761 protein-coding genes, 18 tRNA genes, 3 rRNA genes, 1 other RNA gene, 6 pseudogenes and 1 riboswitch (2 of these 790 cut by a window edge) are annotated in these 922746 nt (G+C 48.6%); of the genes and pseudogenes, 278 read left to right on the forward strand and 511 right to left on the reverse strand.

The features are described 5' to 3' along the window. A protein-coding gene (locus MEALZ_RS13465; protein ID WP_014149203.1) for a porin crosses the window boundary here: on the reverse strand, positions 1-15 show its 5' portion. It extends 1536 nt beyond the left edge of the window; 15 of the gene's 1551 nt are visible here — the first part of the coding sequence; its start codon is at positions 13-15; its stop codon lies beyond the left edge, outside the window. A 334-nt stretch (positions 16-349) separates the two neighbouring features. On the opposite strand from MEALZ_RS13465, the gene mgtE reads away from it, so the two are divergent. Next, a complete protein-coding gene (gene mgtE / locus MEALZ_RS13470; protein WP_014149204.1) occupies positions 350-1699 on the forward strand; it encodes a magnesium transporter in 1350 nt (449 codons plus the stop codon). Positions 1700-1903: 204 nt separating this feature from the next. On the opposite strand, the gene MEALZ_RS13475 is transcribed toward mgtE, so the two are convergent. The 6 genes from MEALZ_RS13475 to MEALZ_RS13505 all read right to left on the reverse strand — a co-directional run bounded on the left by MEALZ_RS13475 (position 1904) and on the right by MEALZ_RS13505 (position 8275). Beyond that, positions 1904-3145 (reverse strand): TIGR03862 family flavoprotein, encoded by a 1242-nt coding sequence (locus MEALZ_RS13475; protein WP_084685613.1) that lies wholly within the window; start codon positions 3143-3145, stop codon positions 1904-1906. A 714-nt stretch (positions 3146-3859) separates the two neighbouring features. Continuing rightward, positions 3860-4183, reverse strand: a complete 324-nt coding sequence (locus tag MEALZ_RS13480; RefSeq protein WP_014149206.1) for a HesB/IscA family protein — start codon at positions 4181-4183, stop codon at positions 3860-3862. Between the two features lie 253 nt (positions 4184-4436). Continuing rightward, on the reverse strand, positions 4437-5543 hold the full coding sequence (locus MEALZ_RS13485) for a cysteine desulfurase family protein (RefSeq protein WP_014149207.1): 1107 nt from the start codon (positions 5541-5543) through the stop codon (positions 4437-4439). A gap of 11 nt (positions 5544-5554) precedes the next feature. After that, the gene (gene iscR / locus MEALZ_RS13490; RefSeq protein WP_014149208.1) at positions 5555-6034 is read right to left on the reverse strand and encodes a Fe-S cluster assembly transcriptional regulator IscR; all 480 of its coding nucleotides are present in this window, start codon (positions 6032-6034) and stop codon (positions 5555-5557) included. Positions 6035-6788: 754 nt separating this feature from the next. Further along, positions 6789-7544 carry a serine O-acetyltransferase gene (cysE, locus tag MEALZ_RS13500; protein ID WP_014149209.1) on the reverse strand — a complete coding sequence of 252 codons (756 nt, stop codon included), beginning with the start codon at positions 7542-7544 and terminating at the stop codon, positions 6789-6791. Positions 7545-7546: 2 nt separating this feature from the next. Then, on the reverse strand, positions 7547-8275 hold the full coding sequence (locus MEALZ_RS13505; protein ID WP_014149210.1) for an RNA methyltransferase: 729 nt from the start codon (positions 8273-8275) through the stop codon (positions 7547-7549). 92 nt (positions 8276-8367) lie between these two features. Here MEALZ_RS13505 and suhB point away from each other — a divergent pair, with 92 nt between their 5' ends. The 5 genes from suhB to MEALZ_RS13530 all read left to right on the forward strand — a co-directional run bounded on the left by suhB (position 8368) and on the right by MEALZ_RS13530 (position 15934). Then, on the forward strand, positions 8368-9177 hold the full coding sequence (suhB, locus tag MEALZ_RS13510; protein ID WP_014149211.1) for an inositol-1-monophosphatase: 810 nt from the start codon (positions 8368-8370) through the stop codon (positions 9175-9177). 1440 nt (positions 9178-10617) lie between these two features. Next, positions 10618-11916, forward strand: a complete 1299-nt coding sequence (locus tag MEALZ_RS13515; RefSeq protein WP_046061100.1) for a transposase — start codon at positions 10618-10620, stop codon at positions 11914-11916. A 348-nt stretch (positions 11917-12264) separates the two neighbouring features. After that, the gene (locus MEALZ_RS13520; protein WP_014149212.1) at positions 12265-13665 is read left to right on the forward strand and encodes an NfeD family protein; all 1401 of its coding nucleotides are present in this window, start codon (positions 12265-12267) and stop codon (positions 13663-13665) included. After that, positions 13658-14422: a slipin family protein gene (locus tag MEALZ_RS13525; RefSeq protein WP_014149213.1), complete on the forward strand. Its 765-nt coding sequence runs from the start codon at positions 13658-13660 to the stop codon at positions 14420-14422. The genes MEALZ_RS13520 and MEALZ_RS13525 overlap by 8 nt, the downstream gene beginning before the upstream one ends. 732 nt (positions 14423-15154) lie before the next feature. Then, the gene (locus tag MEALZ_RS13530; RefSeq protein ID WP_014149214.1) at positions 15155-15934 is read left to right on the forward strand and encodes a motility protein A; all 780 of its coding nucleotides are present in this window, start codon (positions 15155-15157) and stop codon (positions 15932-15934) included. A gap of 225 nt (positions 15935-16159) precedes the next feature. Here the strand turns inward: MEALZ_RS13530 and MEALZ_RS13535 are convergent, their stop codons facing one another. Continuing rightward, entirely contained in the window at positions 16160-16756 is a 597-nt protein-coding gene (locus MEALZ_RS13535; RefSeq protein WP_014149215.1) for a CDP-alcohol phosphatidyltransferase family protein, read from the reverse strand. Further along, positions 16753-17511 carry an endonuclease/exonuclease/phosphatase family protein gene (locus MEALZ_RS13540; protein WP_014149216.1) on the reverse strand — a complete coding sequence of 253 codons (759 nt, stop codon included), beginning with the start codon at positions 17509-17511 and terminating at the stop codon, positions 16753-16755. The genes MEALZ_RS13535 and MEALZ_RS13540 overlap by 4 nt, the downstream gene beginning before the upstream one ends. Positions 17512-17916: 405 nt before the next feature. Between MEALZ_RS13540 and MEALZ_RS13550 the strand changes: the two genes are divergently transcribed. Beyond that, positions 17917-18354 carry an NUDIX domain-containing protein gene (locus MEALZ_RS13550; RefSeq protein ID WP_014149217.1) on the forward strand — a complete coding sequence of 146 codons (438 nt, stop codon included), beginning with the start codon at positions 17917-17919 and terminating at the stop codon, positions 18352-18354. Between the two features lie 48 nt (positions 18355-18402). Here MEALZ_RS13550 and efpL read toward each other — a convergent pair whose 3' ends face one another. Together efpL and recQ are read right to left on the reverse strand one after the other, a co-directional pair. Next, the gene (gene efpL, locus MEALZ_RS13555; protein ID WP_014149218.1) at positions 18403-18969 is read right to left on the reverse strand and encodes an elongation factor P-like protein EfpL; all 567 of its coding nucleotides are present in this window, start codon (positions 18967-18969) and stop codon (positions 18403-18405) included. A 329-nt stretch (positions 18970-19298) separates the two neighbouring features. Beyond that, the gene (gene recQ / locus MEALZ_RS13560; RefSeq protein WP_014149219.1) at positions 19299-21434 is read right to left on the reverse strand and encodes a DNA helicase RecQ; all 2136 of its coding nucleotides are present in this window, start codon (positions 21432-21434) and stop codon (positions 19299-19301) included. 664 nt (positions 21435-22098) lie between these two features. On the opposite strand from recQ, the gene gshA reads away from it, so the two are divergent. Both gshA and MEALZ_RS13575 read left to right on the forward strand, forming a co-directional pair. Then, positions 22099-23685: a glutamate--cysteine ligase gene (gene gshA / locus MEALZ_RS13570; RefSeq protein WP_084685468.1), complete on the forward strand. Its 1587-nt coding sequence runs from the start codon at positions 22099-22101 to the stop codon at positions 23683-23685. Positions 23686-23711: 26 nt separating this feature from the next. Further along, positions 23712-24440, forward strand: coding sequence for a phosphoadenylyl-sulfate reductase (locus tag MEALZ_RS13575; protein ID WP_014149221.1), 729 nt, complete (start codon positions 23712-23714; stop codon positions 24438-24440). 339 nt (positions 24441-24779) lie between these two features. On the opposite strand, the gene MEALZ_RS13580 is transcribed toward MEALZ_RS13575, so the two are convergent. Further along, positions 24780-25556: a hypothetical protein gene (locus MEALZ_RS13580; RefSeq protein WP_014149222.1), complete on the reverse strand. Its 777-nt coding sequence runs from the start codon at positions 25554-25556 to the stop codon at positions 24780-24782. Continuing rightward, positions 25556-26425: an Hsp33 family molecular chaperone HslO gene (gene hslO / locus MEALZ_RS13585; protein WP_014149223.1), complete on the reverse strand. Its 870-nt coding sequence runs from the start codon at positions 26423-26425 to the stop codon at positions 25556-25558. The genes MEALZ_RS13580 and hslO overlap by 1 nt, the downstream gene beginning before the upstream one ends. Before the next feature lie 316 nt (positions 26426-26741). Between hslO and msrA the strand changes: the two genes are divergently transcribed. From msrA to MEALZ_RS22775, 5 genes and pseudogenes are all read left to right on the forward strand, one after another. Continuing rightward, entirely contained in the window at positions 26742-27374 is a 633-nt protein-coding gene (msrA, locus tag MEALZ_RS13590) for a peptide-methionine (S)-S-oxide reductase MsrA (protein WP_014149224.1), read from the forward strand. Between the two features lie 353 nt (positions 27375-27727). Next, complete coding sequence (locus MEALZ_RS13595; protein WP_014149225.1) at positions 27728-29146, forward strand: ATP-binding protein; 1419 nt, start codon at positions 27728-27730, stop codon at positions 29144-29146. Beyond that, positions 29124-29672 carry a response regulator transcription factor gene (locus tag MEALZ_RS13600; RefSeq protein ID WP_014149226.1) on the forward strand — a complete coding sequence of 183 codons (549 nt, stop codon included), beginning with the start codon at positions 29124-29126 and terminating at the stop codon, positions 29670-29672. The genes MEALZ_RS13595 and MEALZ_RS13600 overlap by 23 nt, the downstream gene beginning before the upstream one ends. Before the next feature lie 149 nt (positions 29673-29821). Then, a complete protein-coding gene (locus MEALZ_RS22770; RefSeq protein WP_162472967.1) occupies positions 29822-30052 on the forward strand; it encodes a hypothetical protein in 231 nt (76 codons plus the stop codon). Between the two features lie 30 nt (positions 30053-30082). Continuing rightward, positions 30083-30241 (forward strand): annotated as a pseudogene (locus MEALZ_RS22775) (DUF4351 domain-containing protein); the annotation flags it as partial. 27 nt (positions 30242-30268) lie between these two features. On the opposite strand, the gene MEALZ_RS13605 reads toward MEALZ_RS22775, so the two are convergent. Further along, the gene (locus tag MEALZ_RS13605; RefSeq protein ID WP_014149228.1) at positions 30269-30988 is read right to left on the reverse strand and encodes a PEP-CTERM/exosortase system-associated acyltransferase; all 720 of its coding nucleotides are present in this window, start codon (positions 30986-30988) and stop codon (positions 30269-30271) included. Between the two features lie 1184 nt (positions 30989-32172). Between MEALZ_RS13605 and MEALZ_RS13610 the strand changes: the two genes are divergently transcribed. Next, a complete protein-coding gene (locus MEALZ_RS13610; RefSeq protein WP_014149229.1) occupies positions 32173-32907 on the forward strand; it encodes a PEP-CTERM/exosortase system-associated acyltransferase in 735 nt (244 codons plus the stop codon). 391 nt (positions 32908-33298) lie between these two features. Here MEALZ_RS13610 and MEALZ_RS13615 read toward each other — a convergent pair whose 3' ends face one another. The 13 genes from MEALZ_RS13615 to MEALZ_RS13675 all read right to left on the reverse strand — a co-directional run bounded on the left by MEALZ_RS13615 (position 33299) and on the right by MEALZ_RS13675 (position 47932). Next, positions 33299-34234, reverse strand: a complete 936-nt coding sequence (locus MEALZ_RS13615) for a hypothetical protein (RefSeq protein ID WP_014149230.1) — start codon at positions 34232-34234, stop codon at positions 33299-33301. 74 nt (positions 34235-34308) lie between these two features. After that, entirely contained in the window at positions 34309-36339 is a 2031-nt protein-coding gene (locus MEALZ_RS13620; RefSeq protein WP_223842308.1) for an efflux RND transporter permease subunit, read from the reverse strand. Positions 36340-36778: 439 nt separating this feature from the next. After that, a complete protein-coding gene (locus MEALZ_RS13625; protein ID WP_014149233.1) occupies positions 36779-37639 on the reverse strand; it encodes a ThiF family adenylyltransferase in 861 nt (286 codons plus the stop codon). 1147 nt (positions 37640-38786) lie between these two features. Beyond that, positions 38787-39626: a PEP-CTERM sorting domain-containing protein gene (locus MEALZ_RS13635; RefSeq protein WP_014149236.1), complete on the reverse strand. Its 840-nt coding sequence runs from the start codon at positions 39624-39626 to the stop codon at positions 38787-38789. 833 nt (positions 39627-40459) lie between these two features. Further along, positions 40460-41758, reverse strand: a complete 1299-nt coding sequence (locus tag MEALZ_RS13640; protein WP_046061100.1) for a transposase — start codon at positions 41756-41758, stop codon at positions 40460-40462. 380 nt (positions 41759-42138) lie between these two features. After that, positions 42139-43833 carry a tetratricopeptide repeat protein gene (locus MEALZ_RS13645; RefSeq protein WP_014149237.1) on the reverse strand — a complete coding sequence of 565 codons (1695 nt, stop codon included), beginning with the start codon at positions 43831-43833 and terminating at the stop codon, positions 42139-42141. A gap of 892 nt (positions 43834-44725) precedes the next feature. Then, on the reverse strand, positions 44726-44962 hold the full coding sequence (locus tag MEALZ_RS24005) for a ParE family toxin-like protein (protein ID WP_084685470.1): 237 nt from the start codon (positions 44960-44962) through the stop codon (positions 44726-44728). A gap of 570 nt (positions 44963-45532) precedes the next feature. Further along, positions 45533-45787, reverse strand: a complete 255-nt coding sequence (locus MEALZ_RS13650) for a type II toxin-antitoxin system RelE family toxin (RefSeq protein WP_014149239.1) — start codon at positions 45785-45787, stop codon at positions 45533-45535. Beyond that, positions 45784-45984 carry a hypothetical protein gene (locus MEALZ_RS13655; RefSeq protein WP_014149240.1) on the reverse strand — a complete coding sequence of 67 codons (201 nt, stop codon included), beginning with the start codon at positions 45982-45984 and terminating at the stop codon, positions 45784-45786. Before MEALZ_RS13655 ends, MEALZ_RS13650 begins: the two co-directional genes overlap by 4 nt. A gap of 178 nt (positions 45985-46162) precedes the next feature. Continuing rightward, positions 46163-46327: a PD-(D/E)XK nuclease family transposase gene (locus tag MEALZ_RS22100; protein WP_014149241.1), complete on the reverse strand. Its 165-nt coding sequence runs from the start codon at positions 46325-46327 to the stop codon at positions 46163-46165. Between the two features lie 621 nt (positions 46328-46948). Beyond that, the gene (locus MEALZ_RS13665) at positions 46949-47173 is read right to left on the reverse strand and encodes an addiction module protein (RefSeq protein ID WP_014149242.1); all 225 of its coding nucleotides are present in this window, start codon (positions 47171-47173) and stop codon (positions 46949-46951) included. Positions 47174-47300: 127 nt separating this feature from the next. Further along, positions 47301-47687 (reverse strand): type II toxin-antitoxin system VapC family toxin, encoded by a 387-nt coding sequence (locus tag MEALZ_RS13670; protein WP_014149243.1) that lies wholly within the window; start codon positions 47685-47687, stop codon positions 47301-47303. Next, a complete protein-coding gene (locus tag MEALZ_RS13675) occupies positions 47684-47932 on the reverse strand; it encodes a type II toxin-antitoxin system Phd/YefM family antitoxin (protein WP_014149244.1) in 249 nt (82 codons plus the stop codon). The genes MEALZ_RS13670 and MEALZ_RS13675 overlap by 4 nt, the downstream gene beginning before the upstream one ends. Positions 47933-48376: 444 nt before the next feature. On the opposite strand from MEALZ_RS13675, the gene MEALZ_RS22780 reads away from it, so the two are divergent. Then, complete coding sequence (locus MEALZ_RS22780; protein ID WP_014149246.1) at positions 48377-48517, forward strand: type II toxin-antitoxin system RelE/ParE family toxin; 141 nt, start codon at positions 48377-48379, stop codon at positions 48515-48517. Here MEALZ_RS22780 and MEALZ_RS13680 read toward each other — a convergent pair. The 3 genes from MEALZ_RS13680 to MEALZ_RS13695 form a co-directional block, all read right to left on the reverse strand. Continuing rightward, on the reverse strand, positions 48514-48864 hold the full coding sequence (locus tag MEALZ_RS13680; RefSeq protein WP_014149247.1) for a HepT-like ribonuclease domain-containing protein: 351 nt from the start codon (positions 48862-48864) through the stop codon (positions 48514-48516). The two genes, MEALZ_RS22780 and MEALZ_RS13680, sit on opposite strands and share 4 nt — an antisense overlap. Then, the gene (locus MEALZ_RS13685) at positions 48854-49165 is read right to left on the reverse strand and encodes a nucleotidyltransferase family protein (protein WP_014149248.1); all 312 of its coding nucleotides are present in this window, start codon (positions 49163-49165) and stop codon (positions 48854-48856) included. The genes MEALZ_RS13680 and MEALZ_RS13685 overlap by 11 nt, the downstream gene beginning before the upstream one ends. 203 nt (positions 49166-49368) lie before the next feature. After that, positions 49369-50325, reverse strand: a complete 957-nt coding sequence (locus MEALZ_RS13695; protein ID WP_014149249.1) for an Rpn family recombination-promoting nuclease/putative transposase — start codon at positions 50323-50325, stop codon at positions 49369-49371. A 556-nt stretch (positions 50326-50881) separates the two neighbouring features. Next, positions 50882-50967, forward strand: a riboswitch (cyclic di-GMP riboswitch). An 84-nt stretch (positions 50968-51051) separates the two neighbouring features. Between MEALZ_RS13695 and MEALZ_RS13700 the strand changes: the two genes are divergently transcribed. Further along, positions 51052-52887 (forward strand): S8 family serine peptidase, encoded by a 1836-nt coding sequence (locus MEALZ_RS13700; protein WP_014149250.1) that lies wholly within the window; start codon positions 51052-51054, stop codon positions 52885-52887. A 748-nt stretch (positions 52888-53635) separates the two neighbouring features. Here the strand turns inward: MEALZ_RS13700 and MEALZ_RS13705 are convergent. Further along, the gene (locus MEALZ_RS13705; RefSeq protein ID WP_014149252.1) at positions 53636-54355 is read right to left on the reverse strand and encodes a PEP-CTERM sorting domain-containing protein; all 720 of its coding nucleotides are present in this window, start codon (positions 54353-54355) and stop codon (positions 53636-53638) included. A 637-nt stretch (positions 54356-54992) separates the two neighbouring features. On the opposite strand from MEALZ_RS13705, the gene MEALZ_RS13710 reads away from it, so the two are divergent. The 6 genes and pseudogenes from MEALZ_RS13710 to MEALZ_RS13730 all read left to right on the forward strand — a co-directional run bounded on the left by MEALZ_RS13710 (position 54993) and on the right by MEALZ_RS13730 (position 62276). Further along, positions 54993-56687 (forward strand): tetratricopeptide repeat protein, encoded by a 1695-nt coding sequence (locus MEALZ_RS13710; protein ID WP_014149253.1) that lies wholly within the window; start codon positions 54993-54995, stop codon positions 56685-56687. 699 nt (positions 56688-57386) lie between these two features. Then, positions 57387-57515: pseudogene (locus tag MEALZ_RS23955) on the forward strand (type II toxin-antitoxin system HicA family toxin); the annotation flags it as partial. An 8-nt stretch (positions 57516-57523) separates the two neighbouring features. Continuing rightward, the gene (locus MEALZ_RS13715; protein ID WP_014149254.1) at positions 57524-57736 is read left to right on the forward strand and encodes a type II toxin-antitoxin system HicB family antitoxin; all 213 of its coding nucleotides are present in this window, start codon (positions 57524-57526) and stop codon (positions 57734-57736) included. 799 nt (positions 57737-58535) lie between these two features. Further along, positions 58536-58820: a type II toxin-antitoxin system RelB/DinJ family antitoxin gene (locus tag MEALZ_RS13720; protein WP_014149255.1), complete on the forward strand. Its 285-nt coding sequence runs from the start codon at positions 58536-58538 to the stop codon at positions 58818-58820. 391 nt (positions 58821-59211) lie between these two features. Further along, entirely contained in the window at positions 59212-59991 is a 780-nt protein-coding gene (locus MEALZ_RS13725; protein WP_084685615.1) for an outer membrane lipoprotein-sorting protein, read from the forward strand. Positions 59992-60524: 533 nt separating this feature from the next. After that, positions 60525-62276 (forward strand): AMIN domain-containing protein, encoded by a 1752-nt coding sequence (locus MEALZ_RS13730; protein ID WP_014149257.1) that lies wholly within the window; start codon positions 60525-60527, stop codon positions 62274-62276. A 350-nt stretch (positions 62277-62626) separates the two neighbouring features. Here the strand turns inward: MEALZ_RS13730 and wecB are convergent, their stop codons facing one another. Both wecB and MEALZ_RS13740 read right to left on the reverse strand, forming a co-directional pair. Beyond that, positions 62627-63772, reverse strand: a complete 1146-nt coding sequence (gene wecB, locus MEALZ_RS13735) for a non-hydrolyzing UDP-N-acetylglucosamine 2-epimerase (protein ID WP_014149258.1) — start codon at positions 63770-63772, stop codon at positions 62627-62629. 54 nt (positions 63773-63826) lie between these two features. Then, on the reverse strand, positions 63827-67303 hold the full coding sequence (locus MEALZ_RS13740) for an SbcC/MukB-like Walker B domain-containing protein (RefSeq protein ID WP_014149259.1): 3477 nt from the start codon (positions 67301-67303) through the stop codon (positions 63827-63829). 357 nt (positions 67304-67660) lie between these two features. Here MEALZ_RS13740 and MEALZ_RS13745 point away from each other — a divergent pair, with 357 nt between their 5' ends. The 4 genes from MEALZ_RS13745 (at position 67661) to ppk1 (ending at position 77296) form a co-directional block, all read left to right on the forward strand. Beyond that, entirely contained in the window at positions 67661-69799 is a 2139-nt protein-coding gene (locus MEALZ_RS13745) for an AMP-binding protein (protein WP_014149260.1), read from the forward strand. A gap of 1767 nt (positions 69800-71566) precedes the next feature. After that, on the forward strand, positions 71567-72259 hold the full coding sequence (gene corA / locus MEALZ_RS13750) for a copper(I)-binding protein CorA (protein ID WP_014149261.1): 693 nt from the start codon (positions 71567-71569) through the stop codon (positions 72257-72259). Between the two features lie 411 nt (positions 72260-72670). Continuing rightward, a complete protein-coding gene (locus MEALZ_RS13755; RefSeq protein ID WP_014149262.1) occupies positions 72671-74806 on the forward strand; it encodes a cytochrome-c peroxidase in 2136 nt (711 codons plus the stop codon). A gap of 315 nt (positions 74807-75121) precedes the next feature. Next, positions 75122-77296 carry a polyphosphate kinase 1 gene (ppk1, locus tag MEALZ_RS13760; RefSeq protein ID WP_014149263.1) on the forward strand — a complete coding sequence of 725 codons (2175 nt, stop codon included), beginning with the start codon at positions 75122-75124 and terminating at the stop codon, positions 77294-77296. Positions 77297-77563: 267 nt separating this feature from the next. On the opposite strand, the gene hsdR is transcribed toward ppk1, so the two are convergent. The 8 genes from hsdR to MEALZ_RS13800 all read right to left on the reverse strand — a co-directional run bounded on the left by hsdR (position 77564) and on the right by MEALZ_RS13800 (position 86928). After that, positions 77564-79957, reverse strand: coding sequence for an EcoAI/FtnUII family type I restriction enzme subunit R (hsdR, locus tag MEALZ_RS13765; RefSeq protein WP_014149264.1), 2394 nt, complete (start codon positions 79955-79957; stop codon positions 77564-77566). 535 nt (positions 79958-80492) lie between these two features. Then, positions 80493-80702 (reverse strand): addiction module protein, encoded by a 210-nt coding sequence (locus tag MEALZ_RS22115; protein ID WP_014149265.1) that lies wholly within the window; start codon positions 80700-80702, stop codon positions 80493-80495. 296 nt (positions 80703-80998) lie between these two features. Beyond that, the gene (locus tag MEALZ_RS13775; protein WP_223842309.1) at positions 80999-81220 is read right to left on the reverse strand and encodes a type II toxin-antitoxin system HicB family antitoxin; all 222 of its coding nucleotides are present in this window, start codon (positions 81218-81220) and stop codon (positions 80999-81001) included. Positions 81221-81493: 273 nt separating this feature from the next. Further along, the gene (locus tag MEALZ_RS13780; protein ID WP_014149267.1) at positions 81494-82720 is read right to left on the reverse strand and encodes a restriction endonuclease subunit S; all 1227 of its coding nucleotides are present in this window, start codon (positions 82718-82720) and stop codon (positions 81494-81496) included. Continuing rightward, complete coding sequence (locus tag MEALZ_RS13785) at positions 82717-84219, reverse strand: class I SAM-dependent DNA methyltransferase (protein WP_014149268.1); 1503 nt, start codon at positions 84217-84219, stop codon at positions 82717-82719. The genes MEALZ_RS13780 and MEALZ_RS13785 overlap by 4 nt, the downstream gene beginning before the upstream one ends. Positions 84220-84562: 343 nt before the next feature. Further along, complete coding sequence (locus MEALZ_RS13790) at positions 84563-85096, reverse strand: GNAT family N-acetyltransferase (RefSeq protein ID WP_014149269.1); 534 nt, start codon at positions 85094-85096, stop codon at positions 84563-84565. Beyond that, a complete protein-coding gene (locus MEALZ_RS13795) occupies positions 85093-85362 on the reverse strand; it encodes a type II toxin-antitoxin system TacA family antitoxin (protein WP_014149270.1) in 270 nt (89 codons plus the stop codon). The genes MEALZ_RS13790 and MEALZ_RS13795 overlap by 4 nt, the downstream gene beginning before the upstream one ends. Positions 85363-86259: 897 nt before the next feature. Beyond that, positions 86260-86928, reverse strand: coding sequence for a hypothetical protein (locus MEALZ_RS13800; RefSeq protein WP_014149271.1), 669 nt, complete (start codon positions 86926-86928; stop codon positions 86260-86262). Between the two features lie 269 nt (positions 86929-87197). On the opposite strand from MEALZ_RS13800, the gene MEALZ_RS13805 reads away from it, so the two are divergent. Beyond that, positions 87198-87377, forward strand: coding sequence for a helix-turn-helix transcriptional regulator (locus MEALZ_RS13805; protein ID WP_014149272.1), 180 nt, complete (start codon positions 87198-87200; stop codon positions 87375-87377). A 234-nt stretch (positions 87378-87611) separates the two neighbouring features. Here the strand turns inward: MEALZ_RS13805 and MEALZ_RS13810 are convergent. The 8 genes from MEALZ_RS13810 to recA form a co-directional block, all read right to left on the reverse strand. Then, positions 87612-87687: transfer RNA gene (locus MEALZ_RS13810), tRNA-Asn, on the reverse strand. Positions 87688-87705: 18 nt separating this feature from the next. After that, positions 87706-87782, reverse strand: a tRNA-Arg gene (locus MEALZ_RS13815). Between the two features lie 80 nt (positions 87783-87862). After that, a tRNA-Ser gene (locus tag MEALZ_RS13820) sits at positions 87863-87954 on the reverse strand. A gap of 14 nt (positions 87955-87968) precedes the next feature. Beyond that, positions 87969-88166, reverse strand: coding sequence for a carbon storage regulator CsrA (csrA, locus tag MEALZ_RS13825; protein WP_014149273.1), 198 nt, complete (start codon positions 88164-88166; stop codon positions 87969-87971). A gap of 92 nt (positions 88167-88258) precedes the next feature. Continuing rightward, entirely contained in the window at positions 88259-89488 is a 1230-nt protein-coding gene (locus MEALZ_RS13830; protein WP_014149274.1) for an aspartate kinase, read from the reverse strand. A gap of 3 nt (positions 89489-89491) precedes the next feature. After that, the gene (gene alaS, locus MEALZ_RS13835; protein WP_014149275.1) at positions 89492-92119 is read right to left on the reverse strand and encodes an alanine--tRNA ligase; all 2628 of its coding nucleotides are present in this window, start codon (positions 92117-92119) and stop codon (positions 89492-89494) included. Between the two features lie 83 nt (positions 92120-92202). Further along, on the reverse strand, positions 92203-92706 hold the full coding sequence (locus MEALZ_RS13840; RefSeq protein ID WP_014149276.1) for a regulatory protein RecX: 504 nt from the start codon (positions 92704-92706) through the stop codon (positions 92203-92205). An 89-nt stretch (positions 92707-92795) separates the two neighbouring features. Next, the gene (gene recA, locus MEALZ_RS13845; RefSeq protein ID WP_014149277.1) at positions 92796-93836 is read right to left on the reverse strand and encodes a recombinase RecA; all 1041 of its coding nucleotides are present in this window, start codon (positions 93834-93836) and stop codon (positions 92796-92798) included. Positions 93837-94070: 234 nt separating this feature from the next. Here recA and MEALZ_RS13850 point away from each other — a divergent pair, with 234 nt between their 5' ends. Beyond that, the gene (locus MEALZ_RS13850; RefSeq protein ID WP_046061175.1) at positions 94071-94256 is read left to right on the forward strand and encodes a hypothetical protein; all 186 of its coding nucleotides are present in this window, start codon (positions 94071-94073) and stop codon (positions 94254-94256) included. 447 nt (positions 94257-94703) lie between these two features. On the opposite strand, the gene MEALZ_RS13855 is transcribed toward MEALZ_RS13850, so the two are convergent. The 4 genes from MEALZ_RS13855 to MEALZ_RS13870 all read right to left on the reverse strand — a co-directional run bounded on the left by MEALZ_RS13855 (position 94704) and on the right by MEALZ_RS13870 (position 98787). Further along, the gene (locus tag MEALZ_RS13855; protein ID WP_014149278.1) at positions 94704-94967 is read right to left on the reverse strand and encodes a hypothetical protein; all 264 of its coding nucleotides are present in this window, start codon (positions 94965-94967) and stop codon (positions 94704-94706) included. Positions 94968-95184: 217 nt separating this feature from the next. Then, positions 95185-96336: a lipid-A-disaccharide synthase gene (lpxB, locus tag MEALZ_RS13860; RefSeq protein WP_014149279.1), complete on the reverse strand. Its 1152-nt coding sequence runs from the start codon at positions 96334-96336 to the stop codon at positions 95185-95187. A gap of 22 nt (positions 96337-96358) precedes the next feature. Further along, entirely contained in the window at positions 96359-97456 is a 1098-nt protein-coding gene (locus MEALZ_RS13865; protein ID WP_014149280.1) for a DegT/DnrJ/EryC1/StrS family aminotransferase, read from the reverse strand. A gap of 395 nt (positions 97457-97851) precedes the next feature. Next, complete coding sequence (locus tag MEALZ_RS13870; RefSeq protein ID WP_014149281.1) at positions 97852-98787, reverse strand: Gfo/Idh/MocA family protein; 936 nt, start codon at positions 98785-98787, stop codon at positions 97852-97854. Between the two features lie 487 nt (positions 98788-99274). Here MEALZ_RS13870 and MEALZ_RS13875 point away from each other — a divergent pair, with 487 nt between their 5' ends. Together MEALZ_RS13875 and MEALZ_RS13880 are read left to right on the forward strand one after the other, a co-directional pair. After that, on the forward strand, positions 99275-101665 hold the full coding sequence (locus MEALZ_RS13875; RefSeq protein WP_014149282.1) for a phosphoketolase family protein: 2391 nt from the start codon (positions 99275-99277) through the stop codon (positions 101663-101665). Between the two features lie 459 nt (positions 101666-102124). Then, positions 102125-103330 carry an acetate/propionate family kinase gene (locus tag MEALZ_RS13880; protein WP_014149283.1) on the forward strand — a complete coding sequence of 402 codons (1206 nt, stop codon included), beginning with the start codon at positions 102125-102127 and terminating at the stop codon, positions 103328-103330. Positions 103331-103661: 331 nt separating this feature from the next. Here the strand turns inward: MEALZ_RS13880 and MEALZ_RS13885 are convergent, their stop codons facing one another. Genes MEALZ_RS13885 through MEALZ_RS13895 form a run of 3 tightly spaced genes read right to left on the reverse strand, consistent with a single transcriptional unit; the run spans position 103662 to position 106142 of the window. Further along, positions 103662-104510 (reverse strand): sugar nucleotide-binding protein, encoded by an 849-nt coding sequence (locus MEALZ_RS13885; protein ID WP_014149285.1) that lies wholly within the window; start codon positions 104508-104510, stop codon positions 103662-103664. A gap of 4 nt (positions 104511-104514) precedes the next feature. Next, complete coding sequence (locus tag MEALZ_RS13890) at positions 104515-105426, reverse strand: sulfite exporter TauE/SafE family protein (protein WP_014149286.1); 912 nt, start codon at positions 105424-105426, stop codon at positions 104515-104517. Positions 105427-105428: 2 nt separating this feature from the next. Next, positions 105429-106142 (reverse strand): MBL fold metallo-hydrolase, encoded by a 714-nt coding sequence (locus MEALZ_RS13895; RefSeq protein ID WP_014149287.1) that lies wholly within the window; start codon positions 106140-106142, stop codon positions 105429-105431. Between the two features lie 964 nt (positions 106143-107106). Here MEALZ_RS13895 and MEALZ_RS13900 point away from each other — a divergent pair. The 3 genes from MEALZ_RS13900 to MEALZ_RS13910 all read left to right on the forward strand — a co-directional run bounded on the left by MEALZ_RS13900 (position 107107) and on the right by MEALZ_RS13910 (position 110941). Continuing rightward, entirely contained in the window at positions 107107-108864 is a 1758-nt protein-coding gene (locus tag MEALZ_RS13900) for a sugar phosphorylase (RefSeq protein WP_014149288.1), read from the forward strand. Positions 108865-109050: 186 nt separating this feature from the next. After that, positions 109051-110052, forward strand: a complete 1002-nt coding sequence (locus MEALZ_RS13905; RefSeq protein ID WP_014149289.1) for a class 1 fructose-bisphosphatase — start codon at positions 109051-109053, stop codon at positions 110050-110052. A 424-nt stretch (positions 110053-110476) separates the two neighbouring features. Next, positions 110477-110941, forward strand: a complete 465-nt coding sequence (locus MEALZ_RS13910) for a peroxiredoxin (RefSeq protein WP_014149290.1) — start codon at positions 110477-110479, stop codon at positions 110939-110941. A gap of 828 nt (positions 110942-111769) precedes the next feature. Here the strand turns inward: MEALZ_RS13910 and MEALZ_RS13915 are convergent. Continuing rightward, positions 111770-112939: an aminotransferase class I/II-fold pyridoxal phosphate-dependent enzyme gene (locus tag MEALZ_RS13915; protein ID WP_014149291.1), complete on the reverse strand. Its 1170-nt coding sequence runs from the start codon at positions 112937-112939 to the stop codon at positions 111770-111772. A 112-nt stretch (positions 112940-113051) separates the two neighbouring features. Between MEALZ_RS13915 and dksA the strand changes: the two genes are divergently transcribed. The 21 genes from dksA to MEALZ_RS14025 all read left to right on the forward strand — a co-directional run bounded on the left by dksA (position 113052) and on the right by MEALZ_RS14025 (position 136098). Beyond that, positions 113052-113486 (forward strand): RNA polymerase-binding protein DksA, encoded by a 435-nt coding sequence (gene dksA, locus MEALZ_RS13920; protein WP_014149292.1) that lies wholly within the window; start codon positions 113052-113054, stop codon positions 113484-113486. Positions 113487-113515: 29 nt separating this feature from the next. Next, positions 113516-114409: a tRNA glutamyl-Q(34) synthetase GluQRS gene (gene gluQRS / locus MEALZ_RS13925; protein ID WP_068794389.1), complete on the forward strand. Its 894-nt coding sequence runs from the start codon at positions 113516-113518 to the stop codon at positions 114407-114409. 439 nt (positions 114410-114848) lie between these two features. Further along, the gene (acs, locus tag MEALZ_RS13930; RefSeq protein ID WP_014149294.1) at positions 114849-116786 is read left to right on the forward strand and encodes an acetate--CoA ligase; all 1938 of its coding nucleotides are present in this window, start codon (positions 114849-114851) and stop codon (positions 116784-116786) included. 225 nt (positions 116787-117011) lie between these two features. Further along, positions 117012-117920 carry a sulfate adenylyltransferase subunit CysD gene (gene cysD, locus MEALZ_RS13935; protein ID WP_014149295.1) on the forward strand — a complete coding sequence of 303 codons (909 nt, stop codon included), beginning with the start codon at positions 117012-117014 and terminating at the stop codon, positions 117918-117920. Between the two features lie 68 nt (positions 117921-117988). After that, positions 117989-118330 carry a four helix bundle protein gene (locus MEALZ_RS13940; RefSeq protein WP_046061177.1) on the forward strand — a complete coding sequence of 114 codons (342 nt, stop codon included), beginning with the start codon at positions 117989-117991 and terminating at the stop codon, positions 118328-118330. 79 nt (positions 118331-118409) lie between these two features. Continuing rightward, entirely contained in the window at positions 118410-120044 is a 1635-nt protein-coding gene (gene cysN, locus MEALZ_RS13945) for a sulfate adenylyltransferase subunit CysN (protein WP_014149296.1), read from the forward strand. A 244-nt stretch (positions 120045-120288) separates the two neighbouring features. Beyond that, entirely contained in the window at positions 120289-121302 is a 1014-nt protein-coding gene (locus MEALZ_RS13955; RefSeq protein WP_014149298.1) for a GGDEF domain-containing protein, read from the forward strand. A 629-nt stretch (positions 121303-121931) separates the two neighbouring features. After that, positions 121932-122294 (forward strand): response regulator, encoded by a 363-nt coding sequence (locus MEALZ_RS13960; protein ID WP_014149299.1) that lies wholly within the window; start codon positions 121932-121934, stop codon positions 122292-122294. Between the two features lie 164 nt (positions 122295-122458). Then, entirely contained in the window at positions 122459-124501 is a 2043-nt protein-coding gene (locus MEALZ_RS13965) for a chemotaxis protein CheA (protein ID WP_014149300.1), read from the forward strand. Positions 124502-124517: 16 nt separating this feature from the next. Next, positions 124518-125027, forward strand: coding sequence for a chemotaxis protein CheW (locus MEALZ_RS13970; RefSeq protein WP_046061595.1), 510 nt, complete (start codon positions 124518-124520; stop codon positions 125025-125027). Positions 125028-125081: 54 nt separating this feature from the next. Next, positions 125082-127433, forward strand: coding sequence for a methyl-accepting chemotaxis protein (locus tag MEALZ_RS13975; protein ID WP_223842310.1), 2352 nt, complete (start codon positions 125082-125084; stop codon positions 127431-127433). A gap of 133 nt (positions 127434-127566) precedes the next feature. Next, positions 127567-128064: a chemotaxis protein CheW gene (locus tag MEALZ_RS13980; RefSeq protein WP_014149303.1), complete on the forward strand. Its 498-nt coding sequence runs from the start codon at positions 127567-127569 to the stop codon at positions 128062-128064. Then, positions 128061-128444 (forward strand): STAS domain-containing protein, encoded by a 384-nt coding sequence (locus MEALZ_RS13985; protein WP_014149304.1) that lies wholly within the window; start codon positions 128061-128063, stop codon positions 128442-128444. Before MEALZ_RS13980 ends, MEALZ_RS13985 begins: the two co-directional genes overlap by 4 nt. A 2-nt stretch (positions 128445-128446) precedes the next feature. Next, positions 128447-129310 carry a CheR family methyltransferase gene (locus MEALZ_RS13990; RefSeq protein ID WP_014149305.1) on the forward strand — a complete coding sequence of 288 codons (864 nt, stop codon included), beginning with the start codon at positions 128447-128449 and terminating at the stop codon, positions 129308-129310. Beyond that, positions 129307-129945: a chemoreceptor glutamine deamidase CheD gene (gene cheD, locus MEALZ_RS13995; RefSeq protein ID WP_014149306.1), complete on the forward strand. Its 639-nt coding sequence runs from the start codon at positions 129307-129309 to the stop codon at positions 129943-129945. Before MEALZ_RS13990 ends, cheD begins: the two co-directional genes overlap by 4 nt. A 10-nt stretch (positions 129946-129955) precedes the next feature. After that, complete coding sequence (locus MEALZ_RS14000; protein WP_014149307.1) at positions 129956-130996, forward strand: protein-glutamate methylesterase/protein-glutamine glutaminase; 1041 nt, start codon at positions 129956-129958, stop codon at positions 130994-130996. A 532-nt stretch (positions 130997-131528) separates the two neighbouring features. Beyond that, entirely contained in the window at positions 131529-132212 is a 684-nt protein-coding gene (locus MEALZ_RS23960) for a methyl-accepting chemotaxis protein (protein ID WP_408607056.1), read from the forward strand. A gap of 48 nt (positions 132213-132260) precedes the next feature. Further along, positions 132261-132569, forward strand: a complete 309-nt coding sequence (locus MEALZ_RS14010; protein WP_014149309.1) for an STAS domain-containing protein — start codon at positions 132261-132263, stop codon at positions 132567-132569. A 1095-nt stretch (positions 132570-133664) separates the two neighbouring features. Then, positions 133665-134627, forward strand: coding sequence for an ATP-binding response regulator (locus MEALZ_RS14015; protein WP_014149310.1), 963 nt, complete (start codon positions 133665-133667; stop codon positions 134625-134627). Between the two features lie 96 nt (positions 134628-134723). After that, entirely contained in the window at positions 134724-135344 is a 621-nt protein-coding gene (locus MEALZ_RS14020; protein WP_014149311.1) for a hypothetical protein, read from the forward strand. A 25-nt stretch (positions 135345-135369) separates the two neighbouring features. Continuing rightward, positions 135370-136098, forward strand: a complete 729-nt coding sequence (locus MEALZ_RS14025; RefSeq protein WP_014149312.1) for an oxygen-binding di-iron domain-containing protein — start codon at positions 135370-135372, stop codon at positions 136096-136098. A gap of 657 nt (positions 136099-136755) precedes the next feature. Here the strand turns inward: MEALZ_RS14025 and MEALZ_RS14035 are convergent. Further along, a complete protein-coding gene (locus MEALZ_RS14035; RefSeq protein WP_046061179.1) occupies positions 136756-136977 on the reverse strand; it encodes a hypothetical protein in 222 nt (73 codons plus the stop codon). A 289-nt stretch (positions 136978-137266) separates the two neighbouring features. On the opposite strand from MEALZ_RS14035, the gene MEALZ_RS21050 reads away from it, so the two are divergent. The 7 genes from MEALZ_RS21050 to MEALZ_RS14075 all read left to right on the forward strand — a co-directional run bounded on the left by MEALZ_RS21050 (position 137267) and on the right by MEALZ_RS14075 (position 155000). Further along, positions 137267-141523 carry a PAS domain S-box protein gene (locus MEALZ_RS21050; protein WP_014149314.1) on the forward strand — a complete coding sequence of 1419 codons (4257 nt, stop codon included), beginning with the start codon at positions 137267-137269 and terminating at the stop codon, positions 141521-141523. Further along, a complete protein-coding gene (locus tag MEALZ_RS20790; protein WP_014149315.1) occupies positions 141520-145326 on the forward strand; it encodes a PAS domain S-box protein in 3807 nt (1268 codons plus the stop codon). Before MEALZ_RS21050 ends, MEALZ_RS20790 begins: the two co-directional genes overlap by 4 nt. Then, a complete protein-coding gene (locus tag MEALZ_RS14055) occupies positions 145316-146383 on the forward strand; it encodes an HD-GYP domain-containing protein (protein ID WP_014149316.1) in 1068 nt (355 codons plus the stop codon). The genes MEALZ_RS20790 and MEALZ_RS14055 overlap by 11 nt, the downstream gene beginning before the upstream one ends. Continuing rightward, on the forward strand, positions 146380-149319 hold the full coding sequence (locus MEALZ_RS14060) for a PAS domain S-box protein (RefSeq protein ID WP_014149317.1): 2940 nt from the start codon (positions 146380-146382) through the stop codon (positions 149317-149319). Before MEALZ_RS14055 ends, MEALZ_RS14060 begins: the two co-directional genes overlap by 4 nt. Further along, positions 149316-152867 (forward strand): PAS domain S-box protein, encoded by a 3552-nt coding sequence (locus MEALZ_RS21055; RefSeq protein WP_014149318.1) that lies wholly within the window; start codon positions 149316-149318, stop codon positions 152865-152867. The genes MEALZ_RS14060 and MEALZ_RS21055 overlap by 4 nt, the downstream gene beginning before the upstream one ends. An 86-nt stretch (positions 152868-152953) precedes the next feature. Beyond that, positions 152954-153361, forward strand: coding sequence for a response regulator (locus MEALZ_RS14070; RefSeq protein ID WP_014149319.1), 408 nt, complete (start codon positions 152954-152956; stop codon positions 153359-153361). Beyond that, positions 153339-155000, forward strand: a complete 1662-nt coding sequence (locus MEALZ_RS14075) for a diguanylate cyclase (protein WP_014149320.1) — start codon at positions 153339-153341, stop codon at positions 154998-155000. Before MEALZ_RS14070 ends, MEALZ_RS14075 begins: the two co-directional genes overlap by 23 nt. A gap of 35 nt (positions 155001-155035) precedes the next feature. On the opposite strand, the gene MEALZ_RS14080 is transcribed toward MEALZ_RS14075, so the two are convergent. Further along, complete coding sequence (locus MEALZ_RS14080; protein WP_014149321.1) at positions 155036-155626, reverse strand: TetR/AcrR family transcriptional regulator; 591 nt, start codon at positions 155624-155626, stop codon at positions 155036-155038. A gap of 218 nt (positions 155627-155844) precedes the next feature. Next, entirely contained in the window at positions 155845-156780 is a 936-nt protein-coding gene (locus MEALZ_RS14085) for a LysR family transcriptional regulator (RefSeq protein WP_014149322.1), read from the reverse strand. A 308-nt stretch (positions 156781-157088) separates the two neighbouring features. Here MEALZ_RS14085 and MEALZ_RS14090 point away from each other — a divergent pair, with 308 nt between their 5' ends. Together MEALZ_RS14090 and MEALZ_RS14095 are read left to right on the forward strand one after the other, a co-directional pair. Further along, entirely contained in the window at positions 157089-157688 is a 600-nt protein-coding gene (locus tag MEALZ_RS14090; RefSeq protein WP_014149323.1) for an NUDIX hydrolase, read from the forward strand. 310 nt (positions 157689-157998) lie between these two features. After that, positions 157999-158763: a Nif3-like dinuclear metal center hexameric protein gene (locus tag MEALZ_RS14095; RefSeq protein ID WP_014149324.1), complete on the forward strand. Its 765-nt coding sequence runs from the start codon at positions 157999-158001 to the stop codon at positions 158761-158763. A gap of 8 nt (positions 158764-158771) precedes the next feature. Here the strand turns inward: MEALZ_RS14095 and MEALZ_RS14100 are convergent. Then, positions 158772-158848 (reverse strand) — tRNA-Asp (locus tag MEALZ_RS14100). 504 nt (positions 158849-159352) lie between these two features. On the opposite strand from MEALZ_RS14100, the gene MEALZ_RS14105 reads away from it, so the two are divergent. Beyond that, positions 159353-160003 carry a class I SAM-dependent methyltransferase gene (locus MEALZ_RS14105; RefSeq protein ID WP_014149325.1) on the forward strand — a complete coding sequence of 217 codons (651 nt, stop codon included), beginning with the start codon at positions 159353-159355 and terminating at the stop codon, positions 160001-160003. Positions 160004-160246: 243 nt separating this feature from the next. On the opposite strand, the gene MEALZ_RS14110 is transcribed toward MEALZ_RS14105, so the two are convergent. From MEALZ_RS14110 to MEALZ_RS14120, 4 genes are all read right to left on the reverse strand, one after another. Next, positions 160247-162019 (reverse strand): SLC13 family permease, encoded by a 1773-nt coding sequence (locus MEALZ_RS14110; protein ID WP_014149326.1) that lies wholly within the window; start codon positions 162017-162019, stop codon positions 160247-160249. A 114-nt stretch (positions 162020-162133) separates the two neighbouring features. Then, positions 162134-162496 carry a hypothetical protein gene (locus MEALZ_RS14115; RefSeq protein WP_014149327.1) on the reverse strand — a complete coding sequence of 121 codons (363 nt, stop codon included), beginning with the start codon at positions 162494-162496 and terminating at the stop codon, positions 162134-162136. An 81-nt stretch (positions 162497-162577) separates the two neighbouring features. Beyond that, a complete protein-coding gene (locus tag MEALZ_RS22995) occupies positions 162578-162751 on the reverse strand; it encodes a hypothetical protein (RefSeq protein WP_014149328.1) in 174 nt (57 codons plus the stop codon). A 714-nt stretch (positions 162752-163465) separates the two neighbouring features. Continuing rightward, the gene (locus MEALZ_RS14120) at positions 163466-164026 is read right to left on the reverse strand and encodes a MarR family winged helix-turn-helix transcriptional regulator (protein WP_014149329.1); all 561 of its coding nucleotides are present in this window, start codon (positions 164024-164026) and stop codon (positions 163466-163468) included. Between the two features lie 198 nt (positions 164027-164224). On the opposite strand from MEALZ_RS14120, the gene MEALZ_RS14125 reads away from it, so the two are divergent. Next, on the forward strand, positions 164225-164488 hold the full coding sequence (locus MEALZ_RS14125; protein ID WP_014149330.1) for a DUF2024 family protein: 264 nt from the start codon (positions 164225-164227) through the stop codon (positions 164486-164488). An 830-nt stretch (positions 164489-165318) separates the two neighbouring features. Here MEALZ_RS14125 and MEALZ_RS14130 read toward each other — a convergent pair. From MEALZ_RS14130 to ggt, 3 genes are read right to left on the reverse strand one after another with little or no spacing between them, the layout of a single operon-like run. After that, complete coding sequence (locus MEALZ_RS14130; RefSeq protein ID WP_014149331.1) at positions 165319-165783, reverse strand: DUF192 domain-containing protein; 465 nt, start codon at positions 165781-165783, stop codon at positions 165319-165321. Beyond that, positions 165780-166478, reverse strand: a complete 699-nt coding sequence (locus MEALZ_RS14135) for a 4'-phosphopantetheinyl transferase family protein (protein ID WP_014149332.1) — start codon at positions 166476-166478, stop codon at positions 165780-165782. Before MEALZ_RS14135 ends, MEALZ_RS14130 begins: the two co-directional genes overlap by 4 nt. Then, entirely contained in the window at positions 166471-168156 is a 1686-nt protein-coding gene (ggt, locus tag MEALZ_RS14140) for a gamma-glutamyltransferase (protein WP_014149333.1), read from the reverse strand. The genes MEALZ_RS14135 and ggt overlap by 8 nt, the downstream gene beginning before the upstream one ends. 624 nt (positions 168157-168780) lie before the next feature. On the opposite strand from ggt, the gene MEALZ_RS14145 reads away from it, so the two are divergent. From MEALZ_RS14145 to MEALZ_RS14155, 3 genes are all read left to right on the forward strand, one after another. Next, positions 168781-169677 (forward strand): NAD(P)-dependent oxidoreductase, encoded by an 897-nt coding sequence (locus MEALZ_RS14145; RefSeq protein ID WP_223842311.1) that lies wholly within the window; start codon positions 168781-168783, stop codon positions 169675-169677. Between the two features lie 686 nt (positions 169678-170363). Next, a complete protein-coding gene (locus MEALZ_RS14150) occupies positions 170364-171152 on the forward strand; it encodes a hydroxypyruvate isomerase family protein (protein ID WP_014149335.1) in 789 nt (262 codons plus the stop codon). A 125-nt stretch (positions 171153-171277) separates the two neighbouring features. Then, entirely contained in the window at positions 171278-171694 is a 417-nt protein-coding gene (locus MEALZ_RS14155; protein ID WP_014149336.1) for a hypothetical protein, read from the forward strand. A 225-nt stretch (positions 171695-171919) separates the two neighbouring features. Here MEALZ_RS14155 and MEALZ_RS14160 read toward each other — a convergent pair whose 3' ends face one another. From MEALZ_RS14160 to MEALZ_RS14170, 3 genes are read right to left on the reverse strand one after another with little or no spacing between them, the layout of a single operon-like run. Next, positions 171920-173389: a sensor histidine kinase gene (locus MEALZ_RS14160; protein ID WP_014149337.1), complete on the reverse strand. Its 1470-nt coding sequence runs from the start codon at positions 173387-173389 to the stop codon at positions 171920-171922. After that, entirely contained in the window at positions 173382-175838 is a 2457-nt protein-coding gene (locus tag MEALZ_RS21060) for an ATP-binding protein (protein WP_014149338.1), read from the reverse strand. The genes MEALZ_RS14160 and MEALZ_RS21060 overlap by 8 nt, the downstream gene beginning before the upstream one ends. Positions 175839-175856: 18 nt before the next feature. Beyond that, a complete protein-coding gene (locus tag MEALZ_RS14170) occupies positions 175857-178025 on the reverse strand; it encodes a CHASE domain-containing sensor histidine kinase (protein WP_046061180.1) in 2169 nt (722 codons plus the stop codon). 163 nt (positions 178026-178188) lie between these two features. Between MEALZ_RS14170 and MEALZ_RS14175 the strand changes: the two genes are divergently transcribed. Both MEALZ_RS14175 and MEALZ_RS14180 read left to right on the forward strand, forming a co-directional pair. Beyond that, positions 178189-178701: a DUF4124 domain-containing protein gene (locus MEALZ_RS14175; RefSeq protein ID WP_014149340.1), complete on the forward strand. Its 513-nt coding sequence runs from the start codon at positions 178189-178191 to the stop codon at positions 178699-178701. A gap of 88 nt (positions 178702-178789) precedes the next feature. After that, positions 178790-179230: a DUF2782 domain-containing protein gene (locus MEALZ_RS14180; protein ID WP_223842312.1), complete on the forward strand. Its 441-nt coding sequence runs from the start codon at positions 178790-178792 to the stop codon at positions 179228-179230. Between the two features lie 280 nt (positions 179231-179510). On the opposite strand, the gene MEALZ_RS14185 is transcribed toward MEALZ_RS14180, so the two are convergent. The 20 genes from MEALZ_RS14185 to gspE all read right to left on the reverse strand — a co-directional run bounded on the left by MEALZ_RS14185 (position 179511) and on the right by gspE (position 198509). Continuing rightward, positions 179511-180143 carry a HEAT repeat domain-containing protein gene (locus MEALZ_RS14185; RefSeq protein ID WP_014149342.1) on the reverse strand — a complete coding sequence of 211 codons (633 nt, stop codon included), beginning with the start codon at positions 180141-180143 and terminating at the stop codon, positions 179511-179513. A gap of 411 nt (positions 180144-180554) precedes the next feature. After that, positions 180555-181067, reverse strand: coding sequence for a phosphatidylglycerophosphatase A family protein (locus MEALZ_RS14190; RefSeq protein ID WP_014149343.1), 513 nt, complete (start codon positions 181065-181067; stop codon positions 180555-180557). Continuing rightward, positions 181048-181989 (reverse strand): thiamine-phosphate kinase, encoded by a 942-nt coding sequence (gene thiL, locus MEALZ_RS14195; protein ID WP_014149344.1) that lies wholly within the window; start codon positions 181987-181989, stop codon positions 181048-181050. The genes MEALZ_RS14190 and thiL overlap by 20 nt, the downstream gene beginning before the upstream one ends. Then, the gene (gene nusB, locus MEALZ_RS14200; RefSeq protein ID WP_014149345.1) at positions 181976-182428 is read right to left on the reverse strand and encodes a transcription antitermination factor NusB; all 453 of its coding nucleotides are present in this window, start codon (positions 182426-182428) and stop codon (positions 181976-181978) included. The genes thiL and nusB overlap by 14 nt, the downstream gene beginning before the upstream one ends. Further along, complete coding sequence (gene ribH / locus MEALZ_RS14205; RefSeq protein ID WP_014149346.1) at positions 182428-182904, reverse strand: 6,7-dimethyl-8-ribityllumazine synthase; 477 nt, start codon at positions 182902-182904, stop codon at positions 182428-182430. Before ribH ends, nusB begins: the two co-directional genes overlap by 1 nt. Positions 182905-183413: 509 nt before the next feature. Beyond that, a complete protein-coding gene (gene ribBA, locus MEALZ_RS14210) occupies positions 183414-184529 on the reverse strand; it encodes a bifunctional 3,4-dihydroxy-2-butanone-4-phosphate synthase/GTP cyclohydrolase II (protein ID WP_014149347.1) in 1116 nt (371 codons plus the stop codon). After that, positions 184530-185186, reverse strand: a complete 657-nt coding sequence (locus tag MEALZ_RS14215) for a riboflavin synthase (protein WP_014149348.1) — start codon at positions 185184-185186, stop codon at positions 184530-184532. It lies immediately after the preceding gene. 215 nt (positions 185187-185401) lie between these two features. Then, positions 185402-186493, reverse strand: a complete 1092-nt coding sequence (ribD, locus tag MEALZ_RS14220) for a bifunctional diaminohydroxyphosphoribosylaminopyrimidine deaminase/5-amino-6-(5-phosphoribosylamino)uracil reductase RibD (protein ID WP_014149349.1) — start codon at positions 186491-186493, stop codon at positions 185402-185404. A gap of 1 nt (position 186494) precedes the next feature. After that, positions 186495-186947 (reverse strand): transcriptional regulator NrdR, encoded by a 453-nt coding sequence (nrdR, locus tag MEALZ_RS14225; RefSeq protein ID WP_014149350.1) that lies wholly within the window; start codon positions 186945-186947, stop codon positions 186495-186497. A gap of 348 nt (positions 186948-187295) precedes the next feature. Next, the gene (gene gspD, locus MEALZ_RS14230) at positions 187296-189485 is read right to left on the reverse strand and encodes a type II secretion system secretin GspD (RefSeq protein WP_014149351.1); all 2190 of its coding nucleotides are present in this window, start codon (positions 189483-189485) and stop codon (positions 187296-187298) included. Positions 189486-189532: 47 nt separating this feature from the next. Then, a complete protein-coding gene (locus MEALZ_RS14235) occupies positions 189533-190120 on the reverse strand; it encodes a hypothetical protein (RefSeq protein ID WP_014149352.1) in 588 nt (195 codons plus the stop codon). Continuing rightward, positions 190117-190701 carry a type II secretion system protein GspM gene (gspM, locus tag MEALZ_RS14240; protein ID WP_014149353.1) on the reverse strand — a complete coding sequence of 195 codons (585 nt, stop codon included), beginning with the start codon at positions 190699-190701 and terminating at the stop codon, positions 190117-190119. The genes MEALZ_RS14235 and gspM overlap by 4 nt, the downstream gene beginning before the upstream one ends. Next, complete coding sequence (locus MEALZ_RS14245; protein WP_014149354.1) at positions 190685-191797, reverse strand: PilN domain-containing protein; 1113 nt, start codon at positions 191795-191797, stop codon at positions 190685-190687. Before MEALZ_RS14245 ends, gspM begins: the two co-directional genes overlap by 17 nt. A gap of 346 nt (positions 191798-192143) precedes the next feature. Further along, positions 192144-193100 carry a type II secretion system minor pseudopilin gene (locus MEALZ_RS21065; protein WP_014149355.1) on the reverse strand — a complete coding sequence of 319 codons (957 nt, stop codon included), beginning with the start codon at positions 193098-193100 and terminating at the stop codon, positions 192144-192146. Then, positions 193100-193780, reverse strand: a complete 681-nt coding sequence (locus MEALZ_RS14255; protein WP_014149356.1) for a prepilin-type N-terminal cleavage/methylation domain-containing protein — start codon at positions 193778-193780, stop codon at positions 193100-193102. Before MEALZ_RS14255 ends, MEALZ_RS21065 begins: the two co-directional genes overlap by 1 nt. Before the next feature lie 6 nt (positions 193781-193786). Then, positions 193787-194203: a prepilin-type N-terminal cleavage/methylation domain-containing protein gene (locus MEALZ_RS14260; protein ID WP_014149357.1), complete on the reverse strand. Its 417-nt coding sequence runs from the start codon at positions 194201-194203 to the stop codon at positions 193787-193789. Between the two features lie 248 nt (positions 194204-194451). Next, the gene (locus tag MEALZ_RS14265; RefSeq protein ID WP_046061182.1) at positions 194452-194907 is read right to left on the reverse strand and encodes a GspH/FimT family pseudopilin; all 456 of its coding nucleotides are present in this window, start codon (positions 194905-194907) and stop codon (positions 194452-194454) included. Between the two features lie 223 nt (positions 194908-195130). Next, positions 195131-195571, reverse strand: coding sequence for a type II secretion system major pseudopilin GspG (gene gspG / locus MEALZ_RS14275; RefSeq protein WP_014149360.1), 441 nt, complete (start codon positions 195569-195571; stop codon positions 195131-195133). An 8-nt stretch (positions 195572-195579) separates the two neighbouring features. Further along, positions 195580-196797, reverse strand: coding sequence for a type II secretion system F family protein (locus MEALZ_RS14280; protein ID WP_014149361.1), 1218 nt, complete (start codon positions 196795-196797; stop codon positions 195580-195582). Next, positions 196797-198509, reverse strand: a complete 1713-nt coding sequence (gspE, locus tag MEALZ_RS14285; protein WP_014149362.1) for a type II secretion system ATPase GspE — start codon at positions 198507-198509, stop codon at positions 196797-196799. Before gspE ends, MEALZ_RS14280 begins: the two co-directional genes overlap by 1 nt. Positions 198510-198870: 361 nt before the next feature. Here gspE and MEALZ_RS14290 point away from each other — a divergent pair, with 361 nt between their 5' ends. Then, positions 198871-200016, forward strand: a complete 1146-nt coding sequence (locus MEALZ_RS14290; protein ID WP_014149363.1) for a glycosyltransferase family 4 protein — start codon at positions 198871-198873, stop codon at positions 200014-200016. 71 nt (positions 200017-200087) lie between these two features. On the opposite strand, the gene MEALZ_RS14295 is transcribed toward MEALZ_RS14290, so the two are convergent. Further along, complete coding sequence (locus MEALZ_RS14295; protein WP_014149364.1) at positions 200088-201065, reverse strand: mitochondrial fission ELM1 family protein; 978 nt, start codon at positions 201063-201065, stop codon at positions 200088-200090. A gap of 520 nt (positions 201066-201585) precedes the next feature. On the opposite strand from MEALZ_RS14295, the gene MEALZ_RS14300 reads away from it, so the two are divergent. Next, positions 201586-202668 carry a glycosyltransferase family 10 domain-containing protein gene (locus MEALZ_RS14300; RefSeq protein WP_014149365.1) on the forward strand — a complete coding sequence of 361 codons (1083 nt, stop codon included), beginning with the start codon at positions 201586-201588 and terminating at the stop codon, positions 202666-202668. 578 nt (positions 202669-203246) lie between these two features. Here the strand turns inward: MEALZ_RS14300 and MEALZ_RS14305 are convergent. Together MEALZ_RS14305 and MEALZ_RS14310 are read right to left on the reverse strand one after the other, a co-directional pair. Beyond that, positions 203247-203993, reverse strand: coding sequence for a hypothetical protein (locus MEALZ_RS14305; protein ID WP_014149366.1), 747 nt, complete (start codon positions 203991-203993; stop codon positions 203247-203249). A 396-nt stretch (positions 203994-204389) separates the two neighbouring features. After that, positions 204390-204998, reverse strand: coding sequence for a hypothetical protein (locus MEALZ_RS14310; protein ID WP_162472969.1), 609 nt, complete (start codon positions 204996-204998; stop codon positions 204390-204392). 193 nt (positions 204999-205191) lie between these two features. Between MEALZ_RS14310 and MEALZ_RS14315 the strand changes: the two genes are divergently transcribed. After that, complete coding sequence (locus MEALZ_RS14315) at positions 205192-206328, forward strand: GNAT family N-acetyltransferase (RefSeq protein WP_014149368.1); 1137 nt, start codon at positions 205192-205194, stop codon at positions 206326-206328. 690 nt (positions 206329-207018) lie between these two features. Here MEALZ_RS14315 and MEALZ_RS14320 read toward each other — a convergent pair. The 4 genes from MEALZ_RS14320 to MEALZ_RS14335 form a co-directional block, all read right to left on the reverse strand. Further along, the gene (locus tag MEALZ_RS14320) at positions 207019-209052 is read right to left on the reverse strand and encodes a methyl-accepting chemotaxis protein (RefSeq protein WP_014149369.1); all 2034 of its coding nucleotides are present in this window, start codon (positions 209050-209052) and stop codon (positions 207019-207021) included. 24 nt (positions 209053-209076) lie between these two features. After that, a complete protein-coding gene (locus MEALZ_RS14325; protein ID WP_014149370.1) occupies positions 209077-209643 on the reverse strand; it encodes a chemotaxis protein CheW in 567 nt (188 codons plus the stop codon). Between the two features lie 377 nt (positions 209644-210020). Continuing rightward, on the reverse strand, positions 210021-212228 hold the full coding sequence (locus MEALZ_RS14330; protein WP_014149371.1) for a chemotaxis protein CheA: 2208 nt from the start codon (positions 212226-212228) through the stop codon (positions 210021-210023). Further along, positions 212225-212554 carry an STAS domain-containing protein gene (locus MEALZ_RS14335; protein ID WP_014149372.1) on the reverse strand — a complete coding sequence of 110 codons (330 nt, stop codon included), beginning with the start codon at positions 212552-212554 and terminating at the stop codon, positions 212225-212227. The genes MEALZ_RS14330 and MEALZ_RS14335 overlap by 4 nt, the downstream gene beginning before the upstream one ends. Positions 212555-213320: 766 nt before the next feature. Here MEALZ_RS14335 and MEALZ_RS14340 point away from each other — a divergent pair. Further along, the gene (locus MEALZ_RS14340; RefSeq protein WP_014149373.1) at positions 213321-214910 is read left to right on the forward strand and encodes a bifunctional aminoglycoside phosphotransferase/ATP-binding protein; all 1590 of its coding nucleotides are present in this window, start codon (positions 213321-213323) and stop codon (positions 214908-214910) included. 78 nt (positions 214911-214988) lie between these two features. Here the strand turns inward: MEALZ_RS14340 and MEALZ_RS14345 are convergent, their stop codons facing one another. The 18 genes from MEALZ_RS14345 to rpsB all read right to left on the reverse strand — a co-directional run bounded on the left by MEALZ_RS14345 (position 214989) and on the right by rpsB (position 235672). Continuing rightward, positions 214989-215405, reverse strand: a complete 417-nt coding sequence (locus MEALZ_RS14345) for a hypothetical protein (RefSeq protein WP_014149374.1) — start codon at positions 215403-215405, stop codon at positions 214989-214991. A 94-nt stretch (positions 215406-215499) separates the two neighbouring features. Further along, positions 215500-216381 carry an SPFH domain-containing protein gene (locus MEALZ_RS14350; RefSeq protein ID WP_014149375.1) on the reverse strand — a complete coding sequence of 294 codons (882 nt, stop codon included), beginning with the start codon at positions 216379-216381 and terminating at the stop codon, positions 215500-215502. A gap of 597 nt (positions 216382-216978) precedes the next feature. After that, positions 216979-217755 carry a PP2C family protein-serine/threonine phosphatase gene (locus MEALZ_RS14360; protein ID WP_014149377.1) on the reverse strand — a complete coding sequence of 259 codons (777 nt, stop codon included), beginning with the start codon at positions 217753-217755 and terminating at the stop codon, positions 216979-216981. Positions 217756-217763: 8 nt separating this feature from the next. Beyond that, a complete protein-coding gene (locus MEALZ_RS14365) occupies positions 217764-218471 on the reverse strand; it encodes a M48 family metallopeptidase (protein ID WP_162472970.1) in 708 nt (235 codons plus the stop codon). A gap of 36 nt (positions 218472-218507) precedes the next feature. After that, complete coding sequence (locus MEALZ_RS14370; RefSeq protein ID WP_014149379.1) at positions 218508-219125, reverse strand: hypothetical protein; 618 nt, start codon at positions 219123-219125, stop codon at positions 218508-218510. 27 nt (positions 219126-219152) lie between these two features. Continuing rightward, positions 219153-220313, reverse strand: coding sequence for a vWA domain-containing protein (locus MEALZ_RS14375; RefSeq protein ID WP_014149380.1), 1161 nt, complete (start codon positions 220311-220313; stop codon positions 219153-219155). A gap of 360 nt (positions 220314-220673) precedes the next feature. Beyond that, positions 220674-222263, reverse strand: a complete 1590-nt coding sequence (locus MEALZ_RS21070; RefSeq protein ID WP_014149381.1) for a serine/threonine protein kinase — start codon at positions 222261-222263, stop codon at positions 220674-220676. Positions 222264-222284: 21 nt separating this feature from the next. Next, the gene (locus tag MEALZ_RS14385; RefSeq protein WP_014149382.1) at positions 222285-224606 is read right to left on the reverse strand and encodes an ATP-binding cassette domain-containing protein; all 2322 of its coding nucleotides are present in this window, start codon (positions 224604-224606) and stop codon (positions 222285-222287) included. A 645-nt stretch (positions 224607-225251) separates the two neighbouring features. After that, complete coding sequence (locus tag MEALZ_RS14390; protein WP_014149383.1) at positions 225252-226880, reverse strand: multicopper oxidase family protein; 1629 nt, start codon at positions 226878-226880, stop codon at positions 225252-225254. Between the two features lie 397 nt (positions 226881-227277). Further along, a complete protein-coding gene (locus tag MEALZ_RS14395; RefSeq protein WP_014149384.1) occupies positions 227278-227997 on the reverse strand; it encodes a DsbC family protein in 720 nt (239 codons plus the stop codon). Positions 227998-228249: 252 nt separating this feature from the next. Then, positions 228250-229602 (reverse strand): RIP metalloprotease RseP, encoded by a 1353-nt coding sequence (gene rseP / locus MEALZ_RS14400; protein WP_014149385.1) that lies wholly within the window; start codon positions 229600-229602, stop codon positions 228250-228252. A gap of 8 nt (positions 229603-229610) precedes the next feature. Next, on the reverse strand, positions 229611-230795 hold the full coding sequence (ispC, locus tag MEALZ_RS14405; protein WP_014149386.1) for a 1-deoxy-D-xylulose-5-phosphate reductoisomerase: 1185 nt from the start codon (positions 230793-230795) through the stop codon (positions 229611-229613). Continuing rightward, positions 230795-231664, reverse strand: a complete 870-nt coding sequence (locus MEALZ_RS14410) for a phosphatidate cytidylyltransferase (RefSeq protein WP_014149387.1) — start codon at positions 231662-231664, stop codon at positions 230795-230797. The genes ispC and MEALZ_RS14410 overlap by 1 nt, the downstream gene beginning before the upstream one ends. A 26-nt stretch (positions 231665-231690) precedes the next feature. Next, positions 231691-232455: an isoprenyl transferase gene (locus MEALZ_RS14415; RefSeq protein WP_014149388.1), complete on the reverse strand. Its 765-nt coding sequence runs from the start codon at positions 232453-232455 to the stop codon at positions 231691-231693. Between the two features lie 12 nt (positions 232456-232467). Continuing rightward, positions 232468-233025: a ribosome recycling factor gene (frr, locus tag MEALZ_RS14420; protein WP_014149389.1), complete on the reverse strand. Its 558-nt coding sequence runs from the start codon at positions 233023-233025 to the stop codon at positions 232468-232470. Further along, entirely contained in the window at positions 233022-233750 is a 729-nt protein-coding gene (gene pyrH / locus MEALZ_RS14425; protein ID WP_014149390.1) for a UMP kinase, read from the reverse strand. Before pyrH ends, frr begins: the two co-directional genes overlap by 4 nt. Before the next feature lie 169 nt (positions 233751-233919). Next, a complete protein-coding gene (tsf, locus tag MEALZ_RS14430) occupies positions 233920-234804 on the reverse strand; it encodes a translation elongation factor Ts (RefSeq protein WP_014149391.1) in 885 nt (294 codons plus the stop codon). Between the two features lie 115 nt (positions 234805-234919). Beyond that, on the reverse strand, positions 234920-235672 hold the full coding sequence (rpsB, locus tag MEALZ_RS14435; protein ID WP_014149392.1) for a 30S ribosomal protein S2: 753 nt from the start codon (positions 235670-235672) through the stop codon (positions 234920-234922). A gap of 328 nt (positions 235673-236000) precedes the next feature. On the opposite strand from rpsB, the gene map reads away from it, so the two are divergent. Next, complete coding sequence (gene map, locus MEALZ_RS14440; protein ID WP_014149393.1) at positions 236001-236765, forward strand: type I methionyl aminopeptidase; 765 nt, start codon at positions 236001-236003, stop codon at positions 236763-236765. Then, positions 236762-239398, forward strand: a complete 2637-nt coding sequence (gene glnD / locus MEALZ_RS14445) for a [protein-PII] uridylyltransferase (RefSeq protein WP_014149394.1) — start codon at positions 236762-236764, stop codon at positions 239396-239398. The genes map and glnD overlap by 4 nt, the downstream gene beginning before the upstream one ends. Before the next feature lie 309 nt (positions 239399-239707). On the opposite strand, the gene MEALZ_RS14450 is transcribed toward glnD, so the two are convergent. Then, a complete protein-coding gene (locus MEALZ_RS14450; protein ID WP_014149395.1) occupies positions 239708-240106 on the reverse strand; it encodes a pilus biosynthesis protein PilZ in 399 nt (132 codons plus the stop codon). A gap of 519 nt (positions 240107-240625) precedes the next feature. Between MEALZ_RS14450 and MEALZ_RS14455 the strand changes: the two genes are divergently transcribed. Beyond that, positions 240626-242368 carry a multicopper oxidase domain-containing protein gene (locus tag MEALZ_RS14455; protein ID WP_014149396.1) on the forward strand — a complete coding sequence of 581 codons (1743 nt, stop codon included), beginning with the start codon at positions 240626-240628 and terminating at the stop codon, positions 242366-242368. A gap of 83 nt (positions 242369-242451) precedes the next feature. Here MEALZ_RS14455 and MEALZ_RS14460 read toward each other — a convergent pair whose 3' ends face one another. Next, positions 242452-243669 (reverse strand): FAD-dependent monooxygenase, encoded by a 1218-nt coding sequence (locus MEALZ_RS14460; RefSeq protein WP_014149397.1) that lies wholly within the window; start codon positions 243667-243669, stop codon positions 242452-242454. 423 nt (positions 243670-244092) lie between these two features. On the opposite strand from MEALZ_RS14460, the gene MEALZ_RS14465 reads away from it, so the two are divergent. The 4 genes from MEALZ_RS14465 to MEALZ_RS14480 all read left to right on the forward strand — a co-directional run bounded on the left by MEALZ_RS14465 (position 244093) and on the right by MEALZ_RS14480 (position 255355). Beyond that, positions 244093-249576: a glutamate synthase-related protein gene (locus MEALZ_RS14465; RefSeq protein WP_014149398.1), complete on the forward strand. Its 5484-nt coding sequence runs from the start codon at positions 244093-244095 to the stop codon at positions 249574-249576. Between the two features lie 89 nt (positions 249577-249665). After that, positions 249666-251408, forward strand: a complete 1743-nt coding sequence (locus MEALZ_RS14470) for a sulfite reductase subunit alpha (RefSeq protein WP_046061611.1) — start codon at positions 249666-249668, stop codon at positions 251406-251408. Between the two features lie 472 nt (positions 251409-251880). Then, positions 251881-254691 carry an RNA polymerase-associated protein RapA gene (gene rapA, locus MEALZ_RS14475; protein ID WP_014149400.1) on the forward strand — a complete coding sequence of 937 codons (2811 nt, stop codon included), beginning with the start codon at positions 251881-251883 and terminating at the stop codon, positions 254689-254691. Between the two features lie 109 nt (positions 254692-254800). Continuing rightward, positions 254801-255355, forward strand: coding sequence for a hypothetical protein (locus tag MEALZ_RS14480; RefSeq protein WP_014149401.1), 555 nt, complete (start codon positions 254801-254803; stop codon positions 255353-255355). Between the two features lie 112 nt (positions 255356-255467). Here the strand turns inward: MEALZ_RS14480 and MEALZ_RS23800 are convergent, their stop codons facing one another. The 3 genes from MEALZ_RS23800 to efp are packed head-to-tail and all read right to left on the reverse strand — an operon-like array spanning position 255468 to position 257148. Further along, the gene (locus MEALZ_RS23800) at positions 255468-255596 is read right to left on the reverse strand and encodes a hypothetical protein (RefSeq protein ID WP_269844346.1); all 129 of its coding nucleotides are present in this window, start codon (positions 255594-255596) and stop codon (positions 255468-255470) included. Continuing rightward, positions 255596-256579, reverse strand: coding sequence for an EF-P lysine aminoacylase EpmA (epmA, locus tag MEALZ_RS14485; RefSeq protein WP_014149402.1), 984 nt, complete (start codon positions 256577-256579; stop codon positions 255596-255598). The genes MEALZ_RS23800 and epmA overlap by 1 nt, the downstream gene beginning before the upstream one ends. Next, positions 256579-257148, reverse strand: coding sequence for an elongation factor P (efp, locus tag MEALZ_RS14490; protein WP_014149403.1), 570 nt, complete (start codon positions 257146-257148; stop codon positions 256579-256581). Before efp ends, epmA begins: the two co-directional genes overlap by 1 nt. 102 nt (positions 257149-257250) lie before the next feature. On the opposite strand from efp, the gene epmB reads away from it, so the two are divergent. Then, positions 257251-258273: an EF-P beta-lysylation protein EpmB gene (gene epmB / locus MEALZ_RS14495; protein ID WP_014149404.1), complete on the forward strand. Its 1023-nt coding sequence runs from the start codon at positions 257251-257253 to the stop codon at positions 258271-258273. 522 nt (positions 258274-258795) lie between these two features. Then, entirely contained in the window at positions 258796-260313 is a 1518-nt protein-coding gene (locus MEALZ_RS14500) for a hypothetical protein (protein WP_014149405.1), read from the forward strand. On the opposite strand, the gene MEALZ_RS14505 is transcribed toward MEALZ_RS14500, so the two are convergent. Beyond that, positions 260285-261211 (reverse strand): 5'-nucleotidase, encoded by a 927-nt coding sequence (locus tag MEALZ_RS14505; RefSeq protein WP_014149406.1) that lies wholly within the window; start codon positions 261209-261211, stop codon positions 260285-260287. The two genes, MEALZ_RS14500 and MEALZ_RS14505, sit on opposite strands and share 29 nt — an antisense overlap. A gap of 194 nt (positions 261212-261405) precedes the next feature. Then, on the reverse strand, positions 261406-261747 hold the full coding sequence (bamE, locus tag MEALZ_RS14510) for an outer membrane protein assembly factor BamE domain-containing protein (RefSeq protein WP_014149407.1): 342 nt from the start codon (positions 261745-261747) through the stop codon (positions 261406-261408). Between the two features lie 857 nt (positions 261748-262604). Here bamE and MEALZ_RS14515 point away from each other — a divergent pair. Then, positions 262605-263150 carry a Slp family lipoprotein gene (locus MEALZ_RS14515; protein ID WP_014149408.1) on the forward strand — a complete coding sequence of 182 codons (546 nt, stop codon included), beginning with the start codon at positions 262605-262607 and terminating at the stop codon, positions 263148-263150. 426 nt (positions 263151-263576) lie between these two features. Here the strand turns inward: MEALZ_RS14515 and MEALZ_RS14520 are convergent, their stop codons facing one another. Beyond that, positions 263577-264914, reverse strand: coding sequence for an MFS transporter (locus tag MEALZ_RS14520; RefSeq protein ID WP_014149409.1), 1338 nt, complete (start codon positions 264912-264914; stop codon positions 263577-263579). 619 nt (positions 264915-265533) lie between these two features. On the opposite strand from MEALZ_RS14520, the gene MEALZ_RS14530 reads away from it, so the two are divergent. Then, positions 265534-266199 carry a peroxiredoxin family protein gene (locus tag MEALZ_RS14530; protein ID WP_014149411.1) on the forward strand — a complete coding sequence of 222 codons (666 nt, stop codon included), beginning with the start codon at positions 265534-265536 and terminating at the stop codon, positions 266197-266199. A 167-nt stretch (positions 266200-266366) separates the two neighbouring features. Here MEALZ_RS14530 and MEALZ_RS14535 read toward each other — a convergent pair whose 3' ends face one another. From MEALZ_RS14535 to MEALZ_RS14560, 6 genes are all read right to left on the reverse strand, one after another. Then, positions 266367-268772, reverse strand: coding sequence for a tetratricopeptide repeat protein (locus MEALZ_RS14535; protein ID WP_014149412.1), 2406 nt, complete (start codon positions 268770-268772; stop codon positions 266367-266369). A gap of 482 nt (positions 268773-269254) precedes the next feature. Beyond that, complete coding sequence (locus MEALZ_RS14540; RefSeq protein WP_048481343.1) at positions 269255-269992, reverse strand: hypothetical protein; 738 nt, start codon at positions 269990-269992, stop codon at positions 269255-269257. Positions 269993-270089: 97 nt separating this feature from the next. Then, entirely contained in the window at positions 270090-271841 is a 1752-nt protein-coding gene (locus tag MEALZ_RS14545; protein WP_014149414.1) for a putative porin, read from the reverse strand. Between the two features lie 21 nt (positions 271842-271862). Further along, positions 271863-272513, reverse strand: coding sequence for an energy transducer TonB family protein (locus MEALZ_RS14550; protein ID WP_014149415.1), 651 nt, complete (start codon positions 272511-272513; stop codon positions 271863-271865). A 7-nt stretch (positions 272514-272520) separates the two neighbouring features. Continuing rightward, the gene (locus tag MEALZ_RS14555; RefSeq protein WP_014149416.1) at positions 272521-272925 is read right to left on the reverse strand and encodes an ExbD/TolR family protein; all 405 of its coding nucleotides are present in this window, start codon (positions 272923-272925) and stop codon (positions 272521-272523) included. 76 nt (positions 272926-273001) lie between these two features. Then, the gene (locus MEALZ_RS14560; RefSeq protein ID WP_014149417.1) at positions 273002-274810 is read right to left on the reverse strand and encodes a DUF2341 domain-containing protein; all 1809 of its coding nucleotides are present in this window, start codon (positions 274808-274810) and stop codon (positions 273002-273004) included. A 479-nt stretch (positions 274811-275289) separates the two neighbouring features. On the opposite strand from MEALZ_RS14560, the gene MEALZ_RS14565 reads away from it, so the two are divergent. From MEALZ_RS14565 to MEALZ_RS14590, 5 genes are all read left to right on the forward strand, one after another. Beyond that, on the forward strand, positions 275290-276795 hold the full coding sequence (locus MEALZ_RS14565) for a hypothetical protein (protein WP_014149418.1): 1506 nt from the start codon (positions 275290-275292) through the stop codon (positions 276793-276795). 124 nt (positions 276796-276919) lie between these two features. After that, positions 276920-278509 carry a ShlB/FhaC/HecB family hemolysin secretion/activation protein gene (locus MEALZ_RS14570; RefSeq protein WP_014149419.1) on the forward strand — a complete coding sequence of 530 codons (1590 nt, stop codon included), beginning with the start codon at positions 276920-276922 and terminating at the stop codon, positions 278507-278509. A gap of 11 nt (positions 278510-278520) precedes the next feature. Then, positions 278521-288834 carry a filamentous haemagglutinin family protein gene (locus MEALZ_RS14575; RefSeq protein ID WP_014149420.1) on the forward strand — a complete coding sequence of 3438 codons (10314 nt, stop codon included), beginning with the start codon at positions 278521-278523 and terminating at the stop codon, positions 288832-288834. 278 nt (positions 288835-289112) lie between these two features. Next, entirely contained in the window at positions 289113-290753 is a 1641-nt protein-coding gene (locus tag MEALZ_RS14580; RefSeq protein WP_014149421.1) for a PKD domain-containing protein, read from the forward strand. A 1736-nt stretch (positions 290754-292489) separates the two neighbouring features. Continuing rightward, positions 292490-292969: a hypothetical protein gene (locus MEALZ_RS14590; protein ID WP_014149423.1), complete on the forward strand. Its 480-nt coding sequence runs from the start codon at positions 292490-292492 to the stop codon at positions 292967-292969. A 609-nt stretch (positions 292970-293578) separates the two neighbouring features. On the opposite strand, the gene phoR is transcribed toward MEALZ_RS14590, so the two are convergent. Both phoR and phoB read right to left on the reverse strand, forming a co-directional pair. Continuing rightward, entirely contained in the window at positions 293579-294877 is a 1299-nt protein-coding gene (phoR, locus tag MEALZ_RS14595) for a phosphate regulon sensor histidine kinase PhoR (protein WP_014149424.1), read from the reverse strand. A 6-nt stretch (positions 294878-294883) separates the two neighbouring features. Beyond that, complete coding sequence (phoB, locus tag MEALZ_RS14600; RefSeq protein ID WP_014149425.1) at positions 294884-295576, reverse strand: phosphate regulon transcriptional regulator PhoB; 693 nt, start codon at positions 295574-295576, stop codon at positions 294884-294886. A 598-nt stretch (positions 295577-296174) separates the two neighbouring features. Here phoB and MEALZ_RS14605 point away from each other — a divergent pair. Together MEALZ_RS14605 and MEALZ_RS14610 are read left to right on the forward strand one after the other, a co-directional pair. After that, positions 296175-296564, forward strand: coding sequence for a DUF4168 domain-containing protein (locus MEALZ_RS14605; RefSeq protein ID WP_014149426.1), 390 nt, complete (start codon positions 296175-296177; stop codon positions 296562-296564). A 579-nt stretch (positions 296565-297143) separates the two neighbouring features. Further along, complete coding sequence (locus tag MEALZ_RS14610) at positions 297144-298217, forward strand: amidohydrolase family protein (RefSeq protein WP_014149427.1); 1074 nt, start codon at positions 297144-297146, stop codon at positions 298215-298217. Between the two features lie 226 nt (positions 298218-298443). Here the strand turns inward: MEALZ_RS14610 and clpB are convergent, their stop codons facing one another. The 4 genes from clpB to MEALZ_RS14635 form a co-directional block, all read right to left on the reverse strand. After that, the gene (gene clpB, locus MEALZ_RS14615; protein ID WP_014149428.1) at positions 298444-301023 is read right to left on the reverse strand and encodes an ATP-dependent chaperone ClpB; all 2580 of its coding nucleotides are present in this window, start codon (positions 301021-301023) and stop codon (positions 298444-298446) included. Positions 301024-301596: 573 nt separating this feature from the next. Continuing rightward, positions 301597-303186 carry an autotransporter domain-containing protein gene (locus tag MEALZ_RS14625; RefSeq protein ID WP_014149429.1) on the reverse strand — a complete coding sequence of 530 codons (1590 nt, stop codon included), beginning with the start codon at positions 303184-303186 and terminating at the stop codon, positions 301597-301599. A gap of 61 nt (positions 303187-303247) precedes the next feature. Further along, entirely contained in the window at positions 303248-307669 is a 4422-nt protein-coding gene (locus MEALZ_RS14630) for an alpha-2-macroglobulin family protein (protein ID WP_014149430.1), read from the reverse strand. A 109-nt stretch (positions 307670-307778) separates the two neighbouring features. Next, complete coding sequence (locus tag MEALZ_RS14635; protein WP_162531688.1) at positions 307779-308000, reverse strand: hypothetical protein; 222 nt, start codon at positions 307998-308000, stop codon at positions 307779-307781. Between the two features lie 95 nt (positions 308001-308095). On the opposite strand from MEALZ_RS14635, the gene MEALZ_RS23240 reads away from it, so the two are divergent. The 8 genes from MEALZ_RS23240 (at position 308096) to MEALZ_RS14670 (ending at position 314380) form a co-directional block, all read left to right on the forward strand. Continuing rightward, positions 308096-308311 carry a hypothetical protein gene (locus MEALZ_RS23240; RefSeq protein WP_162472971.1) on the forward strand — a complete coding sequence of 72 codons (216 nt, stop codon included), beginning with the start codon at positions 308096-308098 and terminating at the stop codon, positions 308309-308311. Between the two features lie 295 nt (positions 308312-308606). Then, the gene (locus MEALZ_RS14640) at positions 308607-309764 is read left to right on the forward strand and encodes an ISAs1 family transposase (RefSeq protein WP_269844369.1); all 1158 of its coding nucleotides are present in this window, start codon (positions 308607-308609) and stop codon (positions 309762-309764) included. A 146-nt stretch (positions 309765-309910) separates the two neighbouring features. Further along, positions 309911-311413: an IS1182 family transposase gene (locus MEALZ_RS14645; protein WP_014147681.1), complete on the forward strand. Its 1503-nt coding sequence runs from the start codon at positions 309911-309913 to the stop codon at positions 311411-311413. 324 nt (positions 311414-311737) lie between these two features. After that, positions 311738-312472: a DUF1538 domain-containing protein gene (locus MEALZ_RS14650; RefSeq protein WP_014149432.1), complete on the forward strand. Its 735-nt coding sequence runs from the start codon at positions 311738-311740 to the stop codon at positions 312470-312472. Continuing rightward, positions 312469-313260, forward strand: a complete 792-nt coding sequence (locus tag MEALZ_RS14655; protein ID WP_014149433.1) for a DUF1538 domain-containing protein — start codon at positions 312469-312471, stop codon at positions 313258-313260. Before MEALZ_RS14650 ends, MEALZ_RS14655 begins: the two co-directional genes overlap by 4 nt. A 12-nt stretch (positions 313261-313272) precedes the next feature. Continuing rightward, positions 313273-313623: a P-II family nitrogen regulator gene (locus MEALZ_RS14660; RefSeq protein ID WP_014149434.1), complete on the forward strand. Its 351-nt coding sequence runs from the start codon at positions 313273-313275 to the stop codon at positions 313621-313623. Beyond that, a complete protein-coding gene (locus MEALZ_RS14665; RefSeq protein ID WP_014149435.1) occupies positions 313620-314027 on the forward strand; it encodes a CBS domain-containing protein in 408 nt (135 codons plus the stop codon). Before MEALZ_RS14660 ends, MEALZ_RS14665 begins: the two co-directional genes overlap by 4 nt. A 149-nt stretch (positions 314028-314176) precedes the next feature. Beyond that, positions 314177-314380 carry a cold-shock protein gene (locus tag MEALZ_RS14670; protein WP_014149436.1) on the forward strand — a complete coding sequence of 68 codons (204 nt, stop codon included), beginning with the start codon at positions 314177-314179 and terminating at the stop codon, positions 314378-314380. 1359 nt (positions 314381-315739) lie between these two features. On the opposite strand, the gene MEALZ_RS14675 is transcribed toward MEALZ_RS14670, so the two are convergent. From MEALZ_RS14675 to MEALZ_RS14690, 4 genes are all read right to left on the reverse strand, one after another. Further along, positions 315740-317659: a Kelch repeat-containing protein gene (locus MEALZ_RS14675; RefSeq protein WP_014149437.1), complete on the reverse strand. Its 1920-nt coding sequence runs from the start codon at positions 317657-317659 to the stop codon at positions 315740-315742. A gap of 363 nt (positions 317660-318022) precedes the next feature. Beyond that, positions 318023-320242: a TonB-dependent receptor gene (locus tag MEALZ_RS14680; RefSeq protein WP_014149438.1), complete on the reverse strand. Its 2220-nt coding sequence runs from the start codon at positions 320240-320242 to the stop codon at positions 318023-318025. 3 nt (positions 320243-320245) lie between these two features. Next, complete coding sequence (locus MEALZ_RS14685) at positions 320246-322804, reverse strand: fused MFS/spermidine synthase (protein WP_014149439.1); 2559 nt, start codon at positions 322802-322804, stop codon at positions 320246-320248. Positions 322805-323406: 602 nt separating this feature from the next. Next, complete coding sequence (locus MEALZ_RS14690) at positions 323407-324720, reverse strand: hypothetical protein (protein WP_014149440.1); 1314 nt, start codon at positions 324718-324720, stop codon at positions 323407-323409. A 590-nt stretch (positions 324721-325310) separates the two neighbouring features. On the opposite strand from MEALZ_RS14690, the gene MEALZ_RS14700 reads away from it, so the two are divergent. Together MEALZ_RS14700 and MEALZ_RS14705 are read left to right on the forward strand one after the other, a co-directional pair. Further along, positions 325311-325520, forward strand: coding sequence for a cold-shock protein (locus MEALZ_RS14700; RefSeq protein ID WP_014149441.1), 210 nt, complete (start codon positions 325311-325313; stop codon positions 325518-325520). 369 nt (positions 325521-325889) lie between these two features. Beyond that, entirely contained in the window at positions 325890-326429 is a 540-nt protein-coding gene (locus MEALZ_RS14705) for a DUF2796 domain-containing protein (protein ID WP_014149442.1), read from the forward strand. Positions 326430-326437: 8 nt separating this feature from the next. Here the strand turns inward: MEALZ_RS14705 and MEALZ_RS14710 are convergent, their stop codons facing one another. After that, positions 326438-327019 (reverse strand): DUF3299 domain-containing protein, encoded by a 582-nt coding sequence (locus MEALZ_RS14710; protein ID WP_014149443.1) that lies wholly within the window; start codon positions 327017-327019, stop codon positions 326438-326440. 65 nt (positions 327020-327084) lie between these two features. On the opposite strand from MEALZ_RS14710, the gene MEALZ_RS14715 reads away from it, so the two are divergent. Together MEALZ_RS14715 and MEALZ_RS14720 are read left to right on the forward strand one after the other, a co-directional pair. Further along, entirely contained in the window at positions 327085-327774 is a 690-nt protein-coding gene (locus tag MEALZ_RS14715) for an ABC transporter ATP-binding protein (RefSeq protein ID WP_014149444.1), read from the forward strand. Next, the gene (locus MEALZ_RS14720; RefSeq protein ID WP_014149445.1) at positions 327771-329027 is read left to right on the forward strand and encodes an ABC transporter permease; all 1257 of its coding nucleotides are present in this window, start codon (positions 327771-327773) and stop codon (positions 329025-329027) included. The genes MEALZ_RS14715 and MEALZ_RS14720 overlap by 4 nt, the downstream gene beginning before the upstream one ends. 260 nt (positions 329028-329287) lie before the next feature. Here MEALZ_RS14720 and MEALZ_RS14725 read toward each other — a convergent pair whose 3' ends face one another. The 11 genes from MEALZ_RS14725 to MEALZ_RS14775 all read right to left on the reverse strand — a co-directional run bounded on the left by MEALZ_RS14725 (position 329288) and on the right by MEALZ_RS14775 (position 343279). Beyond that, positions 329288-329638 (reverse strand): hypothetical protein, encoded by a 351-nt coding sequence (locus MEALZ_RS14725; protein WP_162531689.1) that lies wholly within the window; start codon positions 329636-329638, stop codon positions 329288-329290. Then, positions 329604-330869, reverse strand: coding sequence for a tetratricopeptide repeat protein (locus MEALZ_RS14730; RefSeq protein ID WP_014149446.1), 1266 nt, complete (start codon positions 330867-330869; stop codon positions 329604-329606). Before MEALZ_RS14730 ends, MEALZ_RS14725 begins: the two co-directional genes overlap by 35 nt. Further along, positions 330869-331582, reverse strand: a complete 714-nt coding sequence (locus tag MEALZ_RS14735; RefSeq protein WP_014149447.1) for an energy transducer TonB — start codon at positions 331580-331582, stop codon at positions 330869-330871. Before MEALZ_RS14735 ends, MEALZ_RS14730 begins: the two co-directional genes overlap by 1 nt. Next, positions 331579-331986, reverse strand: coding sequence for an ExbD/TolR family protein (locus tag MEALZ_RS14740; RefSeq protein WP_014149448.1), 408 nt, complete (start codon positions 331984-331986; stop codon positions 331579-331581). Before MEALZ_RS14740 ends, MEALZ_RS14735 begins: the two co-directional genes overlap by 4 nt. A gap of 13 nt (positions 331987-331999) precedes the next feature. Beyond that, positions 332000-332500, reverse strand: coding sequence for a MotA/TolQ/ExbB proton channel family protein (locus MEALZ_RS14745; protein ID WP_014149449.1), 501 nt, complete (start codon positions 332498-332500; stop codon positions 332000-332002). 5 nt (positions 332501-332505) lie between these two features. Further along, on the reverse strand, positions 332506-333849 hold the full coding sequence (locus MEALZ_RS14750) for a MotA/TolQ/ExbB proton channel family protein (RefSeq protein WP_014149450.1): 1344 nt from the start codon (positions 333847-333849) through the stop codon (positions 332506-332508). Then, positions 333846-334628 carry a DUF3450 domain-containing protein gene (locus tag MEALZ_RS14755; protein WP_223842313.1) on the reverse strand — a complete coding sequence of 261 codons (783 nt, stop codon included), beginning with the start codon at positions 334626-334628 and terminating at the stop codon, positions 333846-333848. Before MEALZ_RS14755 ends, MEALZ_RS14750 begins: the two co-directional genes overlap by 4 nt. A 510-nt stretch (positions 334629-335138) precedes the next feature. Beyond that, positions 335139-336404, reverse strand: a complete 1266-nt coding sequence (locus MEALZ_RS14760; RefSeq protein WP_014149452.1) for a sulfite exporter TauE/SafE family protein — start codon at positions 336402-336404, stop codon at positions 335139-335141. A gap of 1217 nt (positions 336405-337621) precedes the next feature. After that, positions 337622-338929 carry a citrate synthase gene (locus tag MEALZ_RS14765; protein WP_014149453.1) on the reverse strand — a complete coding sequence of 436 codons (1308 nt, stop codon included), beginning with the start codon at positions 338927-338929 and terminating at the stop codon, positions 337622-337624. A 203-nt stretch (positions 338930-339132) separates the two neighbouring features. Further along, positions 339133-341703, reverse strand: coding sequence for a bifunctional aconitate hydratase 2/2-methylisocitrate dehydratase (gene acnB / locus MEALZ_RS14770; RefSeq protein WP_014149454.1), 2571 nt, complete (start codon positions 341701-341703; stop codon positions 339133-339135). A gap of 565 nt (positions 341704-342268) precedes the next feature. Then, entirely contained in the window at positions 342269-343279 is a 1011-nt protein-coding gene (locus tag MEALZ_RS14775; RefSeq protein WP_014149455.1) for an isocitrate/isopropylmalate dehydrogenase family protein, read from the reverse strand. 165 nt (positions 343280-343444) lie between these two features. Here MEALZ_RS14775 and MEALZ_RS14780 point away from each other — a divergent pair, with 165 nt between their 5' ends. Continuing rightward, entirely contained in the window at positions 343445-344035 is a 591-nt protein-coding gene (locus MEALZ_RS14780; RefSeq protein ID WP_014149456.1) for a Uma2 family endonuclease, read from the forward strand. 8 nt (positions 344036-344043) lie between these two features. On the opposite strand, the gene gloB is transcribed toward MEALZ_RS14780, so the two are convergent. Beyond that, positions 344044-344808: a hydroxyacylglutathione hydrolase gene (gene gloB / locus MEALZ_RS14785; RefSeq protein ID WP_014149457.1), complete on the reverse strand. Its 765-nt coding sequence runs from the start codon at positions 344806-344808 to the stop codon at positions 344044-344046. 119 nt (positions 344809-344927) lie between these two features. After that, positions 344928-345911 (reverse strand): hydrolase, encoded by a 984-nt coding sequence (locus MEALZ_RS14790; RefSeq protein WP_014149458.1) that lies wholly within the window; start codon positions 345909-345911, stop codon positions 344928-344930. Positions 345912-346358: 447 nt separating this feature from the next. Here MEALZ_RS14790 and MEALZ_RS14795 point away from each other — a divergent pair, with 447 nt between their 5' ends. Further along, positions 346359-346763, forward strand: a complete 405-nt coding sequence (locus tag MEALZ_RS14795; protein ID WP_014149459.1) for a hypothetical protein — start codon at positions 346359-346361, stop codon at positions 346761-346763. A 250-nt stretch (positions 346764-347013) separates the two neighbouring features. Next, complete coding sequence (locus tag MEALZ_RS14800; protein WP_014149460.1) at positions 347014-348750, forward strand: DEAD/DEAH box helicase; 1737 nt, start codon at positions 347014-347016, stop codon at positions 348748-348750. 228 nt (positions 348751-348978) lie between these two features. Here the strand turns inward: MEALZ_RS14800 and dnaQ are convergent, their stop codons facing one another. Together dnaQ and MEALZ_RS14810 are read right to left on the reverse strand one after the other, a co-directional pair. After that, entirely contained in the window at positions 348979-349698 is a 720-nt protein-coding gene (gene dnaQ / locus MEALZ_RS14805; protein WP_014149461.1) for a DNA polymerase III subunit epsilon, read from the reverse strand. After that, the gene (locus MEALZ_RS14810) at positions 349698-350381 is read right to left on the reverse strand and encodes an alpha/beta hydrolase (protein ID WP_014149462.1); all 684 of its coding nucleotides are present in this window, start codon (positions 350379-350381) and stop codon (positions 349698-349700) included. The genes dnaQ and MEALZ_RS14810 overlap by 1 nt, the downstream gene beginning before the upstream one ends. 189 nt (positions 350382-350570) lie before the next feature. On the opposite strand from MEALZ_RS14810, the gene MEALZ_RS14815 reads away from it, so the two are divergent. After that, positions 350571-351800 carry an ISL3 family transposase gene (locus tag MEALZ_RS14815; RefSeq protein ID WP_014147191.1) on the forward strand — a complete coding sequence of 410 codons (1230 nt, stop codon included), beginning with the start codon at positions 350571-350573 and terminating at the stop codon, positions 351798-351800. A gap of 33 nt (positions 351801-351833) precedes the next feature. On the opposite strand, the gene MEALZ_RS21075 is transcribed toward MEALZ_RS14815, so the two are convergent. Genes MEALZ_RS21075 through MEALZ_RS14830 form a run of 3 tightly spaced genes read right to left on the reverse strand, consistent with a single transcriptional unit; the run spans position 351834 to position 356336 of the window. After that, the gene (locus tag MEALZ_RS21075) at positions 351834-355187 is read right to left on the reverse strand and encodes an EAL domain-containing protein (RefSeq protein ID WP_014149463.1); all 3354 of its coding nucleotides are present in this window, start codon (positions 355185-355187) and stop codon (positions 351834-351836) included. Further along, a complete protein-coding gene (gene rnhA / locus MEALZ_RS14825) occupies positions 355184-355627 on the reverse strand; it encodes a ribonuclease HI (protein WP_014149464.1) in 444 nt (147 codons plus the stop codon). Before rnhA ends, MEALZ_RS21075 begins: the two co-directional genes overlap by 4 nt. Continuing rightward, positions 355620-356336: a class I SAM-dependent methyltransferase gene (locus tag MEALZ_RS14830; protein WP_014149465.1), complete on the reverse strand. Its 717-nt coding sequence runs from the start codon at positions 356334-356336 to the stop codon at positions 355620-355622. The genes rnhA and MEALZ_RS14830 overlap by 8 nt, the downstream gene beginning before the upstream one ends. Before the next feature lie 89 nt (positions 356337-356425). On the opposite strand from MEALZ_RS14830, the gene MEALZ_RS14835 reads away from it, so the two are divergent. Continuing rightward, entirely contained in the window at positions 356426-358042 is a 1617-nt protein-coding gene (locus MEALZ_RS14835; protein ID WP_014149466.1) for a LysM peptidoglycan-binding domain-containing protein, read from the forward strand. Positions 358043-358096: 54 nt separating this feature from the next. Here the strand turns inward: MEALZ_RS14835 and MEALZ_RS14840 are convergent, their stop codons facing one another. Genes MEALZ_RS14840 through MEALZ_RS14855 form a run of 4 tightly spaced genes read right to left on the reverse strand, consistent with a single transcriptional unit; the run spans position 358097 to position 364474 of the window. Continuing rightward, positions 358097-359710 carry an ABC transporter ATP-binding protein gene (locus MEALZ_RS14840; protein WP_014149467.1) on the reverse strand — a complete coding sequence of 538 codons (1614 nt, stop codon included), beginning with the start codon at positions 359708-359710 and terminating at the stop codon, positions 358097-358099. Next, a complete protein-coding gene (locus tag MEALZ_RS14845; RefSeq protein ID WP_014149468.1) occupies positions 359707-361038 on the reverse strand; it encodes an ABC transporter permease in 1332 nt (443 codons plus the stop codon). The genes MEALZ_RS14840 and MEALZ_RS14845 overlap by 4 nt, the downstream gene beginning before the upstream one ends. After that, the gene (locus MEALZ_RS14850; RefSeq protein WP_014149469.1) at positions 361038-362018 is read right to left on the reverse strand and encodes an ABC transporter permease; all 981 of its coding nucleotides are present in this window, start codon (positions 362016-362018) and stop codon (positions 361038-361040) included. The genes MEALZ_RS14845 and MEALZ_RS14850 overlap by 1 nt, the downstream gene beginning before the upstream one ends. Positions 362019-362053: 35 nt before the next feature. Then, a complete protein-coding gene (locus MEALZ_RS14855; protein ID WP_223842314.1) occupies positions 362054-364474 on the reverse strand; it encodes an ABC transporter substrate-binding protein in 2421 nt (806 codons plus the stop codon). A gap of 92 nt (positions 364475-364566) precedes the next feature. Between MEALZ_RS14855 and MEALZ_RS14860 the strand changes: the two genes are divergently transcribed. Beyond that, positions 364567-365349: an enoyl-ACP reductase FabI gene (locus MEALZ_RS14860; protein ID WP_014149471.1), complete on the forward strand. Its 783-nt coding sequence runs from the start codon at positions 364567-364569 to the stop codon at positions 365347-365349. A 415-nt stretch (positions 365350-365764) separates the two neighbouring features. Here MEALZ_RS14860 and MEALZ_RS14865 read toward each other — a convergent pair whose 3' ends face one another. The 9 genes from MEALZ_RS14865 to MEALZ_RS14905 all read right to left on the reverse strand — a co-directional run bounded on the left by MEALZ_RS14865 (position 365765) and on the right by MEALZ_RS14905 (position 375292). Then, on the reverse strand, positions 365765-367627 hold the full coding sequence (locus MEALZ_RS14865; RefSeq protein WP_014149472.1) for a SurA N-terminal domain-containing protein: 1863 nt from the start codon (positions 367625-367627) through the stop codon (positions 365765-365767). A gap of 789 nt (positions 367628-368416) precedes the next feature. Continuing rightward, a tRNA-Asp gene (locus MEALZ_RS14870) sits at positions 368417-368493 on the reverse strand. A gap of 8 nt (positions 368494-368501) precedes the next feature. Continuing rightward, positions 368502-368577, reverse strand: a tRNA-Val gene (locus tag MEALZ_RS14875). 13 nt (positions 368578-368590) lie between these two features. Continuing rightward, positions 368591-368863, reverse strand: coding sequence for an HU family DNA-binding protein (locus tag MEALZ_RS14880; protein ID WP_014149474.1), 273 nt, complete (start codon positions 368861-368863; stop codon positions 368591-368593). Between the two features lie 182 nt (positions 368864-369045). Then, complete coding sequence (lon, locus tag MEALZ_RS14885; RefSeq protein WP_014149475.1) at positions 369046-371463, reverse strand: endopeptidase La; 2418 nt, start codon at positions 371461-371463, stop codon at positions 369046-369048. Positions 371464-371776: 313 nt separating this feature from the next. After that, positions 371777-373048: an ATP-dependent Clp protease ATP-binding subunit ClpX gene (gene clpX, locus MEALZ_RS14890; protein WP_014149476.1), complete on the reverse strand. Its 1272-nt coding sequence runs from the start codon at positions 373046-373048 to the stop codon at positions 371777-371779. Positions 373049-373131: 83 nt separating this feature from the next. Then, complete coding sequence (gene clpP / locus MEALZ_RS14895) at positions 373132-373779, reverse strand: ATP-dependent Clp endopeptidase proteolytic subunit ClpP (RefSeq protein WP_014149477.1); 648 nt, start codon at positions 373777-373779, stop codon at positions 373132-373134. Positions 373780-373797: 18 nt separating this feature from the next. Beyond that, complete coding sequence (tig, locus tag MEALZ_RS14900) at positions 373798-375093, reverse strand: trigger factor (RefSeq protein WP_014149478.1); 1296 nt, start codon at positions 375091-375093, stop codon at positions 373798-373800. Positions 375094-375207: 114 nt separating this feature from the next. Further along, positions 375208-375292: transfer RNA gene (locus MEALZ_RS14905), tRNA-Leu, on the reverse strand. 274 nt (positions 375293-375566) lie between these two features. Between MEALZ_RS14905 and MEALZ_RS14910 the strand changes: the two genes are divergently transcribed. Continuing rightward, a complete protein-coding gene (locus tag MEALZ_RS14910) occupies positions 375567-377267 on the forward strand; it encodes a tetratricopeptide repeat protein (RefSeq protein WP_014149479.1) in 1701 nt (566 codons plus the stop codon). A gap of 535 nt (positions 377268-377802) precedes the next feature. On the opposite strand, the gene norR is transcribed toward MEALZ_RS14910, so the two are convergent. Beyond that, positions 377803-379326 carry a nitric oxide reductase transcriptional regulator NorR gene (norR, locus tag MEALZ_RS14915; RefSeq protein ID WP_014149481.1) on the reverse strand — a complete coding sequence of 508 codons (1524 nt, stop codon included), beginning with the start codon at positions 379324-379326 and terminating at the stop codon, positions 377803-377805. Between the two features lie 364 nt (positions 379327-379690). Between norR and MEALZ_RS14920 the strand changes: the two genes are divergently transcribed. From MEALZ_RS14920 to MEALZ_RS14940, 4 genes are all read left to right on the forward strand, one after another. Next, positions 379691-380689 (forward strand): hypothetical protein, encoded by a 999-nt coding sequence (locus MEALZ_RS14920; protein WP_014149482.1) that lies wholly within the window; start codon positions 379691-379693, stop codon positions 380687-380689. Positions 380690-380973: 284 nt separating this feature from the next. Beyond that, positions 380974-382554, forward strand: coding sequence for a DHA2 family efflux MFS transporter permease subunit (locus tag MEALZ_RS14930; protein WP_014149483.1), 1581 nt, complete (start codon positions 380974-380976; stop codon positions 382552-382554). Continuing rightward, on the forward strand, positions 382551-384005 hold the full coding sequence (locus tag MEALZ_RS14935; RefSeq protein WP_014149484.1) for an efflux transporter outer membrane subunit: 1455 nt from the start codon (positions 382551-382553) through the stop codon (positions 384003-384005). The genes MEALZ_RS14930 and MEALZ_RS14935 overlap by 4 nt, the downstream gene beginning before the upstream one ends. Continuing rightward, complete coding sequence (locus MEALZ_RS14940) at positions 384002-385192, forward strand: efflux RND transporter periplasmic adaptor subunit (protein WP_014149485.1); 1191 nt, start codon at positions 384002-384004, stop codon at positions 385190-385192. Before MEALZ_RS14935 ends, MEALZ_RS14940 begins: the two co-directional genes overlap by 4 nt. 1354 nt (positions 385193-386546) lie before the next feature. Here MEALZ_RS14940 and MEALZ_RS14945 read toward each other — a convergent pair. From MEALZ_RS14945 to hemC, 18 genes are all read right to left on the reverse strand, one after another. Next, on the reverse strand, positions 386547-387845 hold the full coding sequence (locus MEALZ_RS14945) for an adenylosuccinate synthase (RefSeq protein WP_014149486.1): 1299 nt from the start codon (positions 387843-387845) through the stop codon (positions 386547-386549). 13 nt (positions 387846-387858) lie between these two features. Next, positions 387859-389049: an ATP phosphoribosyltransferase regulatory subunit gene (locus MEALZ_RS14950; RefSeq protein WP_014149487.1), complete on the reverse strand. Its 1191-nt coding sequence runs from the start codon at positions 389047-389049 to the stop codon at positions 387859-387861. A gap of 99 nt (positions 389050-389148) precedes the next feature. Beyond that, entirely contained in the window at positions 389149-390006 is an 858-nt protein-coding gene (gene hflC, locus MEALZ_RS14955) for a protease modulator HflC (protein WP_014149488.1), read from the reverse strand. Next, positions 390006-391190: an FtsH protease activity modulator HflK gene (gene hflK, locus MEALZ_RS14960; protein ID WP_014149489.1), complete on the reverse strand. Its 1185-nt coding sequence runs from the start codon at positions 391188-391190 to the stop codon at positions 390006-390008. Before hflK ends, hflC begins: the two co-directional genes overlap by 1 nt. Positions 391191-391496: 306 nt before the next feature. Next, on the reverse strand, positions 391497-392759 hold the full coding sequence (gene hflX / locus MEALZ_RS14965; protein WP_014149490.1) for a ribosome rescue GTPase HflX: 1263 nt from the start codon (positions 392757-392759) through the stop codon (positions 391497-391499). A 19-nt stretch (positions 392760-392778) separates the two neighbouring features. Then, positions 392779-393018: an RNA chaperone Hfq gene (gene hfq, locus MEALZ_RS14970; RefSeq protein ID WP_014149491.1), complete on the reverse strand. Its 240-nt coding sequence runs from the start codon at positions 393016-393018 to the stop codon at positions 392779-392781. A 356-nt stretch (positions 393019-393374) separates the two neighbouring features. After that, complete coding sequence (locus MEALZ_RS14975; RefSeq protein ID WP_162472974.1) at positions 393375-393926, reverse strand: hypothetical protein; 552 nt, start codon at positions 393924-393926, stop codon at positions 393375-393377. Positions 393927-393982: 56 nt separating this feature from the next. Next, positions 393983-394765, reverse strand: coding sequence for an alpha/beta fold hydrolase (locus MEALZ_RS14980; protein ID WP_014149493.1), 783 nt, complete (start codon positions 394763-394765; stop codon positions 393983-393985). A gap of 2 nt (positions 394766-394767) precedes the next feature. Beyond that, complete coding sequence (locus MEALZ_RS14985; protein ID WP_014149494.1) at positions 394768-395490, reverse strand: hypothetical protein; 723 nt, start codon at positions 395488-395490, stop codon at positions 394768-394770. 245 nt (positions 395491-395735) lie between these two features. Then, positions 395736-396917 carry a BaiN/RdsA family NAD(P)/FAD-dependent oxidoreductase gene (locus MEALZ_RS14990; protein ID WP_014149495.1) on the reverse strand — a complete coding sequence of 394 codons (1182 nt, stop codon included), beginning with the start codon at positions 396915-396917 and terminating at the stop codon, positions 395736-395738. Positions 396918-397058: 141 nt separating this feature from the next. Continuing rightward, positions 397059-397379, reverse strand: a complete 321-nt coding sequence (locus MEALZ_RS14995) for a hypothetical protein (protein ID WP_014149496.1) — start codon at positions 397377-397379, stop codon at positions 397059-397061. Positions 397380-397414: 35 nt separating this feature from the next. After that, entirely contained in the window at positions 397415-397648 is a 234-nt protein-coding gene (locus MEALZ_RS15000) for a TIGR02647 family protein (protein WP_014149497.1), read from the reverse strand. 28 nt (positions 397649-397676) lie between these two features. Next, positions 397677-397832: an alpha/beta hydrolase gene (locus MEALZ_RS22790; protein WP_162472975.1), complete on the reverse strand. Its 156-nt coding sequence runs from the start codon at positions 397830-397832 to the stop codon at positions 397677-397679. 423 nt (positions 397833-398255) lie between these two features. Further along, on the reverse strand, positions 398256-399536 hold the full coding sequence (gene waaA, locus MEALZ_RS15005; RefSeq protein ID WP_046061622.1) for a lipid IV(A) 3-deoxy-D-manno-octulosonic acid transferase: 1281 nt from the start codon (positions 399534-399536) through the stop codon (positions 398256-398258). A gap of 499 nt (positions 399537-400035) precedes the next feature. Beyond that, positions 400036-401268, reverse strand: a complete 1233-nt coding sequence (locus MEALZ_RS15015; RefSeq protein WP_014149499.1) for a heme biosynthesis HemY N-terminal domain-containing protein — start codon at positions 401266-401268, stop codon at positions 400036-400038. A 19-nt stretch (positions 401269-401287) separates the two neighbouring features. Next, complete coding sequence (locus tag MEALZ_RS15020; protein ID WP_223842315.1) at positions 401288-402460, reverse strand: uroporphyrinogen-III C-methyltransferase; 1173 nt, start codon at positions 402458-402460, stop codon at positions 401288-401290. A gap of 1 nt (position 402461) precedes the next feature. Continuing rightward, positions 402462-403232 carry a uroporphyrinogen-III synthase gene (locus tag MEALZ_RS15025; protein ID WP_014149501.1) on the reverse strand — a complete coding sequence of 257 codons (771 nt, stop codon included), beginning with the start codon at positions 403230-403232 and terminating at the stop codon, positions 402462-402464. 4 nt (positions 403233-403236) lie between these two features. Beyond that, positions 403237-404160 (reverse strand): hydroxymethylbilane synthase, encoded by a 924-nt coding sequence (gene hemC / locus MEALZ_RS15030; protein WP_014149502.1) that lies wholly within the window; start codon positions 404158-404160, stop codon positions 403237-403239. A 259-nt stretch (positions 404161-404419) separates the two neighbouring features. Here hemC and argH point away from each other — a divergent pair, with 259 nt between their 5' ends. The 3 genes from argH (at position 404420) to MEALZ_RS15045 (ending at position 409864) form a co-directional block, all read left to right on the forward strand. Beyond that, entirely contained in the window at positions 404420-405817 is a 1398-nt protein-coding gene (argH, locus tag MEALZ_RS15035; RefSeq protein WP_046061623.1) for an argininosuccinate lyase, read from the forward strand. 536 nt (positions 405818-406353) lie between these two features. Further along, positions 406354-409179, forward strand: coding sequence for a class I adenylate cyclase (locus MEALZ_RS15040; RefSeq protein WP_014149504.1), 2826 nt, complete (start codon positions 406354-406356; stop codon positions 409177-409179). A gap of 319 nt (positions 409180-409498) precedes the next feature. Further along, positions 409499-409864, forward strand: coding sequence for a PilZ domain-containing protein (locus tag MEALZ_RS15045; RefSeq protein WP_014149505.1), 366 nt, complete (start codon positions 409499-409501; stop codon positions 409862-409864). A 326-nt stretch (positions 409865-410190) separates the two neighbouring features. Here the strand turns inward: MEALZ_RS15045 and MEALZ_RS15050 are convergent, their stop codons facing one another. Beyond that, the gene (locus MEALZ_RS15050; protein WP_046061196.1) at positions 410191-411276 is read right to left on the reverse strand and encodes a TRAP transporter substrate-binding protein; all 1086 of its coding nucleotides are present in this window, start codon (positions 411274-411276) and stop codon (positions 410191-410193) included. A gap of 271 nt (positions 411277-411547) precedes the next feature. On the opposite strand from MEALZ_RS15050, the gene gap reads away from it, so the two are divergent. Both gap and pyk read left to right on the forward strand, forming a co-directional pair. Beyond that, on the forward strand, positions 411548-412558 hold the full coding sequence (gap, locus tag MEALZ_RS15055; protein WP_014149507.1) for a type I glyceraldehyde-3-phosphate dehydrogenase: 1011 nt from the start codon (positions 411548-411550) through the stop codon (positions 412556-412558). Between the two features lie 9 nt (positions 412559-412567). Next, positions 412568-414013, forward strand: coding sequence for a pyruvate kinase (gene pyk / locus MEALZ_RS15060; protein ID WP_014149508.1), 1446 nt, complete (start codon positions 412568-412570; stop codon positions 414011-414013). 159 nt (positions 414014-414172) lie between these two features. On the opposite strand, the gene MEALZ_RS15065 is transcribed toward pyk, so the two are convergent. From MEALZ_RS15065 to parE, 7 genes are all read right to left on the reverse strand, one after another. Next, the gene (locus MEALZ_RS15065) at positions 414173-415009 is read right to left on the reverse strand and encodes a sterol desaturase family protein (RefSeq protein WP_014149509.1); all 837 of its coding nucleotides are present in this window, start codon (positions 415007-415009) and stop codon (positions 414173-414175) included. Positions 415010-415113: 104 nt separating this feature from the next. After that, a complete protein-coding gene (locus MEALZ_RS15070; protein ID WP_014149510.1) occupies positions 415114-415560 on the reverse strand; it encodes a PAS sensor domain-containing protein in 447 nt (148 codons plus the stop codon). Between the two features lie 72 nt (positions 415561-415632). Then, positions 415633-416121 carry an SRPBCC family protein gene (locus MEALZ_RS15075; protein WP_014149511.1) on the reverse strand — a complete coding sequence of 163 codons (489 nt, stop codon included), beginning with the start codon at positions 416119-416121 and terminating at the stop codon, positions 415633-415635. Continuing rightward, positions 416108-416233 (reverse strand): hypothetical protein, encoded by a 126-nt coding sequence (locus MEALZ_RS23805; RefSeq protein WP_269844347.1) that lies wholly within the window; start codon positions 416231-416233, stop codon positions 416108-416110. Before MEALZ_RS23805 ends, MEALZ_RS15075 begins: the two co-directional genes overlap by 14 nt. 61 nt (positions 416234-416294) lie before the next feature. Further along, positions 416295-416789: a PAS domain-containing protein gene (locus MEALZ_RS15080; protein ID WP_014149513.1), complete on the reverse strand. Its 495-nt coding sequence runs from the start codon at positions 416787-416789 to the stop codon at positions 416295-416297. A 517-nt stretch (positions 416790-417306) separates the two neighbouring features. Next, positions 417307-417771, reverse strand: coding sequence for an SRPBCC family protein (locus tag MEALZ_RS15085; RefSeq protein ID WP_014149514.1), 465 nt, complete (start codon positions 417769-417771; stop codon positions 417307-417309). Positions 417772-418012: 241 nt separating this feature from the next. After that, the gene (parE, locus tag MEALZ_RS15090; protein ID WP_014149515.1) at positions 418013-419902 is read right to left on the reverse strand and encodes a DNA topoisomerase IV subunit B; all 1890 of its coding nucleotides are present in this window, start codon (positions 419900-419902) and stop codon (positions 418013-418015) included. A gap of 84 nt (positions 419903-419986) precedes the next feature. On the opposite strand from parE, the gene MEALZ_RS15095 reads away from it, so the two are divergent. The 4 genes from MEALZ_RS15095 (at position 419987) to MEALZ_RS15110 (ending at position 424091) form a co-directional block, all read left to right on the forward strand. Further along, a complete protein-coding gene (locus MEALZ_RS15095; protein ID WP_014149516.1) occupies positions 419987-420220 on the forward strand; it encodes an exodeoxyribonuclease VII small subunit in 234 nt (77 codons plus the stop codon). Further along, entirely contained in the window at positions 420213-421109 is an 897-nt protein-coding gene (gene ispA / locus MEALZ_RS15100; RefSeq protein WP_014149517.1) for a (2E,6E)-farnesyl diphosphate synthase, read from the forward strand. The genes MEALZ_RS15095 and ispA overlap by 8 nt, the downstream gene beginning before the upstream one ends. Positions 421110-421193: 84 nt before the next feature. Beyond that, complete coding sequence (gene dxs / locus MEALZ_RS15105) at positions 421194-423056, forward strand: 1-deoxy-D-xylulose-5-phosphate synthase (RefSeq protein ID WP_014149518.1); 1863 nt, start codon at positions 421194-421196, stop codon at positions 423054-423056. Positions 423057-423575: 519 nt separating this feature from the next. Further along, entirely contained in the window at positions 423576-424091 is a 516-nt protein-coding gene (locus MEALZ_RS15110) for an adenine phosphoribosyltransferase (protein ID WP_014149519.1), read from the forward strand. A gap of 63 nt (positions 424092-424154) precedes the next feature. Here MEALZ_RS15110 and MEALZ_RS15115 read toward each other — a convergent pair whose 3' ends face one another. The 3 genes from MEALZ_RS15115 to hpnH all read right to left on the reverse strand — a co-directional run bounded on the left by MEALZ_RS15115 (position 424155) and on the right by hpnH (position 427396). Beyond that, positions 424155-425036 carry an MlaA family lipoprotein gene (locus MEALZ_RS15115; protein ID WP_014149520.1) on the reverse strand — a complete coding sequence of 294 codons (882 nt, stop codon included), beginning with the start codon at positions 425034-425036 and terminating at the stop codon, positions 424155-424157. 6 nt (positions 425037-425042) lie between these two features. Beyond that, positions 425043-425657 (reverse strand): ABC transporter substrate-binding protein, encoded by a 615-nt coding sequence (locus MEALZ_RS15120; protein WP_046061625.1) that lies wholly within the window; start codon positions 425655-425657, stop codon positions 425043-425045. A 626-nt stretch (positions 425658-426283) separates the two neighbouring features. Continuing rightward, positions 426284-427396, reverse strand: a complete 1113-nt coding sequence (gene hpnH / locus MEALZ_RS15125) for an adenosyl-hopene transferase HpnH (protein ID WP_046061626.1) — start codon at positions 427394-427396, stop codon at positions 426284-426286. Between the two features lie 472 nt (positions 427397-427868). On the opposite strand from hpnH, the gene MEALZ_RS15130 reads away from it, so the two are divergent. From MEALZ_RS15130 to MEALZ_RS15150, 5 genes are read left to right on the forward strand one after another with little or no spacing between them, the layout of a single operon-like run. Beyond that, on the forward strand, positions 427869-428969 hold the full coding sequence (locus MEALZ_RS15130; RefSeq protein ID WP_014149523.1) for a phytoene/squalene synthase family protein: 1101 nt from the start codon (positions 427869-427871) through the stop codon (positions 428967-428969). 10 nt (positions 428970-428979) lie between these two features. Then, positions 428980-430938, forward strand: a complete 1959-nt coding sequence (shc, locus tag MEALZ_RS15135; RefSeq protein ID WP_014149524.1) for a squalene--hopene cyclase — start codon at positions 428980-428982, stop codon at positions 430936-430938. Continuing rightward, entirely contained in the window at positions 430935-431639 is a 705-nt protein-coding gene (locus tag MEALZ_RS15140; RefSeq protein ID WP_014149525.1) for a phosphorylase family protein, read from the forward strand. Before shc ends, MEALZ_RS15140 begins: the two co-directional genes overlap by 4 nt. A 19-nt stretch (positions 431640-431658) precedes the next feature. Beyond that, entirely contained in the window at positions 431659-434274 is a 2616-nt protein-coding gene (locus MEALZ_RS15145; RefSeq protein WP_014149526.1) for an MMPL family transporter, read from the forward strand. Between the two features lie 16 nt (positions 434275-434290). Then, positions 434291-435682 (forward strand): aspartate aminotransferase family protein, encoded by a 1392-nt coding sequence (locus MEALZ_RS15150; protein WP_014149527.1) that lies wholly within the window; start codon positions 434291-434293, stop codon positions 435680-435682. Between the two features lie 365 nt (positions 435683-436047). Here MEALZ_RS15150 and MEALZ_RS22795 read toward each other — a convergent pair whose 3' ends face one another. The 4 genes from MEALZ_RS22795 to MEALZ_RS15165 all read right to left on the reverse strand — a co-directional run bounded on the left by MEALZ_RS22795 (position 436048) and on the right by MEALZ_RS15165 (position 438912). Next, complete coding sequence (locus MEALZ_RS22795) at positions 436048-436203, reverse strand: mRNA interferase PemK (protein WP_014149528.1); 156 nt, start codon at positions 436201-436203, stop codon at positions 436048-436050. Between the two features lie 619 nt (positions 436204-436822). Then, positions 436823-437551 (reverse strand): FkbM family methyltransferase, encoded by a 729-nt coding sequence (locus MEALZ_RS15155; protein ID WP_014149529.1) that lies wholly within the window; start codon positions 437549-437551, stop codon positions 436823-436825. A 160-nt stretch (positions 437552-437711) separates the two neighbouring features. Beyond that, entirely contained in the window at positions 437712-438140 is a 429-nt protein-coding gene (locus MEALZ_RS15160; protein ID WP_162472976.1) for a hypothetical protein, read from the reverse strand. A gap of 376 nt (positions 438141-438516) precedes the next feature. After that, positions 438517-438912, reverse strand: coding sequence for a group II truncated hemoglobin (locus MEALZ_RS15165; RefSeq protein WP_014149531.1), 396 nt, complete (start codon positions 438910-438912; stop codon positions 438517-438519). Between the two features lie 583 nt (positions 438913-439495). Between MEALZ_RS15165 and MEALZ_RS15170 the strand changes: the two genes are divergently transcribed. The 6 genes from MEALZ_RS15170 (at position 439496) to MEALZ_RS15195 (ending at position 444376) form a co-directional block, all read left to right on the forward strand. Next, positions 439496-440164 (forward strand): Bax inhibitor-1/YccA family protein, encoded by a 669-nt coding sequence (locus tag MEALZ_RS15170; protein WP_014149532.1) that lies wholly within the window; start codon positions 439496-439498, stop codon positions 440162-440164. Beyond that, positions 440157-440750 carry a hypothetical protein gene (locus MEALZ_RS15175; RefSeq protein ID WP_014149533.1) on the forward strand — a complete coding sequence of 198 codons (594 nt, stop codon included), beginning with the start codon at positions 440157-440159 and terminating at the stop codon, positions 440748-440750. The genes MEALZ_RS15170 and MEALZ_RS15175 overlap by 8 nt, the downstream gene beginning before the upstream one ends. 405 nt (positions 440751-441155) lie before the next feature. Then, positions 441156-441737 carry an aminoacyl-tRNA hydrolase gene (gene pth / locus MEALZ_RS15180; RefSeq protein ID WP_014149534.1) on the forward strand — a complete coding sequence of 194 codons (582 nt, stop codon included), beginning with the start codon at positions 441156-441158 and terminating at the stop codon, positions 441735-441737. Between the two features lie 301 nt (positions 441738-442038). Then, entirely contained in the window at positions 442039-443295 is a 1257-nt protein-coding gene (locus MEALZ_RS15185; RefSeq protein WP_046061198.1) for an HlyC/CorC family transporter, read from the forward strand. A gap of 71 nt (positions 443296-443366) precedes the next feature. Then, positions 443367-444002 (forward strand): FHA domain-containing protein, encoded by a 636-nt coding sequence (locus MEALZ_RS15190; RefSeq protein ID WP_014149536.1) that lies wholly within the window; start codon positions 443367-443369, stop codon positions 444000-444002. Continuing rightward, positions 443999-444376, forward strand: coding sequence for a PilZ domain-containing protein (locus tag MEALZ_RS15195; protein ID WP_014149537.1), 378 nt, complete (start codon positions 443999-444001; stop codon positions 444374-444376). Before MEALZ_RS15190 ends, MEALZ_RS15195 begins: the two co-directional genes overlap by 4 nt. 40 nt (positions 444377-444416) lie before the next feature. On the opposite strand, the gene radA is transcribed toward MEALZ_RS15195, so the two are convergent. From radA to rluC, 6 genes are all read right to left on the reverse strand, one after another. Further along, the gene (radA, locus tag MEALZ_RS15200) at positions 444417-445799 is read right to left on the reverse strand and encodes a DNA repair protein RadA (RefSeq protein WP_014149538.1); all 1383 of its coding nucleotides are present in this window, start codon (positions 445797-445799) and stop codon (positions 444417-444419) included. A 39-nt stretch (positions 445800-445838) separates the two neighbouring features. Continuing rightward, on the reverse strand, positions 445839-446510 hold the full coding sequence (locus MEALZ_RS15205) for a response regulator transcription factor (RefSeq protein WP_014149539.1): 672 nt from the start codon (positions 446508-446510) through the stop codon (positions 445839-445841). 198 nt (positions 446511-446708) lie between these two features. After that, complete coding sequence (locus tag MEALZ_RS15210) at positions 446709-446975, reverse strand: PepSY domain-containing protein (protein WP_014149540.1); 267 nt, start codon at positions 446973-446975, stop codon at positions 446709-446711. Between the two features lie 109 nt (positions 446976-447084). Then, on the reverse strand, positions 447085-448068 hold the full coding sequence (gene sppA / locus MEALZ_RS15215; protein WP_014149541.1) for a signal peptide peptidase SppA: 984 nt from the start codon (positions 448066-448068) through the stop codon (positions 447085-447087). Positions 448069-448077: 9 nt separating this feature from the next. After that, positions 448078-448731, reverse strand: a complete 654-nt coding sequence (locus tag MEALZ_RS15220; protein ID WP_014149542.1) for an HAD-IA family hydrolase — start codon at positions 448729-448731, stop codon at positions 448078-448080. 171 nt (positions 448732-448902) lie between these two features. Beyond that, positions 448903-449859, reverse strand: coding sequence for a 23S rRNA pseudouridine(955/2504/2580) synthase RluC (gene rluC / locus MEALZ_RS15225; RefSeq protein WP_014149543.1), 957 nt, complete (start codon positions 449857-449859; stop codon positions 448903-448905). 504 nt (positions 449860-450363) lie between these two features. Here rluC and MEALZ_RS15230 point away from each other — a divergent pair. Further along, positions 450364-452559, forward strand: a complete 2196-nt coding sequence (locus tag MEALZ_RS15230) for an Rne/Rng family ribonuclease (protein WP_014149544.1) — start codon at positions 450364-450366, stop codon at positions 452557-452559. Positions 452560-453117: 558 nt separating this feature from the next. Here MEALZ_RS15230 and MEALZ_RS15235 read toward each other — a convergent pair. The 15 genes from MEALZ_RS15235 to MEALZ_RS23810 all read right to left on the reverse strand — a co-directional run bounded on the left by MEALZ_RS15235 (position 453118) and on the right by MEALZ_RS23810 (position 471460). After that, positions 453118-454359, reverse strand: a complete 1242-nt coding sequence (locus MEALZ_RS15235) for a hypothetical protein (protein ID WP_014146701.1) — start codon at positions 454357-454359, stop codon at positions 453118-453120. Positions 454360-454442: 83 nt separating this feature from the next. Beyond that, positions 454443-454634, reverse strand: a complete 192-nt coding sequence (locus tag MEALZ_RS15240; protein WP_223842316.1) for a hypothetical protein — start codon at positions 454632-454634, stop codon at positions 454443-454445. A gap of 521 nt (positions 454635-455155) precedes the next feature. Beyond that, the gene (gene dnaE, locus MEALZ_RS15245; protein ID WP_014149545.1) at positions 455156-458650 is read right to left on the reverse strand and encodes a DNA polymerase III subunit alpha; all 3495 of its coding nucleotides are present in this window, start codon (positions 458648-458650) and stop codon (positions 455156-455158) included. A 403-nt stretch (positions 458651-459053) separates the two neighbouring features. Continuing rightward, on the reverse strand, positions 459054-459617 hold the full coding sequence (gene rnhB, locus MEALZ_RS15250) for a ribonuclease HII (RefSeq protein ID WP_014149547.1): 564 nt from the start codon (positions 459615-459617) through the stop codon (positions 459054-459056). Between the two features lie 2 nt (positions 459618-459619). After that, positions 459620-460390 carry an acyl-ACP--UDP-N-acetylglucosamine O-acyltransferase gene (lpxA, locus tag MEALZ_RS15255; RefSeq protein WP_046061628.1) on the reverse strand — a complete coding sequence of 257 codons (771 nt, stop codon included), beginning with the start codon at positions 460388-460390 and terminating at the stop codon, positions 459620-459622. A 2-nt stretch (positions 460391-460392) separates the two neighbouring features. Further along, positions 460393-460836, reverse strand: a complete 444-nt coding sequence (gene fabZ / locus MEALZ_RS15260; RefSeq protein ID WP_014149549.1) for a 3-hydroxyacyl-ACP dehydratase FabZ — start codon at positions 460834-460836, stop codon at positions 460393-460395. Between the two features lie 73 nt (positions 460837-460909). Next, the gene (locus tag MEALZ_RS15265; protein ID WP_014149550.1) at positions 460910-461410 is read right to left on the reverse strand and encodes an OmpH family outer membrane protein; all 501 of its coding nucleotides are present in this window, start codon (positions 461408-461410) and stop codon (positions 460910-460912) included. A 257-nt stretch (positions 461411-461667) separates the two neighbouring features. Further along, positions 461668-463950 (reverse strand): outer membrane protein assembly factor BamA, encoded by a 2283-nt coding sequence (gene bamA / locus MEALZ_RS15270; protein ID WP_014149551.1) that lies wholly within the window; start codon positions 463948-463950, stop codon positions 461668-461670. 534 nt (positions 463951-464484) lie between these two features. After that, positions 464485-465615: a cell division protein ZapE gene (gene zapE / locus MEALZ_RS15275; protein ID WP_014149552.1), complete on the reverse strand. Its 1131-nt coding sequence runs from the start codon at positions 465613-465615 to the stop codon at positions 464485-464487. A gap of 224 nt (positions 465616-465839) precedes the next feature. Then, positions 465840-466214 (reverse strand): YajD family HNH nuclease, encoded by a 375-nt coding sequence (locus MEALZ_RS15280; RefSeq protein WP_014149553.1) that lies wholly within the window; start codon positions 466212-466214, stop codon positions 465840-465842. Between the two features lie 30 nt (positions 466215-466244). Further along, the gene (locus MEALZ_RS15285) at positions 466245-467120 is read right to left on the reverse strand and encodes a ribose-phosphate diphosphokinase (RefSeq protein WP_014149554.1); all 876 of its coding nucleotides are present in this window, start codon (positions 467118-467120) and stop codon (positions 466245-466247) included. Positions 467121-467124: 4 nt separating this feature from the next. Then, the gene (locus MEALZ_RS15290; RefSeq protein ID WP_014149555.1) at positions 467125-468660 is read right to left on the reverse strand and encodes a thymidine phosphorylase family protein; all 1536 of its coding nucleotides are present in this window, start codon (positions 468658-468660) and stop codon (positions 467125-467127) included. Positions 468661-468893: 233 nt separating this feature from the next. Next, positions 468894-469547, reverse strand: coding sequence for a TVP38/TMEM64 family protein (locus MEALZ_RS15295; protein WP_162472977.1), 654 nt, complete (start codon positions 469545-469547; stop codon positions 468894-468896). A gap of 313 nt (positions 469548-469860) precedes the next feature. Beyond that, a complete protein-coding gene (locus tag MEALZ_RS15300; protein WP_014149557.1) occupies positions 469861-470229 on the reverse strand; it encodes a response regulator in 369 nt (122 codons plus the stop codon). 19 nt (positions 470230-470248) lie between these two features. Next, the gene (locus MEALZ_RS23810) at positions 470249-471460 is read right to left on the reverse strand and encodes a methyl-accepting chemotaxis protein (RefSeq protein WP_014149558.1); all 1212 of its coding nucleotides are present in this window, start codon (positions 471458-471460) and stop codon (positions 470249-470251) included. A 607-nt stretch (positions 471461-472067) separates the two neighbouring features. On the opposite strand from MEALZ_RS23810, the gene MEALZ_RS15310 reads away from it, so the two are divergent. The 3 genes from MEALZ_RS15310 (at position 472068) to MEALZ_RS15320 (ending at position 474806) form a co-directional block, all read left to right on the forward strand. After that, positions 472068-472829, forward strand: a complete 762-nt coding sequence (locus MEALZ_RS15310; RefSeq protein ID WP_231692876.1) for a CheR family methyltransferase — start codon at positions 472068-472070, stop codon at positions 472827-472829. After that, a complete protein-coding gene (locus MEALZ_RS15315) occupies positions 472826-473422 on the forward strand; it encodes a chemotaxis protein CheD (RefSeq protein WP_014149561.1) in 597 nt (198 codons plus the stop codon). Before MEALZ_RS15310 ends, MEALZ_RS15315 begins: the two co-directional genes overlap by 4 nt. Before the next feature lie 277 nt (positions 473423-473699). Beyond that, positions 473700-474806: a protein-glutamate methylesterase/protein-glutamine glutaminase gene (locus MEALZ_RS15320; RefSeq protein ID WP_014149562.1), complete on the forward strand. Its 1107-nt coding sequence runs from the start codon at positions 473700-473702 to the stop codon at positions 474804-474806. A gap of 342 nt (positions 474807-475148) precedes the next feature. On the opposite strand, the gene rsmD is transcribed toward MEALZ_RS15320, so the two are convergent. The 3 genes from rsmD to MEALZ_RS15335 are packed head-to-tail and all read right to left on the reverse strand — an operon-like array spanning position 475149 to position 478370. Beyond that, entirely contained in the window at positions 475149-475706 is a 558-nt protein-coding gene (gene rsmD, locus MEALZ_RS15325; protein ID WP_046061630.1) for a 16S rRNA (guanine(966)-N(2))-methyltransferase RsmD, read from the reverse strand. A 4-nt stretch (positions 475707-475710) separates the two neighbouring features. Beyond that, entirely contained in the window at positions 475711-477009 is a 1299-nt protein-coding gene (locus MEALZ_RS15330; protein ID WP_014149565.1) for a M16 family metallopeptidase, read from the reverse strand. Further along, positions 477009-478370 (reverse strand): M16 family metallopeptidase, encoded by a 1362-nt coding sequence (locus MEALZ_RS15335; RefSeq protein ID WP_014149566.1) that lies wholly within the window; start codon positions 478368-478370, stop codon positions 477009-477011. Before MEALZ_RS15335 ends, MEALZ_RS15330 begins: the two co-directional genes overlap by 1 nt. Before the next feature lie 110 nt (positions 478371-478480). Between MEALZ_RS15335 and cyoE the strand changes: the two genes are divergently transcribed. Together cyoE and MEALZ_RS15345 are read left to right on the forward strand one after the other, a co-directional pair. Further along, the gene (gene cyoE, locus MEALZ_RS15340; protein WP_408607057.1) at positions 478481-479371 is read left to right on the forward strand and encodes a heme o synthase; all 891 of its coding nucleotides are present in this window, start codon (positions 478481-478483) and stop codon (positions 479369-479371) included. Positions 479372-479377: 6 nt separating this feature from the next. Continuing rightward, a complete protein-coding gene (locus MEALZ_RS15345; RefSeq protein ID WP_014149568.1) occupies positions 479378-480367 on the forward strand; it encodes a glycosyl transferase family protein in 990 nt (329 codons plus the stop codon). A 70-nt stretch (positions 480368-480437) separates the two neighbouring features. On the opposite strand, the gene MEALZ_RS15350 is transcribed toward MEALZ_RS15345, so the two are convergent. Then, positions 480438-481073: a PilZ domain-containing protein gene (locus tag MEALZ_RS15350; RefSeq protein ID WP_014149569.1), complete on the reverse strand. Its 636-nt coding sequence runs from the start codon at positions 481071-481073 to the stop codon at positions 480438-480440. A 339-nt stretch (positions 481074-481412) separates the two neighbouring features. Here MEALZ_RS15350 and MEALZ_RS15355 point away from each other — a divergent pair, with 339 nt between their 5' ends. Both MEALZ_RS15355 and MEALZ_RS15360 read left to right on the forward strand, forming a co-directional pair. Continuing rightward, positions 481413-482033 (forward strand): transglycosylase SLT domain-containing protein, encoded by a 621-nt coding sequence (locus tag MEALZ_RS15355; RefSeq protein WP_014149571.1) that lies wholly within the window; start codon positions 481413-481415, stop codon positions 482031-482033. Between the two features lie 278 nt (positions 482034-482311). Beyond that, the gene (locus tag MEALZ_RS15360) at positions 482312-482731 is read left to right on the forward strand and encodes an FKBP-type peptidyl-prolyl cis-trans isomerase (protein ID WP_332881506.1); all 420 of its coding nucleotides are present in this window, start codon (positions 482312-482314) and stop codon (positions 482729-482731) included. Positions 482732-483162: 431 nt separating this feature from the next. Here the strand turns inward: MEALZ_RS15360 and MEALZ_RS15365 are convergent, their stop codons facing one another. The 23 genes from MEALZ_RS15365 to MEALZ_RS15475 all read right to left on the reverse strand — a co-directional run bounded on the left by MEALZ_RS15365 (position 483163) and on the right by MEALZ_RS15475 (position 505383). Continuing rightward, a complete protein-coding gene (locus tag MEALZ_RS15365) occupies positions 483163-483540 on the reverse strand; it encodes a DUF2802 domain-containing protein (protein ID WP_014149573.1) in 378 nt (125 codons plus the stop codon). Continuing rightward, positions 483540-483713 carry a hypothetical protein gene (locus MEALZ_RS22800; protein ID WP_014149574.1) on the reverse strand — a complete coding sequence of 58 codons (174 nt, stop codon included), beginning with the start codon at positions 483711-483713 and terminating at the stop codon, positions 483540-483542. The genes MEALZ_RS15365 and MEALZ_RS22800 overlap by 1 nt, the downstream gene beginning before the upstream one ends. Before the next feature lie 57 nt (positions 483714-483770). Then, positions 483771-484247: a chemotaxis protein CheW gene (locus MEALZ_RS15370; RefSeq protein ID WP_014149575.1), complete on the reverse strand. Its 477-nt coding sequence runs from the start codon at positions 484245-484247 to the stop codon at positions 483771-483773. Between the two features lie 175 nt (positions 484248-484422). Continuing rightward, positions 484423-485142, reverse strand: coding sequence for a chemotaxis protein CheW (locus MEALZ_RS15375; RefSeq protein WP_014149576.1), 720 nt, complete (start codon positions 485140-485142; stop codon positions 484423-484425). Then, positions 485142-485945 carry a ParA family protein gene (locus tag MEALZ_RS15380; RefSeq protein ID WP_014149577.1) on the reverse strand — a complete coding sequence of 268 codons (804 nt, stop codon included), beginning with the start codon at positions 485943-485945 and terminating at the stop codon, positions 485142-485144. The genes MEALZ_RS15375 and MEALZ_RS15380 overlap by 1 nt, the downstream gene beginning before the upstream one ends. A gap of 109 nt (positions 485946-486054) precedes the next feature. Continuing rightward, a complete protein-coding gene (gene motD / locus MEALZ_RS15385) occupies positions 486055-486948 on the reverse strand; it encodes a flagellar motor protein MotD (RefSeq protein ID WP_014149578.1) in 894 nt (297 codons plus the stop codon). 166 nt (positions 486949-487114) lie between these two features. Then, positions 487115-487882 (reverse strand): flagellar motor protein, encoded by a 768-nt coding sequence (locus MEALZ_RS15390; RefSeq protein WP_014149579.1) that lies wholly within the window; start codon positions 487880-487882, stop codon positions 487115-487117. Beyond that, positions 487882-488985 carry a protein-glutamate methylesterase/protein-glutamine glutaminase gene (locus tag MEALZ_RS15395; protein WP_014149580.1) on the reverse strand — a complete coding sequence of 368 codons (1104 nt, stop codon included), beginning with the start codon at positions 488983-488985 and terminating at the stop codon, positions 487882-487884. Before MEALZ_RS15395 ends, MEALZ_RS15390 begins: the two co-directional genes overlap by 1 nt. Positions 488986-489292: 307 nt before the next feature. Further along, the gene (locus tag MEALZ_RS15400) at positions 489293-491578 is read right to left on the reverse strand and encodes a chemotaxis protein CheA (RefSeq protein ID WP_014149581.1); all 2286 of its coding nucleotides are present in this window, start codon (positions 491576-491578) and stop codon (positions 489293-489295) included. 10 nt (positions 491579-491588) lie between these two features. Then, complete coding sequence (locus tag MEALZ_RS15405; protein WP_014149582.1) at positions 491589-492314, reverse strand: protein phosphatase CheZ; 726 nt, start codon at positions 492312-492314, stop codon at positions 491589-491591. Positions 492315-492328: 14 nt separating this feature from the next. Next, on the reverse strand, positions 492329-492703 hold the full coding sequence (gene cheY / locus MEALZ_RS15410) for a chemotaxis response regulator CheY (protein WP_014149583.1): 375 nt from the start codon (positions 492701-492703) through the stop codon (positions 492329-492331). Positions 492704-493274: 571 nt separating this feature from the next. Beyond that, the gene (locus tag MEALZ_RS15420) at positions 493275-494018 is read right to left on the reverse strand and encodes an RNA polymerase sigma factor FliA (RefSeq protein ID WP_014149584.1); all 744 of its coding nucleotides are present in this window, start codon (positions 494016-494018) and stop codon (positions 493275-493277) included. Next, positions 494015-494848, reverse strand: a complete 834-nt coding sequence (locus MEALZ_RS15425; RefSeq protein WP_046061632.1) for a MinD/ParA family protein — start codon at positions 494846-494848, stop codon at positions 494015-494017. Before MEALZ_RS15425 ends, MEALZ_RS15420 begins: the two co-directional genes overlap by 4 nt. Positions 494849-494879: 31 nt before the next feature. After that, the gene (gene flhF / locus MEALZ_RS15430; RefSeq protein WP_014149586.1) at positions 494880-496334 is read right to left on the reverse strand and encodes a flagellar biosynthesis protein FlhF; all 1455 of its coding nucleotides are present in this window, start codon (positions 496332-496334) and stop codon (positions 494880-494882) included. 16 nt (positions 496335-496350) lie between these two features. Next, positions 496351-498444: a flagellar biosynthesis protein FlhA gene (gene flhA, locus MEALZ_RS15435; RefSeq protein WP_014149587.1), complete on the reverse strand. Its 2094-nt coding sequence runs from the start codon at positions 498442-498444 to the stop codon at positions 496351-496353. Positions 498445-499109: 665 nt separating this feature from the next. Continuing rightward, positions 499110-500240, reverse strand: coding sequence for a flagellar biosynthesis protein FlhB (flhB, locus tag MEALZ_RS15440; protein WP_014149588.1), 1131 nt, complete (start codon positions 500238-500240; stop codon positions 499110-499112). A gap of 9 nt (positions 500241-500249) precedes the next feature. Continuing rightward, a complete protein-coding gene (gene fliR / locus MEALZ_RS15445; RefSeq protein WP_014149589.1) occupies positions 500250-501023 on the reverse strand; it encodes a flagellar biosynthetic protein FliR in 774 nt (257 codons plus the stop codon). A 4-nt stretch (positions 501024-501027) separates the two neighbouring features. Next, positions 501028-501297 carry a flagellar biosynthesis protein FliQ gene (gene fliQ / locus MEALZ_RS15450; protein ID WP_014149590.1) on the reverse strand — a complete coding sequence of 90 codons (270 nt, stop codon included), beginning with the start codon at positions 501295-501297 and terminating at the stop codon, positions 501028-501030. A gap of 16 nt (positions 501298-501313) precedes the next feature. After that, a complete protein-coding gene (gene fliP, locus MEALZ_RS15455; protein ID WP_162473020.1) occupies positions 501314-502009 on the reverse strand; it encodes a flagellar type III secretion system pore protein FliP in 696 nt (231 codons plus the stop codon). A 43-nt stretch (positions 502010-502052) separates the two neighbouring features. Beyond that, on the reverse strand, positions 502053-502490 hold the full coding sequence (gene fliO, locus MEALZ_RS15460; RefSeq protein ID WP_014149592.1) for a flagellar biosynthetic protein FliO: 438 nt from the start codon (positions 502488-502490) through the stop codon (positions 502053-502055). Beyond that, positions 502490-502927, reverse strand: coding sequence for a flagellar motor switch protein FliN (gene fliN, locus MEALZ_RS15465; protein WP_014149593.1), 438 nt, complete (start codon positions 502925-502927; stop codon positions 502490-502492). The genes fliO and fliN overlap by 1 nt, the downstream gene beginning before the upstream one ends. A gap of 972 nt (positions 502928-503899) precedes the next feature. After that, the gene (fliM, locus tag MEALZ_RS15470; RefSeq protein ID WP_014149594.1) at positions 503900-504880 is read right to left on the reverse strand and encodes a flagellar motor switch protein FliM; all 981 of its coding nucleotides are present in this window, start codon (positions 504878-504880) and stop codon (positions 503900-503902) included. Positions 504881-504882: 2 nt separating this feature from the next. Next, positions 504883-505383: a flagellar basal body-associated FliL family protein gene (locus tag MEALZ_RS15475; protein WP_014149595.1), complete on the reverse strand. Its 501-nt coding sequence runs from the start codon at positions 505381-505383 to the stop codon at positions 504883-504885. An 820-nt stretch (positions 505384-506203) separates the two neighbouring features. Between MEALZ_RS15475 and MEALZ_RS15480 the strand changes: the two genes are divergently transcribed. Beyond that, the gene (locus tag MEALZ_RS15480) at positions 506204-507325 is read left to right on the forward strand and encodes a GGDEF domain-containing protein (protein WP_014149596.1); all 1122 of its coding nucleotides are present in this window, start codon (positions 506204-506206) and stop codon (positions 507323-507325) included. 275 nt (positions 507326-507600) lie between these two features. On the opposite strand, the gene MEALZ_RS15485 is transcribed toward MEALZ_RS15480, so the two are convergent. From MEALZ_RS15485 to lpxD, 27 genes are all read right to left on the reverse strand, one after another. Beyond that, positions 507601-509358, reverse strand: coding sequence for a TadG family pilus assembly protein (locus MEALZ_RS15485; RefSeq protein WP_162472978.1), 1758 nt, complete (start codon positions 509356-509358; stop codon positions 507601-507603). Between the two features lie 216 nt (positions 509359-509574). Beyond that, positions 509575-509856, reverse strand: a complete 282-nt coding sequence (locus MEALZ_RS15490; RefSeq protein ID WP_223842317.1) for a DUF3613 domain-containing protein — start codon at positions 509854-509856, stop codon at positions 509575-509577. Between the two features lie 727 nt (positions 509857-510583). Then, positions 510584-511309 carry a tetratricopeptide repeat protein gene (locus MEALZ_RS15495; RefSeq protein WP_014149599.1) on the reverse strand — a complete coding sequence of 242 codons (726 nt, stop codon included), beginning with the start codon at positions 511307-511309 and terminating at the stop codon, positions 510584-510586. Next, positions 511296-512228 carry a type II secretion system F family protein gene (locus tag MEALZ_RS15500; RefSeq protein WP_014149600.1) on the reverse strand — a complete coding sequence of 311 codons (933 nt, stop codon included), beginning with the start codon at positions 512226-512228 and terminating at the stop codon, positions 511296-511298. Before MEALZ_RS15500 ends, MEALZ_RS15495 begins: the two co-directional genes overlap by 14 nt. 12 nt (positions 512229-512240) lie before the next feature. Beyond that, complete coding sequence (locus MEALZ_RS15505; RefSeq protein WP_014149601.1) at positions 512241-513143, reverse strand: type II secretion system F family protein; 903 nt, start codon at positions 513141-513143, stop codon at positions 512241-512243. Further along, complete coding sequence (locus MEALZ_RS15510) at positions 513136-514422, reverse strand: CpaF family protein (RefSeq protein ID WP_014149602.1); 1287 nt, start codon at positions 514420-514422, stop codon at positions 513136-513138. Before MEALZ_RS15510 ends, MEALZ_RS15505 begins: the two co-directional genes overlap by 8 nt. Before the next feature lie 11 nt (positions 514423-514433). After that, the gene (locus MEALZ_RS15515; RefSeq protein ID WP_014149603.1) at positions 514434-515654 is read right to left on the reverse strand and encodes an AAA family ATPase; all 1221 of its coding nucleotides are present in this window, start codon (positions 515652-515654) and stop codon (positions 514434-514436) included. A 3-nt stretch (positions 515655-515657) separates the two neighbouring features. Then, the gene (locus tag MEALZ_RS15520; RefSeq protein WP_014149604.1) at positions 515658-517007 is read right to left on the reverse strand and encodes a type II and III secretion system protein family protein; all 1350 of its coding nucleotides are present in this window, start codon (positions 517005-517007) and stop codon (positions 515658-515660) included. Between the two features lie 95 nt (positions 517008-517102). Next, positions 517103-518107: a Flp pilus assembly protein CpaB gene (cpaB, locus tag MEALZ_RS15525; RefSeq protein WP_014149605.1), complete on the reverse strand. Its 1005-nt coding sequence runs from the start codon at positions 518105-518107 to the stop codon at positions 517103-517105. Between the two features lie 836 nt (positions 518108-518943). Next, positions 518944-519450, reverse strand: a complete 507-nt coding sequence (locus MEALZ_RS15530; protein ID WP_014149607.1) for a TadE/TadG family type IV pilus assembly protein — start codon at positions 519448-519450, stop codon at positions 518944-518946. A gap of 25 nt (positions 519451-519475) precedes the next feature. Further along, positions 519476-520003 (reverse strand): A24 family peptidase, encoded by a 528-nt coding sequence (locus MEALZ_RS15535; RefSeq protein WP_014149608.1) that lies wholly within the window; start codon positions 520001-520003, stop codon positions 519476-519478. Between the two features lie 67 nt (positions 520004-520070). Further along, positions 520071-520256, reverse strand: coding sequence for a Flp family type IVb pilin (locus tag MEALZ_RS15540; protein WP_014149609.1), 186 nt, complete (start codon positions 520254-520256; stop codon positions 520071-520073). 461 nt (positions 520257-520717) lie between these two features. After that, the gene (locus tag MEALZ_RS15545; RefSeq protein ID WP_014149610.1) at positions 520718-522085 is read right to left on the reverse strand and encodes an alanine/glycine:cation symporter family protein; all 1368 of its coding nucleotides are present in this window, start codon (positions 522083-522085) and stop codon (positions 520718-520720) included. Positions 522086-522312: 227 nt separating this feature from the next. Next, positions 522313-522795, reverse strand: coding sequence for a hypothetical protein (locus tag MEALZ_RS15550; RefSeq protein WP_014149611.1), 483 nt, complete (start codon positions 522793-522795; stop codon positions 522313-522315). A gap of 400 nt (positions 522796-523195) precedes the next feature. Beyond that, complete coding sequence (locus MEALZ_RS15555; RefSeq protein ID WP_026130375.1) at positions 523196-523402, reverse strand: cold-shock protein; 207 nt, start codon at positions 523400-523402, stop codon at positions 523196-523198. Between the two features lie 570 nt (positions 523403-523972). Continuing rightward, a complete protein-coding gene (locus MEALZ_RS15565; protein ID WP_014149614.1) occupies positions 523973-525358 on the reverse strand; it encodes a type VI secretion system contractile sheath domain-containing protein in 1386 nt (461 codons plus the stop codon). 329 nt (positions 525359-525687) lie between these two features. Beyond that, positions 525688-526641 (reverse strand): alpha-L-glutamate ligase-like protein, encoded by a 954-nt coding sequence (locus MEALZ_RS15570; RefSeq protein WP_014149615.1) that lies wholly within the window; start codon positions 526639-526641, stop codon positions 525688-525690. A 4-nt stretch (positions 526642-526645) separates the two neighbouring features. Beyond that, positions 526646-528166, reverse strand: a complete 1521-nt coding sequence (locus MEALZ_RS15575) for an inactive transglutaminase family protein (protein ID WP_014149616.1) — start codon at positions 528164-528166, stop codon at positions 526646-526648. 270 nt (positions 528167-528436) lie between these two features. After that, positions 528437-529003, reverse strand: coding sequence for an ATP-dependent zinc protease family protein (locus MEALZ_RS15580; RefSeq protein ID WP_084685505.1), 567 nt, complete (start codon positions 529001-529003; stop codon positions 528437-528439). Positions 529004-530074: 1071 nt separating this feature from the next. Further along, positions 530075-530914 carry a 23S rRNA pseudouridine(2605) synthase RluB gene (gene rluB, locus MEALZ_RS15585; protein ID WP_014149618.1) on the reverse strand — a complete coding sequence of 280 codons (840 nt, stop codon included), beginning with the start codon at positions 530912-530914 and terminating at the stop codon, positions 530075-530077. Between the two features lie 19 nt (positions 530915-530933). Next, complete coding sequence (gene scpB, locus MEALZ_RS15590; protein WP_014149619.1) at positions 530934-531593, reverse strand: SMC-Scp complex subunit ScpB; 660 nt, start codon at positions 531591-531593, stop codon at positions 530934-530936. Positions 531594-532059: 466 nt separating this feature from the next. Beyond that, complete coding sequence (locus MEALZ_RS15595; RefSeq protein WP_014149620.1) at positions 532060-532875, reverse strand: segregation and condensation protein A; 816 nt, start codon at positions 532873-532875, stop codon at positions 532060-532062. Positions 532876-532914: 39 nt separating this feature from the next. After that, complete coding sequence (locus MEALZ_RS15600) at positions 532915-533571, reverse strand: site-2 protease family protein (protein WP_014149621.1); 657 nt, start codon at positions 533569-533571, stop codon at positions 532915-532917. A 15-nt stretch (positions 533572-533586) separates the two neighbouring features. Then, complete coding sequence (locus MEALZ_RS15605; RefSeq protein ID WP_046061636.1) at positions 533587-534207, reverse strand: L-threonylcarbamoyladenylate synthase; 621 nt, start codon at positions 534205-534207, stop codon at positions 533587-533589. 39 nt (positions 534208-534246) lie between these two features. Then, positions 534247-534930: a tRNA (adenosine(37)-N6)-threonylcarbamoyltransferase complex dimerization subunit type 1 TsaB gene (gene tsaB / locus MEALZ_RS15610; RefSeq protein ID WP_014149623.1), complete on the reverse strand. Its 684-nt coding sequence runs from the start codon at positions 534928-534930 to the stop codon at positions 534247-534249. Further along, complete coding sequence (locus MEALZ_RS15615) at positions 534927-536846, reverse strand: ATP-dependent DNA helicase (protein WP_014149624.1); 1920 nt, start codon at positions 536844-536846, stop codon at positions 534927-534929. Before MEALZ_RS15615 ends, tsaB begins: the two co-directional genes overlap by 4 nt. 9 nt (positions 536847-536855) lie before the next feature. Continuing rightward, positions 536856-537890, reverse strand: a complete 1035-nt coding sequence (lpxD, locus tag MEALZ_RS15620) for a UDP-3-O-(3-hydroxymyristoyl)glucosamine N-acyltransferase (RefSeq protein WP_014149625.1) — start codon at positions 537888-537890, stop codon at positions 536856-536858. Between the two features lie 355 nt (positions 537891-538245). Between lpxD and fusA (MEALZ_RS15625) the strand changes: the two genes are divergently transcribed. From fusA (MEALZ_RS15625) to MEALZ_RS15650, 6 genes are all read left to right on the forward strand, one after another. Next, positions 538246-540330 carry an elongation factor G gene (fusA, locus tag MEALZ_RS15625; RefSeq protein ID WP_014149626.1) on the forward strand — a complete coding sequence of 695 codons (2085 nt, stop codon included), beginning with the start codon at positions 538246-538248 and terminating at the stop codon, positions 540328-540330. A 733-nt stretch (positions 540331-541063) separates the two neighbouring features. After that, on the forward strand, positions 541064-542395 hold the full coding sequence (locus tag MEALZ_RS15630; RefSeq protein ID WP_014149627.1) for a flavohemoglobin expression-modulating QEGLA motif protein: 1332 nt from the start codon (positions 541064-541066) through the stop codon (positions 542393-542395). 664 nt (positions 542396-543059) lie between these two features. Next, the gene (locus tag MEALZ_RS15635) at positions 543060-543677 is read left to right on the forward strand and encodes an MlaC/ttg2D family ABC transporter substrate-binding protein (RefSeq protein WP_014149628.1); all 618 of its coding nucleotides are present in this window, start codon (positions 543060-543062) and stop codon (positions 543675-543677) included. A gap of 95 nt (positions 543678-543772) precedes the next feature. After that, positions 543773-544297, forward strand: coding sequence for a glycine cleavage system protein R (locus MEALZ_RS15640; RefSeq protein ID WP_014149629.1), 525 nt, complete (start codon positions 543773-543775; stop codon positions 544295-544297). A gap of 9 nt (positions 544298-544306) precedes the next feature. Further along, positions 544307-544780, forward strand: coding sequence for a peroxiredoxin (locus MEALZ_RS15645; RefSeq protein ID WP_014149630.1), 474 nt, complete (start codon positions 544307-544309; stop codon positions 544778-544780). 99 nt (positions 544781-544879) lie between these two features. Then, a complete protein-coding gene (locus MEALZ_RS15650) occupies positions 544880-546292 on the forward strand; it encodes a PhoH family protein (protein WP_014149631.1) in 1413 nt (470 codons plus the stop codon). A 591-nt stretch (positions 546293-546883) separates the two neighbouring features. Here the strand turns inward: MEALZ_RS15650 and MEALZ_RS15655 are convergent. Together MEALZ_RS15655 and glgX are read right to left on the reverse strand one after the other, a co-directional pair. Beyond that, a complete protein-coding gene (locus tag MEALZ_RS15655; RefSeq protein WP_014149633.1) occupies positions 546884-547984 on the reverse strand; it encodes an AI-2E family transporter in 1101 nt (366 codons plus the stop codon). A gap of 228 nt (positions 547985-548212) precedes the next feature. Beyond that, positions 548213-550324, reverse strand: coding sequence for a glycogen debranching protein GlgX (gene glgX, locus MEALZ_RS15660; protein WP_014149634.1), 2112 nt, complete (start codon positions 550322-550324; stop codon positions 548213-548215). Between the two features lie 594 nt (positions 550325-550918). Here glgX and MEALZ_RS15670 point away from each other — a divergent pair. Continuing rightward, positions 550919-552373 (forward strand): beta-barrel assembly-enhancing protease, encoded by a 1455-nt coding sequence (locus MEALZ_RS15670; protein WP_014149636.1) that lies wholly within the window; start codon positions 550919-550921, stop codon positions 552371-552373. Positions 552374-553149: 776 nt separating this feature from the next. Here MEALZ_RS15670 and MEALZ_RS15675 read toward each other — a convergent pair. From MEALZ_RS15675 to MEALZ_RS15700, 6 genes are all read right to left on the reverse strand, one after another. Beyond that, positions 553150-554304: a PQQ-dependent sugar dehydrogenase gene (locus tag MEALZ_RS15675; RefSeq protein WP_014149637.1), complete on the reverse strand. Its 1155-nt coding sequence runs from the start codon at positions 554302-554304 to the stop codon at positions 553150-553152. Positions 554305-554343: 39 nt separating this feature from the next. Next, entirely contained in the window at positions 554344-554823 is a 480-nt protein-coding gene (locus MEALZ_RS15680) for an ATP-dependent zinc protease family protein (protein ID WP_223842318.1), read from the reverse strand. Positions 554824-555551: 728 nt separating this feature from the next. Next, the gene (locus MEALZ_RS15685) at positions 555552-556310 is read right to left on the reverse strand and encodes an HAD family hydrolase (protein WP_014149639.1); all 759 of its coding nucleotides are present in this window, start codon (positions 556308-556310) and stop codon (positions 555552-555554) included. Between the two features lie 579 nt (positions 556311-556889). After that, positions 556890-557780, reverse strand: coding sequence for a succinate--CoA ligase subunit alpha (sucD, locus tag MEALZ_RS15690; RefSeq protein ID WP_014149640.1), 891 nt, complete (start codon positions 557778-557780; stop codon positions 556890-556892). 10 nt (positions 557781-557790) lie between these two features. Then, complete coding sequence (locus MEALZ_RS15695) at positions 557791-558972, reverse strand: malate--CoA ligase subunit beta (RefSeq protein WP_014149641.1); 1182 nt, start codon at positions 558970-558972, stop codon at positions 557791-557793. Positions 558973-559279: 307 nt separating this feature from the next. Beyond that, positions 559280-560230: an HpcH/HpaI aldolase/citrate lyase family protein gene (locus tag MEALZ_RS15700; protein WP_014149642.1), complete on the reverse strand. Its 951-nt coding sequence runs from the start codon at positions 560228-560230 to the stop codon at positions 559280-559282. Positions 560231-560735: 505 nt separating this feature from the next. Here MEALZ_RS15700 and MEALZ_RS15710 point away from each other — a divergent pair. Both MEALZ_RS15710 and MEALZ_RS15715 read left to right on the forward strand, forming a co-directional pair. Next, on the forward strand, positions 560736-561899 hold the full coding sequence (locus MEALZ_RS15710) for an aminotransferase class V-fold PLP-dependent enzyme (protein WP_014149643.1): 1164 nt from the start codon (positions 560736-560738) through the stop codon (positions 561897-561899). Between the two features lie 231 nt (positions 561900-562130). Then, entirely contained in the window at positions 562131-563102 is a 972-nt protein-coding gene (locus MEALZ_RS15715) for a 2-hydroxyacid dehydrogenase (protein WP_014149644.1), read from the forward strand. 298 nt (positions 563103-563400) lie between these two features. Here MEALZ_RS15715 and MEALZ_RS15720 read toward each other — a convergent pair whose 3' ends face one another. Then, positions 563401-564384: a malate dehydrogenase gene (locus MEALZ_RS15720; RefSeq protein ID WP_014149645.1), complete on the reverse strand. Its 984-nt coding sequence runs from the start codon at positions 564382-564384 to the stop codon at positions 563401-563403. Between the two features lie 542 nt (positions 564385-564926). Between MEALZ_RS15720 and MEALZ_RS15725 the strand changes: the two genes are divergently transcribed. The 4 genes from MEALZ_RS15725 (at position 564927) to MEALZ_RS15740 (ending at position 570260) form a co-directional block, all read left to right on the forward strand. Then, a complete protein-coding gene (locus MEALZ_RS15725; RefSeq protein WP_014149646.1) occupies positions 564927-565784 on the forward strand; it encodes an NADP-dependent methylenetetrahydromethanopterin/methylenetetrahydrofolate dehydrogenase in 858 nt (285 codons plus the stop codon). Positions 565785-565808: 24 nt separating this feature from the next. Next, positions 565809-567176, forward strand: coding sequence for a glycerate kinase type-2 family protein (locus tag MEALZ_RS15730; protein WP_014149647.1), 1368 nt, complete (start codon positions 565809-565811; stop codon positions 567174-567176). Between the two features lie 125 nt (positions 567177-567301). Further along, the gene (gene glyA / locus MEALZ_RS15735) at positions 567302-568555 is read left to right on the forward strand and encodes a serine hydroxymethyltransferase (protein ID WP_014149648.1); all 1254 of its coding nucleotides are present in this window, start codon (positions 567302-567304) and stop codon (positions 568553-568555) included. A 31-nt stretch (positions 568556-568586) separates the two neighbouring features. Next, the gene (locus MEALZ_RS15740) at positions 568587-570260 is read left to right on the forward strand and encodes a formate--tetrahydrofolate ligase (protein ID WP_014149649.1); all 1674 of its coding nucleotides are present in this window, start codon (positions 568587-568589) and stop codon (positions 570258-570260) included. A gap of 501 nt (positions 570261-570761) precedes the next feature. On the opposite strand, the gene MEALZ_RS15745 is transcribed toward MEALZ_RS15740, so the two are convergent. The 4 genes from MEALZ_RS15745 to MEALZ_RS15760 are packed head-to-tail and all read right to left on the reverse strand — an operon-like array spanning position 570762 to position 573872. Then, the gene (locus MEALZ_RS15745; protein ID WP_014149651.1) at positions 570762-571352 is read right to left on the reverse strand and encodes a Uma2 family endonuclease; all 591 of its coding nucleotides are present in this window, start codon (positions 571350-571352) and stop codon (positions 570762-570764) included. A 9-nt stretch (positions 571353-571361) separates the two neighbouring features. Next, positions 571362-572735: a phosphomannomutase CpsG gene (gene cpsG / locus MEALZ_RS15750; RefSeq protein WP_014149652.1), complete on the reverse strand. Its 1374-nt coding sequence runs from the start codon at positions 572733-572735 to the stop codon at positions 571362-571364. Between the two features lie 49 nt (positions 572736-572784). Then, entirely contained in the window at positions 572785-573285 is a 501-nt protein-coding gene (locus MEALZ_RS15755; protein ID WP_014149653.1) for a hypothetical protein, read from the reverse strand. After that, positions 573282-573872, reverse strand: a complete 591-nt coding sequence (locus MEALZ_RS15760; protein WP_014149654.1) for a hypothetical protein — start codon at positions 573870-573872, stop codon at positions 573282-573284. Before MEALZ_RS15760 ends, MEALZ_RS15755 begins: the two co-directional genes overlap by 4 nt. Positions 573873-573983: 111 nt before the next feature. On the opposite strand from MEALZ_RS15760, the gene MEALZ_RS15765 reads away from it, so the two are divergent. After that, on the forward strand, positions 573984-575039 hold the full coding sequence (locus MEALZ_RS15765; protein WP_014149655.1) for a hypothetical protein: 1056 nt from the start codon (positions 573984-573986) through the stop codon (positions 575037-575039). A gap of 326 nt (positions 575040-575365) precedes the next feature. On the opposite strand, the gene tpx is transcribed toward MEALZ_RS15765, so the two are convergent. The 10 genes from tpx to MEALZ_RS15815 form a co-directional block, all read right to left on the reverse strand. Continuing rightward, positions 575366-575872 carry a thiol peroxidase gene (tpx, locus tag MEALZ_RS15770; RefSeq protein WP_014149656.1) on the reverse strand — a complete coding sequence of 169 codons (507 nt, stop codon included), beginning with the start codon at positions 575870-575872 and terminating at the stop codon, positions 575366-575368. Between the two features lie 269 nt (positions 575873-576141). Next, positions 576142-577209 carry a uroporphyrinogen decarboxylase gene (gene hemE, locus MEALZ_RS15775; protein ID WP_014149657.1) on the reverse strand — a complete coding sequence of 356 codons (1068 nt, stop codon included), beginning with the start codon at positions 577207-577209 and terminating at the stop codon, positions 576142-576144. 807 nt (positions 577210-578016) lie between these two features. Continuing rightward, a complete protein-coding gene (locus MEALZ_RS15780; protein ID WP_014149658.1) occupies positions 578017-579489 on the reverse strand; it encodes an SPOR domain-containing protein in 1473 nt (490 codons plus the stop codon). Continuing rightward, the gene (gene aroB, locus MEALZ_RS15785; RefSeq protein WP_046061205.1) at positions 579473-580558 is read right to left on the reverse strand and encodes a 3-dehydroquinate synthase; all 1086 of its coding nucleotides are present in this window, start codon (positions 580556-580558) and stop codon (positions 579473-579475) included. The genes MEALZ_RS15780 and aroB overlap by 17 nt, the downstream gene beginning before the upstream one ends. A 477-nt stretch (positions 580559-581035) precedes the next feature. Next, positions 581036-581554 carry a shikimate kinase AroK gene (gene aroK / locus MEALZ_RS15790; protein ID WP_046061206.1) on the reverse strand — a complete coding sequence of 173 codons (519 nt, stop codon included), beginning with the start codon at positions 581552-581554 and terminating at the stop codon, positions 581036-581038. Between the two features lie 74 nt (positions 581555-581628). Next, positions 581629-583989 carry a type IV pilus secretin family protein gene (gene pilQ, locus MEALZ_RS15795; RefSeq protein WP_223842319.1) on the reverse strand — a complete coding sequence of 787 codons (2361 nt, stop codon included), beginning with the start codon at positions 583987-583989 and terminating at the stop codon, positions 581629-581631. 40 nt (positions 583990-584029) lie between these two features. Continuing rightward, entirely contained in the window at positions 584030-584626 is a 597-nt protein-coding gene (locus MEALZ_RS15800; protein WP_014149660.1) for a pilus assembly protein PilP, read from the reverse strand. Further along, positions 584623-585258, reverse strand: coding sequence for a type IV pilus inner membrane component PilO (locus MEALZ_RS15805; RefSeq protein ID WP_014149661.1), 636 nt, complete (start codon positions 585256-585258; stop codon positions 584623-584625). Before MEALZ_RS15805 ends, MEALZ_RS15800 begins: the two co-directional genes overlap by 4 nt. Next, positions 585258-585821 carry a PilN domain-containing protein gene (locus tag MEALZ_RS15810; RefSeq protein WP_014149662.1) on the reverse strand — a complete coding sequence of 188 codons (564 nt, stop codon included), beginning with the start codon at positions 585819-585821 and terminating at the stop codon, positions 585258-585260. Before MEALZ_RS15810 ends, MEALZ_RS15805 begins: the two co-directional genes overlap by 1 nt. Further along, the gene (locus tag MEALZ_RS15815; protein WP_014149663.1) at positions 585821-586882 is read right to left on the reverse strand and encodes a pilus assembly protein PilM; all 1062 of its coding nucleotides are present in this window, start codon (positions 586880-586882) and stop codon (positions 585821-585823) included. Before MEALZ_RS15815 ends, MEALZ_RS15810 begins: the two co-directional genes overlap by 1 nt. 999 nt (positions 586883-587881) lie before the next feature. Between MEALZ_RS15815 and MEALZ_RS15820 the strand changes: the two genes are divergently transcribed. Beyond that, positions 587882-590248 carry a penicillin-binding protein 1A gene (locus MEALZ_RS15820; RefSeq protein ID WP_014149664.1) on the forward strand — a complete coding sequence of 789 codons (2367 nt, stop codon included), beginning with the start codon at positions 587882-587884 and terminating at the stop codon, positions 590246-590248. Between the two features lie 522 nt (positions 590249-590770). Here the strand turns inward: MEALZ_RS15820 and MEALZ_RS15825 are convergent. The 9 genes from MEALZ_RS15825 to ectA form a co-directional block, all read right to left on the reverse strand. Then, on the reverse strand, positions 590771-592267 hold the full coding sequence (locus MEALZ_RS15825) for a hypothetical protein (protein WP_014149665.1): 1497 nt from the start codon (positions 592265-592267) through the stop codon (positions 590771-590773). A gap of 539 nt (positions 592268-592806) precedes the next feature. Then, positions 592807-594072, reverse strand: coding sequence for a hypothetical protein (locus MEALZ_RS15830; RefSeq protein WP_014149666.1), 1266 nt, complete (start codon positions 594070-594072; stop codon positions 592807-592809). A 371-nt stretch (positions 594073-594443) separates the two neighbouring features. Next, positions 594444-595868 carry a sodium/proline symporter gene (locus MEALZ_RS15835; protein WP_014149667.1) on the reverse strand — a complete coding sequence of 475 codons (1425 nt, stop codon included), beginning with the start codon at positions 595866-595868 and terminating at the stop codon, positions 594444-594446. Between the two features lie 320 nt (positions 595869-596188). After that, positions 596189-597073, reverse strand: a complete 885-nt coding sequence (locus MEALZ_RS15840; RefSeq protein ID WP_046061207.1) for a TPR end-of-group domain-containing protein — start codon at positions 597071-597073, stop codon at positions 596189-596191. Beyond that, on the reverse strand, positions 597066-598025 hold the full coding sequence (gene thpD / locus MEALZ_RS15845; RefSeq protein ID WP_014149669.1) for an ectoine hydroxylase: 960 nt from the start codon (positions 598023-598025) through the stop codon (positions 597066-597068). Before thpD ends, MEALZ_RS15840 begins: the two co-directional genes overlap by 8 nt. Positions 598026-598385: 360 nt before the next feature. Further along, a complete protein-coding gene (locus MEALZ_RS15850; RefSeq protein ID WP_014149670.1) occupies positions 598386-599828 on the reverse strand; it encodes an aspartate kinase in 1443 nt (480 codons plus the stop codon). A gap of 59 nt (positions 599829-599887) precedes the next feature. After that, a complete protein-coding gene (locus tag MEALZ_RS15855; RefSeq protein ID WP_014149671.1) occupies positions 599888-600292 on the reverse strand; it encodes an ectoine synthase in 405 nt (134 codons plus the stop codon). Positions 600293-600342: 50 nt separating this feature from the next. Further along, positions 600343-601674, reverse strand: a complete 1332-nt coding sequence (gene ectB / locus MEALZ_RS15860) for a diaminobutyrate--2-oxoglutarate transaminase (protein WP_014149672.1) — start codon at positions 601672-601674, stop codon at positions 600343-600345. Between the two features lie 42 nt (positions 601675-601716). Next, on the reverse strand, positions 601717-602235 hold the full coding sequence (gene ectA / locus MEALZ_RS15865; RefSeq protein ID WP_014149673.1) for a diaminobutyrate acetyltransferase: 519 nt from the start codon (positions 602233-602235) through the stop codon (positions 601717-601719). 327 nt (positions 602236-602562) lie between these two features. Between ectA and MEALZ_RS15870 the strand changes: the two genes are divergently transcribed. After that, a complete protein-coding gene (locus MEALZ_RS15870) occupies positions 602563-603105 on the forward strand; it encodes a MarR family winged helix-turn-helix transcriptional regulator (protein ID WP_223842320.1) in 543 nt (180 codons plus the stop codon). 878 nt (positions 603106-603983) lie between these two features. Here MEALZ_RS15870 and MEALZ_RS15875 read toward each other — a convergent pair. Both MEALZ_RS15875 and MEALZ_RS15880 read right to left on the reverse strand, forming a co-directional pair. Next, positions 603984-604871: a lysylphosphatidylglycerol synthase transmembrane domain-containing protein gene (locus MEALZ_RS15875; protein WP_014149675.1), complete on the reverse strand. Its 888-nt coding sequence runs from the start codon at positions 604869-604871 to the stop codon at positions 603984-603986. Between the two features lie 371 nt (positions 604872-605242). Beyond that, the gene (locus MEALZ_RS15880; RefSeq protein WP_014149676.1) at positions 605243-606271 is read right to left on the reverse strand and encodes a glycosyltransferase family 4 protein; all 1029 of its coding nucleotides are present in this window, start codon (positions 606269-606271) and stop codon (positions 605243-605245) included. A 27-nt stretch (positions 606272-606298) separates the two neighbouring features. Here MEALZ_RS15880 and MEALZ_RS15885 point away from each other — a divergent pair, with 27 nt between their 5' ends. Beyond that, positions 606299-606991: a CDP-alcohol phosphatidyltransferase family protein gene (locus MEALZ_RS15885; protein ID WP_014149677.1), complete on the forward strand. Its 693-nt coding sequence runs from the start codon at positions 606299-606301 to the stop codon at positions 606989-606991. After that, on the forward strand, positions 606981-607763 hold the full coding sequence (locus tag MEALZ_RS20810; protein ID WP_014149678.1) for a class I SAM-dependent methyltransferase: 783 nt from the start codon (positions 606981-606983) through the stop codon (positions 607761-607763). Before MEALZ_RS15885 ends, MEALZ_RS20810 begins: the two co-directional genes overlap by 11 nt. A 298-nt stretch (positions 607764-608061) precedes the next feature. On the opposite strand, the gene MEALZ_RS15895 is transcribed toward MEALZ_RS20810, so the two are convergent. After that, positions 608062-609660 (reverse strand): SulP family inorganic anion transporter, encoded by a 1599-nt coding sequence (locus tag MEALZ_RS15895; RefSeq protein ID WP_046061208.1) that lies wholly within the window; start codon positions 609658-609660, stop codon positions 608062-608064. A gap of 149 nt (positions 609661-609809) precedes the next feature. On the opposite strand from MEALZ_RS15895, the gene MEALZ_RS15900 reads away from it, so the two are divergent. The 3 genes from MEALZ_RS15900 to MEALZ_RS15910 all read left to right on the forward strand — a co-directional run bounded on the left by MEALZ_RS15900 (position 609810) and on the right by MEALZ_RS15910 (position 613402). Then, positions 609810-610745: a LysR family transcriptional regulator gene (locus tag MEALZ_RS15900; RefSeq protein ID WP_014149680.1), complete on the forward strand. Its 936-nt coding sequence runs from the start codon at positions 609810-609812 to the stop codon at positions 610743-610745. 748 nt (positions 610746-611493) lie between these two features. Beyond that, positions 611494-612297: a class I SAM-dependent methyltransferase gene (locus MEALZ_RS15905; protein WP_014149681.1), complete on the forward strand. Its 804-nt coding sequence runs from the start codon at positions 611494-611496 to the stop codon at positions 612295-612297. A 34-nt stretch (positions 612298-612331) separates the two neighbouring features. Next, positions 612332-613402: a TolB family protein gene (locus MEALZ_RS15910; protein WP_046061209.1), complete on the forward strand. Its 1071-nt coding sequence runs from the start codon at positions 612332-612334 to the stop codon at positions 613400-613402. Positions 613403-613697: 295 nt separating this feature from the next. Here the strand turns inward: MEALZ_RS15910 and MEALZ_RS15915 are convergent, their stop codons facing one another. The 4 genes and pseudogenes from MEALZ_RS15915 to MEALZ_RS15925 form a co-directional block, all read right to left on the reverse strand. Further along, on the reverse strand, positions 613698-614036 hold the full coding sequence (locus MEALZ_RS15915; protein ID WP_014149683.1) for a hypothetical protein: 339 nt from the start codon (positions 614034-614036) through the stop codon (positions 613698-613700). Between the two features lie 309 nt (positions 614037-614345). Continuing rightward, the gene (locus MEALZ_RS15920) at positions 614346-614663 is read right to left on the reverse strand and encodes a BrnA antitoxin family protein (protein ID WP_014149684.1); all 318 of its coding nucleotides are present in this window, start codon (positions 614661-614663) and stop codon (positions 614346-614348) included. 15 nt (positions 614664-614678) lie between these two features. After that, positions 614679-614783, reverse strand: a pseudogene (locus tag MEALZ_RS23965) (BrnT family toxin); the annotation flags it as partial. Between the two features lie 57 nt (positions 614784-614840). Continuing rightward, the gene (locus MEALZ_RS15925) at positions 614841-615395 is read right to left on the reverse strand and encodes a Uma2 family endonuclease (RefSeq protein WP_014149685.1); all 555 of its coding nucleotides are present in this window, start codon (positions 615393-615395) and stop codon (positions 614841-614843) included. A 367-nt stretch (positions 615396-615762) separates the two neighbouring features. Here MEALZ_RS15925 and MEALZ_RS15930 point away from each other — a divergent pair, with 367 nt between their 5' ends. Continuing rightward, positions 615763-615999 carry a FitA-like ribbon-helix-helix domain-containing protein gene (locus MEALZ_RS15930; RefSeq protein ID WP_014149686.1) on the forward strand — a complete coding sequence of 79 codons (237 nt, stop codon included), beginning with the start codon at positions 615763-615765 and terminating at the stop codon, positions 615997-615999. Further along, positions 615965-616405 (forward strand): type II toxin-antitoxin system VapC family toxin, encoded by a 441-nt coding sequence (locus tag MEALZ_RS15935; protein ID WP_223842321.1) that lies wholly within the window; start codon positions 615965-615967, stop codon positions 616403-616405. Before MEALZ_RS15930 ends, MEALZ_RS15935 begins: the two co-directional genes overlap by 35 nt. A 651-nt stretch (positions 616406-617056) precedes the next feature. Here MEALZ_RS15935 and MEALZ_RS15940 read toward each other — a convergent pair. The 9 genes from MEALZ_RS15940 to MEALZ_RS22815 form a co-directional block, all read right to left on the reverse strand. Continuing rightward, positions 617057-617341 carry a DUF2442 domain-containing protein gene (locus tag MEALZ_RS15940; RefSeq protein WP_017840667.1) on the reverse strand — a complete coding sequence of 95 codons (285 nt, stop codon included), beginning with the start codon at positions 617339-617341 and terminating at the stop codon, positions 617057-617059. A gap of 192 nt (positions 617342-617533) precedes the next feature. Then, on the reverse strand, positions 617534-618382 hold the full coding sequence (locus MEALZ_RS15945; RefSeq protein ID WP_014149689.1) for an ABC transporter permease: 849 nt from the start codon (positions 618380-618382) through the stop codon (positions 617534-617536). Between the two features lie 99 nt (positions 618383-618481). Further along, positions 618482-619204: a hypothetical protein gene (locus MEALZ_RS15950; RefSeq protein ID WP_046061210.1), complete on the reverse strand. Its 723-nt coding sequence runs from the start codon at positions 619202-619204 to the stop codon at positions 618482-618484. Positions 619205-619710: 506 nt separating this feature from the next. Beyond that, positions 619711-620331 carry a hypothetical protein gene (locus tag MEALZ_RS15955; protein ID WP_014149691.1) on the reverse strand — a complete coding sequence of 207 codons (621 nt, stop codon included), beginning with the start codon at positions 620329-620331 and terminating at the stop codon, positions 619711-619713. Between the two features lie 15 nt (positions 620332-620346). Next, the gene (locus MEALZ_RS23070) at positions 620347-621051 is read right to left on the reverse strand and encodes a class I SAM-dependent methyltransferase (RefSeq protein ID WP_174888151.1); all 705 of its coding nucleotides are present in this window, start codon (positions 621049-621051) and stop codon (positions 620347-620349) included. A 9-nt stretch (positions 621052-621060) separates the two neighbouring features. Further along, positions 621061-621684: a glycosyltransferase gene (locus MEALZ_RS15965; RefSeq protein WP_014149693.1), complete on the reverse strand. Its 624-nt coding sequence runs from the start codon at positions 621682-621684 to the stop codon at positions 621061-621063. A gap of 134 nt (positions 621685-621818) precedes the next feature. Next, complete coding sequence (locus MEALZ_RS15970; protein ID WP_014149694.1) at positions 621819-622376, reverse strand: Uma2 family endonuclease; 558 nt, start codon at positions 622374-622376, stop codon at positions 621819-621821. Positions 622377-622798: 422 nt separating this feature from the next. Then, positions 622799-622978 carry a hypothetical protein gene (locus MEALZ_RS23515; protein ID WP_014149695.1) on the reverse strand — a complete coding sequence of 60 codons (180 nt, stop codon included), beginning with the start codon at positions 622976-622978 and terminating at the stop codon, positions 622799-622801. Next, positions 622962-623129, reverse strand: coding sequence for a BrnT family toxin (locus MEALZ_RS22815; protein ID WP_014149696.1), 168 nt, complete (start codon positions 623127-623129; stop codon positions 622962-622964). The genes MEALZ_RS23515 and MEALZ_RS22815 overlap by 17 nt, the downstream gene beginning before the upstream one ends. Positions 623130-623257: 128 nt before the next feature. Here MEALZ_RS22815 and MEALZ_RS15985 point away from each other — a divergent pair, with 128 nt between their 5' ends. Beyond that, positions 623258-623608 carry an addiction module antidote protein gene (locus MEALZ_RS15985; RefSeq protein ID WP_223842322.1) on the forward strand — a complete coding sequence of 117 codons (351 nt, stop codon included), beginning with the start codon at positions 623258-623260 and terminating at the stop codon, positions 623606-623608. A gap of 379 nt (positions 623609-623987) precedes the next feature. On the opposite strand, the gene MEALZ_RS15990 is transcribed toward MEALZ_RS15985, so the two are convergent. From MEALZ_RS15990 to MEALZ_RS16000, 3 genes and pseudogenes are all read right to left on the reverse strand, one after another. Then, on the reverse strand, positions 623988-624233 hold the full coding sequence (locus MEALZ_RS15990; protein ID WP_014149698.1) for a helix-turn-helix domain-containing protein: 246 nt from the start codon (positions 624231-624233) through the stop codon (positions 623988-623990). Next, positions 624226-624558: pseudogene (locus MEALZ_RS15995) on the reverse strand (type II toxin-antitoxin system RelE/ParE family toxin); the annotation flags it as partial. The pseudogene MEALZ_RS15995 and the gene MEALZ_RS15990, both read right to left, overlap by 8 nt. A 484-nt stretch (positions 624559-625042) precedes the next feature. Then, positions 625043-625945, reverse strand: coding sequence for a DUF4351 domain-containing protein (locus tag MEALZ_RS16000; protein ID WP_014149701.1), 903 nt, complete (start codon positions 625943-625945; stop codon positions 625043-625045). A 76-nt stretch (positions 625946-626021) separates the two neighbouring features. Between MEALZ_RS16000 and MEALZ_RS22820 the strand changes: the two genes are divergently transcribed. Further along, positions 626022-626192 (forward strand): hypothetical protein, encoded by a 171-nt coding sequence (locus MEALZ_RS22820; RefSeq protein WP_162472980.1) that lies wholly within the window; start codon positions 626022-626024, stop codon positions 626190-626192. A gap of 185 nt (positions 626193-626377) precedes the next feature. Here the strand turns inward: MEALZ_RS22820 and MEALZ_RS16005 are convergent, their stop codons facing one another. Next, the gene (locus tag MEALZ_RS16005; RefSeq protein WP_014149702.1) at positions 626378-626809 is read right to left on the reverse strand and encodes a pilin; all 432 of its coding nucleotides are present in this window, start codon (positions 626807-626809) and stop codon (positions 626378-626380) included. A 477-nt stretch (positions 626810-627286) separates the two neighbouring features. Between MEALZ_RS16005 and MEALZ_RS16010 the strand changes: the two genes are divergently transcribed. From MEALZ_RS16010 to MEALZ_RS16030, 5 genes and pseudogenes are all read left to right on the forward strand, one after another. Next, positions 627287-628411, forward strand: a complete 1125-nt coding sequence (locus MEALZ_RS16010; protein ID WP_014149703.1) for an ISAs1 family transposase — start codon at positions 627287-627289, stop codon at positions 628409-628411. 202 nt (positions 628412-628613) lie between these two features. Beyond that, positions 628614-628784: a hypothetical protein gene (locus MEALZ_RS23525; RefSeq protein ID WP_014149704.1), complete on the forward strand. Its 171-nt coding sequence runs from the start codon at positions 628614-628616 to the stop codon at positions 628782-628784. 189 nt (positions 628785-628973) lie between these two features. Beyond that, positions 628974-629105, forward strand: a pseudogene (locus MEALZ_RS23815) (Rpn family recombination-promoting nuclease/putative transposase); the annotation flags it as partial. After that, on the forward strand, positions 629079-629747 hold the full coding sequence (locus MEALZ_RS23970) for a DUF4351 domain-containing protein (protein ID WP_408607058.1): 669 nt from the start codon (positions 629079-629081) through the stop codon (positions 629745-629747). The pseudogene MEALZ_RS23815 and the gene MEALZ_RS23970, both read left to right, overlap by 27 nt. A gap of 361 nt (positions 629748-630108) precedes the next feature. Next, positions 630109-631613 (forward strand): IS3 family transposase gene (locus tag MEALZ_RS16030; RefSeq protein ID WP_408607029.1). Its coding sequence is split into 2 segments (ribosomal slippage): positions 630109-630547 and positions 630547-631613, totalling 1506 coding nucleotides; the frame shifts between segments, so codons are not numbered across the junction. Positions 631614-633207: 1594 nt separating this feature from the next. Here MEALZ_RS16030 and MEALZ_RS23975 read toward each other — a convergent pair. From MEALZ_RS23975 to nhaD, 4 genes are all read right to left on the reverse strand, one after another. Next, positions 633208-633372, reverse strand: coding sequence for a DUF1902 domain-containing protein (locus tag MEALZ_RS23975; RefSeq protein ID WP_014149707.1), 165 nt, complete (start codon positions 633370-633372; stop codon positions 633208-633210). Positions 633373-633747: 375 nt separating this feature from the next. Then, on the reverse strand, positions 633748-633948 hold the full coding sequence (gene rpmE / locus MEALZ_RS22255; RefSeq protein ID WP_084685514.1) for a 50S ribosomal protein L31: 201 nt from the start codon (positions 633946-633948) through the stop codon (positions 633748-633750). Positions 633949-634323: 375 nt separating this feature from the next. Then, the gene (locus MEALZ_RS16035; RefSeq protein ID WP_014149708.1) at positions 634324-635691 is read right to left on the reverse strand and encodes an AmpG family muropeptide MFS transporter; all 1368 of its coding nucleotides are present in this window, start codon (positions 635689-635691) and stop codon (positions 634324-634326) included. Positions 635692-635746: 55 nt separating this feature from the next. Further along, positions 635747-637084, reverse strand: a complete 1338-nt coding sequence (nhaD, locus tag MEALZ_RS16040) for a sodium:proton antiporter NhaD (protein ID WP_223842388.1) — start codon at positions 637082-637084, stop codon at positions 635747-635749. A gap of 465 nt (positions 637085-637549) precedes the next feature. Between nhaD and MEALZ_RS16045 the strand changes: the two genes are divergently transcribed. Both MEALZ_RS16045 and MEALZ_RS16050 read left to right on the forward strand, forming a co-directional pair. Continuing rightward, positions 637550-639202: a nitrite/sulfite reductase gene (locus MEALZ_RS16045; RefSeq protein ID WP_014149710.1), complete on the forward strand. Its 1653-nt coding sequence runs from the start codon at positions 637550-637552 to the stop codon at positions 639200-639202. Continuing rightward, on the forward strand, positions 639189-639644 hold the full coding sequence (locus MEALZ_RS16050; protein WP_014149711.1) for a DUF934 domain-containing protein: 456 nt from the start codon (positions 639189-639191) through the stop codon (positions 639642-639644). Before MEALZ_RS16045 ends, MEALZ_RS16050 begins: the two co-directional genes overlap by 14 nt. A gap of 709 nt (positions 639645-640353) precedes the next feature. Here the strand turns inward: MEALZ_RS16050 and sucD (MEALZ_RS16055) are convergent. Then, complete coding sequence (sucD, locus tag MEALZ_RS16055; protein WP_014149712.1) at positions 640354-641223, reverse strand: succinate--CoA ligase subunit alpha; 870 nt, start codon at positions 641221-641223, stop codon at positions 640354-640356. Next, positions 641220-642386 (reverse strand): ADP-forming succinate--CoA ligase subunit beta, encoded by a 1167-nt coding sequence (gene sucC / locus MEALZ_RS16060; RefSeq protein ID WP_014149713.1) that lies wholly within the window; start codon positions 642384-642386, stop codon positions 641220-641222. The genes sucD (MEALZ_RS16055) and sucC overlap by 4 nt, the downstream gene beginning before the upstream one ends. A gap of 619 nt (positions 642387-643005) precedes the next feature. On the opposite strand from sucC, the gene MEALZ_RS16065 reads away from it, so the two are divergent. Both MEALZ_RS16065 and MEALZ_RS16070 read left to right on the forward strand, forming a co-directional pair. After that, on the forward strand, positions 643006-644637 hold the full coding sequence (locus MEALZ_RS16065) for a sensor histidine kinase (RefSeq protein ID WP_014149714.1): 1632 nt from the start codon (positions 643006-643008) through the stop codon (positions 644635-644637). Next, a complete protein-coding gene (locus MEALZ_RS16070; RefSeq protein ID WP_014149715.1) occupies positions 644634-645971 on the forward strand; it encodes a sigma-54-dependent transcriptional regulator in 1338 nt (445 codons plus the stop codon). The genes MEALZ_RS16065 and MEALZ_RS16070 overlap by 4 nt, the downstream gene beginning before the upstream one ends. Before the next feature lie 250 nt (positions 645972-646221). On the opposite strand, the gene MEALZ_RS16075 is transcribed toward MEALZ_RS16070, so the two are convergent. The 5 genes from MEALZ_RS16075 to MEALZ_RS16095 all read right to left on the reverse strand — a co-directional run bounded on the left by MEALZ_RS16075 (position 646222) and on the right by MEALZ_RS16095 (position 651827). Further along, positions 646222-646671: a hypothetical protein gene (locus tag MEALZ_RS16075; protein WP_014149716.1), complete on the reverse strand. Its 450-nt coding sequence runs from the start codon at positions 646669-646671 to the stop codon at positions 646222-646224. A 327-nt stretch (positions 646672-646998) separates the two neighbouring features. Then, on the reverse strand, positions 646999-648219 hold the full coding sequence (locus MEALZ_RS16080; RefSeq protein WP_014149717.1) for a UbiH/UbiF/VisC/COQ6 family ubiquinone biosynthesis hydroxylase: 1221 nt from the start codon (positions 648217-648219) through the stop codon (positions 646999-647001). Between the two features lie 5 nt (positions 648220-648224). Next, positions 648225-649436 (reverse strand): 2-octaprenyl-6-methoxyphenyl hydroxylase, encoded by a 1212-nt coding sequence (gene ubiH, locus MEALZ_RS16085; RefSeq protein ID WP_014149718.1) that lies wholly within the window; start codon positions 649434-649436, stop codon positions 648225-648227. Next, a complete protein-coding gene (gene pepP / locus MEALZ_RS16090) occupies positions 649436-650746 on the reverse strand; it encodes a Xaa-Pro aminopeptidase (protein WP_014149719.1) in 1311 nt (436 codons plus the stop codon). The genes ubiH and pepP overlap by 1 nt, the downstream gene beginning before the upstream one ends. 550 nt (positions 650747-651296) lie before the next feature. Beyond that, a complete protein-coding gene (locus tag MEALZ_RS16095) occupies positions 651297-651827 on the reverse strand; it encodes a UPF0149 family protein (protein ID WP_014149720.1) in 531 nt (176 codons plus the stop codon). Between the two features lie 510 nt (positions 651828-652337). Here MEALZ_RS16095 and MEALZ_RS16100 point away from each other — a divergent pair. The 4 genes from MEALZ_RS16100 to MEALZ_RS16110 all read left to right on the forward strand — a co-directional run bounded on the left by MEALZ_RS16100 (position 652338) and on the right by MEALZ_RS16110 (position 653547). Continuing rightward, positions 652338-652565: a TIGR02449 family protein gene (locus tag MEALZ_RS16100; RefSeq protein ID WP_014149721.1), complete on the forward strand. Its 228-nt coding sequence runs from the start codon at positions 652338-652340 to the stop codon at positions 652563-652565. After that, complete coding sequence (locus tag MEALZ_RS16105) at positions 652562-652870, forward strand: cell division protein ZapA (RefSeq protein ID WP_014149722.1); 309 nt, start codon at positions 652562-652564, stop codon at positions 652868-652870. Before MEALZ_RS16100 ends, MEALZ_RS16105 begins: the two co-directional genes overlap by 4 nt. 12 nt (positions 652871-652882) lie before the next feature. Continuing rightward, positions 652883-653063: non-coding RNA, 6S RNA (gene ssrS, locus MEALZ_RS21225), on the forward strand. Positions 653064-653088: 25 nt separating this feature from the next. After that, positions 653089-653547, forward strand: coding sequence for an EVE domain-containing protein (locus tag MEALZ_RS16110; RefSeq protein WP_046061213.1), 459 nt, complete (start codon positions 653089-653091; stop codon positions 653545-653547). A 679-nt stretch (positions 653548-654226) separates the two neighbouring features. On the opposite strand, the gene MEALZ_RS16115 is transcribed toward MEALZ_RS16110, so the two are convergent. Further along, the gene (locus tag MEALZ_RS16115) at positions 654227-655456 is read right to left on the reverse strand and encodes a pyrophosphate--fructose-6-phosphate 1-phosphotransferase (RefSeq protein WP_014149724.1); all 1230 of its coding nucleotides are present in this window, start codon (positions 655454-655456) and stop codon (positions 654227-654229) included. Between the two features lie 719 nt (positions 655457-656175). Here MEALZ_RS16115 and MEALZ_RS16120 point away from each other — a divergent pair. Both MEALZ_RS16120 and MEALZ_RS16125 read left to right on the forward strand, forming a co-directional pair. Next, on the forward strand, positions 656176-656979 hold the full coding sequence (locus MEALZ_RS16120) for a spermine/spermidine synthase domain-containing protein (RefSeq protein WP_014149725.1): 804 nt from the start codon (positions 656176-656178) through the stop codon (positions 656977-656979). Continuing rightward, the gene (locus tag MEALZ_RS16125) at positions 656976-659111 is read left to right on the forward strand and encodes a YgiQ family radical SAM protein (protein ID WP_014149726.1); all 2136 of its coding nucleotides are present in this window, start codon (positions 656976-656978) and stop codon (positions 659109-659111) included. The genes MEALZ_RS16120 and MEALZ_RS16125 overlap by 4 nt, the downstream gene beginning before the upstream one ends. 507 nt (positions 659112-659618) lie before the next feature. Here MEALZ_RS16125 and MEALZ_RS16135 read toward each other — a convergent pair. After that, positions 659619-660524: an Rpn family recombination-promoting nuclease/putative transposase gene (locus MEALZ_RS16135; RefSeq protein ID WP_014149727.1), complete on the reverse strand. Its 906-nt coding sequence runs from the start codon at positions 660522-660524 to the stop codon at positions 659619-659621. Between the two features lie 1098 nt (positions 660525-661622). On the opposite strand from MEALZ_RS16135, the gene MEALZ_RS16140 reads away from it, so the two are divergent. The 3 genes and pseudogenes from MEALZ_RS16140 (at position 661623) to MEALZ_RS22825 (ending at position 662343) form a co-directional block, all read left to right on the forward strand. Next, entirely contained in the window at positions 661623-661826 is a 204-nt protein-coding gene (locus MEALZ_RS16140) for a type II toxin-antitoxin system HicB family antitoxin (RefSeq protein ID WP_014149728.1), read from the forward strand. A 56-nt stretch (positions 661827-661882) separates the two neighbouring features. Beyond that, positions 661883-662029 (forward strand): annotated as a pseudogene (locus MEALZ_RS23980) (type II toxin-antitoxin system HicA family toxin); the annotation flags it as partial. Between the two features lie 158 nt (positions 662030-662187). Continuing rightward, positions 662188-662343, forward strand: coding sequence for a hypothetical protein (locus MEALZ_RS22825; protein ID WP_162472982.1), 156 nt, complete (start codon positions 662188-662190; stop codon positions 662341-662343). On the opposite strand, the gene MEALZ_RS16155 is transcribed toward MEALZ_RS22825, so the two are convergent. The 10 genes from MEALZ_RS16155 to MEALZ_RS16195 form a co-directional block, all read right to left on the reverse strand. Continuing rightward, positions 662340-663746, reverse strand: coding sequence for a DcaP family trimeric outer membrane transporter (locus MEALZ_RS16155; RefSeq protein ID WP_014149729.1), 1407 nt, complete (start codon positions 663744-663746; stop codon positions 662340-662342). The genes MEALZ_RS22825 and MEALZ_RS16155 overlap by 4 nt on opposite strands. A gap of 17 nt (positions 663747-663763) precedes the next feature. Beyond that, a complete protein-coding gene (locus tag MEALZ_RS16160) occupies positions 663764-664252 on the reverse strand; it encodes a hypothetical protein (protein WP_014149730.1) in 489 nt (162 codons plus the stop codon). A gap of 93 nt (positions 664253-664345) precedes the next feature. After that, positions 664346-664891, reverse strand: a complete 546-nt coding sequence (rimI, locus tag MEALZ_RS16165; RefSeq protein WP_014149731.1) for a ribosomal protein S18-alanine N-acetyltransferase — start codon at positions 664889-664891, stop codon at positions 664346-664348. A 2-nt stretch (positions 664892-664893) separates the two neighbouring features. Continuing rightward, positions 664894-665682, reverse strand: a complete 789-nt coding sequence (locus MEALZ_RS16170) for a uracil-DNA glycosylase (protein ID WP_014149732.1) — start codon at positions 665680-665682, stop codon at positions 664894-664896. Positions 665683-665756: 74 nt separating this feature from the next. Then, a complete protein-coding gene (locus MEALZ_RS16175) occupies positions 665757-667301 on the reverse strand; it encodes a 2-isopropylmalate synthase (protein ID WP_014149733.1) in 1545 nt (514 codons plus the stop codon). Positions 667302-667354: 53 nt separating this feature from the next. Next, positions 667355-667651: a hypothetical protein gene (locus MEALZ_RS22830; protein ID WP_162472983.1), complete on the reverse strand. Its 297-nt coding sequence runs from the start codon at positions 667649-667651 to the stop codon at positions 667355-667357. Positions 667652-667726: 75 nt separating this feature from the next. After that, positions 667727-668467, reverse strand: a complete 741-nt coding sequence (gene pssA / locus MEALZ_RS16180; protein WP_014149734.1) for a CDP-diacylglycerol--serine O-phosphatidyltransferase — start codon at positions 668465-668467, stop codon at positions 667727-667729. Positions 668468-669664: 1197 nt separating this feature from the next. After that, a complete protein-coding gene (ilvC, locus tag MEALZ_RS16185) occupies positions 669665-670681 on the reverse strand; it encodes a ketol-acid reductoisomerase (RefSeq protein ID WP_014149735.1) in 1017 nt (338 codons plus the stop codon). A gap of 43 nt (positions 670682-670724) precedes the next feature. Then, positions 670725-671216, reverse strand: coding sequence for an acetolactate synthase small subunit (gene ilvN / locus MEALZ_RS16190; protein ID WP_014149736.1), 492 nt, complete (start codon positions 671214-671216; stop codon positions 670725-670727). Then, complete coding sequence (locus MEALZ_RS16195) at positions 671216-672952, reverse strand: acetolactate synthase 3 large subunit (protein ID WP_046061644.1); 1737 nt, start codon at positions 672950-672952, stop codon at positions 671216-671218. Before MEALZ_RS16195 ends, ilvN begins: the two co-directional genes overlap by 1 nt. Before the next feature lie 582 nt (positions 672953-673534). Between MEALZ_RS16195 and MEALZ_RS16200 the strand changes: the two genes are divergently transcribed. Continuing rightward, positions 673535-674389, forward strand: a complete 855-nt coding sequence (locus tag MEALZ_RS16200) for an isocitrate lyase/PEP mutase family protein (RefSeq protein WP_014149738.1) — start codon at positions 673535-673537, stop codon at positions 674387-674389. Here the strand turns inward: MEALZ_RS16200 and MEALZ_RS16205 are convergent. The 3 genes from MEALZ_RS16205 to MEALZ_RS16215 form a co-directional block, all read right to left on the reverse strand. Next, a complete protein-coding gene (locus MEALZ_RS16205) occupies positions 674386-675183 on the reverse strand; it encodes a DUF2797 domain-containing protein (protein ID WP_046061645.1) in 798 nt (265 codons plus the stop codon). The genes MEALZ_RS16200 and MEALZ_RS16205 overlap by 4 nt on opposite strands. Before the next feature lie 369 nt (positions 675184-675552). Continuing rightward, the gene (locus MEALZ_RS16210; RefSeq protein WP_014149740.1) at positions 675553-676032 is read right to left on the reverse strand and encodes a molybdenum cofactor biosynthesis protein MoaE; all 480 of its coding nucleotides are present in this window, start codon (positions 676030-676032) and stop codon (positions 675553-675555) included. A 6-nt stretch (positions 676033-676038) separates the two neighbouring features. Continuing rightward, positions 676039-676272, reverse strand: a complete 234-nt coding sequence (locus MEALZ_RS16215; protein ID WP_046061646.1) for a MoaD/ThiS family protein — start codon at positions 676270-676272, stop codon at positions 676039-676041. Positions 676273-676344: 72 nt separating this feature from the next. Here MEALZ_RS16215 and moaC point away from each other — a divergent pair, with 72 nt between their 5' ends. Beyond that, the gene (gene moaC / locus MEALZ_RS16220) at positions 676345-676821 is read left to right on the forward strand and encodes a cyclic pyranopterin monophosphate synthase MoaC (RefSeq protein WP_014149742.1); all 477 of its coding nucleotides are present in this window, start codon (positions 676345-676347) and stop codon (positions 676819-676821) included. Between the two features lie 39 nt (positions 676822-676860). Beyond that, positions 676861-677556, forward strand: a complete 696-nt coding sequence (locus MEALZ_RS16225; protein ID WP_014149743.1) for an ABC transporter permease — start codon at positions 676861-676863, stop codon at positions 677554-677556. A gap of 109 nt (positions 677557-677665) precedes the next feature. Here MEALZ_RS16225 and sodB read toward each other — a convergent pair whose 3' ends face one another. Beyond that, the gene (sodB, locus tag MEALZ_RS16230; protein WP_014149744.1) at positions 677666-678247 is read right to left on the reverse strand and encodes a superoxide dismutase [Fe]; all 582 of its coding nucleotides are present in this window, start codon (positions 678245-678247) and stop codon (positions 677666-677668) included. A gap of 640 nt (positions 678248-678887) precedes the next feature. Between sodB and MEALZ_RS16235 the strand changes: the two genes are divergently transcribed. From MEALZ_RS16235 to fdxA, 3 genes are all read left to right on the forward strand, one after another. Further along, complete coding sequence (locus tag MEALZ_RS16235; RefSeq protein ID WP_014149745.1) at positions 678888-679358, forward strand: CYTH domain-containing protein; 471 nt, start codon at positions 678888-678890, stop codon at positions 679356-679358. Positions 679359-679418: 60 nt separating this feature from the next. Continuing rightward, positions 679419-680084, forward strand: a complete 666-nt coding sequence (locus MEALZ_RS16240; RefSeq protein ID WP_014149746.1) for a tetratricopeptide repeat protein — start codon at positions 679419-679421, stop codon at positions 680082-680084. A gap of 525 nt (positions 680085-680609) precedes the next feature. Beyond that, positions 680610-680933, forward strand: coding sequence for a ferredoxin FdxA (gene fdxA / locus MEALZ_RS16245; protein WP_046061216.1), 324 nt, complete (start codon positions 680610-680612; stop codon positions 680931-680933). A 645-nt stretch (positions 680934-681578) separates the two neighbouring features. Here fdxA and rplQ read toward each other — a convergent pair. The 51 genes from rplQ to MEALZ_RS16490 all read right to left on the reverse strand — a co-directional run bounded on the left by rplQ (position 681579) and on the right by MEALZ_RS16490 (position 717797). Beyond that, positions 681579-681959, reverse strand: a complete 381-nt coding sequence (gene rplQ / locus MEALZ_RS16250) for a 50S ribosomal protein L17 (protein WP_014149748.1) — start codon at positions 681957-681959, stop codon at positions 681579-681581. Between the two features lie 26 nt (positions 681960-681985). Beyond that, entirely contained in the window at positions 681986-682996 is a 1011-nt protein-coding gene (locus MEALZ_RS16255; protein WP_014149749.1) for a DNA-directed RNA polymerase subunit alpha, read from the reverse strand. Between the two features lie 24 nt (positions 682997-683020). Then, positions 683021-683641, reverse strand: a complete 621-nt coding sequence (gene rpsD / locus MEALZ_RS16260) for a 30S ribosomal protein S4 (protein ID WP_014149750.1) — start codon at positions 683639-683641, stop codon at positions 683021-683023. Positions 683642-683659: 18 nt separating this feature from the next. Next, on the reverse strand, positions 683660-684046 hold the full coding sequence (gene rpsK, locus MEALZ_RS16265) for a 30S ribosomal protein S11 (protein ID WP_014149751.1): 387 nt from the start codon (positions 684044-684046) through the stop codon (positions 683660-683662). A gap of 25 nt (positions 684047-684071) precedes the next feature. Next, positions 684072-684428, reverse strand: a complete 357-nt coding sequence (rpsM, locus tag MEALZ_RS16270) for a 30S ribosomal protein S13 (RefSeq protein ID WP_014149752.1) — start codon at positions 684426-684428, stop codon at positions 684072-684074. Between the two features lie 78 nt (positions 684429-684506). After that, positions 684507-684620 carry a 50S ribosomal protein L36 gene (rpmJ, locus tag MEALZ_RS22275; protein WP_083877706.1) on the reverse strand — a complete coding sequence of 38 codons (114 nt, stop codon included), beginning with the start codon at positions 684618-684620 and terminating at the stop codon, positions 684507-684509. 30 nt (positions 684621-684650) lie between these two features. After that, entirely contained in the window at positions 684651-685952 is a 1302-nt protein-coding gene (secY, locus tag MEALZ_RS16275; protein WP_014149753.1) for a preprotein translocase subunit SecY, read from the reverse strand. Positions 685953-685973: 21 nt separating this feature from the next. Then, the gene (rplO, locus tag MEALZ_RS16280; RefSeq protein WP_014149754.1) at positions 685974-686408 is read right to left on the reverse strand and encodes a 50S ribosomal protein L15; all 435 of its coding nucleotides are present in this window, start codon (positions 686406-686408) and stop codon (positions 685974-685976) included. Next, a complete protein-coding gene (gene rpmD / locus MEALZ_RS22280; RefSeq protein ID WP_014149755.1) occupies positions 686408-686593 on the reverse strand; it encodes a 50S ribosomal protein L30 in 186 nt (61 codons plus the stop codon). The genes rplO and rpmD overlap by 1 nt, the downstream gene beginning before the upstream one ends. A 5-nt stretch (positions 686594-686598) precedes the next feature. After that, the gene (rpsE, locus tag MEALZ_RS16285) at positions 686599-687105 is read right to left on the reverse strand and encodes a 30S ribosomal protein S5 (protein WP_014149756.1); all 507 of its coding nucleotides are present in this window, start codon (positions 687103-687105) and stop codon (positions 686599-686601) included. 10 nt (positions 687106-687115) lie between these two features. Beyond that, the gene (rplR, locus tag MEALZ_RS16290) at positions 687116-687469 is read right to left on the reverse strand and encodes a 50S ribosomal protein L18 (protein ID WP_014149757.1); all 354 of its coding nucleotides are present in this window, start codon (positions 687467-687469) and stop codon (positions 687116-687118) included. Between the two features lie 9 nt (positions 687470-687478). Next, positions 687479-688012: a 50S ribosomal protein L6 gene (gene rplF / locus MEALZ_RS16295; protein WP_014149758.1), complete on the reverse strand. Its 534-nt coding sequence runs from the start codon at positions 688010-688012 to the stop codon at positions 687479-687481. A 15-nt stretch (positions 688013-688027) separates the two neighbouring features. Next, the gene (rpsH, locus tag MEALZ_RS16300) at positions 688028-688423 is read right to left on the reverse strand and encodes a 30S ribosomal protein S8 (protein WP_014149759.1); all 396 of its coding nucleotides are present in this window, start codon (positions 688421-688423) and stop codon (positions 688028-688030) included. A 20-nt stretch (positions 688424-688443) separates the two neighbouring features. Continuing rightward, positions 688444-688749 (reverse strand): 30S ribosomal protein S14, encoded by a 306-nt coding sequence (gene rpsN / locus MEALZ_RS16305; protein WP_014149760.1) that lies wholly within the window; start codon positions 688747-688749, stop codon positions 688444-688446. Between the two features lie 14 nt (positions 688750-688763). Beyond that, positions 688764-689303: a 50S ribosomal protein L5 gene (gene rplE / locus MEALZ_RS16310; RefSeq protein WP_014149761.1), complete on the reverse strand. Its 540-nt coding sequence runs from the start codon at positions 689301-689303 to the stop codon at positions 688764-688766. A gap of 17 nt (positions 689304-689320) precedes the next feature. Continuing rightward, the gene (gene rplX / locus MEALZ_RS16315) at positions 689321-689638 is read right to left on the reverse strand and encodes a 50S ribosomal protein L24 (RefSeq protein WP_014149762.1); all 318 of its coding nucleotides are present in this window, start codon (positions 689636-689638) and stop codon (positions 689321-689323) included. Positions 689639-689652: 14 nt separating this feature from the next. Then, positions 689653-690021 carry a 50S ribosomal protein L14 gene (gene rplN / locus MEALZ_RS16320; protein WP_014149763.1) on the reverse strand — a complete coding sequence of 123 codons (369 nt, stop codon included), beginning with the start codon at positions 690019-690021 and terminating at the stop codon, positions 689653-689655. A gap of 39 nt (positions 690022-690060) precedes the next feature. Beyond that, positions 690061-690324: a 30S ribosomal protein S17 gene (gene rpsQ, locus MEALZ_RS16325; RefSeq protein WP_014149764.1), complete on the reverse strand. Its 264-nt coding sequence runs from the start codon at positions 690322-690324 to the stop codon at positions 690061-690063. Between the two features lie 3 nt (positions 690325-690327). Beyond that, positions 690328-690519, reverse strand: a complete 192-nt coding sequence (rpmC, locus tag MEALZ_RS16330) for a 50S ribosomal protein L29 (protein ID WP_014149765.1) — start codon at positions 690517-690519, stop codon at positions 690328-690330. Then, positions 690519-690932, reverse strand: a complete 414-nt coding sequence (gene rplP / locus MEALZ_RS16335; protein ID WP_014149766.1) for a 50S ribosomal protein L16 — start codon at positions 690930-690932, stop codon at positions 690519-690521. The genes rpmC and rplP overlap by 1 nt, the downstream gene beginning before the upstream one ends. A gap of 16 nt (positions 690933-690948) precedes the next feature. Next, the gene (rpsC, locus tag MEALZ_RS16340; protein WP_014149767.1) at positions 690949-691620 is read right to left on the reverse strand and encodes a 30S ribosomal protein S3; all 672 of its coding nucleotides are present in this window, start codon (positions 691618-691620) and stop codon (positions 690949-690951) included. Between the two features lie 8 nt (positions 691621-691628). Then, positions 691629-691964, reverse strand: coding sequence for a 50S ribosomal protein L22 (gene rplV / locus MEALZ_RS16345; protein ID WP_014149768.1), 336 nt, complete (start codon positions 691962-691964; stop codon positions 691629-691631). 8 nt (positions 691965-691972) lie between these two features. Then, on the reverse strand, positions 691973-692245 hold the full coding sequence (gene rpsS / locus MEALZ_RS16350) for a 30S ribosomal protein S19 (protein ID WP_014149769.1): 273 nt from the start codon (positions 692243-692245) through the stop codon (positions 691973-691975). Between the two features lie 12 nt (positions 692246-692257). Beyond that, positions 692258-693085, reverse strand: coding sequence for a 50S ribosomal protein L2 (gene rplB / locus MEALZ_RS16355; protein WP_014149770.1), 828 nt, complete (start codon positions 693083-693085; stop codon positions 692258-692260). 41 nt (positions 693086-693126) lie between these two features. Next, a complete protein-coding gene (gene rplW / locus MEALZ_RS16360) occupies positions 693127-693429 on the reverse strand; it encodes a 50S ribosomal protein L23 (RefSeq protein WP_014149771.1) in 303 nt (100 codons plus the stop codon). Then, the gene (gene rplD / locus MEALZ_RS16365; RefSeq protein WP_014149772.1) at positions 693426-694046 is read right to left on the reverse strand and encodes a 50S ribosomal protein L4; all 621 of its coding nucleotides are present in this window, start codon (positions 694044-694046) and stop codon (positions 693426-693428) included. Before rplD ends, rplW begins: the two co-directional genes overlap by 4 nt. Continuing rightward, the gene (gene rplC, locus MEALZ_RS16370; RefSeq protein WP_014149773.1) at positions 694043-694702 is read right to left on the reverse strand and encodes a 50S ribosomal protein L3; all 660 of its coding nucleotides are present in this window, start codon (positions 694700-694702) and stop codon (positions 694043-694045) included. The genes rplD and rplC overlap by 4 nt, the downstream gene beginning before the upstream one ends. Positions 694703-694720: 18 nt before the next feature. Further along, a complete protein-coding gene (gene rpsJ, locus MEALZ_RS16375) occupies positions 694721-695032 on the reverse strand; it encodes a 30S ribosomal protein S10 (protein ID WP_014149774.1) in 312 nt (103 codons plus the stop codon). A 5-nt stretch (positions 695033-695037) separates the two neighbouring features. After that, positions 695038-696228 carry an elongation factor Tu gene (gene tuf / locus MEALZ_RS16380; protein ID WP_014149775.1) on the reverse strand — a complete coding sequence of 397 codons (1191 nt, stop codon included), beginning with the start codon at positions 696226-696228 and terminating at the stop codon, positions 695038-695040. Between the two features lie 28 nt (positions 696229-696256). Then, entirely contained in the window at positions 696257-698353 is a 2097-nt protein-coding gene (fusA, locus tag MEALZ_RS16385; RefSeq protein WP_046061217.1) for an elongation factor G, read from the reverse strand. A 24-nt stretch (positions 698354-698377) separates the two neighbouring features. After that, entirely contained in the window at positions 698378-698848 is a 471-nt protein-coding gene (gene rpsG / locus MEALZ_RS16390; RefSeq protein WP_014149777.1) for a 30S ribosomal protein S7, read from the reverse strand. An 18-nt stretch (positions 698849-698866) separates the two neighbouring features. Beyond that, positions 698867-699241 (reverse strand): 30S ribosomal protein S12, encoded by a 375-nt coding sequence (rpsL, locus tag MEALZ_RS16395; RefSeq protein ID WP_014149778.1) that lies wholly within the window; start codon positions 699239-699241, stop codon positions 698867-698869. Positions 699242-699405: 164 nt separating this feature from the next. Next, positions 699406-703608, reverse strand: coding sequence for a DNA-directed RNA polymerase subunit beta' (gene rpoC / locus MEALZ_RS16400; protein ID WP_046061218.1), 4203 nt, complete (start codon positions 703606-703608; stop codon positions 699406-699408). An 84-nt stretch (positions 703609-703692) separates the two neighbouring features. After that, the gene (rpoB, locus tag MEALZ_RS16405; RefSeq protein WP_014149780.1) at positions 703693-707769 is read right to left on the reverse strand and encodes a DNA-directed RNA polymerase subunit beta; all 4077 of its coding nucleotides are present in this window, start codon (positions 707767-707769) and stop codon (positions 703693-703695) included. Positions 707770-707896: 127 nt separating this feature from the next. Beyond that, positions 707897-708265, reverse strand: a complete 369-nt coding sequence (rplL, locus tag MEALZ_RS16410) for a 50S ribosomal protein L7/L12 (RefSeq protein WP_014149781.1) — start codon at positions 708263-708265, stop codon at positions 707897-707899. Between the two features lie 43 nt (positions 708266-708308). After that, positions 708309-708803 carry a 50S ribosomal protein L10 gene (gene rplJ / locus MEALZ_RS16415; RefSeq protein WP_014149782.1) on the reverse strand — a complete coding sequence of 165 codons (495 nt, stop codon included), beginning with the start codon at positions 708801-708803 and terminating at the stop codon, positions 708309-708311. Positions 708804-708991: 188 nt separating this feature from the next. Next, positions 708992-709687 (reverse strand): 50S ribosomal protein L1, encoded by a 696-nt coding sequence (gene rplA, locus MEALZ_RS16420; RefSeq protein ID WP_014149783.1) that lies wholly within the window; start codon positions 709685-709687, stop codon positions 708992-708994. Then, complete coding sequence (gene rplK / locus MEALZ_RS16425; protein WP_014149784.1) at positions 709687-710118, reverse strand: 50S ribosomal protein L11; 432 nt, start codon at positions 710116-710118, stop codon at positions 709687-709689. Before rplK ends, rplA begins: the two co-directional genes overlap by 1 nt. Before the next feature lie 100 nt (positions 710119-710218). Beyond that, positions 710219-710752: a transcription termination/antitermination protein NusG gene (gene nusG, locus MEALZ_RS16430; RefSeq protein WP_014149785.1), complete on the reverse strand. Its 534-nt coding sequence runs from the start codon at positions 710750-710752 to the stop codon at positions 710219-710221. A gap of 3 nt (positions 710753-710755) precedes the next feature. Continuing rightward, on the reverse strand, positions 710756-711133 hold the full coding sequence (gene secE, locus MEALZ_RS16435; RefSeq protein ID WP_014149786.1) for a preprotein translocase subunit SecE: 378 nt from the start codon (positions 711131-711133) through the stop codon (positions 710756-710758). 38 nt (positions 711134-711171) lie between these two features. Next, positions 711172-711247 (reverse strand) — tRNA-Trp (locus tag MEALZ_RS16440). Between the two features lie 38 nt (positions 711248-711285). Further along, entirely contained in the window at positions 711286-712476 is a 1191-nt protein-coding gene (gene tuf, locus MEALZ_RS16445) for an elongation factor Tu (RefSeq protein WP_014149775.1), read from the reverse strand. 38 nt (positions 712477-712514) lie between these two features. Beyond that, positions 712515-712590 (reverse strand) — tRNA-Thr (locus MEALZ_RS16450). Positions 712591-712607: 17 nt separating this feature from the next. Beyond that, a tRNA-Gly gene (locus MEALZ_RS16455) sits at positions 712608-712681 on the reverse strand. Positions 712682-712701: 20 nt separating this feature from the next. After that, positions 712702-712786, reverse strand: a tRNA-Tyr gene (locus MEALZ_RS16460). A gap of 168 nt (positions 712787-712954) precedes the next feature. Continuing rightward, complete coding sequence (locus MEALZ_RS16465) at positions 712955-713575, reverse strand: 50S ribosomal protein L25/general stress protein Ctc (RefSeq protein ID WP_014149787.1); 621 nt, start codon at positions 713573-713575, stop codon at positions 712955-712957. Positions 713576-713617: 42 nt separating this feature from the next. Continuing rightward, positions 713618-714571, reverse strand: coding sequence for a ribose-phosphate diphosphokinase (locus tag MEALZ_RS16470; RefSeq protein WP_014149788.1), 954 nt, complete (start codon positions 714569-714571; stop codon positions 713618-713620). A gap of 40 nt (positions 714572-714611) precedes the next feature. Further along, positions 714612-714686, reverse strand: a tRNA-Gln gene (locus MEALZ_RS16475). 24 nt (positions 714687-714710) lie between these two features. After that, positions 714711-715559 (reverse strand): 4-(cytidine 5'-diphospho)-2-C-methyl-D-erythritol kinase, encoded by an 849-nt coding sequence (gene ispE, locus MEALZ_RS16480; RefSeq protein ID WP_014149789.1) that lies wholly within the window; start codon positions 715557-715559, stop codon positions 714711-714713. Next, positions 715552-716139: a lipoprotein insertase outer membrane protein LolB gene (gene lolB, locus MEALZ_RS16485; RefSeq protein WP_014149790.1), complete on the reverse strand. Its 588-nt coding sequence runs from the start codon at positions 716137-716139 to the stop codon at positions 715552-715554. Before lolB ends, ispE begins: the two co-directional genes overlap by 8 nt. Continuing rightward, positions 716136-717797, reverse strand: coding sequence for a tetratricopeptide repeat protein (locus MEALZ_RS16490; RefSeq protein WP_014149791.1), 1662 nt, complete (start codon positions 717795-717797; stop codon positions 716136-716138). The genes lolB and MEALZ_RS16490 overlap by 4 nt, the downstream gene beginning before the upstream one ends. Before the next feature lie 630 nt (positions 717798-718427). Here MEALZ_RS16490 and hemA point away from each other — a divergent pair. The 4 genes from hemA to MEALZ_RS16510 are packed head-to-tail and all read left to right on the forward strand — an operon-like array spanning position 718428 to position 722089. Further along, on the forward strand, positions 718428-719702 hold the full coding sequence (hemA, locus tag MEALZ_RS16495; RefSeq protein WP_014149792.1) for a glutamyl-tRNA reductase: 1275 nt from the start codon (positions 718428-718430) through the stop codon (positions 719700-719702). Further along, complete coding sequence (gene prfA, locus MEALZ_RS16500) at positions 719699-720784, forward strand: peptide chain release factor 1 (RefSeq protein WP_014149793.1); 1086 nt, start codon at positions 719699-719701, stop codon at positions 720782-720784. Before hemA ends, prfA begins: the two co-directional genes overlap by 4 nt. A 4-nt stretch (positions 720785-720788) precedes the next feature. After that, a complete protein-coding gene (prmC, locus tag MEALZ_RS16505; RefSeq protein WP_014149794.1) occupies positions 720789-721634 on the forward strand; it encodes a peptide chain release factor N(5)-glutamine methyltransferase in 846 nt (281 codons plus the stop codon). 41 nt (positions 721635-721675) lie between these two features. Next, positions 721676-722089, forward strand: coding sequence for a M67 family metallopeptidase (locus MEALZ_RS16510; RefSeq protein WP_014149795.1), 414 nt, complete (start codon positions 721676-721678; stop codon positions 722087-722089). A gap of 30 nt (positions 722090-722119) precedes the next feature. Here the strand turns inward: MEALZ_RS16510 and MEALZ_RS16515 are convergent, their stop codons facing one another. From MEALZ_RS16515 to MEALZ_RS16545, 7 genes are all read right to left on the reverse strand, one after another. After that, positions 722120-722671, reverse strand: a complete 552-nt coding sequence (locus tag MEALZ_RS16515) for a Uma2 family endonuclease (protein ID WP_014149796.1) — start codon at positions 722669-722671, stop codon at positions 722120-722122. Between the two features lie 175 nt (positions 722672-722846). Then, the gene (locus MEALZ_RS22835) at positions 722847-723017 is read right to left on the reverse strand and encodes a Uma2 family endonuclease (RefSeq protein ID WP_223842324.1); all 171 of its coding nucleotides are present in this window, start codon (positions 723015-723017) and stop codon (positions 722847-722849) included. A gap of 53 nt (positions 723018-723070) precedes the next feature. Next, positions 723071-724510, reverse strand: a complete 1440-nt coding sequence (gene gatB, locus MEALZ_RS16525) for an Asp-tRNA(Asn)/Glu-tRNA(Gln) amidotransferase subunit GatB (protein ID WP_014149798.1) — start codon at positions 724508-724510, stop codon at positions 723071-723073. 18 nt (positions 724511-724528) lie between these two features. Then, positions 724529-725134 (reverse strand): Uma2 family endonuclease, encoded by a 606-nt coding sequence (locus MEALZ_RS16530; protein ID WP_014149799.1) that lies wholly within the window; start codon positions 725132-725134, stop codon positions 724529-724531. Between the two features lie 10 nt (positions 725135-725144). Further along, positions 725145-726596 (reverse strand): Asp-tRNA(Asn)/Glu-tRNA(Gln) amidotransferase subunit GatA, encoded by a 1452-nt coding sequence (gene gatA / locus MEALZ_RS16535; RefSeq protein ID WP_014149800.1) that lies wholly within the window; start codon positions 726594-726596, stop codon positions 725145-725147. A gap of 16 nt (positions 726597-726612) precedes the next feature. Then, on the reverse strand, positions 726613-726900 hold the full coding sequence (gene gatC, locus MEALZ_RS16540) for an Asp-tRNA(Asn)/Glu-tRNA(Gln) amidotransferase subunit GatC (protein WP_014149801.1): 288 nt from the start codon (positions 726898-726900) through the stop codon (positions 726613-726615). 47 nt (positions 726901-726947) lie between these two features. Further along, positions 726948-727187: a hypothetical protein gene (locus MEALZ_RS16545; RefSeq protein ID WP_046061219.1), complete on the reverse strand. Its 240-nt coding sequence runs from the start codon at positions 727185-727187 to the stop codon at positions 726948-726950. A 573-nt stretch (positions 727188-727760) separates the two neighbouring features. Here MEALZ_RS16545 and MEALZ_RS16550 point away from each other — a divergent pair. From MEALZ_RS16550 to MEALZ_RS16610, 13 genes are all read left to right on the forward strand, one after another. Then, on the forward strand, positions 727761-728804 hold the full coding sequence (locus MEALZ_RS16550; RefSeq protein WP_014149802.1) for a rod shape-determining protein: 1044 nt from the start codon (positions 727761-727763) through the stop codon (positions 728802-728804). A gap of 398 nt (positions 728805-729202) precedes the next feature. Next, positions 729203-730090: a rod shape-determining protein MreC gene (mreC, locus tag MEALZ_RS16555; protein ID WP_046061220.1), complete on the forward strand. Its 888-nt coding sequence runs from the start codon at positions 729203-729205 to the stop codon at positions 730088-730090. Further along, a complete protein-coding gene (gene mreD / locus MEALZ_RS16560; protein ID WP_026130175.1) occupies positions 730077-730565 on the forward strand; it encodes a rod shape-determining protein MreD in 489 nt (162 codons plus the stop codon). The genes mreC and mreD overlap by 14 nt, the downstream gene beginning before the upstream one ends. Before the next feature lie 12 nt (positions 730566-730577). Then, positions 730578-732437: a penicillin-binding protein 2 gene (gene mrdA / locus MEALZ_RS16565; RefSeq protein WP_014149805.1), complete on the forward strand. Its 1860-nt coding sequence runs from the start codon at positions 730578-730580 to the stop codon at positions 732435-732437. Further along, on the forward strand, positions 732415-733545 hold the full coding sequence (gene rodA, locus MEALZ_RS16570) for a rod shape-determining protein RodA (protein WP_014149806.1): 1131 nt from the start codon (positions 732415-732417) through the stop codon (positions 733543-733545). Before mrdA ends, rodA begins: the two co-directional genes overlap by 23 nt. 2 nt (positions 733546-733547) lie before the next feature. Beyond that, positions 733548-734876: a lytic murein transglycosylase B gene (gene mltB, locus MEALZ_RS16575; protein ID WP_014149807.1), complete on the forward strand. Its 1329-nt coding sequence runs from the start codon at positions 733548-733550 to the stop codon at positions 734874-734876. A 53-nt stretch (positions 734877-734929) separates the two neighbouring features. Further along, on the forward strand, positions 734930-736084 hold the full coding sequence (locus MEALZ_RS16580) for a D-alanyl-D-alanine carboxypeptidase family protein (protein ID WP_014149808.1): 1155 nt from the start codon (positions 734930-734932) through the stop codon (positions 736082-736084). Positions 736085-736088: 4 nt separating this feature from the next. Continuing rightward, positions 736089-736934: a D-amino acid aminotransferase gene (locus MEALZ_RS16585; protein WP_014149809.1), complete on the forward strand. Its 846-nt coding sequence runs from the start codon at positions 736089-736091 to the stop codon at positions 736932-736934. Then, positions 736931-737197 carry a YbeD family protein gene (locus MEALZ_RS16590; protein WP_014149810.1) on the forward strand — a complete coding sequence of 89 codons (267 nt, stop codon included), beginning with the start codon at positions 736931-736933 and terminating at the stop codon, positions 737195-737197. The genes MEALZ_RS16585 and MEALZ_RS16590 overlap by 4 nt, the downstream gene beginning before the upstream one ends. 125 nt (positions 737198-737322) lie before the next feature. Continuing rightward, positions 737323-737931: a lipoyl(octanoyl) transferase LipB gene (lipB, locus tag MEALZ_RS16595; RefSeq protein WP_014149811.1), complete on the forward strand. Its 609-nt coding sequence runs from the start codon at positions 737323-737325 to the stop codon at positions 737929-737931. After that, complete coding sequence (lipA, locus tag MEALZ_RS16600; RefSeq protein WP_014149812.1) at positions 737928-738893, forward strand: lipoyl synthase; 966 nt, start codon at positions 737928-737930, stop codon at positions 738891-738893. Before lipB ends, lipA begins: the two co-directional genes overlap by 4 nt. Before the next feature lie 143 nt (positions 738894-739036). Next, positions 739037-741313 carry a Tex family protein gene (locus MEALZ_RS16605; protein WP_014149813.1) on the forward strand — a complete coding sequence of 759 codons (2277 nt, stop codon included), beginning with the start codon at positions 739037-739039 and terminating at the stop codon, positions 741311-741313. Positions 741314-741370: 57 nt separating this feature from the next. Further along, positions 741371-741928, forward strand: coding sequence for an exosortase system-associated protein, TIGR04073 family (locus tag MEALZ_RS16610; protein ID WP_014149814.1), 558 nt, complete (start codon positions 741371-741373; stop codon positions 741926-741928). Between the two features lie 979 nt (positions 741929-742907). Here MEALZ_RS16610 and soxB read toward each other — a convergent pair. Next, positions 742908-744584: a thiosulfohydrolase SoxB gene (soxB, locus tag MEALZ_RS16615; protein WP_014149815.1), complete on the reverse strand. Its 1677-nt coding sequence runs from the start codon at positions 744582-744584 to the stop codon at positions 742908-742910. Between the two features lie 432 nt (positions 744585-745016). On the opposite strand from soxB, the gene lnt reads away from it, so the two are divergent. Continuing rightward, the gene (gene lnt / locus MEALZ_RS16620) at positions 745017-746558 is read left to right on the forward strand and encodes an apolipoprotein N-acyltransferase (protein ID WP_046061648.1); all 1542 of its coding nucleotides are present in this window, start codon (positions 745017-745019) and stop codon (positions 746556-746558) included. Between the two features lie 232 nt (positions 746559-746790). Then, complete coding sequence (locus tag MEALZ_RS16625; RefSeq protein WP_014149817.1) at positions 746791-748062, forward strand: HD-GYP domain-containing protein; 1272 nt, start codon at positions 746791-746793, stop codon at positions 748060-748062. Between the two features lie 929 nt (positions 748063-748991). Here the strand turns inward: MEALZ_RS16625 and MEALZ_RS16630 are convergent. Both MEALZ_RS16630 and MEALZ_RS16635 read right to left on the reverse strand, forming a co-directional pair. Continuing rightward, on the reverse strand, positions 748992-749771 hold the full coding sequence (locus MEALZ_RS16630; protein ID WP_014149818.1) for a ParA family protein: 780 nt from the start codon (positions 749769-749771) through the stop codon (positions 748992-748994). A 60-nt stretch (positions 749772-749831) separates the two neighbouring features. Then, positions 749832-750317 carry a zinc ribbon-containing protein gene (locus MEALZ_RS16635; protein WP_014149819.1) on the reverse strand — a complete coding sequence of 162 codons (486 nt, stop codon included), beginning with the start codon at positions 750315-750317 and terminating at the stop codon, positions 749832-749834. 82 nt (positions 750318-750399) lie between these two features. Between MEALZ_RS16635 and leuS the strand changes: the two genes are divergently transcribed. The 3 genes from leuS to holA are packed head-to-tail and all read left to right on the forward strand — an operon-like array spanning position 750400 to position 754384. Then, positions 750400-752850, forward strand: coding sequence for a leucine--tRNA ligase (leuS, locus tag MEALZ_RS16640; RefSeq protein ID WP_014149820.1), 2451 nt, complete (start codon positions 750400-750402; stop codon positions 752848-752850). 13 nt (positions 752851-752863) lie between these two features. Continuing rightward, positions 752864-753355, forward strand: a complete 492-nt coding sequence (locus tag MEALZ_RS16645) for an LPS-assembly lipoprotein LptE (protein WP_014149821.1) — start codon at positions 752864-752866, stop codon at positions 753353-753355. Positions 753356-753358: 3 nt separating this feature from the next. Continuing rightward, the gene (holA, locus tag MEALZ_RS16650; RefSeq protein WP_014149822.1) at positions 753359-754384 is read left to right on the forward strand and encodes a DNA polymerase III subunit delta; all 1026 of its coding nucleotides are present in this window, start codon (positions 753359-753361) and stop codon (positions 754382-754384) included. Here the strand turns inward: holA and MEALZ_RS16655 are convergent. Both MEALZ_RS16655 and MEALZ_RS16660 read right to left on the reverse strand, forming a co-directional pair. After that, positions 754365-755036: a sensor histidine kinase gene (locus tag MEALZ_RS16655; protein ID WP_014149823.1), complete on the reverse strand. Its 672-nt coding sequence runs from the start codon at positions 755034-755036 to the stop codon at positions 754365-754367. The genes holA and MEALZ_RS16655 overlap by 20 nt on opposite strands. Further along, on the reverse strand, positions 755036-756682 hold the full coding sequence (locus MEALZ_RS16660; protein WP_014149824.1) for a tetratricopeptide repeat-containing response regulator: 1647 nt from the start codon (positions 756680-756682) through the stop codon (positions 755036-755038). The genes MEALZ_RS16655 and MEALZ_RS16660 overlap by 1 nt, the downstream gene beginning before the upstream one ends. A 95-nt stretch (positions 756683-756777) precedes the next feature. Between MEALZ_RS16660 and htpG the strand changes: the two genes are divergently transcribed. Next, on the forward strand, positions 756778-758697 hold the full coding sequence (gene htpG, locus MEALZ_RS16665; RefSeq protein WP_014149825.1) for a molecular chaperone HtpG: 1920 nt from the start codon (positions 756778-756780) through the stop codon (positions 758695-758697). 313 nt (positions 758698-759010) lie between these two features. Here htpG and MEALZ_RS22285 read toward each other — a convergent pair whose 3' ends face one another. The 3 genes from MEALZ_RS22285 to speE all read right to left on the reverse strand — a co-directional run bounded on the left by MEALZ_RS22285 (position 759011) and on the right by speE (position 760587). Next, entirely contained in the window at positions 759011-759328 is a 318-nt protein-coding gene (locus tag MEALZ_RS22285) for a CcdB family protein (protein WP_084685518.1), read from the reverse strand. Further along, positions 759328-759573, reverse strand: a complete 246-nt coding sequence (locus MEALZ_RS16675) for a type II toxin-antitoxin system CcdA family antitoxin (protein ID WP_014149826.1) — start codon at positions 759571-759573, stop codon at positions 759328-759330. The genes MEALZ_RS22285 and MEALZ_RS16675 overlap by 1 nt, the downstream gene beginning before the upstream one ends. A gap of 165 nt (positions 759574-759738) precedes the next feature. Continuing rightward, entirely contained in the window at positions 759739-760587 is an 849-nt protein-coding gene (gene speE / locus MEALZ_RS16680) for a polyamine aminopropyltransferase (RefSeq protein WP_014149827.1), read from the reverse strand. Positions 760588-760986: 399 nt separating this feature from the next. On the opposite strand from speE, the gene speA reads away from it, so the two are divergent. From speA to MEALZ_RS16710, 6 genes are all read left to right on the forward strand, one after another. Continuing rightward, entirely contained in the window at positions 760987-762822 is a 1836-nt protein-coding gene (gene speA / locus MEALZ_RS16685; protein WP_014149828.1) for a biosynthetic arginine decarboxylase, read from the forward strand. Positions 762823-762836: 14 nt separating this feature from the next. Continuing rightward, positions 762837-763703, forward strand: coding sequence for an NAD(P)-dependent oxidoreductase (locus MEALZ_RS16690; RefSeq protein WP_162473022.1), 867 nt, complete (start codon positions 762837-762839; stop codon positions 763701-763703). A 231-nt stretch (positions 763704-763934) separates the two neighbouring features. Then, positions 763935-764231: a DUF6763 family protein gene (locus MEALZ_RS16695; protein ID WP_014149830.1), complete on the forward strand. Its 297-nt coding sequence runs from the start codon at positions 763935-763937 to the stop codon at positions 764229-764231. A gap of 14 nt (positions 764232-764245) precedes the next feature. Then, positions 764246-765094, forward strand: coding sequence for a hypothetical protein (locus tag MEALZ_RS16700; protein ID WP_014149831.1), 849 nt, complete (start codon positions 764246-764248; stop codon positions 765092-765094). Between the two features lie 15 nt (positions 765095-765109). Next, entirely contained in the window at positions 765110-766174 is a 1065-nt protein-coding gene (gene metA, locus MEALZ_RS16705; RefSeq protein WP_014149832.1) for a homoserine O-succinyltransferase MetA, read from the forward strand. After that, a complete protein-coding gene (locus tag MEALZ_RS16710) occupies positions 766171-766644 on the forward strand; it encodes a nucleoside deaminase (RefSeq protein WP_014149833.1) in 474 nt (157 codons plus the stop codon). Before metA ends, MEALZ_RS16710 begins: the two co-directional genes overlap by 4 nt. A gap of 20 nt (positions 766645-766664) precedes the next feature. On the opposite strand, the gene MEALZ_RS16715 is transcribed toward MEALZ_RS16710, so the two are convergent. Then, positions 766665-767189: a hypothetical protein gene (locus MEALZ_RS16715; protein ID WP_014149834.1), complete on the reverse strand. Its 525-nt coding sequence runs from the start codon at positions 767187-767189 to the stop codon at positions 766665-766667. A 110-nt stretch (positions 767190-767299) separates the two neighbouring features. Beyond that, positions 767300-768376, reverse strand: a complete 1077-nt coding sequence (locus MEALZ_RS16720) for a DUF2066 domain-containing protein (protein ID WP_014149835.1) — start codon at positions 768374-768376, stop codon at positions 767300-767302. Between the two features lie 74 nt (positions 768377-768450). On the opposite strand from MEALZ_RS16720, the gene purM reads away from it, so the two are divergent. Then, positions 768451-769494 (forward strand): phosphoribosylformylglycinamidine cyclo-ligase, encoded by a 1044-nt coding sequence (purM, locus tag MEALZ_RS16725; protein WP_014149836.1) that lies wholly within the window; start codon positions 768451-768453, stop codon positions 769492-769494. A 481-nt stretch (positions 769495-769975) separates the two neighbouring features. Here the strand turns inward: purM and MEALZ_RS16730 are convergent, their stop codons facing one another. The 8 genes from MEALZ_RS16730 to MEALZ_RS16765 form a co-directional block, all read right to left on the reverse strand. After that, the gene (locus MEALZ_RS16730; RefSeq protein ID WP_014149837.1) at positions 769976-770764 is read right to left on the reverse strand and encodes a metal-dependent hydrolase; all 789 of its coding nucleotides are present in this window, start codon (positions 770762-770764) and stop codon (positions 769976-769978) included. A gap of 97 nt (positions 770765-770861) precedes the next feature. Beyond that, entirely contained in the window at positions 770862-771101 is a 240-nt protein-coding gene (locus tag MEALZ_RS16735; RefSeq protein ID WP_014149838.1) for an acyl-CoA dehydrogenase family protein, read from the reverse strand. A 1329-nt stretch (positions 771102-772430) separates the two neighbouring features. Next, positions 772431-772982 (reverse strand): hypothetical protein, encoded by a 552-nt coding sequence (locus MEALZ_RS16740; RefSeq protein WP_014149839.1) that lies wholly within the window; start codon positions 772980-772982, stop codon positions 772431-772433. A gap of 505 nt (positions 772983-773487) precedes the next feature. Then, a complete protein-coding gene (locus MEALZ_RS16745; protein WP_014149841.1) occupies positions 773488-773829 on the reverse strand; it encodes a zinc ribbon domain-containing protein YjdM in 342 nt (113 codons plus the stop codon). A 283-nt stretch (positions 773830-774112) separates the two neighbouring features. Continuing rightward, complete coding sequence (gene topA / locus MEALZ_RS16750) at positions 774113-776428, reverse strand: type I DNA topoisomerase (protein WP_014149842.1); 2316 nt, start codon at positions 776426-776428, stop codon at positions 774113-774115. An 18-nt stretch (positions 776429-776446) separates the two neighbouring features. After that, a complete protein-coding gene (locus MEALZ_RS16755) occupies positions 776447-776914 on the reverse strand; it encodes a DUF494 domain-containing protein (RefSeq protein ID WP_014149843.1) in 468 nt (155 codons plus the stop codon). A gap of 137 nt (positions 776915-777051) precedes the next feature. After that, a complete protein-coding gene (gene dprA / locus MEALZ_RS16760; protein WP_014149844.1) occupies positions 777052-778104 on the reverse strand; it encodes a DNA-processing protein DprA in 1053 nt (350 codons plus the stop codon). Positions 778105-778148: 44 nt separating this feature from the next. Continuing rightward, positions 778149-779204, reverse strand: a complete 1056-nt coding sequence (locus MEALZ_RS16765) for a LysM peptidoglycan-binding domain-containing protein (protein WP_014149845.1) — start codon at positions 779202-779204, stop codon at positions 778149-778151. A gap of 115 nt (positions 779205-779319) precedes the next feature. On the opposite strand from MEALZ_RS16765, the gene def reads away from it, so the two are divergent. The 8 genes from def to rpsI all read left to right on the forward strand — a co-directional run bounded on the left by def (position 779320) and on the right by rpsI (position 787085). Beyond that, positions 779320-779832: a peptide deformylase gene (gene def / locus MEALZ_RS16770; protein WP_040575895.1), complete on the forward strand. Its 513-nt coding sequence runs from the start codon at positions 779320-779322 to the stop codon at positions 779830-779832. Beyond that, positions 779829-780752 (forward strand): methionyl-tRNA formyltransferase, encoded by a 924-nt coding sequence (gene fmt / locus MEALZ_RS16775; RefSeq protein WP_014149847.1) that lies wholly within the window; start codon positions 779829-779831, stop codon positions 780750-780752. The genes def and fmt overlap by 4 nt, the downstream gene beginning before the upstream one ends. A gap of 6 nt (positions 780753-780758) precedes the next feature. Next, positions 780759-782048, forward strand: a complete 1290-nt coding sequence (gene rsmB, locus MEALZ_RS16780; protein WP_014149848.1) for a 16S rRNA (cytosine(967)-C(5))-methyltransferase RsmB — start codon at positions 780759-780761, stop codon at positions 782046-782048. Further along, entirely contained in the window at positions 782026-782616 is a 591-nt protein-coding gene (locus tag MEALZ_RS16785; RefSeq protein WP_014149849.1) for a DUF4390 domain-containing protein, read from the forward strand. The genes rsmB and MEALZ_RS16785 overlap by 23 nt, the downstream gene beginning before the upstream one ends. Continuing rightward, positions 782598-784742 (forward strand): sensor histidine kinase, encoded by a 2145-nt coding sequence (locus MEALZ_RS16790; protein ID WP_046061224.1) that lies wholly within the window; start codon positions 782598-782600, stop codon positions 784740-784742. Before MEALZ_RS16785 ends, MEALZ_RS16790 begins: the two co-directional genes overlap by 19 nt. Positions 784743-784761: 19 nt before the next feature. Then, positions 784762-786123 carry a sigma-54-dependent transcriptional regulator gene (locus tag MEALZ_RS16795; protein WP_014149851.1) on the forward strand — a complete coding sequence of 454 codons (1362 nt, stop codon included), beginning with the start codon at positions 784762-784764 and terminating at the stop codon, positions 786121-786123. Between the two features lie 129 nt (positions 786124-786252). Next, entirely contained in the window at positions 786253-786681 is a 429-nt protein-coding gene (gene rplM / locus MEALZ_RS16800; RefSeq protein WP_014149852.1) for a 50S ribosomal protein L13, read from the forward strand. Positions 786682-786692: 11 nt separating this feature from the next. Then, the gene (gene rpsI, locus MEALZ_RS16805) at positions 786693-787085 is read left to right on the forward strand and encodes a 30S ribosomal protein S9 (protein WP_014149853.1); all 393 of its coding nucleotides are present in this window, start codon (positions 786693-786695) and stop codon (positions 787083-787085) included. Here the strand turns inward: rpsI and MEALZ_RS16810 are convergent. Together MEALZ_RS16810 and ilvA are read right to left on the reverse strand one after the other, a co-directional pair. Then, positions 787082-787318, reverse strand: a complete 237-nt coding sequence (locus tag MEALZ_RS16810) for a hypothetical protein (protein ID WP_162472984.1) — start codon at positions 787316-787318, stop codon at positions 787082-787084. The genes rpsI and MEALZ_RS16810 overlap by 4 nt on opposite strands. A gap of 291 nt (positions 787319-787609) precedes the next feature. Further along, a complete protein-coding gene (gene ilvA / locus MEALZ_RS16815; protein ID WP_014149854.1) occupies positions 787610-789142 on the reverse strand; it encodes a threonine ammonia-lyase, biosynthetic in 1533 nt (510 codons plus the stop codon). 83 nt (positions 789143-789225) lie between these two features. On the opposite strand from ilvA, the gene rpiA reads away from it, so the two are divergent. After that, positions 789226-789879, forward strand: a complete 654-nt coding sequence (gene rpiA, locus MEALZ_RS16820; protein WP_014149855.1) for a ribose-5-phosphate isomerase RpiA — start codon at positions 789226-789228, stop codon at positions 789877-789879. Between the two features lie 219 nt (positions 789880-790098). Continuing rightward, entirely contained in the window at positions 790099-790524 is a 426-nt protein-coding gene (locus MEALZ_RS20820; protein WP_014149856.1) for a hypothetical protein, read from the forward strand. 97 nt (positions 790525-790621) lie between these two features. On the opposite strand, the gene MEALZ_RS16830 is transcribed toward MEALZ_RS20820, so the two are convergent. The 11 genes from MEALZ_RS16830 to MEALZ_RS16880 all read right to left on the reverse strand — a co-directional run bounded on the left by MEALZ_RS16830 (position 790622) and on the right by MEALZ_RS16880 (position 801525). After that, entirely contained in the window at positions 790622-791551 is a 930-nt protein-coding gene (locus tag MEALZ_RS16830) for a vWA domain-containing protein (RefSeq protein WP_014149857.1), read from the reverse strand. A gap of 152 nt (positions 791552-791703) precedes the next feature. Continuing rightward, complete coding sequence (locus tag MEALZ_RS16835; RefSeq protein WP_014149858.1) at positions 791704-792264, reverse strand: MxaK protein; 561 nt, start codon at positions 792262-792264, stop codon at positions 791704-791706. Then, entirely contained in the window at positions 792261-793244 is a 984-nt protein-coding gene (locus MEALZ_RS16840) for a vWA domain-containing protein (RefSeq protein WP_014149859.1), read from the reverse strand. Before MEALZ_RS16840 ends, MEALZ_RS16835 begins: the two co-directional genes overlap by 4 nt. After that, the gene (locus MEALZ_RS16845; protein ID WP_014149860.1) at positions 793241-794164 is read right to left on the reverse strand and encodes a hypothetical protein; all 924 of its coding nucleotides are present in this window, start codon (positions 794162-794164) and stop codon (positions 793241-793243) included. Before MEALZ_RS16845 ends, MEALZ_RS16840 begins: the two co-directional genes overlap by 4 nt. Positions 794165-794569: 405 nt before the next feature. Beyond that, positions 794570-795424: a DUF58 domain-containing protein gene (locus tag MEALZ_RS16850; protein WP_014149861.1), complete on the reverse strand. Its 855-nt coding sequence runs from the start codon at positions 795422-795424 to the stop codon at positions 794570-794572. Between the two features lies 1 nt (position 795425). Next, positions 795426-796052, reverse strand: a complete 627-nt coding sequence (locus MEALZ_RS16855) for a hypothetical protein (RefSeq protein ID WP_014149862.1) — start codon at positions 796050-796052, stop codon at positions 795426-795428. Positions 796053-796620: 568 nt separating this feature from the next. Then, positions 796621-797637 carry an AAA family ATPase gene (locus MEALZ_RS16860; RefSeq protein WP_014149863.1) on the reverse strand — a complete coding sequence of 339 codons (1017 nt, stop codon included), beginning with the start codon at positions 797635-797637 and terminating at the stop codon, positions 796621-796623. Between the two features lie 360 nt (positions 797638-797997). Beyond that, the gene (locus MEALZ_RS16865) at positions 797998-798282 is read right to left on the reverse strand and encodes a methanol dehydrogenase [cytochrome c] subunit (protein WP_014149864.1); all 285 of its coding nucleotides are present in this window, start codon (positions 798280-798282) and stop codon (positions 797998-798000) included. An 18-nt stretch (positions 798283-798300) separates the two neighbouring features. After that, complete coding sequence (gene moxG, locus MEALZ_RS16870; protein WP_014149865.1) at positions 798301-798774, reverse strand: cytochrome c(L), periplasmic; 474 nt, start codon at positions 798772-798774, stop codon at positions 798301-798303. 16 nt (positions 798775-798790) lie between these two features. After that, a complete protein-coding gene (gene moxJ, locus MEALZ_RS16875) occupies positions 798791-799636 on the reverse strand; it encodes a methanol oxidation system protein MoxJ (protein WP_014149866.1) in 846 nt (281 codons plus the stop codon). Positions 799637-799716: 80 nt separating this feature from the next. After that, positions 799717-801525 (reverse strand): methanol/ethanol family PQQ-dependent dehydrogenase, encoded by a 1809-nt coding sequence (locus MEALZ_RS16880; RefSeq protein ID WP_014149867.1) that lies wholly within the window; start codon positions 801523-801525, stop codon positions 799717-799719. Positions 801526-801832: 307 nt separating this feature from the next. Between MEALZ_RS16880 and MEALZ_RS16885 the strand changes: the two genes are divergently transcribed. Next, a complete protein-coding gene (locus tag MEALZ_RS16885) occupies positions 801833-802489 on the forward strand; it encodes a response regulator (protein WP_014149868.1) in 657 nt (218 codons plus the stop codon). A gap of 246 nt (positions 802490-802735) precedes the next feature. Here MEALZ_RS16885 and MEALZ_RS23985 read toward each other — a convergent pair whose 3' ends face one another. After that, positions 802736-802837 carry a hypothetical protein gene (locus MEALZ_RS23985; RefSeq protein WP_219732438.1) on the reverse strand — a complete coding sequence of 34 codons (102 nt, stop codon included), beginning with the start codon at positions 802835-802837 and terminating at the stop codon, positions 802736-802738. Positions 802838-803207: 370 nt separating this feature from the next. Here MEALZ_RS23985 and MEALZ_RS16890 point away from each other — a divergent pair, with 370 nt between their 5' ends. The 3 genes from MEALZ_RS16890 to MEALZ_RS16900 are packed head-to-tail and all read left to right on the forward strand — an operon-like array spanning position 803208 to position 805205. After that, positions 803208-803627 carry a carbonic anhydrase family protein gene (locus tag MEALZ_RS16890; RefSeq protein WP_014149869.1) on the forward strand — a complete coding sequence of 140 codons (420 nt, stop codon included), beginning with the start codon at positions 803208-803210 and terminating at the stop codon, positions 803625-803627. Positions 803628-803651: 24 nt separating this feature from the next. Beyond that, on the forward strand, positions 803652-804776 hold the full coding sequence (locus MEALZ_RS16895) for an ISAs1 family transposase (RefSeq protein ID WP_014149870.1): 1125 nt from the start codon (positions 803652-803654) through the stop codon (positions 804774-804776). A 24-nt stretch (positions 804777-804800) separates the two neighbouring features. Further along, complete coding sequence (locus MEALZ_RS16900) at positions 804801-805205, forward strand: carbonic anhydrase family protein (RefSeq protein WP_223842325.1); 405 nt, start codon at positions 804801-804803, stop codon at positions 805203-805205. Between the two features lie 253 nt (positions 805206-805458). On the opposite strand, the gene MEALZ_RS16905 is transcribed toward MEALZ_RS16900, so the two are convergent. Next, entirely contained in the window at positions 805459-805989 is a 531-nt protein-coding gene (locus tag MEALZ_RS16905) for an SRPBCC family protein (protein WP_014149872.1), read from the reverse strand. 743 nt (positions 805990-806732) lie between these two features. On the opposite strand from MEALZ_RS16905, the gene MEALZ_RS16910 reads away from it, so the two are divergent. The 4 genes from MEALZ_RS16910 to corA (MEALZ_RS16920) all read left to right on the forward strand — a co-directional run bounded on the left by MEALZ_RS16910 (position 806733) and on the right by corA (MEALZ_RS16920) (position 809927). Next, the gene (locus MEALZ_RS16910; protein WP_014149873.1) at positions 806733-806999 is read left to right on the forward strand and encodes a hypothetical protein; all 267 of its coding nucleotides are present in this window, start codon (positions 806733-806735) and stop codon (positions 806997-806999) included. Between the two features lie 75 nt (positions 807000-807074). Beyond that, a complete protein-coding gene (locus MEALZ_RS23825) occupies positions 807075-807200 on the forward strand; it encodes a hypothetical protein (RefSeq protein WP_269844348.1) in 126 nt (41 codons plus the stop codon). 61 nt (positions 807201-807261) lie between these two features. Next, on the forward strand, positions 807262-808665 hold the full coding sequence (locus MEALZ_RS16915; protein ID WP_014149874.1) for an MBL fold metallo-hydrolase RNA specificity domain-containing protein: 1404 nt from the start codon (positions 807262-807264) through the stop codon (positions 808663-808665). A gap of 191 nt (positions 808666-808856) precedes the next feature. Beyond that, positions 808857-809927 carry a magnesium/cobalt transporter CorA gene (gene corA / locus MEALZ_RS16920; RefSeq protein ID WP_014149875.1) on the forward strand — a complete coding sequence of 357 codons (1071 nt, stop codon included), beginning with the start codon at positions 808857-808859 and terminating at the stop codon, positions 809925-809927. Positions 809928-810301: 374 nt separating this feature from the next. On the opposite strand, the gene MEALZ_RS16925 is transcribed toward corA (MEALZ_RS16920), so the two are convergent. From MEALZ_RS16925 to hemB, 11 genes are all read right to left on the reverse strand, one after another. Then, on the reverse strand, positions 810302-811138 hold the full coding sequence (locus tag MEALZ_RS16925; protein ID WP_014149876.1) for an FkbM family methyltransferase: 837 nt from the start codon (positions 811136-811138) through the stop codon (positions 810302-810304). Positions 811139-811775: 637 nt separating this feature from the next. Further along, a complete protein-coding gene (locus MEALZ_RS16930) occupies positions 811776-812828 on the reverse strand; it encodes a succinylglutamate desuccinylase/aspartoacylase family protein (RefSeq protein WP_014149877.1) in 1053 nt (350 codons plus the stop codon). 1 nt (position 812829) lies between these two features. Beyond that, entirely contained in the window at positions 812830-813735 is a 906-nt protein-coding gene (gene rimK / locus MEALZ_RS16935) for a 30S ribosomal protein S6--L-glutamate ligase (RefSeq protein ID WP_014149878.1), read from the reverse strand. A gap of 372 nt (positions 813736-814107) precedes the next feature. Continuing rightward, the gene (locus tag MEALZ_RS16940) at positions 814108-814311 is read right to left on the reverse strand and encodes a hypothetical protein (protein WP_162472985.1); all 204 of its coding nucleotides are present in this window, start codon (positions 814309-814311) and stop codon (positions 814108-814110) included. Between the two features lie 179 nt (positions 814312-814490). Beyond that, positions 814491-815801 carry a 30S ribosomal protein S12 methylthiotransferase RimO gene (gene rimO / locus MEALZ_RS16945; RefSeq protein ID WP_014149880.1) on the reverse strand — a complete coding sequence of 437 codons (1311 nt, stop codon included), beginning with the start codon at positions 815799-815801 and terminating at the stop codon, positions 814491-814493. Positions 815802-816258: 457 nt separating this feature from the next. Beyond that, on the reverse strand, positions 816259-817227 hold the full coding sequence (gene accA, locus MEALZ_RS16950) for an acetyl-CoA carboxylase carboxyl transferase subunit alpha (protein ID WP_014149881.1): 969 nt from the start codon (positions 817225-817227) through the stop codon (positions 816259-816261). A 394-nt stretch (positions 817228-817621) separates the two neighbouring features. Continuing rightward, positions 817622-818920: a replication-associated recombination protein A gene (locus MEALZ_RS16955; RefSeq protein ID WP_046061658.1), complete on the reverse strand. Its 1299-nt coding sequence runs from the start codon at positions 818918-818920 to the stop codon at positions 817622-817624. A 41-nt stretch (positions 818921-818961) separates the two neighbouring features. Further along, positions 818962-819591, reverse strand: coding sequence for an outer membrane lipoprotein chaperone LolA (gene lolA / locus MEALZ_RS16960; protein ID WP_014149883.1), 630 nt, complete (start codon positions 819589-819591; stop codon positions 818962-818964). Positions 819592-820086: 495 nt separating this feature from the next. Then, positions 820087-820914, reverse strand: a complete 828-nt coding sequence (gene aroE, locus MEALZ_RS16965) for a shikimate dehydrogenase (protein WP_014149884.1) — start codon at positions 820912-820914, stop codon at positions 820087-820089. After that, positions 820914-821444: a hypothetical protein gene (locus MEALZ_RS16970; RefSeq protein WP_014149885.1), complete on the reverse strand. Its 531-nt coding sequence runs from the start codon at positions 821442-821444 to the stop codon at positions 820914-820916. The genes aroE and MEALZ_RS16970 overlap by 1 nt, the downstream gene beginning before the upstream one ends. 142 nt (positions 821445-821586) lie before the next feature. After that, entirely contained in the window at positions 821587-822606 is a 1020-nt protein-coding gene (gene hemB, locus MEALZ_RS16975) for a porphobilinogen synthase (RefSeq protein WP_014149886.1), read from the reverse strand. A 190-nt stretch (positions 822607-822796) separates the two neighbouring features. Here hemB and MEALZ_RS16980 point away from each other — a divergent pair, with 190 nt between their 5' ends. The 3 genes from MEALZ_RS16980 (at position 822797) to cmoB (ending at position 825245) form a co-directional block, all read left to right on the forward strand. Then, positions 822797-823450, forward strand: coding sequence for an MlaC/ttg2D family ABC transporter substrate-binding protein (locus MEALZ_RS16980; protein WP_014149887.1), 654 nt, complete (start codon positions 822797-822799; stop codon positions 823448-823450). 95 nt (positions 823451-823545) lie between these two features. Then, on the forward strand, positions 823546-824277 hold the full coding sequence (cmoA, locus tag MEALZ_RS16985) for a carboxy-S-adenosyl-L-methionine synthase CmoA (RefSeq protein WP_014149888.1): 732 nt from the start codon (positions 823546-823548) through the stop codon (positions 824275-824277). Then, positions 824274-825245, forward strand: a complete 972-nt coding sequence (gene cmoB / locus MEALZ_RS16990; protein ID WP_014149889.1) for a tRNA 5-methoxyuridine(34)/uridine 5-oxyacetic acid(34) synthase CmoB — start codon at positions 824274-824276, stop codon at positions 825243-825245. The genes cmoA and cmoB overlap by 4 nt, the downstream gene beginning before the upstream one ends. A gap of 424 nt (positions 825246-825669) precedes the next feature. Here cmoB and MEALZ_RS16995 read toward each other — a convergent pair whose 3' ends face one another. The 13 genes from MEALZ_RS16995 to rlmH form a co-directional block, all read right to left on the reverse strand. Further along, positions 825670-826269, reverse strand: a complete 600-nt coding sequence (locus tag MEALZ_RS16995; protein ID WP_014149890.1) for a TetR/AcrR family transcriptional regulator — start codon at positions 826267-826269, stop codon at positions 825670-825672. Between the two features lie 621 nt (positions 826270-826890). Next, positions 826891-827454: a CDP-diacylglycerol--glycerol-3-phosphate 3-phosphatidyltransferase gene (gene pgsA, locus MEALZ_RS17000; protein ID WP_014149891.1), complete on the reverse strand. Its 564-nt coding sequence runs from the start codon at positions 827452-827454 to the stop codon at positions 826891-826893. After that, positions 827444-829273 carry an excinuclease ABC subunit UvrC gene (gene uvrC / locus MEALZ_RS17005; protein ID WP_223842326.1) on the reverse strand — a complete coding sequence of 610 codons (1830 nt, stop codon included), beginning with the start codon at positions 829271-829273 and terminating at the stop codon, positions 827444-827446. The genes pgsA and uvrC overlap by 11 nt, the downstream gene beginning before the upstream one ends. An 8-nt stretch (positions 829274-829281) precedes the next feature. Further along, on the reverse strand, positions 829282-829611 hold the full coding sequence (locus MEALZ_RS23645; RefSeq protein WP_014149893.1) for a uracil-DNA glycosylase family protein: 330 nt from the start codon (positions 829609-829611) through the stop codon (positions 829282-829284). Then, positions 829580-829924: a uracil-DNA glycosylase family protein gene (locus tag MEALZ_RS23650; protein WP_014149894.1), complete on the reverse strand. Its 345-nt coding sequence runs from the start codon at positions 829922-829924 to the stop codon at positions 829580-829582. Before MEALZ_RS23650 ends, MEALZ_RS23645 begins: the two co-directional genes overlap by 32 nt. 147 nt (positions 829925-830071) lie before the next feature. Next, positions 830072-831403: a metalloprotease PmbA gene (gene pmbA / locus MEALZ_RS17015; RefSeq protein ID WP_014149895.1), complete on the reverse strand. Its 1332-nt coding sequence runs from the start codon at positions 831401-831403 to the stop codon at positions 830072-830074. Positions 831404-831691: 288 nt separating this feature from the next. After that, entirely contained in the window at positions 831692-833131 is a 1440-nt protein-coding gene (gene tldD, locus MEALZ_RS17020; protein ID WP_046061660.1) for a metalloprotease TldD, read from the reverse strand. Between the two features lie 8 nt (positions 833132-833139). Further along, on the reverse strand, positions 833140-833775 hold the full coding sequence (bamC, locus tag MEALZ_RS17025; RefSeq protein WP_014149897.1) for an outer membrane protein assembly factor BamC: 636 nt from the start codon (positions 833773-833775) through the stop codon (positions 833140-833142). Positions 833776-834179: 404 nt separating this feature from the next. Then, positions 834180-834989 (reverse strand): carbon-nitrogen hydrolase family protein, encoded by an 810-nt coding sequence (locus MEALZ_RS17030; RefSeq protein WP_014149898.1) that lies wholly within the window; start codon positions 834987-834989, stop codon positions 834180-834182. A 234-nt stretch (positions 834990-835223) separates the two neighbouring features. Beyond that, entirely contained in the window at positions 835224-839042 is a 3819-nt protein-coding gene (locus tag MEALZ_RS17035; RefSeq protein WP_014149899.1) for a YhdP family protein, read from the reverse strand. A gap of 477 nt (positions 839043-839519) precedes the next feature. Beyond that, positions 839520-840974 (reverse strand): ribonuclease G, encoded by a 1455-nt coding sequence (gene rng / locus MEALZ_RS17040; RefSeq protein WP_014149900.1) that lies wholly within the window; start codon positions 840972-840974, stop codon positions 839520-839522. Further along, on the reverse strand, positions 840971-841546 hold the full coding sequence (locus MEALZ_RS17045; protein ID WP_014149901.1) for a Maf family protein: 576 nt from the start codon (positions 841544-841546) through the stop codon (positions 840971-840973). The genes rng and MEALZ_RS17045 overlap by 4 nt, the downstream gene beginning before the upstream one ends. After that, positions 841543-842013, reverse strand: coding sequence for a 23S rRNA (pseudouridine(1915)-N(3))-methyltransferase RlmH (gene rlmH, locus MEALZ_RS17050; RefSeq protein WP_026130333.1), 471 nt, complete (start codon positions 842011-842013; stop codon positions 841543-841545). The genes MEALZ_RS17045 and rlmH overlap by 4 nt, the downstream gene beginning before the upstream one ends. 108 nt (positions 842014-842121) lie before the next feature. On the opposite strand from rlmH, the gene MEALZ_RS22845 reads away from it, so the two are divergent. The 7 genes from MEALZ_RS22845 (at position 842122) to MEALZ_RS17080 (ending at position 848514) form a co-directional block, all read left to right on the forward strand. Then, a complete protein-coding gene (locus MEALZ_RS22845; protein WP_162472986.1) occupies positions 842122-842373 on the forward strand; it encodes a hypothetical protein in 252 nt (83 codons plus the stop codon). Between the two features lie 102 nt (positions 842374-842475). After that, positions 842476-843243 (forward strand): hypothetical protein, encoded by a 768-nt coding sequence (locus MEALZ_RS17055; RefSeq protein WP_014149903.1) that lies wholly within the window; start codon positions 842476-842478, stop codon positions 843241-843243. A 278-nt stretch (positions 843244-843521) separates the two neighbouring features. Beyond that, positions 843522-844538 (forward strand): AAA family ATPase, encoded by a 1017-nt coding sequence (locus MEALZ_RS17060; protein ID WP_046061661.1) that lies wholly within the window; start codon positions 843522-843524, stop codon positions 844536-844538. Positions 844539-844655: 117 nt separating this feature from the next. Beyond that, positions 844656-845489 (forward strand): DUF58 domain-containing protein, encoded by an 834-nt coding sequence (locus MEALZ_RS17065; protein ID WP_014149905.1) that lies wholly within the window; start codon positions 844656-844658, stop codon positions 845487-845489. Between the two features lie 12 nt (positions 845490-845501). Then, positions 845502-846581, forward strand: coding sequence for a hypothetical protein (locus MEALZ_RS17070; RefSeq protein WP_206742858.1), 1080 nt, complete (start codon positions 845502-845504; stop codon positions 846579-846581). Beyond that, positions 846572-847585: a vWA domain-containing protein gene (locus MEALZ_RS17075; protein WP_014149907.1), complete on the forward strand. Its 1014-nt coding sequence runs from the start codon at positions 846572-846574 to the stop codon at positions 847583-847585. The genes MEALZ_RS17070 and MEALZ_RS17075 overlap by 10 nt, the downstream gene beginning before the upstream one ends. Positions 847586-847644: 59 nt before the next feature. Then, positions 847645-848514: an ion transporter gene (locus MEALZ_RS17080; protein WP_014149908.1), complete on the forward strand. Its 870-nt coding sequence runs from the start codon at positions 847645-847647 to the stop codon at positions 848512-848514. Between the two features lie 320 nt (positions 848515-848834). Here the strand turns inward: MEALZ_RS17080 and MEALZ_RS17085 are convergent. The 5 genes from MEALZ_RS17085 to cysS all read right to left on the reverse strand — a co-directional run bounded on the left by MEALZ_RS17085 (position 848835) and on the right by cysS (position 851802). Next, a tRNA-His gene (locus MEALZ_RS17085) sits at positions 848835-848910 on the reverse strand. Between the two features lie 25 nt (positions 848911-848935). Continuing rightward, positions 848936-849012, reverse strand: a tRNA-Arg gene (locus MEALZ_RS17090). A 4-nt stretch (positions 849013-849016) separates the two neighbouring features. Further along, positions 849017-849093: transfer RNA gene (locus MEALZ_RS17095), tRNA-Pro, on the reverse strand. A 641-nt stretch (positions 849094-849734) separates the two neighbouring features. Then, positions 849735-850364 (reverse strand): methenyltetrahydrofolate cyclohydrolase, encoded by a 630-nt coding sequence (fchA, locus tag MEALZ_RS17100; protein WP_014149909.1) that lies wholly within the window; start codon positions 850362-850364, stop codon positions 849735-849737. Between the two features lie 49 nt (positions 850365-850413). Continuing rightward, positions 850414-851802 (reverse strand): cysteine--tRNA ligase, encoded by a 1389-nt coding sequence (gene cysS, locus MEALZ_RS17105; protein WP_014149910.1) that lies wholly within the window; start codon positions 851800-851802, stop codon positions 850414-850416. Between the two features lie 182 nt (positions 851803-851984). Between cysS and MEALZ_RS17110 the strand changes: the two genes are divergently transcribed. Both MEALZ_RS17110 and lpxH read left to right on the forward strand, forming a co-directional pair. Continuing rightward, complete coding sequence (locus MEALZ_RS17110; protein ID WP_014149911.1) at positions 851985-852497, forward strand: peptidylprolyl isomerase; 513 nt, start codon at positions 851985-851987, stop codon at positions 852495-852497. Positions 852498-853219: 722 nt separating this feature from the next. After that, complete coding sequence (lpxH, locus tag MEALZ_RS17115) at positions 853220-853945, forward strand: UDP-2,3-diacylglucosamine diphosphatase (protein WP_014149912.1); 726 nt, start codon at positions 853220-853222, stop codon at positions 853943-853945. A 421-nt stretch (positions 853946-854366) separates the two neighbouring features. Here lpxH and MEALZ_RS17120 read toward each other — a convergent pair whose 3' ends face one another. After that, complete coding sequence (locus MEALZ_RS17120) at positions 854367-856805, reverse strand: cation:proton antiporter (RefSeq protein WP_014149913.1); 2439 nt, start codon at positions 856803-856805, stop codon at positions 854367-854369. Between the two features lie 263 nt (positions 856806-857068). Here MEALZ_RS17120 and MEALZ_RS17125 point away from each other — a divergent pair, with 263 nt between their 5' ends. Further along, a complete protein-coding gene (locus tag MEALZ_RS17125) occupies positions 857069-858922 on the forward strand; it encodes a methanol/ethanol family PQQ-dependent dehydrogenase (protein ID WP_014149914.1) in 1854 nt (617 codons plus the stop codon). 174 nt (positions 858923-859096) lie between these two features. Continuing rightward, positions 859097-859948 carry a quinoprotein dehydrogenase-associated putative ABC transporter substrate-binding protein gene (locus MEALZ_RS17130; RefSeq protein WP_014149915.1) on the forward strand — a complete coding sequence of 284 codons (852 nt, stop codon included), beginning with the start codon at positions 859097-859099 and terminating at the stop codon, positions 859946-859948. Positions 859949-860522: 574 nt separating this feature from the next. Here MEALZ_RS17130 and glgB (MEALZ_RS17135) read toward each other — a convergent pair. The 8 genes from glgB (MEALZ_RS17135) to glgC all read right to left on the reverse strand — a co-directional run bounded on the left by glgB (MEALZ_RS17135) (position 860523) and on the right by glgC (position 874250). Then, on the reverse strand, positions 860523-862748 hold the full coding sequence (gene glgB / locus MEALZ_RS17135; protein WP_014149916.1) for a 1,4-alpha-glucan branching protein GlgB: 2226 nt from the start codon (positions 862746-862748) through the stop codon (positions 860523-860525). 335 nt (positions 862749-863083) lie between these two features. Beyond that, positions 863084-864352, reverse strand: coding sequence for an alpha-amylase family glycosyl hydrolase (locus MEALZ_RS17140; protein ID WP_014149917.1), 1269 nt, complete (start codon positions 864350-864352; stop codon positions 863084-863086). A gap of 12 nt (positions 864353-864364) precedes the next feature. Further along, complete coding sequence (gene glgA / locus MEALZ_RS17145; protein ID WP_014149918.1) at positions 864365-866899, reverse strand: glycogen synthase GlgA; 2535 nt, start codon at positions 866897-866899, stop codon at positions 864365-864367. Between the two features lie 202 nt (positions 866900-867101). Then, on the reverse strand, positions 867102-868721 hold the full coding sequence (locus MEALZ_RS17150; RefSeq protein ID WP_014149919.1) for a glycoside hydrolase family 57 protein: 1620 nt from the start codon (positions 868719-868721) through the stop codon (positions 867102-867104). A 213-nt stretch (positions 868722-868934) separates the two neighbouring features. Further along, positions 868935-869615 carry a DUF4912 domain-containing protein gene (locus MEALZ_RS17155; protein WP_014149920.1) on the reverse strand — a complete coding sequence of 227 codons (681 nt, stop codon included), beginning with the start codon at positions 869613-869615 and terminating at the stop codon, positions 868935-868937. Between the two features lie 188 nt (positions 869616-869803). Next, positions 869804-871279, reverse strand: a complete 1476-nt coding sequence (gene malQ / locus MEALZ_RS17160; RefSeq protein WP_014149921.1) for a 4-alpha-glucanotransferase — start codon at positions 871277-871279, stop codon at positions 869804-869806. 15 nt (positions 871280-871294) lie between these two features. After that, positions 871295-872986 (reverse strand): glycoside hydrolase family 57 protein, encoded by a 1692-nt coding sequence (locus MEALZ_RS17165; protein ID WP_014149922.1) that lies wholly within the window; start codon positions 872984-872986, stop codon positions 871295-871297. Next, positions 872976-874250: a glucose-1-phosphate adenylyltransferase gene (gene glgC, locus MEALZ_RS17170; protein WP_014149923.1), complete on the reverse strand. Its 1275-nt coding sequence runs from the start codon at positions 874248-874250 to the stop codon at positions 872976-872978. Before glgC ends, MEALZ_RS17165 begins: the two co-directional genes overlap by 11 nt. A 92-nt stretch (positions 874251-874342) precedes the next feature. On the opposite strand from glgC, the gene glgB (MEALZ_RS17175) reads away from it, so the two are divergent. Both glgB (MEALZ_RS17175) and glgA (MEALZ_RS17180) read left to right on the forward strand, forming a co-directional pair. Beyond that, complete coding sequence (glgB, locus tag MEALZ_RS17175; RefSeq protein ID WP_046061227.1) at positions 874343-876547, forward strand: 1,4-alpha-glucan branching protein GlgB; 2205 nt, start codon at positions 874343-874345, stop codon at positions 876545-876547. Positions 876548-876868: 321 nt separating this feature from the next. Further along, positions 876869-878299, forward strand: coding sequence for a glycogen synthase GlgA (glgA, locus tag MEALZ_RS17180; RefSeq protein ID WP_014149925.1), 1431 nt, complete (start codon positions 876869-876871; stop codon positions 878297-878299). Between the two features lie 556 nt (positions 878300-878855). Here glgA (MEALZ_RS17180) and MEALZ_RS17185 read toward each other — a convergent pair. The 3 genes from MEALZ_RS17185 to MEALZ_RS17195 form a co-directional block, all read right to left on the reverse strand. Continuing rightward, complete coding sequence (locus tag MEALZ_RS17185) at positions 878856-879347, reverse strand: DbpA RNA binding domain-containing protein (protein ID WP_162472987.1); 492 nt, start codon at positions 879345-879347, stop codon at positions 878856-878858. A 145-nt stretch (positions 879348-879492) separates the two neighbouring features. After that, the gene (locus MEALZ_RS17190) at positions 879493-880782 is read right to left on the reverse strand and encodes a peptidylprolyl isomerase (protein ID WP_014149927.1); all 1290 of its coding nucleotides are present in this window, start codon (positions 880780-880782) and stop codon (positions 879493-879495) included. 18 nt (positions 880783-880800) lie between these two features. Continuing rightward, a complete protein-coding gene (locus MEALZ_RS17195; protein WP_014149928.1) occupies positions 880801-883503 on the reverse strand; it encodes an LPS-assembly protein LptD in 2703 nt (900 codons plus the stop codon). Positions 883504-883616: 113 nt separating this feature from the next. Between MEALZ_RS17195 and MEALZ_RS17200 the strand changes: the two genes are divergently transcribed. The 3 genes from MEALZ_RS17200 to MEALZ_RS17210 are packed head-to-tail and all read left to right on the forward strand — an operon-like array spanning position 883617 to position 885491. Next, on the forward strand, positions 883617-884612 hold the full coding sequence (locus MEALZ_RS17200) for an aminoglycoside phosphotransferase family protein (RefSeq protein WP_014149929.1): 996 nt from the start codon (positions 883617-883619) through the stop codon (positions 884610-884612). Next, positions 884609-885289 (forward strand): N-acetylmuramate alpha-1-phosphate uridylyltransferase MurU, encoded by a 681-nt coding sequence (gene murU, locus MEALZ_RS17205; RefSeq protein ID WP_014149930.1) that lies wholly within the window; start codon positions 884609-884611, stop codon positions 885287-885289. The genes MEALZ_RS17200 and murU overlap by 4 nt, the downstream gene beginning before the upstream one ends. Next, entirely contained in the window at positions 885282-885491 is a 210-nt protein-coding gene (locus MEALZ_RS17210) for a dodecin (RefSeq protein WP_014149931.1), read from the forward strand. Before murU ends, MEALZ_RS17210 begins: the two co-directional genes overlap by 8 nt. Positions 885492-885685: 194 nt before the next feature. Here the strand turns inward: MEALZ_RS17210 and MEALZ_RS17215 are convergent, their stop codons facing one another. Next, the gene (locus MEALZ_RS17215; RefSeq protein ID WP_014149932.1) at positions 885686-886732 is read right to left on the reverse strand and encodes a hypothetical protein; all 1047 of its coding nucleotides are present in this window, start codon (positions 886730-886732) and stop codon (positions 885686-885688) included. Positions 886733-886814: 82 nt separating this feature from the next. Between MEALZ_RS17215 and MEALZ_RS17220 the strand changes: the two genes are divergently transcribed. After that, positions 886815-887234: an HIT domain-containing protein gene (locus MEALZ_RS17220; protein WP_014149933.1), complete on the forward strand. Its 420-nt coding sequence runs from the start codon at positions 886815-886817 to the stop codon at positions 887232-887234. A 7-nt stretch (positions 887235-887241) separates the two neighbouring features. Here the strand turns inward: MEALZ_RS17220 and MEALZ_RS17225 are convergent, their stop codons facing one another. Continuing rightward, complete coding sequence (locus MEALZ_RS17225; RefSeq protein WP_014149934.1) at positions 887242-887634, reverse strand: flagellar basal body-associated FliL family protein; 393 nt, start codon at positions 887632-887634, stop codon at positions 887242-887244. Positions 887635-887713: 79 nt separating this feature from the next. Between MEALZ_RS17225 and nagZ the strand changes: the two genes are divergently transcribed. The 3 genes from nagZ to MEALZ_RS17240 are packed head-to-tail and all read left to right on the forward strand — an operon-like array spanning position 887714 to position 890028. Next, positions 887714-888733, forward strand: a complete 1020-nt coding sequence (gene nagZ, locus MEALZ_RS17230) for a beta-N-acetylhexosaminidase (RefSeq protein ID WP_014149935.1) — start codon at positions 887714-887716, stop codon at positions 888731-888733. Beyond that, positions 888726-889277: a hypoxanthine-guanine phosphoribosyltransferase gene (locus MEALZ_RS17235; protein ID WP_174888160.1), complete on the forward strand. Its 552-nt coding sequence runs from the start codon at positions 888726-888728 to the stop codon at positions 889275-889277. The genes nagZ and MEALZ_RS17235 overlap by 8 nt, the downstream gene beginning before the upstream one ends. Positions 889278-889287: 10 nt before the next feature. Next, positions 889288-890028, forward strand: coding sequence for an S-methyl-5'-thioinosine phosphorylase (locus tag MEALZ_RS17240; RefSeq protein WP_046061663.1), 741 nt, complete (start codon positions 889288-889290; stop codon positions 890026-890028). Positions 890029-890414: 386 nt separating this feature from the next. Here the strand turns inward: MEALZ_RS17240 and MEALZ_RS17245 are convergent, their stop codons facing one another. Beyond that, positions 890415-890615 (reverse strand): YgaP family membrane protein, encoded by a 201-nt coding sequence (locus MEALZ_RS17245; protein WP_014149938.1) that lies wholly within the window; start codon positions 890613-890615, stop codon positions 890415-890417. Between the two features lie 14 nt (positions 890616-890629). Further along, positions 890630-891904 carry an NAD(P)/FAD-dependent oxidoreductase gene (locus tag MEALZ_RS17250; protein WP_014149939.1) on the reverse strand — a complete coding sequence of 425 codons (1275 nt, stop codon included), beginning with the start codon at positions 891902-891904 and terminating at the stop codon, positions 890630-890632. 630 nt (positions 891905-892534) lie between these two features. Here MEALZ_RS17250 and MEALZ_RS17255 point away from each other — a divergent pair. Further along, entirely contained in the window at positions 892535-893689 is a 1155-nt protein-coding gene (locus tag MEALZ_RS17255; RefSeq protein WP_162531690.1) for a response regulator, read from the forward strand. Between the two features lie 296 nt (positions 893690-893985). Then, on the forward strand, positions 893986-894369 hold the full coding sequence (locus MEALZ_RS17260) for a VOC family protein (protein WP_046061228.1): 384 nt from the start codon (positions 893986-893988) through the stop codon (positions 894367-894369). Between the two features lie 456 nt (positions 894370-894825). Here the strand turns inward: MEALZ_RS17260 and MEALZ_RS17270 are convergent, their stop codons facing one another. The 6 genes from MEALZ_RS17270 to adk form a co-directional block, all read right to left on the reverse strand. Then, entirely contained in the window at positions 894826-897372 is a 2547-nt protein-coding gene (locus MEALZ_RS17270; protein ID WP_014149942.1) for a FimV/HubP family polar landmark protein, read from the reverse strand. Positions 897373-897442: 70 nt separating this feature from the next. Further along, on the reverse strand, positions 897443-898465 hold the full coding sequence (locus tag MEALZ_RS17275; RefSeq protein WP_014149943.1) for an aspartate-semialdehyde dehydrogenase: 1023 nt from the start codon (positions 898463-898465) through the stop codon (positions 897443-897445). Positions 898466-898595: 130 nt separating this feature from the next. Beyond that, positions 898596-899051, reverse strand: coding sequence for a low affinity iron permease family protein (locus MEALZ_RS17280; protein ID WP_014149944.1), 456 nt, complete (start codon positions 899049-899051; stop codon positions 898596-898598). Between the two features lie 595 nt (positions 899052-899646). Beyond that, positions 899647-900282, reverse strand: coding sequence for a 3-isopropylmalate dehydratase small subunit (leuD, locus tag MEALZ_RS17285; RefSeq protein WP_014149945.1), 636 nt, complete (start codon positions 900280-900282; stop codon positions 899647-899649). Next, entirely contained in the window at positions 900279-901703 is a 1425-nt protein-coding gene (leuC, locus tag MEALZ_RS17290) for a 3-isopropylmalate dehydratase large subunit (RefSeq protein ID WP_014149946.1), read from the reverse strand. Before leuC ends, leuD begins: the two co-directional genes overlap by 4 nt. Before the next feature lie 73 nt (positions 901704-901776). Then, positions 901777-902415 (reverse strand): adenylate kinase, encoded by a 639-nt coding sequence (adk, locus tag MEALZ_RS17295; RefSeq protein ID WP_014149947.1) that lies wholly within the window; start codon positions 902413-902415, stop codon positions 901777-901779. A 192-nt stretch (positions 902416-902607) separates the two neighbouring features. On the opposite strand from adk, the gene MEALZ_RS17300 reads away from it, so the two are divergent. The 4 genes from MEALZ_RS17300 (at position 902608) to hemF (ending at position 906079) form a co-directional block, all read left to right on the forward strand. Then, positions 902608-903078 (forward strand): CBS domain-containing protein, encoded by a 471-nt coding sequence (locus MEALZ_RS17300; RefSeq protein ID WP_014149948.1) that lies wholly within the window; start codon positions 902608-902610, stop codon positions 903076-903078. 38 nt (positions 903079-903116) lie between these two features. Further along, the gene (locus MEALZ_RS17305; RefSeq protein ID WP_014149949.1) at positions 903117-903677 is read left to right on the forward strand and encodes a DUF1415 domain-containing protein; all 561 of its coding nucleotides are present in this window, start codon (positions 903117-903119) and stop codon (positions 903675-903677) included. A 2-nt stretch (positions 903678-903679) separates the two neighbouring features. After that, positions 903680-904837, forward strand: coding sequence for a hypothetical protein (locus MEALZ_RS17310; protein ID WP_014149950.1), 1158 nt, complete (start codon positions 903680-903682; stop codon positions 904835-904837). Positions 904838-905158: 321 nt separating this feature from the next. Continuing rightward, complete coding sequence (gene hemF / locus MEALZ_RS17315; protein WP_014149951.1) at positions 905159-906079, forward strand: oxygen-dependent coproporphyrinogen oxidase; 921 nt, start codon at positions 905159-905161, stop codon at positions 906077-906079. 167 nt (positions 906080-906246) lie between these two features. Here hemF and MEALZ_RS17320 read toward each other — a convergent pair whose 3' ends face one another. Together MEALZ_RS17320 and MEALZ_RS17325 are read right to left on the reverse strand one after the other, a co-directional pair. After that, positions 906247-907179 (reverse strand): TraB/GumN family protein, encoded by a 933-nt coding sequence (locus tag MEALZ_RS17320; RefSeq protein WP_046061664.1) that lies wholly within the window; start codon positions 907177-907179, stop codon positions 906247-906249. An 81-nt stretch (positions 907180-907260) separates the two neighbouring features. After that, a complete protein-coding gene (locus MEALZ_RS17325; RefSeq protein WP_014149953.1) occupies positions 907261-907743 on the reverse strand; it encodes an FKBP-type peptidyl-prolyl cis-trans isomerase in 483 nt (160 codons plus the stop codon). Positions 907744-907843: 100 nt separating this feature from the next. Between MEALZ_RS17325 and greB the strand changes: the two genes are divergently transcribed. Continuing rightward, entirely contained in the window at positions 907844-908341 is a 498-nt protein-coding gene (greB, locus tag MEALZ_RS17330) for a transcription elongation factor GreB (RefSeq protein WP_014149954.1), read from the forward strand. A gap of 9 nt (positions 908342-908350) precedes the next feature. Here the strand turns inward: greB and wecC are convergent, their stop codons facing one another. The 7 genes from wecC to MEALZ_RS17365 all read right to left on the reverse strand — a co-directional run bounded on the left by wecC (position 908351) and on the right by MEALZ_RS17365 (position 916457). Next, positions 908351-909559, reverse strand: a complete 1209-nt coding sequence (gene wecC, locus MEALZ_RS17335) for a UDP-N-acetyl-D-mannosamine dehydrogenase (protein WP_014149955.1) — start codon at positions 909557-909559, stop codon at positions 908351-908353. 768 nt (positions 909560-910327) lie between these two features. Further along, positions 910328-910443, reverse strand: a 5S ribosomal RNA gene (gene rrf / locus MEALZ_RS17340). A gap of 291 nt (positions 910444-910734) precedes the next feature. After that, positions 910735-913913 (reverse strand): 23S ribosomal RNA (locus tag MEALZ_RS17345). Positions 913914-914274: 361 nt separating this feature from the next. Further along, a tRNA-Ala gene (locus tag MEALZ_RS17350) sits at positions 914275-914350 on the reverse strand. Positions 914351-914421: 71 nt separating this feature from the next. Further along, positions 914422-914498: transfer RNA gene (locus tag MEALZ_RS17355), tRNA-Ile, on the reverse strand. 67 nt (positions 914499-914565) lie between these two features. Beyond that, positions 914566-916100 (reverse strand): 16S ribosomal RNA (locus tag MEALZ_RS17360). Together the 16S, 23S and 5S rRNA genes with 3 tRNA genes alongside form the textbook arrangement of a ribosomal RNA operon. 281 nt (positions 916101-916381) lie before the next feature. Then, a tRNA-Phe gene (locus MEALZ_RS17365) sits at positions 916382-916457 on the reverse strand. A 740-nt stretch (positions 916458-917197) separates the two neighbouring features. Between MEALZ_RS17365 and hslV the strand changes: the two genes are divergently transcribed. The 6 genes from hslV to ubiB form a co-directional block, all read left to right on the forward strand. After that, entirely contained in the window at positions 917198-917755 is a 558-nt protein-coding gene (hslV, locus tag MEALZ_RS17370) for an ATP-dependent protease subunit HslV (protein ID WP_046061232.1), read from the forward strand. Further along, a complete protein-coding gene (gene hslU, locus MEALZ_RS17375; RefSeq protein ID WP_014149957.1) occupies positions 917752-919077 on the forward strand; it encodes an ATP-dependent protease ATPase subunit HslU in 1326 nt (441 codons plus the stop codon). The genes hslV and hslU overlap by 4 nt, the downstream gene beginning before the upstream one ends. A 4-nt stretch (positions 919078-919081) precedes the next feature. Then, positions 919082-919459, forward strand: coding sequence for a gamma-butyrobetaine hydroxylase-like domain-containing protein (locus MEALZ_RS17380; protein WP_014149958.1), 378 nt, complete (start codon positions 919082-919084; stop codon positions 919457-919459). A gap of 441 nt (positions 919460-919900) precedes the next feature. Beyond that, positions 919901-920650, forward strand: a complete 750-nt coding sequence (gene ubiE / locus MEALZ_RS17385) for a bifunctional demethylmenaquinone methyltransferase/2-methoxy-6-polyprenyl-1,4-benzoquinol methylase UbiE (protein WP_014149959.1) — start codon at positions 919901-919903, stop codon at positions 920648-920650. 32 nt (positions 920651-920682) lie between these two features. Continuing rightward, positions 920683-921291 (forward strand): ubiquinone biosynthesis accessory factor UbiJ, encoded by a 609-nt coding sequence (locus MEALZ_RS17390; protein WP_046061665.1) that lies wholly within the window; start codon positions 920683-920685, stop codon positions 921289-921291. Between the two features lie 60 nt (positions 921292-921351). After that, a protein-coding gene (ubiB, locus tag MEALZ_RS17395) for a ubiquinone biosynthesis regulatory protein kinase UbiB (protein WP_014149961.1) crosses the window boundary here: on the forward strand, positions 921352-922746 show its 5' portion. The gene runs 156 nt beyond the window's last position; only the first 1395 of its 1551 coding nucleotides appear in the window; its start codon is at positions 921352-921354; the stop codon falls past the right edge of the window.

Here is a 922746-nt window from a genome sequence, read left to right on the forward strand (position 1 = left end):
ATTTGTAAATTTCATAATAATAATAAAGATGTCATCCGGTGATAATGTTTAACCGGCCGCCATAATATGACTGAGATATGACAATTTAATGACAAACGGAAATCTAGGGATTTTTTACCACCGACAAATCGATGCATAATCCGCTGCGAATCTGTCCCGCCGACCGATTGACAAGCGCGCCAAGCGTTAAGTAAACTGCTCGCGCTTGCAATAGGATTTATGACGCCGAACCTGTCTTTCTTTAAGGACCGGACCGATATGTTTTCCCAACCAAGCATCCGGCAGCAAACCAATCATGCTCGCAGGTTTTCGCATACGCCAATAAGCCATTCAAAAGGAACTGTCGATCATGACCCATCCGATCATCGAATCATTTCTGCGTCACTCGATCGAACGTAAGGATTACCAAGTTGTTCGGCAATTTTTGGAGGAGTTTCAACCGGCCGATCTGTGCGATCTGATTCAGCAAGAATCCTTGCCGACCGCGCTGGATATTCTGAAATTTTTATCTTACGAACGGCGCGCCAGGGTGTTCGGTTATCTACCCAATACGCTGCAGGAACAACTCGCCGCGGAAATGAGCGACGACGACGTATCGTTGCTGTTGAAACACATGGACGCCGACGAAGGTGCGGATTTATTAAATCTATTGCCCGAAGAACGCCATGACGGCGTGTTACGTTCGATCGCCAGAAAAGAACGCGAAGACTTGCGCCGTTTGGCTAGCCATTCCGAAGGCACCGCCGGCGCAATCATGACCAGCGACTATGCCGCGATCCCTGCCCATGTCAAAGTTAGCGAAGCGTTAAATATCGTCCGCACGACCGCCCCGGGCGCTGAAACGATTTATCAAATTTTCGTTACCGACGGCCAGCACCAGCTTTTAGGCACGGTATCGCTACGCGAACTGATTTTGGCACCGCAAACGGCCAAAATCCAAGACATCATGATGACCGATATCGTCACGGTTTCGGTCGATGCCGCGCAAGAAGACGCGGCAAAAATCATTAGCCGCTACGATTTACTGGCCTTGCCGGTTATCGATAGCGAAAGCCGTTTAGTCGGCATTATTACTTATGACGACGCGATGGATGTCGCCGAAGCCGAAGCGACCGAAGACATGCATAAAAGCGCGACAATCGGTAATCTGGAAGGCAATTTTCGAGACGCTCGGCTACTCACGCTTTATCGCAAACGCATCGTTTGGCTCATTTTACTGGTATTCGGCAATCTATTCTCCGGAGCAGGAATTGCTTTTTTCGAAGACATGATCGCAGCTTACGTCGTGCTGGTATTTTTCCTGCCGGTTCTGGTAGGCAGCGGAGGTAATGCCGGCTCTCAAGCGGCGACCTTAGTTATTCGCGGCTTGGCGACCGGTGACGTCGACCTTAAAGATTGGGGCCGATTATTGGGAAGGGAGTTGGTTATCGCGTCCGGTTTGGGCTTGACGATGGCAATGGCTATTTCTATGGTCGGTCATTTCCGTGGGGGCGATGAAATTGCGCTGGTCGTCGGGTTAAGCATGGTGTCAATCGTGATCGTAGGCAGTCTAGTCGGTATGTGTCTACCATTTATACTGAATCGCTTAGGCTGGGACCCTGCCACAGCCAGCGCCCCGCTAGTCACAACGATTGCCGATTCGGCCGGCGTATTAATCTACTTCTCGATCGCAACGGCGATACTGGGGATGCCGGTTTAGGGTGAGCGGTGAGCGGTGAGCGGTGAGCGGTGAGCGGTGAGCGGTGAGCGGTGAGCGGTGAGCGGTGAGCGGTGAGCGGGAAAATGATGCAACATTTAATCCATTTGTCAAGCCCTAATTTCCCCTTTCCCCTTTCCCCTTTCCCCTTTCCCCTTTCCCCTTTCCCCTTTCCCCTTTCCCCTTTCCCCTTTCCTCTTTCCCTGCTTACCGCTTACCGCTATCCAGCTTCCCCAACCATTCCAAAACACCGTGTCCAGCCGCAAAACCGCTCGCAAAACAAGCCGTCAATAAATAACCGCCGGTCGGCGCTTCCCAATCGAGCATTTCACCGGAGCAAAATACGCCTGGCATGTCTTTCAGCATCAAACAGTCATCAAGCGCTTCGAACATCACGCCGCCTGCGCTACTGATCGCTTCATCGAGCGGCCGGGTTGCCGTTAATCGAATCGGTAAAGCTTTGATTTTTGAAGCCAATCGATGCATATCGCGATAATCGTCCGCATCGGCTAACTCACGGAGCAATGCGGCTTTAACGCCTTTTATGCCGGCGGATTTTCTTAAGAAATTGGCCAGCGAATTTTTGCCTCGCGGCCGGGATAATTTCTTAATCAAGGCTTGTAAATCGGTTTCGGGTAGTAAGTCCAACAGCATCAGCGCCTGACCGGTTGCATCGATTTGCTCGCGCAATTGCGACGAAAAAGCATATATCAAACTGCCTTCGACGCCATATTGCGTAATAGTAAACTCTCCACTTAGAGGATTCGAGGTACCGCCTGCAGTAACGCTTATCGCTACAGATTTGACCGCTTGCCCGGCAAAAGCCTCGCGAAATCGATCGCTCCAGGCCGTTTCAAAACCGCAATTCGACGGTCTAAGAGGCGCTACAGGAATATTACGATTAACCAGACAATCAACCCAAACACCATCCGAACCCAGTTTCGACCAACTACCACCACCCAATGCCAAAACCGTGGCATCGGCACGAATCGATTTTTCGCCTTGTGGCGTTAGAAATATCAACTCGCCGGTTTCGGACCAACCTTGCCAACGATGACGCATGTGAAAAGTAACGCCCGTTTCGCGCAGACGATGCAACCAGGCACGCAGTAAGGGCGCTGCTTTCATGTCGGTTGGAAACACGCGCCCGGAGCTGCCTATAAAAGTTTCGACACCGAGATCGCGCAACCATTTTCTAAGTTGATCGGGACCGAACGCATCGAGCATCGGTTTGATGGCTCCGCTTCGCTTACCGTAGCGCGATAAAAAAATATCGTAGGCTTCGGAATGCGTAATATTCATACCGCCCTTGCCGGCCATCAAAAACTTACGACCTACCGACGGCATCGCATCGTAAACATCGACTCGAACACCGCTTTGACTTAACGCTTCAGCAGCCATAAGCCCGGCTGGACCGCCGCCTATGATTGCAACGAATGGCTGTATCAATCGACGGGAATTATGTCGAGTATACAAATGAGAATGATTGAGCACGAAAGGTTCCGAATGAAGACTTTTGCTGCAAAAGAGTTGAAGCAAAATGAGGAGATTAGCCAAGGCTGCCAAAAAAAGCGATTTTAGCTAAGAATTTGGTCGTAAATAATTTTCCTATTAGGAGGGTTCGGTTGCTCGATTGACAGGTGTCGGCGGCAGGGCAGATTTTTGCTCCTGCAAAATCTGCATTCATGCCATCCATGGCAATCAGATTCCGCCGTCAAGCCTACACGGACGTATTCACGGCGTCCTGTCAAGCGAGCTACCGAACCCTCAACAAAGCTCATAGCTCCAGGACGTTATTTATCACGAAATACTAAAGATCTATGTTCCTACTTTTTATACCCATCGCAGATCAAAATTCGGCACCAGGGTGTCCGTCAAAGGACGCAGTGAATACATCCCTGTAGGCTCTATGCCGGCTCCATGCCGGCAAAGCCTTTGCCGCACACCCCGGCGCCTCCTCAGGCACTGCCGAAATTTGAAGTGCGAAAGGTATAATCTCAAAATATCCGGGAAATTGCTGGTTATCATGGATTATAAATCGCTAGGTGCAGCGTATGCATCGTGCACCTAGGTCGGGAGTTGTGTCGAGTTCGGTAGCTTGGAAAGATGCGCGATGCACACCCTACGGTACTTGCTTTGAATTTTCTATTTTTGGACAGGGATTCACACCGAAAAACTCTCGCCGCAACCGCACATGCCGGTAACATTCGGATTATTGAATTTGAATGCTTCGTTGATGCCCTCGCGGCGATAATCCAACTCGATTCCATCAATCACAGCGAGGTCGTCTTGTGTCGTAATGACCTTGACTCCGTATTGCTCGAACACACGATCGCCTTCATGAACTTCATCGGCATAATCGATCGTATAAGCGAAACCGGAACAACCGGATTTTTTGACGCCTAATTTCAAACCCACGCCGCTGCCGCGTTTGTCCAATTGTTTTTTAATTTGTTTTGCCGCGCTCTCGGTTAAAGAAATCGCCATTCAACACCTCTTAACGTTACTGTGAAAGTTCGTAGATTTAGACCCATTATCTAATTTTTCGATATACAAAACTCAGTTCTGGTAATGCCGGTTCCAGAGAGGGTGCGGTTGCTCGATCGACAGGCGTCGGCGGCAGGGAGCCGCCGTCGAGCCTACATGGACGTATTCACGGCGTCCTGTCGGGCGAGTGACCGCACCCTCCGCCACCAGAGATCTTTCATTTGCCGGGGCGATGACCGGGCCTTCATGAATATTAGGTTCGATTCAAAATAGTTTTTAAACATTTCACAAAATCGGTAATATCCGCTTCGGTATTGGCTTTACCCAAACTGACGCGCAAAGCGCTTTTAGCTAAATCCCGGGTAACACCCATCGCCATCAAGACCGGACTCGGCATGCCTCCACCACTGGCACAAGCCGAACCGCTCGATACCGCAAAGCCTTTTTTATCGAGTTGCATCAACAACATCTCACCATCGACGCCATCAATCCCGAATTGCACGGTATTGGGCAATCGTTCTACAGCTTGACTAAAAATAGTTGCGTTCAACTCCGCCAATCTCTGCTCTAACAACTGCCTTAAATCGAGCATTTGATTTCGCCATTGCGGCATTTCAGAAAGGGCCAATTCTGCCGCCTTACCGAAGCCGACGATTGCCGCGACATTTTCGGTACCTGCTCGAAAACCTTGTTCTTGACCGCCGCCGAGTTGCAAAGGTTCCGGTTCTGTGCCTTTTTCGATGATTAACGCGCCACTGCCTTTGGGGCCGTAAATTTTGTGACCGGATATCGACATCAACTGAACATTGAGCGAATCGAACGCCAACGGCATTTTTCCGGCCGCCTGCACCGCATCGGTATGCACTATCGTTCCCTGTTCGCGCAACACGCCGGCCCACTCGGCGATAGACTGTATCACGCCGGTTTCATTATTAGCCAGTATCAAAGAAGCGAAATTAGGCCGGTTCGCACAGCATCGATCGAAAGATTCGCGTTCGAAGATACCGTTTTTATCAACTGCCAGAACATCAACCGAGCAACTACGATTTTGAAAGCGTTCGATAGGCTCGGTAATCGAAGGATGTTCAATACTGGAAATCAATAGCCGCGAATGACTCATGATCGAATTCAATGCCAAATTATTCGACTCAGTGCCTCCGCTGGTAAAAAGCACCTGGCTGGGAGAAACTCCAACGAGGGCAGCGACTTGCTCCCTAGCCGTTTCAATCGCACTACGCGATAATCGACCGATCCGATACAGGGCCGACGGATTACCGTAAAAGGATTTCAAAAACGGCAGCATAGCCTCTAAAACGCGCTCATCGAGCGGCGTCGTTGCATTATGATCAAGATAGACCATGCGTTCGAAACTTAGGCGCCGACTCTTTGTTGCCGATGAATTTCGACCATTTTTGTATCTTGTTCTTGCCGCTTGGCAACTTCCTGAACATGATGTCTCGTCAATAAATCACCGAGGCTGATGCCTTTTAAGTATCCCCGAATCTGATCGCTAAGCCCCATCCATAAATCATGAGTCAAACACGCTTTGTTGTTTTGGCAATTGCCTTCGCCGGCACATTTAGTGGTATCCAGCGGTTCATCGACGGCCTCGATGATTTCGGCAATATTGATCTCGTTCGCCGCACGGCTCAAACGATATCCCCCGCCAGGTCCGCGCACACCGGTAACCATGCCGGCTCTTCGTAAACGAGCGAACAGCTGTTCTAAATAAGATAACGAGATAGTCTGGCGAGTCGCAATATCGGTTAAAGTGACCGGGTCTTGCTGACTGTGATAAGCCAGATCAAGCATGGCTGTTACTGCATAGCGGCCTTTTGTGGTTAATCGCACAACCTAATCCTCAAATAGCAAATCAATGCGCATTACTATACTTAACCAAGCAAATTAGTCAACTTTGAAAGAAACTCATTTGAGTTATACCGATCGTAAATCAAAATTCGGCACCGGGGCACCCGTCATATGTCAGATACCGGCAAAGCCTTTGTCGGACACTCGCCCCCTACGCCTCCTTGGACACTACCGAAATTTGAAGCGCAAAAAGTATAAATGAAACTCATTTGCCTCAGTCATACTTACGCACGTCAATTGACAGCATTAACGCCCCCAAGAGCGAGAAAAACAGCAGATTTCCTCTTTCCTCTTTCCTCTTTCACCTTCGCTGAAAATCTTGGAAACGGAGCGTTAGCGAAGTGAAGATTTTTAGTCCCCGATAGCCGTAGCGCCGGGTGTTTTGCCGGAGTCTGCGCGAATAGCGCAGGCGGAGGCAAAATACAAGGCATCGCGACACGGCGTAAAGCCATTTGTGGGAGTGCTACGGAGCCGCATCGAGTATACGATGATGTGGCGTAGTCGCACGGACGCAGGGCGAATCGGGGCCGCCGAAGGCAATAATCGCCAAGTCATTTTTCGCTGCTGAAATCGGACGGACCCCATTTCAGCTTTCGCGAAAAATCTTGGCGCGCTTGTCATCTTTCATCTTTCATCTTTCATCTTTCATCTTTCATCTTTCATCTTTCATCTTTCATCTTTCATCTTTCATCTTTCACCTTGCCCCTTGCCCCTTGCCCCTTGCCCCTTAAACTTTTCAAATCTCATCCAACTTATCGCCCTTATAATCCTCTTCCGGCATCGACTGATCCGGACAGGCGATACCGGCATCTTTTAGCGCTTTTTTCATTATTTCAAGCCGCCCGTCCACGGCTTGCATATGATCCAACATATGATTAATTGCCTTAGCGACAGGATCCGTCATGTCGTCGCTCGTGCCGTAAGCGTCGAAACCCATTTTCGCGGCGATTTTTTTTCGCTCGGAATCCGATTTTTTGGTCTTAGGATCGATCACATGCCCCGGTATCCCAACCACAGTCGCCCCCGCCGGAACCGATTTCAACACGACTGAATTCGAACCGATGCGCGCACCCTCGCCGATTTCAATCGGCCCCAGTACTTTCGCACCGGCCCCCACTACAACACCGTTATGTAAGGTCGGATGACGTTTACCTTTGTTCCATGAGGTCCCGCCCAGAGTAACCCCATGGTAAAGCGTACAGTCGTCGCCGATCACGGCAGTTTCGCCGATTACGACCCCCATGCCGTGATCGATAAAAAACCGTCTGCCGATCGTCGCCCCCGGATGAATTTCGATCCCAGTCAACCAACGGCCGATATGCGATATAAAGCGCCCAAACCATCGAAAACCGGCTTGCCAACAGAAATGCGCGATTCTATGTATCAACAATGCATGAAAACCGGGATAAGCAGTAATCACTTCAAACACCGTTTGTGCGGCCGGATCCCGTTCGAACACGCAATCGATATTCTCTTTGATTTCTCGCCACATAATTAGCCCTTCTTTTTATTGCCTTGCGACATTCGTAAAATTCCGCGCAATAGGTCCACCTCTTTACTCTCTAGACGAGCCCGGTTATAGATTCTACGCAAACGGCGCATCACCGACTTCGATTTATCGGGATGCATGAAGCCGGTATCGGTCAACGCTTCGATCATGTGCTCGTAAAACGCTTCCATCTGAGCGGCTGTCGCCAACAAGCCTTTGCCTTTATCACCGGCAGTGACTTCATAATCCTGGCCTGAAGCTACGAATAATTCATAACTAACCACCTGTACGGCGGCGGCAAGATTTAATGAACTGAAATCTTTGTTGCACGGGATTCGCAATAAATAACGACACAGGTCCAATTCATGATTTTTCAACCCGGAGTGTTCTCTACCGAATACGATCGCAGCGTTATGCTCGACCGCTTCGGTTTTCAAGAGATCCGCGCATTCTCTAGGCGTCAACTCCGGCCAACTAATCGTTCGGCAACGCGCACTGGTTCCTACCACAATGGAACAATCGGCGACAGCTTCTTGCAAGCTGTCGCAAACCAAAGCGGAACTCAAAATATCGTCCGCCCCGGAAGCTCTGGCAGTGGCATCCGCGCAGGGAAATTGCTTCGGAGTAACCAAAACCAAATTTTTAAGGTTCATGTTCTTCATGGCCCGGGCAACCGCTCCAATATTGCCGGGATGAGAGGTTTCGACCAATACGATTTTAATATTCGACAACAATGCGTAGCCCCGCCATTTGAAAAAACGGAAAATTTTAACAAAAGATTTGATATGCTATTGATATTTTCTAATTCAGCTTCGTATCAAATATCATGCATCCCATGCTCAATATTGCCGTGCGCGCCGCCAGAAACGCCGGTGAGATAATTTCCCGCTCGGCCGACAATGTCGGAAAACTTCAAATCAACCGGAAAGGCATCAACGATTTCGCGACCGAAGTCGACCGCATGGCCGAACAGGAAATCATAAAAATTATTAAAACCGCCTTTCCCGATCATGCGATTTTGGCTGAAGAAAGCGGCGAACACAAAGGCAACGATTTCGTTTGGATTATCGACCCGCTGGACGGTACAACCAATTTCCTACACGGTTTTCCTGTCTATGCCGTATCGATAGCACTGCAAGTCAAAGGCAAACTGGAGCTCGGCGTCGTTTACGATCCGTTACGCGATGAATTGTTTACCGCCGAACGCGGCGGCGGCGCGATGATGAATAACCGCCGCATTCGCGTGACCAATCAAACCGGACTCAAAGGCGCACTGATCGGAACCGGTTTTCCGTTTAAAAGTCAGCAACATCTCGATGCCTATCTTGGCATGTTCCGGACCATACATGCCGATTCCGCAGGCATACGCCGGGCCGGAGCGGCAGCACTCGACTTAGCCTATGTCGCAATCGGACGACTCGACGGTTTTTGGGAAATCGGATTACATCCTTGGGACATGGCGGCCGGCATCCTGCTGATTAAGGAAGCAGGCGGCGTCGCCACCGATTTTGCCTTTCAAGATAATTACATGGAAACCGGCAACATTATCGCTGGTAATCCCAAAATGCACCAGGTCATGTATAAAGCCATCGAACCTCATGTCACCGAAGCATTGACCCGGTTAAAAGCGAAATAAAATCCGCCATCGGTGGAGCGAGTATTTACTTCTCCTAATTTAAAAATAAAGAGAGGAGTTAGCTGAAAACCAACTTGGCTTTCTTAATGGAACCTGATTAGCAAGATGCTTCAGCTTGCCGAAGCCAAGTGTCCGAGCAGGGGCCAGTCGTAGTCGTAAAAACTAAAATATGCTGTTACCCAAGCTCTAGCTTGGGTAACCTATTCAGGAAGCTCTAGCTTCCCGACAATCAAGAAAAATTGAACGAGCGAGTCCGGGTTGATTAAGAGTGAGCGGAGGTTGTGTCGGTCTCAGGAAACCGGAGCTTCCGAGGTGTTTCTCCCAAGCTAGAACTCTCGTCGTTATACATAAGTCGTAAATACCCCATCTTAGCTAATGCGACTTCGATACCATTTATTGTTACCTAACGTACCCGACTTCGAAATCGCGATCAGGGGATCGCTCCCACAGAGCATCCGGCCCCCTGATAGGGGTAGGGAAGATTTCTCTCCCCTCCCTCCGAACCGTGCATGCGGTTCTCCCGCACACGGCTCTCCAGTCGGTGGTTTCCTCATCGGGACAAGCTGGTGAGCAATGGTGTTATTAATTGGTGAACCCCATTACTCCGCGTTACCACGTCAGCCCGCAAACTCGGTTTGATTCGTTACCTTCGGCTCCCTTCAACGGCTGAGCCTCTTTAAGCCTTTTACCTGAGGTTGGCTTAATGGCCGTGACACCGAACGCTACCTCGTTTCCACCTTCCTACCCTTCTTTCCTATGGCCGGTTTTGCTAGCCGGCTTTTACCATCTTTTCCCCTCTCGGTTTAGGCTCGTGTTTGTTTTCTCTGTTTCCGCCTGGTTTCCCAGCGGTGCCACACTGTCCTCGCCTTGCCTTGAGCTTCCTCGACTTACGGTAATATAAGGGTTCTGACTCCTGCCACGGTCACCTCCGTAACAGGTCTCCCCAGTTTCTTCACAATACCTTCTGAACATTCCACTCCCAACCACAAGGTAGGCCCATTTATCGTTTTATCTGCCACAACAACGTAAATGATGGTTTTCAGGCTTCGTCGACTCCCAGGGGACTCGCCGCCTTACCCCGCCGAATCGGATTCGCTTTACTGCGGACTGCTCTTTTGCCTCCAGTTGCTCTCCACCCCACCTCGCGGTGACGCAGTTACTTTCAGCTACGACGTTATGGCTTACGCCGACAGGGACTTACACCCTGCTGATTTTGTGCCCTCCTGGGCGCACTGGGAGCGACGCCTTCGTCGCGACTATCGAAGCCACTGACGCTTAATATCCGCAATTTTATCAAACAACACAGCCGCGTAGGGTACGCTGTGCGTACCATGGTAACCCATAAGCGCCAACTTAAGACGCAAGGCATTGATTCACAGTTGAAAAATCAAGATGTGGCCACAACATAGAGTATTTTTACCGACGAAAGTGAAAATCCCTATGAAGCAGCCACAGCTAACAGATACCCTTTTTGATGACTTTTTGCAAGAGCTTCCAGCAGATTTCCAGGAGCAGGCCTATGAATTACAGGCGTTTGCACGGGCACGGAAAATCCGATCACCGTTGCAATTATTACAGTTAGTCCTGTTGTATTGCGGACTGGACTTGTCGTTGCGCAGCTGTGCCGGCGAAGTTGCCAAGCTTCAAGGCTATTTGAGCGACACGGCGGTGACCAAGCGACTGGCGGCCTGCGTGGCGTGGATCAAGTCGTTACTGAAGCGTGTGTTCGGATTGGATAAACAGATTAACAATGGCTCCTTGAATTTCATTGTGATTGACGGTTCGACCGTGCAAGAACCCGGCGCGAAAGAAACAACGTATCGCTTGCATGTGGCGATCGACTTGATGAGCTTGACACTCCGCGAGGTCAACGTCACGACCGATAAAGTCGGCGAGAGCTTGGATCACTATCAGTTGACTGCAGGTGATGTCGCGTTGCTTGATCGAGGCTACAACCAACCGAAGTCTTTAGTCCCGGTCATTGATCGCGGCGGCCACGTCGTGCTGCGCTACAATCCACACAGCATGACCCTTTACGAACGGTGCAACGAACCGAAAGGTGTTAAAATCGATTGGGAACAGCGCATACGCGATTTGAATGGTCAGCCGGGTGCGATACCCGTTTATCTGTGCCATCAAGACAAACGTATTGAAGGCGTGGTGCATGCGATGCCGTTACCGCCGGAACAGGCGGCGCAAGCACGCCGCAAAGCGAAACAACGCGCGCGTGATAAAGGTCGCACGGCGAGCCAAAAGACCTTGATGCTGAGCGGCTGGGTGTTGATTTTTACTTCGCTCCCCGAAGCGCTGCTCGACACGAAATCAATCGCTGAGCTCTACCGGGTTCGCTGGCAAGTGGAGCTGGTCATAAAGCGGCTAAAGAGCTTGCTTGATATCGACCGGCTACGCGCCCGAAAAGACAGCAAGCTGGCGGATTTATATTTGCATGGCAAGTTACTGTTTGCTGCAGTGACTCAAAAAATAGCGCAGCGCCGATTCGGCCGGGCGGCCACCACAATGGACGGTGATCGTTCGATTACCCATTGGCGTTTATGGCGCACGATCGCCAATGAGATCAAGGCAGGACTTACGGCTTGTTTTCCAATAAATAAGCGATTTATCGATGACTGCACAAAAAGCCTCTGTGAGCGTCCGCGCAAGAGAAAGCTTCAGGGTTTGCCGGGGCGTGTTTTGGAGCTCATTATTGAAGGTCGGGGAGGTGGCGTTAGTCTTACTTAATCAAATACTTAGATTCTTAAGTTGGCGCTTATGCCATGGTAACCCCGCGATAGGCATGTGCCAACCGAACCGCCAGGGCACGGCTTTGGTACGCGTAGCGTACCCTACAATTTATGTATAACGATGAGCGGAGGACCGTGGGAACCAGAAAAATTCGGAGCGGGAATCACCGTCAAGGGACGCCCCTGCTCCTATAACCTCATCCTAACATCCGCCACCTGTTAGAGCGACAAACTCGACACCTTTCCTGGCAAACGCCAGCCGAACAAATAACAACTATTGCCGATAAGCCATTCATGGCGTAGACTCGAGATAGCCGCTTCTGCTTGGATAATCAGGTAGCCATTCATGAAAAGACACATCGACCGCCGCACAGTTCTGCCGCTACTTTTTGTCATGGCTATGTTTATCAATTCCGTCTCGGCTGAAAATAATCAAGCTGCCATTCCCGCAACACCGATTGTTCAATTAACCATTCAAGATGCTATTGGTCCTGCGACTTCGGACTATATCGAGCGCAGCATGGACAAGGCTTCCGAATCCGGAGCTAAAGCGATCTTGATCACACTCGACACGCCGGGCGGCCTTGACACATCCATGCGGCAAATCATTAAAAAAATCATCGCCTCGCCGATCCCAGTGATCACTTATGTCACACCGGGCGGGGCACGAGCCGCCAGCGCCGGAACTTATATTCTTTACGCAAGCCATATCGCCGCAATGACGCCGGGGACCAATCTAGGTGCTGCTACACCGGTACAATTAATCGGCCCAACTGAAGCGCCCGGTGAACAACCCGACAAAGATCAATCCGCCGACCAGACCTCTTCTAGCAAATCGCCTAAAAACGCGATGGCGCAAAAAGCCATTAACGATGCAGTTGCTTATATCAGAAGCCTGGCCGAAATGCGCGGCAGAAACGCCGATTGGGGAGAACTAGCCGTTCGAGAAGCGGCAAGCCTTTCAGCCGAAAAAGCCCTAGAACTCAATGTGATCGATATCCTGGCCACCGATCGATACGATTTGTTAAAACAACTCGATCAACGAAAAATCAACGTACTCGGGCGCGATATCGCTCTATCGACAGACAATGCGGCGATTCAAGCCTTAGAACCAGACTGGCGCAGCGAGTTATTGGCCGTAATTACTAATCCGAATATCGCCTATATCTTACTGATTGCCGGAATTTACGGCCTGATATTCGAATTTTCCAACCCCGGAGCCATCGTCCCGGGCACCATCGGCGGCATTAGCTTGTTACTGGCCCTTTTCGCGTTTCAAGTCTTACCGATTAACTATGCCGGTTTCGCACTGATTTTATTAGGCATTTCATTAATGATTGCCGAAGCTTTCGTACCCAGTATCGGTATACTCGGTTTCGGCGGTTTGACCGCGTTCGTGATCGGCTCTGTCATTCTAATGGATACCGATGCCCCCGGATTCGGCATCGACACTGCATTAATAGGCGCTTTCGCGCTTACCAGCGCAGCATTCTTGATTTTCGCCTTAGGCATGTTGTTAAAATCCAGGCAAAAGCCCATCGTAACCGGCCGGGAAGAATTGCTTGGCGAAACCGGCATCGTGCTTGCCGACTTTACCGATACGGGGCCTGTGCGGGTCCACAGTGAAATATGGCAAGCCCGCAGCCGCGAATCACTCAAAAAAAACCAGCGGATTCGCGTAATCGGCCGGGACGGCCTTATACTCGAGGTTAATTCCACGCCCAACCAGGAGCACAAAGATGTTTGAATATTTCGGTTTAATTTTCGGCAGTTTCGCGTTGCTGTTATTGATCAGCGCATTTAGAATTTTACGTGAATACGAACGCGGCGTTATTTTCACGCTTGGCCGTTTTTACAAAGTCAAAGGCCCCGGCTTCATAATCGTGATCCCGCTCATTCAACAAATGGTCAGGGTCGACCTGCGTACCATCGTTATGGACGTGCCGTCGCAAGATGTCATTTCGCGCGACAATGTCTCGGTCAAGGTCAATGCCGTGGTCTATTTCCGAGTTATCGATCCCGACAAGGCGATCATTCAGGTCGAAAATTTTTACGAAGCCACCAGCCAATTGGCGCAAACGACGCTTCGCTCGGTATTGGGCCAACATGAACTGGACGAAATGCTGGCCGAGCGCGACAAATTGAATATCGACATCCAAACGATTCTCGACCAGCAAACCGATGCTTGGGGCATCAAGGTCGCGAATGTCGAAATCAAGCATGTCGATCTCGACGAAAGCATGGTAAGAGCTATCGCCAAGCAAGCCGAAGCGGAACGCACCCGCCGAGCGAAAATCATTCATGCGGAAGGCGAAATGCAAGCCTCGGAAAAATTATTGCAGGCCGCTACGATACTCGCGCAACAGCCACAAGCCATACAACTTCGCTATCTGCAGACGTTGACCGAAATCGCCGGAGAAAAATCGTCGACGATCGTATTTCCGCTGCCGATCGACATCGTCAGTAATATCATTAAAGGCCAAGCCACCGATGCGAGTTCGTAATCCGATGCGAAGGTTGCTGAAGCAAATCAATCGACGACAGCGAGCATTTCCAATCATCCTAAAATATGTTGAGCATTCTAAATCCCGCCCACCCTTCGACAAGGCTCAGGGCGAACGGGATTTAGAATGCTCAGCCAAAGGGTGGCGCTTGGAATCCGCTCATGCTTCGACTTCGCTCAGCACGAACGGTCTACAACACATGCCAACTGCTCTTTTTAGGTTTATAGTTTATAAAGTAACATTTTGCTATGTTACGTAAGCGGTTTACTCTTTGATCCCGTCTTTTCCGTGTTAAGCATTTTCAATCTTTGTCCGAAATCCAATTATCAAAACGAACTCTGTGCTATTTTTACAGGTATCGAATGTCCGACATTCAGAATCGCATTATTTCCTCGAAACGTTCAAAACCATGAATACCATCCTGCATGTATACCTATCGCACTTCAAATTTCGGCATTAGCGTATGGAGGCGTCGGGGTGTTCGGCAAAGGCTTTGGCAGCATGGATGCTGTCATAGAGCCTACATGGACGTATTCACGGCGTCCTTTGACGGGCACCCCAGACGCCGAAATTTGACTAGCAAAGGGTATAAACGCGCATTTGAACTCTGAACGGGCACATCTGCTTTTTACGAAGGATTTTGTGACAAATAATTTTCTGGAACCATGAAGTTTGCAGATATTTGCATCATGCCATGCAATCTTAGCCATAAAACTAATAAATAGAGACCCTGTGAAACAACCTGTCTACATGGATTTTGCAACCATCTTCGGCCCATTTGTCGCCTTATGCGCGATTGCCGTCGCTGTATTGCTGGACCACGGAAACCCTTTTTCCTTAATCAACGGACCGTCGATCATTTTAGTCGCCGGCGGTACGCTGGGTGCGACAATGATGGCTTACCCGCTAAAAACCTTCGCTATGTTGCCCAAATATATTTGGCAAAGCTTCAGAATGGAAAAGCCCAATCCGCATGCGCAAATTAATTTATTCGTTAAATTAGCCGACCGAGCTCGCCGAGGGGGCTTGCTGGCATTGGAAGAGGATATGCTAAAGATCAAGGACCCGTTTATCCGGAATGCGTTGATGTTGGTTGTCGACGGCATCGCACCGGATGAAGTCCGACGCGTCATGGAAAACGATAATGAAATGACTTCACAGCGCCATCAAACAGGTATTGCAATGATGTCGACAATGGCCGGCGTGGCCCCGGCCATGGGCATGATAGGAACCGTCGTCGGTCTAATCGGCGTTATGGGCAATTTATCCGATCCTTCGCAATTAGGCCCTTCGATCGCGGTAGCTTTTTTAACGACGCTCTACGGTTCTTTATTAGGCAATTTAGTATTCAGCCCAATGGGCAATAAACTCAAACAAAAAGATAAAGAAGAAATGTTTATCCGTGAAATGATTATTGAAGGAATCTTAGCGGTACAGGAAAGCGAGAACCCCCGCATCGTCCGGCAAAAGCTCGAGTCTTTCCTGCACCCGGCCCTAAGAACCCATCGATAAATTCAAGACTAGCGCCAAAAACAACTTGGAACAGCACCCCCAAACGTTCATCTCGAGCTGCCTTTCACCTTTCACCTTTCACCTTTCACCTTTCACCTTTCACGTTTCACCTTTCAGCTTTCACCTTTCACCTTTCACCTTTGACCTTTCACCTTTCACCTTTCACCTTTCACCTTTCACCTTTCACCTTTCACCTTTCACCTTTCACCTTTCACCTTTCACCTTTCACCTTTCACCTTTCACCTTCCGAACCACATGCCAAAGCGAGCGAACATCAGAGCGAGGACTTTTCAACAAAACGGTGATGGCGATCTCTTCGAATGCCGCAACTATACAAATAACCGCCGCAACGCGAAACGGCCACACAGGCCCACCTAGAAACATCAAATATAAACCTCCCCCCATTGAAGCGGCGGCTAATTTAACGCCCCAGGTGTGATAACTGGTAAACCGGCCGAATTTCAAGAGCCCTGCCGCCGACGGCAACAAGCAACTGGCGACAATCAAGACGACATAAAACCATTCGCGCGCAACGATTTCGGGCCACAACCACCAACAACTCAACGCGATCGTCAAATAGGTAATCACATCGGCCCAGCTGTCGAGTACCGCGCCGAATTCTGAAACCTGTCCGGTTAAACGAGCCGTCCAACCATCCAAAAGATCGGTCAAGAAAGCGACCGCCAATAAAATCATGAAGGCCACTGCATATCCGTTCCAGGCCATCCACAATAAAAAAGGCGCGGCAACAAAACGAAAGCCGGTCAATAGATTCGGCAAAGTCCATTTAGAAGTCTCATTAGGATCGAGTGGTTGCATCATATTTCGAATGTAGCTGCCAGCGGCGAATGATCGGATAATACATGCCAAGGCGCATGAGCCAAACGCTCGCAAAACACCGGCATTAAACCTCGAAAGTAGATTCTATCCATCGGCAAGATAGGCAACCAAGCCGGAAAAGTTCGGGCATAACGGCCATGCGTGGTTCTGAACACCTCCCTCAGTTCCAAGTGCTCGTAAAAATAACGCTCGGCCTGCCCCAACCAATCGTTGAAATCCCCTGCCACGATCAACGGTGCATCATGCGGAACATGCTCATCGATCCTTTCGCAAAGTTTGGCGACTTGCAGGCGACGCTCCTTACCGGTTAGCCCGAAATGAATGCAAACGATATGCAACGGTTGAACATCCGCTTTCAATCGAACTACGCCATGCAACAAACTTCGGCTAGCCCACGGAAACGGAGACACATTGATATTTTCGTGGCTCTCAAAAGGATATTTGCTCAAAATGGCATTGCCATGATGACCGGCACTGTAGATCGCATTTTTGCCGTAAGCGTAATAAGGCCAAACACCTTCGGCGATGAATTCGAAATGCGTACGATCGGGCCACTCAGGAATGTTCTTTTCGCGGTGCACATGCTCGCCCTGCATTTCCTGCAAAAACAATATATCGGCATCGGCGGCAATTAAAGCCTCGCGAATTTGATGCAAAACGAAGCGCCGATTACCGACATTAAAGCCTTTGTGAATGTTATATGTCAAAACCCGCAAGTGATTGTCTTTTAAGCTCATAAGGATTCAATAAGGGCGATTACGGATATGCAGGCGATATAAAAAAGGAGTAGTACACTGGCAGCAATTCCCAGTTTGAGCAGTTTCGCCGATTTTAGGGTGTGGGGTATGCCTGTCGAGGAACGCCGTAAACCCATCCATGGGGGCTTGGCGGCAGCTAAGCGCCAAGGATGGTGTGAATGCAGATTTTGCATTACGCCAAGGATGGCGTGTAGTAGGGCAATGCAGGAGCAATTGCCGAGGAGCAAAAATCTGCCCCTGCTGCCGACATCCTCGCCAAGCATACCCCACACCCTTTTTGATCTCCAAATTGGGAATTGCTGAGTACACTGGCCTTAGACTCGATTATTGAGAAAAATTCAGGTAGCGTAGATCGCGAGCTTTAGACTTTTGTGAGAACCCATTATGCCGAAACCGATTACCCCTCTATTGGCCGCCGATGCCTTAATCCAATTAATTGACCGTCCGGGGCGCCCTTTCGTTCTGATCGAACGCGCCAATCCGCCGTTCGGCTGGGCCATCCCGGGCGGCTTTGTCGATATCGGCGAAACCGTTGAACATGCCGCCATCCGTGAAGCCCGCGAGGAAACCGGTCTTGATGTTCGTCTGACCGCTCTGCTTGGCATTTATTCGAACCCGCAACGCGACCCTCGCAATCATACCGTCACTGCGGTCTATATCGCCGAGGCATCAGGCACGCCGAAAGCCGATGACGACGCGAAAAACCTCGATATCTTCACCTTCGACACGCTACCGGCAGAATTGGCTTTCGATCATGCGCAAGTGTTAGCCGACTATAAACGCTATCTCGAAACCGGCAATCCTGCCCCGCTTCGCATCTGACTCCGCCTCGTTTGCCCATGCACGCAAAACGCCCACCTAGCGGACCCATCAAGCCCTGGACATAAATTTTCCGGTAACGGTATTGATCTTGACTATTTCGCCGGTCTTGAGATATTCCGGAACCTGCACTTCCAAACCGGTCGTCAATCGCGCCGGCTTGGTTCTGCCGGTTGCCGTAGCGCCTTTGATTTCCGGTGCAGTCTCGACGATCTCCAACGCCACAGAGCTTGGTAGCTCGATACCCAGCACGGTATCGTCGAACAACAACGCAACGATATCCTCGAGACCTTCGGTCAAATAGCCTTTCTGTTCTTCCAAATCGTCCGCGCCGACCGAGTATTGACTATAGTCCTCCATATTCATGAATACGTAGTTTTCGCCATCCATATAAGAAAACTGAACTTTCACGCGAACGCAATCCGCATCCTTGAAAAAATCGTCTCCTTTCAGGGTTTCATCGAGTTTTTGACCGGTTTTGAGATTATTGAACCGGACTTTATACAAAGTCGTCGCGCCACGCGAGGACGGACTTCTGACCTCGATTTGCTTAATGATATGCGGTACACCGTTAATCTCGACAACCATTCCACGCTTAAAATCACTGGCCTTTGCCACGCATTGCTCCTAACAATTATTAATAATAAGAGTAACTATTCAGCATAAGTCATATATGAGAAGGTGTCAGGCATTGATTTATAAGGCTGTCTGCAACAGGACGTTGCAGTCAGAGCTTACAGGGATGTATTCACCCAGCACCTAAATACCATAATCCATTTGCTATGATAAACAATTTTGGATTATTTAGGTGCTGGGTTCACGCGTCCTTAGAAATCAATGCCTGACACCAACCTACCGCATGCGCTGAATAGTTACTAATAAGAGAGCATATTAAACTGGCAATCGATCGATTTGACAATCTTCTGAAGCTCACTATTCGCCACAAATCACTCATCGTCCAATTGCATTGCCGCTCGAACGCAACGCAACACGCCATAACTATATTGCCCATTAAATGCTTCGAAAATCGGCTTCAAAGCATTTCTTTGCTCATCCGGCATGCCTAATATGGCATCCTGAATCGCATGGATTTCAGCTTCGGACAAAGCGACCGCCTCGGCCAATTCGACTATGCCTTGCTCCAGGGCCTGAGCCAAATGATTATAAATCGTATCCATGGTCAAGCCGCGTTGATTGGCAATTTTTTCAGCGTCATAGCCCAGCCGGAACAGATCGACGGTCTCCAAGACCGAATCCGACAAAGAAACCAAGGCTTCCGAAACTGCTCCGAACTCTTGAATCACGGCTAGAAAATCGTCGCCGTACAGCTCCAATTTACGTTCGCCAACCCCCGAAATTGAACGAAATTGCTGATGATTCATCGGCCTGCTTTCAACCATCTCCATTAAAGTGGCATCATGAAAAATCTGATACGGCGGAATGTCTTGCTCATCGGCAAGTTCGCGGCGTTTGGTGCGTAGCGCGTTCCAGAGCAAGGTATCCTGCTCTTTTTGAAATTGCCGAACCGCGCCTTTCGAACGCTTGCCGGATTCGGTTGACAGATCTCGGCGTAGCATCAATTGCTGCTCGCCGCGCAGTACCGTGCGACAAGATTCATCCAGGCGCAACGAGCCATAGCCTTCAATATCGACCGTCACCAAACCTTTGGCGACCAATTGCCGAAACACCGAACGCCATTGTTTTTCGTCGATGTCCTTACCGATGCCGAAGGTCGATTGCCGGTCGTGGCCGAAATGCTTGAGCCGCTCGGTCTCCTTGCCGCGCAATACATCGATCAAATAATTGACACCGAAACGCTGGCCGGTACGATAAATGCAAGATAAGGCTTGCTGAGCGGCAACCGTGCCGTCCCAAGTCTTGACCGGTTCCAAACAGGTATCGCAATTACCGCAATCGTCAGCCAATCGATCGCCGAAATAGCTCAACAATGCTCTACGGCGGCAGCCGACTTCTTCGCAAAGCGCCAACATGGCATCGAGTTTATGATATTCGAGGCGTTTATGGCTTTCGTCGGCATTGGAATTGGCCAACATTTGCTGCAGCGTGATCACATCTTGCAGACCGTACGCCATCCATGCATCGGCCGGCAGACCGTCGCGCCCGGCGCGTCCGGTTTCCTGATAATAAGCTTCGATACTTTTCGGTAAATCAAGATGCGCGACAAAACGCACATTGGGTTTATCGATGCCCATGCCGAAGGCGATCGTCGCCACGATAACCAGGCCCTCTTCCATCAAGAACCGGTGCTGATGTTGTTGCCTCGCCGCGTTATCCATCCCGGCATGATAAGGCAACGCTCGGATGCCTTTACTCTGCAGCCATTCGGCCGTCGATTCGACTTTCTTGCGCGACAAGCAATAAACGATGCCGGCATCGCCAAAATGTTCGCTTTGGATAAACTGCAGCAATTGCTGCCGGGCATTTTGTTTTTGTACGATACGATAACGAATATTCGGTCGATCGAAACTGCTGACAAACAGCTTCGCTTGGTCGAGTGCAAGCCGGCTGATGATTTCCTGACGGGTTCGTTCGTCGGCGGTCGCGGTCAACGCAATACGCGGAATACTCGGATATCGCTCATGCAACATCGACAATTGCAGATAGTCGGCGCGGAAATCGTGTCCCCATTGCGACACGCAATGCGCCTCATCGATCGCGAACAGCGCGATATTCAGATTATCCAATAACGACAGCGTGCGCGCCGAATTCAAGCGCTCCGGCGCAATATAAAGCAAATCCAATTGATCGTCGCGCAGCCTGTTTTCGATAGAACGCGCCTCTTCGCCGGTCAGAGTCGAATTCAAAAAGGCCGCATTGACACCCAATTGATGCAATGCGCTGACTTGATCTTGCATCAACGCGATCAGCGGCGAAATCACAATACCGACGCCCGGCCGCAATAATGACGGAATCTGATAACACAACGACTTACCGCCGCCGGTCGGCATCAATACCAATGCATCGCGTCCGGCCAACAACTCATCGATCACGTCCTGTTGCTGACCCCTGAAACGGTCGTAGCCGAAAACCGTATTCAGCACATCGAGCGGCTTACCCGGCATGCAACACCCCCTGTCCACAGCAATTCCCAGTTTGCGCAGTTTCGCCAATCTTACTGTGAAAGTTCGCAGATTTGGACTCTTTATCTGATTTTTCGATAGATAACACAATGCCGGTTCCGGAGAGGGGGCGGTTGCTCGACTGACAGGCGTCGGCGGCAGGGAAAGCCGCCGTCGAGCCTACATGGACGTATTTACGGCGTCCTGTCGGGCGAGTGACCGCCCCCTCCCCACGCCTCGAACGTTCATTTGCCGGGACAATGACGAGGTCTTCATGATAGTTAGGGTGTGGGGTATGCCTGTCGAGGAACGCCGTAAACCCAGCACCTAAATTACCCAAAATAGTTAACCATAGCCAATGAACTATGGAATTTAGGTGCTGGGTAAACCCATCCATGGGGGCTTGACGGCAGCTAAGCGCCAAGGATGGCGTGAATGCAGATTTTGCATTACGCCACGGATGGCGTGTATTAGGGTAATGCAGGAGCAATTGCCGAGGAGCAAAAATCTGTCCCGCTGCCGACATCCTCGCCAAGCACACCCAACACCCTTTTTGGTCCACAAATTGGGAGTAACTACCCTGTCCACGATAATATTTATTCAATTCTGTTAAACCTTTATAATGGTCCGATTTTCTTCGGACTCACGGGCGATAAACGCCCCTACTATGACTCAATTGCACCATCGTTTACCGGCGCGTTTTAATTTATTAGTCGACAACGGCTTTGAAAATTTATTAAAAAACGGCCTCAAAGGCATTGAAAAAGAAAGCCTCAGAATCGCCAAGAACGGCGTCATCGCGCACACGCCTCATCCGTCATTTTTAGGATCGGCTCTCACGCATCCGTATATTACGACGGACTATTCCGAAGCCTTGCTCGAGTTCATCACGCCGCCGTTTAAGGATATCAAAGAAACGCTGAATTATTTAAACACGATTCATCAATTCGTTTACGATCATCTCGACGGCGAAATCCTGTTGGCCGCGAGCATGCCGTGCGGCATCGACGGCGACGAAAGCGTACCGATCGCCGAATACGGCAGCTCCAATATCGGCCGCATGAAACACATTTACCGCCGAGGACTTTGGTACCGCTACGGCCGGACCATGCAGGCCATTGCCGGTATTCATTTTAACTATTCGGTGCCGGAAGTTTTGTGGAGCAAACTACGCGACTTGGAAAAATCATCGTCGAGCCTCGATCAATATATCGCGGACGGCTATTTCGGCATGATCAGAAACCTGCACCGCCAGGGCTGGCTGGTCTTGTATCTGTTCGGCGCGTCGCCAGCGATATGTAAAAAGTTTTTCAAAAGCCGCCCGCACATGATGGCACAATTCGACGAGTTCGACCGCCATACCTTATACCACCCTTACGCCACTTCGCTCAGAATGAGCGACATCGGCTATAAGAGCAAAAATCAGGCTTCGCTGCAAATCGACTACAACTCGTTGACCGGTTATGTCGACAGCCTAAGCCAAGCCATCAACACGCCCTACCCGGACTATGAAAAAATAGGCGTCAAGGTCGACGGCGAATACCGGCAGTTAAACAGCAACATTTTACAAATCGAAAACGAATTTTACAGTACCGTCAGACCCAAGCAAATCGCTAACTCCTGCGAAAAGCCGACTCTAGCGCTCAAACGCCGTGGGGTTCGCTATATCGAATTACGATCGTTGGATCTGGACTTGTTTAGCCCCCTTGGCATACAAGATGAAACCGCGCATTTCATCGAAGCCTTCATGCTGACTTGTCTACTGCAAGACAGCCCGCCCAACGATTCGCGACAGTTCATTCTCAATAATGCCAATCAGCTTGCAGTTGCCCATCTCGGCCGTCAACCCGGCCTCGTACTCGATAAACTCGACCAAAGAATTTCGCTTAAAGATTGGGCCGAAGAAATCCTCGCCGACATGGAACCGGTTTGCACGCTTTTGGACGATGACAATTCCGAAAAACCTTATAGCGCTGCCTTAGCAGCCCAAAGAAAAGCCATCGAAAACCCGGACTTGACGCCGTCCGCAAGAATTTTACGCGGCATGGGCGAAACACAAATGCCGTTTGCAACCTACGCACTGAAAACCTCGGTCGAACATGCCAAAAACTTTCGCAGCCAAAAGCTGGATGAGCAAAATACCCGTGCCTTCCAGGAAATGGCAAAAGAGTCTATCGCCAAACAGCTCGAAAAGGAACAAAGCGACGACTTATCTTTCGACGAGTTTTTAGCACATTATTTTTCACAACACTAACCGGAATTTAACCCAAAAAATCTATCATGACCTCATTCGATATTGCCGCCCTGCAGGCCGAACTGCAGGGACAAAAACCCCGAAAAATTCTTAAGGCCGCGCTGGAACAATTCGATAATATCGCGATTTCGTTCAGCGGCGCCGAAGATGTGGTTTTGATCGACATGGCCGTCAAAATACGCCCCGACATTCAAGTCTTCAGCCTGGATACCGGGCGCCTGCATCCCGAGACTTATCGCTTCATTGAAAAAGTGCGCGAACATTACGGTATTCCAATCGAATTGTTGACGCCGGATCATGCCATCTTGGACGAGATGGTTAAGACCAAGGGCTTGTTCAGCTTTTATCGCGACGGTCATCAAGAATGCTGCGGCATCCGCAAAGTAGACTCACTAAAACGCAAACTCGCGGGTCTCGATGCTTGGATCACCGGCCAGCGCAAGGATCAAAGCGTCGGTACGCGCCAAGACCTGCCCGAAATACAAATCGACACGGCTTTTTCAACACCCGAACATCAATTGATCAAATTCAATCCGTTGGCTAACTGGAGCTCTGCGCAGGTTTGGGATCATATCGAAGCCTATCAAGTCCCCTACAACGAACTGCACGAAAAAGGCTTCATCAGCATCGGCTGCGAACCCTGCACAAGACCGGTACTGCCGAATCAACACGAACGCGCCGGACGCTGGTGGTGGGAAGATGCCACGAAGAAAGAATGCGGCTTGCACGCCGCGAACTTGGACCGGCAAGAATAACACTGGGTTCAGCGCGTCCCTTGAATACGCCCGTGTAGACTTGGCGGCGGCGACTGATTGCCATCGATGGCATGAATGCAGATTTTTGCAGGAGCAAAAATCTGCCCTGCCGCCGACACCAGCCAAGCGAGTAACCGGCCCCTCCTAAAATAGGAAAGTTATTTGCGTCCAAACCTTTATACTCATCGCAGATCAAAATTCGGCGCCGGGGTGCCCGTCAAAGGACACCGTGAATACGTCCATGTAGGCTCTATGCCAGCCCCATGCTGGCAAAGCCTTTGTCGAGCCCCCCGGTGCCTCCTTAGTCACCTGCCGAATTTTGAAGTACGAAAGGTATAATTACAATGACGCTTGAGTTTCTTCTAAATACTTCCGGTATTTGATTGAAAGCTTAACCCCGGCAAAACGGCCGGCCATTCTGATTAATTCGTCCGTTTTTTTATCGAAAGTCAATTTCACGACGCTCAAGGCACGATCTTCATAACCTTTTTTTATGCCCATCGTCTCGAGTAAAAAATGATAAAGATAGATTTCTTGTTCATCGCTCTCGTCGATGATTTCCAGTGGTTCGCCAAGCTCTGCAATGACCGATTCTTTTTTCGGTAACGATGCGGCAATTTTTTCGATATGGTCGGCACTCGCCCGCATTTGTTTATCGCCTTCATTTATTTCGGCACCGGCCAGCGATCTCAAGGAAACTTCTAAAAATTCCGCCGGAGCAATACGCAAAAACAACTCTGAAAACGTCCACGCAATCAGACGATTCTCCTTGTTGAAGTCGAGATTGAAAAAGAATTTGACTTCAGGAAGTATCGGTTTTTGATTCCTGTCGACTTTATGAAACCAATAACTCCAACGCCTTCCCTCTCCTAACGGATCAGAATAACTCGGCCGCAAACCCGATAGCGAGACGAAGTCGTCGCTATACATGATTGGATTTTTGAATTGCAAGGTAAAATCATCGGTATTCGCCACCGCAAAATTCCGATCGAATTGATCCAATTGACGGTAAGTTTGAAACGCCCGCCACCAGTACATACATCCGGTTAAAGTAAAGCACAAAATCAGCACAAGTATCCGGCTGAACCATAATTTGAACGTTTTATTACTCATCATCAATGCCTCGTATCTGTTGCGTTAGTCACTGCGATGTCGGCAAACAAACCTTCGACATCTATACGGTCGAATGAATAATTTTGTCCACAGAATTCGCAATTGACTTCTATATCGCCTCGAGTCTGCAAAATATCCTCGAGTTCTTCCCTTCCCAGGGAACGCAATGTGTTTTCGATTTTGTTTCGTGAACAAGCGCAACGAAACTCGACCGATTCGGAGTCGAGTACTCTGACTTTTTCCTGGTTAAACAATCGATATAAGAGCGGCTCGCAATCCAGTTCCAATAATTCGCGATCAGTCACCGTTTGAGCCAACATTTCGATACGCGCCCAGTCTTCCTTGTCACCCTTCCGACTCGGCAATTCCTGCAACAATAAACCTGCTGCTTGATGTTGATCCGCAACCAACCAAACTCGAGTATTTAATTGTTCGGATTGACTGAAATAAGTCTCCAACGCTTCACCGAGATTTCGTCCCGCTAATGGAACCACCCCTTGATAGGGCGAACTATTTTCACTCTCGATCGTTAATATTAATTGTCCTTGTCCATACATTTGCTCGAACGAAGCGCTATCGACATCCTCGTTACAGCGAACCAAACCGCGAATATTTCTTTCATCCGAGGATTGAGCCACCAACGTTCTGATAACACCGGTTCCTTGAGCCTGCAAAATCATCGAGCCTTTAAATTTTACAATGGCGGACAACATAGTTACGGCGGCCAACGCTTGACCCAACTGCTCCATAATAAACGGCGAAGCCTGCTGGTGTGCTATCGATTGACGCCAGCTTTCATTTAGCTTAACCCACTCGCCTCTAACACCCAGGTCTTCGAATATAAAACGACGTAATTGATCTTGTTCTTTCATGTTTTAATCATTTCATTAAATAAAGGTTATTATAAGGCATAGTTTTACTTAGGCTATGTATGCGGTAATAGTGTAACTATTCAGTCCCCCGGCAATTATCGTTCCCATGCTCTGCATGGGAATGCCTGAGTACCGCTCCAGCGGTACGAGACGCTAGAGCGTCTCGGGCGGCATTCCCACGCTGGAGCATTGGGGAACGATAAGGGGTGTGAATAATTACTTCGAGATTGGTGTAGTATTCACTTCAACTATTAACGCGAACATAGCTTTTATACTTAATCTCATTTAAACAGCCACTGAACCACCGGTATTCGTAATGATCTTTAGCCATAAAAAAACCGTCATGGCCCCCCCGTCACAAGCCCTACCCGGCCGAGAAACTCCCATTAACGTGACTCCGAATCATTTTGTCACCGGGCACACGATCGTTCCGCCTTTTCCCGATCACTTAGCTCTTGCACTATTCGGCATGGGCTGCTTTTGGGGAGCCGAACGAAAATTCTGGCAATGTCATGGAGTTTACAGTACTGCGGTCGGCTATAGCGGCGGCTATACCCCTAACCCAAGCTACGAGGAAGTCTGCACCGGCCACACCGGTCACAGCGAAGTCGTTCGAGTGGTCTTCGATCCAAAACTCATAACTTATGAGCACCTATTGAAACTATTTTGGGAATCTCATAATCCGACTCAAGGCATGCGTCAAGGTAACGATATCGGAACACAATATCGCTCGGGTATTTATTTTTACTCAACGGAACAGGAAGAAGCCGCATGCCGGTCGCAAAAATACTATCAACAGCGATTATCAAACAACGGCCACGACCCGATTAGTACCGAAATATTACCGGCCGACATTTTTTATTATGCCGAGGACTATCATCAACAATACCTGGCCAAAAACCCGGGCGGTTATTGCGGATTGGGCGGCTTAGGGGTTAGCTACGATTAGCATGGAATAGCAGCCAACGAGCTACAATCGCTTTTCGGCAGGCAAAAAAAAGCGGTTTAAAAAAACCGCTCAAGAAGATATTTAGGAAGGATATATAACGCAACTTTCAGCTTTGAGATTTAAAGTAAAACCTCAAAAGTTAGATATATACTAGCAATATGAAATGCAAATAAAAATGTGACATATTGTCGCAGCCTAATATGCTATCGATTAATAGCCGCTAATACCTATCGTTCCCACCGCTCCAGCGTGGGAATGCAGCTCTAGCGTCTCGTACCGCTGGAGCGGTTGGAACAAGGGAATTCCTTCTCAATTTACCCCCAGAAAATTAACTTAACCAATTAAAGTATTTCATGTTTTCAGACTTACTGCCTAAAACCGAGTTATCGACAAAACAAAACCTGAAATGGCTCTTCATCTTGAGAAACCTGATGATAGCCAGTCAATCGGTACTCATCCTAATATCCGTGCACGGACTAAACATCGTTCTACCGCAAGAACAGCTTTGGCTGGTCGTGCTTTCGATTGCATCGGTCAATCTCTATACTTGGATGCGTTTAAAAACCGACGACCCGGTAACCGAACTAGAAATTTTTTCTCATTTGGTCATCGACGTCTTGAGTATTGCAGCACTCCTCTATATGACGGGCGGCGCCTCCAACCCGATTATCTGGGTGTTTTTGTTGCCGTTGATCATTACTGCGATCATGCTGCCTCCGTCTTATGCATGGTATATGGTGATTTTGACCACATCGACTTATACGGTTTTAATCACCTACAACATACCCTTGCCGGCCATAGAACCTCATATACCTACCACAACACCCGAATTGATGATGATCGAAAAAATGACTGCCGACTCGCCGCATTCGGACATGGATCATTTCGAAATGCTGCGCCAAATGCACGAAATAGGCGATAAGCATTATTTCAATCTGCATATCTTCGGCATGTGGTTCGGTTTTGTATTCAGCGCAGGCTTAGTCGCTTTTTTTGTTGTGGAACTGGCGAAAACACTTAGAGCTCAGGAACGATCGCTCGCCGAAGCGCGTGAAAATGCCTTACGGGATGAACGGGTTGTCTCGCTTGGCACACTAGCGGCAAGTGCCGCTCACGACATCAGCACACCGCTGGCAACTATTGCGATCGTCGCCCATGAATTGGAAAACGAATACCCCGATCACCGGTATCCCGATCTACATGAAAAAGCCCAAATCATGGCTCAACAAATCAACCGTTGCAAACAAGCATTATCGGTCATGTCGGCCAGCGCGGGTGAAATGCGGGCAGAATCCGGTAAAATTATGCCGTTGATCGAGTATATCGATGAAGTAATCAGCCAATGGCGCACGCACAGACCCGAAACCAAACTCAATTTGTTTATCAATCCTGTAGTACCGACGAATGCCGGCATCATTGCCGAACGTACATTGACTCATTCGTTGATCAACATTTTGAATAATGCCGCCGAAGCGACTCAAGACGACCTCGGCATCGAATTTCATGCCTCCTGGGACTTGGAACAAGCCCACATAAAGATTCGCGACTTCGGCCCCGGCGTGCGTTCGGAAATTTTGGAACTGATCGGTAAACAACCGGTCATTAGCAATAAGTCCGGCCTAGGCGTGGGGCTTTTTTTAACGTGTAGCACCATTCGCCGACTAGGCGGTAAAATAGAATTCACTAATTTAGAATCCGGCGGGGCTTGTGTGGAAATTACCCTGCCTTTACTCGCTTTGGAGGAAGCAAATGACATCACAGGAACCGGATAAACCGCGATTACTTTTAGTCGACGACGACGAAACCTTTTGCAAGGTGTTACAAAGCGCAATGGAAAAACGCTCATACGAGGTCCTGGTCGCCAACAACGTCGAAAACGGTATCAAACTCGCCGAACAATTCGAGCCTGAATACGCGGTAATCGACTTACGCATCGGTCATCAGTCCGGTCTGGAATTAGTTAAGAAGCTAATGTCGCTCGACGATAACACGCGGATCGTGATGCTAACCGGTTTCGCCAGTATCGCCACGGCGGTCGAGGCTATCAAACTTGGGGCGATCCATTATTTGACGAAACCGGCCAATGCCGATGAAATTGTCGCCGCACTGAATAAAAACGAAGGCGACGCCACGGTCAGCATCAATGAAAACCCGCTATCGATCAAACGCTTGGAATGGGAGCATCTACAAAAAGTGCTGATGCAACATGACGGCAACATATCGGCTGCGGCGCGCGCATTAAACATGCACCGCAGAACTTTACAACGTAAACTCGATAAGCGGCCCGTTAGAGAATAATAGCGCCGCCTTAACTCTAAGCCGCCTCTTTCGTTATCATATAAACCATAAAGTCTTTGCAATCGGTTGGAATAATTTTGAACCCCAGCCGTTTGTTGGACAAGCCCGGCCAGTTGACTCAAAGTAGAAGTGTAACTGGCTAATAACGTTTGGACTGTAACTATTCAGTGCTGCAATTATCGTTCCCACGCTGCGTGGGAACGCCTGAGTACCGCTTCAGCGGTACGACACGCTACCAACCGTTTCGACGCTCCTTTGCTATTTGGCTAAGCCGATTATTGCGCGTAAAATTCAAAGAAAAATCCATACCCGAATATCAAGAACTTACCGAGGAAAATGTCATGTTAGCAGAACGCTTGACCGATTGGACATTACAATGAAAAAAAGAAGGGGAGAAAAGGGGCGAGAACAAAGAGGCCGTTTGCTTGTTGAGTAAACAGATCCGCTTGAAATACGGCGAACTCCCTAGCTGGGCAGCGAATAAAATCGAGCACGCCGACACCGAACAACTCGAAAACTGGGCTGAACGAATCTTAACGGCCGAAAGTTTAGAAGCGTTGTTGGAGTAACTGCGTTTATCGAAAACTATACCCGGCTCAAGCACATTGTTTGAGAACAACCTTATCCTTTGCCGAGTAGCATTTGTAGTGCAATTGAAACCCTTGATTCCATATTGGATTCTGCAATATCTCAGCCATATGAATTCTATAAGGGAAACGCTCACCATTTAATTCACATGAATCGCCGATTTGATCCATTCTAAAATTTTCTTTAGTGATCAAGCGATATAACATCTTTGTCGTCAAAAAATACCAGTTGTGAATTCGATTTTCAGCGCAATACAAAGATGCGGCACGGAACATGCCCCATATAATACTCCGGTTCAAATGACGTTCATTACACAAGTAATCAACGTCATCATGCACGCTATGTTTTTCAGTCAATCCTGTCGGCGGACCGCCATCATTGGAACGCCGCCTTACTTCTTTAATTACGCACAGTCGGGATACCTCCACCGATCTATGTAAATCCGATTTGATAACTCCATTGCTAAGTCTACAATGCTTTTCCAGCGGTAAGTAACCTAGCTCCGGTAGAATCAATCGCATAGCACCGACAAAGTGACCGGTTAATTTATTCTTCACTATAAAATGAACGGCATGCTTATCCCAATCATCCATTTCCAATTGGCCGCCATTTGATATTTTTTCAAACCCCATCTCTTCACAATAAACTTGATAACGGATATTGTAATGGATCTGCTTCGACTCATCGTTATCGGCAAGATAAACGTCAAAATAATCATCAAACATCATAAAATACACCTTACTGCGATACCGGGCTTTAAAAAATAAATCTTTGAAACCATCTTGAAACTGGTGTGAAGGAATAAATCTTACACCTAAACGCAAGAAACAATGGATTTTCTAGAATAAAACTATATTGAACTATCAATAACTTTCAAAATCTATAATCAGTGACAAAAGAGTAAACTGTCCCGAATAAGACACTCTAGAATCATTAAAATGAAGCATTAACCATGGATATGGTCGGCCTGATCGTAGCCTTGGCCGTTTCCCAAACTCCTGCTGAAAACCCTGTAAGCTATTACTTACCGATTTCGAGAAGCTGGAAATACTGGTACTGCGTCCCCAAGCATAGAGCTCACTGCCATTAAGTTAAGCCATAACAGAATTAAGTAATGCTTGTATCCAGGATCTACTTTGCCTCAAAAGCTTGCCATCCATGGCACTGGATTCCGCCAGTCCATGGCGGAATGACGGGCTTCCCTTAACTTAACCTGATTAGCAAGTTTCTTCAGCTAAAACCCAAAAACCAGCATATCCCTAGCAGGACGGGGTTTGCAACCCCGTCCTAAACGTTTTGACTTTGGCCGAAGTCAGCCGAAATGTTTAGGGCAAACCGAAACGTTGGGGACGGGTTAAATAACCCGTCCCACAGAAGTGGCTACGACTGGCCACTGCTCGGACAATTGGCTTCAGCAAGCTGAAGCATCTTGCTAATCAGGTAACTTAATGGCAGTGAAGCATAGAGCTTGGGAACGAGCTAAATCTTCGCTTTGCTATCATCGCCCTGTTTCCAAGATTTTCAACGAAAACTTAAACCTCTAATCCACACATAGCCTAATTTAGGATATACAATAACCGCCTCCGATTAAGCTCCGCTTAAAAACAAAATAATTGCTAAACTTTTTACACTACGCAAGTAAAAGTTAGACTTTAGCGATATTTGTATATAATCAAGCAAGATCAAACAATAAAGCCGATACAAACCGATCAATCGGCGCTACAAGCAAACAGTTAGAAACCGCCCTAACATTGAAAACAAAACAAAAATACCGTTAACTCCTCCTGCAAACCAACTTAAGCTTACGCACCTTTCAAAATAGCCGATAATAATGATATTTCCCTGACTTAAGGAAATACAATGACTATTCAGGAAATTTTATTTAATACCCCTCTCTAAGCGGAGACTGTAAATGGATAATAACGCAAAACAATCCTTAGTAGATAACTTCGAGCGCTACTTTTCAGTCGAGCTGGCGGAGACTCAAGAACAAAAAAACTTGGCATACGGAATTCGTTACCGGGTTTACTGCCAAGAATTTCATTACGAAAAACCGAACTTCGAAGAACTCGAATATGACGAATTCGACGAACGCTCGAAACACTGCCTAATCATTCATCAAGATAGCGGGTTGCCTGCCGGTTGCGTACGCCTGGTACCGACTTTCAACAGCCGCAAAAAAGACCCATTACCCTTTGAAAAACATTGCCTGAATAGCCTAGACGAAAACTTTATTGAACAATTAGCCCTCGACCGGCAACATGTCTGTGAAATATCAAGACTCGCTGTCGATGCCATATTCAGACGTCGTCCGGGCGAGCATTCAACCCGATTCGGCGAGCCAAGCTCGCTAGATTTTTCTCGGCAAGAACAAAGAACTTTTTCCTTGATTGCCGTAGCCTGCTTTTTAGCGGCCACCGTACTCACCGAAACGACCGAACGAACTAGCGTATTCGCAATGATGGAACCGTTCCTACCTCGCTTGATGAACAGATCCGGCATCATGTTTCAGCGAGCCGGTCAAGATATCGACTACCATGGAACAAGAGCCCCTTACTTTATCACCACTCAATCGGCTTTAACGCACATGCACCCCGACTTGAAAGAATTGTATCAATGGATCAAAACAAGCATCATTCCCGCCTAAAAATCACTACCATTAAGTTAACAGAAACTCGTCATTCCGCCATGGATTGGTGAAATCCAGTGCCATGAATGGCAGGCTTTTGGGAGCACAGTAGAGGCCTTAAGCCAGTATCACTTATTTCTTTAACCTAGAAAGAGCAGTTGGCATGTGTTGTAGACCGTTCGTGCTGAGCCAAGTCGAAGCACGAAGGGTCTACAACACTTTCACCTGCCTGGTGAAGCCTCAAACTACCGTTCACCCTTCGACAGGGCTCTCCTGAGCGTAGCCGAAGGGCTCAGGGCGAACGGTAGTTTGAGGCTCTCAACTGCTCTTTTTTAGGTTTAACGGTTTAACTTAATGACAGCGCGCCTAACACTGCCACGCCATAATAAATCCTGAACATTAAAAAGGTTCACACACCGATACTTTTCAAGATACTATCCAACGATGTCAGTCCGATCAAACCTCTAAATAAGATAAGCCCGCCCTCGACCAAACCATAACATTCGTAAGCCTGAACAGACTCCGCATCAGCGGATTGAGCTGATTTATCGATGTCATCAACTCGCCTAACCAAAATATTGAGCACATCATTACTCGAAATAGCCGACAATACCTTACGGTCGATACTGATTTTATGCGTGGTATAAACCATCGGCGAGTTCTCAAAATCCAATGATTCCATTTTTGCCTTCTCCAACAGCGCGCATGAAATCAAACTACATGGAAAAATTTCAGGGAAAATCGCCGTATCCGTTAGATCATCAAAATAAAGACGTTGATCCGCCAAAGAGCCGCACAGAAAATTTTTCGCATTACTGACATTCATAAACTTACGCTTCAGAAAAAAACCGCTCGGCGTCAAAAAACTGCGGTCCTGATAACGATTTAAGTCATCGAATTGAACAGATTCCGGGTTATTTAAAAACAGCGGCGCGGGCGATTCTTTTTTATAGCCCACCAAAGCCAATTGACCGTCGGCTTTCACGCTGACGCGATGACTGAGAATGACGTCACCATTCGGATTGAATTGAGGCTTCTTGATATCAATATCAACCGCCTGCCCGGGCTTAACCGCATTAACGAAGGAAAATTGATAGTTACTAAAACGTAAATTGTATTCGTCAATCAATTCATTTTCGTTAGTACCTTGCCGGTAGCGCACAAACTCGTGCTCGATCATCGACTCCAATTGAAACCCCAAAGCGATCGGCCCTTTAAACGGATTATTCCGAATCCGCCGCCAATATTCCGCATCATGGAATAAATTAAAATCGTCGGTAGCATTACGAACGACATCGATGTGGATCTGTTGAAAGACCTTGGGGTTAGCGGCTGTATGTAACATTGAAAATAGTTTTCCCTTATCTGTCTGTAAATCAGCGTAAGACGAACAATTCGTAACCGAAAGCAACGATCAATTTACTTCCTATCCAGACACATTAAAATGGGCGGGAGGAATAACAAATCCATGAACAAAGCAATTCCTATTGTAATTGCCGTTAATAAACCCATATCCGAATTCACTGTAAAATGTGAAAAACTCAAGACAGCGAACCCACTAATTAAAACCACCGAAGTGACCCACATAGCACTGCCTACCGTTGAAAAAGCATAACGCACCGCCTCATCACAGGAGGCCTCTCGCTCAACCCTAGCATGACGATATTTACTGATGAAATGCACAGTATCATCAACGACAATTCCCAACGTCATTCCCGTCACAATCGACAAACCGAGCCCAACATTCCCATCTATCAAAGCCCAAACGCCAAATGCAACACCGGCAGGCGCTAAGTTTGGCACTAAGCTCAACAAACCTAATTTAAACGACCGAAATGCGCCAACCAAAATGAAGGAAATCAACACCAATGCCAACACTGTCCCTCCCATCATGCTGACAATATTCCGCTTGCCAATATGAGAAAACATTAAAACCGGGCTAGCGACTTCGGCATCTATATCAGGCATATTAGTTTTTAACCAATTATGCAAACGCGATTCCACAACTAACATTTCATTTGAGCTCAGGCTTTTCAATGTTGCAATCATCCGAGTTCCGGATTTATCAATGTTAACTTGGTCATTTAAATCTAAACCGTACGGCAAGGACATTTCATACATCAACAAATATTGTGCCGCCAAATCCCGTGCAGCCGGCAGTTTATATTCGTCCTGACTACCGTCGTGCATATTCTGATTCAAACGCTTAAAGGTATCTGTAATACTATTTACATGCAACACTTCGGGCTGTTGCTGCAACCATTGACTCAATTGTTCAACTTTTTCCAAAACAAGGGGTTCATTCAAGCCACCTTCTTCACTGACCGATAAAGCAATCTCGATAGTATAAAACCCGCCCATTTCCTGATCGAGAAAATCGGTAGCGCGCCTAAATTCGACTGTTTCATCGAAATACTTGACGAACTCGTCATTCAACTCATTCAGCGTCACCATTGACGTCAATATCAGCACCAACCCGCCGTTGACTACCAAAAGAAACTTGCGCCGCCGAATAACCCACAGAGCCAATTTGTCCATCCAATTTTGTTTTGATGCATCACAGAGCTTTACCCGCACAGGCAAAATCATCATTATTGCTGGCAAGATAGTCATTGTTAACAAAAAGGCAACAAGTACCCCGCAAGCCACAATATTACCCAAATCCCTAAAAGGCGGCGCATCACTAAAATTCATGCTTAAAAACCCGATCGCAGTTGTGACGCTCGTTAACAACATGGGCTTAAAATTGATTTTCAAACTATCTAACAGTGCTTGTTTTTTAGCCTGCCCTTGCCTCATATTCTGAAGCATCGCCACTAAGAGATGAACACAATCAGCCACAGCCATTGTCATGATGATGGTAGGCGCCGTTACCGATACCGGTGTAATCGGCCAACGCAACCATCCGAAAAAACCCATAACCGCCAATAGGGAAAAAATGATAAGCAAAATCGAACCGAAGGTTGCGCTAAAGGAGCGCAAGGAAAGTAGCAATACCAATATAATCATGCCGTACATAATCGGCGTCATCTTTTGACTATCAGCCAATGTCGACTCGACAAACGCATTATTCATCATTACCATGCCGGTCAAATGAATCTCAAGCTTCGGGTACAAAGACTTAATTTCCTCGGCCATGACACGTGCCGCCGCCGCCACCTCGGTAACTTCCATCGGGTCTAATTCGGGTAACTGAACAGTCACATTCACACCCGCGACATGCCCCTGTCGAGACACCAAACGGTTTACTAATAAGGGTTCATTGAGCGCGATTTTTTTAATTTCGCCTAAGTCGCTACTACTGATATCACTGGGATCCAGCACTAAATCAGCAACGACCAACTCGCCATCCGAGATGCTCGTGTGTTGAAAATTTGTAATCGAATCGACTCGACTCGAAAATGGCAGTTGCCATGCTTTTTCGATTAATAGCGCAATTGCCGACAACACCTCCGGAGTAAAAACATCATTACCGGACGGCGCGATTACAAACAACACATTATCGCTTTTGTTATAAGTCGACTGAATTTTATCGAACGCCAGCAATTGAGGATTGTCTTCGCCGAATAAAGACCGGTAATCGTTATCGAACGTCAAGCGGGGCATCCCTAGCGCCGAAATAAGCACGATAACAAAACAAAATACTACCGTTATCCAAGGACGCTCGACTATAAACAACATCGACCGCGATACGCTTGTGTCATTGCGCATGCTCAAATTCTCCTAAACATTTCAAAAAACGAACCGATTTCTACTAAAGGCCTATACCCGCCGGGAAACAGACTTCAGAGCCTTGGACAGCTTAACGCAAATAGTAATCTTCATTTGGGCATGGCGTAATATTTCAACGATACACAATAGATTAGTCGAAACTGAAAACGCCAATACATCATTCTACCCCAAGCAATTGTTTCAGCCGCCAAAACATCAAGCGCTGCAACGGGTTTCGATTGCCGCCGGGTCGCCAAGTTTTTTTCAACTGATTACGATAGGCATCGAAATGCAAACCCCAAGGCGCGCAAATAACATCGCCTCGATTTAGTAGAATTTTCAATACATTCGTACAAGCCACGCCGGCAGCCAACTCAATACCCATCGGCGTCGACGGCACTTTTTTCTTCAAAAAATTCACTGAAGTCCGCTCTACCAGGTATTTCCTTTGCATCACAGTCGGCGATACGCCGATTACAAAACGCATGATTTTCTCTTCAAACGAATAACCATCCAGTGCAAAATATTGCTCGAAACTCATTTTCCCCGGCATGAAAACCAGCATCGCCGTCCCCATACCCATCGGCGCGGCGGTAATCGTCGGAATCCCCAACTCATAACAACGCGCGAATACGGCACGCCGGATTTCCAACGCAAAGATATCCAAACTATCGACGTAAATATCGACATCCCTTAAAAAGTCATCCAGATTTTCAAGCGTAATGCCTTGCTTGAAATTGACGATTTCGGTCTCCGGGTTGATATCTCGAATCGTCCGTTCCATGACTTCCGATTTCGGTTGACCCAAAGTACTCATGGACGCGCCGTATTGGCGGTTAAAATTGGCAAGCTCGAAGGTATCCAAGTCGGAGATGTGGAAACGGCCTACCCCCATCCTTGCCAATACAATCAAATGACTCCCTCCGACACCGCCTAAACCGCCGACAGCAACTTTTTTATTTTTTAGCAGCTTGAATTCTTCTCGCGTCACCCAACCGATATTGCGGGAAAAAGCTTCGTCATAATTGAATTCGACCATAATTATCCCCTATTTCCCCTCATCTTGCGGCGGTGTCAAAAAATTTAACACTGCCCGATTAAAATATTCCGCCTGCTCTAATTGCGGAAGATGGCCGGACTTATCAAGCATATGCCATTCCGCTACCGGCAGCATTGCCTTAAATTGTAGACCTATTTCAACAGGACTACTCTTGTCGTGCTACCCCCACATCAACAGGGTCGGAATTGAAAATGACACAAGCTAATCTCTTGCTCCAATGTATTGGGAAAATCACTACGCATGACAGACAAAATCTGACGCGTCGTTCCTGCTATCCGATGGCTCCAAAACAAACGCTCAAACACGGCATCAGTCAAAACATACCTATCGTATATAAAAATAATCGATCAACATTTTTTTCGAACAAAAAACCCCGGGGAATTCAACATACATTCCCCAACACCCGGCCATTTCATAAACCGGGCGGTAAATGTTTGCTTTACCGGCAAACCGGCGCTCGCAACCAAAACCAACTTATCAATACGATCTTGATGATCTTGTGCAAACTTGATGCCCCACCCCCAAGCGAATGTCCGATTAGATGAGCGCGTTGTAATCCAAGATAATCCATAAATGCAAGCAATTGCTCAGAATAAAGACGATAGTCAGGTTTTTTTACATTACGCGACCTTGCCAAAACCCCCATAAATCAATGACATAGACCTTAAATTTAGAGGATAAGACTCCTAAGTTTTGAAGCCAAAGCAAGCTATCGAAGGGAAATCCGTGAATCAGGATTAAGGGTGGACCTTGTCCTAATACGATAAAAGAGGTCAAACACCCCTGTAATGAAACTACTTTGGCCCCGTAGCGCTCTTGTTGACGCAGGCCCACTGCAATTCCACAATTTAACGGAATGCATATCGTTATTAACCAAAAAACTTCAAAGTTTAAAGTAAAGAGACAAGATATTTTGCACAAGATCATATGTTAAATCTTGAACACCAATTGTTTAGACGAGTTCGAAAATTACAAACATACACATTCCTCCTATTTATTTGGTCCACATAAACGTAAAAAACCGCCAACAGAACTCTGTTGACGGCTTTACCCGGGATATTTCTCTAATTAGCAAAATAAATAATCGAACCTATCCGATCTTTACCTCTGCCAAGTTCAAAGCAAATTAGGCTAGCCTACGTTTTCTAGCCCCAGCAAAACCTAATAGACCAAAACCTAATAGAGCCAAAGTAGCGGGCTCAGGTACAGTATCAAAATAAAGTTGAGCACCGTGAGTACCTGCTATCTTAGCGGTACCAGCATCTAAGAAATCAATTGTAGGTACGCCTAAGTTCTGATCAAGTTGGAACGGAATGTCAAAATCTTCACCAGCCAACCAAATATCATAAAAAGAAGTTCCATCCGCAAAATTAAACAAATCTTTATAAACCAAGTCATCGACATCGCTAAAATCAACAGTACCGGTAATACTCAGGTTATTGGCTGTATCGTATACGCTTTTCTTAACGATTAAGTCCATAAAATTGGTCCAATCAATGCCATCCGTAGAGTATAGAAGATTGATCGTACCTTCGGTATAAGTCACTTCCGGTTGAGCTGGGTTGGTAAGGTCCGAAATTGTGCCTTTCATGTTATCGGTATAAAAAGACATAAACCAATTGGTTCCAAGTCCATTATTTGAATTTTCTGGTTGCCCAGGAATAAATGCAGTAAATTGGTTTAAACCAGAAGTTTGCGGGTTTATATTACCACCACCGGCTAAAATTCCGGCATAGGTCGTAATAGTATCCCCTACTGTCAACTGATTTGCGTTTTGTAAATCAACCAAGGTTTGTGATTGGTAAGATATTGCCCCATGCTCTTTTATACCAGTGCATTCAGGACATACTTCGGTGCCAATTCCTCCGTAATCGGCGCCATTATTAATATAAAAATCAGTGAAAGCTGCTGCACTTCCTGATGCTGCTATTAGAGAAGCTGCGGCCAGTGTTTTTAATGTACTCATGATGATCTCCTTCGCGCTAAAATTTAAGCAATTAGATTTAACTCATATTTGATAAAGCACTTTACGTGCCAAATTATCCCAGCAAGTCAGTTTTGCCCATGCATTTGAAACCTGAAAAGCCAACGTAATAAACAAATAATTTTTAAATAACAATGGCTTATCAACGCACCCCTTAATCAATCTACACGCTCAGCAATTGCAGACAATACATTTCACTTACTCTGCTTTGGATCCTTTGCACAACACCACAAAACAACATTGTAAAAATAGCTGACACTCAAAGCCTAAATCACATAGAACTTAGAACGCAAAACCGGCACCCCTCTAAGCTACCAAAACAATCAACGAAAATAGTAAATCCGAGTTACCGATTCATTGCCATCAAAGGAACCATAACGCATTCACTACTGGATTAGGCACTCATCCCTATCTCACTGCTAATTGTTGCTTATCATCGTAAAAAGACCTTGTGAAATTAGCTTACTAAATGATGCGAGTCCGTATAAACAATAAGGAAACACTCTATCCGAATGAAGCCCACGATGGGAACAAGGCATGTACCCCGCCCCTCCATCCTCGCACAATGAAAGCAACAACGCTGCGCTTGTTGCTGGCGCTCCTTTCGGCTTAAAGGCCACGATCTAAAACCAGCAAGGAAGTTTGATTATCCTAGCGAGTCAGTTTTGTTCATGCACTTGAAACCTGAAAGCCGGCACAACACCACAAGACAACATTGTAAAAATAGCTGACACACAACAAGCCTGAGTCATAAAGAATTTAGAACGCAAAACCGCCCCCCCCATAAGCGCCAACTTAAGAATCTAAGTATTTGATTAAGTAAGACTAACGCCACCTCCCCGACCTTCAATAATGAGCTCCAAAACACGCCCCGGCAAACCCTGAAGCTTTCTCTTGCGCGGACGCTCACAGAGGCTTTTTGTGCAGTCATCGATAAATCGCTTATTTATTGGAAAACAAGCCGTAAGTCCTGCCTTGATCTCATTGGCGATCGTGCGCCATAAACGCCAATGGGTAATCGAACGATCACCGTCCATTGTGGTGGCCGCCCGGCCGAATCGGCGCTGCGCTATTTTTTGAGTCACTGCAGCAAACAGTAACTTGCCATGCAAATATAAATCCGCCAGCTTGCTGTCTTTTCGGGCGCGTAGCCGGTCGATATCAAGCAAGCTCTTTAGCCGCTTTATGACCAGCTCCACTTGCCAGCGAACCCGGTAGAGCTCAGCGATTGATTTCGTGTCGAGCAGCGCTTCGGGGAGCGAAGTAAAAATCAACACCCAGCCGCTCAGCATCAAGGTCTTTTGGCTCGCCGTGCGACCTTTATCACGCGCGCGTTGTTTCGCTTTGCGGCGTGCTTGCGCCGCCTGTTCCGGCGGTAACGGCATCGCATGCACCACGCCTTCAATACGTTTGTCTTGATGGCACAGATAAACGGGTATCGCACCCGGCTGACCATTCAAATCGCGTATGCGCTGTTCCCAATCGATTTTAACACCTTTCGGTTCGTTGCACCGTTCGTAAAGGGTCATGCTGTGTGGATTGTAGCGCAGCACGACGTGGCCGCCGCGATCAATGACCGGGACTAAAGACTTCGGTTGGTTGTAGCCTCGATCAAGCAACGCGACATCACCTGCAGTCAACTGATAGTGATCCAAGCTCTCGCCGACTTTATCGGTCGTGACGTTGACCTCGCGGAGTGTCAAGCTCATCAAGTCGATCGCCACATGCAAGCGATACGTTGTTTCTTTCGCGCCGGGTTCTTGCACGGTCGAACCGTCAATCACAATGAAATTCAAGGAGCCATTGTTAATCTGTTTATCCAATCCGAACACACGCTTCAGTAACGACTTGATCCACGCCACGCAGGCCGCCAGTCGCTTGGTCACCGCCGTGTCGCTCAAATAGCCTTGAAGCTTGGCAACTTCGCCGGCACAGCTGCGCAACGACAAGTCCAGTCCGCAATACAACAGGACTAACTGTAATAATTGCAACGGTGATCGGATTTTCCGTGCCCGTGCAAACGCCTGTAATTCATAGGCCTGCTCCTGGAAATCTGCTGGAAGCTCTTGCAAAAAGTCATCAAAAAGGGTATCTGTTAGCTGTGGCTGCTTCATAGGGATTTTCACTTTCGTCGGTAAAAATACTCTATGTTGTGGCCACATCTTGATTTTTCAACTGTGAATCAAGGTCTTGCGTCTTAAGTTGGCGCTTATGGGGTGCGTCTAAAATCCAAGTTAATAAGAATTATTCTTATTAACTTGGATAATATAAGATCCATTCCTGCAATTTCCTTCCTTCTGCCGGCTATTGGAATGGATTTTCAAAAAAACTAGCAGGGGATTTTTGGGAAAAGTGGCTTTTTCGTTCAAGCACTAGATAGTGCTTAATTTTAGTGTAAATTCATCTCAACATCGCACTTGTTGTCGAAATTAATTTACGCTCATTCCTAACACATTATTGAAACAATGCTAGCGGCTTCGTCCACCAATCGATCCTATTTTAACTGACGCAACAACTCAATAGCCTTGTTTTTTGATCCGACCTCACTGCTCTCCTGAGCAATTAATTCTAAAAGCTCAGTAGCACGCTTTTTGTTACCTTGGGCGGCATAAGCTTCAGCCAAATGATATTTGATATTAAGATCACCGGGTTTTAACGTTAAAGCTTTTTCCAAGTGATCAACTGCTTTTTGCACCTGTCCCTGTTTAAATAAAATCACCCCAAGCGTATCAACTACGGCGGCAGAATTGGGTGCTAAAGCAAAAGCGCGATCTGCTAATTCAAGTGCCTGAGGATTATTTTGTTGGTGATAAATCCAAGCAAGATTATTTAGCGCTAATGAATTCTGAGGCTGTATGCCTAAAATGGCATCGTAATGCTTTGCCGCTTCCACCAACTTATCCTGTTGCTGCAACAGAACTGCAAGTCGAAAATGCCCCGCAATATTTTTATCATCTGCTTTCAACTCCGTTCTTAACAACCCTATTGCCTCGTCTTGCTTACCCTGAAAAGTCAATATATCAACCATCAAACCCAACAACTTAGGGCTCGCCTGAATCCTATAAGCGTCCTTGTAAGCCTCATAAGCTTGATCTAGCTTATTTTGGGCTTGATAAACATCGCCCTCGATTGCTTTACCTAGTCTAGTTTGTGGCGCGAGAGCAGCTACTTGTTGTGCGACATTCATGGCCTCATCAAAATGCTTGACCCTGATGAATAGATTGGCTTTTTGAACCAAAATTTGTAAATTGTCAGGGGCAATAGAAGATACTTTCTCCAATAGCACCAAGACCTCTTCGACTTTATCTGGCTGATTAACCAAAATATTCGCCAACATCATTCGGTGCAAAATGTCTTGATCATTTCGCGCTATTAAAAGACGAAGTGTTTGCCCTGCCTCTTCTGCCTGGTTATTCAATAGTTGCGCACCCACTAATAAAGACAGGGCTACGGAATGATTAGGATATCGGCCGTTTATTTCCTGAACCAACGCTAAGACCTTACGCGGCTGCCTTTGATATTTATATAATTGCGCCAGGCTGGATATTATCGTAGCCTCATCAGCAATCTGACCCTTAACGCTCTCTAAGCCATTTACTAGAATTCTTTCCACTTCAGTCAAATTGTTTTCTCTATTCGCCATTTCCGCCATCATTAGATATGGGGCGACAGTTTTCTTATCGACTGCAATGGCTTGCTGTACTAGATCCTTAGCATTTTTCGACTTTCCTTCATTGAGATATATCGAAGCAATACCCAGCATTGCGGCTTGGTTTTTACTATCTATTTCCAGCGCCTTGTTTAAACTAGTCAAAGCAGATGACCTATCTTTCTCGCTTAAATCTATTTTGGCTTTAAGAATGTAAGCCAAGGCTAAATCTGGCCTCCTCTTGATAACTTGTTGAACTCTATCCCTAGCTTCTTGAAATTGCCTTTTATTTATTTGTTGTAATATAGTTATAAACTCGTCCTTTAGTGCTTCTTCCTTTATGTTTTCGAACGCCGGCAGATCAGATATCAAAGCATCCGAACCAGCCTCGGTGCTTAATTTTTCATCAAATGACAAAAATGGGACTTTATCCAACTCATTCACGCCATAGATTGCAGCAATACTTTGCGAACCAACCAATAATAATGGAAAAATAACAAATTGCTTTGTTTTAACGAAGACTTGTTTTTTTTTGTTCATAAAATTATTACCTTAATGTAACTAAAATGTAAAATAGGGATCAGTCATCAGCATTTTCCAAAGCGCTGAAATAATCTACCAGGAGACCTGAGCCGGTTCCAATAATTTTCCGGCAACTCAAATACCACATATTGAGAGGCGATGTGGGCAAGAGACATGATCGAACAAAATGATCGATCACGTTACTGCAGACTATGAATTGCCTTTCGATGGTGGAAATAGGATCAAGAAAATGGCACCAAGTCTTGCAATCACGCAAAATATCGCCGTAAAGTTTTTGAATCGTAGATATTGAGTTTTCTTCAAGTCCGAAAGTATTCATTAGCTAACCCCAGTTGATGTAATTATTTGTGACCGGTCCTGCATTAAATTAGAGCAACTCCATTATTTTCCGCAGTGAAAATTTCCTGTCACCGCAACAATTAAAAATTCAGCATTAAGGAGAACTGGCATTTTTTCCCGCCTCAACCAACACGGCAATCACGCCGACCGATAGACTGGTAGCTTCCGCAATGATCTCATGGTCGAGACCTTGCTTTAATTAAGTTGCGGGCGATGGCTTGGACCGCTTCGTCCCTTCCTTTTCCATGCCTTATTCTCGAGTGCGACCTCAGTTTGAAGAAGACTGGCAAAAAAGCAAAATAAAACTCCAAATTGAAGCATTTAGATCGTATTTCAGTCTGTTGTTATACATTTTGACTAGCTTATGTCATTTCCTGATGACGATTTAATTTTTAAGTGTTTGATTTTTAGATACGCCAGAATTGAGGTCGCACCCTTCTTCTCGTCCTTTTTCCTCCTCGCGGTGACGCAGTTACTTTCCATATTCTCTTAAATTGGCGCCCATGATTATTCAGCCCCTTTATTGTCTTTGCCCCCCTTTTTCTTCATATTAGGCAATAAATTTGTCATAGTCGGCATGAGAACCGATCCAAATCCATTGGATTCCATCTGGGGCATCAATTCCGATGACACGGTAATTCTGACCCACTCGCGCAGACCATAATTCTTCAATACGTTTCAATCGAATAGATGGATGACGAGGGTTTTCCTTAAGCAATTCGTAATTTTTATCAGCAAGTTCTCGAATCTCGACAAGCGCGCCAAGATTTTTCGCGAAAGCTGAAATGGGGTCCGTCCGATTTCAGCAGCGAAAAATGACTTGGCGATTATTGCCTTCGGCGGCCCCGATTCGCCCTGCGTCCGTGCCACTACGCCACATCATCGTATACTCGATGCGGCTCCGTAGCACTCCCACAAAAGCGGAAAAGGGGTCAGGTTCACTTAATAATTTATCCCTTGCCAAGGACCCGCTCTAAACGTTTCGAGTATAGCCAAAGTATACCGGATCATTTAAGGCATACCGAAACTTTGGGGACGGTGTTGGACAACCCGTTCCGCCGAGGTCTTGTGACACAGGCAACGCTAACAAAGGCGCCGCCCGTTTTTCAATCCGGTTCTTTTTCATCGTTCCTACGCTCTGCGTTGGAATACATCCTGGGACGCTCTGCGTCCCCAGAAGTCGATAATCCAGACAAGAGCTACGCAACACTCTCTATGATTTCTCAATCCAATTGCCCGTCGCAGTCGACGTAGAGCGTCTAAAGCGGCATTCCCACGCAGAGCACTCGTCTTTATACATTAAGAGAAAAAGGGGTCAGGTTAGATTATTAATTTACCCTCCCCCTTTTTCTTCATATTAGGCAATAAATTTGTCATAGTCGGCATGAGAACCGATCCAAATCCATTGGATTCCATCTGGGGCATCAATTCCGATGACACGGTAATTCTGACCCACTCGCGCAGACCATAATTCTTCGATACGTTTCAATCGAATAGATGGATGACGAGGGTTTTCCTTAAGCAATTCGTAATTTTTATCAGCAAGTTCTCGAATCTCGATAGGAAGTTTCCAGTACAATTCCCAGAAATCCGATGAGGTATAGTGCTTCAAAGTTCAAGAGCCTTACCTTGGGCAAATTCTTCTCGTGCTTTCGCAATAAGTCTGTTAAATTTCCCTGCCTGAAAGTCAGATTTGATTTGAGCGTCCCAACGATCATTTTCAAGTTGAAGGAACCAATCGCGAAATTGAGTAAATTCTTCTTTGGGTAAGTTGTAAACACGGGATTCAAGTTCTTCAACTTCGCTCATATCGATAACTCCTTAAATTAAGGGACTATGTCTTTCTAAATGATATTTATCTTATCATTCTAAAAAGGGGGCAGGTTCATTTAATAATTTACCCCTTGCCAAGGACCCGCTCTAAACGCTTCGAGTATAGCCAAAGTATGCCGGATCATTTAGAGCATACCGAAACGTTCGGGTCGGGTTAAATAACACGTCCCGTCGAGTAGGGGTTTTTCAGCTCGACTTCGGCTACCCGGTCCTCTTCGGAGACGATGGCATTGATCAACGAGATCAGCAGGTCTTTGTTTTCTTCGCTGCCGAACAGTTTTTTGAAGGCTAAATCGACTCGGGGGTTTATTCTGCACATGGTTTTTCGCTCTAAGTAAAAAACGTTAAATTAATAATTTACTCCTGTTTTCCTTTTTTCTTGAAAGTTTAGGCTGCGCGTCCCTTTGACCGACTATTTAGCTTTGCAACAGAACCGAAAGCCAAATTACAAGCACTTGTTTAAACATATATGCCATATAGAGCAAAAACCACAGACTCGCGCGTAATTTAAAGCCTGCCGAGCCAGTACAGAGGGCGACGGCGATGATGTGCAACCGCAAGAATTTGAATGCCGCTCTCAACTTCCCTAAAAATGACATTGTAAGGAAAACCCTGAACCCTTGCCTTGCAAATAGACAGGGGAAATTCAATGCGATAGCGTGGGCATTGCACAGACACTTGCAATTTCCGTTTTAACCGCCTCATGAATACGCATTCCAAGCTCCGCACACAGAGACTTGTAGAACGCTACATCTTCAGCATATTCTGTTGCCGCTTCTGGGTCACTGCCATTGAGTTAAGCCGTTCGTGGTGAGCCTGTCGAACCATAGACGGCTTAACTTATCGACCCAGGATTTTTCCATTCACCCTTCGACAGGCTCAGGGCGAACGGAAAAATCCTTAACTTAATGGCAGTGCGCTTCTAGGTGGAAAGCATATATCATTGCAAAATGGCTTGAATTCTTCGCTCCACTTCTTCGGCAGAAACAAGCTGGACAATTCCATTATCAATTTCTGACGCTCGACGTTCCGCTTCCACGAGCCACAGTTTTTCTATTTCTTGTTTTGACAAAACATCCAAACTCGAAAGCAGCTTTTCAGCGAGCCGCGCCCTATCTTCAATTGGTAGACTCAAAACTTCTTGTTCAATAGATTGGATATTCATAATTAAAAAACCAAAAATTGTTTGTTTATTGGAAAAAAGCAGCAATTCCCAGTTTGGAAAAAAGGGTCAGGTTGAATTAATAATTTTATCCTGCCCCCCCTTTTTCTGCCTTTTTCTCTAATCAAGTTTAAATCTTGATAATTGTGTCGCTATAGAGCGCTACCAAGGGATCGTGGGTCATTAAACGCATCGGCTCTACGAGCGCCTGAGCCACAAGTATGCGGTCGAACGGGTCTTGGTGATGTAAAGGCAGTTCTTCGACCGCTATCGTATGTTCCGCCTCGACAGCAAGGAAGCGATATCCGGATTCCTGAAAATAGCGCATCGCGTCTCGGCCAGAAACCGGCATGTCGCCTCGCCCTAGCGAGTGCTTGATTGCAATTTCCCATACATTCGCCGCGCTGACCCAAACGGTTGCTTTGGGCGATACAATCAAATCACGCGCCTTTTGTGACAGTTTTGAGTTATCCGTGATAGCCCATAGTGCAACGTGAGTATCCAGCAGCAGATTCAATTCTGCACCTCGCCCATGAACAACCGAGCCACTTCGTCGTTATATGTATCAATGCTGTCCGGCACCACGAACAAGCCTTTTGCTACTCCAATCCGCTTCTCGGATGGCGCAGCATCTATCGGAACAAGCTTAGCAGCTGGGCGGCCATTCCTGGCAATCACGATTTCTCGCTCTTGCCCTTGCTCAATGGCTTCTACTAAGCGGGACAGAGAAGACTTGGCTTGTAACATATTTACAGTTTGCATTACATTCCCCTTAAATAACCTAGTCTAGTCTAGTCTAGCTAATCACTCAAATCAATCAAGAATTCAACTAGGTAATTTTGCCGTTTACTTACTCTTTTCATGGGTTCGAAAAAACGAGTGTTTTATCGAACCCGGTAAATGTCAACGCAGTTGTCGCATAAATTAAAAATTAATGAACGGTAGTATCGGTTTTTTTCACCGCATTATCGTTCGGTTTATCAGGATTTAAACAGACTTCCGCCTGCCAATCTCAGTTTCGGGCACCACGGCTCCAGCGCTCCGGTTTTTTAGCCTTGGCGGCCTCGTAAACGGCGTGGCGTTGATTCAAGATATCCCGGTCTTCACCCGTATGACGTTGCTCTAGGAAAAGGTAGGAAAAGGGGTCAGGTTTAATTAATAATTTATCCCTTGCAAAGGACCCGTTCTAAACGTTTCGTGTATGCCATGATCAACGATAAACGCACCGATGAATTCTCGGACTGGCTCGACAATCTGAAAGACCGCATAACCAAGCAACGATTGAAAACAATCAGTCGGGCGATTTCGTTGAAATCACTAGAGTTGGGGCATTTTGATTCATGTTAAGGCGCGCCCGCTTCATCTAATAAGCGGGCGATGGCGTCATAAAGATTGGGCAGCGAGGTTTCAATGGTATGCCAGACCGTCATATCATTGACCGAGGCATAACCGTGTATCAACAGATTGCGGAAGGCGACGATTTGCGGTACATCCGGAATCTGCTCTGCCCATTGCGGTTCGATTTTGCAGAGTTGATTGAGCGCTTCGCCGATGATTTCGAATTGACGCTCGACTGCAGAACGCAGGAGGCGATCACCGGAGTAGTCTGTATACGTTTTACCGGCCACAAATTCCAGAATGGCTTCGGCTGCGGAGTGGGCGTCCCACAAAAAGGCGCGGGCATCACGCTGCATAAACCAACTCTCGGCTTTGTTCGATTTTGGCGCGCACGTAAGGGTTGCGGAGAGCAGCGGTTTCGGCCAGATCCACCTCACGGCCAATCAGTTGTTCCAGTTCCCGACGTAAGCCAAAAAAGGCATGCAAGGAGGGCGCTTGTCCTTCGCTGGCAAATTCCACCAAAAAATCGGCATCGCTCAAGGCTGGATCGAAATCGCTACCGCGCGCGGCAGAACCGAACACCTCCAGTTTGCGAACGTGGTAACGCCGGCACAGTTCGGCGATGGCGGGCTGATATTGCTGGATAGCGGGATGCATGCAGTATCTCCTGTGTCTGGTTAGATGCGTCCGATGATTCTACCGCAGCAATGCTTCGGCCAAAAAGCTTTTTCAAAAAAAAGGCAAAAAAGGGGTCAGGTTTATTTAATAATTTATCCCTTGCCAAGGACCCGCTCTAAACGCTTCGAGTATAACCAAAGTATACCGGATCATTTAGAGCATACCGAAACGTTCGGGTCGGGTTAAATAACCCGTCCCGCCGAGGTCATTTTTTTGACTTGAAAATCGGGAAATCTCGACAGACTAAGCCAGCCCCCTTTTGCATTTAATGAAGCTATCGCATCAACCGTTAATCGCGTCACTCGGGCGATGGTCTCGTAGTCAAGCCCTTGTCTCAGTAAATTTTGGGCGGTGGCTTGGGCAACCTCGCTCCGTGCTTTTTCTATTCCTTGCTTTGTTAGCTCTCGTCCTTTTTGCCTTCCTTTTTCTTCCGCTGAAGCGATTTTACTCCGCATGTCGGCTAGGGCCTCCATGCACATCTGATAGATTATACGATCGTCTTCGTCGAACATTCGGTCGACTGCCGTGATCGCCTTGACGATGGCCGGGTCGCCGCGCAGTTGTTCCGGCACATCGTGTTTGTCCAGTTGATGCGCTTTCGTCAAAAAGGTGCTCCAGCGGTCCAGCGCGGTCGTGATTTCCCGGTACGGTTTGATAAATTTGCGCAGTTCGATATAGTGCAGCTCAAACACGTCATGCAGTTTGTCGTCTTTGCCGGTGGCGGTATTGATGATTTTGTAGCGATTATGGAACTCCGGGGTATCCGGAATGAAATTGAAGTCCAGGATATTGATGCTGATCGTTTTTTTCAGCTCACGAAACATCATGCCTTCGCTGAGCTGTTCGGTCACTAGCTTCGCCCAGTAGTAGATCGCGCGCTTGTCGAAGTTGTAGTCTTCGCTGATTTGCATTTCCACATTAAACCAACGCCCTCTCTCGTTTTTCGCCTTGATGTCCAGAATCGAAATTTTTCCAGACTGGTAATCCGCTAGGTTGTAGGGGTTTTTCAGCTCGACTTCGGCCACCCTATCCTCTTCGGAGACGATCGCATTGATCAGCGAGATCAATAAGTCTTTGTTTTCTTCGCTACCGAATAGTTTTTTGAAGGCGAAATCGACTCGGGGGTTTATTCTGCACATGGGGCTACTCTTTAAACAAAACACTGCAAATGAATGTCTTCAAGTTTTGATTCTATCATGAGCAATCATGGATGGTAGCATATGCTAACCCGTAAAAGGGGTCAGGTTAATAATTTAACCTGACCCCTTTTCTGACCCCCCATATGCCCATGCCTAAATCTAAATTGCGATAGAGAGACCTATCGAATTTAGGCCAAGCGCCTACCTAAATTAAGCCCAAAATAAGCTTACTTATGTAATCTATTGCTGACAAAAACTTGCCTAAAAATAAATTCCTTTTTTAGGCGATTTAATCATATGCACTGTCGGCCATTGCGCCTAATTAAAGAGGAACGAATGGCTAAAACTCAAAAGGTTTTTTGTGGGGGAGTCGAAATGGGCAAGGCGAAAAGTGCTTACTAATTCACTGAATCGATATCAACAATAACAAGATGATTTCTCAAAATAAATTTTTGCCAAGCAAGTCACATCAATTATTTCTGAAATTTATACACTGTAACTCAACCGGAACGAAAAAAGCTTTCAAAGGGCTTTTAGACGCTCCAGTCAATCGAAAATCATAAAAGGGCAAAACCACCGAAAGGTGGTGACGCAAAGTTTCCAGTCTAACGGAGTTATTCCTATGACAGTGGGATTGCTAAATTGGCATAGCTTAAAGCCTACGCCAATTTATATTCAGCTTCAAGGAACTCCTTCGGACCTTTATATAAATTAAGGAGTGGGGTCATGAACTCTAACAGCCGAAGAAGTCAAAAAAATCAAAACACATTCAAACCAACTCAACTTTCCAAAGCCTTAGCGGCGGTATTGATTGCCGGCGTATTCGGCGGCGCAAGCGGAACGGCTTATGCAGCACCCGATAAGCCCTGGAAAGAAGGCCAAATTTTGGTCAAACCGAAAGCCGGATTATCGGACATCGAGTTTGACAAAATTCTGAAACGCAATAAAGGCCAAAAAAAAGGGATAATCGGTAACATCGGAGTGCATGTTATCTCTGTACCGCCACAAGCCGAGCAAGCCGTTATTCGGGCATTATCCAAAAATCCTCATGTCGAATTCGCAGAGCTCGATATGGCGGTCGAACTCAGCTTGACGACGCCCAACGATCCGCGTTACGGCAACCAATGGCATTTGCCCAAAATTCAAGCGCCAACCTCTTGGAGTGCAACAAAAGCCGATAACACCGTGATTGCTATTCTGGATACCGGTGTCGATAGCGCGCACTCTGACTTATCCAGCAAAATGCTGCCCGGTTGGAATGCGGTCGACGGCAGCACCAACAGTTCTGATGTACATGGACACGGCACGGCGGTAGCCGGAACGGCAGCTGCCACCACCGATAACGCTAACGGCGTTGCCGGCGTCGCTTGGAATGCGCAAATATTGCCGGTGCGCATTACCAACAGTAGTGATGGCTGGGCTTATTGGAGCGATATCGCTCGCGGTTTGAACTGGGCGGCCGATCAAGGTGCCGATGTCGCAAATATCAGTTACGGCGTTTCCAACAGCTCTACGGTCACCAATGCCGCGCAATACATGCGCAGCAAAAATGGCTTGGTCGTTGTGGCGGCCGGTAACGACGGCATCGATCCTGGATTTAAAAATAATATTTATATGATCAGCGTTTCGGCGACAACTAGCTCCGATGACAAGGCTTCTTGGTCGAATTATGGCGAGTTCATTGATGTCGCGGCGCCGGGCACGTCGATTCAAACCACAACGCGGGGCGGCGGTTATGGTAATTGGAACGGAACATCGTTTTCATCCCCGGTAACTGCCGGTGTGGTTGCCCTAATTCAAGGCGCGAATCCAACACTAACGCCCGATGAAGTCGAGCAAATTTTGAAATCCTCGGCCGACAAAATCGCCGGCAATATCCACCCATACTATGGTCATGGCCGGGTGAATGCCGCTACCGCAGTTGAAATGGCACTAAACATGGTGAATGTCACTGTCGATAACGAAGCGCCTTCAGTCAATATTTTCTCGCCAACAGGAGGAAGTACCGTCAGCGGCTTGATTGCAGTCGAGGTCAGTGCCACCGATAATGTCGGTGTAAGCGAAGTGTCGCTGTATGCTAATGGTCTTTATGTCGGAACCGATACGACTGCACCTTACCAGTTTAGCTGGGATTCCAAGGAAATCGCAGATGGTTCGGTAACCTTGAGCGCTACCGCAATCGATGCGGCGGGTAATGAAGGGGTTTCAAGTGATGTTAATGTAACGGTCAAAAATACGATTGAAGAAGTTGAAGAAGTCGCTGATGAACCTGTCGAAGAAGTGATTGAAGATATGGCGGCTCCAACCGTAGCAATCAGTAATCCAGCCGACGGTAGCCGAGTATCACGAGTAGTTAAAATAAATGTTTCGGCGGAAGACGACGTTGCGGTGGCCAATATCCAGCTGTTTATTAACGGCAGTCTGGCGAGTTCGGCAGACGGCAATCAATTGTCTCATAATTGGAATACCAACAGAGAAAGCCGAGGCACTTATATAATTGAAGCGGTTGCTACCGATACTTCGAATAAGACCGCTAAACATACGATTACAGTTTCTAAATAAACAAAACTAAAATCTGTAACCCAAAAAACGCCGGCGTCAGTCGGCGTTTTTTTTGCAGGATTTTTATTTTATATGTAGTAATAGCTGGCAACATCAAACTCTTTCGGAATTGGCTAGTATTCATGTTTTAACTATTAACGTGAACAGAGCCGTTTTTGCGAGGTTTTTTATAAGCTGAATCCAAGTAAATATTCAATCCTTCGGCAATTATCGCTCCCATGCTCTGCGTCACTGCCATTAAGTTAAGGATTTTTCCGTTCGCCCTGAGCCTGTCGAAGGGTGAATGGAAAAATCCTGGGTCGATAAGTTAAGCCGTCCATGGTTCGACAGGCTCACCACGAACGGCTTAACTTAATGGCAGTAATGCTCTGCGTGGGAATGCCTGAGCACCGCTCCAGCGGTACGAGACGCTAGAGCGTCTCGGAATTCATTCCCACGCTGGAGCATGGGAACGATAAGGGGTGTGAATCATTACGAATCCAATAGTCATTACCTTTAGCCTGTAAAAAGCATTTCACAATGAAGATCATAAAGAATGAGACGTCAACTTAATAACTTCTTATTCGTTTGTATAGAACTTTCGTTCATCCAAGAGGTTAGCGGGAATGTTTAGGCAATCTCTTGAATGTTTCAGGTGCTTCATGACTAGGCTGTCGAATTTAGAATCAATAGTGTGGATGGACGAGTCAAAAAGTAACAAAAACGCCGGCAATTGCCGGCGTTTTTGTTCGAAGGTGTTTCTAAGTTATTAGGCTTTGGTCGTTTTGCGAAATTTTGTGGCACCAAAGCCCAGCAGTCCGATGCCCATTAATAAGATCAGATGGGGTTCTGGGACTTGGCCGCCTCCTGGGCCTCCGCCGCCATTTTCAGGTTCCGTATGACTTGCATTTGCATACCAAATGCTCATATTAGATAACGCTGGGGTAATACCTTGATTATTTGCATTATAGGCAATCTTAAATGTGCCTGTTCCACTTAAAGGATTGGCCGTAAACTTTTCATCTTCAAATAAATAAGAGGCAGATTGATTGCTCGCTTTGAAGTTTGCAACAATATCCATTGTTAAGTCGAATCCAGGTTGTTCGCCTGGAACTAAGGACCAAGAAAGAAGCCAATCGCCGGGTGTTGATTGTCCATTTTCTCCTATATCTGCTGTTAATGTGAATTTAATCCCATTTACAGTCGATGATGTGTTTGTGTCATTGGCTAGCTCTAGCCACCCAGTAGTATCCCAAACATTTGTCCCGGTTACGTTGCCGCCTTGTCCTGCCGCAATCACCCCATAACAATCATCTGCATCTTGACCTCTGAAGGTCACATCTGTGACTGATAAGCCACCTGGATGATTGTTAGGCGCTGTATAATCAGAGCATAACGTGGCAGCCTGACTGCCGCTGGCAAATAATGCAGCCGCTAAAGCAAATGCCGCTATCGCCGGTTTGTTAATTTTAGTTTCTATTGTTTTCATGATACCCACCACTATAGAAAAATTTTATTATTGTAATCCTTCGTTAGCTAAATTTATGCCAAGTTAAAAATAATTAATTTATTCATGAGGTTGTTCGTTTTTTATTAACCAAGACGCTTATTTTTCGGGAAGAGTGTAAATTTTTCTGACAATGTCTGACGAATGGGTTTAAAGCGTAAAATTTGGAGGATGGCTTAATCTGAACGGTATCTTATTGATTCAAAGAGATTGTCGTGTATTTGGCGAAAACGTGAACTGCCTCACAATCTAGAATATTTCTATCTAAGAATAGTGAGAAATTTCTGATTTGACGCAATCGTGGTTGATTGGATGATCTGTATGTTTATATTAATAAAATTAATCATATAAATAACAATGACATAGGTGCATTTGAGCTTTGGGCAAAGGATCGTGAAAAACGTATTTCGAAACAATGTAAAATTTACTGACACTGATTCAGGATTTTTTCCTCTTCTCAAGGCGGCGCGATAGTAAACGAAAAATTAGTTGAGAGCGACTTTCTTTTACAATGCGAAGCTAAGAAACCCTTAATGCTGTACATTTTTTGTAATCGCCGTTATTTTGTCAAAGTGTTGTATTAACCCCTCGCGGACTTGAATAAATTAAGGTACAAACCATGAAGTACAAAGTATTAGCATTCCCCAAAGAAGCGGTCTTCGCCATTGTTGTTGGTCTGATGAGCGGTCTCAGCCAAGCGGCAAAATATGATCCGCAAAGTCACGATCTTTGGGCTCCGATAGAGGATGAGCTGAAAATCGATTCCACTTATGACAATGACGTCATGTCGTTTTTCGAATCGACGCCTGAAACAGATCAGCAGACTCTCGAGCAAAATCATCAGCTTGTCTTGGAATTGATCAAACAAAAAAAACTCGATGAGGCGCAGACCAAGCTCAACGATCTACTCAAGCAATTCCCTAATGAAGCCGAGTATCATAATTTACAAGCCCTGATAAAAACCCTTCAAAAAGATAAAAAAGCCGCAGTCACTAGCTTTCAAGAGGCTCTTAACTTAAATCCCCACAATCTAAACGCACTGCAAGGTCGGGCTTTGTTAGCGCTTGAAAATAATGAGTCAAAAGCGGCTCAAGAGCATATCGACGCAGCTCTGGCTGCTCATCCGAAAGCGGCCGTTCCGTATATCTTGAAGGCGAACCTTGCCTATCGGAAGAATAATCTCGTCGAAGTTGAAAATATTTTATCGACCGCGTTGAAACAGGTACAGGGCAATAAAGAGCAGGTGCTTTTGGTCGTCAATAATCTGATCAAGCTCTACGAGCTCAAGCAAGAGCCGTTAAAGGTGCTTGAATTATTGCAAGGGATAGTCAATCGTTATCCGAACGAAAAATCTGTCCTCTCGATGCTGGCGAGGGCGCAAATACTCAATAAAGATTTCGAAAGCGCCGCCCAAACTTTAAAGACAATAATTACGCAAGATCAAAAAGACGTTTTTCATCGGATATTACTGGCGAGGCTTTTGATGGCGCGACCGGATGCTTCAGCGGGCGTGTCAAGATTGGTTGAAGAAGCGAGCGCTGTTAGTCCCGATGATCAGCAGGTCATAACATTAAAAACCGTTTATTTGATCAATGAGCAAAAATTAGATCTGGCGATGGAACAAGCCGCTCGTATCGAAAAAAAGTATCCAGAGTCGGCGGTTGGGTTTATCTTAAAAGCCGATATTTATCTGGCCCAAAAACAACTCGATAAGGCGTTGGAATATAATCGACGTGCTTATGAAATTAAGCCTAATGCGAGATTGTTGAACCAAATTGGTGGGTTACTCTCCGCACAAGGCAAGATCGATGAAGCCATTCAAGTGTTTAGCAGTGAAATTGATAAAAATCCCAAAAATTTGGACGCACACCTGCAAATCGCCAATCTTTATCTTAGTCAAAAAAACTTTGGCAAAGCTGAGAGCCACTATCAAACCATTCTCAACGAAAAGCCAGAGAATGTCGTGATTTTGAATAATCTGGCAATGATTTATTACGGCCAGAATGATCCGAAGGCTTTGGAACTGGCAGAAAAGGCCTATAAGTTGTCGCCTAAAACTGCGGCTATTGCCGATACTTACGGTATTGTATTGTTGCAAAATGGACAAGCGAAAGACGCCTTGGCTAAATTGCAAAAAGCTGCCGATCTAGCACCGAATTCTTTGGATATCCAATTCCATCTGGCCAAGGCGCAACAAGCCAATGGTAACAAACTGGCCGCGATCGAAATTTTGCAAAACATTGCGGATGCCTCCTCATCATTCGAAAACAAGCAAGCCGCTAGCGATTTGTTGAAAGAGCTGAGCGGTCGATAAAACCGTGGGCTACCTTAACCGGGTGGGTTTTGAAGCGCGTCTGTAAGGTTTCTGCCCTTACCTTTATAACGGATGAATGTTTTTTAAACCGGTCTGAATTGCGTTTTGATTACCCCCCAAACGTCCGTTGAGAAATCAGCAGAATGACAGCAAGTGATTTGTTGTAAAAAAAGCTGACACTTTTGTCGGCGAATGCTTACAGTCTTTTCGTTGAAGGGATTTTATAAATTCGGTCGTAATGTTTCGTTGTTATGTGCTTGAAACAATAAAATCTAATATAAATCATTTACTCAAATTATACTCATCGTAGATGAAAATTCGGCTTCGGGGTGCCCGTTAAAGAACGCCGTAAATACGTCCATGTAGGCTCTATGCCAGCTCCATGCTGGCAAAGCCTTTATCGAGCACCCCGAGACCTCCTCCGGCACTGCCGAAATTTGAAGTGCGAAAGGTATATTACCGAATTCATACCCGACTTTTAACCCATTCCATTAAATACCAGCAATTCCCAATTTGAGGATAAAACAGGGTGCGGGGTGTGCTTGGCGAGGATGTCGGCGGCAGGGAGTCGCCCCCTTTTTTGCGACCCCTTTTTTATTGTAGTTGAGAATCAAGTAGATGACATGCTAAGCTCGCGACATGAAAGTTAAAGATCTTATCGCTCTGCTTGAAGTGGATGGTTAGCAGCAGGTACGGCAAAAAGGAAGCCATCGCCAGTTTCACCACCCCGTCAAGACCGGTACGGTCACAGTTGCTGGAAAACCCAGCGTAGATGTACCGCCTGGTACACTAATTAGTGTCTTGAAACAAGCAGGACTTAAGCAATAGAGGTTTACATGCGCTATATGGTTGTTATTGAAGAAGGTCCAACGAGCTTCGGCGCCTATGTTCCTGATCTTCCAGGCTGCATAGCTGTCGGCGAATCGCCGGAAGAAGTCTTGCAACTTATTCAAGAAGCTATCGAGTTTCATGTTGAGGGGCTGAAAGAAGAAGGTCAGCATATACCGGTGCCACACTCTTCAAGTTCGTTTGTTGAGGTTCAAGCCTAGAGTAATGGGCATGGAATAAATCAGGGAATTGTAGGTGCGAATTCATCGCACTGCTGTGCGGATAAATCCGCATCTATACCCATATATGGACTCCTCGTTTATTGCAAGCCAAGTTTTCAAAAATTGATGTCAAAACAGAGATCAAGATTGCTACCATATATCCGGTCTCTCAACAGAGGCTTTACTCCTGATGAATCTATCCGCGCGCTTATTCCTCAACCATCGTAACGGTTTCTTAAGAACCTATGGGTATAACGGGTTGTAAAAGGCTATGTTCGCGTTAGAAGTTGAAACGGTTCTCTTTCCTACTAAATAAACCATTTAGCAAATAGTCAATGATTGCTTTCCAAAACACTGAGCGTGGAAGAGGGTACGATTACTCGCCTGACAGGACGCCGTAAATACGTCCATGTAGGCTTGACGGCGGCTTTCCCTGCCGCCGACACCTGTCAATCGAGCAACCGTACCCTCCTTTCAACCATTGGCGTAATATTGAAAATAAGAAAGTTATTCAGAGCTGTATTCTGGGGTTTCATGTTGGCTTTAAGTTCAAAAGTATCAACTATTAACGCGAACATAGCCTTGTAAAAGCACCGGTCTGACCTGTTGTTGTCATCACTGATTGTCTAATTGCCTCCACAATCTTGCAGAAAAGGGGTCCAGAAAAGGGGTCAGGTTTAATTATTAATTTAACTCCCTTTTTTCCTTTGCCATGCGTTGCGAATCGACTTGATGTAGTTATGTATTTTTCATACTATGCATTACAATGTCGCACAATGTAAAACAATGAGTATTCGGTATGCAAAACGAAATGTTAAGTGCGCGCATTGATCACGAAACAAAAGCGGCCTTCACTAACATTTGTGACGAAGTCGGGTTGAGTCCATCTCAAGCTATTAAATTGTTTGCCCGTGCAGTTATCAATTACGGTGGAATTCCGTTTGAGTTAAAGGTTCGTCAGCCCAATAGCGAGACTGTTGCCGCAATGCAAGAGTTTGTTGACGGCCGCGGTCATAAAGTCGAATCGATCGATGCATTGTTTGCCGACTTGACGGAAGACAAAGTGAAAAATGTACAATCTTGAGTATTCGACACAATTCAAAAAAGATTTCAAGAAGATCACAATAATGTCTATTCCTGACATCATTACAGTTGGAAATATCATTTCTAGACTTCAACGGGGTGAAACTCTTGATTCCAGACACGTATACCCATCGCATATCAAAATTCGGCAGTATCTTAGGAGGCGCCGGAGTGCTCGACTACTAAGGCTTTGCCAGCATGAATCTGGCATAGAGCCTACATGGATGTATTTACCCAGCACCTAAAGTCCATAGCCCATTGGCTATGGTTAATTGTCTTGGATAATTTAGGTGCTGGGTTCATGGCGTCCTTTAACGGGCACCCCGAGGCCGAATTTTCATCTACGATGAGTATAACCTGGATTTATGCAAAAACTCACCTTGGCATTAAAAATGAAAAACATACTTTTACTACTTGGTCTTTTCTTCATTACATCGCCGTGCCTAGCGCAAAGCGATCAAGAAAAAGGCTTGCAAATCATCGAAGAAATGGTCAAACGCGATAAAGGTTGGCAAGACAGCCAAGCCGAAATGAAAATGATCCTAAGAACCCGAAGCGGGAGGGAAGCCGTCCGCTTACTCAGAATCAACACGTTAGAAGTCACCGGCGACGGAGACAAAAGCCTAACTATTTTCGATAGTCCGGGCGATGTGCGAGGAACGGCATTTTTAAGTTATACCCATGCACTCGAACCGGACGACCAATGGCTATATTTACCGGCATTGAGAAGAGTTAGACGTATTTCGTCGAACAACAAATCGGGCCCCTTTCTCGGCAGCGAATTTGCATTCGAGGATTTGACATCGTTTGAAGTTCCAAAATATAAGTACCGCTACCTTCGCGAAGAAGCAGTAGACGGCATTGATTGCTTCGTTGTCGAACTTGACCCTCAATATGAACATTCCGGATATACCCGGCAGATATCATGGATAGACAAGGAACGCTATATTCCAATAAAAGTCGAATATTACGACAGAAGAAACGCGTTATTGAAGACGCTCGAGAACAAAGATTATCGTCAATACCTAGACCAATACTGGCGAGCACACGATATGTTGATGACCAATCATCAAAACGGCAAAAGCACCAGCCTATTGATCGAGAACATCGAATTTCGTACGGGACTCACAGAGCGCGATTTCGATCAAAATACTTTAAGGCGCGCGCGCTAGTTTTCAATTATACTTCGTCGAGCATATTTGGAAATTGTATAAAATTAGCGAATTAGCGGCATTATTTAAATTATTGTCGTAATTCCCAGTGCTCCCAAGCTCTGCGTCACTACCATTAAGTTAACGTAAACCGTTACTGACCTCGTTCCCACGGAGGACCGCTCATCGTTATACATAAGTCAAAAATTACCCTTTTGCAAATCTTAACCAATGAGACCTCGATACCATTTTTTGTCGCCCAACGTTCCCGACTTCGAAATCGCGATCTGGGGATCGCTCCCACAGAGTACCCTACCCCCTTGTGGGAGCGACGCCTTCGTCGCGATTTCGAAGCCACTGATGTTCAATATCCGCAGATTTATCAAACAGCACCGCTTCCAAGTATACGGCGACCTCTGTTTAGCAAGTTTACCGGTACTTGTGTATAACAACGAGCGGAGGACCGTGGGAGCCAGAAACAATAAAGGGTGGGCTAAACAATTACGATACAAGCGAACGCAAGAAGCTTATTAGGCAACAACACTTAAAATCTTATGCGCAACACCCGACTTAAATATATTAGCTTGGCAACTTGCTTGGCATTTTCGGAAGCTGATGCACAACAATTAGTGTTGGATTCGATCGACTACCAATCAACATCCCGTCAAGCCGTGATAGATCTTAGCATCGCTCCCACGGAGCCTCCTGAAAAGCCCGAATTCAAGGCCTTTCTAATCGACAATCCGCCTCGTCTCGTACTCGATGTAAAAAACCTGAAACCTTCGGCACCGCTTAGCCAGCCATCTGCCGATCATCCCTATTTCCAACGCTTACGCAGCGCGCCTCGAAATAAAAACGATTTCCGGCTTGTCTTCGACTTAAAAAATCAAACCGACATACACGGATACACAATCGATATTGAATCAACCGCTCACGGATCGAGCCTGATTACCCTAACAGACGAATCGACTTTAACCCGGGAACAAAACCCGAATACCTTCGAGCCATCGAATTATGCGCACTCAAACAGCGAACTCCACAAATACGATTTAACCGCCCCCCAACAATCGACAAACGACTCGTATCCTGGGAATTTCAAAGAAAACCGCATCGGCGCATCGAGCGATGAATCCTTTTTTAACGACTTAATATCCGATTGGGAAATTTCCGGCTATGCCGAAGTGGAAAGCCTGGGCTTTTTTCAAACCCCGCAAGACAACCAACAACATAGCCACTATATTTCCGGCGCGATAAACCCAGAACTCTACCGAAGTTGGGATAACGGATCGCAAAGCTTTACCTTCTCGCCCTTTTATCGCTACTCTCAACACGACAGCCGCCGCACCCATTTCGATATCCGCGAATTAACGTGGCTAAAAGCCGCCTACGATTGGGAACTGCGGGTCGGCTTCCGTCAAGTATTTTGGGGCGTCACCGAAGGCTTTCATTTGATCGACATCATCAATCAAGCCGATTTTGTCGAAAACATCGACGGCGAACAAAAACTCGGCCAGCCGATGATTAACTTAGCCTTGATACAAGACTGGGGCACCATCGATTTGTTTTTACTGACCGGCTTTCGCGAAAGAACCTTTGCAGGACACGAAGGCCGCTTAAGAACGCACCCCGTAACCTCAGTCGGAGACGCCCAATTTGAAAGAGAAGGCGTCGAGAAACACTTGGCTTACGCCGGGAGATATTCTCATTCTTTCGGCGACTGGGATGTCGGACTCGCTCATTTTTACGGCACCGCCCGCCAACCGACGATGCTGCCTCGCTTCAATCAGTTAGGCGAAATTGAACGAATCATCCCGCTTTATGAAAACATCAATCAAACCAGCATCGATGTACAAACGATCAAAGGCAGCTGGCTATGGAAACTTGAAGCGTTAATGCGTTCGGGACAAGGAGACCGATTTTATGCAGCGACCGGCGGCGTCGAATATACATTCTTCGACCTCTTCGAATCGGGCGTCGACCTAGGCTTGATAGCTGAATACATGTACGACAGCCGTGGCTACAATAATTTTCAGGCATTAACACAACAAGCCCTATTTCAAGACGACTTCTTAGCCGCAGTTCGTCTGGGCTTTAACGATATTCAAAACACCCAGCTGCTTGCCGGCGTCATTTTCGATCGCACCCAAAACTCTAAAATATACAATATCGAAGCCAGTCGACGCATCGGCAACGATTGGACTGTAGACCTTCAAGTCCGTCTATTTCGCGGCATACCGGTCACCGATCCGTTAATCATGTTCAGCGCCGACGACCATGTACGCTTTCAGCTCAAATACCATTTTTAGGCTCATTGAAATAGATACTCCGCTGACATTTCAAAAAAGGGGTCAGGTTTATTTAATAATTGAAAAAAGTAACCTGACCCCTTTTAGGAGAATCACTGCCATTAAGTTAAGGGAAGCCCATGATTCCACCATAGACTGGCGGAATCCAGCAAGAAAAAAGAAAAAAAAGTAATCTGCCCCCTTTAGAATCGTATCGCGAAGCTAGAGCTTCACTTATCTGCTTCCCAAGCCGGAGCTTGGGAAGCAGCAGAACGATGAGAGCTGGAGCTTGGATAACAGCATATTTTAGTTTTTGCGGCTACGACCAAACCTCGCTCGGACACTTAGCTTCGGCAAGCTGAAGCATCTTGCTAATCAGGAGAGGCTTTAAGCAATGTTTGAATGATTTTTTCGCAAGCATGGCCGTCGCCGTAAGGGTTGTGCGCTTTGGACATACGCGCGTAGACATCGCTGTCCAGTAGTACCTTTTCGACGCCGCTGACAATTTTTTCTTTATCGGTTCCAACCAACAAAACGGTACCGGCATCGACCGCTTCGGGTCTTTCGGTCACTTCGCGCATCACCAATACCGGTTTACCTAGTGACGGACCTTCTTCTTGAATTCCGCCGGAATCGGTCAGAATCAAGTCGCTTCGGTTCATAATCCAGACGAACGGTTCGTAGTCAAGCGGAGCGATCAGGTACACATTATCGAGTCGGTCGAGAATTTCGTAGACCGGTTTTTGCACGTTCGGATTTAGATGAACGGGATAGATCAAGTCCCAATCCGGATGTTTTTGTGCCAGTTCTTTGATCGCATTGCAAAGGTCGATGAAGCCTTGACCGAAATTTTCGCGTCGGTGTCCGGTAATCAGAATGAGTTTTCGGCTGGAATCGCAAATGGTCTTAAACAATGTTTCGCCGAATTTTTCCTGCCATACGCTATCCGGTTCGCCGATGACTTTGTCCCGGACGATCAATAATGCGTCGATAACGGTATTGCCGGTCACGACGATGTTTTGCTCCGTAACGCCTTCAGCGAGTAGGTTGTTTTTCGAGGATTGCGTCGGCGCGAAGTGATAATCGGTTATGCGTCCGACCAAAGTCCGATTCGCTTCTTCGGGAAACGGCGCCCTAAGGTTGCCGGTTCTCAGCCCCGCTTCGACGTGGCCCAGTTTGATGTTTTGGTAGAACGCGGCAAGTCCCGCGGCGAAACAGGTGGTGGTGTCGCCGTGTACCAGCACGATGTCCGGCTGCGCTTCGCGTAATACGTCGCGTAAGCCTAACAGCACTTTCGAGGTGATGTCGAAAAGGTCTTGATTCGGCGCCATCAGGTCCAAATCGTAATCGGGTTTAATGTCAAACAAGTTGAGCACTTGGTCGAGCATCTGCCGATGCTGGGCGGTTACGCATACGAGGGATTCAAGACCTTCGGCTTGTTGTAGAGCCAATACGACGGGCGCCATTTTAATCGCTTCCGGCCGGGTACCGAAAACGGTCAGGATCTTTTTGGTCATAAAATGTTTATGTGATGGGTTAGCGGTAATTGATTGAGAACACGCATTTTTGTTTTAAAAGGCGACTTCTTGATCGGGTACGCTTTTCAAAATACTCATGCCATTCGGTTTTTTGACCATTTGCAATTGGGCTTTGATGCGCTTTTGCACCGCTTCGACATGCGAGATCACGCCGACCTTTTTACCGTGCTTCTGCAAGCTTTCCAGGGTCGAGATCACGACATACAGGGTTTCGGCATCCAAGGTACCGAAGCCTTCGTCGAGAAATAGCGAGTCGACCGAACGCCCGTTACCGGCCAGTTCGGAAAGTCCCAGCGCCAAGGCTAAGCTCACGACAAAACTTTCGCCGCCGGACAAAGATTTCGGCAGTCGTCGAATGTTGTTTTGATACGTATCTTCGATCTCGAGCGCCAAGCCATGCTCGCTCGGCATTTGCCGTAAATAATAGCGGCCGCTGATTTTTTCAAGTACTTGATTGGCCTGGGCCAATAATTTATCGGCCATTTTAATTTGTACGCGCCGACGGAATACGGCGCCGTTTTCTTCGTCGATGCGTTTGACTTCCAGCAAGCATTCGTCGACTATTTCTTGCTGTGCAGTCAGTTTAGTCGACAATACGTCGAATTGTTGCCGCATCGCCAGATTTTTGCCAAGCATCGCTTCCAAGCGGGCGGCTTCTTGTCGGCTAATGTCGATTTTTTCGTCGATACCTCGTATGCGAAGGACGATATCTTCGACGGTCTGGGTGGTCAATGCCAACGCTTGTTCGGCCGCTATTTCGGCCTGGGTATTTTCAAGCCGGGTTGCAAGATCAGCCAATTCGCTTTGCAATACCGACATGCGCTGCTCAAGTTCCGTTCCACGCGCTATCAAATGCAGCAATTCGATGACTTCATCAACTCGCCAGGACTCGTATTTTGTGCCGACGAGCCTTTCCCGGAAAACTTCGCGCATTCGCGCCGCTTCTGCGGTCTGTTGGCCGATCAGTTTTTCCTTGTCTGCAATTAGTTTTTGTTTTTCGATCAATGCCAGATGCAAGCCGGCGGTTTCTTCTTGCTGCAGTTGCGTGCCGGCGGCGGCAATTTTTTCGGATAGTTGCGCAATTTTTCGATTGCTGACATCGATCTTTTCGGTAATCGCGGCGATTTCATCGGTCAGCCCCTTGCGGCGCAATTGATAGGTTTGATATTCCTGACGGCGTTGATTCAAGCGATCGTAAAAGGCATCTTCCTTTCCTTTGCCGGGCATTTTTTCGCCGACCAAGTCCAACTGATGCAACACCTTCGCGGTTAATTCCTGCTCGTCCTTGCGGCATTTTTCGAGGGTTTGTTCCAGTTCTTTCAGTTCTTGAGGACGGCTTTGCCACTCTTGATCGAGTTGCTTAGTATTTTCCTGCAAACGGCCGATCATCGCTTCGTGCCGAGCCATTAATTCTTTGATTTTGTCGATACGCCTGGCCTGCACGCGGTATTGTTGCGCCAGCTTGGTGATGTTTTTCAATTCGATCGTTTCAGTCTTCAAAAAGCGCTTGATCGCCCGCGAATTGTTGATTTCCATATCGTCGTTGACCGCATTCAGCCGATTACACAAGGTCAACCATTGCGAGCGGAGTAACTCGATGCGTTGACGTTTGGCCTTGCTGCCTTCAAGCCGTTTCTCGGTCAATTTGGCTTCTTGTTCGATACGCTCGGACGCCGCGACCAAGGCTTGGATTTTTGCGCGCTGGTCGGCCAGTGCGCGTTTGGAGTCGCCGATCTTCGGCGGCCGAATGACATACGGGTGATTCAGCGCGCCGCATAACGGACAAGGCTTGCCGTCTTCAAGATGGACTCGCTCGTCCGCCAATCTGGCAAGTATCGTCTCGTTCGCTACCGCTTTTTCGAGCGTTAGTCTGATATTGTCTTCGCGCATGATGTCGTCTTTGTACTGCGCCAATTCAGCTTGTAAGTCGTCCAGCGTTTTTTCTTCCTTCGCCTTGCCGAAGCCGAAGAAACTAAAACGTCCGCCGGTTAGGCGCGCATGTTCGCGGCTTAGGTTGTAGAGAGACTGAAAGTCGGCCAAACGCTCTTTTTGATCTTTTAAAAGCTCGTCGATTTCAGCCGCATCCCTACCCAGCGCCACACCTTCGAGTTTTTGCTCATTGATTTGCAGCTTAAGCTTAAGACGTCCGATGGTTTTTTGGGATTTCTGAATTCTAGCCTGATGACCGCTAAGCGAGGCGCCGGTCGCTTGTACCGATTTGGCGGAACGCTTATGTTGTTCGGTCAAAGACGCCAGTTCGGCTCGTAATTTTTTTAATTTTGCCGTTTCGGGAAAGTTTTCGAGCAAATTTTCATCGCGCGCGTTGAGTTCCAGCCATTCATCGACCGTAGCCAGAACACTCTGCTTTTGTTCGCGTTGGATTTCCAGTCCTCGCGTGACATCGGTTTCCAGATGCTTTTCTTGCGTGTGCTGCGAAATCCTGGCTTTTTGTGTTTCTATGGCCCGCTGCTGGTCTTCAATCGATTTAGTCGGCGCGGCACCAAGCGATTCGGGCGCTACGCCCGATAGCGCCAGTTTATCCTGCAGTCGCTTGAGTTCGCTCCGGTAAGCATTTAAGGTTTGCTTGCCTTGTTCGATTTCTTTTTCAAGCGTCTCGAGTTCGTCCGCGGCCTCTTTAAAAGCCAGGGCTTCCGGATTTTCGGCAATTCGGGTTAATTGTTGCTGAGTTTGTTCGGCTTGGGTCTGCGCTTTTTCTTGCTGCTGAGTTAACGCGATAATCCGTTTTTCCAGCGTTTCGATATTTTGCAACCAAACTTGCTGCTGCTTGAGTTCGTCGCGCTGTCCGCGAAACTCGCTTATTTGATCTTTGAAATCTGCCAAGTCGTGTTCGAAGGCTTCTTGTTTGGCCGGCTCGAGCATAGCCAATGCATCGATGTCTTGTTTAAGCGAAGCCAGTAACGCTTGTTCTTCATCGGCTTTGGTGATTACGGCGTTTTTGTAATCGGCGTAGATGTCGCTGCTGATGATTTTTTCGAGTATATCGAGGCGTTCGTTATCCAACGCATTCAAAAACGCTGCAAAGTCGCCTTGCGCGAGCATGATAGAGCGGGTGAAATTGCGGAAATTCATGCCGGTGATTTCGGCGATTTTTTGACATACCGCATTGGGCGTTTCGGCCAGCAATTGTTCGCGGTCGTCTTCGATTTTTATCAATAGCATTTGCGGCGATTGCAAACGGCCGTTCGGATCTTGCCGTTCGCGCTGTACTTTCCAAGTTGCGCGGTACAGGTTGTCGCCGACCGCAAAATCGACTTCGGAAAAGCTTTCCGCCGTGCGTTTGGTCATGACATGCACAGCCGGCCGATCGAAACGAAAAGTCTCCCCGTAGAGACCTAAGGTGATCGCATCGAGAATACTGGATTTACCCGACCCGTTCGGCCCTGTGATCGCGAATAAACCGGAATCGCTGAATGGCGCCTCCCTGAAATCGACCTGATTATCGCCTTCCAACGAATTGATATTTCTGAATTTTATTTTGAGTATTTTCATTGACGAAAGACTGGGACCGGCAAATGATTTTTCATCGGGCCATTATAGCGCCGTCGGTTTGATTTTTCTCATGTTTGAATCGATCGCGAGATTTAGGATACGGTAAAAAATAACTCCCCCTAATGATTCTCTCGTTCTGTGCTCGCCTTTGTTCATAAATTGTAGGGTACGCTCGCTGTGTGTACCGTGGGAATCCGTACCTTGGCTGTCGAAACTAGATCGGTATGCATTCCCACGCTGGAGCGGTGGGAACGAGGAAAAATAATTAGCCCTCGACATAATCCCGAATATTTTGATGGGACAATATGCTATTTTTATAGTCTATTAAAAAAATAACAATGCTTGAGGAAGCGCATCATGTTGAAACCATTTTTGCATCGGCTACTGACTTTTATCTTCAAGGTCGAACTTAAAGGCCTCGATAACTATCATAAAGCCGGCCCCCGCGTAATGATCATTTCCAATCACACCTCGTTTCTCGACCCATTATTGCTCGGTGTTTTTTTACCGGACGATATTACCTTCGCGATCAATACGCAAATATCCGAGCGCTGGTGGCTAAAACCGTTCTTGAAGTTGTCGAGAGTCTTTCCGATGGACCCGACCCATCCGATGTCGCTAAAAGAGCTAATCAATCATTTAAAGAGTCCAACTAAAACTGTGATTTTCCCCGAAGGCCGCATCACCGTTACCGGCTCGGTCATGAAGATATACGACGGCCCGGGCATGGTCGCCGACAAATCGCAGGCCACTGTTTTACCGGTGCGCATCAAGGGTGCCGAATACACGCATTTTTCTAAGTTGCGTAATATCGTAAGACTGCGCCTTTTCCCGAAAATTACGATACAAATTCTTCCGCCTACCACAATAAAAGCGCCTGACGACTTGCGAGGCCGCCGTCGCCGTCAATATTGCGGCCGGATTCTCGCCGACATCATGACCGACATGATGTTCGCGACAAGCCATTATCAGCAAAGTATTTTTGCCGCCTTGCTCGAAGCGCGCAGTATTCACGGCGGCAAACACACGGTTGCCGAGGATCTCGAACGCAAGCCGTTATCCTACGACCGATTGATCACGGCGACGTTGTGTCTGGGTCGCGTCTTGAAAAAAATCACCGTAACCGGAGAAAATGTCGGAGTCATGCTGCCGAATTCGACTAAAACGTTATGTACGATTTTAAGTCTTCAGCTTTACGGCCGCACGCCTGCTATGCTGAATTTCTCGACCGGTTCGGCCGGCATGCTTTCGGCCTGCTCCACAGCAAAAATTAAAACCGTGCTGACTTCGCGCCGCTTTATCGAGCTGGCAAAATTACAAGATGACGCCGATCGATTAAGCCAACAGGTCGATCTACTTTATCTCGAAGACTTAGCTCAGCAAATCACTCCGCTAAGTAAACTAGCGGGCTTGATCAAATGCAAAACTGCCAATATTTGGTATAGACACACTGAGTTCAGTTACGACAATCCTGCGGTAATTTTATTTACCTCCGGTTCGGAAGGCACACCGAAAGGTGTCGTGTTGTCGCATGCCAACATTCTAGCCAACCACAAGCAATTGGAGGCGAGGATCAATTTTAACGCGCAAGATGTCGTACTTAATTTTCTGCCGATGTTCCATTCGTTCGGCTTTACCGTCGGCACGATGCTGCCGATATTGAACGGCATGACTACGTTCTTTTATCCGTCGCCTTTGCATTATGCAATCGTTCCTGAGATGGCTTACGAACTCAATGCGACGATCATGTTCGGCACCAATACGTTTTTAGCCGCTTATGCGAAAAAAGCCCATGCCTACGATTTTTACAATATGCGCTATGTCGTGGCCGGCGCCGAAAAATTGCAGGATGGCACACGGCAAATTTGGTCGGAAAAGTTCGGCATTCGTATTCTCGAAGGTTACGGCGCCACCGAAACCGCTCCGGTCACTTCGGTCAATACGCCGATGGAATTTAAGGCCGGCACGGTAGGACGTTTCATGCCGAAAATGGAATACAAGCTAGAGCCGATACCGGGTATCGAGCAAGGTGGGCAATTGCATGTTAAAGGCCCTAATATCATGCAAGGTTATTTGCTGGCGAAAAACCCGGGACAACTGATGCCGCCTAAGTCGGTTTACGGCGAAGGCTGGTACGATACCGGCGATATCGTCGATGTCGACGATGAGGGTTTCATTACGATCAAAGGCCGCAGTAAACGCTTCGCCAAAATAGCCGGAGAAATGGTTTCGTTGACTGTCGTCGAACAGTTAGCCACCAAGGCTTGGCCGGATGCGCTTCATGCTGCAGTCACTCTACCCGACGAGAAAAAAGGCGAGCAGATTATTTTGCTGACCACGCAAAAATCGGCATCGGCACGCGATTTGGAAGCGGTCGCCGAAGGCGTCTCTAAAATTGTTCTACCGAAAAAGATAATGATTGTCGATAAGGTGCCGGTTTTGGCGAGCGGTAAGATCGATTATCCTGCGGCTACGGAGTTGGCTAAGAGCGGTTAGCGGTTAGCGGTTAGCGGTTAGCGGTTAGCGGTTAGCGGTTAGCGGTTAGCGGTTAGCGGTTAGCGGTTAGCGGTTAGCGGTTAGCGGTTAGCGGTTAGCGGTTAGCGGTTAGCGGTTAGCGGTTAGCGGTTAGCGGTTAGCGGTTAGCGGTTAGCGGAATTGTGAGGCATTTTATACGTTTGTCAAGTCTTAATTTCTGCTTTCTGCTTTCTGCTTTCTGCTTTCTGTTGCGGGGAGGGTTATTGAGCCCGTCCCGCAGAAGTGGCTACGACTGGCCACTGCTCGGACAGTTGGCTTCAGCAAGCTGAAGCATCTTGCTAATCAGGTTTCGCCTTACTTCGGCCATGGTTGAAACGTTTCGCACGGGTTGTAAACCCATACGCATCAAGCTAAGGATGTCGCTAAAATTAACTTACTGAATTGCCAAAGTTTCATTTAGGCCGCTTCCCCGAATATGCTGTTACCCAAGCCCCAGCTCTCATCGTTATACATAAGTCAAAAATTACCCTTTTGCAATCTTAACCAATGAGACCTCGATACCATTTATTGTCACTTCATATTAGCGGATCACCTAACGCTAGCCGAACCGCGTAGGGTACGCTGTGCGTACCATGGTAACCCCGCGATATTCATGTGCCAACCGAACCGCCAGGACACGGCTTTGGTACGCGCAGCGTACCCTACAATTTATGTATAACGATGAGAGCCCCAGCTTGGGTAACCTGTTCAGGAAGCTCTAGCTTCCCGACAATCAAGGAAGATTGAACAAGCAAGTCAGGTTTGATTGAGAATGTGCCGAGGTTGCGTCGGTCTCAGGAAGCTGGAGCTTCCGGGGTGTCTTTCCCAAGCTGGAGCTAGGGAAAGAGCGTGATGTGGGTTGGCCGTTTTTAGCTTTATGCGCACGGGTTGTAAACCCCGCCCTCTCAAAGAGATGAATACTTACTTCTAAGATGGCATTCGTCACGAACCTCTAGCGTCATGTGAAAAGGCTTTGAGCCTTATAATAAGGAACAAGGCATGTTCGGCGACTTATTTAAACTACGTTATTTAACTCATTGGTGAGGCATATGCCCTACCAATGAGTCATATCCCCCACTTTAATTTATCTAAGAAATCGGCTTCGAATAACAGGAACGCAAAACGGCGAATATTGATTTCCTCTAACAACTTAATTTAAGGAGATTTTTTAAATTATTACGCCTGGAAATGTTCCGCTATTAGATAATGGCATTTTTATTGCTTGCTTCATATTGTCTTAGCGCATTGGCACAGACTGTAATGAGTACAGTACGGTCGAGTTAACTTATTAAATAGCCGAGGTAAAGCAAACAAATTGAGGTTAATTGCCCAGCCTCCTATACCAAAGAGCCGGTTGATCGCTGAACCCGCTCTTTAATTTACAAAATAGGACCTGATTAGCAAGTATCTTCAGCTAAAGCCCAAAAACCAGCATATCCCTAGCAGGACGGGGTTTGCAACCCCGTCCTAAACGCTTTGACTTTGGCCGAAGTTAGCCGAAATGTTTAGGGCAAACCGAAACGTTGGGGACGGGTTAAATAACCCGTCCCGCAGAAGTGGCTACGACTGGTCACTGCTCGGACAATTGGCTTCAGCAAGCTGAAGCATCTTGCTAATCAAGAAATAGGAAGACAGATAAAATTGCAAACATTTAAATTCTATCAATCGGTTGCGCTGACCATTTTTGTTAATCGAAAATATGCCAATGCAAAAAAAACGCATGGCGATTATTAAAGCAATGGAGAAATAATGAAAAAAACAAATAAAGTAAAAGCCTTAACCTTTGCCGTGGCCACGATGGGAGCTCTAACCAGCTTACCTTCCCATGCCGCAACAACGCTTAATGGTGGTTTTAATTTTGAATTTACGCCAACTAATTCCTCTCACGTCATGAATATTAGGGCAGACTCTTGGTATAACTTGACCATGGGTTATCTAGGTTGGACTCATCATTCAAACTGGGGCTACATGAGACTAAGGAGAGGTCAACCTGTCACGATTACAGTCGATGCCACAGATATTGATGGCTTTCACCCTGGCGTGACGGTTTGGTATAGACGGCAAGGTAGAAGATTTGCTCCTATTGAATATGTCAATGCGCATTCTTATAGCCAGTCTCAGGATGTAATGGTTCAGAATGCCACTCTTGACGACGACCCGGTTAACCCGGTTAATCTTGGCCGAATTCATATGGAGTTTATTACCAATGCGTTCGATCGCGACGGCATGGGCGATATATTGGGTGAAACATACGACCAGTCGGCCATAAACAAGGTTTTAGATGGCGTACCCGGCAAGGTCAGCTTGACTTTCACACCGCCTAAAAACGGTTTTTATCAGTTCGTAGTCGGCGGTATCAATCCCGATGAAGATATCGACACATCCAAAGCCGTATCACAGCGCTATCCCGTAAGCGTTGAAGTCAGCTTTCCCGGTCGATAATATACATCCATCTTAACTGCCAGCTTGCACCGAATCTATTGCTTCTTTAGTTTCGTCTCTTAGGAACGAGCATGAAATAACTTCGACAAATACTGAAAGGGAGTTCGGTGGCTCGATTGACAGGCGTCGGCGGCAGGGCAGATTTTTGCTCCTCGGCAACTGCTCCTGCGTTGCCCTAATACACGCCATCCCTGGCGTAATGCAAAATCTGCATTCATGCCATCCATGGCAATCAGATTCCGCCGTCGAGGCTACATGGATGTATTCACGGCGACCTGCCAAGCGAGTCGCCGAACCACCACAATGCCTAAAACTTGTAGAAGTAAATTTGTGCATATTCCTTAGCTGCGAGGTTCACATCGTTAAGGGGAGGCAGATATCTGCCTCCCCCCCGCTTTTTTTTGGAAAATCATGTTTATTAGCGTTAAAAAAACCTTTGTCCGCAAATTCGTATTGTCGCTATGCCTGTTGACCGTTCTGTTGGGACATCCGAAATGGGCACTGGCGCATGGATTCGCCGAAGACCATTCTTTTGGTTTAGTGACATTGCCCGAAACCCCGGGCTTGATAGGCAGACGATCCTCAATTATCGTTGACCAAGAGGCAGCTATTCAGCTGGGCAAAGCCTTGTTCTGGGATGTCAATGTCGGTAGCGACGGCATTGCTTGTGCCAGTTGCCATTTTCATGCGGGCGCCGACCGGCGCACGCGTAATCAGATGAATAGCGGTCAGCGTCATACCGCGAATACTGAAAGCGCGAAACGTTTCGAGATTGGCGGACCGGATTATGAGCTTAAAGCCAGCGACTTTCCGTTTTTTCGTTTAAGCGATCCCGCCGACAAAAACTCGGAGATACTTTTTGCGACGGACGATGTGGCCGGTTCCTCCGGCGCTTTTACACGTTCATTTGAAAGTGTTCAAGAAACGGTTGACGGCATCGACCAATGCACTCCTCAAAACAGCGATATTTTCCACGCAAACGGTTTAAGCACTCGTCAAGTGACCAATCGCAATACGCCGACGGTCATCAATGCGGCCTTCAATTTTCGAAACTTCTGGGACGGGCGCGCCAACAATATTTTTAACGGCGTCTCGGGCTTTGGACATCGAGACCCCAACGCCAAGGTTTGGATAGCCAGAAACGACAAAAGAGCCCGACAAGTCAAGTTGTACCTAGAGCATGCTTCTCTCGCATCCCAGGCCGTCGAGCCGCCATTGGATATGATAGAAATGTCCTGCCAAGGACGGACCTTTTCCGAAATAGGCAAAAAATTAATTCGACGCCGTCCGCTCGAAACACAGCTTGTTCATGCCGAAGACAGTGTATTGGGTGTGGTGCGTCATGAATCCGGAAAGGGCTTGAATACCACTTATGGCGAATTGATCGAAAAAGCCTTCCATAGAAAATTCTGGCGGGCCAATGCGGATTTCGGCGTTTCGAATTCGGGCGAGCCTTATTCTCAGATCGAGGCCAATTTCGCCTTCTTTTTCGGCCTGGCGATTCAACTTTACGAAAATACGCTAATCTCCGATCAAGCACCTTTCGATCAGCCATTGGACGATGAAGGCTATCCTTACGGGTTTACCGCTCAACAAAAGCAGGGGCAAGATGTCTTTTTCGATGCGCATTGCCATAACTGCCATTCCGGGCCGACATTCTCGGCGGCGATCAACCCTCAAGCCTATTATCGTTCAGGCAGAAAACCGCGCTATCTCCGCGTAGTCGACAGGACTGTTTTAGGTGAGCAGACCAGTGGCGTGGGCATCGACAAAACATTAGTCGACATTGGGTTTTTCAACACCAGTGTGACACCGAATGACTACGATGTGGGGCTAGGCGGCAAGGATCCGTTCGGTAATCCGCTGTCCTTTTCGGAACAATATTTGGCGGTCTTGGCAAACGCCTCCAAGTCAATGGTCGACCCCATCAGGGTTGTTGCCTGTGATTTTGTTGAACCATTCGTCAGTGAATTGGAATTCGGCGACAGAGAAACGGTTCGCGATCGCCGTTTTGGACGCGGAGCGGTATGTCGCGGTAAAGCGCTAAGACAACTATCAAGAGTGCCGTCCCCTGCTGTCGTTGAGGCGGAAATGCGTAAACCCGGCAACGGCCGTGTCTCAACCTTGACTAAAGGCGCCTTCAAGGTGCCCACTCTAAGAAACGTCGAATTGACCGGGCCATACATGCATAATGGCGGCATGAAGTCGCTTGAGGAAGTCGTGGAGTTTTATAATCGTGGCGGAAATATACAAAATCGGCGTCATGCGGCCACCTTAGTATTCGACCAAGGTTTTACCGAAGAAGACAAAGCAAGCTTGGTCGCTTTTATGAAAACCTTGACCGATGAGCGGGTGCGCTGGGAAAAAGCGCCTTTCGATCACCCCGAACTTTGGGTCCCGCACGGACATGAGGAAGGAGTCGGCAGCCAGATCGATCCGGGTAGTTTGGCAGAAGACAAGTTTATTTATGTTCCGCCCGTAGGTCGGAATGGTCGCACGAGCGATCAGGGCCCTTTAAAGCCTTTTGATAGTTTTTTACAACCTTGAAGCGACTCGCTCCGGATTCGTAGTATTCCGTTAAAAATATACCTTTCGCACTTCAAATTTCGGTAGTGCCCGAGAAGGCACCGGGGTGTCCGACAAAGGCTTTGTCAACATGGAGCAGGCATAGAGCCTACATGGACATATTAACGGCGTCCTTTGACGGGCACCCCGGTGCCGAATTTTGATCTACGGTGGGTATAAACAAACGCACCAAGATTATTTGCGAAAGCTTAAAGACTCCAGAAGCCTACTCTCTTGATCGGTTATAATTTGTAATCCACTTTTCGATGACATATTGACCAAGGGCGCCTGGAAGCAATGAATACACAAAGCAGCACTATCGAACCGAATGCCCCTTCTATTCGTGTAGACTTCGACGCAACTTCTCCCGAATGGTACCTGAACCGCGAATTGACTTGGCTCGAGTTCAATAAACGCGTCTTGCACGAAGCCGAGGACGAGCGAACGCCGCTACTGGAAAGAGTCAAATTTATCGCGATCGTCAGCTCCAATCTGGACGAATTTTTCATGAAGCGCATCGGCGGACTCAAACAACAACTCGGCGCCGGCATCACCGAATTAAGCGTGGACGGTCGCAGCCCCCAACAACAAATCACCGAATGCTACGCGGTCGTACGCGAAATCGAAGCGAAAAAACAGCAACTGTTCGTCGAATTAATGCAGCATCTCGAGTCGCAAGACATCCGTATCCTTCCTTTCACCGAATTAACGCGCACTCAACAAAAACAAATGCGCGATTACTATATCCAGAATATTTTCCCGCTAGTGACGCCTCAGGCGATCGATCCGGCGCATCCGTTTCCGTTCATTTCGAACCTGGCTTTGAACCTGCTAGCCGGGGTCTATTGCACAGACCCCGAACTCGTCACGCTCGTCAGGATCAAAGTCCCGGTCGGCCCCAGACTGCCGCGTTTCATTCAGGTCGGCGACGAGTTTGTTTATGTTGCGCTGGGCGATTTAATCGCGAACAATTTAGATTTACTGTTTCCGGGCATGAATATTGCTTTTGCGGATTTATTCCGCGTGACGCGCAACGCCATCACCGAAAAGGACGAGGACCAGGCCGACGACTTACTACAAATGATCGAATCGGAATTGCGCGAACGCAAATTCGCCTCGGTCGTTAGACTCGAAGTCGCCTCAACGATGGGCAAGTTGCAACGCGGCATGCTGGCCGCCGAACTTAATCTGAACGAGCATGATGTATTCGTTGTCGACCAGCGCTTGGCGATGTCCGATTTATTTCAAATCGCCGCGATCGACCGGCCGGACTTGCTCGACGCCCCGCATCACCCCTGCGATCACCCTAAATTAGCCGGCGCGCCGAATATTTTCCATGCCATTCGCGAACAAGAGACGATACTGCTGCAACACCCCTATGAGTCTTTCGTGACGACGGTCGAACGCTTCGTCAAGGAAGCTAGCCGCGACCCGAATGTTCGGGCCATTAAAATGACGCTATACCGCACTTCGGCCGGCACCAAAATCGTCCAATATTTGATTGACGCCGCATTAAACGGCAAACAGGTTACCGTATCGGTGGAGTTGAAAGCGCGTTTCGATGAATCGGCCAATATCCAATGGGCACAACGCATGGAGCGCTCAGGGATTCATGTCACTTATGGCGTGGTCGGACTCAAAACGCACAGTAAAGTGGTTTATGTCGTTCGCCAGGACTATAACGGTCTACGCCGATACGCGCATATCGGCACAGGAAATTATCACGCCGGAACCGCCAGGCTCTATACCGACCTCGGCATTTTGACCTGCGACCAAGACATCGGCAAAGACCTTACCGAATTATTCAATTATATGACGACGGGCCTGGTTCCGAAGCGCCAATACAATTGTCTACTCACCTCGCCGAAATACCTAAAACCCGCTTTAATCGAAAAAATCGAACGCGAAATCGCCAAACATTCGCCAAAAACACCCGGTTTGATTCAATTCAAGATGAATGCCTTAGAAGATGTCGATATCACGGCCGCGCTTTATCGGGCCGCTCAAGCCGGCGTCAAAATCGATTTGATCGTCCGCGATACCTGCCGACTGCGACCCGGCATTCCGGGAATCTCCGATTCGGTACGCGTCATCAGCATTGTCGGCCGTTTTCTTGAGCATTCGCGGATTTTTTATTTCCAAAACGGCGGCGACGAAGAATATTTCATCGGCTCGGCCGACTGCATGAAACGCAACCTGGAAAGCCGCGTAGAAGTCGTCACACCGATCAGAAAACCCGAATTACAAGCCGAGCTACGAGAAGTATTGAACGTACAATTAAATAATCAAAGAAGCGTTTGGGAGATGCAGTCCGACGGCAGCTATGTTCAGCGCCAACCGAAAAATGAACAGGACGCCGTTGGAGCCCAAGAAACGCTGATTAACTTAGCCCAGACACGCCTTAAACAAGCCGGCTCTGAAAAAAAACTCAAGAAATCGAAAAAAAGCCGATCCGGATCGCGCCCTGGATAAGTAACGATAATCCAATACCTTTAATCCTAAAAAGAGCAGTTGACATGTGTTGTAGACCGTTCGTGCTGAGCCAATTCGAAGCATGAAGGGTCTACAACACTTTCACCGTCTTGGTGGAGCCTCAACTGCTCTTTTTAGGTTAATCTTACGGGCAACAACCATAATTTGCCCTACAGCATTGGAAATCCATAGCCGACGTTAACGCCAAGCACACCGGCGGTAATGGAACACCTTGTTAGCTCCAACCTGACCGAGCAAACATCGCCTTCAGTATAAATCCTGCTGAAACCCCACAAACACCTCCCGAATGCGCTTTACCTCGCCCAGTTCGTTAACGGCATCGTGGAGGCTGTGGTATTTCAGCTCGATCAACTGCGGCAGTTTTTCCAGATCCAATTCACCGACACCGCGTTCAACATAGTGGCCGAGCACAAACTGTAGAAACTCCCGTTGCGGATAATCCGGGTAATGGTTAAAGATAGTCGCGCGATGCGATTCGACACGCTCGGCGCGGCTGAGCGGCGGCTGATTAAACGCAATATAGGCGAGCACATCATAGAGATCGCTTTTCTCGGCATGGATCATGTTGCCGATTTCCCGCAACTGCTCCATGCCGTAGCCACGTTCTTGCAGCCCTTCAAGCAGTTTCTTGCGGGTTTGTGGCTGGCCCCAAAGTCTGCGCAGTTCATCTTCGTTTTTGAATAATTCCGGCAGTTGGCCAAACAGGCGCTCGACAAATTGCGCGGCTGACAGGGGTTTTCCATCCGGCCCCCAGAAGCTGGTGGAACTCATGTATTGAATCAATCGTTCTTTGCCATCGGCCAGCTTGATCTTCACTTTAACCGTCTTCTTACAAATACAAGGAAATTCACCGCAATAAGGACAAAATTCCGGCTCCGGCCGATTGCACTCACACGGGGTCCGTCCGCATATTTTGCAGGGCTCGGGGGGTGTTACCGCGCAGGTACAGGGAATATTGCCGCAGCGTTTGCAGACTTCCGGTTCCAACGGCTCGCCGTCCCATTCCGGGTCATTGAAGTGCTCATAAGCCTTTACAAAATCATAAAGGGTGAAATAGTCCTTGCCGTCAAACAGGCGCGTGCCGCGACCGATAATCTGCTTGAACTCGATCATCGAGTTTATCGGGCGCAACAGTACAATATTGCGGATATTGCGCGCATCCACCCCGGTAGAGAGCTTCTGCGATGTCGTCAGAATGGTGGGAACGGTTTTTTCATTATCCTGAAACAGGCGCAGAAAACGCTCGCCCTCGGCGCCGTCATTGGCGGTTACCCGCACGCAGTAATTCGGATCGCTACTGGTTTTATACTGGTTAATCAAATCCCGCACGGCCAGGGCATGTTCCTGGGTGGCGCAGAACACCAGCGTCTTCTGGTTCGGGTCAATCATGTCCATAAACAGTTTCACCCGGTAGGCTTCGCGCTCTTTAATCTCGATTACCCGATTAAAGTCATCTTCGGTATAGCGCCGGCCTTCTTCTATTTCGCCTTCAATGAGGGTGTCATCCGGTGTGTACACATAATCATCCAGCGTGGTGGCAATCTGCTGGACCCGAAACGGGGTAAGGAAACCGTCGTTAATGCCCTGTTTCAATGAATAGACATACACCGGCTCGCCAAAATAGGCATAGGTATCGGCATTGTGTTTGCGTTTGGGCGTGGCGGTTAAACCCAACTGCACGGCGGGCGAGAAATACTCCAGAATGCCGCGCCAGTTGCTCTCGTCATTGGCACCGCCACGGTGACATTCATCGATAATAATCAAATCAAAGAAGTCCGGCGGATACTCGCCAAAACTGGGCAGCGAATTGCCTTGGCTATCCTGGCCCGACATAAAGGTCTGGAAAATGGTAAAAAAGAGGCTACCGTTTTTCGGCACCTGGCCTTTCTTGCGGATGGTTTCCGGATCAATGCGGACCAGCGCATCTTCCGGAAAGGCGGAAAAGCTGTTGTAGGCCTGATCGGCCAGAATATTGCGATCCGCCAGAAACAGAATACGCGGCCGTCGATTGGGTTCTCTGCTTAAATTCCAGCGGCTGTGAAACAGTTTCCAGGCCAGTTGAAAGGCAATCGCGGTTTTACCGGTGCCGGTAGCCAGCGTCAGTAATATGCGTTGCTCGCCTTCGGCGATGGCTTCCAGGGCGTTATTGATCGCATTGTGCTGGTAATAACGCGGCTGCCAGAAACCGCCCTTGTCTTCAAACGGCACTTCGCCGAAACGCTCACGCCAGGGGTTCGGTTTGGCGAAGGTTAGCGCCCATAACTCATCAGGCGTGGGGTAGCGATCGACATAGCCTTCCTTGCCTGTGTGCATGTCAATCTGATAAATGCCGACGCCATTAGTGGAATAGGTAAAACGGGTTTGCAGGCGCTCAGCATAGCGCTTAGCCTGTGCCACGCCTTCGGTATCTGGCAGGCTTTGCTTTTTCGCCTCGATAACGCCCAGCTTCTGGCCTTTATAAAACAGCACATAATCGGTAATATCCTGCTTGCCGCGTTTGCCCGCACCCTGCAAGCGCCCCAAGGTAATCACCTCACGCCGCACCCGACTGCCGTCCACCACGCCCCAGCCGGCGGCTTTTAACGCGGGGTCGATCAGTTCGGAGCGCGTCTCTGCTTCATTTAGGCCAACTTCGATCATGAGGTGTTTTCCTATCCTTTTCTTGTTTGCCCACAGCAACTCACTGCCATTAAATTAAGCCCTTGCCCCGTCATTCCGCCAGGGATTGGCGGAATCCAGTGCCACGGAGGGCAGGATTTTGAAGCCTCTTCAACACATAGGAGAAAATCGTAGCCAAGCCCCTCTCTCTTCTCTTCATACTCCCTTTGGATTGAATAACCGTCTAAGAATAAAAGGTATAGGATGTGTCTATCGAGGACCGCCGTGAACCCATCCCTGGGGGCTTGACGGCAGCAATCCCTGCTGCCGACATCCTCGCTAGCCACACCCCATACCTTCTTCATAAAGTTGGACTCTTTATCTAATTTTTCGATATGCAAAACTCCGTTCTGGCAATGCCGGTTCCGGAGAGGGTGCGGTTGCTCGATCGACAGGCGTCGGCGGCAGGGACAGCCGCCGTCGAGCCTACATGGACGTATTCACGGCGTCCTGTCGGGCGAGTGACCGCACCCTCCCAACTAGAGAACTTTCATTTGCCGGGGCGATGGCCAGACCTTCATGAACGTGACTTTGAAAGTATTCGCGCTTTAACACTTGACCACGGAGAACCTGTATCTTGGTCGATTTCGAACGATTTCAATCGCCGGTCTAGCTCCTGCTTCTGGGACTCAGTGAGTTCAATTTTCGCATCTTCCGCGATTACGCTGTCCCACAAAGCTTCGGCTAGAATAATTCGCTCAGATATTGTAAGTGACTGTATTTCCAAAGTATTTACCTCAGACAGAAAATATATTGCATGATTTTATCACAAGTCAGCGCTGAGACTGCTAGGCAATAAGAACATAACGTTGGGGTTAACCGGCACCGGACTCACCCCGCTTTGGCGTATCCGGCACGAGGGTGATCGGGATCGGGACTTTTAATCAAACCGGCATCAAGTGCTTTTTTGATGACAAGCGAAGTTTTAGAAGCATTTACTAGCAGTGTCATTTGCGGCAGTTGTTGCAACAGCTGAGGAACGCAGCAATGAGCCGGCCAGGTGCAGCGACTTGATCGGCATTTCTATGTAATCTCATAAATAACGGAACGATATTTTGGAGGAGGAATTTGCTTTCCGTTTGCTTTTGCAGCGGCTAACCAATTCTCTTTGGCTACCAACACTTCTGCCAAGGCTTGAGCCGGTGTTTCAGCAAAAGCTGAGCACGCCTTAAGATCCGGAATATCAGCGATATATCCCTCGTCATCTTCGCTATAAAAGATATTGATATGATAGTCTTTCATCATTCCTCTCCCATTTGGAGGTTATGTGCTTTAATCAATTGCAGCATCTGTTTAATTTGGTAAGGTTTTGCTTTCCCTTTGACATTTTGAAGATTCAGTTGTCTCGTTCCCAAGTTCTACTTGGGAATGCTTATCTTTAAGCTCTGCTTATCGTTCGTCAAGCAGAGCTTGACGGTAGACACTCCCAAACTAGAGTTTGGGAGCGAGCAGTCCCCACAGATTCGCAAATTTCTCTAGGAATTACAATCTGATACTTCGGAGAAACAATTACAACAGTCATGTCACCGCCTCATCTATGAGTTTGTCAGGTTTTGAGGTTAATTCGCCGGAGAAGGCTTTTTGTAGTAGGGACTGTTTGAGTTCAGATAATGATGCGAGTTTTTGTTGGTAGATCACTTGAAGCCGCTGTATCGATGTGAATAGCTCATACAAATTTGCAACGACCTTACTTTGTTCATTTAAACTCGGAAACGGGAATAATTCATTCTCAAAAGTAGCAAGATTAATATTATCCTGTGCGCTACCTTTACCCTTTGCTTTTATTCTTGCCTTTACGGACTGAAGGAGATATTCCACATAATTATTCGATGTCTGTTTACTATCGACCACCATTCCGATAATACTGTCCGGAAAACATGCATCAAAATCCAGTATTCCAGTCTCTGCAATATTAGCAGCTATCGTTATACAGATTGTGCCTTTAGGCCAAAGTTTACTCTGAGCCAACCCAGCTTCGTTATAAGTTTGTGTGCTATTTTTGATCAAATGCTTGCAGTTTCGGACATCTCCCGTCTGAATAAACCTATAGGGCCCACCATACAACTTTGGGTCATTTCTTGGTCGATGCTTTGACTTTCCTCGTCCAAAATCGACACACACTTGTTTCAGAGTTTTATCGACCCACCCCTCACCCCGCTGGGTAAAAACAGAATTCAAATAACTTTCAAACAACTCACGGGCATTGGCGAGGTTTTTTTCGGTGTTGGCTATCGCGGTGTCGATGCCGGCAAAGGCTTCATCGAGAATCGCGACGATGCGTTTCTGTTCTTCTACCGGCGGCAAAGGTATTTGGAAATCCTTTATCTGCTTTGTACTCAAGTTTGGCTGTGCAGAACCAGCTGAAATTTTTAAACTCTCTTCTGATTTTGTGAGTAGAAAATAAAACAGATACTGCTTATCCAGCTTTTTAGTTGGCCTAAACAAACCCACTCGTTGATTAAGTAGGTAGCGAGCACCTGTTTTAAGGAAACCAATTTTTCCTGTTGTCCCACCAGACATTGCAATCAACAAGTCACCTTGGTTCACATAGTATTTTGAGAGATTTTCAGAATAATCATTTTCATCAACATAAACAGGACGATTATCTGATACCTCCTCACCTTGAATGCTTGATATCCTTAGAACGGGAGTTCCACCCTCCTTAAATGATTTACTTTTAAAAGCGAATCCGTTTTGAAGATCACAAACGTCCCCCAAGTTAACCGTAGGCCACCCCATATTCATAACATCCCCCGAATCCCTTCCAGTATCTCCACGCTCTCCGCATCCAGCGTTTCGATCTCGTTGATGATCACTTCCGGATCGCGCAGCGGATCTTCTTCCACTTTATTGGGATTCTTCACCGACAGGTCAAAGCTGGCCGGGTCGATGTCCTTAATACTCACGCTCCAGGACTCATCCGAATCGGCAAAAGTTTTTTGCAGTTGCACAAACTCTTTCAGGTCGTTGTCGTTGAGCGGATTGGTCTTGCCCAGGCTGCGGCCGGGGTCGAGGTGGTAATACCAGATATTGCGGGTCGGTGCGCCTTTCTCGAAAAACAGCACCACGGTTTTTACGCCCGCGCCGAGAAAGGTTCCACCGGGACAGTCGAGAATGCTGTGCAGGTTGCAGTTTTCCAGCAATTCCTGACGCAGCGCTTTGGAGGCGTTGTCGGAATTGGAGAGAAAGGTGTTTTTAATCACCACCGCCGCACGGCCACCGGCTTTGAGGTTCTTGATGAAGTGCTGCAGAAACAGAAAGGCGGTTTCGCCGGTTTTGATGGGGAAGTTCTGCTGTACTTCTTTGCGCTCTTTGCCGCCAAAGGGCGGATTGGCCAGAATCACGTCAAACCGGTCTTTTTCCTGAATATCGCTGATATTCTCGGCCAGGGTGTTGGTGTGAATAATATTCGGCGCTTCGATGCCATGCAGAATCATGTTCATAATGGCAATCACATAGGCCAGGCTTTTCTTTTCCTTGCCGTAGAAGGTAGTGGTTTGCAGCGTGTTGAGCTGGCCGGTGCTGAGATTGGCACCCTTGCCGCCTTCATTACTCTTACCGCTGCCCTCAGCCTCAAATCCGCCATAACGCAGGTAGTCGTAGGCTTCGCAGAGAAAGCCCGCCGAACCGCAGGCGCCATCGTAAATGCGTTCGCCGATTTTGGGGTTAATCACCTGAATCATGGCGCGAATCAGTGGCCGTGGCGTGTAATACTCGCCGCCATTGCGCCCGGCATTGCCCATGTTCTTGATCTTGGCTTCGTAGATATGCGACAGCTCGTGTTTTTCTTTCTGTGAGCGAAAGCGGAGCGCGTCGATATATTCCAGCGCATCGCGCAGCGAGTAGCCGCTGGTGAAGCGGTTTTTGATCTCGGCGAAGATTTCACCGATCTTGTATTCGATGGTAGCCGGGCCGCTGGCGCGTTGCTTGAAGCCTTGCAGATAAGGAAACAGATCGCGATTGACGAAATCGATCAGGTCATCACCGGTCAGGGCGTTATTGTGGTCGAAATTGCCTTTGCCGTCCTTGGGTGCCGCCCAGCTGGACCAGCGGTGCGGCGCATCGATAATGAATTCGTAGCTTTTGCCCTGTAGCTCGGCCTGCATGGCCTTGTCCTGCTCCAGATCGTCCAGGTATTTGAGAAACAGCATCCACGAGGTCTGTTCGGTGTAATCCAGCTCAGTGGTACAACCGGCCTCTTTCCAGAGTACATCGTCGATATTTTTGAAGGTTTGTTCGAACATTCGGATCCCTGTTGTTATTTTGGTTTGTCTTGCCGGGTTGTGAGGCTGTAGAGCTAACGCCGCATTAAGGGGCAGACAACGCATACCACCTTCTGCGGGACGGGTTATTTAACCCGTCCCCAACGTTTCGGTTTGCCCTAAACATTTCGGCTTACTTCGGCCAAAGTCGAAACGTTTAGGACGGGGCTGCAAACCCCGTCCTGCTAGGAGTACATCGTGGATATTTTTGAAGGTTTGTTCGAACATTGGGTCCCTGTTTTTATTTTGGTTTGTCTTGCCGGGTTGTGAGGCTGTAGTGCCATGCGTTGGCTATCCCTCTTAAATTCTTTGTTTTGTTCGTAACCTATTGGCTGAAAAGCTGTTCTACCGTTTTCATCGGTAAGAACATACGGATGCGTCCATTGTGTCCACACAAAACCTCGAAGCCGAACTTCGCATAAAAGGCTTGTGCTGAATCGGTCAAGCAGTCGACAACAATTGCATAGGCTCTCATGTAATGGTTCACATCCCACAAGTATTTCAACGCGCGAATAAGGCAAACTTTACCAAGTCCCGCACCATGAAACTCTTTATGCACCGCTAATTGTGCAAGCAAGAAAACAGGTACCGGATATTTAGGAAGTTTTTTAGCAAGTTGTGCCGGCAGCGTCTCACGACTAATTGAACTTGGAGCAACGCTATAAAATGCGCAAATGGCAAACTGTTGGTTTAATAATGGGTGGGCACTTGGCAAAACCATTGTGCGGCTGATCCCCGCTTCCATATGCCTTGCTGCTTGAGTTTTGATAAACGTGTTTAGCTCTTGCACGCCACAATCAAACGAGTTGCGATCATGTTTTGATTTACTGAGTTCTAGGAACTCTTTGCCCCAACTCACTCAATGCCGCTCTCTTCTGCAAATTTAGCAGCATCTAGTAGAGCTCGGTTGGGCGCTTTTGCTTTATCACACGCTGCAATAAATTCATCAAACACACTGTCTCTGACTGTAATACTTTCATGTTTTTCTATAACATGAGTTGCGTCTTCGTTTATTAGCCTAACAACGTACTCTGTTAGGCTTTTTAACCCAAGCAAAGCTGAAGCTTTTTCCGCTTTAGCCTTGATTTCTTCGTCAAGTCGAATATCTAAACGAGCTGTAGCCATAATACCTCCCATGTACGGAACAATTCCGTAATTATTGGCAATTGTAGACCCTATTTCAGACACATTCAATCTGTACGGACATCTGACGGAATACGATAAAACATAACGTCACACTCACCGGCTTGTCCGGTCAAGCTTTCTCAATTCTTTGGGAAAGTATCGAGTTGAACTTGCAAGAGCGATCGGTTGCAACCAAAATTTTGCTAAGGAATATGCACAAAATAACTTATACAAATAGTAGGCTTTGTGGCGGTTTGGTGACTCGCTTGACAGGACGCCGTGAATAAGTCCATGTAGGCTTGACGGCGGAATCTGATTGCCATGAATGGCATGAATGCAGATTTTGCATTACGCCAGGGATGGCGTGTATTAGGGCAACGCAGGAGCAGTTGCCGAGGAGCAAAAATCTGCAAACGCCATGGATGGCGTGAATGCAGATTTTGCAGGAGCAAAAATCTGCCCTGCCGCCGACACCTGTCAATCGAGCCCCCCCCCTTCCGACAGTTGTCTAAGTTATTTCATACTCGTTCCTAACATGCTTTCCCGCTGAATGTGTATGTGTGCTGGCACCGTTGTCATTACTATAGAAACAGAAGGGGATCATTTAGATTTACCCAATGCCTGAAGTGCTATGTTTTTTTGAAAGATTTTTGTGGCTTTCTCAGGACTGCCAAGTCAACCGACTCGATACCGATGCTTCAATGAGAGCGATGCAATTGATTGAGCAATCGTCATGCTTTGCGGCATGCTTTTGAAGGGATATTTCCGCCCGATGCCGATCGGGAGAACATCTGAAATTCGGTCAATAAAAAAGGGCCTACACGTTAACGTAAGCCCTTGCTTTTTTATTTACCCCGGACGAGATATACGACCGATTGAGCGTCTATCTTTGACTGTTTAAATCGGCCTATGACCAAAATTGGTGGTTTTATCTAATTGGAAAGTCGCAGAAAAGATCGCTTTTGCCATCTTGGCGCCGTTTGCCGGTTTGCTCAGAAAATGACTCAACTCATTATCATCGATCCGGTCAATTATCCGTTTGACCTGCTCCACCTGGAGGATTTCTTTGCTGAGAAAAACGGTTCCTCCTGTTTGAATCGAAAAACCATCGAAATCAACCAAATAGCCCGCCAGAACCACTCCTAAACTAGTTGCTTTCGCCATGTTGTAATCGATAATCTGAAAAGTCGCTTTGCTGAATATATTCTCCGCTTTGATGGTATCTTTGCGATTCGTTTCATCCAGTCGGTAAATCGCATAAGGCGCTTGGCTCATGCGGCGCAGCAATTCCAATTCATATTCGTCGGCTTCTTTGCTGAATAGACGCAAGAACTTCTCCGCCATGTTGAAGTCGTTCGGACGATAGCCGTAAATCGCATAATCGGTAAACAAGTCCATTTCGTTTTCTTTTTTGACCATCAATGTCTTTTGATGCCAAATCCCTAAATGCTTGCCGCAGGTTTTAATATCGTCCTTCGTGAGCTTTCTGAAAATCTTGCTGTGCAAGTCCATCATACGATGACGAATCTCGGGATAATCGGCTGGAGTAAAGGTAAAATCGGCCATGAGCTATATTGAATGATGATGCGAAGTTTGTTCTTAACAGGTCGTGCAGATTTTTCCGACCCGATACCGCCCCCCACCGGGAGACTGTAGGAATTTTGGTCAAAAAAAAGGGCCTAAATGCTTTTCTACCTCATACAACAAAAACCCTTAGTTTGCTGACTAGGGTTTTATGTAGCATTCATCAAATAAATAACAAAAGATACTTGCCAACATCGCTTGACGATTTGTGATATCCACACTGACATTGTTATTTAAGAGGAGAAAACGTCATGAACGAGCCGCCTTTAGTTTATTTTCGACCCAAAACTGCTGCTGAATATTTGGGCATTAGTATCGCAACCTTTTGGCGACTAGTCGCCGCAGGCAAAATTCCCACTGCGAAGATAAGTCCGAGAGCAACCGTCTGTAAAAAAGAAGATCTTGACGCTTTAGTTAATTTTGAACTTTAACAGTTCTAAAACGAAAAAATAAATCCTCAATCAATCACATCTCAACGTGATCAGTTTGAGAGAAAAGGACTTGCCTGCGAATTTCTGAGTTTCGTTATGATGCCACTTAAATTCATCCCGGCTTGATTTTGCCTAACTTACAATTATTCTGCACAAAGCGACATTTAACGCGACATTATTGAATGTTTTTGGCAAAAAAAAGGCTTAGTATTTCTACTAAGCCTTTGATTTATATGGCTCCCCCGGACGGGCTCGAACCGCCGACCTAGTGATTAACAGTCACCCGCTCTACCGACTGAGCTACAGGGGATTAATTCGGTATTGTCAATGGCGCGCCCGGAGAGATTCGAACTCCCGACCGCTCGGTTCGTAGCCGAGTACTCTATCCAGCTGAGCTACGGGCGCCTTATTGAGCCGCTTATTATCTTTTCTTTTTCTTATCTTGTCAATATTTTATTTTTAAAAATAATCGATTTTATAATCGATGGCGGAGAGTGAGGGATTCGAACCCTCGATGGGAGATAAAGCCCATACTCCCTTAGCAGGGGAGCGCCTTCAGCCTCTCGGCCAACTCTCCAAAACTGCGTTAGGCTATTCGGAATCGCTTTTGTCTGAAGATTCCGATTGTTCCTTTTTAATTCTTTCGTAAATCTCTTCTCGATGAACCGAGACTTCTTTTGGCGCATTTACACCGATGCGAACCTGATTTCCTTTGACTCCAAGAACAGTGACGGTTACCTCGTCACCAATCATCAAAGTCTCCCCTACCCGACGAGTCAAGATAAGCATGGCTTCTCCCTATATTGTATGTAATTTCTACTGCTATGCATGCAGTAACCAACCAAGAGCGATATTCTACCAGGTTTTATTGATAAATAAAACTAACTTTCTATCGGCTCTCTATCCAGCTCGAAGGCCGAGTGCAAGGCTCTGACCGCCAATTCCAGATATTTTTCATCAACGACGACCGAAATCTTAATTTCCGAGGTCGAGATCATTCTAATATTAATCCCTTCGTCTGCCAAGGCTTTAAACATCGTACTAGCGATTCCCGCATGCGAACGCATACCGACGCCGACGATCGATATTTTGACGATTTTGACATCCCCTGTAACGGCCTTGGCTCCTAATTCGGCGCAAATCGAATCAAGCAGCTCTTTGGCTTTTTCGTAATCATTGCGATGCACCGTGAAGGTAAAGTCGGTCGTCTCGTCGCCGGCGATATTCTGAATGATCATGTCGACTTCGATATTGGCATCGGCGATCGGTCCCAAAATTTTATAGGCGACACCAGGCAAATCGGGCACACCGGTAATCGTTAGCTTGGCTTCGTCCCGATTAAACGCAATTCCTGAAATTAAAGCTTGTTCCATTTGATCGTCCTCATAGGTAATTAACGTACCTTTGCCCTCTGTAAATGATGATAAAACTCTCAGCGGCACATTATATTTGCCGGCAAATTCGACCGATCGGATTTGCAGGACCTTCGAGCCCAGGCTTGCCATTTCAAGCATTTCCTCGAAAGTAATTTTTTCCAATCGCCTAGCATTCGGCTCGACCCGCGGATCGGTCGTATAGACACCGTCGACGTCGGTAAATATACAACACTCGTCGGCTTTCAAGGCCGCCGCCAATGCAACTGCCGTCGTATCCGAACCGCCACGCCCTAAGGTTGTAATATTCCCCTTATCATCGACACCTTGGAAGCCGGCAACGACAACCACGCGTCCCGCTGTCAGATCCTCGCGCATTCTTTTATCGTCGATATTGATAATTCTGGCCTTGGTATGACTGCTATCGGTTAGTATTTTGACTTGACCGCCGGTATAGGAGCAGGCCGGACAACCCAGCTCATGCAAGGCCATGCTCAATAAAGACGTCGTCACCTGCTCGCCGGTCGACAATAAGACATCCATCTCTCGGGAGTTCGGGTATTTCTGGATTTCATTCGCCAAAGCAATCAATCGATTCGTTTCGCCGCTCATTGCGGAGACGACGATAACCAATTGATCCCCTTGGTCATGAGCTTGTTTTACTTTTTCCGCCACCGCTTTGATTCGCTCAACAGAACCAACCGATGTTCCACCGAATTTATATACGAATAATCCCATTATTCAATAACCTTTAAAATAAGCGCCGAGTTGTTCCCGAACCCATTGCGCAACTGAGTTGAGCGCATCCGGCAATGCCGCCGGGTTATTACCTCCCGCTTGAGCCATATCGGGTCGGCCGCCGCCTTTACCACCGACTTGCGTGGCTACCACATTGACCAAATCACCGGCTTTGATTTTAGAAACCAAGTCTTTCGATACTCCCGCTATCATACTGACTTTATCGCCTTTGACGGTCGCAAGTACAACTGCGCAACTACCAAGCTTATTGCGCAATTGGTCAAGCATGTCGCGGAGCGCTTTCGGATCGCTATCATCGATTTTAGCCGCCAAGACTTTAACACCCTCGATCTCGACCGCTTGACTGCTCAATTCGCCGCCAGCCGAACTCGCCATTTTCACTTTCAACCGTTCCAACTCTTTTTCTAGTTGCTTGTTTTTTTCCAGCAATTGCTCGACCTTATCGGCCGCCTTTTCCGGCGCGCTTTTCAAGCATCCCGCAATGATCGCCAAGGCTTTATCGCGGCTATCGATCCAATCCAATGCGGCACTGCCGGTAACGGCTTCGATCCTTCTGACGCCCGCTGCGACACCGGTTTCGCCGATGATCTTGAACAAGCCGATATCGCCAGCCCGATCGACATGCGTGCCGCCGCACAGTTCGGTGGAAAAGCCGCCGATTCTAAGCACTCTGACTTCGTCGCCGTATTTTTCGCCAAACAAAGCCATTGCCCCGGCTTGCATCGCCTCTTCTTTGGCCATGACTTCTGCCAATACCGGCTCGTTTAAACGAATCTGTTCGTTGACCAAGCGCTCGATCACGGCGATTTGCTCGGGCGTCACCGGCTCGAAATGAGAAAAGTCGAAACGCAGGCGTTCGGCATTCACTAAGGATCCTTTCTGCGTGACATGATCGCCTAAGACTTCACGCAAGGCCGCATGCAATAGATGTGTCGCAGAATGGTTCAACTCGGTCGCTTTTCTTTTGATCTTATCGACTCTCGCGGTACAGCTTTCTCCGACCGACAAACTCCCCGACAACAGCTTGCCGCGATGCAAAAACAAGTCGCCGCCTTGCTTTTGCGTGTTGACGACTTCGAATACGCCTTGATCGGTCGAAATGCGGCCGCAGTCGCCGACTTGTCCGCCGGACTCGCCATAAAACGGCGTTTTTTCCAGGACGACAATGCCTTCATCGCCTTCGTTTAAGCTTTCTACCGCTTCGCCTTCCATAAACAAGCCGATAATCTTGGTGCTGTCTTCAAGATATTGATAGCCGGTGAATTCGGTTTGACCGTCCAGTTTTAATGTCTGGTTGTAATCGGCACCGAAACTGCTTGCCGCCCGCGCCCGATTGCGCTGTTCGGCCATTTCGGTCTCGAAGCCGGCGTGATCAATCGTCAACTGATGTTCGCGCGCAAAGTCGGCGGTCAAATCGACTGGGAATCCGTAGGTATCGTATAACTGAAACACGATATTTCCGGGTATCGTCGAACCTTCCAGCTTGGCTACGCAAGCCTCCAGAATCTTCATCCCTTGCTCGAGTGTTTCGGCAAAGCGCTCTTCTTCTTTTTTTAGTACACGCTCGACTTGTTCTTGAGCATTTTTCAATTCGGGGTAAGCCTCGCCCATTTGCTCGACAAGCGGCGCTACCAATTGATAAAAGAAAACTTCACGGATACCTAAGCGGTAACCGTGGCGAATAGCCCTTCGGATAATCCGTCGTAGCACATAGCCCCGCCCTTCGTTAGACGGCAAGACACCATCCACGATCAAAAATGCGCAGGAACGTATATGGTCGGCGATTACGCGCAACGAACTCTTGTTCAGGTCCTTGATGCCGGCCAGTTTTGCGGCCGCTTTCAGCAAGCCTTGAAATAAATCGATTTCGTAATTGCTATGCACGCCCTGCATGACTGCGGCGATTCGCTCCAAGCCCATGCCGGTATCGACCGACGGCTTCGGCAATGCATGCAGATTGCCTTCGCTATCGCGATCGTATTGCATGAACACCAGATTCCAGATTTCGATGAAGCGATCGCCATCCTCGTCCGGCGATCCCGGCGGCCCGCCAGGAATCGATTCGCCGTGGTCATAGAAAATTTCGCTGCATGGGCCGCACGGACCGATATCGCCCATCGCCCAAAAGTTGTCTTTGGAGCCGATACGGGAAAAACGCTTCGGATCGGCTCCGACGTCTTCCAGCCAGATTTTTTCGGCTTCGGAATCTTCATCGAAAACCGTAACCCATAATTTTTCAGCCGGAATGCCTAATTCTTTGGTCAAAAAATCCCAAGCCAAGTGTATTGCATCCTGTTTGAAATAATCGCCGAAACTGAAGTTGCCGAGCATTTCAAAAAATGTATGATGCCTCGCCGTATAACCGACATTTTCCAAGTCGTTATGCTTGCCGCCGGCACGAACGCAACGCTGACTAGTCGCGGCACGCGTGTAGTCGCGATGCTCTCGGCCGAGGAACACATCTTTGAATTGCACCATACCGGCATTGGTAAACAACAATGTCGGGTCGTTACCCGGAACCAGCGAACTGGAGGGTTGGATGGAATGTCCGCGTTGGCGAAAAAAATCCAGGAATGCGGAACGCAATTCCGAACTGCTCATGTTTTTCATCATCTTCGAATACTAAATGTTCTTGGAATTACTTAACCCAGCTTTAACAAATGTAGTGACCAGGACTATAGAGTTGAATATTATCATTTATTTTTCAATGCCTTACCATCCATAAATGTTAAAGCTTGGTTAATTTTAATGTTCAAGTGTTCGGGCAAAACGGCGATCATGCCACCGGAAAACCCTCGTTGCAATAAAAACCGGCTTCGTTTACTCCATTCAGACAACGTTATCGCATCTTCTTGCCGATATTTTTTTCGATACACCTCTAGCAAAACATTTAACCAACTACCCGCTGTTTCCGTAACGATTTCTTGCAAATCAAAGTTTTCTATTCCTAATTGTCGAAGCTCGTAATCTATACGATTCGGACCGAAACCCTTTTCGATTCGTTGACGCGCGTAACATTCGGCGAAACGGCTATCGCTCAGCCAATCTTGCTCGACCAAATTGTCCAGCACGCGGCCTATCCTATCTTTATCGAATCCTCTCGATAATAATTTGTTTTTCAATTCCAGTCGACTGTGTTCACGACGCGCCAACAATCGTAAACACACATCTTTAATCGATTTAAGATCGGCGTCCATGCTACTCCCTTTATACTGAAAAAATGGCTGACTTTATGAAGGTATAGGGTATGACTGCCGACAAGCCCCCTTCAGTAATTCGCCCAATTTTATTTTTCCGGAAGAACCTCTTCATCGGCTTTTTCAGCCGACACACGCAACGCGGCAAAAGCTTCGGCTCTGATTTTCGCTTCGATATCCGCCGCTTTTTCGGGATGCTCTTTCAAAAACTGTTTAACATTGTCCTTGCCTTGCCCGATTTTTTCATCGTTATAGCTGTACCATGAGCCGGCTTTTTGTATAAAACCGTAAGACACGCCTAAGTCTACTAATTCGCCATAAAAGGACACGCCTTCACCATAAAGAATCTCGAATTCAGCCTGCTTGAAAGGCGGCGCGACCTTGTTTTTGACGACCTTGACGCGGGTTTCGTTGCCGATCACTTCGTCGCCTTTTTTAACCGAGCCGATGCGTCGAATATCCAAACGCACCGAAGCATAAAATTTTAAGGCATTGCCGCCGGTCGTCGTTTCCGGACTGCCGAACATGACGCCGATTTTCATGCGAATCTGATTTATGAATATCACCAAGGTATTCGAACGCTTGATATTAGCGGTCAATTTTCTGAGCGCCTGAGACATCAAGCGGGCTTGCAAGCCCATGTGCGAATCGCCCATATCGCCTTCGATTTCGGCTTTCGGGGTGAGCGCTGCAACCGAATCGACGACGACGATATCGACTGCTCCCGAACGAACCAGCATATCGGTAATTTCTAGCGCCTGCTCGCCGGTGTCGGGTTGAGAAACCAATAAATCGTCGACGTTGACGCCGATTTTTTCGGCATAACCGGGATCGAGTGCATGCTCGGCATCGACGAACGCGGCGGTCCCGCCCAGTTTTTGCATTTGCGCGATAACCGATAAAGTCAATGTGGTTTTACCTGACGACTCCGGGCCGTAAATTTCAATCACCCTTCCACGCGGTAGCCCCCCGCATCCTAAAGCAATATCCAAGGATAAAGAACCGGTCGAGACAACCTGGATATCTCGAGAAGCGGCCACATCGCCCATCCGCATCACCGAGCCTTTGCCGAATTGTTTTTCGATCTGCATCAAGGCAGCGCCAAGTGCTTTTTTCTTGTTCTCATCCATTTATATTGCCCTCATTTAAACTGGTTTCTATTTCGAAAACACTCTGCTGCAAAATGTCTTCTGTTAGGCGTTCGCTGTTTCTTTCTAAAAGTACAATTCATACTAAGGCTTTCGTGACAAATAACTTCCTGGAATCATGAGCTTTCTAGCGGGTTCGGTAACTCGCTTGACAGGACGCCGTAAATACATCCGTGTAGGCTTGACGGCGGAATCTGATTGCCATGGATGGCATGAATGCAGATTTTGCAGGAGCAAAAATCTGCCCTGCCGCCGACACCTGTCAATCGAGTTACCGAACCTGCCTACCCTGAACCAAAAAATAGGGAAGTTATTTATGACCAAATCCTAAATTTAAAAAAACCACCTATCCGATCTTTGCCATTGGAAGAATCGGCATTGCTAGTCATCGCCTTTCGATAAAGCGGTAACAGCCATCGCTAAAAAGGGCTTATTATGACATAGCGTATTTTATTTGGCACAGCTAATGTGTCTCGTTCAATTTAAACGACTTACTAACTATTTACTTGGTTATGCCAATGCTGTTTTGTTCGATGCTTACACGAAATGTGAGCGGTAGACTGCGTCTGGAATTGGCAGTCGACACATACAACAATGTAAGTTTGGGTATCGAAAAAAAACCATGTTAGCTAATTGCTTTGCTGTGTTCGCGCTTATAAACTGAAATATTTTTGAAATTGTTGGTGTTCATAGGCTATTAAGCGCCTGATGTAGGCAGTCGAGAGCAACGCGCGAAACGACGCCTTATAACTAACGCCTTTTATAGGCCGTTTCTCACCCAACCCACTCGACACTACCTCGCATCAATGACTTCGCCCCAACCCATTACAGCCTCCGCCCAAAAATAAATCAATCAGAATTAATATCCGATTTATCTTTTGACTTTTCAATCAATTGATCCATTTCTTCTCTAGGCAAATAATCCAAATCCCAATGACTGGTATAGTTTTCCTTTAAGCGCCTTCTTCCCGGATGCAATGCCTTCGACTCAGCGCGACAAGTTACCGCGGCGGTTTGTGACGACTCTTCGGATAATTCGTTATCTTTGTCATCGCCATAATGGTTTAATCGCGCAAAAACCGTTTGTTTGATGCTGTCGAACAGATGACTCATATCCTCTACTCCTAGCTTTTTACCGAATTTATGCCCGCAGATCAAAATAGGCTCCCCGAGGCCGAATTTTCATCTACGATGGGTATAACACAGTAGTCATGGAAACTAAAATTTCGCTTATAGTTTATCGCGCAATGCATTATAAGCAAACCCTAGTAATTTACTAGGAAATACAAACCCTAACCTCTGCCCGGTAGCTAAAACCGAACCGTCTTTCTTATTTTTCGGTCAACATTTCTAAAGCCAGGATCGCCATGTTTTTCGACCCTTCTCCACTTCCCAGCGTATTTTTAATGGCAATCAAATCGGACTTTACCGCATCGTAATAAGCTCGATCGCTCAATAGTTTGACGATTTCATCGGCCATATTTTTCGCGTTAGCTTGGTGCTGTATCAATTCTTTGGCCACCGCCTTACCCGCAACGATATTGGGCAAGCCGATAAAAGGAGTTTTCACTAACAACCTTCCGAGCCAGTAGGTCAATTCGGATAGTTTGTAAACGATAACCATCGGCACCTGTAGTAGCGCAATTTCCAGCGTAGCGGTTCCTGAACTCGTCATGATCGCCGTACAACATTGAACCGCATCGTAGGTTTCGTTTTTAATAACCTTGATTGCCAACTCGGAACGATCGAGATATGACCGAAGCAGCTCGTCGCTGACACTTTGGGCTTGCGGCAAAATGAATTGCGCACCGGGCACAAGGGAAAGCACAATCGACGCGGCGTCCAGCATCACCGGCAGCAATCGTTCAATTTCTTGTTTTCTGCTGCCGGGCATCAACCCAATGACGGGACGCTCGCCGTCTAGCCCGAAACGATCCAGGTCTTCATGTTTCGTGTACCGAGGGTGCACTTTGTCGATCGACGGATGCCCAACATAACTTACCGGTACGTTCTCCGCTTCATAATAGGCTGTTTCAAAAGGAAAAATCACCGCCATCTTATCGATCACTTGACCGTATTGCTTAACTCGCCCAGGACGCCAAGCCCAAACTTGAGGACTTACATAAAACAACACCTTGACGCCGATGCTTTTTGCAAATTTGGCCAATTTAAAATTGAATTCCTTATAATCGACGCAAACCAGCAAATCGGGCCGCTCGTCAACCAATAAACGTTGCATTTGCTTTAAGGCTTGCCGGATTTCCCGATAATGCTTAAGCACTTCGACGACGCCGATTACCCCGATATTCGACGAATCGCAACGGATATCGATGCCGGCTTCGCGCATCGCCGCCCCGCCCATACCAAGCCCTTCAATGTCGGGATGCAGGCTCTTCAATTCGAGAAACATGTGCGCGGCATGACGGTCGCCGGAGGATTCGCCGGCGCTGAATATGACCTTAAAAGGCCGGGTAGTTGTCAAAAGCAGGTCCCTCAGCGATTGATCAAGCCGTCAGCACGGAACGAATCACGCCGACGATGATTTCGATGTTTTCATCCGACAAATTCGGACAAATCGGCAGCGCCATGCAGTTCGCGGCAACCGATTCGGTCACCGGCAAAGATACATCGGCATAGGCTTCCTTGAAGACATTTTGCCGGTGCAAGGGCACCGGATAATAAATCGCGCAACCGATTTGCTTGTCTTGCAAGGCTTTCAGCACGTCATCGCGCCGATCGCATAGCAATGTGTATTGATGATAGACATGCTCGCCCAAGCCGTCTTCATAAGGCACGGTCAACGGCAAATCAGCCATCAATTTCGAATACAAGTGCGCGGCGCGGCGGCGGCCTTGATTATATTGTTCGATGCGTTTCAATTTGACACGCAGAACCACGGCCTGCATGTCGTCGAGCCGGCTGTTATAGCCGATCACATCATGATAATAGCGCACATCGGAGCCGTGATTGCGCAGCATTTTGACTTTCGCGGCAGTCTCGTCCGAATTCGTCGTGACCAGACCTCCGTCGCCGAATGCGCCGAGATTTTTACTCGGAAAAAAGCTAAACCCGGCCGCATTACCGATACTGCCGGTTTGTTTGTCGTCAATTCGAGCGCCGAACGATTGCGCGCAATCTTCAATCAATTTCAGATGATGTTTGGCGCAAATTTCTTTGATTCTTGCCATATCGGCCGGCTGTCCAAACAAATGTACCGGCATCACGGCCTTGGTTTTCGGCGTGATCGCCCGCTCGATCGCTTCCGGGTCGATATTGAAGGTGCGCGGATCGATATCGACGAAGACCGGTTTTGCACCGACATAGCAGATCGCCTCGGCCGTGGCAATGAATGTGAAAGCCGTCGTAATGACTTCATCGCCGGCGCCGATGCCTTCGGCAGCTAACGCCAAATGCAGCGCATCGGTTCCTGAAGCCACACCGATGGCATGCTTAACCCCTAAATAATCGGCCGCTTCCTTCTCGAAGCCTTGAACATTCGGCCCCAATATGAAGGAACAATTTTCAATCGTTTGCTCAAGCCCTTGCTCGATTTCATCTTTGATTTCGGCATATTGGGCCTTCAAATTTACCATAGGGATCATGTCGATTAACGCCTCTTTGTAGAACTATAAATTTTTTTTAACTTGAATCGCTCAGGCCGAATAGACCGGACAAAAATCTGCTCGCCCATCTTGCGTAACTATTCAGCCCCCCGGAAATTATCGTTCCCACGCTCTGCGTGGGAACGCCTGAGTACCGCTCCAGCGGTACGAGACGCTAGAGCATCTCGGTCTTCATTCCCACACCGGAGTGTCACTGCCATTAAGTTAAGGATTTTTCCGTTCGCCCTGAGCCTGTCGAAGGGTGAATGGAAAAATCCTGGGTCGATAAGTTAAGCCGTCCATGGTTCGACAGGCTCATCACGAACGGCTTAACTTAATGGCAGTGGCGCTCTGCGTGGGAACGATAGGGGGTATGAATAATTACCATCTTGCTGTTATTTATTCAACGCCTTGGAAATTGCCAATGCTGTCGCCAATGCGCGTCTACCGGCCTCGCCAGACACCAGCGGGTTGCTTCCTGAATGGATACAATTGACGAAATGTTTGATTTCTTCAAGCAGCGCATCGCCGTTTTCGAACACCGACTCTTCGGTCAATATCTCAGGAATTCCGGGGAACATTTCTTTCGGCCCCGTTTTGTGCTTGGTCAGCACCCGATTTTGGAAATCGACCGAGATATAAGAACTCGGCCTGAACATACGCATTTTGCGTTCCATTTTCATACTGATACGGCTGGCCGTGACATTCGCGACGCAACCGCTCTTGAATACCAAACGGGCATTGGCGATATCGATATCGGAAGTCAGCACCGCCGTACCGCTAGCATCGATACGCTCGACTTCGGAATCGACCAAAGCCAAAATGATATCGATGTCGTGAATCATTAAATCCAGCACGACGCTAACATCGTTGGCGCGCGGATTGAATGGAGACAAGCGGTGCGATTCGATAAATAGCGGTTTTTCTTCCGCTTGCCCAAGACCTAGCACAGCCGGGTTAAAGCGCTCCAGATGACCGACTTGCAGAATGACTTTGTTGCGCTCGGCAATGGCGATTAAGTCATCGGCTTCATCGACCGTCACGGTAATCGGCTTTTCGACCAAAACATGCGCGCCGGATTCGAGAAAATCTTTGGCAACCCGATGATGCAAGGTCGTCGGCACAACGATACTGACCGCATCGACCTGACCCAACAAAGACTGATATTCGGTCAAGGCCCTTGCACCATGTTTTTCAGCGACATTGCGCGCGGCCGTTTCGTTAATATCGACGACTGCCGTCAATTCGCAATCGGGCAGTGATGCATATTTCTCGGCATGAAACTTACCGAGATAACCGGTTCCAATAACCGCACATTTTAATTTTTTCATAGTGCCAACTAAAATTCTCGTCAGACAGCAACGCTATCGCATACTTCGCGTTCCTGTGAATTATGTAAATGATGCATTGTAGACTATTACGTTTAATCCATGAAACGGACTTTTGCAAAGCATCAAGCAAGATGCTCCAGACACAAGATTCATAGCGAACATTCGGCACCGGGGTGTCCGCCAAAGGACGCCGTGAACCCAGCACCTAAATTATCCAAGACAATTAACCATGGCCAATGGGCTATGGAATTTAGGTGCTGGGTAAATACGTCCATGTAGGCTCTATGCCAGCTCCATGCTGACAAAGCCTTTGCCGGACACCCCGGCGCCTCCTCGGGCACTTCCGAAATTTGAAGTGCGAAAGGTATACATCAAAACGGTCACATTGCAGTCACATCTGCGTTATATTGTAGCCATGAACCAGAAAATTGAGTCTAATCTCTGTTTCATGAAATTTTCGGACAACCCTAAATTAAAGGAGACCCCTATGAGCACTGATGAATCATTATCTATTTCCGGTCCTCTCGATGCCGAAGAATTAAGAAAAATCGATGCTTGGTGGCGCGCCTGCAATTATTTGTCGGTCGGCATGATTTATCTCCGAGCTAATCCTCTCCTGAAAGAACCCTTGTCGACCGAACATGTCAAACATCGTTTATTAGGCCACTGGGGAGCCAGTCCCGCTTTGTCGTTTGCCTGGGCGCATCTCAATCGTTTGATTAAACGTGACGAGCTCGATGTGATTTTTATCGCCGGTCCCGGTCATGGAGCCCCCGGCGTTTTAGGGCCGAGTTACTTGGAAGGCACCTATTCCGAAGTCTATCCCGATAAAAGCGAAGACACGGAAGGCATGCGTAAATTCTTCAAACAATTTTCATTCCCGGGCCAGATCGGCTCGCATGTCACGCCGGAAACGCCCGGTTCGATCCATGAAGGCGGCGAATTGGGCTACAGTCTCGCACATGCCTACGGCGCAGCATTCGACAATCCGGACTTGATTGTCGCGTGCGTGGTCGGCGACGGCGAAGCGGAAACGGGACCATTGGCGACTGCTTGGCATTCGAATAAATTCTTGAATCCGATACGCGACGGCGCGGTCTTGCCCATTCTCAATCTGAATGGCTACAAAATCGCCAATCCGACAATTCTTGCCCGCATCAGTCACGAAGAACTGGAGGCCATGTTTATCGGTTATGGTTACCGGCCCTATTTCGTCGAAGGCAGCGATCCGGCCGAAATGCATCAAAAAATGGCTTCCGTTGTTGATGAAGCCATCGCCGAAATCAAAACCATTCAAAAGTCCGCCCGAGAAAGCGGAATCGCAGAGCGCCCGCGCTGGCCGATGATCGTGTTACGGTCTCCGAAAGGCTGGACCGGACCGAAAACAATCAACGGCCATCAATCCGAAGGCTCGTGGCGATCTCATCAAGTGCCCTTTGCCGACGCTGGCACCAGTTCGTCCGGCTTGCGCTTACTGGAGGAATGGCTGCAAAGCTATCGACCGGAAGAGCTATTCGACGACAACGGCCGCCTAGCGGAAGAACTCAGAGAACTTTCTCCACAAGGCCAGCGCCGAATGAGCGCCAATCTTCACGCCAACGGCGGCTTATTGCGCAAGGCGCTCAAATTACCCGATTTTCGAGACTATGCGGTCGAAGTCAACCGGCTCGGCCAAGCCGAACATGAAAACACCAAGCCGCTGGGCGAATTTTTACGGGACGTTCTAAAGAACAACATGACAAATTTCCGGATTTTCGGTCCGGACGAAACCGCATCGAACCGCTTGCAAGCGGTCTATGGAGCGTCCAAAAAGACCTGGATGGCGGATTTTTTACCCGAAGACGAAGACGGCGGCGAATTGAGCCGGGACGGGCGCGTCATGGAAATGCTCTCCGAACATACCCTGGTCGGCTGGCTCGAAGGCTACTTGCTGACCGGCCGGCACGGCTTTTTTCATACCTACGAAGCCTTCGCCCACGTCGTCGATTCGATGTTCAACCAACATGCAAAATGGCTCGACACTAGTAAAAACCATGTGCCATGGCGAGCGAAAGTATCTTCGCAAAATATCTTGTTGTCCTCGACCGTCTGGCGTCAGGATCATAACGGCTTCTCGCACCAAGACCCCGGCTTTATCGATCTGGTCACGAACAAAAGCCCATCGGTGACCCGCGTCTATTTGCCGCCCGATGCGAACACCCTGCTTTCGGTTGCCGATCATTGCCTGCGTTCGACCGACTATATCAACGTCATAGTCGCGGACAAGCAAAAACATCTTCAGTTTTTGACGATCGAAGAAGCGATTGTGCATTGCACCAAGGGTGTCGGACTTTGGGAACGCGCCAGTAACGACCAAGGTCAAGACCCGGACGTAGTCATGGCTTGCTGCGGCGATGTCGCAACCTTGGAAGCGCTGGCCGCAACGGCCATTCTGCGTGAGCATCTACCGGATTTGAAAGTCCGTTTTGTCAATGTGGTCGATTTATTCAAACTGCAACCGAACACCGAACATCCTCACGGTTTAAGTCATCGCGAATTCGATAGCCTATTCACGGTCGACAAACCGGTCATTTTCAATTTCCACGGCTATCCCTGGTTGATTCACAAATTGGCCTATCGCTTCAAGAATCATGAAAATCTGCATGTGCGGGGCTATAAAGAACGCGGCAATATCAATACACCCATGGAGCTTGCGATTCTGAACGAAGTCGATCGCTTCAATCTAGTCATCGATGTCATCGACCGGGTTCCGAAATTGCAAATCAGGGCGGCCCATCTCAAGGAGCTCATGAAAAACGAAATCATCGAGAATCTTCGTTATGCGCATCAACACGGCACCGATAAACCCGAAATCACCGGTTGGCAATGGCCGTTTTAACAGTAATCCTGAAAAGAGCAGTTGGCCTATGTTGTAGACCGTTCGTGCTGAGCCAAGTCGAAGCATGAAGGGTCCACAATACTTTCACCGGACTGGTGAAGCCTCAAACTACCGTTCACCCTTCGACAAGGCTCTCCTGAGCGTAGCCGAAGGGGCTCTCAACAGCTCTTTTTAGGGTAATGACAAACCTGATTAGCAAGATGCTTCAGCTTGCTGAAGCCAATTGTCCGAGCAGTGGCCAGTCGTAGCCACTTCTGCGGGACGGGTTATTTAACCCGTCCCCAACGTTTCGGTTTGCCCTAAACATTTCGGCTAACTTCGGCCAAAGTCAAAACGTTTAGGACGGGGTTGCAAACCCCGTCCTGCTAGGGATATGCTGGTTTTTGGGCTTTAGCTGAAGAAACTTGCTAATCAGGTTTTTATTTGTAAAACAGCGTTTACCAAAATCATTTTAAGGATATGACAATACCAAACGGCAACATTCTCGTGATCAACAGCGGCAGTTCCTCAATCAAGTATCGATTGATTGCTCTGCCGCAAGAGCAGGTACTGGCAGACGGCTTGCTGGAACGCATCGGAGAACAGGAAAGCAGGATCATTCATAGAGCCGACGATTCGGGTCGTTTAAATGAAATCAAGCAGTCGGTCATCGCTGCCGATCATCACCAAGCCTTCAAGGCAGTCTTCGAGATTTTGGGCGAAAATTGCTCGGTCGATGCAATAGGCCACCGCGTCGTGCATGGCGGCGATCGGTTCTCCGGCCCTGCCTTGGTCGATGACGATACGATAGCGTCGATGCGCGCACTCTGCCGAATAGCGCCGCTGCATAATCCGGTTAACTTGCTTGGCATCGAGAGTTGCTTGGCTCATTTCCCGGGCGTACCACAGGTGGCGGTATTCGATACGGCATTTCACCAAACGATGCCGCCCCACGCCTATCGTTATGCGATTCCGGAAACTTGGTATAGCGATTACGGCATACGCCGATTCGGTTTTCACGGCACCTCTCATCATTATGTGGCGAGACGGGCCGCCGAATTTATCGGTAAACCTTTCGATCGCAGCCATCTGATTACTTTGCATTTGGGCAATGGCGCGAGCGCAACAGCGATTGCAAACGGCCGCTCCGTCGATACGTCGATGGGGTTTACGCCGCTGGAAGGTTTGGTAATGGGCACGCGTAGCGGCGATTTGGACCCGGCAATACCGCTATTTGTCGAACAAACCGAAAATACCGACACGGACGCAATCGACCGGGCATTGAACCGCGAATCCGGATTAAAAGGCTTATGTGGTACCAACGACTTAAGAACCGTGCTCGAACAAACAAATGCAGGCGATGAACGAGCCCGCTTGGCTCTCGATCTGTATTGCTATCGAATCAAGAAATATATCGGCGCTTACTACGCGGTACTCGGCGAAGTCGACGCTCTGGTTTTTACCGGCGGCGTCGGCGAAAACGCGGCCGAAGTGCGCCGTTTAGCCTGCGAAGGCCTGTCGCGTCTCGGCATCGCCATTGATGAAGCGGCCAATAGCGACGTGACCGGAGCTATCGCCGAAATCGGGCTTGCCGAAAGTCGAACCCGTATTCTAGTCATTAAAACTGACGAAGAATTGCAAATTGCCCGGGAAGCCATGGCTGTGCTTGATAAAGATCACGCATGAAAATATTTAGACTGAACGGTTTACCGGGCACCCAACACCATGGAAAAATTCTTCAACACGTTAGGTCCCATAAAAGCGGCCATGCATTATTATATTCCGCCGCTGGATCGCATCGATTGACCTAAAATTCAACACATAGCTTACGTAGGATGGGTAGAGGCGGAAGCCGAAACCCATCGTTTCAACCCCACCACCGAATCTCTCGCCGAACGGATTTTATAAATCCAGCCGCAATAGTTTCCTGCCGTTTGCGGGGTCTCCATGATGGGTTTCCGCTTCGCTCCTACCCATCCTACTGCCTCTTTCATCCTTCCCCTTTCTTCTTTCCTCTTTAACCTAAATTAAACATCTCCCCATAACCCTCCCGATAAGTCGGGTATTTAAACCGAAACCCCAAGGTCTTCAAGCGACTATTCCGACATCGTTTGTTTTGATCCGGAACATTATCGGCAGGTTTTGCGATCGGCGGTTGGCTGTTCATTTGTTGAGCGAGCCATAAAATCACGTCCCACATCGGCGCGGGATTGTCGTCGCTGGCCAAATAAAAATTGTCCAGATGCCCTCCTTCGATATGCTTTTTCATTAAAAAAGCCAACACAGCCGCGCAATCGTCTTGGTGAATTCGGTTCGTGTAATAAGGCGGGTCGACTTGAATGGCGGCTTGCCGCGACGCCATTTGTAAAAGGCGTTCTCTGCCCGGCCCGTAAATACCGGAAAACCGAACGACGACCGCGCCAGGATCATGCTCCAACAGCGTTTGCTCGGCCTTACGGATGATTTGCCCAGTTACGGTATTCGGTTGGGCATCCGAAGATTCATCCACCCATTCACCCGCTGTTTGCCCGTAAACGCCGGTGGATGAAACAAAAAACCATTGCGGCATGCGGCCGTCGGCTTTAAATCGTTGTATCAGATTGTTCAATGCCGTATCGAAAACGGCACGATAGGCTTCGGCATCGCGTCCGCCGGGCGTTGGTAAGTAGAGCACTTGGTCAAAATCGCAATCGATCCGTTCGAGATCCTTAGGCCGTGTCAGGTCGGCTTTGATAAAACGCGTTCCGCCATCATTCCTCATAGGCGGATTTCTTTTAAGGCCGAAAACCTGATAAAGATTGCTATCAAGAATCGAGGCAAGCCTAGCGCCGATGTCGCCGTAACCGGCAATCAGTAATTTTGTCATCGCTTTAAGTAGATTTGTTACTTCGAAATGAATGTAAAAAAAGCCAAAGCCGGTAGAAAAGCATAATTGCTATCATTGCCAAGCCGCCGAATAAAAAATCCTGATGTTTTTGAGCTAACTGGCGGATTTGCTCAATCATGGCCATATCCGTTTCACGATAGAGGATAAAACTGCCCAACCCCAAAACGAACAAGCCGAAGGCCGGTTTTAGATATCGGCTGTCGATTTTGCTTGAGGCAAAACTTCCGATTAGGCTACCTAGTATTGCAAAACCTGCGACCAAAGCTGTTAATTCTATATCGATATGCATGTGATCGGCATGACCTGCCAACGCGGCGCCGGCTTGCAGCACGATGATGAACAAAGAAGTACCGATAGCGGCGTGCATCGGCAGACCTGCCAAAAAATTCAGCGCCGGAACCAGCAAAAAGCCGCCGCCGACACCGACCAAGCCCGTCACGAATCCAACCAAAAAACCGTCGAATAAAATCGCCATGACCGGCAAATGAATCGTACAAAGATTTTTCGAAGTATCGGTCTCCTCTACGGCGACTTCAGATGCCCCCCGTTTTCCCCTTAACATTGAAAACGAAGCCGTAATCATCACGACAGCAAACAGCACCAATAAAATCGGACCGGGAATAAAAGCGGAACTGCGCCCGCCCAAAAAAGCGCCGGCCATACCGGCCGCACCGAACGTGAAACCGGTTTTCCAGCACACGAAGCCATGCCTCGCATGATTGATTACTGCAATGATGCTGGTCAAACCGACCACGACCAAAGAAGTGACGATCGCATCTTTAGCCGATAAATCGACTACATAAACCAGCACCGGTACGGTCAGAATCGAACCGCCGCCGCCCAACAAACCGAGCAGAATACCGATCAGTGTCGCCAGCGCGATCAACAAATACATGATTAGCCCTGCCGAATCAAAGTATCCCGGCCCGGTTGACCGCAGGCTTGATTGGCCGGCAGCGCTTCATCGATATACTTAGGGTACGGTAAATCCAGATTATGCATGATAGTGATGAATTCGGCCTTGCTTTTACCTGCGCCGAGCCGGGCGTTCGAATCGATTTCCTGACGTATCGTCGAAACGGTTTTACCGTTGTAATCATGAGCGGGAAATACCAGCGTGTCGGGCGGTAGCGAAAACAGTTTTTTAGTAATACTGTCGTACAGGGTCCCGGCGTCGCCTTCCTGAAAATCCGTGCGCCCGCAGCCGTTGATAAGCAAGGCATCGCCGGTAAAGACCCGGTCGCCGATCACATAACTGACGCAACCGGAAGTATGGCCGGGCGTATGTAGGACCTTGATTTCGATGTCGCCGACCTGCAGTTCCACACCGTCGGTAACGAGCAAATCGGCGCATATTGCTCCGGCATCGCGATGCACGATGCTTTTGCTGCCCAGCCTGTCTCTCAACAAGCCGGCCGCGGTAATGTGGTCGGCATGAACGTGTGTTTCCAGAGTATTGATCAGCGTCAAATCCAAATCGTCTAATAATTCCATGTACATATCGGCTTCGCTTTCGACCGAATCGATAATAATAGCTTTTCGGGTACGTTCACAAGCCAGCAGATAGCTGTAGGTAAAGGTATCGGGTTCAAAAAGTTGTCTAAAAATCATGGCGAGTCTCCGAAGCAATGAGTCATTCTATAATTAAATGCTAATATTGATTGTACGGAATGCGCTCTTGAAAGTGAAGCATTGTCAACCCTAGAAAAAGCATTTCACCATGAAGACCATTAAGAATAAGAAGTTAATTCGATAACTTGCTATGCCTTTGCAAAACATTTTTGCACTCCTTAAAGGTTACTCGAAGTCTATAGATAACCTATTGAAATATACCCATCGTAGATCAAAATTCGGCACCGGGGTGCCCGTCAAAGGACGCCGTGAATACGTCCATGTAGGCTCTATGCCAGCATCCATGCTGGCAAAGCCTTTGCCGAGCACCCCGGCGCCTCCTTAAGCATCGCCGAAATTTGAAGTGCGAAAGGTATACATCGCCGCCGACGCCTGTCAATCGAGCCACCGCCCCCCCCTCCCAACAGTTGTCGAAGTTATTTCATGCTCGTCCCTAAACAATAAATGCGTGGATACCATCAATGTTCAATAAAATGAGCCGGCGCTAAATCGATGAAACGTGAATATTACCGAGCGCAGAAAACCTATTGACATCGATACGACCGGAATTTTATTTATCATATCCCTAAAATAGAGCACGATAACTATTAACGCACAATTTTAGTGCGAATAAGTAACCATTTTATTTGTTCGGTCGCAGGCATGAATACTGCTTAGTAGATTATACCCATCGTGGATCAAAATTCGGCACCGGGGAGCCCGTCAAAGGACGCCGTGAATACCTCCATGTAGGCTCTATGCCAGCATCCATGCTGGCAAAGCCTTTGCCGAGCACCCCGGCACCTCCTTAAGCTTTGCCAAAATTTGAAGTACGAAAGGTATATAAGCAACAATGATTTTTAAACTTGCTTAAAATCGGAACCGCATATTCGATTTGGAGGGACGGGTTAAACAACCCGTCCCTCAGAGACGGAAAAGATAGTTAACTGAAACAGGTGAAAGCGTGGCAAAATCTCAATCCATTATTCAAGAATTCCCTTTTTGGTTCACGCAACGCGCGGAATCACGACTAATATTTCTTTACGGCGAAGAGCGTACGAAAGACTTAATGAACCGCTTACTCGACCGTATGCAGCATTTTTCGGTCCCGAAGGCACAACCTCTTCCCGAATATTGGAACGAGCAGGATGTCATTCTGATCACCTACGGCGATAACATCCGGCAAACCGACGCCAAACCCTTAGCGACGCTCTACGAATTTTCATTACTTCATCTAAAAGATTGCATCAATAGCATTCATGTTTTGCCTTATTTTCCGTTCAGCTCCGACGACGGCTTTGCAGTGATCGACTACAAAACGGTCGATCCGCAATTAGGCGACTGGCGCGACATCGAGCGTATTGCGCAAGACTTTAGCTTAATGACCGACTTGGTGATCAATCATGTTTCCCGCGAAAATCTTTGGTTTATCGATTATCTGAGTCATAAAAAACCGGCCTGCGATTATTTTATCGAATTGCCGGAAAATACCGATGTAAGTTCGGTCGTACGCCCGCGCAGCACGCCGGTACTAGTACCCGCGCATACCCACCAAGGCGTACGCTATGTTTGGGCGACATTCGGCGAAGACCAAATTGACGTCAACTTCGCTAATCCCGACGTGCTGTTCGAGTTTATCGACATTTTACTGCTGTATATCGAAAAAGGTTCTCGATTTATTCGACTGGATGCGGTCGCATTTCTGTGGAAAAAATTGGACACCCGCTGTATCAACTTGCGCGAAACGCACGAAGTCGTCAAATTATTACGCGACATTGTCGACCTTATTGCGCCCGACACGGTTCTTATCACCGAAACCAATGTACCGAACGGCGAAAACCTAAGCTATTTCGGCAACAGCGACGAAGCACACATGGTTTATCAATTCACGCTACCGCCGCTATTATTGCATGCTCTGTACCAGGGTAACTCGGATTACTTGACCCGTTGGGCCAAGGATATGCCACGTCCGCAAAAAAATTGCACCTATTTGAATTTTATTGCATCTCACGATGGCATTGGCCTGCGTCCGGCGGAAGGCATATTGCCTGAGCAGGAAGTCAAGGTTTTGGTCGATGCGATGCACGAATACGGCGGTTATGTCAGCACGCGCACCGGTTTGGACGGGCGTCCCGCACCTTACGAAATCAATATCGCGTTGTTCGACGCCCTTAAAGGTACGTCTTTGGGCCTCGATCAATGGCAGATCCAACGATTTATATGCGCGCATACCATCATGATATCGTTGCAGGGGATTCCGGCCATTTACATCAATAGCCTGATCGCAACCGCTAATGATTATCATGGCGTCGAGCAATCGGGCAAAACGCGATCGATCAACCGACATAAATGGGAATATAGCGAATTGATGGACTTGTTAAATAACCCTCATAGCCCAAATGCGATTATATTTCATGAATTCAAACGGTTACTCAGCATTCGAAGAAGGCAAGCCGCCTTTCATCCGGACTCGGCTCAGGAAACGCTAAGCGCCAGCCCAGCCTTGTTTTCATTTTGGCGCACTAGCCCGGATCATCGCCAACGCATCCTGGTCGTAAGCAATATTACGCCGCAACGACAAACCATGACATTGCCTAATCATCCCCGCCCCGAAGGGTCGGGATTGTGGCGAGATTTGATCGAGCGCACCGCCATCAACAAAAACACTGCCGAGTTGATTTTGTATCCTTACCAAACCGCCTGGCTCGAAGCCTTGGATTAGCAGTTGTTTCTGCAATTTCCAATTTGGGTATCCAAAAGAATGTGGGCTATGCTTGGCGAGGATGTCGGCAGTGGGACGGATACATGGCGTCCCTTGAAAGGCACCCCATTGCCGAATTTTAATTTACGAAAGATATCACGAAATCCTTACGGGCTTTAACCCTACTCAAATAGAGACCAAAAGAATATGACCAAAAATGTTACCCTAACCCGGTTCATCATCGAGCAACAACGCGAATTTCCTGGCGTTTCAGGAACGTTTACATTATTACTGAACGACATCGTCAAAGCTTGCAAACAGATATCTCACATGGTTAATCGAGGAGACTTAATCGGCGTTCTGGGCAGCGCGGATTCGGAAAACATTCAGGGCGAGGTACAGAAAAAACTGGACATCATCACCAACGATATCATGGTGGATTCGCTAATCTGGACGGGGCACCTATCAGGCATGGCTTCAGAGGAAGTCGACGACATCATCCGAATTCCCGATCATTATCCGCGCGGTAAATACCTAGCGCTATTCGATCCGCTGGACGGATCTTCCAACATCGACGTCAATTTGACCGTCGGAACCATTTTTTCCATTTTGCGCTATAACGGAACCGATGAACCGCAACTCAAAGACTTTTTACAAAAAGGCGGCGAACAAGTCTGCGCTGGCTTTGTGCTGTACGGCCCGTCGACGATGATGATCTTGACGACCGGTCATGGCGTCAACGGTTTTACGCTTGATCAGGACATCGGCGAGTTCATTCTGACGCATCCCAATATGACCATTCCAAGCGAAACCTCCGAATTCGCTATCAATATGTCGAACCAACAGTTTTGGGAAGCGCCGGTCAAGCGTTATATCGACGAATGCGTGGCAGGCGAAAATGGCCCGCGCGGCAAAAGCTTCAACATGCGCTGGGTAGCATCCTTGGTGGCCGAAGTTTTCCGGATTTTAACCCGAGGAGGCGTATTTTTATATCCCTATGATTTGCGCGATCCTGCTAAGCCAGGTAGATTGCGCTTGATGTATGAAGCCAATCCGGTCGCCTTTATCGTCGAACAAGCCGGCGGCGCCTGTTCAACAGGCCGGGAGCGCATGCTCGACGTTCAACCGAAGGGCCTGCATCAACGCGTTCCGTTAATTCTGGGTTCGAAAAGCGAAGTTGACCGGATTATCGAGTATCATCAGTCGTAGGATGCCACTGCGCATCCTAGTTGGGCGCTTAATCCGCGCGAAACGTATTGCTTACAGTACGCGAAGTATACCCATCGTAGATCGAAATTCGGCGCCGGGGTGTCCGTCAAAGGACGCCGTGAACCCAGCACCTAAATTATTTAAGATAGCTAACCATAGCCAATGGACTATGGAATTTAGGTGCTGGGTGAATACGTCCATATAGGCTCTATGCCAGCTCCATGCTGGCAAAGCCTTTGCGAGCGCCATGGATGGCGTGAATGTCGATTTTGCATTACGCCACGGATGGCGTGTATTAGGGCAATGCAGGAGCAATTGCCGAGGAGCAAAAATCGACCGAGCACCCCGGCGCCTCCTCGGGCACTGCCGAAATTTGAAGTGCGAAAGGTATATATTCCACCAAACATAAATTCAGGGGTAACTCATGTTAGAAGCACAGCAAAAAGCACCGGATTTCCAATCGGTTAATCAGTACGATCAGCCCGTCAGCCTGTCCGATTATCTCGGCAAAAAGAACGTGGTCCTTTATTTTTACCCTAAGGACGATACACCCGGCTGCACGATAGAAGCCAATGAATTTACTCAAAAGGCATCGGAATTCGCCGAATACGATACGGTCGTCATCGGCGTCAGCAAGGATAACTGCGAAAGCCATCGAGCATTTATCGACAAATTCGGTCTCAAGGTCGATTTACTGGCCGACACCAACGGAGAACTCTGCGAAAGTTACGGCGTCTGGCGCGAAAGAGAAAAAAACGGCGTCAAGAGCATGGCGATTTTCAGATCGACATTCATTATCGATAAGCAAGGCAATTTGGCCGATGTCGAATACGGAGTCAACCCCGAAGGCCATGCACAAACGGTGCTGGAGAAAGTTAAGAATCTTTGACCCAGGAAAAAGCACTTCTGCGAGACGGGTTAATTAACTCGTCTCCAACGTTTCGACTTGCTTCGGCTAGGGTGAAACGTTTCGGACGGGGTTATAAACCTATACGCATCAAGCTACTCCCTTTATACTCAAAAAATGGTTACCTTTATGAAGGTATGGGGTGTGGCTAGCGAGGATGTCGGCAGCAGGGCAGATTTTTGCTCCATGCAAAATCCGCATTCACGCCATCCCTGGCGTTCGATCGCTGCCGTCAAGCCCCATGGATGGGTTTACGGCGGTCCTTGATAGACACATCCCATACCTTTTATTCTTCGACGGTTTTTCGATCAAAAGGGAGTAAGGATTTCGTGAAAAATAACTTCCTGGAGCTATGAGTTTTGTAGCGGGTTCGGTAACTCGCTTGACAGGACGCCGTGAATACGTCCGTGTAGGCTTGACGGCGGCTTTCCCTGCCGCCGACACCTGTCAATCGAGCAACCGAACCTGCTTACCGTGCATTAAAAATAGGGAAGTACTTATGACCGAATCCTAAACATCGCTCTCCGCCGCAGCTAAATCGCTATTGGCAGGAAGGTCATGAGCGCCATTGTGACAAATCGCAGGGTTGGTTGATGTCGGCGTTACCGCAACCGTACCTGCGCTCAAACAAAGCGATGGGTTTCCGCTTCGCTGCTACCCATCCTACGGCTAAAGGATTTCGCCAGTCCATGGCGGGGGGACACGTTTTTTCCTTGAGTTGGCGCCCCCTCTTTCCTCTTTCCTCTTTCCTCTTTCCTCTTTCCCCTTGAACCTTAAACCTTAAACCTTAAACCTTAAACCTTAAACCTTTCACCTTTCCCCAATAAAACGTGCCAAACGCGCCATCGCTTCGCCCATTCTTTCAATCGACGTAGTATAAGCAAAGCGTATGAAACGCTCGGCTTGGTTAACACCAAAATCCTTGCCTGGCGTCACCGCAACGCCTTCGGATTCGAGTAAATCCAACGCGAAACGGTAACTGTCGTCGGTAAAACGCGAACAATCGGCATATATATAAAATGCGCCGTCCGGCTTGGCCGGGAGTTTAAATCCCAAATCGTGTAACCGTCCGTAGAGAAAATCTCTTCTTTTTTGAAACTCTAATCGGCGCTTTTCCAATTTTTCCAAAGTCGCGGTTTCAAATGCCGCCAATGCCGCATATTGCGAATGACTGGCCGTCGCGATAAAAATATTTTGCGCAAGCTTTTCGACTACCTCTGCATAAACTTCAGGCACGATCAACCAGCCGACCCGCCAACCGGTCATGCCGAAATATTTCGAAAAACTGTTAATCACAAAAACATCCGGACTGTACTGTAATGCGCTAACGGCATCGTTTCCGTCGTAAACCAGACCGTGATAAATTTCATCGGAATAAAACACGCCGTTACGCTCATCGACCGTCTCGATCGCTTGCCGCAAAATATCCGGAGCAATCACGGTACCGGTCGGATTCGACGGCGAGGCAATAACCGCGCCTTTGCAGTCGCTCGACCAATGTTTTTCGATCAACGCCGAATTCAATTGAAAATCGCTGCACGCATCGACCGGAATCGTTTGCGCTCGCCCCCCCAAAAACTTCACGAAATTACTATTGCACGGATAACAAGGATCGGACATCAGCACTTTTTCGCCGGCATTGAGACTCGCGCCCAAGGCCAGCAAAAAGGCGCCCGACGCCCCCGGCGTAATAAAAATTCGCCCGTCATCGACAGTCACGCCGTAGCGATCGCGATAAAATTTTGCAATCCTTGTCCGAAGCTCTGAAAGTCCGGCCGCAGGCGTGTATTTGACATTCCCCGCCTCAAGATAAGCAATCGATGCATCGGTGATGGTTCGCGGCGCCAAAAAATCAGGCTCGCCAATCTCCATATGAATGACATCCCTGCCCTGCCGTTCTAATTCCTTGGCACGATCTAAAATTGCCATGACATAAAAAGCGCTAATTGTTTCAGTTCGATCCGCCGGTTGTTTATTCATTTTTTCTTGGTTTATTACAAACCGACAAATAATATCAATAATTCTTGCTATGCGCTTCCCGTTCTGATAAAAATGCGCAGTTTTTTAATTGAATCTTCCCGGGAGTTAACGGATGAGCGATAGTAATAAAACTGATTCCTCACCTTTCAGTTTTAAACCTTATCAAGAAAAAGAGGGCGAAGAGTATATGAACGAAGCCCAGCTTCGTCATTTCGAAAGCATTCTGCGAAAATGGAAAGCCAATCTAATGGAGGAAGTGGATCGGACTGTGCATCATATGCAAGACGATGCCGCAAATTTCCCCGACCCTAATGATAGAGCCACGCAAGAGTCCGAGTTTAGCCTGGAATTGAGGACCCGCGACCGCGAACGCAAGCTGATTAGAAAAATCGATCAGGCGTTAAAGGATATTGAATCGGGCGATTACGGTTATTGCGAGTCTTGCGGCATTGAAATCGGCATCCGCCGACTGGAGGCCCGTCCTACCGCAACGATGTGCATCGATTGTAAAACACTCGACGAAATTCGGGAAAAGCAAATGGGATAACCCCGGCTTTCCCCGTTCTCACCCGCTATATCGGCCGGTTCGCACCTTCGCCTTCCGGCCCGCTTCATCTTGGCTCTCTTTATGCAGCCTTGGCAAGCTTTCTCGACGCTCGAAATCAAGAAGGACAATGGCTGGTTAGAATCGACGACATCGATACGCCGCGCAATGTCGCAGGTGCCGCCGACTCGATTCTCAAGACACTGGAAACATTCGGTCTAACCTGGAACGGCGATGTTTATTACCAAAGCCGCCATCTTGAACACTACCGCTACTACCTCGATCTATTAAAAGACCAAGAATTGCTTTATCCGTGCCTGTGCAGCCGTAAATCGCTCGCAGAGATAAAACATTCCGCAATTTATCCCGGATTGTGCCGACACCGAACTTTTCCGGAAAAGTCGCCTCATGCCGTTCGCATTAGGGTGGAGACTATCCATTCGACATTCAACGATCGCTTGCAGGGCACGCAGTCCGAAGATCTTGCCACCCAACACGGCGACTTTATCTTAAGAAGAAAAGATGCGATCTTTTCCTATCAATTCACGGTCGTCATCGACGATCATCTACAAGGCGTTACCGATATCGTTCGCGGTGTCGACCTACTGGACCCCACGATCAAACAGATCTATCTGCAACAAAAACTGGGCTTTACGCAACCGAGCTATATGCATGTTCCGTTAATTACCGACTCGCACGGCATCAAACTCAGCAAGCAATCGTTCGCTCGGCCTGTTGCTACCGACCATCCGTCGCGTGTTATATTTAGTTTGCTGGAATTACTGAAGCAAGCGCCGCCGCAAGAACTGGCCGATGCGTCTTTATCCGAAATATTGGACTGGGCCATCAGCCATTGGCAACCCGGGCATTTATCAACAATGACCGCTATTTGCCCCGCTGCCGACCTTGATGCCTCTTGTATTTAAAACGACTACCCTGTTTTATCTTTATGTATACTTCGCACGGTCACATTTGCGGCTTTCTAACGCGCTCTTTTGTCCGATAGCGGCGTTACCTACATGGATGTAGGTAAGGGGCGTGAGCAGGAGCGGAAGCTTGCGAAAACAGTTACATAGCTTGCTATGCGCCTGTTTTCGCGCCTTGCTACCGAACAAAATAGCATTGCCATAAAAGCCGAAAACATGACCGCGCGAAGTATATCAGGTGACGCTGAAAGAAGTGTGTGCGGCATGGATGCCGCGCTCAAGCCTACACGGACGTATTCACCCAGCACCTAAATTCCATAGCCCATTGGCCATAGTTAACTATCCTGGATAATTTAGGTACTGGGTTCACGGCGTCTTCCGGAAGCGTTACCTGATACGGGGCGGTAAATCGGTAAACAAAAAAACATAAGGACTCATCATGACTGAAGTGAAAACCTATCCTGTCGATCCCGAACTGTCAGCCCGAGCTCACATTACACCGGAACGCTATAAAACACTTTATCGACAATCGATCGATGAACCGGAATCCTTTTGGGCCGAACAAGCCGAACAATTTCTCGACTGGTTCAAGCCTTGGGATAAAGTCATGGATTACGACTATTCGAAAGGCTACATCCGCTGGTTCGAAGGCGGCGAACTCAATGTCAGCTACAATTGCTTGGACCGGCATTTAGCCACACGAGGCGACCAAACTGCGATTATCTGGGAAAGCGACGATCCCGCTCAAGACAAAAAAGTCAGTTACCGTGAATTGCACCGAGAAGTTTGCAAATTCGCCAATGTTCTAAAAAGCCAAGGCGTCAAAAAAGGCGACCGAGTCTGTATTTACCTGCCGATGATCGTCGAAGCGGCCGTCGCCACCCTGGCCTGTGCCCGAATCGGCGCAGTCCACTCCATCGTGTTCGGCGGTTTTTCGGCCGACTCTTTACGCGACCGCATACAAGACGCCGACTGCCACACTGTTATCTGCGCCGATGAAGGGCTTCGCGGCGGCAAAAAGATACCGCTCAAAACCAGTGTCGACCAGGCGATTTCACACTGCCCGAATGTCAAAACTGTCATCGTCATCAAAAACACCGGAAATGATATTCCGTGGACGCCGAAACGCGATATTTGGTATCACGAAGCGATGAAAACCGCATCGGACAACTGCCCGCCCGAGACCCTATCCGCCGAAGACCCGTTATTCATTCTTTACACATCGGGTTCTACCGGTAAACCGAAGGGCCTGCTGCACACCACGGGCGGATATTTATTATTCGCCGCGATGACGCATAAATATGTATTCGATTATCACGACGGCGATATTTATTGGTGCACCGCCGATATCGGCTGGGTCACCGGCCATTCTTACATCATTTACGGACCGCTCTGCAACGGCGCAACGACTTTGATGTTCGAAGGTATTCCGACCTACCCCGAGCCCGACCGATTTTGGCGCATCGTCGATAAACACCAAGTCAATATTTTTTATACCGCGCCAACTGCAATTCGCGCCTTGATGGCGCAAGGCAACGACTTTGTCAATCGCACCGACCGCAGCAGTTTAAGAATCCTCGGCACGGTCGGCGAACCGATCAACCCCGAAGCGTGGGAATGGTATTATCACATCGTCGGCAACGAACGCTGCCCTATCATGGATACTTGGTGGCAAACCGAAACCGGGGGCATTTTGATCACGCCGCTGCCCGGCGCCATAGCATTGAAACCGGGCTCGGCGACACTGCCGTTCTTCGGCGTTAAACCGGAAATTCTCGACAATGCCGGTAATGTACTCGAAGGCGAAGCTGAGGGGGTTCTAGTATTGAGCCGCCCGTGGCCGGGTCAGGCCAGAAGTATTTACGGCGATCACAACCGTTTTATCGACACCTATTTTAAAAATTTTCCGGGCTATTATTTTGCCGGCGACGGCGCTCGCCGCGACAGGGACGGTTATTACTGGATCACCGGCCGCGTCGATGATGTAATCAATGTTTCGGGCCATCGCATGGGGACCGCAGAAGTCGAAAGTGCGCTGGTCTTGCATGAAGACGTCGCCGAAGCCGCCGTGGTGGGCTACCCGCATCCTATCAAGGGCCAGGGCATTTATGCTTATGTCACGCTCAATTCCGGCGTTCACGCAAGCGAAGCTCTCAAGCAGGAATTGGTCGATCTGGTTAGAAAAGAAATCGGAGCCATCGCCCACCCCGATATCATTCAATGGGCACCGGGCCTTCCGAAAACGCGCTCAGGAAAAATCATGCGGCGTATTTTAAGAAAAGTCGCCTCGAACGAAATCGACAGCCTAGGCGATACCTCCACGCTGGCAGACCCATCGGTTGTAGATGAAATCATCGATCATAGAGCCAATAAATAACGACGACTTTTCGATCGAAAAACTGTAAATGAATAAAAGGTGAGTCAATTTTTTAGCATAAGGAAACACTGCCATTAAATGGTATTAAGAAGCAGAAACAACCCATCGGCATTTTTCTAAATTCACAGCCGCTATGGCAAATTGCCCGCTTTCAACTTAAAATGTAAACTATTTTCGCATTGGCTCTTCACGGTTAAACCGTGAAATATAAATAACGGATCATTGATGACTGACTATAAACTCACCCACCTCAAGCAGCTCGAAGCCGAAAGTATTCACATTATCCGTGAAGTGGCGGCCGAATTCGAACGCCCCGTCATGCTGTATTCGATCGGCAAGGATTCGGCCGTCATGCTGCAATTGGCTTTGAAAGCCTTTTATCCCGGCAAGCCTCCGTTTCCATTGATGCATATCGACACTACCTGGAAATTCCGGGAAATGATCGAGTTTCGCGACAAATTAGCGAAAGATTTAGGCCTGGAATTACTGGTTCACATCAATCAGGATGGCGTCGAACAAGGCATCGGACCTTTCACACACGGCAGCAAGAAGCACACCGAAGTGATGAAAACCGATTCGCTCAAACAAGCACTCAATAAATATAAGTTTGACGCGGCATTCGGCGGCGCTCGTCGCGACGAAGAAAAATCCCGTGCCAAGGAACGCGTCTATTCGTTCCGCGACAAGAACCATAGTTGGGATCCCAAAAATCAAAGACCCGAGCTTTGGAACATTTATAACGGCAGAATCGACAAAGGCGAAAGCATCCGCGTCTTTCCGTTGTCGAACTGGACCGAACTCGATATCTGGCAATACATTCATCTTGAAAACATCCCGATCGTACCGCTCTATTTCGCCAAGGAACGCCCTGTCGTCAACAAAGACGGCATGCTGATCATGGTCGATGACAACCGTATGCCGATAGGGCCTGAAGATAAAGTCGAAATGAAAAGGGTCCGATTTAGAACCTTAGGCTGCTATCCCTTGACCGGCGCAGTCGAATCGACCGCGACGACGCTACCCGAAATCATTCAGGAAATGCTGTTGACCACCAGTTCCGAACGTCAAGGACGGCTGATAGACTTCGACCAAGCCGGCTCGATGGAACAAAAAAAGCGCGAAGGGTATTTCTGAGAGGCAAGGAGAAAGACGAAAGATGAAAGGGAAAGAATCCTCAACCTTATCTCTTGCCCTTAAAACCCATGAGCTTTGAAGATTTAGTTGTATGGAAACGCGCGTGTAGGTTGTGTGTTAATGTTTATCGGCACCTCAAAGAATGCACAGACCTCGGTTTTAAAGACCAAATAACCCGTAGCGCGTTATCCATACCCTGCAACATAGCCGAAGGTTATGAACGAAACACCAACAAAGATGCTATAAAGTTCTTTTATTATGCAAAAGGCTCAGCAGGCGAATTGCGCACCCAAATTTATATTGGCATGGAAATCGGCTGTATCCACAAACAAACTGGATCAAGTTGGCTAGAAGAAGCCCAAGAAATATCGATGATGATATCCGGCCTAATCAAAGCCCGCTCAGCTTAACTCACGCATCCCAAACCTTATTCCTTGAACCTTATTCCTTGAACCTTATTCCTTGAACCTTGAACCTTGAACCTAACCCATGTCCCACCAATCAGAACTCATCAGCACCGATATCAACGCCTATTTGGCTCAACATGAACGCAAGGAGTTATTGCGTTTTTTAACCTGCGGCAATGTCGATGACGGCAAAAGCACGCTTATCGGCCGCTTGTTGCACGACTCAAAAATGATCTACGAAGATCAACTGGCCGCAGTAAAAGCGGACAGCGTCAAATCAGGCACCACCGGCGCCGGACAGATCGATTTAGCTTTGTTGGTCGACGGCTTGCAGGCCGAACGCGAACAAGGCATCACAATCGATGTCGCTTACCGTTATTTTTCCACCTCGACACGCAAATTCATTATCGCCGACACGCCGGGGCACGAGCAATACACGCGCAACATGGCGACCGGCGCATCGACCTGCGATTTGGCGATTATTTTGATCGATGCCCGCTATGGCGTGCAAACGCAAACCAAACGTCACAGTTTCATCGTTTCGTTACTCGGCATCAAACGGATTATCGTCGCTGTCAACAAAATGGATCTGATCGAATTCAGCGAAGAGAAATTCAATCAAATCAAAGAAGATTATCTGAATTTCGTCAAAGCCTTGGATCTGCAAGATATACGCTTCATTCCAATTTCGGCGCTGAACGGAGACAATGTCGTCAACCCCAGCGAAAGCATGCCGTGGTATACCGGCAAGCCGATGATGGAAACACTGAACACGATCGAAATCGCCTCCGATCGCAATTTCAGCGACGCGCGTTTCCCGGTGCAATACGTCAATCGACCCAATTTAGATTTCCGCGGTTTCTGCGGCACTGTTGCATCCGGAGTTTTCCACAAAGGCGATCGTATTACTGCGCTTCCCTCAGGAAAATCCAGCAAAATTAAATCCATCGTGACTTACGACGGCGAACTGGAACAAGTCTTCCCGCCGATGGCCGTTACCTTGACGCTCGAGGATGAAATCGACATCAGCCGTGGCGACATGATCATCAGCAAACAAACGGCATCGCCAACCATCGCCGACAAATTTAAAGCGATGATCGTCTGGATGACCGAAAAAGCTCTGACACCGGGCCGACAATACATTATCAAACTCGCGACGCGAACCGCTTCGGGATCGATATCGATGATTCATCACCGAGTCGATGTCAACACGCTGGAACATCACGATGCAAGCGAGCTCAATCTCAATGAAATCGGCCTATGCACGGTCAACCTAAACGCACCGGTCGTCTTCGACCCATACAAACGCAGCAAAGGCACCGGCTCGTTCATCGTCATCGACCGGCTAAGCAATGTCACGGTCGGCGCAGGAATGATCACCGATAATGCCGATGAATTCAATCTGCAACCGGTTTCACCGGAAGACCGCGCGGCACGATTCGGCCAAAAAGCCACCGTCATTTTACTAAAAGGCCATAAGGCACATGAAACGGCTTATTTGTTGGAAAGAAAGCTATTCGACAACGGTCATGCCGCAACGGTCGTCGAAACGCTGTTCAACGAACCGGACGAATTCGCTCAACTCATTAATAATGCCGGCTTGATTGCTCTATGCGTCGGTTTGAATTACGAAGCTGCCGACATTGAATTCGATAGCGAAACCGACTCGATCGATGATATTTATGCCGCATTAAAATCCGAAAAAGTTATATTTTAATGTCATATAACTTTCGCACTTCAAATTTCGGCAGTGCCTTAGGAGGCGCCGGGGTGCTCGGCAAAGGCTTTGCCAGCATGGAGCTGGCTAGAGCCTACATGGACGTATTTACCCAGCACCTAAATTCCATAGCCCATTGGCCATGGTTAATTGTCTTGGATAATTTAGGTGCTGGGTTCACGGCGTCCTTTGACGGGCACCCCGGCGCCGAATTTTGATCTCCGATGAGTATAATAAGCGCTTGATGACTATCAACCTATCCGTAGAACAAGTCTTTGCCTGGGCTGCTTCACTAACCGAGCAGCCCGATTATCAGACGCTAACACACCGATTTCTGGACATTCTGCTTGAAATACCCGGTGTGAAAAAAGCTGCGGCTTATGAGATTTACAACCGGAGCCGAAAGAAAACCGGCGAAGCCGTGACACCTTGCGAACAATTGGTGAGACGCTTCCCATTGGATTTTACTCGTGACGAAAGCAACGATCATAACGACTTAATCAACATCCTCGACAACGAATCACGCGTCATTCCGAAAATATCCGATGCCAACGGGCGTTTTCGCCAAGCCTACCTCTCGATCAAAGAGACGAAAGGCCCCGATCGCGCAATTGCCTTAGACGGCCTTTTCGACCGACAAACGATAGAACTATTCCGTCAACTCCTTTCGATATTTAGAAACCAAGTTATATTGCACGACAGCAAGGAACGCGACGTATTGACCAAGTTGCCTAACCGCCAATCGTTCGATACTCGTCTCTTACAAGTTTGCGAGCATTATTTGAAACACCCGGTCACCGACACAAGCCATCAAAAAAGCTCCTGGATTGCTTTGCTCGACATCGATCACTTCAAGCGAGTCAACGATGATTTCGGCCATCTATACGGCGACGAAGTCCTCTTGATTTTCAGCCAACTAATGGAAAAATGCTTTCGCTATAACGATTTTTTATTTCGCTTCGGCGGCGAAGAATTCGTCGTCATTCTCAACCTCACCGATATGGAAGGTGCCGAACATACGTTTAACCGATTTCGCGAAACGGTCGCCAACCATAACTTTCCGACAGTAGGACGCATTACGGTCAGCATCGGCATTACGCATATCGACAGCATGTGTATGCCGACAACGCTACTCGATCGCGCCGACAAAGCACTGTATTACGCTAAGGAAAACGGAAGAAATAGAGCCGTGATCTACGAAAACACCGACACGCTCATCAAAAACGCAGACACAAACGACGATATTGAGCTATTTTAAAACTCAACGCCTTATCGATCTCATTGCAGCAATTCCCAATTTGGAGATCAAAAAGGGTGTGGGGTATGCTTGGCGAGGATGTCGGCAGCAGGGCAGATTTTTGCTCCTCGGCAATTGCTGAGTTACATGGATGTAATGAATGCAGAAAATGCAGGAGCATTTTTCTGCCCTGCATTGCCCTACTACACGCCATCCTTGGCGTTCGAGCTGCCGCCAAGCCCCCATGGATGGGTTTACGGCGTTCCTCGACAGGCATACCCCACACCCTAAAATCGGCGAAACTGCTCAAACTGGGAATTGCTAATCTCATTGCAAAAAAGAGACAGGAATCGCATTTTTTGATAATAACCCAAGAAAAACGATGATATGGCAATCGCTTCCCAAACAAAAAGCGCTAAAATGCCGAAAAACTTTATCCAATAGGAATGGGTAATAGGTATAAAACCCGAGCGCCGCCTTACCCGCCTCACGCCAAACAAGGCCTTGTAGACATCATAATGAAATAAACGACCTCGTTTTAGTTATTATTAGTCAATTGCTTGAGTTATATTATTACTTCATTAAAGACTAGGGATCACTATTTTTCCTTAGCCCAATCAGATCCGACTACTACACTTTAGGAGAACATCATGGCGAGTATTCTTGCAGTCGACGATTCCGCATCGATGAGACAAATGGTCTCGTTTACATTAAAAGGGGCCGGCTACGACGTTGTCGAAGCCGTCGATGGCGTGGATGCGTTAAATAAGGCAAAAAGCAAAAAATTCGACTGCGTCGTGACCGATGTCAACATGCCGAATAAAGACGGCATCACCTTGATCAAAGACTTGAGAGCCTTGCCCGATTACAAATTCGTGCCTATGCTTATGTTAACGACAGAATCGGGCACCGACAAAAAACAACAAGGCAAGGAAGCAGGAGCAACCGGCTGGATCGTCAAACCATTCAATCCGGATCAATTACTGAAAACGATCCAAAAAGTGCTTGGTTAAGCGGCCTCGATTCGACCATTAATCGTAAATACACCGTCGGCCGTTGTTAACGAGACGCAATTCGTAACAAATAGAAATCAGCTATTGATGTTTTCTTTTGTTACCGTCGCATCCGTTTCAATCAACATCATTTGTAACAACAACCTTCAGATACGGACCACTTAATGTCTATTGATATGGCGCAATTCCACCAGATTTTCTTCGAAGAAAGCTTCGAAGGACTCGATATCATGGAATCCGGCCTATTGAATCTGGACATGGGCGATGTCGATGCCGAAACCATCAATACGATTTTTAGAGCCGCGCATTCCATCAAGGGCGGAAGCGGAACATTCGGTTTTTCCGCAGTAGCCGACTTCACGCATGCCATGGAAACACTGCTCGATGAAATGCGCGACGGCCGCCGAAAAGTTACTCAACCGGCTATCAATGTGTTGTTAGGGTCGGTCGATTGCCTCCGTGAAATGCTAACCGCGATTCAAGACGAAAAAACCTTAGATCAAGAAAAAGTTACGGAGCATAAAAAAGCGCTCGACACCGAATTAAACGGTGGCGACAATACCGCATTGCCCTCTGTACAACCAAAGCAACCTATCGTACTCAACAACGATAATGCAGGATGGCGTATCGCCTTTAGCCCTCATGCCGATTTGCTTAAGACCGGCAACGACCCGGTCAGAATGTTTCGTGAATTGGCCGAACTGGGGGAAATCGATATTACCGTAGACCTACAGGGCGTGCCCGGACTTTACGAACTCGACCCCGAGGAATGCCATCTTTCCTGGCAAATAAACGTGCATGGCAATATCCCGCGCTCGGAAATCGACGATATTTTCGATTGGGTCGAGGAACATTGCGACCTTGCCGTGCAAGACATCAAACAAACGACACAGGCTTCCTCGCCGGTATTCGACGAACCCCCTCAAACCGCTGCAATTGAAACAACGCCTCCTTCTTCGGCAACCAATCCCCCCATTGTCAGCGAGTCTGGTCAAAGCGAAAAAATAAACGCCGATAAAACCCCAAGCGCCGGCAAAAGCTCCGCCTCGATCCGTGTCGATACCGCCAAAATCGATACACTGATTAACATGGTCGGCGAATTGGTCATTACCCAATCGATGCTGAGCTTAATCGGCGAACATTTCGACCTAAATAAACTGGATCAACTCAAAAACGGTCTCGCACAACTCGAACGGCATACGCGCGAACTGCAAGAAAGCGTCATGAATATCAGAATGCTGCCCATCAGTTTCGTGTTCAGCCGCTTTCCTCGACTGGTTCATGATTTGAGCTCGAAACTGGGCAAAAAAATTGAACTACAACTGATCGGCGAACATACCGAAGTCGATAAAACAGTCGTCGAACTCATTAGCGACCCCCTGGTACACTTAGTTCGAAACAGCCTCGACCACGGCATCGAAACACCTGATGAACGCATTGCGGCAGGAAAACAAGAAACCGGAACCGTCACACTCGAAGCTTATCACCGGGGGGGTAACATCGTCATCGAAGTCAGTGACGACGGACGAGGATTGGACAAAGACAAATTGCGGGCCAAAGCGCTGGAAAAGGGATTGATTCAGGACGATGCTGTGTTGAGTGACAAACAGACCTTCGAGCTCATCTTCATGCCCGGGTTTTCGACCGCCGAACAACTAACCGACGTTTCAGGGCGCGGCGTAGGCATGGACGTGGTTAGACGAAATATTCAATCGCTCGGCGGCAATATCGATATCGTTTCACAGTTGGGCAAAGGCTCGACCATGGCGATCTATTTACCGTTGACGCTGGCGATCCTGGACGGTCAATCGGTCGCGGTCGGCGATGAAACCTATATCATACCGCTCGGTTCCATTATCGAATCGATCAATGTCACAGAGCGCATGATCAATCGCGTGGCCGGAAAAGGCGAAACTTTCCGGCTACGCCAGGAATATTTGCCTATTGTCCGCATGCATGAAATTTTTTCGGTTCCGAATGCGAAAGCGACCAAATTAACTGAAGGCTTACTGGTGGTCGTCGAAGGCCAAGGCATCCGCTGCGGCCTGTTCGTCGACGACCTTTTAACGCAACAACAAGTCGTCGTTAAGTCGCTCGAAGCCAATTACCGACATGTCGAAGGCATATCGGGCGCAACCATTCTTGGCGACGGCTCGGTTGCCTTGATCCTGGATATTCCAGGACTCGTCCGTTTATCGAACCATTGACCGAATGAACAACAAAATGGCAAACACAGACGATCAGTCCCAACAACAGCCGGACAGCAAAAAGCCGTCCGATATGGCGCAATATTTGAGTTTTACACTCGGCGACGAGGAATATGGCGTCGATATTTTGCGGGTACAAGAAATCCGCAGTTGGGAACCGGTATCCAGAATTCCGAATGTCCCCGCTTATGAAAAAGGCGTCGTCAATCTGCGCGGCGCAATCGTGCCGATCATCGATTTACGCGAACGTTTCAACCTTGGCCACTCCCACTACACGCCGTTGACCGTCGTCGTCGTCCTGCAAGCCTTCATCGGCAGTAAACCTCGGGTGATGGGCGTGGTCGTCGATTCGGTTTCGAACGTAATCGACATTGAAAAAACCAGAATTCAAAGCGCGCCCGATTTCGGCGCCAAAGTCAGCACCGAATTCATCAACGGCCTCGCATCGTTCAACGAACGCATGGTGATGCTGCTGGATGTCAACAAATTACTTAAATTAGAAGGCGTGGATAACGATGAAAATTAACCGCCTTCGATTGAATGCCACAGTTTACGGGGAAACCTTACAATGAAAATGAATATGCCTGTTACCGATCGTGAAATCATGATGAAGCAGGGCACGATCCTGGTCACCAAAACCGACTTGAAAGGCCGCATCATCTATGCGAACGACGCCTTCGTCGAAATCAGCGGCTTCCCCCGTGACGAACTCGTCGGCTCGAACCATAACATTGTTCGTCATCCCGACATGCCCCCCGCTGCATTCAAGGATTTATGGGAAACGATCAAAGCCGGACGCCCGTGGATCGGCTTCATCAAAAACCGCACCAAAACCGGCGATTATTATTGGGTCGAAGCCAACGTCACGCCGTATTTCGAAAATAAACGGGTTGCCGGCTATCTGTCGGTTCGCCAAGCACCTTCTCGCGATCAAATCGATCATGCCGAAGAGCTTTATCAAAAAATCGCCGCAGATCGAGCCAGCATCAGACCGACCGGAATTGCGGCTAAACTGACTGCGGTCAAACAAGGCGCATTGTCTAAAAAAGCCGGCCTCGCCTTTTTGCTGCTGTTATTGCCGTCACTTCATGCCGGCTATCAAGCCATGATAGACAGCAACATGATCGCCCTTGCCGGCTATTCGCTATCGGCATTATTGGGCTTGATATTAGGCATTCATGCCTTCCGCTTGATGCTCGGCTCAATCGAGCAGTCGATCGTATTTTGCCATAATGCCGCGAGCGGTTTCTTCCGTAATAAGGTCGACATCGACCGCTTGGATCAAATCGGCGACCTCAATCGAGCACTCCAATCGATGCAAGTCAAACTGAATGCCGATTTATCCGCGACACTCGAAGCCGGAGCCGTCACCGAGAGACTCAAGCAAGCACTGGATCAAGTGACAGGTAATGTCATGATGGCCGATGCGGACTGCAACATCATCTATATGAATCATGCCGCGAAACGTGTATTCAAACGTAATGAAAACGACTTCCGACGCGATTTGCCCGACTTCAATGCCGATACATTGATCGGCTCGAATATCGATAGCTTTCATAAAAACCCGGCCCACCAACGCGGCTTGCTGGCAAAGTTGACGCAAACCTACAAAGCCGAATTGTTGATTGGCGGCCGCACGATGGTAGTCATTGCAACACCGGTATTCGCCGGCGAAACACGGCTCGGCACGGTCGTCGAATGGATCGACCGCAGCGACGAAGTCAGCATTCAGCATGAAATCGCCGAAATCGTGCAACAGGTCAAGTCAGGCGAACTTAGCGGCCGTGTGAATATGGACGGCAAGGAAGGCTTCTTCGAAACCTTGAGCGAGGGTATCAATGAATTAACCGACGTCATCGAACGCGCCTTCAGCGATGTCGCACGCGTCATGCAAAGCATGTCGACCGGCGATTTGACGCAACGCATCACGAACGATTATGAAGGCGTCTATGCTCAATGTAAAAACGATATCAACGAAACGCTTGATAAGCTCAGCGAAATATTCGAACAAATCAGAAGCTCGGCCGACTTTATCAGCAACACGTCTCAACAAATCGCGAGCGGCAACAACAACCTCTCGCAACGGGTAGAAACCCAGGCGGCCAGTCTCGAAGAAACCGCATCGAGCATGGAACAACTGACCGGCACCGTCAAAAACAATGCCGACAATGCGCAACAAGCCAATCTGGTTTCCAGTAATGCCCGGCAACTCGCGGAAAAAGGCGGGACCGTAGTCGCTTCAGCCGTCTCGGCAATGGCTGAAATCAACGACAGCAGCAATAAAATCGCCGAAATCATCGGCGTCATCGATGAAATCGCTTTTCAAACCAACCTGCTTGCCTTGAACGCTTCGGTCGAGGCTGCCAGGGCCGGCGAACAAGGACGCGGCTTTTCGGTCGTTGCCACCGAAGTGCGGAATCTGGCGCAAAGAAGTGCCGTCGCGGCAAAAGAAAGTAAAGAGTTGATTCAAAATAGCGTACAAAAAGTAAGAACCGGCACCGACTTTGTCAATGAAACCGGCTCCGCATTGCAAGAGATCGTGCAAGGCGTCAAAAAAGTCGGCGATATCGTTTCGGAAATCGCCGCCGCCAGCATGGAGCAATCTCAAGGCATCCTGCAAGTCAATCAAGCGGTTTCCGAAATGGACGAGATCACACAACAAAATGCCGCACTAGCCGAACAGGCATCTGCCGCTAGCATGTCGATGACCGATCAAGCCACTCAGATGGCGAATTTATTGAGTTTTTTCAAGCTGGAGCAAAACATGGACAGATCTAAACAGACTTTCGAAACAATAACGGATAAACCGAAACCGGCAGCTGGAAAAACAACGGCATCAGCGCCGTCGAAACAACATTCAACACAAGCAAAACCAACGGCGCCCACATTCAATACACCGATACAAGACGACGATGAATGGGAAGAATTTTAAACCTTAAACAGACCCTATGACGGATCGATTCGAGTTTCGCGACGCGTATTGAATAGCGCTTTACCTAATCATTCCGACACACTCGGCGCGTGATGCATAAAACAGGAAGGTTTTCACAAAGGATCAACAAGTTATGACGAACAACCAAACCATCGCGAAAAACACCCCCGCCTCCGAACAGTTTTTGACTTTTGAACTGGCCGGCGAAATGTATGGCGTTGAAATACTAAAAGTCCAAGAAATCAGGGGCTGGGAGCCGATACGCAAAATCCCTAAAACGCCTGGTTATATCAAAGGCGCGCTGAATCTTCGCGGCGCCATCGTCCCGATTCTCGACTTGCGCGAACGCTTCGATATCGCCACCGTGGACTATTCGCCGACGACCGTCGTCATCGTTATCAATGTCGCAACAGCCTCAGGACAAATGGTCATGGGGGTCGTCGCCGATGCTGTGTCCGACGTATTGGATATTCGTCATGACGACATCAAAAAAGCGCCCGACCTAGGCACTAACATCGATACTCGTTACATGCGCGGGATGTATGTCGCCAAGCAAGGCATGATCATGCTGCTCGACGCCGATAAACTCCTGAATCCGGACGAACTCGATCAAATCGGTCATTTATTATGAGCGACATGTTTAAAAACGCCCCCCACATGGAAAATCCAGCCATGAACCATGACACAACCACGACCGATGCGGGGGATCTAACAATGGCCGAAGGTCCGATAATGCTGGACGCCGTGTTAAATATCCGTCACATCAACGAATTACACGAGTCTCTACTCAAGGCCTTCGAATCCCGTGACACACTGGAAGTCGATGCATCGGCAGTTACAACTGTCGATACTGCAACTTTGCAATTACTCACCGTGTTAAAACAGGAGGCCGTCAAATCGGGAAAACACGTCGCTTTCGACTTTCCATCGGAAAAATTCATCGATAGTGCTCGCTTACTTGGCTTGGCCGAACTGCTCGAAATCGACCACCCCGCATCCGGTTTATTCTAAAAATGAGCGAGACACCCCGACAAGCCCCGTCCTCACTACAGCAATTTCGAGAATTCGAATACACTCGGGCGGACTTCGATCGTTTAAGGGCTTTGTCGAACAAGCATTCCGGTATTTTAGTTCCGGACGACAAGTTCGACATGTTTTATTCACGCCTTACCAAGCGCATCAGAGCACTGAGACTAAACAGTTTCAAGGAATATTGCCGACTACTGGAGGATGAATCGACGCAGGAATTCACGAACTTCATCAACTCAATCACGACCAATCTGACCGCATTTTTCAGAGAAAAACATCATTTCGACTATTTACAAAAAACCGTAATCCCGGAATTGATCGAAAAAAATCAAACCTCCCGGCAAATTAGAGCCTGGTCGGCAGGTTGTTCGACCGGCGAGGAAGCGTATTCGATAGCCATGACGCTGCTGGAAAATTTGCCTACCGGCTGGACCGCCAAGATACTGGCAACAGACATCGACACCCAAGTATTGGATTTCGCCGCCAACGGCGTATATGAATTGAGCCGCGTCAACAGTATACCCGAGGAACGTCTAAAACGTTGGTTCAAAAAAGGCACCGGCTCGCAAATTAACAAAGTCAAAGTCAAACCGGAGCTGCGTCAAATGATTACCTTCAAGCAACTGAATCTGATGCAAGATTGGCCTATTAAAACCCCTTTCGACTTTATTTTTTGCCGTAACGTTTTTATTTATTTCGACCGGGAAACCAAAAAAACATTGGCCGCGAAATACTCTAACTTATTAACTATCGGCTCCTGTTTGTTTATCGGTCATTCGGAATCATTGCAACAAGTTACCGATCGATTCGAATTAATCGGTAACACAATTTATCGTAAGATCGGATGACGATGTCCAGCGAGATCAAACCGCCTGCCCTGCCCGGTTTCGCATCAATCAATCGTTATTGGGACCGTGAAAACAACATCATCGCGGCAAAACTGCTTCCCGGCGAATATTACGTAACCAACGAGAACGAAATGATTACAACCGTGCTCGGCTCCTGCATCGCTGCTTGTATTCGGGATAGCGTCCTCGGTATCGGCGGAATGAATCATTTCATGCTGCCGGAAACCTCGACCGAACAAGCGAAAAACGCCGGTTATTCGCTACTCGGTAGCGCAACACGTTATGGCAACTACGCGATGGAGCATCTGATCAACACGATATTAGCCTCCGGCGGCAAACGTAAAAACCTCGAAGTCAAAGTTTTCGGCGGCGGGAAAATCATCCCGAGCTTGAGTGATGTCGGATTGCGCAACATCGGATTCGTGCTCGATTATATCGATACCGAAGCATTAAACTTACTGGCCCAGGATCTCGGCGATATCTATCCGCGCAAAGTCAACTTTTATCCGAAAACAGGGAAAGTCCGCATGAAGAAAATCAAAAACCTACACAACGATACGATCGCGTTACGCGAAAACAACTACCGAAGCCAAATTAAAAATGCCGCTGTCGAAGGCGAAATCGAGTTGTTTTAGGAAACAGGGCATGAAAAAAATACGATTATTGATAATCGACGACTCGGCTTTGATCAGAGCGCTGTTGACCGAAATATTCAACAGCTCGCCGAATATCGAAGTGGTTGGAACCGCCGCGGACCCTTACATAGCCCGTGAAAAAATCAAGCAACTCGCCCCCGATGTCTTGACGCTGGATATTGAAATGCCGCGCATGGATGGCTTGACGTTTTTGCGCAACTTGATGCGTCTTCGGCCCATGCCGGTCGTAATGATTTCCACATTGACCGAACAGGGCGCCGAAGTCACACTTGAAGCATTGAAACTCGGCGCGGTCGATTTCGTCGCAAAACCCAAACTGGATCTGACGCACACGCTGAAAGAATACACCGAAGAAATGATCGGCAAAGTCACCATGGCTGCCGGCGCGCGAATCCAGGACAATACTCCCGTTTCCATACCGGTTAAACCCGGAGTTATCAACCGAAACCGTAAAGGCACTCCACAAAATCCGCTCATTGCACTCGGCGCATCCACCGGCGGCACCGAAGCCATCAAACGGATAGCAGGCCTTCTTCCGGCAAATACCCCACCTATTGTCGTTTCGCAGCATTTGCCTGCAGCGTTTAGCGCCTCGTTTGCCAGACATGTCGACGAGATATCGGCAATGACGGTGATGTTGGCACAAACGGGGTTAAAAATTCAGCCCGGGCATATTTATATTGCACCGGGCGATAGGCATTTAAAGATAACTCGGGAACGCAAGACTTATTTCTGCCAACTCGATGACTCCGAGCCTGTCAACCGACACAAACCCTCGGTCGACGTAATGTTTCACTCGGTTGCGCAACAAGTCGGCGATCAGGCCATCGGCGTCATGCTAACCGGTATGGGCGTCGATGGCGCGGCCGGCATGAAGACCATGCACGAGGCCGGTGCTTTCAACATCGTACAAGACGAAGCCAGCAGCGTCGTTTGGGGTATGCCCGGCGAAGCTTATAAAATCGGGGCCGCCGATGTCGTTCTCCCCCTCGACCAAGTCGCGGATCAAATTATGGCTTTAATCCAATAGGAGATAATCAATGGATAATTTGCTGAAAAAACCCGCCCTACCTATCGTATTGGCCATCATCGCGGGAATTTCGCCGGCTTTAATTGCCGTAACGACTCTGTATTGGATATTCTTCCCCATCCTATCAATCGGTTGGTTATGGGCGATCTATGCCGGCAAGTCTTCGGCAAAAACCGATGAATCGAATTCGCGACAAATGAATAACAACGAGGCCGATCGATTGCTCGAACGCTATATTAACGATCTGCAAGCCTGCGCCGCGCAAGAACTCAATACCTTTAACGATGAGTTACAACAAGTCAAGTCAGTCGTATCGGACGCGGTCGTAACTATGTCAGACAGCTTCAACGGCATGCATACCCTTGCCTCTCAACAAAACGAAACCATCTTGTCGTTGATAAAAAACCTGGGCGAATCGAGCGATAAACAAGAGTCGGACACCCTGAGTTTTAAGCAATTCGCCAAGGAAACCGACATCGTTTTAAGTGATTTTATCAACCATATTCTCGCAGTCAGCAAACAAAGCATCGAGATGGTCAATGTCGTCAACGATGTCGAATCGCACATGGAAGTCATCGGCAAATTATTGGCCGATGTTCAGGGTATCGCCGACCAAACCAATCTGTTGGCACTGAACGCGGCGATCGAAGCAGCAAGAGCCGGAGAAGCCGGTCGCGGTTTCGCAGTAGTCGCCGACGAAGTGCGTAAACTATCTAAAAACTCGGATAAATTCAGCGAAGAAATCAAAACCGTCGTCAGCGATTCGAAAACCAATATCGGTCAAGCCAAGCGCATGATCGAGTCGATGGCATCGAAAGACATGACAGCAACGATACACTCGAAAGCCCATGTCGATGAGATGATGAACGATATCACCCAGTTAAACAATTTGATCGATGAAAAAATCAAGGCCGTTTCTCATCTGACTCAACAGATGGAAAGCAATGTCAACCATGCGGTCAGAGCCCTTCAATTTGAAGACATGACAAGACAATTAATCGAATACATGCAAGCCAATACGCAGCATTTCCAAGCCTTGATCGATGAAATGCGCATCGGTTTTGAAATATTAACGTCGAGCGATCAAGAAAACGTCGCCAATGAACTGACTCACGGCATTAAGCGCCTTAACGATATGAAGCAACAATGGCGCACGAAAACGCATAAAACCGTCGCTCAAGAATCGATGAATGAAGGCGACATCGAATTATTTTAACCGAAAGCATTCAGTCAATTTTAACGATGCTCATATAGGAAACAAGCAATGGCATTAGAAATCATTCATCATCCGGAAAAAAAAGAATTGACCGTTCGCATTTCAGGACGCTTCGATTTCAGCGTCCATCAAGACTTTAGAAAAACAACCGAATGGGATCAAAATACCGTCAAAACCATCAATGTGGATTTAAGGCATACCGAATACATGGACAGCTCTGCATTAGGTATGCTTTTGATATTAAGGGATAAAATGAATAATGACCAATCCGCTATTCGATTAATGAATGCCAACCCGGAAGTCAAAAAAATCTTGGAAATTGCCAATTTTCAAAAATTGTTTACATTGGTTCCGTGAAAGCGCTAGATTTGAAAATGAAGTTCATTAAGTATTTCAAAGCGATTATACCCATCGTAGATCAAAATTCGGCACCGGGGTGTCCGCCAAAGGACGCCGCGAACCCAGCACCTAAATTCCATAGGTCTTTGGCAATGATTCAAAATCATGGCTTATTTAGGTGCTGGATGAATTATCCAAGACAATTAACCATGGCCAATGGGCTATGGAATTTAGGTGCTGGGTAAATACGTCCATGTAGGCTCTATGCCAGCTCCATGCTGGTCCCTCACCTAGCGTTAGGTCAGGGATTGGACACCCAGGCGCCCTCCTCTGGCACTGCCGAAATTTGAAGTACTAAAGGTATAACAAGTTACCTGATTAGCAAGATACTTCAGCTTGCCGAAGCCAAGTGTCCGAGCTGGGGCTAGTCGTAGTCGCAAAAACTAAAATATGCTGTTACCCAAGCTCCAGCTTGGGTAACCTGTTCGGGAAGCTCTAGCTTCCCGACAATTAAGAAAGATTGAACGAGCGAGCGAGTCGGGATTGATTGAGAATGTGCGGAGGTTGTGTCGGTCACAGGAAGCTGGAGCTTCCGGGACGTCTTTCCCAAGCTGGAGCTCTCGCCGTTATACACAAATATCGGTAAACTTGCTAAACAGAGGTCATCGTATACCTGGAAACAGTGCTGTTTGATAAATCTGCGGATATTGAACATCAGTGGCTTCGAAATCGCGACGAAGGCGTCGCTCCCACAAGGGGCCGGATGCTCTGTGGGAGCGATCCCCAGATCGCGATTTCGAAGTCGGGAACGTTGGGCGACGAAAAATGGTATCGAGGTCTCATTGGTTAAGATTGCAAAACGGTAATTTTTGACTTATGTATAACAATGAGAGCTGGAGCTTGGGAAAGAGCGTGATGGGGGTTGGCCGTTTTTAGCTTGACGCGCATGGCTTGCGAACCCCGTCCTGCTAAGGATATGCTGATCTTTGGGCTTTAGCTGAAGAAACTTGCTAATCAAGACAAGTTATCGAATAACTTCTTATTCTTCATGGTGAAATGCTTTGTCTAGGTTTATAACCGTTACAACGCCTCAATAAATTGGACGATTCTTAAATGCCGCGCAATAATCCTGTACCGGTTTCCGTATCCGCGAGAATTCTAATTGCATCTCCGAACCAGACTTTTACCGAAACCCTACAAAATAATTTAGTTAATCAAGGATACCTTGTCTTTATCGCTCACGAGCATAAAGAAGCCCTTGGACTCATTGCCGCGCAAGACCTTGATCTAATCGTCACCGCACCATTGCTAGACTATCGCTCTGGTAGTATCGCCAATGATTCGAGTATTTCGACATCAGCACCAAACATCTCACAAGCAATTTTCATTGTCGAACCGAACGGCTCGCAAGCGACGCTGGATCGTTGTTTAAAAAATCCTAACCAATCAACTGACGTCCTGTTATTCGATCCCGAATTTATTGAGAATCAAATAGCTCGACTGCTCCGCCATCGGCTCAAGCAAGCAACGAAATCGCCTACCGAGCTACGCGCTTGCCAATGGGCTATCGCAATGCAGTTTAATATTGAAGGATTACGCCTGATGAATCCGATTCCGGCTATTATTGACGAATTGACAGAGCTGCATGGATTACACGGTCCGAGAGAAATGATCTTCACAATTGTCAGCGAATTATTTACCAATGCGCTGGACCATGGGCTACTCCGAATGGATTCCCTGCAAAAACAAACGCCCGAAGACTTTTTACATTTCTATGAGCTTCGCCAGGAACGATTGAACAGCGCCATGTCCGGCAAGATAGAAATAGCGATCGACTATATTCCTAAATCGGACGGCGGCCAATTCATCGTTGACGTCCAAGATAGCGGTGAAGGATTCAATATTGACGACATCTTTTCCGATCTCAATAACAACCAAAGTTTTTTCGGCCGGGGTATTCAATTAGTCACGCAATTGTGCAGCTCCATAGAATTCAACGCTTGCGGCAATCGAGTCAAAGCAGTCTATGATTGGTATCACAAACAAAAAGACCAGGATAACTTGTGTGCTTCTTGATTATTCAACATATTGGCGGTAAAACATCGAATGTGCGACCGTCGAAAAACAAAACCGATTTTTTCATTCCCAACACCATCACTCAGTTCAAGCGCCATGACCGACAAAACGCACCAAACCAAATCCCAATTCGTTGCCGTTGCATCCATTGCCGCGGAGTTGAGCGCTGTGATGGAAGTTGCCAAAGAAATCTCGCTAGCCGCCGCAAACGCCAAGGCTATCGCCTTCCGAGCCGGAGAAAAAGCCAGAGGATTTCAGCCAATCACCGATTTCATCAACGAATTGGCCAAGGAAACGATAACATTGGTCAATGCCATCAACGAACACGCCTTATTGCTTTACCGTTTAACCGTCAATGAATATCGGACTTCGACCGCATTCGACAAATTCCAAGCCGCGACAAAAATAGCGGATGGCGCGCAGTATCAATCCTCACTGCAAACTTCGACCGAAGCTGTCGAACAAAGAATGCTGGAGTGCCGAAAACAATTCAGGCGGCATGTCGGGCAATTGCTCGATCAATTACAAGAAGTCATGCATCCGGCCCGAGCCGCGCGCGTCATTGCCGCCAATTCCCGAATAGAAGCGTCGCAAGCGGGGGAATACCTACTTAGCTTACAGGCGGTTGCCGAAAGCGTCGATCGCGCCGCGCAAATCATTCACAATAACGTACAGCGTTGCCGCAGTGCTTTGAATGTCATTAATATTAACGAATAACCGTAAAAAATAAGGCGAAAAAACCATGAAGATGACCCCAATATACGAGGGAGCGCACCGTTGGATCATGTTCGGCCGGGATACCAATAAACCTGCCAACATTATCGATACCAATCAATATATTGTGCGAACAGCGAATCGTTGTTTATTAATGGACCCCGGCGGTATCGAACTGTTCGCACCGATGCTGGCAGCCGTCTTGCATCATGCGCCGGTCGAGGAAATCACCGATCTATTCGCATCGCATCAAGACCCCGACATCATTTCCTCGCTGGGTTTGTGGGACCAAGCCTTGCCGAAAGCCAAACTACATGCCTCATCGCTTTGGGAAGGTTTCATCCGCCACTTCGGTTGCGAATCGATCGATTATGTCGGCATTCCCGATAACGGCGGCAAGATCAAGCTGGATTCTACCGAGCTGAAAATAATCCCGGCACACTACCTGCATTCATCGGCCAATTTTCATATTTACGACGCGGAAGCGAAAATCCTGATGTCCGGCGATGTCGGCGCGGCACTCGAAGCGTCCGGCGCGCCGATTTATGTCGACAATTTCGATAGCCACATCGATCACATGCGCTTCTTTCATCAACGCTGGATGCCATCGAACCAAGCCAAAAGGGATTGGATCGAACGCGTTCGCAAACTCGACATCGACATGATGGCGCCGCAACACGGGCGCATTTTTAAAGGCGATAACGTTAAACGCTTTTTAGACTGGTTCGAAGGCCTGGAAGTCGGTATAGCCGTTTAAGCCAAAAACCCAGTAGGGTGCGCATCGCGTACCTTTCCATGGCAGCAGTAGGATGCACTGCCATTAAGTTAAGCCGTTCGTGGTGAGCCTGTCGAACCATGGACGGCTTAACTTATCGACCCAGGATTTTTCCATTCACCCTTCGACAGGCTCAGGGCGAACGGAAAATCCTTAACTTAATGGCAGTGAGCAGTAGGATGGGTAGGAGCGAAGCGGAAACCCATCATGGAAACCCCGCAAACAGCAGAAAAACCATTGAGGCCGAATTTATCAAACCCGTCCGGCGGAAGCACTATAAGTATCTACACAAGTTTTTATATCATAAATACAATGAGTTACAATCTGGCCTAGCACCTTCTCCTGTTGGAACATAAGTATCTACACATCTTTATCATTTAAAATCATGCTGTTATAAAGTTTCTTCTGGTTTATTATGAAGATAGGGACTAAAAATTGAGGTTTTTAATCTACTTTTTTATCCTAGATCACAGAAAAATTAACTTAACTAATTGTTTTATGAAGCTGAAAACTTGTGTAGATACCTATGCCTGTTGGAGAGGGTTGCGGTGAGAGTAAAAACAACCACTTATATTCCCCTCATCCCAACCTTCTCCCGCAAGGAAAAAGGGGCAAGTACTTGTGTATACCCATCGTAGATCAAAATTCGGCACCGGGGTGTCCGCCAAAGGACGCCGTGAACCCAGCACCTAAATTATCCAAGACAATTAACCATGGCCAATGGGCTATGGAATTTAGGTGCTGGGTAAATACGTCCATGTAGGCTTTAGCCAGCTCCATGCTGGCAAAGCCTTTGTCGGACACCCCGGCGCCTCCTCGGGCACTGCCGAAATTTGAAGTGCGAAAGGTATAGATACCCATGGAGGAAGCACCGGAGACGGAGAAAAACAATGGGTTTCGGCTTCCGCCTCTACCCACCCTACGCAAGAGCGGCCATGCGGGAGGGGCGACACGCCAATTTAGCCCTCGATCGCTGCTTTTTGCACAATAGGTACATTTATACTTTTTTATAACGGCGAGCGCTCTGCGAAGGAACGAGAATTGTCGAGGGGCTAAATAGTTACAACACCCCGGCTCCTCATCAAGCACTGCCAAAATTTGAAGTGCGAAAAGTATATAACATTTCCAAAAGTATCTCTAAAACCAAACCATGCAATCCCAATTTTCCGACGCCCTACAAGAATTGCAAACTGAATTCATCGACCGACTGCCGGAAAGAATCGGCGCTATTCGTTCGCAATTTCAGAAGATAGATGCTTCAGCATGGCGCCCCGAAGAAGCAGCAACCTTGCATCGTCTGGTTCATGGACTAACCGGCTCGGCCGGTACATTCGGCATGCAGTCGCTCTCGGATACCGCGCGCGACATGGAAATACGCTTGTCGGATTTACTTCGATCCGGCAACACCCCTACCGATATGGAATGGCAAACCGTCGGCCTAGCGCTCGATAGCTTAAGCCGTCTCGCCGGCCTAGGGTTGCAAACCGACGCACCCAACCTTCCTTCGCCGCCGACACCGAAACGCGCCAACCATTCGCCTTTGATCGACATAATCGAAGACGATATCGATCAAGCGCTACATTTGCAAAACGTTTTACAGAAAAACGGGTTTCGCACACGCGTATTCTCCGAACCTACGCAATTTCAAACCCTATTCACAGAGCCGAACGCGGAACCGCCGGCCGCCGTGATCATGGACCTGATATTCCCCGATGGGAATCTTGCAGGCGCGGAAGCCGTTAGCCATATAAAAAATCTTGGCAAAGACTCCGAAACTCCGGTCATCATCGTCTCGGTACGAGACGATATCGCTGGACGACTCGCCGCGTTTCGCGCCGGCGCCTCCCGCTATCTTGTAAAACCGGTCAATTCCGAACGCATCGTCGATATTTTGGATGCACTGACCGGGCGCCACCCGACCAAGCCTTACCGGGTGTTATTGATCGATGACGATCCGCTCATAGTCAATGCGCACGCGGCTGAATTGCAAGCGGCCGGAATGGAAGTCAAAACCTCGACCCAACCCCTCGACATATTGAATATACTGGACAATTTTTCGCCCGATGTCGCGGTGCTCGATGTTTATATGCCCGAAGCCAGCGGTCCGGAATTGGCCGCTATCATACGCGAACGCGACGAGTATCTGCATTTGCCGATTCTGTTTCTATCCGGCGAAACCGATATGACTCAACAACTGTTAGCGCTCAGTCTGGGCGGCGACGATTTTCTAGTGAAACCCTTACAGCCACGGCATTTGGTCGCCGCCGTTTCGGCAAGAGCGCACAGGGCTCGACAAAACAGCGCATTACGTCTACGGCTCGAAACCACGCTCTACGAACGCGAGCGAGAACATCTGGCGATCAATCATCACGCAATCATCAGCATCGCCGACCGCTCCGGCAATATCACCTACATCAACGACAAATTTTGCGAAATCAGCGGCTACCGGCGCGAAGAGTTGATTGGACAAAACCATCGCATTGTCAAATCGGGCGAACACTCGCCCGAATTTTACCACGACTTATGGGAAACCATCGCCGGCGGCAGGGTCTGGCAAGGCGAAATTTGCAATCGGCGCAAGGACGGCAGTCTATATTGGGTCGAGTCCACGATTACTCCCTTTCTCGGCAGTAACGGAAAACCTTATCAATACGTCTCGATCCGCACCGACATCAGCCATGTCAAAAAGTCTGTACAACAATTAAGATTACTGGAGCGTGCGGTCGAAGCCAGCACCAGCGGTATCGTAATCGCCGATGCCAACCAACACGATATGCCTCTCATTTTCACTAATAAGGCGTTCGAGCGTATTACAGGCTACCCGCGCGAAGAAATATTAGGCAAAAACTGTCGATTTCTCAACAACAATGACCGCCATCAACCCGGACTGGATCATGTGCGCTCGGCTTTATCAAAGGGCGAAAAAGTCGAAACCGTGTTACGCAATTACCGCAAAGACGGATCGATGTTTTGGAACGAGTTGCGGATTGCGCCGGTCCATGACGAACAAGGCAATTTGACGCATTTCATCGGTATTATCAAGGATGTTAGCGAACGCGTGCGCGGCAACGAAGCGCTGAAAAAAGGCGAACAAAATCTACGCGCGACGCTCGAATCCACTCTGGACGGAATTTTGGCCGTCGACGATAGCGGCTCGATTCTTTTCGCCAACCGGCAATTTATCGAACTTTGGCGCATACCGGAAGAACTCGCCTTACCCGGCCAACCGGACCAACACCTACTGGATACTGCTGAGCATCAACTGGCCGACCCGCTCGAGTTTCGCAAGGTTGTACAAAACATTTATCGCTCCGGCCAAGATTCGCAAGACCTGCTTGAATTTGCGGACGGCAGAATAGTCGAACGCCATTCAAAACCGCTCGTTTCGGAAGGAAAAATCGGCGGCCGGGTATGGAGCTTTCACGACATCACCGAAATCAAACGCGCCGAACGCTCGGTGGAATATCACAAAGAAAGACTGCGCCGCGGACAAATTTTCGCGAACATCGGCACCTGGGAATGGAATATCCAATCCGGCGATCTTTTTTGGTCCGAACGCATCGCTCCGCTGTTCGGCTACCCGGACGGGAATTTAGAAACGTCCTATGAAAACTTCCTTAACGCGATACACCCCGAAGACCGGCAAGCTGTTGTCAAGGCTGTAAGCGCCTGCCTTGAATACGATGAGCCTTACAACATCGAACACCGCGTCATTTGGCCGGACGGCACCGAGCGCTGGCTGCTCGAGCGAGGAGCCGTGGTGCGCGACGAGGGCAAACCCACGCAAATGCTTGGCGTGGTACAAGATATCGACGACCGCAAACGCGCGGAACTGGCACTGGCCGAGCGCGAAAAATATCTGCGCATCTTTCAGCATATTGTCGATTCGGTCGTCGACGGCGTCATCACAATCGGCGCCGACGGTATTATCCACTCGTTTAATCCGGCGGCATGCGCTATCTTCGGTTATCGAGAATCGGATATCGTCGGCCGCAAAGTCAATGAACTGATGCCGGAGCCTCATCGATCCGAAATCGACAACTATCTCCAGCGTTATTGCGCGACCGGAACCGGAAAAATCATCAATCAGCAACTTGAAGTAGCCGGACTCAAAGCGGATGGGAACATTTTTCCACTCGAAATTGCCTTCAGCCAAATCAAACTATCCGATGACCTCCTCTTCGTCGGCCTCGCGCGAGACATTACCGAGCGCAAACGAGCCGAACAGGCATTAATTACCGCCCGAGTCATCGCAGAACGCGCCAACCAGACTAAATCGGACTTTCTCTCAAACATGAGCCACGAGTTGCGCACGCCGATGAACGCGATTCTCGGTTTCGGTCAACTGCTGCAATACGACGAAACCTTGAGCGATACACAAAAAGAGGATGTAGGGGAAATTCTCAAGGCCGGCCGGCATCTACTCGATTTAATCAACGAAATATTGGATTTAGCCAAGATCGAATCCGGTCGGATTTCGTTATCCATAGAGCCCGTAAGGGTCGCACCGATTATCGAGGAATGCCTGAGCCTGGTATCCACACAAGCGGATAAACGCCGAATAAGCCTCCGCAACAATGCGCAAGAAGACTTTACTGTCCAAGCCGACCAAACACGGCTCAAACAAACGCTACTCAATTTGATCTCTAATGCGATCAAATATAATCGCGAAGGCGGCTTAGTGGCCGTAGAGGCCATGCCTAAAGACAGCGAATACTTGTCAATACAAATAACCGATACCGGACGCGGCATTCCAAAAGAACGTTTGCCAGAACTCTTTCAACCGTTCAACCGTCTCGACGCTGAAAACAGCGCTATCGAAGGCACCGGCATCGGACTGACCATCTCTCGCCGCATCGTTGAAATGATGGGCGGCGCGATCGAAGTCGAAAGCGAAGTCGGCGTGGGCAGCCGTTTCATGATTACGCTTCCGGCGGCATCGAACCCGACCTTATCGGAACCGCCTAAAACATCTGCAGCCATCGAAAAACCGGCATTGCAGAGTCGCTCGAGGCAACAGCTCGTGCTCTATATCGAAGACAATCCGTCAAATATCCGGCTCGTCTCTCAAATACTCGAAAGACAACAGCACATTCGTCTCATCACGGCCCACACACCGGAACTGGGCATCGAGTTAGCCCGAGCGCACCGCCCCGACCTCATTCTACTCGACATCAACATGCCGAATTTAAACGGTTTTCAGGTATTATCCATTTTTCAAAACGATCCTATCGTTAAGTCCGCACCGGTCATCGCAATCACCGCCAATGCGATGCCGCGCGATATCGAACAGGGCAAAGCGGCCGGCTTCGCGGACTATTTAACCAAGCCGTTGGACATCACGCAATTCAACGCCGTTTTGGAAGATTTGCTTAACCGCATTCAAAAAGATCCGGATTCATCATGAACGCGTGGTGCGAAACCTATCTCGGCATGATCTTTCAAATCTACGCTTTAGCTTTTTTTTGCTTGGGCGCGGTAGTTTCCGTATTACCGAAACCAAACAACGCCTTGTTTGTTTTCCGGCATTTAAATTGGTTGGCGGGGTTCGGTTTTTTGCACGGCTTTCTGGAGCTAATCGAAGGAGAGCGCTTACACAACGATGCGAGCTGGCTAACAATCGCAAGCGCTCTACTCTTAACCGTCTCATTCTGCGCGCTCTTGGAATTCGGACGGCGCAGTTTGAATTCGATATCCGCTGCAATACGTCTACCGGCATTACCGCTGTACGGCATGTTAACGGCCCTCAGCATAGCTATCGCCGTCAATTCAAACGACCCTTTCGCGGGAATAGAGTTTAGTCTTCGCTATTTTGCCGGTGCTCCGGGAGCGTTTTTGGCAAGTTATGTGCTATTGGCAAGCCGTCAAGACCCCGCGTACGGCGGCAAAGCCGAAATAAACATTCGTTGGTTATTTGCCGGAGCCGCGGCATTCGCCGTCTACGGATTCTTGACCTTATTCGTATCAACCGGTTTGTCTTTGCTGCCCTGGCTACCGACCGCGCAACACTTTGCCGAAATCACAGGACTGCCGGTGCAATTGCCGAAAGCGCTATGCGCGATCTTGATCGCACTTTCGTTTGCGTGGTTGATACACACGACCGGTCGATTGGCCAACGATACACTATCGCGCGTGCTCGATACGCTCAACGGCTTCGTCTACCGCTGCCGCAACGACCGGGTTTGGACTCTGGATTTCATGACCGGCGGCGTCGAACAGCTTACCGGATATTCTCCAGAGGCCTTTCTACCGCCGAGAAGCCTGAATTATAACGAACTGATTCACGCGGACGACACCGAGCGCGTTTGGAACGAAGTTCAGGCCGCTATTAGCGAGCGCCGCGAATTTGAAATCGATTATCGAATTTTGACTCGAAACGGAGAAATTCGTTGGGTCAGCGAATACGGAAGGGGTGTCTTCGGCAGAACCGGTAAGCTACTTTTTATCGAAGGCCGAATCACCGACAATACCGCTCGACGGCAAGCCGAGGCCGGCTTACATATCAAGAATGCAGCAGTCGACGCATCCATAACCCCGATCGCGATCGCCGGACCGGACGCCAAGCTTTCCTATGTCAATCCGGCTTTCGCCGAACTATGGCATTTACCGGATACTGGATCGGCCATCGGCCGCTCGGCACTCGAATTCTGGAAATACCCCGACGAGGCGGAAGCGGTCATCGATAATCTGTCCGTTAAGGGCCGATGGCAAGGCGACTTAATCGCCAAGCGCTTCGACGATTCGACGGTTGAAGTACAATTATCGGCCTGCATGGTAAACGACCAAGATGGCGCGCCTTTATGCATGATGGTCTCGTTTCTCGACATCAGCGGCCGCAAACAGGTGGAAAAAGAACTATTGCAGGAACGCGATTTCACTAACAGCTTGATCAACACCGCACCGGTCATCGTACTACTCCTCGACCCGCAAGGATTCATTCTGCATGTCAACCGATATTTCGAAGAGTTAACCGGTTATCGGTTGCACGAAATCATTAGTAAAGAATGGTTCGCATCATTCTTACCGAAACGCGACAGAGATCGAATTCGTCAAATATTCCGCAGTGCCGTTCACGAAGAACCGGCACAAGGCAACATCAACCCCATCGTTATTCGAAACGGCGAAGAACGGGACATCGAATGGCATTCCGAGATTATGCGCGATGCCAATGGAACGACTTCGGGGCTACTCTGTACCGGCCAAGACGTAACCGAACGCCGGGAGATACAACAACGCGCAGAGATGTTGCAGATGTTGGCGGACGCCTCGGTCCAAGGCATCGGCTGGGCGAATCTTACCGGTAAAGTCAATTATTTCAATCCTGCCCTGAGGCGCCTGTTGGCAGTTCCGGAAAACGCCGAGGTCGGCGATTATACATTTTTCGATTTCTATCAAGAAAATCAAATAATGGAATTGAAGTCCCGGATTTTACCGGAAGTATTGCAAAACGAGTTCTGGACAGGCGAATTCGACATTACCGCCGTCGACGGACGCGTGATATCGACTATCCATAGCGTTTTCTTAATCAAAGATAGCGATGGTAACCCCATCGCTTTCGCCAATGTAATCACCGATCTCACCGAACGGAAACGCACCGAAATAGAACTGAAACGGCTCAACCTGGAGCTCGAACAACGCGTGCTCGAACGCACCGCGGAACTGGAAAGACAAAGCCGCCGCAATGCAATGATCGTCGACGCCGCGATCGACGGCTTTTTCACCGCCGATCTGCAAGGCAGAATCCGCGATTGCAACGACGCTTATTGCGCCATGCTCGGATACCCCCGAGACGAACTGCTCGGTTTGCACATAGCCGACATCGAAGCATTGGAAACGCCGAAACAACTCGAGGCTCATATCGCTAAAGTGATAGAGCAAGGCAAGGACCGATTCGACACCCGCCACCGCCGCATAGACGGGACTTTGCTGGATGTGGAAGTTAATGTCACATTGAACGAGCTAGGCGGCGAGCGCCTGTTTTTCGCCTTTGTCAGCGACATTTCCGAACGTAAACGTTCCGAGGCCATGCTAATCGCCGCCCGCGAAGAAGCCGAGCGCGCCAATGCCGCCAAATCCGAATTTCTCTCGCGCATGAGTCATGAATTGCGCACGCCGCTCAACGCCATTCTCGGTTTCGCACAATTATTGGAAGCCGACGCCGAACAACCGTTGACCGACATGCAGGCCGACAACCTTCAAGAAATACTCCAGGCCGGCAGCCATCTTTTGACGCTGATCAATGAAGTCCTAGACCTGAGCCGCATCGAAAGCGGTCGTATCGAGCTCGACCTCGATGTCATTGCGGTAGGCCCGCTTCTCCAATCCTGCGTCAAACAGATCAAACCGCTGGCCGAACAACGCGGCATCGCAATCCGCTTTGAATCAATCGACAATTGTTCGGTTGTGGCCGATTCGACTCGACTCAAGCAAGTGTTACTGAATCTACTGTCTAATGCGGTTAAATACAACCGCGACGGCGGGCGGATAGCTGTCGATTGCATCTCCGCCGGCCCTAATAGGCTTAGAATCCATATTAAAGACACTGGCTACGGCATATCCGAGAAATCGCTACCCCGTTTGTTCAAGCCTTTCGAGCGGCTCGAATCGGCCTATCAGGGAATCGAAGGTACCGGAATCGGTCTGGCGCTGGCGAAAAAACTGGTCGAATCCATGCATGGCGAGATCGGGGTAGACAGCATCCCCGGCGAAGGCAGTGTTTTCTGGTTCGAATTGCCGTCGGCCGTTTTGCTCGATACCGAAGTCCCGACCGTTCCCGCTAAACTGCCGGCAATAAACGCCTCGAATAACATCCCTAGCCAGTGCAAATTGCTCTATGTCGAAGACAATCCGGCCAATTTGAGACTGGTACAAAAAATTCTCGCCGCTCGCCAAAACATGGAATTGTTTACTGCCGTCAATGCCATGGACGGACTGGCAATCGCCGCACACGAACATCCGAATTTGATCCTGCTCGATATCAATTTGCCGGATATAGACGGATTCGAAACGTTGCGCCACTTAAAGAATAACCCCGCCACCCGAGACATTCCAGTGATCGCGGTCACCGCCAATGCCATGCGTAGCGATATAGAACGCGGCATGGCCGCAGGCTTTACCGATTATCTGACGAAACCCTTGGATGTGCTAGAATTTCTCAAATGCATAGACCGTTTTAAACCCAACGCCGACGGAAAACCTCATGCCCTCTGATTCTCTAAGCAATGAACGCATTCTGATCGTCGACGACGAACCGGCTAATCTCAAGCTATTGGACAGAATGCTCGGACAACAAGGTTACCGAAACCGGATTTTGATCGACGACCCGCGCCAAGTCGTCGATCGCTTCCGCGAAGCGCGAACCGATTTGATTCTGCTCGACATCAATATGCCTTATCTGGACGGCTTCCAGGTGATGGAACAACTCATGGCATTAAACGATCCTTTGTTACCGCCGATCGTGATTTTGACCGCTCAACACGGCAAGGATTTTTTGCTTCGCGCATTGACGGCCGGCGCGCGCGATTTCATCACCAAGCCTTTCGACCGTAACGAATTATTGATGCGCGTGCATAACTTGTTACAGGCGCAATTGGCGCATCGGCTTTTGCATGATCAAAAAACGGTGCTGGAAAACATGGTGAGAGCGCGCACCGAAGAACTGTACCGAACTCGCCTGCAGATCGTTCAGCGCTTGGGTATGGCCTCCGAATACCGCGACGAGGAAACCGGCAGCCATATCTTACGCATGAGCCACATCTGCGCCCTTCTCGCCCGAGCACTCGGCTGGAGCGACGATCAATGCGACTTGATTTTGAACGCCAGCCCGATGCACGATATCGGCAAAATCGGTATTCCCGATTCCATCCTGTTGAAACCGGGCAAATTCGAACCGCAGGAATGGGAAGTCATGAAAACGCATGCCGTCATCGGCGCGAAATTATTGGAAGGCGACGATTCGGATTTGCTACGCATGGCACGCGAAATCGCATTGACGCATCACGAAAAATGGGACGGCACCGGCTACCCCAACGGACTGTCCGGCATTAACATTCCGATAGCTGGACGCATCGCGGCATTGGCCGACGTATTCGACGCCTTGACTTCGGTACGCCCCTACAAAAAAGCCTGGACCGTCGAGGCGGCCTGGGATTTAATCAAGGAAAATCGCGGTAAACATTTCGACCCGGATCTGGTCGACATTTTCGAACAACAGTTTCCGGCCATCCTCGAAATCCGCGAGCGTTTCGCGGAATCTTCAGCGCATTGATAAAGACACAAAGCCACAATGAGATCGAGCGGATAAAAGCATTACACACGCTCGGCATTCTCGATACCGAACCGGAAGAGCGATTCGACCGACTGACCCGCCTGGCCCGGCAGTGCCTCGGCGCGCCTATTGCGCTGATCGCGCTGGTCGACGAACATCGGCTATGGTTCAAGTCCTGTTTGGGCCTCGACATCACCGAAACGCCACGCGAACTCTCGTTTTGCGCGCATACCCTCCTCAAAAACGAAATCTTCGAAGTCCCGAACGCCCGGATCGACAATCGCTTTAATGCACACCCTCTCGTCGCCGGCCCGAGCACTATCCGCTTCTATGCTGGAGCGCCGTTATTGACCGAAGACGACCTGGCTATCGGAACCTTTTGCATCATGAGCCGCGAGCCCAAACGGCTAACGCCGGAACAACGCAAAGTGCTGAGCGATCTTAGCGCTTGCGCTCAAGATATTGTGAGGCTCGTCGCTCGATCTTTGCTGATTTGCCGTAACATTAGCGACATAAAATCGGCGGAAGCGGCTCTCGATCGACAAAAACATATAGCCGAGATCATTTCTCGCGCCCAATCTCAATTCATTCTCGAATCGAACCGTAGCCGGGCTTTCGATGACCTGTTGTCGGACATACTCAATATAACCGATAGCGAATACGGATTCATTGCCGAGATATTACATCGCGAAAACGGAATTCCCTACCTAAAGACTCGGGCGATTACCAACATCGCTTGGAACGACGAAACGCGCGCATTTTACGACGCGAATGCGGAGCAAGGCATGGAGTTTTCCAACCTTAAAAATTTATTCGGTACCGTCATCACTTCTGAAAAACCGCTGATCGCCAACGATCCCGAGCATGACCCGAGACGCGGCGGACTGCCTCCCGGCCATCCTCCGTTGAAAGCCTTTCTGGGCATTCCGATTCTTTACGACCGAAAGCTCGTAGCAATGATCGGCATTGCCAACCGTCCAGGCGGTTACGACTCCGAATGGGTGGAATTCCTGCATCTGTTACTGACGACGCTGGGTCAATTAATCGAAGCCGCACGCGTCAAACGGCTGCATGATCGAAATCAAGCCGAATTGACGCGCCTATCGCGCGTCGCAAGCCAAACCACCAACGGCGTCATCATCACCGACACCGAAGGCCGCGTGGAATGGATCAACGAAGGCTTTACCCGGCTTTCAGGCTATCGGTTGGAGGAAATGCTCGGCCGCAGACCCGGCGACCTACTCCAGGGAGAGCTTACCGACCCGGCAGCCGTTGCCGAGATACATCGGGCGCTGATTAAACGACAACCCTTCAATGTCGATGTCATCAATTATCATAAATCCGGCCAAGCCTATTGGGTTCGTATTCAATGCAACCCTCTCTACGATACGCAAGGCGCGTTACAAGGTTTCATGGCGATCGAGTCGGATATCAGCCGCGAAAAAAACGATGCCGAACGCATTTTGATTAGCCAGCGCCGGCTAACGGCGATCATAGAAGGGACCCACATCGGCACCTGGGAATGGAACGTTCAAACCGGGCAAACCGTTTTCAACGAACGCTGGGCCGAAATCGTCGGCTATACCTTAATCGAGCTAGAGCCAATCAGTATCGAAACCTGGCTCAAACTAGCCCATCCCAACGATTTACAGCAGTCCGAGGACTTACTTCAACGACATTTTTCCGGCGAACTCAAATTCTACGATGTGCAATGCCGAATGCGGCATAAACAAGGTCATTGGGTATGGGTCCATGACCGAGGCCGCGTCGTTAGCAGGACGAAAGACGGCAAGCCTTTGATGATGTACGGCACGCATGCCGATATTTCCGAGCAAAAGACGGCCATTCAGGCTTTGAACGAGAGCGAAACCCGGCTACGCGGTCTGTTCGAACTCTCGCCGGTCGGTATCGCGCTCAACGATTACGCCACCGGCCGCTTCGTCGAGATCAACGATGCCTTGTTGGCGCCGACCGGGTACAGCCGCGAAGAATTTTTGGCACTCAGTTATTTTGAAATAACCCCTCAAGAATACGAAGCGCAAGAAAGGCAGCAATCGGAAAGCATGAAGAACACCGGTCGCTACGGCCCCTACGAAAAAGAATACATCAAGAAAAACGGCGACCGATATCCGGTTTTGCTAAACGGCATGGTCGTCGAAGACTTGTCGGGCAAGAAAATGATTTGGTCGATCATCGAAGACATCTCCGAACGCAAACGCAACGATCGCATGAAGAACGAGTTCATCTCGACCGTGAGTCACGAACTGCGCACGCCATTGACCGCGATAGCCGGCTCGCTAGGATTGCTGGCCGGAGGCGCCTTGGGCGAACTCCCCGGCACCGTTGATGAAATCGTAGCGATCGCCTACAAAAACAGTCGGCGCTTGTCCATGCTGATCAACGATTTGCTCGACATGGAAAAATTGATCGCCGGCAAATTAAATTTCGATCTTCGCCCGCAAGCGCTGATGCCTCTGGTCGAACAAGCTCTCGATGATAATCAAGCCTATGCGGACCAATTCGGCGTTACCCTCAGAATAACGCAACGCGATGATGCCTTGCATGTCGATGTCGATGCCCAGCGCCTTCAACAAATCTTCGCCAATTTGTTATCGAATGCGGCTAAATTTTCCCCAAAAGGCGAAACGGTGGATATCGCCGTTCTGAGTACCGGCAATCTGGCTAGAATCGAAGTCAGCGATCGGGGTTTCGGCATACCGGCCTCATTCCGCAAACACATTTTTCAAAAATTCGCTCAAGCCGATGCCTCGGATTCCAGAAAAAAAGGCGGCACGGGGCTCGGACTGGCAATTACCAAAGAATTGGTCGAACGCATGAACGGCATTATCGGCTACGAATCCGAACCGGATAAAGCCACGACTTTTTTTATTACCTTACCGATTGTCGCCGGCGACTCGTCAAAAATAGCCTTATGATTTCGATCGACCGTAAAACCCTTGCGCTTTCCGCGATTTTGGCCTTTCTGGCATGGACCGGCAACTGGCTGAACATGCCGCTTTTCTACGGCGTCGATTTCATTTTCGGGTCCATCGCGGCAATGCTTGCCGCGGCTCTACTCGGTCCTGTCGCCACCACGGTCATTGCCGCGGTCGGCGGTCTCTATACCTTGGTGCTCTGGAACCAACCCTACGCTCTGATCACTTTTACCGCTGAAGCGTTGACCGTGGCATTGCTTTATCGCCGCGGACTGCGTAATTTAATCCTGGCCGATCTCGTCTTCTGGGTTTTTCTTGGCCTGCCGTTGATCTTGGTGTTCTATCACGGCATCATCGGCATGGAATGGCAATCGACGCTATTGATTGCGCTTAAACAACCGTTGAACGGACTGTTCAATGCCTTGGTTGCCGGCATTATTCTCCTCGTCGTTCAGACAGTATTCCGGTCTACAATGCAATCCGACCGCGTTAGGCCGTCGTTGTTCGAATTGTTATTCCATGTCTTGTTATGCTCGATACTCTTGGCCGGCGCCATACCGATTATTGTCGAAAGCAACGCCCAACGAGATCGCCATGAAGCGTTCATGCTCGAAAGGTTGGAACAAATCGCGCAACGAGTCGCTGCCGATATCGCTTCCGTGCCTGGCGCCGAGATTAAGACCTGGCAAAATCATCTAGCACGAGCGCAACTGTCGCCACAAACGAGCCTGGCCTTGCTCGACCACGATGGACGAATATTAATCGAGCAGGGTAAATTAGCAGCCATCGACAAGCAAACCGGCGAAATCAAACCACTCGACAAAGGTCTAGCCATCTGGCTGCCATACGGCAAATTGGCCGCCATGGAACGTTGGAAGCGAGGGCGTTACTTGACCAGCATAGCGCTCACCGGTGTTGCGGATGTCGCACAAGTGTATATCGAACAAGATGCCGAATCCTTGGTTCTGGATTTCGAAAAAGGCCGCCTGCCGTTGTTCTTGTCATTGGCGCTGCTATTACTGTCGGGCATTATCGTTTCCTACCTACTAAGCCGCTGGCTAACGCATTCGCTACGCAACCTCGAGGCAGCAAGTTTCGGTTTGGCCGATGCCATCGGCAACGGTCTCAAACCGAATCTGCCTGCCAGTCCCATCATGGAATACGACAACCTGAGCACGACGTTGAATGAGATGGCTCAACGCTTGACGGACAGTTTTAACGAGCAATCCGAAATCCTAGCGGGATTAGAACGACAAGTTCAAGCCAGAACGGCCGATTTGAAACAAAATCGCGACCAATATCAGTCGCTGGTCAACAACATTCCCGGCATCGTTTACCGCTGCAAACTGGACGAGAACTGGACGATGCTCTACATGAGCGCCATCGTCGACAACATCAGCGGCTATCCGGCCAGCGACTTTATCGACAACTCGATGCGCAGTTACGCCAGCATTATTCATCCCGACGATACAGAGCGAGTGGAGCGATCGGTTTATGACGCGATCGCATCCGGAACCGGGTGGGAATTAGAATACCGAATCCTTCATAAAGACGGATCGATCCGCTGGGCTTACGAGAAAGGAACGGCAATAGCCGGCATTGCCGGCAATATCGACTTTCTCGACGGCTTTATTCTCGACATCACCGACCGTAAACAAGCCGAAGCTGCGCTTCGTGAAAGCGAAGAAAAACAACGCCATATAACCGAAAACATCAGAGAAGTATTTTGGCTCCGCAATGCGGATAACGACCGTTTAATTTACATCAACCCGGTCTACGAAAAGATATGGGGCAGAAGCTGCCAAAGCTTATACGACGACCCGAGCTCTTTCGCCGAATCGATCTTTGAAGACGACAAGCCGGTTTTTTTCCAAAAAATGAACCAATACCGGCACAGCGGCCAGTTCGATATGGAATACCGTATCGCGACTCCGGACGGCAACATCCGCTGGGTACACGCGCAATCTTTTCCCGTTAAAGACGGTAACGGCCAAATTATCCGCCACGCCGGACGTGCCGTAGATATCACTGAAAGCATGCGTGCCGAAAGCGAGCGCAAACGCGTGACTCATTTGCTGACTAGCGTATTAAATGCGGCCTCGGAAATGTCGATTATCGCTACCGATGTTGAAGGCATCATCACGACTTTTAATCCGGGAGCCGAACGCATGCTGGGTTTTTCCTCGGCGGAAGTCATCGGCAAAAAAACGCCCGCTCTGTTCCATAAGGCCGAAGAAGTCGCGGCACGCGGCCTGGAATTGAGCCAGGAATTCGGTCGCCCGGTAGAAGGCTTTCGAGTCTTTATCGAAAAACCCGAACAAGAGGGCGCGGAAACTCGCGAGTGGACTTATATTCGCAAGGATGGCCGGCACATTCCGGTATCGCTTGTGGTCACGACAATGCGTAGCGATAAGGGCGACGTTACCGGATATCTCGGCATTGCTCAAAACATCGCCGAACGCAAACATGCCGAAGCCGCGCTCAAAGAACAAAGCCTACATACCAAAGCCATTCTCGATACTATTGTGGACGGTATTATCACGATAGATCGAACCGGCAAAATCGATTCCTTCAATCCGGCGGCGGAACGAATTTTCGGCTATCAAGCCGCCGATATCGTCGGTCGTAATATCAACATATTGATGCCTAATCCGCACCGCGACGCCCACGACAGTTATTTACACAATTACCAATCGACAGGCATCGCCAAAATCATCGGTATCGGACGAGAAATCGAAGGCCTTCGTAAAAACGGTGAGTTATTCCCAATGGAGTTGGCCATCTCCGAAGTTATCCTTCAGGGTCAGCCCATGTATGTCGGCATGGTCAGAGACATCACCGAGCGCAAGCGCGTCGACCGCATGAAAAACGAATTCGTTGCTACCGTCAGTCATGAACTGCGCACGCCGCTCACGTCGATATCCGGCGCATTAGGCTTGCTTAATGGCGGCGTACTGGGCGAATTACCCAAACCCGTGCTTGAGATAATAAGCATTGCCTATGATAATAGTCGACGCTTGGCCGACCTGATCGACGATTTACTCGACATGGAGAAAATCGCAGGCGGCAAGATCCAATTCAATATGCAAAAGCACGATTTGATGCCGTTGATCGAACAGACAGTCGATGCTAACCGAACCTATGGTATCGGACGTCGAGTATCGTTAATACTGACCGGCGAAAGTCCAAAGGTCGATATCTATGCGGATGCACAACGTTTACAACAAGTATTATCGAACTTATTGTCCAACGCCGTTAAATTTTCTCCCGATGGAGGCGACGTTTACATCAACGTAAAACAAATTAACGAATCCATACGGATAACGGTCGCCGACCGTGGTCCCGGTATTCCGGACGGCTTCCGCGATCGTGTTTTTCAAAAATTCGCCCAAGCCGACGCTTCGGACACGCGAAAAAAAGGCGGCACCGGATTGGGCCTGGCCATCTCCAGAGAATTGATCGAACGTATGGGCGGCCGGATTGGTTTCGAGTCGATCGAAGGCGAAGGCGCAAGTTTCTATTTCGAAATGCCGATATGGAAAGTGTAAAATTCCTGTTTTCGATTGAACAAACGTATCAAACCAAAACGCCTTCGCTATCCGTAATTAACCCATTCCATCCAGGGAATTCTTTTATGAGCACATTTCAACGCATACTCTATGTAGAAGACGAACCCGACATTCAGACCGTGGCGAAACTGGCATTGGAAATGGTAGGCGGCTTCACTGTAAAAATCTGCTCTTCCGGCGAGGAAGCCTTGACCGAAACGGCCGATTTCATGCCGGATTTAATCCTACTCGATGTTATGATGCCAGGCATGGACGGCCCGACGACTTTCAATCGTTTACGCGAACAACCTATCATCGCTGAAATTCCGATAGTCTTTATGACCGCCAAGATTCAACCGTCTGAAATTGCGTATTACAAATCGTTAGGCGCAGTCGATGTCATCGCCAAACCGTTCGACCCGATGACCTTGGCCGACCAAATCCGCATAATTTGGGAAAAACGAGAACAAAATGCCCCGATCCAAGCAGTGTGATGCCCAGGAACAACTATCGCGATTACGCGCCCAGTTTTTAAAGCGTTTACCGGTCGAATTAAACAGTTTAAAGGCCATCGCCGAAAACCTGACCAAACCCGGCTTCGATGTCGCCGCTCTTAACGAATTGCATCATCGCCTACATAAACTTTCAGGTTCATGCGGTACATTCGGAGTGCCTGCGCTTGGCGAAGCAGCGCGAATTTTGGAAATCCGCCTCCAAGCATGGCTTGAAGACCGTTCCGGCGAGATCGACGATAAAATCCGGCAATCGATTGTTAAAGAGATTGGCGCGCTTAAAGATGTCATTCAACCGACTGAAAATCAATCGGACGCCTCGCTTGCAATGGCATCGGACATGCCTATCGACAAGACCGTGCGAGTTTGGCTAATCGAGGATGATGCGGCATTCGAACAAGAGTTGGTTCGCCAATTAGAGTCTTTCAACTTCGAAGTCCATTTGTTCAAATCTATCCGAGACGCGGAAACCGCCGCGCAATTCGAGCGCCCGGATTTGCTGATCATGAACGTAAGGTTACACCGCCTTTCCGAACAAGACTCCATCCTTCTCCAGGATAGAATCACCTTAAAATCGCTAGACTGTCCGCTTTTGTTTGTCTCGTCGACCGACGATTTCAACTCGCGGGTTCGCGCGGCGCGGCTCGGGGCCGAGGGGTATTTTGTCAAACCGGTTGACATCACGATTTTGATCAATCGCATGATGCACATTCTGGAAAAAAGAAGAGCGCCTCCCCAGCGTGTTTTGATCATCGACGACGACAACGATCTAGCCGCCCACTATCAATTGGTTTTGGCTATCGCGGGCATGCAGGCGGAAGTTTTGCAACAGCCCGAAGCGGTTATAACCAAAATCGCGAATTTCCGGCCGGAAATAATCTTGTTGGACTTGCATATGCCCAACTTTACCGGTCTCGATCTTGCCGGAGTCATTCGCCAATACGACGAATGGTCGGGCCTGCCGATAGTCTTTCTTTCCTCCGAAAGCGATCTCGACATACAAATTCTGGCCATGGGTCAGGGGGCCGACGATTTCTTGATGAAACCGATATCGGATGCGCAATTGATTGCCGCAACACGCGCGCGTATCGAAAGAGCGCGCCGATTGACCTCTCTCATCACTAAAGACAGCCTGACCGGCTTATTGAAGCATGCCAGTATCAAAGAAGCAGCCGATTTGGAAACGGCCCAAGCTCAACGTAACGGCAAACCGGTCTCGATCGCGATGCTGGATATCGATAATTTTAAATTAGTCAACGATACCTACGGACACACGGTCGGCGATAACGTCATCGCCTCGCTGGCCATGCTGCTACGTCAACGCCTTCGCCATTCGGACATCATCGGCCGTTACGGCGGAGAGGAATTCGCCGCGGTCCTAGCGGAGTGCGATCAAGACGATGCCTATCGGCTTTTGGACGACATCCGCCATCAATTCGCCAACATTCATTTTCAAGCTCGGAACCAACGATTCAATTGTACCGTGTCCATTGGCCTGGCAGACTCGGCTCACTTTCCTCATTTAATCGGAACAGAACTACTTACGATTGCCGATAACGCGCTATATCAAGCCAAACGGGAAGGACGCAACCGAACCTGCATAGCTCGCAGTATCGAATGATTATCCTAAAAATAATTTCACCATGATGGGTATATTTACCGCTCTCCGCCAACAAAAGCACGAACCAGAACTCGCAAAGTTTCCTCCGCTTCTTGTAAAGACTCTTTATCAGGCCTGCCGTTAATCGACAATAAACAGACTCCGTGAATGCCGCCCCATAATGCATTTCCGATGCGTTGGTTTTGTTGCGGGTTATTTTCCGGATGTAATCGGGCTATTTGCGTTGTAATAATTTCTTCCAACCGATTCATTTTTGCCCGATACCAATCCGGAAAGTGCCCGCTATCGACAAATCGATTACCGAATAACATCGACCATCGATTAAAGTTTAAACTAGCAAACTTCAAATAAGCTTTGGCTATTTCCTCCAAATCTCGAGACGCCGATCCTGTCTCGACTTTATTCAGCGCACCGGCAATCTCATCCAAGGTTTCAGCATTGACATGAAGAACCAAATCGGCCATATTTTCAAAAACCATATAGATACTACCGACGGTATAGCCGATAGTCATCGCGATTTTACGAACATTTAAGGCCGCCCCACCCTGTTCGACAATAATTTGATTCGCCGCTTGCATAACCATTGCTTTGATTTCTTCCTGACTATGTTCGTATCGTCTTGCCATAAGGACTCTGATTTAAAATTTATCGACGCCCGATCCTTCCCTCGCAGAGCATCACTGCCATTAAGTTAAGCCGTTCGTGGTGAGCCTGTCGAACCACGGACGGCTTAACTTATCGACCCAGGATTTTTCCATTCACCCTTCGACAGGCTCAGGGCGAACGGAAAAATCCTTAACTTAATGGCAGTGTCGCAGAGCATGGGAAAGATAAACAGCGTAACCTACGGAGCTCCAGTCTCCCGCTTTTTAATCCTATCCGCGCCGGCATTCATTTGCCAATCAAAATACTTTGTCAAAAAATTCACAAATGTGGTGATCTTCGCCGGAATAAATCTTCTTTGCATATAAGTAGCGTAAATAGACAGCGAAGGTATTCGGTAATCTTTTAATATTTCTACTAACTTACCCTGCTCCAAGTAATTTGCAACTGAAATTTCGGGCGCCTGGGTAATACCCATACCCAAAGACGCTGCCTGACACAATGCCCTGCCGTTATTCGAAGCGAAGTGCCAAGTAGTGCGTAATTTTTTTTCCTCGCCATCGACATTAAATACCCAATAATCCTCATGGGGCGTATCGATATAATGCAAGCAATGATGTCGACTCAAATCCTCTATGCGTCTTGGCTCACCGTATTTGGCTATATATCCTGGCGAAGCGAAAGTACATAATCGAGTTTCCGCGATCTTTCTGGCCACGACACCTAGTTCGAGTGAGTTGGAAACCAATATCGATAAATCATAAATGCCCTCGCTCAAATTAATATGCACGTTTTGCAACGACATCATGACTTTAACATTCGGGTGTTCGCTTTGATAGGCATTGATCGCCGGCGCCATATAAATACCGCCGAAATCGATCGGTGCGGCAATCTTTAAAACACCTTTGACATTTTGTCCCAATTCGGCTATATCTTCATCCAGCTCTGCGAATTCGTCGAGCAAAGGCTTGCTTCTCGCGTAATAACTCTCTCCTGCTTCGGTCAAACTAATCTTGCGAGTCGTTCTATTTAACAAGGCCACGCCAAGCGATTCCTCGAGCTGCGCCATGTATTTGCTCACCATCATTGCCGATACTTTCATTTCGCGCGCGACGGCTGCAAATGTACCTAATTCGACAATTCTGCAAAACACTTTTATATTATTCAACTTATCCATATTGCTGCCACTATAAACTTATGGTTTATAGTTTATAAACTTTTTCTACTATTTTAAATAAGATTAGTCCTGATAGACTCTTAACCGGAGATAGTTGGACCACCCGGTTTTTTGCATCGTCATTGACCGGGAGGTTCAGTTCTATATTTTCCCCCTACGAAGCATAGTCTCAGCCATTGCGTTTTTTAATCAGCTTCGTACATCTGTTTCACCCCTTCCCCCGATTCCCTTAAAGCATACGTTTTTTCTGTTGACTTATTGTCGTCAAAAAGGCTTTATACGGACCTTTGTCAAAATCCATTTTCGCCATGCATCAAGAATACTTATCTATCGTAGACGAAAACGACCGCGTGATCGGCAACGCGCTTCGGAGCATCATTCATCGTGACCGCCTGCTTCATAGGTCCGCGCATATTTTAGTCTTTAACGATTCGAATTTATTATTTTTACAAAAACGCTCCCTGACCAAGGACATCAACCCCGGATTATGGGACAGCTCGGCTGCCGGGCACGTCGATGTCGGCGAAGATTACGACGCATGCGCTTTAAGGGAGCTTCATGAAGAACTCGGAGTTCAAGTCGATAGACTTAGCCCGTTATTTAAGTTATCTGCGACCCCTGTCACCGGCATGGAGTTCATTGAAGTCTACCGCTGCGATCATAACGGGCCGTTTTCGCTAGCTGCCGAGGAAATCGAAGAGGGACGATGGTTTGATACGAAGGAGATCGACGCTCGGGTTAACAACGACGATCCTACGTTAACCGAGACTTTTAAATCACTCTGGCGTCGCTATGAATTACTAAGGAACAAACATGAAATAACTTCGACAAATGTAGGAAGGGGGTTCGGTGGCTCGATTGACAGGTGTCGGCGGCAGGGCAGATTTTTGCTCCTCGGCAATTGCTGAGTTACATGGATGTAATGAATGCAGAAAATGCAGGAGCATTTTTCTGCCCTGCATTGCCCTAATACACGCCATCCATGGCGTAATGCAAAATCTGCATTCATGCCATCCATGGCAATCTGATAGCCGCCGTCAAGCCTACATGGACGTATTCACCCAGCACCTAAATTCCATAGCCCTTTGGCTATAGTAACTATCTTGCATAATTTAGGTGCTGGGTTCACGGCGTCCTGTCAAACGAGTCACCGAACCGCCACAAAGCGTAATGCTTGTAGAAATTATTTTGTGCATATTCCTATACAAGAACTAAACGATGATCAGCCGTCAACAATTGAACAATTTTTATCATACCCTGCTGAATCCTGACGCTTATAAAGATTACGGCCCGAATGGATTGCAGATCGAAGGTACCGACACTATCGATAAAATAGCCTTTGCCGTGTCGGCAACACGCGATTCGATTTCCCGAGCCATCGAGCAACAGGCCAAGGCCTTAGTTGTTCATCACGGCCTATTTTGGGACTTTCACGGCGCACGCACGCTGACGGGTCCTTTTGCCAATCGCGTATTGCCTTTAGTTCGAAACGATATCAATCTGTTCGCTTATCATTTGCCTTTGGACGGCCATCCTGAGGTCGGTAATGCAGCGGTGTTAGGCAGACTAATCGGTTGCATGCAGCAAGAACCTTTCGGCGATTATAAAGGCTGTGCGACCGGCATCAAGGGAACTTTCGACAAGCCGCTGTCGGCGTCGCAACTACGGCAAATATTGGAGTCCGTGCTGAACCATCCGGTTATTCTGGCATCGCCCAATGAAAATGAATCGATTCATTCGATCGGCATCATTACCGGCGGCGCGAATCGCGAATGGAAGTTGGCGGCAAATGAAGGGCTCGATGCCTATATAACCGGAGAAATCAGCGAGCATGACTGGCATGACAGCCAAGAACACGGCATTCATATGTTCGCAGGCGGACACCATGCGACCGAAAGATTTGGAATTAAGGAATTGATGAGAAAAACAGAACTGCATTTCGAAATTAAATGCAGTTATATAGACAGCGATAACCCTGTCTGAGGAATTGTTGGCGGAGCGGACGGGACTCGAACCCGCGACCCCCGGCGTGACAGGCCGGTATTCTAACCAACTGAACTACCGCTCCGTTGAAGAGCGCGTATTTTATAGGATTTCTCTGCTGCGTCAAGTAAATTAACGCAGATTGTAAAAAAACATTCTTTTTCGTACCCTCCGCCACGGCGCGGAAATGCCATACCGATCTTGCCATGCAACCCAGGTATAGGTTCTCACGGAGGACCGCTCATCGTTATACACAAATATCGGTAAACTTGCTAAACAAAGGTCATCGTATACCCGGCAACGGTGCTGTTTGCTAAATCTGCGGATATTGAACATCAGTGGCTTCGAAATCGCGATCTGGGGATTGCTCCCACAGAGCATCCGGCTCCTTGTGGGAGCGACGCCTTCGTCATCCCTCACCTAACGTTAGGTGAGGGAAAGCCGGTTTCGTTGGGCGGCAATAAATGATATCGAGGTCTCATTGGTTAAGATTGCAAAAGGGTGATTTTTGACTTATGTATAACGGCGAGCGGAGGACCGTGGGAACCAAAAACTATTCACTATTCACTACTAACAAATACAACTCCAAATGAAACCCGCCGATCCTCTTCATTGTCCCCTTTGTGCGGAATCGAAGATTGAACATTTTCATAGCGATAAGCAACGCGATTATTTTCTTTGCTCGACCTGCGCACTAGTCTTTGTTCCGCCCGCTCAGCAACTCGATTTGCAACAACAAAAAGCGGTTTACGATCATCATCAAAACGATGTGCACGATCAGGGATATCGGAAATTTTTGTCGAGGCTCGCAATTCCGCTTTCCGCTCGTCTATTACCGGGAGCAAGCGGGCTTGATTTCGGCTGCGGCCCAGGCCCTGCACTTAGTTTAATGCTAAAAGAACAAGGATTTCCGACGGCATTATACGATCCGATTTACGCCGATTATCCGGAGGTTTTGCAAGACCGATACGATTTCATTAGCTGCACCGAAGTAGCGGAACACTTTACCGCACCGGGCCTTGAATTCAGCCGGCTTTTTTCTATGATCAAACCCAAAGGCATTCTGGCTATCATGACCAAGCGCGTAATCGACCGACAGGCATTCGCGCAATGGCATTATAAAATCGACCCGACGCACGTTTGTTTCTTTTCCGACAAGACCTTTCTCTGGCTTGCAGACCGTTTCCGGTACCAAATCGAATTTATCGACAGAGATGTCGTGATACTAAGCCGGTCCTGATTAGCAAGATGCTTCAGCTTGCTGAAGCCAATTGTCCGAGCAGTGCCCAGTCGTAGCCACTTCTGCGGGACGGGTTATTTAATCCGTCCCCAACGTTTCGGTTTGCCCTAAACATTTCGGCTGACTTCGGCCAAAGTCAAAACGTTTAGGACGGGGTTGCAAACCCCGTCCTGCTAGGGATATGCTGGTTTTTGGGCTTTAGCTGAAGAAACTTGCTAATCAGGAAGCCGGTTGAATTGAAAGTTAATTCGACAACGGCCAAATGAACGGAATCAGGCCTATCGAGGTAATTGCAATGATGATATTCATCGGCACCCCGACTTTCAAAAAGTCCTTGAAATGATAACCGCCGGGCCCGTAAACCATCAAATTGGTCTGATAACCGATCGGCGTTGCAAAACTGGCCGACGCTGCCACCATCGTAGCAAACACGAAAGGCTCCGGATTCAAGCCCAGATTTCCGGTAATCGCCAAAACGATCGGCAGCATCAGTAATGCCGCAGCGTTATTGGTAATCACCTCGGTCATTATCGAAACGATAATGTAAGTCAAACCTAACAACAACCAGGCGTTACCATCGGCAATGGACAACACATGACGAGCAATAAAATCGGCGGCGCCGCTGATTTGTAACGCATTACCCAACGCAAAACTCGCCGCAATTGTGACGATTACGGTCAAATCCAGGCTTCTTCGCGCTTCGTTGATGCTGCAGCAACCGGTCGCGACCATTGCTCCGGCACCGATCAAAGCGGCATTCAACATACTGGTTAAGCCGCTCGTTGCCAGAATAATAACGCCTAGCAATAAGGCCCAGGATAAATTCGCTCGACTGTGATTAGGCCGTGTTTCCGCCAAATCGTTGATCATTAAAAAATCGCGCTGCACGCGTTGACGCGTGACAAAAGCCGGCCGCGCTTCCAGTAATAGTACATCGCCGGCTTGCAACTCGATAGATCCTAGATTACCTTGAATGGGCTCGCCGTTCCGCGCTACGGCCAACACGACGGCGCCGTATCTATCTCTAAACTGGGAATCCCGAATCGTTGTACCGATGCTATCGCAATGCGGCGAAACCACCGCTTCAACCAAACACCGCTCCGGCGCATCTTTTTCGATGACCGGATGTTGATTATCGGAAGGCACCAAGCCATTCGTTCTTAAAATATCGAAAATTGCACTGGTTTCGCCGACGAATACAAGCCGGTCTCCGCCTTGCAATTTTTCTTCCGAAGATACGGCTGTCACGATACTGCCGTTGCGTTCGACTTCAGCCAAATAGATTTTGTGGAGGTTTCTTAAGCCTGCCTCAGCAATGGTCACACCTTCTAAAGGCCCATTGATCGCCACGGCCACTTCGAAAGTAAACTTTTTCCTATCCGCGAATTGTTCGGAGGCGCTTTGTCGTTGCGGCAATAATAGCGGCAATACGAACACGATAAACAGAATGCCGACAAAAGCAACCGGCAGCCCGATCATAGTGATATCGAACAATCCGAAACCGCTTTTACCGGTCAATACTTGGTATTGACCATTAATAACCAGATTGGTACTGGTCCCGATTAGCGTTAGCGTGCCGCCTAATATGGCAGCGTAGCTCAATGGAATCATGAGCTTCGACGGACTGACTCCGATACGTTTGGACCAGCGAGTCACTGCCGGAATCATTGTTGCGACGACCGGCGTGTTGTTTAGAAAGGCACTGAGCGGAATGATAGGCAACACCAAGCGAAATAAGGCGCTGCGAAGGCTTTTAGGATTACCTAACATGAGATTGACAATCAATTCGACACCGCCAGATGCTCTTATGCCGGCAGCAATAATAAACATGGCGGCAACGGTGATCAATCCTTCGTTACTGAATCCTGACAACGCTTGTTTGGCATCGAGAACCCCGCAAACGCTCAGTACGGTCAGCGCGGCCATCAATACGATATCGGGGGTTAGGCGGGAAAAAACCAGGGTAGTCAAGACCCCAAGCGTCAAAAAGATAGTAAGCCAACCTTGCCAGTCCATTATTTCCTCTAAAATTGATTGAAGGCGATTGATACGCCTAGGACAAGAGGCTTATTATAGAACAAATATCTAACGTTCAGCACTTCCCTGTGCTTGCGCTCGATGTTGCGCGAATCAACCTTTACCAGGCAACATGCCTACGCTACCAGGTTTAATACGTTTGCATTGCACAACGACGTCTTCCATATGACAAACCACGCCGGTTTTGGACGTATCGGGACAAACTTCGCAAACTGCTTTTCCGATATCTTTGACTTTATCGACGTGCCAACCGTAGCCTTGAGTTTGACAAAACTTCTTACTGAACCGCTTGATATTATAATCTCTCGAAGCGTGCGCGATTGCATCTTCTTCAGCCATGCATTTCGGCGAAGCCAATGTATTGGCCATTAGATCTCGATAAATATATTCCGTGGCCATCGATCCTCCTGCGTAGAAGGACAATGTCATCAATAAGCCTATCAACTTTAGTTTCATAACTTTATTCTCTGCTTTTTCTTAAGTTTATGGGGCAAATAAACGTTTATTCGTCTTGAATGTTTAATCTATCGTTAATGCTTAATTCAAGACACGAATATTCATCAACGCCTCTTCTTCCTTGAGCTGCTCTTTGATTGGCGCAAATTTTTCGTCCTCGTTCATTTTGACCAATAGCAGAGTTATAACTAAAGCTGATGTCAGGCAACCGACATAAAGCCAAAATCTATCTTTTTTAGGTTCTTCAATCGTCATGGTTCTTTACCTCTCTTATAATTATGTAAACCCAGGCTTAATTTTTATAAGCCGGGTAATGTTGGTATGATTCTTAACCCATATAACTCAACACCTTAGACGCTACATTTGCTAAGTCCAGGGTAAGTTGTCGAACGATGCATCTCGTCGCAATCCATGTATTATGCAGATCCCATAGACTTCAAAAAGCCTAAAAATCAAGCCATCATGTGCTCCATGAATACTCGAATCTCTGATCCAACATCATTTCTTTATTTGCATGGGTTAACTTAAGCCTGGCCCTTGCCAACCCATGCAAGCCGCTGGATCTTGTTATCATCGTCGACATACAATCGCTACTAAAACGGCAAGTCATTATCGACCCGTTCCATTTAGTAGTGATTCGAAACTATAAGAATGATAGAGAAAAAAGTCAATTAATTATCGATTCGATACCAATTAACTTTTCTGATGTCTCGCGAATGTCGAAGCGAATATTGGATTAAAGGCCTGTTATCGACGCTTATTCTTTGGCATTGATTGCCGAAAATCCTTGCGTCGGATGAAGTGAGGACAAACTGTCGGCATCCCTTTAAAAAAAAGGGAATTATGTAGGAATGAACAGAGGCGCCGAATTAAGCGTCATTCCGCCAGGAATGGCAACCTCGAGCACACCTTTAGCACCCGAATATCGGCACAGAAAAATTTATCGGAAAATGATTTTTTGCCAAATCCTCAAGGAACGGTATGTTCCTGGCAGATTTTTTCGCTATCGGATTTTGTGAGCGGTTCTCCAGTCAAACCGCAAAAGAAACCTTCGGGCTTGGTCGTAAAATATTTGCATGTTCCGCAAAGCCCGAAAGAATATGACTTGTGCGCTTTTTGCAATGCGGTCAAAGCTTCGATGAAAGGCGCATCACCGAGCTCCGGACAATTTTTTTCAAGGAATTCCGCAGCCTTATTAAATAAATCGCTCGGATAAGCTTGACGCAACACATTCCATCCCTCCGCAACCAATTGCAAATGGACCATGCGCTTGTCGGCAAGATCAGGAACTTTCTGAATAAATCCTTTTCTTTCCAATAACAATAAAGTCTGTGAAACGGTTCCTTTGGTCATGCCCAAATAATGGGTCAATGCCGCAGGAGTATCGCTATATTTATTACATCGAGATAAATAATCCAAAACTTGCAAGTGAACGATCTGAATACCTAATTCAGTGCATCTTTTGCGTTCTTCGGACCTGATCAAGGCCGCCATGCGCTCAATGACTTTGTAAATATCGGCTGTTTCCATGGCAATCGGCTAATTAAGTATTAACTCTGTTGACAACTGCAGAGATATTATCATACATTAACACTTGTTTCGATTCGAAACAAATAATGACTTTCTGTCATGATTTTTTTCACATCCAGGAAGGACATTGCTATCCCTCGTATGAGAGCTTTCATACCGGCGGATTTTCCGCCGGCTTTTTTAGAGGACTTAATCATTATGCCCATATCCCACGTATACGATACCTATGCTAAAAACGCCAAAGGAAAAATAATGCACTTTGACGTGGTTCTTGATGAAAAAGACCAGGATAAAGCCATGACTTACGCAAAAGAATGGCTTACCGAAATCGGCGAACCCGATGCCATTGTCAACCAAACGAATTGCATGTTTTGCCATAGCACCGAAGCGCCGCCAGAATTAAGGAAACAAATCGACAAGCAAGGCTACGCAATTTACAAATTGGAAGGATGCCCGGCTTAAAACGACATCCAGTTGTCGACCATTTCGCTCAAGAATGCACGGACTGGCTGCAAATTATAACATTAACTAATCATTGCATACCTTTCGCACTTCAAATTTCGGCAGTGCCTGGAGGACTGGGGACATTCGCATCAAGCTAAGGATTTCGTAAAAAACAACTTCCTGGAGCTATGAGCTTTGTTGAGGTTCGGGGTTCGGTAACTCGCTTAGCAGGGCGCCGAATTTTGATCTACGACGGGTATAACCATAGCCAACGAGCTATGGAATTTAGGTGCTAGGTGAATGCAGATTTTGCATGGAGCAAAAATCTGCCCTGCTGCCGACATCCTCGCTAGCCACACCTTCATAAAGTTAGCCATTTTTTGAGTATAAGCAGCGTAGTCCGTTACAGGATTCGGCCATGTGGAATTGACGGGATATTGATTAGTGAGCGGTGAAGAACTCGGGAAACAGCAATCTTCCACCATTCACCTTCCACCTTCCACCTTCCACCTTCCACCTTCCACCTTCCACCTTTCACCTTTCACCTTTCACCTTTCACCTTTCACCTTTCACCTTTCACCTTTCACCTTTCACCTTTCACCTTTCACCTTTCACCTTTCACCTTTCACCTTTCACCTTTCACCTTTCACCTTTCACCTTTCACCTTTCACCTTTCACCTTTCACCTTTCACCTTTCACCTTTCACCTTTCACCTTTCACTTTTCACCTTTCACCTTTCACCTTTCACTTTTCACCTTTCACTTTTCACCTTTCACCTTTCACCTTTCACCTTTCACCTTTCATCTTTCATCTTTCATCTTTCATCCTTCCACCTTTCCCCTGCTCCGCTATTCTTCCAACTCAATCAAAACCCGGTCACCTTGCACTATTTCCAGCCGTGCGACGGTTCCTGCATTCACCTCCAGCATATACAACGCCTTAGCATGCGAATCGTAGACCCCGCAAACCGGCGTGATACAAGGTTGGACATTCTGTAAAATCGATACGACTTTACCTTTCGGTGAAATAAACAAAATATCCAACGATATTTTAGTGTTTTTCATCCAAACCCCGAGTACATCTTCTTTGGGATGAATAAACAGCATGCCGGTATTTTCGGCTAGCGCTTCGCGAAACATCAAGCCTCTGGCCCGGGCGGTTTCGGTCATCGCCACTTCGAGCTCGATCGCATGTCGCGACTTTTCGAAAACCAAGCGGCCACGGCCCAATCGTTCGGCCGGATAAAGTTCTTGAGCTTCGGCACTGATCAGCCAAAATAAGCAAACCGTCAGTCCAAGAAATATTTTTTTCATACGATCTCTCGCCATTGAATTTTCTCGATAGCGCGATCGATCACGACCGCGCAAAAAATGTCACGTTTCCAATCGTTGCAGGCAATCCGCCAGTCCGATGCCGGCGCGAATTCTTCGGGCACTCGCAACATCCGTCCGGGCTCTTTCGGGTCGACCACGCAACGATTCAAACCCAAGGCTATGCCTCGGCCGGTCGCTTTCACGAAGGCTTCCTTACGCGTCCAAAAACGGTAAAACGCGGAAATTCTATCCTCTTCCGGCAATGCTTCCCAGTATGCTATCTCTTCGATCGCAAAACATTTCTTAACGATACCGGTCAGATTCGACCGGCTTCTCGCCGCCTCGAGATCGATACCCAAGCGGCAACTCCGAGCCACGGCCAACGCGAAATAATCGCCCGAATGCGACAGATTGAATGTCCATTCCGGATAATCGGGTAAATAAGGCTTGCCGTTCGCCCCGGCCGCAAAAACGAGGGCTTCGGGTTTACATTTCAAGAGTTCGGACAACGCCAGACGTTTTTTTGCATGAATCTCGACATAGCGGTTTTGCATTTCGGCCGTGCGCCGCTGCATCGCATTCGACCGTTCGCTGTCGCTCAGCATGTCATAATAGTTTCGATTCAATACATTTATACTATAAAGCTTGCCGTATTCTATTTCGATGCAGCCGGGTTTCAGAGTCGCTTCAGTCATTGCGAATCACCGCCAGACCTTCGCCACGAGGGTCGCTCGCGGCACTGAAACGGCCTTCCCGCTTATGCCATTGCAGCGCTTGCATATCGCCGTACCGGTAGGATGTTTCGCGTAACCGATGACCCAATTTTTCAAGACCTTGCAATTCTTCAGAGGACAAGCCGCCGGGTTCGTATTGCACGGCATCGGGAATATATTGGTGATGATAACGCGGTACGCTCACCCAGGAATCCGGGCCGTTACCGTCGGCAAAGTCCAATATTCCCAGCAAGACCATCGAAATAATACGACTACCGCCCGGCGTTCCCAATACCGCGATGCGCTCGTCGTCTTCGAGAAAAGTCGGCGACATGCTCGACAGCATACGCTTACCGGGCGCTATTGCATTCGGCAATCCGCCGATCAAGCCGTATACGTTCACAGCGCCTGGCCGGCTATCGAAGTCGTCCATTTCGTCGTTCAATATCACGCCGGTACCTTCGGCCACGAACCCGGAGCCGAACGGATAGTTAACGCTCAAGGTAGCGGCAACCCGGTTGCCTTCGCCGTCCATCACCGAAAAATGCGTCGTGTTGTCGCCGCCGGCTTGTTCCGGAATATCTCCCGAGAGCATCACGCTCGGCAAAGACCTATCCTTACGAATCGTACTTCTGAGGCCGGCCGCATAATCGGGATTGATTAAGCGCGAGACCGGAACATCGATAAAATCGGGATCGCCCAAGTACAAAGCCCGGTCATGATAGACCCGGCGCAATGCTTCGGTCACCAAATGTTTGCGGGTGACTGCATCGATTGCGGTCAAATCGTATTCGGTCAGGATATTCAAGGCTTGCACCAAGCCGATGCCGCCGGCCGACGGCAGCGCCGCGCCGGTTATTCGAATGCCGCGATAAGTCCCTTTGACAGGCTCTCTTTCGACTACCCGGTAATTATCGAGATCTTGTTGACTCCAAATACCGCCGGCTGCTTTGACCGATTTCAACAGTTTTTCCGCCGTTTCGCCGGCGTAAAATCCGGCTGCTCCGAAGTCGGCGAGCCGCTGTAAAGTCTTCGCTAAATCGGGTTGACGCAAGGTCCAACCGGGGTCGGGTACTCGGCCGTTATCGAGAAATATCGCGGCCGCCGCCGGCGATGACTGGATTTGCGGTAAGCGAAATGACAGCAGACGGCGATAGCGTTCGCCGATGATAAAACCGTCGCGCGCATAACGAATCGCCGGTTGCAGCGAAGCCGACAAGGGTAATTTGCCGTAATGCTCGGCCAAGTGAACCAAGGCCGCAGGGACGCCTGGAATACCGGCCGACAGGGGCCCGTCGATCGATAGCCCCGGTATGACCCTGCCTTCGGCGTCGAGATACATGTCTTGGTGCGCGGCCAGCGGTGCTGTTTCCCGTCCGTCCAGCATCGTTTCGAAACCGTCGGAAGCGCGGTGCAACAACCAAAAACCGCCGCCGCCCAATCCGGAACCGGCCGGTTCGACCACGGCCAATACCGCGCCGATCGCAACCGCGGCATCGAAAGCATTGCCGCCCCGACCAATCATTTCCAGCGCGGCATGGCTCGCCAACGGATGCGCGCTGGCGACTGCGACTTTGTTTTCCGTCGTATGGCCGGTAATAGCCGACAGCGTCAGGAATACGGCCAGAACGGCAACGACCGGTGTTTTTGCTAATTTCAAAATCGTCTCCTTGGGGTTTCATTGGTCTCGCGCAGAGGCGCAGGGTTTTTCATGACGCAGGAGCGTCACTAGAGGCTTGTATTTTAGCCTATGCGACTTCGATATCGCTTATTGTTAATCAACGTTTGCGGCTTCGAGATCGCGATCAGGGGATCGCTCCCACAAGGGGGTTACAAGCGCTGTGGGAGCAAAACCTTCGTCGCGACTTTCGAAACTGCGAACGCTCGAACACCAACATCTTTTCAGGAGGGGCAAGAGTTCCAGCAATCGGTCACCGCGTTTTTCAGGCTGAACCCATTTATACATCACAGCAGGGGAAACTAAAACTCTGCGCCTCTGCGCGAGTAATTATCAAGCTTTTGCAAACGCCGATCGATTGCATTAAGATTCTGCTCCTTACAGCAGACTGGCTACTCACTTAACGCGGGACAGCTTAAGGTTAATCCGTTCGTGGTGAGCCTGTCGAACCATGGGCGGATTAACCGTCCACCCTTCGACAGGGCTCTCCTGAGCGCAGCCGAAGGGCTCAGGGCGAACGGTTAATCCTTAGTGCTTTTGTCCCACCTTAAGTGGGAAGCCCGCAGACTAAACCACCTCAGCTTTAACCCTACTGCAACGTACGAATTGAAACAAAAACACTCAAGCATGACGCAACACAAAAGTACCTTAGGCTTCATCGGCATCGGCTTGATGGGCAAACCAATGACTTTACGCTTGCTCGATGCAGGCTTTCGCGTCAACGTCTGGAACCGTTCCCGAGACAAGCTGACACCGGTCGTCGAAGCGGGCGCGCTTGCCTGCGATTCGGTCGAGCAATTGGTCCAGGCTTCCGATGTTGTTTTGTTATGCCTGTCCGATTCGCAGGCCGTGGCTTCGGTCGTCGAGAACTCTATTCTTAACTCAGGTTCAACCGGAAAACTGCTAATCGATCTCTCAAGCATCGACCCGAAAACCACGCGCCGACTTGCCGAACTATTACAACAACGCTGCGGCATGACTTGGGTCGATGCGCCCGTTTCCGGCGGAGTGCAAGGCGCGGAACAAGGCAGCTTGGCGATTATGGCCGGAGGCGCCGCAAACGATATCGAAACCGCGCGCAAAGTTTTGGCACCACTCTACCGCCAACTGACGCACTTAGGAGAGGTTGGCTGCGGGCAAATTGCAAAAATCTGCAATCAAATGATCGTCAGTTGCAATGTGGTGGTGATTGCCGAAATGATTGCCCTGGCGAAACAGGCCGGCGTCGATGCCGCTAAAATCCCCGAGGCATTGGCGGGCGGCTTCGCCGACTCGAAACCATTACAAATCGTTGGACCGGAAATGGCGGACGGAATTTTCGAACCGGTCAAATGGCGCGTCAAAACTTTACTGAAAGACCTGAACATGGCGGTCGATCTGGCGTCCGATCAAGGTAATGCCATCCCGATGTCGGGCCTTGCCGCGCAACTGATGCAATTACACGGCAGTCAAGGCTTTCTCGAACAAGACCCGGCTACGTTGATCAAGCTATTCGAACGGTGATGTAAAAAAAAGTTTTTTGTCTACGAAATACACGAAAATATTTGAGCTGCTTCCCAAGCTCCAGCTCTCGCCGTTATAGATAAACTGTAGGGTACGCTGCGCGTACCTAATGCCGGCACAGGGCAACACATGAGGACACGTCAAGCTACGGTTGGAACTGCTGTGGTACGCACAACGTACCCTACAGCCTTCAAATTTCGAAATTGGTGTAGCACTCACTTCAACTATTAACGCGAACATAGCCTTGAAAAGGCTCCTGATTAGCAAGATGCTTCAGCTTGCCGAAGCCAAGTGTCCGAGCAGGGGCTAATCGTAGTCGCAAAAACTAAAATATGCTGTTACCCAAGCTCCAGCTTGGGTAACCTGTTCAGGAAGCTCTAGCTTCCCGATAACCAAGAATGATTGAACGAGCGAGCGAGCGAGTTGGAGGTGATTAAGAATGCGCGGAAGTTGTGTCAGTCTCAGGAAGCTGGAGCTTCCGGTGTGTCTTTCCCAAGCTGGAGCTTGGGAAAGAGCGTGATGTGGGTTGGTCGTTTTTAGCTTGACGCGCATGGTTTGCGAACCCCGCCATGCTAAGGATATGCTGATCTTTGGGCTTTAGCTGAAGAAACTTGCTAATCAGGAAAAGGCTTACTAATTTAATTACGTTATCCGCAATTTATTTATCCGACAACAGAACATCCCCGATGATCAATTTCAGCGCTAATCTCAGCATGCTGTTTACCGAACTGCCGTTATTAGATCGTTTCGACGCGGCCAAAAACGCCGGTTTTAGCGCGGCCGAGATTCAGTTTCCTTATAGCGAAAGCATTGATGCACTTCGCGCCAAACTGGACGAAACCGGCTTGCAATTGGTGTTGTTCAATGTCGATGCGGACGATTTACTGCAAGGCGGCGAAGGCTTGGCCGCAGTGCCGGAAAAACGGGAACGCTTTAAAGCCGCCTTGACCCAAACCGTCGACTATATCGAGGCTTTGCAACCTAAAGCAGTCAACGTGCTTCCCGGGCGCTGCATGAATCCGAGACGCCTCGACGATTATCTACAAACATTCGGCGAAAACCTGAGTTTGGCTGCCGACACTTTCGCGCCCTTCGGCGTAAGCGCGATTTTCGAAGCCATCAATACAATCGACATGCCGGGTTTTATTATCCATAGCGGCGCGCAAATGCTCGACTGGCTCGAACGACTCAATCATCCTAACCTATTATTGCAAGTCGATATTTATCACTTATCGATGATGAACGAAGATCCCGAAGCCTTTATTCGCCTGCACCCCGAAACGATCGGACACATCCAATTTGCCGATACCCCCGGACGCGGCCAACCCGGAACGGGAAATATCGATTTCAATCGTTTGTTCGACACGATACGGAATTCAGGTTATTCCGGTTGGACCGGTGCCGAGTACAGACCCGTCGGACCGACTCTCGACAGCCTGGACTGGCTCGAACAATTTCAGACTAAAAAACTCTGAAAAATTTAGTGCGCGGAGGTTCTGTTATTGGGTATATTTAACGCTTGAGCGAGAGGCATTAAGATTATCCAGGCTACCTTTTACTCTACGCGTTTCGAAAATTAGAAGAAATATAAGGAAACATTATGAAACTCATCAAACCTTTGTTCGCTTGTTGTTTATTATTGCAATTCAGTTCAGTCCATGCTCAAGGCAATTCCAGTATGCATGACGGGCATGGCGCCGGCGGTGGCGGCGGCTCCGCTTGTCAGAAATTAAGAATCAACAAAAATAAACTAGTACCTGCTCATTTGGCCGAAGTCGCACCCGAATCGGACATCACCTTCAATGCCTTCGGATTCGACAAACCGGAAAATCTTGAGGTCACCGTCAAAAAGATTCCGATTGCGATTACCACCGAATTCAAGGACCCATTTTATGTGGTACGAGGCAAACTGCCCTCCGAATTAAAAGGTACTCATGCGAGAATCAACGTCAAGCTCAGGTCGCCGATCGTTAAATGCATCAGCGAAGACGGTTGGCTAGTAAAAATTTCGGAATAATTTATCCTGAACATATACCCGTCGTAGATAAAAATTCGGCGCCTGGGTGTCCGCCAATGGACGCCGTGAATACGTCCATGTAGGCTCTATGCCAGCTCCATGCTGGCAAAGCCTTTATGAGCGCCATGGATGGCGTGAATGTCGATTTTGCAGGAGCGAAAATCGACCGGACACCCAGGCGCCTCCTCTAGCACTGCCGAAATTTGAAGTGCGAAAGGTATAGCCTTAATTATCATCAGGCAATTCGAAAACCACGCTTATTCCTCCAAGCGGCGAATCTTCCAATCCTATTTTGCCGTGCCTGCTCTCGACGATACGCCTTGCGATAGGTAAACCGATACCGGCACCCGCGGGCGTATCGGTCGTAGTCAATCGCTCGAAGATTTCAAAAACTCTCTCCCGGTATTGCAGAGGAATACCGGGGCCGTTGTCGCTGATGCGGTAACGGCTTAGTTTGCCGACGCGTTCCCCGCTGATATGAATTTCAGGAACGGCGTTATCATCGATAGGCAAACCGTGGCTTAGTGCATTATCTATTAATGTCCAAAACAAATCGATCAACCGCGATTTATCTAATGTTGCCGAAGGTAATTTATCGATGTGTAATCGCACATGGGCGCGTTTAAGGCGAGACTCTAAGCGCTGCAGTAGACTAGACACCAGTGCATCGACATCCTGAATGCCAACCTTTTCGACCGGCTCGCCGGCCGCTAGAAATAATTGAATATCCTTAACCAACATTCGCAAGTGTGCAGCATCGCGTTCCAAAACTTGCAAGTCTTGATAAACTTCATCACTATGCGCATCCGGCATGGTTTTTAAGCGGCTTTGCAAACGCTGGCTATAACTCACCAGGCGCCGGGTCGGCTCCATCAAATGATGAGCCGAAATTTCGGCGAATCGAGTCAGATACGCATTCGCGCTGACAATTTCTCGATTTTTTCTAATCAATGCAGCCTCGTTAAGCGTTCGCTCCTCGACGCGCCGCCGAATTAATAATCCGATTGCATAGATAGCAGCCAAGCCCATAATCCAAATAACGGCCAGCAACAGTACTTTTTCCGGATCGACCCTCGCCACCCCCTCCAGATAAGATTGCAGCGACACGGAGACGCCGACGCCTCCCAAGACTTCTCCGACACGGTAACCTTGCCTGCTGTGGCATTTCAAGCAATGTTCGTCGGCCACCATGGCGCTCATCAAGCGAATATAAGGCTCGCCGTTAATCAGGGTTTGCTCAAAAACTTCCGTTTCGCCCCGCTCGAACTGGTGCAAAGCCGCCGTCTCCCATTCATCGGGAGCATTATCGGGATTCAAAGGCTTAAAGCCGGTGATCCTTCCTTTAACGCCATAAAGCTCTTCGTATTCGCTCATGACTTGCCGGAGTAAATACGCCGGATTCATTAATGTCAGTTTGATTCCGGACGGCGTGCTGATATCCCGTTCGGCAATATGCGATAAGGCGGGGTTCGGGCGAGTCCGTTCATCGACTGGAACATAGACGCCGCCATGGCGTGCGGCCCATTTACGCAAAGCCACATCCTTGTTGAAATGACCGCGCGCTTCCTTGATCGCCATTTCCTGCGCGTACCAAATAGACATATGGCTATCCCAAAAAAAGAAGCCCGCCACCGAAGCGGTCCATAGTATCGAGACGCCAAGTAATGCTTTCAGCGGCATCGAAGCCTTACTCATAAAACGGCTCCTCAGCTTGTTGTTGCGGCGGTGTGCTAATCGGGAGCTCGAAACTAAAAGTGCTACCGCAACCCTCGCCTTGCGATTCCGCGCGAATATTTCCTCCATGATGTTCGACGATCCTACGGCACAACGCCAGCCCCATGCCGGTTCCTTCGTAGCGGGATCTTAATTGAAGTCGGCTGAAAAACTGAAATAGCCGATCGATTTGCGTAGGATCGATACCGATGCCATTATCTCGAATAGACACCCGCCAGTTAACCGAATCGACATCAGAACTAATCTCGATGCGCGGCTGAATATCCGCTTCCCGATATTTAAGCGCGTTACCGATCAAGTTTAGAAACAAGCGACTCAATTCGTCGCGGCTGGCAAAGACAGTCGGCCACTCGCCTCGCACATCGATTTCAGCCCGCATGCCGACAATATCCGGCTGTAAAAATACCATCGCTTCATCCAGGGCTTCCTTACTTTCCAGCCATGTCTTCGGCTCGGTTTTTCGCCCCACGCGCGAATAATCCAGTAACGAAACGATCATCGCATCCATGCGACTGGCCCCGTCGAGCGCGAAAGCCATATTGGTTCTGCTTTCTTCATCCAAGGTGTCGCGCAAAGCGCGTTCCAATAATTGCAGATGACCTGTGATCATGCGTAAAGGCTGGCGCATATCGTGCGACACGCTATAGGCGAATTGCTCGAGATCGACATTGGAGCGAAGCAATTCTTCTTCGACTCGTTTCTGTTCGGTCACATCGCGGCTAGTGCCGAACAAACCGACAACCGTCTTGCCGTCGCAGTCGAATACCGGCCATTTATTGGTATTGACCCAGCGGAGCTGTCCATGCAAATCATAGTAAGGATCAATCTTATTGATCAACGGATTCCCATCCTTAAAAATCGGTTGTTCCTCTTCAAAATAGATACGCGCGATATCTTTCGGAAAAATTTCCGAATCGTGTTTACCGACTAATTCCCGCCAATTGTCGTAACCGGTAACCGTCGCCAATGTTTTACTGCAAAAGCGAATACGACTGTCTTGATCCTTGAAATACACATAATCCGAGGTGTTGTCGAGAAAGGTATTGAAATCGCGGTTTAACTCTTGAGCGGCTAGCTCGTAAAGTTTTCGCTCGGTGATATCGGTAATGAAGCCATGCCATAACACACTGCTATCTTCAAGCCGTTCCGGCCGACTATCTCCCCGGAGCCAACGCAAACCTTGCTTGGGCAATATCACGCGATATTCTTGATGCCATGCTGTCATCGCGGCAGCCGACTCCCAGACCGAAGACATCACGTTATTCCGATCCTCGGGATGTATTCTCGCGATGGTCAAAGCGGCATCCTCGCGCACCTGTTCCGGGGTGACTTCGTATATATCTTCGATACCGCAACTCGCGAAAGGATAACAGGATCGACCGTCGGGAAATAATCGAAATTGATAAATAACGCCGGGAACCTGCTTGGACAATTTCGTTAATAGATCGTGACTTTTCTGTAAAGCATTCTCGCCCCGCTCTAAATCGTCCATCTGTCGCCGTATCAGATACAACAATACGAACAACACTGACGAGACGACTAAAAACAGCGCCATCGCCCAAGCAATCATGGCGCGCTCGGCGGCCATCACCGAAGTCATTTCGGCGGACGTCAATATTCGCAGAGGAAAATCGGCCATGCGCTTTTCGACAACCCAATACGCCTTACCGTCAAATGGCGATATCACCCTACCCGACCGTTGTCTTTTATCCCGATAAGGTTTCAGCACTTCACGCAATCGAGTGCCGGAATCGCCGAGTACGCGCGGGTTACGAAACCACACCTGATTATCATTATTCATCACGACCAAAGTCGACCCCGGCGCACGTTCAATACCGGCAAAAATTTCGGCCAAGCGATCAATCGAAACAACCGCAACCACCGTTCCGGCAAAATGTTGTTCATCATCGAAATAGGGCCTACTGAATGAGACCTCATACTCCCCTTCGCTTATCGATGAGGGCATTGGAGGACTCACAAACAGGCGATCTTCAGAACGATTAAAATGATAGGTGTAAGATGAGTGATCATGAACTACCGGCTTATCGCCGGCCCCGGTCCAATGACTGACGACACCATCGCGATCGACAATTAACAAATCCACTAACTCGGGATTGGCGGCCAATTCGCCCTGCAATGAACCTGGCAACGTTTCATCGGCCTTACCCTGCTTCAGCAATAATCGTGTTTTCAGCAAAAATCGATCGATATCGACCAGGACACGAGATAGCAAAACCTCGTTAACGCTGGTCGCGGCGGAAGCATGGGCTGCCAAGCCATGAAATCGATTGATACGTTCATTCCTGACAACATAGACGATGGACAGTGCAAACAATAGCAAAATGCCGCATACGCCCAGCGTCACGGTGCGGCGTAGTTTTCGATAAGTCCCATTGTTGCTCTGATTCATGGCGCGTTCGCTGAAAAACTAATCGGATGCATTATTCTGCGCCAATGGAATTTCAAAAACAAACGTGCTGCCTTTGCCTTCCCCTTCCGACTCGGCCCAGATGCGACCGCCATGATGCTCGACAATGCGCCGACACAAAGCTAAGCCCATGCCGTTACCGTCGAAGCGCGCCCGTGACTGCAGTCGGCTAAAAAATTGAAACAATTTATCGATTTGGTTGGGGTCGATCCCGATGCCGTTGTCGGCAATGCGTACTGACCATATCCCCGCGTGCTCGGTTGAAACCACGGTCACATACGGCACCTCATCGCTATCGTGATACTTAATGGCATTGGCGATCAAATTTTGCAACAAGCGCGTCAATTCATCCCGGCTCGCGGATAAAAACGGCCAATCGCCCTGGACGACGACATCGGCACGCTTCTCTTCGATTTCCACCTCTAAAAATTGCAACGCTTCATTCAAGGACTCGCGGGTTTCCATATAAATTTTAGGCTCGGTCTTACGACCGATACGGGAATAGTCGAGTAACGAAACGATCATCGCATCCATACGTTTGGCGCCGTCGAGCGCAAAGGCCAAGTTCTCCTTGTTGTCTTCGTCCAATTGCTCAGCCAAACCGAGCTCCAGCAAATGCAAATGTCCAGCAATCGTCCTAAGCGGTTGCCGCATATCATGGGAGACACTGTAGGCAAATTGCTCGAGATCGGCATTCGAGCGCGTCAAAGCCTCGGAATGGGTTCGTAGTATCGTTTCCACCTGCCTACGCTCGGTGATGTCGGTACAAGAACCGATGTAACCGGAAAAATTTCCATGGTCATCAACACGCGGCACGCCATGATCGTCGATCCATCGATAGTCGCCATCGAAGCGCCTTAAGCGATATTCCATACGAAACGGTTCGCGGCGATTGAAATGATCTAGATAACAATCGATACAGCGCTGTCTATCTTCAGGATGGACGCCTTCCAGCCAGCCGTTATCCTTTTCTTGATCTAGGGTTCGCCCCGTAAAATCTAGCCAAACCTTATTGAACCAAAAACAGCGGCTGTCAGTCCCGGAAATCCAAATCAATACCGGCGCCGAATCGGCCATTTGCCGAAAGCGTGCCTCGCTCTCGCGTAGCTCACGCGTCATCTCGGTTGCCAACGCCAGCGCTCTAGCGCGCCCGGACGCCAATTGCCAAATGATTGTCGCCAACAACACACTCAGCGTTGCCCCCGCAGCGGCTATGTATCGCGGTTTATCTAGGCTAACCCGTTGTTTGAAGCTCGCCCCAGGGCTCACCGCTAAAGTCCACTCATGGCCATCTATCTCGATCGTTCGTATCGTATTTAGATAGTAAAGACTCGACAAAGCCTCGGACGAGCTACTATGCATTCTCGCCTCCTCGGTCATCGTAACGCCGTCGAATATCTCCAGATTCAAGTCGGATGCGCGTTCTCCGCCAACCCCCGCCATGAAATCATCCATACGAAACGGCGCATAGATCCAGGCAACGATATTGCTGCGCCGTTCCTCGACAGACTCATAGGTTACGTTATCGCGGAATAACGGCAAATACATCAAAAAACCGGCTTGCACAGCTTCATCGGTTTCCTGAACCAATATGACTTTACCGGAAATGCGTGTTTGACTCAGATCGCGCGAATCGGCCATCGCTTTTCTGCGGACCGGCTCGGAATACATATCGTAACCAAAGGCTCGAAGATTGCGATCAACGAACGGCTCAAGGTATAAAATCGAACTATAAATATCACGCTCGCCTTCCGGTCGAATCGAATAGTCCGGGAACCCTTGAGTGCGAATATCGGCGATATGCTTATCTTTGTCATGACTCGGCACAACCACCGAAAAACCGATACCTTGAATACCGGGATAATTTCGATCGATTTTCAGCGTATCCACATAGATACGAAATTCGTTTCGGTCGACATAATCGGAAGCAATGAACAATCCTTTTACGCCCAATAAAACTTGCTCGTAAGTTGCCATACGCTGCTCGATACGGTCTATAATCTCCCTAACCCTAAAATCGAAATCGATTTTCAAATTGCGTTCAAGGTCTGCTTCAGCGTTTTTCCAAACCCCGAAGGTCGCTCCGAGCGAAAGCAGCAAAACGAGACTCGATATCAGCAGTGGAAAAAGATGGCGTAAAAAGGATGGGCCCGAAGAATGCATCGGCATGAGAAATATGAGAAGGGTTAATACCAAAGAACAGCCGGCAGCCGATCAAACCGGTCAAGAGGCGATTGAATTAAGTTAAGCCTATTGATAGGAAAAAATCAAAGAACCAAGCTAAACATATTGGGTCTACATTTGTAACCTTATGCTTAAAAAATGTTACGCAATGACAATAATAGCATTCCTTTTGCTTTTGATAGCCATAAGCCCATCTGTTGATGCCGATGTTTTTAAATGTATCGCATCATCAGGGAAAATCACCTACCAAGGCAGGCCTTGCTCATCCGATGCGCAACAAGAAAAAGTACCGATAGAACCCACCGACCCTCGCCAATTGGCCGAGGCCGAAAGACGACTCGCCATTTGGCAAATGGAACGGGATAAGCAAAAAGCCGAAAGACTGGAAGCCGAAAGAATGCAGCGCCAGGAACAGCATCGCATCGAAGCGGTTGAGGCGCTGAAACGTAGCGCGGAAGCGCAGCGTCAACAAGCCTTAGCCGAATTAAGGCAAGCCGAAGCACTAGAGAATCAATATCGAATGCAGGCTTACCCATTGTATTATCTTCCCTATCAGTCAAGACTCCCTTACCGGGATCGCTCCAGGAGCATTGACAAAGCCCCCAGGTGGCCGATGCGTGATTCTAAATCAACTTGGATGACAAACTCTCCCCGCCGCTAGTTCTTTAATGGTTTGTCTGAACTTTTTTCATTACGCAGCGCCCGCAAGCTGTCATAATAGGCTCAATAACCGATTAGATATAAAAATTATGATGCGTTTAACTTTAACTTACACCTTGCTGATTATTCCGGCATTCGCATTATCGGCCCCGCCGCCCATTTTAATGGATATTCCCGACGTACCGGATATGCCGGCAACCGTGCAAAGCGGCCAAGTGATGGAGCCTGACCGAACGGTAATACGCAGAAGCAAGGAAACCACCGAAGCCATTCCCGAACTTCCCGATGCACCGATGCCTGTCGAAAGCGGCGAACCGATGGAGCCCGATATCACCATCATTCGGCGAGGCAAAGAACAAATACAGGAATACCGGATCAACGGCGAGTTGTATATGATCAAAATCGTTCCCGATATCGGCCCGGCTTACTATCTGATCGACACTGACGGCGACGGCAACATGGACGTCAGAGAAAGCGATTTACATCGCGGTACGCGAATCAATCAATGGAAATTGCTTGAGTGGAATTGACCTTATACCTTTCTGCAGTGCCGAAGGAGGCCTCGGGGAGCTGGCATAGAGCCTACATGGACGTATTCATCCAGCACCTAAATTGCATAGCCCATTGGCCATGGTTAATTGTCTTGGATAATTCATCCAGCACCTAAATAAGCCATGATTTTGAATCATTGCCAAAGACCTATGGAATTTAGGTGCTGGGTTTACGGCGTCCTTAGACGGGCACCCCGGCGCCTCCTAAGACACTGCCGAAATTTGAAGTGCGAAAGGTATATTTCACGCCGCTTCCGTTTTACTCCATCATCTCCAACGCCATTTCCGCCGCTTCTTTTACTTCCTCGTCGTAATGGGTTGCGGCGATTTGTTTAAATTTAGTAGTAACAGCCGATTTGTCACCAATATCCATAACGCTTAACCAGTCCAGCGCGGCAATTATGACAGAAGAATGGGGATCATTAAGCGCTTTAATTAATAACGGCTCAACGCTAGCAGGATCACCCTCAGCCAGATACATAACAACCTCCTCCCTAATTTCCGGGTTAGGATCGGTTAACAAAACATTTTCCAGCAAATGTAAATCATTCGCATCGTCGAGAGTCAAATTGTATACCGCCTCCATGCGAAGATCATCATCACTACTTGTTATATTGATTCGAGCTTCGGCCAAGTTTTCTTCTTCAATGAAATCGATCGGCTCCGATGAGTATGTTGCACTCGATCTTCCGCGAGCAGGCTTCAAACTGCTCATTTGCGCGTCCGAATTTTCCGAAGCATTAGGTACCGCACCATCATTTTGTTGCAGTATTATTTTTTTTGAAGCAGTTGAGGATGAACTTTCCGATTCTGTTGCATCCTGCTGACATGCGGATAATAAAAAAGGCAACGTTATGACAATACTTAAGATCATTCGGTTTTTCACTTTCATTCGATAGATCTCCAATTAATAAAGGTTTGTGAATAAAATCATTTGCGCTTTACTCCTTTAATACAGAAAAGCCGTTCGACTTCGATGAAGGTGCCTGATGCGCCTTTTATTCTTATACGATTTTTCAATCAAAAGGGAGTAAATCCCAATGAGTCATTATCTATGATTTAAAATCATAGATAATTTAGGTGCGGGGCATTTGATAGGCACGTCGGCGGCGAAATTTTGCTATCATCGTAGATCAAAATTCGGCACCGGGGTGTCCTTCAAAGAACGCCGTGAACCCAGCACCTAAATTCACCAAGGCAATTAATTCATAGCCGATAGGCCATGGAATTTAGGTGCTGAGTAAATACGTCCATGTAGGCTCCATGCCGAGCACTTCAAGCAAGGAGTCAAATCACCTGAGCATTACAACCACCCCAAGTCCGCAATGACCAGAAGGATCAACCCCGACATAATACCGGCCAATATATCATCGAGCATGATACCTAAGCCTCCGCTTACCTTGCGATCGACCCAGATAATCGGCCAGGGCTTGACGATATCGAACAACCGGAACAACACGAAACCGACAAGCAACGCAGGCCAATTAAACGGTACCCAAAGCATCGTTACCAATAAGCCCGCAACTTCGTCCCAGACGATACCGCCGAAATCATGCTCGCCTAATTTCTTAGCGGCCATTCCGCAAATTCCGACGCCCGCAACAACGGCGGCTAGCGTCAAAGCATAATAAAAATAATCGCCGGCAAGCGCAAACAACCAACAAACCGGAATGGCGGCCACCGTGCCCATCGTTCCGGGCGCTTTTTTAAACAAGCCCGAACCGAAACCAAAAGCCAAAAATAACACCGGATCAGTGAATATTGCCTTAGCCGTTAATTCATTTTTGCCTATCTTATCAGTGAGAAAAATGCTCAAAACCTTGTACCCTCAACAATTCCGTCGTGCCGAAACGATGAACTCTAAGTCCCGGACCATCCTCGATAACGCCGATACGCGTAAAGTTTTCTGTCAATAATGCCGCTTTATCAGCCGGCACGGTAAAACATAATTCATAATCGTCTCCGGCACGCAGCGGCATAGTCCAATCGCCGGTTGCCTCGATATAGGCCTTGACCGCATTCGACAACGGCAAATCCTCCCAATCCAGACACGCGCCGACGCCGCTTTGTTTCAAAATATGCCCTAAATCTTGCGCCAAACCGTCGGACACGTCGATACAACTTCGTGCGATATTGCGCAATTCCAAGCCTTCTTCGACACGCGGTTTCGGCCGATTAAAGCGCTCGAGCGCAGCCTGCTGCTGCGAACAACTAAAATGTCCTTGGGCAATTTTTAAACCTAGCCCGGCATCGCCGAGTTTACCGGTCATATAAATGACGTCGCCGGGACGCGCCCCCGAACGGCGCAAAGCTTGACCCGCCGGAACTATGCCCATGGCCTGCACCGTAAGCGTCAATGGGCCGGATGTCGTATCGCCTCCGACTAGATCGATACGGTAATGAGCGGCCAATTCGAAAAAACCTTCCGCGAATCGTTCGAGCCAGGATTCGTCGACATCAGGCAATGTCAACGCCAAGGTTACGGCAACCGGCTCGGCGCCCATCGAGGCCAAGTCGCTCAAATTAACTGCCAGTAATTTGTAGCCCAAATCATAGGGATCGGTACCGGCTAAAAAATGCACATTCTCGACCATCGTATCGGCGGTTATCGCTAATCGATAACCGGCCGGCACGCTTAACAATGCGCAATCGTCGCCGATACCCAACTCGGTTGCCGCATTCGACGATTTTTTTACGGCGAAAAAACGCTCGATTAGATCGAATTCAGCCGCTGGCATCCGAGGCTTTTCGATTTTTTGCTTGGATTTCCACGGCTCGTTTTTGCTGAGCCACTTTATCGAGTATGCCGTTGACATAACGATGACTGCCATCGGCGCCGAAGCATTTGGCTAGATTGATACTCTCGTTAAGTACGACCCGATAAGGCATGTCCAGCCGATTCATCAGTTCATACACGCCGATTCTCAAAATCGCCCGTTCGACCGGATCGATCGCTTCGACCGGACGGTCGACGAATTGCATCAACGTTTCGTCGATCACATCAAGGCTTTTCGGAATGCCGTGAAACAATTCGTTGAAATAGCTTTTTTGAGCATCTCTCAAGCGTTCTTCTTCCAAAAACTGCATTTCGATCGCACTGAGGTTTTGACCGGTCATTTGCCACTGATACAACGCTTGCACGGCGGCTTTTCTCGCATTGGTACGCGCTTGGCTCATTAGGCTTCCAACTGCTGGAACAAATTAACCATTTCCAGTGCCGACATTGCCGCTTCCGCGCCTTTGTTACCGGCCTTGGTTCCCGCACGCTCGATTGCTTGCTCGATCGTATCGACCGTCAACACGCCGAAACTGACCGGCACATCGTATTGCAGCGAAACCGACGCCAAGCCTTTGACACACTCGCCGGCGACATATTCGAAATGCGGCGTGCCGCCTCTTATCACGGCGCCCAAGGCAATAATCGCATCGTATTGTTTACCGGCAGCAATGCGCTGCACGACCATCGGCAGTTCGAATGCGCCCGGCGCCTTGACCAGACAAATATCGTCTCGATTGGCGCCGTGACGGACCAACGCATCGATAGCGCCGGCTTCTAACTGCTCGACGATAAAACTGTTAAAGCGGGATGCAACGATGCAAAATTTACCGCCCTTTACTGACAAATGGCCTTCATAGGTTTTAATAGCCGACATCTAAACTCTCTATCTCTTGTTTTTCGATAGAAACGATCTTGTCAAGACCGTTTCCGTTGACTTCTCACACATTACCGTGAGATCCGTAATCGCCGTTTTAACGGCATGCGTGGGAATGATAAAAATCCCGTCATTCCGCCATGGACCGGCGGAATCCAGTGCCATGGATGGCAGGCTTTTGAGGCACATTAGAGCCTGAAGCAAGCATTACTTATTACCGTCATGCCATCTTCGCTAATGTGACTTCAATACCATTTATTGTTACCTAACGTACTTGACTTCGAAATCGCGATCTGGGGATCGCTCCCACAGAGCATCCGGCCCCTTGTGGGAGCGACGCCTTCATCGCGATTTCGAAGCCACTGATGTTCAATATCCGCAGATTTATCAAACAGCACCGTTTCCAAGTATACGATGACCTCTGTTTAGCAAGTTTATCGATACTTGTGTATAACGGCGAGCGTAGGACCGTGGGAACGAAGAGCGCTCTGCCTTCGTCGCGACTAAATTTAAATACCGTCCTTCCCTACATAATCGACGACTTCCAAATCGAAGCCCGCCAAACCGACATATTTTTTCTGCGTGCCGATCACCTTTAAGCGGTGTACGCCTAAATCCGCAAGGATTCTCGACCCCGTTCCGGTCGAACGCCAATCTCCGACGCTATCGGTCGACGCCGGATTCACCACGCCATTATCCTGCATTTGATACTGGTGAATATGCTCGACCAGCGACTTATTGTCCTCGTTTTGCCGGATCACGACAATCACGCCTCGGCCTTCCTCGGCGATAATCCGCATCGCATCGCGCAAGGATACGCTATTTTCATTACGTTTCGACGAAAACAAATCATCCAGCAAATTACGCCCATGCACCCGAACCAGAACCGGCTCGTCGCCCGCCACCTGCCCCATCACCAAGGCCAAATGCAGCTTATTGTCGTTTTGGTCCTGATAGGCATACAAACGGAAATCGCCGAACTCGGTCGGAAAATTGCACTCGCTGATCCGCTCGAGCGTATTTTCATGCTGAATACGGTAATGGATCAAATCGGCTATCGTGCCGATTTTCAACTGATGTTGCTCGGCGAATTTTTCAAGATCCGGCAACCTGGCCATACTCCCGTCGTCGTTTAGAATCTCGACGATCACCGCGGCAGGTTCCACGCCGGCCAAACGCGCCAAATCGCAACCGGCTTCGGTATGACCTGCGCGATTCAATACCCCGCCGGACTGCGCCATCAACGGAAAGATATGACCGGGCTGCACCAAGTCTTCGGCGCGCGCATCGGACGCGACTGCCGCCTGAATCGTGCGCGCCCTATCGGCCGCTGAAATGCCGGTCGTAACGCCTTTAGCCGCTTCGATCGACACGGTAAAGTTAGTCGAATGCGCGGTCTTGTTTTCATTGACCATCAACGGCAAACGCAACTGCCGGCAACGTTCTCGGGTCAAGGTCAGACAAATCAAACCGCGTCCGTAGCGAGCCATAAAGTTAACATCTTCGGGACGGGTAAAAGTCGCCGCCATGACCAGATCGCCCTCGTTCTCGCGGTCTTCGTCATCCATGATAATGACCATTTTGCCTTGGCGCAGGTCCTCTATAATTTCATCGATTGTATTCATTTAGTTTAGAAAGCCACTGCTTTTCAATAATTGTTCGGTCACGCCGCCCATGCCGCGCGCCGCCGAATCGCCGGCCATCAAGCGCTCCAGATAGCGGGCCAGCAAATCGACTTCAAGATTCACTTTATCACCGGCTTCGGTATCGCCAAGCGTCGTTTCCTGTAAGGTATGCGGCACGATATTGACGCCGAACACCGCGCCGTCGACTTCGTTGACGGTCAAGCTAATACCGTTGATGCAAATGGAGCCTTTTTCGGCGATATATTTCGCCAGATTGTCCGGCGCCTTGAAGCGAAAACGATAAGAGCGGCCGTCGGAGTGTTTATCGAGTACCGTACCGATACCGTCGACATGACCGCTGACGATATGCCCGCCCATGCGTGTCGACGGCGTCAATGCCAATTCCAGATTGACCCGCGTGCCTACCTTCGCCGTTTTCAAGGTCGTGCGCGCCAACGTTTCGTTCGATACGTCGGCATAAAAATAATCCCGACCCAACTCGACCGCGGTTAGGCAAACACCGTTGACCGCGATGCTATCGCCCAAGTGAGCGTCGGCCAGCGGCAACTTGCCGGTACTTATTTTAAGCCGACAATCGCCGGCTTTAGGCTCGATCGCGGCAATGCTGCCGATTGCCAGAATAATACCTGTGAACATAGAAGGGCTGTGAATAGTGAATAGTGAATAGTGAATAGTGAATAGTGAATAGTGAATAGTGAAAAGATAAACGCTTTTTAGGGCGTTGTGCAATGCTTGGCTCGACCGACTTGCTCAAAAAGGCGTAGTAGCCCGGATGAAGTGAAACGGAATCCGGGAGGCCTAGGCACAGAACTTCCCGTATTTCGCTTCGCTGCACACGGGCTACGTTGTTTTCAAGTCGGCTTCAGCGTCAGCCTGAGATCCGACCCTATTTGTCTGATATCGCATAAGCTTAAATGTTTTTTATCGGCCATTTTTTCAAGCCCCGGCAAACGGAACAACCCTCGGCCCTCATCGCCCAATACATTAGTCGACATGTAGATGAGCCATTCGTCGACAAGGTTTTCGGCCAACAAAGCCCCGCTCAAGGTCGGACCGGCTTCGATGAATATCTCGTTAAACTGCAATCGTCCCAACAAATCCATCACGGCGGACAAATCGACCTTTCCGTTACGCTCGGCAACGCAATACACTTCCGCGCCTATTTGTTGCAACGTATCGATTTCACTTCTGTCTTGCGAGCAAGTCACGATCACATTCCGGCCCGGCAATGTCAATAAACGCGCGGTCGGCGGCATCCTAAGACGGGTATCGAGCACAACTCTGGCCGGCTGCAGGGTTTCGAATTCGACCCGCGCATTCAAGGCAGGATCGTCGGCCAACACCGTATTGATACCGGTCAAAATCGCCGAACTGCGGGCGCGATATCGATGTACATCGGCTCTGGATTGATCCGAAGTGATCCATTTACTCTCGCCGGAAGCCATCGCGGTGCGCCCGTCCAAACTCATCGCCAACTTGCCTCGTATAAACGGCAAACCCGTTTGCATGCGTTTAATGAAGCCCGGATTCAGTTTCATCGCTTCGTTTTGCAAAACGCCGCAGCGCACATCGATACCGGCGTCATTCAATCTCGTCAAACCTCGCCCGGAAACCAGCGGGTTAGGGTCTTGCATGGCCGCAACAACACGAACTACGCCGGCTTTGACCAAGGCTTCGCAACAAGGCGGCGTGCGCCCGTGATGACTGCAAGGCTCCAATGTAACATAAACCGTCGCCCCTTCGGGGCTTTGCGCCCGCTTGAGCGCCTCGACTTCGGCATGACCCTCGCCGGCCCGTGCATGCCAGCCTTCGGCGATAATCGCCCCTTCTTTAACCAATACACAACCGACACGCGGATTCGGTTGCGTCGTGTACATGCCGTTATGCGCTAATTGAATCGCCCGGGCCATGTAAAATTCGTCCGGATGCCACACTGAAGTCATCTTATTGCCGCTTCAAATGTTCGATCATATCGGTAAATTCGCTGACATCCTCGAAACTTCGATAGACCGAAGCGAATCTGACATAGGCGACATGATCGAGCATACTCAACTCTCTCATGACTTTTTCACCCAATTCTTGCGCCTTTATCTCGCGCTCGCCTTTCGTGGCCAATTCTTTGATGATCCGGCTGACGGATTGCTCGATCGCATCGCTGTCCACCGGCCTCTTTTCCAAGGCGCGCAACATGCCGGCGCGGAGTTTTTGTTCGTCGAAAGGCACTCTTGCACCACCGCGTTTGATCACGCGCGGCAGACTCAACTCGGCCTGTTCGAAAGTCGTAAAGCGCTCTTTACAAACCGAACATTCGCGGCGCCTGCGCACTTGATCGCCTTCATTCGCCAATCTGGAATCGATCACTCGGGTATCTTGCGCCGAACAAAAAGGACATCGCATAATTTAATCGCCGATTACCATTGAAAAATATCGAGTCGTTGAAAAACCGATGATTTTATAACAATTAAGCACGCTTACCGTAATTTATTTCGGGATAGGGGAAATAAGGCGTGGATATCTTCGCGATAATCTCGTTAAATCCTAAAAAGAGCAGTCGGGAATCTCAAACTACCGTTCGCCTTCGCCCCTCGGCTGCGCTCAGGAGAGCCCTGCCGAAGGATGAAGGGTAGTTTGAAGCTTCACCAAACCGGTGAAAATGTTTTAGACCCTTCATGCTTCGACTTGGCTCAGCACGAACGGTCTAAAACACATATCAACTGCTTTTTTTTTGGGTTAATGGTGCGCACCCTACCGGATTTCCATTTCGGTCGGCTCGATGCGGTAGATGCCGGTCAGTTTACGTTTAAATTCGTCGGTGACCAACCTAGCATCATGGCGGCCGGTGACGACTCTAGGAGTCAATAGGATAACCAATTCGGTTTTGGTAGCACTAGTATCCGTACTACCGAATAACGGGCCGATCAACGGTAGCTCATGCAACCACGGCACACCGGCCCTACCGTAATTGTTATTTTCTTGGATTAGGCCACCTAATACGATGGTTTCACCGCTTTGTACCGCGACCGAACTCATAATTTCCCGTGTCTGAATATCTGGATTGCCCGTACTTGTTGGTTCCGCACTTGCAATTATATCTTCCACACTCTGCTCGATTTCCATGATGACTAGACCGCCGGCATTGACTCTAGGTTTGATTTTCAATTTGACGCCGGTTTGCCGTTGTTGCAGTTGCTGAGTAGCAATAAGCGAATTATCGGGAGCCGCTGTAGTACCGCCCAGAGGAGTTGTCGTCCCCGTTCTCAGAGAGACCTCCCTACCGACTTGTATAGACGCTTCTTGATTATTCAACACCATCAGCGAAGGTGAAGAAATGATATTGGTATTACCTTTCGATGCCTGAGCATTCAATACAGCCTTAATATCGCCTGAAACAAAGGCATAGCTTAACCCCCCCGACATTGCTCCCAAAGCTACTGGTGCTAATGTTCGAATAACACTGGTGCTTCCCCCCCCGGTAATAGTATTGTTCCCACCGGCTCCATGCTCAAAAAACCATTGGATACCATATTTCAACTCATCTTGTAGCGTCACATCCACAATCGTCGCATCGATCAAAACCTGCAACGGCATCACATCCAACTGTTTGATCACGCCCTTGATCACGTTGTATTCCTGTGCGGTCGCGACGATCACGAGCGAGTTGTTGATCTCGTCGGGGATGATGCGCACATCCTCGACGCCCTTAACCTTAACCCCGGTTCCGGATGCTTGCATCGGACGCTGGACTTGGCGAATCTGCCCGCCTAACCCACCTAAGCCGCCTCTTTGTTGCGGACGACTGGTCACTTCGACCGATCGTCGCCCCGGTGCTACCGACGCTTGCCCCATGCCGACTTGGGACGCCGGGACGCCGTAAATTTCGCTCAGGGTCGCAGCCAATTGCACCGCATCGACATGCTGTACTTTATAGACATTAACACCGCCGCCGGTCGCCGATTGCGCCCGGTCGAGCCGAATGATCCAATTTTCGATGTCGCTCAAATAACGCGATTGATGCGTGATCGCCAATATCGCGTTCATGCGCTCGATCGCGATGAAGCGAAAAAATTGACCTTCATCCTCCTTGCTTTTTTTATCGACAATTTGTTCCAGCTCTTCAATCAAGGTCGGCGGGTCGACATGCGTCAACGGAAACAACGCGAAAGACCGGCCGCGCATCATATCGACATCGAAAATCCCGACGATCTCCTGTACGCGCAGCAATTCAGCCGCGGTGCCGCCTACCAGTAGCAGATTTCTGGACGGGTCGGAATGCAACAAGGTTTTTTCCTGCAGCAACGGCTTAAGTATTTCGACGATATTGTCGACACCGACATTCCTAACCGGAATGACGTTGACTTGATAACCGGCAGGCAATACGCGTCCGCGCCGGTCGGCCAGCGACAAGGCCGAGGTATAGAGCGCATCGGCCGCAGGTTCAATATGGTAAACACCGCCGTCGTCCTTGACCAAGGCCGCGCTGTTCATGCTCAACAGCATTTCCAGCGTCGGCAGCACTTGTTCGCGCGTCAACGGCTGGGTGGTTTGCAAGGTTACTTTGCCGGCGACTTTAGGACTCAACACATAATTCTTACCCAAAATGTCGCCAATAATGACCTTGGCAACCTCCCCGAGGTCGGCTTCGTCGAAATTCAAACTGTAAGACCCCTGACCTACGGGCGGACCGGCGCGCCTGATCACATCACCGACCGGCAATCCCGTGCCCGGATAGACTTCGGCATGCAGCTTGTCTTTATCTTCTGTTTTGGTTTCTTGCCCCAGTTGTTCGAAAAACTTTTGGTGCGCCTCTAAGTCGTCGATTTTGGGCTCCACCAAAGACAATTTTTGTCGGGCCTGAGGACCCAATAGCTCGCACCCCCCAGTCGACAGGGTTAACAATGCCATAATCATCGCATGGAATCGGTTCACTTTATTCATCTTGAATTGTTATTTCTGAATCAGGTTCACTAAGGCCGTTTCCGGCGTTACTTGGAGGCTGGCGACGGTAGCTTCGGCGCTGCCGGGCGTTTTGGTGGTGTAAGCGGGCGTCTTCCGGAAGTCGGTTCTTTTTGTTTCGGTTTTCTCAAGATCAATTCTTGCCGCCCCATGCCTCTTTCAAATATCGCTTTATCCGGCAATATTTCAACTAAGCGCCAACCGTCAACATCTTCTTCAACTGGCATTTTTTTATGGTTTTTTTGATCGGGTAGCGGCTTGATTCTTCGTAACAATACATGGGGCTTTTGCTGAACCGTATAGATACCGGTCAATTCCCAATCCAAGGTTTCCGAGCTCGTTTCCGACGCACTTTCCAGATCCGGATCCGGTTCGGGTGCCGGTCGTCGGCCTTCGATAAATAGCGGGCGACTGACTAAATCGTTATACCGTTCTTCGCTTGGCCGATCGCTTTGAAATTGCGGGAACGTCAATTCCTCATAGTCTGTCGATAGCGTTTGGGCTTCGCCGGCCGGTATGTCGTTCGCCTGCTCCCAATACCACCATTCGCCTGCGATAATGACGACTAAAACCGCACAGGCAGCGCTCAGTAATTTGACTAATGCCGGATTGATCATGGCTCTTTACCCATGAAACCGGAAGCCTGAAAGCTGACGTTCATTTTATTGCTAGGCTCGACCTTTCGGGTTATCCGGTTGCGCCTGCCTCGTTCGGGGCGAATGTCAAGGTCGTCGATGATTATGAAGGGTACGGCCGATTCGAGTTGCAGCAAAACCGAGCGAAACTCTTCCATATCGCCGTTCATTCTAATTTTTATCGCGATTCGACTATATTGACCTTCGGTTTTACTCGGTAACACCTGAGTACTGATTAATTCGCCCCCTGCATTGGCAATCGCGGCCCTGACCGTCTGTTGTAATTCCGCGGAAGCCAGAGCCTCCGATTTGTGCCGGCTAAAAAAACTTTGTGCGGCATTGGCCTGCTTGATTTTTTCGACATTGGCCGTCACCGCTTCTTTTCTGTCGGTTATCCGTTGATAACGATCCAAACGAAACAGCAACTCGTGTTTTTCTTCGCGTAAATCCAAGGCCGCATTGATCAAGGGCACCACCAGAAAGCCGATCACCATCAATACGACCGCAATCAACAAGCCTACGGCGACTAGGCGTTGCGGCGGGTATTTATCGAGTAGCGTCATCGCCGCTCCTAGGTTTAATATCCACGGATAGCTGAAAACGCTCTAAACCGCTCAGTCTATCGCGGGTGACCGGCGATACGAAACGAGCATTGGCAAATAGTTCCGATTCTTCCAATTTTGAGATGAGCGCCGATGCGGCCGGCGATTGGCCTTGAAACTGTAGCCGACCTTCGTTAAAACGCAAATAATTGAGCCAAGTATCGTCTTTTATCAATTCGCTGAGGGTGTTCAATATATCGACGATTGTCGGCGACTGCTGTTTTTTAGCGATCAGTTGTTGCGCTCGCGCAATAATGGTATCGATTTCGGCTTGAATGTTTTCAACGGCTCTCGCTTCTTTTTCGATAACCGCAATGTCATCTCTAAGAGCCGCTACAGCCCGACTTTCCAGCCAAATAGGTAAGACCATCGCGACGGACAGCAGTAAGAAAAACAACGCTGCCAAGCCGCCGTGTACATAGCTGTGCCAAGGTATTTTGTTTTCGCGGCGATGTGCCGGCAAGAGATTATAATGGGATACGTCCGATTTCGCTTGATTGCTTACCGGTTCGTAGTCGATTAGCGACGGATGCAGCGTTAATGCCGTCAACTCATCTAATAAAGCATCCAATTTATCCTTTGGCGTCAACACCAAAACGAGGCGCACGATGCCGGCTTGCTTGTTTTTTTCGACCAGCTTGACTGAAAAATAGACTTGATCTTTGTTAAACGGAGTTAGGCGATCGATTTCATAAGCAATCACTTGTTGTAAATTTTCCGCGGCGGCAATCGGAAAGGTCAGCTCCTTGCTAATCGCATCGGAAGGCGCAAGCCGCACGATGAATTGGGTTTTCTCGTAGCGCGCATCTTTTGCCAAAATTTTCTTGATCGCCTCGACTCCCGCCGCATCCCTTGAAAATTCGCCAAGGTTTTCAATCGCTTCGCCGACTTCATAGGTTAACGAGAATGAGGAGGCATGAGGCCGTAAAATCAGTTTACTTTGTTGTTGATCAAGAATTTTCTTGATCTCTTCGGGCAATAAATGAGAAAGCTCGTTTCCCCACCACCGAAAAAACTTTTTTACATCCAGATCAATGTTCGCATCAAGATTCAGCATTGGTCATGTTTTGTTTCTAGTTGAGTTTCAGTGGGTAAAAATACGAGTTTTCATTAAACGTAAGATTGGTGGATTGTCTCATTAAAGTCGATTTGTCCGTGTTACATAAACGGCTAAGGGTATAAGGAAAAGATGACAAGAATGCGTCTTTTCCGTTACGCGAGCTTCAGCTCGGCATCCATCAATCGTAGGTTGCGCATCGCGCACCTGGGTCGGGACCTATCGTCAGGCTCGGTACCGTGGAAAGGTACGCGATGCGCACCCTACGGCCTTGGCAAGCAGGGTTTGTTAGCCCGTCCTACACGTTTTGACCGTGACCTATGCAAGCCACGGCGCTTGGCTCACATCAATAATTTTCCATTTCATAGGCGAATAAAGAGTGGACTTTGGAATGTATCGGTTGCCACCGAGCCACCGAAAAAGGTTGGCCCGGGTTACTCGAACGCCTAACCAAAACCTTGACACCCGCCGTGACGCCCTCGCCGACCATGGCCTCCGAAACAATAGTCAACGCGCCACTTGCCGATCTACCGGGCTGCGCTTGATCGTCTTCCTGCATTTCGAATTCTCCCGGCATCTCGCCTCCCTGCTCAGTCGGCGAAAAAGCTCTAACCCTAGGGACGGCATTCTCGGCATCGGATCTCCCTGTTATCGGTTTGGCGGCAAAGTTGTCCTCGTTTTCCAGCATATATCGCAATTCCGCCGAGGCTTTGTCGAGATCGACACCTGCTTGACCGGATTCAATGGTAATAAACGGCTCTAGCCAGTCGTAGAGCACGGCATCCACGCCTAGAACCATTTGCAATTCCTCGAGCGACTGGAATGCTTGGTTACGAGGGGCATATCTCAAGCCGGCCGCTTGATATTCTTTTTTCTCGGCGCCGTCTTCGCGCGTGTCGTCATCCTGATCGCGCCAATCGATAATGGCGTTGGCGACCCGCGTTTGCCTATCAACCTCTACCGGTGCGTACCTCAAAAGTTTGAGCAATAAATCCAATTCCGCCCGATTAATGTCGACCTTGCCGTTTTCCGCAAGAATACGGACTCGTATCACGGCCTCATCGAAACTAAATTCATAAATTTGACCATCGGCATCCCAGCGTTTTAACGGGTCTTCTTCCAGCATCATCAATTCCGCCACCGCAATGCCGGCCTCCGCAAAAGCTTGGGCCTCGGCCCTAGTCTTCATCCCGAACATTATAGACGATTCCCGGCGCATACTCAGCGCAAAACTTCCGGCCATGATCGTTAACAACGTCAGCACCCAAAGCACCAACACCAATGCCAAACCCTTTTGCCGCATTAATCGAACCCCTGGTCAATGCCGCCAGAAAATTCGGGACCGACGGCGGTATCCGCCGCGGCTTTTAAGGCGATAAACATATCCGGCCAATACAATTCGTTGTCGCGAACAATCCTGATTCTGACCAAACGCGGTAACGCTTCTCTATCCACCCACTCATCCTGCCACCCGTTTGCTCCGGAAAGCGGATCCATGCCGAAATAACCGACCTGGAAAGAGTTCACATGCTTAAGAATTACGACGCCTTCATCCTGCGCAGCTTGTCCTTCTGCTTCCGGAAAGAAGGGTTGAACCGCAACAGTCAGCCATTTGTCGCCGCCCACTTGCCGCAAATACACGCTAAACATTTGCAAACCGGGACGAGCCGCACTGGCAGGAAGCGGCGATACGAATTGAAGGGCATCGGGTCTGCCGACAAACGAGAAGGCTCGTTCTTGATCGGGGTTAAAGTCTTGCCACAACGGTTGCGTGACGCCCAAGTGCCTGCGAAAAAATTGATAGACCAACGCGGCTTCGCCGCTCTGAGCCACTTTACCCTCGCCCGCCTCCCAACTTTGCGCACTGATTCTGAGCGTGCCGAATAGCAAGACCATCATGACGCTCAATAAGGTCATGGCCAGCATAATTTCTATTAGCGTAAAACCGGTTTGCTTCTTCGATGTGTAATGAGTTTTAGACATGGGCGGCTATCGACTGCTTGCGGCTTCCGCCCGTCCTAAACGTAGCGTTTTTAATTGAAAAACGCGCGGCTCGGCGGCTTCTTCAGACCAACTAACCCTAACATCGATGCGATACAATAGCGGCAATTCGTTTTGATTACCTGAAGGTTGCAGTTGAAAATCGGCCGGTCGGATAACAACTAGCCATTCATAGCGATCGAATTCCGTACCTGAAAATTGGCTGGCTTGCAGCGGCGTTTCCACGCCCGCCCGCGCCATTAAAGACTCCGCGATTTGCACAGCCGACGAATAATCGTCGGCAACGATTGCAGTATTGATACCGCCCGAAAAAATCCGGAGCAAAACACCTAAGGCCATCGCCATAATCGCAAAGGCCACTAGAATTTCCATCAATGAGAAACCTTGCTGCTTAGAAACGGGCATGAAATAACTTTATCAAATGTCGGAAGGATATTCGGAGACTCGATTGGTAGATGTCGGCGGCGGGAAAGTCGCCGCCAAGCCCCCGTGGGCGGATTTACGGCGTTCCTCGACTGGCATACCCCACCCCCTAAGATCGGCGAAACTGCTCAAACTGGGAATTGCTGGGATGTATTTACGGCGTCCTGGCAAGCGAGTCACCGAATCTCCACAAAGCTTACTATTTCGGGAAGTTATTTTGTACATATTCCTTAGGCATCGGTCAGGTCGATCAATCCGGTTAACCAATTGATTTCGATGCGCCATACCCATTGATCCAATTCCATCGTCAGCCGTCCGCCGGTTGAAGAACCGTCGCCGAAGAAACGGACACTGGCCCGACCGTCCTGACTGTACTCGCTTTCCGCCGTCACAAGCCTGACTTGGATATTTTGCGGAATCTGGTAAACCTTATCGCGCGTACTAATATAATAGGTGTTGTCGCCGAAATCGATCGTCACGGTCGTCTCTTCGCCAAGCATCAAGGCCTGCCCTCTTGCATAACGCAGGGCCGAAATCATATCTCGCGCCGCCGTTTTAATCGTCGTTGCATCGTTACCTGATGAAATCGATATACCGACAGCGCCGAAGGCCAGCACCATGATAAACAGCACTACGGCCAATTCGATCATCGTGAACCCGCGATTGGCTCGAGATATTGCTACCATTCTAAACAATGCCGACGAACCCGAATAAACAATTCAATGGATAACAGCAATTCCCAATTTGAGTGTAAAAAAGGGTGTGGAGTATGCTTGGCTAGGATGTCGGCGGCAGGGAGAGCCGCCGTCAATCCCCCAAGGATGGGTTCACGGCGTTCCTTGACAGGCATGCTCCACTCCCTCAGCTCCGAGAATATGTTCAAACTGGGAATTGCTGCAATGAATAAAGTCATTCCCAACTGACAATATCTTGATCCTCGCCGTCTCCCCCTTCTTTTTGATCGGCACCGAGCGTATACAAATCGAATCGGCCATGCTCGCCCGGCGATTTATAAAAATAGGGTTGTTGCCAAGGATCCAAAGGAATCCGGTTTTTCCGTAAATACGGACCGTTCCAACGATCCACGTCGTTAGGTTTTTCGATCAGCGCCTGCAAGCCGTGTTCGGTGGTCGGATAACGCCCGACATCGAGTTTGTACATATCGAGCGCGGCTGAAAGATCGGCGATTTGAACGATGGCGGTCTTGGTTTTCGACGCCCCCATATGCTTCATGACCTGCGGACCGACAACACCGGCCAACATCGCAATAATGCCTAATACCACGAGTAATTCGAGCAAGGTAAAACCGCTGTTTTTAATTCTTAATCGTTTTATTCCCAATCGTTTCATGTTTTTTCCTAAAAGGCCAAATCGTTTACACTCAAAATTGCCAACAAGATTGAAATAATGATACCGGCAATCATGAGTCCTAAAGTTATGATCAATACCGGCTCCAATAGAGCTAGCATACGCTGTATCGATACTTTGAGCTGCTTGTCGTAAATCGTCGCGACACGCAACAGCATCTCTTCCAAACGACCGGTTTCCTCTCCCATCCGGATCATTTGCATCGCCATTTTAGGTAATACGCCCTTGTCGAGTAAAGCGTCGGACATATGACGACCTTGTTTGAGCTGCTCTTCGGCATCTCTGACCGCGTCTACCAGCGTTAAGTTCGACACGGTCTCGCGGACGATCGTCAACGCACTGATGATCGATACGCCGTTTCCTAACAGCGTGCCGAGCGTACGGGTAATGTTCGCGGTTTCCATCGCAAGCAAAATGTTGCCCACCAACGGCATTTTTAGAAACCGGGCATCCCACCCTTTGCGAGACGCCGGCTCCGCCAGTTGATGATTCATATAAATATAGGCCGATACTATTATCGCCAACAATAACCACCAGTAGTTTTGTAGCCAATTGGCCAGGCCCACGACAATCTGAGTCGGCACCGGCAATGCCTGGCCGGCGCTTTCGAACATCTCGGTAAATTGAGGCACCACAAAAGTTAGCATCACAAACAACGATGCAAACGACATGACCATTAAAATGATCGGGTATATCAGTGCGGTGCTCACCGTATCCTTAAGCTCCCGCGAGCGCTCGAGATAGTCCGCCAAGCGCACCAAAACGCCGCCTAGATTACCGCCCGCCTCTCCGGCTCGGATCATATTCAGATAAAATTTGGAGAACACGCCGGCTTGACTCTGCAAGGCATCGGCAAGAGACGTCCCGCCTTTGACTTTTTCCAATACGCGCGCGAGCAATTTGCTCAATTTTTCATTTTCCTCGGTCAAATCGATTAACACCGAAAGCGATTTGTCGAGAGGTAGGCCCGAATCCAGCAAAGTGGCCAACTCGCCGGTCAACATCAATACCTCTTTTTGCGACAGCCTAAGCTGTTTAGCCCCCAGTCGTAACCCGAGAAATGTTCTGCCTTTCGATAAAGAAACGTGAAGCGGGATAAAACCTTCCGTTTGCAATTCGGCGATCAAAGCCGCTTCGTCGGCGACTTCACGCAAACCGTCTTCAACTTCGCCGTTAGTATTTACGGCTTTATACGCATAGAGTGCCATCAGGATTCCGTCGTCACGCGTAAAATTTCTTCCAGAGTGGTCAAGCCCTGCAAGGCTTTGACCAAACCGTCTTCATACATGGTAAGCATTCCCTCGCCAATTGCCAACCGGTGAATTTCCCCGGCTTCCGCATGCGCCATGATCAATCGACGAATGGGATCGGTCATCACCAAAAATTCGATGATCGACATCCGCCCTTTATATCCTAGACCGTTGCAGGCCTGACAACCGGTTGCTTTATAGAGAACCAAATCGCCGTCCGGTTGAAAATGTCTCAACTTCAATTCTTCGGCCAATGCGGAATCGACCGAATAAGCGGTTTTACAATGAGGACAAAGTTTTCTGACCAAGCGCTGCGCTAAAATTCCGTTGACAGTCGAACTCAGCAGGTATTCTTCCAAGCCCATATCCAATAAACGCGTCACACCGCCTGCCGCATCGTTGGTATGCAGAGTGGACAATACCAAATGTCCGGTCAACGCCGATTGCACGGCGATTCTTGCGGTTTCGATATCGCGCATTTCGCCGATCATGATCACATCGGGGTCTTGTCTGACGATGGACCGTAGCGCCGCGGCAAAATTCAATCCTATCTGCGGCTTGGCTTGAATTTGATTGATGCCTTCCAATTGATATTCGATCGGATCTTCGACGGTGATGATTTTACGCTCGGCCGTATTCAGTTGTTTAAGGGCCGTATATAAGGTTGTCGATTTACCGCTGCCGGTCGGCCCGGTAATCAGAATAATGCCGTGCGGTTGACTCAATACTTCGACAAATTTTTCGTATTGCCTACCCGCAAACCCGAGGGCTTTAAAATCCAATACCGTCGCCTCTTTATCCAATAGGCGCATTACGACACTTTCGCCGTATAAAGTTGGAATCGTCGAGACCCGCAAATCCAATTCCTTGCCCAGCATTTGCAGCTTGATTCGGCCGTCTTGCGGCAATCGGCGCTCGGCGATATTGAGTTTGGCCATGATTTTTATACGCGAAAGCACGGCCGCGGTCGATGTTACCGGCGGCGCATCGATATTTTGCAGCACGCCGTCGACGCGTAAACGGACTTTCAAGCGCTGTTCGAATGGCTCGATATGAATATCCGAAGCCCGGCTCTCAATCGCGCGCTGCATGATCAGATTAACCATTTTGATGACCGGCGCTTCGCTCGCCATGTCTTTAAGGTGTTCCAGATCCTCTTCGCCGATCTCGTCTGTATCTAGATTGGCAAATAGCTTATCCATTTGCGATTTACCTTCGCCGTATTGCAGTTCGAGCGCGGCATCGATTTCCGACATCAGCCCAACTTTCGCAATAATCGGCTTGCCGGTTGCCAGTTGCAACGCATCCAACACAAAGCGATTTTCCGGATCCATTACCGCAACATGAATTGCATCATCGGTATCGCGTAAACCGATTACATGAAATTGTTTCAGAAATCGCAGGGACACATCATTGGACAAAGGCGTTTCAAGCGGGTAATCCTCGACCCCGACTTTTTCTATGTCATGCGTTACAATAAAAGCTTCCGCGATATCGCTTTCCGAACAAATACCGAGTTTAATCAATAAATGCGGCAAGGTTTCGGCCACCGTCGACTGCATGACTCGATCGACCTTTTTTAACTCGGCATCGGTCAATTTATCTTGGCGCTGTAGATAACTAAGAAAGGGGTGGTATTCAGGCGCGTACTTGGCAATTGAGTAATCCATTGAACAGTCCTGGCTATGATGATTCCGGCAGATTATAAACTATGGGTGTCAGTAAAATTGATTTGGATTTTGCGCCTATGCCCACCTAATGTTAGACAATGCCACACTTTATAGTTGAGCGCTTACGATACTCACAGTAAACTTTCATTCTATACCTTTCGCACTTCAAATTTCGACAGTGCCTGAGGAGGCGCCAGGGTGTGCGGCAAAGGCTTTGCCAGCATGGAGCTGGCATAGAGCCTACAGGGATGTATTCACGGCGTCCTTTGACGGACACCCTGGTGCCGAATTTTGATCTGCGATGGATATACATGGAGGAGTTCAGACTCAGCCTCGCTTAAAAATTTCACATAAAATTACGATGTTTAATCATAAAATTACGGTAATTCAAGTTTTGCCAGCCTTAAACAGCGGCGGGGTCGAAAAGGGCACGCTCGAAATCGGCCGTTACTTGGTCAAACAGGGGCATGAATCGATTGTCGTTTCGGCGGCCGGACGCTTGGTGCAATCATTAATCGACGAAGGTAGCCGACATATCGAAGCGGACATTGGCGCCAAAAAACTGTCGACGTTGAAATATATTCCTTGGTTTAAACAACTGATGCGGGATATTCGCCCGGACATCGTTCACGTACGCTCGAGGCTACCCGCTTGGGTGGTTTATTTGGCCTGGAAAAGCCTACCGGAAAATGAAAGGCCTAGGCTGATTTCGACTTTTCATGGTCAGCATTCGGTCAATCGTTACAGCGCGATCATGACCAAAAGCGAACGTATCATCACCGTCTCTGAGATGATGCGCGATTATATTCTGCGCTCTTACCCCGATGTCGATCCCGAAAAAATTTCGGTGGTCTACCGAGGCGTCGATATGACGCTGTATAACCCGGATTTTTTTCCCAACCAAAACTGGCAGGATCACTGGATAGCTACTTATCCGCAAACACGAAATAAGCCGTTGCTGACTTTCGCGGGACGCTTGTCTCGCCGCAAAGGCATTGAAGACTTCATCCAAATTATCGCCGAATTGAAACAGTCAGGCCTGCCCGTGCATGGGCTGATCGTCGGCGAGACCTCGCCTAAGAAAAAAGAATACAGACAAGAGCTCGAGCGACTGATCCACGAGAAGCAATTGAACAATGACATCACGTTTACCGGCCACCGAAGCGACTTGCAAAACATCATCGCAATCTCGAAGGCAGTTTTTTCCCTGTCGAAAGAGCCGGAGTCCTTCGGCCGCACCGTTACCGAGTCTTTGAGCCTGGGCGTTCCGGTCGTTGGCTATAGTCACGGCGGCGTCAAGGAACAACTAGAGCGATTGTTTCCGGAAGGTAAGATCGAAGTCGGGAATGTTAACGAGGCCGCCGAGGTCACTCGAAAAATATTGACCGGTAGCTCCGTTCAGATCAGGCGTAATGATATTTTCACGTTGGAAAACATGTGCTCGGAAACGTTAAAGACCTATCGAGAATTGATGGCTGACAAAAGGCGCGTTGTTCTCGACCGCTAAAATCCGAACATGTCATCCATGCAAAACGCGGCATCGCCATTGATCGTGCCATAATAAATGTAAAAATTGTTTCAAGTTTTTGAGTAGGTTTTCAAGCTCATTCGCCGACCGATTTCCCGAGCAGCATTGCCGACATCGTCGAGCGGCGTGTAAGTCCAGTTTTCCAGCTTTCCTCTAAAAGGCCTTGTATAGCCTTCCGATTGCATGATTTGATGAAATCGATTGAATTTATCCGAGCCGCCGTCAAGTTCTATGACATAAACCGGTTTTCCGGTCGTGCACGCTTCGGAAACCATATTGACCGAATCGGCGGTTACCAAAATTGCATCCGCCAAGCTTAGAAAACCCAAATACGGATTCTCACCGGAACCGTCCCAAATAAACGAAGGCGTATCGCTCAGCTCTTCACGCAACACGGCTTCGACTTCGGCGCCGGTGCGCCGGGAAGTCGTCAATAAAATGCCCGCTCCGGTTTCTTTTGACAATGCCGCTAGCCTAGCACCGAGCTGCCTACCAATTTGGGCCGTCATTCGATAACATTTATTGGAACCGCCCACCATTACGGCAACTAAAGGACGAGGGAGGTCGGCAAATTGCGGCGCAAAATGCTCGGCTGCAAGCTTGAGACGAGTCGGTGTAATCGTATGGAGTCCGCCGATGCTATTCAGGATATTGGGACCCGACAAGCCGTCATGTCTCGGCGTAACAATGACATCAAACTTATCGTAGGCGTAGTAAGGATCTTGTATGCGAATATTGAAGGTTTTGCCGCCACTGGCTTTTTTTATTGCCAAAGCCACGGCTACCGTGCGTCGTCCGGTCCCGATCACGACATCGGGCCAGGGCGAACTGAAGTCCGAGCTGCCCGCCCCCAAAAAGCGCAATGGCGCGAAACAAAAACGCGACGGCAAATGCCGCCAAGGCCAGGTCAAACAAATCCGCTTTTGTTCGATTTCCAAACCTAATGCTTGGGCTAAACCGAGCGATTGGTTGTCCATTCCGGGTATTCCCAATGTCAATACCCAACAAGTTTTAATCTGTGTGTTCAAATTCGTTCTTCCTAATCGGTTTAAATAAGCCGCACTAAGGATTTGGCCGTAAATAACTTCCTTATTTTAAGGAGGGTTCGGTTGCTCGATTGGCAGGTGTCGGCGGCAGGGCAGATTTTTGCTCCTCGGCAATTGCTGAGTTACATGGATGTAATGAATGCAGAAAATGCAGGAGCATTTTTCTGCCCTGCATTGCCCTAATACACGCCATCCATGGCGTAATGCAAAATCTGCATTCATGCCATCCATGGCAATCAGTCGGCGCCGTCAAGCCTACACGGACGTATTCACGGCGTCCTGCCAAGCGAGTGACCAAACCCTCAACAAGGCTCATAGTTCCAGGACGTTATTTATCACGAAATCCTAAGATCAATCTTCTTTGTCAAACAAAAGGTTCGAATTCCGTGGCGAGCCAGTATAATTAGCCTTATTAAGCAATTCCATCAATTTATTAAGTTATTGATCGCATGAATTTTGCCAACATTTGCCTTAATAAAACTCACCGCTCAATCCAAGCCTAATGATAAAAGAAGCATTCAAACCGTCATCCCCTATCGTCGTCAAGTTTCTCGCCAAAACGGAATCGCGCATGTTCATGCGACAATTCCCAGGAAATACGAATGCCTGGGGAGACTGTACCTTTAGTTTCGATCCGGACTTGGAAGATTACGATTGGTTGGTCGTCTATGACGACTTACCTAAAGTCGGCGGCGAACGTTTTTCATTACGCGAAGAAAAGCTCCGTTGTTCTAAACAAAACACGCTGCTGATAACGACCGAACCTTCGACGATCAAAGTATACGGAAGCTCCTATACCGCTCAATTCGGCCATGTATTGACCAGTCAGGAAAATTTTGCTCTTTCGCACCCCAACAGGATGTTTTCTCAACCGGCCCTGATTTGGTTTTACGGCATCGGCAAGCAAACCGAAATTCCTTATGACCGTCTCGCGGTCATGCAACCGAACAAAAGCCTCACCATTTCGACGGTCTGCTCCAGCAAACAGCAAAAACATACCCTGCATAACCAACGTTATCGATTTACTCAAGCGCTAAAAAAACGTCTGCCCGAGCTGGAAATATTCGGTCACGGCGTTCGCGATATGGATGACAAAGCCGTTGCGCTAGATGCTTATCGTTATCACATCGCCATCGAAAACTTTGTCGGCGATCATCATTGGACCGAAAAATTAGCCGATGCCTTTTTGGGCTTTACGCTGCCTTTTTACTTCGGTTGCACCAATGTCGAGGATTATTTTCCTAAAGAAAGTTTCATTTATATCGATATTTTCGATGTAGATAAATCTTACCGCATCATTAAGGACGCTATCGAAAACCACGAATACGAAAAGCGTTTACCTTTCATTCTTGAAGCCCGGCGCCGGGTTTTGGAGGACTATAATTTATTTTCGGTTCTCAGCCGGCACATCGAACGGCATCATGAACCGATAAAGTCATTAGCGCATGACAACATGATCCGCTCCCGCAAAGCGATCAATAAACAATCTTTGCTCAGCTCTATTGGCTATTTGCATGAAAAATATCGCGTCAACCGCAACCGGAAACGCAGCAATTCCCAGTTTGAGCAGTTTCTCCGATTTTAGGGTGTGGGGTATGCCTGTCGAGGAACGGCGTAAACCCATCCATGGAGGCTTGGCGGCAGCTCGAACGCCAAGGATGGCGTGAATGCAGATTTTGCAGGCGCAAAAATCTGCCCTGCTGCCGACATCCTCGCCAAGCATACCCCACACCCTTTTTGATCTCCAAATTGGGAATTGCTGCCGGAAACGGCAATTAAAGATTTCTTCTTAGAAATATGCTTGTCGCTTCGAGAAGCTAGAGCTCTCGCCGTTATATACCCATCGTAGATCAAAATCCGGCACCGGGGCGTCCGTCAAAGGACGCCGTGAATACGTCCATGTAGGCTCTATGCCAGCTCCATGCTGGCAAAGCCTTTGCCGAGCACCCCGGCGCCTCCTTAGGCACTGCCGAAATTTGAAGTGCGAAAGGTATAGATCAATTCATAATGGCTTATGTTAATTACCATGGCTTGCACAGCGTACCCTACGAAGTTAAAGTACCTTTAAAGCTTGCCATCCATGGCGGAATGACGGGCTTCCCTTAACTTAATGGCGGCACAAGCAAGCGATGACTTGAGTAACAGCACAACAATAGCATAAACCTAGGCCTTCCAAAATTGACTGATCCATGGACAAGGTCGTATCCAGCGCTTACTTTTTTTACCGCGAGGCCAAACTCCTTGTAGGGCCTCTAAAGGCTTCGGATGACCGTGAAACACTAAAATCCGGCAAGCAGGCGGTAATTTTGCCGGAATGAAAGGTTGTAATAACCGATTGGGCAAGGCATGTACTTTAAAACTGCGACACCATTCTTCAGGCCACCATTCAACCGTTTCGGTTTTAGCGACCGATTGAGTCAAAAAAACCTGTTCATTAGAAACGGTTTTGTAAATTTCTTCATAACGCAACTCGAAATCGTCAAAAATATATTGATACCGGTCGATGTCGTATCGATAAACCGATGAATTACCGATACCCTTACCCAATTGCGTCCAATTCTCGATAATGCAAAAAGCGCCCGGTTTATAGTCAAAAAACACATCGATCGAATCGGTAATCAATAGATCGATATCCAAAAATAAAATATCGCCGGATAGTTGATAAGGCGCTTCTTTTAATTGCGACGACAAAGACGATAACTTACGCCAACCGGACCAAATCACCGCATTGCCCAGTTCAATGTTAGGCAACGGCAATGCTTCTATCCCGTCGATCATACCGCTCGAGTCGTCGGTTAAACAAACGAACCGGAAATCTCCGGTAATATTGTCTTGAACGCCGCGATAAAGCTGGTTAACGAAATCGGCGCCGTATTGCGTGCCCCATTTCATACAAAGTATTGTTTTCATTTTTCTATCCTAAGCGTGGACCGGTTTGACTAAACGTCTCATGTACTACTCCCTTTATACTCAAAAATTAGCTAACTTCATGAAGGTATGGGGTGTGGCTAGCGAGGATGTCGGCAGCAGGGCAGATTTTTGCTCCATGCAAAATCTGCATTCACGCCATCCTTGGCGTTCGAGCAGCCGTCAAGCCCCCATGGAAGGGTTCACGGCGGTCCTCGATAGACACATCCCATGCCTTTTATTCTTAGACGGTTTTTCAATCAAAAGGGAGTAAGCTCGGAAATTATACCTTGTTATCGCCACCGATCCGACCTTTGCGCAACCGTTATAGACTCATCGTAGATCAAAATTCAGCGAGGCAGGTTTCTCAAAGGTCGCCGAAAACGGCCCGACAGGCCGCTATCGCCGAGCCCGGTCATTCGCACTTGTATGTCGTGCCGGCTCCCGCTGCCGCATTTCGGTGTAGTCGCGTGATCTTTGACTGTCTTTCGAACGCTCATCTCGGCTATTGAAATCTCTATCGGCTTTTCTTCTTTTGCCTCGCTCACCGGAAACTTGCTCTGACCTGAAGGCTTGACGCGAACGCCGGGCTTCCGGTCGATCGTAAGATACCCGTCTCGTTGATTCGGTTTTTGGTTTATAGTTAACCACTCTTTCCGGCCTTGATCTATTTCCTGCTTTATAATCCGGGAGGGCGGGACGAGGCGTGGCAGAACGCGCACGAACAGCCTGTCGAGGCCTTCTCTGAGGTTTATAATACGCTTTAGGAGCCGACCTGTAATTTGGCACATATTTTCCCGAATTGTGTGCCTGTCGATAATCGATCGTCTTGATGACCGTCCTTCTTGGTTGTACATAAACCGGATAAGGACGCTCGACAACATAACTGACAGACCGTCCTGTTTCCACAACCACCGGCCCGTCATACTGCCGATAAGAGCCTTGCCGGGCGCAAGCCGAAACGCTCAACAAAACCGACAAAATAAACAATCTTTTGATAAAGTTCATATCGCACCCTTCCCTATCGTCTAAATGGTGAGTCAATCATGCATCGGAATGGCTGAATGACAAATGAACTCTACTATTCGACATATATACTTCATGCGGCCACATTTTCGGTTTTCTAACGCGCTCTTTTGTCCGGTAGCGGCGTTGCGAAAACATGACCGCGCGAAGTATACTTCATGCTATTTTTTGCCTCATGAAAGCGATTCAGCTCGACAGTCTTACTCAAATCGACCGAGACCAATGGAATAGTTTGGCCAGTCCAAACTACCCTTTTTTGCGCCATGAATTTTTATCGGCTTTGGAACGCAGCCGTTCGACTAGCCCTGAAAACGGCTGGCAGCCTCGGCATTTGTTGATTTACGAACAAAACGAGCCGGTCGCATTAATGCCTTTGTACCTTAAATTTCATTCGCGAGGAGAGTACGTCTTCGACTATCAGTGGGCCGAAGCCTATCATAACCACCACTTGGCTTATTATCCGAAGTGGCTAACCGCTATCCCATTCACGCCCTGTCAAGGACCGCGTATCGCGATCAAAACCGGCGCGGACCAACGGCGCATCGTCTCATTCATTGCTTCTTACATAAAAGAAACGATCGCCGATACCGGCGCTTCTTCCTGGCATTGTCTGTTTCCCGATTTAACCTCGGCCGAACAACTTGTGTCCGAGGGCTTGAGTCTTAGAACCGGCATTCAATTCCAATGGTTTAATAAAGGCTATAGGGATTTTAACGACTATCTCGATGGATTTTCGGCCGGCAAACGCAAACAAGTCAAACGCGAACGCCGGCGCATTGCGGAACAATCCGTTCAATTTCGGCAAATTTCCGGAAAAGATATATCGGTGCAGGACTGGGAGGCTTTTTATCGCTTCTATCAAATGACTTATTTCAAGCGCGGCATGCAGCCTTATCTGAACATCGGCTTTTTTCTGGAAATCGCCGAAACGATGCCGCAAAATTTACTACTGATAGTTGCCGTCAAAGACGGCGACTATATAGGCGCAGCGCTCAGTTTTATCGGAAACGATACGCTTTACGGACGCTATTGGGGATGTCACGAGGAATACCATAGCTTGCATTTTGAAGCTTGCTACTACCAAGGACTGGACTATTGTCTGGCTAATGATCTACAGCGCTTCGATTCCGGCGCGCAAGGCGAGCATAAAATCGCCCGCGGTTTCGAGCCGGTTTACACTTATTCGGCACACTGGATCAAAAACCGGCGCTTTGCCGCTGCCATCGACGATTTTCTTGAATGGGAAACCGCTGAAATCCAAAAATACCGCTTGCAGGCCGAAAAGCATCTGCCGTTTAAGCAGCAAACCTAAGCATTAAAACGATATTCACCCAAAAAGCATGAGCCTAAATTCGGCAGTTTGACCATAAAGCTCATGAAGTATTTCAAGAGATTACCCAAATTTCCCCGCTAAACTCTCAGGTAAACAAAAGCTATATAAACGGGTGCTGATTCCAAAAAATGTCACTTATTTTTTACCATGAAGGGCTTGAAGATACAATGTTTTTAATTTAATTGAGTGACCAACCATTAACAGCCTGTGTCATCAATATTACCACTGGGTAACTATTCAGTCCCCCGGCAATTATCGTTCCCACGCTCTGCGTGGGAACGCCTGAGTACCGCTCCAGCGGTACGAGACGCTAGAGCGTCTCGGTCTTCATTCCCACGCCGGAGCGTGGGAATGATAGGGGGTGTAAATAATTACACCGCTGGAGTGCAGGCGAAGCCTACACTCCAGTCCCGCCATCGTTTTGATATTTTTTAGTCATTAACTGGTTTTAAAAACGCTGTGTGACTACATTGAATTTATTTAATGAGTTCATCCGTGATATCTGAACGGTTCATAAAGCGCTCAATACTCTTTCCTTCATTATCTTCATGCCCTTCATGGTAATAAAAACAAACTATAAACATTATGCGGCATCAGCCCCCATATAAACGCAGACCAAGTTATTGAATTAATTTCTTATTCTTCATGATCTTCATGGTAACAAACAAGCTAAAACTTTTCGAAATCCTTGAAATCGGGATCGGCGTTCGATACTCCTCCCGAAGACCGAGACGAAGTTGCTGTATTGGCTTTTGCGACAGGCCTCGATGCCGAAGGTTTATTCGGCATTGAAGCTTTTCTGACAAGAACGTTATTCGTCCCCACATTATCGACCTTGAAGAATGCCACGGCTTGCTGTAACTGTTCCGCTTGACCGCTCATTTCCTCCGCCGTCGCGGCCAATTCTTCCGAAGAGGAGGCGTTTTGTTGTGTGGCTTGATCCAACTGGCTCATCGCATCGTTGATTTGGCTGATGCCTTGCGCTTGCTCTTCCGATGATGCTGTAATTTCCTCGACCAAATCCGCCGTTTTTTGAATATTCGGCACGACGTCTTCAAGCGATTTACCGGCTTCTTCCGCGATACTCACACTCTTGGTCGCCAGCTCGTTGATTTCGAGTGCGGTCACGCGGCTATTCTCGGCCAGTTTACGCACCTCGGCAGCAACGACAGTAAAACCTTTACCGTGCTCCCCGGCTCGCGCGGCTTCGATTGCCGCGTTTAACGACAGTAAGTTGGTCTTGTAAGCAATATCCTCGATCAAACCGATTTTGCTGGCTATCTCCTTCATAGCGGAAACAGTCCGCTTGACCGCTTCACCGCCGGATGCGGCATCGCGCGCCGAAGAATTTGCCATGTCATTGGTCACCTTGGCGTTTTCGACGTTCTGCTGAACCGAGGCATTGAGTTGCTCGACCGATGCTGTAGTTTGCTCGACGCTAGAGGCCTGCTCCATCGCCGACTGGCTCAAGGTTTGGGCGGTCGCGCTAATTTCATGAGAAGCGCTGGCCAAACCATCGGCATTCAAACGTACCCCTTGCACGACCTCCTTGAATTGGCGACTCATCGATTTCAAGGCATCCGCCAAGATTCCGATTTCATCTTTTTGGTCGATATCGAGCGTCGTTGTCAAGTCACCTGCCGCCAGCGATTGCGCGAATGTAACCCCTTTAATAATCGGTTTCGTGATCAACGAGGCAAGGAATAAGGCAATCATCACGCCTAAAACAACAGCGATGATAATCGTGCCAATGATAATCATATTGGCTTCCTTGACTAAAGCATCGGCTTGGTCGCGGGCTACAGCCAATTGCGCGACACCAGCACTTTCTGCATCCTGGGCTTGTTGTATCACAGTATTTCCCAGTTCTTCCATGCGCTGCAGAATCTGCTTCAATTCGTCGTCGTTTTTGATCCAACTTTCCGCCGCTTGCCGGTATTCTGTCGTCGCGCGGCGAGCATCCTCGATCAAGCGCAATTCTGCTTGCGCAGTGGTGATTTGCTGCAAATCGTCATACAAGCGCATCAATTGCGGCAACAATATCGTCATTTGATTCCAAGCTTTTCGATCCTTGTAATTCACCTCTTCTTTTTCAAAGCGAATGATTTGGTTGGCCACTATCCGAATATTTGTGGTTAGAATATAGCGTTGCACGTATTGATCCAGAGTTCTGGCATCGGCGCCCCGGCCCATCGCATCGGTATAGGCATTGCGTTGCATATCCATGAATTGGGCAGCGGCATTGATGACGATTTCGCCCCGATCAACCATCTGGCGTACAGCGTCTCGATTATTTTTCAGCGCCGCCACCCCTCTTCGATATTCCTCGGCATAGCGGATCGTATCCCGGCGAGCGACTTGGGATTGCTCCAGTAAACCCGTATTATTGAATTGTTTGGCGACTTCATCCACTTTATCCAGATAGCCGAACAATTGCTTCACATTGTCTTCGGCGCGTTGATGAATCTCGTCCCGCTCGAACAATAAATAATTTTTTTCTTCCATGATCGTCAATAGAGCCATTCGTTCGACACCGGTCGCATATTCAACCGCTTTGGCATCATGGTCGGTTATACCGAACAATGCCCCGGAAACACGACCCATATATACCTGAGCCAAGCCTCCGAAAACGACCGTTATCGCCACTAACAACATGGCACCGCTTAGGATTTTTGTTTTTACTTTTAGATCATTGATAGCCATGAGATGAGTCCCTATTCGTGAAAGTTATGCCAATTCCGAGGTATCGGTTTGCGAAGCGCTGTTTTGCGACTTAACGACATGCTGTAATTGCGACAGCTCGTCGATTGAGAGAATCCGGTTGATGGCCAGCAAGATAATAAAATTATCGTCCACCCGGCCCATCGCCTGGATAAATTCGGTTCTAATATCGGCGCCGAAATCGGGAGGCGGCTGAATATTGGCTTGCGGAATATCGAGAATTTCATTGACCTGATCGACCAACATGCCGATGACTTGGGATTCGCCATGCGTCTCGACCTCGACCAAAACAATACAGCTGCGCTTCGTAATTTCACTCGGATGACGATCCAAACGCGCAGATAAATCGATCACCGGCACGACATTACCGCGCAAATTGATCACGCCTCTAATGTAATCGGGCGTCATTGGCACGCGGGTAATATTGCTGATTTCAATAATCTCCTTGACGTCCAGAATGCCGATCGCAAAATTGTCCTTACCGACCAAAAAAGTCAAATATTGTTGAAATTGATCGGCCGACCCCGCCGCTAACTCCTGACCGCTTTTTCCCTTGACGACTAAATTACTCATAAATCAGCTCCTTTACTGATGATACACCTTTCGCACTTCAAATTTCGGCAGTTCCCGAGAAGGCACCGGGGTGTTCGACAAAGGCTTTGCCAGCATGGAGCTGGCATAGAGCCTACATAGACGTATTCACGGCGTCCTTTGACGGCAGCAGGGCAGATTTTTGCTCCTCGGCAATTGCTCCTGCATTGCCCTACTACACGCCATCCTTGGCGTTCGAGCTGCCGCCAAGCCCCCATGGATGGGTTTACGGCGTTCCTCGACAGGCATACCCCACACCCTAAAATCGGCGAAACTGCTCAAACTGGGAATTGCTGCTTTGACGGACACCCCGGTGCCGAATTTTGATCTACGATGGGTATACATTGGCGGGGCATTCCTCAACCGGCTAAACCGATCGACGCACGACTCTTATCTCTTGTCGCGAACTGCACCAAGCCTTGCACGTCCAAAATCAATGCCACATCGCCGCTACCCAGCACCGTCGCGCCGCTGATGCCTTTTAATTGTTCGAAGACCTTACCTAGCGGTTTGATGACCGTTTGATGCTCGCCGTGCAGCTTATCGACCACGAATCCGACTTTAGTCTGGCCGAAACGCACCACGACCATGCTTTCCCGGTGAATATTGCTATGCTGTTTGCGATTATTGAAATAATCGCCAAGCCTTAAATAAGGCATCACTTCGCCTCGCAAATTGACATAATGCTGAATCTCGTCGACTTCGCATTCTTCGGGGCTCATTTCAACGCACTCCTCGACCATGCTAAGCGGGATGATGTAGCATTCTTGTTCGGCTTCAACCATGAAACCGTCGATAATCGCCAAGGTCAACGGCAAATGAATCGTGACCGTCGTACCCTGACCCGGCTCACTATCAAGACTCACTGAGCCTCTTAGCGCTTCGATGTTGCGGCGCACGACATCCATGCCGACGCCGCGTCCCGATAAATTACTCGCCTCATCCTTCGTGCTCAAACCCGCCTCGAAAATCAAGTCAAAAACTTCTTGCTTGGTCAATACTTGATCTGGCGTTATCAAGCCGTTGGCAATGGCCTTAGTTCTAATTTTTTCGTCATTCAATCCGGCGCCGTCATCGGCGATTTGAATGACGATATGTCCCGAATCGTGATAGGCATTGAGATGCACGGTGCCTTGTTCGGGCTTGCCGGCCGCCCTACGCTGTTCCGGCATTTCGATGCCGTGATCGAGTGAATTGCGAATCAAGTGAGTCAACGGATCGTTGATCTTCTCAACTACAGTTTTATCGAGTTCAGTTTCGCCGCCGGTAATTTTGAGCTCAATCTGCTTATTCAGCTCGTTGCTGACATCGCGAACCACGCGCCGAAATCGTGAGAACGTTTCGCCGATCGCGACCATTCTGAGTTCGAGCGCGGTATCGCGAATTTCGCTAACCAGATCGTTCATACTGACCGCGACCTCTTCGACATCGCTCAAGCCGTGCCGATCGACCATCATGCGCATCGCCGCGCCGGAAATCACCAATTCGCCAACCAAGTTGATCAATTTACCGAGCTTTTCCGAATCGACTCGAATATAGTTGGCTTCGGCCGCTATTTTTTGTTTGACACTTTGCTGTTTTTTGAGTGCTTGTTCGACAACCGGCTGCTCTGCCGATTGCTGCTCGACCAGAATCTCGCCAATCGGTTTCGCTTGTTCCGGCGATTCGGCTTTATCTTCGCTTTGCCGCTGTAAAGCTTTGGCGACTTCCTTCGGTGTCAATGCGCCGATGTTTATCAACATTTCTCCCAAGCGTTCGACCTGGGCGCCGTCTTCGTCGGACGGTTCGGCCAACAGATCTAGGTAATGCTCAATTTGCGAATGTGGCGGGATGATTCTAATTTCGCAGTCGTCCTCGGCAAACTCGAAAACGCTTTCGATGCCTTGTTTATCGGTGTTACCTCGAAATACGATTTTAAAATGCAGATAACAGCTCTCCGGATCCATAGTCTCGCCGATCGGTAAATCCGGTGCCGAAGTCAAGATATCGACGATGTCTCCTAGCGTTTTCAAGTACCGAATAAAGGATAACGGATCCATGCCATTACGCAGAGCATCGGGTCCGAACTCCAGAAGAATCACCCAATTGTTTCCATTCGTATCGTCCTCGGTTTCTGACGATTCGGAACTCCCTCGCTTCGAGTCCGCTTCAACCGGCATGCTTTCTTGCTTTGTCGTAGCGCCCCCTAATTGCTTGATTAAAGACTCGCCCGTCAGCTTCAATTCTTGCGGTAATTCTTGTTCCGCCTCCGTTAAACAATGCTCGATCAGTTTGGATGTATGATCCTTACAATTCAGTAAAGTCGAGATCAATGCGCCGTCAATCTCGCGTTGGCCTCGCCTGACTTGGTCCAGGACCGTTTCGGCTTCGTGAGCGAATGCGACGATAGAATCGAATCCGAACAAGCCCGAGCTGCCCTTGATTGTATGCATCGCCCTGAAAACGCTATTGATGCTTTCGCTATCGTCCGGGTTATCTTCCAGGCCAAGTAACGCCAATTCCATTTCGGCCAGCAGTTCCTCGGCCTCTTGTACGAAAGTCTGTATTGCCGCGTCTAATTCGCTCATGATGCGTTCCAATTCGCCGAAATAACCACCGGATCGCCGAAGTGCCCCGTCAAATTCAACAACTCCAACACTTCGACAACTGCCTGACTATGCCTAACCAGACTCAATTTAATATCATTACGGCCCGCTTCCTGCTTGAGCCATAACAAAAGCTGCAAGCCTGCGCTGTCCATTTCGGAAACGCCGGCCAAGTTAATCTGCAGCTCGCGTCCCGAATGTAAGTATTGCGAGAGCTGGGCTTTTTGTTCGCTCGCGGTATAGATAGTCATATCGTCTTGTATCGCGATAATTGTTATACCGTTTTTTTCGCTGACTTCTATGGCCAAAGGCTTGCTCCCGGTAACTGACGGTGAAAAGCGGACATTTGTACTGCAATAAATACACCCATCGTAGATCAAAATTCGGTACCGGGGTGTTCGGTCGATTTTGCAGTACAAAATACATTAAATTTAGCAGACATTCAGCGACTTAACAAACCCATTATCTAACGCCCCCCGTCGCAGACCAGAAGGAGTGCAGCTTAACGTTGAGTAAAGTCTGTCGATAACGCTAAGGCAAGCTGTTCTGCTAGTATTCGATCGCCGAACAACTGGACCTTAAAAGGCTACTCCCTTTTAATTGAAAAACCGTCTGAGAATAAAAGGTATGGGATGTGCCTATCGAGGAGCAAAAATCTGCCCTGCTGCCGACATCCTCGCTAGCCACAACCCATACCTTCATAAAGTTATACCCGTCATAGATCAAAGACAAAAGGTTGTTTCATAATATATACTCATCGTAGATGAAAATCGGCCTTGGGGTGCCCATCAAAGGACGTTGTAAACCCAGCACCTAAATTCCATAGGTCTTTGGCAATGATTCAAAATCATGGCTTATTTAGGTGCTGGATGAATTACCCAAAATAGTTAACCATGGCCAATGGGCTATGGAATTTAGGTGCTGGGTAAATACGTCCATGTAGGCTCTATGCCAGCTCCATACTGGCAAAGCCTTTACCGCGCACTCCGATGCCTCCTCCAGCACTGCCGAAATTTGAAGTGCGAACGTTATATAAACGATATCATACAGAAAAAATCACTTCGGTCTTAACACATGAATTCCCCCCCCCTCGAAACTCGATTGATCCCTTTACTCCTCAACAGCCGAGCATACCCTCATGCAACCGATACTATTGAATTGTTGGAAACACATATCTCCTGGATTCTACTAACCGGCGAATTCGCTTATAAAATTAAAAAACCGGTCGATTTCGGATTTCTGGATTTTTCGACCCTCGAAAAACGCCGCTTTTGTTGCCTTGAGGAATTACGGCTCAACCGCCGTTTTTCGTCATCGCTTTATCTGGACGTCGTTCCGATAACGGGGAACTCCGAAAAACCCGAGATGGGCGGGGCAGGAATGGCAACCGAATATGCTGTAAAAATGCAGCAATTCGATCAGCAAGGCCTCATGAGTATCCGCGCCGAAAACGGCCTGCTTTCAACCGACGATATCGACGGCATCGCCTCAATCGTCAGCCGATTTCATAACGACACCGACACGGCAAACCAAGAATCGCCTTTTGGCGAGCCGGACGATATCAAACATTGGAGTGAAGAAAACTTTCAGCACATCGAACCGTTGTTAGACGACGCATCGGAAATTCGCCGACTGAAAAGCCTGCACACCTGGACCCGGAACGAATGGCAACAGAAGGCCGAACTCATGCAGCAACGTAAACGCCAAGGCTTTATCCGGGAGTGTCACGGCGACTTGCACTTGGGCAATATCGCGTTGATCGACGACCAAGTGACTCCGTTTGATTGTATTGAATTCAACCCGATGCTGCGCTGGATCGATGTCGCCAGCGAAATGGCCTTCATCTTCATGGACTTGATTCACCGCCAATTCGAAGCATTGGCATGGCGACTGCTCAACCGTTATCTGCATCAAACCGGCGATTATCAAGGCTTAGCCTTACTGCGCTATTATTTGGTTTACCGAGCCTTGGTACGCGGCAAGGTAGCATTGTTGAGAATGCAACAAGACTCCGACCCAAGTAACCGCAATAGCATAAAGGCAGAATACCAAGCCTATGCCGATTTAGCCGAGCGCCATATTCAAACGCCACGACCAATGTTATTGATCACACATGGCTTCTCGGGGTCAGGCAAATCCTTTTTTGCCGAAAAACTGGCCGAACAACTCGGAGCAATCCATCTCCGCTCGGATATCGAACGCAAACGCCTTTATGGTTTCGCTCCTCAAGAATCAACGAATTCCGAGGCGGGAGGCGGCATTTATAACACTGAAGCAGGCGAGATTACCTACCGGCATTTGGCTGATACGACTCACGCCATACTGAATGAAGGGTTCAGCGTGATCGTCGACGCCACCTTTCTTAAACAAACCCAACGCGCGGAATTTATTGCATTGACCGAAAAAACCGACGCATTGCTACTCATCTTGGATTTTAAAGCTAGCCAAAAAACCTTGATCGAGCGTATCGACTCTAGGCAAAAACGAGGCACCGATCCCTCCGAGGCCACACCCGACATCTTACAACGACAGATAGACTCGGACGAACCTTTAACGGAACCGGAACAAAACATGACCATAACGGTCGACACCGAAAACGAATCGGCTTTTGAGGATTTATTCGCGGCGATAAAGACTTTAGGAATTGGTCATAAGGAGATTTGATCGTAAATAACGTCCCTATTTAAGGAGGGTTCGGCTGCTCGATTGACAGGTGTCGGCGACTGGAAAGGGTATCTTGCATCATTCCGTATATTGCCGAGTCCTTGATTTATAATCGGTCAACGATTTGAAATGCGCGTCGCGATCTTCCCGGTTCTTAGGTTTTAAAGTATTGTCTCTGACAGGCTGTTTCGGCAGTTCACGGCTCTCTTCAGCTTTGTCGACAATCGCTCGATGGCTTGCCGCCTTGTCGAAGACTTCCGTTTTCGGGATATTGGAAGGCGAGCTCAACGCTAAAAACAGCCCGAAAGCCCATATGGTCAATGCCGCACAAAGCAAAAACAGCCTATTTTTTTTCAGCGTAGCCTTGTTCAACTTTTTGACGATCAGTCCGCCTCGCACCAGCGGCTCGATCATCAATGCGGCACAGAGCATGAAAAAGCCAATGATCAGATAAGGAAAAAACGAAAGTAAAACATTGAACAGATAAGTACTCATGCCGTATCGGCGGAAATCCGAACCGGCCCGAATCCGGCTGGTTTTCCGCTCCTCCCTAGAACCCTTTGATAAAAGTAGCCGAACATAACCGCAATCAATGCTTTCCCAGCATGACACCGCCGGCGATTGTGCCGAGCATTTCCATCGGAATAAAGACTTTGTTATTCGATTCGCTCATTTTATCGAGCACATTCAGAGAACGGTAGCGGATGTATTCGTTCGTGACCGACTGAGCTAGGATCTTGTTGACTTCGGCCTCGGCCTCGGCTTTTTCGACGTCGATAGCGCGTTGCATGCGTTGCTCTTGAAGCTTGCGCTCTAATTGCACTTTGCTGATTTCCAATTGCGCTTCTTCCTGCTGAATCATTTCGCGCCGTTCTGCTGCATTTTCCTGCGCCTTAACAATGATTTCCGGATACCTTATGTCCGCCAACCCGACATAGCGCACTAAAAACGGCGTTCTTTCGCCGATGCTCTTCGATAACTTAGCGCTCAATTCGGAATTGATCGCTTCCCGAGAGGAACTGATTTCGGCAATCGTATAATTCGACAAAAACTCTCTAGCTTCCGACCGGATAATCTGCTGCGCATAGGTCTGGTAAACCTTATCGAGAGGAATGCTTTCAACATCCCCAACTTGCTCCGGCGCTATTTTGGAAAACAATTCATCATACTGTTCCGGCTTAACAGCCAGCGTCATCCGCAAATCAAACGCCATATTCAACTTGTCTTTCGGCATGAACAACTGCATTTGCTCGGCTTTGGCTATGTCCGAAACATTCATGACGACCAACTTGTCGCAATAGGCCCAACAAGGCTCTAGCCTAAACTTCGAGGTATTGACAATGCCTTCCTTGAAGCCGTATTGAGTCATGATCTTCCCGACATGAGCAGACGGCACTTCAACCTTACTGCCGCAACCCGCCAGGACCGAAGAAGTTAGAATACAAACAACCAGAAGTTTTCGCTGAATCATAATTTTCTCGCACTAAATACAAATGGACTCGGAAATCTTATAACCTCGAACCTGATTAGCAAGATGCTTCAGCTTGCTGAAGCCAATTGTCCGAACAGTGGCCAGTCGTAGCCACTTCTGCGGGACGGGTTATTTAACCCGTCCCCAACGTTTCGGTTTGCCCTAAACATTTCGGCTAACTTCGGCCAAAGTCAAAACGTTTAGGACGGGGTTGTAAACCCCGTCCTGCTAGGGATATGCTGGTTTTTGGCCTTTAGCTGAAGAAACTTGCTAATCAGGACCTCGAATATAGACGACCGGGAAAAATTTGCCTTATTTACTCCCTTTATACTCAAAAAATGGTTAACTTTATGAAGGTATGGGTTGTGGCTAGCGCGAATGTCGGCATCGGGGTGCCCGTCAAAGGACGCCGTGAATACGTCCATGTAGGCTCTATGACAGCATCCATGCTGCCAAAGCCTTTGCCGAACACCCCGACGCCTCCGTACGCTAATACCGAAGTTTGAAGTGCGATAGGTATATTCTTAGACGGTTTTTCAATCAAAAGGGAGTAAGTTCGGCTTTTTCGAATGCAACCAACGATACCCTTATTAGATTCTACGAACAGTCCGCCTGAGATTCCGCCAACAAAATAAATGTAATATTATCATCGGCCGCATTCGCCAACGCTTCTGCCAGAAGTTGCTCGGTCTTATTATCCAAGCTCCCATCCCCTGCGAGTATGGTCGCGATTGTTGAATCGGGCACTTGACCGGTCAATCCGTCGCTGCAAAGTAATACAATATCCCTCTTATCGCGTATTTCCTCGACCACATCCACTTGCACAACTTCTTTGTCGGAACTGCCGATCGCTTGTGTGATAACGTTTTTATAGGGGTGGGTCTTGGCGCTTTCTTCATCGATTAAGCCTTGATCCATCAGCATTTGTACATAGCTATGATCCTTGGTCAATTGCCTTAATCCATTATTCCGCCAGAGATAGGCGCGACTATCACCGACCCAGGCAATTTGATAACGCCCCTCTTCAATTTGTATCGCGACCAAGGTCATCCCCATCCCCTGGGCTTCTGGATCTTTGAAAGCTTGCTCCTTGATTTTGAGATGCGCGCGTTGAATAGCTTCGATCAATTTTGCTCCGGAAGCCAGCTCGCGATGCAAGGTCATTAACCCGACCGCACTGGCAACTTCTCCGCAATTATGTCCGCCCATGCCATCTGCAACGGCCCAAATACCCATTTCAGGCAGCATTAAAAAACTATCTTCGTTATTGCTTCTAACTTTACCCGGATGAGTAAAACAACTGAATTGAATACTCGGCCTATCGGACTTTTCGGCTTGATTATGAGTAAATCGTTTAAATAGATCGAATTTCATGCCCGTTCCTATTCGGATAATAATCGCTTTATCCGAAAAAACTCTGCGGAACTTGAAAAATTATCATTGATTCCCGGCTCCAATCGCTTAGATAGCTTATTTAGACGAGCTTGATGCTGCTGTTCGTCGCCTTTTACCGGCAAGCGATCAATGATATTCAGCAGAACGTCAGGCGGAAAACCGGCGGCCTGCAAGATATCCAATGCGATCGCATCCGCTTCGATTTCCCTATCGATATCGATGATCTGCACCAGCGTGCCTATTTGCCTATGCTTTTTACCAGATAAGCCTGGCCGGAGACAAAAATGACCGGCTAATTGATGCCCCATTTCATGAGCCAATATCGCCGCGAGTTCGGCTTCGTTATTGACGAAATGAAAACTGCCTTCGGTGATATAAGTGCGCCCGTCCCCAATCGAAAATGCGTTGACCGAGCTATCCCTGACTGTGAAAAAACGCCATCCCGAAGCCGGCCAATCGATTGGCGTGAACCACTTTAACCAAGGCCCGCTTCGGGGAAGAAGACGCTCTCCGAGAGTTTGCAAATATCGGTTGACGATGTCCTGGCTCGGCCGTAACGGCCATTCCTGTTCTATACGAAAGGCGGCATTCGCGGAATGCTGCTGTTCGCCGGAGCAATTTGCCCAAGCCGACCTCGAGATCGCACTGCCACCTATCAGCAAATAAAAAAATACCCTTGCAATCGTCCTTGGCACGCTTCTTTTGATTAACCGCAAGCGAAGCATTAGCGCTTATTGAACGATAAATACGGCCTGATTGATATCGCTGCTGGTGCCGGCTTGCACTTTGGTTTCGACGACATAAGTACCGGCCGATGCATTCTTAGGTATCGGAATCGTCGCATTGACGGCATAACCGCCGGCGGAACGCTGCACATTTTGAGGCGGGGCCTCGAAAATCACCTTCCCGTCCTTTTTTAAGGTCCAGGTTTCCTCGACCGAGGCTATGCTTTGATTTTGCGGTACCGATAATGAATAATCGCTGGCAACCATGACTTGTTGCCCTGGAGCAACGGTATCCGGCGAAGCCGTGCCTTTATTCAAACGGACCAGCACGGTATTGGCGGCAGGCGTAAACCCGTATAGCGATTGGTCCTCGGCAGGACTGCGCACCTGCTGTGAGCTGTATTGCGCCAATTTGACGGCGCCCCAACCGAGTGCGGCGCCGCCGGCCGCCGCCGCTAAACCGTAGCCGACATTACCGGTCAATAGACCGGTCGTCAAACCGGCGGCCACCGCGCCCAATCCCGCACCAATGGCTTGTTGATTTTCGGGAGTAGTCGCACATCCGGTGATCAGGCTGACGCATACAACCGCACTTAGGGCTGTTTTAGGAAATGCATGATTCATGATGAAATCCTCATTAGATTAGCGCTGCTACTGAGCGGACGGCCTGTTGTAAAACGGATCGTTATCCGGCAGAAGCGGGATTTTTTGATTCAATAGGTTGAGATAATTATCAATCGCTTGGATAGGCGGCGGCTCTATCGCTTCGAATTGGCCATTGTCGTAATAATATTTACCGCTACCTGTCGGATATTCGATACCGACCTTAAAGGAGTGCTGCTCGCCGTCAACCGGAATATAAGATCGGAAGGTCACAACATAGTCGCTTTGTAAAATGTTTTGGATTTCTTCGACGATGCGCTGCATCCTGTCATAGGTTTCGCCCAATGAATAATAGATGCCGAACGAATTTTTCGATATGGATTCGAGATTTCTAAAATAGTCCACTGAACTCTTGCCGTAAGCAAGCGAATACACGGGTATGGGAATCCGCATCGAAGTAATTCGGCCATTCAGCTCTTCGCGAGAAAGCGCACTGCCCTCGTCTCGTCCGTCGGAAAAAACGACCACCGAACACGATGCAATGACATTATCGGCCGAAGGGTCTACTGACGATCCTTGCGCCGACATTCCGCACATCTGAATCGCAGCCCCGATACTATCGTAAATACGGCTTTTCATACCATCGATTCGAATATCCGCCAACCTTCTGGCAAGAGCGCCCGCATCCCTTTCGAATTGAGATACCAAATCATAGCCTTCTTTGGTATCGCGTATCGCCAGGATCGCCACCTCATCCTGGGGCCGTTTGCTGTCGATAAAACGAGCAGCGGCTCTGAGCGCGGTTTCCGATGCCGTTCCCGCCATCGACTTGCTAGCATCGATTACCAAAACGGAACGGGTTGCCTCACTTCGATTGCGTATGCTTTGAATGCCATATTGGCGTTTCATCGGATCGTAGCTTTTGCCTTTGATCATCAGACCGATATTCATTTCGTTGAGATTCACCAAAGGCTGCATGTTTTGATCGAAGGTTCGAATATACAATTGTACAAACGGATACAAGGCATAATTTACCCGATAGACTTTAACGCCGTAACCGCCGGGCGCTGCAAATCCGTAGCCGCCGGCATGCGCTGGGCCCGTAAGAAACAAGGCTTGCATTAAAACCAGAACAGGCAATATAAAGCGCCCCACCCCCTTAAACCATTTTTTGCCGGTCTGTTGCGTTTGTCTTGAGATTTTCATCATGACGTCGATTCCTCTTTAATGTAGTATTTTACCCATCGGACTCAATGTCCGACTCCCCCATAAACAACGACTAACACTTTATACTCCAGCAATTCCCTGTTTGAGCAGTTTCGCCGATTTTAAGGTGTGGGGTATGCCTGTCGAGGAACGCCGTAAACCCATCCATGGGGGCTTGGCGGCAGCTCCCTGCTGCCGACATCCTCGCCAAGCATACCCCACACCCTTTTTGATCCCCAAATTGGGAATTGCTGCTTTATACTCAAAGAAGTTACTCGTAACTGCGAATGCTTAGGATTTCGCGACAAATAACTTACCGGAACAATGATCTTTGTAGCGGATTCGGTTATTTGCGCCCCTAACCTAACGTATTTTTTGTGTTTGCCCCGGAATAATAACCCAGCCGGAATTATCTTCCTTAGGCTCGGTTTTGGCTATCGGTTTAGGTTGCGGTTTCGGCTTCGGTTTAGGGCGTGCTACCGGTTTCGGAGGCGTGCTTGGCTGCTGAACAACGCGATTCGAATCGAGTGTTTGCGAAGCTTTATTGACCGAAGACTTGCTATCCGATTCCGGTTGAACGGGCCTGCGTTTATTCAATATTTCCAGTGCCGACAAACCTGAATCTGCCGAAGGCACGACAGGCTTCGAGACAACGGAGGGAGCGGAAAACGGCGAATCCATTGCGGCAGGAACCGTCCCTTCGGCAATTCCGGTCTCACGCGGTAAAGACTCGGGTTCGGGACCGGCACTTGCAATCGGCACCTCATCCGAGCCGTCTTTGAAAAACAGCCAATAGGCGCCGCCGGCAAACGCTGAAAACAGCACTACGACAACGACAAGCAAAATCGCCAGTTTTTTTATGGAGCTATTGTGAGCTTCTGTATATTGAATCGTTGAACGTGAGATCGGCTGCGAACGATTCCCTTGGGTCTTAATTACCGGCCCGAATTGCAAATCGGAAATTTGCACCGTTTTGCCGGACAGCAAAGCCTCTTCATCAACTTGGCTAACGGCTGAAAATACACCGATGAATTCCGCCACGGTCTGCGGGCGCTCATTGACATTGAGACTCAATCCTTTAAGAATCATGTTATCGATTACATCCGGCAATTCGGGCGCAATTTGTTTAGGAGGCGTCAAGGCTTTACCGGACACCCTTTCATGCGCCGCGACCGGCGTTTGACCGGTCACGGCAAAATAAACCGTGGCCGCCAATGAATAAATATCGGATCGAATGTCGGTACCGGTGCCCATGACCTGCTCTGGCGGACTGAAACCGATTGATGCCGCTCTCCCCAAAGTACGGGTCATTTCGTTGGGCGAAGATTCCTTGGCGATGCCGAAATCAATCAGCATGATTCTGTTTTCATCGTCCAGCAAAACGTTTTCCGGCTTCAAATCCCGATGGATAATCGGCGGATTTCGCGAATGCAGATATTCGAGTACCTGCCCGACCTGAACGATCCAGTCCTTAAGGTCCGTAAAGACAATTCTACCGAGCCGCTTGCATTCGGTAGCCAGCGTTCGGCTACCGCCGAATTTCAACACTAAATAGACCATGCCTTTTTCATTGAAACGGTCGACAATGATAGGGATCGAGGGATGATCGAGGTTGCTCAACAACGAAACTTCATATTCATCGAACAGCATCTCGGGAATTTCCTTGAGCGCCCAACGTTTTCCTTTCACGCGTTGATCTTCGACTAGGTAAGTCGCGCCGAAACCGCCTTTTCCCAGCACTGTTTGGATAATATAGCGATCGCCAATCAAATCGCCGACGCCTTTCAGCCAACCGAAAATACCGCGTATCGAGCCGTTAGGTGCGGTATCGATATGCGCTATTTCGTATTGGCATTTTGTACACCGGTATTTATTTTGCGCGATCGCATCGGCCGAATCCGGTTGATCGCATTTGGGACAGGTCCGGGGCTGTTCTTGTGCTGTTTCATTCATATATGTTCAAATCGGCTTCGGTTATTTTTTAGTATCCTTGAGTTTCAGACCTATTGCCGTCGCGATCAGAAAAAACAAACCCAACCCGGCAATCGCCGCCAAATCGCTCCCTGTGCTTCCTGCTATCGATACGACAGTGGTTCCGGTAAAATCCTTAACAGCCCTAATCTCCTCGCCGAGCGTCAATTTCATCGCATCGAAAGACCAATAAGAAATCATCGTCGTTTTGGCTATCCAAAGCCCGGCGCCTTCGAGATTAACCACAGCACCGGATAAAATAACCTGCGGAATCAATAAAATCGGCACCGTCGCAACCGCTTTATCGTTGGAATTGACAAAGGCGCTGACGCAAAGCCCCATCGTGGTCGCCGCCATGCCTGATGCGAACAAAATCAAAAAACGTTGTATCAGATCGCCCGGCACCGATATCGATAACGCGATAACGCCTAATAACAAGAAGCATTGCACAAAACAAAGCAACGATAACGGAATCAATTTACTCACGATATAAGGCCCTAAGCCTAAATTTACCGAGCGTTCGCGAATATAAATCGGCAACTCCTTAACTAATTCCCGTGCGGAATTGAGACAACCGAACCAGATCGCGGACAACACCATGATAAACAGAATCTGGCTTTGCTTGGCCGCTCGCAGAGCTATCTGATCGTCCATCTCGAATACCAAACTAACGATCAACGCGATCAACGGCGCCTGTAAGATTAAAATTAGTAGGTTTTTACGATCCGACAAAATCAATTCGCAATAACGCGACATTAACGTTTTGGTTTGGCGCCAACTCTGCAACCATTTGTTATTCGTCGGTCGCGTGTTTGATTTTAGAACATCTTTATTGTCGCGTTGCTCCGATAGCTTCAAACGTTTTTCGACATAAGTATCGTGAAAATTCGAGGCTCGGTATTTATCGGCCCAATAGGAGGCCGAACGGCTTTCGAGCAGTTCATAGACATCGGATAAGCGATCGATCCCGAAATAACCGATCACGGCTTGAGGCGGTCCATAGAAAACCAGACGTCCCTGATGCAGCAATAAGACCAGGTGACAGGTGTCGATATTTTCCAGCGTATGCGTCACGCAAACGACGGTTTTTTTGTCCTCGGCCAAACTCCGAAACAATTGCATCATTTTTTTATCGGTACCGGCATCCAGTCCGCTGGTCACTTCGTCCAGAAACAACACATTCGGATTGGCGACCAATTCCACCGCCAAACTAACGCGTTTCAGTTGACCGCCGCTCAACGGTGTCGGCGTATCGACTGCTAATCCGGCCTTCTCGGCCAATCCGACCTTTTCAAGCACCTTCAGGACATTTTCATCCATTTCAAAATCCGAGGTATCGGGAGGCAAACGCAGTTTAGCGGTGAATTTCAACGCATGCTGCATGACGATTTTGCGATGCACGATGTCTTGCTGAGGCACATACCCGATCGCCGCACGAAACAAATCGAACGCGCCGTACAAATCGATTTCGTTATATAAAATATCGCCGCTTGTGGCGGGCCGGCGTCCGTTCAGCGCATCCAACAACGTCGATTTACCCGAACCGCTAGTGCCGAAAATACCGACGAATTCGCCCGGATGAATCGCAAAACTCAGGCTATCCAACAATCGTTTAGTCTGACCCGACGATTCCTTGACCTCTTTGGTCAACCGATACACTTCGATCTTGACTTGACCGTCTTGGTTCGATGGAATAATAGCGTTCCCGTCGAACCGATAGTCGAATGCGGCGAAGCTCAACCAGTCATTGGCCAACACCGGTTGCTTACCGCTGATGCGCACCGCATTGACAAAGGTTCCGTTGGTGCTACCGCAATCCTCGATAACCCATCCCGTAGACTCTCTGGTTAATTTGGCATGTTCACGGGACACCAGCGGCGAAGGTATTGTGATATCGCATTGAGGTAATCGGCCTATCGTCAGCACCGACTTTCCTGTCAGTGTAACGCCGGCGGATGTATCGTCGCCGGACAAAACATCATCAGCGGCTTGACTGGATTGAAACTTGATTTGAAAAGGCGTGGAACCGAATAAAAGCCAATCGCCGTTATTCAGCATCAATGGTTTGTCTGCAAGCGCGCCATTAACGGTAATTGGCGCATCGTCGATCGCAGCAATGAATAATGCGCTATCTTCACTAACAAAAATCTTGGCGTGTCGGGGTAAAACCCCGTCTCCAGTTATCTGAACATCGTTGCCGGTATCGCTACCGAGTCGACACTCCTTACTGAATTCACAAACTATCGCTTGCCTTGTCTTTGCTGCAAGTAGTTCGAGTTGAAACGGAGTTTCGCTGACTGTGCGACCGATGTATGCATTATTCATTGTTATTTTTGAACTCGGCGCTCTTTCACCCAATAAATTTAAATTAAATGAAACTTAAAACATAAAAATGATTGTAATCGCAACCCTCATTTAACGCAAAATTGTTTGCCTGATTCCGAAAAACCTGTGTCTTAAGGGTATTTATAGCAGCAATTCCCAATTTGAGGATAAAAAAAGGGTGTGGAGCATGCTTGGCGAGGATGTCGGCGGCAGGGAGCCGGCGTCAAGCCCCCATGGACGGGTTCACGGCGTTCCTCGACAGGCATGCTCCACACCCTAAATTGCGAAAATATGTTCAAACTGGGAATTACTGGTATTTATAGAGAATTACTCCCTTTATACTCAAAAAATGGTTAGCTTTATGAAGGTATGGGCAGTGGCTAGCGAGGTTGTCGGCAGCAGGGCAAATTTTTGCTCCATGCAAAATCCGCATTCACGCCATCCATGGCGTTTGCAGATTTTTGCTCCTGCAAAATCGACCGCGCACCCCGGTGTCTCCTTAGGCACTGCCGAAATTTGAAGTGCAAAAGGTATATCTTAAATAATTTAGGTGCTGGATCGAATTTCGATAATTTACGTACTACGCCTTTAACGGGCTCCCCGTTTCCGAACTTTGATCTACGATGAGTATAAACAGAACTCAGATTATTTTATTAAGAAATCCCGCATCATACCCATATCTTCATGCTCGAGATTATGGCAGTGATACATGAATAGCCCTATAAAATCATTGAATGGTTTCAATACGGTCACCTTTTCGCCGGGCATCACCAACGCCGTATCCTTCCAGCCGCCCCAGACCAATCCACCGGAAATCGTTCGGTACGCTTCTCTCGATTTCGGATTGACTTGGCGTTTGATGATTTGAAATTGTTCGCCGTGTAAATGCATCGGATGGGGCATCGGCATGCCGCTCATGCCACTGTATCCATTGTCGAATTCGATGACTTGCAAGCTATTGACAGGAATAATTTCATCGTCGCGAACATCGTCCATTTTGTAGGAACGCCCATTCAATAACGCCGACATGTGCCGCATCGACAATCTAATGGTTCTTGGATCTTTGTTATTCGCAGCATCGCGAACATTCAACTTAGGTATCGTGGATAAGCGCTCCGGTAAACTCTGCGACGATTTGCCGGCTTTAATCACTTTAACGTTAAATAAAGAATATTCACTACCCGACGGCAGATCGGAAGAGTGCATCATGCCCATACCCCCGCCGCCCATCATGCCCCGCCGTCCTCCGCCCATCATTCCGCGACCGCCGCCCATCATGCCCATGCCGCCATGACCGTGTGTCGAAATATCGAACGACAAGCTGCGCATGCTTATCTCAGAACCAACCGAACGACCGCTGAAATCAGCCCACAGCTCGATTCTTTCGCCTGGTGCCAACATCACATAGGAATACTGCTTCGGCCTTTCCAACAATCCGCCGTCGGTACCGATCACGGTCATTTTACTGCCGTCCGACCAGGCCAGTTTATAGATCCGCGAATTTGATCCGTTCAGTAATCGCAACCGATAGGCCTGTCCCGCGACAGGCAACACATAATCGGGCCGGCCGTTGACAAAAATCCGATCGCCGAGAAAGCCCTGCATGCGTTGCATCATGTGGTTGCTATAGTCGAGTTGATTATTCTTATCGAAGCTTCTGTCTTGGATGACCAACGGCAGATCAAATTCGCCCTTGGGCAAATTCAAAGCTCGTTCTTCATCGTCATGCACAATGAACAAGCCGGCAAGTCCCGAATAGACTTGTTTGGCGGTGACGCTATGGGTGTGTGCGTGATACCAGTAGGTTCCGGCACGATTCAGAATTTCGAATTCATAGATATAAGATTCGCCGTGGCTGACCGCGTACATCGGATTGCCGTCCATGTTGGCCGGCACATGCAGTCCGTGCCAATGCAAAATCGAATGCGCCGGTAAATTGTTATTCAAATGAATTCTGACTTTTTGGCCTTTTTTCAGGCGAATCGTCGGGGCAAGATAGGTATCGGGGTGATTTTCTATCGATGAAGCCGGACCTTTAAGAACTTTAGCCCGCACTTTCCAAACTCGGGTTTCAGGCCCTTCGAAGATAGGAACCTGCGCGATATCCTGCGTCAGTTCAATTTCCACATCGGGATGAAAATTCGCCGAAGGGGTATTGACCGCTTTAAAGGTTCCGCCCGATTGCGCCCAAGAGGGGTAAGTCGCCGCACCGGCTGCCGCAAATGCGGCATACTTTAACCATTGTCGACGTTGTTGATTGATCGGAAAATTCATCGCCTATACCTCATGGACTTATAATTTGTTAGTATATTAGCAAATTATAAATTAATAGCAATTTAAACTCCCCTAGCGAAGCGTCTTGCCATAAAAGCCGAAAACATGATCGCGCGAAGTTTATATACCAGCAATTACCAGTTTGAGATATTTCGCCGTATTCAGGATGCGGGGTATGCCTGTCGAGGAACGCCGTAAACCCATCCATGGGGGCTTGACGGCGGCTCCGACATCCTCGCCAAGCACACCCCGCACCCTTTTTTATCTTCAAATTGGGAATTGCTGTTTATATACCTTTCGCGCTTCAAATTTCGGCGACTCTTAAGAAGCACACCATTTGATGCGAGACAGTTATAGAATAAACGTTCTCATACACCCACAACCTAGCAGGATTGATTTATAAACCTTTTTCTTCGCGCAGTACTTCAACCAGTTGTTTGGCCGGTAAATAACCCGGATATACAGAACCTTGTTCAGTGACTATCATCGGCGTTCCGCGCGCTTCGAAATCGTTACCGAGCTTCATATGTGCATCGACCGGATTGGTACAGGTCTTGGCTTCGGGGTTTTTCCCTTGTTTGGCTTTGGTTAAAGCATCATTACGATCTTCCGCACACCATACCGAAACGGCTTTGGTGTACGATTCAGAGCCCTTCCCCGCTCTCGGATAAAACAAGTATTGAACAGTAATGCCTTCGGCCATATATTGATCGATCTCGGAATGCAGTTTCCGACAGTAGCCGCAATCGATATCGGTAAAAATAAATACTTTATGCTGACTTAATTTCGGCTTGAACACGATCATTTGATCTTGCCCCAACTTTTCCAGCGTATTCTTTCGCGTATTAGCCATTTTCGCTTCGGTCAAATCGGTTCTGGCTTCCAAGTCGATCAAGCGCCCTTGTAATAAGTATTTACCGTCATCGGAGACATAAAAAATGGTTGCGCCCGCCGTGACTTCATAAACTCCCTTCACTTCAGAAGGCTTAATCAAGTCAGGATTGAAGTTTGGCATCGATTTTTTCAGAGCCGCCTTGATGGCCGCTTCATCGGCTTGAACAACGCTCACGCCTAAAACCGAACCAAGCAATATCGCTGTTTTAAGTATTTGTTTCATAACGTTTCCATAAATTCGTAAATGACTAATGCGTTTGTAGGACTGTCGACCGATTGTTTTGTTCATTACCTTATGAAAAAATAGAATCCACTATTCGGCGGTTTTGTATTGCTTGGTGTTGGCTATCGATGTAGATAAAAATCCGGCAAAGGGGCCTCCTTAGGCACTGCCGAAATTTGAAGTGCGAAAGGCATAACTTCTTATTCTTCATGATCTTCATGGTGAAACGCATTAAGGCTATAAGCGGCTTTATCATTGAAACAAACGTTCCAAATCCAAAAATAAAGCCAATACCATCAACGACAGTAGTAGCAAAATACCGACCTGTTGTAACGCAACCTGGAATTTTTCCGAGACGGGGCTGCCTTTAATCGCTTCAATCGCAAAAAACAACAAATGGCCGCCGTCTAACACCGGAATCGGCAATAAATTAAGTACGCCAAGACTAATACTAACTTTGGCTAAGAAAGACAGGAATTCGACAAACCCGCGCTCAGCCGAAATCCCGGCAAACTGGGCGATACTGATTGGGCCGCTAAGATTTTTTACAGAAGCATTACCGACAATCATCTGACCCATCATTTTGAGTGTTGCGGTACTAAAAAAAACGGTTCTCGAAACAGCCGCCGTCAGAGCCGGCCAAAGCGGTAAATCATTGCGCACTTGCAACGACGCCATCAAATCTTCTGGAATTTCAGCGGCCGCGCCGATTTTCCCGACAACCTCGTCTGTTTCGACGACTTTTTGAGGCGTTATTTCGAGACTCAATTGCACGCCTTGCCTTTCAATAGTCAGGTCGATTACTCTTCCTGGGCTATTTTGCACATAGTCGACCCATTGCAACCAGGTATTGATCGGTTCACCATCAGCAGAAACAATCAAATCACCTGACTGTAATCCGGCATCGGCCGCCGGCATGCCTTCCAACACTCGCCCGACAACCGGCCTGAGCTGAGGCATCCAAGGCTTGAGACCTAATTTATCGTAAAGTTTATTCGGTTCGCTTCGCAATTCTTCAGGAAAGTTGATAAGCCGCGAATGCTGCTGTTCATCGATGTTTTTTACCGTAACATCGACACTTTCTCGACCGGTCATGGCCGCCGAGAAAATCGACTCAATAACCTCCGCCCAAGTCGCGGTATTCTTTTGATCGACCGCTACGATCTCTTCGCCTTCGAGCAAACCGGCTTCGGCGGCAAGCGTACCAGGCTCGACATGACCGATAATCGGGCGTAAGCCGGTTTCACCTATGAATAGCACGATCCAGAAAAACAGCACGGCTAGCATTAAATTGAATAATGGTCCGGCCGCGACAATCGCCGACCGCGCCCACAATGGCTGACGGTTGAATGCAAAAGGCAAATCTTCGTCGGCCACCTTGCCTTCGCGTTCGTCAACCATTTTGACATAGCCGCCTAGAGGTATTGCCGAGATGACATATTCGGTCGACGCAGGCGATTTTTGATAAGACCAAATGACCTTACCAAACCCGACCGAAAACCTCAGTACTTTGACGCCGGTCTTTCGCGCGACCCAAAAATGACCGAATTCATGAAACGAAACCAGAATACCGATCGCGACAATAAAATAAAACAGCGTACTCATTAACCCAATTAACGCTTAAGTTCTTCGACGATACGCTCAGCCACTTCCCGGGCTTTGCTATCGGCTGCCAATACAATATCCAGCGTATCCGCCGGATCGGCTTCGAATTGATGCATGCTCCGTTCAATAATGTAAGGGATGTCGGTAAAACGGACTTTCTCGTCCAAAAAGGCAGCAACCGCGATTTCATTAGCGGCATTTAACACAGCCGGCATAATACCGCCTGCCTCGACGGCTTCAATCGCCAAGCGTAAACAAGGGAAACGCTGAAGATCGGGTTGTTCGAAATCCATGTGCTTAACGTCGAATATATTCAGCGGCGCCGCACCGGAGTCGAAGCGTTCCGGCCACGCCATCGCATGCGCAATGGGTATTCGCATATCGGGGTTACCCATTTGCGCCAACACAGTGCCGTCGACATAATCGACCATTGAATGAATCACGCTTTGCGGATGGATCACCACCTGAATTTTATCCGGCGACATATTGAACAATAAACAGGCTTCAATCAATTCAAGCCCTTTATTCATCATCGTCGCAGAATCGACAGAAATCTTACGCCCCATATCCCAATTCGGATGCGCGACGGCTTGATCCGGAGTGACATCGACCAACTCTTCTACCGGCTTAGTTCTGAACGGGCCACCCGAGGCAGTCAACAAAATTCGCCGCGCCTCCTTAGCCTCTTGACCCGCACAGTAATCTGCCGGCATGCATTGAAAAATGGCATTATGCTCGCTATCGATCGGCAGCAAATGGGCACCGGACTCGGTAACCGCTTTCATAAAAATATCGCCGGACATCACCAACGCTTCTTTATTTGCCAGCAATACGGTTTTACCGGCTTTAGCAGCCGCCAAAGTTGGTAATAGACCAGCCGCGCCGACGATTGCCGCCATTACCGAATCAACACTATCCAGTGTAGCTACTTGCTGCAACGATTCGGCTCCCGATAACACCTTTATATCGGATACCGGCGATGTAGCAATGCGCTCTGCAAATTGTTTAGCCTTATTTTCATCAACCACGACAACATAGTCAGGACGATGGACGATGCATTGGTCGTACAGCAGGTCGATATTATTGTTCGCGGTCAACGCAACGACTCTATACCGATTCGAATGGCGAGCAACCACATCCAGCGTGCTGACACCGATAGAACCGGTCGCGCCCAAAATACAAATACCTTTCATTAAAATAACTCTCTAATCAGCAGAATACCGGCATAGAAAAACGGAATACCGGCCACCAAGCTGTCGATCCTATCTAACAAACCACCATGCCCCGGCAAAATAGACCCCGTATCCTTAACGCCCTGCTGTCGTTTAATTAGGCTAAAAAATAGATCGCCGTATATCGAAATCAAAACGGTCAAGACCGACAACAAAACAAAGTCTGAGCCTATCATCAAAGTAAACCCGAATACCAAACTCAAAACGATCGCACTAACGACACCGCTTCCCAAAGCCCCGTAAAACCCTGCCATGGTTTTGCCGGGACTGATTTCAGGAGCAAGCTTGGTAGCGCCGAATTTTTTGCCAACGAAATAGGCGGTAATATCAGCAATCCAAATCAACAGCAGAAAATACATCACCATATCGGAACCGTAAAAAGCGCGCATGCGATAAAGAAACATCCACGCAAAAAACAGAATCACCCAGCCGATCAAACCTTTATAAACATTTTTTAATTCGAGCTTTAGCAGCGCATCCGATGCATTTTTGATCAGAAACATTACCACCACCCAAAATAAAACCGGTAAAATAATCAGCCATTCCAATAAACCGGACTGCGCCCTGACTTCCGGCCAATCGAAAATTTGTGCCAATATTTCTAGAAAATAAGTCCAAAAATAAACACCGCCCATCGGCAGAATGAGTAGGACAAGAAATAAAATCCGCATCGAGGGCCTATCAATACCGGTTAAACTTGTCCACTCCCATGCGGCAACCAACATCACCAGCGCAACAACCAGAGTAAAATAAGGTATTGGCAATAAATAGACGGCCAATACGACTAATGGCGCAAGAATCAAAGCCGTAATAATTCGCTGTAGTAACATTTTATAATTATTATCTAGTCAAATAGTTAAAGGGTAACTGCTTTTGTGAGGATTTGCTCGCCGGTATGCCCAAAACGCCTTTGCCGAGTTCTAAAGCTTCCGATAGCTTCCTCTAGCGATTGCCGATTAAAATCGGGCCATAAGGTCGGCGTGAAATATAATTCGGTATAAGCTAACTGCCAGAGCAAAAAATTACTGACACGTTGTTCACCGCCGGTTCTGATAAATAAATCCGGTTCGGGTAAATCGGCGGTGGATAAATGTTGCCCGATCAGCGCCTCATCGACTTCTTGCTCGTTGATCTCGCCGCTTTGAATTTTCGCAGCTATTTTTTTAAACGCTTCGGACATATCCCATCGTCCACCGTAGTTGGCAGCAATCACTAAAGTCAAACCGCTATTATCGCGGGTTTGAATCTCGCCCTCGGTAATTTTAGCCTGCAATTTTTCCGAAAAATCTTTTCGTTCACCGATAAACTTTAAACGAATATTGTTCCGATGCAACTTATTAACCTCGCTTTGCAAGGTCGATAAAAACAAATTCATCAGCATCGAAACTTCAGACTCGGGCCGGCGCCAATTTTCGCTGCTGAAAGCAAATAACGACAATACTTCGATATTCGCTTCGGCGCAATATTCAACAATGGATCTAACCGCTTTGACGCCAGCCTGATGACCCATTGCACGCGGCATATGCCTTTGTTGCGCCCAACGCCCATTACCATCCATGATGATTGCAATATGGCGCGGGTTCTTGTTTAATTCCGGAAGCGTTTCGGGTTCTTCGGACATTAATCCACTCCATTAAATAGACATTAAGTCCGCTTCTTTTTCTTCCAAGTGCTTCTCTATTTCTTTGATGTACTGATCGGTCAACTTTTGTATTTTATCTTCGGCCGCTCGAGCTTCATCCTCGGAAATCATTTTTTCTTTTAGCGCGTCCTTGATATCGGAATTGGCATCGCGGCGAATATTTCTTATCGCTACTCGTCCATTCTCGGCTTCTTGTTTGACGACCTTGACCAGATCGCGACGACGCTCCTCGGTTAGCGGCGGTAACGGGATACGAATCACATTACCATTTGAGGAAGGGTTAAGCCCCAAGTCGGAAGCCATTATCGCTTTTTCGACAGCCTTGACTATGGTTTTTTCCCATGGTGTAACCGTCAAAGTCCGTGAGTCCTCTGTCGCGACATTGGCTACCTGCGAAAGCGGCGTATCGGCTCCGTAATACGGAACGGTAATTTGATCCAATAGGCTCGGATGCGCCCGGCCTGTTCTAATTTTGGTAAATTCGTGCCTCAGCGCCTCGACACTTTTGCCCATGCGCTTAGCCGCATCTTGTAGAATATCGCTTATCATGCTTTTGTTCCTCGTTCAATCAGTGAGCCGATATCTTCGCCCTGCATCAGCCGCATTATTGCACCTTGTTCAAAAATATTCATTACGCGCATCGGCAAATTGTTATCGCGGCACAATACCAAAGCAGTGGCATCCATGACGTTTAAGCGTTGATCCAATGCTTCGTCATAGGTCAATCTCGGATAAAATCGTGCATCCTTAACTTTTTCAGGATCGGCCGAATAAACACCCTTAACCTTAGTCGCCTTAATCATCAACTGAGCATCGATCTCAATCGCCCGCAGACTGGCTGCCGAATCCGTAGTAAAAAAAGGATTTCCGGTTCCGGCAGCGAATATTACGACCCTACCTTTTTCAAGGTGTCTAACCGCTCTGCGGCGAATAAAATCTTCGCACACTTGATTAATCTTTAATGCAGACATGACGCGAACTTGCAAGCCTAAATACTCCAAAGCATCCTGCATCGCCAAGGCATTGATTACAGTAGCAAGCATGCCCATTTGATCGCCGGTGACTCGATCAAGACCTTCGGAAGCTTTTTGCGCGCCGCGCAAAATATTACCGCCCCCGACAACTAGACCGACCTGTATCCCTGCATCACATAATTCTTTAATTTCGCCGGCTAAGCGTTTCAGGATATCGGCATCGATACTGCCTCCCTTTTCGCTCATTAAAGCTTCGCCGCTTAATTTCAATAAAATTCGCTGGCAGATAAAATTTGTCATTATCGATTTTTAAGTTGAGAAATGGTTAGGAAAGTGCATTTTATAACTTAGGCAATCGACATCACGATTTTTGCCCGTATTCTGCGTTGCGCAAACAGTTAGATACCCATATATGAGTATAATCCGCTTGGAGTATAAAAACGAATCCCCGGATAAACCGGGGATTGAATTATGAGCCTCTGACTTGTGCCATGACTTCTTCAGCAAAGTTTTCTTCTTTTTTCTCGATACCTTCGCCAACTTCGAACCGGGTAAAGCGAATAACAGCATTACCTTTTGACTTAACCAATTCGCCAACAGTGACTTTGTCATCCTTAACGAAAGGCTGACCCAACAAGGTAACTTCGGCAAGAAACTTTTTAATTCTTCCGCTCACCATTTTTTCGATAATCTCGGCCGGCTTTCCACTTTCCAAAGCTTGCGCGGAAAAAATTTCTTTTTCTTTCTCAATTGCTTCTTGAGAAACTTGATCTTCGGAAACACAAGTCGGATTGATTGCAGCAACGTGCATCGCAATATCCTTGCCTAATGCCTCATCGGCTGTTTCCAGTGCGACCAATACGCCGATCTTACTACCGTGCAAATAACATGCAGCACCGCCGTCGTTAGGCAAATTGTATTTTTCAAAACGTCTAATCGCGATATTTTCACCCAGTTTTGCAATCAGTTCGCGACGAACCTCGTCAACCGTCTTGCCGTTTGGCAGCTTCAGCTCCAATACTTGCTCAGGCGTTTGCACGTCCGCGCTTAAAATAGCATCGGTAACATTGTTAACGAAATTAACGAAATCGTCACCTTTCGCAACGAAATCAGTTTCGCAATTGATGTCGGCAATCGCCGCCGTTTTAGCATCGTCGCTGACTTTTACGCCCACCACACCTTCCGCTGCGGTCCGTCCGGATTTTTTATCGGCTTTTGCTAAACCGGCTTTTCGCATATTTTCGATAGCAACTTCCAGATCACCGTTTGCTTCGACTAGTGCTTTTTTGCATTCCATCATACCGGAACCGGTTCTTTCCCGAAGTTCCTTAACCATTGCAGCTGATATGCTCATTTCTCGTTTTTCCTCTTTATTCTTAACTATAAAAAACGCCTCCTGTTAGGAGGCGCTTTTCAGTTCAATGCGCCATTGCCTCTGAAGAGCTAGCTGCCCTTCACCGCACCGACGCTTACTCTGCGTTTGCTTCGACTTCTGATTCTTCAACAAAGTCATCGGCCTGGGCCGATAAATTCAATGTCGCGGATTTCGCTTCCAATACTGCATCTGCTACGGATTCGCAGTAAAGTTTAACCGCTCTAATGGAGTCGTCATTACCCGGTATGATGTAATCAACGCTTTCAGGGGAATTGTTCGAATCGACAATCCCAACTACAGGTATACCGAGTTTTTTAGCTTCGCCAATCGCGTTTTTCTCATAACCGACATCCAATACAAACAATACATCGGGCACGCCTTTCATATCCTTAATGCCGCCCAAGCTACGTTCGAGTTTCGCTAATTCGCGTTCCATCCCCAGCGCTTCCTTTTTGCTAAATTTATGATAGAGCGTTCCGTCCGTTTTCATCGCTTCCAATTCTTTCAATCGGTTGATCGATTTTTTGATCGTCTTGAAATTGGTCAGCATGCCGCCCAACCAGCGATGATCGACATAAGGCATTCCGCAACGCTTCGCTTCTTCGGCGACCGCTTTACGGGCTGCTTTCTTGGTACCCACAAACAGGATAGTGCCTTTATTTGCGGACATTTGCCCCAGATAATTCATTGCGTCATTAAACAATGGAAGCGTTTTCTCAAGATTGATAATGTGAATCTTGTTACGGGCGCCAAATAGGTAATTAGCCATCTTTGGATTCCAGTAACGAGTCTGATGTCCGAAATGAACACCCGCTTCTAACATTTGACGCATTGACACTGCTGCCATTTTTTTCTCCTACGGATTATGTGAAACTTAATGTTTCGTTGGGTTACGCCTCCGCCTGCCCCCCTTGGCAACCCCCCCTTCAAATTAATCAAGAAAGGCACCCTACCAAGCGTGTCGACAAACGTGAGTATTTAAAATACAAAAATGAACTTGCCTTTATATCATAATTAGATTTCAACAACAATTAATTCTCTGCTAAACTGGCAGGACTTCTTCGCTCGCTCAAGTCTTTAATTACTGCAATCTCCACCACTTATCAACTCCTTAGCGAGCTTGTTCAAGCAAACTCGTTATACTAGCTTACTTGCCAACATAAAGCCGTCAAATCATGGGTATCATCATAAAAACACCAAGTGAAATCGATAAAATGCGCGTCGCCGGTAGACTTGCCGCCGAAGTTCTGGAAATGATCGAGCCGCATGTTGTACCGGGCGTCACCACCGACGAGCTTAATCAAATTTGTCACGACTATATTGTCGACGTTCAACACGCGATTCCGGCTCCGCTCAATTATCACGGCTTCCCCAAATCGATATGCACTTCGATCAATCAGCAAGTTTGCCACGGCATACCCAGCAACAAAAAATTAAAAAAAGGTGATATCGTCAATATCGACATCACCGTCATCAAGGACGACTATCACGGCGACACTAGCAAAATGTTTTGTGTTGGTGAAGTCAGTCCCCACGCCAAACGCTTAGTGAAAATCACTCAAGAAGCGCTGTACCGGGGCATTGAACAAGTTAAACACGGAGCAACTCTTGGCGATATAGGTCATGCGATACAAAAATTCGCCGAATCGAATCGTTATTCGGTCGTCCGAGAATTTTGCGGTCACGGCATAGGCCAAAAGTTTCATGAAGAACCGCAAGTGCTGCACTACGGCAAACCAGGAGAAGGCACCGCTCTTGAAGCCGGCATGATTATTACGATAGAACCGATGCTTAATCTAGGCAAACGCCATGTGAAGGTATTAGCGGACGGCTGGACCGCGGTTACCAAAGACCGCAGCCTTTCTGCGCAATGGGAACATACCCTCCTAGTCACTGAACACGGTTACGAAATCTTGACACTGAGACAGGAGGAAATGTGACAGAAGCCTTAGCCTATACCCACTATTTCACACAATCCGACTATATCATTGCCTTTAAAGAGTTAATTAAATCGAAAAACCTGGAGCTTGAGCGGTCATTTAATCCACAAGAACCGGTCACGCCTTTACTGGTGGCCAAGGCTGAATTCGTCGACGAAATCTTGATCAGCGGCTGGGATCATTTCCTCGGTGAATCCGCCGATCAATTGAGCCTGATTGCGGTAGGCGGATACGGGCGAAAAGAATTGTTTCCCTTTTCAGACATCGATATCGTCGTATTATTGGATAAAGAGGCCTCTACGGAAACTCAGGCTGTATTAGGACAATTCTGCAATTTCCTTTGGGACATCGGTTTAAAACCAGGATTGAGCGTACGCACAGTCGAAGAATGCATTCAATCCTGTATCGACGACCAAACCATCATGACCAGTCTAATGGAAACCAGACTATTGCGCGGCAATCCGAGCTTGTGCGCAAAAGTACTCGAACCGATAAACAGCGGAGAGATATGGCCGTCAAACCGGTTTTTTGCTGCCAAAATGCAGGAACAGGAACATCGCTATTTTAAGTTTCACGATACCGCTTACAATCTCGAACCCAATATCAAGGAAGGCCCCGGCGGACTTCGCGACATGCAGATTATTGCCTGGGTTTTTAAACGCCATTACGGCTCTTCAACCTTAAAAGAATTAATTAAATACGGCTTCTTGCCCGAATCCGAATATGAAGAACTGGTTACTGCGCGTAACGTACTTTGGCGTATCCGTTATGCACTTCACTTGCTAACCGGTCGCTGCGAGGATCGCCTGCTATTCGACTTTCAACGAGACTTAGCCGAACAATTCGGATTCAAAGGCGCCGACCCGAACCAATCCGTCGAAGAATTCATGCAGCATTACTATAAAACCGTAGTCGGCTTAGAACGGCTCAATGAAATGCTACTACAACTATTTAACGAGCGCTTTATCGGCGGGAAAACGACTTATCAACAAATCCAAACCAAAACCGCTAAACTCATCGCTATTAACGGCTACCTGGAAGCCGAAACTGATAGCCTTTTCGAGAACAACCCACTGGCATTATTGGAAATTTTCCTAGTCATCCAGCAAAATCCTTCGCTAAAAGGCATCCGATCAAAAACGATTCGCTTAATCCGTAAAAGCCTGCACCTGATCGACGATCAATTTAGAACCGACAAACACGCCAATCATCTATTCATCGAGATTTTACGCCAACCGCGAGGCATCACGCATGCACTTCGACGAATGAATCGTTATGGCGTACTCGCCGCTTACCTGCCTAGCTTCGCTCACATCGTCGCCAGAATGCAGTACGATTTATTCCATATATATACCGTGGACGAACACACCCTATTCGTAATTCGCAATTTGCGACGCTTTTCGCTGGAAAAGCACACCCACGAACTGCCATTTTGCAACGACATTTTTTTGATGATCCCGAGACCCGAGCTACTTTATATCGCGGCATTGTTTCACGATATCGCTAAAGGCAAAGGCGGGGATCATTCGCAAGTTGGCGAAGAAATCGCCCAAGCATTTTGCCGGCAGCACGACCTGTCTAGACATGATACTAAGCTCGTCACCTGGCTAGTCCGCAATCATTTGATTATGTCGATGACCGCCCAGCGCAAAGACATCAGCGACCCCGACATCATTCATGATTTCGCCACTCAAGTCGGTAGCACCGAATATTTAAATCACCTTTACTTATTGACTGTCGCAGACATACGCGCAACCAATCCGGAACTATGGAACTCTTGGAAAGACGCATTATTGAAAGAACTCTATAGCGCAACCTACAACGCCTTACGTCGCGGCCTCAAGAACCCGATCAATATCAGCGACAGACTCGAAGAAAATAAAACCGAAGCATTGGAAGAACTGCTGAAACTAGGCATTTCCGAAGCAACTATTCATGCATCATGGAAACATGTCGGCGATGAATACTTTCTTAGATATACTGCCGAAGAAATCGCTTGGCAAACAATTGCAATTGCATCCTGCGACGAACTGGACCTACCACTGGTGTTACTCCGCCCTCAAACTCAACGAGGCAGCGCAGAAGTCTTTATTTACACTCGTAACGAAGATTTTATTTTTTCAATCAGCACCGAGACCCTCGATCAACTCGGCCTTACGATTCTCGACGCAAGGATCGTTACCACTAGCGACCAGTATGTATTGAACAGCTTCCAAGTTCTCGAACAATCAGGCGACCCGATCAAGGATTTACACCGAGAAGTCCATATTTGCACGGCGCTCCGTAAAAATCTAAAAGAACACCACATCAACAAACAAAAAAACATTCGGCGCCAATCGAGACAAGCTCGACACTTTCCAATACCGACAACGATTTCATTTCATGAGGATCCGCAAAGGCGCTTTACGGTCATGGAACTCATCACAACAGACCATGCCGGACTTCTTTCAAAAATCGGCCATGTGCTCAACGATCACAACATTCAACTGCACGACGCCAAAATCACCACGATAGGAAGCCGCGCAGAAGACATGTTTTATTTTACCGATTATCAATCTAACCCGATTCAAGACCACGAAACATTACAAAATTTGGAGCAAGCCATTCAATCCGCATTACGCGACCATTTATAACCCTTTCGCTTGCAGGGCGGATTTCGGCTCCAAGCAAAATCCCCTCTGCTATATATACCTTTCGTACTTCAAATTTCGGCAGCGCCTGTGGAGGCACCGGGGTGTCCGCCCCCTCACCTAACGCTAGGTGAGGAGTCAGCATGGAGCTGGCATAGAGCCTACATGGACGTATTCACCCAGCACCTAAATAAGCCATGATTTTGAATCATTACCAAAGACCTATGGAATTTAGGTGCTGGATTTAAGTGCTGGTTCACGGCGTCCTTTGACGGGCACCCCGGTGCCGAATTTTGACCTACGAGGGGTATATCATAAAGACGACATCGCAACTTCGTTCGAAGCTAGTCGATTTTCGATAAAACGAATAAGGTTTTCATAACCGTCACCTTCGAGATCCTTATACCGCATACCGATTTCGCAACGGTCCCTCGCTATCCGGCGGGAAAACTCAACATTACAACGGGCTTTTACCTGTAAAGGGCGATCGCCGGCATGCGGCAAATCCAACCATGCATTTAATTCCACCGGACGACCGTTACGGATGTAACATCCGCCCGGAGTCATCAAATTCCGCTGCAATATACTGCATTGGATCGAAAAACCGTCACTGGAAGTATCGATCGCCAATACTTTGAGACGTACACCTTCTTCATTAGTGACCACAACAGGCAAATGCGCGGCAACACGAGGATAAATTCTCTTTTCCATAGCCATCTCCGATCGACCAAATATTGTCATCAGAATTTTAGCCTATATCTTTTTTTTTACCAGAATAAATATATAGTTGTCGCTCACACCTCATTCACTTAATTAGATTACTCAGCCGCGAAACAGCTACGATTGACAACATTATCTAGAGCATCAATTCGAAACAACCCACAAGAACCGGCTTTCCCTTATCAAAGAGCAATTTGTGACCTACCGACAAGAAATCGATCGAATCGAGGTCTTGACTTTAATCAACCGCTACGAAAGAATCTCCTGTATAATTTTCAAACAAGTTATGTTTTTTACCGCTCTTACACGACCGAAAAACGTCTAATTTAAGTTAGAAAGCATTAAGCGTTACCGACAAGGCCGGCAACCATCGGACAGGCGCTATCACTAAAGCATCATAATAACAAACTCTATCTAAACGTTTTTTTCAGTCGATATGGAGTAAATAAACTTTCGCACTTTTTGCGAGTCACAATGACTCGAATCGTGTGTTTTTTCAGAGGTCTTCGCATGCATAAAAACTTCCTTACCCTTCTCTGCGGCGCCATGACGCTTATTGTTCCACTTGAACTGCAAGCAGCCAATGATTTGCCGCCTTCTGCTAAAGTTGAATTAGGCGAATCAGAAGAAGTCTGTTCCGACTTCACGTCACCGAAATGGAGAGACGCACAAGTCATCGACGGCGTTGAGATTCAAGAATCGAGACTTTGCAACCCCGACAATCCTGCCGATATTGCCGCCTTCGTAAAAGGCACGAACAACATCAGCATGTCGACGTTAATGGATACTCAATTGGCCGCCGACGCAGTCATCAAAACCAATGACGTCGACGGCGACGGCGACCCCGACCATATCATCATAAAGCTCGAAATCGTCGAATTAAATGGCCACTCTCCCGACAGTACCGAATTGACCACTCAATTCGACATTGCGCCGGGCGTACAACCTACCTTTTGGGTATTCGCGCCTAAAACCCGCGACATGTCGACTTTGAGCCTCTACGAACCGCAAGCCAATGCGCTACTGCGAGTTCCTTCGCCGACCATACGCGTCGAAGAAGGCGATACCGTCTGGCTGGTTGTCGAAAATACCCACCACATGCCGCATTCCCTGCATCTGCACGGTGTAGACCATCCTTATATGGACCATAGCGGAAGCGGCAATGACGGCGTCGGACAAACCAGCGCAATGGATATTATGCCCGGCGAAAGTAAAACTTATGTCATCAAACCACGCCAGGCCGGCACTTTTTATTATCACTGCCATGTACAACCGCACACCCATATCCCAATGGGATTGCAAGGCCTTTTCATCGTAGAGGAAAACCGCCCCAACAACTGGGTGCAAACCTTCAATGTCGGTAATGGCCAAGTTCGACACCCGTCGGTAGCGGTTCAGGAAAAATATGCTCGCGAATACGACATGCATTATCAGTCGGCGGACAAGGAATTGCATGAACTAGCTCGCTCGGCCAACGACCCGCGCCTACTCGCACAAAAACTGAACATGGAATACGACGTCACCGAAGCGACCGACGACTATTTCATGCTGAACGGCCGCTCATTCCCGTATACACTGAGGGAGTCCTTGATTGAAATGCAGCCGAACGAAAAGGTCAAGCTTCGCATACTAAATGGGCATACCGAAGCATTGGGCGTTCATATCCATGGACATAGACCCATGATCACCCATTACGACGGCATCGATAACGGCCCGGGATCTTATATCATGCGGGATGTCCATACCATGGTTCCGGCACAACGTATCGATCTGGAACTTGACGGCACCGACGACGGCTTACATAGCTTCGGCGAAGGGGTCTGGATGATGCATGATCATGTCGAAAAATCATTCACTACCAACGGCATCGGCGAAGGCGGCGATATTAGCTTGGTCGTTTACAAAGATTTTCTTGACGAAAAAGGGATTCCGAAAATGCAAGGCTGGACTCTGGCACCTTATTTCACGAAAGAATTTTGGCAAGGCAAATACCCGCTATGGCAAGATTACGACAAGTGGCGCAGCTTAGGTCTTCCTGACGCTCGCGGCTACAAAGCTCCTTTGCCGTCTCCACCCCAAATGATGCTTGAAGGACCATCCGACTCTTTCAGCTCGACTGCGCCGGGCACAGAGAAATCGTTTATCGGCGATTTATTCTCCGGATTGATTTTAGGCATCCTCGCTTACATGGCTATCGTGCGGCGCGAAGACATTTTCGCCTTGTATCATAAGCTCGTTAAAAAGCCGGCCTAAATTCGGCCCGTATCGACCTGCGGAGCTATTCCGCAGGTCGATATCGCGGCTTTAACCCAAATCCCAATCAAACCAAGTCAAACCTAAATCGACTCTCCCTTTGCTAATTTGGGCAACCTGCCATCCAATCCCATCGCGGCTCGCATAACTTTTTTCTTGACCGGCACGACACGCTCAGCCAAACCCAATCCCAAATTGCGCAAAATCCTAACCGGCATGATTTCATTACTGAAAACCCGGTAAAAAACATCCATGACCGTCATCATTCTTAGATTATCTACGCGCCTTGCCTTTTCATAACGCTTCAATTCGGCAATATCGCCAATATTCCGGCCCGATCGATGAGCATCGACCAACACTTCAGCCAATACCGCCGCATCGAGCAAACCGATATTGACACCTTGACCCGCCAATGGATTAATCATATGCGCAGCATCACCGACCAAAGCGATGCCGGGTTTCACATAATTTTGAGCGTGCTGCCGTTTCAACGGAAACGAAGCGGTATTCAAGACAGCGTTGACTCTGCCTAAACACTCTGGAAACGTCTTGGTCAATTCGCTCAGCAATTGATCTCCGGATAAGGATTTTAATCGCTTGATTGCATCAGGAGAGTTATACCAAACCAACGAAGCGTGTCGACCGGTTAACGGCAAAAAAGCCTGTGGGCCGCTAGGCACGAATCGCTGCCAAGTAATATCCTGCTGGGGATAATCGGTTGCCACATAGATCACCAGCGCATGTTGTTTATAATCCCAACCGGTCACCCCAATCCCGGATACCTGTCGAACTTTGGAATTCCCGCCGTCGGCGCCGACTAAAACATTCGCCGTCAAAACCGTACCGTCATCCAGCTCAACCACCGAACGATGGCCTTCGTCATCCAAGCCGTAATCGATGCGCTTAATACTAGCCGGACAAAATAAACTGACGTTATCAAAATCCTGCAAACGCTCCAACAAGGCCAATTGGGTTACCCGATTTTCGACGATATACCCCAACTCGTTGTAATCAATGTCGTCACTGCAAAATTCGGTATCGCCGACGGTTTCCCATACTCGCATACGCCGAAAAGGGCAATAACGGCGATTCAGAACACCCCGCCACGCGCCGACCCCCTCCAAAATATGCCGCGAGGCAATACTCAACGCGGAAACTCTAAGATCATGGGGCTGATCCGAAGAAAACTCATCGGGAAATACTTGTTCGATCACCGCAACCTTAAGACCGCTTCCGCCCAATCCGCAAGCCACTGCGGCCCCAACCATTCCCCCGCCGATTACTACTACATCAAAATTCATTTTCTTATTTGGAACCCGTAATTAACTATTTCTAATATACCTATCGCACTTCAAATTATCGGTGATAATTATGGATTTCGTGATAAATAACGTCCTGAAACTATGCGCTGTCGAGGGTTCGGTAACTCGCCTGACAGGGCGCTCCTCGACAGGCATACTCCACAACCTAAACTCGGAGAACATGTTCAAACTGCGAATTGATGATAACAATTTGCATCTAAATGACTTAAAATGCGACTCATGATATCATTTGCAGGTTTCTCTAAACGCAATTGCCTGCATTACTTATTGCATCGCCAATGCAAACCGCTCTATTTGAGCAGTTAATGTTTGAGCAATCAAAGCTTGACTTTAGCATGCATTGCGAGAAAAACGAACTACTAACGCTGTTGATCGCAGCATGACCGGAACGGGTTGGATATAATGACTGAAATTTCCCGAATAAACCTCAAAGAACCCTTGCTTTACGACGCCGATCTTTCCCAAGATAGCTGCGGCGTGGGTTTTATTACTCATAAACAAAGCAAACAGACTCACGAGCTACTTGTCAAAGCGCATGAAGCGCTATGCACGATTCCCCACCGCGGCGGCATGAGTGCCGAAGGTATCGGCGACGGAGCCGGCGTGAATGTCGATCTATCATTGAAGTTTTTTCGAAAAATCACCGGAAACAACAACCTGCAACTCGGAGAATTTGGCGTTGCCAACTTTTTCTTTCCGGAAGATCACGAGCGTTACGATAGTTTCGCGATCGAATTGATCGAAAAACACCTAACTCGATTCGGCCTGCCGGTCATTACTTGGCGAAACATCCCGGTGGACAGCCAAGTCATCAACGAAGCATCCAGAAAAGCGCAACTACCGATCAAGCAAGTAATTTTCGGGCGCCCGGAAGCTTTAAAGACAGCGACTCATAGCGAATTCGAACAACTGATTCAAAGCGCATTGCTGGATATCGAAGCCGATGGCTTTACCCGCGACGAATTAACCGGTTTCTACCCGCTATCGATGAGCTCGAGAACCCAGGTTTACAAAGGCCGACTGAACTCTTTTGAAGTAATACCGTATTTTATCGACCTCTACGACGAAGATCATGAAATACACACCCTATTCTTCCATACTCGATTCTCGACCAATACCGCTCCGGCAACGATGATGGCGCAACCGTTCCGCTACATGGCGCATAACGGAGAGCTAAACACCGACAAAAAAAATCGGCTCAGTGAAAATGCGATCGCGCGCTTACACAACAAACATATCGTGTTCCCGTGCGGACAATCCGACTCGGGCCGCCTCGATCAAACACTGACTCGCCGAATCAACGAGGACGAACTCGATGTCGTCACGGCCGTGCTGGCGATGATGCCGCCTGCCTGGGAAAACGACACGACTCTGTCGCCGAAAGTTCGCGCGATGCTTGAGTATTTCAGCCTCTATGAAGAAAAAAACGACGGCCCCGCCGCCCTGATCTTCTGCGACGGCATACGTGTTGGCGCGCGTCTAGACCGTTTGGGGCTCAGACCCTTGCGCTCGGTGGAAACCGAAACCTATCTAGCCGTCATGTCGGAAGCCGGTCAAATCGACTTCCCTCCCAAAGACGTTATCAAACGTGGTCGTATCGAAGCCGGGGGCATGATTTATTTCGACCACAGCACCGGACAGATTTACAACAGCAATCAAGTCTTGGAAAAACTGGCCGGACAAAAAGACTATGAAGCGATGCTCCGCGAACGAAGCTTGTATATCGGCGAACTGCCCGACGTCTCATTCGATGAGTTAACCCCGGTCAACGGCGATTTCAACATCGATCAACAACACACGGCTTATTCGCTAAACCAGGAAAGCTTTAAATTCCTGCTTGATCCGATGTTAAGCACCGGTCTTGAAAAAGTTTCGGCGATGGGCTACGGAATTGCTCCCAATGCGCTTTCCGATGCCGAAGGCGGCATGTCCCGTTATTTCAGCCAGCGCTTCGCTCAAGTCACCAACCCTCCACTCGATTCAATTCGCGAAAGCGACGGCATGACCTTGCGCGTCGCGCTCGGTGCCAAACCGACCTTTTCCGAAGGCAACAGCAAGCAATTGGTCATCGACTCGCCAATTCTGCAAAGAACGAATTTAGAACAAATCCGTAGGCAGTCCAGCGTCAAGACCATCACATTGGACATGCTATTCACGCCGGACTTCGAAAATCCAAAAAATAACGAAGACCTTCTCGAGTCGGCGGTGCGCGCCGTTTGTCAGGAAATCGAACAAGCCGCCCGCGACAACACCGGCATCATCATTCTCAGCGACACCGGCATCAGCCGCGATAAAGCGGCGATTCCCGCCTTGCTGATGGTTGCCGCGGCCAATCAACACCTGGTCAAACAAGGCCTGCGCTTCCACTCGTCACTAATCGCTGAAACCGGACAAGTCGCCAGCGCTCACGATATTGCAACAATACTCGGCTTCGGCGCTTCGGCTGTCTGCCCGATCAGCGCCTACAATCGCGTCGTCAGCCAACTTCAGCCAGAGAACCAACAAAAAGCCCTCGATAACTTCAAAAAAGCGGCGGAAAAATCGCTGATGAAAACCATGGGCAAGTTCGGGCTCTGCACCGTAGAAAGCTACATCGGCGGCGAGTTTTTCGAATCGAATTACCTGGATACCAACGAGCCGCGCCTACAACCGTATTTCCCGAATATCAACGCGCCGGTCGGCGGCGTACGCTATGCAGACATTGCGAAAAGCGCGGCCGCATGGCATTACAAAGCATTGAGTATCAAGGACGAAAAAGATATTCCTTTCATCGGTTTGTTCAAGGAACGGCAAGACGGCGCAGGCCATAGCTTCGGCAATCTCGCTGTCCGTGAATATATCAACATGACCGACGAACCGATCTTGTATATTCCACAAGACAAATCGCCGGAAGCCAGAGATACCGCTTATTTCGATTTCGGTTATGACAAACGCACGCCCGAACAAATCGATAATTTCGGCATCACGCCGGCTTATCGTAGCTTCGCGAAAAACCTGTACCAAGAGCGCGACAATCGCCCGGCCGCATTACGCGACATCATGGATCTTCCGGCCGATATCAGCCAAGCGCAAAGCACGGCCGATTTCGACCGCATTTTGGGCAAGCAAAACTTGCTCGGAAACAACAACTACATGATTCACGGCATCGCGGTTGAACGAATCGACGCTGTTAATTATGCAATTACACTGCCTGAAAACAACAGTGAAGCGCGGTTAACCGGCATCGCCGAGCATTTCAAAAACCGTTTCGGCGATAGCGCCGCAACGATCAGCGTTACAAACAATGCCTGTGCAATCAAGCTCTCAGATAGCGACAATCTTTTCGGACAATATTTGGCCAATATCAAAACTGCCCGTTCTCCGATTGCATTGTCCGACGTTCAACCGGCTCATAAAATCACTGCCAAACTCGCATCCGGTGCAATGAGTCACGGCGCATTGATCGCAGAAGCGCACGAGGCTGTCGCGCAAGGTACCAACATTGCCGGCGCGCTCAGCAACTCCGGTGAAGGCGGCGAACACTCGAGCCGTTTCAACACGCTTCGATCAAGCAAGATTAAACAGTTCGCATCGGGCCGTTTCGGCGTCTGGGCCGGTTATCTGGCCGACCCGAACATCGAAGAAATCGAAATCAAAATCGCACAAGGCGCAAAACCCGGCGAAGGCGGACAATTGCCTGCGCCGAAAGTATCTGTCGAAATCGCGGCATTGCGCGGCGGCACGCCACAAGTCGAGCTAGTCAGCCCGCCTCCGCATCACGATACCTATTCGATAGAAGACCTCGGTCAATTGATTCACGATGCCAAAGCAGCCCGCGTTCGAGTCGTCGTCAAACTGGTATCCTCTGAAGGCATCGGCACGATCGCAGTTGGTGTCGCGAAAGCCGGCGCCGATGTCATCAATGTGGCCGGTAGCACCGGCGGCACGGGCGCGGCCGCGGTCACGAGCCTGAAAAACACCGGTCGCTCTGCCGAAATCGGCATTGCTGAAGTTCATCAAGCGTTAGCAGTGAACGGCTTACGGGATAAAGTCATATTGCGCTGCAGCGCCGCGCATCAAAGCGGACTCGATGTCGTTAAATCGGCGATATTGGGCGGCGATTCCTTCGAATTCGGCACGACCGCATTGATGATGCTGCGTTGCGTCATGGCGAAAAACTGCAACGTCAAATGCCCTGCAGGATTGACCACGACGCATGAGGAATTCAAAGGCGATCCGAGAGTGCTGGCGCAATACTTCATGAATCTCGCGCACGAAGTCCGCGAAATTCTGGCAGTCCTGGGCTATCACAGCCTTAGCGAAATACGCGGTCAAACCGATTTGTTGCATTTAATCAACCATCGTTCCATCGTCGGACAGCTCGATTTCACGAAACTGCTGGCTCAAGTACCTGTCGTCAAAATCGAAAAACCGATTTATCTCGAAGCGAATTTCAGCATCGACGACAAGATCATCGAGCAAGTTAAATCGTCGGTGATCTTCGGCAATCAGACGCAAATCGTTATAGAAGGCGACGACTTCAAACTCAGTAATCGCAATAAAACGGTCGGAGGCCAAACCGCAATCGATATCGAACGCATACTTGCTTACGATTTAAACGAAGAACAAGTCGCTCGTTCGAAAACGATTTATACCAACCAGCACGGACGGCGATATCTTGCGCCCGACTCGGTCGTTGTAAAAACGACCGGCTCGGCCGGGCAAAGTTATGCTGCTTTCATGAATGACGGCATGCGCATGGAACACACGGGAACTTGTAACGACGGCGTCGGTAAATCAGCCTGCGGCGGCACCTTAATCGTCGAATCCCCAGGCGGCGGCATTAAAACACCCGGCAATAACGTGCTGATCGGTAACTTTGCGCTGTTCGGCGCAACCGGCGGCAAAGCCTTTATCAACGGCGAGGCCGGCGACCGTTTCGCAGTCCGTAATTCCGGTGCAATGGCAGTCGTCGAAGGCGTCGGCGATTTCGCCTGCGAATACATGACCAACGGTGCGGTATTGAATCTCGGCCACTTCGGCAAGGGTTTCTGTAACGGCATGTCCGGCGGTAATGCCTATCAATACGACCCTGAAAACTTGTTACCGAAGCTTTACGACAAAAGCTCGGTCGAATTGCATGAGTTGAACGAAAACACCGATACGGCCCGAGCGCATGAACAGTTCTTACTCTATATGCTCGAACAACACGCCGATTATGCAAACTCGAGCAAAGCAAGGAACATCCTGAATAACTGGGAAACGGAGCGTAAACATTTCAAATTTACGATTCCGCTATGGCTGTACAAAACACAAACGGCTGAGTTCCTTAGCCAAACAATGGACCGCAAAGCGATGATCGAAGAATTGGCGGTCTACTACGCAACACGCCAGATCGAACAAATGAAATCGGCTTATCGGACAAAACAGCCATTATTCGGCGGAGCGATACCCGGTTACGGCGAAACCGACACCAACTTGACTTTTAGTCTGGTCAACAGTTACGCGGTCATCGATAAGGCATTCCGGATAGCCGGCGAGCAATTGAACTTCAAGTCCGCCACGCCGACACACGAAGCCTTGGAAAAAGCGGCTTGGAAATTAATTGAGTCCCGTCCGCGTAAAATTCAAGATGCGTTGGTTAAAGAGACTCGCGAAGCTTACAGTAATTACAGCGACGATCAACTGAGTTGGCTGTTGGCAAGCAAGCGTCTTGCCGATTATAAAACCGCCTTGGCCAACCGTGACGTACAAAGCATCTACTCGATCGGCTCGACCGCTTGGATCATCGAGCAGGACGCTATCAACCGCGAGGCCCTGGCCGGCATTCCTGGGGTCGAACAATATCTAGCCGGACTGGTCGGTTCCAATATTATTCAGGAAATGATGGCTCCGGCTTCGGCATAATTCCATCGCACTTTTTACCAGTACCGGCATAACCTGTGAGAAATCATGGGCATGCCGGTATTACGTTCATTAATTTGTAACTAAACATGATGAAAACACCTCATATTCCACTCGATGCACCTTACAGCGACAGTCAACGAGCCTGGCTCAGTGGCTTTTTCGCGGGCATGCATACGCAAATGATACAAAGCGCCGGCAGCAAGAGCCAGGCCGACGCCCGCATCATTCATATTCTTTACGGAACGCAAACCGGTAACTCCGAAGCCTTGGCAAACGATGCCGCCGCATCCGCAAAAGCCCATGGCTTAAAACCGATCGTCAAAAGCATGGACGAAGTCGAATTGGATGCATTCGGCAAGATGGAATATCTCTTGATCATCACCAGTACTTACGGCGAAGGCGAAATGCCGGACAATGCTCAAATTCTTTGGGAAGCGATTTCGTCCGATGCGGCACCGTCGTTGCAGCACATGAAATATTCCGTACTGGCGCTCGGCGACACGAGTTACGACCAATTCTGTCAAGCCGGCATCGAATGGGATCAACGGCTTGCCGAACTCGGCGCCGAGCGTATTTATGACAGGATCGACTGCGACGTCGACTTCGAGGAACCGGCCGAATTGTGGATTTCGGAAGTCATCCCACATATGGCAGAGGGCGCCTCGACGACCATTATCGTCGACTCCGACGCAGCAATGGTTGAAGCGCCGAAATACAGCCGTAAAAACCCGTTCCCGGCCAAATTACTCGTCAATCGTCTGTTGACCGCCCCCGAATCATCGAAAGAAACACGACATTATGAAATCTCGATCGCCGGTTCAGACCTAAGCTACGAAGCCGGAGACGCGTTGTGCGTATTCCCGACCAATTGTCCGGAACTCGTCAAAGACATACTGCGAGCGATCAACTGTACAGGCGAAGAAGAAGTCCCGGTCGATGGCGAATTAATGCCGCTTAACGAAGCGCTACGCGTTCATTTCGAAATCAAACTGCCATCCAAGGAACTGATCGATGAAATCGCTCGCCGCTCCGGCGATCAAGAATTGAATACGTTGCTTGAAGAAAACGATAAGGAAAAATTGGCGAATTATCTCTGGGGTCGCGATACTCTCGACTTGTTGCTGCAATCCCCGGACATAGACATTTCTGCCGCCGAATTCATCGCCTTGCTGAAACCGCTGCAACACCGCGCCTATTCGATATCGTCGAGCAGTAAAAAACACCCGGATGCCGTGCATCTAACCGTCGCTAGCGTCCGTTACCAAAGTCACGATCGCGAACACAAAGGCGTGTGTTCAACCTTCCTGGCCGATTTGGTCGATGAAACGACCGATGTCCGCTGTTTTTTCACGCCGAACAAGGTCTTCCGAGTCCCGGAAGATAACAGCCTGCCGATGATCATGGTCGGTCCCGGCACCGGCGTTGCACCTTTCCGCGCATTCCTGCAGGAACGGGAAGTGCGGCAAGCAACAGGTAAAAACTGGCTATTTTTCGGCGACCGTAATGCCGCGACAGACTTCATTTATCGAGAAGAACTCGAAGCAATGCAAGCCTCCGGTCTATTGACGCGGCTCGACTTAGCATTTTCCAGGGATCAGCAGGAAAAAATTTACGTTCAAGACCGAATGCGCGAACACGGCGTGGAATTATTCGCTTGGCTCGAACAAGGCGGCTATTTCTTCGTCTGCGGCGATGCCTACCGCATGGCTAAGGATGTCGATAAAGCGCTACACGATGTGATCGCCGAACAGGGAAAAATGACCGAACAGCAGGCCATCGATTATGTCAATCAATTGAAAAAGGATAAACGCTACGTCCGCGACGTTTATTGATCCTGGTTCACATGTATTAAGATGCAAGAGGCAAGATGCAAGGTAAAAGACAAAAGGGAAAAAACTTGGCTCTATGTGAAATTCAATGGGTTGATAGTTGTCCGTCATTATTCCGTTCGTCCTGAGCAAAGTAAGCGCCCTTCGGTTGCATGGCGTTACCATGAAACAGTCGCTGTTTGCCATCAATTTCTGCCTTTTTTGTATTTCCGCAAGTGATTGATAGCAAAGGCATAAAAAAACTGTTTCTTGAGAGAGCCTGTCGAAGGGCGAATGAAATAATGACCTTCTGCGGGACGGGTTATTTAACCCGTCCCTAACGTTTTCGGTTTGCCCTAAATATTTCGGCTTATTTTGGTCAAAGTCGAAACGTTTAGGACGGGGTTGCAAACCCCGTCCTGCTAGGAGAACCTTGAACCTTGAACCTTAAACCTTAAACCTTAAACCTTAAACCTTAAACCTTAAACCTTAAACCTTGAACCTTAATTATTTTATTCCAGGTCAACGCTGGATCAGCAACACCGAATCCGAACTGGGTTTAGGCATCGTCGTCGAATCAGAGTATAACCGTGTGACAATGCTCTTTTTGGCTACCGGCGAACGCCGCGTGTATGCGAAAGATAATGCCCCACTGACGCGCGTCATCTTCAGCGAAGGCGATATCATCGAGTCCGCCGATTACAGTAAACTGACCGTGACCAAAATCATCGAGCGCAACGGTCTAGTGACTTATGTCGGTAAAACCGAGGAGAACCGGGAAATAAGTCTCGATGAAATGGAATTGAACCATCATATCCAATTCAATAAACCGCAAGATCGCTTGTTTACCGGACAATTCGATCCGAGCGCTTGGTTTCAATTGCGTTATCAAACATGGCAGTACTGCCGCGAACATCAACAATCGCCGGTCAAAGGCCTACAAGGCGGACGGACGTCGCTGATCGCGCACCAATTATTCATCGCGCATGAAGCCGCCGGGCGCCCGACGCCTAGAATCATGCTTGCCGACGAAGTCGGCCTCGGCAAAACCATCGAAGCCGGATTGATTCTGCATCACCGACTCAATAACGGGTTAAGCAATCGGGCCCTGATCATCGTACCCGAAAGCCTTCTTCATCAATGGCTAGTAGAAATGCTCAGGCGCTTTAATCTACGATTCAGCATTCTCGACGAAATGCGCTGCCTAGGTATCGAAAACATCGATATCGACTATATCGGCGAATCCGAACCGCCGACTGAAAATCCGTTCAACACCGAACAATTGATACTCTGCAGCCAGGAGTTTTTCGCGCAACATCCGAAACGGCAACAACAAGCGTTGGAAGCCGGCTGGGATATGGTCATCGTCGACGAAGCTCATCACTTGGAATGGAGCGAAACCTCGGCCAGCCCGGAATATTTGTTCGTCGAAAATCTCGCCGCATCGACCCCCGGATTGATTTTATTGACCGCGACACCGGAACAACTCGGCAAGGAAAGCCACTTCGCCCGGTTGCGCCTGTTGGACCCGGACCGATTCTACAGTTTCAGCGCCTTTCTCGAAGAAGAAACCCATTTTCAACCCGTTGCCGAAGCCGCCAAATCGTTGCTGGCTAATCAAGCACTAACGCCGGACGAAAAAGCCCATTTAGCGCGCCTGGTCAAGCACGACCATGTCGATACCCTACTCAAAAACCTGGACGATCCGGAAAAATCACAGCTCGCACGCGAAGAACTGGTCAAGATTCTGCTCGACCATCACGGTACCGGCCGGATTTTGTTCAGAAATTCCCGGCAAACCGTGCAGGGCTTCCCTGACCGAGAACGTCAAGGGTGCACTTTGAACGGAAGCTCAGAATCCTTGCAGGAAGACCCCCGTACACTTTGGCTCGTTGAAAAAATCAAAGCTTTAGCGGGTCAAAAAGCATTATTGATTTGCCGGCATGCGCAAACCGCGATCGAACTCGAACACATCATCGAAAAGCGTTTCGGCATCGCCGCGGCCGTCTTTCATGAAGGCATGTCGATCATCGAGCGCGACCGCGCGGCAGCCTATTTCGCTGACCAAGAAAGCTCGGCGAGACTACTGATCTGTTCCGAAATCGGTAGCGAAGGCCGCAACTTTCAGTTTGTCCATCATTTGATCTTATTCGATTTACCGGACAACCCTGACCTATTGCAGCAACGCATCGGCCGCCTTGACCGCATAGGTCAACGTCACATCATCGAAATTCATGTGCCATATTTGACCGGCAGCCGCGAACATACCCTATTCCGCTGGTACGACGAAGGTTTGAACGCCTTCCGTCACAATACTTCGGCGGGACAACGCGTCGCCGAGCTTCTGCATGATGAATTGCACACAGCGCTCGAAAAATACGATAGCGAATCGCTCGACAAACTGATTGCCAAAACTCAAACCCTGGCGCAACAAATCGAAACCGAACTGCATAATGGCCGAGATTTGCTGCTCGAACTCAATTCCTGCCGTAAGGAAGAAGCTCAAGAACTGATCGATCGGCTCAAGCAACGAGATAATGAAGGCGTGCTATGGCCTTATATGGAAGACGTCTTCGAATGTTACGGCGTCGATACCGAATTTCATTCGGCCGATTGCTTCATTCTAAGACCCAGCGAACACCTGCGCATGTCACATTTCCCTGGTCTTTCCGAGGAAGGTATGACGGTTACCGTAAACCGCGACATTGCGCTGGCCCGCGAGGAACTGCAATTTTTAACCTGGGAACATCCAATGGTCGCCGCCGCGATGGATATGATTTTGTCCAGCGATACCGGTAATGCCGGTGTCAGTGTCGTCAAGCATAAAGACCAAAAAGCCGGCCGCTTCTTATTGGAATGCTTGTTCATCGTCGAATGCAGCGCCCCGCCCGAACTGCAAATAGGACGCTTTCTGCCGCATACACCTATTCGCATCTTAATCGACCAAAACAAGGCCGACTTAACCGATACGATCGAACATATCGAGTTGATCGACTCTGGCAAAAAATTCGACAAAACACAGATCGTCGCTTTTTTGAACAGCCAACGAAAACACCTGACTACCCTGCTCGACATCGCCGAACAAAACGCCCAAGCGCAAATGAGCCAGTTGATTACGGACAGTCAAAAAACCATGCTGGAGACGATGACCGGCGAAATCAAACGGCTGACTCGGCTAAAACAAGTCAATCCGTCGATTCGCGAAGATGAAATCGAATTCCAGAAAGAAACCGCGATGCTCTTGCACGAAAATATTCAAGACGCGCAATTAAGGCTCGATGCGGTGAGGTTTGTCATTACCAGTTAAAAAAGGTACGCGATGCGTACCCTACGACTAACGTTGAATTATTAAGCGCTTCCGTAAGAGCTTGGTGTTTTCAACTATTACTGCATACAGCGCAAAAAAAATCCGGCCAATGAAAAAAATCACGGTAGAAAATTACCGCGAGGATAAATACTACCTCCGCATCGTTAAGGCAACCGCTGAATTGTTGACCGAACAAGGATATGTTGCGCCGGTCCGGCTTTTCCAAAAAATGGAGCTATTGACGGAACTGGACATCGTAGCTTGGCGCCGGGGCCGGCTGCCTTATTTGGAAAAAGCCGTTCGTTGCAATCTTGCCAAGGCCAACCGGATTCTACGAATACTGAGATTCCATGCGCACGACCTAAATCTCAAACCCTCGAGCACGGTTTATCTACGCAAGCAACCCGGCAACCGAATGCCGCTTAAATTCAGCAAATCGGGCGACAAAAAACTCGAAGAAGCCTATGCCACTCATTTGGTATCGCCACGATTGAAAGCGGCTAAGCAACATGCCGAAACGGTGGGTGAAACCGAGGAATACCCAGCTGCGAGAAGCCAAGCATTAAAACTATGCAGGACTTTAAGCATAGAATCCTACACTAATCAAACCCTAAGGGCTTGCATTAACATTGACGGGATTACCATACCGTGCTCCAGCGATTGAGTGGTTTTGCCATCGCGCTAGATGTCCAACAACGTACCTCAAAGAGGTCAGTATAACGGCGAGAGCTGGAGCTTGGGAAACAGCAAAAAATTGAACTAAATCTCACCTCGATCTAACCTCTTTCCTCTTTCCTCTTTCCTCTTTCCTCTTTCCTCTTTCCTCTTTCCTCTTTCCTCTTTCCTCTTTCCTCTTTCCTCTTTCCTCTTTCCTCTTTCCTCTTTCCTCTTTCCCCTTTTTCCATCAAGCCCTATCGACTGAAAACGCCAAGACTTGCTCGATCGACTCGGCTCCGGCCATCACCATCAATAAACGATCCAAACCGATCGCCATCCCGGAGCAATCGGGCAAACCCGATTCGAGCGCCCGTAAGAAGCGCCGATCTTTGTCAACAGGCGGCAGTCCATTGCTGGCTCTAAATTCGATTTCTTTATCGAAACGGGCCTCCTGCTCGTCGGCATTACACAGTTCGTAAAAACCGTTACCCAATTCCACGCCGTCGATAAAGATCTCGACACGGTCGGTTATTGCGGGATTATCGGCATTCAGGCGCGCAAGCGACGATTGACAGGCCGGAAACCCGTAAACCATGCATAAACAGCCTTCTCCCAGATGAGGCTGCACGCAATGACTGAAAAGAAAATCCAGCCACAGCGCATGATTATTTTCACAAATCGAAACGGCTTCAGGCAAGCCGGCACGCTCGGCAAATTCCCGGTAAACGTAGGCCGAAAACGTTAGCGGATCGAGGCCGGTATATTTTAGAAAAATTTCTTGGTAATGAACGGTATGCGTTTGTTTAAGTGTTTTGAAAGGCTTCGCAACAACCTGAATCAACCGGTCGATTTCCGCCATTAATTGAAATAAATCGAAGCCGACTCGATACCATTCGAGCAAGGTGAACTCGGGATTATGAAAACGGCCGGACTCGCCGTTTCTGAAAGCCTTACAGATTTGGTACATCGAACCATAACCGGCTGCCAGTAATCGCTTCATCGCAAATTCAGGCGAAGTCTGCAAATACAGCATCTGCCGATTCGGATGAAAGCAAAATTCGGTACTGAAAAAGGCTAACTGCGGATCTGTGCCGATGCCGTGGCAGAGGAGCGGTGTTTCAACTTCAAGTACATTCGATTCGTCGAAGAACCGGCGAATCGCAGCCAGCATTCGCGCCCGCTGACGCAAATGCTCCAATGAACCGGTCGGTCGCCAATCGCCCGGTGTCACTATTCTTTGACGCGCGAAACATACTCGCTGGTACGAGTATCGACCTTGATCACTTCGCCGGTTTGCACGAATAACGGCACGCGAACGACCGCGCCGGTTTCCAATACGGCTGGTTTGCCGCCGCCACCGGAAGTATCGCCGCGCACGCCCGGATCGGTTTCGGTAATCGCCAATTCGACAAAATTGGCCGGCACGATCGAAAGAGGAACGTCGTTCCATAGCGTCACGGTACACATATCTTGATCCTTAAGCCAAAGGCCGGCATCGCCGACGGCCTTTTCGTCAGCCTGATACTGTTCAAAAGTATCGGGAACCATGAAGTGACGGAATTGACCGTCGTTATAGAGGTATTGCATCTCAATATCGACCACATCGGCGCCTTCTAAAGACTCGCCCGATTTAAACGTTCTTTCGATGACTCGTCCGGTTTTCAGATTTCTGATCTTAACCCGATTAAATGCTTGGCCTTTTCCCGGCTTGACGAATTCGTTTTCGATAATCGCGGCGGGATCGCCGTCCAGCATAACTTTCAATCCGGCTTTAAATTCATTGGTACTAAATGTGGCCATATTTTCCTCACGACTGCCAATTAAGAATAAAGAAATAATTAAAAATAAAAGCTCGCCATTATAATAGACGCCCGAACTGTTAGAAACACGAAATCGCACCCGATGACCAAAAACCCTCCGTTTATCCCGAAAATTTCCTGGCAACAAGAGCTTGCCGAAGCCTTCACGACAATCGATGCGCTGTGCGCGTTCTTGGAACTCGACCCAAAAAACTTACCGATATCGAAACAGGCCGCGAAGCAATTCGCACTGAAAGTGCCGAAAAGCTTTGCCGAAAACATGCATAAAAACGATCCCAACGATCCTTTATTGCTTCAAGTACTGCCAATTCACGATGAAACCCTCGCCTACCCGGGCTTCAACGACGATCCGGTCGGCGATCTCATGGCTACCCGAGAAAACCATATTTTGCACAAATATCAAGGCCGTGTATTGATGATCAATACCGGAACCTGCGCGATCAACTGCCGATATTGCTTTCGTAGAAATTTTCCGTATGCCGATTACCAACTCGGACGCCAAAAACAAAACCGGGCCATCGACTATATTGCCAACGACCCGAGTATTTCAGAAGTCATTCTGAGCGGCGGCGACCCTTTGTTATTAAGCGATAGCCGTCTAGCCGAACTCATCGAGCAGCTAAATGCGATCGAACATCTAACCCGCATCCGCATTCATAGCCGCATCCCTATCGTGCTGCCGTCGCGAGTCACTGATGAGCTAATTAAAACACTGGATACCGCACGGCCGAGCGTTACGATCGTCATGCACTGTAATCACGCCAACGAGATAAGTCATGCCGTCGAGACCGCCAGCCGTAAACTCAAGCTTGCCGGCATCATGCTTTTCAATCAGGCTGTTTTGCTGAAAAATATCAACGACGACGCCGATCAACTCTGCCGGCTCAGCGAAACTTTGTTTCGCAACGGCATCGTGCCTTACTATTTGCATTGTCTCGACATGGCGACCGGCACCGGGCATTTTGAAGTCTCCGATGAAAAAACCTTAAGCCTATACGAAACCATGCAAAAAAGACTCCCGGGTTATCTCGTGCCGAAATTGGTGCGGGAAGTGGCTGGGGCGCCATACAAAAAACCAATCGAAGCATCGGAACGTGTACTTTAAAATTTAGGCTATGTTCGCGTTAATAGTTGATACTTTTGAACTTAAAGCCAACATGAACCCCAAGGATTCAGCTCGGAATAACTTTTTTTTCAATATCGCGCCAATGGCTGAAAGGAGGGTACGGTTGCTCGATTGACAGGTGTCGGCAGCAGGGCAGATTTTTGCTCCTGCAAAATCTGCATTCATACCATCCATGGCAATCAGATTCCGCCGTCAAGCCTACATGGACGTATTCACCCAGCCCCTAAATTCCATAGCCCATCGGTCATGGTTAATAGTCTTACTAATTTAGGGGCTGGGTCCTGTCAAGCGAGTAATCGTACTCTCTTCCACGCTCAGTGTATTGGAAAGCAATCATTGACTATTTCCTAAGTGGTTTATTTAGTAGGAAAGAGAATCGTTTCAACTGCTAACGCGAACATAGCCAAAATTTACAGGGACGAAGTGCGGATAATTTCTCAACGAAAAAAACCATAGAGTCTACAATGTAACAGCTTAATGAATTGTCAAACATCAGATACGATGAAAAAATCTGAATCACTTCCTTTTACGTTGGAACAAGACGCGGTAGCCGATTGGTTGAGTCGACTCGACGTAAAAGATTCCATTGCCTCAGGCGCAACGTTTTATGCGGCATTAAAAAAAATACCGCATATTCGACTCGGCGATAAAGATCTGCTGGCCGTACTCGATACCTTAACCCCGTCGGTCTTACATATTTCCGATAATTTGATCGCATCATTATTACCATCGATCATTGCCGAAGGCTCGGTGAACCCAAAATCCCGAAAACTTGCCAGACTCAGTAGTCAATTGTTACGTAGCCACTGCCTGGCCTACTGCCATGCATCTACTGCCCAATCCTTAAACGAAAAACGCAAAGCTCATGCCATCTTTACGGCCATGCAAATCGCCGGACTGACAATGCGAACCAATACATTGATTTCGGAGCGGAATTCCTCGACGCTTTGGCAAAAGACGGGAGAACTCTATCGAATCGCACGCAATGAACAATTAATCCCTATTTCGTTATCGAGCAAAATTCCGGTATTTAAAGCGCATAAATCGATATCGTCGGTGTTAAAACGCAATCTGTTGTTCGCATTATTCGACCCTTACCCTGCACCAGCGGAACGAATCATCGCTTATTTCGATCTCGCCGATCGCATTGCCGATTTAATAGCGTTCGAAAAATCACTGAACCCGTCTTATAACTTTTACTGGGACGGTTGCGATAAAACCTTGCATCAAGACATTCCTGATATCCCTGGCGAAAACGGCCTTATTTTCAACACCGAAGAGGTTGCGCAGCAACTATCAAGCCTAGCACCGGAAATAGAGGGGCAAGACGATTTATATTTCACGTTACGTCAAAAAATTAGCGGCTATCAAGACATTCTCGACTCAGTGATACTATCAAGGCCCAAAGCTTATTGTTATACGGTCGGTATAACGCCAATAAGCGAACGGCTGAAGCACCTTGAAAGGATTTTTAAGATCCATCGATTGAGCGGCCCAATGGACAAAGCCGAGGCGCTGAGCAAAATGGAACTAATCCCGATGGAAAGTGAATTCAAAATGCTAAGCCCTCGCCAGCTGCATCTATCGCAAGAAAGCGGCAAAAGCATTAAAGTTGAATGGATTAATATACAACAGACGAAGTTTACGCAGTACCTCCTAGGTCATGCAAAGAACGAACGACTCACCGCCGGCCAACCGATTTTCCTCTACAATCAACAAGAAATGCCTTGCATCGGCATAATCCGAAAAACAATCAAAAGCTCATCCCCTATACAACAGATGTTGATAGAAACATTACCGGGGGAAGCCAATTCCGTTCAATTCCGCATTCAAACAACGACTATCGAAGCCTTATTGGTCGATTCGCCGTCAAAAACCGAAACCGTCTTATTGCCGCCCGGCAAATATTCGACAGGAGACGAATTGGTCCGGGTCGAACAACTCGACAAACGTTATCATCTCCACAAGCTGCTCGAAGCCGGGGAACATTTCATGCATTATCGGATCGTTTCCGATTAGCCACACCATGCGGCACATGGGCAGCGGTAACATGCCGAGCAGCCGATTCGCAATGACCTTGCTGATCGTCGAAAAAGATATCCGCACCGAAAGCATCCAAGAAAGGGCCTTTCGGCATGCCGCCTAAAAATAAAGCCTCATCGATTCTGACCCCCCAAAGTCTAAGCGTCCTAACCACCCGTTCGTGAGCCGGCGCGCCGCGCGCGGTTACTAAAGCCGTACGAATCGGCACGGCATCCGGGTCGAACTGAGACTGAATACGATGCAATGTACTCAAAAACTCCTTGAAAGGGCCTCCAGGCAGTGGATTTTTAGCTTGACTGCACTCGTTTTCGGTAAATGCGCTTAGACCGCGCTCTTGATAGATACGCTCGGAATCGTCCGAAAACAATACCGAATCGCCGTCGAATGCGATACGCAATTGATCATGAGACTTTTTCAGCGAAGAACCCGACAATATCGTCGCGGCCGCATAACCGGCCGCCAATGCATTAGCGACGTCGACCGCATTCGACGAAAGAAACAAATGCGCGCCGAATGCACGAATATATTCGTAAGGCGAAACGCCGCTAGTAAACGCCGCACGGGAAATATCGAGTTTATGATGCGCGATCGAATTAAAAATTCTAAGACCGGTATCGGCACTGTTGTGAGACAACAAGATCACCTCGACGATCGGGCCGCTTTTGCTGATGGCGTTCAACGCCAAAAACTTTTTGACCAGTTCATAACCGAAACCGGGCTCCAAAATCTCATCCTCATGCTCGATCTGGTAACGGCAAAAAGCCTCCTTGCCGTCCGTCTCGAAGATCCGGTGCGACTCGTCCAAGTTGAACAAAGCCCGGGATGAAACCGCAACAACCAGTTTTTGATGCTTGATCTCGATCGGCGCAGTCATATCATCGGCACTTAGGAACGAGCATGAAATAACTTCGATAACTGCTGGAAGGGGTTCGGTGGCTCGATTGACAGGTGTCGGCGGCCGGAATAGCCGCCGTCAAGCTTACATGGACGTATTCACGGAGTCCTGTCAAGCGAGTCACCGAACCGCCACAATGCGTAATGCATGTAGAAGTTTTTTGTACATATTCCTTATTTTTTACTGGTATTGAAGGTATACGAACGAACAATGCCGTTATTGTCGAAGCGAATGACCAAATCCTCTGTTTCGACCGGTGCGAATAAAGAATACTTATATTTTCCGTACGTCCAGGTGTGACGACCGTCTTCCCTCCCCATCCGCCATGGCTGACCGAACATTTCCCTCACCTGTTGTTGTGTCGTTTCGCCGATTTTTAGATCCATCACTCGCGATGCGGCAAAATCCTTACCAGCTGTCATACAACCGGAAAGCCCCGCGACACCTATCGAACCGGCAAACAACATGAGGCTTAAATTCAAAGCCCGTAAAGAAGATAAACCAACAATATTCATAGCAATTGATCCTAGTCGATTAAACAATTTGATAAAAACAGCATGGAAAAGCCATCATTCGACACGCTTCCAACGCGAGAGTCGTATTTGAATATTGAGCTATATTAACTGTTTACAAGGATTTTATGAATCTTATTTACTTAAGCCCTTAAAAACCGCGACCAAACACCTTGAAACGGCGTCCGCTCATAAGCCGTGATCACACACTCGCCGAAATATCGAGAGAAATCGTCTAAAATGAATTAGGCGTTAAAAAAAAGGTCTGAGACAAATACACTTCCCACTTAAGGCATAAGTATCTACACATCTTTATCATTTAAAATCATGCTGTTATAAAGTTTCTTCTGGTTTATAATGAAGATAGGGACTAAAAATTGAAGTTTTTAGTCTACTTTTTATCCTAGATCACAGAAAAATCAACTTAACTAATTGTTTTATAAAGCTGAAAACTTGTGTAGATACCTATGCACTTAAGGCGGGACAAAAGCACTAAGGATTTGGTCATAAATACCTTCCCTATTTTTAATACAAGGTAAGCAGGTTCGGTAACTCGATTGGCAGGTGTCGGCGGCAGGGAAAGCCGCCGTCAAGCCTACACGGACGTATTCACGGCGCCCTGTCAAGCGAGTTACCGAACCTGCTACAAAACTCATAGCACAAGGAAGTTATTTTTCACGAAATCCTAAGGATTAACCGTTCGCCCTGAGCCCTTCGGCTGCGCTCAGGAGAGCCCTGTCGAAGAGTGGATGGTTAATCCGCCCATGGTTCGACAAGCTCACCACGAACGGATTAGCCTTAAACTGTCCCGCGTTAAGTGAGAAACCGACAAATATCAATAAACACCGTGAGCCCAGGCTATGAAATGGTTTACCCTCTTTTGCGCATTCATCTTACCGGGATGCTCCAGCCTGCCCGTGGCAATACAAAACGCACCGGTGCCGGACATTCAATATGCCGAAACCATCGATCGTATAGACACCTATAAAAATTACCGAGTACGCTGGGGCGGTACGATCATCCAAGTCGATAATGAGGAGAACCTTAGCCGGCTACAGATTCTTCATTACCCGTTAGACAGATTCGGAAGACCGCAAACCGACAAAGAAACCGCAGGCCGATTCATCCTGGAAACTCCCGAATTTTACGATCCTGCCGTTTACCGTAAAAACACCCAAATCACCGCCGCCGGCACTCTGAAAGGCAGCGACACGCTTAAAATCGGTAACAAATCACTGAATGTGCCTGTCGTTGAAATCCAAACGGTTCATCGTTGGCCCGAACGCACGCAAAGAGATTGCCGTACCGATTTCGGAGCAGGCTTCGGTTACGGACCTTACCCCTGGGGCTTTTATCCTTATGGATACTACCGCTACCATCCTCGTTTTTTTTATCCGTGGTATTAATCCCAATTTCGGCATAAACGCTTAATGCACCGGGAAATAAATTTACCATGTGCTTCATGGTTAAACTGCCGAATTTACTGTGAAAGTTCGTAGATTGAGACTCTTTATCTAATTTTTCGATATGTAACACAATGCCAACTCCGAAGAGGGTGCGGTTGCTCGATCGACAGGCGTCGGCGGCAGGGCAGATTTTTGCTCCTGCAAAATCTGCATTCATGCCATCCCTGGCAATCAGATTCCGCCGTCGAGCCTACATGGACGTATTCACCCAGCACCTAAATTCCATAGTCCATTGGCTATGGTTAACTATCTTGGATAATTTAGGTGCTGGGTTCACGGCGTCCTGTCGGGCGAGTAACCGCACCCTCCCACGCCCTCGGACTTTCATTTACTGGGGCGATTGCCTGGCTTTCATGAACGTTAGGATTATAAAACACACTCCCTGTCCGCTTTCTCGGCGGCCGCGCGCCCGTTTGCCTCGCTTACTTGTCGACTGAAATACAAAGCCGCGCCAAATAGTATGATGCAGAATAAGATCGCGCTTTTCAGCCCGACCAAAATCTGCAACAAACCGATTGCCATTAAGCCGAACATGCCGGCCAACTTCATCGATAAACCCCAAAAGCCGAAATACTCGGCGGAACGCGACAACGGCGAGAACAAACCGATCAGAGTTCGAGTCGACGACTGGCAAGACCCCAGACTCAACCCCGCGACACTTCCGACGAATAAAAAAACATATTGCGCTTGCCAAGCGACATTAAACTGAGACTGCATCATTTCAGCAAACACAGGCGTCAGATAAATCATTGCGATGGCCGATATCCACAATATCAAAGTCAGCCGATAAGTAAACAACGCACCCAACTTATCTTGTATGAAACCGAAAGCCACCGCCCCTAACGCTGCTGTAATCTGCACAATAATAAACATCCAAGTTCTGACCTCTTCGTCCCAACCGATAATTTGCGCACCATAGATGAATGCATACGTAATGATGATATATATACCGCTCATCGCGAAAAAAATCGACACCAACATTACCGCTAGATCGCGGTGATCCTTGATATGCTCAACCGTATTTCGCACACGGCCGATACCGATACGAAAATATCCCGTTCCGGGCGGCAACGGACAAGGCACGCCACGCTCCTTGACCCATAAAAAAGTCGGAATCGCCGCGACTAAGAAAAATGCCGCCGCCCAAGGGCCCACCCAACGAATACTTTCAAAATTTTCGGCGCTAACTTCACCCAGCACGAGCAATACAAAAATCGCCGAAACCATCCCGCCGACATAACCTAGCGCCCAACCGAAACCGGAAATTTTACCCAAATCGTCCGGCGGACCGAGATCGGGTAAAAATGCCGCAATAAAAGCTTCGCCGATTGAATATGCGAAATTAGAAATAATCAACAATAATACGCCCAACCACGCCAACCCCGGCTCGACAAAATAAAGCGCTGCCGTACTGAACACAGTCAATAGATAACTGCCGAATAAAAAACGTTTCTTATTGGCTGTGTAATCCATAACCGCACCTGCTATGGGCGAAAAAATCACGACGCCCAAATAACCGATCGCCAAAGATACGCTCCAAAGCAGATTGCCGAGCCGGTAATCGGGCGAATCGCCGACGATCACTCGCGTAAATAAATCGCCGAAGACGACCGTTACAATGAGCAAGGTATAAGCCTGATTTGCAAAATCGAACATCGCCCAACCGAATATTTCTTTATTCGACGCTCTAACACGTAAATTCATTGCCTTATTCCTAACTTGAATTGACTGACTTTGAGAAATTCTGAATGATTCCCGTAAATCCAACATTATAGACTCGGAAAATAAAATGATTTGTAAGTATTAAACACCTTCGCTATATCTCAAACTCCGTAGACGGTAAAAGTATTGGTGAATACTTTCACGGTCTCTCCGGCTAGAGAAACCCTGAATGCTCTTGCAGTAATTATTCACATCCCCCCTATCGTTCCCACGCTCCGGCATGGGAACGAAGACCGAGACGCTCTAGCGTCTCGTACCGCTGGAGCGGTACTCAGGCATTCCCACGCAGAGCGTCACTGCCATTAAGTTAAGGATTTTTCCGTTCGCCCTGAGCCTGTCGAAGGGTGAATGGAAAAATCCTGGGTCGATAAGTTAAGCCGTCCATGGTTCGACAGGCTCACCACGAACGGCTTAACTTAATGGCAGTGACGCAGAGCGTGGGAACGATAATTGCCGGAGGACTGAAAAGTTACCTCTTGCATGCCGGTTTCGAGAAGCTGGTCAACAAAACCTTTTTCGACAACGATGGTCGAAACAAAACACTCACTCCAAAAATCTTACTTTGCGAGTCCGAAACCGTAACAACATATTCGGGTAAATAATGATGAATAAAATACGAATAGGCCAAACCGTTCCACTTTTGCCCGTATCCGATTGGGTACAGGGAAACCCCATTGATTTAACACAGCAAAACGGGCGAGTCGTACTGATCGAAGTCTTTCAACTCAATTGTCCCGGCTGTTTCCTCTATGGCTTGCCCCAGGCAATAGAAATGCATCGAAAATATTCCGATAAGGGCCTGACGGTCATCGGCATATCAACGGCTTTCGAAGATTTCGATAAAAACACGCTGGACAACTTAAAGCTTTTGGTTAATCAACAACAGGTCATCGGGCATTCCTATCGCGTCTTAGCCGAACATGATTTGTTGGATGACGGCAAGCTGTCCTATCGGGTCCCATTTCCATTGGCCATGGACCGCTTGATCGAACGCCGGGCAAACTTCAGCGACGAAGAAATTACCGAGTTCATAAATTCGCGTATTCCCGATTTCGAGCAACAAAGCGATCTTCAACGCGAGCAAATCCGGCAAAATGTAGCCTTTTACCTTGAAGGCCTTAAATACCGTGCCGAAACCTTCGAGCTTTTCGATCTGCAAGGCACGCCGTCCAGCATCCTGATCGACAAAGAAGGCAGGTTGGCCGAATGCTTGTTCGGACATGATCCCGAACTGGAATTTAGAATTCAAAAACTACTTGAAGCATAAATACAGTAATGATGTTTTTTGCCATTCGGTTGGCAAAGAATTATCGACGCATCAGAAGCTCTTATCGGACCAGTTCGCAACCAAACCAACCCGATCCGATCATCGCGACGAAGCCCGGAGGGACAGTTATAAAGAAAAGATATCGAAGCCGCCCAGGCTTAAATAAACTATTCAACCAAAAAAGATTCAACCATCTTCAAGGTCTCTTGGGCTTCTTCGATACCGATGAATTTTTCATCTTTGCCGACGGCCCGCTCGAGATACTCTCTCGCCCGTTTGTGATCGCCTTGTTTGAAATACACCATACCCAACCGGTATTGAGCGATCGCCGATTCGGGCGCGAGCGCGGTCACTTTCAACAACAATTCTTTCGCCCTTTCGTAACTACCTTGCTTATAGGCCAGCACGGCGACCGTAAACAACATATCGGGATGCCCCGTTTTCGCCAGCGGTGCGACCAATTTGGCGGCACGTTCCAATGTTGCGCTATCATCGCCCAGTTCGGTCATATAACGGACCCAATTATTCAAAGCCACCGCCGAAGCCGGTTGCATACGGTAATTTTCCTCCAATAAGGCGAGCGCTTTATCATGAGCGCCGTCGCGGTGATAAATCGCAACTAAATCACCGGTCAACGTCGTCGATGCCGTTTTTTCGATGCCTTTTATCAAAACTTCGACCGCTTTGGTTTTATGGTTTTGATTGAGATAAATACCGGCCAAATTGCGGTACGGATTTTCCCACTCGGGCTTGATATCGATCGACTTGTTGAATGCGGCGACCGCATCGTTCGCTTTGCCCGCCGCGGCCAACACGCCGCCCATTAGGTTGTAAGCGACAAAATGCTCGGGTTGCCGCTTCACGGCTTCTTGAAGCTTGGCCAAAGCACGGTCCGGTTTTTTTAATTGGAGCTGGGTATTGACCAATTGCGTCAACGGTTCGATCGCACCGGGTTGTTTGACCAACGCATCGGCAAATCGCTCGACCGCCTTTTCGGAATTACCTTCGGCTTGGTATGCCAAACCGGCCAAATAATACCCCGTCGCTTCATCGGGAAAGGCTTGCTGCACAGCATCCGAGACTCGGCGGGCCTGTTCCCATTGCCGTTGTGACAAATAAATTTTGAACAAAGCTTCCAATCCTTTTTTATGATTAGGATCGGCTTGCAACAGCGCGCCGATTTGCTGGACGGCTTTGCCGGGATTACCGGTAGTCAGCAACAATTCAGCTAGTTCGAGTCTCGCATTCTCGTCGGTCGGCTGCAATTGCACGATTTTTTCAAGATTTTCCAGCGCAGGCACCGCTTCTTGATTCAAGCGATGGGCGGTGCTCAACAATTTCAATACGGCGACATCGTTCTGGCGATCCGCCAACACTTCACGAAAGTCTTTGACCGCTTCGGTCAAGCGGCTTTCGGCGAGCGCCACCTCGCCTCGCAAAATCAAGGCATCGCTTTGTTTGGGCTGCTTTTGCAACACGGATTCGAGTAATTCGGCAGCTCGCCCGTTCCGACCGGTATTAGCGTAGAGCCTTGCCAAGCGATTTTCGGCATTGATACCCTGAACGCCGGAAGGGTCGGCCTCGACGATCTCCAATAACGCTTGCTCTGCTTTATCGGTCAGATTTTGTGCTAGATACAAATTAACCAAGCCGAATTTCAGCACAAAGTCGTCGGGATATTCTTCCAACAGCGGAATCAATTCGGCTTCGGCGATTTCAGGTCCCCGCTTTTCGGTCAGGAAATCGAGCAAATTGACAATCGCCTGCCGATTATCGGCTAATTCAATAACGGCATCGCGCAATACGCTTTCAGCCTTGTCAAGTTGATTGTGTTCGATCAAAAACAAAGCCAAACGTTTACGGTGCAACAAGGGTTTCGGTTCGATTTTAATGATGTTTTCGAGAGTTTTTTCGGCCTTGTCGAAAGCTTGAGTCTTGACGTATAGATTGACCAGCATCAAACGTAACGAAGTATCGTCGGGATTTTGATCTGCATAACCGCGGACAAACTCGATCGCTTGATCCAGTTTGCCCGATTTGGCCTTGAGCGATGCAAGCAGCAATACAGCAGGAACATCACCCGGTCTTTTCGCGAGTGCGGCTTCCGCCTTGACGATCGCGGCATCGCTACTATTTTGCGCGGCCAAAATCCCAGCCTGCAAAACCAAAGCATCGGGACTCTCGGCATCGATAGCCAACGCCTGTTTCATCAATGTCTCAGCCTCTTGGACTTGACCGGCCAACAGATAGATTTGTCCGAGTTTGACGCGTGCCTTCAAATGTTTCGGATCGGCATTGACGACCTGCCGGTAAAGGTCTGCGGCTTGTTGTACATTGCCCAACTTTACCGAAGTCTCGGCCGATTCGAACAAGGCTTCAACTTGATCCGGCTTGAGTTCGAGCGCCTGTTCGAAAGCGGCAAGGGCTTGCTCATAATCACCTGCTTTAAATAATTGCTTACCTTGTTCGAGATATTCGTTCATTTTACGTTCGGTGTCGTCGCAGGCAGTCAAGGCTGCGGAAGAAAGGATGATGAAAAGAATGGGACGGTACTTTCGTATAAAAGACTTCATGAATGAATGATTGTTTGCTTGGTCTGGAGATAAAGGCACCGTGCTGTATTAGCCGACTAAAGTGCTACCCGCATAGCGAGCCGGCGAGGCAATAGGTATAAGTTTTCGCTCCTTCCCAAGCTCTAGCTTGGGAAGGTAGAGACCGGAAGCTCTAGCTTCCGGAGACCTGCCCGTCTGACCGATTGAACTTCGGGTTCCCACGGAGAGCCGTGGGAACGAAGAAACCGTAGGGTACGCATCGCGTACCAATTCAATAGGTTCCCGGCAGAAACAACGCTTTGACTAAAAGTATCCGATATACAAAATGCTTGCTGCCTAAGCCAAAGAGACTTCGATGAATTATATGGAGCCCCACCTTTAGCGGCTTCGATATCGCGATCTGGAGATCGCTCCCGCATCTGAGACCTCAGATGCCCAGGCAGGATGAGTTTTGCATCCCGTCCGTAACGTTTTGATATCGCAACCGTCAGCTATTCCCTCTTCTACCCGCCATCCTTTTGACTTTCCATTTCGCCAGATTCATGAGCTTCTTCAGATTCCGGTTCGGAAATCTCAGCTTCTTCCACGATTTCTGCCTCTTCGTAAACTTCTTCAAGCTCGGTCTTGCGTCTGTATTTTTGCTCGACCAACTTGTCTTCGTATTCCTGAATGATGTTTTCGAGCTCAACGCTTTTGAATTGGAAAACCGGCTCGGCCTGCACCAATCGAGCCCAAAGACTTTGCCTGCCATAATCTTTGAGCATGTCTCGAGTTGCTTGATACATCTTGATATTTTTATTCTCGCAGGAATCAAGTTCCGAAACGGTAAATTCTTGGAGTTTTTGCAGCTCGACATGCTCCAGGCTCAATTGGTTTTTGGACTGATTCAATACCTTATATTTTTCGACAACTTCGACCAATTTCCCATGAGTTTGATCGAGCCGGCCGCGAACCGCTTCAATGGTACTTTTTTGCGTGTCCAGCTCGCCGCCCAGTTTTTCTTCACGAGAAACCGCCGCTTCATGCTGCTCTTTCAGCGTTTCGATCTCGGCGGCCAGCTTATCGTTTTCTGCTTTCAAGGCATCGCGCTCGGCGGTCATTTCGCGGACCATCGCCTGCAGCTTGTTGATGACACGCGCGCTGCCGCCGTCGTCTCGCCTGGCTGCCTGAGCATAAACGGCATTCGATAACAATGAGGAAACAAACAAAACGGCCAAAAAATTTGAAATGATCTTGATCATAAGATTTGATGATATTCGGAAATTGATCACAATTGGCCGTCCGGACAGGACAAACATTGGCTCGCCTCTTCTATAGATTTCACGGCTCACCACAACCTTAAAACTTGGTATTGATATCGATTTGGAAAACGTCGATACCATAAGGCGGCCCGGTTATCGCTTCTGCGGTTAGCCATCGGCTAGTTAACCAAACATTGTTGAGCAGCGCATAGTTAGCCCCGAGAATCCAGCCTTTAGCATTCGTGCCGCCGAGGTGAAAGTCCGAGTCCGAAAAGGCATCGACTACCGCATCGCGTTCGACTCGTTTATAGGCGACAAAAGTACTCCAATTGCCTTTTTTATCGACTCTCAACCAACCCAAGTCGGCACGTAATTGCCAAGCCGTAGTTTGTTCGTCCACTGCCCCGCTGCCCAAAGCGCCGCCTAATGCTCTCGCGGCTGCCACTTTTTCGCTGTCGAAGCCGATATTCTTTGCATAATCACCGGATAACGTTAAGTGAATCGGATCAAATAAGGCCATATCATAGCGTGCGGTAAAATTGACGATTTTAAACTCAGACGCTAAACCAACCATACCGGGAAATTCGCTGGGTAAAGGATCATTAAATGCACCGTCACGGCAGATTGTTGCCAGCGTATTACCGCCTTGCATGAATTCCGGCATCGAAGCGGTATTTTCACGAGAATTGACATCGCAGGTACCGGATGCGGTTGATGTATTCGGCCTGGCTGTGATATTTTTAAAATCATAATAAGCCAAAGCCATTCTCAGATTGTCTTTATTTTTAAATCCCCAGTCCAAACCAACCTGTCCGCCGAACAGCCATTTATCGTTATGACTGAATGGAGCTTCCTGCAGCGGAAAAGCCCCACCTGTCGCGTAGAGTACTCGTGCGCCGTCACCTAAACCATTAGACAATCCTAAGTTGTATCGATAAGTCGCCGCAAAACCTTCGAATGACAAATCGGTATCCCAAACCAACTCGGAGCCACTGGTGAACTCCCCCCCTCCAACGAAAAACGGATTTTTGATACGTCCGCCCATCAGAGAAAGCCAATTAAAACCGAAACTGTCGACATCGTCGTATTGAAGATAGGCCCGGTCGATGTTGAAGTCATAACGATCGCCTGTTTGCCCCATGGTTTGATTGGTTGAAACGGGATCTCTGAAATTACCGGTCGATAGACGGATTCCGGCTTCTAAACCTTCCGCGATATCGGCATCGATGCCCAACCGAAAGCGTTGCCGAAAGCGCTGATTGTTCGTCGTAGTATTTTCGATAAGGTCCAACCCCGCATTTCTGGCGCCGCCCAGTTGATTGATTGCTTGTCCATTCGGATAAAAAGGGAAAATACTCAAGCCGCTGGCATTTTCATCGGCATAAAAAACCGGCTCATACCGCAAACGCAAATCCCCCGACAACTTAAATTTTCGAGTCCATTCCGGCAAGGCATCGGCCAAACCCCAACCTTCTTCCTTGGCCTTACTGATTACGTCACCGGTAACATCTTCGCGCAATTCCGCGCGGATCTCATCGCGAATTTGATCCTTGATAAAATCGGGAATATAGGAAACCCGGACTTCGTCGTCGGCGAGTTCTCCAACCGATGCCGCATTGCTTAGCGCCGCGGCGGTCCTTGCTTGCGATGCGATCTTACCGGCTTCGGCTTCGGCTTCCTTGAACATCGTTTCGGCGGTTTCTTCGGTCAAAACGCCTTGTTTGACCAATTGCTTGATTAGGCTTTCGGTCGTGCTGCGCAGTTTCAGCAATTCCTCTTTTTCACCGGCCTGCACCGGCCCTAAAACGCTCAACAACACTAAGGCCGTGACAGCCTTTTTCTGTAACATTGTCTTTCCCATTAACTGAAGTTAAATGCGGTTCGTAATTCGAAATTTGATCGGCTGTTTCATCCCGGCCGGCGGGGGTTTATTGATTCGTTTCAACTTGGCGAGCGTCATTTGCAACTTTTCGTCGATCCGAGCATCGTCACTGCCCCGGACCAATTCAAATCGAGTCACATTACCTTGCTTATCGACCCAGATACGAACCGTCGCCGTGTAACGCGTTCTACGTAAATCGTCGACCTCGGAAATCACCACTTGCATTTGATTCCTGATAATATTGCCGTACCAAGCGTTGGGATTGCCGCTCAACAATCCACGCCCGCCTTTCCGTGCAGCCAAGCCAAAGCCGTCGGAACCGGCGCTGCCGTCAGCATCAAGTCCCAAACTATCGGCAGGCGGCGCATCGTCGATATCCGGGAGATTTTCAGGCTCCGGATCAGGCTCCGGGATCTTTTCCTCGATCTTTTCCGGCTCGGGCGGCTTCTCAATTTTCGGTGGGGGCGGAGGAGGCGGCGGCTTCAACAAGGTAATCGGCTGGATTTTTTTTTGCGGACGCTCGTCGCTGTCTTGCTTGAAATTGCTAATGCCGTAAATTATCAGAGCCACCAAAATCGAACCAATCACGCCGCCGATGATCTTCGGCAGATGCACCTTCCAGCTTTTGTGTTTACTCATAACCGCGTTATTTGACTAGGTTCTGCGTCACCAGACCGATCTGCGTAATATCGATGCGGCCCATTAAAGCCAATACATCAACAACATTCTGATATTGCACGGTCGCATCGCCTTTGATGATCACCGGCAATTCCGGATCAGCCGCACGGTACTGTTGTAGTAATGATTCCAACTGCTCCAAGGTTACCGGATAGGTATCGAGAAAAATCGTACCGTCGGCCGTGATCGTGATTGCCTTGGTTTTCGGCTTGGCCAAACTCGGCGTATCGCTGGCTTTCGGTAAATTGACGGTAATTCCTTGCACGGCGGCCGTGGTCATGATGATAAAAACGATCAATAACACATAGGCCAAATCCAACATGGACGTGACATTGATATCGTCGTAACTTTCCAGTTCTTCTTTGTAACGCATAATAAATAACTCGTTCGGATTTGGTCGGAGCGAGACTAAAGATACTCGCCGCCTGGCAATTCAAGAGGTCCGCTGATTAATCGGAGTAACGCTCGGAGAGTTTGGCCGTAAACTCGTCGACAAAAATATACATATCGGCGGTAATTAATTTGATACGGCTATTTAAATAGTTATAACCGAACAAACACGGAATCGCGACAACCAGACCCGCAACGGTTGTAGCCAATGCCGCTGCAATACCGGGTGCGATCGCATTGACGTTAACCTCGCCGCTTGCGGCGATTTCGCCGAAGGTCGCCATAACCCCGATTACGGTACCGAGCAGACCTAAAAACGGACCTCCGGAAATAGAAATTGTCAGTAACACCATCAGACTATTGAGTTTTTGCGTTTCTCGAATCAAACAAGATTCCATCGCTGCTCGAATCGAATCCATGCCTTTATCGGTGACAAACGCCTCGGCAACATCGGCGCCGACACTCTTGGCAAGGCGATTGTGCAGTTCTTCGATCCCAACATGATACAACCGGTAAACGGAAGACCCTGTAAAACGATCATGCCCACCGGTCAACGAAGCCAACAATGGCGAGGCATTGACCGCTTCGTCATCTTCGGTATCTTCGTGATTCAATGCTTCGATCTCGGCGGTTTTCAACTTCATGAACTCGTCTTCGAAGTTTCTGTTTTCTTTATGATTTTTGATCAAGACCAACGCCTTCGCGGCCATCACCAAAAAACTGATAACCAACATCACCGCCAATATTCCGATGATGATCCACCCATCGAGCGATACATGCTGCATCGTCGACATCACATGCGACCCACCGCCGCCTTCCGATTCCGGCGATAAATCTTCGCCGTACACCAATAACGGCGAAGCCTGCCCTTGCATCAATGCATCGAATTTGATCGCTTCTGCCGAACGCGGAGACTTGTAAACACTTAATTGATCGATCGCGCCGACCAATCCGCGCGCGCCATAGGCATCGGCGCCAATGGTAATATCGCCGTCCAAATCAGGAATCATGACCGGAAATGATTCGGCCTCGGCTCCGTCCAAATAAATCACTACCTTATCGGCAGTTATGATTGCGGCAAAATGATGCCAACTGCCCGGAGTTAAGGGTATAGAAACCGGAAAAGTTTGCACCCCACCGGAAGCATCGACAAGTTCTAAATTCGCCATTTGTTCTCTAACAGATAAAGCCAGGCTTCCTGTCGCGCCGGTTCTTTGAAAGACCACACCATCTTCATTCGGTTGATCGATTTTCAACCATGTAGACAAAGTCCAACCGGGATCGGGAGCCGTCAGTAAAGACGCGGAAGCCGGTATCCGAACGATTTGCTCCCCTTCAAAAACTCCCGAATGCCCAATCAAGCCGCCTTCTCCTGCCGAGGCAGTCGCTTCGGACGGATTATTCGCATAAGCGGTCATGTCGGCAACGCCATCCTTAGTAAAAGGCAGGCTCAAGACTTGATCGACAGGAAAAACACCGGCCGCATCCTGCCCGTCAGGCGCCAGAGGATTACTGTAATACATATACAGGGTAGGTTCCGGTGCCTTTGCAATATCCTTCGGCAATTTGACCCAAATCAATGCCATTTCATTGATTGAGTCCAGTTTTTCGATATAAAACTTCAGCGGCGTTTTGTCGTCTCCCGCCATAAAGCGAATATCCTTACCCAAATCCGCTATATCCATAAAATAGGCGAAATTGCCGGTGTGTAAACGAATCAATGCCACGGCATCTTCCGGAACGCTAACTCCCGCCTGCTTGAGATCCAGATCTATTTTTTTCTTGTAACTCCAATCGGCGTTCCACCATGCGCAGGCCATTTGCGGCATCAGCATCAAAAAAAATAACAAAAATCCAAATCGTTTCATTGGTGCTCTCTATTGCTTAACTTAAAGCAAAATTATTTCAGAGATTTATGACACGATTATGACGGATTAAGCAGTATGACGATCTAATTTCGGAAAAAATGCGTCGATCTTAATAATAAGGTATAAAAAAATTGTGACAGGCAACTCGAAACACAGTTATCAAGCTCGAATAAAAAGAATTAAAGATGATTCAAAGCAACGACAGGTACGAAAAATCATCGCAAACGTAATACATTTCATCAATTTTTAACACAACTGTAAAACTATAGACTCATTGTTGTGAAAAAATTCTCCTAAGTCGAGTGGCTTAATACGGGCTGTTCCGTAAAGACATTTAGTCAAAGCAAATTATTAGCTCACCGCTGCTCTTTTAAGAACTTGTTTGAAAGTGTCTTTTAGAGAGCTTTTTAAATATCCAAAGGCCCGTGTGAATTTTTACATTTGCAACCATTTCCATTAACTCTTAAGAGAATTTAATCATGAAAAAACATGCTTTAACGGCTGCTTTAGCGGCTCTTTCTTTAACCGGGTTTTCCGGCGCGGCACAGGCCTGGACGCCTAGCGACACGCCCGACCTGGAGCTGTTCATGTCCGGCGCTACCGCAATGGACAATGCCATGACTAGTATGTTCAACAATATTTGCGAAGACACCGATTATTACACCGATCCCAATAATGGTGCCGGTTACCGAGCCTTCTTTTGCACCTTGACCCCGGCTAATGTCCCTGGACTGTCGGCGCCAAAAAAAGTCCTGTTCATCAAACGCTCGGCGGGCGGTTCGGCACAAGGCGTCAACCCGTTAGCCGAAGAGTCGCAACTGGATTCATTGAATATCTTTAACAACAACTGTACTCAAGACGCTCCCGGCGGAAAAAAATGGACATGCACCATCAACAACCCGGGCGATTTGACACCAAGACATCCCAATATCGGTATTTCCGATGTAGACCCTTTTATGTTCCGAGGCCGGAATACGCCGAAGGGTTTCAAACCGATGACACAGCGTAGCATCCAAGCACTGGAAGTCAGAGCGGTAGCTGCATTGATTTTTGGTGTGCCGGTAACCAATGGTTTATATGATGCGTTGCAAACCGTTCAGATAGACCGGGGAGAACTGCCCGGCTCCTGTTCCAAGGGTGAATATACCGAAGAATGTATGCCCTCTTTGAGTAAACAGCAAGTCGCTTCATTGATCACGGGCCAAATCAAAAGCTGGGATGAATTCATCGTCACGAAAGACGGCGTTGATCATCCACTGACCCAATATCCCGGCGTCACTCCACCACAGAGTGATCTGATGCATTACTGCAAAAGGGTCGACGGTTCCGGTACCGGCGCCCAACAATATGCGAAATTCCTGCACCATCCATGTACGCGCTGCGCGATGGAGCCGATGGTTTCGGATCCGGAAATCTCCGATGATAATCCGTTTGAGGGTCCCCGCGTTTTCGAAAACTCCGGTTCCGGCAATATGGACAGATGTTTGGATGACTTCGGCAAAGGCACCAATACCAGCGGTTTAAACAGCAACATCAATGGACAAGCAGTGACCGCATGGGCAATCGGCCAACAAAGTTTGGAAAAAAATGCCAATAACGCATTTGCCTATAAGTTCATAAAAATCGACGGTTATGCGCCCACTTTGAAAAATGCGGCCAACGGCACTTATATGGATTGGGTGGAGCCGACTTTCCAATGGCGTAAAACCGGTGCAGGTTCACCATCCGGCGATACGTTGGCAATCATTGAAAAAATCGTAGTCGATGCCGCCAACCCAACAACGGTTGCCAGCGTTCTCAATCAAACATCCAGCTATACTTTCGGAAAATCAGGTTATTTGGCGGTCGCCAGTAACGGTCACCCCTTCTCGCACATTGTCGATGAAAACGCTCCGGTCATAGGTTATTCGCATGCCGCGGGCGGTCTATTGGATAACTGTAATGTCCCGGTGTTGTTGAAAATCGATTCCGACAAGCCTTTATAAGTAATCCTCTAATCCTAACCACCCCTCTGGAATACGTGTCTGCAATAGGCCGAGCAAGGATGCACCTTTATTTACAGCCTCCGTCCTGCGGGGGCTGTCCTGTTTGTAACATGCTAACAATTCTATGATTAAAAAGGTTTTTTCGACGATTCGTTGGTTAGTTGTCGTGGTTATGTGCTTAACAAGCTCAATAACACTTGCCGAAGACGAAAATCACTTCGACCTATGGGAGCTTAGAGTCAAAGGCAATACGTTGCTGGACCGTAAAACCATCGAACTGGGAGTCTACCCTTTTCTAGGCGAAGATAAGAGCATCGATACCGTGGAACAAGCCCGCGCCTCACTGGAAAAAATCTATCACAGTCAAGGATACCAAACAGTCGCCGTGGACATTCCGGAGCAGGACGTCGTCGGAGGCGTGGTGTATTTGGAAGTGACCGAGGGCAAGGTATCCCGTTTACGCGTGACCGATTCGCGTTATTTCTCATTGGGTCGTATCAAAGCCAAAATTCCGGAATTAGCCGAAGGAAAAGTGCCTAATATTCAAGTCATGCAACAGCAGTTAGCTGACCTAGGTAAGGAATCGTCAGACCGAAGCGTGGTGCCGATATTACGAGCCGGCGAAACGCCCGGCACAGTCGAGGTGGATTTAAAAGTCAAAGACAGCATGCCCATTCACGGCAAAGTCGAAGTCAACGGCAGAAATGTCGCCAATACTAGCCGCTTAAGGACGATCGCATCGTTACGCTACGATAATTTATGGCAAAAATTCCATAGCGCCTCATTCATGTATCAGACCTCGCCCGAAAAGCCGGAAGAAGTCGAAGTCTTCGTCGGCACTTATGTCATGCCCTTGCTCGATACCGATGCCAAACTCGCTCTGTATGCGGTCAGTTCGTCCTCGGATTCGCAAATTGCCAGCGCCGGCGCCTTATCGGTCATCGGCACCGGCGATATTTACGGCGCCCGATTTATTTTACCGCTGACCGGCAAAGATCATTATTCACACAGCTTTACTCTTGGCGTCGATTACAAGTCCTTTGCCGAAGACCTCAATTTACTCGGGGCCGACACCTTAAAAACTCCGATCACTTATTTACCGTTCATGGCTCAATACAACGGTACGGTCAGCGATGAGAACTCCCTGCTGTCATTCAATTTAGGCGTGAATTTTTCAATTCGCGGCCTCGGTAACGATGAGCAGGAGTTTGCCGACAAACGCTTTCTGGCCAAACCGAATTACCTGATGCTCAACGGCGGCATCGATTATAAGTACAACCTGCCTTGGGGAATGGATTTTGTCAGCCGCATATCCGGTCAAATCGCCGATTCGCCTATTATCAGTAACGAACAATACTCGATCGGCGGCGATGACAGTGTTCGTGGCTACTTTGAAACTCAAGTACTGTCAGATGACGGCGTGCAAGGTTCGATCGAATTATATTCGCCGAGATTGCTCCCTTTTGACAGCGACTGGGAAGCCGTCAATACCTTTCGGGGCCTGGTCTTTTTAGATGCCGGACGAGGTTGGATAAAAAGCGCACTGCCCGGTATCGATAACAAAATTAATTTGGCCAGCGGCGGCGTCGGCCTTCGGTTTCAAGCGTGGAAATATTTGGTTGCCAATCTGGACGTGGCATTTCCGTTTATTTCGCAAGGCACGATCGAAAGCGGTGACCCCCGGCTGCATTTTAGAGTCGCTGCCGAATTTTAAAGGTAATGAACATGGCTAATCAACAAACCAGCAAAAAATCTCAGAGTGTCTCAACCGGCTTCACGCTAAGTCCCATCGCTGCTTGCGTCAGGATTGCGATGCTCGGCGGGATCGGAATTTATCCATTGGCGGCAACGCATGCGGCAGGAAACCTGCCGGTCCCAAGCCCGGTTTGGGCCAGCATGGGTAATGCCTCTGCATCGATTACCGGCAACCACATGCGCATCGATCAGCATACCGATAGAGCAATACTAAACTGGCAAAGTTTTAATATCGGCCAGGATCATTCCGTACACTTTCAACAACCTGGTGCGAACTCCATTGCGTTGAACAGGATTTTTCAAAATGATCCTAGCCGTATACTGGGAACACTAACAGCCAACGGTCAGGTCTATTTGGTTAATAGCAATGGATTCGTATTCGGTAAAAATTCGAAAGTTGATGTTAGAGGTTTGGTAGCCTCGACGCTAGCGATAACCGATGATGTTTTCGACCAAGGTATCACCAAGGTTTTTGCCAACAATGGAACGGCAGCCTTCAATGGCAATGGAGACTTTTATATAAAAAACGAAGACGGTAGTTTTAGACTCGATGAAGATGGCAACAAAATCAAAATTGCAATAAACGTCGATGAAGGTGCCCAAATCAAGTCAACCGAAGGCCAAAATATCTTGATCATTGCGCCGACTATTACTAACGAGGGTAATATCGAAGCCGACGACAGGCAAGTCGTGTTGGCTGCCGCAACCGATAGGGTCTATTTACAAGAGGCCGGCAACGAGGGGTTATTGGTTGAAGTACAAACCGGAGGCGAAATCAACAATTTAGGTAGCATCGCCTCTAAACGCGGCACGATCAGCTTAGTGGGATTTGCCGTCAATCAAAAAGGCAAAGTCTCGGCTAGCACCTCAATGAACATCAATGGCAAGGTTCGCCTAATCGCCAGAGAAGGAGCCACGACATTCCAAACGCCTGACGGTTATGCCATGCAAGCCAGCAGAACTACACGCGCTACTGATACTGGCGACGATTTAGGAACGTCGGCCACCGTCCGTCTTGGAGAAAACAGCCAAACCGAGATTTTGCCGGAATTGGACACCGGTTTGACTGCAATCGACGAACAGATTCAGCCGCTCTCGCAAATCGACATCATGGCGCACAAGGTTCATTTTCAAAGCGGTTCGCAAGTCAACTTGCCGGGCGGAAAAATCAATGTCGTAGCAACCCAAAACCCGTCAAACCCTCTGCAAGCCTCGGCCAACCGAAATGACAGCCGTATCTTGATCGATTCCGGCGCTAAAATCGATGTTTCCGGCGTAAAATCTACTGTCAAACCGATGGAGAGCAATGTCGTCGCAGTCGAATTACGTTTGAACCAACTGAGTGATGCACCGCTACAGCGAAATGGAGTGCTATTTGGTGAAACCATTTTTGTCGATATTCGAGCCGGTACGCCGTTGGCCAACATTCAACCCGCTATCGATGCTATCGAGCGTCCTTTGGGTGAACGATTGGCTAAAGGCGGTGAAATCAACCTCAGCTCAGAAGGCGATACCATTGTTAAAGACAATGCCATACTCGATTTTTCCGGCGGCGCGGTAAAATTTTTAGACGGCTATATCCGCACTTCGAAATTAATCTCGAATGGCCGCGTGTTCGATATCAGCGAAGCGCATCCGTCATTGCGCTACGACGGCATTTACGGAAAAGTCGTCAAAAACCATAAAAAATGGGGCGTTGAGCAAGCCTGGATTACCGAAGGTCCGTTTGCCTTGGCACGCAAAGAAGCCGGCTATACCGACGGCCATGATGCAGGCAGTCTGACCATTGCCAGTCCCAATGTCATCCTGGAGGGTCAGTTAAACGGCACAACCGTCAGCGGCCGATTACAACGCACCTTGGCGGAACGCCCCAAGGGCGGCACGTTGACGATCGACATGCGCTCCGCTTCGGAAGTCGATCAAGCAGTGGTATTCGCCAATGTCTTGACAAATTCGACGGTTAATGTCGACTTAAACCAGCCGTTCCCTTCCTCAAACGATAGTCGATTCACCCCTTTGGTGCTGCGTACTCAACCGCTGTCACAAAGCGGTATCATGGACTTGTCAGTTTTGGCGCACGGTACCGTGACTGTTTCCGACGGTAGTAGACTTAAATTAGCCGATGGCGCTCAATTGAATTTACAAGGCGGGGCTATCACTATCGGCGGTGAAATCAAAGGCGCTGGCGCTCAGGTAAATCTTGCCACTGATTTGAATGCCCGAACCCAAGGCAGACTATCCGGTGCGATTTCACTCGGCAGCAATGCAAGGATCGATCTTCAAGGTGGTTGGGTCAACGATCTAACCACACCGTTCGATCTATTGGATAACAATAAGATTACTTTGGATGGCGGTAGCTTTATTGCCCGCGCCAATGGCGATATTGATATTCTGAAAGGCAGCCGCATCGACGTCGGAGGGGGAGCTTGGTTGCAAACGAGCGGCAATATTCAAGACGGTAAAGCCGGGGGTATCCATCTTCACGCCGAAGCAGAAACGACAGGTTCCAACATAACATTGGACGGCGCGCTCAGCGCCTATGCTATTCGTCAAGGCGGCACGCTTGAACTGGAGGCCAATGCGATTGCGATTCTACGCAGACGCGAAGAAGAATTGGAAGGGCTACGCCCTTTACAACTCGAAGCCGATTTTTTCGGAAAAGGCGGTTTTTCCGATTATATTCTGACTGCCAATATCAACGGCTTGGTCGTTGACGAAGGCGTTAAAATCAAACTGCAACAAACTAATCGTTTATTGAATGGCGATGCCATTAATCGTAGCAGCTCGAATAGCATTGCCGGAATATCTCGACTGGGCAAGCTCCCTGCGATCGACCGCCTACCGAGCAATTTAACTTTGCAATCGGTTCACAGCATCAATCCGAACCCTAATAGCCATTTAATCGTTAATAAGAACGTCAAGATCACTGCCGATGCCTTGAGCAACGTCTCGTTAGTCTCCGATTCGTCTTTATTTTTCGATGGATCGATCAAAGCAAACGGCGGTAACGTAGCCTTGAGCATCATTCCGCCGCAAGGCTTACCGACGCTGGACCCATTGTATCAACCCCGCCAGGGACTTTGGCTCGGCGACAATGCGCGAATCGATGTTTCCGGTATCGCGATGACGTTGACCGATGCGTTCGGGCTCAAAACGGGCATCGTCCACAATGGAGGAAACGTTAATTTAACCGCCGCCCGCGGTTACATAGCCTCCAACAGAGGTTCGCAGATCGATGTATCGGGAACGGAAGCCTTGCTAAACCGCCCTCGCCTATTGCCCGGCGCGGAAAATATTACCTTCAGTACGGAAAAAGTTGGATCGCACGGAGGAACTATTACCATCAGCAGCGCCGAAGCCATTTTCATCGAAGGCGGCATGCTGGCCAAAGGCGGTAAAGCGCCCGGCACGTCCGGCGGTACTTTAACGGTCCGTCTAGACGACACCCTCAGAGAAATCCCCGTTGAAGAAGGAGTGATTCCTAACTTTCCGATAAAACCGGGCATTCTCAATTTCTCCCAAACTAAGAATGAATTTTTTGATGCCTCCTTCAGCCAATACGGCGATGCGCTTCCAACCGGACTGCAAAGACAAGGCTTTATAGCAGCCCAACAAGTGTCTGATTCCGGTTTTGCAAATTTGAACGTGCAAGCGGACGGCGAAATTCGCTTTCAGGGTGATATCCATTTGGATTTACAACATGCCGTAAACTTCGACAGCCCAAAAATGGCTTGGCAAAGACTATCGGAAAACGATACTAGCACGGTCGTTTTCAATGCGGCGCATGCGTCTCTAGGCTCGAGCCGAACTCGACGTGCGACCGGCAACCCAACGGGTGGAGACGGCCATCTTCAGGTCAATGCCGACCTAATCGAACTATTTGGAGGTGTTTTTACTTCCGGATTCAAGCAAGTCGATCTGAACGCGGATAGCGATATTCGCTTACGCGGCATTCGCACATTGTTTACGCAACGCGACTATTTGGGTGAATTTTCGACGTATTCGGCGTTGAACCTTAAGGCCGATCAAGTCTATCCGACAACGCTCAGTGATTACAGATTGACTGTAAAAGGCGATCCTAACGGAAGCATTGCGTTCAGCAGCGGGGATCAATCTCGACCGATCTTATCCGCCTATGCAAAATTGACGGTCACAGCTCCGAACATTCAGCATGACGGCGCCATTAAAGTGCCTTTCGGCGAATTAACATTCGATGCATCTCAAACGATTCATTTCGGCGCAAACAGTTTGAGTTCGGTATCCGCCGAAGATCAAATTATTCCGTTCGGTGTCACGGAAGCCGGTTTGGAATGGTTATATCCGATCGATAATCAAAATCTGATCGTGCAAACGCCAACCAAAAAAATAACCGTCAATGCGGACCGAATTCAACATGACGAAGGCGCCGTTATCGATATTTCCGGGGGCGGCGATTTGCTGGCCTACGAATTCATCCCCGGCATCGGCGGTTCCGCCGATGTCTTAGCTACCGGTAATTCTTTTGCGGTCTTGCCCAACCATTCCGGTTACGCACCGTTCGACCCGCTGGAATTTCCCGGTTCGGGTTTGTCGATCGGCGACAGCATTTATTTGGGTGAAGGGAGCGGTTTAAAAGCCGGATATTACACGCTATTACCTGCGCGCTATGCATTGCTTCCCGGAGCTTATTTGATAACACCTCAGCAAGACAGCGTCAATATGGCCCAAGGCAGCCGTTCGGTCAATTTAGACGGTGCCCCAGTCGTGGCAGGATTTAGAGCGATCAGCGGCACCAACATCAAGGACCAGAGCTGGTCCGGATTTGCCGTCGAACCCGGCAAAATTGCCTTGACTCGTTCACAATTGGACCTATCCACAGCCAATCAATTTTTTGTCGAACAAGCACAGCGTAAAGAATCGCCGATTCCTCGCTTACCTGAAGATGCGGGATCGCTGCTGTTCAACGCAAAATCACAATTAGAATTGCCTTCCGTTCTCGCCAACGCCAAAAACGGCGGGCTGGCAGGTTTGGTCGATGTCATTGCCGACAACATCGCCGTGGTCAACGATAAGACAGGCGCTGCAAGCCTCGTAGAACTGAGTGTAAGCGATCTCGATACCTTTACCGTAGGCAGCTTATTTTTAGGCGGTATCAGAACAATCGACAGTGAGACCGGTGCGATCAAACTCGACGTCAAGTCCAAAACTGTCGAAATCGCCGAAGGAACCCGCCTCGAAGGTTCGGAAATCATTATAGGCGCCACGGACAGGATTGAACTCCAAGCCGGTGCTCAAATCGTGGCAGCAGGCGGCAAAGACAGCTCGGCACCCGGACAGATTTTGACAACCACGGGAGACGGTGCCCTGTTACGCGTTTCCGGCGATGCGCAAGCGCAAATCGTCAGAACGGGCACCCAAGGTCTGAAAGGAGATCTGTTGATCAGCGACAATGCTCAAACCTTGGCTCCGAGCGGTTCGATACTCTTGGATTCGACCCGGAATCTACAAATGAATGGCGTGTTGGATGCCGGCAAGTCATTAAATATTGCCGCTGAAGCCATCAATATCGGTGAAGTAAGCGAAAATCTACCCGGGCTTTCGTTGGATAACGGGCAGTTGAGTCAATTGAATGTCGAACAACTGGTGCTGACCAGCCGCAGCAACTTGAACATTTATGGCGGCGTTTACCGCACCGATGCTTCGGGTTTAGCGCTCAGAAACGACGAGCTCGAACTAATGCCGATCGAATTCAATCTTTTGACGATCGCTACAAAAGGTATTGCCGGTTTTGACAATTCCGGCAAATCCGCCGGTCTTTCTGCCGATACCGTCACGTTGACCAATGCATCCAAGTCAGTGCAGACCGAAAAAGGCAACGGGACGGGCTCCTTGTCGATCGCTGCCGACAATCTAGTATTGGCTGGAGGCGACTTTACCTTGTCGGGATTCAATGATATCAATTTGAATCTAGCCGAGTCGTTAATCGGTTCTAGTGTAAACACACTCAACACTCTGGCCGACACAACGATCACAACAGGCTTTATTACCGGTACTTCAGGTTCCGAAACCAGGATCGATGCCGACACTTATCGCTTAGCGCTCAATCACAACCAAGCCGGCTCTGTGGATTCGCAACCGGGTATTGGAGCACGGTTCAATTTAAACGCAGGCCATGTCGTCATCGATACGCCATTACAATTCAACAGCGGTATCGTAAAAGCGAATGCCAAAACAGGCGATATTGTCCTCAAAGAGAATGCCGTCATTGATGTGTCCGGAACAATGGTAAGAGCGGGTTTAAGCGAATCGGCTCCGATATCAGCCGGACGTATCGATTTGACCGCGCGGCAGAACATTAACACCGAAGCCGGTAGTCAACTATTGTTGAATGCTATCAGCCCACAAATGTCGGCAGGATCGCTTGCACTTTCCGCAACCACGGGATTGGTCAATTTGAATGGCACGATCAACGCGATGGGAGGTAATCAGGCCGAGGGGGGGGCGGTTCGGCTCGACCTCGGCAGCATGGGCGGTAACCCGTTCGGCTTGATGAATCAGAGCTTGGTGGATTCCGGTTTTAGCAGAGCAATAGATTTACGATTGAGAAATGGCAACCTAGTCATTGGTGAAGAGGATTCGATAAGCGCGAACGATATCAAATTAACCGTCGACAAAGGCGCATTGACAATTGCAGGCACGCTCGATGCCAGCGGCCAACATGGCGGTAGCATCGAACTCAATGCTCATAGCAGACTAACCTTGTCCGGAAGTGCACGATTGCATGCCAACGCCACCGAAGCATCAGGCGATGGCGGCAAGGTCAGACTCACCTCGACTAACGGAGGCGGTATCAGCATTCAGAATGGCGCATCGATCGATGTCTCCGCCAATGGAGGCCGCGAAGGCGATGTGCATATTCGTGCCGAACGCCTGGCAGGACAGGTTAATGTCGCCCCGATTGCCCCCGGCACCATTGTCGGCGATTCTAACGTCGTCATCGAAGCAGTCGCACAGTACAACCTCAACAGACTGGACGCTGCAGCAATCAATAGCATTAGAAACGATACCGCTTCGTACATGAATAGCGTTTCGACAACGGCATTCGGACCGGGATTCGAATTAGCTCCCGGAATAGAGGTCAAATCGGAAGGCAATCTCACCTTGGCCGCCAACTGGGATTTAGTCGATTGGCGTTATGGATCCGAACAAACACCCGGCTATTTGACCCTGCGAGCAGGTGGAGATTTGTTGCTCCAAAACGGCGTAAGCGACGCTTTCAAAAATGGCGTACTTCAGGTGACGCCTACCTTCTCGAGGCCTGTGATCGATATGTTGCAGCCCGGGCGTTCATGGAGTTACAACTTCGTTGCCGGCGCGGACCTGAATTCTTCAGATACGAAAATGGTAGTGGCCGCGGACAATCTGAATTTCGGCGATATGCGCCTCTTCAACGATGTGAAGATTCGCACAGGCACCGGGTCCATCGATTTCAGCGCAGGACGCGACATTGTCTACGGCAACGATAAATCGGTCGTGTACACGGCAGGAAGGCCGGACGATGAGGATCGTTTCGGGTTTCCATTGATACGCGTGGCTTCCAATTTTTATGTCGAATACCCTAAAGACGGCGGCGATATCCGCTTCAGCTCTGGACGCGATATTCGCGGCGCGGTGACCAATCAAATCGCCTCGGATTGGCTACTTAGAACCGGCAATTGGTCCCGAAACGAAACCCACACGGGGGAAAGACCGACCGCTTGGGGTATCGCAATTGGTACGCGAACCGGTTCAGGCATCGCGCCGGATTACCGGCAAAATGTTGGCGCCTTGGGCGGCGGCAATATCACTATCACAGCCGGCGGTACGGTTAGCGATCTCTCCGTGGTCATTCCAACCACCGGCAAGCAAGTCGGACAAAGAGTCGATCCGAACGACTTTAATAATCAAAATTACTTGACCAATGAAGTCGAGATCAATGGCGGCGGAAACCTAAACATCTACGCCGGAGGTGACCTAAAAGGCGGCATCTATTACGTCGATAACGGTACGGCGACCTTTAATGTTGCCGGCTCGCTCAATGCCGGCTCGTTCAAGACCGTCAGTATTGCGGAAATGAATCCGATATTGGCCTTGGGCAATGCCCAATATCACATTACTGCCGGCAAAGATATCGCCCTACAAGCCATTATCGATCCGATGATTTTGTCGCAACCGGCCAATAAACGCCCGGACTTACTATCGATCTTCTTTAGATACGGTGAGAACAGTGCAGTCAATCTGACTTCGCTTACCGGAAACATCAGCCTCGGCAACGATGTTTCCGGGGTAGTCGATTTAATGAATTTCCAACGCGGCGCTCTGATCAGCTTCGACGGCGCAGCCAGAGACGCTCTATCGGTGGCCCCCGGAACATTGAAGGCCTACGCCTTATCAAACGACATCATATTTAAAAACGGCTTGATCATGTATCCGAGCAAAATCGGTCAATTTGAGCTTTTTGCCGCGAATAATATCATAACCGCCAGCAATGGCAATGCCGTGAATGTGACCATGTCGGACACCAACCCGAATCTATTGCCGACGGTATTGAATCCTGCCGCCAACTATAACGACGCCAGGCTGAGATTGGTACTGTCCGGTATCAGTAACGAGCCGGACAAAATCTATGCTTCGATTCCAAATCATATTAATGATCCTATACCGGCTCTGATCAGCACAGACGTTGGCGATATCCTGGGCAAGGACCCTTTCCAATTCATTATGGCGAAACCGACACAAGTGTCGGCCGGCCGTGATATTCGTAATGTCAGCTTGCAATTTCAGCATAATATCGAAGATGCCGAATCGATCGTATCGGCCGGCCGCGATTTCAAATTCGACATCGTTCGAAATCCCGCTACCGGAGCATTGGTTAATGTTGTTCAACGTATGGAGGTTTCGGGTCCGGGCCGTTTGACATTAATGGCCGGACGACATGTCGACTTGGGTTCTTCCGAAGGTATCACGACTACGGGCAATCAAGTCAACACGGCATTAGCGGAGGACGGTGCTGCAATTAATGTGATTGCAGGAATAGCGCAAACCCAATTCGCGGCACCGGATTTTATGAAAAGCTACCTAAGCAATGGTGAAAGCCTTTACGAAAGTTACGAGCTTGCGGTTGCCGACTATATGCGAAGAATCACCGGCAATGACGATTTGACAGTGGATCTGGCGCGAGCAGCCTTTGCACGCTTGCCGGCTGTTGAACGATCGCATTTCAACGCACCTTATTTAGCGGACTTGATCGAAACCTTCAACGGACTCATGAAAAATTACGGTAATCGTTTTTCGATTGCTAAAAACAGCTTCGATAGCGCTAGCGATACCCAAACCCGGTTCAATTTCAAACTAGAAATGGATAGAGCGCAGTTTGAACTTCTAGCTGCCATCGAAACGCTATTTCCGGGAACCACCGTTTTGGCCGGTCGCCAAGATTATACGATCGATCCCGTCAATGGCACTGTTTTCAGAGAAGGAGCTTCGGCCAGCAGTATCTTGGAAGATGCATTTTCTAAAGACAGAAACAAAACCCAAACCGGCGATATTTCGATGTTTTTCAGCAAAATACACAGCACCGATGGCGGCGACATCAATTTATTGACGCCCAATGGCGGCATCAATGCCGGTTTGGCGGTTAATTCCAGTGGTGCCAAAGATGCATCGCAACTGGGTGTCGTAGCCATCAAAAAAGGTGCCGTGCATTCGATTGTCCGAGACGATTTTCAAGTGAATACGACCCGAGTCATGACGCTCGGCGGCGGCGATATCTTAATCGGTTCGACGGACGGCAACATCGATGCCGGTAGGGGAGCAAAAACAGCCTTGGCGGCCCCAGCTCCGATCATTCGATTCGACAGTGAAGGCAACATAATCATTGAATTACCGCCTGCCGTGGCTGGCAGCGGTATCCGAGCGAACATGGCGCCTGACGGCAGTCAAGGCGATGCCTTATTGTTTGCGCTTCAAGGCATTATCGATGCTTCGGAAGCAGGGGTTGGAGGTAAAGACGTCACCGTGGGTGCGACAGCCATCGTTGGATCCGACAATATCGATGTCGGCGGAGTATCGGTCGGCGTACCAACCGCTTCGACAGGAAGTTTGGCTGCAGGCCTCGGTAATGTCAGTAATGTGGCGGCCAGCATAGCGCAAGCCATAGACGATAGCGCGGATGTTGCCAAATCAGCCAAAGAACAAATGGACAAAGCTGGAGCGCAGGGAATCATCAGTGTCGATATCATCGGTTTTGGCGATGAAGATGTCTGATACGACCTCCTTTGTTAGGCAACAGCGTATTTTGTCATATTAATGTCATGATTCCTTCACCGAGCTGTCATATTGCGCTGGCATAATTCCATTGAAACATCTGAATCTTAAGGTGACCTGCTTATTCCACTAGCTACTAAGTCTGAGCGCTCGCGATGACATTCTATTTTAGCCGACAATTTCTATCGCTTTATATAGGCCCGGTTCAACGCCTGCACTCTTCTAAAGCAAAATCGCTACTTATTTCCAATTTTAACTAAAGTTTTAAGGAATGTTTTATGACCATATTAGACCTATCATCGGGTTCACTAGAACCGGTAAACATTAAGCCTCATAAGGAAAACCGAGGCAGAACTAACTGTTTCAAACGCAATTCTAAATCGCAGCTATTGATTGGCTTAATGATTGCCATCAGTTCATTGTCTCTTTCACAAGTTGCTGAAGCTGCCCCACCTAAAGTCAGAATCGACAAGATTGCGCCGGTTGATGAAGGCACAGTTGTTACTTTGAATGGCAGCAATACCTTTGATGTTGACGGTAAAGAATTGACATATACGTGGAGACAAGTACAAGGCCCCGATGTCGTCATTAATAATCCCAATACTCCTATCGCCTCATTCACTGCGCCGACTATTGAAAAAACCAATAAACGTTCCAAACCGCTCAGATTACGCTTCGAATTGGAAGCCGATAATGGCGATGACAGAAGAGCAACTGCAAAAAGACGTGTAGCAGTCCGAGTTCTACCTGTCAATAATCCGCCTATCGCGAATGCCGGGCCGAATCGCTCGGTAACTTGGGAGGCAGCTTCATCAGGAATTGACCTAAACGCATCCGGCAGTACCGATGACGGACAAATTATTCAATACCGATGGAAGCTCTTGACTAAAAGAAATCAATTACCGAGAGGCGCCAAAGTCAGATTGACAAACCGAAGAGCAGAGCTTGCTTCATTTACATTTACCAGTCCCGATCAAACCTCTCCGGTTACATTGGATTTTGAACTGTTCGTTCGGGATAACGACAGAGCCATAGACAGAACTAACGTTTCTATAACCGTAGCCGAAGGACTAGCCTCCCCAGTCGCCAATGCCGGTAGCGACCAATCTGTAAATTCAGGCGCCTCTATTAATTTAAGCGGTGCGGGAAGTACGGGCACCATTAACAGCTATGTTTGGGAACAAACCTCCGGTCCATCGGTTACCTTATCCGATGCAAATAGCGTAACAACCGGCTTTACTGCGCCAACCGTTACTGGAGCCACCGTTTTGACTTTTAAATTAACTACAACAAATAGCACGGGCTCATCGGAAGATACGGTCAGAGTCACCGTCAATCCTATTGAGGCGGCTCCGGTAGCCAATGCCGGCAGCGCACAAACGGTCACATCGGGAGCGTCCGTAACGCTTAACGGCACTGGAAGCACAGGAACCATCGACAGTTACACATGGGAACAAACTGCCGGACCGTCAGTGACTCTGTCCAACCCAAGCAGTGCTTCAGCCGGATTTACCGCACCGACCGTCGCCACACCGACCGTGTTGACTTTTAGACTCACGACAACGAATAGCGCCGGATCATCGTCCGCAACGGTTAACGTGACAGTCAATCCTCAAGCAAGCGGTAATATCAGCGCCACTTTAGAAACCGATGACGTGACTCTAAACGACCCAACCGTATTGCTCTTGTCGAATATACAAGGAGGATCTCAACCCTACACTATTACCGTAGATTGGGGCGATGGCGAAATTACGGGACCGGTTACTCTCAATTCCGGAGTTACGAATTACAACGTTGAGGATTTCTACTATGAAGAAGTTGGTTCTTACAATATTACCGTTACGATCAGGGATGCAAGCAATCAAACGACAATATTGACGGAAAACATTACGGTTGCGGAATCCGCTGAATGTAATTAATCGTTAAAGTACACCGGCTAGGTCGATCATTTCATCTAGTTCGGTGTACTTATTTAACAACCTCAAAATAAATAACGGCGAAAAAATGTAAAACTGTGTTTATTTTAGAGTTTATAAAGATCAAAAAGGGCTTTATTGAAGCCCTTTTTTTAGAGATTTTGAAATGTTATTCCTTTAACCACTACTCCCTTTTCTTCGAAAAAAGGTCTAAGACTGAAAAGATATGGGGTGTATCTATCGATGACCGCCTTGAATCTATCCATGGACGGGGCTGTACGGCAGCGCTCGAACGCCAAGGATGGCGTGTATTATGGCACCAACAGTAAGCGCTTTGGCGATGCAGGTCAGAGAAATGCTCCTGCATTTTCTGCATTCATTACATCCTTGTAACTCAGCAATTGCCGAGGAACAAAAATCTGCCCTGTTGCCGATACCCTCGCTAGCAACACCCCATAGACCTTTCGCACTTCAAATTTCGGCAGTGCCAGAGGAGGCATCGGGGTGCCCGGTCGATTTTCGCTCCTCGGCAATTGCTCCTGCATTGCCCTAATACACGCCATCCGTGGCGTAATGCAAAATCGACATTCACGCCATCCATGGCGTTCATAAAGGCTTTGCCAGCATGGAGCAGGCATAGAGCTTACATGGACGTATTCACCCAGCACCTAAATTCCATAGTCCATTGGCTATGGTTAACTATCTTGGATAATTTAGGTGCTGGGTTCACGGCGTCCTTTAGCGGACACCCAGGCGCCGAATTTTGATCTGCGATGGGTATACTTTTATAAAGTGAGCCATTTTTTTTGAGTATAAAGGAAGCAAATTCTCTGTCTAGGCAGAAAATCATATCTTTTCAACATGTCACATTTAGACTTTGTCACAAAATTGTAATAATTTAATATTAAATTTAGATAGATGAATCTATCTAATATCCATGTGAATTTTCTGTAATTGTTCAGCCAAGAATGTTACAGGGTATTGATTTCTTCTAAATTCGGCAGTCAGTCCAAGAAATTCACGAAACACACATAATTAATCATACGGTTACATAAATCTCTTGAATCACCCATTGGACGAATAAGTTGAAAAGTATAACTAAGAATTTAGTGATAAATAACATCCTGGAACCATGTGCTTTATTGAGGGTTCGGTCAGCAATTCCCAGTTTGAGCATTTTCGCCGATCTTAGGGTGTGGGGTATGCCTGTCGAGGAGCGCCGTAAACCCATCCATGGGGGCTTGGCGGCAGCTCCCTGCTGCCGACATCCTCGCCAAGCACACCCCACACCCTTTTTGATCCCCAAATTGGGAATTGCTGGGGTTCGGTTGCTCGTTTGACAGGACGCCGTGAACCCAGCACTTAAATTACCCACAATAGTTAACCATAGCTAATGGGCTATGGATTTAGGTGCCGGGTGAATACGTCCGTGTAGACTTGACGGCAGCCTCCCCTGCCGTCGACACCTGCCAAACGAGCAACCGAACTCTCCTTAAAATAGGGAAGTTATTTACGATCAAATCCTAACTGACAATTTTCGAGTGTTTCATGGACAAAATAATTTTTATTAGGTTTATAAAATTGATTGCAACAGAACGGTATGTTCCAGCTGCATTTGCAATCAGAGCATACCAGCACCAAAATTTTCCGAGTTATTAATCCTGATCGATGGATTAAGCAATTTAGCTAATAATTTAAGCAGAATACTCATTATGAATAATTACAAATAGAGAAGGATTGTGAAATTGAGCGAACTGAAACACATCATTTCCCTACGAATAGAAAACAGTCTTCGTAACGCTGTTCAAGTCACCGCATCGAGGTTTTACGTCCGGGAGTCGGACATTTACCGCTTCGCAATCAACTACATGCTAAAACGACTCCGATGCTTGCATGAAGACGACTTTACCGGCAGCGATTTGCTTCCATTGATGCTTGATATTCGCGAAGATTTAATCGACAGCCTGTCATTAAAGAAGCATCAGCTTTTCAACATTATAAATGGCAACAATACCCACCCGGACAAGTTCGTTGCGATGTCCGATATTGAACTGCTGTTGACGCCGCGTCATTTGTTGAAACAGCGGCTGCAAAAAATCGACGATACTCCTCGAACCGATGTCGATACCGAAACCTGGCTAAAGCAATATTTACTTGAGAAATATCAATCTTTACCGCTTCAGGAAATTCCCGCCTTACAGCCCCAGTCATCTAATTGAAAACATACCAAAGGCATTCTCCGCGATCGATTTATACCTTTCGCACTCCAAATTTCGACGATACTTGAGGAGAGTCGCCGGGCTGTCCGGCAAAGGCCCTAGGCCTGCATGGACGTATTTATACTCATCGTAGATGAAATTTCGGCCTCGGGATACCCGTTAAAGAACGCCGTAAATACATCCATGTAGCTCTATGCCAGCTCCATGCTGGCAAAGCCTTTATCGAGCACCCCGAGGCCTCCTCCGGCACTGCCGAAATTTGAAGTGCGAAAGGTATACCCAGCACCTAAATTCCATAGCCAATGGACTATGGAATTTAGGTGCTGGGTTCATGGCAGCAATTCCCAATTTGAGGATAAAAAAAGGGTGTGGAGCATGCTTGGCGAGGATATCGGCGGCAGGGAGCCGCCGTCAAGCCCCCATGGACGGGTTCACGGCGTTCCTCGACAGACATGCTCCACACCCTAAATTGCGAAAATATGTTCAAACTGGGAATTACTGAGGTTCACGATAGTCCTCGATAGACAGATCCCATACCTGTTATTCTTAGACGGTTTTTCAATCAAAAGGGAGTATTAAGGGTTACTACAAACGACGGCAAGCCGCGATTCACGCAACAACATCCTTCTCATCCCTGCAAATCAAACGTCCAGGAAAAATACAACTAAAACAACTTCCCTTCCCGACTTCGCTTTTTATTTCTAATTTAGCTTCATGATTTTGCAGCGCATGCTTGACTATTGCTAGCCCCAAACCGGTCCCGCTTTGTTTTTTACTGAGATTGGTATCAACCCTGTAAAAGCGTTCGGTGACTCTTGGAATCTCGGATGCCGCTATGCCCTCGCCATGATCTTCCACATCCAGTCTCGGGCAACCCTGATGCTCATACCAACGCACATTGACGATGGAGTCTGCGGACGAATATTTCAAGGCATTGACTAACAAATTGGTAAAAGCGCTACGTAAATCCTCTTCCACACCGATTATTTTGGCTTGACTATCCAGTTTGAGATCGATACGTCCTGACGAATTTTTCAGACTAGCGCCTTCGCTGCATATTTTACTTAGCAAACCTGGAATATCGACGCATTGCGCCTTCTTTTTTTGAGTTTCCAGTCGCGTCAACAACAATAAATCGTCGACTAGATGCTCCATGCGCTCGGTTTGACTCTGCATTTGCGTGATCGAATTGCTCAATAAGCCCGATTCGCCGTCATCCATATCTTTGATCGTCTCCAAATATCCTTTCAGTACCGTCAGTGGCGTTCTCAGCTCATGAGACACATTTGCGACAAAATCCTTGCGCATGATTTCCATTTTTTTCAGCTGCGTAACATCTTGCGCCAACAACAATCGCAACCCAACTCCATAAGGTACGACACGTACTGAAAGCATCACATTCGCATCGACTGGCGAAGGAAGTACGATCACATCATCGTATTTGCGATTATCCAAGTAGCGGGTAAATTCGGGAAAACGAATCAAGTTAGGTATTCGCTGACCTTTGTCGGATTTGTCAAGACCCAGAACTTTCATCGCCGCTTTGTTGGACCATTCGATTTCATCGTTAGGACCCAGCACAACAGCAGCATCCGGCAAGGCCTCAGTCGATTTGCGAAATTGATCGACCATTTTTCCGAGCTTTTTTTTGCGCTTTTTTTCGCGCTTTTTCATGCGATAAACGTGGTAGTAAATAGCCTCCCAAATACCGGTCGACTTAGGATATTTTCCACTACCGCCGTTGTCTATCCATTTTTCGAATCGATAAATCTGATAAAATTGCCGAATCAAAATGCTCACTAAGATTACAAACAGCATCGGCACAAGAATTTCCCCCAAAACACCGACAATGATTGCGGCAAGCAACAGTAGCGATAATGTTGCAATTTCCCTAATCCATGGATTCATTGGGTTTTAGCTGATCAGCGAAAATCGGTATCCGAATCCGCGTACGGTTTGCACTAGTTCTTCCCGCCCGTATTCGGCCAATATTTTTCTTAATCGTCTAATATGCACGTCGACGGTCCTCTCTTCGATATAAACACTACGCCCCCAAACTTGATCGAGCAATTGCGTGCGGCTATAGACTTTATCCGGATGCGTCATAAAAAACTGCATCAATCTGAATTCGGTCGGGCTGACATCCAGTTGTTTGTCGCCTATCGTCAACCGGTGCTGCTCGCTGTCGAGGATCATGTCGCCAAGCGTAATCTGTGCCAAGTCTTGGATTTTACCGGTTCTACGCAGTACGGCGCGTATTCTTGCGACCAGTTCCTTCGGCGAAAAGGGTTTAGTCATGTAATCGTCGGCACCAATTTCGAGCCCGCGCACTTTGTCTTCTTCCTCGCCTCGAGCGGTCAATAAAATAATCGGGATTTCCCGGTAAAATTGGTCTTTCTTAAGACGCCTAGCCCATTCGATACCGCTAATGCCGGGCAACATCCAGTCCAACACGATCAAATCCGGCATGCGTTCCTGAAGAATCAAATTAGCCACTTCGGCATCGGCGCATTGACTCGCTTCGAAACCGGACTGCTCCAATACCATCGCCAGCATTTCTCGGATAGCATCCTCATCTTCGACGACTAAAACGCTCAATCTACTCATATGCTTCTACAGGTCAATAAAATTCCGATTTTAGCAGGCGCTATGTTACGTTTTTATGACAAATATGTGATTATGCCGATATTGTTGGATTTCTGATGCTTTCAATCGACTATGCGTTAACCGCTTTATGAGTCGCAAAAGTATTTTACTTCAGGTCTATACCACCCTCCAATAAACGCCGCAGAGACTTTTCAGCTTGCTTGATTTAAATTCGATGAAACTTAACGAGTTGATAATAGTCACAACAAACCACTGTCTCAAATACAACATTGACTCAGTGTTAATTGGGCTTAAGCCTCGTTAGGTTTTAATAACTTTCGACTAGAGTTCAATCCGCTTGAACTCAACATGCTTTCGCTCGGCAGCCATTCTCATTTTGGCGGAACTCCAAAAAATTGGAACGTCTCACCTCTAAAATGACAATGACTGAAAACCATCCAAGCGATTCCGAAGAGGGGTTGCTTTGTAATCGTAACCGGCTATTTCTAAGGTCATACCCCTGAGTCCAAACGGCCTACCGCCGTGACTTGATGGATTTAGAGGCGATCGGCTTGGCCTTACAAACCGTTACGTTATTTTCAGCTAAATAGGAGAACTTATGACTTTTAAAATCCATTCTATCGCGACTATCTGCACTGTTTTATTAACGACGGCAACCGCCATTCACGCGCAAGAAACAAGCTCTCCCGAAGTTGCAAACCCATCTATCGCAACCGAATCGGCTAAAATCGATCCGCAAACAATCGATAAATTTACCCAGGCTCATTCGGCATTGTTATCGATACGACAAGAATTCTCGCAAAAATTAAACTCGGTAACTAATCAGCAAGAAGCCGAGACAATACAAATACAGGCTCAGGAAAAAATGATAGAGGCCGTGGAAGAAACCGGCTTGTCGATAGAGCAATATGGCGAAGTTGTCGCGATGCTGCAGAATAATCCCGAATTATCCGAGCGTATATTCGGTAATTCCCGACCGGTTAAGTAAACCAATCGTAATTGTTCAGTCCCTCTTGAAAAAGACGACTACATGGATGCAGGGGACTGAGCAATTATACCTTTCGCACTTCAAATTTCGGCAGTGCCCGAGGAGGCGCCGGGGTGTCCGACAAAGGCTTTGCCAGCATGGAGCTGGCATAGAACCTACATGGACGTATTCACGGCGTCCTTTGGCGGACACCCCGGTGCCGAATTTTGATCTACGATGGGTATACATCCAATCGGCGAGTCATTGCATGGGCTTTAAGCTAAGCGTGGACTTCAAGGTGCCGCGACCATTTCCGGAATATTCTGTATTTCCTTGATGGGGTCGTGGCTTGGCTTTGTCTATCTTTCAATTAAATGTTTAAAAGCAACCGGCTTTTGCAAGCCGAAAACAGTTGCATGATATCTTTACTGTTGATTTCCTCATCTCGTATTCGCCCTTCCTTTTCCACACAATCAAGAACTTGCATACTTGCAAACGCTGGAAAAATGACTCAAACATTAATTTCACAAGATCGTGCAGTATAAAAAACCGGAAATATTATCATCCTCAATCGATGATAACGACAAGGAACATTTACCCATGCCATCATTAATAATCTTTCCGTTATTTCTCTATTTCTTTCTGGCACCAACTACCGGGCATGCTCAATCAGAGCGCCATTACTGCTATTCCGACGCCCACATTCACTTTGTCAATTTTTTTCAACGAAGCGAAGGCATTCAGGCTTTGTTGACCGCGATGGATCAAGCCTGTATCGATCATGTCATGTTAACCGGACTACCGGTCACCAAAAAATGGGATGAAAACGAACCGAAGGAACCTCGCTATGTCTTCGGTGACGACGCGCCGACCTATTGGTACAGTGCCTCGGACGTTATTGTCGCAGAGGCCGTCAAAGATCTTCCGCCGGCACATCGCCAACGCATTCATCCATTTATCAGCGCATTCAATCCCAACGACATGAATGCGGTCGATCATATCGAGCGCATGATTCGTCTCTATCCGGGACTCTGGGAAGGAATAGGCGAAGTGATGACGCGCCACGACGATTTAACGGCACTCAATCTAGGTAATCCGGTACGTGCCGATAGCGGCGGATTACCTCGCATTTATGAATTGGCCGCCCGTTTGGATATGCCAGTGATAATACATAGCAACGTGACCTCTCAAAGAGAACACGAACCGCTCTATGTCGAAGAAATGACCCGAGCGCTGAGCGCTTACCCAGACACCAAGTTCATTTGGGCACATGCCGGCGTCAGCATGGCGATCAACCGCAGAATGAAACTGGATTTTATCGTCGGGTTACTCGATCGACTATTGAATAAACATGTCCATTTATATATCGACCTATCCTGGAGCTTGTTGAATCATTATCTACTGGATGAAAACGGCAAGCCGGATAGCGAATGGCTCGAATTAATCGAAAAATATCCGGACCGCTTTATGCTCGGCTCCGATGCAGTAGGCCGTTTCGGGAATATTGGCAAGGCCTTGCACGCATACAACCCATTTCTCGATGCTCTTAACGAAGCCACCGCTCACCGAGTCGCGCGCGACAATTTCTTGGCATTACTCCCGAAACAAGCGGTGACATTGCCTTACACCGGCGATAAAACAAAAACGCTGGTAGACGACGGCGATGACTCGTAATTAGCCTTAGTTCGGGATATACCTTTCGCACTTCAAATTTCGGCAGTGTCTAAGGAGGCACCGGGGTGGCTCGGCAAAGGCTTTGCCAGCATGGAGCTGGCATAGAGCCTACAGGGACGTATTCGCGGCGTCCTTTGACGGGCACCCCGGCGCCGAATTTTGATCTACGAGGGGTATAAAAATTATATATTACTGCTGTTTCCTAAGCCCGACCGGCCTCAAGGAATCAAGCCGCTTTCGAAAACGCCAATGTCCCGCCCTCGACATCGACAACAATTTTGTCGCCTGGACCGAATTTTCCGCCAAGAATCTCTTGCGCCAGCGGGTTTTCCAATTGATGTTGTATCGCGCGTTTCAGCGGTCTTGCGCCGTAAACCGGGTCGAATCCGGCTTCACCGAGTTTATCCAGCGCCGCCTCGCTCAACTCAAGATCGATATCGTGATCGAGCAAACGTTTGCGCAGATAACGGATCTGAATATCGGTAATCGACCGGATTTGGTCGCGGCCGAGCGGATGGAACACGACGACGTCGTCGATACGGTTGATGAACTCCGGACGGAAATGGTAGCCGACTACCTCCATAACCGCCGATTTCATTGCCGCATAGTTTTCTTCGCCTGCCAACTCCTGTATTCGGTCCGAACCGAGGTTCGACGTCATCACGACGACGGCATTGCGGAAATCGACCGTTCTGCCCTGCCCATCGGTCAACCGGCCGTCGTCGAGCACTTGCAGCAGCACGTTGAACACGTCCGGATGCGCCTTTTCGACCTCGTCGAGCAAAATTACCGAATAAGGCTTGCGCCGCACCGCTTCGGTCAAATAACCGCCTTCTTCGTAGCCGACATAGCCCGGAGGCGCGCCGATCAAACGCGCGACCGAATGCTTCTCCATGAATTCGGACATGTCGATGCGCACCATCGCTTCTTCGGTATCGAACAAGAATTCGGCCAATGCCTTGCACAGTTCGGTTTTGCCGACGCCGGTCGGCCCCAAGAACAGGAACGAACCGTTCGGCCGGTTCGGGTCGGAGAGACCCGCGCGCGAACGGCGAATCGCGTTGCTAACCGAGATCAGCGCCTCGGTTTGTCCGACCACGCGTTTTTGGATCTGCTCTTCCATGCGCAATAATTTATCGCGCTCGCCTTCCATCATTTTCGAGACCGGAATACCGGTCCATTTCGAGACGACTTCGGCGATTTCTTCATCGGTTACCTTATTGCGAAGCAGTTTCATTTCCTGCATTTCGGCCTGCGACGCCAGATCCAATTCCTTGACCAGCGAAGGGATCACGCCGTATTGCAATTCCGACATGCGGCTCAGATCGTTCGCGCGACTGGCAACTTCCAATTCCAAACGGGCTTGTTCCAGTCTTTCCTTGATCGCGGTCGTGCCTTGCAGCGCGGCTTTTTCGGCTTTCCAAATTTCGTCGAACTCGGAATATTCTTTTTCCAGGTTCTCGATCGCTTCCTCAAGGCTTTCCAAACGTTTTTTAGACGCTTCATCGGTTTCGTTTTTCAATGCCTCGCGTTCGATCTTCAATTGAATCAAACGCCGGTCCAGCCTATCCATCGCCTCCGGTTTCGAGTCGATTTCCATGCGAATGCGGCTTGCCGCTTCATCGACCAAATCGATCGCCTTGTCGGGCAGTTGCCGGTCGGAAATGTAACGATGCGAGAGCGTTGCGGCCGCGACGATCGCGGGATCGGTGATATCGACGCCATGATGCACTTCGTATTTCTCCTTCAAGCCGCGCAAGATCGCGATGGTATCTTCGACGTTCGGCTCGTCGACCAAGACTTTTTGGAAACGGCGCTCCAAGGCCGCGTCTTTTTCGATGTATTTACGGTATTCGTCTAGGGTGGTCGCACCGACGCAATGCAGCTCGCCGCGCGCCAAAGCGGGTTTGAGCATGTTACCAGCATCCATCGCGCCTTCCGCCTTACCGGCACCGACCATCGTATGCAATTCATCGACGAACAGAATAACCTGGCCTTGTTGTTTCGCGATATCGTTCAACACTGCTTTCAGGCGCTCCTCGAATTCGCCGCGGAATTTCGCGCCGGCGATCAGCGCGGCCATATCGAGGGACAACAATTGTTTGCCTTTGATACCTTCGGGAACTTCACCGTTGACGATGCGCTGCGCCAAACCTTCGACAATCGCGGTCTTGCCGACGCCGGGCTCGCCGATCAATACCGGGTTGTTTTTGGTGCGGCGCTGCAAGACTTGTATCGTGCGGCGGATTTCGTCGTCGCGGCCGATCACCGGATCGAGCTTACCCTGTTCGGCTTGCTCGGTCAGATTGATCGTGTATTTGCTTAATGCTTGACGTTGCTCCTCGGCGTTGGCATCGTCGATGTTTTGTCCGCCACGGACATTGTCTATGGCTTTTTCCGCAGCCGCTCGGGTCACGCCGGCTTTTTTTAGGATATCTTGCAGAGCGCCCGATGTTTCGCAGGCGGCCAATAAAAACAATTCGCTCGAGATAAATTTGTCGCCGCGTTTTTGCGCGAGCTTGTCGGTCACGTTCAACAAGCGCGACAATTCGTTGGAAATCTGCACGTCGCCGCCGATTCCTGAAACGGTTGGGGTGCGTTCAAGCACCTTGGTCAATTCGGCCTGTACGATATTCGGGTTTGCGCCGATTTGCGACAACAGCGGCCGAATACTGCCGCCGTCCTGATTTAATAACGCCAGCATCACATGGGCCGGCTCGATGAATTGATGATCCTTGCCCAAAGCCAGGCTTTGCGCATCGGCCAACGCCATCTGAAACTTGCTGGTCAGTTTATCCATTCTCATGTTGTTTACCTCATCGGTGAATTTTTATATTACTCCTAACATGGAGGGTAACCGGCTGTTTTTCAAGATCGCCGAGAAAAATTACCTTTTTTTGGCCATGTTCGCGTTAATCCGAGAAAAAGCATTTCAGCATCAATCGCTGAGCGCTACCGGGTTCGCTGGCAAGTGGAGCTGGTCATCATTACTTTTCTCCACTTGTTTGAATATCTTTCACATATGGGGGCACTTTGGAATATGTGTATAAAAACGAGAGATCTGCTTGGGAAACGACTTTGCAATCTCCGCCTGCGTCATGTGAAGCCGATCTTCCGGGACTGCCTTCCTAAGGAATATGCACAAAATAACTTTTACAAGCAGTAGGCTTTGTGGCGGTTTGGCGACTCGCTTGACAGGACGCCGTGAATACGTCCGTGTAGGCTTGACGGCGGCTATCCCTGCCGCCGACACCTGTCAATCGAGCCGCCAAATCCCCTTCCAACCGTTGTCTAAGTTATTTCATGCTCGTTCCTAAGCTGAGCTTGGGCAGGCGCGAAAAGGGCGTCGTTATTTCATTCCCGTTCCAAAAGCCGGAAATCAAAACTCCCATCTGACCCCGATGCGTGCCGTATGCATCGTTTCGTAACGTTGATCCAGCAAGGTTTCATATTGGGCGAACGAGGAGATACCGTTCGCCAAAATCGCGCTCATGCCGGCGCGAAAAATGAAATAATCCCGATCGGGGTTATTGGTCCTGATCACAAAAGGCAATGACGGATCGTTGGCAAAACGCATGACCATGTCCCGGCTGTTGTTTTTGAACTCGTGTTCCCAATCGAAGCCCAAATGCGGCAGCAGCACGCCGAAGGGCGCGCTATAGGCATAGCTGACTTGCCATCCCAGCACCGTGAGCACCGATTCATTGAATTGTTCGTCGACGAGTAGATTCAAACCGGTCGGTCCTTTTTCCCGATAGGCATCGATGTTCATGCGGCCGTATTCGGTCCTCGCCTTGACGCCCAAGGTCCATTGTTTTATCGGTAAATCATAGCCCAAACCGATGCTGAAGCGTTGTTGGTCGCCGCCAAAGTCCGCCCGGCTATTCTGCCGAGAAATATTCCCTAGCGCGTCGGGTATCAGTAGCATCCGCTGCGAGTCGTAAGCATTGCCCGTATAGGTGAAGATACCGTCCAGATAGAGGTTGTCGGTGATGAAATAAGAACCGTAGACCGAAGCGCTGTAGCCTCGGTTCAATAAGTTACCGGCTCTACGTTGATAATCCGTGTCGGTATCGCTAAATCCAAAGGCGGCGCCCAGTATCAATGCATCGGTAAAACGATAATCGGTGCCGATGGTGATGCTGAAAACATCGGAGTCCGAGCCGACTTCCAAGTCGGTCGTGATTCTATCGTTTCTGTTGTATTGCGCGTTGACGAAAACGTTCAGGCGGTTGTCGAGCAAATCGCCGCTTTCCGGTTCGTCGCCGGCGCCGCCGCCTTGGGCTTGCGACGGAAACAGGCTGGCCAAACTGAAGGTACGACCGTTCGCGCTCAGCTTAATGCCGCCCGTTTCTTGTTCGTGCCGGTGCATTTGCCGAACTTCGTCGAGACGGTACAGCAAATTGCGAATCTGAATGTTCGACTGCATCGCCGCCGAGTTGATTTGCGCAGCAGTTTGCAAAGGCGTTATCGATTGCAGCACTTCGAATTGAGTCGATGGGTCCAGGCGGGTGAAGTTTTCGTAGAATCGCCTCAATTCGGGCGCATTCGATTTGCTGATGACCTTGAGTATTTGACTTTCATTCGAGAACGGCGCCATCGATTCGATGGACCTCACATTCAAGCTGACGGTCCCGGAGCCGGTGATCGGTTCATTGGCAAAGTCGGCGGCGAAGGAAAAGCTGTCGGCGCCGATATAATCGCTATTGGGGGTGTAACTGACCGAACCGTCGCCGTTATTGACTAAGGCGCCATTGGCGGGTCCTCGCGTGATTCGGATCGTTTCCCCTTGATTGGCAAGGACGATTCTGGCTGCTTGACCGGTCAAGAGGTTGACTGATGCGGGCGCTACGATTGCCGCATGACTGAGGCTGAAACTGCCGAGTAAAACGACGAGCGGAAACCAAGCCAGTTGACGAAGCATCGTGCAGGGTTGTCGTTGAAAAAAAAGGCCTTGTTGAGTGAACATAATGTCGCCTACTATCAAATTAATTCGGACAGGGTCATTCGGACTTGGGCAATGCATCGAACTAGAGGCCCCACCATAACTCTAAATCATCGGCAGACAACGTCGGCGCCCCTATCAGTTGCAGAATTTCGACAGGCGCTCCTGCCCCCCCCTCATCGGCATCGTAATACAGTTTTCCGCTGTCCAAGTCGTAAATCAGATAGATATCGCTCGCATCATCTCCCAGATCGGGAATATCGGAACCGAAGTTGCCCTCAATATAATACTCGGTTAAATTTCCATCCGGTAAGGCGGCGAAAAAGCTCGAGTCCCGCGTTTGATCGAAAATTATCAGATCTCTGTCGACAGTGAAGTTAGTGATGGAGATGGGGGCCGAATATGTTGCGTTGGTGTAACTGAGCACCACCCCGTAAAAATCTTCGCTTTCGACTGAAATCGGCAGGGTCAATTCATCGGCCGAACTGTAACGAAACTCTATATAAAGATCATCGTTTTGATTCGAGAGATCGATAACTTGTTTGCTCGAGGAATTGACCCATAAATCTCCCCAAATTTGCAAATGCGCGTCAGATAAAGGACTGTAATCTCCGGTCAAATCCAAATGAATCGCACCAGAAAGCGTGATCTCGTTGAATGTCGTCGAATCGGTGGCAGTGATCGTTACTAGATTTTCTTCACCATAGGCCTTTATCTCTTCAATATCGGACGAATGACTGATGTCGAACACCGAGCCCTCTTCTCCCCATAAGATGATTTCTTCGATGCTGATTAACGTCGGCGCAACGGTGCCGGCGAGCAGGTCTGCCTCCAACGTATCGAAACCTAAGCCCCCATCGACAACATCGCCGGTATTTAGCGTGGCCAAGCCGTCGTTTAAATCACTGAAAAAGAGAGAGCCATCAAACTCGTTGTTGTTATCGGTGCCGGTCAGGTTGTCGTTGTTGACTGTAAGCCTGAACGGATCGGTATCCTGGATGAGGAGTGTAGCGGAGAGCGCGACGTTGTTCGGATTATTGAGTTCGCTGGCGCGCAGAACCAATGTTTCCGGGTCTTCGGATATGAAATCTTGAACTGCGATGATCACGAAGCGGGCCTCGCCGTTAGCATTCAATTGAATAATGAATGTATCCGGTGCTTCGCTATCGCCTATCAATGTGCCTACCGTCACGGCCGACAGCTCAAAATCCTGCCCATCGGCGCTGCTGGCTTCGCCGTATCTCGATATCGAGATATCGGAGCCCGACAGGCCCGTGACGGTGTAGGTCACCGTATTCGGCGATCCCGGCAACTCATGAATTTCGGTGCGATCCGGTGTAATCGTCAGCTCCATATAATCACGGATCGTGATGCTCACGGAGGCCGTGTTATTGCGATGTTCGACATCCCTGACGAGCACGCGAAAAAGTTCGTTGCCTTCAACCAGGTCGTCTTGCACGGCGGTCACCGAAAATGTCGCAACGCCATTGGCATCGAGCGTCAAACGGTTGTTGTTGGGCAGGTGAGCGCTGGAAATATCATCCGCTTTCGCGACGCTATTGCTTGGAATCTCTAGTTGAACCTCGGTGCCGGGTGTTCCGGTTATCCTATAGGTCACGGTATTGGGCGTGCCCGGTTGCTCGTATATTTGGGTCCTATTGCGCGTGATCGACAGCGGGGTGATATCGCTGATCGTGACTTCCGCGGTCGCGGTGTCGTTCGGGTTGTCGATGTCGGTGACGCTGACGCGCAAGAGTTCGTCGATTTCAGCGATGTAGTCTTGCCGGGCCGTGACCGAGAAGGTGGCTATGCCGTCGTCGTTCAAGGTCAACAGATTGTTGTCCTGCAGATGGGTACTCAGAATGTCGTCGGCGTCGGCGGTGCTGCCCTCGGCGATCGCCAATTGCACCGTGGCCCCAGGCGTCCCGGCAATGGTGTACGTCACGGTATTGGGCACGCCGGGTTGTTCGTATATCCTTGAGCGATCGGGGGTGAGCGTCAGCGGCGTGAAATCGCTGATGGTGATATCGGCCGATGCGCTGTTCGATGGATGATCGAGATCGAAGACAACGACGCGAAACAATTCGCCGGGTTCCGTTAGATCGTCTTGCCGGGCCGTGACCGAAAAAGTCGCCAAGCCTTGTGCGTTCAGCACCAATGGCGTGTTATTGAGAAGTGCGCCGCCCAGAATGTCGTCGGCGTCGGCGACACTGTCCTCGGCAATCGCTAACTGAACGGTGGCGCCGGGCGAACCGACTATCGTATAAGTCACGGTATCGGGCAGGCCCGGTTGTTCAAAAATCGACGATCGATCGGCACTGATCGACAGCGGCGTGAGATCGAAAATAGTGACATCGGCCGAAGCGCTGTTCGATGGATGATCGAGATCGAAGACAACGACGCGAAGTAATTCGCTGGGTTCCGTTAGATCCTCTTGCCGGGCCGTGACCGAAAAAGTCGCCAGGCCTTGATCGTTCAAAACCAATTGATTGTTGTCGGGTAGATTCGTGCTCAGAATGTCGTCGGCATCGGCAACGCTGTCCTCGGCAATCGCCCATTGCACCGTGGCGCCGGGCGCTCCGATTATCGTGTAGGTCACGGTATCGGGCAGGCCCGGTTGCTCGTATATTTCAGTCCTATTAGGCGTTATCGATAGCGGGGTGGTATCGCTGATAGTCACATCCGCGATCGCGGTGTTGTTTTGGTTAAGGATATCGGTGACGCTAATGCGCAAGAGTTCGTCGAGTTCGGTGATGTCGTCTTGCCGGGCGGTCACCGAGAAGATGGCGATACCGTCGTCGTTCAAGGTCAACAAATTGTTGTCCGGCAGATTGGTGGTCAGAATGTCATCGGTGTCGGCGACACTGTCTGGCGCAATCGCCAATTGCACGGCGGCTCCAGGCGACCCGGTTATGGTATAGGTCGCGGTATTGGGCGCGCCGGGTTGTTCGTATATCCGCAATTGATCGGGCGTGATCGTCAGTTGAGTCAAGTCTCTGATGGTGACATCGGCGAAGGCGACGCTAGTCGGATTATCGATTTCGGTGACGCTCACGCGCAAGAGTTCGTCGAATTCAGGCGTGTCGTCTTGCCGGGCCGTGACCGAGAAGGTGGCGGTGCCGCTGTCATTCAAGGTCAACAGGTTGTTGTCCGGCAGATGAGTGCTCAGAATGTCGGCGGCATCGGCGACGCTGTCCTGCGCGATCGCCAACCGGACGGTGAGGCCCGGCGTGCCGGTAATCGTATAGACCACGGTATCGGGTAAGCCGGGTTGTTCGAAGATCGTTGACCGGTCGGTGCTGATCGACAGCGGCGTGACATCGAAAATGGTGACATCGGCCGAAGTGTTGTTGGTAGGATTGTCGAGATCGAAAACAGACACGCGAAGCAATTCGGCGAGTTCCGGTAAATCATCCTGACGCGCCGTAACCGAAAAAGTCGCCAGGCCTTGATCGTTCAGAACCAATTGATTGTCGTAGGGTAGATTCGTGCTCAGAATGTCATTGGCATCGGCGATGCTGTCTTCTGTAATCGCCAATTGAACCCGTGTTCCCGGCAATCCTGTAATCGTATAGAGAACCGTATTCGGCGCTTCCGGTTGTTCAAAAATTTCGGTCAGGCTAGGCGTCAAGGTCAGCGGTAGAAAATCTCGAATGGTGACGTCGGCCGTAACGTTATTACTCGGGTCGTCGACATCGCTGACCAAAAACCGGAGTAGCTCGCTGATCTCGGTTTCATTGTCCTGAAGAGCGGTTACCGAGAAGGTTGCCGTGCCATTTACGCCCAAAGTCAACTGATTATCGTCCGATAAACCCGTTATCGAAACATCGTCTTCACTCGCTTCGCTATCCGGGGAGAGAGCCAGTTGTAACGTCGTTCCCGCGCGGCCCGAGATCGTGTATGTGACGGTGTTGAGAGTGCCTGGCAGTTCAAAAATCTCTGAATGGTTCGGCGTGAAGGTAAGAGGAATGAGCTCCAAGACGGTCACTTCCTTGACTAAGGAATCTTCGCCAAGCTCGCCGTCAGGGAAAACGCCTCGGGCAAAAAAGGTATGGGTGCCGACCTCGAGTTCGGGAATCGTAAAAAACCATATGCCGTTAGTGACCGAGGCAAAGCCCAGCGTTGTTTCAGCGCCTTCGGTAAAAATAGCGACACTGTCTATGCCCGGACCCGCATTACCTTGCAGGGTCACCGTTTTCCCTTTGGCTTGCGCTTGCGTGATGGCGGGGTCGAAAGTAAGGCTTCCCGGACCGAACACTTCATTGAAGGAAGCGATATCGGTAACGGGGCCGTCTTTGTCTCGAGGTACCTTTAGGCGAACCCAGCTTTCTATCCGGTTGAAAATGCTTACAACATTGATGAAACCGTCGTTCGGGGCGTTATTCTCGATAGCAACAGCAATGCCCGATGAGTAGATTAACTTGTCGCCTGGCCGGAACCTTAGATTATCAATGGAGTAACTGCCGGAGCGGAGCTGGTATGTGATCGGAGCGAATTTTTTAGACATAATAAACTGCCTGGGTAAAAAAAATGGAAAACTGGTTCAAACAAATCCCTACCGCTTCGATGGATTCAAAGATCTGCCCTGAAGCCAAGCATGCCCTCGTTCGGCCGCGTCAACCGATCATCGTGACTCGGAATGCCGCATAGCGCCGTTTGCCGTACAAGCCAACGAGGCGAAAGTCCGGGGCTTGCTTGGCGTAGGTGCAAAATATTCTCAGCTGGGATTTTCCGACAAATGCGCTCCCGAACTCATGGCTTTTATCTAGGGTTCGTTGCTCGCTCGACAGAACGCCGTAAATCGGTCGATGTAGGATCGACGGTAGCTCGAACGCCAAGGATGATGGCGTGTTGTAGGCCGCCAACAGTAGGCGCGGCGACGCAGGTCAGAAAAAAGCTCCTCGGCAATTGCTGAGTTACATGGATGTAATGAATGCAGAAAATGCAGGAGCATTTTTCTGCCCTGCATTGCCCTAATACACGCCATCCATGGCGTAATGTATTTTCTGCATTCGTTGCATCCTTGCAAACTCAGCAGTTGCCGAAGAGCAACAATCTGCCCTGCTGCCGACACCTGTCGATCGAGCAACCGAACGCCGTTTCCGGGCGCTACATGGGGGTACGGACAACTCCTTTAGCGAAACTTTAATCCGCAAGAAAAACAGCCGTTTACGGCCTACGGTAAAATCTTGCAATCTAGCATACACTCGATCACATTTTTTCTCTACTTAGATTTACGGACGCAGGAGGTCACGCAAGTTGATAGTCTCTTCTTAGCTTGAAAATCAAGGCGGGAGCGACGCCCTCGTCTCATTTTTCGGGGCGAATGCAGGACCTTCATGAGCGGTGTAGGCTGAGGAACGGAATTAGGCCGTCGAAATATATGCGTAAAGTCAAATATATTATTAATATTTAATAACTTAAAATCATTCCGGATTCCGGAAATTAAGCAATTTTCCAACGTGACTGATCCCCGAATTGAACGTAAGAAACTTCATCAGTTGATGGATATCATTGTACTCACTGTTTGCGCCTCGTTAAGCGGTGCTGAGGGTTGGGAAGCCATTGAAGAGTTTGGCCATAATAAATTAGATTGGTTAAGGCAGTTTGTACCGTTAAAGAATGGCATTCCATCGCATGATTGCTTGGCGTATGTCATTTCTCGATTGTCACCGAAAGAATTTCAACGTTGCTTTATAGATTGGGTGAACGCCATTCGCGAAGTGATACCCGATGAAGTGATTGCGATAGATGGCAAAACCGCACGCCGTTCGCATGACCGCAAACGCGGCCAAAATCCGTTGCACATGGTCAGTGCCTGGGGTTGTGCGAATGGATTAGTGCTCGGCCAAGAAGCGACCGAAGAAAAGTCGAATGAAATTACCGCAATCCCGAAGCTATTAGCTTTGCTAGAACTCAAAGGTTGTATTGTGACCATTGATGCCATGGGCTGCCAGCGCACGATTGCTGAGCAAATCGTCGATCAAGGCGGTGATTACTGTTTGGGCCTGAAAGGCAATCAAGGCGAATTGCATGAAGCCGTCGAGGATTTTTTCAACACGGCCAAGCAAGCGAATTTTAACCACGTCGAATACGCTTATCACGAAGAAATCGACAACGACCATGGGCGTTTAGAAACCCGCCGTTATTGGATTACCGAGGAGCTTTGTACGCTCCCGAAAACGGAGCTCTGGAAAGAATTACGCAGCATTGGCTTCGTGGAGCGCGAATGCCACACCGGCGATAAAGTAACAATCGAGCAGCGTTGTTTCATTAACAGCATTAAAGCCGATGCGCAGCTATTTGCGCGGGCTGTGCGCCATCACTGGGGTATTGAAAACCAATTGCACTGGCGCTTAGACGTGGTCTTTCGAGAAGATGACAACCGAATTCGAAAAGGTAATGCCGCTGCGATTATGACCACCATCCGGCATATCTGTGTCAATCTGTTCCAGCAAGAGGAATCTAAACTCAGCATGAAAAAGAAAAGACTCAAAGCCGCCTGGAATGATCGCTACCGCGCTAAATTGGTAATTTTAATGCGTTGGCCCGGGCTCGCCAAGAAAAATTACCTTTTTTTGGCCATGTTCGCGTTAATCTGAGAAAAAGCATTTCAGCTCTTTTCTGTCGTTACTGGACGCTGGAGCGTCCAGGGCTGCATTCCCACGCTGGAGAGACTGTGAAAGTATTATTGCAGTCCATACACTATAATATATATTACTTAACCACTACCCGTTAACAAACCGCCATGTCATCCCGCCGCTATCATCGCGCATTAAACCGCCAGCAAGACATGCTGTTGCCGCTTTGTATTGATGACTATGTTAGTCAGAATAATCCAGTGCGAGCCATTGATGCCTATGTCGATACGTTGGACTTGTATGTCTTAGGTTTCAAAAACACCGAGCCGGTCATTGGTGCCGGGCAGCCGGCTTATGATCCGGCGGCGTTATTGAAGCTGTATTTGTATGGCTATTTGCAAGGTATTCGCAGTAGCCGTAAATTGGAACGAGAGACCACCCGCAATCTGGAAGTGATGTGGCTGATCGCAGGCTTACAGCCTACCTACAAAACCATCGCCGACTTTCGCCAAGGCAATAGCGATGCCTTAAAGGCGGCGAACCGCGATTTCCTATTGCTGTGCAAAGAACTCACGCTGTTCGGTGGCGAACAAGTCGCCGTCGATGGCAGCTTTTTCAATGCCAACGCCAGTAAAGCGGGGATTTACACCGAAGATAAACTCAACAAACAGCTTGAAAAGTTAAGCCGGAAAATCGCCGACTACCAACAAGCCCTCGCCGAGCAGGATTCCGCCGATGACCGAGCCAGCCTAGGCAGCCTGGTTGAGGATAAACAGCTGCCAGCAAAGCTTGAGCAATTGCAAACTAAACAAGCCGAGAAAAAAGCCTTGCTGCAACAGCTCAAAACCAGCGGCGACAAACAAGTCTCCACCGTCGACCCCGATGCCCGCTTGCTGACCAAACGCGGACAAACCGTTTCCGGCTACAATGTCCAAATTGCCGTGGACGACCGGCACAAACTGATCGTGGTCGACGAGGCCACACAAGCCGGTAATGACGTTCATCAGCTGGCGCCGATGATGGCAAAGGCGCAAGAGACCTTGCAGTCCGAAAGCCTGACCGGGCTTGCCGACAGTGGTTATTTCGAAGGCAACCAACTGAAATCTTGCGAAGACCAAAACACTCCCGTATATGTGGCCATACCCGATAAGTCGAAAGCCATCGCCGCGAAGGGACGCTTGACGCGCGAGCAGTTCAGCTACGACCCGGAACAAAATGCCTATTGTTGCCCACAAGGCAAGCTATTGACTGTCAGCGGCAAAGCCCATCAAAAAAACGGCAAATGGATGACCGGCTACAAAAGCAAGCCCGCCGACTGCAGCCAGTGTCCCCTACGCGAACACTGTTTAACCGAAAAAGCCACGATCAAACAAATTCAGCGCTGGGAGCATGAAGACGTCATCGAACGCCACCGCCAGCGGATGGAACAACAACCGGGCATCATGAAGAAACGCGCGGCCTTGGTTGAGCACCCCTTTGGTACGCTCAAGCATCGCGCGGGCATGAACCACTTCTTGATGCGAGGCTTGGAAAAGTGTCGAGGCGAATTTAGCCTGATGGTTTTAGCCTACAACTTCACGCGCCTACTCACGATTCTCGGTGCTGACGCGCTGAGGGATTATTGCGTCCGGAGACCAGGAAATACGCTAAAAAACATGGAATATGCATAAAAAATGACGGATTTTGGCTGGTTGGCTTAAATAAAAACGATGCCATAGGCAGCAAAACCTGAATTTTCAAAAAAATGCCGCGCTGGGCAACCTGAGAGCCGCTTAGATTTGGAATACTTTCACAGTCTCTGGAGCGTGGGAACGATAATCTTTCCTCTTTCCTCTTTCCTCTTTCCTCTTTCCTCTTTCCTCTTTCCTCTTTCCTCTTTCCTCTTTCCTCTTTCCCCTTTCACCTTTCACCTTTCTTCTTTCTTCTTTCCTCTCCCCAAACTAGCCTTACCCGCATCCATTACGATAGAATCTTAGTATCTACAAGGAGCAATCATGTTTTTGCGCAATAATCGTTTTGTCAGACAGATCTTCAGCAGTTTTTTAGATTTAGCCCCTATTTTGGTCGTCATATTGGTTTTTCAAATCGCGGTCATACAGCAACCTATTCCCGATGTAATCGACTTGATCGTCGGCTCCGTGTTCGTCATCCTGGGTTTGACTTTTTTTATGCTCGGCCTTGAACAAAGCCTGTTTCCGATCGGCGAATCGATGGCTTATGCCTTTGCCAAAAAAGGCAGCTTGTTTTGGTTGCTAATCTTTTCATTCTGCCTTGGCTTCGGCACGACCGTGGCCGAACCGGCATTGATTGCCGTAGCAAGCGAAGCGGCCAATATCGCAGGAAAAGGCAATATCATCGAAAATTCCGCCGAGGCCAAAGACAGTTACGCACTCGCACTTCGTTTAACCGTGGCAGTTTCGGTCGGTTTCGCGATTCTACTCGGCGTATTGAGAATCATCCGCGGCTGGCCGCTGCATTATTTGATCATCAGCGGGTATTGCATCGTTATTATCATGACGCCCTTTGCACCCGCGCAAATCATAGGCGTCGCTTACGATTCGGGAGGCGTCGCAACATCGACGATTACGGTTCCTTTAGTGACCGCCTTAGGTGTCGGTCTGGCTAGCTCAATCAAAGGCCGCAATCCGATGACCGACGGTTTCGGTTTGATCTCGTTTGCGTCGTTAAGTCCGATCATATTCGTTCTGGCTTTTGGAATTGTGTCATGATTGATTGGCTCATTCATTTTAGTGAAGATTTACTCAAAACTTGCCGTGATGTGGCCCCGATTACCGCTATCATTATCGGCTTTCAAGTTTTAGTGATTCGTAAACCCATCCTGCATCCGATGAAGACCTTGCTCGGTTTCGTGAATGTATTAATCGGCATTACTTTCTTCATGGACGGTTTAAAAATGGCTTTATTTCCGTTGGGCGAATTAATGGCCACGCAATTAACAGCACCGGAATTTCTCGGCATACCACCCAATACGACAGTAGCTGATTGGCGGAATTATTTTTGGGTTTATTTATTTGCCGGAAGTATCGGGTTTGCAACAACATTAGCTGAACCTTCACTATTGGCAGTCGCGGTTAAAGCCGAGGAAATTTCCGGCGGCGCGATACGCGCCTGGGGCTTACGCATTGCCGTTTCATTGGGTGTGTCCTTCGGTATTGCCTTGGGAGCCTTTCGAATTGTCAATGGAACGGAACTCTATTTTTTTATAATTGGGGCCTATGTGATTGTTATTATTCAAACAATTTTAACTCCTAAGTTAATAGTAGGATTAGCTTACGATTCCGGCGGCGTCACGACATCTACCGTAACCGTACCGCTAGTCACGGCGCTTGGCATTGGCTTGGCAACAACGGTTCCGGGCCGTAACCCGTTGCTTGACGGTTTCGGCTTAATTGCATTCGCCAGTCTGTTCGCGGTCATAGCCGTATTAACTTATGCACAGCTCGCCGAATGGCGGAATAAAAAACAAAATTCATCCAATCAAAGCCCATCCAAATAACCGAGGAAAGCCATGCGTTTCAAATTAATCATCGCCTTTGTTGAAGACTCGAAAACCGATCTCGTGCTCGATACCGCACGTAAAAGCGGCGCTAAGGGCGCAACCGTGATCAACCATGCCCGCGGTGAAGGCATGAAGCAATCCAAAACTTTTTTCGGCCTGACCCTGGAAACTCAACGGGATGTTTTGATGTTTCTGGTCGAGGAACATTTGAGCCGCTATATTCTCGAAAAAATCGCCAAGGCTGCAGAATTCGACGCCACATCAGGCACCGGCATCGCTTTTAAAATCGATGTCGAAGATGCGATAGGGGTGATGCATCAAGTCGAACAATTAACCCAAGAACTGGAAGATGAAATATGATCGATAAAACTAAAATTATTCATGTTAGAGACGTCATGAAAACCGACTTTTCGATGATCGAAGGCTCGGCCTCGGTCAGCGATGCTTTGAAACTGATGAAGTCGCAGAAAACCTCGGTATTGGTTGTCAATAAACGCCATGAATTCGACGAATACGGCTTGGTCACCTCCGGCGATATCGCACGCTATGTATTGGCTAAGGATAAAGCGCCGGACCGCGTTAATGTCTACGAGATCATGGCATGCCCGGTGATCCAGGTCTCGCCCGATATGGATATTCGTCTTTGCTCAAGATTGTTTGCAAACTACAACTTAGTTCGCGCGCCGGTTATCGAAAACGGCAAGGTTATCGGCATGGTCAGTCCGAATGCACTGGTGCTGGACGGCATGTACCGAAACCTTTAATGGTATTAGGCTTTAAAAAAAGCTACAATTTTGCCCGATCAGAAAACCGATCTTGAGTGAACGCCTACCTGTTTTAGGTTGATGTCCGGCAATCAATCAGGTCGTTCTGCGTCACACAGTAAGTTAATATTAGTAGGAGTTTTAAAAAAATGGCAACAGGCACTGTAAAGTGGTTTAACAACACGAAAGGCTTCGGCTTTATTGAGCCGTCGGAAGGCACGGAAGACGTCTTCGTTCACCATTCAGTCATCCAGGGAGAAGGTTTTAAAACATTGAGCCCCGGACAATCGGTACAATTCGAAATCGAATCAGGCCCTAAAGGCCTGACAGCCGCGAACGTTATTCCAGGCTAATAAGTAACCGCTTCGCTCAACGAAAAAGGCCCTTGCCGCAAGACGCGGCAAGGGCCTTTTTCGTATACCCTCGCAAAACTAAATTTGTCATTTTAACCATGAAGCCCATGAAGTATTTCTAGAGATTATATACCCGTCGTAGATCAAAATTCGGCGCCAGGGTTGTCCGCCAAAGGACGCCGTGAATACGTCCATGTAGGCTCAGGCTCTGTGACAGCATCCCTGCTGTCACAGCCTTTGCCGAACCCCCCGGCGCCTCCATGCGTCAATGCCGAAATTTGAAGTGCGATGGGTATAATTTGGCGCTTATGACCCATACGCATCAAGCTAAGGATGTCGCTAAAATTAACTTCCTGATTTGCCCAAGTTTTTTGCAGGAGTCAGTTCTCATTCGCCTAGGGCGATTAAAATCGCCCTAGCATTGAATTTAGGGCGCTTCGAGGACTTCGACATAAGCCGTGGGTGTCGAGCATCAGCGACTTCGAAAGTCGCGACGAAGGCGTCGCTCCCACAGAGGCCAGCAATTCCCAGCTTGAGCAGTTTCGCCGATTTTAGGGTGTGGGGGCCTATCGAGGAACGCCGTAAACCCATCCATGGGGGCTTGGCGGGAGCTAAGCGCCAAGGATGGCGCGAATGCAGATTTTGCAGGAGCAAAAATCTGTCCCGCTGCCGACATCCTCGCCAAGCATACCCCACACCCTTTTTGATCTCCAAATTGGGATGCTGCACAGAGGCTGACTAATGCACTGATAGGGATAGGGAAGATTTCTCTCCCCTCCCTCCGAACCGTGCATGCGGTTCTCCCGCACACGGCTCTCCAGTCGGTGGTTTCCTCATCGGGACAAGCTGGTGAGCAATGTTGTTATTATTGGTGAACTCCATTACTCCGCGTTACCACGTCAGCCCGCAAACTCGGATTGATTCGTTACCTTCGGCTCGCTTCAACGGCTGAGCCTCTTTAAGCCTTTTACCTGAGGTTGGCTTAATGTGCGCGACACTGAACGTTACCTCGCTTCCACCTTCCTACCCTTCTTTCCTATGGCCGGTTTTGCTAGCCGGCTTTTACCATCGTTTCCCCTCTCGGTTTAGGCTCGTGTTTGTTTTCTCCCTAGCAGGACGGGGTTTGCAACCCCGTCCTAAACGTTTTGACTTTGGCCGAAGTTAGCCGAAATGTTTAGGGCAAACCGAAACGTTGGGGACGGGTTAAATAACCCGTCCCGCAGAAGTGGCTTCGAGGTCACATTGTCTAGGACTGCAAAAGGGTAATACATGACTTATCTATAGCGATGAGTCCGGAAATTGGGAAAGCGTACGGGTTGACCGTTTTAGCTTGATGCGCATAGCTTATGACCCCGATGCCTATGGACAAGCCTTGTTCCTATATTCCCGCCATTGGAGTCGATATTCCCTAATATTTCTAGCAATAGAAGGACTGCCTTCAGTTAAATCGCAATTCCAGTATGCGGTTCCGGCTCGACAAGCGCGAGCAAACAAATTGACATCTCGATTAGTAAATTGCCCATCACCATCTAAGTCGCAGGTTTGATCTTCTTCCAACCAGGGTTTCCAGGCATCATCCAACTCCCATGCGGTTATCTTCGATTCCGCATGTTTTTGACTGCCGTCGATGACGTAAATTTTCCCATCGGCCGTAAACGATACCGGCTCGGATATTTCTTTTGGCAAGCTCGGTCCGACTTGCCAAGTATTGGATACCGGATCATAAATTTCCACTTTATCCGACTTAACCAAGCCGCCGACGCTATTAACGGAGCGTCCGCCGATCAGGTAGATTTTTCCATCCAACACCGGGGCCTGAATACCGCTTTGAAATGCTCTCGGCGTCGGCATCGGAGTCATGGCTCTCGTTTGCCAGCGATCGAGCCTAAAATCGTAAGCCGCAATCGCACCGAATAGTCTATTTCTTTGCAGTACGCCGCCGCCTAGCAGATATGCATGGGATTTGCCGTCGATTGTGACGGCCGCCAAGGCCGCGCCTTCGCGCCGATTAATACCGGGTACGTTGCGATGCCTTTTCCATTCTTGCGTTTCGGGATTAAAGCTTTCGAGCCGATTGATCAATCGGCTTTTGCCATTCGGCCGGGTTTGTTTGCCGCCAAAAACAAAAATTTCATCATTGTCCGTTACCATCGGCGCCGCGCCAAATCGAATTGTCGGCATGGCAGCCAGGGACTCTTTTTCCACGAAATCACTACCATCTATTTCAAAGACCCGTGTTGCCCCAGCCTCTGCGTCAAAAACATAAAGCTTGCCGTTAACGAAGGCACCTGAATGCTGCCCGTTTAAAGAGGTACTGGAGTCGAGCACCGCCACCCCCTGGCTTGCATCTTCTGGAATCAAATAGACTTTATTGCCGATTGCCGCCAAGGCGACCGGCTCATCGCCCAATATCTGGGAAGTCGCCAATTCAGATGCTTTCCATGCGCTTATTTCAGGTTCGGGCGCTGGCGGATCTTGCGGCAACTCAGAGCCAAATCCCAAGACGCGTTGGGACACTGCAGACTGAAATTGCTCGGCAGGCAATTGATTATTGAACAAGATATAAAAAGAATCCGAGGGCGTCTCGCGCTTATCGGAAGATAAGCGCATTTCGACTAAATAAGCCCCTTGCGGGCCGCCATTTCCAGCTCCCGCCGAGGTTTCCAAAAACCAATCGAGGTGGGAATGAAAGGAACCGTTAGCGGCCGCCTGCCCAACGATTAAAGACGGTGTGCCTGTTACACCACTGGCAGTGTAAGTCGTGAAACTGGTTTCAGTCGTAACTTTCGGCGGACAAAAAACCAGTCCGCAATTTTGGTCGGCTACTTCGGTAACTTTTAGACCGCCCGCCAATCGAATTTTCACATTATCCGGCGCAAGACTCCAAGCACTTATAGCCGGATTCCAAAATTCCAATACCCCGAGCGATTGATAGGAAACGAGTTCATTGCTTAAAAGCGAACCCACGCTCGACTGAAATCCGGGGTTATCGGTTGAATGTTGCCCGGAAAACACAAAGTGCGTAAACGCGGTAACATAAATATCCTTTCCGGTTTCAAAGTCGGTCGGTACCGTATTCGGAGGAAGGCCTAAGCGCTCGACGCCGACAATATCGCAACCAAGCTCTACTTCCGAACAAAATCCCGCCTTGATTGCCGAACCCTGGCCCGATACCTCGATATCTTGATGAAAAGACGCCAAACCTCTTGCGGACGGCACAAATAAAACCACCATCAATAAGAAGCTACGCCCAAAAAATAATCTATTTAAGACACTCATTAGTATTCTCCGACCTCTAGGAGCTCGCATTTATAAGGTTAACCAAACAACTATACCTTTCGCACTTCAAATTTCGGCAGTGACTAAGAAGGCGCAGGTGTGCTCGGTCCCTCACCTAACGCTAGGAGAGGGACTGGCATAGATGGTATAGAGCCTACATGGGATGAATCCACGGCGTCCTTTGACGGGAACCTGGTGCCGAATTTTGATCTACGGTAGGTATAAATAATCCCCAGCCCCCATATTTTCAAAGAAAGGTGGGCTGAATAACCACCTATCGTTTATCGATCGCTTCATCTGAACAACCCCATTAGCGATATAATATAACATTCCTAGCTTACTGACACCTCATCCTAATAAATTTCAAAAATAGGCTCGGAAACCTATTTCCAAACTCATTCCTGGCTCCGGTGCGATGTTGCGTAAAAATGACGTGGAATTTCGGATCGGCGAATCGCTTAAATTCGAGGCCTTTCCGAACAGAAGGACTCTTTGTCCCGAGTCCGCATGCCAGTCATAAGAAACGTCGATATCGAAACGGTGATAAGAAGGCGTCACGGTTTCATCGTTTCCGGGTCTGTCTTGTGCCAAGGCCTGAGTAAATCGTAGCGCTCCCTGAAAGGCGTTTTTTTGCAATCCGACTTCGAAACCGTAACGTTGCGGTGGCAAGCGAGGTACATCGCCAAGCGCTCTATCTCTGAAACGCCCGCGAACGTAGTCGGAAAACAGCGTTAAATGCGGTGTGCCCCAATCGAACGACGGGTGAAATTTAATTTCCGCTTCGTAACCGTAAAACTCCGCATCGTCGCCGCGAAACCCGTATATTGGAAAACAGCCTCTAAGTCCATCCGAGCAAGACGCTTTTAGGGTGTTCGTATCGAGTTGATAGAAAAGCCCCAGGTTTTCTTGATAAATAAAATCCTTGACATCCTTTTGGTAGGCATTGCCTTGCAATGAAATCAAGGCATCGTCGTAACGAATCCCAATTTCACGATTACTAGCACGTTCAACCGCCAAATCCAATCGACCGATATCGAAACTACGATTGGCCGGATGCGGCCCGAGCGAATACATTTCCTGTATATCGGGCGCGCGCTCCGAGTTTTGCCATGCCAAATAGATCGAACCGCCATCGAAAGGTTTGTAAGTAATACTCGCAGCCAACGAACTCGGATTATGCGTCAATCTTCGTGTCGGCACCTGAACCGGTTGCCCGAACAAATTCCGATTGAGCATTTTTTCATTAGGCTCGGTAACCTGTCGTTCATACCGTCCACCAAACTCCAATGTCAACTCATCCAAAACATCCAGCTTTTCGGTAAAAAACAATCCCAACGAATCGATTTGCGACTGGGGAACCAGGTTTTCGGCCAAAAATTCTCGATCTTGCCATTGCAAGCCCAAAAAGCCGGACCACTGATCGAGCAATCGATGCTCGAGCTCGAAACGGGTTTCTAAGACTTCATTGGTAAATAAGACCGAAAATCCGGGCTCGCCTTCTTCATGCTCGTAATCGACATAACCAGTCTTGACCGAGACCGACTCGATGTAAGGAATCGGATTGAACAACATGGCCTCGACATCGTAGCGCCGCTGTTCCATTTCAAAACGCATCGCCTCGCCTTGATTGCTTGCCCCCGGCACAACCCCGACATGACTATGACCGCCCGGATCGCCCGGCGGTAAACCGTATGCCTTATAAGTATGGTTGTAACTGGTGCCGACATAGCCGAGATCGTCGATCCAGGAAATTCCAGCCGAACCGCCTCGGCTTTCCCCGTCGGTATTTTTGATTTCGCCCTTGCTGTTATTTAACTGCACATCGGTTTTCAATTGTTTACGAAGCGCCGCTTCGTCCAATGCGAATCCCGGAATCCGTGTATTTTCGTTACCGCGTTGAAAATAATCGAGATGGACGGCAACGTTGCCTTTGCCGGCGTCGATGCCGACCATACCGGCATTTTCTTTGGGATTGTGGTCGTAGCGATACTCCGCGGTGCCTTCGATCGGTTTTAACGGCACGCTATCGGGGATGCGCTTATGCTTGACATCGACGACACCCCCGATTGCGCCGCTACCGTAGCGCAAGGTAGCCGGCCCCCTGTGTATCGTAATACTATCGGCCAGTAACGACTCGGCCGCTACCGCATGATCTTGGCTCATCGCCGACGCGTCGTGCGAGCCGATTCCGTCATGCATTACTCGCACTCGAGGGCCGCCCATGCCACGAATGATCGGCTGGCCGACTCCGGGACCGAACGAAGCATTGTAAACCCCCAGTTCGCGTTCCAAGGTTTTGCCTAAGGTACTCGCCGACTTCAAGCGTAAATCGATATCGGATAATTCGGATGTCGAATCGGCCGTCGGCGCGATGGCTTCGATGACCATTTTTTCAAGTTCCACATCGAATTCGCCGGTTTCGGGCTCGGCGCTTTCGGTTGTTTCCATCGAGTCTTGCTCAGCACTTTCGAAAACAGTCTCGCCGTTTTCAGGGTCATCCGCTTCGGATGCCCAAAGCATGCCGCTCGACGTTAAAATGCTCAGCGTTAACGCTATCCAATTAATGACGGTGGGAAGTTTCATGGTTCAGAGACCCGGCAAACGGTAAAGCACATCTCTTGCGCCTGGAATTTCAGGACGAAGCGTAATCAGTTTTTCCAGCCATTGACGCGCGGTTTCCGGCTCTTTTTGGGCTTTGCCGATCGCCATGCTGACGATTTGGGCGTAAGCCAATGTAAAATCGGCGCTGGTTTCAACCGATTGCAAATAGCCGCTCAATGCTCTGGCTTCGTCGTCGTTGTGGTCGATCATCGTCGCAAAATAAAGGTTACGCGCCTTGATGAAGGCACCGAGCCTATCAGTAAATTCGGCATCGGATTTGCGCGTGAAAAACGGCAACTCGCTTAATTCTTTTAACTCTAAGTAGTTTAACAAAGCTTCGAAGGAGGCGTACGTGGCAATGCCGCGTTTTAGAGTAAACTTCGGCGCATCGAATAAAATAACGGGGCGATCGTCGGTATTGATCGGCGCATCGCCGGCATAATCGGCCAGCGCGTGATGCCCGGCTAAATAATGCCCCGCCAATTGCACGGAACTTCGCACCGCCGCCAAATGCAGATGCTGTCGTAAAGCTTGATTGAAGCCGATCGTGCTTTCGATTGCTTCGGGACGGGCCGTATCCCCGGACAATGCAATCAAAGCCAGCGAGGGGTACCCCAAATCGAAACCTGCCAACCAAGCCTCGGTTCTACCGAACACCGATTGAAAAGTTTTGATCACCGTGCGCAGCATCGTTTCATCCATTTGATACAGAGGCAACCACTGGCAGAACAAGCCTCCAGGCGCCAATCGCTGCTCTATCGCTTGAAAATGTTCACGGGTATAAAGCAAACCGCCACCGTCGCGTCCAGGATGAAACAAATCGCCTATCACAACATCATATTGCTGATGTGACGTTCTAACATAACGTCTGGCATCGGACGAATAAAGACGAACACGAGGATTCTTGTGCAATTCGGCATTGTACGGCGAAAAATAAGGCAATAATGCCAAGGAGTCCGGTACTAACTCGACCGCATCGATGCGAGATTCTCGGTGAGTCAGCGCCGTACCCGCCGTTACGCCGGTCGCTACGCCGAGATACAGAACATCGGACGGCTTCGGATGCAACAACATCGGCACATGAGTTTGCATGCGTTGCAGACGCTGGGCGCGAACGCCTGTTCCGCCCATTTGGAAGCGATTGTTGACGCGAAGATTACGTTCGTTTTGCTGCTCGATCACGGCCACCGAGGCCATCGCGCCTTCCCGGTACTCTAATACCGACTCGCCGGGCCTTAGGGTAACGATCTGCAAACGACCGGGTAACAGCAAAACAAGGATTGCCGGTAGCGCATAAGCCCAGCGGGATAACATCGAAAAATTAGGCAATAGCAGCCAATAAGCCAATGCAATGCCGATCAATGTCCATTGGGCACCGAGCAGCGGCACCAAAACGACGCCTGCGACCAAAGGAGCCGCCAAACCGCCGGCCATATTGACGCCTAAGGCCCAACCGACGCCACCTGTAGCGTGTCGGGCCGATTGCGCTAGATGACTAAACAAGGCGCCCATGATCAAAGTCGGCGGCAACAGCACCGGCAAGGCCACGGTCAATTCGGCCAACAGCACCGCACCTAAACTATCGCCGAGGCCGGTTCTGACCCACCAATATAAACCATGCGTTAGATAAAGCGCCGAAAGTCCGGCGAGACAAACCAAACTCAACGAGAACAACAAACTGGTCAACAGGCGATCGCCATCGCGATTGCGACCGTAGTGGTGATAAAGCCCGGCGCCGATTGCGGTGCCGGTCAAATAAACGGCCAGCACCGCGGCAAAACTGTATACGGTACCTTCGAGCACCTGAGCCATCACCCTAACCGTGACGACTTCATAGGCGATACCCAAAAAACCGGTGATCAACAAGCGCCAAAACAGCGGCGGCGGTTGCTTATGCGTCTTTTTGACTTTTGTTTTTTCGGGAAGCGATAATTCAGGCTTTCGAAAGTAAAACAATCCGGCGGATAATGCGACCAAAGCATTGATAAATGCCAATGCAAGCAGTGTATGACGGTATCCTAATAGCGGCATCAAGGCATAGCTTGCAACCAGCACGCCCAACACTGCACCAGCCGTGTTAACCGAATACGCCAGCGCTATTTGACGCGGATCGGCTTTGATTTGCGCTAACCAGCGATCGGCTGCCGGCAGCGTTGCCCCCATAGCCAGAGTTGCCGGTAGTAAAGCAAAAAACGGCACCACAAAGGCAACGCCCCAAAAATGCAGTAAGCCCGGTTCGACGCCAAGCCAAGCTCGCGCCCAATCGTTTACTATGGGAATGACAAATGCGCTAAGCAATGCCCAAAGGCCGATGGTCAATTCCAGACCGGCATACCACAAAGCCGGACGCCGGCTGACGCTGACCCGCTTGTCTAGTAAAAAAGCGCCTGCGGTCAACCCACCGAAGAATGCCGCCACGACCGCCAACATAGAAGTTAACTCGTGCCCCAGACCGACCGCAAACATGCGTGTCCAGACCAATTGATAACCCAAACCCGCAATACCGGAGAAAAAAAGCAGAGCAACCGTAAAAAATGAAGTCATTAAAACACGCATACGTTTCGTGGCCTAAAAGCCAATGCGATTAAGTTAAGCCGTTCGCAGCAAGCCTGTCGAACCATGGACAGTTTAACTTAGGATTTCGTGTAAATAACGTCCTGGAACTATACGCTTTGTTGAGGGTACGGTAACTCGCTTGGCAGGACGCCGTGAATACACCCCTGTAGACTCTATGCCAGCTCCATGCTGGCAAAGCCTTTGCCGCACACCCTGTCGCCTCCTCAGGCACTGCCCAAATTTGAAGTGCGAAAGGTATAGGCTTGACGGCGGCGACTAATTGCCATGGATGGCATGAATGCAGATTTTGCATTACGCCATGGATGGCGTGTATTAGGGCAATGCAGGAGCAATTGCCGAGGAGCAAAAATCTGCCCTGCCGCCGACACCTGCCAATCGAGCAACCGAACCCTCCGTAAAATAAGGAAGTTATTTGCGACCAAACCCTTATCGACTCGGACGATCCCATTCACCCTCCGACAAGGCTCTCCTGAGGACAGCCGAAGGGCTCAGGGCGAACGGAAAAGTTCTTAACTTAGTGGTGGCAAGCCCTAGAAGCCGATTTATGACACCACGAAGTATAATCCGAGTTAGTGGTCATGGTCATGGTCATGGTCGTGATCATTTTCTTCTCTGACTTCATCAGATGCATTAATAGAAACCGCAATTTGTCTATCGCTCAATTCGATTATCGAAAAGCCTTTCGAATCCAACTTGCGATTTTCATAATAACGCGAGCCGCCTTCTCGCCAAGCGGCGACATATTCAACTCGATGAGTCACGAACCCATCTGAATTATATTCATATTCAATAACATAAAAGAAATTTTCCCTCTGCCGGTTTCGCTCCCAGCCGGTTATCTCCTTTTCCAATTCTTCGATTGTGTTGCCGCCTTGTAAAACAACTACTTTAGTAGCATGATCATCATGGTCATCATGGTCATGCGAAGACGGTACACAACGATTACCCTCGGCCTTCATAGGCGCGGAGCATAAGAGCGTATGGTTTGTAAAATTATTAATGATTGCATCCACTGCGCCACTAACGCTAACGTCTTCCGTTTGAAGCCTACGCGCTCTTCTCAGATTCAATCTATCCTTCGCCATGGCAACCGGCTCTAAGACTGGAGATTCTAGACCGCAGCCATCAACACACCGATAGGCTTGGCGTAAAACATCCCCTCTTAATCTTGTAATTTCTCCGCCTCTTACGTTACCTGTCAGATTGCCTAGCATTACACTTTTCTCAACAAGCGTCCCTTCATCATGATGAGGACTCCCCCCGATCGCCTGATCAAACGCATCATGACCGAAAGTCCCCGCTTCATTCAGATGAAATGCAAGATAAAACTTATCGGAAGCCGCGCTAATAGGTACTGGGATTTCATCGTTTGTGGTGTCGAACAACGATAATTCCAGAAGATAAGCACCGTCATCGGGGTTACCGCCGCCGGCTTTGCTGATTTGAAAATCGAGATGCGTATGCAGCCCGCCACTGGAATTAACTGAACCAATTAAGCCTTGTCCGGCGATACCCTCCACTGCTGAAACGATATTAGTATGATCGTGTTTTGTGATGGATATCTGTTCATCGAAACCGAATGACAACCAGCTCGATGAATTAACATCCCATTTTTTCAAAGTGCCTTCGACTTTATACCAAAACAGACTGTTTGGATGTAAACCGAATACATCTAAGCCCGGATCATCGGTTCCATAAGGATTGCCTAATTCGCCAAACTCGGCTTCGAACAATTTATGAATGCCAAACAATACCGCTTCATTATCGGGATCGACAACGATTCTGTTATTTTGTAATGTTATTTCGACATCCGAATGCGCCAATACATTCGAACTTATAAAAAAGGCCAAAAGGCCGATCGAAAAGAGTTTTAAGCTTTTCATTTTAAAAGACTCCAAATAAAAACAAGAATGAAAAAATGCTGCAGTAACATCAAACCGCCCACAGAATGTTATAATGTAACATTAAAAACTGCAATACACTTCTCATTTTCTCCAGCAATTCCCAATTTGGGGATCAAAAAGGGTGTGGGGTGTGCTTGGCGAGGATGTCGGCAGCAGGGCAGATTTTTGCTCCTGCAAAATCTGCATTCACGCCATCCTTGGCGCTTGCAGATTTTTGCTCCTCGGCAATTGCTCCTGCATTGCCCTACTACACGCCATCCTTGGCGTTCGAGCAGCCGCCAAGCCCCCATGGATGGGTTTACGGCGTTCCTCGACAGGCATACCCCACACCCTAAGATCGGCGAAAATGCTTAAACTGGGAATTGCTGCATTTTCTCCATGCATAGCGTACGCACTTCAAATTTCAGCCGATTCCAGCAAGTTAATTTCTTAATCTAATAGTAGAGTTAGTAATAATTTATAACGCAGACTGAAATTTAAATTGCTTTCCTGATTAGCCGGCTTTATTATAAGAACCGTTTATTTCAACGCCATCCTGGTATGGCACATTACAAGTAAAAGAGAGTGTTATGTCCGAGTTAGTTACAGGTACCGTTAAGTGGTTCAATGATGAAAAAGGTTTTGGATTTATTGAACAAGAAGGCGGCAAAGATGTCTTCGTTCACCACAGCGCAATTAACGGCACCGGCCGGAAAACTTTGCGTGAAGGCCAAAAGGTCACAATGGAAGTGAGCCAAGGTCAAAAAGGCCCTCAAGCAGAGAACGTAACACCTGCTTAAGTCCGATTAAAAAAAACGCCCGTTTCTAACGGGCGTTTCTTTATCAATGGTTTTATCGATTCGTTGCAGTAGGCTTTTCAAGCAAGGATAAGCTTAATTTATTTGCGGCGAAAAGCTAGCCGGGCGCATCAACCTATAAATACGCCCACATAAATCCGCACCCAAGTATTGCATCCGCATTACTAACGCATTACCGTCTATTTTTCGTCCATCCGTTGCGCCCACTTTTTATCCCTAATAACCGATTATTGATTGCTTACTAATAAGCATGATATAACATAACTGACTTATCCGTCCGAGCATTTTAAGCGTGTCCCCGGTTACGCTAAAATTATTCCGTTTATCTTTATCTCTAAAACAGTGTTGACCATGAAAAGCCGTATCTTCATACCATTCCTGTCGATTTGTTTATTCTCCGCCGCAACCTTGGCGGAAAAACGCCATCATGATGCTCATACTCATGGCGCCGCCGAACTGAATATTGTCATCGAGAACGATACCGTGTTAATCGAATTCGAATCCCCGGCGGTCAATTTAATCGGCTTCGAACATAAACCCCGAACCGATGCGCAGCAACTCGAATTGCAAAAGGCTTTGGCGTTATTGAATGACGTCGAAATCATTGTATCGTTCGAAAAAGGCGAATGCCGCGTAACCGAAACGCATATCCGTGGGCCTTTCGATAATGCCGATCAAGAAGAACCGGAACATGGCAAACGGGAAGAACACTCCGAATTCCACGCCACTTATAGCTTTTCTTGCCAAGACGCCTCAGTTATCGGCTCTGTCAGCACACGGTTATTCGACCATTTCCCCGGTTTCGAAGCCATTCGAGTTCGCTGGGTCGGTAGCAAAGGTCAAGGCTCGGCACTCTTGAATAATCAATCGACGATTTTTTCGATCGAATAAAATAGAATCTACTCTTCCTCGTAATCGTCGATCGTTACAACTTGCATCGAATAGGCGGATACAGCTTTGCCTGTGCCGACATCCTTACTGAATAGAGCGGTCTTCAATACCCCTTGAAACCAAAACGGCATATAAAGATCTTGCAGCTTAAAGCCCTTGGGATAAACAACATGAATCAACTGATTGGGCGGCGGCGGCGGAACATGGATACAAGCCCCGAAATACGGCACGACGAAAAATTCGGTAACCTGCTGTTTGTCGTTAAACTCCAAAGGCACCATAAAACCCGGAATTCGAACTTTAGTTTCGTTTAATTCCGGCCTCACGTCGGTCGAAACTAAAGCCTTTTGATAGGCACTGTCCGCCGCCTGCTCGATGGCTTGACGCACTTGATTCGAAATCTGCGAATCGATCGGGATTTCCGGCGTGTCGTGCGTGATCTCCGGTCCGTTCATTAGGGCATCCAAATCGCTTTGCGGCATCAAGTCGGTCCATTCGAGGGTCTTATAACTATCCGCCGACACCGACAAAACCGGCATCGCCAACGCCAAGCACAAGATGAGTTTTAACAAGGTATGAACTATTTTCATCGGAAAGTAACCTATAGTGATTTCGTGTAACATTATAGCTTTTAGCAACACACTCTCGCACCCGCATGACAGATTTCGACTATGCTCTCGATCTCCAAAACGTCTCTTTCAGTTGGCATAAACGCCATGCACCGGTATTGAAGATTGCCGAGTGGCGTGTCGAACCGGGCCGGCGTATTTTTTTGCACGGCGCATCGGGCTCCGGCAAATCAACCTTACTGAGCTTAATCAGCGGCATACTCGTTCCGACAAGCGGGCAAATCAAAGTGCTCGGCACCGACTTAACGAAAATCGGCGGCATGGCCCGCGACCTTTTCCGTGCCCGCCATATCGGCGTTATTTTTCAACAGTTTAACCTATTGCCCTATCTTTCTGTTGAGGCAAACATCAATCTAGCCGTCAAGTTCGGCAAGCGCCATGACGCTAATCATAATGATATCGGCGTCTTGACCCAACGCTTGGGCCTCGATCGATCGATTCTTACCCGCAAAGCCGGTCAATTGAGTGTCGGCCAACAGCAGCGCGTCGCTGTTGCCAGAGCCTTGATAAACCATCCAGAATTGATTATCGCTGACGAACCGACTTCTTCTTTGGACAGCGATACGCGCGATGAATTCATGCGCGTTTTACTCGAATCGGCCGCCCTGAATCGAACCACGGTTATTTTTGTCAGTCATGATAAATCGCTGGGGCACTATTTCGACCAAGAAATCAGCCTACATGATCTGATGCAAGCCGGAGAAACGAAAGCATGATCTTAAAACTGGCCATTGCCAGCCTTTGGAACCGAAAACTCACCGTAACACTGACCGTGTTATCGATCGCGGTCGGCGTTTTTCTATTGCTGGGCGTCGAACATATTCGCAGCGAAGCCAAGAGCAGCTTCAGTAAAACGGTCTCGGGCGTGGATCTGATCGTCGGCGCCCGCACCGGCCCTTTGAACTTGCTGCTTTACTCGGTATTTCATATCGGCAATGCTTCGAACAATATCTCTTGGCAAAGCTACCGGGAGTTCTCGCAAAAACCCGAAGTGGCCTGGAGTATTCCGATTTCGCTCGGCGACTCGCATAAAGGCTATCGCGTGGTAGGTACCAGCCGGGATTTTTTCGAGCATTTTCATTATGGGCAAAAGCAAAACCTGGCATTTAAATCGGGCCGCGCCTTCGATGGCGTCTACGAGGCGGTAGTCGGCGCACAAGTCGCCAAAACGCTAGACTACCAACCCGGCCAATCGATAACGCTGGCGCACGGCATCGCTAAAGTCGGGTTCAGCAAACACGACGACAAACCGTTTATTGTGACCGGCATTCTCGCCCCGACCGGGACGCCGGTCGACCAAGCGGTTTATGTTAGCTTGGCGGGCATCGAAGCGATACATATCGATTGGCAAGGCGGCGTGCGCATACCGGGCCGTTCGATTGGCGCCGAAGACGCGCTCAAACATGATTTAACACCGAAATCGATAACCGCCTTCATGGTCGGTTTAAACTCGAAAATCGCGCTGTTTTCGCTGCAACGGGAAATCAATAACTACCGAGACGAGGCCCTAGTCGGCATCATGCCGGGCATCACGCTGATGGAACTATGGCAAATGGTAGGCGCGCTCGAAAACATTCTGCAATTGATTTCGATACTGGTTTTGTTTGCAACGCTTATGGGGCTGTCGACGATGCTGTTGGCCTCGATGAAAGAACGCGAGCGTGAAATGGCAGTGCTGCGCGCAATCGGTGCACATGCCGGGTCGTTGTTTTTTCTGATCGAAATCGAAGCATTGGTTATCACAGTAACCGGAATTCTAGTCGGCAGCACGGCCCTTTGCATTGCCCTATTGACTACTCGCGCGGAACTCAGCGAACAATACGGCCTGTTCATCGGCATCAATCCGTTTACGCCGCTTACTTTCCAATATTTACTTGGAATTTTAGCGGTCTCGTTCTCACTGGCATTGCTACCGTCGATTTCAGCGTATCGCAATTCGCTGGGCAGCGGCTTGGTTGTTAGAACTTAGCTAAGCGGTGAGCGGTGAGCGGTGAGCGGTGAGCGGTGAGCGGTGAGCGGTGAGCGGTGAGCGGTGAGCGGTGAGCGGTGAGCGGTGAGCGGTGAGCGGTGAGCGGTGAGCGGTGAGCGGTGAGCGGTGAGCGGTGAGCGGTGAGCGGTGAGCGGTGAGCGGTGAGCGGTGAGCGGTGAGCGGTGAGCGGTGAGCGGTGAGCGGTGAGCGGTGAGCGGTGAGCGGTGAGCGGTGAAATGATGCGGCATTTAATCCATTTGTCAAGCCCTAATTTCCTCTTTCCTCTTTCCTCTTTCCTCTTTCCTCTTTCCTCTTTCCTCTTTCCTCTTTCCTCTTTCCTCTTTCCTCTTTCCTCTTTCCTCTTTCCTCTTTCCTCTTTCCTCTTTCCTCTTTCCTCTTTCCTCTTTCCTCTTTCCTCTTTCCTCTTTCCTCTTTCCTCTTTCCTCTTTCCTCTTTCCTCTTTCCTCTTTCCTCTTTCCTCTTTCCTCTTTCCTCTTTCCTCTTTCCTCTTTCCTCTTTCCTCTTTCCCCTTTCCTCTTTCCTCTTTCCCCTTTCCTCTTTCCTCTTTCCCCTAATTCAAGACTCCCCCAACCCCTCTCCATGTCTATCATGTTTATGATGTTTATGCCGTTTTTTTCCACGCTCCATTCGCTTTAACCAATACGCCGCTTCTTGCTTGACATCGGCCACATTCAGCACCGCTTCCAACGATTGACGAGCCAGCGTTTCATCTTGAGACTTGAGGGCCGCGATACCCAGCCACAAACGCGCATGCGCCTTGCGCTTCAGTCCGCCTCTCTGCAAGCTTTTTTGAAACTCCTGCTTGGCGATTGTCCAATCGCCGCGTTGCATCGCGATACGCCCGGATAACAGATAATCTTCACCATTTGGAGAGATCGCCGCCGCCTCGGTCAAAACTCGTCGTGCCCTATTGTGTTCTCGCGCCAATTGCCAGCAACCGAATAACAGCTTTAAGTTTTCATAATTGCGAGGAACCCGCTTATTCTCGATTTCCGTTTCCAGCAATCGAGCCGCCTTAGACGGATAACCTTGTTGTGCATGGAATTTCACTAAATTCAAAACGTCTTCTTGCCGGACTTCACCGATATAATACGCAAGCATCATCGTGGATATCGCCCGGTCATGGCGATTTTGTTGGGCGTAGAGACCGCTTAAATAACGCCACCATTCACGTTTATTGGGCGAATCGGCGATCAAGCGCTTAACAAGCGGTTCGGCTTTCGAATAGTCTTTGCTTTCGACATAAAGCGACAACAATAATTGAATCCACTCGGCCGGCGGCGACTTTTTTAGCGCCACGGCTCTTTCCAAATGACGGGTTGCCGAACGGGACATGTTCGCACGATAGGCGGCATAGGCCACCATATAATAAATATCCGCATCGGCTCTCGGCTCTCTTTGCAGCCACTGGTCCAAATGCGTCACGCTCTCCCGATAGGCTTCCAAATGAAAAGCCGCTTGACCGGCAATGTTACGAAGTCCATGCTCCGCATCGGCATCGAGCAGTTTACTGTTTAGGGCCGCGTTAGCGGCTTGCCTGGCACCGCGAAAATCGTTCGCTCCGGAATAGGCATAAGCTAGATATTGCTGAACGACCGCATGGTCGTAAGGCTTGCCGGCAACCTGGCTTTGGATTGTTCTCAACTGACGCAAGGCTTGCTCGGATTGCCCTTTACGCAAAGCCTCATCGGCCTCCTTAAGGACCTTGAAAGTTTCTTCGCTAACAGCCTTTTCCTGGGCCTGAACCGCCAGCGCACTAAACAGAGTCAACCCAACTAAAAAACCGGTCCTAAGCAATCGAAAGTAAGTTTGTTTATTCATTAATTTAACGTGAATGCAAAAAGTTGCCGAGCGCGTACCGACACAGAATTACCTTGCTCATCTCGACGCGGCTGAAAACGCCAGCGCCGAACCGCTTGTAATGCAGCCCGGTCGAAAGCACCGGAAGGCTTACTGTGAATTACGACCGGATCGGTCACGGCCCCTTCGGTCGTTACCGTAAATTCAATGAGAACTTCGCCCTCGACTCGGCGAAAACGTAATCGATCAGGATAGTTAGGTTGAACACGAGATATTGCCGTCAACTCATCGGCCATGATGAAAGACGGTGCAACCGGAGCGGAACCGCGCCCGGTTCCCGGGACAGTTCCGAGCTTGCCCGTCTTGCTTTGTCCGCCGCTGATCACGGCCGGCAGGGTCGGGCCCGAAACATTCATCCGAGGACTTGCAGGCACATCGACTCTCAATGCCGGCACCTGCAAGGGTAAAGCCCGCAAATCAGCAGCCGGAGAACTTTGCTGAGGCATTGGCTCGGAGAAGGTTTCCGGTTTTTGCGGCTCGGGTTTCGGCGGCGTTTTTCTTGGCGAACGCGAAAGCGCCTCCGGCTCCGGCCTTTGCCGAATAAAGTCGAAAAATGCCGAATCGGTGGTTCGAATCCATTGCTTGTCTTGTTCGGCGGTAACCAATTGGATCATGATCCAAAACAGCAGCAAGTTGATCGCCGATGCAGCCGTGAATGTCAGCGCCAGTCTCATAACTCTTCGCTTGCGGCCACCGCGACGCGGGCGATTCCGGCTAGCCTTGCCTGATCCAAGACTTGCATGACGATTCCGGTTTCCGAGCGCTTATCGGCCAATATTAACGCCGAGGCTTCGGGAGATTCGGCGTGCAAGCGTTCGACATGACCGCGCACCGCTCGCACGTCGACTTGTTGTTGTTCGATCCAGACTTCGCCGTCTTTGGTTACGGCGATCAAAATGCCCGCCTGATCCTGGCGTTCGGCGGTCTGCGCCGTCGGGCGGTCGACCTCGACGCCGGTTTCCTTGACAAACGACGAATTGACCACAAAAAAAATCAATAGAATGAACACCATATCGATCAACGGCGTCACATTGAGCCCGGCTCCGAAACTCGGCTGGCGAGTATGTTGACGTTGCATTAGCGTAATCTCATCATTCGGTTAATTGGGAAGTAAATTTCTCGCGCGCGCGTCTGGCGCGGGATTCGAGATTGGCGGCGAAGAACAAACCCGACAAGGCCGTAATCAAGCCCGCCATCGTCGTGATCAGCGCTTCCGATATGCCGGCGGCCATGCCGCGCGCATTGCCGGCGCCGAACGCATTGATCACTTCGAAAACCTTGATCATCCCCGACACGGTCCCAAGCAGCCCGAGTAACGGCAAGATTTGCGTCAATATGTCAACCGTCTTGAGTCCGCGCAACACTTGCGAAAAATATTGCGAAGCCAAGCCTTCCTTCAAGCGTTGCTGGCAAAAATGCCGCGAAGCCGAACGATTTCGCCAATAATCCAATAATTCGGCCTGCAAACGCGGCAATTGAAAATAAAAAAACCAGTACCGTTCCAATATCAACGTCCACATCAACACCGATACCACGAGAATCGCCCAAAGCAATCCGCCGCCTTGATCGAAAAAACTCAGCACCTTTTCCATAGTCTTTAAAGCCCGGCTGCCGGTTGCTCGTATTGTTCGAACAATCGGGTGCTTTGTTGATCGAGAATTTCGACGATACGATTGGCCTGGGCATGCAAAAAACTTTGCAACAACAATAACGGAATCGCGACCGCGAGACCGAGCTGCGTCGTCACCAAGGCATAAGAAATGCCGCCGGCCATCAATTTCGGATCGCCGGTACCGAATAACGAAATCGACTGAAACGTTTCGATCATACCGATCACGGTGCCGAGCAAGCCCATCAGCGGCGTCACCGCGGCGAATACCGTCAGAGCCGTCAAACCGAAAAACAAGCGACTGCTTTCCTGGCCGACCGCTTCATCGAGACGCGCAGCTAGAATTTCGCTGCTTCTGGCCTGCACCGAAACGATGCTGTTTCTGAGTCTACCCAACGGATTATTGTCGAGATTCTCGTCCTTGAGCAATTGGCCTTTGATGCGCAGCCACGCCATCGACAAAACCGCACCGCGCCACAACACGATCAACAAGCCGGCGGCGCCGATCGCCAGTATCAAATAACCGATCGCGCCGCTCTGATTGATGCGCTCGATCAAATCGGGCGATTCCACCAACAAGGCTAAAATCGCGCCTTTCGACGGATCGACCGCCATCATGCGCCACCCTTCCTGGGCTTGTTCCAATTCGAAAGCCATGCGCTGATGTCGCGGCGCGGGCTGCCGGGCGAGCTCGACTAATTTATGCCCGTCCGGTAAGAAACGCAGAAACTTGCCTTCCGATACGGCATTGAACGCGCCGATACGCGTCACCGCTTGCTGTTTTTCCTCGCCGTCCAAAGTAATAACAGGACCGGTAAAACGACTGACCTTGCCGGTTTCATGCATTTCATCGATCAAAACTAGCCAAAGGCTTTGCAAGGTTTCCATCGACACCGCCGATTCGCGTTGAATGATCTTATTCAGAAACTCGCCTCGATCCCGATATTGCGCCGAAATCATCGAACGGTCCAGTAACGAGCCGATTTCGGCGGCGTTTTGCTGCACCATCGCAAATAATTCGTTCAACTCGCCGGCTTGAGAAGCGATCTGCCCGTCCATCTCGGCCAACTTGTTTTCGTTCTCTTGAAACGAGCTACGCAGTTTCTCTGCTTTTTGATCGGCGGCGGCCAATTCGTTACGCAGTTTATTCAGCTTGGCTTGCTGCTGATCGCGCTCCTGAATGAAACGACGTTCGCGTTCTTGATCGAAACGAATGTCCTTGGCAGCCTCCCGGCGGACTTTAGAAACCAACTCATCCAAGGTCGAGACGGCATAAACCGGACTTAGAAATCCAAAAAGCGACAGAACCAAAATCCATTTAACCTGCTTCATGGCTTAACCTCCGGCGCCACGACAGGCAGCATCAGCAAATCGGGCGGAGTTTGCTTTTTCGCGACACGAATCGCCTTCTCGAGCGAATCCCGTTGCGCGGCATCGAGCGCAAGCCACTTTTGTTCGGACGGCATCCAGAAACCGCCCTCGTCGCCCTTGAGCGTCAGATAATACAAGCCGACCCGGCCCAGCCGTAAAAACTCGACCGAGCGAGGCTCGCCTTCGCCGTTCAAGGCGCCTTGATAGGACTCCAAGGTATGTCCGTATTCGGCCTCGACACGGTAGGCTTCCATGATACGCCGATATTTTTCGGTAACTGAGACATCGGAGCGGTGCATCATTTGCTTTAATTGCTGCAGGCGTTGCAAGCGTTCTTCAGGCAAAAAAGGTGAATCCAGGCTAACGAATTCGTCCAGCACGTCGATCATGCGCTGCAGAAACGGCACGATCTGCTGCTGCATTTCGACGATATCGCGCATTTGGGTTTCTTTTCTGTGCATTTCGGCTTTTTGATCGTCAACCAATCGCTCCATCTGTGCGACGTATGCCGATAAATCCTCCAGCCGGACGGCTCCGTTGCGATATTCGTCAAACATGGCTTGAGTCTGATCGTCCAGTTTGTCGATGCGTTTTTGAACTTGAGCGCCTTGTTGCTGCGCGGAAAGTTGTTCCTGCAAGGCTTGATCGACGGCTCGTTGCGCGGCGACCGATGTAGAAAACAGTAAGCAGGCAAGCAGCATTGCCGCGTGACGAAGTTTAATTATTCGAAATGTACTCACAATAGGAATAACCTTGAAATTTATTTTACGGAACACGAATCTCGTCGATGATTTTTAGGCTCTTCCGTATTTCCCGTGGTAGAAGGCATAAAAGTGTTTTAACATGACTATGGAAATGAAAAATAACTTTATTATCAGATTCTTAAATCCACCCTGTCTTTACGAATGATTATCATTATATATTACCATGGAGAATCCTATAGAGCCGATTTTTAAATTGAATAAGAAGCGGCTCATCTACCCCTAAACCTGAGAAAACAGAAGATATACCTTTAGCACTTCAAATTTCGGCAGTGCCTAAGGAGGCGCCGGGGTGCTCGGCAAAGGCTTTGCCAGCATGGGGCTGGCATAGAGCCTACAGGGATGTATTCACCCAGCACCTAAATTCCATAGCCTATTGACCATGGTTAATCATCTTGGATAATTTAGGTACTGGGGGTTCACGGCGTCCTTTGACGGGCACCCCGGTGCCGAATTTTGACCTACGCTGATAAATGCCATTTCGCCCAACTATTGGCTTTGCCCGTCGTCTTGAAACATTTGTTTGACTTCATGCCAAACCGACGCCATATTCTGACGAAGCGACTCATAGATTGCCGGCACCCTTCCCCGGTCGGCTCCTGCAGCCGCCTGGTCCACGACGATAAACGTTCCGGGTATCATGCCCATCCAACAACTCCACGGGACCACCCCGCTTTCCGGCGGCGTAAACTCAATCGTTTGCTCGCCTTGCTGCAGCTTGATTTCCAATTCGTATTGGGGCACGACGATCGCGTTGTTGCATGGCGTCAATTCCTTACTGTCGATCACCCATTTGACCGGAATACCTTTGCGCAAGGTAAATTGATTCGGCGAATAACCGCTTCTTAACACATCCATGTGAATAATCTGTTCGGAGGGGAGTTCTTGAGTCTCGGCAACGACCGGTGAAAAATGCAGCGACGCCCGCGCCAGCATCGTATTGAAATCCATGCCGGTACCGGTGACCGCCAAGCCTCGATTCAACATGATCGCACCCAAGACCATCACGATCGCACCGGATGCCTTCAATAATTTCGGCGTTAGATTCACCGACAATAGACTGGTCAGAAAGCCGAATCCCATCAACAACGGCAGTGTGCCGAGGCCGAAAAAAAACAACAATACCGCGCCTTCGGTCCAACTGCCGGTGCCGGCCGCCATGACATACATCGCTTGCAAGGGACCGCAGATGATCATCAAGCCGTTCAACAAACCAATGATGAACGGGTTACTGTGTTTACGGTATTCTTTACCGATGAAGCGCATCACAAAACCGGGAGTTTTGATACGGAAGTGACTCAACGACGGAAACCAATCCAGCATATGCAAACCGAACAGTATCAAAAAAACCCCGGCAGCGACGCCAACCGCCCCCTGCGTGTAAGGCGTAAAGGCAACAACCGCTCCGAATGCGCCGAACAAAGCGCCGATCGAGGTATACGACAACGTTTTACCTATCCCATATAGAATATGGGCCCCGTGCGCCTTGTACCCGTTCGCGGTGCTTTTAGCCGTGTAACCGATGATCAACGGACCGCACATGCCGACACAATGAAAGCTGGTGAGAAAACCGACGATAAACAACAAGCCGTAACTCATATCTCTACCAAGCTTCGGCATGTCGGCGTGATTCATGAACCAGCTATCCAACCATAAAATGAGGCCGATGCCCGACAAAGCAATGATTATGTAAATAATTTTTTTTGTTGCGGTGATGACCGAGTGTTTTGCGGAAGTTTCGTTTGTTGTACTCATGAGCCGTTGTTGACTTGAATAAAATAAATACGTACTAACCTAGAAAAAGCATTTTGTCCACGAAACACACGAAAATCACGAAAATATTCAATTAGTTATACTCTCCAAGTTACTCACCCAATGGGTAGCTCAAGGGATTTATGTAACCGTATGATTACGTTCGTGATTTTCGTGGACTAACTGCCGAATTTAGGATTAACCGTGAGGATTGAATCTCCGCTTCGCTGCTACTCATCCTACAGCTTTACTGGACGCTGGAGCGTCCAGGGCTGCATTCCCACGCTGGAGCGTGGGAACGATAATCTTAGCCAATGAGACCTCGATAACATTTATTGTCACTTAACTCTCTCGGTTTTCCCTCACCTAGCGCAGGCAGTTTTCCCAGGCATTATTAAAGCAATTCCCATGCCTGCTTTATTACATTACTCGAGAACACAAGAGCGCCGCAATTACCGTGCATGCGCCGATAGTCATTATATCTTTCGCATTTCAAGTCTCGGGCATTAGCGTATGGAAGTAACGGGGGGGGGTTGGGAAAGGCTATGTTCGCGTTATACCCGTCGTAGATCAAAATTCGGTGCCTAGGTGTCCGCCAAAGGACGCCGTGAACCCAGCACCTAAATTCCATAGGTCTTTGGCAATGATTCAAAATCATGGCTTATTTAGGTGCTGGGTGAATACGTCTCTGTAGGCTCTATGCCAGCTCCATGCTGGCAAAGCCTTTGTCGGACACCCAGGCGCCTCCTCTGACACTGCCGAAATTTGAAGTGCGAAAGGTTTAGCAGTTAAAATGGTTCCCTTTCCTACTAAATAAACCATTTAGGAAATAGTCAATGATTGCTTTCTAATACACTGAGCGTGCAAGAGGGTACGATTACTCGCCTGACAGGACGCCGTAAACCCAGCACCTAAATTCCATAGCCTATTGGCCATGATTGATTACATAGATAATTTAGGTGCGGGGTAAATATGTCCAGGCTTGACGACGGCTTTCCCCCTGCCGCCGACACCTGTCAATCGAGCAACCGTACCCTCCTTTCAACAATTCGCTCAATATTGAAAAAACAAGTCATTTAGAGCAATATCCTTTGGTTTCTGCTGACTTTGAGTTCAAATGGGTATCAACTATTAACGCGAACATAGCCTATCAAAACATGGACTAAGTCACTCATGGCTCGACAATGCCGCTAAAATTTTTGCCAACGATAAGAAAAAATCTAACGTCTATGTAAGGGCATAACCTCTCTCTGCGAAGGACCGACATATAATTGCCTCGGCCGTCCAATAACATTTCCGGTATCTCCGGTCATTTCCAGCCAATGCGCAACCCATCCGGCAGTGCGTGCTATCGCGAACATCACAGTAAACATATCGACTGGAATACCTAGCGCTTTGTAGATGATGCCGGAATAAAAATCGACATTGGGATAGAGTTTTTTCTCGATGAAATAATCATCTTGCAAGGCATATTCTTCCAATGCCATCGCCAAATCGAAAAGCGGGTCGGGCTGGCAAGATTGTCTCAACACCTCATGGCAAGTTTGACGAATGATCGTCGCGCGCGGATCGAAATTTTTATAAACACGGTGACCGAAGCCCATCAAGCGGAACGGATCATCCTTATCCTTTGCTTTGGCGATGTATTCCGGTATCCGCTCCACCGTACCGATTTCCTTAAGCATGCTCAACACCGCCTCATTCGCGCCACCATGCGCGGGCCCCCACAATGCGGCAATACCGGCCGCTATACAGGCATAAGGATTGGCGCCTGTACTTCCGGCCAGACGGACCGTCGACGTGCTCGCATTTTGTTCGTGATCGGCATGCAAAATAAACAATAGGTTCAATGCCTTGACCGCAGTTTCATCAATCGAACGCGCTTGTTCTAAAAAACGTTTTTCTGGGCGCGAGAACATCATATTCAAAAAATTCTCACAATAATCCAAATCGACACGGGGATAAACGAACGGCGCGCCGATTGAATGCCTGTAACAAGCAGCAGCAATGGCAGGAATCTTTGCAATCATTCGGGTCGCGCAAATGTAGCGATTATCCGGATCAGAAATATCCAAATCGCTATGATAGAACGCCGATAACGAACCGACGACACCAACCATCATCGCCATAGGATGGGCATCGTAATGAAATCCGTCGAAAAAAACGCGCAGAGACTCGTGTAATACGGCTCTGTCATCAATTTCGAATTTAAAATGATTGAGTTCTTGTTCGTTAGGCAAATCACCATGAATCAATAAATAAGCCACTTCCAAAAAGCTGCAGTTTTCAGCCAATTCCTCAATGGGATAACCGCGATACAACAAAATGCCTTGCTCTCCATCGATGTAAGTAATTGCACTTTTACAACTTGCAGTCGATACAAAACCGGGGTCGAACGTAAAATAACCCAGATCGTTTTTCAATGTTCTAACATCGACGGTAGGGTTTCCGAGGGTACCTTTCAGCAATGGATATTCGACTTCGTTTCCGGTCGAATTGTCTGTAATTGTTAAGGTATCTTTTGACATGATGATCGCCTGTTAATTTTCCTTGTCGGTTTTAACAAAGAATCTGTGAGTATAAAGGCTCGATATAAATGTCGAGCCAAGGAGAACCAATGCACTGACATCGCAGAGCGATTCAGGACGCCGGAGCGTCCCTACCCGTGCTCCCACGCAGGGCGTGAAAACCATTTGGAGGAAGTAATTTTAGACCAAATCCTAATCAAAACTTAATCGCTCAATTCAACCGCTTCAGCTTTTTCCCGGTAGCTGTCAAGCCGATCGAAATTCAAGTACCGATAGGTATCATCCGCAGTTTCGTCGATCGTTTGCGCGTATTGCATGTACTCATCCATGGTCGGAATCTTGCCGAGAATCGAACATACTGCCGCTAATTCGGCCGATGCCAGAAACACATTCGCGCCGTTACCCAAGCGGTTCGGGAAGTTCCGAGTCGATGTCGATACGACGGTTGCGTTATCGGCGACTCGCGCCTGATTACCCATGCACAGCGAACAGCCCGGCATTTCCATACGCGCACCGGAACGGCCGAAGATACCGTAATAACCTTCCTCGGTCAGCTGCGACTGATCCATTTTAGTCGGCGGCGACATCCAGAGCTTGGTCGGTAATTGCTCCTTATGCTTATCGAGTAATTTACCGGCCGCACGGAAATGGCCGATATTGGTCATGCAAGAACCGACAAACACCTCGTCGATTTTAGTGCCGGCGACTTCCGACAACGGCTTGACATCGTCCGGATCGTTCGGACATGCGAGCAGCGGTTCCTTGATTTCGGTCATATCGATTTCGATCGTTTCGAAATATTCGGCATCGGCATCGGGCTCGAGCAACACGGGATTTGCCAGCCACTCTTCCATCGCCTTGATGCGGCGACCGATCGTGCGCGCATCGCCGTAGCCTTCCGACAACATCCATTTGAGCAGCGTGATATTCGAATTCAGATATTCGCGGATCGGTGCTTCGCTCAGGCGAATCGTGCAGCCGCCGGCCGAACGCTCGGCAGATGCATCCGACAATTCGAATGCCTGTTCCACCTTCAACTCAGGCAAACCTTCGATTTCGAGAATCCGGCCCGAAAAGACGTTTTGCTTGCCTTTCTTTTCGACCGTCAACAAACCTTTTTGAATCGCCGCATACGGAATCGCATTGACCAAGTCGCGCAGCGTGATGCCGGGCTGCATTTTTCCGGTAAAACGCACCAGCACCGACTCGGGCATATCGAGCGGCATCACGCCGGTCGCTGCCGCGAACGCAACCAAACCAGAGCCGGCCGGGAACGAAATGCCGATCGGGAAACGCGTATGCGAATCGCCGCCGGTTCCCACTGTATCGGGCAGCAGCATGCGATTCAACCAGGAATGAATGATGCCGTCGCCGGGCCGCAATGACACGCCGCCGCGATTCATGATGAAATCGGGCAAGGTATGCTGCATTTCGACGTCGACCGGTTTCGGATAGGCCGCGGTATGGCAAAACGATTGCAGAACCAGATCGGCCGAAAAACCGAGACAAGCTAAATCTTTCAATTCGTCTCGCGTCATCGGCCCAGTAGTATCCTGCGAACCCACCGTCGTCATATGCGGTTCGCAGTAATTTTCCGGCCTGATACCCTTAACGCCGCAAGCTTTGCCGACGATTTTTTGAGCGAGCGTAAAGCCTTTGCCCGAATCGGCAGGATCGACCGGGCGTTTGAATACAGTCGATGGCGGCAAATCCAAAGCCTTACGCGCGCGATCAGTCAAGCCGCGACCAATAATCAAAGGAATCCGCCCGCCCGCCCGAACTTCGTCGAGTATCACTTCGGTTTTCAATGAAAACTCAGCAATGACCTTTTCGCTATCATGCCGTTTAACCACGCCTTGATAAGGATAGATGTCGATCACATCGCCCATGTTCATGTTGCTGACATCGCACTCGAAGGGTAGTGCTCCGGAATCTTCCATCGTGTTGAAGAAGATCGGAGCGATTTTGCCGCCTATACAGACGCCGCCTTCACGCTTGTTCGGCACGTAAGGAATGTCGCGGCCGGTAAACCATAATACCGAGTTCGTCGCCGATTTACGCGACGATCCGGTACCCACGACATCGCCGACATAAGCGACCGGAAAACCTTTTTGCTTCAATTCCTCGATCTGCTGCTCGGCATGGGTGATGCCTTCGCGCGGCATTTTCAGCATCGCCTTGGCATGCAGAGGAATATCGGGACGCGACCAGGCGTCGGGCGCTGGCGACAAGTCATCGGTATTGGTTTCTCCGACGACCTTGAACACGGTCACAGTCAGTTTTTCGGGGACTTCGGGTTTGCTAGTGAACCATTCGGCTTCGGCCCAAGAATTCAATACCTGTTTCGCGAAGGCATTACCGGCATCGGCTTTTTCCTTGACATCGTGGAAGGCATCGAAAACCAATAGGGTATGCGAAAGCCCTTTTGCGGCAATCGGCGCCAGTTCGGTGTTATCGAGCAATTCGATCAACGGTGCGACATTGTAGCCGCCGAGCATCGTGCCCAGTAGTTCAACAGCTTTTTCCCTAGTTAATATCGGTGACGTCGCCTCACCTTTCGCAATAGCCGTCAACAATCCGGCCTTGACATAGGCCGCTTCGTCAACGCCGGCTGGAATTCGGTTGATCAATAAATCCAGCAAAAAACCCTCTTCGCCGACTGGTGGGTTTTTAATCAATTCAACAAGGTTAGATACTTGCTCGGCATTCAACGGTTTGGGAACGACGCCTTCGGCAGCCCGTTCCTCGACATGTTTACGGTATTCTTGCAACATAGTGAAACCTTAAAATCAGTTAATTTGGTAAACGGCAGGGCTATTCGTATAAGTGATCGAATAACCTTTACTAGTCAAATTTCGGCGCCGGGGTGCCCGTCAAAGGACGCCGTGAATACGTCCATGTAGGCTCTATAACAGTATCCATGCTGTCAAAGCCCTTGCCGAACACCCCGGCACCTCCATACGCTAATGCCGAAACTTGAAGTGCGATAGGTATAAATGAGGATTGGGTTGGATGATTTTTTGCAACCCAACGCCGACCATAATCTTGACTCAAAAGCCCTCGGCATCATCTATCAACGATCCTTGTTTCAGCAGCAATTCCCAGTTTGAGCAGTTTCGCCGATTTTAGGGTGTGGGGTATGCCTGTCGAGGAACGCCGAAAACCCATCCATGGGGGCTTGGCGGCAGCTAAGCGCCAAGGATGGCGTGAATGCAGATTTTGCAGGAGCAAAAATCTGTCCCGCTGCCGACATCCTCGCCAAGCATACCCCACACCCTTTTCGATCTCCAAATTGGGAATTTCTGTTGTTTCAGGATTAGTCCGACTTGCGATTAAGGTTTATGCCATCGCGTCGATGATCGCCTGCCCCATGACATCGGTGCCGACACCGGCATTGGAATTCAGATCAGGTGTGACATATTTGCCTTCGGCAATGACTTTCTCCAAAGCCGTTTTAACTTTGTTAGCCGCCTCATGTTCATGCAAGTGATCCAACATCATGACTCCTGCCATGATCACGGCCGTCGGATTTGCGATATTCTTATCGGCAATATCCGGCGCGCTACCGTGAACTGCTTCGAACAAGGCTGCATCGGCACCGATGTTAGCCCCCGGAATCAAACCGAGACCGCCGACTAAGCCGGCGGTCAAATCGGACAAGATATCGCCGAACATATTGGTCGTGACTACCACATCGAATTGCTGGGGATTCATGACCATGTGCATGCAAGTTGCATCAATGATCTTGCTATCGAATTCGATATCGGGATAACGCGCGGCGACTTCCTTTGCCGTTTCCAAGAACAGGCCTTGCGTATATTTCAAAATATTGGCTTTATGACAGACCGTAACTTTCTTGCGGTTATTGTCCCGCGCGTATTTGAATGCATAGTCGACGATACGCTCGGAACCATGGCGGGTTACGACGGCCAGACTTTCGGCTATGTCTCTTTTGCTGGTGAGATAATGCTCGAGTCCGGCATACAATCCTTCGGTATTTTCCCTAACGATCACGATATCGATATCGCTGTAACGGGTCTGTACGCCGGCCCAACTTTTCGCCGGACGCACATTCGCATAAAGATCGTATTTCTTACGTAATTCGACATTGATGCTTCTAAAGCCTTCGCTGACCGCTGTTGTCAAAGGTCCCTTAAAAGCCACTCGGTTTCTATCGATCGACTCAAGTGTCGCATCGGGAATCGGTGTGCCGAATTTATTAAACGCGGCCATGCCGGCATCGGCTTCTTCCCAATGAATTTTGGCGCCGGAAGCATCGATGATTTTAACCGCTTGGTCCATAATGGAAGGACCGATACCATCACCTTTAATCAAAGTGACATTATGCATTTGTTATCTCCATTTAAAAAAATCACAGTAATGAGAAGATTTTGAGGTATAACTATACATCAAGCCGGGTACTTACTAAAAACGGATATTCCGAAATCCGGCATTAACTCTACGAAAGACCATAAAATCGACAACCGGACTAAACCTGCCTTCAACAGAAAGCCGATGAATTTAGCAATAAAGAAATCCGATCATTTTAGTTATGCCGATTATGTCAATTGGCAAACGGAACAACGCTACGAGCTAATCGACGGCGAGGCGTTTATGATGGCTCCCGCGCCAGACTTGGCCCATCAGGATATTGCCGGAGAAATTTACCGTCAAATTGCAAATAGCTTAGAAGGTAAAAATTGCCGGCCCTTCATCGCACCGGTCGATGTGCGTTTGCCGAAACATGACGAAGCCGACGAGCGTATCGACACTGTCGTGCAACCGGACGTGTTCGTCGTGTGCGATACCGCCAAATTGGATCGCCGCGGCGTACTCGGGCCGCCGGACTGGATCATCGAAGTCTTGTCGCCGTCCACTGCCGGCCACGACCAAATCCGGAAATTAAGCCTCTACGAACGCTCTGGCGTCAAAGAATATTGGCTAGTTCACCCGATCGACCGGATATTGACCGTTTACCGCTTATGCGACGGTAAATACGGAAAACCGGAAATATTCGAATTGCAAGGCGCTACATCATCGAGGAGCTTGCCGGAAGTCGTCATAGAGTGGGACGAATTGGCGGCACGCTTACCGACCGAATATTGACCCAGACGTCAAAACACGTCTTTTCTCGATCTCAATTCCGTAAATACCGCCAGAGGCGGTAGTGTTTCCATTGCGATAGCCGTCTTCAAAGCTTCGACATCCGCTCTAAAAAAAGGATTGGTTGCCACTTCATCATCGATCGAAAAAGGAACGGTCGGTTGGTCCGACTCTCTCATACGTCGAACGTCGGCCATTCTTTGTTGCAACGCGGCATTATCGGGTTCGACCGTCAATGCAAAACGGCCGTTATTCAACGTATATTCATGCGCACAATAAACGCGTGTCGTAGAAGGCAATGCTCTTATCTTTTGCAAGGAATGCCACATTTGTTCGGCGGTGCCTTCGAACAAACGCCCGCAGCCCATCGCAAACAAGGTATCGCCGCAAAACAAAATGCCGTCCTCGGTCGAATAATAAACGATATGACCTAAAGTATGTCCCGGCGTTTCGATTATTTGGAAAACGGTGCTTCCTAAATGAAAATGACCGCCATCGGACAATTCGATATCGATTCCCGGAATACGATGTTTATCCGCTTTCGCACCGACAATCCGGCACCCGGTCTGCTTCTTGAGCTCGAGGTTCCCACCGACATGATCGCCATGATGATGTGTGTTTAAAATAAAATCGAGCCGCCAACCCTGTTCGGCAAGGGTATCCAGCACTGGTCCTGCAACAGCAGGATCGACCACCGCCGTTAATCCGGACTCAACGTCTTTTGCCAGGTAGATATAATTGTCGTTCAAGACCGGGATTTGAATAACCGTCAACATGGTATAAACCTCTAAATTGATTAGGATTTCGCGCGAAGTATAACTTCCTGGAGCTATGAGCTTTGTCGTGGGTTCGGTTGCCCGACATCAAATATAGGGAAGTTATTGGCAACCAAACTCTAAGAGAAACCTTGTTCGGCTATAAAACGCGGGATGCGCCGCTCAAGCCAATACTTAGGTTTTAGAGGGTTACGACCTTCCACAAAGCCCACATGCCCTCCTCCGGGCGTGACTTCCAAGATCACGTTCGGCGATAATTCGTCAGGAGTAGGCAACACAGCCGGCGTCATGAAAGGATCGTCGAATGCTTGAATCAATAAGGTCGGCACCCGAATAGCTTTAAGATACTGCTTCGAACTCGAGCGCCGGTAATAATCATGAACATCCTCGAATCCATGCAGCCTGGCCACAACCCGATCGTCATATTGCCAAAACGATTTTACCGAGGATAAATCGCCCAAGCGTTGAATTTTGTCGGCCTCTTCATGATGCCCGATGCCGATTAAATAGTTTAGTTTCGTATCGAGATATTCCTTCAACTCCACTAATAAGCGGTCGCGGTAAATTTTAGAAAATCCGCTATCTAATTTTGTCGCGCAAATATTCAAGACCAAAGGCACCGATACGGCAACCGCTGCCGAGAGCGTCACGTTACTACACTGTTCGCCCAACCATTTTAGCAAGACATTACCGCCCAACGAGAATCCGACTGCCGCCAAAGGGGTCTCCGGCTCACGTTGGCGAAGGATTCGATAGAGGAAATCGATATCCTCGGTATCGCCGGAATGATAACAACGAGCTAATTGATTCGGCTCGCCGCTACATCCGCGAAAATTGAGCGCTGCACTTCGCCAACCTTGTTGCCAAAAAACGGACTGCAACCCCTTTATATAACCCGATTGAGAACTTCCGGTCAGTCCGTGTAATAGTATGACCAAAGGGCTGCGGCCTTCTCCGCAAAAATCGATGTCGATGAAATCGTTATCCGGCGTCGTAAGCCTCTCGCGTCTGATGTTTAGAGTTATTGCCGGCTTTCTGAGCAAAGCCGGATATACGGTTTGCAAATGGGCGGTCTTTAGCCACCACGGAGGTTGGTAGGTCATGAAAACAAGAGTATAAAGCAATCAAATACCGAACTTGGTTGCTGTAATGTTATCATCCATTTTCGTAAAATTCTCCCGAAGCACGAAAACCTAATTTTGACTTAACTCCAATCCATGACTATGTTTTCTCATCGTAACGATCATGAAGGTCTGGCCATCGCCCCGGCAAATGAAAGTGCGAGGCGTGGCGGAGGGTGCGGTCACTCGCCCGACAGGACGCCGTGAATACGTCCATGTAGGCTCGACGACGGCTATCTGATTGCCAGGGATGGCATGAATGCAGATTTTGCATGGAGCAAAAATCTGCCCTGCCGCCGACGCCTGCCGATCGAGCAACCGCACCCTCTTCGAAACCGGAATTGTGTTGCATATCGAAAAATTAGATGAAGAGTCTCAATCTACGAACTTTCACAATAAACGGAAAACTCAACAAAAAAAGGTTATACCATGATTAAAAAAACACTAATTTATCTTGCGACATTCGCATTAATGCCGATATCGAGCCATGCTCAATTCGGTAATATGACCGAAGCGCAAATGCAGCAAATGATGCAACAGGGCCTTAAGATGCAGAAATGTTTCGGTCAGATTGATTCTTCAGCGATGGAACGGCTTTCCGAACGCGGCCAATCGATCGATGCCGAAATAACGGCACTGTGCCGCGCCGGCAATCGCGACCAAGCGCAAAGCAAAGCAATGGCCTTTGCTCTTGAGATGGCAAACGACCCGGCAATTCAAGCGATGAAAAAATGCGGAGAAGGCATGGCAGATATGTTGCCTAAAATAGTCACCGAATCCGAAGATTATGGCAACTCGGAAACTTCAAGCCGTCACGTTTGCGACAATCGATAAGGGCCATGCATGAAATTAAGTTAGGGGCGAGCATGAAATAACTTAGACAACTGTCGGAAGGGGGGGTTGGTGGCTCGATTGACAGTTGTCGGCGGCAGAGAAAGCCGCCGGTAGTTTTTATCAGTATAGTTAAAATCAAAAAAACGTCGTTCTTGTCAATCTATTTTTACCGGTTTGATTAATATGAGGTATAATTGCGAACTTAACTCCCCTCCGCGCCACGCGTCTTAAATTTACCCACAGGCTTTGCATGTCCAACGATGTTTCCTCTTTTCCAACTTTTCGTGAATTAACTCTAATCGAACCGGTACTTAAAGCATTGGATGATGTCGGTTACGAATCCCCCTCCCCGATTCAAGCTCAAACCATTCCGTACTTAATGCAAGGCAAGGATGTTCTAGGCCAGGCGCAAACAGGCACCGGTAAGACCGCAGCTTTTGCTCTTCCGATCTTATCCCGCCTCGACCTGAAAAAAACCGAACCGCAAGTTTTGGTTCTAGCTCCCACCCGCGAATTAGCCATACAAGTGGCCGAGGCCTTCCAGCGCTATGCCGCGCATTTAAAAGGTTTTCATGTATTGCCGATCTACGGCGGGCAAGACTACACGACTCAACTTCGCCAGCTCAAACGCGGCCCGCATGTTATCGTCGGCACACCGGGACGGGTCATGGATCATATGCGTAAAGGCACACTAAGGCTGGGTGAATTAAGCTGCTTGGTGCTCGACGAAGCCGACGAAATGCTACGCATGGGCTTTATAGACGATGTCGAATGGATTTTGGAACAAACCCCTAAACAACGCCAAATCGCGCTGTTTTCGGCAACGATGCCGGCACCCATACGCAAAATCGCGCAAACGTATTTACATGACCCCGAGGAAATCACGGTTAAGGTCCGCACGTCGACCGCCGAAACGATACGTCAACGCTACTGGCTAGTCAGCGGAGTCCATAAACTCGACGCACTGACCCGCATTTTGGAATCGGAAACCTTCGACGGCATCATTATTTTTGTCCGCACTAAAACCGCGACGGTCGAACTGGCCGAAAAACTCGAAGCGCGAGGCTATTCGGCCGCGGCAATCAATGGCGATATGTCGCAAGTACTGCGCGAAAGAACAATCGCGCATTTGAAAAACGGTAAACTGGATATTCTAATCGCAACCGACGTGGCAGCGCGCGGCCTTGATGTCGAACGGGTCAGCCATGTCATCAACTACGATATCCCTTACGATACCGAGGCCTATATTCACCGTATCGGCAGAACCGGACGCGCAGGGCGCACCGGCGACGCGATATTATTTGTCGCGCCGCGCGAAAGAAGGTTGCTCAGCAATATCGAGAAAGCTACCCGACAAAAAGTCGAAGAAATGGGCCTGCCTTCGACTGAGATTATTAACAACAAAAGAATTGCCCGTTTCAAACAACGCATTACCGATACACTGGCCGCGGAAGAATTGAGTTTTTTTATTCAATTGATGGAACAATACCAAAACGAACATAATGTATCGGCGATCGAAATTGCTGCGGCCTTGGCAAAGCAAGTCCAGGGCGAAACGCCGTTGTTGATGAAAAACCCACCCAAAAAAGAAACCGAACGCCGCGAACGAAAAGACTCGATAGACCGAGAATACGGGAAGGAACGCAAGAGCAAACGTAAAACAAACCCCGACATAGAAATGGAAACCTACCGTATCGAAGTCGGCAAAGCACATGGTGTAAAGCCCGGCAATATCGTCGGCGCTATCGCTAATGAGACAGGACTCGACGGTGATCATATCGCACGCATCAAAATCGAGGAAAACTACAGCACCGTTGAGCTTCCTGCCGGCATACCCAAGGATATTTTCCAAGAATTGAAAAAAGTAAGGGTTGCCGGCCAGCAATTGAATATTTCCAGAATGGGCGAAACCTTGAAAAAAACTTTCAAGGCTAAAAAACGTGACGGTTCGGATAGCAAACGAAAAAGAGTCAAGGCCGGCAGTTAACTCATTTGTCGGATAATCACTATCCGCATTACCCTAAAAAATCATTTGGTGCGCTTGGAATCCGTTCGTACTGAACCCTGCGACTAGGCTCAGGGCGAATGGAATTTAGAATACCAACTGATTTTTTGGGCTTATCCGATATCAGCCAGCAATATTCCCAGTTTGAGTAGTTTCGACGATCTTAGGGCGCGGGGTAGACTATTCGAGGAACGCCGTAAAAAGGCCCGGTCAATTCTTCCAAAGACAAACTCCGCCCGCTTTTTCAATGGCCGCCAAGCGCCGCTGATGTTCGGCAACCTCTTCGGCATCGCATTGGATCACTTTTAGCCTGGGGCGATCGGAAGGCAGGCGAACAATTACCGACTCGCCCCCCCCCTCCTCATCCGACGGAATTTCTTCATCCAACAATGAAGCCTGTCCGCCGGTCATCAGTAGGTAGACATCCGCCAGAATTTCCGCATCCAAAAGCGCGCCATGCAAATCTCGATGGCTGTTATCTATGCCGTAGCGCTTGCATAAGGCATCCAAACTATTGCGCTGTCCGGGATGTTTTTTTCTGGCAAACGTCAAGGTATCGAATACCGAGCTGTAACTCTCGACAACTCCGGCCCCATTATTCAATAAGCCGAATTCATGATTTAAAAACCCGACATCGAATGGAGCGTTGTGAATGACCAATTCGGCATCGCGAATAAAATTAATGAAGTCGTCGACTATCGAGGAAAAAACCGGTTTATCGGCCAAAAACTCATTAGTGATTCCATGGACCTCGACCGCACCGGCATCGATTTCCCGCTCCGGATTGATGTAGACATGAAAATGGCGACCGCTTAGGCGACGATTCAATAATTCAACACAGCCTATCTCGATAACACGATGCCCTTCTTGCGGATTAAGCCCTGTCGTTTCGGTGTCCAGCACGATTTGCCTTATGGTCGGCTTACTCATCACACATGCCCCCCGATGTGAAAACATTGCCGAATGAAGTCTGCGATATCTCCGACCTCATCAAGACAAACAGAATGCGCCATCGGATATTCTTTCCAGACCACAGAATAGCCGATCGATGTCAATGCCTCAAAAGCCGCTCTACCCGATTCACGGGCCACGACATTATCGAACAAACCGTGCGCCATCAATATCGGAAGCGAGCGATTCGCCTTGGAAAGCGCCGGAACGATTTCAGGCCATGTCGGCAAATAGCAAGAAAGCGCTAGGATACCCGCCAATCGATGCGGACATTTCAAACCGGCATCGAGCGCAATCACGCCGCCTTGCGAAAACCCGGCCAGCAAGATATTTTCGGAAGACACGCCTCCTGCAATTTCCCTGTCTATCAATTCCAAGATCGATGCCGATGACTCGGCAATACCGGCCTTGTCTACTTGCCGTTCCAATGACATATCCATAATGTCATACCAAGCCCGCATCGCCATTCCGCCATTGATCGTAACCGGGCGCACAGGCGCATTAGGAAAGCAATAGCGAATACCCAAACCGTCGGGCAACCCTAATTCCGGTACAATGCTCTCAAAGTCATGCCCATCGGCCCCCAAGCCATGCATCCAAATAACCGTATACCGATGCGGCGCTCTAGGAGCAATGTCAACCCAATCAATCTCATCCATCATACTTTCAAATCCCCTTCACCATTACCCATTCACCATTCACCATTCACCATTCACCTTTCACCATTCACCATTCACCTTTCACCTTTCACCTTTCACCTTTCACCTTTCACCTTTCACCTTTCACCTTTCACCTTTCACCTTTCATCTTGGCTCTATGTGATTCGTAGTGGGTAATGCAATAATATAGCCATGAACAGTGAAACTTTATTCAGCATGGCTTTAGGCCTGCAACCTCCTTGGCAGGTCAAAGCTGTGACCTTTTCTACAGATGAATTGGCCCGTAGCGAACTTCATCTGCATATCGATTTCGTGACTGGCTCGCGCTTCTTAGACGACGCGAATAACCTCTGTCCAGTGCATGATACCGTAGAGCGGCAATGGCAACATTTGAGCTTTTTTGAACACACCTGTTACCTCCATTGTGCGGTGCCGCGCATTACCACGACCGATGGCAAAGTCCGTACTGTTGACGTTCCTTGGGCACGGCCAGGCAGTGGTTTTACCCTGTTATTCGAAGCCTTAGCGCTAGCCTTGATTGAGCGGGAAATGCCGGTCAACCGAGTCGCCGAGATACTGAAGGTCAATCCACAGCGCATCTGGACTATCTTTAATCACTGGATTAGCAAGGCAAAAGCAGCCGATGATCCGAGCACGATAACCAAGCTGGGCGTCGATGAAACCTCGACCAAAAAAGGCCATCATTACGTTACGCTGGGCGTTGATTTGGATGAAGCCCGCGTAATTCATGTCACCGAAGGTAAGGGTAAGGCAACGCTGCAAAGTATTCAGCAACACCTTGAAGATAAAGGTGTTGATAAAGAACAGGTGGAGCAAATCAGCATGGATTTGTCACCGTCATTTATTGCCGGTGCTGCCGAATCATTCCCGTCTGCACAAATTACCTTTGACCGATTCCATGTTGTGAAATTATTGAACGAGGCCATGAATCAGGTGCGCATTGCCGAACGCAAAGAGCATGATGCTCTGAAAGGCCACAAATACACTTTTCTAAAGAACCGGGAAAACCTATCCGACAAAAAAGAAAAAGAGCTGGATGAACTGATACAACTGTACCCCACGCTGGGCGAAGCTTACCGCTTAAAAGTGCTATTCAATGATCTCTGGGAAATGCCCGACAAACCGACAGCGGAGGCTTTTTTGAGGCAATGGTGCGATGCGGTGGACGCAGCCAAAATTCCAGCGTTTATCAAGTTCGCCAACACAGTTCGAGGACATTGGTCGGGAATTGTGCATTTCGTGGAATCACTCATTAGTAACGGCATTCTTGAAGGCATCAATAGTAAGATTCAGCTGGCTAAACGGCGAGCCAGAGGCTATCGCAACATCAACAATTTCATTAATATGATTTACTTCCTATGTGGAAAGTTGAAATTTGATTACCCACTGTATTTCACATAGAGCCTTCATCTTTCATCTTTCATCTTTCATCTTTCATCTTTCCCCTTTCCTTACCCAAACCTCAAAATCTGCACTCGTCATCGGCCGAGAAAAATAATAACCTTGAAACACTCGACATCCCTTATTGTACAGAAAGTCTTTTTGCGCCTCAGTTTCGACACCTTCGGCAATGACATCGATTCCGAGGTTATGCGCCATATTAATAATGGTCTCAATAATAATGGCATCGTTGAAATCGGTAGTAATATCCCTGACAAAACTCTTATCGATTTTTAATTCGTCCAGCGGCAGTTGTTTCAGATAGGTCAACGACGAATATCCGGTCCCAAAATCGTCTATCGAGATTTTTACGCCTAAGTGCTTCAAGGCACGCATTTTTTTGACCGTGTCATCAATATTATCAATCACAACGCCTTCGGTTAATTCGATAACGAAACGTGAAGCCGGAACCTCATATTGCCTTATCGCTTCGGCAATTTGATCGACGAAGTCTTGCTGACGAAATTGTTTAGAACTGACATTGATCGAGATGTGTTGAATATCCAAGCCGTTATCGAGCCACTTTCGCATTTGCGCGCAAGACTCGCGAAAAACCCAGATTCCCAAAGGCACGATCAAACCCGCTTCTTCAGCAACGGGTATAAATTGGTCGGGAGCGATTAAACCTTTTTGCCCATGCTCCCAGCGAATCAAGGCTTCCGAACCGGAAAGCCGCCCAAATCGGTCGGTTTGCGGCTGGTAATACAAAATAAAATCCTGGTTTTCGATTGCCGAACGCAATTCTTTTTCTAAAAACATTCGGGCATCGGCAGCTTCTTGAATGCTTTGATGAAAAAAGCTTATCGTATTGCGCCCTTTAGTCTTGGATTGATACATAGCCTTGTCGGCCTGTTGAAGAATTTGACTGGCCGTTTGACCACTATCCGGAAACAAAGCAATACCAATACTCGGCGAGCAATGGTGCTCGAAATCGTCGAAAAAATATGTTCGGTTTAATGCGCGCCTTATTTTTTCGGCAACATGTAATGCCTCATCGCTGGCAGCTTCGAGACTGCGCTTATTGGCATGAATCAATATAACGAATTCGTCTCCGCCTAGTCTTGACGGTATGTCTTCTTCCCTGAGCGAATCCTTCAAACGGTTCGCAACTTGAATCAACAATTCATCCCCGACATGATGCCCCAACGAGTCGTTCAACACTTTGAATCGATCCAAATCGAGAAAAATAATAGAACCGAAAGTACCTTGCCGTTTGCTCACCGCCAATTCGTTGGAGAGCTGATTGACCAGTAAACGGCGATTGGCCAGAGTTGTCAGCGGGTCATAAAAAGCTAGATCGTGAATCTCGCTCTCCGCCTTCTTTTTCTCGGTAATATCATAAAAAATAGCGACAAAATGCGTCGTATCGCCTTGTTCATTCTTAACGGCCGTGATCGTTTGCCATGTCGGAACATTTTCTCCATTTTTGCGCCGATTCCAAATTTCGCCTTCGAATTTGCCAACCCTCAGTAAATATTGCCAAAGCTCGTCATAAAAGTAATCATTATGTCGGTCGGATTGTAAAATCCGCGGATTCCGACCCATCACTTCATCCGCGCTAAAACCGGTAATTTCAGAAAAGGCATGGTTGACGCGTAAGATATTGCCGGAACTATCCGTAATTAAAATACCCTCATGGGTTTCAAAAGTCGTCGCAGCCAACCGTAACTGGCTTTCGCTTTCCGCAAGACTGGCATTACTCCGCTTCAGTTCCAAGGTCCGGTTTTTAACTTCTTCCTCCATCCTTAAGGTCCGTCCGGACAACATCAATAAACCGATGCCGGTCAACCCTGTGAGCGAAAACCCACCGAGCAATAACCACCAGACACTCCACGATAAATGGCTATGAAAAAATTGCCCGGAAGGCTCGTAAATAATATACCAAACGCGGTCACCGACTGTAATTCTCTCCGCAACCCTTAAAGGCAAATCGATGACTTTATGAACCGGTCTCTCTGGAAAATTGCTAAACAACATTGAGTCATGATCAGATATTCGAATCAACAACTGCATATCCGGAAGGTTACTCAACACTATCGACACGAGATCGTCGATGCGAAACACCGTCGCGGCAACGCCCTTAAAATGTAGCCGCCTGGATTCTACGGTATCCACCGGTTGAAAGCGCTCATAAACCGGAGAATAAATAACAATCCCGCTTTTGTCGGCATGACCGTCCTGCACCAACTTGAGCTTCCCGGTAACTGCGGTCGCCCCGCGATCCCTGGCGCTCTCGACCGCGCTTGATGCTATGGGGTTAACTAAAATATCGTAACCCAAAGCCTTCTCGTTGCCGTCTAGCGGTTCAAGAAAAGTAACCGGCAAATAGCTCGTGCGTGATCCGGCCGAAACCATCCGCCCGGATTCGTCAGGTTCACGTATTTCAAAGCCCTCATTTTGGGAACTTTCGAACCCGTCCCGCTCGAATGCCGGCACATGAGCCATCCACTCCAACGCCACTAAACCCGGGTGCTTATCTAAAAGCGGAACGTTAAATATTTTAAAACTCTCTTTGGAAATGGGACCGGCGCTATCGAATAAACCTTTTAGGATCTCATTGGTACCGATATGATCTTGAACCAAGACGCTGAAAGCATGATGAAACAACATCGCCTGTCGCTCGAAAACCGACTCGATTTTTAGAGACTCCTGCCGATTGGCGTATTGAAAAACGCTAACGACCAACAGAAACAACAAAACCAACGGATAAGCCACATAGTTGCGACGCACCCTCCATAAAGATCTTGGCTCGCCGATAAATGTCAGCACAAATGGCGTAAAAATCAACACGCCTATCGTATCGCCAATCCACCAAGTCCCCCAACCCAACCAAATATCATCGCCGGTAATCACGCCGCGCGCCCACAGCACTATAACGCCGACAGTCGCCGCGACCAGACAAGCTAACGGCCCGCCCAATAGCATGAAGCGCAAGATGCGTCGATCTTCCGTTAACGGATCGCCGATGCCGACCCACCGCTCGATTAACGTAGCTCCGACCAGAGCTTGAACGCAGCAAGCCACACTGACGACACTCCCGATCACCATGGAGCCAAGAATCATTTCCGATGAGGAATGATCGAGAAAGGCATACACCTGAACAAACAACGCACCCAAAAAAATACCGGTCAACAAACGCGTCCTGTAAACCAGCACCAACGCCAATGCAATCCCAGCCGACGGCCAAACCGGACTCACGCCACTCGGCGGAATTGCCAGTAAGGTGCCGAGACAACCCCCGGCAATATAACTGAGCGCGGCAACTACATTGAGTAAGACCGTGCTTCCATTAAAAAAACTTCCACCGGAAACGGTTTGAGAAGAGCCGACACGCTGGAACACACTCATGCTCTCTTTAAAGAATCGATGCCATGATTAGCCAATCGGTCTGCCGTCTCGTTGCCTTGATCGCCGGAATGCCCCTTGACCCAGATCCACTCGACCCGATGCCTAGCCATCGATGCATCGAGACGACGCCACAGGTCGTCATTTTTTACCGGTTTTTTGGCAGCGGTCAACCAACCCCGTATTTTCCAATTCGGCATCCATTCAGTGATGCCTTGCAGTACATATTTCGAATCGGTATATATCTTGACGGAACAAGGACGTGTTAACGCTTCAAACGCTTGAATCGCAGCCATTAGCTCCATTCGATTATTCGTCGTGTGTGCCTCGCCGCCGAATAATTCCTTGATCGAGCCTTTATAGCGTAAAACGACCCCCCAACCGCCAGGACCGGGATTACCGCGACACGCACCATCAGTATAAATAACAACGGACTCAGTCATCTTTCGTTAAACGCTGCGACGATTCAAACCCGTTCAAAATAGCCATGCGAGGCTGCTTTAAGGCTTTGGAATCTAGTGGAATAAGTGTGTATCGACGTTTGATGGCCCTGATTGCGTAGGCAGTGGCCCGCAACGAGGATCTTTCAGATTTAGCATTTGCGGGATTGGAACGAACCGAATCGATACTTAAATCGGCAACCGATTTTGCTTCGAAATTAAGCAGCTTTAACCAATCCAGCACTCTTCTCTTACTGATAAAATGTCCGGCCCACGAATCCGCCATTTTCTTTTCCCAAAGATATTGATAGCGAACCCAAAAGCTCCACGGATTAAAATTAATAATCAACACATGACCTTCCGCTTTTAGCACTCGTTCGATTTCACGCATCGTTTGAAAACGGTTTGCATCGAATTCCAGCAAGTGAGGCAATAAAATCAGATCGACGCTATCACTAAGTATAGGCAAGCAATAAGCTTTAGCCTTAATTTTAAGCGCACCATCGCATCCTAGATTATTGGCATCTAAAATCGTAAAACCGTTATAAAGCGTGCAGTCAATAAATTGATCCTCCCAACCCAAACCGCCTATTTGCAGCACTTTTTGTTTACAACTGACCGTAATCGAACGCCGAATATATTCGGCTTCAACCTCTTGCAGCATTTTTCCTCTCGGTGTTTCGTACCAAGAGAATAAAAAATCGCGCTTCATAAAATCGGCTCAAAAAAATTTAATTACAGTGAATTATGATAAAAACGGGCTATACTACTCATTTCGTGCAATGAATTTAAGATATAGATATGCCTAAGACTAATTCTAACAGGTCATTGACGCTTTTTTCGTTTTTGATTTTGACGCTCTCAGCTGGTTGTACTCAACAACCGGCCAAAAGTTCACTTAGCATTAGCCAAAAACCGCCGCTCGTCAAAAAAGATGATTACAAACCACGTCTAAATAAGCTTAAGTTCGCCAAGTCTAAAAAAGAATCCTTATTTAAATCAGGCAACCATACTATTTGGGAACGTTTGGTCTCGCTTTACGCATTGCCGGAAGTCGAAAACGAAAGGATCGATAAGGAAATCAATTGGTTTCTTAAAAACCCGGAATACTTAGTTCGAGTGCAAAAACGCGCCGAACCTTATTTGCATTTGATTTTAGAAGAAATCGAATCAAAAAACATTCCCGGCGAACTGGCTCTGTTACCGGTCGTCGAAAGCGCATTCCGGCCCGACGCGTATTCTCCGGCTCATGCTTCCGGGCTGTGGCAATTCATTCCGGAAACCGGTCGATTGTACGGTCTAAAACAAAATAACTGGTATGACGGACGCCGTGATGTTTATGCTTCCACACAGGCAGCAACCAAATTCTTAAAAGATCTCGGCGATAATTTCGAAGGCGATTGGTTGCTCGCACTGGCCTCCTACAACTGGGGCCGCGGCAACGTGCAAAAATCGATAGACAGAAACCTGGCCCGGGATTTGCCTACCGATTACTGGTCGCTGCAAATGCCTAACGAAACGTTCAACTATGTGCCGCGCCTGTTGGCTGTTGCGAAAATTTTCGCTAACCCGGATCAATACAACATCCCGTTATATGAGATCCCCGATCAGCCTTATTTCGAAGTCGTCGACCTGGATACGCAACTCGACTTAAAAAAAGCCGCCGAACTCGCCCAAACCAGCGTCGACGAAATTAAGCGATTGAACCCGGCCTTCAAACGCAACGCTACCGCACCAAACGGCCCGCACCGTTTATTGATACCGGTCGATCAAGTATCGATTTTCAAAGAAAACCTAGCCAAGCTTCCGGTTGCGCAACGCTATACTCAAGCACCCGTAAAGGTAGTGCCGAATAAAACTCGCGTCACAGCCGCCGCGAGTCGCACAATTAATCATACAATCCGACCCGGTGAATCATTGGGCTTAATCGCCCGAAAATACAAGACCTCAATCGGCGCTATTCGCACGGCCAATCGCCTCGGCAAAACCGACCACATTCAATCGGGAAAATCGCTGCTCATACCGACAAACGGAAAATCGACCGTTGCCACCAAATCAGCGCCTAACAATGCAAAACCAATCATTTACACGGTCAAACCCGGCGATACTTTCTGGAAAATATCCCGGCAATTTTCGGTTAGCACTCAAGAAATTTATCAGTGGAATAAGTTGAACGCAAACTCGAATTTAAAAGCCGGACAAAAGTTGACGATCCATAAAGGCTCAGAAATTGTCGCCAAAGCCAACTCCTCTTCGCAGCCGATTAACTATACCGTCCAACCGGGTGATTCTTTGATGCAAATTTCGCGAAAATTCAAAGTCCCGGTTAGCGATTTGTTGAAATGGAATTCGACCAGCGTCGACAAGATTTTGAAGCCGGGTCAGCAACTAAAAGTATTAGCCGACAAATCGACTTAGGATTTGGCCTCATTTAGAGAATAAAGGCAAGAGCAATGGTATTGCCCTTGCTTTTTATACATCCTTGCTTTGCAAGCGCGGAACCGCCGCCAATAATTCGCGGGTATAGGTATTTTTCGGATTCAGCAGTACCTGCTCGACTTCACCGTGCTCGACGATCTTGCCGCGATACATCACCGCCACCTCGTCGGCAATTTCCGCAACGACACCAAGATCATGCGTAATAAATAAATAACTCACGCCTTGCTCTTTCTGCAAATCCTTCAACAACTCGATTATTTGCGCCTGAACCGAAACATCCAACGCGCTAGTCGGCTCATCGCAAACAATCATTTTCGGCTGCACGGCTAGTGCTCTGGCAATACAAATTCGCTGCCGCTGACCGCCTGAAAATTCATGCGGATAGCGATGCGCACTATCAGGCGGCAAATCAACCCGCTCGAGCAACTCGACAACTCTCGCATACCTATCGACTGCACCAACCTCGGGATACAAGGCTCTAATTCCTTCATCGATAATCTCGCTAACCAACATTCTAGGATTCATCGACGAAAACGGATCTTGAAACACGATCTGAATATCGGCACGCTTGCGCCGCAAAACCTCACCGGTCAGTTTATGCAATTCGATGCCGTCCATAACGACCCTTCCCGAATAAGCCGGAATCAAATTCAATAGCGCCTTGCCAAGCGTCGTCTTGCCGCAACCCGACTCGCCGACCAAGGCCAAGGTCTTGCCATGTTCAATTTCGAAGCCAACCCCATCGACGGCGCGAACATGGCCGACAACTCGCTTAAAGATCCCTTTTCTAATGGGATAATAGACCTTGAAATCATCGACCTTCAGTAGCGGGGGGCTTTGCTCTCTTTGATGACCGAGACAACTACCCATCGACGGCAAGGCATCGAGCAATTTTCGCGTATAAGGATGCGTGGGATTTTGAAATATCGAAGCGCTCCGCCCAGTCTCGACGATTTTGCCTTTTTGCATGACAGCAATGCGATCGGCCATCGTCGAAACCAATGCCAAATCATGACTAATCAACCATAACGCCATTCCGGTCTTTTGTTGAATCGCCTTAAGCAACGCCAAGATTTGCGCCTGAATCGTCACATCCAGCGCGGTCGTCGGTTCGTCGGCGATCAATAAATCGGGTTCGCCGGCTAAGGCAATCGCGATCATAACCCGTTGCCGCTGCCCTCCCGATAATTGATGCGGATATTCGCCGGCCCGCTTTTCGGGTTCCGGAATTTCAACCCGCGTCAATAATTCGATGACGCGCTGCCGAATCGCTTGTTTCGTCATCGAGAAATGTAATCTAAGCACTTCAGCAATTTGTTCGCCGACCGTCATCACCGGATTAAGCGATGACATCGGATCTTGAAAGATCAATGCAACCCGCCGACCGCGAATTTTGCACAACTCATATTCGGCCTTGCGCAATAGATCGACGCCATTTAGTTTGATTTCATCAGCATTGACGCAGGCATTGACCGGCAATAACCGCAATACCGATAACGCAGTAATCGACTTACCGGAACCCGATTCGCCAACGATTGCAAACGTTTCGCCGGCATGCACCTCGAAGCCGATAGCATCGACCACCGGATTATCGGAGCCGAATTTGACTGTTAGATTTTTAACTTCAAGAACGGGGCTTCGATTCATCCCATGCGCCTCGGATCGAATGCATCCCTGACCGAATCGGCAAATAAATTGGCAGCGAGTACTAGCGTAAACATAAATAGAAACGATGCCGTCAACGACCACCAAACCACCGGCTCGCGCGCCATTTCAAGCCGGGCACCGTTAATCATATTCCCCCAACTATGCGTGGTCGGATCGACGCCGATATTGATATATGACAACACCGCTTCAGCCAACACCAAAGAACTAAAGTCGAGCACGACCGAAATCAATACGATATGCATCACGTTCGGCAGAATATGCCGGAATAATATAATTCTTCGTCTGACACCGAGCGCCGAAGCTGCCTGCACATACTCCATCTCGCGAAGTTTCAGCGTTTCGGCGCGCAGCATACGGCATAGCCCCGTCCAATTGGTCACACCCAAAATTATGCATAAAAACAGCAACCTCATATCGGCGCGAACAATCAAGCTGGTGAACTGCTCTTCATTTTTCGCCATATAGACTTGCACGACCAGAATCGAGGCGGCAATCAACAATACACTCGGAATCGAATTGAGGGTCGTGTACAAATATTGAATCGTATCATCGACCCAACCTCGGAAAAAACCCGCGAGAATACCAAACACGATAGCCAGAGGCAGCATAATCAGCGTCGTCAGCGTCCCGATAACGAGCCCTGTTCTAATGCTTTTAATCGCCTGGTACAACACATCCTCACCGACCTTATCGGTACCTAAAACGTGATAATAGGACGACAACTCAAGCAATGTAGCGCACAACGTCACGATCCAAAAGACGGTCCAAGCAACGGCCTTGGCTGAAGCTTGACTTATTAATGCATTTTGCCGATGCCGAAACTTTTGCACCAATAAGACAAGCACGATAGCCGCTGGAATTGCACTTTTAATAAAGCCGAAAGACGCCTTCATTAAAACATCGTAGAACAACTCGGATTCCGGATCATCCAAATGAGCCCCGCCGTATTGCAATCGCGGATAAGCCCATACCGGACTGCCATCTTCTAGCACCATTAACTCCTTGCCGAAAAGATGGGCAGCAAATGGTGCCGAATAGGTCTTTTCGCCATGCAAACGAATCGGCGACAGCCATTGATCCAAAACACTGACGATTTCATTGGAATCCTTCGAATGAAAATGCATCGAGTCGAGCAAACCCACCGCCACGAAAAATAGCAGCACCGTCAGCGATACCATGCCGGTCTTACTCGTGCCTATTTGCCTTAACGGCCGTCTCATTCGAGGGTTGCGCAGCATATAAACCGACAATACGATCATGCAGAGCAGCAACACAAAAATAAGCGCATCGGTCCATAAAACAACCATTATGACAACCTGACTCTAGGGTCTACTAAAGTATAAGAAATATCGGTCAATAACAGCCCAACGATATAAAGCACCGAGCCAAGAAAGACCATCGACCGGACAATCGCGAAATCCTGACTGTTAATCGCATCGATCGTATAACTACCCAGACCAGGAATACTGAAAAACGACTCCATGATCAAGCTTCCCATAAATAACAACGGCAGCACCACGACCACGCCGGTCAAAATAGGTATCATTGCGTTTTTTAACACATGCCGGAACAACACTTGGGTCTCGGACAAGCCTTTGGCTCTAGCGGTTCGTACATAGTCCTTTTCGACCTCCTCCAAAAATAGCGTTCTGTACCATCTCCCCCCGGAACCGATGCCTGATATGACACCGATGACTATCGGTAGCACTATGAACTTCAACGCTTGAAAGCCCCCATCGTAGCCGGAAATCGGCACCAGCTTCAGCACCTTGCCGATAAAAAACTGTCCGCCGATGATATAAAACAATGACGAAACCGACATCAACACGACACAAAGAACAATACCGCCGAATTCAAGATAAGATCGGCGAAACAAAACCATTAACAAGGCTACGCAAATATTCGTGATCAAACCCAGCACTAAAGTCGGCAACGCCACAGCCAAACTGGGCCACATCCGCTGCTTGATATCGGCACCGATATTACGCCGGTCGCTGTCGGAAATTCCGAAATCGAACCAAAACAAACCGGCCGATTTTTGAAAAAAAATCGTTTCAGTGATCTTGCTTGTCCCGCTAGATTCAGCGTTCCACAACAGCGGCAAATGATAACCTCGCTGCTGCTTCCAGTTTTCGACGGCTTGCTCGGTGACGTGCTTGTGCCCGAGTTGCATACGCGCCATATCTTCGGGGCTGTTTACGACGAAAAACAACACAAACGTCAGAATGTTTACGCCCAGCAATAACGGAAATGCATATAAAACTCGTCGGATGATATATTGAATCATCGCTAGGTCTCCAAAACCTTGTAAATCAATAAAAACTAATGAGCAAGCGCTCTGATTTTACGGCAATAAGCGAGTACTGCCGGAACAATCAAGACCGCTAACAACAATAAAACGAGCACAATAGGCCAGAAAACCGGCTGATTCCACTGCTGTCTTTTTTCGGTACGGATAGCTGTATCGATGCGAACGTACTTTAAACGATTATTCGCCATTAAATTCGGCTTCACATTTTTATACCACTGGTGATAAAGAATGAAATCTTTCGGATAAAAGCCGAATAACCACGGCACATCATAACGAACTTGTTCTTGTAATTTCTGAATCAAGCGAAAGCGCTCATCCGTGTTATCCATATTACGCATTTTTTCGAATATGCGATCAAACTCCGGATTTTGGTAATTGCCGGTATTTTCGCCGCCGAATTGCACTTTTCCGTTTGGTCCATAAAGCAGAAAAAAGAAATTCTCCGGATCTGGGTAATCGGCATTCCAACCCCACATATAAATTTGCGCATTGCCGGCACGCATTTTTTGTTGAAAACGATTGTAATCGGTCCCACGTATGACCAACTTAATCCCTAATTGTCTAAATTGCTTACGAAACCAGTTCAATCTAGACCGATCATCGATACCCGACGAGGTCGTGTCGAAATACAGAATCAAGGGTTGGCCGGTTTTGGGGTCTATCCCCCCGGGGTATCCGGCCTCAACCATTAATTGACGAGCCGCCTCAATACTCTTTCGCTTTGGCCTGCCGTCCACCCAATCGTAAACATAGCGATTGAGCCCTTCCTGCCCTTCGGCGTAGCCGAATATACCCGGCGGCAAGACGCCCTGTGCGGCTTCGCCGCGACCATTCATGAATATCGAAATAAATTCCTCATAGTCGACCGCGATAGCGATCGCTTGGCGTAACTTTCTAGCCTCATCGGACAACCCGCCGACTAGGCTATCCAGCATATTGAAGCCCATATAATAGATCGCGGTGACCGTCGATGTTTTCAATTGAATGCCTTTTTCTTCCATCGAGCGAGTCAAACCCACTTCGCCGCTGCCGGAAAATTGCACGGCTTGATCGAAACTATCGGAGGCGATGCCGGATGCATCATAGTAACCTTGCAGGAATTTTTGCCAGTAGGGAATCGTTTCTTTTTCCAGCGTAAACACGACTTTATCGATAAAAGGCAAGGCCTTGCCGGCATCTTCGAGCAAGCCTTGCTCTCGGTCCTCCGGTTCACCTTCGTCGGGATAGGCTTCGAAACGAAAATTGGGGTTTTTTTCCAGCACCATGCGCCGATTCGGATTATTTTCCGCCAATAAAAAAGGTCCGGTACCGACCGGATACCAATCGAGCGTGATGTTTTTTTCGATCAAACCATCCTGATTATAAAAAACATCGGCTTCCCAAGGCATCGGCGCGAAAAACGGCATTGCCAACCAATAACTGAATTGCGGATACTTGCCGTTGATTCGAATTTTGTAACGGTACTTGCCCAACGCTTCCACACCGGAAAGTTTCCGCTGCATTAATTCACCGGTTTCGACATCACGGGTAGCCTCGTAAAACTCATCGAATCCAACAATATACTGCTTCATTAATTCAGCGATCGGCGATTGAATCTTCGAATAAGCCAGGCGTTTGATTTGATAAACGTAATCTTCAGCCACCAACTCCCGGGTCTCTAACTGATCGAAATCAGCCAACGCGGTTATGTGCGCTATCTCCGAATCATTCAATGCATGATATCGATACGTTCCGTCACTGTTTTTGGCAAACGCCGGATGCGGCTGATAGCGAACTCCCGCTTTGATTTCAATCAGATAATCGGTAAAGGCAATATGCGCTTCCGCAGCGTTTTCAGGTAATGGATTGCCTTCGACATCAAGATAGACTACTTCCGGCATTTGCATCGCGGTCAACGGGACCAGTTCATAGGGCCTTTTGAGGTAATGATATTGAAATGGCGGCTCATAAATCTGTCCGAGAAACGTATATTCGTTGGCACTATAGGAAATCGCCGGGTCCAGATGCTTCGGCCGCTCGGTAAATGCAGAATAAAGTACGGCCAAATCAGCGTCTTTTTTCGAATAAGGGTTATTCAATTGCGAGATATCGCAAGCACTTAAGAAAAAGGCAAATGCCGACAAAACTGCAGCAATTCCCAATTTGTGGATCAAAAAGGGTGTGGGATGTGCTTGGCGAGGATGTCGGCAGCGGGACAGATTTTTGCTCCTCGGCAATTGCTCCTGCATTGCCCTACTACACGCCATCCTTGGCGTAATGCAAAATCTGCATTCACGCCATCGTTGGCGCTTAGCTGCCGCCATGCCCCCATGGATGGGTTTACGGCGTTCCTCGACAGGCATACCCCACACCCTAAGATCGGCGAAACTGCTCAAACTGGGAATTGCCGACAAAACTGCTTTTACACCGATAGTTTTAGATTTTATGTTCATCAGCAGCGTATTCATCCACAAAAGGCTGGACATCAAATTAACGGTTAGAGATACTTTGCGCTATTCTAACAATAAACCAATGGAGAGATAATATGGGTTTCATGCAAGGCAAACGTGTCTTGATTGTCGGCTTGGCCAGCAACCGCTCAATCGCTTGGGGTATTGCCAAGGCAATGCACCGTGAAGGTGCCGAACTGGCATTTACGTTCCAAAACGACAAATTGCAAGAACGTGTCGTCAAAATGGCCGCCGAGTGCGGCTCCAATATCACTGTCGAATGCGATGTCAGCAATGACGACCATATCGAAGGCGTATTCAAGGAACTAGGCAAGCACTGGGATGGACTGGACTGCATCGTGCACTCGGTGGCTTATGCGCCTAGAGAAGCGCTGGACGGCGATTATGTGGAAGCCACGACCCGAGAGAATTTCCAAATCGCTCACGATATCAGTTCTTACAGCTTTACCGCACTGGCTAAAGCGGGCCGGCCGATGATGAAAGGACGCAACGGCGCCTTGTTGACGCTAAGCTATCTAGGTGCCGAACGCGCGATCCCGAATTATAATGTCATGGGGGTCGCTAAAGCCAGCCTGGAAGCCAATGTCCGTTATATGGCCGTAGCTTTAGGCGCCGAAGGCACTCGTGTCAATGCGGTTTCAGCCGGCCCTATTAGAACACTGGCAGCTTCCGGCATCAACAATTTCAAGGCGATGCTGAGTAAAGCGGCCGATACGTCTCCTTTGAAAAAGAATGTCACCATTGAAGAAGTCGGCAACGCAGCGGCATTTTTATGTTCGGACCTGGCTTCCGGCATCACCGGAGAAATCACCTATGTTGACGCAGGCTATAACATAGCGGGTTTAGCTGCATCCTAATTCTTTCCAAGGATAACGCAGTCAAAAAAGGGAGCTTTAAGCTCCCTTTTTTGACTGTGAAAGTATGCGAACCGAAGCGGATGCGGTTGCTCGATCGACAGGCGTCGGCGGCAGGGCAGATTTTTGCTCCTGCAAAATCTGCATTCATGCCATCCATGGCAATCAGTCGCCGCCGTCGAGCCTACATGGACGTATTTACCCAGCACCTAAATTATCCATGTAATCAATCATGGCCAATAGGCTATGGAATTTAGGTGCTGGGTTTACGGCGTCCTGTCGGGCGAGTGACCGTACCCAGCCATTCCTCGCACTTTCATTTGCCGGGGCGATGGCCGGGCCTTCGAACGTTATGCCGTTTTTAAATCCGATAAGGCAACGCTTTTGTTAAAACGCTGCCCCCAAGATCCGGACTCAATCATTTTGATCGGACAATTACATCGGCCTTTTCTTGCAAATTAGCCATTACCGCACTAAATAACGACTGACCTAAAGCATTGGCAATATTTTTGGTTGCCAATTCCATTCGTTTTTTGTCTTCTTCAGTCATCTTGCCATCGGTTACATTCTTTAAGCTCACCAACACTTGCTCACCACTGCTCAAAGGCGCAACAAAAAGATTCGGCTGGTCAGCGACAGGTTTGGCGGCTTTAAAGACAGCCTGCAAAAGTTCGCCAGGAACTTCCGCACTGGTGCGCGACAAGCCTTTTATCGATTTGTGACTAACATCGTTTGCTTCTTCGGCTAATTTCTTCAAGTTCTCGCCGGCTATTGCCCGGCTTTTAAGATCGAACACGCGCTCTTCAGCCTGCCGTCTAGATTTCGATACCAACAACGCTTCGATGACGTCATTCTTGACTTCAGCCAGTTCGCGCACGGCAGCAGGCTGATGATCCTTGACATGCAATACGATCAATCGATCGCCCTCCAACTCGAGCGGCTCGCTGTTATTGCCTTTCAAGACATCTTCAGAAAATGCCGCATTACGAACCATCTGTTCCGCAGCGATCCCTTCGCCTTGGTCACGGGTAAAGAGTTTCGTCGTTTTAATCGTCAACCCTAAAGCGTCCGCTACTTCGAGCAAGTCTTCGGAATGCTCATAACTGAACTCCGTCAGCGTTTGCCCAAGCTCGTAATATTTGTTTTCGGCTTCTGTTTTTTGATAGGATCGTTTTACTTCATCCTTAACATCCTCGAAAGATTTAGTTTCTCGGGGAACCAGTTCGGTCACTTTAATCAGGTGATAACCGAAAGCCGATCTAACCGGATCGGAAATCTCACCCAATTGCAACGCACTCGCCGCATCCTCGAAAGCTTTTTCCATCACGCCGGCTTCGAACAGTCCTAAATCACCGCCGGATTTTGCCGTTAATTTATCATCGGACAAAGTTTCAGCAACTTTAGCAAACGACTCGGTTTGCAATTGCTGTTTCGCTGCCTGAGCCTTTGCCAACGCCGCCGCATCATCGGTTTCGCTAGTCACTGCAAACAGTATGTGGCTGATTTTTCGGCGCTCTTTAGTGCTGAAAAAATCCTTTTGCTCTTCATAAAAAGCACGCAATTTATCGTCGACAACTTCGACCGCGTCGGCAAGCTCATTTAGCGATAACTCGATATAATCGACCGAAACTTGCTCAGGGGTACGATAATTATCTTGATATTGCCGGTAAAAAGCTTCAATTTCTTCTTCACTGGGCTGCTCGTCAATCGTCTTGACCGAAACGGTCAAATATTCAATATCCCGCAGCTGATTTTGAATTTTAAAAAAACTTTCAACATCGTATGGTGTAGCAAAACTGCTTTTAACGACCGCATGTTGAAATTGCTCCATCATCAATGCATTCTTGATTCTGCCTACAAATTCCATCGAAGACATGCCTTGAGAGCCCAGCAATGCTTGGTATTGGTTTTTATCAAACTTGCCGTCAACCTGAAAGTAATCCAAGGACTGGATAAAATCCCTAGCCGTTTTATCGGTTATCACCAAGCCTTGCGATTGCACATGCTGCAAAAGCACCTCATCTTGAATCAATTTTTGCAGTGCTTGCTGCTTAAGCGTTTCCTCGTCGATATCCAAACCTTGCAAACTTTGACTGAATTGAGCGTAGGCTTTAGATACATCGCGCTGAAAAAAATCTCTATCGCCGACTGATGCAACCGGAGTTTCTTTTCCAACATCGACATAGTTTTGAATTCCCCATAAAGCAAAAGGCACTGTGATTGCAATCAGAATGACCCACGAGAATACGCCCTGCGCTTTTTCTCTTATCTTTGTCAGCATATGCTAGATCCTTAAATAAAAGTAACTTGATTTGTAAGAACACTGATGTGGATTGATTCTTAGGCTACCGCCAAATTTCCACTCGACCCCTTTTTGGATTTTGTGATTATACCCATCGCAGATCAAAATTCGGCACCAGGGTGTCCGTCAAAGGGCGCCGTGAACCCGGCACCTAAATTATCCAAGATAGTTAACCATAGCCAATGGACTATGGAATTTAGGTGCCGGGTGAATACATCCCTGTAGACCCTATGCCAGCTCCATGCTGGCAAAGCCATTGCCGCACACCCTGGCGCCTCCTCAGACACTGCCGAAATTTGAAGTGCGTAAGGAATAATAACGTCCTGGAACTATGAGCTTTGTTGAGGGTTCGGCAACTCGCTTGGCAGGACGCCATGAACCCAGCACCAATTATCCAAGATAATTAACCATGGCCAGTGGGCTATGGAATTTAGGTGCTGAATGAATACGCCCATGTTGATCCCATGCTCCCTCAGTTAGCGTTAGGCGAGGGACCACATACTCCTCAGGTACTGCCGAAATTTGATATAGTGAAAAACCGCTCGACTTCATTAAAGATGCGGGGGTGACTGTCGGAAATCCCGCAACTAAAACATTTGGAATTTAGGAGCTGGATGAACCCATATATGGAACCTGGCGATAGCCTGAACACCATGACCCAGCACCTCCAGGAAATTAGCCGCCTTTTCAATCAGATCGGAGTAAAAGCTACCTTTAATCGACGCAAAAAAAAACCCCGAACCGTGTAACGGCCCGGGGTTTTATATTTGGCGGAGCGGACGGGACTCGAACCCGCGACCCCCGGCGTGACAGGCCGGTATTCTAACCAACTGAACTACCGCTCCTAAGTCTGTGGTGGGTGCTGAGGGGATCGAACCCCCGACCCTCGCCTTGTAAGGGCGATGCTCTCCCAGCTGAGCTAAGCACCCGACTAAAGAAGCATTAGTTTACAGCATCTTTTAAAGATTTGCCAGCTTTAAATGTAGGAATTTTTGCAGCACTAATGGTGATTTCTTCACCTGTTTGCGGATTACGCCCTTTGCGTTCTGCTCTTTCTTTGACAGAAAACGTACCGAAACCAACCAACGCTAAAGAATCGCCTTTGCTTAAAGCTGTTGTTACCGCACTTAAAAAACCATCTAAGGCACGACCGGCATCCGCTTTCGTTAATCCTGATGAATCCGCGATAGCATCAATAAGTTCAGATTTGTTCATTATTCCCCCTAGGAAATTATTAAAGTTAATTGTATAAGCAAAGCGCTTATTCTCTTATGCCGCCCCCCCGCTACATAAGAAAGCGAACATTTATATCAACACGACTCCTTAAGTGTCAAGCTTTAAACTCTCCAGACCAGGAATTTTCCGGTTTCAAGCACACTTTAACAAAAAAAGGCCGATTAATGCGCGGTTACATTCTGTTTTTTTGCTTTAGCAGCCGCTTCGGTTTTTTTAGCATGTTCAATCGATTTTTTCTTATTGCCGGGAACCGGCATGTACTGCAACGCTTCAACTAAGACCTCATCGATCCAGTGTACACATTTAATCGCCAGCTTTTCCTTGATATTCGCCGGAATCTCGGCTAAGTCTTTTTCATTTTCCGCCGGAATCAACACCGTAGTAATACCTCCGCGATGAGCAGCCAGCAGCTTTTCTTTCAAGCCGCCGATAGGCAACACTTCACCTCTTAATGTGATCTCCCCCGTCATTGCTACACTAGCCTTGACAGGTATTTTGGTCAACGCGGAAATAATCGCGGTACACATGCCGATACCGGCACTGGGCCCGTCCTTCGGAGTCGCGCCTTCAGGGACATGAATATGAATATCGTTTTTTTGAAAAACTTCATTATCGATATCTAGCACAGCCGCACGACTTCGAACCACCGTCATCGCCGCCTCGATAGACTCTTTCATCACATCGCCGAGTTTTCCGGTTGCGGTTTGCTTGCCTTTACCCGGAATAACAGCCGTCTCAATCGTCAGCAATTCGCCGCCAACCTCGGTCCACGCCAAACCGGTCACTTGACCGATTTGATCATGCTCTTCCGCCAATCCGTAATTGAAACGCCTAACGCCCAAATATTTATCCAGGTTAGTCGAATCAACCAGTACCTTAGCGTCTTTTTGTTGAAGCAACAAATCCTTAACGACTTTGCGGCAAATTTTAGAAATCTCTCGCTCCAAGCTTCTGACACCGGCCTCTCGCGTATAGTAACGAATAATATCCCTAACCGCCGACTCATCAATATCGATTTCTTTTTCTTTCAAACCGTTATTTTTGATTTGCTTGGGAATCAAATAACGCATCGCGATATTGATTTTTTCATCTTCAGTGTAGCCGGCGAGACGAATAACCTCCATGCGATCAAGTAATGCCGCCGGAATATTCATCGTATTAGCCGTCGCTACAAACATCACATCGGACAGATCGAAATCCACTTCCAGATAATGATCCGAAAAGGTGTGATTTTGCTCGGGATCGAGAACCTCTAACAATGCCGACGCCGGATCGCCACGAAAATCGGCAGCCATTTTGTCGATTTCATCCAACAGAAACATGGGATTACGCGTCTTCACCTTAGCCAAATTCTGCAGAATCTTGCCGGGCATGGAACCGATATAAGTACGCCGGTGCCCACGAATTTCAGCCTCATCCCTGACCCCGCCTAAGGCCATGCGTACATATTTGCGGTTGGTTGCACGCGCAATCGATTCGCCCAATGAGGTCTTGCCTACACCAGGAGGACCCACTAAGCATAAGATAGGCCCCTTCAAGCGTTTAACTCTTTGTTGCACGGCCAAATACTCAAGAATCCTTTCTTTCACTTTTTCAAGTCCGTAATGCTCGGCTTCCAATACCTCTTCCGCTATTTTTAAATCATGCCTGACTTTGGTTTTCTTTTTCCATGGCACATTAACCATCCAATCGATATAGTTACGCACCACAGTCGCTTCGGCCGACATCGGCGACATCATTTTCAACTTATTGAGCTCAGCGGTCGCCTTCTCTTTCGCTTCCGCCGTCATGCCTGCCGCATTGATTTTCTTTTCAAGCTCTTCGATTTCGTAAGGCGCATCGTCCATTTCACCCAATTCCTTTTGTATCGCTTTCATCTGTTCATTCAGATAATACTCCCTTTGGTTTTTCTCCATTTGTTGCTTGACGCGCCCGCGAATACTCTTCTCCATTTCGAGCAAATCGACCTCTCCCTCCATCAGCGTCATCAATGCTTCCAAACGCTGCTGAATATCGGACAATTCCAAGATCGTTTGTTTATCGGAAACTTTCAGCGTCATGTGAGCCGCCACGGTATCGGCGAAACGCCCCGGATCGTCGATACCGGCCAACGCATTCAACACCTCGGGAGGAATCTTGTTGTTCAGCTTGACATATTGATCGAAAGATCCCATTGCAGTACGCTGCAATACTTCCTGCTCTTGCTCGGACATCGTAATAATGTCATTAATCTCGGAGACCAAAGCCGAGAAATAACCGTCGGAAAATTCGTATTTATCCACTTGGCAGCGCTGACTTCCCTCCACTAGCACTTTTACAGTTCCGTCAGGCAATTTAAGCAATTGGAGAATATTCGCCAATGTCCCCACCTGATATAAATCGGTGAAATCGGGATCATCGACTTCGGCTTCTTTTTGTGCGACTAAAAGCACTTGCTTGTTATCCTTCATTGCCGAATCGAGCGCGACAATCGATTTTTCCCTTCCCACAAATAATGGAATCACCATGTGCGGATAAACCACGACATCTCTTAACGGCAAAACCGGCACGATCATTTTTGTTTGATGTATAACTGTCATTTCAATAAGCTTCCGCAAAAGGGGTTATTAATTATTCATGAATAACTTTAATATAAGGCCACTTATTAAAATAGCAAGTTTTGAGCGAATAACCATCGCAATTAAGCAAAAAAGGGCTTTATATGTATATATAAAGCCCTTTCTTATTCTGAGAAATATGCTACACGATAAGGCTTGTAGTGGCCGGTAACTCGCCTGACTAGCGCCTAAATTACCAAGGTAGTTACTAGCTAATGAGCTATCGTATTGCAGATTTGTATAACGCTATGGATAACGGAAGTCCTGCACCGAAGTTTAATTAGCAAAAGGGATATCAGGAGTCCGAAGCCGCTTTTTTTATCTCGGATTCATAAACCAAAATTGGCTTAGATTCGCCCGATATCACGCCCTCATCCACGACGACCTTTGTGATATTTTCCGCTGAAGGCAGATCATACATCGTATCCAACAGGACATTTTCAACGATGGTCCTCAACCCTCTTGCTCCGGTTTTTCTTTCCATAGACTTGCGAGCAATGGCATGCAAAGAATCTTCTCTAAATTCCAATTCAGCCCCTTCCATTTCAAATAAGTGCTGATATTGTTTGACGAGGGCGTTCTTAGGTTCGGTTAAGATCTTGACTAACGCTTCCTCATCCAATTCCTCAAGCGTTGCAACAACCGGCAGACGACCGACAAACTCGGGAATCAAGCCATACTTGATCAAATCCTCCGCTTCGACCTGGGCAAAGATTTCACCGACATTCTTGTCGTTATCCTTAGCCTTGACCTCGGCGGAAAAACCGATGCCGCCTTTCTCGGAACGGGCCTTGATCACACGATCCAATCCCGCGAACGCGCCGCCTACGATAAAAAGAATATTCGCCGTATTGACTTGCAAAAACTCCTGCTGAGGATGCTTACGTCCGCCTTGCGGAGGCACTGAAGCAACCGTGCCTTCGATCAGTTTCAATAACGCTTGCTGCACACCCTCACCGGAAACATCACGCGTTATCGACGGATTGTCGGCCTTCCTGGATATCTTATCGATTTCATCGATATATACGATACCCGATTCCGCCTTTTCGACATCGTAATCGCACTTCTGCAGAATTTTTTGAATGATGTTTTCGACATCTTCGCCGACATAACCGGCTTCGGTTAATGTAGTCGCATCGGCAATTGTGAAAGGAACATCCAGCAATCTTGCCAATGTTTCAGCCAACAGGGTTTTCCCCGAACCGGTCGGACCGATCAGCAAAATATTACTCTTCGCCAACTCGACTTCATCTTTCTTGGATTTACTGCGTAAACGTTTATAGTGATTATAAACCGCAACAGCCAAAGTTTTTTTAGCACGCTCCTGCCCGATGACATATTCATCCAGCACGGTTTTAATTTCTAACGGTTTCGGCAGAGAGCCATCGCCTTCTGAAGACTCATCCAACAATTCATCCCTGATAATATCGTTACACAACTCGACGCACTCGTCGCATATGTATACCGAGGGACCTGCAATCAGTTTTCTGACTTCATGCTGGCTTTTACCGCAAAAAGAACAATAAAGAAGCTTGTCGTCATCTTTACCGCTTTTGTCATTACTCATAAATAGACTCCCACATCCCCCAAGACTGAAGTATTCGCATCAATCGATTCAGTAAAAAGGATATCCCGAACATTAGCAAATTATTATTTGACAGTTTCGCCGACACGACTGGTCAAGACCTTATCGATCAATCCATATTCGACCGCATCTTGCGCACTCAAGAAATTATCCCTATCGGTATCCAAACGAATCTTTTCGATGGGCTGGCCGGTATGTAAAGCCAAAACTTTATTGAGCTTTTCTCTTATTGATAATATTTCACGAGCATGAATATCAATATCGGAAGCCTGCCCTTGGAAACCGCCTAAAGGTTGATGGATCATCATTCGCGAGTGAGGCAAACAAAAGCGTTTACCTTTAGCACCACCAGTTAACAACAACGCCCCCATACTAGCGGCTTGACCGATGCACATCGTACTGACATCAGGCTTGATAAACTGCATCGTATCGTATATTGACATACCCGCGGTTACCGAACCGCCCGGAGAGTTAATATAAAGATGAATGTCTTTATCGGGATTTTCCGATTCGAGAAACAATAACTGCGCAACAACCAGATTGGCCATGTAATCTTCGACTTGGCCCACCAAAAAAATCACGCGCTCTTTGAGCAATCGGGAATAAATATCGAACGAACGTTCTCCCCGAGCCGTCTGCTCAATGACGATTGGGACCAAACCGCCGGCCGCCTGTGGCTGCATGCTATTATTTAACTCATTTCGATAGTGCATTTGTATTCCTAAGATCTGTTACTTCTTACCCATGATAGCATCGAAACTGACTTTTTCATCGGAGACTTTAGCTCTTTCGACAATCCACTCAACGGTTTGGTCTTCCAAAACCAGCTGTCGTATTTCATTCAGACGATTTTCATCGGAATAATACCAATTAATAACATCCTCAGAGCGCTCGTAACTTTGCGCCATATCTTCAATCGTCGATCGCACTTTCGCTTCATCGACTTTAATATTGTTGGCCTGAATAACTTCGCTCAGAATCAAGCCTAAAGCAACTCTTCGGCGCGCCTGTTCCTCAAAAACATCCCTCGGTAATTCAGATTCGTCTAATTTGCGGTTTTGCTTTTTAGCGTTTTCGGCATAAGGCTTGATTATTTCCTCGACTTCCTGATCGACAAGCGTTTTCGGTAATGAAACCGAAATATTGGCATACAAACTATCCATTACGGCAGTCTTAAGATTATTACGCAACGCTTGCTTCAATTCCCGCTCCATGTTCGCCTTGACATCATTTTTGAAGGTCGTCAGGTCGCCGTCTAAAACTCCGTAATTTTTCAGAAATTCGGCGTCTATTTCAGGAACCACAGACTCTTCAACCTTGGCTACAGAAACTTCAAACTCCGCAGGCTTACCTGCCAACTTGGCGTTGCCGTATTGTTCGGGGAATGTCACGGTAAAAGTTTTGACGTCGCCGGCACTCAAACCAATCAGATTATCTTCGAATCCGGGTATCATTTTGTTGGCGCCGATCTCAACAGGATAGTCGTCGACTTTGCCATCGGTGAAATTTTCGCCTTCGCTAACACCAGAAAAGCTAATCGAAACTTGATCATTAGCTTGAGCTGGACGCTCTACAGGAGCCCAAGTTTTGTTTTGATTTCTGATTTGCTCGATCATCGCATCAAGATCGGACTCCTCGACAGACGCAACTTTTCGAACCACTTCGATACCGTCAATTCCTTGAAGAGGTATCTCGGGATAGACTTCGAACTCCGCCGTGTATTGAAAACCTTCCGACTCATCGATTGGTTGAATTTGCGGGTATCCTGCCGGTCTTAAATTTTGTTCTTGCAGGGCTTCAAAATAAGTCGACTGAATCAAATCACCGGCGATTTCTTCTCGAACTCTATCCTTGAACATTTTTTTAATGACATGCTGAGGTACTTTGCCCGGCCGAAAACCATCCAATTTGACTTCGCGCGCCAAGGATTTAAAACGGCTTTCCATTTTATCCTTAACAACCTCTTCAGGCACGCTCACGGTCATTTTTCTGCTTAATTCCGATGTTTTTTCGACAGAAACCTGCATTTTTTACCTCAGCTTATTTTGATACGATTGGATTAAGACGCCTGACAAAGGCTTAAGACTTGGAAAAGTCAACGTTGGGAACGCTAACTTGAAATGTATGTATTTAGAATTTATTGGTGCGAATGGAGAGACTCGAACTCTCACAGGCTACCCTACTGGAACCTAAATCCAGCGCGTCTACCAGTTCCGCCACATTCGCACATCAAATGAACGCGGCATTATATTCGATATACGCTATTATACAAACTTTTTTTTGAAACCCTTTATCCTAAATTCGGCAGTTTAACCATGAAGCACATGAAGTTCATGAAGGATTTCAAGAAATTACCTAAAACATTCTCGCTAAACGTTTTTGTGAGCAAAAGCTCCATACAAACGCATAACAAGCTATTGAATTAACTTCTTATTCTTCATGATCTTCATGGTGAAATGCTTTTTTTATAGGATAAACAACGAAACTAACATAGTGATTCATGAGCAATGACAGCCCACGAATCGTCATCGCCCGCTTTTCGCAACACACACTAAAGAAAAAACGCATGCATGATTTAACAAAGCTCTTGTTTTCGGCGCTGCTGCTCCATGGCTGCCATAACGTACAAGTCGAAACCGTACCGTTGTTCAACGATTTGGGCGACCACCGCTATCCGATCGCCACATCATCGACTGCGGTACAACGCTATTTCGACCAAGGCTTGATTCTAACCTACGGTTTCAACCATGCCGAAGCGGCACGTTCATTCCGTCAAGCCTATCGCTTGGAGCCGAACTGCGCCATGTGCTATTGGGGCGAAGCGCTAGTACTTGGACCGAATATTAATGCGCCGATGGACCCAAGCAGTGTCCCACAAGCCTATGCATCGGCACAAAAAGCGATGACACTCGCCGATTCGGTCTCCGACAAAGAAAAAGCCCTGATTCAGGCCTTAACCAAACGTTATGTAAAAGAGGCGCCGGCAGACCGGGCATTTCTTGATGAAGCCTATGCGGCAGCCATGCGCGAAGTGGCTCAACGCTTTCCTGACGACCCCGTCATCCTTTCTCTATTTGCCGAAGCTTTGATGGATTTGCATCCATGGGACTTCTGGACCAAACAAGGCGAGGCCAAACCGTGGACAGCGGAAATCGTATCGACCTTAGAACAGGCTCTGGCTATCGATGCCAATAATCCACTCGCCAATCATTTGTATATTCACGCTCTCGAGGCCTCACCGTTCCCCGAAAAAGCGCTTCCGAGCGCTCAGCGCCTGCCGGCCTTGGTCCCGGCTTCCGGCCATTTGGTCCATATGCCGGCGCATATCTATATCCGCACCGGGCGCTACCGCGATGCGATTCTAGCCAATCAGCAAGCTGTTAAATCCGATCACGGCTATCTGAGTCACAACCATACCGAAAGCATCTATACCCTTGCCTATGTCCCGCATAATCATCATTTCTTATGGGCTGCCGCAATCAAAACCGGACGCAAGGCATTGGCTACCCAGGCGGCCGCCGATACCGCATCCAAGGTCAAACCGGAATTATTGCGCGAGCCTGGTCTGGACGGAACATTGCAGCATTTTTCGCTGATTCCGCTTTATACGCTAGCTTTGTTCGGAGAATGGGAGACTATTTTAAAAGAGCCCTTACCGGCTGCTGATTTACTCTATCCGAAAGGCATCCGGCATTATACGCGCGGACTGGCTTTACTCAGAACAAATCAAGCCGAGCCCGCCCGTCAGGAATTGGCTCAACTTGAAAAAATCCTGAACGATCCCGCTATTGCCGAATTGAAAGTATTCGATTTAAACCCGGTCGCATCGTTGTTGCGAATCGGATCGGATATTCTGAGCGGCGAACTGGCCGCCGCAAGCAAAGACTACGACAAAGCCGCCGCCCATCTCAAGCACGCAATTGAGCTCGAAGACGGCCTCAATTATACCGAACCTAAAGACTGGTATTTGCCGCCGAGGCAGGTTTTAGGGGCTATTTTACTCGAAGCGGACCGACCGCAAGAGGCCGAACTCGTTTATCGCGAGGATTTGCGGCATCATCCGCAAAACGGCTGGTCATTGTACGGACTAGCGCAAAGCTTACGCGAACAGCATAAAAACCGCGAAGCCGATAAAATCGATACTCAGTTCCGGCACGTTTGGGCGGAAGCCGATGTCGAACTGACCGGCTCACGGTTTTAGGCAATTTTCAAGAATAAACATATCTTGATGACCCTAGGATTATTGCTCATAAACGACCTTAAAAATTTATTCACAAATCCTGTGGATAACTTTGTGCATATTTTGATGATTACCGCCTTCAACCCCCATAAGTATTACTACTCAGTTAAATTGACTAATTTTTTCGCTAGTCCATTAATACTTAAACCTAAATATCGAAAGCGTTATCCCCGCAGATTGCCGGCCTCCAGACTACAAAGATGCGGATGCCAATCACCAGGCGCCATCCCTGAGCCTAGGCAGTTAATGCCGTAACTCTGCCAGCAATTAACGGAAACATAGCTTTTTTCAAGTTATACCTATCGCACTTCAAATTTCGGCATTTGCCTATGGAGGTGCCGGGGTGTACGGCAAAGGCTTTGATAGCATGGATGCTATCATAGAGCCTACACGGACGTATTCACGGCGTCCTTTGACGGGCCCCCAGCACCGAATTTTGACCAGCAAGGGGTATACTATCCATAAAAACGCCCCACAAAACCCACGCCATTCAGTATCATTTGATCGCCAAACGTTTAGCCAAGCGATGAAGGTTTCCGCGATCGACACCAAGACGACGGGCCGTTTTCGCCCAATTCGATCCCTCTTCGAGATAAGCAGTCCTTATCAATTGCCGTTGAAACTCATCGACCGCCTGCGACAACGAAACGTCTTTAACATCAGGCATGACCGACTCGACTTGTTTAACCGTCTCATGCTTCTCTGCAAGATCCAAATCGCCAGGCTCCAGTATTACCGAGCGCCCTCGTATCGACGAGGCCCTGAGCACCGCTCGCAATATCACATGCTCCAATTCTCGAACATTACCCGGCCAACGGTAACCTTGCAGGACTTCGACAGTTTCAGCGGCCAGTCCGGCGTGAACCAAACCTAAACGCACCCTGGCCTGATTAAGGAAGTACCGGGCCAACACGGCAATATCGACGATACGTTCACGCAACGGGGCAACATGCAATGGATAGACGCTCAGTCTGTGATACAAATCGGCGCGAAAACGGCCTGCCTTGACTTCCTCTGCCAACATTCGGTTCGTGGCGGCAATGATCCGCACATCGGATCGATGACTCTTGTCGGAGCCGATGCGCTGGATTTCGCCAAATTGCACCGCGCGCAACAATTTCGCCTGTATCGTCAACGGCAATTCGCCGACTTCATCCAAAAATAGCGTACCGCCATTGGCTAATTCGAATTTACCGGCGCGGTCGTTATTCGCGCCGGTAAAGGCCCCCTTTACATGACCGAATAATTCACTTTCGGCCAAGGCTTCAGGCAAAGCCGCGCAGTTGACATAAACCAAGGGCTGCTCGGCTCGCGGCGAACGGGCATGAATGATACGCGCGATGACTTCTTTACCGACCCCCGTTTCGCCCAGCAGCAGCACGGTCAAATCGGAACCGGCGACGATATCGATCTCGCCGCTCAATTTCCGCATTGCCGGACTTTCACCCAAGGTTTGATTGCTGCGCTGTAGGTTCTCGTTGACCAACTCGCTAGCGACTAATTCACGGTGCTTCGCCAACTGCTCCAAACGATTGATATACGATTCATATCGCAGCGACACCGTTGCCAAGGCAGCAAAAATACGAAACACGCTGTCTTCGATATGATCGAAGGCACCAGCCTCCAACGAATCCGCGGACAGCACTCCAAATAGAGTGTTTTCATTATATAAGGCGCAACCGACACAGGCATGAACCCCAATCGTCCCATTGGCATCGTTACTTAGCAGACCATCATAAGGATCGGGCCTCGGGTCGTTGACCGGGAACCTAACCGGGGCCCGCGATTGCATGATGACCGATAAGCGAGGATGAAGCTCCGGTTGAAACTGCATATCAAGGACCTTGGGTACCAAGCCTCGTGTCGCGACAGGGATCAATAGCCCGTCTTGATAACGCAACAGGGCGCACGCATGATTACCGGTAATTCTGGCAAACACGTTCAAAAATTCGGTATAACGCTCATTCATCGACAAATTAGCGGTCAAGGTGAGCACTACTTCACGTATAGCATTATCCATTTCAATAATCCCAGGCTGATCCGATCAAAGTATCGTGTTATTTAGACACAAATAGAGTCAATATAACACCCCCTATTCCACCCCTCCTCCTACAGTTCATCCGACACCTGATTCAGCAAATTCGGTTGACTCACGGCAAATCGCACTCCATCAAAAAGTGTCATTATAACAACAATTTCTAACAAAATAAAAATATCTGTTATTATTCAACAACATAAATATAGGCCCGATAATTGCTTGCCTGCTCCTCAAACTATAACGGAACGCCCCAATCAACACGATCAATAGTTTATCCAGTAACGAAATCATTTACCGGCACCGTTTAAATAATAGCAATCGAATAACTCAAGACAGGAGCACACCGATGCCAGAATCAATTTTGAACACGGCGCTAAGCCCCAACACAAACAATAGCCATGACTTCGATTACCGCGCGCTCCTTACTCGTTTCGGCAAACCGCGGCGCAATCGAATCGACAGCATCATGACCGGTATATTCATATTACTCCTTCCCTTAGTATTATCGGGTTGCCAAGCGCCGCCGATCAAGGCGCCTGCATACAAAACCGCACAATTACGCCAGATCCTCGTCGTCCCAATCGAAACGCCGCCGCTCGAAGTCATTCCCGATCCCATCGACAACCGCCTACCGGTGCAGCGTCACTTTCGGAACATGGAGATCGCAACACCCTTGACCAAAAAGATCTATCTCAATCCGGGCAAGCTGCTAGTCTCGGGATTAATCAGCAACGAAGATGTCGTTACCGAGTTCGCCCCCGACATAGAACAAGACGCGCATCGCCCGTCACTCTCGCCCCTCGGTCAAGACTATTGGCTACCGAGCCAGGCTTTGGCTGAAAACCTAGTGACGCAATTGACCTTTAACAATATCAAATCCCAATTGAGTAGCCATTATTACCGGCTACCTAGCCCCACAGCTCGGTTCAGTAGCGACCCAGCCGACTGGCGCAAATCGGTTGCGCAGTGGTACGAACAAACGCAATCCTCGATCGACTACCGCTCGCTAAAGGAATCGGCCGGTTTTGATGCGGTTCTCGAAATCGGCATCGGACATTACCGAATCTTCGAAGGTCAAACAGCGCTACAAATTCTCATGCGCTTGGTCGATCCGGCCGACGGCACGGTTTACGCCAGAACCAGCGCAGAAACCTATACGGTTTCCGGCTCGTCGCAATCCCTACTCGGCAACGAAGGCCAACGTTTCAAACAACTGATTACCGATATGGGCATGCGACTCGTCGACCGCGGGCTCGGCAACATCGGGTTGCCGCTTCGGAAAACGGCTCTGAACCCATCTAAAATACCCTTCGTCGAAGCCCCGCCGGTCAATACACAATTTTAGCCTTGCCTCAATATGTTGATAGATTCGCCCCCTCCATGCTTTAAGGATTTGGCCGTAAATAACTTCCCTATTTTAAGGAGGGTTCGGTTGCTCGATTGGCAGGTGTCGGCGGCAGGGCAGATTTTTGCTCCTGCAAAATCTGCATTCATGCCATCCATGGCAATCAGATTCCGCCGTGTCAAGCCTACACGGACGTATTCACGGCGTCCTGCCAAGCGAGTGACCGAACCCTCAACAAGGCTCATAGTTCCAGGACGTTATTTATTACGAAATCCTAAGCGGCAATGAGCATCATTTATGCGAAACGCCTGAAAGGTTGGCGCTTTATTTTGTTCAATGGCTGCCTGGGCTTGAGTCATGCCTTGGTCCTATTCAATGCCGGCGCCTACATCGCGATGCTGCCCCGCGTCGCCGGCGGACTCGGCATTCCATTGAGCTATGCTACTTGGACGCAAACCGATTACATGATCGGTTTGGCGCTGGCCTTTCCTGTCGGCGGCTGGTTGTCTCGGCGCATCGGCGAGTACCGCCCCTTTGTCGCGGCCTTTACGATCTTTGCGCTGGCCTCGTGGATTTGCGCCTACAGCTCATCGTTCTATGCTTACTTGGCCGGACGTATCGTCATGGGCTTTGCCGGCGGTCTGACGTTGCCGCTCGGGCAATCGCTGCTGATCAAGGAGTTCCCGGATAAACGCAAATCGTTAGGTATCGGGGTCTGGAGCCTATTTACCTTGACGCCCTTCACTTTCGCGCCCCCCTTCGGCGGCTGGATCGCTGACACCCTGGGTTGGCGCTGGTTGTTTTGGATCAACGTTCCGATCGCGCTCACGATTGCCGGAGTCGTCGGCGCGCTACTCTACCGGCGCGGCTACAAGCGAATCTGGCGGCGCTTCGACTTCACCGGTTTTATTTTAATAGCCGTAATTCTGGGTTGCCTGCAAACGATTCTAAATATTGGCAACGACTGGGATTGGACGAATTCGCTGCTGATCGATGCCTTGATCATCGTCATGGCTATCAGTCTCGCCTATTGGATCGTTTGGGAACTCGGCGCACGTTATCCGTTTTTGGATATCGGACTGTTCGCGCATCGCAACTTCACAATCGGCGCCCTATCGCTGTTTCTGGGCTTTCTGTGCTTTCAAGGCCTGCTATCGATGCTGATCGTGCAATTGCAAATCACCCTAGGCTACTCGTCATGGCTGGCCGGACTAGTGTTTCTGCCAATGGCAATTTTCGCGAAACCGATGGGAGGGATCTTCCATGAGATCATCAAGCGCTTCGATGCCCGCCTGTTGGCCTCTTTTAATTTACTCGGCTTCGCGGCGACCTATTTCTGGCTCAGCCGCTTCGATGTAAGCGACGCCTATGCCGATCTGTTCTGGCCCAAGCTATTGGAAGGCATTTGTTTGGGCAGTTTTTTCGTGCCGTTGACCGCGCTGATGCTGCACGGCTTGCCGCCCGAACGACAATGGCGAGCCGTCGAATTGGCCGGACTGATGCGGATTGCCGGAGGCGCATTCGGAATCACACTGCAAACCATCATCATCTATCAACGCAAGCCGTTTCATATGACCCGGATAGCGGAAGTCCTGACACCGCTCACACCTCGTTACGACCAAGCCATGGAACCTTTACTTGCGACCGGGCTGTCCGAAGGGCAGGCATTCATTAAACTGGCCAAAATCGTGGAACACGAATCGGTGCTGAACGCAATGAACGACGCTTACTGGTTGGCCGGCTGCCTATTCGTCGGCTTATCGATCTTGGTTTGGTTCGCTTATCCGACCCGGCAACCGGCTAAATCGACGATCGCCCGCGCGCTAAGGCGCAAGGCTCAACAAGCCTTATCGGAGGGGCCATGACAGATAATCTGGCCAAACAACACACCGTTAGCGCATGCCTGCTCGGCGGTACGCTATTGATAGCCGGTTGCGCGTGGTTTCCCGAAAGCACGCAACGCGCCGTAATGAATGCGCTGCCTGAGATCGGCCAAACGATTAGCGAGGCACAGCAAAGACTGCCGGCGACCGATCGATGGCCGGATCCGGCTTGGTGGGACATTTTTAACAATCCGCAATTACAAACCCTGATCGAAGCCTCGCTCGAAAGCAACCCGGATCTAAAAGCCACCGCGGCACGGCTAAGCCAGGCTCAGTCGATGGTCGATGCGCAAGCAGCCGAACTGTATCCGACCGTCCATGCCAACATCACCTTCAATGCCCAACGATTTTCCGCGAACAGCGTGCAAGTCAAATTCGCCGGAGAAAATTTCCGGCACATGCTGATCAACCCGTTAATCTTGCGTTATCACCTGGACTTTTGGGGACGCGACAAAGCCGCTTTGCAGGCCGCTGTCGGCCGTGCCGTTGCTGTCGAAAACGAACTGGCCGACGCCAAATTATTGTTATCGGCCACCGTTGCGCAAGGCTATTTCGACCTGAGCGAAAGCGCCGAAAAACTGAAACTGATACAACAAATCGTGCGGCACAAAGAAGCATTGTTAAAACTCGAACAGACTCGGCTCGAGCTCGGCTTGGTCGAACGCTCCGCTCCATTGACTACAGGTATCGAATTGAACGCAGCCCGAGAAATCGAAGCCGCTTTTCGCGCCAAGGTCGACCTACAGCGCCATTTGCTCGCGGCGCTCGCCGGACGTGGCCCCGACTGGGGACAAAGCATCGCGGCCGACCCAAGCTTGTTTCCGAAACGCTTGAACCTACCGGCCGACCTGCCGTTGAGCCTGCTAGCGCACCGTCCCGATATCGCCGCGGCCAGACTGCACGCCGAAGCCGCCGCCGAAGAAATCAAAGTCGCCGAAACCGCATTTTATCCGGACGTCAATCTAATCGCATTTACCGGCCTGCATAGCGTTAGCATGACCGACGTGATGCTGCAAGGCGCAAGCCTGGCCTATGCCGTCGGACCCTCGATCGAGTTTCCGATATTCGAAGGCGGCCGTCTGCGCGCTAATTTGACTTATCAAGAAGCCACCTACGATGCGGCGGTGGAGCGCTATAACGCCAGCCTGCTGCATGCCGTACAAGAAGTCGCCGATGCCTTGACGCGTTGGCAAGAGATCGAAGACAGACTCGCTAAGCATCAACATTCGCTGGAGGCGGCTCAAAGCAATGAAAGTCTCGCGCAAACCCTCAATCGAGCCGGACTCAACAATCGTAGCGATTTGCTGGAAGCTCGAATTCAGGTTCTGGATCAACGCTACCACTTGGCGACGCTCGAAAACGAACGCTTCAAAACCGCCGTGCAGCTCTTTAAAGCCCTGGGCGGCGGCTATACCGAAAACGACAAACTATGACGACAGCCGTACCCCAAAAAATCCGTCCGAGAGAGATCCTCCGCAAGCGTAACCGCCGATTGAAAGGCGTAACACTGGCGATATTGCTGGCCGGCTTGAGCTATTTCGCCTATTGGTGGTATATGAATCGGGATTGGGTCGCTACTGACGACGCCTTCGTCGCGGGACATTTGATCACAATCAAAGCGTTGACCGAAGGCATCGTCGTCGAAGTCGCGGCCGAAAACACCCAGGCCGTGCAAGCCGGCGACCTATTGGTTCGCCTCGACGGCAACCATGCCGAAGTCGCCCTGCAACAAGCCAAGGCCGAATTGGCCGAAACGGTTAGAAACATCGTCACGCTGAAAGCCCAAATAGACACGCTCAATCATCGCGTCATTGCTCGGCAAGCTTCGTTGGCAACAGTTCGCCACGATCTGAAACGTTACGAAAGCGCCCTCTTCGAAGGCGCAGTATCCGAACAGCAAGTGCAAAACGCCCGCGACCGGCTACGCGAACTGGAAGCGGCAATTAGCGAAGCCGAAGCGGAAAAATCGGGCATTCAAGCGCAATTGCTCGAAACCGACATCGACCACCATCCGTCCGTCGAAAAAGCCAAGAGCCGTGTCAAAAAAGCCTATTTGGATTATCGGCGCAGCAACATCTTCGCGCCGGTATCGGGCTATGTTTCCAATCGCCGCGCGCATGTCGGCGATCATATCAAGTCCGGTATGCCGTTAATGGCCATTGTGCCGCTAGACGAAGTCTGGATAGAGGCCAATTTTCTCGAAACCCAAATCGCTTCTATCCGCCCCGGCCAATCCGCGGAAATCAAGATCGACGCTTACGGCGGCGAAAGACTATACCATGGCACCGTGCAAGGCCTAAACCCCGGAACCGGCAGCGTATTCGCGGTACTGCCGACCAACAACGCCACCGGAAATTTCATTCATATCGCCGAGCGCGTGCCGGTCCGCATCGGCCTTGACCCGAAAGAAATACAAGAACACCCGCTGCAACCGGGACTATCGACACTAACCCGTATCAACATTAGCGAAACGGGCGAGCCGCTCTTGACCTCGAGCGTCAGCATCCGAAGCGAGTTTTATCGCACCACGATCTTCGATAACGAATTGGAAGAAGCCGAACGATTGATCCGCGAAATCATTTATAAAAACCAACCTAACAATAATCGCTTAAATGAATAATCCCTAAAAAAGCATTTCACCATGAAGATCATGAAGAATAAGAATTTAATTCAATAACTTGTCATTCGTTTGTTTACAACTTTCGCTCACCCGAAAGGTTACCGGGAATGTTTAGGATTTGGTCGTAAATAACTTCCTTATTTTATGGAGAACTCGGTGTAACTCGATTGGCAGGCGTCGGCGGCAGGGCAGATTTTTGCTCCTCGGCAATTGCTCCTGCATTGCCCTAATACACGCCATCCATGGCGTAATGCAAAATCTGCATTCACCCAGCACCTAAATTCCATAACTCATTGTCTATGGTTAACTATCTTAGATAATTTAGGTGCTGGGTGAATGCCATCCATGGCAATCAGATTCCGTCGTCAAGCCTACAGGGACGTATTCACGGCGTCCTGTCAAGTGAGTTACCGACCCCTCAACAAAGCTCATGGTTCCAGGATGTTATTTATCACGAAATCCTTAGCTCATCTCTTGAAATACTTCATTAACTTCATGTGCTTCATGGTTGAACTGCCGAATTTAGGATAATGACGAATTACGCGCGATTCTTAAAATCATTTCACGAAAATCGGCTAAGTCTCACTGTTGATTAGCTAATTCCAGTTACCCACAAAACCTGTGGATAACTCTGTGCATATCTTGATGATGAAAGCTTCCATGCCGCGTAATTATTACGGCTTTGTTAAATTGATCATTTTTTATACAAGCATCATATTTTCATTAAATCAATGACTTACGAAGCAATATTGGTTTCCGTAAGTCCTTGATTTATGAATTTCGGCCTGAAAATCGATTAATGCGCTCGGTGTGTATAAGCCGGCTACGGTCAAGTCCTTTTTTGATTTTTTTGCCATCGACAAGCCTTAACTTAACCGCAGCAGTTAGTCCACTAAAACCACGAAATACACGAAAGTAATCAGCGACATACTTTATTCTCTTGAATCACCCATCGGATGAACAGTTTAGAAAGCATAACTATTTAAATATTTTCGTGATTTTTGTGTATTTCGTGGACAAAATGCTTTTCTAGGATAAAGTTATACCTTTGGTACTTCAAACTTCGGCAGTGCCTGAGAAGGCGCAGGGGTGCTGGCATAGAGCCTACAGGGATGTATTCACCCAGCACCCAAATAAGCCATGATTTGAAATCATTGCCAAAAACCTATGGAATTTAGGTGCTGAGTTCATGGCGTCCTTTGACGAGCAACCCCGCCGCCGAATTTTGATCTACGAGGGGTATAGCTAAATTTTGAGTATACGGGAAATAATAAATGAACCCGGCGCTCAGTAGTACCGGTGGAATCACAGAAACCGCCCGGCATAAACCGGGCGTTTCATATGCGGAGCTTCATCAATCGCAGTTGAACGGATGTTCCAGCATGATGGTTTCGTCACGGTCGGGACCCGTGGATAGGATCGCTACTTTGACGCCGACCAATTCTTCGATACGTTTGATATAGGCTTTCGCGTTTTCCGGCAATTTGTCGTATTCGGTCACACCTTCGGTGCTATCGCTCCAACCCGGCATTTCTTCGATGATCGCTTCGCAAGCCTGATAACGATCCGCGCCTAACGGAGCGGTTTCGGTGACTTCGCCATCCAGTTTGTAAGCAGTACAAATGCCGATTTTTTCGAGACCGTCGAGCACGTCGAGTTTGGTCAGGCAAATGCCGGTTAAGCTGTTCAATTGGGCGGATTTGCGCATCGATACCGCGTCGAACCAACCGGTTCGGCGTTTGCGCCCGGTCGTCGCGCCGAACTCATGACCTTTCACCCCGAGATGCTCACCGATGTCGTTCATCAATTCGGTTGGGAACGGACCATTGCCGACCCGCGTCGAATAAGCCTTGGTAATGCCCAATACATAATCGAGATTCAACGGACCGACGCCGGTTCCGGTCGAAGCACCACCGGCCGTTGTATTCGACGATGTCACATAGGGATAGGTCCCATGGTCGATATCGAGCAATGCGCCTTGTGCGCCTTCAAACAATATTTTTTTACCGGCGCTTTGATACTTTGAGAGTACGTCGCCGACATCGGCCAACATCGGCTTTATTTGCTCGCCTTGAGACAGAACTTCGTCGAGTGCTTGGTTAAAATCGACCGCGTCGACTTTATAATAATTTGTCAGCATGAAGTTGTGATAATCGAGTAATTCTTTCAACTTGTCGCTGAAGCTGCCGACATCGAATAGGTCGCCGGCTCGCAAACCTCTACGCGCGACTTTATCTTCATAAGCAGGGCCGATACCGCGCCCGGTCGTGCCGATGGCTTTGTTTCCGCGCGCCAGTTCGCGGGCCTGATCGATCGCGACATGAATCGGTAGTATTAATGCGCATGCCTCGCTAATCAGTAGTCGATTCTTAACTGAAATACCGGCCTTTTCGAGAATCTCGATCTCTTCAAGCAATGCATTAGGCGCGAGCACGACACCGTTGCCTATCATGCATTGCACGTCTTTTCGCAGAATACCGGATGGTATCAGATGCAATACGGTTTTCTGGCCTTGTATGACCAAGGTATGCCCCGCATTGTGGCCGCCTTGAAAACGAACGACCGCATCCGCTTGATCGGTCAGCAAATCGACCAGTTTACCCTTTCCTTCGTCACCCCATTGAGTGCCGATGACTACAACATTTTTTCCCATGATGATTCCAAAATTAAGCGATAGCCTTAACAATCCAGTCGGTATTATTTTTTTCCAAGATCGAAGTAAATCCAAGCTCTTTGTAATTTGTGTTCTGTCCGGGTAATTCACGGATCACGGTACGGCCTTCGGCACGTAAATCCCGAATTTTTTCGGCCAACTCCCTGTCTTCGGAAGCAGGGGCAAAAATAATTTCCGGCCGCTCATACGGAATAATGTCCTTACTCAACACCGACAATAATTTTAAATCGGCGCTAAAGCCCGTGGCAGGCCGAGCTCTACCGAAGACTTCGCCGATATTGTCGTAGCGTCCGCCTCTAGCTATCTCGCGCCCTACGCTCGGCATGAAAGCCGCAAACACGACGCCGGTATGATAACGATATCCTCTAAGTTCGGCCAAATCGAAACTCAACGGCAAATCAGGAAAAGCGGCCGCCATTTGATCGGCAATCATTTGCAAATCTGCCAAGGCCTGTTTTACGGCATCGCCGGCATCGGCAAACACGGCTCGTGCTTGCTCGAGTGTTTCGTAACCACCATTGAGTTCCGGCAACCTGAGCAACATTGTTTTCAGTTGTTCATCGAGAGCCAATCCTTCGATGAGTTCTCGAATTTCCGGCCGCGCTTTTCGCTGCAACGCGTCGAACAATGCGGCTTCGTCGGCATCGGTCAATTCAGCCTGTTCCGATAAGGCTCGATAAATACCGACATGCCCTAAGTCGAGATGAACGTTTTTCAAGCCGGACATCGCCAACATTTCCAACATCAACGAAATCACTTCGACATCGCTCTCACGGCCTTCGTGACCGTATAATTCCGCACCGATCTGCATAGGACTCCGGGTTTTTTCCAACGGGTCCCCAAGCGTATGCAATACCGTTCCGACATAGCATAAGCGGGCAGGCGTACAATTATTAAGGTTATGTGCATCGATACGCGCAACTTGCGGCGTCATATCGGCACGAATGCCCAACATTTCACCGCTCAGCTGATCGGTTAATTTAAAAGTTTGGAGATCCAAATCATGACCGGACCCGGTCAACAGAGAATCCAAATAATCGATCATTGGCGTAATAACCAGCGAATATCCCCAACACGAAAAGACATCCAATAACTTACGCCTAAGATTTTCCAGGTGCTTAGCTTCAGCCGGCAAGACCTCTTCGATACCGTCGGGCAAAAGCCAAGTATTTTTTTGTTGCATTTTTTACGTACCCACTCAAACAAAACGCCCCGTAAAGACGGAGCGTTAGTTCTGTAAAATGCCCAATCGACTTGATTGAACAATAAATTTTACCACTCTTTATTTCTGAGACTTGAAGTACTTAAAGAACTCTGATTCCGGATCGATGACCATCATACGTTCAGGATTGTTAAATGTCTCTTTATAAGCATTGATACTACGGTAAAAGCTATAGAATTCAGCATCTCTTGTAAACGCTTTAGCATAAGTATCGGCCGAAATCGCATCGCCTTCGCCTCGCAGCTTCTCGGCTTCTCTAAAGGCTTCGGCAAGAATTACGACACGTTGTCTATCGGCATCGGAGCGAATGCGTTCAGCGGCCTCGGAACCTTGAGAGCGAAACTCCCTAGCTACCCGTTCACGTTCGGCTTCCATCCTTCTAAACACCGAACTACTGACATCGGGCGGTAAATCGATACGCTTGACTTGAACGTCGATGATATCGAGACCTAAATCCGCTGCTATCTGCGTGGTTCTATCAATCAAGATTTGCCGTATCGCTTTTCGGTCGGTCGCAACTAACTGCGTGATATCCCGTCTACCGAATTCGCTGCGGAAGGCATCCTTGATAATCTGATCCAGTCTTAAATTAGCCTGATTGATATCACCGCCAACTACGGTATAAAAGGCCTTGACATCACCGATTCGCCATTTAACAAAAGAGTCGACGATTACGTTTTTCTTTTCAGCGGTCAAAAAACGCTCCGGCGATGTATCCATCGTTTGAATACGACTATCGAACTTTTTGACATTGTTGATGATTGGCCATTTGAAATGAATTCCAGGCTCGTAATCGTTTCTGACAATTTCACCTAATTTGAATTTAATCGCTTTTTCGGTTTCCGATACGGTAAAAACGCACATCAACCCAACGAACAAGATTGCAGCGACACCGATTAAAATTTTATTCAAAGTCATTAGCGTCCCCTTCCTTCACGACCGCGAGTAGTGGTTCGAAAAACCGGATCGAGCGGCCTAGTTTGCGTCACGCTGCCGGTTTGAGGCTTTGGCGCGGATTCTTCCGTTGGAGATTGTTTAATCAACTTATCCAAAGGTAAATACATCAAATTATTACCGCCTTTTACATCGAGAAAAACGGTATTCGAATGGGTCAATACACTTTGCACCGATTCGATGTACAAGCGATTGCGAGTCACCTCGGGAGCCTTTTTATATTCCCCGAGCAAGGCCAAGAAACGACTTGTTTCACCTTCCGCACGAGCTATCACCTGCTGTTTATAACCCTGGGCTTCCTCCATTTTTCTGGCCGCGGCGCCGCGCGCTTTCGGTATCACATCGTTCGAGTATGCTTCCGCTTCATTGATCAAACGCTGCTGATCTTCTCGAGCCTTGATCGCATCTTCAAACGCACCCTGAACTTGCTCAGGCGGCTGAGCATCCTGCAAGTTGACACTAGTTATTTGGACGCCCGATTCATAAGAATCCATGACATCTTGAATTTCCTCCCTGATTTGCGCCACAATTTCAGTACGCCCTTCGGTCAAGACAAAGTCCATTTTACTCGACCCAACCACTCCACGCTGAGCCGCTTCGGTCACCTGTTTTAGTGTGATCTCAGGGCTAACGACATTGAACAGGAAATCCTTCGCATCCTTGACTTGATATTGCACAGCCAAACGGACATCGACGATGTTTTCGTCCTTAGTCAACATTAATGCTTCTTTCGGCACCGATCCTAAAGTCTGTTGAGAGCCGCCACTACGATAACCGACTTCTATAAAACGTTGCCGTCTGACATTCACTAATTCGACGCTTTCGACCGGAGCAGGCATGTGCCAATTCAAACCGGCTTGCGTCGTTTCGGTATATTTACCGAAACGCGTAACGACGCCGTGATTACCTTCGTCGACGATATAAAAGCCGCTTAGCCCCCATAGAACGACAGCGCCCCCAACAAGAAACCCGAAACCTTTCATCGATCCGCCCGGCGAACTGCCGCCACCGCCGCCACCGCCGAAAATTCCGCCTATCTTTTCCTGAAGCGCTCTGATCGCTTCATCCAGATCCGGAGGACCTTTATCGTCTCCTCCACGACCGCTCCAAGGATCTTTTTTACCGCCGCCAGGCTCATTCCAGGACATAGCTATGCTCCATTTGGATTTTCTTAAATTAAACATTAAAAGATGTCTATTTCAGTAAAATAAAAAATCGGTGATACGAAAAACCAACATTCGCAACCGCTTCAATCACTTAATAAACCTATAAATTTAAACAAAAATTATTTTTGGCTCCCACGTTTTACCTTATTTTTATTTACGGCTTCCGATAAAGACCACAAGCACGAAGAGAGCAACAATCATTTGGGTTATGGATAGTCATCAAATCGGGGATTATCCTAAAAAAACTACCTTTATACAAACCTACTTATCAAGATTAGAATATTCATACTACGCCTCCAACTTATCAAGCGATTTCAAAACACCCAAATGCTTTTTATCGATTTCGACTAGTAAATCCCATCCTCCCGTATCGCTCGCTTCTTCCTCGAGGACCGTTCCTAAACGGAAAAGCTTTGCTCGCACGTCGCCTTGAGTTGGCAAAAGACTGAGCTGTCGTCGCACTTTGCTGGAAGCAAAAATTTCGGCTAACACCTGATAAAGCAAATCAATCCCCGCACCGGTTTCGGCCGACAACCAGACTCTCAGAACATTACCTTCATCATCCCTGTCGATATGCGGCTCAATATCCGGCAAGAGGTCAATTTTATTAAATATTTGCAGCTGTCTGATTTCATCCGCTTCGATATCCTCTAAAACCTGATTAACTTGGGCGATAGTTTCATCGCGGTCTTCGGCATTAGCATCAATCACATGCAGAAGCAGATTTGCCTCGCTAGCTTCTTGTAATGTCGATCTGAAAGCGGCAACCAACTCATGAGGCAAATGTCGAATAAATCCGACGGTATCGGCCAAAACAATTTCGGCATTATTAGGCAATACGCATTGGCGCAAAGTCGGATCGAGCGTCGCAAATAACTGGTCGGCCGCATAAATTTCCGCACCGGTCATCGTATTGAATAGCGTTGACTTCCCCGCATTGGTATAACCGACCAACGAAACCGACGGAACTTCGGCTTTTTTACGTTTACTTCGCCCTTGATGTCGCTGTTTGGCAACTTTATTCAAGCGACGTTGAATTTGTTTAATCCGAACCCCTAGAAGCCTGCGGTCAGTCTCGAGCTGCGTTTCACCGGGCCCCCTTAAGCCGATCCCGCCTTTTTGCCGCTCCAAATGCGTCCAGCCGCGAATCAGGCGAGTGGATAAATGCCGCAATTGAGCCAATTCGACTTGAAGCTTGCCCTCGAAAGTCTGCGCGCGCTGCGCAAAAATATCCAAGATCAAACCATTGCGATCGACCACACGAACTTCCAACGCTTTTTCAAGGTTACGCTCTTGGCTTGGTGACAAAGGATGATTAAATAAGACGATATCGGCCGAATATTCGCTAATGGCCTGCTTGAGCTCCTCAAGCTTGCCGGTACCGATAAAATATTTCGAATCGGGACTTTGCCGGCTGCCGGTCAACACATAAACAGGATCGGCGCCCGCCGATTTAGCCAATTCTTTCAGTTCCGAAAGGTCTTCGGGTGAAGTATGTAAGGTGAGGTGAACGAGCACGGCCCGTTCACCGGCATTTGGACGCTCAAACAATCAAGCGCTCCTTGTATCGTTAATCTTCAATGAGTTCGTTTTCACGGGTTATTTTGACGGGTTTTCCTGGAACGATCGTTGAAATGGCATGTTTATAAACCATTTGGCTGACCGTGTTTTTTAGCATAATGACATATTGATCGAACGAATCGACACGACCTTGCAGCTTGATTCCGTTCACTAAAAAAATCGATACAGGGGTATGCTCTTTTCTGAGTGTATTTAAAAAATTATCCTGCAAATTTTGCCCTTTCGACATCCGCTTTCTCCTTATTATTTTTAGCTAGCCTAAATAAACTATGAATACACTATACCAATACTTTTCAGTAAGTCTAACTTAATTCGTAGAGCATTTTAACCGGTTTTTAATACTCTTGGACAATTATTAACCAATAGCACACTGATCGCCCTCGGCAATCAAGCATGCCTGGAATTTTTTTATTGTCAATTGCCGGCTAGATTCAACACTGATGCTTGTTTAATCAAAAATAATCCTATAGGGACTTCGTGAAAAATAATTTCCTGGAGCTATGCGTTTTGTAGCGGGTTCGGTAACTCGCTTACCTTGCATTAAAAATAGGGAAGTTATTTATGACCAAATCCTAGGGCAAATTTTCAATAAACTACTCTTGAACGACTATGTAACAATTTTTCCCGGCACTGAACAAAGTCATCATAGCTTTCCAAAAACTTAACCGGCGATACCGATACCCTAATTTCGCGCATATCTAAAACCGTCGATGCTCGCACGTAGACAAAGGTCGGCGCGTTGCCTCGCAATAATGCATCGAGCATATCTTCTGCTGCATTTCCATACACACTGAGTCGATCAAAATCTCGGCCATGCGCTGCATCGTCCAAATATACCGCATGATTAGGTGATGCTAACTCCTTATGTATCCAGGGCGCTGTTGCTTCGATGACATTCGCCTTGATGATATCCGCCTTAACTCGCCTTTCCTGCAATGAGAATTTTAACGCAGCCCCGGAACGATGACTAAACACCGCCACGCCATAATTGGGGACGGTTTGTTTAAGAAGGCATTCCGATTGACCGCTTTCAACGTCCCATTTTGCATCCATCATCGGCACTTCGTAAAACTCGGCATAAGCCTTGGCAGTCGAAACAATTAATAATAATACAATCAATCCACTAAAAAGTTTCATATTCATTACCCGGTCGTTTTTATCCATATACAGATAGTATCGGCAAACTAAGCGGATTATTTAAACTGATCCATGACAAAATCCTCGACTACCTTGACGAAGTGCTCGGGCTGCTCGGCATGCAACCAATGCCCGGCATTCGCAATTGTTGCGACAGCCGCGTTAGGAAATAACGCCGGAACGGCTTCGGGCCGAAAATAAGCGGAATTTTCTCCGGTTATGAACAATACCTCTCCGACAAAACCAGCCATTCCCTCGACGGAAGGAAAACCGACGATATAATCGGCCGACTGTTGGCAATAATCCAGATTGATGCGCCAAGCATACTGTCCATCCCGCAATATCAAGTTTTGCAATAAAAATTGCCTGAAGCCAATATCGGGAATCGCCTCAGATAAAAAATCGTCAGCCTGCTTACGATTCGAAAGCGATGCCAAAGGCAAGCGGTCAAGCGCCTCGATAATACGATCGAAATTGTGTTGATAAGCGACCGGCGCAATATCCGCGACTAACAAACGCGACACCCGCTCGGGATAGTTAAGTGCGAACCACATTGCGGTCTTGCCGCCCATACTATGTCCAAGCAAGGTAGCCGATTCTAAATTCAGACGATCCATAAATGTCGCCAAATCGGAGGCCATCAGCGGGTAGTCCATGCGCTCAAAATGGGGCGATGCGCCATGATTGCGCTGATCCGGCACATACACACGAAAACGTTGGGATAAACGCTTGGCAATTTGCCTCCAGTTGCGAGACGAAGCTAAGAAGCCGTGCAAGATAACCATTGGCGGCGCGCTCTCTTCGCCGAAGGCTTCGTAATGTAACTGAATGTCGCTCATGATTATATAAAACTGAATGCGGCACCGATTAAGCCGCCGAAAACACCGCCCCAAACTACAAGCCAGCCCAAGTGTTGACGGATAATAGTCTGCACAATCTCCTTGACTAGCTGAGGCGTTAATTGATTCAAGCGCTTATCGATAACGGTCTCGATTTTGTCGACAATATCCTCGCCAATCTTATGAGCGTCCAAACTATGATGTAAAGCTTCTTTGAAGCGCTCCGAATCGACCGTTTCGGTTAAAATGAGCTTCATTTTCTCGGTAAAAGGCTCTTTGAGCGGCTTCAATGCGTCTTCTCCTCCCATCATCATCAACATGCCGCCGAACGAAGAATTCATGATTGAAGCCACTAGACCCTCGTAAACCCGGTCATAGTCGACCGCATTCAGTATCGGCTCTAAATTCAAAACCTTGCCGCCCTCCCGCTCTTCTTTCTCGATAAATTGCTCGACATTTTCGACGGTAAAAAACTGCTGCATCATCAGAAGCTTGATCGACGACTTAAACTCCTCGAAGCGATTGGGGATGACACCGGAGCCATATAACAACGGCACTTTTTCAAACAACATATGCACGGCCAACCAATTAGTAATCGCACCCGACAATGCAAAAAAACCGACCGCTTTCATTAAATCTTGCTGTACCGGGCACACATAGCCGGTAACAACGATCAAAACCGCCAGCAAGTTCGTGATTAAACTTTTGTTGAATAACTTTTTCATGATGATTTAAACAATAATAATCGTAACTATTCAGCGCATGCGGTAGGTTGGTGTCAGGCATTGATTTCTAAGGACGCGTGAATACATCCCTGTAAGCTCTGACTGCAACGTCCTGTTGCAGACAGCCTTATAAATCAATGCCTGACACCTTCTCATACATGACTTATGCTGAATAATTACTAATAATCTTTTCAATGGAAGCAGTACCCGAGACTATGGGGTTGAAGTCATAGGCTTCAAGCCGTTTAAACATATTGCCCGGCACACCAACCCGACGACCAAGCCCATTGAAAGTTATAACCGCCGAGCCAACCGGTCACATCGAGCACTTCGCCGATGAAATACAAACCCGGCACATCATGACAACCCATCGTTTTCGATGAAATCGCGTTGCAATCGACGCCGCCCAGCGTCACTTCGGCGGTGCGGTAGCCTTCCGTCGCGTTCGGTTTGATCGTCCAATGGCTGATACAGTCGGTAATAGCATCGATTTGAGCAGCCGATAAATCCGCCATATTACTATTCAGCAACTTTTCTTCGATTAAACAGGCAATTAAACGTTTCGGCAACAATTCGGCTAGCACGGTCTTTAACGCAGCTTTTGACTTTGTCGTTTTAAGCTGTCTAAGATACTCAGCAAGATCGATCTCGGGTAACAAATCGATCGTCAATGACTGTCCGGGACGCCAGTAGTTGGAAATCTGCAGCATCGCCGGACCGCTTAGTCCCCGGTGGGTAAACAACAAATTCTCGGTAAAACTTTGCTCTAAACAACTCACCCGGCATAACAGTGCGATACCGGAAAGTTCGGATAATAACTGCTTGTCGTCCGGTTGCAGCGTAAACGGTACTAAGCCGGCCGAAGTCGGCCAAACTTTAATACCGAATTGTTCGGCGATTTTATAGCCGAAAGGCGTCGCGCCCATTTTAGGAATCGACAGACCGCCGGTAGCAATCACCAGCGAACGGCATAAATAATTTTGCAGCTTGGTTTTAATCAGGAATTGTCGATCGGAACGATGCTCAATGACTTCGATGTGAGTATTCAAGGTAATGTCGACACCCACCGAATCGCACTCGGTCAACAGCATATTAAGAATATCCTTGGCGCTGTCATTACAAAACAGACGACCGAATTCTCGCTCGTGATAAGGAATGCGATAACGCTGAACCCAATCCAGAAAATCCCATTGTGTAAATCGACTCAAGGCCGATTTACAAAAATGCGGATTATGGGAAATATAATTGTCCGGCTCAACCGAATAATTGGTGAAGTTACAGCGTCCGCCTCCGGACATCAGAATCTTTTTACCGGGCTTTGCGGCTAATTCCAACACTTTCACATTGCGCTTACGTTTACCTGCTTCGATGGCGCACATTAACCCGGAAGCGCCCGCACCGATTACAACGACATCGGTTTCCACCATAGTTTATATCCGCAAAAAAGCGGCGAACTATACAAGAACCGCAATCAAATCACCAGACTTCGAGTCAATCGGCGTGAGAAATTAGCCTTGTAGGACATACATAAACGACAAGCGCATTTGAAAAAAAATGAGACAGGCCCATCAAAAACTTTTTTGCTCCGTATACCCTTCCGGCTCATGCATGACCACAGCGCCCAATTCGGCGAATCGAAACAAACGCATTGCGCGTTCGCCGTTATAATCGAGCACTCGCAAAGGGCGATCCGCACTTAATTCTTGTTCGGCCTTTTCGAAATGATGTCCATAGCGCTCTCTGGCCAACGGCACCGGAATTTCATAGGCGACAAACTTTTCGACGCCCTTGCTTGCCAGCACTGCTAAAAAAGATTGGTCGTCGACTTGAGAACGATCCGTCATCACAACCATCGTGCCGCTACCGGAGAATAATAAAAATACTTTCATCGTTTAAGCCTCGCGAAAACCCGTAAGCAACATCCTCAACCGGAGGTAAGAATAATATGACACGCTTGCGCATGCTCAGCAGCCGTTCGGCCGAGATCGGTCAAATATCCGCCATCCGCTTGCGTTACCAAGCCTTTTTGGTACAAACGCGCTACTGCATCGATCACTGAGGTATCGGCATCCTTATGAATTTTGATTCCCTCGAGTGTCGTCGTCAGGTTGTAATGCAGCAAAATATTGAGTTCGTCCACTAATTCTTGTTTGAGCATGTATGTTCTCCATTTATTATTAATATCATTAGACCACAGAATAAGGGGTAAGCGGTAAGCGGTAAGCGGTAAGCGGTAAGCGGTAAGCGGTAAGCGGTAAGCGGTAAGCGGTAAGCGGTAAGCGGTAAGCGGTAAGCGGTAAAATGATGCAGCATTTAATTCGCTTGTCAAGCGCCGATTTCACCTTTCACCTTTCACCTTTCACCTTTCACCTTTCACCTTTCACCTTTCACCTTTCACCTTTCACCTTTCACCTTTCACCTTTCACCTTTCACCTTTCACCTTTCACCTTTCACCTTTCACCTTTCACCTTTCACCTTTCACCTTTCACCTTTCACCTTTCACCTTTCACCTTTCACCTTTCACCTTTCACCTTTCACCTTTCACCTTTCACCTTTCACCTTTCACCTTTCACCTTTCACCTTTCACCTTTCACCTTTCACCTTTCACCTTTCACCTTTCACCTTTCACCTTTCACCTTTCACCTTTCACCTTTCACCTTTCACCTTTCACCTTTCACCTTTCACCTTTCACCTTTCACCTTTCACCTTTCACCTTTCACCTTTCACCTTTCACCTTTCACCTTTCACCTTTCACCTTTCACCTTTCACCTTTCACCTCTATTACATCCGCTTAACGAACCGATCAAGGTCACAACTTTCTCCAAAGCCCCTCTGTTATCCGCGACAAATTGCAATCCCTTTTGGACCAGTGCATCACGCGCCGCTCGATTTTGATAGATATTACCTACATTAAACAGGATTTCCGCTTCGTTGTAACATTGAACCGCTGCTTCAGCGGCTAAGACATTGGATTGAATTTCTCTGAAATTATCCATAAAAGGGCCGAACATCACCGGAACTCCAAGCGCCGCCGGCTCTAAAATATTGTGCCCTCCGACCGGCACCATACTACCGCCGACAAAAGCCAAATCGGCAGCGGCATAAAACAACTTCAATTCGCCCATGCTGTCCAAGAGAAATACATCGGTTTCATCCGCACATTTCAACCCGGACGAACGGGTTATCGGCTTTAAATCATTGCTGACAATCAGACGCTCGACTTCGGAAAACCTTTCAGGGTGACGAGGGACGAGCAATAGGAGCAACTCAGGTATCGAGGCTTTGAGCTTCGGATAAAGGCTTAAAAAAATCGCTTCCTCGTTTTTATGCGTGCTGGCGATAATCCAAACAAAGCGTCCGGCGAAGTATTCCTGCTTCAGTTGCTTACCTCGGTCCAGGAATTGCGGATCGATATCGATATCGAACTTCAAATTGCCAACCGCTTGAACACGCTCTCGTTTCGCGCCGATCGACACGAATCGTTCGGCATCCTCCTGCGCTTGAGCGGCAATTTGACTCACGCAAGCAAGCGCCGGCTTAATCAGGCTCGGAATTTTGGCGTAACCGCGCGCGGATCTATCGGACAATCGAGCATTGACAATGCATAACGGAATACCCTTTGCCGCGCAGGCTGCAAATAGATTGGGCCAAATTTCGGTTTCCATGACAACGCCAAGCTCGGGCTTGAATGCGGCAATAAACCGCGCGACCGAACCGGGCGTATCGTAAGGAAGATAAACATGAGCGACGGAATCGGCCAAAACAGCTTGGACACGCGCGGAACCGGTCGGTGTGGTCGTGGTAATCAGAATCTTTTTTGCAGGATAATTTTGCTGAAATCGCTTGATTAACGGAAAAGCCGCCTCTGCCTCACCGACCGATACGGCATGAAACCAGATAAACGGACCTTCGAAACGGCGCCGATACAGCCCAAGTCTCTCCCAGTAACGTTTACGGTATTCAGGCGCCTTGATGCTGCGCCAAAGCAATCGTCCAAAAATCAGCGGCAATAATAAATAAAAAACGGCGGAATAAATAACTCGCACAATGTTTAGCCTTAACATTCCGGAAAAAAGGGAGGGTACTACTTCGTTTAATCCTAAATCCGGCAGTCAGTCCACGAAAATGACGAAATACACAAAATTAATCATACGATTACATAAATATCTAAAATCGCCAATGCAGGCAGCAATTCCCAGCTTGAGTAGCTTCGCCGATTTTAGGGTGCGGGGTATGCCTGTCGAGGAGCGCCGTAAACCCATCCATGGGGGCTTGGCGGCAGCTCGAACGCCAAGGATGGCGTGAATGCAGATTTTGCAGGAGCAAAAATCTGCCCTGCTGCCGACATCCTCGCCAAGCACACCCCACACCCTTTTTGATCCCCAAATTGGGAATTGCTGCAATGTAGGTGAGCAACTTGAAAAATATAACTAATTGTATATTTTCGTGACTTTCGTGTGCTTCGTGGACAAAATGCTTTTTCCAAGATGATGAAAGCTTTTCTGAAGCGGCAAAAATTTACAATTACCGCTTTTTTCCAGCCTGTTAGCCCGTAATATTTTCTACCTGGCGAGCCACTTCGCCGGAGGCCAAGTCGAGAGCGCATTTGTAACATTCCAGCGCCGAATTTTTATCGCCTTTTTCGGTCAATAAGTCCGCTAACAATTGATAAGCCGAAACCGAAGGTTCCAAGGCAATACTTTTTTCCAAATATTGCCCGGCCTTATCCGTTTCTTTACATCGTTTACTAATTTTTCCGAGTACCCTCAACAAAACTGCATTATCGGGATAGGCCTTAAGCCAACCTTCTGCGGTTTTAAGCTGCCTTTGAGGATCGTTGGAGTGAACGCTGCCAAACAACACCAACAAAGTTTCGTCCCAATCCTCGGAAATCGAGCGTGCTAGTTCGTCCTCTATTTTGGCGCCCGCACCAACATCGATCATACCGGCAAAATAAATCGCGGGAATCCCTTGTATACGCTTAATATAATCAGGCACCTCCTGCCAGACTTCTTGAATCTTGGTATAGTCGCCGTTTTCTGCCGCCTGCCTCAACAAGCCGCTAAAAACCTCAGCCTCCAGAAGTTTAATTTCGGTTTCCATCAACACTTTACTTTTATTCATCGACGGAATAATTTTGCGTATCGCCTCCCAGTCCCCTAATTGGCGATACGTCTGATGAAGCAGTTTCAAGACGCTGGCATGGCCGGGATTGATTGAGTGTAGTTTTTTCAGCGTGTCGAGCGCTTGGTCGAACTGTTGCTCCGACAAATGCATTTCCGCCTGGGTCAAACCGACTGCAATATCGGCGCCCGGCGATCGCTCCGCGGCAATTCTTAGATATTCATCGCGCTTTTCAATAGCTCCGCGCGACTGAGCGGCACGAGCCGCAGTCAAATAATGAATCAATGGCGCGCCGCTATGCGAGGCGTGTTTGATCAGAATTTTTTCGGCTTTTTCCCAATTTCCTTCCGCCGAATCCACCAAACCTGAGATCAAAGCTTCTTGAGACCGGTTATATTTGACGCTTTGGCCATGGGATTTGACCTTGCCTGGCAACCGAAGCAACCAGCCCAGTAAGCGAAAAAACATATAAAACAGAAAGAAGGTGATGACTAGTGTAATACCTAACACCACCAAAGACGTTTCCAGGGACCAATGACCGATACCAATCAAGACATAGCCCGGATCGTCGTAGCGGGAAAACCAACTGTGCACCCCAAAAGCTACCGCGATGGCGATAAACAGCGAGCCCAGAAAAAAAATAATATTTTTCATAATGTACCCGTTGTTTGTTTTAGGATGGATCAGGGGCCGACAAAGCCTTATCGGTTTCGATTCTAAGTTTGGTGATATCGCGAAGCATTTTTAGTGAATGACTGATATCGGGAAATTGACTATGCAAGCTAATTGCTTCGAGCTTTTCCAATTCGGCAACGAAATTTCTGGCGATCGAATTACTTGTAAAATGTTCGGCTACCCATTCCTGGGCATCGGCAATACTGGCTTTGTATAAAACTTCATTTTGCTGCACCAAACCGATTTTTATCATTTCCAATTTGACGCGCAATTGCTGGCGAGTGAACTGCGCTTCCTCCGGCGTAATAATTTGAGTGATGGGCTGGTCGGTATGCCTCACCGTTACCACTCCTTGCAAACTTTTTAGCGCTTTCGACAGAAGGTCGTGCTCTTCGTCGGTATGCTGAGCATGATCGTGTATTTCTTCAGACGGCGTCAGAGGTTTACCTGAATAAGGTTTAATCAACGACAACTTACCAATTTCGGTCTCTAATGTTCTGATTGACGAATAAACCCCGACAATATCGAGCAGTTGCACTTTACCTAATTCGGCAATTTCTTTGGAAATTTGTTCGCGTACTTTATAGGCCGCCGCATCGCCGCTTTCACGCAAGCGCTGATCGGCCGCCTGCAACGCCTCGCGAGCAGTCTCGACATCGCCGGTCAGCTGCAGGCGCTGATTTGCGACGCTAAGCAAATATTCGGCATCGGCGATTAACCAATCGCCGCGCGTTTTACCCAATTGGCGCTGAACCTGTTGAATTCGAGTATTCAAATCGGTACGCATCGCTTCTAATTTTTCGGACTGCAGTTGAGAAAACTCGGTCAAGGATTCGTTAATCAGCCTATCCTTCGCTTTCAAATCCGATTCGATCGCCGTCAAATGCGATTGAATCGCGGCAATTTGCGTTTGGTAACCGCTGATCTGCTTCGTCAACTCGAATAATTGCATATCGCCTTTAGAGACCTCTCCACCGAGCGTCTCCTGCTGCTGTCTTAATTGCGAAAATAAAAACAAGCCTATGCCAACGATCGATAGGATAACCAAAAAAACGATCACAGCCAGCCAAAATCCGCTTCGGGACCGGTGAACTTTTTCGCTGCTATTCGCCGTTTTCGTATCCGTTTCAGCTTCCGCTTCCCGCTCTTGATTTTCAGTCACTTCGGCCACACTATTCCCCATTGCACACAGTAGTTACTTTTTGAACAATCGCTTCGTCATCCGGACCGGAGGCTAAAGCGATTCTTTTAAAGCCGATATCCTCGGCAAGACATTTCATTCTTTCGCTGATAACGACCAACGGGACGGACATCAATTCCGGCTTTACGTAAGAACTTAACATTTCCACAAGATTGCGCAATGCTTCACCGCTGCTTACCGTAATCAGGCTAAGTTCTCCGCGTTTTAACAAATCGACCACCGGCTGAACATCGGATTGCGGTCGAATTCTTTGATAAACCTCCCAATATTCAACGGCCGCGCCTCTTTCGCGCAAAGTATCGGCAAGTTTTTCCCGACCGCCTTCTCCCCTGACTATTAAAAAGGAGCGTCCCTCAACCCCATGAAAATAAGGCAGTGTCAATAAAGCTTCGCTATCGAAACCAGTCTCAGGCACCCAATCCACGACGAGCCCTACAGACTTCAAAGCTCTGGCCGTGGCTTTTCCAACAGAAGCGATTTTACACTGTTTAAATGGGGCTATTTTGCCATTATTCGCTTGCAGCGCAAAATTTACCGCATTAGCGCTGACAAAGATTAAACAATCGAAATACTGTAGCCTTTCAAGCTTTTCGAATCCGCCCGTCGAACGAGGCAGCGGAGCAATTTCGAGTACTGGAAAGCGCACGGCTTGCCAACCACGACTCTCGATCATTCGAGCCAAATTGTGCGCCTGATGAACCGGGCGAGTCACCAGCACCGAAAACGGTTTTGCATTCGTCATTAATCTAAAACAAAGCTTGCAAAATTTTATCGGCGCCGCTCGCCAATAACTCTTCGGCAATAGACACACCGATCTGTTCGGCCTGTTCGGCCGACCCGCTTCGTTCGGCGCGATATATAACACTACCGTCCGGATCGCCGACCAAGCCTCGCATGTAAAGAATATCCGATTGCAAGGTCGCAAAACCGGCTATCGGGACTTGGCAACCGCCTTTTAATCGAGCATTCATCGCACGCTCGGCCGATACACAAATATGGGTTTCGGGATCATGTAGCCGGCTCAATAATTCATTGATAACCGTATCGTCGCTTCGGCATTCGATACCGATCGCGCCTTGCCCAATGGCCGGCAGGCTTTCGCTAGGATCGAGTCGCGCGGCGATTCTATGCTGCATTTCCAGACGGACCAGGCCGGCCGAAGCAAGAATGATCGCATCGAATTCGCCCGCATCGAGCTTGGCCAAACGGGTATTGACATTACCTCTTAATGTCAATATTTCAGCATTGGGAAATTTTTCCTTGATTTGACATTGTCTTCGCAAGCTGCAAGTCCCTATTCTTGGACGTTCAGGCAGCTCGCTCAGCGAAGCATAGTGATTAGACACAAAAGCATCGGTAGGATCTTCACGCTGTAAAATCACCGACAAATGCAAGCCATCCGGAAATTCCACCGGCACATCCTTCATTGAGTGCACGGCAATATCGGCCCTGCCTTCCAACATACCCTGCTCCAATTCCTTGACGAATAAGCCTTTGCCGCCAACCTTAGCCAATGGCGCATCCAACAATTTGTCGCCCTTCGTGGTCATCGTGACCAATTCGGTTTCGAGTCCAGGAAAAGCCCGCTTCAACCGATCGGCGACATGTTCGGCCTGCCATAAGGCCAAGGGGCTCTTGCGAGTTGCGATACGAATGATTTGATTTGCCAAAACAACACCCAATATTCAACTAAAAATGCACATTGTAACCTGTCCGACAAGCACAATCCTTAGCGAGTTTCATTTTCGGCAGACAAAGTCTTGCACGACCCAAAAAACTCACTTTACTTATAGTCACTTACAGAACTCACCCCCTATTGAAAACTTTTTCTTCACAGATACGCAAATGGGGCGAATCAACAATTTTCAGAACAACGAAAGCCTGCGTATCGCATATAATGAGCTATTTACAATTTCAGCACCGAAACTTATGACCAACGTTAACTCCGAAAAACTATCCAGCGCCCGATTTGCCGAGGCCACCGACGCCTTTGTAGAAATCTTCACCGCTTCGGTCGACTTCGACAAACGCATGGCCCAGCAAGACATTCAAGGTTCGATCGCTCACGCAACAATGCTGGGCAAAATCGGCATCCTCACCGAAAGCGAACGCGATGCGATCATCGACGGCCTGCAACAAATCGGCATCGAAATCGAGCAAGGCCAATTTAATTGGTCCGTCAAACAAGAAGACGTTCATATGAACATCGAAGCTCGCCTGACCGATATGATCGGCATTGCCGGCAAAAAGCTGCATACCGGACGCTCCCGCAACGATCAGGTCGCGACAGACATTAGGCTCTATTTGCGCGATGAAATCAAGCGTATCCGTGCCGAACTAACTCGCTTACAAAATGCCCTTTTAAACCTGGCCGAATGCGAAGCAGACACGATCATGCCCGGTTTTACTCATTTGCAGGTCGCGCAACCGATCACTTTCGGACATCATCTGATGGCTTGGTTCGAAATGCTCAAGCGCGACAACGAGCGCTTAGCCGACTGCCTAAAACGAATCAATATCATGCCGCTGGGAGCCGCGGCACTGGCTGGCACTAGTTATCCGATCGACCGGCACATGACCGCGCAACTGTTGCAATTTGCCGAACCGTCGGCCAATTCGTTGGATTCGGTTAGCGACCGCGATTTCGCAATCGAGTTTTGTGCCGCGGGCAGTTTGATCATGATGCATCTCTCGCGCTTTTCCGAGGAACTGGTATTATGGTCGAGCGCCCAATTCGATTTCATCGATATTCCTGATGCTTTCTGCACCGGCTCATCTATCATGCCGCAAAAGAAAAACCCCGATGTTCCGGAATTGGTCCGCGGCAAGTCAGGACGCGTCACAGGACATTTGATGTCGCTGTTGATGCTGATGAAAAGCCAACCGCTCGCTTATAATAAGGATAATCAAGAAGACAAGGAACCGTTGTTCGATACTGCCGATACCCTTATCAATTGCCTGCGCGCATTCGCGGACATGGTTCCGCGCTTAAGCGCAAAAAAAGACAACATGTACCGCGCCGCGAAACAAGGCTTCGCGACCGCAACCGATCTGGCCGATTACCTCGTCCGGAAAGGCCTGGCCTTTCGAGATGCGCATGAAATTGTCGGCCGAGCCGTACGGCTCGGCGTCGAAACCGAACGCGACTTGTCCGAGCTAACGCTTACGGAATTGCAACAGTTTTCCGACTGCATTGACGAAGACGTCTTTAACGTATTAACGTTAGAAGGCTCGGTCGCCGCCCGAAAGCATATCGGCGGAACCGCACCGGACACCGTTAGAGAGGCCATTAGCAAAGCGAGAGCCGAACTTTCAGGGAATGCGTGAATGGTGAATGGTGAATGGTGAATGGTGAATGGTGAATGGAAAAGCATAGCTGAAAGATCGAGGCAAGCCACTGATTTTTTATCGTAAAAAAAGTTTACCGTACGCACTGAGTCCTTTGGCTGCGCTCAGAAGAGCCCTGCCGAAGGGTGAAGGGTAGTTTGAGGCTTCACCAAGCTGGTACAAGCGTTGTAGCCCTTTCATGCTTCGACTTGGCTCAGCACGAACGGTCTACAACGCATGCCAACTGCTTTTTCTAGGATAAAAGGTATGGCTTGTCTCTATCGAGGACCGCCGTGAACCCACCCCACCCACGGGGAATTGACGGCAACGCTCGAACGCCAAGAATAGCGTTATGCGTAATCGACATTCACCCCGGAACCGAAATTTGACTAACAAATGGTATAACCTAAAGTTATAACAGTGCGTGACATTTCGCGTAATGGGAGCTTCCGTGCCTCAAAACCCCCACAAATCTTGCTGCACTGCTATACCGAAGACAACAATATGCCTGTTAATCGCTAACCATTCACGACAACATGGTTGAAAAAAAACATCTCACACCGATTCGCCTAGGTTCGCCCGGAGAAGATATCAGCAAGAAAGATTTGCTAGCGATTCTCCAGCGTTTCAAAAATTTGCATTTGCTTCAGCAAAAACGCATTCAAAGCTTTTTGCAACCGCGTCAACGAGTCTTTTTAGAATTACTCCCCTTACTCTTTCATCAAAACGTACCGTTATTGCCTGGTTTTATTTCTTCTGAAACCCCAGCCGGCATTCTAGACTATTCACCGACACGTCAAGTCCTACTGCATGCCGCCCAATTTTCGAGAAGCTACCAATACAAAACGCGCGCCTTAGCGAACTACCCGATTCTAGGCTTGTTTTTGATGGGCAGCGTCGGCAGCATTGCCTTCACTAAAACCAGCGATATGGATATTTGGCTTTGTCACGACCCGGCCTTGCCGCCTTCCGCCCTTGAAGAACTTCAGCAGAAAGCCACCGCGATCGAAGAATGGGCCATGTCTTTAGACCTCGAGGTCCATTTTTTTCTGATCGATCATGAAAAATTTAAAAGCGGCCAAGATATCCCTATCTCCGATGAAAGTAGCGGAAAAACCCAACACTATTTATTACTAGAGGAATTTTATCGTACGGCCGTCTATATCGCGGGCCGGTCGCCGGCTTGGTGGCTCGTGCCGCCGCAAGAGGAACATCGTCATAGCGGTTATATCAAACATTTACTCGATAACAAATTCATCTCGGAACTGGAAGTCATCGATTTCGGCAGTTTGGAAAACGCGCCTCCCGAAGAATTCATCACTGTCACGCTCTGGCATATTTATAAAGCAATCGGCTCGCCGCATAAGTCGCTGTTAAAACTGATGCTGATGGAATGTTACGCAAGCGAGTACCCCAATACCCAATGGCTTTGTTCGGAAATGAAAAAAGCCGTTCACGGCGGAGAATTCTCGCTCGAAGATCTCGACCCCTATCTATTGATTTATCAAAAACTCGAGAATTATCTTAGCTCCCCCGCTAATCGCGCGCGTCTGGAGCTGATTAGACATAGCCTATACATTAAAATCATGGGCTTTGCCAATACCGAACAAGACCCGCAAAAACAACTCTATCGCACCGAATTCATCAAGCATATTGCGCATCGGTGGCAATGGCCGGAAACGCTGCTGCCTGAAATCAGCAGACAACAGTCATGGAACATACTAAAAGCCACCCGTGAACATGACATTATTCTGCGTCATCTCGCAGGCTGTTACCGTATGATTTTAAATTTTGCCGGACAGCATGTTCAACGCAACTTGAAAGACAATGAAGACCTGAAACTGATAGGCCGCAAGCTGCATTCCTTTCTGGACAAAAAACCAGGCAAAATCGAGTTTATTACAACCCGCTCGGCACTCCAAACCAAAGAACAGCAATTATCGCTCGTAGAAACTAGCTTCGCCGATAATCAAAGCGGCTGGAGTCTGTATCTTGGTCATGTTACTGCGGACAATCTTGCTGAACAAAGCCCGATAAAAAATACCTGGAGTTTAATCGAATTGCTGGCATGGATCATTGTAAACGGCCTATACCATAAAAAACTGAAACTTAACCTCGACAGTAAAACACTCGCACTCTCAACGAACGAACTCCAAACCACGACCGAACAATTGCATGACTTCATTAGCAGCAGACTCGATAAATTACACCTTGATTTGCCTAGCTATAAACAACCTAACCAATGTCAAAGCTCGCTATTGTTCATTAATACCGGAACTGAACCTGAGGGCGGGAGCAATGACGGACGCCTAGTCATGAGCGAACGCTCCGACCCTTTTAGCTATGGTAAGAGCCGTCAATCGTTTGTTCAATCGGTAAACCGGATTTCCATTTCGAACTGGGGGGAGGTTACCGCAAGCCGCGCACTCGGACTGGACGGTCTATTCGATACCTTCACCGACACCTTCAACAATCATCGGCTTCCAATCGCTGATAGCGATGTCAAAGTCATTTGTAATACTTCGGCACGCGCCAATAGCATTAGTCAACGAGCTCAAAGCGTATTCCAAACATTAATCAGTTGGTTCGGCCGGCAAAATCCAAATGAATCGCCTCGCTACATCCTAGCAGGAGCAAAAGATTATTATATTTTTCAGAGAAAAAATAAGGTCCTGCATTACCGAAGCATCGGAACTCGTCAAGAACTGTTAAACGAATTAAGCCAAGCCCAAGGGATTTTCAGCCCAACGCATATCGACCCTTTTTGCCTGAAAGAAAGCGAGATACCCGAATTATTGAAATTGAATAAAGCCAACAAGATTCAAGTATTTCATACTGCCACGAAAACCGGCATACAGCTTTATTTACTGGACGAAAAAGGCGCACTGTTTCGCCAGCACTACCCTTCCGCGAAGATCGACGGTTTATTGCGCCGTTATCAACAATTTTTGGATAACATTCTAAACCGATATTTCTTTGACGATAGCATCTTAATCGAGCACTATGAAATCCGACATACTCCCAGTGCCATCATTAAATATATTCCGAGCGTTCCAAACCGAATAAACTTGACACGCGAATTGGATATTCGCGTGTCCGGAGAACATTCCGCTTCCTACACGCTTTATTGCAACGAAAAAGAGTTTTCGACACTAACTTACGGTAAGCGCGCCCTTGCTGCGGCGGCGGAATATATTCTGGAATTTAGACAATCCAATCAGCGATATCCTATACATATCAGCGATATCGACGTACCGCTCGCAAACTTAGGCATTGAAAACGCATCGGAATTACAAACTATTCACTTGTTGAAATATAAACAAAAAATCGAAAACCGTTTAAACAGCATTTCGGGTACATAACACTTCTTGGATTCAAATGATTTATGGCGAAATCCTAAGGATTTGGTCGTAAATAACCTCTCTGTTTTATGGAGGGTTCGGTAACTCGATTGGCAGGCGTTGGCGGCAAGGAAAGCCGCCGTCAAGCCTACACGGACGTATTCACCCAGCACCTAAATTCCATAGCCAATTGGCTATGGTTAAATATCTTGGATAATTTAGGTGCTGGGTTCACGGCGTCCTGCAAAGCGAGTTACCGAACCCTCAACAAAGCCCATAGTTCCAAGACTTTATTTATCACGAAATCCTAAGCATCAAAACTTTTTAATTCATACATCACATGCACAACGAACAACGCAAACACCCAAGAATATCAGTCAAGGAGTTAAAAGCCCATGTCAGCATCGACCGAATCAGACAGGCTCCGATTGAAATTGACGGCGACGTAATCGACATTAGCTATACCGGCATTAAAATTCGACTGAACTCGCCATTACCCGAGAAAAGCGAAGGCATTGTCAAAATTGTCATCGTGCTCCCAGAATCGAAAATTCCGATAACGATACACGGCGAGATCAAGCATTACTGCCCACACTTTGAATACGGCCTGCACCATGGCAACTATTCGACTGAAGAAGCTTTAGACGAACTGATGTTCGAATGTGTCAAGCAAACCCAAACGAACATCGCAATGCCGACAATATAACTGGGCAACGAATCCACAAAATGCTTTTGCCCCTAAATTCGGCAGCTTAACCATGAAAAACATGAAGTTCTTTATGTGTTTCAAGATGATATTAAAAACCTTGAGTAATCATTCAGGAGAAAAACTGTTTTGCAAAAGCATGACAAGCTATTGAATTAAAATCTTATTCTTCATGGTGAAATGCTTTTTGTAGGTTATAAGGAATATGAGTACGTCCCTGTACACTGGATATCGGCAACCCCTGCCGGTATGACGGGTAGTTTGGCCTTTGTCGATTTGGCTGAAAGTTCTACGTAATCAGGAAATGCATTTTATAGGTTTATCGATCAAAGCGCTCTCGCCTTCAAAAAGGCCAACTCCGAGATCTCGGTCCAACGCGAGACTTGACTTCTAAAACCGACGACCGATTCGTAAACTTTTTTGACCGCAGGATCCTTTGCGGCCATTTCAGCAATAAGCTCGCCCGAAATCTGCTTGAGTTTTTTCAACACATCGTCAGGCAAAGGCAATACCGATACATTGTGCTTATTGATTAAAGTATCCAAGGCTTGATTATTCCGCGCCGTGTATTCGCTTATCATGTCCATATTCGCAGCCTTACACGCCGTCATTACAATTTGCTGCAAATCTTTCGGCAATGCGTCGAAGGCTTTTCGGTTAATAACAGCCTCGATCGTCGAGCCTGGCTCATGCCAGCCTGGGTAATAATAAAACTTGGCTACCTTATGCAAACCGAAAGCCAAATCGTTATAAGGCCCGACCCATTCGGTCGCATCGATGTTATGTGATTGCAAAGCCGTGAATATCTCTCCGCCCGGCAAGTTAACCGTAGTACCGCCGGCGCGCCTCAAAACTTCGCCACCCAGACCTGGAATACGCATTTTCAATCCATCTAAATCGGCTACCGATTTAATTTCCCGATTGAACCATCCGGCCATTTGCACGCCCGAGTTTCCGGCCGGCACCGGAATCAGACCGAAGGGCTTATAAAGTTCTTGCCACAACTCCAAACCGCCGCCGTAATACAACCACGCATTCATTTCTTGAGCCGTAAAGCCGAAAGGCACCGCCGAAAAAAACTGCGCTGCCTCCGACTTACCCTTCCAATAGTAAGACCCGGAATGGCCCATCTCTGCGGTTCCATTAGCAACCGCATCAAACACTTCAAAAGCAGGCACCAATTCCGAAGCCCCATAGACTTTGACGTTGATCCGCCCACCGCTCATTTCGGTGATCATTTGCGCCAATAAGTTAGCACCATGCCCTAAGCCTGGAAAATTTTTCGGCCAAGCCGTAACCAACTTCCATTTAAAAGCCATGTCGGCCTTACTGATTTCAGTACCCGTCAATGCTACAGTACTTGCCGCGACCGTACTTACGCCCGCTTTTTTCATAAATTCTCTACGCTTCATATGCCATGCATCTCCGTAATTTCCCAAAAAGTCGATGATTACCCGCAATCAAAAAATTGGCTTTGAATGCGACGTGAGTTTAACGAAGATTCACAAAACCTACCGAAACTTTCCACAATAGCAACACGGTGACTTGTGTTTTTCTAAAGAAACAAATCCCTTTATACATGGACGGAATATAGCTAATTTTGCTATACTTTCACGCCGTACGCTGATTAGAAACTGATCGGCGCCCACCGAAAAATCAACCTCACATTACCGGAGAACTTATATGGCAATTAAAGTCGCAATCAACGGCTATGGTCGTATTGGACGAAATATCGTTCGTGCATTGTATGAATCTGGCCGCAACGGTGAAATCCAAGTTGTCGCAATCAACGACTTGGGCGATTCCGCTACCAATGCTCACCTCACTCAATACGATACCGCGCACGGAAAATTCCCCGGTGAAGTCGGTGTCGACGGCGATTACATGATCGTCAATGGCGACAGAATTCGTGTACTTTCCGAACGCGATCCATCCAAACTACCTTGGGCCGAACTCGGGATCGACGTCGTCCATGAATGCACCGGTTTTTTTACCAGCAAAGCCAAAGCTTCCGCCCATATCACCGCAGGCGCGAAAAAAGTCATCATTTCGGCCCCCGGCGGTAACGACGTCGACGCCACAATCGTTTACGGCGTCAACCACGATACGTTAAAGGCTTCCGACACGATCATTTCCAATGCTTCATGCACCACCAACTGTCTGGCGCCATTAGCAAAAGCCTTAAACGATACCATCGGCATCAAACACGGCTTGATGACCACGATTCATGCTTACACCAACGACCAAGTATTGACCGATGTTTATCACAGCGATTTACGCCGCGCTCGTTCCGCAACACAATCGATGATCCCAACCAAAACAGGCGCTGCGGCGGCTGTCGGTTTGGTTCTGCCTGAATTGGCCGGAAAACTGGACGGCTTCGCCATGCGCGTACCGACCATCAACGTTTCGGTCGTCGACCTGTGCTTTACGGCCGGAAAAAACACCAGCGTGGATGAAATCAACAGCATCCTAAAATCCGCTTCGGAAAAATCGAACGGTATCTTGGCTTATAACGACAAGCCACTGGTTTCTATCGACTTCAACCACAATCCTGCATCATCCATCTACGAATCGTCATTAACCAAAGTCACCGAAGGAAACTTCGTTAAAGTTTTGGCTTGGTACGACAACGAATGGGGCTTCTCGAATCGTATGCTGGATACCACTGTTGCCTTGTGCAACGCAAAATAAAGGGCACTAATGTTACGAAGAACCAAAATACTGGCCACTTTGGGCCCCGCAACGGATAAACCCGGGGTCCTGGAAAACTTGTTCAAAGCCGGCATCGACGTGGTTCGCATGAATTTCTCGCACGGCTCGGCGCAAGACCATATTGACCGAGCCAACAAAGTTCGCGAATTAAGCCGCAAAACCGGACGCCGCGTCGGCATATTAGGCGACCTGCAAGGCCCTAAAATACGCATAGCGCGTTTCAAGGAAACGAAAGTATGGCTTGATGAAGGCCAGGATTTCGCCTTGGACATCAACTTAGGGCCGAACGACGGCGATAATACCCAAGTCGGCATCACTTACGAACCGCTGGCTCGCGAAGTGCGCAACGGCAGTCGTTTACTGTTGGACGATGGACGAGTGGTATTAGATGTAGTCGATACCGACGGCAAACGCGTCAATTGCAAAGTAGTCGTCGGCGGCGACCTGTCCAACAACAAAGGTATCAATTTGATGGGTGGCGGGCTTTCCGCCGCTGCTTTGACCGAAAAAGACAAGGAAGACATCAAAACGATTGCGAAAATCGATTGCGATTATGTTGCGGTATCTTTTCCTAGATGCGCAGCGGACTTGAACGAAGCACGCGAATTGCTGCTGGCGGAAGGTTGCCATGCCGGCATCGTCGCTAAGGTCGAGCGCGCAGAAGCGATGGATGCAATGGATGAAATTATCCTGGCATCCGATGCGGTAATGGTCGCTCGTGGCGACTTGGGCGTTGAAATTGGCGACGCTAACCTTCCGGCCGCACAGAAACGACTCATCAGCCGTGCTCGCGAACTGAATCGCATAGCGATCACTGCGACGCAAATGATGGAATCAATGATCGAAAACCCGATTCCGACTCGCGCCGAAGTTTTCGACGTTGCGAATGCGGTCGTCGACGGCACCGATGCGATCATGCTATCGGCCGAAACCGCTTCCGGTAAATATCCGGTCAAAGCGGTCGAAGCGATGGTACGGGTTTGCGAAGAGACCGAAAAACAGCCGAGCGTTCGAGTTTCGAAGCATCGTATGGATACGCAATTCCAGCGCATCGACGAAGCGATTGCGATGTCGGCGATGTATATGGCGAATCATACGACGATTCATGGCATAGCGGCATTGACCGAATCCGGATCGACACCATTATGGATGTCCAGAATCAGCTCGGCAATTCCTATCTTCGCATTTAGCAGTCAGGAAAAAACTTTAGGCAAGGTAACGCTTTATCGAGGCGTATTTCCGTTCTATTTCGACAAACACTTGAAAGAACCGGATCATGCCGAAGTGAACCGTGAAATCGTCAAACAGCTAAGAAAACGCCACCAAGCGCAAAATGGGGATAAATTCATCATCACCAAAGGCGATCTAACCGGCGTTCAGGGCGGAACCAACGCATTGAAAGTGATTACAGTGGGTGAAGGCTTAACGCCTTAATAACTCACTGGCATTCCTAAACAATGCAGCAAGGGCGGATATTCTCCGCCCTTTTTTATTTACAGCGCCCGCTTGCAAGATTAGGCGAGATCAATCCCAGGCTTCAAAGCACCTGGATCGGGTCCGCCTGCCGGCGGACACCGAATCGCAAAAATAATTTTATTTTTTTCCTTTCGGAATCAAACCTAATAGTTTGCCTACGTGTCTTTCGGTAATGAATGCCAAGAAAAACAGCTGTATAAAATTATCTGCTTCGATTAAATCGAGACCGATCTTTTTCGGAACCAATTCCTTGCGAGTACCAAACAATTGATCCCATATCGATAACACGATACCGTAATTACTGTCATGCTCACTACGTAGTGCCGAATGATGAGTTCTATGCAAGGCCGGCGTAATAATTACTTTCGACAATAAATCTTCTTTATCGAAGGACAGATTCGAATGATGGAAGAAAATGAAAGACAGCTCGATCAACTCGATCGCGAGTATCACGTAAGCATCCACACCGAAAACAATGACGAACAGGCATTTCATGACGATTTCAATAAACAGATCGAATACATGAAAACGAAAACCGGTCGTGACGTTAAAAGTTTTATCACTATGATGAATTTTATGGAAACGCCATAAAAATTCGTTTTTGTGACTTGCATAATGCCAAACATAAATCGCAAGATCGAAGAGCAAAAACGATAGCACCCATTTAATCGGCCCGTTAGACAGACCGCTCAATACGCCATAATTCGAAAACTGTTGAGCCACAAAAAAAAGCGAGGATGCTCTTAGCGTGGTTAAAATTACATTATTGAATAAAAAAGCCGTAGTATTGGTAACCACCGAATTCTTTGCGACTTTTCGATCGAACCGCTGGTAAGGCTTCAATCCCTCCATCACTATTAACAACAGAAATGCTGCTATCGCCATTGACAAAAAGATTTCATTTAACGGCAGACCTTGCTCGCTAACCGGTAAAGAACTATCCGTAACGTTCATGGCGCACCTTGACTAATAATACACATTTCACCACCCTATATAGAAAGTCTTTCTGGATAAATCCTCAACCAATTGCAAAAAATATCCCCTAATAAATCAGAATATTACAGACTTTCAAGCTGTTTGTTTAAATTATTGATTGTTTCCTCGTCAACCATTTGTCGAGTAATATCGTATTGCACGCCGAGAAAATAAATCAGCTTGCCGCTCCGATCGCATAATGGAATGATCTTAAACCGGTTATAAAATAACTCTCCGTTTTTTTTATAATTACGCAAAACCACTTCAACCGGTTTTTGTGCATTTATAGCCTCCTTAATCCTCTTAATTTCTTCTTGGTTTCGGTCATCGCCCTGCAAGAATCGACAATTGCGCCCAATCACTTCTTCCTGCGAATAACCGGTAACAGCTTCAAACGCTTTGTTGGCGTAAACAATCGGCATGTCGTCAAGGTCGGGGTCGGCTAGCGTAATGCCGTTAATACATTCATCCAGAATCAGCGATAGAATTTGCGGAATCAGTCCCGGATCTTTTTCAGCGATAAAAGCCATGGTTATACTCCTAGATAAATTTACGATTGGAACATTCAGTATTGGCTGCCGGCGGCATTTAATGTCTTTAAATTAAGACCCTTCCGGCTCACCGTAATGGCCACACAACAGTGTTTGGATGTTTTCCAGCGAATTTTGCAAGCCTTCCTCGATCGCAACGCGAATCAACTTTTCAAACGGCCTCATGAAAAAATCGACATGCAACAACTCAAAGCTTATTTCTAATCGAGCCGAATCGATGCCGTCGTCCTCCTCGAAGGTATAAACTTCACGAAACTCTTGGCTTACCGATTCCAGCGCCAATTTTTGCAACGGCACAAATTCGGTGATCTCGAACATCGATTCAACTTTTTGCCCTTGCTCTATTCTAACTTGCTTGGCTCTGGAACCGACTCCGATACGATGCTCCTGCAGCACCTCAAATTCGACAACTTCTAAGGCCCATTTAGGATAATTATCAAAAAAATGTAATCCGACATAATCGAATACGTCAGCGACGGTTTTTTCGATGCCTATATCAGCTTTCCCGATCAACGGTTTTGATAAATCAAACGCAAACATGCCACCTCCCGGTCGATCCTGAGTTGAAGCTTTTTTTATCCGGCACCGAACCGCCATCGATAGGCATTTTCGGATGAATGTCGGCAATCGTCATGGCAACCTCATTGCTCATTAGCTTCCCCATATCGCTAGCCGCTTGTTTTTTTGAAATAATCGCGATCACGTTTGAGTATTCAACGTTTAACAGCTCCCCGCTTAGACTGCTGACTAAGGTAGTCGGAGCGTCTTAAGTCGAAAGAATTATTCAATCTTTCGATCTCGTGTTGCGCATGTATCTGTTCGGTAATGTCGTATTGAATGCCTAGAAAATAAATCAACCGACCTTCGTTATCGAATAAGGGGGTTACAGAAAGCCGATTGTAAAAAAGGTCGCCGTTTTTTTTATAGTTTTTTAGCGTGACCTCAACTGCTCGTTGATTCCTGATCGCCTCACGCAAGATTTCAATCTCCGGTTGATCATGATCTTTTCCTTGCAAGAACCGGCAGTTTTTTCCAATAATGTCATCACGACTGTAACCAGTGATTTTTTCGAAAACTTCGTTCGCGAAGACGATCGGGTTATCTTCCAAATCGGGGTCGGACAAGGTAATACCATTAACACAACCGTCCAAAATTTGAGTAAGAATGTGAGGAATGACTCCCGGATCTTTTTCTATTTGAAATTTCATGTTCGATATCCGCCATCTGACTCAAAAAACATCCGGATTCCTTAGCAATAGTTAAACTAACCCTGTCATTCCGCCATGGATGGCAGGCATTTGAATCCCATCGAGCCTGAATGCCGGCATTACTCATTCTTTGACGGTTTAACTTAATGGTAGTGACGCTCTGCGCTCATCGTTATTCATAAATTTTAGAGTGTCCAAAGCGGGCCCTACGCCCCTAAGGAATATGCACAAAATAACTTATACAAGTAGTAGGCTTTGTGGCGGTTTGGTAACTCGCTTGACAGGACGCCGTGAACCCAGCACCTAAATTATCCAAGATATTTAACCATAGCCAATGGGCTATGGAATTTAGGTGCTGGGTGAATACGTCCATGTAGGCTTGACGGCGGAATCTGATTGCCATGGATGGCATGAATGCAGATTTTGCAGGAGCAAAAATCTGCCCTGCCGTCGACACCTGTCAATTGAGCCGCCAAACCCCCTTCCGGCAGTTGTCTAAGTTATTTCATGCTCGTTCCTAAGACTCTATTAAGGTTTTGAGATTTCGAACCGTTCGGATCGCGCCCTCTCTCACAGCAATACGAATCAGCTTTTCAAACGGTAGCATGAAAAGCTCGAGCCTCAATAATTCGAAAGTAAATGTGACTTCAGTCTGCTCCGGCGTTCTCCCGGGCTTAAAATCATAAAAACAACGATAGGGATTCGAAACACCTTCAAAAGTCAATTTAGTAAGCGGGTCAAAGCGAGTCACCTTAAAAGTCGACTCGCTTCTTTGACCCTGATCGATTCGCACTTGCCTGGCAAGACTATTCAAACGTAACGGCGGATCGCTCAGTAATTCGCATTCGATGACCTCAGGCGACCACCGAGGATAATTTTTAAAAAAATCGACCCCGATAAAATTAAACACATCATCCACCGGTTTATTGATGATTGTGCTAGCCGTACCCGAAGCGGAATGATCCGAAGTAAATCCAAACATTTACAGGCTCACCATTTGGTTAACAATAGAAGCGAAAGTCCTTGTGATTGGCTCATTTATTCCATTCATTTCGATTATAACGAATTGTCAAATAGAATATCAGCACAATTTGTATTGGCAATCATCCGCCTTGAAATATTTAGCCGAATTCATTGAAAGTTATACCTTTCGCACTTCATCCCCCTTCTTTCACCTTTCACCTTTCACCTTTCATCTTTCTGCTCTCTACTCACCATAAAATTCACAAATCCGCCAAATTCCCTTTGGTTTCGAGCCAATGCTTACGATCCGGCGAACGTTTTTTGGCTAATAGTAAATCCAGTTGTTCGCTGGTATCGTCATCGGCGGCGACCGTTAATTGCACGAGCCGGCGGGTATCGGGGTTCATCGTCGTTTCACGAAGCTGGCTCGGGTTCATTTCGCCCAAACCTTTGAAACGCTGAACATTGATCTGGCCTTTCAACTTTTCTGCCTTAATTCGATCCAAAACGCCTTGGCGCTCGGCTTCGTCGAGCGCATAAAAGACTTTTTTGCCGATATCGACCCGATACAACGGCGGCATTGCGACAAATACATGGCCGGCTTGCACCAAAGCATTAAAGTGCTGATAAAACAATGCGCAAATCAATGTCGCAATATGATTACCGTCCGAGTCTGCGTCTGCTAAAATACATACCTTACCGTAGCGCAGGCTTCGTAAATCATCCGAACCCGGTTCTATGCCCAAAGCCACCGCGATATCATGAACCTCCTGAGACGCCATGACTTGGCTCGAATCGACTTCCCAGGTATTTAAAATTTTCCCCCGTAGCGGCATGATCGCCTGAAATTCTCGGTCTCTAGCCTGCTTAGCCGAACCGCCGGCCGAATCGCCCTCAACCAAAAACAATTCGGATCGGCCGATATCCTGGCCGGAACAATCGGCAAGCTTACCGGGTAGCGCAGGTCCCGAGGTCAATTTCTTACGAACGATTTTCTTAGCCGATTTCAATCGCTTTTGCGCACTGGCAATAATAATTTCAGCAATTTTTTCGCCTTCGGACGGATGCTGATTCAACCAAAGACTGAAACCGTCTTTCGCAACACCCGAAACGAACGCGACACATTCGCGCGAACTCAAACGCTCTTTGGTTTGTCCCGAAAACTGAGGATCTTCCAATTTGACCGACAAAATAAAATGGCAGTGCTCCCAAACATCTTCCGGAGAAACCTTGATGCCTCGCGGCAATAGATTTCTGAAATCGCAAAATTCGCGCATCGCTTCAGTCAAACCGGCCCGTAAACCGTTGACATGCGTGCCGCCTTGCGCGGTCGGCACCAGATTGACATAACTTTCGTTAATCGCTTCCGGCAAGCTATCGGCCGTCCACACGATACCCCATTCGACCGCTTCATGATCGGACGTCATTTTGCCCATGAAAGGCGGTTCGGGATAAAATTCGGCATCCCCTACACGATCGAGTAAATATTCCTTGAGGCCGTCTTGATAACACCATTGCCATTGCTCATCGGTAAATTCGGATTGCAAAGTAATATTGAGACCCGGGCATAATACCGCTTTCGCTCTCAACACATGCCTGAGCTTACTGACCGAAATCTTACTCGAATCGAAATATTTTTCATTCGGCCAAAACTTGACTGAAGTGCCGGTATTGTTGCGGCCCACCGTGCCCATTTCGGCCAACTCGCTCTGCTTTTCGCCGTCGGCAAAGGTCATTCGATACACCTTACCGCCCCGTTTAACCTCGATCTCCAACTTGGCCGACAAGGCATTGACGACCGAAACACCGACACCGTGCAAACCGCCGGAAAACTGATAATTTTTATTCGAGAACTTCCCGCCGGCATGCAGTTGCGTCAAGATCACTTCGACACCGGGAATACCCTGTTCCGGATGAATGTCGACCGGCATCCCGCGGCCATTGTCGCTAACCGATACCGAGCCGTCTTTGCATAATATGACAGTAATATTATCGGCATGCCCTGCTATCGCTTCGTCGACGCTGTTGTCGACAACCTCTTGCACCAGATGGTTCGGTCGGGTCGTATCGGTATACATACCCGGCCGTTTTCGGACCGGTTCCAAGCCGCTTAATACTTCTATCGCGGCTGCATTGTAATCATTACTCATACTTCCTAATCACTCATTATCCAATTTCATATATAATGGCCGGTTTGATTCCATCGCCCAATTTCTACCTACTATTTTATCTACATGCCGAAAAAAAAAACCACGAATTTATTCGAAGAGTCCCTAGCCGAGCTTGAGCAACTCGTCGAGCAAATGGAACAAGGTGAGCTATCTTTGGAAGACTCGTTAAAATCATTTGAACGCGGCGTCGCCCTGACTCGAACCTGCCAGAAAGCCTTGCAGGAAGCCGAACAGAAAGTTCAGATTTTACTGGAAAAAAACGGCACTCAAACTCTGGAGCCCTTCACCGATGAGTAACGCACTGAAAGACTATCTCTCCTTTTGTCAAAACCGTGTCGAAAGAGCCTTGGAAGCCCGACTGCCAAGCGAAAACCAAATTCCGACAAAATTGCACGAAGCGATGCGCTATTGCGTGCTGGACGGCGGTAAACGCATGCGTCCGATGCTAACCTACTGTACAGGAAAAGCCGTGGGCATTGCACCGGAAGATTTAGATGGCGCGGCCTGTGCGGTTGAATTCATTCATGTTTATTCGTTGATACATGACGATTTGCCGGCCATGGACGACGACGACCTCAGACGCGGAAAGCCGACCTGTCATATCGCTTATGATGAAGCGACCGCCATTTTGACCGGCGACGCTTTACAAGCATTGGCATTCAAGGTCTTGGCTGACGACCCTACCATCCGAGCCGATGCCGAAAGCCGTCTAAAAATGATTACGTTGCTGGCTAAGGCTAGCGGCTCTCAAGGCATGGTCGGCGGCCAAGCCATCGATTTAGAATCGGTCGGCACGATGCTGACGCTGCCTCAGCTTGAAAATATGCATATCCACAAGACCGGAGCGTTAATTCGAGCCAGCGTCAACATGGCGACGTTAACGAGACCCGATATCGACCCGAAACAGGCCGAAGGGCTCGATCATTACGCAAAATGCATCGGCCTATCCTTCCAAGTCAAGGATGATATTTTGGACGAAGAAAGCGATACCGCAACACTCGGCAAAACCCAAGGCAAGGACAAAGACAACGACAAGCCGACTTACCCTGCCTTACTCGGCTTGGCCGGCGCAAAGCAAAAAGCTCAGGAACTTCATGAGCAAGCCATTGAAAGCTTAAACGGATTCGGCCCCGAAGCCGATCTGCTTCGTGACTTGTCGCTTTATATTATCCAGCGAGATCATTAATTCCCGACTTAAACACTAGGGTATTAATCTGCATAATCAGTCGGTAACCGCGTCCGTGCCGATCAATAAGGAATCGATTTATTCATGAAAATCACAGGAAATTTCCCCCTACTAGACAGCATCAAGCTCCCCTCCGACCTTAGAAAACTGCCAAAGGAACGATTAAAACCGCTTGCCAAAGAACTTCGCGAGTTTCTGACCCACACAGTCAGTATTTCCGGCGGGCATTTTTCGGCAGGCCTCGGCACCGTAGAGTTGACTGTGGCGCTGCATTACGTATTCGACACGCCGCGCGATCAATTGGTTTGGGATGTCGGCCATCAGGCCTATCCGCATAAGATCCTGACCGGACGCAAGGAGCGCATGACGACAATTCGCACCCGCGACGGCTTTTGCCCCTTTCCAAACCGTTCCAAGAGCGAATACAATGCCTTCGGCGTCGGCCATTCGAGCACGTCAATTAGCGCGGCCTTAGGCATGGCGATCGCATCCGGTTTACGCGGCGAGGACAAGCACTGTGTCGCGATCATTGGCGACGGCAGCATCACCGGCGGCATGGCCTTCAAAGCAATGAACCATGCCGGTGCGATCGATGCAAATCTGTTGGTGATCTTGAACGACAACAATTTGTCAATTTCTCCAAATGTCGGCCCGTTGAAAAATTATCTGACTAAAATTCTGTCGAGTAAAATTTATTCTTCGGTACGCGAAAAAAGCAAAAAAGCTCTCACCAGCATGCCAAGCGTCTGGGAGCTGGCGCGCAAAACCAAAAAGCACATGAAAGGCATGGTCGTGCCCGGCACCTTGTTCAAGGAAATGGGGTTCAATTATATCGGTCCAATCGACGGCCATGACCTGGACATGCTGGTGTCAACCCTGGAAAATCTAAAACACATTTCCGGCCCGCGTTTCTTGCATATCGTCACCAAGAAAGGCAAGGGCTATGCGCCGGCCGAGAAAGACCCGCTCGCCTATCACGGCGTGCCGGCCTTCGACCCGAGCCGCGATTGTCTGCCGAAATCGGCCCCTTCTCCGCACCCGACGTATACGCAGGTATTCGGACAATGGCTCTGCGACATGGCCGAGCAGGACGAGCGCTTGTTGGGCATTACCCCGGCAATGCGCGAAGGCTCGGGCCTGGTCGCTTTTTCCGAACGCTTTCCGAAGCGTTATTTCGATGTCGCCATCGCCGAGCAGCATGCCGTGACCTTAGCGGCGGGCCTGGCCTGCGAGGGCGGCAAACCGGTCGTCGCGATCTATTCAACCTTCTTACAACGCGGCTACGATCAATTGATACACGATGTGGTCTTGCAGGACCTGGACGTATTGTTTGCGCTCGACCGCGCAGGTTTAGTCGGCCCGGACGGCCCGACCCATGCCGGCAGTTTCGATTACACCTACATGCGCTGCCTGCCGAACATGCTAATCATGGCACCGGCCGACGAGAACGAATGCCGGCAGATGCTCTATACCGGTTATCTGCATAAAGGCCCGGCTTCGGTACGCTATCCGCGCGGCAAAGGCCCGGGCGTGCCGGTCGATTGCACCATGACCGCGCTACCGATCGGCAAGGCCGAATTGCGCCATCAAGGCGGCCGCATCGCGATTCTGGCGTTCGGCAGCATGGTTACGCCGTCGGTCGAGGTCGGTAAGCAGCTCGGCGCGACCGTCGTCAATATGCGCTTCGTCAAGCCGCTCGATGAAGCGTTGATTCTGGAACTGGCCAAGAGTCACGATATCATCGTCACGGTCGAAGAAAACGTCATTGCCGGCGGCGCCGGCAGCGCGGTCAACGAATTTCTGCAGGCACAAAGAATCGTGATGCCGGTCTTGAATATCGGTCTGCCCGATGCCTTCATCGAACAAGGCACGCGCGAAGAATTACTGAGTTTTTGCGGATTAGATACCCAAGGCATATTGCAGAGCATCGAGCAATTTTGCGCGTGACTTCATTGCCTAAAGCCGGCTTTGTTTGATTGACCTTAGATAAAGCATTTCTGCGCGCTTTGGCCACGGTCAAAACGTTTATGACGGGGCGGCAAGCCCCATCCTGCAATGACTTATCGTTCCCATGCTCTGCGTCACTGCCATTAAGTTAAGGATTTTTCCGTTCGCCCTGAGCCTGTCGAAGGGTGAATGGAAAAATCCTGGGTCGATAAGTTAAGCCGTCCATGGTTCGACAGGCTCACCACGAACGGCTTAACTTAATGGCAGTGATGCTCTGCGTGGAAATGCCGCTTTAGAAGCTCCGCGTCGACTTGCGACTGCTAGGTGGATTGGGAGACTGTAAAGAGGAGCTCTTGCTTGTTTTTCTATCGCTAGGGAACAGGAGCCGGCCCGGGATGCATTCCCACGCAGAGCGTAGGAACGATTAAACTCAATCTTCATGAAGCCTCATTGCTCTAATTGGTTTTTCACTTTTTCGAATCCTTTTTCCATCTCGTACACAGTGCGTACACTTTAACTATGAACAAATTAAAAGAAAAAATCCGAGACATCCCGGACTTTCCGAAACCCGGCATTATCTTCAAAGATATTACACCGCTGGTCAAAGACCCGGTTGCAGTAAGACTTGCAGTTCATCACTTGCTGCATCCGTTCCTGGAAAGAGATATCACGGCCGTAGCCGGCATGGAAGCACGGGGCTTTATATTCGGCGCATTAGTCGCTTGGGAGCTGGGATTGCCGTTTGTACCGCTTAGAAAACCGGGCAAATTACCCTATGACGTACAAAGCGTTTCTTACGACTTGGAATACGGATCGGCGACATTGGAAGCACATAGCGATGCGTTTGAAACGGGGGACCGTGTTTTATTGATAGACGACTTGCTGGCAACGGGCGGAACCGCCAAAGCCAGTTGCGAACTGGTCGAGAAACTGGGCGCAACCGTTGAAGCCTGTGCATTTGTCGTTGAATTGGATTTTCTAAACGGACGCGAAAAGCTTGAAGCATACGAAGTTCATTCGTTGCTTCACTTTTAGCGCGAACCTCAAATTCTGACTATGCCCAAGGCAATCCAAAGCGTTCGAGGCGGATTCAAACGCCTAAAATCCTTGGTTCGGTATCGATTTCGCCTTGACTGTTTCCGAAGTATCCTCCACCGCTATAGGCTTTATATTGTCGAGTGATCCTTCAGATTTCATTTCAGCATCATTCACTTCATCAAACAACGCCTCATCAAAATCTAGCAGCGCTTTATCTAAGTCGTCATTGATTTCAATATTTCCATCGTTGATCAGATTATTGCGCCACTGAAGATAAGATTCGCGGGTAAATACATAAGGATCCAATGCCGCTTCATCGATGAATTTCAGCGCACCGTCAGCATTAGCTCTAGAATTGATAACTTGCAGCACTTGTATTGCTTGCACCGGCATTGCAACATAAGTCGCCGGGTTCGCTGCGGTATCCAATACCGCCCCGGGAATGCCCCGGGTGGTCGAGGGCCCTAAAAAAGGCAGCATTAAATAAGAACCCTGCGGAACGCCCCAGACCGCGAAAGTCTGATCAAAGTCTTCTTCATGATGCTCCAACCCCATGTCGGTCGCGATATCGAGCAAACCGCCCAGACCTATTGTGGAATTCACCAGGAAACGCCCTGAATCCTCGACGCTTTGCTGAAACTTACCCTGCAAAGCATCGTTGATAACGGTATTGATGGTTTTTAGATTGCCGAAAAAATTATTGACTCCAGTCTGCATAACATCCGGCGTCACGGTTTTATAAGCATTGGCGACGGGTTCGGCGACATATTCGTCAACCGTCATATTAAAAGCGTACACCTTACGGTTTATGTCTTCGTAAGGATCCACTTCCGACACCGATAAATCTTGACTCGCCGTCGTCGAGCAACCGCTTAACCCGTAAGCCTGGGCACAAAGAAAAACGACAATCATTCGTTGAAGCTTGCCACCCAAAATGCCCATAAAAACCTACTGCTTGGAATAAAGATCGATTTTTTCGCTGATTTTTTCGATCAGCACATCATAGCCGTCCCGTTTCAAGATACTGCCGTACTCCGAACGCCTTAAAGCCAAATCGCTGACACCATTGGCGATGATGTTGATTATTCTCCAGCTATTGCCTTTTTTCTTCAACATATAATCGAATTTAACATCCTTATCATCGGGTATGACCAAATAAGTATGGACGATAACACCGCCTCTTCCGGTCTCTTCCTCCGATTCGAATTTAAACGACTCGCCGGAGTATTCCTTAAAATTGTGCGCATAAGCCGCAACGCTGAATCGACTAAACACCTCGACAAATTTTTCTTGTTGATCCGACGACATATTCTCCCATTCACGCCCGACCACGACTCTTGCAATCATGTTTAAATCGTGGCTTTCGCTTACCGGTTTTTCAAGCTTATCGAAACGGCCTTCATAACCTAGCTCCTTACCGTTTTTCATAACTTCTATTAACTCGGCTTGAAAATTTTCAACGACCTCCCTGGCACTGAGAATATCCTCGGCATAGACCTCGGTTAAGCCCAACAAAAAAAGTAAAAAAAGACCCGGTATTTTATTTATTAGACTCTGACACATAAAAACTCCGAAAACATTGATTTCCGGCATGCTTTGCCGGTCGTAAAGAAGACATACCCTTTCGCTAGGCTGTCGAAAAAAGCCGCTTTTAGCTAATTGCCGTGTACCCGCTTTTTAAACTCAAAATATTTTTGAAAAGGCGCACGATGCGCACCCTACGGCGCTCAAGCTATCTTGGAATTTGTGTATTTATTCAAATCTCGCTATCGTTCCCACGCTCCAGCGTGGGAATGCAGCCCGAGACGATCTAGCGTCTCGTACCGCTGGAGCGGTACTCAAGCATTCCCACGCAGAGCACTCATCGTTATACACACATACCCGCCGGTAAGCGGGTATCCAGCACGTAGCCCGTATGTAGCGTAGCGAAATACGGGAACGGCGTGGCTCCGAGGTTCCCGGATGAAACGCAGCGTAATCCGGGCTACGCTTGGCAGGACGAGGTTTGCAACCTCGTCCGAAACGTTTTTGACCCTGCCGAAGCCCATTAAAACGTTGGGGACGGGTTAAATAACCCGTCCCGCAGGTGGCTACAGGGATGTATTGGCCTTGCCATCCCAGACACTGAATACCCGCTTCCCGGCGGGTATAACGGCGAAATGCCGGCATGAACACCCTTCGAACCTGCTTTATGAATCCATCGCCTCGACAGTAATAGGAATGCCGGAGAGACTAGAAGCCGGCTTTTCATTTGCATAAACAGGAACCGGCTCGGGAACCATGTCGCCTTCGGTTTTAGGGCCTCTGATCGCTGTCAACAGACCTTTAATCGGGTTTTTCATCATATCTTCTACGGCCGTTGCCTCGTAACCGCAATGCGCCATGCAACTCGCGCATTTCGGATTTTTCGAAGTACCGTATTTTTCCCAAGGCGTTTCATCGAGCAATTGTTGGAAGGTTTCCGCATAACCTTCGTCGGCCAACAAATAGCAAGGCTTTTGCCAACCGAATACATTGCGGGTCGGATTGCCCCATGGCGTACAATTATAGCTTTGATTACCGGCCAAAAAGTCTAAATAGAGCGACGAATGATTCAATTTCCATTTACGGTTCTTACCGATCTTGAAGATACCCCGAAATAACTCCTTGACATCGCGCCCTTTGATAAAGATATCTTGTTGCGGCGCGCGTTCGTAACTGAAACCAGGTGCTATCGTAATCCCTTCAACGCCCAACTCCATCGCGTAATCCAAAAACTCGGCCACTTCTTTCGCGTTCTCTCCTTGAAACAGCGTGCAATTGATCGTGACTCTAAAACCTTTATCGAGCGCTAGCTTGATCGCTTCGACTGCTCTATCGAAAACACCGTCTTGACAAACCGAGGCGTCGTGTCTTTCTTTATTACCGTCTAAATGAATAGAGAAAGTTAGATATGGAGAAGGCTTATAGTCATCGATCTTCTTCTTCAATAACAGCGCATTCGTACATAGATAAACGAATTTCTTTCTCGCGACGATGCCTTCGACAATTGCCGGCATATCTTTATGAATTAACGGTTCGCCACCGGGGATCGAAACCATTGGCGCATCGCATTCGTCGACCGCTTGCAAACATTCCTCGACCGATAAACGCTTATCTAAAATATCATCCGGATAGTCGATCTTTCCGCATCCTGCACAAGCCAGATTGCATCGAAACAATGGCTCGAGCATTAAAACCAAAGGATACTTTTTAGCCCCTTTCAATTTTTGCTTAATAAGATAACTACCAACTGCTAACTGCTGACGTAATGGCACACCCACGGGCATATCCTCCATATTGACTGAATACAAGCAAGGCCGACCATATCGAACCTCATAAAACCGAAAAACGACCTGTTGCATACTTGCAACAGGCCAAAAATACCATGCATCCTTCCTTGAAAACGACTGCCGGCGAATCAAAACAACCCACCTAAAATATAAGTCCTTATAGAATACAATCATTTATATATTTGCAAGTAGAATACTATCTTTTCGGAATCGACTCCAGTTTTAGCATAATTTTATCGCCTTAAGCGCCAAACCGGAGCGTATTGCAGCCTATTTGCAAAAATACAACACAAACTTTTAAATAGTTGATTTTTATTCTATATAACAGAGCCGGAAGACACGATTTTACTCATATTGGCTAGAAAACAACATTGCTTTGCAAAATACCAACAAACAGTCTATCATTGCCGTTAAATTAAGTCTGCTTCCAAAAACTATCAAGACGAAATCTTAGAAAATAATCATGAGCGCATTACAACCAACACTGGACAAACCGGAGTCATTAACCGGCCTATCCGACGATGAATTTCAAGCACTGCTGCTTGAAGGCGTCTCCAGGACGTTTGCGCTGACTATTCCGCAGCTACCGGAAAACCTCTATCGCCCGGTAGCCAATGCCTATCTGCTGTGCCGAATTGTGGACACCGTTGAAGACGAAGTCTCGCTAAGCCCCGACCAAAAAAAAATCTTCTGCGAGCGCTTCATCGAAACCGTAAAGACCGGTCATGGTGCGAATGATTTTGCCGCCGACCTATCCCCTTTATTGTCGGAACAAACCATTCCGGCAGAACATACGCTGATCGGACTGACGCCACGCGTCATTCAAATCACGCATTCGTTCGATCCGCAACAGATTGAAGCGCTGGCAACTTGCGTCGAAACAATGGCACAAGGCATGCCGATTTTTCAGGCGCAGAACCTAAGCAACGGACTGCCGACCATGGCCGACATGGACAAATACTGTTATTACGTAGCCGGCTGTGTCGGCGAAATGCTCGCCAAACTGTTTTGCCATTACTCACCCGAAATTGCGGCTCATAGAGAGCGCCTGCTCGAACTCTCGGTATCGTTCGGACAAGGCTTGCAAATGACCAACATCCTCAAGGACATATGGGACGACGCCAGCCGCGGAGTTTGCTGGCTGCCCCAAGATATTTTCGACGAGACCGGTTTCGACTTATCCACGTTGACGCCGGAAACCGACGACGAGAACTTCCGAAAAGGCCTTGAGCACCTAATCAGCATCGCCCACGGACACCTGCGTAATGCACTCACTTATACGCAGCTGATTCCGTCGCACGAAACCGGAATTAGAAACTTCTGCTTATGGGCGCTTGGCATGGCGGTCCTGACCTTGCGAAAAATCAAGCAACATTTAGATTTCACGCAATCCAACCAAGTCAAGATCACCCGAAACAGTGTCAAGGCAACCATTTTGACGACTCGTCTTACCGGGCGCAGCAACCTGCTGCTGTCCTTATTGTTTAATCTGACCAGCCGCGGGCTCGAATCGCCCGATTGGACTTACCACCCACAATCCCTGAAAGCTAAGTCAGCACTATAAAGGAAGCATTATGTTCACCGACGCCACTACAGAGATCAACACGCGCGACTTGCCCAGTTCCGCCACGGCCATTGTCGCGAAACCAAACGATTTAAACAAGACCATCAGCAAGGCGCAGGATTACCTGCTAAAGCTGCAGCAACCAGACGGCCATTGGATTTTCGAATTGGAAGCCGATTGCACGATTCCGTCCGAATACATCATGATGATGCACTATTTGGGCGAAATCGACGAAGGACTGCAAGCCAAGATTGCCAATTACCTAAGATCGCGCCAATCCGAGGACGGCAGTTATCCGCTATTTACCGGCGGCCCAGGCGATATCAGCGGCAGCGTCAAAGTTTATTATGCACTGAAAATGGCCGGCGATTCGATCGATGCGCCGCACATGCAAAAACTCAGAAATTACATTCTGAGTCAAGGCGGCGCGGCCAGAGCCAATGTCTTCACGCGTATCGCACTAGCGATGTTCGAACAACTGCCTTGGCGCGGAGTGCCTTATATTCCGGTCGAAATCATGCTGCTTCCGAAATGGTTTCCGTTCCATTTGGATAAGGTGTCGTATTGGTCCAGAACGGTCATGGTGCCGTTGTTCGTTCTGTGCTCAGAAAAAGCGACCGCGAAAAACCCGAATAAAGTCGACATTCTGGAACTGTTCGTCGTACATCCGGACAAAGAGAAACATTATTTTCCGGAACGGACCGCGCTGAACAAGTTTTTCTTGATGCTGGACAAGCTCGGCCGCGTGACGCGTCCGCTGATTCCTCAAAGCATGCACCGAAAAGCGCTCGACAGAGCCCAAGATTGGTTTATCGAACGCCTGAACGGCGAAGACGGCTTGGGCGGAATTTTCCCGGCCATGGTCAACGCTTACGAAGCGATGCTGCTGCTCGGCATGCCGAAAGATCATGAACTGGTCGTTACGGCTCGCAAAGCAATCGACAAATTGCTGGTCATCAACGAACACGACGCCTATTGCCAACCATGCCTGTCGCCCGTATGGGATACCGGCTTAACAGCTCTAGCTCTGCAAGAAGTCGACAAAAACGGCAATCGCGACGCGTTGATTCGCGCCTATGATTGGCTAAAATCCAAGCAATTGATAGACGAACCAGGCGACTGGCAAGTAACTAAACCCGACTTGGAAGGCGGCGGCTGGGCGTTTCAATATGCCAACCCACACTATCCCGATGTCGACGACACCGGACTGGTTGCGTTCGCCATGGCCGATTCTAATCTGCCCGAATTGGACGAATCGATACACCGCGCGACACGCTGGATCGTCGGCATGCAATCGGAAAACGGAGGCTACGGCGCATTCGATGTCGATAATACCTATTATTACTTGAACGAAATTCCATTCGCCGACCACGGCGCATTACTCGACCCGCCAACGGTCGACGTCACCGCACGCTGCGCGATGCTGATGGCTCGCGTCGCAAAAGGCCACGACGAATACCGCCCGGCACTGCAACGCACAATCGACTATATTCGTAGCGAACAAGAAGCGGACGGCTCTTGGTTCGGACGCTGGGGAACCAACTATATCTACGGCACCTGGTCGGTATTATTGGGCCTCGAGCAAACCGATGTCCCGAAAACCGATCCGATGTATGTCAACGCGGCAAGATGGCTGAAAAGCGTGCAACGCGAAGATGGCGGCTGGGGCGAGGACAACTTCAGTTATCATGACGAACAAAACTTTCGCGGAAAATATCGCTTCAGCACTGCGTTTCAAACTGCCTGGGCCATTATCGGCTTAATTGCGGCCGGCGAAGCGCATAGCCCGGAAGTCAAAGCCGGCGTCGAATTTCTAATGAAAACCCAGTTGACCGACGGTAGCTGGAACGACAAATGCTTTACCGCTCCCGGTTTTCCAAGAGTGTTTTATTTGAAATACCACGGCTACGATAAATTCTTCCCGTTGTGGGCCTTAGCTAAATACCGTAACGCGATCAATAACTCGTGATCACGGGGATTATTGCCGCCCTACCGGAAGAACTAAGCACCCTGACTTCGGCCAAACCGAAGAAAGGGTGCTGTCACGTCATCGCCGAAAATATCCTTATCATTCAATCCGGCGCCGGCCCGAAAAATGCCAAGCAAGCCGCTGAACAACTGCTCGATCAAGGTGCCGAACGCCTGATAAGCTGGGGTTGTGCCGCTGCGCTCGCACCTGGCTTGCGCCCAGGCAACCTAACCCTACCCGAACAACTCATTAGCGATGACCTGGAAAGCATCGACATCCGCTCGCCATGGCTTGCTGAAATGCAAACGCTATTAAACCCGCTTAATCCTTTCGCGCATATCAGCCTAGCGTCCAGCAATACGCTTGTCACCACAAGCAAGGATAAACAAGAGCTCCATCGAAAAACCGGCGCCGCGGCACTGGACATGGAAAGCGTTGCCATCGCCAAAGTCGCTAAGGCTCGCCGAATCGATTTCCTAGCCATTCGATCGATCGCAGACCCCGCCGACATGAGCCTACCGAAAGCCGTCGCGCACGCCTTGGACCAGGACGGCGAGGTCAATATCGCCAAACTGCTAAACCATCTAATCAAACATCCCTTAGAATTACCAAGCCTGATACAATTAGGCCGGCACTTTCATGCATCGCAAAAAACATTGAAACAGGCCGCATCGATTTGGCTGCCATCAATCGTTAACTAAAAATCCGCGCACCGCCGGCATGACTCAGCATCACGACACCCTTATTCACAGATTATTACTATGGTGGGACCGTCAAGTCGTGCGTTTTCCGTGGACTTTGCTGATTCTGACCGCGACTCTGTGCGGTCTTAGCCTGCATTACACGATCAACAACCTCGGATTCAATACCGATACGACGCAAATGTTGTCGCCCGACTTACCCTTTCAGGTCAATCGCTTTCGCCTGAACGACGCCTTTCCCGAAGACGCCGCCGCGATCATGTTGGTGGTCGACGGGGAAACCCCGGAACAAATCTCCCAAGCCGCCGCCGAACTCGCACAGCGTCTAAGCCGTGACAAGGAACACTTCGAGTCGGCAATAATACCGACCGATAATGCATTTTTTAAACAACAAGCCTTATTATTCCTAAGCCTTGACGAGTTAGACGACCTGTCGAAAAAACTCACCGATGCCCAACCGTTCATCGGCTATCTCGCGCAACATTACAATCTGGAAGGCTTATTCGAAATCATTCGCCAAGCACTCGAGGAAAAAGACAAGTCCTTACCGATGAATCTTACGCCGCTGCTGACCGCGATAGACGACACAGTCGAGCGTCGACTCGATCAGAACCCTCGTTATTTATCCTGGCAAAACCTACTGGCCGACCACCGACTCAACACCGAGTCTAAACGCTCGATCGTTATTGCCAAGCCCAAACTGATTTTCACCGACATCATGCCCGCCGATTTTGCACTATCGGCCGCGCGATCCGTGAGTCAATCGATCATGCAGGAAAACCCTGCGGTCCGCATTAGAATTACCGGCGAAACCGCTTTACAACACGAAGAGCTCGAAACAGTCAGTGAAGGCGCGATTATTTCCGGCATTTTATCGCTGCTGCTTATTTGCGCTTCGCTATGGCTGAGCTTCCGATCCGTCAGGCTCCTGTTAACCACATTGATCACACTGATCATGGGCCTGATTCTGACCGCCGGCTTCGCCACACTCGCGGTCGGGCACTTGAATATTATATCGGTCGCCTTTGCCGTGCTATATATAGGACTCGGCGTCGACTACGCCACGCATTTGTGCCTACGCTACCGAGAATGCCGCGCAGCCGGCATGAACAATGAAGACGCAATTACCGAAAGCATCAACAGCATTGGCTTCTCGCTGTTTTTATGCGCATTGACCACTGCCATCGGCTTTCTCGGATTCATTCCGACCGACTACTCCGGCGTGTCCGAATTAGGCATTATTTCCAGCGCCGGGATGTTCATCGGCCTGGGACTTTCATTATCGATCGTCCCCGCATTATTAAAAGTCATGCCTCTGGGCAAAACCGCCCCGTTTAGATCCTCGCAGCTATCATCGGTCATAGCCCATTTTCCGTTTCGTTATGCCAAAACGATCAGAATCGTCAGCATACTGCTTGCCATTGCCTCGGCCGCGATACTCACACAATTGGAATTCGATTCCAGCACATTTAACTTACGCGACCCCAGCCGCGAATCGGCCTCGACATTCAAAGAGCTCTTGTCGTCACGCAATGAGTCTCCTTATTCGCTAACCGGCCTTGCAGACAGCCTAGCGGAGGCCGACCGGCGCGCCGAAGCGTTGCGCGCCTTGCCGACGATTCATGAAGCACTCACCCTATCGAGCTTTGTCGCCAGCGACCAAGAAGACAAACTCTATCGAATCGAAGAGCTGGACATAATTCTCGGCGCCCAACTCAAACAATTCGGTAAACCGTTGCTTGCCAACGATCAGCGCGATGCCGCGATTCGTTTCGCCGTTACATTACAAAAAGCCATCGATGAAGCAACGACTGCCGTCCCGATTCCGGCACTGGAAACCCTACTCGCACGGATCGACAGCTATATCGAATTTGCCGACCGACAACCCGAACCGGATGCAGAATACAGTCAACTGGAACAAAACATATTGGGTCTGCTACCTTATACGATGCACCGCCTTAGCATCAGCTTGACCGCCCAAGCTTACGACCTGGAAGACCTGCCACCCTACATAACCAACCATTGGCAGAGCAAAACCGGCCTTTATAAAATCATGATCACGCCGGAGAAAAACCTGAACATCGTCAGCCACCGGGAAGCCTTCGTCACTGACGTACAAAGCATCGATACTAGCGTATCCGGTTTACCGATTATCGACAAAGCCTCCGGCGACGCGATCATCCGATCATTTGTCGAAGCCTTCGCTTGCGCATTCGCGGCGATCGTCGTGCTCATGCTGATCATTACGAAAAACATCCGCGATACGCTATTGATGATCGGATCGTTACTGCTTGCGACCTTATTGACCGGAGCGACCAATGTCTTGCTCAACAATCCGTTTAATTTCGCCAACATCATCGCCCTGCCGCTACTGATGGGCATGGGCGTCGACAGCGGCATTCATGTCGTGCACCGACTGAACAGCCACTGGTCGAACGGGGTCGATCTGCTGCAAAGCAGCACCGCGCGAGGCGTCTTATTCAGTTCTTTAACAACCTTATGCAGTTTTTCCAGTCTTGCCTTCACGCCTCATCCAGGCACATCCAGCATGGGCTTGTTACTGGCGATCGGCATATCTTTCACCATCATTTGCACGTTAATCGTGCTGCCTGCATTCAGCCGGCACAAAATATAAATTTAGAGGTCTTTTTATGTCTTTCAGCATAGCCGAGCTATTAGCGCAACACAGTGAAGATAAATTTGAGTTGCATGAAAAACATTTGAATAATCAAATGGTTCGCGTTTTAAAAACAATCGGATACGACCGCAATTACAAACGCGCGGTCGGCCAATATCTCTACGACGAACAAGGCAACGAATATCTCGACCTGCTGAGCGGCTTCGGCGTATTCGCGATCGGCCGCAACCACCCGACCGTCATCAGCGCCCTGCAAGAAACTTTGACGCTCGAATTGCCCAACCTAGTACAACTCGACGTCTCGATATTGAGCGGCTTACTGGCCAAAGAAATCTTGACGACGACGCCGGAAAATCTCGAAAAAATGTTTTTTTGCAACTCGGGCACCGAAGCGGTCGAGGCCGCGATCAAATTTGCGCGCTACACCACCAAGCGCGCGAAAATCGTCTATTGCGAACACGGTTATCACGGCTTGACCATGGGCGCACTCTCGCTGAACGGCGAAAAGATCTTCCGAGAAGGCTTCGGCCCGCTCCTGCCCGACTGCATCGCGATACCATTCAACGACTTAGCGGCACTCGAACAAGCCCTAAGCAACAAAGACGTCGCGGCCTTCATCGTCGAGCCAATACAAGGCAAAGGCGTCAACCTGCCCGACGACAACTACCTTGTCGAAGTCGAACGCCTCTGTAAAAAATACGGCACGCTGTTCGTCGCCGACGAAATCCAAACCGGTATCGGTCGCACCGGTAAATTCTGGGCGATCGATCATTACGGCGCCAAGCCCGATATGATCCTGATGTCCAAAGCCCTATCCGGCGGTTTCGTACCGGTCGGCGCGGTCGCGATGACGCAGCACATCATGGACACCGTATTCAATCGCATGGACCGCGCGGTCGTGCATGGGTCGACTTTTTCCAAAAACAACATGGCGATGGCCGCAGGACTAGCCGGTCTTGAAGTCATCAAATCGGAAAATTTGGTTGAACAAAGCGCGACAGTCGGCAACGACATCATCGCCAGCCTGAACGCCTTGTCGACAAAATACGAATTCTTGAAAGAAGCGCGCGGCAAAGGCTCGATGATTGCAATCGAATTCCAGGCTCCGAAAAGCCTGACTTTGAAAGCCGCCTGGGCAATGCTGGAAGCCGCCAACAAAGGTCTGTTCTGTCAAATGATCACGATCCCGCTATTCAAGGATCATCGGATCCTAACGCAAGTCGCCGGACACGGCATGAACGTCGTCAAGCTGCTGCCGCCGCTAACCTTAACGCAAAAAGACCGCGATCACATCGTCAACGCCTTCGACCAAACCATCGCCGCAACCCATCAAGTTCCGGGCACGATTTGGGATTTAGGTAAAAATTTGGCGAGTCATGCATTGAAAGGTAAGGCGGGAAAATAAGCTTGCAGTATGTTTAGAATTTCGTGATATACCCATCGTAGATCAAAATTCGGCACCGGGAACCCCAAAGGGCGCCCCGAGGCCGAATTTTCATCTACGATGAGTATAGATCGGGGCCTCGGCCGCTTTGGTCGCATTGAGTTCGTCATAGCGCCAAAAATTTTAACGCATTCCATTAAACTCTTCTGTACTCTAAACCAAATTTTGATTCACGATGAGTATATTACCTCGCTGAATCAGATAAACCGGTACGCCAACGGGCGATATTCTTGGGAAACGAACCATTAACTATTTCATTTTGATAAGGAATTATTTAGTGCGCACGTAGTGTAGCAAAGTAATTTGTATCTGATCCCAGTTATTAGTTATTTTGCTTCGTAACCAAGGATAGCCTCAAGCTTTGCAAGACATTCATCAATCACCACGGCATCGGCTTTTTCAATATAAACAGCTCGCCTTGCAATCGGATCTAAACTTCTGATGTCATTTACCAGAACAACACCCTGGGTTTCCAACCCCATTAAACACTGCCATTAAGTTAAGCCGTCCATGGTTCGACAGGCTCACCACGAACGGCTTAACTTAATGGCAGTGACGCAGAGCGTGGGAACGATAATTGCCGGGGGACTGAATAGTTACCTCCAATGTAAAGATTTTGAGATTTAAGAAGACTCGCAGGAAGGGTCATTCCTGCACTGTTTCCGACTTTTCTAACCGATGTTTGCATTATCTTTACCCCTTTTATTTGTAATATACCCATCGCAGATCAAAATTCGGCACCAGGGTGTCCGTCAAAGGACGCCGTGAATACATCCCTGTAGGCTCTATGCCAGCTCCATGCTGGCAAAGCCTTTGCCGCACACCCTGGCGCCTCCTCAGGCACTGCCGAAATTTGAAGTGCGAAAGGTATACATTGTATACACTAAAATAAACCCAAACATGTGCCAACATTGTACCTAAGACCTTAATAAAAAAAGACGGACATATTTTTCTCAGAAAACGAGACTTTAATTCGACCCCAGTTATTTGGTTGGGATCATACGCAGCGCCATCTCCACTTGATGAGTTCGTTAAATGGCTGCTTGGAGGCTGATTGCATTGCACGGCAAGGCCGGGCAATGCCGTTGCCCCTATTACCGCTCAAAAAAAAAGAGGAGTTAGGCTATCCCTTATAGAAGGTCCTCCAAATAGATAAATCTCATCAACCTTAAATGTGCCAATATAAATAAAGCCGCGATTTTCTAAATACTCTCGAATCGAATCAGTGTAGTAATTATTTTCTACAGAAATCACTTTTACATTAATCCTTTCAAAATCGATGCTCTGGAGAATCTCTAATTCCCCCCCTTCGGTATCAATGCTTAGAAAGTCAATCGTGCTAATACCATTATCTTTAATAATAAAATCAAACGTTAGGCAATGAACTTCGCGCTCTTTGATTGTTGCACCGTGGCGTTTTACATTCTTTCTAAGGCGACGTGCAGTGAGACCATGATTATGTATCGCTAAAGTACTCAACATGTCGGGTCCATTAACAACTTCTAAGAACTTTGCTTTCCCTGGTTCGGGTGTAACGCACGCATTCAACACCGAACATTTCCGGTTTGACTTCAGTTTCTCAAAAACGTTCGGAATGGGTTCGATGGCAACTCCTGTCCAATTCAGATGCTTTTCGAGATAGGCAGTATTGCTAATCGTGACGCCATCATTTGCTCCAATATCGACAAAAACTCCATTATGTTTGTTGTTCAGTAGTTCCGCGACGAACATATCTTGGCCGCACGCGCCGGTTCCACCTGAAACATCCGGGAGCATTCGATGCTTTCGATGGTAAATATAGCGATTTATTTGGTGTTTGAGTTTTTTCATAAAACTTCTACTTAAGTATCGTAGATGAAATAACTTGAGCAACTACTTCATAGCGAATATTTTCAATGCCAATAGGCGTTGTTCGGCGAAAGATTATAATTGGACACCTTAGTGAACTTAATTTATTAAGTCAAATAGCAGCAATTCTCATTTTAAAACCCTACCCAGTGCCAGGAATTGTGCCGTTGAGTCCTTTCACCATAAACCGCATCAAATGCCCCCAGTGTCGTCGAGAGGAAAATACTGCTAAAGCGCGAAGATGTTCAAAAAAAATCCGGCGTGAGGGCAGCAGGCCTCGCACGGTCCGGTAATAGGTATCGACCCAATCCAGCGTGGTATAAAGCAAATAGGCGAGCAGCACTAGCGTGGCCATCAAATTCGCCAAATGCTGTTGACCGCAGCCGAAGTTATGGTCGAAATAATAGCCGTAGTTCTTGAGCACGTTATTGTTTTCGTTTTCAATTTTCCAACGGCACCGGCCCGAAGCGGCGATGTCGATGACCGTTTCATCGTCGATGGTATGGGTCGTCACCCAGGCATTACGGTAGAGCACTTTCCCGGCGCCTCGTCGGTTTCGGTCAATTCGCACCAATTAAGCATCAGGGCAGCAATTCCCAATTTGGAGATCAAAAAGAGTGTGAGGTATGCTTGGCGAGGATGTCGGCAGCGGGACAGATTTTTGCTCCTGCAAAATCTGCATTCACGCCATCCTTGGCGCTTAGCTGCCGCCAAGCCCCCATGGATGGGTTTACGGCGTTCCTCGACAGGCATACCCCACACCCTAAAATCGGCGAAACTGCTCAAACTGGGAATTGCTGGCATCAGGGCATCGTCACTGTTGCGTAGCGGTAGATGGTGCATGTAGCGATAGCGGAGCGGAATACGGAAATGGCGTGGCCCCGAGCTTCCCGGATTGCGCTACGCTACGTCCGAGCTACACTGTTTCCCCCTTTCCTCTTTCTCCTTTAACCTTGAACATTAATCATATGCGTAGCCAGTTGCTGAAGCGCCTCGCTCAATTCGGATCTAAAACGGGCATTCATCGGCAGTTCGCTTAAGGCTTTGTTCATACACAGCATCCATTGATCGCGTTCCGGTTCGCCGATCGCAAACGGAAAATGCCGGGCGCGCAGTCTTGGGTGTCCATATTCGCGAATGAACAAATCGGGCCCGCCGAGCCAACCGGAAAAAAACTTGAACAGTTTGTCGCGCGCGCCTGACAAATCCGGTTGATGCAATGCACGAATCCCTTCGGCCTCAGGCAAGGTATCCATAAAAAAATAAAATCGGTCGACTAAGCTCAACAAGGCTTTTTCTCCGCCTATTAACTCATAAGGCGTTAATCCGGTAGGTTCTGACATGGAATAAAAGGTTTAATGGAAAACAACGTATTTTACTGTGAAAGTCACGCAGTAACCAATCTTGTTACGACTCCTTTTTGATTGAAAAACCGTCTAAGAATAAAAGGAGTAACGACAAGACGCCGCTGACTTTCACTTACCGGCGCGATGGCTAGGCCTTCATGAACGTTACTGTAATCCACCTTTTTAAAAAGGTTAATCCATTGGCCGTTAATACTACGTCAACCTCAAAACATAAGGCTATGTGTACGACGACAGCACCCCTAGGTTAGCGTGCCTCATGTGCTGCCTTTTACCGACATTAGGTAGGCGTAGCATGCACTACAATTCACATTGAACTTTTAAGTGCTTCCGGTAGCGGTGGGCGGTTTCAAAAATTACCGAATATATAGTTTTATACCTTTCGCACTTGAAATTTCGGCATTGTCTAACTCCCCGGTGCCGAATTTTGATCTACGAGGGATATAATAATGAGCCGACTACACATTTCGCTGCAAATGACTTACAAACACAATGAAACTCTTGTAATATTGAGAGGTCTGTATAATCCGTAAGTTATTAATTGACATAGGAGTCATTAAACATGAGATTGAATACCGCAGTTTCACGCCCGGAAGCCAGCATTCTGGCGACCAATAAAATGCTGAAAAACACTTATATGCTGTTGTCGATGACCTTATTGTTCAGCGCGCTGACAGCCGGTCTGGCGATGACACTGAACCTGCCTCACCCCGGAATGATCGTTTCGATGATCGGCTATTTCGGTTTGTTGTTCCTGACGACCAAATTCAGTAACAGTAGCCTTGGCCTGGTCTTTGTATTCGCATTGACCGGTTTCATGGGGTTGACCTTGGGACCTATTTTAAGCATGTATATCAATGCTTTCAGTAATGGTCATGAATTGATCCTGACGGCACTAGGCGGCACCGGCGTAATTTTTCTGGGCCTTTCCGCCTACGCGCTGACGACCCGCAAGGATTTCAGCTTCATGGGAGGATTCTTGATGGTCGGCATTCTCGTTGCCTTTTTGGCCGGAATCGGCGCGGTCGTATTTTCGATGCCCGCACTGTCCTTGGCAGTATCGGCGATGTTCATTCTGCTGATGTCGGGCATGATTTTGTTCCAAACCAGCGCCATCGTTAATGGCGGCGAAAGCAATTACATTCTGGCGACGGTCTCGTTGTATGTATCGATTTACAACTTGTTCCTGAGCTTGTTGCAATTGCTTGGCGTCTTCGGCGGCAATGATTGATCGAAACACTTTGCGCGTCAAAAGCCCGGTATACGCCGGGCTTTTGTTTATTGTATTCGCACTGAGCGGCTGCGAAAGCGCAAAAACCCCCGACCAAGTCACCCGCTCTTTCTGGACTGCTCTAATCGATAACGACTTAGCTACCGCCGAAAGCTACGTAACCGATGACAGCCGCGCTTTGCTTGCTGCACCCCCTCATGATCTTTCAAACATCACCTCGCTCGAAACCGGCAAAGTAATCATCGACGGCGAAATTGCTTCCGTCGAAACGATCCTTAAACCCGAAGACACGAGCCTTAGTACTCGACCCTTTGAAACGGCATTGGTCATCGAAAACGAATTGTGGCGAATCGACTACCGCCGAACACGACAAAACATGGCAGGAACCGTATTCGACGGTTTTTTCAAAAGCCTGGAAAACCTCGGCGAAAAATTCCAAAACCAATTCGAAAAACAACTACCCTTGCTTGAAAAAGAAATCGAATCGTTCGGAGAGCAATTGGAAAAACAACTGGAAGAATTCGGCCGCCACTTAGAAAAAAAGTTTCCTTCGAAACAACCTGAACCGCAACCCGATACGATTTAACAAAAGAAGCGGTTACACACTCCAAAATCCCGTTCGTCATTAGCTTTGTCTAAGCTTTGCGAGCGCCAAGGATGGCGTAGGGGCATCAACAGCAAGCGTTTTAAGCGATGCAGGACGGGGTTCGCAAGCCAAGCGCGTCAAGCTAAAAACGGTCAACCCACATCACGCTCTTTCCCAAGCTGGAGCTTGGTAACAGCATTTTTAGTTTTTTCGACTACGACTGCCCCCTGCTCAGACAATTGACTTCGGCTAGCTGAATCATCTTACTAATTAGGTTATATCTTTCGCAATATTGCTATCGGACAAAAGGGGCGACAAACCTCCGCAAAAATTGCCGCGCGAAGTATATAATAGCGCCTCACTAAAAAAACAGTACTTCCACTTTTTTCACAAATTATTTTTTAAATGACAGGAATCAAACTTTTTGTTGGCCTTGGCAACCCCGGCAAGCAATACGAAGATACACGACATAATGCCGGTTTTTGGTGGATAGACCATATCGGACAACTCAACAATACTCGAATAAACGCCGAAACCAAGTTTTTCGGAAACGCCGGGAAACTAAACGCTTCTGGTCAAGAGGCATGGCTATTGAAACCATCAACCTTCATGAATCTCAGCGGCCGTTCGGTTAGCGCGCTGGCTAAATTTTACAAAATCCCCCCCGAAGCGATCCTAGTCATTCATGACGAACTTGATCTTCCTCCCGGTACTTGCAAGTTGAAAAAAGGTGGCGGTCACGGCGGTCATAACGGCCTGAAAGATATCAATGCGCAATTAGGCAGCAACGAATACTGGCGCTTAAGACTCGGCATAGGTCATCCGGGCGATAGAAATGCCGTTGTCAATTATGTACTGCACACACCCTCAAAAAACGAACTGCAAGTTATAGAACGATCGATAGAAGAAAGCGCTTCAGTCTTATCATTATTGCTTCAAGGGCAATTCGATCAAGCCATGCAAACGCTACATAGCAAGTCTGCGTAATCCAAAGGCCGTAGGGTCGCCATTATACCTTTCGCACTCCAGATTAATACGTTTACCCTAAGCACATCCATACCTATACTTTTCGCACTTCAAATTTCGGCAGTGCCTGAGGAGGCGCCAGGGTGTGCGATCCCTCACCTAACACTAGGTGAGGGATCAGCATAGAGCTTCCAGGGATGTATTCACCCAGCACCTAAACTCCATAGCCCATCGGCGCAAATAACAAAAACATCGACTTCGGACTTGACAAAATTTCCTTATTAGAGAAACTAAAGCGGTTTTTTAAAATTAGAGCACCCTCTTGAACGATATTCCCCTTAGTATACTTTTCGGCACACTGGCAATTCTTCTTTTACTCTCTGCGTTTTTTTCCGGATCGGAAACAGCCTTAATGACAATCAACCGTTATCGGCTGAAACATTTGGTAAAAAAACACCATCGCGGGGCAACAAAAGCCCACAAGCTTCTCAAGCGACCCGACCGCCTAATCGGGCTGATATTATTGGGCAACAATTTCGTTAACGTCCTAGCTTCTTCTATCGTTACCGTCATTTCCATTCGCTTGGGCGGTGAATCGGCTATTGCCATTGGCGCCGGCGCACTAACCCTAACCATCCTAATCTTTGCTGAAGTGACGCCAAAGACTTTAGCCGCGATCAGACCTGAATCGTTGGCTTTTCTATCCGCGTGGATTTATGTACCGTTATTAAAAATATTTTATCCGATCGTTTGGATCGTCAACCTTATCTGCAACCTATTGCTTAGAATATTCGGCATCCATGTCTCGAAAAACAGGCAAGAAACCATCAACAAAGAAGAACTTAGAAGCATCGTATCGGAAGCCGATAGCTTAATGCCCACCCGTTATCACAACATGATGCTGAGTATTTTGAACTTGGAGTCCGCTACGATCGAAGATGTTATGACGCCGCGCAATGAAATCATCGGCATCGACTTAGAAGACCCCATAGAAACGATTATCGAGGTCCTTCAAAATAGCAGACATACTCGTCTACCCGTCTATAAAAAAAGCATCAATAGGGTACTCGGCTTTTTGCATTTACGAACGGCACTGTCTTTCACCCAGCAGCCTGAATTCGATAAGCAACATATTACCAAAAACCTTATCAAGCCTTATTTCATTCCTGAAAACACGCCTTTACACACGCAAATGCAATATTTCAAGAACGAAAGGATCCGTATAGGACTGGTTGTAGATGAGTACGGCGATGTTTTAGGGCTAGTTACACTAGAAGATTTATTGCAAGAAATCGTAGGCGAATTGGTCAACGAGGACTTGGGTGTCTTCAAGCAATCCGACGGCAGTTACCTGGTCGATGCCAGCTTGACCGTACGGGAATTAAACCGCATCGCCAATTGGGAGCTCCCTACCGAAGGCCCTAAAACAATCAACGGATTGATTATCGAGTTCATGGAAACCATCCCGGAACCGGGAACCAGCTTAAAATTGCATGGTTATCCGGTGGAAATTATCAAACGTAACAAAAACTCAGTGACACAAGTCAAATTTCTTCCGTTCAAGACAGGCCATCATTAACACTATTTTTTGGGCAACAGAATTAATACGGTCTATACTTTATGTCTGATAGTTAAGTACTCGCGGATACCATGGCAAAATTCACCGTTTTTTTCAAAGATAAAGCGATCGATTCGGTATTGTTTGAATCGGGCGTTATGCATATCGGTCGCGACGAAAGCAATGATCTGACACTCAACAGCTTGGCGGTAGCTCCAGCACATGCTGCCGCGATCATTAAGCAAAACGGTTGCCTAATCAAACAACTCAACGATGATTTTCCATTGATCGTCAATGGCGAAAAGCTTAAAGAATCCCTTCTTAATAATAACGACCGCATTACCCTTGGAAAGTATTCACTGATATTCAATACCACAGAGTCGGTGACTGAAATACCTAAGCACGAAAGTCCCGAGGTTAGCCAGCTGAATCAAGAAATCGGGCAAAACCTGAACCTGCCCGAAGCTAACCTTCAGGTCATGGACGGACAGCATATCGGAAGAATTCTCCCCATGAAAAAAGCCATGACTCGGCTAGGACGAAACGGCGGAGGAATTGCCGTTATCGCCCGACGAAAAGAAGGTTACTTCATTTCGTCGTTGGAAAACAATTCGAGCATGACGATCAATAATCAGCCCTTGGGCGATAAAACCGTAAAATTAAATAACAACGACCTGATTGTCATCGACAATACCACCCTACAGTTCTTTCAAAATCCAAATAAATGAAGACCACCTCGCCCACCGACAAACGCCGTTATCATCGTATTTTTTACGACACCCCTGCACAATTGAGCTGCGACGAAATAAACCAGCCGTGCAGACTGGTCGACCTTTCATTGAAAGGCTGCCTGCTTCGCTTCGAAGGCCCTTGGCAAGGCGACTTGGAAAAGATTTATATGCTCACCTTCAGTCTTTCCGAGGACTACACCATTGCAATGGCGCTAAGCATATCGCATATCGTCGATGACACCGCCGGGTTTAAATGCGAACACATCGATATCGATAGCATCACACACCTAAGACGCCTTGTTGAATTGAATCTTGGCGATAGTGAATTATTAGAACGAGACTTACTTGCGCTGACCGAGCTCGAACTATGAGCAGCCTCCAGTCCAGGCTATAAGCGCGCGGAACAAGTCATTAGCACTCAACCTCACCTAATACATCCAATGCCTCGGCCAAATTAGCAACCGGGTAAATCCTTAAACCTTCAATGGCTTTTTTAGGGGCATTACTCTTTGGGATAACCGCCTTCTTGAAGCCGTGCTTGGCCGCATCGTTGATTCGCGCCAAACCGTTCGCAACCGGCCTAATTTCGCCATTCAAACCTAGTTCTCCGAAAAAAAACGTATCATGCGGAATGATTTTATCTTTCAAGCTCGATACGATGCCGACGACGATCGCTAAATCGGAACTGGTTTCGGTAACCTTGATGCCGCCGACCACATTCGCATAAATTTCATCATTCGCGGTAAATATACCGCCGTGTCTCGATAGTATCGCCAGCAACATCGCCAACCGATTCTGATCGAAGCCAACTGCCAAGCGCCGGGGATTACCGTATTGACACTCGGTGACCAATGCTTGAATTTCAACTAACAATGGCCGAGTACCTTCCCACAGCACAGTCACAACACTACCCGAGGACGGCTTTTCTGCTCGGTTTAGAAACATCGCGGAAGGATTTTTAACCTCTTTGAGACCGGTACTGTCCATCGCAAAAAAACCTAATTCGCCAACACTACCAAAACGATTCTTATCGGCTCTAAGCACCCTAAATCGAGCATCGTTAGTCGACGACAACACCACTTGGGTATCGACAATATGGCTGAGCGTCATCGGCCCCGCCAACGACTGATCCTTAGTGACATGCCCGACCAAAAATACCGAGACATTATGCCGCTTGGCATATTGAGTCAGGTAACTTGCCGACTCCCTAACTTGAGATACCGACCCCGGTGCCGAATCGGTATCTTGGGTATACATGACCTGTATCGAATCGACCACTAAAACCTGCGGATTGATGTCGTCCAACACATCGCACACGTTCTGCACCGAAGTTTCCGCAAGCATGTTGATCCGCTCGCCTGACACATTCAATCGATGAGCCCGCTCGGCGATTTGCTGCAAGGACTCTTCGCCTGAAACATAGAGCACATCAATCCCGCGTCGGGCCATGTCGGCAATCGCCTGCAGTAATATAGTACTCTTTCCGGCCCCCGGTGCGCCGCCGATCAGCGTTACGCTGCCTCTGACGACACCGCCGCCCAAAACTCGATCGAACTCGGAAATCCCGGTCGACAATCGTTCCGCCTGAGCCAAATCAACATCGGATAAGGCTTGCACGGACGACCTAATCCCGGAATAGCCATCCGTTCTCTTATTTCGTTCGGATTTGCCCGCACCCAGCCTCACTTCTTTAATTGAATTCCAAGCCCCACAGGCCGTGCATTGCCCGTTCCAACGAGGGTAATCGGCACCGCACTCCTCGCATACAAAGGCTGTTTTCGTTTTTTTACTCATATCGGATGAAAAATTATGCAAGCAACAGCCTGCTTAGCCCTACTCTTGAGGGATACGATAACCGCGCCCGCGCAATGTTTCGATCGGCTTACTTGTCCCGTCGGGATCAAGCTTTTTTCTTAAACGACCAATAAAGACTTCGATCACATTACTATCCCGATCGAAATCCTCTTCATAGATATGTTCAGTCAATACCGATTTTGATATGACTTCGCCTTTACGAAACATAAGGTACTCAAGCACTTTGTATTCAAACGCGGTCAATTCGAGCCTTTCTCCGGATACCCTGACCTCTTGTGCGGCAGTATCCAACTCGATATTCGCGTGCTTTAAAACAGGATGCGCCTTGCCTCCGGAGCGCCTAATCAAGGCGTTTAGACGAGCTAGCAACTCTTCGTAATGGAAAGGCTTGACTAAATAATCATCGGCGCCGGCTTCAAGACCTTCCACCTTTTCCTGCCAGCGGCTTCTTGCGGTCAAGATCAATATAGGAATAACCACCTCATCCTTACGCAAGCGTTTTATCAATTCGATGCCTGAAAAATCGGGAAGGCCTATATCGACGATGGCCGCATCGACCGGATATTCCTTACCCAAATAATAACCGTCACTGCCTTTATTAGCCGTATCCACTGCAAAGCCCTTATCGGTCAAAAATTTTTTGATTTGTTCGCACAGAATTAATTCGTCTTCAACGACTAAAATACGCATCGGTCACTCCCTTTTAGGATCGAGTATGAAAAAACTTCGACAACTGCAGGAAGGGGGTTCGGTGGCTCGATTGACAGGTGTCGGCGGCAGGGAAAGCCGCCGTCAAGCCTACATGGACGTATTCACGGCGCCCTGTCAAGCGAGTCACCGTACCGCAGCAAAGCCTACTACTTGTAGAAGTCATTTTGTGCATGTTTCTTACCTATCCCTACCTAATAATCGCCCTGTTTCTGCATCGATACGCTGATATTGTATTCTGCCGTCGGGTGTCAGGATTTTGATGACATGAACCTTTCGGTCTTCAATCGATTCGGTTTTAGCCCCCAGCACTTTGACTTTGCTGTCTTGACGAACTTGCTTGGTCGCTTCATCCAAACTCACCATCGCGACCATAAGTTCGCTTCCGAATGAAACCGAGACAGGTAATAATGCGGTCATGAATACCACTTTGATTAAATTTGTCATTGCTAATCCAGCACCTTAAATTAATATTCGCATTTTGCCTTAAAAGCGGCCAAGGCAATGATGCGGACCGAGCATAAAGGGTTCATCTGAACCCTTACTGAATAAAAGGTTATTGAATCAGCATTTTTTCGCCAAAGACGCCTAACGACTTGCCGAATGACGCACCGATTCTGCCCGCCAACTTATCGAGTAAGCGCTCGGGCGGCGTAAAATTAACCAATTTTTCGGCGCCGATAACATGCTTGGCAACATAACTTGCACTACCGAAATCGTCGGCCAGGCCCAATTCAACCCCTTCTTTCCCGGTCCAAACCATACCGGAAAATATCAAGTCAGTCTCCTTTAAACGTGTTCCTCGCCCTTCTTTTACCGCATCGATAAACTGCTGGTGCACTTGACCGAGCAATTTCTGCATGTGCTGAATTTCTTCTTCATCTACCGGTAAAAAAGGGTCAAGCATTCCTTTATGTTCCCCGGACGTTAGTAAACGTCGCTCTACCCCCAGCTTATCGAGCGTATCGACAAAACCGAAACCGTTCATCAACACGCCGATCGAACCGATCAGGCTGGCTTGATTCACATAAATTTTATCGGCGGCCGAAGCGACGTAATAGCCGCCGGACGCACAGATATCCCCCACGACCGATATAATCGGCAAGTCGGGATATTCTTTCTTCAATTCCCTGATTTCATGAAAGATATAGTCCGATTGCACAGGGCTCCCGCCCGGTGAATTGACATTCAGAATGATGCCGCGCGTGCTATTGTCTTTCGCGGCTTGACGCAACCCCTTGATAATGCGGCTCGCATTGGCATCCTTATCCTCGGCAATCATGCCGACCACATCGATCACCGCGGTATGCCCCTTGACGTCCAAACCCATCCCGATGTCATCCTTCCACTTTGGAAACATAATTGCCGCAAAAATGGCAACCAAATACAAAAAAGTCAGCATTTTGAAAAAAATGCCCCAGCGCCTTGCCCTTCTTTGTTCCGTTATCGCCGCAAAAGCTAATTTTTCTATCGTTTCCCGTTCCCAACCGTCTTTCCGTTCCGATTTAGAAACGGCTTGGCTGTCATTATTGCTTTCCACTTGTTAACCTCAAATAAATTCCAGTAATTGTGATGTTTGTGCCAAATTAAATAGAGGGTCGTATTGCCGTAACAGTTCCGGGCTATGCGCACCGCAAGCAACGGCCGCCGAAACGATTCCCGCATTACGAGCCATTTGCAGATCATGAATCGAATCGCCGACCATCAAGGCTCGTTCGGCCGGAATTTCGAGGCGATCGATGATTTCTTGCAACATAACAGGGGCCGGCTTGGACGCGGTTTCATCGGCGCAACGAGTGATGTCGAACAAATGCTCGGTACCGGTTTGCATGAGAGCCTTCTGCAAGCCTTTCCGCCCTTTTCCGGTAGCCACCGCCAACCGATAACCACTCGCTCTCAGGACATTTAGCATATCGAACACGCCCTTAAACAAATCGGCTCGGCTCAGCTGTTTGGCAAAAAACGCCTTGCCGTAATGCTCGATAAACGTATTCCTGGAGTCCTTATCGGCTTCCGGGAACAGCTGGCGAACAGCATTATCGATGCTTAATCCGATCACATCCTTTGCCGCTTGATCCTCAGGCACCTCAAAACGACATCGAACAGCGGCATCCTGCAAACAATGCACGATCCAATCGATCGTATTGACCAGTGTTCCATCCCAATCAAAAATAATCAAATCAAAGCGTTTAGGAACGAACATCAAACAACTTCTTCAAATGTTGGAAGCGGGGTCGGTGGCTCGATTGACAGGTGTCGGCAGCAGGGACAGCTGCCGTCAAGCCTACAGGGATGTATTCACGGCGTCCTGTTAAGCGTGTCACCGAACCCCCACAAAGCTTACTGTTTCGAGAAGTTGTTTTATGCATATTCCTTAGTCATCATTATTGTTAATTAATGCTTCCATTAGCTTCGGCACGGGCGCGGTAATCTGCAATCGTTGACCGGTAACGGGATGGACGAATTCCAATCGGTAAGCGTGCAAAAACATTCGCTTAAAACCGATCTTTTTGAAGGCCTTATTAACCTCGAAGTCTCCATAACGCTCATCGCCGATGATGGGATGGCCTAGCCAAGCGGCATGAACACGAATCTGATGCGTTCGTCCGGTCTTAGGTGACGCTTCGACCAAAGTCGCATTCGGCAATAGCTTGATGCGTCGGAAAAAAGTTTCGGCTTCTTTTCCCGATCGACTCACTTCGACCATACGCTCGCCGCCTTTGTTAACATTTTTTTGCAACGGGGCTGTAACCACCAATTTTTTTCGCGCCCAACGACCCGCTAACACGGCCAAATAGGTTTTTTGAATATCGTCGCCGCGAAACAGTTCATGCAGTTTTCGCAAAGCACTCCTTTTCTTCGCAATCAATAAACAACCGGAAGTATCCCTATCTAAACGGTGCACCAATTCTAGAAACGGCGCAGCAGGCCTTAATTGCCTGAGCCCTTCGATGACCGCAGAATCCAGTCCGCTACCGCCATGCACGGCAAAACCGGACGGCTTATTAAGCACCAACAGCACATCGTCTTCATACAAAATGTCGTGCTCGAGACTGTGTTTTAATGATTGCGGCACAAAAGCGTTATTTTCGGTCTCGGCAACGCGTATCGGCGGAATTCTGACGACATCGCCCTCCTTTAAGCGATATTTAACATCCACACGCCCCTTGTTGACGCGCACCTCGCCCTTTCGAACAATCCGATAAATCCGACTTTTAGGCACGCCTTTCAGTTTGGCAATCAAAAAGTTATCAAGCCGCTGATCGCAGTTTTCTTCAAAAACTTCAATAAATTGAACGCCCGAATGCGTTTCTTGCTGTACTGGTTTCATCGAATAATGATACCAGTATATTTTACGACATGATTCTTTAAATTGATGAGTGCCGTTAACATTGATATATTAGGCCAGTTTATACAACTAAAATAAACGCTCCGTCCGCCTTATGCGATTAGGAGCCCTAAAAAATTATTCGCTGAACAGTTACTAAACGACTGTTCAGTCATTGGAATTTTGGGTTTTATCGTTCGACCCGTGATGAGCGAAATATAATAATTCCTGTTTAGGAAGGATTTTACAAGAAGACAGGCTTGCGCACACCTATTCGCATCGAATAAATCATGCTGAATAAACAATGCGAATTCTTTTGCTTTTCATAACTTAAACGAATGAACGAAAGCAAGCGAGACCGCCAATCATAGGACGGCACAACCCCCCGTCCCGGTCCTAAAGGCCGCGGCATCGTAACAGCCCATACGAAGGTCTAACGCCGATGCGCAACCTGAAAGTCTTAAAAAAATTCTAAACATGGGACAGGAATAATCAAGGATACCTTAAATGAAAAGAATGCTTATCAATGCCACGCAACCTGAAGAACTGCGTGTCGCTTTGGTAGATGGTCAAAAACTTTATGATTTTGACATTGAAGTCCCTTCAAAAGAACAAAAAAAGTCAAACATTTACAAAGGCATTATTACCCGTATCGAACCCAGCCTAGAAGCTGCTTTCGTAAATTACGGCTCCGAAAAACACGGCTTTTTACCCTTTAAAGAAATCGCTCCGAACTTCCGGCAACGCGCGGAAGGCGACACCTCCGAAGGCGGACGCGCATCGATCAAAGATCAAATCAAGGAAGGCCAAGAAATCGTCGTTCAAATCGAAAAAGAAGAACGCGGAAACAAAGGCGCGGCATTAACCACCTACATCAGCCTCGCCGGAACCTATTTGGTATTGATGCCGAACAATCCGAAAGCCGGCGGTATTTCCAGGCGCATTGAAGGCGATACGCGAAATGAATTGCGTGAAGTCATGACAGCGCTGGAGATTCCCGACACCATGGGCCTGATCGTCCGTACCGCCGGATGCGGTAAGAGCGCCGAAGAACTGCAATGGGATTTGAATTATCTGTTACAACTCTGGGAAGCGATCGAGCGTTCGGCTAGCGAGCAATCGGCACCTTTTTTGATATTCCAAGAAAGCAATGTCATCATCAGAGCCTTACGCGACCATCTACGTGGTAACATTGATGAAATCCTGATCGACAAGGAAGAAGCATTTCACCTGGTGCAAAAGTTTTTGAAACAGGTCATGCCGCACTTTTTGTCCAAAGCGAAACTCTATCAGGATTCGGTACCTTTGTTTAGTCGCTATCAAATCGAATCGCAAATCGAAATCGCCTACGGACGCGAAGTATCGCTGCCATCCGGCGGCTCAATCGTGATCGATCATACCGAAGCGTTGACCTCGATCGACATTAACTCGGCACGCGCGACCAAAGGCAGCGACATCGAAGAAACCGCGTTGAACACCAATCTTGAAGCCGCCGATGAAATCGCTCGTCAGTTACGACTTCGCGATTTGGGCGGCTTGTTCGTGATCGACTTCATCGATATGATGGCCAATAAAAATCAACGCGCAGTCGAAAACCGCTTACGCGATGCGTTAAAAATCGATCGTGCCCGCATACAAACCAGCCGCATTTCGCGATTCGGCTTGCTGGAAATGTCTAGACAACGGCTTCGGCCTTCGCTAGGCGAATCTACGCAACTAATCTGCCCTCGCTGCAAAGGCCAAGGGACGATTCGAAATGTCGAATCGGTCGCATTGGCAGTGTTGCGCGTGCTGGAAGAAGAAGCGATGAAACCCGGCACCGAAAAAGTCATCGCGCACTTGCCGATCGAAAGCGCGACTTTCTTGCTCAATGAAAAGCGGCCCGCTATCGAACTGATCGAGTCGCGATTAAAAGTCGGCATCGTGATTCTGCCGAGCAAACACCTGGAAACGCCGGCTTACACGATCGACCGGATCAAGGCCAAGGACGCGATCGAGGAAAAACCTAGCTATCTACAAATCAAGGAAGAAGATATTCCGCTCCCTGAGTTCGCGCAACAGATCAAGCCCAAAGCCGAACAAGCGGCTATTAAGGAATTTCTGCCCGATGCGCCGGCGCCGGTACAAAATCGCAATACCTCGGCCAGCCTGATCAAGCGCTTTTGGCAGAAATTGGTCGGCGTCGGCGGCAAAGAAGAAACACCAGCCATGCCCCAGCCAGACAAAAAACAGGAACGAAAAGAAGGCGAAGAAAGAACGCCGGGCAAAAAACGCGATAACAAACGCGGACCGGGAAGTCGAAACAACCGACCTAAAAGACCCGTCAATAAGCGTGAAACAAAACCTGACGAACAGAAAGAGACCATTACCGAAGAAGTCGTTCAACAACCGGTTGAGCCGGACAAAACTACGAATGAAGCTGTCGAACAACCGGTAAAAAAATCGCCATCCAGAAATGGAAGAAGAGGCCCGAATCGACGCCGCCCTCGGAACCCGAATTACAGAAAACCGGAATCCTCACAACAGAGCGAAACCAGCGGACCGAATGTTCCGACTCAAGCCGATGAAAGCCCAAAATCGGCAGAAGTGGTTAAAACACAAGACGAGAAGCCTCGCCGTGAACAGGACGCTACCGCCGCTAAACCGGACAACAATACCGACAGCAAACCCGCTGTTAAATCAGAAAGCGAATCGGACGCCTAAACTTTAATCCCTTTTAAACTCACGGTTGCCGGGCCAAAAAACCCTTGGCAACCGTGATTGCTATACCGCAGCTTAAATTTCGTAATTATTCACCTCCCTATCGTTCTAACGCTCGTCTTTATGCATAAATTGTAGGGTACGCTGCGCGTACCAAAGCCGTGCCCTGGCGGTTCGGCTGGCACATGAATATCGCGGAGTTACCATGGTACGCACAGCGTACCCTACGCGGTTCGTCTAGCGTTAGGTGATCCGCTAATGTTAAGTGACAATAAATGGTATCGAGGTCTCATTGGTTAAGCTGCAAAAAGGTAATTTTTGACTTATGTATAACGATGAGCGCTCTAGCGTGGGAATGAAGACCGAGACGCTCTAGCGTCTCGTACCGCTGGAGCGGTACTCAGGCGTTCCCACGCAGAGCGTGGGAGCGATAATTGCCGGGGGACTGAATAGTTACTAAATTTCAGCATTAGCGCATGAAGACACCGGGCCCACGTCAGACCCTACCTTCAATGGACCTGAACGATTTCCAGTATAATCCTAGCCTGTCGAAAGACTGATCTAGTCCGTTATTATTTTCCCCGATTTTTGGCTTTTATGTTTAAAAAATTCTTGGCGCTTTTTTCTTACCGTATAAGGGATATTCTTCTCCTCCCAGTGTGCTAGATCTACTTGAAATGCTTTATTTAATGCCTGGTCAATCACCGCTTCTTTTCGACTGCCACATAAAGCAGGAATCAATAGCACGGAGCGATTCATGTCGGCTTGCGGACTGCGTTCAAGCATGTATTTATAATTTCCAAACAGCGTTTCAATAATATCGCTACTGCTTAACAACGGCAGTTCGGTCAGCTCTGCTTGAATCTGCACATGCTTTTTTAACCAAGCTTGTAGGTGTGTTTTGACTTTAGAATTTCGCGGCAATGTTTTTGATAATTGGTAACATTGTTGGTAGGTGACTTTGTTAAGCCCTTTGTTTTTAATGATTTCCATCACCTCTGAGACTATTTTAGTCGTCAACGCGAAGCGCTCAATAAAGGGTTTCATCCGTAAAAAGCCCGGAAACACCGTCCGTAATTTAGCTAACACGCTGCCTTTCTTCGCGCCGCCTTTAACGGCAAAGACATCCAGCATTTTAGCCCCCCATTCACCGAGTTTACTGATGCTTTGAAAACGCCCTTTAGTCCGTAATTTAGGGGGTGTCAAACAGGCAAATTCTGTCTGTCTCAGGCATTTCGCACCTTGACCCAGTGCCGCAGTAAAGGCTTTATAATCCGCTGTTTTTTCAAATTGACTTTTCAGCGCGCTGGCCATGCAGTGACCGATGTCATCAATGACGGGCACCGGTTTTTCTTGTTTGGCCGACCACTGTCGCACACCTTTTGCTAGCGTGTAGTCGCAGTCTTTAACAATCGCTTGAGGTACGCCGGCGATAGCAAAAATGTCCTCTAAGTCCTGGCAAACCGTCTGATGATTAACCGTTTCACGCACCTTAAGACCGATACATTCACAATCTTGCAATTGAATGGCGCTGCCGCGTTGGCATAGAGACTGTGTTTTTACGCGGAGCACGACCAGTGCTTTTTTAGTCCCTATATCAATGGAGTAATCAATAATCGCAATCCAAGGCTCGCACGTTGGGCACACTTGGCGCAGTAACCCTAAACCAACGCGCAAACTCCAGTTAATCACCGAAGTAAAATGTGGCGTCCACGGTAATTCAAGCGATGTTTGTGAATGAAATAATTCAAGAATGCGCGGAACGCTACGAAAAGAAACCACCGCATCAAGCACGATAAGCACGCATAAAAGTCGCGTTTGCTGAGCTTGTGTTATGTCAATAACCGTTGAAGTATTCGCGGGTACAACAGCAATATCCTGGGTTGCTAGGGTTGACTGATGCTCGAAGGTAATGTTTTTTTTGCTTCGACAAGCTGTTCTAACTGGCAATTATTCCGTTTCAGTTCCGCTATTTTTTTCAAATGACGTTTTTGTGTTTTTCTAAGCTCACGAAGCTCAGCTGCGCGCTCAGTCGCTTTGTTTTTCCATTCATCGCGGCTGTTTAGTAGTTTTGACATTTGAAGCATAGTATTTGGGGGATGGGTTAAAATAAGACCTATTTATACCGCATACAGCGATAATTTTAAATCCACAAGCTGAGGAAATAAAATCACTGTAAAGTGAACAATTATAAGCCATTCAGGTGTGCTTCTTTTAGCTAAGTCATTGATTAGTCGCTTTATGAGCAAAATAAAAGCGGCTTAAGCTGTCGTTTTGGTCAAACGATTGCGTCCAGAATGATTTTAAGTTATTGAATATTAATAAGGTATGTGATTTGATGCATGCGTTTCGACAGCCTAGTATAATCCCCAAACATCCAGGAAAAGGCGCCCCTTTCACCTTTCACCTTTCACCTTTCACCTTTCACCTTTCACCTTTCACCTTTCACCTTTCACCTTTCACCTTTCACCTTTCACCTTTCACCTTTCACCTTTCACCTTTCACCTTTCACCTTTCACCTTTCACCTTTCACCTTTCACCTTTCACCTTTCACCTTTCACCTTTCACCTTTCACCTTTCACCTTTCACCTTTCACCTTTCACCTATATCTAACCTCAACAGCCTCCGCCCCCAGCAAACGCTTTAACCGCAAGACCAATTCATCCGAAGGATGCACGCGCCATTCATCGCCGAATTGTAGCGATGACTTTGCCGTTGCGGAACGATAAGCAAGCACAATAGGGCAAGAACCGCCCTTAAACGGCTGCAGCGTCTCATCGAGCTTATCGACGAACGACTTTGCATCGCTCTGTTCATCCGTATTCGCCCACTGCAACGCAAGACATCGGGCATATTGATTGCGTGCGTCTTCGATACTGTATAGTTTATCGACCGTCAACCTCAGCATGCCGCTAAAATCGTCAATCGCAACACCGCCCTCTGCGACTAACAACGCATCCTTAGACAATAAATCGCGGTATCTTTCGTAGCTGTCGCCGAAGATTGCCAATTCAAGACGCCCGGACCGGTCATCTAAAGTCGCAAACCCCATCGTTTTGCCGTTTTTATTTTGCCGCGTCCGTAATTCCACGACTAATCCTGCGGTGCGCGCCTCCATTTTTCCTCGCGTGCGCTCGACATCACCCAAGATCTTAGCAATCTTGCCGTGCACGATATGCTTCAATTCCGATTCATATTGCGTAATCGGATGACCGGTCAAAAACAAACCCAAGGTTTGCTTTTCCGCAGCCAATCGTTCCGATTCGGTCCAAGGCTCGGCTTGAGTCGTATAAACGTCCTCCTGTATCTTATCGTCCTCATCGGGCATGCCCAATCCGAACAAGTCGTTTTGACCGGTTTGGGCCATTTTGACGTGCTGTTCGGCCACCCGTAATGCAATTGGCAATTCCGCCAAATGCGCCGCTCGATTGGCATCAATCCGATCGAACGCACCCGCCCTAATCAATGCTTCAAGCACGCGACGATTGACCTTCCTCAAATCGACGCGCTTGCATAAATCGTACAGCCCTGCGAAAGATCCGTTCGCTTCGCGTTCTTTTAATAAATCCTCGATCGCGGATTCGCCAACCCCCTTGATTGCACCGATTCCATACACGATTTGCCCTTTGTCGTTGACCGTGAAACGATAATTCGATTCGTTGAGATCGGGCGGGCAAATAGCCAATTTCATTTCGCGGCATTCTTCGATCAACACCACGACTTTATCGGTATTGTCCATATCGGAAGACAGTACCGCCGCCATAAACTCGGCAGGATAATGCGCCTTCAGCCAGGCGGTTTGATAAGCGACCAAGGCATAGGCTGCCGAATGCGATTTATTGAAACCGTAGCCGGCAAACTTTTCCATCAAATCGAAGATATAAGTCGCGACGCTTTCCTCGATGTTATTCGCGACCGCACCTTCTGTGAAAATTTCGCGCTGCTTGGCCATCTCCTCGGGTTTTTTCTTACCCATCGCGCGACGCAGCATGTCCGCACCGCCGAGGGTATAGCCGGCCAGTTCACGAGCGATCTGCATGACCTGCTCTTGATACAGAATAACGCCGTTGGTCGATTTAAGAATCGGCTCCAACATGGGATGGGCATATTCGGCTTTTGCACCGTGCTTGACGTTGATGTAATCGTCGACCATGCCAGACTCGAGCGGACCGGGCCGAAACAATGCCACTAAAGCGATAATATCGTCGAAACAATCGGGCTTGAGCTTTTTGATCAACTCTTTCATGCCGCGCGATTCCAACTGAAATACTGCGGTCGTCTGCGCTTTCTTCAATAATTCATAGGAGGGCGAATCGTCGCGCGGAATCGCGCTAATATCGACGATAGCCTCGCCTATTTGCTGCTTTTTTCGATTGATCGTCTCGAGCGCCCAATCGATGATCGTCAGCGTTCGAAGGCCCAAAAAGTCGAACTTGACCAGACCGACCGCCTCGACATCGTCCTTGTCGAACTGCGTCACTAGATTACCGCCGCCTTGCTCGCAATAAAGCGGCGTGAAATCAGTCAATTTGGTCGGCGAAATTACGACCCCCCCGGCATGCTTGCCGGCATTACGCGAAACCCCCTCAAGCGATTTCGCCATGTCGATCAGCGTCTTGACTTCCTCTTCGGTCTCGTACAACTGTTTGAGATCGGGGCTATCCTGCAGCGCCTTAGTCAGCGTCATGCCGATTTCGAAAGGAATCAGTTTCGCCAAGCGATCGACGAAGCCGTAGGAAAAACCGAGCACCCGGCCGACATCTCGTACTACGGCCTTGGCCGCCATCGAACCGTAGGTAATGATCTGGGCGACATGGTCGCGACCATAATGACGCGCGACATAGTCGATAACCTCATCGCGCCGGTCCATACAGAAATCGACGTCGAAGTCGGGCATCGAAACCCGCTCCGGATTCAAGAAGCGTTCGAATAAAAGATCGAATTCGATCGGATCGAGGTCGGTAATTTTCAAGACATAGGCAACCAGCGAGCCGGCGCCCGAACCCCTGCCCGGCCCAACCGGAATCGCGCTGTTCTTGGCCCATTGGATGAAATCGGCAACGATCAGAAAGTAACCGGGAAAGCCCATCTGCGTAATCACTTTCAGCTCGGTTTCGAGCCTGTCGTAATAAACCCGGCGGTTCTCTTCTTCGCTACCGGAACCGAAAGCCGGGTGTTGTTGAAAGCGCTCTTCGAGTCCCTGACGGGACACTTCGATCAGATAGTCATCGATCGTCATACCTTCCGGAACCGGAAAGTCGGGCAAATAATTTTCGCCGAGCGTCAGCTCCAGATTACAACGCTTGGCGATTTCGACCGAATTTTCCAGGGCTTCAGGAATATCGGCGAACAACTCCTGCATTTCTTCACTGCTACGCAGATATTGTTGATTGGTGTAATCTTTCGGCCGCCGATTGTCATCCAAAACCCGTCCTTGATGAATACAGACCCTAACTTCATGCGCATCGAAATCCTCCGGACGAATAAACCGGACATCATTAGTCGCGACGACCGGCAGATCCATTTGTTGAGCCAAATCGACAGCCGCCGCCACATAGCGTTCTTCCTCGGCTTTACCGACACGTTGCAACTCGAGATAAAAGGAATCTTCGAATAAATGACTCCATCCCTCGGCCAGCCGTTTGGCCTCGTCGACATTTTCCGCCAACAAGGCCCTGCCGATATCGCCGCTCATGGCTCCGGATAAGGCGATCAGCCCATTATGATTGTCGGCTATCCATTCGCGTTGCACCATAGGCACGCCTTGATGCTGACCTTCCTGATAAGACTTTGAAATCAATTCGGTCAGCGTCGTATAACCATTAAGATTTTTAACCAACAGCGTTAGACAGTAAGGCGATGACGGATCGTCTGGATTGAAGATGTGCACATCGGCGCCGGAAACAGGCTTTATCCCTTGCCCAAGCGCGGCGCGGTAAAACTTGACCAACGAAAAAAGATTGGATTGTTCGGTGACCGCGACGGCCGGCATGTTCATGTCGGCCAAGGCTTTAATCAGCGGCTTGATTCGAACAATGCCGTCGACCAGGGAAAATTCGGTATGAAGTCTAAGATGAACGAATGAAGGTTGCATGCGGGATTTACGGTTATCGCGCGGAGGCGCAGAGGCACGGAGATTTGAAGAAGCTTAAGCTCTGCTAGCCATGAACTTAGGATTCGGTCATAAATAACTTCCTGGAGTTATGAGCTTTGTCGAGGGTTCGGTAACTCGCCTGGCAGGACGCCGTGAATACGTCCATGTAGGCTTGACGACGGCTTTCCTTGCCGCCGACACCTGCCAATCGAGCAACCGAATCCTCCAAAAATAGGGGAGTTATTTTTCGCGAAATCCTTAATAACGCGAAAATAGATTTTATACCTTATTTCGGAGCCGGGTGAACAAGCCCATTTAGGTTCTATAACAGCATCTATAAGCTAATGCTGAATTTGAGTGCGATAGCTATAACTTAATCTCCGCGCCCTGCGCGAGATTAAAATTATTTAATCAAGGCCTTTACCGGAGCGAAAGATTTTCTGTGAAACGGCGTAATACCCAACTGCATTAATTGTTGCCGATGCAGCGGGGTCGGATAGCCTTTATGCAAATTGAAACCATAGCCCGGATAAAGGCGTTCCAAAAACAGCATTTCTCTGTCTCTAGCGACCTTGGCCAATATTGAAGCCGCGGAAACTTCCGGCACCTGCGAATCGGCTTTGACCATTGCCTCTCCTGGTAAATCGACCGGGGGATAGCGATTGCCGTCAACGACAATCCAATCGGGAACCGGATCGATCATCGCGATCGCTCTCGCCATCGCCAGCAGCGCCGCGTGCAGAATATTGATGCGATCGATCTCGCTCGGTTCCGCCCGCGCCACGGACCAACATAGCGCATCCCGCTTGATGGTCAACGCCAGTGCTTCACGTTGCTTTTCGGAAAGCTTCTTCGAATCCTTTAAACCAGCAATTGGCTTATTCGGGTCTAAAACGACAGCCGCCGCGAATACGGCACCGGCAAGACACCCTCGACCGACTTCATCGACTCCGGCAATCCTTTGCACGGTTATCGTAGAATGCCTCGAGTCACGTTCCGCAGGAAACTGACCATCGTCGACAGCTCGTCGCTATCGCCGGCCATGCCTTCCATTTCCTCGATCGCATCCTCGAGCTTTAGGTTCATTTTATAAAGAATTTTATAGGCTTTTCTGATTTGCCGAACGGCTTCCGGCGACACGCCATTGCGCTCCATACCTACCGAATTGATGCCATGCGGGCGCGTTGGACGACCGCCGACCATCACGAAAGGCGGTATGTCTTGCGTAATCGCGCTACCCATCGCCGAAAAACTGTATTGTCCTATTTGGGTAAATTGATGAACCAGCGTAAAACCGCCTAGTATTGCGTGGTCGCATAAATGCACATGGCCAGCCAGCGATGCGCCGTTGGCCATAATTACATGATCGCCGATCACGCAATCGTGAGCGACATGCGTATACGCCATAAACAAGTTATCGGAACCGATCTGCGTTAAGCTGCGGTCTTGCAATGTCCCTCGATGCATCGTCACGAATTCTCGAATGACATTCCTATCGCCGATTTCAAGCCGAGTTACCTCGGAAGCATATTTTTTATCTTGAGGATCTTCGCCTATCGAGGAAAATTGATAAATCCGATTATCCCTACCTATATTGGTCGGACCGTTGATGACGACATGAGGTCCTATAACCGTACCGGCGCCAATCGTAACATCAGGACCTATGATCGAGAACGGGCCGACAGTGACATCATCGGCTAATTGGGCGCGCTCGTTAATAACTGCTCTTGAATCTATCAAAATCAATTCACCGCTGCGGCACACATAATGTTGGCACTGGCGACAAACTCGCCTTCCACTTCGGCTCGGCAATCGAACGACCAAATATTGCGTTTGCTTTTGACGAATTTGGCTTCCAGCATCAATTGATCGCCCGGGCTCACCGGTCTTTTGAATCTAGCATTATCGATACCCACCAAATAATAAGTCATACCTTTTCCCAAATTGGGATCGGTTTCCGACGCCAACAAGCCGGTCGCTTGTGCCAACGCTTCCAAAATTAGCACTCCGGGCATTATAGGCAAATGCGGGAAATGCCCTTGAAAAAAGGGTTCATTGTAAGTCACGTTTTTAACGGCCAACAATCTAACGCCGGGTTCACATTCGACCACCTTATCGACCAATAAAAAGGGATAGCGATGCGGTAAAAATTCTTGAATTTGTAAAATATCTAGCTTGATAGACATGAATGATAAAGTGTTATTATTGGTTGGTAGGTGATTCCGGCAACTTTAGTCTTTTGCTCTCATAAGGCCTGAATTAATCGGGCATTGCAGACAGTTTCTGCTGAATTTGATTGGTGACATCGACCGTTTCGCTGGCATAAATAACCCCTTCGGTCAGCAATAAATCGAAACTTTGACTCTTGGCCAATTCGCGGATCGCTTCGACAATTTTGCGCTGTAATTTGCCCAACTCTTCATTACGGCGAATATTGAAGTCTTCGCTAAACTCTTGCTGGCTTCTTTTAAATTCGCGTTGTTTATTAAGAATGTCTTTTTCCAGATTTCTTCTTTCGGAATCGCCTATGACCGCCGCATCCCTGTTCAATCTTTCCTCAAGATTCTTGATATCGTTTTGCTGAGCGACAAGCTGCTTGTCCCTCGGAGAAAATTCTTGCTCCAAACGTTTTTTGGCTTTTTCAGCCTGAGGCGCCTTTTCCAAAACCGCCGGAATATTGACAAAACCGATCTTCAATTCCGCCCAAGCCATATTGGCGCTCAACAGTAAACCCAAAAATAAAACAACTTTATTTTTCATTATCGAACTCGTAATTAAAATTAAAAATAGTATCCATAAACGGACAAACCTGCGATCTAACTGTCGAATTATAGGTGATAACCCGCTTAAACCAAAAATATACTTCTGTTAACACAGCCTTAACAAATGTAGTGCCTACGGTCTAAATTATTGAAGCATAAGAATTAAAAAACGCGCCAAAAATGGCTTTGTAGTGCTATAACATTTTTATTGCTTTAATATTCAATGCCTTATGTACGGAAAATATTAAAGCAGGGTTAAAATCCGGAACCGAAGGAGAACTGGAAGATTCTTTCGTCATCGCCTTCTTGAAGATTCAGTGGTTTACCTGCACTGACCGCGATCGCGCCGAACGGCGACAACCACTCGCCGGATATGCCGACCGAGTAACGCATATCTCCTCCGATATTGCTCGGGCTGTTGGAAACCGTACCTACATCGAGAAAAGTGCCAAGCCGAACCGACTTGAGATCCTTCATGAACGGGATTGGAAAAAACACTTCAGCGCTACCAGCCACTTTGGTCGATCCGCCGAATGGTCGTCCTTGCGAGTCTCGCGGCCCCAAGGTGTTGTCGTTAAAGCCGCGCACAGAGCGTACACCGCCGGCAAAATAATGCTCGAAAAACGGTAAGTCATCGGTCTTACCGTAGCCGTCGCCATAAGCCAATTCCGCACTTAAACTAAATGTTAAATCCTTCGCGATTGGAAAATATTGTTGCTGTTTATAACTGACTTTGTAATATTCCAAATCGCTGCCCGGCACCGTACCTAACGCGGATAGTCGGTACTGGCCGCCTTCGGTCGGAAAGATCGCACGATTCAATGTGTCGTAGGTCCAACCGATCGACGGCGACAACGTGATAAAAGTATCGCCTTCCCTTTTCAGGAAAGCTCTCACTTCATTCGCTGTAAAGCCGGTTTCCTTGAGCGAGGTATGTCTAAGATCGATATTGAAGTTGAGTCGGTTAAATTCGCTGAGCGGAATACCGAAATTAGCGCCGATATTCGCGACGTCAGTCAAATAGCTGGATATATTCGCCTGCTGAGCATCGGTGGTCCGATAACCGATATCGTAGCCGAGACTGACGCCATCCAACGTAAAATAAGGATCGTAAAAACCGAAGCGGTAATTGGTCGAAATATCGCTGTTGTTAAATGCCAAATTAAGCCGCTTACCGGAACCGAAAACGTTATCCTGGGAAACGTTGGCATTAACGATAATACCTTGTACTTGCGAGAAACCGATACCGGCCGTCAAATTACCGGCCGGCCTTTCGGTGACCGAATAATTGACGTCGATCTGATCGGCGGTGCCGGAAACGGGCGGCGTTTCAACATTCACTTCTTCGAAATAACCCAAACGTTCGAGACGCACTTTCGACCGTTCGATCTTGCTCGTCGACGCCCAACTCGACTCCATTTGGCGCATTTCACGGCGCAACACTTCATCGCGAGTCTTGGTATTGCCTTGAAAATTGACACGATTGACATAGACACGCTTACCCGGATCGACATAAAAGGTCATCGCAACCGTTTTATCGGTATCGTTTATTTCAGGCACCATGTTGACATTCGCAAACACATAACCCTCATCGCCTAAACGATCGGAAATCGCTTTCGAGGTTTCGGTCGCATTCTTGCGGGAAAAAATTTCGCCCGGCCCCACTTGCACCAATTTAACCACTTCTTCGGGATCGATAATGAGATTACCGGCAACCTTGACTTGTTCCAGCATAAACACATCGCCTTCCTTGACGTTGACGGTGATATAGATTTCTTTTTTGTCGGGTGTAATCGCAACTTGCGTCGATTCGATCGAAAAATTGATATAGCCGCGATCGAGATAATACGAACGCAGCCGCTCGAGATCCGCCGCTAATTTTTGTTTCGAATATTGATCGTCTTTCGTATAAAACGACAATAAATTGCCGGTGCTCAATTCGAAATTATCGAGCAAATCGTCGTTGTCGAAGGATCGATTGCCGACAATATTGATTTCCTTAATTTTCGCTACCCGGCCTTCGGAAATATTGATGCGAATACCCACGCGATTGCGGGTCAACGGAGAAACTTCGGTATCGATTTTAAGGCCGTATTTACCGTGACTAAAATACTGGCGGCTCAATTCTTGCTCGACCTTCTCGAGCATTTGTTGATTGAATACCTTGCCCTCGGCAAGCCCAATATTATTCAAGGCCTTGAGCAAGTCTTCGGAGCTAATATCTTTGTTGCCTTCGAAAATGATTTTAGCGATCGATGGCCGCTCCGTAACATTGACGATCAGCGTCGAACCTTCCCTCGCCAGCGAAACATCCTTAAAGAAACCGGTTTTAAATAAGGCTCTAACCGCATCGGGAATCCTATCCTCGGATAAAAATTCACCGACATTGACCGGAAGATAATTGTAGACAGTACCCGCAGAAATTCGCTGCAAGCCGTTGACCTGAATATTATCGACAACAAACCCATCGTCGCCTTTAACCGCTTGGGAAACAACCAGAAACAGTATAAAAAGGCGCGTAAAAGTCTTTAAATTCATGAAGAAGAATGGAAGCATCGATACGATTTAGCTAAAGCGCGATTATATCACAGGAGTTTGAACATCCATATTGCCGAAAAGTCATCATTTTTTCTGTAAATTTAATGACTTGATACGTTGAATCGCTATAAATCGAGACAAATTTCCTTATATTCCAATGAGTCATTAACTAAAGTTATTGTAAGACGAGAGGTTGAATTAGCGGTTAGCGGTTAGCGGTTAGCGGTTAGCGGTTAGCGGTTAGCGGTTAGCGGTTAGCGGTTAGCGGTTAGCGGTTAGCGGTTAGCGGTTAGCGGTTAGCGGTTAGCGGTTAGCGGTTAGCGGTTAGCGGTTAGCGGTTAGCGGTTAGCGGTTAGCGGTTAGCGGTTAGCGGTTAGCGGTTAGAAATGATGCGGCATTTTATACGCTTGTCAAGTCCTAATTTCCTCTTTCCTCTTTCCTCTTTCCTCTTTCCTCTTTCCTCTTTCCTCTTTCCTCTTTCCTCTTTCCTCTTTCCTCTTTCCTGCTCACTGCTCACTGCTCACTGCTCACTGCTCACTGCTTGAGATAGTAATCCGACTGCATTTCGATCAATCGCGAAACAGTACGTTTCAGGAAAAATGCGCGTATGTTTTCGTCATATAGCTCTCTAGCCGGAGCCTCGGCACTGCAAATAAGAATGACTTTATGAAAATACAAAGCATCGACCAATGTCGAAAAACGCTTGGCTTCGTCGTGATTATCAAAACCGAACCGCGGAATGCCGGATACAATAACGACTCTGAAAGCTTGCACGATTTTCAAATAATCGGCCGGTCCTAAGGGCTTCCTGCACACTTCATCGAAGGTGGTAAACGCCACATCACCATGCGCGGCTCTCAGTACGACATTTCTACCCAACACCTTAAGACTGTAAGGCTTTAGCGGTGCCGAATGGGTCAGTTCGCGGTAACACTGCTCTAAAGCCGAAGCCGCATGTTCGTCAAGCGGGTAAAAATAGGTTTTTTCAGCGCCGTGAATACGAGTCAAGCGATAATCGTGTTTGGCAACGAGCTCAACGACATCTGCCGAAGCCTTCAACAGCTCGATGAACTTTAAAAACAGCTCCGGAACCAATCCGGCTTGATATAAATCATCGGGATGCCGGTTTGAAGTAGTAACGATTACGGTACCGAGTTCGAACAAACGGCTGAACAAACGATCCAAAATAACGGCATTTGCGACATCGATCACATGGAACTCGTCGAAACAAAGCAGCTTTGTCGAGGCATTAATTTCAGCGGCCAGCGAATGAATAATGTCCTGTTTTTTTTCCTGACGCCAACGATGGGAAAACTCATGAACTTCCAGTATGAACGTATGGAAATGAACTCGGCGTTTTTCCTGAATCGGACAATGATCGTAAAATAAATCCATCAACATCGACTTGCCTCGTCCGACTCCGCCGTAGATATACAAACTTTTGCAGGGCTTTCCGCGCGCCGAAGACAAGCTCAAAAATCCTGACCGATTCTCGGCAGTCAATTTGTCCAGCATTTCCTGAAGATAATGCAATGCCTCGACCTGGGCCGGATCATAGTCGATAAGGCCTTGCTCAACCCTCCATCGATATTCAACGAGCAACGACTCACCGGCATCCAGCTTAGCTTGAGCCGGAGTCATTTTGCTTAGGAATTTTTTAAACATGGGATGGCTTTTAAAAACCGACTGGGTTTTCTCGTCAAAATAAACCGATTATCCTAAATTCCGCAGTTTAACCATGAAGCACTTTAAGCTCATGAATGATTTCAAGGGATTACTCTAACCTGTGCAAGCCGAAACGAACAAAATAGCATTGCCATAAAATCTGCAAAGATGACCGCACGAAGCATGCAACCGGGCTCCGGCCAACTTGCAAAGAGCAGCCTGCGTTACTGCTTTCCTTTCAATAAATTCTCGAGATTCGCGAAAGGATTGAAAGTCGCAGTTTTACCGCTGTCTTTGGCTGAACCGGTATTGTAATGCGCATGCTCATAGCGGGCATGTTCGTTGTCATGGCAATACAGACACAATAACTCCCAATTACTGCCGTCCGCCGGATTATTATCATGATTGTGATCGCGATGATGCACGGTCAATTCCCTGACATTGCTATGATCGAACTCCCTCGCGCAACGCCCGCAAATCCACGGATACATCTTCAACGCTTTTTCGCGATAACCCTTTTCCCGTTCGGCCTGACTGCGGCGTGCATCGAGAACGATTTGATCGAGTTTGGTTTTATCCAATGGTTTTTTCGTAGGCATAAAATCACCTGATTATTAATACTGTTGTGACTATAAAATCGACCGGACCGCTTCACTCAACAACGCATCGAGCTTGATGCAAGATGTCGGGTGTTCGATACTGTCCGTACTCCAAATTTCTTTGACGCCTGCCGCGCGAATATGCGCCTCGGCATCGCCGCAAAACAACGGATGCGTAATCGCGGCATAAACGGCACGCGCACCGGCATTTTGCAATAAACCGATCGTTCGGGCCAGTGTCCTTCCGGTGCTGGCCATATCGTCGATGATAACGACAAGTTTATCCTTAAACGCTTTATCGGGTAAGGTAATTTCGACTTCTCGGTCGCCGCGTCTGATTTTATCGGCTACCGCATAGTCAAAACCGATTTGTGCGGCAATACCGGAAACCCATTGTTCGGATTCGCTGTCCGGACCGAGCAAAATCGCATCGTCGAACTGACTGCTCAAGTAATCGCCAATTGCGCCGGCCGCAGACAGACAAACCGCATTTGCAAGCGGAATCGCTTGATGTAAATGAGAAATACGGTGGAGATGCGGATCGACCGTTAGAACATCATCGAATAAATCAGCCAACAACCGGCCAACAATACGTTGACTGACTGCTTCGCCGGGGCGGTTAGCAATGTCCTGGCGCATATAACAAAGGTATGGCGTTACTAAGGTAACGCGCTTAGCTCCCAATTCTCTAGCCGTCCGGGCAAACAGTATTAATTCGACTAGCTTGTCATTCGGCCGATCGAGACTTCGGCAAACGACGACATGATCGGGCAAGACAGCCGGAAGCCGAACCAAACTTTCGCCGTCGGGAAAACGGTGTAATTCAATGAGTTCGAACGGCGCATCAAGCCTGCAAGCCAGTCTCTCGGCTTGTGCGCAATAATCGGGAAAGGCCAATACCAGCATAATATTAGAAAGCCACCAACGGCTTCAAAACATGCTCCTCTACGCCGATACGATAACCGTTATCATCGACCGCTAACGTTTTCGCGAATTTAAAATCCGCCGAAAAGCCGGCGTAAACACGATAAATCGGCTCGCCTTTCTGCACCCTGTCGCCGATTTTTTTCAACAGATCGACGCCGGCTTTCTTATCCATCGGCGCACCGGCAATTCGGGCAATCTTGGCCATTTGAAAATTATCGATATGGGTCACGATACCCTCCTTATCCGCGCAAACCTCATGACATAAAATACCAGGCGTAAAGTCTATAGTTTTGGCGCCTTGAGCCTGTATCAAATCGTTCATTTTGGCAATTGCCCGGCCCGAATCGAGAATATCCCGCGCAATCGCATAGCCCTGCCCGCCTCTAACATCGGGATCGAATTCAATAATTCTTCCGGCTAATTGCAGCGATTTTTGGCGCAAATCGAATGGCGCATCGGGATTGTTTTCCAACACCTGCATGATATCGCGTGCCTCGAGTACCGGCCCGATGCCGCGACCAACCGGTTGGCGACCATCGGTAATCATGACTTCCAAGTGAATATTGAGCTGATCGCCGACAAACTCGAATAACTTGCGTAAAGCAAGCGCTTGGCGCATGTGCCGAACTTTTGCGGTCGGCCCGACCGGAATATCGACAATCAAATGCGTGGAACCCGCCGCCAATTTTTTCGACAGAATCGAGGCCACCATCTGCCCTTGAGAATCGATCCCGAGCGGGCGCTCGACCGAAATTAACAAATCGTCGACCGGCGCCAGCTTCGCGGTACCGCCCCATGCTAGACAGCCGCGTTCCTGGCGCACAATATCGTGTAAACGCTCTGGAGATAAATTGACTTCGGCTAAAACTTCCATCGTATCGGCGGTACCGGCCGGCGACGTAATCGCCCGACTCGACGTTTTCGGGATCAACATCCCGTGCGCGGCGACGATAGGCACGACCAACATCGAAGTTCGATTACCCGGTATGCCGCCGATACAATGCTTGTCGGCCACCAGCGATTCGTGCCAATTCATGCGCTCGCCCGAATCCAACATCGCGCGCGTCAAATACAAGAGCTCGTCTCGGTCGAGATTATTTTGACCGGTCGCGACCAAAAAAGCCGCCATTTCCATTTTCGAATAGCGTGTCTCGGCAATATCCTTGGCAATACTAGTGAAATCATCTTGGCTCAAGCGTTCGCCGTTAATCTTTCGGCGCACGGCATCCATCGACGCGGGCGGTTCGGCATGCTCCACCGTAACTAATGCGCCTTCGTCAATATTGAGTTTTTGGAAAGCTTGCTCGGAAAGACCCAGTTCGCCCGAATGCACGATGGAGCTATCGTCCACGACATTGAGCACTGCCAACAGCTTATTGCCGTTCGCGCAAACCTTGATTTTCGACAACGCCTGAAACCCCTCGGCTCGGTAAAATGCGCATTCCCGGTTTAAATAGGCAACGTTTTCATGATACGTATCGATACCGATACGACGAATTTGTAACGTGTCATTACTCATGCGAGTCTAAATTAAAATAAATTCGGCTGATAATGCTTGTTGCAACAAACAATGTCAACCTAAGCAAATCACTCCAGCAATCCCCAATTTGAGAAATTTCGCCCTATTCAGGGCGTGGGGTGATGTTCATAGCGAAGATGGATAAACTTAGGTGATGGATGAACGTCGCTCTTCGACAGGCATACTCAACCCCCTCTTATTTCCAAATTGGGAATTGCTGGCACAGATTAGACTCAATCTTGAGTAATTTTCCATTTATTCCGGATCGCCTTGGCTAAAATCATCATTACCGCCAACACCAATAAAGGCAACAACGTCTTAAATGAAATTAACTCATCCAACGTTTGTGCATGAGAAGCATGATAGAGCGCTGATGCGTAGACATAACCCTTGACGGAAAAACCAATGGTTGTAGACACAATAAATCTACTCCAGGGAATACATAATAAGCCGGAAGCATAATTGATCACCGAATGAGGAAACATCGGCAAGCAACGCAACGCCGTCAATGTCAACATATCGCCCTGAACTCGCAATAACTCGTAATATCTCGACTTTTCAATACGTTTGATCCAAGGCGCGCCACCCTTTTTGGCTATCCAATAAGCGCAAATCCCTCCGAACAAACCGCCGGTAGCGATAATAAAAGCGGCAAGCCATGTCTTATAAAGCACGCCAACGATTAAAATCAAACCTGTCCCGGGTAATGCAAAGGCATACAGCAGTATTTGCCCGAAAATCAAAACTACCGGAAGCCATGTCCGGTCGGCATAAGCCTCCGAGATCGACAAGACTCGCCGCCAATCGACAAAGCCCAACGCTTCTAATAGCACTCCGAGCAATAGCACTAACAATAAGAAGCCGATTTTTAATGATTTTTTTGTCATCGGCATGATTCATTATACCCGTAGATCAAAATTCGGCACCGGGGGGCCGAATTTTGATCTACGATGATGGGTAAAATAAGGGACTTGATCTACGATGAGTATATTTAAGGATATGACCGTAAATAACTCCCCTATTTTGTGGAGGGTTCGGTTGCTCGATTGGCAGGTGTCGGCGGCAGGGCAGATTCCGCCGTCAAGCCTAGATGGAAGTATTCACGGAGTCCTGTCAAGCGAGTGACCGAACCCTCAACAAAGCTCATAGCTCCAGGACGTTATTTATAACGAAATCCTAAGATCAAATCCTTAAAGATTTTTAAGGTAAAACCAATTTCGATACCGCCGTCATTAAGGTCTGCGGCTGAAACGGCTTTGTCAACCACGCCTTAGCGCCGGCCGCCTTCCCTGCCTGTTTTTTATCTTCGGCGGCTTCAGTAGTCAACATCATCATCGGCGTAAACTTATAATCCGGTAATTTTTTCACTTCTTGCACGAAAGTAATGCCGTCCATATTCGGCATGTTGACATCGGTGATAATCAGATGAATTTTTTGGCCTTTCAGTTTGTTTAGCGCGTCTTTTCCGTCGCATGCCTCTAAAACGTCGTAACCGCCGCCTTTCAACGCAATGCTGACGACCTGCCGGATAGAAGCGGAATCATCGACAATCATGATCGTTTTTGCCATGTTAGAAGTTCTCCTTGAATTAGAAAAAAGTAAGGTCGTCGGAATATTTCGACCGGTCATTAGAAGTTGTAACCGAAGCATGATTAATTAGCTCTTCGGGCATCGTATAACTCAGCTCCATTGTCGATAGGGTTTGTTCGACGTTAATCATATCGGCATGACGCTTATGTCCGGCTCCTTGCGTTTTTTCGATAGTATTTTGCAGGTGTTCTAGATTATGTTCGACATGATCGAGCATCTGAGTGACTCGATCCTGGAATTGCAGCGCTGTTAAAACCGAATAAATTTGATCTCGGATTTGTTCACTATTATCCATTAATTCGACCGCATCATCTTTAAAAGCCGTCAAAGTCGTTTTGATATCGGACATGACTTGGTTGATCGCGTGGTCTGCGGAGCCGATATTTTGTTCGTCGCTTTCCGTCGACGACTCTGCCGTTCTCAGCGTTGTATTCATCGCTGCAATAATTTCATTGACCGTCCGACTAATTCTTTCACCGGTTGTCGATGAAAAGCCAGCCAGTTTTCTGACCTCGTCGGCAACGACCGCAAAACCGCGCCCGTGTTCCCCGGCTCTGGCCGCTTCAATCGCGGCATTCAACGCCAGCAAATTGATTTGCTCCGCGACTTTACGAACTTCTTGCGCCATACTATCGAGACTGTTGGTGTAGGTCGATAACTCTCTAACCTGATCGATCATAACTCGTTCGGCCTGATTGATCTGATTAAGGTTTTGAATAACGCCTTCCAAAGTCGCGCGGCTCCCGCTAAGCAAGGCATCGATATGATCTTCTTGATGACCTTGCTGCGTCTGGCCGCTCAACGCGTCGATTTGCGAAACCATGTTTGAAAATTGAACCGATAACGTGGTAATTTCCTGCTCGGTATGAGCACGGGAGGTCCCGACCTGACGAATAACGATCGGCACAACCTCCATAATTAGCTTTTCCAACTCGATCGAATATGCATTTGCGTCTTTCAGCTTGGCGCTTTCATCGTTTTTCCACTGGGCATCCAAATAATTCAAACTCTCTTGTTGACGCCTAAATAATGTTAACCCAATAACGAAACCGATTGCCGTAAGCATTCCCATTGCGATAAAGCCGGCGAGATTAAATGCACCTTGCCAAACAGCCACCAAGCCCCCAAGCAAACCCAAGCCTGCCGGCATGCTATAGAAGACGAATTTTCCGTTTGCGGCAATTTTTGGCGTGTTATCGGAAAAAGACATTAAATACTTCCTTTTTTGGCACTATTAAGTTAACAATATAGTAAGGTTTTACGCCACACAACACAATCAAGGATTCGGCAGCAATTCCCAATTTGGGGATCAAAAAGGGCTTGGAGTATGCTTGGCGAGGATGTCGGCAGCGGGACAGATTTTTGCTCCTCGGCAATTGCTCCTGCATTGCCCTAATACACGCCATCCATGGCGTAATGCAAAATCTGCATTCACGCCATCCATGGGCGCTTAGCTGCCGCCAAGCGCCCATGGATGGGTTTGCGGCGTTCCTCGACAGGCATACTCCATACCCTAAGATCGGCGAAATATTCAAACTGGGAATTGCTGACCGACCCCGCTACAAAACTCATAGCTCCGGGCTTTATTTTTTCACGAAATCCCAATGTTCTTTTTAGCCGTGATACGACTCATAATGATCAGTTATTGATAATAAGTAATAAATTTTATGGAACTACAAATTCACACTTAGCATGATTATTAATTTTTATAGTTCAACAACATAGACCGTAAGCACTACATTTGTTAAGGCTGGGCCAAGGATACAACGATTAGCATTTCACCCATTACTAAAAAAGAATTCGATTGCTTTCAGCGCTTGATTTACGAACACGCTGGCATCTATTTAGCACCCGAAAAAAAAGTCATGGTTGCCGGAAGGCTCGCCAAACGCCTGCATTTTCATGGACTGACTAGCTACGGGGAATATTATCGTCTACTGAGCAAACCCGAATTTACCGATGAATTTCAAATCATGGTTAATTTTTTAACCACCAATGAAACCTATTTTTTTCGCGAACCCAAACACTTCGAATTTTTGCGGACTACCCTATTAAAAAATTGGCAAGGAGAACACTTTAACGCCTGGAGCGCGGCTTGTTCCTCAGGAGAAGAGGCTTACTCTTTGGCGATGATTTTGGCGGAAACATTGGGTCGAAAGAAATGGGATATACTAGGTTCCGATTTGAGCACGCGCGTACTCGACACTGCTCGAAACGGCATCTACCCGATGGCCCGCTTAGAACAAATGGACCCTGCCTTGCTAAAAAAGTACTGTTTGCGAGGCGTACGCTCGCAAGAAGGCTTTTTCCGAGTCGACGAATCATTGATCGACCGAACGCACTTCGAGCAAATCAACTTGATGCAATCGCTACCTAACAAGCTTATCAAACACTTCGACGTGGTTTTTTTACGCAATGTTTTGATTTATTTCGATCAAAACACCAAAAAAGCGGTTGTCGAAAGAATCGTCAAAACATTGAAACCGGGCGGCTATTTTTTCATCAGCCACTCCGAAAGCCTGCATCGAATAACGTGCGATATGGAAATGATCAAACCGTCGATTTTCAGAAAAAAATGATCGTTCTACCTTACAAAGAAACTCGCCGCGTGATTATCGAGCCCGGCGAATACTATGTCAGCACTAACGGCGAATTAATATCGACCCTGCTGGGTTCTTGCGTCGCCGCTTGCCTCTTCGACCCGGTCAACAAAATAGCGGGTATGAATCACTTTTTACTCGCCTATCAGCATCATTCCAAAAGCCGTCCGATTATCGAAACCGAGGAAGGCCGTTACGGACTCTATGCCATGGAGCTTTTAATCAACGATATGATGAAAAAAGGGGCAAAAAAATCGCAAATCAAAGCCAAATGTTTCGGCGGCGGCAATGTACTACACTTACGTAGCGACAAAACCGATAAATTATCCGTTGGAGAAGTTAATATCGAATTTATCAAAACATTCTTGGCTCAAGAAAAAATACCGATACAGGCATCGAGCTTCGGAGGCACGGTAGGCCGTAGCATTCATTTCGTGAGTAGCGATTTTTCGGTATACGTCAAAACCATCGAAACCGCGCTTACACAACAACTAGAAAAACAAGAGCGCTCTTTTTGGAAAAAACGCATCGATGCACAAGAAAAAACTAAATCGGACGTGGAATTTTGGTAAGGCAATCAACTAATTTCCTAATTAGCAAGTTTCTTCAGCTAAAGCCCAGCATATCCCTAGCAGGACGGGGTTTGCAACCCCGTCCTAAACGTTTTGACTTTGGCCGAAGTCAGCCGAAATGTTTAGGGCAAACCGAAACGTTGGGGACGGGTTAAATAACCCGTCCCGCAGAAGTGGCTACGACTGGCCACTGCTCGGACAATTGGCTTCAGCAAGCTGAAGCATCTTGCTAATCAGGACTAATTTTGCCTAACCCCTTCATATAAAAATTCAAAGCATGAATATCATCAAAGTTTTCATCGTAGACGACTCGGCAGTCGTTAGACAGGTTCTCACACAATTGTTCGACAGTACTGCCGGCATCAAAGTTATCGGATCGGCGCCCGATCCGATTTTTGCCCTGCAAAAAATGGAAAAAGAGTGGCCGGACGTAATCGTATTGGATATCGAAATGCCGCGTATGGACGGCGTAACCTTTCTCAAGAAAATCATGCACGAACACCCGACTCCGGTCGTCATTTGCTCGACGCTAACCGAAAAAGGCGCTGAAGTGACGATGCAGGCAATGAGTGCCGGAGCGGTCGACATCATCACTAAGCCCAAGGTCAACCTACGCCACTTCCTTGAGGAATCCAACACGCTGATTATCGATGCCGTGAAAGCCGCAGCTCATGCCCGAGTCGGTAAAATAAAAAGCATGCCGTCAAGCACCGAGCCCAAACCGAAACAAAATGCCGATGCGGTCATCGCCCCTTCGCATTTAAAACCTCTGTCGGAAACGACCGACAGGGTAATTGCCATAGGCACTTCGACAGGCGGAACTCAAGCCTTGGAGTTTGTATTGACCAAACTCCCTAGAACCACGCCGGGACTGGTGGTTGTGCAGCATATGCCCGAGGCATTTACCGCTGCCTTCGCCAAGCGGCTTGACGGCCTTTGCCAAGTCTCCGTCAAGGAAGCCGAAACCAACGACCGGGTCATCCCCGGACAGGTTTTGATCGCTCCGGGAGGCAAACACATGCTGCTGCGCCGAAGCGGCGCGCAATATCGCGTCGAAGTCAAAGACGGGCCATTGGTCAGCCGGCACCGGCCGTCCGTGGACGTTTTATTTCGCTCCTGCGCTCAATCGGCCGGCCCGAACGCCGTCGGTATCATCATGACCGGCATGGGCGACGACGGCGCGAAAGGCATGAAAGAAATGTTCGATGCCGGCGCGTTCACCGTCGCACAAGACGAAGCTTCATGCATCGTTTACGGCATGCCCAAGGAAGCGGTGAAACTCGGCGGCGTCTCCAAAACTTTGCCTTTAAATTCGATACCTGAACTTATCGTCAACTCGTCAACCGGAACGCCTTTAAGCAGAGCTTCGAATACGGCAGAATGAGTATCGACAAATAAACCTAAGGATTTGGTTATAAATAACTTCCCTATTTTTGATTGAGGGTAGGCAGGTTCGGTAACTCGATTGGCAGGTGTCGGCGACAGGGCAGATTTTTGCTCCTGCAAAATCTGCATTCATGCCATCCATGGCAATCAGATTCCGCCGTCAAGCCTACAGGGACGTATTCACCCAGCACCTAAATTCCATAGTCCATTGGCTATGGTTAACTATCTTGGATAATTTAGGTGCTGGGTTGACGGCGTCCTGCCAAACGAGTTAACGAATCCTCAACAAAACTCATAGCTCCAGGACGTTATCTATCACGAAACCCTTAGTCTGGAAGCCTTATTCGGCGAGCCTTTCGTATAACCGATACGCTACCTCGCCGGCCGTTTTATCTTTTAGAAGCCGCCAGTTTTCAGGTATGTCGGTAAGATCGAGCCCGATTTCCGTTTCTAAGTAGATTTTAGCCCCCGCGGACAACCAGCCTTTATCTTCAAGCCATTGACAGGTTTGCACGGCGAGACCTTTGCCGAAAGGCGGATCGAGAAAAACTAGGTCGAACGATTCGGCGTCGCCTGCCAAGTAGCGGAAGACATCCTGATTGACGATTTTGATTCGGTCGGTCGATAAAACAACGGTATTTTCTTTTAAATAACGACAAGCCTGCGGGTTATTTTCGATCTGCACGACCGCTTTTGCGCCTCGCGACGCTGCCTCGAAACCCAGCGCGCCGCTACCTGAATAAAGATCCAGGCAGCGGCTGCCAAAAATATCGCTTCGCAACCAATTAAACAAGGTTTCCCGAACTCTTGCCGGCGTCGGGCGCAGTCCCGGTGCGTCGGTAAATCGCAGATTGCGACCGCGCCATTCGCCGGCGATGATTCTTAGCTTGTTTTGCACGGATTTATTGCGTTTCGCCGACTGTGATCGTTTGCAATAACTCGGCATCGACTCGCCGATTAAACGCGTCCTTGATATGCTCGACGGTCACCGCATTCACCTTCTCCTGAAAAGTTTCCAAGTAGTCGAGCGGCAAACCGTAAAATCCGATCATTTCAACATAGCCGATCATTTTGCTATTGGTATCGAAACGCATGACAAAACCGCCCGTGATGTTTTGTTTTGCGGCGGTAAGCTCTTCCTCGGTCGGCCCGTCCTTAATAAACTCGTTCAAGGTTTGATTCAAGACTGCCAACGCTTTGTCGGCTTGATCGGTCCGCGTTTGCAAACCCATCGCAAAAGGCCCTTTGCGATACATTGGGGCAAAATAGCTGTAGGTGTTATACGCTAGACCGCGTTTTTCCCGGACTTCCTCGAATAATCTCGAAACCAGCATGCCGCCGCCAAGAATATGATTGCCGACATATAAAGCAAAATAGTCGTCGTCATTGCGGTACGTTCCCGGCAGGCCGCTCATGACATGAGTTTGCGCGGAAGGAAATGCGATGTGTTCGCGGCGGCCTTGCTTAGGCATCGGCACTTCGGGCAATTCGGCGGGTTTCTGCCCGACCGGCAATTTCCCCAATAATCGCTCGGCGACTTGTTCAGCCTGTTTGCGAGTCAAATCGCCGACGATGGCTACCATCGCATTGGCCGCCACATAATACTGACGATAAAAGTTCTTAAGATCCTCGGCTTGCAAGGGTTCGACGGTCTCGATTTCGCCGGCACTCGGATGCGCATAGGGATGTTGCCCATAAACCGCTTTATAAAAGGCAATATCGGCCAAGGTTGACGGCGAAGATTCTCGGTGCTTTAAACCGGCCAACGTGCGCTGTTTTTCGCGCTGAAAATCGGCTTCCTCGAAGCGCGGTTGAGTCAGAATGGTTTGCATCGTTTCGACTGCTTTATCGAACAGTTTCGGCTCGGTCAAGGTCCGTAGCGACAGCCAAGCCATATCGCGTGACACCCCTGTCCCGAAACGTGCGCCGACGCTTTCGAAACGCTGCGCAATTTGGTCGGCATTCCATTCGCCGGCACCGGTATCGAGAAGCCCGGAAGTCAACGCGGCAATCCCGAATTGCTTACCGTCGCGGGCACTACCGGCATCGAAAGTCACCCGGATATCGGCCATCGGCAGATTTGGAGCAGGTACGAAATACACTCTAGCCCCCTGTTTGGTTGTCCAATGTTCAATGTTTTCCGCAGCCCAGGCGGACTGTCCTGTCAGTATCAATAACAGACTGATCAAAGCGATACGCATTATTTGCTCTCCTTAAGTTTTTCATTGCCGGTTTGTTCAGCGATCGGTTGCGGCACTAAATAGGCCACGCTCAAGTTGTTATCGGTAAAATATTTTTTGGCGACTTCTCGGACTTGCTCGGCAGTCACCTGATTGACCTTGTCGACATATTCGTCGGCTTTTTGCCAACCTAAACCGACGGTTTCATTGATGCCCAGTTGCATGCCTTGATAAAACATCGAGTCGCGCTCGTAGGTGGCATTCGCGAGCACCTGCGCTTTGATCCGCTGCAACTCTTCCGGTTGCACCAACTCATACTTGAGTTTTTCGATCTCTTCCTTTAGCGCCGCTTCCAATTCTTGGTGACTCTTTCCTTGTGCGGGCGTCGCGTCAAACATGAACAATTCATCGAGTCTGGAACTCAAGTTGTAGCCGGCTCCGGCCGCCACAGCGATCTGTTTACCCCTAACTAATCCGGATTCCAAGCGCGCACTGCTGCCGCCGTCCAAAATACCCGCCATCACTTCCAATGCATAGGCTTCCCACTCATGCTCGGCCGTGTTCAGCACAGGGACTTTATAACCCATGACCAGATACGGCAGCTTGTCGGGCAAATTGACGATCATGCGCCGAATGCCGAGTTGTTCGACTTCGGTTTGCGGCTTCACCGGCGTAATGTCACTGGGCTTAAGCGGTCCGAAATATTTTTCGGCCAACGCGAACACCGCTTTCGGTTCGACATCGCCGATGACGACCAAGGTAGCGTTATTCGGCGCATACCATTTTTGATACCAGGCCTCGAGGTCGGCAATCGTGTAGTTCTCTATGTCCGTCGGCCAGCCGATAATAGGGTTTTTGTAAGGGCTGTTCGAATAAGCCAGTGCGGCGAAATGCTCCTGGGTTTTGGAACGAGGCTTATCGTCGGTGCGCATCCGGCGCTCTTCGTAAACGACTTGCAGTTCCTTTTGCAATTCCTCATCCAGCAGCTTGAGATTACGCATCCGATCGGCTTCCAGTTTGAAACTGACTTCTAAACGGGATTTTTCCATCGTCTGAAAATAAGCCGTATAATCGCGACCGGTAAAGGCGTTTTCGTTACCGCCGTTGGCCGCGATGATTCGGGAAAATTCGCCGGGTTTGAGCTCGTCGGTGCCTTTGAACATCATGTGTTCGAGCATGTGAGAAATACCGGTAATGCCGCCCGGCTCGTAGCTGGAACCGACTTTGTACCAGACTTGGGAAACCGCGACTGGCGAGCGGTGATCTTCTTTGACCAGGATTTTCAAACCATTGTCTAAAATCCGCTCATGTACTTTGACCGCCGCTTGTGCCGGCAACAAAAACATGCCGGATAATACCGCACTCGCAATTTGCAACTTCATAACATCCTCTCTGTAGTAAGGTTAACGCGTCCGACTATTTGATAAATCAATAGTTCACTGTATTCTATAGCTTAATTCTATATCTTAATATAAATGTTGGAATATTTTCGATAATGACTAACCCATCCGCCCTGCTCTCCTGGCGTGACTATCTTGAACTGTGCAAACCCAAAGTAGTTGCCTTAATCGTTTTTACTGCCGTGGTCGGCATGTTGCTGGCCGTGCCCGGCATACCGCCCATCGACACTTTGCTTTACAGCACCGTTGGCATCGGACTCGCCGCCTCGTCCGCCGCGGCCGTTAATCACTATCTCGATCAGAATGCCGACGCTCTAATGGGCAGAACGCAAAACCGCCCATTGCCGAAAGGCTCGTTGGACTCAATGAATGTCATCGTTTTCGCATCGCTGCTCGGCTTATTATCGATGCTTTTATTGGGCTTCTTGGTTAATCCGCTGACCGCATTTTTAACCTTATTGTCGCTAATCGGTTATGCCATTATCTATACCGTGTATTTAAAACGCATGACGCCGCAAAACATCGTGATCGGAGGCGCGGCCGGCGCAGCACCTCCGGTTTTGGGCTGGTGCGCGATGACCGGCGAAGTCCATCCTTATTCGTTGCTATTGTTTTTAATCATCTTCGTTTGGACACCGCCGCATTTTTGGGCCCTGGCAATCGCCCGGCGCGAAGAATACGCGAAGGTGAAAATCCCAATGCTGCCTGTTACACACGGTCCCGAATTCACCAGACTGCAAATATTACTGTATACAGTGCTGCTCTTATTGGTGACATTGCTGCCTTATTTAACCGGCATGAGCGGGCTGATTTATCTCTCCGTTGCGGTTCCTCTCGGCCTCGGTTTTATTTATTATGCAATTTTGATGATGCGCCACAAGGACGATCGAACGGCAATGAAAACCTTCGGTTTTTCCATTATTTATTTGATGCTGATGTTTGCCGCGTTATTGATCGATCACTATGTCGTTATTGGATTGTAATCTGCCATGACAACACAAGAACATCCTTTCGCTGAATATATCCGCATTCTCGGTAAAGGCAAAAAAGGCTCGCGCCCGCTAACTCGAGAAGAGGCCTATCAAGCGATGCGCATGATTTTGGCCGGCGCAGTGCTGCCCGTGCAATTGGGCGCTTTTTTGATGCTGATGCGGGTTAAAGAAGAAACCCCTGAAGAGTTGGCCGGCTTCATTCAAGCCGCACGCGAAACTTTTAGTCCATTCGGCGAACCTTGCCCCGCCGACTTGGATTGGTCTTCCTACGCCGGCAAACGACGCCACCTCCCCTGGTTTTTGTTGTCGGCATTATTGCTCGCGGAAAATGGCATCAAAGTCTTCATGCATGGCGCCGGCGGCCATACCGAAGGCCGAATTTATACGCACGATGCTCTGAAATACCTCGGCATCGAGCACGCCGCCTCTTTACAAGAAGCGCGACAACAACTCGAAGAGCGGAGCTTCAGTTATTTGCCGCTGGAATACTTCTGCCCGAAACTTCATGAAATCATCGAATTGCGCCCGATCATGGGCTTGCGTTCACCGGTGCATACGCTCGCCAGAATGTTGAATCCTTTTAATGCCAAACACAGCATTCAGGCGATTTTTCACCCGGGTTACCGGCCGGTGCATCAGGAAGCCTCTTTGTTATTAAATGATCCTCATGTCGCGGTATTCAAAGGCGAAAGCGGCGAAGTCGAACGCAATCCCGACGCCGATTGCTTAGTGCAAAGCGTTCATCACGGCGAATTAATTGACGAACAATGGCCGAGAATGTTCGAGCGTCGCCATGTTAAATCAGAAACACTCGACCCTAAGCAGCTCGCTGCAGTCTGGCAAGGCGATATCGAGGACGAATACGGAGAAGCGGCCGTTATCGGTACCGCGGCGATCGCTTTGAAGCTGCTAAGCAAAGCGGAAAGTCAAGAACGCGCTATGAAGATGGCCGAAGATTTCTGGCGGGGACGCAAGCCGTTTGGATGATGGCCTGCGGAGAAAGTCGATTTAATGGGTGGCAACGACTCCCTTTTGATTGAAAAAGCCGTTTAAGCAATTACCCTTTAACCATACCCGGATTATGAGGGGAAAATCTCGGAATACCTTCAACAAAGGTTTTTTCCAAGTAATTGTATTCCAAACCTAATAAGGTATTCCCGTCCTGGTAAGTCACCCATACGATCTTAACTTCGCCGAGAAGATCGAGTCTTTTAAAGTTGAACGCGGCAATTGCCCCAGGCTCCACGTCAATACGCTCCGGTAACGTGACCATTAAGCCGTCTACCGACACATTAACCGTGTTGAAATGGTAATTATGGCCGTTAAGGATTATGAGCCCTGGCGCCTCCAATTTTTTCCTGTAGGCATGCCTTGCATAAAACAAGTTTTCTACATCATGCTCGACATTTCTAAAATCCAACGCCAAATAAATCCGACCGTCGATCATATCGGCTCGAACAATTTCGGCTTCGCCGGCAAGTCGCATTTCTTGCAGGTAGATATCGACGATAGGGGATTTCTGTACTGATTTAAACAGATCTTCAACATCATTAATGCGTTCATAATCGTTCAATTCAGCCAAAAGACCGGTGATCGAGATGTTGCTCAAGGTCATCGGAAGTTCAACCCCATCCAGATAAATTAATCCATGGGAAGTTAGTTTTTTCCGATAATGGCGTTTTTCGTATGGCATTGTTAACCTATATTACTTTCACTATTGAAAATATGAAGCCGAAAGAAACCGGTATCAATACCAGTCGCCCCTCAAATTTCGGCAGTGCCTTAAATGTAACTATTCAGTCCCCCGGAAATTATCATTCCCACGCTCTGCGTGGGAACGATAGGGGTGTGTGAATAATTACCCTTAAATTGCTGACAATAACCGGAAAATAAACAGCGCTATTTTGTATTTCCAAATCGTAAAGGGCAAGCCTTGTGCTCTTATAATTAAATTAAATAATGACTAGTGTAGACTATTATTTTCATTTTTCGCTTCGAATCTCGTCTTTCAGAATTTGATTGTCTATTTTTTATGCTGCTATCCATTCGATCGTTAAAAATAATTTTAACGGCTATCTCGTTTTTTATTTTACAAGGCTGTGCCACTGCTCCGCCTAAAAACACAGAAAACATTTGCGAAACTTTCAGAGAAAAAAGCAACTGGTACAAACACGCCAAAACCTCTTATGAAAAATGGGGGGTCCCTATTCCCGTCCAAATGGCGATCATACATCAAGAATCTCGCTTTGTTGCCGACGCCGCCCCGCCAAGACGGAAATTATTAGGGTTCATACCTTGGTTTAGAAAAAGTAGTGCCTATGGATATGCTCAAGCATTGGACGGTACCTGGGGCGACTATATGAAACATAACCGTCGCTGGAGCGCCGACCGCGACGACTTTGCCGATGCGGTCGATTTTGTTGGCTGGTACAATTACATGAGCTATAAAAGACTCGGACTCGCAAAATCAAATGCTCGGCAACTATACCTGGCCTATCACGAAGGTCATACGGGATACCGGCGCCGAACGTTTTTACAAAAACCCTGGTTACTAAAAGTTGCCGAAAAAGTCGACCGCAAAGCCCGTATTTACGATTCGCAATTAAATTCATGCCGGAACGAATTTGAAAGCAAAAGCTGGTTTTTTTGGTAAACTATATCCCTTGTTCACAGTTGCGAACAAGCCGCATCACCGGCAAAAAAAGGACAAACCGGTATTGGAGATAGAAGGCGCTAATCTGCTCACATCTGAGCAAGAAGAATTAGCGACTATTTATTCGGATTAAAAGATCAAGCTTCTTGACTTTTTTATCGTAACTTCTCCAAAAATGGATACACTTCCTTATAACTCACGACAGGAGGAAAAAATCTGTGACTAAACTGCATATTCGCGTTTTTTCAGTTTTTACCGCTATTATCATAGGATTTACGATGTTCTCAATGGCCAATGCGACCACCCCACAGGAAAATAAAGAAGCAGGAGAAGCCTTTCTTGCCGAAAACGCTAAAAAGGCCGGCATAAAAACCACAGCGAGCGGCCTTCAATATGAAGTTTTAAATGAAGGAAACGGAGCCACGCCAAAAGCCTCCGATAATGTAACCGTTCATTACAAAGGCACCACAATTAGCGGCGAAGAATTCGATAGTTCCTATGGCAGAGGCGAACCGGCTACATTTCCGTTAAACCGAGTCATTGCCGGCTGGACCGAGGGACTGCAGTTAATGAAGGAAGGCGCTAAATACCGTTTTTACATACCCTCCGATTTGGCTTATGGCGAACGCGGCGCCGGCCGCGCGATTGGCCCTAATGCCACACTCATATTCGATGTTGAACTAATAAAAGTTCAATAGAATCAAAATAATACGGCGAATTTGGTAAGAATGTCGACATCTGGATGATGGGCTGTATATCAGCCCATCATCCATGGCCGTACTATCACAGAGCTTAGCAGGACGGGGGCTTACAACCCATACGCATCAAGCTAAGCACAGATCCCCGCTGCTAAATCGCTACCAATCGCTTCCGGCGGGTCTAAGCAGCGTAGCGCAATCCGGGAAGCTCGAAGCTACGCAATTCCCCTACTCCTCCTGCGGGACGGGTTATTTAACCCGTCCCCAACGGTTTCGGTTTGCTTCGGCCACGGTTGAAACGTTTCGGACGGGGTTGCAAACCCCGTCCTGCCAAGTCACCAGGTACGCACAGCATACCCTACAATTCACTTTGGATTTATCAGTCTTTCCTGTATGACGGGTGTTTTCAACTATGATCGCAAACAGAGCCTTTATCTAGCTCCATGCAAACGAATCAATAGTACGGCCTCATCACGACTAATTCCGAATTTTTGAATCAATTCAGCCGCATCGGCTCCGCTTCGCACCTTTTGAATGATCGCGTGATAAGGCTTCGCTTCTTCCTCTCTTTGTTCAAAGTCGTTGATTTTTTCGTTCAATTCCTTGAGTAATTCAGCAGTCTCGGCTAATCGGTTATCGATACCGACCGATGCCGAACATAAGCCGACAATATCTAAATTATGATTATTCAGATGTTCGGCCAAGGCTCGATAGTTGCGCTTAAGCTTAATATGATCGACTGTTAACCATACCAGCAAAATCGACATAACGCTCAGTACGGCAAGACCGGCATATAAAATCTCATTCATCAAACAACTTCGTCGATATGCTGAGCTGGCCCTGTATCGTCTTGCTGCTCCGATTCAGAACCCTTTTCCTGCTCGTTTTGTTGTTTTTTCTTACCCGGTCGATCTTCGTCATTAGTGACTTTTGCCGGTTTAATAACCGGATATGTCGGTACTATCGGTTGTATTTCGATCATAACCGCCTCTCTTAGCCGCGGCTCAAGGAAGTTGATGTTTTCAGGTTACAATTAACTTCAAAACATATCCAATTCCGCTTTCTCTTCATCGCTTAAAAACTTATTTAGGTCGACTAGAATCAATAATTCATTATCTCGGCTAGTCACCCCTTGAATATACCTAGAAGTTTCTTCATTGCCGACGTTCGGAGCCGTTTCAATATCGGACGATCTCAGCTCGACGACTTCGGCAACGCTATCGACTAAGATGCCTATAATATGCGATTCGGTTTCGATTATGACAATGCGCGAATTATCGTCGGTCTCCTTCGACATCAAACCGAATCGATTGCGCGTATCGATCACCGTTACAACATTGCCTCGCAAGTTAATGATGCCCAGCACATAAGACGGCGCACCGGGAACCGGAGCGATTTCTGCAACCCGCAATACCTCCTGCACTTGCATGACATTGATGCCGTACTTTTCATCACCGAGACGAAAAGTTACCCATTGCATCACCGGATTGTTTTGTTTCGTATCGAATTCACTCATTCGCGATCACCGCTTCATTATTTAAAGTTATTATTTTTTGCAAACCGTATCCGCCCCTATCTTTTCTGTCGTCACTGGACGCTGGAGCGTCCAGGGCCGCATTCCCACGCTGGAGCGTGGGAACGATAACCTTTCACCTTTCGCCTTTCACCTTTCACCTTTCACCTTTAACCTTTCACCTTTTTACCTTTCTTCGCGGCGTCAACTGTTTGACATCGATCACGGCGGTCAATTCCTCGATTACCGTTCCGATCAACCATGGTCGCTGTTTACGATGGGTTCGCCAACGAACTTGCTCGGGGCGAACTTTGCCGATCGACAAAAGTTCATCGCAAGCCAAGCCCCAATTGCCATCTTGGGTAATTAACATGCTTTTAAAAGGCTGCTCGATTAAGTTTCGTTTATTCGCATAGCCTTTTCCTAAAATTAATTGCCCGGAATCGAGAATACCGATTTTTCGTTCCTGGTCTTCCAGCAAACCGATAAACCACGAGGGTTGCCCAGGGATTTTAGTAATCGTCTTATCGAATTTAACGGCTCTGGACAATTCAACCAAAGGAGTTGCCAGTATCAGCTGGCCTATTCTAAAAAATAAGGCTTGGAATTCATACTGCGCCCAAGACGGCATCACCGCAAGCGGCATGGTGGGCTTTGGAACCAATTGCAGTTCAACCAAGGCCGACGTCTTGGCAATGGTCTCGCTTTTTTCCTTTATTTTCGATTCGACGCGCGCCGTCGGTATGGGCGCTTTGGCCTCAGGTTCCGGTGGCATAATCACTTCAGATTCTTCAGTCGGCATTTCCTCCAGCAGGGTTTTTAAATAGCTGTCGAGAGCCAGTTCCTGGTGAATAACCTGTTGTTCGATATCCAAGTTGTTACCGTTAAGCCCCTTCATTAAACTGCCGCCGTTTCTTTGACAGTTTGATTATCATGCAATAACAAGCGATCCAGCAAAGCCGAGTAAGCCTCCACGGCTTTCGATTCCGGCCAATAAATCGATAGCGGTATACCTTGCGTACTGGCATCCCTGATTTTTGTATCGATCGGTATGATCGAATCCCAAAGATAATCCGGATATTGCTGTTTCAACACCCTAAGACTTTCTTGAGCGGCGCGCGTTCGTTTATCGAACATCGTCGGTACAATCGTGTATCGAGGCGCATGGGTACGTGACTTATAAACCATATTGAGCGTATGCATCATACGCTCGAGTCCCTTGACGGCTAAAAATTCGGCTAACACCGGCATAATTAATTGCTGACAAGCCGCCAGTGCATTAATCATCAACACACCGAGCATTGGCGGACTATCGATGATGACGTAATCGTAACGGTCGGATACCTTGGCTAAGGCATTGTTGACTACCAATCCCATACCGCCCATCGATGCGACCTGTCGGTCCAACGTTGCAATCGCGGTCGCGGCCGGCAACACAAACAAACCGTCGAATTTAGTTTCTACGATATAAGGTTCGGGCCCCGCGTTTTTCTTTTTCAAACTGGCATCATGAAAAAGATTGTATACGCTGGCCTTGACTTCATCGGGATTCATTTTGAAATAACTCGTCAATGCGCCGTGCGGATCGAGATCGACCAATAATGTCCGAAATCCCCAGGAAGACAATAAACCGCCGAGCGTAACGACAGTCGTCGTTTTGCCTACACCGCCTTTCTGATTGGATACCGTCCAGACCTTCATAAAATGCCTTTCAACCTAAATTCATTAGCCAAACCGCAAAAAATCGGTTCTCGAAGTTTTTCCTTGTTCCCACGGTCCTCCGTGAGAGCAAAGAAGGATATACCCGCCACTATGGAGAACGCTGAGCGTTGTTCATTTCAGCTTCGGTAACCGGCGATATATTCAGTAACTTCGCTCTTTCTTCGTCATCCGCGCCGTAACGAGCAAAAGCATGCGACATCAACACCACCACAACTCTTCTATTTTGAAATCGACCTGCCTCGCTACTGTTATCGGCTATCGGATGAAATTCTCCATAGCCGACCGCCGATAATCGTGACGGCGCTATCCCTTCGTTGACGAATTCCCTTACTACGCTGGTCGCTCGCGCCGAAGACAATTCCCAATTGGATGGGAATTTAACGGTACTAATCGGAACCGTATCGGTATGACCTTCGACATTAATGACATTCGGCATGCGTCTGACAATTTCCGAAACTTTTTTCAACACCGGTAACGCTTTTGGCGATAACTCAGCCTCGCCGCTCGCGAATAACAGTTCGCTATTCATTTCTAGCTCGATCCAAAAGTCATGTTTTTTAACCGCCACCAAATCCTTTTCGATAAATGGCGCCAAGACTTCCGACATTTGTTCGGACGCTTCTATCAAATTGCGCCGCTCACGCAGGATTTCCTCACTTAGCTCATGTTTTTTTTCAACCTCTTCCAAAGTCGGATGAGGTAGCTCGATCGGCTGAACAGTCATGGGTTCTTCACCGATCTGGATCGGCTGCACCACGGTAAAGGGAGTGCCTTCTCTATCGGAAATCGCCGATTCCGATTGCCTTTTCGAAAAGGCCTCCCCCAATGAGTCGGACAGTGTCTTATATTTACCTTCGTTGACCGACGAGATCGAATACATCACAACGAAAAACGCAAATAACAAAGTAATAAAATCGGCATAGGAAATCAGCCATCGCTCATGATTTTCAGGTTCGGCCAATTCTTTTTTTTTGCGCCGCATCACGTCCCCTCCGAGCTAATCCTGGTTTTCGAGTAATTATTAAGCATAAGTCATGTATGAGAAGGTGTCAGGCATTGATTTATAAGGCTGTCTACAACAGGACGTTGCAGTCAGAGCTTACAGGGATGTATTCACGCGTCCTTAGAAATCAATGCCTGACACCAACCTACCGCATGCGCTGAATAGTTACGTTTTCGATTAAAAAACCGGATAATTTCAATTCGATATTTTTTGGATTTTCTCCCTCGGCAATCGCGACGATGCCTTCAACCAACAATTCCTTAGCCTGCGACATCGTCAATATTTGCATCTTCAATTTGTTTGCAACCGGCAAAAAAATCAGATTGGCAAAGCCAACGCCATAAATCGTCGCAACAAACGCCGTTGCAATACCGGATCCCAGTAAACCTGGCTCGGCCAAATTTTTCATGACATGAATGAGACCGATCACGGCGCCGAGAATACCGATTGTCGGCGAGTAGCCGCCCATGGCTTCGAATACTCTAGCAGCCTGCAAATCGCTAAATTCCCGAGTATTAATCTCTAATTCCAAACAATCCCGAATCACTTCCGGTTCGCTACCGTCGACTAAAAGCTGCAAACCCTTGATTGCGAACGGATCGATTTCGGTATCGAGAACCGATTCCAAACCCAGTAGCCCCTCTTTTCTGGCCAACGCGCTCCATTCGACCATTTTGTTAACTTGTTGCTCAAGCAATTGATTTCGGGGCCTGAAGACCCATAAACTGATATTAAGACCTCGTAAGAATACTGTCGGTGGAAATTGCAGCAATGTCGCCCCTAACGTACCTCCTAAAACGATCACTAAAGCCGGTCCATTTAGCAGTGCTTCGGCATGTCCGCCGTCCATTATCGTTCCGCCGACGATCGCCACGAAACCCAACACCACACCAATGAGACTTAAGTAATCCATTAAGTGATCCGACTTAATTGCCGTCCTATTTCATCGAGGCTGTAAACATTATCGGCCAAGCCTGCATCGATAACCGCTTTGGGCATACCGTATATCGTGCAACTTTCCTCGTTTTGCGCCCAAACTATCGAACCGGCTTGTTTCAGTTTTCGAGCACCTTCTTTACCATCCGAACCCATACCGGTTAAGACAACCGCCAACACGGCATCGTGAAAATGCCGAGCGACTGAAGCCAGTGTAATATCGGCACACGGGCTGTAAATCTCTCCGGTTATTTTCGGCCTTAAAACAATCGACTTACGCACGCCGGAGCCTTTGAATTCCAATTGCATTCCACCTGCCGCAACCAACGCTGTTCCCGGCGCCAAGATATCGCCATCGCGTGCTTCCCTCACCTTGATACGGCATAATTGATCCAACCGCTCCGCAAAACTAGCCGTGAAGTTTTGCGGCATATGTTGAACAATGATTACCGGCAACGGGCATGACTGCTGAACTTGACTTAACACTTTCTGCACCGCAACAGGACCGCCGGTCGAGGCAGCAATCACCACGATGCGTAACGCGCCGAATTGTTTCGCTGTTTGTTGAATTCCTTGCTTAACCGGTTTTTCGAGCGATTTTTCTGCCTGTTCGGTTGCATCCTTAGCCAGCGCTGCGCCGCTGCTTCTTGTTTTGCTTTTTCCGGTTTGCAAGGCAACCATGCGCACCCTTCGCCGAAGCAAGCGTTTGGCCGTTTCTCGGTCGGCATCGATCTCATCCAATCGCTTCGGTAAAAAATCCACCGCGCCGGCATGCAAGGCATCCAGTGTCGCTTGGGCGCCTACCTGAGTCATTGCCGAAAACATCAAAATAGGGGTCGGCGTTTCCGCCATGATGCGCTTAACCGCAGTAATGCCGTCCATCAACGGCATCTCGATATCCATCGTTATGACATCGGGCGATAAGGCAGCCGTCAACCTAATCGCTTGCAAGCCGTTATTGGCGATACCCACCACTTCAAATTCGGCGCGTCCTCCGCTATCTTTCGACTCCTCAAGGATTTCTTTGATTCTTTTACAAATGAACCCGGAATCGTCGACTATCAATACCTTAACGGCCATGAACTTCTAATTACTCCCTTTATACTCAAAAAATGGCTAACTTTGTAAAGGTATGGGTGTGGCTAGCGAGGATGTCGGCAGCAGGACAGATTTTTGCTCCATGCAAAATCTGCATTCACGCCATCCTTAGCGTTCGATTGCTGCCGTCAAGCCCCCATGGATGGGTTTACCCAGCACCTAAATTCCTTAGTCCCCATTGGCTATGGTTAACTGTCTGGGATAATTTAGGTGCTGGGTGAACGGCGGTCCTCGATAGACACATCTCATACCTTTTATTCTTAGACGGTTTTTCGATCAAAAGGGAGTATTAGCTTGCATATCGCTTCATTAAACCGGGCACGTCGAGAATCAGTGCAATGCGCCCGTCACCGGTGATCGTCGCCCCCGAAAGCCCGTCCAAACCTTGCAATTTCGCGCCCAAAGCTTTAATGACAACTTCTTCCTGACCAATTAATTGATCCACGACAAAACCGACTTGACGCCCACCGGCATTGACCACGACCACATGCGCAGAAGCTTTTTTATTAAGTACATAATTCGGATCCTGCACGAGCCATTCGCCAAGATAAAATAGCGGTAAGGCTTTGTTTCGAACCATGACGACCTGCTGCCCATCTACGACATTAGTCACACGCAGATCCAGATCGAGAATTTCCATCACGCTACCCAACGGTAATGCGAAGGCTTGATCGGCCAGTTTGACCATCAATGTCGGCATGATCGCAAGCGTCAAAGGTACCTTGATGGTAATCGTGGTACCAACGCCTTCCTTTGAATCAACCTCGACCGCACCGTTCATTTGAGAAATGCGGGTCTTTACAACATCCATACCGACGCCTCGTCCCGAAACATCGGAGATCTCGGATTTGGTCGAAAATCCGGGCATAAAAATTAAATTAAAACATTCGCGTTGATCCAGTCGAGCGGCGGTATCGGCATCCATTAAACCCTTTTCGACGACTTTGGCACGCAAAGCATTGGCATTCATGCCCTTGCCATCATCCTTAATCGATAACTCGATATGATCGCCTTGCTGCGAAGCGGTCAACACGACTACGCCTTCGGCCGGCTTACCTGCCGCAGCCCGCTCTTCCGGGCTTTCGATACCATGATCGACCGAATTTCTCACTAAATGCACCAACGGGTCCGCCAAAGCCTCGACTAAATTCTTGTCGAGATCGGTTTCTTCTCCAACCAATTCCAGCCTTATCTGTTTATTCAGGCTACGCGCCAGATCCCGGACCACGCGTGGAAAACGACCGAATACTTTTTTAATCGGCTGCATTCGAGTTTTCATGACCGCTAATTGTAGATCAGCTGTCACTACGTCGAGATTGGCAATGGCCTTGACCATCTGATCATCGCTATCGGATGCGGATCTAAGCGTCTGAAAACGATTTCGCACCAAAACCAATTCGCCGACCATGTTCATGATATCGTCGAGCACCTGAGTATCGACTCGAACGGTGGGCTCGATTTGCGGGGCGCCTGAAGGGGCTGCTTTTGAAGCGGCGGGCTTTGGGTCTTTAGTGTCATGCTGCTCAATTGAACTAGCAGCGGACGATGACTTATTAGCAGGCGACGGCTTATCTTTATTATCGGGAACAGATTCGGCGACAGGTTGCTTTTCCGGCGCCTTAGGTGCTTGATCGCCGGTTTCAGCAACTACTGAAGGGTTGAACTTCCCTTTACCATGCAATTGATCGAGCAAATTTTCGAATTCGTCTTCGGTAATTTCATCGGAATCCGAAGCCGCCGACACCGATTTGTCGGCAGGTATCGATACCGTTTCGGCACTTTCCGATTCGACTCCTGCATTCGATGCGGTTTCGCTTCGATCGGATTTGGGCGATGTCGGCGCCCCCCCTTTGCCATGTAATGCATCGAGTAGTTGCTCGAATTCATCTTCGGTAATTTCATCGGCAGCCGAAGCCGGTTGCGACTCGCTGTGCGTTATTTTAGGCGCGGTCGGCGAAGCGCCTTTACCATGCAAGGTATCGAGCAATTGCTCGAACTCTTCCTCGGTGATTTCATCGGAGCCTGAACTATCGCCAACGCCTTCAGATTCCTCGTCGGCCATATTCAGCATCGATTCGAATTCTTTCTCGACAATATCGATTTCATCGGCGGAGGCAATAGGCGATGGCTCTTGTTCTTGCTCTTCCACGCCCCTTTGTTTGGGCGCTTCTGCTTCGGATGCTTTGCCTGGGGACGTAAAAGCCTGAAGTTTGCTCAGCAATGCCGGCGATGCCGGTTCAGGTTCTTGTCCGGCACGGATCTGACCGAACATTTCGTTAACAATATCCAGCACCTGAAGCACGACATCCATTAATTTAGGATCGACTTCTCTATCGCCTTGTCGAAGCACATTAAAGACATCTTCAGCTTTATGGCAAACTTCAACCAAGGGGTCTATCGCTAAAAACCCGGCACCGCCTTTGACGGTATGAAAACCTCTAAATATGGCATTGAGTAAATCGTAATCATTGGGCATCTGCTCAAGTTGAACCAACTGCTCGCCCAATAATTCAATTATTTCACCGGATTCGACTAGAAAATCCTGTAAAATTTCGTCGTCCAGATCAATCGCCATAATTCAATCCTCAAAAACCCAAGCTGGATAGCAAGTCGTCAACATCGTCTTGGCTAGTCGCCACCGCGTCCTTTTTATCGTCAACACCGGGCACGACCGGTCCCGGTAATTCGACGTTCGACATGACCGTCTCTTTCGAAGCCGCTTTAACGCTTGACAAACGGATTAAATCGACCATGCCGTTTTCCAAGTCTTCGACCATTGCTATTACGCGCCGGATGATTTGCCCGGTAATGTCCTGAAAACCTTGAGCCATTAAAATATCGTTGAGCCCGTTTTGCATAATTTCCAGCGATTTAACAGACTCATTGAAATATTCGGTGATTTCCTGACTCATGTCCTTGAACTCTTCGAAAGGCATTTTGCGAATCAAGAAACGTTCCCAGTTTTCAGCGAGCTTTGTGGCTTGTTCGTTGAGCATTCGCGCAACCGGGACGATATCTTCGACAACGGTCAAGGTTTGATCCGCTGCTTGCTCGGTCATTGTAATGACATAACGCAATCGTTCCTTCGCATCCGGAATTTCCTGCGCGGCAATCTCGGTGATTTTCGAATCCACAGAAAAATGCACCATGGCATCGTGCAATTGCCGAGTTAACCTACCCACTTCAATGAACAACTGACTTTCGCGTATTCCGGCTATTTCATCGAGAATTCTGTCGGCCGTTTGCTCGTCTCCTTCTTCTAATGCCTTAAGCAGGTCTTTAACCTGACTAAGGCGATCTTTATCGGTCATTAAATCCCCTCAGATTAGCTGTCTATGCGTTCAAAGATTTTTTCGATTTTTTCTTTGAGCGTCGCGGCGGTAAACGGCTTGATGATATATCCATTGACGCCTGCTTGAGCCGCCATAATAATTTGCTCGCGCTTCGCTTCGGCCGTTACCATTAAAACCGGGAGCGTGGCAAGATCCGGGTCGGCTCGAACGGCTTTCAGCAAATCCAATCCGGACATGCCCGGCATATTCCAGTCGGTCACTAGAAAATCGATGCCTCCGGATTTTAGTCTCGGCAGAGCGGTTTTACCGTCATCGGCTTCGGCCGTATTAGTAAAGCCCAAATCCCTCAGCAAGTTTTTTATAATACGTCTCATCGTCGAAAAATCATCCACAATGAGAATTTTCATATTTTTATCCAAGGATAGTCTCCAACCCACTCAACTTAATAAATAAAACTTTTTAACGTTTGATGCTGCGCATCGCATATCTTTTTCAATAGCACGGCCAACCCCCATCACGCTCTTTCCCAAGCTCCAGCTCTCATCGTGATACATAAGTCAAGAATTACCGTTTTGCAATCTTAGCCAATGAGGCCTCGATACCATTTTTTGTCGCCCAACGTTCCCGACTTCGAAATCGCGATCTGGGGATCGCTCCCACAGAGCATCCGGCCCCTTGTGGGAGCAACGCCTTCGTCGCGATTTCGAAGCCACTGATGTTCAATATCCGCAATTTTATCAAACAGCACAGCCGCGTAGGGTACGCTGTGCGTACCATGGTAACCCCGCAATGTCATGTGCCAACCGAACCGCCAGGGCACGGTTTTGGTACGCGCAGCGTACCCTACAATTTATGTATAACGATGAGAGCTAGAGCCTGAGTAACCGCACAAAGTATTTAGGGCAAAACGAAACATTCGGTACGGGTTACCGCAAAAGATCTACGCTAGGCATAACGTTCATGCCTGTAAAGCCCCATTCAGTCGCCATTATCATGACCTTCTCGCCAGTCCGCAAGTCTCGCTCGCAATCTCAACATGGCCTGACTGCTGATTTGACTGACACGGGACTCGCTAATATTTAAAATTTGGCCGATTTCGCGTAAATTTAATTCATCGACATAATACAGCGAAACCACGAGCTGTTCGCGCTCGGGCAAACTTCGAATCGACTCGACTAACGCCTGATTGAATTTTTCTCGGCTTAATCGGTTCAACGGATCGTTTTTTAACGGCTGATTATCATAAAAAGCCGCATCGCCTTCTTCGGACAACTCCTCGACGCTCAAGGTACGACAGCATTGCGTATCTTGCAATATACGTCCGTATTCGTCGGCACTGATCCCCAAATACTCCGCGACCTCGCCATCGTTGGCATCGCGGCCGGTTTTACTTTCGATGTGTCTTATCGCATCGCTCACCATACGCGCTTTTTTATGAACGGAACGCGGCGTCCAATCGGATCGTCGAACTTCGTCGAGCATTGCACCCCGAATGCGGATACCGGCATACGTGTCGAAACTGGCGCCTTGCGAGGCATCGAAATGCTTGATCGCATCCAACAAGCCGATCATTCCGGATTGAATCAAGTCCTCGACCAATACCGTTTCAGGCAGTTTGGCCAATAAATGATAGGCAATCCGTTTAACTAAAGGCACATGCCGCAGTACCAGGTCTTCTTTTTCACCCGATTGCACCGACGCATACATGGCCGCTCCCTTCATGCAACATCCTTTTGTGCGCCGTATTGGATCATGCGTTCGATAAAGAACTCAAGATAACCGCCCGCTTGTCCTTTGATCGGCCAGCTATTTATTTGTCTTGCCACATTTTTCAAGGCCAGAGAGGCTTTACTGCGCGGATAGGCGGCGACGACCGGGCTTTGTTGCTGAACGGCTTTGCGTAAATATTCATCATAAGGTACCGCACCTGCAAACTGTAACGTCACATCCAGATATCGGTCGGTGACTTTCGTCAATTTTTGAAAAAGATTCTGGCCTTGCTGTGCGCTTTGAACCATGTTAGTCAAAATATGGAAGCGGCTTAAGCCGTAATCACGATTTAAGAGCTTAATGAAAGCATAGGCATCGGTTAAAGAGGTCGGCTCGTCGCACACGACAACGATGACTTCTTGACAAGCACGGGCAAAATTAATGACGCTGGACGATATACCCGCCGCCGTATCGACAATCAGCACATCCAAATCCTGATCGATATCGCTAAATGCCCGAATGACTGCGGCTTGTTCGACCGTCGACAAATCGGACATATGCTGCAAGCCCGACGAAGCCGGAATCACTTGCAACCCGGACGGCCCGGTCACGATAATTTCGTTCAATGTCTTTTCGCCTTTCAATACATGCGAAAGATTGAATTTCGGATACATGCCCAGTAATACGTCGACATTGGCAAGCCCCATATCGGCATCGAGCAAGGCAACTCGCTTGCCTTGTTCGGCCAGTGCCAAACCCAAGTTTACCGATAAATTGGTTTTCCCAACGCCGCCTTTACCGCTAGTGACCGCGATGACCCGAACGGGATTCGTTTTTTTCATTCTTCTGATTCCGGCTGCCTGATCGAATGGATTATGCATAACCTTGCGCCACCCAGTCGTCATAATCAAGTATGGCATTATAATCGCTTTCTTGATCCGACTCTGCTGCGCACTGCTCAATTAATTGCTTGGCCGAGGCCACATGCAGATCCTCGGGTACTTGTTGTCCATCGGTAACATAAGATAGCGGCATGCGCTGTTCAATTAATGCCGATATTGCCGCCCCCTTGGTCGCTGCTTCGTCAAGTTTAGTCAATATGCCTGCTTCAGGCTGAAAAATTTGAAAGGCTTGGATAATCTCTTTCATCGCTTTGTATTGCGTCGCGGCAGACATCACCAAATAAGGTCGAATGCGTAAGTCATCGTGCTGTAACGTTTGGATTTGCTCGGCCAAGCGTTGGTCGCGCTGACTCATTCCGGCGGTATCGATCAAAATAAGACGCTTATCGGCAAAACCGTCGATCAAATTTCGCAGCTGCTCGGCATCGGCCGCCACACGAACCGGCACATCGAGAATCCGGCCATAGGTATTGAGTTGATCATGCGCAGCAATACGATAATTATCGGTCGTGATCAACGCGACTTGTCTCGGCCCATGTTTCAAAATGAAGCGTGCCGCCAATTTAGCGATCGTCGTAGTCTTGCCGACGCCGGTCGGCCCCACCAACGCGGCGATTCCGCCATAATCCAAAAGCGCATCATTATAGACAGGCAGCACGTTAACCAACATTTCTTGAGCTTTTTTGAACGCTGGATCGATGGTTTGATAATTACTCAAGCGACCGGCGACTTTCATACTCAAATTTTTGGCGATCCCCATATCGACCAAACGATGCAACAATTCGACCCGCACCGGATTGCTTTGACTGTTTTGCCGCCAACCGATTTCCGACAGGCGGCTATTCATCGTCATCTTCAGCGATTTCAATTCCTGGAACATATCTTTGATAAGCTGATCGTTCGCACTGTTTTCGCGGGCGACCGAAACGGGCTCTTCGGCACGCGCCGACATCACCGTTTTTTCCTGAATCGCAGGTGCCGGCTCGTCGGGAATTTCCTCTATTTTTGCCGATACAGCCGGCGCCGGCTTCTGTACCGGATCGGGCTGCAAACGACGCGGACGATTTATTTGCATTTTTTCCGCATAACCCAGATATTCGTCAAAATCCCGACGCAACGGACGCGGCGGTACCGAACCGTCCGCCCCTTTTTTTCGAGTGCTACTAATAATCTGTGCCGATTTGTTTTCAGCCGCAAAATCCTGTAACGGGGGCTGTTTGACTTCGGGGTTTTGAGCTTTCCGCTCAGCCGCATCTTTTTGCAATTTATTATGAATGAGTTGCTCGTCAAAATCGCGAGCAGCGACGATTTCCACGCCGCCATCGACCGAGCGATTGGACATGATCACCGCATCGGCACCCAACTCATCTTTAACCATGCGCATCGCTTGGCGAATGTCCGATGCAAAAAAACGTTTGATTTTCATTGTACTACCCCGTCAATTAGGCGCGTTGTCCAACCGTGGAAACCACTCTTATTTGGCGATCTTCAGGTATTTCATTGTAAGCCAACACATGCAAGCCTGAAATCGAATGACGGACGAAGCGAGCCAACCAGGGACGAACAAAGGACGAAACCAATAAAACCGGCACCTGTCCTTCCATTTCCATTTTTTGAGCACTCTCTTCCAGCGACCGATGCATTTGCTCGGCCAGCCCCGGCTCGATGCCGACACCGCCTTCACCCGCCGTCTGCAATGACTTATGCAACAATCGTTCCAACTCTGAATCCAAGGTAATAACCGGCAATTCCTGCTGTATCCCACTGATTTCATGAACGATTGATCGCCCTAGCGCCACACGGACCGCCGAGGTCAAGATATCGGGATCTTGACTCTTGACGCCGAACTCCGCCAAAGTTTCGGCAATCGTACGAATATCCCTAATCGACACATGCTCTTGCAGTAAGTTTTGCAACACCTTGACCACAACACCCAACGGCAATGTTTTTGGGACCAGATCCTCGACCAGTTTCGGGGCGACTTTCGCAAGATTATCGAGTAACTGTTGCGCTTCTTCGTAGCCGAATAATTCATGCGAGTTGCTTTGCAGTAAATGACTCAAATGCGTGGCAATAACAGTACCGGGATCGACGACGGTATAGCCCAACGTTTGCGCGTGATCTTTCTGACCCGCATCGATCCAAACCGCCTCCAGACCGAATGCCGGATCGCGACATTCCCGGCCTTTCAACGAACCGAAAACTTGACCGGGATTGATCGCCAATTCCAATTCGGGAAAGATCTCCGCCTCGCCCATGGTTACGCCCATCAAAGTGATGCGATACATCGTCGGCGACAAATCCAAATTATCGCGAATATGCACCGTAGGCACTAAAAAACCCAACTCCTGCGACAACTTTTTACGCACACCTTTGATCCGCGTCATCAGCTGCCCTCCTTGATTTTTGTCGACCAATGGAATCAAACGGTAGCCGACTTCCAAGCCGATGATATCGACCGGCATCACATCATCCCAACCCAACTCCTTGACCTCCGGTACGGTTTGGCGAACATCGAGCTCCCGCTTAGTTTCGATACTGGCCAAAACCTTCTGACGCCTGTCGATCATATAAGCAGAACCGGCCATAGAACCGGCCAGCAGAATGAATACCAAATTCGGCATGCCCGGAATAACCCCCAAAGCCCCCATTACACCGGCAGTGATATACAAGGCTTTGGAATTTTCGAAAAGCTGCGCGCTGACTTGCTGACCGATATCCTCGGTACCGCCTTTTACGCGCGTCACCACGATCGCCGACGCACTCGACAGCAATAGCGAAGGAATCTGAGCGACCAAGCCGTCACCGATAGTCAATAGCACATAAATTTCGCCGGCCTCTGCAAAACTCATTCCATGTTGACCCACGCCGATCGCGAGTCCGCCGATAATATTGACGAATAAAATAATGATACCGGCAACCGCATCGCCTCTGACGAATTTACTGGCGCCATCCATCGAGCCGTAAAAATCGGCCTCGGCGGCCACCTCGGAACGCCGCTCGCGCGCCTGATCCTGCGTAATCAATCCGGAATTGAGATCGGCATCGATCGCCATTTGCTTGCCCGGCATCGCATCCAATGTAAACCGCGCGCCCACTTCAGCAACCCGACCCGCACCTTTGGTCACCACGACGAAATTGATCACAACCAAGATCGAAAACACCACCAAGCCCACCGCGAAATTACCGCCGATGACGAACGAGCCGAACGCTTCAATCACCTTACCCGCCGCCGCACCGCCTTGATGTCCCTCGAGCAAGACGATTCGTGTCGACGCCACGTTCAATGCCAGCCTCATCAAAGTCGCCACCAAAATTACCGTCGGAAACACCGAAAACTCCAGCGGATTCAGCATATAAATAACGACCAACAGAATAATCAGAGAAAAGGCAATATTGAACGTGAAAAACAAATCCAACAAAAACGGCGGCAACGGCAGGACCACCATCGACAAAATCATGATGATCAGCAGCGGCGCGCCGAGTCCTGAGCCGCTTATCATTTTTAAGGTATTTAAAATTCGGGTAAGGTCCATGATTTAGTCTTGGTAATCGCTCGGCATAAATTAAGATTGATCGAGGCAATAGGAGCCAAAAGCTGGCAACCCCGGTTAAGGCGGATTAGTCGTGGCATTTACTTTGATGAATAAGTACTTAAGGAGACACTTACCCAATGGTTTCCAGGTCGGAGCGCTCCATCGCTCTCGAACCGCAGAGCGGTTCGGGCTGCATTCCCACGCAGAGCGTGGGAACGATGAAAAAGCACGTAGCCCGTATGCAGCGTAGCGGAATACGGGACTGGCGCGGCCCCGAAATCGCGATCTGGGGATCGCGCCCACAGAGCATCCAGCCCCTTGTGGGAGCGACGCCTTCGTCGCGATTTCGAAGCCGGGTACGCTAAGCAACAATAAAGGGTATCGAGGTCTCATTGGTTAAGATTGTAAAAGGGTTATTTTTGACTCATGCATAACGATGAGCGCAGAGCGTGGGAACGATGAAAGGGCTTATATTAGCGTAGCGGGGTTGCCATGGTACGCATAGCGTACCCTACATGACCCACCCTTCCCCTTTCCTCTTTCCTCTTTCCTCTTTCCTCTTTCCTCTTTCCTCTTTCCCCTTTCCTCTTTCCTCTTTCCTCTTTCCTCTTTCCTCTTTCCTCTTTCCCCTTTCACCTTTGACCTTTCCTCTTTCCCCCACCTCCCTACTCTTTTCGAAACTCTTCAGGGATCGGCAAATCTTGCGGCGGCGACGGCTCTTCCCAACCGTAAGCCTTGGCTGTTTTTAACTGATACACATAGGCCAGCACCTGCGCGACCGCCAAAAACAAGCCTTGCGGTATCTCCTGTTTCAAATCGGTAGAGTAATACAAGGCCCGAGCCAGAGGCGGTGCAACCAATAGCGGCACATTCGCACCGGCCGCCAAATTGCGAATTTGCGCCGCAATCAGATCGGTACCCTTGGCAATGACCTTCGGCGCAGCAGACGAATTTTGATCGTATTGCAATGCCACGGCAAAATGCGTCGGATTGGTTACGATGACATCGGCCTTAGGCACTTCCTCCATCATGCGCCGTTGCGACATTTCCATTTGTATCCTGCGCTGACGCCCTTTGATTTCCGGATTTCCTTGAGACTCCTTCATTTCGTCGCGCACTTCCTGGCGTGTCATTTTCAACTTTTCATGATGATCCCAGAGTTGGTAAGGTACATCGACCATCACGATCAAAATCAACGACGCACTCAACACCAAAAAACCGAAACCGATATGAGACAAGGCATGCTGAACAGCCTGCCCCAAGGGCTCTGCACTCAAGCCAAGAAACTCGTTCAAAAACGACTTATATAAGATCATTGCAACGCCGAACACCAACAAAAATTTGATCAGCGCCTTCAACAACTCGATCAATCCTTTTTTCGAAAACAAACGGGCCAACCCCTTGATCGGGTCGAGTTTTTCCAGCTTCGGCGTCAACGCTTCCCAACTGAACACCCATCCGCTCAGAACCAAGGGTCCAATCAACGCCGCGACAACCAATACCGCCAAAAACGGCGAGATGAGCCAGAAAGCATCGAGCAAGGCCTGCTTAAAATACTTAACCGGACTTTCGGGCGCGAAAATAACCTCCCTGCTCAATTGGAACTGGGTTTGCATAATCTCGATCATGCCTTGACCGATATATCCGCCCATGAATAACAGCAATACCGAACTGGTGACCAGCATCACAAAAGTATTGAGCTCCCTAGACCTTGCGACTTGACCTTTTTTTCGAGCATCTTCAAGCCGCTTCGCCGTGGGTTCTTCTGTTTTATCCTGACCGGTATCTTCTGCCATGTCGACCTGCTACAGACGCAGCACCTGCTCTAGAAGCTCATAACCCTCAGCCATGACACCGGTAAATTGTTGCAGCATAGTCGGCAAGGTCAGCCAGATCAGCAGCAAGCCCAGCATCAACGTAACCGGAAAACCCACCGCAAAAATATGCAACTGCGGGGCGGCGCGTGCCGCGACGCCAAAACTGACATTGACCATCAGCAAACTCGCCATGACCGGCAAAGCCAATAACAAACCCGAGGCAAACAAGCGACTGCTCCATGCAATAATCGACCAAATTTCGGCCTGCACCAACCCATCGACCGCAATCGGCACGGTATTAAAGCTATCCAACACCATGCGAATCAACATCAAATGCCCATCTAAAACAAAAAAAATCAGCGTACTGACGATAATATAAAACTGTGCCAACACCGGAATTTGTTGACCGCTTTGCGGATCGACCATCGATGCAAACCCCAAGCCCATGCTATAAGCGATCGTTTGCCCGGCAAACACTACGACGCCAAAAACCATTTGTATGATGAAACCGCTCACCAAGCCGATTAAAACCTGCTGCACCGACACAACCAAACCCTGATAACTCCACATAGGCACATCGGGCAATGGAGGCAGCAAAGGCATGACGACCAAAGTCAAGCCCAGTGCAATAACTAACCTCACCCGAGGCGGCACGCCTTGCATGCTAAACAACGGCGCTGCAACTAGCATCGCGCCGATGCGCATCAACGGCCAAATAAACGACGCAACCCAATTCAATAATTGGGCTTCGGTAAAATTCAATCGCCTACCCAATCATTTCAGGAATATCACGAATCAATTGCTGAAAAAAATCCAAGTACATTTGCAGCATCCAGGGCCCCATCGTCATCATCACGATACCGATCGCGATAAGCTTGGGAACAAAGGTCAACGTCATTTCGTTGATCTGAGTGGCGGCTTGAAACATCGCGATAATCAAACCGACTATCAATGACGGCAATAACACCGGCGCGGTCAACTTAACCGCCACCCACATCGCTTCCTGACTCACCGTGTAAATCGTTTCCGGAGTCATCGCTCCCTCCTAATGATCAAGCCACATAAAAACTGGCCGCGAGCATTTCCATGATCAGCGACCACCCGTCTGCCATCACGAACAGCATTATCTTAAAAGGCAGCGATATAATCATCGGCGACAGCATCATCATACCCATCGACATCAATACGCTAGCAACCACTAAATCGATCACCAGAAAAGGCAAAAAAATCAAAAAACCGATTTGGAAAGCCGTCTTCAATTCGCTGGTCACATAAGCCGGTAACAATACCGAAAACGGCACATCGTCGACCGATTCGACTTCTTCGTGACCGGAAATCCTGAGAAACATTTCGAGGTCGGATTCGCGAGTCTGCCTAATCATGAATTGCCGAAAAGGCACCGATGCATTCTCGACAGCGGTCAACACATCTATTTTTTCCTCGAGATAAGGCTGAATCGCATCGCGATTGACCTTGTCGAATACCGGCGCCATGATGAAAAACGTCAAAAATAACGACAAACCCAACAAAATTTGATTACTCGGCGCTTGCGCGGTCCCTAAAGCCTGACGCAACAGTCCCAAAACAATCATGATCCGAGTAAACGAAGTCATCGTCAGTAACAAGGACGGCAAAACCGTCAACATTGTCATTAACGCGAGGATCTGAATCGTTACCGAATAGGTTTGGCCGCCCTGTGCGTTGGTCGTAACCGTAAACGCCTCGACTCCAGTTGCATGAAGCGGCATCGGCAGAAGAACGGCGAAAACGAAACCGCACGTCCGCAAAGATTTAACCATTGCCGCGCCTCTTCATCGCTTGCATCAACTTTTGTGAAAACACGCTGGGGCCACCTGGTTCGCCACGATCGCTAACCAGGCGATCCTCGCCGTCCAAGACCAATAACGCCTCTATCCTTCCCGGCGTGACGCCCAAGACCAGTTGTTTATTACCGACCTCTAGCAAAACGACTTTTTCGCGCATGCCGAGGGACAAGCCGCCCAGCACCCGCATTTTCGCTTCACCGCCAACCGGCAACCCGCTTAATTTGCGTAACGACCAAACAAAAACCCCAAAGATTCCCAATACGAAGATAAGCGCCAGGCCCCATTGCAACACGTCTTGAAAACCCACATTTTTGACCGCAACTCCGGATACTTCGGATACGGGCGAGGCAAAAACCGACGGAAGGTATGCGTAAAACAAAACGCTTAAGATAAACCTAACCATCAACGAAGCTTTTTAACCCGTTCGGTTGGGCTGACTACATCAGTCAAGCGAATCCCAAACTTATCGTTTACCACGACCACTTCGCCATGAGCAATCAACGTGCCATTGACCAGAACATCCATCGGCTCGCCCGCAAGACGATCTAACTCGACCACCGAACCTTCGTTCAATTGCAATAAATTCCTGATGCTCACCTGAGTCCGACCGATCTCCATCGACATGGTCACCGGAATATCGAGAATGATATCCATTTGAATCTCATTGCCGGACTCCCCCAACTCATTCGCTTCATGGGGTTGATTATCGAATTGATCGAACGATGCCGTCTCGACATGATTGCTATTTTTGGCGCTCTTTGTTTCGGCTTCGGACTCGGCCTGCTCGTTCATAGCCGCCGCCCAATCGTCACCTAAATCCGAATCGTCTTGTTCACTCATTATCGCTATCTCTGTTTAAAACCATTTCCTAAATCCCATCTTCGCTCTTACCCAAGCTCCAGCTCTCATCGTTATACATAAGTCAAAAAATACCCTTTTGCAATCTTAACCAATGAAACCTCGATACCCTTTATTGTCACTTAACACCCGCGGATCTCCCTCACCTAACGCTCACTGCCATTAAGTTAAGCCGTTCGTGGTGAGCCTGTCGAACCATGGACGGCTTAACTTATCGACCCAGGATTTTTCCATTCCCCCTTCGACAGGCTCAGGGCGAACGGAAAAATCCTTAACTTAATGGCAGCGTCACCTAACGCTAGGTGATTTGCGTAGGGTACGCTGTGCGTACCATGGTAACCCCGCGATGTTCATGTGCCAACCGAACCATTAGGGCACGGCTTTGGTACGCGCAGCGTACCCTACAATTTATGTATAACGATGAGAGCTCCTGCTTGGGTAAGAGCATATTTTAGCCTTTTGACCTCGATGCCATTTAATGTAATTTGGCATTCTCGACCCCGAAATCGCGATCTGGGGATCGCTCCCACAAGACATTCGCCGCCTTCTGTGGAAAACCACTAAGGATTCGGTCATAAATAACTTCCCTATTTTTAATGCAAGGTAAGGAACGAGCATGAAATAATTTAGACAACTGTCGGAAGGGGGTTTGGTGGCTCGATTGACAGGTGTCGGCGGCAGGGCAGATTTTTGCTCCTCGGCAACTGCTCCTGCGTTGCCCTAATACACGCCATCCCTGGCGTAATGCAAAATCTGCATTCATGCCATCCTTGGCAATCAGTCGCCGCCGTCAAGCCTACATGGACGTATTCACGGCGTCCTGTCAAGCGAGTCACCAAACCGCCACAAAGCCTACTACTTGTATAAGTTATTTTGTGCATATTCCTAAGCGAGTTACCGAACCCGCTACAAAACTCATAGCTCCAGGAATTTATTGGCACGAACCCCTTACCGTCAAACATAATCGGGGTTTACCTTGTTAACAATCTTGATCGCGTAATTACCGTCCGATAAACCAATCTTGCCTTCAAATACCGGAATGGTCTGCGCTCTCAAGCGCACGATATCCGGCATATCGACCGGTATCACATCGCCTTTTTTCAATTGCATGACGTCCTTAACCGTCATTTTTTTCTCGATCAGCAAGCTATCGAGCGTGACGGCCACATTCATGACACTTTTTCTCAGTAACTCCTGCCAACGCCCGTCCGTCTCGCCCCGATCGCTGATCACCTGATCGAGCAATTCCCGAATCGGCTCAATCATCGTATAAGGCATGACGATATTGATATCCCCGCCGCCGCCATCGAGCTCGACATGCATCGTCGAGATCACAACAATCTCCGATGGACTGACGACATTCGCGAATTGCGGATTAACTTCGGAAGTCAAATATTCAAACTGCAACGCTAAAACCGGCCTCCAGGCTTCCTGTAAATCCTTGAAAATCATATCGATAAACAAACGAATCACCCGCATCTCGGTCGGCGTAAATTCACGGCCTTCGACCTTGTTATAAAACTGCCCGGTACCGCCAAAAAAATTGTCCACTGCGGTAAAAACCAAGCGCGGCTCCATAACGATCAAAGCACGGCCTTTCAACGGCATAAATTTAACAATGTTCAGATTGGTCGGCACGAACAAACTCTGAACATATTCGGAAAATTTTTGTACTTGTATACCTGAAATCGAAATTTCCGCCGAACGCCTCAAAAAATTGAACAAGGTAATTCGAAAATAGCGTGCGAAACGTTCATTGATCATCTCCAACGTCGGCATTCGGCCGCGAACGATGCGCTCCTGACTGGTAAAATCGTACGCTCGCGCGCCGGTGTATTCCTCTACATCATCGGTTTCGGTTTCGATTTCGCCATCGTCGACGCCATGCAACAAAGCATCGATTTCTTCTTGCGAAAGCAGGTCTGCAGTAGACATAATTATTGCATCACGAATGAAGTAAAAAACACTTCCTTGAGAGACTGTTTACCGGTCATTTTTTCCAAGACCGAACTCACCTCGGCGTGCACCGCTTCCCTAAGCGTCTCCTTACCCTCCCGAGAATTAAGTTCATCGGAACTTTGCGCGCTAATCAACATTAAGAGATTATTTCGAATCATAGGGTCATGTTTTTTTAAGTCTTCTATGGCTTCTTGATTATCAACCAACAACGATATCGAGACCTGCATCAACCGCATTCTCGAACCCGCAGGAAAGTTTACTATCAGCGGTTTACTAAAATCGTAATAAAAAACCTCGGGCTTGGCTTCAGATTTTTGTTCGGACTCTGCAACGTCGGCCGCATTCTCGGAATCATCACCGGCAAGAAAAAAATAAGCGCCGCCCGCGCCCGCCAATACCAGCAAAACAGCCAATATGATGATAATGAGCGTCTTAGACGACTTCTTTTCGCCTTCCGCTGTTTGATTTTTTTCCGCCATATATATTTACCTTGTTATCTCAATTCATGATTCAGCAATAAACAAACCATAATTAACTTATGATTATAGATCATCACCTTAACTAATTACCTTAAAAGCGTTACGATAACGGTGACAAATTTTAGCCACTTTTCGAATCGTTATTTTGTTCTACAGTATAAAGCAGACTTGCGGCATTCGCTCCGGGTTATGTCTCGAACTGTCGTTTACCGAACGTTAGCCGAGCGAATATCTAACCTATGCAGTAGCGAGGATGGCGTGAATGCAGGCTTTGCAAGATCAAAATCAATCGTGCATATTCATAGTAGAATAAACAATCAAAGCTACAAATACCGTTTTCCTGAAATCATTCGAAAGATAAACAGTATTTTGGTGATCCGTCCACCCGGTGAAATTATTGTAGCCGATTCATGCCTCAACTTTGCTCGGCATAAACGGAGTACAATATTTGCTAATTTCCTTTAATGCGTTTTATGGTTAACCTACGACTCTAAAAATGTAATGGTTCAGCCCCTTTTTATACCCGTAGTAGATCAAAATTCGGCGCCGGGGTGTCCGCCAAAGGACGCCGTGAATACGTCCATGTAGACTCTATGCCAGCTCCATTCTGGCAAAGCCTTTGCCGCACACCCCGACGCCTCCTCGGGCACTGCCGAAATTTGAAGTGCAAAAGGTATAATCAAGTTGGATTTTTACCGCACCCTTCTAAAAAAAGGGATTGAGGGGAATTTATTTAAATAGTCGCCTTTACCAAGAGGGAGACGGAATACTTACCTGAAAATTACTTTTACGCCATGGCTTTACGACGGAATAAACGAACTTGATCGACCCTCATCGACTTTCCACACAATTGATCCGGCATCTCTATCGGCATTCAACAAGAGATCTTGCCGTTCATTGTGTACATACCGGCCTTATTGCAGCATACTTATGGTTCGAACTTCCCTTATCGATATGGGGGGCTTGGCTTGCTATTGCCTTGCTTGCCGGCTTTTGGCATTGGTATAGAAGCACCCAGGCGCTCCGCCATATTCCCGACGATACCATTAAGGGCGACACGATCGTGCCCGACATTGTCGCGGCCGGCATTGCCGGATTAAGCCTTGGCGTCAGCGCGCTCCTATTTCCCTTGCTATCGTTAGACACCCGCTTATTCGTCTTCATGATGCTGAGCGCTGTCGCCGCTGCAGCAATGCCTAGGCTTAGCACCTTGCCGTCGGTCTATGCGGCATTCTTATTCGGAATCTTGCTACCATTAATTGGTATTTTAATCGTAATGGACAACGAGCCCGGCTTAAGCTCGATTCCCGCTATATTGATACTGGGCGGCAGCCTCTTTTATTCCGCTTATCGACTGCATTCCGATTTAATGGACGGCCTGCTTTCCCGCTTCGGTTTGGAAAACGAGGCCGGACAAGACAAATTGACGGGCCTTGCGAATCGACGCCGTTTCGATTTCGTACTACAACAAGAATGGGCGCATGCACTTCGATACAGAACCCCGATTTCCTTGATCATTATGGATATCGATTTTTTCAAGAAATACAACGACCATTACGGCCATCAAGAAGGAGACGACTGCTTGGAGCAAGTCGCGGGCGCGCTCGCCGAATCGGTTAAGCGGGCGATCGACCTAGTGGCGCGTTATGGCGGAGAAGAGTTTGTCGTACTGCTCAGTAAAACGGCGCGTGACGATGCCTATGCGATCGGCGAGCGGATGCGCCAAGCCGTCGAGGATCTCGAAATTGCTCACGAACAATCGACGCTAGGCCATGTCACGATTAGCCTCGGAGGTTTTACAACATTTGCGAGGGAAGACATGAAGGCCGAAGACTTGGTAAAACTAGCCGACAAAGCTCTATACCGCTCTAAAGAAAGTGGGCGCAACAGGGTCACCTGGTATGACCCGAAACTGGACGATCCTGAAACGGCGGAGTTGTAATAACGCAGCCATTAACCAAACCCGCGATTTGTTATAATGGCTCTCATGACGTTCCATGATGGGTTTCGCTCCGCTCTACCCATCCTACATTAAACTTCCGACTCTGTAGGATGGGTAGTAGCGAAGCGGAAACCCATCGCTTTGTTTGAAGCGCAGGTACGGCCAATAGCGATTTAGCTGCGGCGGGGAGTAGCGTTTAGCTTGATGCGTATGGTTATTCAACCCGTCCTGCATAGCATGAAGCCCCCCAATCTTCCGTAGAAACTGGAAAAAACTCATATCAACAAGTCAGGCCGACCTGAATCCAGATCAATCAGCTTAACATCTGCATAACCGATCTCAACCCCCAATACACTCAACAGTGCATCCAACACAGGCGCAACGGCCGCCAAAATGATACGAACTAAACCTGCGGCAATGCCTAAAGAGTTCAGATCGACACCGGCAACGTTTACCAAGTTTTCGTCTTCGAGCGCATTGGCCAAGCTTTGTCCCACATTGCTATCGGCCCGTTGAATCTGCGGCAAGGTGCCGACTTCAAATTGCAAACTTTCCTCTATCGCATCGCTCAAATTTAGCGACAGGCTCAGCGGCACCTGAATATCTTCATAACTGGGGAACAATAATAACCTAACCACTTTTAGGTTAAGCGTCACAAGAACATCGAGATCGACGCTGGCGATGCCTTTCTCGACGCCGATAGTCACGAGCGAGTTCGGACTCCCCGGGCCGGCGCATTGAATGCTTTCCAGACAGGCGCGGCCTTGGGCAACCTCGACCGCTAAATTGATGAGCACATCGACATCGATCAAATCCGACGAGTCCAACAACGCCCCCAACAGATTGAACAAACCGTTTAACAAGTCAGCCAACAAGCCTTCACCGATCAATCCGCCGACGACACTTTTGACTAACGAGCCCTGAGCCGTTAAGTCCAGTCTGACTTGCGCGGTTTTCGCCTCGGTGCGGCAATTGCCGTCTACGTCCATTCCAGGCGGGCCTATGGCGAGTTGCGGCAGCTCTATCACATATAGCACAGTGTTTAATGCAAGCCCTCCCGGCAATCCGAAATTCAAAGGCAGCGTCAGCGCGTTGTCACCATTGGCGACCAAGGCTGTCGTGGTAAGCAGATCGAGCAAATTAACCTCGACCGAAGCTGCCTGCTCCACATTCGGCGCGGTCACGGCCAAGACGTCCCCTAATGTCAGCTCGGCATTGGAAACGGCGGCACTCGCCAAGGTCTGCATTGCCGCGACTACCTCTAATGCCACGACATCGGAATCGTTCACCGCATTCGCGTAAATTTGCAGCAACTCGCCTACCGACAGCGGGGCTTTCAACAACTCATTGACGGTGCCGACGCCGGCCGCGGCTTGCACCAGACTCAGCAGAGAAATATTAGTATTCGCAATACCTTCATAAGAAACCGCACTGAGATCGAGTGAAGATCCCAGAATCTCTCCGAGTAAGATATTGAGAACCGTCGATTTCTCGCTATCCAACGACAACAATCCGCTACCGACGGAAAACCCGGCCAATGCCCGGCGTTCGGCGACCGCAGTCGCTTGCAAGGTGGCCTCTCGTCCTAGTATTCCGCCGGCGAATAGACTCGCCGGCACGGTATTGCCGGCGGTCACCCGCACCGCCGTCGACGTGGCCGGATTATCCATCATGAAATGCCTGACGCCGCCCTCGCCCAGCGAGATCGTACCCAGTAAAACTTCCAGCGTTCTGTCGCCGGCCACCGGATGATTATTGCGCGCCGCGCTGGCCTGCGCGGCCGCTTCCGCGGTCGATAAACTGCCGTCGCCGCACCAACCGGATTGCGAGGAGGCATCCAAGGCCGCCATATCGGCTACGGTCTGCAAGCGCCGCTGCTCCATCATCAAGCGCCCGGTATCGACTGCCAGCGCGGTAAACAAGATCGACAGCAGCAATACCATCGCACCCAGAATACCCAAGGCGCCTCGTTGTCGAGTGAGCGATCGTGCGCAGCGGCTGGGGCTTTCCCAAGGTTTGTTTAACGAATGCATGGCGTTACTGCTCAACTCTTGCTCCAACGGCATTCGCGCCGAATATTACTGTGAAAGTTCGTAGATTGGGACTCTTTATCTAAATTTTCGATATGAAAAACAATGTCGGTTCCGAGGAAGGTGCGGTTGCTCGCAAGACAGGTGTCTGGCGAGTAACCGGACCCGCCACCCTGAGCATTTTCATTATCCGGGGTGATGACAGCATCTTCATGATCGTTAGTTCGAAGAACCGCTGCTTATGCCGTCTTGATTCATTTTGAAATACTCGGGAATTGTATGCGTGAAGCTTTCGACATAGCGCTTATGAATCTCGTGCGCGACCGGCCCCGAAACCGTCTGCCGCGTCGAAGAAGCCACGCTTCCGCTCCGTTGCAGTTCCAGCCAGCGCCGGGTGTCCTCTCCGAGCGTACGCTCCTTCGGAGATTCGGCAAGCGCACTGCCGGCGTTAAACAAAAATATCAGCGACAAGCCCGCCGCGATCGAATTAATGGACATCATTCCCCCTTTAATAATCTAAGTTTATCTCGGTCCCACCGCGCCAGCGTAGGAGTCCTAAAAATCGTAATTACCGCCTTGCCAGTAAATATTCAGTCCCCTTTTTTTAAGGCTATGTTCGCGTTAATAGTTGATACTTTTGAACTTAAAGCCAACATGAACCCCAAGGATTCAACTCTGAATAACTTTTTTTTCAATATCGCGCCAATGGCTGAAAGGAGGGTACGGTTGCTCGATTGACAGGTGTCGGCAGCAGGGATAGCTGCCGTCAAGCCTACATGGACGTATTCACGGCGTCCTGTCAAGCGAGTAATCGTACCCTCTTCCACGCTCAGTGTATTGGAAAGCAATCATTGACTATTTCCTAAGTGGTTTATTTAGTAGGAAAGAGAATCGTTTCAACTGCTAACGCGAACATAGCCTTTTTTAAGGGGGAGGCCATCAAGTACACCTGAATTACCGTTATTTGCCAACGGGATCTGAATACTTACCCTTGCTATCTTAGCTAATGCGACCTCGATACCCTTTATTGTTACCTAACGCACCCGGCTTCGAAATCGCGACGAAGGCGTCGCTCCCACAAGGGGGCTTCACCGACACCGGGGCGGGTTATTCAATCCGCCCCATACATTCTATTTGCTTTGGCCACGGTCGAAACGTTTAGGACGGGGTTACAAACCCTGTCCTGCCAAGTCTCTTTCCTCTTTCACCTTTCACCTTTCTTCTTTCATCACTCCCCTTCACCTTCCACGTCCAAAGACGCCTTAATTCCCTCGGCTTGCAGCTGCAACTGTGCAACCGTTTCCGCGTCCATGCGCAAATGCTCGGAAAAAACCCGTAACTCCTGCTCCTTGCCCATCATCGACAGCAGCAAGATCATGTTACTGGCGGCTAAACGATCGCCGCCATCGAGCTCCAGAACCGTCAAAAACTCTTCGCGAGCCGAATCGAAGCGGCCGCCCAGCAGCAAGGCATAACCTAAATCGTTGCGTACGCGTAAATCGACCGGCAATTCATCAGCGGCTTTTTGTAAATAATAAATAGCCTCATTAATACGTTGTTTTCTACCGGCGATCAGCCCTAGCCCGTGATAACCCCTGCCCGCCAAGCAACTTTTCAGTAACTTACGGTAAAACGTTTCGGCCTTGTCCGCGTGATCCGTCCTGCGCAAAATTTCCGCACGCAAGTAAGCAGCCTGCAACGAGGACGAGTGCGTTTCGTCCAAGTGCGCCAATGCCGCGTAAAGCTTTCCGCCATCCATGAGCTGGCGGATCAAATCGAGTTTGACGTTTTGCTCCGGTTTGGGATCGTCTCCGCAAGATCTCGCAAGAACCTGAGCCTGATCATTCCGATCCCTGTCGATACCGTCTTTGGGCGGCAACAGTCCGCAGCCGGTCATCACCGCTCCGACAATACTCAGCAAGACGCCAACGCGCACACGTTCACCCGGCAACATTCATCAACCCCCTCGCCAAAGCCAAAAATCCCGGCCCGGCCAGAAAAATCAGCAAGGCCGGAAAAAGAAAAATCATCATCACGATCGACATTTTAGCGGACAAGCGATTGACATATTCGCGCATCGCCGATTGTTGACGCTCTTCGATCAATTGCGCAAAGTTCGCCAACGACTCGCGGATATTACCGCCATAGCGCGTGACTTGTTTGATGATCGCGACTGTATCGCTCAACTCGTTCACCTCGAGCGGCGCGGCCATCTCGCTCAGAGCTTCGGCCCTATCGTGTCCGGCGTCGAAGCGCTGCAGCACACCAACTAATTCTTCTGAAAGATTGGGCATCAAAATCCGCCCTTCTTCGTGCATCACGCGTATGGTATGTTCGGTAGAAAGCCCCGCATCGAACAGCATGCGCAATAAATAAATCGCGGTAGGCATTTCCCGGGCCAACGCATTACGGCGCGCGGCGGCGCGGTAGCGCAAGAGATAACGCGGCGCGAGAAAGCCCAACACAAAGGCGACGAACACCAACGCCATTTTTTGCGTCCCCGTCATATCGCCATCAGCGGCGCCAAAAACCCCGCCGAGCAACGCCAAGGCAAAGGGTGTCAGCCAAGTTGCCGACCAAAACACCAGACGTTTGCGCGGCGCGTGCCAACCGGCCTGTTTCAAGAGCCGAGTCATTTCTTCCTGGTCCGATCCGACGAATATTTTGCCCAGCGTTTTACCGCCCATGCGTTCCGCCGACGCCAATATCCAGCCTTCTTCGGGACTTCCCGAACGCACCCCGGTCTTGAGCAATTCATGGAACCGGCGCTGCGCCGCCGGCGAGGCGTTGCCGGAACGATTTGCCGTCCACAGCAGTAACACGCCCGCCAACGCCAGCAGCAAAGCCATCGACAGATACATCCACAATTCCATAAACGACGATTCCTATATGCTTTTAATCATGCGCCATAAGATAACGGCTCCGGCTATTTGCATGCCCGTCGCCACGATCAGCATGATTTTCCCGGACGGGTCCTGCCACATAGTTTCCAAATACTTCGGATTCATGATCATGATATAGGCGGCCATGCCCGGCGGCATCAAACCCAGCACCCAGGCGGTTACCCGGGTTTCGCCGGTCAACGACCGCAACTCCCGCCGCACCGCCTCGCGTTCGTTGATCATGTTGGCCACGCTTTGCAGCAAATCCCGCACACTGCTGCCGTAACTACGATTGATCCTAATCGCCAAGGCCAGTAAATATAGCTCATCGATCCGATACAGATTGGCGGCTTCCTGAATCGCCTCGCCCAAATCGGCACCCAATTCGTTGGCGCGGAATATACGGCCGATAATGCTCTTGAGCGGATCGGGCGTTTCCTCGGCGGCCAGCCGTAACGAGCCTTCCATGCTTCGGCCGGTGCCGAGCCCTCGAAGCACTTGATCGAGAAACAAAGGCAGTTGCATCAAGATCAACCGGATGCGTTTTTTTGCTTTATATACCAGCCACAGATAGACGACCGCCACAACAGCCAAGGGTACCGCCAAGCCGAACGCTAGACCTTTCGCTAAGCCTGTCAGGATAGCCATCAACAACAAACACAAGATACCCGAAACAAACTGCCGAGGCTTAACTTCCATTCCTGCTCGCCAAAACAGGCGATCAAGCCATGGCAAGCGCCGGCTTTCCTGGGGCAACAGCACTTTCGCCTCCATTCCGGAGGCTTCGGCCATGCGCCGCCCCACTTTCTCGACGAGAGCTTCCTTTTGACTACGCGAATAGATGAACAACGCACCGGCCAGCAATGCGACGGCCAGCGCGAAAATCATAATTTGCTGGCTAAGCAAAATTTGCTCCTTCGCCGGAGTAAACCGCGCCGGAATCGGCTTCGAACTTCTGCCCGGAGGGGCGGCTGTTGATCACGGTAAAACACTTACGAAGCCGGTCGTAACCGAACAATTCGTTGAGCATGATCTGCCCGTCACGCAAATCCCCAACTTCGGTTATCGATGTGATGCGGCGCGTGCCGTCGGAAAAACGGGTAATTTGCACGATGATATCGATTGCGCAGGCAATCATTTGCCGAAGAATTTCTATCCCGCCTTGAAAATTCGCCAAGGCCGACAACATTTCCAGCCGGACCAGGGCATCCCTGGCGCTATTGGCATGCACGGTGCTCATCGAACCGTCGTGCCCGGTATTCATCGCTTGCAGCACGTCCAATACCTCTTCGCCGCGAACCTCGCCCAGAATGATGCGATCGGGACGCATCCGCAAGGCATTGCGCACCAAATCGCGCGCTTTAACTTCGCCCTCGCCTTCCACATTGGGCGGACGCGTTTCCAGGCGCACCACATGACTGTGGCCCAACTGCAATTCAGCGGCGTCCTCGATTGTGACTATCCTTTCATTGACATCGATGAAGCGGCTCAGAATATTCAATAGGGTCGTCTTACCGGTGCCGGTACCGCCGCTGATCAAAATATTGCAACGGTAAGTCACCGCCTTGCGTAGCAATTCCAGCATCGCTTCATTGATCGAACCGTATACCAATAAATCCGAATCGCGTAACGGGTCTTTCCGAAACTTACGCACCGAAAGACAAGGGCCGTCTATCGCCAATGGCGGAATGATCGCATTGACCCGGCTGCCGTCGGGCAGGCGGGCGTCGACCATAGGGCTCGACTCGTCCAGACGACGCCCGAGCGGCGCGATGATTCGGCGAATGACGCGCAATACATGATCGTCGTCGATAAACCGCAAATCCGCCTTTTCAACTAGGCCATTACGCTCGAGAAAAATATTCTTCGCGCCATTGACCATAATATCGCTGATCTTGTCGTCGGCCAGCAACGACTCGAGCGGTCCGAACCCGGTTAGCTCGCTAATCATATCTTCGGTCAGGTCGTCGAGATCGTAACTGGTCACGGCAATTTGCCGTTGTCCGGCGTAACGCGACACATGATCGAAAACATATCCGCGAATTTGCTCGCGCGACCAATCATTAAGCGGCACGCCATCATCTTCGACGCAGTCGATCAAATAACGATGCAAACTGTATTTGAGATCCTGATAGGTCTCGGTATGCTTTAAACTGTAGTCATTGAGAGGATACTTGAACGCCATTCCCGATACTCCTACCTAGTGCCAAACCACGCCAACACATTCTTGAAAAAACCCGTATCCTTGTCTGGCTTTCGCGCCTCGTCTGCCTTACCGCGACTGACGATTCTTTTCGCCAGTTTTTTTATCGCCAACGTGTAAGGGTCGCGAGGCGCGCATTTAAACAAACTATCCCCGGAATTCATCATCGCCAGGCGCGCCATTCCCGAAGGCGGCAAGGTAGCCTGCAAGGGCAAGCCAAAGCCTCGGGACAGACTCTCGGCATCGGGCGGCAATTGCGGCAAATAGCGGTCGACGACCAACTCGACCGAATCCATCGAGATTTTATGTTCGATCATTTTTTTCACCAACTGCATGTTTTGCTTACAGCTGGGAACGCTCTGTTCGACCACGACCAGCGTATTATCGGCATTGCTCAGCAACAGATATAGAAAATCCGACCGCGGCACTCCGCCCAGATTGATCACGATTCGAGGAAAATATCGGCGTAACATGCCGAGCAATACATAGATATCGGCCGAAGTAATCTCGCTCATCGCGCCTTGCTCCTCCGGTAAGGCCAACAAACTTAGCCCGCTTTCATGCTTGGCGAACGCGCTATCGATCAGCATCGAATCCAGCCGGCGCAGACTGCGCACCGCGTCGATGAAACTGTATGGCGAAGCGAGCCCGAGATAGGTCAAGGTATCTCCGGCCGGATTACCGAGATCGATCAACAAGGCATTGCGTTCGGTGCGCTCCCCCTGCATCGCCAAGGCCAGATGCAATGCGAGCATCGGCGTGTCGGAACCGGGCCGGGCGCTAACCAACGCCGTGATCGCGCCGACCGATTCGGTCGGGATATTGGGGGCGGGCGCTCGACTTGCCAAGCGCTTGACCAAATTGATCACTTCACCGGGCCGGCTCAGGGTCAAAATGAAATCGCGCGCGCCTGAGCGCATTGCCGAAAGTATCAGTTCGTTATCGGCCTGTTCCGCCATTGCGATAACAGAGAGCATCGGTTTAAAAGCCACCAAGCCTTCTATTAGCGCCGCGTCCTGTCGGTGAGATTGAGCATGCAGCAACACGAACACGACCTGCGCCCCGGTCAAGTCGAGAATTTGACGCACACGCTCCAAGGATGGCGAATCGGCGACAACCACCTCTCCTTCGTCCTTGAAAACCGTATTCAGCCAGCGGATATGATCCTGATCGTTGGTAACGGCAATGAAACTTTGTTTGCGAATAGCAGCCATAGGTCAATCCGAAAATCCAGAGCGTACTGGTGTTTTAGTTTTAAATTCTCCGGTTTCCTTAAAAAACACCTCGAAGAAATTAGGATCGTATTTCCGGAAGCGTTCGCCCGGCATCGGCGGCAAATCGGCGCCCTTCGCGAGCGGCTGCACCACATGCGGAGTTACCACCATAATTAGCTCCCTATCGTTGCGATCAATATGTGTGGACCGAAAAAATGCGCCGAGAACCGGAATATCACCTAGCCATGGGAATTTATCGACGCTGCCGATGGTATTCTGGCTGACCAAGCCGCTGATCACGAAGCTCTCGCCGTCGCCCAACGAAATACTGGTATCGGTTCGGCGGACGCGCAAGGCCGGCACCGCGACGCCGCCGCTTTGAATAGCGGCGGTAAAATCCAGCTCACTGACTTCGGGGGCGACTTTTAAAGCGATACGGTTTCGATCCAGCACAGTCGGCGTCAACGACACACGCACCCCAAACTCCTTGAATTCAATGGTATTACTGCCAGACTGAGCGCCACCTTGGGGAACGGGAATAGGAAATTCACCGCCCGCCAAAAAATTAGCGCTTTGCCCGCTCATCGCCATTAACGAGGGCTCGGCCAATGTATAAGCGAAACCGTTGTTTTCGAGAACGGATACCACACCGAGTATGCCTTCGGTAGCATTCCCGTAGAGAAAATTGAAGGCCTGGGCATGCGGAAAAAAACCGCTGCTCAACAAAGATAAAGCGCCTTCGCCGGCGGATTGAACGCCGGTCATATTGCCCGGCGTGGATAAAGCCAGTGTCGTGTTGGCCGTGTTTTTACCGAGAAACAGGCCTGCGTTCTGCAAGCGTCTGCGGCTGACTTCGACGATCTTGATATCGATTTGCACCTGTGTCTCGAAATCCAGCACACTGGCGTCGATCGCTGCATCGCTTTTCGTATCCAGAGCCTGGCGCACTTGGGCGTGATCTTCCAATGAGCGGCTACCGCCCGATAAGCCAAGTTTATCGCCGGCCTCCCGCACTTGAAAATCGGCATTATCGAGCCGATTAACCGCGCGTTGCTTCAAATCGGCCGACGCCACGACCAACAATTCGACCTGCAGACTCGGTTGTTCGGCGTCATCACCGTACCACACCATTAAATCCGTTTTGCCGGGCTTTTTTCCCATCACCAACAACAGATTGCCATCGACTTGTAAATCGGCAATCTCGTCATTACCGATAGCGGCTCGCTTGATCGCTCTATCGGAAGGCGCGCGCCACTGCTTGCCCACCTCGAGATCGATGCTCAGTTTAGCCGCAGCCGAAACGTCTCCTATCGCCAAAAGCAGCACGGCTAGTATAACTTTCAATATATTCATTGGTATAAAGATAAACCGCTCTTTAAAATTTAGTTATTATTATTGATCAAGCGCGCCTAGGGTTGCGCATCGTATCCCTCGGTAACCATTTGAATCTAAGGAGGAAAGGATAAAGTTTGCGTTGAATAGCCCCTTTGAGCATTACCCCTATGAATGACTATACCGGCTTTTGCCTCGCTTTCATACGTTATGCCCATCTCCTCGTATTCACCATGACGCCCGCCTCGAACGAGATCTTTCAATAGCACTTGATACCTTTCATCCAAAGCGACTTCCGGTTGGGGAAGCGACAAACCGGCTTGCAATAAAGCCTCTTCGTCGACCGGCGAAACGCTTTCTTCGGGCCCTCGCAAAGCAAGACGAATTCTACCGCCGGATTCGGCCAGCATCAGCGTCGAAGTATCTGTCTCACTAATCGCCAACACGGCCGTTTTACTTTTTTTGCCGGTGGGTTCCACGTCCTTTTTTTGCCGCGTCGATGCAGGTTTACTAGCGCCATCCTTAGCTTTGGCCTGATCCTTTCCGCTCGACCGAGCATCCTCCTCATCCACACTTTGCTCCGGCAAGCTCAACATATTGCCGAAAGCCAGCACGCGCACATCCGACAATACGACTTGCGCCGAGCTATCGTTGCCGACTTCCCGGTCGCTACGCAAATAAAGCAACACATCGACATGATCGCCGGGTTCGATGAATCCTCCGGCACCGATCACCTCATCCACTTTGACGGCAAGCGCGCGCTCTCCGGGCCGCAGAGCCAGCGCCAATTGGCTATACGTTGGAAAATGACTGCCGAGCAGCATTTCGCCGGCGACAATATCGACTCTGGTTTTACGTCCGGTTAACTCGGCCGCCGATGCAAAAGAGCGCACCGGACGCGTCGGCACGACTGCAGTGGTTAAATCCGCCTCGGCGATAACCTGACCGGCCGGAATATCCCTCGCCGCAAAAACCACTTCCTCGCCTTTCGGCTGGACTTGCTCCACAACTGCCGGCTCGGGTTTCGCTGGAGTCTGGCTGGCTTTATAGCCGAGATAACCGATAGCCACGGCTCCGATTGCCAATAAAATTGCCAATACCCGTAACACCGTACTGTTCATGACGACTCCTGCTTGCTTTTACGGCTCATTGTAAATGGAAAATTTGCCGGGTAGCTATTCTACGACATTAACCCGCGTACTTTATCGTTATTGCTATGTATGTATACCTTTCGCACTTCAAATTTCGGCATTGGCGTACCTGATTAGCAAGTTTCTTTAGCTAAAGCCCAAAGATCAGCATTACCCCTAGCAAGACGGGGTTCGTAAGCCATGCGCGTCAAGCTAAAAACGGCCACCCACATCACGCTTTTTCCCAAGCTCCAGCTTGGGAAAAACACCCCGGAAGCTCCAGCTTCCTGAGACCGACACAACCTCCGCTCACTCTCAACCCCGACTCGCTCGTTCAATTTTTCTTGATTGTCGGGAAGCTAGAGCTTCCTGATCAGGTTACCCAAGCTGGAGCTTGGGTAACAGCATATTTTAGTTTTTACGACTACGACTGGCCCCTGCTCGGACACTTGGCTTCGGCAAGCTGAAGCATCTTGCTAATCAGGTTAGCGTATGGAGGTGCCGGGGTTTGATCCCTCACCTAACGCTAGGTGAGGGAACAGCATGGATGCTGTCAAAGAGTCTACATGGACGTATTCACCCAGCACCTAAATTCCATAGCCCATTGGCTATGGTTAATTGTCTTAGATAATTCATCCAGCACCTAAATTAGCCATAATTTTGAATCATTGCCAAAGACCCATGGAATTTAGGTGCTGGATTTAGGTGCTGGGCCTTTGACGGGCACCCCGGCGCCGAAATTTAACTAGCAAAGGGTATATAAGGGCGCTGAGAATAGGAATGAATCCCATGATGGGTTCCCAGGAAGCGCATGACAAGTTTTTTGCCTACAAAACCTGCACGGCGGCCCGGCCGATCAGGTCGTCGGGCACTCTCGGCACATCGCCGATGACCGGAAAACGCAAGATCGGCACCAGCGGATTGGCTCGATAACCGGCATATCTGACGGTCACGATCAAGATATCATTGTCCCATGTGAGATTCACATCGGCATTCGCGCGCGCGGACGGCAGCAGGGTATCATCCAGAAACGCTTCGACGACATCGCGCACCCTCGCTTCGACGCCAGTGAGATAGGCGGCTTCGGCATTTTCTTCATCGTCGAAATAACTCCGCTCCACCGCAACGCCCGCCCGGGCACCGGCGGACGCCGCGTGATTGAAGACCTGCATCATCATCATCGGAATCGAATAACTGACGATCGCGTAAAACAGCGTGAAAAAAATGACGAACAGCAGGGCCGCCTCGATCGCCGCCGCGCCGCGTTGGCCGCGCAAGCGGCCGGAAGGAGGTTTGATGTTGGTATCTCCGATAGGACTCGCTACCTGTCTCATGACCAGTCCTTTATGTTGAAGCCGCTCAACCGCGCAGCGACAGCGAAAATCCGGAAGCGGCGGCAAACAATGCCACGAGGAAACCGGCCGCCAGCGCCGCACCGAACGGCAGGAACCTGCCTTTGGGTTCCGGCACCCCGGCAAGGGAAATACCCAAGCGCACCAACAAAAACGACCAGCGGTAGGCCGTCAGCCACAAGATGACTGTTACGCCTGACAGCAACCCCGCCACGACAAAGGTAATCAGTACCGCATCGACGCCGCCGAGCAAGCCCATCGCGGCAAATAATTTGACATCGCCCGCACCGAGTTTTTTGAACACATAGCCGGGCAGCGTCATGACCAGCGCCAAGGCCCAGCCGGCCAAAGCCGACATAAAAGTCAACCCCAGCCAGCCTTCCCCGATTACCGCATAAGCGGCCAGCGCCGCCAAGTGCGCGCCGAGTGTCAGTTTATTGGGTAGGCGGCGTCGAACGAGATCATACAGGCCGCAAACGACGGCCCACACACCTAAAATCCAAATCGGCACCGACGCCGCCGCTAATAGGTTCATGCTGTGAATCCACGATCAAACCTGGTTGCGCGCATTAATTCAACACGGCCGAAATCGACAAACTAGCTCAAGGACCAGGAGTCAGTGCGTCTTGAATACCTTGAAAAATTGTTGTTACAGCTGTGTTGATGCCGGGGACGAATGCAACCAACGCAATCGCAACCATCGCGGCAATTAGCGCATATTCGATACCGCTCGCACCTTCTTCGTCTCGAAGAAACTCGCCCCACCATTGTTTAAATTGAATGTTCATTTTTAACCTCTCCTTGGGTTATCAATCGATAGTGCCCAATTCTGTTTTTGTTAAGAGCCAACGATTCCATTCGACATTTTTAAACCACCCTAAGAACGCTTGGATCTTCGGTCGGTTAGTTTTTTTTATTATATTTTTCCTTACTCAGCATGATTACAGATAACCGGATTGAAAAAAACCCGTGTTGTCACAATTCGAGAAACCTTTTCAATATTTTCCGAGACCGGTTCATATCCTCTATAACAGTACACTCATGGATTTCTTCAATACGGTATTAACTTACAGTTTCCTAAACGAAAGCGCCTTGATTTCGTGCCGAACAATCGGTTCGGATTGCCAAAGGTACAGGTCAGTTAGCCGAGTCGATTCTCACAGGGAAAACGATAGAATTCCCTGCCAAGGCTTTGACAATCAAGGACAAAAAGTCTAACAGCCAACCCCATGACCTGTCAATTTATTCCTTAGCGAGTTACTCGGTTTTTCAGCCGATGCCCCGCGTCATTCGAACGCGCGTTAAAATAACGCCGCGTTTCATCCCGCACGACTTTGGACAACAACAACAGCCCTATCAGATTAGGGACGGCCATCAAACCGTTCATCAGATCCGAGAAATTCCACACCAAGTCCAGCTGCAGCATCGCACCGACCGGAATGACGGCCACGAAGGCGACACGATAAAGAACGACGACTCTCGCACCGAGCAAATATTCGATCGCTTTCTCGCCGTAATAACTCCAGCCGATCAAGGTCGAAAACGCGAACAAGCCGGTCGCCGACGCTACGATCAATGTGCCCTTATCCCCCAGCGTTTCGGCAAAGCTCAAACTAGTCAATACGCCGGCGCTGACGCCTTCGGTCCACGGCGTCGCGGTTAGAATGACCAGCGCAGTAATCGTACAGACCAGCAAGGTATCGATAAAGGTCTGCGTCATCGATACCAATGCTTGCTTGACCGGATCGCAAGTCCGCGCGGCCGCGGCGGCAATCGGCGCGGATCCGAGCCCGGATTCGTTGGAAAACACTCCGCGCGCCACGCCGAAGCGGATGGCCGAGGCAAGGGTCGCGCCGGCAAATCCGCCGCCCGCCGCGATCGGGTTGAAGGCATGATAAAAAATCAGCCGCAAGGCTTCCGGCACTTGATTGATGTTAATAGCGACCACGGTCAACGCGGCGCCGATATATAGCACGATCATGAACGGCACCAGCATCGAGGTAAATCGGCCGATCGAGCGAATACCGCCGATTAGCACGAAGCCGGTCAACGACATCAAAACAACGCCGGTCACCCAGGCTTCAACGCCGAAGATATTGCCCAACATAACCGCGACCGAATTGGCTTGCGTCATGTTGCCGATGCCGAACGCCGCACAGGCCGTAAACAGCGCAAACAGCCAGCCCAGCCAAGGGAGCCCCGCACCCTTCGCAATGTAATACATCGGCCCGCCGCGCATACCATGCTTGCCTTGCTCACGATATTTAACCGCCAAGACCGCCTCGGCATACTTTGTCGCCATGCCGACAATGCCGGTCATCCACATCCAAAAGACCGCTCCGGGCCCACCTAGCGTAATCGCGGTTGCCACGCCGACGATGTTGCCGATTCCGACCGTGGCCGCCAATGCCGTGGTCAAGGCCGCAAAATGACTGATATCGCCGACACCCTGATGATCCTTGTCGAAAATTAATTTCAAAGCGTGCCCGAGCGCGCGGAATTGCAAGCCGCGCAACAGAATCGTCAAATACAGTCCGGTACCGACTAGTAAAATAAGCATCGGTGCGCCCCAGACCCAGCCTGACAAAGTCGCAACAAAATTTTCAAAGGTTTCCATGGATATTCTCGTTATTGGTATTCGGTTTTCTGGTGCCCACGGAGAGCACTCATCGTTATACATAAATCGTGTATTACCGTCATGCCATAGCGCATGCGGCCTCGATACCATTTATTATCACCTAACTTTCCCGGCTTCGAAATCGCGATCAGGGGATCGCTCCCACAGAATTCGGAACCCTTTTGTGGGAACGATGAAATTAAAAGCCTAAGATAGCGTCTCAGTCCTCAGTTCGCGTCGAAGTAATGCCTATTTTGAAACGCGGCAAAGAGTTTATCGAGCAAAACCTTTTCGCTATCGACGATACGGCCCCGCAAGGCATAGGGGTACTGTGTCGTACAGGCAGCGGCAATGTCCATGCAATATTTCAGAATGCTTCGATTTCGCTCGGAATCGGCCGATGACGCAGAATCGAGGACCAATTCGCTCAGCGCGTCAAGCAGTCTTTGCGGCGGTCGCCGGTGCGCGAAGCGCTCCAAAAAATCATTGGCATCCTCGGTCGTTATCAATGGAATTCCCGCCGCGCGGTCAAGGTGCGCAATGTGTTCTATCGTAAAGTGATACAGCAATGCCAGCTCGGCTGGTTGATTTTCGCCGTCGGCCCATATCATTTCAATTAACGGGATCAGATCTAGGAAATAGTAATCCGAAGGTTTAAGCTCGAACTCTTTTGCCAATAATTCAAAGTTATTTTGTTTGTCGTTACTCATAGCGCAACCATAATGTTAATCCTGCTTTAACATTTACCTATTATACCTTTCACACTTCAAATTTCTTGGCAGAAACAAAACGTTGGGTACCTTTTGCGGGACGGGTTATTTAACCCGTCCCCAATGTTTCGGTTTGCCCTAAACATTTCGGCTTACTTCGGCCAAAGTCGAAACGTTTAGGACGGGGTTGCAAACCCCGTCCTGCTAGGTTACTTATTATTTCTGGACAGCTTAACTTAGTATTTGGCCTTGGCCTGGACGGGCTAAATAACCCGCCCCGCAAAGGAGCCATCTTTTCTCGGTTTCGAACTCCGCACAACTAACTCGCAAAATACGCAGCCTTTTTTCAGGCATAAAAAAACCCGCGCTCAGTTCATGAGCGCGGGTTTTTTAAACCGGTTTAGATAACCGTGACTTCTTCGGCTTGCGGACCTTTTGGACCGCGAGTAATTTTAAACTGAACGTGTTGGCCTTCATCCAGTGATTTGTAGCTGCTGGTGCCGCTCAGGATATTCCGGAAATGGACGAAAACGTCCGGACCTTGTTGTTGTTCGATAAAACCGAAACCTTTATCTGAATTAAACCATTTAACGGTGCCGGTAGTCATTGCTGCAGTATTCATAGTAAGTCCTATAAAATTTTAAATTAAAAGCCTTAAGAAAGGCGGGTAAAGCTGATAACGATGGAGTTACTATATGAAAAACAGGACGAATAACTACTGAAGAGACATCGAAATGGTAAACAAAGGTAAATCTAGTTTTCTAGCTGGAACTCATTGTAGGCCGATTATTAGCATTGTCAATTTAATTCTGGAAAATCCGTCGATTTATTCTGTTTCCCAAGGTTCTTCGCTCGTTGTTATACCTTTCGCACTTCAAATTTCGGCAGTGCCCGAGGAGGCGCCGGGGTGTCCGGTCGATTTTCGCTCCTGCAAAATCGACATTCACACCATCCATGGCGCTCATAAAGGCTTTGCCAGCATGGAGCTGGCATAGAGACTACATGGACGTATTTACCCAGCACCTAAATTCCATAGCCCATTGGCCATGGTTAATTGTCTTGGATAATTTAGGTGCTGGGTTCACGGCGCGTCCTTTGACGGACACCCAGGTGCCGAATTTTGATCTACGACGGGTATATAACGATGAGCGCAAAGCGGGGGCTTGACCGATTTAACTCAACGATCCGCCAACGTCGTAATTATCGGAAACTGAACGCCTTGACGCTGACGGAATCCAATCAACGGTGCGATGCCTTTCGATAACAAAGCATTGACTTGAGTCTCATTCAATAATGTTTCGGCGCCGGGCTGCAAAACCGGCTCATCATCCAAGATATAACTAAATACCGGCACATCGCTCATCAATAATGCATTGTCCGTACTGTCTTCTTGAGTCATTCTTATTAGCGCACGAGCGCATAACAGGGCCGGATTTCCCCATAGCAGTTCATTCCGGACAGGGACCTCCGAACACTCTTCAAAAGCCAATGTTTCAACCGGGTCACGCTTCAATCCGTAGGGTAATCTCAATAAGTAGCGAGGATATGCCAGCACCACGCTATCGGCATTAATCTCGCTAAGGTATCGAGTCCAATCGCCGTCTTTTTTAGACTCCCCTAAGATCGCGCTATCGATCAATGACTGGCCCGCAGCACCAAGAAAACAGCCGCCGCAAGCTTTTGCCGTAGCACCCAAAAACTTAAGCAATTCAGCATCTTCAGCACTGCCGGCAAAGCTAAAATCGCCGACCAACAATACATCCCGCCCTTCGTCGTCCAATTGAACATGCGCCAACAAGCGCTCTTTAAACTCGCTGCCCCCTTCATTGACAGCGGCCATTAATTCGGCTTGGCTGATATCGACTAAAAAGAAGCACTGCTCGTCCGCATACTCTTCATTGACTAGCGCTTCGGTGGCTCGCCAAAGGGACTCGAGGCTTTTAAAATCCTGTCGTTGCAGTAGGGTTCGCAAAAATTGGCTGACCGTCTTTTCGATTACATCAATCAAAGCCTGATACTGCAAACTAACATCCTTGGTTATATAAGGCGACACGACCCGTTCGATCAACCTTTCCACCGTGTCGGCTTTATCGGTCTTGGGCTCCGGCGCTTTGCCCAGCAAACGTTGCAAGGTATCCGCTTCGGTCTCGGCATCGACTTGCTGCGTTTGGGCCGAAATGTTTTGATTAGGGTCGGTTTGATTGAACGATTGAATTTTCGCCGCAGCCTGCGCCGCCGTTTTCGGGTTACTCAACGCTTTTTTTAATTCGAGCAAGTCAGCCAAAATCCGGATTTTGTTAAACCAGGCATCCGGATGAAAGTCTTCGATCGATTCAAAATGCAATGTCACACCCGAGTCAAGATCGAGCGTCGGCCTGATTTGAGTCATTACCGGCTCAAAAGTATCGCTGTCGATCCTTTGAATATTACGTTGACTCCACGCAGTATCACGCTTTCCGGAAAAATCCCCCAACACATAAATTCGATAGGCGTTAGCGTGTTCTTTTTTAGATGCGATGCCCCGGGCATTAAGTCCCATCTTAAAATCGATTCTACTTGACATGCTTTTTCTCCCAACCCGACCGATAAAACCGGACAGTAGCAGACACGGTTTCATCAGACAAGCAATGAAATCGAATCGTCACATTACGGTGCAAAGCTTTAGCCTCGCGGTGATCGACAGTCTCGCAGAGTAAGCCTCGCGTGCCTTTTTTAGTTTAGGCTGAGTAACTACGGATGACTTGCGAAATGGTGCGCGGGGCGGGTTATTCAACCCGCCCCGAACGTTTCGATTTGCTTCGGCCACGATCGAAACGCTTAGGACGGGATTGCAACCCCGTCCTGCCAAGTATCCTACAATTAACTTTGAATTTTGATCTACGATGGGTATAGCTACCGGTATAGTTTTTTGGCGAGTTCTACGCGTTCCGCAGCCGTTTCAGGAATTTTTTTGAGCTTCTCGACGGCTTCCAATCGGGGTAATAGCCCTTTTTTGTTGGCTAATTGAATGCTTAACCCGGGGCGAGCGTTGATTTCGAGCATCAGCGGACCGAGTTTCGAATCCAATACGATATCGACGCCGATATAACCGAGCGAAACCAACTCCTTGCAACCCGCCGACAACAGTAAGATTTCCTCCCAATTCGGCAAGTTTAGTCCTGTAATCGTATTCCCTGAATCAGGGTGCGCATCGATCATATCGTTTTGCCATACACCGGTCGTGGTGACGCCTTGTTCGATATCGATACCCACACCAATCGCGCCTTGATGTAGATTGGCCTTACCGTCGGAAAGCCGAGTCGGCAAACGCAGCATCGACATTACCGGAACCCCCATAAAAATAATCGTCCTGATATCGGGAACGCCTTGATAGCTCACTAGATCGAATACCGGATCGAAATCGACCCGGTATTCAATCAAGGCGACATCCGGTTGCCCGCCCAAACTGTACATGCCGCTCAATATATTGGAAATATGATGGCCGATTTCCTCTTCGGTCAACAAGGTGCCGTTCAGTTTGCGATAACAATTCTTGCTGCGACCATTGACAACGATAATCCCCTCGCCTCCGCTGCCATGCGCAGGCTTGATTGCAAACTCGTCGTAGTTTTTGAGCTTTTCGGCTAAACCGGCAATTTGATACTCCGCTTCAATGACCGCATAGAGTTCGGGGACGGCAATGCCTGAAGCTTGTGCGAGCTTTTTAGTTCGCAGCTTATCGTCGACCAACGGATAATATTTACGCGGATTGTAACGCAGTATGTAGTCGCCATTACGCTGATTCATCCCCAATAAACCGACATCTCTTAGCCGTTTCGAGGGGCGCAAATAATTTTTCCAAGACATGCGACTATCCTTTTATGACGGAACGAAACCGCCACAGCTCAGTTAGGCGATAGCCGGTATAGCGACCTAACAATAAGGTAAACGCTAGAAACGTCAATAATAATTCGGGAAATACAAAAATAAGATGCTCGAGTACGGGATGCGACATCAGCAAATAACCGATCGATGCAATAAATAAACTACCGATGCACTGTTGCAGCGCCTCCGAAGCCCCGTGCTCTTCCCAAACCAAGGACATTCGTTCAATCGTCATCGAAATAATAACCATCGGGAACAAGGCCACGGACAAGCCGCGATCGATACCCATTTTATGGCTCATCAAGCTTAGCAACGTCATCAATATCACAACGATGATCAGCACACTTGCGAGTCTCGGAACCAGCAGCAAACGCAAATATTCCAGATAAAAACGCAGCATCAAACCGAATGCGATAAGCAAACCAAATAAAAAAAGCCCCCAAGACAAGCCGGTCTCTCGAAACGCCATCCCGATCAAAATCGGCATAAACGTGCCGAATGTTTTAAAGCCAACGACATTTCTCAGAACAACGATCAGCAAGGCGCCGATCGGCATCATCAATAAAATCCGGTAAACATTCTGAGTTTGAATCGGTAAATGGAATAGCGAGAACTCCATAATCGGCGAATCGATTTTACCGATTCGCTTCTGGGTTACCGCCGCCAAACCGAGCGATTGCTTATAGACCGAAAAGTCAATTTTCTCTGACTTCCCTCCCGTCACTGTCAGTAAGGGCGCGCTCCCGTAATACCAAATGATTGAATTTTCGGGAAAACCGGATGCCCCCGAATGCGGATCAAAAGTTAACCATTTTTCACCGTTGTGCACCTGAAGCCAAGGCACCAACTTACTGTGCCTAGCTCCATCCTTGAGCATCAGAATGTTGACTTGACGAGTCGGAATCCTCGCCCCATGCAAAACATCGATCACTCGCTTCATCCACGCTTCGGGGCCGGTCGCGTCTTTTTTGATTATTTTGACATTGTCGTCAGGACTTGGCGCATTTAACCTTCGCAATAACTCTTGAGTAAAGGATTTGATATCCGCCGATTTGCTTCTGACATCGTCCAACAATGCCGAAACGGCCGTCTGCATTATCTCCGGATACTCGGGCTCTTCAGGATAAGGAACTTTTTTATCGGTAAAAGCTTCTTTTTCACCAGGAACGATTTGCATCCGGTAATACAACGTCTGTTCGCCTGCCGGTCGCCGAACCGCCCATTGAGCGATTCGATTATGATTGACGCTTTCAAGGGTAAGACCGTATCGACCGGAAACAAAGTTTTCATCCAAAAACATATATCCGGGAATTTGTTTCGGCAACATTAAATCGACTTTGGAAGGGCCGGGAGAAGGTTTATAGCTTACCTTGGCTTCCACAGCCCAAATAATCTCATCCTCGACCGGTAACAAAGGTAGATTTAGCTCTGTAATTTTGTAATATGTGACCACGACGCTCAATCCGACCAGGATAAACGCCAAAACATTGACATGAAGGTTTTTCAAAACGATTGCCGTATTAATTAATTGTTGTTATGGGACCTATACTCATCGTAGATTAAAATTCGGCCTCGGGGTGCCCGTTAAAGGACGCCGTAAATACGTCCATGTAGGCTCTATGCCAGCTCCATGCTGGCAAAGCCTTTATGAACGCCATGGATGGCGTGAATGTCGATTTTGCAGGAGCGAAAATCGACCGGACACCCCGAGGCCTCCTCCGGCACTGCCGAAATTTGAAGTGCGAAAGGTATAAGATCAGAAAGAAACGATATCGAATTATTCTTCCACGACCGGCTCCGGAAAACCAGGGGAACAAATAATATTTTTTAATCTTTTGGAATGTTTATGCCTCACGCTTGGATCAACAATGACCTTGTTTTCCAGAAACCTACGACCTAGCAAGACCGGATAAATATAGTTGCCTCGGTCAGCCAGTGTGAACTCCGTCTCGTAATAATTTGAATTCATACAAAACCCTAATTCCACAACGAAACGCTTCGCCGATTCCAGTTTATGTCTTTTAATTCGCGTTTCCCTGACAACCGGCAGCTCTACAGTAGTCGCTTGAGCTTTTTTTTCCAAACCTTTCGGCAATGTAAAACGAACCCAGCTTTGCCCGTCCCGCTCGAACTCTTCAACATTTTTAGCATGGATCGATGAGGTTCTAGCACCGGTATCAAGCTTTGCTCGAAACCGTATTTGCGCCGGAGATAGAATAATGTCTTCCACCCACCCTGCGATAATTTTTTGATCTTCATATGCGCTGGCTCGACCAAAAGGACTTAACATGACCAACACAATGAAAAGGCTTATACTAACATTTCGTTTCATCATATTTTTCATTAATAATCATATAGTTAAACCACCCATAAAGAGGGACTGATGCAGCACAATGTTTATAGCTTGTTTTTTTGTAATTATTCAGCATAAGTCATGTATGAGAAGGTGCCAGGCATTGATTTATAAGGCTGTCTGCAACAGGACGTTGCAGTCAGAGCTTACAGGGATGTATTAACGCGTCCTTAGAAATCAATACCTGACACCAACCTACCGCATGCGCTGAATAGTTACGTTTTTTTATTACCATGAAAGGAAGAAAATTGAGCGCTTTATGAATCGTCCCAATATCACAGATAAACCCAATGCAGTAATACCATGTTTGTAACCATTCAACCCCCCGGCAATTATCGTTCCCACGCTCTGCGCTCTGCGCTCATCGTTATACATAAGTCAAAAATTACCCTTTTGCAATCTTAGCCAATGAGGCCTCGATACTTTTTATTGTCATTTAGGATTTCGTGATAAATAACGTCCTGGAACTATGCGCTTTGTTGAGGATTCGGTAACTCGCTTGGCAGGACGCCGTGAATACGTCCTTGTAGGCTTGACGGCGGTTTTCCCTACCGCCGACACCTGCCAATCGAGCAACCGAACCCTCCCTAAAATAGGGAAGTTATTTACGAGCAAATCCTTAACACCCTCGGATCTCCCTCACCTAACGCTAGGTGATCCGCGTAGGGTACGCTGTGCGTACCATGGCAACCCCGCGTTGTTCATTTCATGTACTAACCGAACCGCTAGGGCACGACTTTGGTACGCACAGCGCACCCTACAATTTATGTATAACGATGAGCGCAGAGCGTGGGAACGATAGGAAAGCCCCTTCACACAAGCCCTTGCTTACCAGCCTCGAGAAGCTGGAGCTTCTCGTACTGCATTCCCAAGCAAAGAGCTTGGGAACGAGCGATGCAGTAATACAATGTTTGTAACTATTCAGCCCCGCAATTATCGTTCCCACGCTCTGCGTGGGAACGCCTGAGCACCGCTCCAGCGAAATTGAAGCCCACGCAGCCATTCCCTGCTCCCCCTGCTTACCGCTTACCGCTTACTGCTCACTGCTCACTAAATTAAAACTCACTCCTTGTTTTTTTTATAGAATCCATGCTTCTTAACACCCTGCTTTCCGGGCGCTAACGGCTTTTCCTTAGGTAAGCCGACCGATTCGAGCAAGACATCCAAGGTTTTCGATTCCAATTCGTGAAAAGCATGAGATTTTAATCCTTCCGGCATCATCAGCAAACCATAGCGTACGCGCATCAAGCGACTGACGGTTACTCCTTGGGATTCCCATAACCGTCTAACCAAACGATTCCGCCCTTCACTAACGACGACGTGATACCATTTATTAGCGCCTTCCCCGCCGTGAAATTTAATATCGTCGAATTTTGCCGGCCCATCGTCAAGTTCAACACCTTGTTTCAATCGTTCGAATACCTCATCGGAAACCTCGCCCAAAATCCGCACGGCATATTCTCGATCGACTTGCATCGACGGATGCATCAATCGGTTGGCCAATTCGCCGTTATTGGTCAGCAACAGCAAGCCTGAAGTATTGATATCGAGACGCCCAACCGAAATCCAGCGGCCGACTTGCAACTTAGGTAATTGCGTAAAAACGACCGGCCGGCCTTCCGGATCTTGCCTTGTCACGACCTCACCGACCGGTTTGTGATAAATCAATACTCGGGTAGTTTGGTGCGCAAACTTTTCCCAATGGACGACTCGGCCGTTAAGTTGCAGATGATCGCCGTTTTGGATTCTATCACCGAGTTTCGCCTGCACGCCGTTAAGCCTGACTCGCCCTTCTTCTATCCAGCGTTCGATTTCGCGCCTCGACCCCATACCGCCGCGCGCCAAGATTTTTTGTATGCGTTCGCCGGTTTCATCCTGGGGTTTGGTCAATGTTTTTTTCATCGCGACGGAGTCCTCTACTTCATTCTTCCGTACTTTGGACGAAGGTCTCGGCTTCTGCTTTAAATTCGGTGTCCTGCCCTTGTTCTGCGACTTCTGGTCGGTTGTTTTCTTGCTGTTCACTCTGTTCCTGCATTAGTTGCTGATTACTGGCTACCGATAAATCCAATTCTTTGATTTCCTGTAATGTCGGAAGCTCATGCAAGGAAGATAAATCGAAATAGTCCAAAAATTGTTTAGTCGTACCGTATAGCGCTGGGCGCCCCGGCACTTCTTTGTGCGCAATGATCCTGATCCATTCGCGTTCGAGAAGCGTGCGAATGATATTCGAGCTGACCGCAACACCGCGAATATCTTCGATATCGCCTCTCGTAACCGGCTGTCGGTAGGCAATAATCGCCAGCGTTTCCAACAAAGCTCTGGAATATCTAGGCGGTTTTTCCTCGAATAAGCGTCCGACCCAAAATGATAATTCCGGCTTAACCTGAAAACGGTAACCGCTCGCTACTTTTTTCAAGGCTACAGGCCGCGTTGCGTAATCTTCTACAATTTCGTCAACGGCTTTTTGCAGCGTTTCGATTTCGGGCTGTTCGAGTTCGGGAAAAGTTTGCTGGAGTTGTTTGACCGTCATCGGTTTATCCGATGCGAATAATAGGGCTTCGACGATTCGTTTGATATCCACGAGAGTTGCTAGAAAGTTGCTTTTTTTAAGACAATACGTATTGTTAAATTTTTTCTCGCGCAGATGCGAAAGGGCGTAGAGGTGGTTTTACGAATTCGGTAATTCACCCCCTTCTGCGGGACGAATTATTTACCCCGTCCCCAACGTTTCGGTTTGTCCCCAAATATCTTGGATTGCTTTAGCAGGGTCGAAACATTTAAGACGGGGTTGCAACCCATACGCATCAAGCTAAAAACGGCCACCCCATATCTCGCTCTTTCCTAAGCTCCAGCTTGGGAAAGACACTCCGGAAGCTCCAGCTTCATGAGACCGACACAAGCTCCGCACATTCTTAATCAACCCCGACCTTCTCGTTCAATCTTCTTTGTTTGTCGGGAAGCTAGAGCTTCCTGATCAGGTTACCCAAGCTGGAGCTTGGGTAACAGCAAAATTCCTCTGCGCCTTTGCGCGAGAATCTTATTAAAACTTAAGCACTTGCAGCAACCGCTCTGACCACGATTTCGGTCAAAGGTTCGTGTTGAATGATTTCAATCAAGCCTTCTTTACTGAGCTCGAGAATGGCCAAAAAAGTCACGACGACGCCATGGCGTCCTTCTTGAGTCAGAAACAATCGATTGAAAATGACCCCTTCCCCGCCTTTGAGCCTCTCCAAGACGCTCGACATGCGCTCCCGAACCGATAAAGGCTCTTTAACAATGTGATGATGGCTTAATTGGTCGGCACGCTTTAATACGTCTTGCAAAGCCAATAACATTTCTCGCAGTTGAATATCAGGTAACGGGCGTTCGATTTCAATCATCGATACGTCGGCCTTGGCAATGAACAGATCACGCTCTAACCTCGACATGCCATCAATGTCCTCGGCCGCCTTTTTAATGACCTCATATTCCTGCAACCTGCGGATCAATAAAGCTCTCGGGTCTTCATCATCCTCTTCTTCGGCGACCTGCCTAGGCAGTAACATGCGCGATTTAATCTCGGCCAACAGAGCCGCCATGACTAGATATTCGGCGGCCAATTCGAGCCTAAGCTCGGTCATCATATCGATGTAACCAATGTATTGCCGAGTAATCTGCGCGATCGGAATATTCAGGATATCGAGATTCTGCCTCCGGATCAGATAGAGCAACAAATCCAGCGGTCCTTCAAAGGTATCGAGAAAGACACGCAATGCATCGGGCGGTATGTAAAGATCCTCGGGGAACTTCATGAACGGCGCGCCCTGAACGATAGCCAGCACTTCTTCGACCGGGGGTAAATCTTCCGCTTGCGCTACTTGCATCGCCAATAGATCACCTTAACCGAAAACCGCTCAAAAGCCTTATCCTAACCCAGCTAATGAAAAAAACATATTTTGCGCCAAAAACATCGGATAACCCAGTATGACATTCAATGTGCCGGTGAATAACATCAGCAATAATATCAAAAAACCGTAACGCTCTAATTTGTTGTATTGCCAAGCCCATCGATTCGGCAAAATGCCCGACACGACACGACTGCCATCCAAAGGCGGTATCGGTATTAGATTAATCAGTGCCAGAACCAGATTGATCGATATCCCCGCAATGCCCCAATAGATCATCGGCAGTGTCATGAAATCGACATTGATCATGACACCCGCTCGAGCGATCAACGCCCACCCCACAGCCATCAGTAAATTCGATACCGGGCCCGCCAATGCGACGACGGCCATATCCTGCCGCGGATTCTTGAAATTTCGCGCATCGACGGGTACCGGCTTTGCCCAGCCGAATATAAAACCGGTTCCAGTCAATAACAATATGCCGGGCAGAAGAATCGTACCGACCGGGTCGATGTGTTTCAACGGGTTCAAGGTCAATCGACCGAGCATTTTAGCGGTATTGTCGCCGTATTTTTTGGCGACCCAACCGTGAGCGGCTTCATGCACGGTAATTGCGAAAATCACCGGAATAACCCAGACGATAATACGCTGGATCAAAGATAGTTCGTTCATCATAGAGGGATTTCTCGGTTAGTCCAACATCGGTGCTTGGCCTTTTCCTTGCCTGATAATTTCGAGATTTTTTCCCGAACATTCAATGATTGTAGTCGGTTCGTCCGGCACGATACCGGCATCGATCACGAGATCGAGTTCGTGCTCGAGTCGATCGCGAATTTCATAGGGATCGGATAGAGCCGACGACTCGCCCGGCATAACCAGCGTCGAGCTGAACAACGGCTCTCCAATAGTCTCCACTAGTAATGAGGCGATCGCGTGATCAGGCACCCGAATGCCTATGGTTTTTTTCTTAGGATGTTGCAAGCGGCGCGGCACTTCGCGCGTGGCATTCAGGATAAAAGTGAACGGCCCCGGCGTCAATGCCTTGATCAACCGATAGGCGTCGTTATCGATTTTGGCAAAATTGGACACCTGAGTTAGATCCTGACAAATCAAGGTAAAATTGTGTTTATCGTCCAATTGCCTAATTCTACGAATTTTGTCCAACGCCTGCTTATCGTCCATTTGACAGGCAATCGCATAGGACGAGTCGTTCGGATAGGCAATCACTCCACCATGCTGCAAGATCTCGACTGCTCGATTGATTAACCGTTGCTGCGGATTCTCGGGATGAATTTGAAAAAATTGCGCCATAGTATGCGTGCTTGAAATAAATTCGGCCATTATACCCGATTATCGCTCCGATTCTTTTTTTGCGACTTTATCGCGTAAATAAACCGGCATCGCCTGTTCAACCGGCACGGCTTGACCCAAGTTGAAGCTTCGCGCGCCGAGCAGCGCTATCGCCGAGGCTTTCGGCAAAGGCGTGTCGTCGACGCCGGCAAGCCAAGCATTCAAGCGCTCGTCCAATGCTTCACGGTAGGTTTTCCAGCCGCTACCGATGCCGTAGCCTTTTATTTCGGGGAAGTCGACGTTCTCAGCGGGCCCTACCGACTCGGAGCCGAGCAATTCGGCAAAACCCTGGTCGTTTTTACGGTAAACACCCCAAAACACTTCACCCATGCGCGCGTCCATACAGGCAAATACCACATCCCGGCCCGCGCGTTCAAAATAATTCTGAGCCAAGGCCGCCAGCGTCGAAACCGGCGCGACCGGCAAATCCAAACCTAGTGCGATACCTTGTATCACGCCGGTCGCAATTCTGACCCCGGTAAAAGAACCGGGGCCCCGACCGAATGCGAGTCCATCCAAATCCTGAGGCACGAGCCCCGCCTCGGCCATCAGCGAATCGATCATCGGCAAGATCAATTGCGTATGCGTTCGCGGCGCCAGTTCGAAGCGTTCCAAGATTTCGCCATCAATATATAAGGCGGCCGAACAAGCTTCGGTCGCGGTATCCACTGCCAATAACTTCATGTATTTCGCTCGTTTTGAAAAAAGGCCCGAACATCCTCGATATCGCGGGTTCGCCGCATCGGCGGTACACTATCGAGAAACATTTGTCCATAGGCGCGTTTTAACAGCCTTGGATCGCAGACCAGCAAGACCCCGCGATCGCTGACATCGCGAATCAAGCGGCCGACGCCTTGTCTCAATGCGATCACCGCGGCCGGAATCTGGTATTCCAAAAAGGGATTCAAACCTTGCCGCTCCATCGCGCCGAGTCGAGCCTTCAAGACCGGGTCGCTTGGCGAGGCGAACGGCAATTTATCGATAATCACGCACGACAAAGCCTCGCCGCGCACATCGACGCCCTCCCAAAAACTAGCCGTGCCCAGTAAAATAGCATTACCGGCCCGTTTAAATTCATCCAACAAGATTGCTTTCGGCCGGCTGCCCTGCACCAACAAGGGATATTTGATTTTTGGCCTAAGCAAAGACTCCGCTTCTTTCAAGGCGCGATGACTCGTAAACAGAAAAAACGCCCGCCCCCGGCTCGCTTCGAGCACCGGCAACGCAAATTCGACAATCGTCCTGGTAAAGTTCGGATCGGCCGGTTTCGGCAACCCTTTCGGATGATAAAACAGCGACTGCTCGGCGTAATCGAACGGGCTTTCCCAACTGACGCCCTCGGCATTCGCAAGCCCCAAACTTTTCGCGAAATGCTCGAATTTATTCGCAACACTCAAAGTCGCCGAGGTAAATATCCAGGTTGCTTTATGCTGCTGCATAAAGGCACGGAATTCGGAGGCAATGTCGATAGGCGTCCGGCTGAGCGTGAAGGTCTTCTTATGGGTTTCGTACCAGCGTATCCACTTCCCGTCGTTCTCTTCGAGAATGGCCCGTAGTTGATGCCCTAGTTCTTCGGCGCGTTTGAAACAAGATTCCAATCCTTTGGTCTTGACCGACGCCAATTCCAATTGCACGGTCAGACGTTGAAGTTGTTCCTGCAATTCGGACAGGCCCGAGGAAATTTTCGGATGAGTCTCGATTTCGCGCCACTCGCCTCTTTTTAGTTCGATGCCGAATGCCAAGCGTAAATCTTTGATCTGATGCTCCAGATCATCGCAGGCGGTGCGTAATTCGGGTAGATCGGTCGCATCCTTGAAATATTCAACCAAGGCATCCTTAGCCAAATCGCTCAATTGCCGGGCGCCGACCGTGATACCCAAAAAGTTCGAGGCGGTATCGGCCAATTGATGCGCCTCATCGATGATCACAATTTCGGCATCGGGCAGCAACTCACCGAAGCCGATTTCGCGAATCGACCAATCCGCGCACAACAAATGGTGATTGATAACCAGTATATCGGCTTCCTGGGCTTTTTTTCGCGCCTTGACCAGAAAACATTTTTCGTAATCGGGACAGTCCTGGCCGAGACAATTATCGGCGGTCGAAGTTGCTTGAAACCACACCGGGTCGCTTTCCGGCACATCCGGCATTTCGGCGACATCGCCCGATTTCGTTCGGTTGGACCACGATTTGATTTTAGTCAGCGACGCCGCATCTTCTTTACTGAAACCCAAGGACGAGTTGAGTGCGTTGCCGAGCCGATAAATACACAGATAATTGCTACGGCCTTTCAGCAAAGCGGCCGCGAACGGCACGCTCATCGCTTTGCGAATGACAGGAATGTCGTTGTTGAACAATTGATCCTGGAGATTTTTGGTACCGGTCGATACGATCGCTTTGCGTCCCGACAGAATCGCAGGCACTAGATAAGCGAAAGTTTTGCCGGTGCCGGTGCCGGCTTCGGCGATCAAATGGCGCTCTTGCTCGATCGCATCACTAACCGCACAAGCCATTTCAACCTGCGCCGCACGCGGCAAATAACCGGGAATAACTTTCGATAACGGCCCGCTGCTGGTAAAAAACGCTTCCAATTCGCTCACAAGATAGCTTTATTGTTCAAGTTTGCCGAGTCTGATTTCGATATCCTTGATTTTTTTCAGCAATTCCGGCAATTTAGTCAATGCAGCCAGCTCTTTCCAAGCGACTTTTCTATCTTTCGCGGGACTGCCGAATACCTGCGTAGCCGGTGCAATATCGTTCGATACGCCGGAGCGCGCCATCACGACAGCGTGATGACCGATTTTGACATGATCGGCGATACCTGCGCTGCCTGCCAGAATCGCATTATCTTCGATAGTGCACGAACCCGAAATACCGGTCTGTCCGCAGATAATTACATTATTGCCGATCGTGTTGTTATGACCGATTTGCACCAGATTATCGATCTTCGACCCCGAACCGATCACGGTAGAACCTAATGTGCCACGGTCGATACAGGTATTCGCACCGATTTCGACATCGTCCTCGATAATGATATTGCCGACATGCGGCACTTTAATATGCTGCTCATTGCGCTGCTTATAACCGAAACCGTCCGCACCGATCACGGCACCAGCATGTATTACGACATTGTTACCGATACGACTGCGATCATAAATTACGGCATTCGGGTGAATACGACAATTAGTGCCCAGCATGACATCCTTGCCGATATAGGCGCCGTTAAGGATCTCGCAACCCTCGCCGATCAAACAACCTTCGCCGATACTGACAAACGGCGCAATATAAACGTCATGAGCTATCATTGCCGAATCGGCTATACAGGCATGTTTCGAAATTTGTTTCGGAAACTCTGTCGCCGGGTAAAGTAGATGAATCGCTTTGATAAAACTAATCTCGGGATCTTTGCAAACCAGCAGAGCCATATGCTCCGGCGGATCATCGTGAAGTGCTTCGCGTTTGATAAAACAAGCGGCCGCCTGGGAATTCGAAAAATATTGTGCATATTTGGGATCGTTCAAGATGGTGATTTGTCCAGCGGCAGCCGCTTTGATATCGGCCGCCGAAGTAATGGAACACTGCTTGTCTCCGCCGACAATTTCCGCATCACAATGCTTGGCCAACTCTTCTAGGATTAATGTCATAAATATTTAAGGTTCAAGGTTCAAGGGTTAAGATTAAAGGTTTAAGGTTCAAGGTTCAAGGTGATTTAATTCCTTGCCCCTTGAACCTTAAACCTTAAACCTTCCACCTTTTTCCCTTAACTAAATATTTTCATTCTGTGTTTGACATTATTTTAGGTTAGAATAGCCAGTTTTTTGAAACTGGATGAGAATAAAGACTACGCCGGAACTTTCGGAATCTCATCAGTGCCCGGCTTCGGCTTGCTTTGATATCCGAGCTCCAGTCGTTCTTTGCCGGGAAAAGCCTACTTTCAGGACAATATCTTGGGAGTCCGTCGAAAAAAATTTTTAATGCCTTAACCTTTAGAGTAACAACATGACAGACCTATCGCATTACAGAAACATCGGCATCTTCGCTCACGTCGATGCTGGCAAAACCACGACTACCGAGCGTATTTTAAAACTCACTGGAAAAATCCATAAACTAGGCGAAGTTCACGAAGGCGAATCGACCATGGACTTTATGGATCAAGAAGCCGAGCGCGGCATCACGATCCAATCCGCGGCGACGACTTGTTTCTGGAAAGACCATCGATTCAATATCATCGACACCCCGGGCCACGTCGACTTCACGATCGAAGTTTACCGCTCATTGAAAGTTCTCGACGGCGGTGTAGGCGTTTTTTGCGGTTCCGGCGGCGTAGAACCACAATCGGAAACTAATTGGCGTTATGCGAACGACTCTAAGGTTGCCCGTGTCATTTATGTCAACAAACTAGATCGTATCGGCGCCGACTTCTACCGCGTCGTTAAACAAGTCGAAAACGTGTTGGGCGCAAACCCAATCGTCATGACACTTCCAATCGGCACTGAAGATAAGTTTGTCGGCGTGGTCGACCTGTTGACCGAAAAAGCTTGGATCTGGGATAACTCAGGCGACCCACTGAATTACGAAATTCAAGACATTCCGTCCGACATGGTCGAAGACGTCAAACAATGGCGCGCGGAATTGATCGAAAAAGCGGTCGAACAAGACGATGACGTCATGGAAAAATATCTGGAAGGCGAAGAACCCGATATCGATACATTGAAACGTTGTATCCGCAAAGGCACGATCGAACTGAAACTATTCCCGACTTATTGCGGTTCGTCATTCAAAAACAAAGGCGTGCAATTGGTTTTGGACGCGGTCGTCGACTATTTGCCAAGCCCAACCGAAGTCAACCCGCAACCTGAAGTCGACTTGGAAGGCAACGAAACCGGTAATTTCGCGGTCGTCGACCCGAACCGTCCTCTGCGTGCATTGGCGTTCAAAATCATGGACGACCGTTACGGCGCATTGACCTTTATTCGCATTTATTCAGGTCAATTGGGGAAAGGCACGAACGTACTGAACACCTTTACCGGCAAAACCGAGCGTATCGGCCGTATCGTCGAAATGCATGCCGATTCGCGCGAAGAAGTTGAATCTGCACAGGCCGGCGATATCGTCGCGGTATTGGGCATGAAAAACGTCCAAACCGGACATACTTTGTGCGATCCAAAAGATCCGGCTACATTAGAGCCGATGGTATTCCCAGACCCGGTTATCTCGATGGCGGTCGCACCAAAAGATAAAGGCGCGTCCGAAAAATTGGGCGTAGCACTGGGCAAAATGATTCAAGAAGACCCATCCTTCCGCGTAGAAACCGATATCGACAGCGGCGAAACGATCCTGAAAGGCATGGGCGAACTGCATCTCGACATCAAGGTCGATATTCTGCGCAGAACGCACGGCGTCGATGTCATCGTCGGCAAGCCGCAAGTAGCCTACCGCGAAACCATCACGCAACGCGTCGAAGACAGCTACACGCATAAAAAGCAATCGGGCGGTTCCGGTCAATACGGGAAAATCGATTATTTCATCGAACCGGGCGAACCGGGCAGCGGATTCGTTTTCGAATCGAAAGTTGTCGGCGGTAACGTGCCTAAAGAATACTGGCCCGCCATTCAAAAAGGTTTTGAATTGAGCATGGCCAAAGGCGTACTGGCCGGTTACCCTTGCTTGGACTTTAAAGTTACACTTGTCGACGGTGCCTTCCATGCGGTCGACTCATCGGCAATTGCATTTGAGATCGCCGCGAAAGCCGCTTATCGTCAATCGATTCCGAAAGCCGGCCCGCAATTAATCGAGCCGATCATGAAAATCGACGTGTTCACTCCAGAAGATCATGTCGGTGACGTCATCGGCGACTTGAACCGCCGTCGCGGCATGATCAAATCTCAAGAAGCCGGCGTAACGGGCGTTCGCATCAAGGCCGAAGCGCCATTGAGCGAAATGTTCGGTTATATCGGCGATTTGCGCACGATGACTTCAGGCCGCGGACAATTCTCGATGGAATTCTCGCATTATCTGCCGTGCCCGAAAAATGTAGCGGACGAAGTCATTAAGGAAACTTTAGAGCGCAACGCGAAAAAGTAAGGAACGAGCATGAAATAACGTCGACAACTTTGGAAGGGGGTTCGGTGGCTCGATTGACAGGTGCCGGGCCGTCAAGCCTACATGGACGTATTTACCCAGCACCTAAATTCCATAGCCCATTGGCTATGGTTAACTATCTTTGATAATTTAGGTGCTGGGTTCACGGCGTCCTGTCAAGCGAGTCACCGAACCGCAGCAAAGCCTACTATACTTATAGAGTAACTATTCAGCCCCCGGAAATTATCGTTCCCACGCTCTGCGTGGGAATGCCTGAGTACCGCTCCAGCGGTACGAGACGCTAGAGCATCTCGATCTTCATTCCCACGCCGGAGCGTGGGAACGATAGGGGCGTGAATAATTACCTTATAGAAGTTATTTTGTGCATATTCCTAAGCTTCCTTTATTTTAAAGATTGCCGGACGAGTCATTCGTCCGGCAATTTATTTTTACTCTCCTCTCCTTATCGCATTCATGTCCGGCAGCTTCAGCCGATAATCTTTTCAGTAATTCCCAGTTTAAACATATTTTCGCAATTTAGGGTGTGGAGCATGCCTGTCGAGGAACGCCGTGAACCCGTCCATGGGGGCTTGACGGCGGCTCCCTGCTGCCGACATCCTCTCCAAGCATACTCCACACCCTTTTTTTATCCTCAAATTGGGAATTGCTGTAATCTTTTGCTCTTCCATCAGAATATTAGTAAGCTCGGCATCATCCCTCTATCAGGAACACAGCCGTGGCTCATTCATCCTATCGGGAACGCCTGCTGGCACTTTCCGACCGTCTCATTCAAATTCAAAAACCAATTCAAATCCTCGATTCAATTAAATGGCCGCGCAATTTTCGCGAACAATTTTTCGCCGGCGACTCTCAATTTCTTCCGCCCGCCGACCGTGAATTCTATCAACATCAAGCGCTAAGCTTCGACGCAGTCAGCGTATACGCCGCGCTGAAGGACTTAAGTCGAGACATTACTAAAAACTTGGGATACAACGATTCGCTCGGCTCGATTCTGCAAGATACGGTTAGTCAATACATGCGCGTGATCGATTTATTACATAGCCGCGGCACTCCCGATTTTTTAATCCATAGCCACGCACTTTACGGTTCGGCGCGAGATCATTTACTCGGCGACAATAAAACCCTTTTGGAACTCGGTGAACGATTATGCGCCATTTTTTCGTTGCCCGGAGCCAAACATCTTAACCGCGCTCACCCGAAAGAAATAAATGCCGAAACCGCAGTAGTGTCGCTGAGACAACGCCTATCAAGCCATTTCGACGACGGCGCCTTGAGCGTCGTTTTGAGTGATGGCATCGTATCCGATGCCTCGGCCGGCGGGGATAAAATCAAAATCAATAATAACGCTTGGTTTTCCGAGCTCGATTTGAAAGTCTTGGAAGTGCATGAAGGGTGGGTACATGTCGGCACCACATTGAACGGAAGATTACAACCTTGGGCCACCTGGCTTAGCGTCGGTTCGCCGCGCATCACCGCGACACAAGAAGGTTTGGCCGTTTTGATCGAAACCCTAACGTTCAGCTCTTTTCCCGATCGCGCTAGACGCATCAGCGACCGAGTCATTGCGATCGACCTTGCCGAACAAGGCGCCGATTTCATTGAAGTTTACCGTTACTTCCTGGAACGGGACGTAAGCCCTCATGACAGTTACACGATCGCTCAGCGCGTGTTTCGCGGCGGCATGGTCGAAGGCGGCGCTTGCTTCACGAAAGACCTATCCTATGTCCGAGGCTTTATTGAATTAGTCAACTTCATCCGTAGCGCAACGCTGGAAGGTGTGCCGGAACTTTTGCCCATGCTGTTCGCCGGCAAGGTCACGCTGGACGACATCCCTATCCTTTATGAACACTACTTGGATGGCTTAATTGCAGAGCCAAAGTACCTGCCACCTATGTTTAGGGATCTCAACGGGCTTTATGTTTGGTTCGGTTTTGCCTCGGGCATCGCGCAAATCAACATCGAAAATGTACAGGCTCATTTCAATCAGCTATTTCAAAATCTACCAAGAACGCCAAATCAAGCGTCTGAAGATACCGAAATCGATTAACATTGAACGAACGCGAAACATTATCCTTAAGAACGAGCATGAAATAACTTCGACAACTTCTAGGAGGGGGTTCGGTGGCTCGATTGACAGGTGTCGGCGGCAGGGCAGATTTTTGCTCCTGCAAAACCTGCATTCACGCCATCCATGGCGTTTGCAGATTTTTGCTCCTGCAAAATCTGCATTCACGCCATCCATGGCAATCAGATTCCGCCGTCAAGCCTCACTGCCATTAAGTTAAGGATTTTTCCGTTCGCCCTGAGCCTGTCGAAGGGTGAATGGAAAAATCCTGGGTCGATAAGTTAAGCCTACATGGAAGTATTCACGGCGCCTGTCAAGCGAGTCACCGAACGCCGCAAAGCCTACTACTTGTAGCAGTTATTTTGTGCATATTCCTTAGTAGGCTGCCGTACCATTGTATACCTTTCGCGCTTCAAATTTCGGCAGCGCCTAAGGATTTCGTGATAAATAACGTCCTGGAGCTATGAGTTTTGTTGAGGGTTCGGCAACTCGCTTGATAGAACACCGGCGCCGAATTTTGATCTGCGATAGGTATATCAGAAATCAATGTATTGATGCAAAATCGTAATAAAATACAGCTAATTTTCCTTGGCCTGTAATTCGTAATACTATAGCGCTTTAAATTTACTTTTCCCGGAGACTTTTTATGCACAACAGGCGCCCGCTGTCACTACTCTTTTTATTGTTTTGCTTAGTCACGACTTTGTACCCGCTTAATGCCGCAGCTAACCTGACCCCGCCTCAACAAATCATTCAAAACAGCTCGGATAGAATCCAACAGGCGCTCAGCCAGCCTATCTATCACAACGATTTTGCCAAAGCCACACAATTTGTCGATGGCGTAGTCGGCGACTTCGTGGACATGGAGAGAGTCGCGATTTTGGTTTTAGGCCGGCATATCCGTCAAGCCACGCCAGCTCAAAGACAACAATTTATAAAAGAATTTAGAACATTACTGGTACGAACTTATACTAAAGCATTTCAAGAATATACCGACTGGCAGATTACTTTCGCACCCCAGATCAGCGGTGAAGATCCAACCCGAACCATTGTCCGAACTATTGTCAATCAACCGGGCCAACAACCTATTAATATTAACTATCGCATGATGAAAGACAGAAGCGGCGAATGGAAAGTTTTCGATATCCTGATCGAGGGTGTCAGCCTCGTCACTAACTATCGATCGACTTTCAATCGGGAAATTACCCAAACGGGATCTATCGATGGCGTTATCAAGATGTTGGTCGATCGTAACAGACGCTAAGTCCACTTAAGTAATGAGCCGACCGAGAGCCAAGCAGACCCAACGCCTCTCTATTCAGTCTTTACTGTCGCTCTGAAAAACAAAAAAATAACGCCATGCAACTTGCAATCACCGTACTTGGAAAACGTCAGTCTCAATATATCGAACCTATCCTAGCCGCCGTTAGCCGGTGTAAGTGTAGTATTGCTGAAATACGGTCGACCGACTTGGCCGAATCTACAGCTGCCTACATGTTAATCGAAGGTAATTGGAACCATATTGCCAAACTCGAAAATCTGCTTGAAGTCCTGCAAAAGCAACTAAAAATTCACATTCATAAAGCACGACAAGAAAAATCGGGGACGCCCAAGTCCGGCCTGCCCTATACTCTCGAAGCGATGAGTCTGGATCAAAACGATATCATCCTGTCTATCGTAACCTTTCTCATGGAACGTAACATCGCAATAGAGGAAATCAAAGCCTACCGCTACCCAGCTGCCTATATTCAAACACCGGTTTTTTCGACACAGCTCATCATTATCATTCCATCGGAACAACGTTTGTTGCAACTTCGCGAGGATTTCCTCGATTTTTGCGATCAACTGAATCTCGATGCCATTCTCGAACCCATTAAACGCTAACTGATTATTATGACAACGCTTAGCATAGGCACCGCCGTGCCCGATTTCGAAGCCGCCTCAACCGGCGATAAAACCATAACGCTCTCCGACTTTTTAGGAAAAAATGTTGTTATCTACTTTTATCCAAAAGATAACACGCCCGGATGTACGCAGGAAGGCATCGCTTTCCGCGACCATATTGACGAATTTAACGCATTTAATACGGTCATTCTCGGCGTTTCACGAGATTCGGTTAAAGTTCACGAAGGCTTCAAGTGCAAACAGGCATTCCCGTTCGACTTGCTGTCCGATAAAGATGAAACCCTGTGCAACTTGTTTGGCGTCATCAAGATGAAGAACATGTACGGCAAGCAAGTCCGAGGCATCGAACGCAGTACTTTTTTAATCGATGAGCAAGGCATCCTAAGACATGAGTGGCGCGGCGTAAAAGTCAAAAACCATGTCGCAGAAGTCCTGCAAGAACTGAAAATCTTGACACAATAATATAATCATCGCATCAAATTCGGTTTTTCTTGCCCCTCACCTCGACCCTCTCCCGAGGGAACGAATGCGCCGAAACTTGAAGTGCGAAAGGTATAATTAATGAATATTCAAAGCTCACCAAAACTCAAATTGTTCGTCCTTGACACTAACGTGCTGATGCACGATCCCGCCGCGATTTTCCGTTTTCAGGAACACAACATATTTATTCCAATGGTCGTTCTCGAAGAACTCGATCATAGTAAAAGAGGGCTATCGGAAGTCGCCCGAAACGTCCGCCAAGTCAGCCGTTTTTTGGACGAACTGATTCAGGGTGCGACGTCCGAATCGATTGAAGACGGCTTTCCTCTTTCGCGTATCGAACACGCCCCCGATAGCGACATACAATTCGGACGCCTTTATTTCCAGACCCGCCAACTCACTTCAATGCTTCCCGACTCGATGCCGGGCCATATTGCCGATAATTCGATTCTGGTCGTCGTGCTGGCTTTAACGCAAAAATACCCCGATACCAATATCACTCTGGTGTCGAAAGACATCAACATGCGCATCAAGGCGGCGGCGCTGGGATTACATGCCGAGGATTACCATAACGACCAAACGCTTGACGATATCGAACTACTGTATCGAGGATCGGCCGCTCTCGAGTCGGATTTCTGGGATATTCATGGCAGCAAGATGGAATCTTGGCAGGAAAACGACCGAACATTTTACAAGCTGCAAGGACCTCTCGTTAGCGAATGGTATCCGAACCAGTATTTATATATGGATAACGACAGCGACTTCGAAGCCATCGTCAGAAGCTGCGACGGTAAAAGTGCGGTACTCGAACTAGCGCACGACTACCGAACGCCTCATAACAATGTATGGGGAATCACAGCCAAAAACCGCGAACAGAATTTTGCGCTCAACGTGCTGCTCGACCCGGAGATCGACTTCGTAACGCTTTTAGGCACTGCTGGCACGGGCAAAACCCTATTGGCATTGGCAGCCGGTCTGGAATTAACTCTGGAAGAAAAACTCTACAACGAAATCATCATGACCAGGGAAACCATTCCGGTCGGAGAAGACATCGGCTTTTTGCCCGGTACCGAAGAAGAAAAAATGGCGCCGTGGATGGGGGCTTTAATGGACAATCTAGAGCTATTAGGTAGTCGTTCGGGACACAACGAATGGCAACAAGGCGCGACCAGCAACCTTGTTATGAACCGGATTAAAATTAGGTCGCTCAACTTCATGCGCGGTCGCACCTTCCTAAACCGTTACTTGATCATCGACGAAGCGCAAAATCTGACTTCCAAACAAATGAAAACGTTGATCACCCGAGCAGGCCCCGGGACCAAAATCATTTGTATCGGTAACCTAGGTCAAATCGATACACCCTATTTGACGGCCACCACATCGGGACTCACTTATATTGTCGACCGTTTCAAGACCTGGCCGCATGCCGCGCACATCACCTTGAAACAAGGCGAAAGATCCCGTCTAGCCGATTATGCGTCGGAGATTCTATAAGCCTAACGATCTTGGATATGCATGACGGGCTTTGCAATGGCTATGTTCGCGTTAATAGTTGATACTTTTGAACTTAAAGCCAACATGAAACCCAAGGATACAACTCTGAATAACTTTCCTTTATTCAATATCGCGCTAATGGTTGTAAGGAGGGTACGGTTGCTCGATTGACAGATGTCGGCGGCAGGGCAGATTTTTGCTCCTCGGCAATTGCTGAGTTACAAGGATGTAACGAATGCAGAAAATGCAGGAGCATTTTTCTGCCCTGCATCGCCTAAAGCGCCTACTGTTGGTGCCCTAATACACACCATCCATGGCGTAGTGCAAAATCTGCATTCATGCCATCCTTGGCAATCAGATTCCGCCGTCAAGCCTACATGGACGTATTTACCCAGCACCTAAATTCCATAACCCGTTGGCTACGGCTAATTAACTTGGATAATTTAGGTGCTGGGTTTACGGCGTCCTGTCAAGCGAGTAATCGTACCCTCTTCCAAGCTCAGTTTATTGGAAAGCAATCATTGACTATTTCCTAAATGGTTTATCTAGTAGGAAAGAGAACCGTTTCAACTGCTAACGCGAACATAGCCTTCAAAAAGCCGTATTCAATCCGCTATCGCCGACCTTAGGCCAAGCTCTAATCACCGCTTTAACCACAGTAGCCAGCGGAATGGCGAAAAATACCCCCCAAAACCCCCACAAGCCGCCGAAAAACAAAATAGCCACGATAATTGCAACCGGATGTAAATTGACCGCCTCGGAAAAAAGCAAGGGAACCAACACGACGCCATCTAATGTCTGAATGACAGCATAGGCAATCAAAACATACATAAACTCATCAGTCGTCACCCCCCATTGAAAAAATGCCACGCCCAATACCGGAATAGTGACCAAGGTAGCGCCGACATAAGGAATAATCACCGACAGCCCTACCAGAAAGGAAAGCAAGACGGCGTAATTCAGGTTCATTGATGAAAAAGTAATATAACAAGCCGACATCAAAATAATGATTTCAGCGAACTTACCTCTTATATAGTTGCCGATCTGGCTGTTCACTTCCATCCACACGTTTTGAGTCAACAATCGGTCCCGCGGCATAAACTGTCCGATCCAGCCGACTATGACCGATTTGTCCTTCAAAAAAAAGAACACCATCATCGGCACCAAAAACAAATAAACGATTGCCGTCATGATCCCGACCAACGATGCGGCCGACATTGTGACCAAGTCCTGACCGTAACTCAACAATTTTTCTTGAATAATCAACGTAATTTCCTTGACCCTTTCCTTAGATAACAACTGAGGATACAACTCCAGCATTCTAATGATTTCACGCTGAATTCTTTTAATGATTTCAGGAAGATGATTAACGAACGCAAAAGCTTGCTCCGACAGCATCGGTATCAAGATAAAAATCAAAAACCCGAATACGGCTATAAATCCTATAAAAACCATATGCACGGCGACCAAGCGCGGCATTTTGAGCGATACAGCCTTTTGCACCAGTCCTTCTAATAAATAGGCAATCACTACCGCAGCAAATACCGGCATCAGAAAATCGGATAACGACACCACCAAAACCAAACTTAACAGAATGATGATTAGCAGCGCCATTGCCTGAGAATTAGGCAGAATGCGTTTTAAACTATTCTTGAGAAAATCGAAATAAGAAAAGTCGGCTTGTGAAGTCATTATTTATCTAATAGTTATTATTATTCTCCGGACATTCTACCGGATGTCAGCCAAGCTTTGTTACTATACTTTTCGCACTACAAATTTCGGCGATGCTTAAGGATAGTGAATAGTGAATAGTGAATAGTGAATAGTGAATAGTGAATAGTGAAATGGTGCGACATGTTAACCACTTGTCAAGCCCTAATTTCCCCTTTCCCCTTTCCCCTTTCCTCTTTCCCCTTTCCTCTAGACTAATTTACTTCGCGCTTCAAAAACCATAACACTTCGAGCCTCGACAGCACAAGCCAAACCTACCCAAACGGATTGATCAGACTTCTCGACAACATCCAAAGGCGACGCTTGCCCGGTATCGATCGCAAGATGCCAAAACCGGTCGGAAACCGGGGGTAGTTGCGCGGCGATTTTATGATCCGACATGTTTAATAAGACATACAAGTCTTCTTCGTCGACGGTTAAACCCGCCAGCATAAAAGCCAAAAACCGGACCTGCTCATCATCCCATGCCGGCTCACCGAGGTCTGCATCATGCCAAACGATATCCGGAAGATTGCGCGCCGGAATGATCTCGCCGGTCAAAAAACTGCTACGATTCAGGCTCGCATGACGGCGCCTCAAGGCAATCAATTCTTTAACAAAACGAAGCATATCGCTATTTTTTTCAACGAGATGCCAATCGAACCAGGAAATTTCGTTATCCTGGCACCAAGCATTATTATTGCCGTCTTGAGTACGCAACACTTCATCACCGGCGTTTAACATCGGCACCCCTTGACTTAACATCAACAGACTCAACACATTTTTGGCTTGCTGCCGGCGTAACTCATTAATTTTTCGGTTGAACGTTTCACCTTCGACGCCGCAATTCCAACTCAGGTTATCGTCGGTGCCGTCCCTATTCCCCTCGCCATTTGCCTCGTTATGCTTATGTTCATAAGTTACCCAATCGTGCAACGTAAAACCGTCATGACACGTTACAAAATTGATACTGTTGACCGGCAAACGGTCGCCGTCCGCGTAGAGATCGCTACTGCCGGCAATATTGGTGGCGACAGCCCCGATTAAACCCGGATCGCCCCTGACGAAGCGGCGGATCACATCACGGTAACGGCCGTTCCATTCCGACCAAGTCATTCCGGGAAAGGCGCCGACTTGATAGAGCCCTTCGGCATCCCATGCTTCGGCAATCAAAGGCAATTCGGACAACAGCCTGGACGACTCGATTCGCCATGGCAACGGCGGATGATCCATCGGTACACCGTTGTCTCCCCGCGCAAACACGCTGGCCAAATCGAAGCGAAATCCGTCGACATGCATCTGCTCGACCCAGTATTCCAAGCAATGAACAATGAATGCCGTCACCATGGGATGGTTACAATTGAGAGAATTTCCGCAGCCACTGAAATCCAGATATCGCCTCCGGTCTTCAGCATCGAGATGATAAAAAATATCGTTCGCCAAGCCCTTGAAATTAATTAACGGCCCCTCTTCATTGCCTTCGGCGGTATGATTGAAGACTACGTCGAGAATAACTCCGATATCTGCCGCATGCATGGCTTTGACCAATGTTTTAAACTCTTCCTCGTGCGTGCCTAATTCCGGGGTTATGCAAAAGCCGGGATGCGGACTGTAAAAACTATGCGTACTGTAACCCCAGTAATTTTTAAGCCCTTTGGCTTGAACCCCTGGCGGCACATGCTGTTCGTCGAATGCCATCACCGGTAACAATTCTACATGCGTTATACCCAAAGCCTTTAAATACGGTATTTTTTCGATTAAGGCGGAAAATGTACCCGGATGACTGGTTTTCGAAGATTTATCTTTGGTAAAGCCCCCAACATGTAACTCATAGATAATTGCCCCTTCGAGCCCACGTTTGATCGTTTGCTCACCCTCCCAATCGAATCGGGAATCGGTAACGACGGCTCGAAACGAATGATGGCCAGCTTCATTAGGGTCGCAAGCTAGGCTTCGATTCCACATCGCATCGGTTACTGCGCGAGCCCAAGGATCGAGCAGTTCCTTGCGGATGTTGAAGCGGCGTCCGCTCTCGGCGGTATCGTTCGCACCATCCGTCCGCCAGGTATAATGTGTTCCCAAAGGGAGCTCCTCGACGAACACATGCCAATAAAAATAAGCACGATGAGATTTACTGTCGAGCGAAATAATCTGAAACGGCTCGGGACTATCGGCAGCTTTATAAAGCAATAATTCAACTCGGCTCGCATGACGACTGAAAACCGAAAAGTTGATGCCTCCGTTCATTGGCGTTGCGCCGGGCGGAAAACGAACCCCGGAACGAAAGCAATAGGATTCGGTGAGTGCAATGCTACTGTCCATACCATTCAACCTGTGCCAGCAAAAATTTCATTATATACCCTCACACTTCAAATTTCGGCATTAGTCTATAGAGGTGCTGGGGTGTTCGACAAAGGCTTTGCCAGCATGGATGCTATCATAGAGCCTACAGGGACGTATTTATACCTTTCGTACTTCAAATTTCGGCAGTGCCTGAGGAGGTGCCAGGGTGTGCAGTAAAGGCTTTCCCAGCATGGAGCTGGCTAGAGCCTACAGGGACGTATTTACCCAGCACCTAAATTCCATAGCCCATTGGGCATGGTTAATTGTCTTGGATAATTTAGGTGCTGGGGTCACGGCGCCCTTTGACGGACACCCTGGTGCCGAATTTCGACTAGCGATGAGCATACTTGGATCCGAAAATTTTGCGGGGTTTGCAAAGCTTTTTTCTTGAGAGGCTAGTGCAGGTCTTATCGACACGGTTTTATGTGCGGCTCTAAAATTTGCTTGAATGTCAAAGAGGCCATTATAATCGTCCATAATTCAACCGCACCCATATCCAATTCCAGCGCCGTAATTAATTTCGATGAAATCGCAGTTTGGAACCAAGTCGGTTAGCTTTTTGTCTCATCGCGCATGACTAAAAAACCGGCCTTATTCTTAATTTTAAGTTTGTTTTTACAAGGCAACCGCCCTTTCTCGCCGGATATAACCAAAATCGAATTACCGGATATGGGCGACTCTTCCGGCACCTTGATCTCGCCCGCTCAGGAACAACAATTAGGCGCGGCATTTTACCGAAGCCTGCATTCGCAAATCGCCATCAGCCAGGACGCTGAAATTCAGCAATATATCGAAGGAATCGGTCGGAAACTAGTGGCCAACAGCGATACCCCGGGCAATCCGTTTCATTTTTTCGTGGTCATGGATAACGCGATCAATGCTTTCGCCGGACCGGGCGGGTATATCGGCATCAATTCTGGACTCATATTGACATCCGAGGCGGAAAGCGAACTTGCTTCGGTGATGGCGCATGAGATCGCTCACGTTACCCAACGCCATCTTTACCGTGCGTTCGAAGCCGCCAGCCGTCTATCCATACCGACCGCAGCGGCGACTTTGGCGGCGATCTTAATCGGCACACAATCACCGGAACTCGCTCAAGCGGCGATCATGGCCGTTCAAGCAGGCAGCATACAGTTTCAGATCGATTTTACCCGCGATAACGAACAGGAAGCCGACCGGGTCGGTATGCAAACGCTTGCGGCATCCAATTTCGACCCGCGTAGCATGCCGATTTTTTTTGAGCGCTTGCAACAATCCAGTCGTTATTATGGACGGGGCGTTCCCGAATTTTTAAGGACTCACCCGGTAACTTCTTCTCGGATCTCCGACACCCGTGGCCGGGCCGAAAAATATCCCTATCAACAATATCCCGATTCAATGGGTTATTTGTTGACACGGGCAAAACTCAGAGTACTTAGCGCCAACGATTACACACCGGTTTTAAATTATTTCAAACCTCGACTTAGCCAAGGCACGCAACAACAACGAGCCGTGGCTCGTTACGGAACGGGTCTTGTTCATCTAAACACAAGAAACTTCCAAGAAGCCGAACGAATTTTCAAGGCCTTAACCCAGGAATATCGCGAGCAGCCTCAGTTTGCGACAGCTTACGCTCGATCCGCATTGGAGGCACAAAACTTTTCAAATGCCTTAGCGCGCTATCAAGCAGCAATGCAGCAATTCCCTGGCAACCAAGCGATCAAGCTCGAAACCCTATCCGCATTGCTGAAATCCGGCAACCCCGAACAAGCCAGACAAATTTTGCAAATGCTGGATGCGAGTACAAAACGGCAACCCGTCTATTTTAAATTGCTGGCGCAAATCTACAGCGATTTGAAGCAACCTGCCGAATCGCATCGCTATCTGGCTGAGTATTATTATGCAATGGGCCAAACCGACGCCGCCATCACGCAAATCAAACTCGCTCAAAAATCGCCGGGGATCAATTATTACTTATCGGCAATTCTCAACGAACGATTGGTTTTTTTTATACGTGAAGAAGAACAGCGCAAACGCAACCAATAAAACCCAACTCTTTTACTTGGTTAGAATCAAACTGAATGCAACCTGAACAATTAATTACAACTGGCAGACAGTGCCGTTCAATTTACCAAATAAGCAATTACTAATCGTTTATATCCCATTGTTTTTCAAATATGTTTTCGACCCGAAACTATTTTTTAACTAAAATCGTTTTTTTTGATAGACATCACTGATTTTAATGATATAAAATCCTTTTCAGCTTACGGAGTGAGCCCGATTAAATAATCGGTAATGAGGAGGACGAGGCTTCAACGCCTTGAATTATAACAATAATAAACGAGCAAACTGCTTGGTTGTCTTGGCGACAACAACGTTCAAATAAATAATAACAATAACAACCTGAACACGCCCGCTTTATGCGGGCTTTTTATTGCCCTAAATTTTTTGCTAGCGGAATATTAAACCCAAGTTGCTATTAAGGTATTACGCTGCCTGGCCCCGCCAGAAGCGAGCGTTAGCGATTTAGCAGTGGAATCTATGCTTAGGAACGAACATGAAATAACCTCGACAACTTCTGGAAGGGGGCTTGGTGGCTCGATTGACAGGTGTCGGCGGCAAGCCTACATGGACGTATCTACCCAGCACCTAAATAAGCCATGATTTTGAATCATTACCAAAGACCTATGGAATTTAGGCGCTGGATTTAGGTGCTGGGTTCACGGCGTCCTTTGACGGGCACCCCGGTGCCGAATTTTGATCTACGATGGGTATAATATGCACCGAGTCGAATCAATCCGGCGTGAATTCACTACAACAAATCAATGCTCTTCAACCAGCGAATCTGCTTCGGAGTCGACCGGACGAATTTGAATCAATGAGCCATCATCGGTTGAAAAATACAACAATTCGTCAGGACCTTGCCTAACAGCGCGGACTCGTTTATTTAAGGCGCTTAATAAACGCTCCTCCTTGATCACGGCATGATTGTCGACAACCAGCCGATTTAGATGGGTCAGTGCCAACGATCCGGAAAACAAGCTCCCTTGCCAATGTGGAATTTTTTTACCGTTATAAAAGGTAAGCCCGCTCGGTGCGATCGATGGCACCCAATAATGAATCGGCGATTTCATGCCTTTTTTTTCAACGCCCTCGCCGATTGTAGGCCCCCAATATTCGCGCCCATGGGTTACGACCGGCCAACCGTAATTCCGGCCTTTTTTGATCAGATTGATTTCATCGCCGCCGCGCGGGCCATGTTCTTGCGCCCATATCTCTCCGGTCCGTGGATGTATCGTCAAACCTTGGACATTACGATGACCGTAACTCCAGATTTCAGGTTTGGCGCCCGGCTCTGTTAGAAAGGGATTGTCGTCCGGAACGCTACCGTCCTGTTTCAGACGTAATATTTTTCCGTAATGAGACCCCATGTTTTGGGCCTGATCCCGTTCGCCGCGATCGCCGACACTTAAATATAAATTGCCGGCTCGGCTCATCACGACACGGGAGCCGAAGTGGTGATCGTTATTGTTTGGAGGCTCAGCGCTAAACAGAACGGTCAAATTTACCAAGGTGTCGGCATCGAGTTCCGCGCGGGCCAATCGAGTGGTCATACCGCTGCCGACATCGGCCGAATAAGTTAAATAAACAAGCCGATTCTCGGAAAACCGGGGATGCAAATAAACGTCCAGCAAGCCGCCTTGGTTGCGCGCGGCAACGCCAGGAACACCGCTCACATCGGAAGCATTCATTGTTTTGGGATCGAATACCCTTAATCGCCCTTTCCTTTCGGTAAAAAGGATTTTACCGTCGGGCAGAAAATCGAAGCCCCAGATCGCATCCTTGCCCTGGTAAATCGCAACGGCCTCCAATTCGACATCGTCGGACTGAAATAAATAAGGTTCTTTGGCAATGGTATCCGAAATGGGTTTACAGGATGCCAGTAAATAACTGAATGCGATTATCCAAAGTTTCATCGAAGATACCTAATTAGAGCCAAACCTCATCGCTTAGGATTAAGCGCCAATTTCGCAAGTCGGCTTCGCGGTCATTTTATGTTTCGAACTAACCAATACGGAGTTTTTCAAAAAATTCCGCCCAACCAATACCGGATAAGTCATTCGGCTACGGTCGGACAAGGTAAAAAGACTTTCTTCGTAATGCTCGCCGACGCATAAACCCATTTCGACGACGTAACGGTTTTGCCTGCCGCTTGCCTGTTTAATCGTGATTGTTTCAACCAACGGCAAGGTCATCGGATATCGATTACCGTTACGATCATCGAATATAAAACTCACCATTGTTTGCTCGTCCGATTCAATCAACTCGATCTCTTGAGCGTTTAACGAACTTTTCGACGCACCGGTATCGAGGCGCGCCTTGATTTCAATGTCGCCTGGTATCAACGCCACTTCCTCAACATGACCGTAAACGGTATAGTTATTCATATTTGCGGCTAGGACCGATGCTTCTTGTTCGGCAACAGCCGTAGTCATGTACATCATAAAAGCAAGGGCGAAAGGGTAAATACGCATAACGATTAAATTCTCCTCAAATGAAAATAAAGTTTCATTTATTTTAAAAACTCATACTTCGATCGATAACCAAAAAGACATAATGAGTCCTTCGAAGTACAATCACAGCCCTATCAAACTAACAAATTTTGTAAGGCATTGCAAAAAGCAACAATTATAATTAAAACCAAAACCACGAGTTAGGTAATTGTTCAGCCCCATAAACGCCAACCTAAGGAAGGAACGCGTCATTCCGCCAGGGATTGGCGGAATCCAGGGCCACGGATGGCAATGCGTAGCACCACATCCATGCAACATGGATATCAACAACCTATATCGATATGACGAATAAAGCCATAAACGCACTATAGAATAGGCACTACTCCCTTTAGATTAAAAAACCGTCTGAGAATAAAAGGCTTAGGATGTGTCTATCGAGGACCGCCGTGAACCCATCCATGGGGGCTTAACGGCAGCTAAGCGCCAAGGATGGCGTAAATGCAGATTTTGCAGGAGCAAAAATCTGCCCCTGCAGCCGACAACATCCTCGCTAGCCACACCCCATACCTTCATAAAGTTAGCTAATTTTTGAGTATAAAGGGAGTAAGTTGTCGCTTATGTTGTTCAGCCCTTTGCATTAAAACAAGTTGGAACTTTGCCTCCTCCCTTTTAAAAAGAAGGGGGCTGAATATTTACCGAGATAGTGATGCTTATTTGGCCTTAAGAAAATCCTCGATACACAATAGCTCGATACCCTTGCGCACGGCTTCTTGCCTATCCTGTATCGTATTATAGCCCCAATCGACCAATTGCAACTTTAGCGACTGAAGCTTTGGATTAGTCGTCACAGACAACAACGCCGGCAAACGATCCTCGACAAAATAAATTTGCTCATTCGGATGGCCTTCCAAAATCTCAATTAAGGTATCGGCCTTACTTCTATTTCTTTCGAGGCCGAATATGTTGCCGCCGGATAGATCAATCTCATTAGCGTTCAAGATTTGGCTAACGAAGCGTTCCTGTTTCGTCGTCACCACATACCAAGTAGCCCATTCATTCAATTGCTTAAGCTTATCGGCAACGTTTGGAAATAACGGATTCACGCTAATCCAGTTCGACAAGTCGGCCGCAATCCAATTATCGCGCGTGTCACCGAATAGTTTCTTCAGAAATTCGACATCGACACCCGCTTCATCGAGCAGTTTTTGTTTGCTCGGTTCGAAATGATTCAAAACGGCATCATCGTCCTCTTCCCGGTCAATCATCCGCATCGCCAAGATCGCCTCGTAGCCGGTTTCAATCGCGGGTCGAACCCGTCGGAAACGATCGATCAATTGCTCCGAAAGCCGGTCCTCGGTCATATCCGGCCAAAGCCGTCCGGCGGCCTTCCATCCGGTTATCGCGGTTTCGACGGCGCTGTCGCAAATAACGCCGTCGAAATCCAAGGCATATATCATCGATTGTTTCATGACGCGTGATTAATCCTTCGTAAAAAACAAAACCACAGGGAGTCTATCAAGACTCCGCTGTGGCATTATGAGTTATGAGCGGCAGCTTGCCGAAAAGCAATTATACCTTTCGCACTTCAAATTTCGGCGATGCTTAAGGAGGCGCCGGGGTGACCGGCAAAGGCTTTGCCTACATGGACGGGACGTATTCACGGCGTCATTTGACGGTCACCCCGGCGCCGAATTTTGATCTACGATGGTTATTTCGAAGCCGCAACGGCCCGACTTCGAAAAATGCCGACTGACATCTAACAGGGACGGCTTCGATAATCGCGACGAAGGCGTCGCTCCCACAAGCGCACCCTCTCCGCTTTCCGTATTCACGGCGTCCTTTGACGGTCACCCCGGCGCCGAATTTTGATCTGCGATGGTTATATCGAAGCCGCAACGGCCCGACTTCGAAAAATGCCGACTGACATCTAACCGGGACGGCTTCGATAATCGCGACGAAGGCGTCGCTCCCACAAGCGCTCCCTCTCCGCTTTCCGCTTTCCGTTTACCGTTTACCGCTTACTATTCACCGCTTACTGTTCACCAGGTTTATGCCAATTTGGCTAAAACCGCAGCAACCGTCTCACCCATCGCCGAAGGTGTCGGCGCGATTGTAACGCCCAAATCCTTCAACATCGCGACTTTCTCGGCCGCGCTTTCGCCTGCCGCCGAGATGATCGCGCCAGCATGGCCCATTCTACGTCCTTCCGGAGCGGTTAGACCTGCGATATAGGAAACCAATGGCTTGGCCATGTGCTCCTTTGCGAACATGCCGGCTTCGACCTCTTGCGGCCCGCCGATTTCACCTATCATTAAGACGACTTTAGTTTCCGGGTCTTGTTCGAAATGTTCGAGAATATCGCGATGCGAACTACCGTTGATAGGATCGCCGCCGATGCCGACGGAGGTCGACACCCCAATGCCGAGTCTTTTTAGCTGGTCGGCCGCCTCATAACCTAATGTACCGGAACGCCCTACGATGCCGACATTGCCCGGCATGTAGATATGTCCCGGCATGATGCCCAGCATCGAACGCCCGGGACTGATCGTACCGGCGCAGTTAGGACCGGTCAGAATCATGCGTTCGTCTTCAGGAAAACGACGCAGAAAATTTTTGACCTTCATCATGTCTTGAGTCGGTATACCGTCGGTAATTGCGACGCAATATTTGATGCCGGCATCGGCCGCTTCCATGATCGAATCTGCCGCGAAAGCCGGCGGTACAAATACGATGCTGGCTTCGGCACCGGCTTGATCGACCGCCTGCTTGACCGTATTGAAAACTGGCAAACCCAGATGCGCTTGGCCGCCTTTGCCTGGAGTGACGCCGCCGACGACTTTAGCGCCGTAGTTGATCATGTCCTGCGCATGAAACGTGCCGATTTTACCGGTAAAACCTTGAACGATGATGCGTGTATTTTCGTTGATTAAAATTGCCATGTGTCTTCTCTCAGCCCTCTCTCGCCACTACTTCATCCCGTGCTTGCACAGCTTTTTCGGCCGCTTCCGCCAAGGTTTCGGCGGTAATGATCGGCAAGCCGCTCTCGGCGATGATCCTGCGCCCTTCCTCCACATTAGTACCGGACAAACGCACGATCAAAGGAATTTTCATATCGATTTTTTTGACTGCATGTACGACACCTTCGGCGATCCAATCGCAGCGATTAATACCGGCAAAGATATTGACCAACATCGCCTTGACGTTCTTATCGGCCAAAACCAAACGGAACGCTTTCTCGGTACGCTCCGGCGAAGCGCCGCCGCCGACATCGAGAAAGTTCGCCGGCTCGCCGCCGGCCAATTTGATCATGTCCATCGTCGCCATCGCGAGACCGGCACCGTTGATCATACAGCCGATATCGCCGTCCAGGCCCACATAGCTGAGGCCGCGATCGGCAGCAGCCATTTCACGGGGATCTTCTTGGGTCTTGTCGCGCAATTCGGCGATTCGGTGACGGCGGAATAAAGCGTTGTCGTCGAAACCCATTTTACAATCCAAGGCCAGTAAATCTTCTTTGCCGGTCACAACTAACGGATTGATTTCGAGCATATTTGCATCGTTGTCGCGTAGGGCCCGGTAGCAGCCGTTAATCGTTTTAACGGCGGTATTGATCATCGACACCGGCAAGCCCAATGCAAAAGCCATTGCTCGCGCTTGAAAATCCTGCAAGCCGACCGAAGGTTCGATGTATATTTTGGTAATTGCTTCGGGATTGGTCTGCGCTAACTCCTCGATATCCATACCGCCTTGAGCCGAGCCGACCATCACGATACGCTCCGAGCTACGGTCCACGAGAAGGCAAAAATACAATTCTTTCGCGATATCGGTGCCCGCCTCAACATAAAGCCTTCCGCAAACCTTACCGGCGGGACCGGTTTGATGAGTCACGAGCCTTTTGCCCAATAACTCCTCGGCGGCTTTCGCAACCTCGTCATGCGACCGGCACAGTTTGATACCGCCGGCTTTACCGCGCGCGCCGGAATGAATTTGCGCTTTAACCGCCCAAATACTGCCGCCGATTTCCCGCGCACGCTGCACGGCATCTTCCGGACTGTAAGCCAGGCCGCCATCGGCGATCTTGACGCCGTATTCCGTTAAAATTTCTTTTGCCTGATACTCATGGATATCCACAGCATAACCTCTTTCTATTTAAAAAAGTAAAGAAAGGCCCGCGCCGAAAATCGGCGCGGGTCTATTCCAATTGCTTAGGAACGAGCTTGAAATAACTTAGACAACTGTTGGAAGGGGGGGGGGCGGCTCGATTGACAGGTGTCGGCGGCAAGGCAGATTTTGCTCCTGCAAAATCTGCATTCATACCATCCATGGCAATCAGATTCCGCCGTCAAGCCTACATGGACGTATTCACGGCGTCCTGTCAAGCGAGTCACTAAACCGCCACAAAGCCTACTACTTGTAGAAGTTATTTTGTGCATATTCCTTACTGGCCTTTTGCGGCAATTGCTTCGGCGGCCTTGACGACATTATTGGCCATCTTTTCGGACGCGGCATCGATCAAGCGCCCGTCCAGCGCAGCGGCGCCCTTACCTTGCGCGGCGGCTTCTTTTAAGGCAGCCAAAATACGCTCGGCCTTTTCGATTTCAGCCGCCGGCGGCGTAAAGACTTCGTTAGCCAATTCGATTTGAGACGGATGAATCGCCCACTTGCCTTCGCAACCCAATGCGGCAGCGCGCCTTGCAGCGGCTTTATAACCGTCCTTATCATTGATATCGCCGAACGGCCCGTCGATCGGACGCAGACCGAAGGCGCGGCATGCAACCGTCATGCGGCTGATCGCGGCATGCCATTGATCGCCCGGATAATCGGGATTCAAACCGCCGATATTAGTCGTTCTTGCCCGGTTGCTGGCCGCATAATCGGCGACGCCGAAATGCAACGCCTCCAAACGACCCGATGCGCCGTTGCGGGCGATGTCTTCGACGTTCGCCATACCCAATGCCGTTTCAATCAAGGCTTCGATACCGATGCGGTTTTTCAAGCCTTGTTGCATTTCGAGTTGATTAACCATCGCCTCGACCATGTAGACATCGGCATAGACGCCGACTTTCGGGATCAAAATCGTGTCGAGTTTATGACCGGCTTGCTCAACTAGATCGACGACATCGCGGACCATGTATTGCGTATCCAAGCCGTTAATGCGCACCGAAATTGTGATGCCATGTCCTTTCCAATCCAAATCGTTGATCGCTTCAATGACATTTTTACGGGCTTGCAGTTTATCGTCAGGCGCCACGGCGTCCTCGAGATCCAAAAATATGAAATCCGCACCGCTTTTCAACGCTTTTTCGAACATACCGGGATTCGACCCCGGAACAGCAAGCTCGCAGCGCTGAACGCGTTGCACGGACGCTTCATACAAGGTGTGGCTCATTGTGTTTTCCTATTTCAATTGTTAACTTTTTGCCGGGCGAAATCACCCTCGATTCGGTTAAATTCGACTCGAACCGGGCGCAAAATAAATCCGACATTGTACTTTTGGCAACGATATTGTCAATTTTAACTTTCTTAACTCGCCCGCGCAGCTTGTAACAACCAACAACCGGCGCTTGCCGATTAACTGCAAATATGGCACTATTGGCGGCTTTAACATTTGTTTTTCGGGCAACGAATCGGTATCGAAATACCCATCCATCGTTCTTTATAATTAATACAGTGTAATTATTTACCCCCTATCGTTCCCACGCTCCAGCGTGGGAACGATAATTGCCGGGGGATTGAATAGTTACTATGCAGTTACCGTAGCGAAAATGGGCAAATTTGCAATACTCGAATGCAATCCCGACAATTCCCGGAACAACGCTACCCGAAACGAATCAACCCGTTTTCTTCACCATTCAATTCTTTTCACCATTCATTATTAAATGAGGCAATAAACAATGGCAGGCCGTAATCATTTGTATGTTCCAGGTCCAACAAACATTCCCGACGAAGTTCTCAGTGCTATGCACGTCCCCAGCGAAGATCATCGCTCACCGATCTTCCCCGAGCTATTCAAACCCTTGCTCGAAGACCTAAAAAAAGTCTTTAAAACCGAAACCGGACATAGCTTCATTTTTCCGGCAACCGGAACCGCCGGCTGGGAAATCGCCCTAACCAATACCTTGAGCCCTGGCGATAAAGTCCTGATCTACCGCTTCGGTCAATTCAGCCATCTCTGGGCCGCAATGGCTAAACGCCTAGACTTCGAAGTCATTGTCATCGAAAGACCTTGGGGCGAAGGCATTCCGCTCGACGATCTTGAAGCGCGCCTAAAAGAAGACGGCAAACATGAAATCAAAGCCATTCTAGCCACGCACAACGAAACCGCGACCGGCGTCACCAGCGACATCGGCGGCGTTAGAAAAGCGATGGACGCAGCCGGACACCCTGCCTTATTGTTCGTCGACGGCGTCAGCTCGATCGCCAGCATCGATTTCCGTATGGACGAATGGGGCGTCGACGGCGCGATCAGCGGCTCGCAAAAAGGCTTCATGCTGCCTGCCGGCGCCGCCCTGGTTGCGTTCAGCCAAAAAGCAATAGCCGCGTGCGATACCGCACAAAGCAGACGCGCCTTTCTCGACCTGAAAGACCAACTGGCTAGCAACAAAGACGGCTACACGCCATACACGCCTTCGATCCCGATGCTGTACGGACTGCGCAAAGCCCTGGACCTACTGCTTGAAGAAGGCCTCGAAAACGTTTATGCGCGCCATTACCGCCTGGCTGAAGGCACACGAAAAGCGATTGCCGCATGGGGTTTGGAACTGTGCGCCAAACCCGGCTTCGAGTCGAATACCGTTTCGGCGGTCGTCGTTCCGGCCGGCAAAGACGCTCGCGATGTGATCGCCACAGCTTATAGTAAATACAATATTTCTCTGGGTGCAGGCTTGAACGAAGTGGCCGGCAAAGTGTTCCGCATCGGTCATGTCGGCGACATGAACGACGTCTCGATGCTAGGCGCCATCGCCGGCGTCGAAATGGCCCTACTCGATAACGGCTTCGATATCAAAGCCGGTAGCGGCGTTGCGGCAGCGATCGAATATTATCGCACCACTGCATAGTCAAAATACGCTAAACTGGCAAACAAAAGGCATTCCGATTAACGTCGGGGTGCCTTTTTTTCGGCCGGAGCTATGGACCCCATCCCAAACGCACACCATAACTCGCCGCCTATACCGCAAATCGCGCAGACCCGATGCTTTTCTTCTTGCCCTTCAAGCTCTTCATGGTAAATAATCTGAGCCACTTGCTTTTTTCAACGATACCGTCACTGTAATCTAATCACAATTCCGATGAGTAAACCCAAAGTTTTAATTACCCGTAAATGGCCCGCCTCGGTCGAAACCAAACTCAAACAATTGTACGACGTCTCGCTCAACGAAGACGATCTACCCTTGACATCCGAAGAATTGAAATCGGCTTTACAAAACTACGACGCAGTTTGCCCTTCGGTTTGCGATTCACTACCTGCCGAGGTACTAAATGCGTCTAACAAACGCTGCAAAATTCTCGGCAATTTCGGAGTCGGATACAACCATATCGATATTGCAGCTGCGAAAGAGAACGGTCTCGTCGTCACAAATACACCGGGCGTGTTGACACAGAGCACCGCCGATATCGCAATGACTTTATTGCTGATGTCCGCACGGCGAGGCGCGGAGGGCGACCGTCTCGTCCGCGCCGGAAAATGGCATGGTTGGTGTCCGACGCACATGTTGAGCAGCGACGTGACCGGCGCGACGTTAGGATTGATCGGCTTCGGCCGCATCGCAATCGCAACCGCACGCAAAGCCCATCACGGTTTCGGCATGAAAATCGTTTTTTTCAATCCGAGCGCACCGGACCCATCCGTGATCGAAGAACTCCAAGCGACACGGTGCGATTCAGTCGAGGACGTCATGAGACGCGCCGATTATATCTCGCTGCATTGTCCGGGCGGGCCCGACACCCGCCACCTGATCGACGACAAGATGATTCGCTTGATGAAACCGAACGCTCATTTGATCAACACCGCGCGCGGCGATGTCGTCGATAGCAAGGCTTTAATCGACGCATTACGAGATAAGAGAATTGCCGGCGCCGGTCTGGATGTCTATGAAGGCGAGCCGAATATCGACCCCGGATTTTTGACGCTTGAAAACGCCACGCTGTTGCCGCACCTAGGTAGCGCAACGCTTAGTACCCGCAACGCGATGGGAGAAAAAGTGCTCGCTAATTTGGCCGCGTTTTTCGAAGGACGCGAACCTGAAGACAGAGTGGCTTAACCCGGCTATGGCTAAAGGCTGGCGATATTCAGCCCCCTCGCCGCGCATCGGATAATCTCGCAGGATGGGGTTGCAAACTCCGTCCTGCCAAGACATCGTAGGGTGCGCATCGCGCACCTTTCCACCGTGCCAAACCGACAAGAGGTCCCGACCAGGTGCGCGATGCGCACCCTACACTCTACGATAAATGTATAACGATGAGCGGAAGACCGTGAGAACCAGAAAAGCTACCATCTGTAACAACCTTTATTAGCCTCGTTTTTTAGTTCCGCGTATATCGATAAATAAGCACCCGTCCTTAGAGCAAATGCTTTACCGCTTCGCGCTCTTCTTTCAACTCGGCTTCGGACTTGCGCATTTTTTCCCGGCTGAAATCACTAATCTCCAAACCCTGGACGATACTAATTTCTCCGTTTTTGATCTCAACTGGAAACGAATAAACCAAATCCTTTTCAATTCCGTAACTGCCGTCCGATGGAACAGCCATGCTGATCCAATTACCTTCGTCGGTCCCAAAAACCCAGTTGCGCATCAAATTTAACGCGGCATTGGCCGCAGAAGCCGCACTGGATCGGCCAACCGCTTGTATGACCACGGCTCCGCGCTGCTGTACGGTTGGAATAAATTTGTCGACAAACCAATCCCACTCAACCAACGACAAAGCATCCTGCCCTTTGACTTTGGCATGATGGAGATCCGGATACTGCCCTGCCGAATGATTACCCCAAATGATAATATTTTTGATGTCGTTGGACAGTACCCCGCATTTATCGGCAAGCTGAAAAGTCGCACGCTTATGATCGAGCATCATCATTGCCGAAAAATTCTCCGGCCTTAAATCCGGTGCATTACTGATGGCGATCAAAGCATTAGTATTGGCAGGATTGCCGGTAACCAATACCTTAACATCCCTGCTGGCAACCTTACTAAGGGCTTGACCCTGCACAGAAAAAATCTGGGCATTAATTGCCAACAAATCCTTACGCTCCATCCCCGGCTTACGCGGACTCGCACCGATTAGAAATGCGTAATCGACATCTTTGAAAGCGACGTCGGGATCATCGGTCGTGACAATTTTATGCAGCAACGGATAGGCGCAATCGTTAAGCTCCATTACCACGCCATTCAATGCGCCTAATGCTAATGCCTGCGGCGTTTCCAACAAATGAAAAATCATTGGCTGATCGGGGCCTAATAATTCTCCGCTAGCCAAGCGAAACAATAAGGAATAACTGATCTGTCCCGCGGCACCTGTAACGGCAATTTTAACTGGCGTTTTCATTTGTTTTCCTAGTTATTTATTATTGTCTGAATGCGGAGTTCAAATGGCAAGCCTTTGAAACACAGCGAAAATAGCATACTTTTAATCCGAATCGTTCGCCTGTAATGATTGATGGGCCTAAACCCGCTTTTCCTAACTTTCTCGTTCCAACCGCTCCAGCCTGGCAATGCATACCGTTCTTGTCTCCGCGACCAAGGTATGGGTTCCCAAAGAGGGCCGTGGGAACCAGTTATACCTTTCGCACTTCAAATTTCGGCAGTGCCAGGGGAGGCGCCTGGGTGTCCGGTCGATTTTCGCTCCTGCAAAATAGACATTCACGGCGTCCTTTAGCGGACACCCAGACGCCGAATTTTGATCTACGACGGGTATAAATATCGATGATGCTTACAGGTTGTCCCGAATGATAACGAATAACCGCCCCCCCCTGCAAGCCTGTAGAAATCGGCCCGGAGCAATGGAGAGACAGCGTATAGCTAAATAAGGTATACTGCCCCGTTTTCTATACGCTAATCGCTATCGCCACTATCGATCTTACGTGACCCATGAAAAAACTGTTATTCCAATTCGACACCGATCCGCGCCCTTCAGCCTTTGATACGATTGTCGCTTATGACGGTGGTGCCGACCATGTCATCGGACATGGCGGATTAACACCCGACACTATCGCACCCTTGGTCGAAGGCACGATCTTTACCCGAGCACCGAAAGACAAAAAAAATACCGCTATTTTTGTCGGCGGCAGCGACATGCTGGCCGGTCAACAATTATTCTCGGCCGTACAAAAACATTTTTTTCCCGGCTTTCAAGTCTCGATCATGCTCGATAGCAACGGCAGCAATACTACCGCTGCCGCCGGCGTCGCGAAACTGGCTTCAACCAGTGAACTAAGCGGCAAAAAAGCGGTTGTTTTGGCTGGCACCGGCCCGGTCGGTCAACGCGTCGCGGTCATGCTGGCTCAAGAGGGCTGCGAAGTCTCGTTAACTTCTAGGGAAATGATACGAGCGGAACACGCCTGTCTAACGATGCGCGAACGCTTCGGCGTCGAACTGACACCTATCGAAGCTGTCGATCAAGACGCACGCGGCAGGGCAATTGAAAACGCTCAAATCGTATTTGCGGCAGGCGCGGCAGGCGTCGAATTACTCAAAGCCGAACATTGGCAAAATAATGATCGACTCGAATTATTGGCCGATGCGAATGCCACGCCCCCGATCGGTATCGGCGGCATCGATATGATGGATAAAGGCAACGAACGCCACGGCAAAATCGTCTGGGGAGCCATCGGTTTCGGCGCATTCAAACTCGCTTTACACCGTGCCTGCATCGCCAAACTGTTCGAAACTAATACGCAAGTACTCGATGCCGAACAAATTTTCGCATTCGCCAAGGAAATGGCTTAAACGCCCCTTGCACCGCTGAAACACATGAGCCGACCCGCCATTCAAAAAGCGCTCAGAGAACAGGCCGCAGGACTATTCCAAGCCGGCATCGATGCCGCCGATCCGTACCTTGCGGTTCAACGCAGCCTATCCTCGGACGGGCTTCGACTTGAAATAGCCCTATCGCCGGACGACAATGCGCCGAAACGCACGGGACATTGGCCGAAAATTCATTTGATTGCGTTCGGCAAAGCCGCGTGCAACATGGCAAAAGCCGCCCGAGACATCATTCCGGAATCGCTATTGCCCGGCGACGGCATCATCGTTACCAATTACGAGAATGCCGCTCAGGCAACCGGCTTTAAAGTCATCGGCGCCGGCCACCCGATTCCCGACGAAGCGGGACTGCAAGGCGCTCGGTTAATCGCTGAGAAAATGAGTCACGCCCAGCCGGATGAACTGGTTCTGGCGTTGATTAGCGGCGGCGGCTCGGCATTGCTACCCTATCCGCGCCCTCCGATTACGCTCGAAGAAAAAGCGCAAACGACTTCATTACTGCTGGCTTGCGGCGCGACAATTAACCAAGTCAATTGCGTACGCAAGCATCTTTCCATGATCAAGGGCGGCGGACTGGCGCGCTTCGCGGCCCCGGCCAACTTGCACGCACTGATTCTTTCCGACGTCCTAGGCGACGATTTAAGCGCTATCGCAAGCGGGCCAACCGTGCCGGACGACACTCGCTTCGACGACGCCATCGCTATTTTGCGCAAGAAGGATATTTGGGAAAGCATTCCGAATTCGGTCAAATACGTTTTGCAACAAGGTTCCGCCGGCAATATCCCGGAAACGCCGAAAACCGGCGACGAGCTTTTCAATAACGCCGACCACACGCTGATTGGCAGCAATCCGATCAGCTTGAAAGCCGTCGTTAAGGCCGCATCGCTACTGGATTACGACGTTCGAGTCTATTCGGAACATCTTAGCGGCGAAGCGAAAGACGAAGCCTTCAAGTTGGTCTCTTACGCGAAATCCCTGCTCGATAACGGCTTAAACAAACCCATCGCGCTTCTGGCAGGCGGCGAAACCACGGTAACTTTAACGGGGCAAGGCCTCGGCGGCCGCAATCAAGAGATGGGACTGGCCTTCGCATTGGCCGCCGAACGATTAGCATTGCGCGGCAATTGGGTATTTTTGAGCGGCGGCACCGACGGCCGCGACGGCCCGACCGATGCGGCCGGCGCGCTGATCGATCCGCAATCGCTCGCGCGTATGCGCGCTGCCGGAACCGACCCCGGCGCAAGACTGCAAGACAATGACTCTTACCGCGCGCTTCAGGCTTCAAACGATTTACTGATAACCGGTGCGACCGGCACTAATGTTGCCGATTTACAAGTATTACTGCTCCGGCCTTAACTTCGATTATTCATTACTCTATACTCACCGAAAATCACTGACGGCATTTTGACCTTCTCCTCTCGGGATCGCCGATAAAAACCGTTGTTGAAATGCAAAATAACTATAAATTTTAGGAGATATTGATGTTTACTAAATCGCAAACGATTGCAGGTTACGATAATGAATTGTTTCAGGCATTGGAAGAAGAGCGTCGCCGTCAGGAAGACCACATAGAACTGATCGCCTCGGAAAATTACACCAGTCCGCGCGTCATGGAGGCCCAAGGCACGCTACTGACCAATAAATACGCGGAAGGCTATCCCGGCAAACGCTATTACGGCGGTTGCGAATATGTCGATAAAGTCGAGCAACTCGCGATCGACCGCGCCAAAGAACTATTCGGCGCCGATTATGCGAATGTACAAGCCCATTCCGGATCGCAGGCCAACATGGCGGTATTCATGGCGCTGATACAACCGGGCGATACGATACTGGGCCTAAGCCTCGCAGACGGCGGCCATTTGACGCACGGCGCCAAACCGAATTTCTCCGGCAAAATCTACAATGCCGTGCAATACGGACTGCACCCGGATACGGGCTTGATCGATTACGACCAAGTCGAAGCCTTAGCGATCGAACACAAACCCAAAGTTCTCGTCGCCGGCTTCTCGGCTTATTCGCGCATTTGGGACTGGCAACGCTTCCGCGAAATCGCCGATAAAGTCGGCGCCTATTTACTGGTCGACATGGCCCATGTTGCAGGATTGGTCGCCGCCGGACTGTACCCAAACCCTGTACCGTTTGCCGATGTCGTCACCAGTACCACACACAAATCGCTACGCGGACCGCGCGGCGGATTGATTCTGTGTAAAAGCAATCCGGAAATCGAAAAAAAATTCGACTCCAGTATCTTTCCCGGCATCCAAGGCGGCCCTTCGATGCATGTTATCGCCGCAAAAGCGGTCGCGTTCAAGGAGGCGATGGAAACCGAATTCAAGACCTATCAACAACAAGTCATCAACAATGCCAAGGCGATGGCCGAAGTCTTCATCGACCGCGGTTTCGATGTCGTTTCCGGCGGAACCGACAATCATTTGATGCTGGTTTCATTAATCCCGAAAGGCATTACCGGCAAAGCCGCCGATGCGGCGCTGGGACGTGCGCATATCACGGTCAATAAAAACGCCGTACCGAACGACCCGCAGTCGCCGTTCGTGACCAGCGGCATCCGTGTCGGCACGCCGGCCCCGACCACGCGCGGCTTCAAAGAAGCGCAAATGACCGAAATCGCGCATTTGATGTGCGACGTGATGGAAAACATCGATAACGAATCGGTCATTTCAGCGGTGCGCGACAAAGTCGCCATCTTGTGCTCGCGCTTTCCGGTTTACGGCTAATTGAGGACACATCAAAAACAGGAAAACATTCATGTCAGACATAGCAATCGCCCAACAAGCCCAAATGCGACCGATCATCGACTTGGCCGGCGAAAAATTCGGCATCCCGGCCGAGCATTTAGATCCATACGGTCACTATAAGGCTAAATTATCGCTCGAATACGTCAATAACTTGACCGACCGCGAAGACGGCAAATTGATTCTCGTCACCGCGATCAGCCCGACCCCGGCCGGCGAAGGCAAAACCACAACTACGGTAGGCTTGGGCGATGCGATCAACCGGCTCGGCAATTCGGCGATCATGTGCCTGCGCGAACCGTCGCTCGGGCCTTGTTTCGGCGTCAAAGGCGGCGCGGCCGGCGGCGGCTACTCGCAAGTCGTGCCGATGGAAGACATTAATCTGCATTTCACCGGCGATTTTCATGCGATCGGCGTCGCGCACAATCTCTTGTCGGCATTGATCGACAACCATATCAATCACGGCAACGCACTTGACATCGATTCGCGCCGGATTCAATGGAAACGAGTCGTCGACATGAACGACCGAGCGTTGCGCAAAATCACTGTCGGCATGGGCGGCCCGGCTAACGGCTATCTGCGCGAGGACGGATACGACATCGTCGTCGCGTCCGAAATCATGGCGATTTTGTGCCTGGCGACAAGCCGCGTCGACTTAAAAGAACGCCTCGGCCGAATCGTCATCGGCTACAAGTCCGACCGAGTCACGCCGGTTTATGCGAGCGATCTCAATGCGCAAGGGGCAATGGCCGCCTTATTGAAAGAAGCCATAAAGCCGAATCTAGTGCAAACGCTTGAAAACAATATCGCGATCATTCACGGCGGCCCGTTCGCGAATATCGCGCACGGTTGCAACACCGTCACCGCGACGAAAACCGCGTTGAAACTGGCCGATTATGTCGTGACCGAAGCGGGTTTCGGCGCCGATTTAGGCGCCGAGAAGTTTCTCGACATCAAATGCCGCATGTCCGGGCTGAAACCGTCGGCAGTCGTATTGGTCGCGACGGTACGCGCGTTGAAATTCCACGGCGGCGTCGCGAAAGAGGAGTTGAACCAAGAAAACATCGACGCTCTGCAAAAAGGTTTTACCAACCTGGAGCGTCATCTCGACAATATCCAACGCCATTACGGCTTGCCTTGCGTAATCTGCATCAATCATTTCACCTTCGACACCGACGCCGAAATCGCGCTGCTCAAAGACAAATGCGAGGCGCTCGGCGCGAAATGCGTGGTCTCGAAACATTGGGCGCAAGGCGGCGCCGGCGCGGAAGAGTTGGCGCAAGAAGTGCTTGCCGTCGTCGACAACCGCGAGCCCGGTTTCACTTATGTCTATGACGAAGAGCTGCCGCTGTGGGATAAGATCGAAACGATAGCGACCAAACTTTACGGCGCAATCGGCATCACCGCGAGCCCGAAAGTCAAAGCCGAAATCAACACGCTGCAACAAAACCACGGCAAATTTCCGGTTTGCATGGCCAAAACGCAAATGTCGTTCTCGACCAACCCGAACGAGCGAGGCGCGCCTTCCGGACACACGGTCGAAATCAGCGAAGTCAGGCTTGCCAACGGCGCGGGCTTCATCGTCGCGATCGCCGGCGACATGATGACGATGCCCGGTTTGCCGAAAGTCCCGGCCGCCGAACGCATCGATATCACCGACGAAGGCGTGATTACCGGGTTGTTTTAATTTGAATGGTCAGGCGCATGGCGCTCCATGATGGGTTTCGCTCCGCTCTACCTATCCGACATTGGCTGCCTATCAAACTTACGATGTCGTAGGATGGGTAGCAGCGAAGCGGAAACCCATCGCTTTGTTTGAGCGCAAGCAAGGTTGTGATAACGCCACCATGTCCCAAACCCGCGATTTGTTACAATGGCGCTCATGACATTCCGCTCAATAGCAGCGTAGCCCGGATGGAGCGCAACGCAATCCGCAGAGTTCGGAGCCACGCCATTCCCGTATTCTGCTTCGCTGCATACGGGCTATATGCTAACGCTAGGTGAGAGGCTAGCGCTAGGCGATCCGCGTAGGGTACGCTGTGCGTACCATGGTAACCCCGAGATGTTCATGTACCAACCGAACCGCCAGGGCACGGCTTTGGTACGCGCAGCGTACCCTACAATTTATATATAACGATGAGAGCCGGAGCTTGGAAAAGAGAGTAATACGAGGCCTCGGGAGAGCAGCCTACTCCGATTTAGCCGCCAAAAATGCCAGCATGTCCTCGTTATGAACCCGCTGATAAATGACTTCGACCGGCAGCGTCAAATCGATCGCCTCGAAAGTCACATCGTCTCCCAGATAATAATGTTTCGAAACCCATCCTTCGGACCGCCTCAGCACTTCGACCTCGACATAATCTTGCTCGATCATCACATATTCTTGCAGAGTCGGTAGCTTCAAGTAATTGGCCAGTTTGACGGTCTTGTCGTTGCGGCGAGTCGTCTTCGACAACACTTCGACGATGATGATAGGCGTTTCGGTATAGTAAGGCTGCGACTCGTCGAAATGACAATCGACGATCGCATCGGGATAAAAAAAATTCGAACCGACTCTGACCTTCATATCCGAACCGAACGGCTCGCAAGGAAGGTTTTTTAAATGACTCCTAAACTCCGCCAGAACATTAATCGCTATACGCTGATGATTTCCACTCGTCCCGACCATCGCATAGACGGCGCCATCAATCAATTCATGCTTGGTTTCGGCAATCAACTCGCCGTCCAAATAATCCTCGACACTGATCAAATAATCCAGCTTCTTTGCAATGATACTCATAAACAATCCTCAATATTCACGCTGTAACAACTCCAAAATCTCCTCGGTTTTTTGCCGCATCAACGCAATATCCCCGCGCGATTCGACATTGAGCCGAACAACCGGCTCGGTGTTCGAGGATCGCAAATTGAAACGCCAATTGTCGAACTCCAGGCTGATCCCATCTGTTTCATCGACGACAAGCGCGTCGCCTTCATAAGCCGCCCTAACCCGTGCGATCGCACCGGCCGGGTCGGTTAGTTTCGAGTTGATCTCGCCGGACGACGGATACGCCGCGATACGCTGCGCGACCGCTTCGGAAAGGCGGATTTTTTTGACGCACAACAATTCCGCGACCAACAGCCACGGAATCATGCCGCTATCGCAATAGGCGAAATCGCGAAAATAATGATGCGCGCTCATCTCTCCCCCGTAAACGGCATCTTCGAGGCGCATGCGTTCCTTGATAAAGGCATGGCCGGTCTTCGACAACACCGGAACGCCGCCCGCCGCAGTCACGACATCGACCGTATTCCAAGTCAATCGCGGGTCGTGAATGATCTTCGCGCCGGGGTTTTTCTGTAAAAAAGCCTCGGCCAACAGCCCGACAATGTAATAGCCCTCGATGAACTGCCCCTTTTCGTCGAACAGAAAACAGCGGTCGAAATCGCCGTCCCAAGCGATACCCATATCGGCCCCATGTTCGATGACGGCATTCGCGGTATCGGCGCGGCACTCGGGCAAGAGCGGATTCGGAATGCCGTTCGGAAAACGGCCGTCCGGTTCGTTATGGATCTTGACGAACTCGACCGGCACTCGGGCCACTTTGAAACGCTCTTCCAACGCATCGACCACATGCCCGGCCGCGCCGTTGCCGGCATTTACGACCAACTTGATCGGCGTCAAATTCTGCAAATCGATGTAAGTCATCAAATGATCGACATAGCCCGACAGTATAGAACGACGAGTCATTGAGCCTTTCTTGACGACCACCGGCCCGAAATCATTTTGCTCGGCGAGGCGTTGGATTTCCTTCAGCCCGGTATCGCCGCTGATCGGTTTGGCATGCTCGCGCACCAATTTCATGCCGTTATAATCCATCGGATTATGGCTCGCGGTTACCTCTATCGCGCCTTGTATTTCCAGCGCCTGCGCCGCGTAATAGATTTCCTCGGTGCCGGTCATGCCGATGTCGATCACATCGACGCCGGCGTCCATCAAGCCTTCGGCCAATGCGGCCTTGAGCGATTCGGAAGTCAACCGCACGTCGCCGCCGACCGCAATCGTCTTGGCCTTCAAATATTCGCCGCAGGCGCGACCGATTCGATAGGCGATATCGTCATTAAGCTCGGTATCCAGTTGACCGCGTATGTCGTAAGCTTTAAAACAAGTGAGTTTTTCCATGATGATTTGATTGGCTGATTTAAACTAAAGTGAATACGGCTAAAACGACTTACTTCTCTTGCCTACCTAGCGTGAAATCGTCAAAAACCAAAGAAGGCGGCGTATCGATAAAAATTTTTTCTTTCGATACTTCGGTCAAAGCTACATTCAAAATGACTTCTTCATAAAGCCAGTAAAACCAACCGTCGCGATGTACGCGATAACGCCAATTGTATCGGCATTGCAGCCAATTACCTTCCGCCAATTTTCCGAGCCGCTGCAACGGACGATTTTGATTTGGCGTACCTAAATAAACGACACTGCCATCATTCGGATTTAACAATAAGCGGTCGCAAATCAAAGATTCATCAAATAGGGAACAAGCGATTTTTCTATATTCATCGCCGCCATGGCAATCCAATGACAAACGCTGCCGTCCGATATCGACGACTTTCGGCGACACGACAGGATAGCAGTCCGGCATCGCGGCCCGTTCCAGAAAATCCGTCTCGCTTAGCCGACTCTTATCCCACTGCTTGATGATGGCCTGTACAATATATGACGATTTCATTCCCCGGTTTCTTCATGGCCCAATTCGCAGCCTTCACTGTAGAAATATAATGACGGAAGAAAAGGCAGAATATCGATCGTCAGCGTGGTTTTTTGTTGAAAATCATCGATCGCGCTCTCGATCGTATCCACGAATTGCAATTCGAACTCATTAAGCATGTTTTGCTGACTGGTCGGGCTATCGGGAAATATCGAATCGCCGCCAAGATAGATGCCTTTGACCGTCTCTTGTAAGGCCATCGCAGCGATCGCTTCTATTTCACGTTCAAAATCGCCGAAAATTTGCGCGCCTTCCGTTATTTTGATGCGCTCCACATCGTCTGTATCGGCATAAAGCAAAAACAGCCCTTCCACACCTTCCCGCTCGTTTTTGCAGACACCGCCTTCCATGACTCTAACCAAACTCAACTCCCGACCTTCTTTAACATGCGTCGGCGAAGGAACCTCCTCGGACACGTCCATCGGATCGGCTTGATAAACAGTAAACGCATCAATTTCTTCATCCACCGCATCTCGGGCCGGTTCGGCCGTACATGCCGCCAAACTAGCGGACACGATCATCATGACAGCAAGTACTTTAGGATTCATCGATCACTCCGAATTAACTCAATAAATAAACATAGCTTACCCTCATGCTCAAGCTTCGCCAATTCCCGCCGATAAAACAATTAACATTCCCGACCTTTTAAGGATAAAGCGATGAAAATCGAACAGTCCAATGTCCAGCTAAGCGCACAACAAACATCGATTAAACAGCACTCGGTGCAAGAATCCCTGAACTTTTGGGTCGGCAATCGGCGACCGGATAGCCTAGGCTCACAAACCCAAACGGCATTCAATCCCACTTTAGCCGACCGGTTAACGCTCAGCCCTGAAGGCAAGGCTGCAGCCGAAACCCAACAAACCGAAATCGATCCGGACAAAGCGCTCGAACACGAACCGCGCTATCAAATCATTAAACGCATGATAGAGGCCTTGACCGGCAAGGAAATTCGGCTTAACCGCTTGAAAGCTTTCGAAGCGGGCCCTCCCATCGATCTTGGGACCGCAAGCTCCACCAACGCACCTGCCGCCGATCGACCTGCTGGATTCGGCTTGGAATATGAGCGCCGCGAAACTTATTACGAAGCCGAGCACAGCGCATTTTCGGCCAAGGGGCTCATCAAAACGACAGACGGCAAAGAAATCGCTTTCGATCTTAACCTGGTCATGAGCCGCGAATATTACGAAGAAAATTCGGTCAGTCTACGAATGGGCGACGCCGTCATGAAAGACCCTTTGGTGATCAATTTCGACGCGGAAGCCGCAAAGTTGACCGACATGAAATTCAGTTTCGACTTGACATCGAACGGAACCGCCGAACAAATTTCCTTCGTCGGTCACGGTAGCGGCTTTTTAGCGCTCGACAGGAACGGCGACGGCATCATCAACAACGGCAGTGAATTATTCGGACCGGAGACCGGCAATGGTTTCGCCGAACTCGCCGCGCACGACCTGGACGGTAACCAGTGGATAGATGAAAACGACGCGGTTTATGAACATTTGCGCATTTGGACCAAGGATACCAAGGGCAACGACAAGCTCTACACCTTAGCCGAAAAAAATATCGGCGCGATTTATCTGGGCAATACCGAAACCCCCTTCGAGCTTAAAAATGCTCAAAACCGCCTCGACGGGCGAGTTTTGACATCGAGCATTTACCTCAGCGAAACCGACCGTATCGGAACCGTTCAACAAATCGACCTAGCGGTGTAAAGGATGCAGGATTATTTTTACTGTTAAAGCTCGTAGATTTGGACTCTTTAATCTAATTTTTCGATATACGAAGATCAGCAGAGAAAATGCCGGCTCCGAAGAGGGTGCGGTTGCTCGACCGACAGGCGTCGGCGGCAAGGACAGCCGCCGTCGAGCCTACACGGACGTATTCACCCAGCACCTAAATTCCATAGCTCATTGGCTATAGTTAACTATCTTGGATAATTTAGGTGCTGGGTTCATGGCGTACTGTCGGGTCAGTGACCGCACCCTCCGCAACCAGAGAACTTTCATTTGCCGGGGCGATGGCCAGGTCTTCATGAACGTTAGTCGATTTCATGCATCGCCGCTAGCGCCGATTCATAATCGGGCTCGTCGGCCAATTCAGGAACTAGCTCGGTATAGACTACCCGATCCTCCTCGTCGATGATCACGATCGCTCGTGCGGTCAATCCGGCCAGCACGCTATCGACCAACTCCACGCCGTAATCGCGCGCGAAACTCGAACGAAAGGTCGATAACGGCACAATATCCCTGGCGCCTTCCATCTGACAAAAACGCGCTTGAGCAAACGGCAAATCGGCCGAAACGACCAACACGACGCCGTTTTCCAAACTCGCCGCTTTTTGATTGAATTTTCTTGCGGACGCGGCACAAGTCGGCGTATCCAAACTGGGCACGATATTCAGGCATTTCTTTTTACCCGAATAGCTAGCTAAGGACACTTCCGCGAGTTTTCCGTTGACCAAAGTAAAATCCGGCGCTTTGGAGCCGACCGCAGGAAGCTCGCCGCAAGTGTTGACCGGTTTACCTTGAAATTTAATCGTAGCCATTATTTAAGTCCTGATTTTAAAATTTACTTGATTATAACTTCGGCTCATAAGCATTTCCGCGCTGGAGAGACAGTGTAAGGATTTAGTCGTAGATAACCTCCCTAACTTCTTATTCTTCATGTGCTTCATGATGAATATACCCATCGTAGATCAAAATTCGGCACCCCGGTGCCTCCTTAGGCACTGCCGAAATTTGAAGTGCGAAAGGTATAAATTTTCGCCAATATTTTCACAGCATCCAGAGCAGTGGAAACGAAGAAATAAATGACTCAAAGAACATGATAAGCCGGGCTGAACTCATGCACCGCGTCGACCATCGCTTTGACATGCTCCGGATTGATATCCGGCAAAATACCGTGACCGAGATTGAAGACATGCCCGGAACCGCGACCGTAACGCTCCAGTACGTTTTGGACCTTCGCGCGAATGACATCCGGGTTGGCATAAAGGCTTACGGGATCCATATTACCCTGCAAGGCCACCTTATCGCCGACGCGCGCCCTGGCTACCCCGATATCGGTTTGCCAATCCAAACCCAAGGCATCGTAACCGCTATCGACCATTGCTTCGAGCCAAAGCCCGCCGCCTTTGGTAAATAATATCGTCGGAACCCTGCGGCCGTCCGCTTCGGTTTGCAATTGCTCGCGCACCAACTTGGCATAGTGTAACGAGAACTCCAGATAATCCTCTGAAGTCAACATCCCGCCCCAAGTATCGAACAGCATCACCGCCTGAGCGCCGGCCGCGATTTGCGCATTTAAATACAAGGCCACCGATTTTGCCAATTTCTCCAGCATACGATGCACAACACCGGGCTGTTCATACATCATCGACTTGATCTTTTGAAAGCTTTTACTGCTTCCGCCCTCGACCATGTAAGTCGCCAAGGTCCAAGGGCTGCCGGAAAAACCGATCAACGGCACGCGGCCTTGCAGCGAAGTTCTAATTAAACGAACTGCATCGATCACATAACGCAATTCCTGCTCGGGATCGGGTATCGGTAATTTATCGACATCGGCAGCCGAGCGAATCGGATTGCTGAACCTAGGACCTTCGCCTTCGGCAAAACTTAGGCCCAAACCCATTGCATCGGGTATCGTCAAAATATCGGAAAACAAAATAGCCGCGTCGAAAGCATATCGATCCAACGGCTGCAGCGTAACTTCGCAAGCCAGCTCCGGGTTCGTGCATAAATTCATGAAACTTCCGGCTTGCTCGCGGATTTTACGATACTCCGGTAAATAGCGCCCTGCCTGACGCATCATCCAGACCGGCGTTCTGTCGACCGGTTGTTTTAATATGGCTCTGAGGAAAGTATCGTTTTGTAATATCGTCATTATGTTTTAGTTTCTTGTTTAAGGAATAAGAGCGAATCGACTTGAAATTTACTGTCGGCCCTATCCTGGGTTTTTCTGGCATCCATGACCCTGCGTTACTGCCATTTAACGGAAAGAGCCACTTTCACGCCTTCCCGAGGCCTACTCGACCGATTCAACTTGGCTCAGCTATAATCGCTGTAAGCGAAGGAACATTAGCTTCTTTTTCACTGGTATCGCGAAGCTAGAGCTTCACATATCGGTTTCCCAAGCAAGAGCTTGGGAAACAGCAGAATACTTATTTTTTCTGGTTCCCACGGTCCTCCGTTGGAACCCGTACCTTGGCTACCGATGCAAGACCGGTATGCATTCCCTTGCTGGAGCGGAAACGAAGTGAGTCGCTGTTGATCAGTAATTATTCACACCCCCTATCGTTCCCACGCTCCAGCGTGGGAATGCAGCCCGAGACGCTCTAGCGTCTCGTACCGCTGGAGCGGTACTCAGGCATTCCCACGCAGAGCACTCATCGTTATACATAAGTCAAAAATTACCCTTTTGTAATCTTAACCAATGAGACCTCGATACCATTATATTGTCACTTAACACTCTCGGATCTTCCTCATCTAACGCTAGGTGATCCGCGAAGGGTACGCTGTGCGTACCATGGTAACCCCGCGATGTTCATGTGCCAACCGAACCGCCAGGGCACGGCTTTGGTACGCGCAGCGTACCCTACAATTTATGTATAACGATGAGCCCAGAGCATGGGAACGAGAATGACTGTGGGACTGAATACTCACGTTGATCAAGTTATTTCATGCGCGTTACTTAGTTTGCATTTTTGATATCGTTTTGTAAAACCGCGAAACGCCTAACCCAAGCCCCTTTGAACTCCGCCGGCAATTTTCCGGTAGACCTTTCGGCTTCGGGATGACTGCTAAACGAGCCGTACAGCAAAATAAATTTCTCTTTACCGCCGATGCGAGTTTCAAGATACTTCAAGTCCTGCTTGAGGTGCCGATATTTGTTCAGCACATTGACAATCGACTGTCGGCTCGATAATACCATTAATTGCAAAGTGAAATGATCCGAGGATTGCTTGAATAACCAGGACCGGTCATCTTCCGAGCGATTGGAATCTATCGTCTCCTGCGGCTTTGTCTCAATCTTTTCATCTGCGACCGTCGGCACTAAAGGCTCGGCTTTAATTATACTCGGACCGGCGATCGGATTCTCAAGCTTGTCGTTTTCGGCAGAGTCAGAAACTACCTCGAGATCATTAATCTCCTTATTTTTCACAGTGGTCTCGATTTTCCGGTCTGGTACAGCCGCTACCGGGGCCGTAACAACGTTTGTCATCTTAGGCTTTTGTTCCGAGACATCGGTAACGATGCGGTCATTTACCATCTGTTTGCCGGCAAACTTTTCAACCGGCAACGGAACCGACAAGGCCTGTTGCTGCGACCTAGGCAAAGACTCCGTTAATTCATGATCGGATTCAGGGGCTAAAGCCTCCCAGCCGACGAAGGCGATACCTGCGATCGCAAGAAGCGCAAACAACCCAATTGAAAACCGGACGGGTGCCCCCAACCGCTCGAAATCGGACAAGCGAGGTAATTCAGCAACAATTTTCCCCGGAATGCCATGTGTTTCGCGGTAGACATACTCCACCATGTTATCGCTGACCGCATTGAACGAAATCGGCGCGTCCGGCTTCCCGGAAAGATTTTGCAAAAAATCTCGGCATTGTTTTTCCGACAGCGGCAACATCTCGATAAAATGACAATCCTCGACAGACCGGTCCGAACGACTTTTGATATACAGCTCGTCCTGAGTTAGCGAAAAAATAACTCTTAATGCCGGGTTAACCAAAGCATATTCCGATAAGGCATCTATCAAGCCAGGCATCAATTCGCCGGCATTATCGATCATCAAGATTAACTTGAGTTTTTTCTGCTCAAGCAATGCGATCGCATCACCCAGGGAAAAGCCTTTGCAAGCCGGCTGTTCCATCTCCAAAAAACTGCGCAACTGCTCTTGAATCGACGAAAAACTTAACTGATGATCGCCGGTCATGAAACAATAATGCCCCTCGACCGGACGCTGCTCGCGCAAGACCGTCAGCAATGTCGACTTACCGATGCCGGCCGGGCCGTTAACGATCAACGGACGATTAAAATTGATTATCAAATGAATCAATAACTCGAACTTTTGAGCGCGCTCGGCAGTAATTAACGATTTAATCGCCGGCTTTGCCAAGCCATACGGCCTATTCGCAGCCTGATTAGCCTTTTCGACCATATCCGTTTAGCGTCGCTACCAATAATGCTTTTTCGACACCGACCGGCAAGGTTGCCTCGCCGATGCTTTTCAACAAAATCAAACGAATATTGCCGTCGACATTTTTTTTATCCACGGCCATCAATTCGATAAAACGGTTAGCATCGAGCGCTACCGGAGGCTCGACCGGCAATCTAGCCCGCTTAAACAATCGAATAATCCGCTCGACGTCGGCATCGGTCAGCCAGCCTTTGCGTCTTGATAAATCGGCCGCCTGGCAAGTGCCGATCGCAACCGCCTCGCCGTGCAAATAGCTTCCATAACCCATGCCGGTTTCTATCGCATGACCGAAGGTGTGGCCTAAATTCAAGGTTGCCCTCACATCGGCTTCTTTTTCATCGGCCGCAACGACTTCGGCTTTATTGCGGCACGAGCGCTCGACCGCATGCGCGAGGGCTTCGGCATCCCTGTCGAGCAAGGATTCGAGATTGTTCTCGAGCCATGAAAAAAAATCGGGATCGCGTATCAAACCGTATTTGATCACTTCGGCGATACCGGCCGACAATTGCCTGTCGTCCAATGTCGACAAGACCGACATATCGGCAATCACGCATTGCGGTTGATAAAACGCGCCGATCATGTTTTTGCCGAGCGAATGATTGACGCCGGTCTTTCCGCCGACCGAAGAGTCGACTTGCGCCAACAAGGTGGTCGGGATTTGTATGAATGGGATTCCGCGTTGGTAACAAGCGGCGGCAAAACCGCCCATGTCGCCGATAACGCCGCCGCCCAAGGCAATCAAGCTGGCGTTTCGACTGAATTTGTGAGCCAACAAAGTATCGAAAATCCGATTCAAATAGTCGAGTGTTTTATATTGTTCGCCATCCGGCAAGACAACAGTTTCGACGACAAAATCCGACAGGTTATCGAGCACCTGTTGCAAATATAAAGGCGCCACCGTTTCGTTTGTCACAATCAATATTTGTTTTGAACGAATATGCCGAGTCAATAAATCGGCTTTTTCCAGCAAACGAGAGCCTATATAAATCGGATAACTACGCTGCCCTAAATCGACTTGTAATGTTTTCATTTGTTTTTGTTATACACCTAATGTTCTGTGTCGCAAAAGCACTTTCATTTCAACCTTCACCTTCGGCATGTATTCCCATGCTGGAGCGTTGAGAACGAGGAATCTTGACTCATGTGACTTCGATACCATTTATTGTCACCCAAACTTACCGGCTTCGAAATCGCGATCTAGGGATCGCTCCCACAAAAGACCTATTTCACCTTTGCGGCATGTATTCCTCCTGCGGGACGGGTTATTTAACCCGTCCCCAGCGTTTCGATATGCTTCGGCCACGGTTGAAACGTTTCGGACGGGGTTACAAACCCCGTCCTGCCAAGGAGGCAAAATCTAACTTGTTTTAATGCAGCCAATATTATGAGATAAATTCGGCGAATGGGGCATGGTGCGAACCCTACAGCGCTTCCCTCTTCCCTCTTTCACCTTTCCTCTTTCCTCTTTCCCCTTTAACCTTTAAACTTTCACCTTTCCTCTTTCACCTCATAAATCCCTATAACGCTGCAAAATATTTTTAACCGCGGCCTTACTCTGTAATGTGCCGCTATCGACGATATAGTCCGCACATGACAAATATAAAGGCTCGCGTTCGATTAGCAACTGTTCCAACTTCGCTCTCGGATTGTCGGTTTGCAGTAACGGGCGCTGCGTATCGCGCTTGGTTCTTTCCAAAATTCTGTCCACCGAACATTGCAAATAAACCACAAAACCGTTTTCCTTGAGACATTCCCGATTTTCTTCGCGGATAACTGCACCGCCGCCGGTCGCCAACACGACATGAGTCAATTTCGTCAAACCAGCTAACGCTTTTTGTTCCCGATCCCGAAAACCTACCTCACCTTCGAATTCGAAGATCGTTGGAATATCGACACCGGTCAAATCTTCGATAATCTTGTCGCTATCGTAAAACGGCATTTTTAACGATTTGGCCAACAGCCTACCGATTGTCGTTTTGCCGGCCCCCATTAGACCGATGAGATAAATGTTCTCCGATTTAGCCATGCGATTTCTAGTAATGTTTTCGCGCGCATAAAAAAGGGGGCATTATGCCCCCTTTTTGGCTGAAGTAGAAGCGGTCAATACTTTTCGCTGGCCAAATTATCGTGAACGATTTTCGGCGTAACGAAAATCAGCAGTTCCGATTTGTCATCCAATTTCTCGTTTCTCCGGAACAAAAAGCCTATGCCCGGAATATCGCCAAAGAACGGTATCGAGTTTTTCAAGTCGCTGACCGTGTTTTCGAACACACCGCCCAACACGACTGTTTCGCCGTCCAGCATCTGCACATTCGTGACGATCGGCGGTTGCCCGAGTATCGCTCGGTTAAAGTCGGGTTCATTTTTGGTGATCAATAAGCCCATCTGAATCGTACCGTCCGGCGTGATTTGCGGCGTCACGTCGAGCACCAATTCGGCTTCCTTGAACTCTATATTGGTACCCAAATTACCGCTTGATGATTGAAAAGGCACCTCGAAGCCCTGTTTAATTCTAGCTTGACAACGATCGGAAGTCATAACTCTTGGATTTGCAACAATTTCTGCACGCCCCTCGTCCTGCAATGCCGTCAATTCCAGATTCAAGACGTAATCGGCAGCCCTCGCCAACGTCATGCCCAAAGCACCATAAGGTGTCTTGTTAAATGCCTGCAAACCCAGATCGACCAGCTGATCGCTTATCTCACCAATGTTGCCATCGGCATTGGGCAAAGCATTGGCGTTTGATTGAGTCCCAGCACCACCTATAGCGAAGGACTTACCTGAACCAATCGCAGCCTGTTTAGTTACACCAAATCTCACTCCCAAGTCTCTTGCAAAAGTATTGGCGGCAATCACGATGCGCGATTCTATCATTACCTGACGCACCGGCAAGTCGAGCTTCGCGATCAATTTGCGGATCTCCTCGAGCCTCTGGGCGGTTTCGCGGACAATCAGCGTATTCGTACGCGCATCGACGACGACAGTTCCGCGCGGTGACAACATCGAATAGTCTTCTTCCCCCTCCGTTCCGGACTGGCGCCTCAATTGCGCGCTGGAGCCGCCGCCCATTCCGCCCATAGCACCACCCATGCCACCCATTCCGCCCATAGCACCACCCGTTCCGCCACCCATTCCGCCCTGCGCACCGCCACGTCCCTGCATGCCGCCCATACCAAACTGGCCGGTGGTTTGACCACCCTCACTCTGCTCAGGTACGATGCCGCATTGCCCGAACGTACCCGCATCGAAACCATACAATAGATTCTTAAAGCCCTCTGCACGCGCGAAGTTTATTTTGATGTACTCGGTGCGAAGCGGCTCCAATTGCTCGACTACTTTTTCGGTTTCACGCTGCTTCTCTTTATATTCCTTGATCTTGCCGACCGGCGCGATCAACGTAACATTACCGGTGTGGTATTTTTCCAAGCCTTTAGTCATCATGATGAAATCCAGCGCTTCGTCCCACGGCACGTCGTCGAGTTTCAAGGTTATCCGCCCGGTTACTTCGTCGCCGGCGACAACGTTCTGTCCGGTAAACTCGGACAGCAGCGTAATCACACTACGAATTTCGATATCTTGAAAATTAAGCGACAAACGATCGCCGGTATAACGGTCTTTCTGGCTATCGATAAAGTCTTTTTCGGCCTGTGTCAACGGTCGAAACTCGACCGTCAGCATGCCTTCCGACTGGAACTGAGAATATTCGTAAAGCGGGCTCTGTAAATCGACAGTAATTTTGGCTTCTTGACGACTACTGACCGCATCGAACGATTTGACCGGCGTAGCAAACTCGGATACGTCGTAACGTTTCGAAAGCCGCTCCGGCAAACGGGTGTTGACGAAATAAATTTCGACCTTACCGCCGACTTCACGGGTATTGACCATCGTATTCGGTTCGCTCAACGAGACCAAAATACGTCCTTCGCCACGCGGTCCACGCCTGAAATCCACGCCCTTGATACCTTGTTCAGGCAAAAACTGCGCCATCACATCGCTTCTCGCTTGTTGTGCAGCCGTAGCCACGATCGATGTCTCCGGACGAACGACAGGCGCCTCAGCCTGCGCAGCCCCGGTTAACGTGACGAATACTTTATTTCCTTCCGTACGTGTTTCATAAGGCACCGAAGAAATCAAATTAATGACGACTCGTAACCTGCCGCCGGATTCGGCGACATACACGCTATCGGCGGCATCTAAATTGATCGGAAATTTTTTCTTGGATAAACCGCTTTTAACGCCGCTAAAGTCCAACGCAATTCTTGCGGGGTTGTCGGTATGAAAAACCCGAGGAGCCGGCGCCGGCCCGTCCAGTTCCAATTGCAACTGCAAGCGCCCCCCCGACAATCGAGTAAAATCTAGATTTTGAATTTGTACTTCACTCGCTTGAACGGCAAACTGAAAAACACACAGGAAAATTCCCGCGAAGATTGTTTTCCATAGAGGCTTGGTCACTCTGTTCATGTTTTTGCTGCCTTGAATACTCATTGTTTAATCCCCAACATCATTCGGACAATGCCAATGAAGTTTGCTGTTCTCGCCATGTTCCCGGCTTATCGGGAACGATTTCCATCAATTCGATTTTATCCTCATTGATACGAATAATTTTACCGTGATTCCTACCCATGTAATTACCTTCTCGTACCCGGTGGATAGTGCCGTCTCCGGCCTTGATCAAGCCCCATAACACAGCATCCTTAGTGATGGTTCCCACCATTCTCAAGCTGTCCAGAGAATAGGTTTCCAATTGCTCCTTGCGACGGGTAGGATCGGGCCTAATCCCTCTCCCTGTTCCGGCATCGACAAGCTCGGCTTCCATAGCTTTTTCTATGGGCCGGAACGGATCGCGTAAACCGCTCGGTTTATAGATGAATGGCTCGATCACTTTGATTTCAGGAAGCGGCTCTATTTGCGTTTTCGGCCGGGCCTTGACTTGATTGATATATTGCACCAAATCGGACTTATCATCGCTCGAGCAAGCACTCAGTAACAACAGATTCAACAAACCTAAGGCCGCAAATGCACCATATTTAAAAAACGCGCCGCCAAATCGACTTTGCCGTGACCTTGAATCGGTTAGCGATAAAATACTCGACTTCATCTTCTACCTCTTCTTTGCTGAGGCTTTGCCGGCGCGGGGCCTTGCTCTCCCTCGTTATAGGTCTTGATCGTAGCGTCCATGACCATCTTATCGGACGTCTCGCCTTTAGCTTGTTGCGAAACAGGGCTTATCTTAACGTCATGCACGGTCACGATCCTCGGCAATGAAGCCAGACCGCTCACAAACAAAGCCAACTCTTCGTAACGTCCGATAACTTGTATATTGATCGGGAGCTCCCAATAAAAGTCGCGGCGCACCGGATCTGTCGGCCTAAACAGTCTGAATTCCAAACCGCTCGCCAAGCCGGTCTGCGAAATATCAACCAATAAATTCGCCACTTCGGAGCGAGTCGGCATTTGTTTGATGATTTCAGTCAGCGAATCCTCGATCTGTTCTAACTGCGCCTTGTAATCCGGTAGATTGATCGCTTTTTTTTGTTTAACCTCGAAGCTACTCTTCAAATCGCGCTCAGTCTGTTCCAATCGTTCCAACGCTTCTAATTGATCGGCGGTATCGTAATAATAACCGCCGACCGCAACGAGTATGCACACGATTGCAATGACTACGGCTTTAACCGGTGTCGGCCAGGTCCCGGCCTCATTAAAATCCCAATTAATTTCAGACAGATTCATCAGTTTTTCTCATCTTCGGAAATCACGCCAAGTTTCGCGATAAGAATAAAATCGCTGAGCTGATCGACTTTGGTTTTTTGTTGAGACTGAATGATGTTCAACTTTGGACTGTGCAGCCACTCTGAAGCCTCAATCGCCCGCATAAACGCCGATACCCGCGCATTCGATTCGGTCTTGCCGTTAAACGTCAATACCTTATCGGACTGCACAAAGCTTGTTAGAAAAACGCCGTCCGGCGTCCTTCTAGCGACTTCATCGAACAGGTGTACAATCAGGGGCCTACTTTCCTGCAGCTTTTGAATCACATCGATCTTAGTCAGTAATTCGGTTTTCTTTTCTTCGATGTTTTTAATTTCGGCAATTTTCTTGTCGACCGCAGCGATTTCATTCCTGAGCATTTGGTTCCGACTTTCCTGATACGACATTACGTCGTCGTAATGCATGTGAACCGCAAAAATCAACACCAGGGTTAAGGCAATCGACAACAAAGCAGCAGTCAAGAATTGCTGTTGCTGTTGTTTTTTAAGCTCGGCTCGCCAAGGGAGCAGGTTAATTCGGGCCATTAATCGAAACTCCTTAGCGCAAGACCGCAGGCAATCATCATCGCCGGCGCATCGCTACTTAAACTCTGCGGTTTCACTCGATTCGATAAAGCCATATTGATAAACGGATTGGCAATAAAACAGGGAATACTCAAGTTCTGCTCGACCAGCTTTTCGACACCGGGTATCGACGAGCAACCGCCCGCCAAAATAATCGAATCGATCGTTCTATTGGCGCTCGATGAAACAAAAAATTGGAGCGATCGGGCGATTTGCTGAACCATCGCCTTCTTAAATGGCTCCAATACGTCATTGATATAATTATCGGGAAGACCGCCATGCCGCTTGGCAAGACCGGCTTCTTCGTAGGACAAACCGTAGCGGCGTTGAATTTCATCGGTCAACTGCCTTCCGCCGAAGCCTTGTTCGCGCGTATAAATGGTTCTACCGTCCGCAATGACGTTCAAAGTCGCCATTGTCGAACCGATATCCGAGATAGCGATAGTCTGACCTTCGCTAGAACCGGGTAATTGATCGGCGATAAGCGCAAAAGCGTTTTCCATCGCAAACGCTTCGACATCGATGATCTTGGCTTTTAAACCTGCCCTATCCAAGGCTTCGATGCGGTCCTCGACATTTTCACGACGGGAGGCGACCAAGAGCACATCAACCATTTCGGAGTTTTTAGCGTTTTTTCCCTGAACTTCAAAATCCAGGTTGACCTCATCCAGTGCATAAGGCACATATTGATCGGCCTCGACCATGATTTGTTCGTAAACTTCTTCGTCCGAATAATTAGCAGGCATCGTTATGATTTTGGTCATAACCGCCGAACCCGCAACCGCGACGCAGGCATATTTGACTTTCGTTCCGGATTGTTTGATAGCTTGTTTGATGGCGTCAGAGATTACATCGACATTCGCGAAATTTTTATCGATAACGGCATCCTGCGGTAATGGCGCGACGGCATAACTTTCGACTCGATAACGAGGACCGTTTTTCGATAATTCCAATAACTTAACGGCTGCCGTGCTAATGTCGATACCGACGACAGGCACATTTTTGCGACTAAACCAGTTCATCGTGGAACCCTTGTAAAACATTGAATTGTTGTTGCATCGAATACTCTGTTGCCTATCTAGTTATCGATGATGCATCATTATTAGGGAGCATATAAGTCATTAAAACGAGAGCACATCCTTGTGTCAGGTTAGAGTACCAATCACACAAGCACTAATATCAATACACCCGATCAAACTGCACAGACATCAGTATAGTAGTGTTTTTAAATTACATAAAAAAATATTCATTCTGCTTTGATTTCGATCGCTTTTTCAAACCGAATCACATTTATCGCCTAACCGACGACAGAGAATTTTCAGTATCGAAAATCAAAGATTTAGTCTCCGTCCATGGATATATTCATTGTTTTCCAAACTCAAATATTATCCGTTATACCTTTCGGCGAGTCTAAACAGCGTAGCCCCGGATTGCGCTACGCTCCATCCGAGCTACGTGCTTTAATAACAATTTGGAAAAGAGCAGATGTGGTGTGGCCGTTTTTAGCTTGATGCGTATGGTTGCATAACCCGCCCCGCCCCACACACTCTCACTAGCTCAACAAAGCGACAGCTCTTCTGCGGCAGCAACAAAATAACATGATTTTCGAACATTTATTAAAGTTTGTGTTGCTCAAAAGTCAAATCAAGTATATTTTTAGCAACAGTCAACGTCAGATTTCTTTTTATTCAACCCGTTAAGAATCAATCAAACCTGACGATATAAACAAAACCAAGTGTAATTATTCAGCATAAGTCATGCATGAGAAGGTGTCAGGCATTGATTTATAAGGCTGTCTGCAACAGGACGTTGCAGTCAGAGCTTACAGGGATGTATTCACGCGTCCTTAGAAATCAATGCCTGACACCAACCTACCGCATGCGCTGAATAGTTACAACCAAGTTAAATGTTCAGCCACTCTTTGAAAAATAGAAGAGACCACATCAGCAACTTGTTTAAATACAAGGTGCTAGGCAATAACATCGGCGCAATTACAGTAGTGGTACAAACCGGAATACTTCGTGATAATTAAATTAGTGATCACCTTTTTTAAATGGCTCAGCGTGCTTTTTCTAATCGGCCTGATATCGGCGGCGATCTACGGCTATCTGTTATTAGAGCGCCTTTCCGATGAACTGCCCGATGTTAACCAACTAAAGGATGTTCATTATCAAACGCCGCTACAAATTTATAGCAAAGACAATCTTTTAATCGCTGAATTCGGCGAAAAAAAGCGCAATCCCATCACGATCGACCAGGCTCCAAAAGAGCTAATTCATGCATTTCTAGCGGCCGAAGACAAACATTTTTACGAACATCATGGTGTCGATTTTGTAGGCCTATTTCGTGCGGCGTTAAAACTCGCCACCACCGGTAAAAAGGAACAAGGCGGCAGCACGATCACGATGCAAGTCACACGAAACTTTTTACTGAGCCGAGAAAAAACCTACACTCGTAAATTAAAAGAAATACTTCTATCGCTCAAGATAGAAGAGACTTTTTCAAAAGATACGATTCTCGAACTTTATTTGAATAAAATCTATCTGGGTCAACGCTCCTACGGCGTTGCAGCCGCCGCTCAAACCTATTACGGCAAATCCTTAAACGAACTCACGCTGGCGGAATCCGCAATGATAGCAGGCCTGCCTAAAGCGCCTTCGGCCTACAATCCTATCGTCAACCCGGCCCGGGCAATGGAAAGACGCGACTATGTATTATACCGAATGCATAAAATCGGCTATATCGACCAACAAACTTACCAAGCTGCCCTCGCCGAAGCCAATACAGCAAGAGTGATTCATCGCGGCATCGAACTGTCGGCGCCTTTTATCGCAGAAATGGCCCGGCAAAAAATTCTTGAACTTTACGGAACTCAAGCATACGGTTCGGGGATGAAAGTCTACACGACGATTACCCGCCCTCTGCAAAACGCAGCCACACGGGCTTTAAGAAATGCGGTGCATAGCTATGACGAGCGCCACGGATACCGTTTTAAACTGCCCGATGCTCCCGCTCAAAAAACCGACATCGACAAAATGCCGATCATCGGCGATAGCTATCCAGCTCTGATCAAACGAATCGACAACGACAAAGCCACCGTTCAATTACGCGGCGGAAAGAACGTTGAAGTACCATGGAACAACATGAAATGGGCGCGCAAATTTATTTCAAGAAACGCGCGAGGGGCAGCTCCGCAATCAATCCACGATCTATTCAAAATCGGCGACGCCATTTTTGTCAGACAACTAAACGATAAAACCTGGGCTTTAGCACAAATACCGGAAGCCGAGGGCGCCTTTGTCGCCATCGACACGATCGATGGCGCGATATTGGCATTGGCCGGCGGTTACGACTTCAATCACAACAAATTCAACCGAGTGACACAGTCGAACCGACAACCGGGATCGGGCTTTAAACCCATTATCTATACAACAGCCTTGGAAAAAGGTTACACGGCAGCATCGCTAATCAACGATGCACCGATCGTCTTGGAAGGCTCAAGACCCGGGCATGAATGGCGTCCGGAGAATTACAACCGAAGATTTTCCGGGCCGACCAGCCTAAGAGTCGCGCTTCGACAATCCAAAAACCTAATTTCGGTTCGCTTGCTGCTGAATTTAGGCATCAAGCCCGTCGTTGAGACCGCCATGCGCTTCGGGTTCCAAAAGAATCAGCTGCCCAATAGCTATACGCTTGCACTGGGTAGCGGCCAAGCCACTCCACTACAGATGGCGCGCGCTTACGCAGTCTTCGCGAACGGCGGCTTTCTAATCGAGCCTTATTTGATCGACCGGATTGAATCCGGGGACGGTAAATTACTATACCAAGCCAATCCTCAAGTCGCCTGCCTGGACTGTACCAGCGAATCACCCTCATTCATCAATCAAGCACCGCGCATCATTACGCCGCAAATTAATTTTTTAATGAACTCTCTGCTGCGCGACGTTGTACAAAGAGGCACCGCAGTCAAAGCGAAACGACTCGGACGCACCGACCTTGCAGGAAAAACCGGCACGACAAACGATCACCGCGATGCATGGTTCAACGGCTATAGCACCACCATCTCCGCTACGGCATGGGTAGGGTTCGACAACTTCAACAGCCTGGGCTACAAAGAAACCGGCGGCGCTGCTGCCTTGCCGATGTGGATGGAATTCATGCAGGCCGCTTTACAAGACAAGCCGGAAATCCCTTTAACGCCGCCGGAAGGGGTTGCCAAGATGTATGTCGACGCCGAAAGCGGCATGATGATGTCGGCAGAAATACCGGGCGGTATTTGGGAGTTTTTCGACACCACGCAGCAAGCGCACATGCATACGAATTTCGAATTCACGCCCCCCGACGAAGCCCATTTCAGCGAAAGACATCCGATTGAAACGCTGTTTTAAGCCCTAACAATCATGAAGAAGTTTCCTGATTAGTAAGATGCTTCAGCTTGCCGAAGCCGAGTATCCGAGCTGGGGCCAGTCGTAGTCGCAAAAACTAAAATATGCTGTTACCCAATCTCCAGCTTGGGTAACCTGTTCAGGAAGCTCTAGCTTCTCGACAATCAAGAAAGATTGAACGAGCGAGCGAGTCGGAGTTGATTGAGAATGTGCGGAGGTTGTGTCGGTCTCAGGAAGCTGGAGCTTCCGGATTATCTTTCCCAAGCTGGAGCTTGGGAAAGAGCATGATGTGGGTTGGCCGTTTTTAGCTTGACTCGCATGGCTTGCGAACCCCGTCCTGCTAGGGATGTGCTGATCTTTGGGCTTTAGCTGAAGAAACTTGCTAATCAGGAGAAGTTTTCGTCAATCTGTATTAAATAAAGTAAGAGGTGAGAGATTACTCGACAGGACGCAGTGAATAAGTCTTTGTAAACTTAATGGCAGATCGAGCCCCAAGGGCGGCATGAACACAGATTTGCATAAAGATCATCCGCCATGCTCGGCACCATTAGCTTCGAACCTGACCTGATAGCGCATATATTGCTCAGTCTCTTCCAACAAGCGCAACAGCACCAAACGCCCCTCCTTCAACGCAATCTCGGTGCCCAAATTAAACTTCTTATGCCCGGGAAGATAGCATTGATAATGCCCTTCGTAACTCTCCATGATGAAAATCTCGGCAGGCGATGAATCGGCGGTGGTAACCGCAAACGGACTTTCGGAAACCAATTCTAACAAAGCGCTCTGGTATAGCGATTTTTTTACCGACACAATAGGTCTTGCAATCGCCAGCAAAGGCTGCAAGCTTTGCCCATAAAGAATCAGCAAGCTATTTCCTTCTACTGGCAGTTTCAAATATTCCGCAAGATAAATCGCAGGCAAACCGGTTTTAAACGTTTTAATAGCGCCGTATTGCAATTCGATTTTTTCCTGTTTTTTTTGCCTACCCCAAATTTCATCATTGCTGACCCGATGAAATACTTTTTCTTCAGGCTCGGGGTCGGCCGCCAATTCGAAATACTCCAGTATTTTTTCAGGCTTCGGCGTATTGATTAACGAAACCAGGCCGCCGCGAATATGCTTATGCAAAAACAAAGCAGTCTGCTCATAACCCGAAACGAAAGCATAATACTTAGGCAAAACGCGCTCCGTCCTCCTAACCAATTGCTGATAATTAGACAACGAATTAAACAAAGCGGCGCTATAGGTAACCGGCAAACTCACCTGTGTATTCAACACGGCTTTAGTCAAAGCTTCTGCATGAAAAGTCAGCACCTTCAGACCTTCCGGCTTTACCACCAAAGGCTCGGGGTGCTTACCGCGTTGATAGTCCCAATAAAAACCCGTCTGATGTTCAAATAACGTCAATAAAGCGTGCTGTTGCGTGCAAAAAGCAAATAAGGCCTGAATCTCATCACGATTAAAGCGATAAGGATTACAAATAACAAACAGTAAATTTCTCCGCAAAGCCTTTGCACCGCTATTCAACGGCTGAAATGCCGGCAAGGCCGACGTGATCAGCGTATCCAACCCCGCCTCTTGAGCATGCTGATAGGCGATCCCCATATCATGCCAAAACGAACCAGGTAATCGCTCATAACTCAGCGCGCGATGAAAACTGCTCCAGCCAAGCATTTGCAAGGCATAATTAGCATGCAAAGCCTTATTAGCCGCATCGGTTTGCGCTAAATGATTATGCAACTGGGCCAGATATACCATCAACTGCGAAGACAACCGAGCCAACTTATAGAGATCCGGTTTTTGTATAATAATCCGCTCTAAAAATTCAACAATCTTAACCACCACCGGATCGAACAAATCGACGACTTGAGCCAACTCCTCGCTATCGAGTCTCTCGCTTTGCTGGACCAGTAGATTCAATGCCTTTAACACCTCGCTACCGACCGCCACCGCATCAGGCGAGTTCAATTGACTGAACCAATGTTTTACGGACGAACGATTTAATTCAAAAGGCAGGTTCATGACGAATAATGATACTTTTGTGACAAATGCGTTAATTCTAGCGTTTTTGAATGAAATTGAAAGAAAGTTATCAAACTAAATCAACTATACCTATACCTTTCGCACTTCAAATTTCGGCAGTGCTGGGTTCACGGGTAAGGAACGAGCATGAAATAACTTAGACAACTGTTGGAAGGGGGGGGTGGCTCGATTAGCAGGTATCGGCGGCAGGAATAGCCGCCGTCAAGCCTACATGGACGTATTCACGGCGTCCTGTCAAGCGAGTCACCAAACCGCCACAAAGCCTACTACTTGTATAAGTTATTTTGTGCATATTCCTAAGCATTCAGTCCCCCTCTTTGAAAAAGAGGGGCTAGGGGAGATTTTTTAACTAAATCCCCCTTTTTCAAAGGGGGAAGCCAACAATACGCCTGGATTGCGGTAATTTGCCAACGGGGTCTGAATACTTACGTTCACGGAGGTACACGATAGACACATCGCATACCTTTTTATTCTTAGACGGTTTTTTAATCAAAAGGGAGTAAGTTACGGGACAAAATTCAAGCCGGAAACTCTTCTGACGAAGGCTTTAGCTTTATAGACGCAGACGCCTGAATATTAAGCAATTCTTCTTCAACGCCGGCAGCATGCGTCAATTCCGCGACATTTTGTTTAGTGAAAAAGCCGTCGAAATCGCCAAATCGCTGCACATATTCAATGATTAACGACGAATGCTCCGAAGCACTTGAAAATATCTGCTTAATACCCTCTTCTCTCGAACCGATAACATCCAACAAAAACTTTTTTCCCTGACGAGAGATCTCACTCACCACGTAGTCGATATTTTCCATGCCATTATATTCGCCGTCATTAACACCGATCGCTAAATGATGCAGGCGAGGCCCGTAATTACGGACGAAGGTTTCGGTCGGCGATGGTAACTTTTCCAAGTGATTAACAAAATATGGCGTGTTGTTAGCCGTAAACACTTTTGCAGGACTATTAATCTCATCCGCAAAGTGCACGCTTTTAGTCACATTGGTTGAAGAATTTTGGTCTTTGATATCGTATGAACCCCAATAAAAATAACTCGACAGCGATAGCCATTCGAGAATCGCAGTTTCGCGATTCTGACTATAAATACGTGTTGCCAAATGATCGATGGGATTCAATAACTTATCGATACCGAGCTCTTCCTGCAGCTCCTTGGCTTGCCGATAAGCAGCTTGTACATCGTCTCGAATCCGGGAAAGCCCCAATGAATACACTCTGATCTGATCTTCCGGTCGCTCCATATAAGCGACAATATTATGGCTATAGGGTGAAGGCTTACTGATCGCCAAATTACCCGGCAGCTCCAATCGACGAATCTCATCTTGCGAAAAAAAGCGAAATTCACGCTCTTGTTGCAAACGCGTCACCTCGCTCATGTTTTCCACTCGAAGAATTTCACCCATATAACGACTGTTCGGCTTACTCGCACCAATTGGGTAGACTTCATTCAAGCTTCGAAAAATACCCATAGTCGATGAGTCTTTAACCTCTCTAATCAGCAGATCGGGCGAATTCATATCGATACGCAATATATGCGTCCAATGGGACTCGCTTTCAAGCGTCACGAGATAATGATAAGGCGTCATTAAACAAAGCTCGCCGACATAGCGAATAGAGTGGCCAGGATCCACGGTTATCATTAGCGCGTCAATCTGCCCTATCATGTCGGTCAAACCGACACGATCCCGTTCGGTCAAAAGCTCGCGCAAATAGTGTTCGAAAAAATCGGAATTCTCTTTGTCGCCGTGGCGTGGGAAAGAAAGTGATTTCATGGTATGTCTTCCTGAAATTTGTTCTTGCATCAGGCCGTTACCGGCCCATTAAACAAATTTATTAAGCACAAGACATACCATATCGCGATAACACCTATTTTTATTCAATATCAATTACGTACAAAAAAACTCTCTGAAACTAACGATTTGTTTATGCGTCAAGATTGTGCATTAAAAGACTTTTCCGCTTCATCCTAAATTCGGTAGTTCAACCGTAACGTTCATGAAGGCCTAGCCATCGCCCCGGCAAATGAAAACTCTCTGGTGGCGGAGGGTGCGGCATTTGCTCTGCCGAGCTTCGTTTATCGAAAAATTAGATAAAGAGTCCAAATCTACGAACTTTCACAGTAAGGTACATGAAGATATTTGCACTAAGAAACGTTCACCTTATCTTTATTCCATACATGCCGGAATAACTCGGCTAAACAAAGAATAATCAATCCCGTAACGATCCCAATCAAACCTTCGTAAGCTTTCTCGTGCAAATCCAGATAACGCCATAATATGGCGGCCGCCAAGCCGCTCGCGACTGCAGCAAGACTCGCGAATTGACTGGGCCGCATGCCCACGCATAGCGCCAGCAGCAAAGGCGCAAAGGCGCTTGCCATTCCGGACCATGCCATGATTACCAAGCTGAACACACTATGATTATTTGCTAAGGCACCGAGTAAAGCCAAGAATGTCACGACAACAGTTACCCCTTTGATCAAATACTGGTTTTCGATTTGATGCGGCAAGATATCGTGAGTCAACGCCGCCGAACAACTTAACACTACCGAATCGGCAGTGGACATAGTAGCCGCGAATAAACCCGCTAAAATCAAACCGACCATGGCTGGAGACAACAACTCCATAGCCATCGTCGGCAACGCCAACTCGGCATCGAAAGCCTCCGTATCGACCAAATAAATGCGCGAAAGTAACCCTACGCCGGTGGCCGCCAAGTAAAATGCAATATACCAAAGGTAATACCATAAACGTGCTTTGTTCATACTGGTAGTATCGTCAAGCGTCATGAAACGCACCATGATATGGGGCTGACCGATAACCGACAATCCGGCAAAAAGCCAACTGATTGCGAATAATAAACCGCCGGCAATACCCGGCAAGGCCAAAGACTTGGGGAACCAGTCTAGAAAACCGTCAATTGCTTGCATTTGCATCAGGGTCGATTCGACTCCACCCAGCGACTGAGTGGCTGTAAACAATAACACACTCATTGCAACGATCATCACTATCGATTGCGCAGCATCCGTCCAGATAGAAGCTCGGATACCGCCCGCGAAACAATACAAGGTAACTAATATGCTACCCATAACCGCCCCAGCCCATGACGGCCATCCGAAGAGCACATGTAATGCCTTACTACCGGCGACCAGTTGGGCGCTGGCGTAAGCCAATAGAAAAACCAACGAAATCACGCCGATAACACGTTGCAGCGCCGGCTGATTCCCCCCTGCGCTCCAGACGCTAAGCACGCCGGCGTAACTGACTTCACCGGTGGCTGTGGCCGCTGCCTTGAGTCGCTTATGCACCAATAGCGATGCTAAAAAATCTCCGGTAATCCATCCTATCATCAACCAAATGGCGGCAAGCCCGGTGACATAGGTATAACCGATAACGCCAATGAACATATAGCCACTGTTATTCGTGGCCACCGCCGATAAACCAACCAGCCAAGGTTTAACATTGCCGCTGGCCAAGTAATAATCCTGCTTGGTACCACGGCTTTGCCAATAGGACGCCAAGCCAATCAGCGTAAACAGCAGTAAAAAAAAACTAAACGAGAGAACCATTAATACTCCTATCTGATCGAAAAAACTCTAATTTTCAGGAGGTGAAGGGGACTCGGCAAAGGTTCAGGAGAGTTCTGTTGAACAGACACACCTCGCATCGTCACCAAATTTGAACGCCTTTTCAGCATGAACCTAAAAGAGCTGCCGGTATGTAGATCGTTCTTGCTGAGCTAAATCGAATAATGAAGGACTCAGGAAAAACAGCAGCTTAAGACACTCAACTGCTCTTATTAGAATGAAGGAATTAGTCCTGTGGAGTAATTTAACTATGGCCTGTTACGAACACCATCAGACTTGTGTTCAGCAACAAAAGACAGAAGTTAATGAGTATTATCTTCGCTGGGCAACAGCGCGATAAACGGCTCAAAACCTTTTAACGCTTGCAGCGCGGGGTCATCGGCAAACTTATCGCGATAATCCTCGGTACGCGCCAAGGCTTCGGATAAACAGTTAACGGCCTCTTCATATTGATCCAATGCGGTATACGCACAAGCCAATTGGTAAAAAGCATGGCCGTTTTCAGGGTCGATTTTCAACGCTTGCTGACATAAATTGACGGCCCACTGCGGCTCGCCCATATCGAGTACCGCATCGGCCTTATAAGTCAATGCTTCGCAATCCTCGGGACGCAATTTTAAAATTTGATCGTAGATGGCGATTTTATTGGCCAAGCTGCCTGCTTGACCTGCTCTAAGCCAGAGAGATTGCACATCTTGCGTCCGCCCGATATCCTCGCCGATTTTCTCAATCAATTGTGCTTCCTTGTTGAGTTGTTGTTCGACAATTGCCAAGCGCTCTTCGTATTCATGGACCAGTTTCGATACTTTCTTATCCGCCATGGACTGCACACGCTCTTTGATATCTCTGAGCGAGGTCCAACCCAGCAACACCAAAATGGTACTGGCACCGGCAATCAAGTAGAAAAAATATGTGACAGTATTAGTGGCGTAAGTAACGCCTCTATCGACCGAGCTAAGCTCTCTATCCACAATTTGCTGAATCAGCTCATTCCTCTGCGCTGCCATGTCCATACGCAATTGTTTGAGTTCATCCAGCATATAGCGCTCGATGAACGGACTATATAAAGGCTTATCCAAAGATTCAACCGCATCTAAGCGCTCTTGAACCTCTGCTTCATCGTTGACGCTCTCGCCCAACACGGAACAGGGCGCCAGCACGATCAACATTATTAACATTCTAAGCATATATCAATTGATCGGCGGCCGCGATAAAAGGCCGCGGTTCGATAACTCGTATATTCTTGCGACTGCAAAGATATTCAGGACGCGGCAATAAACCGCAAAACGGCCATGTTACTCGATTATTGATCGCGTTATAGACGAAAAAGAGATTCGAGCGAGGCCATGGAGTGATATTACTATTCGAACCGTGCATGACATTACTGTCGAAAATCAAGACACTGCCGGGTTTTCCATTGGCCGATACGATGCCGCCATCGGCAACCAAGCTAGCCAAGCATTCATCGCTGGGTATGCCGTACTCCTGCTTTTTCAACGAGACCGAATAATGATTTTCCGGCGTTTCCTCTTCGCAAACGACAAATTTTTTATGCGATCCGGGAACCAACATCAAAGGCCCGTTATGCTGATCGTTTTCGGTAAGAATAATGGACATGCTGAGCGCACGCATTCTAGGCATACCGTCTTCTACATGCCAAGTTTCAAAGTCCGAATGCCAGTAAAATTCCTTGCCGCGAAAACCCGGCTTATAGTTTAAGCGCGACTGATGAATATAAACCCGGTCGTTCAAAAGATGTTGAGCCAGTCCCGCTAATCGATTATCGGCAGCTAACCTTTTAAAAACCGGACTGACTTCATGAATTTTAAATAGTGAACGGAGTTCGTCGCTGGATAATTCAGTTATCGCTTCCGCCGAGGCTTTTATCTTTTCATCGTCGTTCAAGCGTTTGAGCTCTTGCTTGAAACAGTCGACCTCCCTCTCATTAAAAACATTATCAATAACAAGAAAACCTTGTTGCTCATAACGTGCTTGCAAGTCCTCTGCAATGAGACCTGGATTAGCTGTTTGCGCATAAACTACCGGGTCTACGCGCGGAATTATTTTCGGCTTACTACCGTTACGTGATTGATAAAAATCTTCACTTTGTTCGGACTGTGCGGCATTCTCGGTAATCATTGAATATTAAACCCATTTTTTTGATTAAAGACTTCGCGACAACAGATAGCCCTCGATCATCGGCCATTCCCAACTTACGCAGGGCTTACCCGTACATCTTCAGTTTATTGAAAAATAGACGGTTAAGTCATTCATTGCTCGACTGACTTGCCATGAACAACCTAACCTTGGACGAAAATTGACTTGCGACTCGCCTTAATCCGCTACCGCTTCAGCGGTCGAGTGGTAAACGCTTTAAGCCTTATGCGCTTCCTTGTCGTTCAGCGCAAGACTGAAGACGCAAGGCATTTTCATTTCTTTGGCAGCAATTCCCAGTTTGAGAAATTTCCCCGTATTTAGGGGTAAGAAACATCAGTACAATCAGGACGCGAGGCATATTGCAATGCCGTGATCATGGACCTCCACCAGATGACAATGCAAACTTTTCATCGCATCAGTGTAGGCATCTTCATCAATCACAAACTGCATATCGACTTGACGCATTGACTGGTGCATTGCAAGCACGCTGATCTGCTTCTCTGCCAGCGCCGAGACAGTTTTGGCCAGAATACCGGGAATTTTCATGTCACTGCCGATGGCGGAAACAATCGAAACTTTTTGCTGATTGATTTCGGCATCCGGATAGATTTCTTGCAAGGCATCGCGGATGCGGCGAATTGTTTTCAGACTGGCAGACAAATAATGAGTAATGGTATTGGCATTAATATCTTTGGAAACAATATGCGCTCTGAAGCGGCGAATTTGCCCCAGGATTTCCCGATCGTAATTGTGAATCTCGCCGGCCATGTTTTGATCGAACACCTCGAAAGCATAGACGCCTTTACACCCGGCAATAATCTCTACGCAAGGCTTGCTACTGACATAATCGCCGGTAATCAGCGTCCCGGCATGATCCGGCTCAAAGGTGTTTCTGACGCGTAGCGCTATATCGTTCTGACGCAAGCCTTTTGCCGCCTTGGGATGAATCGCTTCCATGCCCAGGTTCGCAAGCTGGTCGGCCACATCGTAATTGGTACGGCCAATCGGCACGGCCTTGTCTTCACCTACCAGACGCGGATCAGCGCTGCTGAGATGAAACTCCTTATGAATAATGGCCTCATCCGCCTTGGTCAGTACCGCAATCCGGCTGAAGGTCATTTCACTGTAGCCCCGGTCAAACGTTGACATCAACCCGTCGATACTGTGCGCATAGCCTGTGGCAATTGGTAACTGTTGCCTCAGATCGATCTCAGCAAAGGCATTTTTAATGCGTTCGTCGAGCGTCATGTGTTTATCGGTCTGCCAACCGGTCAGATCGACAAAGACTGCGTTAATACCGTCTTGTTGCAACAACTGGACAGTGTTCCACGCGCTGTGCGCCTCACCGAGACTGGCCAGCATCTCCCGAACGGTAGAAAGATGCGCATCCAGCGAAAAATGACCGTGCCGACAAAGATGCTGCAAATCGGCCAGACAGCGCTCTGCATCATCAAGCCGTTCGCCAATGAACGTATCTGCTTTTTTTATGGCGTCAGCAGTATCAAAAATGTTGGCATTAATCGCAAACATTGCCTGCTTGAGAGCTACCAGCGAAGCCTGCCAGCCGTCATCGTTTACACTGTTGGCAAATTGACCATAAATGCCGGCCTGACCGTTTTTTTTGTGTTCTAGCAACATATCGGTGATACCACCATAGGCGGAGACCACAAAAATACGCTGATAAAGGTCCTCGCGATGAACCGGCTTGAGAATGATATTGTCGCGCACCGCAACATAATCGCTCATGGATGTGCCGCCGATTTTTTCAACGGTGTGAAAAGTCATAACGTCCTCTCTTACTTCGTGGATGCCGAGGGCTTCAACCGCCCTGCCATGAGTGAAAATCAGTCACTGACTGTTTCGGCTTCCAGTTCATAGGCCCCTTCAGCGTTGTGTACTTCCTTACCGTTCAGAGGCGGGTTAAAGACACAAGCGAGTTGCAGCTCCTTGAAAGCACGCAGAATATGCCGATCATGCTGATCCAGGTTATAGAGTGTGCCTGGCGTAATAGGGTACTTTTTACCATCGTCCAGCGTTTCCACTTCGCCTTCACCACTGATGCAATACACCGACTCAAGGTGATTCTGGTAATGCATGCGAAAATCGGCACCGGCGAAAATGGTGGTGATATGAAAGGAATAGCCCATACCGTCATCCTTCAGCAGCAAGCGGGTACTTTCCCAGTTGCCGTCAGGTGAAACGATGCGTCTGTTAGTCTGCTGTGCGTCTTGTAACTGTCTTACGATCATTTTAGTTCTCTTCAGTAGATTCTCGAATAGGCTGGTTGGCTCAGCGGGCTTTAGTGCCCCGCTTTGCTGACCTCTTTACTGACCGAGTAGTCGCCTTCAAAAAAGTCTTTTCCCTCAGGGATTGTGTCTGCTTTATCACAGACCTCTTTAATGGCTTGCTCCAGAATATCGATGCCTTTTTCCAGCTCCTCATCTGTAATGATCAGAGGGCACAAGAACTTCACGACATGATCGTCCGCACCACTGGTTTCAATAATCAGACCTTTCTGAAAACATCTGCGGGTAATCTGACCGGCCAAATCACCGCTGACACAGTTAATGCCCCGGAACATGCCTCGCCCATGCGAGTTGAAATTACCCTCGCCATACTTGGCGACAATAACATCTACACGATCGGCAATGTACCGACCTTTGCGCTGGACATCCTTGGCAAAGCTGTCGTCTTTCCAGAAGTGATCAATAGCCGCCTTGGCAGTGACAAAGGCATGATTGTTACCTCGGAAGGTGCCATTATGCTCGCCTGGTGACCATTGATCGATTTCCGGTTTCATCAGAACAATGGCTAACGGCAAACCATAACCGCTCAACGATTTCGACAAGGTTACAATATCAGGATAAATTCCGGCTTCTTCAAAACTGAAGAAGGTACCGGTGCGGCCGCAACCGGCCTGGATATCATCAATGATCAGCAACACATCATGCCGTTTGCAGATTTCCGACAGGCTTCTTAACCAAGTCATCGACGCGGCATTGATACCGCCTTCGCCCTGAACCGTTTCAACGATGACGGCAGCCGGCTTATCGACACCACTGCTGGAATCCGACAGCATTTTATCGAGCAAATTTGTGGTATCAAAATCATCACCTAAATAGCCGTCATAAGGAATACGGGTTGAACCATGCAAAGCAATGCCGGCGCCGCCACGGTGAGTGGAATTACCGGTAACCGACAGCGATCCCAGCGTCTGACCATGCCAGCCATTGGTAAACGAGATAATGTTTTCACGACCGGTTTTTTTGCGGGCGATCTTCAGTGCCGCTTCAACCGCGTTGGTGCCGGTGGGACCGGTAAACATCACAATGTAGTCCAAGTTCCGCGGCTTAAGGATGTGCTCATTAAAGCTTTCCAAAAACTCACCCTTGGCACGGGTGTGCAAGTCCAAGCCCTGCGTGATGCCATCGTTCTGGATATACTCAAGCAGCTTTTCCTTAAATACCGGGTGATTGTGACCGTAATTCAGGGAACCTGCACCAGCGAGAAAGTCCAGATATTCGTTGCCTTCATGATCATAGATTTTTGCGCCTTGGGCACGATCAAACACGCGCGGAAAAGCGCGGGCATACGAACGGACTTCCGATTCAATTTCTTCGAAGATTTTCATTCTAATTCTCTCCTGAGCAAGATGGGATAATAGTGTAGTGAATTAAGCCTGAACCGCTTTGAACGGCCCAACCTTCACCAGCATTTCGGTTTCATGTTGATCTGCAAAATGGCGTGTCTTATCAAACATCACAGCACTGCCAATTTGAGTGTCCAGTTTTTTTGCCAGCCCCTCAAACAGAGCCCATGAGGCCTTATTATTCGGAGTAATGGTCGTCTCGATTCGGTTAATATCCTGATTGACCGGCCGCGCCAGTATGGCTTTCAGCATCCGCGTGGCAAGCCCTTGGCCACGGGCTTTTTCGCCGACAGCCACCTGCCAGACAAACAGCGTATCCGGACGTTGCGGAATACGATAACCCGAGACAAAACCAACCAACTCATCGCCAATTTTGGCCGCCACCGCCGTTTCAGAAAAATGGCTGCTCTGCAGCAAATTGCAGTACATCGAATTGGGATCCAGGGGCGGGCATTTGCTAATCAGCCGATGCACCTGCGCTCCGACTTCGGCAGTAGGCTGGCTAAGTGTAATAATCGGCAAGGCAGTTTTATCAGGCAACATATAAATAACTCTATTATTTAGATTTCTGTGCAATTAACTCGGCTTTAACTGAATAAGCCGGGCTCGAATTTGATTTTTTATGGCCATCAGCACGAATATTCTGGCTTCATTGAAAAACATAATATATAGTACACTAAATAATTTAAATGTCCAGGCCGCGTACTTTTGCCTTAGATTAATTAGATGTCATATCAAATTATGCCTTTCGAACTTCAAATTTCGGTAGCGCCCTAGGATGCGCCGGGCGGAGCACCGAATTTTGTTCTTCGAGGGTATACAATAATGGCTTTGTAACGCGACGGCCTCTATTTCAATGATTGGTGATCAATGATGCAAAACCCACAACCGCACGCCCCTCATTCGCTGGATACGCTCGACTTGAATCCGGTTGAAAAGGAACATTTGCTGAATCAAATTGAAGAAGTACTGGTCGCGTTACGTAGAGTGATTCGCGCCACCGATTTACACTCAAAATATCTGGCAAAAACCACTAGCCTGACCGCACCGCAGATTCTTTTGTTGCAGACACTGCGCGCCAAAGGTCAACTGACCATTGGTGAGCTAGCTCAGGACATGAGTCTCAGCCAAGCGACTGTGACAACAATTCTGGATCGCCTGGAAAAACGTCAATTGGTGTTCCGGCAGCGCTCCCAGACTGATAAACGAAAAGTCCATGTCTATATGACGGAGGCGGCCACGGAAATGCTAATAAACGCCCCTATCCCTTTGCAGGATCGCTTTACGCGAGAATTCAGTAAACTACAGGAATGGGAACAATTGATGATTATTGCATCACTGCAACGTGTCGCTCAGATGATGGACGCGCAGAACATCCCTGTCGCTAAAGAAGCGTTTGATTTTCCGGTTTAAGCTCTAATAATTCAGCTCAGCTGCAACCCGCATCACGCTTTTTCCCAAGCTCCAGCTTGGGAAAAACACCCCGGAAGCTCCAGCTTCCAGAAACCGAGATAACCTCCGCACATTCTCAATCAACCCCGACTCGCTCGTTCAATCTTTTTCCTGATTAGCAAGATGCTTCAACTTGCTGAAGCCAATTGTCCGAGCAGTGGCCAGTCGTAGCCACTTCTGCGGGACGGGTTATTTAACCCATCCCCAACGTTTCGGTTTGCCCTAAACATTTCGGCTGACTTCGGCCAAAGTCAAAACGTTTAGGACGGGGCTGCAAACCCCGTCCTGCTAAGGATATGCTGGTTTTCGGGCTTTAGCTGAAGAAACTTGCTAATCAGGATCTTTTTTGATTGTCGGGAAGCTAGAGCTTCCTGAATAGATTACCCAAGCCGGATCGCTCGCCGCTATACACAAATATCGGTAAACTTGCTAAACAGAGGTCGCCGTATACTTGGAAGCGGTGCTGTTTGATAAATCTGCGGATATTGGACATCAGTGGCTTCGAAGTCGGGAACGTTGGGCGATAAAAAATGGTATCGAGGCCTCATTGGTTAAGATTGCAAAAGGGTAATTTTTGACTTATGTATAACGATGAGGTAACTATTCAGTCCCCCGGCAATTATCGTTCCCACGCTCTGCGTGGGAATGCCTGAGTACCGCTCCAGCGGTACGAGACGCTAGAGCGTCTCGGTCTTCATTCCCACGCCGGAGCGTGAGAACGATAGGCGGTGTGAATAATTACACGATGAGAGCTGGAGCTTGGGTAACAGCACAAAGGCATATTTAGCCTAGTTGCCCCCCCCCCCTGAACATTAACAATCCAGACCTCTTGATGTTCTTTACTTTTTCAACAAAAAAAACAAGCCCAGGAGTGTCGTCAACGAATAGCTGAAACCATAGATAATCGATATCGCCGCACTCTCCTCTGCCGGTAAACCGGCAAACGATAAAACATATACGGCAAACATTTCTCTCGTCCCCCAATCCGAAATAGAAATAGGCAACAACGTCAGCCCGACGAAAATAAACGGTAATAATGTAAACAGCGTAAACGGCAGCTTCGGAGCACCTAAACCGAAAGCCGCCAATAAAAAGCCAAACATCAATAATAATTGAATCAACGACGACAACTCATAATGCGACTGCCCTAGAGTCATGACTTCACTGATATTATTACGAACCATTAGGGCTCGAATTTTCGTAGAAAATACGACTCTAAACAGAACGACACCTGAAATCGCAAAGATCGCCAGACTTTGCAGCAATGTCGCAGCCGGAATTATTTCGGCAAATAACGGCCAATTCAACGGCAAGGTCAGTAGCAGTATAAACACTAAAGCAACCAATCCCGACAAGCGATCAAGCACTTGGCTACCGATCAGCGATTGATTATCCCCATAATCTTGAAGCACTTTGAACCGAGCTACTTCGGAAAAAATCAACGGCGGCCCGATTTGGCCGCTTAGCGCACCAATCCATATTGCTTTCAAATAATCCGCATAAGCAGCCTCAACATTCAATTGTTGAGCAATGAGCCTCCATCGGTAAGCCATCAACATCAGCACGGCAATATGACAAACCACCAAGAGCAATCCAAACGCCGGATTAAAGCCACGCAAAGTCTGCCAGAGTAAATCGCTATCGGTTTTATTCAGAATAATCACCAACAAACCGATAGCAACAAACCATCGAAAAATTACTGTTAGCCACTGTTTTGATTTATGCATCGTATCCACCCACTATATTGAAGGAACAGCGTTTATCTTCAGCGATCAATGGACTGTAAGCTGTTTAGCCCAGCCTATCTAACTATCTTGAAGATACGCTCATCAACCCGAAAATGCATTACATCCTTAAAATTTGACTCTGTTCGCGTTAATAGTTGAAGTGAATACAACAATCTCGAAACTTGAAGACAGTAGGGTACGCTATGCGCACCACAGCAGTACCACCCTTAGTTTAACGCGCCCTCATGTGTCGCCTTGTGCCGACATTAGGTATGCGCAGCGTACCCTACAATTCTTTACGGCGGTCCTCGATAGACACATCCCATGCCTTTTATTCTTAGACGGTTTTTCAATCAAAAGGGAGTAACCGACTACCTTAGACTCGACAAACAAAACGCGTCTTTACATAAACGCTCAAAAATCGTGAAGCATTGTCCCCACGACCGTCCTTCAAAACATTGTTGCTCACGAAATCTGCGCCGTAACCTCTTCTCGCGAATCAGCCTTGCTAAATGATCGCGTAGCGCGCTAATATCGCCGGCGACAAACAAAAAACCGTTCACACCATGCCGAACAATTTGCCCGGCCGCTCCGGTCTCGGAAGCAACGATCGGCAGACGCATCGCTGCCGCCTCGGCCAGTCCGATGCCATAGGATTCGTAATGGCTCGCTGAGACAAAGACATCCGAAGCCAGCATCAATTCCGCGACTTGCTCCGAAGTCAGCACACCTTCGTAACGAATGCGATCGAGTAGATTCAATTCGTCGGCAGACCGCCAAAAAAGTTGCGTAAATTCCGCATCAACCCTATCGCTGCCGCAGAAATGCCATTGCCACGACCACTCGCTCAAGCCAGACAGCGCTTCAAGAATATCGAGATAGCCTTTTTCCGGCAATAAATTGGCTACCGTCAAAAATTGCACTATCGTACTGGTATTTTTTTGCACAGATTCCGGCTGCTTGAAAGCTTCGTCTATGCCTGGCTCGCACAAGCCAACCGATTTACTTGGAAACCGCTTTTGAATCTCGTCGAAAACCGCCTGTCCGGTCGCAATGACAAAGCGCATCGACTCAATCGCTCGGCACTCAGTCTCGCGCCAAACGGCCCGATCGCGAGCCGCCGCCAACGGGTTCAGCGACGGCAAATAATGACATAAAAGACCACTGGGACTGTCCTGCAGCGTTTCAGCCATGCCAGCCAACTCTCGCCAAAATAGACTGTCCCAAATCAACAGCTCGTAATTTTTCTGCCATTCAGCCAGTCGATCGCGATCGATAGCCGGAACAGTGACCGAATGCAATGGAAAACGGCACAGGCGTGCTTGATGTAGTATATTCCGGTTATAAAGATTGCCCCCCGAAATTTCGCTAAGAGGCGGATGTAACAACGCTATCTTCATCGCAACACTCCGAATGAATTCGACACCATGATAACGGAACCCTTGATACAAGCTAAATTGATTCGCTGGAGCAACCTACATTCGACGGTCTTGTTAGCGGCCAGCACGGCAATGTTGATGTTCTCATGGCCTATCGAACTACTGCTAGGCTCTGCGGCGTTGTCGTTTGCCTGGTTCATTGTTCGCGGCCAAGGCAATTGGCCGTCAATTGCTCAATTCGGCCCCGCCAATGCCGTGACCTTGTTCCGCTTGCTGCTGATCTTTAGCTTGGCATCTTTCGCCCATCGACCCGACTTGATAATTCTCCTGGCATTACTCGTTCTATGCCTCGACGGCGTCGACGGCTGGCTGGCACGGAAATTCGACTGCGCTTCGGAATTCGGCGAATATTTCGATAAGGAAACCGACGCTTTTTTCATGCTGGTTCTGTGCTGGCTGATCGCACTCGATCAGCGCCTGGGTTTGTGGATACTGCTGCCGGGATTGATGCGTTATGTATTCGTATGCTTTTTAATGATTGCGAAACCGCCGGCCTACAAAGAACAACAAACGACCACAGGCAAGATCGTTTTCGTCGTCACGATGCCGGTCCTGATCGCCTGCTTTACCGACTATCCAGCGATCTATCGCCCTTTGGCGCTCGCAATCACGTTGCTGCTCAGCTATTCGTTTATCGCCTCGATCCGCTTAATTTACCGCCCCGATTGCAATGATGAATAAACTTAGAACCCGACAAGTCGAAGGTTCCGCCGATATTCGCGCTTTTTTCGACCGCCTCGCCGCCACCTACAGGGAAGCACACGGTCGCGCCGACCGCCTTTTAACTTACCGCCTTTCAATCATCCGGCCATTGCTCGGCAAACGACGCGGCACATTGCTCGAAATCGGCTGCGGCACCGGCATGCATTTATTTGAATTAGCCGGCCTTTATGAACAAGCTATCGGCACAGATCTTTCGCCGAATATGATTTCGGAAGCCGACAGATTACGCGAAAAGCATGCAAATCGCGAAACCATCCGATTCACGGTCGATCCGGCCGAACAATTAAGTACTATAGAATCCGGACAAATCGATACGGTACTGTGCGTCGGCGCCTTCGAACACATGCCCGATAAACCGCGAGTACTTCGGCAAATCGCGCGTGTCTTGAAACCCGGCGGCGAATTCATCTGCTTAACCCCTAACGGCGCTTATTGCTGGTACACGGCGATCGCCCGCGGATTTCGCTGGGACACCCGGCACTTAAGCAGCGACCGCTTCATGACGAGGCAAGAGCTGTGCGGGTTACTGAACGACGCAGGACTGGTGCCGGAAACGATAGACTATTGGACTTTCATCCCAAAAGGCGACATGCCTTCTCCTATTTATTGGTTGCTGTCCGGTTTGAATATTATCGGTGAAAGACTGAAAATACCGGCATTGCGCGGCGGAATATATCTGAAAGCCGTTTTTAAGGAGGGGCAAAGCAAGGATGCCTACAAGGCTGAATAATTCATGATGACGTGAAGTAGCACAATATAATGGATATGCTGTTACCCAAGCCCCAGCTCTCATCGTTATACATAAATTGTAGGGTACGCTGCGCGTACCAAAGCCGAGCCCTGGCGGTTCGGTTGGCACATGAATATCGCGGGGTTACCATGGGACGCACAGCGTACCCTACGCGGTTCGTCTAGCAGCGTAGCGCAATCCGGTAAGTTCGGTGCCAAGCCAGTCCCGTATTCCGTTCCGCTGCATACGGGTTAGATGCTCCATGATTGAACTGCCGAAGAACAAAATCCACCTCCCACTAACCCCTCAGTGCGCGCCGAACGGACAATGGATGCTTGGCGACGGCATAGTGTTTGTGTAAGCCGGTTATTTCACAGGTACCGCCCGATCTTTGATACTCGGCGCGAAAATAATAGATGAATTCCAATACCGTGCTATCGATCAAATTGGCTTCACTCAAATCGAAAATCACCTGCTTGCCTTTAGGTAACGTGCCGGTCATGCTTTTTAACGCAAGAAAGTTTGAAAACACGGCCGCCCCGTGGACCTGCACATGAAAATTGCCGGGTTCCTGTTCATCAATACGATAGGCGACCTGAAAAATCTGGGCAGGCTTCAGACCACGCAAACCGTGCAGCGCCAACTCAGTGACAATACCGATCAACACCCCTAGCAAAAGATCCGTCAGCAAAATACTGATCAAGGTCACGACAAACACCAAAAAATGGCCGAAACCAATACTCAAGGTTTTGGCAAACTCCATCGGCGAGGCGAGCCTGAATCCCGTATAAACCAACAATGCCGCCAATGATGCCAGCGGAATCTCTTGTATCAGATTGGCGCCTAAGCTGATAAATAGCAATAGGAACACACCATGAAAAAAGTTCGACCAGCTGCTTTGCGCGCCATAACTGATATTTGACGAGCTGCGCACGATTTCCGCAATCATCGGCAAACCGCCGACCAGCCCGCAGAGCGTATTGCCCATGCCGATGGCCATCAAATCGCGGTTCAAATCGGAACAACGGTGCTTGGGATCTAGCTTGTCCACCGCCGCAGCGCTCAGCAAGGTTTCCAAACTGCCGATAAGAGTGATGTTAAAAACGCAGAACCAAAACTTAGCCGTGCCGATCAGTGCGAAATCCGGCAGATACAGCGCATCCATAGGATTGCTTGGAAGATTAAGCAAAAAAGTAGGCCCGATTAAAAACTCGCCCTGAGTTAAAAACTGCGTCACTACAGAATGATAACGGTGCACATGATCCAAATCGAAATAAAACGTCAACAGCAACCCGGAAAACAAAACCCAAAGCGGCGCCGGTAAGCTGCGGCTGAATTTAAAAGGAAGACGAGGCCAAAAGATCATGACAGCCAAGCCGATCAAGCCAATCATCGCAATAGGGACATTCATATTGATCACTGCCCTCGGCAAAGCCATCGCTTGCTGCACAATAGAGCCTGCCTCTGCCGGAACCCCAAGCAAAACATAACTTTGTTTGACCAGAATGATAATGCCGATGGCCGCCAACATCCCATGCACTACCGAGGAAGGGAAAAAGGCACTGAGTTTGCCCGCGCGCAATGCGCCCAGGGCAATTTGAATGAGACCCGATATCACGATCGCCGCTAGTGTATAGGTAACGCCGGCGGCGGCATTGCCTCCGCCCAAAGTCTGCACGGAATCCAACACCACTACAATTAAACCGGCCGCCGGCCCGTTGATCGTAAGCTGGGTACCACTCACACGAGACACCAAGAGCCCACCGATGATGGCGGTAATCAAGCCGCTCATCGGCGGAAAACCCGAAGCCATCGCGATACCTAGACACAACGGCAAGGCAATCAAAGAAACAAAAAAGCCGGCACGAAGGTCATTATAAGCGAGTGATTGAGGCATGGGCGTAATGAGGTAGTGATAACTGCCCAATAGACTATCCTTTCGAACTACTTTAATCTAATAGATAATTTCTGTAGTTTCGTTATATTTTATATATCGATACCGATAATACCGTCCCTTCCTCTCCTATCCTTTACACTTGAACAATCATGGCCATCTTGAACTATCACCACCTTCGCTACTTCTGGGTCATCGCCAATGAAAACAACTTGACCCGTGCCGCAGAAAAACTGCACATCTCGCAATCCGCATTGAGCATACAACTGCGTAAGCTCGAAGAAAGCTTGGAGCAAAAATTATTTGAACGCGAAGGCCGGCAGTTGATCTTGACCGAAGCCGGCCACATTGCCTTGGATTATGCTCAAGCCATATTCCGCGCAGGTGATGAGCTGTTGAGTGTCATGCAGCGCCGCGAAGCGGGTAGCCGGCTTTTATTGCGTGTCGGCGCAGTTTCCACCCTATCGCGCAACTTTCAGTTAGACTTGATTAAACCGCTGCTGGCTGTGGAAAATATTGAGTTGGTGCTGCATTCCGGCAGCCTTAACACCTTGATGCAGCAAATGCAGGAACATACCCTGGACTTGCTCTTGTCTAATCGCCCGGCTCCCGATGCCCTGGATCGAAATTGGCAATGTCATTTGCTCGATGAACAGCCAGCCAGCCTAGTCTGTCAAGCGCGGACGGCCCCAGCCAACTTTCGTTTTCCGGACGATTTGCACCATGCCGGATTATTCGTGCCCAGCATGGAAAGCGAAATTCGCACCGCTTTCGATTTTTTGCTTAACCAGGCCGGCGTTCGCCCCAAAATCATTGCGGAAGTGGACGACATGGCCATGCTGAGGCTATTGGCGCGAGAATCCGGAACGCTAACGCTGGTGCCGCCGGTGGTGGTGCGTGACGAATTGCTGAGCGGCCATTTAGTCGAATGCGTGCAGATAGCGGAAGTCAAGGAACGCTTCTATGCGATCACCCCTGAACGACACTTTCCCAATCCGCTACTGAAAACCCTATTTCAGAATTTTACGCCCTCCAAATCAAGGGATATCAGTACCGTAGGACGCACACGACCTACCCTTTCTCAATGATTCTCGAGGCCAGAATAAATCCTGATTAGCAAGATGCTTGAGCTTGCCGAAGCCAAGTGTCCGAGCAGAGGCCAGTCGTAGTCGCAAAAACTAAAATATGCTGTTACCCAAGCTCCAGCTTGGGTAACCTGCTCAGGAAGCTCTAGCTTCCCGACAATCAAGAAAGATCCTGATTAGCAAGATGCTTCAGCTTGCCGAAGTCAACTGTCCGAGCAGTGGCCAGTCGTAGTCGCAAAAACTAAAATATGCTGTTACCCAAGCTCCAGCTTGGGTAACCTGTTCAGGAAGCTCTAGCTTCCCGACAATCAAGAAAGATCCTGATTAGCAAGATGCTTCAGCTTGCCGAAGCCAAGTGTCCGAGCAGAGGCTAGTCGTAGCCACTTCTGCGGGACGGGTTATTTAACCCGTCCCCAACGTTTCGGTTTGCCCTAAACATTTCGACTAACTTCGGCCAAAGTCAAAACGTTTAGGACGGGGTTGCAAACCCCGTCCCGCTAGGGATATGCTGGTTTTTTGGGCTTTAGATGAAGAAACTTGCTAATCAGGAAATAAATTAATAATTAAACCTGACCCCTTTTTGAGCCTTTTTGTGGATAATAGCTATGCGTTTTAATCATTAGAAGATTACCTTACAATATCCAGCTTTATTCAACGGCACCCGAATGATGCCGATCCTTGCCGCGCGCAACTCAATCCTTTGTTGGCTTTTGGCGTATTGGCAAACAAACTCATGCAGAGGAGAAAAACGATGTCCGGCTATGTTGATGAAGTTGTCATTCCGTATGATCGCGACCTTGGGCCTGTCCTATTCGAGCATTACGGCGCCGATACCGCAAGACGCGTCGCCGAACAATCGCCGAAGGACGTGCTGGAAATCGCCGCCGGCACCGGCATCGTGACGCGTCACCTGCGCGATTTGTTGGCGAAAGAAACTCGCTTGACCGCCGTCGACATCAGCGATTCGATGATGGATGTGGCCAGGCAAAAGTTTCATCCGGGTGAACAGGTCACCTTCCAGAACGCCGACGCCACCGCGTTGCCGTTCGATGATGAAGCTTTCGATGCCGTGGTCTGTCAATTCGGCATCATGTTTTTCGACCGAGACAAGGGCTTTCGCGAGGTTTACCGCACCTTGAAGCCCGGAGGCCGTTACTTGTTCCGGGTTTGGGACTCGGAGCGCTACAATCCGTTCGCCAGTTTAAGCTTCGAAGTGCTCAAACAATATTTTCCGTCGGACACCCCGCAGTTTTTATTCGATCCCGTATCCTGCCACCAAATCGACCCGCTCAAGGAACAGTTGATTCAAATAGGCTTCGATCCAGTGGTCATTTCGGTGCAACGCCACGAATACGACATTCTCGATGTGACTGCGTTCGCACGGGCCTTAGTTTACACGCCGGTAATCTTCGAAATCAGGGATAAGGGCGGCGTCGATCCAGAGGACATCGTGACGGAACTAGCGGAAGCTTTCAAAAAAGAGCTTGGCTCAAACCCGATGCGCTATCCGATGCAAGCGATTCTGTTCGAGACGGAAAAGCCTGATACCCGATAACCTTGATCTCAACCCGAATAACATTATGCACACTATGAAAACAAAATCTTTTATCCCCAAGTCCTATTTGGCAGCGCTAACGCTTCTTTTGACGCAGAACGTGTCTTATGCGATGCCGGGCATGGACATGCCGGCCGGCGAAAACGAAAATGCAAAACCGCACCCTTCAACGAAAAGCATCGGCGCGCCGATCAACTCATCGGCCTCGGAATTTGAACTGACCTACAGTGCCGACGGCAAAACGGTCGTTTTCGTTTCGACCCGTCCAGGCGCCATAGCATCGAAAGGCAATCCCTACAACTTCGATATCTGGATGTCTCATAACGTGAATGGCGTTTGGCAAACGCCGATTCATCTAGGGCCCGATGTTGACTCAACTGTGGGACCGAACATCAATACATCCGCGTGGGAATTGGAGCCGAGTCTGTCGGATGACGGCAACGCCCTTTATTTCACCCGCTACGAACCGGGCAACCTGTCTACCGGAGATCTCTATGTGGCGCAGAAAGTCGACGGCGTCTGGCAAGCACCCAGAAATTGGAACGATGTGCCGGAATTGCCGAACCTCAACACACCGACCGGCGAAGAACATTGCCCGATCATCGTCTCGGACAGCCTGATCTACTTCAGCTACCAACAACCCGGAGTCACACAGGACAGCGACATCTGGAAGGTCGAAAAGAAAAACGGCGTTTGGCAAAAACCCGAAAGCCTAGGGCCGAGAATCAATTCCCCATACCGAGACCATTTACATTGGACCGGCCTCTCGAAGGACGGCAAAAGCCTGATAATCACCAGCACGCGTCCCGACATGGGCTCGCGAGGCGGACACGATGAATGGATTTCCTATCAGAATCCCCAAGGCGAATGGCAAGAGCCCTTGAACCTAGGCGATACCATCAACACGGCGGGCGAGGACATGTGCTGGGCCTTCACGCCGGACGGCAAGCAATTTTTCGGCGGTTGGGGACCGCAAGGTTCCTATGATATGAATGTTATGTGGATCAACAAAGACGACGTACCGCTACTCAAAAACTTCGACCCGATCGGCCCGCCACCCAACTTACTAGCCAAAAACAAAGCAAAAGCCGACAAAACTGATTAAATATCCTGTTTTGTTGACTATTAAAGCGCTCCGACCTAAAACAGGCCTGTAGGTAAATACGCCCTTGTAGACTCGACGGCGGCGACTGATTGCCAGGGATGGCATGAGCCCAATACCTAAATCCCATATAACTAACTTGGATAATTTAGGTGCTGGGTTCATGGCGTCCTTTGACGGGCACCCCGGCGCCGAATTTTGATCTGCGATGGGTACAATTTAGATGCTGGGTAAACGGCGGTCCTCGATAGACACATCCATACCTTTTATTCTTAGGATTTGGTCGAAAATAACCTCCCTATTTTTTCTTATAAAAATTAGAAGTATAGCAAGCCATCAGCGCGCCTCTAACCATTGCGGCATCATCTTTTTTATACAGTTGACTATCTTTATCGCTCATCGTAAACATGAGCCTTTTGGTCTCATCGGAAATATCCCTATTGCCGAACACAGAATCGGTCACACAATTACAATACGACCTAGCCTGCTCGACTGGGCGCGCCCGCCCTTCCTTTTGTATACAACTATCAAGAAAAGCCGACTTTACCTGAGACATACCGCTATCCTCGCCGCCGCCACCGCACGCCGACAAAGCAACCGCCCAAACAGCCATGATAACTGATTTATTTTTACTCATTTCATTCCTTAATTTCTTAGGCCCAAGGGTTTCAATTTTAACAGCTCAGCCCTGATTGACTAACAAAAATCAAAAGTCGGAAGAGAAAAAGGGGTCAGGTTTAATTATTAATTAAACCTGACCCCTTTTTCGGGAACGCTACCCTTGGAAGCTCCCTCTTCCCGATTGAAAAACCAAGAAACTCCGGGGGAATGAAAACATCGATATTCGCTCATGGTTTGTTTTTGGATTTCTCGATTGATGCCACACGCTTCATTGTAAATATTTAACGTAGGATGCGGTGAACAGCGTGAACCGCATCAACCGCGACTAAACCGGATGCTCCTTCAACCACTCCTTCAGCGCTTCATCAATTCGAGTCTGCCAGCCTGCGCCGGTGGTTTTAAAAGCGTCAATAACATCGGGCGACAGGCAGATGCTGATGGGGATTTTGGTTTGTTCGGCTTTGGGGCGTCCGGCTGATTTTAATAATGGCGCTAATTCCTTAAATTCGGATGCCGAGCGAAATTGCGCGAGTTCTTCGTCAGTATGATGGGTGCCGTCTTCAATGGCCTGACGAGTGATTTTGGCATCTTCTTCTTCGGTATTGAGCAGGATTTTCCGTCCGGATTTAGTGGTGATATGCATAATCTCTCGGTTGTTGGCCTTGCGTAAACTGATAACGCGTATTACGTCAGTACGAACCGTGAAGGTCATGTGGTAAAGGCGTTCATCAATAAGGCCCAACGCGTTAAAGCGGAGTTCGCCATAGCCCCCATGTCGGGTTACGCTCGCGCTAACCCGACCTACGCGACTGAACTTTCCTTATTCCCACAAATGATTCAAACTAAATGAATGCTCGGCAAATGGATCGGCGCTGACTTGATCATCATCCTTCAAACTATGCTGCAATAGCCAATGGCCTTCTTGTAAGCGATACGTTTCGAGCGTATGCAACATCGGATCGATCAACCAACAATAAAACACACCCAGACCTGCATAAATCGGCATTTTCTCGCTGCGATCGATTTTGGCGGTTGCGGGCGATAAAACCTCGCAGACCCAATCAGGCACCATTTCAAACCAAGCCGTCTCCGGCAGTTGCGGCATGCGTTGTTTACGCCATCCCGCAAGATCCGATACCAAAACATGGCCGCCGATGTGTAATTCCGGCTCGTCTAGAATCCACCAGCCACCCGGACTCCCTCCTCTTTGAAAAGGTCTAAACAATTCACCACCCAACGCAGAACAAGTCAAAGCATGCTTCGGCGCGGGTCTGGGCTGCACCTCCAGACGTCCATTGATGATCTCGCCGATTACATTTTCGGGCAACGCCAGAATATCGTCATAACTGGGTAATTTGAGCGCGGGATTTGCCATGTGTGCCTCACTTTTCCAAATCATACATCAATTAGCGTCTAACTGATCGACCGTCGGGAGTATAGCATAACGGCATTACTCGGCATTGGGTTGGAACACTTACGGACCCAGCGATACGGGTTATTTAACCCGTCCCCAACGTTTCGGTTGGCATCAAACATATCGGCTTGCTTTGGCCTCGGTCGAAATATTTAGAGCAGCCTTACAAACCACGTCCTGCCGAGACCGCCGTTTGCCGGCGTAAAATGCAAGGCCCCAATTTTCGGTTGAACGGTGACAAGCTTGGTCGATTCGCTACAATTTGTTTAGTTTGAATATCATCAAAAAATGCTATCATTGATATCATTCAACTTACAAGGAAGCCATCATGCCAAGTCTAGTCGTTAGAAACCTTGATGATTCAATCATAAATGCGTTGAAAGAAAGAGCGGTTAAACACCATCGCTCTACTGAAGCCGAGCATCGAGCCATTTTGGCTGAAGTCCTGATGAAACCTCAACGTAAAAGCTTTGCTGAAGCTTTAGCCAACATACCTGCTGTTGGCACGGATACGGATTTTCAGCGCATCAATGACGATACTAGCGAATCCAATGTATTTGATTGATACCAACATCATCAGCGAGCTTAGAAAAGGCTATAAAGCCAATTCCGGTGTGCAAGAATTTTTCGATAAAGTCATTCAGGAGAATGTCCCCATTTACATTTCCGCCATTACGATTGGCGAATTGCGCAGAGGCGTCGATTTGATTTTCCACCGTGGCGACGAAACACAAGGCAAACTGTTGGAAAACTGGCTCAATAGCATCCTCGATCAATATCAAGACAACATCCTGACCATTGATAGCGAAATTGCTATGCTTTGGGGAAAATTACGCGTCCCTAGGCACGAACATGCCTTAGATAAATTGATTGCAGCTACCGGGATAATCTATGGTCTAGTCATTGTTACTAGAAACACCAAAGACTTCGAAAATACTGGTGTTCGAGTGTTAAATCCTTTTATTGAATAAATGGAAATAACTCGCTTATTAACTTACGGTTCAATAAGAAACTGAAGGTAATTATTCACATCCCCCTATCGTTCCCACGCTCCAGCGTGGGAATGCAGCCCGAGACGCTCTAGCGTCTCGTACCGCTGGAGCGGTACTCAGGCATTCCCACGCTCTGCGTCACTGCCATTAAGTTAAGGATTTTTCCGTTCGCCCTGAGCCTGTCGAAGGGTGAATGGAAAAATCCTGGGTCGATAAGTTAAGCCGTCCATGGTTCGACAGGCTCACCACGAACGGCTTAACTTAATGGCAGTGACGCTCTGCGTGTGAACGAGAATGGCCGGGGAACTGAATACTCACAACTGAAGAGATTGATTCGCAAGACAGAGAATTCGAAAAAAAGCCCAAATTTGCTTAAGGGATTGGATTGGCTTGGCTTATCGATTACGACAAGCTAATGTACGCCCATTAACTTTCCTGTAACCGACAAAAAGTATTCTGACCCCTTTTTTGAGCGAGTTAATACGTCGTCTGAATTTGACATTACAAAGCAGCTTTAAGAAATAAAAAGGTTGGTGCTTCGGAAACGACTTTTGCTTACTTGCATGTTTTGTTTATCTTGACCTCGGATTAGGTCAAAGATCGAAAATGGAGGTCGTATAGTGTAAAGCATCATGCCGCAGCCGTTGTGGTTGGGGGATAGTGCTCGATCGTATTCCGATAAAGGTCGATAACTGGAAAACACAGATCATAATCTCCCCAAATTAATTCACCGTATTCCACTCTAAAATCTGCAAAATGGCTCGGTTCCAAATAGGCGCGAATGTCGGGGTGATGCGAGCGGGCAAGAAATGATTTGAAGTCGATTTCTTGACTAGTGTTATCGTCAAAAATGAGCCGAATACGATATTCTCCGGTTTGCGTTGCGGAGATTATATTAATGGGGGTGTCTTTCATTTGAGTCTCCGAGTGAAAGGATACTTCGTCCACCGCCCAGAATTCCTCTTTGCGTAGTTTGTCGGATCGATCAGGCAAGTGTAGTAGATCGCGGGTAATGTCTTCGATACAGAAAAGCATAGACCGTTTCAGCGAGCGGCAAAAATTTTGCTGACGTTTTCGACCTTGATTAAAACTTCATCCGACATGATTTTAAGCTCGTTCAGCAATTCTCGGCATGGTGATATGAAATGTTCTCCAGCCTAGCAAAAACACACCGACACTGAAGATCGCCATGTAAGCTATCAAATCCGGCTGCATTAAAGTGTGACCGGCTAACAGATTTTGCGTCGCAATCAAAAGCGGGCTAAACGGGTTGGCGACATTAACGATGTTGAAAGGTTCTCGGACTGGGGGCGGATAGAGAATGGGCGCCAAAAACATGCCGAAGGTCAGTACCATGCTCAGCATGTTGCCCATGTCGCGTAATACCAGATTGATGATTGCCATGATAAAGCCGGCCCCCAAGGCCATCAGCAACACCGCAATCAATATCAAGGGAATAAAGACGCTGTGCCAGGAAGGTACAAAACCATACCAGATGAACACCACCGTTACCGGAATCAAACGTATCATGAAATCCAGCGACGCTTGGCCCATGGCCGCAAAGACCAGCGCTTCTTTGGGAAAGTTGATTTTCGTGACCAAAGACCCGGCATTGACCAAACTGTTGGTGCAACCGATCAGGCAACCGGCGAATAGTTGCCAGACGGAAATGCTCCATAAAGCATGAATAACGTAGGGCAGATCGGTCGGCCCCATGTCGAATACGCGGTGCCTTGATAAAAAAGTGAAAATGGCGACTGTGACGATTTGCGGCAGAACCGCCCAAACATAACCCAGAATCGATTGACGATAGCGGACCGAAAAGTCCCTAATGATCAATCGCCAGATCAATTCTCGACTGGCAATCAAGTCTGTGAACATCTCCTGCCAGATCCGGGTTTTATGCCCGTTTCGGCGAGCCATATAGATTTTGGTGTTATTACTTTGTATTTTCATGCGTAATAATTTAAAGGATGTATAGCCTACCAGGACGGGGTTTGCAACCCCGTTCTAAACGTTTTGACTTTGGCCGAAGTCAAAACGTTTCGGTTTGGCTCAAACATCAAAAAAGGTCTTTTGAAATATTTTTTGCTGCCGCGCTTGTTGATAAGGGATCAATAATTCCTTTTTCATTTGTTCATATTCGTCTTGATCGGAATAACGCATTTCAAAAAAACGCCCATCTTTATAGCCGAAAAGTATGCCGTTGGAATCGATGGCTTTAACAAAGTCTTTTTGATTTTCTTCATCCGGGTTAAGTTTTTTCATCATGTCTTTGAGACGATTGGTAGTCTCCCAAACCCCTTCAGCAAAGCCCATCAGAAAACCGGTGAGCACATGCATTTGCCGTTCGGATAATTCATTATCGAATGGTTGATGTATCACATTCGTATCGTATCGCGTTTCATCGGCTGGGATAATTTTCCGAAAGTAAAACTCGACCGAGCCTCGCCAACAGGTGACATTGAGAAGATAAGCAATAGCGGCATTAGGCTGCAAAATTTTTACTGCGAATGGAAAGGAAAAAGCCCCCTTGTAGCTATCGTATATATTTCCGCTGGGCCCATAGGCGCATTCAAAGGAAGCCAGAAAAAAAGCCAGAGGTGTTGCTTTGAGTTGTTCATTGTCGCAACAATTAAGATAACTCCACCAAAATCCATAACATTCGTTAATGGAAAGGCTATGAACGCCTAATGCACAATAACAGTCGTCATCAATGCGCTTGATTCGACATTTTATGAGTTCGTGATCTAATTCGATCCATTTGTTATTCGACATTTTCTTTCTTGGATTTAGATTCTGGATAGTAAAATAACCCCAGCAGTCTTTGGCGACTAAAACCCGCATTTCTTTCTGGTACCTAGGGTCTTTCTTAGAACACCATACGCCGATTAGAACAGACCCGGTGTCTCGGCACAAAGCGTTTATATAGTCATTGCACTTGAGAGAACGCAGATACAGGTTTAACCGCCGGCAGGGTTTACAAACTCGTCCGCAACGCTTCCAGCCACTTGCCGTGTCCCATGATGGGTTTCCGCTTCGCTCCTACCCATCCTACGTCTCACTGCCATTAAGTTAAGCCGTTCGTGGTGAGCCTGTCGAACCATGGACGGCTTAACTTATCGACCCAGGATTTTTCCATTCACCCTTCGACAGGCTCAGGGCGAACGGAAAAATCCTTAACTTAATGGCAGTGCATCCTACGTCTGTATCGCGACATTAAGACTCTTGCGTAGGATGGGTAGAGGCGGAAGCCGAAACCCATCGTTTTAACTTGCCGAGGTTCAGAGTCGATATTCGGCTAATGGATCGGAACGGGTGTTATCGCGAAATAAACCGGAGTCGGCCTCTTCATTCATCAATACCCAGGCCACCACCTCAAGCGGGTCCTCACCTTTAGTCAATCGTTGCGTCTCCTCGCGAAATCGATCGAAAATACCGTCAAGCGGATCACCTGTCCGTAATCGCCGAGCACTATCGATAACCGCTACCGCGCGATTGAGCCGCGTTTGCATTAACCGAATCTGCTGCTGTTTGGTCTGCAGCGCTTCCACCAGAACACTTTGCAGGCGAGACGAATCGAGCCATTCCTCCCGCAATTGCCGCACCTTCTGCGCTATCGCTTCAGGTGTCGACTCGCCATCGTACAATCGATAGGTCACAAACACGCCATGCGCAATAACGACGAATAAGGTAAAAGTGCGCACTCGCACGCCGTCCGCGCTATAAACCAGTTTGCCATCGGCATCGAGATGTAAAATATCGAAATAGACCGCGATTCCCGAAGTTGCGCCGGCGATACAGTCACCCGGACGATAGGTCTCCAATATACAGTCGAAACGTTTAGTCTGGATTTCCAATTCCCGGCCATCCAGTTCGATGTTGAGCGAATCAAACATACCCATTTCAGCAGTCCTCCATCATTGCTTATTATTTGGCGTGGTCTCTGCTCGATGTAGAGCAAGTCGGATTAGGCAATAGTTGTAACCCAACATATCGCGGAGTTCCTGCGGTAGATATTGTAACAACAGTACGCGATAATGCACTTCCCAGGGCCAAAGGCGGTTCGGGGTCGCCAAATAAACCAATCCGTCCGGTTTTAAAACGCGCCCGATTTCTGCTAAATGAACATCCGCGTCCGCTACATGTTCAATGACATGGTTGCTGATCACGATATCGAAGCTCTGTGCGTCAAACGGCAACCTCTCACCGTCTAAAGGGCAAAACGAATAACCTTCGCTTTCGCTACGTTGATCGACAAAATCCACACTCGTTACATCGAAATATTGCGCAAGATAAAAAGCAATTGAACCGTTACCGGCAGCAATTCCCAATTTGGAGATCAAAAAGGGTGTGGGGTATGCTTGGCGAGGATGTCGGCAGCAGGGAGCTGCCGCCAAGCCCCCATGGATGGGTTTACGGCGTTCCTCGGCAGGCATACCCCACACCCTAAAATCGGCGAAACTGCTTAAACTGGAAATTGCTGCGTTACCGATATCGAGCAACTTGAGCGATGTGTTACCTGCCTTCCCCGCATCCTCGATAACTTTGAGTATTTTTAGGGCTTTTGCCCGGCGGGCATGATCGGCAGCGAAGCCCTTATTGATTGACTGATTTGAGTTCATTTCGGACATTTATCGGAGACTGCCGGTCAATTGCCGATACAGCGCCGAAAACCGCTCGCCTATAATAGACCAATCGTAGAGTTGCGCCCGGCTTTGCCCGGCCGTTGCCAAAGCCTGCCGTAAGTCCGAATTGACCATGAGTCGCTCGATCGCCGCTTCAAGCTCCTCCGGTTGCTCGGGGGAAATTAACAGGCCGGTTTTGAGATGCGTGATCACTTCGCTAATACCGCCGGTTTTCGTGCTAATTACAGCCGTTCCGCTCGCCATTGCCTCCAACAAAATAACGCCCTGCCCTTCGGTGTCTCCTTTGCCGTCGACGACAGACGGCGCGATGAATATATCGGCTGCGGCGTAATAGTCCGTTAAATCTTGATTAGGAATGCGGCCGTGAAATTTAACCCTGTCGGACAGCCCATACCGGCACGCCAATGCTTCGAGCGAATCGCGTTCGGTACCGTCGCCGATTATCCAAAGCTCGGTTTTATGTTTTAAATCGTCCGGCAACAAATGCACGGCGCGAATTAAATCGGCCACGCCTTTTTTTTCAACCAACCGGCCGACAAACAGCAAAACCAAGGTATCGGAATTTAGCGCCGCTCCAGGATGAATGATTTGGTAACGGCTTTTGCCCATCGCTTAGCTCCGCATGCATTCCCACGGGAGCGTCAACACCATTAAGTTACCTGATTAGCAAGTTTCTTCAGCTAAAGCCCAAAAACCAGCATATCCCTAGCAGGACGGGGTTTGCAACCCCGTCCTGCTTTTCCTTATTCCCACAAATGACTCAAACTAAATGAATGCTCGGCAAATGGATCGGCGCTGACTTGATCGTCATCCTTTAAACTCTGCTGCAATAGCCAATGACCTTCTTGTAAGCGATACGTTTCGAGCGTATGCAACATCGGATCGATCAACCAACAATAGAACACACCCAGACCCGCATAAATCGGCATTTTTTCGCTGCGATCGATTTTGGCGGTTGCGGGCGATAAAACCTCGCAGACCCAATCGGGCACCATTTCAAACCAAGCCGTCTCCGGCAGTTGCGGCATGCGTTGTTTACGCCATCCTGCGAGATCCGATACCAAAACATGACCGCCGATGTGCAATTCCGGCTCGTCAAGTATCCACCAGCCGGTAGAACCACCATGTCTACCATGAAATAGTGAACCAATTTCAATACCCAACGATGAACAAGTCAAAGCATGCTTCGGCGCGGGCCTCGGCTGCACTTCCAAACGTCCATTGATGATCTCACCGACCAAATTTTCGGGCAAAGCCAGAATATCGTCATAACTGGGTAATTTAAGCGCGGTGTTTGCCATGTATGCCTCACTTTTCCAATTGACACAATCAATTGGCGTCTTACTGATCAATCGTTGGGAGTATAGCATAACCGCATAACTCGGCATTTGGTTGGGACACTTGCGGGCTTCCCTGTCCAGCGGGACGGGTTATGTAACCCGTCCCCAACGTTTCGGTTTGGCACAAACATATCGGCTTGCTTTGACCACGGGCGCAACGTTTATGACGGGGTTACAAACCGCGTCTTGCTGAAGCTGGGGATTGGGAGCGTGATATTAAAAATCACAAATCAAAGACTTGACCCCGGCTTTCTTCGTCCTGCGGGCTCAAATCGATTTATGCAATTCTTGCTTGATTGTCTCTCGCACCATGTCGGATAAAGTCAAACCATGGGCAAACTGTTTGAGAGCTTCATTCATTAACGTTTGATAACTGCCGCCGCTCATTTCCGCACGCGCTTTAAAATTGCCAGCGTCTCGCTATCCACTCGCATGGTGATGCGCATCTTGTTGCCATGTTGGGCCTGTAGTTTGGCCAAGGCAGGAACCTGCGAAACCGGCTTGGCGTCGGCAAAGTCCATATCAGTATAGCGCTCGTACATTGGATCAGAATTGTTGTTCATAGCGTTTCTTCTGCGGTTGGTTGGCTTTCCATGCGGAAATCAGGCGCACACAGTCGCCTCGTAACGTCCACACCACGACTAAAATACGATCTTTCCCACCCATGCCCAGCGATACAAAACGCTGCTCGTCGGCAGCATCGACATGCTTCACATGTCAGCGCGTATGGGTCTAACAATACATGCTTGGCTTCCTCAAAAGTTACGCCCTCATGATTTATGGGATTAGCGGCAGCTTTGTCGGAATCGTATTCAATCTTCATTGATCAATAATATGTATAATTGTGCATAAAGGCAATTCGGTTTCGAGAAGCTAGAGCTTCTCAGACTGCATTCCCAAGCAAAGAGCTTGGGAACGAGCGAATCCAGCTTTATAATCCGTTTGATTATTTGCAAAGTGACGAGGAGATTACCGAGTATTTAACTCAAGCACTTATGGATGACGATCCGCGCGTTTTGGGGATTGCGTTAGGGTATTTGGCTAAAGCGCGCGGCATAGCAGATTTGGCTGAAAAAACAGGGCTGAATCGAGAAAGTTTATATAAAACGCTATCAGGGAAAACGCAACCGAAATGGAGCACCATTAACCGAATTATCAAGGCACTGAATATTAGGATTCAAGCGGTAACTTAATCTATCCTGATTAGCGGGATTGCTTCAGCTAAAGCCAAACAGCTAAGTTATTCATCAGCGGGATGGGCAGTTTGTAGTAGCGGCTACCCGGCCGCGAACGTTGCAGGTAGATAAGCGCTTCCGGCTCCGCTTATCGCGCCTAGGTCTGCGCTCCCACATACATAAAACGAAACCAGTGCCTATTAAAAGACCTAAAAGCTCCTTTTCTTCTCTGAAAAATGCTTAATTAAGACCTACCCCCCCCTTCTCTACATTTTAATGTCAAATTCAAGGCCTGCCCCCAATATCGCTCTACGCGGTTAACGTGATCACGCAATCGCCATCAGCCCTTTTTTCTGGATAACGGTGAGCAGCCGCAAAGCCGGTCCACCAGGCTTTTTTACACCACGCTCCCAGTCAGAAACAAGATTCTTGGAAACACGAGGTAGCGTGCAAACACCGGCTGCGAGATGTGCTCACGCAAACGGATCTCCTTGATCTCTTCCGGTGTCAGTACATGAATCGGCGTCAGACACGCCTCATCAAATTCACGCATCGTCTGCTTATCGACGGCGCCAATTTCGTGCAAAGCCTCCATCGTCTCATGGATGGCGGCAAAGGCATCGCTGCGGTATTTCTTAGGCATCTTTCACAACCTCCTCAAACTGACCGTTTTCGATGAGCCGTTGCAAATGCTCATCGGTGAGTGCAAGAACCTGCTTAGCCATCTTCTTGAACTGGATCTCTTCATCCTCCCGGATGTTACCCTGCTCGCTCTTAGGGAATCCAAAAACGAAGAAAGCTTTGTCCTCCTTGCGGTACAACACAATGCTGCGGTATCCCTTGGACTTGCCGGCACCTGGACGCGCAATCCGCTGCTTGATTACGCCACCCCCCAGATCGGCATTGATCTGACCTTGTTCGGCACGCTCCACCGCACCCCAAAGTGCTTCGGCTGAGATTTTTTCTTTGCGGGCAAACCGCGGCTTCCTACTTAAGGCGGGACAAAAGCACTAAGGATTAACCGTTCGCCCTGAGCCTGTCGAAGGGTGGACGGTTAATCCGCCCATGGTTCGACAAGGCTCTCCTGAGCTTAGCCGAAGGGCTCACCACGAACGGATTAACCTTAAGCTGTCCCGTGTTAAGTGAGTAGCCCAAACCGCTCAAACCAGGCATTTTTAAAAACTCACAAACCAAAGCACTCCATTTAGTGAGCTCATGGCATCACAATAAGCATGACACATTAAAACAAAATTATCCCCCTAACTCCATCGTCTGCTCGTGCCGACCATAGCTATCGGAACGCTCTTACTCTGCCCCGAGTGCCGCCACTAAATACCTCTAGCCTCTTGGCTGATGTAACATAAAAGGTAATTATGGGAATCATAAATAATGTGTACCTGACCCCAGTTATTCGACCCCAGTTATTTCTCAGTTATTTCTTAATCCCACGAGCTACGGCTTAAATAACTGCTCCAACGTATCGACAAACAAGATACGCTCCACCCATTGATCCAACTGAGCCTTATCGGCGTGATTGATTTTTTCTTCCGCCCAAGCTGGAAGTTCGCCGAATTTCAGTTGTAACTGCTTGGTCAATGTCTGTGTTTCGCCCTCTTGCCGCCCTTCTTTTCGACCTTCTTTTCGGCCTTCTTCTCGGCCTTCTTCTCTTAATATCTGTGCCAATCCCATACGATCCTCCGCTTCAGGTAAATAGTCATTACGATAGGTTGCGATTTCCGCGTCGGTCAAATCCGCGTAATAATCGACAAAGTCGACGTATTTTAGTTGCTTATTCGGGTCTTGTTCCAGTAGCGCCAAGCCCAATTGCGCATCGTGGTAGATGTCCAATTTTTGACCTTTGGCATAGCGCATATTCGGTAAGTTCAAACGCGCGACGATATTATCACTGTCGCGGTAAGCATCCGCCGAAAGGTTCTTCAGCTCACAAGCGATATAGCGAAATCTCAGATAATTATGCCGATCGCCGCCTAAATGCAATTCGTAAGGGTGACGTCCTCGATCCAGAAAAATCACAATGGGAACCACCCTGTCGGTTTGCGCCAACTCGGCTAAATCCAGACAATAATGCGCCAATCGATAAATCGAAAACCGCCGGGCTTCGGTTTCTTCTTCCAGAAGAAACAAAACCACTTCGCGCCGTCCATCGAGCCATTCGACCAGTAGCGGCGTATCCAGCTCATGAAAGCGGTCGCCGAGCCGTTCTTTCAGCTGCTCCTGACGAAATGGAATGATGCGCGCTTGCGGCAAGTCGTCGGGCGTTTCCTCGGCGGCAAAAAACTGCAAGGCTTGCACGGGGTAGTCGAGAATCAGATTTTTAAAGTTTTGATCGTGCATGGTTCAGGTCTCGTTTCCACGCTCCAGTGAACGTTATTATACATAAACTGTAGGCTAATTTTTTTGAGACGAGCGCATGATACAAACGCCAACCCGCCCGATTATCGACAAAATCATGCGTAAACACTCTCACTTCGGCATGTCTTCTTGCAAAACCGTCATCGCCGGCATGAAAATGTCAAATGTAAGGCCTGAACCCGATTTTTCCTTAAGGGATTGGCTTGGCTTATCGATTACGACAAGCTAATGTACACCCATTAACTTTCCTGTAACCGAAAAAAAGTAACCCGACCCCTTTTTTTTGACCCCTTTTTTTTGACCCCTTTTTTTCTGTAGGCACAAAAAACCCCGGTTGGATAGACCTTCCGGGGTTTTGGTTTGTGTCAGGCGTTTAGGTACGCGCAGCGTACCCTACCTGGCTAGATTTATGTCTTAACGACAAGAACCAGGCATCCATTTCAGCGGCGTTCCTGTACATACCCATTTTGTAATGAAACCAACATTGGCCAATGGGTCTGGTGTCAAGATAACTTGCGGTTGAGCGGCATCTGGAAAGTTTTGACCATCAGCTGTTACAGTACCATCAGCTGCTACGGCAAGTGCAGCAACGTATTCTGTTGGGTTAAAATCATCGCCACAGCTTGTATAGTCTGCCTGTGTTAAATCGGCCGATGATTGGTTGATTTCTGAAACGCAGGTTCTTGCAGTACTTGCCGCCAATACAATTTCAGAGACTTTCGCCCTATTTGTGTAATCCTGATAAGCCGGCAGCGCGACCGCCGCCAAGATACCAATGATCGCGACCACGATCATCAGCTCGATCAAGGTAAAACCTTGTTGTGTTTGTGTTTTAAAATTTTTCATGGTAACCACCTTTGTGTTGGTAGAAAAGTTCGAATTGACTTGAATTCAGTCAAGATACTGCATTCGCCATGCCAACCTTGAGAGAAAAAGCAAATTCCCTTTTATTTCAATATATTAGGCGAACACACTTTCGGTGAGCGACGTGATGCAGCCGCCCGGGCCGGAAATTCTACTCGCTAAGACTTTCTAAAAACGGCGGTTTATGACAATTTTTGTCAGTGCTGTGATTGACTTTCTTAATAACTCCGGTGAGGATTGCGCATAAGTTGACAAGTGATACGCTTCTAAAAAGGGGTCAGGTTACTTTTTCTTGATAGCATAAAAAGGGGTCAGGTTACTTTTTCTTGATTACGAGCCATAGCGCCGTAAACAAAAAAATCAGGGTCACATCAAAAAATCAGGGTCAGGCCCAGGGCAAACGCATTAAAAATACTGTTAAAACATAGAGTTTAGAGGTATCGTATCGGAATTTTGCGTATGTTACCAACGGACTGCAGTTTAATTAAGCACTTTTCCAACGTGACTGATCCCCGAATTGAACGTAAGAAACTTCATCAGTTGATGGATATCATTGTACTCACTGTTTGCGCCTCGTTAAGCGGTGCTGAGGGTTGGGAAGCCATTGAAGAGTTTGGCCATAATAAATTAGATTGGTTAAGGCAGTTTGTACCGTTAAAGAATGGCATTCCATCGCATGATTGCTTGGCGTATGTCATTTCTCGATTGTCACCGAAAGAATTTCAACGTTGCTTTATAGATTGGGTGAACGCCATTCGCGAAGTAATACCCGATGAAGTGATTGCGATAGATGGCAAAACCGCACGCCGTTCGCATGACCGCAAACGCGGCCAAAATCCGTTGCACATGGTCAGTGCCTGGGGTTGTGCGAATGGATTAGTGCTCGGCCAAGAAGCGACCGAAGAAAAGTCGAATGAAATTACCGCAATCCCGAAGCTATTGGCTTTGCTAGAACTCAAAGGTTGTATTGTGACCATTGATGCCATGGGCTGCCAGCGCACGATTGCTGAGCAAATCGTCGATCAAGGCGGTGATTACTGTTTGGGCCTGAAAGGCAATCAAGGCGAATTGCATGAAGCCGTCGAGGATTTTTTCAACACGGCCAAGCAAGCGAATTTTAACCACGTCGAATACGCTTATCACGAAGAAATCGACAACGACCATGGGCGTTTAGAAACCCGCCGTTATTGGATTACCGAGGCGCTTTGTACGCTCCCGAAAACGGAGCTCTGGAAAGAATTACGCAGCATTGGCTTCGTGGAGCGCGAATGCCACATCGGCGATAAAGTAACAATCGAGCAGCGTTGTTTCATTAACAGCATTAAAGCCGATGCGCAGCTATTTGCGCGGGCTGTGCGCCATCACTGGGGTATTGAAAACCAATTGCACTGGCGCTTAGACGTGGTCTTTCGAGAAGATGACAACCGAATTCGAAAAGGTAATGCCGCTGCGATTATGACCACCATCCGGCATATCTGTGTCAATCTGTTCCAGCAAGAGGAATCTAAACTCAGCATGAAAAAGAAAAGACTCAAAGCCGCCTGGAACGATCGCTACCGCGCTAAATTGCTGTTAGGAAAGTAATTTTAATGCGTTTGCCCTGGGGTCAGGCCTTACATTTGACATCGAGGAAATCGGGCGACGGAGCCTGATCTTTCAGTTACGCATTATTTCGTTTCTAAGTCGCTTAGCCCGGTGGATGGCAAAGCTACGTCCATCAAAAAAGCCTTGGCATAAGGCATTCAAATCGTCGCATTATCAGTCTATCTATGCGAGAATTGCCGGCATGGCTGAAGTTTATTCCGATGATTACGACACCCCCTGGAAAGACATACTCGAACATGCATTTCCTGAATTCATGGCCTTTTATTTTCCCAGCGCTCAAACGCAAATCGATTGGGATAAAGGATATGAATTTAAAAACACCCGTAAAAAGGGGTCAGGTTACTTTTTTTAGAAAAAAAGGATCAGTAATCGGGGTCAGACCTTACATTTGACACTTGGCGTAAAAGACTCGTGCGGGGCGGGTTATTCAACCCGCCCCGAATGTTTCGATTTGCCTCAAACATTTCGGTTGGCTTTGGCCATAGGCGAAACGTTTCGGACGGGGTTTAAACCCCGTCCTGCTTAGAAGTTAGGCAAACGCTACGCCGATGCGCTGGTTCAAGTGACTTTATCGACAGGCATGGAAAGCTGGATTTATATTCATATCGAAATCCAAGGCCAAAAAGACCCGGCCTTTGCGCAACGCATGCTCACTTATAATTACCGGTTATTTGACCGTTATGCGCGGCCAATCGCCAGCCTTGCGGTTTTAGCCGACAACGATGCGCATTGGAAACCCGATCATTATGGCTTTAAGGTGCTGGGCTGTAGTCACCAGTTGAATTTTCCGGTTGCCAAATTATTGGAGTATGAAAGCGAACTTGAACAACTGGAAAAACATCCTAATCCTTTTGCGATTATCACGGCGGCGCACCTGCGCACACGGCAAACCAAGCATGATCCGGAATCACGCTATCGAGCCAAACAAGCCTTAGTGCGTTTACTGTACCAACAAGGCTGGGAGAAGCAGCGAATATTGGATCTCTTCGCTGTGCTGGATTGGATGATGCGTTTGCCCGATTGGCTCGAACAGCAATTATGGCAAGATATTCAACTTATTGAAGGAGAAACTCAAATGCCCTATGTTACCAGCGTCGAACGGCTTGCCACTGAAAAAGGCATGCAAAAAGGCCGGCAACAAGAATGCCTTGCTCTGGTTACACGCCAATTACGCCGCAAATTTGGCCGCGAACCGGCCTTAGATAACGATTTGACGCAATTAAGCCTTTATTCTTTAGCCGAGCTAGAAGAGCTGGCTGACGCCCTGTTGGATTTTAATAACATCGAAGATCTGGAAGCTTGGCTTACCCAATAAGCCAGGCATGCAGGCTGTCCTATCGTTGTGGAGCGAGAAAATACTTTCACAGTCTCTCCCGTTTGGGAAAGACACACCGGAAGCTCCAGCTTCCTGAGACCGACACAACCTCCGCACAATCCCAATCAACCTCGACTCGCTCGTTCAATTTTTCTTGATTGTCAGGAAGCTAGAGCTTCCTGAACAGGTTACCCAAGCTGGAGCTTGGGTAACAGCATAAGCTTGGCTTACCCAATAAGCCAGGCATGCAGGCTGTCCTATCGTTGTGGAGCGAGAAAATACTTTCACAGTCCCCTCTGTGTCAATATACCTGAGACACCGCCCCATGCATTAATTAGGGAACATTTTCGGAGAAAATCTCATGACTGACACAACCGTACAAGCTATTCCTCATGCCGCGGCGAACGCGACGGACACGCAAGACGCCCGTAGGGCGGCTGAAGTGTCCTCCGCGTTCGCCGCGGAACCTTCCCGCATCACCAGCGAAGTGCTTGAAAAGGCCGCCCGCCGGACGTTTACCGCCGAATACAAAGAGCGCATCTTGACCCAGGCTGATGCGTGTAGCGAACCGGGCTGCATCGGCAAGTTGCTGCGCACAGAGGGATTATATTCCTCACATCTCAGCAAATGGCGCAGCGAACGTGAGCAGGCCATCCGCGCCGGTCTATCCAAGCCGCGTGGCCGCAAACCTTCGGACAAGAATCCGTTAGCCGCTGAAAATGCTCGTCTGCAAGCCGAAATTCAGCGTTTGCAGGCATGCCTAACACAGGCGGAGGCTATCATCGATGTCCAAAAAAAACTTTCGCAACTGCTGGGCTTGTGCGAGATTCCAGCCCACACCGGGAGAGCATCATGAAGGCCACGCTTGAACTCAGCCGTGAGGTTGGCGTTAAGGCCGCCTGCGAGGCGCTCAACTTCAACCGTGCCTCGTTTTATCGCGCACAACAAGATCGCTCTTCGTGGCCGGTCGAACGTCCGCGCCCGCCGCTGGCACTGAGTACGGACGAAGAGCTACACGTCCTGGCGCATCTGCACAGCGAGCGTTTCATGGATTGCTCGCCTTATCAGGTCTATGCGGCGCTGCTCGACGAGGGCGTTTACCTGTGCTCCATCAGCACCCTCTATCGCATCCTGGTGCGCCACCAGGAAGTGCGCGAGCGCCGCAACCAGCTTCGTCGTCCCAACTACACCAAGCCCGAGTTACTCGCCACTGCGCCCAACCAAGTATGGTCATGGGATATCACCAAACTCAAAGGCCCGGCCAAATGGACGTATTTCTACCTCTACGTCATTATCGACATTTTCAGCCGCTGCGTGGTCGGCTGGATGGTAGCGCACCGCGAATCCACCGAGCTGGCTAAGCGACTGATTGGCGAAAGCTGTACTCGGCAAACTATCCGTGAAGGCCAATTGACTATTCACGCCGACCGCGGCAGCAGTATGACCTCCAAAGGCGTCGAGCAACTGCTGGCTGACCTGGGCGTGACCAAAACCCATTCACGGCCCCATGTCTCCAACGACAACCCGTATTCCGAGGCGCAGTTCAAGACCTTGAAATACCGACCGGGCTTTCCGGCTCAATTCGGCGCTATCGAAGATGCCAGAAGCTTTTGCGGAACGTTCTTCGACTGGTACAACCATGACCACTATCACTCCGGCATTGCACTGTTAACCCCGGCCAGCGTTCACAGCGGCCAAGCCGTCGAGATAGTTACGCAGCGCACGCAAGTCCTGCATGCCGCATTCGAGCGCAATCCGGAACGCTTCAAAAACCGCCAACCCCATGCCCAAGCCGTACCTGAAGCCGCTTGGATTAACCCGCCCCCTTCACGGACGGCAAATGAGGCTCTCGACCAGGAAAACTAAACTCACAATCTACACTAATTTTTTATTATGGGTGTCTCAAAATCATTGACATATACCGGTCTCTCCAGTTTGGGAAAGACGCACCGGAAGCTCCAGCTTCCTGAGACCGACACAACCTCCGCACAATCCCAATCAACCTCGACTCGCTCGCTCGTTCAATTTTTCTTGATTGTCGGGAAGCTAGAGCTTCCTGAACAGGTTACCCAAGCTGGAGCTTGGGTAACAGCATAAGCTTGGCTTACCCAATAAGCCAGGCATGCAGGCTGTCCTGTCGTTGTGGAGCGAGAAAATACTTTCACAGTCTCTCCAGTTTGGGAAAGACACACCGGAAGCTCCAGCTTCCTGAGACCGACACAACCTCCGCACAATCCCAATCAACCTCGACTCGCTCGCTCGTTCAATTTTTCTTGATTGTCGGGAAGCTAGAGCTTCCTGAACAGGTTACCCAAGCTGGAGCTTGGGTAACAGCATATTGTAGTTTTTGCGACTAAGACTGGCCCCTGCTCGGACACTTCTGCGGGACGGGTTATTTAACCCGTCCCCAACGTTTCGGTTTGCCCTAAACATTTCGGCTGACTTCGGCCAAAGTCAAAACGTTTAGAACGGGGTTGCAAACCCCGTCCTGCTAGGCTGTCCTAACGCTAGACGAACCGCGTAGGGTACGCTGTGCGTACCATGGTAACCCCGCGATATTCATGTGCCACCCGAACCGCCAGGGCACGGCTTTGGTACGCGCAGCGTACCCTACAATTTATGTATAACGATGAGAGCTGGAGCTTGGGTAACAGTATATTGTAGTTTTTGCGACTAAGACTGGCCCCTGCTCGGACACTTCTGCGGGACGGGTTATTTAACCCGTCCCCAACGTTTCGGTTTGCCCTAAACATTTCGGCTGACTTCGGCCAAAGTCAAAACGTTTAGAACGGGGTTGCAAACCCCGTCCTGCTAGGCTGTCCTAACGCTAGACGAACCGCGTAGGGTACGCTGTGCGTACCATGGTAACCCCGCGATATTCATGTGCCACCCGAACCGCCAGGACTCGGCTTTGGTAAGCGCAGCGTACCCTACAATTTATGTATAACGATGAGAGCTGGAGCTTGGGTAACAGCATATTGTAGTTTTTGCGACTAAGACTGGCCCCTGCTCGGACACTTCTGCGGGACGGGTTATTTAACCCGTCCCCAACGTTTCGGTTTGCCCTAAACATTTCGGCTGACTTCGGCCAAAGTCAAAACGTTTAGAACGGGGTTGCAAACCCCGTCCTGCTAGGCTGTCCTAACGCTAGACGAACCGCGTAGGGTACGCTGTGCGTACCATGGTAACCCCGCGATATTCATGTGCCACCCGAACCGCCAGGGCACGGCTTTGGTACGCGCAGCGTACCCTACAATTTATGTATAACGATGAGAGCTGGAGCTTGGGTAACAGCATATTGTAGTTTTTGCGACTAAGACTGGCCCCTGCTCGGACACTTGGCTTCGGTAAGCTGAAGCATCTTGCTAATCAGGTTTTGAGTTGCGGAGTTAAATCTCCCATTAGTGAGTGTGCGATCTGATAGCCGTGAAACCCTCGAGCATAAACGGCAATTCAGTATCTATCCTTTCTGTATGGTTGAGCTCCATGAGTTCAGGAATAATGATTTAAGGCGCTCTATTAAAGCATCCATTGTTGCCGCTTCAATTGCCAAACCTTCCACGTCCTCACTCGTAGCCACCACTGCCATTAAGTTAAGCCGTTCGTGGTGAGCCTGTCGAACCATGGACGGCTTAACTTATCGACCCAGGATTTTTCCATTCACCCTTCGACAGGCTCAGGACGAACGGAAAAATCCTTAACTTAATGGCAGTGAGCGTTAGGTGAGGGATCGAACACCCGGCACCGCCATACGCTAATACCGAAATTTTAAGTGCGAAAGGTATATAAGGCTATGTTTGCGTTCCGTCAAAGATTGAGGCGCGGAGGGGGGGGGTTATGCATACTTTGGGTATGGCCGAAACGCCAAGAACAGGCCTTATAAAGCCCGTTCTTGGAATTATTAGCGAGCGCTACGGGCGAACGCCCGCTAAGGAATCGGAAAGGTTTGCGCCTTTGTAGCAATCCGGCGCATAAGAAATTCTCGGTTTCGGCTATTGGTTTATTTGCCGTATTTTCTACGGAATTTGTCGACTCTTCCTGCGGTGTCGACTACCCGTTGTTTACCGGTATAAAAAGGGTGGCATGCGGAGCATACCTCAACTTGAAGATCCTTACCCAATACGGACCCGGTTTCGAAGGTATTGCCGCAACCACATGTGACTGTGATTTGTTTGTATTCTGGATGAATGTCTGGTTTCATGTTTGCTTCCAAATTACCCGTTAATGGGCCACGTACTTATTAATGAACTGCGTATGATACTGTTTATATAAGTGAATCGCAATATCAATTTTTGATCGATCCCTTATGGCATTTGCTTCTTTCTGCACGCAGGGCGGGTTATTTAACCCGCCCGGAACGTTTTTGATTTGGGCTAATCATTTTGGTTTGCTTTGGCCACAGGCAAAACGTTTAGGACGGGGTTTAAACCCCGTCCTGCCAAGGAAACGCTCTCCACGCTGGGCGGGTTATATAACCCGCCCGGAACGTGTTTTGATTTGCTTTGGCCACAGTCGAAACGCTTAGGACGGGGTTTAAACCCCGTCCTGCCAAGGGATTTATTTTAATAAATCTCCCCTAGCCCCTCTTTTTCAAAGAGGGGGACTGAATATTTACTCGCGCGTAGCGCCGCATCAACACCAGCACCAATACGATTGCCGGCAATCCGACCGATGCGGAATAGATGAAAAATAATTCGTAACCGTAATGCTCGACCACTATTCCCGAGAAGCCGCCTAAAAGTTTCGCCGGCAAGGTCATCAGCGAACTGAATAAGGCGTACTGGGTCGCGGTATAGGCCGTACTGGTCATACTCGATAAGTAGGCTATGAACACCGAGGTCGCAATACCTCCGCTGAGATTATCGGCACTGACGGCGCCGGCGAGCAAAGCTAAGCTGGGCTCCGAGACGGCGAGCAGCACGAACAGTAAATTGGTCGCTGCGGCCATCACCGCGCCGAGCAACAAAGGCTTCATGATGCCGTAGCGGGCCACCAATACGCCGCCGATCGAGGCCCCGGCGATAGTCATGAAAAACCCGAAAATTTTGCTGATGTCGGCAATTTCTTTTTTACTGAAGCCGATATCCAAATAAAACGGGTTCGCCATCACGCCCATCGTGATGTCGCTCATTTTATAAGTCGCGATCAGCACCAGTATCATCAAGCCGAATTTGCCGTTTCTTGTAAAAAACTCGACGAACGGGCTTAGCACCGCATCGGAAAACCAGGCGCCCAATCGCGCCAGCCAATTTCGGCGGCCGGCGACTCCGATGGCCGCCTCCACTTGTCGCGCCAATTTCCGCGCTTCTTGATCTTCGTTAGGGAGCGGTTCGTCAATAATCAGCGTGGCCGCGACACCGACCAGCATGCAGGCTGCCATCATTTGATAGGCAATCGACCAATCGAAATACTCGGCCAGATAAAACGCGCCGGCTCCGGCCACTAGCAAGGCAATTCGATAGCCAAGCACATACATCGCCGCCATCGCGCCTTGATATTCGACGACGACCGCTTCGATTCGATAGGCATCGATAACGATATCTTGGGTTGAGGAACAAAACGCCACCCAAACGGCGAATATCGCGATCCATTGCAATTGCGATTCGACATCGGCGCTCGCCATGCCGACTAGGCCAGCAGCAATACCCAGTTGAGCCAGTAACATCCAACTGCGCCGCTTGCCGATACACTTGGTCAACCACGGCAGCGGCAGCGTATCGACCACCGGCGCCCAAAAGACTTTGATGGAATATGTTACGCCGACCCAGCTGAAAAAGCCGATGACGGATAATTCGACACCGACATCGCGAAGCCATGCCGACAGTGTCGAAAAAACCAATAGAAAGGGAAGACCGGCCGAAAAGCCGAGAAAGACCATACCCAGCACGCGAGGCCGGGTATAGACGAGGAAGGCTTCGCGCCATCCGCTCTTAACAGCCGTCATGCCGGCAACCGGCAATCAAGCAGCGGAGCGTCAACGCGAAGCCGATGCGCCATGATTAGCCGTTCACCAAGTAGTGAGCGAAAATACTGGCGGCATAACCGGCGGCGATCGCCGGCGTCCATTTTAGATGACTGAAGAATGTGTACTTATGGTTGGACTGCCCCATCAACGCCACACCCGCCGCCGAACCGATCGACAGCATCGACCCGCCCACACCGGCGGTCAGCGTAACCAGCAACCATTGGTACAAGTCCATTTCCAAGTCCATGTTCAATACTGCGAACATCACCGGAATGTTATCGACGATCGCCGACATCACACCAACCAGTATGTTGGCCGAAGTAAACCCAAGCCCGTCGTACATCGCCACTGACATCAGTTCGAGATAACCGATATAACCCAAACCGCCTACCGAGAAAACCACGCCGAAGAAAAAGAACAAGGTATCCCATTCGGCATCGCGCACTTTATTGAAGATATCGAACTCGTAATTTTCGTTACTGCGATAGAGCGTGGTGATATGAAAACCGTACAACATCAAAATCGAAAGACCGAACATCATGCCCATGAACGGCGGCAAATGCAGAAATTGCTTGAAGCTGACCGCCGAAACGATGGTCAATGCAAACAACAGACATACCGTTACCGCACCCGGTTTCAATACGACCGCCGCTTCTTGAACCGCTTCGGGCTGCTCGTCCGGTACCGCGAAATGCATGAATGCAGCCGGCACAAGGTAATTAACCACGGACGGAATAAACAACGCGAAAAAGTCGAAGAATTCCGCATAACCGGCTTGCCATACCATTAATGTAGTGATATCGCCGAAAGGACAAAAAGCGCCGCCGGCATTCGCGGCAATCACCAGGTTAATTAAACCGATCGTGATGAATTTGTCGTTTTTCTTGCCGACCGCCAATACGACCGCACCGACCAACAAGGCCGAAGTCAGGTTATCGGCAACCGACGACAAGAAGAACGTGATGATACCGGTAATCCAAAACAGCTTACGGTAACTGAACTGTTTTCTTACCAACCAGGAACGTAGCGCTTCGAACACGTTACGCTCGGCCATCGCGTTGATATACGTCATAGCTACCAACAAAAACAGCATCAAGGCCGCATATTCTTTTAGATTATGCTCGAAGGCTTCATGCAACTCTTCGGTCGAAACGCCTTTCGATGCCGCCAAAACCGCCGCATGCGCCCAAATAATCCCCGCCGCAAAAATGACCGGTTTGGATTTTTTCAAGCCGGTGAATTCTTCGGCCATCACGAAACCGTAAGCGATGACGAAAATCAATACGGTATAGATACCTCGCTCGGTACCGGTTAGATCCAGGTTTTCAAACCCGCCTGCCAGCGCCAGCTCCGGCAGACACAAAGCCAACATCACAAATATAAGCCGCAACAAAAGAACCCCCTGATTAGTAAATTATCGGAAAAACGAACGTTAAAATTTTTCAAGCGGGATATTATAACCGCATAATAAACTTTGTCATTTTATCCGTGTCGGTATAATATTGCCGGTTTGTAATTATTCCCCCCCTATCGTTCCCACGTTCCAGCGTGGGAACGAAGACCGAGACGCTGGATCGGTACTCAGGCGTTCCCACGCAGAGCGTCACTGCCATTATGTTAAGGATTTTTCCGTTCGCCCTGAGCCTGTCGAAGGGCGAATGGAAAAGCCTGGGTCGATAAGTTAAGCCGTCCATAGTTCGACAGGCTCACCACGAACGGCTTAACTTATATAGCAGTGACGCAGAGCGTGGGAACGATCATTACCGGGGAACTGAATAGTTACGCCGATTCACTTATTCGCCCTCCTAGGGCGCTTTTCCAACAGCTCATCCTCACTATGTACCAATACACTCAAGACGATCAAACGCTCATTGATGAACGTGTCGCCCAATTCAGAGGCCAAACCGAACGCTTCCTGAAAGGAGAACTCGACGGCGATCAATTCCGCGCGCTTCGCTTAATGAATGGCTTGTACATTCAAACTCACGCGCCGATGCTGCGCGTGGCCGGCCCTTACGGTCTGCTGTCGTCCAGGCAATTGCGCAAATTGGCCGAAATCGCCCGTAAATACGACAAGGGTTATTGTCATTTTACGACGCGCCAAAACATTCAATACAATTGGCCCAAACTCGAGGAAGTCCCGGACATTCTCGCGGAACTGGCCGAGGTCCAAATGCATGCGATACAAACCAGCGGCAACTGCATGCGCAATACGACGACAGACCCCTTGTCCGGCGTGTGTAAGGATGAAATCGAAGATCCGCGCCCCTACTGCGAAATCATTCGTCAATGGACCACACTGCACCCCGAGTTCGCGTTTTTGCCTCGCAAGTTCAAGATCGCTGTCAGCGGCGCCCTGCACGACCGGGCCGCAACGCAATTTCATGATATCGGCCTGCATTTGGTTAAAAACGATGCCGGCGAAATCGGTTTTAAAGTTTTCGTCGGCGGCGGCCTAGGCCGCACGCCTGTCATAGGACAAGTGATCCGTCCGTTTCTGGAGAAAAAACACCTACTGTCTTACCTGGAAGCGATCGTCCGTATCTATAATCTTTTCGGACGCCGCGACAATAAGTACAAAGCCAGAATCAAAATTTTGGTTAAAGAAGAAGGCCTCGAAAAAATCACTGAACTGGTCGAGCAAGAATGGCAGTTGAACAAAGACAGTCTCGAACTGAGCGACGAGCGTATAGAATCCATTAAAGCCCAGTTCGCACCGCCGGCTTACGAAACCGATGCCGACCTTGACGGCAGTTTCAATGATCGTCTCCAAGACAATCCGACTTTTGCAACTTGGGTTCAACAGAATACGGCCGATCATCGCGTACCCGGTTATCGTGCGGCCTTTATTTCTCTGAAAGCGCCCGACGCCCCTCCCGGCGACATTACCGATGCGCAATTGGACTTGGTCGCCGATTTGGCCGACCGCTTCAGTTTCGGCGAAGTCCGCAGCACTCATAGGCAAAATTTGGTTTTGACCGATGTCAAGCAGACGGATTTGTTCACCTTATGGCAGGCGCTCGACGCCGCCAATCTGGCCACGCCGAATATCGGCTCCGCGACCGACATCATCTGCTGCCCGGGCCTCGATTTTTGCTCGCTGGCCAACGCAGGTTCCATCGGCATTACCCGTGAAATCAATCATGCCCTGGACGATCTCGATTATCTTCACGATCTCGGCGATATCAAGATTAACATCTCAGGCTGCATGAACGGCTGCGCGCATCAAAGCGTCGGCCATATCGGGATTCTTGGCGTCGATAAAAAAGGCGAAGAATGGTATCAGATCACACTGGGCGGTTCGTCCGAAAACGATGCCGCGATCGGCGAAAGACTGGGGCCTGCGGTTGCCAAGGATCAAATCACGCGGGCCGTGCAAGACATTCTCGATGTTTACATCAAGCAAAGACAGGAAGGCGAGTCTTTCTTACATACCGTTAAACGCGTCGGCATTACGCCCTTTAAAGAGCAAGTTTATGCAAATCATTAAAGATAAAAAAATCACCGAAGACCATTGGCAATTTGTCGCCGATGATCAAGACATCCCGCAAACCGGCGATATTACCGTTTCCGTATCTCGCTGGCTGAACGATAAAGACTCCTTTGCTCGGCGCGAAGGACAAACCGGTCTCAGAATTCGCTCGACCGATGCGCTTGAAGACATTGCCGGCGATTTAGCCGGAATGCCTTTGGTCGAATTGGACATCGCGATGTTCGGCGACGGGCGTTCGTTCAGTCAAGCTTGGCTGCTGCGCAACCGCTATCATTACCGCGGCGAAATTCGCGCGGTCGGTAATTACTTGATCGATCAGATATTTTATCTGCACAGAACCGGCGTCGATGCCTTTCAATTGGATGAAAGCAGAAAGCCGGAAGACGCGCTGGCCGCATTGAACGATTTCTCGGTGGCTTATCAGCCGTCGGTGAATTAGCCGCTTCTCAGCTCTTATCCCGTAATTATTCCCCCTATCGTTCCCACCCATGCGGGGCGGGTTATTCAACCCGCTCCGAACGTTTCGATTTGCGCCAAACATTTCGGTTTGCTTTGGCCACGGGCGAAACGTTTCGGACGGGGTTTAAACCTCGTCCTGCTTAGAACCCATGCGGGGCGGGTTATTCAACCCGCTCCGAACGTTTCGATTTGCGCCAAACATTTCGGCTTGCTTTGACCACGGGCGAAACGTTTCGGACGGGGTTTAAACCTCGTCCTGCTTAGAACCCATGCGGGGCGGGTTATTCAACCCGCTCCGAACGTTTCGATTTGCGCCAAACATTTCGGTTTGCTTTGGCCACGGGCGAAACGTTTCGGACGGGGTTTAAACCTCGTCCTGCTTAGAACCCATGCGGGGCGGGTTATTCAACCCGCTCCGAACGTTTCGTTTTGCGCCAAACATTTCGGTTTGCTTTGACCACGGGCGAAACGTTTCGGACGGGGTTTAAACCCCGTCCTGCTTAGAACCCATGCGGGGCGGGTTATTCAACCCGCTCCGAACGTTTCGATTTGCTCCAAACATTTCGGTTTGCTTTGGCCACGGGCGAAAGGTTTAGGACGGGGTTTAAACCCCGTTCTGCTTGGCGAACCATCCTATCTCTTGTGGGAGCCGCTATATCAGTCGCAGGGTGCGTATCGCGCGCCTTTTTCTAGCCGCAGACTTTTTTCATGACTTCGCCTATCTCGGTGGGCGAGCTGACCATTTCGACGCCGGCCGCATTCATCGCGGCGATTTTGCTTGCCGCCGTACCTTTGCCGCCGGTCACGATCGCACCGGCATGACCCATGCGCTTGCCGGGCGGCGCTGTTTGTCCGGCGATATAGCCGACCACAGGCTTTGTGACATGCGCCTTGATGTATTCGGCCGCCTCTTCTTCCTCGCTACCGCCGATTTCACCGACCATGACGATGCCGTGCGTTTGCTCATCGGCCTGAAACCGACTAATCACATCGATGAAATTCATGCCGTGAATCGGATCGCCGCCGATGCCGACGCAGGTGCTTTGCCCCAAGCCTTCGCGCGTTGTTTGATGCACCGCCTCGTAAGTCAATGTCCCTGATCGCGACACGATACCGATTTTGCCGGGCTGATGAATAAAACCCGGCATGATGCCGATTTTGCATTCGCCCGGCGTGATGATGCCGGGACAATTCGGGCCGATCAAAACCGCATCGGAACCGGCCATCGCCGCCTTGACGCGCAGCATGTGCAATACCGGAATGCCTTCGGTAATACAGACGATCACTTTGATGCCGGCATCGAAGGCTTCCAATATCGCATCGGCCGCATAGAACGGCGGTACATAAATCACCGTAGCTTCAGCTTGCGTTCTTTGCACGGCCTGTTCGACCGTATCGAACACCGGCAAATCGCAATGAGTCTCGCCGCCGCGCCCGGGCGTTACGCCGCCGACCAACTGCGTGCCGTATTCGAGCGTTTGCAACGAATGAAAAGTACCTTGTTTACCGGTAAAGCCCTGACAGATGACTTTCGTTGCTTTGTTCACCAAAATGCTCATACACCCTCCGCCAGTGCGACTACTTGTTCGGCAGCCTTTGCTAAATCATCCGCCGCCACTAAATTCAATCCCGACTCCCGCAATAATGTACGCCCCGCTTCGGCATTTGTGCCTTCAAGCCGGACCACGACAGGAACCTTGACGCTGACTTCCTTGACAGCGGCCAAAATGCCTTCGGCGATCACGTCGCACTTGACGATGCCTCCGAAAATATTGACCAACACGGCCTTGACGTTCGGGTCGGCCAGGATCAATTTAAACGCTTCGGCGACTTTTTCGGTATTCGTTCCGCCGCCGACATCAAGGAAATTAGCCGGACTCCCGCCTTTCAATTTCACCAAGTCCATCGTCGCCATCGCAAGACCCGCGCCGTTGACCATGCAGCCGATGCTGCCGTCCAAGGTGATGTAATTGAGCCCGAACTGCTGCGCCTTATGTTCCTTTTCGTCCTCCTGCCCCGGATCGCGCATCGCGGTAATATCCGGATGCACGGCGACCGCGTTGTCGTCGAAGTTGATCTTTGCATCGACAGCGACCAATTCGCCCGAATTCGTCGTCACGAGCGGGTTGATTTCAATCTGACCGGCGTCTTTTTCAAGCAACAGCTTATAGATACCGGCCATGATTTTTTCGAGACTCTTGAATTGCGTAGACTCAAGCCCAAACGCAAATGCGACTTTGCGGCATTGATAAGGCTGAAGCCCGGCAGCCGGGTCGACTTGAAACGAAATGATGCGGTCCGGCGTTTTTTCCGCAACTTCTTCGATATCCATGCCGCCGGCCGCCGATGCGATAAATATCACGCGTTCGCTGCCTCGGTCGACCAATGCGCTTAAATAAAACTCGCGATCGATTTGCCCGGCCTTTTCGACATAAAGCGTCTCGACCGGCAAGCCTTCGGCTCCGGTTTGTTGCGTCACTAAGCGCGTACCCAACAATTTACGGCTGAATTCGGTAATCTCGTCTAAACTTTTGGCGATATGGACGCCGCCGGCCTTGCCCCGCCCGCCCGCATGAACTTGCGCCTTGACGACCCAAGCATTGCCGCCGAGTTCGCGCGCGACTTGTTCGGCATGTCCCGCCGTTTCCGCCGGACTGCCTTCCGGCACTGGAATGCCATAGAGTTTAAACAACTGTTTGGCCTGGTATTCATGGATGTTCATCGTTATTTTCCGGTGGTTATAAAATTACCTGATATCTTGCTTACATTTCGATCCAATTTGAAAATATAGCTTTCCGAATTAGACCGGTAAACAGACGCCCGTATTTTTCTTGCTTCTCGAACCTGTTTACTATGAAAGTTTGTAAATTTGGACTCTTTATCTAATTTTTCGACATGAAGGCTACTCACTTAACGCGGGACAGTTTAAGGTTAATCCGTTCGTGGTGAGCCTGTCGAACCATGGGCGGATTAACCATCCACCCTTCGACAGGCTCAGGGCGAACGGTTAACCCTTAGTGCTTTTGTCCCGCCTTAAGTGGGAAGCCGACATGAAAAACAATGTCGATTCCGAAGAGGGTGCGGTTGCTCGATCGACAGGCGTCGGCGACAAGGATAGCCGCCGTCGAGCCTACATGGACGTATTCACCCAGCACCTAAATTCCATAGCCCATTGGCCATGGTTAACTACCTTTGATAATTTAGGTGCTGGGTTCACGGCGTCCTGTCGAGCGAGTGACCGCACCCTCCGCCACGCCTCGAACTGTCATTTGCCGGGGCGATGACCGGGCCTTCATGAATGTTACTGTAGGTTTATTTTAACCAAGCCGCAATAAAACACCATGCTTAATGAACTCAAACCGGAAAACAAATCCGATATTATTTATCCTTGTCCTTTTTCGATGGGATACGGCATCCCACGTCGACAAGCCTGGCTGCTATTAAAAGTCTTTCTGACTTACCGGCTGATTCTGGCCTGCTTATTCCTGATGTTGTTTTATAGCCGACTCGGTCCCGCTACAGGCGAGCGTCACGACGAATACTTGTTTATCGTCAGTGGCAGCGGTCATTTAGCGCTGACGATCATTTCCGGCTTTTGTTTGTTGCGGCGATCGATTAGCTATACCGTTCAGGCTCAAACGCTCATTTTCACCGACATTATCATCATTACGCTAATCATGCACGCTTGCGGCGGCATCAACAGCGGCGTCGGAATCTTACTCGCCGCATCGATCGCCGCAAGCGGACTTTTAATCGGCGGACGATGCGCGCTGCTATTCGCCGCCATTGCTAGTTTGGCCATCCTTGCCGAGCAGATTTATGCGTACCAAACCCATAGTTTCAGAGATACCGCCTATACCTATGCCGCTATGCTCGGCGCCTCATTCTTTACGATCGCAATGCTGGCCTATGCACTCGCGCAACGCACCGAGCAGTCCACCGCGCAGCAAAAAACCATCAACCAACTCGAGGAGCTCAGCAAATACATCATTCAACATTTACAATCGGGCATTATCATCACCGATCGCGACCATCAAATACGGATGAGTAACGAAGCCGCCGCAAGGCTTACCCAATGCTCAACAATGCCTGATCGTCTACATGCTATTTCTCCCTATTTAGCGGAAGCTTTCTCGTACTGGCTGAACGACCCTAGCCAGGATTTCGCCGTGATTCCCTTAACGGACGGCAGCGAGATGCAAACCCGGTTTACGGCGCTCCCGACCCGGCACGAAGCGCTCAACATGATCATTCTTGAAGATATCGCGTTTTACAATCAGCGTTTGCAACAAAGCAAACTCGCCTCGCTTGGGCAATTAACCGCCAGCATCGCTCATGAAATTCGCAACCCGCTCGGCGCCATCAGCCATGCAGGACAACTGCTGGCGGAAAACATCGAATTATCGGACGAAGACCGGCGCCTAACCGAAATTATTAGAAATCATTCGACTCGCGTGAACAAGATTATCGAGGATATTTTACAATTGTCCCGGCGTAGCGCTTCGTTACGTAAAAAAGTCGACTTGATTCAATGGCTAGACGACTACATTGAACAGTTCTGTGCTGAAAACGGTTTCACTCGCGATCTTTTCACCATGACGAGCGAATCGGAGCAAGCGCAAGCATTGGTGGACAAAGGCCATTTAAAACAAATTCTCGACAATCTGTGCCAAAATGCCTTGAAATACGGCAGCCCCGAAAAAAAAACCATCTCATTGGCGATCCGCCAACACGAACAAATGCTCTGCATCGAAGTAATAGACTCCGGCCCCGGCATCGACCCGAGTCACCGCAAGCATCTGTTCGAACCTTTTTTTACAACTTCGGCGCAAGGAACCGGTCTGGGGCTTTATATTTCGAAGGAATTAGCCGAACTGAATCAGGCCAGGCTAAGCTATCATATTACCGACCAGAGCCAAAGTTGCTTCCGGCTCTGTTTACCGAACGCCGAACAAACTTTGATTGAAATATGAAACACCCCTTGACTTTAGTCGTCGACGACGAGCCGGATATCCGAGAGCTGTTAAGCATTACGCTCAAACGCATGAACATCGACACCTTGTGCGCGGAAAATGTCGACTCGGCTCGGCAGTTGTTACAACAACATCCGTTCGATCTTTGCCTGACCGACATGAAGCTACCCGACGGCAACGGGCTCGAATTGGTCGAATACCTCCAAAGCACGGGCAGCACGATTCCGATTGCCGTAATTACCGCACACGGCAACATGGATACTGCGATCAAGGCAATGAAAGCCGGGGCCTTCGACTTTATCTCAAAACCGGTCGATTTACCGGTACTTCGGCAAATCGTCACGAAAGCCTTACAACTAGCCCCCGATGCCGATACCAAGGAAAGGCGCACACGACATATTTTATTGGGCGAATCGGAGCCGATGCGCCAAGTCCGGTCTAAAATCGACAAGCTGGCACGTAGTCAGGCGCCTGTTTATATCAGCGGCGAATCGGGGTCGGGTAAGGAATTGGTGGCGCGCTTGATTCATCAACAAAGCCCGCGTAGCGACAAGCCTTTTGTTGCCGTAAACTGCGGCGCGATCCCGCCCGAACTTATGGAAAGCGAGTTTTTCGGACATAAAAAAGGCAGTTTCAGCGGTGCAATTGCCGATAAAAAAGGTTTATTTCAAGCAGCCGAGGGCGGTACGCTATTTCTCGATGAAGTCGCCGATCTGCCTCCTTCGCTGCAAGTCAAATTACTCCGCGCGATTCAGGAAAAAAAAGTACGCGCAGTCGGCGAACAACACGAAACACCGGTCGATGTCCGCATCCTGAGCGCCACGCATAAAGATTTGAATCAATTGGTTCAGGAAGGGGTTTTTCGGCAAGATTTATACTACCGGATCAATGTCATCGATCTCAATATTCCGCCGCTTCGCGAACGAGGCAATGATATCGCGCAACTAGCCGAACATATTCTAGCCTCGTTAAATAGTAACAACGCTTTTCAAGTCCGGCTTTCGCAATCGGCGTTGACTGCATTGAAACATTATCATTTTCCGGGCAATGTTAGGGAGCTCGAGAATATTCTGGAGCGCGCCGTTGCGCTCAGCGACGGCAAAACGATCGATGCGGACGATTTAAATCTACCGATTAATCCGGAAATCGTCCCTGATGCGCCAGCGTTCGATCCGTCAAAAGCGTCGTTGGAAGATTATTTGGAAGATATCGAGCGAACCGCCATTACCATCGCACTCGAAAATAACCGATGGAATAAAACCGCAGCAGCAAAAGAGCTGGGGTTATCGTTCCGATCATTGCGTTACCGGTTAAAAAAACTGGGCTTGGACTAGGCCTTTCGAAAAAAGCCCTTTTCGCCAATTCCAGTGTTCTCGCTTTTTAATCTCAACATGTCTTGGAAAGTGTTGCCGACCATAGGTTATAAAGCGCCAGGCGTAGAGTGCGCATCGCGCACCTATGTCGGGACCTCTCGTCGGTTAGGCACCGTGGAAAGGTGCGCGATGCGCACCCTACAATGCTATCCATTGAACGGCTAGCAAACCCCAACCGTAAACCGCCCGACCGAGGTGATGCGGCAGCCTATTAGGCCCGGTATTTATCCATTTGCAGCAAACTGTCCAAAGCCGTTTTGATTTTGGCATTGGCTTCATCGTCCAATTCGCTGTTTTTATAGACTTTATCGAGCAAGCCTTCTTTGACCATGGCCTCTTTTATCCAACGCTTGGCAAAGCGGTAATTGGTCGGAATACTGGCCGTTTCGCCGGTCGCAGGATCGCGCAAACCGCTTTTGCTTACGGGCGATTCATTTTTTTCAGGCGCCTTCGCCACTGGCTCTGGCGCTTTTTTAGCAGTTCGCTGCGCCGGTTTATTTTCGACAACTTTCACTTCAGCGGGTTTAGCGGTTTCGGCTTTCGCCGGATGCGAATCCTCTTTTGACTTAATGGCTTTCATATCGGCCACTTGATCGCCAACCACCGCGTAAACGACATAAGCTACAAAAATCGTCGTTAAAATAAACAATATTTCCGCCATATTCCCTTCCTCCAGTTAATTAATTTAGTTGCCAAGTGAATCCGCCATTCGGCATGATCATTGGCAGTTTGTTATTATCTTTTTCATCGTTTAAAAAAGCCGTGGACTTATTCGTTATTTTTCTTAACCTTGTCACCGACCACCATATAGACGACATACGCGACAAATATCGTCGTTAAAATATAAAACCCCGTTGCCATCGATTACTCCATTTTAATTTGTTATTCTATTTTCGCCGAAAAACAGGCCTTTTTTAATAAAAAACCAAGCGTTTCGGGATAACAGCGAATATACCAGAAGCCGCGCGACCGGGTAAACCGTAAATCCTTACCAACAGACCTGCCCTTTGGCCAAGCGCGGCAAGTCATCCCTTAATCCCATGGCATGACGGTTCAAATAATCTTTCAACGCCGTAGTATGATTGATACGGTTCATGCCGAACGAACGTAGTTTGGCGAACATAGGATTGCCGACCGCATAGGTTTTATTGATTAAATCCATACTCGCCATCATCATTAAGTTATCGCCTTTACGCCAGCGCTCATAATGCCTTAGATATTGAACACCCGATAACGGCCGCCCCGACCGTTGAGTGTCTATGACGGCTTCGGCCAAGGCTGCGGCATCCAACAAGCCGGCATTGGCGCCTTGTCCGGCCAAAGGATGCATCGCATGCGCCGCGTCGCCCACCAATGCCAAATGACTGTCGGTATAGCGGTCGGCAAATTGAAATTTCAGCGGAAAGGCCGCGCGCGGGCCGATCTTGAGCATGTCGCCTAGAATACCGCCCGATGCTTGTTGCAACAGCCTTAAAAACTCATCATCGGGCAATGCCAAATAATTCCGCGCAGTCTCGGTCGATAAGGTCCAGACGATCGAACACTGACCATCGAAAAGGGGTAAAAAAGCCAAGGGGCCTTCTTCGAGAAACCGTTGCCATGCTGTCGCTTGATGCTCGAGCTCGGTTTGCACGGTCGCGACCAAACCGTCTTGTCGATAGGGCCAACCCGTCACGCCGATACCGGCCATAGACCGCAAGGCCGATTCGCGCCCATCGGCGGCAACCACCAAAGGCGCTTCAAAACTTTGCCCATCCGTCAATCTTAGGCGCCTGCCGTTTTCGATCGATTCCATACGCTCGATTTCGGCAGGCGTGATGCATTGAACGGTCGGCAAGCCGTCCAAGATGTCCCAAAGCGCCGCGACCGTAATTCGGTTTTCGACGATATGTCCCAATTCGGGGAACACCGTATCGGCGCAATCGAAATGCAAATAGCCATCGGAGCGGCCATCCCAGACACGCATGTCCTTGTAAGGCGCGGCGCCTTTTTGCACGATTCCGCGCCAAGCACCGACGCCCTCCAGAATGGCCTGAGAGGCTTTGGTCAACGCCGATACGCGGATATCCCGCAGGCTTTCGTCCCATTGCCGCTCCGGACTGCGCCTGTCCAATAACAAGGTTTCGACCCCGCCATGCCCTAGCGCACAAGCCAAGGCCGCACCGACCATGCCGCCGCCGACCACTATCACTTCCGCTTGCATCGTCATCCGCCTTATCTCCTGTTGCCGACGCGCGGCAGTCTGCCGGCCAAGCCCATCGCATGGCGTGTCAATAACGATTTACCGCCGGGCAATATATCGAGCAATGCCAAACCCAAATTTCTGGCGGCCGCCAAGGCCAACCAGTCATTCGAAAAAATCCTGACTACGTTATCGGTAAAGCCGATTATTTTATTCAGATCCTTGCGCCTGGATTGATCATAGCCCTTCAAGAACATCGAGTCGCCGATATCGCGCTTGCGCTTGGCTTGTTCGATCAGCATCTCAGCTAACTGCACGACATCGCGAAGCCCCAGATTGAAGCCTTGTCCTGCAACCGGGTGTAATTGATGCACCGCATTTCCGATGATCACGGCGCGCCCTTTCACCATCGTTTCGGCCTGTACCAAGGTCAGCGGGAAGGCCCTGCGCGGAGCCGCCAAACTCAACTCACCCAGGCGATAGCCGAAACACTCTTGCAATCGTTCGATGAATTCCTTATCGGAAACCGACATCAAGCTTTCCGCATCCCTGTGCGTATTGGTCCAAACCACGGCGCATTGACTTCCTTCGATCGGCAATAAAGCCAAGGGCCCGGAAACGGTAAAGCGTTCGAAAGCGGTATTACGATGCGGCAATGAGCAATTTACGGTCGTCACCAACGCCGTTTGCCCGTATTCGGTCGTTTGCCGCCCAATATCGAGCAATTTCCGCACCGAGGAATTACCGCCGTCGGCGCCGATCAGTAGCTTGGCAGTCAAGGTTATTGATTCGTCACGGTATTCGAGATTCGCGCCAATATCGCTATCGGTACTGGCCAAACCCGCCAATCGAGCCGGACTGAGTTTGGTAACCCCGGCCCGTTCGACCAAGTCCGCGACATGGTTTTCGATATCGCGGGCCTTGATCACATAGCCCAGCGCCTTGACGCCTTCCTTTTTCGCCGACAGGCGGGTTTTCCCGAAATGCCCGCGATCGGACACATGAATATTCTCGATCGGCGCGGCCTTATCGGAAACCCCCTGCCACGCTCCGAGCGCATCCAGCATCGTCACGGTGCCGGCAGCCAATGCCAAGGCTCGATCGCCGGCCCATGAATTTTGTAATTGCTCGCGGCTCTGCGCTTCGACCATGGCGATTTCGAGTCCCGAACCTTGCAATGCCAAGGCCAGGCAATTACCGGCCAATCCGCCGCCGATAATCAATGCATCGTATTGAGTTCGCATCAGGCCGCCTGCATCAACGCTTCGATGGCTTCAACGCTTTTCGGCACGCCGCCGGTCAATATTTCGTGCCCGTCTTGCGTCACCAGCACATCGTCTTCTATTCTGATCCCGATACCCCGCCATTGTTCGTCGACTTGCTCGCAATCCTTAGGAATATAAAGGCCGGGTTCTATTGTCAACACCATGCCCGGCTCCAATATCCGCCATTCGTCCTTGACCTTGTAATCGCCGACATCGTGTACGTCCATGCCGAGCCAATGCCCGATTCGGTGCATATAGAATTTTTTATAGGCTTCGTCCTTGATCAGTTTCGCCACGCGCCCTTTCAGCAAACCCAATTTAACCAAGCCTTTAGTCAAGGTTTTTACCGATGCCTCATGAGCCTGATTCCAAGGATTGCCGGGCTTGATCTCGGCCAAGGCCGCCGACTGAGCATCGAGCACCAGTTGATAAAGCAGCTTTTGCGGCTCGGAAAAACGCCCGGAAACGGGAAAAGTGCGCGTGATATCGGCCGCATAGTGATCGCATTCGGCACCCGCATCGATCAATAACAAATCGCCGTCGGCCAATTTAGACGTATTTTCGGTGTAATGCAGCACGCAAGCATTCTTACCGGCGGCTACGATCGAAGGATAGGCGACCGCCCTTAACCCTTGCTGTAAAAAATGATAAATGATTTCGGATTCGATTTGATATTCGTATAAGCCGGCGCGGCATTTTTGCATCGCTTTGACATGCGCATCGGCGGAAATTTCAGCCGCCTTACGCATCAGTTTGATTTCGGCCTCGCTTTTGAACAAGCGCATCTCATGCAAGATATGTTCGAGCGATACCAATTCCAACGGCGCATTGACGCCGGCCCGCGATTGATTGCGCAAATGGTGCACCCATTCGAGCAGGCGGTGATCCAAATCGCTATCCCGGCCCATCGGATAATAAACCTTTTCTTTATTTTCAATGAGTCCGGGCAGTATTTCATCGATATCGTCGATCGGAAATGCATCGTCGGCGCCGTAATCGGTCGTTGCTCCGATCAAACCGGCGTGCGCACCTTCCCAAAGCGCTTTTTTCTCATCGTATTCGCGGCAAAAAAGCAAATATTGTCCTTGCTGCCGACCGGGGATGAATACCGCAAGCGCATCCGGTTCGTTAAATCCGGTCAGATAATAAAAATCGCTGTCTTGACGAAACGGGTAATGCACATCCCGATTACGGGTTTGCGCCGAGGCGCTGGGTATCAACCCGATATTACCCTTGCCGATCTGTTGCATTAACCGCTTACGGCGTTTTTTAAATTCTGCTTGCTTCATCTTTTCTGTCGTTCTCGATTTTTACTGTGAAAGAGGGTGATCATACCCCCTTTATACTCAAAAATTAGCTAACTTTATGAAGGTATGGGGTGTGGCTAGCGAGGATGACGGCAGCAGGGAGCGCTGCCGTCAAGCCCCCATGGATGGGTTCACCCAGCACCTAAATTCCATAGTCCATTGGCTATGGTTAACAATCCTGGATAATTTAGGTGCTGGGTAAACGGCGGTCCTCGATAGACACATCCCATGCCTTTCATTCTTAGACGGTTTTTCAATCAAAAGGCAGTAAAGCAGTCGCTACTCGACTAATGAAGTATCGGCGACAGGCATGAACCGCTCTTTCGATAAATAGCATCCGGGCCGGTTAACTGGATCGGATGCGTGTTTTATACCCATCGCAGATGAAAATTCGGTGCCGGGGTGTCCGTCAAAGGACGCCGTGAATACATCCCTGTAGGCTCTATGCCAGCTCCATGCTGGCAAAGCCTTTGCCGCACACCCCGGCGCCTCCTCAGGTGCTGCCGAAATTTGAAATGCGAAAGGTATATCTTTAATGAGTGGTACGGCTAATGGAACCGGATAATTCAGTACGTATTAACTGTACCGCAACTCGTAAGTATTCTTGAATTTCAGCAAAGGCTTCTTGGCCCTCTTCGCTATCATCATCGTCAGAGATGGCTTCCAGCTTGGTGATTTCGACAATATCCTTCACTATTTCGCCGACATCCCCAGTCCAATTTGAAGACGATTGACTAAATCCGATACCGAATAAAAAACCTTGGCACCAATCGCGCATCGCTTCAACGGCTTCGCTTAAGTTCTCCTCGTCGACATCCGGCAACATTAAATCGAAGGTATAATCGTCATCCGTCAATAACGATCTGGTTTGTTCGAACAAATCCCCTAACACAACATTTCCGCCAGATGCGGCGGATCCTTCTCCGAATAGCTCATCCAGCCAATTTGATTGACTGGCTCTTACATCAACACACAACATTCCGGTTGCAATGCCATGCGCTTCTGCTGCCGTCACCTCGGCACCCTGTTCCCGTAGCGTCTGATCGATTGTCTGATAAATCATTTTCTTGTTAAAAAATACGGATTCCAAAAAATTAACCGGCTTATGCTAACATTGATTGGACGAATGGATAATACTGAGAGAAAGTTATTTTTAGCAAACCGTCATTTTCAGTACAATTAGCCAAGTTGCACATTTTGTCTTCTTGAGTTTATTCGCACGGTAAATTCGGCTCCTTCGCCGCTAAGGATTTAGTCGTAAATAACTCCCCTATTTTACGGAGGGTTCGGTTGCTCGATTGGCAGGTGTCTGCGGCAGAAAAAGCCGCCGTCAAGCCTACAAGGACGTATTCACCCAGCACCTAAATTCCATAGCCCATTGGCTATGGTTAACTATTGTGGATAATTTAGGTGCTGGGTTCACGGCGTCCTGCCAAGCGAGTTACCGAATCCTTAACAAAGCACATAGCTCCAGGACGTTATTTATCACGAAATCCTAACCCCATTGAAAAAGGCAGGTGTATAAAAACCGAAATTAACCAAGCGATGACTACACTTTATCTACTTAAATATTATGCCAAAAGCTGAAAACGACCATTCACTCGAATTAAAAGACTTGGAAGAAAAGCTTGATCTTTTGATCGAACAATACAATGCGATCAAAAATGAAAACCATTTGCTCAAAGTTAAGCAAGCGGAACTTGTCAAGCAAAAAGCCAAGTTGCTTGAAAAAACCACATTAGCCAAAACCCGAGTCGAAGCGATGATCTCCCGTTTAAAATCCATGGAGCATGGCACATGAGCAGAACACCTTCCGCTGTCACACTTGAAATTCTCGGCAAGGAATACAAAATCGCTTGCGAACCCGAGGAGCAAGACGGACTGATAGAATCCGCACGGCAACTCGACAGAAAAATGCGCCAAATAAGGGACTCCGGCAAAGTCAGCGGTGCCGATCGCATTGCCGTCATGGCGGCGTTGAACATGGCTCACGAGCTCCATCTAGCTGAGTCCCGGAACCGCGAATTGGAATTACATTTGGCGGATAGCCTGATAAAAATGAGTAATAAAATAGAAAACGTTTTGGAAATTACAGAAACGCGTTAAAATGAAGTCCTGTATCTCCTGCAGCGTTCGAGGGTGGGCTGGGTGTTTCCTGAACCTATATTTACCCCGGGAACAAATGTTCGAACTTGGTGTGCATACCCGCTTTACGCGGGAAGCCTGAAAGGTCGTCTGCGTTCCCACTTGAACCATTGGTTCAAGGACGATAGCTCATTACGGCGCAGGTGGGAGATACTGCCCCTATTGCCTTTCCTATATCCATGAACTACTGGTTAATGAAATCCGAACCTAACGAGTTCGGTATCGACGATTTATTCAATAGACCCCATCAGACCGAACCCTGGGACGGCGTCAGAAACTACCAAGCCAGAAATATGATGCGCGATCAAATGAAGATCGGCGATTTGGCTTTCTTTTATCATTCCAACTGCGATATCCCCGGCATCGTCGGGATCATGAAAATTAGCCGAGAAGGCTACCCCGACCCTTTCGCATTCGACCCCGACGACAAACACTTCGACCCGAAAAGCTCGCCCGACAATCCGCGATGGTTCATGGTGGATGTTCAATACGTAAAAAAACTATCCCGCACGATCCCGTTACAAGAACTGAAACAATACTCCGAGCTGGAAGACTTCGCCCTAGTCAGACGCGGCAATCGCCTATCGATCATGCCGGTTTCGAAAACGCAATGGGATTTCATATTGGGGCTTGAATGAAACGATAGTGTTTGGGCTATGCTGGATTGTGAAGATGAGGCTCACGCAAAGACGCGAAGGGATAATGAATGATGAATGTGCTGCTATATCACTCTTTCGTAAAAGCAATAAACCTGTATGCCTAAAACTTATCACGCAAAATCAAGAATGGATGTTGAGGAAATATCTGCGATTGTGGTAGACACGGCCCTCAAATTGCATCGCGATCTTCACGCTCTTTCCCAAGCTCCAGCTTGGGAAAGACACACCGGAAGCTCCAGCTTCCTGTGACCGACACAACCTCCGCACATTCTCAATCAACCCCGACTCGCTCGTTCAATCCTTCTTGATTGTCGGGAAGCTAGAGCTTCCTAAACAGGTTACCCAAGCTGGAGCTTGGGTAACAGCATATTTTAGTTTTTGCGACTACGACTGGCCCCTGCTCGAACACTTGGCTTCGACAAGCTGAAGCATCTTGCTAATCAGGAGAGATAATGAATGATGAATGCGCTGCTATCACAGCCTGATTTACCAGCAAGCTTAACGTGTTATTTCAGACTCTTGTTTATTCTTTCCTTCGCGTTGCCGCTAAACGATCCGGTTTTGACTTTTTGCTTTCCTTAGCGTCTTCGCGCCTTCGCGTGAGGAAAAAAAATCACATAACAAGCCGGGCAACGACTGCCGCCCGGCCATACAGTTTTTAGTGGCTCACTTCGACTCGCGCGCCTTTGCTTTGCCCGATTCCGGCGAGCATTTGCACGAACCAAGGCGTGTCGATATCGAACGGTTTGCCGCCTTTGATGCGTGGGAACTCGATCGCACGCAAGACGTTGCCGTTGTCTTCGTCATGACCGATGACGCCGGACTCGCGGCGGAATGCGCATTCGACCGCCAAATCGGCGCAGGATTTGATCAAACGGATATCATCGACGTTCGATGCCGATGCCCGTGCGAAATATCCCGATTTTTGAATCAAGGTTTTTTCCGCGCCGATCATTTCGGCGAATTGCTCGCCGAACCATTTTCCCGGATTGACTGCATCGAGTTTGATGTGACCGAACGCATCGCGCGGAACTTCTTGGCCCTTAGCCTGCATTTCGGCGACGATCGCATCGACACCCGCGCCTTCCGAAACGAATATATTGACGCAATCGACTTTATCCATCACTTCGCGCAAGCGCTTCGCTTCGGCTGCCAGATCGATTTCCATTTCCGGCACAAAGACGCCGTGAACTTCGTATGCCGCGCGATCGAGACCGATTTCAGGCAGCCATTCGGAGCGATCCAACAATTTGCGGTATTCCATTGCGGTCGCAGCAGTCAGCCATCCGCAATTGCGGCCCATGACTTCATGAACGATGAGCATGCGCGGATTGGCATTATATTCGGCTACAACGTTCTGAAAGTACTGCGCGCCCTGCTCTGCCGCAGTCCAAGCACCTAAGGATTGTTTAATCGGGAATACGTCGTTGTCGATCGTTTTCGGCAAACCGATGACTGTCAATCCATAATCGTTTTTCGCCAAGAAGGCCGCCAAATCGGCTGCCGCGGTATTGGTATCGTCGCCGCCGATCGTATGCAGGACATCGACGCCGTCTTTGACTAATTGATCGGCCGCCACTTTTTGAGGGTCCTGACCTTCTTGAACCAACCCCCGCTTGATGCAATCTTTGACGTTGGTCAGTTTGACCCGGCTGTTGCCGATCGGCGAGCCGCCGAACTTATGAAGTAACGCGGCGTTTTCGCGGATTTTCGGGGTCACGGCGTAAGAATCGCCGAGTAGCAGGCCTTTGTAACCGCTACGGTAGCAGATGATCTCGATCGAAGGGTCGATTTCGGTGTAACGCTCGATGAGACTGCCGATGGCTGAACTAAGGCAAGGCGCTAAACCGCCCGCAGTGAGAATTGCGACTTTTTTTGGTTTGTTCATGAGATTTAAGCTTTGTGGTTATAAAGTTTGTGATTATAAAAACATTATGCAGTGTAAACGCGGAAAACACTTCCTCCGCTTTTTTAAACCCGGCTCATGCCGTTTGGGAATTTAAACGACGTAACGCTTAATTATAGAGTCTGAATCGGTCGGCGGTAAATTTTAGCATAATCGAATCAAATCGCTGCCGTCGATTTAAATCTCTAATACCCGAAAATTACCACGATAAAAGGGCCTATGAATACAGTAAAAAAGCTTCCTAAATGGTACTCCGGCTTTGCGTCACTTCCATTAAGTTAAACCGTCACAAAATACGTAATGCCGGCATTCAGGCTCGAATGTGCTTCAAAAGCCTGCCATCCATGGCACCACTGCCATTAAGTTAAGGATTTTTCCGTTCGCCCTGAGCCTGTCGAAGGGTGAATGGAAAAATCCTGGGTCGATAAGTTAAGCCGTCCATGGTTCGACAGACTCACCACGAACGGCTTAACTTAATGGCAGTGATCCATAGCACTGGATTTCGCCAGTCCATGGCGGAATGACGGGTTTCCCTTAACCTAATGGGAGTGCTGCTCTGCGTAGGAACGATGAAAAAATTACCACGATAAACGCGCCTATACTCCGATTTTTGAGACAGGCCGTCCAATTTCAGCGAAAATATAGGCAAATTCTTCCCTCCATTTATTAACCTGCCTCCATCTTTCGGATTATCCGACCCTATGCGTAAATACCAGGGACAATTAGTTCACCAAAGCTTCGATGAAGAAGGCGTCATCGAAATCGTCGAATCGGAAGGCGTTCGCGCCTTGCATTTCGGCTCGTCATCACGGCAAAGCAGTATGTTGCTGACCGACCCGGACCAATTGCATTCGCTGTATGCCCGCGCAATGATGGCCTGGCTGTTGTTTAAAGACGCCCCCGGCGATGTATTGATGATAGGCTTAGGAGGCGGGTCTTTGGCAAAGTTTTTACTGCAACGCTTCGAAGACTGTAAAATAAAGGTCGTAGAATACCGGCGCGGCGTCGTCAAAATCGCACGCAGTCATTTCGATTTACCGCTCGATTCGCGTCTGAAAATAAAAATCGGCGACGGCGGGCACTATATCCGCCAAAAGAGTCTAACGGCATCGGAAAGCTACGATTTATTGATGATCGATGCGTTCGATCACGAAGGCATGTCCGATTCGATCGGCGGCGAAGCGTTTTTCGACGGCTGCAAGACTTTGTTGAAGCCGGACGGCATGCTGATCATCAATTTATGGGGCACCGACAAAGCGCTGTTTCAGGATGTCGCTTGGCACTTAGGCCGGGTTTTCGACTGGCGTTTATTGTTTCTGCCGGTGCGCGGACGAGGCAATGTCATAGGCTTTGCTTTTAACGACCCAATGCCCTTGCCGACTCAAAAAGAACTACGAGGCCGTACGCAAGCCCTCGAGAACAATTACCATCTGGAATTTCCCGTTTTTTTACAAGATTTAAAGCGCAACAACCGTACTTTATTCAACCGGATTATCAAACCATGATTGCTCCCGCTATGCCTAGCGCACCGAATCTTTTCGGCTACCGCAAATACTGGGCGCACCGTTTCGGAACGGCGCCCGAATTACCGATGACTCGCGCTGAAATGGACGAACTCGGCTGGGATTCGTGCGACGTCATTCTAGTCACCGGCGACGCCTATATCGACCATCCGAGCTTCGGTATGGCGCTGATCGGCAGACTCCTTGAAGCACACGGTTTTCGTGTCGGTATTATTTCGCAGCCGGACTGGACTAGCGCGGAAGATTTTAAGCGCCTCGGCGCACCCAATCTTTTTTTCGGCGTGACCGGCGGCAACATGGATTCGATGGTCAACCGCTACACGTCGGACAAAAAGATCCGCTCTAACGATGCTTATACTGCGGGCGGCGAAGCCGGCAAACGACCTGATCGAGCGGTCAACGTGTATTCGCACCGCTGCCGCGAAGCTTTTAAACATGTTCCGATCGTCATCGGGGGGATCGAAGCGAGCCTACGCCGAATTTCGCATTACGATTATTGGTCGGACAAGGTCAAAAAATCGGTCTTGCTCGACTCGAAAGCCGACCTGTTGGTTTACGGCAATGCCGAACGGCAAGTCGTCGAGATCGCGCACCGGTTAGCAGGCGGCGAAGCCATCGCCGATTTGCAATTCATTCGCGGCACCGCGCATTTCGTCAAACAAATTCCCGAAGGTTGGCTCGAAAAAGACTCGACCGATGTCGACATTCCGGGCCATGTCGCGCCGCCCGCAAACCCTTATCAAGAAGAACCCGCCTGCGACAGCAAACCGGCCGGCAATGTGATCCGTTTCGAGCGGCGCATCGGCAACGACAAACGCGCGCAGACCGTCATTCGTCTGCCGGCCTATGAGGCCGTCAAGGACGATACGATTCTTTACGCCCACGCATCCCGAGTGATGCACGGCGAAACCAACCCGGGCAACGCGCGCGCGTTGATTCAACAGCACGGCAACCGATTACTCTGGGTCAATCCGCCGCCGATCCCGCTCAGCACGCAGGAAATGGACGGCGTGTTCGACCTCCCCTATTCGCGCCTGCCGCATAAACGTTACGGCGATGCGAACATTCCCGCGTTCGAGATGATTCAACACTCGGTCAATATCATGCGCGGCTGCTTCGGCGGTTGTACGTTCTGTTCGATCACCGAACACGAGGGGCGCATCATACAAAGCCGCTCCGAAGATTCGATCATCCGTGAGATCGAAGCGATCCGCGACACCTCGCCGAATTTCACCGGGCATATTTCCGACCTGGGCGGGCCAACCGCGAACATGTACCGACTGGCCTGCAAGGATCCGAAGATCGAAGCGGCCTGCCGCAAGCCGTCGTGCGTGTTTCCCGGCATTTGCGACAATCTGAATACCGACCATACTCCTCTGATCAAGTTGTACCGACGCGCCCGCGCGCTACCCGGCATCAAGAAAATCTTTATCGCATCGGGACTGCGCTACGATTTAGCCGTCGAGTCGCCGGAATACGTCAAGGAACTGGTCACGCACCATGTCGGCGGTTATCTAAAGATCGCACCGGAACACACAGAACAAGGTCCGTTGTCGCTTATGATGAAACCGGGCATCGGCACCTACGATCGTTTCAAGCAAATGTTCGATAAGTATTCGAAGGAAGCCGGCAAGGAGCAGTATCTGATCCCCTATTTCATCGCCGCGCATCCGGGCACGACCGACGAAGACATGCTGAATCTCGCACTCTGGCTCAAACGCAACGGTTTCCGGGCCGACCAGGTTCAAGCCTTTTTGCCGTCGCCGATGGCGATCGCGACCGCGATGTATCATTCCGGCAAGGACACGCTGCATAAGATCGGCCGCAAGGCACCGGATATTTCGATTCCGAAAAGCGTCAAGCAACGCCGTTTACATAAGGCTTTTTTACGCTATCACGATCCGAAAAACTGGCCGCTGCTGCGCGAAGCCTTGAAAAACATGGGGCGCGCCGACTTGATCGGCAACGGTAAAAAGCATTTGGTACCGACGTTTCAGCCGAAAGGCACCGTCGACTCCGCCCCCGCCAAGACGCAGCGATTTACAACCAAACATACCGGCTTCGGAAATAAACAACGCAAGCAACCGGGCCGGCGAGCCGCAAAGTCTCGTTAGAAGTTATACAAAGCCCTGAAATAAATCATGTCGAAGCCGCCTTGACTGCCGTTTTCGAGATCGCGGCGGTAGCGCATGTACACCCCTCGTAGATCAAAATTCGGCACCGGGGTTACCCGCCAAAGGACGCCGTGAATACGTCCCTGTAGGCTCTATGCCAGCTCCATGCTGGCAGAGCCTTTGTCGGACACCCAGGCGCCTCCTCTAGCACTGCCGAAATTTGAAGTGCGAAAGGTATATTCCAATCCGAACAAGGCGTCTTCGATCGGTATCCAATACAAATTGGGTCTTCTAAAAGCCGGTTTTAATAAATCTTTGCATGATCGGATGAGTAACCTAGCCCCCTGGGGTAATGAAATTATTCAATTGATGCGGATTGGCAACATACCCCGTCCCGCTCCACTGCCATTAAGTTAAGGATTTTTCCGTTCGCCCTGAGCTTGTCGAAGGGTGAATGGAAAAATCCTGGATCGATAAGTTAAGCCGTCCCGCTCAGGAAGTTGATTGTTATTCGTCATTTGATCTCCCTCTGGTAAGTTCTTGAATATCCTCTAGCGTTAAGTCCAGCAATTTAGCCACTTCCGCTTCCGGTATCCCATGACCGAGCATTTTCATTACCGATTCAGCTCTGGCTTTTTGATAACCGATTTGCTCACTCTCTTCTTTACCTTCCGCTCTACCCTCTTCTCTACCCTCTTCTCGCGCGGTATCGATGACATTTTTTAAATCGCGGTAGTATTTCAAGCTAGATTCATAGGCCTGGCGCTCTTCGGGCTCAAAACGGGCAATGCTGGCTTTTTCAAACAAACTCAAAAAGACTTTTTCGCGCAGGCGCGGCGGGATGTCGTCCAGTTCATGCAAATGGCGGAACAAAAAGAACCATTTGTCTTGCAGGGTGTCGAGTTGGTCTTCCGTTTTCCTGAAGTTGGGCAAGGTCAAGTAGATAAAGGTCAGCTTGTCGTAAAACACCTGATGATGCTGGTTTTTCAATTGCACACGATGGATGACTTCATCGCGCTGGGCATTGTCCTCATCATCAAACACAAAGTCCAGGATGCCGATGGTGTAGACCGCCGACAGCCTAAAATCCCAGTCGCCGCGTTGGGCTTGCTGTTGAATCGGGAAGGTGGCATAAAAGACGCTGCGGTCTTTGAAGAAGTTCTGTTTGGCTTTTTGCAGCTCGACAATAAAATATTCACCGGTCGCGCTGACGCAATTCAGGTCAAAGATGGCTTTGCGGTCCAGCGCCGTCGCGCCTTGGTACTCGTTATTACAAAACTGTAGTTCTTCAATCTGGTGCCGTTCCGGCAGCAAGGTATTCAAAAAGCTGATCAGATGTTCTTTACTTGCCTCTTCGCCAAAGGCTTTTTTAAAGCCGAAATCGGTGAATAGATTGATGTACTTTTCTTTCATGGGACAGGACAAGGTCAAGACAATACGTGACGCTCAGTTTAGCATGATTCATGCTGTGTCTTTTATTCCTGGAAAGTGTTTATAGTTTCCATATTTACGCCCTCGCCCTCCGGTTAGTGACTATCGCATTTCATTTGCATCTGATCCGTTTTATTTACCCGGTCCTGCTCAAAACCCAAGCGCCACGATACTACCATTAAGTTAAGGGGTACCCGTCATTCCGCCATGAACTGGCGCAGTCCAGTACCATGGCGGCAGGCTTTTTAAGCATATTCGAGCCGGAATTTCAGCATTACTTGGACTCTTTGGCGGCTTAATTGTTAATGGCAGTGAAGCGCCACGGGGGAAAATGCCAAGCCGTGCTTGACGGTAGGTATTCCCAAGTTTGAGCTAGAGAACGAGACAGAAGCCAAAGGGTGTCAAATGTACGGCTTGACCCCAAGCTTCATACCCCTTCCCGCTTGAGACCACAACCTTTTATGCTGTTACCCAAGCTCCAGCTTGGGTAACCTGTTCAGGAAACTCTAGCTTCCCGCCAATCAAGAAAGATCCTGATTAGCAAGATGCTTCAGCTTGCTGAAGCCAATTGTCCGAGCAGTGGCCGGTCGTAGCCACTTCTGCGGGACGGGTTATTTAACCCGTCCCCAACGTTTCGGTTTGCCCTAAACATTTCGGCTAACTTTGGCCAAAGTCAAAACGTTTAGGACGGGGTTGCAAACCCCGTCCTGCTAGGGATATGCTGGTTTTTGGGCTTTAGCTGAAGAAACTTGCTAATCAGGAGAAAGATTGAACGAGCGAGCGAGTCGGGGTTGATTGAGAATGTGCGGAGGTTGTGTCGGTCTCAGGAAGCTGGAGCTTCCTGTGTGTCTTTCCCAAGCTGGAGCTTGGGAAAGAGCGTGATGTGGGTTGGCCGTTTTTAGCTTGACGCGCATGGCTTACGAACACCGTCCTGCTAGGGATATGCTGATCTTTGGGCTTTAGCTGAAGAAACTTGCTAATCAGGACTTGGATTGAAACGTTTGGAACGAAGCACATACCCCGTCCCGCTCAAGAAGTTTTAAGATGTGCCCGTTCCCAATAAGCAATAAGGAGCCAGACATGAAATTAAAAGTAATTATTCATCCTGCGGAAGAAGGTGGTTTTTGGGCAGAAGTACCTGCAATTCAAGGGTGCGCCTTACAAGGCGATACTTTTGAAGAACTACTCTCAAATTTATATGAGGCCGTGGAAGGCTGCCTTTCTGTTGACTTGGAACAAATTGAAATCTCCAAGAATGACAGGGTGCTGGAGCTTGCCGTGTGAAAGCAATCTCCGGCAAACAATTTGCCAAGATTCTGTAAAATCAAGGGCGGCATTGTGTTCGGGTAAACGGTAGCCACCATGTGTACATGAATCCCGGTAATCCCGCCCGTATTTCGTTACCTATACATGGCAATGAAGATTTGAAAATCGGTTTGCTTAAGCATTTTATGAAAGTTGCAGGAATTACAGAAAATGAACTGTGAAACCACGTCTAATTAAAAGAACGTTAGGTTTTACCTTCATGTTGGTTTCAAACGTATGGGACGAGGTAAACTCTTGCTTGAGAATGTCTACCGTCAAGCTCCGCTTGGCGAACGATAAGCAGAGCTTAAAGGTAAGCATTCCCAAGAAGAACTTGGGAATGAGACACGGTAAAAAACACTTGATACCGACGTTCCAGCCGAAAGGCACCGTCGACACCGCACCCGCTAAGACGCAGCGATTTAAAACCAAACATACCGGCTTCGGAAATAAACAACGCAAGCAACCGGGCCGGCGAGCCGCAAAGTCTCGTTAGAAGTTATACAAAGCCCTGAAATAAATCATGTCGAAACCGCCTTGACTGCCGTTTTCGAGATCGCGGCGGTAGCGCATGTACTCCAATCCGAACAGAACCTCTTCTATCGGCATCCAAAACAAATTGGCTTGCCATGACCCGACCCGCTTATTGGCGGTACCGGTCGTTCCCGGATTATTATCGGTCGCTGCCATCGAATACAGTAAGGTAGACCGCCATTCCGGACTCCACCAATGCCGGTAAGCCGCATAAGCGCCCCAACTCGTCTGCAGATCGATTTCGCCCCGTGTATTAATAGTCCCATCGCTAAAGGTATTGGCGGCCACATAACGACCCAAGCCGTTACCGTAAACGTAACCCAAACGGATATCGTCCTTATCCCAGGTTTTAATCAGTGCCGAACCGCTGGTCGACCAACTCAGCTTAGAATCGGTATTGTCGAGCTGCAAGCCATTGCTCAAGGTCGTTTTATCCTGCCGGATATCGCGCATCATTACCGCCATCGTCGCCGAACCCCAGTCGGCTTGATGCCGGATACGCCCGACCAAATCCGGCCAGCGATCGTCGGAAGGCAGCACTTGCCTGCCCCAAGGGTCGGTCAGCGTGGTTTCGGGATTTTCCACCGATACATCGTAGGAAAGCCAATCGCCATCCCAGCTCCAGCGAATCTGAGGCTGGCGAATGAAGCCCATGATGGTCGGGTCGACGATGACGTCCGCGGTCTCGTTCAATTGAAACGCGGACCAAGTCTGTCCGACCGTCAAACCGTTTAATTGAAAATAGGCATGGCGCAAACGAATCTGATGCGAATTTGTCAGAATCTCGTTTCCCGGCGTTCCGGCGAAGTCTGTTTCAACCAAGGCACGGAGCATGCCGAAACGAGTGGGCGTTCGGCTTTTAATCCAGAGCCGGGTCTCGCGGACATGACTGTTAAATTGGCCGTTCTTTCCGGAACCATCGAGCGGTGCATCATAAGTTCTACGCAATGGGGTATCGGGCCACATTTGAAAAGCATCCAATGTCAAACGTCCGCCGACCGTCAATACCGTATCCAAGGCTTTCAGCTCCAACAAGCCATTGCCCTCTTGCGTCGTTTTTTCTCCGGCAACATCGACGACACCGGTCGCCAAGGTTTCCGTTGCACTTTCGATTGACATTGAATCGGCTGATTCGACAGGTCCTTCAGATGGAACCGGAGCTTGTTGCCGGGCTTCTAGCTTGGCTTCCAAATATTCCAGGCGTTTCATAATTTCAGAGGCTTGCTGCCGCAATTGGCGAATTTCCTCTTGCGGGTCGAGCTCTTCCGCGCCTTCCGAACTCAATGCATGGATTGTCAGCGCACCGAAAAACCAGGCGCGAGCTAAAAATCCCGAACGCTTGGCCTGTAAAACTCCATGCCGCATCTACCTATTTCCTTCACTCAATGAATTTGAAAACGGCTGTGGCATTCGTTGCAAGTCTCTGCGACTCGATCGAGCGAGGCATTCAATTCTCTAATACGGTACGCTTTCGCCAAACGCCGAATGTCCTCGGCTTGCTCGCCCAATCGGACAGCCAACATTGAAAAAACCGCTTTTTCGTCATCATTGAGCTCAAGATAATTGTCCTTGCCGGGCAAGTCTTGTATGTAGCGGCTCACGCTTTTGATTCTGTCAGCCATTTGCAAAGCTTGCCGCCGCCGCTCGTCTTCGACCTCTAAGGCATTGAGTTTTTGATCGTAAACCTCATGACTCATCGAACGCATCAAATTGCGCAAGCAATCTCTCGCTGCCATCACCGCACACGGATCATCGAATTGACCATGAATACCAGCACCGGATTGCCCGGTTTGGCAAGCAGATAGCACTATCAATAACTGGACACACACGAAAGTCACTAAACGTTGGAGTCTATTTCGTTCGATGCCCATCTCAGCCTCTTCTACAAAGCAGAACTCGGTTATTCAATCAACGAATCCAAAGGAATCGACGATTATTGTTTAGGAACCGGCATTGAAGCAGCGTCAATAAAACAACTCCAAAGCCAGCATTAATGCGTCTTCCCGCCCTTCTTGAGCAGGGTAATAATCTTTACGGATACCGATTTCGTTAAATCCGGTTTTTTCATACAATGCAATGGCGCCGGAATTGGAAGGGCGAACTTCCAAAAAAATGGTTTCGGTTTTGTACCATCTGGCAACCTCGATCAGATGCGTCAACATTTTACGGCCGATACCTTGCCCCTGCTCTTCCGATGCAACTGAAATATTCAAAATATGCGCTTCGCCAACCGCGATAGAAACAATGCTATAGCCCAATATTCTATCGACATCTTCACAGACCCAACAACTGTAGCCGGCTTTGAAGCAGTCTTTAAAAACGCCTTCGCTCCATGGAAAATCGTAGTTAGTATTTTCTATCGCCAAGACGGCGCTTAAGTCTTTGCCGGTCATGCGCCGCATCCTTAACAAGTCATCCCTAGTTACTGAGTCCGGAAAGATTTTTGCGTAGAACTCACGATCGGCATCATAGACGACAATATCTTTAAATCGTTGTAATAACTCCCGCATGCTCAACCTTTAATCTCGTCAAATGTAGCTATGGCCAGTTTTAGATCTTGCCAGGCTTTGCGCTTTTCTAGCGGCGACCTTAACAAATCAGCGGGATGATATACCACAATTAGCGGAATGCCGTCCAATGAATGTACCGTGCCTCTGAGCTGGCCTATGTTTTTATCAGTTTTTAGCAAATTTTGTGCGGAAACGCGCCCGACCGCCAGAATAATTTTCGGCTTTAGCCAAGCAATTTGACGATGTAAATAGTCGCGACATGCTTCGACTTCGGTCGTTAAAGGATCACGGTTATTCGGCGGCCTGCATTTTAGAATATTGGTGATAAAAACGTCATCGCGCTTTAAACCAATGGCTCTTAGCATTTCGGTTAGCAATTGACCTGCCCTTCCGACAAACGGTTCATCTTGTCGATCCTCGCTTTCTCCCGGCGCTTCGCCGACGACCATCCACCCAGAGCTTGCCGAACCGCTGCCGAACACGGTTTGCGTTCGGCTCTCGCATAATGAACATTGCCTGCATGCCGCCACTTCATTCTGCAAATCCGTCCACGTTGTTTTGGAATCGGACAATTTCGGCTGCGCTTCGACTTCAGGAACAAGGGGGAGGTCAGGCGCAACCGGTGTCGCTGTTTTTTGAACATCACCGAGTAGAGCGGATGCGGCCGTTTGCGGCGCCGCGAAATCACTTACCCCGGAGTTTATTCGATCACCAGCCGGTGCTTGACGGGAAACCCAAACATCGATCCCGATCGCTTTTAGGTAATGAAGTCGAATCTCAGTATCCAACATCGTTTGGAGTGTGCTCGGCGCACTGTCGTATTGAGTATAATTCGGAAGTGCGCGAGCGTATAGGAAAAGGAAGCTTAAACATCGCCTTTTTGCGGATGCCGGCGCTGATTAGGCGCTTGCAATTTATTGACCGCATTGATATAGGCTTTCGCTGAAGCGATGACGATGTCGGTATCGGCACCCAAGCCATTGACGATGCGCCCTGCCTTATCGAGGCGTATCGTAACTTCCCCTTGCGAATCGGTGCCGTTGGTAATATTGTTGACCGAATACAATTCCAAAATGGCGTGTGTATTGACTAGACTTTCAATCGCTTTCAGACTGGCGTCGACCGCACCGCTACCGTTCGAACTGCCTGTCATTTCTTGATTATCGATGCGTAAAGTAACCCGCGCCGTCGGCACTTCTCCGGTTTCGGAGCAAACACTCAATGCGATCAATTTGATGTATTCATCTTCGGCGCTGACACTGACTTCGGAAATCAGCGCCTGCAAATCTTCGTCGAAAATTTCGTGTTTTTTATCGGCTAATTGCTTGAAACGAAAAAATGCCTCGTTCAATTCTGCTTCCGAGGTGAACTCGAAACCGAGTTCGGTCATACGGGTCTTGAAAGCATTGCGGCCGGAATGTTTACCCAACACCATGCGGTTAGCGGCCCAACCGACATCTTCGGCGCGCATGATTTCATAAGTCTCGCGGCTTTTCAGCACGCCGTCCTGATGAATGCCGGATTCATGCGCGAAGGCATTGGCTCCGACGATCGCTTTGTTCGGCTGCACAGGGAAACCGGTTATCGTCGAGATCAAACGCGAACAAGTCATGATTTCTGTCGTATCGAGCGTCGTGTCGCACGGAAAAACATCTTGGCGCGTTCTTACCGCCATCACGACCTCTTCCAACGCGGCGTTGCCGGCACGCTCGCCGAGTCCGTTGATCGTGCATTCGACCTGGCGTGCGCCGTTCATCACCGCGGCTAAAGAATTAGCAACAGCTAAGCCCAAATCGTTGTGACAATGCACCGAGAAAATCGCTTTATCGGAATTCGGTATCCGTTGAATCAAGTTACCGATTGTCGCGCCGAATTGATGAGGAACACTGTAACCGACCGTATCGGGTATGTTCAGCGTCGTCGCACCGGCATCGATGACCGCCTCCAATATCCGGCACAAAAAATCTTCTTCGGAGCGCCCCGCATCCTCGGGCGAAAATTCGACGTTATCGGTATATTGCAGTGCGCGTTTCACAGCTTTAACGGCCAACTCGATCACTTGTTCCGGCTGCATCTGCAATTTCATTTGCATATGAATCGGCGAGGTTGCAATAAAGGTATGAATGCGCGAGCTTTCAGCGGCTTTCAGAGCCATACCCGCTTTATCGATGTCTTTTTCCAATGCCCGCGCTAAACCGCAAACGGTGCTGTTTTTGACCGCTTTCGCAACCGCTTCGACCGCTTCGAAATCGCCCGGACTCGCGGCAGGAAACCCTGCTTCGATTACATCGACCTTCATTCTTTCCAGCGCTTTTGCAATTCGGACTTTTTCATCGCGCGTCATCGACGCCCCCGGACTCTGCTCGCCATCACGCAAAGTCGTATCAAAAATAATTAATTTGTCTTTCATGAGAACTCCGTTCATCAAGAAATTTGATGTTAAGAAAACTGAATTAGTAAGGATTATGTATTACGGGGGAGGAGAATAAAGTATGTGCCCGCTAGGGCAGCAGCAGAAAAAGAAGAGTCGGTTTGAACGGCGCCGAAAAAGCAGCACCGAAAACGGTGCTTGTCGAATTGCTGGCGGTAATAGAGAAGTGAAATTTCATGAGTTGGACTATACGCGATTGTGTTTTTTGCCTCAAGAAATTTGTTAAGGATCGAGCATGAAATAACTTCGACACTTCTGGAAGGGGGGTCGGTGGCTCGATTGACAGGTGTCGGCGGCAGGGCAGATTTTTGCTCCTGCAAAATCTGCATTCATGCCATCCTTGGCAATCAGTCACCGAATCGCCGCAAAGCCTATTACTTGTAGCAGTTATTTTGCGCATATTCCTAAGTCTTTCTATGAAGTCTGCGGCGACGCATGACCAAGGTAAAAACCGGTCCGGAAATCGCATACCCTAAAGACAACAAAAACAACATGGTTTGCGGCTGCGCCATCACAAATGCAACTCCCAACATCACGGCAATCGCGACGACAAACGGCACCTTACCCTTCCAATCTATCCCTTTGAAACTGAAATAACGAAAATTACTAACCATCAGTAAGCCGGTTGCGATCGTCAAAACTAAGGCGGCATATTTTAGCGTATCGATATCGTAATCGTATTCGATCGAAATCCAGATAAAGCCGGCCAATATCGCGGCGGCGGCGGGACTTGGCAAACCTTGGAAATAGCGTTTGTCGTCGGTTTCGACTTGCGCATTGAAACGTGCCAATCTCAATGCGCCGCCGGCCATGTGCACGAATGCCGCAAACAGGCCTAGCTTACCCAAGCTGGAAAAAGCCCAGAGGTACATTACCAAGGCCGGAGCCGCTCCGAACGAGATCATATCGGACAAGCTATCGTATTCGACGCCGAATTTGCTTTGCGTATTCGTCAAACGCGCTACGCGCCCGTCGAGTCCATCCAAAATCATGGCGGCAAAAATCGCCACGGCTGCGGTTTCGTATCGCCCGCCCATTGCCGATGTAATCGCGTAAAAACCGGCAAACAACGCGCCTGTCGTAAACAGATTGGGTAATAAATAAATACCGCGACGGCGGGGCGTGGAAGATTTTTCAAGCGTCATAATTTTTCATCTACTGTTGCAACATTTGCAATAAAACAATGCCGCAGATTATACAATGAGCCGAAAAAGTACTCATGAATTAATAGCGACTTGGAAAACGGACCCGGAGGCGAATCAATCGTGCTACGTAACTGCTAAACGCATACTTTGATGCATATTTCGTTTAGGATTCGGTATAAATAACGTCCCTATTTATCCTTCTCACGCTCTGCGTGGGAACGCCTAAGTACCGCTCCAGCGGTACGAGACGCTAGAGCGTCTCGGTCTTCATTCCCACGTTGAAGCGCTCGTCGTTATACATAAGTCGTAAATACCCCATCTTAGCTAATGCGACTTCGATACCATTTATTGTTACCTAACGTACCCGACTTCGAAATCGCGATCAGAGGATCGCTCCCACAGAGCATCCGGCCCCCTTGTGGGAGCGACGCCTTCGTCGCGACTATCGAAGCCACTGACGTTTAATATCCGCAATCTTATCAAACAACACAGCCGCGTAGGGTACGCTGTGCGTACCATGGTAACCCCGCGATAGTCATATGCCAACCGAACCGCCAGGACACGGCTTTGGTACGCGCAGCGTACCCTACAATTTATGTATAACGGCGAGCGCTGAAGCGTGGGAATGATAGGGGGATGTGAATAATTACTACTATGATGCCTATTTCGTTTATACCCGTTGTAGATCAAAATTCGGTGCCTGGGTGTCCGCCAAAGGACGCCGTGAACCCAGCACCTAAATTCCATAGGTCTTTGGCAATGATTCAAAATCATGGCTTAATTTAGGTGCTGGGTAAATACGTCCATGTAGGCTCTATGCCAGCTCCATGCTGGCAAAGCCTTTGTGAGCGCCATGGATGGCGCGAATGTCGATTTTGCATACGCCACGGATGGCGTGTATTAGGGCAATGCAGGGCAGAAAAATGCTCCTGCATTTTCTGCATTCATTACATCCATGTAACTCAGCAATTGCCGAGGAGCGAAAATCGACCGGACACCCAGGCGCCTCCTCTGACACTGTCGAAATTTGAAGTGCGAAAGGCATAACGTCAAAGTCATTTAAGGGACAAACATTAAATAAGTACGCTACTGGACAAAAGAGCGCGTCAGTTACACGAAAACATGGCCCCGCGAAGTCTAAAAAAATGCGAGTGCGACATTTTTGCCGCTCTCGCATACCTCGCAAACGCTATCCGATTAGTTTTTCGACTTATCGACGATTTTGTTGGCACTAATCCATGGCATCATGCTGCGCAGTTTTTCACCGACGATTTCGATCGGATGCTCGGCATTTAGGCGACGTCTTGCCGTCATTTCCGGATAACCGGTCATGCCTTCCATGATGAATCTTTTCGCGTATTCGCCTTTTTGAATGTTTTCCAACGCCTCGCGCATGGCGTAACGACTTTCTTCGTTGATGACTTTAGGACCGGTCACGTATTCACCGTATTCGGCATTGTTAGAAATCGAATAGTTCATGTTCGCGATACCGCCTTCGTACATCAGGTCGACGATCAATTTCAATTCGTGCAAACACTCGAAGTATGCCATTTCCGGCTCGTATCCGGCTTCAACCAGTGTCTCGAACCCGGCTTTGACTAACTCAACCGCACCACCGCACAATACGGCTTGCTCGCCGAACAAATCGGTTTCGGTTTCATCACGGAACGTCGTTTCGATGATGCCGGAACGACCGCCGCCGATGGCCGAAGCGTAAGACAAACAAATACTCTTTGCGGTACCGGAGGCATCCTGTTGAATCGCGATTAAATCGGGAATACCGCCGCCGCGGACGAATTCGGAACGCACAGTATGGCCTGGAGCTTTCGGAGCGATCATAATCACATCGAGGTCGGCACGCGGGACGATTTGGTTATACAAAATCGAAAAGCCGTGCGCGAACGCCAATGCTGCGCCTTGTTTCAAATTCGGTTCGATTTCCGCTTTGTATAATTGCGCTTGGAATTCATCCGGCGTCAGGATCATCACGACATCGGCGCTCGACACTGCTTCAGGAACCGGTTTAACCGTCAAGCCTGAAGCTTCGGCCTTGGCTACCGAGGGAGAACCCGCGCGCAGACCTACGACGACATCGACACCCGAGTCTTTTAAATTGTTGGCATGCGCATGACCTTGAGAACCATAGCCGATGATCGCTACTTTTTTACTTTTGATGATTGAAAGATCGGCGTCTTTATCGTAATAAACTTGCATGTATTTTCTCGTTTTGTTTTATGAATAATGTTTGCTTTGAATTCTAGAGATGCAGTCCTTTTTCGCCCCGGCATATTCCGGTAGCGCCCGATCGGACTACTTCGATGATAGCCGTTTCATCGATGGACTTGACGAAGGCATCCAGCTTATCCGATGTTCCGGTCATTTCGATCACGAAAGTCATCGGTGTTACATCGATTATTCGGCCGCGAAAAATATCGGCGATACGTTTGATTTCGGCGCGCGAAGCTTCGCTGGTTTTGACTTTGACCATCATCAATTCGCGTTCGATATGCGCCGATTCCGCCAAATCGATTAGCTTTACGACATCGACCAACTTATTGAGCTGCTTTGTGATTTGCTCGATGATATCATCATTGCCTCGCGTAACCAGAGTCATGCGCGACAGACTCGAGTCTTCGGTCGGCGCAACGGTCAACGATTCGATGTTGTAGCCGCGCGCCGAAAAAAGCCCGGCGACTCTCGATAATGCACCGGCTTCGTTTTCAATTAAAATTGAGATTATATGCCTCATTATGCCAACTCCCTGTCCGTCGGTGTACCTGGGGCAACCCGCAATTTCATATCGTGATGTCCCTTACCGGACTCTATCATTGGATACACGTTTTCTGTACGGTCGGTAATGATGTCCATAAATACGGTTCTATCTTTCATCGCGAACGCCTCTTCCAGAGCGGAACGCAAATCGGCCTTGTTCTCGACAAGCATGCCTACATGACCGTAAGCCTCGGCCAGTTTGACGAAGTCGGGCAAGGTATCCATATACGAATTCGAATAGCGGCTTTCATAGGAGAACTCCTGCCATTGCCGCACCATACCCATGTAGCGATTATTCAAATTAATGATCTTGACCGGCGTTTTATACTGCAGCGCAGTCGACAGCTCTTGTATGCACATTTGAATACTGGCTTCACCGGTCACGCAAGCGACATCCGCTTCCGGAAACGCCAATTTAACGCCGATCGCAGCCGGTAATCCGAAGCCCATCGTACCCAATCCGCCCGAATTGATCCAGCGACGAGGCTTATCGAAATGATAGTACTGGGCTGCATACATTTGGTGCTGACCGACATCCGAAGTAATGTAAGCATCGCCTTTCGTTACTTCGTAAAGCTGCTCGATAACATATTGCGGCTTGATCAACGGACTTTCACGGTCATATTCCAAGCATTGCACCGAACGCCATTTGTCGATTTGCTCCCACCATGCCGCCAAGGCTTTTTTGGATGGCTGCTTTTTGCTCTCTTTGATCTGCTCGATCATTTGCGTCAGAACGGGTTTGACTTGTCCAACGATCGGTATATCGACTTTGACGGTTTTCGATATCGATGCCGGATCTACGTCGATATGAATAATTTTGGCGTAAGGACAAAATTCAGCCAATTTGCCGGTGACCCGGTCATCGAAACGTGCGCCGACGGCAAGAATCACATCGCTTTCATGCATGCCCATATTCGCCTCATAGGTGCCATGCATACCCAACATCCCGATGAATTGCTTATCGGTGGCAGGATAGGCACCTAAGCCCATTAACGTATTGGTAATCGGGTAACCCAGCGTTCGAGTCAATTCGATCAATTCCCGACTTGCTTCGCCGAGGATCACTCCGCCACCCGAATAAATCATCGGACGCTGAGCGGACAAGAGCAGCTCGACAGCTTTCTTGATCTGGCCTTTATGCCCTTCGATAGCCGGGTTGTAAGAACGCATAATGACTTTACGCGGATACTTATAAGGCACTTTGATATTAGGGTCGGTAATGTCTTTCGGCACATCGACGACAACAGGACCGGGACGCCCGGTCGATGCGACATAAAAGGCTTTTTTTATGGTTTCGGCTAGCTTAGTGACGTCTTTGACCAAAAAATTGTGCTTGACGCACGGACGACTAATTCCCACCATGTCGACTTCTTGAAACGCATCGCTACCGATGACCGGCGACGGCACCTGCCCTGAAATTACCACCATTGGAATCGAATCCATGTAAGCGGTCGCAATACCGGTTACCGCGTTTGTAGCCCCCGGACCGGAAGTCACTAAAACGACGCCTGCTTTTCCGGTCGCTCGCGCGTAGGCATCAGCGGCATGAGTGGCGCCTTGTTCATGGCGCACCAGAATATGCTTAACGTCGTCTTGTTGAAAAATAGCGTCGTAGATATGCAGCACTGCTCCGCCGGGATAGCCGAATATATACTCCACTCCTTCGTCTTTGAGACTTTGAACCAAAATTTGTGCGCCGTTTAGCTCCACACTATTACCCTCTGCATTAACTATCAGGTGATCAATAAAACCCATTCGTGACTGAATCGCTTGGTTTTATTTTAAAAAAAGGTTAGATAAACTACTGGTTTTGCACTTGTTCGTCAAGACAAATCAAGACTTTGATGACATGAGCAGCATCGCTAAACATGACATAATCAATGGGTTATAAAGCGCGTAATTCATGGATCGAATTCAACAGCACATAACCCATAACATTGAGTACCTACCGGTATTGCTCACACCCCGCTCCACCAGCACTACCGAAACCGACTTACTATACCCGTAGATCAAAATTCGGCACCGGGGTGTCCCGCCAAAGGACCCAGCCCCTAAATTAGTAAGACTATTAACCATGACCGATGGGCTATGGAATTTAGGGGCTGGGTGAATACATCCCTGTAGGCTCTATGCCAGCTCCATGCTGGCAAAGCCTTTGCGAGCGCCATGGATGGCGTGAATGTCGATTTTGCAGGAGCAAAAATCGACCTAGCACCCCGGTGCCTTCTCAGGCACTGCCGAAATTTGAAGTGTGAAAGGTATAAAACTCTCTGTCCAATTTAAATAAAGCCAATGAACGCCGCCGAAAAATTACGTCTGTTACTCGCCCGCCCCGGAATTATCGTGATGCCGGGCTGTCATGATGCATTATCTGCAAAACTATGCGAAAAAGCCGGCTTCAGCACGGCTTTTATGAGCGGTTTTGCGGTTTCGGCCGACCGCCTCGGCCTGCCGGATACGGGCCTGATTACTTATGCCGAATTGCTCGATCAGGGGCGTAATATTTGCAATGCCGTGTCGATTCCTATCTGGGGCGACGGCGATACCGGTTTCGGAAACGCGCTCAACATCAAGAGAACCGTACAAGGTTATGCTCAAGCCGGTTTTGCCTGCATCATGCTGGAAGATCAAATCGCTCCCAAACGCTGCGGACATACCCGAGGTAAATCGGTTGTCGGGCGCGACGAAGCCGCGATGCGGATACAAGCGGCCGTCGACGCCCGTAACGAAGGCGCCGATATATTGATCATGGCACGAACCGACGCCCGAGCCACTCATGACTTGGACGAAGCGATCCTGCGCGCAAATCTGTTTCACGAAATCGGTGCCGACATCAATTTTCTGGAAGCACCGGAAAGCGAACAAGAAATGCTCCGTTATTGTACCGAAGTACCGGGATATAAAGTCGCTAATTTGATCGAAAGCGGCAAAACACCGTTACTGCCCCACGAGCAACTCGAAGCGATGGGCTATAAAATTGCCGTTTATCCATTGACGCTGCTCAATGCTTCAATTGTCGCGATGCAAAACGCGCTACATGGACTCAAAACCGGCCAAAACACACCGAAAACACTGAGCTTCAAGGAATTGACCGAAATCGTCGGTTTCGAGGACTACTACCGTGAAGAAAAGCGTTATCGCTTTTAGCCTGCCTGAAATTCGATCTGATAACCTGAAAATTTTCGAACATTGATGACGCCGGTATCGAATAACAAATATTGACCTTTTATCCCTTCCAAAACCCCTCCGACCTCGGCTTGCTTATCGAAATTAAAAGATTTTACTTTAGCCGGATAACGCTGGACAGGATAAACGATATCGACCGACTCGGCATTCGGTAGATATTCGATCGCACTATCGCCAAAGCGCACGGTAATATCAGCCAACTCTTCCCGACACAATGCCAAAAGCTCATCGCGCTTAGCGCATAAATCAGCCGGCGTTGTATTGTTTTTGAGCATTTGCTGCCAACTGGTTTTATCGCTGACATATCGTCCAATTGCGACTTCGACCAATCCTGACACATAGCGCGAGGCCACTTTCATAATTGGCAATGCCTGTATAGCGCCTTGATCGATCCACCGTGTCGGAATCTGCGTTTGCCGTGTAATTCCGACTTTAATACCGGAAGCATTGGCCAAATAAACATAATGCGGCTGAAAACAAAATGTTTCACCCCACTCCGGTTCGCGGCAGGTACCTTGATGATAGTGACATTTTTCCGGCTTTAAAATACACATATCGCATTGCGCGAGCGACGCGAAACAAGGATAACAATAACCTTGGCTAAAACTTTTTTTGGTGTCCCGCCCGCAATGAACGCAAGCAATCTTACCGGTAAAGCGCATCGTTACCGAGCGACCGATAAACTGATTCAGATCTATGCCATCCTCGCCTAAAGCTAATCGATAATTAACCGACTCGCCTAACTCCGCTTGCATTTTCGTTAAAAAACCTAACACTAATTATTCCCCCGACATTTGAGTCGCTTCAAATAGAGCTGATAACTTCGCGCGGAGCGGGTTATTTAACCCGCTCAAAACGTTTCGATTTGCTTTAGCCTCGCTCAACACATTTATACCCATCGCACTTCAAATTTCGGCATTGACGCATGGAGGCGCCGGGGTGTTCGGCAAAGGCTTTGACAGCATGGAGCCGGCATAGAGCCTACAGGGATGTATTCACCCAGCCCCTAAATTCCATAGCCCATCGGTCATGGTTAATAGTCTTACTAATTTAGGGGCTGGGTCCTTTGACGGACACCCCGGCGCCGAAATTTGACCAGCAAAGGGTATAAAACCTCGCCCTTCTCAATCCAAAAACGTCGATATATCTTTTTTTGGAGAACGCAAATAACCATCGGTATTATTCTCAACCCAGCGTTCGTCGCCATTTTGCAGTCGCTCTTTTTTCCAGAACGGCGCTTTATTTTTTAGCGCCTCCATGATCTGACGACCCGCGTCGAAAGCATCGCCCCGATGCGAAGCCCAAACCGCGACCAACACAATCGGTTCATTCGGTTTAATCTCGCCAACTCGATGCACGACTAAGGCATCCAGCAAATGCCAATCGCATATCGCTTGCTTTACGATATCATCCAATTGCTTTTCGGTCATGCCCGGATAGTGCTCTAAAACCATACCGGTTACCGAATCGCCCTCGTTAAAATCCCGCATCGTCCCAACGAACACGTTAGTCGCTCCAAACTTACCCGTCCAATGCTTCGCCGAATCTTGGTACACTACAACCTCATGCCACGGATCGAATAAATCGGCACTAATTTTGATCATATCGTCTCAGCCTCCCGTAACCGGCGGAAAAAAAGCCACTTCATCGCCGTTTTGAACCGAATGCTCAATACCGACATATTCCATGTTTACCGCGGCCAATATATTGTCCGGCATCGACCGGTTAGCATTGGCCATCGCCCAAATTTCCGCTACCGTCACTTTACCGCTCACATCAACCAGATCACCGGAGCGGCCGACACTGTCCTTCAAACTGGCAAAATAACGAACTTTAACTGACATAATCATTCACGCTACACTGAAAAGATAAGATAATGAAGGCACATAACCATTTAATCATCTCATTTAAACTCTATGACCCAATTGACCCATTTTAACCAATCCGGCGAAGCCCACATGGTCGATGTCGGCAATAAGGATATAACCGAAAGAGTCGCTATCGCCGAAGGCTATATTGAAATGAACCCGACGACACTAACACTCATCGAGCAAGGGACACATAAAAAAGGCGATGTACTAGGCATTGCCAGGATCGCGGGCATCATGGCCAGCAAAAAGACTGCCGACCTTGTACCATTATGCCATCCGTTGCCTATTTCGCACGTCGAAGTCAACCTTGAAATCGAAAATGACACCAGTCGAGTGTATTGCCGAACCACCGTTAAAACCCGAGGACAAACCGGGGTCGAAATGGAAGCATTGACCGCTACCCAAGTCTCGTTACTGACTGTTTACGACATGTGCAAGGCGGTGGACCGGGGCATGACCATTCAAGGCGTACGGCTACTCAAAAAATCCGGCGGCAAGTCAGGCGATTGGCTACGCCCTTGATAATACAGCCCAACCCTACAGTCGCCATCTCATTTTTAAATGTCTTATTTTAGTGAAGCGTTAGCCGCCGCGTTCCGGCTCATTATACAATTCGATCGCGACATATTTTTTATCGTTTGGACTTCGCTAAAAATTGCCTTTGTCGCCACAATCTCCGCAGGGATTGGGGCAATCGTACTAGGAATATTGGCGACGGTTAGCGACTTTCACGGGAAACGCATTCTACAACATCTGCTAAACACCTTATCGGCAATGCCTACCGTTATGATAGGTTTGATATTGTATGGACTGCTGAATCGCCGCGGACCATTCGGCGAATACGAGCTACTTTATACTCAAACAGCCGTGATTATAGGCGAGGCTTGTTTGATTTTTCCGATCATCATGAACATGACCATGGTTGGCGTTCAATCGGCCGACCGGCGTTTAGTAAATACATTAAAAATGCTCGGCGCCAGCCCTATCGATCAAATATTCCCGATTATCAGCGAGCTTCGTTTTATTTTATTGACCGCCATCATTACCGGCTTTGGCCGAGCCATTGGCGAGGTTGGCGCCGCAATGATGCTCGGTGGGAATATTCAGGGCTCTACCCGCACAATCACGACTGCAATCGCATTAGAAACAGGCAAGGGCGATTTCGAAATGGGATTAGCTCTTGGAATACTGCTGCTGTCGATCGCTTTTCTCATTAATCTTGCATTGCAAATGCTGCCCGCCAAACCCGGCATATAAAAAAAAACCCCAACCACTGTAACTGCGATTGGGGCCTATAAATCTTGCTAGTCAAATTTCGGTAATGCCGAATTTTGATCTACGATGGATTTTATAGATACTGCCGCAATTAAGCCGTGTAATTTGCCGACGCAAAATCCCAATTGACAAGAGCCCAAAACGCCTCCAAGTATGCAGGACGTGCATTTCGGTAATCAATGTAGTAAGCATGCTCCCATACATCGCAAGTCAATAAAGGCGTCTGACCTTCAGTCAATGGGCAGCCTGCATTACTGGTACTCACCAAGGCCAAGGATCCGTCTTTATTTTTTACCAACCATGCCCATCCCGATCCGAAGGTGGTAACCGCACATTTGGTAAAAGCCGCTTTAAATTCGTCAAACGAACCAAAAGTTCTGTTGATCGCATTCGCCAGATCGCCGGTCGGTTCGCCGCCGCCATTCGGGCTCAAGCTATTCCAATAAAAAGTGTGATTCCAGATTTGCGCCGCATTATTGAAAATACCGCCAGACGATTTAACCACAATTTCCTCGAGAGGCAATCCGTCAAATTCGGTACCGGGAACCAAATTATTGAGGTTTGTTACATAGGTTTGATGATGCTTTCCATAATGAAACTCTAAGGTTTCCTCCGAAATATGAGGCGCCAGTGCATCTTTTGCATAAGGTAATGCAGGAAGTTCGTAAGCCATGTATTTCTCCTAAATTTTGAATAAAAAAACAACCGACAACATGCCGGGCAGAAAAAGAAACCAAGTAATTTAATAAAGAATTATACTTTATCACTCGCAGCCGATTAAATAAAGCCCCCCACGAGCCGACATGCATATTTAAGGAGCATGCATTTCTAAACATTCGGCATCGACTGATGAAAACATCGGCGCCCGCGAAATCTTGAGCGGCCACCGCCCAGCACAGAAATCTAACTACCAAAAGTATGGTACCAAAATAGATTTTTATTGCATAACGATTCGATCATAACAGCAATTCCCAATTTGAAGATCAATAAAGTATGCGGGGCGAGCTTGGTGATGCAGTACGTCCTTTGACGGACACCTCGGCGCCGAATTTTGACCTACGATGGATATATTTTGCCATTACCGGCCAACCACAATAGCCGCAACACGCTATAATAAACGCATTTTCGTATAACATTCGCAATTATTCAGCATAAGTCATGTATGAGAAGGTGTCAGGCATTGATTTATAAGGCTGTCTGCAACAGGACGTTGCAGCCAGAGCTTACAGGGATGTATTCACGCGTCCTTAGAAATCAATGCCTGACACCAACCTACCGCATGCGCTGAATAGTTACTAACATTCTTCACTATTATGGCAATCGAGATAGAACACAAATTTTTATTACTTAATGACCACTGGCGAAATTTTGTCACCAAATCCACAAAGTATAAGCAAGGTTATTTAGCTTCGGAAAAGAACACTTCAATTCGCGTAAGAATCAGTGATAATGAAGCATGGCTTAACATCAAAAGCGCCACAATAGGCAATTTTCGCCATGAATACGAATACGAAATTCCTTATCAAGATGCTGAGGAAATAATCAGCAATCTCTGCAGAAAACCACTAATTGAAAAAACCCGTCACTTGATACCGATAGGCCCGCATATCTGGGAAATCGATGAGTTCGAAGGGGAAAACCAAGGACTCATCGTCGCTGAGATTGAATTACAGGATACCGATCAATCCTTCAATAAACCGGAATGGATAGGGCAAGAAGTCACGCATGATTTGCGTTATTACAACAACAACTTATCATTAAACCCATTTTCAAAATGGACTTAATGTAATTTAAAAGCATAAATATCATTGTAATAGAGGTTTTTTTGCCCTATTATTTAAGGCATGAAAAGATTTATTTTTGTTGTTTTTTTGCTACTTCCTTACCCAGGCTTCGCTAATGAGCTTGACCGTGTCGTTCACGCAATAGAAGCAGAATGGGCCTCAATTTACTTTTCCGCAGAAATTCGCGACAAAGAAAACGCTTACACCCGCCTACTGAATAAAACCACAGAATTCGCCAAGCAAACCCACGACAGCCCAGAATTAATGTTTTGGCAAGCTACCATCATTGCCTCTAGAGCTGAACATCAAAACCCCATCGAAGCCTTGGCCGCCATTCATAAAGCACAGGATTTACTGATAAAAACCATAAACATTAAACCCGACACGCTGGATGGATCCGCACTCATTACATTAGGCTCACTCTATTATCAAGCACCCGGCTGGCCAATTGCCTTCGGAGACGATAAAAAAGCCGAGCAATACCTAAAAAAAGGACTACAAATCAACCCTCAGGGAATAGAAAGCAACTTTTACTATGGGCAATATCTCTTGAATAAAGACCAGCCGGAAGAAGCAATTGAGTATTTCAAAACAGCATTAAACGGACCGGTACGCCAAGAACAAGAATTTGCCGACTCATCTCTTAAAGAAAAAATAAAACAAATAATCATCAAGACAGCCAACATCGAATCGAAATCGCAAAAAAAACAGATTGCATCTTTATAGACTACTTCGAAACGGTACCCCAAACTCCATTGCTGCAAATTCGTATTTTACCTTTCGCACTTCAAATTTCGGCAGTGCCAGAGAAGGCGCCAGGGCGTCCGGTCGATTTTCGCTCCTCGGCAATTGCTGAGTTACATGGATGCAATGAATGCAGAAAATGCAGGAGCATTTTTCTGCCCTGCATTGCCCTAATACACACCATCCATTGTGCTCACAAAGGCTTTGCCAGCATAGAGCCTACATGGATGTATTTACCCAGCACCTAAATTATCCATAGCCCATTGGCCATGGATAATTTAGGCGCTGGATTTATGACGCTCCCCTCGACAGGCATACCACACGCCCTTAGATCGGAGAAACAGCTCAAACTGAGAATTGCGGCATACTTAGCTTTTTTAAGCACAAGATCAGCGATATTTTGTAGAATGTATTTATCATCTCAAGAGATTCATTCAGAACTTGCTTTCTGATATGATTAGTCCATTTTAAATACGCAATTTTAATTAACATCAATTGGTAACCAATATGACCTTTGTAGTCACCGAGAACTGTATTAAATGTAAATATACCGACTGCGTTGACGTTTGCCCCGTCGACTGCTTCCATGAAGGCCCCAACTTTCTCGTTATCGACCCCGACGAATGCATTGATTGCACGCTGTGTGAACCCGAATGCCCCGCGGAAGCCATTTTTGCCGAAGACGAACTACCGGAAGGGCAAGAGATGTTTATCGAAATTAATGCCGATCTCGCAAAGAAATGGCCCGTAATCAGTGAAGTCAAGCCCCCCCTGCCTGAAGCCGACGAGTGGAACGGCAAACCGGATAAAACAAAACTATTGGAAAAATGACCCACTAAAATTTCGCGATAAACAACGTCCTGCAACCATGAGCTTTGCAGAGGGTTTGGCAGGACGCCATGAACCCAGCACCTAAATTCCATAGGCAATTGGCTATGATTAAAAATGACTATGTTCGCGTTAATAGTTGATACTTTTGAACTTAAAGCCAACATGAAACCCCAGAACACAAACTCTGAATAACTTTCTTTTTTCAATATCACGCCAATGGTTGAAAGGAGGGTACGGTTGCTCGATTGACAGGTGCCGCGGCGGCAGGGATAGCCGCCGTCAAGCCTACATGGAGGTATTTACGGCGTCCTGTCAGGCGAGTAATCGTATACCCTCTTCCACGCTCAGTGTATTGGAAAGCAATCATTGACTATTTCCTAATGGGTTTATTTAGTAGGAAAAAGAACCGTTTCAATTGCTAACGCGAACATAGCTTTAAAAATAATGGCTTATTTAGGTGCTGGGTGAATTTAGGTTTTGCAGGAGCAGAAATCTATCCTGCCGCAGACACCCCACCACCGACATCTCTTTTAAATGCCGAAACTTGAACTGTAAAAGGCATATCACATAACCATAAAACACAAGACATAAAAAAAGCCGGTTTAAAACCGGCTTTTTTTATGTCTTGATAAGTGTCAGGAAAATTTACTCAGCATTATCGCTAGCTATCGGACGATCAACCAACTCTACATAAGCCATAGGAGCGGAGTCGCCGGGTCTAAAACCACATTTCATAATGCGTAAATACCCACCTTGACGATCTTTATAACGAGGACCCAATTCATTAAACAATTTAGTCACTATCGAACGGTCGCGCAACTTAGCGAAGGCCAATCTTCTTTTTGCGACCGAATCTTCTTTGGATAAAGTGATTAACGGCTCCGCATAACTTCTTAACTCTTTAGCCTTAGGCAAAGTAGTTTTAATAAGCTCATGCTTAATTAGCGAACCAACCATATTGCTGAATAGCGCCTTACGGTGGCTGCTATTCATATTAAACTTTCTTCCAGACTTACGATGTCTCATTGTAATTACGACCTAAAGTTATAATTTTAAAAACTGCTTTGATTTTGATCAATCAGATTATCAGGAGGCCAATTTTCTAGGCGCATACCTAGAGATAATCCTTTTAAAGCCAGCACATCTTTGATTTCCGTGAGGGACTTTTTACCTAAATTTGGGGTTTTAAGCAACTCAACTTCAGTTCTTTGAATCAAGTCACCTATATAAAAAATGTTTTCCGCTTTTAAACAGTTTGCTGATCTAACAGTTAATTCTAAATCATCAACAGGTCTCAACAAAACAGGATCGATATCCGGACCTTCTTGAGGCGCTTCTTTTTCATCGACAGGAGGAGCAACCTTTTCAAAATCCACGAAAACGGATAATTGATCATGCAATATGGTTGCCGCTAGCTTTATAGTCTCTTCCGGATCAACCGTACCATTTGTCTCTAGCTCAACGATTAACTTATCGAGATTCGTTCTCTGCTCTACGCGAGTACTCTCGACTTGATAAGCAACTTTTATAATCGGACTATACGAAGCATCAACTTGCAGACTACCAATGATAGGATTATCGGTTTGCTGTTTTCGCGCACTAACCGGCTCATACCCTCGACCTCTTCTGACGCGAATCTTCATATTGAATTGCTTATCCTGGGTCAAATTTGCAATAACCAAGTCAGGATTAACAATTTCTACATCGTGAGGTAACTGAATATCTGCAGCAGTAACAACACCGACACCGCTCTTGGAAAGAGTCAATACGACATCATCTTTCGAGTGCAAAAGGACTGCTAACTTTTTCAAGTTTAAGATGATATCAATAACATCTTCTTGAACGCCCTCAATCGCGGTATATTCGTGCAGCACACCTTCAATTTCTATATCTGTAACTGCGCAACCGGGAATCGAAGACAATAACACCCGTCTCAAAGCGTTACCAAGCGAATGTCCGAATCCACGCTCAAGAGGCTCTATTACAATCCTTGAATGATTAGCGGATTTGCTTACCACCTCAACAAGACGAGGTCTTAATAAGCCGGAAATACTATTCTGCATTTATATCCCTTAGTTTAAGGTTTATTATTTCGAGTACAACTCAACAACAAGCTGCTCATTAATATCAGAACCCAATTCGACGCGATCAGGTAAAGACTTAAAGGTACCAGCCATGTCCTTACTATTAACATCAACCCAATTTGGGAATCCGTATTGCTCAGTGACAGTTAATGCATCGATAATTCTTTGTTGTTTTTTTGCCTTTTCCCTGATGCCGATCACATCACCAGGCTGAACCTGATAGGAAGGAATATTAACTAACGAGTCGTTGACCATAATCGATTTGTGACTAACCAACTGACGAGCTTCTGCTCTGGTAGCGGCAAATCCCATCCGATATACTACGTTATCGAGTCTCGACTCGAGAAGATTTAGTAGATTTTCGCCTGTTGCACCTTTCTTTAAATCGGCAATTTTATAATAATTTCTAAATTGCTTTTCTAGTACGCCGTAAATCCTTCTAATTCTTTGCTTAGCACGCAACTGCAATGCATAATCAGAACTTCTTGTACGCTTAGTACCGTGTTGTCCAGGCCGCTGGTCAAGCTTACACTTACCATCTAACGACTTGCCTCTACTTTTTAAAAAAAGATCGGTCCCTTCTCTACGGCTTAACTTACACGTAGGGCCAAGATATCTTGCCATAACAAACTACTCCAGAACTTAAACGCGGCGTTTTTTAGGTGGACGGCAACCGTTATGAGGGATTGGCGTCACATCAATGATATTGCTGATTTTAAAACCCAAGTTACTCAATGAACGAACGGCAGATTCTCTACCAGGACCAGGCCCCTTAACCATTACATCTAGGTTTTTCATTCCGTATTCTAATGCGACCGAACCAGCTCTTTCGGCAGCAACCTGAGCAGCAAAAGGAGTGCTTTTTCTTGAACCCCTAAAACCTGAACCACCGGACGTCGCCCAAGAGAGCGCATTACCTTTTCTATCAGTAATTGTAACGATGGTATTATTGAAGGAGGCATGCACATGTGCAATGCCATCCGCTATTTCTTTTTTTATGCGTTTACGCGCACGATTTGGACTTGCCATTTATGAACCTCTTATCGAAATATCTTTACTTTCTAATAGGCTTGCGAGGGCCCTTACGGGTTCTTGCATTCGTCCGTGTTCTCTGCCCTCTTAAAGGCAGGCCTCGACGATGTCGGATACCACGATAACAACCTAGATCCATCAATCGCTTGATGTTCATTGAAACTTCACGTCGCAAGTCGCCTTCGACGGTCATTTTTGAAATAACTTCACGAACAGAATCAAGCTGCTCTTCTGTTAATTCTTTAATTTTTCTTGACGGTGCTATACCCACTTTCTCGCAAATCTGATTTGCTGTTTTGCGTCCAACACCATAAATCGCTGTCAATGCAATTTCTGCATGCTTATGATCTGGTACGTTAATCCCGGCAATACGTGCCATTTAGATACTCCCCTGAGCAATGACTCTAAAGTTAAGCGCCGAATAATAACATTTAATGATTTATGGCGCAATAGAAAATTATCCTTGACGTTGTTTATGGCGCCCATCTTCACAGATCACCCTAACAACACCATTTCTTTTTATGACTTTGCATTTTCTGCATATTTTTTTAACTGACGCACGAACTTTCACAATGCACTCCGTAATACTTAAACTACTTAATTATTTTTTAAGATGCGCTTTCTTCATCAAGCCTTCGTATTGCTGTGACATCATGTGAGTCTGCATCTGAGAAATAAAATCCATCACGACAACAACGATAATCAACAACGAGGTCCCGCCAAAATAAAATGGCACATTCCAGTAAACGATTAGAAACTCAGGCAATAAGCAAACGCCTGTGATGTAAAAAGCACCAATCAATGTAAGACGCGTCATCACTTTATCTATATAGGCACTGGTCTGCTGTCCAGGTCTAATGCCAGGCAAGAACGCACCTGATTTTTTTAAATTATCCGCAGTCTCTTTCGAATTAAAAACCAAAGCGGTATAGAAAAAACAGAAAAAGATGATGGCTGCCGCATAAAACATGACGTATACCGGCTGGCCAGGCGACAACATAGTCGCAATATCTTTAAGCCAACCAAAGCCTTCGGCATTTCCGAACCAACCTGCTACCGTAGCCGGAAACAGAATAATACTTGAGGCAAAAATGGGAGGTATAACACCCGCCATGTTAAGCTTCAACGGAAGAAAACTACTTTGCCCGGCATACATCCTTCTACCTTGCTGTCTTTTAGGATAATTAATAATAATCCTTCGTTGACCTCTTTCAACAAAGACAACTAGCGCAGTAACAGCGATCGTTAGCAAGAATAGCAAAATAATGAACGCACTGTTCATTTCGCCTGTTCTAGCAAGCTCTAAAGTACCGCCGACAGCCGAGGGAAGTCCTGAAACGATACCGGCAAAAATAATTAACGAAATACCGTTGCCGATTCCTCTTTCAGTAACTTGCTCGCCCAACCACATCAAAAATATGGTTCCCGTTACTAGCGTTATCGTCGTGATGAGAACAAAACTCATGCCTGGCGCAATCACAACAGATAATCCACCGGCCGTTTGATTTTGCAAAGCTATTGAAATACCAACAGCCTGAAAAGTCGCCAGAACTACGGTCCCGTAACGTGTATATTGAGATATTTTACGCCTTCCGGACTCGCCTTCTTTTTTCATCTGCTCCATCGTTGGAATGACTACAGTCATCAACTGCATGATGATCGAAGCAGAAATGTAAGGCATGATACCAAGAGCAAATAAGCTTAAACGCATTAATGCCCCACCCGAAAACATGTTAAACATATCGAGAATGGAACCGCTTTGCTGTTCAAACATAAGGGCTAAAGCTTTTGGGTCGATACCAGGAACAGGGATATGAGCCCCTACTCGATAGACGAAAAACGCCCCCAGCACGAATAGCAATCTAGACCTTAATTCTGAATAGCCACCTGCTTTTTCAGCCATTTGTGCTCTTGTTGTATTCACTTAGACCTCTACTTTGCCGCCAGCCGCTTCAATAGATGCTTTTGCGCCTGCAGTCACTTTTATACCTTTCAACGTCACAGCTTTTGTAATTTCACCCGATTGGATTACTTTAGCGGTTTTAGTGAAAACAGGAACAACACCCGTCTCGATCAATACTTGCAAATCGATGGTTTCCGTAGGCAAGTTAGCCAATTCACTCAAGCGAACTTCTGCTGTCAAATGCTTGCATCTTGACGTAAAACCAACTTTCGGTAATCGCCTTTGAAGGGGCATTTGTCCACCTTCGAACCCAACCTTGTGAAATCCACCGCTTCTTGCTTTTTGGCCTTTATGACCTCTTCCACAGGTTTTTCCAAGAGTAGATCCAATACCGCGACCGACACGCTTAGCTTTTTTTCTTGATCCTTCAGCAGGACTTATTGAATTCAAGTACATTACAATTCCTCTACCCTTAGCATGTAGGAAACTTTATTAATCATCCCACGATTTTCAGGGGTATCGGAAACCGATACCGTATGATTAATACGACGCAAACCTAAACCTTTTAAGCATGCCTGATGGCTTGCTAATCGGCCGTGTTTACTTTTTGTCATTGTTAATTGTAATTTTTTATCTGACATAACAACTATCCAATTATCTGCTCAACCGACAGGCCGCGCTTGGCTGCGATGTCTTTTGGCTCATGCATTTCAGTTAACCCGGCAATCGTAGCTCTAACAACGTTAATTGGGTTGTTAGTTCCAATGCATTTGGCCAGTACATTATGAACACCGACCACTTCGAATACCGCACGCATTGCTCCGCCGGCAATAATACCGGTACCATCCGACGCTGGTTGCATATAGACTTTTGCCGCCCCGGTGGACGCCGTAACTGCGTATTGCAAAGTGTCGCCTTTTAGAGCAACTTTACGCATGTTTTTTCTAGCCTGTTCTAACGACTTTTGGATTGCAACGGGAACTTCTCTGGCTTTACTTACGCCATAACCCACACGACCCTCACCGTCGCCGACGACCGTTAAAGCAGCAAAGCCGAAAACTCGACCGCCTTTCACAACTTTTGCTACACGACGTACCGATACTAATTTTTCTTGTAAACCGTCTGTACTTGCTTGAGATGGTGCTGTAGCCATAATCAATCTCCTAAAATTTTAAACCGGCTTCACGCGCGGCATCAGCAAGCGCTTTAACACGCCCATGATATTTAAAACCTGAGCGGTCGAAAGCCACTTCAGTGATTCCAGCCGCAATGGCTTTTTGGGCTACAAACTTTCCAACTTCGGCAGCCGCCTCAACGTTTCCTGTATTTTTTACGGCTGACTTGACCTCAGCCTGAACAGTCGAAGAACTTGCAAGCGTATGCGTCCCATCGGAACTAATGACCTGCGCATAAATGTGTTGAGCGGTTTTGTGTATGGTTAAACGGTTCGCTCCGGAATTCTTAATTTTACTGCGCAGCTTCAGAGCGCGCTTTAAGCGTGATGCTTTCTTTTCCATTACTTTACCTTACTTCTTCTTGGCTTCTTTTCTGACCACATTCTCATCAGCATATCTGACACCCTTGCCTTTATAAGGCTCTGGCGGGCGATATCCTCTAATTTCTGCAGCGACCTGACCGACTTTTTGCTTATCAAAACCTTTGACAATAATTTCGGTTTGACTGGGGGTTTCGATCGTTATACCCGCCGGCACTTCATAATCAACCGGATGGGAAAAGCCAAGAGATAAGCCTAAAGTATTGCCTTTAGCTTGAGCTCTATAACCGACACCGACTAATGCCAGTTTCTTTTCAAAACCTTGAGACACACCAATTATCATATTATTAATAACGGCACGAGTAGTTCCGGCTTGTGAATTGGCAATTTTATCCGCCTTATCCCACTTAATTTCAATTTGGCTATTATCGATGGCCAGACCTACTTTTTCGTGTAACAAGGCCGACAATTGTCCTTTACTACCTTTTACAGTAACTTCGTTGCCTTCGAGTTTGATATCAATTCCGCTTGGTAGAGTGATAGGTACTTTTGCAATTCTTGACATGACTTGGCTCCCTAATTAACAAACAGTACAAACAACTTCACCGCCATGCCCTATCGCACGTGCCGCTCTGTCAGTCATGACACCTTTCGATGTCGAAACGATAGCTATGCCCAGACCTCCCAATACCTTTGGAAGCTCTTCCTTCGACTTATAAATTCTAAGCCCCGGCCTGCTGATTCTTTTTACTTTTTCGATGACAGGTCGGCCTTGATAGTATTTTAATACTATGGTCATTTCACTATGACTACCTTTCGTCTCAACACTATAGTCGGTGATGTAACCTTCATCTTTTAAAACTTTTACAATGGCTACCTTCAATTTAGAAGAAGGCAGTTTTACGCTAATTTTTCCCGCAGATTGACCATTTCTAATTCTGGTCAACATATCTGCTATTGGGTCTGTCATACTCATTTCAATTCTCCAAACAGATCTTACCAACTCGCCTTAACTAAACCAGGCACATCACCACGCATGGTCGATTCTCTTAATTTATTTCGAGATAAACCGAATTTGCGATAATAGCCATGAGGACGCCCAGTGATATTACACCGGTTGCGCAAACGAGAAGCGCTGGAATCCCTTGGTAGCTTTTGTAATTGAAAATGAGCAGCTTCTTTTTCTTCAAAAGTAGCGCCGGGATTGCGAATGATTTCTTTTAACTCTTTTCGCTTGGTTTCATATTTCTTTACTAATTTGTTACGCTTTACTTCACGCGCAATCATTGATTTTTTAGCCATTAGTCGATCGCCTTTTAGTTTTTGAATGGAAAGTTAAATAGCTTCAACAAAGCCAAACCTTCTTCATTGGTTTTTGCTGTTGTCGTAATGGTAATATCCATTCCGCGAATAGCATCAATTTTGTCATAATCAATTTCAGGAAATATGATTTGCTCTTTGACGCCCATCGAATAATTACCACGCCCATCAAAACTCTTAGGACTCATCCCCCTGAAATCCCTAATGCGAGGAATGGAAATATTAATCAAGCGATCCAAAAATTCGTACATTCTATCACTACGCAGGGTGACTTTACAGCCAATTGGCATGTCATCGCGTATTTTGAACCCGGCTATCGATTTTCTTGCCAAGGTGACAATCGCTTTTTGACCGGCGATTTTTTCCATATCACCGAGAGCGGATTGTAATATTTTCTTATCCGCAACCGCACCGCCAACACCCATATTCAGTGTGATTTTAGTAATCCGGGGTGCCTGCATAATGGATTTGTAGCCGAATTTTTTCATTAATTCCGGCAGGATCTTTTCTTTGTATTCAGCTTCTAGTCTAGCCATGTCTAAATAATCCTCTATTAGATATCAACAACTTCATTAGTTGATTTAAAAAACCTGACTTTTCTTCCATCTTCTAGAAACTTAAAGCCGATTCGATCCGCTTTTAGGGTTTGTGGATTGTAAATACCGATATTAGAAAGGTGGATAGGCATATCTTTATCAACGATACCGCCAGATACTCCGGCACGAGGGTTGCCTTTTTGGTGCTTTTTGACACGGTTGATCCCTTCTACGAGTACCTTGTCATCCTTAAACACTTTAGTTACTTTACCGCGCTTACCTTTATCTCTTCCGGTCAATACAATGACTTCGTCGCCTTGTTTTATTTTTTGCATGATTTAATCCTTTTTTATAGAACTTCAGGAGCCAGAGAAATAATTTTCATGAATTTATCTCCCCTTAATTCGCGAGTTACAGGACCAAATATGCGTGTACCGAGAGGTTGCAATTGGTTATTAAGAATGACGGCGGCATTTCCGTCGAAACGGATAACCGAACCATCAGGACGACGAACTCCTTTACGAGTTCTTACAACCAAGGCGTTGTAAACTTCGCCTTTTTTTACTCTACCACGCGGTATTGCGTCTTTAACACTGACTTTGATAATGTCGCCAATGCCAGCATAACGCCTATGTGAACCGCCTAGCACTTTGATACACATGACCTTTTTTGCACCGCTATTATCGGCAACGTCAAGGTTAGTTTGCATCTGAATCATGATTAATTCCCAATTGTCTCGATATTAAATTCTTTGTGCTTATTTATTGTTGCTTTCAACAACTTCAACTAGCCTGAAGGTTTTGTTTTTGGACATTGGCCTACAAGATGTAATGGACACAACATCGCCTTCATTGCATTGATTTTGCTCATCATGAGCCATTAATTTTGTCGATCGCTTGATATATTTGCCGTACACGGGGTGTTTGACAAAGCGCTCGACCAAGACGGTAATGCTTTTGTCCATTTTATTACTAATGACACGACCGCTTAAGGTTCTTAATTTTTCAGTTTTTTCGCTCATGACTTACGCTCTCCCCAATTCATTCAATACAGTATGGATACGGGCAATATCACGCCTGACTTGCTTGACCTGAGCGGTCTTTGTCAACTGACCGGTGCCTTTTTGCATTCTGAGATTGAATTGCTCTCTCGAGAGCTCGAGTAACATATCGGCTAATTCTTGTTTCGATTTTTGTCGTAATTCGGTGGCTTTCATCACATTATCGTCCGAGCTATGAATGTTGTCTTAATCGGCAGTTTGGCAGATGCTAATGCAAACGCTTCTCTTGCAAGCTCTTCGGGCACACCTTGGATTTCATAAAGCATGGTGCCCGGCTTAATCTGAGCAACCCAGTATTCTACACTACCTTTACCTTTTCCCATCCTAACTTCTAGAGGTTTTTTAGTAATAGGCTTGTCTGGAAATACTCTGATCCATATTTTACCACCACGCTTTACATGACGAGTGATCGCTCTACGTGCAGCTTCGATCTGACGGGCTGTAATCCTTCCTCTTGTTGTGGCTTTTAATCCGAATTCACCGAAACTTACCGATGAGCCACGAACAGCTATACCGTTATTTCTATTCTTATGCTGCTTACGAAATTTTGTTCTTTTGGGTTGAAGCATGACTTTATCCGTTCAACTATTTTTTAGATTCTGTAACATCGGATACACCTTGTGCATCCATATCAAATACTTCACCTTTGAAAATCCAGACTTTTATGCCAATGATTCCATAAGTGGTATTTGCCTCGGCCGTACCATAATCGATGTCGGCTCTAAGTGTGTGCAAAGGGACACGGCCTTCTCTATACCATTCGGTACGGGCAATTTCAGCACCGTTTAAACGGCCGGCAACATTAATTTTGATGCCTTCCGCGCCCAAACGCATAGTGTTGGTAACCGCACGCTTCATAGCCCTACGGTACATGATTCTTTTTTCAAGTTGCTGGGCAATGCTTTCTGCTACCAGATAAGCATCTAATTCAGGCTTTCTGATTTCTTCGACATTCATCTGAACTGGAATGCCCATCATCGCCGAAACTTCTTGTCTCAATTTATCGATGTCTTCGCCTTTTTTGCCAATCACAATCCCTGGTCTTGCAGTATGAACGGTGATATGAGCATTACTTGCCGGACGATTAATCTGAATGCGACTAACCGAAGCGTGAGCAAGCTTTTTTTTGATAAAGTCTCTAACTTTAAGATCTTGATGCAGAAAAACCGGGTAATCCTGAGAGTTTGCGTACCATCTAGAAGTCCAGTCTTTAACAATTCCAAGGCGAATACCCGTTGGATGTACTTTTTGTCCCATTTTTACCTCTACTCGTATTCTGCTACTTTGATTGTTATGTGACAGGTTCTTTTCAATATTTTATTGGCTCGACCTTTCGCTCGCGGTTTAAAACGTTTCATGGTCGGCCCTTCGTTGACATAAACCGTCGTAACTTTCAATTCGTCAACATCGGCGCTTTCGTTATGCTCCGCATTGGCAATCGCCGACTCTAAAAGCTTTTTGATGACCCCTGCCGCACTTTTTGTACTAAATGACAAAATGGCCAGCGCTTTCTCGACCGGAAGACCGCGAATTTGATCACCTACCAACCTGGCTTTTTGTGCCGACATAGGTGCATTGCTTAATTTTGCTGATATTTCCATCCTACACCTTACCTTGACTTCTTATCGGCCACATGCCCTTTATAGGTGCGTGTCGGCGCAAATTCACCGAGTTTATGCCCTATCATATTCTCAGAAACAAGAACAGGGACGTGTTGACGTCCATTGTGGACAGCAATAGTTAAACCCAACATATCGGGAATAATCATTGATCTTCTTGACCATGTTTTAATCGGTTTCCTATTATTGGCTTTTACCGCATCCTCTACTTTTTTCAGAAGATGATGATCTATAAAAGGACCTTTTTTAATTGATCGTGGCACGCTATTTCCTCTCTATTTCTGCTTACGGCGTCTGACAATCATATTGTCTGTGCGTTTATTTTTACGTGTTTTATAACCTTTGGTCGGCATACCCCATGGCGAAACAGGATGTCTGCCGCCTGACGTACGCCCTTCACCACCACCATGCGGATGATCTACAGGATTCATTGCCACACCGCGAACGGTTGGCCTTACTCCGCGCCAGCGCTTTGCTCCGGCCTTGCCCAATGATGTTAAGTTGTGCTCAGAGTTGGATACTTCTCCAACTACAGCCTTACAATCGGCCATGATTTTGCGCATTTCACCCGATCTTAACCGGATGGTTACGTAAGCGCCTTCTCTAGCGACTAACTGGCAAGATGCGCCAGCGCTTCTTGCTAATTGAGCACCTTTACCGGGCTTTAATTCAACGCAATGAATAGTAGTACCCAATGGAATATTTCTAAGCGGCATACAATTACCCGGTTTCACCGTAGTGGTTTCAGCGGATAAAATTTCTTGCCCTTGGGTTATGCCTTTAGGGGCGATAATATATCGACGCTCACCGTCTTTAAAGAGAATCAAAGCAATATTGGCGGTTCTGTTGGGATCATATTCGATACGCTCAACAACAGCCGGAATATCTATTTTATTTCTTTTAAAATCAATGATCCGGTAGTGATGCTTATGACCCCCACCGACATGACGTGTGGTTATGCGCCCTTGATTATTACGTCCGCCATTTTTGCTGTTTTTATCAAGCAACTGTGCGAATGGCTTGCCTTTATGTAACTCATCGTTTTTGACACGTACAACAAACCTCGATCCAGCCGATGTAGGTTTTGATTTTACAATAGCCATGCTTTCTACCGTTTCCTATTGATCTTTTAAACTTTTAACTATTAAGCTGCCGAGAAATCTATATCGTGGCCTTCTTTGAGCTTGACATAGGCTTTTTTCCAATCGGAACGCTTGCCAAGGGTTTGACCAAACCTTTTTTTCTTACCTTTGACATTCAGCACACGGACCGAATCGACTTTTACTTCGAACATAAGCTCGACGGCTTGCTTTATTTGATTCTTTGTCGCCTGTTTCTGAACGTTAAACACAAACTGTTTATTCGCCTCAGCGGCAATTGTGCTTTTTTCTGAAACAACAGGAGCTCTCAAGACACTTGCCAATTTACTTTTGATTAGCTCGCTCATGCCAATCTCTCCTCTATCATTTTTACCGCCGCAGGCGTCATAATGACTTTTTCCGCTGCAACCAGTGATACCGGGCTCAAATTATCCGCAGAACAAACTTCTAAATACGGAATATTTCTTGAAGCCAAAGCCAGATTAAAGTCGACTTCGTCGGATATGATTAAAACGCGCTTACAATCCAAACCGCTCAGCTTTGCAACCATTTCTTTCGTTTTTGGAGTCGAAGGAATGATTTCACTACTAACAACCAAACGGTCTTGTCTTAGCAACTCGGACAAAATCGACCGCAAACCCGATCGAAACATTTTTTTATTCAGTTTTTGCTCGAATGAACGCGGTCTTGCAGCAAAGGTCACGCCACCTGTTCTCCAGAGTGGGCTGCGCATTGTACCAGATCTTGCCCGCCCCGTCCCTTTTTGACGCCAAGGCTTAATCCCACCACCACTTACATCGGAACGTGTCTTCTGTGCTTTTGTCCCAGAACGAGCGCCTGCCAAGTGCCGAGTCACCAATTGATGAACTAACGTCTCATTAAAAACTTGCCCAAAAACTTCTTCGCCTACCGCAACTGCTGCGGCAGATTCGCTTTCGTTAATTGCAGGAATTTGTATACTCATGATTTATCCTTCTTATTCCGCATTTTCGCAGCCGGGGTAATCACGACATCGCTACCTTTTGCTCCAGGCACAGCCCCTTTGACTAAAATCAAATTTCTCTCGCTATCGACTGCATGAATAGTTAGATTATCGATTGTCGTTTTAGCGGCGCCCATATGACCGGACATTTTTTTCCCTTTAAAAACGCGACCGGGCGTTTGACACATACCGTTAGAACCGGGAGCTCTATGGGACAACGAATTACCGTGCGTCGCATCCTGCGTTCTAAAATTATGCCGCTTGACCGCACCTTGATAACCTTTACCGATGCTTGTTCCGCGAACATCAACCACCTGTCCTTGAGCAAAAATACTTGCCTGTAATTCGGAACCGGCAGAGAGATCGTCACCTTCACCGTCATCCAGCCTGAATTCCCACAGACCTCTTCCTGCGGTTACATTCGCAGCCGCAAAATGACCAGCCATCGCCTTATTCACTCTAGATGATTTTTTTTCACCAGCAGCGACTTGTATCGCGCGATAGCCATCTTTTTCGATGCTTTTAACTTGAGTAACTCGGTTAGACTCTATCTGAAGAACCGTCACGGGCACTGACGACCCATCCTCGCAAAATACTCTGGTCATACCACATTTACGACCAATTAGACCTATTGACATCTGCCAATTCCCCTACATTTAATTCAACTTTATTTGAACGTCCACACCGGCTGCCAGATCTAATTTCATCAAGGCATCGACAGTTTTTTCGGTTGGCTCGACGATGTCGAGCAATCGTTTGTACGTTCTTAATTCATATTGATCGCGCGCGTCTTTATTGACATGCGGAGAGATCAAAATCGTAAACCGCTCTTTCTTAGTAGGCAGCGGGATAGGGCCCTTGACTTGCGCACCCGTTCTTTTCGCTGTTTCTACGATTTCACCTGCGGATTGATCAATTAATTTATGATCAAATGATTTCAGGCGTATTCTAATAGTTTGACTCGTCATATTGTTTACTCGATGATTGATGCAACAACGCCCGCGCCAACGGTACGACCACCTTCACGAACCGCGAATCGCAAGCCTTCTTCCATCGCAATCGGAGCAATTAATTTCACTTCAACATTGACGTTATCGCCCGGCATCACCATTTCCACGCCTTCCGGAAGATCGACCGCTCCAGTCACATCCGTTGTTCTGAAATAAAATTGTGGACGATAGCCATTAAAGAATGGTGTATGACGCCCGCCTTCGTCTTTCGATAATACGTAGATTTCCGCTTTGAAATGCGTATGCGGATTAATGGTACCTTTGTGCGCCAAGACTTGTCCGCGTTCGACTTCGTCTCTTTTGGTGCCTCTTAACAAGACCCCAACGTTATCGCCCGCTTGGCCTTGATCCAATAACTTACGGAACATTTCCACGCCGGTGCAGGTTGTCGTCGTAGTCGGTCTAATTCCGACAATTTCAATCTCTTGCCCAACCTTAATGATTCCACGCTCGACACGTCCGGTAACCACGGTGCCGCGTCCGGAAATCGAGAACACGTCCTCAATCGGCATCAGGAACGGCTGATCAATCGCTCGCTCAGGCTCCGGAATATAGCTATCTAAGGCTTCGACCAGCTTAAGGATCGATGGCACGCCGATATCACTGGTATCGCCCTCCAGCGCTTTTAACGCCGAGCCGATAACTAACGGAGTATCGTCGCCCGGAAATTCGTACATGTCCAATAATTCTCTGACTTCCATTTCCACTAATTCGATTAATTCGGCATCATCCACCATATCGGCTTTATTCAAATAAACCACGATATACGGAACACCTACTTGACGTGCCAACAATATATGCTCACGAGTTTGCGGCATCGGGCCGTCGGCCGCCGAACAGACCAGGATCGCGCCATCCATTTGCGCCGCACCGGTAATCATGTTTTTGACGTAGTCGGCATGACCCGGGCAATCCACATGCGCATAGTGACGGTTTTCCGATTCGTACTCTACGTGAGCCGTTGCGATTGTAATACCACGCTCGCGCTCTTCGGGGGCGTTATCAATTTGATCGTAGGCCTTGTAAACACCTCCACGCGCATCCGCCATCACTTTTGTCAATGCCGCGGTCAATGTGGTTTTACCATGATCGACGTGACCGATGGTTCCTACGTTTACGTGTGGTTTTTTACGTTCGAATTTTTCTTTGGACATGATTCAATACCTTTATTTTTTATTCAATTTATGAAACTTTTTTTATGATTGCTTCTGCAATATTTGCAGGTGCTTCAGCGTATTTTTCAAATTGCATACTGTATGTTGCTCGCCCCTGTGTTGCAGATCGCAAATCAGTCGCATAACCGAACATCTCCGCCAACGGAACTTCACAACTGATAATTTTACCTGCAGGAGTGTCGTCCATACCCTGAATGATTCCACGGCGCCTGTTTATATCACCTACAACATCACCCATGTAATCTTCCGGAGTCACGACTTCTACCTTCATTATCGGCTCCAGAAGGACCGGGTCGGCTTTTTTCGCACCCTCTTTAAAGCACATTGATCCCGCGATTTTAAATGCCATCTCGCTCGAATCAACATCGTGATACGATCCATCAAACAATGATACTTTTACATCAACCACTGGATACCCTGCCAAAACTCCATTTTCCAGTTGCTCCTGCACTCCTTTGTCAACTGCCGGTATGTATTCCCTCGGAACCACGCCACCAACAATTTCATTCACAAATTCATATCCGGAACCAGGTTCTTTCGGCTCGATTCGCAACCATACATGTCCATATTGACCTCGACCGCCGGATTGTCGAATAAATTTACCCTCTTGCTCCACTTGCTTGCGAATCGTTTCTCTATAGGCAACTTGGGGAGCTCCTACGTTAGCATCGACGCTGAATTCCCTTTTCATTCTGTCTACAATTATCTCCAGATGTAATTCACCCATTCCGGAAATAATGGTTTGACCTGACTCCTGATCTGTATGTACACGAAACGATGGATCTTCTTGGGCAAGCTTGCCAAGAGCAACTCCCATTTTTTCTTGATCGGCTTTAGTTTTCGGCTCAACCGCAACCGATATTACCGGCTCAGGAAAATCCATTCTCTCAAGCACAATGACCGATTTCATGTCACATAATGTATCGCCGGTAGTGACATCTTTCAAACCTATTGCCGCCGCTATATCGCCGGCATGCACTTCCTTAACTTCTTCGCGGGAATTGGCATGCATCTGCACCAACCGCCCAATACGTTCTTTCTTCTTTTTTACCGAGTTATAAACAGCATCGCCGGAATTAAGCACACCCGAATAAACCCTAATAAAGGTTAAAGCCCCAACAAACGGATCGGTTGCAATTTTAAAAGCTAAAGCCGCAAAAGGCGCATCATTGTCTGCAGGTCGTTCTTCTTCGGTGACATCATCATCAAGAACACCTTTAATCGGCTTAACTTCTGTAGGTGAAGGCAAATACTCGATTACGGCATCCAACATCGCCTGAACGCCTTTGTTTTTAAAGGCCGATCCGCAAAATGTAGGAACCGCAAGATTATTTAACGTGAGCTGTCGCACCCCTTTTTTGATCTCTTCTTCGGAGAGATCTACACCTTCAAGGTATTTTTCCATTAGCTCATCCGAACTTTCAACTGCCGATTCGATCATGTGATCACGCCATTCTTGGCTGAGCGAAAGCATATGGCCCGGTATTTCACGCTCTTCGAAATTCATTCCTTTAGTCGCTTCGTCCCAATAAATAGCTTTCATTTTTATCAGGTCTACAACGCCTTCGAACGAATCATCAGCACCTATCGGCAATTGCATCGGGATAGGATTGCTTCCTAAACGAGCTTTAATTTGCTGAACCACTCTTAAAAAATTGGCTCCCTGCCTATCCATCTTATTGATGAACGCTAACCTTGGCACATGGTATTTATTTGCCTGCCTCCACACTGTTTCCGATTGCGGCTCAACACCACCCACCGCACAAAATACAGCACAAGCTCCATCTAAAACCCTAAGCGATCGTTCAACCTCGATCGTAAAATCGACATGCCCCGGCGTATCAATAATATTTATTTGATGCTCCGGAAACTGCTTGCTCATTCCACTCCAAAAACAGGTCGTAGCGGCCGAGGTGATAGTAATACCTCTTTCTTGCTCTTGAGCCATCCAATCCATGGTTGCCGCACCGTCATGCACCTCGCCAATTTTGTGCGAAACGCCGGTATAAAACAGTACGCGCTCGGTAGTCGTAGTCTTACCGGCATCAATATGAGCCATGATACCTATATTTCGATAACGACTAAGAGGAGTTTTTCGTGCCACTGCGCATGCCTTCAGTAACTTAAATTACCAACGGTAATGAGAAAACGCCTTGTTTGCCTCAGCCATACGATGAGTTTCCTCACGCTTTTTAGCTGCCGCACCACGGCTTTCGAAGGCATCCAATAACTCACCGGCCAGTTTTGAAGGCATATTTTTTTCGTTTCTTTTACGAGCCGCATCAATCAACCAACGCATCGCCAAAGCTGCACGGCGCGAAGGTCTAACTTCCACAGGAACCTGATAGGTTGCCCCGCCGACACGCCTTGACTTCACCTCAACCCGCGGCTGTACATTCTCCAGAGCTCGAGTCAACACCTCCAACGGCTCGGCATGACCTTTACTTTCGATCACGTCCAGCGCTCCATACACGATCTTTTCGGCAACCGATTTCTTTCCGCTAGTCATGATCATATTCATGAATTTGGTTAGCATAGTGCTACCAAATCTAGGATCAGGAATGACGTCTCTTTTCGCCGCTACTCTTCTTCTTGACATTTAATTCACCAAACTTCGTTAGGCTTTAGGTCTTTTCGTTCCGTACTTCGAACGACCGCACTTTCTGTTTTTGACACCCGAAGTATCAAGACTTCCGCGAACGACATGATATCGAACACCAGGCAAATCCTTTACCCTACCGCCACGAATCAACACAACGGAATGCTCTTGTAGGTTGTGACCCTCACCACCAATATAGCTACTTACCTCTGCACCGTTTGTCAACCGTACCCGTGCGACCTTTCTTAATGCCGAGTTCGGCTTCTTGGGGGTCGTGGTATAGACTCTAGTACATACTCCGCGACGTTGAGGACATGCCTCCAGCGCCGGAACATTGCTTTTTTCTATTCTTTTAGCACGCGGCTTACGAACCAATTGGTTGATCGTGGCCATAAATTTGTTACTCCGATAATTCAGTTTACCCGCCAGTCAATAAAAATAACCGCCGTACATTTTTATGCACAGCGGCCATATAATGCTTATCCTGACAAATAGCGTTAGCTCATTTGAGCAGAGCATCTTAACGCTAATTTTTTACCAGGTCAAGCCGATTTAATTTATTCAGTGTTTAAGGCTTGCTTTAATGCTTCTTCTACATCACCCGCATCGACTGATGAAATATTATCACCCTCGGATGGAACCTCCATTTCTTTGGAGCGTCGCTTCCTTCTTTGCTCATGATAGGCCAATCCTGTACCCGCGGGTATCAATCGCCCAACGATCACATTTTCCTTCAACCCATGCAAACCGTCGCTCAGTCCGCGAACCGCTGCATCCGTCAATACTCGAGTCGTCTCCTGGAAGGAAGCGGCCGAGATAAATGACTCAGTTGCCAATGAAGCTTTAGTGATACCCAACAAAACAGACTCGAAACTTGCCGGTATCTTTCCTTCCGCTTCCATTTTTTCATTGACCTCACGAACATAGGCCCGCTCGACCTGATCTCCTTTCAAGAATTCCGTGTCACCGCCGGCAGTGATTTCAACTTTACGAAGCATTTGCCTAATGATTGCTTCAATATGTTTATCATTGATTTTTACACCCTGTAATCGATAAACGTCTTGAATCTCTTTCACTAGATAGTTAGCAAGATCTTCAATACCACGCAACCTTAAAATATCGTGCGGCGTCAATTCACCTTCAGCAATGGTTTCACCTTTTTCGACATGCTCGCCCTCGAACACGGTAATATGCCGCCATTTCGGCACCAATGTTTCATATTGTTCGCCGCTTGCATCGGTTATGATGACACGCTGCTTACCTTTAGTCTCTTTACCGAAGGATATCGTGCCGGTTGTTTCCGCCAAAATCGCCGGATCCTTGGTTTTTCTTGCTTCAAACAAGTCGGCTACACGAGGTAAACCACCGGTGATGTCGCGCGTTTTACTCGACTCCTGAGGAATCCTCGCCAATACGTCACCAACTTTAACTTCATGACCGTCCTTGATACTGACAATTGCTCCGGTCGGCAGGAAGTACTGCGCGGGAATCTCTGTTCCGGGCAGATAAATGGTCTCTCCGGCGGCATCCATTAGCTTAACCATTGGGCGCAAATCTTTACCGGCACTACCCCTTTGCTTAGGATCGGTAACCACTAAGGAACTTAAGCCCGTAACCTCATCCGCCTGCTTTTGAACCGTTACACCATCCATGAAGTCGAATAAGCTGACTACGCCATCAACCTCGGTAATTACCGGATGCGTATGCGGATCCCAGTTGGCGATAATTTCTCCACCGCTAATTTTACTGCCGTCCTGGACTAACAAAACCGCGCCATATGGAATTTTATAGCGCTCGCGCTCACGGCCATATTCGTCGATGATACCGATTTCGCCGGACCGGGAAACCGCTACCAGATTTCCCTCCCGGTTTGTAACGGTCTTAAGGTTACTTAACTTAACCGTTCCAGCCGATTTAACTTGTACATTACTAATCGCAGCCGATCTCGAAGCTGCACCGCCAATATGGAAAGTACGCATTGTCAACTGCGTCCCCGGCTCACCGATGGACTGCGCAGCAATAACACCGACCGCTTCGCCGCTATTGACTAAATGCCCTCTAGCCAAGTCTCTGCCGTAACACGCAGCACAAACACCATGGCGATTTTCACAAGTGATAACCGAACGCACATAGACGTGATCGACACTGTTTTCTTCAAGCACCGACACCCAGTGCTCATCAAGCAAGGTTCCGTTTTTAACGATAACTTTTTCGCCGGCCGCATCCATCACGTCGCTGATGACTACGCGACCTAATACACGCTCGGCCAATGGTTCGACCACATCACCGCCTTCGATAATCGGCATCATCGAGATACCTTGCGTCGTGCCGCAATCGTCTCCTGTAATAACCAAATCTTGAGCCACATCGACCAAACGCCTTGTCAAATAACCCGAGTTAGCGGTTTTCAGCGCCGTGTCGGCTAGCCCTTTACGTGCGCCGTGAGTCGAAATAAAGTACTGCAGTACGTCCAGACCTTCCCTAAAATTCGCAGTAATCGGCGTTTCGATAATCGAACCATCCGGCTTCGCCATCAAGCCGCGCATGCCGGCCAACTGCCTAATCTGTGCAGCGGAACCCCGAGCACCCGACTCGGCCATCATAAAAATTGAGTTGAACGATTTCTGAGTAACCTTGTTGCCATCGGCATCTTCGATTTCCTCTACGCCCAAACCATCCATCATGACTTTCGCGACCTGATCATTTGCATGAGACCAGATATCAACTACCTTGTTGTATCGCTCGCCGTCAGTCACCAAACCTGACGAGTATTGACTTTGTATTTCGTTAACTTCGGCATTAGCCGTATTGATAATTTCTTCTTTCTTAGCCGGTATCTCCATATCTTCGATACCGAAAGACACACCCGAAAGGGTGGCATAACGAAAACCAAGATACATCAATTGGTCGGCCATAATGACCGTTTCCTTGATACCTAGATGTCGATAGCAATAATTGATCAATCGCGATATATTTTTCTTCGTCATATCGCAATTGACCATCTCGTACGGCATACCTTCAGGAACAATTTCCCAGATCAATGCTCGGCCAACCGTCGTTTCGACACGATAGGTTTTTTGTTCGGCAACCCCTCTATCGGTTTTTATTCTTTCAGTGATTCTTAATTGAATCTTGGCTTGTAAGTCGACACTTTTAAATGCCAAGGCTTTATGAACTTCATCTATTGAAACAAAGATCGAGCCATTACCTTTTGCATTAACTTTTTCTCGGCTAATAAAATAAAGACCCAAAACTACGTCCTGAGACGGGTTGATAATCGGCTCACCGCTTGCCGGCGACAAAATATTATTGGTCGCCATCATCAACGTTCTGGCTTCAAGCTGCGCCTCTATCGATAATGGCACATGCACCGCCATTTGGTCGCCATCAAAATCGGCATTGAAAGCGCTGCAGACCAAAGGATGCAACTGTATCGCTTTACCTTCGATTAAGATTGGCTCGAACGCTTGTATACCCAAGCGATGCAAGGTCGGCGCCCTGTTTAACAACACCGGATGCTCGCGAATGACCTCTTCGAGAATATCCCAAACCTCGGCACCTTCTCGCTCAACCATCTTCTTCGCGGCTTTAATCGTTGTGGCAAGCCCTCTCAATTGCAATTTGCTAAAGATGAACGGCTTGAATAATTCCAAAGCCATTTTTTTAGGTAAACCGCATTGATGCAAGCGTAGCGTCGGTCCGACCACAATAACCGAACGCCCGGAATAGTCGACACGCTTACCTAACAAATTTTGCCTAAATCGGCCTTGCTTACCCTTAATCATATCGGCAAGGGATTTAAGCGGTCTTCTATTAGTACCGGTGATAGCTCTGCCTCGACGGCCATTATCGAGTAATGCGTCGACCGACTCTTGCAGCATTCGCTTTTCGTTACGGACGATAATATCCGGCGCGTTCAAATCCAACAAACGATTGAGCCGGTTATTTCTATTGATGACGCGACGATAAAGATCGTTTAAATCCGACGTGGCAAACCGCCCGCCATCCAGAGGCACCAAAGGTCTCAATTCCGGAGGCAAAACCGGCAATACTTGCATAATCATCCATTCAGGACGATTTTTAGAGCTTAACAGCGATTCGATTACTTTTAAGCGCTTAGAAAACTTTTTAATCTTAGTTTCTGAATTAGTGCCGTTGATCTCTTCGCGCAAACGGTTGATTTCGCCATTAAGATCTATTGCTTTGAGCAAGTCAAAAACGGCTTCGGCACCCATTTTCGCAACGAAATCATCGCCAAATTCCTCGACGGCATCGAGATATTCGTCATCGGTTAGTAACTGCCCTTTATTAAGCGGCGTAACACCCGGATCCAGCACAACGAATGATTCGAAATACAAGACGCGCTCGATTTCACGAAGCGTCATGTCTAGCAGCAGCGCAATCCTCGATGGCAAAGACTTCAAAAACCAAATATGAGCAACCGGACTAGCTAACTCAATATGCCCCATTCTTTCTCGGCGCACTTTTGAAAGCGTGACTTCAACGCCGCATTTTTCACAGATGACGCCTCTGTGTTTCAGTCTTTTATATTTTCCGCATAAACATTCATAATCGCTCACAGGGCCAAAAATTTTGGCGCAAAACAATCCATCTCGTTCCGGCTTAAAAGTTCGATAATTGATCGTTTCAGGCTTTTTAACTTCTCCATAAGACCAAGAACGGATCATGTCAGGAGACGCCAAGCCTATGCGAATTGAATCGAAATCATCGGCGCGGCCTTGGCGCTTTAAAAAGTTCATTAAATCTTTCAAGAGCTTATCCTCTCTAAATGGTTTCCGGCATGAGGCCGGAACGGGCAATCAAATTAAGGTAAATAATCGAACTTAATCGCTTTCTAACTCAATATTGACACCGAGTGAACGTATTTCTTTGATCAAGACGTTGAACGACTCCGGCATACCGGCTTCCATTTTATGGTCGCCATCAACGATATTTTTATACATTTTGGTTCTACCGGTTACATCATCGGATTTCACAGTCAACATTTCCTGCAAGGTATAAGCCGCCCCATAAGCCTCCAAAGCCCAGACTTCCATTTCACCGAATCGTTGTCCGCCGAATTGAGCCTTTCCTCCCAGCGGCTGTTGAGTTACCAGGCTATAAGGACCGGTAGAACGTGCATGCATTTTATCATCTACCAAATGATTCAATTTCAACATGTACATGTAACCAACGGTAACTTCGCGTTCGAACGGTTCGCCGGTCAAACCGTCATAGAGTACGGTTTGACCATGTTCAGGATAATCTGCCAGTCTCAACATGGTTTTAATTTCATCTTCGCTAGCGCCATCGAACACAGGAGTCGCCATCGGTACCCCTTCAACCAAATTATGGGCTAGCTCGAGGATCTCTTTATCGGTCAAGGCATTCAAGTCTTCCTTACGACCGCTGCTATTATAGATTTTTTCTAAAAACCCTCTAATTTCAACGATTTTTGCTTGAGCCTCAAGCATTTTACCAATCTTGATACCCAAACCTTTGGACGCCCAACCCAAATGAGTTTCCAACACCTGACCCACATTCATACGTGACGGAACCCCGAGAGGATTCAATACGATATCGACCGGATTACCATCGGCTGTATAAGGCATGTCTTCGATCGGTCTAATCATGGAAATAACCCCTTTATTTCCATGTCGCCCAGCCATTTTATCGCCCGACTGTATTCTTCTCTTAACCGCGAGGTAGACCTTAACCATTTTTAAGACACCGGGCGGCAAATCATCGCCCATGGTGATCTTTTTGCGCTTGATATCAAACTTGACATCGAAATCCTTTCTCTGTTGCTCGATTTGCTCGATGACTCCTTCCAATTGGACATTGATGTTTTCATCTTCCATTTTGATTTGCAGCCATTGAGAAGGCCTCAATCTATCCAGATATTCTTGATTTACGACAGCGCCTGAAGATAAATTATCCGGCCCGGATAAAGCCTTCTTGCCGACGATTAATCTAGCGACTCGCGCATATATGTCCTTTTCGACAATTTTTAGCTGATCGTCAAGATCTTTTCTATAACGCTTAATTTGCTCTTCTTCTATTTCGAGCGCACGCTTATCCTTCTTAACACCATCTCGCGTGAAGACTTGGACATCGATAACCGTCCCTTCAACACCGTTCGGTACTCTTAATGACGTATCTTTTACGTCGGCAGCTTTCTCACCGAAAATTGCACGCAATAGCTTTTCCTCAGGCGTTAATTGCGTTTCACCTTTAGGAGTTACTTTACCGACCAGAATATCACCGCCTTTGACCTCGGCACCGACATAAACGATCCCGGACTCATCCAATTTCGATAAGGCTTCTTCGCTGACGTTTGGAATGTCCGCGGTAATCTCTTCCGGGTTATATTTAGTATCCCTCGCAACGCAGGTTTTTTCTTCAATATGGATAGTCGTAAAACGATCTTCTTTAACAACCCTTTCGGAAACTAAAATCGAATCCTCGAAGTTGTATCCATTCCAAGGCATGAAAGCAACAAGCATATTTTGACCCAAAGCCAATTCGCCAATATCGGTCGAAGGCCCATCGGCTAATATATCTCCCGCATTGACGATGTCGCCAAGCTTGACCAATGGTTTTTGGTTAATACAGGTATTTTGGTTGGACCGCGTATACTTGGTCAGATTATAAATATCGACCCCCGGCTCACCTGACTCGGTTTCGGCATCATTCACCCTGACCACAACCCTAGCGGCATCAACGGCCTCAATGGTTCCGCCTCGCGTAGCTACGACAGCCACCCCGGAATCCTTTGCTACCGTGCGTTCCATACCCGTTCCCACTAGCGGTTTCTCGGCTCTTAGAGTCGGAACCGCTTGCCGCTGCATATTCGACCCCATTAACGCTCGATTCGCGTCGTCGTGCTCCAAGAATGGGATGATAGACGCCGCAACAGAGACTATTTGTTTAGACGATACGTCCATGTATTGCACGGTATCGGACATGGACAATGTAAATTCGTCTTTATAACGGCATGATACTAGTCCTTCTTTTAGACGACCGTCCGCATCGACCGGCACAGCAGCCTGAGCAATGACAAACTCCCCTTCTTCGATCGCCGAGAGATATTCAACCTGATCGGTTAGTTTTCCATCGACAACTTTTCGATAGGGCGTTTCAAGAAAGCCATATTCGTTGGTGCGCGCATAAACGGCCAATGAGTTGATCAAACCGATATTCGGTCCCTCCGGCGTTTCGATCGGGCAAACGCGTCCGTAATGCGTGGTATGAACATCGCGCACTTCGAAACCGGCACGCTCGCGCGCCAATCCACCCGGACCCAAAGCCGATACCCGGCGCTTGTGCGTAACCTGAGAAAGCGGATTATTTTGATCCATGAACTGCGACAGCTGGCTTGAGCCGAAAAACTCTTTAACCGCCGCAGATACCGGTTTCGCGTTGATAATTTCCTGCGGCATCAGGCCTTCGGAATCGGCTAATGTCAGCCGTTCTTTAACCGCTCGCTCTACCCTGACTAAGCCAACTCGGAATTGGTTCTCGATCATCTCGCCAACCGAACGGACTCTTCGGTTACCCAAATGATCGATATCATCGACATTACCGTTTCCGTTTCGGATATTGATCAACTCCTTTAATACATCAATGATATCTTCCTTGCTGAGCGTGCCCTCTCCGGTTGTTTCTTGACGACCCAGGCGCCGATTGAATTTCATACGCCCGACGGTCGACAAATCGTAACGGTCTTCGGTAAAAAACAGGTTTTGAAACAGGTTTTCCGCTGATTCTTTTGTCGGCGGCTCTCCCGGTCTCATCATACGATAAATTTCAACTAACGCTTCCAGTTGCGTGCTACTCGTGTCCAAACGCATCGCGTTCGAGATATAGGGCCCCCTATCCAGATCGTTGACATAAATCGTGTTTAGTTCTTGTATACCGCTATCTATGATTTTATCGAGCAACTCCTCGGTAAGCTCATCATTGACATTGGCAAGCAGCTCACCTGTCGATTCATCGATCAGATTATGGCTTAATATTTTTCCGTGTAAATAACCTTTAGGGACTTCGATTTGAGTGACGCCCGCTTCTTTTAATTGGCGTATATGTTTTGCCGTTATCCGACGCCCTTCTTCGATAAGAACCTTTCCGTCATGCTTAAAGTCGAAAGCTGCAATTTCGCCTCTCAGACGCTCCGGCACCAAATCGAACAAACAACTATCACCCGTTAAGACAAAGCGATTGGTTTCGAAGAAAATATCCATCATTTCTTCGTTATTATAACCCAGCGCTCTTAACAAGATCGTTGCCGGAATTTTTCTACGTCTATCTATTCTGACATAGACACAATCTTTGTGATCGAATTCGAAATCAAGCCAAGAACCGCGATAAGGGATAACTCTTGCGTTGAATAATAACTTTCCTGATGAATGCGTTTTACCTTTATCGTGATCAAAAAACACGCCTGGAGATCGATGTAACTGAGAAACGATTACCCGCTCGGTTCCATTAATGACGAAAGTTCCGTTATCGGTCATTAACGGCAACTCGCCCATGTAGACTTCCTGCTCCCGGATATCCTTAACGACTTTCGTGCTTCCAGGCGCGTCTTTATCGTAAATGACCAAGCGCACCAACACTCTCAGCGGCGCCGCAAAAGTTGCCCCCCTTTGTTGACACTCCCTGACGTCGAATGTCGGCTCTCCTAACCGGTATTTTACATATTCCAGAACCGCATACCCGGAATGACTTTCTATTGGAAAAACACTGGAAAAAGCAGCATGCAAACCTACATTCAATCGTTTTTCCGGGGACATACCGGATTGTAGAAAACTTGCGTAGGAATTGATTTGCGTCGCTAAAAGATAAGGCACATCGAGTACTTCCGTACCTTTGCCAAAGTTGTTACGAATGCGTTTTTTTTCGGTAAAAGAGTAGGCCATATTGCTTCCATACCTATTTCATCAGGAATTATTTTTTGCCACCTAAAAATAAGCAGCAAAAGGCCGATGACAAAATGTCACCAGCCGTACTAAGAGGCTTAATGCCTTAAATATTGCGTCAAAATCTTTACTTAATTTCGACTGAAGCGCCTGCGTCTTCAAGATCCTTTTTGACCGCTTCGGCTTCATCTTTGCTTACGCCTTCTTTCAAAGTAGTCGGCACTCCTTCAACGGCGTCTTTGGCTTCTTTCAAGCCCAGACCCGTGATTCCGCGGACCGCTTTAATCGCGGCAACTTTGTTGGCTCCGGCTGCAGTCAAAATAACATCGAATTCGGTTTGTTCTTCAGCCGCCGCAGCCGTCGCTGCCGCTGGAGCCGCAGCCATGACAGCCGCCGATACGCCGAATTTTTCTTCCATCGCTGAAATTAAATCAACGATTTCCATAACCGTCATGTTAGAGACCGCTTCCAAGATATCTTCTTGTGAAATTGCCATTATGTATTCCTCTAAAATAGATGTAAAACTGGTTAAAAAAAGGTTATGCCGCTTCTTTAAGGTCTTTAAGTGCAGCCAATGTCCGTGCAAGCTTGCCAACCGGCGCTTTCATGACCGACATCAACATGCTAATCCCTTGATCGCGCGTCGGCAGTTTTGCCAGTCTTTCAAGTTCGTTAGCATCATATGCCTGTCCACCGATAGCCACTATTTTAGTGACGAGCTTGTTATGACTTTTTGCAAACTCATGGATTAATCTCGCCGCACAGCCTGGATCTTCCATCGAAAACGCTAACAATAACGGACCGACTAAGCCCTCTTGCATGCATTCGAATTCTGTCCCGGCTATGGCTCTTTTTGCCAATGAGTTTTTCACAACCCGCAGATAAACACCCGTTTCTCTAGCGGTTTTCCGTAATTCGGTCATTTCCGACACGGTCAAACCACGATATTCCGCCGCGACGGCGGAATGGGCTTTAGCGGCGAATTCGGCAACCTCTTCGACGACAGCTTTCTTGCTATCTAAATTTAGTGCCACAATTTACCTCCGGTACATTTCTGATTTTTTGTCAGAATCAATAAAACGCATCTTTAAGTAGATGCCCCTTACGGTCCCTTTCACCAGCTTTGCGGCTCCAGCTCCCGTCTACGCAGGACGATTAAGTTTTACAACACCTGCGGTCTTTGACGGTTGCCGGTATTTCCGGCAACCCAAAGTTTCTGCCCTTAACCGGCAAGTCCGCTCTGATCGATCCACAGTCCTGGGCCCATGGTCGAAGACAGCGTAATTTTCTTCATATACACGCCTTTTGCAGCACTCGGCTTGGCTTTGCGCAAATCGGCCAATAACGCTTCCAGATTTTGTTGAATGGCTGTCGCGTCAAAATCCACTTTACCGATTGAGCAGTGGATGATCCCCGACTTGTCGGTCCGATAACGTACTTGCCCTGATTTTGCGTTTTTAACGGCGGTTGCGACATCCGGCGTAACCGTTCCGACTTTTGGGTTTGGCATTAAGCCTCTTGGGCCCAAAATTTGCCCAAGCTGACCAACAACTCTCATTGCATCGGGAGAAGCGATCACTACGTCGAAATTCATTTCGCCTTTTTTAACCTGATCGGCTAAATCGTCCATGCCGACGATGTCCGCACCCGCCTCTTTCGCCGCATCTGCATTGGCGCCTTGAGTAAATACAGCAACTCTTACGGACTTACCGGTTCCATTCGGCAATACGGTAGCACCACGAACATTTTGATCGGATTTTCTTGGATCAACGCCTAAGTTGACACTGACATCGATCGATTCGACAAACTTGCTGTTTCCTAGCTCTTTCAACAAACCAACCGCTTCGTCGACCGAGTATTGTTTGCTTCTATCTACTTTCGACTTAATCAGTTTTGCTTTTTTAGTCAGCCTTGCCATTACACGCCCTCCACATTGAGGCCCATACTACGAGCACTTCCGGCTATCGTTTTAACTGCCGCATCCAAGCTTGCCGCATTTAAATCTTCCATTTTTGTTTTGGCGATCTCTTCAAGCTGTTCACGCGTCACTGTGCCAATTTTCACTTTATTCGGCGTACTACTGCCGCTCTTTACACCAACAGCTTTCTTTAACAAAATCGAAGCAGGTGGAGTTTTAGTAATAAAGGTAAAACTACGATCGCTATAAACGGTAATAACAACCGGAATAGGCAAACCTTTTTCTAACTCTTGAGTTTTTGCATTAAAGGCTTTACAAAACTCCATAATATTGACACCATGCTGACCTAATGCAGGTCCAACTGGTGGACTAGGGTTAGCTTCGCCCGCTTTTACTTGCAACTTTATGTATGCATTGATTTTTTTTGCCATTATTTACTCCAAATCGGGTGCAATCGCTTTTCAGCTCCCCTAATAAACAAAAATCCCGGACACAGTCATATCCAGGATTTTAAAAAATTTTTGACGCTTTTTATGATTTTTCAACTTGATTGAAGTCCAGCTCTACCGGTGTCGACCTGCCAAAAATTAAAACCGAAATCCTAAGCTTACTTTTTTCGTAATTAACTTCTTCTATCGTTCCATTGAAATCCTTAAATGGACCGTCGTTTACTCTTACGACTTCACCGACTTCAAATAAAACTTTTGGCCTTGGCTTATTAACCCCTTCTTCGACTCTATTTAAAATAGACATCGCCTCTTTTTCCGTAATGGGCGCCGGCTTGTCGGATGTTCCACCAATAAACCCAAGCACTCTAGGGACATCTCTAACCATATGCCATGTTTCATCAGTCAATTCCATCTGCACGAGAACATAACCCGGAAAAAACTTCCGCTCGCTTTTACGCTGCTGCCCCATACGCATCTCGACAACTTCTTCTGTAGGCACAAGAATTTTGCCGAAATACTGCTCTAGACCTTCCCGTTTTATCCTTTCCTCTAATGCCTCTTTAACTTTATTTTCAAAGTTTGAATAAGCATGAACAACATACCAACGAAGTGCCATTTATTAGCCTCCTTGACCGGTTAATAAACGAACACCCCAGAATAAAAACATATCAAGCAACCAAAGTATCACACCAACGACAAGCACCATTGCAAAGACCAGTAAAGTCGTTCGCATGGTTTCTTGGCGCGTCGGCCAAACCACTTTTCTTACTTCTTGCTTTGACTCCAGAGCAAAAGCCCAAAAACCCTGACCTACTTGAGTAGTCAACATGAGCCCCATTGCAATTAGAACAATTACGACTAATGAGAGAACCCTATATAATAACGAGTATTCGGAAAAGTAGTAAAAGCCCGCAAGACCTGCAATAACAAAAACAATTGAGAAAACTTGCTTAACAACATCACCTACCGATGCTGAGGATTCAACTTGTGTACTCATGATTGTTATTACGATTTATAGTTATTGTATTTTTCTGATGGCAGGCCAGGAGGGAATCGAACCCCCAACCTGCGGTTTTGGAGACCGCTGCTCTGCCAATTGAGCTACTGACCTAATTCAGAAAATATTAAAATTGTTACTGAGTGCTTTCGTTATTCAATAATCGAAGCAACAACGCCCGCGCCAACGGTACGACCACCTTCACGAACCGCGAATCGCAAGCCTTCTTCCATCGCAATCGGAGCAATTAATTTCACTTCAACATTGACGTTATCGCCCGGCATCACCATTTCCACGCCTTCCGGAAGATCGACCGCTCCAGTCACATCCGTTGTTCTGAAATAAAATTGTGGACGATAGCCATTAAAGAATGGTGTATGACGCCCGCCTTCGTCTTTCGATAATACGTAGATTTCCGCTTTGAAATGCGTATGCGGATTAATGGTACCTTTGTGCGCCAAGACTTGTCCGCGTTCGACTTCGTCTCTTTTGGTGCCTCTTAACAAGACCCCAACGTTATCGCCCGCTTGGCCTTGATCCAATAACTTACGGAACATTTCCACGCCGGTGCAGGTTGTCGTCGTAGTCGGTCTAATTCCGACAATTTCAATCTCTTGCCCAACCTTAATGATTCCACGCTCGACACGTCCGGTAACCACGGTGCCGCGTCCGGAAATCGAGAACACGTCCTCAATCGGCATCAGGAACGGCTGATCAATCGCTCGCTCAGGCTCCGGAATATAGCTATCTAAGGCTTCGACCAGCTTAAGGATCGATGGCACGCCGATATCACTGGTATCGCCCTCCAGCGCTTTTAACGCCGAGCCGATAACTAACGGAGTATCGTCGCCCGGAAATTCGTACATGTCCAATAATTCTCTGACTTCCATTTCCACTAATTCGATTAATTCGGCATCATCCACCATATCGGCTTTATTCAAATAAACCACGATATACGGAACACCTACTTGACGTGCCAACAATATATGCTCACGAGTTTGCGGCATCGGGCCGTCGGCCGCCGAACAGACCAGGATCGCGCCATCCATTTGCGCCGCACCGGTAATCATGTTTTTGACGTAGTCGGCATGACCCGGGCAATCCACATGCGCATAGTGACGGTTTTCCGATTCGTACTCTACGTGAGCCGTTGCGATTGTAATACCACGCTCGCGCTCTTCGGGGGCGTTATCAATTTGATCGTAGGCCTTGTAAACACCTCCACGCGCATCCGCCATCACTTTTGTCAATGCCGCGGTCAATGTGGTTTTACCATGATCGACGTGACCGATGGTTCCTACGTTTACGTGTGGTTTTTTACGTTCGAATTTTTCTTTGGACATTTTACTTTCCCGAAAAAGCTTTTATTGTTGCAAATTTATGGAGCCCATAACCGGATTTGAACCGGTGACCTCTTCCTTACCAAGGAAGTGCTCTACCTACTGAGCTATATGGGCAGAAACCACCGATCATCTGGAGCGGGTGATGGGAATCGAACCCACGTGACCAGCTTGGAAGGCTGGAGTTCTACCATTGAACTACACCCGCAATCTTATATACAAACAGGATGGTGGAGGGGGGAGGATTCGAACCTCCGAAGGCAGAGCCGGCAGATTTACAGTCTGATCCCTTTGGCCACTCGGGAACCCCTCCAAAACCAGGAAGCAGGCCATTCTCACAAAACCCGATAGTTTTGTCAACAAGAACAACCTATTTTTTTGCATTTTTGCCATCATTAAAAACCGACAAAAATACAACTTATAAACTTTTTAGTATTATATTTGCCCGCATATTGGCAGCCACGGGCAGAGCATTAATCGATTATTCTTCAGTTTCCGAATCAGTCTCGGTCTTCTCAACCTTTGGCGGCACAATCGTCACCACTGAAACATCCGCATCATGATCGTCGCCGTGCGACAACGCTAAGAACTCAACACCTTTCGGCGCACTTAACTGAGAAACATGCAAAGATTGACCGAGATCCAAGCTAGCGAGATCCACCTCGATATACTCAGGGAGATCTTCCGGCAAACAAGCCACCTCTATGTCGACTAAGCTATGCATAACCACTCCGCCTACTTTAGCGCCAACACATATTTCTTCATTGATAAAATGAAGAGGCACTTGCGCCTTCAGCTTCTCATTTGCTTTTACTCGCAAAAAATCCAAATGCAACACCTTAGCTTTAGCCGGATGTCTTTGCACGGACTTTAGAATTGCTTTTTGCACCTTGCCTGCGACAACCACATCTAAGATATGCGAATAAACAGCTTCATGAGCAAGATGCTTAACAACTTCATTGTGATCCAAAACCAACATTTCAGGACCAGCTTCTCCGCCGTAAATTACCGCCGGAACTTTTCCTTGTCGACGAACCGACTTAGCATAAGCAGTCCCCGGCCTTTCCCGAGCTTCCGCCACAAATTCAAATACGCTTGACATTACATTCTCCAAAGCTGTGCATCTATACACTTCGCTAATTTATCAATCCACATACAACGAGCTAACCGACTCGCCGACAGCGATACGTCTTATCGTTTCCGCCAACATCTCAGCAACGCTGAGCTGCCTAATTTTACCAATGCGGCTTGCTTCTAAGCTTAACGGTATCGTATCGGTTACGACCAATTCATCCAAAACCGAATCCTTCAAATTATCAATTGCTCTTCCGGAAAGAACAGCATGCGTACAGTAAGCCACAACCTTGACCGCACCATGATCTTTCAATGCTTCCGCCGCATGACATAGAGTGCCTGCCGTATCGACCAGATCGTCGACCATAACACAGGTACGACCCTCAACATCGCCGATGATATGCATTATCTCGGAGACATTTGCTTTCGGACGTCTTTTATCTATTATTGCTAGATCAGCATCATCCAGCCGTTTAGCCAGAGCTCTAGCCCTAACAACCCCACCCACATCGGGCGAGACCACTATCAGATCCTTATACTTTTGCCGCCAAACATCGCCTAGCAAAATCGGCGAAGCGTAGACATTATCTACCGGTATATCAAAAAAACCTTGGATTTGATCCGCATGAAGATCAACAGTGAGCACCCGGTCCGCCCCGGCCTCACCTATCATTTTGGCGACCAATTTAGCACTGATAGGAACCCTTGCGGAACGCGAACGCCTATCCTGCCTTGCATAACCATAATACGGCATAACCGCCGTTATTCGAGATGCCGATGCGCGATGAAATGCATCGATCATCACCAGCAGCTCCATTAAATTCTCATTAGTAGGAGAACAAGTCGGCTGAATGACAAACACATCCTTGCCTCTTATGTTTTCCTCAACCTCAACAGCAATCTCTCCATCACTGAATCGACCAACCGCAGCCATACCGAGGCGCATACTAAGCTTTTTAACAATACCTTCCGACAACGCCCGATTTGCATTACCAGAAAACACCATTAAAGAGGCGTCACTCATTCAGGTACTCCTAGATTGAATTAATTCGCTATTTAGGTAATGGCTGGGCCGCCAGGATTCGAACCTGGGTATGCGGGGATCAAAACCCCGTGCCTTACCGCTTGGCGACGGCCCAATTACTTAGATATACTTACCAGTCTTAAGCACCATTCAGACTTGAGTACAACGGAGACCTGTTTATTCCCTTACACAGATAAGATTGCCACTTTTTGCTAAGCGGCAAATACGCTTTTTTAGCTGCCAACTCTGTATCAAACTGAGCAAAAACGCATGCTCCTGTACCTGTCAACCTTGCTTCGGAAAATATCGACAATTCTCTCAAAGCCCTATCAACAGACGGGTAAAGCTTCCGAACAACGCCTAAACAATCGTTTTGGTGCTGCCCTGCAATAAAGTCGGCTATTTTGATTGATTTACTATCCCTTGTCAAATCTTTTGATGAAAAAATTTCCTTGGTATCGACATGACAATCCGGCTTCAGCACTACGATCCATTTTTCCGGCACCTCAATCTTCTGAAACACCTCGCCAACGCCTTCCGCCCAGGCACTATGACCGAAAACAAAAATCGGCACGTCCGCGCCCAGCCGCAAGCCTAACTGCATCAGCCGCTCACGGGAAAGCCCTAACCGCCACAAATTATTAAGCGCTACCAATGTCGTTGCCGCATCGGAACTCCCCCCACCTAAACCGCCTCCCATAGGCAAGTGTTTTTCAATCTCGATGACAACCCCACCCTCATAACCGGTTTCTTCTTTTAGCAACTGAGCAGCCCTAAAAGTTAAATCATCAGCCTCAGGAACCCCGGGGAGCGGATTACGCAAAGAAATCACCGAATCATTTACTGGGCGAAACACCAACCAATCGCACAAATCAATGAATTGGAATACTGTTTGTAGCAAGTGATACCCATCTTCCCTTTGCCCCACTATTCTCAACATTAAATTCAATTTTGCCGGCGCTGGCCATCTCTTATACACCTCACTCATGCGTATTCCATTGATCTATGATTAGCTTTAATTTCACTTCCGGATTAGAAACATCGATTTTATAGGGTAACAGCCCTCGATCAGTTTTTTGCATCTTTCTATATCGTATCGTCCAGTTGTCCTGGATAAAACCATTACCAATATTTTCGAACGACTCATTGGGATCGGTCAAGCCTACAACCCAGTAGCGCAATGATCTTAATGGCACATAAAAACCTAATTGCTCGGTTATAAACTCATCGGACCAATCATAATATCTAACCGCACCACCGCCTCGATCGACGTCGACATAATCATCGGCAATATGAATATCCACTGCCCCTTGACCGAATGGCCCCGAAACTCGAATCATCTCTTCGCTATCCGCACGCCGCCATTCTATTGCGGCAGTCCACGAATCATGTTGAGCCGTTAACGATACACGCCCATCCAGACTCCATTCCCGCAATTGATAAAACTCACCTCGACCAAGCTCCGAATAAGCCGCCAAATCTTTAATCGGCGAAGTCGAACATCCCGTTAAAACCGATAGAACCAATACCGACCATCCATAGCGAGATTTTGTGTATTGTTTTCTCATTCAGCATCAAGAATGCGCTGCTGAAAATCCAAAAGATATTCATCGTCCGGCGATATTTTTATCGTCTGTTCGAATAATTTCTTCGCTTCATCCCTACGACCCAAGACCCACAAGACCTCCGCCAAATGCGCCGCAATTTCGTTTTCTTGCTGCTTGGAATAAGCCTTCTGCAAATATTCTAAAGCCTTTTCATAATTCCCCAGCTTAAATTGCAGCCATCCATAGCTATCAATAATGACCGCCTCATCCGGCTGCAATTCCAGAGCCTTTTCAAGATACACCAGCGCCTCTTCGTAACGGTCGGTTCTATCCGCCAAGGTATAGCCCAATGCGTTCAAAGCACTCACATCATCGGGATACTGAGCCAGTATCCTTCTTAAATCTTGCTCCAGTACGTCGAGGCGATCAATACGTTCCGAGACCAAAGCCCGAGTATATAACAATTCTTTTTGATCGGGCATTTCTTCAATTGCCTTGCTCAACAAATCGAATGCCTTGATATATTGCTTTTGTTCGTTATAAAACTCCGCCTCTAACAACAGCGCTCGCATCTTTTCATCGGACGAACGCGCGCGAAGCCGACTTAATCGCTCAGATGCCTCTTCAAATTGCTTATCCTTAATCAGCAGCGATATTCCCGCAGCCGCGGCATCGAAACGCAAGCTTCCCCTCGAGACCCTATCGAACCAAACCAGCGCCTCGCTATTTCTGCCATCCCGAACCGCAATTCTGCCTAGGTAAAAGCTTGCCTGATCACTCCATTCGGGATAAGGAGTTAAGCTCTTAAACAAAGACTCTGCTTTATCGTCTCGCTCCATCTGTAAATTAACCAACGCCAAAGAAAAACGCGATTCAAAATCCTCCGGCTCCTGATCAATGATTTCAAGATACAACTTGCCGGCTTCTTCATACTCGCCCAACTTAACTAAGACTTGAGCCAACAACTTCTTAACCTTCAAGCTATCCTGATTTTGCTCTGATAAATCCGCGAGATAAACCCTTGCATTATCTAAATCTCCTGAGAAAGCCGCAATCTGCGCCCTAAACAACAAAGCCTTTTCCCAATCCGGTCGCAATTCAATGGCCTGATCAATTTTTCGTTGCGCCAAAACATTACTGTTTAACTGCATTGCCAACATGGCTTGAATAAAATAAACAGCGGCTTCTTCCGGTCTTTGCTCGGCAAGATCTTCCAATACGTCATATACGAAAGCGGTATTGCCTTTTTGACCCAATGCTCTAATTAACTCAACAACCGCATCCTCAAAACCTTCCGAATCCATGTCCAACAAAAAGAGAGCGTGCTCGATAGCCGAAGGCTTTACTTCCTTTCTTAAGGCCGATAGCAAGGCAATTTTTCTAGCCGTTAAATTATCCGGCTCTTGTTGCAACCAAAGCGCAACAGCCTCATCGCCTCGCTCGCTATCTTTAATGTAAAGAGCAATCTTCGCAGCACGCTCGGCCAATCTAACATCATTAACCCGTTTTGCGGCCTCGAGATACCCTTCCAGAGCAACATCGTACTGCCCTCTTTGACCGGCAATTTCAGCGGCCAGCAACATGTACATGATATCCGGTTCAATTGCTGTTATAGGCTCCGCTGATTCGACACCTTGCTCGTCATGAGAGCTTTGTGAATACTCGTCAAGCTCATCCATGGCTCGCCCTCTTTCCTGAGAGGAACCGCAACCACTAAGAAAAACAAGGGCTATCACGGCAATTAACTTATAATTCGACACACTCACATCCTTCATATTTTGCAATACAGTTTTGCAATAGATTAGCAGAAAAACATTTCAGTTCGGATAGTTGTTTTAATGCATTTGAATAAAACTTAATTATTTAATTAAAATATTAAAAAATTTGACTAAAAAAATAATTTTGGCAAACAATGGCGCGCCATTAAAAACTAACTTAGGATTTGACCATAAATAACATCTCTATTTCTTATGACAGGATCTTCAGGAGCCTGGGTCGAGCAGGTTTTTGCTCTCGCAACATGTGCTTTCACCCAGCACCTAAGCCCCATAGGCCATTTGGCTTATGGCCAACTATCTTGGATAATTAAGGCGCTAGGACTATCAAGCGAGCCACCGAACCTATTAAAAACACATAGACCTGAAGCTGCTTGTCACGAAATTCTTATGACGAACCTTAAATCCGCTAAGTTCAATCGGTAATTTCACACACGCAAATCGATACAGCAACTTTAGACGATTTCTATAGCCTAATGGCCTGACTTACCAAGCTAAAAAACCACATTCGCTCCGAACTCTAAATTTAAAACGATGACACTTCTTGCCGTAGGGATAAATTACAACACCGCCCCCGTTTCTATCCGAGAACGGCTAGCTTACCCTGCCGAAATATTGGATTCCTCGCTCAAAGACCTATGGCATTTAAAGGATATATCCGAAGCCGCTATTCTATCGACCTGCAACCGAACGGAATTTTATTGCGAATCATCCAACGAAAATAAACACATTTTAATCGAACATATGTTAATCGATTGGATCACTCAAACTCGTAACATCAAGCCTAACGATTTAACCCCCTATCTTTACACCTACAACGATAACCAGTTAATTCGGCATATGTTTCGAGTTGCATGCGGCTTGGACTCCATGGTCCTCGGCGAACCGCAAATATTAGGTCAAATGAAAGCCGCTTATCAAGCCGCTAATGAAGCGGGCACCTTGGGCAAATATTTAGGTAAGCTCTTTCAGCACACTTTCGCAGCGGCAAAAAAAGTCAGAACCGATACCGCCATCGGATCGAGTCCGGTTTCAGTAGCCTTCGCCGCCGTGCAACTGGCACAACAAATCTTCGACAAATTAAGCGAACAAACCGCGATTCTAATCGGTGCGGGCGAAACCATCGAATTGACGGCACGGCATTTGGTCCAACATGGCATCGGACGCATCATCATCGCCAATCGAACCTATGATAAAGCGCACGCCTTAGCGACGCGCTTTAACGGTTATGCCATTGCGTTATCGGAATTACCGATGCACTTGGCCGAAGCCGATATCGTCGTTTCATCGACAGCAAGCTCACTGCCGATTTTAGGGAAGGGCCGAGTAGAAAGTGCCATCAAAAAGCGCAAACACAAGCCGATGTTCATGGTCGACTTGGCAGTTCCGCGCGACATAGAATCGGAAGTCGAACAACTGAACGACGTCTACCTCTATACGGTCGACGACCTCAAAAACACGATCGACCAAAACATGGATAACCGGCGCAAAGCCGCCGAACAAGCGGAAGAAATCATCGATACTCAGGTCGAACATTTTCTTTCCTGGTTGCGTTCGCAAGGTGCGTTAACCACGATCAAAGACTACCGCATTCAGGCGGAGCAAATTCGCGACGACGCGTTACGCAAAACATTAAATCAATTACAAAGCGGCATTTCCGCCGAGGAAGCGCTGCAGAGACTCGCTCATACCTTAACTAACAAGCTCATCCATACGCCCAGCGCGCAAATTCGGGAAGCCGGCGCCAACGAAAGACACGACTTAATAGCGGCGGCCCGCGAAATTTTCAAATTGAACAACACACAATGAAGCCATCCATAGAACACAAATTAGCCAACTTAAGCGAACGTTTCGATGAAATCACCGCCTTATTGGCCGAACCCGAAGTACAAGCCAATCAGAATAAATTCCGCTCATTGAGCCAAGAATACGCGCAAATCAACCCGATTGTCACATGCTATAAACGCTATCTCGATACCGCCGAAAACCTAGCCGGGGCGCAAGAAATGGCCAAAGACCCGGACCTGGATCTGCGCGAAATGGCCCGCGAGGAAATACTCGCCGCCGAAAAACAACAAGAGGTCATCGAGCAAGAACTGCAGATTTTATTATTGCCGAGAGACCCTAACGACAACAGAAACATTTTCCTGGAAATCCGCGCCGGGACCGGCGGCGATGAAGCCGCGATATTTTCAGGCGATCTCGCGCGCATGTATCAGCGCTATGCCGAGAAAAAAGGCTGGAAGACCGAGATTATCAATGAAAACGAAGGCGAACATGGCGGCTATAAGGAAATTATCCTGCGCGTAACCGGCCAAGATGTCTATTCGCAACTCAAATTCGAATCAGGAGCGCATCGAGTACAACGTGTCCCGGAAACCGAGTCCCAGGGGCGCATCCATACTTCCGCTTGCACCGTTGCAGTCATGCCCGAAGTCGAGGAAGTCGATGCTATCGACATTAATCCTGCAGACCTTCGTATCGATACGTATCGCTCATCCGGCGCGGGCGGTCAACATGTCAACAAAACGGACTCGGCAATCCGCATCACTCATCTTCCGAGCGGTATCGTCGTCGAATGTCAGGACGAACGTTCACAACACAAAAACCGTGCCCGAGCGATGTCGTTATTGCAATCGCGCCTATTATCGGCCGAACAGGAAAAACATCAAGCCGAGCAACAGGCGAACCGCAAACTTCAAGTCGGCAGCGGCGACCGCTCCGAGCGGATTCGCACCTACAATTACCCGCAGGGGCGCATGACCGACCACCGAATCAATCTGACGCTGTATAAACTTGACGAGATCATGGAAGGCGGACTCAATCATGTCATCGAGCCGTTAATTAACGAGCATCAAGCTGAACTATTGACACAACTGGGCGAAAATTAAACCGATGCCCACCGCTCAATCGGCATTGGCACACGCAGCCCAAAGTTTGAGTTTCGTTTCCGAATCGCCCTTGCTCGACGCCGAAATTCTGCTCTGCCTCGCGCTCGATAAAGACCGCTCTCATCTGCGCGCATGGCCGAATAAAAAATTATTACCCGAACAAAACAGCCATTTCGAAGCACTGCTGCAAAAACGGCTTTCCGGCATGCCGATCGCATACATCACCGGCAACCGCGAATTCTGGTCGCGTGATTTCGAAGTTAACCGCGACGTGCTGATTCCAAGGCCCGACACCGAACTACTAATCGAACTGGCCTTGCAACGGATACCGGAACGACAACCTTACCGCCTGATCGATTTAGGCACCGGTTCCGGCATCATCGCCATTACCTTAGCCGCAGAGCGCCCCGATAGCGAAGTCATTGCCACCGATTTCAGCACTAACGCGCTGACTATCGCCCGCCGAAATGCCCAGCGTCACATTGTACGGAACATCCAATTTTTGCAAAGCGATTGGTTTGAGGCGGTAAACGACTCGGCGTTGTTCAATCTTGTCGTCAGCAATCCACCCTATATCGCGGATAATGACCCGCACTTAACCGAAGGCGATGTCAGATTCGAACCCATGTGCGCGTTGATTGCGGACAATCATGGCTTGAGTGATATCGAGCGCATCGCAAACGCCGCCAGGCGACATTTGCTCCCTCAAGGTCATTTATTGGTCGAACATGGTTACGATCAACAAGATCAAGTCCAGGCTATCTTCAGCCAATTGAATTACCGAAATATCGTCACTTATCTCGATCTTTCAGGTCAGCCTCGAGTCACTTATGGACAATGGCGTCCATAGCGATTTAATTTAAAACCTCCACATGCCGACAGCGAATCACGATGCAAATTTCAGAAATTCACATTCCCAGAAAAATCACCAATCAACTGCTGCATCTCGCGCAATTGTCACCCGAAACCGAGGTTTGCGGACTGATCGGCAGCCTGAACGGTATTCCGAACCATTGCTACCCTGTCGATAACAGCGCCGATCACCCTGAAAACCGGTTTTTATTGGACCCTAAACAGCAAATCGCTGCGATGGGACAAATGCGCAAAAACGGTGAGGAATTGTTCGCGATTTATCACTCTCACCCGACAGCGCCGGCATTTCCTTCAAAAATCGATTTGGAAATGGCAAGCTATCCTGAAGCACTCAATTTAATCATTTCGCTGAACACGAAAGGCGTACTGGAAATGCGAGGCTTCCGGATCGCCGAACAAAAAGCAACGGAAGTCCCGTTGATTTTGGGCTAACACTTGGTTTTGACGCAAAAGAATCGTTCCTCAGTCATCGCTACCAAGGCGTACGCCTTCATAAATATCGCCGATATCGACAACACAATCGATCGATGCAAAAAAGAAGGCCTGGCCTTGCTGAAACAGTTGCAAATCCCATTGCTCAACGCGCCGGTAGCATTCGACACGCTGCGTATCCTGAGCGATCAACACATACTCGTCGAGACTGGTTAATTTCCGGTAGTGATGAAATTTCTCTGCGCGATCGTAACGCTCGGTTGCGTCGGAGAGTATTTCGACGATCAATTTCGGCTGAGTATTAAATTGCTCATGAGTATCGTCAGCCGAACAGGTAACATGCAGATCGGGATAGAAAAAATTATCGTCCGTTTCGGTTTGCACCCGGACCTTCATTTCGTCTGAATGGACTCGGCAAAGCGAACCTCGCAGATGTGCATGCACATGAGCGATCAGGTTCATTGCGATCGTATCATTCGCACGCTTAGGAGTCACTGCCATTAAGTTAAGGACTTTTCCGTTCGCCCTGAGCTTGTCGAAGGGTGAACGGAAAAGTCCGAGTCGATAAATTAAGCCGTCCATGGTTCGACAGGCTCACCACGAACGGCTTAACTTAATGGCATTGACGCTTAGGAGTTGGTAGTAAATAACTTCCCTATTTTATGGAGGGTTCGGTTGCTCGATTGGCAGGTGTCGGCGGCAGGGAAAGCCGCCGTCAAGCCTACATGGACGTATTCACGGCGTCCTGTCAAGCGAGTTACCGAACTCTCAACAAAGCGCATAATTCCAGGACGTTATCTATCACGAAATCCTTAACGCCGACCATCGCATAAACTTCACCTCCGACATACTCATGCTTGACGTCACTGAGTAATTCGCTTTGCAAATAATCCTCGACGCTGATTTTCGGCTTTTCTGTAAATACCATATAAACCGCGCCTATTTCGTTGGATGGGCCGGAATTCCGCCCATCCATAGACCTTACCTTTTCAACTTAGTTTTCAAAATCTTATTGACCTCGGCCGGATTCGCCTTACCCTGCATTTCCTTCATGACTTGGCCGACAAAAAAGCCGAAGACTTTATCCTTACCGCCGAGGTATTGTTCGACTTGCCCTGGATTGTCGGCGATGATTTTATCGATGATCGCCTCGATCGCGCCGGTATCGGTAATTTGCTTTAAGCCTTGGCTTTCGATGATTTGATCGGCCGTTTCTTGGCCTTGCCACATCGCCTCGAAGACTTGTTTTGCGATTTTGCCCGAAATCGTGTCATCGGCGATACGTTTCAACAAGCCCGCCAAACGCTCGGCATCGACAGGACATTGACCGACTTCCAACCCGGCCTTGTTCAGAGCGCCGAGCACGTCGCCGGTTACCCAATTTGTACATATCTTCGCTTCGCCGCCGGACGCTTCGACCAATGCTTCGTAATAATCGGCCAATTGCCTCGACGAAGTCAGCGTAGCCGCACTCTCATCGTCCTGACCGTATTGCTCGATAAAACGCCGTTTCTTCGCATCGGGCAATTCCGGTAAAGTGGCGCGCACTTCGTCTTTGAAGGCTTCGGTAATCTCGACCGGCAATAAATCGGGGTCGGGAAAATAACGATAGTCGTTCGCCTCTTCTTTGCCTCGCATCGAGCGGGTTTCATCTTTGTTTGCATCGTAAAGCCGCGTTTCCTGAACGACCCTGCCGCCGCTTTCGATCAGATCGATCTGGCGTTCGATTTCGTGATTAATCGCTTTTTCAACGAAGCGGAACGAGTTGATGTTTTTGATCTCGGCGCGCGTGCCGAATTCCGCTTGGCCTCTCGGACGCACCGAAACGTTTGCATCGCAACGGAACGAGCCTTCTTGCATGTTGCCGTCGCAGATTTCCAGATAGCGCACCAGTTCGTGCAGCTTGCGCATATAGGCGACCGCTTCTTTCGCCGAACGCAGGTCGGGTTCCGAAACGATTTCCAGCAATGGCGTGCCGGCACGATTCAAATCGATGCCGGTTAGGCCGTGAAAATCCTCATGCAAGGATTTACCAGCATCTTCCTCCAAATGCGCGCGCGTCACGCCGATGCGTTTCGTTACGCCATCGAGGTCGATATCCAGGTGCCCATTGCCGACGATCGGCAACTCGAACTGACTGATCTGATAACCTTTCGGCAGGTCCGGATAAAAATAATTTTTGCGCGCGAAGACCGAGTAAGGCGCGATTTCCGCCTCGATCGCGAGACCGAATTTGACGGCCATGCGCACGGCCTCTTGATTCAACACCGGTAACACGCCGGGCAAGCCTAAATCGACCGCGCAAGCCTGTGTGTTCGGTTCGGCGCCGTAGGCTATCGATGCGCCTGAAAAAATTTTGGATTTTGTCGCGAGTTGTGCATGAATTTCCAACCCGATGACGACTTCCCATTGTGAATTCATTGCTAGTTCCTTATTGATTTATTCGGCAAAAACTTCGGCCAAATCGATTTTTAGTTCGGGCAAAAGATAGGGCTGCGCCGTTTCGTCGCCTGCATAGAGAGCGTGGAGCCGATAGGCTTCGCCATCCCGGTCCAACACGAATTGCTGCACGGCGCGTTCATACGGAAACACCAACCAGTATTCACCGACGCCGCTTTCCTGATACAGATCGTATTTGAAGCGAAGTTCCTTCTTATTATTACCCGGAGAAAGCACTTCGATGATCCAGTCGGGCGCGCCGTCGCAGCCTTGCTCGGTTAATTTGTTTTTATCGCAAATCACGCACAAATCGGGCTGTACAACACTGAAAACTTCGCGGTCGCTCAATTTCGATTTGCGGCGATCGTAAAGCTTGACGTCGAACGGGGCCGAAAAGACTTCGCAGCGTTTATCTGCCATATAATTAACGATCGGCTTGAAAAGATTGCGAGAAATCCGCTGATGCTTGACATTCGGCGACGGCGACATCGTAAAGATCTTGCCCTTGATCAACTCGACCGTTTGATCCAAACGCCACGTCAAATAATCGGCGTAGCTGTAACTCCCGTTCATATCCAATTGCGACAATTCGGTAACCTTGGCCATATCCAACCTCTTATTCGAACCCTTTCGGCACCTGTTTGTGCCAGTCAGTATTCATCTGATAACGATGGGCTACATTCAACAACCGGTCCTCGGCAAAATAATTCCCGATGATTTGCAAACCGACCGGTTTATTGTCAACGAAACCGGCCGGAATCGACATGGCCGGAAGACCTGCCAGATTGACCGCGATTGTATAAATATCGGACAAATACATTTGAATCGGGTCACCGGTTTTTTCGCCGAGACCGAACGCCACCGTCGGCGATACAGGGCCCATCAGCACATCAACCTCGGCCAATGCGCTTTTGAAATCATCAGTGATCAAACGCCTGACTTTTTGAGCTTTTAAATAATAGGCATCGTAATAACCGGCCGACAAGGCATAGGTTCCGATCAAGATACGGCGCTTAACTTCCTTGCCGAATGCTTCGCCGCGCGAGCGCGTATACAAATCGGCCAAATCGGCCGGATTGTCGCAACGGTAGCCGAAACGAACGCCGTCGAAACGAGATAAATTTGCCGAACATTCAGCTGGCGCGATCACATAATAAGCCGGAATCGCATGTTTCAGATTCGGCATCGAGACTTCTTTAACCTCGGCACCCAATTTGCGATATTCATTGACGGCTGTTTCGATGACTGCTGCGATTTCGCCGCCCAACCCTTCGCCGAAAAATTCTTTCGGCAGACCGATTTTCAAACCGCTTAACGGCTGATTCAGTCCGGCCGAATAATCAGGGACTGGCATATCGACGCTAGTCGAATCCTTCTCGTCGAAACCGGCCATCGCTTGCAACATGATAGCCGCATCCTCGGCAGTACGCGTCATCGGACCGCCTTGATCGAGGCTTGAGGCATAGGCAATCATGCCATATCGGGAAACGCGCCCGTAAGTCGGCTTCAATCCGGTAATACCGCAGAAAGCCGCCGGTTGACGTATCGAACCGCCGGTATCCGAACCTGTCGCGCCTGCCGTGAGTCCTGCGGCAACCGCCGCGGCCGACCCGCCCGAAGAACCGCCCGGAACGCACGAAACATTCCAAGGGTTTTGTACCGAACCATAAAAACTGGTTTCGTTCGACGAGCCCATTGCAAATTCGTCCATATTCGATTTACCGAGCATCACTGCGCCGGCTGCATTGAGTTTTTCGACGACAGTTGCATTGTACGGCGAGATGAAATTATCGAGCATCTTCGAACCGCAAGACGTTTTAACGCCATCGGTGCAGAAGATATCTTTTTGCGCCACCGGTATTCCGGTTAATAAATCGGCCGTTCCTGCCGCTAACCGTTTATCCGCGGCTTCTGCTTGGGCAAGCGCCTGCTCGGTCGTCACGGTAACGTATGCATTGAGAGCCGAGAACTGCCGAATCCGCTCTAAATAGTCTTGCGTCAACTCCACGCTGGAAAATTCGCCGGAACGCAAGCCTCTAGCTAGTTCGGCGATGGTTTTATTATTCATAGCCTTTCCCCATCCTTCATTCGATCACCTTAGGGACTAAATACAATCCCGCTTCGACTTGAGGCGCAATCGCTTGAAATTTTTCTCTCATATTCGTTTCGGTTACCCGATCCGGTCTCAACCTCTGGCCTTGCTCCATCGGATGCGCCATGGGAGCAACTCCCTCGGTATTTAATTGGCTCATTTGCGTAACCAAATCGAGTATCCCCGATAAATCATGCGCATAAGTGTCGACATCTTGAGTATCGACGCCCAACCTTGCTAAATGCGCGATTTTATTTACATCGTCAGTCGTTAAAGACATTTTACAACTCCATTAATCATCAATCCGAAAACATGACTATTCGCAACTCAAAATCCGAGCGTTTCATAATTTTTTGGGTAACTATTCAGCATGAGCTTGCTATTTGGTGCCGAGCATTGATTGCTAAGAATTCGGTCATAAATAACTTCCACATTTTTAATGCGAAGTAAGCAAGTTCGGTTGCTCGATTGACAGGTGTCGGCGGCAGGGCAGATTTTTGCTCCTGCAAAATCTGCATTCACACCATCCATGGCGTTTGCAGATTTTTGCTCCAGCAAAATCTGCATTCATGCATCCCTGGCAATCAGTCACCGCCGTCAAGCCTACACGGACGTATTACCCAGCACCTAAATTATCTATACTCATCGTAGATCAAAATTCGGCACCGGGGTGTCCGTCAAAGGACGCCGTGAATACATCCCTGTAGGCTCTATGCCAGCTCCATGCTGGCAAAGCCTTTGCCGCACACCCCGGCACCTCCTCAGGCACTGCCGAAATTTGAAGTACGAAAGGTATATGTAATCAATCATGGCCAATAGGCTATGGAATTTAGGTGCTGGGTTTACGACGTCCTGTAAACGAGTTACCGAACCTGCTACAAAACTCATAGTTCCAGGAAGTTATTTTTCACGAAATCCTAAAGACGCGTGACTGCAACGTCCTGTGCACGTTGCCTTATAAATCAATGCTCGACTTATCGCCTCCCCTTGCAGGGGAAAGCCTTTAATTACAGTGCGGCGACAGGCAAAAAATGAAACGGAATTTTAAATTGCGTTAAGTATAATACTTTATATCTTGCTCAATTACCCGCTTGATTGATAAAGTAATACAATTTATTCGCTCAGGATACAGGTTAATAAATGTTCAAACGAATACGCGGCCTTTTTTCCAACGATCTCTCGATAGATTTAGGAACCGCCAACACTTTGATTTACGTTCCGGGAAAAGGAATCGTATTAAACGAGCCCTCGGTTGTGGCCATCAAGGAAGACAAAATTCGCGGAGCTAAAACCATCGCGGCGGTAGGTATGGAAGCCAAAATGATGTTAGGCCGAACCCCCGGCAACATCACTGCGATTCGTCCTTTAAAAGATGGCGTGATTGCCGATTTCGCAGTTACTGAACGCATGCTGCGGTATTTCATCGAAAAGGTTCACGAAAATAAACTTCTACGTCCTAGCCCTCGTATCCTGATTTGCGTCCCATGCGGCTCCACCCAAGTGGAACGGCGAGCGATTCGAGAATCCGCCTCGATGGCCGGCGCCCGTGAAGTTTATTTGATCGAGGAGCCCATGTCGGCTGCAGTCGGAGCGGGACTCCCCGTCGATGAAGCCCAAGGCTCGATGGTCCTCGATATAGGCGGGGGCACATCGGAAGTCGCGGTCATCTCATTGAACGGTATTGTCTATTCGGCATCGGTGCGAATCGGAGGCGATCGTTTCGATGAGGCGATCATCAATTATGTCCGCCGTAATTACGGCACATTGATCGGCGAAGCCACCGCCGAACGAATCAAACATGAAATTGGCGCCGCTTACCCAGGCAGCGAAGTCAAAGAAATCGAAGTTAAAGGGCGCAATCTCGCCGAAGGCGTACCTCGCAGCTTTTCATTAAACAGTAATGAAATTTTGGAAGCACTTCAAGACCCTTTGTCCGGCATCGTCGGTTCTGTTAAAGTCGCACTGGAACAAACTCCTCCGGAACTCGGCGCCGATGTCGCGAATCGAGGTATCGTTCTGACCGGCGGCGGCGCATTGCTCAAAGATATCGATCGTTTGATCGCAGAAGAAACCGGACTACCGGTTTATATCGCCGACGACCCTCTAACCTGCGTGGCTCGAGGCGGTGGCATCGTTTTGGAAATGCTGGATAAAAAAGGCCCTAGCGCATTTTCGCTAGAATAACTTCAACCGTAAAACAATACTCGCCACGCCGATTGACTCGGCAGAATCGAAGCTTTGAATAGCTTAGAATTTGGTCGTAAATAACTTCCCTATTTTTGGAGGGTTCGGTAACTCGCTTGGCCTACCAATCGAGCTACCGAACCCTCAACAAAGCTCATAGTTACTGGACGTTATTATCACGAAGCCCTTACTAAAACAATTTCCACGGATAGAGTGTCGATTCGAATGATACGCAATCGAACTATCCAAATAATATTCTGTCCGCTATGGGATATACATCGCGCGGTCATGCATGTAGCTAGCTTTTATGGCAATACTATCGAACAAAAGAGCTCGCCAAAAACCCGCAAACATGGCCGCGCGAATTATCTTTTCCTGTACGGTTCATTTTCGAGGTAATCGTTATTAATCCTTTATTTGCCACCGGCCCTTCGATTAATACGCGACTGCTGGTGGCGGTAGTGGCTTCAATCGCGCTTCTGGTCGCTGAACGCAAAAGCTCGCAACTGGACAAACTTCGCAGCGTACTATCAATGATTACCTATCCGATTCAATCGATTACGGACTGGCCTCTACATCACTCAAAAGAAACGGTAGAATCGATAAAATCACTTTATAGTTTAAAAGAAGAAAATGAACAGCTACGCCAAGAACAATTGATTTACAAATCCCAATTGCTTAAATATGAAGCCCTGGAGAAGGAAAATATCCGGCTAAGGGCATTACTGGAAAAATCCTTTAAACTGGGCGAACAGGTACTGGTGGCCGAGTTATTATCCGTCAACCTAGCGCCTTTCGAACATGTCGTCGTCGTCGATAAAGGAACGCGGTTCGGCGTACATGCTCAACAAGCGGTTTTGGATGCATATGGCGTGGTCGGCCAAGTATACCGTGCGCTTCCGCTTAACTCCGAGATCATGTTAATTACCGATCCCGGCCATGCAATTCCAGTACAGATCAATCGCAACGGCTTACGTACGATCGCAGTCGGCAGCGGGCGAATCAATAGGCTAATATTGCCTTATTTAGCGAATAACGCCGACATCAAGGAAGGCGACCTACTGATTAGTTCAGGCCTAGGCGGTATTTTTCCGCAAGGCTATCCTGTTGCTGTCGTCGAAAAAATAATCCCCCAGCCTAACAAACCTTTTGCCGAAATATACGCAACCCCTAAGGCGCAATTAAATCGAAGCCGGGAATTGTTAATCGTATGGAAAAGCGAAGCGCCTATCCCGCTGGAAACTCAAGAAACAGAACAAGCGGATGAAAATCATGCCGAAGAATAATACTTTCGGCTACGGCCGCTATCTTCTCTCGATCATATTTGCCATGAGCCTGAATATTGCCGCCTGGCCTCAACCTATGGCGCCATTCAATCCCAATTGGATATTACTCGTAGTTATTTACTGGGTACTGGCAGCACCCGAACGAGTCGGCATATTTAGCGCTTGGACCATCGGCTTACTGACTGACGTATTAACCGGTAGAATGCTAGGCTTGAATGCGCTCATCAACTCGCTAGTTGCCTTCCTGTGTTTGAGGTTACACAAGCGACTCAGACAATACCCGATTCTGCAACAAGGCCTATTTATCTTTTTTTGCCTTCTCGTATCTCAATTTTTGATTTTCTGGATCACTGATAGCCAAACTATCGCACGCGCTTCGTACACTTTTTGGTTACCCGTACTAACCGGCACCCTTTTCTGGCCTTTAGTCTTTTTTTCTTTGCGTGCAATACGGCTCTACCGACGCATTCGTTGAGTCGTTCGTCTCATGCCTCGCACCTACACCATAAAAAACCCGGCGGAGGAAAACCGCATTTTTACGGGACGCGCCATTGTCGCGATGATCTTCATTCTACTGCTGTCGATCGGCTTAATCGTCCGTTTGGTTTACTTGCAGATCGTCGGTCACGAACATTACGCGACCCTAGCAAAAAACAATCACATTAAAATATCGCCGCTGCCACCGACCCGCGGCATCATCTTCGACCGAAAAGGTAGGGTGTTGGCAGATAATGTTCCAACATACAGCCTTGAATTGATCCCCGAACAAATCAAAAATCTCGACAATACGCTCGCACGATTACAAGAATTACTGGACATTCCCGAAGATAAAATCGAGCAGTACCAAAAATTGCGCAAACGCGAAAAACGCTTTACCAGCACACCGCTATTATTGCGCATGTCCGAGGAAGAAATCGCCAAGTTTGCTGCAGTTAGACCTTATTTTCCCGGTGTCGATATTCATGCTCGTTTGGTCAGGCACTACCCCTACGACATTCTAACTTCACATGTCATCGGTTATGTTGGCCGCATCAATGAAAATGAATTAAAAACGCTCCCGGTCTCCGAATATCGCGGCACTCACCATGTCGGGAAAGTTGGGATCGAATTAGCTTATGAAACCGAACTACACGGCAAAGCCGGCTATGCCGAAATAGAAACCAACGCGCAATCTCGAGCGATCAGTACTTTAAAAACAGTCGATCCGACTGCGGGATCGAACCTACACCTAACCCTCGATATCGATCTACAAAAGATCGCTTATGATGCACTCGATATTTATAACGGGGCGGTCGTGGCGATCGAGATAAAAACCGGCGGCGTCTTGGTATTTACCAGTCGCCCCGGCTTCGACCCGAATCCGTTCGTCTACGGCATCGACAGTAAATCTTATAAAGAACTGCAAACCTCGGATGCCCAACCGATGTTTAATCGAGCGCTGAGAGGTCAATACCCGCCCGGCTCAACAATCAAGCCTTTTATGGCCTTGGCAGGGCTTGAATATCAAGTGACCCACCCAGGCCAAAAGACTTATTGCCCCGGTTATTTTCAACTTCCCAATGTCAAACATAAATACCGAGATTGGAAAAGAGGAGGCCATGGTACGGTGGATCTTAATCTCGCAATCGTGCAGTCTTGCGATGTTTACTTTTACAGCCTGGCTTTATCGCTCGGCATCGACAACATCCACCGTTTTTTCACGAAGTTCGGCTTCGGAGAAAAATCCGGCATCGACCTAGTCGGCGAACTATCAGGCCTACAACCCTCTAAACAATGGAAGCGCAAAGCCCGTAATCAATCCTGGTATCCCGGCGAAACGGTTATTACCGGCATCGGCCAAGGTTATACTCAGGTCACGCCGCTGCAATTAGCTCGAGCTACTGCTACGCTGGCTAATAAAGGCAAGGTCGTCCATCCGCACTTAGTAGGCTCGTTTACCGAGAATGGTACTCTGAAACCCGCCGAAGCCAAACCGGAAACCACTCTCGCGCTAAATCCTAGAAATATCGACGCGGTCGTCTCTGCCATGATCAATGTCGTACATAGCGCTAGGGGGACGGCCAGAATCATCAGCCGGGGCATCGATTATCAAATTGCCGGCAAAACCGGCACGGCCCAGGTCTTTACCGTCAAACAAGAAAAGCGCTATAACGAAAACGAAATCGCTTTTAAACTACGCGATCATGCTTTATTCATGGCATTCGCGCCGGCTCACGACCCACAAATCGCAGTTGCCGTCATTGCCGAGAACGGCGGTCATGGCGGCTCGGTTGCGGCACCGATAGCCGGAAAAATCATTCGTCAATATTTACAGGAACCCAGCGATGAAGACCGAAACGCGCAGTGAACAATTCGTGCCGCACTCGCTCCTCGGCAATCTATTGAGAAAACTGCATATCGACATTCCCTTGCTGATATGTTTACTGCTAGTTCTTAGCCTAAGCTTTCTAATTTTGTATAGCGCTAGCGGACAAGATACCAACATCTTGATCCGTCAGGCCACCCGCATGCTGATTGCCTTTGTCCTGATGATCGTACTTGCGCATATTAATCCTTATCAATTCAAACGCTATTCGACGATTCTATACGGAATCGGCGTAACCTTGCTGGTTGCCGTACTAATCATTGGACAAATCGGTAAAGGCGCACAGCGTTGGCTCGACTTAGGCTTCTTTCGCTTTCAGCCCTCGGAAATGCTTAAGATTACCGCACCGATGATGATTGCCTGGTATTTATCGGAAAACACTTTGCCCCCGAAGTGGAAACAAATGGGTATCGCAGGCTTGTTGCTCCTGCTGCCGACGCTATTGATTGCAAAGCAACCCGATCTCGGCACCTCGATATTGGTGTTCAGCTCGGGAGCCGCGGTCATTTTTTTTGCCGGACTATCATGGCGATTCATCATCAGCATCAGCATCAGCATTGCCTCGCTGACTCCTATTATTTGGCATTTTATGCGCGATTATCAACGCGCCCGGGTTTTGACCTTTCTCGACCCGGAAGCCGACCCGCTCGGACGCGGCTATCATATCATCCAATCGAAAATAGCCATCGGCTCCGGCGGCATCTTCGGCAAGGGCTGGCAAGGCAGTACCCAGGCCCAACTCGATTTTCTGCCGGAAAGCTCAACCGACTTCATTTTCGCAGTATTTGCCGAAGAATTCGGTCTCTCCGGTTGCCTTGTGTTAATCGCGCTCTACATTGTCATTATCAGTCGTTGCCTGTATATTTCAATACAAGCGCAAGACAGTTATAGCCGCTTATTGGCGGGAAGCCTCAGCTTTACCTTTTTTGTCTACGTCTTTGTTAACATAGGCATGGTCATCGGCATCCTTCCGGTTGTCGGTGTTCCGTTACCGCTGATCAGCTACGGCGGCACCTCAATGGTTACCTTGCTGGCCGGATTCGGTATCTTGATGTCCATACACACCCATAAAAAATTCTTACCGACCTAACGATGACCCTACATCCATTAACAATTTTATTCCTCGGCAGCACACTAATGCTGGGCGCCGGCAACAGCTATTCAGCCGAAACCGCCGCGGCCGTATCGAAGACTAGCGGCCTACCCGCAAACATGTCGGCATTCATTCGCACAATGTCGGACAAACACAACTTCAGCAAAAACGAGCTCTATCGCTTGTTTCAATCGGTCGAATTACAGCCGCGCATCATCGAAGCGATCACACGGCCAGCCGAGGCGATGCCCTGGTATAAATACCGAAAAATATTCATGACCGAGGCGCGAATCGAAGGCGGCGTAAAATTTCTAAAAGATAACGCTGCCGCCTTATCCGCCACTGAGCAAAAATACGGCATTCCGCCGGAAATCATTGTCGCGATCATCGGCGTCGAGACCTCCTACGGCGCCAACAAGGGGAGCTATCGCGTGATCGATGCATTGTCGACTCTCGCATTCAATTACCCGAAACGCAGCCCGTTTTTCACCAGCGAACTCGAAAACTTTTTGCTATTGTGCCGCGAAGAAAAAATCGATCCGCTGCAGCCGACCGGTTCCTATGCCGGCGCAATGGGCATTCCGCAATTCATGCCCAGTAGTTTCAGAGCTTATGCGGCTGATTTTGAAGAAGACCAAAAACGGGACATTTGGAATAACCCGGCGGACGCGATAGCCAGTGTCGGTAATTATTTTTTCAAACATCACTGGCAACGAGACCAACCGGTGGCATTTCGGGCGAGCGCACAAGGAAACGCTTACCGGCAAGCACTGCAGGGCGATATCAAGCCTGACCGCACTATCTCGCAGTTAAAAGCGCTGCAAGTCAAACCTCAACAAACGCTCACTGCGGATATAAAGGCTAAATTACTGACCTTTGAACTCGAACAAGGACAGGAGCTTTGGCTAGGATTGGATAACTTCTATGTTATCACTCGCTATAATCACAGTCCGCTTTACGCAATGGCGGTTTATCAGCTCAGCCGTGCGATTGCCGAGCACCCGGAAACGCCAAAGATAAGCGCCAGCTTACCGGACGCCCCAGTCGCAGCCCCTTCCCTCCCTGAAAGCGGTCCACAAGCCCCCATCTATATCCAACTGGGTGCTTTTGGTAATGAAGCCAATGCTCAAGCTTTACGTAAAAAAATCGCCGAACACAGCCTCCTGCCGCTACCCAAAATTAAACCCGTTACTCAAAACGGAACGACGCTTCACAAAGTGCAAATCGGCCCGTTAAAATCCGCCGAAGACGCCGAGCGATTAAACGCCAAACTGAATGAAATCGGCATCGATCAAACACGGTATATCGTCGAAAGCATCGGAAATTAACTAATCACTGTTACAATATGAGCTTCTGTTTTTGCATGCCCACACCGCGAATAATGACCTCCTCAAAAGTTTACCTCAGCCTGATTGTTTATCTATTTTTTAGCTTATTGCAAACGGCAAACGCGGCTTCCGATCCGATCATGATTCCTTCGCCGCCGGGTGTCGCCGCAAGTAGTTATATTTTGCTCGATGCCGATAGCGGCAAAGTGCTGGGCGAAAACAATGCCGACGTCAAGCTCCCCCCCGCCAGTCTGACCAAAATCATGGCCGTTTATGTCGTCTTCACCGAATTGAGTAAAGGCCACCTGAGCCTTAGCGAAAATGTCACGGTCAGTCAAAAGGCCTGGCGCACCCCAGGCTCGCGCATGTTTATCGAAGTCAACAAACAAGTCACGGTCCAAGAGTTACTCAAAGGTATCATTATCCAATCGGGGAATGACGCGAGCGTCGCACTAGCTGAACATGTCGCCGGAGACGAAGCCACTTTCGCCGAAATGATGAACCAACAAGCCGCCATACTCGGCATGAAAAACAGCCATTTCGTCAATAGCATGGGACTGCCCGACGACGACCATTACACGACCGCGCAAGACTTGGCTATTCTAACTCGCGCAATGATTCGTGAATTCCCTGACTACTATGCGTGGTTTTCGGAAAAAGAATATACCTACAATAAAATTACCCAACGCAATCGCAACAAGCTTCTTTGGCGCGACCCAAGCGTCGACGGCGTCAAAACGGGCCATACCGAAGCGGCCGGTTACTGCTTAGTCGCATCGGCGGTTCGCGATGGCATGCGCCTGATCTCTGTAGTCATGGGAACGAAAAGCGAACGCGCCCGCGCCAATGAAAACCAGTCTTTGCTCAATTACGGTTACCGCTTCTACGAAACCCATCGACTTTACAAAGGCAATGAAGCCTTGACCGAAACCCGCATCTGGAAAGGTGCGGATAAAAACTTGTCTTTAGGCCTAGCCGAAGATCTTTATGTCACGATCCCACGCCGCCATTACGAAGACTTGAAGGCTGTCATTAATTTTGAACAAAAAATCATCGCACCGGTCAACCAAGGCGACAATTTAGGCACCGTTAGTGTGACACTGGCCGGCGAACCATTAATGGAAAAGAATCTAATCGCACTAACTACCGTAGAAAAAGGCAACTTAGTGCGCAAACTTTACGACACTGTTCTCATGTTGGTGAAATAAAAAAATGAGCGATAACCCGACAGTTTATTTAAACGGCCAGTATCTTCCGCTCGATCAAGCCAAAATCTCAGTGCTCGACCGCGGCTTTTTATTCGGCGACGGCATTTACGAAGTCATTCCGGCTTATGCCGGGCGCTTATTCCGCCTGCCGGAACACATCGACCGTCTCGAAGCCAGCCTGAAAAGCATTCGCCTAAATAGCCCTCACAGCCGCGAGCAATGGGCCGGTATTTTAGAGCCGCTACTCGAACCGGGACAGGATCAATACATTTATCTGCAAATCACGCGCGGCGTAGCGCCGAAACGTGACCATGCATTCCCCGAGCATATCGAACCAACCGTGTTCGCCATGTGCTCGCCTATCGTGCCCTTAAGCGGCCGCGATAGTGGCGTCAAAGCCATCACGCTCGACGACACCCGCTGGGCATTATGTCATATCAAAGCGATTACCTTACTAGCCAACATTTTGCTTAGACAAAATGCGGTCGATCAAGGTTGTACCGAGGCGATATTAGTCAAAGACGGCTACGTGACAGAAGGGGCGGCCAGCAATATTTTCGCAGTCCTCGATGGCATTCTGGTGACGCCGCCGAAAGGCGAAGAAATTTTGCCCGGCATCACCCGCGATGTCATTCTGGAACTCGCGAGGACCAATGACATTCCCTATAGTGAAGATATTATTTCGCTCGAAGCCCTGAAAACCGCCGACGAAATCTGGCTTACCAGCTCGACCCGCGAAATTATTCCGGTCGTCGAACTCGACTCGGAACCGGTCTCGGACGGTAAACCGGGACCGGTTTGGCAAAAAATGCATCAACTTTATCAAGAGTTCAAGAAAGCCCAATCATGAGCGAACAAGAAGATATACTGAAATTCCCCTGCCGCTTTCCAATTAAAGCGATGGGCATGAACAGCATTGAATTAGATATTCATGTCGTCGAAATCATTCGGCGCCATGTCAACGACCTTCACGAAGGCGCAGTCACATCGCGCCCCAGTAAAGGCGGAAAGTACACTTCAGTAACCGTCACTATCACCGCGACCAGCAAACAACAACTGGATGCGATTTATCAGGATTTAACCGACTCGCCGCTCGTGTTGATGGCTTTATAGTGCTAAACGAATCACGTTTTCCAATGAAGACTTTCCATGAAGTATCATTGACGGCAGTGATAATGAAGAATATCGGCGATAATTCCTATCCCTATAATCAGCGCTCCATTGCATAAGATAACACGATGACACTGGCGATCCGCAACCTCGGTCTGCAACCCTACGAAGGGGTTTGGCGCGACATGCAAACGTTCACGCAGCAACGCGCCCCCCATACTCCGGACGAACTGTGGATCGTAGAACACCCACCGGTTTATACGCTCGGTTTGAACGGCAAACGCGAACACCTCTTGCAAGCCAGCGATATTCCCGTCGTACAAACCGATCGAGGCGGCCAGATCACCTACCACGGCCCGGGACAACTGGTACTGTATACATTGCTGGACATCAAGCGCTTGAGCCTGGGTATCCGAGCACTGGTCACGACGCTCGAGCAAGCAATTATAGAAACGCTGGCCCAATACGGCATCCAAGCATCGTCGCAAGCCGATAAACCCGGCGTTTATGTCGCGGACAAAAAAATCGGCTCCATCGGACTACGGGTAAAAAAAAACTGCAGCTATCACGGACTTAGCTTGAATAACCGCATGGACTTAAGACCGTTCGACCGAATTAACACTTGCGGCTACGCCGGCATGCAAGTCACGCAGTTAGCCGACTTCGGCATCGAAATCGAAACTAGCGAACTGGCCGTGCCGGTCGCTCACGCCATCACTCAGGCAATATCACGATGACTTTACAAGCCCCTTCACGAAACACGCCGGAGTCGCATCAACGCAACTCCGTCAAACTCTCTCGAATCCCGGTCAAAGTCGAACCGGCTGCAGAACCGCTTCGCAAGCCTGATTGGATACGCATTAAAGTCTCGGCGAACGAAGAAATCAACCGCATCAAAAAACTATTGCGCGAAAACAATCTGCACACGGTCTGCGAAGAAGCCGCTTGCCCTAACCTCGGCGAATGTTTCAGCCACGGCACCGCGACCTTCATGATCATGGGCGATCTCTGCACTCGTCGCTGCCCTTTCTGCGACGTTGCGCACGGAAAACCAAAACCCCTCGATCAAAACGAACCGCTACATTTGGCGCAGACAATCAAGGCAATGAAGCTGAAGTATGTCGTGATTACCTCAGTCGACCGCGATGATTTGCGAGACGGCGGCGCCGGACACTTCGCCGATTGTATCGCCGCAATCCGTAGCGAATCGCCGCACACCAAAATCGAAACTTTAGTACCCGATTTCCGAGGCAGACTCGACAAGGCCGTCGACATACTGAGCCGAGAGCCTTGCGATGTGTTCAATCACAACCTGGAAACAGTTCCGAGACTGTACCGAGAAGCGAGACCGGGCGCCGATTACCAAGGCTCGCTCGATCTACTCAAACGTTATCACGAAGTCCGCCCGGAAACGCCGACCAAGTCCGGCATAATGCTGGGCCTCGGTGAGACGCACGACGAAGTCGTCGAAGTCATGAAAGACTTGATCGCTCACGGCTGTTCAATGTTGACACTGGGCCAATACCTACCGCCCAGCAAGGATCACCTACCGGTCAAGCGCTATTGGACGCCCGAGGAATTCGACGAACTGGCCGAAACGGCTTACGCACTCGGCTTCAAGCAAGTCGCCAGCGCGCCGCTGGTCCGCTCGTCCTATCACGCCGATCTGCAAGCCAAAGCGGTGGTATCGACAGATTAAAAATAAAATCCATCGACCGAAAGCTGTCGATGGATTTCACTCTGTTCAGCCAATCCTGCGCTAAGGCAAAAAAACCGTTCGTTGGAAACTAACCGAATCTTAACCAATCCATTCACTTTTTACGATTCACTATTCACCAAAATATGGACATCACACAACGCATCGCCGAAGAATTAGCCGTCAACCCGAAACAAGTCAACGCCGCTATTGCATTATTGGACGAAGGCGCGACCGTGCCTTTCATCTCACGTTACCGCAAGGAGGTCACCGGCGGCCTTGACGACACGCAACTGCGTAACCTGGAAGAACGCCTGATTTATTTGCGCGAGTTGAACGACCGGCGCGAAACCATTCTCGAAAGCATTAAATCGCAAGGCAAACTGACGCCCGATTTGGAAAAAGCTATCCTCGATGCCGACACCAAAACGCTGCTCGAAGATCTCTATCTGCCGTACAAACCGAAACGCCGCACCAAAGCCCAGATTGCGCGCGAAGCCGGCCTCGAACCCTTGGCCGATGCGATACTGGACGACCGCAGCCTCATCCCGAATGAAGTCGCGCTTAGCTATATCGATCAAGATAAAGGCGTTCCCGATACCGCCGCCGCACTGGACGGCGCGCGCCAAATCATCATGGAACGCATTTCCGAAGATGCCGAACTGCTCTCCGAATTGCGCGAACGCATCTGGCAAAAAGGCATCATTCACTCGGCCGTCGTCGCCGGTAAAGAACAGGAAGCCGCTAAATTCAAGGACTACTTCGATTATCAGGAAGCGATCAACAAGATTCCATCGCACCGCGCGCTCGCCTTATTTCGAGGCCGCAACGAAGACTTGCTCAGCATCAGCCTGAAACCAGCCCTGGAAGACAAGGACGAACACCTACTGTGCGAACAATTCGTCGCGAAACGCTTAAATATCACCGACACATCCAAACCGGCCGATGCCTGGCTCGCAGAGACTGCACGCTTCGCTTGGAAAATCAAATTATTCACACGCATCGACTTGGACTTGAAACTGCGTCTTCGCGAAGCCGCTGAACTTGAAGCGATCAGGGTATTCGCAAACAACTTGCGGGATTTGTTACTCGCCGCACCGGCCGGCCCGAAGGCCACGATGGGCCTCGATCCGGGCATCCGAACCGGCGTCAAGGTCGCGATCGTCGACCCAACCGGAAAGTTGCTTGCAACCGAAACAACCTATCCACTTCAACCGCGCAATCAATGGGATCAGTCTATCGACACATTAGCCCGACTGATCGCACAACATCGAGTCGATTTGGTTAGCATCGGCAACGGCACCGGCTCGCGCGAGACCGATCAACTGGTCGGCGATCTGATCAAGCGCCATCCGGAACTGAAAGTCACCAAACTGACTGTTTCAGAAGCCGGCGCATCGGTTTATTCGGCATCGGAACTGGCCGCAAAGGAATTCCCCAATCTCGACGTCTCGCTCAGAGGCGCGGTCTCGATTGCGCGACGCCTGCAAGACCCGCTCGCCGAACTAGTCAAGATCGATCCGAAATCGATCGGCGTCGGCCAATATCAGCACGATGTCAATCAAGCGCAACTGGCGCGCATGCTCGACACCGTCGTCGAGGACTGCGTCAACGCGGTCGGCGTCGACGTCAATACCGCATCGGTCGCATTGCTCAAGCAGGTATCCGGCTTATCGGCCAGCGTGAGCGAAAACATCGTCGCGTTCCGCGATCAAAACGGGCCGTTCAAAAATCGCAAGCAATTGAAAAAAGTTCCACGCCTCGGCGACAAAGCCTTCGAACAGGCGGCCGGCTTCTTACGCGTAATGAACGGCGACAATCCGCTCGACGCTTCCGCCGTGCATCCCGAAGCCTATCCTGTCGTCGAAACGATCATTGGCGACACCGGCAAATCGGTTCGCGACTTGATTGGCCAAAGTGCCTATCTACGTTCACTGAACCCGGCCAACTACACCGATGAAACCTTCGGCCTGCCGACCGTAACCGATATTTTGCAAGAACTCGAAAAACCGGGACGCGACCCGCGCCCCGAATTCAAAAGCGTGCAATACAAAGAAGGTGTCGAAAAAATCACCGATCTGAAACCCGGAATGATGCTCGAGGGTGTCGTGACTAATGTCGCGAACTTCGGCGCTTTTGTCGATATAGGCGTACACCAGGACGGTCTGGTGCATATTTCGCATTTGGCCGATGTATTCGTCAAAGACCCTCGCGATGTGGTCAAAACAGGCGACATGGTCAAGGTTAAAGTATTAGAAATCGATGTGCCCAGACAACGCATTTCGCTAACCATGAAAAAGGAAGAATCCAACACGGAAATAAAGCCGGCACCTTCACCCCGCAAACCTGCCAAACAACCCCGGCAAGCACCGAGGCCTCAGGGCGCGATGGCCGACGCATTAGCCAAAGCGTTGAAAAAATAAACTTTAAATCCTCTGCTATACTGAAGCGAAAAATTAAATCAACCGGCAGGATTTGCTATGACATCATCTAATCGCACCATGATCCCAGTGCTACTGGTCAGTTTTTTGACTGCCTTCGCGCCCGAGTCTCAGGCTCAAAACACCCATCCCCGCGTTTGCGGCAGCTATGGCGAAATAGTCGGCCATAAAGCGCTTAATGCTTTCGGTAATCTGGGCGGCTCAATACTTGAATTACCGAAGAATGTCATCAACACATCGAATCAAAGCAACGTCTTTTACGGCTTCACCGGAGGCCTTTTTAAAGGCATCGTCAACATGGCAGGCCGGATAGGCGTCGGCATCGCCGACTTGGTAACGATTCCGCTTCCGACCAAACCCATCGCTTATCCTCTCTATGTTTGGGATGATTTCGACATCGATACGACCTACGGCGAAGCTTACCGTCTCTATCAGTGCACACCGAAACCGAAACCCATCGTCCAAGCCCCGGAACCAGAGCCCGTCTTTGAGCCCGAACCGGCGCTATACACTCCGCAGCCAGTTGAAGCACCGGAAGTCTATCAAGACACCACACGAAAAATAGATCAGTTATTCAAAGAGGAAATGCATAAATAATGAAAACAGGTGGAACCGAGCATAAAGCATAATCCTAAATTCGGTAGTTTAACCATGAAGCTCCTGAAGAACTTAAGGATATTATACTTTTCGCACTTCAAATTTCGGCAGTGCCTGAGGAGGCGCAGGGTGTGCGGCAAAGGCTTTACCCACATGAAGGAAAATTTTTAGAGGGTTATCGTTAACCACAAAACCTGTGGATAACTTTGTGCATATCTTGAAGACTGAGACGATAAAGTCGCATGTTTATTACAACTTTGTTAAATTGGCCAATTTTTATACAGAATGCGGTCAAATTATGATATCAATGACTTACATGCGTAATTGAAGACGTATCAGTATTTAAAATCCGCCTTACCGGCCAAATTAAAGCCAAGATAGAACAATGTGCATACTCCCTTTTGATGATTGAAAAACCGTCGAAGAATAAAAGGCATGGAGCGTCTCTATCGAGGGCCGCCGTCCACCCAGCACCTAAATTATCCCGGATAGTTAACATAGCCAATGGACTATGGAATTTAGGTGCTGGGTAAACCCCTCCATGGGGGGCTTGACGGCAGCGCTCGAACGCCAGGGATGGCGTGTATTAGGGCAATGCAGGGCAGAAAAATGCTCCTGCATTTTCTGCATTCATTACATCCATGTAACTCAGCAATTGCCGAGGAGCAAAAATCTGCCCTGCTGCCGACATCCTAGCTAGCCACACCCCATACCTTCATAAAGTTAACCATTTTTGAGTATAAAGGGAGTAAAAGCCCATGCCTAATAGGCCCATTGAAGACTAGAACACCTCAAAGAATAACAAAGGCCACACCTAACTCGAGGTACTAAGCGAAAGCACTATATAGCTGTCCATGGCTCGCATCGATTGCAATTGGCTCCAGTTCGAATCGCGCGGCGGGTCTCGGAAAGCAAGAGCCACGAAAAAAGAAAATCCCCCCCTTTCATCTTTCATCTTTCACCTTTCACCTTTCACCTTTCACCTTTCACCTTTCACCAAATACTCGACAACAACCTCCCAAACCGGCTTTCCCGAAGACGGCTCGCCGACACCGGCCCAACCGGCAACTTTGTAAGTTTTATCGGCATCAAGCGACTTTCCGTCCGGAATTCTAAGCCCGGAGATACGACGGCCGATTTCCGCGTTCGGATCGCAATTGAAACGAAGGCCGCCGACGCGCACCATGTCGCCGCCTTGACGATAATACGGATCTTTGTTGAATAGATTATCCGCAACATCTTCGAGAGTCGCTTTGATTTCTCGTCCTAATAGGGAGCGCATATAAGTTTCTGGATAAGTGATCGCCGTATGATTCATCACGTCCTCCAGCGTAATTGTTTGCCCCGGCAGTAACGTATTGCCCCAGCGGAACCCCGGCGACATGGCGATCTCGGCACCACTAACTTCAAGCAAGGCATCGAGAATTAATTGATCGAAGGTACCGTGAAAACGGTCGCGCCGATACAAGAGTCGGTCGGCGGTCGCTAATGGATGAGTCAATTGATCGACATAAGGTTTTCTAACGGTTTCAATCAATTGTTGCATCTTAGGATCGGGCGGTAATAGATTCGAGAATACCGGCAATAAACGATAATTCAAGCCTTTCAGTCGACCTTTACCAACCTCCAAATCCAACACCGCCAAAAACTTGCCATGGCTGCCGGCATTGCTCACCCAAGTCTTGCCGCCCGAATTATCGATCAAGATTGGTTTGGGCAAGGCATCGTGCGTATGCCCGCCTAAAATAATATCCAGCCCACTGACTCTCGACGCCAATTTCAAATCGACATCGAGGCCGTTATGAGACAGCAGTACGATGACATCGGCAGCTTTATCGGTTTTGATCCGGTCGATAACTCCTTGCAAATTGTATTCTTGAATGCCGAACTGCCAATCCGGGATGAAGCGTCTGGGGTTGGCTATCGGCGTGTATGGAAACGCCTGTCCGATGACGGCAATTCGCGCGTGTTGCAAGGTTTTAATGACATAGGGTTTGAACACAGTCGGGTTATCGTCATCACTGTCGAATCGGGACGCATCGGTCAACGCAATATTTTGCGCGGCGAACTCGCCGTTAAACTGTTTGAGATTTTCCAATACACGCTTACTGCCGTAAGTAAATTCCCAGTGTCCGGTCATTACGTCGACGCCCAAGAGATTACAGGCCGCCACCATATCTAGCCCTTGCGTCCACAATGCCGTAGCCGAACCTTGCCAACTGTCGCCGCCGTCGAGCAATAAGGTGTTGCCTGGACCGCTTTCTCCCCGAAGCCGCTCGATCAATGTCGCCAAGTGCGCGAAACCGCCCATTTTTCCGTAAATTTCGGCCAATTCGGTAAAGTGTAAATGCGTGAAGGCATGTGCTTCAGGGCTGCCGGATTTTAGCCGGTAATAATCGAGCAATGCCTGCCCGCTTAAAGGAACCGCGCGCCCATGACTTTCGCCGGCGGTGAGAATATTCGAAGGCTCCCGATAATAAACAGGAAGCAATTGCGCATGGCAATCGGTAAAATGCAGCAATCTGACATTGCCGAAGGACTGTGCCGAATATAGGCCTTCGATGTCGAAATCGTCGAATCGCCTTTGTGTCGAACAATTCGAGGATAACAGCGTTATCGTAAGCGCTTGTAAAAACTCACGGCGACTTAAATTCATCGTTTGGATTTTCTCCGATGGATGGACATACGACAAATACGTTTTATATTCAATAGTTAGTGTGAAAGCTCGTAAATTTGGACTCTTTATCTGATTTTTCGATATACAAAGCTCAGCAATGAAAATGCCGATTCCGAAGAGGGTGCGGTTGCTCGACCGTCAGGCGTCGGCGGCAGGGCAGATTTTTGCTCCTGCAAAATCCGCATTCACGCCACCCATGGCAATCAGACTCCGCCGTCGAGCCTACAAGGACGTATTGACCCAGCACCTAAATTCCATAGTCCATTGGCTATGGTTAACTATCTTGAAAAATTTAGGTGCTGGGTTCACGGCGCCCTGTCGGGCGAGTGACCGCACCCTCCGACACGCTTCGCACTTTCATTTGCCGGGGCGATGGATAGGCCTTCATGAACGTTATTGTAAAGAATGAACATGCCGGAAACCGTTTTCAATCACAATTTAAGCGCTTTTTTCAAAGGGTTTTACGGCGACTTACTCGCGCCGGCCGCCGGTATTGCAATGGCGCTGGCTTTCGCCCCTTTCGATCATGCCTATCTGGCCTTCGTCGCCTTGGCTTTTATATTTGCGTCTTGGGAGGTATTAACTCCCGCCCGTGCCGCCTTCCGGGGATTCTTGTTTGGCTTGGGCTTATTCGGCTTCGGCGTTTCATGGGTATTCGTCAGCGTTCGAGTCTATGGCGGAGCCGATTTGTTGAGTTCCGTATTGATCACGCTGTTATTTGTATCGGTCTGGTCCCTCTTCCCAGCACTGACCGGATACTTGACGAGCGCGATCGTTCGTCGCTCAGACCACGCTATCAATAGCTTGATTCCGTCCGGCATCTGGATTTTAGTGGAATATATCCGAGGCAATTGGTTTCTTAACGGCTTTCCGTGGCTGCAAATTGCCTACTCGCAACTCGCTACCCCTTTTTCGGGCTATATTCCTATCATCGGTGTGTACGGCACCGGTTTTTTGATGGCTCTGAGCGCTGGCCTCGCGCTGCAATGCCATCACGGTAAGCGGCACATCGTGACGAATCTAATTCTGATTGCCGTGCTTTTCGCGAGCGGTGCCCTATGCAAAAACATCGCATGGACTCATTCAATCGGAGAGAGCATTCGCGTCAGCTTATTGCAAGGCAATATTCCGCAGGAACAAAAATGGGCGCCGGAAAACCGCGATGCAACGTTACGGAAATACCGCGACTTAACAGAAAAACACTGGGACTCGGACATTATCGTCTGGCCGGAAACATCGATTCCGGCTTATTATTCCGAAGTCGAAGAAAGTTTTATCGAACCGCTAGAGCGCGAAGCCGTCGAACATAACAGCGACATCATCGTCAGCCTGCCTATGAAAGGCGATCAACCGCACATAAAATACAACTCGATATTAGTGCTCGGTATACAGCGGAGCTTTTATCATAAAAACCATTTACTGCCTTTCGGCGAATATTTGCCCTTGCAACCCTTGTCTGGAAAAATTCTCGATTTCTTAAACATGCGTCTCGGACACTTCACACCGGGAGGAGATAATCAAACGTTGCCAATCGCGGCAGGATATCCGTTTGCGGCTTCGATCTGCTATGAAGACGCCATTAGCAGCGAAGCACGGACGAAATTGCCGGATGCCGCTTTTTTAGTGAACGTTACCAACGACGCCTGGTTCGGACAATCGATAGAGCCTTTTCAACACTTGCAAATCGCAAGAATGCGCGCGCTCGAAACGGGCCGTTATCTATTGAGGGCCACTAATACCGGCGTAACAGCCATTGTTTCACCAATGGGCGGCATCGTTAAACAAGCAATACCTTTCGAAACGGCGGCGATCAGCGGCATAATAGAGCCAATGGGCGGGCTGACGCCTTATGCCAAAACCGGAGATACCCCGGCGATCTCGATACTCATTGCTCTGTTATATCTATCGGAGATCAAAATTCGACACCGGGGTGCCCGTCAAAGGACGCCGTGAATACGTCCATGTAGGCTCTATGCCAGCTCCATGCTGGCAAAGCCTTTGCGAGCGCCATGGATGGCGTGAATGTCGATTTTGCAGGAGCAAAAATCGACCTAGCACCCCGGTGCCTCCTTAGGCACTGCCGAAATTTGAAGTGCGAAAGGTATAATAGCAAGCATGTCGATTCAAATAAAATACAACCGCCGCACTCAAAATCGCCAGCGGGATCAATACGAAAGAGGAAGCTATGATGACTGACTGGAGCCGCAACGAATTCGCCTCGTCAATCGACTTATTTAAGATAGATGTCAAGGACTTGCGCGTCGGCATGTATGTCTCGAAACTCGATCGCCCTTGGCTGGAAACGAATTTTTTGTTTCAAGGCTTCGAGCTGAAAAACGAAAACGACATCGAAGCCGTCCAGCAACAATGCGAATATGTCTATATCGATGTCACGAAGCAATCGAAAGCCCCGCAAATCTATGCCAAAAGCACCGCCTACTCCAAAGACTTTCTGGAAAAACACACGCCGCCCGAAAAACGCTCGACATTCGCGAAGGAAATCAAGAATGCCGAATATGTTCATCATAAAACGAGCAATTTAGTCAAAAGCTTCATGGAGGAAGTTCGCCTCGGCAAGACCATCAATGTCGAACTCGCTAAAAAAGCCGTTGCCGAATGCGTCGAAAGCATTATCAATGCTCCCGATGCATTAATGTGGATGACGCAACTGAAAAAACGCGACGAATATACCGCTCAGCACAGCATGAATGTTTGTATTTACTCAATCGCGTTAGGCAGACATATCAATCTACCGATAGCCGAATTGCACCATGTCGGTTTATGCGGAATGATGCACGACATGGGCAAAATGAAAATACCGCTGGAAATTTTAAATAAACCCGGAAAATTTACGCCCGAGGAACTGAAAATCATGCAAAGTCATACGACGCTGGGCTGGAAATTATTGATGGCCTCGCCCGGCATGTATGGCGGCGCCATCGACGTTGCTCACACGCATCATGAAAAGCTGGACGGGACTGGCTATCCGCGACAATTAAAAGCCGAACACATCACGCCTTATGCGCGCATCGTCGCCATTGCCGATATGTACGACGCGATTACTAGCGATAGAATTTATCAAAACGGCCGCGCGCATCTCGAAGCCATCAGTTTATTAACCAAAAATTCCGGTTCGCATCTCGACTCCTCGCTGACGATTAAATTCATCGAATGCCTGGGTATTTACCCGCCTGGAAGTATTGTCGAATTGAACACCGGAGAGGTCGGGATTGTCGTCGAGGTAAACCCGAAAGCCAAGATCCGCCCGAAAATCATCTTGTTATTGGATGAAAATAAACAACCTCGTCCGGAACGTTTGATCGATTTATCGAAGTTGGATCTGGATGCCAGCGGGCATGGCTATACTATTCGAAAAATCGAACGCCCTGACACCTATAATGTCGATGTGATCCAATATTACCAAAAGGGGATACTGAATGCGGCAATCGCCGCTTGATCTTGATTAAGCCTCTCCGATAGAAGACGACGAAAGTATGATAGTCGTTAATGTAGGATGGGTAGAGCGGAGCGAAACCCATCATCCTAAAAAGAGCAGTTGAGAGCCTCAAACTACCGTTCGCCCTGAGCCCGTCGAAGGGTCAACGGTAGTTTGAGGCTTCACCACGACGGTGAAAGTGTTGTAGACCCTTCATGCTTCGACTTTACTCAGCACGAACGGTCTACAACACATGCCAACTGCTCTTTTCAGGATCATGGAACGTCAAGAGAATCATTGCAATAAATCGCGGGGTTAGCGAATGGCTGCGTTATCACTACCATGTACCTGCGCTCAAACAAAGCGATGGGTTTCCGCTTCGCTGCTACCCATCCTACGGCTGTACACACGAATCCCTACCGTTTTTATAGACTTTATTTAAACCCAGAAAAAGCACAGCAATTCTCAGTTTGAGCAGTTTCGCCGATTTTAGGGTGTGGGGTTGCCTGTCGAGGAACGCCGTAAACCCATCCATGGGGGCTTGGCGGCAGCTCAAACGCCAAGGATGGCGTGTATTAGGGCAATGCAGGGCAGAAAAATGCTCCTGCATTTTCTGCATTCATTACATCCATGTAACTCAGCAATTGCCGAGGAGCAAAAATCTGCCCTGCTGCCGACATCCTCGCCAAGCATACCCCCACATCCTTTTTGATCTCCAAATTGGGAATTGCTGTATTTACGGCGTCCTTTGACGGGCACCACCTCGAGGCCGAATGTTCATCTACGATGAAGTTTACCTATGCAAACCCTTTTTGCCCTTCTATAAAGGTGATTCAATATTTTAGGACAGCTGCTGAAGACTTCATGCAATTCATGGTTAAACTGCAGCATTTAGTATAATGGCCTTCCAATACGATAGCGCGGTAGCTATTTATCGCGGAATCCAAAGATCAAACTTTGCCGGTAATTTCGATATGTAGCGCCCGAAACTCATCGGTCAGTTTATGATAAGGGGCATAATAAACCAAAGGCTTGGATTCGCTGTGCGATTCCCTAATTTTTACCGACGGAGAAATTTTAGCATCAAGCACCGGGTGACCTTCCGTAATCAGATCCTCGACCAATTGCCTTGGCAGATTGGCTTGTTTTTGGTATTGATTGACGACGATGCCTTCGATTTCCAACCCTGGGTTATGATCGACCTTGACTTCCGCCAATGCTTGCATCAACGTATACAAAGCCTCGCGGGAAAATGCATCGCAGTCGAAGGGTATCAAGCACTTATGCGCCGCAATCAATGCCGATTGACTATAAAAATTCAAAATCGGCGGAGTATCCATATAAACCGCATCGAATCCCTCCAGCTTTTCCAGGGCTTCTTTCAATTTGAAAATCTTGTATCGGGATTCCAGCCTGGCTTGTAAAGGCTCAAGTTCAGGATGAGAAGGAATCACAAAAAGATTCGGAAAAGGCGTTTCATGAATCACGTCCTCAAGACCCGGATTATTACTGCCGAACAAACCGAGACCTAAACAATCCTTGAAAAACTTGGCAATGGTTTGATCCGAATTAGCGACTTTTCCACCCAGTAGATACTGAGTCGCATTGCCTTGCATATCCAAATCCACGACTAGCGTTTTTTTGCCTTCGACCGCACTGATTGCCGCCAAATTGCAAGAAATGGTGGACTTGCCGACTCCGCCTTTCTGGTTGAAAATGACCCTGCGCATGCTATGCTCCATAAAATCAAATAGTTAGTAACCTGCATTATAAGGTTTGACAGGATAATATCAACACCGAACGAAAGTATCGGCTCCGCAGTCCGGACATTTTGGAATCTCGCTGGTCGTTTTAAACGAAATTTCCTTATTGCATTGATCGCAAACAAACGTGCCGGGGCTGGAAACTTCTCCGCTATGATACGTATTGACTTCGGCAATCGCCCTGAATTTGGCTAATTCGACGCTAGTTTTATCGGCCAAACTCATAAATTCCTCCAGCGCGAAATTTTCGAGTAAATCGATATCGAATTTCAGCCATTCGGACAAATCGTCCTCATCCTTGCTTTCATTACGAGAATGCGCCGCATGCACGACATCGCGCTTGACGTAGTCGGATACTTTATTAATTTCTTCCTGCGTCAAACCGCCGAATTCGCTGGTCTTTTCCTTGGCTTGTTCGAGCGCATGAGCCAAAGAATGTATACCGTCGTCCATCACCTCATAAAGGTGTTCCATCAAATTGTTATAGGCTTTGATTAATTTATTGTCACTCATACGATGAACTCCTTAAAATGAGGCTTTAGATTTAAACAAGTGTACTGTATTCTAATATATTTGACCGGAAAAGATGAGAAGGATGGAAGAAAGTTACAAGCCGTTAGAAATCGAGCAAGCGATTCAACAATCCTGGGAAGACACCAACGCCTTCGCGGCCCTTGAAGATTCGAATCGCGAAAAATATTACTGCCTATCGATGTTCCCCTATCCCAGCGGCAAACTGCACATGGGTCATGTTCGGAATTATACGATAGGCGATGTGATCAGTCGATTTCAGCGCATGCAAGGCAAGAACGTCCTACAACCGATGGGCTGGGATGCTTTCGGTTTACCGGCCGAAAATGCCGCGATGCAGCACGGCGTTCACCCGGCCGACTGGACCTACGAAAACATCGAATACATGCGCGACCAGTTGAAACGTCTCGGTTTCGGTTACGACTGGGACCGAGAAGTGGCGACTTGCGATCCCGATTATTACCGCTGGGAGCAATGGTTCTTTCTGAAACTCTTCGAAAAAGGCCTGGTTTATAAAAAAACCGCACCGGTCAATTGGTGCCCGAACGACTTGACCGTGCTCGCCAACGAACAAGTTATCGACGGCGGCTGCTGGCGCTGCGACACACCGGTCGAACGCAAAGAAATTTCACAGTGGTTCCTAAAAATCACCGCCTATGCCGATGAGTTGCTGCAAGCCTTAGATGCCCTGGACGGCTGGCCGGAACAGGTCAGAACGATGCAAGCCAACTGGATCGGTCGTTCCGAAGGTGTCGAAATGGATTTTGCGGTCCCCGGCGAAAACGAAGCGCTCAGAATTTACACGACCCGCCCCGATACGTTAATGGGTGTAACTTACTTGGCCGTTGCCGCCGAACATCCCTTGGCTCTGAAAGCCGCCGAAAACAATGCCGAAATCGCGCACTTTGTTGAGGAATGCAAAGTCATGGAAACTTCGGAAGCGGCAATGGAAACGATGGAAAAGAAAGGCATCGACTCCGGCATCAAGGCCGTGCATCCGATCAGCGGCGAACAAGTGCCGGTATGGATCGCTAATTTTGTGTTGATGGGTTACGGAACCGGCGCAGTCATGGCGGTGCCGGCGCACGATCAACGCGATTTCGAATTCGCGCATAAATACGGCATTGCGATCAAGCAGGTCATTCATTCGCTCGACGATTCCGACGACAGCTGCGCCGAACAAGCCTTTACCGACAAAGGGATACTGCGCAATTCGGGCGAATTCGACGACTTGACCTCCGAGCAAGCCTTTATCGCGATCGCCGAAAAACTCGAAAAAGAAAACCGCGGCACGCGCAAGACCAATTTCAGACTACGCGACTGGGGCGTTTCGAGACAACGCTATTGGGGCGCGCCGGTTCCGATTATCTATTGCGACGACTGCGGCACGGTACCGGTGCCGGAAGATCAATTACCGGTCACATTACCGCGCGACGTCGTGCTCGACGGTTCTCAATCGCCGTTGGTCGCGCACCCGACCTTTTCGCATGTCGACTGCCCGAAATGCGGCAAACCGGCACGGCGCGAAACCGACACCTTCGACACCTTCATGGAATCGTCATGGTATTTCGCGCGTTTTGCGAGTCCCAAAGCGGACTCAATGGTCGACGAAGCCGCGAAATACTGGCTACCGGTCGATCAATACATCGGCGGCATCGAACACGCGATACTGCATCTCCTATACGCCCGTTTTTTCACTAAATTGATGCGCGACGAAGGTTTGCCGGCCCCTGACGAGCCGTTTAAAAACCTGCTAACGCAAGGCATGGTGCTGAAAGACGGCAGCAAGATGTCGAAATCGAAAGGTAACACGGTCGACCCGCAGGCCCTGATCGACCAATACGGCGCCGACACGGTGCGCTTGTTCATCATGTTTGCATCGCCGCCCGAACAATCGCTCGAATGGTCCGACAGCGGCGTCGAAGGCGCGTTCCGTTTTCTGCGCCGGCTTTGGAAACAAACCCATCAGCATGTTCAAAACGATCTACCGACGCCTGAACTCGACCGCAATGCATTGACCGACGATGAAAAAAACCTTCGCCGGCAACTGCATCAAACCATCGAAAAAGTCACCGACGACTTGGGCAGGCGGCATACCTTCAATACCGCGATCGCGGCGAACATGGAACTTTTAAACGCCATTGCCAAATTTACCGCCGACTCGAACAACGCCAAGGCTATACGGCAAGAAGCGCTCAGCGCGATCGTACTGATGCTGTCGCCTATCGTTCCGCATATCTGTCAGCGGCTTTGGGAACATTTGGGGCAACGCGGAGGTCTTCTAGATACCGAATGGCCCAAAGCCGACCCTAGCGCCCTGCAACTCGACACGCTCGACATTGTCGTTCAGGTCAATGGCAAGCTGCGCAGCAAAATTTCAGTGGCGGCCGGCGCTTCGAAGGAGCAAATTGAAGCCATTGCGCTCGGCGACGATAACGTCAAGCGCTTTATAGAAGACAAACCGGTCAAAAAAGTCATTGTCGTACCGAATAAATTAGTCAATATAGTTGTATGAACCGAGGTCGCGCATGAGATTGAAAGTAGCCCTGCTGATTTTATTGACATTGGCATTAAGCGCCTGCGGATACCGACTACAAGGAACTGTCGACCTCCCCGACAATATCAACAAGGTTTATCTGCAGGGAGCCTCCGGCAGTCTACGCGACCACTTTACCCGAACATTGAGATCATCTCCCGTGCGCATCGTCGAGTCGGCCGGTCAAGCCGAATTGGTGATCAATACGCTGAATGAAAAACTGGATAGGCGCGTATTATCATTAAGCTCCATCGGCAAAGCAAACGAGTTCGAATTAAATTACAAATTGGAATACGAACTTTTGGATAATCAAGGCGCCGTTCTAGCCCGTAACCAGTCGGTCGAAATTATCCGGGAATATTACAACGACCAGGAAGCGGTCATTGCTCAAGCCAACGAGGAAAAAGTGATTATTAACGAAATGTACAAACAAGCTGTACGATCAATTCTCGACCTCGCACGAACCCAACTTCACAAATATTAAACCTTGCGTTTAAAAGCGGAACAACTCGAAGCGACGCTGAATAAAAATTTGGCGCCGGTCTATTTGATTGCAAGCGACGAACCGTTGCAGCTGGGCGAAGCCGCCGATGCCGTCCGGCGCGCCGCCAAAAAAGCCGGATTCGATAATCGCGAAGTATTGACCGTCGACGCTCATTTTGAATGGGCTTCGCTAGGCGAATCCGCCGATTCATTCAGTATATTTGCCGATAAAAAAATTATCGATTTACGGCTACCCTCCGGAAAACCCGGCGCGGAAGGCTCAAAAGCATTGACCGAATATTGCGCACGCCTGCCCGAAGACACATTACTGCTCATCACGTCCGGCAAGCTCGACAGCGCTTCGTTAAAATCCAAATGGGCTCAAGCCGTGGATAAGGCCGGCATCATCATCCAAATATGGCCTCCTTCGGGACAAGACCTCATTAACTGGCTGCAAAATAGAATGGCGAATAAAGGATTATCCGGCGATCGAGAGGGCTTGCGCTTATTAGCCGGCCGGGTTGAAGGCAATTTACTGGCTGCCGCACAAGAAATCGAAAAGCTTTTTGTGCTGTACGGCCCAAAACAACTTAGCCGGCACGATATCGAATCGGCCGTCGCGGATAGTTCACGTTACGATGTTTTTAATCTTTGTGATGTGATGTTGGCAGGAAAAACCGGACGCATACTAAAAATGCTGCAAGGTTTAAAGTCGGAAGGTACTGCGGAACCCCTTGTGTTGTGGGCATTAACCCGGGATATCCGTTTGCTGATCTCAGTCAAAACCGCCCCATATCAAGGCTTTTCTAAAGATCAGGCACTCCGCAACGCTCATGTATGGGAAAATCGAAAAGGACTGGTTCTCGGCGCCGAACAACGCCTTAAACTAACGCAATTGAATAAAGCCCTGCTGATGAGCGCAGAAGCGGACCGGCGCATCAAAGGGTCTTCTAAAGGCAGCGCTTGGGATACGCTGACGCAAATCTGCCTACTGATCGGAGGCGCAGAAGTTATGGCAGAAACAATCTAAACCGAGCACCCTCAAAACGACTATTGTTATCGATTCGCACGATACCGCTTTTCGTCCCCTTGCGATGCAACTCGGCAATCGTTTCCGCAAAAAACAATCCAAGACCGGTATTACCTGGCCCGTTCGCAACCGGATGCGACAAATCCGCAATTAATTCAGCAGGATATCCCTCGCCGTCATCCTCGACCTGGAAACAAACCGAGTCACCGGATTGATAAACCGACAACACAATCGTTTTGCGGCAATAGCGCTGGGCGTTATTAATGATCGATATCAGTACGGTATTAATTAATCCGCTATCGCAATAACAATACAGGTCGTCGGCACATTCGACGATCAAGCCTATGCCGCCCAAAGCCAGCACGCCCCTCTGTTGAGCCACCACATCGTCGAGAATATCTTTGACTTGATACTCATCGATTACCGGACAAAACAGCGACGAATCGATTTTGTACAGTATCAATAATTGCATCAGACTGCTATTCATGCGACTTGCTTCAAACTCCAACTGCCGAAATTGAGGAGTCTCTGCAACACCGTCAAGCTTAGCTAATTGAGCAATTAATTCGCGGGCAGTCGACAACGAGTTTTTGATGTCATGAATCGATGCTGCCAAAATCGTCGAAAAATTATTGATAGGGGATATAGACATTAGACCTTGGATTCGTTCACGGCAGACATTTTTTCCAATTGCATCAACATATTCCCGATTTTATCCGGATTAACGCCATATTTAGCGGCTTTTTTGATCAAGTCCTGAGCCCTTGCAAATTTGTGTTGATTAAATCCCGACTTTTTCAAATCATAAATCAAAATCTTGATCATATTGATCATGATCGTTTTGTTTTCGGGCATAATCTCGGCCGCTTCTTCAAAAACCCGCATCGCTTCCAATAGCTTCCCTCGCTTAAACAAATCCACACCTTTATTATTGATTTCGATCAATGCCTGCTTAATCGGCGCAATCAATGCATCCGCATGATGCTCGCTACCGATACTACCCAACATAGTCTTGACGTTGCCGATAAAATGTTCGTCATCGATATTATTCTTGATCAATTGATCCAGTATCGCATTCGCCGATTCATCGTTTCCTTTTAGATAATGCGCCTTAACGACATCCACGCGCAAGTCATTCGGAATTTTATCGCCCAACTTTTCGCACAACTCCTGTGCGGTCCGATAAGCCTGCTCCGACATTTCTTCATCGCCGATTTGCTGATAGACCTCGGTCTCCAATGCTGCCGCTCGAAGTTCGGCTTCCGGATCATTGACATACTGTTTGCGCATATCTTTCAGCGTATTCAGCGCGGCAGCACTATTATTGGTCTTCGAATAAACTTTGGCCAACCCGGAAAAATCCCCGGAAGACTTGTGAACGGAATTTCTGCCTAAATTGACCGCCGACCGATACGCCTTTTCGGCGATATCCAAATGCCCGGTTTTATCGGCTAAAGCCGCTAGTTTCTTATGCCGCAAAATAGCCTGCGGGGAAATCTTGGTCGCCTTGTCTAACGCGGCTTGGGCAGTTAAATAATCGCCGCTTGCTTCATGAGCCTTGGCCAACCAGTCATAAGCTTCCAACATCATCGGCTGACTGTCGATTAAGTTTTGAAAAACTTCAACGGCCGATTCATAGTCGCCTTGCAAATAAGCGATAACGCCCAAGCCCAGACGCGCCCAATTTAATTCTCGCGTGGCCAACACTTCGCGGTAAATACTTTCCGCTTTTTTAAAATCGCCGGTATTAACAGCCAATTCGGCACGAATTTTCTGCAAATGCAAATGCATTTTCCGATTGTTTTCTTGGAGCTTACTATCGCAATAGTGAATCGCCAGACTATAATTATCGGCCTCGATTGCCTGTTCTATATCGGCAAAGAACTCCTTTTTAGTTTGATTTCGTTCCAGTCGCATCAATAATTGTTGACCGTTAAAAGGCTTAGTCAAATACTCGTCAGGCTTACTCTCCATAGCCCCCAAGACCATACTTTGATTTTGTTCCGCCGTTACCATGATAAAGGTGGCGTTATAAGGTAACAATTTACGAAACCTGGCTTCTTCTAATACTTGCTGTCCGTTCTTTCCCTCGCCTAAATTGTAATCGCACAACACGACATCGAAACGCTCCCTTTTCATTGCGGCAATCGCATTTAGACCATTGGCAGCTTCGACGATATTTCGAACATCGAGCGTATACAACAATTCGCGTATCGCTTTACGCATATTAGCCAGATCTTCGACGATCAGAAATTTTTTGGACTTTAGATTCAGATTCATGAAAGCAATTTTAACCATAGTTTCTAAAGTGTCTAGCTCATGACTTGAAAAAAATCTAAACGCCCCCACATCGAATGCAAATTTCTTTTGAATCGATAAGAGGATAATTAAGCATGACTGTTGAAGCAAAAAAAGAAACCCGAGGCTTTGAAACCGAAGTCAAACACTTGCTACACCTAATGATCCATTCCTTGTACAGCAACAAGGAAATCTTTTTACGCGAACTCATCTCCAACGCCTCCGACGCCGCCGACAAACTGCGTTTTGAAGCCTTATCCAACGACGGAATCTACGAAGGCGACAGCGAATTGAAAATTCGGCTCGAATTCGACAAGGATAAACGCACGATCACCGTCATCGACAACGGCATCGGCATGAGTCGCCAAGAAGTTCAAGAACATATAGGTACAATCGCCAAATCCGGTACCAAACAATTCTTCGAAGCGCTGACCGGCGACCAGGCAAAAGACAGCGAGCTGATCGGCCAATTCGGCGTCGGCTTTTATTCGTCGTTCATCGTCGCAGACAAAGTCACGTTGAAAACCCGCAAGGCCGGTGCATCTCATGAAGAGGGCGTGCTTTGGGAATCCTCCGGCGAAGGCGAATACACGCTGGAATCGATCGACAAACCGCAACGCGGTACAGAAATCGTTCTGCATCTGAAAGAAAGCGAGGACGAATTTCTCGACGACTGGCGCCTGCGTTCTATCGTGCGCAAATATTCCGACCATATTTCATTACCGATCGTAATGGACAAGGAAATTCCGGCCGAAACCGACGACGAAGGCAACGAAACCGCGCCGGCCAGAGTCGAGGAAGAAACGGTCAACAGCGCGTCGGCCTTATGGACCAAAGCCCGCCAGGATATTTCCGACGAAGACTACAACGAATTCTACAAGCATGTCGGACACGACTTTCAAGATCCTCTGGCTCATATCCACAGCAAAGTCGAAGGTACGAACGAATATACGCTCTTGCTCTATATTCCATCGCGTGCGCCTTTCGATTTATGGGACCGCGACGCCAAACATGGCGTGAAACTGTATATCAAAAAAGTCTTCATCACCGATGACGCCGAACAATTGATGCCGCGCTACCTACGCTTCATCCGTGGCGTGATCGACGCGAATTCGCTGCCGCTGAACGTTTCGCGAGAAATCTTGCAGCAAAGCAAGCAAATCAGCACGATCAAATCCGGCGCGGTCAAAAAAATGCTGGGGCTGATCGAAGGCCTGGCTAAAAACGAAGCCGAAAAATACGAAACCTTCTGGTCCAATTTCGGCAATGTCATTAAAGAAGGCATTATCGAAGACTTTAGTAACAAAGACCGCATCGCAAAATTGCTGCGTTTTTCTTCAACCCACACCGACAGCGAAAAACAGGACGTCTCACTCGAAGACTATGTCGGTCGCATGAAAGAAGGGCAAGAAAAAATCTATTTCATCACGGCAGACAGCTTCGCGGCCGCGAAAAACAGCCCGCACCTGGAAATTTTCCGCAAGAAAGGCATCGAAGTGCTGCTACTGTCCGACCGTATCGACGAATGGCTGGTCTCAAGCCTGACCGAATTCGACGACAAGCATATGCAATCGGTCGCGAAAGGCGATCTGGACTTAGGCAAACTGGAAGACGAAGAAGAGAAAAAACAGCAGGAAGAAGTCAACAAAGACTTCGAATCGGTCGTCAATCAAATCAAGGAAGTGCTGAAAGAAAAAGTCAGCGAAGTACGTCTGTCGCACCGCCTGACCGACTCCCCTTCATGCCTGGTCAGCGATGTTTACGGCATGAGCCTGAACATGGAGCGGATCATGAAAGAAGCCGGCCAAAAAATGCCGGGCAGCAAGCCGATCTTCGAGCTGAATCCGACTCACGCGCTGGTCACTCGCCTGAAAGAGGAACAAGACGACCAACGTTTTGCAGACCTGACAAACATCTTGTTCGACCAAGCGATCCTGAGCGAAGGCGGACAGTTGGACGACCCGTCGGCGTTCGTACATAAATTGAACGAACTGCTGCAGGGATTGTTGAAATAAATGAGAAAAAGGCCGGGCAACCGGCCTTTTTTTTGAGCATCTTCACGTTAAGAAGGCTGTAGGGTACGCTGTGCGTACCACGGCAGTATCGGTCGTAGTTTAACTTGCCCCTCATGTGTTGCCTTGTGCCGACATTAGGTACGCGCAGCGTATCCTACGATTTACTTTGGATTTATAAGTGCTTCCGACAGTGGCGGGTGTTTTCGACTATTACCGCATACATAGCTTTTTTGAACCACCGATCAAATCAAATCCGGCGCGCATTGTTCCAGCAAAGTATTTAGTGCCGGCTACCGCCTGGGCTTTTATGCCGTTAAATGCCGGAAATGATGAAGTCCAATGCGGCAATAATTTCAGAGCGATACAGCGAAAGGTCGCAAATTTCTTTACCAAGATATTTTCGATCTATGCCGGCAATTTGCTGGGTGAGCACAATAAAAGATCTGCCATCAATTTTTAATATTGGACATAGCTTTGTAATTGCAGCTTTACCTGCAAGGTTAGTAGGGCAAAGCGGAATGACGACTGTGGTCCGTAACTCGTCAAGTAAGTTGGATTGGATATCCAAAAGGTAAGGGTAGGCTTTCATAGTTGCTTTGTTTGAATTCTCGTAAGCCCTGAACTGAGCCACTAAAAGCCCCTCAAATCGTCGCTAAAGTTTCCATGATTCTCTACCAATTGATTGTACGCTTCGATGGCAATCTTGTTTTCGCACAGCCAAAGTTCTCGTTGCCGAGCGTTTACTAATTCGGTTAGAGCTGTTTCCAAGGTTGCCGACAAATTGATCTTTAGCTCTTTCGCTTTAACAAGTAAATCACTGTTTATACTGACGTTTGTCGGTTTTTTTGGGGCATGGGTGTCAAAGACCGGGGGCATGCGCATATCTCCTCGATAACTAATGCGCATATAATATGCACATTAGTTATGAGACGCAAGACACATAACGAAAGGGAATAAGTTAGGCAACCGACACCGCGATTTTTGTTCGTATTCATTGTTAATATTGAAGACGGACAACTGCATTGCCCGCCTTGCCATGCATCAACCGCCGAACGCCCGTTTAACAAACTCCGGCTGCGCCAATGCCGCGCGGTGGATATCGACATTGTAATATTCGGTCGTAAACGGTTTATTCGCCGAATCCTCCTGCCTGAAACTGCCCAATGACTTCTTGCCGGCGATTGTCGCGCTCCACCAGCCGGACGGATAAATGCATTGCGGGAAAAACAGCGTTTGCAGATGATCGAAACCGGCTGCGCTCATTGCATTGCGCATGGCTTGCATCAGATTCAAATGATAAAGGGCAGACTCGGATTGTTGTATGACCATGCCGTTTTCGGACAGGCAATTCAAACAATCGCGGTAAAACGCTTCGCCGAACAAGCCTTCGGCCGGTCCTACCGGATCGGTGCTGTCGACGATGATGATGTCGACCGAACCGGGCGCGGCATCTTTGACCCATTTTATGCCGTCGATAAATTTCAGCTCGGCGCGGGGATCGCCGTTCGACTCGCACAATTCAGGGAAATAAATTTCGGCTAAACGCGTCACACGTTCATCGATATCGATCTGCACGACCTGCTCGACCCCCGGATGCTTCAAGACTTCTTTCAACGTACCGCAGTCGCCGCCGCCGATGATCCAAACCCGTTTCGGATTCGGGTGCGTAAACAACACCGGGTGGCTCATCATTTCGTGATAGAAAAAGTTATCGCGGGTCGAGACCATCGTACAGCCGTCGATCACCATCAAATTACCGAAATCCTCGGTTTCATAGATTTCGAGGAATTGAAAATCGGACTGCTCTTCGTGTAACTTACGCTTAATTTTTAGCGAAAAAGCCGAGCCGGCACCGGGAGCTTGTTCGGTAAACCATTCAGTCGGGTTCATTGTTGGGTAATCCTGTTGGAAAGGTTTAAAATGGTGCCATTATATTAGAAATCCCTGCAGTGTTGAAAAATTAGTCATTGTTCAGTCCCCTGTACTTATACTTCGCACGGCCACATTTGCGGCTTTCTGACGCGCTCTTTTGTCCGGTAGCTGCGTTACCTACATGGATGTAGGTAAGGGGCGTGAGCAGGAGCGGAAGCTTTGCAAAAACAGTTACATAGCTTGCTATGCGCCTGTTTTCGCGCCTTGCTACCGAACAAAATAGCATTGCCATAAAATCCGCAAACATGGCCGCGCGAAGTATAGAAAAAGTCGGAACTTGGCCTTCCCCTTGAAAAAGTGGACCTGAATATTTACCAAATTTAAGCCCATCCTACATTTCAAACCAAGGACACACGAGTGCAATTCAAGCCTGAACAACCCTGGACCATCGAACAATCGGCGCAAACCTACGGCATCGCCAATTGGGGCGAAGGCTTTTTTTCGATCAACGAAGCCGGACGAATAACCGTTAAACCCTGTCCCGATAAAAATGTCGAGCTGGATTTATACGAAATCGCACAGACCTTAAACGAAAAAAATCTATCGTTACCGGTGTTGGTGCGTTTTACCGACATTCTAAAAAACCGGGTCAAGCAATTGCATTCCGCATTCGACAAGGCACGCGAAACTCACCGATATAACGGTAATTACACGCCGGTCTACCCGATTAAGGTCAACCAGCAGCGTAAAGTCATCGAAGGCATTTTATCCGGTGGCAATGTAGGCCTTGAAGCCGGCAGTAAGCCGGAATTGCTGGCAATCCTGGCTTTGTCGCCCGGACTGATTGTCTGCAACGGCTATAAAGACCGCGCTTATATTCGCCTCGCCTTGATCGGCTTGCGCATGGGCTTGAAGGTGTATATCGTCATAGAGAAACCATCCGAGCTGGAAATGATTCTGCAGGAATCGCAAAAACTGGGCATCAAGCCACTGCTCGGCGTCCGCGTCCGGCTTTCGAGCATCAGCGCCGGAAAATGGCAAAACAGTGGCGGCGAAAAATCCAAATTCGGCTTTCATGCCGGAGAAGTTCTGCAATTAGTCGAGCGCCTCGACAAGGAAGGCCTGCTGGACACGCTGAAACTGATGCATTTCCACATGGGATCGCAAATCGCGAATATTCACGATATCAAAACCGCGCTCAAGGAGGCCGGACAGTTTTATGCCGCATTCCACCAACTCGGAGCAATCATCGATACGGTCGATGCGGGCGGCGGTCTTGGAGTCGATTACGACGGCAGCCGTTCGCGCCGGGATTGCTCGATCAATTACAGCGTCGACGAATATGCGCAAAACATCGTGCGAGGTTTCGCCGAAGCCTGCGCCGAACACGGTTTAACACAACCGAACATCATCACCGAATCCGGCAGAGCATTGACCGCGCATCATGCCGTACTGATCAGCAACGTCACCGATATCGAATCGATCGATACAGAACTCGACGTTCACGATACGCCGATTTCTTCGCATAACATCGCCGAACATTATCACGACGCCCAATACAATCTAGGCGAAGCGCGAAGCGCCTTCGTGCAGGGTAAACTCGGTCTAATCGAACTTGCTGAAGCCGAGCGCGATTACGTCCGGCTATTTCGACAAATTAAAGCCCACCTGAACCCGAACAACCACAGCGAGGCGTTGATTCTGCAAGAACTCAATGAAAAGCTCGCCGATAAAGTATTTTGCAATTTTTCTTTATTTCAATCGTTGCCTGACATTTGGGGCATCGATCAAATATTCCCGATCATGCCGATTCATCGCCTCGACGAACACCCCTCCCGCCGCGCGGTACTGCAGGACTTAACCTGTGATTCGGATGGGCGTATCGATCGCTATGTCGACGGACCGAATATCGAAAATACGATGCCGCTTCACAAAATCGACTTGAACGAACCCTATCTTATCGGCTTTTTCATGGTCGGAGCCTATCAGGAAATTCTCGGCGATATGCATAATCTGTTCGGCGACACGCATTCGATCAATATCGAGCTCGATGCCAACGGTTATCATTTTTCCGACTTACAAGAAGGCGAACATGTCTCCGATTTACTCGACTATGTCCATATCAATCCCGAAGAATTGAAGGAAGCCTATCATAACAAGCTAACGCAAAGCGGTATCGGCGAACTGGAGCGCTACGAATATGAAAAAGAACTCGAAGCGGGGCTTCGGGCTTATACTTATTTGGAAAAATAAAGAACTAGATCATGATTAGTATAGGACTCATCGGACTCGGCGCAATGGGCGCCGGCATGGCGAAAAATCTCGCGAAGGCAGGTTTCTTAGCCGGCGTCTATAACCGCACTGCTTGCAAGGCACAATCGTTGGCCGACGAACTCGGTGTCGTCGCATTCGACACACCGTCCGCACTCGCCGCTACGTGCGATGTTATTTTTATGTGCGTCTCGCGCGACGAAGACGTGCTGGAAATGGTTACTGCCGTCGCGCAGACGGTTAAATCAGGTGCGGTCGTCGTGGATATGTCAACGGTCAGCAGCTCAACTGCACAACAAGCTGCCGCAATACTCGCCGAAAAACAAGCGCAATTTCTCGATGCGCCGGTCTCGGGCGGCGTCGAAGGCGCAAAAAAAGGCACCTTGGCAATGATGGTAGGCGGGAGTAACGAAGCTTTGGAAAAAATCCGGCCTATTCTTGCCGCGATCGCCGCGCGCATTCTGCACATGGGACCGGTCGGCAGCGGGCAGGCCACGAAGGCGGTCAACCAAATCATGGCCGCCGGCATTAACCAAGCCGTGACCGAAGCACTGGCATTCGGCAAAGCGCAAGGCCTGCCGATGAAAAAAGTCATAGAAGTCGTCTCGGGGGGCGCAGCCGGCAATTGGTTTCTCGAACATAGAGGCCCAACAATGATGCAAAATACATTTGCACCGGGCTTCAAATTGGCATTACATCACAAAGATTTGGAAATCTGCCGTAAGATGGCCGAAAACGCCGACATATCTATTCCACTGGCCGAAATGACATTGCTCAATTATGCACAGCTAATGGAACAAGGCTTCGGTGACGAGGACATTTCGGCATTGTACCGCTTGAAAATGCCTCACAAATTAAGCTGAAGCTTAATCAACCCAGCAGACAAGACCGAAGCTCTGCATTCGCCACGGCCGTTAAAAACTTCTTTTCTTTACAGGCAATTTCAGCTAGTTTTGATGGTAGCGGCGAGCAGAATTTTTCATAACCGGCCGGCTCTCGAACGCTTGCCGATTGGGGTAAACAGCCGATAACAATCTGTCAATCAGGTTATGATGGTTTATTACGGAATGCCCTAACTTTTTGAGGACCTTAACATGACGACAATAGCAGACCCCGTCATCGACAGATGGTACAAAGATGTCGAGAATAATTTAACGTTCAAAGTCATTGCGATCGATGAAAGCGACGATTCAATCGAAGTACAATATTTGAACGGAGAGATTGGCGAGTACGATACCGACAGCTGGTATAATTCGACCTTCGACTATATTGAGGAACCCGAGGATTGGAGCGCACCGTTCGAATTGGACGACGAAGATCTCGGTTATAGCGATCCGGACGAACATCGGCGCAACATGGACGACTTAAACTTTGACGATTACATCGATTAACGGAAACACTTCGCATGAAAATGAGTGCACAGGAGTTCCTGGATTGGGAATCCAAAAGCATTACACTAATGGCCATGTCTGGCGCGGGTAAAACCACACTGGCCAATAAGCTACCTAGACAAAAATGGTTTCATTATTCCGGCGATTACCGGATCGGCACCAAATATCTGGATGAACCTATTCTGGACAACATCAAGCGCCGAGCGATGGATGTACCATTTTTGCGAGAGTTACTGCTCTCCGACTCTATCTATATATGCAACAATGTTACCGTCGACAACCTAACTCCAGTATCGAGTTTTCTCGGTAAAATCGGCAACCCCGAGCTAAGCGGATTGTCTTTAAAAGAATTCAAACGCCGCCAAAAACTGCATCATGAAGCAGAAATCGCAGCAATGCTCGACGTTCCCGATTTCATAAATAAATCCGAGGACATCTACGGCTACAAACACTTCATTAACGATGCCGGCGGCAGTTTATGCGAACTGGACAACCAAGCGGTACTGGAAACACTCGCCAAGCATACGCTAATCCTGTATATCAAGATTCCGCCGGATCTCGAAAAAACTATTATCGAGCGCGCCAAAACCGACCCGAAGCCGCTTTATTACCGTGAAGCCTTTTTGGATGAAAAATTGGCCGAATTCATGACCAAACATGACTATTCGGCTCCCGAAAAGATTCCGCCCGACGAATTCGTCACCTGGGTCTTCCCGGAATTATTCAAGTCGCGCTTACCTCGTTATGAAGCGATAGCCCGACAGTACGGCTATACTATCGACGCCAACGATGCCGCACAGGTTAATAACGAAGACGATTTCATTCGGTTGATCGCAGACTCGATCGCCGAGCAACAGGCTTAAATTAGGTTTGAATTAATGCCCTTAGTCGCACACACCGATTTACCGACATTCCAGCGTCTACGTGAAGAAGGCGAAGAAATTCTGAACCCGGAGCGAGCCCGTCACCAAGATATTCGAGAAATGCATATCGGCTTGCTGAATATGATGCCGGATGCCGCGCTGGAAGCCACCGAACGCCAATTTTTCCGGCTGGTCGGCGCGTGCAACCAAATTACGCAGTTTCATGTCCATCCGTTTACCGTCGACGGTTTGCCCCGAGGCCCGGAAGCAAAAGCACACATAGAGCGTTATTACGAATCGTTCGAAACCATCAAGCGCGACGGACTGGATGCCTTGATTGTCAGCGGCGCCAATGTCACGAAACCGAAACTAGACCAGGAAGATTTTTGGCAACCGCTGACCGAAGTGTTCTTGTGGGCCAAACAAAACGTTCCGTCCATTTTATGTTCGTGCTTGGCAACGCACGCCGTCATACAGTTTTGCTACGGCATCGAAAGAACCCGGTTACCCGCTAAACGCTGGGGCGTGTTTCCACACAAAGTCATGGATCGCAAGCATCCCTTAGTCTCGGAAATCAATACCCGCTTCGATGTCCCGCATTCGCGTTTTAACGAAATCTTTCGCGAAGACATCGAACAAAAAGGCTTAAAAGTATTGGTTGCGAGCAAGGAGGCAGGCGTACATCTGGCGGTTAGTCCGGACGGTTTCCGAATCGTATTCTTTCAAGGTCACCCGGAGTACGACGACATCAGCCTGCTGAAAGAATACAAGCGCGAGGTGAATCGTTATTATAACGGCGATATAGAAGACTATCCGCCTTTTCCGGAGCATTATTTCAGCCCTAAAGTCCAGCGCATTTTCTCAGACTACCGCGATCATGTCATAGCGGCGCGACAAGACGATAAACCGATCGAACCTTTTCCGGAAGCCGCCGTCCTCGACTACATCGACAATACTTGGCGAGATACGGCTCGAGCAGTCTTTAACAACTGGCTCGGAAAAATTTATCAGATCACCGATCAGGACCGGCGTATTCCGTTTATGCCGGGCATCGATCCCAGCAACCCATTAGGCTTATGAGCACGCACTCGGACTATTTACAACAAGCGATCGATCTCGCTGCCGAAAACGTCGAATCCGGACAAGGCGGGCCTTACGGCGCATTGATCGTCAAAGAAGGTAAAATTATTGCCGCCAGCGGCAACCAAGTCACCGGCCGACTCGACCCGACGGCTCATGCCGAAGTCATGGCCATTCGCATGGCCTGTCAAACCTTGAACGACTATCAGTTGACAGGCTGTACCTTGTACACCAGCTGCGAACCGTGTCCAATGTGCCTGGGAGCGATCTATTGGGCCCGACTCGACAAGGTTTATTACGCCTGTAGCCGAGAAGACGCGGCAGCGGCCGGATTCGACGACAGCTTCATTTATGATGAAATTCCGCTGCCGCCGGCCGCAAGACGCATCGCCATGCTAAACCTCAAACAAGGCAACGATCTCAAGCCTTTTGAGCTATGGAACGCTAAACCCGATAAGATTCTTTATTAGCCAACTCAACGACCAGCGGACTATTCTCCCGCGTTCTCGACTATAGCCTCGACTTTCTCTTCTTCAACTTTGTCGACACCCTGTTCTGCAGCAGTCTTGCCAACATTTTCGTCGGCTTCGGGCTCGGAGGCCAAAATTTGAGGGCTATCGGCAATCTTAATCAACCACCCGTCCATGCCTTTACAGCCAAGAACGGCATCGGCACTTACGTTGATTCGAGCGAATTTTCCGTTCAATGAAGCCGGCAATTTTGCGCTGACTCTAAAAAAACTGTTTTTATTTTCGACGTCCACCTCTAGAGGAATACCTTTTGCCGTTACTGTAATAGAGTCCGGCGCTATCCAATTAGAAATCGTAAACATCAGCTCGGATTCGGGTGCAACCTCGACTTTGTTTTCCACGTTATAAACCGGCAGATTAAAATCCCTAAACTTAGGTGCCTTACAATGACCCTTTTCCTTCTCTTCATCATAAGCGGAAGCCTCATTGGCCAATAATGCTGCAATCGAAAAGACAGTCAGTTTCAATAATTTCTTTGTCGTCATAACCTTCTCACATTTATAGTTATTTTAATTGGTGTATGCAAAAGCATTATCCTTGCTTAACCTTAAATAGTTTTTAAATTGAATTCAACACTCAAGAATATATCACGACTTTACCGCATGGGAAGCAGTCTAAAACTCAACTCATCGGAACTTAATTGATCAGAACCCAACCCGACAGATCCCATCGGCTCTAAGACTCCACCGGAACCGAGCGCATGCCGAAACACGCTGAAATCACCTTCATAATTGATTCTATAGCGATTAAAGCCGTCTCTAACACTGCGCCAAGCTACCGATTTGACCATCGGCAGCGATTCAATATGACGCGTAACTCGAGTAATATCGTTCATACCGACAATCCCGGCAATATTGAGCATCATCATGCCTCGTTCAAGTATATCCGGCTTAACGCCATAATAATGAGACAAGCGCGTATAAACGCCCCGCATACCGCCCAACAACGCTTCATGCAATGTGTCGCAGGAATTTGACCACTGCTGCACGCCTCCGTCGAAATAAAAAGCCCAATCCGCCTGCCAACAATCGGCTTGTCGGACCACCCTGCCCGCCAGTATCGACACCACATCGTAGCGCCCGGAAATATCCAATAATTGTTCGGGATAAGCGCTCAGTACATCATGCACGGCAATTTGGGCGCGCTCTTCAAGATCAAGCAAAGGAAAAATCAGCGGCAATCCCTGCTGTTTAGCGGCACTGCTGATAGCATGCTCCAAAGACGGCATCAATTCAGGTTTAAAAAAACGCCGCTTGCCGTGCTCGTCGACGACCAACCAAAGCAATGTTTCCGGCCTAATCTCGCTCCAAATCCCCAATCGTCCGGTACTGAGCAAACTCAATAGCCGCGTCTCGTCAAACAAAACCCTCATGACTCGGGCCTGACCGGATGCATCGCTTGCTTTCTCAACCAAAGAATATTGATGCTGCTTGACGTAAAAACGCGCCTGGGCTAAAGCCGTCTTGGCAACGGGGTCATCGAGAACATCGCTGCCGGATAATACCCGTTGCAAGACAATAGTCATCGCCTCCTTAATCGCAGCCTCAATATCTTCGGGCCGCTGGCTTTTCGCAATGACCTCCGTTTCGAACAAGCCTTTGACTTCGGCGGCCCAACCAATCGAACCGCACAAAGAAACGATAACCGCAAGAACCCTAAATAGTGACTTCATATCCCTCACACAAATCCGAAGATGTCTTGTACAATATCGGTCATTAACATTTTTACTTTATAGAGAACATCACATTGAGCGCACAAAATCAAGACAGCTTGAATTATAAGAGTGCCGGCGTGGATATCGAAGCCGGCAATGCACTGGTCGAACGGATCAAACCGATCGCCGCCAGAACCCGCACACCTGGAGTGTTAGCCGGACTCGGCGGTTTCGGATCAATGTTCGAACTCCCTCTCGACCGCTACCGCCAACCGATACTGGTTTCCGGGACCGATGGAGTGGGTACTAAGCTCAAACTGGCTATCGATCTCAGCATCCATAACACGGTCGGCATCGACTTAGTCGCGATGTGCGTCAACGATATCATTGTTCAAGGCGCGGAACCTTTATTCTTTCTCGATTATTTCGCCACCGGCAAACTCGATGTCGACACGGCAGCCGCAGTCGTCGAAGGTATAGGTAAAGGCTGTGAATTGGCCGGAGCCGCGTTGGTCGGCGGCGAAACGGCCGAAATGCCCGGCATGTACGCAGACGGAGAATACGATTTAGCCGGATTCTGTGTCGGCATCGTCGAAAAAAGCAACATCATCGACGGCAGCAAAGTCAAAGCCGGCGATAAACTAATCGGTATTGCATCAAGCGGGCCGCATTCGAACGGCTATTCGCTAGTCCGTAAAATATTAGCGCACGGCAACACGCCGCTATCGGAACCTTTCCAAGGCAAAACGCTCGGTGAAGCGCTGCTGGAACCGACCCGCATCTACGTCAAACCACTGTTAAAACTGCTTGAATCTGTACCGATTCATGCGCTAGCTCACATCACCGGCGGCGGCATCACCGAAAATCTGCCGCGCGTACTACCGGAAGGCACAGCCGCACACATCAAATTAGGATCGTGGAAACGCCCGGAAGTTTTCGACTGGCTGCAACAACAAGGCAAGGTTTCCGACGCCGACATGCTGACCACTTTCAATTGCGGCATCGGCATGATCGTTTGCGTCGCCGAAGAAGACGAAGCGGCAACGCTGCAAATTTTGACGGAAGCCGGCGAATCAGCGTTTTCGATAGGGGCATGCAAATCATCGGAAGGCAAGCCGAAGGTTGAATACTCTTAAACGAAAGCGGCAATGGACTCTCGAACCGAGAGTAGCGCTCGGCATCCAAAGAGATATCGATTTAAAAAGTGAAACAATAGCACGGACGGCGTTGCAAAACCCGTCCGGCGTTATAGGCTCCAGGGCAAACGCATTAAAATAGTTAATATATCAATATGTTATCCTTTTGCTTAGAACGCTTAGTCAATTTGGTTTAACTTATGCCCCCCTCCCTGGACCCCGTTAGGCCGCGCCGAGCACTGGCGATTTTGTCGAGGGATTGGGTTTCGTAGCAGTATCGCGGCTGTCGGTCCGCGAACCGACTACACATAAGCGTCGCGATAGCGACACAAAGCCTTATTTAGGGTTCAAATAAACTAAATTTTATAGTTAACCAGGAAAAAAGGAATATTTTAACTATTTGATTTTCTATAGTGTTTTAATGCGCTTGCCCTGCACGTCGGACCTCCTTTGCCCATCCTTTTGTTAAATTAATTTCTGTTTAGCCCTGCTGGAGAAGTTTAGGCTGAGTAGATGCCATTATTTGTAAATGTATTCTATTGATGGTTGAGACGAGAGGAGGACTAGTGTAATAAAGTGTTAGAGTACACAGCAGCATAATGATAGAAGCAGACCAGCTGTTGTAATTCCATAATTTTAGCGCGGTTCCAAAGGACTTTTTCATCCTGGAATTGGACAGGTCAACACTAAAAACTTCATCCAGTAATAAGTGCACGATGAAGCCTATGCAGACAAACAAGCCACTGAGCCAGGAAAATTCGATTGTTTGCTGGAGCTGAAAATGAGCTATACAGGTGACTAACAATGCAAAAAATATAGCTGCCAAAATAGAATGAAATACACCTCGGTGTACGGTTAATGAATTAAATACAGCAAATAACAAATAGCGCACACTGACAAATGTTGTTAGTACAATTAACAATAAGGAAAGGGGGATGCATTTTTCGCTTAATGCTGATAATAGGTTCGAGGTGTTGAACAGTGATAAATCACAAACTAATTTATCCGGGTTAAATAGTTCTGTTATTTCATGAGAGATTGAAAATATTGATAGCATGGTTAATGCACTAATAATGGCCAATATTAGAAACAGTAATTTGGCTGGTTTTGAACGATCTGAATCAATATCAGGTAACAATCCGCCAATGGTGCCGACTAAAATTAGCCATGGCGCATCCAGTAAATCAATTAATTGGATGTTAACAGCAAGACTTGCAGCACCACTAGAAGCGATAGATGCAACAGATAAATGCGTTTTAAAGTTGGCCACAGTATTGACTTTTCCTTAGGGGGAAGCTAATTAAGTAAAGTATTTTTTGAAAATAATTCTTGAGGTTCGGTTGATTGGGTCAGTTTATTTGTACCCGTCACCCGTGCCTAGCAAAGCCGCAATAATATTTCTTTTGAATTTCTGATGAGCCGGAAAATAAGCGGCTGGCTAATGCATCATTAACCAGTTCAGCCATGGGGCTGTTTTTAATTAAACTATGACTCCCCATAATTTGCACAGCATCCAGGCTGGATTGTAAAAAAGCATCGGCGGCAAATAGTTTGGTTTGTGCACTGGCCAGGGTGATTCGTTTGTTAATATCTTTCCTGATTAGCAAGTTTCTTCAGCTAAAGCCCAAAAACCAGCATATCCCTAGCAGGACGGGGTTTGCAACCCCGTCCTAAACGTTTTGACTTTGGCCGAAGTCAGCCGAATTGTTTAGGGCAAACCGAAACGTTGGGGACGGGTTAAATAACCCGTCCCGCAGAAGTGGCTACGACTGGCCAATGCTCGGACAATTGGCTTCAGAAAGCTGAAGCATCTTGCTAATCAGGATATCTTTTAAGCGTGCACATTCATTTACCCAGAGCCCTGCCATGGACTTGGCGTTGACGGCTAAATTGAATGACCTATTTTAGTTGCCAGTCCATAACCCCGCAAATTCCCGCAAAAATAAAAACGGCTCTATGAGCTTTGTTGAGGGTTCAGCAACTCGCTTGGCAACGCCGTGAACCCAGCACCTAAATCATCCAAGATAATCAATCATAGCCAAAGGCTATGGTACCAAGCTAGATACAATAGCATCGAGGTCAAAAAGGCTAAAATATACTGTTACCCAAGCTCCAGCTTGGGCAAACTGCTCAGGAAGCTCTAGCTTCCCGACAATCAAGGAAGATTGAACGAGCAAGCCAGGGTTGATGAATGTGCGGAGGTTGTGTCGGTCTCAGGAAGATGGAGCTTGGGAAAAAGCGTGATGCGGGTTGACCATTTTTAGCTTGATGCTTATGGGGCTACCCGCCCCCCTCTCAGGACCGGACACAGCAACGGTGTCAGGTCTAGATTCATAGCTTTCTTTTTGACCTTGTCGCTCTAAATAACTGGGCAGAGCAAAATTAAATGCCCAACCCGAGTGCGGCCATTTGGTACTGTATTATACCTTTCGTACTTCAAATTTCGGTAGTGCCTGAGGCGCCGCCGGGGTGTGCGGCAAGGCTTGGCCAGCATGGAGCTGGCATAGAGCCTACAGGGATGTATTTACCCAGCACCTAAATAAGCCATGATTTTGAATCATTGCCAAAGACCTATGGAATTTAAGTGCTGGATTTAGGTGCTGGGTTCATGGCATCCCTTGGCGGACACCCCGGTGCCGAATTTTGATCTACGATGAGTATATTTCCAAGATTTCTAGGCTGCGCCCGATTAGCTTTACGTTATGTATTTGGAGCGTCATGAACCTTCTTGACCTTGATTCCTGCGGTATAAAGAGCTTCGTGCGTATCGGTATGCCTGATACACCCACGCCCTTAATACGGACGCATCGTCAAGCGTCCTCAGCGCTCAATGAACCGAGTCGCGCGGCTAGCGGTGGCGCGACCGTAGCCGTCAGCGAATTCGCCCGACGATCCTTGTCCGGTTATTACGGATGACTCCGTGATCCTTCAAGCCATTATTCCGAGAGCATGGATTCTAAAATCAATGGATCCCGCTGTTCATAGGCTTCATATTCACCACCAATCACTTTAAACAACAGACTATAGGGGACTTTCCATCGCCCGGTTTCACACTGTAACGTAACGGTTTTGGGATTCAAGCGAATCACTTTGCCGTACATTTCCAGGTTCTCACGAGTGTTCATGAAGCCCAATATTTCGCCAATACCGACTTCATGTCGCTGTAAACCCGTGCCCTTGCTGTTATTAATCGCCGTGTCGGCCTGTTCAATATTCAACCAACAATAGGGCAACTTCCATTTTTTACCGTCCGTCAGGTTTTGCACCAATACTTTGGTTTGATTGCATTCCAATAAAATCGCTTTGATGGGCGCGTTTTGGACTGCATCGAAGTATTCAATCTCCTGACCAATGCGTAATTCACGTTTGATGGCCGAAATACGTTTAGGATCATCGAGCATACGCCGGATCGCAACATTCAATCGGTAAAGATCAAACGCCGATGCCGTATCGAGCATTTTGACTACTTCACTGTAGTTAACGGACATATTGCCTCACCTAATTGGATAAATTTTCTCATCGGACTTACAGTCAATACTGGGCATTAGCATAAAGCACCGGATAATGAAAAGCCAACATTGTTTCCCATAGCCGCCGAGATGAACAACAAAAGCCGCACTATACCGGCTCGGGATATCGATAGCTGGCGTGGATAGCGGCTATACTTCGCTCTATCATGTTTGCGGATTTTATGGCAATGCTATTTTGTTCGGTAGCAAGGCGCGAATACAGGCGTTAAGCTATGTAACGATTTTCGCAAAGCTTACGCCCCTTACCTACATCCATGTAGGTAAGGCAGGTGTCGGACAAAAGAGCGCGTCAGCTTACCATCAAATACGACCGCGCGAAGTATAACCGTATGAGATATACCCATCGCAGATCAAAACTCCAGGAAGTTATTTATCGCGAAATCCTAAACCACCTCCCCCAGAATCGTCACCATCGGCGTGAAGTCGAAAATATTGCTAACCAACCTTCGATTCATGAGTTCGATCAAACCTTTTTTACAAATTCCGATTTCAATTTCATCGCGCCGATGCCGTCGATTTTACAATCAATGTCGTGATCGCCTTCGACCAACCGGATATTTTTGACCTTTGTGCCGACCTTAACGACTAGGGACGAGCCTTTTACCTTGAGGTCCTTGATCACCGAAATCGTATCGCCATCCTGCAATACATTACCATTGGCGTCTTTGATTATCCGGTCTTCGTTTCCGCTATTGTCCTCCGAGTCTTGCGACCATTCATGCCCGCACTCCGGACAAATGTACATGCTTCCATCGATATAAGTGTATTCAGAGTTGCACTGCGGACAATTAGGTAATTCGCTCATCTTGGTATTGTATTTGTTCGTTTAATTTGGCTAGCAGACTGTTGAAAAAGAACTCGACACGCTCGTCTTAATCTTCGGGTTGCTTCCTTTTTGATTGAAAAAACGGCTAATAATCAGAAGGTCAGGGTATGTTTACCGACATCCTCGCCAAACATACCTCATACAAAATGATCATGAAGATACTCTCATCACTTCGGGTTATGAAAGTACCCAGGATGGTTAAGGATTAGAAAATACGATCACGAATTAACACAAATCCGTAATCGGGAAATGCTTTACGGCACTATCCTTTAGGCCCTAAAACATCATCGGGATCGCCCTCATAAGGCGTGGCATAACTACATTCCTTTTGCGGACACACTTTTTCGGTACCCCGGCGCTTGGTGGTTTTTAGTGTCAAAATAGGCCAATTACATTCCGGGCAATTTTCTTGAACCGGGGCATTCCATATTGCATAACTGCATTTCGGATACTCTGAACAGGAATAAAAAATCTTGCCGTTTCTGGATTTACGCTTAAGCAAATTGCCTTTTTTGCATTGCGGGCACTCGACGCCGGTATCGACCGGCTTTTCGAGCGGTTCGATGTGTTTGCATTTCGGGTAAGAGCTGCAGCCGATGAATTTACCGTAACGTCCGGTTTTAATTACCAACGGCGACTCACACTTCGGACAAACGCGCCCTTCGACGACTTCCGGCTCGGACGATTTACTGGCGTCTTCGTTCAAATTGCGCGTATAGGAACATTCGGGATAATTGGTGCAACCGATAAAGCGCCCATTCCGTCCTAGCCTAATCGACAGAGGACTGCCGCATTCCGGACACTTTTCATCAATCGCCTCTTGCGTGACATCCTTGCGCTGTACGCTTTCTTCTTTTTCATGAATCAGCGTATTGAAAGGCTCCCAGAAAGAGCGCATCAATGGAATCCAGTCTTTTTCACCTCGAGAAACCGCATCGAGCTCATCTTCGAGGTTCGCGGTGAAATCGTAATCGACGTATTTATTGAAATGCTCGGTCAAAAATTTATTAACGATACGACCCACATCGGTCGGATAAAAACGCTTGCTTTCCAACGTGACGTAATCCCGGTTTTGTAATGTCGAGATAATCGATGCATAAGTCGAAGGCCGGCCGATACCGAATTCTTCGAGCGCCTTGACCAAACTGGCCTCGCTGTAGCGCGGCGGCGGTTCGGTAAAATGCTGGCCGGCGATGATATCATTGAGCGGAACCGGGCGCCCTTCTTCGAGAGACGGTAAAAAATTCTCTTTGTCATCACCTTCGGCAGTGTCGTCCTTGCCTTCCAGGTACACGGCCATGAAGCCAGGATCCGCGATCGTCGAACCGGTTGCCCGAAATACATTACGCTCGCTACCGCAATGCAGATCCACCGCTACGGTGTTAATCGTCGCATGAACCATTTGGCTCGAGATCGTACGTTTCCAAATCAAATCGTAAAGCTTGAATTGTTCGGGACTCAAAAATTTTTGCAGCTCGACCGGAATGCGTCTCGCCGAAGTCGGGCGAATCGCTTCGTGCGCTTCTTGGGCGTTTTTCGATTTAGTCTTGTAATCGCGCGGGCTCTTCGGCACATTTTTAGCGCCGTATTTTTCCGCGATCAATTCGCGAATTTCGGCGATCGCCTCAGCTGCGAGATTGACCGAGTCGGTACGCATATAGGTGATCAAACCAACCGTCTCACCACCGATATCGATGCCTTCGTACAACTGTTGCGCAACCATCATCGTGCGCTTGGTCGTAAAGCCGAGTTTACGCGCGGCTTCTTGTTGTAACGTCGACGTAATGAACGGCGGCGCGGGATTACGTTTACGCTGCTTTTTTTCGACCTTCGCGACCAACAATTTGCCGTCGGCAGCATCGAACAAGGTTTGCTTGACCTGTAGCGCGCGCTCCTCGTTGTCAATCGTGAATTGCTCGACTTTTTCACCTTCGAAATGAGTCAACTTAGCCTTGAAGGCTTGCTCTTCAGCACTCAATTCGGCATCAATCGTCCAATATTCGCGGCTTTTGAATGCTTCGATTTCCAATTCGCGCTCGACGATCAAGCGCAACGCGGGGCTTTGCACACGCCCGGCCGAAAGGCCTCTGCGGATTTTTTTCCACAACAGCGGCGACAGATTAAAGCCTACCAAATAATCCAGGGCGCGACGCGCTTGCTGCGCATTAATTAAATCGATCGACAGCTCGGCCGGGTGCGCAATCGCCTCGGTGACGGCTTTTTTGGTGATCTCATGAAAGACGACGCGATGAACCGGTTTATCCTTGAGCAGTTTTTTATCCTTGAGCAGTTCGTATAAATGCCAAGAAATAGCCTCGCCTTCCCTATCCGGGTCGGTTGCCAGATATAGTGCTTGAGCTTGCTTGATAGCCTTTGTTATCGCTTGAACATGGCGCTGATTCCGTTCGATGATTTCATATTTCATCGCGAAATCATGTTCGGGATCGACCGCGCCTTCTTTCGGGACTAGGTCGCGGACATGACCATAGGAGGCTAGAACATGGAAGTCCTTGCCTAGGTATTTTTCAATGGTTTTAGCTTTTGCAGGCGATTCTACAATAACAAGATTATTACTCATTCAGTTAGGAAAATACGATTAGTGTAAGTAAGCCGGTATGAGATCATAGACAATGTCCTCCATTCTTGAGAATGCGATTTCTTCGTCGGGCTGACTGAGCAACACCATCAGTACGATCCATTTCAATTTTTCCAATGAAATTTCTTCATTTTCCAACGCCATCGCGCGATCGATTACGATTTCGCGGTTGGCATGCGATAAGATGCCGCTGTGTTCAATGAACATCAGAAAATTACGGCATTCCAAATCCAGTTTCTCTTGTTCCTGACTGGAAAAAATCCGAAATGCGGTCGGCACCGTCGGCGTAATTTGCCCTTGCAGGCTAAGCGATTCGAGCCAATCAAAAGCCTTGACCACTTCGACTTGATCGAATCCCGCTTCTTCCAGCTCTGTTTTTATCAACTCGTTATCCGGCAGGATATCAATCTCATCTTCCATATAGTTTTCAAACAGATACATAATTACATCAAAAATATTTTCTTTCATAGCGGGTCTTCTTTAAAAAAGTTTCTATACGGAACCCTTCACTCCGCGAGGAGGTTTCCTTTTTGGAATCGATCCGATTCCTCCGTTTTCGCAGCCGGTTTCGACTAAAAACGGCGGCACTCCTTGTACTGCGCCATTTATTGAACTCGGGTATAACAGCCACCCGAAACGGATTCTACGTACCCTTGAAGCTCCAAAACCAGCAACATCGACGAAATAACTTCGACCGGTAACCCGGTATTTTCCACTAAACTATCAATGGAAGTTGGACTGAACATAATTAGATTCAATAATGTTTGCTGCTCAAGGTCAAGCGTTGTTTGTCTCAATTCCGTAAAAATATCCTCATCCTGTTGATTATACTGATTTAATTCTTCAAGGATATCGCGCGCGGTTTCAACCAGCTTAGCGCCCTCACGAATCAAAGCATTACAACCTCTTGCCAAGGGGTTATGAATCGAGCCCGGAATCGCGAACACTTCGCGGTTCTGCTCCAAAGCCATACGCGCAGTAATCAAAGAACCGCTTTGTTTGGCTGCCTCAACCACCAGTAGTCCGATACACAAACCGCTGATAATTCGGTTACGCCTAGGGAAATGATCGGCTTTCGCCCCGGTTCCGGGAGGAAACTCTGAAATCATTGCACCGTGATTGACAATTTCGGTCGCCAATGATCTATGACGCGCAGGATACACACGATCCAGCCCGGTTCCCGCTACGGCAATCGTGTAACCTTGAGCCTGCAAGGCGCCTTTATGCCCGGCGGCATCGATACCCAAAGCCAATCCGCTGGTGATCACAAAGCCTTCTCTTGCCAAAGCTTTAGCAAATTCGGTGGCGGTTTCGACACCTAAATGGGAAGGATTTCGGCTACCTACGATCGCGATTTGCGGAAGCGCCAAAATATCCGGATTTCCTCTAATAAACAATAGTGGCGGCGGATCGGCGATTTCCTTTAACTGCGTTGGATAACAAGGGTCGGCTAAAGTCACCGCCAAATGCCCAGGTTGCTCCAACCAACGCAAATCCTGCTCTACCGTTGTCCAATCGGGATTGCGTATCGCTTGAACGACCGAATCCTTTAGCCCGAGAGCGGACAATCCACTGCTTGACTCGGAAAACAATTGCTGAGGAGTATGACTGTCGAGCGCTTTAAGAAACGACCGACAGCCGAAACCCGGCGTGCGCAATAAGGCAAGCCAGTATTTGATATCGGAGGAAATTTGAAAATTTTTCAGGGGGTTTGAACTTTATCTAGTACGTGAATCGCTTGGCGCGCTTCCATTACCAACGCATAACTAATCCGATCGAAGGCTCGGAAAACCATCAAGGTTCCGGCCAACACATTGGGTAATTGAATCGTATCGTTCCTTATTTTACTAAAAGGATCTCGAACGGACTTCCCTTTTTTGTAAATATCGAGCACATGCCCGACTTTCAGGCCATCGGACACCCCCTTATCGATCGCAACGACATTATAGCGCCCAATTTGAGTAACGCCATCCAGCACACTAATAATACTACCTTGTATTTCGGTTTCCGGCGACTTAGGAAAGTAATGCAGGGTAAAATCGCCTTCTTGGTGCGGCATAAGCCTGTCGCCCATGCGAATCTCGCTGGTCGAACGCGTAACAAGCAACGTTGCAGGATCGCCGGGCTCTTGTAGCGTCGTATTTGCAACAAACGTAGCTTCATAACCCAAAACTTCTTTGGTTTCGGCACTGACGAAAGTATCGCCTTTCCGATAAATAGTATAGGTCAAGCTTTCCGGCTTTTCGATCGCACGAACATAAACACGATCGCCTGGGGCCGCAACTAGATGTTCGCCTGCGAAATCGATGACATAAGGCGAGTTTTCCAAATCATCCTGCCCAACCACGCGCGGCGAGGCCAGATATTTGGCAATTTTTTCGGAAGGAATTAACTCGATCGCGTCGACGAGATCCATTTCACGAATACGAGGATAGAGCTTAACTTCTCTTGACGAGCCTAAATCGCCGGCGAATCCTGACGGCGACAAACTTAAGCGAGGCTTACCATCGACTTCGGAAAAATAAATGGTATCGTCCGGATAAATCAAATGCGGATTATCGATTTGCGGATTACCTTCCCAAATTAAAGGCCATTGATGAGGTTTTCGCAAAAATCTTCCCGAAATATCCCACAACGTATCGCCCTTAACTACCGTATATTGATCCGGATGAGAAGGATTGACCTCTATTTCCTGCGTCCAACCGGGTATGCTAACTGCTAACGAAACGATCAATACAAAAATTTGTCGAAAAGCCATAGAGAGTTCCTGAGACGAGAGATCCGGTAATATTATGCGGTCTGAATTCAAAGTTTAGATGAATTCATATAAAATTCCAGAATTCTAAAATTGTAATATGATAGTGGAGAAATTGTTGAGCATTCTAACTATACTCGAGTTCCCGGATGAGCGCTTGCGTAAAAAGGCGGCCCCGGTCGAAACGGTCGATGCCGATATCAGGAAACTCGTCGACGATATGTTCGAAACCATGTACGAAGCTCGCGGCGTCGGCTTGGCCGCGACTCAAGTCAACGTTCACAAGCGAGTCATTGTAATTGACGTCAGTGAGGAGAAGAAATCTCCGCTGTGTCTAATCAATCCTGAAATCCTTGCCAAAGACGGCATCGAAGAAACCGAAGAAGGCTGTTTGTCGGTCCCCGGTTTTTTCGAAACAGTCAAACGCGCCGAACACATCAAAGTACGCGCCCTCAATCGCGACGGCGAATCATTTGAATTCGAGGCCGAAGATCTGTTGGCGGTCTGTGTGCAACACGAAATGGATCACTTAGAAGGCAAGTTGTTCGTCGATTATATTTCGCCACTGAAACGCCAAATGATTAAAAAGAAACTGAATAAAATTCATCGATTGGAACAAAAAGCCTCATGAAAATCGTTTTCGCCGGCACCCCTGAATTTGCCGTGCCTACGCTACGCATGCTGATTGATTCAAACCATCAAATTTGCGCGGTGTATACTCAACCCGACCGCCCCGCAGGACGCGGACGGCAATTGAAACCCAGCCCTGTCAAGGAACTGGCAATGCAATCCGGAATTCCGATTTTACAACCGGAATCTTTTAAACCCGATCATCACTTTCAACAACTAGCGGCGTTCGAACCGGATTTGCTGGTCGTGGTCGCCTACGGTATGCTCTTGCCGCAGCAGGTACTGGATTTACCGACATTCGGCTGCATCAACGTACACGCTTCGTTACTACCTCGTTGGCGCGGCGCGGCGCCGATTCAAAGAGCCTTGATCGCCGGCGACGAAAAAACCGGCGTCACAATCATGCGCATGGCACTCAAGTTGGATGCCGGCGACATGCTACATAAAGAAGAATATCGTATTACCCCCAAAGACACGGCGGGAGATCTGCATGACAACCTGGCCAAACTAGGCGCGCTTGGCATGAGCAAGGTATTACCGAATATTGAAGATAATACACTGCGTCCGGAAAAACAGGATGAAAGCCAAGTCACTTATGCCGCAAAACTCGAAAAAAGCGAAGCGAATCTAGACTGGAACGAATCTGCTGAACAATTGGATTTAAAAATCAGAGGCTTCAATCCGTGGCCGGTAGCGCAAACGCGTTATAAAGATCAAGTTTTACGTATTTGGTTAGCCGAACCGCTCAGCGGTCTAACCGATGCGGAACCCGGTACGCTACTCAAAAACGGCAAACACCTTGATGTCGCCACCGGCGACGGATTACTGCGCCTGCTTGAAGTCCAACTGCCCGGCGGCAAACGTATATCCGCCTCCGCCTTTATAAATGCGCACGATGTAACCGCGCAAAGCCTGGGTTAATCCTCTGTGAACTTAAGAAATCTCTCGGCCCGGATTGTGAGCCGGGTATTGAAAGAAGGCCAATCGCTAACCGCAGCCCTCGAACAATCGCTCGGCACGATCGAGTCAGCCAATGACAAGGCTTTCGTTCAAGCGCTATGCTATGGTGTCATTCGTGAATTTTACCGGCTCGACTTTCTGCTCGGACAATTATTGAATAAACCGATCAAAGACGATGAGATCAAGGCCTTAGCCTTGATCGGTCTTTATCAGCTCGAATACATGCGCGTTAAAGCCCATGCCGCGGTTTCCGAAACGGTTTCGGCCGCTCCCCGAAAAAAGCCTTGGGCAAAACCGCTGCTCAACGCCATCATGAGAAACTATCAAAGACGCAGAGATGAATTACAATCGCTGGCCGACAACGACCCGGTAGCGGCAAGCAATCATCCGCAGTGGCTAATCGACACGATCGGCTCAAATTGGCCGGAACAAGCCGGGCACTTATTGGCCGAAAACAATCTCCAGGCACCAATGACACTGCGCGTCAATTCAGCACGCATCGGCCGAACCGAGTACAAAGAACAGCTAGCCGCCGCCCAACTCGGTGCAATCGAGACTTCCGAGTATCCTTCGGCTCTCATCCTTGAGCGACCGGTTCCGGTCGAACAACTGCCTGGGTTTTCCGAAGGCTTGGTTTCGGTACAAGACCTTGCCGCGCAACTTTCGGCCGAATTACTGGACTTAAAACCGAACCAACGGGTACTGGATGTCTGTGCGGCCCCCGGCGGAAAATCGGCACATATTCTGGAAATGCAAGCGAATTTATCCGGGCTCACGGCGATCGACATCGATGCCAATCGCATGCAAAAAGTCCGAGATACTTTACGGCGCTTGAGGCTCGATGCCGAATGCATTGTCGCGGACGCTTCGCAACCTAACGACTGGTGGGACGGCGTTCCGTACGACCGAATCCTACTCGATGCGCCGTGCTCGGCACTTGGAGTAATCCGCCGACATCCGGACATTAAATTACTGCGCAAACCCGGCGATATAGCCCCATTACAACAACTCCAGCAAAAGATCCTCGAAGCCGTATGGCCTTTGTTAGCCCCGGGCGGCTTACTGATTTATGCGACGTGTTCGATTTTGAAGGAAGAGAACGAACTACAAATCCAAAGGTTTTTAAATCATCACCAAGACGCTACGGAATGGCCTATCGATTGCAACTGGGGCATGGCGAGACCCCAAGGCCGACAAATATTGACCGGCAGCCAGGCAATGGACGGATTTTATTATGCGCGTATTCGCAAGCACTAACCGCCTACTATCGATAGGCTTATGGATTGCGCTACTTGCCGGACTAGTGGCTCGACCGGCTTTTCTTCACGCGGACGACTCGAAGATTGAAGTCCGAAGTATCGACTTCGCATTGAGAGACGGCCAATATTACTTATCCGCAGATATTCACTATCAATTGACTCAAACCGCTCGCGAAGCACTGCAAAAAGGCATCCCCTTATACTGGGACGTGCTGATTAAAGTCGTTCGCGAGCGCACTTGGCTTTGGAACAAAACCCTGGTTGATTTCAAAATTCGTTACCGTATCCAATATCACGCCTTATTGAACAACTACCGAGTCACTAATATCACATCCTCAGACAGCACGAGTTATGCATCGCTTTCCGCGGCATTAGCCGGCATGTCGGCGATCCGTAACATTGCCGTACTTAAAGAAGACGATCTCGTTGAGGACGAAAGCTATCAGGTCGGCGTCAAGACTCGTTTCGACCGCGAAGCGCTACCCTTGCCGCTCCGCCCCGCCACATACATCAACCCGCAGTGGTATTTATCAAGCGATTGGTTACAATGGCCCGTGCAAAGATGAGATTCCCCCTTGCCCCGTTAATTGCGGTGTTGTTCGGATTAGTTTTGCTGTCTCTGCAATTAATGAGTTCGGCAACCCAAGAATCCTCGCAACTCAACGAGATGTATTCTTCGTTGCTGATTATCAATGCATTGGGCTCGGTCGTCTTGCTGGGACTGATTGGCGTCAACATCGTCTCGCTTATCCAACAGCTCAAAAAACGAGAGGCAGGGTCTAAGCTAACGATTCGCATGGTCTCGCTGTTCGTGCTTTTGGCGCTGGCCCCGGCCGGCATCGTTTTTTTCTTTTCGATGCAGTTTTTGCATCAGGGTATCGATAGTTGGTTCAATGTCGAAATCGACCGGGCGATGGAAGACTCGCTCGAACTCAGCCAAGCCTCCCTTGACCAACGGATGCGCTGGCATTTACGGCAGACTCAGCAACTCGTCGATCAACTGTACGAAACCAAGTCCGAAACGCAACGCATGGATGACCTGGAAAAAATACGCGCACAAGCCGGCGCAGCAGAAATGACCTTATTTTCCAGGCAAGGTCGCATCATTGCTTCGAGCAGCATCAACCCCGGCGATATTCTCCCGCATCTTCCCGACGAACATGCCTGGCTGGACGTGCGTCGCAACGACCACTATGTGTCGATCGACTCAACCAAGGAAGAACAACTGCGGATACAAGTTATCGTCACTGTCAGCACTCAAGACATTCAATATCTTCAAGCATTGTACCCGGTCCCGCTTAGAATCATGGACCTAGCCGATTCGGTCGAATTCGCATTCGTACGCTATCAGGAAATGAATTTTCTACGGGATTCGTTGAAACTGAGTTTTTCGCTTGCCTTATCGCTGGTATTGCTGATGAGTCTATTAGCGGCCATCTGGGTCGCATTTATCAGCATCAGAAATATCGTCGCGCCGGTCAAGGAGCTAGTCAAAGGCACACAAGCTATTGCAGCGGGCCATTACAACCAACAGCTCCCGGTCCTAACCCAAGACGACCTGGGATTTCTGGTTATCTCGTTCAACGACATGGCCCAACGTATCGCCAAGGCCCGCGACGAAACCCGACTGGCCGGTATCGAAGTTGAGAATCAACGCGCTTATCTGGAAACAATTCTAGCCAACCTGACGGCCGGTGTGATAAGTTTTGACAAGGATTTTAGAATCCGCACGGCCAACCAGGCCGCCTACCGTATCTTTCATCTACAAGTCAGCGGATTTTACGGGCAAACTTTGTCGGACTTATCAAAAGAGCACTCGGACTTAGCCGATCCTTTGCGAAAAATTCAACATTTGCTTGAAAATGCCGAGGATATTTGGGAACAACGCATCGCCTTCCTGGGCCCCAACGGCCTGCAAGAATTGTTATGCAGAGGAACCCCGCTCTACTCGCCCGAAGGCCGTAGCATAGGCGCTGTCGTCGTATTCGACGATGTCACCGACCTGATACAAGCGCAAAAAAATGCCGCTTGGGGTGAAGTCGCTCGGCGTCTAGCTCACGAAATCAAAAACCCGCTAACGCCGATACAATTGTCGGCCGAACGTCTGCAACACAAACTCGCCAATGAATTGCAGCCAAAATCGCTTGCAATATTACAACGCTCCACAGAAACCATCGTCCAGCAAGTCGAAGCGATGAAAGAAATGGTGGACGATTTCTCCGAGTATGCCAGAGTCTCTAAAAAGCAAACCGAGCACATCAACCTGCCCTCGCTAATACAGGAAGTTCTAGCCCTTTACGCCTCGCAGGGCGGCGCAAAATTTACCACTTCGGTCGAAGAAGAGATTATGATGATCAACGCTGACCAAATCAGTATTCGACAGGTTCTGCACAACCTGATAAAAAACGCCTTAGAAGCCACTGAAAAAAACGGCAACGTAAAAATCACAGTGTCTAACCGGTTTAAAAATAATGCCAGGTTCGTCGAAATGGCTTTTCATGATGACGGCCCGGGCATTAAAGAAGAGCATTTGGATAAAATATTCGAACCTTATGTGACAACCAAGGCAAAAGGTACTGGCTTAGGACTAGCCATCGTCAAAAAAATTATCGAGGAACACGGCGGAGCCATTTGGGTCGACACAGGCTATAAAGCCGGAGCGGGATTCGTGATCCAACTCCCAGCCGTTTAACGCTATTACTTACTTAATTATGAATGCAAAAGCAGCACACATCTTAGTGGTCGACGACGAACCGGATATTCGTCGACTGGTTCATGAAATCCTGGAAGACGAAGGCTACGAAGTCAGCACCGCTGAAAACGCAGGCCAAGCAAGGCAATTAAAGAACGAAAAAAAACCGGACTTGATCCTACTGGATATCTGGATGCCCGATACAGACGGGATAACGCTCCTTAAGGAATGGATCGCCGAAGGCGGTTTTGCCTCTCCGGTGGTGATGATGTCCGGACACGGCTCAGTCGAGTCCGCCGTTGAAGCCACGCGACTAGGCGCTTATGACTACCTTGAAAAACCTTTGTCTCTGGCCAAATTATTGTTGATCGTCGAACGGGCCCTCGAATCGCGTCAATTGCAAACCGAACTGCCCGTTCCGAAGGCATACCAAACATTGGATTTCGAACCGGTCGGAAAAAGCGCAACGGTCGCCAGAATTAAAGAACAACTGAAACGTCTCGCGCAACACGATACCCGCGTGCTGTTCGTCGGCGATGCCGGAGTCGGTAAAGAACTCTATGCCCGCTATCTACATAACCATAGCGTACGACGGGACTGGCCGTTTGTCGACGTCGCGGTCGGTAGTCTTTCGCCGGAAAACTCGGTGATCGAGTTTTTCGGCAAGGAAGAAAACGGCAAAGTGATTCCGGGTTTACTGGAACAGGCTCACGGCGGAACCTTGTTTCTTTCGGAAATCGCCGGCATGGACAAAGAATCGCAATTAAGACTGCTCAGCGCATTGGAGTCTCGATCCTTTTTACGTAGCGGCGGAGTCAAATCAGTCAGCGTCGACGTCAGAATCGTCACCTCGACCCGCGTATCGCTCGAAGAAGAAGTCAAGGCCGGTCGGTTTCGGCGGGATTTGTATTATTTGCTCAACGAAATCACGATGGAAATTCCGCCGCTACGCGAACATAGCGAGGATGTACCGGCTCTGCTCGGGTTCTATGTCGATCATTTCATGAATCAGGAAAAGCTACCGTTTCGAAAATTTTCGATGGCTGCCCAAAATTATTTAAGGAATTACAGTTGGCCCGGCAATGTACGCGAACTGAAAAACCTGGTTCAACGCCTGATGATTCTCGGCGTAGGCGACGACATGGAACTCGACGAAGTCAAAGGCGCATTGGGCGCAGTGGTCGAACAAACCAGCGGCAGCTCGTTGGTACCGGAGTTTTATAACTTGCCGTTGAAAGAGGCACGGGAACACTTCGAAAAAGCCTATCTCGAATACCATTTCGAAAAATCCGGCGGCAGCGTTGCCAAACTCGCTTCGATCATCGGCATGGAACGGACGCATTTATACCGTAAATTACACGCATTGAATATCAAGCTATAGAAAAACAAAGCCCAAAGCAAGACAGCGCATAGGTTAACCTTCAGAAACAATAAATAAACTTGAAAAAACCTAGCGACTCTAGTAACATCCCCAGTCTTTTATTGGGTCCTAACAGAATAAACAGTAACGATGAAAACTTTTAGTGCAAAGCCAGCAGAAGTTAAGCGCGATTGGTACGTAGTTGATGCAGAAGGGAAGACGCTAGGTCGGCTTGCCACTGAAATTGCGCGCCGTCTTCGCGGAAAACACAAACCCGAATACACACCGCACGTCGATACCGGCGACTATATCATTGTCGTTAACGCTGAAAAAATCGCAGTGACCGGCAATAAAGAAAAAGACAAGATATATTACCGCCACACAGGTTATATCGGGAATATGAAATCCGTTAACTTAGGCAAACTCAGACAAACCTTCCCAGACCGTATTATCAATACAGCCGTGCAAGGCATGTTACCAAAAAATCCATTGGGCCGCGCAATGTTCAAGAAATTGAAAGTTTATGCGGGTCCTGAACACGATCATCAGGCTCAACAGCCGAAAGTTTTAGAAATTTAAGCGGGTAGATCATGGCAGCAGCTCAGTATTATGGAACAGGCCGTCGTAAAAGCGCTATAGCGCGCGTTTACGCAACCTCCGGAACCGGTAAAATCACTATCAACAGTCAAAGCATCGAGCAATATTTCGGACGGAAAACCGACCAAATGATTTCTCGCCAACCGCTAGAATGCGTTGATATGACCGACAAATTCGATATCAATGTCATCGTCAAAGGCGGCGGACCTTCCGGTCAAGCCGGCGCAATACGTCACGGACTTGCCCGAGCGTTGATGGAATACGACGAAGCGCTGCGCCCCTCCCTTAGAAAAGCAGGATACGTCACTCGCGACGCACGCATAGTGGAACGTAAAAAAGTCGGCTTGCACAAAGCCAGAAAACGTCCTCAATACTCCAAACGTTAATCGCTCACCCGATTTCCGAACCAAAAAGGCCGCATTTTCCGAATGCGGCCTTTTTTATGCCCAAAACCCAGACCGCCGTGGGCATGCGCGGTAAGCGGTAAGCGGTAAGCGGTAAGCGGTAAGCGGTAAGCGGTAAGCGGTAAGCGGTAAGCGGTAAGCGGTAAGCGGTAAGCGGTAAGCGGTAAGCGGTAAGCGGTAAGCGGTAAGCGGTAAGCGGTAAAATGATGCAGCATTTAAATCGCTTGTCAAGCGCCGATTTCACCTTTCACCTTTCACCTTTCACCTTTCACCTTTCACCTTTCACCTTTCACCTTTCACCTTTCACCTTTCACCTTTCACCTTTCACCTTTCACCTTTCACCTTTCACCTTTCACCTTTCACCTTTCACCTTTCACCTTTCACCTTTCACCTTTCACCTTTCACCTTTCACCTTTCACCTTTCACCTTTCACCTTTCACCTTTCACCTTTCACCTTTCACCTTTCACCTTTCACCTTTCACCTTTCACCTTTCACCTTTCACCTTTCACCTTTTCTCCTCCCCACCACCGGCAAACAAATCATAAGCCGGATTAGCTGTTTGTTCCGTATACTCGAACCCTAAGCGATTCAGGCACGCTTCAAACGCGTAGCGCTCGGTATTCGGCATTTGCAACCCGATCAACACCCGCCCGAAAGCCGCGCCATGATTGCGGTAATGAAACAAACTGATATTCCAACGATCGCCCAAAGCCGTTAAAAACTTCAATAGGGCACCCGGACGCTCAGGAAATTGCAAACTGTAGACCTCCTCATTCAGCGCACGCGGCGCATGACCGCCAACCATATAGCGAATATGCTCCTTGGCGAGCTCGTTCGCGGTCATATCGACTACGGTAAAGCGTTCTTCCTCGAGGCACCGAATCACTTCCGGTTTGTCAGATTCGGCACCGCTGGTCGCAAGGCCAACAAAGACCTGAGCGTTACGCGCGTCGAAATAACGATAATTAAATTCTGTGACATTACGGTTGCCGAGCATTTTACAAAAACGCAAAAAACTGCCCGGCTCTTCAGGAATTTCAACGGCCAATAAAATTTCCCGATGCTCGCCGACCTGAGCCCGCTCGGCAACATAGCGCAAACGGTCGAAATTAATATTCGCACCGCTTTCGATCGCAATCAACGTTTGATCGACGATGCTTCGGGTTTCAACATATTTTTTCAAGCCTGCCAACGCCAATGCGCCGGCAGGCTCGGCAACCGAACGGGTATCGTCGAAAATATCCTTGATCGCCGCGCAGATTTCATCGGTATTGACCGTGACGACCTCGTCGACCGTATGCCGCAAGATCCTAAACGGTTCCTCACCGATCTGCTTGACCGCGACCCCATCGGTAAACAGACCGACCTGTTTGAGCACGACCCGCTCGCTCTCCTTCAAAGCCTGGTTCAGACAATCGGCATCGTCCGGCTCGACACCGATCAACTTGACCTCGGGGCGCACGAATTTGATATAGGCCGCAATGCCGGCAAACAAACCGCCACCGCCGACCGGTACGAACACCGCATCGAGCGCACCGGTTTTCTGCCGTAAAATCTCCATTCCGATCGTACCCTGCCCGGCAATAACCTCGATATCGTCATACGGATGAATGAAGGTCATATTTTTGTCGGCGGCGATTTCCCGTGCCCGCCCATAGGCTTCGTCATAGGAATCGCCGAACAAGACGATCTGGGCGCCTCGTGCTCGCACCGAGTTAACTTTAATTTCGGGCGTCGTTTGCGGCATCACGATCAACGCATCGATACCAAGCATTTGCGCCGACAAGGCCACGCCTTGCGCATGATTGCCGGCCGAAGCCGCGATCACGCCATTAGCCTTCGCTTGCTCGCTTAACGTCGCAATCTTGTTGTACGCGCCGCGCAATTTAAACGAAAAGACCGGCTGCAAATCTTCGCGCTTCAAATAAACCGCATTACCTAGTCGTTTGGACAAGCCCGGCGCAAAATCCAGCGGCGTTTCCTCCGCAACATCGTAGACGCGGGCCCTCAATATTTTTTCGATATACTTGACTAACATGTTTAAAAAACGGATGAGCTCTCGATTTAGATGCGTTATTATCACACATTAACCACAACCATTAACTCAATAATAAAAAAGCTATGACACAAGACGAACTCAAACAAAAAGTAGCCTATGCAGCCCTTGATTACGTCAAAGGCGTTTCGATTGTCGGCGTTGGAACCGGCTCGACCGTGTTCCACTTCATCAATGGCCTGGCCGAGATGAAATCGGGTATCGAAGGCGCGGTATCCAGCTCCGAAGCCACCACGGCTCACCTAAAAAAAATGGGCATCCCGGTTCTGGATTTGAATGATGTCGGCACGCTCGAGGTCTACGTGGACGGCGCGGATGAAATCGATCCGAATAAGAAATTGATCAAAGGCGGCGGCGCCGCATTGACCCGCGAAAAAATCATCGCCGGCGCCAGTAAGAAATTCGTCTGTATCGCGGACGGCTCCAAGCGCGTCGACGTGCTCGGCAAATTCCCGCTACCGGTGGAAGTCATTCCAATGGCAAGAAGTTTCGTAGCTAGAGAAATAGTCAAACTGGGCGGCCAACCGGTCTGGCGGGAAAACTGCGTGACTGACAACAGCGGCCATATTCTCGATGTGCATAACCTGAACATCGTCGACCCAAGCGAACTGGAAAAAACCATTAACAACATTCCAGGCGTCATCACGGTCGGCATTTTCTCACTGCGTCCGGCCGACATCGTACTGGTCAGCGAAGGCGAAGAAATCATTACTTTCTAAGCAACACTTCGGGCGGCGAATCAAATTTTATATCGTTCGCTGCCCGAAATTCCCAATTGCTTTGCATAGACGACAACACTCAACTAACCCCAAAAATTCAAAATCAATAAATTCTAATCCATGCATTGCGCCATTGATTACGTTAGAATCAAACTTCACTCGCATTCGACAGAACTCTACTGTATGCGGCTGCCCTCTAACACACGATAGGAGCGCATTATGAAAACCAAACCCTTACTAATTCTAACGACCCTTATCGCTATAACTGGTTGTGGTAATTCCGACGATACGGCAAAAGTTGAAAAAACCGACACCTCAACCAAACCGATCAAAAAATCCGTTTCCGAAGCCACCGAACCCGTAAAGGAAATCACCAAAGAAGCCGCAGAAGCCGCGCAAGAGAAAACAAAAGAAGCATTGAAAAAAGCCGACGAGACAAGGTCTCAAGCCGTCGAGGAAGTAAAAGAATCGGCCGAATCAGCTGCCGAAAGCGCTTCTGAGGCGGTCGATGCGACCAAAGAAGCCACGGAAGATGCCGCCGAAAAAGCCAAGGAAGCCGCCCAATCCGCTGTTGATAGCCTGCAGGAATCCACATCGAAGGTAATCGAAGAAATCAAACCGGATGACGGCGATAAGTCCGAGTAAGCCTCGCTATCGACAAACATCTGCGCACAAGGATGTGCAGACACGAATCATCGAAACGCACCCTCCCGTTTCTCAATTTCTCACCAACCTACCGCCGTCAAACAAACACCGCCAACAACAAAACCAATGCGGCAAGCGCCGCGCGCCAGCGGACATCGTTTTCGACTTGTTTTTGTTCGGCCAAATCGGCGGCTTGCAGGGCTTCTACGAGCGGTTGACTAGCGGTCAACCGATGGTATTGCAAACCGGTTTCGGCACTTAGCTGTTGCAAATAAGCTTCATGCAAAGAACTCAGGTGTTCGTTACCGGCCACGGCTTCGCTACCGAAAGGGGCATTGCGGGCGTTGTAACCTTCGATTTCTTCAGGGTTCAAATTGGACAGACCGAAAGTCGAACGATGCGGCACATCATCGGCATTATAAAACCCCTCCCGCTCACCCCGGCTGTTGTATTTCGGTATCGGCGCCGGCTCCATGCCGCCGACGCCGACCAGCAAGCCCTTCAAGGAGTCCTTAACGCCTGAAAAATCCGACCTATAGCGCGAATTGACCGGCGGAGCTTCCTGGCCATCGGTCATGAATACCAAACGACTGCCGCTGTCTCGGCGCATTTCCAAGGTATTCAACAATCCTTTGGCGATTCGGCTATCGGCGGCCCAGGCCATGCGCCAATCCAACGCTGCAATCGCGACATCGATCTCGGCAAACCCCGAACACACCTCAACCGGCTCGAACAAAACCGTCGAGCGCCGCTCGGTAAAAACGCCCAATCCGACTTTCGATTCGCACGGCAACTTCAACAACAAGTCGCGCAAGCTTTGCTTAACGAACTCCAAACGGCTCAACGCTTGGCCGTCTGCCTGGTAATCCTCGACATTCATACTGCGCGTGATATCGATAATGAAGGTCAAATCAAAAACCGGGCTTTTGCGTTGTTCGCGGGGGTGAATGAACAACACGGCAAGCGCAATGCTTGCCGCAGCCAGACACCAAAAACGGTAATCCTTGAAGGTTTGTCGTGAATACATAAAATTCGATACCTATTGTTTAATTAACGCCCGAGCCGCTTTTTACCGCCACCGATTAACTTCATCCAAACTACGCCGCTCTCACCATTCACACTTCACAACCACCTACTCAACGCCCACAGCTCACCGCTAACTGCTGACCACTAACCAACTCAAGGCAAACCGCGAGGAAATCCCGGCACCGTCGTCCATAACTTCGACTTTTTGCTCTCGGGTCCGTCATCGCCGATGTTGACGCGGTTCATTTCGGGCAACAGCCGCATGGCGACTTCGAGATTGTATTTCGCATCCCAAAAGCCACTGTTCAAGGCCAGGGCCTGACGATAGGCTTGCTTGGCAAGCCCGGCCAGCGGTAAAGCTTCATTGAAATTTAACGCCTCGGTTTGCTCAACCGCTTGCGCCAGATATAAATTACCTAGGTTATAACGGATTTTGGTTTGCAATACCGGCCCGCCCTGGTCGATAATCAAATTCAAGGTCGCTAACGCCTCGTCGTAACGGTGCATTTGTCTCAGATAAATCGCGCGGGCCAGGCGTACCTCGGGCTGTGCGCCGATCACCTTCTCGATGGCGATATCATGACCCGACAACAATTTTGCTATCCATGCGTTTTCGCGTTCGATTCGATTTAAAGTCCAGAGCTGGACAATGACCGACAAACAAGCGGCTGCAAACAACGACCAACCCACACCTTGCCGTAACGACACCTTCATCTTCGCACCTCGCAACTTTTCAAAACCAATAGCAACAACACTAAAATGACGGCCCAGCGATAACATAATCCGGATAAATCCTGTTTCGGAATCCGCTCGAAATAATGCAACGGTCGGTTTTCCAAGGTATCGATATCGGCTATCGCCTTTTGCACCGCATCGGGATTTTCGGCTTCGTAAGCCTGATAAGGCACATTGAGACTCTTAAAAAACAAATGTAGATAACGCTCCGGCATCGCATCGCTGTTATCGTTTCTAAGATCTTCGGGCACATCGAATATGCCGGGACTGTTTTCGGTACGCAAAAACACCCAATACAAGCGGATTTGCTGTTGCTTGATCAACTGTCTCAAGGCCTGCTCGCTGTCGGGGTCGATCGCCGCCGCGCCATCCGAAATCAACAATAATATCCGGGAACCGGTCAACGGCTGCTGTTCGAAAAACGACGCGGCCAGACTCAATCCTTTGCTGATGTTGGTGTAAGCCAAAGCCGGCGCGGCCGTCGCGGCAATCGCCGCCTGCACGGCCTGTTTATTTTCGGTCAGCGGCATCACGAACAACGGCGAGGTACTGAACGCCGCGACGCCGATCCGGTCATGCTTGCGTTTTTCGACGAACTCAGTCAACAAGCGCCGGGCCGTTGCCGATTTCGATTCGTTCGAACCGTCCGGCGCCCTACCGGCGAAGGTATCGTCCATGCTGCGGCTGCGGTCGAGCAACAACACGATATGCGCGCCGTGCCCGATGCGCTCAACTTTTTGTTCCTTCAAATATGCGCCGGACAACCCAAGCGATAAGGCCGCGACGACCGACATCCCGATGACGCGTAAGAGCAACGCCAACAAACCGGACAGCCAGTCGGCAGGTACGATCGCGAGCCATGAATAGGCCGAAGGTGCCGCTCCGGTCTTAAGCAACGGAAACACCATCAACAACAACCCTGCCAAAGCCCAGGGCGTTTCGAAAGCGATATCGCTCACCGGCCGCCTCGCTCGACTTCACGGCATAAGCGGCATAGACGCTCTATCTTGCCGAAATCGTCCCGCCCGATATCGCCGTAACCGGCAAAAAAATAGCGATTGGACACCTCGAAAAAAGCATTCAACTCATCGGCCAATTTACGATAATCGGGATGGTTTCGATAAAACTCATTCAGCTTGTGTTGAAACAAAGGCTTGCGGTTCAATGTGTTAAGTGCATGATGAACCACGCTCAAGGCCGATGCGATATCCCGTTCGGGCAAGCGCGCCAATTGCCGCTGAGCCCGCTTGAAAATACCGCGTCTCGGCAAGCCCGGAAGATAGCCGTAAAGAAAGGCCAGATAAAGCGCGCTCAGCAGCACGATCAATAGACTCGCATACAAACGACTCACGGTTTCGCGATTCGACAAGCGGGCCGGAGGCGCATCGGGGCGCATATATTCACCGGCATCGTCTTTCCGGACCGCCAATTCGCGTAACGGCGAAATCGTGAAATGCCAAGACGGAACGGCTTGCTCGATCGCTTGCCCTCGTTGATTAAAGGTGATCGAAAACCCCGGAATCGCCAGCATCTTGACTTCGAGCGGTGCGTAAAAAACCTGATACCGTATATCGACAACATGGCGCATGCCTTGGCCGGTCTTGCTTTGCGAATGTTCGACCCGGTTGACCGTCAACCATCTATTCAACTCGCCCTGCTTCGGCAAGGTATTGCCATTCAATTCGATGCCGGAGCGCGTATCGATAACGATACGATGCGCGATTTCATCGCCGATGACATAACCGAACGGCTTCGGCGTCAAAAACTCGAAGCGACTGACCGACTGTTCCAACGATCCGGAACAACCGCTGATCAAGACCCCCAGTAACAACATCAACCTCAGCATGACTTCCCACGCGCAGCGCTCATCGTTATTCATTAGTTATAGATACCCTCTTGTAAACTTAGCCAATGTGACCTCGATACCATTAATTGTCACCTAACGTTCATGAAGGCCCGGCCATCGCCCCAACAAATGAAAGTTCGGGCGTGTTGTGGGGAGGGTACGGCATTTTCGTTGCTAACCTTTTGCATATCGAAAAATTAGATAAAGAGTCCAAATCTAAGAACTTTCACAGTAACGTTCTCGGCAATGACATCGCGATCAGGGGATCGCTCCCACAGAGCATCAGGCCCTTGTGGGGCGCGACACCTTTATGCCCCTTGCCCCTCTCACCTCTCACCTCTCACCTCTCACCTCTCACCTCTCACCTTTCACCTTTCACCTTTCACCTTTCACCTTTCACCTTTCACCTTTCACCTTTCACCTTTCACCTTTCATCTTTCACACCACTCTCTGCAGAAAATAATTCGTCAATGCCGAAGCTTCGTAACGACCTTCGATAAAAACCGGTTCCGCACCCTTGGACCTGAGCCCATGCCGTAACCTATCTCGGCGCTGCTCGTAAGCCTCGATGATTTTCCGCTTCAACCCGGGGCGCATCAGCAAGGTCCGGGTACGCCTGTTTTCACTGTCTTGAAACTTGACGATGCCCCACTCCGGCAAGTCGGCATATTCGGCCGGATCCCACAACACGAGCGGCACGACCGCATGCCTGCCGAAGAGACCGGCAAGACGCGACAATCGATTCAGATCGAAATGAAAATCCGACAGCAGAAAGACCAAGGACCGCCGCAGCGGCAAATAAGGCTCGACCTGAAACAGGCCGTTGCCGCCCTGCCCGCTTCGAACGCGAGACAAATCCCGAGCCAATTCCTGCACGCGGCCCATGCGTAAGCCTTTCGGAAACAGCCATTTTTTTTCGATACCATGTCCGCAGCCGATGAAACCGAAATTGTCGCCGGATTCAAAAGCCGATTGCGCACAAGACAGTAAAAAGTCTGCCGCGATCTGTAATTTCGTGGCCCCTCCAGGAATGGACATCGACGCGGACAGATCGGCGATCACGAGCACGTCGATTTTGCTGTGCTGTTGAAAGACCTTGACCCGGTAATGATTGAACGGATCGAGCAGACTGGCCCGTAAATCCAAACGCCTCGGATCGGGACTTGCCAACAACGACTCATGCCGCTTGAATAACTGTCCGCTACCGACCATTTGACCGGGATGAGCGCCGGGAATCGCGCAATAACCCGGGTGCGCCAAACGGTAGTGGAAAGTCTCTATCGCTAACGTCATCTCATTGACTCACGATCAGATAAACCGCGATACCGGTGAAACAACAGTATCCCGGAGCGGTGTATTTGACCGGCGCAGTCATCAGCATTTGTACGACGCCCGAAAAACTTTTATCGTCGCGGTTGAAAATGGACTCGCCCAACATCCAGAGCGCCGAATTCAGAACGATCAGCACCAGAATTGTAAAAATGCCGACATCGCTGAATAAAAACGATTTGCTCGCTAGCAAGACGGTTTTATCGGAAGCATGCAGCAAGTTCGCGAACAAGATGCCGATCATCAATGCGCCCTCGTCGAAGGCTACGACGAAAAACGTGTAGGTCAGACGTTGCAAGGGACCGGCGACTTTTTCGACGGCGCCGAAATAGCGCGTCATGAAGAGAAACGGCAGGCTGAAACAAAAAAACAACAAACCGATATCGGCCAAGAGCACCCAAAAACGGTAACCGACTGCATCGTTCACGGCGCCGGTGAAGTACGCGGCATAAGGCACCGCCGAATAATGATCGAGCGCGCTGGCGATCAGCGCTCCGGCAAAGCCCACGCCCGACCAAGTCAAATACATTTCCACTAAATGACTGACGCCGGCCTTCGGCACAGCCGATTCGATCCATTTTTTATAATTCATCGGGTTGCTTAGTTAACTTGTTTATTGTTTTTCCGGTTCCCAGGGTCATCAGTGCAAACCCATACATTAGCTGCCGAGGCAAGACCGGTCTGCATTCCCACGCTGGAGAGACTGTGAAAGTATTCAATATTATGAAATAACCATGAAGAGCATGAAGTTACATGAAGAATTAGGCTATTAACTTTGGGGGATTTTTCTTCACTGCCTTCATGTTCTTCATGGTGAATAAATTTTTTATGATGTATTTGCCAATACTTTCACAGCCTCTGGAGCGTTGGGAACGAGGAAGCTTGGCCAATGCGACTTCGATATCGTTTATTGTCGCCCAAGCTTACCGGCTTCGAAATCGCGATCTGGGGATCGCTCCCACAAAGGACTCCATTCATCTTTCATCTTTCATCTTTCATCTTTCATCTTTCATCTTTCATCTTTCATCTTTCACCTTTCACCTTTCACCTTTCACCTTTCACCTTTCACCTTTCACCTTTCACCTTTCACCTTTCACCTTTCACCTTTCACCTTTCACCTTTCTTCTTTCACCGCTTATCGCTTACCGCTTCCCAAACCCTCAAGGCGCGGCAATCGCCTCCAAAATCCTGTCGATCAATTCGGGCATCAACTCGTCTTTGCGATAGGCCATGATCGGATTCAGAAAAATGCGGTGCGCCATTATCACCCGGTAAACCGCTTGGACATCCTCGGGCAGCAATACCGTGCGATTCTCGAGCCAGGCACGGACTTTCGCGGCGCGTATCAGATAACTCATGCCCCGAGGGCTGGCGCCCGCCTGTATCAATTGAGACATATCGACATCGCTCAGACCGATCCCGTATCGGCCGGGCTCGGCAGCCGCCTTCCATAGATCGAGCGCGTATCGCCGCAATGCAGGACTCGGTTCGATCGTTTGTTGAATCTGAACGGCCCATTCGTTGAGTTGATAATAAGGAATTAGGCTACTGTCGATTTCGCCGACCAAGGCATCGACATCGTGAAAGCGCTGGTTGAACATCAAATCATCCAAAACGGTATCGTCATTCGGCGTCTCAATGCCGATTTCCATCAAAAAGCGGTCGCGTGCGGCGGCCGGCAATTCGAAGGTTTCTTCTTTTTCGACGCGGTTGCGGTCCGCGAATACTTGAATATGTGGAAAAAGATATTCCCGATTGAATGCGCCGACACTGCGTTCGGCCATTACGCGCAGCAGCAGCGAGTGCACCTGCGGCCGGGCGCGGTTAATTTCGTTAAAAAAGAAGGTCGAGAGTTGCTCGCCTTGTTTCAACAACGGCCCCGGGTCGACGCAAGGCTTGCCGTCACTGTTTAAATACGTGTAATAAATCAGATCGGCCGGCATCAAATCGATCGTACCCTCGATGCGCTGATACTGTCCGCCGAGCCCTTGCGCGACCGCGCGCAGCAAGGTGGTCTTGCCGACGCCGACATTGCCTTCGAGCAAGACGTGCCCGCGCGCGAATACCGCGATCACGATATTTCGAACCGCTTCTTGCTGGCCGATCACGACTCGGTTGATTTGTTGCTCGAATTGCAGCGCCTTTTCGCGCCAATCGTTCAGTAATTTGTCTGTCATGGCAGAGATAAAAAAGGCCCCATCCAGCCTGCAGCTTTCAGGGGCGAAGTCATATTAGTCTTCAAAGATCACGATGGAATCGGCGGCATCGAGATGTCGCCGATTCCGAGGGGGAGTCATATCGGTCATCAAATCCGATAAGTATTCTTGCTTGTATGCATGCGCATAAAACAAGAATGCATAAAGCTATTAATCCTATAAAAAGCATTTCACCATGAAGAATAGGAAGTTAATTCAATAACTTATTACTCGTTTGTAGAGAATTTTCGCTCACCAAAAAGGTTAACGAGAATGCTTAGGTAATTCCTTGAAATCCTTCATGTACTTCATGTACTTCATGGTTAAACTGCCGAATTTAGGTTAATTGATTTCTTCTACGTCATAAACAAACCTGCCGGTTTTAGACAGATGCTCCGTTCGTTTCTGATTGCGGGCTTCCATTTCTTTGATCGACTGCGCTTGCTTATTCAGTTCGTTCGGATCGTGTTTCGGGTCGTATTTACTACCCGCTACCTTTTCGGGGAAACCCGGCTTCGGCTCCCAACAAACACCGGGTTCCTTACAGTTAGTTCCGTCGTAGGCCATGACGGAAGACGACAAAGAAACCGCGAAACCTGCGGCACTAAGCAATAATGTTTTTTTCATCGTGTTAACCTCGCTGTTTTATTTAAGCCATTTGGCTTTACTAGTATCGCCAGTGTAGATGCTGCGAATGAACGCCATGATTTTCAGCATTTCATCGGTGTTGAAGTTGACATATTGCGGCCCCATCATGCCTTGCGCGCCGCCGAATAAAATTTCGAACAAGCCCTTATCGGTCTCTCCGCTAGGATAAGTCCAGTAGTCGTCGGCCAAAGCCGGGCCTAGCTTGCCCTCCGCTTCATGGCCGTGACAACCTGAACAACCGGTCATATAAAGACTTTCCCCTTCAGCAATCACTTCTTCGTTACCGTTATAAGGATTCTTTCCGTCTTGCATGAACTGCTTGAACGCTTCGGTATCGCCGCCTTTTTTAGCGAAGCTCATATCCAGCTGTTCGCCGGTAATCGCATTACGCAAGGTAATTTCGGCATGGGCCGCAGTGCTTATCAAAGCCGTTCCGGCCAAAATACCGGCCAGTAGTTGTGTTAATTTCATTGTTATCTTTTCCTGTTTATTTTGATGCCAACGCCGGTGCGGGTTTCGAAACAAGTGGTATGCCCTCGGCGCTCAAAATTCGATCGATGTCTTGACGGCGCTCGGCCAGCGCCTGATTCAACTGTTCGAGCAATTTAGTATCTTCCTTGCGCACGCCCATTGAGGTGCTGTAGTGAAAACCGACTTTCTCGCCGTCGGCGCGGACGTTATTGTCCGGAATGACCGCCATCGTCAGAGGCGTCGCGGATTCCTTGACATAGCGAGCAGCGGAAGGCCCCCACAACACCGCGACTTCGGCATTACCAGAGGTGACTTCGCCGACCAGCTTCGCCGGATCGTATTTTACATATTGGTTCCGGCGCGACTTGAAGCCGACTAGTTCATGCATGTAGTTGAATTGGTCGTTGTAGCGTCCAATCTTGCGCATCATCACTTCGGCCGGGGTGCCCGGAATAAAGGCGATGCGCTCGGCATTCATCAATGCATTGCTATCCCAGCCATGAAGATCCAAACCGTCCTTCGCCCGAGTGATGAAGACATAACCCGACCGATAATATGGCTTGGTCGTCAGCACGCGCGGGTCGCCGGTATCCATGCCGATCACAACATCGCACAAACCTTTATCCAAATAATCGCGTACGAAATAGCGCGCATCGGTCCAATTAACATATTCGATCGGCCGCCCGAGCGCCTCGCCGACGACTTGTGCGATCTTATTTTCGAAGCCTTCGCCTTTTTTGTTCGCATAAGGCATTTCGTTTTCAGCATTACACACTTTCAGAGGCTCTTCGCTTGCATGAGCCGAAGCCGACACAGCCAAGCCAATAGCCAACGCAGTCAAAATGTCATTCAATTGTTTCATTTAGCCCTCTTTATGTAGGCCGGGCTAGCCCTCGCCTAGCGTTAGGTAAGAGACGTAACCCGACATTCATGCCTCATTTATTACAACGAGAATACCATCACGCCGCCGCCCATTTGGGTGTGATGCGCCAACTCCTTAAACGCACCGACCGCGCCTAAACCGGCAGACGGGTCTTTCAGATCGAAGACCAAGCCGACACCTGGCCAACCGCCGACTCCATAATAAATCGCGACATATTGCTTACCTTCGTGTTTATAGGTAATCGGATGACCGATCACGCCGGAAGGCAGCTTGAATTTCCATAGTTCTTCGCCGGTTTTCGAGTTCAAGGCCTTGATGTAGCCGTCCAACGTGCCGTAGAAGACCAAGTCGCCGGCTGTTGCGGTCGTGCCGCCCCAAACCGCGAATTTCTCCTGAACTTCCCATTCGAACTCGCCGGTCACGCCGTTCATCGCCTTGACTTGACCTAACGTGCCTTTCGGTCCCGGATACATGTTCAACGTCGCTCCGACGAAGAATTGGCCGGCCCGATAAGGCAACATAAACGGCTCCCAATCCATGCAGATGTGGTTGACGCCCATGAAGAACAATTGCTTGTTCGGATCGTAGGACTCGATGCCTTGGTTGTGATAACCCATTGCCGAAGGACAGATGCCTTTCGCTTCGTGATCCATGCGTGTCGAATATTCAGGATCGCGTACCGGCAGTCCGGTTTTCAAATCGACATGCTTGACCCAGTTGACTGTGTTGTCGATCTTGAACGCGTTGACCAGGTCGCCGTTTTCGCGGTTTAGCGTATAGACGATACCGTTACGGTCCGGATGGGTCAGCAACTTGGTCATCTTACCGTTGACCTTCTGCTCGGACAGCCCCATGTAATTGACGCCGGCATAATCCCATTCGTCGTGAGGCGTTTTTTGATAGCCGAATTTCGCTTCCCCGGTCTCGATATCGCGGCCCCAGATCGTCATGGTCCATTTGTTGTCGCCGGGACGCATCGTTTCGTTCCAGGGCGCTGGGTTACCCGATCCGTAGTACAGCATTCTCAAGTCAGGATCGTATGCATACCAACCCCAGTTCGTACCGCCGCCGATTTTCCAGGCATCGCCTTCCCAGGTTTTCAGCCCCAGACCGAACTGCCCGTAATGCGGATTGGCCTTGTTGAAGTCTTTCGACAGCTTGATGTCTTCGTCGGGACCGGTCGCATAGACGCGCCAGGCTTGTTTGCCGTCTTTGATGTTGTAGGCGGTCGCGTATCCGCGAACCCCTAATTCGGCGCCGGAAGTGCCGACGATGACTTTATCCTCAGCGACGAACGGCGCCACAGTCAGCGTCGAGCCCATCGCGATGTCGGAGTTTTCCATTTTCCATAGCAGTTCGCCGGTTTTCGCATTCAATGCGACGACATGTCCGTCAAGCTGATTCAAAAAGATAGTCGCCGGATAATCCTTGCCTTGCGGCGCATAAGCCAAGCCGCGGTTGACAACGTCGCAACAAGCCACCGCGCGTGCGGCCGGGTTTTGCTTAGGTTTGAATTGCCACAGAATTTTATCGGGGTTATTCAGATCGATCGCAAAGACATTATTCGGATAGGGCGAGTGTACATACATAATGCCGTCGACGACCAGAGGACCGCCTTCATGACCGTTCAGAACGCCGGTTGAAAATGACCAGGCCGGCTTCAGGTTTTGTACATTCGTAATGTTGATATCGTACAACTCGCTATAGTGAGTCGAGCTGTAATCCTTGGTCTGCATGACCCAATTGGTATTTTGTTTAGACAACTTATCTAACGCTTGATTGGCCTGCGCCGGCTGTGACGCGGCCAGCAAGACACTCGACACTAATGCCGCCGCGCCCCAGAGTTCGCGTTTTTTATGGTGTTGCATAATTCCTCCAGATTGATTTATCGCATAATGTCGGCGCGGCCCTCTAATAATCGCGGTGTTTGTTGTTACAACCGGCTTAGCTTGATCAAGGCGCATAACGAATCATTCATAGAGGGCAGCGCACGGACGGTAATCATACGGAAGGAGCGGTACGCGACGTTACGGAATACGGCACATAGAACTCGGGAAAAACGCTAAGAAAAAACCGGGAATATATCCCGCATGTTTATTTCAGGAAAAGCTCCCATGGCTTTACTGTTTAATATCCGACATTATTCCCGATTTAATTGTATGGAGAAGTAACAACGTGTCGGATAAGATCGATGTCTTGCTGGTGGACGACCATGCCGTGGTTAGGGCCGGTTACAAAACCTACCTTTCACTGTCGAATAGAATCGGCGATATTTACGAAGCCGACAAGGGCGAAACCGCTTGCCAACTCTACACTCAGTATCAACCGGATATTGTCGTGATGGACTTGTCTATGCCCGGCATCGGCGGTTTCGAAAGCATAAGACGTCTAATGGCGCGCGATCCGAATTGCAAAATCTTAGTGTTTAGCATCCACAATGAATTGGTCTATGTGACCCGAGCGATCAAGGCCGGAGCCAAAGGCTTCATCACTAAAAACAGCGTTCCCGAGACGCTAGTCGCGGCGGTCTGCCAAATCGCCGGCGGCGGCAGCTATGTCGAACCCGAACTGGCCCAACAATTAGCCTTTAATATCGCCTCCGAAAAAGACGAATCGGAACAAATCAGGCAACTGTCGCCGCGTGAATTCGACGTGTTTTGCTTATTGGCTAGAGGCTATACAACGCGCAAAGCGGCTGAGAAACTCTGTTTGAGCTACAAGACAGTGTGCAACCATGGTACGGCGATCAAGGACAAACTCGGCGTCAAATCGGTCGCCGAGATGACCCTACTCGCTAGCCGGCACGGTATCATCGACAACCTGGCGCACTAATCTAAAACGCCGAAGCAGACTTAATTTGACAGAATTTTCAGTATACAATTACACTCATCTTAACGTTTATTCTCATTCAGATTGCGTTGATATTATTAGCCCACGCAACCGGATCCGGGAAATCTGACCGTCCGGGATTGCAGGGGGGGGGGCTTTTGGAAACATGCTGCATGGTCTGATAACCGTTTGCCACGAAATCGGAAACGACGGATACAGAGAAAGTTATTGGCCTAAAACAGGCGTGCGCTAGATTTCTATCTCGACCGAGGCACATAATTGTTCGAAGGCTTTTTTCTTGTCCGGGTCGATCAGAACGGTCAGTCGTGCGGTTTTGGTTTTAGCTTCTATGGTTTCTCTCGAATTTAATTGATGATAATCAAATTATACTTTCGCACTTCAAATTTCGGCAGTGCCGGAGGAGGACTTGGGGTGTTCTGCCCCTCACCTAGCGCGAGGTGAGGGGCAGCATGGAGCCTACATGGAGTTATTTACCCAACACCTAAATAAGCCATGATTTTGAATCATTGCCAAAGACCTATGGAATTTAGGTGCTGAGTTTACGGCGCCCTTTGACGGGCAACCCCGAGGCCGAATTTTCATCTACGATGAGTATATAATGCATTGAATACGACTCGACACAACCTAAACCCTCAAATACGAACCTCATGCGACTAAAACCGGCATTATCGACAACTTATCAAATCGGAATGAGGTCACTATGCCCTTACTAAAACAGCCATTGAAACTATCCCTAGGAGCGGCAATTACTTTATTGGTAAGCGCCTGCGCTACCGACCGCCATCCAACTAAGACCGACTGTACCGAAGCTCGTGAAAAGACCTACTATGCACTGCCGGGCCTCGATCACGGACACATCCAATCTCCGATAAACATATTGACCGGCGAAGTCGGCGAAAGCAGTCGGCATCGTATCACGCTGCACTTTCAGGATCACTTCCGCGCAGTCGAAAACCTCGGACATACCGTTCAGGTCGATTTCACACCGGGCAGCACAATTCAAAGCGATGGCAAAATCTATAGGTTTCGACAACTGCATTTTCATACGCCTTCCGAGCATTTACTCGACGGCGTGACCAGGGCAAACGCATTAAAAATACTGTTAAAACATAGAGTTTAGAGGTATCGTATCGGAATTTTGCGTATGTTACCAACGGACTGCAGTTTAATTAAGCACTTTTCCAACGTGACTGATCCCCGAATTGAACGTAAGAAACTTCATCAGTTGATGGATATCATTGTACTCACTGTTTGCGCCTCGTTAAGCGGTGCTGAGGGTTGGGAAGCCATTGAAGAGTTTGGCCATAATAAATTAGATTGGTTAAGGCAGTTTGTACCGTTAAAGAATGGCATTCCATCGCATGATTGCTTGGCGTATGTCATTTCTCGATTGTCACCGAAAGAATTTCAACGTTGCTTTATAGATTGGGTGAACGCCATTCGCGAAGTGATACCCGATGAAGTGATTGCGATAGATGGCAAAACCGCACGCCGTTCGCATGACCGCAAACGCGGCCAAAATCCGTTGCACATGGTCAGTGCCTGGGGTTGTGCGAATGGATTAGTGCTCGGCCAAGAAGCGACCGAAGAAAAGTCGAATGAAATTACCGCAATCCCGAAGCTATTGGCTTTGCTAGAACTCAAAGGTTGTATTGTGACCATTGATGCCATGGGCTGCCAGCGCACGATTGCTGAGCAAATCGTCGATCAAGGCGGTGATTACTGTTTGGGCCTGAAAGGCAATCAAGGCGAATTGCATGAAGCCGTCGAGGATTTTTTCAACACGGCCAAGCAAGCGAATTTTAACCACGTCGAATACGCTTATCACGAAGAAATCGACAACGACCATGGGCGTTTAGAAACCCGCCGTTATTGGATTACCGAGGAGCTTTGTACGCTCCCGAAAACGGAGCTCTGGAAAGAATTACGCAGCATTGGCTTCGTGGAGCGCGAATGCCACATCGGCGATAAAGTAACAATCGAGCAGCGTTGTTTCATTAACAGCATTAAAGCCGATGCGCAGCTATTTGCGCGGGCTGTGCGCCATCACTGGGGTATTGAAAACCAATTGCACTGGCGCTTAGACGTGGTCTTTCGAGAAGATGACAACCGAATTCGAAAAGGTAATGCCGCCGCGATTATGACCACCATCCGGCATATCTGTGTCAATCTGTTCCAGCAAGAGGAATCTAAACTCAGCATGAAAAAGAAAAGACTCAAAGCCGCCTGGAACGATCGCTACCGCGCTAAATTGCTGTTAGGAATGTAATTTTAATGCGTTTGCCCTGACGGCGTGACATTTCCGATGGAAATGCATATCGTCAATTACGCGCCGCCGCTAGATGAGACAGAAATACCGCACTACCTGATCATCGGCGTGCTGTTCAAGATGGGCAAGAAAAATGCGTTCATTCAGGAAGTATTGGACAGCATTCCCGCTCATGAACACGAGACAACCTACATCAAGCACGACTCGGTTCATCTAAAAGATTTATTCATGGAAAATATCAACAGAGAATTCAACAACTTCTACTACTACAAAGGCTCGTTGACCACGCCGCCCTATACCGAATCGGTCAATTGGTTCGTGCTGAAGCACATCATCGAAGCCTCCCCCGAGCAGATAGCGAAGATCAATCGTATCGAAGGCAACAATGCGCGTCACATACAACAAAGACATAACAGAATCGTCGAATAAATAACGAACCTATCGCGATTAAACTGATTTTGGCTATCAGCATAAGCAGCATTTTCAGAAATCTTAGCGGTCTGACGCCCCTCTGGATTGACTCACGACACGCCTTAAACCCTCCATGCCTGAAATTTAGGGCATTATCAATAAAACCGAAACAATTGGACAAGTTCATATCAATGACCCTAGGTCATCGAAAAAACCGCATTGATCAAGACTAAGTGAGCCGAGCACAGTATCGCAGCCTACTTTATGAACATCAATTTTCGACAACCTTTTTCAGGCTGGCCAAACCGTTCTTGAAATACTGTGTCATCGCTTTGACCGCCGCTTCGTCACTCAAATGCTCGGGTGGTGTGTTGCCGGTATCGCCGCGATAAAACCGGCTTTTCAAGGTCACGATGCTACTGCTATCGCTCTCGCCCGGAGCAACTTGCAGTTCGATCGAATAGGAGCTGACCGGTAGCGCCTTGATATTCTCCTTGTTCAGGCGGTAACTGTATTCGCGGTTTTCGTCGCTGTAATAATCGAGCTCATCGACGAGTTGTTCGCCGTCGGTAAAAGTCAGCGTGCGCTTGCCGCCTGATTCGTGCTTACCGTCGCCCTCGCTTTTTTGTATATCGTCATGCCAATCCGCGATTGAACCGAATTGCTTGACCGCGTTCCAAACCTTATCCGCCGGCGCCTCGATGGTAATACTCTCTTTGGCTTTTTGCGGTGTCGGTCCGTGCGCCAAGGCAGCCACAGGAAAAATCAGGAAATTGAATAGAATAATCAGTAACTGTTTCATAGTCGGTAATAAGTGATGATAAATCGCTCATTATCGGCCAACGCCCTGCATCGGCATTGAGTAAACTTCCCGTTAGTCATTAGGATTTTTTCCGTTTCAACCCCATGCGCATCAGTAATTCTCAGTTTGAACATATTTTCGCAATTTAGGGTGTGGAGCATGCCTGTCGAGGAACGCCGTGAACCCGTCCATGGGGGCTTGACGACGGCTCCCTGCCGCCGACATCCTCGCCAAGCATGCTCCACACCCTTTTTTTATCCTCAAATTGGGAATTGCTGCCATGCGCATCCCGCTGTAAACACATACAAACCGAATGTAGCATAGCGAAGTACGGAAATGGCGTGGCTTCGAACCTCCCCGGATTGCACTACGCTCCATCCAGGCTACGCCGCTTTCACCTTTCACCTTTCACCTTTCACCTTTCACCTTTCACCTTTCACCTTTCACCTTTCACCTTTCACCTTTCACCTTTCACCTTTCACCTTTCACCTTTCACCTTTCACCTTTCACCTTTCACCTTTCACCTTTCACCTTTCACCTTTCACCTTTCACCTTTCACCTTTCACCTTTCACCTTTCACCTTTCTTCTTTTAAAATTCATTCCCAAACCCTAGAAGAATTGGATTATACTCAGATTGCTAACAAAAACCCGAGCCACCTATACGTACCGACTGCTCGGTCTTTTTTCCGGGCTCACTTCTCCAGCGCAAAAAACGACGACAACACAATGAGGAGAGAATACTATGGACCTTTTGAAAGACTTGGAAAGCCTATCCGAAAAAATCAAACAACAACGCGATGAAATCGCTGTTCAATTAAATCTTGCCGGCAAGGAAGCGAAAGACGAATGGCAGTATACCGAAAAAAAATGGGCCGAATTAAAACACAAAGCCGAAGAAATCAAAGACGATACCAAGGAAACAACCGAGGAATTAATATCGGCGACCAAAGTCATTGCCGATGAACTGACCGAAGCCTACCAACGTATCATTGATCGTATTAAGAAATAATTAAAGCCTGCGGTGGACCGTCAAACTGTCCACCGAACCAGCTAAGGATTTCGTGACAAATAACTTCCCAGAATCATGAGCTTTCTAGCAGATTCGGTAACTCGCTTGACAGGACGCCGTAAATACATCCTTGTAGGCTTGGCGGCGGCTTTCCCTGCCGCCGACACCTGTCAAGCGAGTTACCGAATCTGCCTACCCTAAATCAAAAAATAGGGAAGTTATTTATAACCAAATCCTAAGACCGTCACAAATAGAAAGAACTATGAATAAACTCACTTTTCTCGGCGCCACCGGCCAGGTGACTGGTTCCTGTTATCTGTTAGAATCGAACGCTAAACGCATTTTGATCGATTGCGGCATCTTTCAAGGCGGCAAAGCAGCCGACAAGCAAAACCGCTCCCGATTCCCTTTTAACCCATCGAGCATCGATGCGGTCGTGTTATCGCACGCTCATCTTGATCACTCGGGCCGTTTGCCGCAACTTTATAAAGACGGTTTTAGAGGCGATCTTTTCCTGACCGAAGGCAGCGTTCGTCTGGTCGAACTATTACTCAAAGACGCCGCTTTACTACAGCTGCGCGATACTGAGTGGGAAAACAAACGGCGCCAACGTTCCGGAAAAAAATTGCTCGAACCTCTCTATTCGCTCGAAGATGTCGAAGCCCTGCTGAAACTTCGCAAGCCCATCGCTTATCGCAAACCGACTGAAATCTTCCCTGGCTTGTCGGTCACTTTTCATGATGCCGGACACATTCTCGGATCGGCGATTGTTGAATTGAAATCAAACGACGGCCCGCAACAAAAAACCTTGGTCTTTTCCGGCGATCTCGGAAATCCGCATTCGCCTTTACTATACGACCCGGAACAACTCACCGAAGCGGATATTCTGCTATTGGAATCTACATATGGCGATCGCGATCACAAACCATTAGATACGACGCTCGACGAATTACGCGAAATACTTATCGCAGCTCAAGACAACGGCGGTAATGTGATCATTCCGTCATTCGCGGTCGGACGCACTCAAGACTTGATTTATTGGCTCGGTAAACTTTATCGGGAAGGCGCGCTGCCGCAACAGCAGGTATTTCTCGATAGCCCGATGGCGATCGAAGCCAGCAAAATTTACGACGATCTTAGCCACTTGTTCAACGACGACGACCCCGAATTCAAACACATCGCCAAACGCAAAAACGGCTGGCAAACCTGGCTGCCGAATCTAATCTATTCCGAATCGACTGAAGACTCAATGGCGATCAACCGCATCGTCGGCGGCAGCATCATCATCGCCGGCAGCGGCATGTGTACCGGCGGACGCATCCGCCATCATCTTAAATACAATCTCTGGCGCCGCGATGCGCATGTCGTATTCGTCGGCTTTCAGGCACAGGGCACCCTGGGGAGGACCTTAATCGAAGGTCAGAAAAACTTGAAAATTTTGGACAGTAAAATCCATGTGCAAGCCACTATTCATACGCTCGGCGGCTTGAGCGCACATGCCGATCAAAGCCAATTGCTTCGTTGGGCCTCGGTATTCAAAGACCCGAAGCCGCGGTTGTACTTGATCCACGGCGAACTCAATGCCTCGCATTCGTTACGCACATGTTTTCACCGTACCGGCTGGGACGCTACGCTTCCCGAAGTCGGACAAACCATTGAGTTTTAATTTAGGGTAGGCTGGTTCGGTAACTCGATTGACAGGTGTCGGCGGCAGGAAAAGCCGCCGCCAAGCCTACAAGGATGTATTTACGGCATCCTATCAAGCGAGTTACCGAACCCGCTAGAAAGCTCATGATTCCAGGAAGCTATTTGTCACGAAATCCTTAGACAACGCATGATGAATCCTCTCGATAGCCGATGACCCAGCCCTTCTCTTTAAGCAGTTCTTCCGAAAAATTCGGTCTTGCGCCGGGCAGCGTCATCCATGTCGGCGAAAGACTGGAAACGGCCGGTAAAATCAAACTGATCGAATTCAGTAAAGACATCTTGATCGAACAAGAGATCAAGACCGTTTCGGAGTTGACTCCGTCGAAAGACAAACCTACCGTTTCATGGTTCAGCATCACCGGTCTACACGACGTCGAGTTGATCGAACAACTCGGGAAAGAGTTCGCTATTCACCAACTGGTACTGGAAGACATTGCCAATACCCATCAACGGCCCAAAGTAGAGGAGTTCGACGATATTATTTTTATCGTGCTCAGGGTCATACGATTCGACGCGGAATCTCTGACTTTCGATAACGAACAGTTCAGCTTAATACTCGGCAGTAATTTCATCTTGACCTTTGAAGAATCGGAATCGGATCTACTACATCCGATAATCCGAAGAATCCAAAACAGCCGGGGGAAATTTCGTAGTCAGGGTGCGGATTATTTGAGTTACAGTATTATCGACTTGGTCGTGGATCACTATTTTTTGATCGAAGACAGTCTGGATGAAATTGTCGAAAACCTCGAAGATCAATTGCTCCTTTCGCCCTCGCCCGACATGCTGAATACGATTCAAAAGTTGAAACGAGGCATGATTTTCGTTCGAAGAGCGGTTTCGCCGCTTAGAGAGGTTTTGAACGGTCTGCTTCGTTCGGAATCCGACCTAATACGCGATACGACCAAAGTATATCTGCGCGACGTTTACGACCATACGATTCGCGTCGCCGAGGGACTGGACACTTACCGGGATTTGATCGCCGGCCTGCTGGAAATTTATTTGTCCAGTCTCAGCAATAAAATGAATGAAGTCATGAAAGTATTGACCGTTTTTGCGACGATTTTTATACCGCTAACCTTTCTGGCCGGCGTTTACGGCATGAATTTCGATTACATGCCGGAACTGAAATGGGCCTGGTCTTATCCGGTATTCTGGTCAATCAGTCTGGCTACGGCAATAGGCTTGTTGGTTTTCTTCCGGCGTAAGAAATGGCTTTAAAAACATCAATGTATTGATATTTTATTCGGGTGCTGATGCAGAAGAATGTTTATAGCTTGTTTTTTATTACCATGAAGGGCATGAAGATAATGAAGGGAAGAGAGTTGAGGGCTTTATGAACTGTCCCAATATCAGATGAGCTCAATAGATAAACTCAATGCAGTAATACGGCGCTTTCAGATACAGTTAATGACTAATAAATATCAAAACAATGGCGGGACTGGAGTGCTGATAAAGCCTGCACTCCAGCGGCAATAATGATGACATAGGCTGTTAATGGTTAGGCACTCATTTAAATTGAAAACGCTGTATCTTCAAGTCCTTCATGCGCTTCATGGTAAAAATAAATAAAATTTTTTGAAATCAGCACCCTTTTATTCGTCTTTTTCCAGAAAAGCGTTGCCTCTTGTTTGCTTGACGAGACGATAGCCCTTTTCAAGCATGAGCTCGACGACATCCGTTTCCCATTTATCTTTGTGACAATCCTCGATGACAATTCGTATCGGCCAAAGCGACTCGGGCGCATGCAAAAAAAACGGCGCTAAGGCTCGATCTTCGTAACCCTCAATATCGATTTTTAATGAGCTAATTTTATCGATACCTTGCATTAACAAAATTTTCTCAAGCGGAAGAGAAGGTAGCGTTATTTCTCCGGCAGATGCCGATGGCGCAAGCCGACTGGCCCCGCCTAATACGCCCGTTGAATAAAAAGACACATCGCCTTCTTCGCCGACACAAACCGGTATGACTTCGATCACAGACTCTAACCCATTGAGCTCAACATTCTTTTTTAACAAGCTCAAGGTCGGCGGGTTCGGTTCGATTGCCAGAATTTTTTTAAACCCTTTTTGCGCAAGACTCAGGGAGTAATAACCGGTATTCGCCCCCACATCGACAAAACACGAATTTAGCCCCGAGCCTCGTTCAGCTAGAAATTCGATCTCTTCTTTATCATAAATTTTTGAAGATGTGAGAATTTTTTCATCTGTCGTATTATTGAGAATATCCAATCGATACCGGATACCTTGCTTCTCATAATCGACAAAATGCCAACCCGACTTTTTCCATTGTCTAGCCACCCATTTCCTTAATTGACCTCGGCTTGCCCCTAATACGGCAATCAACCTCAAAACCCTCGTTGCCGCAGTTGGCGCATAATGCCCCCAAGGTTTGTCTAGCGTCTTCAGCTCGGTTTGTTGAGTTTCCTTCATAAAGAATTTCCAATAATTTATCAAAATAAGACATCAGTTCCACCTGGGATGCCCGCTTGTTGATCAACCTAAATTCGGTAATCCGTCCACGAAAATCAAGACATACACGAAAGTAATCATACAGTCACATAAATATCTTGAATCACCCATTGGGTAAGCAACTTGGAAGTAAGTATTCTGCCCCTCTCCGCTGTTTTCCAAACTACGGTTTGGGAAGCCCTTCACGTAAGCTCTTGCTTACCGGTTTCGAGAAGCTTGAGCTTCTCGTATTGCATTCCCAAGCAAAGAGCTTGGGAACGAGCGAACTCTTATTTTCCTGGAGAGGGCTGAATACTTACACTTGGAAAGTATAACAATTTGACTATTTTCGTGTGTTTCGTCAGCAATTCCCAGTTTGAGCATTTTCGCCGATCTTAGGGTGTGGGGTATGCCTGCCGAGGAACGCCGCAAACCCATCCATGGGGGCTTGGCGGCAGCTCCCTGCTGCCGACATCCTCGCCAAGCACACCCCACACCCTTTTTGATCCCCAAATTGGGAATTGCTGGTGTTTCGTGGACAAAATGCTTTTATAGGATCAATTTAACTTACCAATCTAAACCCTAAAATCGGTCTTCTTGATCATGGCATTTTCCAACTTCAAACAATCGGGGCTTCAGACCACTCATAAGCTTCATTCATCGGGTCGAATTCATGCTGATATTGCTCGACGACGTCGGCGGCATTGTCGGCTTTACCGAATCTGGCTATATGAAACAACGCCTCGCCTTCGGTAACGATCGGCAGATTAGTCTTGCCGATGATAATGCCGGAATTCTGAGCTGTAATATTATCGTCTTCAAGATCAAACGGATCGCTAACCGCGCCGAGCGTTTCGCCTTTATTGACTTTAGCGCCCAACGATACCATCGCCCTTAACAAGCCGCTTTTAGAGGACCTAGCCCAATAGCTCGAACGCGCAATGACAGGCTCCGGAAGCCTGCTTTTTCGCTTGGCTGTTTCCTGACGAATCATGCCTAATTGCCTCATTACACGGATGATGCCGCGCAGCCCGATTCTGATCGACAGCTCGTCATAGCGTAAGGCTTCGCCGGCTTCATATACCAATAATGGAATTTTATGTTCTGCGGCGATCGCCCGTAACGAACCATCCCGCACATCCGAATTTAAAATAACCGGGGCCGCAAAAGATTTCGCCAAATTTTCCGTTTCTTCGCCTTCATTCAAATCGGCACGAATTTGCGGCAGATTATCGCGATGAATTGCACCGGTATGCAAATCGATACCATGCGTGCATTGCTCGACAATTTCATGAAAAAAAATCGACGCCAACCTACCTGCCAAGGAGCCTTTATCGGATCCGGGGAAAACTCGATTCAAGTCGCGGCGATCGGGTAAATAGCGAGAATGCCGAACAAAGCCATAGATATTGACGATCGGTACCGCAATCAAAGTGCCCCTGATGCTCCGCAACGCCGGCGATTGCAGCAAACGACGAATGATTTCGATGCCATTGATCTCGTCGCCGTGTATCGCCGCACAAACGAATAGTTTCGGGCCGCTTTGCCGACCGTTGATCACATGCACCGTCATCGGAACAACGGTGTGGGTATAAAGATTCGGCAACGGAATATCCAGCGTTCTGCGTTCGCCGGCTTTAATTTTCTGACCGCCGATGAACAATTCCGCCATGTCAGCCCTTACCTTTGGTACGAGTGGATTTGCCGAGACTATCCTTTTCGATAAAGCTAATAATCATGCCTGCAATATCTTTGCCTGTTGCCGTTTCGATGCCTTCCAAACCCGGCGAGGAGTTAACTTCCATCACGACAGGTCCATGATTCGAACGCAACATATCGACGCCCGCGACATTTAAACCCATCGTCTTGGCCGCGCGAACCGCGATCGAGCGCTCTTCCGGCGTAATCCGAACTAACGATGAAGTCCCGCCCCGATGTAAATTCGAACGAAACTCGCCTTCGCCACCTTGCCGTTTCATTGTCGCTACGACTTTATCGCCGATTACGAAACAACGAATATCGGCGCCGGCAGCTTCTTTGATAAACTCCTGAACCAATATATCGGCTTTCAAGCCCATAAAAGCTTCGATAACGCTTTCCGCCGCTTTTTTCGTTTCGGCCAGTACCACGCCGATCCCCTGAGTCCCTTCGAGAAGCTTAATGACCACTGGAGCCCCTCCGACCATTTTGATCAAATCTTCAATATCGTCCGGCTTATGCGCGAAACCGGTCACCGGCAAACCGATACCTTTGCGGGATAATAACTGTAATGAACGTAGCTTGTCCCGAGACCTTGAAATCGCAACCGATTCATTGAGCGGATAAGTCCCCATCATTTCAAACTGGCGCAACACCGCCGTACCATAAAACGTTACCGACGCGCCGATTCTAGGGATCACCGCATCGAATCCCTCCAATACCGTACCTTTGTAATGAATGCCCGGTTTTGTCGACGTAATTTCCATATAACAGCGCAACACGTCAATAACTTCAATTTGATGGTCTCTTGCTTCCGCCGCCTCTATCAATCGCCGCGTGGAATACAACTTAGAATTTCTTGAAAGCAATGCAATTTTCATGAAACGGTAATTATCCTCATGTTCATCGTCAACTTTATTAATTACACCTTTCGCACTTCAAATTTCGGCAGTGCCTAAGGCCCCCCCCGGTGCCGAATTTTGATCTGCGATGGGTATATATTCAGGCCGGCATATTACACAGTTTTTCGTTGTATAGGATAGTCTGTGAACAACAAATTAAGAAAACTATTCTGCGTTTTTGAACTGCGCCAGTATAGATTATTGATTTCTTTTGAACGTGGCAAATCCGGCTAACAGACCGAGCTATCAAAAGTCGGTGCCGAAATTTGATTTATGAAAGGAAAAAAGCAATTTGTAGATTGCTTTAGAAAAAAGTGCAGGCGTTCAACAAAACGCCTGCGAAGGGGAAAATCAATTTTTCGATTTTGCGGCAATAAAGCCAATCAATGCCAAAATCACACTAAATCCGTACCATCCCGCCAAGGACCACTGCCCGCTAGCTTGAGTAATAATTACCGCCTCACTCGCCGACGCAACTCCCAACCCCGCAAAAGAAAGCAGGATTACACCCATTGCAGCTAACAATACTTTACATCTGCTGGTTTTATATTGCATAACACCTCCGTCCATTATTGTTATTTCAGCCGCGGTCTATTGTATGCGTTTTGAAAACAAAAACCATTGTACATCAGTACTAAAAAACCAATAATTTGATACTGTTAAAAAAAACGATGTGACACTAATCAACTTTTCGACAAAAGCACCGTATGAATAGTCGACGCCGGCCCACCCGATCAAATTAAGCGCGCCCAAAAATCATGCTCGTCCGATTCCTCCATTTCCACTGTTGCAAAATCACCGACTTTTAGATGTACCGCGCCGTCGATAAAAACTTGCCCGTCGATTTCCGGCGCATCCGCTTTGCTTCGCGCGACAGCACCTTCTTCGACGACTTCATCGATAATAACGGTCTCGACGCGCCCGATCCGCCTACGCAATTTCGCAGCACTAATTTGCGCCTGATGCTCCATGAACCGGGCTAATCTTTCTTGTTTAATCGCCTCAGGAAGTTGACCCGATAAGTCGTTGGCCACCGCACCTTTAACCGGCGAATACGCGAAACAACCCACCCGATCTAACTGTGCGTCAGTCAAAAACTGTAATAACTGCTCGAATTCTTGCTCGGTTTCGCCAGGGAAACCGACTATGAAGGTACTGCGAATCGTAATATCCGGGCAAATTTTCCGCCAGGCATTAATGCGTTCTAAATTGTTTTCGGCAGCCGCCGGTCGCTTCATTAACTTCAGTATGCGACTATCGGCGTGCTGAAACGGAATATCCAGATAAGGTAGGATTTTACCGTCAGCCATCAACGGGATAACTTCGTCGACATGCGGATAGGGATACACATAATGCATTCTGACCCAGACATCTAAGTCTCCCAAGGCTTCCGACAATTCGTAAAAACGAGTCCGAATCTCCCTGCCTCGCCATTGTCCTGTCCGGTATTTCAGATCGAGCCCGTAAGCACTGGTATCCTGTGAGACGATGAGTAATTCCTTAACCCCGGCATTTGCCAGTCGTTCGGCCTCGAACATGACTTCGTTGATAGGACGGCTAACCAAATCGCCGCGCATCGACGGAATGATGCAAAAAGTGCAACGATGATTGCAACCTTCGGAAATTTTCAAATAAGCATAATGCTTGGGCGTCAATTTAATCCCTTGCGGCGGCACAAGACTGGTAAACGGATCGTGTATCGGCGGCAAATGCTCATGAACGGCCGCAACGACTTCTTCCAGCGCATGCGCGCCGGTAATTTTCAATACCTGCGGGTGCCTGGCTCTAATCTCGTCCTCTCTAGCCCCAAGACAGCCGGTTACAATGACTCGTCCATTTTCGGCTAATGCTTCGCCAATGCTATCCAACGATTCTTCGACAGCTGCATCGATAAAGCCGCAAGTATTGACGACTACCAAATCGGCTTCCTTGTAACTCGGGGACACTTCATAGCCTTCGGATCGAAGCTTGGTTAATATCCGTTCGCTGTCGACCAAGGCTTTAGGGCAACCCAAACTAATAAATCCTATATGCGGAGCACTCATTAACAATCTCAATAAAAATTTTAATTCGGAAACGCGTTGCTGCAATCTGATTTCCTGACTCAACGAACCGGGAAAATGATCGAGATAAATGAAATTACCTTAAAGAGCAAGAAGATTTAAGTGATCGATTTTTTGATCATTGCCTTATAACCTTCATAGTGAAATTACTTTATATACCTTTCGTACTTCAAATTTCGGCAGTGCCTAAGGAGGCGCCGGGGTGTTCGATCCCTCGCCTAACGCTAGGTGAGGGACCAGCATGGATGCTGGCATAGAGCCTACAGGGACGTATTCACCCAGCACCTAAATAAGCCATGATTTTGAATCATTGCCAAAGACCTATGGAATTTAGGTGCTGGGTTCACCGCGTCCTTTGACGCCCCCCCCGGTGCCGAATTTTGATCTACGATGAGTATAGTTTGCCGACGGTATCTCAAAGCCATCAAGATAAAAGCGATTATTTACCCGGCTCTTCAATATAAGCACCGAAATTCATGATTCGTTGGTAGCGATGTGCCAGTAATTGTTCGACCGGCTCGTTCCTTAACTGCTCCAAATGACGTAACAACGCCTCACGCAAATGCATTGCCGTCGTTTGAAAGTCTCGATGCGCGCCGCCCACCGGCTCGCGAACCATTTCATCAAGAAAGCCTTGTTCACGAATACGGTCGGAAGTGATGCCCATCGCTTCGGCCGCCAATTGCGACTTTTCCGCACTTTTCCACAGAATCGATGCACAACCTTCCGGCGAGATCACAGAATAAGTGCTGTATTCCAACATCAACAAACGGTCTCCGACACCGATCGCCAACGCGCCGCCGGACCCGCCTTCGCCGATAACTGTGCAAATAACCGGGGTCTTTAATCGCGCCATTTCAAACAAATTTCGAGCAATCGCCTCGCTTTGTCCACGTTCCTCTGCCCCAATTCCCGGATAAGCGCCCGGCGTATCGATCAAACAAATGATCGGCAAACCAAAACGCTCAGCCATCTTCATGACTCTCAACGCCTTACGATAACCTTCCGGCCTTGGCATGCCGAAATTACGATAAATTTTTTCTTTCGTGTCGCGGCCTTTTTGATGACCGATGATCATGACCGGCTGCCCTTCCAGACGAGCCAAACCGCACACGATTGCAGGATCGTCGGCGTAAGCCCGATCACCGTGCAATTCATGAAAATCGGTAAACATCAAATCGATATAATCGAGCGTATAAGGACGCCCGGGATGCCTCGAGAGTTGCGAAATCTGCCAATCGCTCAATTCGGCAAAAATAGATTCTGTCAATAATTTACTTTTGTTTTCAAGCTGCTCAAGCGCGTCGGAAATATTAATATCGTTATCAAACTCGACACGACGAAGTTCTCTAATCTTCGCTTCTAATTCGGCGATGGGTTGTTCGAAGTCAAGAAATTTTAGATCCATGATGGTATATATGAATTATTGTTACTGCTCAACAAAAGCAAGCTTAATGAATGGAATACGGATGACGCCGATTAGACGGATTGACGCGGGGCTCTATTGTTTGCATTTGCATATCGCAACTCCATAGCGACTAAAATATTTCGTACGCGTCAGCAAAAGCTTCTTTGCTATACCCATCATCGTAGATCAAAATTCGGCGCCGAGGTGTTCGTCAAAGGACGCCGTGAATACGTCCATGTAGGCTCTATGCCAGCTCCATGCTGGCAAAGCCTTTGCTGAACACCCCGGCGCCTCCTTAGGCAATGCCGAAATTTGAAGTGCGAAAGGTATAAAAACGAACTGTTTTTCCGTGTTTATCAGTCGTATCTGTTTTATTTTTCAAATTATAAAAACGTCATCCGCGACTAGCCGATTGATTCCTTCCTGAAACGGACATTTTATCTAAATTTCGTAAATGTTTTAATTTTTCTGCGATTTTAATTTCAAGTCCTCGATTAACCGGCTCGTAATAACGGGTTCCGATCATTTCGTCCGGAAAATAATTTTCGCCGGCGGCATAAGCATCGGGCTCATCATGCGCATAGCGGTACTCTTTTCCGTAATCTAACGACTTCATCAATGCCGTCGGCGCATTACGTAAATGCACCGGCACGCCGAGACTTCCGCTATTTCGAGCATCGCGCATCGCTGCATTGTATGCCATATAAACGGCATTGCTTTTCGGCGCGCAGGCCAAATAGACCACTGCATGTGCCAACGCCAATTCGCCTTCGGGACTACCGAGCCTTTCTTGCGCCTCCCAAGCACTAATCGCAACCGGCAAGGCTCTCGGGTCGGCATTGCCGATATCTTCGGATGCAATCCTCACGATGCGCCGAGCCAAATAAGCCAGGTCGCAACCGCCGTCGATCATGCGGCACAACCAATACAACGAAGCATCGGGGGAACTGCCTCTCACCGATTTGTGCAAGGCCGAAATCTGATTATAAAATTCTTCACCTTGCTTATCGAAACGACGCACGCCGCCGCTCAGCACTTCGCCGGTAACAATCTCGTCGATTTTTCCGCTTCCGTGCGCCGACGCCAACTCGGCCGCGATTTCTAATAAATTCAACAATCTACGCGCATCTCCGTCGGCGGCATCGACAAACTGTCGCTTGATATCGTCGGCCATTTCGACGGTTTGCTCTCCTAAGCCGCGCTCCCGATCGGTCAACGCCTTTTCCAAAACCGCCGCCAAGTCAACTGCTTGCAAGGCATTCAAAACATAAACGCGTGCGCGCGATAATAACGCATTATTCAATGCGAAAGACGGGTTTTCGGTGGTCGCGCCGATAAAATATACCGTGCCGTCTTCGACATGCGGCAAGAAAGCATCTTGCTGAGATTTGTTGAAACGATGGACTTCGTCGACAAACAAGATCGTGCGGCGATTTTCGCTTTCACGAATTTTTTTTGCTTCGGCAACGGCGTCACGGATATCCTTGACGCCGGCCAACACCGCCGATATCGAGATGAAATGCGCATCGGAATGTACCGATATTATTCGTGCCAGCGTGGTCTTTCCGGTACCGGGCGGCCCCCAGAAAATCATCGAATGCAAGCGGCCCGATGCAACCGCTTCATAGAGCGGTTTACCGGGCTTGATAATATGCTGCTGACCGATATAGTCGTCCAGCCGCATTGGACGCATTCTTTCAGCCAAAGGCCTTAGGGCTTGTTGCGACACGCTTCTTATTCCTCAAAGACGTCGGCTCCGGCGGGCGGAATAAAATCGAATACGCCGTCATCGATCGGTGTATTGATTTTAAGATTCGAAAAATAAATGCGCGTTAATTGCCCGAAATTGTCACTGAGTTCCATGCCGCCAAGCTTGCCCTTATCCAGTCCGATCAGAATATATTTGAAACCGCTGTCCTCGTTTTTAGGCAGTAATTTTATCCAGGTCATGTCCTCGTCGGAACCTTGCCCTTCTAAAATAAAGTTATCCTCTAAATCGATATCACCGCTCAACAATAAAGCGGGCGTAGAACCCAGCGATTGATCCATCTTCTTGATCGTCACTTGTTCCAAGTCTTCATCGTAAAACCAAACCTTACCGGCATTGGAAATGATCTCTTGCGTGAAAGGTTTCAGATAATTCCAACGAAACTTACCGGGCCTGCGCAAATAAAACACGCCTTCACTGGCTTTCCGCGCGCGTCCGCTTTCATCGATCGCGACCTGTCTGAAATCCGCGGTCAACGAATGCGCTGTTTTTAAAAAATCCCGTAATTGTTCAATTGGCTTATCGTCGGCATGAGCACCTTGCATCACGGCAACAGCCATCAGCAACGACATGATTCCATACTTGATTCTTTCCATTTCGTTTATCTCATTGATTTGTTGAAAACTTCGCTATCGGGCCGGGAGCTACCGAAACAATCGATTTTCCCAAAGGCTGGTAAACATTGTGAGGAGGAAAAATAAACTTGAGCTGAATTAATGCATTAAGGATTTCGTGATATACCCGTCGTAGATCAAAATTCGGCGCCTGGGTGTCCGCTAAAGGATGCCGTGAATACGTCCGTGTAGGCTTGTCGGCGGCTTCCTGCCGCCGATACCTGTCAATCGAGTTACCGAACCATCCATAAAATAGGGAAGTTATTTGCGACCAAATCCTAAGGCCAGATTAAACGAAGGGGTCATCTTTCATCTTTCATCTTTCATCTTTCACCTTTCACCTTTCACCTTTCACCTTTCACCTTTCACCTTTCACCTTTCACCTTTCACCTTTCACCTTTCACCTTTCACCTTTCACCTTTCACCTTTCACCTTTCACCTTTCACCTTTCACCTTTCACCTTTCACCTTTCACCTTTCATCTTTCCGCATTCAATAACTTAATAACCGGCGCAGTATCCGGCCTGATGCCTCGCCAAATTAAAAACGCTTCAGCCGCCTGTTCGACCAACATGCCCAGACCGTCTAAACTGCTAGCGGCGCCGTGACTGATGCTCCATCGAACAAAAGCAGTCGGTTCGTTACCGTAAGCGAGATCGTAACAAACGCCATTCGGAGCCAAAAGACCTTCCGGCAACGGCGGAAGATCGTTGGATAAACTGGCAGAGGTCGCATTGAGGATCACATCGAATGATAAACCTGCCAGTTCGTCAAAACCGCAACCGTTAATATCGCCCCGATCGGCAAATTCATCGGCCAAGTTAACGGCCTTAGAAGCCGTCCGATTGGCAACCAAGACCCATGCCGGCTGTTGCTCGAATAGCGGCGAAAGAATCCCGCGCGATGCACCGCCGGCACCAAGAATCAATAGCTTCTTTCCGTTTAGAGTAACCTCATGATTGACGATTAAATCGGTCACCAAACCTATACCGTCCGTGTTATCGCCTAATATCGAACCATCCGCCTGAAGCGTCAGCGTATTGACCGCTTTTGCCGACTCCGCACGTTCGGTTTTTCGATCGGCGAATCGCCATGCCAGTTCCTTTAGCGGCACGGTACAATTAAGCCCCTGACCGCCCAAGCGGAAGAACTCCGTAACGGCCGATTCGAAACGATCGGCCGTTACTTCTTGGGCTGTATAAATCAATTCTTGACCGGTTTGCTCTGCGAAAATTCGATGAATAGTTGGTGATTTACTGTGCTTTATGGGACTACCGAAAACGGCATATTGATCGATTTGTGTCATTATAATTGTCTTTTATATTGCCAAACTTCCCAGAGTATGGTCATAGCCACGATACCGATTGCCATCAACAGCTCTATCCAAATTGCTTGCTGCATAAACGATGTCACGACTGCGGACACGCCGAGAAAAATCCCGACCAAACTGAAACGCCAACCGATTCTGATACCGTCCAATATTGTCGACAGCGATAAAATTAATAGAATGACGATGCCGGCGCTTTTTTCATCGAACACTTCGGTTTGCTGAATAGAAAACGCTGCCGCGACAATCAGCATCGACACGCCCCAATGCAGCGTTTGCTCTCGTAAGATATGTTTGATGTCGCCGGCTTTATGCTTCGATTGCAGCCAAGCGATAATCATTGCCGAGATCGCAAAAATAATGATCATGATCAACCAGTAAACATAGCCGTCGGCCGGCGAGTAATCGGTAATACCGATACCGGTCATCGAAAGCGCCAGCAACAAAACCAGAATACCTTCTTCGATCTGAAATTTTCGTTTTTCTGTAAACAACGTATCTTCGGACATGGGCTCGCTCCGGTTGACTTAACTAAGAATAGAGACACTCTTGCTTAAGGCTATTTCCGGCGAAAAGCAAAAGTTATTACCCTGAAAATCACGAAAATACTTTCGCGTTCTTCATTGTGGACAATCACGAGTAAGAAACTTTTTAGGCCTTACTGAATTCTTCTTGTAACCATGAAGCGACTTGCTTGGCAAAATAAGTCAACACGGCATCGCAACCGGCACGCTTGAAGCTCAATAACGATTCGAGCACGACTTGACGCTCATCTAACCAGCCATTTAATGACGCAGCCTTCAGCATCGCATATTCGCCGCTGACCTGATAGGCGAAAGTCGGCACGCCAAAGCGGTCTTTCGCGCGGCGTACAATATCCAGATAAGGCATTCCGGGCTTGACCATAATCATGTCGGCCCCTTCCTGCAAGTCCAACTCGATTTCGCGCAACGCCTCATCGGTATTGGCCGGGTCCATTTGATAACTGTATTTATTGCCTTTGCCGAGGTTGGCGCCCGAGCCCACGGCATCTCTGAAGGGGCCATAGAATGCCGAGGCATATTTGGCCGAATAAGCCAAAATACGCGTATTTCGAAAACCCTGCTGTTCCAGAACTTGCCTAATCGCTCCGATCCGGCCGTCCATCATATCCGAAGGCGCAACGATATCGGCTCCCGCTTCGGCATGCGACAAAGCTTGCTTGATCAAAACCTCGACCGTTTCGTCGTTGATCACATAACCGTTATTATCGATCAACCCGTCCTGGCCGTGAGAAGTAAACGGATCCAGTGCGATATCGGTAATCACGCCAAGCTCCGGACAGGCCGTCTTGAGTGCTTTGACAGTTCGCTGAACCAATCCGTTCGGATTAAAAGCCTCGGACGCATCGTCGGATTTTTTATCGGGCGATATAACCGGAAATAAAGCGACTGCCGGAATGCCGAGACTCGATATTTCTCCGGCTTCCCTCAATAATAAATCCAACGAAAGCCGCTCTATTCCGGGCATCGAAAGTACCGCTTCGCGGTTATTCTTACCTTCCGTAACAAACATTGGATAGATCAAGTCATCGACGGATAAACGGTTTTCGCTCATCAAGCGACGTGAAAAAGATTGATAACGCATTCTTCTCATGCGTATTAAGGGGAAATTGGTGGTATTATGCGTCATCTTGTCCGTAGGTCTAGGTTAATCACGTTTGCCGTGCGCCAAGGCGCCTGTACCTTGCAAAATAGTTTTACTGCAAGATATAAATTATCCGACAATATTAGCACGCTTCCGACACCCTAAACCATGTCTTCCTTATCCGTAAAAGACTCGGACATGTGTTTGCACATAAGTCTAAGAACTTGAGGTCATTATGAAAACGACACAATACCAACGCATTTTTCTGTTGGCAATATTGAGCTTTTTTATAAGCATTAGCGCATTGAACAAAGCCATTGCCGCCGAATTATTATTGCCCCAACAAGCGATTGCCGAAGCTTCCGACAAACTAAAGGAAAAAATGCAAAATCCCGAATTTATAAAGGATTTTGCACAAATAACGGATTTTGTTGAATCGGCGATTTATCCCCATGTCGATTTTAATCGAATTTCGGCACTGGTACTCGGAAAATACTGGCGGGACGCCACTCCGGAAGAAAGAGCGCAATTCAATAATGAATTCCGAAACCTGTTGGTCAGAACTTATTCTCGCGCGTTTGTCGAATTCAAGGACTGGTCGGTGCGCTTCCTGCCGTTAAAAATGGAATCGGATGCGACTAAGGTCGTCGTTAAAACGGAAATATTGCAACCAGGCATTCAGCCCATCGCTGTAGACTACAGAATGGTATTGATCAAAGGAAAATGGAAAGCTTACGACATCCTGATCGAAGGCGTCAGCTTAGTCACTAACTACCGCACGACATTCAATAATGAAATCAGAAATAGCGGCTCGTTGTCCGCGGTTATCGAAACATTGAAAACAAGAAATGCCGAAGCTTTGTCCAAAAACTCGCTTCATAATTCATAAATTATCGCACCGTCGCTATGCGCGCTTTGTCTCAACAGAGCGCGCCACACCCCAGCAACAACTCATATTTTTGCCTGCACTAACCCAATCCTTGGATGAATTTTAAAAAAGATTCACTATACGCTCACCCGGTCGAGTCCCCAGAGGGCTTCCAATTCGACTCTGCGGTAACAGCCGTATTTCCCGACATGATTCAACGCTCCGTGCCCGGTTACCGTTCCATTATTTCGGCTATCGGTTTGTTGGCGGGGCGCTTCGCGCAAGCAAATAGCCTCTGCTATGACCTAGGTTGCTCGCTTGGTGCGGCAACACTGGCAATGCGTCATCAGATCGAAGCACATGACTGCCGCATTATTGCTGTAGATAATTCGGAAGCGATGATCGAACGCTTTAAAAAAATATTGGCGAATGACACCTCTCCAATCGAAGTCGAAACTCGTTGCGAAGATATTCGCGATACACGGCTGGAAAACGCATCGGTTGTGGTCTTGAACTTCACGTTACAATTCATACCTATTGAAGACCGAAGCGAATTTCTACGCAACATCTATCAGGCCCTATTACCGGGCGGCATTTTGATTTTGTCCGAGAAATTAAAATTCGACGACCCTCGCCAACAGCAATTGCAAACCGAAATGCATCACGCGTTTAAAAAAGCGCAAGGATACAGCGACTTGGAAATCAGCCAAAAGCGGACCGCATTAGAAAACGTATTGATTCCCGAAACTTTTTCTTGCCACCAGCAACGCTTACTAAAAGCAGGCTTCAATAGTGCCGAGGTCTGGTTTCAATATTTCAATTTCGCCTCGATAATCGCACTCAAATGATTGATTATCAAATACTTTACCAAACATTAAGGGACCATGGCGCGGACGCCTGGGCCGACATCCTGCCGGAACAATTACAGTCGGCATTCAACCCGACTCGGCACGGCCAGTTGACTCGCTGGCTCCAAGCCATAGACGACTTGCCTGAGTTATCTCTCTCGCAGCGCGTTTTTAATGAAGATACCGTCAAAATCGGCACTGCTAGCGATTTAGGCGATATTTCCCGCGAGCAATTAACAACCGTATTAAAAACATTCAGCCCTTGGCGAAAAGGACCTTACGACTTATTCGGCATTGATATCAATACGGAATGGCGCTCCGACTGGAAATGGAATCGATTGAAAGCCCATATCAGTCCACTAAAAAAGCGTTTGGTGCTCGATGTAGGCTGCGGAAACGGCTATCATGGCTGGCGAATGCTCGGTGCCGGCGCGGACCTTGTGGTCGGTATCGATCCGTTGATGTTAAATGTGATGCAGTTTCACCTCATCAGAAAACTGGCCGGTGACGTGCGGCACTTTGTGTTGCCGATGGGCATCGAACAAATACCGAATGGTTTAAAAGCTTTCGACACGGTCTTTTCCATGGGCGTGCTCTATCATCGCCGCTCGCCGATCGATCATTTGTTGGAATTAAAAGATTGCCTTAGACCCGGCGGCGAATTAATTCTCGAATCGCTGGTCGTCGACGGCGGACCGAATGAGGTATTGCTGCCGGAGCACCGCTATGCTCATATGCGCAATGTTTGGTTTATACCCAGCTGTGAAGCGCTGCAAGGATGGCTGAAACGCTGCGGTTTCAGCAACATTAGATTAATCGATGTCACGGTAACAAGCACGGAAGAACAACGCAACACCGACTGGATGGATTTTAAATCTCTCAAGGATTTTCTCGACCCGAACGACCCGAACTTAACGCTAGAAGGCCACCCAGCCCCCAAACGGGCCATTTTCATCGCGGAAAAATAATCGGCTAACTGATTTCGCCAACTTAATACCTATTCTATGGTGCATTTGCGGCATTATTCGTCATATCGGCATGGATTGCCGATATACAGGTGGTTACATGGATGTGATGCTACGCATTGCCATCCCTGGCACTGGATTCCGCCAATCCCTGGCGGAATGACGCGCTTTTCCTTAAGTTAGCGCCTATGCCTGATTTCATCCCCCTCTTAGAGAAGAATCGTTCACCCTAAACCGCTCGCAGCGATAACAATTCAGCCATAGCCGACCCTCTGATTGAGTCTCGGAAAGCGAAAGCGTCGAGTTTGCATTCCTAATCTAAAGCTGGAGAAAGAGAGCAATTGCCGGTCGCCGACTGCCTCTTTCACCGCTTACCGCTTACCAAGGCATTATCTGCCGGCAACGATACCATGCCGGATGTTTGCTGCTATTTCTTACAAATAACACTCCAAGCTGCAAGCCAAACTTGCGATTGATAAGCATCGATGTCCTTCGGAAGACTGCCGGTCAAGGCCATACGTAGCGTTTGATTGATGATACCGAAAAAAAAGGTATAAGCCAGTATAGGCTCGATATTCTTGATTTCCTCAGCCTTAATCCCGGCCTGAAGGATTTTTATGATCTTGATGAAGGGCGGTGTTTCCATGAAGGGCTTTTGCTCGGGCAAAAATTCGCGAACCTTAATGACTAACAGAAACTGCATCACATCAGGCGCTTCCTGAGTTAATCTAAACAAAAGACCGACGACTTCTCGCAATTGCTCGGAAGGCTTGGCATTTCGGCGTCGAATATCATCGATCGAAATACTCAGACTATCGATGATATTCGCGTATAAGGCTTCGGCTATCGCTTGCTTGTTTTTGAAACATTGATATAGACCACTGGTGGTCTTGATACCGGCCGCTTCGGCAATATCACCGAGAGACGTATTGAAATACCCCTTCTCGGCGAAAAGCTTTAAAGCCGCCAAGAGAATTTCATCCTGAGTGTCCAATTTATTTTTGTTATTTTCTATTTCCTTTTCCATTTTCACTTTTTACAGCAATATCATTATGCTGCCTTTATAAAGTTAATGATTCGTATCGTTTCGGCGATTCATTCGAGAACCTGCGGAGCATGGCAAGGCTGATTAATCCCGATATTACTCACCGAAAAGTTACATAAAATTCTGTGCACTTCAAACGACCCTGTTTGCGATTATTATGGCTATGTACTTCATTCGACGCTTAAAGGAAAATCATCGATAAACTGCGTCGAAAACCGTCACTCGAGAGCAGACGAAAAAGCAGTCGTTACGTTTATATACCCATCGCAAATCAAAATACGCCAAAAAACCTCGAAGACGGCTGCTCGAATTATCATATCCCATACTAAGATAAGGTTTTAAATTAAACATCAAACAGTTGTTTATTACAACATTCTAGTTTCGATCCGCTACATTAATAGTGAATAGATTGTTTTTTTAAGGAACGAGCATGAAATAACTTCGACGACTGTTAGAAGGGGGGGGCGGTGGTTCGATTGACAGGTGTCGGCGGCAGGAATAGCCGCCGTCAAGCCTACATGGACGTATTCACGGCGTCCTGTCAAGCGAGTTACCGAACCGCCCCAAAGCCTACTATTTGCATAAGTTATTTTGTGCATATTCCTAACCTTCCCCAAACACGCTCCATGCGGCTTTCAAATAATTAATCATCGACCATAACGTCAATATCGCCGCCAGATACAGCAACACATATCCGGATGTCTTAACGGGTATACCGATAACATCCTGTCCATACAATAAAAACCCGATCGCGGTCATTTGCGCGGTGGTTTTCCATTTACCCAATTGCGAAACTTTGACTTTAGCGCGCTGCCCCAATTCCGCCATCCATTCGCGTAACGATGCAATCGTAATTTCGCGCCCGATAATAATTGCCGCAGGTAAAGCTAAATAAGGCGAACCGTCTTGTTGTACAATCAAAACCAGCACAATCGCCACCATCAATTTATCCGCAACCGGATCCAAAAAAGCACCGAACGGTGTTTCCAAACTCATCTTACGAGCCAAATAACCATCCAACCAGTCGGTGATACCGGCCAAGATAAAAATGCTTGTCGAAGCCAAGTTGGCATATTCCCAAGGCAGATAAAACACCACTGCAAGCAACGGAATTAAAACAATTCTCAGCAAAGTCAGATAGGTCGGAAGATTAAATTTAATGGCCATTTGGGTTATGAAATTGTTCGTAAATTCGTTGCGCCAAGTCCTTACTAATGCCTGCCACACTCGCCAAAGCATCCGCGCTAGCACCGGCAACGCCTTGCAAACCGCCGAATTGTTTTAATAATAATTGCCGGCGTTTCGGCCCCAACCCTGCAATATCCTCCAAAACGGATTGTTTTTTGGTCTTGCCTCGCCGCTGCCGGTGCCCGGTAATTGCAAATCGGTGTGCTTCGTCGCGAATATGTTGAATCAACAACAACCCCGACGCACCGGGAGTTACATCCAAAGGCTGCGACTGATCGGTCAACAGTAGTTTTTCCATACCGGCTTTCCTATCCGGACCTTTGGAAACGCCGACTATCATAACATTGTTTATCTCTAAATCCGCCAATGCCTTTTTCGCTTCGGCAACTTGCCCTTTGCCGCCATCGATAAACAAAATATCGGGTGCCTCATGTTCGCCTTGCTTGAGCCGTTTATAACGCCGGGCAACCGCCTGATGAATTGCCGCATAATCGTCGCCGGGCGTCACACCCTCGATATTGAAACGCCGGTAAGCCGATTTTACCGGCCCTTCCCTGTCGAACACAACACACGAGGCTACAGTTTGATCGCCCTGGGTATGACTAATATCGAAACATTCGAGGCGCTTCGGCAATTCCCGGCAACCCAATTCTTCCTGAAGGCTCAAAAAACGCGCATAAATACCTTGCCGATCGGCCAACTTGCTTTGCAACGAATGCTCAGCATTGACCAATGTCATTTGTAACCATTTTTGGCGTTCGCCGCGTACCTTCGACGTAATCGTAACGGCATGTTTGGCATAAGCTGCCAGAACTTCAGCCAATAAGCCGACTTCTTCCGGCTCGTGACTGACGATCAATTCGTAGGGCACCGTCTTGTCGAGATAATATTGTGCGATAAACGCCTGCAAAATTTTGCCGGGCTCATCTTGATCGGACAATTTCGGAAAAAACAACTTATTGCCGAGATTCTGGCCCTTGCGAATAAAAAACACCTGAACGCATGCGACACCGGCTCGCGTAGCACAGGCAACGATATCGACATCGCCCCGCTCGCCATGCACAAAATGCTTTTCCAGAATCAAACGTAAACGTGCGATTTGATCCCGAAAATCCGCCGCTTTTTCAAAATCCAAGGCCGCCGACGCATTTTCCATTTTTTCGATCAAACGATCGATCAGTAACTCGCCGTTTCCTTCCAAAAATAAAATACTGTTTTCGACATCGACCGCATAGTTGCTTGTATCGATCAAGTCGACACACGGCGCGGTGCAGCGTTTGATCTGATGCTGTAAACAGGGGCGCGTTCGATTGCGATAGTAAGAATCTTCGCATTGCCGAACCGGAAATATTTTTTGCAATAATTTTAGCGTTTCCTTAACCGCTCCGGCGCTCGGATATGGCCCGAAATATTGCCCCTTCTTCTTTTTCGCGCCTCGATGAAAAGTAATCCGCGGAAAATCCTGTTCGGTGGAAATAAAGATATAAGGATAGGATTTATCGTCCCGCAAACAAATGTTATAGCGAGGCATGAAACGCTTGACCAGTTGGCTTTCGAGCAACAAGGCTTCGCCTTCGGAATTCGTCACCATCACTTCGATCGACGCCAACTGCGCGATCATCGCCTGCTGTTTAGGCGATGCGCTCTGCGTCCGAAAGTAACTCGACACGCGGTTCTTCAGGTTCTTGGCCTTTCCTATATAAATGATTTCGCCTTTTTCATTCAGCATTTTATAAATCCCCGGCCGGCCGGTCAGGGTTTTCAGAAAGGCGGCTACTTCAAATTCGGCAACAGGCACGGCAACACTCAACGATCGAAAATTCCAGCGATACTACGAAAAACATCGTGAAACATTTCCTCGGTCAAACGCTTGGTTTGCACGTTATAACGGCTGGAATGATAAGAATCAACCAGATATCGCGAATTCGGCAACCGATGCAAGCGATTATGGCCGAAGGGCGCGTCTTTTAATTTTAGACCGCAGGCTTTCAAGACGGCCTGATGCGCGATACTGCCCAACGCCAAAATGACCGTTCCTTCACGCAATTGCGCTATTTCGGCGTTTAAATATCGATTGCAGGTATTGATTTCCAAACCGGTCGGCTTATTTTTGCGGCGGCAGGCATTTAACGGCATTGGTGATTCGGCAAGCGGTTAAAATCAATCCGTCCTCTTGGCCTTCTGAAATGGGGCGATTACTGTAACCGAATTGGTATAACGCTTGGTACAACAAGATTCCGGCATAATCGCCGGTAAAGGGGCGCCCTGTAGCGTTGGCGCCATGCATGCCCGGCGCCAACCCGACCACCAACAATTTCGGTTGTTCGTCGCCGAACGGAGCAACCGGTCGGGCATGATAATCGGGGTACTTGCGTTTCACCTCGCACAAAAAATCGTCCAAGCGTCCGCAATCCCTGCAATCTTGATTGAAAATTTGGCTAGAAACCATCGATTTGATTGAACAAAAACAGGGGATTTTACTTTATTTTGAATTATACCCTTTGCTAGTCAAATTTCGGCGTCGGGGTGCCGAATTTTGATCTACGATGGGTATATCCACTATTTTCAATCATAACAGCTCCACTCATAGAGTGCCTTATTCCCCGGCGATCGACATGCGCTCGATCAATACCGAACCGGTGCGGACGTTGCCCCGATAATCGACGTCATTACCGACCGCGACGAGATTTTTAAACATATCTTTCAAATTTCCGGCAATCGTAATTTCCTCGACCGGGTATTGAATTTCGCCGTTCTCTACCCAGAATCCGGCCGCGCCGCGCGAATAATCGCCAGTCACCATTTTAACGCCCTGCCCCATCAATTCGGTTACAAGCAGTCCGGTACCGAGTTTTTTCAGCATACCGGTAAAATCATCGGTTCCGCTATCGACGACCAGATTATGAACGCCACCGGCATTTCCCGTGCTTGCAAGACCGAGTTTCTTCGCCGAATAAGTACTCAACACATAATCCTTTAAAATTCCTTCCGCAACGATGTCCCGAGCCCTGGTTTTGACGCCTTCGGCATCGAAAGCAGCACTGCCGAGAGCACCAACCATATAAGGTTGTTCGTGAATATGCACGAATTCCGGAAATATCCGTGTATCCAATGCATTGAGTAAAAACGACGATTTACGGTATAAGTTACCGCCGCTAATTGCGCCGATTAGCGATCCGAACAAACTGGAAGCCACTTCAGCCGAATACAAAACCGGACATTGACGCGTGCTCAAACTACGCCCTTGCAAACGCCTGATCGTCCTTTCGGCCGCTTTTCTGCCGATGGAGTCGACCGCCTCGAGCAAGTCAGGATTCCTGGCAACGCTATACCAATAATCGCGCTGCATACTGTCGCCGCGCTGTCCTAATACTGCGCAACTAATCGAGTGACGGCTCGATTCGGCCCCCTTCAAGAAACCTAAACTATTGCCCAAAACCCGAATGCCTTGATGACTGGTGACCGTCGCGCCTTCCGAATTCGTAATTTCGGTTGAATAAGAACGCGCGGCATCTTCGCAGGCTATCGCCAACTCGATCGCACGATCCGCTGCGAGAGACCAAGGATGAAATAGATCTAAGTCGGGAAATTCGGTCGCAAGCCAGTCTTGCTCGGGTAATCCTGCATAAGGATCTTCGCTGCCATAGCGCGCGAAACTGCATGCGGCGGTAACCGTTTCCTTGATCGAAGCATTGGATAGATCGGTGGTACTCGCCGAACCTTTACGCTGTCCGAAATAAACGGTCACGCCCAAGCCTTGATCGCGATGATGTTCTATCGTTTCGACATCACCCAAACGCGCCGTCACCGACAAGCCGCTATCGACACTCAAACCCGCTTCCGCAGCGGTTGCGCCCTGCAGCTTCGCTTCATCTAAAATGCTTTGGACCAAATTTTCTAATCGACTGATTTCTTCCCGGTTTTGCAAAATAATTCTCTACTTAAAATTAAATCTATACTAAGCGGTCAATAGTGAACGGTAAGGAGGTAAGTATTCAGTCCTCCTTTTTCAAAGGGGGAGGCCAACAATTGCGACTGAATGGCGGTAATTTGCCAACGGGGTCTGAATACTTACGTAAGGAGAGCATATAGAAATAGCCCTCTTAGGAATTCAAACGCCGCACTGGCAAGGAAGCCGGAGCACAGGCTTGTCTCAAGAACAACGACCCGCTAACTGCTTACTGCTTACTGCTTACTGTTCACCAATCACCAACCATCAAATACTCGTACCGCCGACCGTCAACGCGTCGACCTTCAAGGTCGGCTGGCCGACACCGACCGGCACACTTTGCCCGTCCTTACCGCAGGTTCCGACACCGCTGTCGAGTTCCAAATCGGTACCGACCATCGACACCCGAGTCAAAACATCCGGCCCATTGCCGATTAACGTCGCACCTTTTACGGGACGCGTCAATTGGCCGTCCTCGATAAGATAGGCCTCGCTGGCTGAAAACACGAATTTTCCCGAAGTGATATCGACCTGTCCGCCACCGAAATTTTTCGCATACAAACCTTTTTTGACCGAGCGGATAATTTCTTCAGGGTCGTGCGGTCCCGGCAACATATAGGTATTGGTCATGCGCGGCATCGGCAAATGCGCGTAAGATTCGCGCCGACCGTTACCGGTCGGGGATACGCCCATCAATCTGGCATTTAATCTATCCTGCATGTAGCCTTTCAATATGCCGTTTTCAATCAAAACGGTTTTTTCGGTAGGCGTGCCTTCATCGTCGATACTCAACGAGCCGCGACGTCCCTCGAGCGTACCGTCATCGACCACGGTACACAAGTCGGATGCCACTCTTTCGCCGACACGTCCGCTAAAGGCCGATGTGCCTTTACGGTTAAAATCGCCTTCCAGACCATGTCCGATTGCTTCATGCAATAAGATGCCGGGCCAACCCGCACCCAAGACTACAGTCATGCTGCCGGCCGGCGCATCGACGGCATCCAGATTAACCAACGCCTGCCGAACCGCTTCTCGGCCGTACTCCAATGCTTTATCCTGGTTTACGAACATACCGTAATCGCAACGTCCGCCGCCGCCCATGCTACCCTGCTCGCGGCGTCCGTTCTCTTCGACGATGACACTCACGTTCATACGAACCAACGGACGGATGTCGGCAGCCAATGTACCGTCTTGATTAGCGACTAAAACATTTTCATGAAGACCGACCAGGCTGATAACCACTTCTTCAATGCGGCTATCGAGCTTGCGTGTCTCTCGGTCGACTTTATGCAACAGTTCGACTTTTTGCTGATCCGCTAAAGATTTGAGCGGGTTGACAGGATGGTAATATCGAGGCCACGCAGCTTGCTTGGCGATGGCCGTACGCGCATTTTGTCCTTGCCGGACGATGGCTTTGACATTACCGGCCGCTTCGAGCAAGACCGGCAATTCAATTTTATCGCTATAGGCGAATCCGGTTTTCTCGCCGACGACGGCACGCACACCGGCACCTTGTTCGATATTATGACTACCTTCTTTGATGATGCCGCTTTCCATAACCCAGGATTCGTAATGACTGGATTGAAAATAGATATCGGCGGCATCGACCGGAACACTGAGCAAACTGCTCATGACTCGCTCGATATCTTTTTCCTGCAAGCCTGCCGGCGCAAGAATCGTTTGTTTCGCTATATTTAAAATTTCCATACTGTTCATTATTGCCGTTGATGTTTCGGTATGCCGTCTCGCAATTTCTCATAGAGCAACTGCAGCAACCGGTCTGGCCCGTCTTTTTTAATGTCCTCGAGCGGTTCTGGCGCACCTGGTATGGACGGATTTTTTTCATCTTGTTCAGTCACGATATCCGCGGTAATGTCCGTCGTGGACTCTCCATCGGATAACTGCAACGAATAAATTCGCTCGATATAATCGTCGTCTCTAAATAACCACCCCAAAAAACCTTTCGCCTCGTTGTCGTCGGGATCGAAGCGGACGTAGTAATAACCCGCATCGCGGTCCCTATCGGTAATTTCGATGCGTTGCTGATTTAGGACTAATTCCATTATGAACCAAGCTTTTTCAAAAGGTTCTTTGATGATCAGCTTAGTTCGTAGCGCCGATTGTTCGATCGCAACTTTATCGCCTAAGCCTTGTTGAATCGATAAGGTTGTCAACACAGGATCAACCGATTTTTGTAAGCTTTGCTCGCTTAAAGCGCCCTCGAATTCCGGCGGCCGCTCCAGGTGCAAGGTATCCCGATAACGGACTTCAGTTTCGGAACAGCTCACCAGAACCGCCGGCCACAACAACACGCCGCAAAATTTAACGATGGTTCTATTCGATGGCATCATGACATTTAAAGCAATGTAACCGTAAAAATTGATTTTTCAATAATATTCTCGCTAAGGATTTAGCCGTACATATACCTTTCGCACTTCAAATTTCGGCAGTGTCTAAGAAGGCACCGGGGGCATGCACATCAAGCTAAAAATGACCAACCTGCATCACGTTCTTTCCCAAGCTAGAGCTCACTGCCATTAAGTTAAGGATTTTTCCGTTCGCCCTGAGCCTGTCGAAGGGTGAATGGAAAAATCCTGGGTCGATAAGTTAAGCCGTCCATGGTTCGACAGGCTCACCACGAACGGCTTAACTTAATGGCAGTGCAAGCTAGAGCTTGGGTAACAGCATAAAATTAAGCGATGAACATAATTCCTATCAGTTCACCGCTAACTGCTTACCGAAAACCAATCGAAATTTAAATTTTTCGGTGCTGTAAAGCGGGGAAAGACAATCGAACTTTTTCCAAGCGTTCGTGGTCGATATCGGCGCAAACGAAGCCGCCGCCATTCTTATGACAACCTAAAACCACACCCCATGGATCGACAATCATCGAATGCCCGAAAGTTTTACGACCGTTAATATGAAAGCCGCCCTGATTCGGCGCAATGACATAGCATAAGTTTTCGATCGCTCGCGCTCTCAATAAGACTTCCCAATGCGCGGCACCGGTTTGTGCAGTAAACGCCGAAGGTACCAACAAAATTTCGGCGCCTTTCGCCACCAAATTACGGTAAAGTTCGGGAAAGCGCAGATCATAGCAAACCGACAGCCCCAACTTTCCGAAAGGTGTATCGACAACAACGGGATCATGCCCGGGCTCAATCGAATTCGATTCGCGGTATTCTTCCTCGGTATCGGGCACGCTGACATCGAATAGATGTATTTTGTCGTAACGTGCAACGCGCTCGCCACGGTCGTTATAAACCAAACAGGCAGCTCTAACTTTGTTATCGTTATCGCCGGCCAAGGGGATCGTTCCACCGACAACCCAAACTTTGTATTTGAGTGCGGTCGACGCTAAAAAGTCTTGTATCGGACCATTCCCGTCGACTTCCTTGATCGTTAACTTATCGGTCTCGTTTTCCCCCATCAAGGCAAAGTTTTCCGGCAACACAACCAATTTTGCTCCGGCATTTACCGCTTCGCCTATCAATTTTTCGGCTTCTAAAAGATTCGCCCCCACATTGGGACTCGATGCCATTTGTATGGCGGCACATTTACTCATTTAAAGACTCTTGTTTTAATTTTTGTTCAGAATCGCTCAATGCATAACGATGCGTTGATGTTTTCGTTCAATACTTACCCTTATGAACATTATACCTTTCGCACTTCAAGCCTGGGCGATGCTTAAAAAGGTAATGGGTTCACGACGTCCTTTGACAAGCAACCCGGTGCCGAATTTTGATCTACGATGGGTATAACTACCCTGTTTTTATACTCCGCGTATACCGGGAAGTCCTTAATCGTTATTTTCCGTCCACGGAAAATCGGTAAGTCCTTGCCAGGTTTTGTTAAACAAACCGTCGCCTTCACGCAAAGGAATTACCTGCGGCTCTTCCCAAGAACCTATGATTCGGTATTGAGACCCGAAAAAAAAGCCCTCCTGGTAATCTTTCGTCACTGCCTTGGCAATCAAACCGGCTAAACGACCGACAATTGTACCAGCAATGGGAACCGCATCGGAACTTTTAGGCACGACTCGAACTTGTTGATCCAGCGTTTTATCGTTCAAATTGGCGTTCCCGGAAAGCGTTATTTTTGCCGGCACGGCGTCGACTTCTAAATTTGTGGTACTGGCAATGCCATCGGCAAAATGGATACGTCCCTTGATACTATTGAAGGTTAACCCTTCCTCGTAAACATCGCGAAAATCCAATTGCAATCGTTTAACCCACTGTGAAAACGCTATGATACCCAATACCCGCCCCAATCCAGGTTCTATGCTGAGCAATCTACCGTCCTTTAACTCGATATCCACTTTACCTCGCAAGCGCTCCAATGAAAATTGATAAGGAGCCCCATTCCAATTTAGATCGAGTTTTGCGGCAATACGGGTTTCTTTCATACTTTCATAAAGCCCTAACTCATTAAGCAACCGACCGAACTGCCGGCCGTCGAAAGTACCTTTTAACTCAGTTGTAGAGCCCAATCCTTGATTGATCCAACGCCCGGTCAGATTCATTGTTTCATTTCTATCGGAAACTGTAAGTCGCTGAAAATGCAAGCCTTTAGGTATGCGTACGGTTCGCAACACCAATCGCCCGATATCGCTTGAGCGCCAAATCACTTTTTCGCTGTCGATATTGAATAACGGTACATTTTCCATGAGGTTATCGGTCCCGCCTTCCAATTTAATGCGGCTCATCGCCGTCAGATCGATAAACTCCATGGTCATCCGTATGCTATCCTCACCCGACCGGTCAACAGGTATACGCAAATCCCCCTTGGCCGCCGAACTATCGATCTTACCTACCCATACCTTGCCGCTACGAGTCAACATTAAATCCAGACGACCTAAGTCCATGAATTTATTAATTAACTGACGGGTTTTTACTTTGATTTCGTGTACAGGCATCGGCTTCTCTTTTGCGACACCGCCCCTATCGATAAAACTAAGCCATTCTTCGAGATTCATTTGATCACGATTCGCTTCGAGCTTAATAATCGGGTCATCCGGATAATCCACCACACCGGCCCCGAACAGAAAATGCCCCGAATGTAACGCCTGCTCCGCTATCTCAATCTTGAATGCGGCATTCAATTGATTGTCGTAATTTAATCTAACCGGTAACAATCGCTCGTCGCTCAAATCAAAAACGAGCGATAAGGATCGAGACTGGTCTTTACTTTTTGCGAGTCCGTCGGGCAAGGCCAGCGATAAGCCTCTCAAGTCCGAATTGACCGTCAATTGAGTCGCGCGATTGTCATCGCCCGGCAACACCAATTCCAACCGATAGTCGGTATTGCCTTCAACAAGACCCCACCATGGTAGCTTAAATTGATTTTGCAGATCCTCAACGGCACTTTGCCCCACGACTTTAATCGTAGTTTGTTTCGATTCGTTTTCGATATTCACTCGAATCGGGCTCCCCAACGCAACCGCCTGCATATTGTCGGCGAAAAGCCCCTGTTCGTTGAATTTTAAAGTCCCTTTGATGTTGCCTACCGGTAAATCGAATGAATGCACGACGAGCGAGGCATGATCGAACGTCGCTTCGCCATCGACCTTAATCGGTTTCGGCCCTACTAATGGGATATCGAGATCGAGTTTAACAGATGTGTTTCCGGTAGGCGTTATTGCGGCTCGCAACGCCCCAACCGATGAACCGATCGGAGTTTGCTGCAGAAAATCCAACGCGTTAATAATGCTGCCCTCGGCCACGCCGCTGACCAGAAGATTGGGCTCATCATTCAGCATTGGAATAGTTATTTCGGCTTGCCTAATCGAGCAATTTGCAGTTTCGGCTTTTTTGATATCGACCTTGAGCGACGGCCCGTAAAACAACACCTGCGCATCAACTTTGGTCAAATTCGGCCATTCCGGGTCGTAATTCAACGTCATATCGGAAACATCGAACAAGACTTCGAAAACGCCCTGACTTTCAGCAAAGGGGTAACTCTCCAACTCGCCGGAAAACAACAATCCGCCTCGCGGAATACTGCCTGAGATAAAAGCGCGGTCTAACCAAGAGAAAGTATCGGGATCGATACTCCCTACCGGAAGGTAATTTTTAACCTGACCAAGATCGGCAACCGAAAAAGCACTCTGTAATTCCAGTACGGGCGAGGCTTCGCTTTTGGGCAGTGTTAAAAACAAGCGGCTAATCGTTGACCCAGCCGGCACATCCAGCATTATTTGTTTGCTGGAAACAATCCAAGCATCGAGCGTTTGCCGCCAGTCGATCCGCCCTTGCAGACGTTCGAACGATAGCGCTTGGCGAAACACTCCATTCGGCGCTAACTGCGATTGGCCGGTCGCCAATTGCACCATGCCGCGCTCGTCATTGCCGCGGATATATCCGGTTAAACCGAAAAATCCCGGAATGGAATCGAACCCGGCAAATCCTAAACCGGAAAATAGACCATCGGCGGCAAAGCGCTGACTGTCAATATCGACAAAAAGCGTAAAATCATCCACATTTCCGGACAACTTGAGTGCCGTCAACCGTTCCGCCTGTTCAGCCGGCAATAAACCTGGCCAAGCCGCCAGCTCGGAAATATTCATCATATCCAGACGATGCGCCGACAATGCCAAACGCTTGAACGCATTTTCTGCATCTCGCTCAACAGCCAAACTGAACTGCGTGTCGGCCCAAGGCCGCCGATTATCTTCTACAGCCAATCGAGCAACATCCAGCGCCAAGCGTCGGCCATCATCGCGCCACCTAAAGAGCGTTTCCAGTCTATCCAGCACCAAAGCACTCTTAGCCTTAAACTCCAATGCCACGCGCGACAAATTAATCTCGGCCACCGCTTCGGATATTTGACTTTTTTGCCAATGCGTCCAAAGCTTCAGATCGCCAACCCCGGATGCAATACTAACATCCGATAGCGATTCGCCCGCCATAATCTCGGCCACGTCGACCCCGGTTCCTTCAAAATACACCTTGCCGTCGATATTACCGGGTTCGAAAAAGTTGCCATTCAATTCCATCGACACGCGCAATGTATGACCTAAATTTTCGGGCAAGCCCGTTAGCAGATGAATTTGATGTCGGTCACCATCGTTTTTGATTACCAAATCGACTCGTTCAAATTGAATGGGTTTGCCGCCACGCATTTCGTCTTGCCAAGCGATACGGCTATGCAACAGCTCAAACTTCCCTCCCTGCAGCAACCACAACGGGTAATCGGTCTCGCCGCCGGCTTGTAAGCCGCCTAGTGTAAAACTACCATCCGGTTTTCGCTGTATCGACACATCGGCACCGATAATCGATATCCATGATGCCCTCCAAATTTCTCGCGTCCAAAGAACACGCCATAAACTGATATTTAAGCGAATCTCTTCAAAATTAACCGGCGTCGAGAGGCTTTTGCCATCCTCATCCAACACATTGATATCTTTTAGCATTAACATCGGTGTGATGCCTCGCATACCGGTCATTATTCGACCGATTTGAACCGGGGCATCAACCAGCATCCCAATTTCTCGCTCTAATTCGAACTTATAACTTTCCAGTCCGCTCATTAGTAAACGGACTGCCGTCAAGCTTAATGCCGAAGCAATCAAAGACCAAAAAAGCAGAATTCGCGTGGCCCGCGTAATGTGATGAATCACTTAGCTAAAAACTCGTTAATGCGATATTGAAAAACTACATGAGTCGTTTGAAAAATAAAAAGTATTCAAGGCATTTCCTGATTAGCAAGTTTCTTCAGCTAAAGCCCAAAGATCAGCATATCCCTAGCAAGACGGGGTTCGCAAGCCATGCGCGTCAAGCTAAAAACGGCCAACCCACATCACGCTATTTCCCAAGCTCCAGCTTGGGAAAGACAACCCCGGAAGCTCCAGCTTCCTGAGACCGACACAACCTTCGCACATTCTCAATCAACCCCGACTCGCTCGTTCAATCTTTCTTGATTGTCGGGAAGCTAGAGCTTCCTGAACAGGTTACCCAAGCTGGAGCTTGGGTAACAGCATAATTTAGTTTTTGCGACTACGGCTGGCCCCTGCTCGGACACTTGGCTTCGGCAAGCTGAAGCATCTTGCTAATCAGGAGGCATTTTGTATGAATAACTCAATCAACATCAACCGAAATCATAACAACACGACGTCATATTGTTCCTGATTATATTCACCCTCGGCTCTAAACTTAATCTGAATATTCAAAAACGCCTCGAGTTCCGCAAGCATATCGGCTTCCTCATCGAGCAACATTTCGACGACTTCGATCGAGGCCAATACCATCAGTTTCCGAACTTTGTATTGCCTGACCTCGCGAATGATCTCGCGAAATATCTCCAGACATACCGTTTCGGCGGTTTTCAGAACACCGCGCCCGCCACAAGCCGAACAGGGTTCGCACAAAATATGCTCGAGACTTTCCCGAGTCCTTTTACGGGTCATTTCGACCAAGCCGAGCGTAGAAACCTCGGTAATTTTGGTCTTCGCATTATCCTTTTCCAAATGCCGTTCCAAGGCTTGCAAGACTTGTTTTCGATGCTCATGGCTCTGCATATCGATGAAGTCGATAATGATAATGCCGCCTAAGTTTCGCAATCGTAGTTGGCGAGATATCGTCTGAGCCGCCTCCAAATTGGTCTTAAAAATCGTCTCCTCAAGATTACGCCCGCCGACATAACTGCCGGTATTGACATCGACCGTCGTCATCGCCTCGGTTTGATCGAACACCAAGTGTCCTCCTGATTTCAATATGACCTTACGATCCAGCGCACGCTGAATTTCCTCTTCGACGCTGTAAATATCGAAGACCGGACACTCGCCGGTGTAATGCTCGATCACATCGACGATATCGGGCACGAATATTTTCGCGAATTCAACTAGCTTGAGATAAGTTTCCTTAGAATCGACGCGCACCCGCTCGATACCCTCTTTGTATAGATCCCTCAACGTTCTGACACTCAGCGGCAAGTCCTTATGAATGAACTGCTTGGGCTGAGCGCTATTAATGCTTTCCGAAATTGTCGTCCAAAGCTTGAGTAGGAAAGTCATATCGGAATACAAAACCGCTTCCTCGACGCATTCGGCTGCCGTACGCGCAATAAAGCCTCCGCATTGGTTTTTTTCGCGAAACGACTCAAGACAGGCACGAAGCCTAGCACGCTCGGCATCGCATTCGATCCGTTGAGACACGCCGCAATTATTGGCATAGGGCATATAAACCTGAAAACGCGACGGAATCGAGATTTCGGTGGTTAACCGCGCGCCTTTAGTGCCGATTGGGTCCTTGGTCACTTGCACGACGATATGCTGCCCCTCGTGCAGATAGCTTTCGATATTCGCCGACCCTTTTTTTTCCAAATCTTTACTACATAAATCGGACAAGTGTAAAAAAGCGGCTCTGGACAAACCGATATCGACAAAGGCCGCTTGCATGCCGGGCAACACCCGGCATACTTCGCCTTTATAGATATTACCGACCAAGCCGCGCTGACGACTGCGCTCGATGATCAGTTCCTGCAAAACGCCGTTTTCGACGACGGCGACACGAGTTTCCGGCGGCGTGACATTGATTAAAATTTCTTCACTCATTTGAAAATCGTTATCCCTTGTTTCGCTAAAAGTTCAGCCGTCTCGAACAGCGGCAAGCCAACCACGCCGCTAAAACTGCCGGTAATCGATTTGACGAACACGCCGCCTAAACCCTGAATCGCATAAGCACCCGCCTTGTCGGCCGGCTCGCCGCTTTCCCAATAGCGGATGATTTCATCTTCGCTGATATCGCGGAAACTAACCTCGGTAACATTGACGGCTTGCCAGTGCTCGAAGCCTCTAAGCGATATGGAACTAAAAACCTGATGCGTTCGTCCCGACAAAAAGCCGAGCATTGCCAGGCAATCGGCCTTATCCTTCGGCTTGCCCATAATCCGTCCATCCAAGATCACCGCCGTATCGGCGGCTAGAATCGGCAGCCTTGCACCGCTCCGCTTCAGCGCCGCGGCCGATTTTTCGGCGGCAATGCGTCGAACATAAGACAATGGTGCTTCTCCTGAATAAGGCGTTTCGTCGATATCGACCGGAAACACCTTAAAACTGACTCCGATTTGCGTTAACAGTTCCTGACGGCGCGGAGACGCCGAAGCTAAAAGGATTTGCGCACTCATTCGCGGTGATAGGGATGGTTATTTAAAATACTCCAGGCACGATAAATCTGTTCGGCAACGATCACACGCACCAATGGATGCGGGAAAGTCAACTTGGACAGACTCCAGGATTCGCGCGCCAATTGTTTCGCATCATCGGACAAGCCTTCCGGGCCGCCGACCAATAAGGCGACATTCCGCCCGCTTTCGAGCCATCGTTTCAAGGCAACCGACAATTCCGGCGTCGACAAAAGCTTCCCGGGGACGTCTAAGGTAACGACATGCGCGTCTTTTGCGATCGCCGCGATCATTTTATCGCCTTCGTCCTTAACTATCCGGGCCGAATCGCTATTTTTCCCTCGCTTGCCCGGCGGGATCTCCTTGAGCACCAATTCGCACTCTCTCGGCAGCCGTTTAGCGTATTCATCATAACCCGCTTGCACCCAAGTCGGCATTTTATTGCCGATAGTAATCAATTGTATTTGCATGCGCGGAGCATACACAGAAGCCCCATAGCGCGCAATAAACAAACGCTATCGTTTAATGAGACGCATCAAATAAAGCCTTGAACAATGGGAAGTCTTACCGTAATACTCATGAAGAAGCCGTCATCGCCCCGGCAAATGAAAGTTCGAGGCGGAACGGAAGGTGCGGTCACTCGCCCGACAGGACGCCGTAAATACGTCCATGTAGGCTCGACGGCGGCTCGATCGCCAAGGAAGGCGCGAATGCAGATTTTGCAGGAGCAAAAATCTGCCCTGCCGCCGACGCCTGTCGGTCGAACAACCGCACCCTCTCCAGAAGCGGCATTGGTTCTGTCGAGCGCCGTATATCGAAAAATTAGATAAAGAATCTCAATCTACGAACTTTCACAGTAAAATTAGCCTTTCTGCACATCTGATATTTTAACAGTTGAACTATAATTTCAATTTTTACGACCGATCTGCACCATGGCTACCAGTTCCTTTTTCGAGCAGCTATTTAAATGGCTCTTCATTGTCGGCGCATTACTGACGGTCGCGCTTTATTTCAAAAAAGACCGTTTACCGGAGCCGACTTTTTACGATCTCGGTTATCTAGACGAACCGGTTCAAGCCAAAATAAACGCCGAGCCGTTCAAAACTCACGTCAACGATCAGGAATATACGATCACGCCTTTGTATGACTATGAGTTACACGGCGTCGTCGTCAGTTACAGTGACGCCGATGCCTTCACCAACATCTGGCATCACAAACGCTGGCAAGACTTTTTGAATCTTCGCGACTTATGCGTGATCTGGGGTAAAAATGTCGGTTCCGGCGTTTACCGGCAAATGAAGTTTCATAACGATAGCTGGACATGCTGGGCATCCTGGCAAGACTACGAGACAGGCTCTTTATTCAAGATGAACGCTCTGTCGAACAATCATTTACTAACAGACGACGACCGCATCAAAAAAGCGCTGATGTCTGCCGAACCGGGCGACCATATCCGTTTCAAGGGCGTATTAGCCGAATATGCCAACAAAAGCAATAATTTCTTTCGCGGTACCAGCATTACCCGAGACGACACCGGCAACGGTGCTTGCGAAACGGTTTACCTTAAAGAATTCGAAATCGTCAAAAAAGCCAACCGAGGCATTCGCAAACTTTACGGCCTAACCAAATGGTTGACCATCGTTTCTTTTTTCGGTTTTCTTATCTTCTTTGCGATTGCACCGGTTAGAATCCGGCATTGACCGGAGCAATTCATTGACAAACAGGCTTTGATGGCTTTATATCTTTCGCACTTCACATTTTGGCAATGCTCGAAGAGCCGCCGAATTTTGATCTCCAATGGGTATATTCACGGCGTCTTGCCGGGCGAGTGACCGCGCCCTCCGCCACCCAAGAACTATTTTGCCGGGGCGATGGCCGGGCCTTCATGAACGAGAGGTTAAAGCTCTACCCAAATAATCCCAACCGGCAGCCCTTTGCCGAATTAATGCTACCGATAACACTTAAACTAAACACCATAATGACCGACCGAAACCTAGCCGATTGGCATAACCGCGCCGCACTGTTCGAACAGGAAATCAACACAGCCGTGATCGGACTCGAACGTCCGGTACGACTCGTCACGACCGCGATATTCGCGCGCGGCCATGCGATGCTCGAAGGCGATGTCGGAGTTGGTAAAACCACCTTGCTTAGAGCCGTTGCACGCGGCATCGGCGGCGCCTATGAGCGCATCGAAGGCACCATCGATCTGATGCCGAACGACCTGGTCTACCACACCTACATCAACGAAGCCGGCAAACCGCAGGTCGACCCCGGGCCGATCCTGAAACACGGCGAGGAGCTATCGACCTTCTTTTTCAACGAAGTCAACCGCGCCCGACCCCAGGTCCATTCATTACTGTTGCGCGTGATGGCCGAAAAATCGGTCACGGCTTTCAACCGCGAGCATTATTTCCCGCATTTGCAAGTCTTCGCCGACCGCAACAGAGTCGAAAAGGACGAAACCTTCGAAATACCCTCTGCGGCCCGCGACCGTTTCATGATGGAGCTAAAAATAGAAACGCCCGAAGACCCGGCCCTGCAGCGCGAATTGATGTTCAATCCGAGATTTTACGATGTCGACGCATTGATCGAGACGATTCAGCCGGGCATCCTACCCTACCGAGAATTGAACGAAATCAGCCGGCAGATTCAGCATCACATTCAAGCCAGCGAAACGTTGCAAAATTATGCCTTACAACTTTGGCAGGCGACCCGTTTCCCGAAAAACTTTTCGATTGCATTAGACAATGTCGACATGGACCGGCTAATCCTGGCGGGGGCCAGCGCCCGTGGTGCCGGCATGCTGATGCGCGCGGCGCGAGTGACGGCATGGCTAAACGGTCGTACGCACGTCTTGCCGGAAGATATCCGCGAAATTTTCCATGAAACGATCGCGCACCGTGTGTTTTTCAACCCGACTTACGAATTGAGACGTACACTGCTCGCCGAACAGCTCAGCCAAAAAATACTGCAGCAGGTAGCGGCGCCCTAAGAAAATTTGCTCCAATCCATTTGTACGCGAAACTTAATCGGATGATGTCCTAAGAATTTCATCATTTATCTTTCCGCTCACTGCTCACAACTAACCGCTTACTACCACAAGCCAACGATGCTCGAAGAATTTCATTATCAACTGCCTTGGCGCACCGCGAGCGCGCACCCTGGTCGTCATGCCGGCAAACACAGCGGCGGCGAACACGAGTTTCACGGGCATGCGCCGTTGATTGCCCGTCCAGAAGCGCACAATATCGATATTCATGCCAGTCTGCTCGACCCGTTCGGCCAATTCATGGTCAGGACTTTTCGCCAGCGCGGCCTGATTTCGGTCAACATCATTGCAGATTTATCGGCATCGATGAGCTTTCACGGCAAAATGAAAACCTTGGCACGGTTTACCGAATTGACGGCTTATTCGGCCTATCGCAGCGGCGATCATTTCGGCTTTTTCGGCTGCGGACAGGATTTACTGCCGGACTTTCATCTACCGCCTCGCTGGTATAAAGGCGGCGCCGCCGAACTCGTAGACCGGCTCGGGCAATTCGACCCCGGCGACAGCCATTGCCGAAGCCTGCTCTCGATCGCCGAGCATTGCCCCCGGCATCGCTCGTTGATTTTTCTAGTCTCCGACTTTCATTTTCCGTTGCATGAAACCGCCGAGATTTTCGATTCGCTGTTGAAACACGACGTGATCCCGGTCGTATTATGGCATCCCCAAGAGTATCGCAATCTGCCGGAATGGGGCCTGGTGCGCCTGGAAGATCCGGAAACCGGTAAAGACCGGCAATTACTGATGCGTCCGGCGCTGAAACGCAAAATCATCGCGGCATTCGAGACCCGGCAAGAACGGCTCAAGCATTTGTTTACGCGCTACGGCCGCCAAGCGTTTTTTCTCGACGACACCTTTCAGGCCGACCAGCTCACCCATTATTTCTATGAACAATAAACACTTAGAAATATGCACAAAATAACTTCTACAATTAGCAGGCTTTGCGGAGGTTCGGTGACTCGCTTGACAGGACGCCGTGAATACGTCCGTGCAGGCTTGACGGCGGCTATCCCTGCCGCCGACACCAGCCAATCGAGCCACCGCCCCCCTTTCCAACAGTTGTCTAAATTGTTTCATGCTCGTTCCTTAGCTCATTTTTACTTATGGCTATTGCTGTATTTATCGGGCGCCATGACCGCAAACGCGGCCAGCATTGAAATCGAACTCGATACGCCGCGTAACTACGGCTACAGCCTTGGCGACAAAATCACCCTGACGGCCCATATCGGGGTACCGTTATTCTATACACTGGAATCCGGCTTTCTGCCGGCCCCTGGCCCGGTCAACGAATGGCTTAGACTTGATAGTATCGAATCAATACCAAACAAATCAGGAAAAGACTACTCGCTTGCGATCACCTATCAGGTCCTCAAGAGCGTACGCGCCACCGAGGAATTGACGATCCCGCCATTGCCGATTCGCTTCATGCACCGAGGCAATCCTGAAATTGAAACGCTTCCGCCTTGGACTTTCAGTTATCATCCGCTGATTCCAATAAACAAAGCCGACCGCGACATCGAGCCTGAACCGGAAATGCCGCCGCGCCTGATCGATGCGACTTCGCACAGCCGCGCCTTGACTTATTTGCTCGGGGTATTTTCAATTATATTGCTCTATATCGTGTGGTTTTACGGCAAAATCCCGTTTCTCGAACGTTACAGCGGCTCATTCGGCAAAGCCTGCCGGGAACTCAAAAAACTCAAAAAGTTGCCGCCATCGAAGGCCGTGACCTTACAGGCCCTGCAATGCTTTCATCATGCCTTGAACGAACTGGCCGGCGAAACACTCTTTGCCGGACAATTGCCGGACTTTTTTCAAAGTCATCCGAAGTTTTTACCGCTTCGAGAAAAGACCGAAGCTTTATTCGCCATTTCGCAGCAACTCTTCTTTGCCGAAGCCGCTAGCGAATTACCGGCAATAAGTCCGGCTCAAATCGAGAAACTGTGCTTGCTATACCGGAAGCTCGAAAGGAGCGGTCGATGGATTTAGCGCTAAGTCATCCCTGGGTACTGCTGTTTTCACCACTGGCCTTACTGCCGTTTTTCGGCAAGCATCTAACCGCGCTGCGTTACTCAAGCCTGTCGGTATTGCCGTTCGACCCTTTGTCGTTTTTGTTGTTTACACTATTGAAGTTGATCGGCGCCGGCGTCATTCTGTTGTTGCTGATTGCACTTTCGGAGCCCTATCTCAAGGAACAAACCGTGCAACGACTCGGCCAGGGCGCCGAAATCGTCATCCTACTCGACCGAAGCGCGAGCATGAACGAAAACTTCGCCGGCCGTTATTTCGGCGGCGCGGCAAAAGAAAGCAAGATCGCGATTGCCCGAGATTTACTCAGCGATTTCATCAAACGCAGAAAAGACGATTTTTTCGGCATGATTTCGTTCAGCACAGCGCCCATTCATGTCATGCCGTTGACCCAAGACAAAACCGCGATTCTGGCCGCGATCGACGCGACCCGGTCGCGCGGCCGAGGCGTCACCAACATCGCACCGGGTCTCGCGATGGCGTTGGACTATTTTCAGGAACGTCCGTTGACCGGATCGCGCGTCATTTTACTGGTATCTGACGGCGCCGCACGCATCGATCTCGAAACGCAAAGCACGCTGACCCAGTTGTTCCATCAATACAAGGTCATGCTGTATTGGGTTTATCTGCGCGACGACAGAAGCCTCGCTCTCGATAGCAAGCCAACCAATGCAAACGAAACCACCTCGCCGGAATATTTTCTGCATCAGTTTTTCCAAAGCATCGGCATACCATACAAAGCTTTCGAAGCTCAAAACCCGGAAGCACTTCAAAACGTCATCGACGAAATCGGTCGCCTCGAAAACAAGCCGATTCAATACACCGAAAAAATAGCGCGGCAGGGCCTTGCAGAGTATTGTTATCTACTGGCAATCAGCGGTATTTTGATCTTGCTGTTTGCCCGCTATTTCGAGCTAAAGTCCGAACGCCACCTATCCGAATCGAATTCTTTCTCCAACCGATAGCCTTGTCGTTAGCGGCTAAAGTAGGTCTTCTCATTAATTAAAACCCCGTAAACGCCGCCATGACCACTCAACCGCCTCCGAAACACCCTCGCATCCATGAAGAGAGCCCTACCTCGGCTTGGCGGCAAACCTTGAACCGGATCATTTTCGGCGCTGAAACCAAGGCAGGGAAGGCTTTCGACGTTGTCTTGATCATCATGATCTTACTCAGCATCGTCACAGTTATGCTTGATAGCGTCGAAGCGATCCGTAATCAGTATCGGCAACTGTTCTATTTATCGGAATGGTTTTTTACACTGCTATTCACATTCGAATATATTTTACGCCTACTTTCGGTACGCCGCCCCTTGCTATATGCCCAAAGTTTTTTCGGCTTCGTCGATCTGCTTTCGATCCTGCCGACTTATTTGGGACTGCTGATTCCCGGCGTCGAATATATGCTGACATTGCGAATCCTACGATTGCTGCGCATATTCAGGGTCTTGAAGTTATCCGAATACATGCGCGAAGCCAACGTTCTTCTGATTGCACTGAATAATAGCTTTCGGAAAATTGCAGTATTTTTGTATACGGTCTTGACTCTGGTCGTGGTATTCGGCGCACTAATGTATATCGTCGAAGGCAGCGAAGCCGGTTTCACGAGTATTCCCAAATCTGTCTACTGGACCATCGTCACAATCACCACGGTCGGTTATGGCGACATTTCGCCACAAACCGCATTAGGACAATTACTCGCATCGACAATCATGATCATGGGCTACGGAATCATCGCCGTGCCGACCGGCATTTACAGCGCGGAACTGATGAAAAGCCACAAACAAAGCCGAATAGATAACCGACCTTGCCCCGATTGCGGCGCGACCGGCCACGACTTCGACGCCGTCTATTGCAAATATTGCGGGCATCGGTTGAATCCAAGAGATGAGTAAAGCCCCTGTGTCTCCAAGACGACATACTGCTCTTTACAGATCAAAATTTGGTGCGGGGGAACTGTCAGTAGACGCCAGGCGGGGCTAAATTCTGCACCCTCGACAACCGCTAGATTATAGCTTTCGCACTTTAAATTTCGGAAGTGCTAAAGAAGACGCCTAAACGATGAGCGATAAAATCTAGACACAACGAAGATATAAGGCTAACAGCGAGAAAACAGGCTTTGAAAGGCATTGTACATGGCGCAACGTCGACACAGTTTTGTGTCACAGGAGACAATGTGAAAGCGGAGGGAGAGAGCTAAGGGGTTAGATTTGGGTGGGGTGAACGACGGGGCTCGAACCCGCGACAACCGGAATCACAATCCGGGGCTCTACCAACTGAGCTACGATCACCACAGAAAAGTGTTTCAACAGGAGATGGCACGCTTGGCAGGACTCGAACCTGCGACCCTCGGCTTAGAAGGCCGATGCTCTATCCAGCTGAGCTACAAGCGCAGTGTGGTCGGGGTAGAGGGATTCGAACCCCCGACATCCTGCTCCCAAAGCAGGCGCGCTACCAAACTGCGCTATACCCCGATTGACCTTCGTGAATGAGCTCGAATCTTGTCTAACTATCCACCCGTGAAGAGCTGCGTATGATAAAGACTCTCATGACCTTCGTCAATAGATTTTTTTAATCTTTAACAATAATCTCAAAAAGTAATTCAACCTAAATTCGGCAGTTTAACCATGAAGCGCATAAAGTTCATGAAGGGTTTCAAGGAATTACTTAAACATTCTCGCTAACCTTTTTGGTGAGCGAAAGCTCTATACAAACGTATAACAAGTTATTGGTAACTATTCAGTCCCCCGGCAATTATCGTTCCCGCGCTCTGCGCTCATCGTTATATACCTTTTGTACTTCAAATTTCGGCAGCGCCTGACTGAAGGAGGCACCGGGCTGTGCGGCAAAGGCTTTGCCAGCATGGAGCTGGCATAGAGCCTACAGGGAGGTATTCACGGCGTCCTTTGACGAATACCCCGGTGCCGAATTTTGATCTACGATGAGTATACCTAAATTGTAGGGTACGCTTCGCGTACCTTCGTGCCGTTAAGCAGCGAATTTCTAGCCACATCAAACCATGAGAGCTTGGTTAATATTGGAGGGACTGCCATGGCACGCACAGCGTACCTCAAAGAGATGTGTATAACGGCAAACGCTCGGCGTTCGGTTGCTTCTATAGCCTTTCTTTTACAATGCGATAAACATCATCGACTGCTTGTTCGGTGCCTTCCAAAATCGATTCGAGTTCCTGAGCCTTACGATCGGCAAATTCCTTGTCTTTCAAGCTACCGACATTGATATAGACATTCAATGCCGCGCTTTTCAATCCGGCGTAAGCGGACATGACCGCGACGCCCGCATCGCTAATGACGCCGGCATTGCCTTTTTCGGCGGCAATTCGGCATAGATCGATCGCTTCGAAGCAAGCTCGGGCACATTCAAGCGGCACTTCGGTCGCTTCTTTCAATACGGACTGTATCGCTTCGGAACGAGCCGCCTTTTGTTGTTCAGTCTCTTTCGGCATGCCGTAACAAGCCATCAACCGGTCGAAGACGTCGACGTCGGCCTTGATCATGCCGGTTAGGCGTTCGCGTAACGCTTCGGACCTGTCCAATAGTACGCCCATTTCCGCTTCGACTTCGGCGTATTTCGGCTTGCCTATCGTCAAGTTGCACACCATGCCGACCAGTGCTGCCGCTTGCGCGCCCATCAACGCAGCGGCGCTGCCGCCGCCCGGTGTCGGCGTCTTGCTGGCCAATTCATCGAGATAGGTTTGTAACGATTTGTCTTTGATATTGGTCATGGATCGATTTGCTTATTTTGTCATTAAAGTCGTGCCGCTTCAGCGACGTTTACTCCCGACGCCAGTTAGTGCCTCCGCCAGGAACGTCTTCGAGTATCACGCCTTGCTGCTTCAGTTGATCGCGAATTTTATCGGCTTCCGCCCAATTCTTGTTCTTTTTGGCGTCGATTCGCGCCTGTATCAGCGTTTCGATTTGCTCGGCCGTCAAGCCTTCGGCTTGGTTATCGCCTTCTTTCAAGAAGCGCTCGGCATCGTCTTGCAATATACCCAAAACGCCGCCCAGCCCCCTTATGGTAGCGGCCAATTGACTTGCTCTTTGCTTATCGGAGTCTTTGACTTTATTGAGTTCTCTAGCCATATCGAACAGTACCGACAACGCGACCGGCGTATTGAAGTCATCGTCCATCGCTTCTCTAAAGCGCGCCTCGTAATCGGCTTCGACTTCGAACTCGCCGGCATCGATACCACGTAACGAGGTATACAGACGGGTCAACGCGACCGCCGCCTCGTCCAGATGTTCGTTGGAATAATTCAGCGGACTGCGGTAGTGGCTAGTCAGGATGAAAAAACGCACGACTTCCGACCGGTAGCGCTTTAATACTTCGCGAACGGTAAAGAAGTTACCCAGCGATTTCGACATTTTTTCTTCATTGATGCGCACGAAACCGTTGTGCATCCAATAGTTGACGAACTTTTCGCCGGTCGCACCTTCCGATTGCGCGATTTCGTTCTCGTGATGCGGAAACTGCAAATCCATGCCGCCGCCGTGTATGTCGAAATGATTACCCAGGCAACCGGTCGACATCGCCGAGCACTCGATATGCCAGCCGGGGCGCCCCTGACCCCACGGCGACTCCCACGCCGGCTCGCCAGGCTTGGCCGCTTTCCATAGTACGAAATCCAGCGGATCTTGTTTGGCTTGTTCGATCTCAACTCGCTCGCCGGCTTGTAACTCGGCTAGGTTTTTGCCGGACAAGCGTCCGTAGTTGCTAAATTTCGAAACCGAATAAAATACATCGCCGTTAGAGCCGACATAGGCTATGCCGTTCGCAATCAATTTTTCGATCATTGCCAGGATTTCAGGAATCGATTGGGTCGCTTTAGGCTCGATGTCTGGAGGCAATACAGAAAGTGCGCGTTCGTCCTCGTGCATCGCCTCAATGAAGCGTTCAGTAAGACTTTGGAAATCTTCACCGTTGTCGCGTGCGCGTTGGATGATTTTATCGTCAATATCGGTTACATTGCGCACATAGGTCAGGCTGTATCCTAAATAACGCAAATAACGCGCGACGACATCGAATACGACCATCACACGCGCATGCCCGACATGACAATAATCGTAGACCGTCATACCGCAGACATAAAGACCGGCCTTACCTTCGAGACGGGGTTTAAAAAGTTCTTTTTGGCGCGTCAGAGTGTTATATATTTTCAACATGACAGATAAGGCGGGTTAACAACAAAACAGGGCAATGTACCAAGCCGGTGCTTCTCTTTCAAGACAAAAACACATAGAATTCTTGCTTAATTTCGTTACTCACGGGAACAACCATGCGTACTCTTTTAACTGCTTCCCTGCTGTTAATGACAGCAACCCATTCTTTTGCAAAGGAAAACATAATGACAGAACAAGTAAACAAGGTTAAACTCACCACGACACTGGGTGAAATCACAATTCAATTGAATCACGAAAAAGCACCGATCTCATCCGAAAACTTTCTGACCTACGTTAAAGATGGCTTTTATGACGGCACGATCTTCCACCGCATTATTCCGGGATTCATGGCGCAAGGCGGCGGCTTCGACGGCGATTTCAATCAAAAAGCCACGCACGAGCCGATCAAAAACGAAGCCGATAATGGTTTAAAAAACAACCGCGGCACTTTGGCAATGGCCCGCACACCCGATCCGAACTCGGCGACCGCACAATTCTTCATTAATTATAAAGATAATGCCTTTCTGAATTACACGAGCCCGACTCCGAACGGTTGGGGCTACGCAGTATTCGGCGAAGTGATCGAGGGAATGGATGTTGTCGATGCGATGGCCAAGCAACCTACCGGCAACCGCGGCATGCATCAGGATGTTCCGAAAACCGACATCGTGATCGAAAAAGCCGAAATCGTCGAATAAGACTTTTTTGCCAATGGAACACGGATGCTGCCGGCCAACATCCCACGCAAGCTTATCGTTCCCATGCTCTGCGCTCATCGTTATACATAAATTGTAGGGTACGCTGCGCGTACCAAAACATGAGCATTGCGGGGTTACCATGGTACGCACAGCGTACCCTACGCGGATCGCCTAGCGCTAGGTGATCCGCGAGTGTTAAGTGACAATAAATGGCATTGAGGTCTCGTTGGTTAAGATTGCGAAAAGGTAATTTTTGACTTATGTATAACGATGAGTGCTCTGTGTGGGAACGCTGCTTTAGACGCCCGGCGCGTCGACTGCGACAGTTAGGTTACTTGATAGACTTTAGGAAGCGCATGGGTTGGCTTTTGCTTGTTTTATCGGTCATCGGGGACGCAGAGCGTCCCGGGATACATTCCCACGCAGAGCATGGGAACGATAATTTAATGGGCAGTTTTTTGTTACAAAGTCCTTAGCCGCATTCGTGCTCCATTCCCTAAGGAACGAGCATGAAATAACGTCGACAACTTTGGAAGGGGATTCGGCGGCTCGATTGACAGGTGTCGGCGGCAGGGAAAGCCGCCGTCAAGCCTACACGGACGTATTCACGGCGTCCTGTCAAGCGAGTCACCGAACCGCCGCAAAGCCTACTACTTATAGAGGTTATTTTGTGCATATTCCTACCCCGCCTTCCCCCAGTTCAACGAGCCAATCTTTTGCCTATGCCCCGCGAAATCCATTTTATTTCGGACCTGCATATCTCGCTTGAAAAAACCGAAATCACCAAGCGCTTCCTATCTTATTTGGACCGACATGCGCCGCGCGCCGAAGCCGTGTACATTCTAGGCGACCTATTCGATGCCTGGATAGGCGATGACGACCCGACGCCGCCGAACGCCAAAATCAAAAGGCAGCTCAAACACCTGACCTCATCCGGCACGCAAGTCTATTTGCAGCAAGGCAATCGAGATTTCCTGCTCGGGCAACGATTTTGCGACGAAACAGGCGTGAATCTGCTAGGCGATTATGCCGCAATCGATTTGTTCGGAACACCGACCTTGCTGACTCACGGCGACCTGCTCTGCACCGACGACCTCCCTTATCAAGCGTTCCGCAAAAAAGCGCATACCCCGGAGTGGCAACAAAACGTACTTTCCAAGCCTTTATGGCTAAGACTAATCGCCGCACGCTGGTACCGCTTGCGCAGCCATTTCCACAAACGCGGAAAAACGCAAGACATCATGGACGTCAACCAACAGACCGTTATCGAGATAATGCGCGAACACGGCGTGTTGCAACTGATCCACGGCCACACACACCGGCCGGCGATCCATGAATTCGAAATCGACGGACAAAAGGCGAAGCGCTTCGTATTACCCGACTGGAAAAAAGGCAGCGCGCAAGCCCTATGCTGGACCAAGCAAGGCCATCGCCTCGAAGCCATTTAACCCCAACAAATAGCGAATCAATACCGCCACTCACCTTTCATCTTTCCCTTGATATAAAATAGTGAGCTGTGAGCAGTGAGCAGTGAGCAGTGAGCAGTGAGCAGTGAGCAGTGAGCAGTGAGCAGTGAGCAGTGAGCAGTGAGCAGTGAGCAGTGAGCAGTGAGCAGTGAGCAGTGAGCAGTGAGCAGTGAGCAGTGAGCAGTGAGCAGTGAGCAGTGAGCAGTGAGCAGTGAGCAGTGAGCAGTGAGCAGTGAGCAGTGAGCAGTGAGCAGTGAGCAGTGAAATGATGAGGCATTTCAATTACGTGTCAAGTCCTAATTTCCTCTTTCCTCTTTCCTCTTTCCTCTTTCCTCTTTCCTCTTTCCTCTTTCCTCTTTCCTCTTTCCCTACTCACTGCTGACCGCTGACTGCTAACTATCCATCAAGCATAACGCCCAAATTCCGCATCCCTTAGTCGGCCGGCCAAATCGGGAGCTTGCTGCGACAATTCAACAACCTGCTCGACCGATAAGCGTAGCACGGTAATATACGTTTTAGCCCTAACCGTCGCGGTTCTGATCGCCTTGGCCGATAACGCATGCTCGCCGATAAAGCTGCCTTTACGTAATTCGGCGACATGAAAGCTTTGCCCCTGCTCATCCTGTTTGAATACATTGACGCTGCCGCTGACTAATATATAAATACAATCGCCTTTGTCACCTTCATTGAACAAGGTATCTCCAGGCAAGAAACTAATATATCGCGCCTGCTCCGCTAAGCGTTTGATTACCGCCCTCGGCAACCCGGAAAACAAAGGGACGCTATCAAACCAATCATCTCGCTTAGCCAAACTCAAACTTGCTGTCATGGCCGGTAATTGTTTTTGCGCATCGAATAAACACTGCTCTAATCGCCGAAACACCTTAATCGACAATTTGCCTTGTTCGTATTCCTCGACAACCAACTTATGCGAATAAAGCAGCGCCACTTCTTGAAACAGCCTGTTTTCATATTGACGATAAAAATCCGGAAATAATTCGCCGAAGCGCTTTAAACGTCCTTGCCTTCGATGAAGACGGTTCCGATATATTTTTTTAATGATATTTAATTTGTCGCCGGATAAATTCGGATCGGCAGTTTTAAGTTTTTGCAAAGCGACATGAGCCATCAATACACCGGCAATATCATGACGAATGAGATTCGAAAACCGGCCGCTTTGGTATTTAATGAGCAAACCGAGCGTCCACTCGTATTTGCTTAAAAAGTGGATCATCGACATTTCAAACCGCAAAAACGGATTATTTTCATCTTTAGCAGATTCGATGAGCAACAACTCCTCTATCGTTTTCGCCCGGTCTTTTCTCAATAAATCCTGAAAATTAAAATAGGTGTAATAATTCACCAGACCGATATCGTGCAACCGCGCCAACTCATCCGTTTCGGCTTGCAATGCCAACAAATGCAATTGTTTTAACTGCTGATCCTCGGACATCGGCTTGTCGCTCGACGGCAATTTTTTGCGCAAACCAAAGACAACCGAATTTTGGATATCACTGTCAAGTAAATGCAAATTGGCAAAGTTATGCAAAACATCGTCGACCGAATACTTAAGCTGAATCATGCCTTGCTGTAACTCGAGCCACTCTTCGTTGCTCAATCGATCTATTTTCAACCAATGCATTAGCGGCCTAAGCGTGGATGCATTAACCAGCATACTCACCATCACAACGCCTAACGTCAACTCTTTCAATAATTGTTTATCAGCCACTGTATCGGGTATCGAGAAAGCAATCGCCACTGCCAAACCGCCCTTCAGACCACCCCACCACATGATATGCCGGCTAGCAAGATAAATTTTAGGCAACCCGAATAAATAGTTCGTAAACGGCATGAACGCATAAATACTCACGGCTCGCGCGATAGCCACAGCCATTACCGCCCACAAAATAGGGTTCCAATTACCGAGCAACGAGAATAGATCCACCGATAAGCCGATCATAATGAACAGCAGCGAATTAAATATTAAAACAATAACTTCCCAAAATTCTTTGACAACATGCTCGATGTCACCCGACAACCTCGGCAAGCCGACTATTTTAAAACATAACGCAGAAGCCAACACCGACATGACGCCCGACACATGGAAAATATGCTCGGCAACGATGAACGCCGAATAAGCCATAATCAGCGTAAACACTAAAATAATACTGCGTCCGCTTTGAGCCAGCCTAACTATCAATTCGCTAAATAGCAGGCCGCCGAAAACACCGACTCCCGCGCCGCCGACAAACACCCGGATAAAAGCCGGAACTGCCGATAGCGAATCGGCCCAGTCGTACTGTCCGGTCAAAAGAAAACCGAGTACGATATTAAATAATACGATCGCCGTGGCATCGTTGAATAACGATTCGCCCTCTACCAATACAGCAAGCCTTCGACTGACACCAAGTTCCTTAAACAAAGCAATCACGGCGACCGGATCCGTTGCAGAAATCAGTGCACCGAACAATAGCGCGACAAGCCAATCGAGCTGTAGCGACACCACCAGACCAAGGCCAACCAGAAATGCCGAAATCAACATACCCGGAATCGCCATCACGACAACCGGGACCAGATCTTTCAACAAGGCCCTCGCATCGAGTCCCATCGCGGATTCGAAAATCAATGCCGGTAAAAAGACAAACAACACCAATTCATGAGTCAACCGAAACCCACCCACAAAGGCCATTTGGTCGGTCAATGTGCTAATCAAATTAATCACTAAGCCCATCAACACCAACAAAACGGTATAAGGCAACCGCAAATGCCTGGTCAATCCGGCAATCACCATTGCAACGGTCAAAAACACCAAAACAACAGAAAGCAAGTAGGAAATTTGCATAATAGAAGGTTGTTGATACAATGAGCCTGATAAGCTGAAACCTAAGCTTATATTCCCGAACGACAGTGTAATTTAAAGGCTTGTCGTCTACCTTAAAAGTTGACTTTTAGGAAAAAATCCTTAAATTTACACACCTGGCGCGGCACTTGTTAGTTCTCCGGTAGAGAGAATGATCGTCGCCCCATAAATTACTTAAAACTAATATTAGTCTTAGAAATCATAACCCGTATTCTGTCGCGTAACAGGATACCAGGAGGAAATATATGAAGAAGCCTGTCAAAAGCTGGCTGATTGCTTCAACTGTCGCAGCCCTGCTTGCAGTACCTGCAGTATCTCAAGCGAATAGCGAAGTTGAAAAATTGACCCAAAACCCTGCGAACTGGGCGACTTGGGGCGGTAACTATCAGGGTACCCGTTACAGCGAACTCAAACAAATCAATACTTCTAACGTCAAAAACCTGCAACCGTCATGGACTTTTTCAACCGGCGTTCTGCGCGGTCATGAAGGCGGCCCACTGGTTATCAATGACGTCATGTATATTCACACACCATTCCCTAACACCGTTTATGCGATCGACCAAAAGTCTCAAGCGGTCATTTGGGAATATACTCCGCAACAAGACGCCGACGTCACTATCCCTGTAATGTGCTGTGACACCGTCAACCGCGGATTAGCTTACGGTGACGGTAAAATCTTCCTGCAACAATCCGATACCGTATTGACTGCGTTGGACGCTAAAACCGGTAAACGCGTATGGAGCGTGCAAAACGGCGATCCTAAATTGGGCATGACCAACACTCAAGCACCTTTGGTCGTTAAAGACAAAGTCATCACCGGCATCTCCGGCGGTGAATTCGGCGTGCGCGGCTTCTTGGCGGCTTACAACATCCGTACCGGCGAGCTGGACTGGAAAGGCTACAGCATGGGGCCGGATGCCGACACACTGATTAATGCAACAAAAACCACAACATGGAAAGACGGTAAAGTTCAACCTGTCGGCAAGGATTCCAGCCTTAGCACTTGGGAAGGCGACCAATGGAAAATCGGCGGCGGCACCACTTGGGGCTGGTATAGCTATGATCCTGAATTGAACCTGGTCTATTACGGATCGGGCAACCCTTCGACTTGGAACCCGGCGCAACGTCCTGGCGACAACAAGTGGTCGATGTCATTGTGGGCTCGTGACGCCGACACCGGCGAAGTCAAATGGGTTTACCAAATGACTCCGCATGACGAATGGGATTACGACGGCATCAACGAAGTCGCACTCGTCGATCAAGAAATCAATGGCAAAATGCGTAAAACCGCCGTCCACTTCGACCGTAACGGTTTCGGCTACACGCTGGACCGCGTCACCGGCGAATTGTTGGTTGCCGAAAAATTCGACAAAGCGGTTAACTGGGCGTCTCATGTCGACATGAAATCCGGGCGTCCGCAAGTCGTTTCTCAGTACAGCACCGAATACAACGGCGAAGATGTCAATACTGAAGGCGTCTGCCCTGCGGCATTGGGAAGCAAAAACCAACAGCCTGTTTCTTACTCTCCGCAAACCGGTTATTTCTATATATCCGGCAACCACGTTTGCATGGACTACGAACCGTTCGAGGTTGAATACACTGCCGGCCAACCTTATGTTGGTGCGACCTTGTCTATGTTCCCGGCCGGTAAAGATGCCATCACAGGAAAAGAAGACGGCTCTAATAACCTGGGTCAATTCACTGCATGGGATGCTACAACCGGTAAAATCATCTGGTCTAACAAAGAGCAATTCTCGGTATGGTCAGGTTCGCTGGCTACTGCCGGCGGTGTCGTTTTCTACGGCACTCTGGAAGGCTACCTGAAAGCGGTCGACGCAAAAACAGGTAAAGAGCTTTACCGGTTTAAAACACCTTCCGGCATCATTGGTAACGTCAATACTTGGGAATACGAAGGCAAACAATATGTCGGCGTACTGTCAGGCGTCGGCGGCTGGGCTGGTATCGGTATTGCTGCGGGACTCGACTCCGGCGAAGAATCTTCTAACTCTGAAGGTTTAGGAGCGGTCGGCGCATACAGAAGCTTAAGCTCTTACACTAAATTGGGCGGCACATTAACTGTATTCGCATTGCCTAATTAAGAAATTATCTGATTTTTAGATAGAAAAAACCCCGGTCGATTTTCGGCCGGGGTTTTTTTTTGACCGACACACCCCACAGAACCGGAACCCAATAATGCCTGCGTTGTAACTTAGCCTTTACGGCTCAGATACATTAAACTATTGGACCTAGTTCCGAACTCACCAGGAGAAAGAATGACTCTCAGGACTTTATTATTTAGCGGTTTGTTATTTACCGCCATAACCTCAACAGCTAATGCCGAAGACAAATTCAAAGTTTGCGCAGACCCGCTGAACCCACCTTATTCCACTAAAAACGGCGATGGCTTCGAAAATAAAATTGCCGAATTATTCGCCAACAAGTTAGGGCAAGAACTTGAGTACACTTGGTTTCCCAATCGCATGGGCTTTATCCGCAACACTCTGACCGCAACAGTCGGCGATTCCGAAGACGAGTATAAATGCGATGTCGTCATAGGCGTCCCGGCCGGTTACGATCGAACTTTGACAACCAAACCCTATTATCATTCGACCTATGTCTTGCTGATCGCCAAAAATCGCGGCTGGAACGATATCGAGTCGGCGGAACAATTAAACGATTTACCCCTCCAGCGTCAAGAATCGTTACGCATTGCGATGTTCGACAGGGGGCCAGGTACGGCTTGGCTGCAAAAATTAGGCTTAATCGATCAAGGCGTGCCTTACCAAACCATGACCGGCGATGACGAAAACAATGTCGCTATGCAGATCGATAAGGATCTAAAAGCCGGAATAATTGATATGGCTATACTCTGGGGTCCGATGGCGGGCCATGTGCTCTCGCAAAGCCCCAAAGGTAGCTTCACTGCCATCCCCATGAGCTCGTCACCCGGCATGAAATTCGATTTTTCGATAGCTATGGGTGTTCGGTACGGCGATAAGGCGCGAAAAGAAATGCTCAACCGACTCATTGACGAAAATTTCGATGACATTCAAAAAATTATCGCCGGCTACCAGGTCCAACTTTTACCGATCCCAAAACAAAAAAGCCGCAAAGACGACGACTAATTCATCGGATACATTATTTCACTTGGAGCAGTCAAGCATTCGGTTTTATCCTAAGTTCGGTAGTTTAACCATGAAGCTCATGAAGGACTTCAAAAAATTACCTTAACATTCTCGCTAAGGAACGAGCATGAAATAACTTCGACAAATGCTGAAAGGGGGTTCGGTGGCTCGATTGACAGGCGTCGGCGGCAGGGCAGATTTTTGCTCCTGCAAAATCCGCATTCATGCCATCCATGGCAATCTGATAGCCGCCGTCGAGCCTACATGGATGTATTCACCCAGCACCTAAATTCCATAGCCCATTGGCTATGGTTAACTATCTTGGATAATTTAGGTGCTGGGTTCACGGCGTCCTGTCAAGCGAGTCGCCGCACCACCACAATGCCTAAAACTTGTAGAAGTAAATTTGTGCATATTCCTAACCTTGTACTCTACACAAACGCAGAACACCTTATTCGTCATAATCTTCATGGTGAAATGCTTTTTTCTAGGCTTATAGTTGAGGCGGTAATCAAAATACGGATATAACATCCACCAGGCTAAATCATTTGAATTTAGCCTGGTTTTTTCAGGATTAATTCTTTTTGGGAGGCGTCAACACCGCTTGCGGACCGGGTGCCGTTTGGCTGTGTTTTAAGACGACCCCTCCTAAAGGCGGCAAGGTGATATAGAGCGAATGAGGCCGATTCATCCAAGCCTGCTCTTGAGTCCAAATACCGTCCGGCGAATTAACCACCCCGCTGCCGCCGAATTCCTGCGCATCGGAGTTAAGGATTTCGTCATAACGCCCAGCAGCCGGTACACCAATGTGATAATACTCCCGCGGGACCGGAGTAAAGTTCAGCGCGACAACCAAAAACTCTCCTGTATCGGCAGCCTTGCGGATATAAATCAGCACCGAGTTATGGGCATCATGGCAATCGATCCACTCAAATCCCGCATCGGTAAAATCATTGGCATGTAAAGCCGTCTCCTTTTGATAGGTGTGATTCAGCGTCTTAACCAAATGCTGCAGTCCTTGGTGGAAAGGGTAGGCCAACACATACCAATCAAGCACTTGACTGCTGTCCCATTCGCGCCCTTGACCGAATTCACAACCCATGAAGAGCAACTTTTTGCCGGGGTGGGTAAACATATAAAAATACACCAAACGCAAATTAGCAAAGCGCTGCCACTCATCGCCGGGCATTTTATATAACATCGATTGCTTGCCGTGAACCACTTCATCGTGAGAAAACGGCAACAAAAAATTTTCCGTAAAGGCATAAATCAGGCTAAAGGTTAATTCTCCCTGATGGTATTGGCGAAATATCGACTCTTTTTCCATATAGCGCAACGTATCGTTCATCCAGCCCATATTCCACTTTAAATCGAAGCCCAAGCCACCGACATACGGAGGCTTGGTAACCTGCGGCCAAGCGGTCGACTCTTCGGCCATGATTAACACGCCAGGAACTTGCTGATGGGTAATTTCGTTCAATGATCTTAAAAAGTCGATGGCCTCCAAATTTTCGCGGCCGCCGTACTTATTGGGTATCCACTCGCCTTCCTCACGGGAATAATCAAGATACAACATTGACGCTACCGCATCGACTCGCAAACCGTCCACATGATATTCCTCGAGCCAGAATAGCGCACTCGAGATCAAAAAGTTCTTAACTTCATAGCGGCCGAAATTAAAGATCAACGTCGACCAATCACGATGTTCGCCGAGCCTTGGATCTTCATGCTCATAAAGCGATGTACCGTCGAACCATGCAAGCGCATGCGCATCTTTTGGAAAATGCGCCGGCACCCAATCGAGAATGACACCGATCTCGTGCTGATGACAATAATCGACAAACCAGCGAAAATCTTCGGGGCTACCGAAACGGCTGGTTGGCGCATAGTACCCCGTCGTTTGGTAGCCCCACGATTTATCATAGGGATGCTCAGTAACCGGTAACAACTCAAGATGAGTAAAGCCTAAGGTTTTGGCATATTCCACCAAGGCCACCGCCAATTGCCGGTAATTGAGCAACTCGCCTTCGGAGCCTCGCTGCCAAGACCCCAAATGCACCTCGTAGATGCTAATCGGCTTGTGCTGCCAATCGAACTTCTCACGCTGTTTCAACCATTTTTGGTCATGCCAATTAAAATTATCGTTTGCCGTTACAATACTGGCCGTATTCGGGCGAACCTCATAAAACCGACCGTAAGGATCTGTTTTTAATAAAATATCGCCATTCTTCGCGCGAATTTCATACTTATAAACCAAGCCGGGCTCTAAGCCTGGAATAAAAAGCTCCCAAACGCCATTACCGCGCACCCGCATTTGATGGCAACGGCCGTCCCAGCGGTTGAAATCGCCGACTACGCTGACTCGCGATGCATTAGGCGCCCACACGGAAAACAGCACGCCGGCAACATTTTCGATTTCGTGTACGCGTGCACCCAGCAAACGGTAAGCATGCCAATGTTTACCTTCACTGAATAAATGTAAATCGTAATCCGATAATTGCGGCCCGTAGCAATAAGGATCGTAACCGATGTGCTCGTAATGGTCTTGATCGCGCCAAATCAGCCGATAGCATGGAGGAACTTGTGATGCTAAGCCATGCCATTCGAAAAGAGCCGTACCCTCGATTCGAGTCAATGGCAAGTTTCCTTCAGCCAAGGCCACGGTTTCGGCATGGGGCAAAAAAGCTCGTACCACAACCTGTTTGTCATCCTTGGGATGGCGGCCTAAAACGGCAAAGGGATCGCTGCATTTTACATCGACAAGACTCTGTAATTCTGTGGACAGTTTTGTTTTACTCATCTGCTTTTGCGGGAAGCCCGCGAATTTATACCCCTTACTTGTCAAATTTCGGTGCCGGGGTGCCCGTCAAAGGACGCCGTAAATACGTCCATGTAGGCTCTATGATAGCATCCATGCTATCAAAGCCTTTGCCGAACACCCCGACACCTCCATAGACTAATGCCGAAATTTAAAGTGCGAAAGGTGGTATATCATTCGGGTGGGGATAGCTCAGCTCGCCTCGGCAAGCCCGGTTCCCGCTCTCCTGTTTTAATGTGCTATCCTGGTTTTAGCATTGATTCGGCGTCGTTATTCTGGCACCTGTAATTGTAAAATCTTAACTTTTACCGAGCCGTCTACTGTGTAGTGACCATGACCCGCACCATACCCGGCAATAAGTCGAAATGATAGGGACTCGGCACATAAGCTAGCGGATACTCCGGCGATAGATCGGTAAACGGCGCGCGCGACTGAACATATTGATATAGATCGGGCGTCGAAAACTCATGGCGTTGCCAAGGGTCTTTATTTAACAAGATCAAAGCTTCTTGTTGTCCGGATAGGCTGGCTTTCCAGAAAAAGAGTATCGGCGACTGCGGATAACCGATTAGGTTAAAAGGCCCCTCTTCCTGAAATACAGGGTAATCGGCTTTCACCGTGTTGACTTGAGTAATAAACTCGGTCAAATCCACCTCGGTATTTTCCCAGTCCTCGGGGCGAGTATGCACCACATGCAGCGGTTTACTAAAACCGTATTCGTAACCCATCGGCATCATCACGCCGCTGCTGAACACTGCGGAAAACAAGTAACGCTGCTTTAGGGCTTCGGCATTGCCGTTGCTTTCGGCAAATAAACGAGGCGTATCGTGACTTTCGGGAAAACTGATCGACGGGGCGGCTTGGCGCAATAATTGATACTGTTCCGGTAGCCAAGGGCTTTCGAAGTCCCACCATTTGGAACTATTGAAAATATAATCGAACCCGGCTTGCGCGGTTTGCTTGGTTCGCTCGGCGCTACAGCCAAGCGTTTCAGCGGTAAACACCACATCGGGATGTTTTTGTTTCGTATCCGTAATCAATTGCCGCCAAAGTTCGGGCGCTAATTGATAGGCGGCATCGCAACGAAAGCCTTTAAAACCCAGATCGATGTATGACTCGATGATTTTACGATAATAGGCATAAAGCCCATTATCGTGACTGCGGCCATGATCGAGTTGCGCTAAATCCTCCCATACCACTTTATGGCCGCCGTCTTCGAGACAAAAAGGACGCTGCACCTGCCCATGCTCACGAACAAACCATTCAGGGTGCTGTTTTAACAAGGGCGAATCGATCGCACAGTGATTCAATACCAAATCGGTCATAAAGCGGAGTCGGTGTTTTTTCTCAGCCTGTTGAATCAAGCCCCGCAATTGTTGCTCGGCGGTCTTTTTGGATTTCGGATCGACTAACAGCGGGTTTAACTGAAAATAATCGGCAATAGAATATAGACTGCCGGATGCCCCGGTTTTTTGTAACGGGTTGACGAAAACCCAATCGAACCGCATCGCCGCGGCCCTTTCCAAGTGCGCCTCCCACTGCCCGAAGTGGCCTGCCAACAGGGGGAACAAGTTGTACATCCTCATGAATCGGCCTCTTTATTTGTTACGAATATAGTCATAGATATTCAGGTAATGTTGGCCCGGATATTTCCAGGAGTAATCGTAACGCATTGCATTTTTCATCAACTCCCGAAAATGATCCGGAAATTGATAATAACAATCGATCGCGCGCGACAATGCCGACTCCAGCCCTTCATTGTTGTAATCCCTAAAAACATAGCCGTTGCGCTCGTGCAAGGCTTTATGATGCGCATGATCCTTATCGAATACCGTATCGGCCAATCCTCCGACCTCGCGAACGATCGGAACCGTGCCGTATTTCATCGATATCAACTGCGTCAAACCGCAAGGTTCGAATAAACTAGGCACGACGATCATATCCGCACCGGCATAAATCAGATGCGCCAAGCCTTCGTCGAAACCGACTTCGATATGGCAATCGGGACTGTCGTTCAAATGCCGCTTCAACTCCCAGAAATAGCTATTGATATCCCGCTCGGGACTTGAGCCTAGCAACACGAACTGCGCCCGATGGTTCAATGAATAAAACAATGCATGACGAACCAAGTCCAACCCTTTCTGAGGATCGAGCCGCCCGACGAAAGCAATAATCGGCTTTTCATTATCCGCTAGCAACAAGCGATCGCGTAAAGCCCGTTTATTGAGATATTTATTGTCTACTTTTTCCACGATAAAGGGAGCGGCGATATGCGGGTCGATTTCGGGATTCCAGACATCATAATCGATCCCGTTGACCACACCGCCGAACTTATAATGATGCGCATGAAGGGTCGGTTCCAAACCGAATCCTTGACCGCCGTCTTTGGTTTCTCCGGCATAACGCGGCGATACCGTCGTAACGAAGTTGGAATAGACTATACCTCCTTTCATCAAATTCAACGCATGCGGAATCCGATTATCCAACAAGCGATCATCATGAAAATAATACTCCGGTCGATGCAGGCCCGTCGCATTCAATAAGAAGTCGCCCGTCAACCCTTGATGCTTGAAGTTATGAATCGTAAAACATACTCTCGGATGCCAGAAGCCTAATTTCTGATAGATCTCATATAAAAACACAGGCACCAATGCCGTTTGCCAATCATGGCAATGAATCACATCGGGATGCTTGCCGGATTTCCAAAGAAATTCCAATGCGGCACGGCAAAAGAACGCATAACGCAGCACGTCGTCATTAAAGCCGTAAATCGTGCCGCGATTGAAGAAATTGTCCGGGGAATGCGGCTCGATGAAAAAGCATTTACGGCCATGAACGAAACCGAACCAGACCGTACAATGAATATGGCCGTTATACCAGGGCACCCAAAGGTCGTCATAGGTTTTACATAAGCCCCAAATATGATCGTAATGCATACAATCGTATTTGGGCAAAATAATCTCGACACTGTGTCCGCGCAATTCCAGTTCGCGGCTTAAACCGGTCACAACATCCGCCAAACCTCCGACCTTCGCCAAGGGCGCCAATTCAGGAGTAATCTGCACGACAAACATATGCGGGTAGTCGGGACCGGGTTGGTCATGGTACGGCGAATGCTCGACGTGCGACATCATGTCGGCAACGGGCTCCGGCGCCGAAGACTCGGGTGTCGGCGCTATTGGCTCTGCCTTACTATAATAGGGTTGCCGCTGAAACTTTTCCGACGGCACATCGGGACTGATGGATGCCGCCTGAGCAACCTCTGGCAAAGGCGTGATAAATGCCGTATTGGGCTCCCGGTATACGGATTCGCCGCCCTTGGAAGACGTATCGACTTGGGTTTCGCCGGCGGTACCGGACTGTTTAGGAACGGCTTTTTCGGAAGCTTGACTAGGTGCAGCCGCCACCTTCGAAGCAACATTCTCTGCCGCCGCTGTCTCGTTTTGCGGAACAACGGGTAAAACCGGAACAGGCGACAACGACTCCGCTTCGGATTTTTCCTGCGCCGTTTTTTCGGATGTTTTAATCTGCCGATCGGATTTAGTCTGCGTATCTGATATTTTGCTCGCTGAATTACGCATTAGCGCCGACTTAAGTTCCCCTGCAGACTTAGTTTTCGGAGAATCCTTAGCTTCTATTTCGGCTTTAGCCTTCTCTTCATCCTTCTTAGTTTGAGTCGGCGCCTTGACGCTAGATGCGGTCTTGGTTTTTTCGGCAAGCTTTTTTTTGGGAGCGGCTTTCGCCTTAGGCTTAACGGGGGATTTTGCCGTATTCGCAGTTTTTGACGAAGCCTTTTTCACAGGCTCTGCTTGAGCCGGTTTTGCAGCCTGCGCTTTGGGTGAAGATTTAACTTCCGGCGCCGTTTTAGCTTTCGGAACTGTTTTAGGTTTTGCTGCCGTTTCGGATTCCGAAGACAGGCTAGGCTTCGGCGCATCATCGGTCTGAGTCGACTTTTCCATTTTGGAAGATTCGGCTTTAGGGTCGTTGTTAACCGTCGACGCGGCAGCGCTCGGCTGCTCTTCCGCCTCAGGCGTTACCGCGGATTGATTCTCTGTCGTCGGCTTTTCGGACGCCTTATTCGTTGTTGCTGTTTTTGTTGAGCTTCTGGTTTTAGTTGTAGTTTGCTTTGCCATAAATCAGACCTATCATGCCAATTAAAAGATATACTTTCCCGTCGCCCTTAGTATTTCGTGACAAATAACGTCCAGGAACTATGAGCCTTGTTGAGGGCTCGGTAACTTGTTTAACAGGACTCTCTGCCGTCGACATCTATCAAGCGACCAACCAAACCCGCCTATCCTACATTAAAATTAGGGAAGTTTTATGACCGAAACCTTAGCTTAGTATGTTGTCCGCAGTTGTGTTTTTATAAGTCCGAAAATCAAGCATCGGAAAAATATCATCCATCACTTCTAACGCCGTCAAATAGTGTTCGTTTATTGTATCCGTACGAACGCTTTCTTGCAGATAATTAAATCGAGCCAAATGATCAAGAATACGCTTTTTAGCATACTCGACGGTCGTTCCTGATTTCATAATGAACGGCCAATCCGAGGCCTGCGCCAATAATAACGACCGTGCCGCCTGATTCAAAGCCCGCTCCTCCAAGGAAAAACGGGGAGCTTGCTGAAACTCTTCGGCTAACTCCTCCATCAACATCGCCGATTTGTGTAAAACGGGATAAATCCAAGCATTGGTTTCATTGAGCCAGTATCCGGAATAGCCCTGTTCGCCCCAACTCGATGCCGAAGGCGTTGCGGTTTGCAAGTTTTGAAAACGCGACAAATAATCGCTACCACTGACCGACTGCATTCCCAACTTATTGCCGCCAACCAGGCGTAATAAAAACTCCAGCCATTGCGGTCCCTCGAACCACCAATGACCAAACAATTCAGCGTCGTAGGGAGCTACAATGATTGGCGATTTCCTCATCCGATAGCTCAGGTCGTCAAGCTGCCGTTGCCGCTTCAAATAAAAGTCTTGGGCATGTTGCCTCGCCTTCATCAATGCTTGACGCGGCCGATAGGCCGCTTTCGGGCCACCCCCTCCCGTCACTCGCTGATATTTGATGCCGACGGGTACGCGAATCGTTTCTTCCAATAAATACGGAGCGAGATAACTCTCCGGAATGGTGGAATCATAACCGATATCGCAATGATATTCACGATAGTCGCCGTCTCCCGGATACCCTTCCTGCGCGCTCCAGACTTGACGCGACGATTCGGGATCGCGGGCAAAAGCCGCCACACCGTTAGTACAGGCTATAGGCGCATAGACGCCATTTTCTGATTGCGGGCTTGCTTGAGTCAAACCATGGCTATCGACAAAAAAATAACGAAGATCGGCTTCGTCAAGCAACGTCTCCAAGCCCGGATAATAACCGCATTCGGGCAACCAAAATCCTTTTGGCATAAAACCGAAGCACTGTTTGAAAGTTTCAACGCCCATGTTAATCTGATTGCGCACCGCACTTTCGGAAACGTTCAGTAACGGCAAAAAACCGTGTGTGGCCGCGCAGGTAATCAATTCCAGGCCGCCTAATTCCGCCTGTTTTTTGAAAGCCGCAACTAAATCGCAATCATAATCCTCCCGATAACGCTGCAATGCGGCCTTGAAATTACGTCGATATAAACGAGCCAAATACTGATATTCAGCTTGCTTGCGAGTCCTTGAAACTTCCTGCTCGGCTAATCTGATCAAACCTTGCAAATGGCGAACATAGCGCTGCTGCAATAACTCATCATTCAACATCGTCAACAAGGTCGGCGATAGCGACAGTGTCAGTCGATATCGCACGCGATCCCGATTCAAGCGCTCGCACATGCTGAGCAAGGGCAAATAACACTCGGTTATCGCTTCGAATAACCAGCGCTCTTCAAAAAAATGCTCATACTCGGGATGATGTACGTAAGGCAAATGGGCATGTAATACAATGCATAAACCGCCCCTATCCATCTCAAGTACCTAAGGAACGAGCATGAAATAATTTCGACAACAGTTGAAAGGAGGGCTGGTCGGCAATTCCCAGTTTGGGGATCAAAAAGAGTGAGGAGGATGCTTGGCGAGGACTTCGGCTGCAGGGAGCAGCCGTCAAGCCTCCATGAATGGGTTTACGACATCCTGTCAAGCGAGCCGCCGAACCGACGCAAAGCCTACTACTTGTAAGAGTTATTTTGTGCATATTCTTAAGTGAGTTTTATTGCTATTCTGCAGACAGGATATACCGGCACTCGAATAACTATCCATATCATGGAGCTCAAATCGTTCTGCTGAGGTCAAGTGAATCGGAGACGCCGGTGAAAACGGGATATCTTCGGCATCCGGCTTGCTCAATGTTTGCCGAATTTTAGCGTCAATATCGGCTTCATTAAAGGCTAAAGGCCTTGTTAGCGCGGTCACCGGCGTCATCGCAGAAGAAGGTATACTAACAGGCTGCGAGCGAACATATACAATAAAGTCCCCATTACTGTCGCATTGACCAATCGCCGCCGTATAAATTGCACCGGCAACCGGCAATTGAATTTTAGCATTGGCGTGCGTGGATACCACGCCGACATCAAACCATGGACGCTGATGCTCTTGAGTATCCGCCCAATCAACCTGCCAGAACAAGCGTAATATTAACGGATTATTCGTCGCCTGCAGCAGAGGAGTAACGCCGGCAATACGCCAATAGGCATGAAGATGATAGGGATCTATCGGTAAAATAATAAGCTGTGGAAAATTAAGCGGTTCAGTCTGACTGAATTGCAAAGGATGATAGGTATGACTAATGGTTTGACTGATGTGTTGAATTTCTTGAGACGATATAGTGAGCTTAGGGTTATGCCTGGAATGCCAATATCTCATTCATTTTTTCCTGATTTCATAAATCTTTTAACCACATTCACTGCATTTGAAGGGTAACCGTCATATCGGCATGATCCATAGGCGGATTATCCTGACTGAAACCTTAAAGTGTCAATTCAAATTAGGCTTTGCCAACCAGATTTTGGCGGAAGACAACCCAAGCAAACCTTCGGCAACCTTTGCCCAGCTTAATCTCGCCCGTATAATTTGATCGCACGCGCCAAACGCTGACTGTGCAATGGTAATAATTGATCCCAAGTAAAACGCCACAACCAATTGCCTTCAGTCGTACCGGGAATATTCATGCGATGCTCGGTATCTAACTCAAGAATGTCCTGCATCGGAATGATCGCGAGATTCGCAACCGAAGCTAAAGCGGTTTGTATTAGCGTATAGGGCATCGAGCTAGCAGGCTGACCTAAGTATTCATAAACATAAGCTTGCTCTTGCTCACTGATCTGACGGTACCATCCTAAGGTAGTGTCGTTATCGTGCGTGCCGGTATAAACGACGCTGTTTTTATCCAGATTGGCCGGTAAATAAGGATTACTGGGGCCGCCGCTGAACGCGAATTGCAGAATCTTCATGCCCGGCAAAGAGAAATCGTCCCTGAGTTTTTCGACTTTATCGGTAATCACGCCTAAATCTTCCGCGACCAATGCAATAGGTCCGAACGCATCGAAAACCGTCTTTAACAAGGCGTGCCCCGGCGCCTTGACCCAGCAACCATTCATTGCCGTGGGTTCGGATACCGGAATCTCCCAGGCGGCCTCCAACCCCCTGAAGTGATCGATACGAATAATATCGAACATTTCGACTTGCGTCTTGATTCGATCAAGCCACCAATGGAAGCCATTTTTTTTAAGATATGACCAGTTGTAATGCGGATTACCCCAACGCTGCCCCGTTTCCGAAAAATAATCGGGGGGTACCCCCGCCACTACCGACATTTCGAACTGCTCATCCAGTTTAAACACCTCCGGATGAACCCAAACATCGGCGCTATCGTATGAAACGAAAATAGGAATATCGCCAAACAACAATACACCATGGCGCGCCGCATAATCTTTAAGTTCTTGCCACTGTGTAAAGAATACGAATTGCTCGAATTTAATCGCTTCAATCTCAGTGCTTAGGCGTCTGGAGGCTTCTTTAAGCGCCGAAATATTGCGCGATTTATACCGTTCAGGCCATTGATTCCAGCTAAGATTATTGAATTCTTTTCTGAGTGCTATAAATAAGGCGTAATCATCCAGCCAAAACTTTTTGTCGATACAAAATTTGGTAAATTCGATTTTTTCGTGTTCGGTCGCGTGCAGCTTAAAGCCATAATATGCGTGATTGAGTAAACACTCCCTTGCAAATGACGGACTGCCGCCACAATCTTGACAACGCTCGCCACGGCTCAGCCAGCCTTTGTCAACCAACTTATCCAAGTCGATCAAAGCGGTATTACCGGCATGAGCGGAGATGCACTGATAGGGAGAACCATCATCATGAGGCATGTTTAATGGCAAAGTTTGCCAAACCGTTACACCGACACTATTTAGAAAGTCGACGAACCGATAAGCTTCCGGGCCGAAATTACCATTATCACGATTGCCTGGAAGTGAAGTAATGTGCAATAAAATTCCGGCACGGCGTCTATGTAAGATATCAATCACAAACGTCTTTCCTGACTAAACGTTTTCAATACCCGGCCTCATCGTACCGCCCATGGCGGGAGCTCCGGACCCCTGAGTGAACGATAATGCCAGATAAGCCGGCGGATCTTCTCCTAACAACAGATAGAGATTACTCAAGTTCAAACGAAACTGTTTTTCAAAGCTGCTGACAGCCTCCCCCGGGTTGTAATCGCCGAACCACCAAAACCAATCCGAACCTTCACAAATAGCAAGCTGATGCTCGGCAAGAGCCAACTGCTCCTCGGTCAAGCGCCCGGTCGACACGACTTTATCAAACGCCCATTTAGCATCGCCCAGCATATCCCAACCCCGGTTTTTATCGACATCGCCGATCCAGGTAGAAAACGTTCCATAGACCCAACTGCCAGCCATCAAATTCGGAAGCGTTTGAATTTCAATGACTTGATCGAGGCATTCGGAAAATGTTGTTAGCTGAATCTCGGGGTGATGACTCAAGCGTTTATAAAGCGCGCTGAGAAAGTGATAACCGTTTTGCGGAAAATACTCCCAAGCATTTTCGCCATCCATGATAATCGATACCACCTTATCCGTAGAAGTATCATGCTTATGGATTTGTTCCAAGTGATTGACCAAATCGGCAACCGCATCGTCGGCATGCCATTTGGAATATTCAAATCCGATCAAATCCGATAAGCCATCGTCCCTAAAAAAACAAGGTATACCGGTTCCGCTAGCGCGAAACGGATGATGGGGACTCACGCTATCGATGCCTGATAATCGCAAGCTGTTATGCAAGACATTACCGCCTGTTGCAGCCCAATCGAAACCGAACTCGGAGAGCATCTTTAATGTCTCGGTACTGACTGCTCCCTCGGATGGCCAACAGCCTCTCGGCGTGAATCCGAAAAATCGTTTAAAGGTTTCGACACCATGCTTCAGATGCCATTTCACCCTTTCCTCGCCCCCCGGATAATGATCCAGTTCGGGTAGCGGAGCATCCGGCATCGCCTGCAATGTACTTTTAATATCGATTAACAAAGGCATAATCGGATGCGCATAAGGCGTTACCGAAAGCTCGATGCGTCCTTTTCTTGCCAACGCCTTATATCGACATATTGCAGTGGATAATTGCTCACCGATGACCTCGACGATTTCGATCCGTTCATGCAATGTGTAGCCTGAACCTTTGGCAATCAAGCGCTTGACCCTGACATCGGTCAGCTTGACACTCTCGCCCATCCAAGCCAGATGATACCACGCTAAAAGATCGCTGATGAATTGAGAATTCATATAGCTCAACGCATCATGATTCTGCTCCATCCATTCGGCCATTTTGACCAGTTTCTGGAAAGTCGGATATCGTCCGATCTGCCGCTCTCGATTGGCACGCATGCAATCCTTGACCAGTTTTAGCCGTGCATCGGGATCCGAGGGAATCGATGGGGCAACCAGCGCCGCCAACAACGGATCTTTAAATGAGATGCGATCATGCAGATAGCGCCCCACTTGCCTGGCATAATCCTCGATCTGCTCTAGAAGGATCGGCGCAAAATTAACGACCGCTTTGGCTTCCGGCGCCGCTTCAAGATGGGCGATCATGTCGACATAATCCTTCATAACATGCAAATAGGTCCAAGGCAGTTGAAATTCGCCGGTTTGCAAATCGCGATACTCAGGCTGATGCATGTGCCAACATATCACCAGCTTCAGTTTTTTATCTGACATAGTGCCTACTCTGTCCTAACATATCCGGGGTGACCAATACGACTCCGCCCGGGCTGACATGAAATCTTTTTTTATCGTCCTCGAGGTTCTCGCCGATTACCGTGCCTTGGGGCACTTCGCAACCTTTCTCAATGATTGCCTTGGTAATTCGGCAATGCCTTGCAATATTGACCTCAGGAAGCACCACGACATCTTGTAACGTCGTATAAGAATTAACCCGGACATTGGAAAATAACAATGAGTGCCTGACCTTGGCGCCGGAAATAACGCAACCGCCGGACACCATCGAATCGACCGCCTGCCCCCTTCTTTTGTCGTCGTCGAAGACAAATTTTGCCGGCGGAGTTTGTTCCTGATAGGTCCAAATCGGCCAAGTTTTATCGTATAAATTCAAATCGGGCTTGACGCCGATTAATTCCATATTTGCCGCCCAGTAGGCATCTATCGTACCCACATCGCGCCAGTAACTTTGATCGCCTTGCAAATTCAGGAATGGGTATGCACTGACCCTATATTTGTCGATAACCGCAGGAATAATGTCCTTGCCGAAATCCCTGTTCGAGCCTTTGCTGTCGGCATCTTTGATCAACTGCTCGAATAAAAATGCCGCATTAAATACATAGATACCCATCGAAGCCAAGGCTTTGTCCGGCTTACCCGGCATCGAAGGCGGATTGGCGGGTTTTTCGACAAATGCTTTTACCCGTCGATTTTGATCGACGTCCATGACCCCGAACTCGGTCGCCTCTTCAAGGCTTACCTCGAGACAACCAATGGTCAAGTCCGCATTATTGGCCACATGATCGGCAAGCATTTCGCCGTAGTCCATTTTATAAATATGATCGCCGGCCAATATCAGAACATACTCCGGCCGACGGGTTCTTAGAATATCGATATTTTGATAAACCGCATCGGCAGTCCCCTCATACCAAGACGTTTCGATGCGTTGTTGAGCCGGCATCAAATCGACATATTCACCGAACTCGCCGCGTAAGAAGCCCCAGCCTTGTTGAATATGTCGAATCAAAGAATCGGCTTTGTATTGCGTTAAAATGCCGATTTTTCTGATTCCGGAATTAATGCAATTGGATAACGGAAAGTCGACAATCCTGAATTTTCCGCCAAAAGGAACTGCCGGCTTGGCACGCCAATCAGTCATATTTTTTAACCGTGAGCCGCGGCCGCCCGCAAGAATCAAGGCAATTGTATTTCTAGTTAAATGACTGACGAACCTGTCTTGAGGTTGGTTAATTGACTCTGACATTTTCATTCCCCTTCTGGAATTGACTATTACATCTGTTGCTTAGGTGGTAACATTCTGATAAAAATCATTCTACTACATTGAGGCGTTTCGAAGTGAAAAAGCAATCCAATATGCCGTTGTGTAATGATTTATGCAAAATCATTGAAGCCAAACATCATGACCCTTTTTCCGTTCTAGGCCGCCTCAGCGATAACAACCTGACCAAGGTAAGACTCTATTTGCCTTACGCCGATTCGGTTCGTTTTGCTGAAAAAGGCCCTGAAATACCTCGACTCGCAAAAACGGACTTTTTTGAATATACCGCTCAGGCCGGCGAATTACCAGAACATTATCAAATTTCTTGGATCGACAAGGAAGGCCGACAACACACCGATTACGACCCTTATGACTTTCCCGAGCAATTGCCGGAATTCGATCGTCATTTGTTCGGCGAAGGCAAACATTGGCATATCTACCAAAAACTTGGCGCACATCGATATAAGGTCGACGGCATCGATGGCGTATTATTTACCGTCTGGGCCCCAAGCGCGGAGCGCGTCAGCGTGGTCGGCGATTTTAACCGCTGGGACGGGCGCTGTCACTTAATGCGAGTGCTAGGTAACAGCGGGGTCTGGGAGCTTTTTATTCCGGGCCTCGACGCGGGCTGTTTATATAAATTCGAAATACTGAACCGTCAAAGCCAAGAAATTTTGATTAAAACAGACCCTTATGCCCAGCAATATGAGCATCGCCCTAAAACCGCTTCGATTGTCGTCAAAGAAGGAGCCTATCAATGGCAAGATGCGAAATGGATGACTTATCGCAAAACCCGCGATTGGCTTCACGAACCGATGTCTATTTACGAAGTGCATTTAGGCTCGTGGCAACGGGACGATGCCGGAAATTTCTTGAATTACCGTGAACTCGCTAAACAGTTAATCCAATACGTCAAAGACATGGGCTTTACCCATATCGAATTACTGCCTATCACCGAGCATCCTTTCGATGCTTCATGGGGTTACCAATCGACGGGCTACTTCGCCCCGACCAGTCGACACGGATCACCCGACGATTTCAGATATTTTATCGATCTCTTTCATCAAAACAACATCGGCATTATTTTGGACTGGGTTCCCGCGCATTTTCCGAAGGACTTTTTCGCACTGGCGCGATTCGACGGTAGCGCGCTCTATGAGCACGAAGACCCCCGCAAAGGCGAGCATAGAGATTGGGGCACCCTGATCTTTAACTTCGGGCGCAACGAAGTCAAAAATTTCTTACTGGCGAGCGCGATATTTTGGCTCGAAGAATTTCACCTTGACGGTCTTAGGGTCGACGCCGTCGCATCGATGCTTTATCTGGATTATTCCCGCGATGAAAACGACTGGATTCCCAACATGTATGGCGGCAACGAAAATCTCGAAGCCATCGCTTTTTTGCGCGAACTCAATACCGTAACGCATGAACAACACCCCGGCACGGTCGTGATGGCAGAGGAATCGACCGCATGGCCTCAGGTAACCCGCCCGACTTGGACCGGAGGCCTGGGTTTTTCGATAAAATGGAACATGGGCTGGATGCATGACATTCTCGATTATATAAGCCGCGACCCGATACACAGGCGTTATCACCACGATCAACTAACCTTCGGCCTACTTTATGCCTTTACCGAGAACTTCGTCCTTCCGTTCTCTCATGATGAAGTCATTCACGGCAAAGGTTCGTTACTCAACAGAATGCCGGGAGACGAATGGCGAAAATTTGCGAATTTACGCCTACTTTATACCTTGATGTTTACCTACCCGGGTAAAAAATTATTATTCATGGGTTGCGAGTTCGGGCAAGGTACAGAGTGGAATTTCAACCAACCCCTGGATTGGTATGTACTGCAGTATCCTCAACACCAAGGTTTGCAAACTTTGGTCAAAGATCTTAATCATTTGTATAAAAACTACCCGGCACTTCACCAATACGACTTCAATCACAGCGGCTTTGACTGGATCGATTGCCATGATGTCGAACAATCGATTATTAGCTACCGCCGCAAAGGCACCAACGATGATTTGATCATCATACTTAACTTCACACCGATTGTGAGAGAAAACTATCATATCGGCGTGCCTTCCGAAGGGGTTTATTTTGAAATCTTTAATTCAGACTCTGCCTATTATGAAGGTAGCAACATCGGCAACCGCGAGATACTATCGGAACCGGAGCCTTGGATGGGACACCAACAATCGATACACTTGACTTTACCTCCGCTAGGCGGAATCATCTTGACGAGGCAAACGAAAGCCATAAGCAGCTCTGCTCACTAAATAGCGTCCTGTTTGAGAAAGATGATCCAGCGTGGCATTGCTCACCGCAAATTAACTGGCGCCGGCCTAGCTTATAAAAAATTCACTTCGATATTTATACGTGATAGGCACAACTACGCGAGAAATGCCCGCAAAATAGAACTGCCGCCGCCCCGAACGCAAACTTAAACTGATTCTTCAATAACACCGGACGATCCTACAACAGCAGACAGTACGCCAATAAACACTCAATCGGCTATTGTGGCGAAATCCACCTCGGTAAACTCAATTCTTTAATATATACCTAGAACCGAATTTTGACTGCCTTTAAATTTAATAATTATGAAACGAATTCTTTTTGTTACCAGTGAAGCACATCCTTTAATAAAAACCGGCGGCTTGGCAGATGTTTCAAGCAGCTTACCTAAGGCTTTGGCGGATCTAGGCCAGGATATCCGTATCATCATACCCAACTATCAAGCTATAAAAAAAACCGAAAACGTCCAACATCGGTGTACGTTGAGAATTAATAATTGCGATGTCAATATTCTCGAAACCCGCTTGCCGGAATCAAAAGTGATCGTATGGCTGATCGATTGCCCCCAGTTTTTTGGCTACCCGGGCAATCCTTATCACGATGAATACGGTAATGCCTGGGCAAACAGCGCCGATCGCTTTTCGCTGTTCTGCCGCATAACAGTGGAAGTCGCGATGAATAGAGCCTACTTAGATTGGAAACCGGAGATCGTCCACTGCAACGACTGGCAAAGCGGCCTAGTTCCCGCCTTGTTAACGCTGGAATACAATCGCCCGGCAACCATTTTTACGATTCATAACATGGCCTATCAAGGGATTTTTCCCTATTCGACCTACAATGCGCTTAATCTTCCAAGACAACTTTGGAACCCAAATGCACTTGAGTATTACGGCAACATGTCGTTTTTAAAAGGCGGCATTGCTTGCTCCGATCGAGTAACAACGGTAAGTCCTACCTATGCCAAAGAAATTCAATCATCCGAGTTTGGTTACGGGCTAGAAGGCTTGTTAACCCATCGCAAGGAATTTCTAAGCGGCATACTCAACGGAACCGACAAAGACTGGAATCCCGAATTCGACAGCAACATCGTCCAGCGCTACAGCCATAAAACGCTCCATCACAAACAAACCAATAAGGCCGCATTACAAGAACGGCTCTCACTGCCTCTCGAGCCGTCGATTCCCATTTTCGGATTAATTAGCCGTTTGGTTGAACAAAAAGGTATCGACTTGCTATTAGAATGCTTGCCGGAATTATTAAGTATGCCAGTACAATTTGTATTACTCGGTAGCGGCAACAAAAGCTTCGAACAACGTTTATATAATTTTGCCGAAGCCTACCCTGAAAAAATGTCGATTACTATCGGCTACGATGAACAATTGGCTCATTGGATAGAAGCGGGAAGCGATATTTTCTTAATGCCATCGCGCTTCGAGCCCTGCGGATTAAACCAAATGTATAGTCAACGCTATGGAACTTTGCCGATCGTAAGGAAAACCGGCGGCCTAGCAGATACTGTCGTCGATGCTCTACCCCATACGATTGACAACAAAACGGCAACCGGAATTACTTTTAATGAATCGACCCCCAGTTCGCTACTGGAGGCCATCAAGCGCGCGTTGATTTTATACAGAGTCCCGGAAATTTGGACACAACTGCAAACCAATGCCATGAAGAAAGACTTTTCGTGGAATAGTAGCGCTAAACAATACTTATCGCTCTATGACCATTTGTAACTCGATTAAGGATTTGGTCGTAAATAACTTCCCTGTTTTATGGAGAGTTCGGTAACTCGATTGGCAGGTGTCGGCGGCAGGGCAGATTTTTTGCTCCTGCAAAATCTGCATTCATGCCATCCATGGCAATCAGTCGCCGCGGTCAAGCCTACACGGACGTATTCACGGCGTCCTGCAAAGCGAGTTACCGAACCCTCAACAAAGCTCATAGTTCCAAGACGTTATTTATCACGAAATCCTAAGGCGGGCTATAACTCCAAAAAGAGTTATTTATCTTTTACCATGAAGAGCATGAAGGACTTGAAGATACAGCATTTACAATTAAACGTAAGTGACTGTCCATTAACAGCCTATGTCATCATTATTGCCACTTCAGTCTCGCCATTGTTTTGATATTTTTTAGTCATTATACCTTTCGCACTTCAAATTTCGGCAGTGCCTAAAGAGACACTGGGTCCCTCTCCTAACGCTAGGTGAGAAGCTGGGCTCACGACGTCCTTTGACGACCCCCGACGCCGGATTTTGATCTACGATGGTTGGGTACATTAGAAAATCCTTAGGCGATTTCTTTACAATTAAGATTTTTCGGGTCCTTACTCTCTAAACGGGACATACGCTTTTTTCGCCGGCGCGCATTACTTGCTCTTTTTTTATTCGAATTAGCGCTTAATCTTTTGATATCCAGCTTTTGCCGTTGAACCTCAATCGTTTTCAAATGTTGAAAAATATCCTCCGGCATGCCTTCCGGTAATTCCACAATAGTAAATTCGTTACGTATATCGACAAGGCGAATCATTTTCCTTTCGACACCGGATTCATCGACCAACACATCTTTGATTACCTCTTTCGATACGCCATGTTTATTACCGACCGCCAATCGATAACGAACCATTTTAGGCATAACGGAAACTGTGCCCGAAATAGACGAGTCCAAAACATTCTTTTCCGGCATCATTCGCATGCCGCCTTCAAGCTGTTGCAGATGCAACAAAGCGGCTGCGCAATCCAGTAACCCCAGGTTTAACTCATCCATTATATGCTGAAGCATTTGCCGCTCTTCGTGCAATGCTTGCGTTTCGATAACACGCCTTAAACACTGTATTATCCTATCTTCCTTAAGTCTCATTGAGGTGTCTCGATGCCAAACGTGCGATTATCGTGTTAAACGTAAATTTAAAGCAAACCTCATCGATTCAAAGCCTATCATGAAATACCTCGACATAAGCCTCATCGCGCAAACGCCGAAGCCATAATTCGGTTTCTTCTTCGATCTTACGTTTACGAATCGCCTCTCTTACTTGCTCCTTTTTGTAGTCCTCACTATCGTCTTGCTGCTTTCTGCCGAGCACCTGTATCAGATGCCAACCGAATTGCGTTTGAACCGGTTTACTAATCTCATCGATCGCCAATGCATTCATCGCCTTTTCGAACTCGGGAACCAACGCACCCGGCGCTACCCAGTCTAAACTTCCGCCATTAAGTGCGGACCCTTTATCATCGGAATGCGCTCTGGCCAGCGCATCGAAACTATCGCCATCGGCAATTCTGCGCTTTAAGTTATTCAGTCTTTTTTTCGCTTCGTCGTCGTCAATCAGCTCATTAGTTTTGATCAATATGTGACGAACATGCGTCTTAGTCACGATATGTTGCTGATCGCCGCCTTTGAGCTCTAGCATTTTTATGACATGGAAACCGCTGGGACTTCGAATCGGGTCCGAAACATCCCCCTGCTTCAGGTCGCCGACTTCATCGACAAATAAAGTGGGCACCTGGTTAATCGAGCGCCAACCTAAATCGCCTCCGGTCAAGGCTTCGCTGCTATCGGATCGACTCATCGCCACCTGCACGAAATCCCGCCCGCCGCGTAAATCCTGAATAATTTCCTCAGCTTTTTGTTTGGCTTTCTGTATCACTGACGACGAAGCGCCTTCCGGAATCGCCACCAGAATATGCCCTAAATGGTATTGAGTGGCTTCGCCGCCAAGTTTACTTTCGGTTTCGAGAAAATGCTCGACTTCCCGGTCGCTAACATTAACGCGACTGCCGATTTCCCTGCCCCGCAACTGATTGATGATGACTTCGTTACGCAGATTTTCCAAAAAACTGCGATAAGAAATCGACTGCTTTCCCAGTTCGACACGAAATTCTGCCGGCGTCATATTATTTCTTCGCGCGATATCTGCTGCGGCACTGGCCAACATTTCATCATTCAAGGCGATGCCGGACCTTTCCGCCAACTGCCGTTGCAGCTTTTCGATAATCAATTTTTCAAGCACTTGCTTGCGTAAAATATACGACGGCGGCACTACCGCGTTACTGGCTTTAATGCGTTGCGCGATGACATCGACTTCCGCTTGCAACTCGCCATCGAGAATCACATCATCTTCGATAATTGCAACGATACGATCCAGTGTCTGCGAAAAAACCGGGACGGAAATACTTATTAATGCGATCAAAACGCCGCTGATAAAATGCTTTTTCATGGTTAACAATCAGTCAGTTTATTGCGGTCTGACATAGCCGTAGATATTTCGTTCGAAAAATTCATCCAACCGGTCGCCGAATGCCGTTAAGCCTTTCAATTCCAGCTGAACAAATACGCCGGTTTGCGCTTCGCCGGTCGGCTCTTGCCCGGCAAACACATTAATACTATTAATATAACGCCGCCCGATGATTCTAAAACGCCAACAACAACTTTCTTTTTCAAAGCCTGCGAAACTTTCCACCGTTCTATCAAACAACATTGAATACTGCCATCGCCCAACCGCATACCAATTATCATAGATCGGCCAGCGAAAAGAGACATCCGTCACTTCCGTTAAATCCTGGCGAAAACGATACCCTAAATTAACCAACTGCTCGGGCTTATTCGTATACCGCAACGCCACTTCGCCTCGGGTTAGGTCGTTTTGTGCATGATCCCACTGCCCGGCTGTCCTTAAGGACAAATGCTCGGTCAATTGCGCACTGAATTCGGCAATTAAATTAGCGAAACTATTGGTCGAAGATTGTTGATTTACTAAACGCGGATTACCGAAAATATCAGTACTTCCTCTTGGATCATCAAGTTGCACCAAACGGTCTCGGAAATAAAAAATTTCGCCGATGCTAAGCCTCATGTTTTCGCGACCTGTTCGCGGATCGATGATTCGATTGGTCAAAGCCATCGTCACTTGATTGGCATCCTGAACCCTATCGGAGCCGCTGAAACGATTTTCCCGGAATAAACTGTAGAAGTTATAATCGTACTCGCCTGTATCGAACAACGGAATATCGCTCTGATCTTTATACGGAATATAGAGATAAAATAGACGAGGCTCAATCGTGTGAACATAAGACGATGCACCTGCTCCGAACTCCCGCTCCAGCGTAAACCCGGTATCGGCCGAAAATATCGGCAAGGTACGAGTAATGCTATCAGGCCTGGGCCTGCCTACCTCCTGATTTTCCAGCATATATTGAGTGTGTTTAAGCGACAATTTTGGCGTTAAATAAACACCCGCCGCTTCTAGCGGAACAGCGACAGCAGGCTCGATGTCGAAGCGTTGACCGCTAACGCGCTGGTCTTGTTGAAAATAGACATATTCCGACCCCATGGATACATCAACTGGCATAAAGTCGAACGAATGATTTAAATCCAACCTCGCTTGGGGCAACCGACGATAGGGCTGAAACTCTTTAGGAATGGTTCTATCCGTCGTCTGATAATTTTCAAGCTGCGAAAAGAACGATACGCCCGGCATGCTATAACGAATGTCGGCATGGCTTCTTAAAAAACGAGTATCGTTAATCGTAATACTATTGCCCATATCGTCGAAATAATCGTCATCGGAGACATAACTTGCATCGATCGTTGAAATTAAATTCGGCAAAAATGTCGTGGTATTTTGAATACCGGCGAGATAGCGCGTTTTATTACGTATTTGATCATCCGGCAACACTTCAAATTGCAAGCGGCTGTTGGTCATTTCGGACAAATGTCTAAAGTCGCCGCCCCACTGCATTCCTCTACTTGTCATGTACCTAGGACGAAAGGTCAAGTCGTAATTAGGAGCGATATTCCAATAATAAGGCAAGGCGACATCGTAGCCGTTTCTATTATTGACGGATAAATTCGGCGCTAAAAACCCGGATTTGCGGCGATCATCGAGCGGAAAACTGATATAAGGCGTATAGATCACCGGCACGCCTTTAAACTCGAGCCAAGCATGCTTAGCCGAACCTTCGCCGCTTTCCTTGTTCAACTTTAAGTCCGATGCATGCAAAACCCAATCGGTATTGCCGGGCTTACAGCTTGTGAAGGCGACTTCATTGTAACGTGACAAAACCTTGCTATCTCGGTAGACGGTTCGCGCACTGCCTCTCAGCGGCGTCGTCGGCGAAATGAACAGAGTATTACGCAACCGGGCTTCATCGGTTGCCAGTTTCAACATCATCGTATCGCTGTATAAAGACAGTGCGTCTTCGCTGTAATAAACGTGCCCTTGCGCATCGAGAGTTTGCGATACGGTATCGTAATGCATGGTGTCCGCAGCCATACGTTGATCGGCCCGAACAATATCGACATTACCGAAAAAACCGGTAATTTCGTTATCGAAAATTTCCGAATAATCGGCCCGAACATCTATAGGCGTCTCGTCCCGTAGATCTTTGGTCGATAAAAATCCGGGCGGAGCGCCTAATGATGTCGTGCAGTTTTCCCAAGGATCGTAAGGCAATTGCGAATGCATAATATCGAAATTCAGCTCCTGCTCATGATCGAAAGCCGGCGACAATAAACTGAAACTACGCCGCTCATCCGGCATCACACGAGGCTTGCCTTTCGGATCGGTACCGGTCAGACTACAATTCCAAGTTTCATCTCCTTCTCCGGCAGCACAATCCCATCCTGCGGCTCTTGCGATTTTGCGCGGCGGCTCTAACTGAATTATCTCCTGCGGCGCTTGATTTTGCTCATTCGCTCCCTGGGGATTTTTCGCAACCTTGCCGGGACTAGGAGCGTTTTTTTGCGTAACAACAGAACTCCCCGCCGCATCAGCGCTCTCCGAAACCGTAATAGGCTTTGGGCTTTTGGCAATCGGCACATCGGCTCCGCAAACCCATTCTCCGCTGCCGTTTTGCTCACAATCCCACGCTGGCTCATTCGCCTGAGAACAAGTCGAGCTAACCAATAAAAAAAACAATAAAATGATGCGGCAGTGCATAGGTAAGTATGGGAGTTAGTATGGCTTGATTAGGCTTAAATAGAATAAAATGCCGAATAGACATTCTACCTCAATTTACTCCAGCAATATAACTTAAAGAATCCCATCTCATTATGACCAACGAAGACCCTCGAGCCGCTTTAATGCTCGATTGGCTATCGAACGACCTGTCGCTAGCCATTGACCGATTTGAACCAGCATCGAGTGATGCCAGTTTTCGTCGCTATTTCAGAATATACTCACAAGGGACGACTTACATTGTCATGGACGCGCCACCCGACAAAGAAAATATCGAGGCGTTTATCAAGGTCGCCAAGCTTTTGTCTGTTCCCGGGATCCATGTGCCGACAATTTTTCAATCGAACCTCACACACGGCTTTTTATTACTCGAAGACTTCGGTAAAACCAGCTACTTGGACTGCCTTAAATCATCGAACGCGGACCGTTTGTATCAAGCCGCTCTCGACAGCTTGTTTCAACAACAAACGCTCATTGCGCTCGACAACCTCGAAATACCTCATTACGATCGACCGCTGCTTATTCGGGAACTAGGTATTTTCGAGGAATGGTTTGCTTCGCATTTCCTGAACACCCCCACCCCCGAAACGCTCAGAATCGAAGTCAATGAATTACTAATTAATTCAGCCTTAGAACAACCTTTAACCTTCGTGCACCGAGACTATCATTCGCGCAATCTGATGAACCTAGGCAACGGCAAACCTGGAATAATCGATTTCCAGGATGCCGTAATAGGCCCTATCACCTACGATTTGGTATCGCTGCTGAAAGATTGCTATGTCAGTTGGCCGAAAGCGCAAATCGATCATTGGAGAAACGGTTATTTTCAGCGCCTTCTTCAACATGGAACGATCGACTGCAGTCAAGCGCAATTCAAACGTTGGTTCGACCTGATGGGTTTACAGCGCCACTTAAAAGCCATCGGTATTTTCACGAGATTACACTTACGAGACAGAAAGTCCGCTTATCTTAATGATATTCCTCGAACAATAAATTATGTTACCGAAACCAGCACCCACTATCCCGAACTATTCGAATTTGCAGACTTTCTAAACCGACAAATTCTGCCGGCTTTCCGGAGAATTGCATGAAAGCGATGATTATGGCTGCGGGCCGCGGCGAAAGAATGCGCCCTTTAACCGACCGCCAGCCCAAGCCTCTATTGATGGTAGGCGCTAAACCGATTATTGTGCATTTGCTGGAGAATTTGCGTGATGCGGGTTTTAGCGATATTGTAATCAATGTGGCGCATCTGGGAAGCCAAATCATCGACTACCTGGGCGATGGCCGCCGATTCGGCGTGAGCATCGTTTATTCGGACGAGGGCGAAACACCGCTGGAAACAGCCGGAGGCATTATCCGCGCCTTACCTTTGCTCGGCAACAAACCTTTTCTAGTCGTAAACGGCGATATCGCAACGAATTTTCCATTTAAAACGCTTAAACAAGGCGAAATCGATCTTGCGCATTTGGTTTTAGTCAACAACCCCGAACATCACCCCTCAGGCGATTTCGGATTCGACGGCGATCTGTTAAGCGATCATGCCGCCGAAAAATATACGTTCAGCGGTATTGGGCTTTATCATCCGGCTTTATTTGCCGAAAGCCAACAAGGCCCCCTCAAACTGGCGCCGATTTTACGCGAAGCCATGCGCCTAAACAGGGTGTCGGGTGAAAGATTTAACGGTTTCTGGATGGATATCGGAACGCCGCAAAGGCTAAAAGAATTAGACCACCTTTATCAACAGCGAGGAACACACCATGTCTGACCATATTTACAAAAAAATCGAATTGACCGGCTCATCATCGGTCAGCATCCAAGACGCGATCGAAAAGGCTGTCGCAAAAGCGGCGAAAACGTTGCACGATTTGCGTTGGCTAGAAGTCGTCGAAACCCGCGGGCATATCGACCAAGGCAAAGTGGCGCACTGGCAAGTCACGATTAAAGTCGGTTTTACGCTGAAAGATTAGTCCCATACCTTGACCAGTCAACCGGCAGCACAAACCTTCATATCCCGTTAAAAATAACTTCCGCATTTTACTCCCTTTCCCTCAGGGAGAGGGGGGTTAGCATAGGAAAACTATTATTGATCCTATCCTTACAATAAACCTAGAGAAAGCATTTCATCCTGAAGACCATGAAGAAAACGAATTCGCCGAGTTCATCATTTTGAAAAAGCAATAAACTTTCGGTAAGGCGAATCGTTCTTCCAAGTAAACGACTCGGTATAGTAATGCAGTAAAGCTAAATAGCCTATCACACCTAAACTGACCACCTTACGAATTTCCACGCCGAATAAGAACTCGGTCAAAAACTCGACAGCGGCGTCTCCGTATTGATGCAGAAAGAGAGCCGCTCCAAAAGACAACAGCGGTAAAACCAAAAGCACCGGTATATTGCATGCTTGCGCCCAACGATAGATAAAGTTTCGGGCTTGCCGACCATGACGATTGTAATCGTGGGTCACATAAAAAGAATAAGCCGTCGCATCATGAACCAATCGAGGCACCAAAATCGCCAGAAAATAGTATTGTTGAACGAATAAATAGTAAGTACTTACTACAAGCATGGTATTAGCCCAAAGAAACAGCTTGCCGAGCCCTGTCGCTACATAGCGCTGACACCAAATAGTAGCCAATAAAAGAGCTAAAGTTAAGGTACCGGCGATATGACTAAGCCAATCAGCTTGCTCAGGTTCTAAGCTATTCTTGAGAAAAACACCGAGATAAATCAATAGACCTGCGGCAACACTCAATCCCAACAACAAACGATAAGACCATGTCGGAAGCTTACAAACACCTCGCGCAATACCGTGCTGCTGCTTAAGTACATGGTAGACCGTCCAAGCCGCAACCATAATATAAAATACGAGATAAGGAATAAATAGACCGCCGATACCGAAAAATACCGCAAGCACCAACGTCATCATCATGATTCGGTGCCGGTAATACCCGAAGTATTCGCGATTAGTAGTGAGAATCAACGCGCTGGCAATAATATGCGGCGTTCCGAACAACAACTGGAATAACAGGAAATGCTCCGGACGGCTCGGCAACATCTCTCGCAAACTACCTTGCCAAAGTAGAATATCGAACCATTCCACTATTAAGCAAATAGGGATAATTGCATACAAGCCTAATATAAACCGAAAAGAAACCTTAAGCCGATCATCGCTTACCCGTTCTTGGCTTGAAAATAACTGCGCCGACATAATCTTATCCTTTTCTTATAGTTATAGTTAGAATAGGCGGCCAACATACATCGTTTTATACTTTTATTTCAAGTCTAAACTTATGGCCTTTCAGTTACATCCACAACTACAAAAAGATTGCATCCGGCTCGGACGCTTGGAATTATGCCAACTGCTGCTAATGAACGACAGTCAATACCCTTGGTTCATTTTAGTACCCGAAATTGGCGATATCCGTGAAATTTATCAATTGACGCCCACTGATCGCTCATTATTACAAGAGGAGTCGTGCCAACTAGCAGAAAGACTAGCCGGGCTTTTCAAAGCCGACAAAATGAATGTGGCAGCAATCGGCAATCTGGTGCCGCAACTGCATATCCATCACATTGTACGCTATCGCTTGGATAAAGCATGGCCGGCCCCGGTCTGGGGGAAATTCGACGCCGTTCCTTACACGGAACACCAACTTGAAGAGCTGTTACCAAAGATTAAAACGGCATTCGACGATATTTTAACAAGGTAGATCAAAACTAATTAACCAAAAACTCGGAAAAAAACACATCTCTAAAACCGTCGCTATTATCATATTTATCGAGCGCATTCCTAACGGCTTCGACACTTTCCCGGCGCAAGGCCTCCCTTTGCTCCTTGGTTCCCAGCTCATTGGCATTGCGACCGCTATACAACATAATCAATGCGTGTCTCAACGCGGGTAAATGTTTTTTTATTTTTTCCATATTATCCTTACCCTCTACCATCAATTGCACATTGACCAATAAATATTTTCGAGGTACGTCCAAATTCACGGTAAACTTAGGCGACATTTCCAAGTATTCTATGGCCGGCTGTGCATCGTCGGCGGCATCCTGGGCCAAAACCCAACCGGAAAAAATCAACCCGCATAATAACAATAAAAAACGCACGCTTAACTCCCGATTAAACAATAATCGCTTAAGTATAAGCCAGTTTCACTTTTTTAATTAACAATGTTAACTCGGAAACATGACCACTAATTCCGCAATCGGCCCCATCATGATCGATGTTGAAGGCTTGACTTTAACCACTCATGAACAAGAAAAGATCCATCACCCCAACACCGGCGCGGTGATTCTTTTTTCCCGCAATTACGAATCACCCGAACAACTTATCGCTTTGATCGACAGCATTCGCAACGCCCGAAAAGGCCCTATACTCATCGCCGTCGACCAGGAAGGCGGGCGTGTACAACGATTCAAGCAAGGCTTTACGCGCTTACCGCCGGCCAATTGTTATCGTGAACGGCCCGAGCTCGCCGAAGCTGCAGGTTGGCTAATGGCGTCAGAGATGCTGTCCGTCGGCATTGATTTTAGCTTCGCTCCCGTACTTGATGTCGATTGCGGCATCAGCGAAGTCATCGGCGACCGATCATTCTCGACCGACCCTCAACTGACAGCTCAATTGGCAGCCAGCTTTCGCAAAGGCATGCGATCGGCCGGCATGTCTGCAACCGGCAAGCATTTCCCTGGGCACGGCGCGGTAGCTGCCGATTCGCATATAGCATTACCGGTAGACGAACGGGAATTAAGCGAAATCCGAACTAAGGACTTAGTCCCATTTAAATTATTGATCGAACAAGGCTTGGAAGCAGTCATGCCCGCGCATGTCGTCTACCCTGCTGTCGACGACATGCCGGCTGGATTCTCCCAAAAATGGCTGCAAAACATTTTACGGCGTGAACTTTATTTTAACGGCGCCATATTTAGCGACGACCTAAATATGGAAGGCGCAGCAATTGCCGGCGATTTTTCCGAACGTGCGAAACTAGCCCAACAAGCCGGTTGCGATATGCTGTTAGTTTGCAATAATCCCAAAGCGGCCGAACAAGTACTCGACAGCGTACCGATCAAAACCGATCCGCTAAGAACACAACGGCTTGATGCGATGCGCGGAATACCCAAAATGACCCGAGCAATGCTCCAAGCATCTAACCAATGGCAACAAATATCACAACAAATCGCTCAAATTTCCAATGAATATGCTTGAAGAAATCGACCACGTCCAATCAACCGCCGACCTACTACACAACAAACAGGAAGTCGACGCGGCAATCGACAACATGGCTCATAAAATCAACCTGCTTCTGGCGGATAGAGATCCTATTTTTCTATGCGTCATGAACGGCGGCTTGGTCATCGGCGGCGAACTGTTGACTCGTTTAACTATTCCCTTGACCGTCGATGCGATCAATGCCAGTCGCTATCAAAACCAAACATCCGGCAGCACCATCGAATGGGTCTTAAAACCGAGAACGCCGCTGCAAGGCAGAACGGTTCTAATCGTCGACGACATTTTAGACGAAGGCATCACGCTGGAGGCGATCTACCGATATTGTTTATCGGAAGGCGCGACTTCTGTCTACAGTGCGGTATTGGTCGATAAGATTTTAGACCGCGAAAAACCGGTTCAAGCCGATTTTATCGGCCTATCGGTGGAAGATCGCTACTTGTTCGGCTATGGAATGGACTACAAAGGCTATCTTCGTAACATGCCGGGTATTTACGCTTGTCAGGATAACTTAATCGACTAGGACAATGACCATGACACAATTAGCGATCATCGGCGGAACAGGATTGACTCGTCTTGAAGGCTTGAAAATCATCGACCGAAAACCTATCGAAACGCCTTTTGGCATACCTTCGGCCGATTACATCATCGGCGAACTTGATGCAAAAACCGTCATCTTTCTAGCCAGACACGGCGACCCGCATATAATACCGCCTCATAAAATCAATTACCGCGCGAATATTTGGGGACTCAAAGAGCTTGGCGTCCGACAAATCATCGCCGTGGCGGCAGTCGGAGGTATTACGTCAAAAATGGCTCCCGCTCATATCGCGGTGCCCGATCAAATCATTGACTATAGCTATGGACGTAAGCACACTTTTTTCGAAGAAGATCTCGAGGAAGTCACGCATATCGACTTCACTAGCCCTTATTCGGCAGAACTACGGGAAAAACTGATCTCTGCTGCAGCAAATGCACAGATTACAGTTACGCCAACTGGCACATACGGCTGCACACAAGGCCCACGACTTGAAACAGCCGCTGAAATCCAACGCATGGAACGTGACGGTTGCGACTTAGTCGGCATGACCGGCATGCCCGAAGCAGCCCTAGCCAAGGAACAGGGTATCGACTATGCCGCGCTTGGGGTCGTCGCAAATTGGGCGGCAGGAAAAACAGAAGGCGAAATCACCATGGCTGAAATCGAACAAAATCTACACAAAGGAATGGCCGATACCGCCAAGCTATTAAAAGCGTTTATAGCCCGGTTATAACGCCAACGGTATCTTAAATAGTGTCTCGCTGCCGGTATCATAAACTTTCGCGCTTCAAATTTCGGCAGTGCTTAAGGAAGCGCGGGGATGTTAGGCGGATTTTTCTCAAATAGGAGCAAACTCTTGAAAAGTTACTCACAGAAGCTGTGGATAAGTCTGTGAGCAACTTGATGACTCGTTTCTTAAATCCGCATATTTGTTACAACTTTTTTAAATTGACTAATTTTTACACAAAAGTCTTTCGATTTAATATATCAATAACTTACATTAAATACTCAACACCGAACGAGTATTTTCCGCCTTACCATTCATTGACTACACGCCCCAAACGGGCGTGTGTATAAAAGGGCATACCGCGCCTTCCCTGGCATGTTAAATTTTCGTTCTTAAAATGCACACCCCGGTTTCACGCCGAATTTTTTCAATATCATCGCCAACGGGCAAAAACCGGTAAACGACGCTTGCAATAAATTCGCACCGACAAATGCGGTAAACCATAACCAATTCGGTGAATGAAAATGCGCCAAAAGCAGGCTCAACAAAATAAAACTGCCGGCAAACGCCATCACTAAACGATCGATACTCATGATTCGTCTCCTCTTTATTTAAGCCGTACAATACCCATAAACTTCAGCATCATTCTTTCATAAAACGGCTCGCTAATGCCCTTCCTGACTTTGCGCATGAAATATTTCTCGAATATGATTTTGGACAGGTGCACCCATTTCCCTTTTTTCGACCAAGTCGTATTTCTCGGCGGTATTTGCGGCACAGCCAAAAATGCAACTCCGGTATCGCCCAAATCGGCCAGACACAATGCACTCAGACTCGGTTTGTCGGAAGGCTCTTTTCCGGCCAATTCATCACGAATATTGTGCGCGGTCGCGGTTACCATAGACTCAATCATGTAACCGGTTTTCGGAGTACCTGTGGCGACCGGTGTTTTTTCGACCGGTGGAATCGCCACACAAACGCCGACCGAATAAATATTCTTAAACGTCGGATTGCGCTGATATTCATCGACGATGACAAACCCCCGCGGATTCATCAAGCCTTCGACACCGCAATTACGCACTGCATCAACTCCGGTAAACGCCGGTAACATCATTGAATGCTTGAATGGCAACTCATGCTTTTTCTTCTCGTTGCCGGCGTCATCGACTTCTGTCACATACATCATACCTTGTTCGATACGATCAACTTTCGCGTTAGTCACCCACTTGATCGTTCTCTCTCTCAGCACGCTTTCTAACATGCTTTTGGTGTCACCGACACCTCCTAGGCCTAAATGCCCGATGTAAGGCTCCGACGTAACGAAGGTCATTGGCACCTTGTCGCGTATTTTGCGTTTACGCAGCTCGGTCTCTAGGATCATCAAATATTCATAAGCGGGGCCGAAACAAGATGCGCCTTGCACAGCGCCGACAATGATCGGACCTGGATCTTCCATAAACTTATCCCAGTCCTGAGCAGCCACGGCAGCATGATCGACATGACAGACCGAAGTCGTATAACCTTCCGGACCTAGCCCCGGCACCTCGTCGAAGGCAAGGCGGGGGCCGGTTGCAATCACTAAATAATCGTAATCGACCGCAGTACCGTCGTTTAAATGAATTTGATTGTTAGGAGGATCGACCTTCACAGCCGATTTTTGAATGAATTCGATGCCTTTTTTCTGCATAATCGGAGCTAATTCGATTTTCAGATCTTCCGGTTTACGCCATTTCGGCGGCACCCAAGGGTTGGAAGGCACGAAATGAAACGTCGGAGAATCGGATATCACGGTGACTGTGTGATTATTCTTAACTAACTCTTTCATTTCATAGGCCATCGGAACACCACCGATACCGGCACCTAATACTACAATTCTAGCCATAAATTTCTCCTCGTGTTGGATCAAAATGCACTATTATTCTTGTTATTCATTTCGATCAATTTGGTTTAATTCAGAAAACATAGACGCTTCCGTTTTTGGTCTTGGGAAAACAAATTCCCAATCAATAGCATTTTCAATAACCGCATGTCACTGAAAATGTCGGCACCTCATTGTGTCGATTCAAAGACACACCGGCTTATACCTTTCGCACTTCAAATTTCGGCAGTGCCCGAGGCGCCGCCGGGGTGTCCGGTCGCTCACCTAACGCTAGGTGAGTGACCGGCATGGAGCCTACATGGACGTATTCACCCAGCACCTAAATTCCATAGTCAATGGGCTATGGTTAACTATCTTAGATAATTTAGGTGCTGGGTTCACGGCGTCCTTTGACGGACACCCCGGTACCGAATTTTGATCTACGAGGGGTATAGAACAAATTTAGCCCTGCTTTAACATTTGTCGTTCATAAAATATTACGACACTACATTGATTAAAACCGGGTTAGGATCGTCACCATTCAAACGCAAATATTCAACAATGAAAACATAAATGTTTGGAACCGGCGTTACCCAAAGAATATTAGCATTTACTAAAATACGCAAATTTATTTTTACTCTTGGCCTTCCCGCAGTGAAAAAATCTTTCTTACTAAAACACCTCCTCATCATAGCGCTTTTACCGACGCTGATGAGCAACCTCGCACAAACCGGTGCGCTGTTAGCAGAATATCAAGCGATACGGAACAGTCACGCGCAACAAGCATTCATTGAACCGGCCCAAGCAATCTCGATGACACCATTGCTTAAACGGATCAAGATCAGCGCCCTCATCGGTTTTGTCTCGGTCTTAGCAGCCGGATTAGCCGCCCTAGCGGCTTACCGGCGGCTTAAGCATAACAGCCTCAGCCCCAACAATAATGAAACCTCAGGCCCAACCACCGCTCGTAACCACACATTGGATACGAACTCCGGCGATCAAACGAAACTTTCCCTATCGCCCCGTAAATTTTCAATTTTAATCGCCGACGACAATTCCATTAACCGCTTACTGTTCGTCAATCAATTGCAAGATCATTGCGATCAAATTACCGCGACAGAAGAGGGAATCGAAGCATTGAATTATCTGAAGAGCAAACAGTTTGACCTGGTTTTTTTAGACTTACAAATGCCGGGCCATAACGGTTTTGAATTAATCGAAGCCATACGGCATACTGAAAATCCGAATAAGGATACTCCCATTATCGCCGTAACGGCGCATGCTTTACCAAACCAACGCAAAGACATCATTGCCCTTGGCTTCGACGAATGTCTTATTAAACCGATTTTATCCGAGCAACTAGAGGAAATCGTCTCCCTCTGGCGCCCCACCGAACCTCGTGATGCTTTAAGCGACTCTCCAAAGCAGGCCGGTTATGCGCAACAACTCCTGGCTAAAACCGCTTACGACCGAGACTTGGCATTAACCATCCTAAACAAACTATACGAGGAGCTTCCTCAACAACTTAACTCAATTCAAAAAGCACTCCACCATCGACAATGGCAACAAGCCTTATCGATTACCCATAAGCTGCACGGTTCGGTCAGTTTCTGCGGTTTAACGGATATCCGTCAACAGGCTTTAACATTAGAACAAAATTTGATTTCGAAAGACTTCCTCGAAACAGACCGGCATTTCGATAAATTACAAGCTTCGATTCAACAGTTCATTACCAAAAAAACCGAACTTATCGAGGAATTGTCGGATATACCCACCGTAGATCAAAATTCGGCACCGGGGGCCCGTTAAAGGACGCCGTGAACCCAGGCCTAAATTACCCAAAATAGTTAACCATAGCCAATGAACTATGGAATTTAGGTGCTGGGTAAACTCATCCGTGGGAGCTTGACGGCAGCTCCCTGCTGCCGACATCCTCGCCAAGCATGCCCCACACCCTATTTGATCCCCAAATTGGGAATTGCTGATAAAGAGAGTACGGGTATAGTGAAATCCTTACTTCCCTGTAAGCGGAGCTTTACTATAAACTCCAACAACACAGCCGAGCGAAGTATAATCGTTTCAACGACAACCAATATAAGAAAACTATGTCCAAATTTAACCTTGCCATCCACCATATTAGTCTTATCGTCTCCGATACCGAAAAATCGTTGCATTTTTACCGGGATATATTAGGACTTCAACAAACAGAACGGCCGAACCTTCCCTTCCCGGGCGCTTGGCTTCAACTTGGCGAACAGCAAATTCATTTACTAGAATTGGAAAATCCCGACCCAACTTCTGGTCGGCCAGTCCACGGAGGAAGAGATCGACATGTCGCATTAACATGTTCGGACCTCTCTCCAGTCAAGGAAGCCCTCGATAACTGCGGCTTTCGATATACATTGAGCATTTCCGGACGCCAAGCATTGTTTTGCCGGGATTTTGACGGTAATGCCATTGAAGTTATCGAACGCCCGAAAACCGAATAAAAAAAGGCCAGGCGAACACCTAAGCATTTGGTCATAAACCTAACGTTCATGAAAACCTAGCAATCCCCCAATAAATGAAAGTGCTAGGCGTCTTACCGAACCGCCGCAACGCCTACTACTTACAGCAGTTATTTTGCAGCAATTCCCAATTAAAAGGGTGCTGGGCGTGCTTGGCGAGGATGTCGGCGGCAGGGGCAGATTTTTGCTCCTCGGCAATTGCTCCTGCATTGCCCTACTACACGCCATCCTTGGCGTAATGCAAAATCTGCATTCACACCATCCTTGGCGCTTAGCTGCCGCCAAGCCCCCATGGATGGGTTTACGGCGTTCCTCGACAGGCATACCCCGCATCCTGAATACGGCAAAATTTCTCAAACTGGGAATTGCTGGTTATTTTTGTGTATATTCCTTAGCAGACAAGATAGTCATAAAAAAGGCCCGATAACGGGCCTTTTTTTATTTCAATTCATCGAGAATCGATTGAGCGATCTTTTTTTGCTCCGAACTTCCCTTATCCAATACTTCCTGCGCGATATCCTTAGCGGCATCACTATCTCCCATATCGATATAAGCTCTAGCAAGATCGATTTTGGTTTCGAATTCATCCATATCGGTCAGATCGGAAACCCCTAAATCAAGATCGTCCGGAAAACTATCATCACTGCCTTTCTTAGGTGTCGAATCCAAGTCGAAATCGAAATTAAAATCAAAACCAATATCATCCTTTTCCTCTTCGTCCAAACCGGATGCACCTTCGGCCTGAGTTTCTTTCTCGTCGAAAGAGACGTCGAATTCATCCATCAGAGAAGTGTCAGCAGGATCAGTCTTCTTCTCCGTATCGGAATCGAAGGTCTCAAAATCGAACGATTCAAATTCTTCAGAGCCCGAGGCATCCGTTTTTTCCTCTGCAGGTGCATCTGCTTCCGGACTCAAATCAAACTCGATCTGATTATCGTATTGCCGATTCTGCTCCGATGCTTGCTGTTTTGAAACCTCAGATGAACGATCCTCGGGCTCGGGCACCGAAAAATCGAAACTCTCCAAATCGAAATCAAGGCTGTTATCCGACTTTTCAGCTTCCATTTCTTCATCTTTTAAAGGCGATTGTTCCGTTTCAGACTCGAGATCATCGAACTCAGGCAAATCGAAATCGAAACGATTAGTCTCAGTTACATCAGTCGAATGAGCGGGATCGACTTCCCGATAATCTTTGTCAATCGTCGACTCGACATTGTCTTCCGTATCAATATCGTCAGTGAAAAAGGCCGATCCTGGACTAATTTCACTGGCCATCTCAGTAACTTTTGCCCAGAAATCGCCATTTTCGTTTTTTCCGGCTTGCTTCAATTCATTAGCATAATTTTCGAAACCCTCCTTGTTTTCGTTCGCATAAAAAATCTCTAATAGCTTTAATTTGTAATCGTCATTCTCAGGATGCTCGTCAATCGCTTGTCGAATCAGCCCTTCGGCTTGTTGATAACGACCGTATGCCAAATAAACATCAGCCTCGGAAATCGGATCGACTTCATGCTGGTCACTGTCGAAAGCGTCAAAATCGCTCGGCGTAAATTCGCTTAGGAACGAGCTTTCACCAACGGTACCTACATCATAGGCAGACTCATCTTCCGTGGCTAATAAATTCAATTCATCATCAGAGTTGGGAAGACTAATCTGCGATGATGCTGCGAACATACTATCCGTATCGGTTTCTTTTTCGGTTTGGCGCTTCCTCAACCACAACCAGCCTAAACCACCTAACAAACCGGCACCGACCAATGCTATTATCGCGTAATAAAAAGAATCCAGAAGTTCGCTTACAGACTCTTGCGCCACTGGTTGCGGCGGTTTTGCTGCCGGACGGGGAGGCGGAGCGGTTTCCTTTACCGGAGGCGTAACAACAGGAGGGGGTGGCACCTCAACAACTTTTTCGGATGGTTCTTTATGCTGCAAAGCGGCTAGCTGTTCGTCTTTTATGGCCAGCATTTGCTGCATCACCGCCAGTTGTTCCTCCAATTTCTCCAATCGCGCTCGCAATTCCGCATCATCTCTGCTTGGTTCATCCTGATCGGCTCTGTCAGGATCGACTGGTTGCAACAAGCTATCATCCCTTTCACCGCTGACAACGCGCTCGGTCTCTTCAACATCTTCTTGAGCAGGGGCAACGAGTCTCAATTGCGAGTCGATAACAGCCTCGTCAACCGGCGCCTCCGTTGCTACCGCAACCTGACCTCGCCACACTTGATTTTGCCGACCATACTCCGCCACTGCTTGCCGGTGAGAAAGCTTCAGTATGACCTCTCTTTCCGGAACCTTGAGCCGTGCTCCCGCCATTAATGCATTGATATTGTCTTTATAAAATGCGCTCGGATTATTCTCGAAGAGCGCTATCATGGTCTGTTCAACCGAAACATCGTTTGACGGCCTAACTTTTGAGGCAATTGACGAAAGGGTTTCATTTCTGCCAACCGGTCCATACACTCCCGAAGCAGGCGCACGCTCATCTTCACGACGCGGAGCAGGTGCTACCGGACGCTCAACAACTCGTGCATATTCTTGCTCGGCAGGCGTCATACCGTAATCGCTAGGAACCGGCAACACAGGCTGTTGATAAGTTGCGGGCGGGTCGACTAAAACGGTGAACTCACGATACAGCGTCCCTTTCGGCCAGCTCACCTCAATCAAAAAATCTAAAAAAGGTTCTTTGAGCACCTCAGTTGAACTGAGCTTAATAACCGCGCGCTTATCGGACACGGGAATCAGGTTGAATTTAATTTTGGAAAGAAAATAGCTCCAAGGTAACCCCGCCTCATCGAATTTATCGGGAGGCGCCAGCTTCACGGTAATGTCGGACGAATTTTCGTCGGGCGAAAGCATCAATGCAATCTCTGCATCAAGGCTTTGATTAAGGGCCGAGTGCAATGTGATATCGCCAACTCCCAACGGAAGAACACTAGTCGGGGTCATCAACGATAAAAGCGCTATGGATTTAGTCAGTTTGCGCACATTGCTCTCCTTCATACACATATACCACAATCTATTACCCGGAACAGTCAAATATGAGATTAAGCTTAGACTAGATGTGATTTTTTACCAATTCTTCTGCAATTTGCACACTGTTTAAAGCGGCGCCTTTTCTGACATTATCACCAACAACCCATAAGTCGATTCCCTGCGGGTGCGAGATATCTTCGCGAATACGCCCGACAAAAACACTATCATGTCCGGAGGATTCTGTTACCGCCGTCGGATAACCTCCGTCCCGATGTTCGTCGAGAACTGTCACCCCGGGCGCCTTTTCAAGAAGCGCGCGCACCGATTTACTATCTATTTTGTGACGCGTTTCAATATGCACAGCTTCGGAGTGACCGAAAAAAACAGGCACTCGCACAGCGGTAGCATTAACTTGAATCGATTCGTCACCGATGATTTTCCGCGTCTCCCAAACCATTTTCATTTCTTCCTTGGTATATCCGTTTTCCATAAATACATCGATTTGCGGCAACACATTGAAAGCGATTTGCTTTGGATAAACGCTCGGTTTAATCGGTTTACCGTTCAATAAATGCGCGGTTTGCAGACTGAGTTCCTCGATCGCTTCTTTACCCGTCCCGGAAACCGCCTGATAAGTACAAACATTGATTCGACTGATACCGACCGCATCGTAAATCGGTTTCAACGCAACTAACATCTGAATCGTCGAACAATTCGGATTGGCAATGATGCCTCGATTTTTATAGTCGGCGATCTTCTCGGGATTAACTTCGGGCACGACCAACGGGATATTTTCGTCGTAACGAAATTGAGAGGTATTATCGATCACGATGCACCCGGCTGCCGCGGCTTTCGGCGCGTATTCAGCAGAAACCGAAGCGCCGGGCGAAAATAAGCCGATTTGTACTTTGGAAAAATCGAACTCGGCTAGATCCTGTACCTTCAGCGAACCACCCTTGAACGGAATGCGTTTTCCAACCGAACGGCTACTGGCCAACGCATACACCTCACCAACCGGAAAATTTCGCTCTTCTAGGATCGACAGCATCGCTTCACCAACAGCGCCGGTGGCGCCGACCACGGCAACATTGTATAACTTAGTCATGTTTGATTACCTTTTCATTAAAACAGAAACCACAGCATCACCTACCTTTGGGATGCTAATATTCATCGCCTCGAAAAATTCGGCAACGCCCGCGCTCAACTTAACTTTTGACCGAATTTTCTTAGCGATTTTATTTTCCAGCTTTCTTTCTTGAAAGCCGAGCTAATGCTAAATATTGCTTTCGGAGTAACTTCAATTCTTCGTCGCCGATTTCTTCCAGATCCAATAGCTCATTGTTAGCTCCTTCAACGGCGCGGATCAATTCGTCCAATTTTACTTGCAACGCATCGGTATCGCGATTTTGGCTGTTCTGAATCAAGAACACCATTAAAAATGTTACGATAGTCGTCGCAGTATTAATGATAAGCTGCCATGTATCGCTAAAACCGAATAAAGGTCCGGTAATCACCCAGGTCAAAATAACCAATAATGCCACATTGAATGCGATCGGTTTACCGGCCATTTGGGACCAGGTGCGTGCAAACCGGTCGAACCGAGCATTCCAATAGGCGTTATTCTGAAGTTGATCGGCAAGACGACCGGTGAGTTTCAAAAAAGCATCTCGAAAACTTACTATTTCATTCATGACTTTAGCCTCTTTATTTGCGCCGAGGGAACAGAGCATTTACTCCGTTCTTACCGAGAAACCGCTCTCCTTTATTAAAGGATGCGGGTGAGTCAGGCGAGAAATCCAACCCCTAACTTAGGAACGAGCACGAAATAACTTGGACAACTGTTGGAAGGGGGTTTGGCGGCTCGATTGACAGGTGTCGGCGGCAGGGATAGCTGCCGTCAAGCCTACATGGACGTATTCACGGCGTCCTGTCAAGCGAGTCGCCAAACCGCCACAAAGCCTACTACTTGTATAAGTTATTTTGTGCATATTCCTTAGCGAAATCCAATCTTACAAGAAAGAATGATGGAATTCAGGGGGGCGAAAAACCCTTCTTTGGTACTTTACGGCAGATACAAACCGCAATGAATGGCGTGAAGCCAGCACCTAAATTCGGCGTCCCACTTAAGGCGGAACAAAAGCACTAAGGATTAACCTTAAACTGTCCCACGTTAAGTGAGTAGCCCTAAATTCCACAGCCGATTGGCTATGTTTCACAATCTTAAAATTTTAGGTGCTGGATTTTTGACGGCCCCTGGCGCCGAATTTTGATCTACGATAGATATGACTACGATGCAAACAACCAAGGCGCTCGCTTCGCACGTTCCGTCTCGTATGCGTGAATTTGATCGGCATGTTGCAAGGTCAATGCGATATCGTCAAGCCCGTTCAACAACCTGAATTTCCGATTGGCATCGACTTCAAAGGCAATTTCCCTGCCGGAAGGCGTGACGATCTTTTGCGAATCCAAGTCAACTGTCAGCCGATAACCTTCGGTCAATTCGTTGAACAGGTCGTCGACAATCGCCGCATCGAGCACGATAGGCAAGATACCGTTCTTGAAACAATTGTTATAAAAGATATCGGCGAAACTCGGCGCGATGATCGCTCTGAAGCCGAAATCCTCGAGCGCCCAAGGCGCATGTTCGCGCGACGAACCGCAACCGAAATTTTCGCGGGTCAACAATAGCTCGGCGCCCTTGTACTCCGGTTTATTCAGCACGAAATCAGGGTTAATCGGCCGATTTGTGCAATCCATGTCCGGTTCGCCATGATCCATATACCGCCATTCGTCGAACAGAAACGGACCGAACCCCGCCCTGCGTATCGATTTTAGAAATTGTTTCGGAATAATCGCATCGGTATCGACATTGGCTCGATCCAACGGTGCGACCAACGCGTCTATTTTGGTAAATGCTCTCATGCTTGCGCTCCTTGATTTGCTTCGGTGCTGACATCGACGAAATGCCCGGCAATCGCGGCAGCGGCCGCCATTGCCGGACTGACCAGATGCGTGCGTCCGCCGTATCCTTGCCGCCCTTCGAAATTACGGTTAGAAGTCGACGCACAGCGCTCTCCCGGCTCCAAACGGTCGGCGTTCATCGCTAAGCACATCGAGCACCCCGGATCCCGCCACTCGAATCCGGCTTCGATGAAAATTTTATCCAAGCCTTCGGACTCGGCTTGCTGCTTGATCAGACCCGATCCCGGGACGACCATGGCCAATTGGATGTTAGCAGCAAGCTTTTTACCTTTCGCGACCGCGGCAGCCGCTCTCAAGTCTTCGATTCTCGAGTTCGTGCAGGAACCGATGAATACTTTATCGAGTTTAATATCGGTAATCGCCACACCGGGCTTTAGATCCATGTATTGCAGTGCGCGCTTCATGCTTTCTCGCTTGGTTGCATCGCTCTCTTGATCCGGATCGGGCACACTGGCATCGACCGGCACCACCAATTCGGGCGAAGTCCCCCAGGTCACTTGCGGCTTGATGTCGGCGGCATTCAACTCGACAACTTTATCGAAGACTGCGTCCGGGTCGGAATGCAGTTGCTGCCACATACGCTCGGCCATGAACCAGTCGTTGCCTTTCGGTGCAAGCGGTCGGTCGCGGTAATACTCGATCGTGACATCATCGACCCCGATCAAACCAGCGCGCGCGCCCGCTTCGATTGCCATGTTGCATACCGTCATGCGGCCTTCCATCGACAATGCGCGGATCGCGGATCCGGCAAATTCGATCGTATAACCGTTCCCGCCGGCGGTACCGATTTTACCGATAATCGCCAACACGATATCTTTCGCGGTGATGCCGGGCCGCACTTCACCGTCTACCTTGATCAGCATGTTTTTGGCTTTTTTCTGTACCAAACATTGTGTCGCCAAGACATGCTCGACTTCCGACGTGCCGATGCCGAATGCCAACGCGCCGGACGCGCCGTGTGTCGAGGTATGCGAATCGCCGCAGACTACAGTCATGCCGGGCAATGTCGCGCCTTGCTCGGGCCCTACGACATGCACGATGCCTTGGCGAATATCGGACATATCGAACTCGGTGATACCGAATTCGGCACAATTTTTTTCAAGGGTTTCGACCTGCAGCCTTGAAACCGGATCGGCAATGCCTTTATCGCGATCGGTGGTCGGTACGTTATGGTCGGCAACGGCCAAATTTCTCGCTTGTCGCCACGGCTTGCGGCCGGCAAGACGGAGCCCTTCGAACGCTTGAGGAGAAGTGACCTCATGGACTAAATGGCGGTCGATATAGATCAATGAAGAACCGTCATCCTCGGTATGGACAACGTGATCTTCCCATAATTTGTCGTATAAAGTTTTACCTGACATAGCTACTCATTGTATTTACCGCGTCAGCGGAAAGTAAAAGTATGCGTTAAGCGTCGATCAAGACGCTTACGCGTTATCCTAAAACGGCAAAAATCTTTTGCGTAATCTCATCGACCGACCCAACACCGGCAATCGATGCAAAGTGGGTCTTGCCGCCTAATGCCGAATAGTAACCTACCAACGGCTTGGTTTGTTCATGATATACGCTCAGCCTTTTACGAACGGTGTCTTCCTGGTCGTCATCTCGCTGAATTAAGGGTTCGCCGGTTACATCGTCGAGACCGGCCGTTTTAGGCGGGTTGAATGCGACATGATAAGTCCTACCTGAGCCAGGATGCACACGTCTACCGCTCATTCGCTTAACGATTTCCTCGTCCTCGACCACAATCTCGATAACATGGTCAATCACGATATCCATCGCGGCTAAACCCTCGGCTTGCGCGATCGTGCGAGGAAAACCGTCCAGCAAGAAACCGTTTTGGCAATCCGGCTGCGCAATTCTCTCTTTAATTAATCCTAAAATAATATCGTCCGAAACCAAGCCTCCCGCATCCATGACTTTTTTAGCCTCGACGCCCAACGGCGTACCTTCGCGCACAGCGGCCCGCAACATATCTCCGGTCGAGATTTGCGGGATATCATATTTTTCGGTAATAAATTGGGCTTGCGTTCCTTTGCCGGAACCGGGGCTACCCAAAAGAATAATGCGCATAATGAAACTCCAAGTTTGTCTGGTTATTTGAAATATATGTCGGATTCGCGCCTAAGTACAAACAGCTTTAGCTGTTAATTCGCTCTCGCAAAACAAGACATTTTATATCAAAATAGACATTAACTCTTGTAAAAAACAGATATTTTCCCTATTCTTACTCGGTTTATCAATTATCTTTAGGAGTGCAACTGCATGCGTGTTGAAGATCTAATGACTTCGCAAGTATTCACAGTCGAACAACATGACATGATCGATCGTGTCTTTTTCTTGCTGCATTATGAAAAAGTTCGTCATTTACCCGTCGTTGAAAAAGGCAAAGTCATCGGCATCGTATCGGATCGAGACCTGTACAAAGCCTTAGGGCCGAAAAGCAACTCCAACTCGGTTGAAACCGTCGAAGGAAAAACCGTTTTGCAGGTCGTTCCGCAAAAAGTTCAACACATCATGCGTCGAGGCGTATTGACCGTTAATCCCGATACTTACGCGTCAGAAGCCGCCAGCATTATGGCCGAAAACAAAGTCGGAGCACTACCGGTAGTCGATCACAATAGCAAGCTGGTCGGCATCGTATCGGCCACCGATATTTTGCGCGTTTTTGCGAAAATCGAAAAAGCCAGCGAAGAACGGGAAAAAAGAATTGCGGCCGGCGTCAGCCATACCTAACCGAACGAATCACTTCGAAACTATCCTTCAATGTTGAAGTGACTGTCGACCCGGTAGAATACGCAATAAGGGCATGGCTCGAAACCGTTGTCATCGGTCTCGACTTATGCCCTTTCGCCGCTAAACCGTTTCGCCAAAAAGGAATTCGTTTCAGTATTTGCCGAAGCGCCGACACCGCAAGCGGCCTTGAGCGTTTGATCGAAGAATGCCGGCATTTAGATACCGACTTAAGCATAAACACAACACTGCTGATTTACCCCCATTCGCTGCACGAATTCGATGATTATCTCGATTTTCTCTCTCTGGCCGAAACACTATTGTCGGAGCAGGGCTACGACGGTATTTATCAACTGGCCAGCTTTCATCCCGACTACTGCTTCGCCGATAGCGACAGCGACGATCCGGCCAATTATACGAACCGATCGCCCTACCCCATCCTGCATCTGCTTCGCGAAGACAGCATCTCCGAAGCCATCGAGCGCCACCCGGACTCGGAAAATATTCCTAGACGCAATATCGCACTTGCCCGTACCCTCGGCAAACCACACCTGCACGCACTCATTGCCTCATGCCGTCAGGCAGGTACTCCGAGAGAATAAACATGCGCAGCAGTATCCGGCACCATGTCGACCAATTACTGACCGAACAAGGTCGATTTTCGCCGATCGCATGGCTGCTCGCGACCGGCTATCTTAGCTATTCGAACTACATCGATTGGCGAGACGGCCTTATCGAAAACCTGGACAGTTGTTTTACGGCGCCGCGCGAACGTATCATCGAGCAACTTGCCATTGCTACGAATTATGCTCGAACGCTGGGATTGAGTGAAACGCGCGGCACCTATCTTTCAACCGAGCAAAACGAACTGATCATCAGCCGCGACCCGCAAAACGACATCAATTTCAAAACGGACTTCGTACCGGCGCAGGACCGCATGCAGATGGATTTGTTTTTCGACAGTGCACCGGTTTATGCCGAAAACGAGTTAATCGACGCTATCACTAACCGCAACAAACGCAAAATTCCGGAACTGCTAGACACCTTATACGGCTTTGACCCCGCAAAGCACGAAGACTATGCGCTTCTGATCGAGCAGGAAAAAAAATTCCGGGCGCCCGGCTTTTCGTTATCCAATAAACTCGATACCTTAGATAATACACTGATGCCGTTAGCGGTTAAGTTATTACGAACAGAAGCTATACGTTTTCTGACGCCGCTGTGGCAAGACTTGACCACCGAACTAACCGGCCGCCCCTTCGATCCCGAGCAGCCTAAGCTACATGTCAGCTATACAGGCACGAAAGCATTTCTGTGGCATGACGTTACCAAAGCAATCGAACAAGAACCCGACTACTCTAAACAACCTATTTTGCTATTTCGCTATGCCGAGGCCAGCTTCAAAGTGATCCGGGAACTGGCCGGTCTCGAGCATTGGTTTTTGTTATTCCTGCTGCATACCGAAACAGCCGAACAACTGTTAAAACAGACCGGATATCATTTGCTTTCCGACGACTGGGAACGATTTCAGGAACTTGACCCCGAGTTGCCAACGCAGTTTTTCCCGGCCTGGATACTATTGATCAAGCCGGCACTCGCTAAACAAGACCTTATTTTAAACGGCGAAACGGAAGGTTTTCTCGCATTCAGCCTAGCCAAGCAATTAAGCGCCGAACCGCTTGAGTCGACCTCGATCGCTTTAAGAGCGGACCTAAAAAAACTTAATCCGGATTTGTTCCGGCATTTTCTTGATTCCCTATAGAGAGTGCACGCTAAAAATTTGCCTTAACCTAACGTTCATGAAAGCCCGGCAATCACCCCGGCAAATGAAAGTACGAGACGTGGGGAGGGCGCGGTCACTCGCCCGATAGGACGCCGTGAATACGTCCATGTAGGCTCGATGGCGGCTATCCTGCCGCCAACGTCTGTCGATCGAGCAACCGCACCCTCTCCGGAACCGGCATTGCCAGAACAGAGATTTGTATATCGAAAAATTAGATAATGAATCCAAATTTACGAACTTTCACAGTAACTAAAACGGGTAGATTTTAACACCCGCTTCCTCTTGACACTCTAATTAACAATGAATAACAAAGACATCGAAAACGTCAAAAGCTTTCTGCTGGATTTACAAAATCGGATCTGCGCCTCGCTGGAAAGCCAGGAACCGAACGCGAGATTCATCGAAGACAACTGGCAAAGACCTGAAGGGGGAGGCGGCAAGACCCGAGTGTTAAGCAACGGTCACGTCATCGAACAAGGCGGCGTCAATTTTTCTCATGTCTTCGGCAATCAACTACCGGCGTCTGCGACAGCCGCGAGACCAGAGTTGACCAACCGCCAGTTTCAAGCGATGGGCGTTTCATTAGTCATTCATCCGCGTAACCCCTATGTTCCGACTTCACATGCCAATGTGCGCTTTTTTGTCGCGGAAAAACCCGGCGAAGAGCCGATTTGGTGGTTCGGCGGAGGATTCGATTTAACGCCTTTTTATCCGTTTTATGAAGACGTGCAGCATTGGCATCGAACCGCGCGCCTCGCCTGCGAGCCTTTCGGCAAAGAGGTTTATCCTCGCTATAAAAAATGGTGTGACGAGTATTTTTATTTGAAGCACCGCGGCGAAACACGCGGTGCGGGCGGACTGTTTTTCGACGATCTGAATGAATGGGGCTTCGAGCGATGCTTTGCATTCATGCAAAGCATCGGTAATCACTATATCGACGCCTATGTGCCGATTATCGAAAAACGCAAAAACACGCCTTACGGCGAGCGAGAGCGCGAGTTCCAACTCTATCGGCGCGGCCGTTACGTCGAGTTCAATCTGGTTTACGATCGCGGTACGCTATTCGGTTTACAATCGGGCGGACGCACCGAATCTATTTTGATGTCTATGCCGCCGGTTGCGAACTGGCGCTATAATTGGCAACCGGAACCGGGCTCCCCCGAAGCAGAGTTGTACGAACGTTATTTAAAGCCGCAAGATTGGCTGGGCAAAAATCAATAAACTTACTCCCTTTTGATCGAAAAATCGTTTAACCTAAATTCGGCAATTTAACCATGAAGCACATGAATTTCATGAAGGATTTCTTGAAATTACCTAAACATTCTCGCTAACCTTTTGGGCGAGAGAAAGTTTTATACAAACGTATAACAAGTTACTGAATTAACTTCTTATTCTTCATGGCAAAATGCTTTTTCTAGGTTAATAGGAAAGGACCGGTAAGACTCAACAACATAACCCCGCTCGCATAACTGCTGCAAAACACCTTTTTCGCCGGCTAAATGCAACACGCCGACTAAAATCAACTCTCGCTCGGGTGTGCTTAGCATCGCCTCAATCTTAGGTACCCAAGCATTGTTGCGATTGACCAGCAGTTCCCGATATAGGCTAGGGTAATCGCTGCGCATCGGCGCGATTCCTAATTCATCCAATGTATCGAGATCGCCTGAACGCCATGCAGACTTGAGCTCCCCCAGTAACGCGGGGAGCTCTTCAATTTCTCTTAATGTGGACAAAATGAGTTCGTTCTCCTGCCCCAGGCCCATCTGCTCCAATGCGGATATTTGCGTTTCCAACGATTCTAACGCCCCGACGGGCTTATTATCAGCCTGGGCTTTCGCGCTAAAAAAATGATCCACTCCAGCTTCGGCTAAACCTAAACGATGTAATTCAAACATCATCAAGCTAATCGCGACCAAAGGCGGCTTCAAGTTCTGTAAAGACTCAATCGGTATGCCCACATGCTGACAAAAACGCTGCAATTCGGCATAGGTCTCGGCGTTAAGCTCATCACGCAATGTCGTACCGTCGACATACTGTAAACGCCGCATCATAGCTATTTGCGCTTCCTGCCCAGAAAAGTCGGCTAAATCGACTTCCAACACTAATTTGTCGGCTTTTCGATAAACCCGATCAAACGCTTCGGGTAACGGATAATCGGACGTACCCAGCAAATGAATAGTACCGCCGATAAACAATTCGGCATCATCTTTACTAACTCGCCATAGCGAGGTTTCAGAGTAAACCGGCCCCGCAATTAAAAGCGCGAGCGCAAAAAAAGAGCAAATGACTTTGTCATGCGCGGCGGATTTGAGCGTCTTCATAATGATGAAAGATGGAACGTTTGTGTTGCTCGGATTCAAGCGACCCATTCGGTTCTCGTAAAAATATTGAGTAATCGCGGCTTAGTGATCTTCGCCGCCAACTCCATGAATATGGCCGTGAGCCAATTCATCCTCGGTAGCAGCTCTGATATCGGTGACTTCAACATCGAAATTTAGCGACTCTCCAGCTAGAGGATGATTACCGTCAATCGTCACTTCATCGCCTTCGACTTTTATAACGGTAACAATACCGGGACCGGAACTGATATCGGCATGAAACTGCATACCGACCTCCACGTTATCAACGCCTTCAAACATCTTGCGAGGGATAACCTGTACCATCTCTTGAAAATATTCGCCATATCCGTCTTCGGGAGCGATGGCAACTTGGAATTTGTCTCCGACCGATTTACCCTGTAAAGCTTTTTCTAAACCGGGAATGATATTGCCGCTGCCGTGAAGATAAACCAACGCATCACTGCCTATTGAGCTATCGAGTTGCTCGCCTGCCGAGTTAGTTAATGTGTAATGGATCGAAACCGCCATATTGTCAGCAACTTGCATAAATAAACCTTTAATTGATTAATGAAGGGCTGTTTATGATATAAAATTGACGCACGTTTGTGTGAAAATCTTCAAAATTAATTTCATTACTATACTAATCATGAGCCGTTGGAGACCCCCTCAACCTAAATCATCTCCCTACATCACCCGTCATGGCTATCAAGCCTTGGAACAAGAGCTCAAACAGTTATGGGAAAAACGTAAATATGTAACTGAAGCGCTTGCCGCCGCAGCCGCAGAGGGCGACCGTTCGGAAAATGCCGAATATATCTATCGAAAAAAAGAACTCCGCGGTATCGATAGACGTATTCATTACTTGCAAAAACGCTTGCCGATTCTGAAGATGGTCGATCAAACACCGAACGATGAAGATCGCATCTATTTCGGTGCTTGGGTAACACTGGAAAACGCCGAAGGAAGGGAAGTCAAATACCGAATCGTAGGTGCAGACGAGCTCGATTCGGCTAAACAGTATATCAGCTTGGATTCGCCACTAGCCAAGGCTTTATTGAAAAAGACTTTTGACGACGTGGTCGTCATTCACATTGCCGATCAAATCTTGCAGTATACGGTGCTGGATATTTCCTATGAAGCTTGATTCGGAGAATTATTGAATCACGCCGCGCGTATCGATCAAAATTTTCTCTTTGAGGTCGGCTGCCTTCAACGATTTAAACGGCTTATGATCGACCAACAGCAGCACGATATCGGACCGCTTGATGACTTCTTGATAAGGTAACAGCGTAAAGTCCTTGTGTTCTGTTAAGTTAGGTTCGGCGACCAGCACCTCGCCAATGTCTTGCTTTCGTATTTCCTTAACGATATCCAAAGCCGGCGACTCCCGCAAATCGTCGACATCGGCTTTAAAAGCCAACCCCAAACAACCGATAACGGGATTTTTAAATTTATCGGCACTGACTTTGACTTTATCGATGACCCAATGCGGTTTGGCATCGTTTACTTCGCGAGCGGTTTTAATGAGTCTGGCTTGATCCGGTGACCTCGCCACAATAAACCAAGGGTCCACGGCTATACAATGCCCTCCGACGCCGGGGCCCGGTTGCAATATATTCACTCGCGGATGACGATTCGCCAATTTGATCAATTCCCAAACGTTGATATTTTCTTGATCGCAAATCAGCGACAGTTCGTTAGCGAAAGCGATATTGACATCCCTGAATGAATTTTCGCTCAGCTTGCTGAGCTCGGCGGTTTTGGCGTCAGTTGCCAAAATCTCTCCGCGCACGAAGGCTCGATAAAATTCGACAACTTTTTCGGTCGAAATTTCGTTAATACCGCCAACGATGCGATCATTTTCCACTAATTCCGTCAATATCCTTCCCGGCAACACGCGCTCCGGACAATGCGCGACATAAACGTCCCTTCCGACGTCATGACCTTCTTCGCTTAAGATTTTTGCGACGATATCGTCGGTAGTACCGACCGGGCTGGTCGATTCCAAAATAACAATGTTCCCCGGTTTTACGAAAGGAGCAATAACTCGCGTAGCGGCTTCAACATAGGACAGGTCGGGTATATGCTCGTCTTTAAAAGGTGTCGGTACCGCGAGAATAAAGATATCGGCCTCTTGCGGTTGCAAGCCGGCTTTCAAGTTCCCCGATTGCACGGCTGATTTGACCAAAATATCAAGATCAGGCTCGACGATATGAATCTTGCCTTGGTTAATGGTATTGACGACATGCTCGGAAGTATCGACACCAAAGACCTTAAAGCCTTTAGTTCCTAATAACGATGCGGTAGGCAATCCGATGTAACCCAGCCCAATGACGCAAACTTTTGTTACCGATGGTTGCATAATTTTTTCCTTATAGATCCTTTAACAATAGATGCTGATTTTTGCCTCACCCTTAAAAAGCGAGAAGTCATTTTTGGATATTTATACCTGTCATAGATCAAAATTTTACTATACCCATCACAGATCAAAATTCGGCACCAGGGCGTCCGTCAAAGGACGCCGTGAACCCAGCACCTAAATTCCATAGCCAATGGGCTATGGAATTTAGGTGCTGGGTGAATACATCCCTGTAGGCTCCATGCTGGCCCCTCACCTAGCGTTAGGTGAGGGGTCGCACAACCCCCTGGCGCCTCCTCAAGCACTGCCGAAATTTGAAGTGCAAAAGGTATAATTAACAAATCTTCGTCAGACACTACATTTTAAAGTTTAGCGTCTATTGTAAATGTTTTTCTAATGCTTACAATTGTTTATGTTTTCTCAAGAAAACAGCGGATCTTGTTTGATATTTATCTTGATTGTCATTACCTGTAATGCCACAAAATTTATAATTCTATTTTATTCAATAGATTGCGATTTTTCTTGTCAAAGTTCCGTTAAAATTCAATCAGCCAATCATGCCCATGAACACCGTGGCCAGCGATTTTTCTCGAGGTTGTCATTTTTTACGAATTCGGTCGTCATCCTCACGAGAATCCACGTCCAATCCACAGCGTTAACTAGTATTTAATACCCAATGATTGCGTTTTATTGGCGATGCCATTCTATGACAAACCTTAAAGCAAAAAAAAAGCCCGTGTTGAGTGATCAACACGGGCTTTTGGGATAAGAGCCTGGCAATTCCCTACTTTCACATGGCAAACTGCCACACTATCATCGGCGCTAAGCGGTTTCACTTCCGAGTTCGGGATGGGATCGGGTGGGACACGCTCGCTATGGTCACCAGGCAAACCGGTTACAGTAGGTTCAAAGTTAAGCCGTAAGGTTAACGATGGTATTCGTCAATGCTCATTCGGCTGTGTGCTTTGCGCCTACTCAAAACTCTTTACTAACAGGTGCTTTCGCTTGTTATTTCGGTCTTCAATCACAGTCGCTTAGCCTTTAGCCTTGCGCCTTTAACCTTAACCTTTTGCCTTTCACCTGTTTTTTTGGAAATCTGTACACGTTTTTCGTTCTCTCGCTTTAGCGATTGTCGGCTGTTGGATAACACCTTGGTTTTCAAACCGATTGGGTGTTATATGGTCAAGCCTCACGGGCAATTAGTATCAGTTAGCTTCATACATTACTGCACTTCCACACCTGACCTATCAACCTGATCGTCTCTCAGGGCCCTTCAGGGGACTCACGGTCCCAGTGAGATCTCATCTTGGGAGAGGCTTCCCGCTTAGATGCTTTCAGCGGTTATCCCGTCCGAACATAGCTACCCGGCAATGCCATTGGCATGACAACCGGAACACCAGAGGTTCGTCCACTCCGGTCCTCTCGTACTAGGAGCAGCTTCCCTCAAATCTCAAACGCCCACGGCAGATAGGGACCGAACTGTCTCACGACGTTCTGAACCCAGCTCGCGTACCACTTTAAATGGCGAACAGCCATACCCTTAGGACCTGCTTCAGCCCTAGGATGTGATGAGCCGACATCGAGGTGCCAAACACCGCCGTCGATATGAACTCTTGGGCGGTATCAGCCTGTTATCCCCGGAGTACCTTTTATCCGTTGAGCGATGGCCCTTCCATTCAGAACCACCGGATCACTAAGACCTACTTTCGTACCTGCTCGACTTGTCCGTCTCGCAGTCAAGCGTGCTTTTGCCTTTACACTCATCGCATGATTTCCGACCATGCTGAGCACACCTTCGTGCTCCTCCGTTACTCTTTGGGAGGAGACCGCCCCAGTCAAACTACCCACCAGACACTGTCCCCAATCCCGATAAGGGACCTAGGTTAGAACTTCAAACATACCAGGGTGGTATTTCAAGGTCGGCTCCACACCAACTGGCGTTGATGCTTCACAGCCTCCCACCTATCCTACACAAATAGGTTCAAAGTCCAGTGTCAAGCTATAGTAAAGGTTCACGGGGTCTTTCCGTCTAGCCGCGGGTACACTGCATCTTCACAGCGATTTCAATTTCACTGAGTCTCGGGTGGAGACAGTGTGGCCATCGTTACGCCATTCGTGCAGGTCGGAACTTACCCGACAAGGAATTTCGCTACCTTAGGACCGTTATAGTTACGGCCGCCGTTTACCGGGGCTTCGATCAAGAGCTTCTCCGAAGATAACCCCATCAATTAACCTTCCGGCACCGGGCAGGCGTCACACCCTATACGTCCTCTTTCGAGTTTGCAGAGTGCTATGTTTTTGCTAAACAGTCGCAGCCACCAGTTTAATGCTACCCTCTTCAGCTCCATCCGCAAGGGACTTCACCTACCAAGGGCGTACCTTCTCCCGAAGTTACGGTACCATTTTGCCTAGTTCCTTCACCCGAGTTCTCTCAAGCGCCTTAGAATTCTCATCCCACCCACCTGTGTCGGTTTAGGGTACGGCCGCAGATAACCTGATGCTTAGAGGTTTTTCTTGGAAGCAGGGCATCAATCACTTCGTCTCCCCTAGGGGATACTCGTCATCACGTCTCAGAATTATGGAACCGGATTTGCCTAATTCCACTCCCTACTCGCTTAAACTGCCTATTCCAACAGACAGCTGACCTAGCCTTCTCCGTCACCCCATCGCAGTTACCTCCGGTACAGGAATATTAACCTGTTTTCCATCGACTACGCCTTTCGGCCTCGCCTTAGGTGCCGACTAACCCTGCGTCGATTAGCGTTGCGCAGGAAACCTTGGGTTTTCGGCGTGGGGGTTTTTCACCCCCATTATCGTTACTCATGTCAGCATTCGCACTTCTGATACCTCCAGCCGACTTCTCAATCGACCTTCGCAGGCGTACAGAACGCTCCTCTACCACCATACTCTAAAGTATGATCCGTAGCTTCGGTACTATGCTTAGCCCCGGTGAATCTTCCGCGCAAGCCGACTCGACCAGTGAGCTATTACGCTTTCTTTAAAGGATGGCTGCTTCTAAGCCAACCTCCTGGCTGTCTGGGCCTTCTCACATCGTTTCCCACTGAGCATAGATTTGGGGACCTTAGCTGACGGTCTGGGCTGTTTCCCTTTTCACGACGGACCTTATCACCCGCCGTGTGTCTCCCGTGCTCGCACTTGTTGGTATTCGGAGTTTGCATCGGGTTGGTAAGTCGAGATGACCCCCTAGCCGAAACAGTGCTCTACCCCCAACAGTGATACACGAGGCGCTACCTAAATAGCTTTCGAGGAGAACCAGCTATCTCCGGGCTTGATTAGCCTTTCACTCCGATCCACAACTCATCCGAATCCTTTTCAACGGATCCCGGTTCGGTCCTCCAGTTGGTATTACCCAACCTTCAACCTGGTCATGGATAGATCGCCCGGTTTCGGGTCTAATCCCAGCGACTATGACGCCCTATTCAGACTCGCTTTCGCTACGCCTCCCCTATTCGGTTAAGCTTGCCACTGAGATTAAGTCGCTGACCCATTATACAAAAGGTACGCAGTCATCCCGCCCCTAAATTACTCTAAGGTGGGTTTGATTCGGTCCATTAATTTACGCTTTGCACTGCCGTGATGCTTGATACGATATTCTCGCTGTCTCGCTCCACTTAATGTTAAAAACGCTTCGTAATAAACCACTCGCCACTGATTGCTTTTAGTTGCTATATTTTTACCTGCATTATGCGAGCTGATTCGCTCTTTCAGGTTACTCGTACAGCCAAAGTAAAACTTTTCTTTATCTTCAATTGCTTGTAAGACATAAAAGTAATGCATTTTTTTCCTAAAGTAATTTAGGGGCGGGACTCCTACTGCTTGTACGCATACGGTTTCAGGTTCTATTTCACTCCGATCTCCTCGGTTCTTTTCGCCTTTCCCTCACGGTACTGGTTCACTATCGGTCGATAAGGAGTATTTAGCCTTGGAGGATGGTCCCCCCATGTTCAGACAAGGTTTCACGTGCCCCGTCCTACTCGTTTTCATCCAGCTCCAGTTTTCATGTACTGGGCTATCACCATCTATGGCTGCTCTTTCCAGGGCATTCCACTAACTGGGGCTGGACTTAAGGGCTGGTCCCCGTTCGCTCGCCGCTACTAAGGGAATCTCGGTTGATTTCTTTTCCTCCGGGTACTTAGATGTTTCAGTTCCCCGGGTTCGCCTCCTTAAGCTATGTATTCACTTAAGGATAATCAGGTTGTCCTGACTGGGTTGCCCCATTCGGAAATCCGCGGATCAAAGTTAGTTTGCAAACTCCCCGCGGCTTATCGCATGCTACTACGTCCTTCGTCGCCTCTTATCGCCTAGGCATCCACCGTATGCGCTTATTCACTTGACCATATAACCCCAATCAGTCTGACCGCTCTCGCACTCCCTTTCGGTAGCGTGGTTTCGGTTCAGGTCTGTGGCGTTATCTGTCAGCTGACATTTTCGCTTTCTGCTTGAGAACTCATTCACGTCGCTTTCGGTTGGTCTTGGCTTTGCCGCTGTCTTCGCCTTGCGGCGCGGACAGTAACAAGCTTTGCTTTACCGTCTGCTTCGGTGAACTTGTTTTATGTATCTTCTTGGTTTAAATCGCTTTAAACGTTGAAGTTACAGTGTACAGATTTCCAAATTGTTAAAGAGCTATTCGTGACGTTGTTTCCGTCACCAATGCTATACCGTCTGTGAGGGCTTTCGCCATTCAAACGGTATAGCATTGGTGGAGCCAGGGAGGATCGAACTCCCGACCTCCTGCGTGCAAGGCAGGCGCTCTCCCAGCTGAGCTATGGCCCCTTTGGGGTTCGTGCAAACTAAACACTGCTAGTTTGACGGGTGGTCCTTCCGCTTCCAGGCTTGCGCCGCGTTGGTGGGCCTGGGAGGATTTGAACCTCCGACCTCACCCTTATCAGGGGTGCGCTCTAACCAACTGAGCTACAGGCCCAGGCTCGTGACGTCTTCGATCAAAATAATTTGTTGTGGGTACTTATGACGAACGCTTGCTGTCTTTGTAAGGAGGTGATCCAGCCCCAGGTTCCCCTAGGGCTACCTTGTTACGACTTCACCCCAGTCATGAATCACAAAGTGGTAAGCGCCCTCCCGAAGGTTAAACTACCTACTTCTTTTGCAACCCACTCCCATGGTGTGACGGGCGGTGTGTACAAGGCCCGGGAACGTATTCACCGCGACATTCTGATTCGCGATTACTAGCGATTCCGACTTCATGCAGTCGAGTTGCAGACTGCAATCCGGACTAGGACCGGCTTTCTGGGATTTGCTGACTTTCGCAAGTTCGCTGCCCTCTGTACCGGCCATTGTAGCACGTGTGTAGCCCTACCCATAAGGGCCATGATGACTTGACGTCGTCCCCACCTTCCTCCGGTTTATCACCGGCAGTCTCCCTAGAGTTCCCAGCTTGACCTGTTGGCAACTAAGGATAAGGGTTGCGCTCGTTACGGGACTTAACCCAACATCTCACGACACGAGCTGACGACAGCCATGCAGCACCTGTCTCAGAGTTCCCGAAGGCACTCTACGATCTCTCACAGATTCTCTGGATGTCAAGGGTAGGTAAGGTTCTTCGCGTTGCATCGAATTAAACCACATGCTCCACCGCTTGTGCGGGCCCCCGTCAATTCATTTGAGTTTTAACCTTGCGGCCGTACTCCCCAGGCGGTCAACTTAATGCGTTAGCTGCACCACTAAGTCTTAATAAAGACCCAACGGCTAGTTGACATCGTTTACGGCGTGGACTACCAGGGTATCTAATCCTGTTTGCTACCCACGCTTTCGTACCTCAGCGTCAGTTTTAGGCCAGAGAGCCGCCTTCGCCACTGGTGTTCCTTCCGATCTCTACGCATTTCACCGCTACACCGGAAATTCCACTCTCCTCTCCTAAACTCAAGTTACCCAGTATCAAATGCCGTTCCCAGGTTAAGCCCGGGGCTTTCACATCTGACTTAAATAACCGCCTACGCACGCTTTACGCCCAGTAATTCCGATTAACGCTCGCACCCTCCGTATTACCGCGGCTGCTGGCACGGAGTTAGCCGGTGCTTCTTCTATAGGTAATGTCAAGGCATCGGCTATTAACCAACGCTTTTTCCTCCCTATTGAAAGTGCTTTACAACCCTCAGGCCTTCTTCACACACGCGGTATTGCTGGATCAGGCTTGCGCCCATTGTCCAATATTCCCCACTGCTGCCTCCCGTAGGAGTCTGGGCCGTGTCTCAGTCCCAGTGTGGCTGATCGTCCTCTCAGACCAGCTATGGATCGTCGCCTTGGTAGGCCTTTACCCCACCAACTAGCTAATCCAACGCAGGCTCATCTGATAGCGCGAGGTCCGAAGATCCCCCGCTTTCCCCCTCAGGGCGTATGCGGTATTAGCTCGGATTTCTCCGAGTTGTCCCCCACTACCAGGCAGATTCCTACGCGTTACTCACCCGTCCGCCACTCGTCGGCTCCCGAAGGACCGTTACCGTTCGACTTGCATGTGTTAAGCATACCGCCAGCGTTCAATCTGAGCCATGATCAAACTCTTCAGTTTAATATGGTTTGTGACTCAATAAGATGAGTCACCAATCTTGGCTCGACTAAGAATTAAACGTAATCGCTTTGAATTAACGTGTTGTTCTTGCGCCGAATAGTTTTAACCGCTAAGCTATTCGCCACAAGCACCCACACAAATTATTTTGATCTGCTTGTTAAAGAGCTGGAAGACTTTCTCTCCCGTTGAGCCCGCCTATTATACAGAAGCGAAACTCAATGTCAAACTTTATTTTCAATGCTTATTTAATTAATAAGCTAATAAATCTTAAACTCTTTCATTGGTGCCCAGGGGCAGAATCGAACTGCCGACACGAGGATTTTCAGTCCTCTGCTCTACCGACTGAGCTACCTAGGCGCACCGTGAAAGAGCGCGTATTAAACAGGATTCTTAATTTTGAGTCAAGCTTGTTTTGATCTTTTTTCTGCAGTGGTTAATTTATCCTTTTAAATCAACCCGATGACCTTTAAAAAAACCCGAGGAATAACCCATCGCATACACTCGTCTGCACACACGGGAATTCATTAACGAATATTGACAACAGAGACAAACCACAATTACTTCGCCTAACCTATTTTTGCTTCTAAAACACATCGTGCTAATTCTAAGAAGGGGGAGGACAAACAACATCATCTTAGGATTTCGCGATATACCCATCTTAGATCAAGATTCGGCGCCGGGATACCCATCAAAGGACGCCGTGAACCCAGCACCTAAATTATCTAAGATAGTTAACCATAGCCCATTGACTATGGAATTTAGGTGCTGGGTGAATACATCCATGCTGGCCCCTCCTCAGGCACTGCCGAAATTTGAAGTACGAAAGGTATATTTACGACCACATCCTTAAGCGTCGAGCAATATTAAACAGGCACCATCCATTTATACTTTATTATATGAACATCCAATTTTTAACGCTTAAATCAAACCCGCAGGAACTCAATTAATTTATACTTTCGTATTGCACCTATTGAAATTTCAATCGTGCAACCCATATTCTGTATTATATCCATGCTAACAATTCAGATTCTTTTCCTTATACGGGATAAGACAGGTAGAATTGCCATACTAACTCATTATTGAACCGGGAATTAGAAGTGAACTTCAGAGGAACAACCATTCTTTCCGTCCGACGCGGAGATAAAGTGGTCATTGGCGGTGACGGCCAGGTCACGCTTGGCAACACTGTTATGAAAGGCAACGCACGTAAAGTTCGGCGTTTATATCACGATAAAGTAATCGCTGGCTTCGCCGGAGCTACGGCCGATGCATTTACCTTGTTTGAGCATTTTGAAGGCAAACTGGAAAAACATCGCGGCAATTTAACTCGCGCAGCCGTTGAAATGGCTAAAGATTGGCGCACCGATCGTGCTTTACGCAGACTTGAGGCTTTGCTTACTATTGCGGACGCGAAATCCTCTTTGATCATATCAGGAACCGGAGACGTTATTGAGCCGGAACACGAACTCATAGCTATCGGCTCCGGAGGGCCTTATGCACAATCAGCAGCCCGGGCTCTGTTAGAAAATACTCAACTTAGCGCGCGTGAAATCGTTGAACGCTCGCTAAATATCGCTGCAGACATATGCATTTATACAAACCATAACCTGCGCATTGAAGAACTCGACGCTGAACCCAAAGAGCCGACCGAATGAGCCAAATGACACCAAGAGAAATCGTCCACGAACTGGATAAACACATCATAGGACAAGCTAACGCCAAACGAGCTGTCGCAATCGCGTTACGTAATCGCTGGAGGCGTAGCCTCGTTAGCGGGATTCTACGCGATGAAATCACCCCGAAAAATATCTTGATGATTGGCCCCACCGGCGTCGGTAAAACCGAAATCGCCAGACGCTTAGCCAAACTAGCGAACGCGCCATTCATTAAAATCGAAGCTACTAAATTTACCGAAGTGGGCTATGTGGGCCGCGACGTTGAATCGATTATTCGCGATCTCGTCGATACCGCGGTAAAAATGACCCGCCAAGAAGAGATGGATAAGGTTCAAAACAGAGCGGCCGATGCCGCTGAAGAATCCGTACTCGACATCTTACTACCTAGCGCCAGCGGCGGCATGCTTTCCGAAACCGAGTCGTCCACGCGTCAAAAGATGCGCAAAAAACTACGCGAAGGCGAATTAGACGACAAAGAAATTGAAATCGATGTCCACGTTGCCCCGCTCGGCGTTGAAATCATGGCTCCTCCCGGCATGGAAGAAATGACCAGTCAATTACAAGGGATGTTTCAAAATCTCAGTAGCAGCCGAAAAAGCACTCGTAAAATGAAAACCAAGGATGCTTTGAAAGTACTGCAAGAAGAAGAAGCCGCCAAACTGGTCAATGAAGAAGATATCAAGCTACGCGCTGTTGAATCCGTGGAACAAAACGGCATCGTTTTCTTAGACGAAATCGATAAAATTTGTAAACGATCCGAAATAGGCAGCGGTGGCGGCGAGGTTTCCCGAGAAGGCGTTCAACGAGATTTGCTACCACTGGTTGAAGGCAGCACGGTCAGCACCAAATATGGCACAATCAAAACCGATCATATTTTGTTTATTGCCTCAGGCGCCTTTCATTTGACCAAACCATCGGATCTTATTCCGGAATTGCAGGGCCGTTTTCCTATCCGAGTTGAACTCGATGCCCTAACCGCCGATGACTTTGTGCGTATCTTGACAGAACCGGACGCCTCATTGACTGAGCAATACCAAGCTTTATTAGCTACCGAAGGAGTATTGCTGAACTTCTCTCAGGACGGCATTCAACGCATTGCCGAACTTGGCTGGCAAGTCAATGAAACAACGGAAAACATTGGCGCACGAAGATTACATACCCTATTAGAGCGGTTACTGGAGGAAATATCCTTTAACGCACCTGACTTAAACGAACAATCGATCACGATTGACGCCGGCTATGTCGATGCCCATCTTGCCGAGTTAGCTCAGGATGAAGACTTAAGCCGATACATACTCTAAACTTATGCGCCTGACCGTACAAGAAATCGACACAACACCGACCGAAATCAAGTTACACCAGAATTCACGAATTTTGGAAATTAGTTTCGACGACGGACACACCTTTTCGTTGCCTTATGAATACCTGCGCGTCTACACGCCTTCGGCGGAAGCGATAGGCCATGGCCCCGGTCAGGAGATATTACAAATAGGCAAAGAAAACGTTACCATCAACGAACTTAAACCGGTCGGTAACTATGCGATAACCCCGGTTTTTAGCGACGGTCATAAAACTGGTATTTACACTTGGCCATTACTTTATAAATTGGGCTCGGAATACAAGGAGCTATGGGCTGCGTACTTGGATAAACTGGAAGCGACTGGACAACCACATCATCAGTAGCCATACCCCTTCCAATATATTGTAAGTCATCCTTGAGCCTAACAAAGAGCATTTGAGGCTTCACCAAGCCGGTGAAAATGTTATATGCCCATCGTAGATCAAAATTCGGCACCGGAATGTCCATCAAAGGACGCTGTGAATACGTCCATGTAGAGTCTATACCAGCTCCATGCTGGTCGCTCACCTAGCGTTAGGTGAGCGACCAGACACCCCGGTGCGCCTCCTCGGGCACTACCGAAATTTGAAATGCGAAAGATATAGCCCTCCACGCTTCGACTTGGCTCAGCACGAACGGTCTATAATAATGCCTACTGCTCTTTTAGGTTGATGACAAGACAGTTATTTCAACTATAGGTTTTGCCGCCCAAAGCCTCGACTTAGGACCAACAACCTTGATTTCGACTAAATTCAATCAATGATTAGCGCTTAACCGGAAAAAACATGACAAACGAAAACACGACACATTTCGGCTTCAAACAAGTCGCTAAGGAAGAAAAAGTTCAAATGGTCCGGAGTGTATTCGACTCCGTGGCCGGCAAATACGATATCATGAACGATTTAATGTCGTTCGGCATTCATCGCATTTGGAAACGCATCGCCGTACAACTCAGCAATGTTCGTAGCGGTGAAAGTGTACTTGACCTGGCCGGCGGCACCGGCGACCTGACAATGCTCTTCGAAAAACGCGTCGGCAAAAAAGGGCAAGTAGTCCTCGCAGACATCAACGCAGAAATGCTGCGTAATGGTCGCGATCGCCTGATCGACCACGGCATCATCGGCAACATTCGCTTCGCGCAAGTCAATGCGGAATGCCTACCTTTCGAGGACAACTCCTTCGACTGTGTTTGTATCGGCTTTGGGCTCCGCAACGTTACCGACAAAGACGCTGCATTAAGATCGATGTATCGCGTGTTAAAACCGGGCGGAAGGGTCATCGTGCTGGAATTTTCCCACCCGACCGACAAATTGACCGAAAAGGTTTACGACTTTTATTCATTCAACTTGATGCCTAAAATCGGAAAGTTCGTTGCAAAGGACGAAGAGAGCTACCGGTATTTAGCCGAATCGATCCGCATGCATCCGAAACAAGACGAACTCAAAAAAATGATGGAGAACGCAGGACTCGAACGCTGCGAATATTTCAACTTATCGCAAGGCATCGTGGCGGTGCATAGAGGCTATAAAATCTAATAATGCCTCCCCAATTTACCGACGACTCGCTCATGACCGTAAAACCCCTACTGCTTAGCGTATTCGAAGCCGCCTTGAATCGCTTCGTCGCACTTGACCGCGATGCTAGTTATTTACTGGCTCCGCTAACCGGCAAAGTGATCGGCATTACCCTCCGGCCATTCAATGAAACACTCTATCTTTGCCCTTCGGAAACCGCTATTCAGGTCTTAGACGACTACCCGGCCCCGGCCGACACGTTATTGACCGGCACAGCACTAGCATTCGGCGCAAAAGGCTTGGGAAGCACATTATTCAACGACTCGATCGAAATCAGCGGTGATAATGAAGTCGGGAATGCATTCATTAACCTTTTCGAAAAGATAGATATCGACCTCGAAGAAATACTATCGCGTTATACCGGCGATATCATTGCTCATCGCATAGGCCGATTCTTTCGTACCGGCCAAAGTTGGACCGGCGACATACTCGAAAGCTTCCGGCTCAACCTAACGGAATTTCTTCAGGAGGAAGCTCGAGACTTACCCGCAAAACCAGAGACCGATATTTTCTACCGTAAAATCAGCGACCTGCAAACCGATCTTGACCGATTACAAAGCCGTCTAGAAAATCTTGAGATTACCCATACCGAACAGCCTTAACCCTATATACAAACCAACCCCTTTGATCCATCCACGACAATATTACTACAAGGTAACTCAGTGATCCGCCCAAAAATATTGCTGCGCCTGATTCATATCAACTGGGTCCTGGTCTTCCACGGCCTTGATGAAATTGTCCTAAAAACGCATTTATTCCGGCCAATTCGGTATTTAGTCTTTTTATCGCCTACCTTTTGGCTACGGCGCGGAACAGAATCACGCGGCGTCAGAATTCGTCGTGCACTCGAAGATTTAGGCCCCATCTATGTAAAATTCGGACAAGCCTTATCCACCCGTAAGGACCTACTCCCTGAAGATATCGCGGATGAACTGGTCAAGTTGCAAGACAAGGTTCCTCCGTTTTCCAGTAGTATTGCCCGTGCAATTATCGAAAAAGAATTGGGAATACCGATCAGCGAGGCTTTCGCCGAATTCGACGACGAACCGCTAGCGTCGGCCTCGGTCGCACAAGTGCATACTGCCGTGTTAAATAACGGTGAACAGGTCATCGTCAAGGTATTACGACCCGACATCGAACAGCGCATCCGGTCCGATGTCGGCTTGCTATACGAATTAGCTCGCTTTGCCGAACGCTTTTGGAGCGATGCCCGACGATTAAGGCCTCGGGAAGTTGTTATGGAATTCGAGAAATCGACACTAGATGAACTCGACTTAGTCAGAGAAGCCGCCAACGCCGCTAAGCTGCGCCGTAATTTCGAACACTCGGAAATGATTTATGTGCCGGAAGTACATTGGCCGTTGACTCGCCAAAAAGTCATGGTCATGGAACGCATCAAAGGCATACCGGTCGGCAACATCGAACAATTGCGAGCCGGCAATGCCGACTTCAAACTGCTTGCCGAACGCGGCGTCGAAATTTTTTTCACGCAAGTCTTTCGCGATAATTTTTTTCATGCCGACATGCATCCCGGCAATATTTTCGTCGAACTCCCTGCCAAATATCTCGCTGTCGATTTCGGCATCGTCGGCACGCTGTCAGAATCCGATCAGCGCTACTTGGCTGAAAACTTTCTAGCCTTTTTCAATCGGGATTACCGCCGCGTTGCGCAAATGCATGTCGAATCAGGCTGGGTTCCCGGAACGACGCGTGTCGAAGACTTTGAATCGGCAATCCGAAGTGTTTGCGAACCGATTTTCGAAAAACCGCTCAAGGATATCTCTTTCGGACACTTATTGCTGCGTTTGTTTCAAACCGCCCGGCGCTTCGACATGCATGTTCAACCACAACTGGTGCTACTGCAAAAAACCCTGCTTAATATTGAAGGACTCGGCCGCCAACTTTATCCTGAACTAGATTTATGGCAAACCGCGAAACCATTTCTGGAAAAATGGTTTCACGAACGTCTAGGCCCAAAAGCCAAAATACAAAAAGCCTTGCAACAGTTTCCCGAACTCGCAGAGCAATTCCCGGAAATCCCGGCACTGGTTATCAAG

It is taken from the genome of Methylotuvimicrobium alcaliphilum 20Z (assembly GCF_000968535.2).
In the GTDB taxonomy this organism is placed as follows: domain Bacteria; phylum Pseudomonadota; class Gammaproteobacteria; order Methylococcales; family Methylomonadaceae; genus Methylotuvimicrobium; species Methylotuvimicrobium alcaliphilum.

Excerpts from the sequence above, each read along its gene's own strand:
- MEALZ_RS17215 (WP_014149932.1), bottom strand. The coding sequence starts at position 886,732 with ATGTCGGCGCAGTTATTTTCAAGCCAAGAACGGGTAAGCGATGATCGG.
- MEALZ_RS17390 (WP_046061665.1), top strand. The coding sequence starts at position 920,683 with ATGACCGTAAAACCCCTACTGCTTAGCGTATTCGAAGCCGCCTTGAAT.
- MEALZ_RS14945 (WP_014149486.1), bottom strand. The coding sequence starts at position 387,845 with ATGGGAAAAAATGTTGTAGTCATCGGCACTCAATGGGGTGACGAAGGA.
- nhaD (WP_223842388.1), bottom strand. The coding sequence starts at position 637,084 with ATGTTGGCTTTGTGTCTGCCGGAGCTGGCGCTGGCAGGCGGGTTTGAA.
- rplR (WP_014149757.1), bottom strand. The coding sequence starts at position 687,469 with ATGGAAAAGAAAGCATCACGCTTAAAGCGCGCTCTGAAGCTGCGCAGT.
- MEALZ_RS16510 (WP_014149795.1), top strand. The coding sequence starts at position 721,676 with ATGCAAATTTCAGAAATTCACATTCCCAGAAAAATCACCAATCAACTG.
- rpsL (WP_014149778.1), bottom strand. The coding sequence starts at position 699,241 with ATGGCCACGATCAACCAATTGGTTCGTAAGCCGCGTGCTAAAAGAATA.
- MEALZ_RS13480 (WP_014149206.1), bottom strand. The coding sequence starts at position 4,183 with ATGGCGATTTCTTTAACCGAGAGCGCGGCAAAACAAATTAAAAAACAA.
- MEALZ_RS15895 (WP_046061208.1), bottom strand. The coding sequence starts at position 609,660 with ATGCCTCAATCACTCGCTTATAATGACCTTCGTGCCGGCTTTTTTGTT.
- rimI (WP_014149731.1), bottom strand. The coding sequence starts at position 664,891 with ATGCGGGAGTTATTACAACGATTTAAAGATATTGTCGTCTATGATGCC.
- MEALZ_RS13975 (WP_223842310.1), top strand. The coding sequence starts at position 125,082 with ATGCCTGTTACCGATCGTGAAATCATGATGAAGCAGGGCACGATCCTG.
- MEALZ_RS16850 (WP_014149861.1), bottom strand. The coding sequence starts at position 795,424 with ATGACGTTAGCGATAGAGACTTTCCACTACCGTTTGGCGCACCCGGGT.
- MEALZ_RS13795 (WP_014149270.1), bottom strand. The coding sequence starts at position 85,362 with ATGGCTACAGCTCGTTTAGATATTCGACTTGACGAAGAAATCAAGGCT.
- MEALZ_RS14215 (WP_014149348.1), bottom strand. The coding sequence starts at position 185,186 with ATGTTCACAGGTATTATTCTGGCAATCGGCAGCATTGCCGCGATCGAG.
- acnB (WP_014149454.1), bottom strand. The coding sequence starts at position 341,703 with ATGTTGCAAGAATACCGTAAACATGTCGAGGAACGGGCTGCCGAAGGC.
- rpsH (WP_014149759.1), bottom strand. The coding sequence starts at position 688,423 with ATGAGTATGACAGACCCAATAGCAGATATGTTGACCAGAATTAGAAAT.
- MEALZ_RS14740 (WP_014149448.1), bottom strand. The coding sequence starts at position 331,986 with ATGCAACGTCAACATACTCGCCAGCCGAGTTTCGGAGCCGGGCTCAAT.
- MEALZ_RS14480 (WP_014149401.1), top strand. The coding sequence starts at position 254,801 with ATGAAAAAAATCACGGTAGAAAATTACCGCGAGGATAAATACTACCTC.
- MEALZ_RS16580 (WP_014149808.1), top strand. The coding sequence starts at position 734,930 with ATGACCTCCTCAAAAGTTTACCTCAGCCTGATTGTTTATCTATTTTTT.
- MEALZ_RS16740 (WP_014149839.1), bottom strand. The coding sequence starts at position 772,982 with ATGTCCGTTAACTACAGTGAAGTAGTCAAAATGCTCGATACGGCATCG.
- shc (WP_014149524.1), top strand. The coding sequence starts at position 428,980 with ATGTTCACCGACGCCACTACAGAGATCAACACGCGCGACTTGCCCAGT.
- MEALZ_RS14990 (WP_014149495.1), bottom strand. The coding sequence starts at position 396,917 with ATGGTGGAAACCGATGTCGTTGTAATCGGTGCGGGCGCTTCCGGGTTA.
- MEALZ_RS16630 (WP_014149818.1), bottom strand. The coding sequence starts at position 749,771 with ATGCGCAGGGTCATTTTCAACCAGAAAGGCGGAGTCGGCAAGTCCACC.
- MEALZ_RS14660 (WP_014149434.1), top strand. The coding sequence starts at position 313,273 with ATGCGTTTCAAATTAATCATCGCCTTTGTTGAAGACTCGAAAACCGAT.
- MEALZ_RS13515 (WP_046061100.1), top strand. The coding sequence starts at position 10,618 with ATGAAGCAGCCACAGCTAACAGATACCCTTTTTGATGACTTTTTGCAA.
- cmoA (WP_014149888.1), top strand. The coding sequence starts at position 823,546 with ATGAATTTTAAAAAAGATTCACTATACGCTCACCCGGTCGAGTCCCCA.
- MEALZ_RS15520 (WP_014149604.1), bottom strand. The coding sequence starts at position 517,007 with ATGAATATATTGAAAGTTATACTAGCCGTGCTGCTTTTGGCGATAGGA.
- fmt (WP_014149847.1), top strand. The coding sequence starts at position 779,829 with ATGAAAATCGTTTTCGCCGGCACCCCTGAATTTGCCGTGCCTACGCTA.
- MEALZ_RS15115 (WP_014149520.1), bottom strand. The coding sequence starts at position 425,036 with ATGGGCATTTTGGGTGGCAAGCTTCAACGAATGATTGTCGTTTTTCTT.
- lpxH (WP_014149912.1), top strand. The coding sequence starts at position 853,220 with ATGCCCCGCGAAATCCATTTTATTTCGGACCTGCATATCTCGCTTGAA.
- MEALZ_RS15945 (WP_014149689.1), bottom strand. The coding sequence starts at position 618,382 with ATGAAAATACAAAGTAATAACACCAAAATCTATATGGCTCGCCGAAAC.
- MEALZ_RS15745 (WP_014149651.1), bottom strand. The coding sequence starts at position 571,352 with ATGAGTATCATTGCAAAGAAGCTGGATTATTTGATCAGTGTCGAGGAT.
- MEALZ_RS23525 (WP_014149704.1), top strand. The coding sequence starts at position 628,614 with ATGGCTGAAGTTTATTCCGATGATTACGACACCCCCTGGAAAGACATA.
- nrdR (WP_014149350.1), bottom strand. The coding sequence starts at position 186,947 with ATGCGATGTCCTTTTTGTTCGGCGCAAGATACCCGAGTGATCGATTCC.
- MEALZ_RS17030 (WP_014149898.1), bottom strand. The coding sequence starts at position 834,989 with ATGAGTAAATGTGCCGCCATACAAATGGCATCGAGTCCCAATGTGGGG.
- MEALZ_RS16095 (WP_014149720.1), bottom strand. The coding sequence starts at position 651,827 with ATGATTTATCAGACAATCGATCAGACGCTACGGGAACAGGGTGCCGAG.
- fdxA (WP_046061216.1), top strand. The coding sequence starts at position 680,610 with ATGACCTTTGTAGTCACCGAGAACTGTATTAAATGTAAATATACCGAC.
- MEALZ_RS16610 (WP_014149814.1), top strand. The coding sequence starts at position 741,371 with ATGACATCATCTAATCGCACCATGATCCCAGTGCTACTGGTCAGTTTT.
- MEALZ_RS16995 (WP_014149890.1), bottom strand. The coding sequence starts at position 826,269 with ATGGAAAAGGAAATAGAAAATAACAAAAATAAATTGGACACTCAGGAT.
- MEALZ_RS14175 (WP_014149340.1), top strand. The coding sequence starts at position 178,189 with ATGACAATAATAGCATTCCTTTTGCTTTTGATAGCCATAAGCCCATCT.
- MEALZ_RS16860 (WP_014149863.1), bottom strand. The coding sequence starts at position 797,637 with ATGACAGACAAATTACTGAACGATTGGCGCGAAAAGGCGCTGCAATTC.
- MEALZ_RS14015 (WP_014149310.1), top strand. The coding sequence starts at position 133,665 with ATGCCGCGCAATAATCCTGTACCGGTTTCCGTATCCGCGAGAATTCTA.
- MEALZ_RS15595 (WP_014149620.1), bottom strand. The coding sequence starts at position 532,875 with ATGCAAGTAGCGCAAGCGGAAGATTTACCCCCGGTCGAAGAAGTGCTG.
- MEALZ_RS15420 (WP_014149584.1), bottom strand. The coding sequence starts at position 494,018 with ATGAAGGGAGCGGCCATGTATGCGTCGGTGCAATCGGGTGAAAAAGAA.
- MEALZ_RS16175 (WP_014149733.1), bottom strand. The coding sequence starts at position 667,301 with ATGAAAGACAAATTAATTATTTTTGATACGACTTTGCGTGATGGCGAG.
- MEALZ_RS14530 (WP_014149411.1), top strand. The coding sequence starts at position 265,534 with ATGATGAATAAAATACGAATAGGCCAAACCGTTCCACTTTTGCCCGTA.
- MEALZ_RS15075 (WP_014149511.1), bottom strand. The coding sequence starts at position 416,121 with ATGTTTGCGTTTGATTTATCAAAACCGTTGATCGGGAAAGCTGATATA.
- rplW (WP_014149771.1), bottom strand. The coding sequence starts at position 693,429 with ATGAGCGAGCTAATCAAAAGTAAATTGGCAAGTGTCTTGAGAGCTCCT.
- MEALZ_RS13525 (WP_014149213.1), top strand. The coding sequence starts at position 13,658 with ATGTTTGAATATTTCGGTTTAATTTTCGGCAGTTTCGCGTTGCTGTTA.
- MEALZ_RS14670 (WP_014149436.1), top strand. The coding sequence starts at position 314,177 with ATGGCAACAGGCACTGTAAAGTGGTTTAACAACACGAAAGGCTTCGGC.
- MEALZ_RS16100 (WP_014149721.1), top strand. The coding sequence starts at position 652,338 with ATGCCAAAAGCTGAAAACGACCATTCACTCGAATTAAAAGACTTGGAA.
- MEALZ_RS14975 (WP_162472974.1), bottom strand. The coding sequence starts at position 393,926 with ATGAAACTTTTTAGTGGATTGATTGTATTATTATTAATTGTTTCGACT.
- MEALZ_RS13720 (WP_014149255.1), top strand. The coding sequence starts at position 58,536 with ATGCAAAACGAAATGTTAAGTGCGCGCATTGATCACGAAACAAAAGCG.
- MEALZ_RS15970 (WP_014149694.1), bottom strand. The coding sequence starts at position 622,376 with ATGGCAAACACCGCGCTTAAATTACCCAGTTATGACGATATTCTGGCT.
- MEALZ_RS14545 (WP_014149414.1), bottom strand. The coding sequence starts at position 271,841 with ATGTTACAGAAAAAGGCTGTCACGGCCTTAGTGTTGTTGAGCGTTTTA.
- MEALZ_RS13540 (WP_014149216.1), bottom strand. The coding sequence starts at position 17,511 with ATGAGCTTAAAAGACAATCACTTGCGGGTTTTGACATATAACATTCAC.
- MEALZ_RS15335 (WP_014149566.1), bottom strand. The coding sequence starts at position 478,370 with ATGAAGTTGCAAATTGCGAGTGCGGTATTATCCGGCATGTTTTTGTTG.
- motD (WP_014149578.1), bottom strand. The coding sequence starts at position 486,948 with ATGCGGCGCAAAAAAAAAGAATTGGCCGAACCTGAAAATCATGAGCGA.
- MEALZ_RS13890 (WP_014149286.1), bottom strand. The coding sequence starts at position 105,426 with ATGTATTTGTTGATCGCGCTGGCGACACTGATCGGTATTCTGCTCGGT.
- gatB (WP_014149798.1), bottom strand. The coding sequence starts at position 724,510 with ATGAATTCACAATGGGAAGTCGTCATCGGGTTGGAAATTCATGCACAA.
- MEALZ_RS14815 (WP_014147191.1), top strand. The coding sequence starts at position 350,571 with ATGAACAGTGAAACTTTATTCAGCATGGCTTTAGGCCTGCAACCTCCT.
- MEALZ_RS13915 (WP_014149291.1), bottom strand. The coding sequence starts at position 112,939 with ATGAATAAACAACCGGCGGATCGAACTGAAACAATTAGCGCTTTTTAT.
- MEALZ_RS15920 (WP_014149684.1), bottom strand. The coding sequence starts at position 614,663 with ATGCATATCACCACTAAATCCGGACGGAAAATCCTGCTCAATACCGAA.
- MEALZ_RS14835 (WP_014149466.1), top strand. The coding sequence starts at position 356,426 with ATGCCTAAGACTAATTCTAACAGGTCATTGACGCTTTTTTCGTTTTTG.
- pgsA (WP_014149891.1), bottom strand. The coding sequence starts at position 827,454 with ATGGCCATTAAATTTAATCTTCCGACCTATCTGACTTTGCTGAGAATT.
- MEALZ_RS14685 (WP_014149439.1), bottom strand. The coding sequence starts at position 322,804 with ATGACTTCATTTTTTACGGTTGCTCTGCTTTTTTTCTCCGGTATTGCG.
- MEALZ_RS14110 (WP_014149326.1), bottom strand. The coding sequence starts at position 162,019 with ATGGACTGGCAAGGTTGGCTTACTATCTTTTTGACGCTTGGGGTCTTG.
- ispC (WP_014149386.1), bottom strand. The coding sequence starts at position 230,795 with ATGAAAGGTATTTGTATTTTGGGCGCGACCGGTTCTATCGGTGTCAGC.
- MEALZ_RS14000 (WP_014149307.1), top strand. The coding sequence starts at position 129,956 with ATGAAAAAAATACGATTATTGATAATCGACGACTCGGCTTTGATCAGA.
- MEALZ_RS14120 (WP_014149329.1), bottom strand. The coding sequence starts at position 164,026 with ATGGAAACAGCCGATATTTACAAAGTCATTGAGCGCATGGCGGCCTTG.
- MEALZ_RS14880 (WP_014149474.1), bottom strand. The coding sequence starts at position 368,863 with ATGAACAAATCTGAACTTATTGATGCTATCGCGGATTCATCAGGATTA.
- MEALZ_RS13550 (WP_014149217.1), top strand. The coding sequence starts at position 17,917 with ATGCCGAAACCGATTACCCCTCTATTGGCCGCCGATGCCTTAATCCAA.
- MEALZ_RS16200 (WP_014149738.1), top strand. The coding sequence starts at position 673,535 with ATGAACGCCGCCGAAAAATTACGTCTGTTACTCGCCCGCCCCGGAATT.
- MEALZ_RS15195 (WP_014149537.1), top strand. The coding sequence starts at position 443,999 with ATGAAGACCACCTCGCCCACCGACAAACGCCGTTATCATCGTATTTTT.
- MEALZ_RS13910 (WP_014149290.1), top strand. The coding sequence starts at position 110,477 with ATGTTAGAAGCACAGCAAAAAGCACCGGATTTCCAATCGGTTAATCAG.
- MEALZ_RS21075 (WP_014149463.1), bottom strand. The coding sequence starts at position 355,187 with ATGAGTGTGTTCCAGCGTGTCGGCTCTTCTCAAACCGTTTCCGGTGGA.
- MEALZ_RS16830 (WP_014149857.1), bottom strand. The coding sequence starts at position 791,551 with ATGTATTCACGACAAACCTTCAAGGATTACCGTTTTTGGTGTCTGGCT.
- MEALZ_RS13610 (WP_014149229.1), top strand. The coding sequence starts at position 32,173 with ATGGATAATAACGCAAAACAATCCTTAGTAGATAACTTCGAGCGCTAC.
- adk (WP_014149947.1), bottom strand. The coding sequence starts at position 902,415 with ATGCGCATTATTCTTTTGGGTAGCCCCGGTTCCGGCAAAGGAACGCAA.
- MEALZ_RS14845 (WP_014149468.1), bottom strand. The coding sequence starts at position 361,038 with ATGGTTGTTTTATGGACCGATGCGCTTATTTTTGTGTTGCTGCTCTGC.
- MEALZ_RS14020 (WP_014149311.1), top strand. The coding sequence starts at position 134,724 with ATGACCGACAAAACGCACCAAACCAAATCCCAATTCGTTGCCGTTGCA.
- MEALZ_RS15905 (WP_014149681.1), top strand. The coding sequence starts at position 611,494 with ATGTCCGGCTATGTTGATGAAGTTGTCATTCCGTATGATCGCGACCTT.
- MEALZ_RS16585 (WP_014149809.1), top strand. The coding sequence starts at position 736,089 with ATGAGCGATAACCCGACAGTTTATTTAAACGGCCAGTATCTTCCGCTC.
- MEALZ_RS15540 (WP_014149609.1), bottom strand. The coding sequence starts at position 520,256 with ATGAACATTCAATTTAAACAATGGTGGGGCGAGTTTCTTCGAGACGAA.
- fliM (WP_014149594.1), bottom strand. The coding sequence starts at position 504,880 with ATGTCTACTGCAGACCTGCTTTCGCAAGAAGAAATCGATGCTTTGTTG.
- MEALZ_RS13785 (WP_014149268.1), bottom strand. The coding sequence starts at position 84,219 with ATGTTCGAACAAACCTTCAAAAATATCGACGATGTACTCTGGAAAGAG.
- MEALZ_RS14125 (WP_014149330.1), top strand. The coding sequence starts at position 164,225 with ATGCCCATATCCCACGTATACGATACCTATGCTAAAAACGCCAAAGGA.
- tldD (WP_046061660.1), bottom strand. The coding sequence starts at position 833,131 with ATGGAAATTTTAAATATAGCGAAACAAACGATTCTTGCGCCGGCAGGC.
- MEALZ_RS13800 (WP_014149271.1), bottom strand. The coding sequence starts at position 86,928 with ATGGCCGATTTTACCTTTACTCCAGCCGATTATCCCGAGATTCGTCAT.
- MEALZ_RS23645 (WP_014149893.1), bottom strand. The coding sequence starts at position 829,611 with ATGCCGTTAAATGCCTGCCGCCGCAAAAATAAGCCGACCGGTTTGGAA.
- MEALZ_RS15710 (WP_014149643.1), top strand. The coding sequence starts at position 560,736 with ATGGCAGGCCGTAATCATTTGTATGTTCCAGGTCCAACAAACATTCCC.
- MEALZ_RS20820 (WP_014149856.1), top strand. The coding sequence starts at position 790,099 with ATGAAAACCAAACCCTTACTAATTCTAACGACCCTTATCGCTATAACT.
- murU (WP_014149930.1), top strand. The coding sequence starts at position 884,609 with ATGAAAGCGATGATTATGGCTGCGGGCCGCGGCGAAAGAATGCGCCCT.
- MEALZ_RS14115 (WP_014149327.1), bottom strand. The coding sequence starts at position 162,496 with ATGAAACTAAAGTTGATAGGCTTATTGATGACATTGTCCTTCTACGCA.
- aroK (WP_046061206.1), bottom strand. The coding sequence starts at position 581,554 with ATGGCTAAATCGGAGAACATTTATCTCATCGGTCTAATGGGGGCCGGC.
- pssA (WP_014149734.1), bottom strand. The coding sequence starts at position 668,467 with ATGACGCTTGAAAAATCTTCCACGCCCCGCCGTCGCGGTATTTATTTA.
- MEALZ_RS14375 (WP_014149380.1), bottom strand. The coding sequence starts at position 220,313 with ATGATGAAAATCTCAAGACAAACGCAACAGACCGGCAAAAAATGGTTT.
- MEALZ_RS13885 (WP_014149285.1), bottom strand. The coding sequence starts at position 104,510 with ATGACAAAATTACTGATTGCCGGTTACGGCGACATCGGCGCTAGGCTT.
- MEALZ_RS16215 (WP_046061646.1), bottom strand. The coding sequence starts at position 676,272 with ATGTCAGTTAAAGTTCGTTATTTTGCCAGTTTGAAGGACAGTGTCGGC.
- MEALZ_RS14580 (WP_014149421.1), top strand. The coding sequence starts at position 289,113 with ATGACCATATTAGACCTATCATCGGGTTCACTAGAACCGGTAAACATT.
- alaS (WP_014149275.1), bottom strand. The coding sequence starts at position 92,119 with ATGAAAAACATGAGCAGTTCGGAATTGCGTTCCGCATTCCTGGATTTT.
- MEALZ_RS15375 (WP_014149576.1), bottom strand. The coding sequence starts at position 485,142 with ATGAAGGGGCTTAACGGTAACAACTTGGATATCGAACAACAGGTTATT.
- MEALZ_RS17250 (WP_014149939.1), bottom strand. The coding sequence starts at position 891,904 with ATGGCTAGAATTGTAGTATTAGGTGCCGGTATCGGTGGTGTTCCGATG.
- MEALZ_RS14010 (WP_014149309.1), top strand. The coding sequence starts at position 132,261 with ATGGCATTAGAAATCATTCATCATCCGGAAAAAAAAGAATTGACCGTT.
- phoB (WP_014149425.1), bottom strand. The coding sequence starts at position 295,576 with ATGAGTAGATTGAGCGTTTTAGTCGTCGAAGATGAGGATGCTATCCGA.
- ilvC (WP_014149735.1), bottom strand. The coding sequence starts at position 670,681 with ATGCAAGTTTATTACGATAAAGACGCCGATCTTTCAATCATCAAAAGT.
- rluC (WP_014149543.1), bottom strand. The coding sequence starts at position 449,859 with ATGAAACCAGTACAGCAAGAAACGCATTCGGGCGTTCAATTTATTGAA.
- MEALZ_RS14930 (WP_014149483.1), top strand. The coding sequence starts at position 380,974 with ATGAGCATCATTTATGCGAAACGCCTGAAAGGTTGGCGCTTTATTTTG.
- MEALZ_RS16845 (WP_014149860.1), bottom strand. The coding sequence starts at position 794,164 with ATGAATAACGATGAGCGCTGCGCGTGGGAAGTCATGCTGAGGTTGATG.
- MEALZ_RS15400 (WP_014149581.1), bottom strand. The coding sequence starts at position 491,578 with ATGGCGATTGATCTGGACGACGAAATTTTACAGGATTTTCTAGTCGAA.
- secE (WP_014149786.1), bottom strand. The coding sequence starts at position 711,133 with ATGAGTACACAAGTTGAATCCTCAGCATCGGTAGGTGATGTTGTTAAG.
- thiL (WP_014149344.1), bottom strand. The coding sequence starts at position 181,989 with ATGCCAGCGGCTGAATTCGATCTAATCGAGCGTTTTTTCGCCGTAAAA.
- sodB (WP_014149744.1), bottom strand. The coding sequence starts at position 678,247 with ATGGCTTACGAACTTCCTGCATTACCTTATGCAAAAGATGCACTGGCG.
- MEALZ_RS15120 (WP_046061625.1), bottom strand. The coding sequence starts at position 425,657 with ATGTGTCAGAGTCTAATAAATAAAATACCGGGTCTTTTTTTACTTTTT.
- MEALZ_RS15365 (WP_014149573.1), bottom strand. The coding sequence starts at position 483,540 with ATGAATGAGATTTTATATGCCGGTCTTGCCGTACTGAGCGTTATGTCG.
- MEALZ_RS21070 (WP_014149381.1), bottom strand. The coding sequence starts at position 222,263 with ATGAATGAAACAGCACAAGAACAGCCCCGGACCTGTCCCAAATGCGAT.
- MEALZ_RS16070 (WP_014149715.1), top strand. The coding sequence starts at position 644,634 with ATGAAACACCCCTTGACTTTAGTCGTCGACGACGAGCCGGATATCCGA.
- clpP (WP_014149477.1), bottom strand. The coding sequence starts at position 373,779 with ATGCACTATCGAAATGAGTTAAATAATAGCATGCAGCCACAGGCGGCC.
- rplO (WP_014149754.1), bottom strand. The coding sequence starts at position 686,408 with ATGTACTTGAATTCAATAAGTCCTGCTGAAGGATCAAGAAAAAAAGCT.
- MEALZ_RS17185 (WP_162472987.1), bottom strand. The coding sequence starts at position 879,347 with ATGCTTCAGCATATAATGGATGAGTTAAACCTGGGGTTACTGGATTGC.
- MEALZ_RS15640 (WP_014149629.1), top strand. The coding sequence starts at position 543,773 with ATGCAACTTGCAATCACCGTACTTGGAAAACGTCAGTCTCAATATATC.
- MEALZ_RS15355 (WP_014149571.1), top strand. The coding sequence starts at position 481,413 with ATGCTGCTATCCATTCGATCGTTAAAAATAATTTTAACGGCTATCTCG.
- MEALZ_RS14860 (WP_014149471.1), top strand. The coding sequence starts at position 364,567 with ATGGGTTTCATGCAAGGCAAACGTGTCTTGATTGTCGGCTTGGCCAGC.
- MEALZ_RS13535 (WP_014149215.1), bottom strand. The coding sequence starts at position 16,756 with ATGATGCAACCACTCGATCCTAATGAGACTTCTAAATGGACTTTGCCG.
- corA (WP_014149261.1), top strand. The coding sequence starts at position 71,567 with ATGAAAAAAACAAATAAAGTAAAAGCCTTAACCTTTGCCGTGGCCACG.
- flhF (WP_014149586.1), bottom strand. The coding sequence starts at position 496,334 with ATGAAAATCAAACGTTTTTTTGCATCGGACATTCGCCAAGCGATGCGC.
- MEALZ_RS14300 (WP_014149365.1), top strand. The coding sequence starts at position 201,586 with ATGATAAAAGAAGCATTCAAACCGTCATCCCCTATCGTCGTCAAGTTT.
- MEALZ_RS15825 (WP_014149665.1), bottom strand. The coding sequence starts at position 592,267 with ATGAACCTGCCTTTTGAATTAAATCGTTCGTCCGTAAAACATTGGTTC.
- MEALZ_RS13600 (WP_014149226.1), top strand. The coding sequence starts at position 29,124 with ATGACATCACAGGAACCGGATAAACCGCGATTACTTTTAGTCGACGAC.
- argH (WP_046061623.1), top strand. The coding sequence starts at position 404,420 with ATGACCAACGTTAACTCCGAAAAACTATCCAGCGCCCGATTTGCCGAG.
- MEALZ_RS14350 (WP_014149375.1), bottom strand. The coding sequence starts at position 216,381 with ATGATTCAGCGAAAACTTCTGGTTGTTTGTATTCTAACTTCTTCGGTC.
- MEALZ_RS15635 (WP_014149628.1), top strand. The coding sequence starts at position 543,060 with ATGCACAACAGGCGCCCGCTGTCACTACTCTTTTTATTGTTTTGCTTA.
- MEALZ_RS14160 (WP_014149337.1), bottom strand. The coding sequence starts at position 173,389 with ATGAGTAAGGCTTCGATGCCGCTGAAAGCATTACTTGGCGTCTCGATA.
- MEALZ_RS14180 (WP_223842312.1), top strand. The coding sequence starts at position 178,790 with ATGATGCGTTTAACTTTAACTTACACCTTGCTGATTATTCCGGCATTC.
- MEALZ_RS15315 (WP_014149561.1), top strand. The coding sequence starts at position 472,826 with ATGATCGTTCTACCTTACAAAGAAACTCGCCGCGTGATTATCGAGCCC.
- leuS (WP_014149820.1), top strand. The coding sequence starts at position 750,400 with ATGGAAGAAAGTTACAAGCCGTTAGAAATCGAGCAAGCGATTCAACAA.
- rpsN (WP_014149760.1), bottom strand. The coding sequence starts at position 688,749 with ATGGCTAAAAAATCAATGATTGCGCGTGAAGTAAAGCGTAACAAATTA.
- lipB (WP_014149811.1), top strand. The coding sequence starts at position 737,323 with ATGACACTGGCGATCCGCAACCTCGGTCTGCAACCCTACGAAGGGGTT.
- MEALZ_RS13700 (WP_014149250.1), top strand. The coding sequence starts at position 51,052 with ATGAACTCTAACAGCCGAAGAAGTCAAAAAAATCAAAACACATTCAAA.
- MEALZ_RS15130 (WP_014149523.1), top strand. The coding sequence starts at position 427,869 with ATGAGCGCATTACAACCAACACTGGACAAACCGGAGTCATTAACCGGC.
- hflK (WP_014149489.1), bottom strand. The coding sequence starts at position 391,190 with ATGTCCTGGAATGAGCCTGGCGGCGGTAAAAAAGATCCTTGGAGCGGT.
- MEALZ_RS16530 (WP_014149799.1), bottom strand. The coding sequence starts at position 725,134 with ATGGCCAAGGTTACCGAATTGTCGCAATTGGATATGAACGGGAGTTAC.
- MEALZ_RS13680 (WP_014149247.1), bottom strand. The coding sequence starts at position 48,864 with ATGCAGCGTGATGCCCGCGCCTTTTTGTGGGACGCCCACTCCGCAGCC.
- MEALZ_RS14565 (WP_014149418.1), top strand. The coding sequence starts at position 275,290 with ATGAAAAAACATGCTTTAACGGCTGCTTTAGCGGCTCTTTCTTTAACC.
- MEALZ_RS16115 (WP_014149724.1), bottom strand. The coding sequence starts at position 655,456 with ATGAACAAACCAAAAAAAGTCGCAATTCTCACTGCGGGCGGTTTAGCG.
- ribD (WP_014149349.1), bottom strand. The coding sequence starts at position 186,493 with ATGACTTCAGTGTGGCATCCGGACGAATTTTACATGGCCCGGGCGATT.
- MEALZ_RS15485 (WP_162472978.1), bottom strand. The coding sequence starts at position 509,358 with ATGCATTCGTTAAACAAACCTTGGGAAAGCCCCAGCCGCTGCGCACGA.
- MEALZ_RS17210 (WP_014149931.1), top strand. The coding sequence starts at position 885,282 with ATGTCTGACCATATTTACAAAAAAATCGAATTGACCGGCTCATCATCG.
- MEALZ_RS14830 (WP_014149465.1), bottom strand. The coding sequence starts at position 356,336 with ATGAAGCGCGATTTTTTATTCTCTTGGTACGAAACACCGAGAGGAAAA.
- MEALZ_RS16075 (WP_014149716.1), bottom strand. The coding sequence starts at position 646,671 with ATGGCGGAAATATTGTTTATTTTAACGACGATTTTTGTAGCTTATGTC.
- aroE (WP_014149884.1), bottom strand. The coding sequence starts at position 820,914 with ATGACACAAATCGATCAATATGCCGTTTTCGGTAGTCCCATAAAGCAC.
- MEALZ_RS17245 (WP_014149938.1), bottom strand. The coding sequence starts at position 890,615 with ATGAGTATCGATCGTTTAGTGATGGCGTTTGCCGGCAGTTTTATTTTG.
- MEALZ_RS15395 (WP_014149580.1), bottom strand. The coding sequence starts at position 488,985 with ATGGCCGTTAAGGTATTGATAGTCGACGATTCCGGGTTCATTTGTAAA.
- flhA (WP_014149587.1), bottom strand. The coding sequence starts at position 498,444 with ATGGACCTTACCCGAATTTTAAATACCTTAAAAATGATAAGCGGCTCA.
- MEALZ_RS13725 (WP_084685615.1), top strand. The coding sequence starts at position 59,212 with ATGAAAAACATACTTTTACTACTTGGTCTTTTCTTCATTACATCGCCG.
- MEALZ_RS23800 (WP_269844346.1), bottom strand. The coding sequence starts at position 255,596 with ATGGAAAAAGGGGAAAGAGGAAAGAGGAAAGAGGAAAGAGGAAAGAGG.
- MEALZ_RS15875 (WP_014149675.1), bottom strand. The coding sequence starts at position 604,871 with ATGCATAAATCAAAACAGTGGCTAACAGTAATTTTTCGATGGTTTGTT.
- MEALZ_RS14370 (WP_014149379.1), bottom strand. The coding sequence starts at position 219,125 with ATGAATCATGCATTTCCTAAAACAGCCCTAAGTGCGGTTGTATGCGTC.
- MEALZ_RS15950 (WP_046061210.1), bottom strand. The coding sequence starts at position 619,204 with ATGTCGAATAACAAATGGATCGAATTAGATCACGAACTCATAAAATGT.
- MEALZ_RS13755 (WP_014149262.1), top strand. The coding sequence starts at position 72,671 with ATGTTTATTAGCGTTAAAAAAACCTTTGTCCGCAAATTCGTATTGTCG.
- MEALZ_RS13625 (WP_014149233.1), bottom strand. The coding sequence starts at position 37,639 with ATGGTCGAATTCAATTATGACGAAGCTTTTTCCCGCAATATCGGTTGG.
- MEALZ_RS14245 (WP_014149354.1), bottom strand. The coding sequence starts at position 191,797 with ATGCTGAATCTTGATGCGAACATTGATCTGGATGTAAAAAAGTTTTTT.
- MEALZ_RS14090 (WP_014149323.1), top strand. The coding sequence starts at position 157,089 with ATGCATCAAGAATACTTATCTATCGTAGACGAAAACGACCGCGTGATC.
- MEALZ_RS15990 (WP_014149698.1), bottom strand. The coding sequence starts at position 624,233 with ATGCCTAAGAAATACCGCAGCGATGCCTTTGCCGCCATCCATGAGACG.
- gspM (WP_014149353.1), bottom strand. The coding sequence starts at position 190,701 with ATGACGCTACTCGATAAATACCCGCCGCAACGCCTAGTCGCCGTAGGC.
- MEALZ_RS14280 (WP_014149361.1), bottom strand. The coding sequence starts at position 196,797 with ATGGCACTCTATGCGTATAAAGCCGTAAATACTAACGGCGAAGTTGAA.
- MEALZ_RS14455 (WP_014149396.1), top strand. The coding sequence starts at position 240,626 with ATGCATAAAAACTTCCTTACCCTTCTCTGCGGCGCCATGACGCTTATT.
- MEALZ_RS15025 (WP_014149501.1), bottom strand. The coding sequence starts at position 403,232 with ATGACGAATGCAAAACCGTTTTCGGTGCTGGTGACTCGCCCGGTTCAT.
- MEALZ_RS16205 (WP_046061645.1), bottom strand. The coding sequence starts at position 675,183 with ATGCAAGCGGAGTTAGGCGAGTCGGTTAATTATCGATTAGCTTTAGGC.
- MEALZ_RS22835 (WP_223842324.1), bottom strand. The coding sequence starts at position 723,017 with ATGGTATTTACAGAAAAGCCGAAAATCAGCGTCGAGGATTATTTGCAA.
- MEALZ_RS15425 (WP_046061632.1), bottom strand. The coding sequence starts at position 494,848 with ATGAAAAAAACGAATCCCGTTCGGGTCATCGCGGTCACTAGCGGTAAA.
- hslU (WP_014149957.1), top strand. The coding sequence starts at position 917,752 with ATGAGCCAAATGACACCAAGAGAAATCGTCCACGAACTGGATAAACAC.
- lnt (WP_046061648.1), top strand. The coding sequence starts at position 745,017 with ATGCCGGAAACCGTTTTCAATCACAATTTAAGCGCTTTTTTCAAAGGG.
- leuC (WP_014149946.1), bottom strand. The coding sequence starts at position 901,703 with ATGTCAGGTAAAACTTTATACGACAAATTATGGGAAGATCACGTTGTC.
- MEALZ_RS15295 (WP_162472977.1), bottom strand. The coding sequence starts at position 469,547 with ATGACAAAAAAATCATTAAAAATCGGCTTCTTATTGTTAGTGCTATTG.
- frr (WP_014149389.1), bottom strand. The coding sequence starts at position 233,025 with ATGATAAGCGATATTCTACAAGATGCGGCTAAGCGCATGGGCAAAAGT.
- rpoC (WP_046061218.1), bottom strand. The coding sequence starts at position 703,608 with ATGAACTTTTTAAAGCGCCAAGGCCGCGCCGATGATTTCGATTCAATT.
- rplL (WP_014149781.1), bottom strand. The coding sequence starts at position 708,265 with ATGGCAATTTCACAAGAAGATATCTTGGAAGCGGTCTCTAACATGACG.
- htpG (WP_014149825.1), top strand. The coding sequence starts at position 756,778 with ATGACTGTTGAAGCAAAAAAAGAAACCCGAGGCTTTGAAACCGAAGTC.
- glgA (WP_014149918.1), bottom strand. The coding sequence starts at position 866,899 with ATGGCAAAGCAAACTACAACTAAAACCAGAAGCTCAACAAAAACAGCA.
- MEALZ_RS14750 (WP_014149450.1), bottom strand. The coding sequence starts at position 333,849 with ATGAAGCAGGTTAAATGGATTTTGGTTCTGTCGCTTTTTGGATTTCTA.
- MEALZ_RS17060 (WP_046061661.1), top strand. The coding sequence starts at position 843,522 with ATGACCGACCGAAACCTAGCCGATTGGCATAACCGCGCCGCACTGTTC.
- MEALZ_RS16465 (WP_014149787.1), bottom strand. The coding sequence starts at position 713,575 with ATGTCAAGCGTATTTGAATTTGTGGCGGAAGCTCGGGAAAGGCCGGGG.
- hemA (WP_014149792.1), top strand. The coding sequence starts at position 718,428 with ATGACACTTCTTGCCGTAGGGATAAATTACAACACCGCCCCCGTTTCT.
- MEALZ_RS13575 (WP_014149221.1), top strand. The coding sequence starts at position 23,712 with ATGACCTCATTCGATATTGCCGCCCTGCAGGCCGAACTGCAGGGACAA.
- hflC (WP_014149488.1), bottom strand. The coding sequence starts at position 390,006 with ATGACTTTGAATAAAATTTTAATCGGTGTCGCTGCAATCTTGTTCGTT.
- MEALZ_RS13645 (WP_014149237.1), bottom strand. The coding sequence starts at position 43,833 with ATGAACAAAAAAAAACAAGTCTTCGTTAAAACAAAGCAATTTGTTATT.
- fliO (WP_014149592.1), bottom strand. The coding sequence starts at position 502,490 with ATGGTTAGGTTTATCTTAAGCGTTTTGTTTTACGCATACCTTCCGTCG.
- MEALZ_RS14290 (WP_014149363.1), top strand. The coding sequence starts at position 198,871 with ATGTTTAATCATAAAATTACGGTAATTCAAGTTTTGCCAGCCTTAAAC.
- hemE (WP_014149657.1), bottom strand. The coding sequence starts at position 577,209 with ATGACGATATTACAAAACGATACTTTCCTCAGAGCCATATTAAAACAA.
- MEALZ_RS14725 (WP_162531689.1), bottom strand. The coding sequence starts at position 329,638 with ATGATAGACATGGAGAGGGGTTGGGGGAGTCTTGAATTAGGGGAAAGA.
- MEALZ_RS15165 (WP_014149531.1), bottom strand. The coding sequence starts at position 438,912 with ATGTCAGAACCTACCGGATTAACGCCTTATGAGTTAATAGGCGGAGAA.
- MEALZ_RS17200 (WP_014149929.1), top strand. The coding sequence starts at position 883,617 with ATGACCAACGAAGACCCTCGAGCCGCTTTAATGCTCGATTGGCTATCG.
- clpB (WP_014149428.1), bottom strand. The coding sequence starts at position 301,023 with ATGAGAATGGATAAACTGACCAGCAAGTTTCAGATGGCGTTGGCCGAT.
- MEALZ_RS14520 (WP_014149409.1), bottom strand. The coding sequence starts at position 264,914 with ATGAATTTACGTGTTAGAGCGTCGAATAAAGAAATATTCGGTTGGGCG.
- MEALZ_RS16715 (WP_014149834.1), bottom strand. The coding sequence starts at position 767,189 with ATGACGACAAAGAAATTATTGAAACTGACTGTCTTTTCGATTGCAGCA.
- bamE (WP_014149407.1), bottom strand. The coding sequence starts at position 261,747 with ATGAATATTGTTGGTTTATCTTCTTTACGGGCTTTGAATTTAAGCCTC.
- MEALZ_RS14235 (WP_014149352.1), bottom strand. The coding sequence starts at position 190,120 with ATGATCAATCCGGCATTAGTCAAATTACTGAGCGCTGCCTGTGCGGTT.
- MEALZ_RS16865 (WP_014149864.1), bottom strand. The coding sequence starts at position 798,282 with ATGAAAAAAACATTATTGCTTAGTGCCGCAGGTTTCGCGGTTTCTTTG.
- MEALZ_RS13745 (WP_014149260.1), top strand. The coding sequence starts at position 67,661 with ATGTTGAAACCATTTTTGCATCGGCTACTGACTTTTATCTTCAAGGTC.
- MEALZ_RS15650 (WP_014149631.1), top strand. The coding sequence starts at position 544,880 with ATGAATATTCAAAGCTCACCAAAACTCAAATTGTTCGTCCTTGACACT.
- MEALZ_RS14810 (WP_014149462.1), bottom strand. The coding sequence starts at position 350,381 with ATGATGGATGAGATTGATTGGGTTGACATTGCTCCTAGAGCGCCGCAT.
- MEALZ_RS14085 (WP_014149322.1), bottom strand. The coding sequence starts at position 156,780 with ATGGATAAGTTGAATAATATAAAAGTGTTTTGCAGAATTGTCGAATTA.
- MEALZ_RS23515 (WP_014149695.1), bottom strand. The coding sequence starts at position 622,978 with ATGAACAACAATTCTGATCCAATGTACGAGCGCTATACTGATATGGAC.
- MEALZ_RS15915 (WP_014149683.1), bottom strand. The coding sequence starts at position 614,036 with ATGAGTAAAAATAAATCAGTTATCATGGCTGTTTGGGCGGTTGCTTTG.
- MEALZ_RS14790 (WP_014149458.1), bottom strand. The coding sequence starts at position 345,911 with ATGACCTACCAACCTCCGTGGTGGCTAAAGACCGCCCATTTGCAAACC.
- MEALZ_RS17130 (WP_014149915.1), top strand. The coding sequence starts at position 859,097 with ATGACTCTCAGGACTTTATTATTTAGCGGTTTGTTATTTACCGCCATA.
- MEALZ_RS17155 (WP_014149920.1), bottom strand. The coding sequence starts at position 869,615 with ATGAGATATTGGCATTCCAGGCATAACCCTAAGCTCACTATATCGTCT.
- MEALZ_RS14690 (WP_014149440.1), bottom strand. The coding sequence starts at position 324,720 with ATGAAAAGCTTAAAACTCTTTTCGATCGGCCTTTTGGCCTTTTTTATA.
- tuf (WP_014149775.1), bottom strand. The coding sequence starts at position 696,228 with ATGTCCAAAGAAAAATTCGAACGTAAAAAACCACACGTAAACGTAGGA.
- leuD (WP_014149945.1), bottom strand. The coding sequence starts at position 900,282 with ATGAGAGCATTTACCAAAATAGACGCGTTGGTCGCACCGTTGGATCGA.
- MEALZ_RS17240 (WP_046061663.1), top strand. The coding sequence starts at position 889,288 with ATGACACAATTAGCGATCATCGGCGGAACAGGATTGACTCGTCTTGAA.
- MEALZ_RS17165 (WP_014149922.1), bottom strand. The coding sequence starts at position 872,986 with ATGTCAGATAAAAAACTGAAGCTGGTGATATGTTGGCACATGCATCAG.
- MEALZ_RS15565 (WP_014149614.1), bottom strand. The coding sequence starts at position 525,358 with ATGTCAAGTAGAATCGATTTTAAGATGGGACTTAATGCCCGGGGCATC.
- MEALZ_RS13605 (WP_014149228.1), bottom strand. The coding sequence starts at position 30,988 with ATGATGTTTGATGATTATTTTGACGTTTATCTTGCCGATAACGATGAG.
- gspG (WP_014149360.1), bottom strand. The coding sequence starts at position 195,571 with ATGAAACGATTGGGAATAAAACGATTAAGAATTAAAAACAGCGGTTTT.
- MEALZ_RS14950 (WP_014149487.1), bottom strand. The coding sequence starts at position 389,049 with ATGCAACAAAAAAATACTTGGCTTTTGCCCGACGGTATCGAAGAGGTC.
- MEALZ_RS13780 (WP_014149267.1), bottom strand. The coding sequence starts at position 82,720 with ATGAATATGGGGTGGCCTACGGTTAACTTGGGGGACGTTTGTGATCTT.
- MEALZ_RS22100 (WP_014149241.1), bottom strand. The coding sequence starts at position 46,327 with ATGTGCAGAATAAACCCCCGAGTCGATTTAGCCTTCAAAAAACTGTTC.
- MEALZ_RS16105 (WP_014149722.1), top strand. The coding sequence starts at position 652,562 with ATGAGCAGAACACCTTCCGCTGTCACACTTGAAATTCTCGGCAAGGAA.
- dksA (WP_014149292.1), top strand. The coding sequence starts at position 113,052 with ATGAGCGATAGTAATAAAACTGATTCCTCACCTTTCAGTTTTAAACCT.
- MEALZ_RS14855 (WP_223842314.1), bottom strand. The coding sequence starts at position 364,474 with ATGAACATAAAATCTAAAACTATCGGTGTAAAAGCAGTTTTGTCGGCA.
- MEALZ_RS16855 (WP_014149862.1), bottom strand. The coding sequence starts at position 796,052 with ATGAATTATAAAAAATGGATCGAATCGGCTGTGCCGAAGGCCGGCGTC.
- MEALZ_RS15880 (WP_014149676.1), bottom strand. The coding sequence starts at position 606,271 with ATGAAGATAGCGTTGTTACATCCGCCTCTTAGCGAAATTTCGGGGGGC.
- tig (WP_014149478.1), bottom strand. The coding sequence starts at position 375,093 with ATGCAGGTTTCTGTCGAAAAAACATCGGAATTAAGCAGAAAAATGACC.
- MEALZ_RS15495 (WP_014149599.1), bottom strand. The coding sequence starts at position 511,309 with ATGTTGCCGGGTGAACGTGTGCGCGTTGGCGTCTTGCTGAGTATTGTC.
- MEALZ_RS14920 (WP_014149482.1), top strand. The coding sequence starts at position 379,691 with ATGCCAGAATCAATTTTGAACACGGCGCTAAGCCCCAACACAAACAAT.
- gap (WP_014149507.1), top strand. The coding sequence starts at position 411,548 with ATGGCAATTAAAGTCGCAATCAACGGCTATGGTCGTATTGGACGAAAT.
- MEALZ_RS16035 (WP_014149708.1), bottom strand. The coding sequence starts at position 635,691 with ATGACGGCTGTTAAGAGCGGATGGCGCGAAGCCTTCCTCGTCTATACC.
- MEALZ_RS16645 (WP_014149821.1), top strand. The coding sequence starts at position 752,864 with ATGAGATTGAAAGTAGCCCTGCTGATTTTATTGACATTGGCATTAAGC.
- fusA (WP_014149626.1), top strand. The coding sequence starts at position 538,246 with ATGACAGACCTATCGCATTACAGAAACATCGGCATCTTCGCTCACGTC.
- MEALZ_RS17080 (WP_014149908.1), top strand. The coding sequence starts at position 847,645 with ATGACCACTCAACCGCCTCCGAAACACCCTCGCATCCATGAAGAGAGC.
- gshA (WP_084685468.1), top strand. The coding sequence starts at position 22,099 with ATGACTCAATTGCACCATCGTTTACCGGCGCGTTTTAATTTATTAGTC.
- MEALZ_RS15715 (WP_014149644.1), top strand. The coding sequence starts at position 562,131 with ATGAGTAAACCCAAAGTTTTAATTACCCGTAAATGGCCCGCCTCGGTC.
- MEALZ_RS15840 (WP_046061207.1), bottom strand. The coding sequence starts at position 597,073 with ATGCTTAGAATGTTAATAATGTTGATCGTGCTGGCGCCCTGTTCCGTG.
- MEALZ_RS14680 (WP_014149438.1), bottom strand. The coding sequence starts at position 320,242 with ATGAAACTTCCCACCGTCATTAATTGGATAGCGTTAACGCTGAGCATT.
- MEALZ_RS14150 (WP_014149335.1), top strand. The coding sequence starts at position 170,364 with ATGATCAATTTCAGCGCTAATCTCAGCATGCTGTTTACCGAACTGCCG.
- MEALZ_RS16605 (WP_014149813.1), top strand. The coding sequence starts at position 739,037 with ATGGACATCACACAACGCATCGCCGAAGAATTAGCCGTCAACCCGAAA.
- MEALZ_RS16655 (WP_014149823.1), bottom strand. The coding sequence starts at position 755,036 with ATGTCTATATCCCCTATCAATAATTTTTCGACGATTTTGGCAGCATCG.
- ectA (WP_014149673.1), bottom strand. The coding sequence starts at position 602,235 with ATGTTGCCTGATAAAACTGCCTTGCCGATTATTACACTTAGCCAGCCT.
- MEALZ_RS15475 (WP_014149595.1), bottom strand. The coding sequence starts at position 505,383 with ATGGCGGAAAAAAATCAAACAGCGGAAGGCGAAAAGAAGTCGTCTAAG.
- MEALZ_RS16210 (WP_014149740.1), bottom strand. The coding sequence starts at position 676,032 with ATGATCAAAATTAGTGCCGATTTATTCGATCCGTGGCATGAGGTTGTA.
- gatA (WP_014149800.1), bottom strand. The coding sequence starts at position 726,596 with ATGAATAATAAAACCATCGCCGAACTAGCTAGAGGCTTGCGTTCCGGC.
- hslO (WP_014149223.1), bottom strand. The coding sequence starts at position 26,425 with ATGAAAGAACAAGATCAATTACGTCGTTTTATATTCGAAGACCTGGGT.
- fliQ (WP_014149590.1), bottom strand. The coding sequence starts at position 501,297 with ATGACTCCGGAAACGATTTACACGGTGAGTCAGGAAGCGATGTGGGTG.
- MEALZ_RS15940 (WP_017840667.1), bottom strand. The coding sequence starts at position 617,341 with ATGAAAGACACCCCCATTAATATAATCTCCGCAACGCAAACCGGAGAA.
- MEALZ_RS14775 (WP_014149455.1), bottom strand. The coding sequence starts at position 343,279 with ATGCATAATGTCACTTTGATTAAAGGTGATGGTATCGGTCCTTCCATT.
- MEALZ_RS15390 (WP_014149579.1), bottom strand. The coding sequence starts at position 487,882 with ATGGATTACTTAAGTCTCATTGGTGTGGTGTTGGGTTTCGTGGCGATC.
- suhB (WP_014149211.1), top strand. The coding sequence starts at position 8,368 with ATGCATCCCATGCTCAATATTGCCGTGCGCGCCGCCAGAAACGCCGGT.
- MEALZ_RS15580 (WP_084685505.1), bottom strand. The coding sequence starts at position 529,003 with ATGAAAAATATGATGAAACGAAATGTTAGTATAAGCCTTTTCATTGTG.
- MEALZ_RS14535 (WP_014149412.1), bottom strand. The coding sequence starts at position 268,772 with ATGAAGTCTTTTATACGAAAGTACCGTCCCATTCTTTTCATCATCCTT.
- MEALZ_RS15925 (WP_014149685.1), bottom strand. The coding sequence starts at position 615,395 with ATGGCAAATCCCGCGCTCAAATTACCCAGTTATGACGATATTCTGGCG.
- MEALZ_RS15835 (WP_014149667.1), bottom strand. The coding sequence starts at position 595,868 with ATGGTTCTCTCGTTTAGTTTTTTTTTACTGCTGTTTACGCTGATTGGC.
- MEALZ_RS15285 (WP_014149554.1), bottom strand. The coding sequence starts at position 467,120 with ATGCTGGTATTGGCCTTTCCCGATTATTGCGCACAAGCCGAGAGACTG.
- MEALZ_RS16590 (WP_014149810.1), top strand. The coding sequence starts at position 736,931 with ATGAGCGAACAAGAAGATATACTGAAATTCCCCTGCCGCTTTCCAATT.
- sucD (WP_014149640.1), bottom strand. The coding sequence starts at position 557,780 with ATGGCAATTTTAATCAACGAAAATACACGCATCATCGTTCAAGGTTTT.
- mrdA (WP_014149805.1), top strand. The coding sequence starts at position 730,578 with ATGCCTCGCACCTACACCATAAAAAACCCGGCGGAGGAAAACCGCATT.
- fliP (WP_162473020.1), bottom strand. The coding sequence starts at position 502,009 with ATGCCGCTTCATGCAACTGGAGTCGAGGCGTTTACGGTTACGACCAAC.
- MEALZ_RS14315 (WP_014149368.1), top strand. The coding sequence starts at position 205,192 with ATGAAAGCGATTCAGCTCGACAGTCTTACTCAAATCGACCGAGACCAA.
- MEALZ_RS14555 (WP_014149416.1), bottom strand. The coding sequence starts at position 272,925 with ATGCGTTACAAAGAAGAACTGGAAAGTTACGACGATATCAATGTCACG.
- wecC (WP_014149955.1), bottom strand. The coding sequence starts at position 909,559 with ATGCAACCATCGGTAACAAAAGTTTGCGTCATTGGGCTGGGTTACATC.
- tuf (WP_014149775.1), bottom strand. The coding sequence starts at position 712,476 with ATGTCCAAAGAAAAATTCGAACGTAAAAAACCACACGTAAACGTAGGA.
- MEALZ_RS17260 (WP_046061228.1), top strand. The coding sequence starts at position 893,986 with ATGTCCAAATTTAACCTTGCCATCCACCATATTAGTCTTATCGTCTCC.
- MEALZ_RS16925 (WP_014149876.1), bottom strand. The coding sequence starts at position 811,138 with ATGAAGGAAACTCAACAAACCGAGCTGAAGACGCTAGACAAACCTTGG.
- MEALZ_RS15280 (WP_014149553.1), bottom strand. The coding sequence starts at position 466,214 with ATGCCTACGAAAAAACCATTGGATAAAACCAAACTCGATCAAATCGTT.
- greB (WP_014149954.1), top strand. The coding sequence starts at position 907,844 with ATGAGCCGTTGGAGACCCCCTCAACCTAAATCATCTCCCTACATCACC.
- rpoB (WP_014149780.1), bottom strand. The coding sequence starts at position 707,769 with ATGGCCTACTCTTTTACCGAAAAAAAACGCATTCGTAACAACTTTGGC.
- hfq (WP_014149491.1), bottom strand. The coding sequence starts at position 393,018 with ATGTCGAAAGGGCAAAATTTGCAGGATAATTTTTTAAATACACTCAGA.
- rplV (WP_014149768.1), bottom strand. The coding sequence starts at position 691,964 with ATGGAAATATCAGCAAAATTAAGCAATGCACCTATGTCGGCACAAAAA.
- rseP (WP_014149385.1), bottom strand. The coding sequence starts at position 229,602 with ATGAGTACGCTGTTTTATTTTATTGTCGCGATCGGTATTCTGGTTTCG.
- MEALZ_RS13875 (WP_014149282.1), top strand. The coding sequence starts at position 99,275 with ATGAGCACTGATGAATCATTATCTATTTCCGGTCCTCTCGATGCCGAA.
- MEALZ_RS13665 (WP_014149242.1), bottom strand. The coding sequence starts at position 47,173 with ATGAATATCCAATCTATTGAACAAGAAGTTTTGAGTCTACCAATTGAA.
- MEALZ_RS15170 (WP_014149532.1), top strand. The coding sequence starts at position 439,496 with ATGAGATTGAATACCGCAGTTTCACGCCCGGAAGCCAGCATTCTGGCG.
- MEALZ_RS16135 (WP_014149727.1), bottom strand. The coding sequence starts at position 660,524 with ATGAAAGAAAAGTACATCAATCTATTCACCGATTTCGGCTTTAAAAAA.
- MEALZ_RS16120 (WP_014149725.1), top strand. The coding sequence starts at position 656,176 with ATGCGTAAATACCAGGGACAATTAGTTCACCAAAGCTTCGATGAAGAA.
- MEALZ_RS15930 (WP_014149686.1), top strand. The coding sequence starts at position 615,763 with ATGCCAAGTCTAGTCGTTAGAAACCTTGATGATTCAATCATAAATGCG.
- soxB (WP_014149815.1), bottom strand. The coding sequence starts at position 744,584 with ATGAATTTAAGTCGCCGTGAGTTTTTACAAGCGCTTACGATAACGCTG.
- MEALZ_RS13715 (WP_014149254.1), top strand. The coding sequence starts at position 57,524 with ATGCGCTATATGGTTGTTATTGAAGAAGGTCCAACGAGCTTCGGCGCC.
- mreD (WP_026130175.1), top strand. The coding sequence starts at position 730,077 with ATGCCGAAGAATAATACTTTCGGCTACGGCCGCTATCTTCTCTCGATC.
- wecB (WP_014149258.1), bottom strand. The coding sequence starts at position 63,772 with ATGACCAAAAAGATCCTGACCGTTTTCGGTACCCGGCCGGAAGCGATT.
- MEALZ_RS16240 (WP_014149746.1), top strand. The coding sequence starts at position 679,419 with ATGAAAAGATTTATTTTTGTTGTTTTTTTGCTACTTCCTTACCCAGGC.
- MEALZ_RS14340 (WP_014149373.1), top strand. The coding sequence starts at position 213,321 with ATGAATTCCCCCCCCCTCGAAACTCGATTGATCCCTTTACTCCTCAAC.
- MEALZ_RS15685 (WP_014149639.1), bottom strand. The coding sequence starts at position 556,310 with ATGAAACAATCGATGATATATGCCTTGGATTTCGACGGCGTTATTTGC.
- MEALZ_RS16110 (WP_046061213.1), top strand. The coding sequence starts at position 653,089 with ATGAACTACTGGTTAATGAAATCCGAACCTAACGAGTTCGGTATCGAC.
- MEALZ_RS14265 (WP_046061182.1), bottom strand. The coding sequence starts at position 194,907 with ATGGTAGCAATATCTCGAGCCAATCGCGGGTTCACGATGATCGAATTG.
- MEALZ_RS15720 (WP_014149645.1), bottom strand. The coding sequence starts at position 564,384 with ATGAAAACGCCAGTTAAAATTGCCGTTACAGGTGCCGCGGGACAGATC.
- MEALZ_RS16160 (WP_014149730.1), bottom strand. The coding sequence starts at position 664,252 with ATGGGCATCGAACGAAATAGACTCCAACGTTTAGTGACTTTCGTGTGT.
- MEALZ_RS16660 (WP_014149824.1), bottom strand. The coding sequence starts at position 756,682 with ATGGTTAAAATTGCTTTCATGAATCTGAATCTAAAGTCCAAAAAATTT.
- MEALZ_RS14155 (WP_014149336.1), top strand. The coding sequence starts at position 171,278 with ATGAAACTCATCAAACCTTTGTTCGCTTGTTGTTTATTATTGCAATTC.
- MEALZ_RS14310 (WP_162472969.1), bottom strand. The coding sequence starts at position 204,998 with ATGAACTTTATCAAAAGATTGTTTATTTTGTCGGTTTTGTTGAGCGTT.
- flhB (WP_014149588.1), bottom strand. The coding sequence starts at position 500,240 with ATGGCAGAAGATACCGGTCAGGATAAAACAGAAGAACCCACGGCGAAG.
- MEALZ_RS16915 (WP_014149874.1), top strand. The coding sequence starts at position 807,262 with ATGAATAAACTCACTTTTCTCGGCGCCACCGGCCAGGTGACTGGTTCC.
- MEALZ_RS15655 (WP_014149633.1), bottom strand. The coding sequence starts at position 547,984 with ATGACTTCACAAGCCGACTTTTCTTATTTCGATTTTCTCAAGAATAGT.
- cysD (WP_014149295.1), top strand. The coding sequence starts at position 117,012 with ATGACTGACTATAAACTCACCCACCTCAAGCAGCTCGAAGCCGAAAGT.
- MEALZ_RS14515 (WP_014149408.1), top strand. The coding sequence starts at position 262,605 with ATGAAATGGTTTACCCTCTTTTGCGCATTCATCTTACCGGGATGCTCC.
- msrA (WP_014149224.1), top strand. The coding sequence starts at position 26,742 with ATGATCTTTAGCCATAAAAAAACCGTCATGGCCCCCCCGTCACAAGCC.
- MEALZ_RS13640 (WP_046061100.1), bottom strand. The coding sequence starts at position 41,758 with ATGAAGCAGCCACAGCTAACAGATACCCTTTTTGATGACTTTTTGCAA.
- accA (WP_014149881.1), bottom strand. The coding sequence starts at position 817,227 with ATGGATCTAAAATTTCTTGACTTCGAACAACCCATCGCCGAATTAGAA.
- MEALZ_RS21065 (WP_014149355.1), bottom strand. The coding sequence starts at position 193,100 with ATGCGGCAAAAGGGTTTGGCATTGGTGTTGGTGCTTTGGGTGCTGACG.
- clpX (WP_014149476.1), bottom strand. The coding sequence starts at position 373,048 with ATGAGTAATGACAAAAGCGGTAAAGATGACGACAAGCTTCTTTATTGT.
- MEALZ_RS16155 (WP_014149729.1), bottom strand. The coding sequence starts at position 663,746 with ATGCGGCATGGAGTTTTACAGGCCAAGCGTTCGGGATTTTTAGCTCGC.
- ppk1 (WP_014149263.1), top strand. The coding sequence starts at position 75,122 with ATGAATACACAAAGCAGCACTATCGAACCGAATGCCCCTTCTATTCGT.
- gatC (WP_014149801.1), bottom strand. The coding sequence starts at position 726,900 with ATGTCTTTAACGACTGACGATGTAAATAAAATCGCGCATTTAGCAAGG.
- MEALZ_RS14540 (WP_048481343.1), bottom strand. The coding sequence starts at position 269,992 with ATGATCAAGATCATTTCAAATTTTTTGGCCGTTTTGTTTGTTTCCTCA.
- ribH (WP_014149346.1), bottom strand. The coding sequence starts at position 182,904 with ATGTCGGCTATTAAAACCTATGAAGGCCATTTGTCAGTAAAGGGCGGT.
- MEALZ_RS15050 (WP_046061196.1), bottom strand. The coding sequence starts at position 411,276 with ATGAAGCGTAGAGAATTTATGAAAAAAGCGGGCGTAAGTACGGTCGCG.
- MEALZ_RS13955 (WP_014149298.1), top strand. The coding sequence starts at position 120,289 with ATGACTATCAACCTATCCGTAGAACAAGTCTTTGCCTGGGCTGCTTCA.
- nusB (WP_014149345.1), bottom strand. The coding sequence starts at position 182,428 with ATGAGCCAAGCGCGTACCAATGCGAGAAAAGCCGCCGTGCAAGCGTTG.
- MEALZ_RS15350 (WP_014149569.1), bottom strand. The coding sequence starts at position 481,073 with ATGCCATACGAAAAACGCCATTATCGGAAAAAACTAACTTCCCATGGA.
- MEALZ_RS13970 (WP_046061595.1), top strand. The coding sequence starts at position 124,518 with ATGGCAAACACAGACGATCAGTCCCAACAACAGCCGGACAGCAAAAAG.
- MEALZ_RS14795 (WP_014149459.1), top strand. The coding sequence starts at position 346,359 with ATGATTAAAAAAACACTAATTTATCTTGCGACATTCGCATTAATGCCG.
- rpsC (WP_014149767.1), bottom strand. The coding sequence starts at position 691,620 with ATGGGACAAAAAGTACATCCAACGGGTATTCGCCTTGGAATTGTTAAA.
- MEALZ_RS15870 (WP_223842320.1), top strand. The coding sequence starts at position 602,563 with ATGATGCAAAACCCACAACCGCACGCCCCTCATTCGCTGGATACGCTC.
- MEALZ_RS14035 (WP_046061179.1), bottom strand. The coding sequence starts at position 136,977 with ATGGGTATCTATACCTTTCGCACTTCAAATTTCGGCAGTGCCCGAGGA.
- ribBA (WP_014149347.1), bottom strand. The coding sequence starts at position 184,529 with ATGAATACAATCGATGAAATTATAGAGGACCTGCGCCAAGGCAAAATG.
- MEALZ_RS14710 (WP_014149443.1), bottom strand. The coding sequence starts at position 327,019 with ATGAAAATAGTTCATACCTTGTTAAAACTCATCTTGTGCTTGGCGTTG.
- hemB (WP_014149886.1), bottom strand. The coding sequence starts at position 822,606 with ATGACGCATAATACCACCAATTTCCCCTTAATACGCATGAGAAGAATG.
- rpsI (WP_014149853.1), top strand. The coding sequence starts at position 786,693 with ATGGCAGCAGCTCAGTATTATGGAACAGGCCGTCGTAAAAGCGCTATA.
- MEALZ_RS13580 (WP_014149222.1), bottom strand. The coding sequence starts at position 25,556 with ATGATGAGTAATAAAACGTTCAAATTATGGTTCAGCCGGATACTTGTG.
- MEALZ_RS13705 (WP_014149252.1), bottom strand. The coding sequence starts at position 54,355 with ATGAAAACAATAGAAACTAAAATTAACAAACCGGCGATAGCGGCATTT.
- MEALZ_RS15725 (WP_014149646.1), top strand. The coding sequence starts at position 564,927 with ATGAAAAAACTGTTATTCCAATTCGACACCGATCCGCGCCCTTCAGCC.
- MEALZ_RS16080 (WP_014149717.1), bottom strand. The coding sequence starts at position 648,219 with ATGACGATGCAAGCGGAAGTGATAGTGGTCGGCGGCGGCATGGTCGGT.
- MEALZ_RS15065 (WP_014149509.1), bottom strand. The coding sequence starts at position 415,009 with ATGAACGTTACGGATAGTTCTTTACCGGTTAGCGAGCAAGGTCTGCCG.
- MEALZ_RS13520 (WP_014149212.1), top strand. The coding sequence starts at position 12,265 with ATGAAAAGACACATCGACCGCCGCACAGTTCTGCCGCTACTTTTTGTC.
- MEALZ_RS17140 (WP_014149917.1), bottom strand. The coding sequence starts at position 864,352 with ATGAGGATGTACAACTTGTTCCCCCTGTTGGCAGGCCACTTCGGGCAG.
- ilvA (WP_014149854.1), bottom strand. The coding sequence starts at position 789,142 with ATGTTAGTCAAGTATATCGAAAAAATATTGAGGGCCCGCGTCTACGAT.
- MEALZ_RS16930 (WP_014149877.1), bottom strand. The coding sequence starts at position 812,828 with ATGGCGGAATTGTTCATCGGCGGTCAGAAAATTAAAGCCGGCGAACGC.
- MEALZ_RS15730 (WP_014149647.1), top strand. The coding sequence starts at position 565,809 with ATGAGCCGACCCGCCATTCAAAAAGCGCTCAGAGAACAGGCCGCAGGA.
- MEALZ_RS17055 (WP_014149903.1), top strand. The coding sequence starts at position 842,476 with ATGGCTACCAGTTCCTTTTTCGAGCAGCTATTTAAATGGCTCTTCATT.
- MEALZ_RS14260 (WP_014149357.1), bottom strand. The coding sequence starts at position 194,203 with ATGCCCGTTTCTAAGCAGCAAGGTTTCTCATTGATGGAAATTCTAGTG.
- MEALZ_RS14360 (WP_014149377.1), bottom strand. The coding sequence starts at position 217,755 with ATGAAATTCGATCTATTTAAACGATTTACTCATAATCAAGCCGAAAAG.
- MEALZ_RS15145 (WP_014149526.1), top strand. The coding sequence starts at position 431,659 with ATGACTCAGCATCACGACACCCTTATTCACAGATTATTACTATGGTGG.
- MEALZ_RS15405 (WP_014149582.1), bottom strand. The coding sequence starts at position 492,314 with ATGACCGATAAAGATCGCCTTAGTCAGGTTAAAGACCTGCTTAAGGCA.
- rplC (WP_014149773.1), bottom strand. The coding sequence starts at position 694,702 with ATGTCAATAGGTCTAATTGGTCGTAAATGTGGTATGACCAGAGTATTT.
- rpsB (WP_014149392.1), bottom strand. The coding sequence starts at position 235,672 with ATGGCAGCAGTGTCAATGCGTCAAATGTTAGAAGCGGGTGTTCATTTC.
- rpmD (WP_014149755.1), bottom strand. The coding sequence starts at position 686,593 with ATGTCAGATAAAAAATTACAATTAACAATGACAAAAAGTAAACACGGC.
- rplN (WP_014149763.1), bottom strand. The coding sequence starts at position 690,021 with ATGATTCAGATGCAAACTAACCTTGACGTTGCCGATAATAGCGGTGCA.
- MEALZ_RS14070 (WP_014149319.1), top strand. The coding sequence starts at position 152,954 with ATGAGCACATTTCAACGCATACTCTATGTAGAAGACGAACCCGACATT.
- nusG (WP_014149785.1), bottom strand. The coding sequence starts at position 710,752 with ATGGCACTTCGTTGGTATGTTGTTCATGCTTATTCAAACTTTGAAAAT.
- MEALZ_RS14730 (WP_014149446.1), bottom strand. The coding sequence starts at position 330,869 with ATGAATAAACAAACTTACTTTCGATTGCTTAGGACCGGTTTTTTAGTT.
- MEALZ_RS16720 (WP_014149835.1), bottom strand. The coding sequence starts at position 768,376 with ATGAAGTCACTATTTAGGGTTCTTGCGGTTATCGTTTCTTTGTGCGGT.
- MEALZ_RS14570 (WP_014149419.1), top strand. The coding sequence starts at position 276,920 with ATGATTAAAAAGGTTTTTTCGACGATTCGTTGGTTAGTTGTCGTGGTT.
- MEALZ_RS15700 (WP_014149642.1), bottom strand. The coding sequence starts at position 560,230 with ATGAGCCACACCTTGTATGAAGCGTCCGTGCAACGCGTTCAGCGCTGC.
- MEALZ_RS14700 (WP_014149441.1), top strand. The coding sequence starts at position 325,311 with ATGTCCGAGTTAGTTACAGGTACCGTTAAGTGGTTCAATGATGAAAAA.
- MEALZ_RS17125 (WP_014149914.1), top strand. The coding sequence starts at position 857,069 with ATGAAGAAGCCTGTCAAAAGCTGGCTGATTGCTTCAACTGTCGCAGCC.
- MEALZ_RS14935 (WP_014149484.1), top strand. The coding sequence starts at position 382,551 with ATGACAGATAATCTGGCCAAACAACACACCGTTAGCGCATGCCTGCTC.
- MEALZ_RS15805 (WP_014149661.1), bottom strand. The coding sequence starts at position 585,258 with ATGAATCTGTCTGAAATTAATTGGGATTTTAATGAGGCCGGGACCTGG.
- MEALZ_RS17310 (WP_014149950.1), top strand. The coding sequence starts at position 903,680 with ATGCGCAGCAGTATCCGGCACCATGTCGACCAATTACTGACCGAACAA.
- MEALZ_RS14780 (WP_014149456.1), top strand. The coding sequence starts at position 343,445 with ATGAATTTAGCAATAAAGAAATCCGATCATTTTAGTTATGCCGATTAT.
- MEALZ_RS14385 (WP_014149382.1), bottom strand. The coding sequence starts at position 224,606 with ATGAATAATGCATACATCGGTCGCACAGTCAGCGAAACTCCGTTTCAA.
- pepP (WP_014149719.1), bottom strand. The coding sequence starts at position 650,746 with ATGAAGCAAGCAGAATTTAAAAAACGCCGTAAGCGGTTAATGCAACAG.
- MEALZ_RS13880 (WP_014149283.1), top strand. The coding sequence starts at position 102,125 with ATGACAATACCAAACGGCAACATTCTCGTGATCAACAGCGGCAGTTCC.
- MEALZ_RS13870 (WP_014149281.1), bottom strand. The coding sequence starts at position 98,787 with ATGAAAAAATTAAAATGTGCGGTTATTGGAACCGGTTATCTCGGTAAG.
- MEALZ_RS16940 (WP_162472985.1), bottom strand. The coding sequence starts at position 814,311 with ATGCAATATAAAACCAGCAGATGTAAAGTATTGTTAGCTGCAATGGGT.
- phoR (WP_014149424.1), bottom strand. The coding sequence starts at position 294,877 with ATGAATCCATGGATTAGGGAAATTGCAACATTATCGCTACTGTTGCTT.
- MEALZ_RS14095 (WP_014149324.1), top strand. The coding sequence starts at position 157,999 with ATGATCAGCCGTCAACAATTGAACAATTTTTATCATACCCTGCTGAAT.
- MEALZ_RS15570 (WP_014149615.1), bottom strand. The coding sequence starts at position 526,641 with ATGTCTTGGAAAAATTATTTGCGCCCCTCGAAACGGCTAAGAGATGTC.
- MEALZ_RS15220 (WP_014149542.1), bottom strand. The coding sequence starts at position 448,731 with ATGTTCGTTCCTAAACGCTTTGATTTGATTATTTTTGATTGGGATGGA.
- MEALZ_RS14995 (WP_014149496.1), bottom strand. The coding sequence starts at position 397,379 with ATGAAAGTATTTTTATTATTCTCCGGTAGCGGCACGATGGTTGTGATG.
- MEALZ_RS17235 (WP_174888160.1), top strand. The coding sequence starts at position 888,726 with ATGCTTGAAGAAATCGACCACGTCCAATCAACCGCCGACCTACTACAC.
- norR (WP_014149481.1), bottom strand. The coding sequence starts at position 379,326 with ATGGATAATGCTATACGTGAAGTAGTGCTCACCTTGACCGCTAATTTG.
- MEALZ_RS22800 (WP_014149574.1), bottom strand. The coding sequence starts at position 483,713 with ATGATCGAAATACAACCGATAGTACCGACATATCCGGTTATTAAACCG.
- cpaB (WP_014149605.1), bottom strand. The coding sequence starts at position 518,107 with ATGAACAGTACGGTGTTACGGGTATTGGCAATTTTATTGGCAATCGGA.
- hsdR (WP_014149264.1), bottom strand. The coding sequence starts at position 79,957 with ATGATCGAAGTTGGCCTAAATGAAGCAGAGACGCGCTCCGAACTGATC.
- dnaQ (WP_014149461.1), bottom strand. The coding sequence starts at position 349,698 with ATGAGTAAGCCGACCATAAGGCAAATCGTGCTGGACACCGAAACGACA.
- MEALZ_RS15935 (WP_223842321.1), top strand. The coding sequence starts at position 615,965 with ATGACGATACTAGCGAATCCAATGTATTTGATTGATACCAACATCATC.
- MEALZ_RS13730 (WP_014149257.1), top strand. The coding sequence starts at position 60,525 with ATGCGCAACACCCGACTTAAATATATTAGCTTGGCAACTTGCTTGGCA.
- MEALZ_RS14745 (WP_014149449.1), bottom strand. The coding sequence starts at position 332,500 with ATGGAAAAGGTGCTGAGTTTTTTCGATCAAGGCGGCGGATTGCTTTGG.
- MEALZ_RS15080 (WP_014149513.1), bottom strand. The coding sequence starts at position 416,789 with ATGAAATTTCAAATAGAAAAAGATCCGGGAGTCATTCCTCACATTCTT.
- lpxD (WP_014149625.1), bottom strand. The coding sequence starts at position 537,890 with ATGACATTAATCCTAGAAGAGTTGGCCAAGCATTGTGATGCGGAAATT.
- MEALZ_RS16785 (WP_014149849.1), top strand. The coding sequence starts at position 782,026 with ATGCGCGTATTCGCAAGCACTAACCGCCTACTATCGATAGGCTTATGG.
- pyrH (WP_014149390.1), bottom strand. The coding sequence starts at position 233,750 with ATGACAAATTTTATCTGCCAGCGAATTTTATTGAAATTAAGCGGCGAA.
- lolA (WP_014149883.1), bottom strand. The coding sequence starts at position 819,591 with ATGGAAAGAATCAAGTATGGAATCATGTCGTTGCTGATGGCTGTTGCC.
- MEALZ_RS14650 (WP_014149432.1), top strand. The coding sequence starts at position 311,738 with ATGTTTTTGCGCAATAATCGTTTTGTCAGACAGATCTTCAGCAGTTTT.
- bamA (WP_014149551.1), bottom strand. The coding sequence starts at position 463,950 with ATGAATTTAAAGACTTTTACGCGCCTTTTTATACTGTTTCTGGTTGTT.
- tpx (WP_014149656.1), bottom strand. The coding sequence starts at position 575,872 with ATGGCTACGATTAAATTTCAAGGTAAACCGGTCAACACTTGCGGCGAG.
- MEALZ_RS15780 (WP_014149658.1), bottom strand. The coding sequence starts at position 579,489 with ATGGTCGAAAAGGCTAATCAGGCTGCGAATAGGCCGTATGGCTTGGCA.
- MEALZ_RS16710 (WP_014149833.1), top strand. The coding sequence starts at position 766,171 with ATGAGCACGCACTCGGACTATTTACAACAAGCGATCGATCTCGCTGCC.
- MEALZ_RS16970 (WP_014149885.1), bottom strand. The coding sequence starts at position 821,444 with ATGTCCGAAGATACGTTGTTTACAGAAAAACGAAAATTTCAGATCGAA.
- sucD (WP_014149712.1), bottom strand. The coding sequence starts at position 641,223 with ATGAGCATTTTGGTGAACAAAGCAACGAAAGTCATCTGTCAGGGCTTT.
- pyk (WP_014149508.1), top strand. The coding sequence starts at position 412,568 with ATGTTACGAAGAACCAAAATACTGGCCACTTTGGGCCCCGCAACGGAT.
- MEALZ_RS17320 (WP_046061664.1), bottom strand. The coding sequence starts at position 907,179 with ATGAAGACGCTCAAATCCGCCGCGCATGACAAAGTCATTTGCTCTTTT.
- MEALZ_RS16675 (WP_014149826.1), bottom strand. The coding sequence starts at position 759,573 with ATGCCCCCGGTCTTTGACACCCATGCCCCAAAAAAACCGACAAACGTC.
- MEALZ_RS15230 (WP_014149544.1), top strand. The coding sequence starts at position 450,364 with ATGAAAAGAATGCTTATCAATGCCACGCAACCTGAAGAACTGCGTGTC.
- rpsM (WP_014149752.1), bottom strand. The coding sequence starts at position 684,428 with ATGGCACGTATTGCCGGGATTAACGTACCAGATCATAAGCATGCAGAA.
- ilvN (WP_014149736.1), bottom strand. The coding sequence starts at position 671,216 with ATGAGGCATATAATCTCAATTTTAATTGAAAACGAAGCCGGTGCATTA.
- MEALZ_RS15755 (WP_014149653.1), bottom strand. The coding sequence starts at position 573,285 with ATGAAATCGTCATATATTGTACAGGCCATCATCAAGCAGTGGGATAAG.
- MEALZ_RS17380 (WP_014149958.1), top strand. The coding sequence starts at position 919,082 with ATGCGCCTGACCGTACAAGAAATCGACACAACACCGACCGAAATCAAG.
- MEALZ_RS13850 (WP_046061175.1), top strand. The coding sequence starts at position 94,071 with ATGCAGATTTTGCAGGAGCAAAAATCTGCCCTGCCGCCGACACCTGTC.
- MEALZ_RS15645 (WP_014149630.1), top strand. The coding sequence starts at position 544,307 with ATGACAACGCTTAGCATAGGCACCGCCGTGCCCGATTTCGAAGCCGCC.
- MEALZ_RS17275 (WP_014149943.1), bottom strand. The coding sequence starts at position 898,465 with ATGACTAAGTTATACAATGTTGCCGTGGTCGGCGCCACCGGCGCTGTT.
- rplQ (WP_014149748.1), bottom strand. The coding sequence starts at position 681,959 with ATGAGACATCGTAAGTCTGGAAGAAAGTTTAATATGAATAGCAGCCAC.
- parE (WP_014149515.1), bottom strand. The coding sequence starts at position 419,902 with ATGAGTAATGATTACAATGCAGCCGCGATAGAAGTATTAAGCGGCTTG.
- rimO (WP_014149880.1), bottom strand. The coding sequence starts at position 815,801 with ATGAGTGCTCCGCATATAGGATTTATTAGTTTGGGTTGCCCTAAAGCC.
- MEALZ_RS16895 (WP_014149870.1), top strand. The coding sequence starts at position 803,652 with ATGTTACCAACGGACTGCAGTTTAATTAAGCACTTTTCCAACGTGACT.
- cmoB (WP_014149889.1), top strand. The coding sequence starts at position 824,274 with ATGATTGATTATCAAATACTTTACCAAACATTAAGGGACCATGGCGCG.
- MEALZ_RS13775 (WP_223842309.1), bottom strand. The coding sequence starts at position 81,220 with ATGATGAAAGACTATCATATCAATATCTTTTATAGCGAAGATGACGAG.
- MEALZ_RS14550 (WP_014149415.1), bottom strand. The coding sequence starts at position 272,513 with ATGAGTAAACACAAAAGCTGGAAGGTGCATCTGCCGAAGATCATCGGC.
- MEALZ_RS13685 (WP_014149248.1), bottom strand. The coding sequence starts at position 49,165 with ATGCATCCCGCTATCCAGCAATATCAGCCCGCCATCGCCGAACTGTGC.
- MEALZ_RS14720 (WP_014149445.1), top strand. The coding sequence starts at position 327,771 with ATGATCTTAAAACTGGCCATTGCCAGCCTTTGGAACCGAAAACTCACC.
- MEALZ_RS15045 (WP_014149505.1), top strand. The coding sequence starts at position 409,499 with ATGCACAACGAACAACGCAAACACCCAAGAATATCAGTCAAGGAGTTA.
- glyA (WP_014149648.1), top strand. The coding sequence starts at position 567,302 with ATGTTTACTAAATCGCAAACGATTGCAGGTTACGATAATGAATTGTTT.
- MEALZ_RS15675 (WP_014149637.1), bottom strand. The coding sequence starts at position 554,304 with ATGAAACTTTGGATAATCGCATTCAGTTATTTACTGGCATCCTGTAAA.
- MEALZ_RS15765 (WP_014149655.1), top strand. The coding sequence starts at position 573,984 with ATGAAAATCGAACAGTCCAATGTCCAGCTAAGCGCACAACAAACATCG.
- MEALZ_RS16765 (WP_014149845.1), bottom strand. The coding sequence starts at position 779,204 with ATGGCTTTTCGACAAATTTTTGTATTGATCGTTTCGTTAGCAGTTAGC.
- MEALZ_RS15550 (WP_014149611.1), bottom strand. The coding sequence starts at position 522,795 with ATGAGTAACGACAAACAAAATAACTTTGAATTATTGGCAAAAGAGTTC.
- MEALZ_RS15370 (WP_014149575.1), bottom strand. The coding sequence starts at position 484,247 with ATGAGTGAATTCGATACGAAACAAAACAATCCGGTGATGCAATGGGTA.
- MEALZ_RS15510 (WP_014149602.1), bottom strand. The coding sequence starts at position 514,422 with ATGGCGTTCAAGTATCCTCTCAATGACTACAGTTTAAAGCATACCGAG.
- MEALZ_RS14080 (WP_014149321.1), bottom strand. The coding sequence starts at position 155,626 with ATGGCAAGACGATACGAACATAGTCAGGAAGAAATCAAAGCAATGGTT.
- lipA (WP_014149812.1), top strand. The coding sequence starts at position 737,928 with ATGACTTTACAAGCCCCTTCACGAAACACGCCGGAGTCGCATCAACGC.
- MEALZ_RS13695 (WP_014149249.1), bottom strand. The coding sequence starts at position 50,325 with ATGTGCAGAATAAACCCCCGAGTCGATTTCGCCTTCAAAAAACTATTC.
- MEALZ_RS14330 (WP_014149371.1), bottom strand. The coding sequence starts at position 212,228 with ATGAGCGAATTAGACGCGGCAATACAGACTTTCGTACAAGAGGCCGAG.
- rng (WP_014149900.1), bottom strand. The coding sequence starts at position 840,974 with ATGAGTGAAGAAATTTTAATCAATGTCACGCCGCCGGAAACTCGTGTC.
- MEALZ_RS15800 (WP_014149660.1), bottom strand. The coding sequence starts at position 584,626 with ATGAAGTCGAGTATTTTATCGCTAACCGATTCAAGGTCACGGCAAAGT.
- rpsQ (WP_014149764.1), bottom strand. The coding sequence starts at position 690,324 with ATGAGCGAAAAAACTGAAAAATTAAGAACCTTAAGCGGTCGTGTCATT.
- MEALZ_RS14325 (WP_014149370.1), bottom strand. The coding sequence starts at position 209,643 with ATGAGTAATTTAGTCGTCAAGGGAAAAAGCGGTCAGGAGTTAGCGGCG.
- MEALZ_RS16490 (WP_014149791.1), bottom strand. The coding sequence starts at position 717,797 with ATGGATGAGCTTGACGAGTATTCACAAAGCTCTCATGACGAGCAAGGT.
- secY (WP_014149753.1), bottom strand. The coding sequence starts at position 685,952 with ATGGCTGAAAAAGCAGGTGGCTATTCAGAATTAAGGTCTAGATTGCTA.
- MEALZ_RS17150 (WP_014149919.1), bottom strand. The coding sequence starts at position 868,721 with ATGGATAGGGGCGGTTTATGCATTGTATTACATGCCCATTTGCCTTAC.
- MEALZ_RS17280 (WP_014149944.1), bottom strand. The coding sequence starts at position 899,051 with ATGAATGAAATAGTAAGTTTTCGAGATGCTTTTTTGAAACTCACCGGT.
- MEALZ_RS14465 (WP_014149398.1), top strand. The coding sequence starts at position 244,093 with ATGACTGAAATTTCCCGAATAAACCTCAAAGAACCCTTGCTTTACGAC.
- MEALZ_RS14605 (WP_014149426.1), top strand. The coding sequence starts at position 296,175 with ATGACTTTTAAAATCCATTCTATCGCGACTATCTGCACTGTTTTATTA.
- MEALZ_RS14655 (WP_014149433.1), top strand. The coding sequence starts at position 312,469 with ATGATTGATTGGCTCATTCATTTTAGTGAAGATTTACTCAAAACTTGC.
- MEALZ_RS14765 (WP_014149453.1), bottom strand. The coding sequence starts at position 338,929 with ATGTCAAAAGATACCTTAACAATTACAGACAATTCGACCGGAAACGAA.
- MEALZ_RS15965 (WP_014149693.1), bottom strand. The coding sequence starts at position 621,684 with ATGGGCAAAAGCCGTTACCAAATCATTCATCCTGGAGCGGCGCTAAAT.
- MEALZ_RS15680 (WP_223842318.1), bottom strand. The coding sequence starts at position 554,823 with ATGACTACGGCTGTTGCCGAACAAGAAGCATCGGTCCTAGCCGCAAAT.
- MEALZ_RS14980 (WP_014149493.1), bottom strand. The coding sequence starts at position 394,765 with ATGAGCGACATTCAGTTACATTACGAAGCCTTCGGCGAAGAGAGCGCG.
- glgA (WP_014149925.1), top strand. The coding sequence starts at position 876,869 with ATGAAACGAATTCTTTTTGTTACCAGTGAAGCACATCCTTTAATAAAA.
- dxs (WP_014149518.1), top strand. The coding sequence starts at position 421,194 with ATGAAAATCACAGGAAATTTCCCCCTACTAGACAGCATCAAGCTCCCC.
- MEALZ_RS14630 (WP_014149430.1), bottom strand. The coding sequence starts at position 307,669 with ATGTCTAAAAAATTCGCTCCGATCACATACCAGCTCCGCTCCGGCAGT.
- cysN (WP_014149296.1), top strand. The coding sequence starts at position 118,410 with ATGTCCCACCAATCAGAACTCATCAGCACCGATATCAACGCCTATTTG.
- MEALZ_RS14410 (WP_014149387.1), bottom strand. The coding sequence starts at position 231,664 with ATGTTACTACAGCGAATTATTACGGCTTTGATTCTTGCGCCATTAGTC.
- MEALZ_RS22845 (WP_162472986.1), top strand. The coding sequence starts at position 842,122 with ATGAAGAAGCCGTCATCGCCCCGGCAAATGAAAGTTCGAGGCGGAACG.
- MEALZ_RS15210 (WP_014149540.1), bottom strand. The coding sequence starts at position 446,975 with ATGACAAATTTAATCAAAGTGGTATTCATGACCGCATTATTACCTGTC.
- MEALZ_RS14865 (WP_014149472.1), bottom strand. The coding sequence starts at position 367,627 with ATGCTGACAAAGATAAGAGAAAAAGCGCAGGGCGTATTCTCGTGGGTC.
- cheY (WP_014149583.1), bottom strand. The coding sequence starts at position 492,703 with ATGAAAATTCTCATTGTGGATGATTTTTCGACGATGAGACGTATTATA.
- rplK (WP_014149784.1), bottom strand. The coding sequence starts at position 710,118 with ATGGCAAAAAAAATCAATGCATACATAAAGTTGCAAGTAAAAGCGGGC.
- MEALZ_RS13940 (WP_046061177.1), top strand. The coding sequence starts at position 117,989 with ATGAGCTTTGAAGATTTAGTTGTATGGAAACGCGCGTGTAGGTTGTGT.
- aroB (WP_046061205.1), bottom strand. The coding sequence starts at position 580,558 with ATGAAAACATTACAAGTCGATTTAGGGCAGCGTAGTTATCCGATTTAT.
- MEALZ_RS16700 (WP_014149831.1), top strand. The coding sequence starts at position 764,246 with ATGAAAATGAGTGCACAGGAGTTCCTGGATTGGGAATCCAAAAGCATT.
- MEALZ_RS22995 (WP_014149328.1), bottom strand. The coding sequence starts at position 162,751 with ATGACGATTGAAGAACCTAAAAAAGATAGATTTTGGCTTTATGTCGGT.
- lon (WP_014149475.1), bottom strand. The coding sequence starts at position 371,463 with ATGACAGTTATACATCAAACAAAAATGATCGTGCCGGTTTTGCCGTTA.
- MEALZ_RS17325 (WP_014149953.1), bottom strand. The coding sequence starts at position 907,743 with ATGCAAGTTGCTGACAATATGGCGGTTTCGATCCATTACACATTAACT.
- MEALZ_RS16905 (WP_014149872.1), bottom strand. The coding sequence starts at position 805,989 with ATGAAACAGTTACTGATTATTCTATTCAATTTCCTGATTTTTCCTGTG.
- MEALZ_RS16000 (WP_014149701.1), bottom strand. The coding sequence starts at position 625,945 with ATGCACGATCAAAACTTTAAAAATCTGATTCTCGACTACCCCGTGCAA.
- moaC (WP_014149742.1), top strand. The coding sequence starts at position 676,345 with ATGACCCAATTGACCCATTTTAACCAATCCGGCGAAGCCCACATGGTC.
- moxJ (WP_014149866.1), bottom strand. The coding sequence starts at position 799,636 with ATGAAACAATTGAATGACATTTTGACTGCGTTGGCTATTGGCTTGGCT.
- epmB (WP_014149404.1), top strand. The coding sequence starts at position 257,251 with ATGACCAAAAACCCTCCGTTTATCCCGAAAATTTCCTGGCAACAAGAG.
- pth (WP_014149534.1), top strand. The coding sequence starts at position 441,156 with ATGACAGGAATCAAACTTTTTGTTGGCCTTGGCAACCCCGGCAAGCAA.
- MEALZ_RS15535 (WP_014149608.1), bottom strand. The coding sequence starts at position 520,003 with ATGAACCTATTAGCGGCGGCGTCGGTGCCGATTTGGATTTTAGGTGTG.
- MEALZ_RS16005 (WP_014149702.1), bottom strand. The coding sequence starts at position 626,809 with ATGAAAAATTTTAAAACACAAACACAACAAGGTTTTACCTTGATCGAG.
- bamC (WP_014149897.1), bottom strand. The coding sequence starts at position 833,775 with ATGATGCCATCGAATAGAACCATCGTTAAATTTTGCGGCGTGTTGTTG.
- MEALZ_RS13985 (WP_014149304.1), top strand. The coding sequence starts at position 128,061 with ATGAGCGACATGTTTAAAAACGCCCCCCACATGGAAAATCCAGCCATG.
- MEALZ_RS13840 (WP_014149276.1), bottom strand. The coding sequence starts at position 92,706 with ATGGACGCCGATCTTAAATCGATTAAAGATGTGTGTTTACGATTGTTG.
- MEALZ_RS16125 (WP_014149726.1), top strand. The coding sequence starts at position 656,976 with ATGATTGCTCCCGCTATGCCTAGCGCACCGAATCTTTTCGGCTACCGC.
- MEALZ_RS15910 (WP_046061209.1), top strand. The coding sequence starts at position 612,332 with ATGAAAACAAAATCTTTTATCCCCAAGTCCTATTTGGCAGCGCTAACG.
- MEALZ_RS15205 (WP_014149539.1), bottom strand. The coding sequence starts at position 446,510 with ATGCGTATTTTAGTCGTTGAAGACGAATTAATTCTGTGCGAACAAATC.
- MEALZ_RS15490 (WP_223842317.1), bottom strand. The coding sequence starts at position 509,856 with ATGATGTCCATTAATTCGATCGCGGCGGGCTTGTCGCTGATATTTTTG.
- MEALZ_RS16745 (WP_014149841.1), bottom strand. The coding sequence starts at position 773,829 with ATGAGCGAATTACCTAATTGTCCGCAGTGCAACTCTGAATACACTTAT.
- rimK (WP_014149878.1), bottom strand. The coding sequence starts at position 813,735 with ATGAAAATTGCATTGCTTTCAAGAAATTCTAAGTTGTATTCCACGCGG.
- MEALZ_RS14135 (WP_014149332.1), bottom strand. The coding sequence starts at position 166,478 with ATGACTGAAGCGACTCTGAAACCCGGCTGCATCGAAATAGAATACGGC.
- MEALZ_RS14940 (WP_014149485.1), top strand. The coding sequence starts at position 384,002 with ATGACGACAGCCGTACCCCAAAAAATCCGTCCGAGAGAGATCCTCCGC.
- rlmH (WP_026130333.1), bottom strand. The coding sequence starts at position 842,013 with ATGCAAATACAATTGATTACTATCGGCAATAAAATGCCGACTTGGGTG.
- MEALZ_RS15380 (WP_014149577.1), bottom strand. The coding sequence starts at position 485,945 with ATGAAGGTCTGGACGGTATCCAATCAGAAAGGCGGTGTAGGCAAAACG.
- MEALZ_RS16545 (WP_046061219.1), bottom strand. The coding sequence starts at position 727,187 with ATGCAGATTTTGCTGGAGCAAAAATCTGCAAACGCCATGGATGGTGTG.
- glgX (WP_014149634.1), bottom strand. The coding sequence starts at position 550,324 with ATGGACAGTAGCATTGCACTCACCGAATCCTATTGCTTTCGTTCCGGG.
- gspD (WP_014149351.1), bottom strand. The coding sequence starts at position 189,485 with ATGAATAAAGTGAACCGATTCCATGCGATGATTATGGCATTGTTAACC.
- MEALZ_RS14255 (WP_014149356.1), bottom strand. The coding sequence starts at position 193,780 with ATGTCTAAAACTCATTACACATCGAAGAAGCAAACCGGTTTTACGCTA.
- MEALZ_RS15015 (WP_014149499.1), bottom strand. The coding sequence starts at position 401,268 with ATGAAAAATATTATTTTTTTTCTGGGCTCGCTGTTTATCGCCATCGCG.
- MEALZ_RS14305 (WP_014149366.1), bottom strand. The coding sequence starts at position 203,993 with ATGAAAACAATACTTTGTATGAAATGGGGCACGCAATACGGCGCCGAT.
- thpD (WP_014149669.1), bottom strand. The coding sequence starts at position 598,025 with ATGATTACCGAGAATGCCGCACAGTCCGAACAAAGTGAAGATTTTTAT.
- zapE (WP_014149552.1), bottom strand. The coding sequence starts at position 465,615 with ATGTTTAAAAAATTCCTAAGCAAAATGACTCCGGCTCAAGCTAAGCTG.
- moxG (WP_014149865.1), bottom strand. The coding sequence starts at position 798,774 with ATGAAATTAACACAACTACTGGCCGGTATTTTGGCCGGAACGGCTTTG.
- MEALZ_RS14025 (WP_014149312.1), top strand. The coding sequence starts at position 135,370 with ATGAAGATGACCCCAATATACGAGGGAGCGCACCGTTGGATCATGTTC.
- corA (WP_014149875.1), top strand. The coding sequence starts at position 808,857 with ATGACCCAGCCCTTCTCTTTAAGCAGTTCTTCCGAAAAATTCGGTCTT.
- MEALZ_RS23650 (WP_014149894.1), bottom strand. The coding sequence starts at position 829,924 with ATGGTTTCTAGCCAAATTTTCAATCAAGATTGCAGGGATTGCGGACGC.
- MEALZ_RS23975 (WP_014149707.1), bottom strand. The coding sequence starts at position 633,372 with ATGGTTCGACAGGCTCACCACGAACGGCTTAACTTAATGGCAGTGGTG.
- MEALZ_RS16810 (WP_162472984.1), bottom strand. The coding sequence starts at position 787,318 with ATGCTGCATCATTTTACCGCTTACCGCTTACCGCTTACCGCTTACCGC.
- MEALZ_RS13485 (WP_014149207.1), bottom strand. The coding sequence starts at position 5,543 with ATGGTCTATCTTGATCATAATGCAACGACGCCGCTCGATGAGCGCGTT.
- MEALZ_RS17195 (WP_014149928.1), bottom strand. The coding sequence starts at position 883,503 with ATGCACTGCCGCATCATTTTATTGTTTTTTTTATTGGTTAGCTCGACT.
- MEALZ_RS15810 (WP_014149662.1), bottom strand. The coding sequence starts at position 585,821 with ATGGCCCGAATTAACCTGCTCCCTTGGCGAGCCGAGCTTAAAAAACAA.
- mgtE (WP_014149204.1), top strand. The coding sequence starts at position 350 with ATGACCCATCCGATCATCGAATCATTTCTGCGTCACTCGATCGAACGT.
- rplA (WP_014149783.1), bottom strand. The coding sequence starts at position 709,687 with ATGGCAAGGCTGACTAAAAAAGCAAAACTGATTAAGTCGAAAGTAGAT.
- MEALZ_RS17300 (WP_014149948.1), top strand. The coding sequence starts at position 902,608 with ATGCGTGTTGAAGATCTAATGACTTCGCAAGTATTCACAGTCGAACAA.
- MEALZ_RS14505 (WP_014149406.1), bottom strand. The coding sequence starts at position 261,211 with ATGACTGCGCCGATCGAGATCAAGCATCAAAAACTGGTTGTTGCGGTT.
- topA (WP_014149842.1), bottom strand. The coding sequence starts at position 776,428 with ATGAGTAATAATCTTGTTATTGTAGAATCGCCTGCAAAAGCTAAAACC.
- speE (WP_014149827.1), bottom strand. The coding sequence starts at position 760,587 with ATGAACCCGACTGAATGGTTTACCGAACAAGCTCCCGGTGCCGGCTCG.
- MEALZ_RS15855 (WP_014149671.1), bottom strand. The coding sequence starts at position 600,292 with ATGATCGTAAGACAGTTACAAGACGCACAGCAGACTAACAGACGCATC.
- MEALZ_RS22795 (WP_014149528.1), bottom strand. The coding sequence starts at position 436,203 with ATGGGGTTGGAAACCCAGGGTGTTGTTCTGGTAAATGACATCAGAAGT.
- MEALZ_RS16045 (WP_014149710.1), top strand. The coding sequence starts at position 637,550 with ATGTACCAATACACTCAAGACGATCAAACGCTCATTGATGAACGTGTC.
- csrA (WP_014149273.1), bottom strand. The coding sequence starts at position 88,166 with ATGCTTATCTTGACTCGTCGGGTAGGGGAGACTTTGATGATTGGTGAC.
- MEALZ_RS14645 (WP_014147681.1), top strand. The coding sequence starts at position 309,911 with ATGTCATCCCGCCGCTATCATCGCGCATTAAACCGCCAGCAAGACATG.
- rluB (WP_014149618.1), bottom strand. The coding sequence starts at position 530,914 with ATGAAAAAAACATTGACCAAACCCCAGGATGAAACCGGCGAACGCATA.
- MEALZ_RS16910 (WP_014149873.1), top strand. The coding sequence starts at position 806,733 with ATGGACCTTTTGAAAGACTTGGAAAGCCTATCCGAAAAAATCAAACAA.
- MEALZ_RS15885 (WP_014149677.1), top strand. The coding sequence starts at position 606,299 with ATGATAACGGAACCCTTGATACAAGCTAAATTGATTCGCTGGAGCAAC.
- MEALZ_RS15545 (WP_014149610.1), bottom strand. The coding sequence starts at position 522,085 with ATGGAAACCTTTGAAAATTTTGTTGCGACTTTGTCAGGCTGGGTCTGG.
- MEALZ_RS15670 (WP_014149636.1), top strand. The coding sequence starts at position 550,919 with ATGACTAAAAAACCGGCCTTATTCTTAATTTTAAGTTTGTTTTTACAA.
- ubiH (WP_014149718.1), bottom strand. The coding sequence starts at position 649,436 with ATGCGAACTCAATACGATGCATTGATTATCGGCGGCGGATTGGCCGGT.
- lolB (WP_014149790.1), bottom strand. The coding sequence starts at position 716,139 with ATGAGAAAACAATACACAAAATCTCGCTATGGATGGTCGGTATTGGTT.
- MEALZ_RS14840 (WP_014149467.1), bottom strand. The coding sequence starts at position 359,710 with ATGAATCGAAGCCCCGTTCTTGAAGTTAAAAATCTAACAGTCAAATTC.
- MEALZ_RS14625 (WP_014149429.1), bottom strand. The coding sequence starts at position 303,186 with ATGTTCACTCAACAAGGCCTTTTTTTTCAACGACAACCCTGCACGATG.
- MEALZ_RS14130 (WP_014149331.1), bottom strand. The coding sequence starts at position 165,783 with ATGAAAAAAATATTTCTTGGACTGACGGTTTGCTTATTTTGGCTGATC.
- MEALZ_RS14460 (WP_014149397.1), bottom strand. The coding sequence starts at position 243,669 with ATGAATTTTGATGTAGTAGTAATCGGCGGGGGAATGGTTGGGGCCGCA.
- MEALZ_RS13960 (WP_014149299.1), top strand. The coding sequence starts at position 121,932 with ATGGCGAGTATTCTTGCAGTCGACGATTCCGCATCGATGAGACAAATG.
- MEALZ_RS14185 (WP_014149342.1), bottom strand. The coding sequence starts at position 180,143 with ATGAAAGTGAAAAACCGAATGATCTTAAGTATTGTCATAACGTTGCCT.
- ispE (WP_014149789.1), bottom strand. The coding sequence starts at position 715,559 with ATGAGTGAGGTGTATAAGAGATGGCCAGCGCCGGCAAAATTGAATTTA.
- rplB (WP_014149770.1), bottom strand. The coding sequence starts at position 693,085 with ATGGCTATTGTAAAATCAAAACCTACATCGGCTGGATCGAGGTTTGTT.
- MEALZ_RS15360 (WP_332881506.1), top strand. The coding sequence starts at position 482,312 with ATGTTCTCAATGGCCAATGCGACCACCCCACAGGAAAATAAAGAAGCA.
- cysS (WP_014149910.1), bottom strand. The coding sequence starts at position 851,802 with ATGTTGAAAATATATAACACTCTGACGCGCCAAAAAGAACTTTTTAAA.
- MEALZ_RS13990 (WP_014149305.1), top strand. The coding sequence starts at position 128,447 with ATGAGCGAGACACCCCGACAAGCCCCGTCCTCACTACAGCAATTTCGA.
- MEALZ_RS14055 (WP_014149316.1), top strand. The coding sequence starts at position 145,316 with ATGCCCTCTGATTCTCTAAGCAATGAACGCATTCTGATCGTCGACGAC.
- MEALZ_RS23810 (WP_014149558.1), bottom strand. The coding sequence starts at position 471,460 with ATGTCTTTTTCCGATAACACGCCAAAAATTGCCGCAAACGGAAAATTC.
- rplD (WP_014149772.1), bottom strand. The coding sequence starts at position 694,046 with ATGAGTATACAAATTCCTGCAATTAACGAAAGCGAATCTGCCGCAGCA.
- MEALZ_RS15515 (WP_014149603.1), bottom strand. The coding sequence starts at position 515,654 with ATGGCTGCTATTCGCAAACAAAGTTTCATTGCCGTTACCAACGATCAG.
- pilQ (WP_223842319.1), bottom strand. The coding sequence starts at position 583,989 with ATGAACAGAGTGACCAAGCCTCTATGGAAAACAATCTTCGCGGGAATT.
- MEALZ_RS14415 (WP_014149388.1), bottom strand. The coding sequence starts at position 232,455 with ATGTCCGAAGAACCCGAAACGCTTCCGGAATTAAACAAGAACCCGCGC.
- MEALZ_RS15070 (WP_014149510.1), bottom strand. The coding sequence starts at position 415,560 with ATGGCTTTTATCGCTGAAAAAGATCCGGGACTGATTCCGCAAATTCTA.
- rnhA (WP_014149464.1), bottom strand. The coding sequence starts at position 355,627 with ATGACTGAGTCCGTTGTTATTTATACTGATGGTGCGTGTCGCGGTAAT.
- ectB (WP_014149672.1), bottom strand. The coding sequence starts at position 601,674 with ATGAAAATCTTCGAAGAAATTGAATCGGAAGTCCGTTCGTATGCCCGC.
- rplP (WP_014149766.1), bottom strand. The coding sequence starts at position 690,932 with ATGCTTCAACCCAAAAGAACAAAATTTCGTAAGCAGCATAAGAATAGA.
- MEALZ_RS14735 (WP_014149447.1), bottom strand. The coding sequence starts at position 331,582 with ATGAGACTGGCGCTGACATTCACGGCTGCATCGGCGATCAACTTGCTG.
- cheD (WP_014149306.1), top strand. The coding sequence starts at position 129,307 with ATGACGATGTCCAGCGAGATCAAACCGCCTGCCCTGCCCGGTTTCGCA.
- MEALZ_RS16470 (WP_014149788.1), bottom strand. The coding sequence starts at position 714,571 with ATGAGTGACGCCTCTTTAATGGTGTTTTCTGGTAATGCAAATCGGGCG.
- MEALZ_RS15320 (WP_014149562.1), top strand. The coding sequence starts at position 473,700 with ATGAATATCATCAAAGTTTTCATCGTAGACGACTCGGCAGTCGTTAGA.
- MEALZ_RS15760 (WP_014149654.1), bottom strand. The coding sequence starts at position 573,872 with ATGAATCCTAAAGTACTTGCTGTCATGATGATCGTGTCCGCTAGTTTG.
- MEALZ_RS16980 (WP_014149887.1), top strand. The coding sequence starts at position 822,797 with ATGAAAACGACACAATACCAACGCATTTTTCTGTTGGCAATATTGAGC.
- prmC (WP_014149794.1), top strand. The coding sequence starts at position 720,789 with ATGCCCACCGCTCAATCGGCATTGGCACACGCAGCCCAAAGTTTGAGT.
- ubiE (WP_014149959.1), top strand. The coding sequence starts at position 919,901 with ATGACAAACGAAAACACGACACATTTCGGCTTCAAACAAGTCGCTAAG.
- MEALZ_RS14390 (WP_014149383.1), bottom strand. The coding sequence starts at position 226,880 with ATGAATTTTCCGATCAATCAACAACGTCGACAATGGTTAAAGTATGCC.
- MEALZ_RS20790 (WP_014149315.1), top strand. The coding sequence starts at position 141,520 with ATGAACGCGTGGTGCGAAACCTATCTCGGCATGATCTTTCAAATCTAC.
- MEALZ_RS15190 (WP_014149536.1), top strand. The coding sequence starts at position 443,367 with ATGGCAAAATTCACCGTTTTTTTCAAAGATAAAGCGATCGATTCGGTA.
- MEALZ_RS14500 (WP_014149405.1), top strand. The coding sequence starts at position 258,796 with ATGAAAAAATCTGAATCACTTCCTTTTACGTTGGAACAAGACGCGGTA.
- MEALZ_RS15815 (WP_014149663.1), bottom strand. The coding sequence starts at position 586,882 with ATGAACTGGTTTAGTCGCAAAAATGTGCCTGTCGTCGGTATCGACATT.
- MEALZ_RS14105 (WP_014149325.1), top strand. The coding sequence starts at position 159,353 with ATGAAACCCGCCGATCCTCTTCATTGTCCCCTTTGTGCGGAATCGAAG.
- MEALZ_RS14665 (WP_014149435.1), top strand. The coding sequence starts at position 313,620 with ATGATCGATAAAACTAAAATTATTCATGTTAGAGACGTCATGAAAACC.
- rpiA (WP_014149855.1), top strand. The coding sequence starts at position 789,226 with ATGACACAAGACGAACTCAAACAAAAAGTAGCCTATGCAGCCCTTGAT.
- MEALZ_RS14170 (WP_046061180.1), bottom strand. The coding sequence starts at position 178,025 with ATGCCGATGCATTCTTCGGGCCCATCCTTTTTACGCCATCTTTTTCCA.
- MEALZ_RS16170 (WP_014149732.1), bottom strand. The coding sequence starts at position 665,682 with ATGTTGGATACTGAGATTCGACTTCATTACCTAAAAGCGATCGGGATC.
- MEALZ_RS17065 (WP_014149905.1), top strand. The coding sequence starts at position 844,656 with ATGCTCGAAGAATTTCATTATCAACTGCCTTGGCGCACCGCGAGCGCG.
- MEALZ_RS16050 (WP_014149711.1), top strand. The coding sequence starts at position 639,189 with ATGCAAATCATTAAAGATAAAAAAATCACCGAAGACCATTGGCAATTT.
- MEALZ_RS23825 (WP_269844348.1), top strand. The coding sequence starts at position 807,075 with ATGAGCTTTCTAGCAGATTCGGTAACTCGCTTGACAGGACGCCGTAAA.
- MEALZ_RS14450 (WP_014149395.1), bottom strand. The coding sequence starts at position 240,106 with ATGGAAAAGAGAATTTATCCTCGTGTTGCCGCGCATTTGCCTGTTGTG.
- MEALZ_RS13830 (WP_014149274.1), bottom strand. The coding sequence starts at position 89,488 with ATGGGATTATTCGTATATAAATTCGGTGGAACATCGGTTGGTTCTGTT.
- cpsG (WP_014149652.1), bottom strand. The coding sequence starts at position 572,735 with ATGGAAAAACTCACTTGTTTTAAAGCTTACGACATACGCGGTCAACTG.
- MEALZ_RS15155 (WP_014149529.1), bottom strand. The coding sequence starts at position 437,551 with ATGAAAAAACTCAAACACCAAATAAATCGCTATATTTACCATCGAAAG.
- rpsD (WP_014149750.1), bottom strand. The coding sequence starts at position 683,641 with ATGGCAAGATATCTTGGCCCTACGTGTAAGTTAAGCCGTAGAGAAGGG.
- MEALZ_RS15290 (WP_014149555.1), bottom strand. The coding sequence starts at position 468,660 with ATGAGTAATGACACGTTACAAATTCGTCGTATCGGTATCGATACGTAT.
- MEALZ_RS17070 (WP_206742858.1), top strand. The coding sequence starts at position 845,502 with ATGCACAAAATAACTTCTACAATTAGCAGGCTTTGCGGAGGTTCGGTG.
- MEALZ_RS15605 (WP_046061636.1), bottom strand. The coding sequence starts at position 534,207 with ATGGCGCAATTTTTTCAAATTCATCCCGAGAATCCGCAGCAACGGTTA.
- MEALZ_RS16065 (WP_014149714.1), top strand. The coding sequence starts at position 643,006 with ATGCTTAATGAACTCAAACCGGAAAACAAATCCGATATTATTTATCCT.
- rpsE (WP_014149756.1), bottom strand. The coding sequence starts at position 687,105 with ATGGCTACAGCACCATCTCAAGCAAGTACAGACGGTTTACAAGAAAAA.
- MEALZ_RS15175 (WP_014149533.1), top strand. The coding sequence starts at position 440,157 with ATGATTGATCGAAACACTTTGCGCGTCAAAAGCCCGGTATACGCCGGG.
- MEALZ_RS15600 (WP_014149621.1), bottom strand. The coding sequence starts at position 533,571 with ATGATGAACGAACTATCTTTGATCCAGCGTATTATCGTCTGGGTTATT.
- fchA (WP_014149909.1), bottom strand. The coding sequence starts at position 850,364 with ATGACCAATATCAAAGACAAATCGTTACAAACCTATCTCGATGAATTG.
- MEALZ_RS13595 (WP_014149225.1), top strand. The coding sequence starts at position 27,728 with ATGTTTTCAGACTTACTGCCTAAAACCGAGTTATCGACAAAACAAAAC.
- MEALZ_RS14575 (WP_014149420.1), top strand. The coding sequence starts at position 278,521 with ATGGCTAATCAACAAACCAGCAAAAAATCTCAGAGTGTCTCAACCGGC.
- MEALZ_RS21055 (WP_014149318.1), top strand. The coding sequence starts at position 149,316 with ATGATTTCGATCGACCGTAAAACCCTTGCGCTTTCCGCGATTTTGGCC.
- MEALZ_RS21060 (WP_014149338.1), bottom strand. The coding sequence starts at position 175,838 with ATGAATCAGAGCAACAATGGGACTTATCGAAAACTACGCCGCACCGTG.
- MEALZ_RS17190 (WP_014149927.1), bottom strand. The coding sequence starts at position 880,782 with ATGAAAAAGCATTTTATCAGCGGCGTTTTGATCGCATTAATAAGTATT.
- MEALZ_RS16795 (WP_014149851.1), top strand. The coding sequence starts at position 784,762 with ATGAATGCAAAAGCAGCACACATCTTAGTGGTCGACGACGAACCGGAT.
- rplX (WP_014149762.1), bottom strand. The coding sequence starts at position 689,638 with ATGCAAAAAATAAAACAAGGCGACGAAGTCATTGTATTGACCGGAAGA.
- MEALZ_RS16835 (WP_014149858.1), bottom strand. The coding sequence starts at position 792,264 with ATGAAGGTGTCGTTACGGCAAGGTGTGGGTTGGTCGTTGTTTGCAGCC.
- MEALZ_RS13855 (WP_014149278.1), bottom strand. The coding sequence starts at position 94,967 with ATGAGTCATCTGTTCGACAGCATCAAACAAACGGTTTTTGCGCGATTA.
- MEALZ_RS22825 (WP_162472982.1), top strand. The coding sequence starts at position 662,188 with ATGAGACACGGTAAAAAACACTTGATACCGACGTTCCAGCCGAAAGGC.
- MEALZ_RS14345 (WP_014149374.1), bottom strand. The coding sequence starts at position 215,405 with ATGAGTACTTATCTGTTCAATGTTTTACTTTCGTTTTTTCCTTATCTG.
- MEALZ_RS16955 (WP_046061658.1), bottom strand. The coding sequence starts at position 818,920 with ATGCGTCCAATGCGGCTGGACGACTATATCGGTCAGCAGCATATTATC.
- MEALZ_RS16635 (WP_014149819.1), bottom strand. The coding sequence starts at position 750,317 with ATGAGTGACAATAAATTAATCAAAGCCTATAACAATTTGATGGAACAC.
- MEALZ_RS15095 (WP_014149516.1), top strand. The coding sequence starts at position 419,987 with ATGCCGAAAAAAAAAACCACGAATTTATTCGAAGAGTCCCTAGCCGAG.
- sucC (WP_014149713.1), bottom strand. The coding sequence starts at position 642,386 with ATGAACATCCATGAATACCAGGCCAAACAGTTGTTTAAACTCTATGGC.
- rplM (WP_014149852.1), top strand. The coding sequence starts at position 786,253 with ATGAAAACTTTTAGTGCAAAGCCAGCAGAAGTTAAGCGCGATTGGTAC.
- MEALZ_RS13740 (WP_014149259.1), bottom strand. The coding sequence starts at position 67,303 with ATGAAAATACTCAAAATAAAATTCAGAAATATCAATTCGTTGGAAGGC.
- rplE (WP_014149761.1), bottom strand. The coding sequence starts at position 689,303 with ATGGCTAGACTAGAAGCTGAATACAAAGAAAAGATCCTGCCGGAATTA.
- MEALZ_RS15850 (WP_014149670.1), bottom strand. The coding sequence starts at position 599,828 with ATGACTTTTCACACCGTTGAAAAAATCGGCGGCACATCCATGAGCGAT.
- MEALZ_RS15110 (WP_014149519.1), top strand. The coding sequence starts at position 423,576 with ATGAACAAATTAAAAGAAAAAATCCGAGACATCCCGGACTTTCCGAAA.
- MEALZ_RS14610 (WP_014149427.1), top strand. The coding sequence starts at position 297,144 with ATGCCATCATTAATAATCTTTCCGTTATTTCTCTATTTCTTTCTGGCA.
- MEALZ_RS14075 (WP_014149320.1), top strand. The coding sequence starts at position 153,339 with ATGCCCCGATCCAAGCAGTGTGATGCCCAGGAACAACTATCGCGATTA.
- MEALZ_RS15040 (WP_014149504.1), top strand. The coding sequence starts at position 406,354 with ATGGTTGAAAAAAAACATCTCACACCGATTCGCCTAGGTTCGCCCGGA.
- MEALZ_RS13980 (WP_014149303.1), top strand. The coding sequence starts at position 127,567 with ATGACGAACAACCAAACCATCGCGAAAAACACCCCCGCCTCCGAACAG.
- MEALZ_RS16890 (WP_014149869.1), top strand. The coding sequence starts at position 803,208 with ATGCCCTTACTAAAACAGCCATTGAAACTATCCCTAGGAGCGGCAATT.
- MEALZ_RS15900 (WP_014149680.1), top strand. The coding sequence starts at position 609,810 with ATGGCCATCTTGAACTATCACCACCTTCGCTACTTCTGGGTCATCGCC.
- MEALZ_RS23240 (WP_162472971.1), top strand. The coding sequence starts at position 308,096 with ATGCAGAAAATGCAGGAGCATTTTTCTGCCCTGCATTGCCCTAATACA.
- MEALZ_RS13895 (WP_014149287.1), bottom strand. The coding sequence starts at position 106,142 with ATGATTTTTAGACAACTTTTTGAACCCGATACCTTTACCTACAGCTAT.
- MEALZ_RS22830 (WP_162472983.1), bottom strand. The coding sequence starts at position 667,651 with ATGCAGATTTTGCAGGAGCAAAAATCTGCCCTGCCGCCGACACCTGTC.
- MEALZ_RS15955 (WP_014149691.1), bottom strand. The coding sequence starts at position 620,331 with ATGGGTATGTTTGATTCGCTCAACATCGAACTGGATGGCCGGGAATTG.
- MEALZ_RS15555 (WP_026130375.1), bottom strand. The coding sequence starts at position 523,402 with ATGACTACCGGCACCGTTAAATGGTTTAATTCAGATAAAGGTTTCGGT.
- fliN (WP_014149593.1), bottom strand. The coding sequence starts at position 502,927 with ATGAGTGAACAAGACGATTCGGATTTAGGTGACGATTGGGCGGCGGCT.
- MEALZ_RS15530 (WP_014149607.1), bottom strand. The coding sequence starts at position 519,450 with ATGAGACAGGTAGCGAGTCCTATCGGAGATACCAACATCAAACCTCCT.
- MEALZ_RS14705 (WP_014149442.1), top strand. The coding sequence starts at position 325,890 with ATGAAAAGCCGTATCTTCATACCATTCCTGTCGATTTGTTTATTCTCC.
- MEALZ_RS13635 (WP_014149236.1), bottom strand. The coding sequence starts at position 39,626 with ATGAGTACATTAAAAACACTGGCCGCAGCTTCTCTAATAGCAGCATCA.
- prfA (WP_014149793.1), top strand. The coding sequence starts at position 719,699 with ATGAAGCCATCCATAGAACACAAATTAGCCAACTTAAGCGAACGTTTC.
- MEALZ_RS14560 (WP_014149417.1), bottom strand. The coding sequence starts at position 274,810 with ATGAAACGATTTGGATTTTTGTTATTTTTTTTGATGCTGATGCCGCAA.
- fabZ (WP_014149549.1), bottom strand. The coding sequence starts at position 460,836 with ATGTCTATCAAGCTAGATATTTTACAAATTCAAGAATTTTTACCGCAT.
- dnaE (WP_014149545.1), bottom strand. The coding sequence starts at position 458,650 with ATGCAACCTTCATTCGTTCATCTTAGACTTCATACCGAATTTTCCCTG.
- MEALZ_RS16235 (WP_014149745.1), top strand. The coding sequence starts at position 678,888 with ATGGCAATCGAGATAGAACACAAATTTTTATTACTTAATGACCACTGG.
- rpsK (WP_014149751.1), bottom strand. The coding sequence starts at position 684,046 with ATGGCAAGTCCAAATCGTGCGCGTAAACGCATAAAAAAAGAAATAGCG.
- MEALZ_RS14470 (WP_046061611.1), top strand. The coding sequence starts at position 249,666 with ATGAAAACACCTCATATTCCACTCGATGCACCTTACAGCGACAGTCAA.
- recA (WP_014149277.1), bottom strand. The coding sequence starts at position 93,836 with ATGGATGAGAACAAGAAAAAAGCACTTGGCGCTGCCTTGATGCAGATC.
- MEALZ_RS17220 (WP_014149933.1), top strand. The coding sequence starts at position 886,815 with ATGGCCTTTCAGTTACATCCACAACTACAAAAAGATTGCATCCGGCTC.
- MEALZ_RS17110 (WP_014149911.1), top strand. The coding sequence starts at position 851,985 with ATGACAGAACAAGTAAACAAGGTTAAACTCACCACGACACTGGGTGAA.
- MEALZ_RS14760 (WP_014149452.1), bottom strand. The coding sequence starts at position 336,404 with ATGAGTACAACAAACGAAACTTCCGCAAAACACTCGGTCATCACCGCA.
- MEALZ_RS13615 (WP_014149230.1), bottom strand. The coding sequence starts at position 34,234 with ATGTTACATACAGCCGCTAACCCCAAGGTCTTTCAACAGATCCACATC.
- cysE (WP_014149209.1), bottom strand. The coding sequence starts at position 7,544 with ATGTGGCGAGAAATCAAAGAGAATATCGATTGCGTGTTCGAACGGGAT.
- MEALZ_RS16755 (WP_014149843.1), bottom strand. The coding sequence starts at position 776,914 with ATGAAAGAAAATATTTTTGATGTAATTATGTATCTGTTTGAAAACTAT.
- MEALZ_RS15500 (WP_014149600.1), bottom strand. The coding sequence starts at position 512,228 with ATGGAATTGTGGATGTATCTGTCGATGGCTTTGCTGCTGGCGTTGGCG.
- rodA (WP_014149806.1), top strand. The coding sequence starts at position 732,415 with ATGAAGACCGAAACGCGCAGTGAACAATTCGTGCCGCACTCGCTCCTC.
- MEALZ_RS14320 (WP_014149369.1), bottom strand. The coding sequence starts at position 209,052 with ATGGCTATCAATGATCTAAAAGTAAAAACAAAAATCCTAAGCGGTGCC.
- MEALZ_RS14910 (WP_014149479.1), top strand. The coding sequence starts at position 375,567 with ATGAGCAATGACAGCCCACGAATCGTCATCGCCCGCTTTTCGCAACAC.
- MEALZ_RS15085 (WP_014149514.1), bottom strand. The coding sequence starts at position 417,771 with ATGTTTGGATTTACTTCGGATCATTCCGCTTCGGGTACGGCTAGCACA.
- rplF (WP_014149758.1), bottom strand. The coding sequence starts at position 688,012 with ATGTCAAGAATTGCAAAAGTACCTATCACTCTACCAAGCGGAATTGAT.
- nagZ (WP_014149935.1), top strand. The coding sequence starts at position 887,714 with ATGACCACTAATTCCGCAATCGGCCCCATCATGATCGATGTTGAAGGC.
- tsf (WP_014149391.1), bottom strand. The coding sequence starts at position 234,804 with ATGAGCATATCAGCTGCAATGGTTAAGGAACTTCGGGAAAGAACCGGT.
- MEALZ_RS13675 (WP_014149244.1), bottom strand. The coding sequence starts at position 47,932 with ATGCAAACTGTAAATATGTTACAAGCCAAGTCTTCTCTGTCCCGCTTA.
- glgC (WP_014149923.1), bottom strand. The coding sequence starts at position 874,250 with ATGTCAGAGTCAATTAACCAACCTCAAGACAGGTTCGTCAGTCATTTA.
- MEALZ_RS17075 (WP_014149907.1), top strand. The coding sequence starts at position 846,572 with ATGGATTTAGCGCTAAGTCATCCCTGGGTACTGCTGTTTTCACCACTG.
- MEALZ_RS15265 (WP_014149550.1), bottom strand. The coding sequence starts at position 461,410 with ATGAAAAATAAAGTTGTTTTATTTTTGGGTTTACTGTTGAGCGCCAAT.
- MEALZ_RS17120 (WP_014149913.1), bottom strand. The coding sequence starts at position 856,805 with ATGCAAATTTCCTACTTGCTTTCTGTTGTTTTGGTGTTTTTGACCGTT.
- hemF (WP_014149951.1), top strand. The coding sequence starts at position 905,159 with ATGAATAACAAAGACATCGAAAACGTCAAAAGCTTTCTGCTGGATTTA.
- acs (WP_014149294.1), top strand. The coding sequence starts at position 114,849 with ATGACTGAAGTGAAAACCTATCCTGTCGATCCCGAACTGTCAGCCCGA.
- MEALZ_RS13805 (WP_014149272.1), top strand. The coding sequence starts at position 87,198 with ATGAACGAGCCGCCTTTAGTTTATTTTCGACCCAAAACTGCTGCTGAA.
- MEALZ_RS16255 (WP_014149749.1), bottom strand. The coding sequence starts at position 682,996 with ATGCAGAATAGTATTTCCGGCTTATTAAGACCTCGTCTTGTTGAGGTG.
- radA (WP_014149538.1), bottom strand. The coding sequence starts at position 445,799 with ATGAGTAAAAAAACGAAAACAGCCTTTGTATGCGAGGAGTGCGGTGCC.
- MEALZ_RS16225 (WP_014149743.1), top strand. The coding sequence starts at position 676,861 with ATGTCTTATTTTAGTGAAGCGTTAGCCGCCGCGTTCCGGCTCATTATA.
- MEALZ_RS15300 (WP_014149557.1), bottom strand. The coding sequence starts at position 470,229 with ATGGCAAAAACGATCATGATTGTCGATGATTCCGCTTCTATCCGGCAG.
- gloB (WP_014149457.1), bottom strand. The coding sequence starts at position 344,808 with ATGTTGACGGTTATTCAAATCCCGGTCTTGAACGACAATTATATCTAC.
- MEALZ_RS14715 (WP_014149444.1), top strand. The coding sequence starts at position 327,085 with ATGACAGATTTCGACTATGCTCTCGATCTCCAAAACGTCTCTTTCAGT.
- recQ (WP_014149219.1), bottom strand. The coding sequence starts at position 21,434 with ATGCCGGGTAAGCCGCTCGATGTGCTGAATACGGTTTTCGGCTACGAC.
- glgB (WP_014149916.1), bottom strand. The coding sequence starts at position 862,748 with ATGAGTAAAACAAAACTGTCCACAGAATTACAGAGTCTTGTCGATGTA.
- MEALZ_RS23805 (WP_269844347.1), bottom strand. The coding sequence starts at position 416,233 with ATGAGCAATGAGGTTGCCATGACGATTGCCGACATTCATCCGAAAATG.
- MEALZ_RS15740 (WP_014149649.1), top strand. The coding sequence starts at position 568,587 with ATGTCAGACATAGCAATCGCCCAACAAGCCCAAATGCGACCGATCATC.
- gspE (WP_014149362.1), bottom strand. The coding sequence starts at position 198,509 with ATGGATTACTCAATTGCCAAGTACGCGCCTGAATACCACCCCTTTCTT.
- MEALZ_RS16010 (WP_014149703.1), top strand. The coding sequence starts at position 627,287 with ATGTTACCAACGGACTGCAGTTTAATTAAGCACTTTTCCAACGTGACT.
- MEALZ_RS23970 (WP_408607058.1), top strand. The coding sequence starts at position 629,079 with ATGCTCACTTATAATTACCGGTTATTTGACCGTTATGCGCGGCCAATC.
- MEALZ_RS16695 (WP_014149830.1), top strand. The coding sequence starts at position 763,935 with ATGACGACAATAGCAGACCCCGTCATCGACAGATGGTACAAAGATGTC.
- rpmC (WP_014149765.1), bottom strand. The coding sequence starts at position 690,519 with ATGAAAGCCACCGAATTACGACAAAAATCGAAACAAGAATTAGCCGAT.
- MEALZ_RS21050 (WP_014149314.1), top strand. The coding sequence starts at position 137,267 with ATGCAATCCCAATTTTCCGACGCCCTACAAGAATTGCAAACTGAATTC.
- MEALZ_RS14985 (WP_014149494.1), bottom strand. The coding sequence starts at position 395,490 with ATGAAAAAGTTATTCAACAAAAGTTTAATCACGAACTTGCTGGCGGTT.
- MEALZ_RS22820 (WP_162472980.1), top strand. The coding sequence starts at position 626,022 with ATGATACAAACGCCAACCCGCCCGATTATCGACAAAATCATGCGTAAA.
- MEALZ_RS16550 (WP_014149802.1), top strand. The coding sequence starts at position 727,761 with ATGTTCAAACGAATACGCGGCCTTTTTTCCAACGATCTCTCGATAGAT.
- MEALZ_RS14675 (WP_014149437.1), bottom strand. The coding sequence starts at position 317,659 with ATGAGTGTCTTAAATAGATTATTTTTTGGGCGTAGCTTCTTATTGATG.
- MEALZ_RS14850 (WP_014149469.1), bottom strand. The coding sequence starts at position 362,018 with ATGATTCAATATATCATCCGACGAGTTTTATATGCATTTCCGTTATTG.
- MEALZ_RS13865 (WP_014149280.1), bottom strand. The coding sequence starts at position 97,456 with ATGATCCCTATGGTAAATTTGAAGGCCCAATATGCCGAAATCAAAGAT.
- MEALZ_RS15240 (WP_223842316.1), bottom strand. The coding sequence starts at position 454,634 with ATGTCAAAACTACTAAACAGCCGCGATGAATGGAAAAACAAAGCGACT.
- map (WP_014149393.1), top strand. The coding sequence starts at position 236,001 with ATGGGTATCATCATAAAAACACCAAGTGAAATCGATAAAATGCGCGTC.
- MEALZ_RS16515 (WP_014149796.1), bottom strand. The coding sequence starts at position 722,671 with ATGGACGGCTTAATTTATCGACTCGGACTTTTCCGTTCACCCTTCGAC.
- efp (WP_014149403.1), bottom strand. The coding sequence starts at position 257,148 with ATGGCCACATTTAGTACCAATGAATTTAAAGCCGGATTGAAAGTTATG.
- MEALZ_RS14395 (WP_014149384.1), bottom strand. The coding sequence starts at position 227,997 with ATGAAACAAATACTTAAAACAGCGATATTGCTTGGTTCGGTTTTAGGC.
- MEALZ_RS15000 (WP_014149497.1), bottom strand. The coding sequence starts at position 397,648 with ATGCTCAAACAAGAATTAGTGGACGAACTCAATATTTTGCTGCATTAC.
- MEALZ_RS15150 (WP_014149527.1), top strand. The coding sequence starts at position 434,291 with ATGTCTTTCAGCATAGCCGAGCTATTAGCGCAACACAGTGAAGATAAA.
- MEALZ_RS14800 (WP_014149460.1), top strand. The coding sequence starts at position 347,014 with ATGTCCAACGATGTTTCCTCTTTTCCAACTTTTCGTGAATTAACTCTA.
- MEALZ_RS16140 (WP_014149728.1), top strand. The coding sequence starts at position 661,623 with ATGAAATTAAAAGTAATTATTCATCCTGCGGAAGAAGGTGGTTTTTGG.
- MEALZ_RS23960 (WP_408607056.1), top strand. The coding sequence starts at position 131,529 with ATGGTCAATGTCGTCAACGATGTCGAATCGCACATGGAAGTCATCGGC.
- MEALZ_RS15330 (WP_014149565.1), bottom strand. The coding sequence starts at position 477,009 with ATGCGTATCGCTTTGATCAGTCTGTTATTGATACTGACAGGACAGTCC.
- MEALZ_RS17045 (WP_014149901.1), bottom strand. The coding sequence starts at position 841,546 with ATGAGTGCGCAAATCCTTTTAGCTTCGGCGTCTCCGCGCCGTCAGGAA.
- tsaB (WP_014149623.1), bottom strand. The coding sequence starts at position 534,930 with ATGAAGTTATTGGCAGTGGATACCGCGACCGAAGCTTGTTCGGCCGCC.
- MEALZ_RS13905 (WP_014149289.1), top strand. The coding sequence starts at position 109,051 with ATGACCAAAAATGTTACCCTAACCCGGTTCATCATCGAGCAACAACGC.
- MEALZ_RS15830 (WP_014149666.1), bottom strand. The coding sequence starts at position 594,072 with ATGAAATCACTTTCTTTCCCACGCCACGGCGACAAAGAGAATTCCGAT.
- MEALZ_RS15345 (WP_014149568.1), top strand. The coding sequence starts at position 479,378 with ATGACAACACAAGAACATCCTTTCGCTGAATATATCCGCATTCTCGGT.
- MEALZ_RS20810 (WP_014149678.1), top strand. The coding sequence starts at position 606,981 with ATGATGAATAAACTTAGAACCCGACAAGTCGAAGGTTCCGCCGATATT.
- MEALZ_RS16625 (WP_014149817.1), top strand. The coding sequence starts at position 746,791 with ATGATGACTGACTGGAGCCGCAACGAATTCGCCTCGTCAATCGACTTA.
- rpsJ (WP_014149774.1), bottom strand. The coding sequence starts at position 695,032 with ATGACGAGTCAAACTATTAGAATACGCCTGAAATCATTTGATCATAAA.
- MEALZ_RS16790 (WP_046061224.1), top strand. The coding sequence starts at position 782,598 with ATGGCCCGTGCAAAGATGAGATTCCCCCTTGCCCCGTTAATTGCGGTG.
- MEALZ_RS13965 (WP_014149300.1), top strand. The coding sequence starts at position 122,459 with ATGTCTATTGATATGGCGCAATTCCACCAGATTTTCTTCGAAGAAAGC.
- rpsG (WP_014149777.1), bottom strand. The coding sequence starts at position 698,848 with ATGTCAAGAAGAAGAGTAGCGGCGAAAAGAGACGTCATTCCTGATCCT.
- MEALZ_RS22780 (WP_014149246.1), top strand. The coding sequence starts at position 48,377 with ATGATCAACGATAAACGCACCGATGAATTCTCGGACTGGCTCGACAAT.
- mltB (WP_014149807.1), top strand. The coding sequence starts at position 733,548 with ATGACCCTACATCCATTAACAATTTTATTCCTCGGCAGCACACTAATG.
- MEALZ_RS23070 (WP_174888151.1), bottom strand. The coding sequence starts at position 621,051 with ATGAACTCAAATCAGTCAATCAATAAGGGCTTCGCTGCCGATCATGCC.
- MEALZ_RS13655 (WP_014149240.1), bottom strand. The coding sequence starts at position 45,984 with ATGAGCGAAGTTGAAGAACTTGAATCCCGTGTTTACAACTTACCCAAA.
- rpmE (WP_084685514.1), bottom strand. The coding sequence starts at position 633,948 with ATGAAACCAGACATTCATCCAGAATACAAACAAATCACAGTCACATGT.
- ispA (WP_014149517.1), top strand. The coding sequence starts at position 420,213 with ATGAGTAACGCACTGAAAGACTATCTCTCCTTTTGTCAAAACCGTGTC.
- MEALZ_RS16880 (WP_014149867.1), bottom strand. The coding sequence starts at position 801,525 with ATGCAACACCATAAAAAACGCGAACTCTGGGGCGCGGCGGCATTAGTG.
- MEALZ_RS13710 (WP_014149253.1), top strand. The coding sequence starts at position 54,993 with ATGAAGTACAAAGTATTAGCATTCCCCAAAGAAGCGGTCTTCGCCATT.
- metA (WP_014149832.1), top strand. The coding sequence starts at position 765,110 with ATGCCCTTAGTCGCACACACCGATTTACCGACATTCCAGCGTCTACGT.